Annotated in this window: 772 protein-coding genes, 43 tRNA genes, 7 rRNA genes, 2 other RNA genes, 13 pseudogenes, 1 riboswitch and 5 other annotated features (2 of these 843 running past the window's edge); of the genes and pseudogenes, 288 read left to right on the plus strand and 549 right to left on the minus strand. The window is 39.8% G+C overall.

Annotated elements, in window-relative coordinates; all coding sequences use genetic code 11:
- Positions 1-2,228: the 3' portion of a glycoside hydrolase family 3 C-terminal domain-containing protein gene (locus MTP24_RS09150; RefSeq protein ID WP_243530762.1), read on the plus strand. Its footprint begins 385 nt before the window's first position; 2,228 of the gene's 2,613 nt are visible here — the last part of the coding sequence; its start codon lies beyond the left edge, outside the window; its stop codon occupies positions 2,226-2,228.
- Positions 2,229-2,255: 27 nt separating this feature from the next.
- Complete coding sequence (locus MTP24_RS09155) at positions 2,256-3,698, plus strand: sugar porter family MFS transporter (protein ID WP_243530765.1); 1,443 nt, start codon at positions 2,256-2,258, stop codon at positions 3,696-3,698.
- 165 nt (positions 3,699-3,863) lie between these two features.
- On the opposite strand, the gene MTP24_RS09160 is transcribed toward MTP24_RS09155, so the two are convergent.
- Entirely contained in the window at positions 3,864-4,904 is a 1,041-nt protein-coding gene (locus MTP24_RS09160; RefSeq protein WP_243530769.1) for a LacI family DNA-binding transcriptional regulator, read from the minus strand.
- Between the two features lie 470 nt (positions 4,905-5,374).
- On the opposite strand from MTP24_RS09160, the gene xylB reads away from it, so the two are divergent.
- Both xylB and xylA read left to right on the plus strand, forming a co-directional pair.
- Positions 5,375-6,832 (plus strand): xylulokinase, encoded by a 1,458-nt coding sequence (xylB, locus tag MTP24_RS09165; protein ID WP_243533700.1) that lies wholly within the window; start codon positions 5,375-5,377, stop codon positions 6,830-6,832.
- A gap of 30 nt (positions 6,833-6,862) precedes the next feature.
- Entirely contained in the window at positions 6,863-8,182 is a 1,320-nt protein-coding gene (gene xylA, locus MTP24_RS09170) for a xylose isomerase (RefSeq protein WP_243530772.1), read from the plus strand.
- A gap of 474 nt (positions 8,183-8,656) precedes the next feature.
- Here xylA and MTP24_RS09175 read toward each other — a convergent pair whose 3' ends face one another.
- The 3 genes from MTP24_RS09175 to MTP24_RS09185 form a co-directional block, all read right to left on the minus strand.
- Entirely contained in the window at positions 8,657-9,469 is an 813-nt protein-coding gene (locus MTP24_RS09175; protein ID WP_243530774.1) for a ThuA domain-containing protein, read from the minus strand.
- 10 nt (positions 9,470-9,479) lie between these two features.
- A protein-coding gene (locus tag MTP24_RS09180) for an IS3 family transposase (protein WP_243530777.1) occupies positions 9,480-10,642 on the minus strand; the annotation gives its coding sequence in 2 pieces (ribosomal slippage) (positions 9,480-10,387 and positions 10,387-10,642; 1,164 coding nt in all).
- 218 nt (positions 10,643-10,860) lie between these two features.
- The gene (locus MTP24_RS09185; RefSeq protein WP_243530779.1) at positions 10,861-12,669 is read right to left on the minus strand and encodes a response regulator; all 1,809 of its coding nucleotides are present in this window, start codon (positions 12,667-12,669) and stop codon (positions 10,861-10,863) included.
- Positions 12,670-13,052: 383 nt separating this feature from the next.
- On the opposite strand from MTP24_RS09185, the gene yvcK reads away from it, so the two are divergent.
- Positions 13,053-13,925 (plus strand): uridine diphosphate-N-acetylglucosamine-binding protein YvcK, encoded by an 873-nt coding sequence (gene yvcK, locus MTP24_RS09190; protein ID WP_010556353.1) that lies wholly within the window; start codon positions 13,053-13,055, stop codon positions 13,923-13,925.
- Here yvcK and MTP24_RS09195 read toward each other — a convergent pair.
- Positions 13,922-14,254, minus strand: coding sequence for an Hpt domain-containing protein (locus MTP24_RS09195; protein ID WP_010556352.1), 333 nt, complete (start codon positions 14,252-14,254; stop codon positions 13,922-13,924). The two genes, yvcK and MTP24_RS09195, sit on opposite strands and share 4 nt — an antisense overlap.
- Positions 14,255-14,311: 57 nt before the next feature.
- Between MTP24_RS09195 and MTP24_RS09200 the strand changes: the two genes are divergently transcribed.
- Positions 14,312-15,292: a glycosyltransferase family 4 protein gene (locus tag MTP24_RS09200; protein ID WP_243533702.1), complete on the plus strand. Its 981-nt coding sequence runs from the start codon at positions 14,312-14,314 to the stop codon at positions 15,290-15,292.
- Positions 15,293-15,294: 2 nt separating this feature from the next.
- On the opposite strand, the pseudogene MTP24_RS09205 reads toward MTP24_RS09200, so the two are convergent.
- The 11 genes and pseudogenes from MTP24_RS09205 to MTP24_RS09255 all read right to left on the minus strand — a co-directional run.
- Positions 15,295-16,696: pseudogene (locus MTP24_RS09205) on the minus strand (sigma-54 dependent transcriptional regulator).
- Between the two features lie 89 nt (positions 16,697-16,785).
- The gene (locus MTP24_RS09210; RefSeq protein WP_243530781.1) at positions 16,786-18,246 is read right to left on the minus strand and encodes a SpoIIE family protein phosphatase; all 1,461 of its coding nucleotides are present in this window, start codon (positions 18,244-18,246) and stop codon (positions 16,786-16,788) included.
- Between the two features lie 7 nt (positions 18,247-18,253).
- A complete protein-coding gene (locus tag MTP24_RS09215) occupies positions 18,254-18,958 on the minus strand; it encodes an AAA family ATPase (RefSeq protein ID WP_243530783.1) in 705 nt (234 codons plus the stop codon).
- A complete protein-coding gene (locus tag MTP24_RS09220) occupies positions 18,955-21,036 on the minus strand; it encodes an SLBB domain-containing protein (protein ID WP_243530785.1) in 2,082 nt (693 codons plus the stop codon). Before MTP24_RS09220 ends, MTP24_RS09215 begins: the two co-directional genes overlap by 4 nt.
- 3 nt (positions 21,037-21,039) lie before the next feature.
- Positions 21,040-21,894 (minus strand): OmpA family protein, encoded by an 855-nt coding sequence (locus tag MTP24_RS09225; protein WP_008131311.1) that lies wholly within the window; start codon positions 21,892-21,894, stop codon positions 21,040-21,042.
- 18 nt (positions 21,895-21,912) lie between these two features.
- A complete protein-coding gene (locus tag MTP24_RS09230) occupies positions 21,913-22,221 on the minus strand; it encodes an STAS domain-containing protein (protein WP_243530787.1) in 309 nt (102 codons plus the stop codon).
- 168 nt (positions 22,222-22,389) lie between these two features.
- Positions 22,390-24,195, minus strand: a complete 1,806-nt coding sequence (locus MTP24_RS09235; protein ID WP_243530789.1) for a sugar transferase — start codon at positions 24,193-24,195, stop codon at positions 22,390-22,392.
- 10 nt (positions 24,196-24,205) lie between these two features.
- Positions 24,206-25,282, minus strand: coding sequence for a glycosyltransferase (locus tag MTP24_RS09240; RefSeq protein WP_243530791.1), 1,077 nt, complete (start codon positions 25,280-25,282; stop codon positions 24,206-24,208).
- A gap of 1 nt (position 25,283) precedes the next feature.
- Positions 25,284-26,777, minus strand: a complete 1,494-nt coding sequence (locus tag MTP24_RS09245; RefSeq protein ID WP_008131305.1) for a GNVR domain-containing protein — start codon at positions 26,775-26,777, stop codon at positions 25,284-25,286.
- A gap of 231 nt (positions 26,778-27,008) precedes the next feature.
- Positions 27,009-28,142: a glycosyltransferase gene (locus MTP24_RS09250; protein WP_243530794.1), complete on the minus strand. Its 1,134-nt coding sequence runs from the start codon at positions 28,140-28,142 to the stop codon at positions 27,009-27,011.
- 1 nt (position 28,143) lies between these two features.
- Positions 28,144-28,419 (minus strand): annotated as a pseudogene (locus tag MTP24_RS09255) (acyltransferase); the annotation flags it as partial.
- Positions 28,420-28,526: 107 nt separating this feature from the next.
- Between MTP24_RS09255 and MTP24_RS09260 the strand changes: the two are divergent.
- Positions 28,527-29,681 carry an IS110 family transposase gene (locus tag MTP24_RS09260; protein WP_138740772.1) on the plus strand — a complete coding sequence of 385 codons (1,155 nt, stop codon included), beginning with the start codon at positions 28,527-28,529 and terminating at the stop codon, positions 29,679-29,681.
- Between the two features lie 264 nt (positions 29,682-29,945).
- Here MTP24_RS09260 and MTP24_RS09265 read toward each other — a convergent pair whose 3' ends face one another.
- The 4 genes from MTP24_RS09265 to MTP24_RS09280 are packed head-to-tail and all read right to left on the minus strand — an operon-like array spanning position 29,946 to position 34,344.
- Positions 29,946-30,422 carry a hypothetical protein gene (locus tag MTP24_RS09265; RefSeq protein WP_243530796.1) on the minus strand — a complete coding sequence of 159 codons (477 nt, stop codon included), beginning with the start codon at positions 30,420-30,422 and terminating at the stop codon, positions 29,946-29,948.
- Between the two features lie 4 nt (positions 30,423-30,426).
- Entirely contained in the window at positions 30,427-31,779 is a 1,353-nt protein-coding gene (locus tag MTP24_RS09270) for an O-antigen ligase family protein (RefSeq protein WP_243530798.1), read from the minus strand.
- Positions 31,772-33,184, minus strand: a complete 1,413-nt coding sequence (locus tag MTP24_RS09275) for an oligosaccharide flippase family protein (protein ID WP_243530800.1) — start codon at positions 33,182-33,184, stop codon at positions 31,772-31,774. Before MTP24_RS09275 ends, MTP24_RS09270 begins: the two co-directional genes overlap by 8 nt.
- Before the next feature lie 8 nt (positions 33,185-33,192).
- Positions 33,193-34,344: a glycosyltransferase gene (locus MTP24_RS09280; RefSeq protein ID WP_010556338.1), complete on the minus strand. Its 1,152-nt coding sequence runs from the start codon at positions 34,342-34,344 to the stop codon at positions 33,193-33,195.
- Between the two features lie 206 nt (positions 34,345-34,550).
- On the opposite strand from MTP24_RS09280, the gene MTP24_RS09285 reads away from it, so the two are divergent.
- Positions 34,551-35,465 (plus strand): glycosyltransferase family 2 protein, encoded by a 915-nt coding sequence (locus MTP24_RS09285; protein WP_243530802.1) that lies wholly within the window; start codon positions 34,551-34,553, stop codon positions 35,463-35,465.
- A 58-nt stretch (positions 35,466-35,523) separates the two neighbouring features.
- Here MTP24_RS09285 and MTP24_RS09290 read toward each other — a convergent pair whose 3' ends face one another.
- The 3 genes from MTP24_RS09290 to MTP24_RS09300 are packed head-to-tail and all read right to left on the minus strand — an operon-like array spanning position 35,524 to position 39,153.
- Positions 35,524-36,471 carry an endonuclease/exonuclease/phosphatase family protein gene (locus MTP24_RS09290; protein WP_243530804.1) on the minus strand — a complete coding sequence of 316 codons (948 nt, stop codon included), beginning with the start codon at positions 36,469-36,471 and terminating at the stop codon, positions 35,524-35,526.
- Between the two features lie 31 nt (positions 36,472-36,502).
- Positions 36,503-36,958, minus strand: a complete 456-nt coding sequence (locus tag MTP24_RS09295) for a hypothetical protein (protein WP_010556335.1) — start codon at positions 36,956-36,958, stop codon at positions 36,503-36,505.
- A complete protein-coding gene (locus MTP24_RS09300; RefSeq protein ID WP_243530805.1) occupies positions 36,958-39,153 on the minus strand; it encodes an LruC domain-containing protein in 2,196 nt (731 codons plus the stop codon). Before MTP24_RS09300 ends, MTP24_RS09295 begins: the two co-directional genes overlap by 1 nt.
- A 258-nt stretch (positions 39,154-39,411) precedes the next feature.
- On the opposite strand from MTP24_RS09300, the gene MTP24_RS09305 reads away from it, so the two are divergent.
- From MTP24_RS09305 to MTP24_RS09325, 5 genes are all read left to right on the plus strand, one after another.
- On the plus strand, positions 39,412-39,648 hold the full coding sequence (locus tag MTP24_RS09305) for a hypothetical protein (protein ID WP_243530807.1): 237 nt from the start codon (positions 39,412-39,414) through the stop codon (positions 39,646-39,648).
- A 410-nt stretch (positions 39,649-40,058) separates the two neighbouring features.
- Positions 40,059-42,632: a nitrite reductase large subunit NirB gene (gene nirB / locus MTP24_RS09310; protein WP_243530809.1), complete on the plus strand. Its 2,574-nt coding sequence runs from the start codon at positions 40,059-40,061 to the stop codon at positions 42,630-42,632.
- Positions 42,619-42,972, plus strand: a complete 354-nt coding sequence (gene nirD, locus MTP24_RS09315) for a nitrite reductase small subunit NirD (RefSeq protein ID WP_039037162.1) — start codon at positions 42,619-42,621, stop codon at positions 42,970-42,972. The genes nirB and nirD overlap by 14 nt, the downstream gene beginning before the upstream one ends.
- Before the next feature lie 10 nt (positions 42,973-42,982).
- Positions 42,983-43,852 carry a uroporphyrinogen-III C-methyltransferase gene (cobA, locus tag MTP24_RS09320; RefSeq protein WP_058428763.1) on the plus strand — a complete coding sequence of 290 codons (870 nt, stop codon included), beginning with the start codon at positions 42,983-42,985 and terminating at the stop codon, positions 43,850-43,852.
- A gap of 252 nt (positions 43,853-44,104) precedes the next feature.
- Positions 44,105-45,364 (plus strand): nitrate- and nitrite sensing domain-containing protein, encoded by a 1,260-nt coding sequence (locus tag MTP24_RS09325; RefSeq protein ID WP_243530811.1) that lies wholly within the window; start codon positions 44,105-44,107, stop codon positions 45,362-45,364.
- A gap of 68 nt (positions 45,365-45,432) precedes the next feature.
- Here the strand turns inward: MTP24_RS09325 and MTP24_RS09330 are convergent, their stop codons facing one another.
- From MTP24_RS09330 to MTP24_RS09385, 12 genes are all read right to left on the minus strand, one after another.
- Entirely contained in the window at positions 45,433-46,077 is a 645-nt protein-coding gene (locus MTP24_RS09330; protein ID WP_243530813.1) for an MOSC domain-containing protein, read from the minus strand.
- Positions 46,078-46,557, minus strand: a complete 480-nt coding sequence (gene moaE, locus MTP24_RS09335; RefSeq protein ID WP_243530815.1) for a molybdopterin synthase catalytic subunit MoaE — start codon at positions 46,555-46,557, stop codon at positions 46,078-46,080.
- On the minus strand, positions 46,557-46,856 hold the full coding sequence (locus MTP24_RS09340) for a MoaD/ThiS family protein (protein ID WP_006794370.1): 300 nt from the start codon (positions 46,854-46,856) through the stop codon (positions 46,557-46,559). Before MTP24_RS09340 ends, moaE begins: the two co-directional genes overlap by 1 nt.
- Positions 46,834-47,304 (minus strand): cyclic pyranopterin monophosphate synthase MoaC, encoded by a 471-nt coding sequence (moaC, locus tag MTP24_RS09345; protein ID WP_006794371.1) that lies wholly within the window; start codon positions 47,302-47,304, stop codon positions 46,834-46,836. Before moaC ends, MTP24_RS09340 begins: the two co-directional genes overlap by 23 nt.
- A gap of 1 nt (position 47,305) precedes the next feature.
- Positions 47,306-47,845, minus strand: coding sequence for a molybdenum cofactor biosynthesis protein B (gene moaB / locus MTP24_RS09350; protein WP_004587753.1), 540 nt, complete (start codon positions 47,843-47,845; stop codon positions 47,306-47,308).
- Positions 47,842-48,468: a molybdenum cofactor guanylyltransferase gene (locus tag MTP24_RS09355; RefSeq protein WP_243530818.1), complete on the minus strand. Its 627-nt coding sequence runs from the start codon at positions 48,466-48,468 to the stop codon at positions 47,842-47,844. The genes moaB and MTP24_RS09355 overlap by 4 nt, the downstream gene beginning before the upstream one ends.
- 1 nt (position 48,469) lies before the next feature.
- Entirely contained in the window at positions 48,470-49,441 is a 972-nt protein-coding gene (moaA, locus tag MTP24_RS09360; protein ID WP_010556324.1) for a GTP 3',8-cyclase MoaA, read from the minus strand.
- A gap of 16 nt (positions 49,442-49,457) precedes the next feature.
- On the minus strand, positions 49,458-52,148 hold the full coding sequence (locus MTP24_RS09365) for a nitrate reductase (RefSeq protein ID WP_243530820.1): 2,691 nt from the start codon (positions 52,146-52,148) through the stop codon (positions 49,458-49,460).
- Positions 52,149-52,169: 21 nt separating this feature from the next.
- Positions 52,170-53,696, minus strand: a complete 1,527-nt coding sequence (locus MTP24_RS09370; RefSeq protein WP_243530822.1) for an FAD-dependent oxidoreductase — start codon at positions 53,694-53,696, stop codon at positions 52,170-52,172.
- A gap of 227 nt (positions 53,697-53,923) precedes the next feature.
- A complete protein-coding gene (locus MTP24_RS09375; protein ID WP_243530824.1) occupies positions 53,924-55,117 on the minus strand; it encodes an alginate export family protein in 1,194 nt (397 codons plus the stop codon).
- Between the two features lie 9 nt (positions 55,118-55,126).
- Positions 55,127-56,866 (minus strand): bifunctional protein-serine/threonine kinase/phosphatase, encoded by a 1,740-nt coding sequence (locus MTP24_RS09380; RefSeq protein ID WP_243530826.1) that lies wholly within the window; start codon positions 56,864-56,866, stop codon positions 55,127-55,129.
- A gap of 9 nt (positions 56,867-56,875) precedes the next feature.
- Positions 56,876-58,345 carry a NarK family nitrate/nitrite MFS transporter gene (locus tag MTP24_RS09385; RefSeq protein ID WP_243530828.1) on the minus strand — a complete coding sequence of 490 codons (1,470 nt, stop codon included), beginning with the start codon at positions 58,343-58,345 and terminating at the stop codon, positions 56,876-56,878.
- A gap of 288 nt (positions 58,346-58,633) precedes the next feature.
- Here MTP24_RS09385 and moeB point away from each other — a divergent pair, with 288 nt between their 5' ends.
- A complete protein-coding gene (moeB, locus tag MTP24_RS09390; protein ID WP_243530830.1) occupies positions 58,634-59,389 on the plus strand; it encodes a molybdopterin-synthase adenylyltransferase MoeB in 756 nt (251 codons plus the stop codon).
- Between the two features lie 13 nt (positions 59,390-59,402).
- On the opposite strand, the gene MTP24_RS09395 is transcribed toward moeB, so the two are convergent.
- Genes MTP24_RS09395 through modA form a run of 3 tightly spaced genes read right to left on the minus strand, consistent with a single transcriptional unit; the run spans position 59,403 to position 61,849 of the window.
- On the minus strand, positions 59,403-60,431 hold the full coding sequence (locus MTP24_RS09395) for an ATP-binding cassette domain-containing protein (RefSeq protein WP_243530832.1): 1,029 nt from the start codon (positions 60,429-60,431) through the stop codon (positions 59,403-59,405).
- A gap of 1 nt (position 60,432) precedes the next feature.
- Positions 60,433-61,110, minus strand: coding sequence for a molybdate ABC transporter permease subunit (gene modB, locus MTP24_RS09400; RefSeq protein ID WP_006794381.1), 678 nt, complete (start codon positions 61,108-61,110; stop codon positions 60,433-60,435).
- Entirely contained in the window at positions 61,097-61,849 is a 753-nt protein-coding gene (modA, locus tag MTP24_RS09405) for a molybdate ABC transporter substrate-binding protein (RefSeq protein ID WP_243530834.1), read from the minus strand. Before modA ends, modB begins: the two co-directional genes overlap by 14 nt.
- A gap of 42 nt (positions 61,850-61,891) precedes the next feature.
- Here modA and glp point away from each other — a divergent pair, with 42 nt between their 5' ends.
- On the plus strand, positions 61,892-63,109 hold the full coding sequence (glp, locus tag MTP24_RS09410) for a gephyrin-like molybdotransferase Glp (RefSeq protein ID WP_243530836.1): 1,218 nt from the start codon (positions 61,892-61,894) through the stop codon (positions 63,107-63,109).
- A 101-nt stretch (positions 63,110-63,210) separates the two neighbouring features.
- Here the strand turns inward: glp and prpF are convergent, their stop codons facing one another.
- From prpF to MTP24_RS09435, 5 genes are all read right to left on the minus strand, one after another.
- On the minus strand, positions 63,211-64,380 hold the full coding sequence (prpF, locus tag MTP24_RS09415; protein WP_243530838.1) for a 2-methylaconitate cis-trans isomerase PrpF: 1,170 nt from the start codon (positions 64,378-64,380) through the stop codon (positions 63,211-63,213).
- Positions 64,381-64,395: 15 nt separating this feature from the next.
- Positions 64,396-67,002: a Fe/S-dependent 2-methylisocitrate dehydratase AcnD gene (acnD, locus tag MTP24_RS09420; protein ID WP_243530840.1), complete on the minus strand. Its 2,607-nt coding sequence runs from the start codon at positions 67,000-67,002 to the stop codon at positions 64,396-64,398.
- A gap of 76 nt (positions 67,003-67,078) precedes the next feature.
- Positions 67,079-68,206: a 2-methylcitrate synthase gene (gene prpC, locus MTP24_RS09425; protein ID WP_006794389.1), complete on the minus strand. Its 1,128-nt coding sequence runs from the start codon at positions 68,204-68,206 to the stop codon at positions 67,079-67,081.
- A 46-nt stretch (positions 68,207-68,252) separates the two neighbouring features.
- On the minus strand, positions 68,253-69,131 hold the full coding sequence (prpB, locus tag MTP24_RS09430; RefSeq protein WP_006794390.1) for a methylisocitrate lyase: 879 nt from the start codon (positions 69,129-69,131) through the stop codon (positions 68,253-68,255).
- 129 nt (positions 69,132-69,260) lie between these two features.
- The gene (locus tag MTP24_RS09435; RefSeq protein ID WP_006794391.1) at positions 69,261-69,947 is read right to left on the minus strand and encodes a GntR family transcriptional regulator; all 687 of its coding nucleotides are present in this window, start codon (positions 69,945-69,947) and stop codon (positions 69,261-69,263) included.
- Between the two features lie 265 nt (positions 69,948-70,212).
- Between MTP24_RS09435 and rsmF the strand changes: the two genes are divergently transcribed.
- Positions 70,213-71,652: a 16S rRNA (cytosine(1407)-C(5))-methyltransferase RsmF gene (gene rsmF / locus MTP24_RS09440; protein ID WP_243530843.1), complete on the plus strand. Its 1,440-nt coding sequence runs from the start codon at positions 70,213-70,215 to the stop codon at positions 71,650-71,652.
- A gap of 682 nt (positions 71,653-72,334) precedes the next feature.
- Here rsmF and MTP24_RS09445 read toward each other — a convergent pair.
- Complete coding sequence (locus MTP24_RS09445) at positions 72,335-73,318, minus strand: IS110 family transposase (protein WP_243530847.1); 984 nt, start codon at positions 73,316-73,318, stop codon at positions 72,335-72,337.
- 419 nt (positions 73,319-73,737) lie between these two features.
- On the opposite strand from MTP24_RS09445, the gene MTP24_RS09450 reads away from it, so the two are divergent.
- The 4 genes from MTP24_RS09450 (at position 73,738) to MTP24_RS09465 (ending at position 79,294) form a co-directional block, all read left to right on the plus strand.
- Positions 73,738-75,284, plus strand: a protein-coding gene (locus MTP24_RS09450; protein WP_243530850.1) for an IS3 family transposase whose coding sequence is annotated in 2 segments (ribosomal slippage) — positions 73,738-74,197 and positions 74,197-75,284 — 1,548 coding nt in all. Because the reading frame shifts where the segments join, the coding sequence is not laid out codon by codon here.
- Positions 75,285-75,713: 429 nt separating this feature from the next.
- Entirely contained in the window at positions 75,714-76,085 is a 372-nt protein-coding gene (locus tag MTP24_RS09455; protein ID WP_243530853.1) for a GxxExxY protein, read from the plus strand.
- A gap of 274 nt (positions 76,086-76,359) precedes the next feature.
- Positions 76,360-77,906, plus strand: a protein-coding gene (locus MTP24_RS09460; RefSeq protein ID WP_086007399.1) for an IS3 family transposase whose coding sequence is annotated in 2 segments (ribosomal slippage) — positions 76,360-76,840 and positions 76,840-77,906 — 1,548 coding nt in all. Because the reading frame shifts where the segments join, the coding sequence is not laid out codon by codon here.
- A gap of 168 nt (positions 77,907-78,074) precedes the next feature.
- Positions 78,075-79,294 (plus strand): IS3 family transposase gene (locus MTP24_RS09465; protein WP_223230517.1). Its coding sequence is split into 2 segments (ribosomal slippage): positions 78,075-78,363 and positions 78,363-79,294, totalling 1,221 coding nucleotides; the frame shifts between segments, so codons are not numbered across the junction.
- Positions 78,353-78,469, plus strand: a sequence feature (AL1L pseudoknot). (Overlaps the previous gene by 117 nt.)
- A gap of 217 nt (positions 79,295-79,511) precedes the next feature.
- Here MTP24_RS09465 and MTP24_RS09470 read toward each other — a convergent pair.
- The 14 genes from MTP24_RS09470 to yceD form a co-directional block, all read right to left on the minus strand.
- Entirely contained in the window at positions 79,512-81,371 is a 1,860-nt protein-coding gene (locus MTP24_RS09470) for an alkaline phosphatase D family protein (protein WP_243530856.1), read from the minus strand.
- A gap of 4 nt (positions 81,372-81,375) precedes the next feature.
- Positions 81,376-82,155, minus strand: a complete 780-nt coding sequence (locus tag MTP24_RS09475) for a YchF/TatD family DNA exonuclease (protein ID WP_243530859.1) — start codon at positions 82,153-82,155, stop codon at positions 81,376-81,378.
- Positions 82,156-82,173: 18 nt separating this feature from the next.
- Positions 82,174-82,500 carry a PilZ domain-containing protein gene (locus tag MTP24_RS09480; RefSeq protein ID WP_006792298.1) on the minus strand — a complete coding sequence of 109 codons (327 nt, stop codon included), beginning with the start codon at positions 82,498-82,500 and terminating at the stop codon, positions 82,174-82,176.
- 11 nt (positions 82,501-82,511) lie between these two features.
- On the minus strand, positions 82,512-83,426 hold the full coding sequence (locus MTP24_RS09485; protein WP_138741239.1) for a DNA polymerase III subunit delta': 915 nt from the start codon (positions 83,424-83,426) through the stop codon (positions 82,512-82,514).
- A gap of 1 nt (position 83,427) precedes the next feature.
- A complete protein-coding gene (gene tmk / locus MTP24_RS09490; protein ID WP_010557316.1) occupies positions 83,428-84,054 on the minus strand; it encodes a dTMP kinase in 627 nt (208 codons plus the stop codon).
- Positions 84,055-84,061: 7 nt separating this feature from the next.
- Positions 84,062-85,048 carry an endolytic transglycosylase MltG gene (gene mltG / locus MTP24_RS09495; protein ID WP_243530862.1) on the minus strand — a complete coding sequence of 329 codons (987 nt, stop codon included), beginning with the start codon at positions 85,046-85,048 and terminating at the stop codon, positions 84,062-84,064.
- Positions 85,048-85,866: an aminodeoxychorismate lyase gene (pabC, locus tag MTP24_RS09500; protein WP_243530865.1), complete on the minus strand. Its 819-nt coding sequence runs from the start codon at positions 85,864-85,866 to the stop codon at positions 85,048-85,050. Before pabC ends, mltG begins: the two co-directional genes overlap by 1 nt.
- A gap of 59 nt (positions 85,867-85,925) precedes the next feature.
- Entirely contained in the window at positions 85,926-87,164 is a 1,239-nt protein-coding gene (gene fabF, locus MTP24_RS09505) for a beta-ketoacyl-ACP synthase II (RefSeq protein WP_006792303.1), read from the minus strand.
- 276 nt (positions 87,165-87,440) lie between these two features.
- A complete protein-coding gene (gene acpP, locus MTP24_RS09510; protein ID WP_006792304.1) occupies positions 87,441-87,677 on the minus strand; it encodes an acyl carrier protein in 237 nt (78 codons plus the stop codon).
- A gap of 249 nt (positions 87,678-87,926) precedes the next feature.
- Positions 87,927-88,673 (minus strand): 3-oxoacyl-ACP reductase FabG, encoded by a 747-nt coding sequence (fabG, locus tag MTP24_RS09515; RefSeq protein WP_006792305.1) that lies wholly within the window; start codon positions 88,671-88,673, stop codon positions 87,927-87,929.
- Positions 88,674-88,684: 11 nt separating this feature from the next.
- Complete coding sequence (gene fabD, locus MTP24_RS09520) at positions 88,685-89,611, minus strand: ACP S-malonyltransferase (RefSeq protein WP_243530868.1); 927 nt, start codon at positions 89,609-89,611, stop codon at positions 88,685-88,687.
- Positions 89,612-89,664: 53 nt separating this feature from the next.
- Positions 89,665-90,705, minus strand: a complete 1,041-nt coding sequence (gene plsX, locus MTP24_RS09525) for a phosphate acyltransferase PlsX (RefSeq protein ID WP_243530872.1) — start codon at positions 90,703-90,705, stop codon at positions 89,665-89,667.
- 12 nt (positions 90,706-90,717) lie between these two features.
- Entirely contained in the window at positions 90,718-90,888 is a 171-nt protein-coding gene (gene rpmF, locus MTP24_RS09530) for a 50S ribosomal protein L32 (RefSeq protein ID WP_004587686.1), read from the minus strand.
- Between the two features lie 10 nt (positions 90,889-90,898).
- Complete coding sequence (gene yceD / locus MTP24_RS09535) at positions 90,899-91,423, minus strand: 23S rRNA accumulation protein YceD (RefSeq protein WP_008126337.1); 525 nt, start codon at positions 91,421-91,423, stop codon at positions 90,899-90,901.
- Between the two features lie 131 nt (positions 91,424-91,554).
- On the opposite strand from yceD, the gene MTP24_RS09540 reads away from it, so the two are divergent.
- A complete protein-coding gene (locus tag MTP24_RS09540; protein WP_039037883.1) occupies positions 91,555-92,151 on the plus strand; it encodes a Maf family protein in 597 nt (198 codons plus the stop codon).
- Between the two features lie 15 nt (positions 92,152-92,166).
- Here the strand turns inward: MTP24_RS09540 and MTP24_RS09545 are convergent, their stop codons facing one another.
- Together MTP24_RS09545 and rluC are read right to left on the minus strand one after the other, a co-directional pair.
- Positions 92,167-92,817 (minus strand): HAD-IA family hydrolase, encoded by a 651-nt coding sequence (locus MTP24_RS09545; RefSeq protein WP_243530876.1) that lies wholly within the window; start codon positions 92,815-92,817, stop codon positions 92,167-92,169.
- Between the two features lie 3 nt (positions 92,818-92,820).
- Entirely contained in the window at positions 92,821-93,783 is a 963-nt protein-coding gene (rluC, locus tag MTP24_RS09550; protein WP_006792311.1) for a 23S rRNA pseudouridine(955/2504/2580) synthase RluC, read from the minus strand.
- Positions 93,784-94,560: 777 nt separating this feature from the next.
- Here rluC and rne point away from each other — a divergent pair.
- Entirely contained in the window at positions 94,561-97,683 is a 3,123-nt protein-coding gene (gene rne / locus MTP24_RS09555) for a ribonuclease E (RefSeq protein WP_243530881.1), read from the plus strand.
- Between the two features lie 628 nt (positions 97,684-98,311).
- A protein-coding gene (locus MTP24_RS09560; RefSeq protein ID WP_223230517.1) for an IS3 family transposase occupies positions 98,312-99,531 on the plus strand; the annotation gives its coding sequence in 2 pieces (ribosomal slippage) (positions 98,312-98,600 and positions 98,600-99,531; 1,221 coding nt in all).
- Positions 98,590-98,706: a sequence feature (AL1L pseudoknot), on the plus strand. Its footprint overlaps the gene before it by 117 nt.
- 207 nt (positions 99,532-99,738) lie before the next feature.
- On the opposite strand, the gene yejK is transcribed toward MTP24_RS09560, so the two are convergent.
- Positions 99,739-100,755 carry a nucleoid-associated protein YejK gene (yejK, locus tag MTP24_RS09565; protein WP_006794655.1) on the minus strand — a complete coding sequence of 339 codons (1,017 nt, stop codon included), beginning with the start codon at positions 100,753-100,755 and terminating at the stop codon, positions 99,739-99,741.
- Positions 100,756-100,817: 62 nt separating this feature from the next.
- Here yejK and MTP24_RS09570 point away from each other — a divergent pair, with 62 nt between their 5' ends.
- From MTP24_RS09570 to MTP24_RS09600, 7 genes are all read left to right on the plus strand, one after another.
- Entirely contained in the window at positions 100,818-101,030 is a 213-nt protein-coding gene (locus tag MTP24_RS09570) for a DUF1414 domain-containing protein (protein ID WP_006794656.1), read from the plus strand.
- 4 nt (positions 101,031-101,034) lie between these two features.
- The gene (locus MTP24_RS09575) at positions 101,035-102,528 is read left to right on the plus strand and encodes a DUF3413 domain-containing protein (protein ID WP_243530883.1); all 1,494 of its coding nucleotides are present in this window, start codon (positions 101,035-101,037) and stop codon (positions 102,526-102,528) included.
- Positions 102,529-102,625: 97 nt separating this feature from the next.
- A complete protein-coding gene (locus MTP24_RS09580) occupies positions 102,626-103,111 on the plus strand; it encodes a DUF4124 domain-containing protein (protein WP_243530886.1) in 486 nt (161 codons plus the stop codon).
- Between the two features lie 141 nt (positions 103,112-103,252).
- Positions 103,253-104,971 carry a bifunctional isocitrate dehydrogenase kinase/phosphatase gene (aceK, locus tag MTP24_RS09585; protein WP_243530889.1) on the plus strand — a complete coding sequence of 573 codons (1,719 nt, stop codon included), beginning with the start codon at positions 103,253-103,255 and terminating at the stop codon, positions 104,969-104,971.
- Between the two features lie 16 nt (positions 104,972-104,987).
- Positions 104,988-105,926, plus strand: a complete 939-nt coding sequence (locus MTP24_RS09590) for a LysR family transcriptional regulator (protein WP_006794660.1) — start codon at positions 104,988-104,990, stop codon at positions 105,924-105,926.
- A 175-nt stretch (positions 105,927-106,101) separates the two neighbouring features.
- Complete coding sequence (locus MTP24_RS09595) at positions 106,102-106,545, plus strand: PA2169 family four-helix-bundle protein (protein WP_008126367.1); 444 nt, start codon at positions 106,102-106,104, stop codon at positions 106,543-106,545.
- Positions 106,546-106,797: 252 nt separating this feature from the next.
- A complete protein-coding gene (locus MTP24_RS09600; protein WP_058549697.1) occupies positions 106,798-107,193 on the plus strand; it encodes a biopolymer transporter ExbD in 396 nt (131 codons plus the stop codon).
- Between the two features lie 88 nt (positions 107,194-107,281).
- Here MTP24_RS09600 and MTP24_RS09605 read toward each other — a convergent pair whose 3' ends face one another.
- The 3 genes from MTP24_RS09605 to MTP24_RS09615 are packed head-to-tail and all read right to left on the minus strand — an operon-like array spanning position 107,282 to position 111,972.
- Positions 107,282-110,317: a TonB-dependent receptor gene (locus MTP24_RS09605; protein WP_243530891.1), complete on the minus strand. Its 3,036-nt coding sequence runs from the start codon at positions 110,315-110,317 to the stop codon at positions 107,282-107,284.
- A 9-nt stretch (positions 110,318-110,326) separates the two neighbouring features.
- Positions 110,327-111,403, minus strand: a complete 1,077-nt coding sequence (locus MTP24_RS09610; RefSeq protein WP_243530893.1) for a FecR domain-containing protein — start codon at positions 111,401-111,403, stop codon at positions 110,327-110,329.
- On the minus strand, positions 111,400-111,972 hold the full coding sequence (locus tag MTP24_RS09615; RefSeq protein ID WP_006794666.1) for an RNA polymerase sigma factor: 573 nt from the start codon (positions 111,970-111,972) through the stop codon (positions 111,400-111,402). The genes MTP24_RS09610 and MTP24_RS09615 overlap by 4 nt, the downstream gene beginning before the upstream one ends.
- A gap of 120 nt (positions 111,973-112,092) precedes the next feature.
- On the opposite strand from MTP24_RS09615, the gene MTP24_RS09620 reads away from it, so the two are divergent.
- Complete coding sequence (locus tag MTP24_RS09620) at positions 112,093-112,608, plus strand: DUF2937 family protein (protein ID WP_243530896.1); 516 nt, start codon at positions 112,093-112,095, stop codon at positions 112,606-112,608.
- Here the strand turns inward: MTP24_RS09620 and MTP24_RS09625 are convergent.
- The gene (locus tag MTP24_RS09625) at positions 112,588-113,475 is read right to left on the minus strand and encodes a LysR family transcriptional regulator (RefSeq protein ID WP_006794668.1); all 888 of its coding nucleotides are present in this window, start codon (positions 113,473-113,475) and stop codon (positions 112,588-112,590) included. The genes MTP24_RS09620 and MTP24_RS09625 overlap by 21 nt on opposite strands.
- 124 nt (positions 113,476-113,599) lie before the next feature.
- Here MTP24_RS09625 and MTP24_RS09630 point away from each other — a divergent pair, with 124 nt between their 5' ends.
- From MTP24_RS09630 to MTP24_RS09665, 8 genes are all read left to right on the plus strand, one after another.
- A complete protein-coding gene (locus MTP24_RS09630; RefSeq protein WP_243530899.1) occupies positions 113,600-114,250 on the plus strand; it encodes a peroxiredoxin-like family protein in 651 nt (216 codons plus the stop codon).
- Positions 114,250-115,011, plus strand: coding sequence for a haloacid dehalogenase type II (locus MTP24_RS09635; RefSeq protein WP_243530901.1), 762 nt, complete (start codon positions 114,250-114,252; stop codon positions 115,009-115,011). The genes MTP24_RS09630 and MTP24_RS09635 overlap by 1 nt, the downstream gene beginning before the upstream one ends.
- A 167-nt stretch (positions 115,012-115,178) precedes the next feature.
- Positions 115,179-115,784: a PilZ domain-containing protein gene (locus tag MTP24_RS09640; RefSeq protein ID WP_006794671.1), complete on the plus strand. Its 606-nt coding sequence runs from the start codon at positions 115,179-115,181 to the stop codon at positions 115,782-115,784.
- Between the two features lie 106 nt (positions 115,785-115,890).
- Positions 115,891-116,946 (plus strand): agmatine deiminase family protein, encoded by a 1,056-nt coding sequence (locus tag MTP24_RS09645; protein ID WP_243530904.1) that lies wholly within the window; start codon positions 115,891-115,893, stop codon positions 116,944-116,946.
- Positions 116,943-117,836 (plus strand): carbon-nitrogen hydrolase, encoded by an 894-nt coding sequence (locus MTP24_RS09650; protein ID WP_243530907.1) that lies wholly within the window; start codon positions 116,943-116,945, stop codon positions 117,834-117,836. Before MTP24_RS09645 ends, MTP24_RS09650 begins: the two co-directional genes overlap by 4 nt.
- Before the next feature lie 49 nt (positions 117,837-117,885).
- Positions 117,886-121,359: a transcription-repair coupling factor gene (gene mfd, locus MTP24_RS09655; protein WP_243530910.1), complete on the plus strand. Its 3,474-nt coding sequence runs from the start codon at positions 117,886-117,888 to the stop codon at positions 121,357-121,359.
- Positions 121,359-122,195 (plus strand): peptidoglycan binding protein CsiV, encoded by an 837-nt coding sequence (locus tag MTP24_RS09660; RefSeq protein WP_058429101.1) that lies wholly within the window; start codon positions 121,359-121,361, stop codon positions 122,193-122,195. Before mfd ends, MTP24_RS09660 begins: the two co-directional genes overlap by 1 nt.
- 19 nt (positions 122,196-122,214) lie before the next feature.
- On the plus strand, positions 122,215-122,466 hold the full coding sequence (locus tag MTP24_RS09665) for a hypothetical protein (RefSeq protein ID WP_008126398.1): 252 nt from the start codon (positions 122,215-122,217) through the stop codon (positions 122,464-122,466).
- A 47-nt stretch (positions 122,467-122,513) separates the two neighbouring features.
- Here the strand turns inward: MTP24_RS09665 and MTP24_RS09670 are convergent, their stop codons facing one another.
- The 3 genes from MTP24_RS09670 to MTP24_RS09680 form a co-directional block, all read right to left on the minus strand.
- On the minus strand, positions 122,514-123,866 hold the full coding sequence (locus MTP24_RS09670; RefSeq protein ID WP_008126399.1) for a hypothetical protein: 1,353 nt from the start codon (positions 123,864-123,866) through the stop codon (positions 122,514-122,516).
- A 133-nt stretch (positions 123,867-123,999) separates the two neighbouring features.
- The gene (locus tag MTP24_RS09675; protein WP_203986793.1) at positions 124,000-126,444 is read right to left on the minus strand and encodes a TonB-dependent receptor; all 2,445 of its coding nucleotides are present in this window, start codon (positions 126,442-126,444) and stop codon (positions 124,000-124,002) included.
- Between the two features lie 784 nt (positions 126,445-127,228).
- Entirely contained in the window at positions 127,229-127,654 is a 426-nt protein-coding gene (locus tag MTP24_RS09680) for a hypothetical protein (RefSeq protein WP_203986791.1), read from the minus strand.
- 337 nt (positions 127,655-127,991) lie between these two features.
- Here MTP24_RS09680 and ccoN point away from each other — a divergent pair, with 337 nt between their 5' ends.
- The 11 genes from ccoN (at position 127,992) to ttcA (ending at position 138,017) form a co-directional block, all read left to right on the plus strand.
- On the plus strand, positions 127,992-129,425 hold the full coding sequence (gene ccoN / locus MTP24_RS09685; RefSeq protein WP_006794295.1) for a cytochrome-c oxidase, cbb3-type subunit I: 1,434 nt from the start codon (positions 127,992-127,994) through the stop codon (positions 129,423-129,425).
- A 12-nt stretch (positions 129,426-129,437) separates the two neighbouring features.
- Positions 129,438-130,112, plus strand: a complete 675-nt coding sequence (ccoO, locus tag MTP24_RS09690) for a cytochrome-c oxidase, cbb3-type subunit II (RefSeq protein WP_006794296.1) — start codon at positions 129,438-129,440, stop codon at positions 130,110-130,112.
- Between the two features lie 5 nt (positions 130,113-130,117).
- Positions 130,118-130,303 (plus strand): CcoQ/FixQ family Cbb3-type cytochrome c oxidase assembly chaperone, encoded by a 186-nt coding sequence (locus MTP24_RS09695; RefSeq protein ID WP_006794297.1) that lies wholly within the window; start codon positions 130,118-130,120, stop codon positions 130,301-130,303.
- Positions 130,300-131,334: a c-type cytochrome gene (locus tag MTP24_RS09700; RefSeq protein WP_008126414.1), complete on the plus strand. Its 1,035-nt coding sequence runs from the start codon at positions 130,300-130,302 to the stop codon at positions 131,332-131,334. Before MTP24_RS09695 ends, MTP24_RS09700 begins: the two co-directional genes overlap by 4 nt.
- Before the next feature lie 149 nt (positions 131,335-131,483).
- The gene (locus MTP24_RS09705) at positions 131,484-131,975 is read left to right on the plus strand and encodes a FixH family protein (protein ID WP_243530913.1); all 492 of its coding nucleotides are present in this window, start codon (positions 131,484-131,486) and stop codon (positions 131,973-131,975) included.
- Between the two features lie 8 nt (positions 131,976-131,983).
- Positions 131,984-134,359: a heavy metal translocating P-type ATPase gene (locus MTP24_RS09710; RefSeq protein WP_138740623.1), complete on the plus strand. Its 2,376-nt coding sequence runs from the start codon at positions 131,984-131,986 to the stop codon at positions 134,357-134,359.
- Positions 134,356-134,523, plus strand: coding sequence for a cbb3-type cytochrome oxidase assembly protein CcoS (gene ccoS / locus MTP24_RS09715; protein ID WP_058551123.1), 168 nt, complete (start codon positions 134,356-134,358; stop codon positions 134,521-134,523). The genes MTP24_RS09710 and ccoS overlap by 4 nt, the downstream gene beginning before the upstream one ends.
- A complete protein-coding gene (locus tag MTP24_RS09720) occupies positions 134,516-135,187 on the plus strand; it encodes a sulfite exporter TauE/SafE family protein (RefSeq protein WP_138740622.1) in 672 nt (223 codons plus the stop codon). The genes ccoS and MTP24_RS09720 overlap by 8 nt, the downstream gene beginning before the upstream one ends.
- A 67-nt stretch (positions 135,188-135,254) precedes the next feature.
- Positions 135,255-135,986 (plus strand): FNR family transcription factor, encoded by a 732-nt coding sequence (locus MTP24_RS09725; RefSeq protein WP_006794303.1) that lies wholly within the window; start codon positions 135,255-135,257, stop codon positions 135,984-135,986.
- A gap of 100 nt (positions 135,987-136,086) precedes the next feature.
- Positions 136,087-137,013: a universal stress protein UspE gene (uspE, locus tag MTP24_RS09730; protein WP_243530915.1), complete on the plus strand. Its 927-nt coding sequence runs from the start codon at positions 136,087-136,089 to the stop codon at positions 137,011-137,013.
- A gap of 92 nt (positions 137,014-137,105) precedes the next feature.
- Positions 137,106-138,017 (plus strand): tRNA 2-thiocytidine(32) synthetase TtcA, encoded by a 912-nt coding sequence (ttcA, locus tag MTP24_RS09735; protein ID WP_243530918.1) that lies wholly within the window; start codon positions 137,106-137,108, stop codon positions 138,015-138,017.
- Positions 138,018-138,063: 46 nt separating this feature from the next.
- On the opposite strand, the gene MTP24_RS09740 is transcribed toward ttcA, so the two are convergent.
- The 11 genes from MTP24_RS09740 to MTP24_RS09795 all read right to left on the minus strand — a co-directional run bounded on the left by MTP24_RS09740 (position 138,064) and on the right by MTP24_RS09795 (position 157,200).
- Entirely contained in the window at positions 138,064-139,119 is a 1,056-nt protein-coding gene (locus tag MTP24_RS09740) for a hypothetical protein (protein WP_243530921.1), read from the minus strand.
- 54 nt (positions 139,120-139,173) lie between these two features.
- Positions 139,174-140,241 (minus strand): hypothetical protein, encoded by a 1,068-nt coding sequence (locus MTP24_RS09745; protein WP_243530924.1) that lies wholly within the window; start codon positions 140,239-140,241, stop codon positions 139,174-139,176.
- Positions 140,242-140,606: 365 nt separating this feature from the next.
- Complete coding sequence (locus MTP24_RS18960; protein WP_279388982.1) at positions 140,607-141,929, minus strand: methyl-accepting chemotaxis protein; 1,323 nt, start codon at positions 141,927-141,929, stop codon at positions 140,607-140,609.
- Positions 141,930-142,172: 243 nt separating this feature from the next.
- On the minus strand, positions 142,173-142,394 hold the full coding sequence (locus MTP24_RS09760; protein WP_008126438.1) for a hypothetical protein: 222 nt from the start codon (positions 142,392-142,394) through the stop codon (positions 142,173-142,175).
- A 4-nt stretch (positions 142,395-142,398) separates the two neighbouring features.
- The gene (gene recD, locus MTP24_RS09765; RefSeq protein WP_243530927.1) at positions 142,399-144,414 is read right to left on the minus strand and encodes an exodeoxyribonuclease V subunit alpha; all 2,016 of its coding nucleotides are present in this window, start codon (positions 144,412-144,414) and stop codon (positions 142,399-142,401) included.
- A complete protein-coding gene (gene recB / locus MTP24_RS09770; protein ID WP_243530932.1) occupies positions 144,411-147,977 on the minus strand; it encodes an exodeoxyribonuclease V subunit beta in 3,567 nt (1,188 codons plus the stop codon). The genes recD and recB overlap by 4 nt, the downstream gene beginning before the upstream one ends.
- On the minus strand, positions 147,964-151,260 hold the full coding sequence (recC, locus tag MTP24_RS09775) for an exodeoxyribonuclease V subunit gamma (protein WP_243530934.1): 3,297 nt from the start codon (positions 151,258-151,260) through the stop codon (positions 147,964-147,966). Before recC ends, recB begins: the two co-directional genes overlap by 14 nt.
- 182 nt (positions 151,261-151,442) lie before the next feature.
- Positions 151,443-152,498 carry an alkaline phosphatase D family protein gene (locus MTP24_RS09780; RefSeq protein WP_243530937.1) on the minus strand — a complete coding sequence of 352 codons (1,056 nt, stop codon included), beginning with the start codon at positions 152,496-152,498 and terminating at the stop codon, positions 151,443-151,445.
- Entirely contained in the window at positions 152,495-153,619 is a 1,125-nt protein-coding gene (locus tag MTP24_RS09785) for an alkaline phosphatase family protein (RefSeq protein ID WP_243530939.1), read from the minus strand. Before MTP24_RS09785 ends, MTP24_RS09780 begins: the two co-directional genes overlap by 4 nt.
- Positions 153,620-153,688: 69 nt before the next feature.
- Positions 153,689-155,965, minus strand: a complete 2,277-nt coding sequence (locus MTP24_RS09790; RefSeq protein WP_243530942.1) for a TonB-dependent receptor — start codon at positions 155,963-155,965, stop codon at positions 153,689-153,691.
- A gap of 191 nt (positions 155,966-156,156) precedes the next feature.
- Positions 156,157-157,200 (minus strand): alkene reductase, encoded by a 1,044-nt coding sequence (locus tag MTP24_RS09795; RefSeq protein ID WP_243530945.1) that lies wholly within the window; start codon positions 157,198-157,200, stop codon positions 156,157-156,159.
- A gap of 214 nt (positions 157,201-157,414) precedes the next feature.
- Here MTP24_RS09795 and MTP24_RS09800 point away from each other — a divergent pair, with 214 nt between their 5' ends.
- Positions 157,415-157,804, plus strand: a complete 390-nt coding sequence (locus MTP24_RS09800; protein WP_243530948.1) for a DUF2750 domain-containing protein — start codon at positions 157,415-157,417, stop codon at positions 157,802-157,804.
- 56 nt (positions 157,805-157,860) lie between these two features.
- Here MTP24_RS09800 and MTP24_RS09805 read toward each other — a convergent pair whose 3' ends face one another.
- Positions 157,861-158,730: an alpha/beta hydrolase gene (locus MTP24_RS09805; protein ID WP_243530950.1), complete on the minus strand. Its 870-nt coding sequence runs from the start codon at positions 158,728-158,730 to the stop codon at positions 157,861-157,863.
- 290 nt (positions 158,731-159,020) lie between these two features.
- Between MTP24_RS09805 and MTP24_RS09810 the strand changes: the two genes are divergently transcribed.
- Together MTP24_RS09810 and MTP24_RS09815 are read left to right on the plus strand one after the other, a co-directional pair.
- Positions 159,021-161,690 carry a CHASE domain-containing protein gene (locus tag MTP24_RS09810; protein WP_243530952.1) on the plus strand — a complete coding sequence of 890 codons (2,670 nt, stop codon included), beginning with the start codon at positions 159,021-159,023 and terminating at the stop codon, positions 161,688-161,690.
- 102 nt (positions 161,691-161,792) lie between these two features.
- Complete coding sequence (locus MTP24_RS09815; protein ID WP_243530954.1) at positions 161,793-163,451, plus strand: diguanylate cyclase; 1,659 nt, start codon at positions 161,793-161,795, stop codon at positions 163,449-163,451.
- Between the two features lie 272 nt (positions 163,452-163,723).
- Here MTP24_RS09815 and MTP24_RS09820 read toward each other — a convergent pair whose 3' ends face one another.
- The 5 genes from MTP24_RS09820 to MTP24_RS09840 are packed head-to-tail and all read right to left on the minus strand — an operon-like array spanning position 163,724 to position 173,965.
- Entirely contained in the window at positions 163,724-165,979 is a 2,256-nt protein-coding gene (locus tag MTP24_RS09820; RefSeq protein ID WP_243530956.1) for a dynamin family protein, read from the minus strand.
- A gap of 58 nt (positions 165,980-166,037) precedes the next feature.
- Positions 166,038-167,303, minus strand: coding sequence for a hypothetical protein (locus MTP24_RS09825; protein ID WP_243530958.1), 1,266 nt, complete (start codon positions 167,301-167,303; stop codon positions 166,038-166,040).
- 12 nt (positions 167,304-167,315) lie between these two features.
- The gene (locus MTP24_RS09830) at positions 167,316-168,569 is read right to left on the minus strand and encodes a TerB family tellurite resistance protein (RefSeq protein WP_243530960.1); all 1,254 of its coding nucleotides are present in this window, start codon (positions 168,567-168,569) and stop codon (positions 167,316-167,318) included.
- A gap of 45 nt (positions 168,570-168,614) precedes the next feature.
- Positions 168,615-170,345 (minus strand): dynamin family protein, encoded by a 1,731-nt coding sequence (locus MTP24_RS09835; protein ID WP_243530963.1) that lies wholly within the window; start codon positions 170,343-170,345, stop codon positions 168,615-168,617.
- A complete protein-coding gene (locus MTP24_RS09840; protein ID WP_347814589.1) occupies positions 170,345-173,965 on the minus strand; it encodes a dynamin family protein in 3,621 nt (1,206 codons plus the stop codon). The genes MTP24_RS09835 and MTP24_RS09840 overlap by 1 nt, the downstream gene beginning before the upstream one ends.
- Here MTP24_RS09840 and MTP24_RS09845 point away from each other — a divergent pair.
- A protein-coding gene (locus MTP24_RS09845; RefSeq protein ID WP_223230517.1) for an IS3 family transposase occupies positions 173,964-175,183 on the plus strand; the annotation gives its coding sequence in 2 pieces (ribosomal slippage) (positions 173,964-174,252 and positions 174,252-175,183; 1,221 coding nt in all). The genes MTP24_RS09840 and MTP24_RS09845 overlap by 2 nt on opposite strands.
- Positions 174,242-174,358 (plus strand) — a sequence feature (AL1L pseudoknot). It overlaps the preceding gene by 117 nt.
- Positions 175,184-175,276: 93 nt before the next feature.
- Positions 175,277-175,393: a sequence feature (AL1L pseudoknot), on the minus strand.
- Here MTP24_RS09845 and MTP24_RS09850 read toward each other — a convergent pair.
- The 35 genes from MTP24_RS09850 to MTP24_RS10020 form a co-directional block, all read right to left on the minus strand.
- Positions 175,351-175,671 carry a transposase gene (locus tag MTP24_RS09850; protein ID WP_008130909.1) on the minus strand — a complete coding sequence of 107 codons (321 nt, stop codon included), beginning with the start codon at positions 175,669-175,671 and terminating at the stop codon, positions 175,351-175,353. It overlaps the preceding feature by 43 nt.
- A complete protein-coding gene (locus MTP24_RS09855; protein WP_243530965.1) occupies positions 175,634-175,810 on the minus strand; it encodes a patatin-like phospholipase family protein in 177 nt (58 codons plus the stop codon). Before MTP24_RS09855 ends, MTP24_RS09850 begins: the two co-directional genes overlap by 38 nt.
- Before the next feature lie 238 nt (positions 175,811-176,048).
- Positions 176,049-177,143, minus strand: a complete 1,095-nt coding sequence (locus MTP24_RS09860; RefSeq protein WP_243530967.1) for a hypothetical protein — start codon at positions 177,141-177,143, stop codon at positions 176,049-176,051.
- Positions 177,144-177,204: 61 nt separating this feature from the next.
- Complete coding sequence (locus MTP24_RS09865; RefSeq protein ID WP_243530969.1) at positions 177,205-177,528, minus strand: hypothetical protein; 324 nt, start codon at positions 177,526-177,528, stop codon at positions 177,205-177,207.
- Positions 177,529-177,686: 158 nt separating this feature from the next.
- A complete protein-coding gene (locus MTP24_RS09870; protein ID WP_243530970.1) occupies positions 177,687-178,379 on the minus strand; it encodes an amino acid adenylation in 693 nt (230 codons plus the stop codon).
- Positions 178,380-178,389: 10 nt separating this feature from the next.
- Entirely contained in the window at positions 178,390-181,413 is a 3,024-nt protein-coding gene (locus tag MTP24_RS09875) for a DEAD/DEAH box helicase (RefSeq protein WP_243530973.1), read from the minus strand.
- Between the two features lie 46 nt (positions 181,414-181,459).
- A complete protein-coding gene (locus MTP24_RS09880; RefSeq protein ID WP_243530975.1) occupies positions 181,460-183,154 on the minus strand; it encodes an EH signature domain-containing protein in 1,695 nt (564 codons plus the stop codon).
- A gap of 2 nt (positions 183,155-183,156) precedes the next feature.
- Positions 183,157-183,915, minus strand: coding sequence for an OmpA family protein (locus MTP24_RS09885; protein WP_243530977.1), 759 nt, complete (start codon positions 183,913-183,915; stop codon positions 183,157-183,159).
- Positions 183,915-186,092: an anti-phage ZorAB system protein ZorA gene (gene zorA / locus MTP24_RS09890; protein WP_243530979.1), complete on the minus strand. Its 2,178-nt coding sequence runs from the start codon at positions 186,090-186,092 to the stop codon at positions 183,915-183,917. Before zorA ends, MTP24_RS09885 begins: the two co-directional genes overlap by 1 nt.
- 95 nt (positions 186,093-186,187) lie before the next feature.
- Positions 186,188-188,206 (minus strand): N-6 DNA methylase, encoded by a 2,019-nt coding sequence (locus MTP24_RS09895; protein WP_243530981.1) that lies wholly within the window; start codon positions 188,204-188,206, stop codon positions 186,188-186,190.
- Between the two features lie 57 nt (positions 188,207-188,263).
- Complete coding sequence (locus MTP24_RS09900) at positions 188,264-191,509, minus strand: DEAD/DEAH box helicase family protein (protein WP_243530983.1); 3,246 nt, start codon at positions 191,507-191,509, stop codon at positions 188,264-188,266.
- Positions 191,510-191,579: 70 nt separating this feature from the next.
- A complete protein-coding gene (csm6, locus tag MTP24_RS09905) occupies positions 191,580-192,716 on the minus strand; it encodes a CRISPR-associated ring nuclease Csm6 (RefSeq protein ID WP_243530984.1) in 1,137 nt (378 codons plus the stop codon).
- Between the two features lie 128 nt (positions 192,717-192,844).
- The gene (locus MTP24_RS09910; RefSeq protein ID WP_138739916.1) at positions 192,845-193,510 is read right to left on the minus strand and encodes a hypothetical protein; all 666 of its coding nucleotides are present in this window, start codon (positions 193,508-193,510) and stop codon (positions 192,845-192,847) included.
- A gap of 20 nt (positions 193,511-193,530) precedes the next feature.
- Positions 193,531-194,787, minus strand: a complete 1,257-nt coding sequence (locus MTP24_RS09915; RefSeq protein WP_347814583.1) for an integrase domain-containing protein — start codon at positions 194,785-194,787, stop codon at positions 193,531-193,533.
- A gap of 171 nt (positions 194,788-194,958) precedes the next feature.
- Positions 194,959-195,048: transfer RNA gene (locus MTP24_RS09920), tRNA-Ser, on the minus strand.
- Positions 195,049-195,233: 185 nt separating this feature from the next.
- Positions 195,234-196,274 (minus strand): quinolinate synthase NadA, encoded by a 1,041-nt coding sequence (gene nadA / locus MTP24_RS09925; RefSeq protein ID WP_058429118.1) that lies wholly within the window; start codon positions 196,272-196,274, stop codon positions 195,234-195,236.
- A gap of 129 nt (positions 196,275-196,403) precedes the next feature.
- Positions 196,404-196,479 (minus strand) — tRNA-Lys (locus MTP24_RS09930).
- Positions 196,480-196,558: 79 nt separating this feature from the next.
- Positions 196,559-196,634, minus strand: a tRNA-Lys gene (locus tag MTP24_RS09935).
- 40 nt (positions 196,635-196,674) lie between these two features.
- Positions 196,675-196,750: transfer RNA gene (locus MTP24_RS09940), tRNA-Lys, on the minus strand.
- Between the two features lie 59 nt (positions 196,751-196,809).
- Positions 196,810-196,885, minus strand: a tRNA-Lys gene (locus MTP24_RS09945).
- A 64-nt stretch (positions 196,886-196,949) separates the two neighbouring features.
- Positions 196,950-197,025: transfer RNA gene (locus MTP24_RS09950), tRNA-Lys, on the minus strand.
- 60 nt (positions 197,026-197,085) lie between these two features.
- Positions 197,086-197,161: transfer RNA gene (locus tag MTP24_RS09955), tRNA-Lys, on the minus strand.
- A gap of 48 nt (positions 197,162-197,209) precedes the next feature.
- Positions 197,210-197,285: transfer RNA gene (locus MTP24_RS09960), tRNA-Lys, on the minus strand.
- Between the two features lie 59 nt (positions 197,286-197,344).
- Positions 197,345-197,420: transfer RNA gene (locus tag MTP24_RS09965), tRNA-Lys, on the minus strand.
- A 171-nt stretch (positions 197,421-197,591) separates the two neighbouring features.
- Complete coding sequence (ybgF, locus tag MTP24_RS09970; RefSeq protein WP_008131976.1) at positions 197,592-198,341, minus strand: tol-pal system protein YbgF; 750 nt, start codon at positions 198,339-198,341, stop codon at positions 197,592-197,594.
- A gap of 13 nt (positions 198,342-198,354) precedes the next feature.
- Positions 198,355-198,897 (minus strand): peptidoglycan-associated lipoprotein Pal, encoded by a 543-nt coding sequence (pal, locus tag MTP24_RS09975; RefSeq protein ID WP_243530986.1) that lies wholly within the window; start codon positions 198,895-198,897, stop codon positions 198,355-198,357.
- A 34-nt stretch (positions 198,898-198,931) separates the two neighbouring features.
- Positions 198,932-200,290, minus strand: a complete 1,359-nt coding sequence (gene tolB / locus MTP24_RS09980; RefSeq protein ID WP_243530988.1) for a Tol-Pal system beta propeller repeat protein TolB — start codon at positions 200,288-200,290, stop codon at positions 198,932-198,934.
- A 9-nt stretch (positions 200,291-200,299) separates the two neighbouring features.
- Positions 200,300-201,226 carry a cell envelope integrity protein TolA gene (gene tolA, locus MTP24_RS09985; protein WP_243530990.1) on the minus strand — a complete coding sequence of 309 codons (927 nt, stop codon included), beginning with the start codon at positions 201,224-201,226 and terminating at the stop codon, positions 200,300-200,302.
- Between the two features lie 4 nt (positions 201,227-201,230).
- Entirely contained in the window at positions 201,231-201,659 is a 429-nt protein-coding gene (tolR, locus tag MTP24_RS09990; protein ID WP_006794474.1) for a protein TolR, read from the minus strand.
- Complete coding sequence (gene tolQ, locus MTP24_RS09995; protein WP_006794475.1) at positions 201,646-202,350, minus strand: protein TolQ; 705 nt, start codon at positions 202,348-202,350, stop codon at positions 201,646-201,648. Before tolQ ends, tolR begins: the two co-directional genes overlap by 14 nt.
- A gap of 974 nt (positions 202,351-203,324) precedes the next feature.
- Positions 203,325-204,332 carry a Holliday junction branch migration DNA helicase RuvB gene (ruvB, locus tag MTP24_RS10000; RefSeq protein WP_039037913.1) on the minus strand — a complete coding sequence of 336 codons (1,008 nt, stop codon included), beginning with the start codon at positions 204,330-204,332 and terminating at the stop codon, positions 203,325-203,327.
- A gap of 7 nt (positions 204,333-204,339) precedes the next feature.
- Complete coding sequence (ruvA, locus tag MTP24_RS10005; RefSeq protein WP_006794477.1) at positions 204,340-204,957, minus strand: Holliday junction branch migration protein RuvA; 618 nt, start codon at positions 204,955-204,957, stop codon at positions 204,340-204,342.
- 2 nt (positions 204,958-204,959) lie between these two features.
- A complete protein-coding gene (ruvC, locus tag MTP24_RS10010) occupies positions 204,960-205,484 on the minus strand; it encodes a crossover junction endodeoxyribonuclease RuvC (RefSeq protein WP_008131991.1) in 525 nt (174 codons plus the stop codon).
- A 129-nt stretch (positions 205,485-205,613) separates the two neighbouring features.
- On the minus strand, positions 205,614-208,115 hold the full coding sequence (locus MTP24_RS10015) for an FtsX-like permease family protein (RefSeq protein ID WP_243530992.1): 2,502 nt from the start codon (positions 208,113-208,115) through the stop codon (positions 205,614-205,616).
- Positions 208,105-208,818 (minus strand): ATP-binding cassette domain-containing protein, encoded by a 714-nt coding sequence (locus MTP24_RS10020; RefSeq protein ID WP_010557244.1) that lies wholly within the window; start codon positions 208,816-208,818, stop codon positions 208,105-208,107. Before MTP24_RS10020 ends, MTP24_RS10015 begins: the two co-directional genes overlap by 11 nt.
- Here MTP24_RS10020 and MTP24_RS10025 point away from each other — a divergent pair, their 5' ends adjacent.
- The 3 genes from MTP24_RS10025 to MTP24_RS10040 all read left to right on the plus strand — a co-directional run bounded on the left by MTP24_RS10025 (position 208,819) and on the right by MTP24_RS10040 (position 211,155).
- Entirely contained in the window at positions 208,819-209,442 is a 624-nt protein-coding gene (locus tag MTP24_RS10025; protein WP_138740760.1) for an arylesterase, read from the plus strand.
- Between the two features lie 110 nt (positions 209,443-209,552).
- Positions 209,553-209,629: transfer RNA gene (locus MTP24_RS10030), tRNA-Pro, on the plus strand.
- A 602-nt stretch (positions 209,630-210,231) separates the two neighbouring features.
- Positions 210,232-211,155, plus strand: coding sequence for a YbjQ family protein (locus MTP24_RS10040; protein WP_243530997.1), 924 nt, complete (start codon positions 210,232-210,234; stop codon positions 211,153-211,155).
- A 54-nt stretch (positions 211,156-211,209) separates the two neighbouring features.
- Here MTP24_RS10040 and bamE (MTP24_RS10045) read toward each other — a convergent pair whose 3' ends face one another.
- The 8 genes from bamE (MTP24_RS10045) to MTP24_RS10080 form a co-directional block, all read right to left on the minus strand.
- Entirely contained in the window at positions 211,210-211,569 is a 360-nt protein-coding gene (bamE, locus tag MTP24_RS10045; RefSeq protein ID WP_243530999.1) for an outer membrane protein assembly factor BamE, read from the minus strand.
- A gap of 377 nt (positions 211,570-211,946) precedes the next feature.
- On the minus strand, positions 211,947-213,272 hold the full coding sequence (locus MTP24_RS10050) for a virulence-associated E family protein (protein ID WP_243531001.1): 1,326 nt from the start codon (positions 213,270-213,272) through the stop codon (positions 211,947-211,949).
- Positions 213,269-214,300, minus strand: a complete 1,032-nt coding sequence (locus tag MTP24_RS10055; RefSeq protein ID WP_243531003.1) for a hypothetical protein — start codon at positions 214,298-214,300, stop codon at positions 213,269-213,271. Before MTP24_RS10055 ends, MTP24_RS10050 begins: the two co-directional genes overlap by 4 nt.
- A complete protein-coding gene (locus MTP24_RS10060; RefSeq protein WP_243531005.1) occupies positions 214,293-214,517 on the minus strand; it encodes a hypothetical protein in 225 nt (74 codons plus the stop codon). Before MTP24_RS10060 ends, MTP24_RS10055 begins: the two co-directional genes overlap by 8 nt.
- Positions 214,518-214,614: 97 nt before the next feature.
- Positions 214,615-215,157 carry a hypothetical protein gene (locus MTP24_RS10065; protein ID WP_243531006.1) on the minus strand — a complete coding sequence of 181 codons (543 nt, stop codon included), beginning with the start codon at positions 215,155-215,157 and terminating at the stop codon, positions 214,615-214,617.
- 2 nt (positions 215,158-215,159) lie between these two features.
- Positions 215,160-215,351 (minus strand): helix-turn-helix domain-containing protein, encoded by a 192-nt coding sequence (locus tag MTP24_RS10070; RefSeq protein WP_243531007.1) that lies wholly within the window; start codon positions 215,349-215,351, stop codon positions 215,160-215,162.
- 105 nt (positions 215,352-215,456) lie between these two features.
- Positions 215,457-216,263 carry a hypothetical protein gene (locus MTP24_RS10075; protein WP_243531010.1) on the minus strand — a complete coding sequence of 269 codons (807 nt, stop codon included), beginning with the start codon at positions 216,261-216,263 and terminating at the stop codon, positions 215,457-215,459.
- Positions 216,250-217,644 (minus strand): tyrosine-type recombinase/integrase, encoded by a 1,395-nt coding sequence (locus MTP24_RS10080; protein ID WP_243531012.1) that lies wholly within the window; start codon positions 217,642-217,644, stop codon positions 216,250-216,252. Before MTP24_RS10080 ends, MTP24_RS10075 begins: the two co-directional genes overlap by 14 nt.
- Before the next feature lie 655 nt (positions 217,645-218,299).
- Between MTP24_RS10080 and MTP24_RS10085 the strand changes: the two genes are divergently transcribed.
- Positions 218,300-218,884: a hypothetical protein gene (locus tag MTP24_RS10085; RefSeq protein ID WP_243531014.1), complete on the plus strand. Its 585-nt coding sequence runs from the start codon at positions 218,300-218,302 to the stop codon at positions 218,882-218,884.
- Between the two features lie 147 nt (positions 218,885-219,031).
- Here the strand turns inward: MTP24_RS10085 and MTP24_RS10090 are convergent, their stop codons facing one another.
- Complete coding sequence (locus MTP24_RS10090; RefSeq protein WP_243531017.1) at positions 219,032-219,280, minus strand: hypothetical protein; 249 nt, start codon at positions 219,278-219,280, stop codon at positions 219,032-219,034.
- Between the two features lie 103 nt (positions 219,281-219,383).
- Positions 219,384-221,021: a cyanophycinase gene (locus MTP24_RS10095; RefSeq protein ID WP_243531019.1), complete on the minus strand. Its 1,638-nt coding sequence runs from the start codon at positions 221,019-221,021 to the stop codon at positions 219,384-219,386.
- 240 nt (positions 221,022-221,261) lie between these two features.
- On the opposite strand from MTP24_RS10095, the gene MTP24_RS10100 reads away from it, so the two are divergent.
- Both MTP24_RS10100 and MTP24_RS10105 read left to right on the plus strand, forming a co-directional pair.
- On the plus strand, positions 221,262-222,179 hold the full coding sequence (locus tag MTP24_RS10100; protein WP_243531021.1) for a M14 family metallocarboxypeptidase: 918 nt from the start codon (positions 221,262-221,264) through the stop codon (positions 222,177-222,179).
- Positions 222,180-222,259: 80 nt separating this feature from the next.
- Positions 222,260-222,697 (plus strand): hypothetical protein, encoded by a 438-nt coding sequence (locus MTP24_RS10105; protein ID WP_243531023.1) that lies wholly within the window; start codon positions 222,260-222,262, stop codon positions 222,695-222,697.
- Between the two features lie 28 nt (positions 222,698-222,725).
- On the opposite strand, the gene ccoG is transcribed toward MTP24_RS10105, so the two are convergent.
- The 10 genes from ccoG to MTP24_RS10155 form a co-directional block, all read right to left on the minus strand.
- The gene (ccoG, locus tag MTP24_RS10110) at positions 222,726-224,105 is read right to left on the minus strand and encodes a cytochrome c oxidase accessory protein CcoG (protein ID WP_058429125.1); all 1,380 of its coding nucleotides are present in this window, start codon (positions 224,103-224,105) and stop codon (positions 222,726-222,728) included.
- Between the two features lie 151 nt (positions 224,106-224,256).
- On the minus strand, positions 224,257-225,669 hold the full coding sequence (locus tag MTP24_RS10115) for a sigma 54-interacting transcriptional regulator (protein WP_243531025.1): 1,413 nt from the start codon (positions 225,667-225,669) through the stop codon (positions 224,257-224,259).
- 87 nt (positions 225,670-225,756) lie between these two features.
- Positions 225,757-227,061, minus strand: a complete 1,305-nt coding sequence (locus tag MTP24_RS10120; RefSeq protein WP_243531027.1) for an AarF/ABC1/UbiB kinase family protein — start codon at positions 227,059-227,061, stop codon at positions 225,757-225,759.
- Between the two features lie 81 nt (positions 227,062-227,142).
- Positions 227,143-227,697 carry a DUF1439 domain-containing protein gene (locus tag MTP24_RS10125; RefSeq protein ID WP_243531029.1) on the minus strand — a complete coding sequence of 185 codons (555 nt, stop codon included), beginning with the start codon at positions 227,695-227,697 and terminating at the stop codon, positions 227,143-227,145.
- Between the two features lie 87 nt (positions 227,698-227,784).
- A complete protein-coding gene (locus MTP24_RS10130) occupies positions 227,785-230,466 on the minus strand; it encodes a DUF349 domain-containing protein (RefSeq protein WP_243531031.1) in 2,682 nt (893 codons plus the stop codon).
- Positions 230,456-230,737 (minus strand): DUF1315 family protein, encoded by a 282-nt coding sequence (locus MTP24_RS10135; RefSeq protein WP_006794492.1) that lies wholly within the window; start codon positions 230,735-230,737, stop codon positions 230,456-230,458. Before MTP24_RS10135 ends, MTP24_RS10130 begins: the two co-directional genes overlap by 11 nt.
- Position 230,738: 1 nt before the next feature.
- Complete coding sequence (locus MTP24_RS10140; protein WP_008132029.1) at positions 230,739-231,065, minus strand: hypothetical protein; 327 nt, start codon at positions 231,063-231,065, stop codon at positions 230,739-230,741.
- A gap of 170 nt (positions 231,066-231,235) precedes the next feature.
- Entirely contained in the window at positions 231,236-232,738 is a 1,503-nt protein-coding gene (locus MTP24_RS10145; protein WP_008132031.1) for an alanine/glycine:cation symporter family protein, read from the minus strand.
- 373 nt (positions 232,739-233,111) lie between these two features.
- A complete protein-coding gene (locus tag MTP24_RS10150) occupies positions 233,112-234,239 on the minus strand; it encodes a M14-type cytosolic carboxypeptidase (protein WP_243531033.1) in 1,128 nt (375 codons plus the stop codon).
- Positions 234,240-234,451: 212 nt separating this feature from the next.
- Complete coding sequence (locus MTP24_RS10155; RefSeq protein WP_006794496.1) at positions 234,452-235,894, minus strand: glyceraldehyde-3-phosphate dehydrogenase; 1,443 nt, start codon at positions 235,892-235,894, stop codon at positions 234,452-234,454.
- Positions 235,895-236,068: 174 nt separating this feature from the next.
- Between MTP24_RS10155 and MTP24_RS10160 the strand changes: the two genes are divergently transcribed.
- Positions 236,069-236,869, plus strand: coding sequence for a DUF2989 domain-containing protein (locus MTP24_RS10160; protein ID WP_010557230.1), 801 nt, complete (start codon positions 236,069-236,071; stop codon positions 236,867-236,869).
- Between the two features lie 70 nt (positions 236,870-236,939).
- On the opposite strand, the gene ihfA is transcribed toward MTP24_RS10160, so the two are convergent.
- From ihfA to MTP24_RS10200, 8 genes are all read right to left on the minus strand, one after another.
- Positions 236,940-237,239 (minus strand): integration host factor subunit alpha, encoded by a 300-nt coding sequence (gene ihfA, locus MTP24_RS10165; protein WP_002960690.1) that lies wholly within the window; start codon positions 237,237-237,239, stop codon positions 236,940-236,942.
- Positions 237,240-237,241: 2 nt separating this feature from the next.
- Complete coding sequence (pheT, locus tag MTP24_RS10170; protein ID WP_243531036.1) at positions 237,242-239,629, minus strand: phenylalanine--tRNA ligase subunit beta; 2,388 nt, start codon at positions 239,627-239,629, stop codon at positions 237,242-237,244.
- A 15-nt stretch (positions 239,630-239,644) separates the two neighbouring features.
- Entirely contained in the window at positions 239,645-240,625 is a 981-nt protein-coding gene (gene pheS / locus MTP24_RS10175; RefSeq protein WP_243531038.1) for a phenylalanine--tRNA ligase subunit alpha, read from the minus strand.
- An 82-nt stretch (positions 240,626-240,707) separates the two neighbouring features.
- Positions 240,708-241,418, minus strand: coding sequence for a DnaA inactivator Hda (gene hda / locus MTP24_RS10180; RefSeq protein ID WP_170865585.1), 711 nt, complete (start codon positions 241,416-241,418; stop codon positions 240,708-240,710).
- On the minus strand, positions 241,418-242,473 hold the full coding sequence (locus MTP24_RS10185) for a DUF2066 domain-containing protein (RefSeq protein ID WP_243531040.1): 1,056 nt from the start codon (positions 242,471-242,473) through the stop codon (positions 241,418-241,420). Before MTP24_RS10185 ends, hda begins: the two co-directional genes overlap by 1 nt.
- A gap of 701 nt (positions 242,474-243,174) precedes the next feature.
- Positions 243,175-243,289 (minus strand): 5S ribosomal RNA (gene rrf, locus MTP24_RS10190).
- Positions 243,290-243,426: 137 nt separating this feature from the next.
- Positions 243,427-246,313, minus strand: a 23S ribosomal RNA gene (locus MTP24_RS10195).
- 295 nt (positions 246,314-246,608) lie between these two features.
- Positions 246,609-248,144, minus strand: a 16S ribosomal RNA gene (locus MTP24_RS10200).
- Together the 16S, 23S and 5S rRNA genes form the textbook arrangement of a ribosomal RNA operon.
- Before the next feature lie 602 nt (positions 248,145-248,746).
- Between MTP24_RS10200 and MTP24_RS10205 the strand changes: the two genes are divergently transcribed.
- Entirely contained in the window at positions 248,747-250,162 is a 1,416-nt protein-coding gene (locus MTP24_RS10205) for a sodium:alanine symporter family protein (protein ID WP_010557091.1), read from the plus strand.
- A gap of 149 nt (positions 250,163-250,311) precedes the next feature.
- Positions 250,312-251,889: pseudogene (locus MTP24_RS10210) on the plus strand (BCCT family transporter).
- Between the two features lie 484 nt (positions 251,890-252,373).
- Here the strand turns inward: MTP24_RS10210 and MTP24_RS10215 are convergent.
- The 12 genes from MTP24_RS10215 to MTP24_RS10270 form a co-directional block, all read right to left on the minus strand.
- A tRNA-Leu gene (locus MTP24_RS10215) sits at positions 252,374-252,460 on the minus strand.
- Positions 252,461-252,498: 38 nt separating this feature from the next.
- Positions 252,499-252,572: transfer RNA gene (locus MTP24_RS10220), tRNA-Cys, on the minus strand.
- A gap of 19 nt (positions 252,573-252,591) precedes the next feature.
- A tRNA-Gly gene (locus MTP24_RS10225) sits at positions 252,592-252,667 on the minus strand.
- Positions 252,668-252,794: 127 nt separating this feature from the next.
- A tRNA-Leu gene (locus MTP24_RS10230) sits at positions 252,795-252,881 on the minus strand.
- Between the two features lie 39 nt (positions 252,882-252,920).
- Positions 252,921-252,996 (minus strand) — tRNA-Gly (locus MTP24_RS10235).
- A gap of 65 nt (positions 252,997-253,061) precedes the next feature.
- A tRNA-Leu gene (locus tag MTP24_RS10240) sits at positions 253,062-253,147 on the minus strand.
- 36 nt (positions 253,148-253,183) lie between these two features.
- Positions 253,184-253,257 (minus strand) — tRNA-Cys (locus tag MTP24_RS10245).
- 30 nt (positions 253,258-253,287) lie between these two features.
- Positions 253,288-253,363: transfer RNA gene (locus MTP24_RS10250), tRNA-Gly, on the minus strand.
- A 140-nt stretch (positions 253,364-253,503) separates the two neighbouring features.
- Positions 253,504-254,049 (minus strand): CDP-diacylglycerol--glycerol-3-phosphate 3-phosphatidyltransferase, encoded by a 546-nt coding sequence (pgsA, locus tag MTP24_RS10255; protein WP_058429426.1) that lies wholly within the window; start codon positions 254,047-254,049, stop codon positions 253,504-253,506.
- Positions 254,050-254,091: 42 nt separating this feature from the next.
- The gene (uvrC, locus tag MTP24_RS10260) at positions 254,092-255,915 is read right to left on the minus strand and encodes an excinuclease ABC subunit UvrC (RefSeq protein WP_243531042.1); all 1,824 of its coding nucleotides are present in this window, start codon (positions 255,913-255,915) and stop codon (positions 254,092-254,094) included.
- A 9-nt stretch (positions 255,916-255,924) separates the two neighbouring features.
- Entirely contained in the window at positions 255,925-256,575 is a 651-nt protein-coding gene (gene uvrY / locus MTP24_RS10265) for a UvrY/SirA/GacA family response regulator transcription factor (RefSeq protein ID WP_006794015.1), read from the minus strand.
- Between the two features lie 150 nt (positions 256,576-256,725).
- A complete protein-coding gene (locus MTP24_RS10270; protein ID WP_006794016.1) occupies positions 256,726-257,877 on the minus strand; it encodes a dicarboxylate/amino acid:cation symporter in 1,152 nt (383 codons plus the stop codon).
- Positions 257,878-258,335: 458 nt separating this feature from the next.
- On the opposite strand from MTP24_RS10270, the gene cysK reads away from it, so the two are divergent.
- Both cysK and MTP24_RS10280 read left to right on the plus strand, forming a co-directional pair.
- Entirely contained in the window at positions 258,336-259,304 is a 969-nt protein-coding gene (gene cysK / locus MTP24_RS10275) for a cysteine synthase A (RefSeq protein WP_006794017.1), read from the plus strand.
- Between the two features lie 143 nt (positions 259,305-259,447).
- Positions 259,448-259,882: a hypothetical protein gene (locus tag MTP24_RS10280; RefSeq protein ID WP_006794018.1), complete on the plus strand. Its 435-nt coding sequence runs from the start codon at positions 259,448-259,450 to the stop codon at positions 259,880-259,882.
- A 64-nt stretch (positions 259,883-259,946) separates the two neighbouring features.
- Here MTP24_RS10280 and MTP24_RS10285 read toward each other — a convergent pair whose 3' ends face one another.
- From MTP24_RS10285 to MTP24_RS10320, 8 genes are all read right to left on the minus strand, one after another.
- Positions 259,947-262,223 (minus strand): acyl-CoA dehydrogenase, encoded by a 2,277-nt coding sequence (locus MTP24_RS10285; RefSeq protein WP_243531044.1) that lies wholly within the window; start codon positions 262,221-262,223, stop codon positions 259,947-259,949.
- A gap of 252 nt (positions 262,224-262,475) precedes the next feature.
- On the minus strand, positions 262,476-263,264 hold the full coding sequence (locus MTP24_RS10290) for a putative porin (RefSeq protein ID WP_008132234.1): 789 nt from the start codon (positions 263,262-263,264) through the stop codon (positions 262,476-262,478).
- Between the two features lie 197 nt (positions 263,265-263,461).
- Positions 263,462-263,836 carry a PH domain-containing protein gene (locus tag MTP24_RS10295; protein WP_006794021.1) on the minus strand — a complete coding sequence of 125 codons (375 nt, stop codon included), beginning with the start codon at positions 263,834-263,836 and terminating at the stop codon, positions 263,462-263,464.
- On the minus strand, positions 263,836-264,744 hold the full coding sequence (locus MTP24_RS10300) for an ABC transporter ATP-binding protein (RefSeq protein ID WP_010557097.1): 909 nt from the start codon (positions 264,742-264,744) through the stop codon (positions 263,836-263,838). The genes MTP24_RS10295 and MTP24_RS10300 overlap by 1 nt, the downstream gene beginning before the upstream one ends.
- Complete coding sequence (locus MTP24_RS10305; RefSeq protein WP_243531046.1) at positions 264,741-265,568, minus strand: ABC transporter permease subunit; 828 nt, start codon at positions 265,566-265,568, stop codon at positions 264,741-264,743. Before MTP24_RS10305 ends, MTP24_RS10300 begins: the two co-directional genes overlap by 4 nt.
- A gap of 144 nt (positions 265,569-265,712) precedes the next feature.
- Complete coding sequence (locus tag MTP24_RS10310) at positions 265,713-266,894, minus strand: cystathionine beta-lyase (RefSeq protein ID WP_243531048.1); 1,182 nt, start codon at positions 266,892-266,894, stop codon at positions 265,713-265,715.
- A gap of 9 nt (positions 266,895-266,903) precedes the next feature.
- Positions 266,904-267,824: an NAD(+) diphosphatase gene (gene nudC, locus MTP24_RS10315; protein ID WP_243531050.1), complete on the minus strand. Its 921-nt coding sequence runs from the start codon at positions 267,822-267,824 to the stop codon at positions 266,904-266,906.
- A 163-nt stretch (positions 267,825-267,987) separates the two neighbouring features.
- A complete protein-coding gene (locus tag MTP24_RS10320) occupies positions 267,988-268,491 on the minus strand; it encodes an NYN domain-containing protein (protein ID WP_243531053.1) in 504 nt (167 codons plus the stop codon).
- A gap of 147 nt (positions 268,492-268,638) precedes the next feature.
- On the opposite strand from MTP24_RS10320, the gene MTP24_RS10325 reads away from it, so the two are divergent.
- Together MTP24_RS10325 and MTP24_RS10330 are read left to right on the plus strand one after the other, a co-directional pair.
- Positions 268,639-269,262, plus strand: coding sequence for a hypothetical protein (locus MTP24_RS10325; protein ID WP_243531055.1), 624 nt, complete (start codon positions 268,639-268,641; stop codon positions 269,260-269,262).
- Positions 269,262-270,005 (plus strand): DUF3307 domain-containing protein, encoded by a 744-nt coding sequence (locus MTP24_RS10330; RefSeq protein WP_243531057.1) that lies wholly within the window; start codon positions 269,262-269,264, stop codon positions 270,003-270,005. Before MTP24_RS10325 ends, MTP24_RS10330 begins: the two co-directional genes overlap by 1 nt.
- Before the next feature lie 55 nt (positions 270,006-270,060).
- Here MTP24_RS10330 and MTP24_RS10335 read toward each other — a convergent pair whose 3' ends face one another.
- Together MTP24_RS10335 and MTP24_RS10340 are read right to left on the minus strand one after the other, a co-directional pair.
- On the minus strand, positions 270,061-271,458 hold the full coding sequence (locus MTP24_RS10335) for a DEAD/DEAH box helicase (protein WP_243531059.1): 1,398 nt from the start codon (positions 271,456-271,458) through the stop codon (positions 270,061-270,063).
- A 195-nt stretch (positions 271,459-271,653) separates the two neighbouring features.
- The gene (locus MTP24_RS10340) at positions 271,654-272,493 is read right to left on the minus strand and encodes a 2OG-Fe(II) oxygenase family protein (protein ID WP_006794030.1); all 840 of its coding nucleotides are present in this window, start codon (positions 272,491-272,493) and stop codon (positions 271,654-271,656) included.
- A 260-nt stretch (positions 272,494-272,753) separates the two neighbouring features.
- Between MTP24_RS10340 and MTP24_RS10345 the strand changes: the two are divergent.
- Positions 272,754-273,497, plus strand: a pseudogene (locus MTP24_RS10345) (alpha/beta hydrolase); the annotation flags it as partial.
- Between the two features lie 56 nt (positions 273,498-273,553).
- Here the strand turns inward: MTP24_RS10345 and MTP24_RS10350 are convergent.
- Positions 273,554-274,273 carry an alpha/beta hydrolase gene (locus tag MTP24_RS10350; protein WP_243531064.1) on the minus strand — a complete coding sequence of 240 codons (720 nt, stop codon included), beginning with the start codon at positions 274,271-274,273 and terminating at the stop codon, positions 273,554-273,556.
- Between the two features lie 222 nt (positions 274,274-274,495).
- Here MTP24_RS10350 and MTP24_RS10355 point away from each other — a divergent pair, with 222 nt between their 5' ends.
- The gene (locus tag MTP24_RS10355; protein ID WP_006794033.1) at positions 274,496-274,819 is read left to right on the plus strand and encodes a hypothetical protein; all 324 of its coding nucleotides are present in this window, start codon (positions 274,496-274,498) and stop codon (positions 274,817-274,819) included.
- Positions 274,820-274,915: 96 nt separating this feature from the next.
- On the opposite strand, the gene MTP24_RS10360 is transcribed toward MTP24_RS10355, so the two are convergent.
- A complete protein-coding gene (locus MTP24_RS10360; protein WP_010557107.1) occupies positions 274,916-275,146 on the minus strand; it encodes a hypothetical protein in 231 nt (76 codons plus the stop codon).
- Between the two features lie 114 nt (positions 275,147-275,260).
- A complete protein-coding gene (gene aspS / locus MTP24_RS10365) occupies positions 275,261-277,039 on the minus strand; it encodes an aspartate--tRNA ligase (RefSeq protein WP_039038059.1) in 1,779 nt (592 codons plus the stop codon).
- A gap of 248 nt (positions 277,040-277,287) precedes the next feature.
- Between aspS and MTP24_RS10370 the strand changes: the two genes are divergently transcribed.
- Positions 277,288-278,136 carry a DUF72 domain-containing protein gene (locus tag MTP24_RS10370; protein WP_243531066.1) on the plus strand — a complete coding sequence of 283 codons (849 nt, stop codon included), beginning with the start codon at positions 277,288-277,290 and terminating at the stop codon, positions 278,134-278,136.
- Positions 278,137-278,166: 30 nt separating this feature from the next.
- Positions 278,167-278,664, plus strand: a complete 498-nt coding sequence (locus MTP24_RS10375; protein ID WP_243531069.1) for a YgjP-like metallopeptidase domain-containing protein — start codon at positions 278,167-278,169, stop codon at positions 278,662-278,664.
- Positions 278,665-278,789: 125 nt separating this feature from the next.
- Here MTP24_RS10375 and MTP24_RS10380 read toward each other — a convergent pair whose 3' ends face one another.
- Positions 278,790-279,476 carry a DUF3334 family protein gene (locus tag MTP24_RS10380; protein WP_006794039.1) on the minus strand — a complete coding sequence of 229 codons (687 nt, stop codon included), beginning with the start codon at positions 279,474-279,476 and terminating at the stop codon, positions 278,790-278,792.
- Between the two features lie 116 nt (positions 279,477-279,592).
- Here MTP24_RS10380 and cmoA point away from each other — a divergent pair, with 116 nt between their 5' ends.
- From cmoA to MTP24_RS10405, 5 genes are all read left to right on the plus strand, one after another.
- Entirely contained in the window at positions 279,593-280,318 is a 726-nt protein-coding gene (cmoA, locus tag MTP24_RS10385; RefSeq protein WP_243531071.1) for a carboxy-S-adenosyl-L-methionine synthase CmoA, read from the plus strand.
- Between the two features lie 12 nt (positions 280,319-280,330).
- The gene (gene cmoB / locus MTP24_RS10390) at positions 280,331-281,299 is read left to right on the plus strand and encodes a tRNA 5-methoxyuridine(34)/uridine 5-oxyacetic acid(34) synthase CmoB (RefSeq protein WP_039038061.1); all 969 of its coding nucleotides are present in this window, start codon (positions 280,331-280,333) and stop codon (positions 281,297-281,299) included.
- A gap of 190 nt (positions 281,300-281,489) precedes the next feature.
- Positions 281,490-282,542, plus strand: coding sequence for a phosphoribosylformylglycinamidine cyclo-ligase (gene purM, locus MTP24_RS10395; protein ID WP_006794042.1), 1,053 nt, complete (start codon positions 281,490-281,492; stop codon positions 282,540-282,542).
- Positions 282,542-283,189, plus strand: a complete 648-nt coding sequence (gene purN / locus MTP24_RS10400; RefSeq protein ID WP_006794043.1) for a phosphoribosylglycinamide formyltransferase — start codon at positions 282,542-282,544, stop codon at positions 283,187-283,189. Before purM ends, purN begins: the two co-directional genes overlap by 1 nt.
- A 16-nt stretch (positions 283,190-283,205) precedes the next feature.
- Positions 283,206-283,934, plus strand: a complete 729-nt coding sequence (locus MTP24_RS10405; RefSeq protein WP_243531073.1) for a DUF3108 domain-containing protein — start codon at positions 283,206-283,208, stop codon at positions 283,932-283,934.
- A gap of 28 nt (positions 283,935-283,962) precedes the next feature.
- On the opposite strand, the gene MTP24_RS10410 is transcribed toward MTP24_RS10405, so the two are convergent.
- Complete coding sequence (locus MTP24_RS10410) at positions 283,963-284,727, minus strand: class II glutamine amidotransferase (RefSeq protein WP_243531076.1); 765 nt, start codon at positions 284,725-284,727, stop codon at positions 283,963-283,965.
- Positions 284,728-285,031: 304 nt separating this feature from the next.
- Here MTP24_RS10410 and fadE point away from each other — a divergent pair, with 304 nt between their 5' ends.
- Positions 285,032-287,488 (plus strand): acyl-CoA dehydrogenase FadE, encoded by a 2,457-nt coding sequence (gene fadE, locus MTP24_RS10415; protein WP_006794046.1) that lies wholly within the window; start codon positions 285,032-285,034, stop codon positions 287,486-287,488.
- Here fadE and MTP24_RS10420 read toward each other — a convergent pair whose 3' ends face one another.
- From MTP24_RS10420 to dnaQ, 12 genes are all read right to left on the minus strand, one after another.
- The gene (locus MTP24_RS10420; RefSeq protein WP_243531079.1) at positions 287,489-288,604 is read right to left on the minus strand and encodes a DUF6136 family protein; all 1,116 of its coding nucleotides are present in this window, start codon (positions 288,602-288,604) and stop codon (positions 287,489-287,491) included.
- Entirely contained in the window at positions 288,601-289,191 is a 591-nt protein-coding gene (locus tag MTP24_RS10425) for an ATP-binding cassette domain-containing protein (protein ID WP_243531081.1), read from the minus strand. The genes MTP24_RS10420 and MTP24_RS10425 overlap by 4 nt, the downstream gene beginning before the upstream one ends.
- 350 nt (positions 289,192-289,541) lie before the next feature.
- Positions 289,542-290,264, minus strand: a complete 723-nt coding sequence (locus MTP24_RS10430; RefSeq protein ID WP_243531083.1) for a helix-turn-helix transcriptional regulator — start codon at positions 290,262-290,264, stop codon at positions 289,542-289,544.
- Positions 290,265-290,481: 217 nt separating this feature from the next.
- Positions 290,482-290,558 (minus strand) — tRNA-Asp (locus MTP24_RS10435).
- Positions 290,559-290,611: 53 nt separating this feature from the next.
- Positions 290,612-290,688 (minus strand) — tRNA-Asp (locus MTP24_RS10440).
- A gap of 38 nt (positions 290,689-290,726) precedes the next feature.
- Positions 290,727-290,803, minus strand: a tRNA-Asp gene (locus MTP24_RS10445).
- A 38-nt stretch (positions 290,804-290,841) separates the two neighbouring features.
- Positions 290,842-290,918: transfer RNA gene (locus MTP24_RS10450), tRNA-Asp, on the minus strand.
- 31 nt (positions 290,919-290,949) lie between these two features.
- Positions 290,950-291,026: transfer RNA gene (locus MTP24_RS10455), tRNA-Asp, on the minus strand.
- A gap of 41 nt (positions 291,027-291,067) precedes the next feature.
- Positions 291,068-291,144 (minus strand) — tRNA-Asp (locus MTP24_RS10460).
- 27 nt (positions 291,145-291,171) lie between these two features.
- Positions 291,172-291,248, minus strand: a tRNA-Asp gene (locus MTP24_RS10465).
- Between the two features lie 97 nt (positions 291,249-291,345).
- Positions 291,346-292,716, minus strand: coding sequence for a TIGR03503 family protein (locus MTP24_RS10470; RefSeq protein ID WP_243531086.1), 1,371 nt, complete (start codon positions 292,714-292,716; stop codon positions 291,346-291,348).
- Between the two features lie 9 nt (positions 292,717-292,725).
- Positions 292,726-293,439, minus strand: a complete 714-nt coding sequence (gene dnaQ, locus MTP24_RS10475) for a DNA polymerase III subunit epsilon (RefSeq protein WP_006794050.1) — start codon at positions 293,437-293,439, stop codon at positions 292,726-292,728.
- A 68-nt stretch (positions 293,440-293,507) separates the two neighbouring features.
- On the opposite strand from dnaQ, the gene rnhA reads away from it, so the two are divergent.
- Positions 293,508-293,972, plus strand: coding sequence for a ribonuclease HI (gene rnhA / locus MTP24_RS10480; RefSeq protein ID WP_006794051.1), 465 nt, complete (start codon positions 293,508-293,510; stop codon positions 293,970-293,972).
- Positions 293,973-293,983: 11 nt separating this feature from the next.
- On the opposite strand, the gene MTP24_RS10485 is transcribed toward rnhA, so the two are convergent.
- Complete coding sequence (locus MTP24_RS10485) at positions 293,984-294,760, minus strand: class I SAM-dependent methyltransferase (protein ID WP_243531088.1); 777 nt, start codon at positions 294,758-294,760, stop codon at positions 293,984-293,986.
- Between the two features lie 53 nt (positions 294,761-294,813).
- On the opposite strand from MTP24_RS10485, the gene gloB reads away from it, so the two are divergent.
- Positions 294,814-295,587, plus strand: a complete 774-nt coding sequence (gloB, locus tag MTP24_RS10490) for a hydroxyacylglutathione hydrolase (RefSeq protein ID WP_243531090.1) — start codon at positions 294,814-294,816, stop codon at positions 295,585-295,587.
- A 141-nt stretch (positions 295,588-295,728) separates the two neighbouring features.
- Complete coding sequence (locus MTP24_RS10495; protein WP_243531092.1) at positions 295,729-297,312, plus strand: LysM peptidoglycan-binding domain-containing protein; 1,584 nt, start codon at positions 295,729-295,731, stop codon at positions 297,310-297,312.
- 54 nt (positions 297,313-297,366) lie between these two features.
- On the opposite strand, the gene MTP24_RS10500 is transcribed toward MTP24_RS10495, so the two are convergent.
- The 3 genes from MTP24_RS10500 to MTP24_RS10510 are packed head-to-tail and all read right to left on the minus strand — an operon-like array spanning position 297,367 to position 298,893.
- Entirely contained in the window at positions 297,367-297,816 is a 450-nt protein-coding gene (locus MTP24_RS10500; protein WP_039038071.1) for a flavodoxin, read from the minus strand.
- The gene (gene truC / locus MTP24_RS10505; protein ID WP_243531094.1) at positions 297,816-298,580 is read right to left on the minus strand and encodes a tRNA pseudouridine(65) synthase TruC; all 765 of its coding nucleotides are present in this window, start codon (positions 298,578-298,580) and stop codon (positions 297,816-297,818) included. The genes MTP24_RS10500 and truC overlap by 1 nt, the downstream gene beginning before the upstream one ends.
- Positions 298,573-298,893: a YqcC family protein gene (locus tag MTP24_RS10510; protein WP_203986651.1), complete on the minus strand. Its 321-nt coding sequence runs from the start codon at positions 298,891-298,893 to the stop codon at positions 298,573-298,575. The genes truC and MTP24_RS10510 overlap by 8 nt, the downstream gene beginning before the upstream one ends.
- A 105-nt stretch (positions 298,894-298,998) precedes the next feature.
- On the opposite strand from MTP24_RS10510, the gene MTP24_RS10515 reads away from it, so the two are divergent.
- Positions 298,999-300,027 carry a DUF3549 family protein gene (locus tag MTP24_RS10515; protein ID WP_243531097.1) on the plus strand — a complete coding sequence of 343 codons (1,029 nt, stop codon included), beginning with the start codon at positions 298,999-299,001 and terminating at the stop codon, positions 300,025-300,027.
- On the plus strand, positions 300,028-300,327 hold the full coding sequence (locus tag MTP24_RS10520; protein WP_010557125.1) for a DUF3301 domain-containing protein: 300 nt from the start codon (positions 300,028-300,030) through the stop codon (positions 300,325-300,327).
- A gap of 743 nt (positions 300,328-301,070) precedes the next feature.
- On the opposite strand, the gene MTP24_RS10525 is transcribed toward MTP24_RS10520, so the two are convergent.
- Positions 301,071-301,715: a GNAT family N-acetyltransferase gene (locus MTP24_RS10525; protein WP_008129322.1), complete on the minus strand. Its 645-nt coding sequence runs from the start codon at positions 301,713-301,715 to the stop codon at positions 301,071-301,073.
- Positions 301,716-302,041: 326 nt separating this feature from the next.
- On the opposite strand from MTP24_RS10525, the gene MTP24_RS10530 reads away from it, so the two are divergent.
- The 3 genes from MTP24_RS10530 (at position 302,042) to MTP24_RS10540 (ending at position 303,596) form a co-directional block, all read left to right on the plus strand.
- Positions 302,042-302,278 carry a DUF2789 domain-containing protein gene (locus MTP24_RS10530; protein WP_006794061.1) on the plus strand — a complete coding sequence of 79 codons (237 nt, stop codon included), beginning with the start codon at positions 302,042-302,044 and terminating at the stop codon, positions 302,276-302,278.
- 264 nt (positions 302,279-302,542) lie between these two features.
- Positions 302,543-302,809, plus strand: coding sequence for a hypothetical protein (locus tag MTP24_RS10535; RefSeq protein ID WP_138740132.1), 267 nt, complete (start codon positions 302,543-302,545; stop codon positions 302,807-302,809).
- Positions 302,810-302,822: 13 nt separating this feature from the next.
- Entirely contained in the window at positions 302,823-303,596 is a 774-nt protein-coding gene (locus MTP24_RS10540) for a Zn-ribbon-containing protein (RefSeq protein ID WP_010557127.1), read from the plus strand.
- Positions 303,597-303,659: 63 nt separating this feature from the next.
- Here MTP24_RS10540 and syd read toward each other — a convergent pair whose 3' ends face one another.
- Positions 303,660-304,199: a SecY-interacting protein gene (gene syd, locus MTP24_RS10545; protein ID WP_243531099.1), complete on the minus strand. Its 540-nt coding sequence runs from the start codon at positions 304,197-304,199 to the stop codon at positions 303,660-303,662.
- Positions 304,200-304,258: 59 nt separating this feature from the next.
- Here syd and queF point away from each other — a divergent pair, with 59 nt between their 5' ends.
- Positions 304,259-305,104, plus strand: coding sequence for an NADPH-dependent 7-cyano-7-deazaguanine reductase QueF (queF, locus tag MTP24_RS10550; protein WP_006794065.1), 846 nt, complete (start codon positions 304,259-304,261; stop codon positions 305,102-305,104).
- 58 nt (positions 305,105-305,162) lie between these two features.
- Here queF and MTP24_RS10555 read toward each other — a convergent pair.
- The 3 genes and pseudogenes from MTP24_RS10555 to MTP24_RS10565 all read right to left on the minus strand — a co-directional run bounded on the left by MTP24_RS10555 (position 305,163) and on the right by MTP24_RS10565 (position 311,515).
- Positions 305,163-306,061, minus strand: a pseudogene (locus MTP24_RS10555) (peptidylprolyl isomerase).
- 40 nt (positions 306,062-306,101) lie between these two features.
- Complete coding sequence (locus tag MTP24_RS10560) at positions 306,102-309,791, minus strand: translocation/assembly module TamB domain-containing protein (RefSeq protein ID WP_243531101.1); 3,690 nt, start codon at positions 309,789-309,791, stop codon at positions 306,102-306,104.
- The gene (locus MTP24_RS10565) at positions 309,791-311,515 is read right to left on the minus strand and encodes an autotransporter assembly complex family protein (RefSeq protein WP_243531103.1); all 1,725 of its coding nucleotides are present in this window, start codon (positions 311,513-311,515) and stop codon (positions 309,791-309,793) included. Before MTP24_RS10565 ends, MTP24_RS10560 begins: the two co-directional genes overlap by 1 nt.
- A gap of 202 nt (positions 311,516-311,717) precedes the next feature.
- Here MTP24_RS10565 and MTP24_RS10570 point away from each other — a divergent pair, with 202 nt between their 5' ends.
- Positions 311,718-312,053: a ribonuclease E inhibitor RraB gene (locus tag MTP24_RS10570; RefSeq protein WP_008129315.1), complete on the plus strand. Its 336-nt coding sequence runs from the start codon at positions 311,718-311,720 to the stop codon at positions 312,051-312,053.
- Between the two features lie 21 nt (positions 312,054-312,074).
- Here MTP24_RS10570 and MTP24_RS10575 read toward each other — a convergent pair whose 3' ends face one another.
- From MTP24_RS10575 to MTP24_RS10600, 6 genes are all read right to left on the minus strand, one after another.
- Complete coding sequence (locus MTP24_RS10575) at positions 312,075-313,826, minus strand: DEAD/DEAH box helicase (protein WP_243531105.1); 1,752 nt, start codon at positions 313,824-313,826, stop codon at positions 312,075-312,077.
- Positions 313,827-313,965: 139 nt separating this feature from the next.
- Complete coding sequence (locus MTP24_RS10580; RefSeq protein ID WP_138740126.1) at positions 313,966-316,857, minus strand: TonB-dependent receptor; 2,892 nt, start codon at positions 316,855-316,857, stop codon at positions 313,966-313,968.
- A 413-nt stretch (positions 316,858-317,270) separates the two neighbouring features.
- A complete protein-coding gene (locus MTP24_RS10585) occupies positions 317,271-317,576 on the minus strand; it encodes an H-NS family nucleoid-associated regulatory protein (RefSeq protein WP_138740125.1) in 306 nt (101 codons plus the stop codon).
- 151 nt (positions 317,577-317,727) lie between these two features.
- Positions 317,728-318,597 carry a class I SAM-dependent methyltransferase gene (locus tag MTP24_RS10590; protein WP_243531107.1) on the minus strand — a complete coding sequence of 290 codons (870 nt, stop codon included), beginning with the start codon at positions 318,595-318,597 and terminating at the stop codon, positions 317,728-317,730.
- A gap of 60 nt (positions 318,598-318,657) precedes the next feature.
- Positions 318,658-321,279: a TonB-dependent receptor gene (locus tag MTP24_RS10595; protein WP_243531109.1), complete on the minus strand. Its 2,622-nt coding sequence runs from the start codon at positions 321,277-321,279 to the stop codon at positions 318,658-318,660.
- Positions 321,280-321,610: 331 nt separating this feature from the next.
- Positions 321,611-323,974, minus strand: a complete 2,364-nt coding sequence (locus tag MTP24_RS10600) for a DNA polymerase II (RefSeq protein ID WP_243531111.1) — start codon at positions 323,972-323,974, stop codon at positions 321,611-321,613.
- A gap of 60 nt (positions 323,975-324,034) precedes the next feature.
- On the opposite strand from MTP24_RS10600, the gene dinG reads away from it, so the two are divergent.
- From dinG to MTP24_RS10630, 6 genes are read left to right on the plus strand one after another with little or no spacing between them, the layout of a single operon-like run.
- Positions 324,035-326,110 carry an ATP-dependent DNA helicase DinG gene (gene dinG / locus MTP24_RS10605; RefSeq protein WP_243531114.1) on the plus strand — a complete coding sequence of 692 codons (2,076 nt, stop codon included), beginning with the start codon at positions 324,035-324,037 and terminating at the stop codon, positions 326,108-326,110.
- The gene (locus MTP24_RS10610; protein WP_039038085.1) at positions 326,110-326,886 is read left to right on the plus strand and encodes a TSUP family transporter; all 777 of its coding nucleotides are present in this window, start codon (positions 326,110-326,112) and stop codon (positions 326,884-326,886) included. Before dinG ends, MTP24_RS10610 begins: the two co-directional genes overlap by 1 nt.
- 1 nt (position 326,887) lies before the next feature.
- Entirely contained in the window at positions 326,888-327,496 is a 609-nt protein-coding gene (locus MTP24_RS10615; RefSeq protein ID WP_006793578.1) for a primosomal replication protein, read from the plus strand.
- Between the two features lie 10 nt (positions 327,497-327,506).
- Positions 327,507-328,406, plus strand: a complete 900-nt coding sequence (locus MTP24_RS10620; protein ID WP_243531116.1) for a histone deacetylase — start codon at positions 327,507-327,509, stop codon at positions 328,404-328,406.
- Positions 328,407-328,457: 51 nt separating this feature from the next.
- Entirely contained in the window at positions 328,458-328,739 is a 282-nt protein-coding gene (locus MTP24_RS10625) for a late competence development ComFB family protein (protein WP_006793580.1), read from the plus strand.
- Positions 328,723-328,875: a YbaM family protein gene (locus MTP24_RS10630; protein WP_006793581.1), complete on the plus strand. Its 153-nt coding sequence runs from the start codon at positions 328,723-328,725 to the stop codon at positions 328,873-328,875. Before MTP24_RS10625 ends, MTP24_RS10630 begins: the two co-directional genes overlap by 17 nt.
- 2 nt (positions 328,876-328,877) lie before the next feature.
- Here MTP24_RS10630 and MTP24_RS10635 read toward each other — a convergent pair whose 3' ends face one another.
- Positions 328,878-329,402, minus strand: coding sequence for a sel1 repeat family protein (locus MTP24_RS10635; protein WP_010557140.1), 525 nt, complete (start codon positions 329,400-329,402; stop codon positions 328,878-328,880).
- Between the two features lie 103 nt (positions 329,403-329,505).
- On the opposite strand from MTP24_RS10635, the gene MTP24_RS10640 reads away from it, so the two are divergent.
- The gene (locus MTP24_RS10640) at positions 329,506-330,390 is read left to right on the plus strand and encodes a DMT family transporter (protein ID WP_010557141.1); all 885 of its coding nucleotides are present in this window, start codon (positions 329,506-329,508) and stop codon (positions 330,388-330,390) included.
- A gap of 17 nt (positions 330,391-330,407) precedes the next feature.
- On the opposite strand, the gene MTP24_RS10645 is transcribed toward MTP24_RS10640, so the two are convergent.
- Genes MTP24_RS10645 through MTP24_RS10655 form a run of 3 tightly spaced genes read right to left on the minus strand, consistent with a single transcriptional unit; the run spans position 330,408 to position 332,174 of the window.
- Positions 330,408-330,920 (minus strand): hypothetical protein, encoded by a 513-nt coding sequence (locus tag MTP24_RS10645; protein WP_243531117.1) that lies wholly within the window; start codon positions 330,918-330,920, stop codon positions 330,408-330,410.
- A gap of 25 nt (positions 330,921-330,945) precedes the next feature.
- The gene (locus tag MTP24_RS10650; protein ID WP_243531119.1) at positions 330,946-331,686 is read right to left on the minus strand and encodes a hypothetical protein; all 741 of its coding nucleotides are present in this window, start codon (positions 331,684-331,686) and stop codon (positions 330,946-330,948) included.
- Positions 331,683-332,174, minus strand: coding sequence for an RNA polymerase sigma factor (locus tag MTP24_RS10655; RefSeq protein WP_243531121.1), 492 nt, complete (start codon positions 332,172-332,174; stop codon positions 331,683-331,685). The genes MTP24_RS10650 and MTP24_RS10655 overlap by 4 nt, the downstream gene beginning before the upstream one ends.
- 140 nt (positions 332,175-332,314) lie before the next feature.
- Between MTP24_RS10655 and MTP24_RS10660 the strand changes: the two genes are divergently transcribed.
- Positions 332,315-333,661: a S8 family serine peptidase gene (locus MTP24_RS10660; protein WP_243531123.1), complete on the plus strand. Its 1,347-nt coding sequence runs from the start codon at positions 332,315-332,317 to the stop codon at positions 333,659-333,661.
- Here the strand turns inward: MTP24_RS10660 and MTP24_RS10665 are convergent.
- The 3 genes from MTP24_RS10665 to MTP24_RS10675 form a co-directional block, all read right to left on the minus strand.
- The gene (locus tag MTP24_RS10665) at positions 333,645-334,598 is read right to left on the minus strand and encodes a hypothetical protein (protein WP_243531125.1); all 954 of its coding nucleotides are present in this window, start codon (positions 334,596-334,598) and stop codon (positions 333,645-333,647) included. The genes MTP24_RS10660 and MTP24_RS10665 overlap by 17 nt on opposite strands.
- 62 nt (positions 334,599-334,660) lie before the next feature.
- Positions 334,661-335,563, minus strand: coding sequence for a hypothetical protein (locus tag MTP24_RS10670; RefSeq protein ID WP_243531128.1), 903 nt, complete (start codon positions 335,561-335,563; stop codon positions 334,661-334,663).
- 135 nt (positions 335,564-335,698) lie between these two features.
- The gene (locus MTP24_RS10675; RefSeq protein WP_243531130.1) at positions 335,699-337,936 is read right to left on the minus strand and encodes an exonuclease domain-containing protein; all 2,238 of its coding nucleotides are present in this window, start codon (positions 337,934-337,936) and stop codon (positions 335,699-335,701) included.
- An 89-nt stretch (positions 337,937-338,025) separates the two neighbouring features.
- On the opposite strand from MTP24_RS10675, the gene MTP24_RS10680 reads away from it, so the two are divergent.
- Entirely contained in the window at positions 338,026-338,520 is a 495-nt protein-coding gene (locus MTP24_RS10680; RefSeq protein WP_243531132.1) for a dual specificity protein phosphatase family protein, read from the plus strand.
- Between the two features lie 7 nt (positions 338,521-338,527).
- Here the strand turns inward: MTP24_RS10680 and MTP24_RS10685 are convergent, their stop codons facing one another.
- The 4 genes from MTP24_RS10685 to MTP24_RS10700 form a co-directional block, all read right to left on the minus strand.
- Entirely contained in the window at positions 338,528-339,247 is a 720-nt protein-coding gene (locus tag MTP24_RS10685) for a DUF6445 family protein (protein ID WP_243531134.1), read from the minus strand.
- Positions 339,240-339,980 carry a SapC family protein gene (locus tag MTP24_RS10690; protein ID WP_243531136.1) on the minus strand — a complete coding sequence of 247 codons (741 nt, stop codon included), beginning with the start codon at positions 339,978-339,980 and terminating at the stop codon, positions 339,240-339,242. The genes MTP24_RS10685 and MTP24_RS10690 overlap by 8 nt, the downstream gene beginning before the upstream one ends.
- A 38-nt stretch (positions 339,981-340,018) precedes the next feature.
- On the minus strand, positions 340,019-341,575 hold the full coding sequence (locus tag MTP24_RS10695) for a tryptophan halogenase family protein (RefSeq protein ID WP_243531138.1): 1,557 nt from the start codon (positions 341,573-341,575) through the stop codon (positions 340,019-340,021).
- Between the two features lie 71 nt (positions 341,576-341,646).
- Entirely contained in the window at positions 341,647-344,940 is a 3,294-nt protein-coding gene (locus MTP24_RS10700; protein ID WP_243531140.1) for a TonB-dependent receptor, read from the minus strand.
- A gap of 354 nt (positions 344,941-345,294) precedes the next feature.
- Here MTP24_RS10700 and MTP24_RS10705 point away from each other — a divergent pair, with 354 nt between their 5' ends.
- The 7 genes from MTP24_RS10705 to MTP24_RS10735 all read left to right on the plus strand — a co-directional run bounded on the left by MTP24_RS10705 (position 345,295) and on the right by MTP24_RS10735 (position 351,906).
- Positions 345,295-345,867: an RNA polymerase sigma factor gene (locus MTP24_RS10705; protein WP_203986624.1), complete on the plus strand. Its 573-nt coding sequence runs from the start codon at positions 345,295-345,297 to the stop codon at positions 345,865-345,867.
- Positions 345,860-346,954, plus strand: coding sequence for a FecR domain-containing protein (locus tag MTP24_RS10710; protein WP_203986621.1), 1,095 nt, complete (start codon positions 345,860-345,862; stop codon positions 346,952-346,954). Before MTP24_RS10705 ends, MTP24_RS10710 begins: the two co-directional genes overlap by 8 nt.
- Before the next feature lie 35 nt (positions 346,955-346,989).
- On the plus strand, positions 346,990-348,420 hold the full coding sequence (locus tag MTP24_RS10715; protein WP_243531142.1) for a sugar porter family MFS transporter: 1,431 nt from the start codon (positions 346,990-346,992) through the stop codon (positions 348,418-348,420).
- A 224-nt stretch (positions 348,421-348,644) separates the two neighbouring features.
- Positions 348,645-349,904 (plus strand): outer membrane protein transport protein, encoded by a 1,260-nt coding sequence (locus MTP24_RS10720; protein WP_243531144.1) that lies wholly within the window; start codon positions 348,645-348,647, stop codon positions 349,902-349,904.
- A gap of 1 nt (position 349,905) precedes the next feature.
- Positions 349,906-350,319 (plus strand): YeeE/YedE thiosulfate transporter family protein, encoded by a 414-nt coding sequence (locus tag MTP24_RS10725; RefSeq protein ID WP_243531146.1) that lies wholly within the window; start codon positions 349,906-349,908, stop codon positions 350,317-350,319.
- A gap of 3 nt (positions 350,320-350,322) precedes the next feature.
- Entirely contained in the window at positions 350,323-350,724 is a 402-nt protein-coding gene (locus MTP24_RS10730; protein WP_243531149.1) for a DUF6691 family protein, read from the plus strand.
- Between the two features lie 102 nt (positions 350,725-350,826).
- Positions 350,827-351,906: a mechanosensitive ion channel domain-containing protein gene (locus MTP24_RS10735; RefSeq protein ID WP_243531151.1), complete on the plus strand. Its 1,080-nt coding sequence runs from the start codon at positions 350,827-350,829 to the stop codon at positions 351,904-351,906.
- Between the two features lie 29 nt (positions 351,907-351,935).
- Here MTP24_RS10735 and MTP24_RS10740 read toward each other — a convergent pair whose 3' ends face one another.
- Positions 351,936-354,071, minus strand: coding sequence for a TonB-dependent siderophore receptor (locus tag MTP24_RS10740; protein WP_243531153.1), 2,136 nt, complete (start codon positions 354,069-354,071; stop codon positions 351,936-351,938).
- A 224-nt stretch (positions 354,072-354,295) separates the two neighbouring features.
- Here MTP24_RS10740 and zigA point away from each other — a divergent pair.
- Together zigA and MTP24_RS10750 are read left to right on the plus strand one after the other, a co-directional pair.
- Positions 354,296-355,485, plus strand: a pseudogene (gene zigA, locus MTP24_RS10745) (zinc metallochaperone GTPase ZigA).
- Entirely contained in the window at positions 355,485-356,180 is a 696-nt protein-coding gene (locus MTP24_RS10750; RefSeq protein WP_243531155.1) for a DUF1826 domain-containing protein, read from the plus strand. The pseudogene zigA and the gene MTP24_RS10750 overlap by 1 nt, the downstream one beginning before the upstream one ends.
- 54 nt (positions 356,181-356,234) lie before the next feature.
- Here MTP24_RS10750 and MTP24_RS10755 read toward each other — a convergent pair whose 3' ends face one another.
- The 3 genes from MTP24_RS10755 to MTP24_RS10765 all read right to left on the minus strand — a co-directional run bounded on the left by MTP24_RS10755 (position 356,235) and on the right by MTP24_RS10765 (position 360,300).
- A complete protein-coding gene (locus MTP24_RS10755; protein WP_243531158.1) occupies positions 356,235-358,997 on the minus strand; it encodes a response regulator in 2,763 nt (920 codons plus the stop codon).
- 195 nt (positions 358,998-359,192) lie between these two features.
- Positions 359,193-359,289: signal recognition particle sRNA small type (gene ffs / locus MTP24_RS10760), an RNA gene on the minus strand.
- 138 nt (positions 359,290-359,427) lie between these two features.
- A complete protein-coding gene (locus MTP24_RS10765) occupies positions 359,428-360,300 on the minus strand; it encodes a DUF3014 domain-containing protein (RefSeq protein ID WP_008126701.1) in 873 nt (290 codons plus the stop codon).
- Between the two features lie 232 nt (positions 360,301-360,532).
- On the opposite strand from MTP24_RS10765, the gene MTP24_RS10770 reads away from it, so the two are divergent.
- Positions 360,533-361,678: a patatin-like phospholipase family protein gene (locus MTP24_RS10770; protein ID WP_243533708.1), complete on the plus strand. Its 1,146-nt coding sequence runs from the start codon at positions 360,533-360,535 to the stop codon at positions 361,676-361,678.
- A 4-nt stretch (positions 361,679-361,682) separates the two neighbouring features.
- Here the strand turns inward: MTP24_RS10770 and MTP24_RS10775 are convergent, their stop codons facing one another.
- Positions 361,683-363,656 (minus strand): monovalent cation:proton antiporter-2 (CPA2) family protein, encoded by a 1,974-nt coding sequence (locus tag MTP24_RS10775; protein WP_243531160.1) that lies wholly within the window; start codon positions 363,654-363,656, stop codon positions 361,683-361,685.
- 133 nt (positions 363,657-363,789) lie between these two features.
- On the opposite strand from MTP24_RS10775, the gene MTP24_RS10780 reads away from it, so the two are divergent.
- Positions 363,790-364,686 (plus strand): GGDEF domain-containing protein, encoded by an 897-nt coding sequence (locus tag MTP24_RS10780; RefSeq protein WP_006793611.1) that lies wholly within the window; start codon positions 363,790-363,792, stop codon positions 364,684-364,686.
- Positions 364,687-364,752: 66 nt separating this feature from the next.
- On the opposite strand, the gene MTP24_RS10785 is transcribed toward MTP24_RS10780, so the two are convergent.
- The 6 genes from MTP24_RS10785 to lpxB form a co-directional block, all read right to left on the minus strand.
- A complete protein-coding gene (locus tag MTP24_RS10785) occupies positions 364,753-365,100 on the minus strand; it encodes a hypothetical protein (protein ID WP_243531162.1) in 348 nt (115 codons plus the stop codon).
- Positions 365,101-366,405, minus strand: a complete 1,305-nt coding sequence (gene tilS, locus MTP24_RS10790) for a tRNA lysidine(34) synthetase TilS (RefSeq protein WP_243531165.1) — start codon at positions 366,403-366,405, stop codon at positions 365,101-365,103. It lies immediately after the preceding gene.
- A 92-nt stretch (positions 366,406-366,497) separates the two neighbouring features.
- Positions 366,498-367,454, minus strand: a complete 957-nt coding sequence (gene accA, locus MTP24_RS10795) for an acetyl-CoA carboxylase carboxyl transferase subunit alpha (protein WP_006793614.1) — start codon at positions 367,452-367,454, stop codon at positions 366,498-366,500.
- Between the two features lie 16 nt (positions 367,455-367,470).
- Positions 367,471-370,962, minus strand: coding sequence for a DNA polymerase III subunit alpha (gene dnaE / locus MTP24_RS10800; protein ID WP_008126688.1), 3,492 nt, complete (start codon positions 370,960-370,962; stop codon positions 367,471-367,473).
- On the minus strand, positions 370,962-371,567 hold the full coding sequence (gene rnhB / locus MTP24_RS10805; protein WP_243531168.1) for a ribonuclease HII: 606 nt from the start codon (positions 371,565-371,567) through the stop codon (positions 370,962-370,964). The genes dnaE and rnhB overlap by 1 nt, the downstream gene beginning before the upstream one ends.
- Entirely contained in the window at positions 371,557-372,714 is a 1,158-nt protein-coding gene (gene lpxB / locus MTP24_RS10810; RefSeq protein WP_243531171.1) for a lipid-A-disaccharide synthase, read from the minus strand. Before lpxB ends, rnhB begins: the two co-directional genes overlap by 11 nt.
- 299 nt (positions 372,715-373,013) lie before the next feature.
- On the opposite strand from lpxB, the gene MTP24_RS10815 reads away from it, so the two are divergent.
- The 5 genes from MTP24_RS10815 to cydC are packed head-to-tail and all read left to right on the plus strand — an operon-like array spanning position 373,014 to position 379,419.
- On the plus strand, positions 373,014-374,588 hold the full coding sequence (locus MTP24_RS10815) for a cytochrome ubiquinol oxidase subunit I (protein WP_006793618.1): 1,575 nt from the start codon (positions 373,014-373,016) through the stop codon (positions 374,586-374,588).
- A gap of 2 nt (positions 374,589-374,590) precedes the next feature.
- Positions 374,591-375,730: a cytochrome d ubiquinol oxidase subunit II gene (gene cydB / locus MTP24_RS10820; RefSeq protein ID WP_286888691.1), complete on the plus strand. Its 1,140-nt coding sequence runs from the start codon at positions 374,591-374,593 to the stop codon at positions 375,728-375,730.
- Between the two features lie 12 nt (positions 375,731-375,742).
- Positions 375,743-375,907 (plus strand): cytochrome bd-I oxidase subunit CydX, encoded by a 165-nt coding sequence (gene cydX / locus MTP24_RS10825; protein WP_006793620.1) that lies wholly within the window; start codon positions 375,743-375,745, stop codon positions 375,905-375,907.
- Positions 375,897-377,684, plus strand: a complete 1,788-nt coding sequence (gene cydD / locus MTP24_RS10830) for a thiol reductant ABC exporter subunit CydD (protein ID WP_243531172.1) — start codon at positions 375,897-375,899, stop codon at positions 377,682-377,684. The genes cydX and cydD overlap by 11 nt, the downstream gene beginning before the upstream one ends.
- Positions 377,677-379,419: a thiol reductant ABC exporter subunit CydC gene (gene cydC / locus MTP24_RS10835; RefSeq protein WP_243531174.1), complete on the plus strand. Its 1,743-nt coding sequence runs from the start codon at positions 377,677-377,679 to the stop codon at positions 379,417-379,419. Before cydD ends, cydC begins: the two co-directional genes overlap by 8 nt.
- Here cydC and MTP24_RS10840 read toward each other — a convergent pair.
- The 14 genes from MTP24_RS10840 to rpsB all read right to left on the minus strand — a co-directional run bounded on the left by MTP24_RS10840 (position 379,402) and on the right by rpsB (position 392,781).
- Positions 379,402-379,794 carry a septal ring lytic transglycosylase RlpA family protein gene (locus MTP24_RS10840; RefSeq protein ID WP_243531176.1) on the minus strand — a complete coding sequence of 131 codons (393 nt, stop codon included), beginning with the start codon at positions 379,792-379,794 and terminating at the stop codon, positions 379,402-379,404. The two genes, cydC and MTP24_RS10840, sit on opposite strands and share 18 nt — an antisense overlap.
- A gap of 138 nt (positions 379,795-379,932) precedes the next feature.
- Positions 379,933-380,703: an acyl-ACP--UDP-N-acetylglucosamine O-acyltransferase gene (gene lpxA / locus MTP24_RS10845; RefSeq protein WP_008126674.1), complete on the minus strand. Its 771-nt coding sequence runs from the start codon at positions 380,701-380,703 to the stop codon at positions 379,933-379,935.
- A 2-nt stretch (positions 380,704-380,705) separates the two neighbouring features.
- Positions 380,706-381,158 (minus strand): 3-hydroxyacyl-ACP dehydratase FabZ, encoded by a 453-nt coding sequence (gene fabZ / locus MTP24_RS10850; protein WP_243531178.1) that lies wholly within the window; start codon positions 381,156-381,158, stop codon positions 380,706-380,708.
- A 27-nt stretch (positions 381,159-381,185) separates the two neighbouring features.
- A complete protein-coding gene (gene lpxD, locus MTP24_RS10855; RefSeq protein WP_243531180.1) occupies positions 381,186-382,208 on the minus strand; it encodes a UDP-3-O-(3-hydroxymyristoyl)glucosamine N-acyltransferase in 1,023 nt (340 codons plus the stop codon).
- A gap of 7 nt (positions 382,209-382,215) precedes the next feature.
- Positions 382,216-382,734, minus strand: a complete 519-nt coding sequence (locus tag MTP24_RS10860) for an OmpH family outer membrane protein (RefSeq protein WP_006793627.1) — start codon at positions 382,732-382,734, stop codon at positions 382,216-382,218.
- A gap of 11 nt (positions 382,735-382,745) precedes the next feature.
- A complete protein-coding gene (gene bamA, locus MTP24_RS10865; protein WP_010557176.1) occupies positions 382,746-385,217 on the minus strand; it encodes an outer membrane protein assembly factor BamA in 2,472 nt (823 codons plus the stop codon).
- A 96-nt stretch (positions 385,218-385,313) separates the two neighbouring features.
- Positions 385,314-386,666, minus strand: a complete 1,353-nt coding sequence (gene rseP / locus MTP24_RS10870; protein ID WP_243531182.1) for a sigma E protease regulator RseP — start codon at positions 386,664-386,666, stop codon at positions 385,314-385,316.
- A gap of 1 nt (position 386,667) precedes the next feature.
- The gene (gene ispC, locus MTP24_RS10875) at positions 386,668-387,873 is read right to left on the minus strand and encodes a 1-deoxy-D-xylulose-5-phosphate reductoisomerase (RefSeq protein ID WP_243531184.1); all 1,206 of its coding nucleotides are present in this window, start codon (positions 387,871-387,873) and stop codon (positions 386,668-386,670) included.
- Positions 387,870-388,736, minus strand: a complete 867-nt coding sequence (locus MTP24_RS10880) for a phosphatidate cytidylyltransferase (RefSeq protein ID WP_006793631.1) — start codon at positions 388,734-388,736, stop codon at positions 387,870-387,872. The genes ispC and MTP24_RS10880 overlap by 4 nt, the downstream gene beginning before the upstream one ends.
- Positions 388,737-388,756: 20 nt before the next feature.
- Positions 388,757-389,536, minus strand: a complete 780-nt coding sequence (locus MTP24_RS10885) for an isoprenyl transferase (RefSeq protein WP_243531186.1) — start codon at positions 389,534-389,536, stop codon at positions 388,757-388,759.
- A gap of 81 nt (positions 389,537-389,617) precedes the next feature.
- Positions 389,618-390,175 (minus strand): ribosome recycling factor, encoded by a 558-nt coding sequence (frr, locus tag MTP24_RS10890; RefSeq protein ID WP_008126662.1) that lies wholly within the window; start codon positions 390,173-390,175, stop codon positions 389,618-389,620.
- Positions 390,176-390,188: 13 nt separating this feature from the next.
- Entirely contained in the window at positions 390,189-390,938 is a 750-nt protein-coding gene (gene pyrH / locus MTP24_RS10895) for a UMP kinase (RefSeq protein WP_006793634.1), read from the minus strand.
- A 158-nt stretch (positions 390,939-391,096) separates the two neighbouring features.
- Positions 391,097-391,948, minus strand: a complete 852-nt coding sequence (gene tsf, locus MTP24_RS10900) for a translation elongation factor Ts (protein WP_006793635.1) — start codon at positions 391,946-391,948, stop codon at positions 391,097-391,099.
- 104 nt (positions 391,949-392,052) lie between these two features.
- Positions 392,053-392,781 (minus strand): 30S ribosomal protein S2, encoded by a 729-nt coding sequence (gene rpsB, locus MTP24_RS10905; RefSeq protein WP_006793636.1) that lies wholly within the window; start codon positions 392,779-392,781, stop codon positions 392,053-392,055.
- Between the two features lie 272 nt (positions 392,782-393,053).
- Between rpsB and map the strand changes: the two genes are divergently transcribed.
- The 3 genes from map (at position 393,054) to dapD (ending at position 397,358) form a co-directional block, all read left to right on the plus strand.
- Positions 393,054-393,839, plus strand: a complete 786-nt coding sequence (map, locus tag MTP24_RS10910; RefSeq protein WP_006793637.1) for a type I methionyl aminopeptidase — start codon at positions 393,054-393,056, stop codon at positions 393,837-393,839.
- A 62-nt stretch (positions 393,840-393,901) separates the two neighbouring features.
- Positions 393,902-396,520: a [protein-PII] uridylyltransferase gene (glnD, locus tag MTP24_RS10915; RefSeq protein WP_010557179.1), complete on the plus strand. Its 2,619-nt coding sequence runs from the start codon at positions 393,902-393,904 to the stop codon at positions 396,518-396,520.
- A gap of 10 nt (positions 396,521-396,530) precedes the next feature.
- Positions 396,531-397,358 carry a 2,3,4,5-tetrahydropyridine-2,6-dicarboxylate N-succinyltransferase gene (dapD, locus tag MTP24_RS10920; protein WP_010557180.1) on the plus strand — a complete coding sequence of 276 codons (828 nt, stop codon included), beginning with the start codon at positions 396,531-396,533 and terminating at the stop codon, positions 397,356-397,358.
- Between the two features lie 124 nt (positions 397,359-397,482).
- On the opposite strand, the gene MTP24_RS10925 is transcribed toward dapD, so the two are convergent.
- The 9 genes from MTP24_RS10925 to pspA form a co-directional block, all read right to left on the minus strand.
- Positions 397,483-398,514, minus strand: a complete 1,032-nt coding sequence (locus MTP24_RS10925; protein ID WP_243531187.1) for a DUF2804 domain-containing protein — start codon at positions 398,512-398,514, stop codon at positions 397,483-397,485.
- A gap of 203 nt (positions 398,515-398,717) precedes the next feature.
- On the minus strand, positions 398,718-399,062 hold the full coding sequence (locus tag MTP24_RS10930) for a 4a-hydroxytetrahydrobiopterin dehydratase (protein ID WP_006793641.1): 345 nt from the start codon (positions 399,060-399,062) through the stop codon (positions 398,718-398,720).
- 37 nt (positions 399,063-399,099) lie between these two features.
- Positions 399,100-399,897 carry a phenylalanine 4-monooxygenase gene (gene phhA / locus MTP24_RS10935; protein ID WP_008126648.1) on the minus strand — a complete coding sequence of 266 codons (798 nt, stop codon included), beginning with the start codon at positions 399,895-399,897 and terminating at the stop codon, positions 399,100-399,102.
- A gap of 237 nt (positions 399,898-400,134) precedes the next feature.
- Complete coding sequence (megL, locus tag MTP24_RS10940) at positions 400,135-401,316, minus strand: methionine gamma-lyase (RefSeq protein ID WP_243531189.1); 1,182 nt, start codon at positions 401,314-401,316, stop codon at positions 400,135-400,137.
- A 140-nt stretch (positions 401,317-401,456) separates the two neighbouring features.
- A complete protein-coding gene (locus MTP24_RS10945; RefSeq protein ID WP_243531191.1) occupies positions 401,457-402,485 on the minus strand; it encodes a TIGR01620 family protein in 1,029 nt (342 codons plus the stop codon).
- Positions 402,482-403,906 carry a YcjX family protein gene (locus MTP24_RS10950; RefSeq protein WP_058429498.1) on the minus strand — a complete coding sequence of 475 codons (1,425 nt, stop codon included), beginning with the start codon at positions 403,904-403,906 and terminating at the stop codon, positions 402,482-402,484. The genes MTP24_RS10945 and MTP24_RS10950 overlap by 4 nt, the downstream gene beginning before the upstream one ends.
- A gap of 55 nt (positions 403,907-403,961) precedes the next feature.
- Complete coding sequence (pspC, locus tag MTP24_RS10955) at positions 403,962-404,363, minus strand: envelope stress response membrane protein PspC (RefSeq protein WP_006793646.1); 402 nt, start codon at positions 404,361-404,363, stop codon at positions 403,962-403,964.
- Complete coding sequence (pspB, locus tag MTP24_RS10960; protein ID WP_006793647.1) at positions 404,360-404,593, minus strand: envelope stress response membrane protein PspB; 234 nt, start codon at positions 404,591-404,593, stop codon at positions 404,360-404,362. Before pspB ends, pspC begins: the two co-directional genes overlap by 4 nt.
- A 66-nt stretch (positions 404,594-404,659) precedes the next feature.
- Positions 404,660-405,319 (minus strand): phage shock protein PspA, encoded by a 660-nt coding sequence (gene pspA / locus MTP24_RS10965; RefSeq protein ID WP_006793648.1) that lies wholly within the window; start codon positions 405,317-405,319, stop codon positions 404,660-404,662.
- A 186-nt stretch (positions 405,320-405,505) separates the two neighbouring features.
- On the opposite strand from pspA, the gene pspF reads away from it, so the two are divergent.
- From pspF to MTP24_RS11000, 7 genes are all read left to right on the plus strand, one after another.
- Positions 405,506-406,570 (plus strand): phage shock protein operon transcriptional activator, encoded by a 1,065-nt coding sequence (gene pspF, locus MTP24_RS10970; protein ID WP_008126638.1) that lies wholly within the window; start codon positions 405,506-405,508, stop codon positions 406,568-406,570.
- 15 nt (positions 406,571-406,585) lie between these two features.
- The gene (locus MTP24_RS10975; RefSeq protein WP_008126635.1) at positions 406,586-408,193 is read left to right on the plus strand and encodes an ABC transporter substrate-binding protein; all 1,608 of its coding nucleotides are present in this window, start codon (positions 406,586-406,588) and stop codon (positions 408,191-408,193) included.
- Positions 408,193-409,227: an ABC transporter permease gene (locus tag MTP24_RS10980; protein WP_243531194.1), complete on the plus strand. Its 1,035-nt coding sequence runs from the start codon at positions 408,193-408,195 to the stop codon at positions 409,225-409,227. The genes MTP24_RS10975 and MTP24_RS10980 overlap by 1 nt, the downstream gene beginning before the upstream one ends.
- The gene (locus MTP24_RS10985) at positions 409,214-410,107 is read left to right on the plus strand and encodes an ABC transporter permease subunit (RefSeq protein ID WP_006793652.1); all 894 of its coding nucleotides are present in this window, start codon (positions 409,214-409,216) and stop codon (positions 410,105-410,107) included. Before MTP24_RS10980 ends, MTP24_RS10985 begins: the two co-directional genes overlap by 14 nt.
- Entirely contained in the window at positions 410,108-411,100 is a 993-nt protein-coding gene (locus MTP24_RS10990) for an oligopeptide/dipeptide ABC transporter ATP-binding protein (protein ID WP_058429500.1), read from the plus strand.
- Positions 411,100-411,861 carry an ATP-binding cassette domain-containing protein gene (locus MTP24_RS10995; RefSeq protein WP_138740105.1) on the plus strand — a complete coding sequence of 254 codons (762 nt, stop codon included), beginning with the start codon at positions 411,100-411,102 and terminating at the stop codon, positions 411,859-411,861. The genes MTP24_RS10990 and MTP24_RS10995 overlap by 1 nt, the downstream gene beginning before the upstream one ends.
- 172 nt (positions 411,862-412,033) lie before the next feature.
- The gene (locus MTP24_RS11000; protein WP_243533713.1) at positions 412,034-412,417 is read left to right on the plus strand and encodes a VOC family protein; all 384 of its coding nucleotides are present in this window, start codon (positions 412,034-412,036) and stop codon (positions 412,415-412,417) included.
- A gap of 104 nt (positions 412,418-412,521) precedes the next feature.
- On the opposite strand, the gene MTP24_RS11005 is transcribed toward MTP24_RS11000, so the two are convergent.
- The 11 genes from MTP24_RS11005 to MTP24_RS11055 all read right to left on the minus strand — a co-directional run bounded on the left by MTP24_RS11005 (position 412,522) and on the right by MTP24_RS11055 (position 421,996).
- Positions 412,522-414,423, minus strand: a complete 1,902-nt coding sequence (locus MTP24_RS11005) for a SurA N-terminal domain-containing protein (RefSeq protein ID WP_243531195.1) — start codon at positions 414,421-414,423, stop codon at positions 412,522-412,524.
- Positions 414,424-414,594: 171 nt separating this feature from the next.
- A complete protein-coding gene (locus tag MTP24_RS11010) occupies positions 414,595-414,885 on the minus strand; it encodes an HU family DNA-binding protein (protein ID WP_157849304.1) in 291 nt (96 codons plus the stop codon).
- A 192-nt stretch (positions 414,886-415,077) separates the two neighbouring features.
- On the minus strand, positions 415,078-417,438 hold the full coding sequence (gene lon / locus MTP24_RS11015; protein ID WP_008126626.1) for an endopeptidase La: 2,361 nt from the start codon (positions 417,436-417,438) through the stop codon (positions 415,078-415,080).
- Positions 417,439-417,587: 149 nt separating this feature from the next.
- Positions 417,588-418,871 (minus strand): ATP-dependent protease ATP-binding subunit ClpX, encoded by a 1,284-nt coding sequence (gene clpX, locus MTP24_RS11020; RefSeq protein WP_006794855.1) that lies wholly within the window; start codon positions 418,869-418,871, stop codon positions 417,588-417,590.
- A gap of 133 nt (positions 418,872-419,004) precedes the next feature.
- Entirely contained in the window at positions 419,005-419,622 is a 618-nt protein-coding gene (clpP, locus tag MTP24_RS11025; protein ID WP_008126622.1) for an ATP-dependent Clp endopeptidase proteolytic subunit ClpP, read from the minus strand.
- Between the two features lie 165 nt (positions 419,623-419,787).
- Positions 419,788-421,092, minus strand: coding sequence for a trigger factor (gene tig, locus MTP24_RS11030; protein ID WP_008126620.1), 1,305 nt, complete (start codon positions 421,090-421,092; stop codon positions 419,788-419,790).
- A 356-nt stretch (positions 421,093-421,448) separates the two neighbouring features.
- Positions 421,449-421,525, minus strand: a tRNA-Pro gene (locus MTP24_RS11035).
- A gap of 70 nt (positions 421,526-421,595) precedes the next feature.
- Positions 421,596-421,672, minus strand: a tRNA-Pro gene (locus tag MTP24_RS11040).
- A gap of 13 nt (positions 421,673-421,685) precedes the next feature.
- Positions 421,686-421,761 (minus strand) — tRNA-His (locus tag MTP24_RS11045).
- 23 nt (positions 421,762-421,784) lie between these two features.
- Positions 421,785-421,861: transfer RNA gene (locus MTP24_RS11050), tRNA-Arg, on the minus strand.
- 58 nt (positions 421,862-421,919) lie between these two features.
- Positions 421,920-421,996: transfer RNA gene (locus tag MTP24_RS11055), tRNA-Pro, on the minus strand.
- 346 nt (positions 421,997-422,342) lie between these two features.
- Between MTP24_RS11055 and folD the strand changes: the two genes are divergently transcribed.
- On the plus strand, positions 422,343-423,197 hold the full coding sequence (folD, locus tag MTP24_RS11060) for a bifunctional methylenetetrahydrofolate dehydrogenase/methenyltetrahydrofolate cyclohydrolase FolD (RefSeq protein WP_008127813.1): 855 nt from the start codon (positions 422,343-422,345) through the stop codon (positions 423,195-423,197).
- A gap of 62 nt (positions 423,198-423,259) precedes the next feature.
- Here folD and cysS read toward each other — a convergent pair whose 3' ends face one another.
- Positions 423,260-424,639: a cysteine--tRNA ligase gene (gene cysS / locus MTP24_RS11065; protein ID WP_008128618.1), complete on the minus strand. Its 1,380-nt coding sequence runs from the start codon at positions 424,637-424,639 to the stop codon at positions 423,260-423,262.
- A 132-nt stretch (positions 424,640-424,771) separates the two neighbouring features.
- Between cysS and MTP24_RS11070 the strand changes: the two genes are divergently transcribed.
- Both MTP24_RS11070 and MTP24_RS11075 read left to right on the plus strand, forming a co-directional pair.
- The gene (locus MTP24_RS11070) at positions 424,772-425,263 is read left to right on the plus strand and encodes a peptidylprolyl isomerase (RefSeq protein WP_008128620.1); all 492 of its coding nucleotides are present in this window, start codon (positions 424,772-424,774) and stop codon (positions 425,261-425,263) included.
- Positions 425,264-425,352: 89 nt separating this feature from the next.
- Positions 425,353-426,090: a UDP-2,3-diacylglucosamine diphosphatase gene (locus MTP24_RS11075; protein WP_243531197.1), complete on the plus strand. Its 738-nt coding sequence runs from the start codon at positions 425,353-425,355 to the stop codon at positions 426,088-426,090.
- Between the two features lie 103 nt (positions 426,091-426,193).
- Here MTP24_RS11075 and MTP24_RS11080 read toward each other — a convergent pair whose 3' ends face one another.
- From MTP24_RS11080 to miaE (MTP24_RS11090), 3 genes are all read right to left on the minus strand, one after another.
- A complete protein-coding gene (locus MTP24_RS11080) occupies positions 426,194-428,107 on the minus strand; it encodes a HAMP domain-containing sensor histidine kinase (protein WP_243531198.1) in 1,914 nt (637 codons plus the stop codon).
- A complete protein-coding gene (locus MTP24_RS11085; RefSeq protein WP_243531200.1) occupies positions 428,094-430,319 on the minus strand; it encodes an EAL domain-containing protein in 2,226 nt (741 codons plus the stop codon). The genes MTP24_RS11080 and MTP24_RS11085 overlap by 14 nt, the downstream gene beginning before the upstream one ends.
- 163 nt (positions 430,320-430,482) lie before the next feature.
- Positions 430,483-431,136 (minus strand): tRNA isopentenyl-2-thiomethyl-A-37 hydroxylase MiaE, encoded by a 654-nt coding sequence (gene miaE, locus MTP24_RS11090; protein WP_279388983.1) that lies wholly within the window; start codon positions 431,134-431,136, stop codon positions 430,483-430,485.
- Positions 431,137-431,339: 203 nt separating this feature from the next.
- On the opposite strand from miaE (MTP24_RS11090), the gene MTP24_RS11095 reads away from it, so the two are divergent.
- A complete protein-coding gene (locus MTP24_RS11095; protein WP_243531202.1) occupies positions 431,340-432,728 on the plus strand; it encodes a hypothetical protein in 1,389 nt (462 codons plus the stop codon).
- 83 nt (positions 432,729-432,811) lie between these two features.
- On the opposite strand, the gene MTP24_RS11100 is transcribed toward MTP24_RS11095, so the two are convergent.
- Positions 432,812-435,424 (minus strand): DEAD/DEAH box helicase family protein, encoded by a 2,613-nt coding sequence (locus tag MTP24_RS11100; protein WP_243531204.1) that lies wholly within the window; start codon positions 435,422-435,424, stop codon positions 432,812-432,814.
- A complete protein-coding gene (locus MTP24_RS11105; RefSeq protein ID WP_243531206.1) occupies positions 435,425-437,560 on the minus strand; it encodes a DNA methyltransferase in 2,136 nt (711 codons plus the stop codon).
- Positions 437,561-437,882: 322 nt separating this feature from the next.
- Between MTP24_RS11105 and MTP24_RS11110 the strand changes: the two genes are divergently transcribed.
- Together MTP24_RS11110 and mobV are read left to right on the plus strand one after the other, a co-directional pair.
- A complete protein-coding gene (locus MTP24_RS11110) occupies positions 437,883-438,380 on the plus strand; it encodes a hypothetical protein (RefSeq protein WP_243531208.1) in 498 nt (165 codons plus the stop codon).
- Between the two features lie 8 nt (positions 438,381-438,388).
- On the plus strand, positions 438,389-439,234 hold the full coding sequence (mobV, locus tag MTP24_RS11115) for a MobV family relaxase (protein ID WP_243531209.1): 846 nt from the start codon (positions 438,389-438,391) through the stop codon (positions 439,232-439,234).
- A 96-nt stretch (positions 439,235-439,330) separates the two neighbouring features.
- Here the strand turns inward: mobV and miaE (MTP24_RS11120) are convergent, their stop codons facing one another.
- The 3 genes and pseudogenes from miaE (MTP24_RS11120) to miaE (MTP24_RS11130) all read right to left on the minus strand — a co-directional run.
- Complete coding sequence (gene miaE, locus MTP24_RS11120; protein WP_243531211.1) at positions 439,331-440,098, minus strand: tRNA isopentenyl-2-thiomethyl-A-37 hydroxylase MiaE; 768 nt, start codon at positions 440,096-440,098, stop codon at positions 439,331-439,333.
- A complete protein-coding gene (locus MTP24_RS11125) occupies positions 440,091-441,758 on the minus strand; it encodes a recombinase family protein (protein ID WP_243531213.1) in 1,668 nt (555 codons plus the stop codon). The genes miaE (MTP24_RS11120) and MTP24_RS11125 overlap by 8 nt, the downstream gene beginning before the upstream one ends.
- Before the next feature lie 49 nt (positions 441,759-441,807).
- A pseudogene (gene miaE, locus MTP24_RS11130) lies at positions 441,808-441,939 on the minus strand (tRNA isopentenyl-2-thiomethyl-A-37 hydroxylase MiaE); the annotation flags it as partial.
- A 205-nt stretch (positions 441,940-442,144) separates the two neighbouring features.
- Here miaE (MTP24_RS11130) and MTP24_RS11135 point away from each other — a divergent pair.
- A complete protein-coding gene (locus MTP24_RS11135) occupies positions 442,145-442,744 on the plus strand; it encodes a Yip1 family protein (RefSeq protein WP_006793888.1) in 600 nt (199 codons plus the stop codon).
- 89 nt (positions 442,745-442,833) lie between these two features.
- Here the strand turns inward: MTP24_RS11135 and purF are convergent, their stop codons facing one another.
- The 10 genes from purF to MTP24_RS11185 form a co-directional block, all read right to left on the minus strand.
- Positions 442,834-444,360: an amidophosphoribosyltransferase gene (gene purF, locus MTP24_RS11140; RefSeq protein WP_010557197.1), complete on the minus strand. Its 1,527-nt coding sequence runs from the start codon at positions 444,358-444,360 to the stop codon at positions 442,834-442,836.
- An 18-nt stretch (positions 444,361-444,378) separates the two neighbouring features.
- The gene (locus MTP24_RS11145; protein WP_006793890.1) at positions 444,379-444,873 is read right to left on the minus strand and encodes a CvpA family protein; all 495 of its coding nucleotides are present in this window, start codon (positions 444,871-444,873) and stop codon (positions 444,379-444,381) included.
- Between the two features lie 183 nt (positions 444,874-445,056).
- Positions 445,057-445,746, minus strand: coding sequence for an SPOR domain-containing protein (locus MTP24_RS11150; RefSeq protein ID WP_243531215.1), 690 nt, complete (start codon positions 445,744-445,746; stop codon positions 445,057-445,059).
- A gap of 11 nt (positions 445,747-445,757) precedes the next feature.
- Positions 445,758-447,023, minus strand: coding sequence for a bifunctional tetrahydrofolate synthase/dihydrofolate synthase (folC, locus tag MTP24_RS11155; RefSeq protein ID WP_243531217.1), 1,266 nt, complete (start codon positions 447,021-447,023; stop codon positions 445,758-445,760).
- Between the two features lie 24 nt (positions 447,024-447,047).
- Complete coding sequence (gene accD / locus MTP24_RS11160) at positions 447,048-447,923, minus strand: acetyl-CoA carboxylase, carboxyltransferase subunit beta (protein WP_243531218.1); 876 nt, start codon at positions 447,921-447,923, stop codon at positions 447,048-447,050.
- A 150-nt stretch (positions 447,924-448,073) separates the two neighbouring features.
- Positions 448,074-448,868 carry a tRNA pseudouridine(38-40) synthase TruA gene (gene truA, locus MTP24_RS11165; protein WP_243531220.1) on the minus strand — a complete coding sequence of 265 codons (795 nt, stop codon included), beginning with the start codon at positions 448,866-448,868 and terminating at the stop codon, positions 448,074-448,076.
- Positions 448,869-449,023: 155 nt separating this feature from the next.
- On the minus strand, positions 449,024-454,693 hold the full coding sequence (locus MTP24_RS11170) for a FimV/HubP family polar landmark protein (protein WP_243531223.1): 5,670 nt from the start codon (positions 454,691-454,693) through the stop codon (positions 449,024-449,026).
- Positions 454,694-455,042: 349 nt separating this feature from the next.
- Positions 455,043-456,059, minus strand: coding sequence for an aspartate-semialdehyde dehydrogenase (locus MTP24_RS11175; protein ID WP_006793896.1), 1,017 nt, complete (start codon positions 456,057-456,059; stop codon positions 455,043-455,045).
- A 45-nt stretch (positions 456,060-456,104) separates the two neighbouring features.
- Complete coding sequence (locus MTP24_RS11180; RefSeq protein WP_243531224.1) at positions 456,105-457,226, minus strand: 4-phosphoerythronate dehydrogenase; 1,122 nt, start codon at positions 457,224-457,226, stop codon at positions 456,105-456,107.
- 152 nt (positions 457,227-457,378) lie between these two features.
- Positions 457,379-459,601, minus strand: coding sequence for a TonB-dependent receptor (locus tag MTP24_RS11185; RefSeq protein ID WP_138527414.1), 2,223 nt, complete (start codon positions 459,599-459,601; stop codon positions 457,379-457,381).
- A 463-nt stretch (positions 459,602-460,064) separates the two neighbouring features.
- On the opposite strand from MTP24_RS11185, the gene MTP24_RS11190 reads away from it, so the two are divergent.
- Both MTP24_RS11190 and MTP24_RS11195 read left to right on the plus strand, forming a co-directional pair.
- Entirely contained in the window at positions 460,065-461,210 is a 1,146-nt protein-coding gene (locus MTP24_RS11190; RefSeq protein WP_058404777.1) for a porin, read from the plus strand.
- A 12-nt stretch (positions 461,211-461,222) separates the two neighbouring features.
- Complete coding sequence (locus MTP24_RS11195; protein ID WP_138527415.1) at positions 461,223-461,630, plus strand: phosphate ABC transporter substrate-binding protein; 408 nt, start codon at positions 461,223-461,225, stop codon at positions 461,628-461,630.
- A 280-nt stretch (positions 461,631-461,910) separates the two neighbouring features.
- Here MTP24_RS11195 and MTP24_RS11200 read toward each other — a convergent pair whose 3' ends face one another.
- The 8 genes from MTP24_RS11200 to rlmE form a co-directional block, all read right to left on the minus strand.
- Positions 461,911-463,536 carry a HAMP domain-containing methyl-accepting chemotaxis protein gene (locus MTP24_RS11200; protein WP_138527416.1) on the minus strand — a complete coding sequence of 542 codons (1,626 nt, stop codon included), beginning with the start codon at positions 463,534-463,536 and terminating at the stop codon, positions 461,911-461,913.
- A 291-nt stretch (positions 463,537-463,827) separates the two neighbouring features.
- Positions 463,828-463,912: transfer RNA gene (locus MTP24_RS11205), tRNA-Leu, on the minus strand.
- A 66-nt stretch (positions 463,913-463,978) separates the two neighbouring features.
- Complete coding sequence (gene secG / locus MTP24_RS11210; protein ID WP_138527417.1) at positions 463,979-464,332, minus strand: preprotein translocase subunit SecG; 354 nt, start codon at positions 464,330-464,332, stop codon at positions 463,979-463,981.
- 1 nt (position 464,333) lies between these two features.
- Positions 464,334-465,083: a triose-phosphate isomerase gene (gene tpiA / locus MTP24_RS11215; RefSeq protein ID WP_138527418.1), complete on the minus strand. Its 750-nt coding sequence runs from the start codon at positions 465,081-465,083 to the stop codon at positions 464,334-464,336.
- A gap of 71 nt (positions 465,084-465,154) precedes the next feature.
- Complete coding sequence (glmM, locus tag MTP24_RS11220; RefSeq protein WP_138527419.1) at positions 465,155-466,504, minus strand: phosphoglucosamine mutase; 1,350 nt, start codon at positions 466,502-466,504, stop codon at positions 465,155-465,157.
- On the minus strand, positions 466,501-467,349 hold the full coding sequence (gene folP, locus MTP24_RS11225; protein ID WP_203986490.1) for a dihydropteroate synthase: 849 nt from the start codon (positions 467,347-467,349) through the stop codon (positions 466,501-466,503). The genes glmM and folP overlap by 4 nt, the downstream gene beginning before the upstream one ends.
- 113 nt (positions 467,350-467,462) lie before the next feature.
- The gene (gene ftsH, locus MTP24_RS11230; RefSeq protein WP_033019700.1) at positions 467,463-469,406 is read right to left on the minus strand and encodes an ATP-dependent zinc metalloprotease FtsH; all 1,944 of its coding nucleotides are present in this window, start codon (positions 469,404-469,406) and stop codon (positions 467,463-467,465) included.
- Positions 469,407-469,472: 66 nt separating this feature from the next.
- Complete coding sequence (gene rlmE, locus MTP24_RS11235) at positions 469,473-470,102, minus strand: 23S rRNA (uridine(2552)-2'-O)-methyltransferase RlmE (RefSeq protein WP_006793907.1); 630 nt, start codon at positions 470,100-470,102, stop codon at positions 469,473-469,475.
- Between the two features lie 87 nt (positions 470,103-470,189).
- Here rlmE and yhbY point away from each other — a divergent pair, with 87 nt between their 5' ends.
- Positions 470,190-470,486 (plus strand): ribosome assembly RNA-binding protein YhbY, encoded by a 297-nt coding sequence (yhbY, locus tag MTP24_RS11240; protein ID WP_006793908.1) that lies wholly within the window; start codon positions 470,190-470,192, stop codon positions 470,484-470,486.
- Between the two features lie 81 nt (positions 470,487-470,567).
- Here yhbY and MTP24_RS11245 read toward each other — a convergent pair whose 3' ends face one another.
- A complete protein-coding gene (locus tag MTP24_RS11245) occupies positions 470,568-471,077 on the minus strand; it encodes a histidine phosphatase family protein (protein ID WP_243531226.1) in 510 nt (169 codons plus the stop codon).
- 42 nt (positions 471,078-471,119) lie between these two features.
- Between MTP24_RS11245 and MTP24_RS11250 the strand changes: the two genes are divergently transcribed.
- Positions 471,120-472,312, plus strand: a protein-coding gene (locus MTP24_RS11250) for an IS3 family transposase (RefSeq protein WP_243531229.1) whose coding sequence is annotated in 2 segments (ribosomal slippage) — positions 471,120-471,425 and positions 471,428-472,312 — 1,191 coding nt in all. Because the reading frame shifts where the segments join, the coding sequence is not laid out codon by codon here.
- 45 nt (positions 472,313-472,357) lie between these two features.
- Here the strand turns inward: MTP24_RS11250 and MTP24_RS11255 are convergent.
- Complete coding sequence (locus MTP24_RS11255; protein ID WP_243531231.1) at positions 472,358-473,512, minus strand: serine hydrolase domain-containing protein; 1,155 nt, start codon at positions 473,510-473,512, stop codon at positions 472,358-472,360.
- Positions 473,513-473,624: 112 nt separating this feature from the next.
- Between MTP24_RS11255 and MTP24_RS11260 the strand changes: the two genes are divergently transcribed.
- The 6 genes from MTP24_RS11260 to MTP24_RS11285 all read left to right on the plus strand — a co-directional run bounded on the left by MTP24_RS11260 (position 473,625) and on the right by MTP24_RS11285 (position 479,345).
- Positions 473,625-474,428: a hypothetical protein gene (locus MTP24_RS11260; protein WP_039038535.1), complete on the plus strand. Its 804-nt coding sequence runs from the start codon at positions 473,625-473,627 to the stop codon at positions 474,426-474,428.
- A gap of 91 nt (positions 474,429-474,519) precedes the next feature.
- Positions 474,520-475,377, plus strand: a complete 858-nt coding sequence (locus tag MTP24_RS11265) for a MipA/OmpV family protein (protein ID WP_006793912.1) — start codon at positions 474,520-474,522, stop codon at positions 475,375-475,377.
- A complete protein-coding gene (locus tag MTP24_RS11270) occupies positions 475,367-475,750 on the plus strand; it encodes a DUF3019 domain-containing protein (RefSeq protein ID WP_006793913.1) in 384 nt (127 codons plus the stop codon). Before MTP24_RS11265 ends, MTP24_RS11270 begins: the two co-directional genes overlap by 11 nt.
- A gap of 21 nt (positions 475,751-475,771) precedes the next feature.
- Entirely contained in the window at positions 475,772-476,476 is a 705-nt protein-coding gene (locus MTP24_RS11275) for a response regulator transcription factor (RefSeq protein WP_243531233.1), read from the plus strand.
- Positions 476,477-476,495: 19 nt separating this feature from the next.
- Positions 476,496-477,788, plus strand: a complete 1,293-nt coding sequence (locus MTP24_RS11280; RefSeq protein ID WP_039038532.1) for an ATP-binding protein — start codon at positions 476,496-476,498, stop codon at positions 477,786-477,788.
- 204 nt (positions 477,789-477,992) lie between these two features.
- Positions 477,993-479,345, plus strand: a complete 1,353-nt coding sequence (locus MTP24_RS11285; RefSeq protein WP_010557215.1) for a sodium-dependent transporter — start codon at positions 477,993-477,995, stop codon at positions 479,343-479,345.
- A gap of 57 nt (positions 479,346-479,402) precedes the next feature.
- Here the strand turns inward: MTP24_RS11285 and MTP24_RS11290 are convergent, their stop codons facing one another.
- Both MTP24_RS11290 and MTP24_RS11295 read right to left on the minus strand, forming a co-directional pair.
- Entirely contained in the window at positions 479,403-479,849 is a 447-nt protein-coding gene (locus tag MTP24_RS11290) for a GNAT family N-acetyltransferase (protein ID WP_243531235.1), read from the minus strand.
- A gap of 100 nt (positions 479,850-479,949) precedes the next feature.
- A complete protein-coding gene (locus MTP24_RS11295; RefSeq protein WP_006793918.1) occupies positions 479,950-480,693 on the minus strand; it encodes a sporulation protein in 744 nt (247 codons plus the stop codon).
- Positions 480,694-480,960: 267 nt separating this feature from the next.
- Here MTP24_RS11295 and MTP24_RS11300 point away from each other — a divergent pair, with 267 nt between their 5' ends.
- Entirely contained in the window at positions 480,961-482,538 is a 1,578-nt protein-coding gene (locus tag MTP24_RS11300; protein ID WP_243531238.1) for a cation:proton antiporter family protein, read from the plus strand.
- 329 nt (positions 482,539-482,867) lie between these two features.
- Positions 482,868-483,083, plus strand: a complete 216-nt coding sequence (locus tag MTP24_RS11305) for a DUF3820 family protein (RefSeq protein WP_006793920.1) — start codon at positions 482,868-482,870, stop codon at positions 483,081-483,083.
- Between the two features lie 103 nt (positions 483,084-483,186).
- Here the strand turns inward: MTP24_RS11305 and MTP24_RS11310 are convergent, their stop codons facing one another.
- From MTP24_RS11310 to ilvY, 6 genes are all read right to left on the minus strand, one after another.
- Entirely contained in the window at positions 483,187-484,431 is a 1,245-nt protein-coding gene (locus MTP24_RS11310; protein ID WP_243531240.1) for an ATP-binding protein, read from the minus strand.
- 21 nt (positions 484,432-484,452) lie between these two features.
- Entirely contained in the window at positions 484,453-485,145 is a 693-nt protein-coding gene (locus tag MTP24_RS11315) for a response regulator (RefSeq protein ID WP_006793922.1), read from the minus strand.
- 14 nt (positions 485,146-485,159) lie between these two features.
- Positions 485,160-485,528 (minus strand): DUF3019 domain-containing protein, encoded by a 369-nt coding sequence (locus MTP24_RS11320; protein WP_243531242.1) that lies wholly within the window; start codon positions 485,526-485,528, stop codon positions 485,160-485,162.
- Between the two features lie 13 nt (positions 485,529-485,541).
- Entirely contained in the window at positions 485,542-486,261 is a 720-nt protein-coding gene (locus MTP24_RS11325) for a MipA/OmpV family protein (protein WP_243531244.1), read from the minus strand.
- 287 nt (positions 486,262-486,548) lie between these two features.
- The gene (locus MTP24_RS11330) at positions 486,549-487,595 is read right to left on the minus strand and encodes a GGDEF domain-containing protein (protein WP_138740202.1); all 1,047 of its coding nucleotides are present in this window, start codon (positions 487,593-487,595) and stop codon (positions 486,549-486,551) included.
- Positions 487,596-487,707: 112 nt separating this feature from the next.
- Positions 487,708-488,613 (minus strand): HTH-type transcriptional activator IlvY, encoded by a 906-nt coding sequence (gene ilvY, locus MTP24_RS11335; RefSeq protein ID WP_203986469.1) that lies wholly within the window; start codon positions 488,611-488,613, stop codon positions 487,708-487,710.
- 134 nt (positions 488,614-488,747) lie between these two features.
- Between ilvY and ilvC the strand changes: the two genes are divergently transcribed.
- The 4 genes from ilvC (at position 488,748) to MTP24_RS11355 (ending at position 494,521) form a co-directional block, all read left to right on the plus strand.
- A complete protein-coding gene (gene ilvC / locus MTP24_RS11340) occupies positions 488,748-490,220 on the plus strand; it encodes a ketol-acid reductoisomerase (RefSeq protein WP_010557222.1) in 1,473 nt (490 codons plus the stop codon).
- A gap of 178 nt (positions 490,221-490,398) precedes the next feature.
- Positions 490,399-492,312, plus strand: a complete 1,914-nt coding sequence (locus MTP24_RS11345; RefSeq protein WP_243531246.1) for a methyl-accepting chemotaxis protein — start codon at positions 490,399-490,401, stop codon at positions 492,310-492,312.
- 119 nt (positions 492,313-492,431) lie between these two features.
- Entirely contained in the window at positions 492,432-493,607 is a 1,176-nt protein-coding gene (locus tag MTP24_RS11350) for a tetratricopeptide repeat protein (RefSeq protein ID WP_243531248.1), read from the plus strand.
- Complete coding sequence (locus tag MTP24_RS11355; protein WP_243531250.1) at positions 493,604-494,521, plus strand: M20/M25/M40 family metallo-hydrolase; 918 nt, start codon at positions 493,604-493,606, stop codon at positions 494,519-494,521. The genes MTP24_RS11350 and MTP24_RS11355 overlap by 4 nt, the downstream gene beginning before the upstream one ends.
- Here the strand turns inward: MTP24_RS11355 and MTP24_RS11360 are convergent.
- Positions 494,494-494,808: a GIY-YIG nuclease family protein gene (locus MTP24_RS11360; RefSeq protein WP_006793932.1), complete on the minus strand. Its 315-nt coding sequence runs from the start codon at positions 494,806-494,808 to the stop codon at positions 494,494-494,496. The two genes, MTP24_RS11355 and MTP24_RS11360, sit on opposite strands and share 28 nt — an antisense overlap.
- Before the next feature lie 107 nt (positions 494,809-494,915).
- Here MTP24_RS11360 and bamE (MTP24_RS11365) point away from each other — a divergent pair, with 107 nt between their 5' ends.
- Complete coding sequence (gene bamE / locus MTP24_RS11365; protein WP_006793933.1) at positions 494,916-495,275, plus strand: outer membrane protein assembly factor BamE; 360 nt, start codon at positions 494,916-494,918, stop codon at positions 495,273-495,275.
- A 53-nt stretch (positions 495,276-495,328) separates the two neighbouring features.
- On the opposite strand, the gene MTP24_RS11370 is transcribed toward bamE (MTP24_RS11365), so the two are convergent.
- Together MTP24_RS11370 and MTP24_RS11375 are read right to left on the minus strand one after the other, a co-directional pair.
- The gene (locus tag MTP24_RS11370) at positions 495,329-495,652 is read right to left on the minus strand and encodes an RnfH family protein (RefSeq protein WP_008130063.1); all 324 of its coding nucleotides are present in this window, start codon (positions 495,650-495,652) and stop codon (positions 495,329-495,331) included.
- Positions 495,649-496,089, minus strand: a complete 441-nt coding sequence (locus MTP24_RS11375; protein WP_006793935.1) for a ubiquinone-binding protein — start codon at positions 496,087-496,089, stop codon at positions 495,649-495,651. The genes MTP24_RS11370 and MTP24_RS11375 overlap by 4 nt, the downstream gene beginning before the upstream one ends.
- Positions 496,090-496,234: 145 nt before the next feature.
- Between MTP24_RS11375 and smpB the strand changes: the two genes are divergently transcribed.
- Both smpB and MTP24_RS11385 read left to right on the plus strand, forming a co-directional pair.
- Positions 496,235-496,714 carry an SsrA-binding protein SmpB gene (gene smpB, locus MTP24_RS11380; RefSeq protein WP_006793936.1) on the plus strand — a complete coding sequence of 160 codons (480 nt, stop codon included), beginning with the start codon at positions 496,235-496,237 and terminating at the stop codon, positions 496,712-496,714.
- 421 nt (positions 496,715-497,135) lie between these two features.
- The gene (locus MTP24_RS11385; RefSeq protein ID WP_039038522.1) at positions 497,136-499,727 is read left to right on the plus strand and encodes a TonB-dependent receptor; all 2,592 of its coding nucleotides are present in this window, start codon (positions 497,136-497,138) and stop codon (positions 499,725-499,727) included.
- A gap of 61 nt (positions 499,728-499,788) precedes the next feature.
- Here MTP24_RS11385 and MTP24_RS11390 read toward each other — a convergent pair whose 3' ends face one another.
- From MTP24_RS11390 to MTP24_RS11400, 3 genes are all read right to left on the minus strand, one after another.
- A complete protein-coding gene (locus tag MTP24_RS11390) occupies positions 499,789-500,394 on the minus strand; it encodes a peroxiredoxin C (protein ID WP_006793938.1) in 606 nt (201 codons plus the stop codon).
- 235 nt (positions 500,395-500,629) lie between these two features.
- Positions 500,630-501,343, minus strand: a complete 714-nt coding sequence (gene fadR / locus MTP24_RS11395; protein WP_006793939.1) for a fatty acid metabolism transcriptional regulator FadR — start codon at positions 501,341-501,343, stop codon at positions 500,630-500,632.
- A 530-nt stretch (positions 501,344-501,873) separates the two neighbouring features.
- Positions 501,874-502,470: a DUF998 domain-containing protein gene (locus MTP24_RS11400; protein WP_243531253.1), complete on the minus strand. Its 597-nt coding sequence runs from the start codon at positions 502,468-502,470 to the stop codon at positions 501,874-501,876.
- A gap of 131 nt (positions 502,471-502,601) precedes the next feature.
- Here MTP24_RS11400 and MTP24_RS11405 point away from each other — a divergent pair, with 131 nt between their 5' ends.
- Positions 502,602-503,756: an IS110 family transposase gene (locus tag MTP24_RS11405; protein WP_138740772.1), complete on the plus strand. Its 1,155-nt coding sequence runs from the start codon at positions 502,602-502,604 to the stop codon at positions 503,754-503,756.
- Between the two features lie 418 nt (positions 503,757-504,174).
- Here MTP24_RS11405 and MTP24_RS11410 read toward each other — a convergent pair.
- A protein-coding gene (locus MTP24_RS11410) for an IS3 family transposase (protein ID WP_243531255.1) occupies positions 504,175-505,367 on the minus strand; the annotation gives its coding sequence in 2 pieces (ribosomal slippage) (positions 504,175-505,059 and positions 505,062-505,367; 1,191 coding nt in all).
- A gap of 315 nt (positions 505,368-505,682) precedes the next feature.
- Between MTP24_RS11410 and MTP24_RS11415 the strand changes: the two genes are divergently transcribed.
- A complete protein-coding gene (locus tag MTP24_RS11415) occupies positions 505,683-506,945 on the plus strand; it encodes an IS110 family transposase (RefSeq protein ID WP_243531257.1) in 1,263 nt (420 codons plus the stop codon).
- Positions 506,946-506,977: 32 nt separating this feature from the next.
- Here MTP24_RS11415 and MTP24_RS11420 read toward each other — a convergent pair whose 3' ends face one another.
- The gene (locus MTP24_RS11420) at positions 506,978-507,838 is read right to left on the minus strand and encodes a hypothetical protein (protein WP_243531259.1); all 861 of its coding nucleotides are present in this window, start codon (positions 507,836-507,838) and stop codon (positions 506,978-506,980) included.
- Between the two features lie 242 nt (positions 507,839-508,080).
- On the opposite strand from MTP24_RS11420, the gene MTP24_RS11425 reads away from it, so the two are divergent.
- From MTP24_RS11425 to MTP24_RS11435, 3 genes are all read left to right on the plus strand, one after another.
- Positions 508,081-509,052 (plus strand): integron integrase, encoded by a 972-nt coding sequence (locus MTP24_RS11425; protein ID WP_243531261.1) that lies wholly within the window; start codon positions 508,081-508,083, stop codon positions 509,050-509,052.
- Between the two features lie 240 nt (positions 509,053-509,292).
- Positions 509,293-509,811 (plus strand): disulfide bond formation protein DsbB, encoded by a 519-nt coding sequence (gene dsbB, locus MTP24_RS11430; RefSeq protein ID WP_243531263.1) that lies wholly within the window; start codon positions 509,293-509,295, stop codon positions 509,809-509,811.
- A 5-nt stretch (positions 509,812-509,816) separates the two neighbouring features.
- Positions 509,817-510,119 carry a DUF6170 family protein gene (locus tag MTP24_RS11435; protein WP_243531265.1) on the plus strand — a complete coding sequence of 101 codons (303 nt, stop codon included), beginning with the start codon at positions 509,817-509,819 and terminating at the stop codon, positions 510,117-510,119.
- Positions 510,120-510,129: 10 nt separating this feature from the next.
- Here the strand turns inward: MTP24_RS11435 and MTP24_RS11440 are convergent, their stop codons facing one another.
- On the minus strand, positions 510,130-510,426 hold the full coding sequence (locus tag MTP24_RS11440) for a ComEA family DNA-binding protein (RefSeq protein WP_243531267.1): 297 nt from the start codon (positions 510,424-510,426) through the stop codon (positions 510,130-510,132).
- 317 nt (positions 510,427-510,743) lie between these two features.
- On the opposite strand from MTP24_RS11440, the gene MTP24_RS11445 reads away from it, so the two are divergent.
- Positions 510,744-511,058 carry a YebG family protein gene (locus tag MTP24_RS11445; protein WP_008127619.1) on the plus strand — a complete coding sequence of 105 codons (315 nt, stop codon included), beginning with the start codon at positions 510,744-510,746 and terminating at the stop codon, positions 511,056-511,058.
- 72 nt (positions 511,059-511,130) lie between these two features.
- Here the strand turns inward: MTP24_RS11445 and putP are convergent, their stop codons facing one another.
- Complete coding sequence (gene putP, locus MTP24_RS11450) at positions 511,131-512,609, minus strand: sodium/proline symporter PutP (protein WP_008127617.1); 1,479 nt, start codon at positions 512,607-512,609, stop codon at positions 511,131-511,133.
- Between the two features lie 311 nt (positions 512,610-512,920).
- On the opposite strand from putP, the gene MTP24_RS11455 reads away from it, so the two are divergent.
- Complete coding sequence (locus MTP24_RS11455; protein WP_010557079.1) at positions 512,921-514,144, plus strand: HDOD domain-containing protein; 1,224 nt, start codon at positions 512,921-512,923, stop codon at positions 514,142-514,144.
- A 63-nt stretch (positions 514,145-514,207) separates the two neighbouring features.
- Here the strand turns inward: MTP24_RS11455 and MTP24_RS11460 are convergent, their stop codons facing one another.
- From MTP24_RS11460 to ccmA, 10 genes are read right to left on the minus strand one after another with little or no spacing between them, the layout of a single operon-like run.
- Positions 514,208-514,939 (minus strand): VacJ family lipoprotein, encoded by a 732-nt coding sequence (locus MTP24_RS11460; protein ID WP_008127611.1) that lies wholly within the window; start codon positions 514,937-514,939, stop codon positions 514,208-514,210.
- A gap of 9 nt (positions 514,940-514,948) precedes the next feature.
- Positions 514,949-516,199 (minus strand): c-type cytochrome biogenesis protein CcmI, encoded by a 1,251-nt coding sequence (ccmI, locus tag MTP24_RS11465; RefSeq protein WP_243531269.1) that lies wholly within the window; start codon positions 516,197-516,199, stop codon positions 514,949-514,951.
- Complete coding sequence (locus MTP24_RS11470) at positions 516,200-516,661, minus strand: cytochrome c-type biogenesis protein (RefSeq protein WP_006791389.1); 462 nt, start codon at positions 516,659-516,661, stop codon at positions 516,200-516,202. It lies immediately after the preceding gene.
- Positions 516,661-517,230 carry a DsbE family thiol:disulfide interchange protein gene (locus tag MTP24_RS11475; RefSeq protein ID WP_006791390.1) on the minus strand — a complete coding sequence of 190 codons (570 nt, stop codon included), beginning with the start codon at positions 517,228-517,230 and terminating at the stop codon, positions 516,661-516,663. Before MTP24_RS11475 ends, MTP24_RS11470 begins: the two co-directional genes overlap by 1 nt.
- Positions 517,227-519,197, minus strand: coding sequence for a heme lyase CcmF/NrfE family subunit (locus MTP24_RS11480; protein WP_008127604.1), 1,971 nt, complete (start codon positions 519,195-519,197; stop codon positions 517,227-517,229). The genes MTP24_RS11475 and MTP24_RS11480 overlap by 4 nt, the downstream gene beginning before the upstream one ends.
- Positions 519,198-519,199: 2 nt before the next feature.
- Positions 519,200-519,679, minus strand: a complete 480-nt coding sequence (gene ccmE, locus MTP24_RS11485) for a cytochrome c maturation protein CcmE (protein ID WP_006791393.1) — start codon at positions 519,677-519,679, stop codon at positions 519,200-519,202.
- Positions 519,676-519,879, minus strand: coding sequence for a heme exporter protein CcmD (gene ccmD, locus MTP24_RS11490; RefSeq protein WP_006791394.1), 204 nt, complete (start codon positions 519,877-519,879; stop codon positions 519,676-519,678). The genes ccmE and ccmD overlap by 4 nt, the downstream gene beginning before the upstream one ends.
- A 2-nt stretch (positions 519,880-519,881) precedes the next feature.
- The gene (locus tag MTP24_RS11495; protein ID WP_008127600.1) at positions 519,882-520,619 is read right to left on the minus strand and encodes a heme ABC transporter permease; all 738 of its coding nucleotides are present in this window, start codon (positions 520,617-520,619) and stop codon (positions 519,882-519,884) included.
- Positions 520,619-521,305, minus strand: coding sequence for a heme exporter protein CcmB (gene ccmB, locus MTP24_RS11500; protein ID WP_243531272.1), 687 nt, complete (start codon positions 521,303-521,305; stop codon positions 520,619-520,621). Before ccmB ends, MTP24_RS11495 begins: the two co-directional genes overlap by 1 nt.
- Positions 521,305-521,946, minus strand: a complete 642-nt coding sequence (gene ccmA, locus MTP24_RS11505) for a cytochrome c biogenesis heme-transporting ATPase CcmA (protein WP_336624182.1) — start codon at positions 521,944-521,946, stop codon at positions 521,305-521,307. Before ccmA ends, ccmB begins: the two co-directional genes overlap by 1 nt.
- A 92-nt stretch (positions 521,947-522,038) precedes the next feature.
- Between ccmA and MTP24_RS11510 the strand changes: the two genes are divergently transcribed.
- Positions 522,039-524,663 (plus strand): flagellar hook-length control protein FliK, encoded by a 2,625-nt coding sequence (locus tag MTP24_RS11510; RefSeq protein WP_243531274.1) that lies wholly within the window; start codon positions 522,039-522,041, stop codon positions 524,661-524,663.
- A 2-nt stretch (positions 524,664-524,665) separates the two neighbouring features.
- Entirely contained in the window at positions 524,666-524,974 is a 309-nt protein-coding gene (locus MTP24_RS11515; protein ID WP_008127583.1) for an EscU/YscU/HrcU family type III secretion system export apparatus switch protein, read from the plus strand.
- A gap of 31 nt (positions 524,975-525,005) precedes the next feature.
- Here the strand turns inward: MTP24_RS11515 and MTP24_RS11520 are convergent, their stop codons facing one another.
- Complete coding sequence (locus MTP24_RS11520; protein ID WP_006791400.1) at positions 525,006-525,542, minus strand: thioesterase family protein; 537 nt, start codon at positions 525,540-525,542, stop codon at positions 525,006-525,008.
- A gap of 107 nt (positions 525,543-525,649) precedes the next feature.
- On the opposite strand from MTP24_RS11520, the gene MTP24_RS11525 reads away from it, so the two are divergent.
- The gene (locus MTP24_RS11525) at positions 525,650-526,144 is read left to right on the plus strand and encodes a hypothetical protein (RefSeq protein ID WP_008127581.1); all 495 of its coding nucleotides are present in this window, start codon (positions 525,650-525,652) and stop codon (positions 526,142-526,144) included.
- A 25-nt stretch (positions 526,145-526,169) separates the two neighbouring features.
- On the opposite strand, the gene tyrR is transcribed toward MTP24_RS11525, so the two are convergent.
- The 4 genes from tyrR to bcsE all read right to left on the minus strand — a co-directional run bounded on the left by tyrR (position 526,170) and on the right by bcsE (position 531,271).
- Positions 526,170-527,726, minus strand: coding sequence for a transcriptional regulator TyrR (gene tyrR / locus MTP24_RS11530; RefSeq protein WP_006791402.1), 1,557 nt, complete (start codon positions 527,724-527,726; stop codon positions 526,170-526,172).
- A 171-nt stretch (positions 527,727-527,897) separates the two neighbouring features.
- A complete protein-coding gene (gene bcsG / locus MTP24_RS11535) occupies positions 527,898-529,478 on the minus strand; it encodes a cellulose biosynthesis protein BcsG (protein ID WP_243531276.1) in 1,581 nt (526 codons plus the stop codon).
- On the minus strand, positions 529,475-529,651 hold the full coding sequence (locus tag MTP24_RS11540; protein WP_006791404.1) for a hypothetical protein: 177 nt from the start codon (positions 529,649-529,651) through the stop codon (positions 529,475-529,477). Before MTP24_RS11540 ends, bcsG begins: the two co-directional genes overlap by 4 nt.
- Before the next feature lie 3 nt (positions 529,652-529,654).
- Positions 529,655-531,271 carry a cellulose biosynthesis protein BcsE gene (gene bcsE / locus MTP24_RS11545; RefSeq protein WP_243531278.1) on the minus strand — a complete coding sequence of 539 codons (1,617 nt, stop codon included), beginning with the start codon at positions 531,269-531,271 and terminating at the stop codon, positions 529,655-529,657.
- 115 nt (positions 531,272-531,386) lie between these two features.
- Between bcsE and bcsR the strand changes: the two genes are divergently transcribed.
- The 12 genes from bcsR to MTP24_RS11605 all read left to right on the plus strand — a co-directional run bounded on the left by bcsR (position 531,387) and on the right by MTP24_RS11605 (position 551,395).
- Entirely contained in the window at positions 531,387-531,581 is a 195-nt protein-coding gene (bcsR, locus tag MTP24_RS11550; RefSeq protein WP_243531280.1) for a BcsR/BcsP family cellulose biosynthesis protein, read from the plus strand.
- A 15-nt stretch (positions 531,582-531,596) separates the two neighbouring features.
- Positions 531,597-532,310 carry a cellulose biosynthesis protein BcsQ gene (gene bcsQ, locus MTP24_RS11555; protein ID WP_008127570.1) on the plus strand — a complete coding sequence of 238 codons (714 nt, stop codon included), beginning with the start codon at positions 531,597-531,599 and terminating at the stop codon, positions 532,308-532,310.
- Between the two features lie 2 nt (positions 532,311-532,312).
- Positions 532,313-534,985 carry a UDP-forming cellulose synthase catalytic subunit gene (bcsA, locus tag MTP24_RS11560; protein ID WP_243531282.1) on the plus strand — a complete coding sequence of 891 codons (2,673 nt, stop codon included), beginning with the start codon at positions 532,313-532,315 and terminating at the stop codon, positions 534,983-534,985.
- Complete coding sequence (gene bcsB / locus MTP24_RS11565; protein ID WP_243531284.1) at positions 534,978-537,224, plus strand: cellulose biosynthesis cyclic di-GMP-binding regulatory protein BcsB; 2,247 nt, start codon at positions 534,978-534,980, stop codon at positions 537,222-537,224. Before bcsA ends, bcsB begins: the two co-directional genes overlap by 8 nt.
- Complete coding sequence (gene bcsZ, locus MTP24_RS11570) at positions 537,224-538,354, plus strand: cellulose synthase complex periplasmic endoglucanase BcsZ (protein ID WP_243531286.1); 1,131 nt, start codon at positions 537,224-537,226, stop codon at positions 538,352-538,354. Before bcsB ends, bcsZ begins: the two co-directional genes overlap by 1 nt.
- Positions 538,345-542,163 (plus strand): cellulose synthase subunit BcsC-related outer membrane protein, encoded by a 3,819-nt coding sequence (locus tag MTP24_RS11575; protein ID WP_243531288.1) that lies wholly within the window; start codon positions 538,345-538,347, stop codon positions 542,161-542,163. Before bcsZ ends, MTP24_RS11575 begins: the two co-directional genes overlap by 10 nt.
- Before the next feature lie 248 nt (positions 542,164-542,411).
- Complete coding sequence (locus MTP24_RS11580; protein ID WP_243531290.1) at positions 542,412-543,896, plus strand: peptide MFS transporter; 1,485 nt, start codon at positions 542,412-542,414, stop codon at positions 543,894-543,896.
- Between the two features lie 175 nt (positions 543,897-544,071).
- On the plus strand, positions 544,072-546,825 hold the full coding sequence (locus MTP24_RS11585; RefSeq protein ID WP_243531292.1) for a metallophosphoesterase: 2,754 nt from the start codon (positions 544,072-544,074) through the stop codon (positions 546,823-546,825).
- 305 nt (positions 546,826-547,130) lie between these two features.
- A complete protein-coding gene (gene hppD, locus MTP24_RS11590) occupies positions 547,131-548,177 on the plus strand; it encodes a 4-hydroxyphenylpyruvate dioxygenase (RefSeq protein WP_006791414.1) in 1,047 nt (348 codons plus the stop codon).
- 135 nt (positions 548,178-548,312) lie between these two features.
- The gene (gene fahA, locus MTP24_RS11595; protein WP_243531295.1) at positions 548,313-549,626 is read left to right on the plus strand and encodes a fumarylacetoacetase; all 1,314 of its coding nucleotides are present in this window, start codon (positions 548,313-548,315) and stop codon (positions 549,624-549,626) included.
- A gap of 142 nt (positions 549,627-549,768) precedes the next feature.
- Positions 549,769-550,929, plus strand: coding sequence for a peptidoglycan DD-metalloendopeptidase family protein (locus MTP24_RS11600; RefSeq protein ID WP_243531297.1), 1,161 nt, complete (start codon positions 549,769-549,771; stop codon positions 550,927-550,929).
- Positions 550,919-551,395, plus strand: a complete 477-nt coding sequence (locus MTP24_RS11605; protein WP_010557060.1) for a polymer-forming cytoskeletal protein — start codon at positions 550,919-550,921, stop codon at positions 551,393-551,395. The genes MTP24_RS11600 and MTP24_RS11605 overlap by 11 nt, the downstream gene beginning before the upstream one ends.
- A gap of 1 nt (position 551,396) precedes the next feature.
- Here the strand turns inward: MTP24_RS11605 and MTP24_RS11610 are convergent, their stop codons facing one another.
- A complete protein-coding gene (locus MTP24_RS11610; RefSeq protein WP_243531299.1) occupies positions 551,397-551,870 on the minus strand; it encodes a hotdog fold domain-containing protein in 474 nt (157 codons plus the stop codon).
- 182 nt (positions 551,871-552,052) lie between these two features.
- Here MTP24_RS11610 and MTP24_RS11615 point away from each other — a divergent pair, with 182 nt between their 5' ends.
- The 4 genes from MTP24_RS11615 to MTP24_RS11630 all read left to right on the plus strand — a co-directional run bounded on the left by MTP24_RS11615 (position 552,053) and on the right by MTP24_RS11630 (position 556,523).
- Positions 552,053-553,228, plus strand: a complete 1,176-nt coding sequence (locus tag MTP24_RS11615) for a multidrug effflux MFS transporter (RefSeq protein WP_243531301.1) — start codon at positions 552,053-552,055, stop codon at positions 553,226-553,228.
- Positions 553,229-553,380: 152 nt separating this feature from the next.
- A complete protein-coding gene (locus tag MTP24_RS11620; protein ID WP_243531304.1) occupies positions 553,381-555,255 on the plus strand; it encodes a S8 family serine peptidase in 1,875 nt (624 codons plus the stop codon).
- 92 nt (positions 555,256-555,347) lie between these two features.
- Positions 555,348-555,992, plus strand: coding sequence for a LysE family translocator (locus tag MTP24_RS11625; protein WP_243531306.1), 645 nt, complete (start codon positions 555,348-555,350; stop codon positions 555,990-555,992).
- A 66-nt stretch (positions 555,993-556,058) separates the two neighbouring features.
- Positions 556,059-556,523, plus strand: a complete 465-nt coding sequence (locus MTP24_RS11630) for a methylglyoxal synthase (RefSeq protein WP_006791424.1) — start codon at positions 556,059-556,061, stop codon at positions 556,521-556,523.
- 10 nt (positions 556,524-556,533) lie between these two features.
- On the opposite strand, the gene yegD is transcribed toward MTP24_RS11630, so the two are convergent.
- The 6 genes from yegD to MTP24_RS11660 form a co-directional block, all read right to left on the minus strand.
- The gene (yegD, locus tag MTP24_RS11635) at positions 556,534-557,898 is read right to left on the minus strand and encodes a molecular chaperone (RefSeq protein WP_243531308.1); all 1,365 of its coding nucleotides are present in this window, start codon (positions 557,896-557,898) and stop codon (positions 556,534-556,536) included.
- A gap of 63 nt (positions 557,899-557,961) precedes the next feature.
- Positions 557,962-558,804 (minus strand): DNA ligase, encoded by an 843-nt coding sequence (locus MTP24_RS11640; protein ID WP_243531310.1) that lies wholly within the window; start codon positions 558,802-558,804, stop codon positions 557,962-557,964.
- A gap of 33 nt (positions 558,805-558,837) precedes the next feature.
- The gene (locus MTP24_RS11645; RefSeq protein ID WP_243531313.1) at positions 558,838-559,494 is read right to left on the minus strand and encodes an HAD family phosphatase; all 657 of its coding nucleotides are present in this window, start codon (positions 559,492-559,494) and stop codon (positions 558,838-558,840) included.
- Between the two features lie 64 nt (positions 559,495-559,558).
- Positions 559,559-559,858, minus strand: coding sequence for a hypothetical protein (locus MTP24_RS11650; protein ID WP_006791428.1), 300 nt, complete (start codon positions 559,856-559,858; stop codon positions 559,559-559,561).
- 114 nt (positions 559,859-559,972) lie between these two features.
- Complete coding sequence (locus tag MTP24_RS11655) at positions 559,973-562,255, minus strand: TonB-dependent receptor (RefSeq protein WP_243531316.1); 2,283 nt, start codon at positions 562,253-562,255, stop codon at positions 559,973-559,975.
- A gap of 417 nt (positions 562,256-562,672) precedes the next feature.
- Complete coding sequence (locus tag MTP24_RS11660) at positions 562,673-563,533, minus strand: mechanosensitive ion channel domain-containing protein (RefSeq protein ID WP_006791430.1); 861 nt, start codon at positions 563,531-563,533, stop codon at positions 562,673-562,675.
- 310 nt (positions 563,534-563,843) lie between these two features.
- Between MTP24_RS11660 and MTP24_RS11665 the strand changes: the two genes are divergently transcribed.
- From MTP24_RS11665 to MTP24_RS11680, 4 genes are all read left to right on the plus strand, one after another.
- Positions 563,844-565,985, plus strand: coding sequence for a M3 family metallopeptidase (locus MTP24_RS11665; protein WP_010557051.1), 2,142 nt, complete (start codon positions 563,844-563,846; stop codon positions 565,983-565,985).
- Positions 565,986-566,086: 101 nt separating this feature from the next.
- Positions 566,087-566,935, plus strand: a complete 849-nt coding sequence (locus MTP24_RS11670) for a DMT family transporter (protein ID WP_243531318.1) — start codon at positions 566,087-566,089, stop codon at positions 566,933-566,935.
- A 74-nt stretch (positions 566,936-567,009) separates the two neighbouring features.
- Positions 567,010-568,335 (plus strand): glycerophosphodiester phosphodiesterase family protein, encoded by a 1,326-nt coding sequence (locus tag MTP24_RS11675; protein ID WP_243531320.1) that lies wholly within the window; start codon positions 567,010-567,012, stop codon positions 568,333-568,335.
- Between the two features lie 81 nt (positions 568,336-568,416).
- Complete coding sequence (locus MTP24_RS11680) at positions 568,417-569,151, plus strand: dienelactone hydrolase family protein (protein WP_243531322.1); 735 nt, start codon at positions 568,417-568,419, stop codon at positions 569,149-569,151.
- A 19-nt stretch (positions 569,152-569,170) separates the two neighbouring features.
- On the opposite strand, the gene MTP24_RS11685 is transcribed toward MTP24_RS11680, so the two are convergent.
- Positions 569,171-570,094 (minus strand): LysR family transcriptional regulator, encoded by a 924-nt coding sequence (locus MTP24_RS11685; RefSeq protein ID WP_039037780.1) that lies wholly within the window; start codon positions 570,092-570,094, stop codon positions 569,171-569,173.
- A 165-nt stretch (positions 570,095-570,259) separates the two neighbouring features.
- On the opposite strand from MTP24_RS11685, the gene MTP24_RS11690 reads away from it, so the two are divergent.
- The 5 genes from MTP24_RS11690 (at position 570,260) to MTP24_RS11710 (ending at position 575,600) form a co-directional block, all read left to right on the plus strand.
- Positions 570,260-570,943, plus strand: a complete 684-nt coding sequence (locus MTP24_RS11690; protein WP_006791436.1) for a type 1 glutamine amidotransferase domain-containing protein — start codon at positions 570,260-570,262, stop codon at positions 570,941-570,943.
- Between the two features lie 130 nt (positions 570,944-571,073).
- Positions 571,074-571,655: a rhomboid family intramembrane serine protease gene (locus MTP24_RS11695; protein WP_008132289.1), complete on the plus strand. Its 582-nt coding sequence runs from the start codon at positions 571,074-571,076 to the stop codon at positions 571,653-571,655.
- A 41-nt stretch (positions 571,656-571,696) separates the two neighbouring features.
- Positions 571,697-572,539: a glutathione-dependent disulfide-bond oxidoreductase gene (gene yghU / locus MTP24_RS11700; RefSeq protein WP_058429568.1), complete on the plus strand. Its 843-nt coding sequence runs from the start codon at positions 571,697-571,699 to the stop codon at positions 572,537-572,539.
- Between the two features lie 159 nt (positions 572,540-572,698).
- Entirely contained in the window at positions 572,699-574,000 is a 1,302-nt protein-coding gene (locus MTP24_RS11705) for an MFS transporter (protein WP_243531324.1), read from the plus strand.
- 223 nt (positions 574,001-574,223) lie between these two features.
- Complete coding sequence (locus MTP24_RS11710) at positions 574,224-575,600, plus strand: VCBS repeat-containing protein (RefSeq protein WP_243531326.1); 1,377 nt, start codon at positions 574,224-574,226, stop codon at positions 575,598-575,600.
- Between the two features lie 57 nt (positions 575,601-575,657).
- On the opposite strand, the gene MTP24_RS11715 is transcribed toward MTP24_RS11710, so the two are convergent.
- Together MTP24_RS11715 and MTP24_RS11720 are read right to left on the minus strand one after the other, a co-directional pair.
- Positions 575,658-576,113: a hypothetical protein gene (locus MTP24_RS11715; RefSeq protein WP_243531328.1), complete on the minus strand. Its 456-nt coding sequence runs from the start codon at positions 576,111-576,113 to the stop codon at positions 575,658-575,660.
- A 12-nt stretch (positions 576,114-576,125) separates the two neighbouring features.
- The gene (locus MTP24_RS11720; RefSeq protein ID WP_008132299.1) at positions 576,126-576,401 is read right to left on the minus strand and encodes an EF-hand domain-containing protein; all 276 of its coding nucleotides are present in this window, start codon (positions 576,399-576,401) and stop codon (positions 576,126-576,128) included.
- Between the two features lie 292 nt (positions 576,402-576,693).
- Here MTP24_RS11720 and MTP24_RS11725 point away from each other — a divergent pair, with 292 nt between their 5' ends.
- A complete protein-coding gene (locus MTP24_RS11725; RefSeq protein ID WP_008132303.1) occupies positions 576,694-577,548 on the plus strand; it encodes a PA4780 family RIO1-like protein kinase in 855 nt (284 codons plus the stop codon).
- 33 nt (positions 577,549-577,581) lie between these two features.
- Here MTP24_RS11725 and MTP24_RS11730 read toward each other — a convergent pair whose 3' ends face one another.
- The 4 genes from MTP24_RS11730 to MTP24_RS11745 all read right to left on the minus strand — a co-directional run bounded on the left by MTP24_RS11730 (position 577,582) and on the right by MTP24_RS11745 (position 582,489).
- Entirely contained in the window at positions 577,582-578,253 is a 672-nt protein-coding gene (locus tag MTP24_RS11730) for a response regulator (protein ID WP_006791444.1), read from the minus strand.
- A gap of 74 nt (positions 578,254-578,327) precedes the next feature.
- On the minus strand, positions 578,328-579,770 hold the full coding sequence (locus tag MTP24_RS11735) for an ATP-binding protein (protein WP_243531330.1): 1,443 nt from the start codon (positions 579,768-579,770) through the stop codon (positions 578,328-578,330).
- Between the two features lie 141 nt (positions 579,771-579,911).
- Positions 579,912-581,837, minus strand: a complete 1,926-nt coding sequence (locus tag MTP24_RS11740) for a S9 family peptidase (protein WP_243531333.1) — start codon at positions 581,835-581,837, stop codon at positions 579,912-579,914.
- A 43-nt stretch (positions 581,838-581,880) separates the two neighbouring features.
- Complete coding sequence (locus MTP24_RS11745; RefSeq protein WP_243531335.1) at positions 581,881-582,489, minus strand: flavin reductase family protein; 609 nt, start codon at positions 582,487-582,489, stop codon at positions 581,881-581,883.
- Between the two features lie 185 nt (positions 582,490-582,674).
- Between MTP24_RS11745 and MTP24_RS11750 the strand changes: the two are divergent.
- The 3 genes and pseudogenes from MTP24_RS11750 to MTP24_RS11760 all read left to right on the plus strand — a co-directional run bounded on the left by MTP24_RS11750 (position 582,675) and on the right by MTP24_RS11760 (position 584,908).
- A pseudogene (locus MTP24_RS11750) lies at positions 582,675-584,205 on the plus strand (deoxyribodipyrimidine photo-lyase).
- Between the two features lie 2 nt (positions 584,206-584,207).
- A complete protein-coding gene (locus MTP24_RS11755; protein ID WP_243531337.1) occupies positions 584,208-584,345 on the plus strand; it encodes a DUF2256 domain-containing protein in 138 nt (45 codons plus the stop codon).
- Positions 584,346-584,470: 125 nt separating this feature from the next.
- Positions 584,471-584,908 (plus strand): OsmC family protein, encoded by a 438-nt coding sequence (locus MTP24_RS11760; RefSeq protein WP_243533716.1) that lies wholly within the window; start codon positions 584,471-584,473, stop codon positions 584,906-584,908.
- Between the two features lie 69 nt (positions 584,909-584,977).
- On the opposite strand, the gene MTP24_RS11765 is transcribed toward MTP24_RS11760, so the two are convergent.
- A complete protein-coding gene (locus MTP24_RS11765) occupies positions 584,978-585,157 on the minus strand; it encodes a 2TM domain-containing protein (protein ID WP_243531339.1) in 180 nt (59 codons plus the stop codon).
- Positions 585,158-585,375: 218 nt separating this feature from the next.
- On the opposite strand from MTP24_RS11765, the gene MTP24_RS11770 reads away from it, so the two are divergent.
- Positions 585,376-586,140: an EAL domain-containing protein gene (locus tag MTP24_RS11770; RefSeq protein WP_243531341.1), complete on the plus strand. Its 765-nt coding sequence runs from the start codon at positions 585,376-585,378 to the stop codon at positions 586,138-586,140.
- 87 nt (positions 586,141-586,227) lie between these two features.
- Here the strand turns inward: MTP24_RS11770 and MTP24_RS11775 are convergent, their stop codons facing one another.
- The 4 genes from MTP24_RS11775 to MTP24_RS11790 form a co-directional block, all read right to left on the minus strand.
- Positions 586,228-591,555 (minus strand): DNA repair ATPase, encoded by a 5,328-nt coding sequence (locus tag MTP24_RS11775; RefSeq protein WP_243531343.1) that lies wholly within the window; start codon positions 591,553-591,555, stop codon positions 586,228-586,230.
- 80 nt (positions 591,556-591,635) lie between these two features.
- Positions 591,636-593,738 (minus strand): SPFH domain-containing protein, encoded by a 2,103-nt coding sequence (locus MTP24_RS11780; protein WP_243531345.1) that lies wholly within the window; start codon positions 593,736-593,738, stop codon positions 591,636-591,638.
- A gap of 61 nt (positions 593,739-593,799) precedes the next feature.
- Positions 593,800-594,435 (minus strand): OB-fold-containig protein, encoded by a 636-nt coding sequence (locus MTP24_RS11785; RefSeq protein ID WP_243531347.1) that lies wholly within the window; start codon positions 594,433-594,435, stop codon positions 593,800-593,802.
- 366 nt (positions 594,436-594,801) lie between these two features.
- Positions 594,802-596,289, minus strand: coding sequence for a dipeptidase (locus tag MTP24_RS11790; RefSeq protein WP_243531349.1), 1,488 nt, complete (start codon positions 596,287-596,289; stop codon positions 594,802-594,804).
- A 170-nt stretch (positions 596,290-596,459) separates the two neighbouring features.
- Between MTP24_RS11790 and MTP24_RS11795 the strand changes: the two genes are divergently transcribed.
- A complete protein-coding gene (locus MTP24_RS11795; RefSeq protein ID WP_243531351.1) occupies positions 596,460-596,630 on the plus strand; it encodes a DUF2986 domain-containing protein in 171 nt (56 codons plus the stop codon).
- Positions 596,631-596,661: 31 nt separating this feature from the next.
- On the opposite strand, the gene MTP24_RS11800 is transcribed toward MTP24_RS11795, so the two are convergent.
- Both MTP24_RS11800 and MTP24_RS11805 read right to left on the minus strand, forming a co-directional pair.
- Positions 596,662-598,791 carry a TonB-dependent receptor gene (locus MTP24_RS11800; protein ID WP_243531353.1) on the minus strand — a complete coding sequence of 710 codons (2,130 nt, stop codon included), beginning with the start codon at positions 598,789-598,791 and terminating at the stop codon, positions 596,662-596,664.
- A 108-nt stretch (positions 598,792-598,899) separates the two neighbouring features.
- Positions 598,900-599,091, minus strand: a complete 192-nt coding sequence (locus MTP24_RS11805; RefSeq protein ID WP_243531355.1) for a helix-turn-helix transcriptional regulator — start codon at positions 599,089-599,091, stop codon at positions 598,900-598,902.
- 230 nt (positions 599,092-599,321) lie between these two features.
- On the opposite strand from MTP24_RS11805, the gene MTP24_RS11810 reads away from it, so the two are divergent.
- Positions 599,322-600,524 carry an MFS transporter gene (locus MTP24_RS11810; RefSeq protein ID WP_243531357.1) on the plus strand — a complete coding sequence of 401 codons (1,203 nt, stop codon included), beginning with the start codon at positions 599,322-599,324 and terminating at the stop codon, positions 600,522-600,524.
- 58 nt (positions 600,525-600,582) lie between these two features.
- On the opposite strand, the gene MTP24_RS11815 is transcribed toward MTP24_RS11810, so the two are convergent.
- The 4 genes and pseudogenes from MTP24_RS11815 to MTP24_RS11830 form a co-directional block, all read right to left on the minus strand.
- Entirely contained in the window at positions 600,583-601,629 is a 1,047-nt protein-coding gene (locus MTP24_RS11815; RefSeq protein ID WP_279388994.1) for an NAD(P)-dependent alcohol dehydrogenase, read from the minus strand.
- Between the two features lie 135 nt (positions 601,630-601,764).
- The gene (locus MTP24_RS11820) at positions 601,765-602,478 is read right to left on the minus strand and encodes a DUF1499 domain-containing protein (protein ID WP_243531361.1); all 714 of its coding nucleotides are present in this window, start codon (positions 602,476-602,478) and stop codon (positions 601,765-601,767) included.
- 88 nt (positions 602,479-602,566) lie between these two features.
- Positions 602,567-603,907, minus strand: coding sequence for a DUF1501 domain-containing protein (locus MTP24_RS11825; RefSeq protein ID WP_243531363.1), 1,341 nt, complete (start codon positions 603,905-603,907; stop codon positions 602,567-602,569).
- Positions 603,908-603,917: 10 nt separating this feature from the next.
- A pseudogene (locus MTP24_RS11830) lies at positions 603,918-604,826 on the minus strand (DUF1800 family protein); the annotation flags it as partial.
- A gap of 52 nt (positions 604,827-604,878) precedes the next feature.
- On the opposite strand from MTP24_RS11830, the gene MTP24_RS11835 reads away from it, so the two are divergent.
- A protein-coding gene (locus MTP24_RS11835; RefSeq protein WP_223230517.1) for an IS3 family transposase occupies positions 604,879-606,098 on the plus strand; the annotation gives its coding sequence in 2 pieces (ribosomal slippage) (positions 604,879-605,167 and positions 605,167-606,098; 1,221 coding nt in all).
- Positions 605,157-605,273 (plus strand) — a sequence feature (AL1L pseudoknot). It overlaps the preceding gene by 117 nt.
- Before the next feature lie 40 nt (positions 606,099-606,138).
- Here the strand turns inward: MTP24_RS11835 and MTP24_RS11840 are convergent.
- Positions 606,139-607,137 (minus strand): annotated as a pseudogene (locus MTP24_RS11840) (DUF1800 family protein); the annotation flags it as partial.
- Between the two features lie 167 nt (positions 607,138-607,304).
- Here MTP24_RS11840 and MTP24_RS11845 point away from each other — a divergent pair.
- A complete protein-coding gene (locus MTP24_RS11845) occupies positions 607,305-607,520 on the plus strand; it encodes a hypothetical protein (RefSeq protein WP_006791468.1) in 216 nt (71 codons plus the stop codon).
- A 61-nt stretch (positions 607,521-607,581) separates the two neighbouring features.
- On the opposite strand, the gene MTP24_RS11850 is transcribed toward MTP24_RS11845, so the two are convergent.
- The 8 genes and pseudogenes from MTP24_RS11850 to MTP24_RS11885 all read right to left on the minus strand — a co-directional run bounded on the left by MTP24_RS11850 (position 607,582) and on the right by MTP24_RS11885 (position 617,487).
- Positions 607,582-609,132, minus strand: a complete 1,551-nt coding sequence (locus tag MTP24_RS11850) for a diguanylate cyclase (protein WP_243531366.1) — start codon at positions 609,130-609,132, stop codon at positions 607,582-607,584.
- A gap of 98 nt (positions 609,133-609,230) precedes the next feature.
- Positions 609,231-610,202 carry an ATP-binding protein gene (locus tag MTP24_RS11855; RefSeq protein WP_243531367.1) on the minus strand — a complete coding sequence of 324 codons (972 nt, stop codon included), beginning with the start codon at positions 610,200-610,202 and terminating at the stop codon, positions 609,231-609,233.
- Positions 610,195-610,746 carry a heme NO-binding domain-containing protein gene (locus MTP24_RS11860; protein WP_006791471.1) on the minus strand — a complete coding sequence of 184 codons (552 nt, stop codon included), beginning with the start codon at positions 610,744-610,746 and terminating at the stop codon, positions 610,195-610,197. The genes MTP24_RS11855 and MTP24_RS11860 overlap by 8 nt, the downstream gene beginning before the upstream one ends.
- A 9-nt stretch (positions 610,747-610,755) precedes the next feature.
- Positions 610,756-611,868 carry an HDOD domain-containing protein gene (locus tag MTP24_RS11865; RefSeq protein ID WP_243531369.1) on the minus strand — a complete coding sequence of 371 codons (1,113 nt, stop codon included), beginning with the start codon at positions 611,866-611,868 and terminating at the stop codon, positions 610,756-610,758.
- Between the two features lie 109 nt (positions 611,869-611,977).
- A pseudogene (locus MTP24_RS11870) lies at positions 611,978-612,462 on the minus strand (nuclear transport factor 2 family protein).
- 94 nt (positions 612,463-612,556) lie between these two features.
- Positions 612,557-614,983 carry an ATP-dependent helicase HrpB gene (gene hrpB / locus MTP24_RS11875; protein WP_243531371.1) on the minus strand — a complete coding sequence of 809 codons (2,427 nt, stop codon included), beginning with the start codon at positions 614,981-614,983 and terminating at the stop codon, positions 612,557-612,559.
- A gap of 177 nt (positions 614,984-615,160) precedes the next feature.
- Positions 615,161-615,652, minus strand: a complete 492-nt coding sequence (locus MTP24_RS11880) for a LuxR C-terminal-related transcriptional regulator (protein WP_008132348.1) — start codon at positions 615,650-615,652, stop codon at positions 615,161-615,163.
- Between the two features lie 59 nt (positions 615,653-615,711).
- A complete protein-coding gene (locus tag MTP24_RS11885) occupies positions 615,712-617,487 on the minus strand; it encodes a DUF5666 domain-containing protein (RefSeq protein ID WP_243531372.1) in 1,776 nt (591 codons plus the stop codon).
- Between the two features lie 352 nt (positions 617,488-617,839).
- Here MTP24_RS11885 and MTP24_RS11890 point away from each other — a divergent pair, with 352 nt between their 5' ends.
- Positions 617,840-618,037: a CsbD family protein gene (locus MTP24_RS11890; protein ID WP_002958133.1), complete on the plus strand. Its 198-nt coding sequence runs from the start codon at positions 617,840-617,842 to the stop codon at positions 618,035-618,037.
- A 66-nt stretch (positions 618,038-618,103) separates the two neighbouring features.
- Here the strand turns inward: MTP24_RS11890 and MTP24_RS11895 are convergent, their stop codons facing one another.
- The 9 genes and pseudogenes from MTP24_RS11895 to MTP24_RS11930 form a co-directional block, all read right to left on the minus strand.
- Positions 618,104-620,245 (minus strand): molybdopterin cofactor-binding domain-containing protein, encoded by a 2,142-nt coding sequence (locus MTP24_RS11895; protein ID WP_347814584.1) that lies wholly within the window; start codon positions 620,243-620,245, stop codon positions 618,104-618,106.
- 28 nt (positions 620,246-620,273) lie between these two features.
- A pseudogene (locus tag MTP24_RS18990) lies at positions 620,274-620,327 on the minus strand (hypothetical protein); the annotation flags it as partial.
- A gap of 34 nt (positions 620,328-620,361) precedes the next feature.
- Positions 620,362-620,859 (minus strand): (2Fe-2S)-binding protein, encoded by a 498-nt coding sequence (locus tag MTP24_RS11900; protein ID WP_006791476.1) that lies wholly within the window; start codon positions 620,857-620,859, stop codon positions 620,362-620,364.
- 185 nt (positions 620,860-621,044) lie between these two features.
- Complete coding sequence (locus MTP24_RS11905; protein ID WP_243531377.1) at positions 621,045-621,800, minus strand: hypothetical protein; 756 nt, start codon at positions 621,798-621,800, stop codon at positions 621,045-621,047.
- Positions 621,801-621,810: 10 nt separating this feature from the next.
- A complete protein-coding gene (locus MTP24_RS11910; protein WP_243531379.1) occupies positions 621,811-623,490 on the minus strand; it encodes a hypothetical protein in 1,680 nt (559 codons plus the stop codon).
- Between the two features lie 178 nt (positions 623,491-623,668).
- Entirely contained in the window at positions 623,669-626,302 is a 2,634-nt protein-coding gene (gene metH, locus MTP24_RS11915) for a methionine synthase (protein ID WP_243531381.1), read from the minus strand.
- A 10-nt stretch (positions 626,303-626,312) separates the two neighbouring features.
- The gene (locus tag MTP24_RS11920; RefSeq protein WP_243531383.1) at positions 626,313-627,383 is read right to left on the minus strand and encodes a homocysteine S-methyltransferase family protein; all 1,071 of its coding nucleotides are present in this window, start codon (positions 627,381-627,383) and stop codon (positions 626,313-626,315) included.
- Positions 627,373-628,320: a homoserine O-succinyltransferase gene (gene metA / locus MTP24_RS11925; RefSeq protein WP_006791480.1), complete on the minus strand. Its 948-nt coding sequence runs from the start codon at positions 628,318-628,320 to the stop codon at positions 627,373-627,375. Before metA ends, MTP24_RS11920 begins: the two co-directional genes overlap by 11 nt.
- A 176-nt stretch (positions 628,321-628,496) precedes the next feature.
- Positions 628,497-629,798, minus strand: coding sequence for a M24 family metallopeptidase (locus tag MTP24_RS11930; protein WP_243531385.1), 1,302 nt, complete (start codon positions 629,796-629,798; stop codon positions 628,497-628,499).
- Positions 629,799-629,974: 176 nt separating this feature from the next.
- Here MTP24_RS11930 and ettA point away from each other — a divergent pair, with 176 nt between their 5' ends.
- The 5 genes from ettA (at position 629,975) to MTP24_RS11955 (ending at position 634,599) form a co-directional block, all read left to right on the plus strand.
- Positions 629,975-631,648, plus strand: coding sequence for an energy-dependent translational throttle protein EttA (ettA, locus tag MTP24_RS11935; RefSeq protein WP_243531387.1), 1,674 nt, complete (start codon positions 629,975-629,977; stop codon positions 631,646-631,648).
- A 304-nt stretch (positions 631,649-631,952) separates the two neighbouring features.
- The gene (locus tag MTP24_RS11940; protein ID WP_243531389.1) at positions 631,953-632,321 is read left to right on the plus strand and encodes a PilZ domain-containing protein; all 369 of its coding nucleotides are present in this window, start codon (positions 631,953-631,955) and stop codon (positions 632,319-632,321) included.
- Positions 632,322-632,374: 53 nt separating this feature from the next.
- Positions 632,375-633,283 carry a histone deacetylase gene (locus MTP24_RS11945; protein ID WP_243531392.1) on the plus strand — a complete coding sequence of 303 codons (909 nt, stop codon included), beginning with the start codon at positions 632,375-632,377 and terminating at the stop codon, positions 633,281-633,283.
- Positions 633,284-633,345: 62 nt separating this feature from the next.
- The gene (locus tag MTP24_RS11950; RefSeq protein ID WP_243531394.1) at positions 633,346-633,843 is read left to right on the plus strand and encodes a TlpA disulfide reductase family protein; all 498 of its coding nucleotides are present in this window, start codon (positions 633,346-633,348) and stop codon (positions 633,841-633,843) included.
- 90 nt (positions 633,844-633,933) lie between these two features.
- On the plus strand, positions 633,934-634,599 hold the full coding sequence (locus MTP24_RS11955; protein ID WP_010557004.1) for a hypothetical protein: 666 nt from the start codon (positions 633,934-633,936) through the stop codon (positions 634,597-634,599).
- Positions 634,600-635,473: 874 nt separating this feature from the next.
- Here the strand turns inward: MTP24_RS11955 and nqrM are convergent.
- The 11 genes from nqrM to MTP24_RS12010 all read right to left on the minus strand — a co-directional run bounded on the left by nqrM (position 635,474) and on the right by MTP24_RS12010 (position 645,525).
- Positions 635,474-635,686 (minus strand): (Na+)-NQR maturation NqrM, encoded by a 213-nt coding sequence (nqrM, locus tag MTP24_RS11960; protein ID WP_010557000.1) that lies wholly within the window; start codon positions 635,684-635,686, stop codon positions 635,474-635,476.
- Between the two features lie 101 nt (positions 635,687-635,787).
- Positions 635,788-636,816: an FAD:protein FMN transferase gene (locus tag MTP24_RS11965; protein WP_243531396.1), complete on the minus strand. Its 1,029-nt coding sequence runs from the start codon at positions 636,814-636,816 to the stop codon at positions 635,788-635,790.
- Between the two features lie 113 nt (positions 636,817-636,929).
- A complete protein-coding gene (gene nqrF, locus MTP24_RS11970; protein WP_010556998.1) occupies positions 636,930-638,153 on the minus strand; it encodes an NADH:ubiquinone reductase (Na(+)-transporting) subunit F in 1,224 nt (407 codons plus the stop codon).
- 17 nt (positions 638,154-638,170) lie between these two features.
- Positions 638,171-638,779 carry an NADH:ubiquinone reductase (Na(+)-transporting) subunit E gene (gene nqrE, locus MTP24_RS11975; protein WP_006791490.1) on the minus strand — a complete coding sequence of 203 codons (609 nt, stop codon included), beginning with the start codon at positions 638,777-638,779 and terminating at the stop codon, positions 638,171-638,173.
- A gap of 10 nt (positions 638,780-638,789) precedes the next feature.
- Positions 638,790-639,422 (minus strand): NADH:ubiquinone reductase (Na(+)-transporting) subunit D, encoded by a 633-nt coding sequence (locus MTP24_RS11980; RefSeq protein ID WP_006791491.1) that lies wholly within the window; start codon positions 639,420-639,422, stop codon positions 638,790-638,792.
- Positions 639,422-640,171 (minus strand): Na(+)-translocating NADH-quinone reductase subunit C, encoded by a 750-nt coding sequence (locus MTP24_RS11985; RefSeq protein WP_010556997.1) that lies wholly within the window; start codon positions 640,169-640,171, stop codon positions 639,422-639,424. Before MTP24_RS11985 ends, MTP24_RS11980 begins: the two co-directional genes overlap by 1 nt.
- Positions 640,164-641,378, minus strand: coding sequence for an NADH:ubiquinone reductase (Na(+)-transporting) subunit B (locus MTP24_RS11990; protein WP_006791493.1), 1,215 nt, complete (start codon positions 641,376-641,378; stop codon positions 640,164-640,166). Before MTP24_RS11990 ends, MTP24_RS11985 begins: the two co-directional genes overlap by 8 nt.
- A gap of 1 nt (position 641,379) precedes the next feature.
- A complete protein-coding gene (locus MTP24_RS11995) occupies positions 641,380-642,723 on the minus strand; it encodes a Na(+)-translocating NADH-quinone reductase subunit A (protein ID WP_006791494.1) in 1,344 nt (447 codons plus the stop codon).
- A gap of 510 nt (positions 642,724-643,233) precedes the next feature.
- Complete coding sequence (gene fabV, locus MTP24_RS12000; protein WP_243531398.1) at positions 643,234-644,427, minus strand: enoyl-ACP reductase FabV; 1,194 nt, start codon at positions 644,425-644,427, stop codon at positions 643,234-643,236.
- A gap of 113 nt (positions 644,428-644,540) precedes the next feature.
- The gene (locus tag MTP24_RS12005; RefSeq protein ID WP_006791496.1) at positions 644,541-644,852 is read right to left on the minus strand and encodes a BolA/IbaG family iron-sulfur metabolism protein; all 312 of its coding nucleotides are present in this window, start codon (positions 644,850-644,852) and stop codon (positions 644,541-644,543) included.
- Positions 644,853-644,931: 79 nt separating this feature from the next.
- A complete protein-coding gene (locus MTP24_RS12010; protein WP_243531400.1) occupies positions 644,932-645,525 on the minus strand; it encodes an alpha-ketoglutarate-dependent dioxygenase AlkB in 594 nt (197 codons plus the stop codon).
- A 42-nt stretch (positions 645,526-645,567) separates the two neighbouring features.
- On the opposite strand from MTP24_RS12010, the gene MTP24_RS12015 reads away from it, so the two are divergent.
- From MTP24_RS12015 to MTP24_RS12030, 4 genes are read left to right on the plus strand one after another with little or no spacing between them, the layout of a single operon-like run.
- Positions 645,568-646,710 (plus strand): methyltransferase, encoded by a 1,143-nt coding sequence (locus MTP24_RS12015; protein ID WP_008129536.1) that lies wholly within the window; start codon positions 645,568-645,570, stop codon positions 646,708-646,710.
- A 2-nt stretch (positions 646,711-646,712) separates the two neighbouring features.
- The gene (locus MTP24_RS12020) at positions 646,713-647,273 is read left to right on the plus strand and encodes a YajG family lipoprotein (protein ID WP_138740212.1); all 561 of its coding nucleotides are present in this window, start codon (positions 646,713-646,715) and stop codon (positions 647,271-647,273) included.
- A 2-nt stretch (positions 647,274-647,275) separates the two neighbouring features.
- On the plus strand, positions 647,276-647,896 hold the full coding sequence (locus MTP24_RS12025) for a peptidylprolyl isomerase (RefSeq protein ID WP_006791500.1): 621 nt from the start codon (positions 647,276-647,278) through the stop codon (positions 647,894-647,896).
- Between the two features lie 46 nt (positions 647,897-647,942).
- Complete coding sequence (locus MTP24_RS12030; protein ID WP_243531402.1) at positions 647,943-649,322, plus strand: MFS transporter; 1,380 nt, start codon at positions 647,943-647,945, stop codon at positions 649,320-649,322.
- A gap of 74 nt (positions 649,323-649,396) precedes the next feature.
- Here MTP24_RS12030 and MTP24_RS12035 read toward each other — a convergent pair whose 3' ends face one another.
- Complete coding sequence (locus tag MTP24_RS12035) at positions 649,397-649,636, minus strand: helix-turn-helix transcriptional regulator (RefSeq protein ID WP_006791502.1); 240 nt, start codon at positions 649,634-649,636, stop codon at positions 649,397-649,399.
- Between the two features lie 448 nt (positions 649,637-650,084).
- Here MTP24_RS12035 and MTP24_RS12040 point away from each other — a divergent pair, with 448 nt between their 5' ends.
- Positions 650,085-650,273 (plus strand): hypothetical protein, encoded by a 189-nt coding sequence (locus MTP24_RS12040; protein ID WP_006791503.1) that lies wholly within the window; start codon positions 650,085-650,087, stop codon positions 650,271-650,273.
- Between the two features lie 44 nt (positions 650,274-650,317).
- Here the strand turns inward: MTP24_RS12040 and erpA are convergent, their stop codons facing one another.
- Complete coding sequence (gene erpA, locus MTP24_RS12045; RefSeq protein ID WP_006791504.1) at positions 650,318-650,656, minus strand: iron-sulfur cluster insertion protein ErpA; 339 nt, start codon at positions 650,654-650,656, stop codon at positions 650,318-650,320.
- Positions 650,657-650,977: 321 nt separating this feature from the next.
- On the opposite strand from erpA, the gene MTP24_RS12050 reads away from it, so the two are divergent.
- The 5 genes from MTP24_RS12050 (at position 650,978) to MTP24_RS12070 (ending at position 657,589) form a co-directional block, all read left to right on the plus strand.
- Complete coding sequence (locus tag MTP24_RS12050; RefSeq protein WP_006791505.1) at positions 650,978-652,660, plus strand: chloride channel protein; 1,683 nt, start codon at positions 650,978-650,980, stop codon at positions 652,658-652,660.
- Positions 652,661-652,675: 15 nt separating this feature from the next.
- Entirely contained in the window at positions 652,676-653,110 is a 435-nt protein-coding gene (locus MTP24_RS12055; RefSeq protein WP_006791506.1) for a CopD family protein, read from the plus strand.
- Positions 653,111-653,226: 116 nt separating this feature from the next.
- Positions 653,227-654,243, plus strand: a complete 1,017-nt coding sequence (locus MTP24_RS12060; protein ID WP_006791507.1) for an aspartate carbamoyltransferase — start codon at positions 653,227-653,229, stop codon at positions 654,241-654,243.
- A gap of 33 nt (positions 654,244-654,276) precedes the next feature.
- Positions 654,277-655,557: a glutamate-1-semialdehyde 2,1-aminomutase gene (gene hemL / locus MTP24_RS12065; protein ID WP_243531404.1), complete on the plus strand. Its 1,281-nt coding sequence runs from the start codon at positions 654,277-654,279 to the stop codon at positions 655,555-655,557.
- Positions 655,558-655,735: 178 nt separating this feature from the next.
- The gene (locus tag MTP24_RS12070) at positions 655,736-657,589 is read left to right on the plus strand and encodes a methyl-accepting chemotaxis protein (protein WP_243531406.1); all 1,854 of its coding nucleotides are present in this window, start codon (positions 655,736-655,738) and stop codon (positions 657,587-657,589) included.
- A 71-nt stretch (positions 657,590-657,660) separates the two neighbouring features.
- On the opposite strand, the gene mrcB is transcribed toward MTP24_RS12070, so the two are convergent.
- From mrcB to MTP24_RS12090, 4 genes are all read right to left on the minus strand, one after another.
- Positions 657,661-660,003, minus strand: a complete 2,343-nt coding sequence (gene mrcB / locus MTP24_RS12075; RefSeq protein WP_243531408.1) for a penicillin-binding protein 1B — start codon at positions 660,001-660,003, stop codon at positions 657,661-657,663.
- Between the two features lie 144 nt (positions 660,004-660,147).
- Positions 660,148-661,377, minus strand: a complete 1,230-nt coding sequence (locus MTP24_RS12080; protein WP_006791512.1) for an ammonium transporter — start codon at positions 661,375-661,377, stop codon at positions 660,148-660,150.
- Between the two features lie 9 nt (positions 661,378-661,386).
- The gene (locus tag MTP24_RS12085) at positions 661,387-661,725 is read right to left on the minus strand and encodes a P-II family nitrogen regulator (protein ID WP_004587162.1); all 339 of its coding nucleotides are present in this window, start codon (positions 661,723-661,725) and stop codon (positions 661,387-661,389) included.
- 212 nt (positions 661,726-661,937) lie between these two features.
- Positions 661,938-663,161, minus strand: a complete 1,224-nt coding sequence (locus MTP24_RS12090) for a response regulator (RefSeq protein ID WP_243531410.1) — start codon at positions 663,159-663,161, stop codon at positions 661,938-661,940.
- A 392-nt stretch (positions 663,162-663,553) separates the two neighbouring features.
- Between MTP24_RS12090 and MTP24_RS12095 the strand changes: the two genes are divergently transcribed.
- Positions 663,554-665,065 carry a carboxypeptidase gene (locus MTP24_RS12095; protein ID WP_243531412.1) on the plus strand — a complete coding sequence of 504 codons (1,512 nt, stop codon included), beginning with the start codon at positions 663,554-663,556 and terminating at the stop codon, positions 665,063-665,065.
- A gap of 74 nt (positions 665,066-665,139) precedes the next feature.
- Here MTP24_RS12095 and MTP24_RS12100 read toward each other — a convergent pair whose 3' ends face one another.
- Together MTP24_RS12100 and MTP24_RS12105 are read right to left on the minus strand one after the other, a co-directional pair.
- The gene (locus MTP24_RS12100; protein ID WP_243533718.1) at positions 665,140-665,832 is read right to left on the minus strand and encodes an START domain-containing protein; all 693 of its coding nucleotides are present in this window, start codon (positions 665,830-665,832) and stop codon (positions 665,140-665,142) included.
- Positions 665,832-667,355, minus strand: a complete 1,524-nt coding sequence (locus MTP24_RS12105) for a CYTH and CHAD domain-containing protein (RefSeq protein WP_006791517.1) — start codon at positions 667,353-667,355, stop codon at positions 665,832-665,834. Before MTP24_RS12105 ends, MTP24_RS12100 begins: the two co-directional genes overlap by 1 nt.
- A gap of 214 nt (positions 667,356-667,569) precedes the next feature.
- On the opposite strand from MTP24_RS12105, the gene MTP24_RS12110 reads away from it, so the two are divergent.
- On the plus strand, positions 667,570-668,178 hold the full coding sequence (locus MTP24_RS12110) for a TIGR04211 family SH3 domain-containing protein (RefSeq protein ID WP_243531414.1): 609 nt from the start codon (positions 667,570-667,572) through the stop codon (positions 668,176-668,178).
- 118 nt (positions 668,179-668,296) lie between these two features.
- Here MTP24_RS12110 and MTP24_RS12115 read toward each other — a convergent pair whose 3' ends face one another.
- The 3 genes from MTP24_RS12115 to MTP24_RS12125 all read right to left on the minus strand — a co-directional run bounded on the left by MTP24_RS12115 (position 668,297) and on the right by MTP24_RS12125 (position 671,480).
- Entirely contained in the window at positions 668,297-669,364 is a 1,068-nt protein-coding gene (locus MTP24_RS12115; protein ID WP_243531416.1) for a CNNM domain-containing protein, read from the minus strand.
- 21 nt (positions 669,365-669,385) lie between these two features.
- Positions 669,386-670,738 carry a magnesium transporter gene (locus tag MTP24_RS12120; protein WP_058430165.1) on the minus strand — a complete coding sequence of 451 codons (1,353 nt, stop codon included), beginning with the start codon at positions 670,736-670,738 and terminating at the stop codon, positions 669,386-669,388.
- A 259-nt stretch (positions 670,739-670,997) separates the two neighbouring features.
- On the minus strand, positions 670,998-671,480 hold the full coding sequence (locus MTP24_RS12125) for a winged helix-turn-helix transcriptional regulator (protein ID WP_033035753.1): 483 nt from the start codon (positions 671,478-671,480) through the stop codon (positions 670,998-671,000).
- A 168-nt stretch (positions 671,481-671,648) separates the two neighbouring features.
- On the opposite strand from MTP24_RS12125, the gene putA reads away from it, so the two are divergent.
- Positions 671,649-675,452, plus strand: coding sequence for a bifunctional proline dehydrogenase/L-glutamate gamma-semialdehyde dehydrogenase PutA (gene putA / locus MTP24_RS12130; RefSeq protein WP_243531418.1), 3,804 nt, complete (start codon positions 671,649-671,651; stop codon positions 675,450-675,452).
- 118 nt (positions 675,453-675,570) lie between these two features.
- On the plus strand, positions 675,571-676,764 hold the full coding sequence (locus MTP24_RS12135; RefSeq protein ID WP_010556978.1) for an HD-GYP domain-containing protein: 1,194 nt from the start codon (positions 675,571-675,573) through the stop codon (positions 676,762-676,764).
- A 46-nt stretch (positions 676,765-676,810) separates the two neighbouring features.
- On the opposite strand, the gene MTP24_RS12140 is transcribed toward MTP24_RS12135, so the two are convergent.
- The 6 genes from MTP24_RS12140 to MTP24_RS12165 form a co-directional block, all read right to left on the minus strand.
- Positions 676,811-677,833, minus strand: a complete 1,023-nt coding sequence (locus MTP24_RS12140; protein ID WP_243531421.1) for a general secretion pathway protein GspB — start codon at positions 677,831-677,833, stop codon at positions 676,811-676,813.
- Positions 677,834-677,844: 11 nt separating this feature from the next.
- On the minus strand, positions 677,845-678,762 hold the full coding sequence (locus MTP24_RS12145) for an AAA family ATPase (protein ID WP_010556976.1): 918 nt from the start codon (positions 678,760-678,762) through the stop codon (positions 677,845-677,847).
- 172 nt (positions 678,763-678,934) lie between these two features.
- Entirely contained in the window at positions 678,935-679,450 is a 516-nt protein-coding gene (locus tag MTP24_RS12150) for a DUF1566 domain-containing protein (protein WP_006791527.1), read from the minus strand.
- Between the two features lie 9 nt (positions 679,451-679,459).
- Positions 679,460-681,115 (minus strand): DUF1566 domain-containing protein, encoded by a 1,656-nt coding sequence (locus MTP24_RS12155; RefSeq protein WP_243531422.1) that lies wholly within the window; start codon positions 681,113-681,115, stop codon positions 679,460-679,462.
- Positions 681,116-681,182: 67 nt separating this feature from the next.
- Positions 681,183-681,515, minus strand: a complete 333-nt coding sequence (locus tag MTP24_RS12160) for a hypothetical protein (protein WP_039037724.1) — start codon at positions 681,513-681,515, stop codon at positions 681,183-681,185.
- 22 nt (positions 681,516-681,537) lie between these two features.
- Positions 681,538-682,245: a DUF2982 domain-containing protein gene (locus MTP24_RS12165; protein WP_243531424.1), complete on the minus strand. Its 708-nt coding sequence runs from the start codon at positions 682,243-682,245 to the stop codon at positions 681,538-681,540.
- A gap of 247 nt (positions 682,246-682,492) precedes the next feature.
- On the opposite strand from MTP24_RS12165, the gene MTP24_RS12170 reads away from it, so the two are divergent.
- The 3 genes from MTP24_RS12170 to msrA all read left to right on the plus strand — a co-directional run bounded on the left by MTP24_RS12170 (position 682,493) and on the right by msrA (position 687,266).
- Positions 682,493-683,545 (plus strand): efflux RND transporter periplasmic adaptor subunit, encoded by a 1,053-nt coding sequence (locus tag MTP24_RS12170; RefSeq protein ID WP_006791531.1) that lies wholly within the window; start codon positions 682,493-682,495, stop codon positions 683,543-683,545.
- Positions 683,546-683,548: 3 nt separating this feature from the next.
- Entirely contained in the window at positions 683,549-686,647 is a 3,099-nt protein-coding gene (locus tag MTP24_RS12175; protein ID WP_243531426.1) for an efflux RND transporter permease subunit, read from the plus strand.
- An 82-nt stretch (positions 686,648-686,729) separates the two neighbouring features.
- Positions 686,730-687,266: a peptide-methionine (S)-S-oxide reductase MsrA gene (gene msrA, locus MTP24_RS12180; protein WP_010556971.1), complete on the plus strand. Its 537-nt coding sequence runs from the start codon at positions 686,730-686,732 to the stop codon at positions 687,264-687,266.
- A 45-nt stretch (positions 687,267-687,311) separates the two neighbouring features.
- On the opposite strand, the gene MTP24_RS12185 is transcribed toward msrA, so the two are convergent.
- Positions 687,312-689,138 carry a TonB-dependent receptor gene (locus MTP24_RS12185; protein ID WP_243531428.1) on the minus strand — a complete coding sequence of 609 codons (1,827 nt, stop codon included), beginning with the start codon at positions 689,136-689,138 and terminating at the stop codon, positions 687,312-687,314.
- Between the two features lie 32 nt (positions 689,139-689,170).
- Positions 689,171-689,334, minus strand: a riboswitch (cobalamin riboswitch).
- Between the two features lie 177 nt (positions 689,335-689,511).
- Complete coding sequence (locus MTP24_RS12190) at positions 689,512-689,994, minus strand: YajQ family cyclic di-GMP-binding protein (RefSeq protein WP_006791536.1); 483 nt, start codon at positions 689,992-689,994, stop codon at positions 689,512-689,514.
- A 152-nt stretch (positions 689,995-690,146) separates the two neighbouring features.
- Between MTP24_RS12190 and MTP24_RS12195 the strand changes: the two genes are divergently transcribed.
- Both MTP24_RS12195 and MTP24_RS12200 read left to right on the plus strand, forming a co-directional pair.
- Positions 690,147-690,497, plus strand: coding sequence for a VanZ family protein (locus MTP24_RS12195; protein ID WP_006791537.1), 351 nt, complete (start codon positions 690,147-690,149; stop codon positions 690,495-690,497).
- On the plus strand, positions 690,490-691,392 hold the full coding sequence (locus MTP24_RS12200) for a 2-dehydropantoate 2-reductase (RefSeq protein ID WP_010556968.1): 903 nt from the start codon (positions 690,490-690,492) through the stop codon (positions 691,390-691,392). Before MTP24_RS12195 ends, MTP24_RS12200 begins: the two co-directional genes overlap by 8 nt.
- Before the next feature lie 38 nt (positions 691,393-691,430).
- On the opposite strand, the gene thiI is transcribed toward MTP24_RS12200, so the two are convergent.
- Positions 691,431-692,888: a tRNA uracil 4-sulfurtransferase ThiI gene (gene thiI / locus MTP24_RS12205; protein WP_008129371.1), complete on the minus strand. Its 1,458-nt coding sequence runs from the start codon at positions 692,886-692,888 to the stop codon at positions 691,431-691,433.
- Between the two features lie 98 nt (positions 692,889-692,986).
- The gene (locus MTP24_RS12210) at positions 692,987-693,640 is read right to left on the minus strand and encodes a TetR/AcrR family transcriptional regulator (protein WP_006791540.1); all 654 of its coding nucleotides are present in this window, start codon (positions 693,638-693,640) and stop codon (positions 692,987-692,989) included.
- A 188-nt stretch (positions 693,641-693,828) separates the two neighbouring features.
- On the opposite strand from MTP24_RS12210, the gene coaD reads away from it, so the two are divergent.
- Positions 693,829-694,320 (plus strand): pantetheine-phosphate adenylyltransferase, encoded by a 492-nt coding sequence (gene coaD / locus MTP24_RS12215; RefSeq protein WP_006791542.1) that lies wholly within the window; start codon positions 693,829-693,831, stop codon positions 694,318-694,320.
- Between the two features lie 59 nt (positions 694,321-694,379).
- Here the strand turns inward: coaD and MTP24_RS12220 are convergent, their stop codons facing one another.
- From MTP24_RS12220 to argC, 14 genes are all read right to left on the minus strand, one after another.
- On the minus strand, positions 694,380-694,895 hold the full coding sequence (locus MTP24_RS12220; protein WP_243531432.1) for a hypothetical protein: 516 nt from the start codon (positions 694,893-694,895) through the stop codon (positions 694,380-694,382).
- Positions 694,895-695,401 (minus strand): hypothetical protein, encoded by a 507-nt coding sequence (locus tag MTP24_RS12225; protein ID WP_033025404.1) that lies wholly within the window; start codon positions 695,399-695,401, stop codon positions 694,895-694,897. Before MTP24_RS12225 ends, MTP24_RS12220 begins: the two co-directional genes overlap by 1 nt.
- Before the next feature lie 24 nt (positions 695,402-695,425).
- Positions 695,426-695,956, minus strand: coding sequence for a hypothetical protein (locus MTP24_RS12230; RefSeq protein ID WP_243531434.1), 531 nt, complete (start codon positions 695,954-695,956; stop codon positions 695,426-695,428).
- A complete protein-coding gene (locus MTP24_RS12235; RefSeq protein ID WP_243531436.1) occupies positions 695,956-696,486 on the minus strand; it encodes a hypothetical protein in 531 nt (176 codons plus the stop codon). The genes MTP24_RS12230 and MTP24_RS12235 overlap by 1 nt, the downstream gene beginning before the upstream one ends.
- Complete coding sequence (locus MTP24_RS12240) at positions 696,486-697,016, minus strand: hypothetical protein (RefSeq protein WP_243531439.1); 531 nt, start codon at positions 697,014-697,016, stop codon at positions 696,486-696,488. The genes MTP24_RS12235 and MTP24_RS12240 overlap by 1 nt, the downstream gene beginning before the upstream one ends.
- Positions 697,016-697,549: a hypothetical protein gene (locus MTP24_RS12245; protein ID WP_243531441.1), complete on the minus strand. Its 534-nt coding sequence runs from the start codon at positions 697,547-697,549 to the stop codon at positions 697,016-697,018. The genes MTP24_RS12240 and MTP24_RS12245 overlap by 1 nt, the downstream gene beginning before the upstream one ends.
- A complete protein-coding gene (locus tag MTP24_RS12250; RefSeq protein WP_243531443.1) occupies positions 697,550-698,056 on the minus strand; it encodes a hypothetical protein in 507 nt (168 codons plus the stop codon).
- Between the two features lie 351 nt (positions 698,057-698,407).
- Entirely contained in the window at positions 698,408-698,941 is a 534-nt protein-coding gene (locus MTP24_RS12255; RefSeq protein WP_243531445.1) for a hypothetical protein, read from the minus strand.
- Between the two features lie 16 nt (positions 698,942-698,957).
- Positions 698,958-699,158 (minus strand): hypothetical protein, encoded by a 201-nt coding sequence (locus MTP24_RS12260; RefSeq protein ID WP_243531448.1) that lies wholly within the window; start codon positions 699,156-699,158, stop codon positions 698,958-698,960.
- Between the two features lie 258 nt (positions 699,159-699,416).
- Complete coding sequence (argH, locus tag MTP24_RS12265; RefSeq protein WP_243531450.1) at positions 699,417-701,282, minus strand: argininosuccinate lyase; 1,866 nt, start codon at positions 701,280-701,282, stop codon at positions 699,417-699,419.
- Positions 701,283-701,330: 48 nt separating this feature from the next.
- Complete coding sequence (locus MTP24_RS12270) at positions 701,331-702,533, minus strand: argininosuccinate synthase (RefSeq protein ID WP_008130621.1); 1,203 nt, start codon at positions 702,531-702,533, stop codon at positions 701,331-701,333.
- The gene (locus tag MTP24_RS12275; protein ID WP_203986272.1) at positions 702,530-703,462 is read right to left on the minus strand and encodes an ornithine carbamoyltransferase; all 933 of its coding nucleotides are present in this window, start codon (positions 703,460-703,462) and stop codon (positions 702,530-702,532) included. The genes MTP24_RS12270 and MTP24_RS12275 overlap by 4 nt, the downstream gene beginning before the upstream one ends.
- Before the next feature lie 7 nt (positions 703,463-703,469).
- A complete protein-coding gene (gene argB / locus MTP24_RS12280; protein WP_203986270.1) occupies positions 703,470-704,237 on the minus strand; it encodes an acetylglutamate kinase in 768 nt (255 codons plus the stop codon).
- Positions 704,237-705,247, minus strand: a complete 1,011-nt coding sequence (argC, locus tag MTP24_RS12285; RefSeq protein ID WP_008130610.1) for an N-acetyl-gamma-glutamyl-phosphate reductase — start codon at positions 705,245-705,247, stop codon at positions 704,237-704,239. The genes argB and argC overlap by 1 nt, the downstream gene beginning before the upstream one ends.
- Positions 705,248-705,468: 221 nt before the next feature.
- Here argC and argE point away from each other — a divergent pair, with 221 nt between their 5' ends.
- Complete coding sequence (gene argE / locus MTP24_RS12290) at positions 705,469-706,614, plus strand: acetylornithine deacetylase (RefSeq protein ID WP_008130608.1); 1,146 nt, start codon at positions 705,469-705,471, stop codon at positions 706,612-706,614.
- Between the two features lie 53 nt (positions 706,615-706,667).
- Here the strand turns inward: argE and panP are convergent, their stop codons facing one another.
- Positions 706,668-708,296: a pyridoxal-dependent aspartate 1-decarboxylase PanP gene (gene panP, locus MTP24_RS12295; protein WP_006791558.1), complete on the minus strand. Its 1,629-nt coding sequence runs from the start codon at positions 708,294-708,296 to the stop codon at positions 706,668-706,670.
- A gap of 276 nt (positions 708,297-708,572) precedes the next feature.
- Here panP and MTP24_RS12300 point away from each other — a divergent pair, with 276 nt between their 5' ends.
- The gene (locus MTP24_RS12300; protein WP_243531452.1) at positions 708,573-710,456 is read left to right on the plus strand and encodes a GGDEF domain-containing protein; all 1,884 of its coding nucleotides are present in this window, start codon (positions 708,573-708,575) and stop codon (positions 710,454-710,456) included.
- Positions 710,457-710,515: 59 nt separating this feature from the next.
- Here MTP24_RS12300 and MTP24_RS12305 read toward each other — a convergent pair whose 3' ends face one another.
- The 8 genes from MTP24_RS12305 to folB form a co-directional block, all read right to left on the minus strand.
- On the minus strand, positions 710,516-711,184 hold the full coding sequence (locus tag MTP24_RS12305) for an SAM-dependent methyltransferase (RefSeq protein ID WP_243531454.1): 669 nt from the start codon (positions 711,182-711,184) through the stop codon (positions 710,516-710,518).
- The gene (locus MTP24_RS12310; RefSeq protein ID WP_006791561.1) at positions 711,184-711,951 is read right to left on the minus strand and encodes an ABC transporter permease; all 768 of its coding nucleotides are present in this window, start codon (positions 711,949-711,951) and stop codon (positions 711,184-711,186) included. The genes MTP24_RS12305 and MTP24_RS12310 overlap by 1 nt, the downstream gene beginning before the upstream one ends.
- Positions 711,952-712,881: an ABC transporter ATP-binding protein gene (locus tag MTP24_RS12315; protein WP_006791562.1), complete on the minus strand. Its 930-nt coding sequence runs from the start codon at positions 712,879-712,881 to the stop codon at positions 711,952-711,954.
- A complete protein-coding gene (locus MTP24_RS12320; RefSeq protein ID WP_006791563.1) occupies positions 712,881-713,501 on the minus strand; it encodes a flavin prenyltransferase UbiX in 621 nt (206 codons plus the stop codon). The genes MTP24_RS12315 and MTP24_RS12320 overlap by 1 nt, the downstream gene beginning before the upstream one ends.
- 1 nt (position 713,502) lies before the next feature.
- Positions 713,503-714,858: a UDP-N-acetylmuramate:L-alanyl-gamma-D-glutamyl-meso-diaminopimelate ligase gene (gene mpl, locus MTP24_RS12325; RefSeq protein ID WP_243531456.1), complete on the minus strand. Its 1,356-nt coding sequence runs from the start codon at positions 714,856-714,858 to the stop codon at positions 713,503-713,505.
- 175 nt (positions 714,859-715,033) lie between these two features.
- Positions 715,034-715,834, minus strand: coding sequence for an undecaprenyl-diphosphate phosphatase (locus MTP24_RS12330; protein WP_006791565.1), 801 nt, complete (start codon positions 715,832-715,834; stop codon positions 715,034-715,036).
- Positions 715,831-716,319 (minus strand): 2-amino-4-hydroxy-6-hydroxymethyldihydropteridine diphosphokinase, encoded by a 489-nt coding sequence (gene folK / locus MTP24_RS12335; RefSeq protein ID WP_243531458.1) that lies wholly within the window; start codon positions 716,317-716,319, stop codon positions 715,831-715,833. The genes MTP24_RS12330 and folK overlap by 4 nt, the downstream gene beginning before the upstream one ends.
- A complete protein-coding gene (gene folB, locus MTP24_RS12340) occupies positions 716,320-716,679 on the minus strand; it encodes a dihydroneopterin aldolase (RefSeq protein WP_243531460.1) in 360 nt (119 codons plus the stop codon).
- Positions 716,680-716,923: 244 nt separating this feature from the next.
- Here folB and plsY point away from each other — a divergent pair, with 244 nt between their 5' ends.
- Positions 716,924-717,535 carry a glycerol-3-phosphate 1-O-acyltransferase PlsY gene (plsY, locus tag MTP24_RS12345; protein WP_006791568.1) on the plus strand — a complete coding sequence of 204 codons (612 nt, stop codon included), beginning with the start codon at positions 716,924-716,926 and terminating at the stop codon, positions 717,533-717,535.
- Positions 717,536-717,543: 8 nt separating this feature from the next.
- Here plsY and tsaD read toward each other — a convergent pair whose 3' ends face one another.
- The 3 genes from tsaD to MTP24_RS12360 are packed head-to-tail and all read right to left on the minus strand — an operon-like array spanning position 717,544 to position 719,545.
- Positions 717,544-718,557 (minus strand): tRNA (adenosine(37)-N6)-threonylcarbamoyltransferase complex transferase subunit TsaD, encoded by a 1,014-nt coding sequence (gene tsaD / locus MTP24_RS12350; protein WP_008130598.1) that lies wholly within the window; start codon positions 718,555-718,557, stop codon positions 717,544-717,546.
- 57 nt (positions 718,558-718,614) lie between these two features.
- The gene (locus MTP24_RS12355) at positions 718,615-719,205 is read right to left on the minus strand and encodes a YjaG family protein (protein ID WP_008130596.1); all 591 of its coding nucleotides are present in this window, start codon (positions 719,203-719,205) and stop codon (positions 718,615-718,617) included.
- Positions 719,198-719,545, minus strand: a complete 348-nt coding sequence (locus MTP24_RS12360) for a DUF2007 domain-containing protein (protein ID WP_008130594.1) — start codon at positions 719,543-719,545, stop codon at positions 719,198-719,200. The genes MTP24_RS12355 and MTP24_RS12360 overlap by 8 nt, the downstream gene beginning before the upstream one ends.
- Positions 719,546-719,625: 80 nt before the next feature.
- Between MTP24_RS12360 and MTP24_RS12365 the strand changes: the two genes are divergently transcribed.
- The 3 genes from MTP24_RS12365 to MTP24_RS12375 all read left to right on the plus strand — a co-directional run bounded on the left by MTP24_RS12365 (position 719,626) and on the right by MTP24_RS12375 (position 722,009).
- Entirely contained in the window at positions 719,626-720,057 is a 432-nt protein-coding gene (locus tag MTP24_RS12365; protein ID WP_006791572.1) for a DUF2721 domain-containing protein, read from the plus strand.
- 350 nt (positions 720,058-720,407) lie between these two features.
- Complete coding sequence (locus MTP24_RS12370) at positions 720,408-721,292, plus strand: LysR family transcriptional regulator (protein WP_010556947.1); 885 nt, start codon at positions 720,408-720,410, stop codon at positions 721,290-721,292.
- A gap of 96 nt (positions 721,293-721,388) precedes the next feature.
- Positions 721,389-722,009, plus strand: coding sequence for a 2OG-Fe(II) oxygenase (locus tag MTP24_RS12375; RefSeq protein ID WP_010556946.1), 621 nt, complete (start codon positions 721,389-721,391; stop codon positions 722,007-722,009).
- A gap of 5 nt (positions 722,010-722,014) precedes the next feature.
- On the opposite strand, the gene ubiA is transcribed toward MTP24_RS12375, so the two are convergent.
- Both ubiA and MTP24_RS12385 read right to left on the minus strand, forming a co-directional pair.
- A complete protein-coding gene (ubiA, locus tag MTP24_RS12380) occupies positions 722,015-722,893 on the minus strand; it encodes a 4-hydroxybenzoate octaprenyltransferase (protein WP_243531462.1) in 879 nt (292 codons plus the stop codon).
- Entirely contained in the window at positions 722,890-723,429 is a 540-nt protein-coding gene (locus MTP24_RS12385; protein WP_243531464.1) for a chorismate lyase, read from the minus strand. Before MTP24_RS12385 ends, ubiA begins: the two co-directional genes overlap by 4 nt.
- A gap of 167 nt (positions 723,430-723,596) precedes the next feature.
- Here MTP24_RS12385 and MTP24_RS12390 point away from each other — a divergent pair, with 167 nt between their 5' ends.
- Positions 723,597-723,995 (plus strand): flagellar basal body-associated protein FliL, encoded by a 399-nt coding sequence (locus MTP24_RS12390; protein WP_006791577.1) that lies wholly within the window; start codon positions 723,597-723,599, stop codon positions 723,993-723,995.
- Between the two features lie 2 nt (positions 723,996-723,997).
- On the opposite strand, the gene glpG is transcribed toward MTP24_RS12390, so the two are convergent.
- The 6 genes from glpG to MTP24_RS12420 form a co-directional block, all read right to left on the minus strand.
- On the minus strand, positions 723,998-724,825 hold the full coding sequence (glpG, locus tag MTP24_RS12395; RefSeq protein WP_008130667.1) for a rhomboid family intramembrane serine protease GlpG: 828 nt from the start codon (positions 724,823-724,825) through the stop codon (positions 723,998-724,000).
- Complete coding sequence (gene glpE, locus MTP24_RS12400; protein ID WP_243531466.1) at positions 724,822-725,139, minus strand: thiosulfate sulfurtransferase GlpE; 318 nt, start codon at positions 725,137-725,139, stop codon at positions 724,822-724,824. Before glpE ends, glpG begins: the two co-directional genes overlap by 4 nt.
- Before the next feature lie 67 nt (positions 725,140-725,206).
- Entirely contained in the window at positions 725,207-726,232 is a 1,026-nt protein-coding gene (gene tdh / locus MTP24_RS12405) for an L-threonine 3-dehydrogenase (protein WP_243531468.1), read from the minus strand.
- A gap of 43 nt (positions 726,233-726,275) precedes the next feature.
- Positions 726,276-727,472, minus strand: coding sequence for a glycine C-acetyltransferase (locus MTP24_RS12410; RefSeq protein WP_006791581.1), 1,197 nt, complete (start codon positions 727,470-727,472; stop codon positions 726,276-726,278).
- Positions 727,473-727,640: 168 nt separating this feature from the next.
- Complete coding sequence (gene gmhB / locus MTP24_RS12415) at positions 727,641-728,201, minus strand: D-glycero-beta-D-manno-heptose 1,7-bisphosphate 7-phosphatase (protein WP_243531470.1); 561 nt, start codon at positions 728,199-728,201, stop codon at positions 727,641-727,643.
- Positions 728,198-729,259, minus strand: a complete 1,062-nt coding sequence (locus MTP24_RS12420; protein WP_243531472.1) for a glycosyltransferase family 9 protein — start codon at positions 729,257-729,259, stop codon at positions 728,198-728,200. The genes gmhB and MTP24_RS12420 overlap by 4 nt, the downstream gene beginning before the upstream one ends.
- Before the next feature lie 123 nt (positions 729,260-729,382).
- On the opposite strand from MTP24_RS12420, the gene MTP24_RS12425 reads away from it, so the two are divergent.
- Positions 729,383-730,105 (plus strand): 3-deoxy-D-manno-octulosonic acid kinase, encoded by a 723-nt coding sequence (locus MTP24_RS12425; protein WP_008130656.1) that lies wholly within the window; start codon positions 729,383-729,385, stop codon positions 730,103-730,105.
- On the opposite strand, the gene MTP24_RS12430 is transcribed toward MTP24_RS12425, so the two are convergent.
- Together MTP24_RS12430 and MTP24_RS12435 are read right to left on the minus strand one after the other, a co-directional pair.
- Positions 730,094-731,179, minus strand: coding sequence for a glycosyltransferase (locus tag MTP24_RS12430; RefSeq protein WP_243531474.1), 1,086 nt, complete (start codon positions 731,177-731,179; stop codon positions 730,094-730,096). The genes MTP24_RS12425 and MTP24_RS12430 overlap by 12 nt on opposite strands.
- Positions 731,176-732,249 (minus strand): glycosyltransferase family 1 protein, encoded by a 1,074-nt coding sequence (locus MTP24_RS12435; protein WP_243531478.1) that lies wholly within the window; start codon positions 732,247-732,249, stop codon positions 731,176-731,178. Before MTP24_RS12435 ends, MTP24_RS12430 begins: the two co-directional genes overlap by 4 nt.
- A 169-nt stretch (positions 732,250-732,418) precedes the next feature.
- On the opposite strand from MTP24_RS12435, the gene MTP24_RS12440 reads away from it, so the two are divergent.
- Entirely contained in the window at positions 732,419-733,966 is a 1,548-nt protein-coding gene (locus MTP24_RS12440) for a capsule assembly Wzi family protein (RefSeq protein WP_243531481.1), read from the plus strand.
- Between the two features lie 85 nt (positions 733,967-734,051).
- Here MTP24_RS12440 and hldE read toward each other — a convergent pair whose 3' ends face one another.
- Both hldE and MTP24_RS12450 read right to left on the minus strand, forming a co-directional pair.
- Positions 734,052-735,491 carry a bifunctional D-glycero-beta-D-manno-heptose-7-phosphate kinase/D-glycero-beta-D-manno-heptose 1-phosphate adenylyltransferase HldE gene (hldE, locus tag MTP24_RS12445; protein ID WP_243531483.1) on the minus strand — a complete coding sequence of 480 codons (1,440 nt, stop codon included), beginning with the start codon at positions 735,489-735,491 and terminating at the stop codon, positions 734,052-734,054.
- On the minus strand, positions 735,491-736,081 hold the full coding sequence (locus tag MTP24_RS12450) for an SIS domain-containing protein (RefSeq protein ID WP_243531485.1): 591 nt from the start codon (positions 736,079-736,081) through the stop codon (positions 735,491-735,493). Before MTP24_RS12450 ends, hldE begins: the two co-directional genes overlap by 1 nt.
- Positions 736,082-736,263: 182 nt before the next feature.
- Between MTP24_RS12450 and waaA the strand changes: the two genes are divergently transcribed.
- Together waaA and MTP24_RS12460 are read left to right on the plus strand one after the other, a co-directional pair.
- Positions 736,264-737,547: a lipid IV(A) 3-deoxy-D-manno-octulosonic acid transferase gene (waaA, locus tag MTP24_RS12455; RefSeq protein WP_243531487.1), complete on the plus strand. Its 1,284-nt coding sequence runs from the start codon at positions 736,264-736,266 to the stop codon at positions 737,545-737,547.
- Positions 737,544-738,092: a DUF1415 domain-containing protein gene (locus tag MTP24_RS12460; RefSeq protein WP_243531489.1), complete on the plus strand. Its 549-nt coding sequence runs from the start codon at positions 737,544-737,546 to the stop codon at positions 738,090-738,092. The genes waaA and MTP24_RS12460 overlap by 4 nt, the downstream gene beginning before the upstream one ends.
- 30 nt (positions 738,093-738,122) lie before the next feature.
- On the opposite strand, the gene MTP24_RS12465 is transcribed toward MTP24_RS12460, so the two are convergent.
- The 4 genes from MTP24_RS12465 to purL form a co-directional block, all read right to left on the minus strand.
- Positions 738,123-738,452, minus strand: a complete 330-nt coding sequence (locus MTP24_RS12465) for a YdbL family protein (protein WP_243533720.1) — start codon at positions 738,450-738,452, stop codon at positions 738,123-738,125.
- Positions 738,453-738,462: 10 nt separating this feature from the next.
- On the minus strand, positions 738,463-738,660 hold the full coding sequence (locus MTP24_RS12470; protein WP_010556932.1) for a YnbE family lipoprotein: 198 nt from the start codon (positions 738,658-738,660) through the stop codon (positions 738,463-738,465).
- Between the two features lie 2 nt (positions 738,661-738,662).
- Positions 738,663-741,119, minus strand: coding sequence for a YdbH domain-containing protein (locus MTP24_RS12475; RefSeq protein ID WP_243531491.1), 2,457 nt, complete (start codon positions 741,117-741,119; stop codon positions 738,663-738,665).
- Positions 741,120-741,252: 133 nt separating this feature from the next.
- The gene (gene purL / locus MTP24_RS12480; RefSeq protein ID WP_243531493.1) at positions 741,253-745,143 is read right to left on the minus strand and encodes a phosphoribosylformylglycinamidine synthase; all 3,891 of its coding nucleotides are present in this window, start codon (positions 745,141-745,143) and stop codon (positions 741,253-741,255) included.
- 211 nt (positions 745,144-745,354) lie between these two features.
- Here purL and mltF point away from each other — a divergent pair, with 211 nt between their 5' ends.
- Together mltF and MTP24_RS12490 are read left to right on the plus strand one after the other, a co-directional pair.
- Complete coding sequence (gene mltF / locus MTP24_RS12485) at positions 745,355-746,770, plus strand: membrane-bound lytic murein transglycosylase MltF (RefSeq protein WP_010556929.1); 1,416 nt, start codon at positions 745,355-745,357, stop codon at positions 746,768-746,770.
- 179 nt (positions 746,771-746,949) lie between these two features.
- Positions 746,950-747,117, plus strand: a complete 168-nt coding sequence (locus MTP24_RS12490) for a hypothetical protein (protein ID WP_006791597.1) — start codon at positions 746,950-746,952, stop codon at positions 747,115-747,117.
- An 8-nt stretch (positions 747,118-747,125) separates the two neighbouring features.
- On the opposite strand, the gene tadA is transcribed toward MTP24_RS12490, so the two are convergent.
- Positions 747,126-747,623 carry a tRNA adenosine(34) deaminase TadA gene (gene tadA / locus MTP24_RS12495; RefSeq protein WP_243531495.1) on the minus strand — a complete coding sequence of 166 codons (498 nt, stop codon included), beginning with the start codon at positions 747,621-747,623 and terminating at the stop codon, positions 747,126-747,128.
- Positions 747,624-747,801: 178 nt separating this feature from the next.
- On the opposite strand from tadA, the gene MTP24_RS12500 reads away from it, so the two are divergent.
- Complete coding sequence (locus tag MTP24_RS12500) at positions 747,802-749,106, plus strand: inosine/guanosine kinase (protein WP_243531496.1); 1,305 nt, start codon at positions 747,802-747,804, stop codon at positions 749,104-749,106.
- Between the two features lie 15 nt (positions 749,107-749,121).
- Here MTP24_RS12500 and glsB read toward each other — a convergent pair whose 3' ends face one another.
- From glsB to MTP24_RS12530, 6 genes are all read right to left on the minus strand, one after another.
- Positions 749,122-750,045, minus strand: a complete 924-nt coding sequence (glsB, locus tag MTP24_RS12505) for a glutaminase B (RefSeq protein WP_243531499.1) — start codon at positions 750,043-750,045, stop codon at positions 749,122-749,124.
- A 675-nt stretch (positions 750,046-750,720) separates the two neighbouring features.
- Positions 750,721-750,835 (minus strand): 5S ribosomal RNA (rrf, locus tag MTP24_RS12510).
- 59 nt (positions 750,836-750,894) lie between these two features.
- Positions 750,895-751,009, minus strand: a 5S ribosomal RNA gene (gene rrf, locus MTP24_RS12515).
- Between the two features lie 145 nt (positions 751,010-751,154).
- Positions 751,155-754,041 (minus strand): 23S ribosomal RNA (locus tag MTP24_RS12520).
- Positions 754,042-754,336: 295 nt separating this feature from the next.
- A 16S ribosomal RNA gene (locus tag MTP24_RS12525) occupies positions 754,337-755,870 on the minus strand.
- Positions 755,871-756,482: 612 nt separating this feature from the next.
- The gene (locus MTP24_RS12530; RefSeq protein WP_243531500.1) at positions 756,483-757,340 is read right to left on the minus strand and encodes a tetratricopeptide repeat protein; all 858 of its coding nucleotides are present in this window, start codon (positions 757,338-757,340) and stop codon (positions 756,483-756,485) included.
- Between the two features lie 112 nt (positions 757,341-757,452).
- On the opposite strand from MTP24_RS12530, the gene MTP24_RS12535 reads away from it, so the two are divergent.
- Positions 757,453-758,766 (plus strand): amidohydrolase, encoded by a 1,314-nt coding sequence (locus MTP24_RS12535; protein WP_243531502.1) that lies wholly within the window; start codon positions 757,453-757,455, stop codon positions 758,764-758,766.
- Positions 758,767-758,788: 22 nt separating this feature from the next.
- On the opposite strand, the gene MTP24_RS12540 is transcribed toward MTP24_RS12535, so the two are convergent.
- The 3 genes from MTP24_RS12540 to pomA form a co-directional block, all read right to left on the minus strand.
- A complete protein-coding gene (locus MTP24_RS12540) occupies positions 758,789-760,729 on the minus strand; it encodes a DNA topoisomerase III (RefSeq protein WP_243531503.1) in 1,941 nt (646 codons plus the stop codon).
- A gap of 160 nt (positions 760,730-760,889) precedes the next feature.
- Entirely contained in the window at positions 760,890-761,810 is a 921-nt protein-coding gene (locus MTP24_RS12545; RefSeq protein ID WP_006794258.1) for a flagellar motor protein MotB, read from the minus strand.
- 2 nt (positions 761,811-761,812) lie between these two features.
- Positions 761,813-762,580, minus strand: a complete 768-nt coding sequence (gene pomA, locus MTP24_RS12550) for a flagellar motor protein PomA (RefSeq protein WP_008132143.1) — start codon at positions 762,578-762,580, stop codon at positions 761,813-761,815.
- A gap of 294 nt (positions 762,581-762,874) precedes the next feature.
- Between pomA and MTP24_RS12555 the strand changes: the two genes are divergently transcribed.
- From MTP24_RS12555 to MTP24_RS12570, 4 genes are all read left to right on the plus strand, one after another.
- On the plus strand, positions 762,875-763,117 hold the full coding sequence (locus MTP24_RS12555) for an exodeoxyribonuclease VII small subunit (protein ID WP_006794260.1): 243 nt from the start codon (positions 762,875-762,877) through the stop codon (positions 763,115-763,117).
- Between the two features lie 2 nt (positions 763,118-763,119).
- Positions 763,120-764,007 carry a (2E,6E)-farnesyl diphosphate synthase gene (gene ispA, locus MTP24_RS12560; protein ID WP_006794261.1) on the plus strand — a complete coding sequence of 296 codons (888 nt, stop codon included), beginning with the start codon at positions 763,120-763,122 and terminating at the stop codon, positions 764,005-764,007.
- A 101-nt stretch (positions 764,008-764,108) separates the two neighbouring features.
- The gene (dxs, locus tag MTP24_RS12565) at positions 764,109-765,971 is read left to right on the plus strand and encodes a 1-deoxy-D-xylulose-5-phosphate synthase (protein WP_243531506.1); all 1,863 of its coding nucleotides are present in this window, start codon (positions 764,109-764,111) and stop codon (positions 765,969-765,971) included.
- Positions 765,972-766,170: 199 nt separating this feature from the next.
- A complete protein-coding gene (locus tag MTP24_RS12570; protein WP_243533722.1) occupies positions 766,171-768,282 on the plus strand; it encodes a hypothetical protein in 2,112 nt (703 codons plus the stop codon).
- A 41-nt stretch (positions 768,283-768,323) separates the two neighbouring features.
- Here the strand turns inward: MTP24_RS12570 and MTP24_RS12575 are convergent, their stop codons facing one another.
- The 14 genes from MTP24_RS12575 to MTP24_RS12640 all read right to left on the minus strand — a co-directional run bounded on the left by MTP24_RS12575 (position 768,324) and on the right by MTP24_RS12640 (position 784,258).
- The gene (locus tag MTP24_RS12575; protein ID WP_243531508.1) at positions 768,324-771,410 is read right to left on the minus strand and encodes a ligand-binding sensor domain-containing diguanylate cyclase; all 3,087 of its coding nucleotides are present in this window, start codon (positions 771,408-771,410) and stop codon (positions 768,324-768,326) included.
- A gap of 36 nt (positions 771,411-771,446) precedes the next feature.
- Positions 771,447-771,932: a phosphatidylglycerophosphatase A gene (locus MTP24_RS12580; protein WP_006794265.1), complete on the minus strand. Its 486-nt coding sequence runs from the start codon at positions 771,930-771,932 to the stop codon at positions 771,447-771,449.
- Positions 771,929-772,903, minus strand: a complete 975-nt coding sequence (gene thiL / locus MTP24_RS12585; protein ID WP_006794266.1) for a thiamine-phosphate kinase — start codon at positions 772,901-772,903, stop codon at positions 771,929-771,931. The genes MTP24_RS12580 and thiL overlap by 4 nt, the downstream gene beginning before the upstream one ends.
- Positions 772,904-772,988: 85 nt before the next feature.
- The gene (nusB, locus tag MTP24_RS12590; RefSeq protein ID WP_006794267.1) at positions 772,989-773,399 is read right to left on the minus strand and encodes a transcription antitermination factor NusB; all 411 of its coding nucleotides are present in this window, start codon (positions 773,397-773,399) and stop codon (positions 772,989-772,991) included.
- Between the two features lie 15 nt (positions 773,400-773,414).
- Positions 773,415-773,879 carry a 6,7-dimethyl-8-ribityllumazine synthase gene (gene ribE / locus MTP24_RS12595; RefSeq protein WP_006794268.1) on the minus strand — a complete coding sequence of 155 codons (465 nt, stop codon included), beginning with the start codon at positions 773,877-773,879 and terminating at the stop codon, positions 773,415-773,417.
- Between the two features lie 99 nt (positions 773,880-773,978).
- A complete protein-coding gene (gene ribBA, locus MTP24_RS12600; protein WP_006794269.1) occupies positions 773,979-775,091 on the minus strand; it encodes a bifunctional 3,4-dihydroxy-2-butanone-4-phosphate synthase/GTP cyclohydrolase II in 1,113 nt (370 codons plus the stop codon).
- Positions 775,092-775,120: 29 nt separating this feature from the next.
- Complete coding sequence (locus tag MTP24_RS12605; protein ID WP_010557798.1) at positions 775,121-775,774, minus strand: riboflavin synthase; 654 nt, start codon at positions 775,772-775,774, stop codon at positions 775,121-775,123.
- A gap of 4 nt (positions 775,775-775,778) precedes the next feature.
- Positions 775,779-776,930 (minus strand): bifunctional diaminohydroxyphosphoribosylaminopyrimidine deaminase/5-amino-6-(5-phosphoribosylamino)uracil reductase RibD, encoded by a 1,152-nt coding sequence (gene ribD, locus MTP24_RS12610; protein WP_243531511.1) that lies wholly within the window; start codon positions 776,928-776,930, stop codon positions 775,779-775,781.
- Between the two features lie 2 nt (positions 776,931-776,932).
- Complete coding sequence (gene nrdR / locus MTP24_RS12615; protein WP_006794272.1) at positions 776,933-777,382, minus strand: transcriptional regulator NrdR; 450 nt, start codon at positions 777,380-777,382, stop codon at positions 776,933-776,935.
- Positions 777,383-777,479: 97 nt separating this feature from the next.
- The gene (gene glyA / locus MTP24_RS12620; protein WP_006794273.1) at positions 777,480-778,736 is read right to left on the minus strand and encodes a serine hydroxymethyltransferase; all 1,257 of its coding nucleotides are present in this window, start codon (positions 778,734-778,736) and stop codon (positions 777,480-777,482) included.
- Between the two features lie 270 nt (positions 778,737-779,006).
- Positions 779,007-780,290 carry a threonine synthase gene (thrC, locus tag MTP24_RS12625; protein ID WP_006794274.1) on the minus strand — a complete coding sequence of 428 codons (1,284 nt, stop codon included), beginning with the start codon at positions 780,288-780,290 and terminating at the stop codon, positions 779,007-779,009.
- Between the two features lie 11 nt (positions 780,291-780,301).
- Positions 780,302-781,237 carry a homoserine kinase gene (thrB, locus tag MTP24_RS12630; RefSeq protein ID WP_243531513.1) on the minus strand — a complete coding sequence of 312 codons (936 nt, stop codon included), beginning with the start codon at positions 781,235-781,237 and terminating at the stop codon, positions 780,302-780,304.
- Between the two features lie 9 nt (positions 781,238-781,246).
- The gene (thrA, locus tag MTP24_RS12635; RefSeq protein WP_243531515.1) at positions 781,247-783,664 is read right to left on the minus strand and encodes a bifunctional aspartate kinase/homoserine dehydrogenase I; all 2,418 of its coding nucleotides are present in this window, start codon (positions 783,662-783,664) and stop codon (positions 781,247-781,249) included.
- 228 nt (positions 783,665-783,892) lie between these two features.
- The gene (locus tag MTP24_RS12640; protein ID WP_243531518.1) at positions 783,893-784,258 is read right to left on the minus strand and encodes a response regulator; all 366 of its coding nucleotides are present in this window, start codon (positions 784,256-784,258) and stop codon (positions 783,893-783,895) included.
- Positions 784,259-784,644: 386 nt separating this feature from the next.
- Between MTP24_RS12640 and MTP24_RS12645 the strand changes: the two genes are divergently transcribed.
- Positions 784,645-786,411 carry an ATP-binding protein gene (locus tag MTP24_RS12645; RefSeq protein ID WP_243531520.1) on the plus strand — a complete coding sequence of 589 codons (1,767 nt, stop codon included), beginning with the start codon at positions 784,645-784,647 and terminating at the stop codon, positions 786,409-786,411.
- A gap of 84 nt (positions 786,412-786,495) precedes the next feature.
- Positions 786,496-787,413 (plus strand): recombination-associated protein RdgC, encoded by a 918-nt coding sequence (rdgC, locus tag MTP24_RS12650; protein ID WP_006794279.1) that lies wholly within the window; start codon positions 786,496-786,498, stop codon positions 787,411-787,413.
- Between the two features lie 71 nt (positions 787,414-787,484).
- Here the strand turns inward: rdgC and MTP24_RS12655 are convergent, their stop codons facing one another.
- Positions 787,485-788,324: an HDOD domain-containing protein gene (locus MTP24_RS12655; protein ID WP_008126555.1), complete on the minus strand. Its 840-nt coding sequence runs from the start codon at positions 788,322-788,324 to the stop codon at positions 787,485-787,487.
- A 289-nt stretch (positions 788,325-788,613) separates the two neighbouring features.
- On the opposite strand from MTP24_RS12655, the gene MTP24_RS12660 reads away from it, so the two are divergent.
- Positions 788,614-790,302, plus strand: coding sequence for a Zn-dependent hydrolase (locus tag MTP24_RS12660; protein ID WP_243531522.1), 1,689 nt, complete (start codon positions 788,614-788,616; stop codon positions 790,300-790,302).
- 41 nt (positions 790,303-790,343) lie between these two features.
- Here the strand turns inward: MTP24_RS12660 and MTP24_RS12665 are convergent, their stop codons facing one another.
- Complete coding sequence (locus MTP24_RS12665; protein ID WP_243531524.1) at positions 790,344-790,871, minus strand: protein tyrosine phosphatase family protein; 528 nt, start codon at positions 790,869-790,871, stop codon at positions 790,344-790,346.
- Positions 790,872-790,903: 32 nt separating this feature from the next.
- Positions 790,904-791,302 (minus strand): HIT family protein, encoded by a 399-nt coding sequence (locus MTP24_RS12670; RefSeq protein ID WP_243531526.1) that lies wholly within the window; start codon positions 791,300-791,302, stop codon positions 790,904-790,906.
- 113 nt (positions 791,303-791,415) lie between these two features.
- Between MTP24_RS12670 and MTP24_RS12675 the strand changes: the two genes are divergently transcribed.
- The gene (locus MTP24_RS12675) at positions 791,416-793,641 is read left to right on the plus strand and encodes a DPP IV N-terminal domain-containing protein (RefSeq protein ID WP_243531528.1); all 2,226 of its coding nucleotides are present in this window, start codon (positions 791,416-791,418) and stop codon (positions 793,639-793,641) included.
- Between the two features lie 201 nt (positions 793,642-793,842).
- The gene (locus MTP24_RS12680; protein WP_243531530.1) at positions 793,843-795,480 is read left to right on the plus strand and encodes a methyl-accepting chemotaxis protein; all 1,638 of its coding nucleotides are present in this window, start codon (positions 793,843-793,845) and stop codon (positions 795,478-795,480) included.
- 50 nt (positions 795,481-795,530) lie between these two features.
- On the opposite strand, the gene MTP24_RS12685 is transcribed toward MTP24_RS12680, so the two are convergent.
- From MTP24_RS12685 to MTP24_RS12695, 3 genes are all read right to left on the minus strand, one after another.
- Complete coding sequence (locus tag MTP24_RS12685) at positions 795,531-797,066, minus strand: leucyl aminopeptidase family protein (protein ID WP_008126542.1); 1,536 nt, start codon at positions 797,064-797,066, stop codon at positions 795,531-795,533.
- Positions 797,067-797,182: 116 nt separating this feature from the next.
- The gene (dinB, locus tag MTP24_RS12690) at positions 797,183-798,235 is read right to left on the minus strand and encodes a DNA polymerase IV (RefSeq protein ID WP_243531532.1); all 1,053 of its coding nucleotides are present in this window, start codon (positions 798,233-798,235) and stop codon (positions 797,183-797,185) included.
- Between the two features lie 73 nt (positions 798,236-798,308).
- Entirely contained in the window at positions 798,309-798,485 is a 177-nt protein-coding gene (locus tag MTP24_RS12695) for a hypothetical protein (RefSeq protein WP_006793665.1), read from the minus strand.
- 144 nt (positions 798,486-798,629) lie between these two features.
- On the opposite strand from MTP24_RS12695, the gene MTP24_RS12700 reads away from it, so the two are divergent.
- The 3 genes from MTP24_RS12700 to MTP24_RS12710 all read left to right on the plus strand — a co-directional run bounded on the left by MTP24_RS12700 (position 798,630) and on the right by MTP24_RS12710 (position 801,181).
- Positions 798,630-799,064, plus strand: coding sequence for a thioesterase family protein (locus tag MTP24_RS12700; RefSeq protein ID WP_006793666.1), 435 nt, complete (start codon positions 798,630-798,632; stop codon positions 799,062-799,064).
- A 9-nt stretch (positions 799,065-799,073) separates the two neighbouring features.
- Entirely contained in the window at positions 799,074-800,126 is a 1,053-nt protein-coding gene (locus tag MTP24_RS12705; RefSeq protein ID WP_243531535.1) for an aldo/keto reductase, read from the plus strand.
- Positions 800,127-800,257: 131 nt separating this feature from the next.
- The gene (locus tag MTP24_RS12710; protein WP_008126520.1) at positions 800,258-801,181 is read left to right on the plus strand and encodes a hypothetical protein; all 924 of its coding nucleotides are present in this window, start codon (positions 800,258-800,260) and stop codon (positions 801,179-801,181) included.
- Here the strand turns inward: MTP24_RS12710 and MTP24_RS12715 are convergent.
- The 6 genes from MTP24_RS12715 to MTP24_RS12740 are packed head-to-tail and all read right to left on the minus strand — an operon-like array spanning position 801,138 to position 807,294.
- Positions 801,138-801,752 (minus strand): fumarylacetoacetate hydrolase family protein, encoded by a 615-nt coding sequence (locus MTP24_RS12715; protein WP_243531537.1) that lies wholly within the window; start codon positions 801,750-801,752, stop codon positions 801,138-801,140. The two genes, MTP24_RS12710 and MTP24_RS12715, sit on opposite strands and share 44 nt — an antisense overlap.
- A 19-nt stretch (positions 801,753-801,771) precedes the next feature.
- The gene (locus MTP24_RS12720) at positions 801,772-803,736 is read right to left on the minus strand and encodes a response regulator (RefSeq protein WP_058430250.1); all 1,965 of its coding nucleotides are present in this window, start codon (positions 803,734-803,736) and stop codon (positions 801,772-801,774) included.
- 10 nt (positions 803,737-803,746) lie between these two features.
- On the minus strand, positions 803,747-804,208 hold the full coding sequence (locus MTP24_RS12725) for a response regulator (protein WP_008126515.1): 462 nt from the start codon (positions 804,206-804,208) through the stop codon (positions 803,747-803,749).
- The gene (locus MTP24_RS12730) at positions 804,209-805,693 is read right to left on the minus strand and encodes a sensor histidine kinase (RefSeq protein ID WP_243533724.1); all 1,485 of its coding nucleotides are present in this window, start codon (positions 805,691-805,693) and stop codon (positions 804,209-804,211) included.
- A 34-nt stretch (positions 805,694-805,727) separates the two neighbouring features.
- Positions 805,728-805,937: a hypothetical protein gene (locus MTP24_RS12735; protein ID WP_006793673.1), complete on the minus strand. Its 210-nt coding sequence runs from the start codon at positions 805,935-805,937 to the stop codon at positions 805,728-805,730.
- A 13-nt stretch (positions 805,938-805,950) separates the two neighbouring features.
- Complete coding sequence (locus MTP24_RS12740) at positions 805,951-807,294, minus strand: sigma-54 dependent transcriptional regulator (RefSeq protein WP_243531539.1); 1,344 nt, start codon at positions 807,292-807,294, stop codon at positions 805,951-805,953.
- A 222-nt stretch (positions 807,295-807,516) separates the two neighbouring features.
- On the opposite strand from MTP24_RS12740, the gene MTP24_RS12745 reads away from it, so the two are divergent.
- The 6 genes from MTP24_RS12745 to MTP24_RS12770 all read left to right on the plus strand — a co-directional run bounded on the left by MTP24_RS12745 (position 807,517) and on the right by MTP24_RS12770 (position 811,770).
- Complete coding sequence (locus tag MTP24_RS12745; protein WP_243531542.1) at positions 807,517-808,032, plus strand: NUDIX hydrolase; 516 nt, start codon at positions 807,517-807,519, stop codon at positions 808,030-808,032.
- A 215-nt stretch (positions 808,033-808,247) separates the two neighbouring features.
- Positions 808,248-809,627 (plus strand): NAD-dependent succinate-semialdehyde dehydrogenase, encoded by a 1,380-nt coding sequence (locus MTP24_RS12750; protein ID WP_008126503.1) that lies wholly within the window; start codon positions 808,248-808,250, stop codon positions 809,625-809,627.
- A 277-nt stretch (positions 809,628-809,904) separates the two neighbouring features.
- Positions 809,905-810,093: a hypothetical protein gene (locus MTP24_RS12755; RefSeq protein WP_243531544.1), complete on the plus strand. Its 189-nt coding sequence runs from the start codon at positions 809,905-809,907 to the stop codon at positions 810,091-810,093.
- 293 nt (positions 810,094-810,386) lie between these two features.
- Positions 810,387-810,839 carry a DMP19 family protein gene (locus MTP24_RS12760; RefSeq protein ID WP_243531545.1) on the plus strand — a complete coding sequence of 151 codons (453 nt, stop codon included), beginning with the start codon at positions 810,387-810,389 and terminating at the stop codon, positions 810,837-810,839.
- Positions 810,840-810,978: 139 nt separating this feature from the next.
- Complete coding sequence (locus MTP24_RS12765) at positions 810,979-811,353, plus strand: hypothetical protein (protein WP_243531547.1); 375 nt, start codon at positions 810,979-810,981, stop codon at positions 811,351-811,353.
- Positions 811,354-811,473: 120 nt separating this feature from the next.
- Positions 811,474-811,770: a hypothetical protein gene (locus MTP24_RS12770; RefSeq protein WP_243531549.1), complete on the plus strand. Its 297-nt coding sequence runs from the start codon at positions 811,474-811,476 to the stop codon at positions 811,768-811,770.
- A 43-nt stretch (positions 811,771-811,813) separates the two neighbouring features.
- On the opposite strand, the gene MTP24_RS12775 is transcribed toward MTP24_RS12770, so the two are convergent.
- A complete protein-coding gene (locus MTP24_RS12775; RefSeq protein ID WP_243531257.1) occupies positions 811,814-813,076 on the minus strand; it encodes an IS110 family transposase in 1,263 nt (420 codons plus the stop codon).
- A 358-nt stretch (positions 813,077-813,434) separates the two neighbouring features.
- Here MTP24_RS12775 and MTP24_RS12780 point away from each other — a divergent pair, with 358 nt between their 5' ends.
- Both MTP24_RS12780 and MTP24_RS12785 read left to right on the plus strand, forming a co-directional pair.
- Complete coding sequence (locus tag MTP24_RS12780) at positions 813,435-813,725, plus strand: hypothetical protein (RefSeq protein ID WP_243531551.1); 291 nt, start codon at positions 813,435-813,437, stop codon at positions 813,723-813,725.
- A gap of 81 nt (positions 813,726-813,806) precedes the next feature.
- A pseudogene (locus MTP24_RS12785) lies at positions 813,807-813,956 on the plus strand (IS3 family transposase); the annotation flags it as partial.
- 36 nt (positions 813,957-813,992) lie between these two features.
- Here MTP24_RS12785 and MTP24_RS12790 read toward each other — a convergent pair.
- The 3 genes from MTP24_RS12790 to MTP24_RS12800 all read right to left on the minus strand — a co-directional run bounded on the left by MTP24_RS12790 (position 813,993) and on the right by MTP24_RS12800 (position 815,788).
- Positions 813,993-815,069, minus strand: a complete 1,077-nt coding sequence (locus MTP24_RS12790) for an endonuclease/exonuclease/phosphatase family protein (protein ID WP_243531553.1) — start codon at positions 815,067-815,069, stop codon at positions 813,993-813,995.
- 23 nt (positions 815,070-815,092) lie between these two features.
- The gene (locus tag MTP24_RS12795; RefSeq protein ID WP_008126494.1) at positions 815,093-815,458 is read right to left on the minus strand and encodes a hypothetical protein; all 366 of its coding nucleotides are present in this window, start codon (positions 815,456-815,458) and stop codon (positions 815,093-815,095) included.
- 81 nt (positions 815,459-815,539) lie between these two features.
- A complete protein-coding gene (locus MTP24_RS12800; RefSeq protein ID WP_006793686.1) occupies positions 815,540-815,788 on the minus strand; it encodes a TIGR03643 family protein in 249 nt (82 codons plus the stop codon).
- A 119-nt stretch (positions 815,789-815,907) separates the two neighbouring features.
- On the opposite strand from MTP24_RS12800, the gene MTP24_RS12805 reads away from it, so the two are divergent.
- Positions 815,908-816,591 (plus strand): transporter substrate-binding domain-containing protein, encoded by a 684-nt coding sequence (locus tag MTP24_RS12805; RefSeq protein WP_243531555.1) that lies wholly within the window; start codon positions 815,908-815,910, stop codon positions 816,589-816,591.
- A gap of 98 nt (positions 816,592-816,689) precedes the next feature.
- Positions 816,690-818,750 (plus strand): TonB-dependent receptor, encoded by a 2,061-nt coding sequence (locus MTP24_RS12810; RefSeq protein ID WP_243531557.1) that lies wholly within the window; start codon positions 816,690-816,692, stop codon positions 818,748-818,750.
- Positions 818,751-818,833: 83 nt separating this feature from the next.
- On the opposite strand, the gene MTP24_RS12815 is transcribed toward MTP24_RS12810, so the two are convergent.
- From MTP24_RS12815 to MTP24_RS12825, 3 genes are all read right to left on the minus strand, one after another.
- Positions 818,834-819,247 carry a GFA family protein gene (locus MTP24_RS12815; RefSeq protein ID WP_008126482.1) on the minus strand — a complete coding sequence of 138 codons (414 nt, stop codon included), beginning with the start codon at positions 819,245-819,247 and terminating at the stop codon, positions 818,834-818,836.
- 108 nt (positions 819,248-819,355) lie between these two features.
- Complete coding sequence (locus MTP24_RS12820) at positions 819,356-820,645, minus strand: M20 family metallopeptidase (protein WP_243531559.1); 1,290 nt, start codon at positions 820,643-820,645, stop codon at positions 819,356-819,358.
- Positions 820,646-820,873: 228 nt separating this feature from the next.
- Positions 820,874-821,875 (minus strand): fatty acid desaturase, encoded by a 1,002-nt coding sequence (locus MTP24_RS12825; protein WP_243531561.1) that lies wholly within the window; start codon positions 821,873-821,875, stop codon positions 820,874-820,876.
- A 268-nt stretch (positions 821,876-822,143) separates the two neighbouring features.
- Here MTP24_RS12825 and MTP24_RS12830 point away from each other — a divergent pair, with 268 nt between their 5' ends.
- Together MTP24_RS12830 and MTP24_RS12835 are read left to right on the plus strand one after the other, a co-directional pair.
- Positions 822,144-823,274: an FIST N-terminal domain-containing protein gene (locus MTP24_RS12830; protein ID WP_008126473.1), complete on the plus strand. Its 1,131-nt coding sequence runs from the start codon at positions 822,144-822,146 to the stop codon at positions 823,272-823,274.
- A gap of 12 nt (positions 823,275-823,286) precedes the next feature.
- On the plus strand, positions 823,287-825,179 hold the full coding sequence (locus MTP24_RS12835) for an EAL domain-containing protein (RefSeq protein WP_008126471.1): 1,893 nt from the start codon (positions 823,287-823,289) through the stop codon (positions 825,177-825,179).
- Positions 825,180-825,911: 732 nt separating this feature from the next.
- Here MTP24_RS12835 and MTP24_RS12840 read toward each other — a convergent pair.
- Positions 825,912-825,996 (minus strand) — tRNA-Leu (locus MTP24_RS12840).
- A gap of 326 nt (positions 825,997-826,322) precedes the next feature.
- On the opposite strand from MTP24_RS12840, the gene MTP24_RS12845 reads away from it, so the two are divergent.
- Positions 826,323-826,823 (plus strand): RDD family protein, encoded by a 501-nt coding sequence (locus MTP24_RS12845; protein ID WP_006793701.1) that lies wholly within the window; start codon positions 826,323-826,325, stop codon positions 826,821-826,823.
- A gap of 80 nt (positions 826,824-826,903) precedes the next feature.
- On the opposite strand, the gene lptG is transcribed toward MTP24_RS12845, so the two are convergent.
- Positions 826,904-827,971 carry an LPS export ABC transporter permease LptG gene (gene lptG / locus MTP24_RS12850; RefSeq protein ID WP_008131921.1) on the minus strand — a complete coding sequence of 356 codons (1,068 nt, stop codon included), beginning with the start codon at positions 827,969-827,971 and terminating at the stop codon, positions 826,904-826,906.
- Positions 827,968-829,080: an LPS export ABC transporter permease LptF gene (lptF, locus tag MTP24_RS12855; protein ID WP_006793703.1), complete on the minus strand. Its 1,113-nt coding sequence runs from the start codon at positions 829,078-829,080 to the stop codon at positions 827,968-827,970. Before lptF ends, lptG begins: the two co-directional genes overlap by 4 nt.
- Before the next feature lie 309 nt (positions 829,081-829,389).
- Between lptF and pepA the strand changes: the two genes are divergently transcribed.
- The 3 genes from pepA (at position 829,390) to MTP24_RS12870 (ending at position 834,406) form a co-directional block, all read left to right on the plus strand.
- Positions 829,390-830,901 carry a leucyl aminopeptidase gene (gene pepA, locus MTP24_RS12860; RefSeq protein WP_243531563.1) on the plus strand — a complete coding sequence of 504 codons (1,512 nt, stop codon included), beginning with the start codon at positions 829,390-829,392 and terminating at the stop codon, positions 830,899-830,901.
- Positions 830,902-831,050: 149 nt separating this feature from the next.
- Complete coding sequence (locus tag MTP24_RS12865) at positions 831,051-831,497, plus strand: DNA polymerase III subunit chi (protein WP_006793705.1); 447 nt, start codon at positions 831,051-831,053, stop codon at positions 831,495-831,497.
- Between the two features lie 53 nt (positions 831,498-831,550).
- Positions 831,551-834,406, plus strand: coding sequence for a valine--tRNA ligase (locus MTP24_RS12870; protein ID WP_243531566.1), 2,856 nt, complete (start codon positions 831,551-831,553; stop codon positions 834,404-834,406).
- Between the two features lie 111 nt (positions 834,407-834,517).
- On the opposite strand, the gene MTP24_RS12875 is transcribed toward MTP24_RS12870, so the two are convergent.
- Positions 834,518-835,795: an outer membrane protein transport protein gene (locus MTP24_RS12875; RefSeq protein WP_008131926.1), complete on the minus strand. Its 1,278-nt coding sequence runs from the start codon at positions 835,793-835,795 to the stop codon at positions 834,518-834,520.
- A 285-nt stretch (positions 835,796-836,080) separates the two neighbouring features.
- Between MTP24_RS12875 and MTP24_RS12880 the strand changes: the two genes are divergently transcribed.
- Positions 836,081-836,404 (plus strand): hypothetical protein, encoded by a 324-nt coding sequence (locus tag MTP24_RS12880; RefSeq protein WP_083830931.1) that lies wholly within the window; start codon positions 836,081-836,083, stop codon positions 836,402-836,404.
- Here the strand turns inward: MTP24_RS12880 and MTP24_RS12885 are convergent.
- The 3 genes from MTP24_RS12885 to MTP24_RS12895 form a co-directional block, all read right to left on the minus strand.
- Entirely contained in the window at positions 836,364-837,632 is a 1,269-nt protein-coding gene (locus tag MTP24_RS12885) for an HD-GYP domain-containing protein (RefSeq protein ID WP_138740813.1), read from the minus strand. The two genes, MTP24_RS12880 and MTP24_RS12885, sit on opposite strands and share 41 nt — an antisense overlap.
- A 200-nt stretch (positions 837,633-837,832) precedes the next feature.
- The gene (locus MTP24_RS12890; RefSeq protein WP_008131930.1) at positions 837,833-840,049 is read right to left on the minus strand and encodes an EAL domain-containing protein; all 2,217 of its coding nucleotides are present in this window, start codon (positions 840,047-840,049) and stop codon (positions 837,833-837,835) included.
- A gap of 204 nt (positions 840,050-840,253) precedes the next feature.
- A tRNA-Arg gene (locus MTP24_RS12895) sits at positions 840,254-840,328 on the minus strand.
- 246 nt (positions 840,329-840,574) lie between these two features.
- Here MTP24_RS12895 and MTP24_RS12900 point away from each other — a divergent pair.
- On the plus strand, positions 840,575-840,757 hold the full coding sequence (locus MTP24_RS12900) for a hypothetical protein (RefSeq protein WP_006793710.1): 183 nt from the start codon (positions 840,575-840,577) through the stop codon (positions 840,755-840,757).
- Here the strand turns inward: MTP24_RS12900 and MTP24_RS12905 are convergent.
- The 3 genes from MTP24_RS12905 to MTP24_RS12915 are packed head-to-tail and all read right to left on the minus strand — an operon-like array spanning position 840,754 to position 842,473.
- Entirely contained in the window at positions 840,754-841,560 is an 807-nt protein-coding gene (locus MTP24_RS12905; protein WP_243531569.1) for a phosphotransferase, read from the minus strand. The genes MTP24_RS12900 and MTP24_RS12905 overlap by 4 nt on opposite strands.
- Positions 841,561-841,563: 3 nt before the next feature.
- The gene (pnuC, locus tag MTP24_RS12910; RefSeq protein ID WP_008131932.1) at positions 841,564-842,187 is read right to left on the minus strand and encodes a nicotinamide riboside transporter PnuC; all 624 of its coding nucleotides are present in this window, start codon (positions 842,185-842,187) and stop codon (positions 841,564-841,566) included.
- A 34-nt stretch (positions 842,188-842,221) separates the two neighbouring features.
- Positions 842,222-842,473 (minus strand): YkoF family thiamine/hydroxymethylpyrimidine-binding protein, encoded by a 252-nt coding sequence (locus MTP24_RS12915; protein WP_006793713.1) that lies wholly within the window; start codon positions 842,471-842,473, stop codon positions 842,222-842,224.
- Positions 842,474-842,581: 108 nt separating this feature from the next.
- Between MTP24_RS12915 and MTP24_RS12920 the strand changes: the two genes are divergently transcribed.
- A complete protein-coding gene (locus MTP24_RS12920) occupies positions 842,582-842,821 on the plus strand; it encodes a DUF2960 domain-containing protein (RefSeq protein ID WP_006793714.1) in 240 nt (79 codons plus the stop codon).
- Positions 842,822-842,835: 14 nt separating this feature from the next.
- Here the strand turns inward: MTP24_RS12920 and alr are convergent, their stop codons facing one another.
- The 9 genes from alr to rpsF all read right to left on the minus strand — a co-directional run bounded on the left by alr (position 842,836) and on the right by rpsF (position 849,031).
- Positions 842,836-843,915: an alanine racemase gene (gene alr / locus MTP24_RS12925; protein ID WP_006793715.1), complete on the minus strand. Its 1,080-nt coding sequence runs from the start codon at positions 843,913-843,915 to the stop codon at positions 842,836-842,838.
- Positions 843,915-845,294 carry a replicative DNA helicase gene (gene dnaB, locus MTP24_RS12930; protein ID WP_006793716.1) on the minus strand — a complete coding sequence of 460 codons (1,380 nt, stop codon included), beginning with the start codon at positions 845,292-845,294 and terminating at the stop codon, positions 843,915-843,917. Before dnaB ends, alr begins: the two co-directional genes overlap by 1 nt.
- 110 nt (positions 845,295-845,404) lie before the next feature.
- Positions 845,405-846,340 (minus strand): DUF4097 family beta strand repeat-containing protein, encoded by a 936-nt coding sequence (locus tag MTP24_RS12935; protein WP_243531571.1) that lies wholly within the window; start codon positions 846,338-846,340, stop codon positions 845,405-845,407.
- Between the two features lie 9 nt (positions 846,341-846,349).
- On the minus strand, positions 846,350-846,835 hold the full coding sequence (locus tag MTP24_RS12940; protein WP_006793718.1) for a hypothetical protein: 486 nt from the start codon (positions 846,833-846,835) through the stop codon (positions 846,350-846,352).
- Complete coding sequence (locus tag MTP24_RS12945; RefSeq protein ID WP_008131937.1) at positions 846,822-847,370, minus strand: sigma-70 family RNA polymerase sigma factor; 549 nt, start codon at positions 847,368-847,370, stop codon at positions 846,822-846,824. The genes MTP24_RS12940 and MTP24_RS12945 overlap by 14 nt, the downstream gene beginning before the upstream one ends.
- A gap of 229 nt (positions 847,371-847,599) precedes the next feature.
- Positions 847,600-848,052, minus strand: a complete 453-nt coding sequence (gene rplI / locus MTP24_RS12950) for a 50S ribosomal protein L9 (protein WP_006793720.1) — start codon at positions 848,050-848,052, stop codon at positions 847,600-847,602.
- Between the two features lie 35 nt (positions 848,053-848,087).
- On the minus strand, positions 848,088-848,315 hold the full coding sequence (gene rpsR / locus MTP24_RS12955; RefSeq protein WP_006793721.1) for a 30S ribosomal protein S18: 228 nt from the start codon (positions 848,313-848,315) through the stop codon (positions 848,088-848,090).
- Positions 848,316-848,327: 12 nt separating this feature from the next.
- Entirely contained in the window at positions 848,328-848,645 is a 318-nt protein-coding gene (gene priB / locus MTP24_RS12960) for a primosomal replication protein N (RefSeq protein WP_006793722.1), read from the minus strand.
- Positions 848,646-848,689: 44 nt separating this feature from the next.
- Positions 848,690-849,031: a 30S ribosomal protein S6 gene (rpsF, locus tag MTP24_RS12965; protein WP_006793724.1), complete on the minus strand. Its 342-nt coding sequence runs from the start codon at positions 849,029-849,031 to the stop codon at positions 848,690-848,692.
- A gap of 365 nt (positions 849,032-849,396) precedes the next feature.
- On the opposite strand from rpsF, the gene MTP24_RS12970 reads away from it, so the two are divergent.
- Complete coding sequence (locus MTP24_RS12970) at positions 849,397-850,596, plus strand: alpha/beta hydrolase-fold protein (protein ID WP_243531573.1); 1,200 nt, start codon at positions 849,397-849,399, stop codon at positions 850,594-850,596.
- A 283-nt stretch (positions 850,597-850,879) separates the two neighbouring features.
- On the opposite strand, the gene MTP24_RS12975 is transcribed toward MTP24_RS12970, so the two are convergent.
- Genes MTP24_RS12975 through MTP24_RS12990 form a run of 4 tightly spaced genes read right to left on the minus strand, consistent with a single transcriptional unit; the run spans position 850,880 to position 855,165 of the window.
- Positions 850,880-852,046: an FAD-dependent monooxygenase gene (locus MTP24_RS12975; protein ID WP_243531575.1), complete on the minus strand. Its 1,167-nt coding sequence runs from the start codon at positions 852,044-852,046 to the stop codon at positions 850,880-850,882.
- Positions 852,043-853,230, minus strand: coding sequence for a 2-octaprenyl-6-methoxyphenyl hydroxylase (gene ubiH / locus MTP24_RS12980; RefSeq protein WP_243531577.1), 1,188 nt, complete (start codon positions 853,228-853,230; stop codon positions 852,043-852,045). The genes MTP24_RS12975 and ubiH overlap by 4 nt, the downstream gene beginning before the upstream one ends.
- Positions 853,231-853,245: 15 nt before the next feature.
- Positions 853,246-854,568: a Xaa-Pro aminopeptidase gene (gene pepP / locus MTP24_RS12985; RefSeq protein WP_243531579.1), complete on the minus strand. Its 1,323-nt coding sequence runs from the start codon at positions 854,566-854,568 to the stop codon at positions 853,246-853,248.
- A 33-nt stretch (positions 854,569-854,601) separates the two neighbouring features.
- Positions 854,602-855,165, minus strand: a complete 564-nt coding sequence (locus MTP24_RS12990; RefSeq protein ID WP_008131954.1) for a UPF0149 family protein — start codon at positions 855,163-855,165, stop codon at positions 854,602-854,604.
- A 193-nt stretch (positions 855,166-855,358) separates the two neighbouring features.
- Between MTP24_RS12990 and ssrS the strand changes: the two genes are divergently transcribed.
- Positions 855,359-855,541, plus strand: a non-coding RNA gene (gene ssrS / locus MTP24_RS12995) — 6S RNA.
- Between the two features lie 158 nt (positions 855,542-855,699).
- On the opposite strand, the gene MTP24_RS13000 is transcribed toward ssrS, so the two are convergent.
- The 9 genes from MTP24_RS13000 to MTP24_RS13040 all read right to left on the minus strand — a co-directional run bounded on the left by MTP24_RS13000 (position 855,700) and on the right by MTP24_RS13040 (position 862,624).
- Positions 855,700-858,783 (minus strand): efflux RND transporter permease subunit, encoded by a 3,084-nt coding sequence (locus tag MTP24_RS13000; RefSeq protein WP_243531581.1) that lies wholly within the window; start codon positions 858,781-858,783, stop codon positions 855,700-855,702.
- The gene (locus MTP24_RS13005) at positions 858,780-860,075 is read right to left on the minus strand and encodes an efflux RND transporter periplasmic adaptor subunit (RefSeq protein ID WP_243531583.1); all 1,296 of its coding nucleotides are present in this window, start codon (positions 860,073-860,075) and stop codon (positions 858,780-858,782) included. Before MTP24_RS13005 ends, MTP24_RS13000 begins: the two co-directional genes overlap by 4 nt.
- A complete protein-coding gene (locus tag MTP24_RS13010) occupies positions 860,065-861,480 on the minus strand; it encodes an efflux transporter outer membrane subunit (RefSeq protein WP_006793733.1) in 1,416 nt (471 codons plus the stop codon). Before MTP24_RS13010 ends, MTP24_RS13005 begins: the two co-directional genes overlap by 11 nt.
- A gap of 398 nt (positions 861,481-861,878) precedes the next feature.
- A tRNA-Thr gene (locus MTP24_RS13015) sits at positions 861,879-861,954 on the minus strand.
- 78 nt (positions 861,955-862,032) lie between these two features.
- Positions 862,033-862,108: transfer RNA gene (locus MTP24_RS13020), tRNA-Phe, on the minus strand.
- Between the two features lie 49 nt (positions 862,109-862,157).
- Positions 862,158-862,233 (minus strand) — tRNA-Thr (locus MTP24_RS13025).
- Between the two features lie 57 nt (positions 862,234-862,290).
- A tRNA-Phe gene (locus MTP24_RS13030) sits at positions 862,291-862,366 on the minus strand.
- A gap of 49 nt (positions 862,367-862,415) precedes the next feature.
- A tRNA-Thr gene (locus tag MTP24_RS13035) sits at positions 862,416-862,491 on the minus strand.
- Positions 862,492-862,548: 57 nt separating this feature from the next.
- Positions 862,549-862,624 (minus strand) — tRNA-Phe (locus MTP24_RS13040).
- A 339-nt stretch (positions 862,625-862,963) separates the two neighbouring features.
- Here MTP24_RS13040 and MTP24_RS13045 point away from each other — a divergent pair.
- A complete protein-coding gene (locus MTP24_RS13045) occupies positions 862,964-865,738 on the plus strand; it encodes an ATP-binding protein (RefSeq protein WP_243531585.1) in 2,775 nt (924 codons plus the stop codon).
- 63 nt (positions 865,739-865,801) lie between these two features.
- On the opposite strand, the gene MTP24_RS13050 is transcribed toward MTP24_RS13045, so the two are convergent.
- Complete coding sequence (locus tag MTP24_RS13050; protein WP_006794326.1) at positions 865,802-866,074, minus strand: oxidative damage protection protein; 273 nt, start codon at positions 866,072-866,074, stop codon at positions 865,802-865,804.
- Between the two features lie 34 nt (positions 866,075-866,108).
- A complete protein-coding gene (gene mutY, locus MTP24_RS13055) occupies positions 866,109-867,170 on the minus strand; it encodes an A/G-specific adenine glycosylase (RefSeq protein WP_138740268.1) in 1,062 nt (353 codons plus the stop codon).
- A 162-nt stretch (positions 867,171-867,332) separates the two neighbouring features.
- Here mutY and trmB point away from each other — a divergent pair, with 162 nt between their 5' ends.
- The 4 genes from trmB (at position 867,333) to arcA (ending at position 872,050) form a co-directional block, all read left to right on the plus strand.
- A complete protein-coding gene (gene trmB / locus MTP24_RS13060) occupies positions 867,333-868,058 on the plus strand; it encodes a tRNA (guanosine(46)-N7)-methyltransferase TrmB (RefSeq protein ID WP_006794328.1) in 726 nt (241 codons plus the stop codon).
- A 45-nt stretch (positions 868,059-868,103) separates the two neighbouring features.
- The gene (locus MTP24_RS13065; protein WP_010556530.1) at positions 868,104-869,129 is read left to right on the plus strand and encodes a methyltransferase; all 1,026 of its coding nucleotides are present in this window, start codon (positions 868,104-868,106) and stop codon (positions 869,127-869,129) included.
- A 147-nt stretch (positions 869,130-869,276) separates the two neighbouring features.
- Complete coding sequence (locus MTP24_RS13070) at positions 869,277-870,881, plus strand: HAMP domain-containing sensor histidine kinase (protein ID WP_243531587.1); 1,605 nt, start codon at positions 869,277-869,279, stop codon at positions 870,879-870,881.
- Between the two features lie 452 nt (positions 870,882-871,333).
- A complete protein-coding gene (gene arcA, locus MTP24_RS13075; RefSeq protein ID WP_006794331.1) occupies positions 871,334-872,050 on the plus strand; it encodes a two-component system response regulator ArcA in 717 nt (238 codons plus the stop codon).
- 7 nt (positions 872,051-872,057) lie between these two features.
- Here arcA and arcB read toward each other — a convergent pair whose 3' ends face one another.
- Complete coding sequence (gene arcB, locus MTP24_RS13080; protein WP_243531589.1) at positions 872,058-874,376, minus strand: aerobic respiration two-component sensor histidine kinase ArcB; 2,319 nt, start codon at positions 874,374-874,376, stop codon at positions 872,058-872,060.
- A 214-nt stretch (positions 874,377-874,590) separates the two neighbouring features.
- On the opposite strand from arcB, the gene folE2 reads away from it, so the two are divergent.
- The 4 genes from folE2 (at position 874,591) to ampE (ending at position 877,977) form a co-directional block, all read left to right on the plus strand.
- Complete coding sequence (folE2, locus tag MTP24_RS13085; protein WP_008130926.1) at positions 874,591-875,511, plus strand: GTP cyclohydrolase FolE2; 921 nt, start codon at positions 874,591-874,593, stop codon at positions 875,509-875,511.
- 106 nt (positions 875,512-875,617) lie between these two features.
- Positions 875,618-876,211, plus strand: a complete 594-nt coding sequence (locus tag MTP24_RS13090) for a DUF2726 domain-containing protein (RefSeq protein WP_006794335.1) — start codon at positions 875,618-875,620, stop codon at positions 876,209-876,211.
- A 113-nt stretch (positions 876,212-876,324) separates the two neighbouring features.
- Positions 876,325-877,032: a 5'-methylthioadenosine/S-adenosylhomocysteine nucleosidase gene (gene mtnN, locus MTP24_RS13095; RefSeq protein WP_006794336.1), complete on the plus strand. Its 708-nt coding sequence runs from the start codon at positions 876,325-876,327 to the stop codon at positions 877,030-877,032.
- On the plus strand, positions 877,033-877,977 hold the full coding sequence (gene ampE / locus MTP24_RS13100) for a regulatory signaling modulator protein AmpE (RefSeq protein WP_243531591.1): 945 nt from the start codon (positions 877,033-877,035) through the stop codon (positions 877,975-877,977).
- A gap of 67 nt (positions 877,978-878,044) precedes the next feature.
- On the opposite strand, the gene tyrS is transcribed toward ampE, so the two are convergent.
- Positions 878,045-879,244 (minus strand): tyrosine--tRNA ligase, encoded by a 1,200-nt coding sequence (gene tyrS / locus MTP24_RS13105; RefSeq protein WP_006794338.1) that lies wholly within the window; start codon positions 879,242-879,244, stop codon positions 878,045-878,047.
- A gap of 323 nt (positions 879,245-879,567) precedes the next feature.
- Between tyrS and MTP24_RS13110 the strand changes: the two genes are divergently transcribed.
- The gene (locus MTP24_RS13110) at positions 879,568-880,881 is read left to right on the plus strand and encodes a peptidoglycan DD-metalloendopeptidase family protein (RefSeq protein WP_010556536.1); all 1,314 of its coding nucleotides are present in this window, start codon (positions 879,568-879,570) and stop codon (positions 880,879-880,881) included.
- A gap of 148 nt (positions 880,882-881,029) precedes the next feature.
- Here the strand turns inward: MTP24_RS13110 and MTP24_RS13115 are convergent, their stop codons facing one another.
- From MTP24_RS13115 to MTP24_RS13135, 5 genes are all read right to left on the minus strand, one after another.
- Positions 881,030-881,206 carry a hypothetical protein gene (locus tag MTP24_RS13115; RefSeq protein ID WP_170865578.1) on the minus strand — a complete coding sequence of 59 codons (177 nt, stop codon included), beginning with the start codon at positions 881,204-881,206 and terminating at the stop codon, positions 881,030-881,032.
- A 12-nt stretch (positions 881,207-881,218) separates the two neighbouring features.
- A complete protein-coding gene (locus MTP24_RS13120) occupies positions 881,219-882,190 on the minus strand; it encodes an aldo/keto reductase (RefSeq protein ID WP_006794341.1) in 972 nt (323 codons plus the stop codon).
- Positions 882,191-882,329: 139 nt separating this feature from the next.
- Positions 882,330-883,460: a sodium ion-translocating decarboxylase subunit beta gene (locus MTP24_RS13125; RefSeq protein WP_006794342.1), complete on the minus strand. Its 1,131-nt coding sequence runs from the start codon at positions 883,458-883,460 to the stop codon at positions 882,330-882,332.
- Between the two features lie 13 nt (positions 883,461-883,473).
- Positions 883,474-885,255: a sodium-extruding oxaloacetate decarboxylase subunit alpha gene (gene oadA, locus MTP24_RS13130; RefSeq protein WP_006794343.1), complete on the minus strand. Its 1,782-nt coding sequence runs from the start codon at positions 885,253-885,255 to the stop codon at positions 883,474-883,476.
- 11 nt (positions 885,256-885,266) lie between these two features.
- A complete protein-coding gene (locus MTP24_RS13135) occupies positions 885,267-885,512 on the minus strand; it encodes an OadG family transporter subunit (protein ID WP_058404828.1) in 246 nt (81 codons plus the stop codon).
- Between the two features lie 522 nt (positions 885,513-886,034).
- Here MTP24_RS13135 and MTP24_RS13140 point away from each other — a divergent pair.
- The 3 genes from MTP24_RS13140 (at position 886,035) to MTP24_RS13150 (ending at position 887,049) form a co-directional block, all read left to right on the plus strand.
- Positions 886,035-886,208, plus strand: a complete 174-nt coding sequence (locus tag MTP24_RS13140) for a DUF1328 family protein (protein WP_006794345.1) — start codon at positions 886,035-886,037, stop codon at positions 886,206-886,208.
- 51 nt (positions 886,209-886,259) lie between these two features.
- A complete protein-coding gene (locus MTP24_RS13145; protein ID WP_006794346.1) occupies positions 886,260-886,451 on the plus strand; it encodes a hypothetical protein in 192 nt (63 codons plus the stop codon).
- Positions 886,452-886,581: 130 nt separating this feature from the next.
- A complete protein-coding gene (locus tag MTP24_RS13150; protein ID WP_006794347.1) occupies positions 886,582-887,049 on the plus strand; it encodes a YcxB family protein in 468 nt (155 codons plus the stop codon).
- Positions 887,050-887,100: 51 nt separating this feature from the next.
- Here MTP24_RS13150 and csrA read toward each other — a convergent pair whose 3' ends face one another.
- From csrA to ribA, 6 genes are all read right to left on the minus strand, one after another.
- Positions 887,101-887,292, minus strand: coding sequence for a carbon storage regulator CsrA (gene csrA / locus MTP24_RS13155; protein ID WP_004587515.1), 192 nt, complete (start codon positions 887,290-887,292; stop codon positions 887,101-887,103).
- A gap of 91 nt (positions 887,293-887,383) precedes the next feature.
- Positions 887,384-888,601 (minus strand): aspartate kinase, encoded by a 1,218-nt coding sequence (locus MTP24_RS13160; RefSeq protein ID WP_243531593.1) that lies wholly within the window; start codon positions 888,599-888,601, stop codon positions 887,384-887,386.
- 6 nt (positions 888,602-888,607) lie between these two features.
- Positions 888,608-891,208, minus strand: coding sequence for an alanine--tRNA ligase (alaS, locus tag MTP24_RS13165; protein WP_243531595.1), 2,601 nt, complete (start codon positions 891,206-891,208; stop codon positions 888,608-888,610).
- Positions 891,209-891,227: 19 nt separating this feature from the next.
- The gene (locus tag MTP24_RS13170; RefSeq protein ID WP_006794350.1) at positions 891,228-891,680 is read right to left on the minus strand and encodes a regulatory protein RecX; all 453 of its coding nucleotides are present in this window, start codon (positions 891,678-891,680) and stop codon (positions 891,228-891,230) included.
- On the minus strand, positions 891,680-892,468 hold the full coding sequence (locus MTP24_RS13175) for a BPSS1780 family membrane protein (RefSeq protein WP_008129389.1): 789 nt from the start codon (positions 892,466-892,468) through the stop codon (positions 891,680-891,682). The genes MTP24_RS13170 and MTP24_RS13175 overlap by 1 nt, the downstream gene beginning before the upstream one ends.
- 77 nt (positions 892,469-892,545) lie before the next feature.
- On the minus strand, positions 892,546-893,169 hold the full coding sequence (gene ribA / locus MTP24_RS13180) for a GTP cyclohydrolase II (protein WP_243531597.1): 624 nt from the start codon (positions 893,167-893,169) through the stop codon (positions 892,546-892,548).
- Between the two features lie 643 nt (positions 893,170-893,812).
- Between ribA and MTP24_RS13185 the strand changes: the two genes are divergently transcribed.
- The gene (locus tag MTP24_RS13185; RefSeq protein WP_138740281.1) at positions 893,813-894,925 is read left to right on the plus strand and encodes an energy transducer TonB; all 1,113 of its coding nucleotides are present in this window, start codon (positions 893,813-893,815) and stop codon (positions 894,923-894,925) included.
- A gap of 59 nt (positions 894,926-894,984) precedes the next feature.
- On the opposite strand, the gene MTP24_RS13190 is transcribed toward MTP24_RS13185, so the two are convergent.
- From MTP24_RS13190 to MTP24_RS13200, 3 genes are all read right to left on the minus strand, one after another.
- Complete coding sequence (locus tag MTP24_RS13190) at positions 894,985-895,497, minus strand: hypothetical protein (RefSeq protein ID WP_008129036.1); 513 nt, start codon at positions 895,495-895,497, stop codon at positions 894,985-894,987.
- A gap of 95 nt (positions 895,498-895,592) precedes the next feature.
- The gene (locus MTP24_RS13195) at positions 895,593-896,042 is read right to left on the minus strand and encodes a low molecular weight protein-tyrosine-phosphatase (RefSeq protein ID WP_039038238.1); all 450 of its coding nucleotides are present in this window, start codon (positions 896,040-896,042) and stop codon (positions 895,593-895,595) included.
- A 21-nt stretch (positions 896,043-896,063) separates the two neighbouring features.
- Complete coding sequence (locus MTP24_RS13200; protein WP_243531599.1) at positions 896,064-896,570, minus strand: DUF3087 domain-containing protein; 507 nt, start codon at positions 896,568-896,570, stop codon at positions 896,064-896,066.
- Positions 896,571-896,716: 146 nt separating this feature from the next.
- On the opposite strand from MTP24_RS13200, the gene MTP24_RS13205 reads away from it, so the two are divergent.
- Genes MTP24_RS13205 through MTP24_RS13215 form a run of 3 tightly spaced genes read left to right on the plus strand, consistent with a single transcriptional unit; the run spans position 896,717 to position 898,555 of the window.
- The gene (locus MTP24_RS13205) at positions 896,717-897,352 is read left to right on the plus strand and encodes an energy transducer TonB (protein ID WP_243531602.1); all 636 of its coding nucleotides are present in this window, start codon (positions 896,717-896,719) and stop codon (positions 897,350-897,352) included.
- 14 nt (positions 897,353-897,366) lie between these two features.
- Positions 897,367-897,957, plus strand: a complete 591-nt coding sequence (locus MTP24_RS13210) for a sigma-70 family RNA polymerase sigma factor (protein WP_243531604.1) — start codon at positions 897,367-897,369, stop codon at positions 897,955-897,957.
- Positions 897,944-898,555, plus strand: coding sequence for a hypothetical protein (locus tag MTP24_RS13215; RefSeq protein WP_243531605.1), 612 nt, complete (start codon positions 897,944-897,946; stop codon positions 898,553-898,555). The genes MTP24_RS13210 and MTP24_RS13215 overlap by 14 nt, the downstream gene beginning before the upstream one ends.
- A gap of 79 nt (positions 898,556-898,634) precedes the next feature.
- On the opposite strand, the gene MTP24_RS13220 is transcribed toward MTP24_RS13215, so the two are convergent.
- The 14 genes from MTP24_RS13220 to xerD form a co-directional block, all read right to left on the minus strand.
- Positions 898,635-900,305 carry a P-loop NTPase fold protein gene (locus tag MTP24_RS13220; protein WP_243531607.1) on the minus strand — a complete coding sequence of 557 codons (1,671 nt, stop codon included), beginning with the start codon at positions 900,303-900,305 and terminating at the stop codon, positions 898,635-898,637.
- Between the two features lie 183 nt (positions 900,306-900,488).
- On the minus strand, positions 900,489-901,865 hold the full coding sequence (locus MTP24_RS13225; RefSeq protein ID WP_243531609.1) for a Na+/H+ antiporter NhaC family protein: 1,377 nt from the start codon (positions 901,863-901,865) through the stop codon (positions 900,489-900,491).
- 177 nt (positions 901,866-902,042) lie between these two features.
- Positions 902,043-903,695 (minus strand): penicillin binding protein PBP4B, encoded by a 1,653-nt coding sequence (pbp4b, locus tag MTP24_RS13230; RefSeq protein WP_203984929.1) that lies wholly within the window; start codon positions 903,693-903,695, stop codon positions 902,043-902,045.
- A gap of 9 nt (positions 903,696-903,704) precedes the next feature.
- Positions 903,705-904,880, minus strand: coding sequence for a DUF1343 domain-containing protein (locus MTP24_RS13235; RefSeq protein WP_203984931.1), 1,176 nt, complete (start codon positions 904,878-904,880; stop codon positions 903,705-903,707).
- A gap of 504 nt (positions 904,881-905,384) precedes the next feature.
- Positions 905,385-905,461, minus strand: a tRNA-Arg gene (locus MTP24_RS13240).
- A gap of 49 nt (positions 905,462-905,510) precedes the next feature.
- Positions 905,511-905,587 (minus strand) — tRNA-Arg (locus tag MTP24_RS13245).
- Positions 905,588-905,634: 47 nt separating this feature from the next.
- Positions 905,635-905,711: transfer RNA gene (locus MTP24_RS13250), tRNA-Arg, on the minus strand.
- Between the two features lie 35 nt (positions 905,712-905,746).
- A tRNA-Ser gene (locus tag MTP24_RS13255) sits at positions 905,747-905,839 on the minus strand.
- Between the two features lie 128 nt (positions 905,840-905,967).
- Complete coding sequence (locus MTP24_RS13260) at positions 905,968-906,150, minus strand: hypothetical protein (RefSeq protein WP_010556551.1); 183 nt, start codon at positions 906,148-906,150, stop codon at positions 905,968-905,970.
- 279 nt (positions 906,151-906,429) lie between these two features.
- Positions 906,430-907,965, minus strand: coding sequence for a lysine--tRNA ligase (gene lysS, locus MTP24_RS13265; RefSeq protein ID WP_006793137.1), 1,536 nt, complete (start codon positions 907,963-907,965; stop codon positions 906,430-906,432).
- A gap of 26 nt (positions 907,966-907,991) precedes the next feature.
- Positions 907,992-909,090 (minus strand): peptide chain release factor 2 gene (gene prfB, locus MTP24_RS13270; RefSeq protein WP_096801177.1). Its coding sequence is split into 2 segments (ribosomal slippage): positions 907,992-909,014 and positions 909,016-909,090, totalling 1,098 coding nucleotides; the frame shifts between segments, so codons are not numbered across the junction.
- Positions 909,091-909,234: 144 nt separating this feature from the next.
- Positions 909,235-910,956 carry a single-stranded-DNA-specific exonuclease RecJ gene (gene recJ / locus MTP24_RS13275; protein WP_243531611.1) on the minus strand — a complete coding sequence of 574 codons (1,722 nt, stop codon included), beginning with the start codon at positions 910,954-910,956 and terminating at the stop codon, positions 909,235-909,237.
- 80 nt (positions 910,957-911,036) lie between these two features.
- Positions 911,037-911,765 carry a bifunctional protein-disulfide isomerase/oxidoreductase DsbC gene (gene dsbC / locus MTP24_RS13280; RefSeq protein WP_006793140.1) on the minus strand — a complete coding sequence of 243 codons (729 nt, stop codon included), beginning with the start codon at positions 911,763-911,765 and terminating at the stop codon, positions 911,037-911,039.
- 62 nt (positions 911,766-911,827) lie between these two features.
- Positions 911,828-912,754, minus strand: coding sequence for a site-specific tyrosine recombinase XerD (xerD, locus tag MTP24_RS13285; protein WP_243531613.1), 927 nt, complete (start codon positions 912,752-912,754; stop codon positions 911,828-911,830).
- Between the two features lie 94 nt (positions 912,755-912,848).
- Between xerD and fldB the strand changes: the two genes are divergently transcribed.
- Positions 912,849-913,370 carry a flavodoxin FldB gene (gene fldB, locus MTP24_RS13290; RefSeq protein WP_039038247.1) on the plus strand — a complete coding sequence of 174 codons (522 nt, stop codon included), beginning with the start codon at positions 912,849-912,851 and terminating at the stop codon, positions 913,368-913,370.
- 136 nt (positions 913,371-913,506) lie between these two features.
- Here fldB and MTP24_RS13295 read toward each other — a convergent pair whose 3' ends face one another.
- Both MTP24_RS13295 and MTP24_RS13300 read right to left on the minus strand, forming a co-directional pair.
- Positions 913,507-915,516 (minus strand): alpha-amylase family protein, encoded by a 2,010-nt coding sequence (locus MTP24_RS13295; RefSeq protein ID WP_243531615.1) that lies wholly within the window; start codon positions 915,514-915,516, stop codon positions 913,507-913,509.
- 151 nt (positions 915,517-915,667) lie between these two features.
- Positions 915,668-916,369 (minus strand): methyltransferase, encoded by a 702-nt coding sequence (locus MTP24_RS13300; protein ID WP_243531617.1) that lies wholly within the window; start codon positions 916,367-916,369, stop codon positions 915,668-915,670.
- A gap of 75 nt (positions 916,370-916,444) precedes the next feature.
- On the opposite strand from MTP24_RS13300, the gene srmB reads away from it, so the two are divergent.
- Positions 916,445-917,671 (plus strand): ATP-dependent RNA helicase SrmB, encoded by a 1,227-nt coding sequence (gene srmB, locus MTP24_RS13305; RefSeq protein ID WP_006793145.1) that lies wholly within the window; start codon positions 916,445-916,447, stop codon positions 917,669-917,671.
- Between the two features lie 240 nt (positions 917,672-917,911).
- Positions 917,912-918,232 carry a BON domain-containing protein gene (locus MTP24_RS13310; RefSeq protein ID WP_006793146.1) on the plus strand — a complete coding sequence of 107 codons (321 nt, stop codon included), beginning with the start codon at positions 917,912-917,914 and terminating at the stop codon, positions 918,230-918,232.
- Positions 918,233-919,001: 769 nt separating this feature from the next.
- On the opposite strand, the gene MTP24_RS13315 is transcribed toward MTP24_RS13310, so the two are convergent.
- Positions 919,002-919,958 (minus strand): mechanosensitive ion channel family protein, encoded by a 957-nt coding sequence (locus tag MTP24_RS13315; RefSeq protein WP_243531619.1) that lies wholly within the window; start codon positions 919,956-919,958, stop codon positions 919,002-919,004.
- A 125-nt stretch (positions 919,959-920,083) separates the two neighbouring features.
- Positions 920,084-920,863 (minus strand): peroxide stress protein YaaA, encoded by a 780-nt coding sequence (gene yaaA / locus MTP24_RS13320; RefSeq protein WP_243531621.1) that lies wholly within the window; start codon positions 920,861-920,863, stop codon positions 920,084-920,086.
- Positions 920,864-921,084: 221 nt separating this feature from the next.
- Between yaaA and tal the strand changes: the two genes are divergently transcribed.
- Both tal and MTP24_RS13330 read left to right on the plus strand, forming a co-directional pair.
- Entirely contained in the window at positions 921,085-922,035 is a 951-nt protein-coding gene (tal, locus tag MTP24_RS13325) for a transaldolase (protein WP_006793149.1), read from the plus strand.
- 301 nt (positions 922,036-922,336) lie between these two features.
- Positions 922,337-922,525, plus strand: a complete 189-nt coding sequence (locus MTP24_RS13330; RefSeq protein ID WP_243531623.1) for a DUF3545 family protein — start codon at positions 922,337-922,339, stop codon at positions 922,523-922,525.
- Between the two features lie 70 nt (positions 922,526-922,595).
- On the opposite strand, the gene ung is transcribed toward MTP24_RS13330, so the two are convergent.
- Positions 922,596-922,746, minus strand: the final stretch of a protein-coding gene (gene ung, locus MTP24_RS13335; RefSeq protein WP_243531625.1) for a uracil-DNA glycosylase. It continues 512 nt past the right edge of the window; 151 of the gene's 663 nt are visible here — the last part of the coding sequence; its start codon lies off the right edge, out of view; its stop codon occupies positions 922,596-922,598.

Here is a 922,746-nt window from a genome sequence, read left to right on the forward strand (position 1 = left end):
TAGCCGAAAATAACCGTTCTATGTACACAGGCCTTACCTATTGGTCGCCAAATATTAATATATTTAGAGATCCACGATGGGGACGCGGGCAAGAAACTTACGGTGAAGACCCATACTTAACAACGCGTATTGCAGTTAATTTTATAAATGGTTTGCAAGGCGACAATGCTGAATATTTAAAATCAGTTGCAACACTTAAGCACTATGCAGTACATAGCGGCCCAGAAGTTTCAAGGCATAGCGACGACTATACAGCATCCGAGAAAGACTTAGCTGAAACCTACCTCCCTGCATTCAAAGATGTCATTGCACAAACAAAAGTTGCATCTGTAATGTGTGCTTACAATAGCGTAAATGGCACACCGGCTTGTGGAAACAAGGAGCTTATTCAAAATAAACTAAGGGATGAATTTAATTTTGATGGCTATATTGTATCGGACTGTGGTGCTATTGCAGATTTTTACGATGTAAAGTCACATAACATCGTAAATACTGAGGCTAAAGCAGCTGCAATGGCCCTTAAAACCGGTACTGACTTAAATTGCGGCGATCATCATGGCAATACATACAGTTACTTATCGCAAGCAGTAGAAGAAGGTTTAGTAGAAGAAAAAGATGTTGATAAAGCCTTAAAACGATTGATGTATGCCCGTTTTAAACTTGGCATGTTTGACAATCCCGAAAATGTGCCTTATTCAGACACTTCTATAGATATTGTAGGCTCTAATAAGCATTTAGCTTTAACACAAGAAGCAGCTCAAAAATCATTAGTACTTTTAAAAAATGAGCAAGTATTACCATTAAAGGGAAATGAAAAAGTAGCCCTTATAGGTCCAAATGCTGATAACGAAGCTATCTTATTAGGCAACTACAATGGTATGCCAATAGTTCCAATAACACCAAAACTAGCATTTGAACAACGTTTGGGTAAAAATAACCTTACATATACTGCAGGCTCAAGTATTACCGGTGAAGTTTATACACATTACCAACCTATTAAAGCAAAGCATTTTTTTCATCTAGATCATAATAATCAAATGCAACCGGGATTAATTGCACAATACTATCCTTCAAGTAATTTTGACCGCCAACCTGTAAAGCGTGAAATAGAAAAAAATCTAGATTTTAGCTGGGAGCGCTCCCCTATTGATAACTCTATAGAACAAGAATTTGCTGTAAAATGGACCGGAATCATTAAACCCCAAGAAACTGCTGAGTATCATTTTAAATCAAACAACGTTGATTTCACACTTAATGGGCAGAGCGTTAATGGCGCTATAACACTTGAAAAAAATCAAAGTTACCAGCTAAACGCTGAATCTAAATTTAACCACTTTTGGCATAGTAATGTTATTAATCCAACGGCTAGTCTTACTTGGTTGAAAAACCCTCAAAGCCTTACACAACAGGCACTAAATAATGCCAATGAAGCGGATGTAATTGTATTTGTAGGTGGCATTAGTGCCAATCTTGAAGGTGAAGAAATGCCACTACAAATAGACGGGTTTTCTCATGGAGATCGCACCAATATTAATTTACCTAAAAGCCAACTTAATTTGCTTAAAAAGCTAAAGCAAACAGGAAAACCTATTGTACTTGTAAATATGAGCGGTAGTGCAATGGCATTAAATTGGGAAAACGAAAATATTGACGCAATTATCCAAGGGTTCTACCCAGGTGAAGCAGCCGGAAGTGCACTAGTAAGCCTACTTTACGGCGACTATAGCCCATCAGGTAAATTGCCTATTACATTTTACAAGTCTGTATCTGATCTACCTGATTTCAAGAATTATTCAATGAAAAACCGTACCTATAAGTACTATGAAGGTGAGGTACTTTACCCGTTTGGTTTTGGCTTAAGTTATGCTGACTTGAAATATAAAAACACACGTCATTCAATAAGCGCAGACTCAGGAGATTTAAACCTAACAACAACAATTACTAACCAAAGTAGTTTTTCAGCTGACGATGTTGTTCAAGTTTATGTCTCTATGCCTGATGCGCCGATAAAAACACCAAATAAGCAATTAGTGGGCTTTAAACACATTACCCTAAAAAACGAATCGAAAAACGATATTAAATTTACTATTCCTAAAAATAAACTCTCATATATTAATGAGCAAGGCATTGCCGTTGCCTACAAAGGACGTTTAATTATAACAGTAGGCTCTGGACAGGGTATTAAAATACCAAAAGATAAATTTACAGTGACTAACATTGTTTTATAAAAATAATAAAAATTTAGGAAATATAAAATGGAAAATACAGCAACAGATCCCACACTCAGTGGTGCATCTATTAAATTAGCAAATAATGAAAATGAGAATTTGCTACGTATATTTTTTATTGCGTGCGTAGCTGCGATTGGTGGTTTTTTATTTGGCTTTGATAGCGGTGTAATTAATGGCACAGTTGATGGGCTTATAGGTGCTTTTAACTCAGACAATGTAGTAACAGGATTTAATGTAGCAAGTATGCTTTTAGGCTGTGCTATTGGTGCATTAATAGCAGGTAAGAGTGCTGACCATTTTGGTCGTAAAAAGGTATTACTTGCGACCGCTGTTCTTTTTATTATCAGTGCATGGGGTTCAGGCATTGCAGGGGCGTCGGGAGAGTTTATAATTTATCGCTTAATTGGTGGGTTAGCAGTAGGTGCAGCCTCTATAATAACACCTGCTTATATAAGCGAAATTGCCCCAGCACGTTTACGTGGCACGCTTACTTCTATTCAGCAAATTGCTATTATTTTAGGATTATTTTTCTCTTTTTTAAGTAACTATTCATTAGTACAAATATCTGGTAACTCCACCGACGTACTTTGGTTTGGCTTTGATACGTGGCGATGGATGTTTTGGATAGAGCTAGTTCCTGCAACTATGTTCTTAGTCACTTTACTTTTTATTCCAGAAAGCCCGCGGTTTTTAGCAATGAAAAACAAACAACAAGCAGGCTTAAAAACTTTATCACAGTTATTTGGTGCTAAAAACGCCAAGTCAATGTGGGAAGAAATTAGGCAGTCATTAGGTAACAGCGAAAAAACAAAAATAACTAACTTATTTCAGGCAGGTACTTTTAGCCTAAAACCTGTATTTTATATTTCAATTGGGCTTGCCATACTACAGCAACTAGTCGGTATTAATGTGGTGTTTTATTACGGAGCAGTACTCTGGCAAGCAGTTGGCTTTTCAGAATCAGATGCGCTTTTTATCAATATTATTAGTGGCGTAATCAGCTTGGTAGCCTGTTTCATTACCTTATCGCTTATAGATAAAATAGGCAGAAAGCCATTTTTACTAATTGGATCAATAGGCATGACCTTCTCACTTGTCGGTTTAGTTGTTGCATTTTCTAACGGCACTATAGACCCTCAAGGACAATTACAACTTGGCGACTGGGGCTTTACCGCACTTGTACAGGCCAACTTATATGTATTCTTTTTTAATCTTTCATGGGGTCCAGTAATGTGGGTAATGCTCGGCGAGATATTTCCAAATAACATAAGGGGATTAGGCTTAGGGGTTGCAGGACTTGCTCAATGGCTCGCTAACTTTTTAGTCACCATGACCTTTCCGATACTGCTAGCTGGCGGAGGGCTTGCACTTGCGTATTCGCTATATGCTTTTTTTGCTTTTATATCAGTACTTTTTGTTATTTATTTAGTAACTGAAACCAAAGGAACGAAATTAGAAAACGTATAATTTACCGTCATGAATTATTTAACTTAGGACTACAACCCTTTGCGTCTATTCTGTTAATTGATTAGACGCATTGCCTTCTTTTTGATTGAGCCTCATAAAGAAGTATAGATACGAACTTTAAGCAAATTTTCTAAATCGTCTACATAACACTAAATAATCGCTTGTTTAGTTGTTTTTATTGGCTGAGCTTGATTCTCTTTCTATTAATTCAAAATCTAAAATATGCCTTAAGTCTACGCTTTTTACATTGCTTAAATCGTTATACTGACCCGATGCAAGTAAAGTAATGGCAAGCTCAGCCATTTCATTAATGGGCTGTTTTACCGTAGAAATATTTGGCCACACTATGGTTGCAAGTTGAGTGTCATCAAAACCAACAACCGACAGTTCGCTTGGAATGTTAATGCCTTGTTTTTGAGCTATTGAGATCACGGCCGCTGCCATATCATCGTTTGCAGCAAAAATAGCTGTAGGTTTATCATCAAGCGAAAGTAAATTCATTGCTGCTTCCATACCCGATTGATAAGTAAAGCTGCCCTGCTCTATATACTCAGGAGGCGTTATTATTTTATTAGAGCGCAGTGCATCTAAATAACCTTGGTAACGCAAACGGCTTACACCTTGTTTAGTGTCGCCAATAATATGTGCAATTTTGCTATGCCCTTGATTTATTAAATGCTCTGTAACATCAAACGCTGCTTGGTAATCGTCCATGCAAATATAAGGTGATCGATTTAATTTTGTATCTGGCGTTATTCTTACAAATGGTACTTGTGCTTTAGTAAGCACATCTAAAACCTGTTCGTTGTCGCACATAGGAGGCAGTAAAATCATGCCATCAACCTGTGTAACATCAATAAGTTGCTTTACCGATTCAATTGTTTTGTCAATATCGCTATGCGCTTCGTCAACAACAAGGTGGTAGCCCAATGCGCGGCATTTTTTAAGCGCAGCCAATAAAAACTGGCTTATGTAAGAGTCACTTGGGTTATCGTACAACAGTCCTAAAAAGAATGACTTAGTGCTAGCAAGGCGCCTAGCTGACACATTAGGTCTGTAGTTCAATTGCTCAACAACCGCCATTACTTTTTCGCGGGTTTTGTCGCTTACTTTTTTGTCTTGGTTGAGCACGCGCGAAACCGTCATCATTGATACGCCCGCCTTTTCAGCTACATCTTGTATTCTTGCTCTTTTAAGGTCGGCCATTTCTTATTACCTACTCACAATCAATCGGTTATTATAATTAACTTTAATTTTTTATTATACATAATGGCGAAGTCTAATATTGTTTGCATTGTGTTTTAAATAATTACTATTAATACAGAATCAAAATAAAAACAGATGTTAGCGCCAACAAAGTCAGTAAAAATACAACAAATACCTTTTCATTAACACACTTAAAAATAAACCCGAACAGCATATTACATTTAATTTTGAATAAATTAATGGCCTTTTGCTCTAGCCCATTGAAAATATAATGAATTTAGATCGTCTTTAGCCAATAATTTAAATTTATTCCCTTAATTTATTTTTTGAATTCTGAAATTCATCACTACTAACTATGTAACAAATTTAAATGTTGATTATAAAGCATACTTTAAAAACTAGCTTGACTTAACAATATAAAATCAACTATGTTAGCGCTAACACTAAAACAACATTTAAGTACATCAATTATGTTCCTTGGTATCGATTTAGGCACTTCAGGTGTAAAAGTAATTATTTTAGACGAGCAAGATCAATTGCTTGCTCAAGCAAGTCGATCTTTGAGCGTTTCACGCCCTGCACCACTTTTTTCTGAGCAAAACCCTACAGATTGGTGGCTTGCAACATGTAGTGCAATTGAGGAGCTTAAAAATACTCACCCTGCATTATTAAAATTGGTAAAGGCTGTGGGTCTATCTGGGCAAATGCATGGCGCTACGCTGCTTGATAAAAACAATAATATTATTCGCCCCGCCATTTTATGGAACGACGGGCGCAGTGCCGCGCAATGTGTAGAGCTTGAAAAACGCGAACCTAATTCTCGTAATATTACCGGCAACATAGCTATGCCTGGTTTCACTGCGCCTAAATTGGTGTGGTTAAAAGAGCTTGAACCAGAAAACTTTGCAAAAGTTGCCAAAGTATTATTACCAAAAGACTACCTACGCTTTTTAATGACCGGTGATTTTGCATCAGATATGTCTGACTCAGCAGGCACACTGTGGCTAGACGTTGAAAAAAGAGCCTGGTCTCAAAAAATGCTTAGTGCTTGCGACTTAACAGCGCAACACATGCCTACCCTATATGAAGGCACACAAATTACAGGCAAATTAACAGCCCAAGTTGCTACTAAATGGGGAATGGAGCAAGTACCCGTTGTTGCAGGGGGTGGCGATAATGCCGCAGGCGCTGCCGGTGTTGGCGTAGTAAAACCTAAACAAGCGTTTTTATCGTTAGGAACGTCTGGCGTTTACTTTGTTGCCAACGAAAAATACCTACCCAACCCTGAAGGTGCTGTACATACTTTTTGTCATTGTATTGAAAACACCTGGCACCAAATGTCAGTGGTATTAAGCGCAGCAAGCTGTTTAACCTGGGCTACTCAATTAACTGGTTTTGAAAACGAAGGTGCCTTGCTTGAGCAAGTAAGCAAATGCGATTTTAGCAAACCAAGCTCAGTAATATTTTTGCCTTATATAACTGGCGAACGTACACCGCACAATAATCCAGATGCCAAAGGCGTTTTTTTTGGTTTAGACAGTGATACCGATGCAGCAGCCCTTGGCCGTGCAGTACTGGAGGGCGTTGCTTTTGCCTTTGCCGATGGACAACAAGTACTGCTTGATGCTGGTGCGCAAATTGACGATGTAACCGTCATTGGTGGTGGTGCTAAAAGCCCACTGTGGGGAAAAATCATCGCAAGTGTACTTAATCGCCCCCTAATTTACCGAGAAGGCTCAGAAGTTGGTCCCGCATTTGGCGCTGCAAGACTTGCCCGAATAGCAGTAACACAACTCCCAGCACAACAAGTGTGTGTTAACGGCAAAGTAACGCAAATCATTAAGCCAGATCCAATCATGCAAGACTTTTACGCACAGCAATACACGACATACAAAGCACTTTACCACAGCCTAAAAACATACTTTTAATACACGATTATAAGATTAATGGAGCACATCATGAGTGAGCAATTTTTTAAAAACGTAGAAAAAATTAAATTTGAGGGTGAAAACTCTAAAAACCCATTTGCATTTCGTTACTACGACGAAAATAAAGTCGTTCTTGGTAAAACAATGAAAGAGCACCTTCGTTTTGCAGCGTGTTATTGGCATAATTTTTGTTCTACAGGGTTTGATATTTTTGGTGAAGGTACGTTTGACCGTCCTTGGATCCAACCTGTCGGCAACCAATTAGAACTTGCGGAACAAAAAGTAAAAGTAGCCTTTGAATTTTTCGAAAAGCTAGGCGTTCCCTACTTTTGTTTTCATGATGTTGATATTGCCCCTGAGGGTAAAACACTTCAAGAAAGTCACGATAACGTAACGCACATAGCAAACATTATCGAAAAAGAAATGCAGCGTACAGGTGTAAAATTACTGTGGGGTACTGCTAACTTATTCTCAAACAAACGTTTTTGTGCAGGTGGTGCAACAAACCCTAATCCTAATACGTATGCATATGCAGCAGCGCAAGTTAAACATGCAATGGAAATTACACATCGTTTAGGCGGTGAAAACTACGTACTTTGGGGCGGCCGTGAAGGTTACGATACACTACTAAATACAGACCTTGCACAAGAAAGCGAACAGTACGCACGCTTTTTAAAAATGGTGGTAGAGCATAAGAAAAAAATTGGCTTTAAAGGCACATTATTAATTGAGCCAAAACCACAAGAGCCAACTAAACATCAGTACGATTACGATACAGCAACAGTGGCAGGCTTTTTACATAAGCATGGCTTACAAAACGAAATTAAAGTAAACATTGAAGCGAACCACGCAACACTTGCAGGTCATAGCTTTCATCACGAAATTGCCGTTGCTTGCGCAGAAGGCATTATGGGTAGTATTGATGCTAACCGTGGCGATATGCAAAACGGATGGGATACAGACCAATTCCCTAACGATGTAGCCGAATGCACACTTGTCGTTTATGAAATTTTAAAAAATGGCGGTTTTACAACAGGTGGCTTTAACTTTGATACTAAGCTTCGTCGTCAATCATGTGAGCGTGATGACTTATTCATCGGTCACATTGGCGGTATGGATACAATGGCTAAAGCATTACTCAATGCAGCAGCAATGATTGAAGGTGGCGAGCTGTCTGATTTTGTTGAAAAACGTTACGCTGGCTGGAAAGAAGAGCTAGGTCAAAGCATTCTAAATGGTGAGCAATCACTTGAGAGCCTTTCAGCCTTAGTACATGGACAAAATATAAACCCAGAGCAGGTATCAGGACGCCAAGAACTGCTTGAGAATATTGTTAACCGTTACCTATAATGACATAGCCTCGGTTTTAAAACCGAGGCAAACTTTATTAAGAACCAATCACACAGATCAGAAATGTTCACAATAGTTATTGAGACGGGCGTTTTTCAGCCGCCAAAAACCCTAACCTGTTGATAAAAATTAAATTTTGGTTGTTCATATAATCTAAAAAATTACGTTATTATAAATGCACAATTGCAAAATCACCAAAATACACACAGTAACGTTGAGGTTTTTTGCTATAGATTACTTTAGATTTGAAAAAGGAGCTTTGGTTATAAAATACTGAAAATAGCCCATGAACAGATATGTACGTTATCAGGCGGCAGCAAAGCATTGAGTGAGAGCATAAATCATCGTTTAATGTTTATAAGCTAATAAATAAAAACCGCATACATATTTAACTTCACCAAACTAAAGCAATAATCAAACTGCTGTAAGGATAAACAGCCAAAGAAGCTCATCAAACTTTCAAACGTGAGATAATTACTTCTTATTTAAGCCTTTCCCAGTTGCAGCCCAGTATATGCCACCAAAAATATGTTCGGTCAAAAACTCACTGTTATAAACCGCGCTTGTATGCCCAAGAGCCGTATAAAATGAGCGGCCACCGTCATAGTTTTGGTACCACGAAATTGGATGAAATGCCCCCATACCTTTACCTATTTTATTATTGCCCCAGTCAACATGTGGATTATAACTTTGCTCATCTACCGTTAGTAAATAGTTTAATTTACTCAGTTCTGGACCAAATTCGTACCATTCGTCAGTCCATAACATTTGCTGTGGCATATGATTTAAACCAATAAAGCTAGTATTGGCCACTTTACTTAAAACTGCAGTTTGAATAACTGGGTGAATACTAAAAGAGCGCCCTACTAACCTTTGATACCACGGCCAATCGTACTCAGTATCAGACGCACTATGAACTCCAACAAACCCCTTTCCAGATTTTATAAATTGCTCAAATGCTTTTTGCTCTTGAGTGTTTAAAATATCGCCCGTGGTTAGTAAAAAGATCACGACATCAACATTAGCTAAATATTTGTCATTAAAATAATGACTTTCTTCGTGCCAAACTAAATTAAAATGATGTTTGTTAGCTAAACCTTCAATTGCTTTAACGGCGTTAGTTTTAGACTTATGATGCCACCCTTCGTTTTTTGTGAATAAAAGGACATTAAATTGTTTCTTAGGCAACGTTTCAAATCCTACCCCATAGCTTTTGGTTGCAGTTAAGATGAGTATAACTGGTATAACAAGGGCTGAAATAAAAACTCTGAAAAAGGCAAAAAACATAATGTTGTGGTCAACTAATTCCGGACAGTGAATTAAGTTTTTCTTCTGCTACAGCTGGGGCAACCATTTGATTATAGCTATGTGGTCTGTGCCAGTTATAGTAATTCATCAAATAATAGCTAATATCTTTTTCAGCATCTTGATAATTACTATAACCTAATGATGGAACCCATTCCGTTTTTAAACTTCTAAATAGGCGCTCCATCGGGGCATTATCCCAGCAATTTCCTCGGCGACTCATGCTTTGTTTTATACGGTAACGCCACAGCCTTTGTTGAAACCTTTTGGCGCTGTACTGACAGCCTTGGTCTGAATGAAACATTAGCCCAGATGGCCTGCCCCGTTGCTCGTATGCTCTATCTAATGCTTTAATAACTAAGTTAGTATCAGGCTTATCAGACATTGCCCAGCCAACCACGCGACGAGCAAATAAGTCGATAATAACAGCCAGATAAGACCATTTATTACCCGTCCAAATATAGCTTATATCTCCACACCAAATGTGGTTTGGACCATCAACGTCAAACTCACGATTGAGTATGTTTGGAATGTCTGCTCGCTCCACCGTCGCTAATTTATATGAATGAGGCCCTGGTTGTTTACAGACTAATTCCAGGTCACGCATGATACGGCGTACCTTAAAGACACCAACAGGTAAGTCTGCGTCCTTTAGCATCGCCACCAACGTGCGGCTACCGGCAGCTCCACGACTGAGCGAAAATAACTCATTAATCGTCGACCTAAGTTGCACCTCTTCAAGCTTAATTGATGTCTCACGCTGCTTAAAATCATAAAAGCTCGAACGCGGAACATCAAACACGCTACAGACCATTTCTACAGACTCATGCTCACTTAAATGGCCAATCAACGAATATTGTTCATCTCGTCTGACATTAAGAGAGCGGTAGCCTTTTTTAAAATTGTTTTTTCTCTTTCAAGTCGATTAACTTTAGCTTCAAGCTCCTGAATTTTTTGTTGCTCAGGGGTAAGCGCTTTAGAGTTTGGTGTTGTGCCACCACGCTCATCTTGTAATTGCTTAACCCAGCGACGAAGGGCTGTTTCACCGACTTCTAGTGAGCGAGCAGCTTCTGGGAATGAATATCCTTCATCAAGGACTAATTTTGCTGAATCAAGTTTAAACTCTTGAGAAAAAGAGCGACGTTGTTTTGTCATAGAACACCTCTGTTTGAGTGGTAATAATACCACCTAAATTGGTGTCCGGTTTCATTGAATCACAACATAATATTCCTTATAAATTTATTAGCAAACAGCAAGTTAATAATTAAATAGTGGGTTGGGCTAAAGCTAAAAATACAAATCATCTTAAACTATAAAATTTAACTTATCCTAAGTTCTATTTTTTATAGTGTCTTCACACCAATTACGTTATTTCAACGTGGAAATACCCCTTTTAAAGCAGCTTCGAGTTCTTGAAATTTAATTGGTTTAGTAAGCACCTTATTCATTCCCACCTTAAAACAGGATGCTTTATTATCTTTTTCTGCATTAGCGGTTAATGCGTAAATTGGTACATCGCTGACTAATTCATCTCTTACGTATTCTGCTGCTGTTAAACCATCCATTTCAGGCATCATGATATCCATTAATACTAAATCAAACTTTTTACGCGAAAATAAGTCAATCGCTTCACGCCCATGATTAGCAAGCGTAACTTTATGATTTAGCTTTTCTAAATACGCCTTAATAAGGACTTGATTTGTTTTGTTATCCTCAGCGACTAAAATAGCCAGTGCCGATTGTGTATAAATTACATTATCAACAATATCGCTAACGTGGGCCTCTTCAAATGGAATAGAAATAGTAAACGTACTACCTAAGCCAAGCTGGGTATCTACTGTTATGTCTCCTCCCATTATGCCCAATAAATTTTTTGAAATACTTAACCCTAAACCAACCCCTTCACTTTTGCGGTTTATGCTGTCATTCACTTGGCTAAATGGCTTAAAAATTAAATCTAAATGCTTTTTAGCTATACCAATACCCGAGTCTTTCACTTCAAAAACGAGCTGCTCATTTTGTAAAACTACATTTAAATTTATTTGACCATGTGTTGTGTACTTAAACGCGTTACTCATTATGTTAAATAATACTTGTCCTAATCGGTACTGATCTCCAACAACGTATTGTGGGATGCTCTCATCGATGTGCGTTGTAAAAAGAATATCATCTGACTTTTCAATAATATTAAACTGCCCTACTATATTTTCAGTTAGTAGCTTTATATCAAATGGTTTTTTTAGACATGAAACCGTGCCTGATTCGATTTTTGAAAAATCGAGCACATCAGTTATTAGACCGTATAAGATCTCAGTGCTAGAGTTAGCATAATTAACAAGTTGCTGTTGCTCGGGGCTAAGCTCTGTATCAAGTAGTAACTCAATCATACCCATAACGGCATGAATAGGTGTTCTAATTTCATGAGACATCACACTCAAAAATTTAGATTTTGTTTGGCTTGCTTCTTCTGCCTTTAAGGTTTGTGCCTGAAGTTCAAACTCGCGCTGTTTAGAAATAGTAATATTTTTTGCAAGCCCCATGTAACCTAAAAAGTGTCCTAACTTATTATAAAGAGGTTTACCGCTTAATATGACCCAAAAATTTTTATCGGCTTCAATCTCAAATTCAAAATTATGAAAATCGTTACGGTCATCAATTAGCTGGTTAAATTGCTGCCATTTTTCTGTATTTTGCTTTTCATTATCTGTAATGATGTGTTCAATTTTATGACCAATAAAAAGCTGATCGTAAACATTCCCTATAGTTTCAATATTATTAATACTTTCAAATACCATTAGCGGGTTTAATCGCCAAAACCACTCTGACCCATACTCTTTAAATAGGCTAGAGAGTGTCGTAAATTTATGTATAAGCGATAAAGCTTTGTTCGTTTGTTTAGCTAACTTAATTTGACTTATTAACGTAAAAAACGCCTGCTGCAATAATATTTTGATTGTGTCTGAATTAACAAGTTGTTCGCACTGCTGTGCATCTACATTTGTAAAAATAAATATGCCTTTATCAAATTGTGTGTTCACACTAAACAATAAAGAATTTTTTAGTTTTAATGTTTGAATTGAATATAAAATCGAAAATTCGAGCTCTTCAATTTGTTGAGGGTATTGGCATATAACATAACCATGCTCAGCTGTTTGTGTAAACAAAGAACACTCAGACCACATTTTATTACTAAACTGGTCATTAGTGGTCGCTATTGTCTCGTAATACCTATATTTGTACCTATTGATGATTATACAGTCAGTATACTTAAGCCTTGACTCAAATACCGACCTCAACAGATTCAACAAATCAGCGCCGTACTCACAATTAGCTAAATCTATTAAATGTTTTTGTAATTCAGATACACACAGATGTTCTGTTTTATTCACACTCATTTTCCTCATCAATATGCATCGCGTTTTGCAAAAGGGAAATTTTAAACGGGCCTTGCTCAATTAAATATAGATTAAAAAACAATATAAATCATCATGTTAATTGTTATAAAACTTTTGGAATAATAAATGCAGCTTACATGTGAAATAAATAAAAATATAAAGGCTCAAAAATGAAAATAGTGTGTATTGGTGGCGGACACGGATTAGCTCAGGTTTTAAGCGCAATTAAGCCAATGAGTAGTAATATAACCGCTATTGTCGCAACCACTGACAATGGTGGTAGCACAGGTAAAATTAGAGCTTCACAAGAAACCATTGCGCTTGGAGATATACGCCGTTGCTGTTTGCAGCTTGCAGGTAAAAAATCTACGTTCAACGCAATTTACGAACATAGATTTACACAAGGGCAACTTGCTGATCATTGTTTAGGTAATTTAACACTACTTGGTTTAATGGAGCTGACCGGATCTGCAACCAAAGCCATTGCGCATTTTAATATTATGCTTGGCAATACAGAAACCGTTTTACCCATGACAGAAGTACCCACTGACCTTGTTGCTGAATTGAATAACAATGAAAAAGTAATGGGCGAATGTGAAATTGATTCACTGACTTCTTTACCTAAAAGTGTATCACTATCAAAAAATGTTCCTGCAGGTCCGGGCTGTGTAAACGCCATTTTAGAAGCCGACTTAATTATTATTGGCCCAGGCAGCATTATCACAAGTATTTTACCCGCATTTTTAGTTAATGATATAGCGGCAGCTATTCAAAAAACATCGGCGTGTCGTATTTTTATTGAAAACTCAAAAGAAGAAAAAAGCGTAATGAAAAACACCCAAACCGCTGGTGTGGATTGGCTTGCAGAGCAACTAGGATTTAAGTTGTACGACTTGAGCATTCCGCCTTCTGCAATTGAAGAAATATTACAGGGCAGCAAAAACATCATTAAGAACAGGGCTCATTTGCATGACATAGATGAGCTAAACAATGTGTTTTCTGGATTACTAAAAATGCCCATTCAATTGAGTAATCATTTTTAAATATTTTGGATAATGGATTCTAGCTGTTTAAACGTCTCTGCGCTTTGCTCATCAGCTATTTTTAACAAACTGTTGAGCTCCTCAGCGCTATGCTCAATTTTTACAATGGACTCGATTGAATTACACGTGTCTCCAAGACCCGAAGCGCCAAAACTGTACGCGCTGCTTTTAAGACTATGCGCACTGATTTCAATTTCACTGAGGTTTTGTGTATTGATCAAAATATCAATTGTTTTTTTAGATTCGTTTATAAACGTTTTTAGCAGCTCTACTGCTAACTCGTTGCCTACATCACTTTTGAGCTGTTCAATTGTTGAGTAATTAATCATATATATCTTTTGGGGTCAGTTATGGATTACAACGTTGTTTTATTTGTCGACTCTTCGATGCTCGGTGGTATAGAAACACACCTCGTTGAACTTTCAAAGCTTCTTACTCAAAACCGCATTAGCAATAACATTATGTTTTATGAGGATCATAAAAATCAAGCATTTTATGCTCTGCTTAATAAAGAAAATATAAGGTATGAATTTTTAAAAGGAAACTTAAGCAGCTTACTTAAAAAGTTAAAAACGTTTGACTCAAAAACGGTTGTTCACACCCACGGCTACAAAGCAGGAATATTTGGCCGCTTAGCATGTAAAGTAACAAAGCATCGCTGTATTAGTACCTATCATGCTGGCGAAGCGGGTACCGGTAAGTTAAAAATTTACAATAAGCTAGATAAATTACTTTCTCCATTATCGACCAATTTTGCCGTATCAGAGCAAATAAAAGCATCATTAAAAAACGCCACTTTGCTCGAAAATTTCATCGCAATAAACTCTTCTAACAGTCACTTTAATCGGTGTGATAATAAAACCTTAAATATTGGTTTTGTGGGGCGACTATCTTTTGAAAAAGGACCGGATATATTTTGTAGATTAGCTGAAAAAATGCAGCAAGATTTAGACATTAAGTTTCATATTTTTGGAGATGGCCCATTAAAAGGTGAGGTACCGAACTTACACAATCTTCAGTATCATGGCCTTGTTGAACGTAATGATATATGGAGCAAAATTGATGTGTTGCTCATTTGCTCTAGGGAAGAAGGACTTCCCATGGCATTGCTTGAGGCTATTTCTGAGCAAAAGTTTATAATTAGCAGTGCTGTTGGTGCCATTCCTAGCATTATCAAACACGATGAAACAGGTTTTTTAATGTTGGAGGCAAATGCACAGCACTGCCAATATCAGGTCGAAAAGCTGCTTTTACTTCCTGAAGAACAGACTAAAAAAATTATCAATAACGCGTATAACATCCTTGATGAGCGATTTTCGGGAAAACAACAATTTTTGCTCTTACAAAAAGCTTACACAGGTACATAAAGTTACTCGAGCTCTTCCCAGCTTTTAATTTTTCTGTACAGCGTCGAAGGGCTGACATCGAGCAGTGATGCGGCTTTAGGCACATTCGAAACACATATTTTTATAACGTTCTCAATATATTCTTTTTCTGCAAGCCATAGGGGTTTAACTTCGCTTTGTGATGTTGCCATATCAAAGGCCGGTGTTTCAGTACTTACTGGCTGCTCAGTAATAATTGGCGTGTGTTGCGCCTGCGTTTTTGTACTGACCGGTAATGCGGGGATCATATCGGTATCAATATATTGTTCAGGATGAAGTACCAATACATTACGGATCACATTTTCGAGCTGCCTTACATTGCCTGGCCAACTGTACTGCATAAGCAACTGTTTTACGCCTTCTGAAATACTTTTATAAGGATGATTTTCTTCTAACGCTAATTTTACAAATAAGGCTTCGGCAATTTCAATAATATCTGTTCCGCGCTCTTAGAGGTGGCAGTTCGATAGGAATAACATGGAGTCGGTAATATAAATCTTCTCTAAAACGGCCGTTTTCAACTTCAATAAGCGGGTCTTTATTAGTTGCACAAACAAATCTAACATCAACTTTTACTTCTTTTTCACTACCCACTTGCTGGTAGCTCCCTGTTTGAATAAATCGCAGAAGTTTACTTTGCAAATTTATGTCCATCTCACACAATTCATCTAAAAACAGCGTCCCGCCGTTAGCCTGCCCTGCAGCACCGACTCTATTAGCAATGGCGCCAGTAAACGCCCCTTTTAAATGCCCAAAAATTTCACTTTCAATTAAATCCTTTGGTATTGCTGCACAATTTAAGGCTACAAAAGGCTTATTCGCTCTATTAGACGCTTGATGAACAGCTCGTGCGCACAACTCTTTACCCGTGCCACTTTCACCTGTTATGAAAACAGTGGCCTTACTGGCAGACGCCGAACTTATAATTTGATAAACAGACTGCATTTGCTTTGAGCTGCCAATCAAATCAAAGTACTTTCCGTTTTCGTATTTATTTTTGTATTGTGTAACGGTTTGCTTTAAGTTTTTAATTTTAAGCGCGTTGTTAACAGTTATTCTAAAGCGGTCTGCTTCTATTGGCTTTTCTAAAAAGTCGCTCGCGCCTAGTTTTATTGCCTGAATAGCCATTTCTTTTGTTGCATGACCAGTTAATACAACCACTTGAGGCGAGTTATCGGGTTCTAATGTCGCTAAAATATCAAGTCCATTCATATCTGGCAGCATAACATCAAGTACAATTAAATCGGGGGGAACCTTATTAATTATATCCATGGCCGTTTGGCCATCACTTGCCACAAGTGTATTAACACCCGTTGGTAATAAGTAGGATTGGTACATCATTGCTAAAGACTGCGTATCTTCAACGATTAGAACTGTAGGTGGCATAAAGTCGTCTCAGTTGGCAAGTTGCCATAAATTCAAACAGATAGAATATATGCCTTTAATATAGCTATAAAGTGTCAAGTAATGCAAACTCAGTTAATTATAATTAATGATGCGTCGTCAATTTCTTTAGAAAGGGTAACTTGTGAGTTTTTCCACAAGCAATGTGCAAACTCTTCAGACGTTTTACAATCTTGAGGAATAATTTTAGTTAGTTCACCTATCTCATCTTTATCGGTGAAACGATTTTCAGTCCAGCCATCGGTGTACAACAAAATATGTTCAACATCGTCAAGCCCTGCTTCGTATAGTGTGTAGTTATGCTCTTTTGACAGGCCCAACAGTGGTCCTGTGCCTGTTAATTGGTGTACTTTGCCATTATTGAGTATTACAACTGGCGGCGGGTGCCCAGCATTTAACCAAAATAATTTATTGTCTTCAATAAAACAAATAACAAGCGTGACTAAACTAGACTTACAAAGTTGCTGCTTATACAAAGCGTTATTAAGTGCCGCTAACATATTTTGATAAGGCAAACCGGTAGCCAAAAAACCACTTATGAACCCTTTAATTGCAAAACTTTCTTTAAGCGCTTGCAAACCATGCCCCATCATATCGCCAAGCACAAATGCACTGCATTCATCGTTAATGGGCATAAAAAAGTCACCACCGTTTCCCAAGCTAATAGACCCAAAAAGATGAGCGCTTTTATCATTTTGTAAATGAATTTTAGACGGTGTAGATTCAAATGTTGTTTGATACGATAAGTAGGCAAAACGGTGTGTTACTCGTTCAATGCTCTGCAGCAATTTATTTTTTTTAACTGGCTTAATTAAATAGTCATCTACACCTAACCGATTAATTTTACTTATTACTTCTTCGCTATCGTCACCTGTTAGCATAACAACCGATAACTGTGACTTTAAATTCGACTGGTTGAGCTTTTCTAAAAGTGGCTCACACGTTCCGTTTTTTAGCTTGTGGTCAAGCAGCAATATTCGTGCATCGGCAGTTAAAATTGCTTGCCAGCCGGCTTCAATACTTTCGCAAGGAACAACTTGAAAGTGATCTTTTAAATAGGCGCTCATAAGTGCGAGCTGGGTAACATCATCGTCAACGTATATAACGGTGGGTCGTTTATCTATGTGCTCTAGTGGAAAAGTAAAATAGTTTTTACCTTTATCTGATACGTACTCGGCCTCTTTGAAGTAGTGGCGAATCAGTTCAACTCCCATACCACCTTCAACCAAAGTGCCTGAGCCTAGTTTCCACTGAGAGTTATTTTTTTCAAATAAATTGTAAGGCGTAAGCTCATCAATAAATGTAAGTGTATAACCATCGTGATTTGCTTGGCTTATGCGTAAAAAAATATGCTGTTCTGATCCCTCGTTGTGCCTTATCAAATTAGTTAAATATTCAGTTGCAACTAAACCCGCAGCATCTACTTCATCTTTTTTTACGTTAAGTGCTCTTAAAACATGTTTAAGAACCAATCTGATCTCGCTAAGCGTTGGCCAAAGCAATTCAAAACGTCTTTCAAATAAAATATCCATATTGCCCTTAGTGGTGTTCGAACAACCACCTTTGTTTATTAATTTTCGACTTAAGGTTGTTACATAATTTAGGCCATTTGTTTTTATGCTTATTTAAAACACTAATAATACGCTCCCCCAGTGGAGCAAAGTTATGTTGGCTTATTAGTAATTTAATATTGCTATGACCGGCTTGCTTTAGCTCTTTTATACCTTTGCATAATGACTCCTCGTCATTTACACCAAGTGCCACGGCTACAAAGGTTAATTCACTGCACAAACTTAGTGAATGAAGCGGTACATTGTTTCTGTTTAGTTTTAATGCCGGCGACATATCTATTAAAATATAGTCATACTCTTGTTTTAAGCGAGCAATCGCGTCATTTAACACATGCTTGTTTTTAGCTGGCTCAATGGCTGTTAAATGTTTGATAGTGAGCAAATTTACTTCTTGGTAATTGGTAACACCTAACTGGCATGAAATATCATCAAAGCGCCACGGGCTGCACGTATCGGGTAGCTTATCGTCTGAGTTAAATGTATTAATTGGGTTTAAATCAATGATAAGCACCGACTTATTTTGGCTTTGTAAGCGTTTTGCAACGCTCACACATGCGGTAGATGCCCCCTCAGCCCCACATAAAGATATAAATGTAACGCATCGCGCATCGTTATCAATCATGGTATTACATATCACTTCTAACTCATGATATTGACTTGGTATTAATTTCATAAGCCCACCACTAACGCAAGTATGGTAATTACATCCAGGAAATTTTCTTTAAACTGGCTTAGTAAATCTTGCCCTTTGTCAGGAACATATAAGGTATCCCCTGCTCTAAGTACTGGAATATTTGCTGAGTTTGGCGATTTAATAAAGGCTTCTAAATCAAACACTCTTGATTGCTCTTTACAACAAGAATGATTAACCACAACTATTTTATCAATGAGTGCAGAGTTTGAAGGGCCGCCGGCCTCAGCTAATACATCTAAAATGCTCATTGTGTCGTCAAAGTTATATCTACCAGGCTTTTGCACCGCCCCCATAATGCGTACTACGCGTTCTTTAGGTGTGCGTAGCCAGTCTTTATTTTTTTCTGGAACAAAAATAGTGTCTCCTGGTAATACATTAGGAAATAATGTTTCGTCACCGGTTTCAAAGTACATCGCTAAATCTAACTTACTCACTTTAGCTCTATTACCGTTTCTGTGAGTTACTCTAATATTACGAATATCTGCAGTCCCTGTTGGGCCATCAGCAGCCGCTAAAATATCAATAAAATGCATGTTTTCGTTGAACGAATAGCGCCCAGGTGAACCAACCTGCCCCATAATATAAATAGACTTGCTTGACTCTTGGCGTATCCACTGCGATTTATTATCAGCAGGGTCAACGGGGAGTTCCTCTACAATGACAGTGTCTCCGGCCACTAGGTTTGGCAATGGTGTTTCACCGTCTGTTATGGTGTATTTTTCAAGGTCGAAACGCTGGGTTACATCACCGTTTCTAAGTATTTTTATATCGTTGATATTAGCGCCTTTGGTAGGTCCGCCAGCGTGTGCTAATAAATCGGTAAAGTCCATTTCATCACTCCACTCATACCTGCCCGGAGAAGTAATAGCACCAATTATTTTAATGGCGCGTTTGGTCGGAATTTTAAGCCAGCTTTTTTCATTGACGTCTGTTTTTTCTGGAACAAAAATAACATCGCCTGGGTTTAAGTCGGGCACTTTTGTGGTTACCATCCCTTCACTGTAGCCTTGTAAATCAAATAAAATGCTTTCCCCTTCTGGTGTTAATATTTTTATATGGCGGGTTTCAGCAAATCGAGTTGGGCCACCAGCATTCGCTAAAATATCCAAAAAGTTGGTACTGTCTGCCGCTTCATAAGCACCTGGTTTTTGAACCTCACCCATAATATAAACGGTACGAGAAGTCGTGTTTACATCATCAACCATAATAGGCACATAGACTGTCGAACCCGGCTGCAATAACTGCATAGTGCTACCTGATGGTTTATCTAAATACGCTTTTAAATCAAAAATAACCGGCGATTTATCTACAATCACCCTAATTTTAGTAACATCGGCATAACGCGTAACCCCTTCAGCGCGCATAAGCGCATCTAAAATAGTCATTTCTTCTTTGTATGAAAAACTTCCCGGGTTATGTACTTCGCCTAAAATAGTGACCGCATTACCGTCGTTGGCATCTCCAGTTGCACTGAGTGTTTGGGCATCAAAGTCTATTTGTACATTACCCAGTAACGGTGAAACGGGCACAAATACGGTATCTTGGCTTTTAAGCGCAGGTAATAAGCTAATATTGCCCGAATCTAGGTACGCTTTGTAATCAAACTCAATAATTTCTTCGCCACGTCTTATTTGCAATCTATCTAACTGAGCCCCGGGTCTTAAACCGTCTGCTTTCGAAATCACCATTTGGATATTACCATCTGCAGGAATACTCACTTGCGATGGCGTATTAACGTAGCCCATAACATTAATAAAAATATCTCTGCTACGTATCTCTATATAAAAGTCATCCATTGCTACAAATAAGCCACCTAACACTGGAGTAAGCTCTAGCTCAACTTGTGAAATAGTTTTGTTAGCTACAACAAATTGCCCAACCTCGGGCAAATTAATTTGCCCTTTGTTGTCAACTTCAAAGGTTTTATCAAAATCGACTTCTCCAGGAATATACAAAAATAATTTATTGCCTACCTGCACCGTATCGTCATCAGCGTTAGTCGCTGAGAAAGCATGAAACGAAAAAAGTAATAATGCGATTGTTAATAAATATCTCATAACTTACTCCTGCTTACTTTTAATAATTTTGGTCCAACTCACTAACGATTTAGCTTTATTGTCCTGTAAATTATTGGTGTTGGCGTCAAGTACTATGGCCTCTACACGGCGGTCTGAATGACGCACTGAGTCGGTTTGTGGCTCATCGCTGTAAGGTTTTAAGCTGCCCTGAGTAAGCGTTGTAATACTTTGCACTGGCACACCATAAACCACTAACCAATGCTTAACCGTTTCAGCGCGTTTTAAAGCAAGTTCATAGTTGCTGGCCATTTCTCCCATCGAGTCGGTATGACCGACTAGCAATATAGAAATGCTTTCAAGCTCTTTAACTAAATCAGCTGCTTGAGCAAGCCTGACTGCGTATTTAGGTGTGATCTCAAACGCCTTGAACGCAAATTGATTATCACTATTGAGTAAATCGGTAATTTGCTTTTTAACGCTAAATAAAGCAGGTTTATCTTCTTTAACCACCGCACATTGAGTTAACTGCTGTACAGTATCAAAATGCTGCGTTAACTGGTTAAGCCCATGATAATGAATAAGTAAGTCGTGTTCTGCATCTTCCCACATTTGAGCTGCAATAAGTCTGCGAATACGGTTTTCGTATATTTGTGCTTTTAACAATTGTGCAGGCATACAAGCTTTAATGTCTTGAGACTTTAACAGCTCAAGCTTTAGCACTAAGTGCTCAAATTCACTGCGAACCACCTCTTCGGGCTGTGTGTAATTTAAATCTTTTTGCTCATCATCTAACGGGTAGTTTTGGTACTTTTCTGCCCAACCTCCTTGTCCTTCATCAGGCCAAGAAGCACACCCACTTAAAAATAAAGTAATGATAATAAAAATGTGTGCTTTCATATCCCTCTCCTTAAACTGTTAGATTGAATCAATAAATGGAATTGTTTTATCTACTCTTAATAAGTTCATTAACTTGAAAGGCTGACCCGTCACATTAAGTAAAGAAAGTTGATGGTTTCTCTTTTCAATTCGTTTATATAAAAACACAATTGCGCCAATACCAGACGAATCTATAAACTCTGTTTTTGAAAAGTCTAAAATAATAAAATTAGTGTCTGTTCCCACCAACCCCTCAAATTCATCTTTAAATCCGTCTACGGTAAAGCCTGAAAAATCAGCAGGAAGCGAAATTACGGTTTGTTCTTGTGAATTGGCTAAATTAGTCATGGTAGTTACCTATTAGTGAGTAAAGTTCTCTATTACTAATACAAGAAACGAACCAACTTTAAATCACTGATAATTAATAGGTTTTAATGGAGAGTACATAGTTGAAAGGGAAGTTAGAGCATAATGCAATTAAGACTGAAACATCCTATTGCATTATGCAATGCATGATTACTGGCCTTTACCAGTAAAAATAACAACAAGGGTTTTAAATAGTATGGTCAATTCCATGTAACACCAGCTGCGAGGTGATGACGTACTTAGCATATAGGCATAATCCCAGCCTATTTTGTTTCTTGCATCATCAATGCTTTCATCGTAACCATTCATAACTTGTGCAAGCCCTGAAATACCCGGTTTTATGCCATAAGTGCGTTGTGAAAAATAAGGAATGTCTTTTTCTAGTTTTGAATAAAATACGGGGCGTTCTGGGCGCGGCCCAATCAGTGACATATCCCCTACTAACACATTCCACAGCTGCGGTAATTCATCTAGCCGTGTTTTACGAATAAACCTACCCACTGGCGTTATTCTAGGATCGTCCTTAGATGCCCATACTGCACCGCTTTTTACTTCAGCATCTACAACCATAGAACGAAATTTAAGCACATTAAACAATGCAACAAAGCTGTCACTGCTCTCACCCACTCTAAGCTGATTAAATAACACAGGCCCGCGTGAAGTTAGCTTTATTGTTAGTGCAACCAATAACATAACAGGCGACAACACAATTAAACCTAAAGCGGAGCCAAATATATCAATACCGCGTTTAACACACTTAATGGTACCGGTTTGTTCGCTATTGCCTGTATGCACACGCTGCCAGTGGCTTTTGTAATCGCCTTTTTCATATTTAATAATGCCCCATAACGCTAAAAAATAGGCATTAAGAATATAGTTAACCTTATCTACAACAGGTATTTTAGTCGTGATATTAAAAACCTTTTTAGTCAGTTCAATACCATGAAGTAACGCAATAGCCCCACAGACTAATTTTGCCAGCATAACATTTGAAAACAGCGCCATTAAAAAAACCAAAACATAAATTAAAGCCAGTAACAACGGCATAATACCCCGTAGTACTTTGTGCGAAATAAAGTTAAAACTCACCCAGCCCAACTTAGGGTTAAAAAGCGTTAACAGCACCTTTATTTGCTGCCAATTACCTGCGCCTAACCTTACGCGTCTTGCATAGTCGTGACTTTGTTCATCACACTCTCTTTCAACAATATTAATGTTTTTATCTACAATTGCTTTACCGCCATTTTTTAATGCGTTCATTGATAAAATAAAGTCGTCGTTAATGGCACTTTCATCCAGTAAATCTGTGTACTGTGAACGAATGGCAAACATCGCACCTGGCACACCAATCACCGCCCCTAAAGATGACTCCATACTTTTAACGTTGTTTTGATATTGCCAGTAATGCTTTTGCTCTTGTGTGGCATGTTCATCTAAAACATACACCCCGGTAATAACATTAATTTTTTTATCTTTAAAATCAGCATCAATATTAGTCAGTACATCAATACTTAATAACGCGCTTACATCAGTAAATAATAAAACATCGTAATTCGTTTTGGTTAGCTTAATTAATTCGTTAATACCATGTGCTTTGCCACAATTATGCTTATTAAAGTGCAAATGGCACTCAACGTGTTGTGTTGCTAAATGAGCCTGGGCAAGCATAGCCTCTTCGTATGTTTTGTCTGTACAACCATCAAGGTATACATGAATCGCATACATATCTGTGCTGTAAAGCATGGCGCCCAAATTATGTAACTTTTCTTTAATGTGATCTTGCTCATTGTAGGCACAAATCAAAATACCAAAATGGGTGGTTGCTTTGGTATTCTTTGCACTAATTAATCGCTTACGCTTACCATGACTAAATAACTTTAAAAGTGCTACATAGCCCACGTGGTGGTATATAACTAACGCAATTAACACCGCTAATATTATTAATAAATAAGTCATTATATTTTCCTCACGATGTAATACCGTTGTAAAAGTGGTCGTACTCTGCACTCATTTTTGTAGCACTTGCGATTGAAAATACGTGCTGACGAATACACTCTCCATGTTTTATATAAATGGCTTCAATCAGCGCTTTTTTGAGCCCAACCTCATCGCCAGGCTTTACGAGCACGCCTTGCTCGCTGGTTATTACCTCCTTAATTCCGCCTACATCGGTGGCAACAATGCTTTTTCCGCACGCCATTGATTCCAAAATAGATAGCGGTAACCCTTCACGCTGCGAATACAGACACATCACATTAATTGCTGAATAAAATAGCGGCATATTTTGTACATTACCTAAAAAATGAACGCGATCTTTAATGCCAAGCTTAGTGGCATAATCCAGCAATTCAGTATGTAAACTACCGCTACCAGCAAATACAAGTTCTGTATAAATGGGCAATGAATTAAGAATTCTTAATAATGCAAAGTGCCCTTTACCTGGCTCTAGCCGTGCTGAACAGCCAACTAAGTTAATATCTTGCGGTAAGTGCAGTTCTTTACGGGCGTTTGGTTCATCCCCGCAAACAAATTGTTTAAAATCGATACCATTGAGTATTGTTTTATCGGTTTGAATAGCTGTTTCGTTATAAAAATCGTTAGCGACTACCTGTGCATCAGCAACCCAACTAATTTTTGTCAATTTGTTAAGCACTTTAGTAATTAAACGCTGCTTAAAACTTTTTAAATACCAGGCGTCATGAATAGTCGATACATGCTTAACGCGTCTATTGCGTATACATGCCATACTTGCATAAAGCATTGGCCCTATGTGATGGCTGTGTATTACATCAATATTGAACTTTTTAATAACCTCGGTCAGTTTACTTACCGTATTCATATCAAAGTTTGCAGGCTTATTTAGACAAATTAACCGCCCTTCAAACGACGCTAATTGTGGCCAACCTTCAACAGCCTCGTCCAACGTTCCTTCAAGTGATACAGCCACACTTGAGTCTGCAAATTGACTTTTTTGCATTAGCGTGACGGCCATTTTTTCAAGGCCACCTATTTTAAAGTGCTGAACTAGATGTAAAACGTTCATATTATTTCCCCTGTTCAATAGAGTTAATCGCTGAGCTAAACACCAAATCTACAGGTGTATTTTTAACAATAGGTAAAATGGTAACTACCTCTAAAGAAGATAGTTTTTCTATGGTTTGAATATCTTTTAAATGGCTGTCAAACAAGGTCGCTACAAACACTATCGTGCTACTTGTAAACACACCTAAAATAATACCCACAATAATGGATGCGACTAACGACGTATTAATTGGCTGCGTTGGACTGTATGCGCGTTCAATGGTTTTTACTTTATCTGGCCCTTCGTACTTAACCAATTTGCCTGTCACTTTTGCCATTTCATAACGGCTTAACATATCTTTATAAAGCGATTGTTTAACATCGTAATCTCGCTCTAGTTTTCTTAACTGCTTTTCTACATCACTGGTTACTAATAGCCTTTCACCAACGAGTTTTACTTGTTGCTCTAGCATGTCGTACTCTTGTTGGTGTTGAGCTACTTCATTTTTGGCCTCTTCTAATTTTAGAATTTGCGAAACCAGAACACTGCTTTCATTGTCTTTACCACTAGGCAGTGTATTTGCCATTTGCCATAGCTGTTCAATATTGGTGGGGTCTAAGTCTTCTGCGCTCTCTAATAGTGATTGCTGGCGATTACGTATACTTTGTAGCTCTCGTTTTTTTGAAATAACCTTACTGTGTTTTTCGGTATATCGTGTTTTTAAAAAGCTTAACTCTGACTCCGCAACAATAATTTTTTCTTCAATGCGCCCTAAAATTGGGTTTGCTTGGCCCATTTTAGTAGCCAGTGCTTTTAATTTTGCTTGCGCACCCGACAGTACAATTGTTTTTTGTTGTTGATCGCTCAATAATTTATCAAACGTTTGTCGGTTACTGTGCAGCACCGCCGGCAAGGTATTGCTGTTTGTTGATTTAAAGGCAGCAAGTGCCTCTTCAGATAATTCAAGCTCATCACGAATGCTGTTCAGCTGCTGATAAAAAAACTGCTCAGAGCTATCAAGCGATGCTCGGGTGGGCGCAAGTAAACGTTCTATAAACTTCTCGACTACTTTTTCAAGCACTAATTTCATTTTACTTTGCTCATGCCATATAAAATTAACCCGTACCAGCTCATCCCCTACCAACGACAAAGACAATGCCTGAGATAACTCTTGGTGAATTTTTTCTATTTGCGCAGGCGTCGCATTTTCTGGCACTAATTGCGTTTCTTTTGCTACTGCAATAAGTACCTTCCTGCTTATAACGAGTGTACGAAGTGCTGCCATCCGATTAGATAAATCAAATGAAAAAGATAAATCATCAAGATACGGGTTAAGTAATGCTGACTCCTCTATTAAAATAGTGGCATGATTGATATATTTTTTTTGTGCAGTCACTGTGAGCAATATAATGACAAAAGGCACCACTAAAAGTGGGATCACAAATAACTTTGCACGTGTGTATACAGCGTACAAGGTTAAGTAAAGTAATCGTTTTATTTGCTCTCTAACTAACATAATCCCTACCTATCTATTTGCATATTGCTATGCGAAATGTGGCGTTTGTTTGCAAATTAATAATTTAAACTGCAAATATCGCGCTATACATAAGGTGTTGCACAGGGTGCGCCAACTGTTGTGAATTTAATAAAATTAAGCAGTTTATTAGCGGGGATCACGCTTTTGAGACTCAGCTCTCAAAGGCCTAATTAAATGACATGTTAGAGGTTGTTGGTTTAAAAAATCACGCTACACAGCGTGATTTAAAATAGATAAGTCTTGTTGCACTTTTAGCGCTTTTGACTCCCAACTGTGGTTCTTTGCTAATTGTTGTTGCGATAATTTTAGGGTGCTGCGCTCAATGGTGTTTAAACTAACGGCTTCATCAATTTTATTAATAAATTGATCATGCGTTTTGCCAATAAAAATTTCTGTTTGATATTGTTTTACTGCGGGAAAATCGGTAGCAACAATAGGCTTTCCTGCCGCTAAATATTCTTTAAGCTTTAATGGGTCACACGCTCTAATTTGCTCGTTATTAACAAACGGTAAAACAGACACGTTCCAATGTGTAGAAAAACTCGCTAACCGAGCATGCTCAATTGCAGGAATGTGCGTTACATTTTTAAATTGCAGCAACTGCGCTGTAGGCCCCACAATATCGCCAACAAGCACTAACTGATAACTGGGTCGCTGCGCGACTAACGCAGTGAGTAATGCGATATCTAACCAGGCATTAATACTGCCATAGAAACCAATAATGGGGCCATTTAAGTGGCTTATCTCTGGTGCAATTTCACTTTTAGAGGTGAACAAATCGTAACTAACACCATGGCTTAACATTTTTGTTTTGTGCTTAGGCATTTTGTTCATTAAAAACGCACTGATGACATAAATTAAATCAGCGTTTTGTATCAAGCTATTTTCACAAGGGGCAACAAGTGACGCATCAACGCCGGCCAATGCACTAAAGTCGTCACCGCAGTAATAAATTAACTTATCGCGTTTTTGTTTTGTAATTAAATATTCGGCTGTGGGCACGCTTAACCAGTAAGTAACAGGCTCATCATCAATATTTTTAAAGTATTGAGAATACACCCACTTATTGAAACGTTTTACTAATGCGTTGTCATGCCAAGGCAATACGGGGAGCTTGTAAACATGCAATGCTTCTGGCGTTTCAATCGTTGCGCTAGTTGTGTCGCTAAACAATTGTTTTAATTTATTAAACACACGTTTTAAATCGTTTAATTTAAGGCTTGGCTTTCGCATACCAATTGAATTAACCCAATGTACTTCATGATGTTTAGCCAGTTCAGCAAATAAGTGCTGTGTGCTGCTCGGGTGGCTTGCCCAATCCTCTGCAAAAACAACAAATCTCATATTATGATTCCTTTATGTATTTAACTACTTTTGCTGGATTGCCCGCAGCAATACTAAAGGCGGGTATGTTTTTAGTCACAACACTACCTGCGCCAATAATCGCCCCTTCACCTATGGTAACGCCTCCAAGCACGGTCACTCCGGTGCCAAGCCATGCTCCGCGCTTTATAATAATGTCGCCAATTTGGTTTTCATCATCACTTTGCCCCTGCGCTCTTCGTTCACAATCAACCGGGTGGCCAGGAAAACCCGCTAAAAATACACGCCCTGCTAACCTAGACATAATGACTCCCACACGGTGTTAGCCTCCGCTTTCGTGGGTTAGCTTAATTCAAAGCCAGAGCCATAATTAGTTTGTCAATTAACTAAACAGCAGAGGCTAACATGAATAAACATAGCATACTTTTTATCGGTCTTGATACACATAAAGAATTCAATGAAGTTGCCTATATTGAAGAACATAGAGGTGCGCAACCTGTTCATCTTGGCCGAGTTTCGTCTTCCAAAATGGCCGTTCAAAAGCTTGTTCGCCAGTTCGAATCGAAATACCCTGGCGCAACACTTCATTTTGTTTATGAAGCTGGCCCATGTGGTTATTGGATTTACCGATTAATTACCAGCCTTGGCCATTGCTGTTATGTGGTTGCACCTTCTCTTATTCCTAAAAAACCTGGTGAGAAAATTAAAACCGATAAACGTGATGCCCTTAAGCTTGCTAAATTACTTAAGTCTGAAGATTTAACACCTATCTATGTTCCTGAGCCTGAAGATGAAGCTGTACGTGATTTATCTCGTGCACGCGAAGTAGCCATGAAGGATTTAAAAGATGCCAAATATCAATTAAAGGCGCTGCTGCTTCGCAATAATATTAATTACAAAGGCACTGCGAATTGGTCACAAAAACATTTACGTTGGCTCACTGAGCTTGTGTTGCCACACCCCGCTCAGCACATCGTCTTACAAGAATTTTTACACACAATTACCGAACGAATAAGCCGACTTGAGCGGCTAGATAATGAACTAACACACCACGTTCACCAGTGGCGTTATTATCCTGTAGTAAAAGCAATACAAGCTATGCGTGGTGTCCGTTTGTTGGTCGCCACTGGCGTTGTTGCTGAGCTTGGCGATTTATCGCGTTTCGACCATCCCCGCAAATTAATGAGTTATCTCGGTCTTGTACCCAGTGAACACTCGAGTGGTGGCAAACGCCATATTGGCGCCATCACAAAATGCGGGAACGGCCGAGCAAGGCGCCTTCTTGTGGAAGGTGCACATACTTATCGCTATGCAGCAAATATATCCACAGATATGCAAAAACGACAAGAAGGTTTACCAAAGGACATTATTGATATTGCGTGGAAAGCACAGATTAGGCTCTGCAAACGCTATAAAAAAATGATAGCCAAAGGGAAACACTACAATCTGGTTGTTACCGCCATTGCCCGAGAAATGATTGCGTACATATGGGCTATTGCAAGAGAAGTGGTGCTTACGCCAGTGAATAAAAAACTTAGATTGGCAAGAGTACCCGCATGATAAAAGAATTAGAGTTAATGCATGGGATCAAGCATCGGGTGTGGCACAACCACCGACGGCGTTAGGATGGCAATGCAGCTAACGCTGCATTGAACCACGAACATAGACTGAAGACAGGTGCCACGACGAAATAAGTAAGGTCTGCTCTGTTACTAGAAATAGTAATAACCAACGAATATCAGCAAGATAACCGACGACATTACTTGCTTCATCCTATGTATTAACTCGCTCTAATTCGAGCTAAAATAATTATGGCTTAAAAAGTTAGGCAAGGATCAGTGCGTTTAACTTGACAATGGGAGTCATACCAACGTCGTCTTCAAGGGTTATGGTACGTCCTACCGAAAACGCATTTTGCCAACCAATGTCAACATTGTTACCAATGGTTAGAGTGGGTGTTGTTTGCCCTCCTACCCGCCCGCAAAAGGTAGAAATACCCGACATTCTCACGCTGTCTTTACACACAACATTAAGCTCACCCAGCACTTGTGGCATACCTGAATATAAATAAAGCTGCTTTTTACTGCCTTTAATTTGGCTTTTGAAAAGGGGCGTAAAATAAATTATACGTAAAAATTCGTGTATAAATTGTTTTAAAAATTGATGAACAAAATAAAGCAATGAATGAAAAAACGGGATAACAATCATTTGTGGATTGCGAATCGTTTTTGCAAATTGAAAAAGTGATTTTGCAAAAGGATGAGGGCTACATTTAAGCCAATGTTTAACGTGTATGATCATAGTTTTATTCCTTATTGCTCTCAACAGTGATTTTTTCGAGTGCGATTGTTAGCGCTAAAATAATGTAAAGCGGCCAAGTAAAAGCCTGTGTTAGGAAAGTACCTGCAACCATAAAGCCTATTAAACCTGCTTTTAATGCATTTGCATTCACTGCAACTTGGTCGTTAGGGTTAAGTGCATTGATGCAATAAACGCGTGATAGGCTGCGATATATACTGGCAATTAATAATACAAATATACCTATACCTACAAAGCCTGTTTCGCCTAACACCTGAAACCATGTACTGTGTACTGCATGATTCTTGCCATCCCAATGCGGACTGTAAAAATAATAATTTACGTAAAAGTTATCGACTCCCACACCCGTTAGCGGATTAGAAAGCGCCATATTAATTGCCGCTTGCCATGCGTATATTCGCCCCATTGCAGACGCATCAACCCCGTCTTCTGCTGCGCCTCCACTTTGCCTATCACCAATACCTGCAAACACCATCATTGCTAGCATGGCAACAGCTGCGCACAGCCCGACTACTAAAGGATTTTTTACTTTTTGATATAAAAAGAAACTTAAAATAGCAGCAATTCCCAGTAAGCCGCCTCGGCTTTGTGTAGCTATTACGCCAGAAATAGCTAACAACAACCCTACGGCTGCAAATAAACGACGATATTTATTCGCACCTTTATCAAACAGCTCTGCAGCCAAAAAAGACACCGGAAACATCAACACTAACGATAGATCGTTAGGGTCTCCTAATTGCGAGCGGTACTCACGAGAAATAGTGACACGCGTGCCCTCAACTAAGCCAATACCATTCATTTTGTTACTTAGTGCAACCAACGCCACCGAAATACCCGAAATCATTATGCCCATTCGTACTAAACTAAAATGCGAAAATCGGGTTAACCACCAGCTAATGGCAAATACCATAATGAAAACCTTCACTAGCACACCAGTCCAATACTCTATGGCCATACCTTTGTTGGAGGCACTAAATACGCAAACGGTGAGCCAAACAAACCAAATTACAAACACTAAGTGTGTTGAACTCCAATGAGGTTTTAACGATTTTGAAATGAATAAATGCCATGCAATAGCCAGTAATGAAGCTAAGGCCAACATTTTAGGAATTTTAAGGGGCATTAATACAACAAAGACTTCATGTAGCCTAAAGTAGCTAAACAGTATAAAAAGAATAATAAATACCGTGCTTATTTTAACGGCTAAAAACCCTGCAAAAGGTAACAATAATAAAGCAAAGGCTGCAATGGGACCAAAGCGCATATAAAGCATTAATGTTAATGTCATTACAAATAACCCGTTGATCATCAAACAATATTTTTTATACCAACTAATCATACACTTTACCCCGCATTGTTTGCTGGGTCAGTGCTAGAATTGCGGGTTTGTATTTATAAAACAAAGCAATTAAAAAGCAGATAAAAACAATGCATTGAATAAGCTCAAAATAGGCAGTTTGTGTAATGCTTAAAAAGTATATTAAAGAAAAACACACCCAGCTGGGCAGCAAACGGGTAACACTAAACGTTAAACTTTCTAATTGTTGGCTAATAACAATAAGTAAACTGGTTTTAATTAACTGCGCAATGCAAAGTGCAACCACTACGCCATATACGTTATACCGAGGAACTAAAACGGCTAACAAAGCCAGCACAGCGAATGCGCTAACTGCATTAACCACAGTAACAAACGCACCATTGTAATGGATGTAACACCCTATATTGAGTAAATCACTATGGTGCTTAATAACCACAATAAAAATAAGGCTTGGTAACAACCAAGTATGCAACTGATAATTTTGTGGTAACACTAAACTAAAAATAGACGGGGTGATGATAAGCATTAACGCGCAAAGTAAAATGGCCGAATCTAAACACAGCGTGCACAGCTCGACATAACGTTCTCGGTTTTTAGCCAATTCATCAAAACGACGTGAGAACCACCACATTCTAATAGGTTCAAAAGCGAACGAGGTCATAACGGCAAACTGTAAAGCGACATAATATTGAGCCAGTTTTTCTTTGCCCTCACTGGCAACTATAAACCAATTTTCGGCCCCATTATTTGCATACACAAATAAAGACGAGGTAACAATACTGATTAAAAAAAGTCCGTTTTTATAACTTATTTTCCATGAAACACGTTTAAAACTGATACCCAGCGGCTTCAATACCAAAACTAGAGCAATGCATAACACTAAAGCGCTCGACACCACTCCCGATGCCATTACCCCAGTAACACCATGGCCTAAGTAAAGTAAAACAACGGTTAGAAGTGTTTGCCCCATACCTTGAAGCACAGCTAATATACAAAATTGTTTTGCCATTTCGTAATATCTAAAATAACAAAATAAAATAGAAAGTAGAGACGAGAGCGCTAAGTTAATAGCCAACAGTTTAATATCTAGTGTATTTAGTGTTACCGGTAATAACGCGCTTAAATAATCAATACAGTAAAAAACCAAGCACACAAATACACCACTAACAATGGCACACACCAGTAATGCATCTCTGAATAAGGCACGTTTATGTCGTGGGTTGTTCATTTGTTGCTTGAACAATAAATCGGGTAAACCTAAACACAATAACAACGACATAACCGCCGAAATAGACACCAAAAAATTTAGCTCACCAAATTCTGCCTGGCTTAAAATACGCGTAGTTATAGGTAATAAAGCAAACCCTAATACTTTAAGAAATAAAGTGGATATACCAAAGTATGCAATTTGCTTAATCCCATTCATAACAACACCTATATCCCTTGAACCCAGTGAGATAACTTTTTGGCTTGCGAATTTGCATTAAAGCGTTTTGTCGCTAACCTTTTTGCATTTAGCCCTTTTTCGTAGCGCTGGTAAGGCGTTAGTGCACAAAAGTCATTAAGCATTTGCTCAATACCAGTAATGCTTGAAGGCGCACATTTAGCGCCAACATCGTCATTTACAATTTCTTTTGCACCCATTAGCTCAGTAGTTAAAACAGGTATACCGCTGGCCATGGCTTCTTTAAGTACAACCGGCCCCGTGTCCCGGTCGCCATTTTTAGACACGCAAAACGGCGCAATTAAAGCCGAATAATTGCTGGTGTTTATTGCTAACCACTGTGGACTTTTCGAGCCTAAAAAGTTGACCTCATTCGTAATGCCTAGCTGTTCGCAAAAATATTTTAGGTCATTTAGTAAAGGGCCATCGCCTACTATATCTAGTGTGATTGAATGTTTTTTGCTAATTTTTTTGATTGCCGGAAGTAAAAATTGTAATCCCTTTTTTTCAATTAACCGACCAACAAAAATAAGGTTAACCGATTCTGTTAATCGATTTGGTTTATTATTAAACAAGCTCAAATCAATACCACAATGCAGTAGCTGTATTTTTCCTGCGCTGTATTTACTGAGTTTTACAGCCATGTCTTTACATACCGCAACTGAAAAGTCGCACAACGATAATTTAAGCTTTAAATCATCATCATTCACATAAACATCGTGACCGTGGCCAATGGATGACACACTCACGCCGGCTATTTTGCTAGCGATAATGGAGTAAGCCAGTGGTGCATGCATAAAATGACAATGGATATGAGAGATTTTTTTTGCACGAATGATTTCAGCAATATTTAACCCGTAGCCCATTAAAGACATGACCGAAATAGACTTAAAACGACTTGCAATAACACCGCCTTTTACCGCCATTAGTGGGCTTTTAAGTAGTGTATTAACTGCCGATGGTGTTGATTTTTTAATAACAATCACCTGCACATTTTTATTTAAATGAACACAGTAATTTAAATTTTCAAACGTCAGTACGGTCACTCTATGCCCTGCATTCACCAGCGCGTTAATTTCAGTTACAACAAACGTTTCTGAAGGTATGTGAAAGCTAGGTACAACGATACCAATATGTTTCATAGTTAAAACTCCTAATAAACTTAACGGTTACATCGCAAAATCTGTGCCCGGCATAAAACGCTAAAAACCCCCTATAAAAAGTCAATTTGCGAAGGCTTATCGCAATTTGCAAATCATAAAACAAAAAACAGCCCGTAAATGCCTATTAACGGTTGGCGCTTATCTTGCGTAGTTAACGTTAATGAAAAACACAAAAGGTGAGTACTATGAGTATTCAGGTAAGCGTTATTATTCCTAACTTTAACTGTAAGCAGTATTTGGCAAAGGCTATTTCAAGCGTTGTTAGGCAGCATAATATTGAGTGTGAAATACTTATTATTGATGATGGGTCAACTGATGGAAGCGTTGAATGGTTAAATAAGTTACAACAATCACTTCCTAATATGCGTGTTATAAAGCAGCAAAACTGCGGGGTTGTTAGTGTCAGAAATAAAGCCATTGAACTTGCCAAAGGCGACTATATTGCTTTTTTAGATGCTGACGATTACTGGACTGAAGATAAATTATTTAACCAGGTTACCTACATGCAAAATAATCGTGATTGTGTGCTGAGCTTTACCAATTACATGCATGTTAATGAGCAGTACGAACCCATTATTGATTGTTTTTCCTATTGGCCTGAGTTTACAAAATTTATTAATTGGAACACTGAGGGTTACCAAAACCTTAAATCACCAATGGATTTACTGCTGTTTGCAAACGTTATAGGTACCTCGTCTGTTGTGGTGAAAAAATCAGCCATTTGTTATGTGGGTAAGTTTGATAAATCACTCAATAGCGCAAGCGATTGGGATTGTTGGCTTAAATTAGCACGTATTGGTAATGTGGCTTTTACGAATCAGGTATCAATGGGCTATTTAATGAGAGCAGGCTCTATCACTGCTAACAGACAAAACCGTTTAACTGCGATGCAAATAATAATAGATCGCTGTAAAAACGATATTGGCGTGGTTTCTCGGTTTAAAGCCAGAGCCAGAATGCTCGAATGTTATAGCGAATACTACCGAGAAATAGGTTATAAGTTTAAAGCTTTTTGCTTAGCCACTGCTGCATTTTTATTGTTTCCCCATAGGCGAAATCTTCAACACTTAGTACATGACATAAAACAGTCTATTAAATAAATTTAAAATACATGTAAAACACTAAGGTTAAAAAGGCGCTTATTATATTGAGCGCCTTTTATTTTAGACTTATTTTATAGCTTAACATTTTGTGATCACTGCCTTTAAAGTCCGTGACCACTAGGCTTCGTAATAAAACTTGTTCGCTCATTACACAGTGATCTATAGGTAAGCCAGTCAAAATAGAATGCCCTTTTTTAAAAGGCATAAAGCTTGAGTATCGATGTTGCCCAAAGCAGGTTTGAGCTTGCTGCCACTCAAAATATGAAGACCAAGGTACTACATTTAAATCCCCTGCGACGAGCCATGCGCCCTTTTCATTTTGTGTTGAAAGCTTTAATGCCGCCAATAGCGTATTTCTATTTTGCCAATGACGTTTAGAGCGTGGTGAAGGCGGGTGCGCAATAAACGTAGTCAACAGCGTATTACCCACCATAAACTTAAGTTTTAAATACCCTAACTTGTCGCCACCTAATTTAACTTGTTGCTTATAAACCATAGGTATTCGCGATAAAACAACCATACCATAGGGTATTCCCTCAACCTCCTCATAGCCAAACATGTCGGTAGTGGTTATAAATTGAGTTAACAGGTGGCGATTTTTATCACTAAATTCCTGTAAAATAAGCACATCCCAATTTTCATCACGCAAACTCAGTAAATGTGTTGAAAGGTATTTATTACTATAATTAACATTAATTTGCTTGATTGATAAAGCCTCTGAATTAACAGGCGATGTTACGGGAAAAGACACCAAAATAGGGCCTAGCCCCAGCGCGCAAAGTAGGATCACCACTGCAGATAATTTGTACAGTTTTAACAACATAAGTGCGCCCCCGCACATCAACGCCGCAATTAACATCTGTATTCGTAAAGATGAAAATACATCGGCATAAAAGCTAGTTAAGGGATTAAACGCGAGTAAGATAAATACGACTGCTGCACATATAAAAATAATCCGCAAAACTAAATAGTGCGGATTATTACTTTCTGGGATATTTGACATTACTTTTTAAACCTAACCATTTTAATAACTATTATCTGATAACAAACTGTTGTTGTGCTTGAGCGGGTTCGTACTGCCAAGTGAATAAAAGCGGTTCGGTCGACTCATCGTAAAACCAAATTTCAGCAATCAGTTCAATATCTTGATTGCTTAACACTAATTGCGTATCGAGAGCGGTATTACTAAGAGGCCCTCTGTAAATACAGTTGTTATAATCTGCTCGTTGAGATGCCACCTTTTTTTGGCACACATTTAAGTAGGCTCTTACATCGCCCATCCCTAGGTCAACATCAACATCAAGTGAATACTTAGTAGATAAATTAAATTCGTTATCAACAGTGATTGCGTTAATCCCTGTTGGATTATTTGCTGGAGTAGAGGTAGAAGATACCGTCGCGACTGCTGGTGCTTTTGTCTCTTCTGAACCACCGCCGCCACATGCTGTTAACCCTATTGATAGTGATAAAATTAATAGTGCTTTTTTCATTACTGTTCCCCTCTTACAACAACATTACTAATACTGTAATCGTTAAACCACGTTGGCTTTTGTTTACCCGATGATTGAGCAAAGTCAGCAAAACTACCGTAAGCGTCGGTTATGTCTACCCCTTCAAGGGGATGCAGCCATTGCATACCGACCTCCATTGCCCACGGTAAACCGTTTTCGTTAAGAAAATACAAACCATTACTTTGTACGCTGGCATCATCTGCGTTTGTAACGCTGTAGAGTGATGTATCAAACGCTTCAGTTGGTGCCTGGTTTTTAATGTGTACTTCCCATCCTCGGGCGTTTTTACCGACTAAAAAATCACCGTGGTAAAAGCCATTAGTTGCAAAAATAAACGGGTCAAGTAGCGTACCGGGAGATGCACTTTTAGCTTTGGGTTCTTTTAAAGGAATGCTCATGCTAAAGGTAACTTTTACGTTTTCATCGCAATTATCTTCTGTTCTAAAGTAACTACAGCCCGACTCTTTTGAAACGTGAGCCCAGGTATCTTGCATGAAAATGAGGATAGCTTCGTTTCTACCTGCCTCCAAAGGACTCGCTGTTTGCGGTTGCCCGTCAACAATAAAGCTAATTGCATCTTCATCTACTTCATCTCGCATGATAGTACGTGTGCTGCTACTAACGGTTTCTTTTAATCTCACAGCAAAACCATTATGGTATGTAGCTCCAATACCAATCAGTTGACCATCTATTTTATAGCCAACCACATTACTGCCTTCCATAAGCTGTGTGGTTCTGTAATTGAGTACTAGATCATTAAAGTCGTAATCACCTGCAAACGGCCATCTATCCTCAAAAGCAAGGGTTACCCAATCATTTTCGCCAGGGTATACGGCACTTGCATAAGTGGTAATTTCGTAATCTTCTACTTCGCCGCCCAGTACACCGCCTGTTGCCGTGATAAGCGACGCTTCTGTGCCATCGGTGACTCTGAATCGAGCCCATGTTTGGCCCGCTTTGGTGTTACTTGGCACCGTGATTAAAATGCTGTTATCGCCCTCATTTATGGCGCGTTTAGTTACCATTCTTTCGTCTTCAGTAAAACGGCCATTTTGGTCCCAATCAAACCACGCATATAAAAAGCCAGAAGTAGACGCGTTAACAATAATTTGCGAGTCTTGCCCTGCCGAAATAGCCGTTACAAAGCTTACGCCATCGTCTGAATCATCAATAGGAGACAATAGTAAATCGGCATTGGTATTAATGTTTTCACCATCCACCGAGCTTCCCAAATAAATTAAATCTGAGCCGGTACTATTCGGGTCAAATAAATGCCTTGCGCCACTTTGCTCAAGGCTTGTGTTGTAAGGCGCTGGCGCGTCACCAAAATCAATTGAGCTATCAGTTACTTTTACTTCCGCAATGGCACAGCGCGCACCGTCGTTTTGACTTGATTTAGGCCCCGATGTAAACACATTTGCCACCGGGGTGTAGCCAACGACTGGGCTAACACTTAAATCAACTTTATGGATTTTACCGCTTTTATTGTTACTAAAATAAAACTGGCCCTTCACATCAAAATAAGCCGCGCCAAATGCGCCAGTATCATCGCCTACATCAACTTGAGTAATTAACGTATGGGTATTTGCTGCAATATCTATTTCGTATAAATTGCCATTTGGCTCAACCGCATATAAAAGGTTACTAGCTGGGTGAAAAGCAAAGTCATAAATAGACAATTTCCAAGTGTTTGTATTGGGTAACAAACTTGCCGTAATAGATGCATCTAAATCACCATCTAAATTAATACCATACAGGCCAAAGTTAGGATGATAAACATAATAGGTAGCCCGTTGGTCATTGCCCTCACCTACAACTTGTATATCACCGACGTAAAAATTAGTGGCAGGTAAACCTTGTACGGTTAGCCGTTTCATTTCGTAGTTGCTGCCAAGCTGTACTACGCTGCCAGGCGTTTGCTTACTGTAACCGTACATGTATTGATCTTTATAATTAAAACCAACTGCGTTAACGCTGTTAGTATTTAATTCGTTAGCGAACGTTAGCTGCGATGCCAAAACGGTAGGTTTAGCTGAAACTAAATCTATTCCGTAAAGTTGCGCGTTAGCATCTTGCATTAAAAATGCCTGGCTGGGGCACGACTCGAATGGTTGACTGAGCACAGCGCATGGAAATATAACTAAGCATGCTGTTGCAAGTTTATTTAGTTTCATAATTTAGCCCTTAAAAAGTTAAGTGATTAAACTGTTGCAGGGTCTATTCCAAAACTTAACTTTATGAATTTATTATAAATAAAATAAATTCAGTATAATCCTAATGCAGTTTGCAATTGGCAAGTTTGCATTTTGCAAAATGTGAGAGAATACACTCGCATGTTTACTTACAATTTAAGTATTATTTTTTACCAATAACTATGCTTTACTATTATTGGTTTACGCTAATTGGCTGAGCTTTTTGATTAAGGGGGAAAAATGAGCATTGTTACAGATATATTTTTATGGCTTTTAATTGAAACAGCCTTCGGTTTCTTGTTTTATGCAACAGGTTGTATGCTGTTAAAAGTTACAACGTTTGGAAGCTATAAAATGGAATTTAAAGATTATGCTAGTTTTAAACAAAGGAAATCCAAAAAAATAGTGCCGGTTATTGCGCTAGGCGTTGGCTTCTATATAACTATGATTACTCTGCTCGCTTTCATTAATAGTTAACTACATAGCTAAAAAACACGTTAGCGCTTATCACTGGTTAAATGGATGTTGCACGCAACATACCCATATGAGTATCTCCCACAATTTAACAAAACAATGGGGATAACTCTCACTCATTTTCAAAACATTAAATATATTTTTTACTGCACTAATTAGTACTAACCTTGCACCTAAAGTGTTCGTTTTTAAATCTCTAAATCCTAAAAGCACATTAATATCACTATTAATCAACAACTTAAACTTATGGCTAGGTTATTGCTTTATTGAACACTAAGCACGTTAATTAACGGCATACATATTGGTTGAAAAAGCAACCAGAGGCAAAGAGGCCCGTACACAATTGTATTTAATTACAATTGTGACGGGCTTTTTTGTGTGTAAAATTTAAACCGTCACTGAAGGAATGCCTAATGCAAACCGCGCAAAAAATACTAATAATTGGCAATGGTATGGTCGGACATCATTTTGTAGAAAAAATGCGCCAAAGCGATGCTAACGCAAACATCACCGTTTTGTGTGGTGAAGCAAATCTAGCTTACGACCGTGTTTATTTATCAAGCGTATTTGATGGTAAAACAGCAAACGATTTAGCGCTAACAACTTTAGAAAATTATCAACAACTCAATATTAGTGTATTCACTAACCAATGGGTTGAAGGCATAGATAGAGTAAACAAAGTTGTTAATACTCAAACAGGCGATCAATACCCGTACGATAAGCTTGTACTTGCTACGGGCTCGTTCCCTTTTGTGCCGCCAATTAAGGGAAACGATCAACCACATTGTTTGGTTTATCGCACCCTAGAGGATTTAGAGCAAATAAAAGCCAGTGCCGCAGCCAGTAAAAGTGGTGTAGTAATTGGTGGTGGTTTATTAGGACTTGAAGCCGCGAACGCCATTAAACAATTAGGACTTGATACACATGTTGTTGAATTTGCGCCGCAGCTTATGGCTGTCCAGCTAGACGAGCAAGGCGGCACGCTATTAAAAAATAAAATAGAAAAACTGGGTGTGACTGTTCATACATCAAAAGCGACCAGCGAAATCGTTAAAGGTGAAACTAGCCGGTTTAGATTAAATTTTTCAGACGACACTTTTTTAGAAACCGACTTAATTTTATTCTCTGCCGGTATTCGTCCTTATGATCAGCTAGGTAAAGTGGCTGATCTAGAGCTTGGGGAGCGTGGCGGTATAGTCATCAATAACCAGTGCCAAACATCAGACCCTGATATTTTGGCTATTGGCGAATGTGCCCTATGGGACAAAAAGTTATTTGGCTTAGTGGCGCCGGGTTACAACATGGCTCGCGTTGCAGCAAGCCAGCTAAGTGGCGGCGAGCTTGAGTTTTTAGGTGCAGATATGAGCACTAAATTAAAACTACTAGGTGTAGAAGTAGGATCCATTGGTGATGCGCATGCAAAAACGCCCAACTGCAAAGAGCTCATTTATCAAGATCCAATTAGAGATTGCTACAAAAAAATTATATTAAATGAAACTGGCGATAAGCTTTTAGGCGCTGTCCTTGTTGGCGATACCAGTGATTACGATACGCTAATTCAATACATGTTAAACGACATGGACTTACCAGAGCACCCTGAATGTTTAATTTTACCAGATAGCGCCGGCGCCCCTTCTCTTGCGGGCAGCGCCCTACCCGATACAGCCACTATTTGTTCGTGTCATAACGTGAGTAAAGGCGACATTGTGGGAGCTATTGATGGTGGCTCATGCGATTTAGCCTCAGTTAAATCATGCACCAAAGCTGCCAGCGGTTGCGGTGGTTGTGCAGCGTTACTTAAATCGGTAGTTGACGACGAACTGGCAAGTCGAGGCGTTGAAGTAAATAATCACCTCTGTGAGCACTTCGCGTATTCGCGTCAAGAGTTACTCCATATGGTTAAAGTAGAAAGCATCAAAACTTTTGATGGTTTAATAGCTAAACATGGCAGCGGCCATGGCTGTGAAATATGTAAACCCGCAGTGGCCTCTATTTTAGCCTCAACATGGAACGATTTTATCCTAGAGCCAACCCATGTAGGTCTTCAAGATACAAACGACACCTTCCTTGCCAATATGCAAAAAGACGGCTCTTACTCTGTTGTACCGCGTATTGCTGGTGGTGAAATTACACCCGACAAACTCATTGTCATCGGTCAAGTAGCTAAAGACTTTAATCTTTATTGTAAAGTGACTGGCGGACAACGCATCGATTTATTTGGTGCACGTTTAGAAGAGCTGCCTGTTATTTGGGAAAGACTGATTGATGCTGGCTTTGAGACAGGTCACGCTTATGGTAAATCTCTGAGAACGGTTAAGTCGTGCGTAGGAAGTACATGGTGTCGTTATGGCGTACAAGACAGTGTAGGTCATGCCATCGATATCGAAAACCGTTATAAAGGATTGCGCTCTCCTCATAAAATTAAAATGGCAGTGTCAGGTTGTACCCGCGAATGTGCTGAAGCACAAAGTAAAGACATTGGTATCATAGCAACTGAAAATGGCTGGAACTTATACGTGTGTGGTAACGGTGGCATGCGCCCTCGCCATGCTGACTTATTTGCTACCGACTTAGATACAACCACGCTTATAAAATACATTGACCGTGTATTGATGTTTTACATAAAAACCGCCGACAAGTTACAGCGTACTTCAGTATGGATGGAGAACTTAGAGGGCGGCCTTGATTATCTCAAAAGTGTAGTGATTGACGACAGTTTAGGTATTTGCCAAGAGCTTGAAGAACAAATGGATTTGGTAGCGAATACATACGCATGTGAGTGGAAAAAAACAGTAGACAATCCAGAAGCAACAAAACGCTTTCGCCAATTTGTTAATAGCCCACAAACCGATGACAACATTTTGTTTGTGCAAGAACGTAATCAAATTCGCCCAGCCACAGACGCTGAAAAACGCGAACAACAGATAACTCAAAACCGAATTGCGGTAACAGAAATACAAGAGGAGCAAGCTGATGTCTTGGCATAATATTGGAACAACCGATTGCCTTGTTGCTAACAGCGGCGTATGCGCACTAGTTAAAAACCAACAAGTGGCTATTTTTTACCTACCACAAAATGAATGCCCTTTATTCGCAGTCGGTAACTATGATCCTATCGGTAAAGCTAATGTGTTATCGCGCGGAATTATTGGCTCTTTCAGTAATAAATTTGTTGTGGCTTCACCTTTATATAAACAGCATTTCTGTTTAAAAACAGGCCAATGTCTTGAAGATGAGTCAATTCAAGTCCCCGTGTTTGATATTAAAATTGAAGACGGCAACGTATTTATAAACGCTGAGCCTAAAGCAATAGCAGCTGCAGCTTAGAGGAATAATTATGAGTGTGCTCTCTTATTTTTCGGGTGTTGAAAACATCTGGTTAAACAAGGTAATTAACAAGCTAACCAATGGGGTTAAGTTTACCGACAAAAAGGCTAAAAATGGCCATGTTTATATTATTGGTGCGGGCCCAGGCGATGCCGAGCTAATTACTGTTAAAGCTCAGCGATTAATTCAATCTGCCGATATTATTTTGTATGACTGGCTAGTAAGTGAAGATTTATTAAGCACATTACCTAAAAAAGCACAGCGAGTATTCGTAGGTAAACGCGCTGGTAAACACTCTATGTCGCAAGCGAATATTTGTGATCTTTTAGTTAAGTATGCTCAACAAGGGTTAAATGTAGTGCGCTTAAAAGGCGGCGACCCGAGCATTTTTGCTCGTATAAATGAAGAAGCTGACGCGCTAACACAAAATAATATTAGTTTTGCAATTGTTCCTGGTGTGACAACCGCTTGCGCTGCATCGGCATATACAGGTATTCCCTTAACTGCTCGTGATGTAGCTCGCAGTGTAACTTTTTTAACCGCTCAATTTGCCGATCCTAAAAAGTTACCTAATTGGCAAAATTACACATTTATGCAAGGTAAAAACAACCCAACACTTGTTGTTTACATGGGGCTGAGTAGGCTTAACGAATTATGTAAAGGCTTAAAATCAGTAGGTTGGCCCGACAACACTTCTATTGCCTTAATAGAAAATGCAACAACAACTAACCAAAAAATAATAACAGGGTCTATTAACGATATATCGAATAATGAATCAGTAGCTACGTTAATGGGGCCAACGCTCATTATCATTGGTGAAGTAGTTAATCATACAATGAATATTGACCCAGCGCTTTTAGTGCAACATGTTAACGCTTAACGCACTATCCGCGCTTATTCTTCCCCAGGAATAAGCGCGTTTTTTAATACCGGTACACCGTGTGGCAAAACTCTTTTTTAATGCACCAAAAAGGGGCTTTTCGTGTTGCTAAAATAAATCTGTTTTTACTTTATTAGTTTAAAGTAATACACAAGCAGCTGTTTTAAATTGATTTTAATTTGAATAATAAAATCTTTACATATATGGAATAGAGGTTGCACTTCATAAACAAAAAAGTGCGGAAATAACTCCATGCAAACAGCAAACCCTCTCACAAAACAATTTTTACTTGCGGCTAAATATCAAGAAATAGACGCGCTAAAACAATTACAAAATAGCTGTGCGTCGTTAACAAAATTAGGCGACTTTGTTCATCAATTGCAAAAAGAACGTGCTATGAGCAATATATTTTTAGCATCTAAAAGCCTACAATTTAATTGCGAGCTTAAAGAGCAAATAACGGTAACGCAAACGACCCAACGTTATTTTTATGACTCTTTAAAAACAACTTTTATTACCGACACCTCCTTAAATGGTCATTCGCGGCTGTATAATTTAATTTCTCATAGCTTGCAATCACTCGACGCATTACCCTCGCTTCGTTATCAAATAGCGAATCAAAACATTACACCCGTTCATGCTACCCAGTCATTTACAAACCTAATTGCCGGCTTGTTAAATATAATTTTAGAAGCAGCCGATGGTGCAAACGATCCGCAAGTTATTCGCCTTTTAGTGGCTTATTTTAACTTTATGCAAGGCAAAGAGTATGCAGGACAAGAGCGTGCCTGTGGCGCTCAAGCCTTTGCCGAAAGTAAGTTTTCATGCGAACAAAAACAGCAACTTGCTCATTTTATGCAAGAACAAGAAAACCGTTTTTCCTTCTTTCGTGAATACGCCGACAATCATTTATTAAAATGTTACTCATCACTTATAGAACACCCGGTTAATAAACAAGTTGATCAACTAAGAAGCCTGCTACAAAAACTAGACGACCAAAATGCACAACCTTTATCTCAGTTAAGTGAAGTGTGGTATGAGGTAACGACTACTCGCATCGATATAATGCATAAAATTGAGCAAAATATTAGCGACCATTTAATTGATAGCGCAGCGATGCGGATTGCTGGCGCTCAACGAAAGCTTAACTCAAACAAGCAAATATTAAGCTCACTAGAACAAGAGTATATTCCTGTTTCAGATGGACAACTCGCTCTTAAAATAGGTGAGCCCTCAAATTCGGCGGTAAGTAAGCTGAGTAGTAATAAAACAATGTACGATTTAATACTTGAGCAAGCACAACATATAAAACAAATAAACCAAGCTTTATTAGATGCCAAACAGCTAATAAGCGAACAAAAAGTCATTCATCAAGCTAAATATATTTTAATAGAACAGTTAAAAATAAGTGAAGAGCACGCTCATAAACAGCTTCAAAAACAGGCAATGGAATCGCATAGCTCGCTGTATGCAGTGGCTAAAAAAATAATTGAATTAAGTGAGTGTGAGTAAAAATAACAGGCTAATAAGCCCAAACACGCATAGTCACCTTTTAATTTTAAAATAAATTATTGGTGAAGTTATAATGAAAGCTTCTTTTTAATTTTAGTTTGCCACTCAAGTGCAAGCTCGGGGAGTTCAAGTGCTACTAATAATATGCTTTCATAATCTGGGTATTGTTTATCAAAAAACGCCTGAAACAACGTTTTAACCGAAATGTTGTGTTTGGCTTTATGTTCAATAGTCACGGCATCGCCCGTTTTAGCAACACCTTGCTCAAGCACTCTAAAATAAACACCCGTGTGGTAATACTGGGTAAACAGTTTTAGGCTTTGTTTATTATTAAGTGCAATGGCAAGCTTAAAGCACGGCACTCGCGGCTGGCTTGCTTCAAGTAGTGCTGTACCTACACGAATACGATCGCCTATATGAATATTTTTCTCATCAAGCTCTAAAATTGTAAAGTTTTCGCCAAAGGCACCAACAGCTAAATCATCATTTTTAAGGGTGCGTTTCCAGTAATCATAATGATTGTGCGAAAACGCATAAACCGCCTTATCAATACCGCCGTGATTAACTAAATCGGCTTGCTCATCACCTATTATATTTAGCTTTTCAATAACAACCGGCTCATTGGTTGGCGTTTTAAAAATACCGGTTTTGACCTCTTTGCCGTTATGCACAACCGTTTTTATTTTAGAGATATTGGTAGAGATTATATGCATTTACTTAATTGCATCCTGTTCGATACTTTGCCATTTATCCAGTGCTTGCTTGTCGCTCTGTTTAAACTCAACCCAGTTTGAGGAGTCTTTAAAATGCTCTTTTTTCCAAAACGTGGCGTGGTTTTTTAAGTAATCCATTATGAATTGTGCGCCTTCAAACGCGGCTTGGCGGTGGCGGCTGGTTACCCCAACAAATACAATTTGCTCACCAAGGGCTAAATAACCGACTCGATGAATAATGCTTATGCGGGCAAGTTGCCAGCGTGTTTGGGCTTGCTCGGCTATCGATTGCAGTAGTTGCTCTGTCATCCCTGGGTAGTGTTCAAGCTCAAGGGCGATTACGTTATCGCCGCTGCTAAATTCTCGCACCAGCCCTGTAAACGTCACTACGGCACCATCACTTTTGTTATTACTGCAAAGTGCGTCATGTTGCTCGCCTACTGAAAAATCCTGCGTTTGTACGTTAATGCTTATACTCATTAGCCACCTGTCACTGGTGGGAAAAAAGCAAGTTCATCCCCTGCTTTTACAAGCTCGTCGCTTGATGACATAGTTTGATTAAGCGCACACAATACATCACGCTCTTCAAGCCATGCTTGCCAATGTGGATTTTGCTCAACCAGCATGTGTTTAAACGCTTTAATGCTAAGGGTATGCGCTATATCAACAGTTAACTTGTCGCACTTTAGCCGCTCTTTTAGTTGGCCAAAAAACAGTACGATAACATGCCCTGCAGCTGCATTCGTATTATTTAAATTAGTCTCGCTGCCAGCTGCCATGCTTGCCCCCTGCTTTTTGCGTTACACGCATACCGTGTATTTCCATAAGCGGATCGGCGGCTTTACACATATCAAATAATGTTAGGGTCGCCACAGATACAGCGGTGAGTGCTTCCATTTCAACACCCGTTTTACCTGCTAATTTACAGTAGCTGGTGACTTTAATTTGGCTATGTGCTTCATCAAGCTCAAAATCAACGGCTACTTTACTCAGTGCCAGCGGATGACAAAGCGGAATTAAATCGGCGCACTTTTTAGCGCCCTGAATACCTGCAATACGGGCAACGCCAAGCACGTCACCTTTTTTATTTTGATTAAGCAACACTTGCTCAAAAGCCTGTTTGCTCATTTTAATGTAGGCCTCGGCGGATGCATCGCGCAGGGTGACCTCTTTTAGCGATACATCAACCATGTTTGCTTGGCCATTTTCGTCTACGTGGCTCAGCATATTATTGCTCTCGCGATTCGCATTTTTTACCAATAGTAATATGCGGGGCAAAGTTACATGGCTTATGCATTGAGTCTAACTGATCTTTTATAATACCTGTCCAGGCTGTTTTACATGCGCCCGTAGAGCCAGGCATACAAAAAATAACGGTGTTATTGGCAAGGCCTGCCAACGCACGCGATTGAATAGTTGAGTTACCAATTTCACCGTACGAAATATGTCTAAATAGCTCACCAAATCCATCTACGCTTTTATCAAACAGCGGTGCAAATGCCTCTGGTGTTGAGTCGCGCTCGGTAAAGCCCGTACCACCGGTTACTAAAATGGCGTGAATGGTGTCATCGGCAATCCACTGCGATGCAACTGCTCGCATTTGATAAACATCATCTTTAACTATGTCTTTATCCGCTAAGTGATGGCCTGCTTCAGTAAGGGCTTTAATTAAATAATGGCCTGACGTATCCGTAATTTCATCGCGTGTATCGCTTACTGTCATTACGGCAATGTTTAATGCGATTTGTGACTCAGTTGTGTGGCTCATAGGGTTCTTCTCAATAAATTAGGTTTGTGTTGGTCAAATTGTTCGTTAACAGCTTTAAATTGCGCCGGTGTATTGGTATTAACAAGTGCGTGCGCTTTATTACATTTTAGCGTTTGCACACCAATACTACGGGTAAACTGTTTAATTGACTTATGACTATTTGCGTTTATGAGTAATTGTTTTAAATGACGTTTAACGCTTTGGGTGTTACGAATATACAGGGGTAACGGTTCATTTTCAAAGTGCCACGCATGTATTTGTGGCTGATTTGTTTGAAAGTGGGGATTAACGCTTGCTGCAGATGCAATTTGCGATAACAACGTGCAAGTAAGCAATGGCATATCAACAGCGGTGATAAGTATATCTTGCTCTGTCGCCATTAAAGTTGAATAAATCCCGCCAAGCGGACCAGAACCTGGGTATATATCTGCTATGTATTGCGCAGTAGCACTTTGTACATTACGGCTTATAAGTACATCACTTGCTCCTGCTGCTGCTAATAACTCACATGCATTTTGCAGTAATGTTTTATTTTTTAAAATGAGGTTGGCTTTATCGCTGCCCATTCTGGATGATTGCCCTCCAGCGAGTACAACGCCCGTGAACACAGCCCTAATACTCATTTTAGCCGCCCAACATAGCTAAATGTGTTGTGGCGCCCGTTAAGCGCTTATCAAGCTCATGGCTAATGGTTTTATTGCCCATTGCTGCTTGAATCGCGTTTACAGTGGCTGGCATATCTTGCGCATTTAAATGCGGGCGTAAGTCTATCCCTTGCTCGGCAAACAAGCACAAATGTAGTTTGCCTAGTGACGATACTCTTAATCGGTTACAGCTTTTACAAAAATCTTTACTGTAGGGCATAATTAAGCCAATGCGACCCTCAAAATCAGGATGACAAAACTCTTCTGCAGGGCCGTTTAATTTACCTCTCACTACCTGTAACCAACCTTGTGCTAAAAGCTGCGTTTTAACACTTTGCCCGCTTAAATGGTTTTGTTCAAAAAAGGTGGCACCATTACCTGTTTCCATTAATTCGATAAAGCGTACCGTTACTTTTTTATGTTTTACCCAGTCTAAAAAATCATTTAATTGGTTTTTATTAAATTGCTTAGCCAGCACTGCATTTATTTTTATATCTTTTATACCCAGCTCAATTGCCCGGTCTATCCCTTTTAAAATATGGGTTAGCTTGTCGTGTCCTGTAATTAATTTAAACATGCTCGGGTTTAAGCTATCTATACTAATGTTTAGCGCATCTAAGCCAGCACTGTAAAACTCATCAATTTTATTAAATAAATTAAATCCATTGGTTGTTATGGCGACTTTTTCTATGCCTGGGGTGTTTTTACACTGCTTTATAATATCGGTTACGTCACTGCGTAAACACGGCTCACCGCCCGTAATGCGCACTTTTTTTGTGCCAAGTGAAGCAAATGCATTTACTAAGGTGTTTATTTCATTTTTATTTAAAAAGTTACGCGGGGTATCGCACTGATACCCGTTTGGTAAACAATAGGTGCAACTAAAATTACACACATCGGTAATTGAGAGGCGCAAATAGTTAAACTGCCGACCAAATTGATCATTAAGCATATGCTTCCTTGTTTATTTACATTTCAACTGCAACATCAATACTGTTAGCATTTTGCGTAGTATGCTGCTTTATTAGTTGGCTTAACTGCGTTTTACACGAACCACAGTTAGTGCCGCATTTTAGTTTCGACCCCAATTTTTCTACTGTATTTTCACCACATTTAATGGCATTTATAATGGGCTGCTCACGTACTTTAAAGCAACTACATACTTGCGCGCCTTGGGTAAATTCTTCATCGGGCATGGCATACAACAATGACTGTAATTGGCTAAAGGTTATTAAAGGCTCTGCAAATAAATGATTTATCCACTCAAGTGATATATCTTTTTGAGCTAACGAAACAACCGCAACAAACACTAACTGCTCGTTTTGAATACATTGAATATGCATGGCTTTTGCACTGCCCATTGCCGACCACTGCCCTTGTAACCCAGTCAGTGCTTGGCAATAATAAAGCAAATCATTTTGCGGCTCATTGAGCGCTAACTGGTAGTTAACACAATTACTTGCGTTAACTTTAAGCCAAAAATCACTGGTTATTTTAAGCTCTGTTTTGCTAAAAATTTGCATGTACTGAGCAAACTGCGCTTTAACTAAATCAACAGCACCATGCTTACATTCAGGCTGGCCCGAAATAGGGTCAACAACCGATTGATAAAGCCCACTTACCGTAGCGGATGAGGCAAATTGCTTGTTCCAGTGAATAGGCATAAAACATTCACCTTTACGCACAGCATCCGTCACTTTTGCATGAGCCGTAACCTGCCCAGTTTTAGCATTAGCGGTTATTAAATCGTTTGCTTTTATGTTTAATTTGCTGGCATCTATGGGGTTTATTTCAATGTATGGGCGCGTTATATGAGTAGAAAGGGCTGTACTTTTTCCGGTGCGACTCATTGTATGCCACTGATCGCGTATTCGCCCTGAGTTCATTACAAACGGGTAATCGCTTGACGTTTGTTGCACAGGAAGTTTGGGCGTTATAGGTATAAAGCGGGCTTTTTTATCTGCGGTGCTAAATTGTTTATTAACAAAAACCTGCCCGTTTTTATTTGGCTCATTTTTTAGTACCGGCCACATAACGGGTTTTAAGTTATCGTATTGCTGCTGCGAAAGCCCTACTAAAGCTGATAAATTTAATAGCCTATCACCATTATTTTCGAAATCAGTAAGTTGTGCCCATTCTTCAAAAATTCCACTGGGGTCTGTAAAATCAAATCCTTCAAAGCCCATTTTTTTGGCAACTAAGCACATTATTTGCCAATCGTTTTTAGCTCCTGAGAAAGGCTCAACTAGCGGGCGTTGCCTTGATATTCTGCGCTCTGAGTTAGTTACTGTGCCGTTTTTTTCGCCCCATCCGGTTGAGGGAAACGCCACATTAGCAAATTTTAGCGTATCACTTTTGGCAATACAGTCAGACACAACTACCAGCTCACATTGCTCAAGTGCATGTTGTATTGCTGCGTTATTAGGTAAGCTTACCATTGGATTGGTTGCCATTACCCAAATAGCTTTTATTTTTCCTTTGGCGATTTCATCAAACATATCAATCGCATTACACCCTGCTTTTTTAGCTATTGTTGGTGATTGCCAAAAACGCTGCACTAACTGTTGATGAGCTTCGTTTTCAATGTCTAAATGTGCTGCTAATTGATTTGCCAAGCCTCCTACTTCACGCCCACCCATTGCATTAGGTTGCCCAGTTATTGAAAACGGTCCACAGCCAGGTTTTAACAATTTACCCGACGCTAAATGCGCATTTATAATGGCATTACACTTATCAACCCCTGAGCTTGATTGGTTAATACCCATTGAATAAAAACTAATGGCGGTTGGACTTTTTGCAAATAAGGCGTAAAAGTCACTGACTAGCTGCGCGTCAATATCACAAAAGTCACTTACCGCTTTTACACTCCACTTTTTCGCCTCTACAAGCGCTGATTCAAAGCCATTTGCATGCGCGTTTATAAATTGTGTATCTAAATAGTTATGTTCACTTAAATAATTAAGTAAGCCGTTATAAAGTGCTGCGTCGCTGCCTGGTTTTATATTTAAAAAGGTATCGGCAAGTTCGGCTGTATCAGTTTTTCGCGGGTCGATAACCACTACTTTCATGTTTGGATTAAGCTTTTTTGCGCGCTCCATACGCTGGTAAAGCACCGGATGAGTCCAAGCTGCATTTGAGCCAATTAAAATAAGTAGCTCAGTTTGCTCTAAATCGTCGTAGGTACATGGTACTACGTCCTCACCAAACGCACGTTTATAACCGGCAACCGCCGATGACATACACAGCCTTGAGTTTGTATCTATATTGCCTGAACCTATGTAGCCTTTCATTAATTTATTGGCAACGTAGTAATCCTCAGTGAGTAACTGCCCCGATACATAAAACGCAACAGATTCCGGCCCATGCTCTTTAATAATGGCGTTAAATCTATTAGCAACGTAATCAGTTGCCGTATCCCAGCTAGCGGGTTCGTTATCAATAAGGGGCGAGGTTAAGCGGTTATCACTGCCGGTGGTGTCAAGCAAATGCGTGCCTTTAACACATAAACGGCCAAAATTAGCGGGGTGCTCGCGCGTGCCTTCAAGTTTTGTTGGGGTATTATTTAATAATGAAATATCAACCCCACAGCCTACACCACAATAAGCGCAGGTAGTTTGTTTAAGCAAAGGCGTGTTTGAACAAGTGTTTAAAGTTTCCATACTGCTCTCTTATTGTGAGTGTTAAGCGCTCTGTGATACAGGTTCATCTACTGGGGTTAGCGTGGCTATTTTATTATTAAGTGCACTGCTAATAACGCTTTGCACTAGCTTTTCACAGCCTCCACACCCCGTACTTGCTTTAGTAGCTTGCTGCACTTTATTTAAATCGCTATAGCCTTTTATAACCGCTTGTTCAATGGTGTGTTTTGTCACTTTGTGGCACGCACAAATAATGGCATCACTTGGTAAATCATCAGCACTTAGCTCGCCCGTGTCACCTGCAAGCGGCATTATTAAAGACTCTGCGGGCACACTAAGCTCTATACTATTTAAGTGATACTGCAATAAATTATCGTAATCACTGGTATCGCCAACCAGTACAGCACCTATGAGCTTATTGCCTTGCTCATTAGTGACTACTTTTTTGTAAATACCGTTTGGCTGATCTTCAAAGTAATAGCTAATTGCGCCTTCACTGCGTGCATGGGCATCACCAATTGAGCCCACTTCAACACCCATTAATTTAAGCTTGGTGCTCATATCGGCGCCGCTAAATTCATCAGCACTATTTGAGGAATTGTTTGAGGTAGTGTGTAAAGCTTTGTTTGAAGACAGCTGTTGTAAAACATGCCCCGCCGCTACTTTTGCCATCGCGTAGCCCGGTGCTACAAGACCAAAAATAAAGTTATTCCAAAGGGCGCATTCGCCTATTGCGTATATGTTTTTATCACTCGTTTGGCAATAGTTGTTTATTACAATGCCGCCGCGCTCACCTATTTCTAAATTAAACTCGCGAGCTAAATTATCGTATGGGCGAATACCGGCCGAAAATACTATCATGTCGGTTTCTAGGGTTTGACCACCCTTAAAGCACATTTTATAACGGCTGTTTTCACCTTCAGTAATTTGCTCTGTAGCCACTGAGGTATGCACTTTAACGCCAAGTTCAGTAATTTTATTTTTAAGTAATCGCCCACCAGCACCATCTATTTGTACGCCCATAAGTTGAGGTGCAAATTCTATTACATGGGTTTGCAAGCCAAGCTGCTTTAACGCATTTGCAGCTTCTAATCCTAATAAACCGCCACCAATAACAACGCCGACTTTACTGCCTTGTGCTGATTTTTTTATAGCGTGTAAATCGTTAATGGTTCTGTAAACGAGGCAATGCTCGCGATCTTTACCTGGAATGGGTGGCACAAATGCAAACGAACCCGTTGCCAGTATTAGCTTGTCGTATTCAAATGACTCGCCTTTTGCAGTAGTAACCTTTTTTGCATCGCGGTTAATATCAACCACTTTAGAATGAGTATGGAAACCAACTTGCCAATCTTGATAGGTTTTACTGCAGGTAAGTGCTAAATCGCCTTCAGTTTTGCCGTTAAAAAATGACGAGAGCTGAACGCGGTCATAAGCGAGGCGGTCTTCACCACTGAGCACAGTAATATCAACATTTTTGTTATCACCTTGCTGCGATACTAGCTGCTGTACAAAATGATGCCCAACCATCCCGTTTCCTACGACGACAACACGCTGCTTGCTTGGCATTAAAATCACCTATTTTGTTCAAAGTACTCAATGCATAAATGAGTACTTCAAACGTATAATTTGTTATGTAGTTGTTATAGCAATATGCAAGCCAGATATATAATCAATATATTACAGTGACTTAACCAAATTAGTGCAGTAAAAAAGAAGTGAAAGCACCACAAGCTGGCGCTATTGCACCAACTTGTAACGCTTTAAATTCAATAACCAGAGCTCTGGTTAAATACTTAAAATTTAGCGCTCACCCACACCCATAGTTTTTGGGTATCAACTTTGCCTGCAGCGCTATCGCCTGCTGAATAATCGGCATATTTAGCGCCAACGGCATAGGTTTTATTAATAGGCTTAACGTATTGCACGTTTAGCTCTGAGCCTAAATCATCAACGCCATTTGCATTATCGTTTGCATCAAAGCTGTGATAAGCAACTAACCATTTACCGTCAAAGGCTTTACCATTTAAGCTTACATAAGTGTCATCAAGCCCTTGTGCAGGCGTTGCTAAAAACGTATCAGCCCAGCCATTAAATTTATGCATAGTGGCAAGCGGCGTAGCAAAACCATAATCGCCATTATCAGAGCCCAGTGACTCAATACCGGCTTTTAGTGTCACGTTTTTAATACCTAAACCGGCTAAATCAACGCCGCCTTCAAATGCATAATAATCAGCATCAAAATCACTCATGCTCGTTGATGCAGATTGCGTGGCGTACTCTGCTTTATAGTAAACCTTAGTATTGCTGAGTGTTTTATTCCCACTAAAAGAAACGCCATAAGTATCTAAGCTGTCATCATCTACTGCGTCGTTACTCAATAAATAACTGTATAAAACCACTTTACCCAAGCTTGTTTTAAAACTTGCATTAATAAGGTGATCGGATGAATCAATATCTTTGCTTTCGGCAAATATACGGTTGCGCTTGCTTATGTAGCTATAGTGCAAATTAATATCATTAAACGTGTAATTGACTGTTGCCGCATCAAAAGTTTGCCTGTCTTGTCTAAAGCCAACGTGGCCCACAAACCACTGTCCATCAAGCGCTATTACTTGCCTACCCACTTTAATTGATAACGCATCTTTCGCGTATTTTATAAAACCTTGATCTACTTCTGTGGTTTCTGGGTCGGCTATTACTGAGTAATTAGTATTTTTACCCAGTGTATTGTTGTAATCGTCTACACCTAACAGGCTTCGGCTGTCTTCAACTTCAATAAGTGCAGAAAAACCATTCACTTCATCTGTTTTGTGAGTAAGGCGTGTGCGCAGCGTTAAGCTACTTGCATCTTTTAACGCGTTATCTTGCTCTGCGCTTTCAAAACGCAGTCTAAAGTTAAGATCGGTTTGCGCTGCAACACTAATTGAAGGCGCAGTTAAGCTACCCAGTATAAAAATAATAGGTAAGTTTTTTTTATGATTTAACATGTTTATCTCTTAGTTTTTAATTATGAGTACACACACCAAGGCTATAAACAAACACAACGAAATACTTTTCCAGACTAAAACCGGATCGCGTTTCATTATTGAGTCTTTCGGGGCGGTACTTTTTAAATGTGGATTAGGTTTATTGATATCACTTATAAATTCAGAAAATGCGTGGTATCTGAATTCGGGTTTGGGAGCCAATGCTTTCATTAAAGCCTGATCTAACCAAAACGGGATATCTGCTCTGTGTTTACGAATACTTGTGTATTGCCAGTGACTGTAATCTTTTGGTACATGATTATGCGCGAGTGGCTGATACGGCAATTTTGAACATAATAATTCGTAAGCAACAACGCCTAGCGAAAATAAATCACTCTTAAAATCGGCGTGCATAGTGATAAGCGTCTCTGGTGCGGTATAATCTACCGTACCTTGCGGGCAATCATCAGCAATTTGCTTTACCGACTCATCCATAGCCGCAACACTCACCGTGCCGTAATCGATTAATGTTACTTTGCCGTGAGCGTCTATCATCACGTTATCGAGTTTTAAATCGCGGTGCACCATATCCAAACGCTGAAACGCTCTAAGTGCTTGTACTATTTGTTCAATAATACTGCGCACTTGGGTAATTTCTGGATGCGGCACATCATGCTTCCAATCACTCAGTGTTTGCCCGTCCATGTATTCGCAAATATGATATAAAAACGGGCTTTGCGATTGCGTATTTAAAACCTTCATTACATTGGGATGATTAATACGTTGCCCCACCCAGCCTTCTCTTATAAAGCCTTGAAGGTAGTGCACATCGTCTTCAAAATTTACCGAAGGCGCTTTTAATACAACCGGCGGCATATCGGGTGTTTGTTGCACTAAATAAATGTGCGAGCGGCTACTAGCGTGTAATTCACGGATAACAGTAAAGTCATCAATTTTTTGGCCAACTTTTAACGGTGGCGGAATTTTTCGCCTAGTTAAAGAGTGATATAACTCGTCTAAATTTTGTTTTGCAATACTATTCACTTTTACAAGTAAGCAGCTTACGTTGTCGTCACTGCCTCTTGCTATGGCAAGCTCTGTCACTGCTTTTGCTGCGTGCTCTAAATTAGTATGCTCATCAATTAGCTTTTGTATATCACTGTATGGCAATACATCGTGTACACCATCGCAGGTAAGTATATAAATATCATCAGCTTTAAGTTCAACCTCGTATACATCAATTTCTTGATGAAGCTGCGCGCCTAAAGCTCGCGTTAGGGTATCGTTTACTTTATGGTCGCGTGTTATCGCCTCCATACTTTTTGCACGTAACCGCGTAATTCGGGTATCACCTAAATGAAAAATATAACCCGTGGCCGATTTTAAAATAAGCGCTGTAAACGTGGTCATCCAATCTGCTTGGCGTTGACCAAGGTGATTGTAGTTAACCGATTGCGAATACAGCCACTGATTTAAACTGGCCAATACCTTAGATACAGACTTTTTAACGGCCCAACTTGGCGGTGTATTTAAATACTCATTTATAAAGTGCGTTACCGATAACTGTGAAGCTTGTTTAGCATTTTTTGCTGATGAACACCCATCGGCCAAGCAGGCAATAACCCCTTTTGACTCTTTTTCTTGCGCTTGAGTATTAAGAGCAGCAAACGCATCTTGGTTTTCGGTTTTTATACCTTTGCTACTGTGCCCACCAAACTCAATGTTAAGTTCGTTTGTAAGTGCGCTGGCTTTTTGGGTTTCATCAAACATTAGTATGCCTTAAGTCACAGAAATAAGTTCAACGGTGCCATCTTCGTTTACTTCAGTTATGTGGCCATCAGGTTCTTTCATGAAAAATAATGCACCTAAACCTAACAATGCACTTGCCGCAATAATCATAAAGAATGTTTGGTAATCAACTAATGAGAGCGCCGTTAAATATACAACAGCCCCTACATTACCGTAAGCTCCCGTCATACCTGCAATTTGCCCAGTTAAACGGCGTTTAATAAGTGGCACAGCGGCAAATACAGCCCCTTCCCCTGCTTGCACAAAAAACGAACACGCCATGGCAGCTGCAACTGCAAGCCAAAGCGGCCAGCTAGCGTCAACTAAGCCCATAACAAAATAACCTACAGCTAAGCCTGTGGTAAGTACAATAAGTGTTTTACGACGACCCATTCTATCTGAGATCCAACCACCACCCGGGCGAGAAGCTAAGTTCATAAACGCATACGCTGATGCAAGCAAACCTGCGTATACCATATCAAGGCCAAACACCTCACTAAAAAATAATGGCAACATAGATACAACGGCAAGCTCTGAGCCAAACGTTGTAAAATAAAGAATATTTAAAACTGCAACTTGTTTAAATTCGTAACGATGTGATTCAGGAACAGGTTGCTTAAAAATATGGCCGTTTATGTCGTACGTTTTATAAACTTCGTAAAGATAAAGCAGCACCAAAAATACATATGTACCAATAACAAAATTTTCAGAAAGTAAATTTGCACCAGTAGGAGAAAGCTTCCAAGTAAGTAGTGCTAAAGCACCGTACATAGGTAGCTTCATTATAAGAAGTAGTACAAAGTCGCCTTTGCTGGTTACTTCCATTGCTCCTACTTTTTTTGGTTTAAAGTAAGTGCCACCTTTTGGCGTGTCAGTTACGCTGATGTACCAAATAACACCAAAAATGACACTTAATACACCGGTTAGGCCTATCGCATAACGCCAGCCATCGTCACCGCCAAACATAAGCGCTAATACAGGCAATAGCATAGCAGCAGCTGCCGAGCCAAAATTACCCCAACCACCGTAAATACCTTCTGCTGTACCCAACTCGTTTGCCGGGAACCACTCGCTCACCATACGAATGCCCACAACAAAACCCGCACCAATAAAGCCAAGTGCAAAACGCGCGATAGCGGCTTGCTCAAACGTGGTGGCCATCGCAAACATAAAACATGGGATACTACACGTAATGAGTAAAGCTGCATAAACGATGCGAGGCCCAAATTTATCAGTTAACATGCCCACAACCACGCGAGCAGGAATGGTTAGTGCCACATTTAAAATAAGTAGCGTTTTTACTTGTGCCATAGTAATACCTAGCGAACCCGCTATAGCGCCTAATAATGGCGCATGGTTAAACCAGACAAAAAATGAGATAAAAAACACCATCCAGCTTAAATGCAGTATTTTCATTTTTCCGCTAAACGATATGAGATTAAACCCAGTACTCGGTTGCATGTTATTTTTCCTTAGTTACGTTTGTAGTTATTTATAGCAGTTACTACTTTGTTATTAATTACACTGCTATATTTGTTAATTTCACGTTAACCATGCTGAGCAATTAGTGAGCCAATAATTTATTTTATTAAAAATCAATAACTTATGTTTTTTCTAATTCGTTATAATTTTCATTTGCACTGTTAAGGTAATCAATGTGAGCACTAACAGTGCAATTACTTTTAACCGCGTTCTTGCCCACATATTCTAAAAATTGCTATTGTGTATAAAAATAATGAGAAGCCGCTAATGACTAAACCAGCCCTGACTTACCAACAACAACTACGCTACTCGCGCCACATAATGCTTCCTAAATTAGATATAGAGGGGCAAGAAAAAATATGGCAATCTCATGCGCTTATAGTAGGTTTAGGTGGCTTAGGCTGCCCGGTTGCACAGTACTTAGCTGCCTCAGGTGTGGGAACATTAACGCTTGTAGATAACGACGTGGTTGATGCTACAAACTTGCAAAGGCAGGTGCTTTACAAACAAACAGATGTGGGAAGCTTAAAAACACACGCCGCTAAAGCGCAGCTAGCTAGCTTAAATAATGAAATAGATATACATACAATCGATGCATTTTTAGATGAAAAGTCAAAGCTTGACGAGCTATTAAAAAATATTGATATAGTCATTGATTGCTCTGATAACTTAACTACACGTAATGTATTAAACACAGCCTGTTATAAAACAAAAACCCCACTAGTATCGGGCGCTGCAATTAGAATGGAAGGCCAAGTTGCCTGTTTTACGATGCAAGAAAATAGCCACTGTTATGAGTGTTTATCGCAGTTTATGTCTGATCAAACACAAAGCTGCTCAGAATCAGGCGTGCTATCGCCCATTGTAGGATTAATTGGCAGTATTCAGGCCACTGAAGCGTTAAAAATGCTTGCTGGATTACCAAGCGGGTTGAGCGAACATTTACTGCTGGTTGATGGTTTGAGTATGGAGTTTAGTCGCTTTAAAATCACAAAAAACAGTCATTGTGCTACGTGCAGCTAAAACCCACTTTACACTACTCTAGATTATGAATAGTCGCATAAAGTGTATCGCCTACTTTATAGTTTTTTTGATCCCATACTCTTGGTGAAAGTAAGCAATACAAGCTTTGCCCGTCTACATCTAGCGTAAGTTGCCATGTTTTATCTATAAGTTCTGCACTGTGCAGCGTAGATATTAAAACATTGCTGTTATTTGTGTTTAATGGCATTTCTGCACTTACCGATATTTGCTCACACTCTAATATAAGTTTATTTCCTTGCTCTACAGCGCTGGGTAATGCAAATAGCTGCTGCTCGCTTTTGTGGAGTTTAAGCAAATACACACCGTATTTTTCATCAAATGTAATGATTTTAAAGTTAATTAAGCTCAGCGGTGCTTGTTTATTATTAGCGTAAATAGCTTTAGCCACCTGCGCACTCGGGCCATGGTTAATTACTTTACCCTTATTAAGCTGCACCAGGGTATCGCAACAAAATAATAGCTCTTTTAACGAGTGGCTCACTATAATAAATTTAATAGTAAACGTTGCCGCCAATTCACTTAATGTTGAGAGTGTTTTAAAGCGCAGCGGCCAATCAAGTGCGCTAAATGGCTCATCTAAAATAATTAATTTTTGACCTGCCAACAACGTCCGTGCAAACACCACCCGTTGGCGCTCCCCGCCAGACAAGCTTTGAACGTTGCGTTTAAGTAAGGGGTGTAACTCAAGTGCATCAATAACTTTTTGTTCAGTTAAGTCAGTTTGCCTATTAAAACAATGCTTTTGTGTAAACGCTAAATTACCTGCTACATCCAAATGCGGAAATAATGGGCAGGACTGAACTTGCAACGTAACACCGCGTTGCTCAGTTGGTAAATGATGTACCGATTTATTATTAATATAAACACTCTGCTCACCTTCAAGGCCACTAATACAACGTAGCAAGGTGGACTTACCCGAGCCCGATGGACCAAAAATTCCCGCAATAGTAAAAGATTCAAGGTGAAGGTTTATGTCTAAATCAAAGTTGTTTAGCGATTTATAAAGGGCTAACTTAATCATATTATTGCTTAACCCCCACTATGCTTTTATTAAATTTAAATAACAGCACTAAACACGCAAATGAAATAGCCAGTAAAATAAGCGAAAGCTGATGCGCCGCTGCATAGTTTAACGACTCAACATGGTCGTACAAAGCAATAGAAACAACCTGTGTTTCTCCTTGTATATTGCCACCAATCATCAGCACTAAGCCAAACTCCCCGAGCGTATGCGCAAACCCCAGTGCAAATGCACTACCAATACTAGGTTTTAACAACGGCAATATTAAGTAAAAAAAACGCTTAAAGTGGCTCAAACCCAAGGCAATTGCAGCCTCGTTATAGGTGTGGTTAATCTGCTTAAACCCTGCAACTAAGGGTTGCATTACAAACGGCAAAGAATAAAAAAGCGAACCAATAACAACACCCTGAAAACTAAACGCAAGCTGGGTACCTGTTAGCCAAAACCAAAATTGCCCAAAAGCATGGGTGGGCGAAAATAAAACCAGTAGATAAAAACCAAGCAAGGTCGGTGGCAATACTAACGGCATTGCAATAAGCGCTTCTAAAAACGGTTTAAATTTACCTTTGTACCCCGCTAGTTTGTATGCAACAGGAATACAAAAAACAAGCAGCAACACAGCCGTTATAAAAGCTAACTTTACCGTCAGCCACAGTGCTGTTAAATCACTTTGAAGCATTGCTATCCTTTGTTCTATACCCTAGTTCAACAAGCTTAAGTTGAGTGCTACTGGTCATTAAAAAGTCCATAAGCTTTTGAGCGCTTGCCAGTTTTTTACTCGATTTAATAATAACCCCCTGTTGAATAATTTCGGGATACTCGCTAAGCGGTATTAACTTGTACGACAAATACTGTGGGTCCTGGCTATTATTAAACGCCATTTTTAATGTAGAGACAGCCACGACCCCTACAGATGCATTCCCACTTTGAACAAACTGAAAAGCTTGCGTAATATTATTACCATACACATAATTTATTGGCTTTTTAAAATTGGCATTCGCGTAAAACTCAGACGCCTGCCCATAAGGTGAAAAACGCGGATTAGCTATCGCCACTTTATTATTTACTCTATTAGCATTGGGCTGCCACACAGCAAGTTCACCAAGTGCGTAGGTAATTAAGCTACTTTGACTAGCAAATCCTTCTTTTATTAAAGCTTGCGGGCGTACATCGTCAGCCGATAAAAACACATCAAACGGCGCTCCATGTACAATTTGAGAATATAAAACACCGCTAGAAGCCGCTGATATTTTTACTTGTATACCCGGTATTGGGGAGTCTTGCAGTAAAGTTTGTAACACGGTTTTAAAATTACTTGCCACCGCAACATGTATTGTTTCTTTTGCGTTTAACGAGCTTGAAAACACGCAAATACCAAACAAAAAATAACCCAGCCATGTATTGTAAAGCTTTGACATTGTAAGTATTGTTTTAATAAATGAATTAAGTAAGCAATATATATGAACGATGTTTGCAATGCACCCGGTTTATTACCAATAGAAACCGCAATCAGTAATATGTTAGATGCAATTAGCTTTAATAAGCATGCCGAAACAATACCCGTAATGAGTAGTGTTGGCCGAATTTTGGCTACTGATGTTCAATCAACAATTAATGTGCCCGCACATGACAACTCTGCGATGGACGGCTATGCATTGTGTATTAGCGACGGCCTAACCACCTACACGCAAATAGGCAGTGTATTTGCGGGTCAAACCTTCGACAAAACGCTAACGCCCGGTCAATGCGTAAGAATTATGACCGGTGCAGCACTTCCAGCAGGTGCTAACGCCGTTGTTATGCAAGAAAATGCCACTGTAAATAACGATGAAATTACTTTTACAGGCACTATTGAGCACAATAACAATGTCCGTTTTGCAGGTGAAGATATTGCAAAAAACAGTGTGGTATTAAAAGCAGGCAGAAAGCTTAAAGGCGTAGACGTTGGATTATTAGCCTCTATTGGTATTAACGAAGTAAACGTTTACCAAACACTCAAAGTAGCCGTGTTCTCAACAGGAGACGAACTAATAGAGCCAGGTAATGCACTTCCTGCTGGCGCTATTTATGAAAGTAATCGCGCTGTCATTATTAGCGAGCTTAATAATCCAAATATAGAGGTGATTGATTTTGGCATTATTCCCGATGATAAAGCGCTTATTCAAAAAACCTTTTTAAAAGCGGACGAGCAAGCCGATGCCGTTATTAGCTCTGGTGGTGTATCGGTCGGTGAAGCCGACTTCACAAAAGAAGTACTGAACGACATTGGCGATATACACTTTTGGAAAATAGCCATGAAACCAGGCAAACCATTTGCCTTTGGTAAATTGCCTAATAGCTACTTTTTTGGTCTACCTGGCAATCCAGTTTCTGCAGCCGTTACGCTTGAGCGACTTGTAAAACCAGCATTGACCAAACTATCTGGCAATGAGCCTAAACCCACAATTCGTTTAAAAGCAGTCACAACTCAACAAATTAAAAAGCGCCCAGGCCGAACAGACTTTCAACGTGGTATTGCCAGTAACGACGAAAACAACAACCTTGTTGTCACACCTGTTGAAAAACAAGGCTCAGGCGTACTGTCGTCTCTTAGTAAAGCTAACTGTTTAATTGTAGTCCCTGCACAAAGTGGAAACATTGCACAAGGCGAAACTGTTGAAATAGAACTGCTTAAATAGTAAAAAGCTAGGCTATTAATAGCCTAGCTTTAACAAAAACTAATTTAAGATAGAGCCTTTTATATCCTTTAAAATACCAAGTAGCCCATGGTGATAATTATCTAGCTTTGAGGAACTCTTACAACCCCTTCCATCAATACTCTGGCGCTTCGGCTCATACTCGCTTTAGTAACTTGCCAGTCTCCATTAATCTTTTTAGCTTCAGCGCCTACTTTTAACGTGCCCGAGGGGTGACCAAAATTCACTTCACTCAATGCGCCACCACCTGCAGCTAAATTAACTAACGTACCTTCTATAGCCGCTGCAGTGCCAATAGCAACTGCGGCTGTTCCCATCATGGCATGGTGTAATTTACCCATCGACATAGCACGTACTAATAAATTAATACTGTCCGCATCTATGTGTTTACCGCTTGATGCATTATACGCAACAGGTTTAGCAACAAACGCCACTTTGGGTGTGTGCTGGCGTGCCTGTGCTTCATTTACATTAGTAATTAAGCCCATTTTAACAGCGCCATAAGCACGTATTGTTTCAAGCTTTTTAAGCGCAGCGTCATCATTGTTAATGTCGTCTTGAAGCTCAGTCCCGGTATAACCAATATCTTCAGCATTAATAAAAATAGTTGGAATACCCGCATTAATCATCGTCGCCTCTAGTGTGCCAACATCTGGCACCTCTAAATCGTCAACAACATTACCCGTTGGAAATAAAGCCCCATCCCCATCAGCAGGGTCTACAAACTCAAGCTTTACCTCAGCCGCTGGGAACGTAACACCGTCAAGCTCAAAGTCTCCGGTTTCTTGCACTTCGCCATTAGTCATTGGTACATGCACTAAAATGCTTTTTTTAATATTGGCCTGCCACACACGCACAATAGCAATGCCATTTTCGGGCACGCGGTTTTTATCAACTAAGCCATTACTAATAGCAAACGCACCCACTGCCGAAGTTAAGTTACCGCAGTTACCGCTCCAATCAACAAAGGCTTTATCAATAGCGACTTGCCCAAATAAATAATCTACATCGTGATTGGCTTGCTCACTTTTACTTAAAATGACCGTTTTACTGGTGCTTGATGTAGCACCACCCATGCCATCGGTTTGTTTTCCGTAAGGGTCGGGGCTGCCAATAACACGAAGTAATAAGTTATCGCGCGCCTCACCTGCCACTTGGGCAGGCTTTGGCAAATCGGTTAAATTAAAAAACACACCTTTACTCGTGCCGCCACGCATATAGGTTGCCGGCACTTTTATTTGTGGTTTAAACATTTTAAAAAATCCTTATTACCCATTTGTCGCTTCTAAAAAGTCTTGAGCAAAACGCTGTAATACACCACCAGCAGCATAAATAGAAAGCTCTTCTTGCGTATCTAATCGGCATTTCATTGCTGCAGTTAGCACTTCACCATTTTTGCGGGTGATCACAAGCTCTAATGTTGCGCCCGGTGCTGGTGCGCCTTTTACATCGTAACTTTCACTACCATCAAGGTTTAGTGTTTTACGTGTCGTGCCTGGTGCAAACTCAAGCGGTAAAACCCCCATGCCAATTAAATTTGTGCGGTGAATACGCTCAAAGCCTTCAGCAGCTATCACTTGAACACCGGCAAGCCTAACGCCTTTTGCAGCCCAATCGCGCGACGAGCCTTGCCCGTAATCGGCACCGGCCACAATAATAAGCGGTTGCTTGCGCTCCATGTAGGTTTCAATTGCTTCCCACATGCGCGTGTTTTTACCCTCGGGCTCTATACGTGCGAACGAGCCTTGCTTAACCTCGCCGTTTTCATCAAGTACCATTTCGTTAAGTAATTTAGGGTTTGCAAACGTGGCACGCTGCGCCGTTAAATGATCGCCGCGGTGCGTTGCATACGAGTTAAAGTCTTCTTCTGGTACATTCATTTTAGTGAGGTATTCGCCCGCAGCACTGCTTGCCATAATTGCGTTAGAAGGTGATAAATGATCCGTTGTGATGTTATCGCCCAATACTGCCAAAGCGCGCATACCACTCATGGTGCGCTCACCAGCAAGTGCACCTTCCCAATAAGGCGGGCGGCGAATATACGTACTTTGCGCTCGCCAATCGTAAAGTGGGTCGTTGTCTTCACCGTAATCTACGGTTAAGTCAAACATAGGCTCGTACACTTTTTTAAATTGCTCAGGCTTAACGCTTTGCTGAATTACCGCATCTATTTCTTCATCGGTTGGCCATAAATCTTTAAGGGTTACATCATTACCTTGTTGATCTTGTCCTAAAATATCTTTTTCAATATCAAAACGAATCGTGCCCGCAATAGCATAAGCTACAACCAAAGGCGGTGATGCCAAAAAGGCTTGTTTTGCATAAGGGTGAATACGCCCGTCAAAGTTACGATTACCCGAAAGCACAGCCGTTGTGTATAAATCGCGATCTATCACTTCTTTTTGAATAACAGGGTCAAGCGCCCCACTCATACCGTTACAGGTAGTACACGCAAAGCCAACAATACCAAAACCAAGTTGCTCAAGCTCAGGCAATAGGTTTGCGTCTTCAAGGTACGATTGCACGGCTTTTGAGCCTGGCGCTAACGACGTTTTAACCCAAGGTTTACGCATTAACCCTTTTGCATTCGCATTACGCGCTAACAAACCTGCAGCTATTACATTGCGCGGGTTACTGGTATTAGTACAACTGGTAATTGCCGCAATGATACACGCACCGTCTGGCATTAAGCCTTCTTCGTTTTCAACAATGCCCGAAATACCTTCTTTCGCTAAATCGCTGGTTGAAACACGACGATGTGGATTAGAAGGCCCCGCAATATTGCGGCCAACGCTCGATAAATCAAAAGTCAAAACACGCTCGTATTTTGCGGTTTTTAAGCTATCGCTCCAAAGGCCAGCCGTTTTAGCGTAGTTTTCTACAAGGGCTATTTGCTCTTCATCTCGCCCTGTTAAACGTAAATAGTCTATTGTTTTATCGTCGATATAAAACATGGCCGCAGTCGCACCAAATTCTGGCGTCATGTTTGAAATAGTTGCTCTGTCGCCAAGCGTTAGCGCATCGGCGCCTTCACCGTAAAACTCTAAAAAGGTCGATACAACACGCTGCTCACGTAAAAACTCAGTAATCGCCAACACAATATCGGTAGCGGTAATACCAGGCTGGCGAGTACCCGTAAGCTCTACGCCTACAATATCGGGTAAACGAATGTACGACGCGCGGCCAAGCATAACGCTTTCAGCTTCAAGCCCGCCTACACCCACAGCAATAACACCTAATGCATCAACATGCGGGGTGTGGCTGTCGGTACCTACTAGCGTATCGGGGAATGCAATACCATCGCGGTTTTGAATAACAGGCGACATTTTTTCAAGGTTAATTTGATGCATAATGCCGTTACCAGGCGGGATCACATCAATATTTTTAAACGCGGTTTTAGTCCAGTTTATAAAATGAAAACGGTCATCGTTTCTGCGGTCTTCAATGGCACGGTTTTTTTCAAATGCCTCAGGATCAAACCCTGCATGTTCAACCGCTAACGAGTGGTCAACAATTAACTGCGTTGGTACCACTGGGTTAACTTTAGACGGATCGCCACCTTTAGCCGCAATTGCATCGCGCAAGCCTGCTAAATCAACAAGGGCCGTTTGGCCTAAAATATCGTGGCACACCACACGCGCCGGATACCACGGAAAATCTAAATCTTGTTTACGCTCAATTATTTGGCTAAGTGCATCGGTAAGCATGGCAGGGTCGCAGCGGCGTACTAAGTTTTCTGCAAATACACGCGAGCTGTAAGGGAGAGTAGCATAAGCGCCTGGTTTAATGGCATCAACAGCGGCTTGGGTATCGTAGTAATCTACATTTGAGCCCGCAAGCGGTTTGCGGTACTGAGTGTTGTTAATTATGGTCATAATAAAAATTCGCTAATAAGTGACGGGAAATAAAAAGGCAAAAAGGTGAGCTAGGCTCACCTTAAATGCTAACTAATTAGCCTCTTGATTCAATTGGCGTATAGCTGCGTGCGTCTGGCCCTGTGTAATCTGCACTTGGGCGAATAATACGGTTATTAGCACGTTGTTCTTTAACATGTGCTGTCCAACCAGTAACGCGGCTCATTACAAATATTGGCGTAAACAACTTAGTGGGAATATCCATAAAGTGATAAGCCGATGCATGGAAAAAATCAGCATTACAAAATAACTTTTTCTCGCGCCACATTACTTCTTCACAACGAACAGAAACTGGGTAAAGCACATCATCGCCCACCTCTGCCGCTAATTTTTCAGACCACTTTTTAATAATTACATTACGCGGGTCCGACTCACGGTAAATAGCATGGCCAAAGCCCATAATTTTATCTTTACGCTCAAGCATACCCATTACTTCTTGCTCAGCATGTTCTGCGCTAGTAAAGCCTTCAATCATGTCCATTGCAGCTTCGTTTGCACCACCATGTAATGGCCCGCGTAACGTACCAATCGCACCCGTTACACACGAATGAATATCAGACAAGGTAGAAGCACATACGCGCCCTGTAAATGTAGAGGCATTAAATTCGTGCTCTGCGTATAAAATAAGCGACACATTCATTACTTGCGCAAACAACTCGCTTGGTGCTTTGTCGTGTAATAACGTTAAAAAGTGTGCGCCTACTGAATCGTCGTCTGTTTGTGTTTCAATACGAACACCATCGTGTGAAAAGCGGTACCAGTAACAAATAATACTTGGGAACACTGCAACCATGCGGTCAATCGCATCGTTTGCTTGGCTAAAATCAAGTTCCATTTCAAGGTTACCCAACATAGAGCAACCCGTACGCATTACATCCATTGGGTGTGCGTCTTTAGGAATATTTTCAAGCACGGTTTTAAGTGCATCTGGCAAGCCACGTAAGCTTTTTAGTTTTGCTTTGTACTCAGCCAACTCGCTAGATGTAGGTAACTCACCGCGTGAAAGTAAAAACGACACTTCTTCAAACTGCGCTTTTTCAGCCAGCTCGCTAATATCGTAACCACAATACGTTAAGCCCGATCCACTTTGGCCAACTGTGCATAATGCCGTTTGGCCTGCTACTTGTCCGCGTAAACCTGCGCCACCTAATGCTTTATCTACCATGATCTTCTCCTATCTTAAATTTGTGTGTTGTCTAATTTAATAATTATTATTTGTCAGATTTTGATGAAAAAAGGTTATCGAGTGTGTTTTCGTATGTGTGGTAATCTAAAAAGTCGTAAAGCTCAGCACGGGTTTGCATGTTTTCAATTTCGCTTTGTTGCGAGCCTTCATTTAAAATAGCCGAGTAAACGTTAAGTGCTGCTTTATTCATCGCTCTAAACGCACTGAGTGGGTAAAGCACCATTTCAACGCCCACATCACTTAGCTGCTCTTTGGTATAAATTGGCGTTTGGCCAAACTCAGTAATGTTAGCCAAAATAGGCACATTTAACGCATTGGCAAACGCTTGGTAGTCGGCAAGGTCGTGCACAGCTTCAGCAAAAATAGCATCGGCACCAGCTTCAACACAGGCTGCTGCGCGGTCAATGGCCGCATTTAAGCCTTCTTTTTGAAACGCATCGGTACGCGCCATAATGTAAAAATCGCTATCGGTTTTTGCATCTACCGCGGCTTTAATACGGTCAACCATTTCGCCTTGGCTAACAATTTCTTTATTTGGGCGATGGCCACAACGCTTTTGCGCCACTTGGTCTTCTATATGAAAACCCGCCGCGCCTGCTTTGGTCATTTCTTTAACAGTGCGTGCAATATTAAACGCTCCGCCCCAACCAGTATCAGCATCAACAAGTAAAGGTAAATCGCTTGCACCGGTAATACGGCGAATATCTTCAAGTACGTTGTCTAGGCTAGTCATGCCTAAATCAGGCATACCGAAAGAGGCATTAGCAACACCCGCACCCGAAAGGTAAATAGCTTGGTGGCCCATTTTTTCAGCCATCATCGCTGTGTAGGCATTAATAGTGCCCACTACTTGTAATGGGCGATTATTAGCAATAGCTTGTTTAAATTTATATCCTGCTGACATGTCATTTCCTCTCTTTGAACGGTGGCTACATGGAGTAACTTATATTTTTAATCTTTGTATATGACGCTTTAACTATTTTGCTTAACTTTTAGCTTTTAGCGGCTTTTACCAATCTGTATGAGTAAACAGTTATTCAGATTGGTATAAATCAAATTTGGTTTGAATATTCGCTTGCGACGCACTTATATGGCGCTTCATTAGCATTTCGGCCAGTTCGCCGTCGTGGTTTTCAATCGCGTTAATAATGGCTAAGTGTTCGTCAAACGCTTTTGATACACGCGGCCCCACCATACCCATTTGCACGCGGTACATGCGTATTAATTGATACAGGTCGTTACAAAGCAAATGAATCAAATGCGCGTTTTTACTACCTTTAATAATGCGATAATGAAAATCTAAATCGCCCGCTTCTTGGTAGTACGACTCGCCTTCTTTAACGCGTTGCGTTTGTAAATGTTGATTAAGCAATTGCTTTAAGCCTTTAATTTCATCAGGCTCCATATTGTCGGCAGCTAAGCGGCACGCCAAGCCCTCAAGCGAGCTGCGTACTTGGTAAACCTCAATTAAACGCTCAGCGGTAAGTGCCACAACACGGCAACCTACATTGGCTTTACGCTCAACTAAATAACAGCTTTCAAGGCGGTTTAGCGCCTCACGCAATGTTGCGCGGCTTACACCGTAACGCTTTGCAAGCTCTGGCTCCGAAATTTTACTACCTTGGGCAATAGTGCCTTCAACAATCTCACGGCGCATATTTACAAATACCTGATCGGATGCTGTGGTAATGGGCGCTTCGTTTGAAAATGAGTCTGTCATAAGTTATTTTTTAGATTGTCGACAATTTGTATCGCCATAATGGGCGCATTAAAAAAACATGTCAACCCTAAAACCTAACATAAAGGCTAAAAAACAGCCTTATTGTCGACACTATTAGTCTAAAGTATGATCAAAATAGCTTATAAATACCTAAAAAACACAAAGTGTCGACAGCGAAACTTAATTAGGTGGCGCGTTTTTATCACTGAAATTTAGTTATTTAAGTGCTAAAATCGCGCTTTACTTTTAATGTACGAGCTAGCGCGTGAACGCCAATACTTTTATTCCTGAGCACTTTATAGACGACGTAAAAACCTACCTGCCTAATCATTTAAAGTTAGATGACTTTATAAATGCGTGTCGTCGCCCACTCAGAAAATCTATCCGCGTTAATACATTAAAAATAACCGTTGAAGACTTTATTAAAAAAGCCGAGCAAAAAAATTGGCAACTTACGCCAATTCCTTGGTGTAGCGAAGGCTTTTGGCTAGAGCGCCCAACGAGTGAAGAGCAAAACCTAGCCCTAGGCAATACCGACCTACACCTAAGCGGCGCAATGTACGTGCAAGAGGCAAGCTCAATGCTGCCGCCAATCGCGCTCAAACAAAGTATACAAACAAGTAACACCGTGCTTGATATGGCGTCGGCGCCGGGTTCTAAAACATCGCAGCTAGCAGCACTAATGAACAACCAAGGCGTGTTAGTAGCAAACGAGCTTTCGTCGTCGCGTTTAAAAGTACTCAGTGCCACCTTAAAACGCATGGGCGTGGGTAACTGTGCGCTTTCACACTTTGATGGCGTTATATTTGGCAATTACATGTTTGAATGTTTCGATAGCATATTGCTAGACGCCCCCTGCTCTGGCGAAGGCACGGTGCGTAAAGACGCCGATGCTCTAAAAAATTGGTCAATCGAATCAAACATTCAAATAGCACAAGTACAAAAAGATTTAATAAAAAGCGCATTTTACGCATTAAAACCCGGCGGCACGCTTGTTTATTCAACCTGTACGCTCACCCCGCTCGAAAACCAGCAAGTATGCGAATTTTTACTTGCTGAATTTGGCGAGTTTATAACGCCCGAGTCGCTTAGCGATTTATTTCCCGGGGCCGATAAAGCAACAACGACCGAGGGCTATTTGCACGTTTGGCCGCAAACCTACGACAGCGAAGGCTTTTTTATTGCCAAGTTTAAAAAGCACGCAAGTTGTAACAACCCAAACCAAACAGTTAAAAAAGGCGCATTTCCGTTTGTTGAGTTTGATAAAAAACCAACCACTGCATTTATGAGCGAGCTTAAAAATCACTTTGGTTTAACAAACTTACCCGGCACATTAATGCAGCGCGACAAAGAACTGTGGTTATTCCCCCAGGGGTTTGATGCAATTCAAAACAAAATTAAATACGCACGCTTAGGTATTCAAATAGGCATTATTCATAAAAATGGCGTAAGGCTAACCCACGAGTTTGCTACAGTTTTAGGCAATGCGTGTAAAACCAACACATACGCGCTAAATAGCGAACAAGCAAACGACTACTTTAATGGTAAAGATGTACGACTAGCCGAGCCTACAAAAGAGCTAGGCGAAGTGGTATTAACTTTATGTGGCTGCCCAATTGGGCTAGGTAAATGGCAAAAAAATAAGATCAAAAACTCACTACCGCGCGATCTAGTGCAAAATACCCAGTTAATAAACTGGGAGTAAACACACGCAAATCACGTATAAAATGTGCACAACACGTTTAAGTGTTTGTATTAACTACAGTATAAAAAATACACTAAAAATATGTAATTTTAAGAGCTTTGGCTATACTTAAAACACTTTCAACTTCTCCCTATGAATTAGAAAGTTTTTAGTTAGCGCAAGGCTCAAAAGAGCCCGTTATAGCCCAGAGTTTCCCTAAATCACTCTGGGCATTTTTTTGTCTGCTTAAATACACCAGTGAAATGAAATAGAAATTCACAAAGGGTAGCTCTGTGATTGATTAGTAATCAAGTAATTTAATCACCACCGAGAAGTAAAGGAGAAGTGACTAACCGTTACTTATGTTTTCCCTGTGTAGCGCGCAGCGCCTCGGTGTTCTCTGTGATCATATTCTTATAAATAACAAGAAGCTGCGCTTCAACGTGAGCAAGTAAAACGTCTACAAAGCAAAGTCAATTTTACACCGTAGACGCTCCGCTTTAGAGCAGTGATTTAGTGATTAAATAAAAAACAGCATTAATGTCTTAATGTTTTCTCATTTACTTCTCATTCGCTTCTCTTTGTGCAAATGATCTTTTAAAAAGAAGCTTCGCTTCTAACGTGAGCAAGCTCAACGTCTACAAAACTAACTTAAACTTTACACCGTAGATACCATCTCTCATTTTAAGCTTCAAGGCCGTATTTAACTTTCTTGGAGCTTAAACGCTTCCTGGTTTTTTATTACACCAAAACATATATGAATTAGCTTTCGCATATTTGCACACACAGCTTGCATCGGTGTTTTACCATTGTTTATTAACGTTAACTTGTGTCTCTTTATTGTTTTATTCCATTGCCCTGCAACAATGGCCGCCATATAAAGTTTGCATCGAATTCTGGCTGGCCCAAGTTTACTGATTGATGTTCGCCCTTTTAATTTACCCGATTCATTATGCCGTGGAATTAATCCACAATAAGCGGCAGCTTCTTTGGCTTTATTAAATTTTTTAGCCGCAAACAAATACGTTAGCTCTCTCGATAATACGGGCCCAATACCAGGGATAGACTCAAGTAGTTTCCTGTTTCTTTTTAAATCAGGTTCATTATCTATGTGGTTATCAATGTCAGATTTAAGCTGTTTAATTTCATCGTCTAAAAACGCGATAGTCACTTTTATCGATTGGCAAACACGCGCGGAAACGTTGCTGAATTCACTTGCTTCTAATCGGTTAGCCTCTCGTTGTCGGTTACTCTCAAGCGCATCTAAACGACGAATAAGGGCTTTAAGCTCTCTAATTGCTAATGCTTCAGGTTGCCAATAATTAACGACTGCGTGCTTAGCACAGCCATAATGAGCAAGCATCGTTGCATCAGATTTGTCTGTTTTGTGAATTATGTTTAAAGCGTCTGCATACTTTTTAGCTTTACTGGGATTCGCTAAAATAATATTAAAGCCTTGCTCGTGTAAAAAATACATCAGCGCTTCATGATAAACACCCGTTGGTTCGAGGGTGATAACGAGCTCACTAGCAGCGCTTTTAGTTGTATTTAAAAGCCATTTTTCTATTGTTACAAAGTCTTGGCGCTTGTTTTTAAAGACTTTAGTTTTAATTTTATTTGTAAGTTGGTCTCTCAACCACGATAAATCAATCTTCTCTTTACTAATATCAATGCCGATAAACATCATCTCTACTTACTCCCCTTGTACATACAGCATCTACTTAAATAAAAGTGTGCTTGGATACCATTCAGTTTCTGAGAATAGAAAATCAGGGCCTTATCTACGGAGCAGTATTAAATACTAGACGCACAGGCAAGCTCACTGACTTCGATGTGATAAATGATAGCTAATCATTTATCAATGAGAGATACAAGACGCGCAGCTTGCTGGCGTATAAAAGCAACGCTTTTACATATCTATAAATAAAGCGCCAGCAAGCAAGGCGCCTACAATACATCAGCACCGTACATTACTAAGTGCTTATGTCACCACCGAGAAGTAAAGGAGAAAACGAGGAGAAGTGATTAATCATTACTTATGTCTTCTCTGTGTAGCCCCCTGTGTCAGGATAGTTGTCGCCTCTAACTTTTAATAGAGGCAATAAAATGAGTCGTCGATTTACACAAGAATTTAAAGTTCAAGCTGTTGAAAAAGCATTATCTCAATGTGATGATGTTCGCCTAGAAGATATTGCGTTTGATTTAGGCATCGGTTATTCAACCTTGCAACGATGGATTACGCTTGCTAAAAAACATGAACTTGAAACTAAAAATAATGGTAGTCACATGACAACAGAAAAACGCCCTCATGACTGGAGCTTAGAAGAAAGGCTTAATGCCATTATTGAATGTGCGAGTTTAGGTGAAGCAGCTCTTAATGAATATTGCCGTGCTAAGGGGCTTTACCCGCATCATATTAAACAGTGGAAGCAAGATTTTGCTAAAGGGCCTTCAACGAAGCCCGTAAAATCAGACAGTAAACAGCTCAAACAAGAAATTAAGCAACTTCAAAAAGAGCTTAATCGTAAAGACAAAGCGTTAGCAGAAACAGCTGCCTTACTTGTACTCAAAAAAAAAGCAGATGCGCTTTGGGGTTTCAACGAGGACGATTAACCAGCTCAACTGAACGTCATGAACTGATAAAGCTCATTACCGACGCGCAGAAATCAGGGGCAAGGCAAGCAAAAGCATGTGAGTTACTTGGTCTAACGGCAAGAACAATTCAACGCTGGATTGAAGCTGATGATATGACAGATAAGCGAACGAGTACGATAAAGCGACCACCTAACAGGCTAACTGAATTAGAGCAACAGCGTATTATTAAGACAGTAAATTCAATAGAATATGGACATTTACCACCCAGCAAGATAGTCCCTAAACTATTAGATAAAGGTGTGTGGATAGCATCAGAAAGCTCGTTTTATCGTGTTATGAAATCACATAAATTATTAACACACAGAGAAAAAGTTAAACCAAATAAAAAGATAAAAAAGCCAAAAGCGCTCAAGGCAACACGTGTAAACGAAATTTATACATGGGATATCACATATTTGCCAACAGCGGTTAAAGGTCAGTTTTTATACTTATATTTAGTGATGGATATTTATAGTCGAAAAATAGTTGGTTGGCAGGTTCATGACACACAGCTAAGCACACTGGCGGCTGATTTAATGGTAGATATTTGCAGGCGAGAGCAGGTAAAGCCAGATCAAGTCACGTTGCACTCGGATAATGGCAGTCCAATGAAAGGGGCAACGTTATTGGCAACATTGCAGGAGTTAGGTATTGTGCCTTCATTTAGCCGACCGTCAGTGAGTAATGATAATCCTTATTCTGAATCGCTATTTAAGACGTTAAAGTATCGCCCAGAATACCCTGAAAAAGCCTTTGAAAGCATCGGTAGTGCAAGGAAGTGGGTTAACGGATTTGTTGATTGGTACAACGATGAGCACTTGCACAGCGGTATTAAATTTGTCACGCCAAACCAGCGTCATTTAGGATTAGATAAAGCGATACTAGCGAACCGTCACCGAGTAAATGAAATAGCGAAATTGCAAAATCCAATTCGTTGGTCAGGAAAATCTAGAGATTGGACAATGATCAATGAAGTAAATTTAAATCCAGAGAAAAAAGAAGCAATGCGGGCGGCATAAAATTTAATTTGATGCGACAACTAACTTGAAAAACTCCGGTAGCGCGAAGCGCCTCGGTGTTCTCGGTGGTAGCAATTCATTTATAAATAACAAGAAGCTTGCTCACGCAAGTTATTAAAAATTAATTAAATATTCACAAAGAGGTTAAGAGACGCTCCGCTTTAGAGAAGTGACCTAATGATTTAGTAAGTAGACCCTAATACTGTTTTATGGTCTTCTCATTTACTCCTCTTTTTCTTCTCTTTGTGCAAATGGATTTTGTTAATTTTTAACAAAGAGGTTGAGAGACGCTACGCTTTAGAAAGGTAATTAAAATACTAAATTTATAAAATGCTGTATTGATCTTGTTTTTCATTTTGTGCAATTGAGTACTATTTTGTCTAAGCTTTATTTTTAACTTAATGAATCTGAAGTTTTATAAGGATATATATGAAAACTGATGACTTAACACATGCTGTAATTGGCTGTGCAATAGAAGTACATAGAACTTTAGGCCCTGGTTTGCTTGAATCAACTTATGAAGCTTGCTTGATTTATGAGTTAAATAAATTGGGTTTCACGCCCAAGAGCCAAGTTGATCTGCCACTTTACTATAAAGACACTTATATAAATGCTGGCTATAGATTAGATATTCTACTCCCCGATAATTTAATCATTGAACTCAAATCAGTAGACAAGCTACTACCAATTCATTCAGCACAATTAATAACCTATATGAAGCTTGCAAACATTGGTGCTGGGCTTCTAATAAACTTTAACACTATAAAACTCACTGATGGTATAAAGCGATTTAATTTATAAGCCATTGTTTTTATTTATTTTTAAAAAGGAGGTTAAGAGACCCCGGCTTTAGAGAAGTGAGCTAGTAAGACTGTTTGTATGTATCAGACTCTTCTCATTTATTTCTAATTTTCTTCTCTTTGTGCAAATGGTTTTAGCTAATATTTCACAAAGAGGTTGAGAGGCGCTCCGCTATAGAGAAGTGAGCTAGTGATTAAGTAAATAGATCATAATTACTGTTTTCCCCCTGTGTCAGGATAGTTGTCGCCTCTAACATTTAGCAGAGGCAAATAAAATGAAACGTCAATTTACACAAGAGTTTAAAGTTCAAGCTGTTGAAAAAGCATTATCTCAATGTGATGATGTTCGCTTAGAAGATATTGCAGATGACTTAGGTGTCGGTTATTCAACGTTACAACGTTGGATAGCACTGGCAAAAAAGCATCAACTTGAAATACACCAGACGGGTAGCCAAATGACAGCAGAAAAACGACCACAAGACTGGAGTTTAGAAGAAAGACTCAACGCAGTAATTGAGTGTGGAAGTTTAGATGAAGCCGCCATAAATGAATACTGCCGTAATATAGGGCTTTATCCGCATCATATTCAGCAATGGAAGAAAGACTTAGTAACACCACCTTCAAATAAAACAGTAAAGTCAGACAGTAAACAGCTTAAGCAAGAAATAAAGCAACTGCAAAAAGAACTGAATCGCAAAGATAAGGCCTTAGCTGAAACTGCCGCTCTACTTGTACTCAAAAAAAAAGCGGATGCACTTTGGGGTTTCAACGAGGACGATTAACAACAGCGACTGAGCGACATGAATTAATAACGCTTATCACAAACGCACAGGCTTCAGGGGCAAGGAAAGAAAAGGCATGTGAGTTACTTGGACTGACACTAAGAACCGTTCAGCGGTGGATTGAAGCAGACGATATGACTGACAAACGGACGAGTACGAAAAAACAGCCGCCTAACCGTCTCACAGAGTTAGAGCGGCAGCGCATTATTAATACGGCTAATTCAGCCGAATATGGGCATTTACCGGCCAGTAAAATAGTCCCTAAGCTGCTTGATAAGGGCATATGGATAGCGTCTGAAAGTTCGTTTTATCGTGTCATGAAGGCACATAACTTATTAACGCATAGAGAAAAAGTAAAGCCAGCTAAGCCGATAAAAAAGCCAAGAGTATTGAAAGCAGTGCGTGCAAATGAAGTCTACACTTGGGATATCACCTATTTACCAACGAGCGTAAAAGGGCAATTTTTATACTTATATTTAGTGATGGACATTTTTAGTCGAAAGGTTGTTGGCTGGCAAGTTTACGACTCACAGTTAAGTGAATTAGCCGCAGATTTAATGAAGGATATTTGCAGTCGGGAGCAAATAAAGCGCGAGCAAGTTACGTTACACTCAGATAATGGCAGCCCAATGAAAGGCGCGACATTACTGGCAACATTACAGGAGTTAGGGATTGTGCCATCATTTAGTCGACCGTCAGTAAGTAATGACAATCCATACTCTGAGTCGTTATTTAAAACGTTAAAGTATCGCCCAGAATACCCAGAAAAGCCATTTGAAGATATAAGCGCAGCAAGAGAATGGGTAAGTGGGTTCGTTGATTGGTACAATAATGAGCACCTACACAGTGGTATAAAATTTGTGACGCCAAACCAACGTCATTCAGGTTTAGATAAAGAAATATTAGCTAAGCGTCAGCAGGTAAACGACGCAGCTAAATTGAATAACCCAAGCCGTTGGTCAGGGAAGTCACGAGACTGGTCAATGATAAATGAAGTAAATTTAAACCCTGAGAAAAAAGAAGAAATGCGGGCGGCATAAAATTTAACTTGAGGCGACAACTAACTTGAAAAACTCCGTTTTAATGGGTTCTCATTTACTCCTCTTTTTCTTCTCTTTGTGCAAATAGTTTTAGTTAATATTTCACAAAGAGGTTAAGTGAATCGCCCCGTGTTTGCCAGAGACTCAATAACTTGAGAAACTGGAACTATGAAAAAATCAAATCGCTATACATCAGAATTTCGTGAACGTGCAATTAGGCTTGTTACCACACAACAGCATGAATACCCTTCTCTTTGGGCTGCGCTAGTATCGATTTCAGATAAACTGGGATGTACCCCAGAAACACTTAGAGCATGGGTCAAGAAATCTCAAGCTCAACCGTCTAAACCCTCTTCTAATACGCAATCAACTGAAGAACGCCTTGCCGTCTTAGAGCGCGAGAATAAAGAGCTCAAGCGAACGAATGATATCCTGAGGCAAGCTGCCGCTTTTTTCGCCCAAGCGGAGCTCGACCGCAAACAGAAGTAATAGTGGATTTTATTGATGCTTGCAGAGAGCATTACGGTGTCGAGTCAATTTGCAAGGAATTGCCGATTGCACCATCAACGTATTATTCTCATAAACAGATACAAAGAGAGCCTGAGCGACTGTCTAACCGCAAAAAGCGTGATGCTGAGCTGATAATACTCATTCGCGAAGTGTGGGAGGATAATATGTCAGTTTATGGTGCAAGAAAAATATGGAAGCAGCTACAGCTTGACGACCATCAAGTCGCCCGCTGTACAGTCGAACGATTGATGCGAGTTATGGGAATTCAAGGTGTTCGTCGGGGTAAAGCACATAAGACAACGATACCTGACGAGCAACAAGATAAGCCACTTGATTTAGTTAATCGTCAATTTACTGCTGAGCAGCCAAATCAACTTTGGGTAGCTGACATCACCTATGTTGCCACATGGAGTGGGTTTGTTTATGTCGCTTTCGTGATAGATGTTTTTTCACGATACATTGTAGGTTGGCGTGTATCAACGACAATGCACACAGAGCTTATTCTTGATGCGTTAGAGCAAGCTATTTGGCATCGTGGCAACCCCGAAGGGTTAATTCACCACAGCGACAGAGGCAGCCAATATTTGTCTATACGATACACTGAGCGACTTGCTGAAGCTGGAATTCAAGCGTCTGTAGGCAGTGTGGGTGACTCTTATGACAATGCATTGGCTGAAACAATAAATGGATTATTTAAAACAGAGATTATTCGCAGAAATGGCCCGTGGAAGAATGTTGATGCTGTTGAATACGCAACGTTAGAGTGGGTCAATTGGTTTAATAATCAACGCTTATTATCTTCAATTGGGTATATTTCACCAGCTCAATATGAAACAGACTACTATGATAATTTAAACGAGTCAGGTAAAGTGGCCTGACTTAAACAAACTGGTCTCCGATGAACTCGGGGCGATTCAAAGAGGCGCTCCGCTATAGAGAAGTGAGCTTATGATTAAATAAATAGATCATAATTACTGTTTTAATGTGCCCTCATTTACTCCTCATTTTCTTCTCTTTGTGCAATTGATCTTTTACAAGAAGCTGCGCTTCTAACGTGAGCAAGCTCTACGTCTTCAATAAAGGCAATGCCGGGCTTTATTTGTGTTCTAGGTCGAATTCGGTGGTGTGGCCGTCGCCGTGGATGAGTTGATAGCGGGATAAGTCGCCGTTATCTAACGTTATTAGGCTTATTGCGGAGTCGCTTACTAAATACTTTTGGCCTTCGCCTAGGGTTTGGTGTTTGTCAACTTCCATGTGCCAGCGTTTGGTGAAAAAGTTAAGCGGGCTTTTGGGGCCGTATAAAATAGAGTCTAGTTTGTCTAGTACGTTTATTAACTTACGCGGGAATTCGTTTTTTATCCCGCTTGCGGTGAGCTGCCATATTCTGTTTGGGTGATCGCCAAAACGCTTTTGCACCGAAAAACAAAACGAGTAATGTACATCGCCCGATAAAATAAGGGTTTCGTTTGGGGTGTCGGTGCGTCTAAAGGTGTCGAGTAGTTTTTTAGCCGAGCCTTCGTGGGCCATCCAGTTTTCTACATCCACCATCAATGGCTGACCGCATATATTAAAAGCCGCTTGAATGGCTTCTATTGATTTAACACCAAATACTGGCGCGGGCGATACTATAATTACTTTATCGTGACTGAGTAGGCTTTCTTCAAGCTCTGTAAGGCGCTCCCAATCGAGCAGGCCTGATGGCTCGTTAAAATTACTTTCGTTACGCCAGCGGTGTGTGCGGGTGTCGAGCACCACAACTTTAGGTGTTGTAGTTAACTCGTAATGCCAATGGTTAAATTCGTTTAGGGGTTTATCAAACGCTTTAAATTGCCATTGGTTGTTAACGCTTAAGCTTTGTTTAAATGGCGGTATTAGCGCGCTTGTTTTTACTAGCGCATCGTTACCTATACCTTGGAACAACCAGTAACTAATAAGCCCATTATTTATTATGCGTTTACTGCTTGGGTTTTGGTTTATGGCTTGCTCCCACCCTGCGGTGAGGTTCCAATCGTCGGTTACGTCGTGATCGTCAAACATCATTAACGTCGACACATTAGCAAATAATTTTTCTACTTCATTTAGCCCTTTAGCATAGCCAAGTAACGCCGACTTTTCGGCATTAAAAATACGTTGATGCTCGAAGTTTTGCCCGGTGTATTGCGCGTTTTGTAAATCAACACATTGCCAGGCAGCGGCGCTTAAATTAAGTAAATAAAGCGCTATAAATTCTTCAAAGTGAATAAGATGGTTAAATGCTTTTACGCTTGAAAAATGCGGCTCGTCTTTTTTAAGCCAATAACCCACACCCAGTTTTGAGCGCTTTTGCCACGGGGTTTTGGGTAAAAAATGGTGCCTGTTGTATAACTGTTCATCAATTTTGTTAGGCAGTGGCAACGCCATGGGTTGCTCTTTAAAAATACCTAGTTTTTCAATAAGCTGATGAATAATCAACAACATAGGCCCTGCTACATCGTCGGCGTAAACTTGGTCGCCGCTTAACAGCAATAATTGTGCGCCGGGTGTATTTTGGCTGCGTTGAGTGTTTTGCCATTGGCTTGATGTTACTAGGCTGTCTTTTGCGGGGTGATGCGCGTTTCGGCACGAGCCATGTAATATGCTGTTTAGTTTATTGGGTATAACAAATGCTGGGGTTGCTTGGTTGCTGTAAGCCCAAGCTGATAGGTCAACCTCATTGCCATTTATTATTAATTGATACGCTAGTAATGTGTCGAGTGCAAAAGGTGTACTTGCCGGTTTTACAACTACAAAGTGTAAATAAAGGTGTTCGCCTAGTGTAATGGTTTGTTGCTCGCTAGTACTTTGCGTATTGAGTATCCTAATTTGGCACTGTGCGGGGATTGACGTTGCAAATACTATGCATACGCCTGTTTGCTCAGCGCGGCGCACCATTGGCCCCATAAGTAACATAGGAAGTTGCGCCGCGTGAGTCGTCATATTATTAGCCTTTAGCTGCTAATTTAAATAGCGAGTAAAAGTTATCGGTGGTGGCTTTAGCTAGCTCGTTAAAGCTAATGCCTTTTAACTCACTAATGTAATACGCAACATCTTGCACGTAAGCAGGCTGATTAGTTTGCCCACGGTGCGGTACGGGTGCTAAATACGGCGAATCGGTTTCTATTAGTAGTCGGTCGAGTGGGATTTGCTTTACTACATCTTTAAGCTCTACTGCATTTTTAAACGTTACAATGCCAGAAATAGAAATATAAAAGCCCATATCGATGGCTTTTTTAGCCATGTCCCAGTCTTCTGTAAAACAATGTAGTACGCCGCCACAGTTTTCGGCGTTGTGCTCGCGCATTAGGTTAATGGTGTCGGCACGGGCGTCGCGTGTATGAATAATTAGCGGCTTTTGTAGTTCGTTTGCCACTTCAATATGGCCTACAAAACTTGCTTGCTGTACTGCATGCGTGTCTTTTGCATAGTAGTAATCTAGGCCTGTTTCGCCTATGGCAACTACTTTATTGTGTGACGCTAAATCAATTAATTGCTGTTTGTTAAGCGCGTCTTTTTGATCGAGCGGATGCACGCCACACGAGGCCGATACATCGTCGTAGTGCTTAATTTTATCAAGCATACTTGGGAATTGGTCAAGCGTAACGCTTACACATAAAAAGTGTTCAACCTGTTTGGCGCGTGCTTGGTCTAGCACTTGGTCTAGGTTTAAATCGAGTTTATCAAAATCAAGACGGTCTAAATGGCAATGCGAATCTACAATCAAAATTGGGCCTGTTTTTTACTACATGGTGTAAGTTGGATTACCGGAGTTTAACATAGTCCCCAGTAGTTTTTCGATCTTGGCGTTTAGGTTTGTTTTGTCGTCTAAAAAGCTAATACCAATCCCTGGCGGGTTTGAGCTTTGCGCGCCCTGCGGGGTGATCCACGCAACCTTGCCAGTGACTATGTCGTCTTCTAGTGCGTCGGGAAGGGTTACACGTAACGCCAGCGAGTGCCCTACTTCGTAACGCATGTTAGTACGCACAAATAAGCCGCCTTTTTTTAAGTAAGGCATGTAACAGCGATATAATTCGTCTAGGTCGTCTATATCTACTAATAGCTCTTGCATGGTTAATCCTTTTATTTATTACGTAAAATGTACGCTAATCGCGATACGGCGAGCGGTAAATTAAGGCCGAGAATTTTTGTGTTATTTTGCAAAAATTCGCTGAGTGCTTGTTGCGCTTCTTGATACGCTTCAAAGCTCATACCTTGTAATAATTGCTGTTTTAATTGCTCGCTTAAAAATAAGGTAAATATACGAACCAGCTCCGGTTGTTTATTTATTATATCGACTAACGCTTTGAAATTATGGCTTTGTTTAAACTCAGTTGCAAACTTATAAAGGGTATCTATATTTTGTAACTGGTTTTGCTCTTGCCACTGTTTTACTTGTAATGGCTGGCTATAAAAAAGCGGTAGCCAAGGGTAATTTTGTATTTGTAACGACTCAAGCCATTGCTGCGCTAGTTGTGTACTTGTTACTTTTACGTCGGTTTTAGCGCATCGGCTTAAAATAGTGGCTGGCAATTGCGCAGGTTGGCTTGTGGTTAATATTAAAAACCGGCTATTGCTTGGCTCTTCTAGCGTTTTTAACAAGGCGTTAGCCGCTGCCATGGTCATTTTTTCGCAGTTTTCTATTACCACTACTTTGTTGCCATTTTGCGCCGCTGAGTGGTTCATAAAATCGCTAATGGCGCGTATGTCGTCTACGCCAATGCTTTGGCCGTCTACCTGGGTTATGCGCTTGTCGGGGTGCGTACCCGCAAGGTTAAGCGAGCAACTTTTACATTGCCCACATGGCGCTAAAATACTGTTTGGTGCGGCTGTTTGCTGGGTAATATTTTGGCATAACAAGGCATTGGCTAATTCGTCACTTAAGGCAAACTTACCTACACCCACAGGCCCACAAAACAATTGGGCATGATGAAAACGCTGACCACGAAAGCTTTGTGCTAAGTGTTGCTGTGTTTCATATAGCCAAGGTAGAGACATGTTATTTTAGCTCTTCAAAAAAAGTACGTAATACGTTTGTGATATCGCGATGTACTTTATCAATTTCTTGATTGGCATCTACGGTTTTAATTGAGTTGTCGTCGCTTGCAAGCTCTAGGTAGCGCATGCGTGTACGCTGAAAAAACTCAATAGCTTCTTGCTCTATTCGGTCAAGTTCACCTCGCCCTTTAGCACGTTCAAGGCCAATTACTGGGTCTATGTCGAGGTAAATGGTTAAGTCGGGCTTTAGGCCTTTTAATACCATAGACGATAACGACGCTAGTGTATTTGAGCTAATACCACGCCCGCCGCCTTGATACGCCTGCGACGATAAGTCGTGACGGTCGGCTAATATCCATTTACCTTGCTCAAGCGCAGGGTTTATTACGTTATGCATTAGCTGCGAACGTGCGGCGTACATAATAAGCAGCTCGGTTTCGAAGGCTATTTCTTCTTCGTGTTCGGCTTTTACTAATGTACGTAACGACTCGGCCAATGGCGTGCCGCCAGGTTCGCGCACGTTAATGTAATCTATTTGTTTTTTGTTTAAAAAGTCTTGGCAAAGTGAAATAGCGGTTGATTTACCCGCGCCTTCTAGGCCTTCTACTACTATAAATTTTGGTTTCATAAACAAGTTAATTCTTTTTATTTAAAATATAGGTTTTAACTGCCGCGTTATGTTGTTTTAACGTGGTAGAAAATTGGTGGCTGCCATCGCCTTTTGCTACAAAGTAAACATAGTCGCTTTGTGGCGGGTTTACCGCAGCTAAAATAGCTTCTTTTGATGGCATAGCTATTGGCGTTGGCGGTAATCCATCAATACGGTAGGTATTGTATGGCGTATGATTGCGTAAATCTTTGTATTTAATATCACCATCAAAGTTTTCACCCAGGCCGTATATTACGGTTGGATCGGTTTGTAGGCGCATTTTTGTGTTTAACCGATTGACAAAAACCGAGGCAATTAAAGGGCGCTCGCTGGCTACTGCGGTTTCTTTTTCAATAATTGAGGCCATTATTAGTGCCTCGTACGCAGTGTTATAAGGTAAATTGTTAGCGCGTTTTTGCCATGCATCGCTTAGTATTTGTTGCATGGTTTGTGCGGCGCGTTTTAATACACTGCTTGCGGTATCGTTATGCTGGTAGTGGTAAGTATCTGGAAATAACCAGCCTTCTAACAATGTATCTTCATTTATAATTTGTTTACCTAACTCGTCTAACTTTAGATCGTTATTTAAATTAGGCGCATTTTTAATATTTGCTAATACATCGCGCAGCGCTTGGCCTTCAATAATGGTAAAGCTAAAGCTGATTTGTTGACCTTGGTTTATTTTTTTTATGTTATTAATAACACTGGTATTTGAAAGCTCGTAAAGCCCGGCTTTTAAATCGGTTAGTGTGGGGTCGAGCTTTGCAATAACTTGGTAACGCCAACAGCTTTCAACCCAGTTTTTTGCTTGCCATTGCTGGCATAATTTATTAAAACCGGTGCCCTTTTTTACCTCAAATTGCGTGCTTTCGCCTATATTTAGCGGGCTTTGTAGGGTTGCCTGCAATTGCTGATAGCCAATAGCTGTGCTAATGATCGCTAAAAAAGCGACTGATAAAATAACTTTTAACACTAAGCCTCCTTGGCTAATAAATTAGTTAGCAATGCGTTGCTGTGGGCTACATTAAAGCACTGTTGCTCTATGCGTTTAACAGGTACTGCATGCATTAAGCTGTTGCATACAAATACAGCATCGGCTTTGGTTAAATCGTTTACTGTAATGTGTTTAAACTCAACCGTTAATTTATCACATAACGCTTGCAGATAAACGCCCTTTATACCGCATTCATTGAGCTTTGGTGTAAATACTTTACCGTGTTTAATGGCAAATATATTAGCTGCTGAAGCTTCAATTACCTGGTTGTTGTAGTCGAGCACAAGTACGTCGTCGCAATTTTGCGTTTGCATGGCTTTTTTAATGAGTACTTGCTCTAACCTATTTAGGGTTTTTAGCCCCGCAAGTAAAGGCTGCGCCGCTAATTTAATAGGGCTTATTTCAAGGCTAACCCCCTGCTCTGCAAGTGCATTGTAGTTTGCAGGGTATTCAAGCACGCTTACTATAATTGTTAAATTACATTCGCTTGGTAAGTTATATCCGCGCCCGCCTTCACCGCGTGTTACGAGTATTTTTAACACGCCCGTTTGCTTTTGTTTTACTTGATTGTGTATGTGTTGCTCTAAAGGGCTAAAGTCGAGTTCAGGAAAGGCTAATCGCTCAGCACATTCAGCTAAGCGAGCTTTGTGGTGGTGCCAATATTCAACTTGCCCATTTACAATTTTTGCTGTTGTAAAAAAACCATCGCCATAGTTTAAGCCTCTGTCGGTTATGCTAACGGCGTTTAATTGGCTGGCATTTATGATTGTTTGCGTATTATTTATTATTTTTTGCATATAAAAAAAGCCCAGTTAAACAACTGAGCTCTTATAAAGTGGTTCGTTGTTAAAAAAGATTATACCTTTTTAAATAGCAACGAGCCATTAGTACCACCAAAGCCAAATGAGTTACACAGTGAGTAATCTAGTTTTGCATCGCGCGCTGTATGCGCAATGTAATCTAGGTCACAGCCTTCATCTGGGTTATCAAGGTTGATAGTAGGCGACACTTTTTGATCTTTTAGCGACAATATCGACACGATTGATTCAACTGAGCCCGCTGCACCCAGTAAGTGACCCATCATCGATTTAGACGAGCCAACCATTACGTCTTTTGCTGCATTGCCAAAAATAGATTTAACTGCAGCAGTTTCGGCTTTATCGCCAGCGTTGGTCGACGTACCGTGGGCGTTTATGTAACCTACTTGTTCTGCATTTACCTGCGCATCTTTTAATGCGTTTTCCATTGCAAGGGCTGCGCCTGCGCCGTCTTCTGGAGGGGATGTCATGTGGAATGCATCGCCACTCATACCAAAACCAACTAGCTCGGCATAAATGTTTGCGCCACGTGCTTTTGCGTGTTCGTATTCTTCAACAACTACAACACCAGCACCATCAGAAAGTACAAAACCGTCACGGTCTTTATCCCACGGGCGCGACGCTGCTTGTGGGTCGTCGTTACGTGTTGATAATGCGCGTGCTGCGTTAAAGCCACCCATACCTATAGGTGTACACGCTTTTTCGGCACCGCCAGCAACCATTGCGTCGGCATCGCCGTAGGCAATCATACGTGCTGCATGACCAATGTTATGTAAACCTGTCGTACACGCAGTTACAATTGAAATGTTAGGGCCACGTAGTCCGTACATTATTGATAAATGACCCGAGATCATATTAATAATGGTAGAAGGCACATAAAATGGAGATAGCTTACGTGGGCCACTGTTAAGTAACTTAACGTGGTTTTCTTCAATTAGCGTTAGGCCGCCAATACCAGAACCAACAGCAACACCAATGCGCGTTGCGTTTTCTTCTGTGATTTCTAGGCCTGAATCTTTAAAGGCTTGAACACCCGCTGCTAAACCATATTGGATAAATAAATCCATTTTTTTTGCATCTTTAGGTGGCATATAAGCCGATGCATCAAAGTCGTTGATTAAACCAGCGAACTTTGTTCCAAATTTTGATGTATCAAAGTGTGTTATTGTTTGTATACCACTTTTAGCATCTAATAAGCCTTGCCAGGTTGATTGAACATCATTGCCTAGCGGCGTCAACATTCCTAAGCCAGTTACGACGACACGACGTTTAGCCACGGTTTGCCTCCAATAAGGGATATTTATAATTTTATTAAAATTTTAACCATTTTAATTTTTAAATGGTTTTTTAATCCAATTAGATTCACAAGGGGATCATCATACCCAAGCAACCTCAAAGTGCGAGTCTCAAACTTGTTTGAAAACACATAACGCAAACAAAATTAATGTTAGTTAAATTTGGGGAGTTAAGGTTTGATTTTTGAATCATGAACTTTGAGGTGGTTTGGCTACATAGATTAAAGGCAGCGAATGCTGCCTTTAATATACAATTGATTACTCAGCGTGAGCTGTTACGTAATCGATTGCGCTTTGAACTGTAGTGATCTTTTCAGCTTCTTCGTCTGGGATCTCAGTGTCAAACTCTTCTTCAAGAGCCATTACTAGTTCTACAGTATCAAGAGAATCTGCACCTAGGTCATCTACGAAAGAAGATTCGTTTTTAACTTCTTCTTCTTTAACACCTAGTTGTTCAATGATAATTTTTTTTACGCGTTCTTGGATATCGCTCATTCTTCTTTCCTTTATTAAAACGCCAATGCGTTATTTTCAGATTGCGGGGTAGTTTACGCCGCATAATTCTCTGATTCAATGATCTGACCGTAAATAATTGTCTGGTCAAACCTCTGAGTGTGTGTTTTGCCTGTTATCGCTTATTTTAATAGCAATTTCAAGTATGTTTAAAGCAAGTTCACAAATAATTCAATGTTTTTTAGTGAATTATGCCAACTTAATTTTACTCTTGTAATGGCTATATGGTTATTAAACCATATACATCGCGCCATTTACATGCAAAGTTTCGCCTGATACATACGCAGCAGCGTCAGATGCTAAATAACACACTGCAGCTGCAATTTCGTCAGGTTGACCTAAACGACCCGCAGGTACATTAGCTAAAGTGGCTGCTTTTTGGTCATCGGTTAGCTCGTTGGTCATATCTGTTTGGATAAAACCCGGTGCAATTACGTTCACTGTTATACCGCGTGAGGCAACTTCGCGTGCTAATGATTTAGAAAAACCAATAACACCCGCTTTAGCCGCAGCGTAGTTAGCTTGCCCTGCATTACCCATAGTGCCTACTACCGAACCAATATTAATGATACGGCCGTTCTTTTTCTTCATCATTGGACGTAACACTGCCTTAGATAAACGGAAAATAGAGCTTAGGTTGGTGTCGATAATATCGTCCCACTCGGCTTCTTTCATTCGCATCAGTAAATTGTCGCGCGTGATACCTGCGTTATTTACTAGTACGTCAATATCGCCTAAGTCGGCTTTTATTGCAGCCAAAGTAGCCTCAATTGAAGCAGGATCGGTGACGTTTAATGCATAACCTTTACCGTTATCACCTAAATAGTCACTAATGTTAGCCGCACCCGACTCGCTTGTTGCTGTACCAGCGACTTTTGCGCCTTGTGCAACCAGCATAGTTGCAATTGCTTTACCAATACCACGGCTTGCGCCTGTAATTAGGACAACTTTGCCCTCTAAAGAAAATAAGTTAGACATTTTTTTTACTCTTATTTAGCTGTATCAATTGAAGCGGCGTCGTTTACTGAGCCACATACCATTGCTTTATCAATTCGTTTTGCCAGGCCTGTTAATACTTTACCCGGACCAAATTCGTAGCTTTGCGTTACGCCTTGCGCTACTAATGTTTGCACGGTTTCTGTCCAGCGTACTGGACTGTATAATTGACGCACAAGTGCATCTTTAATCGCGTCAGCTGAACTTTCTGCTTTTACATCTACATTATTAATTACATCACACTTAGGTGTATTAAATGTTAAAGCGGCTAAATCATTCGCCAGTTTTTCTGCTGCCGGCTTCATCAGTTCGCAGTGTGAAGGCACACTAACCGATAACGGTAATGCGCGTTTTGCGCCCGCTTCTTTACAGGCTACTGATGCTCTATCTACTGCCGCTTTATGCCCGGCTATTACAACTTGACCTGGTGAATTGTAGTTAACTGGCGATACAACTTCGCCTTGTGCTGATGCTGCACACGCCGCTTTAATTTCGTCGTCGCCTAAACCAATAATAGCGGCCATTGAGCCCACACCTGCTGGTACGGCTTCTTGCATGTACAAGCCACGGTTTTCTACTAATTTTACAGCTTCGCTTAAACTAATCACGTTACTGCATACCAGTGCTGAATATTCACCTAAGCTGTGCCCTGCCATGACAACATCGGCGTCTGGATTTTTAGCTAACCAGTCGCGATAAATCGCAACACTTGCGGTTAATAATGCAGGTTGAGTTCGGTGGGTTTCGTTTAGTTTTTCTTCTGGACCGTTAAGAACTAACGCTGCTAAGTCGTATCCCAATGCGGTTGATGCTTCTGCAAACGTTGATTTTACAATGTCGGAGGTTTCTAAAAGCGCTTGTAACATACCTACGCTTTGCGAACCTTGACCTGGGAATAGAAGTGCAATTTTTTGTGCCATACTTTGCTCTTTTTAATTAAACAAATAAATAATGAAATACACGGCACATCAATTTACTGATTGGCCACCGTGTCTTTAGAATGTGTTTTTTCGAAAATAGCGGCTATTTTAGTGGGAAGTTGACGTTCAACTTCTTTTACCGCTTCATCGATTGCTGCTTGAAATGCCTTAGCTGAGGCGTTTCCATGGCTTTTAACGACAATACCGCGCAATCCTACCAGAGAAGCACCGTTATACTGGTCGGGGTTCACCCTTTTATAGAGTTTTTTTATGATTGGGCTAAGGATAAACGCCATACATTTATATATAAGGTGTTTTTCGAGGGCTTTTGAGAACTTATTCATGATAAGTTTGGCAATACCTTCACAGGTTTTAAGGGCAACGTTGCCAACAAACCCTTCACATACGATAACATCGGCCTTACCTGTAAAAATATCGCTACCTTCACTGTAACCAATATAATTTATATGTGGGCTTTGCTGCATTAATTGCGCAGCGTGTTTTATGTCGTCGTGGCCTTTAATGTCTTCTGCGCCAATGTTTAACAAACTTACGCGCGGGTTATCACAACCAAGTCCTTGGCCTGCAACCACTGAGCCCATTAGGCCAAATTGATAGAGTATTTCGCTATCGCAGTGTACGTTTGCGCCTAAGTCGAGTAAATACACTGGGTTTTTACGCTCTGTTGGTACAGATGAAATAAGTGCGGGACGTTTTACACCAGGCAACATTTTTAATACGTAATGCGCCATAAAAAATAACGCGCCAGTATTACCTGAACTTACGCATGCTTGAGCCTCGCCTGATTTAACTAAATCAAGGGCAACGCGCATTGAAGAATCTTTTTTTGAACGAACAGCAACAGCAGGTTCGCAGGCATTAGTGACTATTTCACTGCAATGACGAATTATGAGTCTTGGGTGAGATAAAGAATCGAGGGATTCGAGTTCTTTAGATATAACTTGCTCGTTACCACACAGTATAAGTGTAAGGTTGGCGTGAGCGTTTACTGCACTAACAGCAGCAGGAATAGATGAACGGGGGCCGTAATCGCCCCCCATCATATCTAACGCTATGGTTAGATTATTCAGCATCAAAGCAATCTCTTAGTTAGAAATTACTTGAACGCCTTTGTAGTAACCGTCAGCAGTTACATGGTGACGACGATGAGTCTCACCTGAAGTTTGGTCAACTGTTAAAGTTGGACCGTTGATCGCATCGTGTGAACGGCGCATGCCGCGTCTTGCACGAGACTTTTTGCTTTTTTGTACAGCCATTAGTCTTCTCCTAAGAATCTTTCTTAAGTTGTTTCAAAATATCAAATGGATTTGGTTTATCATCTTCCGCTTTTAACACACCAAAGCTGGCAGGCTTTGACGAGTAATTGCACGAAGCTTCGTTGTGTGTAGGCACTAATGGCACCGCTAAAATTAATTCGTCTTCGATTAACTCAAACACGTTAATTTCACCGTTTTCATCAAGCGCTACTTCATCGTAGTCTTCTGGAAGATCATCCGACTCAGCATCCAAACCAATTGGCGAATACATAAAGTCTTGATCCAAATCCAACCCTAAATCATCATTACAACGTTGACAAGTTACAGTAACGTGTGTGGACAAATTGCCGCTAATCACAACTAAACCTTGCTCATCGTTTTTGCACTGAATTTTTACCGCTATTTCACCTACTTCTTCCTGTACAACACCTCGTAAACGAGTCAGTTTTTCAAGCGGTACAATACCATCGTATGATAAACGGTGTTGCGCTGCTTTCCCAGGATGAAGAGTGAAGGGAATTTTTACCTTTTGCATAGGGGCTGCATCATATAGATAGTTAGTTTGTTAGTCAAAGTAAAAAACCATTTTTACTAGGTTTTTCACGTGTTTTACTCACGGATCTGATTTATCCTAACTCAATCTGATTTATCTTAGGAAAACCATTCATGAAGCACTCGCTTATTTTAGCCTCAAGCTCGCCTTTTAGGCAGTCTTTATTACAAAAATTTAATTTACCGTTTAAAGCCTTTTCACCCGATGTTGACGAATCAGCACTTGAAAACGAAACACCCAATGAGTTAGTTAAGCGTTTAAGTGAACTTAAAGCTACTGAAGCTACTAAACATTTTAACGAAGGTTTAGTTATTGGCTCTGATCAAGTGGCTGTGTTTAATGACCAAATTTTAGGTAAGCCGCACACTAAAGAAAACGCCGTAAAGCAATTGAGCCTGTTTAGTGGCCAAACAGTTACTTTTTTAACCGGATTATGTGTTTTTGATATTCAAAGTGGGCAAAGTAGAAGCCTTGTTGAACCATTTAATGTGACTTTTAAAACACTCACTACAGCACAAATTAGCGCTTACTGCGATGCAGAACAGCCTTATAATTGTGCTGGTAGCTTTAAAAGTGAAGGACTCGGCATTTGTTTATTTGAAAAACTAAGCGGTGACGATCCCAATAGTTTAATTGGTTTGCCACTCATTAAACTCAGCCAATTATTAGCTGAGTTTAATGTTGATGTGTTGAGCTTACAAACCAAATAACGCTTGCTTTAAGTGTTAGCCTATTAAAACCTGTTGCAACTGTTGGTAGCTATCGACTGTTGCAATTGGGTCATACTCACTTAATTGCTGTGCATTGTGTACACCCATAGTAACGCCTATTCGGTCCATGTTTGCTGCCCTACCCATTGCCATATCAATTTGTGTATCACCTATCATTACAGCTTCGTTGGCACTTACGCCAAGCTCCGCTAATAATTGATAAAGCATATCGGGTGAGGGTTTAGACTGTGCATCGTCACTTGTGCGGGTGGCACTAAAAAAATGTCTCAGCTGGCTTTGATCTAATAAGCGTTCTAAACCGTCTCTTCCTTTACCTGTTGCGATAGCAAGTACTGCCCCGTTTTGTTTAAGGGCATTGAGTACGTTTGCTACATCACCAAATACAGGTGTAGGTGTTGGGTCAACTTTATAATGTGCCTTGTATGCATTAATTAGTGCGGTTTGCTTTGTTGGGTAACTGGGGAATAGCACCTCCATTGCCTTTTCAAGCGACAGCCCAATAATATTTTTTATTGCGATGTCGCTTGGCGGTGCAATATTTAAAGATTGTGCACTGCATTTAATACAGTTAACTATTTTGCCAATTGAGTCCATGATGGTGCCGTCCCAATCAAAAATAACTAATTTGTATTGATTACTGGCCATACATTAAGACTCTTTAGCTGCGCGTAACTTTAATAAGCAATTGCTAAGGGCTTTATCAAGGGGTGCTTCTACACGCATAGTGGTTTCGTTTTTTGGGTGATAAAAACTTAAATCGTGCGCGTGTAAAAATAAGCGATTTAAACCTACTTTGCGCATTCCTGCGTCAAACGCTTGGTCACCGTACTTATCGTCGCATGCAATTGGGTGCCCTTTACATTGGGTGTGTACACGAATTTGGTGTGTTCGCCCTGTTACTGGCGACGCTTGTACAAGTGAACATTCGTTAAAACGCTCTAGTACTTTAAAACGAGTATGCGACGGCTTGCCCTCAACATTGTCTACGCGAACAACGCGCTCGCCCGATTTAAGCGTATTTTTGCGCAGGCCTTCGGTTACGTTTTTAGTTTTACCATCCCACTGGCCGTCAACTAGCGCCCAATAGTTTTTTTCCATGGTTTTTTCACGAAGTTGCTCGTGTAACGATGTTAAAACTGAGCGGCGTTTTGAAATTAGTAAACACCCTGATGTATCGCGGTCAAGCCTGTGTACTAGCTCAAGGTTGCGCTCTTCTGGGCGAAGTACACGCAGCGCTTCTATTAAGCCATAACTTAAACCACTGCCGCCATGAACAGCCATGCCTGATGGTTTATTTATAACAATGAGGTATTTGTCTTCAAATAAAATATCGTCTTCAAGGCGCGTTACTTTATCTAGTTTTGAAGGCACAAACTCTTCGCGCTCTGCCACTTTTATAGGTGGGATACGAATGATGTCGTCTAACTGTAATTTATATACTGGCTTAATACGTTTTTTATTTACACGCACCTCGCCTTTACGAAGAATTTTGTAGATTGCGCTTTTAGGCACCCCTTTTAAATGGGTAATAAGAAAGTTATCAATTCGCTGACCTAAATGGTCTTCGTTGATTGTGACAAAAGATACTTGTAAGCCGGTTTTTTCTGACATTGCCTAATCACTGATTTAAGTAAAATAATTTAGTTGCTAACACTGTTATAATAGTGGGATAATCAGCAGCGCAAATATTTAGTATTTGCAAATAACAACGGTGCTTTTTAACTTAACACATTAAAACATTCGTGATGCACATTCTGGGTAGCCGATCATACAGATCCGAGTTAAGTTTTCCAAAGCTTTTATACATACCTAGTAAACACGTGCGGTCAACTAACAGCAATGCGCGTAATATATTGCAGGTTAAGTTTGAACATGAAGTGGTTTTTAATGCGATTGAAAAAGCAATGAACAGATAATTTGTCTGATAGTGACGGCGTAAAAAGCGCCGTTCAGCAACTGCTCAATTATTGTAGTACCGTAAAGCAGCTTATTTAGAACTAAAAAAATCTAATAAATAAGTATTCATTAACATCGGCAGCGAATTTTGCTCTTAAACCAGGATTTAGCGATACATCACACTGTATTGCTCACCCACTTAATGAGCCCTACGCGCCTAATATGAATGACATTTAATAAGATTGATATGACAGGCCGACTTCTGGGTAAAACTTGTAGACGTAGCTGAAAAGCCGACAGTTTTACACCATTAAGAATTTAATAGCGTTTAGTACGCTATTGTTTGCCAGCATTTAAAAAATACTGCTTACGAAAATACAGAGCCGTTCCGTTAAAGACCCAGTCGTGAGGCTGCACATTCTAAAAATAGGAACAACTGAACAGGCGAGAAAACATCGTCATGTCAGCGACATAATTTAATAGAGTAACAATATGAAACGTATGCTAATCAATGCAACGCAGCAAGAAGAAATGCGCGTAGCACTGGTTGATGGCCAGCGCCTATATGATTTAGATATAGAAAGCCCAGGTCACGAACAGAAAAAAGCCAATATTTATAAAGGCAAAATCACACGCATTGAACCATCTTTAGAAGCAGCATTTGTTGATTACGGTGCTGATCGTCATGGTTTCCTTCCTTTAAAAGAAATTGCCCGCACTTACTTCCCTGCTGGTTACACCTTTAATGGTCGTCCGAATATTCGTAACGTGATCAAAGAAGGCCAAGAAGTAATAATTCAGGTTGATAAAGAAGAACGTGGCCAAAAAGGCGCAGCGTTAACAACTTTTATTAGTGTTGCTGGTAGTTACTTGGTACTTATGCCTAACAACCCTCGTGCTGGAGGTATTTCTCGCCGTATTGAAGGTGATGAGCGTACCGAACTTAAAGAAGCACTCAGCCGTTTAGAATTACCTAAAGGTATGGGTTTAATTGTGCGTACTGCGGGTGTTGGTAAATCGTTTGAAGAATTAAATTACGATTTAAAAGCGTTATTAGTTCACTGGGAAGCTATTAGACAAGCTGCCGACAGTGCTAAAGCGCCGTTTTTAATCCACCAAGAAAGCAACGTAATTTTCCGTGCGATTCGTGATTATTTACGTCGTGATATTGGCGAAATTTTAATTGATAAGCCACGTGTTTTTGAAGAAGCTAAAGCGCACATTGAGCGTTTTCGTCCTGACTTTATGAGCCGCGTTAAGCTTTACCAAGGCGACACACCGTTATTTACGCATTACCAAATTGAAAGCCAAATTGAGTCTGCGTTCCAACGTGAAGTGCGTTTACCATCAGGCGGTTCAATTGTTATTGACCCTACTGAGGCACTTACGTCTATCGATATCAACTCGTCTAAAGCTACAAAAGGCGGCGATATTGAAGAAACAGCACTTAATACTAACCTTGAAGCAGCTGACGAAATTGCACGCCAATTACGTTTACGCGACTTAGGTGGTTTGATTGTTATAGATTTCATCGATATGACACCGCCACGTCACCAGCGTGAAGTAGAAAACCGCTTAAAAGACGCTGCGCGCCCAGATCGTGCTCGTGTACAAATTGGTAAAATTTCTCGCTTTGGTTTACTTGAAATGTCGCGTCAGCGCCTACGCCCTTCATTAGGTGAAGCAAGCCAAGGTGTGTGTCCTCGTTGTAGTGGCCAAGGTACGGTTCGTTCTAACGAGTCTATTGCCCTGTCTATCCTTCGCTTAATTGAAGAAGAAGCGATTAAAGACAACACTTCTCAAGTAAATGCACAAGTACCTGTTGCTGTTGCCGCCTACTTGTTAAACGAACAACGTCGTAGTGTTCACCGTATTGAAAAGCATCACAAGTGTGACGTAGTGATTATTCCTAATCAACACATGGAAACACCACACTACGAAGTAATGCGCTTACGTAAAGACGAAACACTTGAAACGGTAAGTTACGAGCAAGTTGTTGCGCCTGAACCAGAAGCGTTTGAAATGTCAAAATCGCCTGCAGCACCTGTTCGTGAAGAGCCTATGCTAAAAGGTGTTGTTATGCCTTCAAGCCCTGCTCCACAAGCAGCGCCGGCTCCAGCAGCTAAACCTGCAGCGGTAGCCGCTAAAGAAGAAGCGGGATTATTTACTGCACTTGCTAACTGGTTTAAATCTATTTTTGCTAGCGAAACACCTGAGCAGAAAAAAGAAGCCGTTGAAAAACAGCAAGAAGAAGCACGTAATAATAAACGTCGTGGAAACGATAACCGCCGTCGTAATAACAATCAACGTCGTCGTAATAACCCACGCTCTAAACAACGCACAGAACGCAATACTGATGAAGTAGAAACAAAAACTAATTCACCGGTAGCAAACGAGAACCAAGAGAAGAACGAAAACCGCAACAAGCGTCGTCGTAATTCTAACTCTCGTAAGCGCCCTGAGCACAAAGCAGATAAAGATCAAACTAAAGCAGCAGATGCGCCTGCAAAAGCAAATGCTGATACGAATGCTGAAGAAGCACCTAAAGAGCATAAGCCTAAGGTTCGTCGTCAACGTCGTAACGTTCGTAAGAAAGTACGTATTCAAGACGAAAATGCTGAGCAACTACAAGCAACTGAACAAACTTCTGTTGAAACAGCTGCAGTAGAAGACAAGCCGCAAGTTCAAGCAAAGCCTGAAGCTCAAGAAAAGCCAGTAGCCGCTGAAAAGCCTGCACCTGTAAAAGAAGAAAAAGTAGAGACTGTTGAGTCGAAAGATGAAACTGTAGCAACTGAAGAAGAGCAAACACGTACACGTTCGCGTCGTTCTCCTCGCCATCTTCGTGCATCAGGTCAGCGTCGTCGCCGCCCTGAAGGTGAAAGTGCTGAAGCTAAATCTGATGAAGCCCCTGCTTTTGTACCGGTTGCTGACCAAGCTGCTGCAGAGTACGAAGCAGAACTTAAGGCTAAATCGGAAGAAACGGCTGTTGACGCTTCTGAACAGGTTGAACAAGCAGTTGCTGTTGAAGATTTAGCTAAAGTTGAAGTTGCTCAAGAGCAAGTAAAAGCTGAAGAACCAGTGAAAGCTGAAGAGCCAGTAAAAGCTGAAGAACCAGTGCAAACTGAAGAACCAGTGCAATCTGAAGAACCAGTAAAAGCTGAAGAACCAGTTAAAGCTGAAGAACCAGTTAAAGCTGAAGAGCCAGTGCAAACTGAAGAACCAGTGCAAGCTGAAGAGCCAGTGCAAGCTGAAGAACCAGTGAAAGCTGAAGAACCAGTGCAAGCTGAAGAACCAGTTAAAGCTGACGAACCAGCTTTAGAAGCTGAAGTGGTACCGGTTGAAACTACAGAGACGCCTGTAGAAGCTAAAGAAGCACCAGTAGTTGAAAAAGCGGCTGAGGCAACTTTAAATTCTAAAACAGTGATCACTACAGGACACGCAAGTGCGCCAATGGCACAACCTGCTCCAGCAGCAGATAGTGAAGTAAAACATGTACCAGTTGCTATGGCTCACGATAAACGTGAACTTATCCCTGATAGTGGTTTACGCCCGGGTTCAATTAAACCTGCTGGTCGTGCAAGTTCTGCAATGACAAAAACATTAAGCGCTGATTAGTAAATAACGCTTAATTTAAAAGCCCCGCTATTTTAAATAGCGGGGCTTTTTTGTTTTAAATGGGTAATACTTTTACTAAGCACAAAATACAGTAACAAGAAGCTGCGCTTCTAACGTGAGCAAGCTCTACGTCTACAAGTAAATATTAAACAGTTACATAGCACGTTTAAACGGAGTACTCGCTGGCTTTTGAACACCAGATTATTATTCTGAAAAACACATATTCACAAAGAGATTAAGAGACGCTGCGCTTTTAGAAAAGTGAAAATACGGCTTAAATTTGTTTGTCTACTCATTTGCTCCTCATTCTCTTCTCTTTGTGCAATTAAGATCTTTAAGGTTTAGCAAATTACCTCGGCGGTAATTTTTAAATTATAAGTAATAAGAAGCTACGCTTCTAACGTGAGCAAGCTCAACGTCTACAAGTAACGACTATGCAAAGGCATAGCTCGTTAAAACGGACTGCTTACTGGTTTTAAGCAACGGGTTTTTATCCTGAAAACAAATATTCACAAAGAGGTTAAGAGACGATTCGCTTTTAGAGAAGTGAAAATATGGCTTACATTTGTTTGTCTGCTTGAATCGCCCCGTGTTTGCCAGAGACTCAATAACTTGAGAAACTGGAACTATGAAAAAATCAAATCGCTATACATCAGAATTTCGTGAACGTGCAATTAGGCTTGTTACCACACAACAGCATGAATACCCTTCTCTTTGGGCTGCGCTAGTATCGATTTCAGATAAACTGGGATGTACCCCAGAAACACTTAGAGCATGGGTCAAGAAATCTCAAGCTCAACCGTCTAAACCCTCTTCTAATACGCAATCAACTGAAGAACGCCTTGCCGTCTTAGAGCGCGAGAATAAAGAGCTCAAGCGAACGAATGATATCCTGAGGCAAGCTGCCGCTTTTTTCGCCCAAGCGGAGCTCGACCGCAAACAGAAGTAATAGTGGATTTTATTGATGCTTGCAGAGAGCATTACGGTGTCGAGTCAATTTGCAAGGAATTGCCGATTGCACCATCAACGTATTATTCTCATAAACAGATACAAAGAGAGCCTGAGCGACTGTCTAACCGCAAAAAGCGTGATGCTGAGCTGATAATACTCATTCGCGAAGTGTGGGAGGATAATATGTCAGTTTATGGTGCAAGAAAAATATGGAAGCAGCTACAGCTTGACGACCATCAAGTCGCCCGCTGTACAGTCGAACGATTGATGCGAGTTATGGGAATTCAAGGTGTTCGTCGGGGTAAAGCACATAAGACAACGATACCTGACGAGCAACAAGATAAGCCACTTGATTTAGTTAATCGTCAATTTACTGCTGAGCAGCCAAATCAACTTTGGGTAGCTGACATCACCTATGTTGCCACATGGAGTGGGTTTGTTTATGTCGCTTTCGTGATAGATGTTTTTTCACGATACATTGTAGGTTGGCGTGTATCAACGACAATGCACACAGAGCTTATTCTTGATGCGTTAGAGCAAGCTATTTGGCATCGTGGCAACCCCGAAGGGTTAATTCACCACAGCGACAGAGGCAGCCAATATTTGTCTATACGATACACTGAGCGACTTGCTGAAGCTGGAATTCAAGCGTCTGTAGGCAGTGTGGGTGACTCTTATGACAATGCATTGGCTGAAACAATAAATGGATTATTTAAAACAGAGATTATTCGCAGAAATGGCCCGTGGAAGAATGTTGATGCTGTTGAATACGCAACGTTAGAGTGGGTCAATTGGTTTAATAATCAACGCTTATTATCTTCAATTGGGTATATTTCACCAGCTCAATATGAAACAGACTACTATGATAATTTAAACGAGTCAGGTAAAGTGGCCTGACTTAAACAAACTGGTCTCCGATGAACTCGGGGCGATTCAGCTCATTTGTTCCTCATTCTCTTCTCTTTGTGCAATTTGAATCTTTAATTTAATAAAAGGTGCGAAAAATTAGCAGCTAGCTTTAAATTAACTATTGGCGTAACAGGCAATAAAAAAGCGCGATATAAATATCACGCTTTAAATCTCTTTATTGTGGGAATGCTTGGCTTATTCGCCTTCACTTTCCATAAAGCGTTGCAGTTGATCTTTAAGGTTTGGCGGAATACCTTTAATCACTAACGTATCTGTTGCTTCGTTGTAGGTTACACGCTCACCTAAATGCTTGCGCTCAAAGCTTACACTCACACCGCCCCCTAAGCCTGAAAATTTAACCATACTGGTCACGGTTTTTTTATCGACTGGGAACGTTTCTTCTAAATCGTAACTTTGGTCCTTGCAAAAGCTGTCAAACGGACTGTCATCGCCTTTTGAAATAGCCGCTGAAAGTTCGGTTACGCTTGCTTCTTCACCGGTCGTTACACAATCGTTACAGTAATCAAAAACCTGCTTACGTAAATCGTCTTTTTCTGATTTATCAAACTGCTGCTCAGATAGGTAATCTTCTACTGCATTTAGCATAACTTGGCTTTGTTGTTTAGGATCAACACCTTCTTCACAGCCTAAAAAGTCTAAGAAAAAATCAGCAACTTTTCGCCCTGCTCTGCCTTTAATAAACGAAATATAACGATTATCCTCAGGTTGTGTATCCCAAGCCGTTAAATCTATACGTGCTGCTAATTGCATACGAGAAATATCAAGATGACGCGATGCTGCTAAATCAAGCTCAGAGGTCATTGAGTAATGCTCTTTGATATTAATCATAGCAATTAACATGTAGTCCGTAGCCACGTACTGATAATGACAAAATACCAAGTAGCCTGTTTCGTTAAATGCGTATTTATCTAGCTCTTCTTTTAATACGGTAGATGCTTGCTCAGTTAAATGCCAAAAGCCCAGCTCGTTATTGCGGTAACTTTGCATTGATGACGCAACAATACTGTTTTTCTCGCCACTAAAGGCACAGTAACCTTTACCTGGCTTGCCCGTGAATGCATGGTGTAATTGTTCGATAAAAACAGCGACTTTATCATTAATGATCATTTCGTCGTTGCGAAGGTGAATTTGCGTATCGTCATCTTTTTTGTCTACATAATGAACGACTAATTTTTTAACGTCTGTTGTCATCTTTGTTTTTCACGCCTCAAGTGTTAAAATACGAGAATATAACTATTTTATTGAACCAACTGATGCCAATCTTATCAAAATACTCTAATGAAGAAGTAGAACAAATCGTCGACCAGCTTATTGATGTGTTAACTCAACACAAAGCACCGGTTGATTTAAGTCTTATGTGTTTAGGAAATTCTATCACGCATATCCTAAAAGAGCATGTACCAACAGGGAAAAGACAAGCTGTAACTGAGAACTTTGCAAAAGCACTTTCACAGTCGGTTAAATAAACGCATGAATTTATCGCAGCACAATCAGTTTTCATCAAAAGCAAGTCAGTTGCTAAGTTGGGGGCATTGGTTTACCTTCGCCAACATAGGTTTAGCGCTACTAATTAGCTTAAGCTATTTATTTGCTGACTCGCCACCAACAAGCTTCATGGGCATTACATACATGCTAGTAACATGGCTTAGCCATACTAGCTTTATTGCCTTTTTGGCGTTTGTGCTGACGGTATTTCCTTTAAGTTTAGTGTTTCCTTACCCACGTCATATTCGTGGCATGGCCGCTGTTATTGCAACCTGTGGCGCGTCTTTATTAACGTTAGACGCCTATGTATATGTTAACTTGGGTTATCATTTAAACCCTTCAGCCCTGCCTGAAATTATTTCCTTACTTTGGAACCGCTTAACCACTTCTCCAGCGCTTACTACGTTTCTTGCGGGCGGTATTGTACTATTGATTTTAGGTTTTCAATTAGTGGTAAGCAATTATACTTGGCACCATTTGGCACGCTTAAAACAGTTTAAATTTGCACGCTATGCAATTTCGTTTTTAGTGGTCTGTTTTGCTTTTAGCCACAGCATTCATATTTGGGCAGACGCTAACTTAAAATTTGATATTACCAAGCAAGACAATGTGTTGCCGCTTTCATACCCAACAACTGCTAAAAGCTTATTGGCTAAAAACGATTTACTAGATATAGAAACTTATAACCAAGCTCATAGCGTAAAAATTAATAACCAAAATATTAATTATCAGCCACCGGCTCCACTGGTAAAGTGTGATGACTTTACTCAGGCTAATGTAGACATATTTGTATTTGATACTGATGCACAACTAGTTGAGTTTGCAAATAACTACAAAGAGCTTCATAAAACAGAACTGTTTTTACAGCCTACTAACCATGACGATACGCTGTTTGGTTTAGTGTATGGTTTACCTTCATTTTACAAATCCGCTATTTTACAAGAACAAATACTGCCTGCATGGCAAAGCCAGCGCCGTAGTATTGAAGTTATGGGTATTGATAGCCTTAGCTTTATTAATGATCAAGCTCATACCAATAATGCCATTAGAGTTATTAATGGTGCTGCCGAGCAAGCGCCACGTAACAATTCGCATATTTTTGCCTTTAGTTTAGCAAGCGATAACGCTGAAGTAGTCACTACATCAACCTTATATACTTCTGATAAAAACATTGCTGAAGTAAATGGGCTTATCCAACCTAGCGATTTAATTACAACAAGCGTTGGCAAATACTTAAATTGTAGCGCCATTGCTAAGCAAACAATGCTCGGTGTAAATTTATACAAGAAGAAAGACGACATGGGTGTTAACTACAGCCAAGGTGTTGTAATTGCATATAAAAAAGATCGAATCACTTTAATAGACTCAGATGGTAACTTTAAAAATATTTCTGCCGCTGAGGGGTTTTCTATTGAACAACGCTTAGATATCCCATTTTTAGTACAAAGTATTAAAAAGCTAAAAACCTTCTCTGAATAGTCATGATGTTAACCTAGCTTGCGATAATGCCAAGCTAGGTTATAGTTTTATAACACGTTAATTGCTTAGCAAAAAAATACGTTCATGGATGGCTATTATGACTAAACCTACTTACCTTTTTATTGTGCTTGGTACTCTTTTATTGAGTACACACAGCAACGCAACTACCTACTACAAATGCGTGACCGAAAAAGGCACAACCTTTTCTCAGTTCCCTTGCGATAACCAAGCGACAGCTTATAAAGTGACTACCGCTAATGTCACAGAGTCAGGGCCTGATGTTGATTATTCAAAACAATTAAATGCACTTGAACGAGAACAGCTTTTAAAAGGCTTAGAGGCAGAGCTACGCAGTAACAACCATAAGCTTGCTATTCTCGACAGAAACAAACAACGTAATGAATACAAGCAAAAGGAACGCCTAAATCATATTCTGGCTGACGAGGATAAAAAGCGAATTGCAAAAGACATTACCAAAAAACTGAAGCTAATAAATAAAGAATATAAAAAAGAAGTATCTACAGTCACCAAACGCATTAAAAAGCTTGAGAAAAAAATCGAACGTTACAAAAAAAGTAATTAGAAACATATTACTTAACTTACAATTTGCACTTTTAGTTTATCGATTAATTTAGCCCTAATTAATTTAGCTTGGTTTTAAACTTAAAATAACATACCCTTAACAAAATAGAGTATAAACTCTAGTGTCAATTAAGGAGTGCTAATGCAGCCACGTAGTATTGCTGAATTAATTTTAACTGGCTTTAAAAAGCACTATCAGCTTTTTCAAAAAATAACCGCTCAAGCGCCCCTTGCATTTGCCAAACAAGACTGGCAAGCAATTAATGATATTAGCCGTTTACGTATTAGTTATTACGATGAGCGTGTTAACGAAACAATACATACCTTAAAACAAGACCATCCTTCGCACGAACTTGACGAAACCCTTTGGCTTGAAGTTAAAAAGCTATACCAAGAATTCTTGTGCTTTCACCCTCAGGCTGAACTTGCTGAAACATTTTATAATTCGGTGTTTTGCAGGCTTTACCATAGACGCTATTTTCATAACGATTTTATATTTGTACAAGCCACCCTAAAAGATGCGCCATCGGTTCCTGTTGAATCAGAATACCGAAGTTACTTTCCGGTTGTTGATGGCCTTAAACCCACAATTAAACGCATTATTAACCACTTTGACTTTAAAGCACCTTTTGTTGATTTAGAACGCGATATTCGTCTGCTAGTAAAAGCATTTTATAAGCAAGCCCCCGACACTCATCATCAACCCTGGAAAATGCGCTTTGATATTTTACATACCGCGTTTTATCGCAATAAAGCAGCTTACATAGTGGGACGAGTTGTATCTGAAAGTGGTGTTCAGCCGTTTATAATTGCTGTTCTTCATCACGAAGATAAAGGCTTATATTTAGATGCCCTACTCACTAAGTCATCACAGATGCGTGTTATTTTTGGTTTTGCCCGCGCTTACTTTATGGTTGAAACCCATGCACCTTCTGCGCTGGCACGCTTTTTAAATGAACTTATGCCCAATAAAACTATGGCAGAACTCTATAACGCCATAGGCTTTCATAAGCAGGGAAAAACCGAGTTTTATCGTGAATTTTTAAATCATTTAACGCATTCGAATGACGAATTTACCATTGCACCAGGTACTCCAGGTATGGTGATGATGGTGTTTACCCTGCCTTCTTTTGGTTATGTATTTAAAGTCATTAAAGACAAATTTGGTGAGAGTAAACCATTTGGCCGCGATACAGTTTTGAAAAGGTATCAACTCGTAAAAAGCCATGACCGAGTTGGCAGAATGGCCGATACAATAGAATATTCAAACGTCGTATTTCCTTTGGCGCGCTTTGATAGTAATTTACTTGAGCAGCTGCACAAAACAATTGGCTCGTCGATGGTCATTGAAGGTGATTGGCTGATCATAAAACATTTGTATATTGAGCGCCGTATGACGCCACTGAACTTATTTTTAGAAAATGCTGACGACGAAAGCGCTGCAGATGCAATAGAGGAATACGGCCAAGCCTTAAAAGAAATGATAGCGGTTAATATTTTTCCTGGTGATATGCTATTGAAAAACTTTGGCGTAAGTAAACATAAACGCATTATTTTTTATGATTACGACGAAGTACAATATTTAACAGACATGAACTTTAGAGCTTTACCTAAAGCGAAAAGTTACGATGATTACTTAATGGATGAGCAAACTTACTCTGTTGCCCCGCAAGACGTTTTTCCGGAGCAACTTTGCACATTTGTAACACCCAATCCAACATACAAACAGTTTTTAATAAGCACACACCCTGAACTGATTGATGTTAACTTTTGGAAGCAGGCCCAACAAAATATAAAAAATGGCCTAATAAATCATATTTACCCGTACCCGACAGCACAGCGTTTTATCCATCACTGGTAAACGCAAGGACACACACATGAATATAAGCAAAATAGATTTAAATTTACTTGTATACCTCGATACACTACTTCGAGAGTGCAACGTTACACGCGCAGCAAATCAACTTAGCATTACTCAACCGGCCATGAGTAACGGCCTAAAGCGCCTTCGAAACCTTTTTAATGATCCTATTTTAGTTCGTACCAGCGATGGTATGGTACCAACAGAGCGTGCCATAGAGTTACAGCCAGTCATTCGTGGCATACTTATGACACTTGAAGAAACACTCGCACCAAATAGAGAGTTTGAAGCCAGCCAAAGTAAACGTGTATTTAGGATAATGGCCAGTGACTATGCAGCAAGCACACTTGCACCAAAACTACTGAGCAAACTGCACGAAGAAGCCCCAGATACAACTTTAGATATACTTACGCCAAGTGACGTGACCTTTCATGATGTTGAAAATGGTAAAGTAGATATGGCAATCAACCGCTTTGAAAATCTTCCACAATCGTTTCACCACAAACGCATATGGAAAGACAGCTTTTGCTGCCTTGTAAAAGCAGACAACCCAATTATTGAAAACTTCAGCCTTGATAGCTATCTTAAAGCGCGCCATATATGGGTGAGTAAAACGGGGTTTGGTGTGGGCGTTGGTATGGACCCTAAAGATGTGCAAAAGCTAGGTTGGGTTGATGAAGCTCTTGCCCACTTTGGGAAACACCGAAATATTGCCACATTTACACGTAATTACCATGTAGCCATTCACTTGGCAAAAGAGCAAAATTTAGTGGCCACTTTGCCATCAAAAGCCGCTAATATTTATTTAGACGATGCCGGCCTTAAAATTTTAGAGCCACCATTTCCTATTCCTCCTTTTGAGTTAGATATGATCTGGAGCCCACTGCTACACAGGGATGCAAGCCATATTTGGCTTCGCCAAAAAGTAGCTGAAGTGGCTGATGAGCTAAAATAAACTTATTACACGGTTATTTGTAAGATTTGCTAGGCGTAATATTGTATTTTCGCCTAGCCATTTTTAATAAGCAAAATATACATATAAATATCAGCAACTTAAATTACCTTTTTAAAATGGAATGGCCCTTGCTTTAGTTATGATAAGTTTCATTCATAACATTAAAGAGGTCATTATGAACACCCTTCAAGGAACAGACGCTAATCATATTTCAGACATCATTCAAGTAATGAACAGCGGTATCGATTTTTACCAAAAAGCACAAGAAAATATAAAAGACCCTGCCATTGGAGCATTATTCCAGCGCATGATTGACGCACGCAGAGTCAGCGTTGAACGCCTGCAACCCTATGCTATTAACGAGCAAGGTGAGCGAGAGGAAGGCTCTTCATTTGCTGTAGAAGCGCGCAGAGCATACACCGCACTTCTTACTACATTTGGCTCAAACAACGACAGCACCTATGTAAGCGAGCTTGAAGAAGTTGAAGACAAAACACTTGCAGAAATTAAAGAAGCGATGGATAAGCCACAACCTGCAGATTGTGAAGCCGCGCTTGCTGCAACACTTCTTACAATGCAAAGCTGTCATGCTGAAATGAGCCGTATGCAAAAAAGCTAAATAACCTGAATTGTATTTTAGCTATTCAGTAAATTATTACCCATACAAACCCAGCGATAGGCTGGGTTTTTTATTGCTTTAAAATCATTTAACCTGTTTGAGTAACATGTAAGAACATAATTTATACAAATATTTAATGTTATTAGAATATTTATTTAACTGTATTATTTTTCAGCTGTGCTAGTTTTGTTAATAGGATCCTAAAAACCTCGCTGTGGCGCCGCAGCTTTAATTAAAATAGTAAGGTCCAATATGAAAAATAAAACAGCTAAACTGCAAAATAACGCCGACGTAGACATGACCCCAATGCTTGATATTGTGTTCATACTGCTCATATTTTTTATCGTTACTACTTCATTTGTTAAACCCGTCGCCATTGAATTAAATCGACCATTAGACAAACCAAGTATTGAAAAACAAAGTAAAAATGCAGTTTTCAGTATTGATGCAAATAACGGCGTTTACTTTTCAGGGAGGTTAATTAACTTGGAGCACGTGTCGAACAACTTAGCCATGTTTGCAGCTAAATATAAAATAAGCTCTGTGCTTATAAAAGCAGATGAAAACAGCGAGCACAACACACTGATGACTGTGATGAACAGCATTAAAGAGTACGACAACTACGCTATTAGCTTGGTTTCGGATTAAAGCCTGTTAGCTAATCGGTGTTAAATATAAAACCAAAAAAAGGGCCTTGCGGCCCTTTGAGTTAAATAACGAAAGGGAGAGTTATTTATTAAAAGCGGTACTCTGCACCTACATAGTAGTATGCACCGTTAAAGCCAAAAGGTGCTGAACGACGAGAGTATTCAAACACACCATTACTACTTACAACAGTATTACCGTTAGCATCTACAATTGTGCCTGTTCGGGAGTTGCCAATTTCATTTTTGTCTGGGTATACATCAAACAAGTTATTAGCGCCCACATTCACAGATAGGTTTTCGTTAATGAAGTAATTAACTTTTACGTCTGTTAGTATTTCGGCACCGTATGTTTGACGGCCACCGTCTTCAACTGTGTATTCACCAAAGCGATTAAGCGACAGATTAACGGTCCAATCTTCGTTTTGGTAAAGCGCACTTAGGTTAATACGATCTTCTGGTTGCCACTCTTCAATAATCGAAATTTCTTGATCTGAAAACACACTTTCTACCGGCACAGTTTCAAGACCTGAGCCAGAAGGTGTGAATAACGAAACAACTTCAGTTTCTGTAAAGTTTGCAGCAAGGGTAAAATCAAGTGTGCCGCCAAATCCTTCAGTGTTATATGTTGCAACAAAATCTATACCGCTGGTTTCAGTGTCTGCGCCGTTTAAGAAAAACTGACCGGCACCTGCACCAGAGCTAACAAGCGCTGCGTCTAAACTAGTAGATAGCCCTTTACCTAAACGGTTACTAATAACAATTCGGTCATCAATATCGATTGAGTAGTAATCTACTGTTACGTTAATGCTGTCTGTTACGTTATAAACAATACCTAAACTACGGTTTTGAGACTTTTCTTCTTTAAGTTTTGGAATACCTAAACTTTGCGCCAGTGTTGAATCGTTTCTAAACGTGCCCACTTCTTCGGCTACCAATGTACCATTTGGCCCTACAACAAACTGTGTACTAATGTTGTTAAAGTAAAGCTGTTGCATGGATGGTGCTCTAAAGCCTGAGCTTAATGCGCCACGTAATGAAATATCGTCTGTAATTGACCAATTACCTGCTAACTTAAAGTTAACCGTATCACCAAAGCCTTTGTAGTTATCGTAACGAAGTGCGCCAGATAAAATAACGTCTTCAATAACATATGCTTCAGCGTCTAAGTAAAACGAAATTACATCGCGTGACTCATCTACTGAAGATGCAGGTGACGAACCACCAAAGCCTTGCGTGCCACCAGAAGCATTTTCGCTGCCAACACCGCCGCTTAAACCGCTGTAAATACTTACGCCATTATTTGTATCGTAGTCACGATATGCATACTCATTACCGGCTAAAATACGATACTCATCAGTACGCATCTCTGCACCCATCGCAAGTGAGTAGTCATCAAAGTTTTTAGTGAAATCTAAATTAATTGTTTGTAGCGATAGTTCCATACCGTATGCGTATGCTTCGCGCGGGATAGTAGTACGAATATCAGCAGCGCTTAAACCTTGTTCGTAACGCAAAAAGTTAGCGTATGACGCATTAATTGTATCGCTTGTTGTGTAGTCGATGCTGTTTTCACCGTAGGTGTACGATAAATCAAGGCTTGAATCGTTATCAAACTCTGTTTTGTAACCAAAGTTGTAAGAAATATCATCAATGGTGGTGTTTATTTTCGGTAAAAAACCAAGTGGGATTGTTGCGTCACCATCTTGCAATACTGGGTTACCACCCGCATTAGCATTATGACGGAAAAATGCGGCTGATTCGTTATCACGTGTTGAATACGTAATAAAACCATATAATTCGCCATCGCCTAACTCGTAGCCAGTATTTACCGTTAAGCCAAACTGTTGTGAATCAGCGTCACCGATTCTAAATGTGTTACGATCAGCTGTTAATTCACGCGGATCGCCGGCTAACAAAGTACCATCGCTAAGTTCTTCACAGCCGTAAAACTGACATGAACCATGCAAACCTGCACGATTAGTTGGCGCACGGTCACGGTAGTTAATCGTTGTGTTTAAATAACCATTGTCACCCAGTGCAAACCCTTTGTTGAAGTCAACGTTAACTGTTTCGCCGTCACCTTCAGAGTATTCACCATAGTTAATGGCTGCTTTGCCACCTTCACTACCATCTTTTAATACAATGTTGATAACACCAGCAATTGCATCAGACCCATATTGAGCAGCCGCACCGTCGCGAAGTACTTCAATACGCTTAATAGCAGATGCCGGTATAGCATTCATATCGGTACCGGCAGTACCACGACCAACCGATGTATTAATATGGATAATACTAGCTTGATGACGACGTTTACCGTTGATCAACACCAATGTTTGATCGGGACCTAAACCACGTAATGTTGCAGGTCTTAATGCATCGGTACCGTCGCTAATAGATGAACTTGAAAAGTTAAATGAAGGCGCAATAGCTTGTAGCATACGACCCACTTCAGTTTGTCCTGTATTTTCAAGTGCTTCAGCACTTAAAATATCGACCGGAACGGGTAAATCTTCAACCGAACGCCCTGCTACACGGCTACCGACAATTGCAATTTTTTCGATTTTGTCTTGAGCAACGTCTTCTGCTGCATTTACACCTTGAGAATTTACCGCCAGTAATGCCGGTAATACTGCTGCACTGACTGCTGAAAGCTTCATCATGTTGTTATCATTCCTGTTGATTTGTTTGAGTTTTATACTCAGTAATCCATTTTGATCAACAACCGCATCGAGCTCAGTCCCCACCAATAATGCCTCCAGCGCATCTAGTTGGGTATAGAATCCATAGACAGAATTTGCTTCATACTCTTTAGCTAACTCGTATGAAAACACCACGGTTTGCTTGGTTTGTTTAGCAAATTCAATTAAGGCTTTGTCTGCTCGCTGCGCTTTTATATCAAATTGCACCATTTGCCCGGTAGTTTGACTTGCGGCTTGCACGCTTAGGCTAAACATAGCTGGTGCAAACACACATAAACCACTCAATAAATGCAATTGGTTACTGCGCACTGTATATAAACAGCTGGCAAACAAAAATCCTCTATGGTTTTGTTTCTTTTTTTTAATCTTTTTTTTACGTGCAGGATTTAAAGATGCAACTTTATCTAACATATGTCTGATTTGCATAGCTGCTTCTTATGATTTTGTATTTTGCGAAAGCGTAACTGTGTGTTTACCTTGGCGTTCATGATTAATAGCAAAGTTAGTGTGTAAACTTTCTAGCAAGCCAGCCACATCACCTGCTTTGAAAACACCCGCAACTTTAATAGACGCAAGCTCTTCAGACGATAATTTAAAACGTGTAGAAGTATACCGGCTCACTTCGTTTAAGGCATCGCTAAGCGGCTCACCATTAAAAACAAGCATGCCGTTTTGCCATGCTAAGTCACGTTCAACATCATCAATAGAGAGCTGGGTAATTGGTTTGGTGATGCTTTTTTCTATAACGGCTTTTTCGCCAGATGTAACTATATTGGCATTAATTTGGCGAATTTTATCTGCGTTTTTGTCAGCTGACTGGTAAGCTTTAAAGTCACTGGCATCAACCGCCACACTCGGATCGGTGATCATTACTTTGCCTTCGGTTACCACCAGTTCTAAATCTGAAGATGTATTACGCTGAACATTAAACACTGTACCCAATGCTGTAAAACTCTTATTGCCAGCCATTACACTAAATGGACGAGATGCATCTTTAGCAACGTTAAAACGCCCTTCTCCTCTGTTGAGCAATAGCTGTCTGCGGCCTTTGCTGTAGGCAACTTCTAATAAACTATTTGTATTTAACTGCACAATAGTGCCGTCGGGTAATGCGTAAGTTGCTTGCTCGCCAACTTTAGTTTTATAAATTTTAGTGTAATTAACTTTTGCTAATTGTTGGCTGTAACCATTTTCTAAGTTGATTAATAGATAACTACACACCATAAGTGCTGCAAATAAACTGGCTGCAATAGACGTTGAAACCAGCCACCTTTTTTTGGGTTGCTTACTATTACGATGAGGGAATAAATTACTGAGCTCGTTTAAAACAGATATTTCATCCCATAAGTGGGCTAGCTCGTAAAGCGCATCTTGGTGAGCGTTGCTCTGCATCATCCACAATGTAAACTGCTCTTTTTCATCTTTTGATAAGCCACGGTCAATGGCGCTGATCCAATTACAAGCTGTTTCTAATATTAAATCTTTTGAAGTAAATTGATGAACATTGCTCATTTTGCAACCCTCTTTACTGTTAACGGATGAAGAGAGTTGTCGTGCTTAGTTTTTGCCACTTGGCTTTGATCGTGTTCGCGCATGTAAAGCATGGTTTTTAATAACCCTTTAGCAATGTGTTTTTCAACAGTACTCTGACTAAGCTGCATCTCGCTTGCGATCTCTTTTTGGCTCATGCCATATACTTTTTTAAGTATAAAACATTTACGGGTTGATGGGCTTAACTGCTCTGTTGCTTTACAAAACAGTAAAAAACGTTCTTTTGACGTGTATTCATCTTCGAGCTGCATTGACTTTAGCAACACAGGTAATTCACTGTCGTCGTCTAGCGAATCATTAAATTTGTTGTCCCACTTAGCAACATGGTTTAATGCTAAATGTTTAGCGGTTTTTAACATGTAACTACGGGTATATTGAATATCTTGTTTTAAATCAGCCTCGTAGCTTTTTATAAATGTTTCTTGCACAATGTCGTCTACATCATCGGGCTGTACTATTCGTGAAACAAAGCGTTTAAGTTGGCTTGAAATATCAACAAATGTTGACGCAAATTTATTCTTTTTGGTCATCTTTAGTAAACACCTGTTGTTATTATTGTTAGCGTAAGATTACGAGTTTTGAATATAAAAAACTAGTTAAATGTAAATTTTTAGTTGTATAAATGTCATATTTTTTTATTAGGAGAATTAATGGGTAAAATTTTAGACTATATCCGACTGAGTTTTTTTGCTTGCGGGCTACTTTTAGGCGTACAAATACCCGCGTTTGTGAGTGATTTTGGCCAAGCATTGAACGCACAATTAGTGGAGGCAAATAATGCAATAGCGCCTTTTCAAAAAGACGCTAAAAAATACTTTAATAACGACCTTGCTAAGTTAATAAAGCACTATGAAAATTTAGGCGATGAAATTGTGGGAGAAGGTGCCAATCATATTCAAACTCTCAGCCAGCGTCAGCAAACTTTGGCGAGGGCTGTTGATGAGTTTTCAAACTCGCCTTATCTGTTTACACTACGTAGCGAGCTTCACACTATAAAACAGCAAGTATGGCAACGTTTTGAATGGCAAATAATTTTAAAAACAGACTCAATTACCGCAGCAATTATCACCGCAATAATCATTGCGTTTATTGCAGAGCTTACAGGCTTTTTGTTTATGGTTTTAATTAAACGCGTTTATCTGCGATTAATCAGTGCGTGCAAATAACGATTTCATAAAGTCAAAAAACACATCTGTTTTTCGGGTTGTTAAGCTATTTTGTGGCCGTAAAAACCATACAGGGGCATCGCTTTGTGCAAGTACGTTAGGCATCACCTCTACTAATGTGCCATTTTTTAGCTCATCGTTTATTGCAAGCCTAGACTTTATAGCAATGCCGTGGCCCGCAATGGCAGCTTGCGTCATGTTGTCTGAATTTGAAATGGTAAAGCGCGTTTGTGCATTAAACGTGTGAATTTTTTGTTGGGCATCATAAAGCTTTAATTGGCGTTGCCATGGCAGGCAGACCCAAAAATGTTTTTCTAACTCAGAGATGGTTGTTGGCATTGAATGCTTTTTTATATAACTAGGCGCAGCACATAATACACGACTGTTATTGACTATTTTACGAGAAAGCAAACCTGAATCATTTAATTGCCCTACACGAATAGCGACATCTTGCGCATCATCAACTACGTTTACAAACTGATCGGTTATTAAAAAGTCTAGTTTTAGATCTGGAAAAGCATGCTCAAATTCATTAAGCCTAGGCATTACATATTTAGAGAAAACCCAAGGTGGCATGGTTACTCTTAATAACCCACTTACCGATGAACTACGTGCGCCAATACTGTGCTCTGCATCACGTAATGCTTCAATTATGGCACCTATGCGGGTGTAAAATACTTCTCCCGCGGGTGATAAACGCACTCTTCTGCTATCTCTAAACACAAGCACAGTAGCGAGCTCTCGCTCTAATTTACTTAAGCGATGACTGACTGTTGCAGGTGATAAACGCTGTTCACGAGCGGCTGCCAGCACCCCTTTATTTTCAACCACGGCAATAAACGTTTCTAGGTCACTTAAACTGTACATAAAAACCCACAATGTCTTTTCAATGTTTAATATTTTCGAATGAAGCTTTCAGTTTTGCAATGTTTATTTAAATATTTAAAACCATATACTTTTGACCAAGTTTAATAATTGATGAGACTAAGCCATGAGTTTAAAAGCACAAATAGATGCATTTAATGTTCAAAAAGAAGCTAATTTACCCGCAGACGTTTTAGCATTAATGAATACAACAAACGAAGAATTAATTGCTCAGCACATACGAAATAATGCCTTACAGGTTGGCGATAAAATAGAAAACTTTATTTTGCCAAACCACCTAGGCAAAAATATAGAATTGGCCGATTTATTAGATAAAGGCCCTGTGGTTGTTAGTTTTTACCGTGGCGCATGGTGTCCTTATTGTAATTTAGAGTTAAAAGCACTGAACGATTTTTTACCTCAGTTTAAAACTAAGAGCGCTCAATTGGTGGCAATTTCTCCTCAACTACCAGATCAAACCTTAACAACTGCCCAAAAAAATGAGCTTGAGTTTGATGTGCTCTCAGATATTGGTAATAAGGTTGCACAGCAATTTGGCTTATTATTTACACTCGATAAACGTATTCAAGAATTATACACCGGGTTTGGTATTGATTTTGAACACACTTACGGCGATAAAACATACCAACTTCCCCTACCTGCCACTTACGTGATTAACCAAGAAGGTGTAATCACTTATGCATTTTTAAACGAAGATTACACACTTCGCGCTGAACCAAGTGATGTAATGACCGCACTTGATGGAGAAAATAAATAATGCCTTTATTAAAATCATTAAAGCTAATAAGTCTTACACTTATCCTTGGCGCAAGCTTATTGAGTAGCTCAGTGAACGCTGAAGAAAGTAAAGAAAAACCAAAAGTACTTATTTTTGATGTAAACGAGACACTGCTTGACCTAACAAGTATGCGCGCCTCGATTGGTAAAGCGCTGGGTGGCAGAGAAGATTTACTGCCTCTTTGGTTTTCAACCATGTTACATAACTCGTTAGTAGATACAGTGACCGGTGATTATCACGATTTTGGCCAAATTGGTGTGGCTTCGCTTGCTATGGTGGCAAATAATAACAATATTAAAATTACCAACGAGCAAGCTAAAACGGCCATTGTTACACCGCTTTTATCATTACCTCCACATAGCGATGTGAAAGACGGACTGGCAAAACTAAAAGCGCAGGGCTATAAGTTAGTAAGCTTAACTAATTCGTCAAATAAAGGCGTTAAAACTCAATTTGAAAACGCTGGTTTATTGTCATATTTTGACGCGCGTTACAGCATTGAAGATATAAAAATATATAAACCTGATTTACGTGCCTACGAATGGGTACTTAAAAAGTTAAACGTCGCACCGAACGAGGCTATGATGATTGCTGCACATGGTTGGGATGTAGCGGGCGCTAAACAAGCGGGCTTACAAACAACTTTTATTGCACGCCCAGGGAAAGCGTTATATCCGCTTGCGAAAAAACCTGATCACGTTGTGAAAGATTTACATGAATTAGCCGCTCTACTTAAATAACGAGCGCAAATTATAAAATCAATACCCAAGCGGCCATTCTCAGGAAGAGTTTGACCGCTTTTTTATTGCTAAAAACCGCGTGTAAACAATGTATTTAGCCCTTTTAACTGCTAGCAATTTACCCCTCACAACGCTACTATTTAAAATAACACGTCGTGGAGATAATTATGAATAGTCAAAGATTAAGCGAGTTTGAAGAGTATTTTCAAATAAACGAGAGCATTAGGGTTAATTTGTTTGCTGTATCTAATGAGCAAGTACCTAAATCTCAGCTAGCACTTGACGATGATATCCCGCCTCTTTTTAGATTAGCTAACGAAGTAAGTGAGCTTGAACAAAGCTCGTTACGTCCACTTCGAAACTTAGGCGATGTAGCCCAAGAGCTTGCTGCATTTTTGCAGGCGCAATCGCGAAAAATAGATTTAATTATGAGCCATATTTTGGCCTCAGAACAAGCGCAAGAAAATGCAATACACTGCGATAGCTATGGCGGCGGAGGTATTAAGTTTACGTCGTCTGATGTGTATTCTATTGGCCAATCCTTTAGGACAAAACTTTTTTTGCATCATGAGGCATCGGCTGTTTACTGCTACACTGAGGTGGTTGCCATAGAAAAACAAGATAACGACCACTACCAATACACAGTGCTTTTTACATCTATCAGAAACACTGATCAAGAATTAATAGTAAGAGCAAGTTTACATGCGCAAACGCGCCAACTAAAAAAACGCCAAGAACTAGAGCAACCATTAGACGATTCAAGCTCTGAATAATTGGTTTTACAATACAGTTTATATGGCAAAGCAAACCTATTTTTCAAGTGACTTGGAAGTAGCACAACTGCTAAACTAGCGATATCTCTATTTGTATAAAAATGCCATGAACTTTAGACTTTTACCTGAATGGGCTGAGCAAGACGCTGTAATGCTAACTTGGCCACATAAACATACCGATTGGGCCGATAATCTAGCCCGTGTTGAGCCTGTCTATGTTGAGCTTGCAAAGCATATAACACACTACCAATTTTTAGTTGTTGTTGCTCACGACGAAGCCTTAAAAGCACATATCACTGCACTACTTAACCAAGCCAATATTAATTTAGAGCGTGTTCATTTTGTTGTAACACCCACTAATGACACCTGGGCGCGCGATCATGGCCCACTAACATGTGCAAATATTAATGATGAGACCAAATTAAAGGTCTATGATTTTACATTTAATGGTTGGGGCAACAAATTTGAAAGCGCACTCGACAACCAAATTAATAAAGCGGTTGTTGAAAAGCTAAGCCATGCAAACAATGATTACCAAGCCCTAGATATGGTGCTTGAAGGTGGCGGTATTGAAATAAACGAGCACGGCGTATTGCTAACAACAAGCGAATGTTTGCTTAACAAAAACCGTAACCCTGACTTATCGAGCCAAGACATAGAAGCCTTATTAAAAACGCATTTAGGTGCCACCGATTTTTTATGGGTCGATCACGGTTATTTAGCTGGCGACGATACTGACAGCCACATTGATACCCTAGTGCGATTTGCACCAAACAATACGCTTGTATATGTACAATGTGATGATGAAAATGACGAGCATTTCACCGCACTAAAAGCAATGGAAAACCAACTAAAAAGCTTTAAAACGGCAGGTAACACCCCATATAATTTAATTGAACTACCGTGGCCTAAGGCAGCGTATGACGATGAAAATTCACGCTTACCTGCAACCTATGCCAATTACTTAATTATTAACAATGCAGTGCTTGTGCCTACATATAACGATGTAAACGACGACCGTGCATTAGCACAGGTTCAAATAGCGTATCCGCAGCACACTATTATTGGCGTGAATTGCCAGCCTATAATTGAGCAATTTGGTAGCCTTCACTGTATTACAATGCAATTACCGCGTGGATTTTTAGCTGGAGCAGCACAATGACAAGCCCTGCAAAATTAACCGTTGCTTTAGTGCAACAAAGCAACAACCATAACGCCGATGAAAACATGGCTAAATCAATAAAAGCCATTCGTGAAGCCGCTCAAAAAGGGGCTCAGCTTGTTGTTTTACAAGAGCTTCATCGTAGCCTTTATTTTTGCCAAACCGAAGACGTTGATGTCTTTGACCTGGCAGAAACCATACCTGGGCCAAGCAGTAACACCTTAGGTGAACTCGCTAAAGAGCTCAATATTGTGATTGTGGCGTCACTGTTTGAGAAGCGTGCAACAGGCTTGTACCATAATACTGCAGTGGTGCTTGAAAAAGACGGTAGTATTGCAGGTAAATATCGCAAAATGCACATACCTGATGACCCTGGTTTTTACGAAAAGTTTTACTTTACCCCAGGCGACTTGGGCTTTGAGCCTATTCAAACATCGGTCGGTAAATTAGGTGTGTTGGTATGCTGGGATCAGTGGTTTCCAGAAGCCGCGCGTTTAATGGCTATGGCTGGTGCTGAGCTATTAATTTACCCAACCGCTATTGGCTGGGATCCCAATGACGACCAAAATGAGCAAGCACGTCAAAAAGATGCATGGGTTATTAGTCAACGTGCCCATGCGGTCGCAAATGGAGTACCGGTGATTAGCTGTAATCGTGTTGGCCACGAGAGTGACCCAAGCGGACATAGCAGCGGCATTCAATTTTGGGGTAACTCTTTTATTGCGGGTCCTCAGGGTGAGTTTTTAGCGCAAGCTAACAACATCGATGAACAAATATTAGTGGTAGAAGTTGATCAAAAACGCTCAGAAAACGTAAGACGTATCTGGCCGTTTTTGCGTGATCGCCGAATTGATCACTACAGCGACCTTACCAAAATATACCGCGACTAACTAAAAGAATGGCTCTTGCCTGTTAAGGGCCAATCAAATGGAGTAATAAATGGCGTTTGAGCAATGGGCAGCCTTGCCTTGGGTAAAATCTCAAAAAGATAAAATTCAGTGGGGGCAGCTAAGCGGAAGTGGTTTAAGTATTGCCATTGCCGAAGGTGTTAAACAGCAAGAGAACTTAGTATTAATTGTTACACCCGACACTCCCAGCGCGCTGCGCCTTGAAACAGAGCTAGAATATTTATTACCTAATAATCCGGTAATGGTATTTCCTGATTGGGAAACCTTGCCTTACGATCATTTTTCTCCTCATCAAGATATTATTTCTGCGCGTTTAGCTACATTAAATACCCTAAAAAAAGAACAGCAAAGCGTATTAATTGTGCCTGTGTCTACGCTTATGCTGCGAACCGCTCCGGCCTCGTTTATTTATGGTTCGACAATAAACTTTAAAGTAGGCGATAAACTCGACACACATAATTTTAGGCAAAACTTAGAGCAAGCCGGTTACCTAAACGTGCAACAAGTTATGGAACATGGTGAGTACGCAATTCGTGGCTCAATCGTCGATTTATACCCTATGGGTAGTCCGCATCCATTTAGGCTCGACTTTTTTGATGACGAATTAGACACCATTCGTCTATTTGATGTGGAAACGCAGCGCTCTGATGAAAAAGTAGATAAAATTGAACTGCTGCCAGCGCATGAATTTCCAACAAATGAGTCAGATATTGAGCGTTTCAGGATTGGTTACCGTGAAAAATTTGGTGCAAGTTCGGAGCAAGACTCTGTTTACATGCAAGTTAGTAAAGGAAACTGGCCAGCTGGTATTGAATACTACATGCCGTTATTTTTTGAAAGCCTAGCCACTATTTTTGACTACCTACCTGATAATACAACCGTTATGCAGTTAGGCGATTTAGAACACGCTGCGGATAATTTTTGGCACGATGTTAATGTTCGTTACGAAAACCGTAAAGTGGATCCTCTGCGCCCACTACTTGAACCAAATGCCTTATACCAGCCAATTGAAGAGCTGTTTTCTAACTTAGGGCAATTTGCGCGTATTCGTTTATCGCTTGCCAAGCTGGGCACAAAAGCGGGTAATAAAAATTTATCCGTATGTGAATTACCTGCAATTAGAATAGATCATAAACAGCACGAGCCCTATGCGGCGTTTATAGATTACGTTACAGCACAAAAGAAGAAGAAAAGTCGCATATTACTGAGCGTTGAGTCGGATGGTCGACGTGAGTCTTTACTCAATATTTTGAAACCCAGCGGCTTAAAGTTTAAAGAGTTTGATGCCTTTGAACAATTTACCCAAAGCGATAGTGATGTAGGCTTAATTGTAAGTCCGCTTGAGCAAAGCGTTGTGCTTGGCTCTAAACCTTCATTATCAATTATTACCGAACAAGAGCTGCTAGGTATTAAAGTCTCGCAGCGCAGACGCCGTAAACATAAGTACGAAGCAAGCCAAGACGCCCTAATTCGTAACTTAGCCGAGCTTAAAGAAGGTCAGCCTGTTGTGCATCTTGACCACGGTGTTGGCCGCTATCAAGGTTTACAAACTATTGATGCAGCAGGTGTAATTACAGAATTTGTGACCATAATATACGCCGGTGAATCTAAATTGTATGTGCCTGTGTCGGCACTACATATGCTTAGCCGTTACTCAGGCGGCGAAGAAAGCAGTGCACCACTGCATAAGCTCGGCTCTGATGCGTGGGAAAAGGCAAAAAAACGTGCTGCAGAAAAAGTTCGTGATGTAGCCGCAGAGTTACTTGATATATACGCACAGCGCCAAGCTAAACCAGGCAATAAATTTACCCTAGACGGACAAGCCTATCGCCAGTTTAGTGAAAGCTTTCCGTTTGAAGAAACCGACGACCAGCGTAATGCAATTGAAGCTGTCTTAGGCGACATGCAATCAAAACAAGCGATGGATCGTTTAGTGTGTGGTGATGTAGGCTTTGGTAAAACCGAGGTCGCTATGCGTGCAGCTTTTGTTGCTGTTAACGATGGTAAACAAGTTGCCATTTTAGTGCCCACTACCCTGCTTGCGCAGCAACACTATGAGAATTTTAAAGACCGTTTTGCTGACTTCCCTATCGAGGTGGGTGTGCTTTCTCGTTTTAATTCAACCAAAGAGCAAAAAGACACGCTAGAAAATATGGCGAATGGCAAGCTAGACATTGTTATTGGTACCCATAAACTTATTCAGCAAGACATTAAATTTAACGATTTAGGGCTACTCATCGTAGATGAAGAGCATCGATTTGGGGTACGCCAAAAAGAAAAAATTAAAGCGCTACGTGCAGATGTCGATATTTTAACGCTTACTGCAACACCTATTCCTCGAACGCTCAATATGGCAATGAGTGGCATGCGCGACTTATCTATTATTGCTACCCCACCGGCCAAACGCTTGGCGGTTAAAACATTTGTTCGCCAACGTGATGTGGAGCTTATTCGCGAAGCTATTTTGCGTGAAATTAAACGTGGTGGCCAAGTGTACTTTTTGCACAATAACGTTGAAACAATTGAACGCGTGGCGCAAGAATTAAGTGAATGGGTACCTGAAGCAAATGTAATTACCGCTCATGGGCAAATGCGCGAGCAAGAGCTGGAGCAAATAATGACCCAGTTTTATCACCAAAAATACAATGTAATTGTGTGTACAACCATTATCGAAACCGGTATAGACGTACCCACAGCAAATACCATTATTATGGATAGAGCCGACAAACTAGGCTTAGCACAATTACACCAATTGCGTGGTCGTGTAGGCCGAAGCCACCATCAGGCATATGCCTATTTGCTCACAGGCGATCCTAAAGCATTATCAAAAGATGCCAGCAAACGTCTACAAGCAATTGAATCATTGGAAGATTTAGGGGCTGGTTTTGCACTTGCTACACACGATTTAGAAATTCGTGGTGCAGGTGAGCTATTGGGCGACGATCAATCTGGGCAAATGCAAACTATTGGCTTTAGCTTGTATATGGAAATGCTTGAGCAAGCAGTAAATGCACTGCGTGAAGGTAAAGAACCTACTCTTGAAAACCTCTTACAAAAACAAACTGAAGTTGACTTAAAACTGCCTGCATTACTGCCTGATGATTATATACATGACGTAAATGCACGATTAGGTATGTACAAGCGTGTAGCTAGTTGTGCTAACCTAGGCGACATTGATGAGTTACAGGTAGAACTAATAGACCGATTTGGTTTATTACCTGATGCAGCTAAAAACTTATTTAGTTTGCAACAACTTAAAATGCAAGCCAGTAATTTAGGGATAACAAAAATAGAGGCAAACCCTAAAGGCGGCTACTTTGAATTTAGCCAAAATACCAAGGTTAATCCTAGCTTCATTATTGGGCTGATACAAAGTGCACCGCATATTTATAAAATGGAAGGCGCGAATAAATTGCGCTTTGCGATTAGTGAGGCAAATGCCCGCGAACGCTTAAAAATGGTCACTGCTATGATTGCAGATTTCGAAAAAAAGGTTAGCCATTAATGTTGCTAAAAAAATCGCTGGTAGTTTTATGTTGCTTATTTAGCAGCACTGCAGTTGCAGAGCGTTGGTTTGAAGCTGAGGTGCTGATATTTAAACAGCGCCCAGCCCCCTATTTACAAGAAGACTTTAGTTTAAAACACGAGGCTATTGAAGATAAAAACACGCTGGATTTATTAACGCCACTTTATACCGAGCAAGCCATGCAAGCCTGTATTGATGGCGATACACGTTTTCAAAAGCGTTCATTTACGGATTCGCTCGTTAATGACAATCCACGCTCGGGTGTTTGCGATGCAAGCACCGACTATGTTCAAAGTTACGATACATTACCTGTTACACCTGTGGCACCGGCACTTGATACCATGGAGCAACCCTACTTACTTGCCCCAGAGCAGTTACAATTTAAAACGCAGTTTGAGCAACTAGACCGTAAAGGCTTAACGCCTATTTTACATACTGGATGGCGTTTTGAAGCAAAAAGTAAATCACGTGCGCCAAGCATGCACTTATTTGCCGGTGAGCTTATCAAAACACGCGTTTTTGATGTGCCGCGCTATTCAAATCCAGACTTTGTTAGTTTATTAGAGCCACAGCCTAGCTTATTTAACGACCCCGATGAATCAACTAGTAAATGGGAATTAGAAGGGTTATTTAAAATTCACTTGCGTCACTATTTATTTATCACTGCAGATTTTGATATTAGCCAAAAACTACAAAGTGGTGATGTAGAGTCATCACGGTTTTCACAATTTAAACGTGTAATAAGTGGTGAAATTCATTACTTTGACCACCCTCGCATGGGCATGATTGTCCAAATTAGAAAATTTAAACATTAATACTTAATAGGATACAACAATGAAAAAACTCCTAATTATTGCAGCTACACTAAGCCTGGCTGCATGCTCTAAAGTAACAGTAGAAAACTACGAAAAAATTAAGATTGGTATGGATAAAGCTGAAGTAGAGGCTGTATTAGGTAGTGCTGACAACTGCGTAGAAAAAACACTTCATACTAACTGTGTTTGGGGCGACGAGTCTAAAAATATAGAGATTACACTCGTTTCAGACAAAGTGACTTTATACAGTAAGCACGGCTTAACTCAATAAAGTCGTGTATAAATAAGGGGGATAGACTGTGGTCTATCCCCCCTTTTTTATTTTTTAGAATAAATGAGCTCAATGTTGACTATTTTACTGCGATTTAAGGTAATTTTATAACGCTGATAAAGTGTTTTATCACCTTCTGTGTGCACCAATACCATATTTAATTGATAACGTCGCTCAACGGCTTGTTTTGATATTTTATTGCTATCTAAATGGTAAAGCTTACCTTCACCACGTTTTAAATAACGGGCAAATGGCGCTAGGTTAAATTGCAGTGTTTGCTGCAACGTATCGTATCCAGGTAAAAACTCTTTGGCCGACACGCGCGTTTCACTCGCAAAGTGCAGCCATTGCGCAGCCTGTTTGTTTTGCTGGCGACGTTTTGAAAAAATGGTTTGAACTTCTTTCGGTATTTTTTTAAAACGCGTGTACTCAAGCCAAATAAACTGGCTGGCTATTTTGTCTTTGGTAATACTATTTTTAAAGGTAAATCGCCATTTTGGCCGCCCTTGAACTATTGCGCGCCAAATTACACGGGTGATATCTTCTTTAAAAATTTCACGCAAACCATAAATTACACCCAGTATCAAAATAAGAGTCGCTGTTACCTCTGTAAAACTGGAACGTGCATTAAGAATTACCAGCATCACAAACGCCATAATAACCGCGGTTACCGTCCCCTTTACTAAGCGCTTTAGGTAACTATTTAAAAAGCGAGTATTGCGCTGAAGTATTACTCCATGCTCAATTAAACGTTGCAATAAACGCATTTTATTTGTGATTCGATTGGCATCTTGAAGAGTGGTTTCAGAGTTATAGTTTTTATCTGCTCTGTACACGTTTTCGCTTTTACAAAATTGCAAAAGGTCGTTCCGCTCTTTAGCAAAATCGCTACTGCGCGGGCCTTCATCTAGTAATTTTAAAAATGATTGCTCAACGTGCCAACTCAGATAGTTATCTGCGTTTGTATAAAACGGCAGTAACTTTTCATCATCGGGCGTATAACGGCGTAGCTTTTTTAATAGGCCTTCACTTTGCTCAAATAATTCATTTGCACGATTATAAAACTCTTCTGCCTCGCTTAACTTAAGCGCATCCTTAATATCAGCATCGAGCGCTAAACGCACTTGGTAACAAAATAAGTTTAGATTTTGCCTGTAGTCTTGCTGTTCGCCTTTGTTTTTACTTACAAAACGGCTTCGTACTAATGGCAAGTGAATATTGTTAGCGTTGTAAGCTAAGTGAGATTTGAACTGATTGTTGAAGTAAGATTCTTCGCTCAGTGTTTTAGGGTTTATTCCCATTTCGTTAGGAATAGAAAAGTACAGATCAATACGCTGCTCTGAACGCGCATTTAACTCGGGCTCAATGACAAAAGATAAATTTTCGTCTTGTTTTAACAATCAACTCTCCTTTTTCTATTCGTTTTAGTTTACTTGTCTCCAGTAATTTGTTCAATAAAAAAGGCCCCGTAAACACGGAGCCTTACTCGTTTAAATATTTAACTTAAACACTGGTTAACGTATTTGTTTGCAGTTAAAACTTATAGTTAATACTTGCGAATACTCGTGAACCAATTACGTCGTAAATCTCAGGTACGGTGCCCATGTCATTTCCGCCTAGTACTTCTTCTGGCTCTTTATCAAAAATATTATTCATACCACCTGTCACTTTTAGTGACTCATTTAGGTTGTACGTCATTGAAATATCATGGTAAATAATATTGTCTGTGCTGAACGACTCGCCGTAGTAGTCGCCACTCATGCCACGAATAAAGCGTGCGTTATAAAGCACGCTAAACGCATCAGACAAATCGTAGTTTACAGATAAGTTAGATTTGATTTTAGAGTAGCCACCAATGTTACCGTCAATAGTCCCCGTGTAATCAATATCATCTTGCTCAAATTCAACCAAGTAGGTTGTATCTAAGTTAATACGGTAGTTATCGGCGGTGTAACCAATGTTCCAATCAATACCTGACGTTTTTTGAGAGCCAACATTGGTTAATGCAGAGCTTAAGTTTGATAAATCACCCGCTGGGGTAATATTTACCGAATCACACGACTGCGTGTCGCCCGCAAAACAGTTGTTCATTTCGTTTTGTACATCTAAACGCGTGATGGCGTTTGTGATGTCAAACTTCCAGTAGTCAAGTGTTGTAGATAAACCGTCAACTACTTCCCATACCATACCAAATGTAAACGAACGGCTTTCTTCTGCTTGTAAGTCTGCATCACTGGTGTAATTTACCAAAATTTGTGCGTCTTGCTCGTTGCCCCATGGATCGGCTAGGTAATCGTAAGAGCCCGAGTTGCCACCAAATAGCTCAGCAACGTTTGGCGCTCTAAAGCCGGTGGCTAGTACAGAACGAACCATAAATGAATCTGTTACATCCCATGTAGCACCCAGTTTCCACGTTGTTTCACCACCAAAGGTAGAGTAATTGTCGTAACGTGCAGCCCCTTCAAGTGTCACGACTTCTAATACCGGCATCGATGTTTCAAAGTAGATAGACTGTACCGAATAGTCACCTTCAGTAGGGTCTTGCTGTGCTGCTGTACTTTGGCCCAATTGTGTAATTAAATCGGGTGTGTAAAAACCACTTTCAAAACGGTTCTCTATACCTATTGCGTAACCAATATCGTTATCGGTTAGTGCGCTGTAACCTGCAGATAAGATAAACTGCTCATTTCCACCTTCATTGCTTTCAGTGTAAATAGAATCGTTAGCAGTTAAAAAGTCGCGGCTAAGTGCATCACCACTAAACCAAATTGCTTGGTTTGCGTAAATACTTTGCTCTACTTGGCTTGCATTAATAGAGTTTTGTACTTTATCTTTAGAATCGTTTCTGCCGTATGTAGCACTTACATCCCAGCTTGCATCGTTATCTAAGACACCTTGTAATGCCACTGATGCACGGTATGTGTCTGTTGTTTGCTCGTATATTCGCGGGCCAGCATCAACCATTCTTCTGCGATACTCTAGCGAATCGGCAAGCTCACCGTCGACAATAAACGCATTTGTGTATTCGTTATCAAGGTTTGCTGTCAGTAAATCTACACTGGCTGGTTGAGGTGCCAATTGCTGTGATGAATCACGGCGTGTATACATAAGGTCAACATTGAATGTGGTATCAGCGTCTAGCTCTTTATCAAAGCTTGTAAATAAACTGTACAGATCGTTTGGTGTTTGTGCATAACTCGATGTAGTAAAGTCGTACGACGTTGTTCTATCTGCAAACTCACCATTACCTTTGTATGTTTTACCGCCTAGCGTACCTTGTGGAATAAACGAAGACTGCCCTGCAGGCACAAAGCTACGATCTGATTGAATCACCTCGCCACGGCTTGAAAACTGTGCACCAACAACTAAGTTACCATCGGCAACCTGCATGCCGTGTAATAAGCTAGTACCGTAGTTGTTACCATCACCCTTAGTTGTGCGACTTCCTTCAACATTAAGCTCAGTACCTTCAAAATCTTTTTTAGTGATAATGTTAACAACACCAGCAATTGCATCAGATCCATACACCGCTGATGCACCATCCTTTAAGATTTCAATTGATTTGATCATTGCAACAGGAATGGTATTTAAATCAACTGAAGAGTCTGCACCGGTACCAGAAGAAACCATACGACGACCATTTAATAACACTAGGGTACGTTGTGACCCCATGCCACGTAAGTTAACAGTTGCAGAACCACCTGAACCATTATTACTTGAAGCACCAAGGCTTATACCCGCAGCAGATGGCTGAGTTGAGAGAATATCGGCAACAGAAGTGAAACCACTTTTTGCAATAAAGTCATCGCCAATAACGGTAATTGGACTGGCTGTTTCCATATCAGTACGGTTGATACGTGAACCCGTGACCTGAATTTTTTCGATTGAATTTGCAGCTTCGTCTGCTGCTAGTACATGTACACTTGAAAACATTGGGATGGCTGCTATTACAGCTAGACCAAGAGTCGATTTAGTCATGAAAGAATCCTACTTGTTGGAATTTACCAAGATTGGTAATGCTCATTTGTTATAAGAAGAATGAGTCGGCAGGCAACTTAAGCGCACTTAACTGAACGAAAACTTAACGCTTGAGTGGTTTTTGACAAAGACAAAAAAGACCAACCTAAAAAAGGTACAAAGGTTACTACTTGTTTCATTGTTAATATAAAAATACAATTTAAAATTAATAAGTTAAAATAATTTTTATACAATTAAAGTACAGATGAAATCAAACACCTCTACTTTGTAATCAAATGTAATTACACCTGTTGTTTAGCAATAATTCAGGTATTAACAACTTAATCACACCCCATTATTAAAAAGGTAAAAGCACCTGAACGTTGCTAACTCATAAGAAAAGCTTTTGGTTCATAGTGAATAATAAGTTCGCTTATTTTGCGTGGGTATAACTGCTCAAAATTTGGTCTACACTATATGAATAATGTGAGATGTTGATATTAACTATGGTTATAAATCAAATTAGTTGGCTGGAACAAATCCGGCATTTGCGAAAGCTTAACTTTGTGACTACGCACTTTTGACAGGACTAATTAAAAAATTAGTTTTAGATGTATTTTTTGAAATTTTAGCACTAATGACTAAAGGGTTAGTGAATTAAATTAATTACGTTTTGCTGCGCATTGGTATTACCGGTCCAAGTTTGAGCCTATCAAAAAGAAAAGTTTATAAGCTTAGGTAAACAACAAATTTGGGATAAAACGTGATCGGTTAACTGGTTAATTCGTAATATTATTAAAGCTCGTTAGTAAGTAACATAAAAGTAATAGTTAAGGGTATCTTCGGTTGAAGTGATTGTATTTATAACAGTTAATTCAAGAGTCCAAAGCATATTGTTCTCTGAGCAAATGCCAACCATGGTTTCGCTTTGCCACAAATCTCCTTGCTGTACAAACTGCTGCGGGATAAATCCCATGTACATAGTTATGCCTTTTAATTTTGCTTGGCTGATTTTTGTATTGTTGGGTAATTTGCTGAAAATTGTAAAAGGTGTTTCAGGTGATAGAGATTGATCACTGAGCCACACTTTCACTTTATTTGGGAAGGTACATTCTTGGTTAGGTTCGCAGTTTGAATTTTCAAGTATGCTTGCGTCTTTTTGATTATCAAAATCACAGGCGGTCAACAATAAAATTAGCAAAAACACATAACATAATTGGGTTGCTTTCATAAAAATTCGCTCCGAATAAAAGCAGATACTAATAATCAAGCTCATAATTGACAAGCATGGCCCACTAAATAATCAAATTTAGGCACTCAGCTAATCAAAAAATAGACAACAAAGCCACAAAGTTTGATTGATGTCATAATATTACGTAATTGACCTATCTTTTTTAGGCCAAAAAATTTATTATTTCCCTCGCAAAAATTAGGGTTTCTCGAGTTTGTTTTCTGAAGCATTCATGCTTTGAACGTTTTAGGTAACATGCTTGTGAAGTAATAGTAGGCCCCACTTTTTAAGTGGGTAATTCATTTCTAAACGCATTTATTGCAGCGGAAGCCAGAAAATGAGCCAAACAGTAGCATCACAAACTGAGTATAACTATAAAGTTGTACGCCAATTCGCTATTATGACAGTGATTTGGGGCATCGTTGGCATGAGTATTGGGGTTCTGATTGCTGCCCAATTAGCTTGGCCAGCACTTAACTTTGATACACCATGGTTAACTTACTCTCGACTACGTCCGTTACACACGAACGCAGTAATTTTCGCATTTGGTACAAGTGCACTTTTTGCGACGTCTTATTACGTCGTGCAACGTACTTGTCAAACGCGCCTTTTCTCAGACAAACTTGCCGCAATTTCATTTTGGGGCTGGCAGCTAGTTATCGTATTAGCAGTAATTACTTTACCATTAGGTATTACAAGCTCTAAAGAATACGCTGAACTAGAATGGCCAATCGATATTCTAATCGCTGTTGTTTGGATCATTTATGCAGTTGTATTTTTTGGTACTTTAATTAAACGTAAAGTATCGCATATCTATGTTGCTAACTGGTTCTATGCTGGCTTTATCATCACTGTTGCAGTATTGCACATTGTGAACAGCATGGCAGTGCCTGTATCGTTAACTAAATCATACTCTATCTACGCAGGTGCAGTAGATGCGATGGTTCAATGGTGGTACGGCCATAACGCTGTAGGTTTCTTATTAACCGCTGGTTTCTTAGGTATGATGTACTACTTTGTACCTAAACAAGCAGGTCGCCCTGTATACTCTTACCGTTTATCGGTCGTTCACTTTTGGGCGCTTGTATCTCTATACATTTGGGCTGGTCCTCATCACCTTCACTACACTGCACTTCCAGATTGGACGCAAAGTTTAGGTATGGTTATGTCTATTATCTTATTCGTTCCATCTTGGGGCGGTATGATTAACGGTATAATGACCTTATCGGGTGCATGGCATAAACTGCGTACTGACCCAGTACTTCGTTTCTTAGTTGTATCATTATCTTTCTACGGTATGTCTACGTTTGAAGGCCCAATGATGGCAATTAAATCTGTGAACGCGTTATCCCATTACACAGATTGGACTGTAGGCCACGTTCACTCAGGTGCACTTGGTTGGGTAGCTATGATTTCTATTGGTGCTATTTATCACCTTATCCCTGCACTATTTGCACAAGGTCGTATGTACAGCATTAAGCTTGTTAACACACACTTCTGGTTACACACTGTTGGTGTTGTTTTATACATTGTTGCAATGTGGATTTCAGGTGTAATGCAAGGTCTTATGTGGCGTGCAGTAAATGCTGACGGTACATTAATGTATAGCTTTGTTCAGTCTTTAGAAGCATCACATCCTTTCTACATAATGCGTTTTGTTGGCGGTGTATTCATCGTAACAGGTATGTTAGTTATGGCTTATAACGTTTTCCGTACAATTTCAGCTGAAAAAGAATCACTGAAGTTAGACGCGCAAGCACAATTAGCATAACGGAGTGAGATGATGAGCAATAAAAATTCACAAAACAAACATGAAATAGTAGAAAAAAACGTTGGTCTTATGGCCATACTGACTGTTTTTGCTATCAGCTTTGGTGCATTAGTTGAAATTACTCCACTTATGTTCCAAGACGACACAACAAAACCAGTAGATGGCTTACGTCCTCTAAATGCGTTAGAAATGGAAGGCCGCGATATTTACGTGCGTGAAGGTTGTTATAACTGTCATTCACAAATGATCCGTCCTTTTCGTGACGAAGTTGAACGTTACGGCCACTACTCTGTAGCAGGCGAGTCAGTATGGGATCACCCTTTCCAATGGGGTTCTAAACGTACTGGACCTGACCTTGCACGTGTTGGTAAACGTTACTCGGACGATTGGCATTATGCTCACTTAGTGAACCCACGTGATGTGGTTCCTGAGTCTAATATGCCAGGTTTCCCTTGGTTAGCAGAGAACACTGTTGATACCAGCTTAACTCTGAAAAAACTACAAATTTTCCGTGATACATTCGCTATTAACCCAGAAAACCCAAAACATCCGGGGTTAGGTTACGGTAGCGATGAAGAACTAATAGCTGACGTTGCCAAAGTTGATGCAATGAATGACGGTAAAGGTGCAACAGAAATGCAAGCCCTTATCGCTTATTTGCAACAGCTTGGCACGCACTTGAAGTAATTATTATGGATTACGGAACATACAGAGGCATTTTAACTCTGGTAATTTTAGTATTGTTTATTGTGATTGTTGTATGGGCATACAGCAAGCGTACCAAAAATCGTTTTGACGACGCTGCTAATGCCATTTTTGAAGATGAAAAAAAACATAACAACACACTCTCTAACGAGGAAAAGGAGTCTGAAAAATGACTAGCTTTTGGAGTATTTGGGTTATTGTTTTAACCCTAGCATGCTTACTTATTATCTTTGGCCTATTAGTGTGGAATTTAAAAAACTACGCTGGTGTTGAAGAAGGTGAAGATTGTGGGCATGAGTATGACGGTATTACCGAACTGAACAATCCGCTACCTAAGTGGTGGACTTACATGTTCTTCGCAACGTTTATTTGGTCTGTTTATTACCTAGCAGCATACCCAGGTTTAGGTAACTGGGAAGGGTTAGGTAAATGGACAAGCTCTAATCAGGGTATTACCTCTTTAGCGGAATCGAAAGAAGCCGTTAAGTTAGCAGCTGAAGAAGGCCGTTTTGTAAAACTTGATAAAGAGTATGAAGCAGCAGAAGAGCGTTTTGGTCCTATTTTTAACCGACTTGCAAAAGTACCTGTTTTAGATTTAGTTCAATCTAAAATTGATGGTGATGCAGCGCAGCAGCTAGCTCTTGAAAATGGCACAGAGCATGAGCAAACAGATGGTCAATTAGCACTAGAAATTGGTCAGCGTTTATTCTCTCAAAACTGTGCACAATGTCACGGCTCTGACGCGCGTGGTGGTATTGGCTTCCCTAACCTAACTGATAAAGATTGGTTGTACGGTGGCACACCAGACAAAATTAGAGAAACTCTTCTGATTGGTCGTGTTGCAGCTATGCCTCCTTGGGGAGCAGCATTAGGTGAGCAAGGTATAAAAGAAATGACAGCACACGTGCTAAGCCTTTCTGGTCGTACAGTTAACCAAAAAGATGCAGCCGCTGGTGCAGCTAAGTTTGCTATGTGTGCAGCGTGTCACGGTGCAGACGGTAAAGGGTCGGTTGCTCACAACCTACCGTTTGGCGCGCCTAACCTGACGGATAACATTTGGTTATACGGTGGTTCTCAACGTGCCGTTGAAGAAACTCTGCTTAACGGCCGTGCCGGTGTAATGCCAGCGTGGAAAGACATTTTAGGTGAAGATAAAATCCACCTTTTAACTGCGTACGTTTACAACTTATCGCAAGATAAATAAGTACGCTGTTAATAGAATGTTTATAAATTAATTTATTAAATTCAATAGATTAATCCAGATCAAAAAAGCCTCCACTTGGAGGCTTTTTTTTAGTCTTTTACGTACAATTACTATAAAATAACCTCTTCGAAACTAATATTAGAGTCACTATGCAACTTACTCCGTGGTATAAAAACTTTTGGCCTTGGTTTTTAATTTTTTTCCCGCTAGCAGCTATTGTTGGCTGTATTACTTTACTAATAACGGCAATTGGCAATGGCCCAGATATGGTCGTTGATGATTACTATAAAAAAGGTAAAGCAATTAATTTAGAGCTCAGTAAGTTTGAGAAAGCAAAAGCACTTTACTTACATGGTGAATTAGCCGTAACTAACGACCGAGTGAGTTTTAAATTTACCAAAGGCGATAGCAGTAATGTATCTGCTTTAAAAGTGTCGTTTTACCACCGTACAATCAAAGCACACGACTTTGAAGCGACACTTACAGCGAATGCAAACAAAGAATTCACCGCACTTCTTGAAAATTACACTGAAGGTGCCTATTCCATTTTTGTTGAACCTATCGATAAAACATGGAAACTAAAAGAAAACATTACCCTACCTACGGTTGAAACCGTTTTAGTTACGCCTAACTATAAGTAGTTATTATTATGTCTAATTCTTGCTTTCATTGCCTTGAAAGTGTGCCAAAGGGATTTAGCGCAACAGTAACAATAGACGATACCCCTCAGCCAATGTGTTGCATTGGCTGCCAGGCCGTAGCGCAAAATATTGTTGAGCAAGGAATGACTGATTACTACAAATACCGCACAGTCAGTGCGGGTAAAGTAGAGCAACTTGTTCCTGAGCAATTGGCATTTATTAAAAGTTACGACAACGAAGATATTCAAGATGAATTTATAGCCACAAGCAACAATATTTCAGAGGTATTACTGAGTGTTGAAGGCATTACTTGCGCCGCATGTGCGTGGCTTATAGAAAAGCAATTATTGAGTTTAAACACTGTTAAACGGGTAGATGTAAATACCTCAACTAACCGTGCAATGATCCAATGGGACAAAACAGCAACTCCACTGAGTGATGTTATTACCGCCTTAGCTAAAATAGGCTACAAAGCATATCCATTTCAGGCCGATACCGAAGCACAACAAAAACAACAAACTGCAAAAGCGTATATTCGCCGCTTGGGTGTGGCAGGCCTAATGACCATGCAAGTAATGATGTTTGCATTTGCCATGTATTTTGGCATGTTTTCAGGTATGGATAGTAATTTTGAACAGTACTTTAGATGGATAAGCCTTGTATTAGCTTCTCCTGTTATTTTGTATAGTGCGCTGCCCTTCTTAACCAACGCAATTAACGGCTTAAAAGCTAAACAGCTAAATATGGATTTACCTGTGTCTTTAGCAATTTTTGGCGCCTACGGAGCCAGTTGTTATGCAACCGTTATGCAAGTTGGTGAGGTATATTTTGAATCTATTTGCATGTTTACCTTTTTATTATTATTAGGTAAATATTTAGAATTTAGAGCGCGTTTAAAAGCGAGTGAATACACAGCAAACCTTCAAAAGTTACTACCATTAACGGCTCGCACACTTACAGATAGTGGTGAAGAGCTAATTATTGCGGCTAAAAAGCTTAAACTTAATGATGTTGTGCTTATTAAAGCAGGTGAAACCATTCCCGCCGACGGCGAACTCATTAAAGGTAAAACGACCGTTGATGAATCAATGATGACCGGCGAGCACCAACCGGTTAACAAGTTCATAGGCCATAATGTGTATGCCGGCTGTGTAAACCACGATGGTGTTATTGAAATTAAAATAAATAAAATAGGCCAAAACACCCTTTTAAATCAAATTATTCGTCTGCAACACAATGCGCTTACAAAACGGCCTAAGCTGGTCGAAATAACCGATAAAGTAGCACAAGGGTTTGTAGCTTGCTTATTGGTATTTGCCTCGTTGACCGCCATTGGTTGGTATCAAATTGATCCCGAGCATGCTTTTTGGATTACTATTTCAGTATTAGTCGCAACCTGCCCTTGCGCTTTAAGCCTAGCAATACCGACAGCCCTAACCTGTGCAATTGCCAGCCTAACCAAAAAGGGGATTTTAATTAAACAAGCCCATGTACTTGAAACCCTTTCAAAACTAACTTTATTTGCGTTTGATAAAACAGGCACACTCACACAAGGTAAATTTAGCCTTGATGAAGTAGATATTATCGACAACAGCTACTCAAAAGATGATGTAATGGCTATTGCTGCAATGCTGGAGCGCTTTTCTGAGCACCCGATTGCAAGTGCATTTGACGGCTACACTCCAGCAAAGCATAGTCTTCATAACATTGAAGTGCACGCAGGTTTAGGGATTAGTGCACAAGATGAAACCACCCACTACGCTATAGGTAAAAGTGGTTGGTTTGACAGTAAAAAAACAAACGCGCAGGCCAGTTTGTATATAAACAAACACGTTGTGGCACGTTTTTATTTTGTCGATAAAGTAAAGCACGATGCTCAAAGTTTAATTAAATCGTTACATGCGCAGCAATTAACTTGCCACATGCTTACTGGCGATGCGTCAGATGCGGGAAAAAAAGTAGCTAAACAATTGAACTTAGACAGCGTGCAATCTGGTTGCTCACCACAGGATAAACAAACAGCCGTAGAGGCATTTTCATCTCAAAATGAGGTGGTCGCTATGGTGGGTGATGGCATCAACGATAGCCCTGTATTTGCAAGTGCCCATTTGTCTATTGCAATGGAAACTGGCGCTGATATATCAAAAAACAGCGCCGATGTTGTACTGCTAAATAGCGATTTAGCGTCTATTGATCACTTACTCAATATAGCTAAACAGACTCGGCGTATTATTAAACAAAACCTAACATTGTCTTTATTATATAATGGTTCAATATTACCGCTTGCAGCACTCGGGTTAGTTGCTCCATGGATGGCCGTTATTGGCATGTCTGCCAGCTCAATTATTGTGATTTGTAATTCACTAAGGCTATTAAAGTTATGAGCATAATTTATATTTTGATCCCCATTGCCATATTGTTTGTGCTTATTGCCATTGGTGTATTTTTTTGGGCGGTAAAAAGCGAGCAGTTTTCTGATTTGAACAAACAAGGCCACAGTATTTTGTTTGAAGATGACAAAGAGCAGCATAATAAAAGTAATGATTGACCCTTTATACATTAGCGCATTTTTAATGGGTTTGATTGGCAGCGGCCACTGCATAGCAATGTGTGGAGGGATTGCCAGCTCTTTACAATTAGCCAGCGACAAACGTAAAACACTTACCTATTCATTTGCTTATAATATAGGGCGAGCAATAAGTTACATGCTTGCAGGCTCACTCGTTGCGGGTATAAGCAGCCAATTTGCTAAACAAAACACATCATTCTCTATAACGCTTTCATTTATTGCAGCAATTTTCATGCTGTTAGTAGGCGTTTACATAATGCGCTTAGGACCTACACTTCAATGGCTTGAAAAAGTGGGTAAAACACTTATTTGGCAGCATATTGTTAAGCTTAACAAATATTTAATGCCGGTTGACTCAACAGTAAAAGCCATAGGCTACGGGGCTTTATGGGGCTGGCTTCCGTGCGGTTTGGTTTATTCAGCGCTAACCTGGGCAATGACGAGCCCCACAGCATTTGATGGCGCAATAGTTATGCTATGTTTTGCACTAGGTACATTTCCTGCCATGATCACAGTAGGGATCACTGCGCAAAAACTCAATAGTATAATAAATCATCCTTGGACCCGAATAGTATTAGGCAGTGTTATAGTTTGGTATGGTATCTACTTATTGATTATTGCAACCGACAAGTTAGTACATTAATGTTAATATGTATTAACCTTTTCAGGTTTATTTGCCCCTGTATATAAAAACTAAAACGGATAAAATTATGGATTTCACTCAAAGTCGCGCTAAAGGTAATTGTGCTATTAGCTGTAATAACTGCAGCATAAGCCAGTTGTGTTTGCCGTTTTCGTTAAATGGCCAAGAAATGGATAAGCTTGACGAAATTATTGAGCGAAAAAAACCATTACACAAAGGTGACTATTTATTTGAATCGGGTGCACCATTAAAAGCGATTTATGCTGTACGCTCCGGCTCATTTAAATCATACACCTTGTCTGAGCAAGGTGATGAACAAATTACTGGCTTTCATTTAGCAGGCGATTTAGTTGGTTTTGATGCCATTAGTAAAATGGCGCATCAGAGCTTTTCTCAAGCCCTAGAAACCTCAATGATTTGCGAAATTCCCTTCGACACTCTTGACGAGCTTGCAGGTAAATTGCCTAAACTACGCCAGCAAATAATGCGTTTAATGAGCAGTGAAATTACCTACGATCAAGAAATGCTTTTACTGCTTAACAAAAAATCGGCAGAAGAACGCCTAGCTAGTTTTATTTATAACTTGTCTGAGCGATTTGGTGAGCGTGGTTTTTCGCGTAAAGAGTTTAGGTTTACTATGACCCGTGGTGAAATAGGTAATTACTTAGGCCTTACAGTAGAAACCATTAGCCGTTTATTAAGTCGCTTTCAAAAAGCCGATTTAATTAAAGTAGAAGGCAAGTTTATTACTATTTTAGATAATGATGCACTCGCTAAAGCAGCAGCCATTGTTAAATAGGTATACATTGATATAGAACAACAATTTATGTGCTAAGCCTTTAACTGTTTTGTATTTGAGTTACACTAAAAGTACACCAGTTAGATAAATGGAGTAGCACATGAACACAATTAAACGCATTCTCGCGGTTATTGACCCTACCAAAGACGATCAACATGGTTTAGCGCGCTCAGTCGAACTGGCAAAAAAATCTGGCGCAACAATTACAGCATTCATGACGGTCTATGACTTCTCTTATGAAATGACAACGATGCTTTCAGGCGATGAGCGTGAAGCGATGCGCGAAGCAGTTTTAAAAGACCGCGAACTCTGGCTCAACGATTTAGTTTCACCTTACAATAACTTAAATATTGAAACATTAGTTGTTTGGCATAACCGCCCTTACGAAGCCATTATTGAAACAGTTATCGATCAAAATTACGATTTAGTCATTAAAAGTACTCATCAACATGGCGCACTAAAATCGGTGATATTTACCCCTACAGATTGGCATTTGGTGCGTAAATGCCCTACTCCAGTATTATTTGTAAAAGAAATGGCATGGCCTGAAAATGGCAATATTTTAGCTGCTGTTAACGCAGTGAGCGAAAATGATCAGCATATAGCGTTAAACAAACGAATAATTAAAGACGCGCAATTTTTATGTGAGCTTGCTAATGCAAAACTTAACTTAGTCAATGCATATCCTGCCACCCCTATTAATATAGCTATTGAAATACCAGAGTTTAATCCTAGTCTTTACAACGAATCAGTTAAAAAACAACATAGGGAATCAACTAATGCACTGGCTACTGAATTTACATTAACTTCTGAGCAATGCTTTATTGAAGAAGGCTTACCAGAAGATGTAATTCCTGATATTGCAAATCGTTTGAATAGTGAATTAGTGGTTATTGGAACTGTTGGACGTACAGGGTTAAGTGCTGCGCTAGTTGGCAATACTGCAGAGCATGTAATAGATAGCCTAGACTGCGATGTATTAGCACTAAAACCGGACGGCTATGTAAGCCCACTGGCAAAAGATTAATAATTTTGCTGTAGCTCCCTATGCTAATAACATATAATACGCCCCTTTATTTCTAGCAAGTAATTTGCTGCATTGTTTACTAAGGGGGCGTAGTGTCTAACTCAGCTCAAGCCAAAGCTCAATATAACTTTAATAAGTTACAAAAGCGTTTACGCCGTTTAACTGGCCAAGCAGTTATGGACTTTAACATGATTGAAGAAGGTGACCGTATAATGGTTTGCCTCTCTGGTGGTAAAGATAGCTATACAATGCTTGAAATGCTGCAGCACCTTAAACGTGTAGCCCCGATTAAATTTGATCTTGTAGTTGTTAATTTAGACCAAAAGCAGCCCGGCTTCCCTGAACATGTATTGCCAGAGTACCTAGATAAACTCGATGTAGAGTACAAAATTGTAGAAGAAGATACCTACAGTATTGTAACCGACATAATTCCTGAAGGTAAAACCACCTGCTCGCTGTGTTCTCGCTTACGCCGTGGTATTTTATACCGCACAGCTAAAGAGCTTGGTGCAACTAAAATTGCTCTTGGTCATCACCGTGACGACATGATTGAAACACTGTTTTTGAACATGTTTTATGGTGGAAAACTAAAAAGTATGCCTGCTAAATTAATGAGCGACAACGGCGAGCATATGGTTATCCGCCCGCTTGCCTACTGTAAAGAAGCAGACATTAGTAAATACGCGTTTACTCAAGGCTATCCTATCATTCCGTGTAACTTGTGTGGCTCTCAAGAAAACTTGCAGCGTAAACATACAAAAAACATGTTAGCGCAATGGAATAAAGATCATCCGGGTCGCATTGAGAGTATTTTTACAGCCATGCAAAATATTGTGCCATCTCATTTAGCAGATGCTGAATTATTTGATTTTGAAAACCTAAAAACGGGTGAAGTGATTGATGGCGGCGATATTGCACTCGACAAGCCAGATATTCCTAAAGTACCTGTCATCAGCGATGCAGACGAAGAAAACGCTGGCGTTGTAACAATTAACTTAAGCTAACTAAGTTGTATTTTTGGGTTTGCATTAAAGCAAACCCAAAACTAGTTTAACCGTCGGCTAATCCTTTTAAAAACTCCAAGCTTAATTTTTCTTGCTCATTAGGTTGGTATGGCAGCTGTTGTAAACTGTCAAAAGGAAAGTCATTTATATCAAAGTGGCTAATTTCACTGTTACCAAAACTGTTTCGCTCGCCAGGACTTGGCGACATCCTTTCAATTACAAATCCACTCAAACGCATATCAGCCATACCTTGCGGCAAAATTGACCAGTGCGCTTTTAAATCAATAGTTTGGCTTCCTTCACTTAAACGTTGTTTACTCACCAAGTGCGCAAGTGGTGTGTCGCCAGTAAAAAGGTTCGCCCGAATACGGTACAAGCCCTTTTTTACTACTTTTAAATTGGCGGGTATAAGCATGTTTTCGCTTTGAGGGTATGCCGACTCAAAACCAATAAGTGTCGCACTCGGTGGCATATATTGAATTTGCGCCACTACAGGAATTTGTTTTCCATCAACATTTGCTTCAACAAATATTTGTAAATTTCGCGGATAGTCTTCCTCTGCTTTAAAAATAACATTGGCTTCGCCATCTTGTGCATTACTTTTATAGGTTGTTACAGTCTCTTTTGTATCTGTATTGGCAAGCTCTACATTCACATTTTTAAGGCCTCCTGCGCTGACTTTTAATGTTATTTCTTCTGGATACACAAACCTATATTTACTAAGACTGACTGTAACCGCATTTCCTTTGTCGTCTATTGGACTTTCAACAGGGTAAAATTGATTAGGTTTTAAACGGTCTTCATCAAACTCAGACAATGGTTGTGAATATGGCGGATATTTAAGCGCACGCTCATATTGAGTGGCAACCTGCTCTGCTGCTTTTGCTAAGTTGCTATTATAATCTGTTGTTACTTTTTGTTTTTGTGGTGATTTAGCGGGTAAGTTTACAGTGGTTGCTTGAATGTTTAATTTACTCTCAGCGGTTAAAGGCTGTTTTATCTTAACAACAGCGACTTCAACTTTAGCCTCTTCTTGAGAGGGCCAAACTAATAAAGCCAATACAGCCATTATTGAAACGACTACTAGGATTTTTTTTATCATTAATAGCTCAATCCTTATAAAAAGTGCAGCTTAATTAAGCTGCACATTTAACGTTTATGGGATCACATTATAAATTAATGCAGAAGCACTCGTTGTGTTTGAGTTTTTAATATAACGGTAGTTCTTTTTCCAAAACCACGACCCTGTTGTTTGATCAAATGTATTAAAGCCAACATTTTGTCCGTCGACATTAATGTTATTCATAGCAATGGTTACATTACCTTTACGCTGAGCATTATGAATTTCATTATGGCTGTAGCTGTCACTCATCATCATAGGGTAATGGTTAGGCATAAAACTATTTACCGCATCACTTTGTGATTTTAATCGACCATCAGTATCAATACTGCTGCTACAGCTACCAAATGATCGTGCTGAGCTTGCACCACATGATGAGTGCGACGCAACAACCGAATCATCATTACCTTTTAAAAATGCGCCTGTGACCCCTAAGTATTCATTACCGTCGGCAACAAAACGTAAACGAGGTGTACGCGCATCTGGAAATGGAGATATTTTACGCGCATTATTTACTTTTAAATCGTGTAACACGCCAACCGCTTCGGTAACATCGCTTCCTAGCCACCATCTAAGTGCAGCATCTATAGCAAAATTCCACGATGCACCTGTAAGTGCGCTTACAGCAACATCAGCAAGTTCACTACCGCCACCAGCACCGGCTAAATCAAATGTAGCAACAATATTGAGTGGCGAAAGCCCTGCGTTTTCTAACCAGTTTGCTTGGTTATCAATAATATGGCGAGCAATTAAATCCCCAGTAGAGTGTGTCACTAATACACAGCCATCAGCACATAAGTTTGAGCGAGATAACTGCTTTAATTTAGGCCAAACCCAATCTGTTGCTATTTTACCTTCAACACGCTCGTAGGCAGGCCAATCAATTCGTTCATCTGCTCTGTTATTCCAATACGACTGCCAATATGTTTCGCCATCATTTACAACGTCGCTACCTGGTTTATTGGTTATTTGAGATACCTGCAAACCATGAATTAATATTATTTTGTGATCTTTACTTGCAGCTGAAAAACTCATTAGCATAGCAAGGCATGCGCCCACTATATGCTGAGGTTTTATCCACTTGTGTGTGTGTGTGTTGTTCATAAAATTCCTTAATGTGTGTGTTAAATATTATTAGTTAAGGTATTCACTATTAATGTCTTTTTTTACTGATCTTCAATATTAATTAAGCATTACAGGGAATAACCTGCCTTTAGTAACGTACTTAGTTAAGCAAATTAGTATGACTGATCAGTCCAGACAATGACCAGTATTAGGAACAAAGAACAAAAATGCAACAATTTATTATCATTTATATAAGATCAAAACAAAATTTATTTTTAATCAACAATTTAAAAATTGTCTTTTTTGGAATTATATGGTGGGTTTGTAAAAATATAGCTGATGAGTGCAATCTATTTTGCCAATCCTAAACGTAGTTTAGCCTTGGCAAAAATTTTTAACTGACTTTATTGACCTTTAAGCTCGCTTGTAAATTGCCCTATAGCATTTACAACTTCTTGAGCACCATTTTGTATTTGACTCATAACATTGCCCGACTCTTTAGATAAAGCTAAGCCTTGCTCTGCTTTTTCTTTCCCTTTTTCGATTACATCAACCGTGTTTTGGGTTTGCGATTGGTTACGCTGTACAACTTCAACAATTTCCTCTGTTGCTTTAGATGTGCGTGATGCGAGTAAACGAACTTCGTCTGCTACAACGGCAAACCCCCGACCTTGCTCACCAGCACGGGCGGCCTCAATAGCTGCATTGAGTGCAAGTAAATTAGTTTGCTCAGCAATACTGCTAATGCTTTGCACAATGCTCGCTATTTGTTGAGATTGTTGATCCAATGCAGAGATTTCGCTGGCCGCTTGCTCCATATTTATAGCAAGCTCTGTCATAACAGCCACTGTGTCTTTAATTACTTCAGCGCCTTGTTCTGCTTTTTTATCTGTTTGTGTTGAGGTGCTGTAGGCAATTTCGGCAGCTTGAGAAATCGCAATTTCTCGGTTTACTTGCTCCGTAATGACAGTCGCAAATTTCATTACTTTATAAAGCTTTCCGGCATCATTAGAAATAGGATTGTAAGAGGCCTCTAACCAGACAATGTTGCCTTGCTTATCAACACGTTTAAATCGAGACGCTATAAACTGTCCTTGCCTGAGTTTTGACCAAAAAGCCTGATACTCTTGTGATTCAGCCTCTTCGCGCTCACAAAAAATACGGTGATGTTGGCCTAATATTTCTTTTTCTTTGTAGCCCATTGCATCTAAAAATTGCTGATTAGCCTTTAATGCATGTCCTTCTAAATCAAATTCAATAACCGCCATTGATCGGTAAATCGCCTTGATTGTGTCACTTTGCTCACGCGATGCTGAAATTGTTTTGGTTAATACAGTACAAAAAATAGAAAAATATAAAAGCTGATCTTGTTCTCCTTTTACAGGGTGAACAATTAAACGTAACCACTCTACTTGACCGTCTTGGCGAATAAATTGTAACGCGCCCCCCCAATGGCCCTCTTTTTTAATCGCTTTTTGTAAGCTTTTGTACTCGTCTGAGTGCTGGGAATGTTCAGAAATAATATCTAAAAGCGGAGTATTAATAATATGATTTTCTCGATAGCCCAGCATATTAAGGAGCTGCTCGTTTGCGTGGGAAATTCGTCCGTCATAAAGAATATTAATTACTAGCATTTCACGATTAAGGCCTTCCCATACTTGTTGCAGTGGGTAAAGCTCTGCTTTTAAAGATGCTATTTCGTTTTGTTTACTATTAGAAAAAAACATTAATATCCTTACTAATACTCGAGGTATGAAATTTATAAATCCAGAGGCTAATTTATCTACGTGATAAATGAAATTTGCCCTAGCGTTAAATAATTTGCTTAAAGTTCAACCAAAACCAAGACTTTTACATGGTAAAGTAAACACTTAACACACATTTGGGACCATTTATTACTTTAATATAGCCTCCATATAAGTCAAACTTTACGACGGGCTATTTTACTAAAATCACTGTTTAAGCCCCATTTACGCTTTTAAATGCAGTAATAGTGCAGGTAATGACGTTTCTATGCACTGGGCGTTTTCTTCATATTGGTGACTTATACGTACCCAACCGTCTGTTCCCATTATTTGTAGCGAGGTTATTTCTACGCTATCGATGTTTTCGTATTGGGTGCACCACAGCCCTTTTACTCTAAATATGCCAGAACTTGTAGTAATGCGATTTATTGTAAATGAGGTTTTCATAAGGTTATTTCACTTGTAACCGCTCATATAAACCAGATGAGCGCGATACAGTTTTGTTCATTGCTAACTGCAGTACCTTTTTATCGGCAACTAACTCAAAAGTATGTTTAGCACGGGTAATTCCGGTATAAACAAGCTGGCGATTAACCCCAAAACTTGCCTGCTGTAATGGCGGTAAAACCATTGCGGTATAGCTAAATTCTGACCCTTGAGACTTATGTATTGTCATTGCAAACACTTTGTCGTGGGCGGGTAAACGGGCCGGTGAAAATGCACGTGTGCTGCCCTGCTCGTCAATAAATATAGCCTTAAGCTGCCCAGTTTCATCTTTCATTAAAATACCAATATCACCATTAAATAGGTTTAATTGGTAATCGTTTTGGCTCACCATTATAGGCATACCACTATAGTGGCGCTGGTTTGGGTTTACGTTTATTAATCCTTGTTGCTGCAGGGTGCGTTCGATGCGTTGATTCAAACTATTAACGCCGTAGTCGCCCTCTTTTACTGCGGCCAGTAATTGATAACCTGCAAACGCAGCATGCACTTTAGCTACACTCTCACCTTGAGCAATTAAATTTAAATAGTGTGCATAATGTTTGGCTGCTCGATTTACTAGGTTTTCTATTGGTTTACCTATAAAGTCGTAATCCAAAATAACATCACTGAAACGCCCCTCAACACTTTCCTGCTCTACATAGTTTAATAAGCCACTATTATTTGTATTAACTGCCAATGCCAGTTGCCCTATGCCACTTTTAGCATCAAAGCGGTAACTGCGTTGTAAAAAGGCAATGCAATCGGCTAGTTTAAATAGGCTATTCCCCTGCGATATTAATGTAGGCTGATCATCAAAACAAAGCGCATTTAATTCATCACACCGTTGCTTTGAGTAGTTTGGTGTGCGCCCAAGTGCAAGCCCTTGGCACAAATCGCTCATAACGCTGCCTGTATCAACCGAGGCAAGTTGGTCTTTATCACCAAGCAGTATTAATCGAGCATGAGCAGGCAAAGCTTCAATTAATTTCGCCATTAGCGATAAATCCACCATGCTTGCTTCATCAATAATTAACACATCTAAGTGCAGAGGGTTGCTTTGAGTATGTCTAAATTTATTAGTAAAAGGTTTTACCCCCAATAAGCGATGAATAGTTTGCGCGGTATCAGGGATCAGCGCTTTTATATCGTCGGGTATACTACTTAGCTGATTTTTAGCCCCTAAAATAGACTCACTTAGCCTTGCCGCAGCTTTACCCGTCGGTGCCACCAGCTTTATGCTTAATGGCGCTGCTTTGTAAAGCGATTGCAATATAGCCAGCAACTTAGTTACTGTGGTTGTTTTACCTGTTCCTGGCCCACCGGTTATTACACTAAACCCTTTAGTTGCTGCAATGGCGCACGCCACTTTTTGCCAGTCAACGTCGTCCACGGGGGGCTCTGGGAAATAATGCTGCAATAAAGCAGTAAGAGTTTGACTATCAATATTAAGCGCTCGCTCACTCATGGCTAATAGCCGCTCTGCAAGTATGTGCTCATAAGCTGCCAAACGCGAAAAATAAAGGCGTTGGTCAAATAACTGAAGTGGTTTGGCATCCCCAACGCTTTGATGATTTTGTAAGTAGGTTAACGCGGTTTGTTGGTTAAACCCTTGCAAAAATGGGCTATACGTAGTGGGAATATTTCCTTCAACTTTATTAAAGTCGCTTTGGCGTAAATTAAATGGATTGGACCAATCTATGGTGTTTAATGTTAAGCAACTGTGCTGGCTTTGTTGGGCTATACATAACAACAATACAATATAAAACAGCTCATTATGTGTTCTTTCATCCGTATTTGAGAGTAACTGCGCAAGTTTTACATCAACGACGCGTATTCTATTTTCGCCCAGTAAATAATCCAGTAACGGCACTTCAGTAACCACGCTATTAGATACTGCCTGTTGCTCATACGCTAAAGGCGCCTGTTCAACGTCGTCTTCTAGCGCGTCAAATAAACCCGGCTGTTGATTTAACTCACTCATAGCATGGCTCCTTGGCTAAATAAGCCATCTAAGATAGTTACTTGCTCTAGTGTCAATTGATTAAAGAAAACACCTTGCCCTGCTGGCATGCCACGTAAAAAGGTGTAATACACGCCTCCTAAGTGATGCTCAATTGAGTAGTCACTAATGCGTTGCTTTAATAGCCTATGCAGCGCTACGGTATATATTAAATACTGTAAATGGTATTGATGGCTGCTCATGGCTTGCTCTAGCTGCTCGGGTTCATAATCTTTAGGCGTATTACCTAAGTAATTAGATTTATAATCTAAAATATAATATTTCCCTTGGTAGCAAAATATTAAATCTACAAAGCCTTTTAAAAGCCCTTTAACATGAGAAAAATCCAGCTTACTTTGCACAAAGCCAAAGTGTTTAATTAGCACTTCGTTAAGCTTGGGGGCACTTAAACTAGTCAGCGGTAAATTAAACTCCATTTCGACTAAGCAGTCACTGGGCGCTAGCTTACTTAAACTTAAATCAGTTTGAGCATTCAATGGGCAATTAAGTACATCGAGCACCCACTGCTGGGCAATTGGCTGCCATGTGTCGCTAATGTGATATTTATCAAAGGCCTGTTTAATTACCTGTGACAAATTTTGCTCGCTGTTTGTGGGGTGAGCAACGGGACTTGTAAAATCAATTTGTTCAAAAATTTCGTGTAAACAGCTTCCTGGCTTTGCCCCTTTAGGAAAACTAAAAGGTGAAGGGAGTTCGTCTTGTTGAACGGCAAACTCGTCTTTCTCGTGATCTTCGTCGCTTCGCCCTGGGGCTAATTCATCGCTGTGCTTTTTAAAACTCAATGCACTAAAGCTGGTTGCACGCCAATCTCGTTCTATGTGCGCCTTACTATTTTTTACACTCAGAATTTGCTGAGCAGCCTCGGTATTAGCAAACTGTAAGGTTCCCTGTTGGCGTAATTCTTCAGAGGTAAATTGCTGATAACACATAAATGTGTGCTTGTCGCAAAACTCACTTAAATGTGTTCGCCATATTTGGCTGCTTGAAATTTCGAGCTCTGAGAACAGCACATGCCCAAGCGCACTACTTTGAATTGCTAACCGACTACTTTGCCCTTGCCCTATGTTATAAACACCCAGCGCACAAAAATGCACTGCGCGCGTAAGCGCTACATACAATAAACGTAAATCTTCGGCTAAGCGCTCTTTTTCAGCTTGCTGGAGTGCGTCTTCATCCTTACTTAAATCATAAATAAGTTTGCCATTTTTATGATAAAGCGCTTCTTTAGTTTCACGATAACCACTGGCAAACGGCATAAATACCAATGGATATTCGAGCCCTTTTGAAGCATGCATTGTCACAATCTTAACTAAGTTGGCATCACTTTCTAAACGTACTTGAACAGTTTCGCCATCTTGTTGACTCACCTTTTGCGCAAACCAGCGTAGTAAGCGTAATGTGCCTTCAAGCTCAATTTGCTTTTGCTGTAATATTTCACCAAGGTGCCTAAAGTCGGTAAGCCACCGCTCCACGTTGTAGCCTAAACCTTGCCATTTAGCACTTAACTGATTATGGCTTAGTAATCGCTCAAGCATGGCCATTGCCCCTTGCTTATGCCAAATATGGCTAAGCTGAGCAAAAAAGTTTAAGTGCTCTTGCCAAGCGTTTTCGTTATCGGCAAGTGCGTATACATCGTTATAACTTAAACAAAATAACGGTCCTGCGAGCACACCACGAAGTAAAGACTCGTCATATTGACCATGTAATGCAGTTAAAAAATTAAGTAAATGATGGCTCAACTCTTGGCTAAACACGCTATCGCGGGATAGATATACACTGGCAATTTTAGCCTCGCTCAAAGCCTTTTTCATTATTTGCGCTTCAACGCGGTCACGCACCAAAATACATATGTCTGCCGCACTTATTGGCGTTTTACCTATGCACGCTGTGCCTTGTTTAGCGTGTTCTAATAAAGTGACTATCTTATTCGCAAAGTAAGTGGCTAGGTGTGCTTGCCCTAATCCTTTACTGGTGGGTTTATTTTTTTCATCGGCGGCTTCATCTACAAACACGTTAAATTCAAAGGCGTTGGCCGGTTTACCATCAATTAAAAACGATTCATCTGCTTTTTTACCCTTAGCGCTCACTTTATTAAACGGAATCACATCGTTATAAATAAAACTGTTGTCGTGTTTGCTAAATAAACTATTTACGCTGTTTACTATATCGCTGCTTGAGCGAAAATTAGTGCCCAGTGTAAATTGTTGAGGCTCGTCTACCGCCTTTTTTGCGCCTATATACGTAAATATATCTGCGCCTCTAAAACCGTAAATAGCTTGTTTAGGATCGCCTATCATGGCAAGTGTAGTATTGGCTTGGCCATAAATTTGACTAAAAATACCATACTGAATCGGATCGGTGTCTTGAAACTCATCTATCATAGCAACCGGAAATAACTGCGCAATTTTTTGCGCAAGCACATCACCTTGCTCATTATTAAGTGCAGTGTATAAATTAGTGAGTAAGTCGTCGGGGGTGATCACACTTTGCTCTTGCTTACGCTTAACAATGGCTGATTTTACCCAGCGTGCAGCTTCTTGTACCAACGCTATTTTTAAACCTTGGTTCATGGTGTTGTTAAGCGCTGATAAGGTATCAAACTGACTTAATAATGGATGCGTAAACAAAGGCTGATTTTTTTTATAGTTAGTGGTGTCACTTAAGTTCTCGGTACTCCATATTTCAAACGAATACTTATTGGTACCAAACTCAAAAAACATGTCACCGCTTGCACAAAATGCATCAAGCGCTGCAAGGTTTGCTTTGCGAGCGGGTGTTTTAGCACCACTTAGGCCTGAGCCTTTAATAGCATCAGTAAATGCGTGTTCTTGGCAATCTTTTTTAAACTGTGGGATGAGAGCTAGGTATTCATCACGAGCTTGCCATACATCATCTAAGTTTATTTGCGGTGTTATGTGCGCATTGGCTTTATTTAAAATGCTGGCTACTTGAGAAAATAAAGACTCGGGTGCTGAAAATACATCTAAAATAGCATCGGTTCTGTCTTCACTCAGTGGATAAACAAACGAACGCCAGAAGTCTTTTATTGTTTCGAGCAGTATGTCGCGCTCGTCTAAAATAAACTCTAAATTAAATGCCACACCCGACTCAAACGCATGTTGTTTTAACATTCGCTGACAAAAGCCATGAATCGTAAATATAGCGGCTTCATCCATCGATTTTGCGGCAGCGTCCAGTAAATCAAAGGCGCTGTGTTTGTCATCTACTGCGGCAATTACGCCTTCAATTAACTCATCGTTTGGGTTTTGCCCAAGTAATGCATCTCTGGCTGCAATAATACGGTTACGCACACGATCTTTGATTTCTTGAGTAGCAGCGTCGGTAAACGTTACTACCAAAATCTGTTCTACGCTTAAAGGAGCATTAAGCTCACCCGGTATTTGCATGCCAAGTAAATAGCGTAAATATAACCCGGTAATGGTATACGTTTTACCCGTTCCGGCACTGGCTTCTATTAAACTTTGCCCTTTGAGTGGCATAGTAAGTGGATTAAGCGCTTGCATGGTCGCTCTCCTTAGCATGCTCATATAACGGCGTAAGTAGCTTTTCGCTCCAGCTAATAAACTCGTCTTGGCAGTCGTTAAGTGATTGCACCGTTAATCTAATGTAGGGGTTTTCACCTTCACCTCGGCCTATGTATTGCGGACTAAATTTATTCATCGCTTTTGCCATATCGCCACCCGTTTTTATGTATTCGTACCCACTTACCGGATAAAACGCCACAGGCTCTTTGCGCAGTGCTTTGTATAATTCAAACCAATCTGCCAAAATTAAATCAGCGTCAGCTTTGCCCATAGGCGCAAAACTAATTTGTTTATCAAGCCCAAGTAATAAAGTTTCGAGGTTATGCCCCAAACTTTGTGACACAAGGTGATAAATAAAGCCCCTAATCATGTCTTTGGCTTTAATACTGGCGCTGCGGTAAAACACCTGCTTTTGCATAAAAATATGGTTAAGCCAGCCCTGAATTTGTGTTCCTTGAATATTAAACGACACCTCTATAGGCTCACTTTTACCCGCTTTTATTTGCTCTTTCACCTGCCCTGCAAGCGCGTCAACGCGGTGTTGCATGCTTTGTAAAACTAAACTTCCCACATTCGCTTGCGGTAACTCGCCGCGTTGCAAAATTTGCTCAGTACTCATTGGCGTATCGTTAATTGTGGCTTCTAATATTTCGTCTAAATAAAAGTAACGGCGCAGCGCATCAATACTAAATGGCTCTTCATCTTTTGCTACTTCGTTAAATTGCGGCAAACGTAAACCCAAGGTTTGATTGTAAAAACTCTCTTGTGCGCTGCAAACACTGCGAATAAATACATCAAGCTCTAACTGTTCAGGTGGTTTTACATCAAGTGCGGTAACTGGCTCTGGTAATATGGGCTCATTTGGCAACCAAATTGGGTTATAACTGTGATCATTAAGCACGGTACTATTTTTATTATCTTGGTAGTAGTGGCTATTAAACGGTTGCAAGTGTTGCTGGCTAATCAAACATGCCGGTAATGCTTTAGATGAGTCGTCACCCAGCGTAAAACTACGCCCTATGTATTCTAATAACTCGCTCACCAGGGTTGATGGCATACGAGGTTGGTTATCAAAGCAGGAACGGCCAATATAGCTCATGTAAAGATTTTCACGGGCGCTAAGTAGCGCCTCTAAAAATAGGTAACGGTCATCTAATTTTCGTGATCGGTCACCTTTTTGTTTTTTAGAGTGTGGTACTAAATCAAACCCAATAGGCTGCACATTACGTGGGTAGTCAGCGTCGTTTAAACCTAGCATGCACACTACTTTAAATGGCACGGCGCGCATGGGCATAAGCGTACAAAAATTTACTTGCCCCACTAAAAATCGCTGACCGACGCCTTTTTCTTGTATACCCTGTTTTATTAAATAGCTAACTATGCGCTGCGACACCGCTTGATTGTAGTCACCGTTATCGTGGTGCTTTTGAATATCTTCTAGCACTTTTTGCAGCACTAATAAATCCCAACTGTCGTCGCTTTCACTCTCGTAAACAGCGCCAAGTAGCTCGCTTAAAATTTGTGCCTTATTAGTGAGGGTGTCATCGGGGGTAAGCTTAGCTTTAAAGTTTTGAAGCACATCGATAAAGTCTACCAGCTTATTAAGCGTATCAAGCGCCATTCCTTCTACTTCGTCGGCGCTGTAAATACCATTAAATGGGCATTGCTCGTCGCGCATGGCAATACCCAGTAATAAACGGTTTAAACCATGCTGCCATGTATTTAGTTCAATGGCGGGTAAATCAAAACTGTGCTTATGTTCGGCGTTGATGCCCCATTTAACACCTACGCGTTCAAGCCAGTACTGTATTTGTTCGTACTCGTGCGCTTCAAGGCCAAACTTTTCAGCTATTTGAGTTACTTGGAGTAAATCTAAAATATCTGATACGCCAAACCGCGAGAACGGTAAGTTAGCTAAGCTGGCAAACGAGCTTAGTACTGGTTTTTCTTGCTCTATGGCTAAATCAGCTAACGCGTAGGGAATATAGCGGCTGCCTTGCGCACCACCAAATACAGCTTCTATATAGGGGCTGTATGTGCCTACATCGGGCATCATTACAATAATATCTTTTGGGGTAAGCGCAGGGTTTTGGTTAAACAAATTAAGTAAGTAGTCGTGTAATCGCTCAACTTCTCTAAGCGGTGTATGGCAGTCACTAAGGGTAATACTGGTATCGTTTGCACTTACTGGTAATTTACCTTCATCGTTTATAAACCATTCTTTGTTATCGGTAAGCGACTCCCCTTTAAACGCAAGCTGATAAATTTCGCTTTGTACTTGCCCAAGTAATGTAGCGTCAAAAGCATCTATAAAGCCATCAATCCAACGGGCATCAAGTTGCACTAGCTGTTCAAAATAATCGCGACCTAACTTCCCCCACGATGATAAAAGTGGGTTACCTATAAAGTAATAGTCTTCATCTGGGTTAGATTGTTTTTTTTGCTGCGCTTCCACCAGCGGCATTTTGGCGTATTTAGCATTTATTTTGGCCGCTGTTTTTTCGTCAATTATGTCACCCCAGTAATGCTCACTCGGGTTAAAAAAGAATAAAAACACCTCTGTTTTTTTGCTTAATGCTTCAAACACATCAAGCTGAGAATTAGCAATGGCTGATATACCAAATAAACTAATGCGTTTAGGTAATAAGCTGTTGTCCATATTTTCCAACGCAGCAAGTAATTGCCCCTGCATATTTGCGCGGTGAAATTGGCTTTGGCCCAGCGCTTTGCTTAATTTTACAATTCGGCGCCATAAATCTGGCTGCCATGGTGCAATGGTGACATCTACGTCATCAAGTTCATCATTGCCACTATCCCAAGTTGCTATCCAATGCGGTCTATACATTAGGTATTGATCGTACACATCGGCTATTTTTTCACATAGAGCAAAGGTTTTTTGGCCATCAATATCGCCCTCTAAGTAGGTTTTTAGGGGTAAATAAAGCGGTTCGTCAATACAAGTGGGTAAAATTGAAAATAATTTCCATGCAAGGTTAGGTTTGTTAAAGGCCGACTCTTTAGGCACATTAGGTAATAGCTGCTGATAAAGTTGCCAAATAAAACTCGATGGCAACGGAAAATCAACCTGTGCAGCCACACCTAAATGCTCACTCAAGCCAATTTTTAGCCACTGCGACATACCCGGAGATTGCACCAGCACCACTTCCTTATCGAACGGGCTTTGCAATGGGCTTACCTTTAACAGTTGATGAAACTGTGCTTGCAGGGCTTCCATACGGTTTGATTGAATAATATTGAGCATACGACACTGTCCTTACTTGAAGTAAAACCAGTGTAAGATATTTTCAATTATAGGGGTAGCAATAAGGGGAAAATGACGTTAATAAAACAGCAAGTTAGGAGGTAGTTAAACAAAAAATAAACGCACAGAACTTACTTTAATCACTTTTTAATCACTGTGCGTTTATTATTTATATCGCGCTCTTATTTATAAGGGCTAATACTTGAAAGGCCAAAGTTACTTTGCATAATGACCTTGCCGTCAATGCCTTTGAGTTTTAATGAGATAGCTGGGTCGGGTTGTTTCCAATCAATGCTTAAATCACCATAGTTTACATTGTGCGTGTAATTGCCCACGCGATGCTTATTTGGGCTGACGTCTTTCCATTTTTCAGTCAAACCTGAGCTAGTCATTTCAATAAGCGGGTAATCTAGGTTTTGATTGTATTTAGATATTTCCCCCCAATGTGTATCGCCACTAATAATCACCACGCCATTTACTTTATGTTTTTTAATTAACGTAAATAAACGATTTCGATCTTCTGGAAAGTTTGCCCATGACTCCCAGCCTGTAAAATCAGGCAATAACTGCAAACTTGATGCTATAAGCTTAATAGCAGCAGGTTTTTTAAGCTCGCGCTCGAGCCACTGCCATTGCGCCTCACCTAGCATTGATGCGCCTTTAACTTCTGTTGGACTATAAGGGCCTTGGTTGTTTAATTTACGCTTGGTGTAATATTCAAGCTCGCTTACATGATTAAGTGTGTCACGGTTCCAACGTAAATCGGGCATAATCACTTGCACCGTTTGCTCGCCTTCACCATACATATACGAGGTATAAATACCGTCTGAGCGTGTTCTACGCTCTGTGTTTTTAGGCTCGCCCCAAAAGTCGAGCATAATTTGTCGCGATTCTTCTTTATGAGGGTATTCTTTTCCGGCATCGTTTTGACCAAAGTCGTGATCGTCCCACATTGCAATTATAGGTGTGTTTTCTTTTAGGGTTTTAAAGCCGGGTTTTGCACCTAGTTTTTGATATTTATCAGCAAGCACTGACATGTCATTGGTGTCGCCGTAAATATTGTCGCCTAAAAATATAAATAGATCGCCCTGCTCTTTATTTATGGTGTCGAATATTGGGATGTCTTTGTCTTGATGCCCGCACGAGCCAAACAATATTTTTGATGGTGCAGCCATCGCGCTTGCACTAACAACCAACGCAAGCGTTGAATATAAAATAGGGTTTAATAACATTTTCATTTTAAAATCTCTTTAATAGCGGGTGCCATATTGGGGTTTATTATATGTGGTTGCTGACCAAGTGCCGCAAGCACTGTAGCGGCAATTTGCGCTTGTTTAACATTTTTAATTTTTATTAGGCCATTTCCTTTAATGGCAGGGCCAATTGCGCCAAGCCAAATATGCTCCGAACCAACAATTCCCTCTGGGAATGCCCTTTTACCTTGCGGTGAATTGGCTAAGGCCTGTTTAGAGCTATGGTGTTGCCAATCGCTTGCATGAGTACCTCGGCCGTGGTCAGTAGTAATAATAAGCGTTGTTTTGTTTTTATAACCAGGGGTACTTTGAATGGTTTGCCATAAGTCTTTTAAAAATGCATCGCTTTGTTTCGCTGATTTTAAGTAAGCATCGTAATGACCATCGTGGGCAAAATCATCTGTTTCACCTAAGCTTATTACCAGCAACTTGGGTTGTTTAGCCAACATGTAGGCTTTAGCAAAACGATAGGTAAAACTGTCTAATCGAACATTTGCCCACGGACTGGGGATTTCTTTTTGCAGTGCATTTAAAAGTGGGGCATCTGCAAATAAATCCTCTGCAATAGGCATAAACCCTGCATTTACATATACGTTACTGCGCTTGGTGTTTACAATGTATGGAAACACATCCCAGCTACCAAATAACGCGGTGCTGTTTTTAAATTCAGCTTGCGCGTCTAAACGCTCTAAAATAGTTTTATTTGGGTTATACACTTTATCGTTACTGTTAATATTTTCATCTACTTCGCCACTTAAGATTTCGTTATAACCGGGATACGAAAAATACCACGGATTACTAACCGACATTGTAGATCCCTTTGTTCTGTCGCCAATAATTATGCCTTGTTTAGCCACTACTTGCGTTAAAAAAGGCATTAATAATTGCTGACGCTTGTGTGGATTTTCATCCCAAAACTCATTACTTAAATCGCTCGGCTGTTTAACAAAGTCTTTATTACTAATAAGGTTTTTATCAGCACCACTAAATACTTCTTGCCAGCGCACGCCATCAAGGGTCACAAGCACAACGTTTGCGTCACTCGCACACACAGAGCTGGCAAATAAAATAAAGCTCGCCAATAATACTTTTAATATTTTATGCATGAATTTTTCACCTCACGTTAAATAAAAAGCCCATCAAAGTGACGGGCTTATATTTACGTAATTGATTGCTTAAAACGTAGCTGTAAAGGTAACTGCCGCAGTGCGAGGCGAGCCTATAAAGTAAGTTGAACCATTACCTGTGCCGCCGGCTAAGTAGCTTTCATCTGTTACGTTATAAACAACAAAAGCAATATCGATAGCTTTAAATGGCCCTGCATCAACTTGTGCTGCGTAACCCGCATTTAAATCAAGCACAGTGTAGCTATCTACGTCGCCACGCTCACCGGTATATTTAGCCGACAAACCAAAGCGAAAATCGCCACTGTAATAATCGGTAGAAAGCACAAATAAGTCATCCACTGAGTCTATAACCTTATCGCCCGCTTCAAAACCTGGCGCATCACCTTTGTACTCTGAGTTATTATTTGTATACGAGCTGTAAAAACTCCACTCAGGGCTAAGCATGTAGCTTGCTGAAAGCTCTAGCCCTTGTGATTCAATACCGCCTACATTTAAGTAAGAACCGTTAGTACCAATGGTATAGTCAATGCCGCCAGTATCACTGCCAGGTGCAATAAAGGTAATACGGTTATCAAACTCAATTGAATAAGCTGTAGCGGTGAGTTTAAGAGCATCATTTTGGTAACGAACACCTAAGTCAATATTTTCAGCTGTTTCTGGTTCAATGGCTGACAAATCAGAGCTGTCGCGCTCAAGCACACCATCTTTTATAGCTGCAAAATTTTCGCTATAACTAGTAAATAGCTCTGTTGAGTTATTCAACTGGTACACAATACCACCACTAAACAGTATATCTGAGTCACTGTTTACTTTTGCAGTTGTTGCATTTTGGTAATGGTCGAACTTTTCAATATCAACGAGGTATTTTTTGACACCTACGTTAAGCGTTAAATCGCCAAATGCCATTGAATCTTGTGCGTACCATTTTAGCGTATCGGCTTCAAAGGTATTTTTATATTGAGTCCAGTAAGGCATGCTGTCGTAGTGGTGATAAATACGTGCATCTATCACTTTGTGCCAATCGCGCGATTCGTCGCGGTCACTTTGTTCATACCAAAAGCCCGCTTCTATGTCGTGCATACCAAATGTAGCGGCATAATGGGCTGTTACGCCTAAGCGATCTTTATTGTAATGAGTATGACGATACGACATAACCGGTGTTGCTCCTGCATCGTAACACGCAGGGTTTAACCCCGGGCCAGACTCCCATGGCCAGCTTAAGCTAGCTGTACAATCTGCGTTGGGTGCAAGCGGATTACCTTCACTGTCGGTAAAACCGTAAGACCCTGCATTTGAGCCACCTTCGGTTGTTGGGTTACCATTTTCATCAACTGGGGTTGTTAGGTAAGGTGGGATCCAATCGCCACGTCCTGAATTTTTATGATAATAAGGGCTAACAGTAAGTAATGACGTTGGCGAAATAGCGTATTCAAACTTTAAATATGCTAACGTATTTTCGCGAAGTGTACCCCAACCTTCTGCAAACATTTGGTCAAAATGCGGCACACCCGTCCAATTCCACGTTAGTTGATCCCAATCAGGTGTTTGCTCAAATTGGGCTAGACTCACGCTATTGTAATTTGTTTCGCTTACGTCATCGTATGATATACGCCCGGTAATGGTTAAATCCGTTAACGTAGTAACAAATTTAGCTTCAGCGTGTTGGTTATCTTTACCACCATTGCTACCCGAACCAATCCAACGGCTAGTATCAGTTTGTGAGTAACTAACGTAAGCTTGGGTGTTATCAAATAATGTACCCATTTCGTGTTTTAAGTAGTATCTTGTAGCGTCGTGACTGCCCGACGTGTAAGCAAAAGTAGTGCTTTTTTCAAGGCTTGGTGCTTTACTGACAAAGTTAAATGTACCACCAAGTGCTTCAAGTGAAGCCGATTTAATATCAGACGTGCCTTGACCTACTTCAACGGTTGCAAGGTTTTCAGAGTCTAAGTAGCGATTTGCTTTTGCACCGCCGCCATAATTAGAGCCGCCATTAGGAATGCCATCAACTGTCATACCTAATTGTTGCTGATTCCCGTCAATACTAAAACCACGCATCGTAATTGTGGTAGACCAATCGTCACCGCCAAATGCATCACCTTCGTTTATGCTAATGCCTGGCAAATTATCAATGACTGACAACACACTTGAAACCGTGCTTTGCTGCTCTAACATGGCAGGTTCAATCACATTATTAGCGTAACTGGTTGGCTTTGCCACAACCGTTACTTCTTCAATAGTGGTTTCGTCGTTAGCATAAGCAGATGTTGATACCGCCATGGCAATGGCCATGCTCAAAATCGATTTACTCTTTAAAGCGTACATTGTTGTCCCGTTTGATTTTATTAATGGTTTATTATGAAAACGGGCACAGTATGATTTTTCAATATGACAATAACGCTTTGTTTTATTGACATAAAGATTAAACAAATATGAGAAAATAATGGCGAAAATATGTAAAAAATAAGACACTTAATAAAGCTATTAAGTGTCTTTTTTTATTTAATTGCTAAACGTTATTTAAGCTCAGCAAGCATCTCGTCGCTATAAGGGACTAACTCTTCGCCGTTTGTTACTTTGCTAATGTAATCAGGGTTTGCAATTAGCGGGCGGCCAATCGCAATTAAATCAAACTTACCTTCATTAATTGCCTCTTTAGCTGACTCAAAGCTGTAGCTACCTACGCCTACCAGTGTTCCTTTGTATCCCGCACGTAAAAACGCTGAAGTTGTTTTGCCTTCAAGCGATTCGAATGTTGTGCTGTCATCAAAAATACCACCGTGCAGGTAAGCAAGGTTTCGTTTTTCAAGTTCAGGTAGTAAGTAGTCAAATACCGCTTTGTCGCGGTTATCTTCGCTCATATTAAAGTAGGCACCAGGTGTTACACGCAGTGCTGTACGCTCGTTACCTACTGCAGCAATAACTGCATCGGTAACCTCAAGCGCAAAGCGAGCCATGTTTTGCGGTGTTTGGCCGTACTCGTCTTCACGTACATTGGCTTCATAATGTAAAAATTGATCAATTAAGTAACCGTTTGCGCCATGAATTTCTACACCATCAAAACCGGCTTCAATTGCGTTTTCGGCGGCTTTGGCAAAATCTGCAATTAACGATTTAATATCGTCAGTTGTCGCGGCTTTTGGCGTGATGTAAGTAAGCTCGCGCATGCGGGGTACCGAACCTTCTACGCCAATTGCTGAAGGGGCAAGTACTTCACCATCAAAAAAATGAGGGTGCGCTACACGGCCAACATGCCAAAGTTGAGCAAACATTTTACCACCATTTGCATGCACAGCGTCGGTCACTTTTTTCCAACCTTGAATTTGCTCGCGTGTAAACAAACCAGGCGTAGTTGGGTAACCTTGCCCGTCTGGGCGAATAATTGTCGCTTCGCTAATAATAAGACCTGTGTCTGCGCGGCGAGCATAATACTCAACCATATCTTGCGTTGGCACTAAATTTTCGTCAGCCATACAACGTGTAAGCGGTGCCATTAATACACGATTTTTAAGTTCAATCGTGTCATTTAATCGATATGGTGTAAGTAAATCTGTGTTCATTTTATAAATCCTTGATTAAGTGTATGCATACTAAGTGCGGCCATTTAGGCAACATTCAAGATCAATTTTGAATGTTTGCTCAAAATATACTGACTAACCCATAAAACAGATCTAAATAACAAAAATAATTGTGAAGTTTTCAACACGGTGTCACATAACTCGATATACTTGTACGCTATAAATATAAATTGACCGCAACAAAAGTGAGCCCATCATGACACGCGCAAATGCAACCGAAGAACACGACGTAATTTTAGGCCTTGGAGCCAAAAAGCGTCTCGCTTTTATGTTTGAAACCGTGCAACAGTACAAGCAAGTATGGATTTTAAATGACGACGACGGCTGTGTAATGCTTACTAACGAAGATGACGATTGTGTGCCTGTATGGCCTACACGAGAATTTGCACAAGCATGGGCAACGGGCGACTGGGAAGGATGCACACCTAAAGCAATCCCTGCTAGTGACTGGTTCAGCCGATGGACACCTGGCCTTGAAGAAGACGACTTACTTATTGCCGTATTCCCGACAGAGGAAGACGACGGTACTATTTTATTTCCTGATGAATTTGAAAGACAACTAAAAGCACCAAAGAAAAAATACTAAGTAACTAGCATAACTTTATTTAGTTTATAAACGCGGCTTTACAATAGCCGCTTTTTTTATACCTGCTTTCTAAAATTTAAATATGCCTGAGTGATTGCCTTAGCATCTTCAACTTGCGGATAGTGCCCAAGCTCAGCAAAGCCTTGTGTGCGGGCATTAGGTATTATTTTTTCATACTGTTCGAGCATGTGTTTCCCTGATATTGGGTCTTGCTCACCTGCAATTAATGTAACCGGTATATCGCTATTAATAATTGCAGTAACCCAGCGCTGCTCGTTTTGCTTTCGCTGTGTAATGTAATTAATTAGCTTTGGCATAACACGTAAACCATTATTGTGATTTAAAAGCGCCCAAAGCGTATCTATAACTACAGGTGCGGGTGGCGTGTTTGCACCAAATATGGAGGTTAAATTTTTGGCAAACTTTTGCTTACTCATTAGCTTAGGGACTATCCAGCCCAGCTTTGAAAGTAACAACTTTTGTATAAATAACGGTTTATGTGCTTGAGGAAACAACCCGCCATTCAAAAAGCACACACTGTGTATATGTACTTCACTTTGATTAGCCACTTGCCTCGCTAGTAGCTCTTGGGCAACGGTATCGCCATAGTCGTGGGCAAGTATGTGTACATTACTTATATTTAAACGCTGTAAAAAATGTGTGTATAAATCAGCTTGCTCTGCAATTTTATAATCCGCTTTAAATGGCTTATCCGAAAGCCCAAATCCCAGCATATCAAGTGTCACTAAAAAGTAGTGTTTACTAAGTTCATCCCACATACCTTCCCAATCCCAGCTTGCACTTGGAAAACCGTGAATTAAAACAAGCGCGGGGTTATGTGTATTCCCTGCCGTTTTAGTAAAAATTTGATGCCCGTTTATATGTATAAATTGACCGCTTAATTGCCATTGTGAAAGTGTGTACATGTTATGAACCAAAACTTTTGTATTTAATTGTTGTAACACAATTCCCCATAAACTTCGAAAAATCACCAGCAAGCTTTAACGCATAGATTAAAAGAAAGCCTTTTTCATTACAAAAATACCTATAAATACGGTATTAACTGGGAACCCACGCTAAATAAAAGTATTAAGCAACATACTATTTAACAAAGAGTTTAGTTAATTATTAGCTTGTAACTTAACTATTAAATGCTATATTCAAAGCTCTTAGGTAATAATACAGTCTCAAAAATACCATACAAAAGGATTGCTAAATGGCTTTGCAAAGTAGAGCTAATAAAGGGGTGCTATTAAGTACTTTACTTCAGGTTGTAATCCTCACTACAGGTATTTTTTTAACCTATTTTCAACAAATTCAGCATCAACAAACCTTAAACTCAAAAGTAACAGCTGCTTTAAATAGTAAGTTAACCAGTTTATCCGTAGGCATAAATAACAGAATGGAGTTATATCAATACGGGTTATTTGGCCTTAAAGCGTTTATACAAGGTATTGGAATAGAAAATTTAGACTACACCGCAATTAAGAGTTATTCAAACGCAAGAGATTACGCCCAAGAGTTTCCTGGGGCTAACGGCGTTGGGTACATAAAAAAAGTAACACATAACGAACTTACCGCGTTTATAAATAAAGCAAAAAGCGAACGCCCCGATAGCCTATTTAATTATAAAACATTTTCTGAAAACAAAAATGATCACTTTGTGATCCAATATATTTTTCCTGAAAGTGGTAATAAACAAGCAATAGGGTTAGATATTGGCTCAGAAACTATTCGTAAACGTGCAGCATTAAGCGCAGTTTTTGCAGATAATGCGCAATTATCTGCACCTATTACGTTAGTCCAAGCAGATCAGAAAGCTCATCATGGTTTTTTGATTCTATTACCTATTTATAAGAGTAAGATCACTCCTACATCTAACGATGAACGCCTTGAAGCACTGCATGGCTGGGCATACTCCCCTTTGCTTATAGACAATATTTTAAACTCATTATTTGATATTGATGAAAACTACTTAACCATTAGCGATCTCAACGATGCAACTGATGTGGCCTTTTTTACATACGGCAATCCAGCAAATAACACTGAATTTAAAGTATCCACTGTGACTAAAGTGATTGGTCGTGAGTGGCAAATAACTTTGCATGGCTCTTACGCGTTTGTAGAAAACCTGCATTTGCCCTATCAGTATCAAGCACTCGTGAATGGTATTTTTTTAACACTCATTGCTATGTTAATTGTGCTTGCAATACAGTTACAATTTTTTCGAAAAGCCCAAAAAGAAAATTTAAGACGTGAAGCCGAACAAGCACATAAAAATATTCTTGAACAAGCCAATTTAAAACTAGAAACCGATGTAAAACTGCGAACTCAGCAAATAGCTGATATTAGTATGTTACAGCGTAGTATTTTAGACAGTGCTAGCTACTCTATTATAGCTACCGACATAAACGGTTTAATCACCGAGTTTAACCCTGCCGCTGAGAAGTTACTGGGCTACAAGGCATTTGATGTGGTGGGTAAAAAAACCTGTGGCATATTTCATTTAGAAACAGAGCTGATAAGCAAAGCAAAACAACTGAGTATTGAGCTCAATAAAAAAGTGAGCCCTGGATTTGAAACATTAATTGTAAAGGCAACCCCCACAGAACCCGATGTTAATCAATGGACCTATGTAGACTCTAAAGGTAGGCATATTCAAGTGAGCTTAAGTGTTACGTCGCTGTTGAATAACAGAGCCCAAGTTGCAGGTTTTTTAGGCATTGCGTTTGATTTAACGCAGCAAATAAAACACGAGCACGCGCTTGCTCATGCAAAAGAACTCGCAGAGCAAAGCTCTAAGACTAAATCTGAATTTTTAGCGAACATGAGCCATGAAATACGTACACCCATGAATGGTATTTTAGGTACTCTGCAGTTACTGCAAGAGCAACCGATGAATGATAAATCAACAGACTACTTAAAAAAAGCACTCTACTCTACTCGCTCATTAACCACTATTATTAACGATATACTGGATTTTTCTAAAATCGAAGCCGGTAAACTTTCTCTTGAGCAGAAGGTGTTTGAGCTGGACGAATTAATTCATCATTTAGAGTCTGATTTATTAGTACCTGCCCAAGAAAAGAATATTTATCTAAAATTTAAATCAACGATTCATCATAAATACTGGCGTGGTGATGCTGTAAGAATAAGGCAGGTGTTTTTAAACATAATATACAACGCAATTAAGTTTACACACAAAGGAGGTGTAACGGTTGAGTTTAAACTAACTGACGATGAACAAGTTTGCGCTATTGTTTCAGACACAGGTATTGGTATTCCAAAAAATGTTGTAAACAGGCTCTTTGAGCGATTTGAACAAGCAGAGTCTTCAACCACGCGTGAATATGGTGGAACAGGGCTTGGATTGCCAATTACGAAGTCGCTAATAAACCTTATGGACGGTGACATAAAAGTAACAAGCGAAGAAGGTGTTGGTAGCCAGTTTTATGTATACCTACCGTTAGAACAAGCTGACAAGATACCAAGCACTGATAATACTGAAAATTTAGATTTTCCCGATCTAAGTAATAAAGTTATTTTGATTGCTGAAGATAATAAAATTAACCAAATAATTGTGAGCTCTTTTCTTGAGCCTACAGGTGCTAAATTAGTCATTGCTAATAATGGCTATGAAGCAATAGATTTATACAAAAAGGTATCACCTCATATAATTTTAATGGACATACAAATGCCAAAAATGGATGGCTTTGAAGCGTGTAAAGCCATAAAAAGGATAGATGCATCACAAACAGTTATTGCACTTACAGCCAATGTACTCTCTGAACAAAAACAACTTTATGAACAGTTTTTTGATGGGTACGTATCAAAACCTATTGAAAAACAAAAACTAATAAACGCATTACATATTAAAAATAGCTAAAGCCGAAATACCTTAAAAACTGACATATTGGGTATTAAATGGTTATATAAATACTTATAAAGTATTTTTTACAAAAGCACATAAGCAAATTAAAGGGGGAGTATGCTTAGATTATTTAGTTTATATTTATGTATATTGTTGACCCTATTGTCTTTTAGTACATTAGCTCAATCGCTCAATGATGAACAAATTAAAAAAATTGGGCCAGCTATTTGGCAACAAGTTAATATAAAGTCACCTGTTTTGGGTGAACAAATAATCAGTGCATATCAAAATAAGCAAAGCCCTCTTGTTTCTTTATCTGAAATGCGTGGACCCGCTGTTGCTAAAATACCACTGTCGACTCTGAATGAAGAACGCTGGTTTGTATTACCCCAAGCAAACTACCTAGATGGTGGTTTTGCTTATTGGCAAGATACACAGGGAATTCGTTTAATTGCTGATTTTTCTCAGGGTAGTTTGTCGCAGTCAGCAATTATAATGCATGGACAAGCGTTTCAATTAAACCTAGAAACAAATTCTCAAGGCGTACTGTGGCTTTATTTAAATGCACGTCATTACGCCAAACCAGTGAGTGTAACCTTTTTAGATGAGCCTACATTTATATACCAGCAGTTTTTTATAAATTCACTCAGTATAATGTCCATCACCATTATGCTCACCCTTGCCTGCATGGCATTCATTCTTTATTTAAAAACAGGTCAAAACGTTGCGTTATATTGTTCAGGTTATATTGGCTTACACGGAATTGGTTGGGCGTTTGCGGCTGGGGTTTTTGGCGTGTTTTACAGCTTTAAAAGCATAAACTCGCATTATCTTGGTATGTATATTTTTTCGTTTGCGATATCTTCAGCCAGCGCCTTTGCCTATTACTTATTTAATTTTCATACGGTTGAAAAAACACGAATAAGCCAATTTTTAAAGTATTTTTCTTATGTCGCTTTTATTAGTGGCTTTATAAACCTAGTACTACCCTTTCATTGGGTATTTTATTTAGCGCACACTTTAGCAGCAATATGGGTGGTACTAACGTTAGTGCTCGGCTTTAAAATGTTGAGCTTAAACGATTTTAGAGCAAAGTACTTTTTAACCGGTAATATTGTTTACAGCCTATCACTTGTTGTCTTTATTTTATCTCACCTTAATTTATTCGTAACGGCTTCAGCTGAACTTTGGGTGCTTGTTGCCCTCGCTATTGATTGTATTTGTATATTACTTTCATTATCCGAATGGCTGAAAATAAAGCAAAACGATTATATTAATGCCCTTGAGCAATCCCGTATTGATCCACTTACAAAAGTAGGCAATCGTTTACTACTACAAGAAAAGCTAAATTCCATAGGCCATTATTATTTAATAGGATTTATTGACTGCGATGGTATGAAATCAATAAACGATCAACTAGGGCATGCCAGTGGCGACAAACTACTTATCAATGTCACTGAATTAATTAAAAAAGAACTGGCTAACCTAGGAGATGTGTATAGAACTGGAGGCGATGAGTTTATATGTTTGTGTTGTGCTTCGTCGTTAAACGAGCTAGAAAAATTGGCAGACAACACATCTAAAGCACTTAATAAAGCGCATATTCAACTAAAGCAAACGTGGCCGCAATCTGGTTTAAGCTTTGGCATTGCTAGCAGCAGTGAGTGCACAGATTATAAAGCATGTTTTACTTTAGCTGATGAAAGAATGTATGCGGCAAAATATGCTCGTAAAAATAATACACCTACTAACCACAATACCACTCAGCAGATTTAAAGCACAAAAAAGGACGCCCAAAGGCGTCCTGATATTGAATGATGGGGAAGAGGGATACATGGAGGAGCTACTTGGAACAGTACTGCCAACAGGGAATAACTAAAAGACGCAGGGCAATTTTTATCGCAACTTGTACCATATATTATCGATATTATGATGGACAACCCCAAAGCGCTTTGGGGAGATGCGTACTATCCGCTTATTGATGGGTATAGGTGCTTTAGGCATTATCTATGTTTTTTAAATACGATAATGCCTAAACTGCAGTAAACTTATAAATTAGTGCTTAAAGTAGCTAAATCAGTATTCACTTTTTGTAATACGTCATCGTACCCTTTTAATACCTCTTCTTTGTGAGTTAAATCCTGCTTGAGCTGCTCTACACTTGCTACTAGATCTTTGGTTAAGCTCGGAATAAAACTACTTTGCTCTTTAGCTAACTTCTCTACTATTTGATTTATGCACTGTTTTAGCTCAACACTAATATCTTGCAATAATAAAGCAACGACGCGGGCCTGTTCAGTACGTAACTGAGCTATGTCATCGCCTTCAACTTGCTCAGCACTAAATTGTTGCCTAATAGTATTAATATGCGCATCAAGATCTAAACTCACCGCAGGGATCGTAATACGTTCAACGGCATTGTTTAATGGCATTAAAACCATTTCGGGGTCAAAGTTGTCATCCGTAAAATCAAACATATCCTTAATAGATGCTTTTATATCCTGTTTAAACAACCCTAATTGAATTGCGTTTTCACTTACGTCATAAATCGCTTTGCTGGTATCGACCACAAATGACTCAAGCTTACTCACTGCTTCATGAACACTTGCATAGGTGTAATTAACTGTACGATAGTGGGTTGACGTTACTGTACGAGTTGAGCCCCACGATAATGGGTTGTACCACGATGAGTCACTTACTTCTCTTGATGTTGTATAACTTTCTTCCCGCGAGCCTGATTGCGACTGTACTTGTTTTACCTGTATTGCATCTTGGTTTATGTCTGTTAATAAGCGTGTTAAAGTTTTTGCAGCTTGAATGCTGTATTTTTCAAAAACACTATTAACTTTAACAGTACCAGACTCTATTCGCTTAACTGCTTCTTGTTGTTTTTTCGCTAAACTTTCAACATCACCTTCAAGTAAGTTTTTACGCTTATAAGTTACGTCATCTGCAATTTGCGCTAATTTTTGTTTAACCTCACGTTTTGAACCTATTAAAAGGTTATTAAAACGATCTGCCAATATTTGTTCTTTTTTCGCCTTAACAGTATCTAATTTACTTAGTACTTTTGTGAAGTTAGCCACTGCTGCAAACGTATTGGTATTAAACGTAAAGTCAGTAAACATGCCATTAAGAAGGTTCAACGTATGCAACTCTTCTTCATTTAATGACTGCTCTGGCTTTACGGCTAAATCGTAACAGCGAGATGAAATAAATATAGGCGGCAAAGCATTTTGTAAAGTGCTCATTAAATGGCTTTGATTATTATCATCTTCAGCACTGTGATGTGCTGAAAACTCATTACATACCTTATCTACATTACTTGTGGCCTGATTATTTAATTTTGTAGTAATGGCCGGTAACGCCTGTTGAATAGACGGGTACTTATGGTACTCATCCAATAAGGCCCCATCAAACAATGAGCCTATTAGTACAATATCTTCAATACCTTTATTGGGAATATTTTGCGCCAGCAAGCTCATATCTGATTGGTCTAAAAATTGGCCGCTATTGCTGAGTACAAAAACAACGTCACATTGACCTATAAACTCTTGTGTACGTCTACCACGGGAGATTATTGGGTCGTTCATTCCCGGTGTATCAACCACCTCAATATCGCGTAAAGAGTCAATATTTAAATGCAGCTCAGTGCTTTTTACTATTGGTGTAAATTCGCCGCTGGCTCCTACATAGTTGTTTAGTTTATCAACTAATTCATCATTATTATTTACTTGATCAAGCGATATGGTTGTATCTAAATACTGCGCAACGTTTAGCCCTGAACTTTTAACCATATTTAGAAGCTCAATACTGGCTTTTTCTTCATCAGATAAAACAGGCTTAACTGGCGGTGCAATAAAAACGCCCTGCTTTTGCGATATTGCCTTATTGGCTTGATATTCAAGCAATGCGTTTTCGTAACTTGCTTGTTTAGTGAATGCTTTATCCGCTAAGTTTTTAACTTTACCCCACTCATTTTTGCTATAAAACTCAACTAGGGCTTTTGGCTGCTGTGCATAGCAAATTTTAGTTAGCGCAGCCGTCATAGGTGTTGCAGCCTTTGGGAGCACGTCTTGCCCATTAAATAACAAACTATTTAAAAACGAAGACTTCCCCCGCTTTATTTGGCCGATTATACCAATACGCAGCAATCTATTTTCATTTTGTGTATGTAGTGCGTCATTTTTAAAATGACTAGCTAGCGCCTGTAACTCTGCCAATAAATTTTTATCTAGTGAGCTGCCTAATAACTCATAGCCTTTACTTATTTTTAATAAGCTTGATGAATGTTCTTCAATCATTTTTAATTCCTTTTATCGAAAAGATAAAACTTTACTTTATTGTTCTATGTAAATAATTCTATTTAACAAGCCTATATTGACCAGAAGCCAATACTGACCAAAGTGTTAAGTTATCTAAATATTTTCTGTTTGAAATCAGAATAGCTTTAACGCCACCTTTATTCCTATAAAACTTATTGTTAAAGCCTAGTACTATTTCGTCTTTCAAAACTTTTTTGCCTTTTAAAGGAAAACATACAGAATTAATTTGTTCCGTATTATTAGGCTTGCCCTTAGGGTGTAGCTGCTTGCCAATCGCTATCTTAGCTTTAAATAACTGATATAAAATTACATTTATATCTTGTGGTTCCCCGTTCAATAATGGTGAGAAGATAGTTTTGAAATAATCTAACTTAATCTCGTTTGGCACCATTAATTCAGAGTCAGAAATATAACTTTTTGATACTGAAAAAGTGTTATCTTCTGGGTCAAACTCCAAATGTAAATCAGAAAGTAAACCGTACAATTTTTCAGGTGAATTATAAGTGATAAAAACCTCACCAGAGCTAACTCGAAGCTCGCCCCTATCCATTTTCGATTGAAGAAACGGGACTAACAAGTCATGTGTAAAAATACTAGGGGCAAAATCAATTGTAACCTCTTTTTCTTTCGGTAAAGACTCTGCATTACAATAGTTTAAAGGTTCCCACTTTAACTGGCATGCACGAGTAACTTTATTGACGATAAGCTTAGTCAATCGCTTAGACCTTATTTTAGCGGTTTCTGCCATTAACGTTTCAAACTCAACTTCATGATAGACGAGTAAATGTTTAAAATGATCGGGGTTTAATAAGTGGCTGCTGAAATATAATGCGCTTTCTTGCCAGTTACGGTTTTTAATATGGCAAAATAAATCGAATATATCTTGTTGAGTGCCTTTTAGTATTTCGAGTTGTTGTGCTATTGCGTTCACTAAAGGCATTTCCTTCTCGTGCACTTGGTTATCACGTCGGGTCATCATGAGCGCATCAAATAAAAACAATTGCGCCAATGGTTTACGCCTATAGTATGCAACAAATGCTTGAATTGTTACTTTGTCTGGCGCTTTAGCAAAATCAATCACGTCATCTAAAACAGAGCTATCGAGTGAAAAAGAGTTTATTAAAATTTGTAAATACTCAACCTCGGTTTCATGAATGTCATTATCTGCATTCATCACTAAGGCTAGGCCTTGCAAATACAATAACTGCCCTTCAATCCCTTGTTGCGCTATTGGGTGGTTTTCAAAAGCACTCGGCTCTTTTGTCGCTTCCATGAAAGTGGCAAGCATGTCTAAATCAGTCACCTACTCGCTCCCTTATCTCATTAACCTGAATTGACCAGATGCTAGTACTTCCCATGGAGTTGAGTTAGTAACATAGTCACTACTATCTTTGGAAACTATACTAATTGATTTAATATTAGTGTAATATTTGTTGTCGTAGCCTAATACAATTTCATTTTTTACATATCCACTATTCTGTTTAGGAAAGCAAATAGGATTATCGTAATCACCATCTTTTTTACCTTCGACTATTTTAGCTGAATAGAGGATATCTAAAACCATATTAATAACTTGAGGATCATCAGACTCAATATCTTTTTCTGTAATTAGATGTTCAGATATCATAAAGCCAAAATCGCTCAGCAGCTCAGCGGTTACTTTGAACGCAGAGTCTTCAGTCAAATTTGGAGTGACAAAAAATGCGTCTGTTTCTTTATCATGGCTAAGTGTTAAATCAGTTAGTGAGCCATAGGCTAGCTCAACACCATCTTTAATTAATAAAACCTCATCGGCATTAATGCGTAGCTCTTTTCTATCAAGCTTTGATTGCAAAAATGGCAAAATCAGATCAAGAGTAACGATGTTTGTAATAAATGTCGTTGTTATTTCTGTCGCATCAGGCATACAGTTATTATTGCGATATACGAGTAGCTCCCACTCTAATGCATCAATATCAACCTTTTGTTTAATCACCTCAATTAACCTATTACTTCTGATCTCTGCGGTTTCTGCCATTAACGCATCGAACTCTATTTCATGATAGGCAAGTAGATGTTTAAAGTGATCTGGGTTTAATAAATGGCAGCTGAAATATAATGCGCTTTCTTGCCAGTTGCGGTTTTTAATATGGCAAAATAAATCAAATATATCTTGTTGGGTGCCTTTTAGTATTTCTAGCTGGTCGGCTATTTTGTCTACAACGGCCTTTTCTTTGTCTTCTACTTTGTCATCGCGGCGGGTCATCATTAGGGCATCGAACAAAAACAACTGCGCAACGGGGCGACGGCGAAAAGTACGAAAAAACGCTTGTACTGTGTCTTTATCTGGGGCTTTTGCAAACGTTACCATGTCGTCAAGTATTGACTCATCAAGGCTCATTGATTTTATAAGTATACGAATATATTCCTTTTCGGTGTCGTCAATATGACCGTCAGCATTCATGACTAGAGCTAAGCCATTTAAGTATAATAACTGCTCTTCCATGGTGAAATCAGCAGCTGGATGGCCTTCAAATGCATCAGCTTCTTTTGTTGCCTCGTTTATAACGTCTAAAATATCAAAATCCATCTTACTTCCTTTTTTATTAAGTAATTGTGTGTTGCTAATTCAAAATTATGCCGAAGCTATATCGACTGTAATGCTCGCTTTTTTATCGTTTACTATGTGAACTTTCACACGCTGGCCTTCGTTAAAATAATCACTCATTACGGCATCACCCAACTGGGCTTTTATTTTTTGTTTAGTAATAATGATGTCGAAATCGGTTGGTACTTTCTCTTCTATTTTAATGTGTACGCCTACCGCGCTTAACTTAATTATTCGCCCTTGCAAAGCAGTTATGTCAGCAATAGCCGATAACTGTTTGATACTGCCTTGCACGAGCGCTTCAAATACTAATGATTGTTGGGGTACATTATCGTTACCAAGTGAGCAAGTCGTATTAGTTGAACTCAATGTCACAGAGCTCGGCTGCATGGTTGTGTTTACATTGAGCAACTCGCATAACTGCGTAATTTGCTCTTGTAATTGTTGCTGAATTTTAAGGGCAACTTGCTTTTGTGTTGCTAAAGCATTTACCTGCGCTTTTGTTTTATTGCTTATATCGTCTAAATGTTGTTTGTTTTTGTCTGATATAGTTTCAGCAAAAATGAGCTCTTTAATCGTGCCACTTGTTAAGCTATGAATTTGACGAGTAGACTCATAAAAATTTATATAGCTCTTAAATATCTGTTCTGCTTGCCATAAAACAATCGAGCCATTTTTACCTTTACTCACAGTTTGTAATAAATCAGTTAGTACGGTTTGGGAACTTGAAAACTCTTTATTTAACTGGGCTGAGTACCCTATTACGTCTAAAAAATTAATTTCGGCTCGTTGTAAGTCTTGTTTTGCTGTATTAATAATTTGTTGTATTTGCGATTCTGGCTTTTTATCCGCTTTACTAATCACCACTAATACAGGCTGAGTTAGCTCTAAGCTTTTTAAAAATTCAATATCTTGCTGTGGCACAGTGCCATTTTGCTGATCGACCAACCAAATTAAATAGTCTGCACTGCGTAAATGCTCACGAGCAATGTTTTCGTCGGTATTGTTTTGTGTGTTAATTATATCGTCGGCTTTGCTGTAACCAGGGGTATCTAAAAACACGAGGTTAGGGTATTTAAAGTCTTCTCGCTCAACAGATATTAGCTGTAGTAAATGGCTAAAGGTTACGCCAAAACGCTCATTAAATGCATGGCATATAGCTTTTAATGCTTCTTCATCTATTGCTGTTTTTTTACGATAAAAATTAAGTGCACTTATTGCATTTTGCTCACCTAACGACAAATAAGTAGGTATAGATGTAGTGGGTGTTGTGTCTGTTGGCAGCAACGAGGGGCACCCTAATACGGAGTTTAAAAAGCGCGATTTACCTGCGCTAAATGAGCCACCCACTGCAACGGTATAGTATTTTTCAAGATGCGGAAAAGCAGCAATTTCATTTAGCTGTTTTTCAAGCAATAACAATTGAGCATAAGTATGAGCCCCTGTGGTGTTATCGTCTTGTTTAGCTAGCTGTAAAAAGTCATGTTCAATCGTGTGTTTAATTTCGGCTAATAAACGGGCAACAGATGTATTACTATCACCATTCGCAATTAATTGAGCACATAAACTTAAGCCCTTTTCACTTTCGTATAAGTATTGATTAACACCCTCTGGTTTTATGTTTTGAGATGAAGTTTGTGTTTGAGCTGATTGCTCATTTGCATTGCTATTTACACTATTACTTACACCACTATTTTCATTATTGCTTTTATCATGGTGGCCGTTCATTAAACTGTCAAAATCTAAATCATTACTCACTAGCTAGCTTCCTTTATAGCGTTGGTTTTTATTTGCGCGGTGTGATTAGTTTGCTGAATTTGAATTAAAGCGTTGTCGAACTTTAACTGCTGCTCGTTAAACGCGTCTTCGCTTTGCTGCAATTGTTGTTTAAGGTGCTCAATACTTTGCTTGAGGTCGTTTTGCTCTTGCTCAAATGAGCTTAAAACAGCTTGTTTGATTTTTGATACCGCCGAATTTAGCTGTTGTGTGCAATGCTCTACAGCCATATTAACGGCCTGCGGAATAACTTGCTCACGTACTTGTGATTCTATTTGTTGCTCGCGTTCTTCTGCATTATCTTTTCGGCCCAGTAAGCCACCTATAATACCAGAGACAATACCACCTAGAGGGCCTAAAATAACGGTTGCGACTCCGGCCGCTACCGCTGCATACGCTGTTGAAAAGGCTTCTTTTTGCTCTGCTGGTATATTAAGTGTAATTTTTACATCGCTATGTTGTTGCTCGCTAATAATATCGAGTTTTTTATCTAGCTTTTGTAATTCTTGCTTTACTAAGTTATCAACACCTTGTTGTAAAACGGGCCTTAGTAGGTCATTTATTTTTTGTGATACTTGATTCGATTTAGCCGCACTAACTAAAACTGATACGGATGAGCCCAGTACCTGTTGAGAGCGCTGAATTAACTGCTCTTTTCCTACGCTACATAGATTATATTCAAGATCTTTAAGTGATGCTTGAAGTTTATTTTCTACCGAGCTAAATGCACTGTGAGACTTGTTTATTTGTTCTTGAATTTGGGCTTCGCTTGACTGGCTAGACTTTTTAAGGCCATTTATGGCGCTGGTTATATGCCCGGCTAACTTAGCTAGTTGCTGTGAATAACGCTTACAAAGTAATGTATCAAACTGATTTAATGCAGTGTCGACTGCATTCTCAAAATCAATTATATTTTTGTTAGTACCTAAATTTTCGATATGGCCAATCGTTATACCGCTTTCTAATGCTTCGGTTAAATACGCTTGCAACTGACTCTTAACCGCTAACAATTTACTACTTGGCAGACGGTTAGATTTAGACACAATATGAGCAATGTCTTTTTCATAATTAAGATTGATTTCTTGCAGTTGATTAATGGCTGTTGCATCAAAGGCCTTTTCTGAGGGGATTAAATTTATAAAATAATCACCACGCTCCAAGTAACAAGCAATTGCCTTTGAGTGGCCAGTATTATTTGATGCAAAACCCGGCATATCCACCAGCACTAAATTAGGACGGTTCTTAAGCTTTTGATTATTAATAAAAACCTGAATATAAAAAATATTCTCGTCAATTGTTAGGCTTTGTAACTCACCTAATTCTTTTCGCTCACTCAATTTATTATCAATATAATTAATTATAATGTGCTCGTCTTCGCTATAACTTAGCTCTGTGGCAACCGCTGTTTCAGGGTTTATGTCGCAGTTTAGGTAGTCTTGCCCTAAGTAATTATTAAGTAGTGAACTTTTACCTGCCGAAAATTGGCCAATCACAGGGATGATAACTTTAAATTGTTCAATTTTATTTTGTAAAAAAGCAAGATCATCACGGATATTTTTATTAATTAAAATATCATCGTTAATTTTTTTATACGTAGTAACTTGAGCCAACAATTGAGCTTGCATGGTTGTATGCTCATTAGCTGACAGTAAGCTCAAATTTCCCGTATTTGAGTAAGCCGGCAGTCTTTTATCGTTACATTTTAGGCTATGTAATAGCTCTAACCCTACCTCATAACCACTTAATTCATTATTGAGCGCTAAACCGAGTTGTTGCTCAATCGTTTGATTTATTTCTTCAGCGGTTGCGTCGTTTTGCGCATCACTTGCTATTTGCAGCCCTTTTAATAAAGGATGAAACTGCTGATGTTTAGGCGGAACAGGTAAAATGGCGTTTGCTTGTATATTATTTAAAAATAACTTAGCGGAGTTAGGACTAAATAAGCTACATGGTGTTAATAATGCTTGATGCAAGCCAATATCATGCAATAAATTTGTGAAGGAACTGAGTTCACTATTAGACCATTCGCGCCCTAAATCATTATAAAAACCCAAGGTTACTCTAATTAATAATTCACTTGGTTGCAGTGTATTTAAACTGATGCATTTTGATTTTGTATTGTTATACCAATTATTTACTAATTGACTTCGTTCTAGGTTATCAATTCTATTTTCAAGTTGGTTGAATCTAATATCGCATTGATGAGCTAATGCTTCTATTCCTTGCTTCATTAATGCAACTGATTGAAAAACATTTTGTTCTAGTTTTTTAACGCTGCCATATAACACATTAACATGAGTCATCAGGTAGTTTGTTTTGTTAGCAAGGGAAACCATCGCTTCCATTGTTAGTACTTGTTTATGGTTGAGCTTTTGAATGAGTAATTGGCTAGAATATATAGCTCGATTTAAATCATAGTTAACACCCGCTTGTAACTTAGCATTGCTCCCCGAGACCGAGCCGAGAACCCGACTCACATGGCTTTGCTCTAACTGAGCGTTTATACGCCCCTCAGTAGAGGCAAGTGTTGTAATTGTATTAAAGGCATGCTCAAGTAATTCGTTAGAGTTATCAGCAAATTCGTCTATCAAACTATCAACATTTTGATTTGCTATCTCTCGCTCTTGCTGATTTAACGTATCGGCAAGTTCGCTTAATACATCATCTAATGAATGAGGAGATGTAAGCTGCTTTGAATCTAAAGCTCTTCCATCACGCAACTGTTGGTTTACTAATATCTGATCGTTGAATTGTGTATTTGAAGCTGCAAACTCAAAAGCGGCCTGCATAAAACACGCTTCATCATCCATAAAGGGTTTAAACTGCTTAAGAATTTTAGCCGTGTCGCTGTAGCCTAACTCAATAAGATTAGCTGCATTTTCTTTTGTAAAATTAAGTGGTTCTATTAAGCCTGCGAAAGCTTGTGACGGAACAATGTTCCAAAAATTAACCCCAGGGTATTGTTTACTTGCAGTAACAGTATCAGCTTGGCGGTCCAAGTAAATATTAATAATATGAGTGCAATTATGCTGCTCTATAAGTGGTTTGTAAGGTGTGTTGTCGCTATATGAAGGTAATACGCCGCCATCAACATAATTTGTGCCGTCTATTTCAACTGCTTTAAAAACAGCCGGTATTGCAGAGGTTGCCAATAGCCATTTTTGTTTGTCTTCAGCGCTTAGTGTATTTAATTGCGGATAAACTAGCTCGCCATTTTTAGCAGTTAATGCACATAAATGCAGCGATAAATTATTATCAATAGAATTGCAAACATTGCTTTGGTAAATAAGGTCAGCAAGTCCATCTTGCGAAAAAGCTCCTGCACCCCCTAATAAAGAACTCAAGGTCATCAATGCTTTAGGTGCAACACCCGGTAAATAAGCCCCGACGGCAAACTTAGAAACAGCTATAGCAATATCTTCTGCTTTAAGTGTTAATACCTTGCTTGGTGCAATATCAAGCCATAACTGCTCAGCAGAGCTATAATCACCAGCTGTAAATAATGCAGCATTTAAACCACCAACAGAAGTACCCGCAACTGCTTCAACGTTGAATCGCCCCGTGTTTGCCAGAGACTCAATAACTTGAGAAACTGGAACTATGAAAAAATCAAATCGCTATACATCAGAATTTCGTGAACGTGCAATTAGGCTTGTTACCACACAACAGCATGAATACCCTTCTCTTTGGGCTGCGCTAGTATCGATTTCAGATAAACTGGGATGTACCCCAGAAACACTTAGAGCATGGGTCAAGAAATCTCAAGCTCAACCGTCTAAACCCTCTTCTAATACGCAATCAACTGAAGAACGCCTTGCCGTCTTAGAGCGCGAGAATAAAGAGCTCAAGCGAACGAATGATATCCTGAGGCAAGCTGCCGCTTTTTTCGCCCAAGCGGAGCTCGACCGCAAACAGAAGTAATAGTGGATTTTATTGATGCTTGCAGAGAGCATTACGGTGTCGAGTCAATTTGCAAGGAATTGCCGATTGCACCATCAACGTATTATTCTCATAAACAGATACAAAGAGAGCCTGAGCGACTGTCTAACCGCAAAAAGCGTGATGCTGAGCTGATAATACTCATTCGCGAAGTGTGGGAGGATAATATGTCAGTTTATGGTGCAAGAAAAATATGGAAGCAGCTACAGCTTGACGACCATCAAGTCGCCCGCTGTACAGTCGAACGATTGATGCGAGTTATGGGAATTCAAGGTGTTCGTCGGGGTAAAGCACATAAGACAACGATACCTGACGAGCAACAAGATAAGCCACTTGATTTAGTTAATCGTCAATTTACTGCTGAGCAGCCAAATCAACTTTGGGTAGCTGACATCACCTATGTTGCCACATGGAGTGGGTTTGTTTATGTCGCTTTCGTGATAGATGTTTTTTCACGATACATTGTAGGTTGGCGTGTATCAACGACAATGCACACAGAGCTTATTCTTGATGCGTTAGAGCAAGCTATTTGGCATCGTGGCAACCCCGAAGGGTTAATTCACCACAGCGACAGAGGCAGCCAATATTTGTCTATACGATACACTGAGCGACTTGCTGAAGCTGGAATTCAAGCGTCTGTAGGCAGTGTGGGTGACTCTTATGACAATGCATTGGCTGAAACAATAAATGGATTATTTAAAACAGAGATTATTCGCAGAAATGGCCCGTGGAAGAATGTTGATGCTGTTGAATACGCAACGTTAGAGTGGGTCAATTGGTTTAATAATCAACGCTTATTATCTTCAATTGGGTATATTTCACCAGCTCAATATGAAACAGACTACTATGATAATTTAAACGAGTCAGGTAAAGTGGCCTGACTTAAACAAACTGGTCTCCGATGAACTCGGGGCGATTCAGTTAGACAGTCGCTCAGGCTCTCTTTGTATCTGTTTATGAGAATAATACGTTGATGGTGCAATCGGCAATTCCTTGCAAATTGACTCGACACCGTAATGCTCTCTGCAAGCATCAATAAAATCCACTATTACTTCTGTTTGCGGTCGAGCTCCGCTTGGGCGAAAAAAGCGGCAGCTTGCCTCAGGATATCATTCGTTCGCTTGAGCTCTTTATTCTCGCGCTCTAAGACGGCAAGGCGTTCTTCAGTTGATTGCGTATTAGAAGAGGGTTTAGACGGTTGAGCTTGAGATTTCTTGACCCATGCTCTAAGTGTTTCTGGGGTACATCCCAGTTTATCTGAAATCGATACTAGCGCAGCCCAAAGAGAAGGGTATTCATGCTGTTGTGTGGTAACAAGCCTAATTGCACGTTCACGAAATTCTGATGTATAGCGATTTGATTTTTTCATAGTTCCAGTTTCTCAAGTTATTGAGTCTCTGGCAAACACGGGGCGATTCAATACCAAATTCATTTAGTGCCTTCCAAACGCCTATTTCGTATGCGCCTTTACCACCACCGCCAGAAAAAACCAAACCTAATTTAGCCATAAATATCCTTATCAATTAATAATTAACCTTTAAAAGTTAACAACTTAAACTCCTTTACCTAAGCTAATAAACCATTTAAAGCATTTCATTTCAAGGTGTTTTTAGTTACACCTGTTAATAGCTGAGCACAGTTCGCATGAACACGGGTACTTAAATTACATTCAAGTAATATAACAATACTTACGAGAAATAAGTTTTTACAAGCTTGTGATTTTGCTAATACACTTTTTAGTTTGATCTATGGCTTAAGATTATCCTTAAGCGCGCTAATTAATCGTTTTGCTTTATCGCTTTCGATTGAACAACTCGTTGTGTACGGATGGTGAATATTAAATTGGTTTTTAGTATCTGCTGGAGTAATTGAACCACTAAAATAGTCGTCAGTTGTGCACTGCCAATTAACATTTAACCTGTGCAAGTGATACTCAGATACAGGATCATTCGCAATTGGCTGCTTTAACAACTTATAACTCAACGAGGGGGATTCTTGAATTTCAGCAACACCAATAGCACCATAGCCATTAGCATACGCTATTAATATATCCCCAGGTATAAAGCTATTAAGTAACCTATTTCCTTTGTCGTCCTTATTGCCATCAAACCCAGCGGAAACAATAGACTTCTCTTTCAAGCAAGCCCAGTTTTTGGGCTCAGTAGTGCCAATATTGTACCAAAAATACTTAGGCTCACGCTCCATTGGACTAAACTCTAGTGGAAAAGTAGATTCTGGAGAACGGTCAAATACAACCGAAAAATCAATATATTGTGTTCCATCACTATGCTTAGAAACACTATATTGAACACACTTAAAACCAACTCCTTTATCTGAAAGCCATTCCCCCATCGAAAACAACGTACGATCAAATTTATTCGCAATTAAAATGATACGATTTTTACTGTTTATTTTTTCTCTGTCAATTTCTGCTGAATCTATAAAAGATTCTACAGACTCAACATATGATTCATTAACTAACTTTTTATTTTTTATAAATTTTTCGCCTTTAAAGCGAGCTATATGAGCAAGGTATTGCAATGCTTGAGTATCGACTCCCAAACGGCCTAAATCTTTCTTAAGTTCAATAACAACACCACACCCATTTTTATCGAGTGCTAAAACATCTGCTTTTTTTCGATTGGCAACCTGAATTTGGTTTTTCAGTAGAATAAGCTCTTCTCCAAAAATACCTTCATTCAGTAATTGAGTTGTACCGTTATTATTATCATTTCTTTGATTTTCCATTATAAGTTGCTCAAGTTGAAGCTCCCCCATACTTTGCGAGTTCACAGCTTCTAACACTTGCTTATTATCTTTTGAAATTATTTTGAATAACATATTTCGTCCTAATTCTATTCATGAAACTTTAGGTACATAGACTTTTTTATGAAAATTTTACTTAACTTTTGTAATTAATCATATAAAACTCAAAGCTCTGTTGGTGCTCGTTTAAATCGGTGCAAACACCCGCTGATACATATAAGCACCTGTTACTCACTAAAAGTTTATCGAACTCTGATATGTATTGAGAGTAGCTATCGAAAAGGTTTACTTCTGTGGCTAGCTTTATATGTCCAAATAATGACGTTGGTTTACGTTCACTCGATTTCACAAATTCAGTTAATGCTTGTTGAGTTGTAAAAAATTTAAAGCCGTTTCTACACTCATTTAAAAAAGCTAATAAGTCAGCAAAATCGAGCTCAACAAATGTAGACTCTTCCATTATTTTTATAAAGCTAGTGATCAACTCATCTGAGTAAACATCACCAAAATTATTTTTGATTTAGTCTATGATTTCGTTCTTTATCTCAGCTGAAAATGGTTGGTAATCTTTCAAAGTAAAATCCCTTTTATTGATAAGTTTAAAGTATTAACCAGCTCTTATTTTTTATGGTAATCACTAAAATTAATGATATTACTGGTATCAAGTATTTCGTTTGATGAGCTATCATCCAACTGACGTGCAGCGATAAGCGATTGGCAATAATGTAATAAACGCTCTATGGGTATAAACTTTTCTTTGCGGCCAGTTGTTTTATTAGTAATACGTTTAGGTTGGGTGTTTAAGTAAATAGCTAACTCAATGGCAAGGTCTTTAGGTAAATCATAAAGCCCCTCTTCTTGTAGTGTTTGAGTAACCCAAAGTGCGGCATCGCTAATATGCCCGCTTATACTTAAATCGGTATTTTTAACCCAGTGCGGCATAAACTCTATTTTAGATAGCTCACTTAACAGCACCGCAATATCGCTGCGTGGTATTAACTGATACACCTCAAGCGTTTCAGCCATTATTAATTGCCATTCGTACTGCAAACGTTGGGTTAACTCTTTTTGCGACAGCTTTAAACTAACCGGTATAAAAAACGTAAAGCGGCTATTAGCCTCACAAACTATGATTGTTTTTTCACGAGATTTATATCTATTATCAATAATCTGTAATTGCCAGTTAAAACAATGACTATCGCTAATGAGGGTATTTACCCCCGCTTGTTTATCTGGTTCATTAGGCAAACGAGGTAAATCAGCTTTTAGGTATTTATTAAGTGCGTTTGAGGCGCTTAGCTGGAGTTTCATAGATTTAACCTCATAACCCCATTGACGACATTAGTTCATGCTCACTCACCACTTCAGGGGTTACTACTGCATCTCTTAGCATTGTTTTCTTTGCAAGTAGCTTGTCTAAGTTCACATCAAACGAATCATACTCAGGATGTAAAAGGCAGGGTAAGTGAATAAACACAGGCTTTTTTTGACCTATGCGATAAACTCGGTCTGTAGCTTGTGCCTCTTTTGCTGGATTCCAATGGCGCTCTAAATGGACTACGTGATTCGCACCAATAACTGTTAAGCCAACACCTGCCGCTACAGGCGACATAATGATAATATTAAAGCCTTCTTTTGCTTCAAAGTCGGTGATCATCCCTTTACGAGAGAGCTGATCCTTTTTAGTTGCCATCGCTTTACTATCACCATTAATAACATGGATGTTTAGCTCATAAATTTTATCTAGGCATATTTTAAGAACAGCTTGAAGTTTTTTGGTTGTTGCAAAAATTATTACCTTCTCTTTTTTGTTTTTTATATCTGACAATATATCTAACAACATGCGCAACTTTTCAGACTCTTGTAAATTACGCTGAGCATCTTTTGCATTACTCGGCGGCTGTTTAAAAACCTCATCAAGCCTTGGATGTAAGCTAACAGCCCTTAATTGCTGTAACACAGTTAAAGCATGGCCGCCGCCCTGCTCTTTCGCTTTTTCAGCTCTATAATCTTCAACAATTTGGTTGTAGCCAAGTAATTGTCCGCCGGTCATATTACGAGCGAGTTCAGGTGCAAATGCCATATTGTCGGCTAAATCTTTATGAATGCCTGTTTTTATTGTTTTAGTCGGCATTCCGGTTAGTTCGTCTTCCTTGGTTCGACGTAACATAAACTGGCCTGCAGCATTACGTAAGTCGTTGCCAACGTCTAACCGTACCTCTGCTTTTTCTTCTTCATTAGCACTGCTTATTGGCTTGATCCAGCGTTCTCTAAAATAGCCCCAATCGCCTAATAACCCTGGTTGTGCTGTATCCATTAAGCACCAAAACTCACTTAAGCTATTTTCAACAGGGGTGCCTGTTGCCAATAACTTAAAATCAGCTTTTAAGCCTTTAGCTGCCCGAGTGGCTTGGGTATTCGGGTTTTTAATATTCTGAGCTTCATCAAATACCACCACCCCCCAATCAATTACGCATAGTGAAAACTGATAGTCTCGAAGTGTTTGGTAGGTAGTAATAACAACACGTCTATCCATGTCTAAGCGCTTTGTAGCTGCATCAGCTCCAACATGTAAAGCGTAACGAATAGATTCGTGATCTGCATGAGAGTCATCGATAACTGTGGCCAGCTGCATAGACTCTCTTTCAGCTCCTTTAACTCTAAACTCTTTTAAATCTCTTGCTGACTGTAATACCTTAATGTCCCTAAATGGCGACTCATTAAAAGTAGCATCAACCTCTTGTTCCCAGTTTTCTAATAAGCTAAGCGGTGCAACTATTAATATAGGCTTTTCTGATTTATTATTTTGCCTTTGGATTGCCAAGTACTCAGCCATCATTACCAGCGTCATATAGGTTTTACCTAGCCCCATATCATCCGCTAACAAAGCCCCCTGTACTCGATACATATCTTCATAATTATCCAACTGCGCTGACTTAAGTAACGACAGCATCCAACTAATGCCTGATTCTTGATGAGGAAAAGGTGTTCTTGCTAAATTAGTTCTGTCAAAGGTAATACTTTTATTAAGCTGCGAAACTTTATTAACGATATCTTTATTATGCTCTTCGGTGTCTTTAAGCAATAAAGAAACTTGTTCTTTTTTAACCGGCAAATCATCAGTATCAGATATATCCGTTTCATTGGATGGATTTGCTAAATTCTCTCTTACCTCTGCAAGTGTTTCAGTTACGCGCTGCTCATCGCGTATATCAATTGACTCATCATCAACAAAGACACTATCAGCATTTTGCCCTTTAGCTTGCTGGTAGCTTTGCTCAAACGATACAACGTCTTCCTCGCATTCAAGCAACTTTACCAATCGCTCTGGTGGTTCACTATCTGTGTTAGTCGAAAACCAGCCATTACTTCCGTCACTGTCTTGACCAAAAGGAATGTGTACCATTTTGCCAATACCAGCAACTCTGAGAGAAAATCCAAGATCGAGGTTTAAAATAGATGCATCTAAAAAAGCTGAAGGGGTTTTAATAAATTCTGCCACTTTGTGTGCAGGAATGGTTCTATTTTGCAGTACTTCTTTAACAGCTTGTTTTTTATCGTCAGTAAGTAAAACAATGCGGTCTTTTATTCGCATTACTTGCCCGTCGCCCTGTAACTGAGCTAAGCGATTTTGTAAGTCTTCAGATGATGATCCATCACCAAAGCTTGGGCTAAGCTCTAGGCTACCATCAACCTGTTGATTTGCTGTTACTGTAATTTGTTCTGGTTGTACTAAATCAAATTTATCAAAATGTTTTAAATCTAGTTTTAACCCATCTTTAACTGCCTGCTGTAACTTAGCAACTGCCAACACATTATTTAGCTCAGTGCGGTCATCGGGCGTAAGCGACGAATGTTTTTCTACGGCTAAAACAGCATTAAGCTGCTCTGGCGTCATTAAATATTGTATTTGCTCACTAAAAAAAAGTACGGGGCCTTTTCTTTTTACTGGGTATTTTTGCTGCTCAAATTTTGCAAATAACTGCAGCGTAAAGCTACTTTTAGTTGTTCTACCTTGAATATCAACGTCAAAGTCGTTGTTAAAAAAAGGCGGTAACCCTAAAACGTCTGCATCTTCGGGGTCTAATAAACATGCTTGCTCACTGTCTAATCTAAAGCCATTAGGTATAGGCTGTGCAATATCTCGCTCTTGTAGCATTTTAAGTACAACATGCTGAATAAGCTGGCTACCTCCGCCCTCACCATTATTTAAGCAATGGAATGAGGCTTCATCAGTGGCAAAATTAACGCCATACGAGTCATACACTAAGGAGTATCGTTCAGCTGCTAAATGACTATTTTTATTTTTAGGCAAAAGCCCTTTTATCAAACTAACAAGTGACATGTATTTTTAAATCCCCTTTTAATATTCCTAGTACGCAATTTACTTATTAAGCAAGTTCCCAACAGAGCCTGTCGTCTCTAGTTACTCTATTTTCAGATAACATTGAATAAAGTTTAGAATTCACAGTTGATCGGTCAGCCTTCATATTAAACTCACTGTTTAAAACCTTAACGAGCTCTTTGGCGGTAATTGGTTGGTACACTTCTAGAGCGTTTAATAAATTGATTTCCAAAAGATTCTTTTCTTCTACTACTTTTCTTACCACAGGTAATCCATACCGACTTATATATCTTCTGTATTCGTCTTTATAAAATAGTTTTTCTAAATCGAGTTCAATGCCATTTTGAGTTAAAAAATCAATAGCATTTTTCTGCCAAGAAGTCGGCGAGTGCTGAATTGGCATTAACTCACCTTTTGGATAGTTCTTTTTATATTCTTGTGGAAAGCTATTTGTTAAAGCAAAATGGTTTAACTCACTCAAAGAGTAATCGTTAAGCTTCTCACTAGGTAAACCCATATAAATCCATAGCTTAAAGTTATGCGATCCTTCAATGATATGAAAATCACCGCAATCTAAATAAATAATGGAGGTTTGAGTCATTCCTCTAAGGTTTATATAACTGGTTGTTAAACTCTTTCCTAGCACTCGCTTAACTGTATGCTCTGCTTGGTTTCCAAGCATTAGCCGTGCATTACGAACAAACCCATGCTCATAAAGCCCTTCTAAAAAGCGCTTACGAGCAGGGAACATTCTATTTAATGCTTCATCACCGGTGTAATTTGCGTACTCTTCAATCGCGCCTAAAAATAACCGTAAGTCTTCTTTGGCAAGCCAGCTTGTTACTGCTTTTACTCTATTCTCACCAATAGGCTTCCACCACTGGCGGTAATTTGTAGCTGTATTAGCAATACGCGGGTCGCCAGCTAAGTTCAGTACAAAATTTTGCCATATTTCGCTGGGGGCGCCAGCAGAGCGATCAATAATAATTTCAAGCGCTATGTGCCCTATTCGTTTACCTTCTTCAAAAGGCATAGTGGCAACGTCATGCTTTAATAGCTCATGCAGTACATCATGTTGTTCACCAACGGGGATCTCTCTTAGCGTATCTAAGTAATATTGCGCATGACAAATATCTAAAAAACGCCCTTGCGGCAGCTCGTTTAAGCGTAGTTTTTTTAATTGTTCGGTTAAGTCTAAATGGTTTTGTTTGGCAAGGTTAACCAAAGCCTTAGGAGCCGTTAAATCAAAAAGCCATTTAGCTTGATTAAGCACCGATAATATTGTGTCACTTGAGTTTTTGCGATCTTTTAAACGTTGCTCTATTTGCTGGTTAAGCCACTGCGTTAATCGGTTAAAAATATTGCCATCAACCAGTGCATCAAAATATCGATAAACCAGTGAAATTAAATTCATTAACGACGACATACCCAGTTTGGGATGTTTAGCTTGAATGTAATCTATTGTTTCTTCGTTTAATGAGGCTTTTCTTACGTCTTCTTTATCTATCCATAACTGAGTTAAAACACGCACGCCTTTTCGCTTAATTAAAATTTGTTTAAGCTTTTCTTTTTGATCGTACATAACGTAGCGATTAATCTGTTGCTCAAGGGCTTTAAACTCTTCGCCTTGCCCTGCACCGTCGGCAATTTTTTTTGTTTGTACTGTTAGGCTACTCCACTGTTGTGACATACGCTCCCAGTTAAACTGAGCAAGCTCTGGAATAGGAGGTAAATGCAGCATAATTAAGGCATCTCCAAACGGCTTCTTACTGTTTCGTATTCAGCGCTGGTGGGTCTACGAATTGTAAAGCGAATATCAATTCGTCTATTTGTTCTAAAGTCATCCTCAGTTAACTCTTCAACAACCATACGCCTTGTTGCCGCATAGCCACTTACTGAAAAAAGCGGGTTACCTTCTTTGTTGGTTATACCTGCTAAATCATGTTCGCTTGGCAATAGTTTACTCCAAAGCTCCCATAAAGAGATGGCTCTAAATGTAGACAACCCCCAATTCCCTTTACCCAGCATGCCGTAAAAATTTTTACTATCGGTATGCCCTTCAATAAAAATAGTATCGAGGAATTGCTCACGGTTTTCTTTATTTATAACCTCAGCAAGTACCTCACCAATTTCAAGTGCAGTGCCTTCAAACTGAGCACTTATATTAAATGCAGCGCTATCAAACCCTAAAATATCGTTAGGTATACTTAATACAGTTTTATTTTCACTAACCGTGACTTGTATGCCTCGTTTTCGCAGTAAATCAGCCGCCTCATCTAAAATTGTTTTACGTACTTCTTCGGCTTTGTGCAGCATTTCTAGCTCTTGAGTAAATGCTTGTTGTTTATTTTCTAGCTCTTCTTTGGCTTCCATAAGCTCAACCATTAACACCACAGACGCTAAAACAAATAAAATAAGCAAACCCGACAAAATATCCGAAAACGACATCCAATACGGGTTTTCTTCATCAACATTTACTTGGTTGCTTCTAAATACCCGCATTAGCTACGCTCCAATTCATCCACTAAATCAGAAATAGAGCTCACAGTTCGGCGCATTTGGTCACCAAACTCAAGTGTTGTGGTATTCCAGGTTTCCATACGTTCTTTAACTTGGGTATTTACCTCTGATGAATAACTACGTAGCCACTCATTCGTTTGCTTTTCAATATCCGATACTTGCTTAGCTAAGGTATTACTCAACCCCTCAAACGACGCCTCAACACCACGTATAAAGTCACTCTGGTGTGTTTTCATTTCGCTAAAGCCACTTTGAGCTAATTTAGCTGTGTTACCAAATTGCTCTGTTGTAGCAACAAGCGAGGTTTCCAGCCCTCTTAGCACTTTAGCTTGTTCAATTACGTGATTTGCTAATCCATCATTTTGCGCAGAAATACCTTTAATAGTGTCGGTCATATCAGCTAAGCGCGAATCAAACAGCTCTGTTGCCTTTAATAGATTACCCGATAACACCCCAATTTGGTTGGCGCTATTGCTCAGGTTTTGGCTACTTGTAGCAGATGACTCCGCAACCGTTTTGAGCTCTCCGATAACGTCTTTATGTTGTGCAATAACCGAATCCATATGCGTTTGCGTACGTTTTACTGCATCAGTCATCGAGGTAAGCATTTGGTCTTGTTGTGCTAGCCACTTACCTAACTGCGTTTGTAATTGCTCACGATATTCTGAGTCACGCTTAGAGGCTTCAAGCTGTTGGCTGTTAATTAATGAACCAAACGTTTCTTCAAGCGACTTTTGGCGCTGTTCAGTGCTTTGCATAAAGCTTTGTAAGCTTTTCTCTAACTCTGAGGTAAACGCCTGTTGCTGCGCTGTTGTTTTTTCGTTTTGGCTCGAAAGCTCATTAACAAAACCACGATTCGATTCGCCCATTGCAGTTTGTACTTCGGCCATAGCGTCAGAAAGCTTGTTAAGCGTTTGCGATTGCTCAGTTAACCAGCCACCTAATACCGACTGTAAATTATCTACATGGTTTGCTTCACGCGTCGCTTGCGATTCCTGCTGCGACTCAATCGCTGCAAACAGTTTTTGCTCCATAAGCTGTTGACGTTCTTCGCTTTTGTTCAGCATCGCTTCTAGTTGCTGGTTAAATTGCGATGACACACCCGCTTGTTGCTCAGCCAGTAACTCAGCTTGTTTACTGCTTTGTTCAAGCACTGCGCTCATTTGCCCGCTCAAGCTGCTTACTGCCTCATGCATTTGCTCTGTCGACTTTTGTATAAGCTCGCCTTGGCCTCTGCCTGCCGCTTGCATGCTTTCGGTAAAATTACCAATTAAATGCTCCAACACGCCGCTGGTTTGTTGGCTGGCATTACTGACTAAAGATTGCATAGCCGGTGCCATTACATTGTTAAGTGCATTGGTAAAGGCCTCTTGCATGTCTTTATTCATGCCTGTAATGGTTTCTTGTAGGCGATCGCCAATTCGCTCATGCAATTCTTGCAGTGCTTCACTGCTGTCACTGGTGTTTTTAGAAATATCAACAAGTGACTTTTCAGCAGGCAAACGAGGAAATAAAAAATCGATAGTTTGCTGAACTTTTACTACTTTTTTAACTATTCTTCGCTCTGTGTTCTTCTCAAACACATTAAGCAATAAACTAAGCCCTACCCCCCAAACAGAGGTCACAAATGCCATTGCCGAGCCATTAATCATGCTCGTAATACCATCTTTTAGGGCTTCTATTTCCTTCGTCTCCATGTGCAACCCTTTTAAGCCCATTGTTAAGCCTAAAAAAGTACCTAATACACCAATTGCGGTTAAAAAAGAGGGAGCTGCGGCGAGTAATCTATTTGAAGTGATACCAGAGGCCAGTGTTCTTGGATTAAAAAAGTGCTCAGCATCTAAGGTGTTATAAACCCCTTTTTCACGGTGGTCGAGCACTAAGCTTTCATCAAACTCACGCCAAAGGTTTTTAACTACCTCGTTGTTTGAGGCCTTTGCTTTATCCTTGATAGTAGCAATATTATCGTAAAGCGAACTTGTAGTTTGGCCTGCTACAATTTCCTCAACGCCTTTTATTGTTTTTTTACTATTACTACTTAATTTGAAAACGCGAGAAATCGCGAATCCAAAAAGTAATAGCATGGCAATAATAAACCAACGCCCTAACAATGCATCTGGCCATAATAAATCAGCATTTAATAGTAAATCTTCAAACATTACTTTCTCCTAATCCCTTAGAATGCGGGTATTTCTTACTTTATAATTAGCAAATTTATATTTCTACTAAAGGCTTTATTTGAATAAAAGCTATTTTAGATAGAAGCTTTTATTTCTTCAATCAGCAAATTTTTCTGTGATTTTGCTACATCTAACTTTTTTTCTAAACTTGCTATACTTTCAGAAATATCGAAGAACCTCTCGACCAATACTGATTGTTCAGTTTCATCAATAATCGGTATCTTAATATTTAGTATCCTTTCAACCGTTAAGCTTACATTCGCAGCACCCTTCATATATGGAATTAATATTTCATCTTTATGCGTTAAAAGGTAAACATATGTGTATTTAACGAATAAAGATGTTGTATTTTCTCTGGGTTGAAACACGCCTAGTATTGATGCGGCTTGGAAAACCCCATCATAATAATGAATGTTGTTTATACTTGCGTGCCCATGCCCTGTTGAAGAAACTAATGGTATACAAATAGCTTGCCCATGAAAGCCTGCATTTGCGCACTTTTTAAACTTCGAAGATGTAGTAATGAAATCAACCTCCCCACACATAGTTGACTCAGCAGCAGCTAATTTTCCTTTACAACCAGTAAAATACTCATTTAATTTGTTAAGCCTTATCCCTTCGGGGTATTGATATTTCCTAAGATAAATTTTGGGGCATAAATCAAAGTTATTTTCATGAATTTCTTTAATTGGAACAAAACGATGCTTACCTAGTTCTGGACTATAGTCACTTTCATTTCTATTTTTAAACAGTTGTACTAATTTAGGAAGCTCACTACCAACTATAGGTAATTTATTGGCTCCATCAGAAAACCCATCGTTCTCTAATTGATAAAACCAAGTATTTTCCGTTTTACTTCCTTTTGTTAATATAATAATTGCAGTCGCTACACTTGCATATGGTTTAAATATCCAATGAGGTAAAGCTATTACAGCCTCTAATTGATTGTTTTTTAGTAACCCCTCCCTCAATTTTTTATGAGCATTACTTTCACCCTCTAGCACTCCCAGAGGTACAATTGTAGCAGTTCTCCCCCCCACTTTTAGCATGCGCTCAATTAAAGCAACAAACAGCAACTCGGTTTTTTTTGTTTTTACTTTACGTAATAACTCGGGGCATACGTCTTCTTCGTCTAGGCTACCTTTAAATGGCGGGTTGGCGAATATTAAGTCGTACCCTTCTTTTGCCTTTTGTGGGTAGTGCTCTTTAAAGTTTTGGCTTAGGGTATCTTGATAATGAATGCCCGGTTGTTTAATACCGTGCATTACTAAGTTCATGGCGGCTACGCGTAGCATGGTGGCGTCAAAATCAAAGCCGTTGAACATGTGAGCATCTATGTGGCTGCGCTGCTCTGGGGTAATTAAGTCGCCTGAGTAGAGCAGGTTTTCGAGCGGTTTACCGCTATCATCACATTGTACGTTGCCATCTACATCAAGCACGGGCTCGCGCTCTATACCCTCTGCTGATGTGTATTTTTGTAATAGGTATTCGTAACTTACCGACAAAAAACCACCGGTGCCGGTTGATGGGTCACATATTTGGCTGGTTACATCGGGGTCCATCATTTCGACCATGGCGCGTATAATGTGGCGCGGCGTTCTAAATTGGCCGTTTATGCCTGCGGTGGTGAGCTTGCTAAGCAAGTATTCGTATAAATCGCCTTTGGTGTCTGAGTTTTCAAGCGGCAGGTCGTTTACCATTTCAACCGCTTTTACCAATAGGCTTTGCTTTTGAATCATTAATTGCGCGTCTTTCATAAACTCGTTAAATATCGCGCCTTCTGGCGATACGCCATCTGAGGTTTTTGAAAAGTACGGAAACAGTTCATCTTTAACCAGCTTGTATAACTCTTCTGCTCCTAAATGGCGCAGGTTTTGCCAACGAATATGTTGTTCGGCGTCGGTAAAGCGTCGGTTAAACGGCTGCTTAGTGCGCGCACTTCGTTTTTCGTCGGCTTGCTCGTTCATGTCGAGCATGCGGGCGTACATTAAAAAAGTAATTTGCTCTACTACGGTCAGCGGGTTAGTAATGCCGCCTGTCCAAAATTCTTCCCATAGTTTGTCTATTTTACTTTTTAAAGGTCCGGTTATCATTAATGTGTATCCTAGTTATTGCTGTTTAAGCGCGGTGTAAATTACGCGCTTATAAAATTAAAGGTGTATTTGCTTTTCAACGCTTTGGGCTTTACTGCCTAGTTTTACGTCAAACTGCTTAATAAATTGCTCTATGGCGTTTTTGTTCATGCCGACTATGGTACGCAATATTTTGTCGAGCGTCGCGGTTGATTCGGGAAAAAACTCTTTTAATGTATTTAAATCAACACTTGGGTTTTGCGTATGCACTAACGAGCTTAATTGCGCTAAGTCGGCTTCGGTTACTTGTTCGCCATTACGAATTTTTTTAAGTACGCTGTCGGTTTCAAATAACGGGGTGAGTGTTTTTTCAACCTCTTGTCGGTATATTTGATAATCAATAGAGACTATTTTTGTAAGCCTATCGGTTTCTTTAATTTGATTTTCGTCTTCTTTTATATCAAGCACAAACTCGGGTGGCGGCGGCGTTACGCTTTTATTACGTAAATGTATAATGCTGCGTAAGTCAGTGCGGCTTTGCTCAAGTGCAGCATGTGTTAGATATTGCCAATATTGATCTGTTTGTATTTCTGCTATTGCTGGGGCCTTTGTGCGTACTTCGTTTAAGTGCATTTGTAGCGATTCAACTTTGTCCATTACATTTTGTTTAGCTAAATCAATTTGGCTTTCATCGGTAATTAACAGCGTTTGAATGGTGGTTAGCTCAGAATCAAATTTATAGGCTTCACTTTGCCCCATGATGTTACGCCATTGCATAAGCGGCGCTACTTTTTCAAGCAGATCGCTTACTGTTTGCGGTGCAAATTGATTAAGACGTTTAAAATCTTTGTAAGTTTCGACCACTAGCCAGTTATCGCGCACCGATATTGATTCCATTGGCAGTAGGCAAATATCGTCGTGAATTAATTTAATTGTTTGCTCAAACACATCCATATTTGCTTTTTTGAGGGCCGTTTGTGCAAGGGTTACCCGCGCTTCAAATAGTTTTTGCAGTAACGATTTTGCTTGTTTTACGTCGTCTTCTTCTGGGTTTTCGTCAAAGTATTCAAAGTTTGCCCAGTGATCGAATATTAAAAAGTGAGTTTTGTGCTGACCTGGGCCGTATAGGTTTTCGCATAAGCGTGTGCCACGGCCAATCATTTGCCAAAATTTTACTTTTGATTTTATGGGTTTGGCAAATACAAGGTTTACACATTCTGGTACGTCTATGCCGGTGTCGAGCATATCGACCGACACTGCTATACGCATGCTGTTTTCGTCGCTTGATTTAAAGTCGTCTATTAGCTCTTCGGCTCGTTCGTACTTTGAGTGAATAACGCGGCAAAAATTAGCACCATGCTGCGGGTAAAGCTCGCTAAACAGCTGCGCCATTAATTCGGCGTGGGCTATGTTACGGGCAAATACTATTGTTTTACCTGGCAGTTGGCCGTCTTTATCGCGCAGACCTTTTTCCATTAAGTTACGCAGGATTAGCCTGTTGGTGTCTTTATTTTTAATGGCTTCGTCTATTTGTTTTGCGTAAAAGTCGAGCTCGTTAGGGTCAATGCCTTGCTCTTCTAATTGGGCTATTTGCTCATCGGTTAGGTTGTCTTTTTTAATGCCTTCGCGCAAAAACTGTGTGGTGTAACTTACTATTTTGTAAGGGACTAAGTTACCTTGCTCTATGGCGTCTTCAAGTGGGTAGTTGGCTGTGGGTAGTTTGTAATCGCAACCAAACAAATCACACGTTGAGCGCGATACCATTTCTACCGGAGTGGCGGTTAAGCCTACCTCGAGTGCATCAAAGTACTTAAAAATATCACCATATATATTGTAAATTGAACGGTGGGATTCATCAGCTACTATTAGGTCAAAATAGCCTACATCGTACTTGTTCATTATGCGTAGCATACCTGGGTACGTTGCTATAAACACCCGCGCGCTGGCTGCTGTGTTTTTAGCGCTTTTACCAACAATATGTACTGGCTCTTTGGTGAATTCGGTAAAGGCGTTACCCGCTTGTTTACGTAGTTCTTTTCGGTCACATAAAAATAGTACGCGCTTAGCCCAACCTGCATCGAGCAGCCGTTTTGCAAGGGCAATAGATACGCGTGTTTTACCTGTGCCGGTTGCTTGCACAATAAGCGCTTTGCGGTGTTTATCACTAAAACGCTCACACACACGAGTTATGGTTTCCATTTGATACAAACGCCCTGCCACAGCAGTATCTATCGGCGTTTTATTTAAGTCTTTTTTAAGTGTGCGCTGCTTTATTAAGTACTGTAGGGAATCTTTTGAGTAGTAACCGTATAAACCACGGCTATTATAGCCTTGCGTGTCGTCGAGAATTTTTATATCCCAGCCGTTTGAATAAAAAATAATAGGGCGTTGGCCATATTGCTTTTCGAGCGCGTTGGCATAAAGTGTTGCTTGCTGGCGGCCTTTTTCGATATTTTCGCGAGTGCGTTTTGCCTCTATTACCGCAAGTGGTTTACCGTCGTCATCCCATAATACGTAATCAACAAAACCTACGCCTGTTGTTGTAGGTTGATCTGTTACTTTTACTTCTTTGCCAACGTCTTCTGTTGATTCGTCGTCAAGTGCAACGTGCCAACCAGCATTACGTAAATCTAAATCGATAATGCGTTTACGGGTTTCGTCTTCGTTAAAGTTAAAACTAGAGTTAACAATTTGCTCATTGCGGGTTTTAACCTGAGCCAGCTTTTCTGCATCAATAGTTTGTTTTAGTTTTGCTGCTTGCTGCTGTGCTTGTTTTTGTGCAAGCTCTGCGGCTTCTAGTTCGTCAAGTGCGCGTTTTAAACGGGCCTGATTTTCGGCTAGCTGCTTGGTGAGTTGCTTGTTCTTTTTTGCAAACTCGGCATCACTTTGGTTAGTCGGCTGTGTTTGCTCAGGCGCTTTAAACTCTGGGCATTCTTGTTGCGTGCCATTGGCATACGCCATAAATAAGTACGAAGCTACAAAGTAGCTTTCTTTTAATATCCAAATAGCTTGTTGTTGATCAACTTTGCCTTCGTGGGCTGCTTGATTACCACTTTTACGAATGGCGTGAAGTTTATCGGTAATTAAACGCGGAACTGCGCTGGTAAAGTCGTCGGCGGTAAGTTTATCAAAAATGTTAGAAGTGGGTAAAACAGGTAAACTAAGTTCTTTATATAAGAAGCCTACTACTTTTTCGGCAAAGCAACGCAGCTTAACCAGTGAGCTTTGTGGATCGGTAATCGCATAGTCCTCTGCAAAAGCGGCTAACTGGTGTAGCTCTGGCCACTTAGATTGAATATGTTCAAAGTTCATTGATTGCTTCATTCCTGATTACTTCCTTATCAACTAATTTACCATGCGTTATTATTTTTATGCGTTTGCAAGCTTGCGAATATTAAGCCGTTATATTTATTTTTATATTGTGTGTAATTGCATTTAACCAGTAGCTTGTTTCAAAGCTTTGGTTATTAGAGTCAATCGCTATTTTTTTAGCAAGCTCGTTTGGTAACATCTTATTTATTTTACTATTTATGCGGCTACGCGTTTGTTGCACAAAGGTTTTTTCCATTACTTTTAAATTACTGTGTAAACCTTCTCTAAAATCTTCGGGCTCTATGTCAAACGTATCACGAAATATACGTAAATCACTGCTATTTTGCTGTAAATGTATGAGGTACTCTTTGCTGTATCGCAAAGACTCTTCAAAATCACGACCCACCACTAGCTTTTTATGTTCACTTTGGCTGTATTGGTTTAACCATAAATAGAAGGCAGTTTCTTTTGCGGTAAGTTTAATTTCGATACCTGCAAAGGTGAGCGTTTTTGCTTTTGCGTTTACTTCAAGGGTTAAATCTTTTTTATGCGCTGAGTTTAAGCTTGCTACTGTTTGGCTAAACGATGCACTTTGCATATTTGCAATGAGGGTTTCGTCGATAGATTGGCGCATTCGTACAAAGGGTATTTCGGCAAGGGTTACATTTGCATTAATACAGTTTACTTGCGTGCCATTTTTACCATCAATAATGTGGTCGTAAGGTGTTGGGTAGTAAAAGTCTCTAACAAATTCAAATTCGTTATTCACAAATACATGACTGAGCGAATCTTGCTCACGGCCTAATAATGACATGGCATAGCCTAAATAAAACGCCATTGTTTTACGTCCACCTGCAATGGATGCATGAATACTAATATCGTTTTTATTGGTAAGTTCAAACACTTTACGCGTAATAAAGTCGGCCATGTAGGTTTGTTCTATTTCAGATTTAGCATCATTAATAGGTTGGCCTTTGTCATCTTCTATTAGCCAAATATTTTCATCGGGGAGTTTAATATCAGGAAGTTTATAATCTGCTATTAATTTAGCTAAATTACCTTGCTTAAATAATCCATCGGTGAGCATAGCCTTGGTGCTTTTTGTTGTAATAACAAAAATCTCTTCAGGCATAGGCTTACCCTGCTGATAAAGCGCAAAAAGAGTTTCGGTTAATACCTGCGGGCTTGCACCGGTAACTATTAGTAGTACATTCTTCATCAACGATCCTTTTGTATGAGGAATCTGCATAATACATAAATTACATAGTTAATGAAACTTGTTTGAGCTCAGTGGATTAGAGGCCTTATTTCTTGCCTTTAAGCTACGGTGTATAAACAACAGTAGCTTTAATTTAATAACTCTTTAATCAACACAGAACCCAGCTGGCGTGTATTAAACGGATTCCCGTTGCCATTTAAAATTGAAATCCCTAACTCTTTAGCAATATCACGCAAGTAAGGCTTACTGGGTGTTACAAGCTCGTCATTTAAAAACACTTCAATAGTGCCGTTTTCAAGCTCCACCAATTTGTAGTTATTCCATATAACTTCTTTTACATTTAATAATATACGTGGCTTAACTGGTGCGTTTATTAACTTACTCATTGTAATACAGCTTTTTCCCGTTACTGCATCACTCATTAGTTTTTTAGCTTCTTCAACGGGCGCATCTAATAAAGTTTCAACTTGCATCTCATCTGTATTGATTCTTAAAATAATTATACGATCAACCAAGTTTAGCGTATTAGTATTAAAGCTTATATGGCCACCTGTATGCATTCTACCTGTTGTTTTGACTGATATACGCTCGCCACTACTTGATACAACATCGTACCCCGCCTGGTTAACCTCTGTTGCCATGCGTCCATTTGTTATAAGTGCGGCGTACAGCTCGCCAATTCTACCTGTTAAATGTCTAAGCTCTGTTGCAGGTACATCCCAACTTAACTCCCTTTCTAACCAGCTCATTACTTCACCCAGCGACTGAATGATTTGCATTTGTGTTAAAGCCATTTTATATCCTTATTTTTCTTCTAACCAACTTTTAAAAGGTGCTTATGTCCTGATACCGACAATGAACCTTGAGATGCCTTTGCTATATGCTCACTCCACCAGTTCATCAACTCTCTACGTTTTTCTATATATTCAGCTCTATTATAAGCAGAACGAACCTGGTTTTTATCTACATGTGCCAGTGCGGCTTCTATTATATCTGGATTAAACTCATGCTCATTTAATGTTGTTCTTCCAAGCGAACGTAAGCCATGGCTTACTAAACGGCCCTCAAACCCCATGCGTTTTAGAGCCATATTAGCTGTCTCATTGTTGATATGGGTTCTCGGGTTTCTGTCTGACGGAAAAACAAAGTCTCTATGCCCTGAAATTGGTTTTATTGATTCTAATAACTCTATAGCTTGATTTGATAGAGGAATGGCATGCTCTCTGCGCTTTTTCATTCGTTCAGCTGGGATAATCCATAGTTTATTCTCAAAATCAATTTCATCCCAACGGGTACCGGCCGCTTCACCTGGGCGGGTAAGAGTATGTAACTGCCATTCAATCAAAAAGCGGGTTACTCGTTTAATTGACGCCGTTGCAAGCGTTTGCATCAATTCAGGCAGCTCTTCTGGTTTCAACGAAGGCATATTTTGTTTTTGCGGCTTTTTAAATGTTTCTTTTATTCCAGCAAGCGGATTAGCTTGAATATAACCACTATTAACTGCGTAGGTCATAACTTGGTTTAATCGTTGGCTTAAACGCTTAACTGTTTCTAGAGTACCTTTAGCCTCTATAGGCCTTAATATTTTTATTACTTGTGGTGCGTTAATTTTGCCAATAGGATATTTACCAATAACCGGCAGTATATGGTTATTTAATGATCGCCAAATATCTTCGCCATGAGCTTGCGTAAAATCAGGCTTTTTAACCTCAAACCACTCTAAAGCTACTTTATTTAGTGTTAACTCTTCTTGAGCCCGTTTAAAAGCTAAGGTTTCATCTCTATGCTCTTTTGGATCAGTCCCTAAAGCAACTAGTTCTCTGGCTTGTTGCGCTAACTTTCTGGCATTTACAATAGATACATCTGGGTACTTGCCTAATCCCATGTTGACACGCTTTTTTGTGATTGGATGGTAGTAATTAAAGTTCCAGAGCTTAGAACCACTCTTTCTAACTTTTACTTGTAAGCCGTTACCATCGGATAAAATTATATCTTTATCCTCTGCTTTTACTTTTTTAACGCTGTATCGGTAAGCTGCTTGGCTGATCTTGCCATAGAAAATGAATCCCACTCAAATTTAGTATTCTTTTATTATGGCAGCTTATTCAAGGAATACCATTTTAGATACTAAAGCTTTGAGCTTGGATGAAACAGCCTGGGACAGGGTAACACTCTAAGTCATTGATTTTGATTAGTTACAGACACAAAAAAGGACGTCCTGAGACGTCCTAATATTGAATGATGGTGGAGGAAGAGGGATTCGAACCCTCGTTAGGGATTAACCTAAACACACTTTCCAGGCGTGCGCCTTCAGCCACTCAGCCATTCCTCCACGGTGTTGCCTAGCAACAGCGCGTTATAGTATGAAATAGGTTACGCAGGTGCAAGGCCTTTTTAAATATGTACTGTTGAATGGCTATTAATCGTGCAGTTATTTACTTTTTCAATAAAAAACGGCTAAACCATAAGGCTTAGCCGTTTTTTATATCAGTCTAGTTACTTTACATTTGCTAAAAACTATTTAGCCATACTCGCCGTAAAGTCTAGCATGCGGTTAAGTGACTTAAGTGCACCTTCACGCAAGTCCATATCTACAAATACCTCTTTACCTTGAGGGTCTATTAAAGCCTCCTCAATCGCTTTTAAGCCATTCATTGCCATCCACGGGCAATGTGCACAACTTTTACAAGAAGCGCCTTCACCAGCCGTAGGGGCGGCAAAGAACTCTTTCTCTGGGCATAGCTGCTGCATTTTATAAAAAATACCGCGATCAGTCGCAACAATAAACTTTTTATTCGGCATTGTTTGCGCTGCTTTAATCAGCTGGCTTGTAGATCCAACGGCGTCAGCAAGTGCAACTATTTCTGCAGGTGACTCTGGGTGAACTAAAACGCCAGCATCTGGGTGCAGTGCCTTAAACTCTTTCAATGCTTTAGTTTTAAACTCGTCGTGAACAATACATGCGCCATTCCACATGATCATATCAGCGCCGGTATTTTTTTGAATGTAGCTGCCTAGGTGCTTGTCTGGGCCCCAAATAATTTTTTCGCCTTGCTCGTCTAAGTGCTCAACAATTTCAAGCGCGCACGATGAGGTTACAATCCAATCTGCACGGGCTTTAACCGCTGTAGAGGTGTTTGCATACACCACCACTTTACGATCAGGGTGCTGATCGCAAAATGCTGAGAACTCATCAATCGGACAACCGATGTCTAGCGAGCATGTTGCTTCAAGTGTTGGCATAACAACCGTTTTGTTTGGCGTTAAAATTTTAGCAGTTTCACCCATAAAACGAACGCCTGCAACGATGATCATATCAGCGTCGTGTCTTGCACCAAAGCGCGCCATTTCTAAAGAGTCGGCAACGCAACCGCCAGTTTCTTCGGCAAGGGCTTGGATTTCAGGATCAGTATAATAATGCGCTACGAGTACCGCGTTTTTATCTTTAAGTAATTGCTTAATACGTGCTTTGTATTCGCCTTGCTCGTCGTTTGTTAACGGTGCTGGCTTTGGAGGGAAAATATAGCCTTCAGGCATAATAGTTTGCGCTAAACTCATGTTCTCGACCACTTATTTACAGTGTATAAATTACGGCGAATTATACGAGAATAAAAACATAAATAACAGCAAACTGGTTAAGCTTGTTTATAAAAAACAGAATGGGATTTTAAAAAAGAATATAGCAAATGGTGGGTCATGATGGATTCGAACCATCGACCAATTGATTAAAAGTCAACTGCTCTACCAACTGAGCTAATGACCCGCTCTAAAATTGTACGTACTAAAAAGATAGTGTTTGCGTAGATCCGCCGATGTTCCAGTTTTTACTTACAAAGCAAAAATGGTGGGTCATGATGGATTCGAACCATCGACCAATTGATTAAAAGTCAACTGCTCTACCAACTGAGCTAATGACCCGCTCTTGGTGTTAACTAATAAATATATATTTCCATGAAAATGGTGGGTCATGATGGATTCGAACCATCGACCAATTGATTAAAAGTCAACTGCTCTACCAACTGAGCTAATGACCCGCTCAAATATAAACTTAAAAGCTTACCTGCGTGAATCCGCCGATTAGGGTGTTATAGAATGGTGGGTCATGATGGATTCGAACCATCGACCAATTGATTAAAAGTCAACTGCTCTACCAACTGAGCTAATGACCCATTCTATATTTTTTAAATTATTGATTGCAATTAATACTTTAGTAAATGACCACTTAAAAATAAGTGGTGGGTCATGATGGATTCGAACCATCGACCAATTGATTAAAAGTCAACTGCTCTACCAACTGAGCTAATGACCCGCTCATAAACTTATTCAATAATATAAATGCGTAAATCCGCCGATCCAGACACTTTAAAAGTGGTGGGTCATGATGGATTCGAACCATCGACCAATTGATTAAAAGTCAACTGCTCTACCAACTGAGCTAATGACCCGCTCTGGTATAACTGCTGTATTAAAGTTGTTGTAGACCATTATAAAAATGGTGGGTCATGATGGATTCGAACCATCGACCAATTGATTAAAAGTCAACTGCTCTACCAACTGAGCTAATGACCCGCTCTAATTTTACAACTTTGAATACTACGTAAATCCGCCGATAAAAGACCATTTTAAAATGGTGGGTCATGATGGATTCGAACCATCGACCAATTGATTAAAAGTCAACTGCTCTACCAACTGAGCTAATGACCCGCTCTTTTTGCAACATTTTGAGTGGGGTAACCATTCGTTTGCTGCGGGCGCTTATAATACTTATTTATAAAATGAGTGCAACCGAAATTGTCTCTTTTTTTAAGTTTTTATGCCTAGTTGACCAATTTTAGACCGCTTATGACAAAAAGCAGTCTAATCAAGCTGATTCAATTAATTAGACAGGCGATCTGTGGCTAATTTTGCAGCCGTTGTACTTGGGTACTGCGTAACAAGTTCGTTAAGTATTTTTAACGATTCGTCTGTCAGTCCTTGCTCTTTTAAAAGCGTGCCTAATTTTAACATGGCGTCTGGGCGTTTATTTGAATTTGGATATTCGTTTACAACCACTCTAAAGTGATCAACCGCTTTAACTCCATCGTTTTTAATTGTTAATAATTGACCTAACCAATAGTGTGCGTTTGACGCATACACAGATTCTGGATATGTTTTTAAGAACGTTTGAAACTCTGGAATAGCCTGGTCGTAGCGTTTATCTTTCATTATAAGTGCAACAGCACGCTCGTAAGCCTCATTCTCGGATAAATCACTGCTATATGCTTGTGAGTCATTAGGCTGTGCATAGTCGGTTGCAGGCACTGCTGCAGGCTGTGAATACGCTTGACTAACACGGTTTTCAATCTCTTGATAAAGCTCACGCTGACGCTGAAGTACTTTTTCTAGTTTATAGCTTTGCTCTTCCGTCACACCACGAATTTGACTTACTTCATCTTGAAGTAAATTAAGTTGCTGTTGTAACTCGGCTTGCAAGAAATTACGCGATTGCATCATACTTTCTAACGACGCTAAGCGCTTCTCAATACTTGACTGTGAACTCGCAGCTTCTGAAACAGGAGCGGGAGCAGCCCATAACTGGGTGCTCCCGCTCAATATCATTGCTGCCAAAATAATTTTCGGCTTCATAATATCTCTTATCTTAGTAAACTAATACCGCACGGCGGTTTTTAGCGAAAGCTGATTCAGTGCGAGACTTAACCATTGGTTTTTCTTCACCGTAGCTCACTACTGACATTTGGCTAGCTGATACACCTAAGCTTAGCAGGTATTTTTCAACTGACTGACCACGGTTTTCACCTAGTGCAATATTGTACTCTGGCGTGCCACGCTCATCTGCATGGCCTTCAATTAATACTTTAACCGATGGGTTTTTTACTAAAAAGTCAGCATGTGCGCGAAGTAAATCAGCATATTTGCTTTCAATTGTCGCTTTATCAAAATCAAAGTAGATTACTTGCTTTTGACGAAGTGCTTCGTATTTTTGACGAAGTTGTTCTTCAGCACGTTCTTCAGGCGAAATTGTTGCTACTTCAACTGTATCGTTGCTAGTTGTTTGCTCAACAGCAGGTTGATTAGATTGGTTTGCAGCACCTTCGTCGATATCTGAAGACGAGCTACAAGCTGCTAATGTCATTACTGGCACAGCAATTAGCAGGCCTTTAAGTATTTTATTAAGTTGCATTGAGTAGATTCCTATTTTGAGTAAACCAGTAACATTACTGTAAATATGGCGACCAAGCTGGCGCCTTTACTTGTCCGTCTAGCACAGGTAATCGTGCTTTGAAGCGGCCGTCCATCGATACTAACGCCAGTACCTGTTTGTTATTATGGAGCGTGCTGTATATTATCATCGAGCCATTTGGCGCTATACTCGGTGATTCATCTAAGCGAGTTCGCGTTAATACTTGAAACGCGCCAGAAGCTAGCTCTTTTTTAGCAAGATGGTACTTACCGTTCGTACGATTAACCATCACTAATTCTTTACTGTCAGGCGTAACTGACCCTGCAAGATTCATATCGCCATCAAACGTTAGGCGCTTTGATCTGCCAGTTTTTAAATTTAACTTATAAATCTGAGCATTACCACCCCTTTCCGAGGTAAACACTATATCTTGACCATTTGGGTACCAAGATGGTTCAGTATCTATGCTACGGTGGTTTGTTAGGCGTGTTTCTTCACGCGTTGCCAGGTTTAGTAAATAAATTTCCGTTGCACCTGTTTTATCTTTTGAAAGGACCAATAGAAGCTCTTTACCATCAGGTGAAAACTGCGGAGCACCATTAATCCCACGATAGCTGGCTACCACTTCTCGCTTACCTGTATATAAGTCTTGGATATATATTTGGCTTTGACGATTTTCAAACGTTACATAAGCAAGCTTGGTACCATCTGGTGACCACGCGGGTGACATTAACGGCTCTTTAGAGCGCAAAAGTACTTGTTCGTTGAATCCATCGTAATCGGCAACAACGAGTTGATACGGCTTATCGTCTTCGTCACGCACAATCACATAGGCAATTTTAGTTAAAAATGCACCTTTTTCGCCTGTTAGTTTTTCATAAATCACATCACTAATACGGTGTGAATAGCGGCGAAACCCACTTTCGGAAATAACGCTTTCTCTGGCTTCTAAAATGTGGTCTTGGCTTTTTACTAATTGCCCATTAGACATCATTTGGGTGTTACCACCCGTAATTTGACCACGAATTACATCCACTAATTCATAACGGACTAAGTATCGGCCATCGGTTTGCTGTTCAACTTGACCAACTAAAACGGCCTCAATCCCTTGATTAACCCATGAGGCATAATCAATTGCTTGGTCCTCGCTTGGTTGTTGTGGCATTTGTGCAACATCAACCGGCTTAAACTTACCACTTCGGACTAAATCAGCTGCAATCACATCACTTAGTTTTTGTGGGATCGGACCTATTCCGGTGTATTTAAATGGCACAATAGCAATAGGCCTTGCGCCATCAACACCTTCGGTAATTACAATTTCAAGTGCAGCATTTGCAATGCCTTGAAACCCTAGTAGCAATACTACACAGGCTACTCTTAGTTTATTGAACATATCATTCCTTTAAAATTCTGGCTTGATTGTTAAGTTAATATTTTTTAGCTGGTCAAACACGTCTCTGTCTTTAGACACAGGTAATGTGTCGGCCATACGAACCGCTCTGAGCGCGGCCTCACACACTAGCTTATCACCACCTAAAGACTTAACTTGCGTAACTAAACCATTAAAGCCAAGACGGATATTCACTCGACATTGTTGGTTTTTCATTTTTTCATCAATTAACAAGTTTTGTTGGATGCGCGCCATAATCAAAGCACGGTATTTGTCAACTTCACTCGCAACTTGTTGCTGGCGTATTTTACTACGAGCAGCCTGCTCTTTAGCAAGTTGTTCTTGTAATATTTGTTCTTGTAATGCTTGTTGACGCTTACGTTCAGCTTCGGCTGCACGCTCTTTAGCTTCTTGCTCACGCTTAATACGTTCAGCTTCTGCTTTTTTTAGCGCTTCTTCTTCAAGCTTACGTTTATCTGCCGCGGCTTTTGCTGCCTTTTCGGCCTCTTGCTTTTGCTTTTCTGCTTGCTTAGCTTTAGCACGCTCTTTTTGCTCTATCTCACGCGCCCTTTTTGCTTGAGCTTCAGCTTGTGCCTTTTCTTTCTCTTTAGCTTTGCGTTCACGCTCAAGCTTTTTGATGTTTCGAGCCTCAGATTCACGTTGTTTGCGAGCATCAGCAGCCCTGCGTTCTAAATCACGTATCCGCTTATCTTCAGCACGCTTTTTATCTTTTTCTTTTTTTTGTAGCTCAGCAATTTTTTGCTCAACCATTTTTTGGTCAACCGTTACCGCAGAAACAGCATTGTCGGGTTCAGGTATAGCCGTGTTTAACGTCACTTCCATTACTTTAGGGGTTGGTGCATGAATGTTAGCTGACGCGTACAACAATCCGCCCAAACCTAAATGCAATACCACCGATTTTACTAATGCACTACTCATCCAGTTAATTCCCCTCAAAGGATTCGGTCATCAATCCCACTGACGGCACACCTGCGTTTTTCAAAAAATCCATTAGCAATAACACTTCTTGATAAGAAACTTTACCAGAACCTTTAATCATTACAGGTACATCTGGATTTTTCATTAACTGCAATTTAATCACAGCGGCTACATCGAGTGCTTCCATTGGTTCCTCTGGATCAGTACCTACACTGACGTAATATTTACCCTCAGCATCAATAGACGCAATGATTGGTGGTGTATCTTTTGTATCAACTAAATCAGATTCTTCCATTTTTGGTAAATCTACTTTTACACCGTGAGTAATTAGTGGTGCAGTCGCCATGAAAATAATAAGCAGCACCAACATTACATCGATATAAGGTACTACATTAATTTCTGCTACTGGGCGGCGTTTTTTACGATGATACATTCGCTTGTGCCTCTATTTGTGTAGCTGCTTGACGGTGTAAAATATTAGCAAACTCTTCCATAAAGTTGATGTAGTGAGATTCAAGCTTTTCAACACTGTTTGAAAAACGGTTATAAGCAATTACGGCAGGAATTGCAGCAAATAAGCCCATTGCCGTAGCAATTAGAGCCTCAGCTATGCCCGGAGCAACCATTTGTAATGTGGCTTGTTTTACTTCACCCAATGCAATAAAGGCATTCATAATACCCCACACAGTGCCAAATAAACCGATGTAAGGACTTATAGAACCGACCGTTGCCAAGAACGATAGGCTTTTTTCAATTTTTTCGATTTCACGTGACAACGCTACACGCATTGAACGATGCGTACCTTCCATTACTATACTTGCGCCTTGAAATGTATTTTTTTTATGACGCGCAAATTCTTTAAAGCCTGCTGTAAATAACGCCTCAATACCATGAGATTGAGCACTACGAGATGAAATTTCGTTATAAAGTTTACTTAAATCAATACCTGACCAAAACTTTTGCTCAAACTTTTTAGCATTCGAAAGCGCATCAGAGATTGCTTTTTTACGTTGAAAAATAATAGCCCACGACATAACCGACATGGCAACTAGCCCTAACATTACTAATTGTACAAGCAAACTGGCTTCTAAAATTAGATCCAAAAAATTAAGCCCTGATCCCACATTAAACTCCTAAATAGTATCAAAATACGTCAATTGTAATGATTTGTGCAATTATGACCGCAACTAAGGTCATTTAGTTGCAACTAGTGTATCGAGTCCATTTCAAACTAACAACGATATTGCTATGAATAGCCAACAAAAAACGTTAAAAATCGGCTATGTTGTTTATTTTTTATGCCTAGTTATATAAATATTTATTCAAACAAAGTAAAAACTCAGGTTTAGCTGCGTAATTATATAAATAAACATCATAAAACACGGCATTTATTCAAAATCAATGCATAAACACGCAAAACCACGTTAACGTTACCTGCCAGAATACTAAAACTAATACCGAACAATCATATAAAAATATACTTAAGCAATATTTTTCATTAACTTATAAAATATATGATTATTTAACAAACAAATTACAAACTACAAAAAAACTAAAAACATTAGTTTTTTTAATCCGAAAAAACAAATTTTCTAGTTTGAACAATTTTTAGATATTCCGTATTATTCTTCCATACCGAGCTAGCGCATTAAATGAAACTGTTTCATTATGTCCTGTTCTTAGTAATATGATTTTAAGTCGTATTACATTGTTTTACTCTATTTGGATAAAACCTAACAGTGTAAAACATGGTTCCCCCAGATTACTTCCTTTAACTTGTTGTTAGCCCGCATTATTTGCGGGCTTTTTTTTATCTGAAATTTAGCCTAGACCAAAATATACAGATTCATTTAATATTGTTTATTGAGGCAGAAATTTAGAACTAAACCTAGCCAGCCATAGTCAGCACTGACTAAGTTGAATTTTATGAAAGGCACAATAGCGACATACGCCTTAACGCCCTGTGAATTGTTGGTTAACCAGAATTCAGGCTAGTTAATGGTAAAGCAAATGACTTTTAGTAGATAAAATACGTTATAAACGGACGTGCCCTTGCTAACGGTTATTTTTAGCAAGGGTTTAGGAAAGGTGTTTAAAATTAGTCTTTTTTAGGTAACAAGCCAAAATGATGGTACGCATTGTCAGACACAATACGTCCGCGCGGTGTGCGCTGAATAAACCCTTGTTGAATTAAAAACGGTTCAATAACATCTTCTATTGTTTCACGCTCTTCACCAATGGCAGCGGCTAAATTATCGAGCCCTACGGGACCACCCATAAATTTCTCAATGATGGCTAGTAAGTATTTACGATCCATATAATCAAAACCGCTTTTATCTACATCAATCATGTCGAGTGCTTGCTGGGCAACGTCTGCATTTACAGTGCCGTCAGATTTAACCTGAGTATAATCTCGCACACGGCGCAATAAACGATTAGCAATACGCGGCGTACCCCGTGACCGTTTAGCTATTTCACTAGCCCCATCGTCACACATTTCTAAATCAAGATAATGAGCTGAGCGGCCCACTATATGCGATAAATCCTCTACTGAATAAAACTCCAAACGCTGCACTATGCCAAAACGGTCACGTAGTGGCGATGTGAGTGAACCTGCACGCGTTGTAGCGCCTATTAACGTAAATGGCGGCAAATCCAGTTTGATAGAACGTGCAGCAGGGCCTTCACCTATCATTATGTCAAGCTGATAGTCTTCCATTGCAGGGTAAAGTATTTCTTCAACCTGTGGGCTTAACCTGTGGATCTCGTCGATAAACAGTACATCACCTTCTTCAAGGTTTGTAAGAAGTGCCGCTAAATCGCCTGCTTTTTCAAGTACAGGTCCTGAGGTGGTTTTAATATTTACGTTTAATTCGTTTGCTACAATATTCGCCAGCGTGGTTTTTCCTAAACCTGGCGGACCAAATATTAATAAATGATCAAGCGCTTCATCGCGGCTGCGTGCAGCTTCAATAAATATTTCCATTTGCTGCTTAACATGCGGTTGACCTCGGTAATCAGCCAACAGTTTTGGCCTAATTGCTCGGTCAATCGAGTCTTCATTTGTTTTTTCAGTCGCGTCAATTAAGCGATCCGCTTCAATCATGGGTTACTCACAACATCGATTTTAAAGATTCTTTTATAAGAACCTCAGTAGACATATCCGGTTTACTCACCGATTTTACTGCTTTTTGTGCCTGTGGCAATTTATACCCTAATGCAACAAGTGCAGAAACTGCATCATCCGCTGCATTATTAGCCACTAATGCATCGCTGTGAGGCTCTATCACTGCGCTATCGCTAAATGGTGTAAATAAATCATTACCCCAATCTTTTAGACGGTCTTTCATCTCAAGCACTAAACGTTCAGCTGTTTTTTTACCCACACCCGGTAATTTAACCAGCGATGTAGCATCTTCATTATTTACACAGCTAACAAACTGTTGCGCCGACATTCCCGATAAAATAGCGAGCCCGAGTTTTGGCCCTACCCCATTAGCTTTTAAAAGCTCTCTAAATAATGCGCGCTCTGTTTTATTATTAAAACCAAACAGTAACTGCGCATCTTCACGCACTACAAAATGAGTATAAACAATCGTGTTTTCACCCACTTTTGGTAAGTCGTAAAAACAGGTCATTGGCATTTGTACTTCATAACCCACGCCGCTTACTTCAAGTAAAATTTCGGGGGGTTGTTTTTCAACTAAAATACCATTTAAGCGGCCTATCATTGTTATTTCCTTAAGCGTCCTCTAACGGTTTTGCTTGCGCTGCCCGCTAGTTTAATTAAATTTTGTTCTGAATGAGCATGGCAAATTGCTATTGCTAATGCATCTGCTGCATCGGCTTGAGGCGTACCTGGTAATTTTAGAATATTTTTTACCATATGCTGGACTTGGCTTTTGTCTGCACCACCGTTGCCTACTACAGCTTGTTTAATTTGCCTTGCCGAATACTCAAACACTGGCAAATCAGCCATTGCAGCACCCACAATGGCAGCACCACGCGCTTGGCCAAGTTTTAATGCAGAATCGGGATTATGAGCCATAAATACTTTTTCTATAGCAAACGTTTCTGGCGAAAACTGCTCAACAAGTTGAGTGATGCCCTGGTAAATCATTTTAAGGCGTACCGGAAAAGGATGATCGGCTAATTTTATACAACCACTGCCTAAATAAGTAAATTTAGCACCTTGGTGAGCAACTACACCGTAACCAGTCAAACGCGATCCTGGGTCGATCCCTAAAATAATGGCCAAATCACATTCTCGTTGTTTTTATTGTAAATTAGGCTAATAATGCCAGAGCACTGTATAAAATACCAGTACCAAGCAAAAACAAAAATGCTCGCTTAAATAGCGAGCATTTTTAACGCAATAATAGTTAGTTTACCCTAAAGCGCGAACTAACCCTTGGGTGTTTTGTTTAAGGGTACGGGCAATCATTAAATAACCCAACCCGGCTACAAATAAACCACCAGCAACCGGGCCTATAATCCATATATGTGGATGAAGCTTGCCCGTAAGTTCAAACATTTGTTGCTGCACAATCAAAAGCGCTAAGTCGCTAAAAAATGCAGCAACTAAACCGGCTAACCCACCCAATAATAAAAACTCGTACAAGGTCGCATTTTTAATTAAACGGCTTTTAGCACCTAATGTTCTAAGAATTACAATTTCTTGCATGCGTTCACCTAAGCTCGCTTGCACTTGCGAAATGAGTACTAATGCACCGCACAAAACAACAATGGCAAGTACAAAACCAATCGCGAGTGAAACTTGCGATATTGTGGTTTGTATTTGCTTTACAAAGTTGTCTACATCGATTGCAGTAATGGTTGGATAGGTGCGCAACAGTTGGCTAAAGTCACGCTTTTGCTCAGGTTCTATCCTAACCGACGAAATATAAGTCGCCGGAAAGTCTTTAAGTACATCTGGGCTGAGTATAATAAAGAAGTTGGGTTTGAGCGTTGCCCAGTTAACTGTACGAACGCTGGTAATTTTAGCATCGAACGACTGCGCGCCAATTAAAAAGGTAAGTGTGTCGCCAATTTCAACATCAAGGCGCTCTAACATCGACTCTTCAACTGATGCCTCGGCCACTGCGTTTTCACCAAACCATTCGCCTTGAATTATCTCGTTTTGAGCCGGTACATCTTTAAGCCACGTTAAGTTTAGCTCACGGCCAATACCAGAACGCGCTTCTTCGTCTTTTTTCTCATTGTCTTGAAGAGAAACTTCCCGTGCAACCAACTCACCATTTACCGCGTTAACACGCCCTCGAATCGTTGGGTAGAAGTCAGACACTAAAATGTCTTTCTCAGCAAGGTAGTTATTGATTGGTTCAAGGTCGTTTTGCGTAATATTAACTAAAAATGCATTGGGCGCATCGCTTGGTAATTGCGACTGCCAATCAGCAATCATGTCATTTTTAAGCACAACTAAAAACAGAAGCAGTTTAATGGCAAGCGAAAAACTAATAAGTTGAACTGCATTTACATTGGCACGCTTTTGAATCGACGCAATAGCCAATGACCAACTATTACCTGGTTTTAAACCCAGTTTTCGGCCACCGCCAAATATAAGTTTAGATATTAAAAACAACACGCCAATTAAAGTTAGTGTGGTTATAAATAATATTAGCGTTATTTTTATATTGTTACTAAATAACCACATTAACAAAAACACGGTCAATGCACTCATACCCAAGTGCACGCGGCTCACCGCTAGTTTGTCACCTAAATTACGACGCAGTACCCTAAGCGGCGGAATATCGAACAAATCAAATAACGGTTTAATAGAAAACATAACGGCGCAAATTACACCCGTACTAATTGCTACAAGCCAAGGCTTAAATCCACCCATGGGCAATTCGCTTCCCATACTTTTTGAAAGGTATCCGGTGGCTATTTCTTGCAAGCCGTAACCAATCAATAAACCTATACTCACAGCCATTGCACATACAAGCAATAAGTGAAGCATGTAAATTTTACGGATCATTGAGCGACTGCCGCCCAATGTTTTCATCATCGCAACAGGGTCATATTGGCGCTCGCAGTATCGTTTGGCTGATACAGCAATCGCTACTGCAGCCAAAATAATACCTAGTAAACCCGCTAACAATAAAAAACTCTCTGCTCGGTTTAAACTGTTTGAAATTGGTGATTGACGATCTTTAACACCGTACCATTGTTGGTTTTCTTTCATTTGTGGCTTTAACCAGTCATAAAAGCTGTTTATGTCGTCTTCACTACCGGCATAGAGCTGACGATAAAAAACACGGCTCCCAGGCTGAACAACCTCTGTTTTTGACACATCTGCAATATTTATTAATACACGACGGCTACTTGAAAATACATTAAATGGCGCATCAGGCTCCTCAACAATCACTTTTTCAACATTAAATAACGCAGCACCTAGCTCAACTTGCGAGCCAATATCAATGTTTAGCGAGTAAAAAACAGACTCACTGAGCCATACATTACCTGGGTTTGGGCCGCCGTTTGCAATAACCGTTTCACCCAGTAATGTGTTTTTTACTTTTAGCTGCCCTTTTAACGGGTATGCGTCTGACGCTGCTTTCACCGAGCTAAATTGCATTTCATCATTAGCAAACAACATGGTGTCGAAGTACACCATTTGCGCAGTTTGTAAGTTTTGACTTTTAGCTCGTTCAATAAATGCGGTGTCAATGGCATGGCTGCTTGCCAATACTCGGTCGGCAGCAATAAACGCACTGCTTTTTTGTGCAATGCTTTGTGCTATTCGATCTGTCACCATAGACAAGGTAAGTACAGTTAATACCGCTAAAGCAATAGCTGCACTAGTTACCGTTAGCTCACCTCTTCGAAATTCTCGCGCAAATAATTTAAGCGCTAATTTAGCCCACATTTGCAACGTCCTCTGCTTCACTTTTTACAAGTAAGCCCGCTTCTATCTGAATAATATGCTCACATTTTTGAGCGAGTCCTTCATCGTGCGTCACCAAAATTAGCGTTGTACCATGTTGAGAATTTAAGTCGAACAGCAGCGACTCAATCATTTTGCCGTTCTTACTGTCTAAGTTAGCTGAAGGCTCATCGGCAAATAAAATTTTGGGTGTGCCAATAAAAGCGCGGGCAATAGCAACACGCTGTTGCTCACCACCCGAAAGCTGAGATGGGTAATGATCTGTTCGGTGGCTTAGGCCTACTTTTTCAAGCAAAGCAAGTGCCTGCTCCTTAGCATCACTTTTTCCCGCTAATTCTGCAGGCAACATTACGTTCTCAAGAGCGGTTAAGCTTTGCACCAACATGAAAGACTGAAATACAAAACCAATTTTAGCGGCACGAAGTGCTGCACGTGCTTCTTCGTCTAAATCATGAAGCGGCTCACCGTCTAAAAATATTTCGCCATTAGTCGCTGTATCCAAGCCCGCTAATAAACTCAACAAAGTAGACTTACCTGATCCCGACGTGCCAACAATAGCAACAGACTCACCGTGCTTGACATTAAAGCTGATGTCGCTGAGGATGGGCAACTCACCTTCAAAGGTAGTTACTATTTTAGACAAACCATTAACTTGAATTATATTTAATTGAGAAAGCGCTGACATATGACTCATTCAATCCTTCGTTTAGTATTCATTTTATTTTTAGTTATCAAACCGCTGAGTGCAGCAGCCGACAACACGATTTTAATACTTGGTGACAGTTTAAGCGCAGCCTATGGCCTACAACAAGAGCAAGGCTGGGTAAAATTGTTACAAGATAAGTACAATGACGAGCAAGCCGACATTGCACTTGTAAACGCCAGCATTAGTGGCGAAACGTCTGGCGGCGCACTACGCCGTTTAGATGCATTACTTACCCAATACCAACCAACACACGTGCTTATAGAGCTTGGTGCAAATGACGGTCTTCGCGGATTTCCGGTAAAAAAAATGCAAGCTAATTTGACCGCGCTGATACAAAAAAGCCAAGCAGCTAATGCAATGACCGCGCTAATGGAAATTTACATTCCACCTAACTACGGCCCTCGCTACAGCAAAATGTTTACTGATAGCTTTAGCCAAATTAGCGAAAAAACTAATACGCACTTATTAAACTTTTTTATGCTCAATATCGCTGATAAACCAGAGCTAATGCAAAACGATGGATTACACCCTAACAAAAAAGCACAGCCGTTGATACGTGATGAGATGTACGACTCGATCAAAACTTGGTTAAATAAAGACTAAAAAAATAACCTAGCTTAAGTGGGCTTTTTAGCTCACTTGCCTAATAAACACCCAAACAAACAATCGCTTATTGATTTTTAAAAAAATACACGTACTATTGCACTCAAAGTCGGTATGTAGCGCAGCCTGGTAGCGCACTGTCATGGGGTGGCAGGGGTCGAGAGTTCGAATCTCTCCATACCGACCAATTAAATCAATACCTTACCTCTATTTATAAATCTTTGTTTAAAGCCTAAACCGCTCCGTGTAGCCAATGTGTAGCCACTCTTTTGCTTTTTATAGTCGGGAACTAAAAATTTATCTCTCTAATCGTTCGCGCGTACTGGTTGCGAATCTCTCTCTTAAGGTGTCTGAAAATACCCTAAATAAACTTAGCTAGTTTGGTGTATTGCTCTAAACTATTACGTAGCCCCCACACACCCGAAAAGCCGTTTCTTTGTAGATACCTAAATAAGCTTTTGCGAGTCCAAGTATTACCCCTGCTAGTCTTAACACCCTTATTATTAAGGTAATTAACTAAAACACGGTAACTGGGATTTTTGTATCGACTGGATTGGCTAATCAACTCCACCAGCGTTTTAAAAATTAGCTTATCGTTATTAATTTTATGTGTTGTATTCATATATCCCCCAGTGTGAGTTCTTATTATACCCTTTTTAGTTAAGTCACAGGCAGACAAGCCAATATTCAAAAAGTGATAAACATTACTTTGCATAAGTAGGTCTAAATACCTTGAGTTTGACGCATTCTTTTGTAACTCTAATAAAACTACAACTACTAAGGACGGACATGTTTTTATCAGACAATCAGCAATCAAAATCTTCAAACACAAAACCCGAATGGACTTTAAACGACAACGGTCTGACAAATAATTTTACCAATATAACTTATGAAATTAGTAAACTTAGCTTTTCATTAAAAAAAGATGGTTACAAAGGTGTCGCATCTGTATTTTATAACAATACGTTCCTTTGTGATTTGATCACTCTATATAGCCAGTCAGGTATATATAAAAAGCATGGAATCAAAGAGAGTGAAACAATAAGCAATAATAGTAGTGATAACCTATTAGATATAAACAACAATAAAATCGGGCTATCTACTTCTGTATTTAGCTTCAAGTCAAAAGATTACGGAATAGCTGGATTGAGGACTGTTGAATCTGACTCCTCTTATGATGTCCTGTTCTATGGTAAATATTTAACTAGTGTTTCCAAAGAAACAGCTCATAAAATAGAAATGACAAAAGATATACACCTGAAGAAAAAACTTTCAGCTTTAAATGAAAAAGTGAAAGACGAAAATACCTCAAGCGAAATAAAAAAAAGAAAAAATAACATCTCTGCAAATAACTATAAAATTATTCGCTCTCCTAATGAAATTATTCTTACCACTGAAACAGCATCGAATTTAAAAGTAATAAAAAGACTGGACGTTATAACGGCCGAGTGTGCTTATGGCATGAATATATTCAAAGATATTTTGACTAACCTCACTGACACCTTTGGCGGCAGAAGTAACAGTATACAAAACACGCTCAGAGATGCCCGAAAAACAGCCTTGGCGGAGTTGAGAAAAGAGGCCTTTTCATTAGGTGCTAACGCGGTAATTGGTATTGATTTAGATTACAGTGAAATGTCAGGTGGTGGGAAGTCTGGTATGTTATTTATTGTTGCTTCTGGCACTGCGGTAATAGTTGAGGATTTAATTTAATTACTAGTTAGCTGATAGCGGCGTTAATAAAATATAAAAACGCCGCTTTTAAAATTAGTTAATACTCATCTGAGGCGCTGCTCCATTAGTGTATGTATAGTTTGAAACAATGCCATTATCAAACAATATATCTAATGTTTTTTGAGTGCCTTCGGTTTGAACTTTCATGGTAAAAACATAAGATTGAGCTTTCGATGTTCCCTGAGAATAAAAATAAAGCCACTTCACTTGATTACCATTAATAACAGTTTTTGAATACGGTTCACCAAACCAATCTGCAACTTGCTCTTTAGTTGTAACTCCTTTTTCTATTTGGTCAACTTTATCCGTTTTAAAGTCGCTGCCTGTTGTGTAATTAGCAGTAGCGCAAGCAGTAAGAAATAAAGCACATAATATTAAAAATCCATATTTCATAGTTTTTCCCTTTTATTTGAATGAACCATAAAAATATACAAGCATGTGAATATTTACAACTATTTAATTAGTTAAGCCATACCTTCACTCTTAACTGCTCCTAATATCTTGATTTTAAAATCATAAAAAACAGTTAAGTTAGGTGTTAAGTAAAATCGCTAACTTTTTATATTAGCCTTTTCTATACTCGGTAGCCCTTATCAATATTACTGACTCCCCTTATTTAATCCGCTATTTAAATTATTTATAGAAAGTTACTTAACTACTTAACACAAATAAGTAAAGCCCTTTTCAATAAAGGGCTTTAGCGGGGTTAGGTAAATTTTAAGTGCTTAACTTGGCCTAACTAATCTAATAGTTGATATAAGCAGCGGCTATTAACTACTTAGCTTGTATCGTGTTTGATTCCCCCCTGCTTTTTTAGCTTGTAGATAACCTTCACGGCTTAACTGCCTCAAGGCCTTGCCTACAACACCGCTTGTATAAGAGTTAAGTTTTTTATCTTCATAAATTAACTCGCCAGCTGCAAACCAGCCATTTATACATTGGGGTCTATCTATTTCATTAATAAAGTCTATCTTACTCGCTGGTGCTATATAATTATCGTAAATGTAACTATATGCAAAACCCTTATCTTGATAGCTGTCGTTAACATTGGCTATTTGCTGCAAATCTTCGTCTTTTAGCATCCAGCCATAACCATCTAAATAAAGCTGCTTAACCTCAAGCCAAAACTGTTTAAGTTGTGACTCGTCAACCTGTTTTAATGAGCCTGTACCGTCATAGTGCCACCCTAACAGCTCATTTAGTGTATTCATGTTAGCGGCTTGTTCCATTTCAATAACAGCAAAGCGGCTTGAGCCTGTTTCATCCTTTAAAAACTCGCTACCGTTAACCGTGGCAATAAAATGTGTTTGCCGTGGCTTTTTTATATCGAGCCTTGCATAAGGTGGCCTTACTGTATCGACTTTATTAGTGATAAACGCTTTTAAACTACCTTGTGAGTTTTTACTGGTACGTTCAAGCTCGCCTAGCTCAACAATAAATGAGCGAATACACGACAGTACACTGTCTTTATCATCGGGATTTAAAGCAGCCCCTTCTAAAAAAGCGTGTGGTATTATTTCAGCAAAGCGAGAAACAAACGCCGTTTTTCTAAACGACTGATTGCCCTGCAAAACAGGCACAAGCTTACTATTAAAATTTTTCTCATAAAGAGAAGCCACACAGCCCACCAGCCAGTGTTTTAATATTGTGTCGGCTAACCCTTCATATTTAGCGTTTAAACAGCTAATAACGGCACTAACGCGCTCTTTGCCATCCCATTTTTCGTCATCAAGGTATAGCTTTATTGGGTGATATTTAGTTTCTTCACATAAAGCAACTAAATGGGTGTTTACCGCTTTTTCAGGTAGGCCGTAAATGTTTGCAGCAGAGATTAGTTTACTATTAATACTGTCGTAAGAATCGGCTATTAAGTCGCCAAAAATATCACACACTTCGTTATTGAAGGTCATCATATTGAGTCTAAACCCTAAACCGCAAAAATTGCCTAAGTCAGCTAAATTTTGATTTGTGTTTAATACTCTAACATTACCTTTGCTGTCCTCTTTTAGATCGGTAAAGCATGGCCTGTCTAACTCCGTATTTTGTGGTAAATCTATCTCGTACTTGTTGTGTGGTGCGGGTACATTTATGCTCATAACTTAGCCCCATCTCCAGCAAACAATGTCTGACTACGTTGGTTTTGCTTATTGATTTTGTATTCTTTTAAGTTGTGCTTGTGCAACTCAGGAAAATACGTTTCAGCAATTTGTTTTAACGCTCGCTTATAATCACATTGATAAGAACGCATCACCATAAAATCGAACTTATCTAAACATAAGCCTGTCGCACAGGGGTCATTTTCATGGTGAGAATAGTACCGCTCTTTCCCATCTGTATTACTTGTTAGTATGTAAACACCTGCCTGTTTGCTGGTGGACTCTGGTGGTAAATACGCCTTACCTTGTGCTTTGTAACCGTATTGAATAAGTAACTCATGCCATGAGTAAGCGCTGTTCACAGCATCGATAATAGATACCTGCTTACCTATTAACTGAGTTTGATAACTTGGCTTAACAGGTAGGCTAGTAGCCTTTTCTAATTCCTGGTTTTGCTCTGCTTCAAAAGCTTGTGCGTCTTTGTAAAGCTGAGAGCTTTCAACATCCAGCGCCCTCCCTTCTGCAATTTTAAATTGATAGCTGTCATCTTTTAAACGTACAGGTAAATACATAATTTGCTGCGGGCGTTTGGCGCAATCATCGGCCATGAACACATAGCTTAAATAGCTTTCCATAGCCGCCCACACCTCATAAGTAATAGAAGCGGCTAGTTCTATATAAACTCTATACCGATTTGTTGTGACTTGTTGCTGGTGGCTTGCTGTTGTATGAATTACGTATGACTCTATACACATACTTTCTAGCATGTCGGCAATAGTCTTTAACTCTAGGTTAGTATCGTCTAAATCAAGCCTAAGTAGTGTAAACTTATCATGTAAGAGAATAGACTCTTTTGTTTTATTGGGCGCATCGGTAGCCGCTATAACTGCCGATTTAGCTTTAGCTTCTTTGGGTGTTATTGCGCCTAAGTTTTCAGGCCTTTCAATTTTGAGTGTTAGCTCATGCCAATTTATATAAGTAAAATCAGCGGTAACATTGTGACTTTTAGCATGTAAAAAATTAAGCATGACAATTACCTCGTTTTGAAATAGCAGCATTAGTTAATGAGTTTGTATTTATGTAACGGCTAAGCAATTGCTGTTCATTTCGAGTATAATTAAACATGCAATCTATTGATTTAATCAGCCCTTTAACGAGGGCTTTTTTATTTGTTCTCATAAAGCCCCCGACTTGAGTAAGATAATTAATAAATTTATCGATACTACTAGCTGTAAAATCAGACATGCAATTATCATTAATAAATCGCTAAGCTTTACACTCACTTCTAATTTAAGTAACTTATCAACCGCAAGCTTTATTTGTTTGTAACTTTTAAAAGGCCTCATTCTTTTGACTCCTTTTTTGGCTGGTGGTTAGTCTGTAAACTTTCATCACCAGCATTTGAACTAGAAGCCTTTACAGTTGGCGCTGTATTGGCTTTTTCATTTTGGGTTTGTTGATTGTAGTAATCATCATTTGCAGCATTGCTCACTAAATTAGCTAATTCTGACTTTGCACTAATTGATTCAATAAAGGCTTTTGGCTCTCTAAGCCGACCTTGCTTAGCCAGTTTATGAGAGTCACGTTTGTATTCACTTTTCCTCTCAGCTCTTGCCTTCGCATCATCTAGTTTTGAACCCGATTTATGCCTTGGGTCTAAGCTACGCGCAAAAATCACGCCTTTATCATTTGTATGGTTAATGATATTCCAGCAATAAGTATCCCCTCCCAAGCTTTGCAGCGGGCTACGTTGTCGACCACTAAAAATGTGGGTTAATTCAGCTTCTGATACCTTACCTCTCTCTAAAAGCAATAAGAGTAATTTGTATGCTTGAGTATTTGGTTTAGGGATATAACAAAGGTTGAAATCATATAAATATTTCATTGCTATACCTCCTTGCTCGCTAGCCAAGATTCAAGATCAGATCGCCTATAGATACAGCAACGGCTACTTATGCGGATTTTTTTAGGGAAGTTTGGATCTTGCTCAGCCAAACGCCAAAGTGTCGGCTTGCTCACACCGATATAAGCAGCCGCATCTTTTAAACGTAAATTATCTTTTGGAGTTGTTAAGTTCATAAATGTAACCTCATTTGTTAAAAGAGGTTACATATTATTTGAGATGTGATTATCCGATGGTGTGTAAAAAGTTGCGACTTTGTATTTATCTTATAGATATGTCGATTAATACCTTGAATTAACCAAAATAAATTCAGAAAAATCTACATTAATCCGGTGGTTTTTTTCTTTATTATCACAGCTATATCTGACAGCCACCTCTACGCTTTTCTCAATTGCATCGTAAATCCATAAAGGCTCATCGATCATACTTTTTATATGGGGAAGTGAATCGATACCTTTTAATCGATAGCAGCTAACTATCCCCTCTATCAAATGGAGGGTTTTCCTAACTTCCTTCCAATGCCCTCTGATTGTTCTCAGCCCAGTCGTGTATTCACCATGCCTATTTGTTTTATCTTCTGGATACATGATTATATCTTCTTTTAGTTCTTGAAAATTAATTTCAGTTCGATCAAAGGCATACCCCCCCTCATAGCTTTGATAGAATGCGAGACCTCGAATCAGAAAGTCATTCCATGAATAAATAGAATCTGGTTCATGTTTCTTGTATGTAGTAAATTCCTCGAAGCATTGAAATAAAACAAACGCCCTATAAATTTTTTTCATCGCCGCGGCTATTGATTTATCAATAGATGTCCATGATTTACCATTTGTATAATTCTTTAAGCCAGTTTTGTTAGTCAACCCATATTCTCTTAATATTGCTGTGTAAATTGCATCAACAAAATCCCTTCTTTTTTTAGCTCCTTGCTGATCAAAATTTGGGTAAGCAATTATTGAAAGGTAATCAATTAAAATTTGTCTCTCTCTAAAAATGAAACTGTGATTTTTACTAGCTATCGGTAATAAAACACAATTTTCTAAGAATTTTCTTAACAACTCTTCAATGGTAATATTACTGCGCTCCAATTTTGGACTCCTTATTTATATCATTCCAACTTTGACCTAAAATCACTAAATAGCTTGCCGTATCTTGTTCATCATGTCTTAAATAGTTAGCTGCAATCATTGAACCGTCCTTATGCCCGACTAAACCCGCAATAGTTAATACAGGCACACCACGCGCCACCAGCTCAGATATAAAGTTATGGCGGAACGAATAAAAATCTAATCCCTCTAACACTCCACCAAGCGCTTTAACCTGCTTCCAGTGTCTTAGGTGGGCTTTACGCTCTAAAGTTTTGTTAGTGCGATCTGATTTGAATATTAAGCCATGTTTAGCCTGTTCTTGTTGTGCTGCCCAGCTATCAAATACATGCTTTAGTTCGCCCGTAACAGGGAATTTAATTTTTCGGCTATTCTCGGCCTTTTTGGTTTTGCTGGGAGTAAAGCTAAGTGTGGTTTGGTCGTTGAATTGATTAAACAGTAAGTTTTCCCATTTTAAAGCGTATATATCAGATGGGCGCATACCCGTTAAACGTGCAATATGGCAAAAGGGAATAAACCAGTGTGGGTACGTTAAGTTATCTAAATTAATAAGGTGGCTTTTGCCGTGGGCTATGCTTGAGCGCCTCTGACGTTTTAACTTTTCAGTGTAAAGCGCTAAACCTGTGTTTATTTGCTGTTTAACTTCATTGCTGAATATATCGCGCTGGTGGCTAAGCTTTTCATTATGCGCCTCTAGCTCATCTTGCTCTTTAATAGTTAAAGCTGGCAAAGTAATGCTTTTAATTGGATTAACTTTAAGAATAGGCTCACTTATGCCTTTTAATGGTTGGGCGGCATAATTAAGCATGGCTTTGAATGCGCCAAAATCGCGAACTAAGGTAGAGCGCTTTATGCCTTTAGCCCTGCGTTTGTTATACCACTGTAAAATATCAGCGCTATTTAGCTTATCCATTTCGCGGTTAAATAAGTGTTCAAAATTATGTTTAATTACTTTTAATGTACCTGCGCCATATCGGTAATTATCTAATTTATGCGGGGTATAGATTGCCTCAAAAAACACACCGACTTTTAAATAGGTCTTTGCGGCCTTTAATTGTTCTTCTTCGCGTTGTGTTTGCGCTAGGCCTTCTTTATATGAAAGCGGATCGATACCCTCTCTTAGTTTGGCCTTCCATGAAATAGCCTCTGCTGCCGCTTGGCTGGGTTTTATGTTTGCGTCTGCTATTGTGGCTGTTCTGCGCTTTCCAAGTAAATCGGTATAACGCAATCGCCATGCGCCACCATGAGAAAGCTTGAGATAGAAAAACCCTGAAATTTTATCGCACCCTAACTGTTGTCGCGGTGTTGCACTTTTTTTAAATGCCGATAGTTTAGCTTGTGTTATTGAAGTTAAATCTGCCATATTGAACCCGAGCGTGTAGCCAATGTGTAGCCAGTATAACTTAATTTTTAGAAACTTGCTGAAATCACGAGAAAGCTAAAATTAATTATAAACAATGGTTTAGATTAAATTTAACTTTAAATACAACGGCTAAAACTGTCATGGGGTGGCAGGGGTCGAGAGTTCGAATCTCTCCATACCGACCAATTCATAACTCCCTCCTGTTTCTATAATTAACCTTCAAAAAAGTATTAACCTGAAAAATAAATTTACTTAGAGATTACTTAAATCAGCGGTTAAATGACTACAAATTGCGCCTAAAAAACAGTGCCTATCAATTGGTCCTTACTTAGTATGCAGCAATATCTTAAAACCATCCTTTCGTGTCGACATTTCACCAGGTGCTGATTATTAACTTAATAAAACAACAAAGTAACAAAACCCTTTTTAGTTTTTAAAAGCACATGAAGGCGCTAAATATACTTTAAGTATATTGTTATTCGCTTAAGCATAATCTGGATGAAATATAACAAGCACGGCTAACGATACACGTTTAATTCGCAGAAAATCCCAACAAAACTTTTCATTATAGTAAAGAAAACAAATAAGTCTGCACACTTATTGAGCATTTTATTTAATTAACATATGATAGGGTTTTATTTTTACGGTGTTGAACATGGACTTTTCAGCTGAAGAATTAAACTTTATCTCTGACTTATTTAAGCCAGAAGATCAGGAAGTAAAACCAAATCATAAGCTTACTTTACAAAGTAGTGTACCCGCAGGCATTGCGCACCTATTAAGTAATGCAAGCTTAACGCTATTAGCAAAAGTTGCGCACTATCAATTGTGGTTTCCGCTTGATTTAGAAATAGATCCCTCTGGGGTTATTAACCCAACACTCAGTGCGCCTGAAGTTATTGATACTAAAGGCACACAGCGCAGTTGGCGTTGGAGCCAGCTCAATATAAAAAGCGAAGGTTTTTATATTGAGTCTATATCTAGCACAGGGATATTTTTAAAACCTCTAAAAGATAACAGCCGACTGGGTAATATGAAAAACGTGCAGTTTACATTACCAAACGAAGAGTGTATTTCAATTGATATAGAGCCTATTAGGCAAAATAAATCAGGAATGGCTGCAAAAATTACGCGTATTAATACTGGAAAAGAGCAGTTAAGAACTTACCTATTTGAAGAGCATAAACGCCAATACTCGGCATTATATGAAAATGGTCAATTAGTAAACGAAATACGTTAACATGGGAGTTATGCAGTAAAGCCTTCATTTATTTAGCCTAAATCGGTTTCTTACCTTTTATATTTCTAAGCCTTACTTTACGTTTCAACTCATTTTAAATTTTGCAAAAAAAAAAGCGCTAAACAACGCTTATTGATTTATATGTAACTAGTGTTTGGGCTTTACACCGTTACGAACCATATCTTGCCCATTAGTATATACATCTTCGGTGATACCGCGGGCCAATAATAACTGCTGTTTATCATCAAATACGGCAATAAAACGGGTACAGTCTGAGTTTTTAGTGGCCATACCAACGCCAGATACCCCTTTTAACCCATAGCCGCCACTTTCAACTTCCAGTAAAAAAGCCTCTAAGTCAGCTAAGTTATCGATTACATCACTTTCATTATTCATTTTAAAACTCTTTTAATTTCTCTGCTTTATGCAAAGTGGTTATACGTAATGCTGGTTATTTTATCGAGCTGATACTTAAAATCCAAATATTTACGCCTTAAACTTAATACGACTCGACCACCAGCGATAAATTACTCACAGCACAACCAAATGGTTTGGTGTTTATTCGGTCATAGCGTGTATCAGCATTTGTATTCAGGCTAATTAAAAATTCATCTTGCTGAGCAACCGCACTTTGCTCTTGAGCGAGGCACATAGCTTGTGTCAAAGAGCGTAATTTAGCATCCGTCAATATGCTCCCAAAACGCTGAACTGGTAAAGGCGGTATTTTAATTGCTGGCAACGTTTTCCCCAATGTGCGCTCGCTCAAAGTAAATGAGTTATTGCTCACATCAATTACACTGCCAGAGGGCCAATAAGAATAGCGGTATTTTTGAGGTTTTGAATTTGTCTTTTGCTCAGGGGGATGCACAGCAATGTTTGTTGCCTCGGGAGTTAAATGGACCACACCATTTTCACCTACGACCGTCATTAAATTACCTTCTGGCGATTTTATGACAACCAAGGCGGTATTCTCGTCTACACCAAAACCATACTGTGATGTAGCTTTACCGTTGCTAAAAGTGTCAATCATCATGGCCAATTTAAAAGTTTGGTTTTGCTCACTAAAGTGCGTACTTAACACACCATAATTAAACGTTGCTAAGCCCTTTTTAGTGGTCAGGGTTTCCCCTTTTAGTACATTTGTACTTGTTACGTTTTTATTTGTAATTAAGCTATTACCTTGTATGGCGCTCCCCTCACCTATTCCCACAATAACCGGGCTTGTTATAAGTGAATTTGTCCATGGGTAAGGCTCGTTTTCATCATTAAATAAAACGCTATGCAATAACGCAGTATCGCCACTATGAAACATAACGCCGGTACTGTTTTTTATTAATGTGGTTAATGCAACTACTCCACTTTTACACAAGCCGTATTCGGTTTGAGTTTGCGAAGGATAAATTGACTCTCGGTTATACACTTGCATAGCGCTGTTTCTTAGTGAAGGCAGTTGATCGCAACGACCCGTGGTTATTGCCTTTGCAAGTGCAGGCGTTAATGCAAGCCACTTGGTACTTATTTGTGATTCTGCTAAAAGAGATGTTGCCGCTTCAGCATACGCGTATGGATCACGACGCGCTGCAGTAATAACAAGCATGGTCGGTTTAGCGCTATTTACTTTTAGGCTACCAGTAATAAATTGTAAAATATCATTATTTTCATAGCGTGAAGTATTAATTGCTTTGCTATTCATTTTTTTATCATTCTTACTTTCTGACACTTCGAGCATATCAAGCACATAATTGTATTCGTGCACCGATAAGCTTTCTAATTGCAAATTATCTACGTCACGCCACTGCCACAGTAAATTTTGCTTTGACACATGCTTAGGTTCATTCTTTTGTAATTGCTTTAGCACATCTAGTGTCGCATCTTTATTAGAAAGGCTACTGGTTGGCCAGTTTTTTGCTATGAGCTTTATTTTATTAATAGTAGGTGAGTATAATTTTTGGGTTAAATTTTCAACCTTCTCACTCCTAGTACACGAACTCTCAGCGCACATGCGTGGCTCTGATCCTAATAAGACTAATGTTTGGCTTTGTTGTTGCGCGGCTAAATCAACCGAAAACACAGTACTTATTAGTGTAAAAATCGCTGTTAATAGCATGTATTTATTAAATAAAATTTGATTTCTCATAGTAATAGTCTTAAAAGTGGCAAAATGCGCTACAAGCTTATCAGTTTAGTGGCTTGGGCTAAATACCTCGCTTACATAACTAACGGTGTATTTAATTCACTTTTATTTATTACAGCTTTGGATTAGTTTTTTAAGAAGTAACTCAATTATATCGATACATCGCATTAAGTTGCAGGCTATTTTAGTCAGCGTTAAGCTAGCGCTTTATTTCATTAAATATTGATATACCAAGGCTTTATAATGACTGACAGCACATACCCAATTGGCACACCCGGTACTAAATGGAACGACGACGATAAAGCTCAATGGCTTGCGAGCCAAGTTATAAAGCGTAGCTACCAAAATGAAGTGTTAACGTTAATTAACGAGCTTAAAGGCACATTAACGGTTGAGCAATATGGTGAGCTTAATTACAACGATGGCTGTTATCCATTATATGCCCTGCAAACACCTAATTTTGATGATACCAAACCAACGGTTTTAATTACCGGTGGCGTGCATGGGTACGAAACCAGTGGTGTACATGGCGCGCTTAGATTTGCAAAAACCTCTGCTTTAAAACATTCAAAACACTTTAATATAATTATTACTCCCTGTATTAGCCCTTGGGGGTATGAAACAATTAATCGCTGGAACCCAAGCGCAATAGATCCTAACCGCTCCTTTTACGAAAATAGCCCAGCACACGAGTCTGCTGCTGTTATGGCCTATGTAAAATCATTAAATATTGATCTACTAGCACACATTGATTTACACGAGACAACAGACTCCGATAACAGTGAATTCAGGCCAGCGCTTGCAGCACGTGAAGGCACAACTAATACAAACTGGAATATTCCTGATGGGTTTTACTTAGTTGCTGACAGTAAAAAGCCAGAGCCAGAATTTCAAAAAGTGATTATTGAGGGCGTTGCAGAGGTTACGCATATTGCACCAAGCGATGAAAACAATGCATTAATTGGCGTACCGCAGGAACAATTTGGCGTTATAAATTACGCAGCACGCAAATTAGGTTTATGTATGGGCTTTACTGATGCTCCTTTTGTAACAACAACAGAGGTTTACCCAGATAGCCCTTCAGCCAATAGTGAACAATGTATATTAGCGCAAGTTGCTGTTATTGATAGTGCTTTAAATTATTTACGAAATGAAGGCTAAATTACTAGTTGCTACGTTTATCATAAGTGTGTTTTATTAAACGTAGTAATAAGTTTGTCATATAAAATAGAGAGAAAGCCTTGCAAGTAGATAAAAATGAGCATTATGACTTTTCATTAAAAAATGACTATGCCAACGTTAATTTTTATGTAGATAACAACATAATTGTTGCTGAATTTTCAGGTAGCATCGATACCGATATTCTAAGTGTGTATGGTGAAAAGCTCATTAATACTACTGCACAATTTAACGGCAACCCCTGGGGCTATATTAGCGACTCACGAAAGGTATTAGCAGCGACGCCTGAAGCCGAGTTATTGCTCACTAAAATTGGCAAAAAAATGCAAGCTGCAAATTGCTTCATCAGCGCGTATGTAATGACATCGGCCATCGCAATCAGTCAAATGTCGCGGGTTTTAAATAGCGTTGGCAGAGACGGCACTAAATGTATATTTAGTGAGGTTGAAAGTGCCAAGCAATACGTTATTAAGCACCTTAAAAACAGCCAAGCGGATTAATTATTTAATCAACTTGGCGTTTAACTACTTAGTTTTTATAAAACTGACTGTCCTTGGTGATGGTAATACTCGCATCTTCCTGCGCAGTAACTACAAACCTTAATTTACTTACTTTTTGTTTAATATCGTAACCATCAGCGGTAACCGTAACCGGTATTTTTTTCATTAAACCAGGTTGTACGAGTGTTGCCTTTGGACTTTTAAGCGTTGCCCCAGGTAACCCCTCAATAGCGATTGTGTAGTGCATTGATTGCTGTGTTTTGTTAATGATGGTTAGTGTGTATGGGTTTTCAACTAAGCCCTCGTAATTTACTCTGTAGAGTGCGTTTCTATCACGAAGCACTGAGGCCTCTATGGGTGTACGCTGCATCATCCATGCAAACATCGATAGGATAAGTAAGGCAGTTAACGTGCCATAGCCAACAAGCTTTAATCTAAATGGGTTGGTTTTTTTACCTTCCATTTGTTTTTCACTCGCGTATTTAATTAAGCCTTTGTCGTAGCCAAACTTATTCATTGTGTCATCGCAGGCATCAATACATAAACCACAGTTTATGCACTCATATTGCAAGCCATTTCTTATATCAATACCCGCAGGGCATACCTCCACACATAAATTACAGTCTACACAATCGCCTAGGTTTAATGACTTTGGATCAGCTTTACGCTTTCTTGGTCCACGGTTTTCTCCTCGTTCAGCATCATAAGTAACAACTAAGGTATCTTTATCAAACATCACTGACTGAAAACGAGAATACGGGCATGCAATGGTGCACATTTTTTCTCTTAAAAAACCAGCATTACCGTACGTACACCCAGCAAAAAAAAGCACCCAAAATGTGGTAATGCCAGACCAATCAAACGTAAGCATGCCTAGGTATAAATTTTTAGCCGGAATAAAATACGCCATAAATGAGGTCGCTGTTAAAACCGAAATAACTATCCACGCGCTGTGTTTAGCTATTTTTTTACGCCACGTGCTAAATGTCCATTTTGACTTATCTAATTTAATGCGCTGATTGCGTGTACCTTCTATTCGTTGCTCAACCCATGTAAACATCAACATCCATATTGTTTGCGGGCACGTGTAACCGCACCAAACTCGGCCAAGCCAATTAGTAACAAAAAATAACGCAAAGGCTCCCACCATAAAAAGCATGGCTAAAATCATAAAGTCTTGAGGAAGAAGTGTTAATCCAAAAATAGTAAAGGTTTGTGTTGCGACATCTAACAGTACAGCCTGCTGACCGTTATATTGAATCCATGGAATGGCAATAAACGTTAACATTAGCAACCAGCCTAAATTACGGCGTATACGTTGAAAAAAGCCTTTTTGCTCGCGAATATAAATTGGCCCTGAGTTATAGGGCTTAATGATCATGTCTTGCTCTTTAATATCAAACTTCATGTTACTTACTTAATTAGAACGGATGTTGTTTAAGTATTTGCAACTTTCAGACCAAACTGAAACTTTATTTAATCTATTGATATTAAATAACTTTATAATTTACACGCTTTTACCAATCGCGACATATAACGAAAAACGTTATATATCGCGATTATTTATTAATTCCTAGCTTTCTCATTTTTGAGCGAAGTGTACTTTCAGGTAACCCTAACTTAAGTGCAGCACCTTTACTTCCCGAAATTTGCCCGTTACACAGTGTTAAAACACGGCTTATATGCAGCCTTTGAGCCTCATCGAGGGTAAGAGACTCGTCAACATTTTGAGTAGTGTCACCATTGAGTGGTTGATTGAGCTGTAAAACAGATTGTTTAGACAAAATGGCTTCTCGCTCCAGTACATTTTGCAGCTCTCTTATGTTACCAGGCCAATCGTAGGCTTGAAGCTTAGTAACTGCTTTTTTACTTAGCCCTTTTAACTGCTTCCCTAAGCGTTTATTTAATTGCTGTATGAGGTTGCTGCATAAGTAAGGAATATCTTCTTTTCGCTCTCTGAGGGCTGGCACTTTAATAGGAAATACATTAAGTCGATAATATAAATCTATTCTAAAACTGCCCTTTTGCACCATTTGCCACAAGTCGCGGTTTGTAGCCGCTATAACTCGAATGTTTACACTCAAAGTTTGGCTACCACCAACCCGTTCAAATTCTTGCTCTTGTAGCACTCTTAGTAGCTTACTTTGTGATTCTAGAGGTAATTCGGCTATTTCATCTAAAAAAAGTGTGCCTTTATCGGCCAGTTCAAATCGGCCTTTACGACGTTCGTTAGCCCCCGTAAAAGCGCCTTTCTCATGCCCAAACAGCTCAGACTCCAATAAGCTCGGTGTAAAAGCTGCACAATTTACTTTAATAAAGGCATGCTTGCTGCGTTTGCTTAACCTATATAAATTGCGTGCTACTAGCTCTTTACCTGTGCCATTTTCTCCCAGAATAAGCACGGTAGTGTCGGTTTCACTCACTAATTTGATTTGATCTAACATGGTTTGGAACACATGGCTTTGCCCTACAAGCCCAGAGTCTTGCCAGTCCTGATTTAACTCTGCTATTAAATAGCTATTCTCGTCTTTTAACTGCTCACTCAGCTGCTTTATTTTTTTAAGTGCGTTTTGTAAATCATTTTGGGTTTGTTGCTGCTGCGATATATCACGAAAAATAGCAACGGCACCAATAAGTTGATTTTTTCGATACACTGGGGTGGATGTATATTCAACAGCAAACGAGCTACCGTCTTTGCGCCAAAACACTTCATTGTTAACTTCACGGCGTTTACCATCAAACATGGTACAGTAAATTTGACACTCATCTGCAGGGTAAGGCGTGCCATCGGCACGAGTATGGTGATGATATTGATGTATTTTTTTTCCTAGTAGCTCCTCTGCCTTCCACCCTGTCATGCGCTCTGCTGCTGGGTTTACAAATACAGCGTTTCCAGACAAGTCGAATCCGTAAATTCCCTCACCCACGGCATTAAGTAATAACTTTGGATCGTTTAAAAATTGCTTTATCATAACTACGCCTCGCGAAATATCACGAGTATTATGACAACTTTAACACATTACTGCACCAGTAACTTTGTATCGATATTAGCTCAGCATTTATGCGAAATGACTAAAAAGCGCACGCACATCAATTTTTGCCCCCAAACGAGCAGCTATTAAATACAAACCGGCTAGTTTTCGGTGTATAAACAACGCATCGACGGGTGGAGTGTGCCACTGCTGTGATTGAGCACTAAGTGCAAGCCCAGCATCCTTAATTTTAAGTGCTAACTGGCTATGTTTAAAATCAAATTCACCATCATGCCTGAGCGGTTCGCACGCCATTAAAAACAAGTCGATTACGTTATTTTTATAATTATCCATAATGTCATCTTTAAAATAACCAATTTGCGATGCTGCTTTTAATACGCCCTCTCGGCTGTTATCGCTACCTGCTTTAAATAGTGCCAAATACGCTGAACTCAACTCGGTTGATATTTCTCGCGTTGCACCAAAATCAAATAAAACGATTTTTTGTGTCTCTGTTTGATAATGAAAATTAGCAAAGTTAGGATCCGTTTGAATGAGTTTAAATTCAAACATTTCTTTAAAAAATAAATTAATAAGCTGCTCAGCAACAAAACTTCGCTGGCTTTGTGGCTGCTCTGTGATGCTCTCTATGGGTTCAGCATTAACATATTCCATTGTAAGCACTTGCTGCGTACTGTGCGAAGTGTAAACATCAGGCACTTTAAAGTGAGCATTGCCGTTGAGTGCATTTTTGTAACGTATTAAATAATCTGCTTCTCGCAGGTAATCTGCTTCTGCAAGTAATTGTGCCTTAGCCTCATTCACAAGGGGTTTAATGTCGAGATCTTTAGGTAATAGGCGCGATAGGGTTAACAGCGTAATCACGTTATCTACGTCGCTCTCAACACTCTTTGCAATACCCGGGTACTGAACTTTAACTGCGAGCTTATCGCCATTTTCTTGATACGCTAAATGCACTTGCCCAATAGAAGCCGCTGCAAAAGGTCTGAGTTCAATATGAGAAAAACGAGAAAGCCAGTCGTCCCCCCATTGTTCTTTTAAAACTTCAACCAGCTGCTTATGCGGCATTGGATTTGCGTCAGAGCGCAACAAAGCGAGTAACTGGGCGAGCTCAGGACTGAGCAAGTCACCAGCATCCATAGATAGAAGCTGGCCTAATTTCATTGCTGCTCCGCGTAAGTGAGAGAGCTGCACAGCAAGTTTTTCAATATTTTTAGGCTGCAGAAGTAAGCGTTTGTTATCCCACCCTTTACCTGTTAGTGCACTTTTAGCGCCATCAACCAGCATATTACCCGCAACGCTTGTTGCTAATGAGCCTAATTTTGCAAAACGAGAAAGTCTCGATGTGGGCACGTTACGCGGTGCTGCCATAATATAATGAACCTAATTAGCTTATAGTTAGGTTATTTAATACGATTAATTAAGGCGGGCCGATCTGATTAGCCTGGTTATTTATAATCTAGGAACCAGTTTAATTGCACCTTGCGATACTTTCATGTCGAGTGGTAATTTGCTCAATAGCATCATTTTAGGATCGTTCATGTTTAACGTATATACAGGGTTGTTAGCCAAAAAGGTATTGATTACACCCATTGCTTGATCGTCAAGCGCGCCAATGTTGCCTCTAAAGCCACCAGCATCAACGCTTGAGCCCAGTAGTTTAATATTACGCAAAAACACTGCTTTTTTCTCGCTATCGTAAAATGGGCTGCCCTCTATTTTAAGCTTTAAACGAATTGGGTACTTAAGTGCAAAAGCGTTGATCTCTGCGCTAGAGTCAGCGCCAAGTAAAACAACATCACGATTATCTGGCCCTATATCAACACTTAAATCATTAACGTTAAGCTGAACAGGTAATCCCATTAGCTTTACTTTTTCGCTTAATTTTGGCAACTCTTTAGCTAATACGCTTTCTACTTCAGCATTTGTAAATGAATATACCGATACACCTTGCGTGCTATTACAGGCAGTTAAAAAAAGCGTAGTAATAAGTAATAAAAATCTCATGGTAAATCCTTTGTTTGGTTGATATAAAAAGCCGCTATTTAAGCGGCCTTTTAAAGTTTTAATCAACATTTAAAGTAATGTTAATGATTAAGCTGCAAGTGTCGTCTTTAATCGAGCTAGTGTGTCAGGTTCAACTGAACCGTTACTGAGCGCGAGCAACTGTTTTAAATAATAATTTAAATCAGCATGATCGCCACGGTGTTTATCATCAAGCATAGCAACTTGCTCTGCCATTCTAAGTGATGCATTTGGCGAACTCACATTTGCTAAAATTTCCATACGCGTTACAAGTTGCTCTTCGTTAAGCGTTGTTTTTAGCGGTGCTTGATACTGAGCAGGTACTTCTTCATTATTTTGAAGCGCATTAAGTAAGGCATCTAAGTTAGCCTGCTCTGATTTAGTGATAAGCAATGACACTTTTTCATCTATGGCTTTAAGCAAAGTAGTCACTTTTGGCGCAAGCGTTCTGAATTGTGCATAACCCTTTACCTTCGTTTCTAGGTCATGAAGTTGCGCACGTTGTTCAACCGCCTCTAGTACCGCTTCTAATTCAGCAAGCTCTGCAGCGGCTTGCTTGTCTGACTCATTCTGTTCAAGCTTTTGTTGCTCAAATTCAGTGCTGCGCTTACTAAATGCTTCATCGTTATATTGACGAAACTTTTGCCACAACGCATTTTCAGCTTTCAAGCCCGCAAAGCCAATTGTTTGCCATTGCTGCTGCATTTGCTTTAACGTCTGGCAAGCACTTGCTAAGTCGTCACTTTGTGATAGTTGCTGTGCTTGTTCTACTAAATCATTTTTAAGCGCAGCATTACCTTTATGAAACGCATTTAATAAACCAAGCACCTGTTGTTGCTCATTTTTATAGCGTTCATTTAAAACTCGATATGTTTTAGGGTCAACTTTTCCTACACTGCGCCATGCTTTATTTAGCCTATTGTATTGGCTTTCAAACTGTTTCCAATCAAAGCCTTCTTCGCTAGTAGGCTCTGTGCTAAGCGCGTGCATATCAGTAATGATGCTTTCACGTTGTAACTTCGCTGCATCGCGATTTTTTTCTTGCTCGGCAAAGTAACTACGACAAGGTGCAAACAACAATTCAATATGTTCGTCAAACTGAACACCTTGTTGTTTTTCTTCATCTGTATCTAAACGGCCAAGCTCATTCCAACGTGTGCGAAACATTTTTACTTGTTCTGCACGTTGTTGCGGGTCGGTACATTCTTGCTCAGTTAACGTGGCTACTTCTTCAAGTAACGCAACACGCTTTGGTGCAGCGGCGTATTTTTGCCAATCTTTTGCGTCAGCAAGCTGCTGCTCTAGCTCTGCTTTAATATTTTCAAGCGGGTGCTGGTAGCGTGCTGTTAATGTATTAAATAGCTCTTCAAAACCTTTAAATACACCAAATGCCACATTGAACCGGCCTTCTTCAATTAAGCGCTTAACATCACGAGCTTTTCGCTTTGCTTGGCTTTGATTTTTTTCAAGCGGTTTAACTAACTCATTCATTGGTACTAAAAACTGCTTTTTATACGCGTTTAACTCAGTTTTAAACTTGCCTTGCAGTGCGCTATCTAGCATAGCTATATGCCCACGCGCTTCTTTAAACGCTTGATTAAACGATGACAGAATATCGTCATATTGCTCAATGCTTTGCGCTGGTTCAACTTGTTGTAAGGCGGTCAATGCCTCTTTATATTGCGCAATTACCGTTGTTAGTTCGGGTAATTTAGCCACTTGTGAAAATAAAGTCTCAAGCCTTATGATTACCGCTTTAAACTGTGCGTTATTTTCAAGCTCAGTCTCTGTGATCGCTTGTTTTGCTTGGGCTACTTTAGCGTCAAGCCAATCTTGTTGAATTTGCTCTGGGGTTTCTAAACCTAATTGAAGCGCATTTTCAATTTCATCACTTAATGCTTCAAGCGTTGCTAATGCCAATAATTGACGCTGTTTTAATGCTAAACGTTGCTGTTCTTTATCGTGCTCAGCTTTAAGTTGCGCTATATGAGTATCAAGCTTGCTGGTAATAGCTATGTACTTTTCATCTAGCGATTTTATACGCTCTGCTGATAGCCATTTAAGCTCTAATGCTTGCCATTGAGCCATTAATTCAGCAGCTTGTGGGTTTACCAACGCAAAGTCTGTTTTTTCACGTAACGCATTAAGTTTTGCTAAAATAACGCGCGTTGAATTTTCAACTTCTTGTGGCATCTCTTTGGCCAGACGCTCATTTTCAATATGCGTATCAAGGGTGCTTTTCGCTTCCCCTTCAGCATGTTTAGCAAGTGGTTTGGTAAGCTGGTGGTTAATAACTAACTCCACTAGCTGCTTTTGTAGTTCTTCACCGCCTTCTTTAAAAGCTTTTTCTACTAATTTTGGGTTTGCTAAACGCTTAAGTAATTTAACGCGAACTTTTAGTTCTTTCTCTGCAAACGCTAGTTTTTCTAATGTTTTTACAGGTGCAAAGCGTTCTATATATTCACTTTTAATTTGCGGTGTTAGTGTGCTTTCACTGTTTAAAACCGCGTTAGATATCTGCTGCTCAGCTATATCCTTCAACGCTTGGTCTTGCTTATAGGCTTTCCACCAAAGTGGTAAATCATTTACCTTTTGAAGCGCTTTTCGGCGAATTTCTGCAGAGCTGTCTTCTAATGCAAGTGTATTTAAAATACTTGCATCGCGCTGCGTATCTAGCTTTTCAATTGCATCAAGACGTACCTGTTGCTTAGGGTGTTTCCATTTTGGCGTAAAAAGGTGCTTAAAGATCATGTTCACTAAACCTAGCTATTTCGTTGTCTGATTTGAATTCTTTTTGTAGTTGCGCTTTTGTCTTTTGGATCATTTCACCATTAGCACCAATCGTAAATTGCTCGTTCGATTGAGCCACCTTTGCTTGATACAACATAACCAACTGCACTGTTTGTTGCTTTTGCTCATCTGATAACACAGTGCCATCTGGCCATTTGCCAGTGGATGCACCATATTGCAGGCGTTCAAATAATTCTGGAGTAATATTTTCTACGAGTTTATCGATATTCATGTCATCTTTTCTTTTTAAGAGTCACTAAAATAATACGGTTAATAAGATACCAAATGCACCCCACGCCAATGGCGATGGTGTAAGCATACCACTCAAGGGTTTCTTTTTGCGGTTGTAAAAAATATAAACAGAAAAAACCACCCAAAAATAAAATAAGTGCTAGGAAAGAGTGATTTATAAACATCTGCTTTTTTTTAATTTGCTGTTCGCGCTGAAGTTGTTGAACCTGCTCGTCATTTAGCTCTGAAATGTTACTTTCGCAATGCGGACATTGCTTGTATTTATCTGAAATTGATTTTGCACATTTTGGGCAACGAATAATCGCCATACATCTCTCCATACTACGCATAAAAAAAGCGCCTTGCGGCGCCTTTATTGTACTTGTTTTATTTGTTGTTGTCTTTTTTGAATTTAAAGCAATAACAGATAATGTAACTTTCTTTTTATTGGTTTAAACCCGTTTAGCCAATCAAACTTGCAAGTACACTGTATATTAAATTACTCAGGATCTTTAGATTGTTTTTCAAGGCGTTTTTCCCAGAAAGTAGCGTTTTTTATACCTAACTTAATTGGGTCAAAGGTAATTTTACCGCCTTTTTTCTTTTGCTCTTCGTAATCGCTTAAACATAACAGTGCCGGTTTTGCGACAAAGAAAATAGCTAAAATGCCTAAGATGTTGATCCACGCCATTAAGCCTACACCTATGTCACCAATGCTCCAAATATACCCAGAGCTATTAACCATTCCGTACGCCACCATAAACATGATCACAAACTTCACAATAACCAGAGGAATACTTCCTTTAAAGTAACGATTTAAGTAAGCAATGTTTGTTTCTGCAATGAAGTAATAAGCTAAAATAGTAGTGAACGCAAAGAAGAATAACGCAATACCTACAAATGCCTCACCAAAACCGCCAAATACACTAAACAAAGCCATTTGCGTAAATGCTGCAGAGCCTACTTCAGTTGCTGCATCAACATTTTGTACAATAAATTGACCAGCTGGTAGCTCGCCAACAATGTTGTATTGTTGTGTTAACAAAATCATCAGTGCAGTTGCAGTACATACGAAGATGGTATCTACGTACACTGAAAAAGCCTGAACTAAACCTTGTTGCGCTGGGTGGTCTACTTCTGCCGCAGACGCTGCATGAGGACCTGTACCTTGACCCGCCTCATTTGAATATATTCCGCGTTTTACACCCCAGCCAATTGCAGCTCCAAATCCGGCTTGAGCTGTAAAGGCGTCGCTTATTATCATAGCAAAAATATCAGGCACTCTATCGATGTGTAAAAACACTACGATTAAGGCAAGCACGATGTAGCCCAAAGCCATAAATGGCACAACAATTTGAGTAAAGTTGGCAATACGTTTTATACCACCAAAAATGATAAATGCTAAAACGATAAGAATAATAGCCAGCGCAACTAGCTTAAAGCTACCTACATCGCCAAAGCTGGTCGACACCATAGTACCGTCGCCAAATACTTGAGTAAATGCGTTACCCACCGCATTTGCTTGTACACCGGGTAGGAAAACACCACACGCAACAACGGCAGAAATAGCAAATAAGATAGCTAACCATTTTTGCTTTAAACAACGGTCAAAGTAATACGCTGGACCACCACGATATTGACCGTTTTCTTCTTCTTTATAAATTTGACCAAGAGTTGATTCAGCGAAGGCTGTACTTGCACCTAAAAATGCAACAACCCACATCCAGAAAATAGCCCCTGGGCCACCAAAACCGATAGCAGCAGCAACACCTGCAATGTTACCAACACCGACTCGCCCCGATAGAGACACTGCAAGTGCTTGAAAAGAAGAAATACCTTTTTCAGATGTGTTAGGACTAAAAAGTAATTTACACATTTCTTTAAAATGTCTGACTTGGGCAAATCGAGTTAATACAGAATAAAACAAGCCCGCGCCAAGGCATAAGTAAATAAGGGCATTACTCCAAACAACATCATTAACAGCGCTTACAAAAGCTTCCATGGATATCCTCTATAGTTATATTTTTTATTATGAATTACGAGACTCTGTTTTAGCTACTCAGAATGCGCGACATGAAACGATTAAAAATCGGGCTTAAATATGCCTACCTTTAATTCGATTGTTATTGATATTAACTTAAGTGAGCTAACTTTGTTAACACTTAATTTTCATATTTACAGATAAAACGTGCGCTTCGACGTATTATTTGAGGGTTATTTAACCAGTATTTGGTTTGTTTGAATATAATGGAGGTTTATAGAAAGTAATTTAAATAGACTTCTGATTGAAGGAATTTATAAAACGATTTTACATATTAACTAATTTTAAATTTGTGTATAAAAGGCATCAATAATTGATGCCTTTTATCAGTACTCTATCTTAGCGTATCAACCACATTAACAATGGCTGCTAACGTGTCTTGACCAAACTGATACGAGCGACGATCTGACCAGCCGTAGTCAGGATCTGGTAAATCGTTATTGTCTTTAAATGGCATTTCAATTGTGTATGTAAGCGCTTTAAACTCTTCAGCCGTTGCCGACGATGCAACTGTTAAAAGAGCTTGGCCTGCCTCATCTTTCGGGTAACCGTGTTCGTCTTGAAACTCCGGTGTTATTGTTAATAACGCCGCTTTAAAGCTGTCTTCTAAGTTTTTAAGTCGCTCATCGTAACTTGGAATACCTTCGCTGCCAGCAACAAAGTTATAAGGAATGGCTTCATCACCATGAATATCAAGGTGCATATCTAAGCCTGTTTCGCGCATTTTATTTAGGACTAAATACACTTCTGGGCTATTTTCCATACTAGGTGTTTGCCATTCGCGATTTAAGTTAACACCTTTAGCATTAGTACGTAAATGACCACGTACACTGCCATCTGGGTTCATATTTGGCACGATGTAAAATACAGCCTTTGATAACAATGCGGCAGCATGTGGGTCTTCATCATCAAGTAACTTATGAAGTAATCCCTCTACAAACCACTCTGCCATAGTTTCACCTGGATGCTGGCGTGCTGTTACCCAAATTACTTTTTTATCTTCGTTTGGCTCGCCAATTTTTAATACGCTCATATCGCGCCCATCAAGTGTTTCACCCAACGTTTGAAGTTGGCAAGCACCTTGGGTTTGCGCCCACGACAATAAATCTAAATGGCGGTCATAGCTATATGGTGCGAAATAAGCAAAATAAACACTGCCGCACTCTGGCTCTATTTCAAAACTTAGCGTGCCATTTTCATAGTTTGATGGAACACGAAACCATGTTTGGCGATCGTAAGATGCGACTGCTTGATAGCCTTCCCACCCATCTGGGTATGCTGATTTTTCAAGCTGATTAATATTAAGCTTATGTAATTGGTAAGGCGTTGTTTCTAATCGAAAGTGAAACCACTGATAAAATTCAGAGTTGTGGTCGTTATTAATCTCTAATTGAATATTAAGCGGATCGGTTGCATCAATTACCTTGATATTACCACTGTCGAAATTACTACTGATTTTCATGAAAAAACCTTTAATTTGAATAAGCCCATCTGCATTTTAACTCGCAGAACTAACACCACGAATAATACTACTCGCAGTAAATACAGTGTATTTTATAACTCTAACACGCACTGTATTTTAATAAGCAAAGCGTAGCACAAGGCATACACTTTAAAAATGATTGCACATTAAAAAAGCCAGCTAAACGCTGGCTTTTAAATACTACATATACATTAGCGTGGTAAGCTTGGGAATGACACTTCAGCCATATCTCGCATACAACGTACTACTTGGCAGCTATAGCCAAATTCATTATCGTACCATACGTATAATACAATACGATTATCGTCAACAATTGTCGCTTGTGAGTCAACAACACCTGCATAACGGCTACCCACTAAATCGGTAGACACTATTTCTGTTGATGCAGTGTAATCAATTTGGTCACGTAAATCTGAGTGCAGCGCTGTATCGCGTAAAAATGCATTTAGTTCTTCAACTGATGTATTAGTTGCTAAGTTTAAGTTTAAAATAGCAAGCGATACGTTAGGCGTAGGAACACGAATAGCATTACCTGTTAACTTACCTTCAAGCTCTGGCAATGCTTTAGATACAGCTTTTGCTGCGCCTGTTTCAGTTATTACCATGTTAAGCGCTGCGGCACGACCACGACGTTCGGCTTTGTGATAGTTATCAATTAGGTTTTGATCGTTTGTGTATGAGTGAACCGTTTCAACGTGACCATTATTAATACCAAACTTATCGTTTAACGCTTTTAATGTTGGTGTTATTGCATTTGTTGTACAGCTTGCTGCACAAACAATTTTATCTTCAGATAAAATATCTTGGTTATTTACACCATATACGATGTTTTTAATATTGCCTTTAGCCGGTGCCGTTAATAATACTTTAGCTGCGCCTTTACACTCTAAATGCTGACCAAGGCCTGCTTCATCTTTCCAAATACCTGTGTTATCAACAATTAACGCATTATCGATACCGTATTGGGTGTAATCTATTTCACTAGGCGAGTTTGCATAAATAACCTGAATGTAACTGCCGTTCGCTTTAATCGCGTTGCGCTCTTTATCAATGGTGATTGAACCATTAAATGGACCATGAATTGAATCGCGACGTAATAAACTAGCGCGCTTTTCAAGGTCACCTTCTTTACCACCACGCACAACGATTGCACGTAGACGTAAATCGGCGTAAGGACCCGATTTTTCAATTAATAAGCGAGCAAGCAAACGACCAATACGACCAAAACCATAAAGAACTACATCGCGAGGTTCTTTCACTGTTGAATCGGCTATTTCTGCTAATTCATCTTTAACGAACTCTTCAACTGAACGGCCATTAGCAACGTCGCTGTATAAATAGCTGTATGCAAGCTTACCAATATCAATACGAGCAGAGTTTAATTCCATTTTACTGATTGCTTCTAAAAACGGGAAGCTTTCACGTAAACGTAATTTTGTGCCTTCAAATTGCGCAACAGTTTTGTGAGATTTAATAATTTCAATAGTACTGGCATTTACGAGAGGACGGCCATATACGGCAATTTCAATACCACGATTACGGTAAAGTTTACCAATGATAGGTTGCATGCTTTCAGCGTAATCTTGGCGCTCTTGCCAACTATTTGTGTATTCTAACTCGTGAGATGAGGTCATTTTATTTACCTAAGTTTATCATTTTGAACGGATAGCCTTTAAAAGTGCACTATATTTTGAGAGTAATGCACTTCAGGCACGGCTATTCTAATTTAATCTGAAGTTATTCTCTACTGTTAGGCGTTAAATGATTGCGCTAGAATGGCTGCGTAGATATTTATTTGGGGTTTAGGAATGCTAAAAAGAGCAAGTTTACTACTTGGATTACTAACATTAGCGGGTTGTGAAGAACCTGTGACGCTAGCAAAAGTTTGTAAGGAAACACCCGGCTTTTGTTCTGATTTAAACAAAGACAGCCATTGTAAAGACGAGCGTGCTGAAGTTATCTTAAAGCGTTACAGTGAATACAAAGAGCCAACGGATGAAAATAAATATCAATTATTAAAAGAATTTGAAACATACAACCAATGTATAACACTGGCGGCTAAAATTGAGCACATAAAGCTCAAAGCTAAGAAGACGTCTCGCATAGATGGACAACTCACTAGCATTAAAGAAATGACGCGCCTTTATCAAGACACTATTGATACAAATCACCCCGGTTTACTTTATTACCATTGGTCCAGAAACAATAATCAAGGTGCATTAAATAAGCTATTGGCTATAGAAGACGATCCTAGTGTTACACAAAGTGCTGAAATGCAGTTTTTTTTAGCGTCGTATTACATTAAGTTTGATGACGAAAAAACGATTGATTTGCTCTATAAAACGCTAGAGTTAAATCAAAAAGGGCGCATACCCAATCCTGAGGTGTACACATCACTTATCAGCCTGTTTTATAAACATGATAAATTTAAACATGCTTATATATTTTCAAAAGTAGCGCAAATGTCGGGAATCGAAAATATAGATCTATTTGAAATAGAGCAGGAACTCTTAAGTACTGGTAAAAACTTATCTGGACTTGATTCACTTGCCGAGCAAACCTATCAACAAGTATTAGAGGGTGAATTTGTATCACCTAGAGAATTTTAGATAATAATAAACCCCGCTTAAGCAGAGTTATGCGAGGAATAAATAAAAAGGCAGCTTTCGCTGCCTTTTTTTATTTTGCTTTGCTGGTGCCCACTTCAACACGAGTCTTTAATTTTTGACCCGGTCTAAAGGTGACAACACGACGCGCCGAAATAGGAATGTCTTCGCCTGTTTTCGGATTACGCCCTGGTCTTTCTTTTTTGTCTCGAAGATCAAAGTTACCAAATCCAGAAAGCTTAACCTGCTCTCCTTTTTCTAGCGCTGAGCGGATTTCTTCAAAAAACGCTTCAACTAAATCTTTGGCATCTTTTTTATTGATCCCGAGCTTTTCAAATAGGTGTTCAGCTATGTCGGCTTTAGTAAGCGCCATATCTAGTCCCTCAACGATGCATTAAACTTTTCGGCCAATTCGGCCACCACGTTATCAACTACTAGATTGATATCTTTCTCTTCGAGTGTTCTATCAACCGCTTGCAGTGTTAGAGCAATCGCCAAACTCTTATAATTTGGCTCAATACCTTTGCCCTTATACACATCGAATAAGTTTAGGTCAACCAATTGATTTCCGCCAACTTTTTCTATGGCGTTTAAAATATCACCAGATTTAACGCTGTCGGCCACTAAAATCGCGATGTCGCGACGGTTTGAAGGAAATTTAGACACGCTTTCTGCTTGTGGTAAATTTCTTTTTTCAATTGCTGACATTTCAATTTCAAATACAAAAGTTGCGTTATTGATATCTAACGACTTTTGCGCTTGAGGATGTAATGCACCAAAAAAACCAACCTTTTTACCGTCAACATAAATAATAGCTGACTGGCCCGGATGAAGTCCATCTGACTGCTCTGCTTTAATTTCAAAGCGACTTACATCGTTAGTGATCGCAAGTAATGCCTCAACATCCCCTTTTAAGTCATAAAAGTCGACATTGCGCTTTTCTTCAACCCAATGTTCGCCATGAACCAAACCAGTAATAACGCCACCAATAACAGGCACTTGGTATACACCATTTTCTGCATTTTCATCGCTTATAAATTTAAGACCATGCTCAAATAAACGAATACGTGGTTGTTGACGATTTTGGTTGTATGCAACAGATGCTAATAGACCCGGCATTAAGCTAACACGCATGGCTGACATTTCAATTGAAATAGGATGCGGTAGAACAAGTGCGTCACTTTGAGGATGCAAAATAGCTTGTGCCTTAGGGTCAACAAAGCTGTATGTAATCGCTTCTTGGTAACCACGTGTTACTAACGTATTGCGGAATTTGCTTAGTGCAATGCTCGCTTCGTTATGAGTGGTCATCTTAAGTTTTGCAGTTGGAGCCACATTTGGAATACTGTTGTAACCGTAAACGCGCGCAACTTCTTCTATCAAATCTTCTTCAATGCGAATATCAAAACGGTAACTAGGTACGTCTGCACTCCAGCTGTCATTTTCTACTTTAACATCAAGGCCTAAGCGAGTCAGAATATCAGTTACTTTAGCATCATCAATGTGATGACCTATTACGCGGTCTAAACGTGAACGACGCAAACGAACTTCAGTCACCTTAGGTAACTTATCAGCCGCCACGGCTTCTACTACAGGGCCTGCTTGACCACCTACAATTTCAAGAAGTAGCGCTGTGGCACGCTGCATAGCATCGTGTTGTAGAGCAAAATCTACACCACGTTCATAACGATGTGATGCATCAGTGTGTAGGCCGTAACTACGTGCTTGACCAGCAATTGCTACCGGATTAAAGAACGCACTTTCAAGCAGTATGTCTGTTGTTTTTTCAGTAACACCTGATTGCTCACCACCAAAAATACCAGCAATGGCAAGTGCTTTATCATTATCTGCTATAACGAGTGTAGACTCGTTTAATTTAGCTGTATTACCATCAAGCAGTACTAGTTCTTCATCTGCATTTGCACTACGTACTTTAATGCCACCTTCAATTACACTTAAATCAAATGCATGCATAGGGTGACCAAGTTCGAGTAATACATAGTTAGTTACATCAACAACCGGATCGATTGAACGTACACCACTACGACGTAATTTTTCAACCATCCATAACGGTGTTTCTGCATCAAGATTTATACCTTTTATTACACGACCTAAATAACGCGGGCATGCATCTTCGTTCACGAGCTCAATTGATACTTTGTCGTCAATTGTTGGAGCAACAGCGGGGATTTCTAATACGTTTACATCAATGCTGTTTAAAACGCCTACTTCACGGGCAAGACCTTTAATACCAAGGCAGTCACCACGGTTTGGTGTTAAATCAACATCAATAATGTTGTCGTCAAGGCTTAAATAGTCACGTAAATCCGCGCCAATGGGTGCATCACTCGGTAACTCCATGATGCCGTCACCTTCTTCGCTAATGCCTAGCTCGTCAAATGCACATAACATACCGTGTGAAGGCTGACCGCGAAGTTTTGCTTTTTTAATTTTGAAATCGCCAGGTAATACTGCACCAACGGTTGCAACCGCGACTTTAATTCCTTCACGACAGTTTGGCGCACCACACACAATATCAAGCAGCTCATCGCCACCTACGTTAATTTTAGTAACGCGAAGTTTATCCGCATCAGGGTGTTGACCACATTCAACAACTTCGCCTACTAACACACCATTAAATTTGGCTGCAGCTGGCTCAACGCCGTCAACTTCAAGGCCAGCCATAGAAAGCTGTTCCGACAGAGCTTGCGTATCAATAGCAGGATTAACCCACTCTCTTAACCACTTTTCACTAAATTTCATTTTATTGCTTCACTCTTAACGGAACTGGTTTAGGAATTTTAAGTCATTTTCGAAAAATGCACGTAAATCGTTTACGCCGTAACGCAACATTGTTAGGCGCTCTACACCCATGCCGAATGCAAAACCAGTGTATTTTTCTGGATCAATACCTACAGACTTAAGAACGTTCGGATGTACCATGCCACAGCCTAGTACCTCTAACCATTTGCCGTCTTTGCCCATCACATCTACTTCAGCTGAAGGTTCTGTAAATGGGAAAAATGATGGACGGAAACGAATTTCCATATCTTCTTCAAAAAAGTTACGCAAAAAGTCATGTAATATACCTTTAAGCTCAGTAAAGCTTACATCGGTATCAACCATTAACCCTTCTACCTGATGAAACATAGGTGTATGTGTCTGATCGTAATCGTTACGATACACACGCCCAGGTGAGATAATTCGTAGCGGTGGCTGTTCCGTTTCCATAGTACGAATTTGCACGCCACTTGTTTGTGTACGCAATACTAATTTAGGATTGAAATAAAAGGTATCGTGATCAGCACGCGCAGGGTGATGTTCAGGGATATTTAAAGCATCAAAGTTATGAAAATCATCTTCAATCTCAGGACCTGATTTCACCTCGAAACCTAACTCACCAAAAAAGCTTTCAATACGCTCAATTGTCCGTGTTACTGGGTGTAATCCACCTGTAAGCATCACACGTCCAGGTAAAGTAACGTCAATTGTTTCAGCGGCTAGCTTTTCTTCTAGCGCCTTGCTTGCTAAAAGCTCACGCTTGTCGTTAATTGCAGCTTGTACATCTTGCTTAGCCTGATTAATTACCTGGCCTGCTTCTTTGCGTTCTTCAGGAGCAATTTTACCCAGTGTTTTAAGTAAGCTAGTGATTTCGCCTTTTTTACCAAGGTAATTAACCCTGATCTCTTCTAGTTGCGCGATTTCACTGGCACTGGCTACCGCCTCAAGTGCTTGCGCTAATATATTTTCTAAGTTCATTCGATACCTGATCTTTCACAGAAGGTGATTACAATTTAATTGACTAATGATAACTGAAAGCGGGGTCTAGATTCTAGACCTACTAGAGCTTTAACGTTGATTTTATAAAGGGAATTGTTAATTTTCGCTGTGCGGCCATAGATGCATGATCTAATTTGTCTAATACATCGAGTAAAGCACGCATATCTCGACTTAGACGCGTTAGTAAAAAGCGTGCACATTCATCGCTTAACTCAAGCCCACGCATGTGTGCCCGCTTAACAAGCGCCTGCGCTTTATCATCATCACTCATTGAACGTATTTGAAAGGTGGTTCCCCAAGTCAAACGAGATTCTAAATCAGGAAGCGAGATATTTAACATATTTGGTAACAGGTCTGCGGTTACGACTAACATTTTACCGGGTTCGTTAAAGCGATTAAAAAAATTAAACAGGGCCTTTTCCCAGGCATCGTTCCCTGCAACTAAGTGGACATCGTCTATACACAATACATCAAGCGCTTCGAGTCCATCGAGGACCATAGGGCCAAAATTGATAACCTCGCGCATAGAAAGTAACATGTTAGAGAGGCCACGTTCTTGCGCTTTTATGCACGTCGCGTATAACAAGTGAGACTTACCCGAATCACCCAATCCACACAAATAAGTATATTGAAATGAATTTGCCAACTCAGAAAAGCTCGCTTTAAGATGGTTAACTTCTAATGAGTCCTCACCACCAAAGTACGATGCAAACGTCTCGTCATCAGGCAGAGTAACAGGCAACGCCATTTGCATTGGTTCATGAGTTAGCACTATGGTTTTATCCATTGATATTCAAGGCTATTTTTGTCAACAACATGATAGAAAGCGCGTGGGTCAACATAATCTTTAAAAGCAGAATCAAGACCAAGCGCTTTTTTTAAATCTGTAACATCGCCTGTATGACTCAATTTGTATTCAACAAACCCAGTCGTTTTTCGAGCAATCGTAACTTGTGTAACTACACTTAAACTCTGTAAACGTCTTTTAGCTAGTTCAACATCTACAAAATTTTCGGCCCCTTTTAAAGTTAAAATAGCTGAAGCTTGCTCGTAGTATGCATTGGGATCAATTGCATATTCACTTGCTAGCCCTCTAGCTAGTGTATCTATCATTTGACTAACAATTTGTTGTTTATCACCAACTAAACGATTTTCATCAAACAAATCATCATTTGTGAATCGCCAATCTAAAACCCAGTTATTACTGTTATTGTCTTTGTACATTTTGGCCGTAATACTTCTTTCAGCACTATACCGCTGAGACGCCTCTTCTATAGGCCCTGAAAAATTACCCCACACCTCGGGTATACCTACTAGACGCCTATCTTGTAAGTCCAGTAATGGCACAACAACAGGTAAGCCACGTCTTCGAGCATTATCGTAAATTAATTGTTCAAGCTGCGGATAGCTCTCTTGTGTAACTAGCTCTCTTCGCCAATTATCTTCAATACCTAGCCAAATAGCGACTAAAGGACGCTGTGAACCCCATAGAGGTAGACTTAATTCTTTTATAAGCGCATTAATTTTACGTGCTTCAAATTTAACAATTAATTTTAACTGACCTTCAGCACGCTCATCGTATTCAAATTTAAGCATGTAATCGGAGATATCTTTAGTTCGCTGTTGAGCTAATCGATTTTGATCCGCCGTTTCATCACCACTTACTTTTACCAAAACATTGAGTAAGGCTTTACGGCTTGCCGCTAATCGAGTATCTCTTGATTTATCATCAACTTTTAAAATATCTTGATATAGATCAGTGACCTCAACTGCTGAAACAGAAAAACAAATTAAAATGGATATTATGCTTATTAATAATCTATACACTGTATGTTAGTTCTTGGTTTTAAACTGATTTGATCCTAAATCAAAGCCAGTAACAAAGCAAAATTATATTTGTTACTGTGATATATTGATTCTTATAGATTTAGCCTCTCATACAATGTTGATTTAATTAAAACTCTAGATTTATAAACAAATTCACTCAGCCAAAAAGAGAGCAACTAAAGCCAAACCTTCTAAAAAGACATACTCTCTTCAAAGTAATGCCAACACAACTGTATTAAGTTCTAAAAATATATTAGCTTTTATTCGCTACTGCTAAGGGAAACAGGAAGCTGTTGAATCGTGTCAGCGTTTGAAGGGCTTGCTTTCGCGCAGTTTTGCATGATGTATAGGAATACAAATGCCGGGTGCACAGGCTGTGAAAGAGCGACCGCTACTGAGTTCGCCATAGGGTCTTGGCAATTTACTAAATTACTTTTTTGCAGACGTAAAAAAGCCCGGCTATTTCTAGTCGGGCTTTGTACAATTTGACGCCTGTTAATGTCGTGGTGCCCACAGCGGTGGAGAGTCACATAGCAAATGTTGCCTATCATAGGCCAGTGTATTGAATAACCAAAACACTGTTCACAAAGAGGCGCTTCGCTTAAGAGACGCGACGCTTTAGAGAAGAAAATGTTGAAGATTACTTTTCTGTAGACGTAAAAAAGCCCGACTATTGCTAGTCGGGCTTTCTACAATTTGGAGCCTGGTAATGTCCTACTTTCACATAACAAATGCTACACTATCATCGGCGCTGTTTCGTTTCACTACTGAGTTCGGCATGGGGTCAGGTGGGTCCAAAACGCTATTGTCACCAAGCAAATTTGGTGTCAGTCCGTATCGCTACGTACTAACTAAAATTTGGAATTTCTGATAATAAAGTCTTCAAGTATCTACTTTAGTTATATTAACTTCTTCGCTTGTTTCACTATCACATAAAACGCGTTTGGCGTTGTATGGTTAAGCCTCACGGGTAATTAGTACAAGTTAGCTTAATGGCTCACACCACTTCCACATCTTGCCTATCAACGTTGTAGTCTTCAACGGCCCTTCAGAGACTTTAAAAGTCTAGTGAGAACTCATCTCGAGGCCTGCTTCGCGCTTAGATGCTTTCAGCGCTTATCAGTTCCGAACGTAGCTACCGGGCAATGCCATTGGCATGACAACCCGAACACCAGCGGTTCGTTCACTCCGGTCCTCTCGTACTAGGAGCAACCCCTCTCAATTCTCAAACGCCCACGGCAGATAGGGACCGAACTGTCTCACGACGTTCTAAACCCAGCTCGCGTACCACTTTAAATGGCGAACAGCCATACCCTTGGGACCGACTTCAGCCCCAGGATGTGATGAGCCGACATCGAGGTGCCAAACACCGCCGTCGATATGAACTCTTGGGCGGTATCAGCCTGTTATCCCCGGAGTACCTTTTATCCGTTGAGCGATGGCCCTTCCATTCAGAACCACCGGATCACTATGACCTACTTTCGTACCTGCTCGACGTGTCTGTCTCGCAGTTAAGCTGGCTTCTACCATTACACTAACCGTACGATGTCCGACCGTACTTAGCCAACCTTCGTGCTCCTCCGTTACTCTTTGGGAGGAGACCGCCCCAGTCAAACTACCCACCAGGCACTGTCCGTAACCCCGATTCAGGGGCCAACGTTAGAACATCAAAACTACAAGGGTGGTATTTCAAGGACGACTCCAACAAGACTAGCGTCTCATCTTCAAAGTCTCCCACCTATCCTACACATGTAGGTTCAATGTTCAGTGCCAAGCTGTAGTAAAGGTTCACGGGGTCTTTCCGTCTAGCCGCGGGTACACAGCATCTTCACTGCGATTTCAATTTCACTGAGTCTCGGGTGGAGACAGCGTGGCCATGGTTACACCATTCGTGCAGGTCGGAACTTACCCGACAAGGAATTTCGCTACCTTAGGACCGTTATAGTTACGGCCGCCGTTTACCGGGGCTTCGATCAAGAGCTTCTCCGAAGATAACCCCATCAATTAACCTTCCGGCACCGGGCAGGTGTCACACCGTATACGTCATCTTGCGATTTTGCACAGTGCTGTGTTTTTAATAAACAGTCCCAGCCACCTGGTCACTGCGGCTCCCGTCCGCTTAGAGAGCAAGTCTCATCACAGATAGGAGCGTACCTTCTCCCGAAGTTACGGTACGATTTTGCCTAGTTCCTTCACCCGAGTTCTCTCAAGCGCCTTAGTATTCTCTACCTGACCACCTGTGTCGGTTTGGGGTACGATTCGGTATAATCTGAAGCTTAGAGGCTTTTCCTGGAAGTATGGCATCAGCAACTTCATCACCGTAGTGACTCGTCTCGTGTCTCAGGTTTAATGTTCGTCCGGATTTACCTAAACAAACGCCCTACTCACTTTCACATGGACAACCATCGCCATGCTTGCTTAGCCTTCTCCGTCCCCCCATCGCAATTATACCAAGTACGGAAATATTAATCCGTTTCCCATCGACTACGCCTTTCGGCCTCGCCTTAGGGGTCGACTTACCCTACCCTGATTAACATGGGATAGGAACCCTTGGTCTTCCGGCGTGCGGGTTTTTCACCCGCATTATCGTTACTCATGTCAGCATTCGCACTTCTGATACGTCCAGCATACCTCCCGGTACACCTTCAACCGCTTACAGAACGCTCCCCTACCACTCATACAAAGTATGAATCCGCAGCTTCGGTGCATAGTTTAGCCCCGTTACATCTTCCGCGCAGACCGACTCGACCAGTGAGCTATTACGCTTTCTTTAAAGGATGGCTGCTTCTAAGCCAACCTCCTGGCTGTCTGGGCCTTTCCACATCGTTTCCCACTTAACTATGACTTTGGGACCTTAGCTGGCGGTCTGGGTTGTTTCCCTCTTCACGACGGACGTTAGCACCCGCCGTGTGTCTCCCGGATATTACTTTACGGTATTCGGAGTTTGCAAAGGGTTGGTAAGTCGGGATGACCCCCTAGCCTTAACAGTGCTCTACCCCCGTAAGTATTCGTCCGAGGCTCTACCTAAATAGATTTCGGGGAGAACCAGCTATCTCCCGGTTTGATTAGCCTTTCACTCCTAGCCACAGGTCATCCCCTAACTTTTCAACGTTAGTGGGTTCGGTCCTCCAGTTGATGTTACTCAACCTTCAACCTGCCCATGGCTAGATCACCGGGTTTCGGGTCTATACCTTGCAACTATTCGCCCAGTTAAGACTCGGTTTCCCTACGGCTACCCTAATCGGTTAACCTCGCTACAAAATATAAGTCGCTGACCCATTATACAAAAGGTACGCAGTCACAGAACAAGTCTGCTCCTACTGCTTGTACGTACACGGTTTCAGGTTCTATTTCACTCCCCTCACAGGGGTTCTTTTCGCCTTTCCCTCACGGTACTGGTTCACTATCGGTCAGTTGGGAGTATTTAGCCTTAGATGATGGTCCACCTATATTCAGTCAAAGTTTCACGTGCTCCGACCTACTCGATTTCACTTAAAATGTCTTTTCATGTACGGGACTATCACCCTGTATCGTGGCACTTTCCAGAGCCTTCCATTAACACATAATAAGCTTAAGGGCTGTTCCGATTTCGCTCGCCGCTACTTTCGGAATCTCGGTTGATTTCTTTTCCTACGGGTACTTAGATGTTTCAGTTCTCCGCGTTCGCCTCGTTAACCTATGTATTCAGTTAACGATACCTGCAAGCAGGTGGGTTTCCCCATTCGGAAATCCTAGTCTCAAGTGCTTTTTACTAGCTTGACTAGGCTTATCGCAAGTTAATACGTCCTTCATCGCCTCCAACTGCCAAGGCATCCACCGTGTACGCTTAGTCACTTAACCATACAACCCAAACGGGTCTTTGTTTTGTGACAGTTTAACTTCGCCAGAAGTTAATATTGAATACTAAAGTAGATACCAATCAATCAACTCAAAGAGTGATTAAATGGCACTGAATGATACTGCTATCATTCTTTTTTACTTTTGAAAACTCTGTACAAATAACAATGTTATTCATACGAATTTTATTATCAGCTTTTCCAAATTTTTAAAGAGCATATTAATTAACTAAGCCAGTGGCTTAACTAATTAACAATCATCTGTGTGGACACTACGAACAAATAAGTTCTAAATCGTATAAGGAGGTGATCCAGCCCCAGGTTCCCCTAGGGCTACCTTGTTACGACTTCACCCCAGTCATGAATCACTCCGTGGTAAACGTCCTCCCGAGGGTTAGACTATCTACTTCTGGAGCAACCCACTCCCATGGTGTGACGGGCGGTGTGTACAAGGCCCGGGAACGTATTCACCGCGTCATTCTGATACGCGATTACTAGCGATTCCGACTTCATGGAGTCGAGTTGCAGACTCCAATCCGGACTACGACGCACTTTAAGTGATTCGCTTACCTTCGCAGGTTCGCAGCACTCTGTATGCGCCATTGTAGCACGTGTGTAGCCCTACACGTAAGGGCCATGATGACTTGACGTCGTCCCCACCTTCCTCCGGTTTATCACCGGCAGTCTCCTTAGAGTTCTCAGCATTACCTGCTAGCAACTAAGGATAGGGGTTGCGCTCGTTGCGGGACTTAACCCAACATCTCACAACACGAGCTGACGACAGCCATGCAGCACCTGTATCAGAGTTCCCGAAGGCACCAATCTATCTCTAGAAAGTTCTCTGTATGTCAAGTGTAGGTAAGGTTCTTCGCGTTGCATCGAATTAAACCACATGCTCCACCGCTTGTGCGGGCCCCCGTCAATTCATTTGAGTTTTAACCTTGCGGCCGTACTCCCCAGGCGGTCTACTTAATGCGTTAGCTTTGAAAAACAGAACCGAGGTTCCGAGCTTCTAGTAGACATCGTTTACGGCGTGGACTACCGGGGTATCTAATCCCGTTTGCTCCCCACGCTTTCGTACATGAGCGTCAGTGTTGACCCAGGTGGCTGCCTTCGCCATCGGTATTCCTTCAGATCTCTACGCATTTCACCGCTACACCTGAAATTCTACCACCCTCTATCACACTCTAGTTTGCCAGTTCGAAATGCAGTTCCCAGGTTGAGCCCGGGGCTTTCACATCTCGCTTAACAAACCGCCTGCGTACGCTTTACGCCCAGTAATTCCGATTAACGCTCGCACCCTCCGTATTACCGCGGCTGCTGGCACGGAGTTAGCCGGTGCTTCTTCTGTCAGTAACGTCACAGATATGAGGTATTAACTCACACCCTTTCCTCCTGACTGAAAGTGCTTTACAACCCGAAGGCCTTCTTCACACACGCGGCATGGCTGCATCAGGCTTTCGCCCATTGTGCAATATTCCCCACTGCTGCCTCCCGTAGGAGTCTGGACCGTGTCTCAGTTCCAGTGTGGCTGATCATCCTCTCAAACCAGCTAGGGATCGTTGCCTTGGTGAGCCATTACCTCACCAACTAGCTAATCCCACTTGGGCCAATCTAAAGGCGAGAGCCGAAGCCCCCTTTGGTCCGTAGACATTATGCGGTATTAGCAGTCGTTTCCAACTGTTGTCCCCCACCTCAAGGCATGTTCCCAAGCATTACTCACCCGTCCGCCGCTCGTCAGCAAAGTAGCAAGCTACTTTCTGTTACCGCTCGACTTGCATGTGTTAGGCCTGCCGCCAGCGTTCAATCTGAGCCATGATCAAACTCTTCAATTAAAAAGTTTTGTGTCTTTCGACAGCTCAATGAATTCTGAATTTATTTAATATCTTTCGATATTGAATTGACTGTGCTGCAATTCCTACCGAAGTAGTTATTGCTGTTGGTCACTCAGTTTCAATTGAGACTCTAATTTGTTTGCCTCACTACCTAAGTAGCTTGGCTGTTAGAACTCAATCTGTACGAGTGCCCACACAGATGATTGCTTTATATTGTTAAAGAACGTTTGAGTTGCCTTAGCGACTCAAGGGAAGCGAATCTTACGCTTTCCTGTATTTTTGTCAACACTTAATTTTAAACTTTATAAAAATCTAAACTCAAGTTTTACTCGACTCACTAAGTGGTTTGCTTGCCTCGCTAAGCGTTGCCTGCTCTGCCGTCTAAGTGGGGTCGCATTATAGGGAGCCGCGAATTTAACGCAAGCCTTTTTTAGCTAAAAAAGTGATTTAAATTGCACCCCAAGCAAACGCACACCCTAAACACAAGTTACCCACAAACACCTGTTGATAACTCTGTTTTTATGGTCGTTTATTCTAAACACTTGGCCATTCCTATGGTAAGTTGCGGTCACTTTTTTAACGCATGTCTTTAGGTAGTATTTATGGCAGATATAATAAATAGTATAAGTGGTCTCTTATGGGGGCACGTTCTCGTATACTTATTAATAGCAGCGGGTTTATTTTTTACCTTTAAATTAGGTTTTATTCAATTTGTACAATTTCCACATATGTTCAAGGTTATGTTTGGATCTCGAAAATGTGGGAATAACGAAATCTCTTCTTTTCAAGCTTTTTGTACTTCATTAGCAGCTCGAGTTGGTACTGGAAATATGGCAGGTGTCGCTGTTGCATTGTATCTGGGTGGCCCGGGAGCTATTTTTTGGATGTGGTTAATTGCATTAATTGGTATGGCGACAAGCTTTGCCGAAAGTACACTTGCACAAGCTTATAAAACAAAAGATGCTGAAGGCAATTTTAGAGGTGGTCCAGCTTACTATATGCAAACCGGCCTAGGTAAGCGTTGGATGGGGGTTTTATTCTCACTGTGTTTAATTTTAGCTTTTGGTCTGGTATTTAATGCTGTGCAGTCAAACTCTATTGCTGCCGCTTTTGAAGTAGCATTTGATATCCCAAAATATATTGTAGGTATTTGTTTAGTTATTGGTTCTGGGATCATCATATTTGGGGGCCTTAAAACAATATCTCGATTTGCTGAAATGGTTGTGCCTTTTATGGCTCTGGCCTATTTATGTGTTGCGCTTTATGTTTGTGCTATTAACTTTTCTGCACTTCCTGATGTATTCATGTTAGTAATTAACAGTGCTTTTGGAATAGAGCAAGCCGGTGCTGGCGCTATAGGTTATGGTGTAATACAAGCGATGATCCAAGGAATTAAACGTGGTTTGTTCTCTAACGAAGCGGGTATGGGTAGCGCCGCTAATGCTGCAGCAACAGCAACACCTTACCCTCCTCACCCTGCTTCACAGGGTTATGTGCAAATGCTTGGGGTTTTTATTGACACAATTGTAATTTGTACTGCGACTGCATCACTTATCCTTCTATCTCAGCAATTAATTCCTGAATCAGGAGTATTGGGTATAGAATTGACTCAAGCAGCATTATCAGAACATGTTGGTAGTTGGGGCACTTACTTTATCGCTATTGCAATTTTATTCTTTGCCTTTACCTCTATTGTTGCTAATTACTCGTATGCAGAAACTAATCTTATGTTTTTAGAACATAACTCCCAAAAAGGGATGTTTATATTCCGCTTGATTGTTTTAGGAATGGTTATGTTTGGGGCCGTAGGTGAGCTCGGATTAATTTGGACATTAGCAGATATATCTATGGGTTTAATGGCTATTGTTAATGTAATCGCGTTATTTATGCTTTCAGGTGTCGTTGTATGGCTTTCAAAAGACTATAACGAACAACGTAAAAAAGGCCTAATCCCCTCGTTTGATAAAAGTAAACATCCAAAACTAGATAAAGAGGTAGACCCTCTAGCTTGGAAATAAAAAATAAAATAGCGAGCTCCGGCTCGCTTTTTTAGTTCTAAAATTTATTTACCCAACATTAAAACTTAGATTAATTTTTACGACTACTTTATATTTACTACGTATAGGAACACAAAGAGATATCTAAAAAAGGAAAGCAGATGGGTGACATGACAAAAAAATACAGTATCGACACCACTGATTATCAAGTTGGACAAGATAATATTCAAAAATGGGGGTTTGATATACATAATCCTGTATTTGGAATAAGCGCTTTTTTAGTTGTTTTATTTGTATTGCTTAGCTTGGTTTTTGACCCTACAGTTACCCGCGACGCATTAACCTCCACTAAAGACGCTATCATAAATCAATTCGATAGTTACTTTATGTTACTTGCTAATGCCTTTGTAATCTTTTGTATTATCTTGGCATTCTCTCCCTTAGGTAAAATTCGTTTAGGTGGTGTAAAAGCTCGTCCAGAGCATGGTTAAATATCGTGGCTTGCCATGTTATTTGCTGCAGGAATGGGCATTGGATTACTATTTTGGGGTGTTGCAGAGCCAACAGCTTATTATACAGGTTGGTATCATATGCCTATGGGGGTTGAACCCAATTCACCACAAGCACATTCATCAGCTTTAGGTGCAACTATGTACCACTGGGGTTTGCACGGATGGGCAATTTACGCAGTAGTTGGCTTAAGCTTGGCTTTTTCTGCATTTAATAAAGGCCTGCCTTTGTCTATACGTTCTGTTTTCTATCCCTTATTTGGTGATCGCGCATGGCGGTGGATGGGGCATATCATAGATAAACTCGCGGTACTGTCGACTTTATTTGGTTTAGCAACATCACTGGGGCTTGGCGCGCAACAAGCGACCAGTGGTATAAATTACCTTTTAGGCACCGATTATGGCACTGCTTTTCAAATATCTGTTATTGGCTTAGTAACGTGTATTGCTATTTTCTCTGTTATTAGAGGTATTGAGGGCGGTGTAAAAATACTAAGCAACGTTAATTTAATTTGTGCGTTTTTTTACTGTTAGTTGTTATCGTACTTACATTCTCTGATTCAATCCCTGCTGTTTGGTTTACCCTGGGAGCATACGTAGAACATTTTGTACCATTGAGTAATCCTTTTAATAGGCCCGATGAAGATTGGATGCATTCTTGGACTGTATTTTATTGGGCGTGGTGGATATCTTGTTCACCGTTTGTTGGTATGTTTATAGCGCGTGTTTCTAAAGGGCGCACTGTACGAGAGTTCTTACTTGTTGTTATAGGGCTACCAACTCTGCTTAGCCTTGTGTGGATGGGTGTATTTGGCAATATGGCAATAACACAAGTTATAGACAAAGTCGGACCACTTGGACAAAATGGTTTGACTGATATTTCAGTTACTTTATTTCAGTTACTTTATTTCAGGTATATGAACAGCTACCGTTTTCTAGCTTTATTTCTATTATTTCTATTGCTTTAGTTTTAGTCTTTTTTATCACTTCATCTGATTCAGGATCACTGGTGATAGCGGCATAACTGCTGGCGGTAAAATTGATGCACCAGTGCCACAGCGTATATTTTGGGCTACTGTCGAAGGTATGATAGCAGCAGTGTTACTTTGGGTTGGCGGCTCGCAAGCCTTACAAGCACTTCAATCGGGTGTAGTAACTACTGCACTCCCATTTTCAATCATACTTATTTTAATGTGTGTTGCGCTTATACAAGGCTTGCTAAGCGAATACCCTACATAAGGTTCAAAGCAAACTGCACTAACAATTCATCCGGTATAAGTGGCTCTTAACAGTCGCTTATACAACTCATTTAAAACTTATTATAGCCACGTCACATTTTCCTCAATCTAGCTCTAGTTAATACTTTTTTATTTTAAAAGAGCAAACCTTACTCTCATCGTGTTGAAAATATCTGATTGACTAAAAGATAGATAAAGGAGTAATTAAATTACTAATGTTCTGATTTGTTTATTTTGTTATGGACAAGTGCGTTACTCACACAGATTCACATAATTAAGTACTATTTCGGATTGGTATTAACTGAGCTGAGTGAAATAAAGTAATGACGATAAAAATTGGGCCTTGCAAAGGCTAAGTGACAAAATCTTTAAATAGTAAAGTTAAGGAGATATTAAAAATAGATTAGATGAATGAGATTTGAATATATATTAAAAAATTTGTGGTGTGAGTTTTTGTGATTTCGGATTTGGGATTTATATAGAGATGGTGCCCGAGGCCGGACTTGAACCGGCACGACTTGTTAGTCGAGGGATTTTAAATCCCTTGTGTCTACCAATTCCACCACTCGGGCATCGAGTTTGCTAATTAAAGCGTGTGGAGTAAATTATGTGGAGGCGGAACCCGGAGTCGAACCGGGGTAAACGGATTTGCAATCCGGTGCATGGCCACTCTGCCATTCCGCCTTAACGCTTCCATATAATTTGGAGCGGCACACGAGGCTCGAACTCGTGACCTCGACCTTGGCAAGGTCGCGCTCTACCAACTGAGCTAGTGCCGCATAAAACATTATCAGTAATTTTTCCGTTTGTTCGCGACCGTGTCGCGGTAAAACGTTCTGGTAACTAAACTAATGCCAAAAATACTAATTTATCAACTTCAAATTACCTTGGTATGATAATTTAAAGTGGTGCCCGAGGCCGGACTTGAACCGGCACGACTTGTTAGTCGAGGGATTTTAAATCCCTTGTGTCTACCAATTCCACCACTCGGGCATCGAGTTTGCTATTTAAAGCAAGTGGATAAAACTAATATGGAGCGGCACACGAGGCTCGAACTCGTGACCTCGACCTTGGCAAGGTCGCGCTCTACCAACTGAGCTAGTGCCGCATCATATTAATTCTACTATTACATTTTAAAAGTTATATGTTGGTGCATATAACTAAACCACAAAGTGGTGCCCGAGGCCGGACTTGAACCGGCACACTCTAAGAGCGAGGGATTTTAAATCCCTTGTGTCTACCAATTCCACCACTCGGGCATCGAGTTTGCTATTTAAAGCGTGTGGAGTGTTGATTGGAGGCGGAACCCGGAGTCGAACCGGGGTAAACGGATTTGCAATCCGGTGCATGGCCACTCTGCCATTCCGCCCCAGCACTGGGGTTATAACCTTAGATAACTTGGAGCGGCACACGAGGCTCGAACTCGTGACCTCGACCTTGGCAAGGTCGCGCTCTACCAACTGAGCTAGTGCCGCATTTCGTTATCTTGGGGGCTATGCCCTCTCAACATGGACGCATTCTACAGAGATTATTAAACGCGTCAATACAAAAAATGCTAGTTTTGAACTGTTTGCTTGTTTTTTATCTAAAACGGTGCGTTATTATACATTTACAGTTAATTTTTGGTCAATTCACTCCATGCAGCCTTCAAATATTGCAGCATAGAACTCAGGGTCAAAAAGGTTGCTATATAGAGTAGCCCAAAACTTAAATAATTCATCCAGGTGTCATATTGCCAAATCAAACCAATGATGGCTAACATTTGCGCGGCAGTTTTAATTTTTCCCATATTAGATACAGCTACATTGCCACGCTTGCCCTGCTCAGCCATCCATTCCCTTAATGCTGATATAACTATTTCTCGACTAATAATAATAAGCGCAGGAATGGTCATATACATTGACTGATATTGATCAGAGAGAGCAACAAGTGCAGCACACACCATTACCTTGTCTGCAACAGGATCTAAAAAGGCTCCAAATGGCGTTGATTGTTCTAATTTTCTTGCAAGGTAGCCATCAAGTATATCGGTAATTGATGCAAGCCAAAAAATAAAAGCGGCAGCAAAAAAAGCCCAGCTATAAGGCAAATAAAATATCACCAAAAAAATGGGGATAAGAAAAAGTCTAAATGTTGTGAGTGTGTTTGGAATATTCCACATAACTACTTGGATATGTCTTTTCTTTTATATTCGCATGAAGGGCTAGCCCTTGTCATGTAAATGGTTAAATATCTTCTCAGCCATATCAGGGCTGATCCCGGGAACTTTCTTTAATTGTTCTATATTAGCAGCTTTTACCCCCTGCATGCCCCCTAAATATTTTAATAATGTTTGGCGACGTTTAGAACCTACTCCATTAATTTCTTCCAACAATGATTTTGTTCGCTGTTTTTGGCGCTTATTACGATGCCCAGCTATTGCAAAACGGTGAGATTCATCTCGTATATGTTGTATTAGGTGAAGTGCAGGCGCATCAGAATCCATCGGAATTGTTTTACGCCCCCCATCTATGAGTAATGTTTCTAGGCCAGGTTTACGGCTCGTTCCTTTTGCAACTCCGACTAGCAGAGGCATTTTAGAATGAGACCAATTAGAAAAATATTGCTCTGCACGCCCTAACTGTCCTTTACCGCCATCTATAAATATTACATCTGGGATTTTGTCTTCATCCACTAATTTGTTGTAACGCTTATTTAAAGCAAACTCCATGGCTGCATAATCATCACCACCGGTTATACCGGTTACATTATAGCGCCTGTATTCTTTTGTATTTGGGCCTTGCGAATCGAAAACAACGCAACTTGCTACCGTGTTTTCTCCCATAGTATGGCTTATATCAAAACATTCCATTCGCGCTATATCATCTAGGCGTAATGTTGCTTTTAATTGGGCATAGCGCTTATTAATAGAGTCTTGTGTACTTTGTTTGACAGCAATACTGTTTAACGCATTTTTATTTGCTAGTTGAAGGTATTGCGCACGCTCTCCACGTGTAACCACTTTAAGCGCCACTTTACGATCGCTTATTTGCGTCAGTGCTTCGCTTAACGCACTGCTCTCTTCTATTTCAAACGGGAGTATAATTTCTTTAGCAATGCGTCCTGTTGCACCTGGTGCTAAATAATATTGACCTAAGAATGAAGTTAAAATTTCTTGCTCGCTTGAATCTTTTGGTACTTTTGGAAAGTACGTTTTACTGCCGAGCACTTTATGATCGCGAATCATTAATAAATGTATGCCGTTTAATCCATTTAAATGCGCGAAGCCCACAACATCCATTTCTGCAAAATTACCTGAAATAGACTGCTGCTCCTGCATTTTACGCAGTAGCATTATTTGATCACGTACTTTTGCGGCAAGCTCAAAGTTGAGCTCCGCACTGGCCGCTTCCATTTTTTTTATTAGTTCGGCAATGACTTCATCCGATTTACCCGTCAAAAATTTGCGAACATAGTCAACTTGTTCACTGTAGTCTTGCTCGGTAACTTTGTTAACGCATGGCGCAGAGCAACGCTTGAGCTGATACTGCAAACAAGGGCGACTTCGGGCACGATAATAAGCATCTTCGCATTGACGAACGGGAAATATTTTTTGCATTAAACGCAAACTTTCCGAGACCGCGCCTGCACTCGGAAATGGACCAAAATACTCACCTTTTATTTTGCGGCTACCTCTATGGAACGCTAACCGCGGATGCTTATGGTTTGTTAATAAAATATAGGGATAGGACTTATCATCTCGCAGTAGAATATTATAACGAGGCTGATATTTTTTTATGAGGTTATTTTCGAGCAGTAGCGCTTCGGTTTCTGTGTTGGTCAGTGTGACTTCAATATCATTAATGTTACTGACTAAAACACGGGTTTTGCTGTCGGTAATGTTGGATCTAAAGTAACTGCTTACGCGTTTTTTTAATTGTTTAGCTTTACCAACATAAATAACTTGGTTGTCACTATCAAGCATGCGGTAAACACCGGGCTCGCTTGATAGCGTTTTTAAAAAATGTACGTGATCAAATTCAGACATATAAAAGGGTTAGTACGACACGTCTATGTCAATCATCTTATGACGAATAGCTAAATGTGTAAGTTCAACATCGCCACCTACATTCAATTTTTCAAACATTCGGTAACGATAGCTATTAACTGTTTTAGAACTGAGGTTTAAGCGCTCTGCAATATCTTGTGCTTTTTCACCTTTGGTGATCATAAGCATTATTTGAAGTTCGCGCTCTGATAAGCTCTGAAACGGATTTTCGTCTGTACGACCAGTAACCTGTGCCAGTGCTATTTGTTGTGCAATTTCAGGCGCAATGTAGCGTTGACCTGCATGGACTGAACGAATGGCACGAACCATTTCATCAGAGCCAGCTCCTTTAGTAAGAAAGCCGTGTGCACCAATTTGCATTACTTTAGACGGAAATGGGTCTTCGCAATTAACAGTAAGGACGATAATTTTTACATCTGGGCAATAGCGACAAATCTTTTTAGTTGCCTCTAATCCACCCATGCCAGGCATATTCATATCCATAAGTACAATATTAGGTGTGTGCTGTCGGCAAAACTGAACAGCGGCTTCACCGTCTTTTGCTTCACCTACAACTTTAAACCCACGCACATCATCTAATATGCGTCTGATCCCAGTTCGTACTAGTTCATGATCATCAACTAAAAGTACATTAATCAATGCAATACCCTCATTAACTCAACTACACACGTCTAAATAATTTAATTTGTCACATTAACACAGTTAAAGCGAAACAATAACTAATATTATCGCTCTCACTCAGGCACGTTAACTAAAGTTAAAAGTACTGAAATCAATGTGCCCAGCGATTTAAGAGGCTGACTTTTCACTAAAACGGTCAACCCATAATGCAATAATACCATCACCGGTAACATTACATGCCGTACCAAAGCTGTCTTGTGCTAAGTACAGTGCAATCATTAATGCCACAGCCCCTTCATTAAAGCCAAGCATGCTTGTTAAAAGCCCAAGCGCAGACATTACCGCACCACCCGGTGCACCTGGCGCTGCAATCATCACAACACCGAGCATAAATATAAATGGCAACATGCCCATTAACGATGGCACTTCCATACCTGGCGATAAAAACATAACGGCCATGGCACACGTAACAATCGTAATTGTTGAACCCGACAAATGAATGGTGGCACATAAAGGTACAGTAAAGTTTGCTACGTCTTCTTTAACATTATTTGCTTTACTTGATTGCAACGACACAGGAATAGTTGCTGCACTCGACATAGTACCTAATGCAGTAAAATAAGCCGGTAGCATATTTTTAACTAATTCAAGTGGATTACGCTTCAATAAAATGCCTGTTGCAATATATAGAACACTTAACCATAGCCAATGCATTACAAGGGCTGCAATGAGCACCACGCCAAATGTTTGCAGCGTATCAACCACTGTGCCTGCTACAGTCATTTCAGCAAATACACCGGCAATATAAAACGGTAATGCCGGAATAATCACTTTTGACAATAACGCATCTATTACATCACGACCCTGATCCGATACTTTTTTTAATGTGTCTAATTCAAGCTGGCTCATACCAATACCAAATATGAAAGCCGTAGCAAGCGCAGTCATCACCCCCATTAATGGTGGGATTTCTATATCAATAAAACTGCCTATTTCCGTGGCTACTTCAGCTTCGAATGTAATACCCCCACTTAAAAATGGGATAACAGCACTGACTAATAAAAAAGCAAGCGTGCCGGCAATGACGGTAGAGCTATATGCAAATCCAACCGTTTTACCAAGTAAGTGGCCAGAACCTTTAGGAAGCCCTGCAATACCAGAAGCAATAAAAAACAAAATAATAAGAGGAATAGTGAAGGAAATAATTTGACCAATTAACTCTTTAACCGTAAATAAGAGTTCAACACCTGTCAAAGGCACATAAAAGCCTACCAATATACCAGCCACAATGCCGGCAATTAACTTTAAAATTAACTTCATTTTTATTACTCAATTATTGTTAGATAAACGTTTTTATCATGTTTTGGTTAGCTTGTGTCATAAAACCGCTGAACTAAAGTTTGTTTGCATAAATAATCATCAATAAAAAGTGCATTTGACCTCGGTAAAGTATCATATTCAAAAATCACTCAATTTATTAGCCGTTAGGCCGCATGAGTGTCTGCGCCTATTTAAATATTTAAGCTTCTCTTTATTTTATTTATAGGTAAAAAGCCGACATAACAAACAAAAGCGTCTTATCATTAAATTAAATGTGCGCACCTAATAACAAAAGGCACAGCTAATATAGATTTTTATTTCACTTAGTTATAAGCTCAATAGATATATCTTATAGCCAAACTTTACTTTTATTTTTTTAAACTCTCAGTAAAGTGTCAACATATAGTTAGTAGCAAAGGCTATTAGCACGTTGATCAGATTGTATCCAAAGGAACATTATGTCTACTATTTTTGAAGATAACTCACTTAGTATCGGTAATACACCACTGGTAAAACTTAAACGTGTTACAGGTGGGAATGTATTCGCTAAAGTGGAAGCGCGTAACCCAAGCTTTAGTATAAAATGCCGCATTGGTGCATCGATGATTTGGGAGGCTGAAAAAGCAGGTCAGCTAACTGAGGGTAAAGAACTTATCGAGCCTACATCTGGTAATACAGGTATTGCATTGGCCTTCGTTGCCGCAGCACGTGGTTATAAACTAACGCTTACTATGCCTAACACTATGAGCTTAGAGCGTCGTAAACTTCTAAAAGCGTTGGGTGCCAACCTTGTGCTTACAGACGGTGCTAAAGGTATGAATGGTGCAATCCAAAAAGCAAAAGAGATTCAAGCCACCGATCCTGAAAAGTATATCTTGCTACAGCAGTTTGAGAATCCAGCAAACCCAAAAATACACTTTGAGACTACAGGTCCAGAAATTTTTGATGCTCTTGACGGTAAAGTGGATTACTTTGTAGCAGGCGTAGGTACTGGCGGGACTATAACAGGTGTTAGTCGTTACCTTAAAACAGAAAAAGGTCTAAACGTTAAGTCTATTGCTGTTGAGCCAACTAATTCGCCAGTGATCAGCCAAACACTTGCCGGTGAAGAAGTTAAGCCAGGGCCACATAAAATCCAAGGTATTGGCGCAGGATTTATCCCTGGAAACCTAGACATGAGCCTAATAGATGCTGCAGAGCAAGTATCTAACGAAGATGCGATTGCTATGGCACATGAGCTAATGAAAAAAGAAGGTATACTAGTGGGTATTTCATCTGGCGCTGCTGTAGTGGCAGCAAAACGCATTGCTGAAAAACCAGAAAATGCCGACAAAAATATAGTTGTAATTTTACCAAGTGCCACTGAACGTTACTTATCAAGCCCGCTATTTGATGAGGAATTTAGTGACCAAGAGCTTGTTCAATAATCATAGCTAACCATTTTTTGAAAGGATGCCTAGGCATCCTTTTTTATTATTTACTCTGCAATATCTTTTTATTTACCTTCCATGTCTTTACATATTAGCTAATTCACCACACACTTAAATAAAACTAACTAACAAAAATTAACATGAAAAAAATAACCTATTTAGTCAGCCTTATTCTGTGTTTGTTTTTAGTTGCCTGTGGCGATGATGTAAAAAAACTTGGCGATTCACCGGGTGACACTGCAACAGCCTACTTTGATGCCTTGTACAATCAGCAAGACCTTCAAAAAGCAACAACCATGGCAACACCCAACCTTACGCGAATCATGAAGTCGTACGGTACAGCTAAACAATTTACTCGTAACTTAGTTAACATGCAGTACGATGAGGTTATTATTGAAGTTGATATGACCAATATGAGTGTACGCGAACAGTATGGTGACAATGCTAAAATAAATCTTATTTTCACCGGTTATTTAAATGGTAACAAAATAGATGATATGCGTAGCGTAAAAATGCTACGTAAAAAAGGTAAATGGTATATCGACAAAATAGTTGCAGACCCATACGCACGTTAATCATTATATTAAAAAAAGGCCTTACACATGTAAGGCCTTTTTTATTTACGGTTCAAATAATTAGCTACAACTCGCCTTGCTGAAAGTTATCAACCGCTATTGCTTGCTTACGTAGCTTATTGGCATGGTGCATAGCATCGGCATCGGTTTGCGTTACTAAATCATTGTCTAATGCAAAGTTAATCGCACCTTCAATATCGAGCGTTGCAGGAATATTACCCTTGCGCTGCCATTGTTTTAAATCTTTGAATTGAGCCTGCATATCGTGCATAGCTAAAAATGCATTTTCCATTACCCCTGTACCTGCGTTTTCATCTACATAACACAAATGAGTTAAGCGATTTCTAAACACACCTGGTTGTGTCATATGCTCGCAAATACGTTGTGCAATTTCATCGCTTGGTTTTTCGTAATGATTGCCAATTGGAAATACAATACGCTTAAGCACAAAATTAATAATCGGGTTTGAGAAATTTTTGAAAAAGCCATCAAACGCTTGGCCAATTTCAAATAACGATGTTTCTATCGCATATTTAACAAAAGGTAAGTCTGCTTGTTGACGACCTTCGTCTTCGTAGCGTTTTAAAACAGTAGAAGCTAAATACAACTGGCTCAATACGTCGCCTAATCGGGCAGATATCATCTCTTTGCGTTTGAGCTCACCACCTAACATTAACATGGCTACGTCGGTACAAATAGCTAAGCCTCTGCTCATTCTGCTTAGGTGCTTGTAATAAACTGCTGTTTCGCCGCCAACAGGCGCTTTTGCAAAGTAACTACGTGTTAAACCATGTATAAATGCCATGCTGGCATTACTTACAGCAAATAATATATGGTTCATTAATAAACCATCAAATTGATTCAGAGCAGCATCGTCGTCTTCAAGTGCAGCGGCCTCCATTTCTTTTAGAACAAAGGGGTGACAACGGGTCGCACCTTGGCCAAATATCATTAAATTTCGAGTTAAAATATTTGCGCCTTCTACCGTAATAGACACCGGTATTCCCATATAACCATGTGCCAAATAGTTATTTGGTCCCACCTGAATGCCTTTGCCTGAATGAATATCCATCGCATCATTCATGACTGTACGACCCATTTCCGTCATATGGTATTTGGCAATAGCGGTGACAACCGAAGGGCTAAGTTTTAAATCGATTGCGCCAGCCGTCATTAATCGACATGACTCTAGCGTGTAAGTTAAGCCACCAATGCGAGCAAGCGCTTCTTGCACACCTTCAAATTGCCCAATAGACACACCAAATTGCTGGCGAACTACGGCATATGCTGAAGTCATTTTAGCCGCTAGGTGACCGGTTGCAGCACTTAAAGCCGGCAGCGAAATACCACGCCCTGCACTTAAACACTCCACCAGCATGCGCCAGCCACGCCCCGCACACTCTTGCCCACCGATAATCCAGTCAAGCGGAATAAACACATCTTCACCATAGGTTGTACCGTTCATAAATGCCATATTGAGTGGGTAATGGCGCTCACCTGTTTTAACTCCTGGGTGATCGGTTGGAATAAGTGCGCACGTAATACCAAGCTCTTTTTCGTCTCCTAATAAACCATCGGGGTCATACATTTTAAAAGCAAGGCCTAATACTGTGGCAACGGGTGCAAGGGTAATGTAACGTTTTGACCAGTTTAAACGTAGGCCAATTACTTCTTCACCGTTGTGCTCTCCTTTACATACAACACCAGAGTCTGGAATGCTACCGGCATCAGAGCCTGCTTCTGGGCCTGTAAGTGCAAAGCATGGAACATCTTCACCATTGGCAAGCGTTGGTAACCAGCGGTCTTGTTGCTCTTTAGTACCGTAATGCAGCAATAGCTCACCTGGCCCTAAACTATTTGGCACCATTACGGTAACCGCCGCAGTTAAACTCTTAGTCGAAATTTTTGAAACAATGGTTGAATTAGCAATCGCCGAAAACTCTCGCCCACCAAACTTTTCAGGAATGATTAATGCAAAAAAACCTTCTTTTTTTAAGTAATCCCACACTTCTTTTGGCAAGTCTTTGTCTTTTTGCACTATTTGGTAATCATCTAGCATCGCCATTAGGGTCTCAACCTGATTAGCCATAAATGCGTTTTCTTTTTCACTCAATTCTGGCTTTGGAAAATTGTGTAATTTTTTCCAATCAGGGTTACCACTAAATAGTTCTCCATCCCACCAAACATCGCCTGCTTCCATAGCCTCTCGCTCTGTTTGCGAAAGCGGTGGAAGTACTTTTTTAAACATTTTAAACGTGGGTCTACTGATCAGGTTTAAGCGGATATCTTTAACAGCAAAAATAACCACCATAACAACCAGTAAAATGATAAATACCGACATGCCTACATTCCTTTAACATTAGAAATTAATAACCTAAGTATGACCCATCTTAGTTTAAATACAATCATTGCAAATACGCTGTCTACTAAGCCTGTAAATTAGGGAATAAAGAATAAACTAGTCTGTAATTATTAATTTTGATATGGGTAAAGCAACTAAAAAATAAAACGTATAAGCCTTATCAATACAAAAGCCCGCTGCATGAGCGGGCTTATATTTTAATTAAGCTGAAAACTTAAATTGCGTTATTCATTAAAACTGAAAACGCATGTTTGCAAAGTAAGCATCATTATCAGAGTCATCGGCATTATTCTCGTAACCTACTTTAAGGCCAATATTTTTGTTAATAAAGTGCTGAGCACCAAAGCTGTAGGTATCTTGTTTATCGTAGCTTGCAAATACAGAAGTCGCTTTTGAGAAGTAGTAATTCGTTTCTGCCACCCATTGGTTTTCAGCATCATCAATACTTTCGTATTTACCTTCAAATGTTAAGTAGTTACCTTGCTGTAAATCAATAAAGTATTTAGCAGCAACGGCGCGGTAGTCAAAATCATCATCCGCAGTAACAGTTACACCAACGTAATCGGTACTGTTAAGCATATGGTTATACGCTAAATCGAATAAAGCGAAGTCTTCGCCATCTTTATTTTCAACTAGCGTCACTTTTGCAAGCAAATCTGGGTTAAAAAAGTAACCGCCTGAAATTGTATATGCTTCGTTATGATTGCCAACATCAAGGTTTGTGTATGATGCACCAATAACAAATTCATTAATAAAGTACTCACCACCAACTAACGTTGTATCGCTAAAGTCATCATCAGCGTATGCGCCGTAAATGTTGCTTTGTTTATTAATGTATTCAAATTGGTCGTACGGGCCTAATGTTTTTTTAGGTGATAGGTAATAAATAGAATCTACAGCAACGGTATCGTTATTGTCGCTGTCTTTGTAACTTAAGTTACTGATTGAGTTATAGCTGTCTGCAGCAGCCGCAGTGCTAGATAATAAAATGCTTGAAATAATAACTGCTAATTTTTTCATTGTAAGACTTCCCTATGTACATTGCGTTTTATGCTTTAGCTAAATTACTAAAGTGGGCACATGCTAACGCCGGGAAACTGAATGAAAACTTAATTAAACTATTGTATTTGTTGAGTTAATTGTAAGGAGGTGTAAGAAACTGTAAAATTAAAGTAGTTGCAACATTTAGTCAACAACTACTTAAAGTATATGTATGATTATAGAGCGTGTTGGCTAATTACTCTATAAACTTCATTAATGTTATCGCCTGCTTTAAACTCTTTTGTAAGTGGCGTTGGGTCAGAGCCAATCCAAATTTTAAGTTCAGCATCCAAATCAAAGTGCCCTGCACTCTCTTTGCTAAACTTGGTAATTTTAGAGTAAGCAATACTCACCATTTCCATTTTAGAACCAGTTACACCTTGCTTATCAATTAAAATTAAGCGCTTATTAGTAAAAATGAACATATCGCGAATAACTTTATAGGCTTTTTCGACGTGCTCACCCTCAATTAATGTATTAGCGAGTACTTTTTCTAAATCAGAATCATCAACTTCGCTTGCGTTACCCATTAATCCGCTTAATAAACCCATTATACTTTCTCCTGTTTAAAAATTTGATTTTCTAATGTATGGCCATTAACCAATTGCCTGTATTGCCAATTATGTTGGTGGCAAAACTGTAATAGTGCAATATCAAGTGCCTGCTCAGATTGTGTGTATTCAATAACATACTCTTTGTGTTGGCTCATATAAACAGAGCTTACACCATTGAGTAACTGTAACTGTTGCTCAACGTTTTCATACATCTCGTTTAGCATTAATGTGTAAAAGTGTTTGTCGGTTTGATTTACTTTTGTTTGGTGCTCACTCAATACGCCTTTATCTAAATGCAGCACTTGGGAACATAACCGCTCAAGCTCAGTTAAATCGTGCGAGCTTAAAATAAAGGTTGCTTCAGAGCTCAACGTTGACACCAACTCACGTACTTCTCTGGCATGAATAGGATCAAGTCCTGCGGTTGCCTCATCTAGCATAACAATTTGCGGCGAACCAATAAGAGCCTGCGCTATGGTTACACGTTTGCGCATACCATGAGATAAATCACCTGCACGGTTTTTAGCAATTTCACGCAGCCCAACCAAATCAAGCACGCGCAATGCTTCTGTTTGACTTTGCTTGGTACTCATACCTTGTAATTTGGCGTAAAAAGCAAGTTGTTTATCTATATTAAAACGCGGATCGAGCTGCGCATCTTGTGGTAAAGCACTGACCTTATTAAATAATGCGGCGCTGCCGGGTTTATGGCCGAGTATTTCAAGCTCACCATTGCTGGGCGCTATATAGCCGCATAACAAACTAAATAATGTCGTTTTACCCGCACCATTTGGGCCAACTAGAGCAACAGGAGCACCTTGCTCAATTTCAAAGTTCACATTATTAAGCGCAAGTTTAGACCCATACGACTTACTTAAATTACGCCCTGTAATTAATGGATTCATAGTGAGCTCCTTGCAAAAATACGTTGAGCCACTGCCAGTAACACAGCAGTTTGTACAAGTGGTATTCCCACGGCACTTAATAATGGCAGGTTTTGACCGGCGAGTTGCTCTATTTGTACACCCGGGAATAAATAATCAAGCACGCTTAATGCCGGTATTTGCCACTGTAGTAAACCCACTACAATTCCACCCGCTGTAAAATATAAAATAGCGAGTACAATTGATAACCGCGATGAACGTGCAAAAGTATTAATTAAAGTCATTAACGCCACAAACGGTGCAAATGTAACTATAAGAATTGAAAATATCGACACAGCGCGGCCAACGCCCCCTCCCAACAAACTAGGATCGCGATACCCTAATACCGCTAATGTGGCCACAAGAGTAATTGCGACCAAACACGTTAATACCGCTAATTGCCCAATAAACCGGCCAAACAAAATTTCAAATCGGGTTGAACGCAATGATAAAAACCTAAGTGTACCGCGCTCTCTGTCACCCACTGTTTGGTCACTACAAATAAATAAACTAAACACAGGAAAACTGTACAAAGCAATTAACCAATACATAGCAAACTCGGCTTCAGGCCAATCAAGAAGTTTACTCAAGCCAATTGAGCCTGAAATATCGCGGGCTATTTGCTCAAAGTTTGGGGAGCTAATAATGCTCACAGCTTGCCCTATTGGGTAGCGTAAAATAATTAACCAAACGAGTGCAAATGCCGCAAGGGCTATAAGCCCACGTTTAGTTAAAAACATACGTACAAGCTCAAATCCCGCAATTTGCGTTAATCGCCCTACGTTTATTGGTAATGGTGTTACCATTTACTATCCTTAATGACGTTGCTTATGCTTTAGTTCAAAGCCTAATATAACTACCCTAAGTGTAAACACCTTGAATTACCAGCAAAAAAAAGCCCACGAAGAGTGAGCTTTGTAACAAACCATTTAAATGTAACTAGCGCATAGTTATAAATGCTGCTTGTATACCTCTAACGCTTGGGTTAAGTCAGCTATTAAGTCATCGATATCTTCAAGGCCAATATGCAATCTAATAACCGGTCCTAGATCCCAGCCAGTGGTTGAGCGCAACCCTTTCATGGTTAAATTAGCGGTGACCAAGCTTTCAAAGCCTCCCCACGAAAAACCCATCTTAAAATGCTGAAGGCTATCTAAAAATGCATCTATGGCTTTTTGATTTCCTGTTTTCATAACAATTGAAAACAAGCCATTACTACCATCAAAATCGCGCTTAAAAAACGCATGGCCTGGGCAGGTTTCAAAGGCTGGATGGCGAATATGATCAACTAACTCATGCTGTTCAAGCCATTTTGCCACCTCTATCGCCGCCTTTTCATGCTGATTTAAACGCACGCTCATCGTGCGTAAACCGCGTAATGCTAAGTATGCATCGTCAGCACTTGTACACTGGCCTAATAAGTAAGAATGTTCGCGCAGCGTTGGCCAATATTTTTTATTAGCCACTGCAACCCCCATCATTACATCAGAATGGCCAACAATGTACTTTGTTGCCGCTTGAATACTAATATCTACGCCATGTTCTAGGGGGCGGTAATGAAGACCGTTTCCATAAGTATTATCCAGCATGGTCATTACATTATGTTCTTTGGCTACGTTTACCATGGCTGGTACGTCTTGAATTTCCATAGTTATAGAACCAGGAGATTCTAAAAATAACACCTTGGTGTTTGGCTTAATATAATCTTTTATGCCTGCACCAACTGTTGGCGGGTAATAAGTAGTGGTAATTCCTAGCCCTGCTAAAATTTTATCGCAAAAATCGCGAGTAGGCTCATACGCGTTATCAACCATTAAAATATGGTCACCACTTTTTAAAAACGACAATAGCACTTGGCTAATTGCAGCAGCCCCACACGGATAAAGTGCGCACCCTTCACCGCCTTCTAACTCGGTAATGGCCTCTTGCAATGCAAAATGTGTGGTTGTGCCACGACGCCCATAAAAAAGGGTTTTATCGCCACGCTTCTTCGCCGCTTCTTTAAGTTCTGCAACCGAATCAAATACCACCGTTGATGCGCGCTGCACAACGGGGTTTACTACACCATGGGTGTAAGCTTTTTTGCGCCCAGACGACACAAGCTGAGTATTTTTATTACTGTCACTCGACATGGTTATTCCTTATGGATTAGTACGCCAATGTTCAATTAAATAGCGAGAAATAGAATCAGTACGAGGAAGTTTTAAATGCTCTCCTTCGTCATGCCAATTACCAAAGTTTGCCAAATCTTCACGGCTAAACCACTTAGCATCGTCAAGTTCGTCTTTATCTACGTTAATTTGCTCAGACGTTGCTTTAGCAAAAAAGCCAAGCATGATAGATGAAGGAAATGGCCATGGCTGAGACGCCACATAGGTTACGTCATCAACGTCAATCCCTGCCTCTTCTTTTACCTCACGGGCAACAGCTTGCTCTAAAGTTTCACCTGGATCTACAAAGCCGGCTAATGACGAATACATTCCTGTAGGCCACACTGCTTGGCGGCCAAGCAAACATCGCTCAATGCCATCGGCAAACGTTTTAGTTACAACCATAATTACCGCAGGGTCAGTACGAGGAAAAGTAGGGTGTTTACAGCGCTCGTTTTCACATAAACGAGAATGTCCCGCTTCAACTAAGTGGTTTGTACTGCCGCAACGCCCACAAAAACGATGCGTTGCATGCCAATAGCACAACCCGCGTGCAAGCGCAGCAATAGACCCCTCTTTTATATCAATAAGCGGCCCCTGCTTACGAATGTCCATAAACTCTGCGCCACTTATAATGGGGGTAAGTGTTGTGTCATCAAGAGTAGATACATCGAGGGCAAACACCCCCTGCTGTGTGGTGTTTAAGCCTAAAAATAGCGCATTGGTTAAGTTTAGCTGTGCAATTTTCTCGTACGGTAAAAACTTTATTTGAGGCGTATTTTTAATAAATAATGTCTCGTTGTTTTTTACCAAAAGCCACACGCTTTGCGACGACAATTGACCTTTGAGCCATATTGGGTCTTTACGCACATTGGAGCATCTATCAAGCGGCATATCACTGTAGTTGAGCATGTAAATCCTTAATTACTCGTTATCGCTTAAAATTAACATAACCACCTAGTAAACCCAATTGATTACAACAATAAAAAAAGCCTATATTAGGTTTAAATGAACTATATAGGCTCTGTATTAAAAACTCTCATGTTGCAGGCACTTAGCCTCTGTTTTTTAAGCTTTAAAGTAATAAACTATCATCAATCAAATGAAACTGTTCTGCACTTTGCTTAAGTACTTCGGCGGTTAACTTATCTGCCCCGTATACATCACACGGCACATTATATTGATTTTTTAAATGCCCAAGTAACAGTGCAAAATCGCCATCGCCCGATAGCAAAATTACTTTATCGAGATTTTTTCCATGCTCTAACATATCTATCGTTATGCCTACATCCCAGTCGCCTTTTGCACTGCCATCTCGGCGCTGAATAAACGGCTTTAGTTTTACCTCAAACCCAATCGCTCTCAAAATATTTTGAAACTGATTTTGCTTTTCATCTCCACGATAAATAGCGTAAGCAAACGCACAATCTATTTCGTACTGCTCCTGGATAACTCGCCAAAAAGCATTGTAATCAAAGTTTTTGCTATAGCTTTCTCTACACGTGTAATAAATGTTTTGTACGTCAACAAATATGCCTACACGCGGTTTAATGTTTTGCTGCGAGTTAAATGAAGTCATGTAATGCCCTAGTTAGAATAATAGCTATAGCGAAATAATTTAAACTCAGTGTACCTTGCTATTTGCTTTTAAGTAACCTAAATTAGTTACATAACGCTATGTAACCATTTATGGTTACATTTTAAATAGTAACTAATTTGGATTGTTATGATTGGTGTGATCAGCGGCGATATTATTAAATCGCAAACTATTCCTAAACAGCAATACGATGCCATGCTTTATGAGCTAGAGCAAAGTTTACGTTGTGTATCGGGCGAGAGTACACTTTGGAATATTTATCGAGGCGACTCTTTTCAATTACAAATTAATAACCCTGAGTATATGTTTAAGCATGCCGTTTTAATTTATTTATATTTAAAGGCATCAGGGTATCAAGTCAGACAAAGTATGGCTATTGGGGAAATAGATAACCCGCGCAATGATATAAAAACAGCTACAGGTTCAGCATTTACTCTTTCGGGTCATGGCCTTGATAAAATAGCCAATCAACGGTTTTTATTTAGTACGCCTCCTCAAAGCATCCATGAAAGTTTAAACCTTAATTTAGCCTTTGCTGATGTACTCCTTACTAAAATAACACAAAAACAAGCCAATGCTTTGTACGCCTATTTAACCAGTACAGATAATAGCCATGCAGCTTTAGCAAAAGATCTTAAAACCAGCAGAGAAAACGTAACTAAGCTACTTAATTTGGCCCATTACCAACTTATCGAACGGTTTTTAGAACATGCGAGCAACATCATAAAAAATATAAATCAAGGGAGAAGCTAATGGCTTTTTCGCTTTTACTCGTAGCCCTAATTATTGGCCATTTATTGGCTGATTTTTACTGGCAACCTATGAGCTGGGTTAACGACAGAAACTCCCGCCACTTCAAGGCAACTAAACTGTATTTTCATGTATTGGTCCATGGGGTCACTAGCGCAATAATTATTAGCGCTTGGGAATACACTTATGGCTGGCAACAAATTAGCAGTGTTGTAATAGCAACCGCCGTTATTATGCTTAGCCATTACGCAATTGATATAGCCAAATCTTACTCAAGCAAAGGTGTCGTGCCCTTTTTAATAGATCAATTTGCCCACATAGCCGTAATAATCTATTTAAGCGTATGGCTGAGCGATAATACACACTTTTTAGACACCCTATATTCACTTGTCACTAACCCTAATGTGCTGTGGGTTGTGTGCGGTTATTTAATTATTTTAAGCCCAAGTGCAGTATTTATTAGAATGATGCTAGAGCGTTTAACGGGTAACTTTAGCAGTAAAGGCAGCTTAGTACTTGCAGGGCAAAGTATTGGCATGTTGGAGCGCGTGTTAATGCTGAGCTTTATTTTACTCGATCAATTTGCGGGTGTTGGATTTTTATTAGCGGCTAAGTCGGTCTTTAGATTTGGCGATTTAAGCGCCAGTAAAGATAAAAAGCTCACCGAATACGTAATGTTAGGCACACTACTTAGCGTAAGTGTAACTTTGTTTGTAGGTTTAATGGTAAAGTATTTAATACATTAAAAAACGCGCTACCGTTTAAAGTAAGCGCGTTTTTATTAAAACTAACTAAACCTAGTTAGTCATTATTAGTTGGACGGCGACGGCGCTGACCGTTTCCGCCTACCGACTGACGCTTTGCCCAAGGGTTTTGTGCGTTATCATCTTTTTTAGCAGCAGGCTTTTTAGAGCCACCACGGCGAGGGCCAGTACCGTTGCCGCCATTATTTGGCTTTTTACTATTTGGCTTACTGCTATCAGATTTAGGTTTGTTAAAAGGTTGCTTTTTCTTTGGCTTTTTAGCAGGTAATGGGCGTGCATCTAATGCGCGTTCTGCTACTGGGTTTACTGGTTCAAAGCCCTCTTCTTCAGCACGAGGAATAAGCTCACCAATAAAGCGTTCAATACCGTATAAATCGACTGCATCATCAACTGTAACAAACGAAATTGCATGGCCCGATGCACCCGCACGTCCTGTACGGCCAATACGGTGAACGTAATCTTCATACACATTAGGTAAGTCGTAGTTAACAACATGCGGAAGCTCAACAATATCAAGGCCGCGTGCCACAATATCAGTGGCTACAAGTACACGTACTTCGCCACTTTTAAAACCATCTAACGCTTTTACACGTGCGCCTTGTGATTTATTACCATGAATAGCTGCGCCTACGATATCGTCGCGCTCAAGTTGTTTAACCAAACGGTTTGCACCGTGCTTAGTGCGGCTAAATACTAAAACTTGCTGCCAATCGTTACTACGAATTAAATGGCTTAGTAAAGCTGTTTTACGGCCTTTATCTACCGCGTAAACGCTTTGCGTTACACTTTTAGCTGTGGTGTTTTTTGCAGCGACTGAAATTTCAACCGGATCGTTTATTAATCCTTTAGCTAACGCTCGAATATCATCTGAAAACGTAGCCGAAAACATGAGGTTTTGGCGCTTAGCAGGCATTTTAGCAATAAGGCGTTTAATGTCGTGAATAAACCCCATGTCGAGCATGCGGTCGGCTTCATCTAAAACGAGCACTTCTACGCTATCAAACTTAACGGCATTTTGATTATGTAAATCAATTAAACGCCCAGGCGTTGCCACTAAAATATCGACACCTTTACGCAAGCGCTGCATTTGCGGATTAATTTTAACCCCACCATACACAACAAACGAACTCACGTTTGAATGCTTAGCGTACTCTTCAACGTTTTCGCTTACCTGAAGTGCAAGTTCACGTGTAGGCGCTAAAATAAGCGCACGTACATGGTTACTTTTTGCATTTGGGCCCGTAGATAAACGTTCGATAAGTGGAAGCGTAAAACCCGCTGTTTTACCTGTGCCAGTTTGTGCTGCCGCCATTACATCGCGACGCTCTATAATTGCAGGAATTGCTTGAGCCTGAATTGGCGTTGGCGTTTCATAGCCCTTTTCTAAAACCGCATTAACTAAAGACTGTGATAAACCTAGACCTTCAAAACTCATATAAACTCTCTTTTAAATAAGGCCAAAACGGCCAGTTGCGCGCATTATACCTGTCGTGAGCTAGAATGCATGCCATTATTTAGTTTGCACTCAATTGAAGCCATATATTGCTAAGCCTAAAACGCAAAAAACGGCTAAAAGCCGTTTTTTGTAAATGCTTAAAAACCTAAATTAAGGCTTAATTAAGCTTAGGTATTACTTAACACCTAGCTCGCGTAAACGTTCTTGCAAGTAGCTATCTGCGGTGTAACGCTCTGAAAGTACAACATCTGGGCGCGGGTGTAAAAACAACGGTAATGAAATACGCGACTTAGTAGACGCTTTGCCCGTTGGATTAATAACTCGGTGAATAGTAGACGGGAAATAACCGCCAGATGCTTCTTGCAGCATATCGCCAATGTTAATAATTAAGCTACCAAAATCACATGGTACATCTAACCAACCGCCGTCTGTTTTTTGAACTTGTAAGCCCGGCTCGTTTGACGCTGGTAATACAGTTAGTAAGTTGATATCGCCATGTGCAGCTGCGCGAATTGCGCCTGGCTCTTCATCACCTGTCATTGGCGGGTAATGTAGAATACGTAGCAATGTTTGATCAGAGTCTGCAATCATGTCTTTTAGATCAATCGAAAACTTAGCACGCACATCGGCAGGCGCCTCAGCTTGAACCCAGCTTAAAAGTGTTGCAGCAAACTCGTTTGCTAAGCGGTAGTACTCACGTACATCAGCTTCAAGCTCAGCAGGTACACGCCCTTTTGGATAAACATGAAAGTACTCTTTTATGTCTTTAACGGTAAAGCCTTTAGCTACTTCAGACACTGAAGGCGGAAAGTAACCGTCTTGTGTTTCTTTAGAGTATAAAAAGTCGTGCTTTTGCTCTGAGTTAAAAAAGTCTTGCCAGTTTTTGTAAATAGACTCAACTAAAGACTGTGGAATTGGGTGATTTTTTAAAACACCAAATCCAGTATTTCTTAACGATTCAACAAATTGTGCAGCCGCATCGGGAGCTTTATAATCAACAGTAGGTAATTGCATTGTACGTTCCAGTGAATAGGTTATTTGAAGTTAGGTACTTCAAGTACTTTTATGTATATAAAGTAGCAAGGACTTCATTATAGCGCCATGCGAGGATAGACAAACAGCCCCAAAAACATAAGGACATATGTCCGCAAAGCGCTCCCATCAAAGGGTGCGTTGATCAAGATCAATAAATAAAAGCGATTGAATTTGCACACATTGATGCATATGTATGGTCTAGTATTACAACGTATTTTATTTGTTCAAAAAGGCGACCCATGCGACAAAAAGTATCTTTTAAAAGTGGTAATTTAGAACTTGCCGGACAACTTGAACTCCCCGATGGTGAAGTAAAATTTTATGCCCTCTTTGCCCATTGTTTTACCTGCGGTAAAGACATTGCAGCAGCAACACGTATTAGTCGTGCTTTAACACAGCAAGGAATCGCTGTACTTCGTTTCGATTTTACCGGCCTAGGCAACAGCGATGGCGACTTTGCAAACAGTAACTTTTCATCAAATATTCAAGACTTAGTATCTGCTGCAGATCATTTGCGAGCGCACTTTAAAGCACCGCAATTACTCATTGGTCACAGTTTAGGGGGTGCCGCAGTGCTTGCAGCTGCAAAATATATTCCTGAGGTGACAGCTATTACAACCATTGGCGCACCGTCAGATGCACAACATGTAGCACATAATTTTGAAGCCCATTTAGATGAAATAAACGCAGCTGGCGAAGCAAAAGTGAGTTTAGCTGGGCGTGAATTTACCATTAAAAAGCAATTTATCGACGATATAGCTAAATACGATAAAAGCCACATAAGTAAACTTAAACGCGCTTTATTAGTCATGCACTCACCGGTTGATACAACCATAAATATTACTGAAGCTGAAAAAATTTACGCATCCGCTAAGCATCCAAAAAGCTTTATAAGTCTAGATAACGCCGATCATTTACTGACTAATAAAAACGATGCCAACTACGCGGCAACAATTATTGCACATTGGGCAAACCGCTACGTAAATTACGCATAAGGAAAACTTACCATTACGCGCTGCTAAAGCGGCGCGTTAAACGGCTAATTCATAAAGTTAGCAACTTCATTACTCATTCTATCAACCAACCAGTGAGGACCACCATCATACATATCGTTATGGCGCGATTTTTCTATACGTAATTGAGTAACCGGAAACTCACTCAGCTCTTTTTCGCTTAAGAGCACACCGGCATCTGCCGGGTAATCACTACCTCTAAGGGTAAGTACACGAATATCTTTATTACGAGGCAGTAACATGCGGCGATGATCAAGCGTAATTAAATCACTGACTTCATCAGGATACATTGCAGCATACAAGGCTGAAATATCTCCACCATTAGAATGACCAAATAAAGTGAGCTTTGAAAAATCATACTCTGTGTATTTGGCTGCTAATTCATTAACTAAAAACTTAAGGGTGACCACACCGCGGTGCCAGTTCTCCATGCGAGTTGCCATATAAGGTGGATGCACATTTAACATAGGATCTGTTTTTAATTCATGGCCCACTGCAATGGCTAAATAGCCTTGTTTGTTAAATTCATCACTGGCAAAAGTATAGCTATTGTGACCCATACCATACCCTGCATTAATAAAGGCAACTGGGCATTTATTTTGTTTGCTGCATTTAACGTTATTTGTTGGCAACGAAATGCTAATTGGGATCTCACGATCACGGCTAATGTCTGTAATATATGTTTCGCTGGCATAGGAGCTTACACTTGTGAAAAGAAGTGTGAGGTAAAAAAGTGTTTTATGCATATTACTTAACGTATTGTTTATTATAATTAATGCGGGTTAGTTTAGGCGTTTTATAATATTAATGACAGCCTTAAAAGTAATAGTAGTCTGTGTGGTTATACCAAATTTATTTACATTTAAATTGCAGGTTAATAAATGTTGAAAAAGACTAACAGCCGCAAACGCAAAATTGTGCGATAATAGAGGCAATTGTTCCAATATACTCAGTAAAAGATCCAATACATGAAATCATACAGCACCATTGAACAGCGCATTGAAATTCTAGAAGAAAAGTTAGCCTTAATTAATGATGAAATTAGCACATTAAAAACACCCGCTAAAAACAACAATGAACGCATTATATTTAAGTTTATTGAAACCGGCAGTACCGGTAAAACAAAGGACTTTGTTCGTGAATTAGGAATTAAATCGCCGCGTGATGGACTGTTTTCATCTGGTGATGTTACTGCTTTAATTAAAAATGGCGCTGACGATATTTCGCCGGCGTTACTAGCAATTGCTAGGCAACTAGCCAGTGCACGCAATAAAAATGGCCCTAGCCGATAATTAAACAACGCATGTAACGTTTAGAAGCTTAGGCATCGTCTTTGCTTCTAATGTTTTAGTTAAACTTTTTACTTAACGCTTTCCTCTTCACAATTATCAATGGCTGTAGTCGCCTCTTTCTGGTAAATCTTTTCTTAGCGCAAGCACTGCAATATAAATAAGCCCAAACAATGGAAATAATGCTAAGCACCCGCCTACAAAAGCTAAAACACCTGGGCTGGTGCTTTTTCGCTTGCCAATTTTGTAGCTAATAAGCGCAAAAATAGGAATACAAAATAATATGAAAAATGTTAAAAACTCGCCAAATAAAGTGAGATTAATTGACATGGGAATTCCTTTTCATAGTGGTTAAATTATAATCTGCGCTAAATTTAACCACAAAAAAACCCTTAAGCAAACAACTTAAGGGTTTTAAATTCAATGCTGTAAACTCAGCTCAAATTACTCTTCGCTTGCGGCTGGTTTTTCTACCACACTGATTGCAAGCTCAGTTAACGAATCATTATTCGCTTTGCTTGGTGCGTCGGTTAATAAACAAGATGCTTGTGTAGTTTTAGGGAAAGCAATAACGTCACGAATGTTATCTGTTCCGCATAAAAGCATAACTAAACGGTCTAGACCAAATGCTAAACCTGCATGTGGCGGTGTGCCGTATTTAAGGGCATCAAGTAAAAAGCCAAATTTGTCTTGTTGCTCTTGTGCATCAATTCCTAAAATTCTAAATGCTGCTTCTTGCATATCTGCATTATGTATACGTACCGAGCCACCGCCCACCTCGTAGCCGTTTAATACCATATCGTAGGCATCTGAGATAGCCGCTGCAGGGTTTGCTTCAAGCTCACTTGCGCTAATATCTTTTGGTGCGGTGAACGGATGGTGCACAGCGTGTAATGTGCCTTCGTCGTCTTCTTCAAACATTGGGAAGTCTACAACCCAAAGTGGTGCCCAACTGTTAAGATTAGTGATTTCTAAATCTACACCAATTTTAAGGCGTAGTGCACCCATGGCTTCATTTACGGTGTTGCGCTTATCTGCACCGAATAGAATGATATCGCCAGTTTGTGCATTAGTACGCTCAAGTAACTGTGTGATCACATCTTCGTTTAAGAATTTAGCGATTGGCGATTGTACGCCTTCAGCGCCTGCATCACGGTCGTTTACTTTCATCCATGCTAAGCCTTTAGCACCGTAAATACCAATAAACTTAGTGTAATCATCAAGTTGCTTACGCGAAAGCTTAGCGCCACCCGGTACTGTTAATACAGCAACACGGCCTTTTTCGTCGTTTGCAGGGCCTGAGAATACCTTAAACTCAACATCTTTTACTAAATCAGCAACGTCTACTAATTTCATTGGGTTACGTAAGTCTGGCTTATCAGAACCATATAAGCTCATTGCCTCAGAGTAAGGCATAATCGGGAAGTCGCCTAAGTCAACGTTGAGTAACGATTGCCACATTTCACGGATCATTTTTTCAGTCATACCACGTACTTGATCCGAGCTCATGAACGAGGTTTCTAAATCTATTTGAGTAAATTCAGGTTGGCGATCGGCACGTAAATCTTCATCACGGAAACATTTAACAATTTGGTAGTAACGATCAAAGCCTGACATCATCAACAATTGTTTAAATAATTGTGGCGATTGCGGTAATGCGTAAAAGCTGCCTTTATGCACACGGCTTGGTACTAAGTAATCGCGTGCACCTTCTGGCGTTGCTTTTGTAAGTACCGGTGTTTCGATATCTAAAAAGCCATTTTCATCTAAAAAGCGACGAACAAAGCTGCTTGCTTTAGCGCGTAATTTAATGCGGTCGCTCATTTCTAAGCGACGAAGGTCTAAGTAGCGGTACTTTAAGCGGCGCTCTTCAGAGTTTGTTTGGTTAAAATCAAGCGGCAATGGCTCTGAGCGGTTGATAATTGTAAGCTCGGTACCTAAAATTTCCACTTCGCCTGTTGCCATATCTTTATTTACTTGGCTTTCAGGGCGAGCACGTACAACCCCTTTTAACTGAACACAAAATTCTTGGCGAAGCTTGTTCGCTGTATCCATGAGTCCTTCAACTTCTGGATCGAATACAACTTGTACTAAACCTTCTCTATCGCGTAAATCGACAAAGATAAGTCCACCAAGGTCACGTCGTTTGTTGATCCAGCCACATAGTTCAACTTCTTGATCTACGTGAGTTTTATTTAGCTGTCCGCAGTATATAGAGCGCATAGTTTTCCTGTCAGATAAAAGGCTTCAACGGTAAAAATTATTTGTTTTTATAGGCGCATAATTTAAAAAAGAGCTACCACACTTCAAATAAAGCCGTAAGCAATCTAAGAATATTCAAATTAAGCCCTGCATTATACCCAAGTAGGTTGAAGATGCTAGGCGTGTTTGGTGTGTTGGTGTTAATTTAAAGCAGGCGCTGTTGGTATTTGCTACACTGGCGCCACGATGTAATTTATTAGCTATTTTTTATGTTATATATTGGATGCCCTCAGTGGTCTAGCAGTGCATGGAAAGGCAATTTATTTTCAAGCCAATGTAAAAACGCCGACATGCTAAGCCAATACGCACAGCATTTTAATTCGGTAGAAGGTAACACCAGTTTTTACGCCGACCCATCACCTAGTACTGTTTTGCGCTGGGCACAAAGCGTACCTGACGATTTTAGATTTACCTTTAAATTTCATCGTCGTTTTAGCCACGAGCTAGCGCTTAGCAACGTACAAACAGAGCTTACCGACTGGCTTACATTATTTGCCCCTTTGCTTGAAAAAACAGGGCAAATAATGCTGCAACTACCCAAAGCATTTGGCCCGAACGATTTACCCAAATTGGCACACTTTATTAGCTTACTGCCTAAAGAGATTACCTATGGTGTAGAAGTCCGCCATGCTGATTTTTTTAAAAAAGGTGAATCCGAAATAGCGCTTAATCAGTTATTAATGGCAAATAACATAAATCGTATTTCAATGGATACACGGGCGCTTTTTGCAGTAAAGCCAACCACCGAAGCGCTAATAGACGCCCAACAAAAAAAGCCTCACTTACCTGTACACGCTATTGCTACTGGCTCGCAGCCTATGGCGCGGTTTGTAATCGCTGATTTACAAAGCGACTATCAAGCCTTTTATAAACCGTGGCTGAGTAAAGTAAAACAATGGCTTGATGAGGGTAAATCCCCTTATGTGTTTTTTCATACTGCCGATAATCGTGAGTCGCCACTACTTGCACGTCAATTTTGTAAAGATCTTGGGTATAATCACCCAGTACTCAACCCGTTCAGCGGCGAAAAAGAAGCGCAGCAACATGCCCTGTTTTAAAAATTAAAACAAAAATATAGAGACATAAAAATGAGTGAATACGCCCGTTATTTTACAGGCTACCCTGCAAACATTGTTGAGCAAGTATTAAGTCTTATTAGTAACAATAAGGTATGTGACTACTTACTTAAAAAATACCCGCATACGCATACTATTACCAGCGACAAACTGCTTTACAGCTACGCAACAGAACTTAAAAAGCAGTATTTAAAAAACGCTCCACCTTTTGGTCGCGCTGCGTTTAAAAAACAAGGTGACATGGTAACTAACGCATTAGGTACTCACACCTACCGTATGCAAGGTAAAACCCGTAAACACGATTTAGCCATCAACAGCGATTTATTGCGCGCCCCCGAGCCATTATTAAAAGCGTTGGTTGTGCATGAACTCGCCCATTTTAAAGAAAAAGACCACAACAAAAGCTTTTATAAGCTGTGTTGCCACATGGAGCCACAATACCACCAGCTAGAGTTAGATTTACGGATTTTTTGTGTAGTGGTTGCGATGGGAGAGAATCCGTATAAATAAGCTTTTTGGCACAGCAAATTTCATTAGTAATTAAAACCCTCATAAATGAAAAACGCGATCTAAATCGCGTTTTTATTGTTTACAGTTTTTCAATTCTGACAGCTATAAACTGACAGCTTTGGGTGTTAAAGCCCTAACTCAGCCATAAAGTCGTCATCGGCATCATCTTGCACGGGCTCTTTTTTAGCCTGCGCTTTTTCAGCTTTTTGCTTTGCTTCGTTTTCAATAATGTCATCAGGGTCAATAGCCTCAATAATGTCAAAATCGTGCAGTTTAATAAACTCGGTTTTATCCATTGCCAGTTCTAGGTAAAAAATATTTTGATTACGTGTAGTAAAAGTAACACGTCGTGCTTGTGGGCGATCCATTGTGGTATCTACCGAAATTTGCACTTGTTTATTGATCGCCATCATTTTTGGCTGATTTTGCGTAATAGAGGTATGTAATTGCTCGCGAACCTTAGAAGTAAAGTCACCTACTATTTGGTTCATTAACTCGCCCATTACGTTTGAAACATCGTCTGACAAGTGACTATGTGCAATTTCTTCTTCTGGCATACCCATGTTGCGCATGTAGTCGCCGTAAATTTCCATTGCAGCCTGCGATGTAAAGTTGGTTACAACAAGCCCTGTAAAGCCGCCATCAAACAATACAAAGCAACCAATGTCTGGTCGCATGCAGGTGCGTGTTATTTTTTGAACCATGGCCGAGTAACTTATTTCGTTACCGCTTGCTGATGAAAGTACCCCTGTCACAGAGTGACAAAGCGTTGCTAGTATATCGTCGGTGCTAATAACTTTACTTTTGCTCATTTAACGTTCTCTTTTGTACTTATTATTCATAATTCTAGCCAACCTACTGAATTTATCACTGACTATCCAGCATAAAATGTTAAAATAACCTTATTATTTTTAAAGAGACTGCCTTCGTGACCATAAAAGACAGTATTTACGCCTCTGAGCAACAAGTAAAAGATTTCAGCTTTGACCAAAATGTGGTTGAAGTATTCCCTGATATGATTCAGCGATCAGTGCCTGGTTATGCCACCATTGTAAGCACTATGGGTAAATTAGCGGGCCAATACGCTCAAAGTAATTCTAACTTGTATGACCTAGGCTGCTCATTGGGCGCGGTTACGCTGAGCATGCGCCGTAATATTCGCACCGATAATTGCAACATTATTGCAGTAGATAACTCACAAGCCATGGTTGAGCGTTGTAAGGTGCATTTACAAGGGTTTAAATCGGACGTGCCGGTTACTGTTACCCTTGGCGATATTAACGAGCTTGAAATTCAAAACGCATCGGTTGTAGCAATGAACTTTACACTGCAGTTTATACCCCATGCACAGCGCCAAGCTGTGCTTGAAAAAATTTACGCTAACTTAAAGCCCGGTGGTGTATTACTACTTAGTGAAAAAATTAAAGCCGAAAACGAGCAGTGCGATAATTTACTGATTGACTTGCATCATGATTTTAAGCGTCATAATGGCTACTCTGAGCTTGAAATAAGCCAAAAGCGCACAGCAATAGAAAACGTTATGCGCCCCGATACACTCAGCACACATATTAATAGGTTAAGTGATATTGGCTTTAGCCAAACACAAGTGTGGTATCAATGTTTTAATTTTTGCTCAATGGTAGCAATTAAATAAAAAGAGTAATTTATGTCTCAATGGTTTAACCAATTTTACGCTGCAATTGCACAAAGCCCACTTAGCCACTGGCTAGAAACGCTACCCGCCCAATTAAAACATTGGCAGTTAGAGGCAAGCCATGGTGATTTACCACAATGGCAAAAAGTGCTTAAAAATTTGCCTGAAATAAACACAACTCACGTTGATATAGCCACTAAAGTAGAAATTGGCGCAAAAGGGGAAATGAGTGAAGGCCAACAAAAGCAAACTACACACTTATTAAAGCGCATGATGCCTTGGCGAAAAGGCCCATTCAGTGTGCACGGTATTGAAATAAACACCGAATGGCGCAGTGATTGGAAATGGGATCGCCTGCTTCCACATATTGAACCATTAAAAGGCCGTACAGTGTTAGATATTGGTTGTGGCTCTGGCTATCATTTATGGCGCATGCGCGGAGAAGGCGCCGAGTTTGTAGTGGGTATTGATCCTTCTGACTTATTTTTGTGCCAGTTTCAGGCAATTAAACACTTCAACCCCGACGAAAACGTGCATTTATTACCATTAGGTGTAGAAGCCCTGCCAGAGCTTAAAGCCTTTGATACGGTATTTTCAATGGGGGTACTTTATCACCGTCGCTCGCCAATTGATTTTTTAGCGCAGTTAAAAGCGCAGCTTCGCCCGGGCGGCGAGTTAGTGCTTGAAACCTTAGTTATTGAAGGCGATGAAAACACAGTACTCGTGCCTACCGACCGCTACGCAAAAATGCGCAATGTGTGGTTTATTCCAAGTACTGCTGCATTAAAACTGTGGATGGAGCGCGTTGGCTTTAAAGATGTGCAAATAAAAGATTGCGCAATGACCACGCTTGATGAACAACGCAAAACCGATTGGATGGAAAACGAATCGTTAGTTGATTTTTTAGACCCAACCGACACCAGTAAAACCATTGAAGGCTACCCTGCTCCACTTAGAGCGATACTAACCGCCAAAGCATAGCGGTTAATTTAACGCTTTTAATACTAAAAAAACGCCAACGGGCGTTTTTTTGTTTATTTAAACAACAAACAGCGGACAAGTGTCCTTGTTAATTATTTCAAACCTATATTTACGCTAGCCGCGCAGATGCAATTGTTGTAAAATACGCGCGTTTCTAAGCAACCCAAAACAACTATTTTGAGGAAAACCTGTGAGCGAACAAAAACAGTCTCTTAGCTATAAAGACGCGGGCGTAGATATCGACGCTGGTAATGCACTTGTTGAGCGTATTAAAGGCGTAGTTAAAAAAACCCGTCGTCCTGAAGTGATGGGCGGAATTGGTGGTTTTGGCGCACTTTGCGAAATTCCTGAAGGTTATAAACAACCTGTATTAGTAGCGGGTACTGATGGCGTGGGTACTAAATTGCGTATGGCAATTGACCTTAAAAAGCACGATACCGTAGGTATTGACCTAGTAGCTATGTGTGTAAACGATTTAATTGTTCAAGGTGCTGAACCCCTGTTTTTTCTAGATTACTACGCAACGGGTAAACTAGACATAGACACAGCAGCCGACGTAGTAACAGGTATTGGTAAAGGGTGTGAAATTTCAGGTTGTGCCCTAATTGGTGGCGAAACAGCAGAAATGCCAGGTATGTATGATGGTGAAGACTACGACATGGCAGGCTTTTGTACCGGTGTGGTTGAAAAATCAAAAATCATTGATGGTACTAAAGTAGCTGCAGGCGATCAGCTTATTGCCCTTGCTTCTAGTGGCCCACACTCAAATGGTTTTTCTTTAATTCGTAAAGTACTTGAGGTATCTAACGCCGACACCAATCAAGTAATTGATGGTAAAACATTAGGCGAGCATTTATTAGAGCCTACACGTATTTACGTTAAACCTTTACTTGAGTTATTTAAGCACGTTGACGTGCATGCCCTTTCGCACATTACTGGCGGTGGCTTTTGGGAAAATATTCCACGCGTATTACCTGCATCAGCTAAAGCTGTGGTTAAAGGCGATAGCTGGCAGTGGCCAAGTGTTTTTAACTGGTTACAAGAAAACGGTAACATTACTACGCATGAGATGTACCGCACATTTAACTGTGGTGTAGGCATGGTTTTGGTTGTTCCTGCCGATAAACTTGAGCAAAGCTTAACTATGCTTAAAGATTTAGGTGAAAACGCTTGGCACCTTGGCGAAATCCAAGATGCGGCACCAGGCGAAGAGCAAGTAGACATCGTAGGTGGTGCTAAGTAATGGCACCTACTCGTCTAGTAGTTTTAATTTCAGGCAGTGGCTCTAATTTACAAGCCATCATTGATGCCTGTGAACGTGGCGAGATAAACGGACATATTGCGGCTGTTATTAGCAATAAAGCAGACGCATATGGCCTAGAACGTGCTAAAAATGCAGGCATTGCAACGCAAGTACTCAGTCATAAAGATTTTGACTCGCGCGAGGCCTACGACGCGCAGTTAATGAACGTTATTGACTCTTTTGAACCAAATCTAGTTGTATTAGCTGGGTTTATGCGTATTCTTACACCTAGCTTAGTGCAAAAATATATTGGAAAAATGTTGAACATTCATCCATCTTTGTTGCCTAAGTACCAGGGGCTGAATACCCACCAAAGAGCAATTGATGCAAAAGACGATGTTCATGGCGTAAGTGTTCACTTTGTAACTGAAGAATTAGACGGTGGTCCGGTCATTCTTCAAGCACAAATACCTGTACTCAAGGATGATACAGCAGACACATTAGCAAAACGCGTGCACGAACAAGAGCATATAATTTATCCTTTGGTGGTCAAATGGTTCAGTGAACAAAGACTTACTATGGAAGCAGATTATGCGGTTCTTGACAAAAAACAACTTCCTGCACACGGCGCGCACTACCCACAATAAAAAAATAAGCGCCCTAATGCTATGTGCGGGCGCTTTACTTCCAACAAGCCTTATTGCAGGCGAATTGACTCAATATGAAGCCAAGTATGATATTTTGCGTAAAGGCAGCAATCACGGTAAAGCTATTCGTACTCTTAAAAAAATCGATGAAAACACATACAGAATAAAATATTCCAGTGATATTGACTGGATGATATTTACTGATGTGCGAGAAGAGTCTTCAACTTTTACTTATAAAGAACAAAAGATAATACCATCACATTATTATCAAAAAAGTGAAGGGACTTTGCCTGATGAAGATTATAAGCTAGATTTTGACTTCAAAGCGCAAAAAGTAATGAGTAATAAAAGCGAATACCCTCTAAACTGTGAATGGCATGATAATTATCAAGACGCAATTTCGTACCAAGTTCAGGTTCGTGAGGGGTTAAAAAAAGGTGTAACCAACTTCTCTTTTCCGCTTATTGATAAAAAAGGTAACCGTCGGGATTATAACTTTGAAGTGGTAGGCACAGAAATGATTTCTTTGCCTATAGGTAACATTGAGGCAATTAAAGTTAAACGTTTATACGATACCGACAAACGACAAGCCCTTGCTTGGTTTGCACCTGAAATGGATTACATGCTTGTGCGCATGTGGAAAGGTAAAAAAGGGACTGAGCAGTTTGAAGTTCAAATGAACTCCTTTACCGTGACTGCACCAACCGCAACAGCTGAGCACACTAAAAACCTTCAAGCTAACTAGCTAACGATTTATTTGCAAAATGGGTGAACTATATAAGCTCACCCATTTTAAATAACGAAAACTCGCCTGGCTCCATTTTTTGCCAACGCTCATCATTAGTAAGCGGCCTTGTTGCAATGACAGTCACCACATCGTTTGGGGTTGTCTCTTTTTGAAAATCAACAACCATATCGGCATCAATTAATGTAGCTTTACCAAAAGGCGCACGGCGCGTTATGTAATGTAAGTTATTTGTGCAGTACGCTAAAACAAATACGCCATCGGTCAACAACATATTAAATACGCCCTTTTCACGTAACGTATGAGAAAGCTTGGCAGCGTATCTAAAAACAGACGCCATATTAGAAGGTCGTTTAGGGTATTTTTCACGAATTTTATCAAGCAACCAACAAAAAGCGAGTTCACTGTCAGTATTACCCACTGGACGATAATATTCAGGTTTTAAATCGTGATAGTTTGAAAGCTGCCCATTGTGTGCATAGGTTATTTCTCGCCCCCACAGCTCACGCGTAAACGGGTGGGTATTTTCAAGACATACTCGCCCGCGATTACCTTGACGTATATGACTAATAACCGACACACTTTTTATAGGATAGGATTTAACAAGCTTAGCAATTTCAGATTGATAGCTGGGCTCAGGATCTTTAAATGTTCTACAGCCCTTACCTTCATAAAACGTAATACCCCAGCCATCTTTATGCGGACCTGTATTACCGCCTCGCTCCAAAAGACCAGAAAAACTAAAACAGATATCAGTAGGTACATTGGCTGACATGCCAAGTAATTCACACATTTATAAAAAAGCCCTTAAAAAGTACGGATAAATAGCAGTACATTTTACAAAAAAAATTTTCTAAATTAGTTGCATATTTACTTAAAAAAATCATTATGGCTACCTGAATTATAAATTTTTAACGCTCTGAATTAATAAAAAACATAATGTGTATGGCAAAAAGCACTATCTGTCCCCTTAAAAGGTATTTTGTAAAGCAAAACTTCTGACTTTTTACTATAATTTTACACGCTAATTTACTTGAAACTTGAGCTGACTAGCGCTACTCTAAATGAGGTGGTCTGACCTCTATTAAGGAATTAAAATGACACTCATATTTACACTCGGTTTAATCGTGCTGCTGTGCACTGCGATTTACCACAGAGCGAGTTGGAACACAGCACTTGGTGTTTCTGCTGCAACATTATTAATCGGTACCTTCGCAGGTGCTTTTGGTTTAATTAGCTGGTTGATCTTTTTGATCATCGCAGTGCCTCTTTCAGTTACTGGTATTCGCCAGCAATACATCATCAAACCTATCTTTACGGTATTCAAAAAAGTAACACCGAGCATGTCTGACACTGAAAAGTCAGCTATCGATGCGGGTACAACTTGGTGGGAAGCTGATTTATTTTGCGGTAACCCTGATTGGAAAAAGCTACACCAATACCCTGTGCCTAAACTTACTATTGAAGAGCAAGCCTTTATAGATGGCCCTGTTGAAGTAGTATGTAGCATGCTAGATGATTGGGAAGCAACACACGAGCTAACTGATTTACCGCAAGATGTATGGCAATACCTTAAAGACAATAAATTCTTTGCCATGATCATTAAAAAAGAATACGGCGGTTTAGAGTTTTCTGCGTTTGCTCAGTCTTGTGTACTTCAAAAACTAACGAGTAAATCAACATTACTTTCGTCAATTGTTGGTGTTCCAAACTCGTTAGGTCCAGGTGAATTATTACAACACTATGGTACAAAAGAGCAAAAAGACCATTACTTACCGCGCTTAGCTAGCGGCCAAGAAATTCCATGTTTTGCATTAACATCACCAGAAGCAGGCTCTGACGCAAGTTCAATCCCTGATTACGGTGTTGTGTGTAAAGGACAATGGAACGGTGAAGAAGTTGTAGGTATAAGCCTAACGTGGAACAAGCGCTATATCACGCTTGCGCCTGTGGCAACGGTGCTTGGTCTTGCATTTAAATTACAAGATCCAGATGGCTTATTAAGTGATGTAAAAGAGCCAGGTATTACCTGTGCATTGATCCCAACAGATACTCCTGGAGTAGAAATTGGTCGTCGTCACTTCCCGCTTAACGTACCATTCCAAAATGGTCCTACTCGCGGTAAAGACATTTTTGTACCTCTTGATTACATTATTGGTGGGCCAGATATGGCTGGCCAAGGCTGGCGCATGCTAGTTGAGTGTTTATCGGTAGGCCGTGCAATTACATTACCGTCTAACTCTGCCGGCGGCATTAAAATGATTGCAACCGCTACGGGTGCATACAGCCGTATTCGTCGTCAATTCCGTTTACCGATTGGTAAAATGGAAGGTGTTGAAGAATCAATGGCTAAACTTGCCGGTTACGCATACAGCTCAGATGCTGCAGTAAGTATGTCGACTGGTGCGGTTGACTTAGGTGAAAAACCATCTGTTGTATCAGCGATTATTAAATATCACTTAACCGAACAAATGCGCGATGCAACAATCCATGCAATGGACGTTCTTGGCGGTAAAGGGATCATGCTTGGTCCAAATAACTATTTAGGTCGTGGCTATCAAGGTGCACCTATTGCCATAACCGTTGAAGGTGCAAACATCCTGACCCGTAATATGATCATTTACGGCCAGGGTGCGATTCGCTGTCATCCGTTTGTACTAACCGAGCTAGGTGCGTGCGAAATTGAAGACCGCGAAGAAGCGCTTAACGTATTTGATAAAGCGCTAATGGGTCATATAGGCTTTACTATGTCAAACCTAGTGCGTACTAAATGGCTAGCCCTTACAGGTGCTCGCTTTACAAGTGTGCCTTACCATGACGAAACAGCTGAGTTTTACCGTATAGCGTCGCGCTTTAGTGCTTCTTTAGCACTTATGTCAGATATTAGCATGGCTGTATTTGGCGGCTCTCTTAAACGTAAAGAGCGTATTTCTGCACGTTTAGGTGACTTACTTAGCTACCTTTACTTAGTATCTGCAACGCTTAAGCGTTACAACGACGAAGGCCGTAAAAAAGAAGATTTTGCGCTTGTTCAATGGAGCTGTCAGGATCACCTTTACCACTGTCAACGTGCGCTTGCTGATTTAATTAACAATATGCCTTCTGCACCACTTCGTGGCGTACTAAAAGTGTTATTGTTCCCGTTTGGTCGCCCGGTGCGCAAACCGACTGATAAGTTAGAGCATAAACTAGCTCAAATCTTACAAGTACCTAGCGAAACACGTAACCGTTTAGCAAGTTATGTATACTTAACAAATGAGCCTCTTAATCTTGTAGGTCGTCAGGAGCAAACGCTTAAAGACGTACTAGAAGTAGAGCCGTTATTTGAAAGAGTATGTAAAGAGAAAGGTGTGAAACTACCGTTTTTCCAACTTGATAAAGTGGCGCAAATGGGGCTTGAAGCAGGTATTTTAAGCCAAGCCGAGGCCGATAAGCTAGCTGCTGTAGAGCAAGCTCGTTTAGACGTAATTAACGTAGATGACTTTGACCCTGCTGATTTGCTTGCAGGTAAAGCAGCGCGTGATAGCGTTATTACAAAAGTGGATGCCGCTTAACTAGTTTAGTAAAGCAAGCAACCCAACGTTAGAAATAATCCAAACCAGCGCATAATGCGCTGGTTTTTTTTGTGCAAAATAAACCTGCAATAAACACCACACAAACCCTAGGCTTAGCAAAGTGCTGTTTAATCTCTCAAACGTAATGCTATAGGCTATAAAGGCTCCTAAAAACAAAAGCATACTGGGTATAAACTGGCTAATATAAAACGCTCGCGCCTTTTGATTCATTTTAAAAAACAACCGATGTTGTTCATGAACTTTAGTACAATCAAATTGTAATGAGCTGCTAAAAAGCACAATAAAAGCAACCGCCACACCGGCTATTATATTCACAAGGTCTGGCCGCTTTTCTAATAACTCAGCCGATGCCATAAATACACACAAAAGCAACGATATACGCCATACTAATGTCCAATTATGGTTTATGAAGTAACAAAACCAAAAGCTAAATAAAGACCGAACACTCGTCATTCCATTTATATTAATGACAGGTATAAATGCGCTTAAAAGAAAGATAATTGCAAAACCCAAATGATAAATTAGCGGCGATAACTCAAAAGGAGTAAACAAAAATAAAGTACTTAAAATAAATCCATACACGAGTGTGCTAGGTTTGTATAAACAAACAATGCCTAAACCTAACTGTATAAACATAAAAACAAAAAAGTGCGGTACTTTTATCCACTGAGCCCAGGTTAAATCAAGCGCTATCAACAGACTCGCTATAAGCCAGCCATTACTAATAAGTAATAATTTAATATCTGCTATGTTTAGCCAGCTAGGACAGGCTATTGTGTGTTGAAATAGCCGCTGATTACTATTTTTAATTGCCGGCTTAATCGCGCTTAACATCACACTTTGCAATAACAAATAAAACAAGGCCACTTGGGCACCATATGCAGGTGCATCTGTACTATCTATAATTTTCCCTAGGCCCAAAAAGAGCAACAACACCAAGCCTAAAATGGATGAACCCAACACTACTAAAAATATCAAACCAAAGCTTTTTAACTGCAGTAGCAGCTGCTTAAGCTCAAACGTGTATGCTAGGTACCGATAACTCATAAATGCACGATACTGCTCAAGCTTACCTTTCACGCTCGCGAAACTCATAGCGAAACACACTTAAAGCCATGCTCAATAAATACAGCCGGCTCATGGCAAGTAATAATAATTTGCCCATTAGGCTTATCATTTAAATACACATCGAGTAATTGTAAAAGGTGCTCAATGCTTGTTTGATCAAGCGCAGCACTTGGCTCATCAAGTAGTAAATACGGTGACTTTCGCATTAGCGCTAATATTAGCTGACACTTTTTTTGGTTACCCGAGGACAAAGCATCAAAACGCGTATTTAAAAATGCCGTAAAGCTAAACCCTTTAACCAGCTCATGTGGCCACGGGCAGTTGATAGCACTAACAGACAAGTCAATAATTTGATGGGCTAATAAAAAATCAGGTAACGTAATACGGTCACTGGCTATGCCCACTGTTTTTGTAGGCTCATTCAGCTCCCTCCCCGCAAACAAAAGTGAGCCACTTTGTGGTATATCAAGTCCCGCTAGCATCATAAGTAAAGTGGTTTTACCGTGGCCATTAGGTGCTTCTATGCAGAGTTTTTGATCTGAAAAAACCTGGTTATAATTTTTAAAAACTACATTGTTGGAAAATTGCTTATTTAAACCAATGACTTCAATCATAAAATATCCTTTTAAATTAGCGTTATAGTATAAAATTTTAATGAGAAACAAAGCCCATCACAACAGCTACAGATAATACTAACGACATTAGAAGCCATGAAACCACCTATACCGTTAACAGCGACTACCCTTGTGCTTTTTCAAAATTAAGATAAGTTTAAACAGATAAGGTGCTTTCACTTGGTTACAAAGCACATACACTCTTTTAAAGTAATTTAAATATTATCCTTTAATATTTTAAGTATTAGCGACTTATCGAGTTTGTTGTATAATTGCTTATAAAATTACCTAAGCCACACGAAACTATGGGCTAAACTGAAAGTTAAATGGCGTATTTTTAATTTATATAGTTAGTGTGGGTGGCGTGTTAATTTTGGCTCAAGTACAGCAAGAACCAAACCAAACACAGCAGCAAATATGCCGATAAATTCAAACCAACTATTGCCCGCATGTGACAAGGTCTTTGGGAGTTCATTTACATTATAAACACGTTTACCTCCCTCAACGTCCTCGACAAATGACTCACCGGCATACTCATCAATTAACTTAAAACTTGGTACCCTTCTGGCCTGCATTTCCCGATTTTTCTCATCTCTTTTTTCTCGATTCGACTCAATAATATAAATATTCCAATGAGTAAAAACATTCAGAGGTTCATCTGTTTTGATCACACCTTGTGATTTATATTCGTAAAAGCGCTCATTGAACACATAGTTTTCATGTCCTGCATAAAACAATGCACAACCAATAGATATTAAAAACATTGCGAGATAAATAACCTTACGCTGCGTGGCTGAGCTCTTTACTTCTTTACTTTTATACCACAGCTCTACATCGGGTACTTGCATCAGTCTAACTTTATCGTGACTCGATACTAGTGGCTTCATAAATTCATCAATTGAAAGATTTAATGCTATTAATAAGGCTCTAAATATTTCATTTGAGGGAATTGATTTATCGTTTTCAAGTTTTGATAAATAACTTTGCTCTATCCCTACTTGCTGGGCAAATTCAGGTTGGCTCAATTTTTTATTATTTCGTAGTTGCTTTAATTGCTGACCTAATGTGCTCATCTTAATGCTTCCTTTTTTAAAGTGAGATTAGATTCTTGGTAATTCATGCAGATATATGAAGCTGAAGAATAATAAGGAATATTAGCAGGTTAGTATAAAAGAGTCGATCTGATAGCTGATAGCTGATAGCTGATAGCTGATAGCTGATAGCCAAATAATATTTTATTGAATTATTTAATAAAGGACTTCATAAGCTCGTTATTGAGGAAATAACAAGTGGCGGAGTGGACGGGACTCGAACCCGCGACCCCCGGCGTGACAGGCCGGTATTCTAACCAACTGAACTACCACTCCGCAGTGGTATGTGCATGGGGTAATGCACTTACTAATTTTGTTACGATATCAAATGGCGGAGTGGACGGGACTCGAACCCGCGACCCCCGGCGTGACAGGCCGGTATTCTAACCAACTGAACTACCACTCCGCAGAGATATCTTTTTTACTTGTCATTACTTAATTTGTTGGCGGAGTGGACGGGACTCGAACCCGCGACCCCCGGCGTGACAGGCCGGTATTCTAACCAACTGAACTACCACTCCAGCATACAAATTTTGTAATATAACGTTGTTTAAATAGTTGGCGGAGTGGACGGGACTCGAACCCGCGACCCCCGGCGTGACAGGCCGGTATTCTAACCAACTGAACTACCACTCCAGCGCGTATTTAAACTGTTATTTTTTCTTATTGGCGGAGTGGACGGGACTCGAACCCGCGACCCCCGGCGTGACAGGCCGGTATTCTAACCAACTGAACTACCACTCCATAATAAGAATATGTTTTACAACCATATGTTGTGCAAGTGTTGGCGGAGTGGACGGGACTCGAACCCGCGACCCCCGGCGTGACAGGCCGGTATTCTAACCAACTGAACTACCACTCCAGCGCATACTTACAAATTGTCGAAAATTGGCGGAGTGGACGGGACTCGAACCCGCGACCCCCGGCGTGACAGGCCGGTATTCTAACCAACTGAACTACCACTCCGCATTTTCGTTGCTGTTTAGGTCTCCCTGACAGCGGCGTGAATAATACGAACCAGCCCCTATTTCGTCAAGGGCTTTTTTGTTTTTTTACAGGTTTTTTAGTCATCTGACATCGAAAGGTTTAAAATTTCACCTGATTTGTCATTTTTTGAACCATTTTTGTCTACTTGATTTTTTTCTGTGTCGTCCGCATCTTGATTCGCGTGTTTCTTTTTATTAAAAAAAGGTAACGATAGTTTAATTTTAATCGGTTTTTTTTGCACAAATATTCGAATAGCTAACCAGCCAAGCAGTATAATTAAAATATTACCGCCAATTATTAAGCCCACAATGGTGGATGTGGCCATTTTTTCTTCTTCCGGCTCAATGGGGGTGGCTTGCTCGGCTTCAACAACGGTTGCAGGGTCAACTTCTGGTACCGCTTCTATTGGCCGGGCTATTTCAAATTTATAGGTTGGTAAAGTGGCCATAAATTCACGGCCGTTGTTATTAGTACCAAATACAGACAGTTCGACACTGTAGCGCCCCCAGTCATAGTTTTTAATTATTAACTCTCTTGTCTCACCTGGCGCAGCGTTTATAGTAAACATTTGCTCTTCGTTGTTAGGGTAATAAATCTTACCCTGAAAAATAACGGTCTCTGGTTTAACTATTTTGTTGTCTGTTGTGATCGTTAATTTATGTTCATCAATATTTTCATCTGCAAGCGCGATATTAAAGCCAAAGGGGGGTTCGTGAACAATAATGGTGTCTTGCACGATTCTGCGTTGCAGTAAAGGAGTAGAAATGTAAAGTTCTGGGGTCCACTCACCTTCAGGGAACACAAGTTTAAACTCACCGGTAAATACACCGTCTTTTGGACGTTCATCAAATCCACGCCCGTCGTCTTTAAATTCGGCGACTTCTTGTGTACCTGCGCCAAAGTTTGCAAAGCTATCGTTATTCGTACTTACAAAGTCAACATTAAGACTAACCACATCTCTAAATAGATTAGCGTTAATCGGTTCACCATCATTTAAAATTTGGCCAGTTACTTTTATCGTTTCGCCTCTAAAAAGCATGGGAGGTAATGGCTCTGCCTGTAGTGATATTTCACCCAGTACAACAATTCTGCTATCTGGTAAAATACTCCCTATAACTTGCCAAGGACCTGGCATTGGTTTTTTTATGGTGACAAGGTCATAGCTAAGTTCGTCAAACCATTCAATATTAGTATCCCTAACGGCGTTGGTGGCAAAATACTTACTACCATCAGGCCTAACTAAAATAACGGCAGGTGTCCCTGGTTTTCTGAAAAAGAGTAATGTGATTTCGTCTATTTGGCTGTCAATTCGAAAGCGGTTGTCGAGTAAGGGGATTTCATTTTGTAGGCCATCCCGTTTTAAAACTTCAACTTGCTCTGCGCTATATGCGTTACCTGATAACAAACTGAGTGCACATAACACGGTTACAAAATACATTATTCTCATTATAAGGCCTTATTCAGCGCGCCATAGGCATTGGCCGCCTTCTTTATTTACAAGATCCAATCTGGCTTCGTGTGCGCTTTGCTCTTCATCTGTAGCGCGTAATACTACCAATGGCGCTCTTTCACTGTTTAAACGTCTTATGCCGCCTTGCTGTTGCTCACTACCATCATCTTTATTTTGATTTAAGTTTAACTTTGTTTGTCCGCCTGTCATGGCAAGATAAACATCAGCTAAAATTTCAGAATCCAGTAACGCCCCGTGCAAGGTACGTTTAGCGTTATCTATGTCGTAACGTCGGCATAACGCATCAAGGTTATTCTTTTGTCCTGGATGCAAGTCACGCGCCATTTTAAGCGTGTCGAGAACTTGACAGTAATCATGCGTATTTGGAAAACCTTGATTAAGCAATGCAAATTCATTATCCATGTGGCCCACATCGAACGGGGCATTATGAATTACAAGTTCAGCACCTTTTATATAATCAAAAAACTCTTGTGCAATATCGCGGTAAAGCGGTTTGTCGCGTAAAAACTCATTGGTAATACCGTGAACGTCAATCGCTTCTTCTTCTATGCTACGTTGCGGATTAATATAAACATGAAAGTTATTACCCGTTAAACGACGATTTACTAACTCTACACAACCAATCTCTATAATTCTGTGCCCTTGTTTAGGGTCGATGCCGGTTGTTTCTGTATCTAAAACTATTTGTCTGCGTGCCATATCGAATTAAGCCTGACTCTGGTATCTTTCTATAATCACTTTATTGTACATAAGATCAAGGTAAAACAGTGCAAAAAACCGTAGAGATTTACACCGATGGCTCATGTTTAGGTAATCCAGGCCCCGGTGGTTATGGTATTTTTATGATTTATGACGCCCATGAAAAAAAATTAAGCCAAGGCTATAAGCTCACTACAAACAATCGCATGGAAATGCTTGCGGCTATAGTGGCACTTGAATCACTTAACCGTGCTTGTGTTGTAAACCTTACTACCGATAGTCAATACGTAAAACAAGGTATCGAGTCATGGATTTCAAACTGGAAAAAACGCGGCTGGATAACGTCAGCTAAAAAGCCAGTTAAAAATGTGGACTTATGGAAACGCCTAGATGCAGCTTGCAGCAAACACACAGTAAATTGGAAGTGGGTTAAAGGTCATAGCGGCCATAAGTACAACGAAATTGTCGACGATTTAGCTCGTGATGCAGCTGGCAGCACAGATTTACTCGAAGATGTGGGCTACCAGCCTTAATTTACTTGATGCTAATAGTTATCACTTTTTTGGTCGCACGTTTTGTAATGCTGCTTTGAAGTTTGCCTAAGCCCCGCCCCTTTTACAGGCACAAATTGTGGCCGTGCGTGCCACTTAGGCTTTATGGGTGTAAGGGGCGCAACGCGTTTTCGAGCCACCAGCATATAAACACTGCCCATAGGTTTTAAATACTGCTTGGCAAATGCTCGCCAAAATTCAAACCGTGATAACCTGTTTCCCCTAGCTAGTGATGAATAAATAAACCGCTCGTCACTTACAATTTCAAAACCCAATAAATTCAGCCAATCCTTTACCCTTGCTGGGGTAAAAAATCGTCCTGTCCATGGTAACTTTTGCCCGCTAAACGGCAACATTTGAGCCAACCCACACAGGCTGAGCGGATTAAACCCGGTAATTAGAACGTAACCGCCAGGTATGAGTGTTCGATGAGCTTCGCGTAAAATGTGATGTGGGTCAGAGTGGTACTCTAAACAATGGCTTAAAATACACGCGTCAACACTATGTTCGTAAAAAGGCAATTCATCTATATCGGCCACTACCCCTGTATATGGTCCGGGCTCAGCGACACACACCTGGTGCTTAATAGTACTTAAACTTGTATTTAACTCACCGCTTAAGTTACCTAACTTAAGCATATGGTAACCAAACATGCGTGGTAGCCAATATTGCATTTTACGTTCAATATCAGCTTGCAAGTAATCCCCGTGAGGAAACTGTTGCCACGACAGTGGTTTGGGTCCTTCTTGAAAACTAAGGGCTGGTTTCATTTTATGAGCTCGTTATACTATGCGTTAAATGTCACTTTATAGAGCAATTTAACATGGTGCAAGTCAAAGCAATTAAAGCCTTTTCAGATAATTACATTTGGTGTTTAACCACTGAAGGCAACGCTGAAGCATGGGTCGTTGATCCTGGTCAGGCTGAGCCTGTGCTAGCTCATCTCGCAGCAGAAAACTTAACACTGGGTGGCATTTTAATTACCCATCATCATTACGATCATACCGATGGTGTTGCGCAGCTAGTAAAAGATGACCCAACAATAAAAGTTTATGGACCTAAAAATAGCCCCTTTAAAGGAGTGACGCATCCACTGGTTGATAGCGATAGTATTGATGTTTTAGGCATCAACTTTAAAGTGCTCACAACTCCAGGGCATACACTTGATCACATTTGTTTTGTGAATGACAACATGGCATTTACTGGTGATACATTATTCAGTGGTGGCTGTGGGCGTTTATTTGAAGGTACTAGTGAACAAATGTGGCATTCTCTAAACAAATTAAAAATGCTACCAGCAGGGTGTAAAGTGTTTTGCACCCACGAATATACACAAGCTAATTTAACTTTTGCTAAAGCCGTTGAGCCTCGTAATCCATCGTTACTTGCACACAGTGAGCTGGTAGATGAGTTAAGGAAAGAAGATAAAATTTCACTGCCAACCACTATAAGCCAAGAGCTTAAAATAAACCCGTTTATGCGCAGCGACATTCCAACCATCATAGAGGAAGTACCTAAAGAATTTATCTCGGTTACAAAAAACAATGAACCTTGGCATAACTTTGCTGCTCTGAGAAAGTTCAAAGATAATTTTTAGCGCATATAAGTTTATTATTTTAAATCATTAACTTGAAATACATGAACACTTTCTACTAACTGCTGTAATTGTCATAAAGTGGTAATGTTAGTTTATTAAAGGTAACATTTGCCGAGTTTTTTACCCGATGTATTGGTATTTATGAATAAATCTCCTCTTATACTAACCTTGGCGCTTGCGCTAAGTGGTTGTCAAACATTGACCACCTTAGAATCTGACCCTCAGGTCGCAAATCAAGCTAATAATAAGCTTGAAGGTGCAAGCCCAAATGATATTAACAATGCATTAATGGTAAACGCGCAATATCAACAACTAGATAGCGATGAACAAGATGCGCCGGTATTTGACGATGTATGGGAGCGTATTCGTTACCAATTATCGATTAATGTTCCTCAAAACCGCCCGGTTGTGACCGAGCGGAATTATTATGCGAAGCATCAACGTTATTTAGACCGTATTTCAAAACGTGCAGAGCCTTACCTTCACTTTATTGTTGAAGAAGTGGAAAAACGCGAGATGCCAATCGAAATTGCGCTCCTTCCTATTGTAGAAAGCGCTTTTGATCCCTTTGGCTACTCTCACAGAACCGCCTCGGGGATTTGGCAATTTATGCCACAAACGGGTGAGCGCTTTGATTTAAAACAAAACTGGTGGTACGACGGCCGCCGAGATATTGTGCAATCAACCCGTGCAGCGCTAGATTACTTATCTTATCTTCACAAAACACTTGAAGGTGATTGGCTCAATGCCATAGCCGCCTATAACTCCGGTGAAGGGCGCCTGATGCGCGCAATTAAAAAAAATCGTAAAAAGCATTTGCCTACCGATTTTTGGTCATTAGATTTACCAAGAGAAACCACGGCTTACGTACCAAAGCTACTGGCACTAGCTGACTTATTAAAACGTTCGGATGAATTTAATGTAACGTGGAAACCCATTATCAACGCCCAAGTAGTAGAAGTAGTAGATGTAGGCTCACAAATAGACCTAGCACTTGCCGCCGAAATGGCCGACATGACATTAACAGAGCTTTACAGATTAAACCCTGGGTTTAACCGTTGGGCTACAGATCCAAATGGCCCCCACTCTTTGCTTTTACCTATTGATAAAGCGCAGCAGTTTTCTGAAAAGCTTGCCAATACTGATATTAAAAATAGGCTTCGCTGGCAACGATACAAGGTAAAAAGCGGCGACAGTTTATCTGTAATTGCTAAAAAGTTTACCACTAGCACCAGCGCAATTAGATCTTTGAACAAGCTTAATTCAAATACGATACGCATTGGACAAGAGCTACTAGTCCCGTTAACCGATGGTGCAATAAATAGCGAGCACTTACCAAAGCAAATGCGTATGGCTGCAAATAAAACATCACGCACTAAGCTTTCGCATACCGTAAAAAGTGGCGATACCTTATGGGATATCAGCCGCGAATACGATGTGACCATGGATGAATTGGCAAAGTGGAATAAACTTAAAAAAAGCGCTGTGCTGCGCTTAAATCAAAAGCTCACAGTGTATAAATCACAAAATAAAACCACCAGCGCACCAAAAAGCACTAATCGCACGATTACGTACAAAGTACGAAGAGGCGATTCACTTGCGCGTATTGCGTCTAAGTTTAATTTAACGGTAAGCGAAATTATCAAATGGAATAATTTAGCAGGTCAAAAGTACTTACAACCGGGGCAAAAATTAAAGCTTAAAGTGGATGTACGAAGTAGTTAATTTCAGCTAACAAAAAAGGAGCGCATGCGCTCCTTTTTTGTTGGTATATAAAAATTAATCTGGGAGCTTTTCAAGCCATGCTTTTAACCAAGGCTCTGTCACTGGCCAAGGCTCAAAATCTTCACACGCGTCAATTTCTAAACGGTTACCGACAGGTTTTGCTTGTAAATCACGTAATAGTTCATCAAAGCTTCGACCTGCACCGCAAAAAGTATCACCATAGCTTCTGTCGCCCATAGCCACCACTCCAAATGGCTTATCTGTAAGCATAGGAAAACTACTATTAAGCGCATAATATAAGCCAGCTAGGTTACTTGGCACGTCACCCTGTCCTGTCGTTGAGGTAACAATTAATATGTTTGATGCGTTTTTAATATCGTCAAGCGAAGCCTCTGTGATGACCGCTGCGCTATGACCAGCCTGCTTAATAGTTGCAGCTATATCATCACTTAAACGTTGAGCACCACCATTTACAGTGCCCACAAAAATACTAATATGTGCCATTAATAATCCTTCTCTTCGTTTGGCCAACCAAGTTGCTCACAAATCTGTAGCATATCATGACCTAGTGGCGCTTTTATCGTTATTGCTTTGTTGGTATAAGGGTGCACAAAACTCAGCTCAGTTGCAAATAGCATTAAGCGTCGTAATTCAAAATGATCCCTAAAAAATTGGTTATGTTGATTGTCGCCATGATTAACATCACCAATTATTGGTAATGATAAATGTTTTAAATGCCGGCGAATCTGATGCTTGCGCCCTGTCTTAGGAAAACACTCAACTAATGAGTACCTAACCGTTGGGTATTTGCCTATTGGAATAGGTAATGCAGCTTGATACAAACAATTAAACTGAGTTTGCGCCTCTTGAGGTGCTTTATTCTGATCTGCAAATTTATCGGCAATTTTATCAAGCTCTTCTTTTAAAGGCTTATCTAAAAAAACCGAATCAGGGGCAAATCCGCGCACTAGAGCTAAATATCGCTTAGCAATAGTACCTTCAATGAATAACTGATTCATATCGCGCGCGGCTTCAGAGCTTAAAGCAAATAGCAGCACACCCGACGTAGGTCTATCTAGCCTGTGAACTGGAAAAACGTGCTGCCCTAACTGATCGCGCAACATTTGCATCGCAAATTGAGTTTCATGTTTATCTAAAAAGGAGCGATGTACCAATAGCCCTGACGGTTTATTAATGGCTACAAAGTTTTCGTCTTGATACAAAATGTCGAGTTCGCCGTATTCAGTAGGCGCTAGGCGCTCACTCATGCGGTTCTCCTAATAGTGCATCTAGCTGTGTCAGCACCTCTATAATTTCATTTCCACCTGATTTATTAATCAAGGTCATTTGCGCCATGGGAGCAATTGCAAAGTTTCGCGGTAATTGTTGATTATAAGTGATCAAATGCTGCATTTTTTCAATAAAGACAAACTGTAGCCACTGCTCAAACGCCATCGAATCGTGACAAAAGGGAACACTAGAATTTAGTGCCTCTGTTGAAATTGGCTCACATTGCCAAAGTTGATGCTTTTGTAATAGCGCTTTTAATTGCACTAAATAAGCTTGGGTCTGTTGGAACATAACCACCCTCTTTATAAGTTATGCAGCAATTATACCCTGTTCCCACAAAGCTCGCTATGGCGTATAATTAGCGCAATTTTGCAGTTAAAAACGACCGGGAAAACAATGAGTGATCAAATAGCAACCTTAGGCCAACTTTTAGATGGTGCTGGCACGCAATGGCGGGCTTTTGATATTGGCAGGCACATTACTAAACTCGATAAACAACAGTTTTTAGCTATTGAACAAGCCCAAGTACCTTACCCTTATCCGCTTGCTGGTCATGCGTGGCTAGCAATTCAGTTCTGGGATGCCAAAGCGAGCAAAGAACCCTATGTGTGGTTTTTAAAATTTCCGCTAGATGAGCAAAGTAAATTAGTTAGTGCAAGTCGTGATCACTTTGCCGATATGATTATTCAAGCTCTTGGCACTGAAATTACAGGTGAAAAAGCAGATGGCAAGCTTGATAACAATCCTTATGTGTTTACGCCTAATGCAAATAAACGGGCTGCATTTAACGCGCAAGTTAAAGTGTTACTAAAGCAACCTGCTTCACAATATTACGAATACGCTCAGCTATATTTTAGTGCAAAGTTAGGCTTTGATAATTGGCAAAGTGTTGCACTACAAGGCATTGCTGATTTTGCGCTGCGCCTAGATAACGATCAAAACTTAAGTAACTTACAAAAAGCCTGGGCACATTTACCCATTGAAGTATTACAGCCACTAAGCGCAATGCTTGAACATGTTACAATACCACCAACACTGAGTGAGCTTTTACTTACGCAGGGTCAAACAGCTATTAATAATAGTGATACTATAGCTTTAACCGCTGCACTTCGCTCAATGTCTAAAGGTCAGGCACAAGGTTTATGCGCGCAACTTGTTGATGCAACATTGAATTCAGCTCTTAAAAGCGACTCTGACGTACTTTTAACAATTGCTGGGCGTTGTTTTGTTCAGTTAGAAGACCCTGAACGATTGCATATATTTATGGATAATTGTGCTCAACATCAAAAAATAGAGGCGCTTTTTCCAAGTATTTTTGCTGACTTAGTTGCAATACCGACCATTCGACCTCACCTATTAGGTTTATTACGAAAAGAAGATCGAAGCGAAGCCCTCGCTCGTGCAATTGGAAGGTTATTCTCTTAAATGGCAAGTTTATGGACGTTTATATTAATTGGTAGTGTTATTTATTTGTTTTGGCTAAATAGAAAAGTCGCCGAAGCGGCTAATGTTCATGCTAAACGTCAATGTGAGCAATTAAATGTGCAACTTATGAGTGTTGCGTGCACTAAGCGCCGTTTTGGTTTTCTAAAAAGTGGTAAACCAGGAATAAAAAGTGAGTTTTCATTTGAGTTTTCAAGTGACGGTGAAAATGCGTATCAGGGAATGCTTATTATGGAAAATGAGTTTTTAAAAAGTGTTGTCGTTCCACCACACAAAATCTAAGTGTTCTTTTGCTTTTAATGTATAAAATTATTGCAATTGTGTAGTACAAAAAACTAAGGCGTAACTAAAGTTACGCCCCAATTGGACTGCTTCCTGCTAGATATCCACTATCTATAATCCGTTTTTTCATCCCCTGAACGAGTAAACAACCTTGTTTACCCTCACATTGCCTCATGCAATATCCATCGCCACCTTGGCAAACCCGCGTAAACTAACGCTTGGCTAAATCTATAGCATCATCCATGTTAATCCTTTGAAGTAGCGCCCTGCCACTTTGTGCTTCCTGCGTTGTCCCTTTGCTTTCCAAGCATTCACGTGCAACCTAGTACGTGGCTGCGTCCTGCAGCTTTAATCCTTTATATCCTTGAAGTAGCTCCTGCCACTTAGTGCGTCTTGCACTTCCTATTCATCCTTGCTGTCCTTGTTAACTTGTCCTTTTTGCATCCTGCTAGCATCTGCTATTTTGCCTATTCCTTATCCATGGCAGTAGCTTATTCATTAAGCTATGTCTTCTTGACAAGTTAAAGTTTAGAGTAAACGAGAGGAGGAAGTAGTATGTGAGACAAAATAATTCTTTGTCATAAAAATTAAAAAATCAATAAGTTAATATTAAACATGCACTTAAATAAAAAAAGGCGACCAATTGGCCACCTTTAACTGATTACTCTCACGTTAATGTAAGATATATCGCACGGACACATGTCCGTTTGGGCGCATTAACTTACACACTATAAGTTACGTTTTTAACCCAATGCATTTTTAAATAGTAACTCACCAGCAACTTGGTTAAACGTAAGCTGTTTAAAAGTCAGAAACCCTTCAGATTTAAAAAGTTCTGTATGCTCACTACGCGTTACAAATACTGCCAATCCAGAAGACTCACTATTTGCCTTTACCAGCTCATCAAGCCCTCTGAGTAAATACCGACCAAACCCTTGACCATGAAAATGAGGATCTACTGCAATAAAAGCTAAAAAGTAATAACGGCCTTTTTCTTTTAGTGTATCTCTAATAGTTTGTTCTTTTTCTATTAACTGGTTAGTTTGTAAGTAACCCGCACTCAGCATTAATTTTAAGCGCCAATGCCAATAACGCTGAGCTTGAAGTTGACTTAAAGAATCAAACATACAGGCCACTGCTTTTAATTTGCCACTGCGATAAAGCCCTATTAGTGGTTGCTTTTCTTGCCAAAAACTACTGAGTTCTTCACGTATTAATGCACGTAACTTTTTCTCGTAAACGGCTTTATTTTTTCCATCATAACCAAGCATTGTTTTTAGTACAGGGTCATCATGGTATGCCTGATAAATTAAACTTGCGGCAGTGCTTATATCTTCTGCTTCAATGTATTGTACGCTGAACGTTTCTTCTTGTGCGGTTATACTCATTGTATGTCCTTTATTGTTTTAGCCGTAAATATAATCAGAGCTCAAATACTAAAGCTATACGCGAATAACTGCATTTACGAGTATATTTAATCTAAGAACTGGATATTACGCCGTATTGCCCGCTTAAAGAGAGAAATAATATCAAAGTGTTATTTATTTTTACTATCCTTTATAAAGCGCTAGCAGCGGTTTAGGCAATTTATTATTCAGAACTTAACTTTACTATATACCTAAAGTAATTAACCGACAATTCAGCTTGAGTTTAGCTAGCACAATGTATTGTTGGGCCTTAAGGTAATTTATTGTTTATTTAAAGGAGTCGTAACATGGATACTACAAAACACGATATTCATACATTATTTGCACAACTTGGTTTACCAAATTCAGAATCTCAAATAGATCAATTTATTGCTTCACATGAGTTAAAAGACACAACACTGCTTCAAGATGCAGCATTTTGGGATGAAGCACAGCAACACTTTTTAGCGGAATCGCTTGCTGAAGATGGTGCCTGGAGTGAAGTGATTGATGAGTTAGATGTTCGTCTTCGCCAAGGCAAATAGCATTATTTAGCTAGATAGCTATGTTAAAGCCTTCAAAATTACTAATCCATGACGATTTTTAATGGGATCAAGGCCAATTTACTGATCGATTTTTGACTTGTCTCAGGCATATTTACGCAAGTTAGCGTTGAGGTAAGTTATTAGAAATAAGTTTTTAACCTAAGTATTAGGTTATTTAATGTAGCATACCCATTTTATTGCTACCATAGCACCCGCGCAAGATGTGTATGCTGCGCTTTATTTAATTTAAGAGTTATAAATATAATGAATTCAGTTGTATTTGATGCAATTCAAGTCCTTTTAGATGAAGGCAAAACACCCACAGTCGCATTAACTAAAAGTCGCTTAGCGCAACCGGTTCCAATGCCAATGATTATTGCAGCTGTGAGCCAATACAAAAATAACCCGGATTCTATAAATAACTTTATTAAAACTTCCCAGCAGCCAGAAAACGCTGAGCTAAAAGCAAGCCAACTAGACAGAATTGAGCAAAAACTTGATCAATTACTTTCACTGCTAGAACAAAAATAATTTGAGACTATAAATGTTTGTTGTTGATTTAACATTTGATTGCTACCAAGACACCACCCTAGAACAAGCCGAACAAGCCATAAACCGCTTAGTAAATGCGCTTCGCTTTAATGGCCAAATAATGGGGGAAGAGTTTCCCACCGTTTTAAAAGACGGCTTTTTCATAACCCGTGTTATGTGCCCAACTGAAGACGCTATGCACCCGCTAAATAATAGCCCTTTTGTTAAACACAGCATTGAAAAACTACATAACGCAGGTTTATTGGCCCCAAAAGTAAAAGTGATTGGCCAAGATATTCACTCTAATGGAGCGGATTGCTGCACTGAGCCGTCAAGTTACATTTTATATACTACTTATGTGCATACCTGTAGCCCTCTTTATTGTGGCGACGACTTTTTACCTGTGCCACTATTTCGCATCCCTGCTATCGCCAATGGCGATTACAAAACGCTAATTAAGTGGCAAGAAGATTGGCAAGCATGCGATCAAATACAAATTAATGGCGCAACACGCTGTGAGTTTCCTGCCCTTGAGGAAATATCCAGTACTAAAAGTGACTTATATCGCCGCGGAAAAGACATCACCAAGCGTATTAGTTTTTTAACTAAAAAGCCGGTTTACTATTACTTATATCGAGTTGGTGGTGTGGATAAAGCCTCTGAGCTTGAGCGTAAATGTCCAAGCTGTAATGGCGATTGGAAACTAGATGAACCTTGGTTTGGGCTATTTGATTTTAGGTGTGAACCGTGTGGTTTAGTCTCTAATGTGTCGTGGGACTTTCAATAGCTCCTCTAACGACTTTTTAAAATCAGCTCAGCGATATTGCTAAGCTGATTTATTAATGACGTTTTATACTTTAAGCGCTTTTAAAAACGACTCTATATTTGGTGCAAGTACGTGGTGCGTTTTTTTACCAACGTGCTCAAGGCAAACTTCTCCAGTATGAATTAACACACTGACCAGTAAATCTTCTTTATCTGTTAAACCAATAAACACAGTTTCGGGTTGTTTTAGCTTTCGTTTCATTAAAACATGACCAGTAATATTTTTTTGAAGCATATCGTAGTCGTCGCTATTCCATGCTTGCAACAGTTCAATTTGATGTCCGTCAATAATTGCCAATACGCTACCACCGTACATGTGCCCATAAAGTTCGCTTAACGCTGTTGGAAACTCAAGCTCTAATGCCTTAGCTAAATTGTTTAATGAGCCAGCTGGCTGCTGACGTACGCCTTGCCATTGAATATTTCCTTGCTCGTCAACCTCGCCTAGCTCACACGGACTCGGCCATTGTTCATCGTGTGCTATAAGTGGGTACTTAGCAGTGTTTTTGAGGGTATTTTCGCTAAATTGATGGTGAAGTTGTTCTAAAAGCAATGCTACAGACATACTGTGAAACTCAATTAAATTAGATATAATGCGCACATTGTAACTATTTAAGAGCAAACATGACAGATTACAGCAACTCTCCAGACCTTAAAGGCAGTGTATTAGGACAATCTACTGAATATGTAGACGACTATACGCCAAGCTTGCTTTTCCCAATTGCCCGCAAGCTAAATCGTGATGCTTTAAATATTGATGAAGCCGAACTGCCATTTAAAGGCCAAGATATTTGGACAGGTTACGAACTTTCGTGGTTAAACGCCAAAGGTAAACCGCAAGTGGCTGTCGCCTTATTTACTTTTGCATGCCAAAGCAGCCACATTATTGAGTCTAAATCGTTTAAGCTTTATTTAAACAGCTTTAATCAAACTCGTTTTGAGAGCATAAACACAGTTAAGCAACATTTAATCGATGACTTATCAGGCGCAGTTAATAGTCCGGTACAAGTAACCCTATACAAAGCGGACGATTTTAACTGTTTACCCTGTACTGCACTGCCTGGGGAATGCATTGATGATTTAGATATTGAAATAGATAACTATGATATTGATGCCTATTCACTTAAAGCACATAGCGATGAAATAGTAACCGAAACACTCAATAGCCATTTGCTAAAATCTAATTGCTTAATAACGTCTCAACCAGATTGGGCGAGCATTATTATAAGATACACAGGCGAGAAGATATGCCGTGAATCGCTGCTACGTTATTTAATATCGTTTAGAACACATAACGAGTTTCATGAGCAATGTGTAGAGCGCATTTATAGTGACTTAACCACGCAACTCAACATTAAAGAGCTTGAAGTGTATGCACGTTATACACGCCGAGGCGGATTAGACATAAACCCATACCGTTCTACGCATTATAACGAAACACCGTTTGCCGTTAAGATTAATCGTCAGTAAATACGTTAAACACTCAAACATAAACATTAAAAAGGAGCCTCAGCTCCTTTTTTAATATTTAAATAACGCGCTTTGTTGGGATAGGCATACCACATACATCAACGTAATTATACGATTGGACAAACCAGGGTTCCGTTCGGCTTTTACGTGCATCTATCAGTTGCTTGAACGATCCTGAATTTGTCTTCATTACCTTGAATACTGTTGCATCGCTATTAACATCAGCCAACACTTCAATATTCGTTATTGGATTAAACGCCAGTCCCTCAGTGGGTAAACGCTGCAAACGATTAAAGTGTTCCATACCCTCAAGTACTCTTCCAAACACGGTAATGTTTTTATCAAGGTAACGAGGGCCTTGCCCAATAGTGACAAAAAACTCAGTACTTGCGCTGTTTATATCATTAGCGCGTGCCATTGCAAATACACCATTGCAAATACACCATTGCAATGCACTTGCCATGTTTGAGTCTGTGTTTGGTTTTGCGCAACAGCAAAACCATTTAAAAACCCCGTAACAGGCGCGTATCCATCGCCTTTTAACTCGGTAATTTTTAATGGTTGCGATGTTGGTAAATAAAACTCTGCAGGTACCGTTTTATTCGCTGTTTGTATTTTTTTATTCCCTGAACTGTCGCCGCCTTGTGCTACAAACCCTTCTACAAAACGATAAACACGGGTGTTTTTATAAAAGCCTTCTTGCGCCAACGTTTTAATATGTTGCGTGTGTTTTGGAGCTAGTTGCGGATTTAATGCTATGTAAGCCGAACCAGTAGGTAAGGTTATTTTTAAAATATTTTGAGGATCAACTACTTGCCACTCATCTGCAGTTGCATTTTTTATTACATCATTGGCACTAAGTGGTGTTTGTATATTTATAACGGATTTATTGTTAGCTGTTGTAGCGCAGCCGCTCAACAAAATAGCCATTACATAAATTGAAAAACATGTTTTCATATTCAACCTTTTATTATTATTTAAAAGTAGCTTTTAGTGTTCAATCCCAGTCAAACTTGTAGAGGACATCAACATTTTGGTATAAACCACTGGTTACCTCTATATAGAGTTGCGACAACAACTGGTAACGAATGGCCACTTCACTAAGTGACTCGAATACCCCAACGCTGTATTTAACTTGCAAGCTAGGCGCAACATAGCCTGAAATTTCTACCTTAGTGCTGTCACCACTTCCTGACGAACTTAAGCTAACATCAGAAAGACCAAACGTTTCACCTACCTTTGACACAACCCCTTCACTTCTACTAACCCCTTGAGAAAGTAATAACTGGGCAAGCATAGCGTTGCTTGATGCTCCCTCCCCCTCTCCTAGCGGCTGTCCATTGAGTAAGTATGCTAAGGTTTGCGCCTGATCCATTGCAGGCTCAGAGAACAGCTTTAGAGTGGGTTCTTTAACATTTCCCGTAAGCGTAACACCAGCTATAACACCATTTGCTGTATTAGCTGGGTTTCTGATTGCTTTAATATTCAAATAGGGATGTTCAATGGAGCCACTAAAGCCCACTTGGCCAGTTCTTATAATTAAATCTTGGCCAAATGCTAAATAAGTGCCATTTATTAAATTGAGCTCACCTGTTGCAATGATTGGAACACCTTGACTCATTTTAATCGCTAAATCACCAGCCACTTTAGACTCTAATCCGAACGACTCTACTTTAACGTCATTTTTAACGATCACATTTAAGTCTATGTCGTAGTCAAATGGTACCTTTTCGTTGGTTTCAGTTTTTTGATCAACAATAATTTCATCGTCACTAACCTGCACAGCGCCTTCTGGAAGCTCTTCAATCGTAATACGACCATAAGGTACAACTACTTCACCCGCTAATTTAAGTGCATTATTAGCAAACCCTATTTTTAAATCTGGCGATATTTTAAAAGTAACGCCTTGTTGTGCGCGTACAAAAAACTGCTCGCCTTGCACATTTACATTTACTTCAGGTTGTTCACCTTGCCAATCAACATCACCGTTTAGCTTTACATTGCCACCTTGATTGTCGTTTAAATTGCCCTCTATTGTGGCGGTCGTTTTATCAAATAATATGTTTATATTTGATTTTTGTAGCGCAATAGGAAGCTGTTCACCCTCAAGGTTTATATCGTTTACGTTAAGCTCACCATTTAATAGTGGATCTTTTAACGTACCCGCAAGTGCGACCTTACCGCTAATATCACCTTTTAATTGCTCAAGAGTTTCAAGAAATGGTTGTAAGTCTGAAAGTAATATTTTATCAATATTAATAGTGCCATTAAGCGCCTGCGTATTTTGTATGTCGTCAATATTAATGTATGTATCAATTTTACCTAGTACGCTTGACTCTAAATTAGCTTCGAGCTGCCCCTTTTGAGAGTCTGAAAAAGCACTAATACTGAGTGTTTCTATCGGTAATTTAAAGCGATCTTCTTCTGAGGTTAAAACAGTGGTCAAGTCACTTGCATTTAAACTTGCGCGTAATGTTTTAAGAGCGCCTGCATTCCAATTGAGCGCCACATTACCCTTTACATCACCACGGGTGCGAATGTTATCGGGTAAAAAGTGTTTAAGCTCTTCAAGCGCTAAATTGTTTAACTTAGCGTTTAACTGGCCTAGCGCTTTAGTTTGGGCAAGCGTGTCTATACAAAGCTCGCTTTGCTGAGAAGCCCAGCAGTGCGCACTTACATTAAAATTACCGTTTTGAGAGTTAAACATAACGGCAATATTTTTAGTGTTGCTAAAGCTTAACTTTTTGTCGCTTAGCGTTACATTACTAAACTCACCATTCCAGGTAGCGTTATTAATTTTGCCATTTACTTCAAGCTCTGCACTGCCCTGCTCGGCATCTACAGATGCTGTAAGTTGGTGATCTGTTTTATCGCCGCTAATATCAACTTTTACACTATTAATTTGCTCATCAGCCACAAGCGCCGAGCCAACACTTAACGATACGTCAGTTTGCCAATCAGCGGCTGTATCCAACTGCCCTTTTACCGTCAGTTTATTTATATTGATTTCATTAAAAATGAAGCTATCAAGCATTAACGCTAAATCGACAGAAGGTGTTAGCCTCTGCCCTCTTACTTTTAAATCGGCGTTGCCATCGGCAATAAATGGCATATTTGCCTCTTTATTACTTTTAAGTGTTATTTTACCGTCAACTTTCCAGCTATCATTAACTTGCCCATTGAGTACTAATTTATTAGTGCCGCTACTTAAATAAAGGCTATCAATATTGGCTTTTAATGCATCATCAAGCTGAAAGTTTGACGCAAACTCAAGGGGTACCTCGTTTAATAATCCGCTTAACTTAGTATCATCCATTTGTAGTTGCCACGAGCCTTCTTCCGCATTGAATGAACCTTTAAATTGCCCTGAAATATCGCTGGTTACAGCATCCGTAAAATACTGCGATTTTAGGTTTGAAAGCGAGCCGTTAAAACTCGCTTTAATGCCCTGTTGCCAATCGACATTAGCTTTTATAATCGCACTACTTTCGTGAGCCTTAATACTTAATGTTTTAAGCACAGCTTGAGTTAAACCGCCTGTTAGCTGAGTATTAAGATTAACAGCCGGATAAGCGCCTAATTGGCTGTTTGCCTGCAAATTGAGTTGGTAGTCATCGGCATTACCATTTGCATTAAGGCTTACATTTTTAACTTTTAGTTCGTTACTTTGCGCATCAATAAGCCATTGGTTAATGTTACCGCTTAGCTCAAATGGGTAATTTTTTTGCTTTAAATTAGCATTCGCTGTTAACGTGAGCGGATATTGTCCACTCGTTTGTAAATTTAAATTTAAGTCAGCTAAATCACCGTTTAACTCTAAGTTTGCTTGGTGCTCGTCACTATTTAAAGTCACTAAGCCTTTTACAGGCAAGTTACCTAAAAGCTCTGCATCTAATTGGGTATTAAGCTGCCACTGCTCATAGGTAGCTGAAAGCGACTTCAAATTAATCACGGCATCTTCTACACTTAATTGCAGCGAAATGTTTTCGATATTATGCTGCGCATCGCCCTGCTCAATTGTTACCTTTGCGATATCAAAGGATTCAATGGCCAAATCAATGGGTGATGTAAATTCAATATCAGGAAGTGCTGGTAATTGCGTAAGTGCAGCTTTGTTGCTTTGAGCAGTTTGCGCCTTGGCAGGTTGTTCTTGCTCTTTTAAAGCAACAAGTATACTCGGGATATTTAAGCTTTTTACTGTGAGTTTTGAGCCTTCAGCTTTAGCTGATAGTTTAAAGTTATTAACGCTCACATCTGCACTAGGGTGGTTTAATGTAAACTCATTAACCGCTATATTTTTTATTGAAACATTAAAAGGTAAAGTAATTTTTTCAAGGGGCTCAGAGGGTGTTTCATCTAGCGCTTCAACTGTTTTTGGCAAGGTTAATTTTATAGATTTAGCGCTAAAATTATCAATACAGATACCATCACACTGCCACCAAAATAAATCTATTTTTAATTGCTGAGCATTAAAATCTAAACCATTATTTTTAAAACGAACATTAAACACATCGTTATAAATAAAGCGGCCATCTTTAATTTCTATGTGTAATCCATCAACAACTTTATTTGCCGTATAGGCAATAAATTGATTACCGGGTGCAGTAAATAATAAACAAAATACGCTAATAATTAGCGAAACTAAAATTGCACTTACTGTGGCTGTTATTTTTTTTAATATTGGCATTAAATTTCTGGCCCTATGGTAATACTCAAACGGGTACTTTTGCTATCTTTAGTTAAGCCCCAAGCGTGATCTATTCGTACAGGGCCCACAGGCGTTAAATATCGAAAACCAAAACCAGCACCCACTTCAAATTCATCTGAAAAATCATTCGTAGCAGTACCACCATCAACAAATAATGCTGCACGCCAATTTTGAGCAAACTGATAGTTGTACTCCATAGTGCCAGCAAGCAAATATTTACCCCCTATTAGTTCACCATCATCATTTTCTGGCGAAATTGACTGATAAGCAAAACCACGAACGCTTTGATCACCGCCGGCATAAAACCGCAGTGAATACGGTACATTATTTATGTCATCAACTAGCATTGCGCCAATGTTTGCCTTAAGAAAAACTAAATGCTTATTAAGGTATGTACGAAGCCATGCATGCTGTAATTGAACCCTCAACAAATTCGTGCTGGAAAGCGCATCATCTAGGCCAAACTCTGCTGATATAAGCCATTGCTCGCCCCAATAAGGAGTCGTTCCGCCTTTTAAACTTTTGCGAGCATAACTAATTCCGGGCATTAACATTTCGGTTGATTCTTCTGGATCATCGCCCAGACGATACGTCTCTTGGTCTCTGCGTAAAAACGCTGTTCTTACCCATTTTTCTTCTGTAAGCCACTGCCTTTGTAATTGTGCGGTTAATATCTCGCTGTAGACATCATCTGCAAGTTCGTCTTCCAGTTTATAACCCACTGAAAAACGCCATAAATCATCATTAGGGTCGTCTACAGGAACCGTGTATGCCATTGAGAGATCTTGTTGCTTTTCAGCAATATTCATATTTGTATCAAGGTAATGGCCATCCTCTGTGATCCAAGGTTTACTCCACTTAAAACGGAACCTAGGCTCACTTTCAGAAACACCGCCGCCAATTTCAAAGCTATTTGCAGGCTTAGGAACAACCTCAACTTTGATAGGAACTTGGGCGTTTTTGCGCGCTGCAATCTCAGCATAAACACGCACACTAGCAAAATAAGGTGTGCTCGAAAGCTCAAGGTTATAGTCGGCTATGTAAGTTGATTTATAAGGTTGTCCTTGAGTAAATGGTGACAAAGAACGAATATATTTTTCAGCTGGCGTATCACTGGTAATTTCAATACTGCCATATTGATAACGCACACCGGTATCAATCACAAACGTGACAACGGCACTATTTTTTTTAATTGAAACTTCTAATTTGCGGGCAGGCCATTTAGCATCAAAATAGCCAAGCTCCAAAAGCATAGATTCTATTTTTTTATACGCTGATTCATAGTCACCATGGTTTAGAACATCACCCTGTTTTAAATTGGTGTTTTTAATAATGGTTTGTAATTGTTTATCGTTCTTCCCTTCACCATTTAATGTAATGTTAATGGCGTCTATCCGTGTTGCAGGACCACGCTCAATTTTTACAACGAGTTCACTATCGTCTTTATCAAATTCAACCTCAACTGTTGGGCTGTAGTAACCCAGTGCTTTTATGCTGTTTTGTACCTGACTTTTAGCATAACGTTGAAGGGTTCTTGTTGGTTTTTCACCTGTAAGCTGCTTTAAGTAAAGCGCTACGTTTTTTTCTAAATCACCATTTATGCCTTTAATTTTGTAGTCTTCGATGACTTTTGCTACCGCATAGGAATTTGCAGCCATAAAAACAGTGGCAATACACATGCAACGTAAAAACTTAATAAACAAGCAAATATCCTTACTCTTATATACTACTTAAAATGAGCTAATGTGGCGCATATTAACATAGCCATAATGAGCAACACATTAACTTAATGACAAACTCAGTTTAAATATGAAATGTGAAGAAGATAAAATTAGTACGCGTTAAGACAATATTTTAGTTACAATAGTGCCAACGAACACAAAATTATTTTTAGATGAGTTTTTAATGCAATTTCCAGATGACGAAAACGGCCAGCTGTTAGCCGAAATAGCCGCTGCAGGCGTCGATTTAAGCAAAATGCAGCAAATCGACTTTTTCATTTTATTTGAGCAACAAGCCGATGCTGATAAGTTTGCTAAAGATATTGTTTCTGATGCATTAGTACAAACCGCCGACGTCGAAAAATGCAAAGACACTGGCGTTTGGGAAGTAATTACTCATGTACAAATGGTACCAGAGCACACATTACTAGGCCAAGCTGAACAGTACCTAGAAAGTATAGCGAATGGCTATAACGGTTACGGTGACGGCTGGGGATTAATGGACGAAGACGCCGCTTAATATATTAAAAATCAGTTAAGTTTAACGACTTAACTGATTTGCCTTTCTAAAACTCCCCTTATAATCAAATAGCTTATCTGCTACTTTCCAACCATATTTTTTACTTTTTCGCGCAATCACAAAGTCAGGGGGCACCAAGTCTAACTGCGCTTTAATTACCTGTTCTGCTGCTTTAAAGTCTGTTGGTTTTTGTCCATGCGCAAGCCGTTTGCCAAATTGTTTATTAAAGATAAACTGACCGCCTTTACTGGCAAGGTTATAAACTTCATCACAACTAGTGCCGTCTTCGTCAAAATAAGTAACTTTGATTAGCTCGTCTTTAAGTTGAGTTACTGTTAGCCCACTACAACGAAGCACTAATGCATCTTTTAAGTTTAGCGCATTACGCAACTTGTCGTCAGGATCAGCCATTATAGCGCCGCAGTCGTGGCATTTTCGAGCAGCAATATCGTTTTGCGCACCACATTCCTCACACTCTTTAAATCTAAAACGATAATCGCACTGCTCTTTGCTACCTTCATCGTCTTCTAATAACCCTTGGCAACGTCTACCAAAATGCTCAACAACTTTGCCAGCAGAGTTCGTTTTACCCCAAAATATATTAGCAAACCCACAACCTGGACAAAGCACTTGTACAGGTTCATTATCGCTGTCGCCTTTTTTATCCCCTACTTCAGGGTGAAATAAATTAAAACCATTTCCGGCATAATCAATCACTAAGCAATCGGTTTTAGATTCTGATAATCGTAAGCCCCGACCTACAATTTGTTGGTATAAGCTTACAGACTCTGTAGGACGCAAGATGGCAATAAAATCGACATGTGGCGCATCAAAGCCGGTTGTTAATACAGAAACATTAACCAAATACTTTAACGTTTTACTTTTAAACGCAGAAATGATTTTATCGCGTTCAATATTAGGCGTATCGCCTGTAATTAGCGCGCTTTGGGCTGTTGGTAAGTAGCTTAATATTTCTTGGGCATGCATAACTGTTGCCGCAAAAACCATTACACCTTTGCGCTGTTCGCTATATTCAATCACTTGTTTAAGAATAGCCTGAGTTGCTCGCTCGTTACTTTTTAAAAGCGCGTTCATATCATCGGCAGTGTATTGGCCAAACGCATTCGTTTCTAAAGACGAAAAATCGTAGTGGTTAATGGCAGCATCAACTTCATTTGGTGGGGTTAAATAGTTATTTTTAATCATGTACCTAAGCGGCAATTCAAATATACAACGTTTAAATGGGCTTTCTGTAGTTCCTTTAACAAAACCATGATAATGGTGATGGTATATCCACCCCATGCCTAAACGATAAGGCGTAGCCGTTAAACCCAATACTTTTAAATGTGGGTTATACGACTGTAATGCACTTATAACTTTACCGTATTGGCTTTTTTTATCACCATTTACTCTGTGGCATTCATCAATAATAAGTAAAGAATAATGCTCATTGAGTTTATCCAAATTACGTGAAAGTGACTGCACACTAGCAAAAGTGACTTGATGGGTTAAAGATTTTTCTTTTAAACCTGCGGAAAATATACTCGCCTCTAAACCAAAACTTTTATATTTTTGTGAATTTTGCTCTACAAGTTCTTTAACATGAGCAAGGACCAATATTTTTTGTTTAGCTATACGGGCAAGCTCAGCGATGACTAAACTTTTACCTGCACCTGTTGGCAACACAATAACTGCGGGATCATTGGTTTTTCTAAAGTGAACAACGGTGCGTTCAACCGCCTCTTGCTGATAGGGTCTAAGTTTATAGCTCATAAATGTAAGAGTTCATATTATATATTTACTATTGTACCTTAATATAAAAAGCCCCCTTAATAAAAACTAAGAGGGCTTGTAATTACTTTAAAATGTAATTGCTTTTTATACGTTCAGTTTATGCATCAAAACATTAAACTTAGAACTTATAAGAAGCTTGTAGGTAAGCAAATCGACCAATATTGTCGTAAATTGCCGATCCTGCACCTGTACCGGTAGTGCTACCAGGTAAGCCACGATTAAATAGGTTATCAACACCTAACTTAAAGCCAACTCCACTATCAAACTTATAAGCAACTGATGCATCAGTTATAAAGTAAGAACCGTAACGCATCTGGTTAGATGGGTTTGGATTTGTTTCAATAGACTTATGATCGTACAACTCAACACCGTTAATAAAGCGAGTACTAAAATCTAATACAAGATTTTCGTATGTATAATCAACGGAGATACTGCCTTGCCATGTTTCATCACCTAACACACCTTCATAATCAGTGTAATTTTCAGGCTCAGCTGAGAATGGAAAGTCTTTTGCTTCAATTAAGTATGTACCAATAAAACTAGTACCAAAACTTCCGCCTAGCGCATCAAAATCATAACCAAACTCAAAATCGACACCAGAATTTAAGCTTCGAGCAATGTTCAATGCAAACCCTTTAAGAAGCGTAATTTCACTTGTATTTGGATCACGAGTAATCAGGCCACAAAACTGATTATCAATGCCTGTTGGTGAATCAACACAACGGTCTATAATTGTTTGAAAGCCGATACCGCTAATTGTATCATCAATATCAATTTCCCAGTAATCAGCTGTTACACTGAAACCCTCTAACCACTCAGGTTGATAAACAATACCTGCAGTGATTGATCTAGACTCTTCAGGTTGAAGATCAGGGTTACCACCCACTAAAGTTTCAAGCGTTGCGCTATCGTAGTTTGAATCAAAATCTGCTGGAACGCCTAATGCTGCACAGTTTTGCTCTCGGATAGCACGACCTGAATCGCTTAATTGAGCAAGCTCTGACACCTTACAACTATCGTCAACACCTGCGAAAGACTGGCTTTGACCAGAGAATAACTCATCAATATTTGGCGCTCGCATAGCTTCTGACAATGTAAACCTAGCACGAAGCTCTGGTGTAACAGTCCAATCAAGTCCTAACTTCCAGCTTGTTGTATCACCAATTGTTGAGTAATCAGCATAACGAACTGCTGTATCAAATACTAAGGTATCAATTAAAAATACATCTTCAATAAGCGGAACTGATAATTCAAAAAATGCTTCAGTTACATCATATCCACCATCAGTCTCACCGAGCGCATTAAAGAATGTAGCACCTGTTTTAGCAAAGGCATCTTCAATAGTAACACTTGTTTCATCTCGGTATTCAACACCGCCAGCAAATCCAACCATACCCGCAGGTAGCTCAAAAATAGCAGAGTTGCTAAATGTTGCATTGAACACGGTTTGTTTAATTTCAGACGTACCAATTGAAGTCGTTGTTACATAGTCAATCGCTTCTTGGCTAATAGCGCCGTCACCCATTATATTCGCAGCTACACAGCCATCAGCACGGGCTGCTTCATCACGACAAACAATACTTCCGCTATCATCAAATACAGCATCTATAGCATTAGCATAATTTGCCATAATAACGTTAGCACCGTTAATACGCTCAATTTCTGATTTACCATGTACGAGTGAAATATCCATAGACCAGTCTTCACTGATTTCGCCTTGAATACCAGCTACAAAGCGCGTTGTTTCACGAGTGTTTTCTTCTAGACGACGACCAATATCATTAAACATTTTGTTAACACCAATAAAGGGTAAGTCGTTGTCGTCCATTAACTGAGCAACATCTGGTGTTAAGAATGCATTGTCTCGTTGAATTAAGTTGGCACCACTGTAAAAACGGAAAAACGGCTGTCCAACATTTTCACCCTCAGTTTTAGAGTATTTTGCTTGAAAATAAACGTTCAGTTCATCCGTAACATCATAATTCGTTTTAAAGTTAAAGTTTACACGATCAAATTTTGGTTGAATTTCTGAATATTGTCTTAAATTAATATAATCACAACCAGGGCTTGCACAAAAGGAACCATCCGCAATAGGTCCAGTGTAAACATCACCAAGTGTACTATCACCATTAAACTTACCCATTATGCCACCAGTGAATGGATTCCACACTGTGCCTTGGTTTGATATTAGGTAATAACCTGCGTTTGGTAATAGAAATTTATCAGGATAGTCCTCACTATCAATTTGGTCATCTGGTCGAGTTTGACCTGTAACCACATCATAAGGTAAAGATGCATATGACGTTGCCGTCCATGGATTATCAAGCGCATTCAATGAGTCCTGGGCATTATATTCGACTGAAAATGCAGCATTACCACGGCCTTCGTTAAAATCTGTGCCATATGATAATGTAAATTTCTCATTTTGATATTTACTATTATCTGCATAACCCTTTGTAGCGGTTGCGTTAAAACCTGTAACATCTTTTTTCAATATAAAGTTAACAACGCCAGTTACAGCATCTGCGCCATAAACAGCAGAAGCACCACCTGTAATTATTTCTACTTTTTCAATCCAAGCGCTAGGTATTGTATTGGTATCTACTGATGATGTACCAGGCGCACTAGCAACATGACGCTTACCATCTACCAATACTAGGGTACGAGAGCTGCCCATTCCCCGTAAGTCAAGTAAGCTGATACCAGCCGTGCCTATAAAACGACCTGAGTTAGCAAGCGAGTATGTGGTAGCTAATGCTGGTAATTTATTTAAAACTTCACCAATATTCATTGCACCAGTACTAACTAGATCTTCACCTGTAATAACTGTAACTGGTGAAGGTGCTATTGCCCCCTCACGTAAAATACGAGAGCCTGTCACTTCAATTCGCTCTACTTTTTCGGCTCCTTCTTGCTCTTCAGCAAATGAGTTTACTGAAAAAGCAGCTGTTGATGCCGCACCAAAAGCAATCGCTAAGCGAACTGCTTTTGAAACTTTATTATTTATCATATTGAAATCCCTGTTTGTATTTTAATTATTTTGATTCAAAACAAATAAATTAACATTAGTACCTGTTTTGAATCTATATATTAACCACAAGTTTACAAACTTATCAACACAGATTGCGTTAAGGTGTAGCTTTTATAAGTTATAAATAATGAAGTGCTAAAAAGCTTAGAAATGTTCGATGATTGAATACTTAATGGTACTCGCGTACCGAAACGTTAATCGCCGTTTTAGGAATAAGCGGCTTATTAGATTACTATTAAGTTATAAGCTACGATCAGTATAACTTTGTTAGCAGAAGTGGTATCAAACCAAGGGACTAAGGAATGAGAAAGGGTTATAGTTACTGAAAAGTCATTTGAATACCTAATTAACTTATTAGGTATTCAAAAACTAATTTCTAACCACTAATATAATTATTTAGCTAAATACTTTTCAAGCTCAACGCCTTCAAACGCTTTGGGACGACGACCCCGGCCGGTCCACTCTATTACTTCACCATTTAGTTCCATTCGGTACTTAGGCGCAACTTTAGTACGTTTATCTGAGGTAATATCTTGTAAATCTTCTAACGTAAGTCCTTTTTCTTTTAAAAGATCCAAAACTTCCTGTTTTGCTTTTTGCTGTTGGGTATATTTTGAAATTGCATCAGTAACTAATTGTTTTGCTTTTTCAAGTTCAGTTAAGGATGCGGTCTTTATAAAAGCTCGAACTTCTTTCATTTACTTATCTCATCGAAATTAAATATTCTAAAGTTAATATAGTAGTATAATTGTAGCTGTAAAATATATCATCAGTAAAAAAGAATAATTTTATAATGGTGTATTTTCAGTATCACTCACTAAAATACATAAACAGCTGTTACCTTTGAAGCTAATTCTTATAGCCCTTATAAAGAGTACCTATTTTTTCTCTATTAGAGTCGATTAAATCAGTCTTTTCTATTTCACAAAATTCTGATAAGAGAGAATATACGGCTGAGTTTTTCGCTGCAGCACTTTTTAGGTCTGTTAATCTAAAAATTAATCCTTCTAACTCTGATTGAAATAAAGAAAAAGCTTTGTTTAAATCAATAGAACGATTTTTTAATATAAACTCATAAAAATTGGTCAATAACGTTGCATTTATAGCATGTGGGTTAATTTTTATATCATCATTAATCAATTTCTTTAAATAGGCTGAGTGCACTTTCTCTGTGTCAGATTTATTTTGGATTGCATTGATAATTTCCGAGATAACAGGAACCATAGTAGCTTGTACCCTAATTGCAGATTCTAGGATTTGAACATTAGGAACAACAATGTCAGAGTTTATGTCATGGCATATAATCTGAACCACTCCTTTAGGTTTAAGTACCCTAAGCATTTCTTCTATACTTACCTGAACATCACTATATTCTAGTGCAAACTGAGATATAACAGCATCAAATTTCTCTTCCTCAAAAGGAAGTGCTTCAGCAAATACACCCGATAAAAAAGTACCATGTATATCTTTAGTCGCATCTAAGTTTATAGTCGCAGGATCAATCCCCGTAAAATTTAACCCTTTGCTTATATTTTTTTGGATAAGGTCGATCAGTGCCCCATTGCCTGTCCCTAGGTCTAAAATTTTAGAATTCTCTTTTAATTCGTTACCTAGTTCTAACCAGCAATCTTTGAGTTTCCCCGTATAGTTACCTTTAATATCTTGACCAAATGACGTTATATACCCCTGAGCCCAATACTCACTCCAATAAGATTTCATATCATCTCCAAATAAAAAAAGGGCTGAAAAATCAGCCCTTTTTAAAATTTAAACTAAGGTTTAGAAACTAATTGTGTAGTTAACACGGTAGTCACGACCGAAGTTATTGTAAAGATCTTGGTTATCCCAAGTACCTGCTGAAGAGAACACTGGGTCTTCATCAGTAAGGTTATTTACTGTAAATGTAATCGCACCATAATCACCAGCGTTGTAGCTGTATGTGAAGTTGTGGATTAACCAGCTGTCTAGTTTACCTGTTTGCTCGTAGAAACCGTCACCATCGCTGTCTACTTCTGTTTCTGAAGTGTCAGCTGTGTAAGTTGAGTTCCAAGAGATTAGGTGATCTTCATAAGACCAAGAGATAGTTGCAACTGATTTAAGATCTGGTTGACCAGACCAACCAGCTGTATCCTGAACAACACCACCAACTTCAGAGTCATAAGCAAGTGTGAAGCTGTTCACGTTGCTGAAACGAAGCTCACCAAATTCAGTTTCAAGGTTTGCATTGATAGTAAAGTCGATACCTTCAATTTCAAAACCAGCGCCGTTGAAGTAAGAAGTACCCGCTTCAACTAAAACACCAGACGCTGCACGCTTAAGATAGAATGTTTCGTTTGAAGTATCTGTATCAACACTAACAGCACTGATTAGGCCAGCAGCTTCGTCAGAAATTAGACCTTGAAGAGATTTAGATTGAATTACATCTTCAACTTCTAACATGAAGTAATCAAGTTTAAGACCTAAGTTATCGTTTACATCCCAAGCTACACCTAAGTTGATGTAGTCAGATGTTTCAGCACCTAGCTCTGAGTTAGCTGTGTAGTAAGTATCGTATTGACGTGAAACAGTTGAACCGTTGTTGTAATCAATCGCTGACTCAGCAGAGAAAGTACGAGCTTGGTTTAATAAATCTAAACCAGGAGCACGGAAAGACTCTGAGTAAGAACCACGAAGTACAACACCTTCAGAAACTTCCCAACGAGCAGAAACTGCAGGAGCAACGTTATCGCCAAAGTCTGAGTAATCATCGTAACGAGCTTTAAGGTTTAGCTCAAAAGTGTCTGTAACTGGAAGAACTGTTTCTATAAACACAGCTGTCACATCACGATCACCTGCAGCAGAGTTACCTGCTGAACCACCAATAAGACCAGCTTCAGATTGACCGTCGTAGATGTCTGCGTATGTTTGCTCGAAGTATTCCATACCAACGTAGTGAGCGATAGCGCCGCCATCTAATTCACCAAGGTCAAAACCGATACCACCAAAGTATTGGTCAAACGTAGAAGTAGATTGTTGAAGAGTTGTTGCTTTCATGTTTGCAACGCCCTCATCAGAACCTAGGTCGATATCATTTTGCTCGTTATAAGCTAGACCTGAGTAAGACAGGTAAAATTCACCGATTGATTTGTTATCGGCTTTGTTACGGTGGTAGTAAACTTCCCAAGAAGCGTTGTTCCAATCTAACTCACCACGAAGACCTGTTGTAAGGTCAATGTTGTAATCGTCAACATTACCATCACGAGTACCAATACCTACCCAACGGAATAAACCGTATGCACCATCTACACCGTAAGGGTTATGTTCGTTGTCCGCTGACATGTTTGTCCATGCAGCAGCAGGAGGAGCGTAGCGACCAAATGAAGAGTTTTGAACAAACATTGCTTGAGCAAACCATTCGATATCGTCAGCTACTTCATAGTTAGAGCTTAGGTATAAAGTGTTACGGTCAATTGAAGCTGTGTTGTAAGATACGTTACCGTACGCATACATACAGTACTCAGAACCTGGGCCCCAATCTTCATTTGCGTCTACACGACGGAAAGTATCTTCGCCGTATTCTGCGATTAAGTCATCACACTTTAAAGAAGCAGAAGCAGTTGCGAAATCTGGAGATAAAACTGTAGCACCAAAGTAAGACCAACCAACAGTATCAGCAGTGTATGCTTCGATATCGCCATCACCATCTAAATCGCCAATTTGTGCTTTAGTGTAGTCACGAGCCGCGTCACTAATGCCTTTACGTTTTTGGTGGTCGAATGCAAAAGTAATGTTACCTTTATCGTTTGTAACACCACCAACTACTGAAAACTCTGAAGATGTAGTACCTTCATCTTGGTCACGATGACCAGCACCAACGTTGAAAGTTAAACCTTCGAAGTTATCTTTCAATATAACGTTAACAACACCAGCCATTGCATCAGAACCATAGATTGAAGAAGCACCTTCAGTCATGATATCGATACGTGCTACAGCGGCCATTGGAATAGCATTCAAGTTAGCTGATGCGCCACCAAGAGTTGGTGAACCAGGGAAACGACGGCCGTTTAAAAGAACTAGCGTACGACGTGAACCAGCACCACGTAAGTTAATAGTTGCTTGAGATTGTGCTGAGCTACCTGAACGCTCAGAGAATGAGCCGAAAGAGTTCAGTGAGCTTGAGCGAAGAGCATCAGCAACTGTGAAGTCACCTTCCATACGGATATCTGCAGCAGTAATAGAGATTACTGGTGAAGCACCTTCAAGGTCACTACGCTTGATGCGTGAACCAGTTACTTGGATACGCTCAACTTTTTCTGCAGATTCTTCTTCTGCAGCAAAAGAACTTGCTGAAAACGCAGCTGTAGATGCTGCACCAAAAGCGATCGCTAAGCGAACTGCTTTTGAGATTTTGCTATTTAACATTTGATTCTCCCAGGAATACATTTATTAATTATAATTTTTTCAATCTAGCGGCACATAACTTGTTACGAAACGCTACGATTGTGTGACCAATGATAATACTAGTGAAACAACAAGGTCAACAAGGAATTAACGTTGCATTAATATTTAATTATTAAAGAAGTGATTCAGTTGCAAAAAACTGGAGAGAAAACAATCTAAGCTTCTGTTTATATGGTTAAAAATTGAAACTAAAATATTTTTATTTAACAATCCAAAAGATATCATATTTTAAATATAAAATTATTATCTCTATAAAATTTAACTTTTACGTGATAACTGGCCACTTATTAACCTAAAAGTTGATAAGTGAAAGCTGTCCATTGATAGGTTTTTTTTCTGACCTTGATATTATAGAGTCAATAATTGAATTAGAAATTGGCGTTAATTGGCGCTGCAAATATAGCTGATAATTAAGTGCATTTTTTCCATTAAAAATTTCTGCCCCTGACATTGCATAAACATACTCTATAATTTGCCCGCGTCTTACCTCAAAGTCAGGATGTTCTGCCTTGTGTTTTTTTACCGCTTGTACATGTGGTGGAATATTTTTTTCGTAATCGTTTAAATTTCTACCAAGGCGTTTTTTATAAACAAGCTTTTGATCAAACTCTCCGCTATACAATCGTTTGGTATAGTCTTTTACTATTTCGTCAAGTTGGGCAATTTCAAATTGTGAATCAAATAAGGTCTCAAATAGCTCTTTTTGAAACTCTTGGGCAAATTCAGTCCAATCACTTCTCACGGTTTCCATACCTTTAAAGACGATTTTAGATTCATCACTTTTTACTATTTTACCAACGTAACGTTTTTTAGAGCCCGTTTTTTTATCGCGAATTGTAGGCATAAAAAAGGGACTGTAATGGGTTTCAAATTCAATTTCTAAATAGCTTTTTAAATTAAAATGCCTCGCTATATGCCGCTCCCACTGATGATTAATATGAGTCATCAATTCATTACCAATTTTATTGCAGCATTGGGCAGTTAAGCTCTCATCCACTTTTACAAAAATTGAGTCTGTATCACCATAAATAACACTGTACCCAAGCTCCTCCATCCATTTACGCGTCGTTTGCATAATTTCATGGCCGCGCAGCGTAATAGAACTTGATAAACGAGGATCATAAAATCGACATCCCTTAGATCCAAGTACACCATATAAGCTGTTCATAATAATTTTAATTGCTTGCGATAACATTGGTTGGTTGGTGTCTTTGGCGTTTTGACGGGTTTTAGTTAGGTATTCAATTAACTTTGGTAAATGATGCTCACTACGAGAAAACACTGCATTATTAAAGCCTTGTATTGCATCATTAGGGGCATTTAACCCTTTTATTAACCCTAGGGGATCAATACAAAAAGTGCGCATAATAGAGGGGTATAAACTTTTAAAATCTAAAACCAGAATATTTTTATAAAGCCCAGGCAATGAGTCCATCACGTAACCACCAGGGCTGTCAAAAGACAAACCATGGTCACCTAAATTAGGGGCTACATAACCACTGCGGTGCAGCAAGGGTAAATACAAATTAGTAAAAGCAGCTACAGAGCCGCCCATTCGCTCAAGCTCAAGGCCTGTTAACTGTGTGCGAACAATAGCAAACTCATATAAATTTAATTTAGTAAAAATACGATTAACTAAAATACAGTCTTGACGGTTATAAGCCGCTAGAGTCAGTTTATCCTCATTAAATTGACGGATAATTTCACCTAACCGATTGTCAGATTGTATTAATTTAGCTTCACCTAATACTTTTTCGGCAATGTTCCCTAAAGAGTAATTATCAAAGTGGTAAGTCGCATTTTTTAAAGTGTCAATTCCATCAACAACACATCTTCCTGGCAACGTAAGGCGTGTATAGTGCCCCGTATTGATATTGATTGATTGGTTATCTCTGCCCAATTTAAGGGAAATTCCAAGTGCTTCAGCACGGGCATTAAGTACTGTAAAATCAAACTCTATTACATTCCACCCAATAATAATGTCGGGATCATTACTACTTAAATAAGTATGTAACTTTGTAAGTAACTCAAGCTCATCTAAACACCAGTCAATGTTGATTTGTTCACTATGATTGTGTGGTTCGCCAATCATTAAAACGCAGTCAAGTCCATTACCAACAAGACCAATTGAAAAAAGCACTCCTTCCCCATCACATTCAATGTCTAATGACAGCGACTTAAGCTTGGGCGTGTAATCTGTATTTGCTTTCAACTTTGCGTTTTGTATAAGTAAAAAGCCGTTTTTTTGACTAACATCTCCAGTAACCCAAACACCACCTCTAATAAAGCGCTCCATTAAAAAGCGATCGCTGTGGCGAATATCACCCTCGTAAACAGTTATGGTGTTTTCAAATAATGTTCGTGCCTTATAAATACTGCTGGTATTATTAAAATAGCAGGCAACACAGGCTTTGCCGTTAAAGTGACTCATTTCAATTGTTTTAAAATTAACACTTATACGTGCGCTATCTAATAACTGCTGGGCATGTTGCTGTTGTTCTTGTGAAATAAAAAACACAGCTTGCTGATTTTCAATAACAACTTTAATTGGGCCGTGATCGGATGCAAGCCAATAGCATAGTGTGATCCCCTCACTATGTTTAGACGAATATTGTTGCCTTGATAAAATAAAGCCCTGATAGATTGCTTGTGTCAATGCACGATCCCACTTAATATACACACTGTAATTATATACATACTTTAGGCAAATCATTCCATGCTTTCTGACTCTCTAAAAAAAACTATTAGGCAAGTGCATCAGCATGTGGCTAAAAACCTGAATGATTATAGGCCGCGCAGCAGTCAAAATTACCTTGTTGCAGAAATTGCAAAAACATTGGCTGGTGAGTATCACAAAAAACAACGAATTTGCGTCATAGAAGCTGGCACAGGTACCGGTAAGTCACTTGCTTATTGTTTGGGGGCCTTGCCTTTAGCATTGGCACAAAAAAAGAAGCTAGTAATTTCTACGGCTACCGTGGCATTGCAAGAGCAATTAATTGCAAAGGAACTGCCTTTTTTTAAAACACATTCTGGGCTCGACTTTAAGTTTGATTTAGTTAAAGGACGCCACCGTTATATTTGCGCCCATAAACTACATAATGCTGTTAATGGTGATAGCCAAACTCAAATGGACTTTATGCCAACGCTTACCTCTCCATTAAGTGATATGGAAAGCAAATGCTTGCAAGGGCTATACGATGCTTACGTAAATAAAAAATGGCAAGGCGATAGAGATAGCTGGGCAGATACAATTCCCGACAGAGTTTGGAATTTAATTGCGTGTGACAAGCATGCTTGTCAGCGCCAAATGAAAGCGCATTTGACTTGCCCATTTCAATTAGCTCGCCAACAACTCATGCAAATGGATGTGCTGGTTATTAATCACTCTCTGCTACTGGCTGATTTAGACTTAGGCGGTGGTAAAATTTTACCCGAGCCAGACAACACTATTTATGTAATTGATGAAGCACACCATTTAGCCCATATAACACGCGATTTTTCGTCTGCTGCAGCAACCATTAAAGGCACAATAGAATGGCTCGATAAGCTCACTAAATTCAGTGGAAAAATGGCAAAAGTGCTAGTAGGACAAAGAGCCATAGGTCAAAACTTTAAGCTTTGCGATAGTATAAACGATGCAAATAAAGACCTAAAAGTAGTGAGAGATATTCTTGATAATGCTGACTTTGAATATTCAAAAGACGACACATACCGTTTCGAACATGGTGAAATACCCAAATCGCTACACAGCAAAGCAAAAGATATAAGCGAAGCCACACAAGATGCACTGCGTTGTTTAAATAAAATGCACGACACCCTTACACAAGATGTGAGCGACGGCGACATAAAACCTTATATTGCCGATCCTATTCTTGCTGAAAGCGGTCACTACATTAATCGTTTAGAACAACTAAATAAATTATGGTTTAGTTATGCCAACAAAGGAGAAGGCATACCCCACGCACGTTGGATAAAACGCCTTGAATATAAAAGTCATCATGACCACCTTTTAAGCGACAGCCCCATTGAAGTAGGCTACTACCTAAAAGACAAACTTTGGAACGAGTGCGCCGGCGCTGTTTTATGTTCTGCCACATTAAGTGCACTTGGTTCGTTTGACCATTTTGCTTATGAAAGTGGTTTAGCAAAAGAGGAAGGCGTTAAATTTATAAAGGTTCCCTCGCCCTTTGATTACCCAAAACAGGCAACATTACGCATTCCTGTGTCTAAAGTTGAACCTACCGATAAAGACTTTAGCGATCACTTAGCAACCACTTTGCCAGAGTATTTAAGCACTAAAAAGGCAAACTTAGTCTTGTTTGCCTCGTACTGGCAAATGGACCATGTAGCAAAGTTTCTTAGAACAAAAGGTTTTAACTTATTAGTACAAGGTGAGATGTCGAGAGAAGCACTGCTTAAAAAACACAGCCAAAATATTGATAGCGGTAAAGGTAGTATTTTATTTGGTACGCAAAGTCTTTCAGAAGGTCTTGATTTACCTGGTAAATATTTAGAGAACCTCATTATCACAAAAATCCCTTTTGCTGTGCCTACCTCTCCAATAGAAGAAGCGCAAGCAGAATTTGTGCAAAGCAAAGGCGGTAATCCGTTTTTAACAATTACAGTCCCAGATGCTGCTAAGAAATTGGTACAAAGCTGTGGTAGACTGCTGCGAAAAGAGAGTGACGAAGGCTGTATTACTATTCTTGATAGGCGTTTAGTAACCAAACGCTACGGTAAAGCCATGCTCGACACCCTACCACCATTTAAAAGACAAATAGACTATTAATGTTTGAACTCGCACTCGACCCGACAACTTGGGCAATTTTATGTGCTGTTGCATTGGCAGCAGGCTTTATAGATGCAATAGCCGGTGGCGGTGGCATGTTAACCGTGCCCGCATTACTTACGGCCGGTTTACCACCGCACCTAACATTAGGTACTAATAAACTCGCTGCGAGCTTTGGTTCGTTAACAGCAAGTTTTACCTATTACAAAAAAAACCTTTTTAGCCCCAAGTTTTGGTTGGCATCAATTATTGCAACCGCAATAGGCGCGCTACTAGGCACGGTTATTGTTGATTATTTAAGCATCGATTTTTTAAATAAGTTGCTACCAATTATAATTATTGTTGTTGCCTGCTACAGCTTATTTGGAAATTTGAGCACCACACAAGGTGATGAGTTACCAAAACTCAACAATGCAATGAAAGTAAAGCAGTGGGTCCAAGGCCTAGCACTCGGTTTTTTTGATGGATTAGCAGGCCCAGGCACCGGCACATTTTGGACCGCGTCTAACGGCATGCTTTATAAAATGAACTTGCTTCTTAATTGCGGTTTAGCCCGCTCTATGAACTTTGTGTCTAACTTTATTTCTCTTATAACCTTTGTAGCTTTAGGGCATGTAAACTTTTTGCTTGGTATAACAATGGGCTTTTTTATTATGTTAGGAGCCTGGTTTGGTGCGCACTCTGCAATTAGGTTTGGTAGTAAATTTATACGCCCTGTTTTTAATACCATGGTTATACTTTTAGCATTAAAACTCATTTACGAGGCTTACTTTTAGCATGCAAGTGAATGCATTAGAAAAACTACAACAGCAAGTTACTTCGCTCAAGCAACAAGCTGAGCAATTTGACAGAGCTAAATTGTTTGCTAAAAACCGTTATATGCAAGCACAACCTAGCCTATTTGACCGCGCTGTATTTCAAACTAAAAGCATGAACCTGGCTGATTACGTAAACGAAATAGAAGAAGAAGTAGCAAGCTTACCACCAAGCGATCACCGCCATGCTTATACCTACGCGCTAGAGCGAATTGCATCGCAAGTCCAGGCCGTATTTAATGTCATTAAATCAACACCAATTTGGGAAAAAGAAAATAAAAGTCGGTTTAAACCTCGCCCAAAACAGGCTGTTTATAAGCAAGCTGTAAAAAAAGTGATGCAGTCTTCTCATGAACTTTACGACGAGTTAAAACAAAACCATGAGTTTGAACGCCGCTTAATGCTGATGATAGAAGAGCGTAAAATGCAAATGGAAAATGCATCCCCAGCAAAAGCTCAAAAGCTTAACCTTGAAATATTAAGTACTCACGCACGTTTAGGTCGATGCAGAAAAGCCATTTCAGCCACTGAAGACAAAATACAACAAGTAGAAAAACAGCAACTCCGTTAGGGCTTTGTCCATGCAGCTATACTACCACCCTCTTTATTCAAATTTGCCTTTGCCCGAAAAGCACCGCTTTCCAATTCAAAAATATCAACGGCTTAAAACCGAAATAGAACATTTAGGCTTTTTACCAACCGCATTCAAGCAGCCCGCCAAGGCACGCCCCTCGCAATTAGCCTTATGTCATAGCGAGCAATATATTAATAATTTTTTAACTGGGAACTTATCTGATAAAGCGATAAAAAAGATGGGCTTTCCTTATTCGGCTCAATTAGTTGAACGAACATTGCTGTCTGTCGGTGGGAGTATTCAAGCAGCAGAAGAGGCTTTAAAAAGCGGACTAACCTGCAATTTAAGCGGTGGTTATCACCATGCCCATAGCGATTACGGCAGTGGTTTTTGTATATTTAACGATTTAGCCATAGCGGCCACACACTTATTAAATACTTATAAAGCCAAAACTGTGCTGATTTTTGATTGCGACGTGCACCAAGGCGACGGCACAGCGCAGATTATTAATCAGCAAAGCCATAAAAATATCATTACTTGCTCAATTCATTGCGAGCAAAACTTTCCGCGTTTAAAGCAGCAATCTGATTACGACTTTTCTTTACCTGCTAAATCTGGCAACGATGAGTATATCGACACATTACAACACGCACTTGCGCTGTGTGTAAGTATCCATCAGCCAGATATTATTTTGTACAACGCGGGCGCAGACATTTACATAAAAGATGAGCTAGGTTTATTAAATGTATCTATTACAGGTGTTTATGAACGAGATCTTTTTGTTCTTGATTTTTGTAAGCAACATAACATTCCCCTTATGTGTGGTTTAGGCGGCGGTTACCAACGTAATTTAGACAGCTTAATCAATGTGCATAAACAACTATTTAAAGCGGCTATCGATTTATAACAATCCTTAGTATAGACTTACTTAAATGGAACATAACAAAGCGGTAGGAACATGCGATTACACGACGATATACATAACTATTACGAAAAAATTGTTGTTGAAGAAATCATAAAACGAAAACTAGACGAAAAATATGACGACGACGTTATGGCCGACTTTTGCTGTACCGTGTTAAACCAACTGCCACCTCGTTACATTCGTTACGACGTAGATATGGCGTTTTATTTACCACAAGCTGAACGCATACACATGGAAGAACGTGTTCAAACCGCTATTGATGTGGCTATTAGTCAAATATCTAAAAAGAAAAATTTAAATGACCAACCCTCTTGAGGAAGCGCCAACGCATATTAAGCTCGCTGTTGATTTAATTATGATACTGGAGCAACACGACGTAGAGCCTGAAGAAGTATTAAAAGCGCTCGATATAGTGAAAAGTGACTTTGAAAAGAAGCTAGTTAACAACTAGCTTCATTCAACTGTGTCTACTTCATACACAGTGACCGCTCCGTCACGTTTAGTGCAATCAATTTTAATTTCGCCAAATGTTCTTCTAGCTGATGTTGACCTTCGGCAAGTCATGTTTTGAGCTTTAACACCAAACTGCTTAATGTAGAGCGCAACAATTGCATCTATTTGCTGCTTCTCTTCTAATGTTGCAGCGGCATAGAAAGTATCATATTGATGTGACCAATTTTCAACGCCAGCTTCTGCAGCTACACCTAACCACCCCATGCCAAGTTTGGTTGATTGATCTAAATATTGACCTTTTAAAAACATAAACGCTAGGGTGTATTGTGCGCTTTTATACCCAAGTGCTGCAGGCTCTTTTAAATCATTAAAAGATTGTTCGTACAGCCCGTTTTTATAGGCTTTAATACCGTTGTATTCTTTTTTCTTCATTGTATTATCGCTGTATAAATTAACTGGGGTCGACCCACACCCACTTAATAAACTCACAGCCAAAATTGCTGTAGCCAGTAAATACCTAACCATAACTAGTCCTTTATTATTTTTAATATGCGAGTACCGAATCTGGCTTACACTCTTCGTAAAGCCTGTTATTCTATAACTCTATTCGTATAATTAAAATATTATCATGAGCTTAGCAAGTTTACTTCGATTATTTTTTCTGGCTGCAATTTGGGGCGCGTCATTTTTATTTATGCGCATGGCCGCCACTAGTTTAGGGCCCGCAGTCTTAATAGAATTTAGAGTCGGCTTTGCGGCACTCACACTATTTATAGTTGCGCTGTATTTAAAACGTCGCTTGGCGTTTACTAAACACAAAAAGCACTTTTTTATAATTGGCGCTCTTAACTCCGCCCTGCCTTTTTTACTTTTTGCTTATGCCGCGCAAACTATCAGCGCATCTACGTTATCTATTTTAAATTCTACAACGCCTATTTGGGGCGCAGTTGTGGGTATTATCTGGAGTAAAACCAAGCCAACTAAGAGTATGGTTTTAGGCTTGCTGTTGGGTTTAGTAGGTGTGGCAATTTTAGTTGGGCAAAACCATCTTATATTAAATACTCAGTCACTTATTGCTATTGTAGCAGCGCTAAGCGCTTCATTTTGTTATGCCATTGCATCCCATTACACAAAAAATGCGCCAAAGCTTGCACCGTTTGATAACGCACACGGCTCAATGTGGGCAGCAAGTTTTATGGTACTGCCCCTTATACTTTTTATGCCAATGCGTGAAGTACCAACCACCAACGTTATGCTTGGCGTTTTAGCCCTTGGCGTAGTGTGTACAGCGCTTGCTTATATTTTATTTTTTAAGCTTATTGACGATATAGGCCCAACCTCAGCTTTAACGGTCACGTTTTTAATTCCGCTATTTGGCATTTTTTGGGGACATTTAATTTTAGATGAGCAAATTGGGCCAAATACGTTATTGGGCGCTTTATTTGTTATTGTGGGCACTATGCTGGTTACTGGATTTTTACCGCGAAAAAAGCACCTAGCTAAAACACGCTAAGTGCTTTTACAAAGCGCTTACTTTTGTGCTTTTTTGCTTAAGTTTTCAATTAAGTCTTGTGCGCTATAGCTATTGTCGCTGGGTTTAATGCCTTTACCCATTTTAATATCAATCAGGGTGTGTACTTCTTTGCGTTTATCATTGTTGCTTACCTGTACGCCTACACTGCTTGTTGGGCGTGCGCGTGTTTCGCAAGTTAATAAACCGCAGCTTCGCTCATATTGCTGGCTGTGTGATGCAATAATAGTTGACGCGGGCGCTTGCGATTTAGACTCAACAAAGGTTTCTTTATTCGTTACAACAAACCAGTCGTAGCCTTGCGCTTGGGTAAGCTCAGCCGCGCGTAACAATGCATAGTCACCGGCATCTGCTACGTTGTTTGACACACTTTTAAACTCTACTCGGTATTGATCGTCGCTAATTTTTTGCTCGCTGTAACCTTGCGAGCCATTATTCGCGGCGCGGTAATCAGGTTTAGATGCGCAACCCGCCATAAGTAAAATACTGATAATTAAAATAGATGTTTTCATAATTCACCTCGTTTTATACACATTATTATTTATTTAACTGCCACTTTGCACTAATTGCTTGCTGCTCTTGCGCTCTATCTAGTGGTGCGCCGCTGATCATGCTGTCTATAACAGCATCTAACTGACTGTTATTAGACGCCGTTTGATATTGCGCGCCATTATTACTTTGCTGCGTGGCTGTTTGCGCTTTAATTTGCCAACCGCTTTGCGTTTTACATGCAATACTTGTTTGCGTTGTGTTGTTTGAACTTAGTGCATACTGCCTACAAAGCTCACCTTGCTGATTTTTAAAACTAAGCTGCGCGCTAAATACTGAGCCATCAATTTGCTCATACTCTCCACTACTTAGCTGTGTATTAAGGGCTGAGGCTATGCTACTGGCTACTAAATTTTGCGACTCATTGGGTTGTAAATAACTGGTCATTGCAATACCAAATACCACGGCAACACTTGCAGCTATTGCTAAGCCTTTATTAGCCGAGTGCTTAACCTTTTGCCAAGGCGTTAACGTTACTACATTGCTATTCGACGTGTTTTTTGTCGTTGCTGTATCAAGCTTTGCAACCGTTTTAGCTAATGAGTCACTAAGGGGGGCGTCATCAATACTTGTTGCGTGCTCTTTTACTCGCATGTCTACTTCGCTTAGCTCTGCAAGTCGCATAATTAGTTCATCATCGGTTTCAAGGGCTTTACGCACTTGTTCCATTTCGTGCTCGCTGAGCTCTGAGTCTAAAAAGGCGCTAAGTGTTTCGTCGTTAATGTTCATACTTGCTCCTTTTTAAAGTCGGGTTTTATTAAGTTATAAAGTGTACTGCGTGCACGCGATAATTTACTCATTACACTGCCTATAGGTATATCGAGTGTATGTGCTACGTCTTTATAGGCCATGCCCTGCACTGCCACCAGCGATACAATGGCGCGTTGCTCTTCGGGTAATTGGCCAAGTGCTGTATTTACATTTTTAAGCATTTGTTTGTTTTCGAGTGTTTGGTTCTCATTACTTGTAATTGGCTCTGGTAATATATCGGCCTGGGCCGTATTTTGCCTTACCTTGCGTGAGCGGTATTCGTCTATCCACACATTGCGGCAAATTTTAAACGCCCATTTAGCCGGTTCAACGTCATCCGGAATGCCTTTTACTAATAGTTTTTCAATTGTTATTTGCACTACATCGTCTGCATCTGCTTTACTACCCGTTAGCGAATAGGCAAAACGCCTAAGCATGGGCAATAAGGTTTTTAATGTTTCGTTCATTGATTTTTACCCCTTTTATAAAGAAGACGATTCAAAAAAACATTTATTCCCAAATAATCAAAATAATTTGAATAATGAAATATTTTTATGTGTTAAACGTTAACTAACAAGCATGATAAATTTAATAAAAGTAACCCACTATGAACATGAAAAATTTCCGCGTTAAACACATCATAGCCGCTTCGATTTGCATATTTAGCGCAACGAGTTCTGCCAATATAGTCAAAGTCGATCAAGTGCTTGGGCAGTTAAACCCAATAGAGCAGCGTATTGAACAAACAATAGAGCGCGCACAACGCCTGCCGCTTCCGGTGCCTGTACCACAAGTGTCGATTGATGAACTAAAAGCGCAAATTAGTGAGCCAATTAGTAGTTTACCTAATGTGCTTAACATTAATATAAATAGTCAAAACACCGCATTTGTTGAAGTAGAGCTAGAAAACGGCTTTAGAGCAATAGAGCGCCAATGGTTATTAATGGCAAATAGCCAACAACTTAATACCCTAAAACAGCAAAATGTAACCATTGTGTCGGTAAAAAATTACAACGCACTTAACATGAGCTTAGTGCGCTTTAACGTGCTCCAAGGTGTTAATTCTAAAAGTGAGTTATTAAAAGCGCTTAACTTAGATGAGTCTGCAATACTTGACCGAAACCACATATACCAAGCGCAAACTGGCGAGCCTACCGCAAAAGTAACACCAAATAACTCTATTGCCCCTTACTGCACACAAAGCGTAAAAATTGGCATGATCGACAGCGCCATTAATACCAAACACAGTGCTTTTGAAGGTACAAATATCACTACGCAAAGCTTTTTACCACAAGGGTTAAGCTCGCCAAATTTACACGGCACCGCCATTGCAGGGCTAATTACAGGTAAAGGCGCAAAACTTAGCCCGCTTTTAAGCAATGCCAAGCTTTACAGTGCCGAGGTGTTTTATAGGCAATCTGAATATGCACAAGGGGCTACTTTATTTGCCATAGTAGAAGCACTTAACTGGCTAGTCAGTAATAAAGTACCCGTAATAAATATGAGCCTAACGGGGCCAAATAACGCAGTTTTAGAAGCAAGTATGACTGCAGCAATAAAACAAAACGTGTTAATTGTAGCTGCTGCAGGTAACCAAGGGCCGGCGTCGCAGCCGTTATACCCAGGTGCGTATAAAAGTGTGATAGCGGTAAGTGCTATTGATTCACAAAACCAAATTTATAGATGGTCAAATAAAGGTGATTACATTGACTTTACAGCCTTTGGTGTAAATGTTGTTACAAGCCAAGGTAATGGAAAATTTGGGAGGGAGTCGGGTACGTCAATGGCGGCGCCGCATGTAAGCGCGGCATTAAGTTGTTTATTGTTAAAACATGGTAATAATAAAACCAAAGCACTTAACGAGCTTACATCGCTAGCCATCGACTTAGGCGAGCAAGGCAAAGATACCACCTTTGGTTATGGTGCTATTTACCCACCTAAAAGTGCACTTTAACTGACGCCGATAAAACCGATTGCGTATAGGTATTGCTACTAAGCTTTGATTGGTAATCGCCATATTCAGCCTCGGCTATTAATGTTACGTGCTCAAATAAAGCTACGTTATAAAACGCATTAACGACATTTCGGTGCTCATCTCGCGACGGTATTTGCTCAAAAAAATCATCCGTTGTTTGCTCATCGTAATCTTTGTTTTGATAACGCCAGCCTGCCCCCACTTTGTTAGCCATATTAAAGGCCGTAAATTTGTGCGTAACTTTAGTAGTAAAACCGTAGCCGTTAAAGTCGTATTGGTTGTCGTCGGCGTTTTCTTTATCGGCACTTAGCGATGTCATTAGCATGGTTTGGCCATTATTTATAAAATGATAAAGCGCTACATCGCCGCCTACGCCGTCGGCATTACGTGCTTTTGCAGTAGCAAAACGTTTAGCTTTGGTTTTTATACTCATACGCAAGTACGTATGCGGGTTTAAAAAATGGCCATAGTAGGCGCTGGCTTGATTGAAATGTAAAAATGGTTCGCCATCTACATTTGCTTTTGCCCCATCGTAACGAACCCCTACCTCATGGCTATTAAAGCTGTAGCTGCCATCTAAACCATATTGATGCAGGTCTAAATCGTATTGATCAAACTCATCGTAGTCTTGTTGTTCAAACCTATAGCTTGAAGTTAATTTAGCGCTTTTAGTTACTTGCCATTTTGCATTAACACCGGCTGCGGTTTTTATGCCGCTGTCGCTTTGCGACGAAATATCGTCAAGCTCTTGAACAGAGAGCGCCGAGTTACTTAATACCCCAACTTCTGCATCTGCATTTAGCTCAAAGCTACTTTTAAAGGGCTTATTTTGCTCAGCTGTTTTAATGTGGTTAGTTTGTGCAAGCACCGCTTGAGCACTAAAAACACACAAAGTGGCGGTTATAACTGCTTTCATATTTATTCTCCAACAGGCCGAATAGGTTTCCCTATTCGGCATTTGTGCAAATACTTGGCGTATTAAAGGCCTAGGTCTAAATCGTTAGTAATGTTGGTTACTACTTCACTTGCGGTGCTAAGTGCTACATCGTTACTAATTTGATCAGTGACCGCTGCACTCACCTGCCCACTAACACTTTGCTGTACCGTGCTTTGTAAACTGCTAACCGTACTATCTTGCACACTGGCAATTAAAGATTGCTGAACACTACTTACTACTTCATTACTGGTATTAATTGCATCACCCATTTGCAGTGCAGAGCTCACTGAGTTTGCAGCCGTATTAGTAATTGCTAATTGGTTTGTAAGCTCACCCGCATTAAGCGCATTAGTTGCATTAGTTGCATCAGCTTGTGTTACTGAATCGGTTGCGCTACTTACATTTGAAAGTAAAGAGGCATCGGCAGGTGTATCTGTGGTGTCTGGCTGAGCGCCTTGTTCAGAGGTAACAGAAAGTAATGACGTCTGGCTCACAGCGGTTGTTAAATTACCCGCCGATGAGGTTAACTGCGCTGTTGCATCAAGCGCTGTATTGACTGTGGTATTGCTTGTGGAATTGGCTGTGGCATTTAAAGACGAGGCCGATGCATTTAATGCATTATTTAAAGATGAGCTGGCAGATGCAACTAATGTATTTGCAGGCTCTGCGGCCTCACTGCTTTCTTGCGCTGGAGTTTGCGTGTCACTAGCCATTGAATCTGTGTTTTGCGAGTCATCAGCCGTTACTTGTGTATCGTTAGATACGTTTGACTCGTTGCTGCCACTGGCTGTTAAACCATTTTGTGAAAGCGTAATAGATGTAGATGTTTGTTGCTGCGCCGACGTTGACTGAGATAGTTCAATATCAGCGGCGTGCACTGCACCTGTAAAAGTACACACACCGCTTAACATCATTACGCTTACAATTTTATTTAATTTAGTCATTGTTTTGTCCTCTAGTTTGTCGGATTGACATAAAGAAGACGATTTACTAAAACACTTTATTCCAAAATAAATTAAAAATTTATAATAAAGCTACTTATTATTTAAATTTCAAATGCTTAAAAATAAGATAATAAGCTACTGCGTTAGCGTTTCACTTTTTTGTATCAGCAATAACAGCTCAGCAGTGGCAGTTGCATCAGCCAATGCGCGGTGATGGCTGGTTAAGTTTAAATTAAAATGCGCGCTAAGGTTACCAAGCGAATACGACTTTAACCCTTTAAACGCTCTGCGCGATTCAACCACGGTGCACATTTTTGGCATTTTAAAAAAGTGCCCTGCAATCTCACATTCTTTTTTAATAAAACCGTAATCAAAGTTCACGTTATGGGCTACAAAAATACTGCCTGCAAGTTTATCTAGTAGTGGCTGTGCTATATCGGCAAATACAGGCGCGTTGTACACCATGCCATCGCTTATGCCGGTCAATTTAGTAATAAAGCTTGGGATATGGCGCTGCGGATTAATAAGTGTCGTCCAGGTATCTATTACTTTACCGTGCTGTACTTTAACTATGCCAATTTCGGTAATGCGGTTACCACCTTTTAAGCTGCCCGTAGTTTCTATATCAACCACGCTATAAATACGGTTAGGGTCTACAAACCACTTAACTGCAGCAATATGTACCGTAAAGCCTACATTTTTTAAATTATCAATAGTGGTAAGTTGGTTGCGCCTAAGCTTATCGCCTGGGGCTTTTACCTCTTCAAAATGTACTTGGCCATTATTAATAACCATTAAGTCGGGGTAGCCGTCTTTTAGCTGTAAATAGTGTTTGCTCATAGCCGTTAAGTGCGCAATTAACGCTTCAAGCGGGCTGTTTAAAATAAGTGCCTCTAGTGGCTCTAATAAATTGCTGCGCCATCTAAATAAACCATTGGGCTGCTCAAAATACTGCGCGGCATGCTTACATACCAAATTAAGCAGCGCCTGATTAGTGCTACAGCTTTTTAAACGTGCGTCAATTTGCGTGCTTTGTGCTTCATAAAAATTACCAAGCTGTAAAACTTGCGGGTAAATATCAAATTCATTACACGGCGGGTATGGCGACTCAATAAATAACTCGTGCCAAAATACTAAGCCAAACAAGCTTTGCCATAAGGTGTTTTCGGTATTAAATACCGTTAACCCTTTTTCACTGTAATGCTCATTTACGCCTTGCTCTACATCGCCTCGGTAAATTTCGTCAATTTCAAGCACACACTGGGTATCGGCCAGCATAGTACTTAAGCGCGAACGTGTTTGTTTATTAAACTTACGCATTAAAAAGTCATCAGCAAAGTACAGTAATTCGTCGGTGAGCGGGTTTTCTATAATTTGCTCTAGCTGCGCTTTTACCCACGCTTTATTACCTAAGCGGTATTGCTCTCTTATTTGAATTTCTTGTGCTTCGGCGTAATCGGTGCAGCCTTCAAGTAAGCTAAAAGCAAGTTCGCTATCGGTATTTTTAAGTTGTTTGTACAGCCTAACCAGCAGTTTGTTTTTAATGTCGTGCGCTTGTGCGCCATGCGCCGGTTGCGCTAAAACTAAATGTGCAAGCTCGGTGTAAGGGGTTTTCTCATCAAAGGTTTCATCTTTTGTATTACCGGCTGTTTTGCCGATATTTTTAAACGCTAAACGGTAACGATTTAAAACATAATTAGATTGCGCCTCAGAGAGAGTATTAAAGCGCGACAAGCTCTCGCTGTGCCCTTCGCGGGTAGCGGTTAACCCTAAATCGCGCATAACAAAGCGGTTTTGATGGTTTACATCGCCACTACTTAAGCGCCCTGCAAATAAAAACTCAAAATACTCGTAATAATCTTCACGGTTATTTATCACATATTGGCTATATAAAGGGGCTAAATCATCTTCGCGCTCACTAAAAAATTGGCACGCAATAGTGACCAACTCCCCTTTAGCTGCGCTTTTTTTAAAGCTTACTTGCTCACTGTAATTACTGAGTAACTCCACCAGCATGGGCTTGGTTAAATGCGCTATAAGCTGCTTATAATGCTGTGCGTTTGGCTCATATAAAATACCCGCTGTTTTTAGCGTATAAATAGCCTGATATGGCGAAGTTATTTCTTCATAATTGAGCGATTGCGCCTGCACTAAATAAGGTTTTCGCGAATACACACGCGCCAACATGCATTGGCTTTGCTCATCTAGTTGGTTAATTTTACTAATAAATTGGCTGTGTTTGGGCTCAAGTAAATGCATACATTTACTTGTTACAAACTCAATAAGCTCTCTAAAATGCGCTAAATAATATTTTGCTGGTAATTCTTTTTTCATAACATCGCCACGACTGTATATAAAAACAGTATCTAGCATTTGTACTTATTATTCAATCTTAAACTTGTAACGAAAACACGCTATAGTGAGCGTATAAAAGTAAATTTATTAAAAATAAAGGACTTACCATGAGCGCGCACCCGTACGATGTTTTATCACTCAATAACGGCGCAAATATTATTTTTACGCCTTGCCCTGGTACAAAAACGCAAAACCTAGCGGATTCAATCGCTACATTAAAAGCCGCTGGCACTCACATGCTGCTTTCACTTATGCCGCAAAAGGAGCTTGAAAAAAACAACGTAAAAACAATTAATAGTGAGTGCAAAAAGCACGATATAACCTGGTTTCATTTACCAATAAATGACGACGAAGCACCCAAACAGCCTTTTACATCAAGCTGGAACACCCACAAAACAGACATACTACAAGCCATACAGCAAAAACAAACCATTGCCATACATTGCAAAGGCGGCACTGGCCGCACAGGGTTGGTCGCTGCGCTTATTTTAAATTCGGCAGGTTACACAAAAGATGAGGTATACAGCCTAGTACAAGGTATTCGCCCTAAAGCACTAACTATAGAATTGCAAAAAGAATACTTTGAGAATTTTAACGGGTAATGAAAAACTAACGTAAAACCACAAAGCTACTAATAGTTAAACGCCCATTAATTGGATCGCAGGCATAACCGTTAGCTGCATTTATATTCCCGGAATGCAATAAGTTGCTTGGATATATAACAACCCGGTTTAGCTTTGCCTCTACACTGAAAATTTGCTCAAACAAAGCTGTGCTGCCATTTATATAATGTGGGTTTTTATGAAGCTTTTGTGCCATGGCTTGTTGCTTTATAGCTTGCCTATAAGGGATAAGTCGCTCTTTTGTGATGCGTTCATACCCCAGGGCTTTATGTTTATAAAATGAAGTACCCCCATGTGTTTCATCACATAAAAAATGCACCATAGCAAGTTGCTTCATATTAGGTGTGTCAAAATGGGGAAGCATTTGTATTGGCCTGAGTTTATCAGGTTCAGTGCATGCAATTGAAAAGGCAGAAAGTATTACATCAAACTCGCTTTTATCTGCCATATTAAAGTGTGAATTAATAATTGGCGCCAGTGCTTTTAACTGCTCTATATAACTAAGCGGTGCTGCTTTTCTTACTCCTGGGTAAAAGTCACTTTCTTGTGCGCAAAATGTTTCTCTGGCGTTTTGAGAAAACACAGCAAAATTAATAAGTGCATCTACATTATTAACAAAATCATCAATAACAATTATTGGGGTTTTTTCCTCCCCTACAGTGTGTATGTGTAACACCATATTTTTGTTAAGTGTAAAATCAATCATCGGCTAAATTAAGCACCGCATTTTTACGCTCTATTAATGGGTATATCTGACCAAGTGAGGTTATTACTGTATAAATGGCAGGTAATAAAGCACTTTGATGTAAAAGCGTAATTTGATCACTATTAAGTTGTGAGAGCTTTTCTTGATTAATAGTGTATAGGCCGTTTAACTTTGTTTTTTTGTTATTTTCAAACGTTACTTCAAGCGATAATGGCTGTAGTAGTTCATACTTTAACAACGCATCAATTAACTTTTTATTGTCTATTTCGCCTTGTAGTAAATGCCCTAAACACTGCTTTATTTGTTTAAAATAGCCACTTTCTTCTGCGCTTTGGGTATAAATTGGTTCTAAATTATTTTCGCTTTGCGCAGAGTTATCAACTACTGCAGGGCTGTTTAAATTAATACACACAGGGTATTGCGTTTGCTGCTTATGCGTATCACCAACAAAAAATGGCTGTCGTTGTAACTGAAGCGGTAAATATACGCCCTGCCACTGTGATTGCTGATAAAACAAGTTCTCATGTTGCTCAAAGCCTAATAAAGCATTTAATGTAAACTCGCCTGTTTCTGAGTTTTTTGCAAAAACTATAGGCTGCTGAACGGCAATTTGGCTAAGCTCCGCCATAACTACGGGGATCATATTAAGATTTTTAGCGTGTGATTGTGCTTTTTGTGTATCTATTTTTATATGCTGATGAGCACTTTGCTCTAATGCGACTAAATTTTCCATGCGTGTCTCTTTATTGTTTTTATGTGTAATTTTTTAAACTAGATAGCACTAAAACCATGGTGCTTAATTTTATTAAGCAGCTCTCGGTTACTAGGTAAGTTAGTGACTGCTTGGTTTATCATGCTCTTATTTTTATCAAACTGACTTTTAGCGAAAACAGTGTCTTTAAGCATATAGGCAGTTGTGCTGTAATCACTTTTAAAGCCCATGCCGTATAAAACATATTGATAACTGGCCGCTGGAAACACCTCATTATTACTTGTAAAGTCGTGATCAGCAGGAGCGCGGTATTGCCACAACTTCATTAGATCTTGTAAGCTTTGAGGAATCGTTTTTGGGTCTCTGTTATCACGCCAAAATGCGTTATCGTCACGGTTTGATAAAATATAATGCAGTTTTAAAAAGTCGATTATTTTTTCCCACCTATAGGTAAACGTCTCGTTAAAGCGTTTGGCGGTAATATCCATAATATCGCGGGTCTGGGGGAGTTGTTCGCTTATCATCTGTGCTGACATTTCAACTAATACCAATGCAGAGGCTTCAAGCGGCTCTAAAAAACCAGCTGAAAGCCCAACCGCAACACAGTTGTTCTGCCAAAAGTGTGAGCGGTGGCCGCTTTTAATAGGGATTTTTCTAATTGTTAACGACTCTATTTTATCGCCAACATACGCTTTGAGCTTTTCTCGTGCTTCAGCTTCGCTACTATATTTACTCGAATACACGTAACCTACACCACGGCGGTGTTGTAACCCTATATCCCATATCCAACCTGCTTCTTGCGCTGTTGAGATTGTGTGGGATGCAATGCTCTCATCTTCATTCTCATAAGGGACTTGCACTGCTAAGGCGGTATCGATAAACAGCACATCATCGCAAGGCATAAAAGGAACCCTATAATGCTCGCCTAATAACAATGATGAAAAGCCGGTGCAATCAACAAATAAATCACCGCTAATTTTACCTTGTTGCTTTGTAGTAACGCTTGCAATATCGCCATTTTTAGCATTATTAACCTGTGTTACATCAGCCAAAATATGTTTAACACCAAGTTCCTGCGTGCAATGTTTTTGTAAAAAAACGGCAAATTTTGCCGAGTCTAAGTGGTAGGCATAATTAGCTATAGCAGCATATTCTGGGGTGCGAATTGTTTTAGGGGCAAGCCCTTGCTCACAAATAGCTTCTTGGTAACACACTGCGTTTGAAAAAGACGTTGACTCAGCGGTGTTATTTAACCAGTGGCCAGCCATATCTGTTTTTGAAAAGCCCTGTGGCAAAACTAATGGGTGATAATAAAAATCATCCTCGGAGCCATCTACCCACTTGGCAAATTTTGCTCCTTGCTTAAAGCTTGCTTCACACTCGCGTATAAAATCAGTTTCGCTAATACCAAGTGCTATTAATGTACTGCGCATGGTAGGCCAAGTACCTTCCCCAACACCTATAATTGGTACATTTGGAGACTCAACGAGAACAACATTAAGGCCATCCGGGGTATTACTTTTGTGGTGCGCCGCTAATCGTCCGGCTGTTAGCCAGCCCGCTATACCACCACCAACGACAACCACTGTTTTTATTTTTTTATTTTGCTGGTTCATACTTGTTACCTATAAAGGCATATTGAAAAAGTGGCTATTACTAATTGTAAAAGCCACTTTATTAATTAAAGTTAAAAACTACCGCGAATACCTAACGCAAAACGTCGTCCGCTATCTTCAACCAACAATAATTGATTAGAAAAACGACCACGCTTGTGCACGTATTCTTCGGTTAAGTTAATACCTTCAAAAAATACCGATACATTTTCGGTAATGTCATAGCTGCCGCTAGCATCAAGTTGTGCGTAATCTTCCACAATTGTCACACCATCACCATTTAGCTGTGTAAGTGACTGAACAAAGCTATCGCGCCAGTTATAAGCTAAACGCGCTTGAAATGGCCCATTCTCATAAAAGCCAACCACATTATAAGAGTCGCTTAAGCCTGTTAATGCAAAAACTTGAGTTATATCTGCAGAGTCTAACTCTGCATCGCTATCTACAAATGTTGCATTAACCATAAAGCCAAAGCCACTATCAAAACTATGTTGCAAGGCGACTTCCCAGCCATCAACAATCGCCGATTCGCTATTATTGGGCAATGTATTAGTGAATACAGCCGTCGAGTCGGCAGCATCAGGGTTGTCTACATCGTTACCTGTAGAGGGGTCAGTTAACAATCCGCCGCCAGACAATTCAAAAGTTAAGTCTTCGGTCGTATTAATAATGAAGTTAGCAACATTTTTTCTAAAGTAACCCGCAGATAAATAACTGGCATCAGCGTAATACCACTCCAACGATAAATCTAAGTTATCAGAGGTAAATGGCTCAAGCGCTGGGTTACCAGAGCTTGATGTTAAATTGCCGCCTTGACGAGTTGTTTCAATAACTGTTACAGGCGACATACTATCGAGCGTTGGCCGTGTAATTGTTTGTGATACCGCAGCACGTGCTATTAGCTCATCGTTTATTTCAAGCTTTACACTAAAGTTAGGTAAAATCGCTTCGTAATCTGAACTTGCTGAGATATTTTCTACAGCGCCAAAGTTAGCGAGCATTTCTGTTTTATCTAGAATGGTTAACGCACTAACCGGCTCATCGGTCCCCTTTACGTTTACATCAGTGCTTTCGTATCTAAAGCCCGCTGTTGCGTATAAAGGCATGCCTGCAAGCTCAGCTTCAAAATCAAACTCAGTATAAAACGAGAACGTATCTTCAGTTATCTCAAACGACTTATTACGTTTAACTGCATCAAAACTAATAGGTTGACCATTCGCCGCAGCTATTTGCTCAAGGTACGCAAAGTTTGCCTCGCCATCGTGTGCAAGCCATGACGTTGGCATACGACCGCTGCCGCTTACATCGCCTAAAAAGTCATCACCTGCATCAAATACAAATTGTGCTAAGCCATCCATACTTGGGTTATCCGGGTAACCACAAAAAGTACAGTGAATACCAACACCTTCGTTATCCCAACGATCAAGATTTTTAGTTTCAGTTGAATACATAGCACCAAACTTGACCGAAACTAGGCCTGAGCTACCATCGTTATGCCAAATGCTATCCCAACGAAACTGATCCACGGTATCTTCTACAGCCCAACCACGACGTAGCATTACGTGTGCTCGACTATTGGCGGTATCTAAATGATTTGATACGCCATCAGGTGCAATCGCAGGGTTATAAGCAACCCCATCAAGTTCTTGCTGACCGCTATAAATATTAGGATTAGCAGAAGCAAACTCACTTGCGTAAGGTAAAATACCGCCATCTACTTCAAATCGAACTCGGTTAGCATAGCCAATCAACGATAGCTGATCGCCACCACCGTTATTAGCCTCACGCTCAGCCTTTGAGTGGCTTAAATCAAATTTCATATTTAAATTATCGTTTACATGCCAATCAAAGTTTAAACCTAATGCGCTAGAGCTTGTTAAGCGATCAAACTTTTTAGCGTGCATATCGGTAGCAAGGCCTACCTCTTGATATAAATCAACCACTGTGCCATTTTCGTCTACAGTTGGCCCTGCAGCCCCGCCAAAGCCTTCTAGGTTTGGCGCTGTAAACCAATGCCCATAAGACGTGGTGTCAGCTTCAACATCAAAATCAGAATAAAGCCCATCAGCTGTTATAACTAAATCATCTGAAGGTGCATACTGTATAACTAAATTTGCATTAGTACGTGTACGTGTTTCTGTAGTGACTTTATGATCGTAGTTACGCGGCGAAAAAATATTACCGGTATATGCTTGCCCGCTTTGAGTTTGCGGATTTGGGACGCCCACGTTTTCTAACCAACCGTCTACCTGTGCCTGGTTTAAGCGTGTTTCGCGCTCCTGGCGAGAAACAGCAAACAACACACCTAGTGTGTCATCATTAAACGTATTGCTAATTAAGCCAGAAATCTCAGGTGTAGTTTCTTCACTATTTTCATCGTAAATACCTTTAACACTGCCCGCAACTTTAAAACCGCTAATTGCAAATGGTCGCGCTGTATTTACATTAACTGTTGAACCAATACCGCCTGACTGCTTTGTGGCTGTTGAGGTTTTAAATACGTCTAAGCTTTTAACCAGCTCTGATGCAATAGTATCAAAGCTAAACGCACGGCTTTGATTTTCAGATGCCATTTGGCGTCCATTTACAAGCACTGTATTAAACTGCGGGCCAAAACCACGTACCGTAATGAGCTGCCCTTCACCGCCTGAACGGTCTATTGAAACCCCTGTAATACGCTGTAAAGACTCAGCTAAATTTGTGTCAGGAAATTTACCAATATCTTCAGCTGAAATGGAGTCAACCACGCCACCCGCTTCTCTTTTGGCATCCATAGCTCGGCCAAGCGAGCCTCTAATTCCGCGTACTTCAATTATTTCTGGTTCTTGTGCTGCTGTTTCTGCTATTGCAGGGAGCGTTGCCATTGTGCTTAGTACAGCTAGTACAGCACTCGACACGCCATTTTTTTTATAGTTAGCCATGTTGTCAGTTCTCTCGAAACTTGGGTCTATTAAAATAGATATTTGCCCATCTTCGCTAACTTGCGGTCGCAAACCTGTGCCATCGAGTAAAATCTGTAACGCGTTTATTATTGAATACTCGCCAGCAATAGTATTTGTTTGTAACTGCTGAATTTTATCCAGCGGAAAAAGCAAAGTAATATCGGCTTGCTCGGCAAAATTTATTAGCGATAAATCGGCCCTTTGTCTAGGAATATTAAACACTGCTTTATCGTTTACAGGGCTCGCTTTTACCTCGGTGGTGAATAAGCTAAAAACCAGCACATAAATTGGTAAACAAAGCGGCAAATGCACATATTCCTTGTGTATAGTTTTTGGCCATACACTGAATAAAGACGAGTGACTTTTTATTTTCCTCCATAAATATTTTTTATTTTTTTTAAATAAATTATTTTTTTGACTTGCCATGCTAATTTGTTTTTGCCTTGATTATTTTTATTGTTAGCGTTTTTACTTGTATTTTTAAACGATTAAAAATACAGTCCAAATTGCCATTTTTTACTTATTAATTAAAAAGTTAAAGTTTTTAAAATGAATAATCAGTACCTGGTGAGGTATTTGTAATGAAAAAACTGTAGTACACTTCGCCTTTACATTACAAGCTTTATGCCCCGTGCGGTTAATGAACATTAAATTTATAAAATATAATGCTGATTTATTTTTTAAATTTAATGGCGGATTTTTTCTTACCATTCGTCTTAGTTTGAAGTGGCAAAACAATAACAATAATTGCCGTAAACACACACACGAGACACACACTAAATGACGAAAGACACACTTTTTTATAAGGTCTATTTGGCCTCGCGCAAAAGTCTCTCAAATGTAGTTGCACGCATAGTGCCGCCACATGAAATTGAAGATATAGTGCAAGAAACTTATGTGCGAATTTGTCAGATTAAAAACACTGAAAACATAAGCTCACCAAAATCTTTTATTTATAAAACGGCGCGAAATTTAGCGCTCGATTATCAAAAGCAAGCCAATATACGCCTAGTCGATGGGATCGACAACATGGAAGCGTTAGAGCAACTCTTAGCGGAGCATCAGCAAGACGAAATGTATGAAAAAGCACTAACCGATAGTGAGTTTTCTAATTTTTGTGAAGCCATACGGCTTTTACCCGTGCAATGCCGCAAAGTGTTTGTATTAAAAAAAGTGTATGGTTATTCGCAGCGAGAAATTGCTGCTCAATTAAACATTAGTGAAAGTACCGTGGAAAAACATATAGCAACAGGCATGAAACGTTGTACGCAATTTATGCGTCAATCTAAAAAAAGTGTTTATGAGCAACCAAATACTTCTTCCCAGCTAAATGCAGGAGGTAGGAATGACTAATATTCATCACATAAACGAGCGAAACACTAGCGACGATTTGCGCCTTGATGAAGCCAGTGAGTGGCTGGCTAAACTTGAACGTGGATTGACTAAATCTGAAGAGCAAGCGCTAAAGCAATGGTTAGCACAATCTTATAAAAATGTAGAAGTGTTACTTGAGGTAGCAAAGCTGTGGGATAAAATGGACGATCTCAGTCGTTTGTCAGATCTATTTCCACAAACACCAGTAAAACAAAAACGTCTCCCTATGTGGTTGAGTGCAACAGCTGCTTCTATTTTATTAGCGGTTGCACTTAGCCTTTTTCAAGAAGCATTTAACTTTTCATTTTTTTACCCAGTTAATCAGTCAGCAGTGGTTGCTAAACAACTTAATTTTCAAACCGACGTAGGTGAAAGTAAGGACATACTGCTTTCTGATAAAAGCAAAATCACCTTAAACACAAATAGCTTCGTTCAAGTGAGGTATACCCAACACTCTCGCGTAATAAATTTACTGCGTGGTGAAATTCATATAGACGTAGCTCACGATAAAATGCGTCCTTTAAGTGTTATCGCTGGTGATAAAGTTATTCAGGCTGTTGGTACTGCATTTAATGTAGAAGTAGGTCAAAAGCAAATAGAACTCATTGTGACAGATGGCAAAGTCCTTGTTGCAGAGCAAAAAGCCGAATCGTTACCCAACCTTTCCCTGGGGACTAATAAACAAGGACAGTATTTATCAAATAGTTCAACTTCGGTGTCAAAGGGAGAAAAACTTGATTTAAGCTTTAAAGGTAAAATTGCTAAAGCGGTCGAAAAAGTTGATCCTATGGATGTAGCCGCAAGATTATCGTGGCGCAAAGGTAGCTTAATATTTAGAGGTGAATCACTTGCTGAAGCCATGGCTGAAATCGGCCGCTATACAAATATAGATTTTGAGCTTTCAGAAGATGACCGTCTCAAACAAGTACAAGTAGCTGGCATGTTTAAAACGGGCGATATTAAAGGGTTATTAGAAGTATTAAACAATAATTTTAATATTGATTATGAGAGAGTTAGCCCTGATAAAATTCGTCTAAAATACGCTGCACCACACGTCTCAATTTAGTAAAGTACACAATAATAAAACTAGGACACACAATTATGACATCACCTATCTCGCCGAGCAGTAATAGCTCGGCGCACACATTGGGCACATGCTCTCTTTTTTATGTAATTTTCATCTCTGCAGTGGCTGCTATTGGTGGCTTTTTATTTGGTTTTGACTCGGGCGTTATTAACGGCACGGTGTCGGCGCTCGGCAATGCTTTTAATTCAAGCAGTGTGGCTACGGGCTTCAATGTGGCATCGGTATTATTAGGGTGCGCCTTGGGGGCTCTTGCTGCGGGGCCACTGGCTGATAAATTTGGTCGCCGTGCCATTATGATCATCACCGCGATTATTTTTGCTATTAGTGCGTTTGGCTCAGGCATTAGCGAAAGCTCGGCCGAGTTTATTTTTTACCGCTTATTTGGTGGCTTAGGTATTGGTGCTGCATCGGTATTAGCGCCGGCTTATATTGCAGAGGTTGCACCACCCGCCCTTCGTGGTCGTTTAGCTACACTTCAACAACTCGCTATTGTATTGGGCTTGTTTGCTGCGTTTTTAAGTAACTATTTAATTGCTGATGCAGCTGGTAGTGCGCAAAACATTTTAATGCTTGATATAGCCGCTTGGCGCTGGATGTTTTGGGTTGAGCTTGTGCCTGCAATACTGTTTTTAGTGGGTGTGTTGTTTATTCCTGAGTCGCCTCGTTATTTAGTGGCGCAAGGTAAAGTAGACGATGCAAAAACGGTATTTAGTAAAATTTCGAACGACAGTGCTGATGCGCAAATAAGCGATGTTAAAAACTCTTTGCATAGCGATAAAAAGCCGAGTATTCGTGATTTATTTATTGATGGCAGTAAAAAAGTACACCCAATTGTTTGGGCGGGTGTTGCGCTGAGTGTATTTCAGCAATTTGTAGGTATTAACGTGGTATTTTATTACGGCTCTGAGCTTTGGCAAGCTGCTGGGTTTGACGAGTCGCAATCGCTATTTATAAATGTATTAGCGGGTACTACTAATATTGTATCGACCTTTATTGCTATTGCCCTTGTTGACAAAATTGGTCGGAAACCACTTTTACTTGTGGGCAGTGTGGGTATGTTTATTAGCTTAAGTGCGCTTACTTATATATTTGGCAGCGCAGGCCTTGATGAAGCAGGCAAGCTTGCACTTAGCGATAACATGGGTACGTTTGCGCTTATTATGGCTAACTTATTTGTGGTGTTTTTTGGCTTAAGTTGGGGCCCGGTTGTGTGGGTGTTATTAGGCGAGATGTTTAATAACCGTATTCGCGGCGCAGCGCTTGCAGTTGCTGCAAGCGCACAGTGGATTGCTAACTTTGCCATTACCATGACCTTCCCTATTATGCTGGCTAATATTGGCCTTGCAGGTGCGTACGGCTTTTATGCGTTATCGGCACTTATTAGTATATTTTTTGTTGTTAAATACATTAAAGAGACCCGAGGTAAAACACTTGAGTCTATGTAATTAGCCAAATAAAAAGCGGTGAACCCTCTCACCGCTTTGTGTTTTTTAGTTAAATGATTGATTCAACAGCTGTATGCAAGGATTAAGAAGTTACTGCGCTAAATATTGAATTCACTACCCACCCTTAATATTCCTTTTTACTATAAGTAATCGATTTAAATTCCTTTTTTGAATATATAAAATTAGCTATTGTCCGCCTTTTCCAACTTCGTATGTCTGTCAAAATGAAAAATAAGTTAGTATCTGGTTTGGCCCTAACCTTTACCCTAGGTTCTTTTAACGCACTTGCTACCAATGGGTATTTTACTCATGGTTATGGCATGACCCACAAAGGCATGGCGGGTGCGGGTGTTGCGCTATCGGAAGAGTTGATGTCGGGTGCAAATAATCCTGCTAGCTTTAATGTAAATGACACTGAAATTTCAGTTGGGTTAGAGTTATTTTCACCTGATAGAAAATACACAGCTTCATCTGTAGATACGTTTTATCCTAATGCGCTTTATCTTGAAGCAAAAACCCAAAAAAGTGATAACACGTTATTTGCTATTCCTGAATTTGCCATTGGCCACCAGCTCAATGACAAAATAAATATTGGCTTATTAGTTTACGGCAATGGCGGCATGAACACCGACTACAACGCCGAGTCAGAACCCGAAGGCACATTTTATGCTGGCACGACTGGCGTTGATTTAAAGCAGATGTTTATTAGCCCAACTATTAACTACCAGTTAAATGAGCAAACAAAAGTGGGGGTTTCACCTATTTATGTTGTGCAACAGTTTAAAGCAACAGGCCTTGGAAACTTTGCGCCTTTTTCGCAATCGCCCCAAGCGCTTACAAATAATGGCACCGACACCAGCACAGGTTTAGGTGTACAAGTAGGTATAACTCAAACCGTAGGCACATCGTTTAGCTGGGGTGCCAGTTACCGCTCATCGGTGTCTATGGATGAGTTTGATAGCTATAAAGGTTTATTTGCAGAAAATGGTGGCTTTGATTTACCAAGCTCGATTCAAATTGGTGCCGCTTATAAGTTAACGCCTACAAACCAAGTTGTATTTGATTGGCAAAAAATAAACTACAGTGAAGTTAAAAGCATTGCCAATCCAATGAGTAACTTAATGTCTGCACCTTTAGGTGCAAGCGCAGGTGCAGGGTTTGGCTGGGAAGATATGGATATATATAAACTAGGCTATCAGTGGCAGCGCACTGCAAAGCAAAAAATTCGCTTTGGTGTTTCATACACGCAACAGCCTATTCCATCGTCTGAGGTGTTATTTAATATTTTAGCGCCGGGTGTACAAGAGTGGCATTTTACAACGGGTTTTAGTCATAAAGTTAGCGAAAAAGTACAATTAAACGCTATGGCTTTTTACTCGCCAGCTAAAAAAGTATCGGGTGCAAACTTTTTAGCGCCTAACCAACAATTATCAATTGAAATGCAACAGTCTGGTGTTGGTGTATCTATTGTTTGGGGAATTTAAAATGGTAACCGAATTTACGCCCATTTCAGCCGCTTTAGGCGGTGCTTTAATAGGTATAGCCTGCGCACTATTACTGGTTTTATTTGGCAAAGTAGCCGGTATTTCAGGATTAGTTAAATCGCTGTTCACCCCATTAAAACCCGATAATGTATGGAAAGTATGCTTTATTGCAGGCTTACTAATTGCAGGCGTTGCTACCTTATTTGTTGCACCTGAATTATTAGAGGGCGATTTAAATATACCCTCTTGGTTAATTATTGTAGCGGGCCTTTTAGTGGGTGTAGGTACTTCACTTGCTAATGGTTGTACAAGCGGGCATGGCGTGTGTGGTATGTCGCGTTTTTCTACTCGCTCTTGGGTTTCAACATGTGTGTTTATGCTTGTTGCCGTTATCACTGCTAACTTAATTGGATAAAACATGAAAGCAATTACATCGGTGTTTTTAGGCTTTATTTTCGGCTTAGGCCTTATTATTAGTGGAATGACTAACCCTGATAAAGTACTCAACTTTTTAACCTTTGGCGAGAACTGGGATGGCAGTTTAATTATTGTAATGGCTGTAGCCATGGGAATAATGATGTTGGCGTGGTTTTGGGTTTCTAAAAAAGACAGCCCTTTATTTGGTGAAACATTTAGCCTGAGTAATCTAAAAAATGTAGATCGTAGATTAATTACGGGCTCTGTTTTGTTTGGTTTAGGGTGGGGATTGAGTGGTATTTGCCCAGGCCCAGGCTTGGTTCAATTAGTGTCACTCAAAATGGAGTTTTGGCTGTTTTTTGCCTCGGTACTGGGTGGAATGTGGTTGGCCAAAAAAATATAAGCGACTTTTGCCGAGCTTGTCTCGGCAATACACTTTTTTTATTCTAAACATAGGTACATAACTTGCTGTAATAAATATAAATATATTTATTAGGTTTAAGTTATGCTCAAAAATACGCTTGATGTTATTAATAACACCCCTTGGTTGAGTACAGTAGCTTACCTTTCAATCATAACTATACTCTTGTTTTTTATTCGTTTTTTTATAATGTATTGGTTACAAAAGTGGACATCAAAAACCACTTTTACATTCGATACCCTACTTCTTGACTCAATATCTAAACCACTCACACTTTGCACGTTTATTGTGCTAATCACCATTTTGGAGCACGATACATTCGTTATTGACCCCGAGTTAGCGAAGCGAATTCCGTTCAACAGCATCAATATTGTATTAGCTTTACTTGCACTTATTTTCTTTTTAAATCACTTTATTATTGGCACGGTTAATCACTATGCTAAACAATCAGCCGTTATATTCAATTCTCAAAGTATTATTAAGGGGGTTATTCGCGTTACATTGTTTTCAGTGGGGTTGTTGGTTTTATTAGGCACATTGGGTATTTCAATTACACCTATTATTGCATCTCTTGGTATTACGTCATTGGCGGTGGCACTTGCCTTACAACCCACCCTTGAAAACTTTTTTTCGGGCGTACAGCTCGTTATTGATAAACCCATACGCGTAGGTGATTTTATTGAGCTTGAGTCAAAGGAGCAAGGCTTTGTAGAAAAAATTGGTTGGCGCTCTACGTGGGTTAAAATGCTGCCAAATAATATGATTATTATTCCTAATAGTCAGCTTTCTAAATCGCGTATTATTAATTACTTTTACCCCGAAAAAGAGCTGAGTGTGCCTGTTGATGTAAGCGTTCATTACAGCTCAGACCTAGAATTTGTAGAGCAAGTAACGCTTGAAGTTGCGCGACAAATACTGATTGACCATGAGTGGGGCGTTGATGATTACAATACCTTTGTGGTGTATCACACCTTTGATAACTCAAGCATTAATTTTACCGTAATGCTGCGCGCAAAAGAGTACTTTAATCGGTTTTGGGTTAAATCTGCTTTTATTAAAGCGCTACATAAACGCTATAACCAAGAAGGTATTGTGATCCCCTTCCCTATTACAGCTATTAACACAGCTCAAGAAGCCGCTAATTTTAATAGCGATAAAAAATAAGCGCGAGATAAGCTCGCGCTTAAATTGCTTTAAAATTTATAGGTTACTTGGCCTACTAATTCTCGTGGGCTGCCTGGGAAGTGACCGTTACGCTCACTAAAGCCACTTACTGCGTATTTTTTATCGAATAGATTATTGATATTTACACTTAATAACACATCGTCAAAGCGGGTACTCCAGCTCATGTCAAATACGGTAAAGGGTTTAACTTTTTGGCCGTCTTGGCTTATTTGCTCGCTTACGTAATTTGCGCCAAATGCTATAGACGAGTCGATGCTATCAAGCGCAAAACGCGACCATAAACCAGCTTGATGGCGCGGGGCATTAGCAAAACGAGAGCCATCACCGTAGGTGCTTGAAATAGTATCGCCCGTTACCCCCTCAACAACTAGCGTATCGTTATAGGCGTAGTTAGCAGTTAGCGTCCAGTATTCGGTTAAATCGCCCACCAGCGTTGTTTCAAACCCACGGCTTTCTACCTCACCAATATTTAAAAGTGCTGCAATGCCATCCCCCGCGCCAGTGTCGTCAGGGTTGCTCATTACTACGTTTTCTTTATTAATTTGGTAAATAGCAAAGGTGCTCATAATTTTGCCATCTAGCCATTTGTTTTTCATACCAATTTCGGTTTGTTTACCGGTTTCTGGGGTTAAATTACCCTCGCCCTCTACATCTTCTTGATCGCCTGATGATGCGGGGTTAAAGCTTTCTGAGTAGTTTATGTATACCGATGTGTTTTCAACAGGTTGGTATGTAACAGCCACGCGCGGGGTTACATCGTTATCTGAGTAACTGTAACCGGTTTCTTTGTTTAGCTCTTTAAAATAATCGTAACGCAGGCCGGCAATCACGGTCCATTGCTCATTAATGCTTACAACATCTTGTACGTATAGGCCAAAACGGTCGGTTTCAACACCATCGCGGTTCATGTCTGTCAGGTTATAAGTACGTGGGTCGGTTTCGCCGTAATTTAAGTTAAATATGTTTAAATTAGTCACACCGTCTGCTTCATAGCGGGCACGTAAGTAATCGTACTCGGTATCAACTATGTGGTAGTCGCCGCCAAATAATACTTGGTGTGCTAATTGGCCTTGCTCAAAGCTATAAACAAAGTCGGTGGTTAAGCTTGTTTCTTCATTTGCGCGGTATTGATTACGGTATTCGCGTTTAATGGTTTCGTCATCAATGTTTGCTTCACCATCGCCGTTTACATCTACCCAGCTTTGCGACTCATGGTAGGCTTGGTCGCGTTCGTTATCCATGTAACGAAGTGTGCTACTTACAGAAAAATCATCATTAAAGTAATGCTTTAGCTCGGCTTGCAGCACTAACGCTTCCATGTCTTGGTAGTCAAATGCTTCGTTTGCGTTGTAACTAGGGTCAACTAAAAAGTTGCCATTGTCATCTACCGGTACACCACGTAAACGGTTACCGCCTAAGTCTTGTTTGATGTAGTCAACACTTGTGGTTAGTGTGGTTGAATCTGTTAAATCAAATAATAAACCACCGGTAAACTCACTGTTTTTTGAATCTGCATTATTACGAAAGCTGTCTTGCTCTTCGTAATAACCACCTACACGATACGCCATGGTGTCGGTTAAACTGCCGGTCATATCAAGAGATGCACCACGTGTGTCGTAATTGCCAAGCGTTAGCTTTAGCTCTTTGCTTTGCGTGTACGAAGGCTTTTTAGTCACATAGTTGATCATACCGCCTGGCTCACCACCACCATATAACGCAGAGGCTGGGCCTTTTAATACTTCTACACGCGCTACATTAAATAATTGCGGTACACCAAAGCCCGAGTACGGATCGCCACGTACGCCATCGTAAAATACATTGGCATCGTCTCTAAATCCGCGAAAAGTAACTCCTGAATAACTGTACTCACTTACCCCGGCTATTGAGCGGTATAAATCGGTAATATCGCGCGCGGCTTGGTCAATAATAAGTTGCTCGGTTAATACCTGCGCAGATTGCGGTAATTTAATAAGATCTAAATCCGTTTTAGTGCCAATTTTACTTTCGGTTTCTAGGTAAAATTGCTGAGCACGGCCTGTTACTTCTATTGTTTCAATTTCGTTATTTTGCTCGGCAAATACCACATTAGAAAAAGCAGAAAAAGATGCAGCAATACTGAGCGCCAAATATTTTTGGTTAAACATGTTGATCCTGAAAAAAAGGTGTATAAAACGCCTTAAATGATAACGACTATCATTATCATGTGCAATGTAAATAATTTCATATTCATCCTTATTTTTCGAATGAAGAGTATTTAAGCAACACACTAAATTGGCAGCTCAGCTATGAATAAATTAATTAGCATTACTGGAATACATAATTGATATAATATAACATATCTAAAAATACACTTTAGTAAGATTATTAAATGATAAATAAACTGCCCGTCACAGTGTTATCAGGTTTTTTGGGGGCTGGTAAAACAACCATTCTTAGCCACATTCTTAATAACAGGCAAAGTAAAAAAGTCGCCGTCATAGTTAACGATATGAGCGATATAAATATCGATGCCGCAACAATTAAAAGTGATGTATCGCTCAATCACAGTAATGAAAAACTAGTCGAAATGAGTAACGGTTGTATTTGCTGCACCCTACGAGAAGACTTACTTATTGAAGTGGGCAAACTTGCCAATGATGGGCCCTCGTCATTGAATCTACAGGCATATCTGAGCCCCTCCCCGTTGCAGAAACATTTACCTTTGCCGACGAAAACGGGGGTTCACTTAGTGATCTTGCCAACCTTGATACAATGGTAACGGTGGTTGACGCCGTTAACTTTTTAAACGACTACGAACAAGCAAACGACTTACAAGATACTGGCGAATCGTTAGGTAAAGACGACGAGCGAAGCGTAGCCGACTTACTTGTTGACCAAGTTGAATTTGCCGATGTTATTTTAATTAGTAAAACTGATTTAATTACAAACGATGAATTAAATAGACTCACTGCCATTTTAAATACGCTCAATACCCAAGCTAACATTATTCCTATATCAAACGGGCATATTAATATTAACCAAGTGCTAAACACCGGCTTATTTAATTTTGAACGTGCCCAACAAGCACCGGGTTGGCTTAAAGAAATGCGTGGTGAACATATTCCCGAAACCGAAGAGTATGGTATTGGCAGTTTTAATTACACTGTGCGCCGCCCATTTGACCCTGAAAAGTTTTATAACTTTTTGCACAACACCGAGCAATTTGGCAAGCTCATTCGTTCTAAAGGGTATTTTTGGCTCGCAACGCGCCCTTTATTTTGCGCGCAGTGGAGCCAAGCTGGCGGTATAGCGCATTACGGGTTTGCAGGCATGTTTTATAAAGCAATACCTAAAAAAGACTGGCCCACAGAGCCCGAACTACTTGCTGATATAAACAGTAAATGGGTAGAGCCCTTTGGTGACATGCGCCAAGAGCTTGTTTTTATTGGTCAGTCGTTAGATAAAAAAGCCATGATTAAAGCGCTTGATGACTGCCTTCTCCCAGAAGATGCCGTAATTAAAGGTAAAGATTTTTGGAAAACCTTTAACGACCCGTTTCCTATTTGGGAGGAAGAGTAATGAATGCCCTAGCCCCAATAACAGCCCAAGTAAAACCGGCTGAACCGCTATACCGAAGAGCAGCTAAAGAGTGTGACGCCAATGTATTGCCACAAATTTATAACCAAGATACTAACATTGTTATTTGGCAAAGAAACCTTGAGCAAACATTAACAAGTGCAGTTAATACACTCATTAGCGCTAATGCTTTAAAGCCACTTGAACTTGCGGTATCACCCGATGATGCGTTTGATCAATTAATAAAAGCGCTTAAGCCAGAAGATAATAACAGCGATGAAATTAAAGCTCTGTGTGAAGACATTGCACTGTTGGTTGAAATGTTTTGCTGCCTGTTTGATTTAAAACGCGCCGGTTTGAGGTTAAAAATATTAGATAGACCCATGTGCCCGCGCTTTCACGTAGACAAAATTCCGTGTCGATTAGTGACTACTTATCACGGCGTTGCAACGCAATGGTTAAATCACGGCGATGTAAGCCGCTCAAAGCTCGGTACTGGTAATTTAGGTAAGCCTGATGAGGAGTCTGGCTTAATTAAAAGCCTAAATAATATTAACCAGCTAACTGAAGGCGATGTTGCACTGCTTAAAGGCGAATACTGGGATGAAAACGAAGGCGCAGGTTTAGTGCATCGCTCACCACCGTTGGCTGGAACTAATAGCGCCCCTAGGTTACTGCTTACTCTCGATTTTATATAAAATTAAAGCGCCATTCATAAAGGCCATATTTTGTCTGGCCTTTATCAATTATACTTAACCTATCTTTGTAAGGTTATTAGCAATAACACTATATAACCCCTGAGAGTTAACCGGTTTTGAAATAAAGTCATCCATACCTACATCTAAACAACGCTGCTTATCTTCTTCATATGCATTGGCTGTAATAGCGATAATTGGAACCCTTTTATCTTCCCCTATTTCATTTTCGCGAATGCGTATAGTACATTCATAACCGTCCATATTAGGCATTTGACAGTCCATTAAAATTAAATCAAACACATTATTTTTTAATGCTTTAAGCGCTTCTAAGCCGTCGTTTGCCATTGTAATAGTAACAGCTGTTGGCTCTAACATTTTTGCAATTACTTGGCGGTTTATAGGATTATCTTCTACTAGCAAAATATGCTTATTGATCAAATCTGGTAAAGATTGCTCTTGTACACGCTTTGCTAAATCGACAATTTGCGCTTTAGGTGCATGTATCGAAAACTTAATCGTACTGCCCAAACCTGGCACGCTATTGAGGGTTATTTCACCCTCCATTTTTTTAATCAAACCTTGGCAAATAGCCAGCCCAAGCCCTGTACCGCCATACTTACGAGCTACGCTAGCATCTGCTTGGGTAAACTCACTAAAAAGTAATAGTTGCTGCTCTTTTTCAATCCCAATTCCGCTATCAGACACACTTACCGTCAGTTGCTCATCTTTGTAATCAAACGATAAACGCACAAACCCAGCCTGAGTAAACTTTTGTGCATTTGACAATAAATTAATAATTATTTGATTTAAACGTAAGTCATCTACATTTAAACAATCGGGTAAGTCTGGGCTACGCTGAATAATAAACTCAACATTGTTAGAATGAATAATGGGTGAGAATAACGAGTGTATATTTTCTATAAACGGAGCAAGCAAAGTAGCACGGGGGCTTATTTGCATAGCGTTAGCTTCAATTTTAGAAAAATCTAAAATATCATTTAATATTTGTAGTAAATTTTTTGAGCTTTTTTGTTGTGTTTCAAGAAGGTCACGCTGCTCATCGGTAAGGGTGGAATCACGAAGTAATACCTCACCCATACCTAAGATCCCGTTCATAGGCGTGCGCAGTTCATGACTCATATTGGCCAAAAACTGTGACTTAGCTTTATTAGCTTCATTAGCAGATTTAACTGCTTTTGTTAGCTCATCTGTTTGCTCTGCCACTTTAACTTCCAATTGCTGGTTAAATTGGCTTAGCTGTTTATTTAGATCCTGATTTTTAATATTAGACGCTTGTAAGCTCTCTATTGAGTCCCTTAACGCACTTCCCAGCATCTTAAACTGCTCTTGTAGCTGCAGTACTTCGTACCAACTAGACTCTGTATTAAAATGTTGTTTTTCTGATTTATCAAAATCATGCATTAAATTAGTTAAACCAATAATTGGCTGAACTAATAAGTTAGACAAATGATGTATAAACAACACCACTAAAAATATCAACACTGCACTAAATAATATTGTTGGTAACCAGGCACTTGCTACTACCTTTGTTAAGTGCTTACGATTGTAAAACGTGATGACCTGCCATTTACTAACAGTATCAACATACTGATTGGTATGAAATACTTCATTATTAACAGAACGGAACAGTTGATTATCGCCCAAGTTACTTATCGTAAAATCTAAAGTTTTAAAGTCAGCCAATATGTCAAATTGTGCTAATGAGCTAAAAACAATCCTTTGCTCAGCATCGAGTATAATTAGCTCACCAGTTTGGTTAAACAAATTCGGTATATATTGCTCTAAACGTTCAAGCTTTAACGACCCTTCCACTACACCATAAAACTCATCATTTCTGTAAATAGGCGCAGAAAGTGCAACTATAGGTTCATTACCAAGGCCACGCCCCTGAAACACACCACTGCTATAACCTTGAGGATACTGTTTAGCTTGAGAGAAATAAGGGCGGTCGTTTACAAAGCGTTTTTCTTCACTAAGTCCTTCTAATAATGTGCTGGGAATACTTTTAGCTACATAGCCATTTGGCATTGCATATAAGCTTGTAGTAAAACCTGGGTATAAATTCATTAACTGCGTTAACTGTTGTTGTATAGTAATTCCACCACCTATGGCATTACTGCTCATTACCACCGCGTTTTTATGAAACTGTAAATAGTCATTCAACTGTGTGCTAATTGATTTCGCTTTTTCTTCAAGCTGAGCATTTACCTCATACTCTATGCGTGAGTGATGATCGTTCACTAAAAAAACACTTGTAATAAGGACAACCAAAACAATAATGACGCTGACAACATAGCTAAGAATACGGGCGAGTGGGCGTCCTTGATAAGCACGACTAGCAAAGGGAACAAATATGCTCATCAAATCAACGAGTGCTAAGCTTATTAATGCATTTACCAGGTATTTAAACACTGCAACAATAAGCGTTAGCGATGCTAAATCCATTACAAACTGGCCTATGCCCCAAATGATAGGCAGTCCAACTAAAAACCAAAATACGGCACCTAAGGGTAAAATAGGTTTAGAGCGCCTTAAACAAAAAACATAAAGCCATAAAAGCTCCAACAAATAAACTATGCTGGGCCAACAGTGCCCCCACCTATAGAGTAAAAAGCTTGAGACAATTGCGAGCGTAAGGCAGGAATAACGCAGTCCAGTGAATACTAAGCTGCATAAAACAAAAAATTGTCCAAATAAAAATTCAGAACTATCGAAAAAATACAGGGGTAAAAGGTTAACCAACCCGCCTATTAACCCTAATAAAATAGCTAGTGCCCACTTACTTCTTTGAGACATTACAACAACCCTTGGGCATCTGATTTAACATGTGTAGCGTTAACGTTAACGTATTATTTCATTATTGCGCAATATCTAAGTGTTGTCTATATGGCAGAAATATAGGGAATATCAGAAAATAAACTTGTGTGTATTTGGTTAAAGTTTTTTGAATTGATTAGCTGTAGTCACCCAAATGAGGAATTTGGGTGGCAGTCTTACCAGCCACATCTCGGCACACACGTCACAAACTGTGGCTGCTCCCTTCCGGGCCTGACCAGGTTCGCCTGCTAGTGTTGCGAGAGGACCAATAAGACTACCATTGAGGGCCTTGGTTGGCGCGGAGGAGATTATCTCTACTTTTACTGTGTTATTCAAGGGATAATCAAAAAAGAAGGTGCGATTGCATACTTCATATACAATCGCGGCTTTGAAATTTAATTTGTGACTGTTATTTGCTCTCTAATTGCGCTTTTATATTACGAAGTGCTGCTTTTACTTTTTTCATGTTGTCTGGACCCATGCGTAAAAGCTGTTTTTGAGCAGCAGGAAGTTGCTCCCACTCTGAAAACGCATACTGATAAGTTACTGAGTCACGTAAAAGTGGTAAGGCGCCTTCAGGCTCCGGAGTATCAAGTAGTAAATCGATAGCGTCGTTCAATGTTTGCTTAAACTCGTCATCGCCATAACCAATTTCAGTGTATGCATCGTTAATAAGTGGCTGGTACTCTTCAAACATACGGACTACTTGCGCTGCACTCATGCTAGTAAAAATTTTTACATACGGTGTGTAACGCTCATAACTATTTGGATCAATTGTTAAAATATCCCCTTCGGTAACACTAAAGCTTTCTTGGGGTTTAATAACAGGATTATGTTTTTTAGCTACTTTGCCTTGAGCTAAGTTGTCAATAAAAACAACACCTCGACGAATAACATCATCAGTGACTAATAGGCTCATCACAGAGTCACTTAGGTACTCGTCAATTTTGGCAACAACCATAGTATCACTATCGTTTAAGGCAGGTAGCGTAGCTACTTCTGGTTCGGGTTCAACTATGCGCTGCGCTGGCACTTCGAGCTCTGCCGGCTGTTCAACTGCTGTTGGCTCTTCTGGCTCAATTATATCTGGTTCATTTAATGGCTTAAGTTCCATTATTGGCCGCTCTTTAACGGGCTCTGTTGCTTCTATGCGCGCAACCGGTTCGTCACTTGGTTTAAGTAATACAAATGCAACCACACAGGCAACAACAATTAGCGTAATAATGGCAAGAAGTAAGTTACTGTTTGTTGAGCGTTTTTGAACATCTGGTGAGTCTGACATACGAACTCCATAAAAAAATAAAAATGCGATATCACTTAGAGTGGGCTAAGTGGATTAAATTCATTCTGTTCGAGTTTTTTATTAAATCAATAGTTATCTTAAGTTAGACATGCTGAATTCAGCATTAAATTATACAGTTATAACTCTATGAACAGTTAACCTTTGATTCTTCTAGCTTAAAGACTTACAGTTGATAAATAAAGTAAAGACGTTGAACAGTTTAACCACCAATATGAAAATTAAGCAAATAGATCCCAAAAAACCTAAAACAGCCTTATTACTCACTGGTGGTGGTGCTCGAGCGGCGTATCAAGTAGGTGTTTTAAAAGCGCTAGCTCACAGTATGCCACGTACGGCACCTCTTCCTTTTAGAATAATAAATGGTACGTCTGCAGGCGCAATAAACTCTGCAGCCTTGGCTTGTTATGCCTCTTGTGCGCACTTAGCAGTGCGAAAATTAGAATCTGTTTGGAAAAACTTTTCGACCTCAATGGTGTATAAAAGTGATTTTTTAAGTGTATTTGGCCATATTGCGCGTAATATTTTAACTAGCTTTCAATCAGAGCATATTAACCACCCACCAGCAAGCTTGCTTAACAACCGCCCTTTACGTGGTTTACTTAACGAAATTTTAGACCTGCATCGCATAGAGCGTAATTTACACCGAAACTATTTAGAGGCGCTTTCGATTACAGCCTCAAGCTATACCACAGGTGATTCAGTCGCTTTTTTTCAGTCAAATACACAAACAGCTTGGCAAAGAGCTAAACGAGAAGGCCGCCCAACACGCATTAATGTTGAGCATTTAATGGCATCTAGTGCTATTCCAATGGTGTTCCCAAGCGTGAATATCCACAATCATTACTTTGGTGATGGTTCTATACATCAACTATCGCCACTTAGCCCTTCAATACATTTGGGTGCCGAAAAAATATTTATCATTGGTGTAGATGAACCTAAAGAGCCGCATCCACCGGGATATTCTGCGCATTACCCTGGGCTTTCTGCTGTAGCCGGACACTTGCTTGATAGTGTATTTACCGACACCATGCAGTCAGACTTAGAACGCTTGGGTAGAATAAACCGCACTTTGGGGCTTTTACCTGCGCGAGATAAACACCAAGAGCTAAAGCAAATAGATAGCTTTGTTATTAACCCCTCACAAAACTTTAATGTTATTGCAGCACAGTATTACAACGATATGCCATGGGCGATAAAAGTATTATTGCGTACTATTGGTGTTAAAAAGCACTCTCAATCAAGTTTAACGAGTTACTTATTATTTGAAAAACGCTATACCCAGCACTTAATGGAAATAGGGTATCAAGACGGCATGGCTAAGCTACCTGAAATAAGAGCTTTTTTAGGGCTCGATTAATTTATTATTCAATGCCGTCTAATAAAAAATGTTCTACGCGTTCCACACGCCTTGGTTTACCTTGCAAAACGAGTATATCGTTGGCAAGCAAGATAATTTGATCTGAAGGGGCATCTATTTCTCGGTCTTGGCGTCGCAATGCCTTAATAGATACCTTGCGCTTTACTAAATTAAGCTCATTTATACTTTTATTAACCGCATGTGCTTTATCGGGCAGAGCAACCACATGCAAATACTCTAATTTATCTGAATTACTTTCATCGTTGTTTATATGCTCACCTGTAAAAAAACTTTGCAAAAATTGATAACGATTTCTTCGCTCATCACTCACTCGCCTAATAATTCGGCTCATGGGTACACCCGACATAGACAAAACATGCGAGACTATCATTAAACTTGCTTCAAGCGTTTCTGGTACAACTTCAGTGACACCAAGCTCTCGTAGTTTTTCAAGCTGGCTATCGTCACGGGTACGTATAAGTATTTTTACCTCTGGAGCTATTTGCTTTATTGCATCTATCACTATTTGTGTTTGTTCAAACTCGGTAAATGTAATAATCACCAACCGCGCTCGCTCTACGCCCGCACACTTTAAAATATCTTTTTGTTTAACGTGGCCAAATATTACAGGCTCACCTGCGGCCTTACCTTCTTGAACAAGTATGGGGTTACTTTCAACAGCAACATATTCAATAGCTTCTGGCTTTAAAAAGCGCGCTATAGTTTGCCCTACCCTCGAAAAACCACAAATGACGACATGGTTTGTGTAAAGCGCACTTACTTGTGGCTCACCTTCCCATGCAATGCTTGGGCTATTTAATAACCCTAAACGCCTTAAAATATAGGGTGTTTTTTCAATTAAAAATGGGGTTAACGCCATCGATAACACACCAAGGGCAATTAAAAATGAAATGTGTTCGCTGGTTAATAATTGATGCTGCCTACCCAAAGCAATTAATACAAAACCAAATTCACCCATTTGCCACAGCATAATGCCACACGCTAAAGAGTCCTGCTTTCGTTCACCCATAAGTTGTGCACTGATGGCAACCACGGCTATTTTTAAAACCAATAATCCAAATAATGCGCCAACAATAATAAGACCATTGCTAAACACATAGAGTAAATCGAGCTGCATGCCTACGGTAACAAAAAACAGCCCCATTAAGATATCGCGAAATGGCCGTATATCGGCTTCAAGCTGGTGCCTGTAATGACTTTCACCAAGCATCATCCCGGCCAAAAATGCACCTAGCGCCATTGATAAGCCAAACATATAGGTTAGTAAACCTGCAAACAAAGCAACTAGTAGCGTAGTAAGTACAAATAACTCATCAGTGCGCACTAAGGCTATTTCGCTGAATACTTTAGGCAGTAACCATTTACCAATAGCCCACAGTAATACGCAAACAAAAGCCCCTTTAGTTAGAGAAAATGCTAACGCCCACCCAATTGTTTGTGAATCGCTTGTGGCAAATAAAGGAAGAATAATAAGTAAAGGGACTACGGCAATGTCTTGAAACAACAATACACCGATTGCTAATTGCCCTCTACGCTGATTAAGTTCACCACTTTCTTTGAGCAACTTAACAACTACCGCCGTTGAAGACAGCGCCATAATAGAACCAATAGTAAAGCTGGTAAGCAAACTGAAGTTTAAACAGTACAAAATTATAATAAGCACTAAGCTTGTTACAATCACCTGCAGTGAACCTAAGCCAAATACAATATTACGCATGGCCATTAATCGAGATATTGAAAACTCAAGCCCTAAGCTAAAAAGCAAAAATACAATACCAAGCTCTGCAACAAAGTCTATTTCGTGCGTATGTTCAAGCCATCCAACGCCATGACTGCCAGCTAAAACACCTGTTGCTAGGTACGCCAAAATTGGCGGCAAACCGATGCGCTTAAAAAACCACACAAAAATAACGGCAACGACAAGTAAGCCAAAAAATTGAGCATTAGTACTTTGCAAATTTGGCCTCCGGCTTCAATTAAACTAGGGGATGTAATTTAACTATAGCAAGCAATTGTTTTTAAGCTAATTTTAAAATATGGCACAAAAATCGCTTAATATTTGCAAAGCAACACTCTCGGGGGAGAATTTAATGGAAAATGTCCATATTTTGACGCAACGTGTCTCTGGTCGCGGCGACTTTTTGCCGTTTTCGGCTGAACACACACCAAATAATGAAACAACGGCAACACACGAGTTAGTCGCTGAGCTACAGACTAGTTTAGTTATTGAAGATGTATTAGCCATATACGCAAAATTTACAAAAAAGCTTTTAAACTTTACGGGATTGCAGTTTCAGTCAACGCTTGGCACTGCACAAACGTCTGAAAGCGATACTAATAGCACGCCCTATATTTTTGACTTAACGATTGGAAGAGAGCACTTAGGGCAACTTATATACTTTAGTAAATACCCTTTAGGCAAAGCAATTGAAAGTAAGTTACGCTCGCTTCACTCTGCGCTAGTGTACCCACTACGCAATGCAATGATGTATAGCCGCGTACTTAAATTGGCGACAAAAGACTCATTAACGGGTTTGAACAACCGTAGTCAATTTAATGACATTTTATCTCAAAAGCTCGAAAATTGTCGCCGCTATCAGCGCCCTTTCAGCTTAATGTTACTTGACCTAGATAATTTTAAGCAGGTAAATGACAAGTTTGGCCACAAAATTGGCGACGATACACTTAAAGAATTTGCAACGGTATTAAATTCAAGTATACGCGCTACAGATACCGTATTTAGGTTCGGCGGCGATGAATTCGCAATACTAATAGAAGACCCTGAATTCAAAACTAATCAGGTTGTATCTGAACGTATAATGCAATTTGTAAAGCAATCTAGCTTAATGTCAAAGCATGAAGTTACGGTTAGTATTGGCTATACCTTAGCAATGAGTAATGACTGCGATATAGAAATCTTTTCTCGCGCAGATAAAGGCTTGTACAAAGCAAAAGCGTCTGGCAGAAACTGCGCTAAAGCATATTGATTATAAGGCTTTTTTAAAAGGCTTAGCTTCCCCCGCTAAGCCTTTTTCATGTAAACCGTTGCCCTATTACTTAATAGACTTTGCAGGTAAAAATTTATAAATTGTCAGTGCTACACAAAAACCTAAAAAGTAACCACTCACTAAATTTATTAAGGCTGTGGCGGTATCAAGAGGCGTAAATAACACTAAAACGAGCGGTAAACTCACCCCTAATATAAAAAATATACCGCCTTTACCTAACCAATACGCCATTAATATAACCGCTGATATAGCACCGCCTAAAACAGCATACGCTAAAGTGACAATGTTCAAATCAAGCAATACATTAGCAACTATCGCTATCAGGGCTGTTAATAGTATGCCTAGTGGCGCTTTATTGACTAGCGATAATCCAACATGTGGCTGTTTACTCATTTATTTACACTCCCAATAAATACCATTTTCATCATAATGTTTTTCACTTATAAAATAGCCAACCACTTGTACTAGTTCGTCATTATAAAAAATAAGCGGCACTTGACTTCGAAGCCAAGGCGCTACTTTTGCGTCCTTAAACCAGTGCTTAACGCTATTACTTCCGGGCTTTTTAAGAGGCTTTATACGAGCGCTGTTGTAATTAAATCTTACTGAAACCTGCTCATTGGCATGCGGTGCTCTTATTCCTACACCACTTTGCTTTGTTAATACGCGGCCATCGTTGAGAGTGAGTTCATGAGTGATTAACTCATCATCATTCACAATGTTTTTTTGAGTTACAAAGTATAAATACCCTTGGTGGCGCCTAACCTGCCCATCAACTAAGTCAATTTGAATTTTAGCATCGGCCTGAGCGTTTATTGCCTGATTAATAATTTGTGACAATTGCTTTTGAGATGGCATTACTTGGGTAAATAAGCTAAGCCACGCACGAACCACATTTGTTATGCGCACGTCGCTATAGTGAATTATTTGGCTAATACACAATGCTTGCTGGTCATTTAAACTTTGGCTTAAATCAATTTGAGTGTACTCATCAAGTAGCGCTTGTTGTTGCTGCAATAACTCAATGCTGCGCCCAGCACACTGTTCAAAACCTTTAAACCGCATAGCCAGTTCAGGCACTACACGTGCACGCAAAAAGTTACGATCAAAACGCTCATCGGTATTTGAGTCATCAGTAATGTGCGCAATATTAAACGCTGTGGCAAAGTGCTCTATATCACTGCGCGTAATGTTTAAAAGCGGCCTGTAGCATATTCGCCCGCTTTGTAGTTCACGCATTGCTTGCATTGCGCCTAACCCTTTTAAGCCCGAGCCACGCTTTAAACGCAGTAAAAACGTTTCTATTTGGTCGTTTAAATGCTGGCCTAATAAAATAACACTTTGCGGTGCGCTTAGTTCATCAAGTGCTTTATAACGTGCCTCACGTGCCTGCGCTTCAAGGCTTGTTCGTGTTTGCCGGCTTATTGTTACCTGCGCGGTATTAAACGGTATATCTAGCTCAACGCATAGGTTTTGGCAAAAAGCCTGCCAGTCATTAGCGTATTCGCTTAAGCCATGATTAACGTATATTGCACTTACCTTTAGCTTTGGCATTTCTTGCTTTAGCACGTGCATTACCTGTAACAATACAACTGAGTCGACCCCACCCGAAAGCGCAACAGTAAAATTAAACTGTTGTTGCTTAAAAAAGTGCTCTAGAGCGTGTTTAACGTGTTGATAAATGGCTGATGATTGCATGCAATACGCTATAAAATTTATGTTGGGAGTATTTTAAAACAAAAAAGCCGCATAAGCGGCTTTTTTTAACATTCAATGTAATAGCTACTTTATTAGCAGTAACCAAACGACATTAAACGTTTGTAACGTTGATCAAGCATGTCTTCAAGCGAAAGCGCTTGTAAGTCTGCTAAATCACGTTTTAAACGGGTTTTTAAGTTACGCGCCATCGCATCGTAATTACGATGTGCACCACCTAAAGGCTCATCAACTAAGTTGTTGATTAAATCTAACTCTTTAACACGCTCAGCGGTCACGCCCATAGCTTCTGCAGCAAGTGGTGCTTTATCGGCGCTTTTCCATAAAATTGAAGCACAGCCTTCTGGCGAAATTACCGAGTACGTGCTGTATTGCAACATATTAACTCTGTCACCAACACCAATCGCTAATGCACCACCTGAGCCGCCCTCACCAATAACTGTACAAATAGTTGGCACTTTAAGCGCCGCCATTACTTTAAGGTTACGTGCAATTGCTTCAGACTGACCACGCTCTTCAGCGCCAACACCAGGGTATGCACCTGGCGTGTCGATAAAGGTCATAATTGGCATTTTAAAACGCTCGGCCATTTCCATTAAGCGAAGTGCTTTACGGTAGCCTTCTGGTTTTGGCATACCAAAGTTGCGTTTAATTTTTTCAGCTGTGTCGCGGCCTTTTTGTTGGCCAATAACCATAACGGGTTCGCCATCTAAACGTGCAACACCGCCTAAAATAGCCGGATCGTTAGCAAAAGTACGATCGCCTGCAAACTCGTCAAATTCCGTGAAAATACGCTCGATATAATCTCGAGTATAAGGACGCAACGGATGACGCGCTAACTGCGATACTTGCCAAGCGCCTAAGTTTGAGAAAATTTCCTCTTTTTGCTTAGCACTTTTTTCTTTTAATTTGCTGACTTCCTCTTCTAGCTCAAGGTCTAATTCGCCAGCGCGGCTTATGCTTTGTAATTCTTCAATTTTTGCTTCTAATTCTGCAATCGGAAGCTCAAAATCAAGATAATTGAGGCTCATGCTCTAAACTACCTAATCAGTTAAATTCTAGTTCTACATCTTGTGCCGCCATGAGTGATAACTTGTGAATCAAGTCGTCGCTCGGCGTGACACACCATTCGATCCCTAGGGTTAATTGCGCCAACGCATCTGGGCGTTGGTAATAAACCTTGATCGGACACGTTCCCATTTTATAAGGTTCGAGTACTTTTTGTAATTTATCGAAGAAACCTGCCTCGATTTGCACCATGTTCAGCGTCATTTTAATCGCTTTAATACGTTTTTCACGCGCTTGAGCAATGGTGTTTATTTCTCTGGCGGTCATTGTAATGCCACCGGAGAAGTTATCAAAGCTGACCTGTCCAGATATTACCAAGATATTGTTAACTTGAAGCATTTCTTGGTACATTTCAAACTGTTCTGGGAACAAGCGTACATCAATACGGGCGCTCTTGTCATCTAAAGTTATTAAGCCCCAACGGTTGCCTTTTTTATTAATTAAGGTCCGCGCTGAAATAACTAGACCAGCGGCAGTAGAGAGTACATCACGATTAGTTGGTTGTAAATCCACCAGCTTTCCGCTGGTGTAATACCTAAGCTCCTTGCGATACTGATTTATCGGATGCCCAGTTAAATAAAGGCCTAGGGTATCTTTTTCACCTTCAAGCCATTCATTGTCGGTCAGGCCCGTGGCCTTAATAAACGCTTGCTCTACTTCGTCTGGCTCAGTAGCCAATAAACCAAATAAATCGCTTTGTCCAAGTTGCTCTGCCTTGTTGTGCTGATCGGCCGCGCGCATAGCGTCTTTTAAACTTGCCAGTAATGTTGCACGCCCAGCTTGGGTTTTTTCTGGCCCAAGCTTATCAAGTGCACCGGCATAAATTAATTTTTCGGTGACACGTTTATTCAGACGTTTTAAGTCAACGCGAGCACAAAAATCAAATAAATCCTTAAACGGGCCGCCCTTTGCGCGCGCTTCTAAAATAGCGTCTACTGGCGCTTCACCTACACCTTTAATTGCGCCAATACCATAAACAATTTCGCCTTGCAGGTTAACCGTAAACTTAAACTCACCAGCATTTACATCAGGCGGTAATAAGGTAAGTTTCATGTTTTCACATTCATCTACCAAAATCACTATTTTGTCGGTGTTATCCATATCGGCCGACATTACCGCAGCCATAAACTCAGCTGGGTGGTGCGTTTTCATCCATAACGTTTGGTACGAAACCAGTGCATACGCTGCTGAGTGAGATTTATTAAAACCATAACCTGCGAATTTTTCTACCAAGTCGAAGATTTTTATCGCCAGTTCGCCATCAATACCATTATTACGCGCGCCATCTTCAAATGTTGAACGCTGCTTTGCCATTTCTTCAGGTTTTTTCTTACCCATTGCACGGCGTAACATATCTGCACCACCCAGCGTATAGCCTGCGAGTACCTGCGCTATTTGCATTACTTGTTCTTGATACAAAATAATGCCGTAAGTAGGATCGAGTATTGGTTTTAAGCTTTCGTGTTGGTACTGCGCATCTGGGTATGAAATTTCCTCTCTACCCAGTTTTCGGTCGATAAAGTTATCTACCATGCCTGATTGCAATGGACCTGGGCGGAACAAGGCTACTAATGCAATCATATCTTCAAAGCAATCGGGCTTAAGGCGGCGTACTAAATCTTTCATGCCGCGCGATTCTAGCTGAAACACCGCGGTTGTTTCGGCGCGCAGTAATAGCTCTATGCTTTTTTTATCATCCAGTGGAATAGTGTTGATATCAACAGGGTCTTTGCCTTCGCGCTGCATACGCACGTTGGTCATATCCACTGCCCACTGTAAAATGGTCAAGGTACGTAAGCCCAAAAAGTCGAACTTAACAAGGCCCGCAGTTTCTACGTCGTTTTTATCAAACTGTGTTACCGGAAATTTACCTTCATCGTCACAATAAAGTGCAGCAAAGTCGGTAATGGTGGTCGGCGATATTACAACACCACCGGCGTGTTTACCGGCATTACGCGTACACCCTTCTAGGATGCGACACATATCGATTAAATCTTTTACCTCTGAGTCACCATCGTAGGCTTCTTGCAAACGCGGCTCTACTTCAAAGGCTTTGGCAAGGGTCATCCCCGGATCGCCTGGAATCAGTTTCGAAATACGATCAACAAAACCATAAGGATGACCAAGTACACGACCTACATCGCGTATTACCGCTTTTGCGGCCATAGTACCAAAAGTAATAATTTGTGATACCGCGTCACGCCCATACAATGCCGATACGTGATCAATTACTTCGTCACGTCTGTCCATACAAAAATCGACGTCGAAATCGGGCATTGATACACGTTCAGGGTTCAAAAATCGCTCAAAAAGCAAGTCGAACTCAAGGGGATCCAAATCGGTAATTTTAAGTGCGTATGCTACTAATGAACCTGCACCTGAACCACGGCCAGGTCCAACCGGTATATTGTTATCTTTACTCCACTGAATAAACTCCATTACGATTAAGAAGTAACCCGGAAAACCCATTTGGTTGATTACGCCAAGCTCTACGGCTAGGCGTTCATCGTACTCAACACGTTTTACTTTTCTATCTTCTTCGTCAGGAAACAAAAACTGGAGTCGTTCTTCAAGGCCATCTTCTGACACTTTAACCAAAAACTCATCAATATTAAGAGAGCCTGTTGGATAATCTGGTAAAAAGTATTCGCCTAACTTTACAGTCACATTACAGCGCTTAGCTATTTCTACCGTATTTTGTAGTGCTTCAGGTATATCACTAAATAGCTCAGCCATTTGCTCAGGCGTTTTTAGGTATTGTTCTTCTGAGAAACGTTTTGGACGGCGTTTGTCATCAAGTGTGTAGCCATCAAATATAGCTACACGAATTTCGTGCGCTTCAAAATTTTCAGGTTTTAGAAATACCACTTCGTTGGTTGCAACAACGGGCAGCTGCTCTTTAGCTGCAAGCTCTACCGCCATGTGCAGGTAATCTTCTTCAAGCGGGCGGTTAGTTCGTACAAGCTCTAAATAGTAATGATCGCTAAAGTGCTGCTTGTAAAAGCTAATTACGCTTTCTATAACGCCCGGATTATTTTTTAATAATGCCTTACCTAAATCACCGTCTTTTGCGCCCGAAAGAATAATTAAGCCTTCTTTATGATTAGCTAACCATTCTCTGTCAATTACTGGACGATGAAATACATGACCACGCTGATACGCCTCAGAAATTAATAGCGTTATATTTTTATAACCCACATTGTCTTTAGCTAAAATTGTAATGCGACATGGCTCATCCGGAAATTCAGGGCTGCGCAGCCAAAAATCAGCACCCACAATCGGCTTTATACCGGCATTATGGGTAGCGCCATAAAAGCGAACTAATCCACAAAAGTTCATTTGATCGGTAATAGCAATCGCGGGCATTTCTAGCTCTTGCGCCTTTGCGACTATTGGCTTGGTTTTAGCTAAGCCATCAACCATCGAAAAGTCTGAGTGGACCCTTAAATGTACAAAATCAGGTGCTGCCATTATTTTTCCTCGCCTTTCGCTTGCATAAGTACACGCTGCACGGGTTTAAAACTTTTACGATGTTCATCTATTGCACCGTACTGCTCAAGTGCTGCAAAGTGCGCTTTAGTTGGGTAACCTTTATGCCCTGCAAACCCGTATTGCGGGTGGCGTTTATCAAGTTCAAGCATTTCATCATCACGCGCTACTTTGGCTAAAATAGAGGCTGCTGATATTTCGGCAACCAGGCTATCGCCTTTAACAACCGCTTGAGCAGGCATTGTGAGTTTTGGTAAACGGTTCCCATCTATAAATACAAACTCAGGCTGTGTGCTTAGTCCTTCCACTGCGCGGCTCATAGCAAGCATGGTCGCTTGTAAAATGTTTAAGTCATCAATTTCTGATGGACTACAACGGCCATAGGCATAGCATAATGCGTTTTCTTTTATCTCGGTGGCTAATGCTTGGCGCTTTTTGTCTGTTAATTTTTTAGAGTCGGCTAGACCAGCTATTGGTTTAGTTGGGTCAAGTATTACCGCAGCGGTAACAACGTCGCCAACCAGCGGGCCTCGCCCTACTTCATCAACACCGGCAATTAAGGTTACATTGGGTCGTTCAATTTGCATGTATTAACTCCGCCACAGCATTGGCTGCTTGCTCGCTGGCATTTAATCTAATGTTTTCATGAATTGCTAAAAAACGCGCTTTTAATTGTCTATTGTCTGTTTCTAGCATTGGGGTAAGTGCTTGAGTTAAGTTTTTAACATTACAGTCGCTTTGTAAAAATTCAGGCACTAACTCTTCATCTGCCAATAAATTTGGCAACGAAAAATATTTGATGTTAAAGGTAAACAAGGTTTTAAAAATCCAGTAGCTTAATGGTTTTATTTTATACCCAACAACCATTGGCTTTTTATACAGCATGCCTTCGAGTGTGGCTGTGCCAGACGCAAGTAAAATGGCATCTGCCGCTTGCATTGCTAATTTAGATTGCCCATCTAGCAAGCTAATATTAAGGCTAGGCGCTGTGGCATTTAAAATATCAGTAAACTGCGCTTTGCGCTTTTCGTTTACCAGTGGAACCACAATTTTAAGGTCTGGGTTTTGAGCTTGAAGTTGCTGCGCTGTTTTTATATAGGTTTCACTCAGCAAGCCTACTTCAGAGCCTCGGCTACCTGGCAATAATGCCAGTACTTTGTCATCAAGACTTAAGCCTAGTTTTGCACGTGCTTGGCTATCGTCGTGCTCAAGCGCTATATCGTCTGCTAATGTGTGCCCTACAAACGTACACGGTACTTGGTGCTTGTCGTAAAATTCTTTTTCAAACGGCAATAGTGCAAGCACTAAGTTAGTAGCTGCGCTAATAGTATGAATACGTTTTTCTCGCCATGCCCAAACTGAAGGGCTTACGTATTGAACTGTTTTAATGCCTGCATCTTTTAATGGTTTTTCAACGCGAAGATTAAAATCAGGGGCGTCTATTCCAATAAATACATCGGGTGGGTTATCTATAAAATGTTGAACCAATTGTTTACGAATTTTCAGTAAACGCGGTAAACGCCCGAGTACTTCAACCAAGCCCATTACAGACAGCTCATCCATATCGTATAGAGTTTTACAACCTTGAGCTTGCATTTTTGGTCCTGCAATCCCCTCAAAGGTGGCATCTGGAAAATGTACTTTTAATGCTTTTATTAGGCCTTCGCCTAAAATATCGCCCGACAGTTCGCCTGCCACTATACCTATTCGTAGTTGTTTTTTTTCTTTCGTCATTTGCTTTTTAGTTCATATTTTAATCGGGCGTCATGAGTTTAGTTTACCGCGTTTTGGTATGTGTTTAAACGCTTTAAATAACTCGTTTTTTAACTGTAAATATAATCTCTATTGTTGTTTATTTTTAATACTGATGTAGCATATAAATTATATATTAAGTTTTACTAATATATATTGACAAGTATTGTGCAATTGTGAATAATATTGCAAACTTTCAGTAATTACTGAAAGTTCATTCAATCATTAACTCTGCCAATAACTCATTGCCCAGTTAATCCGTCACATTCAAGGAGCATAAAATGATAGATGAAACCTTTGTGGATCTATCGCGACTACAGTTTGCTGTTACCGCACTCTTTCACTTCATATTTGTACCGTTAACAATAGGTATGACTTGGATCTTAGTTATTATGGAATCAGTTTATGTTATGACTGGTCGCGAAATTTATCGTGATATGACTAAGTTTTGGGGTAAGTTATTTGGTATTAACTTTGCCATTGGTGTTGCCACAGGCCTCACTATGGAGTTTGAATTTGGCACTAACTGGTCTTATTACTCACATTATGTGGGTGATGTATTTGGTGCCCCACTGGCTATTGAAGGGTTAATGGCATTCTTTTTAGAATCAACTTTTGTGGGTATGTTCTTCTTAGGATGGGATAGACTTTCTAAACGTCAACATTTAGGCGCTACCTTTTTAATGGCACTGGGTACAAACTTATCAGCATTATGGATATTAATTGCTAATGGTTGGATGCAAAACCCAGTAGGTGCTGAATTTAACTACCAAACTATGCGAATGGAAATGACCAGCTTTGCAGAGCTGGTATTTAACCCTGTTGCACAGGTTAAGTTTATTCACACGGTATCTGCAGGCTATGTCGCCGCGTCTATGTTTGTTTTAGGTATAAGTAGTTGGTACATACTAAAAGGTCGCGATTTAGCATTTGCTAAACGTTCATTTTCAGTGGCTTCAGGGTTTGGTTTAGCCTCAATTTTATGTGTTATTTTACTTGGTGATGAATCAGGCTATGAAGTAGGCGAAATTCAAAAAGTAAAATTGGCAACTATTGAAGCCGAGTGGCACACAGAAGAAGCGCCCGCTGCGTTTACTGCATTTGGTTTTCCTGACTCTGAAGAGCAAGTAACCCATGCCGCTGTAAAAATACCCTATGCACTGGGTATTATTGCTACACGCTCACTTGACGAAAAAGTTACGGGTATTTCTGATTTAGAGAAAAAACATGAAATACGTATTCGTAACGGCATGATTGCCTATGGCTATCTCACTAAACTAAGAAACGGCGAAGATACGCCTGAAAACATTGCTAAATTTGACGCAGTAAAAGATGACTTAGGCTACGGTTTGTTGCTTAAACGATATACATCTGATGTTGTTGATGCCACAGAAGAGCAAATTCAAAAAGCAGTGAAAGATTCGTTCCCAAAAGTAGGCCCTATGTTTTGGTCGTTTAGGATTATGGTTGCCTGTGGTGTCGCTATGCTTGCTGTGTTTGTATTAGCATTTTACTACAATGCACACCGTATTATTGAGCAAAAACGCTGGTTACTTTGGGCTACAGTATTAAGTATTCCATTGCCATGGATTGCGATTGAATTTGGCTGGATCGTTGCAGAATATGGACGCCAACCTTGGGCTATTTCTGAAATACTACCGACTTTTTTAGCAACATCGTCATTAACGGTCAATGACATTTTAATTAGCTTAACGGGCTTCATCATTTTTTACACTGGCCTTGCTATTGTTGAAGGCTGGTTAATGATTCACTTTATTAAAAAAGGCCCTAGCTCATTACATACTGGTAAATACCATTTTGAGCTGCCAAACAACACACAAGCAAAAGGAGAATAATCATGATTTTTGATTATGAAACATTAAAAATGTTGTGGTGGTTGATCATTGGTATCCTTTTAATCGGCTTTGCAATTACCGATGGTATGGACATGGGGGTTGCTATGCTCCTTCGCCTAGTTGGTAAAACAGATTTAGAACGACGCACTGTAATTAATACAATTGGCGCACACTGGGATGGTAACCAAGTTTGGTTTATCACCGCAGGCGGAGCATTATTTGCGGCTTGGCCAATGGTGTATGCGGCCGCTTTTTCGGGGTTTTACTTTGCCATGATGCTGGTGCTATTTGCACTCTTTTTTAGACCTCTTGGTTTTGATTACCGCTCAAAAATTGATTCTAAGCGCTGGCGTAATAACTGGGATTGGGGATTATTTGCAGGTAGCGCAATTCCGGCTTTAGTATTTGGTGTAGCATTTGGTAACTTGTTTCTAGGTGTACCATTCAATATTGATAATTTATTACGTGTAAGTTACCAAGGTTCGTTTTTTGGCTTGTTAAACCCATTTGCACTCCTCGCTGGTTTAATTAGTATAGCTATGCTTATTGCACATGCAGGTATGTGGTTACAACTTCGCACAGCAGATGCGGTTGCAGAACGATCTGGCCAATACGGACGTTATGCATTGATTGCATTTATTGTTTTATTTGCCGCGGCCGGATTTTGGGTGGCTAATTTAAGCGGCTACCAAATTGTGTCTATGGGCGATACTCAAGGCCATGCTGATCCGCTCGCTAAAGTAGTTACCACAGCAAAAGGCGCTTGGCTAAATAATTACACTGAGCGTGCATGGACAGTAACCTTTCCTGTTCTAGCGTTTGCTATGGCATTGAGTGCATTAGTATTTTCAAAGCTCAATAAACCAGCGTTAGGGCTTATTTCGACTGCACTTATGTTAGTAGGTGTCATTATGACGGCGGGCGTTTCATTATTTCCATTTATTATGCCATCAATTAACAACCCAAATATTAGCTTAACAATTTGGGATGCCGTTTCGAGCCATAAAACGCTTAACATTATGCTTGTAGCCGTGGCCATTTTTGTACCATTAATTTTAGCCTACACCACGTGGTGTTATGTAAAAATGTGGCGCAGAGTAACCGTAGAAGAAATTGAAACTAACACTCACGGCAGCTACTAAGGAGACTGAACTATGTGGTATTTTGCTTGGATTTTAGGTGTACTTTTAGCCTGTACCTTAGGGGTAATAAATGTAATGTGGTACGAATTTCATCAAAATAAAAACAGCATTGCTGATGATGAACAACCGATGCATGATTTATTAAACGAGGCTAACTCGACCAACAATGACGACTAACCCCCGACCAAATCGCGCGCAGCAACAAACACTGCGCGCTTTTTTAAAAACACAAAGTAAACCCGCCTCATTATGGTTAAAGCTCAGTATTGCACTGGGTACTTTTAACGCTATTTTAATGATTGCCGGAGCATATTTACTCGCTCAGGCTATTCATAACGTAATGTTTGAAGGTAGTAGCTTAAGTGAAGTCACTCACTTGCTGTGGCCATTAGCAGGTATTGTTTTGCTTCGCGCTATTTTTTTAGCACTAAGTGAAAGGCTAAGTGCTCTGGCTGCCCTTAAAATAAAATCGGCTATGCGCCAAACACTGTTAACTAAATTAAGCTTGCTGGGCCCTAGTTATATTGAGCAACACGGTCAAGGTGCAACTTTAAATACGTTGCATAATGGTGTAGAAGAACTTCACGACTATTACGCAAAGTACCTGCCTGGTGTTGCTTACAGTGCTCTTATTCCACTAGCAATCTTGGTTGTTATTTTTCCGACCGATTACAAAGCGGGATTAATATTTTTATTAACGGCTCCGCTTATTCCTTTTTTTATGATTTTAGTTGGATCAAAAGCAGAAGCGTTAAATCAAAAGCGTTGGCAACAACTTGCTGTTCTAGGTAATTACTTTTTTGACAGAGTACAGGGGTTAACCCAGTTAAAACTATTTAATGCCACGCAAACCGAATTAAAACAAATAGCTAAAATTTCTGATGACTTTAGGCATACTACACTAGGCGTGTTAAAAATTGCGTTTTTATCGTCTTTTGCCTTAGAGTTTTTAGCCACAATCAGTGTGGCTTTAGTGGCTGTAATTATTGGTTTTAGGCTTTTTTTTGGCACACTTGATTTTTCTACTGGCTTTGTTGTGCTGCTTTTAGCTCCCGAGTTTTATTTACCGCTTCGTCAATTAGGAAGCCATTATCATGCTCGCTTGCAAGGTATTAGCGCCGCTGCTGACATGGTGACTATTTTAAATGCCCCCTTACCCTATCAAGATACTGAACTAGTTAACAATACAACCGAATACACCACGTCTGATACTATTGATTCAATAAACATTAAAAATTTAACCTACATTTACTCTGACAGTAACGAAGGCATACACAATGTCACCTTAAGCCTACCAAAAAAAGGCTTGGTGGCAGTTGTGGGTAACAGTGGCTCAGGGAAAAGTACTTTATTTGATTGCCTGCTGGGTTTTCACCCCCAAGTAATACCTTGTATTTATATTAACGGATTGCCATTAGCAGCAAACGATATTACCCAACTACAGAATCAAGTTGCGTGGATACCACAAAATCCAACACTATTTTTCGATAGCATTGGCGCTAATATAAAATTAGCCAAACCAGACGCATCACAGCAAGAGCTAGAGCAAGCAGCGCAACAAGCAGGCGCCCTTGAGTTTATAAATACCCTACCCTCTGGGTTTGATACGTTAATAGGAGAGCAAGGTGAAGGACTCTCTGGAGGGCAAAAGCAACGTATTGCACTTGCTCGGGCATTTTTAAAAAACGCCCCTATATTAATGCTTGATGAGCCAACAGCGCACCTTGATAGCCAAACAGAGCAACACATTCAACACGCCATTAATATGTACGCTAAAAACAATTTAGTACTGGTAATCGCACACAGATTAAACACTGTAAAACACGCCGACAATATTATTGTAATGGACCAGGGTAAGGTCACTGAGCAAGGTAGCTTTGAAAAAATAAGCACTCAACATGGCGTGTTTTATAATTTGCTAAATGCCGCTAAGCAAGGAGGTTTCGATGAGTAACTTTATTAGATTGATAAAGCTATGCCGCCCTCATTATAAAGCCATGCTACTGGGTACGCTGTTAGCAACAATTACGGTGCTTGCGAACGTTGGCTTACTGGCTATTTCAGGCTGGTTTTTAGCATCTATGGCAGCTGCAGGCATTGCTGGCGTGCAAATGAACTATTTTACACCCGCTGGCACAATACGTTTTTTAGCCATTGTAAGAACGGCTTCTCGTTATGCTGAGCGCTTAGTTACTCATAATGCGACTTTTTTATTGTTGAGTGAAATTCGCGTAAATATGTTTGCAACACTCAGTAAGCTCAACAATGTTGATTTAGCCATGAGCCGCAGCGCTGATTTACTGAATCGACTACAGAACGATGTTGACGCACTCGATAAATTTTACTTGAACGTCTTATTGCCCATGATGGTTGCTTTGTTAAGCGTGCCAATCATTTTGCTTTTCATGTCTGCTTATAATGCAAATGTAGCACTCATTTGCTTTATGGGAATTTTATTAATTGGCGTTGTCATACCTGCGTTTTTAAGTGCTTCACTTACAAAGAATAGTCACAAAGAAACACACCTTAGTGCACAGTTACGGGCCGAATTATCAGATACCTTAACAGGCCTCAGAGAGCTTAGTATTTATCAAGCCGGTACTCAGCAGTTAAATAAATGCGATAGATTAAACGAGCAGTACAACCAACAATTATTTGTTCGTCATAAGGCGTTAGCAAATGCAGATGGGCTGACTCTATTAATAGTACAAATGGCCATGTTAGCTAGCATAGTGACGATAGCCCCATTGGTTTATACTAATTTCATGGTTAACGTAGAACTTGCCATGTTAACCCTTTTTGTATTAGCAAGCTTTGAAAGCGTATTACTTCTGCCCAATGCATTTATAGAGCTGCCTAATGTACTAAAAGCCGCAGAGCGGTTATTTACCCTCCAAGATAAAGCATCTGATCAGAGCAATAATTGTAGCGCTTTAATTGATGCTCAGTTTGATAAAAATAATATTGCGCTAACGCTTAATAACATAAGCTATAAATACGATGAGCATAACGCATTAACTAATGTCAGTTTTATGCTTAAATCGCGGCAAAAAGTAGCCATTGTAGGTCGAAGCGGGAGCGGTAAAACCACCTTAGTTAATTTGCTAACCGGTTTATGGCCACTTCAGCAAGGTAGTATTACATTGGCTGACCATAATAACGCGCAAGACCTTCACTCACTTAGCAGTGACAGCCGAGCAAACGTTATAAATATATTAGCGCAGCAACATCATATTTTTGATGGTACATTAAGTGAAAACTTGCGTTATGCAAAGCCAAGCGCTACAAAAGAAGAAATGCTTGAAGCCATTAACCTTGCACAGCTAGAGCCTTGGTTTAATGAGCTACAAGCGGGTTTAAAAACACGTTTAGGGACAGGCGGCAGAAGCGTATCCCAAGGGCAATCAAGGCGTATAGCGATTGCGCAGGCTTTATTACAAAACCCCGCTATTTTAGTACTTGATGAACCCACTGAAGGGCTAGATAACCAATCTAAGCAAACTGTAATGAACGCCATTATGCACGTAATGAGTGACGCAAGCGTACTTACAATTACCCACGACCCTGCTCTTCTAGCGAAAATGGATAACATTATTTGGCTAGAAAATGGCAAACTTGTAGCGCAAGGTAGCCACAAAGAGCTTAGCGAAAAACATCAGGAGTATGTGTCGCTAACCACCCGTTTTTAATACGCTGATTGAGACATCAATAACGCCGACTTTAGGGTCGGCTATTTTTTTAAACATACCTAACGATAAATCAATAACCCGCCCTCTAACGTACGGGCCCCTATCGTTTATTCTTACGATTACCGATTTATTGTTAGCTAAGTTAGTTACCTTTACCTTAGTACCAAAATCTAACTCTAAATGTGCAGCAGTGGCAGCGTTTTGATTAAAGCTTTCGCCATTTGCCGTTGTGCGGCCATGGTATTTATTAGCGTAATAAGAGGCTTTCCCTAACTGAGTACGCTCTCCATTAGCTGTGGTAACGACAGGTTGGCTACTACACGCAACCAAGATAGACAAAAAACTGAGGGGTAAAATTAACTTCGTAAGAAACATAGCGGTGCTTTAAATATAGTAAATTTTCGCAAAGGTTAACCTTGCCTCGCTGAGTGCATACTGAATTAAAATATTTTAAAAGCAATAAAAAACCACCGTCGATTTCTCTAAGGTGGTTTATTTAAAAACAAAAAGTGCTTATCTTACGATCCCGCGCTCAGAGCTTTTAACAAAATCTATCATAGTTTGTACTGCAGGGTATTTAGCCGCATCTTCACTTAGTGATTCAATTGCTTCATCAACACCTAAACTCTTACGATAAAACGCTTTATACGCTCGGCGAACAGCCATTATTTCATCGCTTTCAAAGCCTCGGCGTTTCATGCCTTCTTTATTGATTGCAGCAGGACCTGCAGGCATACCAATCGTGGTCACAAATGGCGGAACATCTTTGTTAACGCCAGAGTACATGCCAATAAACGCATGTGCCCCTATTTTACAAAACTGATGAACCCCTGAATTACCACCTAAAATAACCCAATCAGCAACATGAACATGGCCTGCAACACTGGCATTATTGGCAAAAATTACGTTATCGCCTATCACTGCGTCATGTGCCACGTGGGTATAAGCCATAAATAAGTTATTGCTACCAATTTTTGTTACGCCTTGGTCTTGAATGGTACCACGGTGAATGGTTGCACACTCACGGATAACATTGTTGTCACCAATGATTAATGTAGTGGGTTCGTTGTTGTATTTTTTGTCTTGGCAAGCCTCACCGACAGACGCAAATTGAAAAATATGATTTCCAGAACCAATGGTAGACGGTCCTTTAACAACAACGTGAGATTCAATAATACAGTTATCACCGATAACAACATCATTGCCTATATAACTATATGGACCAACTGAGACATTGTTGCCTAGTTTAGCGCCAGGTTCGATTATTGCTGTAGAATGGATCACTATTAAAACTCTCTTCTCGCACACATAATTTCGGCACTACATACTACTTTGCCGTCAACTTTAGCTTCAGCAGCAAACTTCCATATATTGCGGCGCTCTTTTAAAAGCTCTACATGCAAATGCAATGTATCACCAGGCACAACCGGTTGCTTAAAACGAGCGTTGTCTACTGCTGCAAATAAGTAAAGCTCGTCTTCGCTGCGATTTTCAACTGTTTTAAAACCAAGAAGACCTGTAGCTTGTGCCATAGCTTCTAATATTAGCACACCAGGGAAAATAGGCTGGTTTGGAAAATGGCCAGTAAAAATAGGCTCGTTTATAGATACATTTTTAATGGCATGCAATGTCTTACCCGGAGTAAAATCAATAACACGATCAATTAAAAGCATCGGGTAACGGTGTGGTAATAAAGCTAAGATTTCTTGAATATCAAGGCTATTTAATTCGTTTGCCAAAATAGCATCCTTTTATGTGTTCAACGTTTATGACTTAGCCAGTGCTTCAAGCGCTTTCAAACGAGACTTCATGTCTGATAGATTACGCAAGTGAGCAATTGATTTACGCCATTCTTTGTTAGTTGTATGGGGCATACCTGATGAATAAATACCGGGCTCGGTGATTGATTTTGTCACCATGCTCATACCCGTAATTATAACACCATCACATACTGACATGTGACCATTAATTGCAGTCATACCACCAATTTGGCAGTTTTTACCTATGGTAACACTACCTGCAAGAACAGAGCAGCCAGCAATTGCTGTGCCCGAGTTAACTTCAACGTTGTGTGCTATTTGACATTGATTATCAATAATCACATTGCTATGAATAATCGTATTATCAAGTGCGCCCCGGTCAATTGTAGTACTGGCGCCTATTTCTACTTTATCGCCTATGATCACAGAGCCTAGCTGAGGAATTTTAAGCCACTGCCCACGCTCATTTGCATAACCGAACCCATCGCTACCAACAACACTATTTGCCTGGAACAAACAATCCGATCCAATTTCAACGTCATGGTAAATAGTCACACTAGGCCAAAGCTTTGTCCCAGCACCTATTTTAACACGTTCTCCGATAAAACTGTTCGGACCAATTTGCGCGTTATCACCAACAACTGCACCAGCCTCTATAACAGCATTAGCGCCTATAGCAGCACTTTTGCTTATATTTGCACTGGGGTGAACTGTTGCACTTGGGTGAATGCCCGAAGAGGCTGAACGCGGTGTTGTATCCATAAATTGCGCAAGCTTTGCGTAACTGACATACGGATTTGAAACAATCACTTTATTGCCATTAAAATGCGCGGCATCTGCTTGGTTAACGATAACAGCACTGGCTTGAGTAGCTTCAAGTTGAACACGATATTTTGAGTTCGCTAAAAATGCAATATGCCCAGTACGGGCATTTGCAAGTGTCGCTATTTTTGTTATTTCTAAAGCGCCATCACCCTGAAGTTCGGCGCCTAGAAGTTCCGCAATTTGCGAAAGCGTATAATTTTGCATAGAGTGATTATTTCTTGCTAACAGCTGTTACTACTTTAGATGAAAGGTCTGTAACTTCTTTAGGGTTAAAGTAAATTGTTGTGTCTTTTACTTTAACTTCATCAAAGTCACCGTCTTTAGCAATCTCTTCAATTGTTTTAATAATTAAGCCCTGAACTTTTGCAAGCTCTTGGTTTTGGCGAGCTTTGATTTCTTGCTCTAAAGGACGACCTACTTCAGCAAGGTTTTTTTGCATACCTTGAATTTTATCACGTAGTGCATCTTTTTGAGCTTGGCTCATCGTTGTGCTCTCACGCTTAAACTTCTCAGCTTCAAAGCGAATATCACCTTGTAACTTTTCAAGTTCTTGGCGACGCTCAGCAAACTCGCTTTGTAGTGACTGCTCAATTTTAGCCATTTGAGGAATTTGCTTGTAGATTTCTTGCATATCTACAACACCTACTTTATGCGCAAGAGCGCTAGCAGAAGTACCCATCATTAACGTTGCTAAAACAGCCACTGCCGTTGATTTAAATAATTTAGTCATAAAAAACTCCTTTAGAAAGTGTTACTAATATTAAAACTGATGGTCTTCGTATCGTCATCTTCTTCTTTTTGCAATGGATACGCAAAACTAATCAGCATTGGACCCATTGGAGAGATCCACTGTAATGATAAACCGGTCGATACTCTAAAACGCATAGGATCTGAATAATCATCCAGCTTATTGCGTTGGTCTACGAGTAAGTTTTGATAACGGTCTACGCTAAACTCGGTGTCCCATACGTTCGCAGCATCAACAAAGAAACTGGTACGCACTGAACTTGTGTTTTCTTCATCCAAAAACGGTGTAGGAACGATTAACTCCATACCTGCCACCGCTTTGGCGTTACCACCAATTCGACCTTGTGGTATTAACTGGTCAAACTCTGACGCACTATTGATAGGACCTGAGGTGGAACCATCTGGGTTTAGTGTCCCAGGAATCGTCGTTGCAATACGTGACACAGCTTGTGGCAATATTGTATTACGGTCAAAGCCACGTAGTTCCATTTCCGTAATACGGAAGAACTCTTGGAATGGAAGCGTTTGATCGTATCCATTTGTTGACCCATAACCATTACCATAACCGAGCGCCGCACGAGCCGAGAATACCCAGCGATGATCGTTAGATATTGGCCAGTAAAAGCGTGAATCGTAATTAAGCTTGAAGTAAGTTAAATCTGAGTTCGGTGTAGTCCCCGTTAAATTTAACGTTTGGCGTGAACCCGCTGTAGGGAATAAACCACGGTTAACCGTTATACGTGACCAACCAACACTTAATTCATATTTGGTAAAGTCAAAGCCTGCATCAGGGTTTTCAGGGTCAAAAAATGTCTCACGTAATACACGCGTTTGCTCGTACTCGGCAATATCTGAAAGCTCTTCTTTTATCCAACGAACACCAAAATTAACCCGGTTGATTGCATCAATCGGAAAACCAATATTTGTACCTAAACCATAACTTTTTGATTTGTAATCTACAAGACTAAACTTACTTGCGTCGTAGTTTCGGTAAAAAATACTGCTGCCTTGTGAAACACCATCTGGTGTAAAATAAGGGTCGGTATACGATAAACTGACACTTTCAGAGCCAGTAGAAGTATTTAAATTTAAACCAATTTGGTTGCCTGTTCCTAAGAAGTTAGATTCAGTCACACCAATATTAAACTGTAGACCTAGGTATGAACCATAAGCAAGGCCCGCATTAAAGCTACCGGCAGATTGTTCTTTTACTGTGAAATCTACGTCAACTTGGTCGTCTACACCTGGCACGGGGACTACGTTAAAATCAACAGTTTCCATATAAGGTAAACGTTGAATTTGTAGCTTTGAACGCTCGAGGTTTTGGTTTGATAACCATGCACCTTCTAGCTGCGTCATTTCGCGGCGCAATACTTCGTCAGCGGTGTTTTGGTTACCACCAACAATTATACGACGAACATAAACACGCTTACCTGGGTTAACGGATAAAGTTAACTGAACTTCTTGCTTTTCGTCATCAATTTCAGGAATTGTGCGCACTTCAGCATTTGCATAACCAAAACGTGCTAAATAACTTTTAATGAACTCTTCTGAAGATGTTACAACAGAACCATTGTAAAGCTCACCAGCTCTGAGTGGGATAACGCTTTTAATTAAATCTTCACGACCGAGTAAGTCACCAATAAAATCAAAGCCTTTAACCTTGTATTTAACGCCTTCGGTAAGGTTGGCCGTAACATATACAGATTCACGCTCTGGGCTTACCGATACCTGCGTCGAATCAATATTAAAACGTAAGTAACCACGGTCTAAATAAAAGCTGCGGATTTTTTCTAAATCACCTTCAATGGTTTGTTTTTGGTAGCGATCGCTACCCATAAATTGCCACCAAGGTAAATCTTGCTGAGACTCAGCAAGTTTTAATAATTCTTCGTTAGAAAAAAGCTCGTTACCCACTAAGTTAATTTGGCGGATAGACGCGGCATCACCTTCATCAAACTCCAGTTTAAGTTTTACGCGGTTACGTGGCAATTTAGTAACGCTGATATCAACCGTTGCATTGTATTTACCAATACTATGGAAAAACTCTACTAAGCCTTTTTCAATATTATCAATTACGGTTTTATCTAATGGTTCGCCTTGGCGAATATCTTGTTGATCAAGCGACTCGTTAAGTTGCTCATCTTTGATATCTTTATTGCCTTCAAACTCAATAAAGCTAATTGTTGGGCGCTCTGTTACTTTAAAAATAACGTTGTTGCCATCACGTAATGCTTTGATGTTGTCGAAGTGACCAGAACGATAAAGTGACTTTATTGTTTTTGAAATTGTGTAGTCATCTACATTATCGCCTACGTTAATAGGAATATGAGTCAATGCAGCACCAAGTGCTACGCGTTGTAAGCCTTCAACTTTCAAGTCTTCAACAATAAAGGAAGTTTGGCCTAGGGCGGCAAAGCTTGCACCCAATAAACTTGAAACTGCCAAATGTTTTTTTATAGCCATTTTATTATCTTTATCCTTTACAACTGTATTACCGCTTAACACCTAAAATACGGGTGCGTTACAATCGTGTTCTAATTAGTAAATGTTGCGCTGCAATTACAAACGCGATACATCATTGAACAAAGCGAAACATGTTAGAAAAATGAGTAGCAACGCTCCCACTTTAAAACCAAATTCTTGTGTCTTTTCAGAGACCGGCTTTTTACGAAAAAGTTCAATTATGTAATACATTAAGTGTCCACCATCAAGCACTGGCAGAGGTAATAAATTAAATACGCCCAAGTTAACGCTTATCAGGGCTAAAAAGCTTAAAAAAGCAACTAAACCATAGCTTACGCTAGTCCCAGCTCCCACTGCAATACCAACAGGACCACTTAAGTTTTTAACCGAAACCTGACCCGTAATTAAATTACCAATCATGTCAAAACTCAGCGTAATCAACCGCCAGGTTTCTTTTGTACCGCGAACAATACTATCAAGTGGTCCAAAACTTCGGGATTGTACATACCCCTCTGGCCATTGCTGAACAACAGGTGCTACACCTAAAAAACCTTGTTCTATACCATTGTTGCCAACACGCCCTTGTGGGGTCACTGTTATGCTTTTTATACTATCTTGTCTTTTTACACTAAATTGTAAAGATTTGTTAGCCGATTGCGTAATTACATTAACTAATTGCGGCCAATTGCTTATAGTTTCACCGTTTACAGCCAAAATAGTATCGTTAACTTGCAAATTTGCTTGTTCCGCTGCTGAATTTTTAGTCACCGCAGCAACCGTTAATGTTGCTTGTGGCCTAAAGGGGACAATACCCAAAGAGGTAAGTGGAGGAACATCTTGTTGGTCGAGCTTCCAACCATCAATATTGAGCGTTTTGACTCGTGTTTGTAAGTTTTCATCGCGAACTGTAATCTCTACACGCTCTTCACCTAATCGCGACATAAAAGCAAACGTCGCGTCTTGCCACGTGGTTATATTATCATCACCAATTTTAATAATGTGTTGGCTTGGCATAAGCCCGGCTTGCTCTGCTCGGCTTCCTTCAGTAATGCTGCCTACGACTGGTTTTACCGATTGCACACCCACCATGTACATCACCGCTAACGCAAAAATAGCAAACAAAAAATTTGCCATAGGCCCAGCTGCTACAATGGCAATACGTGCTTGTACTGACTTTGAGTTAAACGATAAATGTCGCTGATTTGCTGGAACATCGTCCACACGCTCATCAAGCATTTTGACATATCCACCTAGTGGAATAGCTGCTATGACATATTCTGTATTGTATTTATCGTGACATTTAATTAAGGGCTTACCAAAACCAATAGAAAAGCGTAGCACCTTAACACCCGCCTTTCGTGCTACCCAAAAATGGCCATACTCATGCACAGTAACTAAAATGCCTAATGCCAAAATAAATGAGCCAAGATTCCAAATAAAATCAAACATACTAATGAGCCACTTTATTTATAAACTGAGTTGCGTTGACACGTGCAAGCTCATCGCATTGTAATATTTCATCTAAACTCTGTACGTTGGTGTATTGAGCCGACTCTAAGGTTTGTGCATTAATTTTATAAATATCTGTAAAACCAATTTTACCTTTTAAAAATGCAGCAACAGCTATCTCATTTGCAGCATTAACGGTCGTTGTTGCTCCCTGCCCCGCCGAACATGCATCAATAGCAAGTTGCAAATTAGGGTAACGGGTAAAGTCAGGTTTGGTGAACGAAAAATCACAAATATCAGAAAAATTAAGCGATTTAACACCTGCGTCAATTCGTTTTGGGAACGCTAATGCATGGGCAATAGGCGTACGCATATCAGGGTTACCCATTTGCGCTAAAATTGAGCCATCATGATACTGAACCATCGAGTGAATAATGCTTTGAGGGTGAATAACAACGTCAATATCATCGCTATTACAGTTAAATAGCCACTTGGCTTCAATAAACTCAAGGCCTTTGTTCATCATAGTTGCGGAGTCTACTGAGATTTTTTGACCCATAGACCAATTAGGATGAGCTACCGCTTCACTGACGGTCACATCTTTTAAGGTACTTATATCACGCGTTAAAAATGGACCGCCTGAACCGGTAAGTAAGATTTTACTGACACCATTATCTTGCAGGTTTTTATCGCTTTGAGCATTTTGTAGTGAGTGAGGTAGACACTGAAAAATAGCGTTATGTTCGCTGTCGATTGGCAGTAAAGTTGCTTTGTGCTTTTTAACTTTATCAATGAACAATTGGCCCGACATAACCAGCGATTCTTTATTCGCAAGCAACACTTTTTTACCTGCTTCAACCGCACTGAGTGTAGGTAACAAGCCTGCGGCTCCAACAATGGCAGACATAACTATATCTACATCAGGGTGCGCACATAAATCACTCATTGCCTGTTGTGAATGCATAATCAGAGTTTGGCACGCTGCACCCTTTAAATGCAATGACAGTTCTTCTGCTGCACTTTGTGTTGCCATGACAGCATAAAGGGGTGAATGCTTAATGCAAAGCTCAGCCATTTTTTTTGCATTTTGACCCGCTGTTAAAGCAAATACATCAAACAAATCACTGTTTTTTGCTACAACATCAAGTGTACTTAAACCAATTGACCCCGTAGCACCTAAAATAACTAGCTGCTGCTTATGACTCATAAACTTAAAGTCCACGCATAACACATTACAAACATAGGCGCGGCTGCTGTTAAGCTGTCAATGCGATCTAAAATACCGCCATGCCCAGGTAAGCATTTACCACTGTCTTTAAGGCCTGCTTCACGTTTAAACATACTTTCAAGTAAATCGCCAATTGCTGAAAATAGCGCTATAAATGCCGTCATAATGGCGTAAATCGGCCATACGGCTAAATCCACGTCGGTAAAATGACAAAACGCCATAACAAATAATACTGATGCAACAATACCACCGGCAAGGCCTTCAATTGTTTTATTTGGACTTACTTTAGGCATAAGCTTGTGTTTACCAAAACTTTTACCTGTAAAATACGCACCAATATCAGCGCTCCACACAATACCTAACACAACCAAAATCAGCATAGAGCCAAAGTGAGTAGATTCAAGGTATTGCGCACTACGAAGCGTATTGAGCGCAAGCCATAACGGCACTAAAGTCAGAAGCCCTGCAATGCCACGCATTACTAGCCCTTCATTCCACGCTTTTGCCATGGCTGGATAACGCCATACTAAGTAACTAGCAACAATCCACCATGCAAACGCCAAAGTAAATAAATAATTAGCATCGCCCACTAGCTGACCATTTTGCCAAAGCGACTCTATCGGCCAGTGTAAATTGAGCACAGCGAGTAAAGCTGCAACAAGCACAACAAAGGCGCCTCTTTTTATTTTGTCACATAGCCCCATAAAAGCTGACCACTCCCAAGCGCCCATTAAAACGATGGCGGCGGCAAAGTAACTAAATAACGTCAATGGTGTATAAAAAACCAAGGCGAGCGCTGCGGGTGCTAACACTAGCGAGGTTAAAATGCGTTGTTTTAACAAAATTGTGACCCTTAATCTATTTAGGTTTGAGCGAGTAATTGTTTTATTTGTTCGCCCGTACAACCAAATCGTCGCTCTCTGGCAACGTAACATGCAATGGCCTCAGCAAATGCTGCTTCATTAAAATCAGGCCAAAGTGTTTCGGTAAAGTAAAGTTCTGCGTAAGCTGCTTGCCATAGTAAAAAGTTACTAATGCGAACATCGCCCCCCGTTCTAATAAGTAAATCGGGTTCAGGTTGATCGGCCATGCTCATATGCTGCGCAATACGCTCTTCAGTAATATCTTGTGCGTCTATGCCACCGCTTGCAACTTGCATTGCGAGTTGTTTAGCCGCGTTTGCCATATCCCAACGGCCACCATAATTAGCAGCCACGTTTAAACACAACCCTGTGTTATTTTCTGTCAGTTGCTGCGCACTATATACTTTGTTTTGCAACCCTTCAGAAAACCGAGATAGGTCTCCAATGATGGTTAGTTTTACATTGTTTTTGTGAAGCTTTTTAACCTCTTTTGTTAATACAAACAAAAAAAGCTCCATTAACGTATTTACTTCGTCTTCAGGGCGGCGCCAGTTTTCACTGCTAAATGCAAATAAGGTTAACGATTGTACGCCTAATTTAGTACAAAACTGAACAGATTGACGAACAGCGTCCACGCCTTTTTTGTGCCCATACACACGAGGCCTATTTCTAGCTTGCGCCCAACGTCCGTTCCCGTCCATGATGATAGCAACATGCTTAGGTAAACATTGTTGTGAAATTGTATCAGCGTTTAAAGCCATAAATATCGAGTATTCCATAAAAAAACGCCGCCTAGTATAACCCAGACGGCGTTTCAAAACTAATATATTTGTATACACTAGCTCAGCTTATTTAGCTGTTTAGATTTCCATCAATTCAGCTTCTTTCGCTGTTAATTGAGTGTCCATTTCTTTGATAAATTTATCTGTTAACTTTTGGATTGCATCTTCGCCTTGGCGCGCTTCGTCCTCAGAGATATCTTTATCTTTTAATAGTGCTTTAATATCACCATTAGCATCACGGCGAATATTACGAACAGCAACACGGCCGCCTTCAACTTCGCCACGTACAATTTTAATTAAATCTTTACGGCGCTCTTCTGTAAGTGGAGGAAGTGGCACACGAATAACTGTACCTGCCGACATAGGGTTTAAACCTAAGTCAGACGCCATAATCGCTTTTTCAACTGCTTGTGCTAATGACTTGTCAAAAACACCAATGGCAAGCGTACGTGAATCTTCAATTGTTACATTTGCAACTTGATTTAACGGTGTAGGAGCACCGTAGTAAGACACCATAATGCCATCTAAAATTGCAGGGTGAGCACGGCCAGTACGAATTTTAGAAAGTTGGCTACCTAGTGCTGTTACACTCTTTTGCATGCGCGCTTGCGCATCTTTTTGAATATCGTTAATCACGGTTTAATCCTAATTATTTGATTACTTCATCTGAGGCTTGTGAAGAGATAAGTGTTCCTTCTTCTTCACCCATAATTACGCGTTTTAACGCGCCTGATTTATTCATGTTAAATACGCTTAATGGCATATTGTGATCGCGGGCTAAAGTAAATGCCGCTAAATCCATAACTTTTAATTCTTTATCAATAATTTCATTGTAGCTTAAGTGACGGTAAAGTGTCGCTTCTGGGTTTTTCACAGGATCGTCACTGAATACGCCATCAACCTTTGTTGCTTTAATGACTGTATCAGCTTCAATCTCAATACCACGTAGACACGCAGCAGAATCTGTAGTGAAAAACGGGTTACCCGTACCCGCTGCAAAAATAACAACGCGGCCAGTTTTTAATAAGCTTATTGCTTCAGCCCAGTTGTATGCATCACATACACCATTAAGTGGAATAGCAGACATTAATCGACAGTTTACAAAAGCACGATGCAGCGCATCACGCATTGCAAGGCCATTCATTACCGTTGCAAGCATACCCATGTGATCGCCTACTACACGGTTCATACCCGCTTCAGCTAATGACCCACCGCGTAAAAAATTACCGCCGCCAATAACTAAACCCACTTCTACGTCGAGCTCTACTAACTCTTTAATTTCTTGTGCCATACGGTCTAAAACTTTAGGGTCGATGCCGAAGCCTTCGTCTCCCATTAAAGCTTCACCACTTAATTTGAGAAGAACACGTCTAAAAATAGGTTTGCGATTGATAGTCATAGTTTTGGGGCCAACTTTTATTGAATTATGGATAAAAAATAACCGCGCTTATGTTAAACATAAAAGCGCGGTTATTTTAAAGAATTTCTAAGCGTGAAGCAAAAGCAAATAGTACTTTAATTGCATCTAATTTCCTTGTCCTTCACAGTTAGTCAATCTTACTCACCTTTAGCAGCAGCAATTTGAGCAGCAACTTCAGCAGCAAAATCTTCTTCTTTTTTCTCGATACCTTCACCAACTTCAACACGTACGAAGCCAGTCACTGTTGCGTTTTTCTCTTTAAGAACATCGCCAACAGATTTTTTAGGTTCCATGATGAATGCTTGACCAGTAAGAGAAACCTCACCAGTAAACTTCTTCATGCGACCAACAACCATTTTTTCAGCGATTTCAGCAGGCTTGCCTTCGTTCATCGCGATATCGATTTGAACTTGCTTCTCTTTTTCTACAACATCTGCAGGAACATCAGCAGGTGTTAAGTACTCAGGGCTTGAAGCAGCAACGTGCATTGCAACGTGCTTAAGTGTTTCTTCATCAGCAACACCAGCAACAACAACACCAATACGCTCACCGTGACGGTACTCAACTAGGTTTTCACCAGCGATGTACTGTAGACGACGTACGTTGATGTTTTCACCAATTTTAGTTACTAGCTCAACACGGTCTTCTTCAAACTTAGCTTGTAAGTCTTCGATAGAAATTGTTTCAGCGATTGCAGCGTCAGCAACTTTGTTAGCAAATGCTAAGAAGCTTACATCTTTTGCAACGAAGTCTGTTTGACAGTTAACTTCAACAAGTACCGCAACACCCGCATTTTGCTTGATGATGATAGTACCTTCAGCAGCAATGTTACCTGCTTTTTTAGCAGCCTTTGCAGCACCGCTCTTACGCATGTTTTCAATCGCTAACTCGATGTCACCATCAGTCTCAGTTAACGCTTTTTTACAATCCATCATGCCAGCGCCTGTACGCTCGCGTAATTCTTTAACTAGGGCAGTAGTTACAGCCATTAGTAAATCCTCAAATCTGAAATCTGGTTTAGATAAGCGGGTTACCCGCTCTACAAGAATAGCAAGTCTTCATCCTATTAAGATGAAGACTTGATGACAGCTAATTACTCAGCTTCAACGAAATCGTCATTCTCAGCTTGAGCAACGATGTTATTCTCGCGACCTTCAGTGATAGCAGCTGCAACAGCGCTAGTGTAAAGGGTTACAGCACGGATAGCATCATCGTTACCAGGAACGATGAAATCAACGCCGTCTGGATTAGAGTTAGTATCTACGATTGCAACAACTGGAATACCTAGGTTGTTAGCTTCACGGATAGCAATGTGCTCGTGGTCAGCATCGATAACAAAGATCGCGTCTGGAAGACCGCCCATGTTTTTGATACCACCAAGGCTCTTTTCAAGCTTTTCCATTTCGCGGTTAAGCATTAACGTTTCTTTCTTAGTTAATTTCTCGAAAGTACCGTCTTGGCTTTGGATTTCAAGGTCTTTAAGACGCTTGATTGATTGACGTACTGTTTTCCAGTTAGTCAACATGCCACCTAACCAGCGGTGGTTAACGTAAAACTGATCGCTTGCGATAGCAGCTTCTTTAACTGCGTCGCTTGCTGCGCGCTTAGTACCAACGAAAAGAACTTTACCTTTGTTTGCAGCAGCGCCACTTAAAAACTTAAGTGCGTTGTTGAACATTGGTACAGTTTGCTCAAGGTTGATGATATGTACACGGTTACGAGTGCCGAAGATGAAAGGCTTCATCTTAGGGTTCCAGTAACGTGCTTGGTGACCAAAGTGAACACCAGCTTGAAGCATGTCGCGCATTGAAACGTTTGCCATTTTATAGATCCTCTATAGTTGTTTAGGGTTAGGCCTCCACATATCCCATAGCACCAACACCGAAGTATTTAAACTTCTAATGCACCCAAGTGTATGTGACGATACGTGTGTGTGTTAAAATCAAATTGTGTTTGCCTTAAATACAAAAAATCATTTAAGAATTTATTTGTAAAAAGACGGCGCGCTTTATACCATATTAAAATTAAATACTCAACATCGCGTGCAAAAATTATGCAGCGATAAAATGTTAGAAACGCAACTTTGGAGCCTCAATGAGCGCTATTATCAAGACCCCTGAAGAAATAGAGAAAATGCGTGTAGCTGGGCGTTTAGCAGCAGACGTACTTGAAATGATCGGCCCACATGTCGTGCCGGGGATCACCACTGATGAGCTAAATACTATTTGTCATGATTATATTGTTAACGAGCAAAAAGCAGTCCCTGCTCCTTTAAACTATCATGGTTTTCCAAAATCAATTTGCACCTCTGTTAACCATGTAATTTGTCATGGTATTCCTAACGACAAACCGTTAAAAGAAGGTGACAGCGTAAATATCGACATCACTGTTATCAAAGATGGCTACCACGGCGATACATCTAAAATGTTTCACGTAGGTAAACCAAACATTCAAGGTAAGCGTTTGGCTGAAGTAACACAAGAAAGCTTATATCTTGCCATTAAAATGGTAAAGCCGGGTGTACGTTTAGGTGATATTGGCGAAGCAATTCAAAAATACGCCGAGAGCTTCAACTACTCAATAGTACGTGAATATTGCGGCCATGGTATTGGTAGCGAATTTCACGAAGAACCACAGGTTATGCATTACGGTAAAGCCGGTACCGGTGAAACATTAAAAGCGGGTATGTGTTTAACTATTGAGCCAATGGTTAATGCGGGCAAGCGCCAATGTAAACTGCTTAAAGATGAGTGGACGGTTGTAACACGCGACCGCAGTTTGTCTGCACAGTGGGAACACACGTTATTAGTGACTGAAAATGGTGTTGAAATTTTAACGCTACGATCAGATGATACTATCGACAGGATTATCGAACACTAATAAACCTACGCAGTTGATAGTACGTTTATCAATGTGGAAGGTTCAATGAGGAGCCAGCCCACGTGGCATTACCCAACAAAGTAAAAAAGTTGCTTAGCGATGCTGAGCAACTAAGTGACTATCGCGATTGTTCCAGCTATTTTTACAAATGGTTGCATAACGAATTTTCAAAACAACCAGTTGGTAATTTAATTAATGCCCGGGCTGAGTTTATCGACCGCCTGTTGATCAAATTATTTCATGTTTATGATCTATCTCATGAGCCTGATTTAGCGCTGATTGCCGTAGGCGGTTACGGACGTGGTGAGCTTCACCCTTATTCAGATATCGACTTCTTACTGCTTGTAACAGAGCAACCAAGTGAAGCGGTATGTGAAAAAATAGGTCAATTTGTCACTATGCTGTGGGATCTTAACTTAGAGATTGGCCACAGCGTTCGTACAATTGATCAAGCAATAGAGCAAAAACGCGAAGACGTCACCTTTGCCACCAGCTTGCTCGAAAGCCGACTAATTTTTGGTAACCATATTGAGTTTGAAAAGCTTAAAAACTTTATACTCGAAACGCCAGTATGGGGCTCTAACGACTTTTTTGAAGCCAAAGTACAAGAGCAAAATCTGCGTCACCGTAAATGTCACGGAACAGCGTACAACTTAGAGCCAAACATAAAAGAAAACCCAGGTGGTCTTCGCGATTTACAAACTATTATTTGGGTAGCCAAAAAGCATTTTAGAGCCGAAACCCTCCAAGAGCTCATAAACCATGGCTACTTAACCCATGAAGAGTTTCAAGAGCTTTCAGAGTGTTTAGAAAACCTATGGAACATTCGCTTTGCCCTGCACTTAGCCGCTGGACGATCAGAAAACCGTTTACTATTTGATCACCAACCCCTTGCTGCAGAAATACTTGGCTTTGGTAGCGATGGTAAAGCGTCGGTTGAACGTATGATGAAGCGCTTATTTCGTATAATGAGCCGTGTACGCGAACTCAATCAGATGCTGCTTTCGTATTTTGAGCAAAGCATTTCGCCACTAAGCAGCGAAGCCGTTGTTGAGGTACTCGACAGAAATTTTGAGCGTGTTGGCCATCAAATTCGTGTTAAAGACCCATCTGTATTTTTTAGGCGCGATCAACTTTTTGTTCTGTTTGAGCACATTGCTGAAAATCCAGAAATTACCCATATTTACCCAAGCACTATACGCACTATTCGCCAAGTACGCCGTCGTTTGTTGGGTGACCTGCAAGATTACGCGGCCTGCCGTGAAGCTTTCTTACGCTTGGTAAAACACCCTAACGGTATGGGCCGCGCATTCACATTAATGCATAAGCACGGCATGCTGGCAGCATATTTACCGCAATGGCGTAATATTTTTGGGCAAATGCAGTTTGATTTATTTCATGCCTACACGGTAGACGAGCACACCCACAAATTAATCAATAATATTTACCAATACTTTGATAAAACGGGCGTGAGTGAGTTTCCAATTTGTAGTGAAATAGTCACTCGAATGGATAAACCCGAGCTTTTATATTTAGCCGGTATTTTTCATGATATTGCGAAAGGCCGCGGTGGCGATCACTCAGAGCTAGGGTCGGTCGATGCTATTGCATTTGCTAAGTTACATGGGTTCTCATCATCCGATGGCAAGCTTATCGCATGGCTTGTTGGTAATCACTTACTTATGTCGGTAACTGCACAAAGAAAAGACATAAACGACCCTACAGTAATCAAAGACTTTGCAACACGTGTAAAAACAGAGCGCCAACTCGATTACCTTTATTGTTTAACTGTGGCAGATATTCGTGCCACTAACGACAACCTATGGAACGATTGGAAAAACACTTTATTGCGCGAACTTTATTTGCACACACAACGTGCATTGCGTTTGGGCCTTGAAAACCCAATGGACCAACGCGACCAAATTCGTGATAAAAAGCACCAAGCAAAACAACGCTTGCTTAATTTAGGGTACCTTGAAGAAAAAATTGACTTAATTTGGAGCCGCTTTAAAGCAAACTACTTTACTGCATTTAGCGAGCAGCAAATATCGTGGCAAACCGAGCATTTAGTAAATAGCACCGATTTAAGTCAACCGAGTGTAATAGTGTCGAATGCGCCTATGCACGGCGGCACGCAAGTGTTTGTTTACAGTCCTTACTCGGGTGCCCTATTCGCCCGTTTAGTAAACATAATTGGTACTAAAAAGGCACAGATCCAACACGCACAAGTACTGACCACCAAAGACGGTTATGTACTGTTTAGCTTTGTTATTCTTGAAGTCAGCGGCGACCCTATCGCAAGTAGCCGCGCGCAATCGATTAAACGCGGCCTTGAGCAAGCACTTAATGACCCGCGTAAAAAAATTCGCTTTAAAAAGAGTCGCTCACAACGTTTTAAAGACTTTAATATCAAACCCAAAATTGTGCTGCGCCCACATGCTAGAAAAGATCGCAGCTTAATTGAAATACAAGCGGTTGATATACCCGGTCTACTAACCAAAATAGCCGAAGTTTTCCAAGCACATTTACTCCATATTCATGCAGCCCGCATAACAACGGTAGGTGAACGTGCAGAGGATTTCTTTGTCGTATCAAATAACGAATACCAAGCCCTGACTGATGAAGAACAAGCAAAAATTCATCAGGCATTACGTAAAAAATTCAACGCCGAAACAGAATAAGAGGACACACATGTCAGATTTAAAAACAATGATCGAAAACGCATGGGATAACCGTGACAGCATTAGCCCAAGCACTGTATCTAGCGATGTAAAACAAGCTATTATTGACGCGCTAGAACTACTTGATAGCGGTGCCGCGCGTGTTGCTGAAAAAATATCAGGCGAATGGGTTGTACACCAATGGCTTAAAAAAGCAGTTTTACTATCTTTTCGTATTCGCGACAACCAACCAATGAACGACGGCGTTAATCAGTTTTACGACAAAGTACCGCTTAAATTTAGCGACTACACGCCAGAGCAATTTCAACAAGGCGGCATGCGCGTAGTGCCTAACGCAGTAGCACGTAAAGGCAGCTTTGTAGGTAAAAACGTCGTACTTATGCCCTCGTACGTAAACATTGGCGCATACGTTGACGAGGGCACCATGGTTGATACATGGGCCACTGTTGGCTCATGTGCACAAATTGGTAAGAACGTGCATTTATCTGGCGGCGTTGGCATAGGCGGCGTTTTAGAGCCACTACAAGCTAACCCAACCATCATTGAGGACAATTGTTTTATTGGCGCACGTTCTGAAATTGTTGAAGGTGTAGTAGTAGAAGAAGGCGCTGTTATTTCAATGGGCGTTTATATCAGCCAAAGCACTCGTATTTACGACCGTGAAACCGGCGAAATTCACTACGGCCGCGTACCTGCAGGCGCAGTAGTTGTACCAGGTGCACTACCATCAAAAGATGGCACACACAGCCTTTACGCTGCAATCATTGTCAAAAAAGTAGATCAACAAACACGCGAAAAAGTAGGCATCAACGCCCTACTTCGCTCGATTGATGATTAAATAGAAAACAATGGCATTAGTATAAATTATTGATGAAAAAATAAGGCTCTGAACCTTTTTAGATTTAGAGCCTTACATTTTTTTAAAGCGTTCGTTTATATACGTTAATTCCCAAAAGCTACATCTACCATTTTGAATAGTGATCTTCTGCTAAGCCCCACTGCCCGTTGAGTGTTATCACTTCATTAGGAAGCGTTATTTGACCGAAATAACGACCGATTTTTTGTGTGAAATTCGTGGCCACAATGAGTAAATTAGTTTTATCAAAACGTTGGCTTACAGGTTCAAAAGTAAGATTAATCAGGCCGTCGTTTGAGTGGAGTTCCCACTTGTCACAATCAATTTCGATACCATAACGATTAAACTTAAAATCAACCATATCAATTTTGTATAGCTTTCCGTCAAGCCAAATAGCATTTTCAGTAAATCCTGTTTCAATTACACCTGCTGAAAGGTTTAATCCCAAGTAGCGTCCATCAGGTAATTTGCAGGCAAGGCTTGCCCAATTCCAAAATGTTTCACGACGCATATAGCCTGCACTCCAATCTACACAGGCCAATGAGTTCATATGGCTAAAATCGTAGCGGGTATTTTTTAATAGAAGCGTGCCAGAGCAATTTAGCGCGGCCGATTTTTGGGTGAAATGGAAACCAGCATAACCAGCTCGAGCACATACACTCAAAGGAAGGTAATTATCTGACTCGTTAATTATTGCATCAAGGATCAGCGTGGTACTTATTTTAACTGTTACCTTTCGTTCACCGGGTCTATCTGTGGTATTAACGTAAACGCTGTTATCACCCTTTTTAAAATAACTATTGCCAGAATTTGGCAGCGGCTCAATTAATGTGTTTTTAGAAAATAAATTTACAAAGCTGTGCTCGTCTAACTGCTCTGTTTTTAAATTGTAAACATAAACAAAACAGTTGCTGGCAATTTTTAAATCAACGATTGCAAGCCCAATAACTAATTCATCGCAAGTAATGCTTATAAACTGAAACTGGTTAAACTTAAATCTTTTTGCAAGTTTACCGCATGGCTTATCCATTGCGTTTCTTAAATCAAAATCTAAGTAATTAATATGCTCAATCCCCTGTGGGAATAAACCAAAGTTAGCCTGTCCATCAGGGTTAATCAGCTGCAGTTTTTTTGGCATGTAACTATCCTTTCATTTACAGCCTATATTATTCTCGGACACAAAATAATCAACCTAAGAAGATAATTACATGGTAAATATTCGTTTTGTTATCCATATGCTTTTGTCGTAACAATTTTAATAAAGGGTGATAGTTTACCAACACCAATAAAAAAGCACTTATAAAAATAAGTGCTTTTAGGTTTGCTCAATTAATTTTTTAATTACAGCGCGTTAAATACGTCGTCTGTTTTAGCTGCGCAAATAAAGTCGTTTTTGTGCAAGCCTTTAATTGAATGGCTCCACCACGTTACAGTTACTTTGCCCCACTCGGTTAATAAACCAGGATGGTGGCCTTCGTCTTCTGCCATGTCGCCTACTTTGTTAGTAAACGCGATAGCTTGTTTAAAGTTTTTAAATTTATAAACACGCTCTAGCTGCATGATGCCGTCGCGTACTTCTGGTACCCAGTCTGGTATTTTTGTAATAAGTTGTGCAAGCTCTTCGTCAGACACTTTTGGTGCATCTACGTGACAAGCTTCGCATTTTTGTTCACTTAATGAAGACATTTTAAATCCTTACTTTAGCGTTTCTTTTAAATTAAAGTTAACTGGCTAATTTTTCTTTTGGTGGAAATTTGGGGTCATGCAAACCAAGCTCTTTAGCTTGCTCAACCAAAGTCATAATATCCATTTGCGATATATCAAACAGATCATGAATCGAATTAATGGTGTAGTACTGCGGTTGCATAATATCAATGCGATAAGGCGTACGCAGTACATCGATTACGCTCATAGGCGTTATTTCTGGTGTATCTGAATACACATACTGCGTTTCACCCGGGCTTGATAAAATTCCGCCACCGTAAATACGCAGGCCGTTTTCGGTTTGCATTAAACCAAACTCAACGGTAAACCAGTACATGCGTGCAAGGTAAACACGATCTTTTTTCTGCGCTGCGTACCCTAATTGCCCGTATTTGTGTGTGAACTCGGCGAAATCAGGGTTTGTTAGCATAGCGCAGTGGCCAAATATTTCATGAAAAATATCTGGCTCTTGAAGATAATCAAACTCTTCACGGCTACGAATAAACGTGGCAACCGGAAACTGTTTATTTGCTAACAACCTAAAAAACTCATCAAAATCGATAAGTGCAGGTACAGGCGCTACTTGCCAACCGGTGGTGGCAAGGAGTACCTCGTTAAGCTCGCTTAGTTGCGGTATACGGTCGTGTGGAAGATTTATTTTTTTAAGTCCTTCCATATACTCATCGCAGGCCTTGCCCTCTATGCACGCAAGTTGGCGTGCTACAAGCTCAGACCAAATTTTATTTTCTTCATCACTCCAATGTATAACACCATTTTCGTCTGGTGTTTTGGATGTGTATTTACTTGCTTTAGCCATAAGTACCTTCTGGGTTGTGAGCCCTAAATCGGTGTCAGTGTGATACTCAAACCTATTGAATATCGAGTGACCCCATACTATGTAAAAGTGAAGAAAAGTTTAATAGACAAGCTAACATCTGTACTTGGCGCGATCACCTCATTCGTAAAGTTAAAATTACACATGTGACACATTAAAATTACAGCCACGAATATAAAGGCCCTATACGAAGCTTTATGTGTAAACAAATAAATACAGCTAAAAGATTTGAGTAAACGCCTGGTCTAAATCACTAATAATGTCGTTAACATCTTCAAGCCCAACAGAGAGCCTGATCAACCCGTCACTGATACCAGCGGCGGCTCTCTCTTCTGGTGAATAAGGAGAATGGGTCATAGACGCAGGATGCTGAATCAGTGTTTCAGCATCGCCTAGGCTTACAGCAAGTGTACAAAGCTTCATGCTATCAATAAATTGCGCACCTTGTTGTAAAGTGCCTTTTATTTCAAACGCAATCACGCCACCTGCAGCTTTCATTTGATTACCAATAAATTTATTTCCTGGGTGTGATTTAAGGCCGGGGTAATAAACAATATTAACTTTATGATGCGCCTCTAGGTATTCAGCCACTGTTTGTGCACTCTGACAGTGACGCTCCATGCGTATGGCTAAAGTTTTTAATCCACGGTTTATTAGCCATGCGTCGTGTGGGCTTATAGTTGCACCAATGTCTTTTAGTACGGTCATTTTAATCAAGGTAATATGCTCAAGCGATCCACACACAAGTCCTGCCACCACATCGCCATGGCCATTTATGTATTTGGTTGCACTGTGCATAATGATATCAATGCCATATTGTTTTGGTGATTGCAGCAATGGCGTTAAAAAGGTGTTGTCTACCACGCTAATTAAGTTGTGCTGTTTAGCAATAGCGCCAATAAGTGCTAAATCAATCACAGCCATTGTTGGGTTTATTGGTGTTTCTACAAATATCATTTTGGAATTAGGTTTAATGGCAGCCCGTAGTTCGTCCTCGTTGGTCATATCAACAAACGTAACTTCAATTCCCCAACGCGGTAACATGTGTGCAAAAAACGCGAACGTACAACCATATAATGCACTTGATGCTACAAGATGGTCGCCCTGTGATAAAAAACTCAATACCGATGCCGATACAGCACCCATGCCTGTGGCCGTTGCCGCAGCGGCTTCGCAGCCCTCTAGCTGTGCTATCTTTTGTTCAAGTTCGGTGGTCGTTGGGTTACCTAAACGGGTGTAAATATAACCGGGTTCTTCACCTGCAAATCGTGCGGCACCTTGTGCTGCATTTTCAAAATGAAAGGTTGAGGTTTGATACAAAGGCGACGTAAGTGCGCCATGTGGGTCGTTTGCTTTTTGCGGGCCATGGATACATTGTGTATGAAGATGATGCTTGGTCATTATCTTTGTGCTCATTTTTATTATGTGTTGTTAGTGACATAGATAAAAACGTACCACAGTTTAAATCACAAGCATGCCGGATGCTCAGATGGCTATTTGTGCAAAGTTTACCCGTTTACCTGTACACAAATATTTCCATGTTATTGTGTGGGCTCTGTTTTTCCTCGTTTTAAAATTTTACCTGCAATGCTCTGAACGGTCCCTTTCAACAGGCTGCGCTTGTGTTCTAGTTTAGGTAATGGGCGACTTAACTCCATTGCTTTATAGCCAATTCGCGCTGTAAAAATCCCTGCACTCACACCTTGTGCGGCTCGCCCAGAAAGCTTACCAAGCAATTCTGCGCTGAGCGCAGTGGCTGCTAAATCAGAGATAAGCTCTGCACTGCCTACAAACATCACTTGTTTTATAAGCATACGGTAAAGCTTAATGCGGCTTGCGTAACCAAAACCAATGCCATAAATTTTACCTATTTGCTCAATTAACTTAGTACCACGCCAAAGCACAGCCATCATATCCACCAGCGCAATGGGGCTCAGTGCAACTAATAAAGCTGACTCTGTTGCAAAACGGTTTATAAGCTTTTTAGCTTGCGTGTCTTGCGTTATAAGCAAGCTATTTGCGTAAAGCGTCATTATTTCTTTATCACTGTGATGCTGTGCAACTTGCTTTTTAAAGCTGTCAAAATTATTAAGCTTTTGGTGCTTGTTTAGTTTTTCAAGCCACGGTAATGCGCCGCCTACTTGCTCACTATTTAAGAGTCTGTCGGCTTCTTGGCGGTGTAACTGATTACGCTTTAAACTGCGCAGCATTCTATATTCGCGCCATAACATGCGCCCAATAAGAAGCACACCACTTACCACTGCGGTTAAATACACACCGCCTAAAACAACCGACTGTTGAAATGCAAACACTAATGAATAAGCAAATTCAAGTAACACCAGTACTAAAAAGCTTATGGCAAACACACCTTTAAGCGTTTGCCATTTTGACTTTTTATATACTGGCTCTAGGTCTATTTCATCTTCTATAAACTCTTCATCAGGCTCTTCAATGTATTCACTTTGACCCTGAGTAATTATTTTTGCAGGAGCAAGCGTAGGCTCAACTTGCTCATCTGCTTGGGTATCAATTCGCCTACCTGCTTGAAAAGTTTGCTGTGTGTCGCTCATGATAATTTGTCTCCTAATAGATACTGCATCACATGATCAAGGCGAATATGTTTAAGTTGCTTGTCGGGGGTTGGCATAGGCGCAAACGACAAAAACTCAAAACCCTGCGCTGGCCACTCATTTTTATTAAGCATGCGGTTAGGTGGTTGTGGGGGTAAGTAGGTTAGCCAATCTTGCTCGTTAAGTGGCTTGCCGTAAATACACTCTAGCGTTTGGCCTTTATCGGTAACTTGACGCGGCTGCGTTGCAGTAATTGACGACATAGCCATTGTTTCTATTTGTACGCCATCAAATTTTAAATAGTTAGTTTGCTCATGCACTAGCGAATCAAGTAGAAGTGCTAAGTCTTTGTGGTGCTTGGCACTTATGTGATCTGACTTATTGGCAGCAAAGAGTATTTTATCTATGTTGGGTTTAAATAAGCGCTTAAAAAATCCCGACTCGCCGTAATTAAAGTGAGCGAGTAATTGGTTGATTACGCTACTTTGCTCTTGTAGTGTTTCGTGGCCTTCGTTTAAAGCACTTAATACATCAACTAACACAATTTGGCGGTCAAAATGTTTAAAGTGCTCGTTATAAAAAGGCTTAACCACTTCTTTTACATAGGCATTAAAGCGCTTAATGAGATGCTCTAAATTTGACCCCGCAATAATATCATCGCTATTAACCTGCTTAAAATTAACAGGGAAAAACAATAATAGCGGCGCGCCTTTTAAATCACCAGGCATAAGCATTCGCCCAGGTTGTAACATAGCTAGTTTGGTGTCTTTTTTAAGGCCCACAAGCATATGTTGATAAAGTTCAGCAATTTGCGCAAGTACGCTCTCATCTACAGGTGCGTTTAAATCAAGCTGATCAAGCGCATTTAAAAATTCACTAGAGGTGTTCACACGCGGGTGCTGTAATAACAGCGGGTACTGCTGCTCGCACCACTGGCTATAACTTTGCTCAAGCATAGGTAAATCAAGTAACCATTCACCTGGGTAGTCAATAATGTCTAAATACAGAGTAGATTGTGGCGAAAAATGCCCACGTAACCCTGAGGCACTTTGGTATTTAATAGCCAAACGCAAGGTGTTAATACGCTCAGTTGATGCAGGCCATGTAGGCATCCCATCACTTGGGAGTAAAGCATTGAGTGCTCGCGGATAGTCAAAAGTTGGGACCTTTAACGCCTCTTGCGGTACAACTTTAGTGGCTATGTGGCGCTGCTCTCGCATTACATCAAAAAAAGGGAGGTTTTTATCGTTAGCCTGTGTAGTTAACTGCTTGACTAGAGCTGTAATAAAGGCGGTTTTACCGCTACCGCTTAACCCAGTTACAGCCAATTTTACATGCTGATCTAAACTACGGTGGAGGGCTTTTTGGGCATTGCCTTTAATACTTTTAAAGGTCTTTTTAGCAAATGAAGTACGACTCATAATGGGCTAGCACTTCATTGATGCTTAATCACCGAACAAAGTGCTATTAAATCCTTTAAAGTTTGTTGATTTCACGGCTTACCGTAAACTCGCTTGAGGTAACATGGCGTTCCATATCCTGAAGGCGTGTATCTACTCGCGCTAAACGCTCTTTTAAATCTTGTAAAGCGCGGCGCGGTGGCTCACCCTTTTGCCATACTTTAAATTTTACCTCTAACGGATCGTCAGCTTTTGTTGAGCTGCTCGCATGTGCAGTCGTTGGCTCTTTTTTGTCTAATATAAACCACGCTGCAATGTACGCTACCACAAACAATGGGCCACCTGCTAGCAGTACCGCACTAACAAATATAATGCGAACTAACCATAACTCCATATTAAAGTAGTCACTTAATCCCGCACATACTCCGGCTATTTTACCGCGTTGTGGGTCTCTTAATAATTCGCGTTTGGCATTCATACTTTGCGTCTCCATTGTGGTGACTCTTGGTCTAGCAATGCTTCAAGTGTTTCGACTCTATCAGCCATACGTTCAGCTTTGTGTGCTAGTTCTAATAACTGGCGATGTTCGTGTTCACTTAACCCTTGGCTTACTTGTTTTTTGCTACGGTAGTGTAAAATTAACCACAGTGGCGCAACAAAAATCATAAACAAGATAAATGGTGCAACTAGTATCTCTGGATCAAACATAACCCTCTCCTGACAATCCGTTCAAATTTGTTAAGCAGTGGGGCACATTACATGCCCCTGCGTAAATTACTTATCAGCAAGCTTCTTTTTAAGTTCAGCTAGCTCATCATCAATTTTTTCATTTTTTTGTAAATCAGCAATTTCGTCTGCTAACGTTTGCTTACCTAAATCGTAAGACTCTATTTGAGATTCTAGTCCATCAATTTTAGTTTCGTAACGTTCAAAGCGATTAAGTGCATCTTCTACCTTCGAGCTATCAAGTGCTTTTTTCACTTCTAGGCGCGACTCAGCTGAACGCTGACGAAGAATTATTGCCTTTTGACGTGATTTAGCATCAGCTAACTTTTCTTGTAACGTGGTCACTTCTTGCTGAAGCTTCTCAATATGAGACTCTACATGCTCAAGTTCACCTTCAACAGCCGTCACTGCATCTGCCGACTTTTGCTTTTCGAGCAATGCTGAACGAGCTAAATCTTCGCGGTCTTTACTAAGTGCTAACTCAGCTTTTTCTTGCCAGTCACTTACTTGAACTTTAAGTGTATCTAGGCGGCGAACAATTTCTTTTTTCTCTGCCAGAGTTTTAGCTGACGTAGAGCGAACCTCTACTAGTGTATCTTCCATTTCTTGGATAATCAGACGCACCATTTTTTCTGGGTCTTCTGCTTTATCTAAAATGGCATTGATATTAGAATTAACAATATCTGCAAAACGTGAAAAAATTCCCATAACATTTACCTCTGTAATTAAAACTTAGTTAGTCTGCTTTAACTAGTATCAATATGCTTGCCAACTTTTTAAAAACTAAAATACACTGTATTTTCATTAAGTTAAACTAAATATACAAATTACTTTAGTTATTCATAATTATGAAATACACTAACAGTTAGTAAAAATGACTAAGACTTAGGGAATATGAGCCAATATCGCCAACAAGACAATTTACTGGGCCAATCAGACAGCTTTTTATCTGTGTTGGATCAAGTATCGCAACTAGCTAATCTAGATAAGCCGGTGCTTATTATTGGCGAACGAGGCACAGGTAAAGAGCTTATAGCTGCCCGCCTGCATTTTTTATCTAAACGTTGGGATCAAAACTACGTAAAACTAAATTGTGCTGCATTGAACGAGAACCTGCTCGAAAGTGAATTGTTTGGTCATGAAAGCGGCGCATTTACGGGGGCCAGTAAACGTCACGAAGGCCGTTTTGAACGAGCTAACAGCGGTACACTATTTTTGGATGAATTAGCAAATACATCAGCCATGGTACAAGAAAAACTCCTACGCGTTATAGAGTATGGTGAGTTTGAACGTGTTGGCGGCAAGCAAACTGTAAAAGTAGATACTCGCCTAGTATGCGCCACCAATGAAGACTTACCACACCTTGCTGAACAAGGTGAGTTTAGAAGTGATTTACTTGATAGATTAGCATTTGATGTAATAACGCTTCCCCCACTGCGTGAACGTCAAGACGATATTATGCTGCTTGCAGAGCAATTTGCGATGAACATGGCACGCGATTTAGAGTGGGAGCTATTCAGCGGGTTTACTCGAAGCGCTACAGAAACGCTTTTATCGTATAACTGGCCTGGTAATATTCGTGAGCTTAAAAATGTGGTTGAACGTAGCTTATATCGCCACGGAAGTGAACATATTCCCGTTCACCAGATTATTTTAGACCCATTCGAAAGTCCATTTAGACCTAAAGCGCGTATTAAAGCACCAATAACCACTCAACATGTTAGTGCTGAGCCTGTTTCTGTTGCAGCGCCTGTAAACGTTTCTGAGCAAAAAGTTGAAGCCAATATTCAATTTCCTTGTAGCTTAAAAGAACGCTCAAATGAATTTGAAATAAATATGATTAACAAAGCGCTTGAGCACAGCCAATTTAATCAAAAGAAAACTGCAGAAGTCCTTGGTTTAACGTATCATCAATTACGTGGGTATCTAAAAAAATACAATTTGTTGGATCAACAATAGTTAGAGGTTATGCGTGTGCATAAATTTTTACTTGCTTTACTAGCAGGCACTTTAGTTGGCTGCTTAGATAGTGAAGAACGCGTTATTGAAGAAAAAAACCAAGGCTTGGTCTATTGCGCCGAGGCAAACCCTGTGTCGTTTAACCCACAAGTGACAACCACAGGCTCAACTATTGATATTATTGCCAATCAGCTTTATGACCGCTTAATAAGTATTGATCCGGTTACTGCTGAGTTTCAGAGCGAACTCGCAACAGATTGGAAAGTAAGTAAAGATGGTAAATCGGTCACCTTTACTCTTCGAAAAGACGTACCATTTCATACCACCGCGTACTTTACACCTAGCCGGACTTTTAACGCCGATGACGTAATTTTTACCTTTAGCCGCTTATTTGATGTGTACAACCCTTATCATTTTGTGGGTGATGCCAGTTACCCTTATTTTCAAAGTGTAGGCGTTGATCAGCTTATTCGTAAAATTGTTCGCGTGTCTGACCACCAAGTTAGATTTGAATTATTTAATGCTGAAAGTAGTTTTTTAGCTAACATGGCCACTGACTTTGCGGTTGTTTTATCGGCCGAGTATGCAATGAAACGCAAAGCGGCAGAGCAAGAAGAATTTTTTGATCAATACCCTGTGGGCACTGGTCCTTATATTTATCGTGAATATCGACGTGATAATTTAGTCCGCTTTTACCGTAACCCCGATTATTGGAAACACGACGTTGCCCTTGAACAACTCGTTTACGACATTACCCCTAATGGCACAGCGCGCATTGCAAAGCTGTTAACTAAAGAGTGCGATTTAGCTGCGCACCCAAGTAGCGCACAATTAAGTATTTTAGCTCAGCGTGAAGATATTAATATTGAAAAAGAAACCAACCTCAATGTTGGATACTGGGCTTTTAACACAGAACGCCCACCTTTTGACGACATTCGAGTTCGCAAGGCGCTTGCACATGCCATTGATACAGATAAAATAATGCAAGCGGTATATTACGGTAATGGAACACGTGCCGAATCGATGTTACCACCAACCTCATGGGCTTTTAACGCTCAAACAAGTATGCCATCATTTGACCCTGATCTTGCTAAAAAGCTACTCGCTGAAGCCGGCTTTTCTGATGGGTTTGATATGAATATTTGGGCCATGCCAGTGAGTCGTATTTATAACCCCAATGCACGTAAAATGGCTGAACTAATGCAAAGTGACTTACGCAAAGTAGGTGTTAACGTCAGTATTGTAGAATACGAGTGGAATACGTTTATTCAGCGAATTGGAGAGCACAGACACGATAGCGTGCTCCTCGGCTGGGCAGCAGATACGCCAGACCCCGATAACTTCTTTAGCCCGTTATTAAGCTGCTCAGCAACATTTAGTGGCAAAAACCCAGCCAATTGGTGCAACCCTAAATTTGATCTATTACTGGCGCAAGCACTCGATACGACAGACTTAAATATGCGAAAAAAATACTATGCCGATGTGCAGTCGCTTATTATGGATGAATTACCCTTGTTGCCCATTGCTCATGGGTTGCGGTTTCAAGCAAGCAGTGCCGATGTAGACGGCATAGAGCTTGGCCCATTTGGGGCTATTTCGTTAGCCAATGCGAGGAAAAAGTAATGATCCTCGATTATATTTTACGCCGCCTTGGTTTATTACTTTTTATGTTGCTCATGCTCAGCATTTTTACATTTTCGTTGGCGTACTTATTCCCTGGTGATCCATTAAGTAATTTAAGTGGCGTTCCGAGTAATAATTTTTCTCAAAATACGCAATTAGAAGATAAATACTTTTATAACAGTAATTATTTTATGCAATACCTCGCCTTTTTAGGGCGAGTTTTTCAGGGTGATTGGGGATTATCGTTTGCCTCTGGCGACAATGTTTTTTCACATATTCTTGATTTATTACCAGCGACGTTAGAGCTTAGTGTGTATGCACTTATTGTGTCTATATTTGTTGGCGTGCCTGCTGGTATTTTAGGCTCAGCATATTACAATCGCTGGCCAGATAAGCTTATTAATTCAACCACCATTGTGGGCTATTCTATGCCTGTATTCTGGTTAGCTTTATTACTAATTATGATTTTTTCGCTCAAATTGGGGTGGTTTCCTATGTCGGGTAGAATGGGGCTTCTTTATGAAATTCCAGCGGCCAGCGGGTTTATGCTCATTGATATCATGCTTGCCGGCTTTCCGTATAAAGGAATGGCATTTTTAGATGCATTACACCACTTAACTTTGCCCACAATTGTGCTTGCCACATATCCAACCACCGTGCTTGTAAGATTTACCCGTGAATCAATGTTGAAAATAATGGATCAAAACTTTATTAAAACAGCACGCGCGAAGGGGTTAAACCGACGCCAATTAATCATGCATCATGCACTACGCAATGCGCTTTTACCGGTAATTAAAAAAATTGGTTTGCAATTCAGTACACTAATAACGCTTGCTATGATCACCGAAGTTATTTTTTCGTGGCCTGGTATTGGCCGCTGGTTGATAGACAGCATTTACCAGCGCGACTTTCCTGCAATTCAGGGAGGCCTAATGGCTGTATCCTTATTTGTTATTTTAGCCACTATAACAACCGAACTTCTTTATAGTATATTCGACCCACTCTCACGGAACCAAGCCCATGGCAAAGTTTAAGGTATTTTCTGAAGAGTCGAATAAATCGCCACTGGCGCGATTTTGGCGAAAATTTAAAAATAACCACCCTGCCCTTGTTGGTTTATGGGTGTTTTTGGCATTTGCCTTGCTCGCTGCCAGCGCACCATTTTTAGCGCCTTATGGGGTAAACCAACAGCACAGTGATGCGCTACTTATTCCACCCTCATGGCGAGAAATGGGCGATGTGCGTTTTATTTTAGGCACTGATGATTTAGGACGTGATGTGTTGTCGCGTTTAATGAACGGCGCAACCTATACATTTGGTTTATCGGTCGTCGCTGCATTATTGACCACCATAATTGGTGTATTAGTCGGCACATTTGCTGGCATTAGTCGAGGTATGCGTTCTAGCTTTTTGAACCACTTACTTGATATCACTCTTTCAATACCGTCTTTATTATTGGCTATTATCATTATTGCAGTATTAGGCCCGGGCTTGATGAATACAGTATGGGCTATTATTTTAGCCTTACTACCTCAGTTTATTCACTCGATTAGAAACCTAATAGTAGAAGAGCTAAGCAAAGATTACATTACGGCGTTTAAGCTCGACGGCGCTTCAAATTGGCATATTATATCGCGCGGTATTTTTCCTAATATTTACGAACACATAGTGGTTATTTTTACTATGGCACTGTCTACGGCCATACTAGATATTTCTGCGTTGGGTTTTTTAAAGTTAGGCGCACAACCCCCAACCACTGAATGGGGTGCCATATTGGCAGAAAACCTTGGCCTAATTTATTTAGCACCTTGGACGGTTGCCTTACCAGGCGTATTATTATTTTTAGCGGTATTATCGACCAATTTAGTAGGCGATGGACTTAGACAAGTGCTAAAAGAGCGCAAGGCCGATTAAATGCAATTATTAGATGTTAGAAATTTAACCATTGAACTGCGCACTTCAGAAACAGTTATAAGAGCAGTTGATAGGGTCAGCTTTAGCTTAAAAGAAGGTGAAGTGCATGCGCTTGTAGGTGAGTCAGGCTCAGGTAAAAGCCTAATCGCAAAAGCAATAGTAGGTGTATTAAACGAACGCTGGAATATAACCGCTGATAGAATTCACTGGCGTGGTGTTGACCTAATGCGCCTCACTCCGGAGCAACGCAGACAAACGGTTAGCAAAGATATTGCAATGATCTATCAAGATCCTAGCCGTTGCCTTGACCCTACAGCGAAAATTTTTAATCAAATTGCTGAAACCTTACCTGAAGTCGCTCGCAAAGGATTCTTTTTAAAACGAAATCGCGAACGAAAAGACCGCGTTAAAGCACTTATCCATAAAGTTGGTATTAAAAACCATGAAGCGGTACTAGACAGCTACCCTCATGAGCTCTCAGAAGGTGTGTGTCAAAAGGTAATGATTGCAATGGCAATTGCCCGAACACCTAAGCTATTAATTGCTGATGAGCCGACTACGGCACTTGAGAGTACTACCCGTGCGCAAGTGTTTAGGTTATTAAAAAGCCTCAATCAACTCAAGAATATGTCTATTTTAATGATTTCACATGAGCTTGAAGAGATTGCTGATTGGTCTCATGGGATTCATGTTTTGTATTGCGGGCAAATGGTTGAAGCAGGTCCAACTCATAAAATATTTAAGCAACCTCGCCATCCATACACCCAAGCACTTTTGAAAAGCTTGCCAGATTACGAGCAAGGCTTAGCTCATAAAGAACCGTTTTATGCGCTTAAAGGTACTATTCCTACTTTACAACATTTACCAATTGGTTGCCGACTTGGGCCACGTTGCCCACAAGCACAAAAAGAATGTGTAGTTACACCTGCTCTCACTAAACACAGTGGGCACAGCTACGCTTGTCACTTTCCGCTTATAAAGGAGGTGAAGTAATGCAGCCTACTCTCAAAGTACAAGCGCTATCTAAAACATTTGATGTGCGAGCGGGTTTATTTAAACGCAAAAAATTTGAAGTGCTAAAAAACATTTCTTTTTGTATTGGTAAAGGTGAAACCATTGCCGTAATTGGTGAAACAGGCTCGGGGAAAAGTACGTTAGCTAAGTTACTTGCCGGTGCCGATAACGCAAACGCTGGGCAAATATTACTTGAAGGCAATGTAATAGAAGATAACGGTATTCGTGATAACCAATGTCGTCACATTAGAATGATTTTTCAAGACTCAGGGGCGTCGTTAAACCCAGGTTTAACTATTGGCGACATGCTTGATGATTGCTTGCAATACAATACGGACTTTGATGAAGAAGAGCGCTCAGAAAAAATAAATACAACACTCTCTAAAGTTGGATTGCTAGTCGATCACCAACATTACTATCCACATATGTTCAGTGTTGGCCAATTACAACGTGTGGCTTTTGCCAGAGCGCTTATTTTAGATCCTAAAGTGATGGTGCTCGATGAAGCCGTATCGTCTTTAGACCCTTCTATACGTGCCCAAATAGTAAATTTATTACTCAAGTTACAACGTGAAACGGGTTTAACTTATGTCATGATCACCCATCACCTTAGTTTAGTACGCCATATTAGTGATCAAGTCATTGTGCTAGATAAAGGCGAGGTGGTTGAGTATGGTTTAACAGAAAATGTATTTAATAATCCTCAGTCAAAAATAACGCAGCGTCTATTAAGCTGTTAATGCAGTTTTTTGTTATGTAAGTGCATTTTAGAAGGTCTTGTTATTAACTTTTACTTTTTAACAAGGCCACTCCATGCTCAAACACACACTACTTAGTATTACTCCCCTACTGATTTTATCAGCCTCTGCTATTGCCGAGCCCTCTAACAAAGTTAAAAACTAGGTTGGCGGAATCGATCATTTAGGTTTAACTGTTTCAGATTTAAATTCATCTAAAGCGTTTTTTACTGATGTGCTTGGTTTTAAAGTGCTGGGAAATGATCCAACTTATCCTGCGTACTTTTTATCTAATAAAAAAACAACCATTACATTGTGGCGAATTAAGAATAATGAAAAACGTGTAGAGTTTAATCGAGCAAAAAATGTGGGCCTACACCATTTAGCACTCAGTGTTAAGAGTATTGAAAAGTTAAGCAGGCTGCATAAGCACTTAAAAATGCAAAATAATAATACTATAGAATTTGCACCAGAGAATTTAGGTAAAGGCCCTGCGCAGCACATGATGATAAGAGAGCCTAGCGGTAACCGTATTGAATTTATTGCAAGGCCTATCTAGCGCCCTAAAATGATTGGTATTATTACGCAGTAGTATAAACACACTCGAATTTAAAACAATAAAAAAGGCGCTCATAAGCGCCTTTTTTAATAACCAAAATTAACTTATTCAGCAGCTTGTTCAACTACTGGTAAATTAAGTTCAGCTTTAGCTTTAAGCGACTCTATGAAAACCATATAGTTTTTGTTTGCTTGAGCCATTGTAATGCTTTGTTTAGCTTGTGGGTCAATATCAGCCGTTACTGTAGCATCTGTCACCGAGTTAAGTGCAACAATCGCTGCATCACCGTTATTTAAGTCAACAACATCTACCACTGCAGTGTCTGCTGGGTGAGCCATTTTAAATGCCTGAGTAACAATCGCTGGCGAGACAGCAAAACTTTGACGATTTAGTTGTGACTCTTGACGAAGCGTTAAACCTTGCTCAGTTGCAATATCATTCAAACTTTTACCTGCTTGAATTTCAGCAAACAAACTACGCGCTTTATCTTTGGCAAGCTCAGAGGTCTTGTCATTTACCAAGCGTGTTTTAATCTGTTCACTTACATCACTTAAAGGTTTGGTTGACGCTGGCTGATGCTCGTTAATACGCACGATAACAATGTGCTCATCGCCCAACTCAATAACTTCAGAGTTAACTTTGTCTTCAAGTAAGTCAACAGATGTTAGTGCAGTAATAACAGCCGGTGTATTTAACGGCTCAGGTAAAGCGTTCAATGCTAAAAGAGGGGTTGACTGAACTTCTAGTTCAGCAACTTCTGCTGCATCATCTAAACGATCTGAAATTTCAAACGCAATTGCACCCATTTCGGTTTGCTTATCGTAAAATGCATCAATTTTTTCAGCACGCTCTAATTCAGCACGTAAGTCCGCTTTTACATCATCAAATGGTTTAACTTGTTGTGCCTGAATATCAGTCAGTTTAATGATGTGATAACCGAACTCTGACGCAACCACTTCTGAAAAATCACCTTTCGCTTCAAGTGAAAATGCTGCATCTTCAAATGCAGGATCCATTACATCACGTTCAATCCAATCAAGGTCACCGCCCATCTCTGCGCTAACGATATCATCAGATGAAGACTCTGCGAGTTCAGCAAAGTCTGCACCTTGTTGAAGCTCAGCATAAAGCGCATCAACTTTAGCTTTAGCTGCATCATCGTCTTCACTATTATCTATTAATATGTGAGACACACGACGTTTTTCAGGCTCAACATATTGCGCCTTATTTTGCTCATAAGACGCTTTCACATCTTCTTCAGTCACTGAACCAACAACTATATTTTCAGCTTTCAATTCGACATAGTTCACCGAGATAAGTTCTGGTGATAAAAACTGCGATGCATTTAGGTCATAGTAATCTGAAACTTCTTGCTCTGATACTTCAACATTATCTGCAAGTGACTCTTTATTAATTACTAAGTAATCAATGCTACGAGTTTGTTGTTGAAGAGCAATAGCACTTTTAAGCTCGCTTTCAAGCGCAAAGTCTGTGCCTGCAACTGCTGATACTAACTGACTGCGTGTCATGTCTTCGCGAAGGTATTCACGAAAAGTATCTGGTTGGAAGTTCATTTGACGAATTACTTGTAAATAACGATCGTTATTAAATTTATCGCCAAGTTGGAAGTAAGGCAATTCTAAAATTGTTTTACGAACTGTATCATCGCTTACGCGAAGGCCTAATTCTGCCGCTAACTGTGATTGCAATTCTTGTTGTACTAAACGGTCAATTACACCTTGACGAATTTGTGCCATATAATTTGGATCTGCAGCAATTTGTGTAAAGTACTCACCAAATTGTTGCTCTAAACGATTACGTTCGTTTTGGTACGCGCGGTTAAATTCCGTTTGGCTAATTTTAACTCCGTTTACTTCAGCAACAGGTTGTTCCGTGGTTTGACCTAGGTAACTACCGATCCCTGCTAAAGCAAAAGATAAAATCACCGCGCCTAAAATTATTTTGGCTACAGGTCCTTGCGAACCTTCTCTGATTTTCTCAAGCATTTGTTTATCTCTTTTTGATCAAGGCTCAATACCTTGTCACATGTAAAAAAAGCGTATCTTACCAGATACGCTTTTTCACTTGAAGTAACTAGCGGTAAAGTTACTCAATTCAACTGTTAGGCTGATTAAGTAACTTTACTTTCGCCATAACTAATCTGTTTAAACTATTGATTAGTTTACTGCGTCTTTAAGCGCTTTACCGGCTTTGAAAGCTGGAATGTTTGCAGCAGCGATTTGAATAGTTTCACCAGTTTGTGGGTTACGGCCAGCTCGTGCAGCACGTTCACGTACTGAGAAAGTACCAAAACCAACAAGTGCAACTGAGTCGCCATCTTTAAGCGCGCCAGATACAGATTCGATGAATGAATCAAGTGCACGACCTGCAGCCGCTTTAGAAATGTCAGCATCAGCTGCGATTTGATCGATTAATTGAGATTTATTCACAATATCATCCTCTTTCATTGTTATTATCAAGAGCGATGGTTTTTTAAACTAACATCACTTTTTTGAAAATTTTAGAGCAAACTTGTAATGCTCACATGATTATATTTTTCTTGAGCCTAGGCCACATAAGGCCTAGGCTTGAAAACCAGTGCTTAACTTATCATACCGTTTAGATTTGAAAAGCCCTAAAAAGCACTTTTTTTACGTTTTTTACTGCTTTTTCTCTGTTTCGACTGAAAAACTCTCAACAGGATGTACCAAAGCAAGTTTTAACACCTCATCAATCCATGTAACTGGGTGAATATCAAGACCTGCCAGTACGTTATCTGGGATCTCTTTTAAGTCACGTTCGTTAATTTTTGGAATAATAACGGTTTTTATTCCACCACGGTGCGCAGCTAGTAACTTCTCTTTTAAGCCACCAATAGGCAGAACTTCACCACGAAGCGTTATTTCGCCAGTCATAGCAACATCAGCTTTAACTGGATTACCTGTTAAACTCGACACCAGACCAGTCACCATGGCTGCACCAGCACTTGGGCCATCTTTTGGTGTTGCACCTTCAGGAACGTGAACATGAATGTCACGCTTTTCATAAAAATCACTGTTAATGCGAAAAGTATCAGCACGATTACGCACAACGGTCATTGCTGCTTGAATCGACTCTTGCATTACATCGCCAAGTGAACCGGTGTAAGTCAATTTACCTTTTCCTGGCACGGCTGCACATTCGATTGTCAGTAAATCACCACCAACCTCAGTCCATGCAAGACCTGTAACTTGACCAATTCGATCACCATCTTCTGCTTTACCATAGTCAAAACGTTGAACGCCTAAGTACTCTTCTAAATTATCTTGATTAATAGTCACCGTTTTAGTATCTTTTTCAATCAGAATATTTTTAACAGCTTTGCGGCACAACTTAGAAATTTCTCGCTCTAGATTACGGACACCCGCTTCACGTGTGTAATAGCGAATAATGCCGATAATTGCACTATCGTCTATTTCAATCTCGTTGTCTTTTAAGCCATTACGCTTTACTTGCTTAGTGATCAGGTGCTCTTTTGCAATATTAAGCTTTTCGTCTTCTGTATATCCTGACAAACGAATAACTTCCATACGGTCTAAAAGAGGACCAGGGATGTTAAAACTATTCGAAGTAGCGACAAACATAACATCCGATAAATCAAAATCTACTTCAAGATAATGATCAGCAAAATGGCTGTTTTGCTCAGGATCCAGTACTTCTAACAATGCTGAAGCTGGGTCGCCGCGCATATCTGAAGACATTTTGTCGATTTCATCTAACAAAAATAGTGGGTTTTTAACCCCTACTTTTGTCATGTTTTGAATTAGCTTACCAGGCATAGAACCAATATACGTTCGACGATGGCCTCGGATTTCGGCTTCATCACGAACACCGCCTAACGCCATACGAATATACTTACGGCCAGTAGAACGAGCAATAGACTGACCAAGTGATGTTTTACCGACACCTGGAGGTCCTACAAGGCACAAAATTGGCCCTTTAAGCTTGTTAGTACGCTGTTGTACCGCTAGGTACTCTAAAATACGTTCTTTTACTTTATCAAGACCATGGTGTTCGCTGTCTAATATTTTTTGTGCACCAGCCAAATCTTTTTTAACTTTTGAACGTTTTTTCCATGGCACGTTAATTAATGTGTCGATGTAAGAACGTACAACCGTTGCCTCAGCGGACATTGGCGACATCATCTTAAGTTTATTAAGTTCTGTCGTGGCTTTTTCTTGTGCTTCTGATGACATACCCGATTCTTCAATACGCTTTTTGAGCGCTTCAAACTCATCAGGAACATCATCAAGTTCACCAAGCTCTTTTTGAATGGCTTTCATCTGCTCGTTGAGGTAATACTCGCGCTGAGATTTTTCCATCTGCTTTTTAACGCGGGTACGAATTTTCTTCTCAACCTGCAATAAGTCGATTTCACCTTCCATCAGGGCCATTAGGTATTCTAAGCGCTCTGTCACGCTTGAAATTTCTAGCACTTTTTGTTTTTCAGGCACTTTTAACGGCATATGCGCAGCCATTGTGTCTGCAAGTCGCGCTGGTTCATCAATACCTGATACCGAAGTGAGCACTTCTGGTGGAATTTTTTTATTGAGCTTTACATAGCCTTCAAATTGGCTAATTGCGCTTCGAATAAATACATCTTGCTCTTGTTCATCAATTAAATCTGATTCAATAAATTGAGCATCGGCAACAAAAAACTCGTCGTTATCAACGAAGTCTTTGATTTCAGCGCGCTGTGTGCCTTCTACCAATACTTTTACTGTTCCGTCAGGGAGTTTTAATAATTGAAGTACAGTTGCAATAGTACCAATGCGATAAATATCATCTTGCTCTGGTTCGTCTACAGTTGCATCTTTTTGTGCAACCAAGAAAATTTGTTTGTCTTTATCCATTGCCGCTTCAAGGCATTTTATTGATTTTTCACGGCCTACAAAAAGCGGGATCACCATGTGTGGGTACACCACAACATCGCGCAGTGCTAGCACTGGGATTTCGACTTGGTCGGTTCTCTCAAGCGTCATTATATTTCTCTTCGCACTTCATTTATTTAAAAGATTACTCAAGTATATGGGGATAACCACATTAAAGTTCAACAATTTTCCCCGACTCGTTTAAATTAATTATAAAAAAAGGAGCCCTAGGCTCCTTTTTAATGCAAATAGCTTAAAAACTATTCAGATGCTGCTTTATCTTGATTATTATTTTCATATATCAAGATTGGATCAGACTCACCTTTAATTACCGTTTCGTCAATAACTACTTTGCTGACATCATCCATAGATGGAAGTTCGTACATGGTATCTAGTAAAATACCTTCTACGATAGAGCGAAGACCACGTGCACCGGTTTTACGAACCATCGCTTTGTGAGCGATAGCAGATAAAGCATCATCACGGAACTCAAGCTCTACATCTTCCATACCAAACAACACTGAGAACTGTTTAGTAATCGCGTTTTTAGGCTCACTTAGAATCTGTACGAGTGCAGCTTCATCTAGCTCTGTGAGTGTAGCAACTACAGGTAAACGGCCAATAAATTCAGGTATTAAACCGTATTTCACTAAGTCTTCAGGCTCTACGTCTTTAAACGTCTCGCTTAAAGAACGCGTTTCTGCAGACTCTTTAACACTAACGCCAAAACCAATGCCAGTATTTTTATGGCTACGTTGCTCAATTACTTTATCAAGCCCTGAAAACGCACCACCACAAATAAACAAGATCTTAGACGTATCTACTTGTAAAAATTCTTGCTGTGGGTGTTTGCGTCCACCTTGAGGAGGCACAGAAGCAATCGTACCCTCAATCAGCTTAAGTAATGCTTGTTGCACACCTTCACCCGACACATCGCGCGTGATTGATGGGTTATCTGATTTGCGAGAAATTTTGTCTATTTCATCAATGTATACAATGCCACGCTGTGCTTTTTCCACATCGTAGTCGCATTTTTGCAATAGTTTTTGGATGATATTTTCTACATCCTCGCCCACGTAACCGGCTTCGGTAAGTGTCGTTGCATCAGCCATTGTAAACGGTACGTCAAGTAAACGAGCCAGCGTCTCTGCTAGTAATGTTTTACCACTACCAGTCGGACCTATTAGCAAAATATTACTTTTGCTAAGCTCAATATCTTGCTTGGTTGATTGATTACGAAGACGTTTGTAATGGTTGTAAACAGCAACAGACAATACTTTTTTCGCATGGTCTTGGCCGATAACGTAGTCGTCTAGGTGTTTTCGAATTTCTTTTGGAACAGGTAGTTTATCAGACGAGTCATGCTTAGGAGCAATATCTTTGATCTCTTCCCTGATAATATCGTTACACAACTCTACACATTCATCACAAACGTATACTGAAGGGCCTGCAATTAATTTGCGTACTTCGTGCTGGCTCTTGCCACAAAAAGAGCAGTATAACAATTTATTACTTTTGTCGCCGTCTGTAGGAGTGTCAGACATTCAGCTACCTCATCTTATTACGTTGGCCACCAAAATTTATGGTGGCTATTTCAATACGCTTAACTATAACAAAATTTATTGTTTTTCGCATAGTAACTAAAAGTGATTAACAGGTCCCCTGCTCACCAAGCGCTTACTTTTTATCGCGATTTGCAAATACTGAGTCAACTAAGCCGTACTCTACAGCTTCTGAAGCGCTCATGAAGTTGTCACGATCAGTATCTTTTGAAATCACATCTAACGGCTGACCCGTGTGTTCTGCCATTAAGCGATTTAGCTTATCTTTAATAGATAGTATTTCTTTGGCGTGTATTTCAAAGTCAGACGCCTGACCTTGGAAACCACCTAAAGGTTGGTGGATCATTACACGTGAGTTAGGTAAGCAAAAACGTTTACCTTTAGCACCAGCGGTAAGCAAAAATGCCCCCATGCTCGCTGCTTGTCCTACACAAATAGTACTCACATCAGGTTTGATAAAGTTCATTGTGTCGTAAATTGCCATACCAGCAGTTACTGAGCCACCCGGTGAATTTATGTATAAGAAAATATCTTTATCAGGGTTCTCTGATTCTAAAAATAGCATTTGCGCTAAAATTAGGTTTGCCATGTTGTCTTCAACTTGGCCTGTTAAAAAAATAATACGCTCTTTTAAAAGTCGCGAATAAATATCATACGAGCGCTCACCTTTTGGTGTTTGCTCAACAACCATAGGGACCAATGCATTTAGGGGATCTGTAATACCAGTATTCATACTTATTTAATTCCTTATGCGCTTATACTTATCCTTATTATAAGGAAGCATAGTTATCGTTTTTCGCAAATTAAGAGCCAAAAACTAAAAATGGCCCGGGCACGCTGTTTAAACAGTGTAACACGAGCCATTTAATCGTTAGCGAGAGCTTAAGTCAATGACTTATTAAGCACCTTGCTGCGGATTCATGATGTCATCAAATGCTTTTTCAACGTCTGAAACATTTGCTTTAGCTAAAATAGCTTCAACAGCTTGCTCTTCCATTGCAACATTACGCATTTGTTGCATAAGTTGATCATTTGCTTTGTAGTATTCTACTACTTCAGTTGGATCTTCGTATGCAGAAGCCACTGTTGCAATTAATGCTTCAACTTTAGCATCATCAACTTTAATGTCGTTAGCTTTGATTACTTCGCCTAATAAAAGACCAGTTTTAACGCGTGTTACAGCTTGCTCATGGAACAATTCAGCTGGAAGCTCAGGCATGTTTTTAGCGTCGCCGCCAAAACGTTGAGCTGCTTGCTGACGTAATGCGTCAACTTCTTGATCAACAAGTGCTTTTGGCACTTCAATTTCGTTGTTTTCTAAAAGACCTTTTATTGCTTGGTCTTTAACGTTAGCTTTAACCGCTTGGTCAAGTTCACGCGTCATGTTCTTTTTAACTTCTTCTTTAAGCGCGTCTACGCCGCCTTCGGTAACACCGAATTTAGTTGCAAACTCTTCGCTTAATTCAGGAAGCTCTTGCGCTTCTACTTTTTTCACTGTGATAGTGAATTGAGCTGCTTTACCTTTAAGGTTTTCAGCATGGTAATCTTCAGGGAATGTTACATCTGCAACAACTTCTTCGCCTGCTTTTTTACCAACGATGTTATCTTCAAAACCTGGGATCATACGACCTTGACCAAGCTCTAATGGGAAGTCATCAGCTTTACCGCCTTCAAATACTTCACCGTCGATAGTACCTACGAAATCAACTGTTACACGGTCACTTTCGCCGGCAGCTGTATCAACTTCAGCCCATTCTGCGTGTTGCTTACGAAGAGTTTCTAGCATGTTTGCTAAGTCTTCGTCAGTTACTGTTACCGCTGGTTTTTCAACAGCAATTTTGTCTAAACCTTGAACTTCAACTTCAGGGTAAACTTCAAATGTAGCTGAGAATTCTAAGTCTTTACCTGCTTCAAGTGATTTAGGAGCGAATGAAGGCGCGCCAGCAGGGTTAATTTTTTCAGCAACGATTGCTTCAATGTAGTTACGTTGCATTACTTCGCCAGCAACTTCTTGACGAACTGCAGCGCCAAAACGCTTGTTAATTACAGATACAGGTACCTTACCAGCACGGAAACCATCTATACGCTGTGTTTTTGACAGTTGTTGTAGGCGTTTTTTTACTTCGGTCTCAACGTTCTCTGCAGGAACGGTGATAGTTATACGGCGCTCAAGGCCTTGGGTCGTCTCAACAGAAACTTGCATGATTTACCTCAATATTCAATTTTGGCGACTGTTCGCCTTCCTTACAAACAAAGTGATCTGCATGAGTCTTGATAAAGTTTAAGCGATTTTTCACACTTAAAAGCATCCGTCGCTACCATGAGATACCATTGCTGCTTTGCCCTTAGGGCACTATGTTAAACAATAGACGCGGCATTATAACCTAATATTTATGATAGTCGAGTATGGGGGGCAATTATTTGGGATAGATTGGGTACTACAGCACCTAACCGAGTAAAAAACAGGCTAACCGTTGTTTTCAGAGGTTTAAGTGAGTTTTATTTATAGCAATAGAAAAATAGATTTAAAAAAATACAGAGGAGTTGTAAATAAGAAAATGGTCGGCGATGCAGGATTTGAACCTGCGACCCCTTGGACCCAAACCAAGTGCGCTACCAAACTGCGCTAATCGCCGACATTGAAGGCTAAGCTTCTTTTTTCATACTGAACAATTAAACAGAGCGTTTAAAACCACTTTGAGAAAGTGGTCGGCGATGCAGGATTTGAACCTGCGACCCCTTGGACCCAAACCAAGTGCGCTACCAAACTGCGCTAATCGCCGATATTCTTGTAAATGGGGTGACTGATGGGGCTCGAACCCACGACAACCGGAATCACAATCCGGGGCTCTACCAACTGAGCTACAATCACCGCTATATTTACATGTTTTCAAATGGCGCACCCAGAAGGATTCGAACCTTCGACCGACGCCTTAGAAGGGCGTTGCTCTATCCAGCTGAGCTATGGGCGCATCGAAAACTTCATAGTTTACCAATAAGCTATTCGATTATAATTAAATTATAAAAAAATGGTCGGCGATGCAGGATTTGAACCTGCGACCCCTTGGACCCAAACCAAGTGCGCTACCAAACTGCGCTAATCGCCGTTACTTACTATTCTCTACGAGTGACCTCGTTGACAACGGGGTGCATAATAGTGATTTGACGGGGTTAGGTCAAACGTTTTTTTAAGAAAACAAATCAAGTGGTCATTTTTAGCCCACAATGGCTAAATATTATAATAGAAGACTGAAATTTAAACTATTTAATTACTCTAGTACTATATAGATGAAAAGCAACTTGGCGCTGCAATGCTTTTCTGCGAAAATGGCTTGGTAATATTAAATGAAAAATAAAGTTGTTATTTTCTTTATAAGCATATGCCCCTTTTTATTATGCGTTCATTTGTAAAGTATCGGTATCTAGTTAATTAACCCCAATTAAAGGTCAACCATGACGGCAAACATCATTGATGGTAAAGCAATCGCAAAACAAGTACGAAGTACAGTTGCACAACGCGTAAGCGAACGCGTTTCTAAAGGATTACGCGCCCCCGGACTTGCAGTAGTCCTTGTAGGACTTGATCCAGCAAGCCAAGTTTATGTTGGTTCAAAGCGTAAAGCCTGTGAAGAAGTTGGTTTTATTTCAAAATCATTTGATTTACCTGCAGACACAAAAGAAGATGCTCTTTTAAGTTTAATTGATGAGCTAAATAATGATGCAGAAGTAGATGGCATTTTGGTGCAGTTACCTTTACCTGATGGACTCGATGCAGAGAAAATTTTAGAACGCATTACACCACACAAAGACGTTGATGGCTTTCACCCTTACAATATAGGTCGTTTAGCACAGCGTATGCCTGCGCTTCGTCCTTGTACGCCAAAAGGGATTATAACTTTACTCGATTCTACCGGTGTCCGTTATAAAGGCATGCATGCGGTTGTGGTTGGCGCATCAAATATTGTGGGCCGCCCCATGTCGTTAGAGCTATTACTGGCTGGTTGTACGACTACTGTGTGCCATAAGTTTACACAAGATTTAGAAACTCATGTGCGACGCGCAGACCTGTTGGTTGTAGCCGTGGGCAAACCTGAATTTATCCCTGGAGATTGGGTAAAAGAAGGCGCCATTGTTATAGATGTAGGTATAAACCGTTTAGATACAGGTAAACTAGTGGGCGACGTTGAATACAGCATTGCAGAGCAGAAAGCTCACTTTATTACTCCTGTTCCTGGCGGGGTTGGCCCAATGACCGTGGCCAGCTTAATTGAAAATACATTAGAAGCATGCGAAAAATATCATAGCTGAATATAATTCAAATAAAAAAGGGTTGCCATTCGGCAACCCTTTTTTATTACAAGCGAGTAATTTTAAGCCTTACGCCACGTTGTTTTACCGGCTGAATCTTCAAGTATTACACCTAATGCATTAAGCGCATCACGTGCTTCATCAGCAGCAGCCCAGTCTTTACTCGCACGTGCTTCATTACGTTTTACTATTAAGGCTTCAATCGTTGCAACTTCATTATCATCTTGCCCGCCTTGTAAAAAAGCCTCAGGCGCTTGTTGTGCAACGCCTAATACTTCGCCAATAGTACGTAATATAAACGCAAGTTGACCCGCCTGTATTGCATCGCTTTCTTTTACGCGGTTTAGCTCTTTTGCCAGCTCAAATAAAACAGGTAAAGCCTCTGGAGTATTAAAATCATCATCCATTGCTTTTCTAAATTTAATCACGAACTCGTTACTCTCAAGCTCACACTCGATGGGTTTAACGTCACGTAAAGCAGTATAAATACGCTCTAGCGATGAACGTGCTTGGTCTAAGTTTTCTTGCGAGTAATTAAGTTGGCTGCGGTAATGGCCTGATATTAAAAAGTAACGAACCGACTCAGGGTCGTACTCTTTTAGCACATCGCGAACAGTAAAAAAATTATCTAACGATTTAGACATTTTTTCTTTATTTACTTGTACCATGCCAGTGTGGATCCACGTATTTACATACTCACCATTATTGGCACAGCATGACTGCGCAATTTCATTTTCATGGTGCGGAAACTGTAAATCAGACCCCCCACCATGAATATCAAAATGTTCACCTAAGTGCTTTGAGCTCATAGCTGAACATTCAATATGCCAACCTGGGCGCCCTTCTCCCCATGGAGATGACCATGAAGGCTCACCAGCTTTGGCTTTTTTCCATAAAACGAAGTCCAGTGGGTCGTCTTTATCTTGTGCCACTTCAACACGTGCCCCTGACTGAAGCATGGTTAAATCTTGCTGAGAGAGCGCACCGTATTGCTCAAACGTTGAAACATCAAATAACACGTCACCATCAGCTGCTACATACGCATGCCCTTTAGCTATTAAACGCTCAACCATTTCAATAATTTCACCCATGTGCCCTGTCACTGTTGGTTCTACATCCGGGCGTAACATGTTTAGGCTATCAAAATCTTCATGCATGGCTTTGGTCATGCGCAGTGTTAAATCGTTTATTGACTCTTTATTTTCATTTGCACGTTTAATAATTTTGTCGTCAACGTCGGTAATATTACGTACATATTTTAAATTGTAACCAATATGGCGAAGGTAGCGAACAATGACGTCAAAGCCAACAAATGTACGCGCATGACCGATATGACAGTAATCGTAAATGGTGATACCACACACATACATGTCGATTTTACCATCGACCATAGGTTTAAATTGTTCTTTTTGTCGCGTGAGTGTGTTGTATATTTGTACCATTTAGTTGGTGTCCTTCACTATTATCAAGAAAATGTATGTTACCACTTGAAAAGCATGGGCTCTAGCGCTTTGTTAATCTTAGCTAACTAAGATAAAATAGTGCGACTATTTAAACCAGATATAGGAAAGCACATGGTTGTTCTACACACAAACTTTGGTGACATCACCATTAAAATGTTTGAGCAAGAAGCTCCAAACACAGTAAAAAACTTTTTAGAGTATGCAAACGCAGGTTTTTACAACGGTACAATTTTTCACCGTGTAATTGATGGCTTTATGGTTCAAGGTGGTGGCTTTGTTTCAGGTATGGAGCAAAAAGACGTTAACGACCCTATTCAAAACGAAGCTAACAACGGCCTGTCTAATAAAGTAGGTACTTTAGCTATGGCACGCACACCAGATCCACACTCTGCTACAGCACAGTTTTTTATTAATGTTAACAACAACGATTTTTTAAACCACAGCAGCGAAACATCTCAAGGCTGGGGTTACTGTGTGTTTGCTGAAGTAGTTGAAGGCATGGACATTGTAGAAAAAATTAAAGGTGTAGCTACTGGTAGCAATGGTTTTCACCAAGATGTTCCTCTTGAAGACGTGATCATCGAAAGCGTTACTGTTAACTAATAGTTCGCTTACCCACATAACGTGGAGTATCAGCGGGTGTCATTGCAACATGCATGCGCCCGCTTTATTTTTATCGAAAAGATATCCCTATGACTAAAAAAACGTATTTTATCGCTGATTTACATTTAACTGAAAACAGACCTGATATTAGCGCTGCTTTTTTTAAGTTTTTAGAATCTAACATTTTGAATCAAGACGTTGATGCGCTTTACATCTTAGGTGACTTTTTTGAAGTATGGGTAGGTGATGACTACGTCACTGAACTTGCGCGCAGTGTAGCTACAAAGCTTAAAGCAATAAGTGATTCAGGTATTCCCGTCTATTTTATTCATGGTAATCGCGACTTTATCCTGCGAAAACACTATGCAAATTTAGCAGGTATGACACTGTTAGATGAGCAAACTGTTATAGACCTTTACGGCACACCCACTGTTATTTTACATGGGGATGAAATGTGTACCCAGGATATTGAGTATCAAAAATTTCGTAAAAAAAGCCGCGGTTGGTGGTGGCCAAAATTAATGCTTGCCATGCCATTATGGTACCGAAAAAAAATAGCTCGCAATGCCCGTGAAAAAAGTAAGCTTAGCCAAGCAGATAAACCGATAGAAATTTTAGACGTTGTTGATGATGCTGTCCTTTCGACATTTAAGAGGCACAAAGTTGTTAACATGATCCATGGTCATACGCACCGACCAAATATTCATACATACTCACTAAATGGACAAACGCTTACACGCATTGTTTTAGGTGACTGGTACGAACAAGGCTCCTACTTAATTGTAACACCTCAAGAACAAAGGCTAATAAACACACCATTTAAATGAGCTATATAAAGCCATTTTTAGAGCCTCAATCCATAAGTGTAGTCCCTTTAAGGCCCTATATAGCATTTAAGTAATACGTTAAAAGTTAAATGTGGGTACTCACTTAATTTTTAGGCAACGTAATTGTAAATCGAGTTTTAAATTTATCCTCCCATTGAGGATCAGACTCTAAAACCAATTGCCCTTTTAAAATTTTGGTAACCCATTGAGAAACCATATAAAGCCCAAGCCCTATGTTCCCTTTACCGCGCGCTGATGTATGAAAGGGCTCAAAAATAACAGATTGCTGCTGCTGATTGATCCCGCATCCGCTATCTGATACGCTAATATTTATATCTCCCTTATCACTTTCCTCAACCTTAATTTCAATCTCACCAGATTGATTTTCTTCAAAAGCGTGGTTAAGCGCATTCATTATTAGGTTTTCAATAACCTGTGAAATAATCCCAGGGCGACTTTTAAGCGTGCAGCTATCATTAAACAGGGTTTTAATTTTAACCTTTGAGGTTTTTAATCGAGAGTTCAGCGTAATCAACAACTCTTTTATTATTGTTTCAATATTACATTCAATAAACTCTTCATTATTTCTATCTATAGCCATTTTTTTAAAGCTTTTTACAAGCACAGCAGCTTTATCTAGATTTACTCTGGCTAAGCCTAAATTATCATCTAAGCTTGATACGCTGTTCTCTAGCAAAGACTTTGTTAAGCCAGTTTTTATACCTTCATTGAGGCGGCTCATCACCGACTCTGCATTAGTAACAGAAATAATAGCACCGCCTATAGGCGTATTCATCTCATGAGCTACACCCGCAACAAGCATACCTAATGAAGATAGTTTTTGCGCTTCAACAAAGCTGTCCTGCAAAAGTTGCTGCTGCCTAATGGTGTTTGAAAGTTGATTATTAACAGAGTCCAGCTCCACCTTTTCAGTGCGTAACTGGTCAAATAAATCTTTTAGCGTTTTTGTATAACAATACTCTCTATATAAAATAAAGCCACCAATAAACAAAAGAATAATACCGCTAGTACCAGCATAACCTAGTGCCGTAAAGTGTATTTTATTCATCAACTTATCTTTACTTTTGATGTAAATATAAATGACTTCATTAAGGGTTTCATTATGCCTTTTTGAAAAAAGTGCGGGCAGCTTGTCTAACGAATAAATGTTTGAATCAAAATATCTTACTGTATTTTCTTGTTGGTTTTGCATAGACTCCCAGAGTGATGGGTTATAATTAGCAATTGTTAGCTCTGGCAATCCAAGCATAAACCCCCACTCTTTAGACTTATCATTGTTAAAAATCCAATACCCATCTTTGTTTACAATATTAATTTGAGCGTTTTCAGAAGAGTAATTTCTAATTTTCTGAAAAAAGTCAGATAAGTTAAAATTAATTATAATGAGGCCATCAACTATAAATTCGCTTGAGCTAGTTCGATAAGTAACTCTAATGGTGGGTTCGTATGGCTCAACTATTGAACCATACTCCATGTTTAAATCAATTCTTGATAAAAACGAATCAGGTGCCTCTATCGATATACCTTGCCTAAAGTAATAGCGCGACATTTTGTTTTGGAGCTCTTTTTGCTTAACAACTTTTGCCTCACCGTTTTTAAAGTCAACTCTAAAACGTTCGTTCCCGGTAATATCAATCCACCGAATTTGCGAAATGATAGGCGATAATAACCCAAAATTAACGAAGTAATCATTTATGCTTCGTATGGATTCTCGGTCTCTAAACATATACCTGAGCTTATTGCCCCTTTTTAGGTTTTTGTTGTCTGCTAAAACTTGTGTTAGTTTTTTTATACTACTTAGCTCTTTTACAAACTCTGTCTGCACTAGAGATAGTTTGTCGTCTTGATAATCTTGAACAAGCGCAAGCCTTGATTGGTAAATTTGCCAATATACTAAAAAACTAATAACGCCAGCAGCAACCAAAATAAACAATGCTTTAATATATAGCTGTTTATTATTTAAACTAACAGAAAGTCTATGATCAAACTTTTCCATATTGCTTTAACCATGTTGTTAAATCGTCAAAAAACAGTGGTTTTGAAAAGTAATAACCTTGGGCCACATCACAGCCTATTTTTTTAACCCATTCACACTGCTCTAGTGTTTCTACACCCTCAACAATAATAGAAAAATTAAATCGTCTGGCTAAGTTTACAATCATTTCTAGGATGTATTGGTTATTAGCATTGCGCTCAATATCAGTTAAAAAACATCTGTCTATTTTTAAAATATTTGCAGGTATCTCAGTTATGTGTGAAATAGATGAATAACCTGTTCCAAAGTCATCAATGCTTACTTTAATACCCAGCGCCATAAATTCATCTAACGACTCTCTAATTAAGTCGTAATTACTGATCGCTTGGGTCTCAGTAATCTCTAGCTCAAGCATTTCTGGAGGTATATTGGCATCTTTTAACTTATGAAGGATTTTTTTGCAGTAGTCAGAGTCAACCAAATCAAAAGCCGACGCATTAAAAGCAATAGGCAAATTTACGCCCATATCACTTAACTTATGAATAGTCGAAATTATCTTATCGAAAATAACGCTGTCTAATTCACTAATTAAACCTGCTGTTTCAGCAAGTTCAATAAATATCTCTGGGCTTACAAAACTACCGTCTTCTAACTGCCAGCGAGCCAAAGCTTCAAAACCGACAGGTGTTAAAGTTGCTAACTCCATTTTCGGTTGTAAGGCTATTTGTAAAGTACCAGCACCAATTACTCTTCTTAATCGGGCCATTAAACTATATCGGTTAGTTAATGCTTCTGTTTTTTCTTGGGTATGCTTTATATATTTTAAAGATGCGGTTTGGCTATCACTTAAGCTAGATTCAGCAATGCTTATTATTTTTTCGGGTACAATATTTAAGACAGAACTTAGCTCTAAATCAAGAATTCTCAAATCAGCATATTGTTTTACCGAGGTAATTATACATTTTTGCCTTTTTAGGCTAGCTATCATTTCGTCAGTTATATCAAAGTTTGCGTTTATAAGTAATCCAAAGCTGCTGTTATTAATAATGGCAATACGCGCTGAATAACCATCAAAAATAGTCATTAAATTTTTATAAACTTCTTTTAATAGCTTTTGACAAAAATCGTGGCCAAACGAAAAAGCTTTTTCTTCAAATTGCTCAACTTCAAAAACTAATAAACGTGTTTGGTACTGCTCGTGCAGGTTCATATTTTTTATTTCACGAGTGAGCCAGTTACGATTGTGCATGTTTAACGACACATCGGTATATGCAAGTTCAGTAAGCTTGTTAAGCAGTGCTATATTACTGAAGCCTGCGCTTACATTTTCACTAAATACTTTTAATAAGTATTCATTTTGTTCAGATATTTTATTGTCCGATTGAACAATCGTTATATAGCTTTCCCCAGCTATTTCTTTATTACAAAAATAAAATACCGTGTGGTGCTCAGAAAAAATGTGCCTTTTTTCGTCCAAGGCTCGCTCAAAATCACTGTAAATTTGTGGAAGCAAAACCCTATCGTCAATAAGCTTTCCCTCATACCCATCAAAACAACCATTAGCTGTCGAAATATGCGCTCTAATAATTTCGCCATCACTTTGAGTAGAGCACATAATCCCTCCTCCCTCAGTGACATTTAAAATATTACTGATTTCTTCTAAAACAGCTTTAGAGAAAGATCCCATATCGTGTTTACTGTTTATGCTTCTTGAAGCATCTAAAACAAGTTGAAGACCTTTTCTGGCTGAAGATATTTGTGAAATGTATTTCCAGGTGCGTAAGTTGCTTGTAACAATAGATTGTAATTTTTCAGCAGAGACGTCTGATTTATTCCAATATTCGTCTATATCAAGCGTTTTCATTATTTGCTGTTCGGGAGCAAAGCCTGGTTGACCTGTAAGTAAAACAATACGCATGTCTGCGTTACCAATCACCTCTCTTATAGTACTTACAAGCCTGAGACCTGAGTCATCATCTTCCATTACAACATCTATAAAAGTGAGCGCTATATCTGGATGTAAACTGAGCACTAAAGCTGCTTGTGAAACCGAGTTAGCTGTGAGAACTTCTATTTCACAATTATCCTCTGGTCTCATTTCTTTTAAGCTATTGGTTAGAGCAAGCTGATAATTTATATCGTCCTCAACAGTGAGCACTTTTATTTTTTTTATTGTTGAGCTGTCTTCTTCACGCTCCTCATCAAATACAAACAAACTGTTGCTATCGGACATCCTACGCCGCCTATATAAAAAATATACAACTAAATTTAATAGATATAGTTCATAAATTTGTATGTAACTATTTACTTTATATATAGTATAAGGCCATTTAAGTTTGGTCTAATTTTTAGTGCTTTATCTCATCAGTTACGCAAAAAATAAAGCACGTGGGGGATTATGTTGGAGTGCCACTATGAAATTTGAAGTCTTCATCTGCTGATACAATAAGTTCAGCTTCAATTTCACCAAATTCCTTAACCCTTTGCGTAATATCGAAATCGGCAATTTCTTGCGCCAAGGCTAGATAATCTTGATAATGACGTGCCTCTGAGCGCAGTAGCGAAATATAAAAATCACCTAGACGTTTATCTACATGGGGCGCCAACTTTGCAAAACGCTCACACGAGCGTGCCTCAATGTAAGCACCTACAATTAATTTGTCGACAAGTGCATTTGGCTCGAATGTTTTTACATTTCGTAACATCCCTTTAGCGTAACGACATGGTGTAATACTTTGGTACTCTACACCATACTCATCCATTATTTCTAAAACTTGGTAAAAGTGATGTAACTCTTCTTTTATGAGCAACACCATTTTATCAATTAAGTCTTGCCCGTAAGGAGAGTTAGACTTGGGAATGATTGATTTAGTAAGCTTGTTTTTTGCTGCTAAATCACGCCAGTTACCTTCACGTTTATAAATAAGTGTTTCGAATGGTTTAAGCCAAGCTAAAAGTGCATCACCGCTTTCTTTATCTACTGCATACTTACGAATTAAAAACATTGCTGACTGAGCGGCTTTTAACTCACAAAATGTATATATGAGCACATATTATTAACTATCTGTTTTTAATGAAAAATAAATAATATTAAAAATAATTCAGAGCAGTTGGAAGCTAAAGGCAATGACTCGAATACATATCCATGTTTGAAAATAAATTTATTTTTTCAGGTCCCATTTTCTTCGAATCCGCTAAGATTCTTTCTATCGAAATGGACTTTCGATTTAAATCTTTCAAATATGGAGTATTTATGAGTTTAATTAAAAAACTGAAAAACCTGTTTGCAAAAACAGATATTGCAACCGAAGCAACTGAGACTTCTAATCCAGATAAGTCAAAGAAAGTTGATTACAGCAATGGACAGAAGAATTCAGTCATAGCAAAAAAAGCTACCCCCCTCTCTGCGAGTCAGGCACTTAATGACACTAATGATATAGAAGAAAGGATTTTTGAAATTCTGCCTGAATATCGAAATGTGTCATTATCTAACCCGCCAGGGCTAGCTGGAGCAATTTGTAAAGACTTAGACAATTGGGAGCACCGCCCAATACGAGAGCTACGTCCTATGGTCGCATTAAATGTACTATCACTATTATGTGGTTCTAGGCTTAATGGCGACGGCAAGCAAATGAGTTTATTCCTAATTGGAATTGCTTCTTCATCAGCTGGTAAAGGTGAACAGATTGACTACACAAAACTGTTGCTGTCTAAACTTGGCCTTGGTGAATTTATTTACTCTGCACCACGCTCAGATAAGTCTATTTACCTTGATTTATTTGAAAGTGGAAAAGTGCTTTACATGGTTGACGAAGTTCAAAGCCTATTCTCTGGGATGTTAAGTAAAAAATCATCTGAGTTTACGCAATCAATGCTGACATTATTAATGGAGTTAAACACAACAAGCTCAGCTACGTTACCAGGTAACTTGAAGAGGGAATTAGGAGCAGAAAACAGCACAATGCTGAAGCCATTTCTAGGATTCTCTGGTTACTCCACTCCATCTGAATTAGCTTTCATTTTAAATGAAAGAAATATTCATTCAGGATTACTTGGAAGGTTTACATTTTTCCCACCTGGCGAGGTTGAGCGACATGCGAAAAATCACTCAATTAGCAAAGAAATAGGTGAAGATGTTATCACTAGATGCCAAAAAATGCTAAGTGAAACAAATCAAGTTGTCATGTCAGAGGCCGCATCAAATGCTTTAAGACTTCTTGATGATCTTTTTGATGAGAATGAATACTTAAATCATCCTCGACTTGGAGCAATATATGCGCGAGGTGGGGAACATATTAAACGTACATCATTCGTTTTAGGAGCCGAGACAGGCATTGTAGAAGTTCATGATATCTTATTTGCACTTAGACTTTTTTTGAACAGTATTAATGCTTGTAAAGTTCCCAAAAACAAAATGCATAGAAGCGAAAGTATAACAGACGAAGCATTATCTGTTGCTTCAAAGGAGTGTGCTGATGACTGGATAATGAAAAGTGTGTTAGCAAATAAGATGACTAAGAATCGCGCTATATTTCGAAAAATGCACCAAGAAGAGCCTGGCTCTCACTATAAGGTGATCCAATCCTTAATTGAACAAAATTTACTTCTACAAAATGGCAAAAAGGTAAAACTTGCTAATTAGATGGGTGCTCACTAAGTGCGGTAAATCACTAACAGATAGTCATTTTTAGTGTATTACCGCACTTAGTGCGATATGTATTTCAGCTAACTCGTTTGATAGTTCTCTGCGACGTCACTGTTAAAAAGTAGCTTAGCATCTGTCGCTACAAATATAGCTTCTCTAACTTTAGAGTTAGTTAAATCTAATAGTCTGAATTGACCTTTATTATTTGGATCAGCAATAGACTCAATTCGTCTAAACATACTTTTATGATTTTCAGCATATTCAGCTAATCCACGTAATTTTGGCAATGCATCACTTAAATGAATACCATGTGGATCTACGATATCTACAGCAACGCTTCCGTCAGCTTTTCGCACAAAGAATATAAAGTCGGGTCGAAGTAGTTTGTACTCCTCAGCCTCAATATATGCAATGGCTAAACTGTCTTGGCTTGCTCTTTCAGGGTTTCGATACCAAGAATCAAAACCAGAACGACTGATCTCGGTTTCAAGTACTTTCAATTCCCATTGATTTAATTCAACAGGAAATAAACCTTCACTATCGCTCATTAAATGGTTTGAATAAGTCGGTAAAATGGATTCACTACCGTCTGCCTCTAAAGCCTTAGTATGATGCATCCACGTTCTAGGTTTTAGAATATCAATGTCTTGAGGTTCTTTACTCATTTCTCTTATTTGTCTATAAGAGTCTTGACGTTCATCACTCAAATTTTTAATTTCAACTCTATATTCATTTAGCCATTTAGTAGTTAAATCATCTGCTTCTTTATTTAGATATTCAGCAACGTCACGAACAAGACTTAAAGCAGCAATCTCAATATGAGATTCTAATAGGGCTTCTTCTCGACTAAAAGCATCGTCATTATTATCGGCAAGATGCTCAGCATACGTACGCGATAAATCTGGGCTCAGAACCCTAGCAGCCTTTTTATATGTATCCTCGATAACTACAAAATCAGCTTCTTCTACAAATTGATCAAACGACATTTTTTTATCGCCTAGACCTGCTCGCAGACTAACGCCTTCTACTGTCATAACATCTTTACGAGCGGTATTTATTTCATCCTTAAAACGTACCAAAGCAGCATTAAGCACTTTATGCATTTCAGTATGCGCTTTTTTACCGGCGTCAGATAACAGGTTATCTTGAGCAAGTTCATGCGCTAACGCCGTTAGCCTTTTAACTGGTTTAGACATATGTTGAGGTAATAATTGAGATGGAAGCGCAGTAAAAGAAGCCCATACATCTTCTTTAATTAAAGGGTTAGGCTCAAGAGTAGCAGGGTTTATCAATACTCTTCGACCACCTAGAGTTGGTTCTGTTTCTGTCCCTCCACCATGCATTAGCGCTTCAGCAACAGCCTTCACGTTTTCTTTATCATAAAAAGGAAGTAAACAGTGAACAGCATTAAGCCGCTCATTCCCTGGTATTCTTCTAGCTAATGGGGTGCGAACCATTCGACCAAGCAACTGAGTAATATGAGTTTTATCTTTAGCTGGTCTAAAAGAAACCATAACCTCAGCCCTCGGACAATCCCAGCCCGTAGAAATCGCATCTTTAGCAAGAAGTACTTTTATTTCTTGCTCATCATGCACGCGTTGAGGCTCCGTGTGAAAAACAGTGTGATTACCAAGTTTTAAATTCGTTCGTTCACCAAATACATGTGCAATATTGCTGCTTTTTAAATCAGGCCAAGCTTCAAAAAGGGTATCTAGTGCTTTACCAAGATCATCAAAATTTGGCTTATTAGGTACCTGAAGAACCATAAGCGGAACTATTGGTTTTAATCCTTCAGCCTCACAATATGTTTGCCAAGCCTCAGTCGATTCACGTAATTTTTCAACCCCTCTCCGAAGTAGCACGGTATCAAATTGCCCCGTGTCATGAGGTATCTCAAGTACAATATCATCTTTCAATAAACCCGACTCTTGTACTCGTTTAGAATCAACTACAACATTTGCAATAGTATCGCGGCCTTTTGCAATTTTCATTGCCTGATCGAACCGCTCGACTGTTGCTGAAATTCCCCAAACAATTGGTATAGGAGGTACCGAACCAGCACCATTTATCAAACGTTTAACGATTGTTGACTTTTTACTGGCATCAGACGCAGTTGACCCCATTCCTCTGTGTGCTTCATCGAGTACCAGATAAAGAGTTGAATCAGGATTATCAATGGTGTTTTTTAGTACTTCCCAAACAGTATGTGAGCGCAAATCAGGCCTTGCTTGAGAAAGCAAATCTGCCTGTCCGCTTTTTGCTTCCTCTGCATCAGGATCATAACCACGAACAAGTAAACTTTTTTTACTTAACTTCTGTGTGTTTAAAAAATAGATTTTACCTGGTTCAAAGCATTCAGAACTAAATGTATTTTCTACTACCACTAAATCACTATAGTTCAGTTTGTCTGAGGCTTCTAATAATCTAAAACGAGTTTGCTCATTTAGTGAGGGGTCATCACTAAACCAAATAACGGTTGCTGTAGGATCTGGTTCAATATCAAAGTCATCTTCACCATAAAAAAGCGCCTCGAAAACAGCAGCTGCCATAACTGTTTTACCTGCTCCAGTTGTAGCAGTAAGTGAGAAAGCGTTGGTATCATTATCTTCATGCCAACGTTTTTTAGCTTTATGCAAATTTTTAATTACGGAAGCAACAGCCTCAGTTTGGTAATCCTTTAATGTAAACTTCACTTATTGTTCTCCATTTGCAAACTGAAAATTATTTAGATAAGACTCGTAAAGGCGAACTGCTTCAACTCCATCAGGTAAAACACGCGCTACAGACTGAAAACGTCTATCATCATTAGTTACTATATAGGCAAATTTACAAGTAACAGTATTTTTAACCTTTATAATGAACTCACTAGTTTTATCAAGATCTATAAGTACACCATAAGCCTCAACGACTGCCCATCCCTCATTTGGAATAATTTCTATTCTTTTCCCTATGCTACCGGCTCTTAACCAAAGAATTGGAGCAATACGTTCAAAAGCAAGATTATGAGAAACTATTAAAGGGGATTCATAGGTTAAGGTGAAAAACTCAACGTTTTGCTCAAAACCTTCTGAGATTGGAAATTCATCTATAAATTTATAAGAACCCGAGTTATATCCATCAGTTATTTTCCGCCCATCAGAGTTTACACCTGTAATAGCAGCTTTCACTCTCGGCTTTGTTATGTATTCACAAATACCTAAAGCTTCCCATTCACTATCTCCAGGTCTAAACCCCTTGCTGAGCATCTCTAATTGTTCTTGTGCAGCCACTTCATTGTTTGTTACTGATATAGATATTCGTTTCCCTGAATCTTGTTTATTAAGACGCATTACAGCATGAGCAGTAGTGCCCGATCCTGCAAAAAAATCTAAAACATTTGCACTAGGATTATTTTTTACAACAATCCGCAGCGCATCTTCAACGGCATATAAGGACTTTGGAAATGGAAATGCTCTATCAGGGAGGAGGGTCTTTACTAAATTGCTGCCATGAGATTGTGCATTATGAGAGTCTCTATTCCATTGAGTAGTCGGCATTGAAGCCTTCCCCTCTGAATAGGCCAATTCTACAGAGCCGTCTTCTCCTTGACCTGTCACTAGCAAGGCACCACTTTCTATTTCTTCAATTGGTCCGCTTGTTAAATAATAAATAGTTGTTTTTATATTTTTCTTACCAGAACGAACTGCTTTCACGTAACCCTTAGACAACCTTTCTTTAAGAGTTGGGATCGTTAAACCCCAGTTCATTTCGATACCCCCTTTTTCTCTAATAGGGAATATAGTGTCACATCCATCTATTGAAGCAACTGTATTTCTATCCTCGTGAGGTTTAAGTGGTGAGCCGATCTTCACTATTTTGCATGTTTTCCTGTCAACATATATAGGATAGAACTGCTCTGGGCCTCCTTTCTTTGTTCCTCTTGCCGACTCCAAATCAGTTCTCCTTAAACTCGCCCATCTAACTTTTCTAGAATTATCTGAGATAATTTCGGGACAAATCTGCTGTTCGCCAAGTAATACAAAGAAAATAAACTCATTTGTCCTAGAAAACTCATTTGCTCTAATAATACCCTTAGCATTTATTAATGATGAAATCATTTGTATATTTGCCTCAGGAAATATCTGTTCAAGTAAAAGGCCTATCCTTAAGTACTCTTTTTCATCGATAGTTAAAATTAACGCTGAAGCTTTAGGATTTAATAATTCTCTCGCTATTTTTAATCTGCGCTCCATGAAAGCAAGCCATTTGGAATGGCGATATAAGTCGTCTGATTCGACGTAATCATTGTTATATTTCCAATCCTTAGCTCCAGAGTTATAAGGAGGATCTATGTATATCGCATCAAACTTACCACGGTGAGTATAAGTAAGTGCTTTTAGAACATGATAATTTTCGCCATTAATTACACTGTGGAAAGGCTTTGCTTCACTGCGTTCAACTTGACCAGTGCTTATAAGCCCAGGATATATTTTATCCCTAAATTCGGTAACAACAACAAGATTCTCAATCGTTACCTTTTTATTCTCTGGCTCAGTAGAATTGAGTTCAACTAAATTAGCAATCCATTGTTCAGATTTTTTGACAATATTTTTTACCAGCCAAAGTTTTTGATCACTTTTCTTTGTCTCACCTCTTAAGGGGAGAATTCGAACTTTATCACCTTTCCGCACTGGCCGGTTGGGTAGCTCTATAGTTTCAGGGCGATGGCGCTCAAAATTCAATCCAAATGAACGGCGAGAAGATAATGCCTTAAACTCCCTTTCTAGATCAGCTCCCATCTGAGGGTCTTTTGCTTTAGTTTGTGCTATTAAATCAGTAAGACGTGACACATCTTCTCCTTTTTATCATCACGTTACCTCTAGGGTAAATTGAATAGTTATAAATGACACAAATGAAAAAATGAAGTGCCAAAAAAATCACCATAGCATACCTTTTTTGCTAAAAACTAGCTAGATAACAAGCTTCTTTAAAGTAAAAACTAGCTTTATTTATCAGTGTTTTTATTAAACAGTTTTTTTAATAAATTCTTCATATAAATATAAGCTTTTCTCAAATCTATAATTTTATTCTTTAATTTCATAATGATACAAAATCCATTTCGGTTCTGTGTGATATAATCAATGTTATAACGAAAGGATAAAGGGAAATGATATGGAAAATCAAAACATGACTACATTAGCTTTTAACTTTGAAGTACTAAGTGTTAAAAGCTTGAACAATGAGGAGTTACCTTGCTATCAAATTCAATCGACCGATAAATTAAAAGTTATCCTCAAGCAACCTCAATTTATCCAAAAATTTACTGTTACTGATTGCAGTGAGATAGAGCTAACCCCCTCAGAAACAAAAAAAGTATTTACTGGCAGCTTTAAGGAGGAGCCAGTAAATACTCAGGGGTTGAAAAGTGCTGCTGAAATACTCCAAAGGCATCACGAGTTTATTAAGTACCCTTCGGATATAGCACTACTAGCTATGGAGTTTTTCAAAAGTAAACGCATTCGAGCCACTATAAACCCAATTGGCACATACATTGTTGCGGAAGTAGCCATTACTCCACTCAATTGTATAACAACGGCAAAATCACGTATTCAAATAGACAAGGAGAATCGCGTTATACAAAGTCTTATGTCATTTCGTCCAAAGCAGTAGGTGATAATATGGTCAAGAACAATTATGCAATTTTAAGGATTGAGAAACTCAAATCTGAAGCTGCGATTTGTGCGATGTCAGCTCACTGGAGAAGAGAAAACTACACCCCTAATGCAGACCCAAGGAGAACGAAATACAATCGTGTTCTGGTGGGTTCTGCTGACCCATACAAACGATTTAAACAAGAGGTTGAAAAACGAGGCATAACAAAATTTCGTAAGAATGGCGTACTGGCATTAGAAATGTTACTGGCTTTTTCCCCTGAATATCTACGTGATGAGCAGACAGGGAAGTACCTGCCTGACGCAAAAGTTCGGCTTAATAATTGGATAAAATCGATCAAAGCATGGCTTGAGAAGGAGTATGGCGAACGAGTTCTTTCAGCGATTCTTCACACCGAGGAGCAGAATTTTCACGTTCATGTTTGTCTGCATGTGTTTGAGCGTAAAACACGAAAATCTGGTATACAAGAGTGGGGACTTAATGCAAGGGCCATTACAGGAGGTGCTGATAAGCTTAGAAAGATCCAGGACTCGTATGCTGAAGCAATGAAACCGCTGGGCTTGAATAGAGGACTAAGAGGCTCCAAAGCTCATCATTCTAAGGTTTCCTCATTTTATGCAGCACTAAATGAGGCTGATAATCTTGCCGAAAACTTGAACCTTAACCCTACAAAAAAAAATCCTAGGGATTTTAGGGCGTGGCAAAACAAACTTAATTCAATTGTCGAAGGCTTGAAGAAACAGCAAGAGACAGAAATTAGTAAATTAAACCAAATGGTTGAAGAGCTCAGCACAACCAACGCTAAGCTCAAGCAACAATTATGTTCTCAAACCACTAGGCCTAAAATTTAATAGCTTCAGACTAATTGTGTACTCAAAGTAGCGAGCGCCACAATTTAGCGCAGCGTTAAAAATTGTGTAGTGAGTACGCAATTTATCTGAAAATGCTTAAGATGGTACCCCTGAATGAAATTTAAAGTCTTTATCCGGTGATAAAATTAGCTCAGCTTCTATGCCACCAAAAAATTTGATTCGCTCTGTAATATCAAGCTCACTGATTTCTTGAGCAAGGAGCAAGTAATCTTGATAATGACGCGCTTCTGAACGCAATAACGATATGTAAAAGTCACCTAAGCGTTCATCTACATGCGGTGCCAGTTTTGCAAAACGCTCACATGAGCGCGCCTCAATATAAGCACCAATAATGAGTTTATCGACTAAAGCATCTGGCTCATACGATTTGACATGGCGTAACATGCCCTTGGCATAACGGCAAGGCGTAATGCTTTGGTACTCAACACCATATTCATCCATTATCTCAAGCACTTGATAAAAGTGATGAAGCTCTTCTTTAATTAGCATAACCATTTTATCAATTAAATCTTGCCCATATGCGGTATTTGACTTTGGGATCATTGCTTTTGTTAGCTTGTTTTTATCTGCAAGCTCACGCCAGTTACCATCTCGCTTATAAATGAGTGCTTCGAAGGGTTTTAACCACTCCAGGAGCGCAGCGGCACTTTCTTTATCGACTGCATATTTACGGATCAGAAACATGGCAGACTGAGCTGCTTTTAATTCACATACGAGGTGATCCACTAATAAGACCTGTAAGTTTTCACTTTTTTTAGCCTCATCAATCCATAACTCAGGTGTTTCACATTGTAAAAACGAATTTATAGGCGCTAAAAGTTCTTCAATTATAGAATTATTCATTTTCATTTGATTTTTTGTACCGCATTAAATTTTTACTTAATAGTTGCATCATAAAATTAGCGCTACTATCTTCAGGTATATCATTATATTCGTCTAAGGCATCATAAAGAAAGGACTGTAGGTCTTTACCATCAGTTTTTATAGGCTTTGGCATTAAGAAATATTCTGGTGTAATCCCTTCGCTAAGGATAAAAAATGCTCTCGGACTGTTTAACTTACAAACATATGCTTTTTTACTGCGATCATATCTTACATATTCTAGTTTGAGTTTACCGTAAGAAATTGTGTTTTCGTATATGACCATCCTAAATCCCAAAAGGTGAAGATTTAAATTATATTGATCAATATCTTCATCACGGCTTTGTAATATTTCTCTCGAAATAAAAAAGTCGTCACTGCTATTAAGCCGAGAATTCAATGCTTTTTGTCTTGACTCCAAGTTAGCTAGAGCAGAATCAACTTCCGAAATCATATTTAGGATTGTTCTAGATTCGGTTCCTTTTCCACGAGCCGTTTGATAAAAATCTTGTAGCTCTTCAAGCTCACTTTTTTTCTGGCGAATGAGGTGTGCATTTTTAGACAATTCTTTTTCATCGTTTTCGTTTCGTTTACTCTCACTCAAGTCAGCGAGCAGCTCCATCTCTACATGGTTTTTAAAAAAATAGTCTGCAATTATATAAGGGAACGTAGCTCTCGAATCACAACCAGAAAGTTCAGCACCTTTGCGACGTTTGTTACTGCACCTAAGTAATGGCAGCGAATCACCTGTTTGCTGGATGCTATTACCTTTGCCACAGTGACCACACTTTATCAAACCATGCAAAGGCCATTTTCGATCAGGCCTAACGTTTTTATATAAGCGGCCTGCATGAACTTCCTGTACTTTATAAAATATGTCATCATCAACTACATGAGAGTAAAGCTTGGCGCCAAAAATCATACCGATACACCTCTCACTTGTAATTATCCTAATAACAGTTGTTGGTGTCATTCGTTGGATAGGCTTAAAGTTTGGGTATTTGGCTCGTAGTAAATTCAAAATAGAAACTTGACCCATCCCTTTGAGGTATAAATCGAACATATCTTTGACAGCACTAGCAAATTGATTAGGATTACCATTTTTATCTAACCAAAAAGGTTTTCTTATTTTTGGTGCTTTACTTTCGGCTAATGCTATAGCTTTTCTATTTTTATGACTTGCCTTTGCTTTATCCGAGCGCCAAGCAGAATCTTTATGAGCACTCTCAATTTCAACCAATAACCTCATCCATTTACCAAGATCATCAGCTGACTCTGGCGGGTACTCTTGATTATCAGCAATTGTCACAATAGTTACTCCACCCTCCCAGATATCTTGGAGTAACATTTTTGTTTTACTAATTGGTAACCTAGTTAGCCTAGAAAACTGTTCTAGTAATAAAATTGAACCTTTTTCAATTTTCCCTGCTTTAATATCTTCAACAAAGGCGCCCAACTCCCCCTCAGTTAAATTCTTACCTTTGAATCCTGAAAAACCGTCATCAACAAGAACCCTCTCCACCTGCACATCAGTATTTACAGCTAACCACGCGTCTTGAGCAGCCGTTTGCCTAAATAGAGAACTGTTTCCTGCTTGTCTCTTGGAGCTAACACGCTGGTATAAATAGGCTTTACGTTTCAACTTTCTAACCTTTAGAGATAAATAATTTATATGTGCTCACTATATCATTAAGCTCACAAATTAAGTGATCTATTAAAATAACTGACAGATTTTCTTTTTTGATTGCTTTATCTACCCACTGAGTCGGTGTTTTGCACAATAAAAAGTCATGAATAGGCTCTAACAGCTGGCTATGTGACACGTTTGATACTCGTTGCTAATTAAAATTAAAGAACCTGTATTTTAACACGAATTCACGGTTTGATTAAATCAAAGCCAGCTTCATTTATTTGTTAAAAATTAGTTAACTTGACTTTGTACACTATGTGGCCCATAACTGTAAATGAACTGTATAAAAAACACACCGTAACAAAAACAATAATACCTTCCTAAACGGAGTACACACTATGATATTAAACCACCTATGGGGCTTATACGCTCACCCACTTGAAGAGTGGCAAACAATTGATAACCGACACGAAAGCTTGACCTACAGCTTGTCACATATTTTACTCATTGCTTTGTTTCCATCAATAATGGGGTATTACTCGTCTGTTTACTTGGGCTGGAGCATTGGCACTGGTGGTCTAGTATTTTTAACACATGAGAGCGCGCTATTAATAGCTATAGCCATGTATGTAGCTTTAATTATAGGTGTATTTGCACTTGCCTATTTAGCCCATTGGATGGCCGTTACTTTTGGCTCTAAACCCACCTTTACTCAAACGCTTGAACTAGCGGCTTACACAGCAACACCGGTATTTATGTCTGCGCTTGCCGCTTTTTGGCCTGTACTTTGGTTTGTTGTATGTGCTGGTATTGTTGCATTAGCTTACTCGGTTTATTTACTTTATACCGGAGTACCTATACTCATGCACATACCTGAAGAACGTGGTTTTATTTATGCAAGCTCGGTCGTTACTTGTGGGCTTATCCTACTAGTCATCATATTAGCTGCCACTGCGATTCTTTGGACAAATGGCATTGTAAGCCCCATGTTCACATAATAAATTTTAAGTAACTCGATTAAGTAATATTCAACCAACAAAAAAGGAGCTAATTAGCTCCTTTTCTAAAATTAAAATACTCGAAAGTATTAATCAGTCTCGTTTTCTTCTTGGTTATGTATTTCTAACCCTGATGACATCGCTGTTTCGCGTGTGCTTTTAGCTGTATCGTTTCTCAGTTTATCTATTCGGTTTAAATAGTTTTGATCTATGTCGCCTGTTATATATTGCCCGTCAAACACAGAAGTTTCAAATTGAGTTATTTCTGGATTTTCTTGGCTTACAGCGGCCATTAGATCTGTTAATGACTGAAAAATCAATCCGTCAGAACCAATACTTGCGTTTATATCTTCAACCTCACGGCCATGAGCAATAAGTTCAGCTGCAGATGGCATATCTATACCATAAACATTTGGAAAGCGTATTTCAGGAGCTGCTGAGGCAAAGTATACGTTTTTAGCACCAGACTCTCGCGCCATTTCCACAATTTGCGCTGATGTGGTACCGCGCACTATTGAATCGTCAACAAGTAATACATTTTTACCTTTAAATTCACGGTCAATTGCGTTTAGCTTTTGACGCACTGACTTTTTACGCATTTCTTGACCAGGCATGATAAACGTACGGCCAATGTAACGGTTTTTAACAAAGCCTTGGCGGTACGGTAAATCAAGTACACGAGCAATTTCAAGCGCTACATCACACGAAGTTTCTGGAATAGGAATGACCACATCAATGTCTTTATCTGCCCACTCACGTGCTATTTTTTCACCCAGTTTGGTACCCATGTTTACGCGTGTTGCATAAACCGACATTCTGTCTATTGTTGAGTCTGGACGAGCAAAATAAACAAATTCAAAAATACAAGGCGAGTAAGACACTTTATCTGCACAATTTAATGAGTGAAACTGTCCATCTTCCGTCACAAAAATAGCTTCACCTGGGGCTACATCGCGAATAAACTCAAAGCCATCAGGTTTTAGTGCCACACTTTCTGAGGCAAACATGTATTCCGTGCCTTTTTCAGTCTCGCGTTTACCGAAAACAAGAGGGCGAATACCGTTAGGATCACGAAACGCTACAACGCCGTGACCAATAATCATGGCAATGGCTGCATAGCCACCCGTTACTTTTTTGTTTACCTCAGCAACTGCTGTAAACACATCTTCAGGGTCTAGGTGTAACTTGTCTGAGCGACTAAGCTCATGTGCCATAATATTCAGCAATATCTCAGAATCAGACGTTGTATTAACATGTCGACGTGCTTCTGAAAATAACTGTTCTTTTAGTTCTTCAGCATTTGTAAGGTTTCCATTATGCGCAAGGGCGATACCAAATGGTGAGTTTACATAAAAAGGCTGTGCCTCAGATGAACTAGAAGAGCCTGCTGTTGGATAACGTACATGGCCAATACCAATGGTACCTTGTAGTCGCTTCATGTGACGTGTGTGAAATACATCTTTCACTAGGCCGTTTGCTTTACGTAAGCTAAACGTATTATTTTCAATGGTAATTATTCCCGCGGCGTCTTGCCCACGATGCTGCAAAACAGTTAAGCCATCATATATCGCCTGATTCACAGGAGACGTTCCGACTATTCCAACGATACCACACATGTAATTTATCCTCGCCGATTAACGGTTTACTGAATTTAAAAAGCTGGAGTTGTTTTCGAGGTACGAAAAAAACCATTCAACAACAAAGCCAAATTCTGGAATCAAAATAGAATTACCCCACCAGTGCGTATTAGGTGCACCAGTAAAAGCATCAAGAAAGAAGAGTAACGCGCTCACGACCAACACGCCTCGTAGAGCACCAAACACTATGCCAAAGACACGGTCAGTACCCGATAAGCCAGTACGAAGTACAAGCTGACCTAAAATATAGTTTAGTAAACCGCCTAACAGGAGCGTCGCAAAGAAGAGTATGGCAATGGCCGCCGCATTTCTTAAAAGGGGTTCAGAAATGCTTGTTAGGAAGGAAGCTAAATATTGGTAAAATAAACTTGAGATGATAAACGCGCCTGCCCATACCGCTAATGACATAGCTTCTTTTACAAAGCCGCGTATTAAACCGATGATGGTAGACAGTGCAATGATGCCAAGAATGGCGTAATCAACCCAGATCATAATAACCAATTAGTCGCTATTTTGGGGCGCATTCTATACCCAAACATCCTAAGTATGCAAGTTTAAACGGGAGATAACCGCAGCCAACCTGAAACATTTAATTAACATTTTGACAGTTAATAAATTGGCCTAAGTAATTGTGTAACATCAAAGAAAAGGCCTTATTGTTTAAGGCCTTTTTAATTAGTTAGTTACTTCGTATTGGGTTATTTTACCGTTAAGCTTAGTAAGCTTTTTAAGTTCTGGTAATTGCTTTTCCAACTCAGTTTTATCAAGTGACGGACCAACAAATACTTTTGTTAGCGTTCCGTTAGGTGTTTTTATAGGTTTAGTAAACGTATTAAACCCTTTTGAAGTTAATTTAGCCTGTAATGCTTTAACATTTGCAGCATGAGAAAAACTACCTAACTGCACCACATAGGCCATATCAGTTAGGTTTTCGTCACTTTTACGCGGCGTAATAGGCTTAGGTGCCTCTTTAACTACTTTTTCGGGAACCTTAGTCTCTTCTTTCGCTTTAGCAACTTGCGGTTCAGCAATATCAGTTTTTGTAGCTTTAGGTATAACTGACGCTTCAACTATTTTCTCTTCGCTAGCAAAGTTACTTTGTGCAATAGTATCGTCTTGCTCTAAAACGTCATCATCAGGAGAAATATCTTCAATGTTATCTTGCTTTAACGGTTCAGCTATAGCTACTTGATCATTAATTGAGTCTTGCAAGTCAATCGTTTTGAACTCAGGTCGCTCTGGGATCGCTTTAAAGCCTTCCTTGTAATGCACTTTTTCGCCATCAAGTATGTTTGGGATAAACACAATCGCTGCGATCACCACAATACTTGTTCCAACTAAGCGATTTATAAAACTTGAGTTCACCGATATCCTCTCTATTTTTTAAAATAATTAATAGCATCTGCTACTGTAAAAAATGAACCAAATACAATTAAAATAACATTGTCTTGCTGCTTAGGTAAAATAACACTCAGTGCTCGCTCAACGCTTTCAAAGCTTTGTACCTTGTCGTGAGTAGATACGCTTTGTAGGGCTTCTTTTAGGTTATTAGCACTATCACCACGAGGGCCACCTAAGCTAGCAAGAAACCAATCATCAACAAGATGGGTTAGCTCTTTGAGCACCGCTGCTTTATCTTTATCAGCAAGCATAGCGGCTAATGCGTGAACTTTAAAGCATTTATCTTTGTAGCTTAATAACTTATTGGCTAAATAGCGAGCTGATTCTGGATTGTGAGCGACGTCTGTAAATACCAATGGCTCTGTGCTTAATTGTTCAAAACGCCCTTCCACCACCAAGTTAGCTAAGCAATTTTTTATTACATCAACATTGGGTAATAAATTTAAAACGCTTAGCACTGTTAGAGCAGTCGCTGCATTTTGCGCGGGTATTGCAGGCTTATTGAGTGTCAGGTTATGTTTTTCAAACTGCCAATTAAACGTTTTGTCGTGCTCTTTAAAAATAAAGTCAGTGCCTGATAATGTCATATTGGCACTAATCTCGTTACCGTAATCAATCATTGTATGCGGGATACTTAAGTCCCCAATGATAGCGGGGGTATCTTTGCGGAATATACCTGCTTTATCGTACGCCACCAGCTCTCGGGTATCGCCAAGGTATTCTTTGTGGTCTAAATCGATGGTTGTAATCACACTTGCGTATGGCGTTACTATATTTGTTGCATCAAAACGCCCGCCTAAGCCAACTTCTAATAATACATAATCTACTTCAAAGCGCTTAAAAATAGCCAGTGCCCCCAACGTACCGTACTCAAAATACGTAAGCGGTGTGCGACCCCGGCCTTGCTCTAGCATGTTGAAGGCATCAACATGGTATTGATCATCAAGCTCTTGACCATTTATGCGAACACGTTCGTTATATCGAATTAAATGAGGAGAGGCGTAAGTACCTACGCTGTAACCTTGCGCAAGTAGTAGCGACTCTAAGCAACGAGCGGTAGTCCCTTTGCCATTTGTGCCACCAATTAGAATTATTTTACTGGGAGTATTTAGTAAACCAATATTATTGGCAACATCTGCAACGCGCTCTAAGCCCATTGCAATGTTGGCTGGGTGAACACTTTCTAAATAAAAAAGCCAATCATCAAGGCTTGATGATTGGCTAGGGATTGTTTTTGTCATAGCATAAATCAGAAAAGCTTAAATTTACGCTACTCTATGCTCTTGTTCAGTAGAAGGCAAGTTCATAAATTTAGCAAGCACACGTGCTAACGTATCACGCATTTCACGGCGGTCAACAATCATGTCTATTGCACCGTGCTCTAGTAAAAACTCACTACGCTGAAAACCTTCTGGTAAGGTTTCGCGAACTGTTTGCTCAATTACTCGCGGGCCAGCAAAGCCAATTAAGGCTTTTGGTTCAGCAACGTTAATATCACCTAGCATTGCTAATGAAGCCGATACACCACCCATTGTTGGGTCGGTCATTACCGAAATAAATGGCAACCCTTTTTCGCTCATTTTAGCAAGTGCTGCACTGGTTTTGGCCATTTGCATAAGCGACATAAGTGCTTCTTGCATACGTGCACCACCTGAGGCAGAAAAGCACACTAATGGCATGTTGTGCTCTAAACATTGGTCTACGGCATCAACAAACCGTGCGCCAACAACCGAAGCCATTGAACCACCCATAAATGAGAATTCAAAAGCAACCGCAGCAACAGGAATGCCTTTTAAGCGGCCCTTCATTGCAACTAGCGCGTCTTTTTCGCCACTTGATTTTTGGGCTGCGCTAATACGGTCTGAGTATTTTTTAGAGTCTTTAAACCTTAATACATCTTTAGGCTCGTGCTCAGTACCAAGCTCCGTGCGGTCACCTTCATCTAAAAAGTGCTCTAAACGTTTACGGCCGCTCACACGCATGTGATGGTCGCATTTAGGACAGACGTTTAATGATTTTTCTAGTTCAGCTTTATATAAAATTGAATCGCAAGCTGTACATTTAGCCCAAACGCCTTCTGGAATTTCTTTACGACCTGACGACTTAGTCGTTTTAGGTAAGATTTTTTCTAACCAACTCATTTGCAACTCTCTTAATGCTGTTCTGTGTCGCGAGTCTGCTAATAAGTAGCAAACAGATTTTTTCAATTAAAACATGAATTACACAAACACGGTATAAAAAACTGGTCTTAGTAGTTAGAGGAAATTAAATTTAGCGATTAATAATTCTAACTAAATATCAACATCAGGTAAAAATAATGGCCCTAGTGGGGTTTTAGGAATATTAAACTGCTCTGGGTAATCAACATCGACTAAATACAAACCAGCGGCTTTAGCGGTTGCACTCGCTTTAGCACGCTCTTTTAAATCTAATAGCTCTTTTAACCATATAGGTTGGTGCTTGTGTAAGCCAATATCCATTAAACAACCGGTTATATTGCGCACCATATGATGCAAAAATGCATTCGCCTTAATATCAATTACAACGTAATCACCTTGGCGCTGAACAGATAAATGATGAATTGTACGTTTAGCGGTATTAGCTTGGCAGTGTAATGCTCTGAATGATGTAAAGTCATGCTCACCAATTAAATGCTGACACGCCTCTTGCATTACCTTTTCATCTAGCTTGTGATGGAAATGAGTAACACCCTCGTTCATAACAGCTCCACGGTATGGATAGTTATAAATAACGTAGCGATACCTTCTTGCGGTTGCACTAAAACGTGCATGAAAGTCTTCTGCAACAGGTTGAGCAAATCGAATAGCAATATCTTTAGGTAGCAAAGTGTTCATACCCATAGTAAACGCGACCATTTCACGAGATGCATTGGTTTCAAAATGAACAACTTGGCCTGTTCCATGCACTCCTGCGTCAGTTCGCCCTGCACACACAATTTCAACTGGGTGGTTACAGATACTCGACAGCGCCTTTTCTACTTCTTGTTGTACACTATTTACGTGCGATTGACGCTGCCAACCACTATAACGTGCGCCATTATATTCAACCCCAAGTGCTACTCGCATATTTATCGTTTTACCTACTGTACTAATTAACGGCGCATTTTATGCTATCTCGCGGCGCAATAAAAGCGACCGTGATGTAATCATATAAAAACAATAAAAAACCCATAATCAGCATCACCAATTATGGGTTTATCGTATTTAAATTAACACAAAAGCTATTGTTGTAATTTTGCTTGCAAACTAAGCGCTTCTTCTTGAACTTCTTCAGGTCCTTTTGCTATTACGTCTTCAATCACCTTAAGCGCGGAATCAAAGTCGTCGATTTCAATATAGGCACGTGCTAAGTCTAACTTAGCGGAGTAACCTCCACTCTCGGCATCAACGTCTGTTGGATTATCACCAGCAAGTAATGCATCAAACTCACTTAAACCTAAGTCTATATTTACGTCATTGTAAGGCTCATGCTCAAGTTCAGCATCGTCACTTTGCTCAAGTAATGAGTCAATATCTACAAAATCGTCTTCACCTAAAGGTTTTGCGTCTTCAGGGACTGGCTCTTTATGATTGAAGACTTCTTCATCAACTAAGTCTTCTTTCAATAAAGAATCAAAGTCAACATCAAACTCGCTGCTATCTTCTATAGCAAGTTCATCGGGAGCGGCTAACTCATTGAGCAATGAATCGAAATCGGTTTCACTTAAATCAGCCATAAATTCATCATCAAGTGCTTCATCTGATACAAGGTTAGTATCACCCTGAGAATCAACTTGAGTTAGTTCAGCTTCACGATCAACATTAGTTTGTTCATTTATTTCATCGTCCGATTCACTTATAAATGCTGGATTGTCTAGCCCAACGCTACTATCAGGCGCTAAATAGTCCGCATCAGCGTTATTCGACTCTGTGAGTAAATCATCAAGTGTGTCATCGTTTAAGTCGTTAAGATTGTCGAGCACACCATCTAGTTCATTAAATTCATCAATTAACAGGTCGTCATTAAAGTTAGTTCCCGCGCTGTCTATATCATCTTCAGCTGAATTTTGATTATCAGCTTCGTTGTCATTAAGCTCTGGATTTAACGCATCGTCACTGGTTATTTCACTATTATCTTCACCTGAACCTGAGAAATCAGCACCATTATCCGGTCTATTAGGAAGTAGCTCTTCAACTTCTTCTACCGAAACCGAATCATCGTTAACTTGAGCAATTGATCCCTCAACCTCGTCATTGATTTCAAGCTCAGCATCTAGTTCATCTAGTTCATCTAGTTCATCTAGTTCATCTAGTTCATCTAGTTCATCTAGTTCATCATCAACAGTTTGCTCGATGCCTAAATCAGATGATTCAAACTCTACGCTATTAGGTAAATCAGTGCTATCAGCGTCAACATCAGAAACTGGCACCTCATCTATTTCAACAGGTAAAGGATCAAGTTCTAAATCAACACCGGTTTCTGCTAAATCGTTTTGTGAATATTCAAGGTTTTCGTCTAAAATTTGGCTTTCATCAGAAGCTTCAGGCGCTGATACTTCAGTCTTGTCATTAGTTTCTAGCACTAACTCTGATTCATCAAACTCATTATCAATTAATGGTTCATTATCAAAGTCATCCTCTAGGCTATCTAAATCAAAATTTGATGAAAGTGCTTGCGATAGTTCTTGCTCTGTTTGGCTTGGTGATAATTCTCGTTCATGCTCACTGTCGACTTCCTGAGCAATCGCACTGCCGCCATCATCATCTAAATCTTGTTCAAATTCTTTAGTATCCGTTCTCTCAATGTCGTTTTGGGGCGTTTCTAAAACTTGCTCTTCAACGCCTTCGACACCCACAGAATCAAATTCTAAATCAGCGCCTAGTAATGAATCTTCGTCCGTATCCTCTGGGACTAAAACGTTGGCTTCTTCATTAATTTCAGGCTCTAAATTTGATTCATCGAACTCGCTATCAATTAATGGCTCATCATCAAAATCATCTTCTAAGCTATCTAAATCAATATTTGATGAGAGCGCTTGCGATAGTTCTTGCTCTGTTTGACTTGGTGATAGTTCTGGCTCTAGGCTTGCATCTAAAGTTTCATCAATTGTGGTATCACTAACAACTTCATCTAAATTTAATCCATCTAGCTCTTCGTCGTTATCAGTATCACCATCTGGCGTCTCTGAAACAAGCTCCTCAAAGTCTTCTGCATTGACAGAATCAAATTCTAAGTCGGCGTCTAACCCTGCTAAATCAACCTGTGAATCATCAAAGTCCTCTTGCGATAACAATGCTTCATCTGTAATTTCTGGTAGTGGTTCTTCACTTTCTGAATTAGTATCAAGTCCAGAATCTGACTGTTCAAACTCACTATCGATTAACGGCTCATCGTCAAAGTCATCTTCTAGGCTATTTAAATCAATACTTGATGAGAGCGCTTGTGATAATTCTTGCTCTGTTTGACTTGGTGATAGTTCTGAATCAAGTTCTTCATCAGCCAGCACCTCGATATCATTATCCGAAAAATCTGAAACCTCTTCTGCAAACTCTTCGTCATCATCTAATTCATTATGCCCTTCTTTTGTCGCGAATTCTTCAGCATCGCCTACCGCCAATAGCTCATTGTCATCAATTATTGGGACTTCATCAAAATCAGCAGTGGCATGGGGCTCATCATCAAGTTCCTCGTCAAAGTTACTCAAGTCTGCGCCCTTAGAAATAGAGTCAGCTAAATCTTTTTCTGTTTGACTAACAACATTTTCACCTTCATTGCTAGTAGATTCTTGCGTTTCAGCCCCTTGATCTTCAGCTATTTCTAACTCAGGGTAATCGTCTAACTCTTCACTAGGCGTTATTGATTCTGTTTCTAGTAATTCATCCTCAAGGGATAAATCAGAATCTGTGTCTTCTGCTAAGGGATCATCACCTAGATCAACTTCAACCTCTTCAATTTCATCGTCCAGATCATCAAGTGTCCAATCAGGGCTTTCTACGTATTCTGAGTCTTCTGGTTGTTGTAATTCATTTAAGAGTTCGTCTACACTTTGCAACGCATCATCGTTATATTCATCCAGTAAATCTTCTGGATCTAAAAGCGTGTCTGATGTGTCTGTAAAATCATCGGCCCCAAAGTCTTCAAGCACTTCATTAGGCTCTAGCTCTTCTTCAAGCTCTGGCTCTTCTTCAAGCTCGGGCTCCTCTAAAAGCTCAGGCTCTTCTGCAAGCTCTGGCTCCTCTTCAAGCTCTGGCTTTTCTTCAAGTTCTGGCTCTTCTGCAAGCTCTGGCTCTTCTTCAAGCTCTGGCTCTTCTGCAAGCTCTGGCTCTTCTTCAAGCTCTGGCTCTTCTTCAAGCTCAGGCTCTTCTGCAAGCTCTGGCTCCTCTACAAGCTCTGGCTCCTCTACAAGCTCTGGCTCTTCTTCAAGCTCAGGCTCTTCTTCAGACTCATTCTCCGATTCAGATTCAGATTCATCAATCAAAGCTGAAGCTAAAGATTCGACATCATCAACATTTAACTCTTCTTGTGCATCAGCTAAATCATCGACAGAACCGGCCAAAGCAGTATCAATGTCATCGTTTTCTTCGACTAACGACTCTGTTAGCGTTTCATTAGCTGAATCGTCATCTGCTTCATCAATTAAGCTGTCGATGTCATCCAAATCAAAGTCATCGCTTTCTTCTACTGAATTGTCTGTTAATGTTTCATTTGCTGAGCCGTCGTCCGCTTCATCAATTAAGCTGTCGATATCGTCCAAATCAAAGTCATCGCTTTCTTCAACTAACGACTCTGTTTGCGCTTCACTTACGGAATCTTCATCTGCTTCATCAATTAAGCTGTCGATATCGTCCAAATCAAAGTCATCGCTTTCTTCAACTAACGACTCTGTTTGCGCTTCATTTACGGAATCTTCATTTGCTTCATCAATTAAGCTGTCGATATCGTCCAAATCAAAGTCATCACTTTCTTCAACTATCGACTCTGTTGGCGTTTCATTATCTGAATCATCATTTGCTTCATCAATTAAGCTATCGATATCGTCCAAATCAAAGTCATCACTTTCTTCAACTATCGACTCTGTTGGCGTTTCATTATCTGAATCATCATTTGCTTCATCAATTAAGCTATCGATATCGTCCAAATCAAAGTCATCACCTTCTTCAACTAACGTATCCGTTGACGTTTCATTAGCTGAATCATCATTTGCTTCATCAATTAAGCTGTCGATATCGTCCAAATCAAAGTCATCACTTTCTTCAACTAACGACTCTGTTTGCGTTTCATTAGCTGAATCATCATTTGCTTCATCAATTAAGCTGTCGATATCATCTAAACCAAAGTCATCACCTTCTTCAACTAACGTATCCGTTGGCGTTTCATTAGCTGAATCATCATTTGCTTCATCAATTAAGCTGTCGATATCGTCTAAGTCAAAATCGTCACTTTCTTCAGAAGTTTTATCTGATGTGTCTACTGGTTCGGCACTCGTTTGATCAAGTAAATCATCTATATCAAAATCATCGGTCGCAAGCTCTTCGCTCAATGCTGCCATTTCATCGTTAGATTCTAAACTATCACTTTGTGGCTCTTTTTCTGCTGGTGAATCAAACTCAGGTAAGCTGTCATCTTCGTCGAATAGGCTATCTAAGTCATCATTACTTAAAATATCATCAGTGCCAGACGGTTCTTGGTCTAAATCTAAATCAATATCGTCCAAGCTATCATCAGCGCTGTCGTCAAACCCTTGTTGCGTGAAAATATCGACTTCATCGTCTTCGTCACTTTCATCATCAAAAACAATATCGTCGCTAAGAAGGCCTTCTAACTCGTCTTGATCAAGTAAGTTATCTGAATCATCAAGTTCGTCTGAGTCATCTTCTAATAAATCATCATCTGGAAGCATGTCACCTTCGAGGTGATCATCTAATTGAACGCTCAAGTCATCCAATGGATCTGGAATGATTGGGTCATCAAGTGGATCAGTTGCTAAGTCATTCTCATTAGAATAAGTTGGAGTTTGCGGTAAAAACTCATCATCTGCTTGAGGCTCTTCTTGATTGCCTTTTCTTTTGCGAAGAAACATAACAATTGCAAAGATAATCAATAATCCGGGAATGAACATTAACAGCCCCAGCACAATAGGGTTTGACAACAAGGCTAATAAGTCAAAACTGCTTTGAGGTTCAACCTCTTTAGCTTTTTGCTGGGCAATTATTTCATTTTGTTTAAGTATTAATTCCTTTAGCTGCAGCTGTATTTCACTATCTTGCCCTAATTGTTGGCGAACATTTTCGAGCTCTTTAGAAATTCCAGTCAGCTGTTTTTTAAGGTTATTATTCTCAACTAAAATCTCTTCAACATTTGTTACTGAACTTTTAAACTGTTGCTGTAACTCAACTAATTTATTAGTTTGGTCTGTTTTTATTTCTTTTATTTCTTTTTGTAACTCTTTTTTGGCGTCGTCTACATCAACTTTACGCGCTTGTGTAACCTGTGTTTGAGCTGATGTTATTTCAGTTTGTGTAAGTGTTCCGTTTTTTTTCTTTTCCCATAACTCGTCATCTTGCTCGGAACGCTGCCTAGCTAGTTGAGTATTCACTCGTCTAATTTCAGATAAAGTCGGTATTTTTAGATAAGCCCCACTTCGCATATGATTGAGGTTTTGATCTAAAAATGAGTTGGGGTTTTTGTTATACAAGGCCTGCATAACTTGATAAATACTTACAGAGTTATCTGGACGTACTTTTACAGCTATACGCCAAAGTGTATCGGTGGGTTTAATCGGACCAATAGACCGCCCTTGAGCACCATAGTCAACGCCTTTAGGCCCCTTTAATTGGGTACTATCTTGTGTATATACAGGCGTTACTACCAGTGCAGACGCTAATATTATAAGTATAGCCAAACCGCGCATGCTGATCCTTTAATGTCTAAATGTTACAAAGCACTCTTAAATAGGTGCGTAAACATTGATTACTCTTGCCTTATCAGTCTAATGACTGACTCACATTTGTTATTACAATCTATTTTTGTTGCAAGCTCTATTCCAATTACAAACTATAAACCACTTAGGGCACAATATCCATTGCAACACATTGAAAAGAAATGCCTTAACAACACATTTTTAATATTGATTTATTGAGTATTATCAGTAACTTTATTAAATATTATAAAAAACGGCAAAAAAGTGGCGCTCTATTTAAACAAAAAGCGGCAAACACATAGTGCTTACCGCTTTTAAAGAGTGCTTAACATTTAAAATGTTACATATAATTTTCTATTAACTCTTCAGCTATTTGAACACTATTAGTTGCAGCACCCTTGCGGGTATTATCACTAACAACCCACATATTTAAGCCATGAGGGTGTGAAATATCAGCGCGCAAACGGCCAACATATACAGTATCGTTGCCACTGGCATCGGAAACCGCTGTTGGATAATCACCTTCATCGTCAATTAGCTCAACGCCTGGAGCATCATTTAACAGCTGTTTAACGTGTTCGAAGTCGTATTGCATACGTGTTTCAATATTAATAGATTCAGAATGACCAAAAAACACAGGAACACGCACACACGTTGGGTTTATTGCGATTGTTGTATCACCTAATATTTTGTGCGTTTCGTTCACCATTTTCATTTCTTCGCGGGTATAGCCGTTATCTTCAAAGCTATCTATCTGCGGAATAACATTAAAGGCAATTTGCTTAGGAAATATTTCATTATCCATTGGGCGTGCATTCATCAAGTTAGCTGTTTGCTTTGCTAACTCATCAACGGCTTCTTTCCCTGCGCCTGATACCGCTTGGTAAGTTGATACATTTATTCGATCAATACCATACGCATCATAAATTGGTTTTAATGCCAACATCATTTGGATAGTCGAACAATTTGGGTTTGCAATAATATTACGATTTCTAAAGTCTGCAAGACTTGAGGCATTCACTTCTGGGACAACAAGGGGTATTTCAAAATCATTTCTAAAGTGCGAGGTGTTATCAATAACTATACAACCTGCATCGGCTGCAATTGGGGCATATTTTTCTGAGACGCTCCCACCGGCAGAAAACAATCCAATATGTGCTTGGCTAAAATCAAAGCCTTCAACGTCTTGTACTTCGATTGTCTCACCACGAAACTTAATGTCTTCACCTGCACTGCGGCTGCTCGCAAGCAAAAATAGCTGATCAACCGGAAATTTACGATCAGCTAAAGTTTCGATAATTTGACGCCCTACTAAACCAGTAGCACCAAGTACGGCAACGTTATATTTTTGCGACATATTTTTTCCTCTTTAAACGATATTAAAACACCGTTATATTAATAATTAGTTGGTTAGTGTAAAACCAAGTTGATCTAAGACAGCCAACTGCGAGCCATCACCTTTAACGGTTAAGGTGCTAAATTCTCTTCTTACAGGATAGTGTTTACGTAAACTATCAAAACCATCCGACTCTAGATGACGAAGTAAAATCCCATCATCCCTTCTTACATCGTAAATTGTGTGCACTAAACGTGCGATGTCTTGCTCTGTAAAACTCTCAGCAATAGCCACTTGCGTTATAGCTGGTACTGGCAAAAAATCGGTTAGAGATTTTGAAGCCTCAACGCCTTTAAGCTCACACAGTTTTTGGTAAAGCATTTGTGTGCCTCTGGCCTTGCCTTCAAGCGTGTGGCCTGCAATATGCACACTGGCATAGCGTACATGTGCAAGTAAGTCTGTTAAAATATTAGGTTCATTTTCCCACACATCAAGCACTAAATCTAAATCGGCCCCTGCTTCCATTAAATCCAGTAAAGCACTATTGTCAATAACATCCCCTCGGCTGGCATTAATTATCGTAGTACCCGGTTTTAAGGCGTTAAGCCTTACTTTGTCCATCATGTGAAGTGTTTTATGAGGCCCTTTTTTAATAAGTGGCACATGAAAAGTAACAATATCTGATTGTGCAAGTAACTCATCTAACTCTACATGTTCATCAAGTAAGCCTTGCTCATGCTTAAGAGGGTCGCATAGTAGTAATTTTACATTTAATGCTTTTAACTTTTTAGCCAAACAACTGCCAATACTCCCGACCCCTACTATGCCAATAGTTTGGCCTGTTAATGGGCGGGCATTTTCTTGGCTCAATGCAAATAAACTACTAATAACATATTCAGCAACAGCAACAGCATTACACCCTGGAGCACTTGTAAATGCGATGTTTTTGTCTTTCAAAAGATCTGTATCAATATGATCGATACCAATAGTCGCAGTACCAACAAAGCTTAATTTATTCGCTTTTGCTAATAGCTCACTAGTAACATTGGTAACAGATCGCGTGAGTAATACTTCTACGTCTATCAGTTGGTCAGGTTTTAAGTTACGCCCATCAAACCGCTCAACCTCACCAAAATCTGAAAAGTACTGCTCAACTAAAGGCATGTTTTGATCGGCAAGAATTTTCATCACAGAGTCCATTTGGCAATTAAGGGCGCTATTGTATCGAACAACCAGACCTTTGCACAAACTAAAAAGGCCGAATCAAAAACTGATCCGGCCTTTTGAGCTAAATAAAATATAATGCTTAAATTACATTCTATTTTTATGCAAACTTAAGTTTATAACTCAAAATCTTTTTTGAATTTTAAACCAAATTCACTTCGGTCATTACTTCTCATAACACCGACAAAGCCTGATTGTTGTAAACGACCTACATCGTATACTTCGTTCAGTACGTTTTCGCCATAAAGTGTTACTTCCATATCGCCATATGCGTTAGTGTAAGAAATATTAAAGCCAACTAGCTCACGCGAATCAATCGTTTCACTTTGGCTATATACTGACTGACCTTGCATTTCACTACGGTATGAATAATTAGCATTAAGTGCAACAGTCGCACCACTGTCTAAATCCATAAAGTATGATGGGGCAACCATTACAGTCCAGCGAGGTGTTAAAGCCGGTGAATCACCTTTACCAATGCCTTGAACGCCGGCATCAACCTCTGTAATTTCTGAATCTAGGTAACCTACCGCACTTCTTATTGTGAAGTCGTCAGTAATTGCAACGGTGGTTTCAAGTTCTATACCTTGCGCTTTTGATTGGCCCGCATTTTCAACAATAGTTACAAAACCACCACCCGCTGTTGGGTCTGAAAACGGAAGTGCTAAATCAGTGTAATCAGTAACAAATACCGCTAGCATCATAGATACGTTTTCGTGTACTTGGCCTTTTAAACCCATTTCGTAGTTTACGGCTTTAGTTTCGTCGAACGACACAAACTGATCAGGTCCACCAAATGGACGTGGTGGGAAGCCACCAGTTTGATAACCTTTTTGAATTTGACCATAAACGTTCATGTTGTTACTGATTTGGTAAGATGCATTAATATCCCACGTCACCGCGTCAAACTCTGCACTTACGTATTTACGTTCAGCAAATGTAGGGAAAATCGCATCGGCATCTTTCTCATCTTTTGAGTATCGAAGACCACCACCAATACTTAAATCATCTGTTAAATCGTAACTTGTATTAAAGTATACAGCGTATGAATTTGTTTCTTGGTTTATTTCAAAGTCACCATAGCCACCAAATGAAGGTGTAACACCATCGTTTAATAAACCATTAGGTGTGTTGAATGGGCTAAATACAAATGGACCAGAACGAGTGAAACCATCTTCATTAAAGAAGTAAAGGCCTGATACAAAGTCCATATTGTCGTAAGTCGCATTTAGTTGGATTTCAAACGAGTACTGGTCTGCACCACCCTCTTCTGGGAACTCAGATAAGTTAAGAGGTGACGCATCATCATCAAGTCCACCTTCGTATTCAGAAGTGCGGTAACTCGAAATAAATTTAGCCGTGTACGTATCATCAATTGCCCAATCAGCAGTAAATGACGTACCCCACCCTGAGTAAGACGTAGATTCAATACCAGCAACAGTAGTGCCTAGATCGTCAGGGTCTGATGGGATCATGTCCTGTGTTAATAGAGGAAAGTCACCATTAAATACATCATTTGCATCAAGCGGCTCAGTTAATTCAATAGTATAAGGCGATTGACCCGACTCGTTATCAACACCGTCAAGTGAAAAAGTAAACGCTAAATCGCTATTGGCCTGCCATTTAAGGGCTACGCGGCCACTAAACTCTTCTTCTTCACCAATTTCTTTTTCTGGATTCGCCAGGTTTACTGCTTCGCCAACGCCGTCACGTGTTTTGTATGACGCACTTGCTGACATACTTAACTCATCATTTAATGAGTTATTAAAGTACACATCGCCTGCAATACGGCCACGGCTACCTAACTTTGCAGACGTTGTTAAAATACCTTCATCGCCCGGCTGTTTTGTAATAACGTTTACTGCGCCACCTAACGTGTTACGGCCATAAAGAGTACCCTGTGGGCCGCGCAGTACTTCTACACGCTCAACATTAGGTAATGATAGGTTAGACCCCATTTGACGGCCTAAGTAAACACCATCAAGGTATACACCCACACCAGGGTCGGTTGTAATAATGTGATCTTGCAAACCAATACCACGGATAAATACCGAAGCATGTGCTGCGTTACCTACACCGTAACGTGTGATGTTTAGATTAGGGACGTATTTACCAATATCTTCAAGGTTACTCATATTGGCTTTATCAATTAAGTTAGCACCAATTGATGTGATAGCGGTTGGAGATTCAAACAAGCTCTCTGTACGTTTACGAGCTGTAACTTCGATTTTTTCAAACGCATCTTGTTTTGCAGTTGTTTTGGTTTCTTCAGCACTTACTGAGGTAGTCAGGGCAGCAACTATTGCTAGGCTTAACTGTGAGAGTTTGCGTAGTTTCAAAATATTCTCCAAAGGATACCGTAAATTGTTTATTATGCATTTACTGGTGCAACCAGTAAATTTTGGGCATAAAAAAAGATGCGTGGTAGCATCTTTCCTCTGGAAGGGCATTATATTACACAATTGTGAATTTATGTATTTATTTTTTGGTAAAAATGCAAATGTTCCTATAAAGGAAAGGTTAACACGTTGCAGCAATACTTACTTTTTACGCTATTACTGCATAAAACCTCACTCTACAAATATATGTTATCAAATTAAATTGGTTGCAACTTTTCTTAATATTTTTACTTAAAATCATAAACCTGCATTAAAAATATCAGGTATCCCTCTTCAAAAACCAATAGTAAAGTATTAATTTAATTAATTTTTACTACTAACTTGCTAAATTGATTAGATATAGCTCTATTTCACTTCTATAATATGCTCGAATCAACATCTAATTAACTAATAGGAAATACATATGAAAAAGCTATCTGTAGCAGTAGCATTATGTGCGGCTTTAGCAACAAACTATGCTAGCGCCGAAGTTCGAATTAATGGCTTTGCATCAATTGTCGGTGGAAAGAGCCTTGATAGCGACAGTACCTTATATGGATATGATGATGACATTTCATTTAAAAACGAAAGCGTCTTTGCATTACAGCTATCAGCTGACCTTATGGAAAAGCTAACGGCAACAGCTCAAATTGTTGCTCGTGGTGAGAATGATTTCGACGCAGAATTTGAATGGGCCTACGTAACTTATGAATTAAGCGACGAGTTACAAATTAGCGCGGGTAAAATGCGTGTACCTTTTTACCGTTACTCAGATTTTATTGATGTAGGTTACGCTTACCGCTGGGTACGCCCGCCTCAATCTGTTTATAGCATTCCTTTTTCTACCTATGAAGGTTTAAGCTTATTGCACAATACACAACTTGGTGATTGGGATTCAACAGTACAAGTCATGTACGGTAGTTTTGATGGTGAAATAGACGCAATCACTGAAAAAACTCAAGCTGAGCTTAATGATTTTGCTGGCATTAACTGGACGCTTGCATACGACTGGTTCAGTGTTCGTGCTGCATATTTGATTGCTGAATCATCATTTGCACTTGACGGAACAGACCCCAGCGGCGCTGCATTAAATGGATTAGAAGCTGCACTTCGCGCAAACAGCTTAAACACGTTAGCTGACGATATTGCAATAAACGAAGATGACAGCAGCTTTTTCGGCTTTGGCTTCTCAATTGATTATGATAATTTCTTATTTGATGCTGAATATACACAATTTGAAGTAGAAAACAGTATTTTGACTGAGCAAACACAATATTATGCATCTGTAGGTTACCGCTTGGATGACGTTATAGTCCATTTTACGTATGAAGATAATGACGATAAGCATGATGCATCTCGCTTTGACCCTATCGCAGCAGTACCGAGCCTTAATGCAGCTATAAACGGTGCCTTGACAGGTGTTCAAGCGCAAAGCAATGTATACACTATCGGCGCGCGTTACGACTTTCACCCTTCTGCAGCGTTTAAAATCGATTTTAGCCGCTTTGAAGACGATGTAACTGATACAGAAACTGATGTTGTTGCTGTTGGCGTTGACCTTGTATTTTAATTGGAGCAAATAATGAAAAAATTAATTTTAGCTAGTGCACTTTCATTGTGCTCAATTAATACTTTTGCAGAAGTTGCGGTAATAGTTAACGCTGGTAACGCAAATGCTTTAGATGCAGATACAATTAAAAAGATATACCTTGGTAAAGCCAAGTCATTTGGTGATGGTACTAAAGTAAATCCAGTAAACCAAGATGGAACCGCTGCAGCAGATGAGTTTAACGATAAAGTTGTAGGTAAATCTGGCAGTCAGCTTAATGCTTACTGGTCTAAACTTGTATTTACAGGTAAAGGTACACCACCAGAGAAGTTAGGCTCAGATCAAGCTGTCATAGATTTTGTAGCAGCTAATGCTGATGCTATCGGCTATGTAGATAGCGCAAAAGTGAGTGGCAACGTAAAAGTAGTTGCGACCTTTTAACCGTTTAAATCGGTAAATTAAAAAACCACCAAATGGTGGTTTTTTTGTGCCTGTAAAAAGTTATATCAATTAGCTTAATTAACTAAGCTGTTAAAAATATGGGAAACGCGTTAATAAGCAAGGTAAAAGTTTGTTATCCAATTCATCAATGTAAATAGTACAGTTAGCGTCCAGTCTTGCACTTTAAAATGCTCTGTTATTGCAGGTCGGTAATACCTACTAGCCTACAAAACAAAAAAGCCTCCACTTGGAGGCTCTATTGGTGTAAATTTTACGTATATTACTCAATTCTAAATTTGGCTGTTGCATCTAGCAGGTTATCTGATAAGTAATGTAGATTTTTAGCTACATCTCTTACAGCTAGTAATGAATCCATGGTATCTTCAAAAGAAACATGCATATTAGAAACATTTTCTACAACCATGGCTGCAACCGATGTTTGCTCTTCTGTCGCTGCTGCAATCTGAGAGTTCATACCGTTTATTTCTAACATTTGCTCTGCTATTTTTTCTATTGATATACCTGTTTTTTCAGCCGCTGTTGCATTATCTGTAGCCATATCACGAGCAGAAGTCATGGCAGTAACCGAGTCATTAGCAGCCGTTGTCAGTGCTCCTAACAACTCTCTAATCTCATTTGTAGAATGAGCGGTACGTGATGCAAGCTCTCGTACTTCATCAGCTACTACCGCAAACCCACGACCATGTTCGCCAGCGCGTGCTGCCTCAATAGCTGCGTTTAGAGCAAGTAAGTTGGTTTGATCAGCAATTGAAGTAATTACATTCAATATTTGCGATACGTTTTTTGTGTCGTCCGCAAGTTTATTAATTGTTGTTGCCGCTTGGTTAATTTCATCACTCAATGTACGAGACGCATTTACTGACATTTGTACTTGTGTACGGCTTTGTTCTACTTCTTTTTCTGCTGTTTCAGCGGCGTGTGATGCATTTGCTGCAGATTGAGAAATATCACCCACACTTTGCTTCATCTCTTCCATTGATTGCTTAACAATTTCAGCATCTGTTGTTTGTTTAGTTGTTGCACGCTCTGCCTGCTCCATACCTTGTACTAATCGGGTAGAGTTTTCCATTAGAGGTTCACATACAGCAATTACTTCAAGTACGGTTTCTTTTAACAGCGCAATAAAAGAATTAAAGTTGATAGAAACTTGGCCAATTTCATCTTTAGAATTCACGGTTAACTGGGTACTCAAAGACCCTTTACCATTCGCTAATAAACTTAAATTATTTGCTGCATCACTTGCTGAAGAGCCAATATTCTTTGCTATCCATATAGCCATAAATAAAAGCAGCAATAAAGACACGATGGACACAGCAAGCATTAAAGTAAGTGCATTATCAGAACGCGTGTTAGTGCTTTCAACTAATTCAAAAAAACGATTATCAGCTTTTTGTTGCGCTGCTTTAAAGCTCTCTAAAACAGAACCATAAAGACTTGTTTTTAACTGGGCTTGCTGCTGGATTTTACTAAAGTCGGCAGTGCCATTTACCATTCCATTAGCAATGGTTGCTGAGATTTTTTCGTAGTCGGCTAATTCTTTCACTACATCATTACTAATGTAGCCATTACTTATCTGCTTAATTAGATTTATATTTGATTCAATTGTTTTGTAAGTGTCATCAGCTTTGGTTATTAAGTCTTGTTCACCAAATGTCACTGCTTGCGTGTAAAGCTCATCGAGTTTTTCTAACAGCCCTACATTCGCTGATGTTAACTTTACAACTTTATATGAAGAATTCCCCATTTCATCTAAAGAAGCCCTATTATCATCTATGGCAAGAAAATTAATTAATACCATAATTATAAAAGCAACAACTGCAATACATGTTATTGCATGTATTTTTTTAGTTATGCTTAGGTTTTGAAAAGAGAAGCCTGAAGCCATACTATTTACCTTTTTGAGTTATCTAAATATATTATCGGCTCAATACTGATAAGTGTGAGTTAAATTTGTAAAATTTCTAGTTTTTTTTTCATTTTAATCATTAATTAAGCCAAAAACTAAAATTAACACAAAAAAATAAACATTATTGGGTACGCGATGTGTTTTCTGTTAAAAAGATCATCAAAAAATCTAAATTATTGTTATAACACAAACGTTTTAAGTGCAAAAAACAATCAAAACAAATTTTAGAAATAAAAAAACCAGTAACATTACTGCTACTGGTTTTAAATTTGGTGCGGATGGGGGGACTTGAACCCCCACGCCCTAAAGCACTACCCCCTCAAGGTAGCGTGTCTACCAATTCCACCACATCCGCATTTTAAATTTTTGTTCGCTTTTTTTATTTGTTTGAGGTTAACAAATAGCTGAACGTTAAACTGTATTAGTTTGGTACGTCTGAGTTACTTTCTTCGTTAGAAGTAACAGGAACATCTTCTTCAACAGGTACTACTGTTTCTAGTGCAGGCGCTGCTTCTAGGTTTTCCCATTCATCAGTCTGTTTTATTTGACCGGCTGTTAAGTTACCTAAAACTATACTTAGCACAAAAAAGACTGTAGCTAGGCTTGTTGTTGTCTTTGTCATAAAGTTACCAGCACCTGAAGAACCAAATACAGTTCCAGAAGCGCCTGCACCAAATGAAGACCCCATATCAGCACCTTTACCTTGTTGGATTAAAACCATACCAACTAAAGCTAAAGCTACAACTAAATAAACTACTAATAAAATTTCGTACATCTTATACGGTCCCTTTTGCACTATTACAGATAGCAACAAAAGATGCTGCTTTTAGACTAGCACCTCCAATAAGGCCACCGTCAATATCTGGTTGTGCAAATAATAATTCGCTATTTTTTTCGTTAACGCTTCCACCATATAAGATGGTAAGCCCTTGTGCTAAATTACTGTCTAAAGACGCAATTTTGTCACGGATAAATTTGTGAACAGCTTGTGCCTGTTCTGGCGATGCAGTCTTACCTGTGCCTATGGCCCAAACGGGCTCGTATGCTATCACAGAATCTTTCAGCGCTGCTACACCTAATTTTTTAATTACCGCATCTATTTGAGCAGCAACTACATGTTCTGTTTGTCCACTTTCTTGCTCTGCTTCACTTTCGCCAACACAAAGAACGGGTATTAAACCAGCCGATTGAGCTCTAGCAAATTTATCAGCAATAACATCGCTGCCTTCGTTATAAATACTACGACGTTCTGAATGGCCAACTAGCGCATAATTTACGCCAAGATCTTTCAGTAGTTGTGCATCAACTTCACCAGTAAAAGCGCCTGGCGTGTTTTCAGATACAGTTTGAGCACCTGTTATGACACCGCTTGCAATCATTGCTGAAACAAGTGGGAATGGAGGAAATAAAATAACATCTATTTCTGGTGATTTAATACTATTTATAGCATCCGACATATCTTTGACTAGCTCTATTGAGCCATTCATTTTCCAATTGCCAGCGACCATTGCCTTACGTATTGCCATTTTCCACTCCACATTAGAAAGCGGGCGAGATATTAACTTTTATCGCCCGAAGTTACAAGAGGTTATTGTTATCAATCAGGTTGTTTGCTCATAGATTCGACAATCTCTGCAATCTTACGTGCACTGTCTAATACTATTTTTTCTTGCTCTGCTTCAACCATAACACGAACGACAGGTTCAGTACCTGATTTACGAAGTAAAACGCGACCTTTATTACCTAAGCTTTTTTCTACCTCTTCTACAGCCGCAAGCACTTTTGGCGCCGTTGTAGGATCGGTACCCGGTGTATAACGCACGTTAATCATTTTCATTGGGTATTTTGTAAACCCGGCGCCTAAATCTTGAAGCGTTCTATTTTGTGCAACCATAGCAGCCAGCACTTGCAAGCTTGATATAATACCATCACCCGTTGAAATTAAGTCTAGGTTGAGTACATGGCCTGAACTCTCTCCACCAATTTTCCAGCCTTTTTGCTGAAGTAATTCCATTACATAGCGATCGCCAACTTTGCTTCTAGCAAACTCAATGCCTTTTGCTTTTAGTGCATTTTCAAGACCCATATTTGACATAACAGTACCAACAACACCGCCACCTAAAATATGATCGTTCGCTGCCTGACAAGCAATTATATAAACTAAATCGTCACCATCAAATACACGGCCATTATGGTCAACCATCATTACACGGTCGCCGTCACCATCATAAGCTATGCCTACATCGGCTTTATGTTCAAGTACTTTGCGTTTTAACGTGTCTACATGAGTTGCACCGCATTCATGGTTTATATTTACACCATTTGGCTCACATGCATGCGTAATTACGTCAGCGCCGAGCTCACGCATGACTGATGGGGCAATATGATATGTTGCGCCGTTAGCGCAATCTACAACCACTTTTAATCCCTCTAAAGACAGCCCTTGTGGAAACTGACTCTTACAAAACTCAATATAACGTCCATCTGCACTTGCCAAGCGTGTTGCTTTACCTAACTTATCTGAGGCCACACAGGTCATTTGCTCATCAAGCATTGCCTCTATTTCGAGCTCTACAGCATCATCAAGTTTTAAACCTTGACCATTAAAAAATTTGATACCGTTGTCGTAATATGGATTATGTGATGCGCTTATTACAATACCGGCTTCAGCCCTAAATGTTTGTGCTAAATAAGCAACAGCCGGCGTAGGCATTGGGCCAAGCAGAACAACATCAATACCGGCGGCTATTAAGCCTGCTTCAAGGGCTGTTTCAAGCATGTAACCAGAAATACGCGTGTCTTTACCAATAATAACTTTTTTTGTTCCACCTTTTGATAGCACACGTCCTGCAGCCCAACCCAGCTTCATTGCAAATTCAGGGTTGATTGGCGCTGTTCCCACTAAACCACGTACGCCATCTGTGCCAAAATACTTTCTTTGTTTCATTCTATTATTCCTTTTATACACGCTTGGTAAACACCAAGTACATCTGCAGTTTCTTTTACGTCGTGAACACGAATTATTTTTGCACCATTTTGTGCGGCAATAAGTGCGCCAGCTAAACTACCGGCCATTCGTTCGCTTGTGTCTCTGTTTAACAGGTTACCTATCATCGACTTGCGAGAAAGCCCCGCTAATAACGGCAAGCCTAATTTATTAAAGTCATTAAACTTGGTTAAAATTTCGTAATTATGGCTTAATGTTTTTCCAAATCCAAAGCCTGGGTCAAGAATAAGCTGCTGAGCTTTTATTCCCATTACCTCACAGGCACTAACGCGACGTTTAAAAAATTCATTAATATCGCCCATTAAATCATTATATTGTGGAGATGTTTGCATACTTCGGGGCTGCCCCTGCATGTGCATTAGGCAAATTGCGATGTTTTCAAATTGTGCAACAACATTCAGTGCGTCAGGCTCTTGTAATGCGCGAACATCATTTACCATATCTGCACCAGCTAAAATAGCTTGCCTCATCACCTCAGCTTTACTCGTATCGACAGAAATAACACAATCACTCTGAGCACGTATAGCTCTTATTATTGGAACCACTCGTTCAAGCTCATCATCAAGGCTAACTGCCTGAGCACCAGGTCGAGTAGACTCACCACCAATATCTATTATTTTTGCGCCATCAGTTAATAGCTGTAATGCACGCTGCACAGCGATGCTGGGCTCTATAAATTTACCACCATCTGAAAATGAATCTGGGGTTACATTTAATATACCCATAATCACAGGCTCAATTAAATTTAGTTCTCGACCATTTGGTAAATTAATAATGTTGTTCATAATGAGCCTTGTTTGCTTTTCAGAATTCAAACAAATCTAACTAAAAATTTGAGCGAAATTGAAACCGATACAAAAAAGCCCCGAAGTACGGGGCTTTTTGAGTATTTTAACGATTATTCAGCTTTGTCATCAACATTTGTTTCATCTTTTTTAGATGATTCTGTTGTTGATTGGCTTTCATCACTAACAGATTCCTTTACAGAATCTGTTTGTGGTGCTTTTGGCTCATGACGGTCATGAGCATCGCGTGGCTCTCGCACTGGCTGGCGCGCCATTAAGTCGTCAATTTGCTTAGCGTCAATCGTTTCATATTTCATTAACGCGTCTTTCATTGAATGAAGAATATCAATATTCTCTTTCAATATTTTTTCGGCACGCTCGTAGTTTCTATCTGAAAATAAACGAACCTCCGCATCAATTACTTTAGCTGTATCATCCGACATGTTAGATGCACGACTACCGCCACCACCCATGTACATTTCGTTTTGATCTTCGGCGTAAAGTAGTGGTCCAAGTTTTTCACTTAACCCCCAATGTGTAACCATTTTACGTGCTATGTCTGTTGCACGTTCAATATCGTTACTCGCACCGGTAGTCACTTTGTCGGCACCGTAAATAAGTGCTTCAGCGATTCGGCCACCATAAAGGCTAGAAATCATTGATTCTAAAAGCTCTTTAGAATGGCTAACACGATCTTGCTCTGGTAAATACATAGTCACACCTAGCGCACGGCCACGTGGAATGATAGATACTTTATAAACAGGGTCATGCTCTGGCACCATGCGTCCAACAATTGCATGGCCGGCTTCGTGGTATGCCGTCATTTCTTTCTCTTGCTCGCTCATCACCATGGTCTTGCGCTCTGCGCCCATCATGATTTTGTCTTTAGCAGCATCAAACTCAGCCATGTTTACAACACGTTTGTTACCACGTGCGGCGTAAAGTGCGGCTTCGTTGACTAAGTTAGCTAAATCAGCACCCGAAAAACCTGGGGTGCCGCGTGCGATTACAGCTGCATCAACGTTGTCACCTAATGGTACTTTACGCATGTGCACTTTAATAATCTGTTCGCGGCCGCGTATATCAGGTAAACCAACTTCTACTTGACGGTCAAAACGACCAGGACGAAGTAATGCCGGGTCTAATACGTCTGGGCGGTTAGTCGCAGCAATAACAATAATGCCTTCGTTACCACCAAAACCATCCATTTCTACCAGCATTTGGTTTAATGTTTGTTCGCGCTCATCGTTACCGCCGCCCATACCTGCGCCACGTTTACGACCTACTGCATCAATTTCATCGATGAAGATAATACAAGGCGCTGCTTTTTTGGCTTGTTCAAACATGTCACGTACGCGCGATGCGCCTACACCAACGAACATTTCAACAAAGTCAGAACCCGAAATTGTAAAAAAGGGTACTTTTGCTTCGCCGGCAACAGCCTTAGCAAGCAACGTTTTACCTGTACCTGGCGGTCCAACCATAAGTACACCCTTAGGTATACTACCACCTAATTTTTGGAATTTAGACGGGTCGCGAAGGAAGTCAACCAATTCGGTAACGTCTTCTTTTGCTTCATCACAACCAGCAACATCGGCGAACGTAGTTTTGATTTGGTCTTCGCTCATTAAACGTGCTTTGCTCTTGCCGAATGACATAGCGCCTTTGCCGCCACCGCCTTGCATTTGACGCATGAAGAAAATCCATACACCAATAAGCAGTATCATCGGGAACCAAGAAATAAATATGCTTGCTAAAAATGATTGTTCTTCAGGCTTTACACCTTTCACGTTTACATCACTTTTAAGTAAGTCATTTAAAATGTCTTTGTCGTAGATTGGCATAATGGTTTGAAAGCGCTCACCATTATTTTTAGTACCTGTGATTGTTCCACTGGTACTCTCGATTGCCACTTCTTGTATTGAGCCATTTCGGGCATCTTTTACAAACTGACTGTAACTTGTTTGACGGTCGATTTGCTCGCCACCATTAAAGCTCTGAAAGACTGACATAAGCACAACTGCAATGACCAGCCATAGTATTAAATTTTTCGCCATATCGCTCAAGGGGTTAACCTCTTGTATCCAATTAATTTAAATTCAACTAAACGCCAAGCAACTGTACTACAGTTTGTATCCAGTCGCTACTATATATACTTCCCGAGAACGGGCACGTGAGGCATCAGGTTTGCGTATTTTCACTGCTTTAAAACTATTACGTACTTCCTGCAAGTATTGATCAAAGCCTTCGCCTTGGAAAACCTTAACAATAAATGCACCATTTTTCTTTAGAACTTGATTACACATATCTAGCGCAAGCTCAACTAAATACATACTTCCAGCTTGGTCCACTGAGTTATTACCACTCATGTTCGGTGCCATGTCAGAGAGTACCACATCAACATTTTTTCCATCAATGCGTTTTAATAAAGCATCTAACACGGCTTCTTCACGAAAGTCACCTTGTAAAAAATCAACACCCGCTAAAGAGTCCATAGGTAAAATATCACAAGCAACAACTTGCCCCTTGTCACCTACCTTCTCGGCTAAATACTGTGACCAACTACCCGGAGCAGCCCCTAAATCCACCACAGTCATACCAGGGCGAAGTAACTTATCTCTATTTTGTACTTCATCTAATTTAAAAACCGCTCTTGAACGCCAGCCTTTTTTTTGCGCTTCCTGAACATATTTATCATCAAAATGTTCTTTCAACCATCGCTGTGAACTGGCTGACTGTTTTTTATTTGTCATAAATTACACGCAACTAATTAGTAATATTCTCTAGATGGCGTTAGAATACCCTTAATTCAAGCCATATTCAGCAAAATTTGTATAAACATGACATTATCAAATAAACAAAAGCAGTTTTTAAAAGGCGAGGCACATAGCCTTAAGCCTGTAGTTTTACTAGGTTCTAACGGTTTAACCGAAGGCGTAGTGATGGAAATTCAAAGTGCACTAGAAATTCACGAATTAATCAAAGTTAAAGTACCAACTGACGATCGTGAAACCAAAGCGCTTATTTTTGAAGCTATCGTTCGTGAAACAGGTGCGACAAAGCTTCAAACAATTGGCCACACTATTGTGCTTTACCGCCAAAGCCCTGAGAAAAAAATTCAACTGCCGCGTAACTAATTTAATTTCTGAGTAAATTATTGCGCTTAATAAAAAAACCAGCTATAGGCTGGTTTTTTATTATTTATTTAGCCCTGAATTCTAAAAAGTAAAATTCATTTCTAAGTCTTTGAGTAAATATTTTATATCTGCATGATGCTTTTTTTTGCTTAACAAAAAATAGCGTGAAAACTGCATTTCACTCATTGGTTCTATTTCTTCATTTGAAAGCAACGTTGCAAGTTCTGGAGTTGTATTGCTATGACCAATCACAGCAACTACGCCATTCAAAGACACTATCTGGTTTTTTAAATCTGCCAAATCTCTAGCATTGTAAATCTTTATTTCAGAGCCAAAATGCGCAGCAAGTGGGCCTGCTGTTTGTAAAGTACGTTTATAGTTACTACTAAATAAATGTACCTTATCAAATTGCTTAAATAATGTGACTAGCTGCTCTGCCCGTTTATAGCCTTGCTGAGTTAACGCTGGGTTTTTACCTGCTAGTTTTTCACTATGGCGAAAAAGGTATATTTTTTCTGGAGCCGAAAATACATATTGGCTATTAAATAAAACTGCACATAACAAGATAAAAACACCGTATTTGCTCCTCACCCGTTTTAGTGGACACCTCCTCATCACTTTGAGGAGGCTAACATGCCTAGATATACCCAACCTAGAAAGACATGGTTTTACCCCGTTAATTTCAAAATCAAAGCAGTCGAACTAAGCTTACGAGACGATGTCATGTCAAAGGACGTTGCCGAGGCGCTGGATATTCATCCGTTAATGCTTAGTCGTTGGCGAAAAGAGTATCGAGAAGGTAAGTTTAAAAACACGCCGCGCTATCAAAGCAACAACAAAGCAATGAGTAAACTCCCAACAAAAAAAGAGCTAGATAACATTCAAAAGCTTAAGAAAGAAAATGAGCGTCTTAAGCAGGAGAATGACCTGCTAAAAAAGTGGCAACGGTATCTGGCGGAAGTACATCAGAACGATTTGGATTCATCCAAAAGTTCGGACAAGCCTTAGGCGTCAAATACTTGTGTTCTTGGCTTAATGTGTCGCGTAGTGGGTTCTATGCTTGGCGTAAGCGTACAGTGTCAGCTAGAGCGCTGTCAGATGCTAATTTGTTGCTTAAGATAAAACACGTCTTCAATGTCAATCATCAAACCTATGGTAGCCCACGCGTATTTCATGCGCTAAAAAAAGAAGGTGTAAACACAAGCCAAAAACGTGTTGCCCGCTTAATGCGAGAAAACGGTTTAAGAGCTAGGGCGCTTAAGACTTACAGTAAACCGGCGAAGGTTAAGTTCTTTTATAAAGAGATAGAAAATAAACGCAAAGATAGTGAAAAGGCCACAGCAATCAACCAACAGTGGTCTGGCGATATTACGTATTTAAAAGTCGGGGCTCGTTGGCATTACCTTGCAGTGGTTATCGACTTATATTCACGTCGAGTAATCGGCTGGGCATTTGGTAAAAACAAAACAACAGAGCTTACGTTAAAGGCGCTAAGGCTTGCGATAAAAAAACGACAGCCAACAGAAAGTGTATTATTTCACACAGACCGAGGCGCAGAATACCGTGCACACGTTGTACAAAAATATTTGGCTAGCAAAAACATCAAAGCCAGTATGAATAGGCCTGGGTGTTGTACTGACAACGCAGAAGTCGAGTCGTTCTTTCATTCGCTTAAAGCAGATTTAATTCGAGGAAATAAATTTGAGAGTAGCGGTAAACTATTATCAAAATTAAAGGTTTACCTAAATTATTTTTACAATAGACAGCGATTGCATTCGAGTTTAGGATATAAATCACCTGCCGAGTTTGAATCGGCAGTTAATTGAAACGTGGACGGTGTCCACTTTATCGGGTGAAGATCAATTTTACTTTCATATTGTCTGCTCACGTTTGTACTTCAACAAACGATTAATAAACTCGGTTGTTAACTCATTAATTAACCCTGTCTCGGCGTTTAACACTAAGCTAAAGCCAATATTTAAATGGGGAAATACCACCAAATCACTTCGGTATCCTTGCACCCAACCACTATGATAATACAAGGTTTCATTATCGTAATTGTATACTCGCCAGCCTAAGCCGTAATAAGCTTCGTGTAACTGTTTTTTCCACACCCTGCGGTACATTTCTTTTTTAGTGCGTGTATAGGGCCGAGTTTGTTTAGACAAAGCATCGAGTGACAACACTTCAGGGTAGTGACCTAATTGCGCCTTTAACCAGATAGCCATATCGCTTGCACTAGCATTAACACCAGCTGCGGGTCCAACTTTGTAGTAATTTTTTTTCAGCTTTGCAGTGTACCAACGTTTTTTTCCACGTACGTGCGGTAAAGCGTAATTACTATCAACCACCATGGCTTCATAACCCAAGCTAGCATCAACCATATCAAGTGGCTGAAAAATGCCTTCATTTAGCCATTGTGAATAATCTTTATTTGTACTTTTTAAAATAACATCATCAATTAAACTAAACATGACGTTTTGATAACCGTAGCATATACCAGGCTCGCAAATAGGTTTAACCGTCACTAACTTTTGTACTATATCGGGATAATCCATTCGCGACTCAATTAAATTGTCATATGCGTTTGGCACCAAGCCGCTAGAATGGCTAAGTAAGTGATAAACTTTTAAGTTTTTTTCGTATTCTGTGCCTATAAAATCAGGTAAGTAATTACTGACGGAGTTATCTAATTTTATGAGCCCATCACTAGATAATTTTGCAGCCAGAGAGCCTGCAAATGTTTTAGACACCGACGCCAGTCTAAAACGAGTGTGAACATTAACCTTTTCACCATTTCGGGCTTTTGTTCGTCCGACCGCATGGATGTAATCACTATTGCCTAAATTAACTATCGAAAGTGCAGCTCCTGGAATGCCTTTACTCGTGAGTTTTTTTTCTGCGTAACGGCCATACTTTTTTACAAAACTATCCCAATTTGGGTCTTGCTGCGCTGCAAAACTAACGGTTGCATACACAAAACACACTGCAGTTAAGCAATACTTTAAAAGTGGTAAGCGCTTCATTTTTTAATACTTTATCTTTTTAACTGCCTCTGTATGCATAATATCATGAACTTTTCTTTGGACTAACGTACAATACAAAAATTATTGTACTTTTTGTGGGTGTTAAGTATTTATGCGTTTTTTAGTTGTATTACTTTTTGTTTTATTTTCATCAGGTTGTGCCATTACCAAACAACCAGCAGAACCTTTGGCTATGCCGTTAAAGCCAGCATTAACAACGCAAACATATCAGCTTAAATACCAAACAGAGCATGCTTCACCAAAAGTGAAGTCGGTGCAATTGCCTGCACACAAAGTTTTACAAAATCAAACTGTAAAAATAATTACCGATAAAGCAAGTGTAACCGACACTCTACTATCGCAAATAAGCCAAGCACTTAACGATAAACAGCTTAAAGTTACGAGTAAAAATAACAGTGATTACACGCTGACTATTCAAAAGCTCGACTTAACATTTAAAGAAAACACACAGTATTCAATTGCCACACCTGAAAAGCCATTTGTCTTGTTTGAAAATATTGCAAAGCAATACCCAACGCAGCAATGTGCATCTATTTTTGCAGAAGTTAATATGCGTTTAACACACAAAGCGTCTGGTGATGTGGTGTGGTTTGCAACGTCTTCAATAGACAGCGCCAGCTTTCACCGAGAGCCGCTAATTTACAGCTTAAGTGAAGAACAAAGAATTACAAACGAACTAGAGGTTGTTGCATTTATCCACCAGCAAAACACAGAAGAAGCACGTTTAGCTAGAGTGGGTAAAGAGGTGAAAATCCCTGAGTATCAAATGCTGTCTAAATTATCTAGCCTAAGTAAGTTAAGTGGTCCGTGTAGCCGCACAGAAGTCAGTGCTCTAACACCTATGATGCAATTTTACTTAAGCAGTATCTTAATAGATAAAATTAAAGTTCAGTAAAAGTAACATTTGCTACATTTTTTTACAGATTAAGGGTACACCTTAACAATATACTACGCACTATAACAACAAATAATCAGGCTCAACGTGGATGAAATATACCTTACTTAACCGTACTCTTTTTAGTATTGTCTTGTTCAGTTTGGGCCTGATAGCGACCTCAGCCCAAGCAAGTAATCGTTATTATGCAGACAACACCCTTGAGCCAACTCAAGGCTTTGCATGGGACTGGAGCGCAGGGGCAAGTTATTTTGTAGAAGATACCTACCTAATCGGCACCAATGCCTACGACACCGATTTAGAGCTCGATTTAAGCCTTGCTGTATCCTACGACCGATTTTATCTCGACTTTGATCATAACCAACTCAGTGGCGGTCTTATTATCGGCTACAGTATCATTGATAAGTATGATTGGGGCTTGGACATACTAGGCACGAACACCCAAGCAGGCTTTGACGAAAAAGGGCTTGGCTTTTATAACAATGGTGTAATTGCAGAGCTTGATGGCATAAAGTCTCGTCGCTATGATTTTGGTGTTGGTCTTAGGCTTACACGTCGATTCGAAAACTCTCAAATTTCATTTGAATACCTTTATGATGTTTCTGGCGCCCATAACAGCTGGGTTGTTAACACCTTCTTTAGCCAAATTTTACCGTGGCGAAACTGGGAATTTAGATCCGGTGTTGGCGTAAGTGCTTATTCAGCTGATTTTACAAATTATTATTTTGGCATTGACCAAGAAGAAGTAGCCGAAAACCGACCTTTTTATGATGCACATGCAAGTACCAGCCTAATATTTGAATTTCATGCTGAATACCCAATAAGCCAAGATTGGGTTTTTCTAGCTGGCTTTCTTTCCACATGGTTTTCAGCAGAAATCGACGACAGCCCAATTATTTCTCAAGGGTATCAGCATAAAGCCAAGGTAGGCCTACGTTATGTTTTTTAGATGGTTTTGTTTGCTAATAATTTTCCCTGTATCAGCGCTTGCGCAATCTAGCGATACACAAAATACTTTAACCGCGGTTCCTGATACGTGCGTAGCTCTTCGTGAAGGCCGCGATTGTTATGCCGACGTTGTTATTACGTGGCACCAACCCATTATTGGTAATTATTGCCTACGCGATGCAACATCAAAATACATTATGCAATGTTGGCTCAAACAGCAACAAGGCACATTAAATTACGCGTTTGATTCTAAGCAAAGTATCGCATTTGAACTATTTGATAGTAATACATCAAAAATAATTGGCACTGCAGAAGTAAAACTTCAGTGGGTATATCAAAACAGACAAAAAAAGCGTCGCTGGCGATTATTTTAGCCACTGCATTAAGGATAATTTATGGATAATTACGGCACTATTTTATTAGTAGAAGATGATGCATCATTGGCTCAGTGGGTAGCCGAATACCTAACTGAACAAGGCTACACTACCCATGTTTGTCACCGAGGTGATGAAGTTGTCAGTCAGGTAAAAACCTTGAACCCAAACATTGTCCTACTTGATATTATGTTACCTGGTCAAGATGGCATTAGTGTTTGTAGAGAACTTCGTAGCTTTTATAATGCGCCTATTATTATGCTTACCGCACGTGATGAAGAAATGGATGAAGTTATAGGTTTAGAGGTAGGTGCGAGCGATTATATAATGAAACCGGTACGCCCGCGTGCTTTGCTGGCTCGTATAAAAGCAGCACTTCGTCAAAGCAATGAGCCCAATAAATTGGAAAAAGTAGAAAGCACAATTTCGGTCGGATCGCTTAATATCAATACCGAATCGAGAAACGTGAAATTTAACGGCCAAGACATTAATATTTCCAGTGCTGAATATTTACTCCTGCATTATTTGGCAAGTAATGCAGGCCAAGTTGTATCACGTGACGCGGTTTTTAAAGCCACTAAAGGACGTGAATACGACGGACTTGATAGAAGTGTCGATGTGCTTATTTCTGCACTAAGAAAAAAGTTTAGCGACGACCCACAAAACCCTGAAAAAATTAAGACAATTTGGGGGCGTGGTTACTTGCTCGTCTCTACTGCATGGTAACTTACAGCTGTATGCTTAAATGAAAAAGTTTTACATATCACTACTTGGCAGCGCACTGGTATCTATTGTGGTTTTAGGTTGGCTTATAGACGCCTTTAGCCAGCAAGCACACACCCCACAAGACGAATTTAGTGTGCAAAGCAAAATGATGATGGGGTTTAGTAAACAACTGGCAAATATTCCCACCTCTGAACGTGGCGCATATGTTAAGCAGCTAGGTGAAGAGTTTGATCTATCAATCGATTATAAACCTAATGAATCACTTGCTTTACCTCCTTCATTATTACTTCAAATGCATGCTGTTGGCGGATTGATTTTAGAAGATCAGCAAGGTTTTTATATGCTGTATAGCAACCAAGCGCTAAACCCCTTTCATATTTCTATGCGACTTAAAAAAAGCGCAGACACCGATAAACGAAATGATATATTTTTAACTTTGCTTTTTTATGCTGGCTTATGCATTTTAATGGGATTCATTATTGCGCCACTCGCTAAGCGACTAAGTGTACTCAATGAGGCTGCTAAACAGTTTGCATCAGGCAATACACAAGCCAGAATTAACGCCTCGCATTTCACGTATATAAGAGATGTAGAGTTAACGTTTAACCGTATGGCGAGCCAAATTGAAAAACTTGTCGCTGAAAATAAATTAATGGCATCAAGTTTATCGCACGATATACGCACCCCTATTGCCTGTCTTCGCTTTGGCTTAGATGCCGCCTTAGATACCCATGATGAGAAAAAAATAAAAACCTATTTAGAGCGTATGGAAAACGATTTAGATCACATGGAATCCATGCTTAAGAGCTACTTAGCGTTTGCAACACTTGAACAAAACGCAAACAAATTGACGTACTCTTCTACAAATATAAAGCATTACCTTGAAGACATTTTAGTTCAGCTTGCCCCAAAGTTAGAATCACAAATGCTAAGTGTTGACCTTAATAGCTCAACTGACATTATTGTGGCCGACCTTCATTGGTTAGCACGTGCAATTACAAACCTGCTGACCAATGCCTGCGATTTTGCCGAACAATATATCTACTTGAGCGCCAAGGTTCACGAACGCCAACTTATCATAACTGTTGAAGATGATGGCCCAGGGATTGCCCAAGAAAACTTTAAAAATGTATTAAGCCCATTTTTTAGAGAAGAAGATCATAGAAACCGCGCAGATAAAAGCTATGGCCTTGGCTTGGCTATTGTTGAAAAGGTCGCTGACTGGCATAACGGTACTATTTCTGTCAGCAAAAGTAAGCACTTAGGCGGAGCCTGCTTTACCCTTAGTATTACCCAGCATTATAAATCGTAAAGTATAAATTACGCGGTGTAATTAACATTTTTAAAACAAAATCAACCCATTAATTTTAATCTACTCCTAACATTTACTAAAAACAGCGCATTAATCACACCACTGGAAAACTAAATTATGTGGGATCAGCAAATAAGCACTTTTTATTTTTTTACATTTCCAGTAGATTGTCAGCGCCGTTAAAAAACAGAGAAGTATAATAATATGAGCGCAGTTAGAGGCGAGTTTAGTTCTCGCTTTGGATTTATTATGGCCGCCGCCGGCTCTGCCGTAGGTTTGGGCAACATATGGGGCTTTCCCACACAAACAGCCAGTAATGGTGGTGCCGCATTTTTAGTTGCCTATTTAGTGTTGGCTTTCTTTTTAGCTTATCCTGCGCTAATGGCCGAACTCATGATTGGTCGGCACGGGCAAGCTAACGCCGTCGTTTCTTTAACTAAAGTATCTAACAAACCTTGGCAAAAGCACTTTGCATTTATTGTCGGCTTTGGGGGTATTTTATGCGCCGGCTTTATACTTAGTTTTTATGCTATTGTTGCAGGCTGGATGCTCAGTGCAACAGCCCAACCTATCGCCGCCTTGGCCGGAGCTGACGCAGCATCAACCTGGCTAAGCGAGCAATCACTTACTCGCAACGTTATTTTTACCCTTGTTTTTATTGTTTTAACAATAGCAATCATTAGCCGTGGTGTTGAAAACGGTATCGAAAAATGGTCAAAGCGCTTGATGCCCGCTTTATTGGGTATTTTATTTTTATTAATTGCTTATGTACTGACTCAAGAAGGTGCAATGGAAGGGTTAAAAGCCTACTTGTTACCTGACTTTTCGTCTATTTTTGACACCCAGTTAATTGTGAGCGCCTTAGGTCAAGCGTTTTTCTCATTATCGCTTGGCACAAGCGTTATGATTATATACGGCTCGTATATTAGTAAAAAAGAAAACCTAGTCTCTCTCGGTGCATACGTAACGTTAATTGATGTGTTTATTGCCTTTGTTGCTGGTTTACTTATTATTCCTGCTATGTATGTAGCTCAAGCACAAGGTGTTGAGATATTTTCTGCCAGCGGAAAATTGCTCTCAGAAGATACTTTAGTATTTCAGGTATTACCCGCTTTATTTGATGGTATGGGCAGTGTAGGTTTATTTGTTGGCTTTGCATTTTTTGCCCTAATGAGTATAGCTGCGCTCACTTCGTCAATATCAATGCTTGAAGCACCTGTTTCCTATGCCGTAGAACGCTTTGCCTTGAAGCGCATTCAAGCAACGTGGGTCATTGGCGCCTTGATAGCAGTTGTTAGCATTACGATTGTGTGTAACCTAGGCGCATTATTTGGTTTAGTGATCACACTTACCACTAAGGTTGCGCAACCATTACTTGGCTTAATGTGCTGTATTTTTGTAGGCTGGATTTGGTATAGAAATTCATTACTACAAGCCATTCAACAGGGCAATCCCGAGGTACAAACTACGCTATTTTGGAAAATATGGCCTTGGTATACTAAGTTTGTGTGCCCTATCGCAATAGGTGCTGTGTTTGTCCACTCGTTATTAAGCTAACAACTCATATAAAAGCCCACACTTGTGGGCTTTTATATGAGTATAAATTTAACTAGCCTAGTTAATTTTTAGTATCATATCTTGATGCGGTATACCGTCCTCTAAATATGCATCCCCTGTGCACTTAAAACCAAATGACTCATAAAAGTCCAACAAATAGGTTTGCGCACCAATAACTATGTCCCGTTCAGGCCAATGCGTTTTACAACATGCTATTGCCTGCTCAACCAATTTACTAGCGATCCCCTTTCCTCTGTGATGCTCACTCACTAAAACACGCCCAATTGCGCTGTACTGTCCGTTTTTTTCATAACAGCGGGCGTAGCTCATTAACTGCATATTATCTAACGTATAAATATGTTGAGTAGTTTCAGAAGTATCAACATCATCCAACTCAGGGTAAGGGCATTTTTGCTCTACAACAAATACGTCTACGCGCCCTTTCATAATTGAAAACAAGGTATGAGGGGTCAGTTTATCAAATGGTTCACAGTTAAAATGCATGGTAATCCTTAAGCAAAAACCCAGCTGAAGCTGGGTTTAGTATCGCTATAGTACGAAATGAAAATAAAATTACATTCATCGCTGTACAGTATAAAAAGTATTAAGCGAATAAACGCTCTAACTGATCACATAACTGAGACAAGTTTACATGGTCATGTTCAATGGTTACATCAATATACCCATCGCCTCTAAATGCACGGTCAAGCTCAATTAAAACGTGAGTTTTGTGGGCTTCTGGTACAAATGACAACTCGATTTCTTGAATTCCAAATAAACTTCTGCTGTTAGGTTTATATTCAAGCTCTTGGTAACACCCTGAAACAGAAGCAAACGTAGAGGCACGTAAAAAACCTTTTTCAACATCGGCTTTAGATAAACTAAAACCTAATTTATCCATTGCCTGCATACACGTTTTAACTGCTTCATTTGGGTAAATATGAAGATGGTCTTTGTCTGTTGGATCTAGTGCTAAATCAATATCTAGTCCAGTTTCTAACCAAACATGGGACTGGTTGTAACCCGCGTTAATTTCAGTGATCGGTGTTTCTGAATGCAAACGCGCTTCAAAAGGTATGCTTTTTACGTCACCGGGTTCCAACTTACCTATATCGGTAATTCGCCATTGATCAATTACATGATTAGTAAAATAATCACCTTCATCACCAGCCACTTTAACACGGGTCATTAGTAATAAATCTAAGCCTGCAATTTCTTGGCTAACGTCACCTGCTGTAATGACAATATTAGCGTTAAAAAGTTGTCCTGGTTGCAGATGTTCAGTCTCTAAAATAGTGTCAACTTTTGCTGCACCAATACCAACTGATGCTAAAATTTTTTTAAACATATAATTCTCCTTAAGCTGAGCCGCTCTTAAATATGCCCTAACTTAAACGTCTTCGTTACCTCATCTTAACCATAATTAAAAGCCGTTGTCAGTTTAAAAGTAGGATTTAAATGCTTTTAACGGTTAAATATGCATGATTTGTGCGTATATTATCCAAACAACGTGTTAAAAGCGACTAAATAAACAAAGCTCAAGTGGTATATTTAATTTTCATTAATCGCTGTTTTTAGCTACACTGCAGTACCAAATGATGTAATTTTAAGTATTATGGAACTAATCTACTTTGCTACCGCATTTGTGTGTGGTTTTGCCATTTATCAATTAAAACTTCCCCCTCTTATTGGCTTTTTGCTGGCGGGCTTTGCGCTGAATCTAGCAGGTTATAAAAGTACAGAATTACTTGATACAATTGCCGCATTGGGCGTTACTTTATTACTGTTCAGTATTGGCTTAAAACTTAAAGTAAAAAGCTTAATAAAACCTCAAGTGTGGGCACCTGCTTCCCTTCATATTATATTTAGTAGCGCTATTTTTAGCGGTTTCATGTTGCTATTAGGTGTGTTTGCCCTGCCCCTTTTTGTTGACTTAAGCTGGCAAAGTGCCTTGTTGGTCGGCTTTGCTCTTAGCTTTTCAAGCACTGTATTTGCGGTAAAAGTATTAGAAGAGCGCGGTGAAATGGCCAGCCTACACGGTAAAATCGCTATTGGTATACTTGTAATGCAAGATATTTTTGCGGTTATATTTTTAGCTATTAGTACAGGAAAAGTACCCAACATTTGGGCGCTGGCTATTGTTATTGCCTTGCCTTTAATACGCCCTATTATGTATTTTATGCTCAACCGTTCTAAACATGGTGAACTGCTTCCTTTATTTGGTTTCTTTTTTGCGCTTGTTGCTGGTTATAACGCATTTGAATTTGCAGGCCTTAAAGGTGATTTGGGTGCGCTGATCATAGGCATGATGTTTGCCCCACATAAAAAAGCGGGCGAGCTATCAAAATCCTTACTCAACTTAAAAGATATTTTACTTGTCGGTTTTTTCTTAAGCATTGGTTTAAATGCTGAACTAACAGTTGATTCGCTCATCATTGCCATTGTGCTTATTTTTGTACTCCCTGCTAAAGTTATTCTTTATTATGTGTTTACTAACGCGTTTAAATTACGTGCACGTACCTCGCTACTTACCGCATTTACCTTATCTAACTACAGTGAATTTGGCTTGATTGTATGTGCTGTTGCAGCTTCAACAGGTATTATTACCCCTGAATGGTTAGCCGTTATGGCTATTGCGGTATCTATTACCTTTGTTATTGCCTCACCCCTTAACAAACGCTCTAATGAATTATATGTAAAAGTAGAAAGTTGGTTAGTAAAGTTTGAAAGCAAAACACGTCTAGCCGAAGAATTACCAGTAAACCTTAATGATACAAAAATTGTTATTTTTGGTATGGGTCGTATTGGCACCGGTGCTTATGAAACTATCAATATGACTCACCCCAATTTAGTAGCGGGTATAGATATAAAACCCGAAGTTGTCGATAAACATATAAGTAGAGGCCGTAAAGTACTGATTGCCGACGCTACCGACCCTGATTTTTGGCAACGTGTAAACCACTCTCACGTTGAAATGGTCATGTTAGCAATGCCAAAACACATGCAGAACATTTTTGCATTAGAGCAGCTTCAAGCGTCAGGTTACACAGGGCAAGTTACTGCAATTGCAAACTACCCAGATCAACAAAAAGAGCTTGAAAGTATGGGGGTACACTCAACGTATAACTTTTACTTAGAAGCCGGTAGTGGTTTTGCTGAACATGTAAAACAAGAATTGTTTGGTGAAAAATAGTATTTACTATGTGTAAAGGCACAAAAATAATTCTTTTTCATTAGTAAATAAATAAAAAGCAATTGTATTTACATTCCTTTACAAGTGCATGCACCACGTCTGCAAAAAACAGGTAAACTGTCTTCGTTGGTTAAATATAACCCATGTTAAATACAACCTAGTTAGACTCCAGCTAACAAAAGTTGTGTCGGGCTTTTTACACCAACAAAAATTCTTAAATCAGAGGGCCTACTCCCTCACTCAATAGGCTGTTTCTTGCCCGTCACAGCCTATTTTATTACTCTAAAATACCTTACACTAACCCCATTGATACACCAAAAAGCAAACCTATGGATCCGGAACAATTAAAAATTGCCATAAACACTAAAATGCCATTTGGAAAATATTCAGGTCGTCCATTACTATTACTTCCCGAACCTTACTTAGTTTGGTTTAAGCAGCAAGGTTTTCCAGATTCAAAACTAGGCAGTCAGTTAGCTATGATGTACGAGGTTAAACTAAATGGCTTAGAGCAAATGCTTATGCCATTGCTAGAAAAAAAATAAAATTTTACGAAACTATTTTATAAATTGGCGGTCTATTTAATTGCTACTTGTTGATTTTGGTTTTAACCACAAAAAAAGCGCCTTTTGGCGCTTTTTTTATTTTTTAGTTTTGCTCTATGGGTAAGCTAATAATGAACTTTGCTCCACCTAAAGACGAATGTTCAACACGATAACTTCCCTGATGCCAAGCAATAATTTTAGCAACAATCGCTAACCCAAGGCCAAATCCACCTGTTTTTTTGCCTCTACTTTTATCAAGCCGCGTAAAGGGCTTAAATACGTTTTCTCGCTCTATTTCAGCAACGCCCCTGCCATCATCTTCAATTACAAACTGTACTTCGTTATGCTGAGTAACAAGCGATATTTTAACTTGGCTATTAGCGTATTTAATTGCATTGCCAATTAAATTTTGAAAAGCGCGCGCCATAAAATGCGGATCACATTGGTAAATCAAACTACTTGGTAATGCTTCATCCAAATTAATTTTCTTATCAAAATTAAGCTTTTCAACGCTAACTTTTATTAACTCAACCAAATCAGTTGGGTATGGTTGTAGGCTAGGTTGTTGAGAGTCTAGTTTTGCGTAGTCAAGCATCTCAGAAACTAAACTTTCAAGCTCATTAATATCGCTGTTCATATTAGCAATATAAACTTCACTTTTTTCATCTGATAAACGTTCATCTAGCATTACTGTTGCAAACTTTAAGCGAGCTAAGGGGGTTCTAAATTCATGAGAAACCGACGAAGTAAGCTCTTGTTGAGCGTTTAATAAAAAACTGATGCGTTGTTGCATTAAACTGAGTGTTTCAGTAATTGGTAAAAAAAACGACTTGGAAGTATCAGAGAGTTGAAAGTCTTGAGCACCTTCAACGGCTTTACATGCATTACGCAATTTAGAGAAGTCACGCCAAAGTAGAAAGCTCCATAAGCCTACAGGAATCCCCACAATAGTGAGCAATAATACGTATGGCCATACAGAGGTCGTTACGGGGGTATCTAATCCTATAGGCCCTACCTGCAAAAGCTCATTGTCATTGAGGGTAATATACCAAACAACTCGCTGTTGTTTGTCATATAAATATAGATAGTGCTGACTATTTAACTGAGCCAGTTGTTCTTGAGGTAGTGCTAAATCAGTACGATTAATAACAAGGCTTTTGTAGTGCTCCTTTAATTTTGCTAATCCATTGGGTGTTTGTGAAAGCAGCCAAAGCGACTGCCCAAATTCGTCATCAAGAAAAACGTGCTGTTGCGATTCATCATATGGCCATAATTGTTCTATAACACCGCTAACAACAAACAATGAAACCACAATATAAATATATAAACTTGCAAACAGCTTTCCCATTAATGCCTATTAACCTTGTATTTATAGATCCCACGCATCGGAAACAAATAAGTAGCCTTGACCCCATACTGTTTTTATACGAAATGGCTTGTCGCTATTATCACCCAGCTTTTTACGGATACGAGACACTCGAACATCAACGGTGCGATCGAGCCCGTCATATTGGCGACCAATCATATGTTGATGTACATGCTCTCTACTAAGCACTTGGCCAGCGTTTGAGGCTAACAACCAAAGTAACTCAAACTCATGCGACGTTAACACTATCTCTTTGTCAGATAGTTGCACTATACGGCTGGTCTTATCAATGATTAAATCACCAAACTGTAATTCTTCACTCGTTTTTGTCACTGTTTGACCACGGCGTAATAGCGCATTGACTCTTGCGAGTAACACACGAGGCTCAGCTGGTTTAATAACATAATCATCTGCGCCAAGTTCTAAACCCAACACTTGGTCAAAATCTTCGCTTTTAGCGGTTAACATTAAAATTGGTAAAGAAAACTTATCACGCACTTGACGACACACGCTAAATCCATCTTTGCCCGGCAACATAACATCTAAGATCATTAAATCGGCGTGATTATTTTCTAAATAACCAAACACCTCATCACCACGTTCTAAAACTGCGACTTCTAATCCATTATGTTCAAGGTAATCTTTTGTGAGTTGCTGTAAACCAAGATCATCTTCAACAAGTAGAATTTTTGGCATTGATTGCTCCTAAATTAAAAAAAGCTCCATGGTGAACGAAGCCGACGCCTACTTTTTTGTACATGAGTACTTTGTACTTCAACCTGTGCTTTAGCTATTAACACGCCAGATTCCGAATTGATTAAGGAGTATATGGTTTCGACCTGAACACGCGCTTTATAATTAAACTCTCCTGCGCGCTGCTGTTGCCAGCAATGTATCTTTTTACTCTGTTCATATATGCAAACATCCCCCACCACATCGCCCTGCCATTCAAACTTTAAATCAAGATCGCAAAAGTCATGTACCTGAGAAATGACACATACTTTGGGTGACACAGTAAACGACGCAGCTTGCGCATTACTGAGGGGGATAAGTAGTGGCGCTAAAAATAAAATGACCATAAATTGTTTCATATTAAAAAGTGCGTTCGAATCCTATAAATGCAGTCATTGAATAGTCACGCTCTAACAGCGGACTATCATTAATAGCCGAGTAGTCATAATAAGCTAAATGGAAACGAACAGAATATTCATCTCTTAAGGGTAATCGCCCATCAATTTTTGCATAAGGTTGCCAACTGCTGGCAACCTCAACATGGCCCAATAAAGTTTCGCCGTCTTTAAGGCCATAATAATAGGTATTTAGTTCCGCAGATTTATAATTTAATCCAAACGATGGTTTAATATTTACGGGCCCAAGTTGAGTATGGTATTGCCACTGTAATGCACCGCGAACACCGTTATAAACATTTGTCACATCATGTAGTAGTTGAACAGAAAACACATGGTGATCACTCACATAATGATAAGCAAGCCCTGTGTCTAAGGCTAGGTGGCGTTTATGAAGGTCATTTAAATTAACATTTTTTACTGATGAGGCCTCTGCAGCTTGCAAATAAAATGGGCTATCTGCATTGCTGCTTTGCAGCGTAAGCACATTACTTGGATGCCAATCTATAAAAAAACGAGACTCAGTATTAAGCTCGCTAACAACGTTAAATTGGTGTTTAGAAGTTTGAAGTAAAGAATAGCCTAAACGGCCATTATCAAAAAACCAATCTTCAGCATAAAACGCTATTTGAGGAATAACGACTAAAGGAACATTATCACCACCACGCAAAGGGTTAGTGATCACACCGACCCCTGCGTTAATACTAAAAATTAGCTTATGAGATTGAACATGCTGCTCTGAGAACTCTTGATCCGAATACGTATTTGGCTTGGCACTTAATGTAAAACAAGTGAGCAAAAAATTTAAACAAAGAATGGTAAATAGAAAGAAATTAAACCGCATCAGCGTAAATCAGAACATAAAATTATTCATTTACGGATAGTAACAAGGTTACCTAAAACTATCTGTAGCTGATTACAATCATTCACACTTTTTATACACAAAGTAAAAGTTTAAACCCCTTATAAAAATTAGATATCAGGGGCTATTTCTACTCGGTTGCGTCCATGTGTCTTAGCAATATAAAGTGCTCTATCGGCACGCTCAACCAGCACTGAGCTTTTTGTAAACGGCCGTAGCATAGCTAAACCAAAGCTTGCTGATATTGCACGTTTGTTGTTTACATCTTGTTTTTTACGAATAGCTAATTTCGCAATTTCTTGCCTTATACACTCAGCAAAAGCAACTAAATCATTTATGGTGTCAAAATAAGCAGTAATACAAAACTCTTCTCCTCCGTAGCGATACACTTTTGCTTTGTCAGTTAAGTTTTCTTTTACTTTTTTTGCCACTAGCTTAATAACTTCATCGCCTTTTTGGTGGCCAAAGTCATCGTTAAATCGTTTAAAGTGATCAATATCAAACATAATCAGTGCAGCAAGGGAGCTTTCTGTCGTTTGCTCTGAGTACTCACGGCAAAAGTCATTAATATCAGAGTCAAATTTACCTCTGTTATAAAAACCTGTTAATGGGTCTGTGTCGGCAGCTTCTTTAGAAAGATTAAGCGCTTCTTTTAAGTCTTTAATTTCATTATATGCAACCGATAACTTTGTTTGAAATTCGCGAGCAGAGTCTTGCATTGCAATAGACTCATCAGTCAATCGCTCAACACAACCAAGAATATCGTTAAAAGAGTTAGTATCTATCAGGTTGTTTATTTCGTTCTGCGAGTCAATCAGTGAAGTACTGAAACTTTTAGAATGACCAAGTGTGATACTTATATCTTGCTGGATATTTTCAACCGTATTATGAAATTTATCCGACATTTCCTGAAAAAGAGCTAAATCTTCATCACTAAGGTGCTTATCAAATATTTCTTTTGCTTTACTTTGAGTGCATGTTTGGTGCTCTGAAATAACTTGATCTAATTCAATGTTTAAAGACGGTTTATTACCCTGAAAATAGCAATACCAAATAGCATAATTAATAGGCGTTACCGGCATACGGTACTTCACCATCATGGGTACTGCTTTTTTTAAATACTGAGCGGAATGAGAAAGTGATACAGCATTATTCATAAAGAACTCTCAAGCGTCATTTTTATTATTAGCATTCAATGTTAAGTAATAGTAAACCTTTACGCAAGCCATAATAATACTATTTTATGAACTTATTTAACGGTAAAAAAATCTAAATCGCTTTTGCGTCTAAAGTTTGTGCAATATTCCACAAAGCACTAATAGCGGGGTCGTTGAGCTCTTTTCTTAAAACTGCTAAGCCAATGTCAAAGCCTTCAGGGGCTTGCATTTTTGGTGTGAGTATCTGTACTTTATCTTTTAGTGGACTGTTATCTAATACTATTTTAGGAACCATTGCTACACCAAATCCTAGGCTAACCATAGACACCATTGCCTCATGCCCCGCCACTTGTGCATAAATTTTTCCGTGAATATTGTTTTTTCGCCACCACATTTCTAGGCACTGCCTAGAAAAACCCTGTTCAGGCACAATAAACTCTAATTCAGACCAATCAAGCTCTGTATTGTTTGATGTTAATTTTTCAGTAATCGTACATTGAACTTTTGGCCCAATAAGCACTAATGGTGAATGGCCTATATCTACAAAAGCAATTTGCGCGGGTAATTTACCGGGTTTAGCTGCTATTGCCATTGATTCATGACCATCCAGCACACGGTTTATAGCTAACGCAGGGTCGCCCGTATTTAAGGTTATTTCTATATACTGATGCTGCGCTCTGAGTTGCTCTAAAATTTGATGCAAAAAACTATAAGACGCGGTAACAGAGCAATAAATACTGACTTTTCCATAAATATGTTGCTGTGGCTCTTTCACATTAGCTTTAAATCGTTGCCAGTTAGCAAGGGTAGCAGTGGCGTAATCAATAAAAGACTCTCCCTCTTTTGTTAATTTTACACTGCGGTTATCGCGCATAAATAGCGCAACGCCCACCTCTTCTTCTAGGTGTTTAATATTACGACTTAATGTAGGCGCACTCACATGGCAAAGCTCACTTGCTCTAGCAAAGTGCAGTGTTTTAGCCAACGCTAAAAAATATTTTAAATGCTTATGATCCATAGTAACACCAGTATTTCATATTTTGAAATACTTTAATTCAAATATATCATTTTACGCAAGTAACATTTTTAAATATGGTGTTTACAAGCGCAAAATACAGCGCATCTAACAAACATATTTATAGGACACTAACAATGGCGAATTACTTTAATACCTTACCTTTACGCGAACAATTAGCGCAATTAGCGCAATGTGAATTTATGGACGCAAGCGAATTTACAGACGGTGTTAACGCACTTAAAGGTAAAAAACTAGTTATTGTAGGCTGTGGCGCACAAGGTTTAAACCAAGGCCTTAACCTACGCGATTCAGGTTTAGACGTGTCTTATACGTTACGCGATTCAGCTATTGCTGAGCGCCGCCAATCATTTTTAAACGCATCTGAAAACGGCTTTACTGTAGGTACTTACCAAGAGCTAATTCCAACAGCTGACGTAGTACTTAATTTAACGCCAGATAAACAGCACACAGCAGTCGTTAACGCCATCATGCCGTTAATGAAGCAAGGTTCTACACTTGCTTACTCACATGGCTTTAATATTGTTGAAGAAGGCATGCAGGTTCGCGAAGATATCACTGTAATCATGGTTGCACCTAAATGCCCAGGTTCTGAAGTACGTGAAGAGTACAAACGTGGCTTTGGTGTACCAACACTTATTGCCGTTCACCCAGAAAACGACCCACAAGGTCATGGCCTAGCACAAGCTAAAGCCTACGCTGCTGGCACAGGTGGTGACCGCGCAGGTGTGCTTAAATCGTCATTCATTGCTGAAGTTAAATCAGACCTTATGGGTGAGCAAACTATTTTATGCGGCATGTTACAAACGGGTTCTATTTTATGTTTTGACAAAATGATTGAAAAAGGAATTGATGCAGGTTACGCATCTAAACTAATTCAATTTGGTTGGGAAGTGATCACAGAAGCTCTTAAATACGGCGGCGTAACAAACATGCTTGACCGTTTATCTAACCCAGCAAAAGTGAAAGCATTTGAACTTAGTGAAGAGCTAAAAGTTATTATGCGTCCACTTTATAATAAGCACCAAGACGACATCATCGACGGTACATTTTCACGTGTAATGATGGAAGATTGGGCAAACGATGATGCTAACCTTCTTAAATGGCGCGCAGAAACAGCTGAAACTAATTTTGAAAAAACACCCGCTGGTGATGTAGAAATTTCAGAACAAGAATTCTTCGACAACGGTATTTTAATGGTCGCTATGGTTAAAGCAGGTGTTGAACTTGCATTCGAAACTATGACAGCGGCAGGCATTATTGAAGAGTCAGCATACTACGAGTCGCTTCACGAAACACCGCTGATTGCTAATACCATTGCACGTAAAAAGTTATTTGAGATGAATCGTACTATTTCAGACACCGCTGAATATGGGTGTTACTTATATAACCATGCTTGCTTACCATTACTTGCTGACTTTATGAAAAATATTGACACAGATGTAATTGGTAAAGGCTTAGGTGAGCAAAGTAACCAGGTAGACAACAAAGCGTTAATTGAAATTAATACAGCGCTGCGTGAGCACCCGGTTGAAATAGTAGGCGCTAAATTACGTGGCTACATGTCAGCAATGAAAAAAATTGTTTAACGTTATCCTTTAAGTTTCGCTTGTTAGAAACCAAGCTCACATGCTTTGCGTGTGGGCTTTTTTATGCCTTATAGTTTAGTTAAAAAGAGGCTATTTTTTTGTTCATTCGCATTATTTAACTCTAAATAAATTGTGTGCTAACATCATATTCTACTTCGTTGTAAAAAATTATTATAAAATGATACAAAACCTTTCTATTACTCAAAAAATCACAGCACTTGGCAGTGGCATCGCTATTTTTGTTGCAGCACTCATTGGCATTACATCGTTATACAGTTCTGAAGATATAATAGAACAACGCATGATTGAGTCAGAGCTACCAGGTAAGCTGCAAACAATTAGTAACCACATTGGTGGTGAAATAAATATGCTAATTGGTGCTGCAGAGCAACTCTCATCAAACGAATTTATTTTACAATGGTCACAAACTAATAATAACGATGCATTGCTTTTAAAAGAGCTAAACCGCTTGGTAGAACAATACGACCTAGCCACTGCATCGTGGGCTAACCGAAACACCGCACAATACTGGAATCAGGATGGTTTTTTACGCGTATTAAAAAACGATGAAGCCGATGGGTGGTTTTTTGCCTTCAAAGAATCAAGAAAACCCTACTCTATCAGTATTTATCAAGAGTCAGTGAACGACGTAAAAATGTTCATTAACCACCAACAAGTTAATGGTAAAGGTTTAGCAGGACTTGCAAAAAGTATCACTGACATGCAAAAGCTACTGCAACAATTTAAAATTGAGCAAACAGGGTTTGTATTTATTGCTGATAAAAGCGGCCTTATTCAATTGCACAAAGATTCAAATAAAGTAGCAAAAGCAAATATTGATTCGGTGTATGAAGCTAATATCAGTAATGAAATATTAAGCTCAAACGGATTTAGGTTAAAAGAAATCGACCTCGATGGCCAAGCCACCCTTGTAGCAGCAACCCCGATAGAAAACACCGACTTATTTATTGTGGCTCAAGTACCAAAGAGTGAAGTATTTGCAAGTGTAAGCACGCTTCAGTGGCAAATATTTACATTTACTTTAATCATTGCCTTAATTGCTAGCCTAATTAGTTACTTATTAGCGCGTTCGTTGTCTTCGCCGTTATTTAAAATGGGCGAATTATTCTCTCGTTTAGGTTCTGGCGACGCAAACTTAGCATACAGGTTACCCGAATCAAGCCAAGCCGAGCTTAATAACTTAAGCGCGGGCTTTAATCAGTTTATTAGTAAAATTGAAGTGGCCATTGGCCAAGTTGCCACAGAAAGCCACGATATAAAGCGCAGTTCCGACCATGTGTTTGAGCAAGCTAAACGTAATTCTCAGGCTATAGACAGCCAAAAAGAACAAACTATTTCTGTAGCCGCAGCCATTAACCAAATGGGTGCAACTGTGCAAGAGATTGCTCAAAGCGCAGCTAACGCCGCCAAACTTACCGATAGCAGTCGCGAAAACACAATGCAAAGCCACAATCAGGTAATGCAAAGCCAAGCAACTATCTCTGCGCTTGCAAGCGACATTGACGGCATAACAGAGCAAGTGTCACTGCTCTCTAAAAAGACGGTTGATATTGCCAGTATTATTGATGCGATTCGCAGTATTTCAGAACAAACAAATCTATTGGCGTTAAATGCGGCAATCGAATCTGCTCGTGCTGGTGAGCATGGCAGAGGGTTTGCGGTTGTTGCCGATGAGGTAAGAGCGCTGGCAAACCGCACTTCACAATCAACCAACGAAATTCAATCAATGATTGAAGAGCTGACCCAAATATCAGATGACGTAGTAAAAGATATTAGCCAGTCAAAAGATAAAGCGCAGCAAAGTGTGGGGGCCATGCAAAACTCCGTTGAGTTACTTGATGTGATTAGCGAAACATCTAATCAAATAAATGACATGGCAACCCTAATTGCAACGGCTACCGAACAACAAAGTAATGTAGTAGCCGATGTAGGGCGTAACATTGAGCAAATTAGCGAAATTAGCGACAACGCCATGAGTGAGCAGATGAATACTGAGCAAGCTATTCGTGACCTAGCAAGCAGCGCTCAAACATTAGATGCCTTAGTAGCAACCTTTGAAAAACACCGTTAAAATCTCTGAACTATACCAATTCGCTTAATCAATGATCCCAATGGGTTGATATCAACGCGAATTGGTATTAAACACCTCCTCTAAACAAAATTGCGACTACAATTAGTTTGGAGGTGGATATGCAAACTAATCAATTTAAGTTTTTGATCATATTTGTAGGGCTATTTGCGCTGGGCGCATGCAGCTCAACACCGCTTGTCGCACCACCAGTTAAACTGCTCCAAATAAATTCGTTTGAGTTACATACTCTAGAATCACCAGAAGAAATTTTTACTCTCAGCGACAGCCTCAAGCAGCAGCTCAAAAGCCATTTAAAAAGTAAGCAATCTGCCCAAACGCTAGCACACAATATATTGAGCTTTTTACTTAAAAATGGTGATGATTCGCTTTCATATCAATCGGGGGCAACCCTCACCGCATCACAAACCTTTAAAAACTTAAATGCAAATTACTTATCGCTCTCTATTTTAGCGTATAGCCTTGCTGACTATTTAGATATAAAAGCACGGTTTAATAACGTTCATATCCCAGAATATTGGGCTCTTAACAATGGATTTAACCTACTGACAGGCCACATTAACTTAAGTATTGATACCGCCACTGAACCTTCTAACCAGTCGGTATTTATTTACCAAGGCAAAAAACGCTTAATAATAGACTTTGACCCTAATAGCCGTCAGGCTCGCTTTAAAACAACACCTATTAGCAAAAACACTATCACAGCCATGTTTTATAACAATAAAGGGGCTATTGCACTTGTTAATAAGCAGTACGACTTAGCTTATAACTACTTTCGTAATGCAGTTAAAGTCGACTCTAGTTTTAGTGCTGGATGGGGGAATTTAGGCGTGTTGTTTAGACAATTAAACTACTTAACTGAAGCTGAAAAAGCCTACACCCACGCAATATTGCTTAATCAAAACAACAATACTGCAAAAGGTAACTTGGCTGTTTTGTATCAGCTAACAGGCCGTTCGGAGTTAGGCACTGACATCTTAAAAAAATTACACATCAAGCGTCAAAACAACCCTTATTACCATGTATCCCTTGGTAATACAGAGTTTGAGCAATCTAATTTTGCACTTGCATTAGCACATTATAAAAAAGCCTATAGCCTTGCGCCTTCATTACACGAAAGCCACTTTGGTCAAGCTAGCGTGTACTTTAAATGGGGAAACACCCAAAAAGCGATATACCATCTTGAACAAGCAGGTAAAAAAGCTGACTTTTTACATGACAAAAAACGTTATGAGAGTAAATTAAACGCATTACTTTCATTAACAGCAAAGTTATGACCATTAAATACTTTTTATGCTTAATTTTAATATGTGTGTGCGCTAATAGTTATGGGAATGCCCTTCACACTCAGCTTATTGATGATTTAAACCATTTAGCAAGCAATCCGCTCATGGGCCGAAAAACAGCAACAGAAGGTGCAGCAAACACGCGAGCATACCTACATAGTAGGCTTTCTAAGTTTAACCTAAATGTAAGTGAGCAAACGTTTACTTATAAGTCAGGCATTTTTGAGCATGCACAAGGCATTAATATTATTGCAGTGCCCACCAAATCAACACAATGTCAAAAAATAATTATTACAGCCCATTACGATCACCTTGGTAAGCGAGGTGGAAAATATTATTTTGGGGCAAACGACAATGCAACAGGCGTTGCTGCCCTGCTTTACTTGGCGTCTTCGTTACAAAATAAAGAATTCCCTTACGAATTGGTATTTGTATTAACTGACGCAGAAGAAAATGGCTTACATGGCAGTAAACACTTTGCACAAACGCTTAACTCAAATAACGTTTTAATGAATATAAATTTAGATATGCTTGGGGTGAAAAAACATAAATCCCGCGTGTATGCATTAACATCCTATTCATTAAAACAAAAACTTAAGCCCGTATTCACCGCCTTAAATAACACTAAAATAACAATCAAACCTGTCTATTCGTCAAAACAAATGAATCGGCTAATTAAATCACAAAATATTGATTGGCATAAGGCAAGCGATCATTATTCATTTGCGCAAAACAACATACCGTATGTTTACTTTGGAATGGGTCACGACCCTCACCACCACACAACTAAAGACACCGTACAGCACATTGATATACCTAAGTATGTAAGTACCGTACTCGCAATAGAGGGCTTTATTAAAAAGTTAGCGCACCATCATTATGATGATTTAAACGCTGAAACATAAGCCTCTTTTTTTGCCCTTGGTAACTTTTTTATTTTACACTCAAGCTTACTCGCTTCGCTTTTACTCCCAACTTCCTGCTGATGAATAAGTATAAGAGGCCCTTTACCTTTTAAATTTTTCGCCCCTTTACCCGCTTGATGCGTTGCAAAGCGCTTATCTACATTAGTAGTAATGCCGGTATACCAGTGCCCAAACCGTGTTTGCACTATGTACAAGTGCCATAAAGTGCCTGAAGTATGTGTTTTTGGCTCTAGGGTTTGTAAACTTTTTTCATTATTGGTGGTCAAAATATTACCTTAATACCCTTAACTCAAAACAATTGCTTAAAAGGGTTTTACCTTCAGTGACTAATCGGTATCATGCAGATTATAAAAAATAAGGATCACAACAAACAATGCAGTCGTTAAAAACTTTTTCTCTTTGGCTTATCGTCGCTTTAACACTTAGCTCTGCAGCAGGTTGCTCTAGCTGGGTATACAGAATAAACATCCCTCAAGGTAACTTTTTAGAGCAATCGGATGTTGAAAAGCTTCGTGTAAACATGACTCGAGACCAAGTTATTTATGTATTAGGCCGTCCTATTGCCACAGATGCTTTTGATAACAACACATGGCGTTATGTTTACAGCTTTAATAAAGGCCGTGAAAACGAGCAACATAAAGAGCTAGTGATTAACTTTGAAAATGAAAAACTTGTTTCGCTTTCAGGTGACTACGATCAGCCAGAAAATTTCAACACCCCTTTAGAACAATAATATTGTCGCTAAAGTAAAAAGGTAAGCTTTGCTTACCTTTTTTTATACCTAAATTATCGCTCGAGTGGGCGACCACCCGTTATTTTATTTGCTCGGCCTTCTTCTTTTGCCTTTTCAGCGCGTTTTCTTCGTGCATCTTTAGGGTCTGCAATTAATGGACGGTATATTTCAATACGATCACCATCTTTTAATTCGTAGTTTGCCTTAACCGTTCTATTCCATACACCTAATGTAAGTGCATTTGCGTCTATTTCAGGGCACTTTTCAATAATACCCGACTGAATAACCGCTTGTTCGGCCGTGCAGCCTGGCTGCACCTCAATCGATAAACAGGTTGCAGTAGTAGGTAAAGCAAAAACAACTTCAATGTTAATCATATTCGCGCTCCGTATACTTCTTTAGCCCGCGAAGTAAAAGCACTTACCATATTTTTTGCAACATCATTAAAAATTTTACCAAACGCAAGCTCAATAATTTTGCTCGAAAATTCAAATTCAAGCTCTAAATAAACTTTGCATGCATGGGCATCTAATGCTTGAAAATGCCAACGCCCTTTAAGCGTTTTAAATGGACCATCAACCAGTTTTAATAACACGGTTTGTTCGTCTATAAAGGTGTTTTCGGTGGTAAACCACTTTTTTATACCCGCCTTAGATATTTCTATACTCGCGGTCATGTTATTATGCTGCTGCGAAACAATTTTTGAATCAGAACAATTTGGTAAAAACTGAGAATAAGCTTCTACATCATTAACTAGATCAAACATTTCTTTAGTGCTGTACATAACCAGCGCACTTTTTTCAATTTGTGGCATACTCACTCCCAAATGTGTGGGCGAATTTTAGCAAGCTTTGTTCGTTTCCCCAAACTTTCATGACGCATAAATTAGATCTAATTTTTTAAAATCATTACTAAAAATCGATGTAAAACATCTCACATTACGTATATTATAGGGCACTATGGCTAAGAAAAATTCATCAAAATCGACAAGCAATACCATCGCGCTAAACAAAAAAGCGCGACATGAGTATTTTTTACACGATAAGTTTGAAGCAGGTGTCGAACTACAAGGCTGGGAAGTAAAAAGTATCCGAGCTGGTAAAGTAAATATCTCTGAAACTTATATACATCTTAAAAACGGCGAAGCATTTTTACTTGGTAGTCAAATTCAACCATTAAATAGTGCCTCTACTCACGTTATTTGCGACCCTATGCGTTACCGAAAGCTTTTACTAAGCAGACGAGAACTTGACCGCTTAGTGGGAGCAACTGAACGTGACGGCTATTCATTAGTGGCTACAGCCATGTATTGGAAAAAATGTTGGGTGAAACTTGAGTTTCATTTAGCAAAAGGTAAAAAAATGCATGACAAACGCGAAGACGGTAAAAATAAAGACTGGTCGCGCGAAAAAGAGCGCTTAATGAAGCACAAAGTTTAAATAAAACGCCTAACTCAGTTAGGCTTTTTTTTATAAAAAAACCAAGCGCCATTTGTTTTATTAATACACAACAAGACCATTATTCAGCCTAAATATACCTATAAATAATTTATTACAATTTTATTGTGAATCAATTAATTTAATTATTACTCTCAATGAGGTTGTATTTTTTATTTCTAAAATAAAGCATATGCGCCTATTTAAACCTGCTTCAGCGCATAACATCTGCTTTAAAATCATCCCAAATCACACTAAAACCCATACTAAAATCACATTTCAGTCTCATTGCTAACACTTAAGTTACATGATATTAATGTCGTCGCTTGTTATATCAATCCGCTTAAGTATGGGATTTATTTAACAATTTAAAAGGATTGGTATTGAGCAACTAAACTTATTACATATCAACAAGGATTTAAGGATGAAGCAATCAATTGCATTTACGCCAAGTATTATTATTGGCGCAACACTTTCATTATCAGCGGGCTTTACAACAACAACTTACGCCGCTGAAGAAGCAAAAAAAGTAGAACGCATTGAAGTTACAGGCTCGCGTATTAAACGCTCTGACATTGAAGGCCCATCACCAGTGCAATCAATCAGTAAAGCCGATATTGAAAACATGGGTTACGATAACCTTCAACAACTACTCGAAAGAATGCCTGTTGCAGGCAGTGGTACTTTTTCTACACGTGGTAACAACCAAGATTCGACGGCAAATGGAGCTGCCGCTGTAAGCTTGCGAGGCTTAGGTGCCGACGCAACACTTGTACTGATTAACGGGCGCAGAGTCTCAATTAGTGCGTTTGCAGAAGGGATAACTAATTCGTTTGTCGATATAAACAGCATTCCAGTATCGGCTATTGAACGAATAGATATTTTAAAAGACGGTGCATCTGCAATCTATGGCTCTGATGCTGTAGCCGGTGTTGTTAACGTTATTTTGAAAAAAGATATCGATGGCGTAGAGGTAAACTTAGGGTACGGCGGCACTGATGGCCCTAACTATGAAGAAACGACAGCAAGTGTTGTTTGGGGTACCACTAGCGAAAAAAGCAGTGCGTCAGTAATCATTGATTACTTTAAAAACACATCGCTTTCATCAGATGAAATGGGCCGCTTGGGTACCGCAAACCAATCTCCTTATGGCGGTGAAGATTTCCGTTCATCTCGTGGCTTCCCTGGCTACTTTTACGTTGATGGTGTAAAAACAATTGACCCAGATTGCCCAGCAGAAAACGCAACTGCAAGCGGAAGCTGTTTATTTGATTATGGCCCGTTTGGCTACATAGCCCCAGCTGCTGAACGTATTGGCGCAATATCGCAATTTGAATATCGCTTTGACAATGGCATTACGGGCTTTTTAGAAATGGCCGTTCAGCACAATACGTCGGTTGCAGCGGGTGCACCAACCCCACTTGACGAAGATGCAGGCCTAACGGTACCAGCAAATCATCCTAATAACCCATTTGGGCAAGACATCGAAATTGGCCGCTACCGTACTGTAGACGCGGGTGCCCGCCAATGGGATATTGAATCAGACACAATGCGAATTGTGGCTGGCTTAAAAGGCGAAATTAACGACTGGAGCTGGGAAACAGCAGTACAAAAAGGTCGCAGTAAATCAATGCAAACCGGCGACCGCTCGCAAGGTTGGGTTCGTACTGATTTCTTACAACAAGAAATTGACGCAGGTAATTACAACCCATTCGGCGGTACATACAACGACCCGGCAGTTGTAGACAGAATTACCACCAGCCTTGTTCGTCGTGGCGAATCGCATATGACTTCATTTGACGCAAACATTACTGGTGAAGCATTTAGCTTTGGCGACGATGTTGTAATGATGGCCGCTGGTATCGAATACCGTGAAGAAGACGTCAGCGATATCCCAGATGATCAATTCCAACGTGGTTTAATATTTGGTACTGAATCTGTATCTGCATCAGCAAACAGAGACCAGTACGCCGCGTATGTTGAGTTTTCAATTCCACTTGCAGAAACCCTAGAGCTACAACTGGCTGGTCGTTACGATGACTACAGCGACTTTGGCACCACTACCAACCCAAAGGTTGCACTTCGCTGGGCACCAACCGATGAAATTACGGTTCGTGGTTCATGGGCGCAAGGCTTTAGAGCCCCTTCTCTTGCACAAGTTGGTTTAGGTCCATCTCAAGAAAGTCAGTTTTTTGTAGACACGTACCGCTGTCAAGCAACAGGGAAAGACTGTAGCGCACTTGATTACAACATTGAGTTTGCAGGTAACCCCGATCTACAACCAGAAGAATCTGAATCTTGGAACGTTGGCTTTATTTGGGCACCAACAGCCGAATTTGGTCTGAGCGTAGACGTGTGGAGCATCACACAAGATAACAAAATTGACGAGCAAGAATTTGGCCCTATTTACGCCTCTGAATGTAATAACCAAAACAGCACAGTATGTGTTCGTTTATCACCAAATGGTGGCGATGCGTTAGGTACTATTCAAAAAATATTTAGCACCTTTGAAAACGTATCATCGCAAGAAGTGTCGGGCGTTGATATTTCAACAAACTACAATCACTCGCTTGACGATTTAGGCTTATTAAAATTCAATTTAGAATGGGCATACCAAGATAAATTTGAAAAAGATGGCCGCGATTATACCGGTGAATATGGGTACCCAGAGCACCGCTTTATCTTCTCAACTAACTGGGAAATGGGCGCGTTTAACACTAACTTAAACATTAGTTATGTTGGTGAGTTTGAAGATACACCAGATATCGACTTCGATGGTAACTTAGATTTCGATACTAATACATCACGTATGGTTGACTCGCAAACACTGGTTGACTTACAAACGTCTTACCGTGTTTCTGACTCTGCTAAAGTATCGTTAGGTATTAATAACTTATTTGATGAAGAGCCACCATTTGCAATTGGTGACGGTGATTCTGATTTATACGGCTACGCCTCGGGTGTTCATAACCCACGCGGTCGTTATATCTATACTAAAGTAAGCTTTTCTTTCTAAACGCTACATAAATAAAAAAACCGCCAACTGGCGGTTTTTTTATTTAAACAAAAGGGCTAAATTATAGCTCGCCTTCGTTTTCAGAAAGGAACTTAGCAACACCTTCAGGGCTTGCATCCATACCTTTTTTACCTTCAGTCCAACCAGCAGGACAAACTTCACCGTTCTCACTGTGGAACGCTAGTGCATCAACCATACGGATCATTTCGTCAATGTTACGACCTAGAGGTAAATCGTTAACTACTTGATGACGTACGTTACCTTCTTCGTCGATTAAGAACGAACCACGAAATGCAACACCCGCTTCAGGGTGTTCAACGTCGTATGCTTTACAAATTTCGTGTTTAACGTCTGCAACTAGTGCGTATTGTACTTTACCAATACCGCCGTCAGCTACAGGCGTGTTACGCCATGCATTATGAGAAAACTGAGAATCGATAGAAACACCAATTACTTCAACGCCACGCTTTTTAAACTCTTCAAAACGCTTATCAAATGCAATAAGTTCAGAAGGACATACAAACGTGAAATCTAATGGGTAAAAGAAGATTACAGCTTTTTTACCTTTAATTGTTTCGTGTAGATTGTAGCTATCTACAATTTCACCATTACCTAAAACTGCTGCAGCGGTAAAGTCTGGTGCCTGGCGGCCTACTAATACACCCATTTTATTCTCCAAATATTTTGAGTTTGTTTTCAATTGCTTTCGCAATGCTGGTACATATATGGGCGCTAAAAGTTAAAAACCAATAGCACCTACACATAATTTTTTTGTATATTAGATATAAAGTTTTAAAAAAGATAATCGTATTTACCGATGCGGGCAATCGAAAATACCGAACAGAAAATTAAAACACCGCAAATACAAAAAACCTGCAAATGCAGGTTTTTTTTTTAAATGTTTAGTCCATTATATCCGACGGCATATCGCCACGAATTTTTTGCCAAATTTCACCCGTTTGATGACCATATTTACGCATCATCGAAATTGCACCATCGTGCTCATTATTTTGCGCTAATACAGTTAAATCTTTATAAAACTGACGGGCAAGCTCGCGGGTACCCGGATCTGAAAAGTAATGACAACCAATTTTAGAATAGAACCCTCTAAAACCGTTTAAAATTAAAACATAAATTCGGTTATTACCTGCAACGGCCAATTCGTGATGCACTTTATAGTCATAATCAGCAAATGCTTGTGCTGTATCTTCAAGTTCGTGACTTAATGATAAAATTTCAATTACACGTTCAGGATTAAGCTTAATCGCAGCACGGGTATAAATAGCACTTATATTTGTTCGTGCAGACAATAGCTGATCTGTCAGCTCAGGCATTTTATCTTCATCTAAACGTGCTAACGTTTCTAATATGTTTAAGCCCGACGTTTCCCAAAAGTTATTAACCTTTGTTGGTTTGCCGTGCTGAATAGTTAGCCAGCCGTCTCGCGCTAAACGCTGTAACACTTCGCGTAATGTGGTTCTTGTTACGCCAATTAACTCAGAGAGCTCTCTCTCAGCTGGTAGAATTGAACCTGGAGGGAAATCGCCATTCCAAATAGACTCAACTATGTATTCTTCAGCAAATCCTGCTGGGCTTTTCGCTTTAAAAATTCTCATCCAATTCCCACTCGAATTAATCTACAACGTTTCGCTTACGCGAATAACTGACTGATTGTACCAGACGAAACTCAACTAACAAGTAAAGTAAGATATATTGTTAAATTGAACATACACATCAAGGTAAAGTTACTGAACGGCAAGAGCGACTGGCCATTTAAAAGGAACAAAAATCGCTTTTAATAAAACAAATTCATTGAAAATATCAAATTACAATCAGGCTAAACATAGGGGAAATGTTGCAAGTAACGAGACTCAACTTAGTGGCTGAACTAACAGCCAATTGTACACATTGAAGATTTTAAATGTCTGAAGTCAAGATCTGACCCCCTCCCTTCTAATTCGAGCTAAAATAATTGTGGCTTAAAAAGTTAGGCAAGGATCAGTGCGTTTAACTTGACAATGGGAGTCATACCAACACCCGCATAACGGGCAAAAATACGTGGGCTACAATACCAAGCGAAGCGAAGGAGGCCTACGTGTTTTTGTCCCTAGCGAGCATGGCGAGTGGTTAATGCGTTTTTTAGTTTTTATGCTACCACGAAGATTGAATAAATAAACAACCACAGTATTTGAAAACCATAACTTAGCCGCTGATGAAGGCCTGGAACGCTTTTTAGTTCGAGAGCTTTTGCTAATCTAAATGAAAAATAAAAGCAGCCAACAATACAACAGGCTGAAATAAATCGAAGTGGTGCAGGATAAAAACCAGAAAAAGTAACTATCATCGGCGCGATGATGAATGAAAGGAGCATAATTAAGCCTGACCATGTGTGTATCTTGCAACTTTGGGAGGGCGACTTTGTATAAGCGTCGGCATCCATCGGAAAGAAGCCGCAAACCCAAGTGCATATGCCATGAATGATGACCATAGCGCCTATTACTACAGTTGGTACATGAGACTGATATGAATTAATTAAGTAGTACCCAAAAAGAACGAACAGCGCACCTAAAGGGTAATTGTTTATTGCAGGCGACAATTTTTGAGTAGGGCTACCAAAAGCGCCGAGTTCACTACAGAACTGTTTTGAATGGCTGTAGTTTGGATAGAAGCGAGAAGCAATAAAAATACCTAATACAATCCAAATCGAAGCAACGATCCCCGTGTAGGCAAAAATGTTATTCAAACTTAATTCCTCCTTGAAAAACTAGACATAATGACTCCCACACGGTGTTAGCCTCCGCTTTTCGTGGGTTAGCTTAATTCAAAGCCAGAGCCATAATTAGTTTGTCAATTAACTAAACAGCAGAGGCTAACATGAATAAACATAGCATACTTTTTATCGGTCTTGATACACATAAAGAATTCAATGAAGTTGCCTATATTGAAGAACATAGAGGTGCGCAACCTGTTCATCTTGGCCGAGTTTCGTCTTCCAAAATGGCCGTTCAAAAGCTTGTTCGCCAGTTCGAATCGAAATACCCTGGCGCAACACTTCATTTTGTTTATGAAGCTGGCCCATGTGGTTATTGGATTTACCGATTAATTACCAGCCTTGGCCATTGCTGTTATGTGGTTGCACCTTCTCTTATTCCTAAAAAACCTGGTGAGAAAATTAAAACCGATAAACGTGATGCCCTTAAGCTTGCTAAATTACTTAAGTCTGAAGATTTAACACCTATCTATGTTCCTGAGCCTGAAGATGAAGCTGTACGTGATTTATCTCGTGCACGCGAAGTAGCCATGAAGGATTTAAAAGATGCCAAATATCAATTAAAGGCGCTGCTGCTTCGCAATAATATTAATTACAAAGGCACTGCGAATTGGTCACAAAAACATTTACGTTGGCTCACTGAGCTTGTGTTGCCACACCCCGCTCAGCACATCGTCTTACAAGAATTTTTACACACAATTACCGAACGAATAAGCCGACTTGAGCGGCTAGATAATGAACTAACACACCACGTTCACCAGTGGCGTTATTATCCTGTAGTAAAAGCAATACAAGCTATGCGTGGTGTCCGTTTGTTGGTCGCCACTGGCGTTGTTGCTGAGCTTGGCGATTTATCGCGTTTCGACCATCCCCGCAAATTAATGAGTTATCTCGGTCTTGTACCCAGTGAACACTCGAGTGGTGGCAAACGCCATATTGGCGCCATCACAAAATGCGGGAACGGCCGAGCAAGGCGCCTTCTTGTGGAAGGTGCACATACTTATCGCTATGCAGCAAATATATCCACAGATATGCAAAAACGACAAGAAGGTTTACCAAAGGACATTATTGATATTGCGTGGAAAGCACAGATTAGGCTCTGCAAACGCTATAAAAAAATGATAGCCAAAGGGAAACACTACAATCTGGTTGTTACCGCCATTGCCCGAGAAATGATTGCGTACATATGGGCTATTGCAAGAGAAGTGGTGCTTACGCCAGTGAATAAAAAACTTAGATTGGCAAGAGTACCCGCATGATAAAAGAATTAGAGTTAATGCATGGGATCAAGCATCGGGTGTGGCACAACCACCGACGGCGTTAGGATGGCAATGCAGCTAACGCTGCATTGAACCACGAACATAGACTGAAGACAGGTGCCACGACGAAATAAGTAAGGTCTGCTCTGTTACTAGAAATAGTAATAACCAACGAATATCAGCAAGATAACCGACGACATTACTTGCTTCATCCTATGTATTAACTCGCTCTAATTCGAGCTAAAATAATTATGGCTTAAAAAGTTAGGCAAGGATCAGTGCGTTTAACTTGACAATGGGAGTCATACCAACGCCCTGTTAAGGGGCTGATAATGTTTGGCTAAAATGTGTAGCGAAGCGAAACTGAGCCAAATTTTAGCAGTGATCTTCACCCGATAAAGTGGACACCGTCCACGTTTCAATTAACTGCCGATTCAAACTCGGCAGGTGATTTATATCCTAAACTCGAATGCAATCGCTGTCTATTGTAAAAATAATTTAGGTAAACCTTTAATTTTGATAATAGTTTACCGCTACTCTCAAATTTATTTCCTCGAATTAAATCTGCTTTAAGCGAATGAAAGAACGACTCGACTTCTGCGTTGTCAGTACAACACCCAGGCCTATTCATACTGGCTTTGATGTTTTTGCTAGCCAAATATTTTTGTACAACGTGTGCACGGTATTCTGCGCCTCGGTCTGTGTGAAATAATACACTTTCTGTTGGCTGTCGTTTTTTTATCGCAAGCCTTAGCGCCTTTAACGTAAGCTCTGTTGTTTTGTTTTTACCAAATGCCCAGCCGATTACTCGACGTGAATATAAGTCGATAACCACTGCAAGGTAATGCCAACGAGCCCCGACTTTTAAATACGTAATATCGCCAGACCACTGTTGGTTGATTGCTGTGGCCTTTTCACTATCTTTGCGTTTATTTTCTATCTCTTTATAAAAGAACTTAACCTTCGCCGGTTTACTGTAAGTCTTAAGCGCCCTAGCTCTTAAACCGTTTTCTCGCATTAAGCGGGCAACACGTTTTTGGCTTGTGTTTACACCTTCTTTTTTTAGCGCATGAAATACGCGTGGGCTACCATAGGTTTGATGATTGACATTGAAGACGTGTTTTATCTTAAGCAACAAATTAGCATCTGACAGCGCTCTAGCTGACACTGTACGCTCACGCCAAGCATAGAACCCACTACGCGACACATTAAGCCAAGAACACAAGTATTTGACGCCTAAGGCTTGTCCGAACTTTTGGATGAATCCAAATCGTTCTGATGTACTTCCGCCAGATACCGTTGCCACTTTTTTAGCAGGTCATTCTCCTGCTTAAGACGCTCATTTTCTTTCTTAAGCTTTTGAATGTTATCTAGCTCTTTTTTTGTTGGGAGTTTACTCATTGCTTTGTTGTTGCTTTGATAGCGCGGCGTGTTTTTAAACTTACCTTCTCGATACTCTTTTCGCCAACGACTAAGCATTAACGGATGAATATCCAGCGCCTCGGCAACGTCCTTTGACATGACATCGTCTCGTAAGCTTAGTTCGACTGCTTTGATTTTGAAATTAACGGGGTAAAACCATGTCTTTCTAGGTTGGGTATATCTAGGCATGTTAGCCTCCTCAAAGTGATGAGGAGGTGTCCACTAAAACGGGTGAGGAGCATTGTCCTGCTGAAATGACTTATAGTTCGACCAAGCCACTTAATTTAAAAGTAACTGACTATTATATTAAGTGGAATATGCTTCTGTTGGTTACGAATATTGAATGACGAACATCCAATGTTTTTAACAAGACGTTCGAGCCAACAGAGCACCTCGATTTCAAAACGCATACTCAGGGATTGCCGACCAAGACTATCTATAAGACCTGCGAGAAACGAGATTTAAGCACATTCCGTCCTTAACTTTAACCGTAGGCGCTATAAAATGAAAGCATATAACGTTGATAATTTTGCTGCACTCATTGGCATTGATTGGGCCGATAAAAAACATGATATTTGTGAGCATCCAACAAGCACTAATAAATATCATTACACCGTTGTTAAACACAGACCTGAAGCGTTGCATGAATGGGCTATGGATATTAAACAGCGTTATCCAGACCAGAAAATAGCGATTGTTTGCGAACTTAAAAAAGGCCCGCTTATTTATGCATTAGCTAAATACGACCACCTTACTTTATTCACCGTTAATCCTTGTGCTGTTGCTAAATATCGCCAGGCTTTTACGCCCAGTGGCGCAAAAGATGACCCATCAGATGCCTTTCTGCAAGTTGAAATTCTTAAGTTACACATGGATAAGCTCTCTGTCATTGAGCCCGAGTCAGCAGCTATGCGAACGCTGTCTCAGCTTGTTGAATATCGCCGAAGTTTAGTGCAAGACAGTGTCGATTTATCCAATAAAATAACGGCGACATTAAAGAATTATTACCCGCAGGCACTTGAATGGTTTAAAGAAAAGGACACGTATATATTCTGCGACTTCATTCAGAAATGGCCATCACTCACTGCGGTTAAAAAAGCAAGAAAACAGACCTTACTCGACTTTTTTGAGAGTCATAATTCACACTATTGCACGGTTAATAATGCACGACTAGACAGTATTAAAAATGCGATGCCATTAACTCTGGACGAAGGAGTAATTGTACCTAATCAAATGCTCGTTGAAGTGCTTATCACGCAATTTAAAGTGTTATTAAAGGGCATTGAAAAGCTCGATAAAGCAATAAAATCGGCTTATAAAGCCCAGCAGGATAAAAAGATATTTGATAGCTTACCCGGCGCAGGTCCACAACTCGCCCCACGTTTACTTGTTGCTTTTGGGAGTAATCGTGCGCGTTACAATGATGCTGCAGAACTTCAAAAGTACGCTGGTATAGCGCCTGTTATTGAGCGCAGTGGTCAAAAAATGTGGACGCATTGGCGTTATAGTTGCCCCACTTTTTTAAGGCAAACATTTGTAGAATGGGCAGGCTTTTCTATTCGTTATTCATTTTGGGCTAAAGCGTATTATGAGCAACAAAAAGCCAAGGGTAAGCCGCATAACAGCATTATTAGATCACTGGCATTTAAATGGATAAGGATTGTATTTAGGTGTTGGAAAACGAATACACCCTACGATGAATCGACGTATTTAGCAGCATTGAAACGCAGAGGCTCACCACTTTTAAAATTTGCAATTAATAGCTAAATTTTACTAGTCGTCCACCTCAGGGCGTGTTGTTATGTTTTAGCTCGTTGGTAAGCCCCACAATTTTCTCTAATTGGGCACTGAGTATCATAGTGTGTTGATTTACATATGCCACTGTGAATAGTTAATTCATTATCTGGTTGAATACTGCGCATATACCCTAAACCAGTAAAGAAACCGCATAAAACCTGTGTTGGCTCTAAGGGTAGTTCACGGTACAAAAACTCAAATATTTCTTCTTGAAGCAACAAGCAACTTTTATATGTAGTATTAATGTAATCAATAAAATCTTCTATTACCAATGCCTTAGTAGCTTCGCCAAGACCAGTATGCATATATGAAATTTTATTAGTATCACGATCTTTGCTACAAGAGCCTAAGCTACCATGTGTGAATTCAGTTCTGTACTTCCTCAATCTTAAAAACCAGTCGTCATGAGCAGCGGCTAAAAGTTCTTTGATTTCATCTGGAAAACCTTCCCCATAATCATTACTTTTGGCTTTTGTAAAAAGTTTGCTCGTAGATTTTTTCTGAACTCCTTGAACATCTTTATACACAGAAAATATTACATCTTTCATACCATCAAGTGCTGCATACAGCTCATTGATACTACATTCAGCAACCGCGGCAAATTTTCTGGAGAATTTCGCAGGGCTGTAACCATTAGAGTTTAACTCTTTTGCATCATGGTCAAAGCCAGGAATCAAATCATTACCCAACTCTGCCAACACCCTAAACTTTTCAAGGTGATGACTTGTCGTACTTATTCCCCTAGTAAAGTAGAAGTTATCTTGCAGAGGTTTGTATTTGAACGTTCCGAACTTTTTAACTGCGTCCCACTGCTCAGGAGCGAACGCAAGTAAAAAGCCATCATGTCCTGCAGATTTACGCATAACTCTCCCTAAAACATAACATGTTTATAGCGAGCTAATCGCGCGAATTTCTACTACAGCGTAGCTCGTTTTCTTATTGGTTTATTTTTAACAAACTTGCCAACTAATTGCCAGTGTTATTAAAATTCATACATGCGCGTTTTCTTCTCAGTATAAAACGAGCGACTGGGTCGTTTTCTTGACTATGCGAGCGACTGAGCTAAAACTGTATATACATACAGCATCAATTCGATGGATTGAAAATGAAAACTCGTTCTGCGTATTTAAATTACATTGCGGACTATATGCTCACTCGACAGTATTCACTAAGAACTATTAATGCTTATTTGAGTTGGATCACAAACTTTATTCACTTTCACAACAAACGCCACCCAAGCTCAATGGGAAATTCAGAAGTCGAAGCGTTTTTGGACCATTTTGTATTAAAACGTAACATGTCAGCTAAAACACAAAGTGCAGCTTTAAATGCGCTAGCTTTTTTATATAAACATATTGTCAAAAATGAACTTTCGTTAAACTTGAACTTTGCTCGAAGTAAACGACAACCCAAATTACCTGTTGTAATGACACCCGATGAGGTCAAACAATTGATGATTCATCTATCTAAGCGATATTACTTAATCGTGGGGTTGATGTATGGTAGCGGCCTGCGAGTGATGGAAGCTGTGCAACTGCGAGTAAAAGACATTGATTTTGATTATAAATGTATTCAAATCTGGAACGGGAAAGGCAATAAGCATCGTATTGTTACACTTGCAACTGAGTTACTCCCGTTACTTAGAAATCAAATAATGCAAGTTGAAGAATATTTGCAATTAGATTTACAAAACGAACAATATGCAGGCGTATGGATGCCAAACGCTTTAGCTCGTAAGTATCCGTCAGCTAACAAATCACTCGCGTGGCAATACTTATTTCCTTCCTATAAATTAAGTAGTGATCCAGAAACTGGCGAGATACGGCGTCATCACTTCCATCCTACATGTGTTAGGAAAGCGGTTAAAAAGGCATTAAAGCAAACCAATATTACAAAGATTGTGACGCCTCATACCTTTCGTCATTCTTTTGCAACACACTTATTACAAAGTGGAGCAGATATAAGAACGGTGCAAGCTCAGTTAGGTCATACAGATGTTAAAACCACGCGGATTTACACTCATGTTTTACAGCAAGGGGCAAACGGGGTTGTTAGCCCATTAAGCAAAATTTTCTAGCGTAAAACCCGCCATGAGGGAACAAATGGACAAAGCACATATTTTCCAGTAGTAAGAATGTAAATCCATCAAAACCACAATATGCATAAAAACATATCACAAAGTATTTCAGTATAGCCATTTAGAATACTGAAACAATATTTGGAGGATATCTATAAAACTTTTTTATATACCTCTTTTTGTTGCCGCGTACTTTTTCGTGCGTCATAATCTAACGCCTTATTTATTAGCGGACTTTTTATGAACTGGCTTGCGCATTTACCGACTCAACGAACACCTTGGCTTTTATTCACTGCGATTGTTTTTATGCTAGAAGTAACTGCATTGTTTTTTCAGTATAAAATGGGGTTAGCGCCCTGCATTATGTGTATTTATCAACGTACCGCGGTATTAGGATTACTTGGCGCGGGTATTGTTGGGTCAATTAATCCACAAAGTAAAATAATGCGTATAGTTGCTTACATTACTTGGGGAGTATCGAGCATTTGGGGGTATTTAATTGCCCGTGAGCACATAGATATGCAAACAACAACAGATCCGTTTGCGTTTAGCTGCGAGTTTGAGCCTAACTTTCCATCGTTTATGCCGCTGCATGAATGGATACCGAGCTTTTTTGAAGCCACTGGCGATTGCGGTAACATAGATTGGGAGTTTTTATCGCTCAGTATGCCGGCTTGGATGGAAATTATTTTTGGGCTATTCGCTCTAACATTTTTTATTGTATTAGGTAGTCGCTTAATACTAAAAAGAACGGTTTAATAATTATGTTTACCTTTTTTTCTAGCCAACTTAAACAGTTGCAACATTTAAAAATACGCGAGAGACAGCTTGTTATAGCACGGTCTTTATCAATGCTGTCACCTACCGACCGTGTATTACTGCGTATTATAAAGATATTGCTATTAAGCCCGTTGTTTTTAATATTTACACTTTTTGAAGGTTGGATAATCATTCCCTTTTTAATACTCGGAGGGCTTTTTTATCCGTTATTAACCGCTCCGGTCGATATAAATTTTGCCAGAAAAAACTTAGAAGAAGCACTACAACAACATGAAAAGGGCGCTTAGCGCCCTTTTGCTAAAGTTTAACTTTTCCTTCTAACTTACCCATTACTTTTTTGCCAATCCCCTTCACTTTGGCCAAGTCCTCAAGGCTTGTAAATGAACCATTTTCATCTCGGTAATTTACTATTGCTTGTGCTTTCTTTTTACCAATTCCAGGAAGTTTAGCCAACATTTTTGCATCTGCATCATTAATACTTACCGCTTCGATGGGAGACATAGATTTGCTCACTTCAGGTAATTGCGCGTAAGAGGTAGTAATGGGTAGGATACTTAGCAAACTTGCTATAAGTAAAAGTTTAAATATTTTCATTTATTCGTCCTTATTGTCCATTTTAGAACATATTTATTTTAATTATTAGGGAAGACCATAAATGACAAACGCGAGGCTAGCCACTTTGGAAGTACCTAAATGCATTATCACTTTTATCCGAAATCCTTAAAATGCAGCTGGTACAACCAAGTGATATATTAAATAAAGTTAAGTTACCGTTTTTTGTCAAATTTAAGACACTTAAAAATTACAACTCTGCGCTTGCATATTTACTTGCAAACCTTTACTGTATATAAAAACAGTAATCTTATGGTTTTTTATAAACCACAGTGCCAAGCAAGTTTGCAGGAGAAATCATGGCTGTTGTTGTTAAATATGTTGTAGAACGAAACGGAGTCGAGCGTATGACGTTTACTACTAAAAAAGAAGCTGATGCCTATGACAAAATGCTAGACATAGCAGAATCACTTGAGCTGATGCTAGAAAAAGTAGACGTGCCATTGAGTGAGCAACAAATAGAATCGCTTGCGTTAGAAATAGCAAAAAGTAAAGACGACTTTATGTCGGTACTTAAAGGTGCCAAAGAGCCTACGACTAAAGCGGCAAGTAAAAATAAAAAATCAGATAACGTTGCATCTATTGACGATAACAACGCCAAACAAGCAAGCTAAACATTTTGCAAATAAAAAGGGAGCAACTTAGTTGCTCCCTTTTTTTATAGCTTTTATAAAAACGAATATTAATTAAAGCTCTTTTTCAACTTCATCAAATAACGTTGTTATATCTGAGTTAGGCTCATTGGTTGCTAAACTTACAACTACAATAGCAATACTTGCAAGTATAAAGCCTGGGACAATTTCGTACATTACGCTACTTAAACTTTCACCGTTGATTGTGAATGGGCCGTAAATCCATAGTAAAACAGTAACTGCACCCACAACCATACCTGAAAGCGCACCCGCAAAGTTCATACGTTTCCAGTAAAGGCTAAACAATACAAGCGGGCCAAATGCAGCACCAAAGCCAGCCCATGCATTACTCACTAAGTCTAAAATAGAACTGTCTCTATCGTATGCGAGGTAAATAGCAAGTATTGCAACAATAGACACACTAATGCGCCCTACTAGTACAAGCTCTGCGTCACTGGCTTCTTTACGTAAAAATGTTTTGTAAAAATCTTCAGTTAGTGAGCTTGAGCTTACTAATAGCTGAGATGAAATTGTACTCATTATTGCAGCTAATATTGCTGCAAGTAAAAAGCCAGCAATAAGTGGGTGAAACAACAGCTCTGACAGGATCAAGAATATAGTTTCAGGATCATCCACAACTATATTGTTTTCATAAGTGTATGCTGCACCAAAAATACCCGTACCTACCGCACCAATTGCAGCGACAATCATCCAAGACATACCAATACGACGTGCTGTTGGCATATCTTTAACACTGCGCACCGACATAAAGCGAACAATAATATGTGGTTGACCAAAGTAACCCAAGCCCCACGCCATTGCTGAAATAATACCTAGCGCAGACCCTGCGCCTATCCAACTTAGCATGTCTGGATTAACACTGTTTAGGGTTGACTGCAGTGGTTGCTCTAATAAAGAGTAAGCTACAGCGGGTACTAAAATAAGTGCAATAAACATAATACAGCCTTGCACGAAGTCAGTTAAGCTAACCGCTAAAAAGCCACCAAAGAGTGTATACAAAACAACAACACCCGTTGTGATGTATAGCCCCATTTCGTAGCTTAAGCCAAATGAGCTTTCAAATAGTTTACCACCGGCAACAACACCTGAAGAGGTATACAGTGTGAAGAACACAATAATTACAACAGCCGACACAACACGGAGTAAATTTGATTCATCGTTAAATCGGTTAGAAAAGTAATCAGGGATGGTAATAGAGTCATTCGCTTTTTCAGTGTAAACCCTTAAACGCGGCGCGACTAAAAAGTAGTTTAACCATGCACCGGCAATTAAACCAAATGCAATCCATGTGCTACTTAAGCCAGTAACAAACATGGCGCCAGGTAACCCCATTAAAATCCAGCCACTCATATCTGAAGCACCCGCTGAGAGTGCTGCAACACTTGGCGACAAGTTTCTACCACCCAGCATATAACCAGAAACATCACTTGTTGACTGCTTATAGGCATATAAACCAATACCTAACATAACAACAAAATATAGTGACAATGAAATGATCATTCCTGTTTCCAAATTCGCCTCCATAAAACAATTAAAAGTAGCAGGCTTTTGATCCGAATATTGACTCTTAAAATTTTATAATAAAGTCACTATTAGGATAAAAGCATTCCTTCGGACTATATCATGCTTGTAACAAAAATCTCTATTTGTTGTATTTTCTTAGTTTAAAAATAATCATGTTGAAAACAATTGCTAAAAAATAGCCAAACGCTTTTATTTAATAATGATATTTTATTATTTAGTAAAATATACAGCATGCTATTTTGTATGTTTTCTAATATATTATTACAATAGCGACTGACTCGACTGACACGGATTTTTTTATGTATTTTTATGCTGCGCGCCAACCTATTTTAAATCGTGATAAAGAGCTTATTGGTTATGAGCTTTTATTTCGTGATGGCGTAGATAATGTATTTCCCAATATAGATGGTGACGAAGCAACTACACGCTTAATTGAAGGCAGTCAGTTTAACTTTGGTTTAGAAGACTTAACCGATAACAAACCCGCTTATATTAACTTTACACTAGAAACCTTACTTAAGGGTTACCCTACCCTGTTAGGTAAAGACACCATTGTTGTAGAAATACTTGAGACAATTCAACCGGGTAAACGTTTACTTGCGATTGTTAAAAATCTCAAAGACAAAGGCTACACCATCGCGCTCGATGATTACATTCACCAGCCGGTATGGCGCCACTTTTATCCGTTTATCGATATTATTAAAATCGACTTTTTAACGTGTGATTTAGCAACAATAAAAACCATTATAAAAGAGCTAAAGGCGCACCCTCATATAAAGCTTTTAGCTGAAAAAGTAGAAACGTACGAAGCATATAGCTTAGCGTTAGAACTTGGCTTTGATTATTTTCAAGGGTTTTTCTTTTCAAAACCAGAAATGGTACAAAGTAAAGCGTTACCACCATCAGAAATGGCACTTGCAGAATTACTTTACCAAACGTCAAGCGTAGAGATGGACCTAAAAAAAATCACCGATGTATTTGAGCGCGACGTAAACCTATCTTACAAACTACTCCGATACTCAAATTCAGCAGCCTTTGCACGGCGAGCTGAAATAAGCACTATAAAACAAGCACTTATTGTTTTAGGTGCCCAAGAGATCAAAAAACTTCTCTCTTTGTTATTTGCTGCACAAGTATCGGCTGATAAACCGGTAGAGTTAATTAGGCTATCACTTACACGCGCTCGCTTTTGTGAGCTGTTAGCTATTTCACATGGCCAAATGAAAGACACCGGCATGGCATTTTTAACCGGTATGATGTCGTTAATGGATGCCATTTTAGATGAAAGTATGCAAAGCGTGATGCAAAAGCTTCCTTTGTCTAACGATATTAAGGCAGCTCTGTTAGATAACGAGGGGTTATTAGCGCAATACTTGAACCTTGTTAAACATTACGAAAAGGCTGATTGGTCACAAGCAAACGACATTTCAACAGCACTTAATATTGCCGATAAAGTACCTGATGCGTATCACGAGGCACTTAGTTGGGTGAACGAGCAAATGAGCTTGATGGTTAATACCTAATACTTGCTAAGCAATATTATAAAAAACGCCAGCATTAAGCTGGCGTTTTTATTTTGATTTGGCTTATAAACTTTCTAAAAAGTCTTCATCAAAGTCGGCAGGCTCTTCTTTAATTGGCGGGTTGCCATCGTAAAGTTCGAATAACTGACGCTGAAAATAAATATCTTTTACAAATAAATACGGGTCAAGTGAGTCATTTAAAAGTCCTTCTTGCGCCATTAATGAAGCACGCGCTTCTACCGCTTTTAACGCAAATACTAGCACCGTTTGTGGCGTAGTTAAGGCAATTTCAGGCAAAACAAAGTTGTCTACTACGTCACCGGTTAAGTTTCTTGCTGTAGTAGGCCCCATTGCAGGTAGCATTAAGTATGCACCATCACCAATGCCCCACACCCCCATTGTTTGGCCAAAATCTTCATCTACTCGATTTAAACCAAGCGAGCTAGCTACATCAAAAATACCAAAAATGCCCACGGTAGAATTCACTAAAAAGCGCGCAAGGCTTACACTTGCGTTACCCGGTTTACCCTGTAGCCCCGCATTTACCATATCAACCGGTGCAGTTAGGTTATCCGTAAAGTGAACAATGCTTTGACGCACAGGCACAGGAGTCACGGCAACATAACCAACCGCTGCTGGGCGAAGTATGTAAGCGTCTAAAACATCCATATTAAAGTCATACAGCGGACGGTTAATACTTTGCAGTGGATCTCTTTCATCAACTTTGCTTTCTGGTACTTGCGCACAACCGGCCAGTATCAAAAAGCTTAAAAAAGCTAAACTTTGTCTTAACATTTTTCGTCCTTAAGGTATTAATGTATCTATTTTAAGTTGGTATTCACTTACACTTTCACGCTTTAATGAGCCAGAATGCCCTTCTAATTCACCTGAACTTGGCATAACAGAGTCATCAAGCGAAATACGCGCCGATATAATAATATCTTCTGCGCTAGACAAGTTCATACCTTCAACCATGGCAGTGCTATCGTTTAACTCAACTGTAACAGGGAATGAATATGAAGTGAGTTTTACAGCAGCAATCGGCATTGGTGAACCATTTGCCGCTTTTGCAAATACAAATAAAGTCCCCTTTTCAGGCAGTTTATTTATAAGCTCACTGGCAACATTAACGGTAACAGCAATGCTGTTGGCTTTAGTTACTAGCATTACCGAGCCTTCGCTTTGCATTTGCAGTTCAATATCTGCAATACGCTGAGATATTAAACCATAGCGAGAATCATTTTTTTCCATACTGGCTAGCAATACTTCAAAGGCGGCTTTAGCTTGAGGCCAGTCTTTTCGCTCGTAAGCAATGAGCGCTAATAACGAAATAGCATCTAAGTTAGTCGGTTCTGCGTTTAATACTTTAGACAACATACCCGCTGCACGCGTCATATTCGCTTCGCTGCCTTCAAGTAGCAAAATTTGGCTGTAACTTATTAACACCTGTTTATTATCAGGGTTCATGCGCAGTGCTTTATCAAATGATTGCTGAGCCATATCAAATTCATTCAGTGACATGGCAACACGACCAAGTAACATCCATGCCATTTCATCATCGCCTGAACGGCTTAACTTGGTGCGTAACGCCAGAGCAAATGCTTGTAGCTCGTTTTGAGTAAGCTGCTCGCCTTTTTGCATTACAGCGCGCTCACCGTATTCGGTCAGGTTATCCATGGCATCGTGCCATGCTGAAATTTGCTGTTGACTACCCGTTAAACTGTAAAAAATACCGCTTAGTGCAATAACAAATGCGCCGCCTGTCAGGGCAAAAATACGGTTGTTACCTTTGCTAATTAATGATTTTTCTGGTGAAAGCTCATTAAGCAAACGGCGTTTTAGTTCAACTATCGATTCAGAATAGTTAGCATCATCTATACGTTGATTATCTAAATCGGTCTTTAAATCAACCAAACGTTGTTCGTAAATACTTATAAGCTCGGCATTTGCGTTGTGAGTAATTGTTTTAACACGCTCTTTTTGTAAAAAAGGCAGCATAACAAACGCCAGTGCAATCAGTGTGAGTAAAGCAAAACACGCCCACATTAAAATCATTTAATTTTGCTCCTGACGTTTATTTTGTTCAATTAGCTTATTTAAAAGTACTTCATCTTGGTTGCTCCAGGTCTGCTTTACAGACGCTTTACGCTGACGAATTACAATAAAACCAAACCCAACAATAACAATTAATACCGGCAATACCCAAAGCACCAGTGTTGCAGGGGTCACAGGTGGGTCGTAATGAACAAAGTAACCATAGCGGTCAATCATGTAGTCAATTACTTCATCTTTGGTGTTGCCTTCTTTAACTAGCTCTACCACTCTTTCACGAAGGTCTTTAGCAACGATAGCGTCAGAATCAGCAATGTTTTGATTTTGACACTTAGGGCAACGAAGTTCTTTTGTAAGCTCTTCAAAACGAACCGCTTGCTCATCGGTATCAAATACGTAGCGATCAGTCTGCGCTAATGCACTCGTAGTCAGTAAAAGGCTGAGTGAAAACAATAGCCACTTCATTATTTTAGCTCCTGCATCATAGGTGCAAATTTAGAACGCCATACTCGCGGATTAATATCACCGGTATGATGTAGCAAAATAGTGCCGTTTTTATCGATTAAAAATGTTTCTGGCGCACCCGACACACCCAAATCTAACGACAGCGTTCGATGTAAATCCAAAATATTAAACTGATAAGGGTTACCCGCACGCTCAAGCATATCTTGTACTTCAGTACGTAGTGCTTGCATGTCAAACGGACCATCAAAGTCGGCGTCGTAACCTTGCACATAATACAAGCCAATAATTTTAACGCCTTGCTCTCGCAGCTTTGTTAAGTAGCCCAGCTCAGCTAAACAGGTTGGGCACCAAGTGCCCCATACATTTAGTAAATATACCTCGCCTTTTAACGCTTCGTTGGTCCATTGCTTGTTGTCTTGCATTAAATCAGGAAGCGTAAAAGCAGGCATTTCATGGCCTATTCGCCCAGTTTGTATTTCGCGTGGGTTTGCAAATAAACCTTGGTATAAAAACACACACACAAAAGCAAATACTAAAAGAGGCGCTATGGCTAACAATTTACGGTTCATAACACACTCTCCGCTGCTGCTTTTCGAGCTGTTTTTGCAGATGTACGGTAACGTTTATCAAACAAAATCATAAACCCTGCAAGTGAAATTAATACACCACCAATCCATAACCAACGCACAAACGGCTTGTGGTATATGCGGAGCGACCAAGCCCCTTGGCTTAATTGCTCGCCTAGAGCAAGGTATAAATCACGTGTAAAGCCAGCATCAATGGCGGCTTCTGTCATAAATTGCATGCCAATATCGTATTTACGTTTTTCGGCGTATAAACGAGTGACTACATCATCGTTTTTTAGCACCGTAACAACACCAGCATGGCCACTGTAATTAGGTCCACGGATTGTTTTAACACCTTCAAAGCGGTAGTTGTATTGATTAAGCTGCACTATATCGCCCTGCTTCATCGATACATCACGCTCAACAGAATACGCAGAGGTTAACGCAACACCCGCAATAACAAATGCCATACCTATGTGGCCTAGCACCATTGCCCAATAACTAACACCTAAGCGTTTTAACCCTTCTTTTAATGTGCCATGCACTGCGGCTTTAGTGTAAATGTCAATCAAGGTTGAAACAGCAACCCACACACCCAGCGTTGTTGCTAATAGCGTAAGTGGTGTCACTTCGTCGTAAGCTGAGAACAACCATACACAAGTAATCGCCACACTGGCCAAAATACCTACAACAATTTTATTTTGCAAAAACGCCCATTTGTTTTGCTTCCAGCGTAAAAAAGGACCAATGCCCATTAAAATAGCAAATGGCACAAGTAGTATTGCAAACATTTTATTAAAGAACGGTTCACCTATAGAAATACTGCCTAAGCCCATTTCTTTGTGCACCATAGGCAATAAAGTACCCAATAATACAATTAAGGTCGCCACAACTAAAAAGATATTGTTTAGCCACAATGCCACTTCGCGCGATACAAATTTGTAGCGTCCTTCGCTGTGAACTTGCGATACGCGTAATGCATAAAGCGCTAAACCACCGCCAACAACTATTCCTAAAAAGGCGAGTATAAACAGGCCCCTGTCGGGATCAGTTGCAAACGCATGAACTGATACAATAATACCTGAACGCACAATAAACGTTCCCAGCAAGCTTAACGAAAATGCTGCAATTGCCAGTAATACGGTCCACGATTTAAAAATGCCGCGCTTTTCTGTCACGCTTAGCGAGTGAAGTAAAGCGGTTGCAACAAGCCAAGGCATAAGGGACGCGTTTTCTACTGGATCCCAAAACCACCAGCCACCCCAGCCAAGCTCTGCATAAGCCCACCAACTGCCAATAGTAATACCTAAACTTAAAAAACCCCACGCGGTCATTGTCCACGGACGTGACCATTTAGCCCACGTGTTATCAAGCTTACCTGTTAAAAGTGCTGCAATAGCAAACGAAAAAGCAACCGATAGCCCAACATAACCCATGTAAAGTAATGGCGGGTGAATGATCATACCGGGGTCTTGTAAAAGCGGATTCAAATCTCGCCCTTCTACCGGAAAATAAGGAAGTAAACGTTCAAATGGGCTTGATAATAGTAAGGTATACATCATGAAACCAACACCTAAAAAACCAAGCACGCCTAAAACACGGGCACGTAGAACCCAAGGTAATGACTTTGAGCGAGCAGCAACAACAGCAGTCCATCCTGCTTGCATCACTAACCAAAGCAATATTGCTCCTTCATGGCCGCCCCAAGTCGATGTTATTTTGTAATACCATGGCAGTGTGCTACTCGAATGATACGCCACATAAGATACGGTAAAGTCGTCAGTTAAACTTGCGTAAATAAGCGCAGCAAACGAAATTAATACAAACGCAAACTGACCAATAGCTAAAGAGGGGGCAGCACGCATTAAGCGAAGATTACCTGTATGCGCGCCCCAAAGTGGAAAAATACATAATAAAACGCTCAGCACCATGGCAAGCGTTAAAGAAAAATAACCAATTTCTGGGATCATAGCTAATTACCACTATCTAAGTTGTATTTTGGTTTTTCATGCTTAATACCTTTAACCGCTTCAGCAACTTCTGCAGGCATGTATTCTTCATCATGCTTGGCCAGTACTTCAAACGCTTCAATGACATTAGGCTCAATTAAAACACCTTGCGCAACAATACCCTGCCCCTCACGAAACAGATCAGGCAATATTCCCTGATATTTCACAGTCACTAATGGACCTGTATCAATTAATTTAAAACTCACTTCTAAGCTTTGCTCGTTTCTTTCAACAGATCCTGGGACTACCATGCCACCAATACGAAGCTTTTGACCAATAAAAGGTTTTTCTTTGTTTGGGCCTTTGCCATCAATCAATTCGCTTGGGGTATAAAATAGGTTTATGTTTTCTTGTAAAGCATAAAGCACTAAGCCTATGGCAGAACCCAAACCAAATAAAATAGCAACAATCACTAATAAGCGTTTTTTACGTCTAGGGTTCATGATGCTTGCTCCTGCTTGGCTTGTTTTATACGCTCTTCACGCACAATTTGTTGCTCTACTGAAGCCATAATATGCTTAGTATCTCTTAAAGAGCTCACTAAAATACCCAGTAAAATAAGTGCGCATGTGCCAAATGAAAGCCATACATAAAACCCATAGCCTCCCATTGCAATAAAATCAGAAAAAGAGTCAAACTGCATAATTACCCCCTATTAAGCAACTGGCGCACCCATGGGCGATGCTTTTCACGTTGCAAAATTTCATTTTTAAGACGAATTAAAGTGACTGTGCCAACAAACGCTGCAAAGGCTAAAATATTTACCATTAATGGCCAAAACATGCTTGGGTCGACCGCATTGGTATTAAATTTAGTGATGCTTGCTCCCTGATGGAGGGTGTTCCACCACTCAACCGAAAAGTGAATGATTGGTAAATTGATCACCCCTACAATCGCTAAGATAGATGCAGCGCGGCCCGCTGACTTTTTATCTTCAAAAGCGTGGTATAACGAAATTACGCCCAAATATAAAAATAATAAAATAAGCTCCGATGTGAGTCGTGCATCCCACACCCACCAAGCGCCCCACATAGGTTTACCCCATGCAGCCCCGGTTATAAGTGCTATTGCAGTCATACATGCGCCAACTGGTGCAATTGCTATAACGGCAAGTTCTGCGTTTCTGAGTTGCCATACAAGCGCAACAATGGCAGCAATGGCCATAGAGGAATATGCCCCCATTGATAAAATGGCAGAAGGAACGTGAATAAAAATGATACGGTAGCTGTCTTTTTGTTGGTAATCGGCAGGTGCAAAACCAAGCCCCCACACCCAACCAACGAGCATACTAACAACCGTAACTACGGCAAAATAAGGCAGTAACGTATTGCATAACTGGTATGCACGCTCTGCTTTAGCATAGGGATGTAACCACTTCCACATTAACTTATACTCACTTTTAAAGCTGACGATATGGCGATTGGTGCACTAATAATAGCAATGACTAACATAGCACCAAGGATGGCAAGTTGCCCGCTATAATCCAGCGACATAACACTGGTATCGATAGCCGACGTTGCAAAAATTAGAACAGGAATATACAAAGGCAGTACGAGTAAACTCATCAAAATACCCCCTTTTTGTAGCCCAACAGTAAGCCCAGCACCTATTGCACCAATAAAACTTAATAACGGTGTACCCAATAATAACGTTAAAACAGTGGCCAGGAGCGCATTACTATCTAAATTAAGTAATAACGCGAATAACGGGGTCATTAATACAAGGGGCAACCCCGTCACAACCCAATGTGCAGCCACTTTTGAAAGCACTGTAAGTGACAATGGGTACGATGAGGCAATTAACTGCTCAAGAGACCCATCATTAAAGTCATCTCTAAACAGTTTATCTAAGCCCAACATGGTAGAGAGTAAAGCTGCAACCCAAATGATACCGGGCGCCATTCTAGCAAGCAGACCGGGCTCAGGACCTATTGCTAACGGAAACAAAGAAATAACAATTAAAAAAAACAATATTGGGTTTACAATTTCAGCTCGCTGGCGAAAAGCAAGCTTTATATCTTTAGTAAAAACCGCACTGAATAGTAACCAATAAGAGTGTTGACGAGTCATCAGTGGCGGTACTCCAATGTGATTGTTTGTAAATCACTAAAGTGAGTAGTTAGGTCTTGGTGGGTAGTTAATAATATGGCGCCATTATTATTTAGATGTTGAGTAAATCGCTGCTGCAAAAACGCAACACCGCTTTTATCGAGCGCAGTAAATGGCTCGTCTAACACCCATAAATTTGCGTCGCTTAGCCAAAGTCTAACTAATGCAACTCGTCGTTGCTGGCCTGCCGACAGCATTCTAACAGGCACATCTTCAAGACCGACCAAGCCTAGTTTTGCTAAAATTGGGTAAAGGTCAGGCTCATTTGAATAACCGTTGATCCGTAACCAAAAGCGTACATTTTCAACAGCGCTCAACTGAATGTTAACACCCGTTTTGTGGCCTATAAAAAGTAAGTCGTGGGCGAACTCTTCATAGTATTTATTTATTGAGCGTTCTTGATACAAAACCTCGCCTTCATCAGGCGCAGAAAAGCCAGCGATGATACGCAATAACGATGTTTTACCAGCCCCATTTGGACCCGCTAATTGCATGATTTGACCGCTTTTAAGGCTAAAATTAAGGTCCGCAAACAAACAACGTTCTTGCTTGATGCAGGAGACGGACTTAATGTGTAACAAGATGACGATTCTCTCTGCCAAAAATTAGGCGTTAGTCTACCATAATGATAGGGTAATACGAATATTACTTTAAAATCGATTCACTTAAAATAGAGAAAACTTGATTTAAAATAATGAATACGCCAACGCAAATAACATTACCCAATTCATTGGTTATCAATTCATCAACTAATAACCAAACCAATGAGTTACCACAATTACCAAGTGAAGTACTTGCGGCTAAAAACATTCAATTTTCAAAAGACTCTATCACGCTAGAAGTGCTGGTTAATAAGCAATGGCAAACGCTCAGACTAGGCACAAGCAATGCCCCTCAATCTTTAGATAAAATTGCTAGCGCGCGCATACAACTTAGCGCAGACGGAAAGCAGCTATCTATTTTGCCAAATGTAGCAACAATTAAACTTAACCAGCCTGCCCAATTACAACGCTTATTAAATTTTATTAGTACCGGTGCAGAGGTTGAAAGCAAGCCACTTTCAGTTCAGCTTGCTTTAGCGCCTGCACCAAAGCTAATTATTGATAAGCTCAATGCTAGTATTGCCATAAATAAAGAGGTTGCTCAGCTACTCAGCACAGAGCAACCTTTAAAACTAGCCATAAGTACCAACAGTAAAGGCGCACAAATTGATGTTATTAACCGCTTTGCTGATACCGTTCACACCCAGCCGTTAAGCCAAACAAAGCTGGTTAAAATGCTAGCAAGCTTGTTACCCAATGCACAACTACAGGCAACGCCTAAATTAGCCATTTTAACGCATCCGCAAAAATCAGGCTCTTTCACCACGCAAGTATCAAACACGCAGCTTGCTGAACTGCCTAACTCGCCTGTGAAAGTGACTGTTGCAAATCAAGCCGATAAGCTTGTAATAACAACACAAGCTCAAAGCGTAAAAGTGATGCTGAGTAACTCTTTTACTAAACCTTTTAATGAATTACTTACTGCGCAACACGCTAATTTACAAACCGCGCCAGCGCAGTTCAATAACACCGTTAAAGCAAGCCCGCTGGTGAGTACTCATAGTCCTATAAAGTCTTGGCTGCAAACTAGTTTTAGTGATTTTAAAACACGAATCAATGATGCAGTAAATTATTTTGAAAACAAATCGTTTGCAAACGAAAATAAAAATCAAATAGCACCATCACTCACTTTACAAAAACAGTTTATCGCCCCGTCCTCACTAACAAGTAGAATTAACTTAATTGAAAATGCAGGTATACAAGTTGCTAATAGCGCGCAAAAGCCAAGTACTGAACTTGTTAATATTTTACCTAAGCACTTCTCTCAATTGCCCCCTATTGTGCAGTTAACACAGCTAATAAAAGCAAATGTTGCTATTTGGCAGCCTCCTAGTGCCAAAGTTATCAGTAGTCATTTGCCTATACCCAATGCTAATACGACAAATACACCAGAAAATAAGCAGCCACCAATCGAAAAAGCCTCAGCCCACAGTAAAACAGAGGTAGGTACACAATCAGGCGCACTATTAAGCACTCAAATAAAGGCAGAACCCGCAATCAAAAATACAGAGCGAGTATTAAAAAACCAAACAGTGCAAGTTCAATCCACCTTGAGTAACGACCTACAAAAACAAACGACAATTAAAGAGTTAAATTCTCTTCCTGTTACAAAGGTGGGGCTTAGCCACGCTCAACAAGCTAATGCAGATAACAAACTGGCTACACTCCCTATCCTAAAAGCCAATAGCCCAGCAACCCAACAAACACATGCTGTAGCCTCTATACCAGCAAGTAACACCTTATTTAATGCAGAATTTAGTAACACAACGACTATTGCCTCACCAAGCCAAATGCTGCAACCTATTGAAGCTAAAATATTAACGCCGCTTTTAAAGCTGCCACCATCGCATGATTCAACTCACAAACTCACTGAAGAAAAAATTTCATTGAGCAGTCAAATAGCCGATATTCAAGTTAAAGCGACTAAGCAAACACCTGACCTCAATGCGCTGGTTAATCAAGCTTTTAATCGTATGGTATCAAGCAGCAACGTTAGCCCGGCTGCCGTGCAAAGAGAGATATTAGCGACGCTGCAGCCTCACAGCCTCACGCATGACACCCTGCAAAGTAGCTTTACCAAAGGGCTTGAGCAGCTAGCGGTTAGTATTTTGGCGGCACCTATTATTAACCAATCTGTAGCCCCAATTACCTTTGACTCAAAAACAGGCATTGATGCATTACTACAGGTGCTTATGCCTACGTTTAAAGCTGGCAAAGCAAGTTCAAAAATACTAGAGCAACTTCAGCAATCACAAGTGCAAGCGCTTGCTGGAGAGCTTACTCAGGTTAAAAACACGCTCACACAGGTAAGTGTTTCAACACCTAGTCAGCAACCCGAAAGTAACCCGCTGGCACAGTTTTTACTTCCGATGAAATTACCCCCAGAAGCGGCACAAACAGAAATAACACTAGGGCAATATAAAAAACCATCGGCCGATAAGCTAGAGCCTAAAAATGTCTGGTTTGTTAGATTAAATTTTGATTATGCTGATCTCGGTCAACTACAAATTACCGCCGAGCTAATGGACAAATCGCTCGATTGCCAATTATTAGCATCAAGCCAAGAAGTGAGTGCTATTGCCCACCCTCACCTTGATAACCTGCGCTCAAAACTGGCTAAACACGGCTTACAAGTTGCTGAACTAAACCTAAAACGAGGGGAGGCAACCCATGCTGCTTTTTATAAATCCCATGCAATTATTAATATTAAGGTGTAGCTATGAGTGATTCCCCTAAGAGCAAGTCGGCAATTGGCCTTTTATACGAAGCAGGAAGCACGCCTTCAGTGAGTGTTAAGGGGTTTGGGGAGTTGGCGGAAGAAATAATCGCTGCAGCAAAACAAAAAGGGATCATGATCCACGAAGATCCCGATTTAGCTAAAACCTTATCGCACCTCGAATTAGGTGAAGAAATTCCAAAAGAGCTTTATTTTGTGATTGCAGAACTGATTGCGTTTTCGTATGTATTACGTGGGCAGTTCCCACCAGGGTGGCAGGACTTTCAAGGTAAGCTAAATATAAAAGCTTAAAATTGAAAAAGGCGCAAAGCGCCTTTTTCATTTACTTTGGTAAATTAGTCATTTTTTTCTGTTCAAGCATTTCTTTCCAGTGCATTACTTCGCTGGGTAAAATAGGAGTTTTACCTTCAAAGCCAGCCACTTCAAGCATCTCTTCAATACTTATAACACCTTTTTTGCTTTTAAATACGCCACGTACGTACGCAATCGCATGCAAACCACGATCAGAATGAAATTTCTGCTCAATGTAAAAATACTTATGATCCCAGCCCACTAACTTAGTGCTAATAGTGTATTTTTGCATGGGTTTGATATCACGAATGTAAGTAATAGCTGTTGCATTAACAATAGGAAACCAACGTCGTTTCATTATTTGTTTTAGCAAACCTACTCGCTCAGTCATCCACGTACGCGACAAGTCCATCATGGCCAAATAGCGCGAATTAGTTAAATGTAAATTAATATCACAATCTGTAGGAAGTGCTTTGTAATCAATATCTACCGTATCGAGTAAATCTTGATAGTGTTTATTACGCTTAATTTTAAAAAATAATAATAGGAGTCGAATATATAAGTTCACAACAAAGGTCTTACCAGCAAAATTTTACTGAGTGTATCACAAGCACTTGCTAAGACGTATGTTCTCCCTTACTCTTTATTACTCATATATATAAAAATAAAATGCTTATGAAACCTCTACTACATATAATTACGTTTATTGGATTACTCGTACCAAGCTATTCAGCACTCGCTGACTTTTCATTACCCGGCAAAGGCACTATTACCTACTCAACGGGTATACAAAAAGAATTTGACTTTGGTTTTGCTTGGCAACAAAAAGCTGAACAATTTAAAATTGGCGCTAAAAGCTACAATATGCAAAGTATTCCAAGTTCATACTCAGTTGCAATTACACTATCAAAAGATGAAAGCCAGGTATGGGTTCAAGAGTTTAACAATGGTTTTATTGAAGGGTTTAATTGGCAAATTGGTGAGCATACTGTGTCACTAAAAAAACAAAAGTTTAGCGACCGAGTAAAAGGCGACTATGTAATCGAGCTTAACAACCGTAGTTACTTTTTTACGCGCAACAATGCCAGTATTGTTATTAACTTTAATGAAGACGGTATAGAAACGATTGCTATTGATGGTGTTACAAAAAACATGGGGACTAAAAGCTAGTCCCCTGTTTTAATTTTAGAGTCATCTAAACTTTAACGGTTTTTCTGTTTATACCGTAGTCACGCAACTTATTTGCCACTGCGGTATGACTAAGCCCTAAGCGTTTGGCTAGTTGCCTTGAGCTTGGGTAAGCAGGGTAAAGTTTACGCAGCAACGTTGCCTCAAAACGCTTCACAGCTTGATCAAGCGAGCCTTCAAAGTCTGACTCCAAATACCCTAACTCATGTGTAAACGTAGGTAGTTGTAAATGCTCTAAACGTAACTCGCTATCATCTAACAATGAGACTGCGCGGTAAATAGCATTTTCAAGTTGGCGAACATTACCAGGCCACGGATATTCTTGTAAAAAACTCAAACACTCTTGTGATAATAACGGGATAGCATGGCCATTTTGCTGGGCATATTTTTGGATAAAATGCTCTGCCAGAGGACCCACATCGGCTTTGCGATCTCGTAATGGAGCAATTTCGAGAGTTAATACATTAATTCGGTAGTATAGGTCCTCTCTAAACACACCTTCTTGTACCATTGCGGGCAAGTCTTTTTGAGTAGCGGCTACAATACGAACATTAACCTTTACTTCGTTCTCATCGCCTACTTTTCTAAACGTTCCGTCTTGTAAAAAGCGCAAAAGTTTAGTTTGTAGCTGGGTCGACATTTCACCCACTTCATCTAAAAATACGGTACCGCCATCGGCTTGCTCGAGTACACCACGTTTAGGCGCTGCATTTTCTTCGTAGCCTGCATAACCAAAAAGTTCAGACTCCGCTACATCATCAGGTAACGACGCGCACGAAAGCGCAATAAACGGCTTAACAGAACGGTTTGACGCATAATGACACGCTCGCGCAAGTAACTCTTTACCTGTGCCTGTTTCACCCGTGATGAGTATGGGTGCTTCTAACTGTGCCATTTTTCGTGCTTCACGCACAACACGGCGCATAGCAGTACTAAAGTTATGAATGGTGGCAAAGCTTTCTTGTCCGTAGCGTCTAAATGCACTAACTTGCTGACCTAAACGACTTTGCGACTTAATGTTAATAACCGCACCAGCTAAAACATCGCCTTCACTGCCTTGTGGCACGGCAATTGGTAAAATATCTGCAATAAAGTCTTCGCCAGCTACTTCAACCCGAGTGGTTTGGCCTAACACTTCCTTGCCCTCTAACCAACGCGTAAAGTTAAAGCCCTTTAGTAGGTTATTTATGTTAGCGCCAATAACCTCTTTTTCACTTAACTGCAGGTCTTTACAGGCAGCATCGTTGCATAAACGAACCCAGCCCTTAGCATCAATAGAAATAACACCATCAGGTAATGCACGTAACAAGGTATTTAATTCGTTATGCTCTCGCTCAGAAGGGAGAAATGCGGTAGTGCGCACATCATGCACACCATCAATCAGACGGATAGAAGGCATGATTTTTTGAAACTGCTCAAACTCTATTTCTGGAAAGCTCACATACATACGGCAATTGACAGAATCGACCTCAATGCCTTTTAAATCAACACTGTAGTTAACTAAAATATTAAGGATTTCTTGGGCTATACCGATCCGATCAGCACAGTGAATATCTAGACGCATACATCCTCAAAGCAGGAAAAACTAAATTAGCCGAATAATACGCTAAGTCGCTTTGATAAGGTAGCTTATTGTAAACATTTTTGGACAAGTCTGCGTTTTAATTAACACATAAGAATAACAACATAAACACGCTATACAGCAGAGCTAGCCTGCTGCATAGCTAAATTACTTTTAACCTTGAGGGTAAGCAGACCATTCTTCGCCATCAAGTTGTATGTAAGGTCGTTTATTAACATACATCATGATTGTGCCCGCATTTTCAGCAACTTTTGGTGCTTTTGGCAAGTTTTCAACTAAATTGGCAATGCTGTTATTACCCCCAAAAACATTTGTCTCAAGTGTTTTTGCAACAATTTCAGATAAGGCAAAGTAACTAGTCGATTCGTTAATCATAATTTGCGAGTAGCTTTTAACGTCTGGGCCAATAAATTTAATAGCAGCTGGTACAGATACAATAGTAGGGCTTGGTATTTCACGAAGGCCAGCAAACTGTACCTTGTCACCTTTTAATGCTGCACCATGTTCGGGTACTACCATTAACATGACATTACGGCCGCGCTTTTCAAGGTTTTGAATAAAACGATTAATATCAGATAATAAATTAGCGTGCCTGATTGGGTAACTTTCAAGGCTATTCATGCGTTTTTTATTAGCCAACTGGTTACCATCGTGAAGGCTTGTTGTGTTGTAATACATTGCACACGGCTCACAATCTTGCGCTTCATTTTTAAGCCAACTATCTAGCACTGCACCGTCAGAATAAATAGGACTGTCGTCAAAGCCGTATTGCGCTACTGGAAGTGAATCAATATTAAGTGGTTTATCGTTTAGGCCACCAAAGCGATTAACCAAGCCTTTAAAGTCATCGAAGTGGCCATCGTGGTTCATCACAACGCTGCTTTGATACCCTAATTTTTCTAAGTTTTTAAATAAATAACATTGCTCTGGTGCATCACTGAATAAAGCCGTTTGGCTTGTTTGCCCACAGCTTGCGCGTAAAAGTCTGATAGCTGCAGGCCCACTGTATGATGTTGCTGAGTTAAAATCTGAAAACACCACATCAAAATCATTAAACATATCTTCAACACTAACGCCAATAGCGTTCAAGTCATCAATCGCCATTGAACAAATATTTAAAACGATGACATCGAACAGTTCGCCATTAACTTGCGAAGGAAAATGGCTAATTAAATGGCTTTGTTGTTGATAAAAGTCTGACAATTTTTGATCAGGTGTTTGGCTTTCGCGCGTAATGACTTGTGCTTGATTTGTAGGCTTATTTCTAATTGTTGTATTTGTAGAGTAGGCATTTACTACTGTGCCTGATTGTTCACCCTCTCCTTGCCATCCTATCAAAAGCAGCCCAACAATTGTTATTGTTGTAAAACGTAACCACTGAGATGTATACCAAAAACACACGGTAATAACGAATAATGCCAATAGCATATCTACACTGATTACACGTGCTAAAAGTTCAAAAAAATAACCAAAGCTGAAATCTTGAACATTACCAGCTTGCTTTGTCAGCCTATTTATTGGGGGCAACCAAGAGTCTTGGTAAAGTATGACAATCGCAAAAATACCACCAAGTACATGTTTTAACTTTTCAATAATCGCTTTTTTAAATTTGATTGCTAAAAGTGCTGCAAGGGCTGCATTGGTTAATACATTAAAATCAATTGCGCCGTAATAAAACAAGGCAAATTTAGCTAAGAAATAAAGATTCCACGCTCCTAAACCTGATAATTTCACTGCTCATCCTTCTTTTTTTTATTCGGTGTATAAGGTTCAAGTACTTCGTGTTTAAAAGTAAGCTTGTAATAATATGTTTTTACTCTGGCCAATATTTGAGTTGCCGACATACAAAGCACAATACCGACTATAATTGCCAAAATAACAGTAATAAAAAGCTGATTAATACTCATTGGTTAAGCCTTTAATCTCATTACAAATGACACAGCATCGGGGCGCGCATCATTTGTAAACTCAGGTGTGTCTAACGACTCAGTAATCCCTTTTGACACACCGGGTTCAAACTTATAGCTATCATTCTCTGTTAACTGTTTAGAATAATCAGTAACCTGTTTACCGCTATAAAGCCGCCTTAATTGCTTACATTCTTGCTGTATATGAAAATGATCTGAAATAACATTTTGCTGCACAAAAAAGTCACTCGTTTGTAGCTTGAATAAATGCTTAATTGCATTATTTACGTCGTTCTCTCTACACGCATGCAAGTACAAATACACGGTGTTATCTGCAAGGCTAAATACATCCCCTTCACGCTTAATATGAAACAAGTGTAAAGGGTGAATGGGCTCTATGCGGGGTAGTAACTCAAGCTTAACCAACACGCCGCTAACCCCAAGATTAACAGCCGAGTCACTATGAACCTCCACTTGGCGCGTAAATTCATCAAAAGGTAAATAGCCTTTAGAAAACGTATTTTCAGTATATTTCAGAACGTGCTCGACAGATGGCGGTAACGGTCTAGAAAATTGAAACCCTTGAATAGATTGAATTTGAGATAATAATCGCGAAGGTTCAGAAAAGCTATACAAAATAAGGTTAACGCCTAAAGTTAAAAATAAACATTCATCTTGATGGCGAATAACGCCATCAACATTTTGTACTACCAATTTTAACCAACGACCGCAGCTTTTCCTCAGTTCAAAGCACTGTTTACCAAGCAGTGCTAAATCTGTGTAACGCGTAACAGCAAACACCAATGTTGCCGCTTTTAATTTGGGGCCTTTGTCAAACAGCTCATTATTGTCTTTTGCGGTATAATAATGCGTAGGCAATTTTGTACCGATTGGCACAGCGCTTTGTACTAACCAAACATCGTCCTCATCTGGAAAATGCGAGCCATTGAATACTTTTAGATCGTTTACAGTTCCCTCTTGTACCAAAAACTGATTATCTTCAAGCGACAGTTGAAACTGCATATCAGCAAATACACCCGTAGTGTGGTGCCAATAATCGTACTCTAAAACGCGGGTAGCGGAATCATTATCTACAAAAATTAAACCATCAAAAGATTTATTAAGCTGCCTTATTAAAAATCGATAGTGTGTTACTTCTGGACCAGATAGCAAAAATAATAAGGTAACCCCTGTTTTTTTTGCAAACTCACTGTAATCGTTCATTATTGTTTTTGTGCTAGCTTCGGTTGCTGCACTAAGTAGCTCTGTGTTGAAGTGGATAAACACTAGCGCATTTTTTAATTTTTTATACGCGCCTATCTCTTTAATTATACCTTTGTTTATTCGCTCTATTGAGTAATGCTGTGTCTCAGATGAGAGAGAAAATGGATGAACTTTACTACGTTTGTACGCAGTATTAATTGCTGCAGAAAATGACGACTCAAAGAAAGATTCAACGTCTTGAGAAACAATGTAAATATCGTTTGCGCAATTTTGGTTAATTGCATGTAAAGCAAATTCAATTACAAAATTATCTAAAGGGGCTAAAACAGCATAACTTGAAGCCGATTTTAACTCTTTTGCAGCCGGCTCTAAACCCGTTATGTTAAAGTTATGCACTTAAAAAGCCCTCAAAAAAAATACTTTTTTACTAGTTTTGCCTGCTATTCTATATATAATAGCCAAATATTGTCCACTTTTAATAAAAATAAATATTACGCTTACAAAGGTTGTAATGAATAATTTAGCTACAAAAAGCTCACAAATACTCACATCAAGTGACATAGAAAACCTAGCTCGCCGTTTTGGTGGGAAAAGTGACGACTATATAGAAATTATGAATACACAAAAAAATCAAAAAACAATTAACAAGTATGCGCTATTGAAAGAAATTGATGACGCATTAAAAACATCTAGAGAAAAAAAATAAAAAAGGTAAACTCCATTGCAAAGGATTTTTATTAAAGGTATCAAAGGCGGCATAGGTAGCACATCAGTTGTTGCAAACTTAGCGTGCGTTTTGAAAAAATCTGATGTTGATGTGGTTGCCATAGACCTAGATGTTAAAAGTGACCTTGGTTTGCACTTTGGACTTAAATGGACAGCCACAAAAGGTTGGAGCAACGAGAGTACTTTTGACGATGCATTATTACATTTTCGTAAAGACAGCGATGGCGTTCTTTTTTTACCCCATGGCGATAATGAATCAACGTTAGATGAAATTATAACCACAATTAACAATTGCAAAAATCTGGATTATAAAGAATCTGCTTGGATAATATTCGACTGCCCTTCACACATTAATATTTCTCACTACCCGTTAGAAGAAAACGATATTGTTATTGAGCTAGTCACTTGCGATGCAATTTGTCATAGCCTCATATACAAGCGCCTTCAAACTCTTAAGTCAGTAGAGTCAACTTGGAAACACTTTTTTGTTGTTAATCGTTACAACGCAGCCTCAGTGTTAGAATTTGATCTATTTTCTCTTTGGCAATCTACATTGCCATTTATGGCGCCGTTTTTTATTAACAGTGATGAAGTTATTAAAGAGGCCACAGCTAATCGTAATGTAGCCCTTAATTGCGCACCATACAGTGTAGCGAACGATGACTTTGAAACACTGGCTGGTTGGCTTGTAAGTAAGGCGGCTAACTGACGATGAGCTTTACTCTTTTTTACAAAAGGCCCATACACAGCACATTGTATATTCTATTGAGTATATTATTCACTGATAAGCTTGTGCGTTACATTTTATTTAAATTTCATAGTTACTTTAACCAGCACAAGGTTAATGTAATTGAAGCATTTTTAATGCCCTTTATAACTTTGTTCGGTTCATTATTTGTAAATATAAAAAAGAACAAAGAAAACTTTGAGTTAGCGTTATATAACTATTATCCACATTTAAGGTTACCATACAGAACTTATATCTATTCCAATATTATACGCTTTGTTATTCAGAGCATATTTTTGCTTTTTGCTGTTCATAAACCCAGAAAAAAATCAGTGTCCATAAAAAAGCATGCTGTAAATTATTTTTATGACGGGGTCAGTTACAGCCTAAGGCAACTTCGTTGGTACGACCTTAAATTAGGCCGATTAATAAGGCGCCTTTTTTCCAAAAACAACAAGCCTAAAAAAAGTGCTTTTAAAACAATGGCAGACGCTCGTATTTGGCAGAACAAACTTATTAAATACATCGTTGTTGCACTGATGTTATTCTTGCTTGCCATATTTGTTACCATTCCCTTTAGCCTTGAAGCGCAAGCAGTGTTTATTAGCTTTATTTTACTGGTTGCTTACGCGCTCAAACGCGTAAAAGGCCATATGGCCACGATTGTAATGATCACCTTATCTGTCACTACATCTTCTCGATACTTGTGGTGGCGATACACTGAAACACTTAATTGGGATGACCCTTTAGCACTTACATTAGGTGCTGGCTTGTTACTAGCAGAAACATACGCATGGATGGTACTTATTTTAGGTTTTTTTCAAACTATTAACCCACTTGAAAGAAAACCGGTCATGTTGCCAAAAAATACTGACTTATGGCCAACGGTAGATATTTACATTCCTACTTACAATGAACCTTTAAGTGTTGTAAGGCCGACTACCCTTGCCGCATTAAGCATAGATTGGCCAGCAGATAAGCTGAAAGTCTATATTTTAGATGATGGTAAACGTCCTGAGTTTGGTGAATTTGCTAAACAAGTGGGTGCGGGTTATTTAACAAGACCAGATAATAACCATGCAAAAGCCGGAAATATGAATAGTGCTATGCGCTACACAGATGGTGACTATATTGCCATTTTTGATTGCGACCACGTACCTGCTCGTTCGTTTTTGCAAATGACCATGGGACAGTTTTTAAAAGACAGTAAAGTGTGTTTAGTACAAACACCACATCATTTTTTCTCAGCAGACCCATTTGAGAGAAACTTAAATAACCACAGTCAAATTCCAAATGAAAACATGTTGTTTTACGGGCTTATTCAAGACGGGAACGATATGTGGGATGCTACGTTTTTTTGTGGTTCGTGTGCGGTACTCAAAAGAGAAGCGCTTGATGAAATAGGTGGCTTTGCTTTTGAAACCGTCACCGAAGATGCCCATACTGCACTACGAATGCAACGCGCAGGTTATAAAACTGCCTATATAAATATTCCTCAAGCTGCTGGCCTTGCCACTGATAGTTTATCGGCTCATATTGGCCAGCGAATTCGTTGGGCACGGGGCATGGCGCAAATATTTAGGCTCGATAACCCGCTGTTAGGCAAAGGCTTGAACATCCCTCAGCGACTTTGCTACTTAAACGCTATGCTGCATTTTCTATCAGGTATTCCGCGCATTGTATTTTTAACCGCGCCACTGGCACTCATATACTTTAATGCATACATTATTTACGCGCCATTTTTAGCTATTTTTATCTACGTTGTACCTACACTTATTCAAATAAAAGCAACTAACTCACGAATACAAGGTAAGTATCGCTATTCGTTCTGGGGCGAAGTTTACGAATCTGTGCTTGCTTGGTACATATTAAAGCCAACAACAGTTGCTTTGTTTAATCCAAACAAAGGTAAATTTAACGTTACCGAAAAAGGTGGATTAAACGATAAAGAGCATTATGACTGGGGTATTTCTAAGCCATATTTGGTTTTACTCGCTATTAATTTAGTCGGTATGTTAGTTGGTATTTTGCGCCTGTTTTTTGGCGACCCTACGCAAGTTGGTGTACTGCTGATTAGTATGGGGTGGGCGCTTTATAATATTATCATTTTGGGTGCTGCGGTTGCCGTGGCAGCAGAAGCACGCCAAGTGAGGCATTCACACCGCATTAAAGCAAACTTCCCAGCGGGAGTTCGTTTAGCAAATGGCCACACATTAAAAGTAAAAATTACAGATTACTCCGATAACGGCGTAGGAATAGAAACCGACCATGCACATGCTTGTCGTGTAAACGATAAAATAGAATTATTAATGAGCCGCGGTAATAAGCAATTTTCGTTTACTACCCATGTTTGTAATACTCGGGGTAATCAAATTGGCTTAACCATTAAAGATTTATCTCTTGAAAAACAGCGCGCGTTTATACAATGTACATTTTCACGAGCTGATGCGTGGCTTGACTGGCAAAATAACTTTAGACATGACCGCCCATCTTACAGTTTTAAAGAAGTGCAAAAAACAAGCCTCAGAGGGTTTAGTAACTTGCTCTTCCACGCACCAAGAGTGCTTCAACCTATCATTCAGTTTATGACTAATTTAGTTGTATACGTAAACTCATTTACTCCAAAAAGACCAATAGTGCATAATAATTATGATTAAAAAGTTGCTTAATATATCCCTAACATTGTCGCTTATTTGTTGCGCTTACTTTGCGCATGCAATTGAGCCATTACAAAATAAATCAATGTTCATTAATGGATACCCTGAGAGCGCTCAGGTGTCGAGTTTACGCTTAGAGTTTGAAGCGTTAGGCTTTACAGGTTTTAGGCTCAACGGGGTAAATAATAACTCCCGCGTTGACTTTACAAACCGAATAGATAAATTGAGCACCAATTTAAAGCTTAACTTTTCGTATACTAACTCGCCTTCATTAATCGCGAATGTTTCGCACTTAAAAGTATACTTTAATGATAATTTAGTCACTGTTTTACCTATTAACGAACAACTTAGTATTGTAAAGAACACAGTGCAGCATAGCCTAGATCTTAACGCTAAATACATTCAAGATTACAACCAAGTCCGCTTTGAATTGGTTGGTTATTACGACCTTAGATGTCAAGATTATTTCAGCCGCACCATTTGGACAGAAATAAATAAATCAAGCAACATAACGCTCGATCAAAAGCAACTCGCTATCGATAGCCGTTTAGAATACCTCCCAGAGCCGTTTTTTGATGAAAAGGATTACAACAAGCTTAACCTTCCATTTGTATTTGCTAAAACACCCAATACCCAAGCTATTGAGGCAGCAGCAACGCTATCGAGTTGGTTTGGAGCCCAAGCTGATTGGCGTGGATTTAATTTTCCCGTAACGTTAAATAAATCGCCTGATCAACACAGTGTGGTTTTTATTACTAATGATTCAAAACCTGATTTTTTGAAAGATTACCCAGATGTTGAAAAACCAACGATTGAAATTATTTCAAACCCATTTAATCGTTACTATAAAATGTTACTCATACTGGGCCGTGATGAAGCTGATTTAAAAACAGCGGTGACTGGCCTTGCGTTTGGCCACAAAGTAATGACTGGAAGAAGCGCAAGTATTGAAGCCATAAATCAGTTGCCACTTCGAAAAGCGTATGATGCACCACGCTGGCTTAGAAGCGATCGTCCAGTGCATTTTGACGAGCTTATTGACTACCCTACGCAACTACAGGCGCAAGGCCTTAATAATGGTCCAGTAAAACTAAACATTCGCTTTGCACCTGATCTATTCACGTGGCGTGAAAGAGGAATACCTATTACTCTTCAGTACCGTAGCACGCCAGAATCAGAAGCCATCGACTCTCGTTTAAATATGCTAATAAACCAAGAGTTTATAAGTGGCTTTTTACTCGATAAAAACAACGATCTATTACAAACAACGCAAGCGTTGTTGCCACTAGTTGCCAATACCGACACCACACAAAGCACAGAAGGCTTTTCTGTCAATGGCATTAATTTAGCTAACAGAAATGAGCTTAACTTTGACTTTAGGTTTGGTGTACTCAAAAAAGGCGAATGTGCTGTTGCACCTCCTGGCGGTGAGTTTGGTGTTATTGATGGCGATTCAAGCATTGACGTAAGTGAATTTGATCACTATATCGCATTACCAGATCTGAACGTATTTGCTAATAGTGGCTTTCCTTTTACCAAATATGCTGATTTACAACAAACACTTGTGCTTATTGATGAAAACCCAACACCTAATGCTTTAACCGTTTTATTTAATTTAACGGGCCACTTTGGCGCGATCACCGGTTACCCAACCCACAGAATGAGTGTTGCTCATTTAAATGAGGACGCTGATTTAGATGATAAAGACATACTCGTTATTGCTAAACCTAACAGTATTGCTAATGACTTAGATGAAGATGCACAAACAAATGTTTTACTGAACAATAATCAGCGTGCAATTAAACAGGCAATTTATAATGGTGCATACGACGAACAAACGACCGATAAAGTAGAGGTTAGTATTAAAAGTAGTGGCGATATGGCTGTTATAACAGGGTTTCAATCACCGTTTGACTCTGATCGCTCTATCGTCTCTTTTAGTGCTACTACGCAAAATGCATTCACTATACTTGACGATGTTCTAATGAACTCAGAAAAATTAGCCCAAATAAAAGGTAGTGCAGCCATTATCAACTCACAGGGTATTAAAACCATCCAAGTAGATGAGCAATACTTTGTAGGCCATATCCCAGTCCATACATTAGTGTGGTTTCACTTATCTGATCATCCATTTATTTTGGCATTACTGTCTATTTTAACGCTATTGCTGATCTCATTTATCTTATGGCGATTATTACAAGCACTAACTTACAAGCGTTTAGCTGAAGGAGACGAATAATGAAATCACTCGTTAATATGTTTTTTACTGTGATGGCACTATTTGCTTTCAATGCCAACGCACAAGTTGAACAGTGCGAACCTTGGCAGTCGTGGCAAGTGTTTAAAAATCATTTTATAAGCCAAGACGGCCGCGTTATTGACTTGGGCAGTGATCAAAGTATCACAACCTCTGAAGGCCAATCATATGCACTATTTTTTGCGCTTATTGCCAACGATAAAGCCGCTTTTGATTCTGTTTTAAATTGGACCCAAGAGCATTTATCAGAGGGCGATTTAAGTACGCGTTTACCAGCATGGAAATGGGGACTAGATAAAAACCGCGTAGGGGGGATTTTAGATTCAAACCCTGCGTCAGATTCAGACCTATGGATTGCCTACAGTTTATCGCAAGCGGCAATTTTATGGGATGAACGCCGCTATAGTATTTTAGCCGCAGTGCTTGCTCAACGTATAATCAGAGAAGAAACCGCCTACATAACGGGCCTTGGCCTTTCTTTACTACCCGCACCTGCCGGTTTTGAGTTTGACAATGAGCGCTATAAGCTAAATCCTAGCTACTCGCCGTTATTTATTTACCAGCAATTTAAAAAGCTTTATCCACATTCACCGTGGCACCAACTGCACGAAGGATCAGCTAAGTTAATTTTAGATACCGCACAGCAAGGCGTTAGCCCTGATTGGGTTATGTTTGATTCAAACCGCGGTTTTTACTACGACAGAAAAAATACAGATTTAGGTAGTTATAATGCAATTCGTGTTTACCTTTGGGCAAGTATGATGGCAAAAGATGCACCCTACAAACAAGAGCTTCTTGCTCAGTTTGCACCATTTGTGGACACCATTGAAGAGCGCGGCCATGTCCCTTTAAATACGTATGCTCAATCAGGTAAATCTGAAAAAAGAGGGCCTTTGGGCTTTAACGCTGCCCTGCTGCCTTTGTTAGCAGAGCAAGTTAATAATGAGCTGGTAATGGCCATTCAGCAAAAGCTAATGATTGATAAGTCTTTTACACAAACACGTTATTACGACAGTGTATTGCATTTATTTGGTGAAAGTGCTGTTAACAAGCGCTTTAAAATAACGGCTGATGGAACGCTACAACCTACTTGGAGCACTGAATGTCGTTAAGGTTGGCCTTAGCTTGTACATTGGCACTAAGCACTAATTTAAATGCCGCAACAATAAATGATATTGATACACAATCGGTTGATTGGTTATTAAACCAAATTAGTATTGGTGAAGCACAACAAAACAAAAGACTTGTTGAAGATAGCCTGCAAAAATTGGTTGCAATTGCCCCTACGCGAATAGAAACGCAATGTGCGCTTGCACATTACGACTTTACCAATGGCAATACAGACCAGGCAAACTTGTTATTAAGTAAGCTTGATAACCAACTAACACAACAAACACCTTGCGTAAAAAAACTCAAGGTTATGTCTCGTATTCAAGGTAAAGACAAGGCAGTAATTCAAGAAGCAAAGCTGCTTGCTCGTGCCGGTAGATATGAACAAGCACGTCAAATTTACAATAAAATATTTAATGATGTTTATCCTACTTTAAACTTTGAGCTTGAGCATTTAAGCTGGTATGCACAAGACAGCGCTCAATGGCAAGGGGTTAAAAATGGTTACAAGCAATTATTAAAACGCTATGACAACCTAGGCACTATAGAAGTTGCTTATGCCAGACATTTGCTAAGACGTAACCCACGCGATAAAGCAGCTATGCGTATTTTAAGTAAGTATGGATCGACATCGGGTTTTAGTGATGAAGTTGAAGGTATTTGGCTCTCTGCACTAAAAAACATGCCCATAAACAGTAATACTGACAAGCAATTTCAGCAATACTTTATACTTTACCCGTTTAGTAATAAGGGAGAGTTACAGTATCAAGACTTTAAAAAGCAATTAAAAGCACGCCAAAAATTATTAGCCGACCCGGCTTATCAGCTTTGGTTAAAAGGCAATAAGCTACTCGAACAAGAAAGGTTAAATGCAGCAGAACCTCTTCTATTAAAAGCATTAAAAGGCCGCCCTACTGACGGCGAAATAATGAACAGCTTAGGCATACTTTACCTACAATTAGGGGAGCATGGTAAAGCCTATAACTATTTTACACGTGCACAAAAATACACTGCCGACTTTGCAGAGCGAAATACCCTTAAAAGCATGGCTAAAACAGCTAAGTTTTGGCTGTATATTCGCCAAGCAAGAGACGCTATAGACAGCAGTGAATTTAGAGTTGCCAAATTTAAACTCGATTTAGCCGCCGCATTAGAAGAAGAACCTAATACCGTACTGGCAAATCGTGGCACCTTACAATTTGCCCAAGGGCTATATTCACAAGCTGCGCTTACCTACCAAGTGGTGCTTAAAAGCGAGCCGTTAAACGAAGGCGCCCTATTTGGCTTACTTGAAATTGCAAAGCTTGAACAAAGTGAAAAAACGCTCACCTCTTTTTTTAATCGACTTTCATTTTCACAAAAAGAAATATTAAGAGCGTCATATTTAAGCTCATTAAGTAGCGTGTATAGAACTAAGGCAACAAAGCTAACTGAAGCTGGTGAATTAGAAGAGGCTGAAAAAATATTAAAAGAGGCTATTCAAGCAACACCAGAAGAGCCTTGGTTATATTACGACTTAGCGTTTATATATCAACAAAAAGGACTCACCGACAAAGCCCGCTCATTGTTTAATAATGTATTGTGGCAATTTCCGCTAAATTCACAGCTTAGGTATAGCCATGCACTGTTTTTGCGTGCTTTAGACGATTACCAAGGTGCGCTTGCTACGCTTCAGTATATTCCATTTAAATCTCGCGATGCTGACATTGTATCTCTTGAACAACAGTTACAACTTAATGAGTCTTTAGCACAAAGCGAACGTTTTATTAATTCTCAAAATAAAGCGGCTGCTATTTATCACTTAAGTGCGTTAGAAGCACAAAATTTAACGCCACCAATGAAAGCGGAGCTAGCACGAAGCTGGTTTAGCATAGAAGAACAAAACCACGCTTTAAAACTCATGCGTGACGCATTAGCTGAAGACCCCTCATTATCAGCCTATTGGCATATGCTGTATGGAGAATGGCTTTTAGCACAGGGTAATAAAGCTCAGACTACGGATTGGTTCAATCGTTATCGGCTTCCTGAAAATGCCTCTGAGGGTGAAATAGACCAGTTTGTGCAATTACAAAATGCCTATTATTCTGAGTATTTTAGTGGCAGTGATCTTATTGCGAAGCTAAATCAGCTTGATCAAAAATACCCAAGTTCATCAGCAACAACAACTGCGCTAATAAATGCAAACTTAGCACTTGATCAAAACCAATCAGCGATTATTTTATACGAACAAAAACTAAAAAATAATCAGTTAATTGAACCTCAAGCTTTAATGGCAATATCCAAAGCCTATAGAGCACTTGGGGATGATTTCCAAGCAAAAGAGGTCACACAGCTCGCCATTGAACAAAGTACAACGCAAGAAAGTTATTTTCAGCGTCAAATTATGGAATCGTTAAACGATTTTAATTACGCTGGTGATGCCCTTTACTTAGCCGAGCAACTTATTCAAAAAGCACCTAATGATTTAGAGCTTCGTTATTTAGGCGCGCAAGTTGCTGCTAATTTTAATGAAACAGAGCAAGCACAAACGTGGTACGCACAAACGCTTTCACCTAATCGTCAACTAAATGAAAAAGAACTCTACGCATCACTTTCGCGCATTAATGAAAACGACGAGTGGTATATAAACGGTGCCAAACGAGAACTACTCAGCCAACAAAACAAAAACCAAGCCTACATTGCTGTTGGTGTAAATTTTAGCGGACAAGTAAGTACTGAAAGTGAGGCTACATTGGGCGCTGGTTTAGTCCCTATTGAAGCGTACTTTCCGCTTTGGCAGGGGCAAGGCTTTGTAAAAATAGATCCTACAAGTATTAGCGCGCAAACAACACGATTTGACGAGCAATTTGCTGGCAGTCGATACGGTCAAGGCGCTTTGTGTATATTTACCTGTGGTATTGACGAAGTAAGTCCTGAGCAAGATGGCGTTGATATTGGCATTGGTTGGCAGAACGAAAACTGGCGCGTAGATATTGGTACAACACCACTGGGCTTTTTAATCGAAGACATTGTATGGGGTGTTAACTATTCGGACGACTTTGGTGACTTTGGCTATAGCCTTGAGTTAGAAAAACGACCAGTAACCAGCTCAGTACTCGCCTATGCTGGTCTTGAAGACGTTAATACTGGTAAAATTTGGGGGGGTGTTCGCTCAACTGGTTTAACCGCTAATGTTTCTCATGATTTAGGCGGCAATTGGGGGTTTTGGTCTAGTGCTGACTTTACATTATATAAAGGTCAAAACGTAAAAGATAACCAGCGCTACCGCTTGATGGGCGGCACCTATTATCGTGTGATAAGTAATCAAGACCGCGAATTTACAGTGGGTGCAAGTTTATTGCATTGGGCCTATAAATTTAATTTAAGTGAAGAAACCTGGGGCCACGGCGGCTACTACAGCCCACAGAACTATATTGGGTTATCGGTTCCTTTGACCTACGATGCACGATGGGGTGATGACTTTGTATACCGCGTAAAAACAGGCGTGTCGTATTCACAAACTAAAACGCAAGCCATCGACTTTTTCCCTAATGATCCTGACCTTCAAGCTGAAGCCTTTGTTCGCCAACTTGAAACCGGTGTAGATCCTGCCTTTGATTCAGATACCAGTGCGGGCGTATCGTACAATTTAGAAGGCAGTTTTGAATACAGAATAACCCCACATTGGTTCTTTGGTGGTTATTTAGCTATTGACCGTTCTGACTTTTACGAACCTAATTTTGGCCAACTGTATATCCGTTACTACTTCAATCCTGTCTACGGGACCCTTGAGTTTCCGGGTACACCTATTATCCCTTATGCTGAGTTCTAACTTAGCATAAGGTGATACACCGCTCAGTACTTCCCCTCGCCTTGAGGTATATGTATACTTGTGCGCAATTGTAGCTAGGATAAGGGTGTGTCTCTTACCTTGTGGTGTTATAGCCATACAGCAAATCATTATCTTAGATACAAATAATATACTGGTGGTCGAGCACTTTAACCTTATAAACAGGCTAACTTAGCTAAAGCAAAAAATTATAAGGCCATCACAACAATTCTTTAAGTTAGGAAGTAAATATGAGTTCAGCTCCAGATAGTGGCTGGTTTGGCCACCCTAAAGGACTTTCGACATTGTTCTTCACTGAAATGTGGGAACGAATGAGTTATTACGGTATGCGAGCTATGCTCGTATTATTCATGACAGCAAGCTTACAACAAGAAGGCCTTGGCTTTACGGTTGCATCAGCGGCTGCAATTTATGGTTTGTACACAGGTGCGGTATACTTTTTAGGCTTACCTGGCGGTTGGTTAGCAGATAGGTTATTTGGCGGCCAAAAAGCGGTTTGGTACGGTGGTATTATCATTATGTGTGGCCACATTATTTTGGCCGTTCCACATGAATATTCATTTTTTATTGGTTTAATTTTTGTTGCAACAGGTACGGGCTTACTCAAGCCAAATATCAGTGCAATGGTAGGCCAGTTATACAGCGATGCTGATGAGCGTCGTGATGGCGGTTACGCTATTTATTACATGGGTATTAACATGGGTTCTTTAATAGGTTACTACGTATGTGGTTACTTTATGGAGAACGTAGGTTGGCACTGGGCATTTGGTGCAGCAGCTGTTGGTATGGCCATTGGTTTAGTACAATACAAACTTACCCTTAATAACTTACCAGAGCACAGCGCTTTACCTGCTAATCCATTAAGCGCTAAAGGCACTTCACGTACATGGGGTGCTATCGCATTATTTGTGGCTGTTGTTGCGGGCGTTACCATAGCCGCTATGACTGGTGCTATCATTATAAACCCTTCGGTTGTAGCCGGTTATACAGCTGTTGCATTTACTATTATATTCTTTGTGTACTTTGGCCTTATTTATTTTAAAGGTAAATTAACAGGCGAAGAAAAACAAAGAATGTGGGCACTATTTTTAGTGTGTGTTGCCTCTGCATGTTTTTGGTCTGGTTTTGAGCAAGCAGGTTCTTCATTAAACCTATTTGCCCGCGATTACACCGACCGACTTATAGGTACTTTTGAAATTCCAACTACATGGTTTCAATCTTTAAATTCACTATTTATTATTGTTTTATCGCCATTTTTTGCTGCGCTTTGGATAAACCTATCTAAAAAAATGATATCGCCTACTTACAGCGTAAAATGTGCATTTGGCCTGATCATCATGGCCTCAGGCTTTTTAGTCATGTTTATGGCAGCACATTATGCAGCAGAAGGCTTAAAAGTAGCGCCTTACTGGTTGGTTACTACGTACTTTTTACACACAGTGGGTGAGCTTTGTTTAAGCCCTGTTGCATTAAGTGCAGTAAGCAAGTTATCGCCGCGTCGCTATACGGGTCAAATGATGGGTGTGTTTGTTTTAACTTACTCTATTGGTAATATTATCGCAGGTTTACTTGCTGGTAACTTTGATCCTAATAACGTTCAAGAAATCCCTACCCTATACTTACAAATTGCATTATTTAGCATTGGTGTAGGTATTGTTTTAGTGCTTATGAGCTTTAAAGCGAAAATATGGGAAAAACAAGGATTAGAGACCTAATTCGGTTAATCCTTTTGTATTAATAATTATTTACTGCATATTCTAAATGTAGTAACAAATAAAAAATGCCCCCATAATTGTTATGGGGGCATTTTTATACAGCTATGCTCCCATACTTTTAACTGATATTATGCATTAATAAATTGTTAAATTAGACACCCGAGGACTGCTGTATATGTTATTGGACAAGTTATTAAAAATAGCTGCAATACCATTTTTGCTCTTTATGTTAAGTGCATGCGGTGGTGCGAGTGATGCAGTAACGGTTAATCCAAACGATCCTGTTGAACCCGAGCCAACCCTACTTCCTTTAACTGCTGCTAACGGGTTAAACTCAACGCTAGATAACGGCGGGTTTGAATTAATTATCCCTGCAAATATAGCTTCATCAAATAGCGAAATCACTTACGAAAAAACAACACTAGATGATGCCAACGCACAGTTAAACATTATCTCTGATTTACACACCCTTATACCCGACCCTGACATTTCATTTTCAGACTCCTTTACTATTAGAATAAAAATACCTGAAGACTATGTACTCGGTGGGCAATTATTCATAGCCAGACAGTTAGGCCTAAATAGGTGGGAAACGATTACTAACTCAACCGTAAGCGATGATTATGTCAGTGCACAAGTGAATCAAGTCGGCACTTATGCAATTCAAATGCAGCGTAAAGAAGCATTCGCCGATATTGGTCCAACATGTGAAGCGAGCGCAACAACACAATCGGTACGCTTTGTTCATGTAGCAGACTTACATGCTCGTTTTGGGTATGAGGAACAATACTTTAGCCGTATTAAAGCCTATTACAATCAAGTCGCCAACCAAACACCACACACCCTATTTACCAATGGTGGTGACGATTATGAAAAAGGCACGGTAGCAGAGCAACTTTCACAAGGTACAGCAACCGAAGAAGCCATTAAAGCGATGCAGTTTGACATTCGTGTTGTGGGAAACCACGACTATGCATGGGGACCAGAAAAACTACTGAGCTATTCGCAAGATGATAAAGCGATTGTGCTTGCAAGTAACACTCGCTATGAAGGGGAGCAACTTCAAGATTTTGCCGCTGTGAGCTTTGCAAAAGTGCAAGTGGGCTGTGTCACCTTAGGTGTATTTGGCATGACGTCGGTGCCATGGAATGAATTAGATGAGCCACAGCAAGACGATCCAATTCCTGATTTTATAAAACAATTTAAAATGAGCTGGGAGTGGCAACAAGTTGCACAAAGCATTGTAGACCAATACCGTGATGATGTTGATTACATGGTAATGCTAAGCCATTTAGGAGTAGGCCTAGATACAGATATGGCAACTGAGGTTGCAGGTATTGATTTAGTATTAGGGGGCCATACCCATGGCGGCGAAAGCTTTGATACACTAGAAAATGGCGCCATTGTTATTCAACCTGACTTTTATGCAAAAGGGATAACCGACTTAACACTTGAGTTTAATTTAGCTGATAAAACAGCACCTGTTGAGAACTATCAAACGATTGCCACTGAAACCATCACTGAACGTGATGAACCGACAAAGCAAGCCATAGATGAAATTATGGGCCGTTACGCGCCTGATGCACAAACCGAAATAGCTATTTCAGAAAACTACCCTAGTGCAATTGAGTTAGCTGAAATAACAGCATTAGCCGCGCAACACGAAAGCTCAATCACAGCTGCACTTTTAAACCCCGAACTGGTTCAAAAGCGTTGGACACCCGGCACGCTCACACAAGAAGATTTTCACGAAGCATTTTACGTAGAAAGACAGCCTTCAAATACACCCGGTTTTAACGCAATATATAAAGTGACAGTAACAGGTACAGACTTAACATCTATGTATGCAAGCCAACCTGACTGGTTTTTACTCACACCCGAAAACATTCAAGCAACCAGCAATTATGATGTCGCTTTATTTAAAGGCGCAGCGCTTAACCCTGAATTATTTTTTAATGGTGTTACATTTTCAAACGTAGAACCCATTGCCGAAGCATGGTGGTTACTAGATCAGTACGCCCGATTTAGAACAAGCCAGTGCTTATACCTAGATACCAACAATCAACTGTTTTCATGTACAAACGAAGAAAACATAACGGTATGGAATTTTGATAATACAGCAAGCCCACTTAGAGCAGATTTTGGACCTTCAGTACTCAGTTACTTCGATCCTGAAGAAAAAGACTGGGGCCCAGAAGAAACTCAATATAAAACCACTACCGAACTCGGCATTAGTGATTTGAGTGATGGGCCGTCAGGTGTAATGGCATTTTCAAGGCATGCACCAACCGAAGGCCTACATATTAACTTAAACACACCCGCTAACGGCGATTATGCCGCTGATGGCATGGTTTCAGACTACACACTTGTAATGGATTTATACTGGCCAGCAGAAGGCCAAGATATTTACCGTGCGGTTGTTCAAGCGGATACCGTTAACTACTTAACCGACGATGCCGACATATTTATTGACCCAAGTGGTGGTTATGGTAAATCAACCAGCGACAGCGGCTATTTTGGCAATACACAACCAGACTCTTGGCATCGTGTCGCTTTAGTATTTTATACTGCACCTACCAATGGCGTATTTGAAGTGTACATAGATGGCGAACTAGTGGGTGTAAAGGAAGATGGAGAAATAAACAACCGCTGGGCACTCAAAGACGCAGTGCTGCTGTTTAATGATGACAACTTTGAAACCGAGCCTGGCTACTTAAATGCCATGCTTTATGCCGGCCGTGCAATGAGCCGCGACGAAATAAAAAGCTTAGGTAATGCGCAGCAAAAACTCACTTATGAGCAAGCAACACGCGTACTTAATCAAACCATTGAACGCCATTACCAAGCTGCGCCTGAAATAAAACCAAACTTATGGTTACAACAGCGTAGCAAGTTTTTTGGTGAACACGCCAAAAATGTAAACAATTAATTACACTTAACCCTATTTCATACCACTTCAAAAAAGAGAGTTTAGCTACTTAAACTCTCTTTTTTATTACTATAATTCATAAGCTTAATCAAAAAACAGCCACTAAAACTGCTTACTTTTACAACGTAAAAATTTTCTACTGTATTGACTCAAAACAACTTGGCCACAAGCGTCCTATAAAATTTACACACCACTCAATTACTAAATACCTGGCTGCTCTTCCCCTAAATCTAATTCTGGTTAATTATCTTGGCATTAACACAACAACAAATAATCACAGTGCTTAAATTGTGGGAGTAATTAAAATGAGTGAAGTAACTAACTATTTAGGTTTAGTCGGTATTGAGTTTACTGAATACGCCACACCTGATGCAGATTACATGGATAAAGTATTTACTGACTTTGGCTTTTCAAAGCTTAAAAAGTTTAAAGGTAAAGACATTGTTTATTACAACCAAAACGACATTCACTTTTTACTGAACAACGAGCGTGAAGGTTTTTCTGCTGAATTTGCTAAAAGCCATGGTCCAGCAATTTGTTCAATGGGGTGGCGTGTAGAAGACGCACAAAAAGCATTTGAAACAGCTGTAGAGCGCGGTGCAAAACCAGCAACAGACTCTACACACAAAAACCTTCCTTACCCTGCAATTTACGGTATTGGCGACAGCCTAATTTACTTTATTGACCAATTTGGCGATAAAGGCACCATTTATGAAAGTGACTTTGAAGATTTAGCAACGCAAACGGTTGTTGAAGACAAAGGCTTTAAGCGTATCGATCACCTAACTAATAATGTTTATAAAGGCACAATGGAAACATGGGCAAACTTTTATAAAGATGTGTTTGGTTTTACAGAAGTACGTTACTTTGACATTAAAGGTCAAAAAACGGCGCTAATTTCATATGCGCTTAAATCTCCATGTGGCACCTTCTCAATTCCAATCAATGAAGGTAAAGGCAACGACAACAACCAAATTGACGAATACTTAGGTGAATACAATGGCCCAGGCGTTCAACATTTAGCATTTTTAACTGACGATTTAGTTAGCTCGCTAGACAAACTAGATAAATCAACTATTGCAACGCTTGATATTATTCCTGAATACTACGACACCATTTTCGACCGTGTGCCGTGGGTAAAAGAAGACAAAGACAAAATTCGCGAACACCAAATACTGGTTGATAGCCAAAGCGAAAATTGTTACCTACTACAAATTTTCTCTAAAAACTTATTTGGCCCAATTTTTATAGAGATGATTCAACGCGTTGATGATGGCGGTTTTGGTGAGGGTAATTTCCAAGCGTTATTTGAATCAATTGAACGCGATCAAGAGCGCCGCGGCGTTTTATAATCTTTTTGAGTAAATTAAAAGCAGCGACCTTCGCTGCTTTTTGTCGTTTTAATATTTAAAATGTATGGCTTAAAGTGCAAGTATGCTTAAATAAATACTCCATTGTTGCCATACAGTTAAACCAAAGGAAATGTAATGAGCCTAATTAACGAAACCCATGATATTAATTTAACAAGCTGGGTAGAGTCAGCGAATGTCGCCAATTGCGACTTCCCTATTCAAAACTTGCCATTTGCCGAGTTTCGTCGCAAAGGCACTAACGAAGTATTTCGTGGTGGTGTTGCAATAGGTGATCAGGTTATCGACCTTGCAAAACTAAATGAGCTAAATATATTTACAGGCGACTCTAAAATAGCACTCGATGCAGCGAGCGAGTCAACGCTAAATACATTTATGGGTTTAGGGCAGCAATACTGGTCAGCACTTCGTTTAGCCCTTTCAAAAGCATTACGCGAAGGCGCTGAATGTCAAAAAGATATTGCGAGCGTATTAATATCGCAAGCTGATATTGAATTTTCATTACCATGTCGTATTGGTGACTACACCGACTTTTACACCTCTATTTATCATGCAACGGCAGTAGGTAGTTTATTTCGCCCTGATAACCCACTATTGCCAAACTATAAATGGGTACCGATTGGTTACCATGGCCGTTCTTCATCTATTGATGTGTCTGGGCAAACATTTCACCGTCCTAAAGGACAAACTAAAGCACCCGATGCAGATGTGCCCTCATTCGGCCCATGTAAACGCCTTGATTACGAGCTAGAGCTTGGCATTTACTTAGGTAAAGGAAATGCGCTAGGCGATGCAATTGCAATCGAAAATGCAGAAAACCATGTATTTGGTTTTTGTGTATTTAACGACTGGTCTGCCCGCGACTTACAAGCTTGGGAATACCAACCATTAGGTCCGTTTTTAGCGAAAAACTTTGCATCAACAGTGTCTCCTTGGATTGTTACAACAGAAGCACTCGCACCGTACAGAACAAGTTGGACTCGTGATGAAAACGATCCTCAACCTATGGAATATCTAGAGTCTGCCGCTAATCGCGAGCAAGGTGCATTTGATATTCAAATGGATGTAAAAATTCAAACCGAAAAAATGCGTAGCGAAGGGCACTCTCCTACCCGCGTATCTACCTCTAGCTTTAAGCACTCTTACTGGACTGTAGCTCAAATGGTCACTCACCATACGGTTAACGGGTGTAACTTTATGCCGGGTGACATGCTGGGTTCGGGTACGCAATCTGGCCCAACACATGAAGAAGCGGGTTCTTTACTTGAACTTTCTCGTGGCGGTAAAGAAAAAATAACGCTAAGCAATGGCGAGCAACGCAGCTTTTTAGAAGATGGCGATAACGTTATCATGCGCGGCTGGTGTGAAAAAGAAGGCTTTGCGCGTATTGGTTTTGGTTCAGTTGAAAGCACGGTTTTAGCCGCAAAATAATCTCAATCAAACATACTTAAATGAAAGGGCTGCTTTTAAAAGCAGCCCTTTTTTATTAATTTTTGAACAGTTACAATTTTTTTCTGGCTTTTTAAGCTCAGATTGATACATTATTCCGGTTAGTAGCCAGTGTTTATATGCCATGTCAGTATTTATAAAGTCTTACAAAAAACTTTTTCCAGCTCGCCAACTCCTTATTCGTCAAAATGGCGAGGTTAAGCATGTTGTTTTAGCGCCTTGGTTACAGCTTTTTGCAATAGTGCTTATTTTAGCAACACTTGTATGGGTGAGCATTTCTAGCTTTCGTGTATATACACAAACTAACCATATCTCTGACATAGAAAAAAATCAGCTTAACAAACAAGCACTATGGGAACAAAAAGTTAGCGAGCAACAACGTCTTCACGAACAGCAACTCAAACAGCTAGTAACTCTTGAACAAAAACAAGCGCTACTTCAAAGTATGATCGAATCTTTACCTGCTTCAATTAGCCAAGACGTTATTCAGTTAGGTGAAGAGCTTGAGTCACCTATTAACGAAAATAAAAACGAATTTCATGAACCTTTAGTAGATGAAGACCCAAATGCTAAGCAAGTTAATTTAGGTAAGCCTATTAGTTTTGAGGCGCGTTTGGCACATTTAAACGGTCAATACGAACAAAGCTTTAATTACCTAGACAAAAAAATAAACGAACGACATAACGCTATTTTAGCGATGCTTAAAGGCGCAGGCCTTGATGCCGCTTTGGAAGAACACCTAGCAATTAACTCTTTGCATATTGCTCAAGGTGGCCCGTTTGATGTATTCGATGAAACAAATATACCCGGTCATTTTTTGGCTATAGTTGATAAGTTAGTCGCGTTAAATAATCTAGAAAATTTATTAACTGAATTACCTAACACCCTGCCCTTACCCGCTGCAAAATATTATATTTCAAGTAGCTTTGGCTTACGCAAAGACCCAATGAATAATCGCCGAGCATTTCACAAGGGCGTAGACTTAGCGGGTTGGCACAAAACCGAAATTTTTGCTCCGGCCGACGCTGTGGTTCTTCGTGCAGGGCGTAATGGCGGATATGGTAACTTTATTGAACTTGAACACAAAAATGGCTTAGTAACTCGCTTTGGCCATTTAAATAAAATAAAAGTAAAAAAAGGCCAGCACATTGCCAAGCACGATGTAATTGGTTTAATGGGGAGCACTGGTAGAAGTACTAGCACTCATTTACACTACGAAGTATTGGTTAATGGCGAACAAGTCAATCCTCTAAAAATAACAAAGGCGCTTTCTCGTGTTCGGTAGAAAAAAATCAACAAGTACTAATCTAAGAAAGGTTAATCATACCCCCTCTATTATTTCTGAAGATGTGCGCCTTACTGGCACTTTAATAAGCCAAGGTGAGGTTCAACTTGATGGTCGCATAGATGGCGACATAAAAGCCGAGCAATTGGTTATAGGCTCCTCCGGTGTAGTTGAAGGAATTGTTGAAGCAGTAGGCATTGTTGTTAAAGGCACTGTTATTGGTTCTATCAATGCAAGCGAAGTAAAAATACAAAGTGGTGCTCACGTTCATGGCGACGTATTTCATGATTCATTGAGTATAGATGCTGGCGCTATAATTGAAGGCAACTTAAAGCAACGCACTGAAAAAGAGACAGTAGAGTTAACTGCTGAACCAACTGAAAAAGAAGTTAAAACACTGATTGAAGAAGATGACAGCGGCTTGTCGTTTGTAAATAAACAAGCCACGGATAAAAGCGAGCGGTAGGCTATTTTTTCTCAGTAATATACATTGTAATATCTGCAGTGAACACGAGTTCGTTGCGGGTATTATAAAGCTTTACTGGTACTACTAAATCTTCTTTATCAATCCACTGGCGTGGTAAATCAATTTCAGCAATAGCCGTAACGTCTGTATCAACCTTTGCCAAATATTGCACGGTCATTCCCTTGGGTATCCAACGATGGGTTTTTACCGGTACAGTCGCGTCAACCATCACCCCTGCACATAACTCAGCCAAATTACACTGCGCAATTGCATGAATGGTTCCAATGTGGTTATGAACACTACGACGATTTTTAACAACAGCACTACAGTGCCCTTCTCGCAGGTCTAATACATAGGGCTTCATTGAGCCAAAGTAAGGTGCTTTAAAACAAACAGCTTTAGTAAAAAGCCAATTGCCAAAGGGTAAGTTTTTAAATCTATGCCACGTTTTAACTAGTGGTGATTGATTTGCCATTTTTATTATCCAGTTACAGTTACTTTATTAACGCTAACACATCAGACCAGTTTAAAAAAGCCGTTTTAATTACTGCTTTTATTATGTGTTTAACAAAAAATACGAATGACGACGTATGCATAGGCCAAAAGCCCTTTCTTTTTTACGAGTGCCCCCCTAAAATACGCGAAAAAGGAGACTCAATGCATACACAGCCCGCAAAACCTAATCTAACTTTATTACTTATCTTAGCGTTGCTCGTTATTTTTTGCCCTATGGCTATTGATATTTATCTGCCCGCTTTTCCTACCATAGCAGAGCAATTTTTGGTGACTGAGCAACAAGTGCAGCAAACTGTTGCCATTTTTATGTTAACCGTTGGACTAGGTCAATTAATTGCAGGGCCATTAGCAGATAGATTTGGCCGAAAGCCTGTCGCATTAGTGGGTATTAGCTTATATGCAGGCTCTGCGTTACTTGCTTACTGTGCCCCTTCGTTTGAAGTATTACTTTCTGCTCGAGCATTACAAGGGTTAGGTGCATGCGCCACATTTGTTGTCGCTTTCGCTATTGTAAGAGACAAATTTGGTAGCGAACGTAGCGGCCAAATTATTACTTACTTAAATGGCATTGTGTGCTTTATTCCTGCGTTAGCGCCCATTTTAGGTGCTTGGTTAACTGTTAAGTTTGGCTGGGAAATGAACTTCTTATTTTTAACTGGGTTTGCATTGGTAGGCTTTATTGTTACGTTTTTCTTTTTTAGAGAAACACGACCAGCTGATAGCGTTTATCAGGGGCATATTCTCGATTTAAGACGCTTTATACCTATTATTTCAACGCCACTATTTTTATTTAATAGCTTGCTTTGCATGGTTACTATGTCTGTTATTTTAGTGTTTGTCACCCTCGCACCTGGCTGGATAATTACTGAGCTTGGCGGAAGCGTAGCTAATTTTACATTTTGGTTTTCACTTAATGCCGTTTTAAGCATTATTGCCAGTTTTATTATGCCACTGTACATCAAACGCCACCCCAAACGCGCTTTAAAAATAGGGTTACTGCTATTGGTTGGCTCGGGATTACTTATGCTCCTGTTTAGCCAATATAAATCAGCTTTGGCGTTAATGATCCCCATGTTTGTGGCTGCATTTGGTTTTGCGCTAACTCTTGGTTCTGCAGCAGGTAGAGCATTAAGCTTGTTTCCTAAACAAGCGGGCACAGCTTCAGCGTTGCTTGGTGCAATGCAAATGAGTGGTGCAAGTTTGCTGGTATTTATTACTCAATTTTTACAGTTGCAGACCCCTATATTAATTGGCGTCCACTTTTTATTATTGGTCCCTTTTAGCTATTTATTGTTTCGCAAAGCGCAGTTTTCATAACCCCCAACAAAAATTCATCATTAATGGGTAAGTAATTTTTATTTACCCCTTTCACTGCACATTAATTACCCAATCAGAATTATTTCATTTTTATTAACAATTCACTGTTGCAATCTAGGTACAACTGCTCTATCGTTAAATTAAGTTAACAGGTGGTTAACAAAATAATTCTAGGATGTAAAAATGAAAAAAACAAACTTGCCTTCGCATTAATTTTATCTGGTCTATGTACTGCAGGTAATGCAAGTGCACAAAACGAACGTTTCATAATTCAAGTCGATAACAACAAAAAAGGTGTAGTAAAAGCACTTACTAAAAAACTCGGTGGTGATATAAAAGTTGACGGTAATGGGTTTATTGCCGCTAAATTTACTGGTCACGATTTAGCAAGCTTAAAAGGTTTGCTAAATAACCCTCACATAAAACTTATTGAAGAAGACCAAAAACGTGTTCCTTTATCATTATTCAATGATGACGCCGGAAATGCAATGCAACAACAAATTACACCGTATGCTGTTTATCAATCTCAAGCTGATCAGGTAACATTTGACGCGAATGCGGGTATGAAAGTATGTGTTATTGACTCCGGTTTAGACAGCACAAACCCTGATTTCATTTGGGGAAATATCACTGGCGATAATGACAGCGGCACAGGTAACTGGTTCGATAATGGCGGACCACACGGGACTCATGTGGCGGGTACTATAGGTGCTGCAGATAACAACTTAGGTGTTGTAGGCATGGCACCAGGCGTTGCTATGCACATAATAAAAGTGTTTAACGAATCTGGCTGGGGTTATTCATCAGACTTAGCACAAGCTGCTAACTTATGTTCTCAGGCAGGTGCAAATATTATCAGCATGAGTTTAGGTGGTGGTGGCTCAAATAGTACTGAGTCAAACGCTTTTGCTAATTTCACTAACGCTGGAGGCCTTGTAGTTGCAGCGGCAGGTAACGATGGCAATAACGTTCGTTCATATCCAGCTGGCTATCCATCAGTTATGATGGTAGGCGCAAATGATGCAGATAATCAAATTGCTGACTTTTCACAATTTCCAAGCTGCTCATCAGGTAAAGGTAGACGTGTTACAACTGACGAAACAGTATGTGTTGAAGTGACTGCGGGTGGTGTAGATACGCTTTCAACATACCCTGCTGGCATGGCATCCGCAGCAAATATGTCTGCTGACGGCACACCCTACGCTTCATCCGCAATGGAAAATACTGGTCAAGCATCAGCATCTGCGTACTTTATGGGAACTGCACAAAATATTGATAATGGTGCTGCTGGGAAAGTATGTTTAATCGACCGTGGTGTCGTTTCTTTTTATGACAAAGTAGCAAACTGTGAAAACTCAGGTGGAATAGGCGCTGTTATCATTAACAACGAAGCTGGTATGCTTTACGCAGCACTAGGCGATACAAACAATACAACAATTCCGGCTGTGGGTGCCGCATTTGAAGATCGCACTACACTGCTTGGCAGCACAACGATTACAATAGATATTGGCGCATCAGATTATGGATTCATGAGTGGTACATCAATGGCAACGCCTGCAGTGTCGGGTATTGCTGCTCTTGTATGGTCAAATCATACTGACTGTACGGGTACAGAGATTCGTGATGCTCTAAAAGCAACTGCACAAGATCAAGGCGCAACAGGGCGTGATGATTACTTTGGACACGGTATTGTTAAAGCAGCCGATGCTGATGCCTATTTAACTGCGAATGGTTGTGCAGGTAATGGTAATGGGGGCGGCGGTACCGACCCAGAGCCTGTAGGTGACATAACGCTTTCTGCTTCAGGTTATAAATCAAAAGGCACCAAGTATGTTGACCTTAATTGGGCTGGCGCAGCAACAAGCCAAGTTGATGTTTACCGCAACGGAAGCAAGGTGACAAGTACAGCTAATACTAATAGCTTCACTGATAGAATATCTACCAAAGGTGGCGGCACATATACCTATCAAGTATGTGAAGCTCAAAGCACAAGCGCTTGCTCTAACAACTCAACCGTTACTTTTTAATAAAACGTAACTTACTAAAGCGGGCAACAGCCCGCTTTTTATTTATCTAGTTGCTTGATAAACTCACTCATATTTAACAATCAATTCTGATAATGATTAATCCCGATTTTCTCTTCTCCTTTTTAGTTGCTAGTTTTTTAATGGCGGTTGCCCCAGGCCCCTCGAATGCGTTTTTAATGGCACAAACATTTGCAAATGGCCGTACTGCGGGTATGCAAAGTGCGTTTGGTTTTGCATTAGGTGGTGTTGTGCATACCTTTTTTGCCGTAATAGGCTTAAGTGCTATTTTAAAAGCATCACCCGCTGCCTATAGTGCTGTTCAATATGCCGGTGCAGCTTATTTGTGTTATTTGGGCTTTATGATGATAAAAAGCACGCTAAAAAACAAAGCTACTGCCACCCCAACTCAAAGTGAAGATAAGCCACACGTAAGCACTGCTAAAAAGTCTAATGTTATGTTTCAAGCCATGATGACCGAAGTACTTAACCCTAAGGTCGCTTTATTTTTTATTGCATTTATTCCACAGTTTGTAGACCCGAGCTTATCATCAGCCACTTTTCAGCTCGCATTTTTTGGCCTGCTATACCCTATTTTTGCTTTTCCAATAGACTGCACGTATATTTATTTTGGCGACAAAATCGCACAGTTTTTTAGGCAGCATCCAAATAGTCAACTTTGGATTGATAGAGTAACGGGAATAATATTTATTGCTCTCGCTATTAATCTACTATTATAACTTTCCTAAATTTTGCTAACAGTTGGTGTAACTATGAGCATTTAGGCACAAATAAAAAGAATTAATATGGAACAAAAAACGCAATCTCTCCCTGCAAAGAAAAATATTGCCCTTGTTGCTCACGATGGCAAAAAAGCCGCACTAAAGCTGTGGTGCGACAAACATAAAAACACACTGAGCAAACACACCTTATACGGCACAGGTACAACGGGGCATTTAATTCAAAAAAGTACAGGGCTTGATGTTGTTCAGCTTTTAAGTGGCCCAATGGGTGGCGACCAACAACTGGGCGCCAAAATAGCAGAGCATGAAATTCATGTTTTAATATTTTTTTGGGACCCTTTAGCTTCTCAGCCTCATGACCCTGATGTAAAAGCATTACTACGCTTAGCGGCAGTGTGGAATATTCCTGTAGCGTGTAACGAGGTAAGTGCTGATATGCTGTTAAGCTCTCCTTTAATGGAAAACGAGCTTGAGCGTACCTTGCCAGATTACGAAAAATACCTCGCAACCCGACAAATAAGTCTATAAGCCTTTTAAGTTACTTATAAAGCATGCTGGCCCATTTAGTCAGGCCAGCAGTTACGCTACCAAAATGGTCACCATTAACCATATTAATATTACCTAAGTGCTCGCTAAGTGCTGCTTTGATTAGTGGAGACTGCGCACTGCCCCCCGTTAAATAAATAACGTCTGGTGTTGTTTGTGCATCGCTTATTGCTTGTTTTGCCAAAGTGACTATTTGGCTAATACTACTTTCTACAGCTAGCGATAAATCATGAACAGATAAGTTTTTACTAAGTTCGGTATCTAAAAAGCGCAAGTCACAGTTAAAGTCATGTGTTGACGAAAGGGCTATTTTTGCGGCTTCACCTTGTTGAACAAGTTGATGCCCTTGCTTATTTTGTTGTAAGTGAATTAAGCGTTTATAAAGGTCTGGTGCACTTACATCTCGCAACTGTGCATTAAGTTCACGCCCCTGACTTTCACTGTAAAATTGGCTTTGCAAATTAACATCGTTAATTTTACATGCCTGCCAAAACGGCTGATTTGGCAAAGGTAATCCAGACTTAAATGTACTGCCAAGCCCTAATAAGGGCATTAACCCATGAAAGCTCAATGCAATATCTAAATCGTTTCCGCCAACACGTTTACCGCTGTGAGCTAAAAAGTCGTTATCGCGCTGACTATTTCCTCTAAAACTTGGACCCATTTGCACAAACGAACAATCACTGGTCCCCCCACCAATATCTATAACCAACACTTTCTGATCGTGTGTTAAATCACTTTCGTAATCGATACCTGCTGCTAGCGGTTCGTATAAAAAATTAACGTCTTTAAAGCCAGCACGTTTTGCAGCTCGCTCTAAAATACCCACAGCTTGCTGGTTCGACTGTTCACCGCCTACCGCCTGAAAGTTTACAGGGCGGCCAATAACAGTTTGAGTAAGTACTTTTTCTAAAGACTGCTCTGCGCGTTGTTTTATTTTTAAAATCATTGCCGTTGCAATGTCTTCAAAAAAGTTAATTTGGCCTTGCTTTAAACCGGTTGCACCAAAAAACGATTTGGGTGACTTAACAAAGTATCCTTCTTCAGGAAATTGAACGTATTCACTAATTGCTTCACGACCAATAAATAAGGTCTCATCTGAAGGTTGTAAATCAAGGTCTGATTTAATTCGAGGCAGTGAGTTTAAAAGGGCTTGGCGCTGAGATTTAAAATCTTGTTCATGCGCGGTTCCTTTCAAATGCTTAGCAACAAAATCAACCACCAAAGCACTGTGATGCGTATAAAGTGTAGAAGGTAAGTAATGTTTGCCTTGCTCTAAAGGCACTAACTGAACATTATTATTGTCCATTACACCCATAGCACAATTTGAACTACCGTAATCAAAACCTACAAACATATACCACCACACATTACCAAAAAGGCCGCGCAATTTAGCATATTTAAGATCACTTTTAAATTGCTATATGCTTTCCCTTACTCTTAAAAAGCTAGCAAAGCGAGGAAGGCCATTTTTAGTCAATCCATGAAAACGATAGGTAACGGTGCTACCAATGGCCGGTGGGTTTTGACGTTGTGCATCGGTAAATCCTGTACCAATTGAAAATAGCTGCCCAGAGGCTGACTTAACGCGCAGCGCACCAAGCATCCCCGTGTATTTCCCTTTACCCGGCAAATGAGCAATGACAACCGCCTCAGCATCAAGGTAAGGCTTTAACTTTAACAAAGCACCACTTCGTCCACCTTTGTGTTTTGCATCAGCTAAGTGCAACATAACGCCTTCTGCACCCTGCGCAGTTATGTTATTAAAATAGTCAGAAAGCTGTTTGTTATTTTTAAATCGACGCTGTTTAACGGCTTGGATATGGGGCTGATTAATGTGTGTAACAAGTTGGGAATAATTTTTATAACGCTCGCTAAAAGCTAAGGTTTTATCTGGCATATCAAATATCTTGTAAGTGACGGCTTGCCAGTCTTTGTTATTTGGGATTTTAGTTCTTACTATACCGCTTAATGCAGCAAAGTGTTCTCGTTTGCTCCAAAGCTCGCCATCTAACCACGTATTGGGCAGGGATGCAGTAAACCAATGTGGTGCATTAATTATATTCCCTTTGCGAGTAACAAACTGTGTGCCCGTCCATATAGCTCTTACACCGTCAAATTTTTCGCTGACTAAATACGCACTAATATCATTGTGCTTTTCTTCATCATACACTTTGGCTAATAATACAGAAGGCTGAGAAGTATAAGCCGAGCAGCTAAACAAAATAACCGTAATAAATAACATCCATTTTATAGCAATCATTAGCGCATCCAAGCTAGGTAATAGTGACTTACACTATAGTTGAGATTGCACCCATTGCCAAAACTCATCAAGGTTACCCATGCAATAGGTCGCTTTGCTAAAGTCATGATCTTTGGTGTGGCTATTAGCAATAGCAACCACCCTTAAACTCGCATTATTTGCGGCGCTTACGCCTGTAAATGTATCTTCTACGGCTATCGCATTTTCTGGCTTTACGTTTATTTGCTTTAAAGCGAGTAAATACGGGTCGCCTGCAGGCTTGGGATTAATTACATCGTCTTTAGTAACAAGTGTGTCAAACAGCTCATAAAACCCTAACCCTTTTAGAATTGGCATAGCTTCGCTTGTTGCACTACCGGTGACAAGTGCCATTTTTAAGCCGCTATTTTTAACCGCTTTTAATGTTTGCACCACAAAAGGCATAAGGGGCGGTAAATTCGTTTTTACATATTCACCAAATAATCGGTATTTTTCAGCAGCTAAAAATTCAGCACTGACTGATAAATTATTCTCATTTTTAATTTCAATTGCCGCTTCTAATGTAGGGCGCCCTGAAAACCGCTGACAAAATTCATCTTCTAAATAACTTACCTCAAATGGCGCTAACAATGTGCTCCAACATACAAAATGCATCGCTTCTGAATCGACTAGCGTGCCATCCATATCAAATAAAACGGCCTGTAAGCTCATGATCTCTCCTTAAATTAAAGTGCTAAAAAAAGGTGCTAGAGCACCTTTTTTTGTTTTTTCATTATTACTGCGTTAAACCCGCCGGCGGCTCACCAAAAGCTTCTTCACCGGTTTCAATATCAACTAACTCATAGCCACGGGCTTTACGAACCACCTTAAGCACAGGTTTTTCAAAAGCAGTTTTTAAGCGCTCCGAGTCATCTTTTAACTCATCAAGGGTTGTACCAAACGGTGCTGCGCCTGTTTCTGACCAGTTAGTTACTTTACCATTTAGGTTATATTCTACTTCGTGTATTTGATATTGCGCCGCTTCATCTTTTGTTGCTTCACAAAAAATCACACGGTAATTCCAAAATCCAGCCATTATATTTCTCTATCAATAAACCAATTATGCGCTACTTTAACAGCTCTAAAAGGGATCACAAAATAAAAAGCCTGCACAAGGCAGGCTTTTAAATGTAAATTTCTAATCTATTAATTAGAAAAATTTAACTTTAAATTCAGCACCAACATAACGCTCTTCATTAACAATACCCGTGTTATTGTTAAAGTCGATAGCGCCTATTGCTTGTTGCTCATCAAATAAGTTACGAACAAAACCAGCAACTTCATATTCGTAGTCACCTTCTGCCCATCTGTAACCTGCACGAAGACCAACTTCAGTTAAAGGCTTGCCTTCAAACTCTACAGATTCATATAAGAACATGTTAATTTTGCTGCGGTAAGAAATATCACCGTTTGCAAAGAAATCACCATCTTCAAGCTCTTTAGTGTAACGAAGCGTAAAGTTAGAGATCCACTCTGGTGCATGCGGTAAGCTGTTACCGTCTAAAATTGCACGAGCTTCTGGACCAAAAGGACCTGCAACTTGGAAAGTTGGATCTGTCACAGTACACTGGCCACACACAGCTACAGCTAGGTCATTATCTTTAAGCTCAGTTTTGTTATAGCTTAAGTTAAATGTTGCATTAAGCTCATCACTTAATACCCACTCAGTGTCTAACTCAAAACCGTAGCCCGTGGTTTTATCTGCATTGATTAAGCGGTTAAAGTTTGCACCACCACCTACAGCGGTCAATTGCTGATCGCTCATTGTGTAGTAGAACACAGTTGCGTTTACGCGACCTTGTCCGTCTAGCACATCTGATTTAATACCTGTTTCGAATGAAGTCACTGTTTCAGAATCAGCGGTTGTTACTTCATCACCAAACAAAATACGACCTTGTAAGCTTGGTGCACGGAATGTGTTAGCTACACGGCTGTACCAGTTTACATCTTCGTTTACTTTGTAGTTTGCAGATAAATCCCAGCTCACGTGGCTATCGCTAACATCTTGCTCGATAAATAAAGCACCACCGCCAACAGGGCTAAGTGTACGATCTGCAGAGAAGTCTTTTTCATCATCAGAGTAACGAAGGCCCGCTGTTATTTTTAAATCATCAGATACTACATAATCAACAGAGCCGAATACTGCCCAAGCAGTTGTATCTTGTTGCTGTTTAACATACCCATTTAAAGCGCCGGCCGGTGATGAAAACGTGTCATAGCTAAAGTTTTCAATTGTTAGCTCTTCGTCAAAGTAAAAAACACCTACTTGATAGTTTAAGTCGCCATCAAAGTTACTTGATAAACGAAGCTCTTGAGTAATTTGATCTTGCTCAGGAATACCGTCGGCACTTTCTGAAGGGAAAGGAATAAAGCCAGGCCCCATGTAATCAGGAAGGAATACAGCACCGTAACCACCGTCAATATCACCACGAGAGTATATTTCAGCGCTTTCCCATGCAGAGATAGACGTTACAGTGTGGTTTTCAAGATCCCATTCAAGTCTTAGGCTCATACCCTCAGATTCTACTTGTTGAGTAGAACGAGCACCGGCATCTTGGTATACAACATCGTGCTCGTAGTTATCGACTAATTCGTTAGAACCAGACTCAATAACATTTGCACGGAACGCGATAGGTGAACCATCTAAATCACGTGTGTGATAGTTTAATAATGCAGAAAAATCATCGCCTTCGTATAAAAACTGAATACGTGCTGCTTTTTCAGTATAACCGCCCTGTTGATCTTTAGCTTCAAAACCAGGTGCTTGGTTATCAATGTAATCATCTTTATCTTGCCATAATAATGAAACGCGAGCAGATAAACGATCTGTTAACGCACCACCTACAGCACCTTCAGTATCTACAGCGCCACGGCTACCGTATGAAACCGCACCGTAACCGTCAAACTCTTGGCTAGGTTTAACTGAGTCAAATTTAACAAGGCCTGCAGGCGTATTACGGCCAAATAAAGTACCTTGCGGACCACGTAATACTTCTACGCGTTCAACATCAAATACAGGAAAGCCTTTTAAAATCGCATTTTCTTGAACAACTTCATCAACTACTAACGATACAGGTTGAGACGCATTTAAATCGAAATCTGTGTTACCTAAACCACGTACGTAAAAACGTGGGAAAGAACGGCCAAATGAAGATTCGATAGACAAGCTTGGAATTTTTGCGTTCATAAAACGAATATCCATGCCTGCCGAGCTGTATGCATCAAGGTTATCACCTTGCAGTGCAGATACAGCTACAGGAACCTCTTGAGCATTTTCTACACGTTTACGCGCAGTAACTTGAATAACTTCTAATTGGTTATTTTTTTTAGCCGTTTCTTCTTCAGCAGCAAATGAAGAAACAGAAGTGCCAGCAGCAGATAATAGTGCGGCATTAATGATTGTCGCTATTGCAGATTTTTTAATTGCTTTCATGTCGGGTTTTAACCTTTTGTATGCACTCTTGTTCAACGGTTTTTTGTGTTGCGCAATGTATTCATTGCGGGCTCGTACAATTTTTCGCGACTTGGCTATATGCGCGCGGACCTCATTATCGAGAGTACAAAAACGAAATAATAAGGCTGAACGAACGTAAGAGATTATACCACTGTGTAATAAATTTACTGCATAAAACTTTTCAATTTCTGAAACTTTTTTGCAACATTTAACCACAAGATAGCGACTTTTTATTACTTTTTAGATGTAAAAACCCAAATATAAGGACATATGTCCTTATCAATAAAACTACAAATAAAGTAGCAGTTTTAACGTTTTAACTAAAAAAACCTAACTTAGGAACAGTTTTTGCTAAGGTGAAAAAAAGCACTAGCCGGTTTTTTCCTCAATGCTTTATCACGTTCGTTTTAAGGCTATTTCACCATCTATGTGAATGTCTCGTTGAGGGAACGCAATCACTACATTATTTTGCTCAAATACATCGTACAGACTAAAGCGAATATCACTGCGCACGGTTCTAAGCATGGTTTCAGATTCAGCACATACCCAAAAAACAGCGTTAAAAACTAATGAGCTATCGGCAAAGTCGTCAAATAGCACTGCCGATTTTGGTGTTTTTAAAATCGCTTTATGCTCATCAAGCACCTGTTGGATGAGTTTTTTAACTAAAACTACATCCGATCCATAAGCAACACCTACGCTTACCGACGAGCGTGCATTCCCATCAATTAACGTCCAGTTTGTTACGGTGTTTTCTAATAATTGGCTGTTGGGGATCAACATATGTACGCCATCATTTCGACGAATCCGCGTTGAACGTGTATTAATAGTTTCGACGACGCCTTTTGCACTGCCTACTTCTAAAAAGTCACCTATTCGAATAGGACGCTCCCACATTAATATCCAACCGCTTATAAAGTTATTAATTATATTTTGCGCACCAAACCCCACACCTATTGCAATAGCACCCGATACAAATGCAAAAGCCGTCAATGGAATATTTAATACTTCTAGCGAGGTAAAAACTAATATGGCGATACTTAAAATAAAATAAATACGCGTAAATAAATGAACAGCATCTTGGCTTATTTTTTTGGCGAGTAAAGTTCTTTTTATTAACTTACCAATGTGTGTCACCACAAACCACATTGCAAATAAAATAAGCGGCACCTGAATTATTTTTGCCACTGTGAGTTGTATATCGTTGTAACTAAATACAACAAAAGAAAGGATTTCGTTTATTTGTTCTAAATTCATTTATTTTCCAATCAGGGGGTCTTTAATATTATTATAGAGTGAATGTGTTTTAATTAACTAACATTAGCACGCCACAATGCAATTTAACTGACTTTAAAAATTACACTTTGTTATTTTGCAGTACTTGTGCCACCAAAAAACAAACAACACAAGCTACTTTTACCTACCTAAACATCTATTTTTAGCTAATTTGCGTTTAAATCCTGCATAATCTCGATAAACTTTATTGTATATAAATCAAAATTTGGTAAGTTAAGTGGGTTTTTCGACTCGAAAAGCCTATCCCGGCTAATCTTTCTATGGAGTTATTATGCGTAAAACCCTAATCGCCACTACAATTGCTAGTGCATTATTACTATCTGCCTGTTCAGAAAATAAATCAGAAACACAAACAATGGCAAAAGAAAGCGCAGCACAAGTGCAAGACGTAAACGCAAGCAATGTGTTATTCAAACCAAGTCCTTTACAATACATGGCACCTGAGTTTGATAAATTTGGTACTAAAGATTACGAAGCTGTATTCGACGCGGGTATTGCAGAGCATACAGCTCAAATTCAAGCAATTGCTAATAACCCAGAGCCAGCAACATTTAAAAACACATTAGTTGAAATGGAACTATCTGGTGAGTTATTGAACCGTGTATCAACGGCATTTTATAACTTATCGGGCTTAATTTCAGATGACGAATACCAGCGCATTAGTAAAAAAATGGCGCCAGTATTATCGGCTCACTCTGATGACATTTATTTAAACGGTGCTTTATTTGAGCGCGTTCAAACAATCTACGATAACCAAGCAGCACTAAGCGCTGAAGATCAACGCCTTGTTGACTTTTACTACAAGCAGTTTGTAAAAGCCGGTGCTAAATTAAGTGACGAAGAAAAAGCAAAAATGCGCGAAATTAACGCACAACTTGCTAACTTATCTACTGCGTTTTCGCAAAACGTTTTAAAATCGTTTAAAGAAGATGTAATTGTTGTTACTGACAAGTCTAAACTTGCAGGCCTTTCTGAGGGTGAAATTGCAGGTCTAGCAGCTGCAGCTAAAAAAGCAGGCAAAGAAGGCTACATGATCACGCTTGTGAACACCACGCAACAGCCTATTTTATCAAGCCTTGAAAACCGCGAGTTACGTGAGCAAATTTTTACTGCCTCAGCAAACCGTGCAGCACAAACAAATGGCCCTATCATCATTGAAGAAACAAACTTACGTGCACAAAAAGCAGAGCTTTTAGGCTACAAAGATTGGGCTTCGTATGTAATGACCTCGCGTATGGCGCAAACAACTGAAAATGTATACGGCATTTTAGATGACCTTGCCCCTAAAGCAGTTGAAAAAGCAAAAATTGAAGCCGCTGCTATTCAAAAAGTAATTAATGATTCGGGCGAAAGCTTCGAACTTAAACCTTGGGATTGGGCATTTTACGCTGAAAAAGTACGTGCTGAAAAATACGACCTAGACCCTGCGTTAGTTAAACCTTACTTTGAAATGAGCTCAGTAATTAACGATGGTTTATTCTTTGCGATGAATAAACTATACGGTATTACGTTCAAAGAACGTCAAGACTTACCGGTTTACCACGAAGATGTAACCGTTTATGAAGTATTTAACGCTGACGGCAGTGCAATTGGTTTGTTTTACATGGACCCATACGCACGTGAAGGCAAGCGTGGCGGCGCATGGATGAGTGCATACGTAAGCCAAAGCGGCTTAAAAGGCACTAAACCTGTTATTTATAACGCGCAAAATATTCCAAAGCCTGCTGAAGGCGAGCCAACGCTTATGACCTTTGACGAAGTGTCGACTATGTTCCATGAATTTGGTCATGCGGCTCACGGTTTATTCTCAGATGTTAAATACCCAAGCCTTGCTGGCACTGCAACAGCGCGTGACTTTGTTGAATTTCCATCTCAAGCACATGAAGATTGGATGATTGAGCCTAGCGTACTTGCTAATTACGCTAAGCACTACAAAACAGGTGAGCCAATTCCACAAGCATTGCTTGATAAAGTATTAGCATCGCAAAAATTCAACCAAGGTTTTGGTACGACTGAATATTTAGCGGCTGCTTTACTGGATATGGAATGGCACTCATTTGGTTCAGATAAGAAAATCAATGATGTTCAAGAGTTTGAAAACGCAGCGCTAAAAGCTCATGGTATTGATTACTACCCTGTACCACCGCGTTATAAATCAAACTACTTTAGCCATACATTTGCCGGCGGTTACTCTGCAGGTTACTACGCCTACCTTTGGACTGAAGTATTTGCAGCCGATGCATTTGCACACATGGAAAACAACGGTGGTTTGACACGTGAAAACGGCGACAACTTCCGTAAAGAAATCTTATCAAAAGGTAATAGCCGTGACTTAATGCAAAGCTACATTGAGTTTAGAGGTCAAAAACCAACAACCGACGCACTACTTAAGCGCCGTGGTTTAGTAGAATAATAACTTAACTTATTATTTTTAATATAAAAGCCCGCTTGCGGGCTTTTATTGTTTATACCTTAATTTATAACAGATAAACTTAGCCAATTAGTTATTACACAATGATGGTTATGGGCTATTTATTTGCAGTGACCCTGCTTTGGGCATTTTCGTTTAGTTTAATTGGCGTATATTTAGCTGGGCACGTTGATGCATGGTTTAGCGTATTAATCCGTGTTGCGCTAGCTACATTGGTATTTTTACCGTTTATCAAACGCCTTCCTCCCGCCACCGCAATCAAGCTTATGTTAATAGGCGCTGTGCAACTGGGGGTTATGTACAGTTTTTACTACCACTCATTTTTGTTTTTAAGCGTCCCTGAAGTATTGCTTTTTACTGTTATGACGCCGCTCTATATTACTTTATTAAACGATACCCTTAACAAACAGTTTAATCCGCAATTTTTTATTGTCGCCTTAATTGCCGTGCTGGGTGCAGTAGCAATTCGTTATGAAAATCTCGACAATGACTTTTGGCTAGGGCTGTTGCTTGTGCAAGGAGCCAATTTAAGTTTTGCAACCGGGCAAGTTACTTACAAACGGTTAATGCAAGGCAAGCAGCTTGACGACAAGGCGGCATTTAGCTGGTTTTTTATTGGCGCCCTTATTGTTGCAGGCTTATGTTACGCATTATTTGGTAACTCGAGTAAGCTGCCAAGCACAAATACACAATGGGGGATTTTAATTTATTTAGGGATAGTGGCCTCAGGCTTGGGTTATTTTTTATGGAATAAAGGCGCAACGCTTGTCAATGTGGGGGCGTTGGCGGTCATGAATAACTTACTCATCCCTGCCGGTATTATTGTTAATATTGTTATTTGGAATAGAGATGCCGATATTTTTAGGCTAAGTATTGGTGCAGCAATAATGCTTTTAGCGTTAGTGGTTAATCAAATAATGGCGAAAAAATAAGTTCACTTTTCTGTCGTTTAATTGTCATTAAGAGTTACTAAGGTAGTGCAACTTTTATTTTTTAAGGATAAACAATGAAGCGTATTACCTTATCTGCCAGTTGCCTTCTAATTGTTGCACTTACCGGTTGTGACGATGAAGTTAAAGTAGTCGAAAAAGACGTTTTAGTAACTAACACTGAAGTTGAAATTGTAGAAGTACCCACGCCAGTCGTTGTAGAAGTTGCCCAAGGTAGTAATGTTCAACTAGGCACACGCCCTGATTATTTAATTAACGACATGGCACCAAGCGAGTTAAAAACACAATTAGCATCATGCCAAGATGGCCCATTTTATAAGACAGACTTTTCAATTGGGCATCGCGGTGCGCCAATGCAATACCCTGAACATACTAAAGAATCTTATATTGCAGCAGCGCGAATGGGCGCAGGTATTGTAGAGTGCGATGTAACGTTTACAAACGATAAAGAACTAGTGTGTCGCCACTCACAATGTGACTTACATACTACCACTAACATTTTAGCTATCCCAGAACTTGCCGCCAAATGCAGTGTGCCATTTACCCCAGCTGATCCAAATACCGGGACTCCCGCTTCAGCAAAGTGCTGTACAAGCGATATTAGCCTGAGCGAATTTTTAACCCTTGAAGGAAAAATGGATGGTGCGAATCCTAAAGCCACAACAGTGGCAGAATACCTTGACGGCACCCCAAATTGGCGTACCGATTTATACTCAAAAACAGGAACGCTATTAACCCACAAGCAAAGTATTGAGTTATTTAAAGAGTTGGGTGTAAAAATGACCCCAGAGCTTAAGTCGCCTCAAGTTAGCATGCCTTTTGATGGTATGAGCCAAGAACAATACGCACAAAAAATGCTTGATGAGTACACGCAATTAGATGTTCCCGCAAATCAGGTATACCCACAATCGTTTAATTTAGACGATGTTAAATATTGGATTAACACCAACCCTGAATTTGCAGATCAAAGTGTTTATTTAGATGGTCGCGATAATGAAGCTGGTTTTGACCCGAGCAATCCAGCAACATGGCAACCAAGCATGGCTGAACTGGTTGCTGACGACGTTAAAATACTTGCGCCTCCCATTTGGATGATGCTTACCATCGATAACGATAACAATATTGTTCCTTCACAATACGCAATTGAAGCAAAAGCGGCAGGTTTGAAGCTCATAGCATGGAGCCTTGAGCGCTCAGGGCCGCTAAATGAAGGGGGTGGTTATTATTATCAGTCAATTGCTGATGTAATCAATAACGATGGCGATATGATGACTGTAGTTGATGTGTTAGCAAAACAAGTGGGTGTAATGGGTATATTTTCTGATTGGCCGGCCACGGTAAGCTACTACGCAAGCTGTAATAAAATGCCAGCTAGCATTTAAAAACGCATTTCAGCGGTCGTTTATTCTGCTGCGCTCAGTTACCATAAAGAAATTACCAAACCTTTTTAACTGAGCGCTTTTATGATCATCCAACAACATAATACCGACTTACCAACGCCAACAGGCCTAATGCGAACCACAGTGTATCGTCCACAAGCCGATGGGCAGTTTCCTGCCATTATTTTTTATTCTGAGATTTTTCAGCAAACGGCTCCTATTGCTCGAAGTGCTGCACTTTTGGCAAGCCATGGTTTTGTTGTACTCGTGCCTGAGGTATTTCATGAGTTAAACCCTATCGGGACTGTACTTGCTTACGATGATGCAGGTAAAGACAAAGGCAATGCGGATAAGTGGAAAAAACCACTTGAGCATCACGATAGCGACACACAAACATTAATCGATTTTGTAAAATCGCAGCAGTATTGCTCAGGTTCAGTGGGGGCGATGGGTGTATGTATTGGCGGACATTTAGCTTATAGAGCTGCACTTAATCCCCAAATTAAAGCAGCGTTTTGCTTATACGCAACGGATATTCACAGCAATACATTACCAGCTCAAGAAGGAAACAATTCATTTGAGCGCATGGCCGATATACAAGGTGAAATACATTTTATTTGGGGTAAACAAGACCCTCATGTACCACAAGAAGGCCGCAGTAAAATTTATCAGCAATGTGTAACGACAGGCATTAACTACCAGTGGCAAGAAGTTAACGCGCAACATGCCTTTATGCGTGATGAAGGTGAGCGATACGACGGCGCACTGGCAATCGCAATGTACCAACAAGCCGTGGCGCTATTTAATCGCACTTTATAAACACTTTAAAAACGTCTTACTAAGTACTTTTCAGCATACCCAGCGCGGTATGCTGCTTTACAAAGTACGCTTTTAGATAATCAATAAATAACCTAAGTTTTTTAGAGCCTGTAGCACCTGGCGGAAACACCCCGTAAAGCTCAATATCTTTAGTTTTGTAATCGTCTAATATGATCTCTAGTAGCCCAGCTTGCACCTTTGGCCAGGCATCATATAAGGGAATACGGCCAAGACCATGCCCTGCCTCTACAAATGCCGTGCGTGCTGCCGCATTATTTGTGCTTAAACCACCTTGCATTGTAATGTCGTGCTTTTTGCCATCTTTTTGAAGCGTTAAAGTTTTACTCCCCAGCTGATACACAACCCATTTATGCGCTTTTAACTCAGCTGGCGTTTTAGGTTTACCAAAATAGTTAAAGTAATCTGAAGAACCACAAATACAGGTACTCATTGTGGTCAGTTTTGTCGCTTGTAAGTTTGAGTCACTTAACGCAACACCACGAATGGCAATATCAAAACCATTTTTTATTATATCTACTACGTCGTCGGTTAGCTGTAGGTCGATTTCAATTTTTGGATATTGGCGCTTAAACGTATTAATAGCGGGTACAATTAATTGCATGCCTACATTAACGGGGCAACTCACTTTAAGTAAACCTTGCGGCTCGCTTTTTATATTCTCTATCTGTTGATTAGCGGCATTGGCTTGCTCAGTAATAACGCGACAACGCTCGTAGTACGCTATACCGGCCTCTGTAAGTGTCATTGTGCGAGTAGAGCGGTTTAAAAGTGTAACTTCAAGCTGGGTTTCTAATTTTTTTAAGTGATAGCTTGCCACAGCGCGTGTTAAACCTAATTGCTTAGCGGCGGCTGTTAAACTTCCCTGCTCTACAATTTGTGCAAACACCACCATACTTTTTAATTGCTCGAATGACACTTTCATGGCTTTTCCGCCTAGTTAAAATTCAACCCATTCATTGTATCAATTATTAAACCAATAAAGTCAAATTTATCATCGTTGTTTAAAGTAATTTAAATGCATATAGTAATGATACGAGTTTGGTGAATACCAAATACTAATTAACTCAATTATCGAAGGAATATAGTTATGGCTAAAAAAATACTTATGGTACTTACTTCACATGCGGATCTTGGTAACACAGGTGAAAAAACCGGTTTTTGGGTTGAAGAATTTGCAGCACCTTACTATGCATTTGTCGATGCTGGCGCTGAAGTGACACTTGCGTCTCCTGCTGGTGGCCAACCGCCAATTGACCCTACAAGCACACTTGCTGATTTTCAAACCGATGCAACTAAACGTTACGATGCAGACAGCGCAGCACAAGCGCTAATGGCCAACACACATGCACTAAGCGAAGTAAACTCAAGCGATTACGACGCAGTATTTTACCCAGGCGGCCACGGCCCATTATGGGATTTAGTAGATAACACCGATTCTGTATCACTAATTGAAAGTTTTGTTAAAGAAGAAAAACCAGTTGCTGGCGTTTGTCATGCAAGTGCTGTGTTTTTAAATGTTAAAGATGCAGACGGCAACGCATTGGTAGCAGGTAAAAAAGTAACTGGTTTCACCAACAGTGAAGAAGAAGCTGTACAACTGACCGACGTAGTTCCTTTTTTAGTGGAAGACGAGCTAATCAAAAAAGGTGGCGACTACCAAAAAACTGAAGATTGGGGTGTACTTGCCCTAGAAGACGGTTTGCTGATAACGGGTCAAAACCCTGCAAGTTCAGAGCTTGCTGCTAAAAAACTATTAACTAAATTGGGTTAATAGCATTTAAATACTAAAGGCCAACGCGGCCTTAATTAAGCACAGCATTTGAGCTGTGCTTTTTATTTGCTTTTCATTACCAAATACAATTCCTATACTGGCAACTGTTTAAGGTCAATTAGGGAAATTTATGACAACCAAGCCTACGTCTCTGTCATTACTAACAACGACTCGCTTTGCTATATTTAGCATTGTCGCTGCTTGCTTTGTACTTCAAGTTATTAATAGCCTTCCTGGTATAAACCTTAATGGTTTAGGTATTTACCCGCGCAGCATACAAGGTTTAATAGGCATACTTTGCGCTCCCTTTTTACACGGTAGCTGGTGGCACTTTGCCAGTAACATGCTGCCTTTTGCCGTGCTCAGCTGGCTCATTTGTCAATACAGTGTTAAACGGTTCTACTCTGTATTTATTTTCACCGCACTTTTGGGCGGGTTATTAGTTTGGGCATTTGGCCGTAGTAGCCTTCATGTTGGTTTGAGCGGCGTAATATACGGGTTGTGGGGTTTTATTCTCTGCTATGGCGTGGTCAGGCGTTCGCTAAAATCAATCGTAATCGCTATCGTTGTTGCCATACTTTATAGCGGATTTATTTGGGGCGTATTGCCGCAACGCTTTCATATTTCGTTTGAAAGCCACTTATTCGGAGCCCTAAGCGGGTTGTTTTTGGGTTATAAATTAGCAAAAGCAGATAGACAAAAAGGTTTGTAAAAAACTATTTTAAGTGAATCAATCTAACAGTGAGGTTATTTATGAGCGATACAAACGATTACACACCAGCCAAAGTGTGGACGTGGGAAAGTGAAAGTGGCGGTAAGTTTGCCAGTATTAATAGACCCATAGCAGGGGCAACTCATGACAAAACCTTGCCTATTGGCGAGCATTCATTTCAACTGTACTCGCTGGCAACGCCTAATGGCCAAAAAGCCGCTATTATGTTTGAAGAACTTTTAGAGCTTGGCCTTAATGATGCGCAATACGATGCTTATCTAATTAATATTGGCGAGGGAGATCAGTTTGGTTCTGACTTTGTTGATATTAATCCAAACTCAAAAATTCCTGCGTTACTCGATCACTCAACAACACCGCCAACTCGTGTATTTGAGTCTGGCTCTATTTTACAATATTTAGGTGAAAAGTTTGACGCACTTATACCCAAAAGCCTTGTAGCAAAAACCGAGTGCCGTAACTGGTTATTTTGGCAAATGGGCTCTGCACCCTACTTAGGTGGCGGTTTTGGCCACTTTTATAGCTATGCGCCAAGTAAAATGCAATACCCCATTGACCGCTTTACTATGGAAACCAAACGCCAACTCGATGTACTTAATCAGCATTTGAGCAGTAACGATTATATGGCAGGTGATGAATATTCTATTGCCGACATTGCTATTTGGCCTTGGTATGGCTCACTTGTTTTAGGCGACTTGTACGATGCTGCTGAGTTTTTAGACGTTGCCTCTTATACGCATGTTGTTAGGTGGGCCAAACAAATCGCTGAGCGTCCAGCGGTTAAAAGAGGTCGTCGTGTTAATCGCACATGGGGGCCCGAGGAAGAGCAGTTAGCCGAGCGACATAGCGCAGACGACTTTAAATAAAGTGCTAGAATGCATCAAAAAAGCCAGCTTAAATGCTGGTTTTTTATGTCCGCTATAAATATGGCGCTACTAAAATGATCACATTACCCTGCCTGAAAGTAGAATATTTAAACATATAAACCTAGTATAAATTTACTTACCTAAAAGCAGTGAAAAGCCGTGGTCAAACTAACAAAAGAGCAAATTTATAAGCGCCTTAACAATGAAGAAGATGCTAAAGCCTGCAAAGAAATTGATGAGTCTGCATGTAAAGAGGTGCCCGGTAACTTCATTATTTTATTACTAAGCCAGCTGTTTAGTAAGTTTGCAGACGCACTACTCAATCCCAAAGTTACGCTTCCATGGTTAATGCATAGCTTAAACGTACCTGGCAGCTTTATAGCCTGGCTTGTGCCAATAAGGGAGTCTGGCTCTTTACTTCCGCAGTTGGCCATTGCCGATGTGATCCGCAAATTATCTGTTCGTAAATGGGTGTGGGTAATTGGCGCTATTGCGCAATCGATATGTATATTAGCCATGGTAGGCGTTGCTTTTGTATTAGAGGGAAAACAAGCAGGCTTCGCTATTTTAGGTTTGTTAATATTATTTAGTTTAGCACGAGGCTTTAATTCAGTCGCAGCAAAAGATGTACTGGGTAAAGTGATCCCCAAAAAACAGCGAGGCAATATTAGCGGCTTAGCGGCAAGTATTGCAGGTTTGGCAACCCTAACCTTTGGGCTGTTGATGTGGTTTTTTTCACAGCAGAAGGAACAAAACACGGTATTAATTGCCTTGGTATTGGGCGCAATAATGTGGATTGTGGCGGCCTTTTTTTATAGCCGCATAAATGAATACAAAGGGGCCACCGACGGTGGGGAAAACGGGCTACTGCATGCATTTACAAAACTTAAACTCCTTTACCAAGATAAGCAATTTGCCCACTTTGTTGTCACACGTGCTTTTTTATTGTGCTCAGCTTTAAGCGCGCCATTTTATATTATTTTAGCGAGTCGCCAATCGTTTGAGTTTTCGTTACTTGCAACATTTATTGCTGTATCGGGGTTAGCCAGTTTAGTGTCCGCGCCAATTTGGGGGCGATTAAGCGACCTATCAAGCCAACGAGTTATAGTGCTTAGTGCCATGCTTGTAACTCTTAATGGCTTAACGGTATTTGTTATTGCAACGTGGTTTAACCATTTATTGAGTGCTTGGTGGCTGCTGCCTACGCTTTACTTTTTACTCTCTGTTGCTCACCAAGGTGTTCGCCTTGGCCGCAAAACGTATTTAGTCGATATGGCACAAGGAAACAAGCGCACCGACTATGTTGCAGTAAGTAACACGGTTATTGGCGTGCTTTTACTCATGTTAGGCAGCATTGGATTACTTGAGAGCTTTTTATCTACCGCTGAACTTATTTTGCTCTACAGCCTGCTTGGTTTTTGTGGCGCCATTAGTGCATTATTTTTACCTAAAATAGAGTAATTCTAACCATACCAACTTGCACAAATACCTAAAGCAGCTTACTTGATTAAACTGCACTCTGGACAATAAACCTATCTTTAGCAAATATGTTCAGCGCTTAGGTTAATTAAGCTAACTAGCATAAACATTTTATTACAATTACTTACACCCTAACGTTAGTTTTTGCCGTAGGCTGAAAAGAGTTAAATATTCGCCTACTTAAAACTATACAAAGGGATTTACCATGTTAAAACCGTTTAGTGCATTACTTATATTGCTTGCACCTAGTACTTTATTAGCGCAAACCATGTCGATTAAAACCACTGAAGGGTTAGTAACAACCGACTCGACAACGTTATTTGCTTTTAACAAAGAGCTTAAGCAGCTAGAACGCATTGATTTACTATCAGCACAAAACTCTCAGCTCGTTCTGCCTGACAATGCAATTGGTTTTGACGTGGCAACACTTGCTAATACAAGCGATAAGCAAGCGCTTGTGGTAGCTAGCGATGGCATTTACAAAGCGGATAAAGAAAAACCTTCACTTTTATTTGCATATACATCAGTAATAAACCAGTTAGAAGTAACAGAGTTTGAAAAAATAAACTTTATCATTGATGCCAACAAAGATGGCCTGAGTGATATTTTGCTCCCAGACTTAAACCAAACAACCCTTTATATTCAAACTAACAACGGCCAATTTACCCCTCATACTTTTGAAAAAAAGACGCAGTTTACTGGTGATTTTTCAAAAGATGGTCTCACCCTTGAGGTTGATATTAATAACCAACCTACAATTACAGATTTTAATCACGACGGCCTAAATGACTTAGTGTTTTTAAATAAACAAGGCGCCGATGTGCTTTACGCAAATACTAATGGTTACAACAAAGCCATGGCTGACGTTAATTTTAATATTGAGTTGGGCGAGCTTAGTAACGGTGAAAAACGTAAAATAAAGCAGCTTCTTGATATAAACAACGATGGCTATTTAGACTTTATTACCAAGCAATATAAGCCAGTGGAAGGCATGGATTCGCTCGATATTGACATAGCGCATAACCTTTATTTAGGTAATAAAACAGGGTTCAGTCAAACACCTATTAAATTGTTAAATACCAGCGGCCCTAGTCAGCTTGTATTTGAAACAGACTTTAATAACGATGGCTTAATAGACCTGCAAACAATGGACTTAGACATTGGCCTTGGCACTATTGCCTCTATGGCTATGGGCGGTGGTAAAACTGACGTAGATGTAGAAATGAATATTTATAAGCAACAAACCGATGGCTCATTTGCTAGTAAATCAAGTATAGAAATTGACCTTGAGATGGAAATAAATATGAGCAATGGCGATGCAACCCCACCTTTATACATAGGCGATATAAACGGGGATGACAAAACTGATGCGGTATATAAATACAGCAAAAAAACGCTCTATGTTTACTACGGCGAAGAGGACAATTTGCTGAACAAAAAGCGTAAAAAAATAAAGTTAACCCTACCTAAAAAAAGTAAAGATATTTTGTTAGTTGACATTAACCAAGACGGTAAAAAAGACTTTGTATTTAAATTTACCGAAGAAGATGGCACCAGTACAATTAAAACCCGCTTAAACTAACCACCTACACAAAAAGCCCAGTATTACTGGGCTTTTAATGTCAGCTTTTACAAATACTTACGCTTTAATACTGAGTAACGAATCAGATTCAGACAAGCCAAACTTTTCTTGAACAGCCGATAGTATAGCGTCTTTATCTTCATCGTTTATTTGGCTTGAATACTGCTCTAGTAATTCATCAAGGTAACTTACTACATCGTCTGTATTAACTTGCTCTAGTGAATTTTGTGGCGGTGGAGGCGGTCTTTGCCCTTCAGGGCGGCCAGCATCACCAATACTTTTAGCATCAAATTCAAGCTCGCTCATTAATTCTGCCAGCTCTTTAGTGGGTGAAATACCCTGCTCTTCAAACGCAGCTTGAATGCTCTTTGCATCTTCAGAGGTTAAGTTTTCGGGATCAAATTGCGCTAGCGTTTCTTTTACAAAATCACTTTGTTCTGATGTTAGCGATACAGCTTGGCTTTTTTGCTGCGGCATAAAACTAGTAGCGCTATTGTTTATTGAATTGATCATGTAAGTTTCCTTTCAACGTTCACGACGAGGTGGTTTATGTTCACTTAATTCTTGCTCGCTGATTTCCCCATTACCGTCAGCATCAATTTCATCAAAAATAGTCTGTGCGTCACCGTGAGGTGGCTTTTTAGTATTAAATTCATCAAAACTAATTGCACCATTGCCATCGGTGTCGAGAGTTGAAAAGTCTGGCTTAGGCGGTTTGTTATTACTTCCTTTTGCAGCAATATTGGCCGAAAAAACAATGCTAAGTAATACAATCATTGCCGTTGATGTTAAATGCTTCATAGTAATAACCTTATATTTAGGGCGTGTTGATACCGTAAACTTACACCTTAAAAACGCAAAAAATGTGCAAACAATAAGGAAGTATTAAATAATTTAAAAAATTGATGTGTTCTAGGGCGTTCTGGTTGCTCAATTTACAATCAGCAGATAAGCTAACGCAAGCATGTGTAAATGCGCGTAATACTGCCCTTAATTCTCAAAGCTGATATACTGCTTGAGCATATAAAACAACTAATTACAGAGCACTTTCTTAAATAATGATTAATTACCAACTCCACTTAGCAGGCAAGCTGTGAAAACACCAAAACGCTTACAACCCCTTATCGATGACGGTTTAATTGATGAAGTACTTAGCCGACTAATGAGCGGTAAAGAAGCCGATGTATTTGTAGTTCGCTGTGGTGAACACATTCGGTGTGCAAAGGTTTATAAAGATGCTGTTAAACGCAGTTTTAAAAAAGCCGCACAATACCAAGAAGGCCGAAAAGTTCGCGGTGGTCGCCAAGCTCGCGCAATGGGAAAACGCTCAAGTTACGGGCGCCAGTTAGAAGAAGAAATTTGGCAAAATGCTGAGGTTGATGCTCTTTCTCGTTTAGCTAGAGCCGGTGTGCGTGTACCCGATACATATTTTTGTGTTGATGGTGTTTTACTTATGGAGCTTGTGTCTGACAGCGAAGGCGATGTTGCGCCGCAGCTAGGCCATGTAAGTATGAGTAAAGAGGAAGCTATCAAACAACATACACTGATGATGCATTACATTATGCTTATGCTGTGCGCGGGTATTATTCATGGAGACTTATCAGAGTTTAATGTGCTTGTTGACGATAAAGGCCCTGTGATTATTGATTTACCGCAAGCTGTAAATGCGTCTGCTAACAATAGCGCTGAAGCCATGTTTGCTCGTGACGTAAACAACATGCGTCGTTACTATAGTGAGTTTGCACCTGAGTTGTTAAATACCCAATACGCTAAAGAAATGTGGGCGCTATTTGAAGAGGCAAAACTTACACCTAATTCTATACTCACCGGTGAATTTGAAGATGACAGCGAAGAAGCTGACGTTGATTCAGTACTAGACGAGATACAAGCTGCAGCCGATGAAGAACAAGAGCGACTAGCGCGCATTAACTTTTCAGACGAAGAATAAAACGCCAACGTTTTTGTTAATCGCTTTGTTCCCTTATTGCGGGTGTACAAAGCGATAACCTACCCCATAAACAGATTGAATCACACTCTCTGTTTTAGTTAATTCATCCAGCTTTTTACGCAATTTTTTTATGTGGCTGTCAATCGTTCTATGACTCACAATACGCTGATCGGTGTACATGGTATCCATTAAGCTATCTCGTGAATAAATTCTACTTGGGTTATTAAACAAAGGTTTAAACAACTGAAACTCAAAGTTAGTTAGCTCAATGTCGTTATCTTGGTATTTTACTTTATAGGTGGTTTCATCTAATTGCATTACCGATGTTTGTACTGCTGAAACGTTGAGACGCCTTAAAATAGCTTTTACCCGCGCAACCAACTCTGCGTAACTAAACGGCTTACAAATATAATCATCTGCGCCTAACTCAAGCCCTAGCAAGCGATCTATCTCTTCTACTTTGGCCGATACCATAATAATAGGCACATTAGAAAAACGCCTAATCGCTTTACATAATTCGATTCCGCTTTGACCTGGTAACATTACGTCTAGCAAAATAAGACTTGGCCTATTAATTTCAAGCCATGGAAGTACGTCATTCCCATGGTGTATTTGATGAGTATTAAAATGATGATTCATTAAAAAATCACTCATTAAATTAGATAATTTTTCTTCATCTTCAACTATCAAAATGTGTTCACTCATTGGCACCTCTATTCGTAACGTAAATTCAAACCACTTAATAAAGTAGGCAATTTAAAGATTAGGTTTAAACATTGTTAAATGGTTGGCAGGCGTATAATAATAGCTAAACCACCTAGGTCCGCTTTTTCTGCGACTATCTCACCATTATGCCCTTCAACTATATGTTTACAGATTGATAAACCAAGGCCTGAACCACCTTCTTGGCGGTTACGCGCACCGTCAACTCGATACAGGTATTCAAACAAATGCGCTAAATGTGAAGACTCTACCCCAACTCCATTATCCTCAATACTCAGCTGAATAAATAACTGCCCTTTTTTACTTATGTTTTTAGCAGTTATTGAAATAGTCGTGCACTGAGCATAATGAACTGCATTCATTAAAATATTATCAAACAACTGCAGTAGCCGTGCTTTATCAGCCTCAACATTGGCGTATTGAGCGCTATTTAATAGGTAAAGTTTGATTGTATGCTGCTCAAATATAACCTGATATTTTTGCTCGATTGTATTTAACAGTATTGTTAAATCGGTTGGCTGCATGGTGTAATGCATCCCCCCTAATTCGGCACTATTTAGCATATGTAAATCATCTATTAGGCGCTTTAAATGCATCGCCTCATCATTAGCTGAACTAATATTTTTGGTATTAGGCTCACGTACCCCAAGTAACATTGCTTCAAGTTCACCCAGCAAAATACTCATTGGTGTTCTTAATTCGTGAGAAATATTAGCTAACCAGCGTTTACGTACTTGCTCATCTTTAGCTAGTGTAAAGGCCAGTGTATTAAAATCTTCACTTAATTGGCCTAATTCGTCTTTTCTATCAAGAGTCAGCTTAGTAGTGAAGTGACCTTGCGTAAGCTGATGCATCCTGGTTGCTATTTTTTTTACCGGGCTTACTAAATGCCGTGATAGTAAAAAAGTTAACAGCAACGTAAATAACGCAGCAGCGATAGCAATAAACCATAAGTAGTCTGTTTGCTGTTCTAAAAAATCAAGCTCGTAGCCATCAACCAAATTATCTCTTTTTGAAACAGCTAAATAACCAATGACTATATTGTTAACAGTAATTGGCGTATTGATATAGGTGAGTTCATCGAGATAACGCCCTCTTATCGGTTGCTTATTTTTATCAAGTAACGCGTAATGAGCAATATCGTTTGGTCTGGGAGGGCCTTTCATATCAAAGCGACCGCGTTCAGGTGGTGGTGGCCTCATTGACCGGCCTCTAGGACTTGGGCGCTCTGCAAATTCAGAAAATTGGCTGCTTTGTAACTCGGCTTCAACAAGGCGTCTAAAACTTTTATTGTCACGGATGACTTCGTCCCACGAGGCACTGCTTTCATATTGCTTTGCGAGCTTTGTAACAAGCGGCTCAAGTGCTTTTATTTCTTTTGCATTCACATAATCAATAACACCTTGGCCTATGCTCCATTGTATAAGCACCACCAGCCCCGCAATAATGCTAAAGGTAAAGCTAAACAAAATTAAAAAAAGTTTATTGTGAATTTTCATGGGGAAGCGTTCACCTTAAAATTAAACCGCCACTTATAACTTGGCCACATTTAAATAAGTTTAACAACTAAACGTGCAAACAATGTGCACCTACTTAAAAAAATTGTACAAAAAAGGCGACCTAAGTCGCCTTTGTATTATTTAGTTTTTTAAATGTTTATCAAAAAAATCTAAAAAAGCCTGCAGCGTTTTAACGCGATGTGCTTGATGCGATAAATAATGATCGCCATCTTCTAACTCAATATAAGTAACGTCTTTATTTTCATCGTCTAATTCATCTTCCATTTCCCGGCTATGGTAAACAGGCACTACACTGTCATCACTGCCATGAACCAATAATATAGGTCGGTTAATCTGCTTTGCATACGTTACAGGAGAGTTAGCTTCTAGCATATCGTCGTCTGTACCAAACTGCTTTCTGACTATTTCTTTATTGGTAAAGTAACGCGCTTTAAAAACAAGGTGTTCTAAATCACTTACGCCTGCAAAACTGGCAGCACATTTAAATGTTTCAGGGTGCTTAACAACCGCCATTAACGCTGCATAACCACCATAACTTGCGCCACCAATACAAATTTTTTCAGGTTGTGCAATACCTTGTTCAATAAGCCAATTTGCGCCATCTTGTAAATCGTCTTGCATGGCTAAACCAAAACCCTGAATAGATTGCATTAAAAACTCATAACCATATCCGCTTGAACCTCTAAAGTTTGGCTGTAATACAGCGTAACCATGATAAGACAATAATGCAGTCCAATAATCAAAGTTAGCGTAATCTCGCGCCATTGGACCACCATGCGGAAATATTATAGTGGGTAATTTGTCGCCCTTTTTATACCCTACAGGCAACGTTAAATAACCTTCAATGGTTAATCCATCTCGCGCTTTATAACTAATGCGTTCTTTACCGCCGTATACTGTTTCATCAATTTGCGGATAGGCATCGGCAATGGCGCTGACCTGATTTTTTGTTCTGTCTCCTAATAAATAACTACCTGACGACTTTGCTGAACTAACGTAAAGTATGTATTTTTGTTGATCTTTAGTGGTGCTTAAAATATCAATATCGTAGTCGTCTTTAGGAAGCGATACTCTTAAAGAGCGGTGAAGTTTATCTAAATCTGCATCCCAGTAGTTTACCCCGTCCTCTATGTGAGAATCAGTAAACCCTGCAACCTCACCTGTTTTGCTAGAATAAAAAATAGAACCATCAAAGTCGTATTTATCATTGCTGTAAATTAACTCGCGCTCTTTGGTAGTTAGGTTAAGTCTAAACAATGCATCTCGCCCGTTGTGCAAAGCCGAGATATATAAAAGGTTAGGGTTTTTATCAAACCCTAATATAGAAATACTTTGCTCACTAAATACTTCGTAATCAAATAACGTGTCCCAGTCTCCGGTCTCAGCATTAAGTAATTCATAAGTAAATTGTGTTTCGTCCATTTTTTTAGCTATACGAACATTACCTTGCCTGTCGGCAAACCAATCTGTTACGTTATTGCGCTGTCTTTGTACTTTACTTTTGCGCAATGTATTAAGATCTAGCTCGTATACAGCAGGGTTATTTGGCACTGTAAAATCACCCTGTACCAAAATTTTATCTTCTTGTTCTGGTAGAAAGCTCACTATACGGTCTGCATATTGTGGCTGACGCTCATCTCGAGAAGGGACAGCTCTAAACGCTAATTTAATCCCATCTTTATTTGTGAGATTGTACGAGTACAAAAGTGTAGATGTATATTTAGCCCCGCCAAATTGGTACTTAATAAACCTAGCACCCAGCAAAATAACGTTATCATTAGCCCAGCTATACCAATCAAAAAATACAGTGCGGTTGTCTGCATTTAAAATTGCTTTTGTATCTCCTGTTTTGAGATTTTTAACCATTAAAACTAAGGTGCCTTTGTGGTTTCGAACAAAGGAAAGGTTCTCACCATTGGGAGATAGTTTAATTTGGCTAAAGTCTTTTAAGCCCGCAAAGGCTTCTATTGGCAATTTTTTATCTTGTGCGGCGAGAGTATTAAAGCTAATAAGCGTGATCAATGCAGCAGCAATAAGTTTACGCATCAAAAGTCCTTTTATTTTTATGTTTTTAAATCAGGTCCGTATTCTATAACTGAGGGCGCTTAAGAACAAATTTATCTTTTGTCGTACTAAAGTAATCGCCACCCATTTTCCCTACAGCCTCTAATCGAGCAGGATCAATATAACCGTTTACTAATATTTCATCATCAACACATATACCAACAATATCCAATAACATCATTTTTCCGCCACCGGCTTTTTCTGAAACCGTAATTACCTCACGCAAGGTACATTCATAGCGTACTTTAGAAGCCTCTACACTTGGCGGACTCACTAATAAACTTGGCGTCTGTTGTATATTTGCTTCATCAAACTCGCTCACGTTATTGGGGTAATTGGCACAGCTTTGGTTCATTTGTTTAACTAAGCTATGGCTAACAATATTGACCACGCACTCTTTAGTCGCCAGTAAATTAGTTAACGTGTCTTTGTTAGCGTGATCACGCGGATTTACCTGAGTAACACTTAATACAGGGGGATTACAGCTTGCTACGGTAAAAAATGAGTAAGGGGCAATATTCGCAATCCCTGTTTCGCTTAACGTGCTGATCCATGCAATGGGGCGCGGGCTTATACCGCCCACTAAATATGAATATACATTGTGATCAGCATTGCTAGTTAAATCTAAAAACATGTTTTTCCTTTTTATTATTAAAACTAAATCGCAATTTAAAACCTTTACGTACTAACAACTTTAACTTTTTTATTTTAGTGCGTTTTTTGTAGCAAACAGTACCTGTTAATGAAAATACAAACGCAATAAAAAACCAAATAACGTGAACATTAATATACTAATTTAAGTTAAGAGTCGTAAATTAAATGCGTGAAAAAATAAATATAGTGTGGTTTAAACGCGATTTACGCTTAAGCGATCATCAGCCATTAAAAAGTGCGTTTGATACTGGCCTACCTACCTTACTAATGTACAACTTTGAACCACTTCTGCTGGAGGATGCTCATTATAATGAACGACACTGGCGCTTTGTGTACCAGTCTATTGTTGATTTAAACTCTCAATTAGCGCGCTTTAATGCAAAGGTGTATATATTTAATGAAAACATGCAGACTCTGCTTCAAAAGCTTAATGAGCAGTTTGAAATATCATATATTTTTAGCCACCAAGAAATAGGGCTAAATAATACCTTTGAACGCGATTTAGCAATTAAAGCTTGGTGCCACAATAACCATATTAACTGGCAAGAGTCGCCAACAGGCGCTGTTATTCGTGGTAAAAAAAACCGTGACAATTGGAATGAACGCTGGCAAAAAACAATGCAGGCTCCGCTTGCTATACCCAATTGGAAGAAAGTTAATTCCGTCAAACTTAAAAATTATAAAAATCCAAAATTACCTGAAACTTACACTCAAGATGATGACAATTTTCAGCAGGGCGGCCCGCTTCATGCGAGAGAAGTTTTGCAAAGTTTTTTTACCCAACGCGGTAAAGGCTATCAAAAAGGAATATCTAGCCCTAGCTTAAGCCGTACCCATTGCTCTAGACTATCGCCATATTTAGCATGGGGAAATATAAGCCTTAGGCAAGTTTATCAAACTGCGATTGAAGCTTATCATTCAAACCACCCCGATAAAAAAGGTTGGAAGCGCCCGCTTGCTGCTTTTGTATCTCGTTTGCATTGGCATTGCCACTTTATGCAAAAATTTGAAAGCGAATGCACTATGGAGTTTAAAGCATTAAACCCAGGCTATCATTCATTTCCGTATCGTACCGATAAACATGTAAAGCGTGACATTGAGCGCTGGGCGCAGGGGCAAACAGGCGTGCCTATAATAGATGCATGCATGCGCTGTCTAAAGGCCACCGGTTATATTAACTTTAGAATGCGCGCTATGTTGGTGAGCTTTGTAACACACCATTTAAACATAAGCTGGCAGCAAGCAAGCTTTCCGTTAGCTAACTATTTTTTAGACTTTGAACCAGGTATTCATTATCCGCAAATTCAAATGCAGGCATCGGTTACGGGTATTAATACCATTCGCCATTACAACCCGATAAAACAATCAGAAGATCAGGACCCAACAGGCGCCTTTATAAAAAAGTGGTGCCCTGAACTTGAAAAGCTCCCTATTGAATATTTACACGAGCCGTGGGAGCAAACACCAATGGAAGCGCTTTTTAACGATTTTAAACTGGGTGAAGATTACCCCGAGCCTATGCTTGATTTAACACTCGCCTCAAAAGACGCCCGCGAGCGATTATGGCAATACCGAGATCGTCCTGAAGTTAAACGTGCCATAGGGAAAATACTTAGAAAGCATGTTGCAATCACACCAAACAAAAGCAAAGTAAAAAAATAAAAACACAGCTAAAAATAACACTCAGGTTAAGTAACTATGGCGCATAAAAAAATAAACTTACCGCAAAAAATTTGCCCTATCTGTAATAAACCGTTTGCGTGGCGTAAAAAATGGCAACGAGATTGGGACAATGTCATTTATTGCTCAGAGCGGTGTAAACGAAATAAAAAGTGATTGCAATTTACTGGCGTCTATTTTGCAACATCATCTGAAATTAATATTTTTTCGGTTTTATTTAAGCTTTTTGTAAATAACGCTTACCTAATCTGAAAAACTTACATTTAAACAAGGAGAAGATGATGACGATTAAAAAAACGGCAAACTCAACCTGGTCTGGCGATATTAAAACAGGCAAAGGCAGTATTTCAACGCAAAGTGGTGCACTTGATAAACAGCCGTACGGCTTTAATACCCGTTTTGAAGATGAGCCAGGCTCAAACCCTGAGGAGCTAGTAGGTGCCGCACACAGTGCCTGTTTTAGTATGGCGCTGTCGCTTGCATTAGGTGATGCTGGTTTTACAGCCGATAAAATTGATACCAAAGCAACGGTAAGCCTTGATGAAGTAGACGATGGCTTTGCAGTGACGCATATAGCACTTGAGGTAAAAGCACGTATTAGTGACATAGCTAATGAGCAGTTTCAGGCCTTATGTGAGCAAACTAAAAAAGGCTGCCCTATCTCAAAGCTGCTTAATACCGAAATTTCACTTAAAGCAACACTAGATAGCGCCTCATAACCGACTCATAGTTATTTTCAATAATATGCAACTTAAGCCAAGTAAGTTTTTTACTTGGCTTTGCATTCACTACCCAACCCTTTTTGAGTTGTTTAAATCTAATAAATCGTTAAGTAGTGCAATCCCCATACCCAACGCTGGCCATATTACCCATAAATAATTTGGCGAGGTAATTAAATTAATGACTGTTAATAATGCTAATACAGCGAAATAACGCTTTAGATTTTCAAAAAATGTTGATGTATTCATATTTACTCTCCTCTTTGTGTATAGGGTTATTTTTAAGCATAAACAAAACAAATACAGCTGTTAAAAGTCACTCAATATTATGACAAGTGTCATTAATTAGGGCTTACTTATTAGTTACTTCTTACTAGTTAAAGTATAAAAACTCATACTTTAACTTGTTTGTGTTAAGATCGAACTTAAACTAACCTTAAATGCTTATATTAAAAAGGCCGAACTAAATGAATGAAAAATCAACAGATTGCACAAAAGTCACCTGCAGTAACTGTGAAGATGCAAACACACTTGAGTTTGATTTTTCAATGGCGTTTCAACCTATCATAAATTGCCAAAGCAACAATATTTTTGGCTACGAGGCATTAGTGAGGGGACTAAACGGCGAATCTGCTTATTCTATTATTTCTAAGGTAAACGAAAGTAACCGCTATGCGTTTGACCAGCTTTGCCGTATTAAAGCAATTGAACTTGCAGCCAAACTAGGCATTACCTCAATGCTAAGCATTAACTTTTTACCCAACGCTATTTATAAGCCTGAGCGCTGCATTCGTACTACATTAGAGGCGGCTAAAAAGTATAATTTTCCTATTCAAAACATCATGTTTGAATTTACCGAGGTAGAAAAAGTAGAAGATACTGCACATATAAAGCGTGTAGTTGATTATTACCAATCCTTAGGCTTTAAAACCGCCACAGACGACTTTGGTGCAGGTTACTCTGGCTTAAATCTACTTGCTGACTTTCAAACAGATATCATTAAGCTAGATATGGCACTTATACGAGATATAAACAGCGATAAAAAACGCCAATTAATAGTAACCCACTGCCTAAATATGTTTAAAGATTTAAATATTACAGCACTGGCTGAAGGTATAGAAACAGTAGAAGAATACGTGTGGCTTAAATACGCGGGCGTTGAGCTCATGCAGGGGTATTTATTTGCAAAGCCTGGCTTTGAGTGCTTACCCAATGTGAACCTTGATTTGTAAAGTAGAGAATAATCGCACACCTTAAATTTATACAAAGCTTGATTAATGCCGCTCATTGTAAAGCGGCATTAATCTATTAAGTCTAACCTACTGCTTACCTGACCATGCCTGCACTAATTGGGTTAATTGCTGTTTTATATCATTATTAGCAATTGCCTGACTTAGGGTTTCAGTTAACACTTTAATTTCGTCCTGATTAGTATTTTGTGCAATAACCTCACCTAACTGCTGCCCAAACATCGTAATTGTTTGATTAACATTATTAGCATTGAGTGTTTTATTGAGTTCGCTTAAATGAGAATGTGCGCTACTTTTCTCAATGACACTAACTAGCTCTGCAACACTGCTTTTATCTGGCGCTTGGTGCAATAAGCTTTGAAGTGTTTCATTAAGTAAATTAAAGCTCTGACGGTTATCTAAATTGGCCAAACCTTCGCCAACCGTGCCAATTGATGCATTGTAATCATAACTTAAGTTACTTTTACTGAGCTTACTTGCAATGCCCTCTAACGCCTCATGCAAATATCCCATTTGCTCAACCGCCATCATTACCGGGCTACCTGCACCATCAAGTTTATTTAACCTAACAAAGTCACCTTTAATTTGCTCATAGCGCGCTTGTTCTTGCGCTGTGGCGGTACCACGCAGTTCACCTAATTTAAGTAGATTCTCTTCAGAACCTTTACTGAGTGTTTGAGCCTCACCTCGGTAATGATCGCAAATTAAATTCTCGAGCTCTTCGTCATTCATAGCTGCAACAACTTTTTCAGCCATTTTATTCATATTACGGTAGCTACCTTGTAGCTTGAACGGCGGCTCTGTACGGTAGTTGTTGTCTTGCGCAGCTGAAGCAATATATTGCGCATTTACTTTTAATACGGTGTCTCTAATAGTGATCAGTTTATTAATTACCGCTTTAATTTCGTTGGCCTCAGCTTGTGAGTAACCATACTCAAGCTCGTTAAGTGGTATATCTTCACCTTGGCAAATACGCACAAATTTGTATAAATCGTCCATATTTCTGTTTGCCAGCGGTGCAAGCACGGAGTTAGATGTAAGGGCGTTTTCTATAAAGCTCATTGCAAACTCTTGCTCGCACCCTGCTAACGTATCACCTAAATTATAAATATCGGCACGGTTAGCAAGCATATCCGGTATTTTAAAACTCTCACCCGATTCGGTATAGGGGTTACCCGCCATAACCACAGCAAACTTTTTACCACGTAAATCATACGTTTTACTTTTGCCATTCCACACGCCATCAATTCGGCGCGAGCCATCACATAGCGAAATAAACTTTTGTAAAAATTCAGGGTTTGTATGCTGAATATCATCTAAATAAAGCATTACGTTATTGCCCATTTCAAAGCTTTGATTGATTTTAGCAATCTCTTTTTCGGCAGTTGCGTTAATGGCTTGAGATGGATCTAGCGATACTTGGTCGTGCCCTATTGACGGGCAATTTACTTTTACAAATGTTAAGCCTAGGCGGTTAGCCACGTATTCAACTAATGTAGTTTTACCATAGCCAGGCGGCGATATAAGTAATAGCATCCCCATTAAATCGGTGCGTTTGTTTTTACCCGCTGAGCCAATTTGTTTTGCTAAGTTATCGCCAATAATTGGAAAGTACACTTTATTAATAAGCTGGTTTCGCACAAATGAACTCAAAGGCCGCGCTTTAAATTCATCTAATTGTAAGCGCTCTTTTTGCTCAGCTAAAATTTCACTACGTAGAGAATGGTATTGCTCAAAAGCAGGGACTTGTTCAGTAATATACTCTCGCGTGCGTGCATAAAACGACGCATAATCAACTTGAAGTGTTTGCTCACTTATTTGCTTATGCTGCCCCATTAATCCACTAACAGTGTAATCGGCATTTACATCTAAAACGCTGTATTTGAAAGAAGTAGAGGCTGTTAAATGAAGGTAATTCGCAGCTTCAGCTTGAACTTCAGCGCTAATATTACTGTGTTGTAAACAATAGGCATTTAGCCAACTTAAATAAAGTAGACCGCGCTCATCTGTGCTATTAAGTGTGGTATTAGCTTGGGTTAGCTCTTTGCTAAACCCCTTACTATTTGCATCACTATTAAACTGCTCGGCGAGGTTTTTAGCTTGCTGAGATACTATAAACAGAGGCTCATCTGCACTTTTTTGCTGCGCCAATTGCTTAATTAAATATGCTGCGCTGAGCTCAATTGATAAATTACTAAAGTGCACAAGCATACGAGGTATCGTATTTAAAAACTCGCTGATATATTCACTCAGTTGAGATGTTAAAGCGCTAATAAAGTTAATTGCGCCAAAGTGCGTTTCCATCAACAATGCATTTTTTGCTTGGTGATAAAAAGTAGCCAACTGTTCTGCTGACAATTGTGCGCTGTAAAGCTGCGCAACTACCCTACAACTCACTGGGTAAATGAGTAAATCAAGGGTGCTTTTTTGATTAAGTAAAGACTCTATTATTGCGCTTGCGTCATGATCGTGAATGCCCTTTTCGTAACCTTCTTGGTAACGGGGCTCTGCAAATTTTTGCACTACATTTAAAAGCGTACCGTTGTCTTTAGCTTGCTGTAATTGTGTAAATGTAAGTGTATGCTCACTATTTTCGCAGGCTAATAAAATTTGCGCAGCTAAATATTCACCACGATAAATAGCGCTGTTTTCAGACACGAGCGCTTGCTGCCACAAGTGACGGCTTTGCGCTAATGTTTCAACACTTTTTGCGTCGGTAATCGGCTCAAAGTAATCGGTCCCTGTTAAATGCAGCATTAGCTGCTCATCGCGAGGCAGTAACGTTAAATCAAGTAATTGTTTATTAACACTAAATGCGTGTTTACCTATACTTACCGTATTACCGCCATCGGTAAATATATCTTGTTTATCACGTAATGAGCGAATGCCCTGATCTTTGCTTGCTTTTAGTTTTGACTGAATATCATCGGCACGTATTTCGTCGCCAATATCTTTTAACTCTTGCGTAAGTGCTCGTAACTTACTGATCATCGGATCAGCTGCAAAGTAGGTGTTTAACGCATCTAACTCAGTGAAGCTTTGCGAACGTCGATTAACGCCCTGTAAAATACGCTCTGCGGCATTTGCTAAATTAAGCGCACGTCGCTGACGCGCATCAATTAGGCTTTGCTTATGTGCTTCAAAGCTTTCGTAAACGTCGTCTCGCTTGGCTATTATTTCGCTGAGGTATTCATCAAAATCGCTAAATTGCGACTCGAGCTCTTCTAGCTGTATTAGCAAACGCGATAATTGATCGTCACACGCCTCAGGGGTTTTTGCATTATTTAATGCATTAGTAATACTTTGCGAAAACAACTTAAAACGGGCGGCAAACTCAGCTTTAGCCTCAACGCTGCCTAAGCTTTTTTGGCGTATTTCTATGCCTGCTTTTGCCCTATTAACTAACGCATACACACCGCTAATATCTTCTAAAATTTGGGTGCGAATACGGCTATCGTCTATGTCTAAATCAAGCATAGTGTGGTTAAGTAAATCAAGCTCTACACTTTGTTTATCAAGCTCGGCAATATAGGTTTTAAGTTCGGTTACGCTTTCACTCTTAGCGCTTAGCTCTTCGAGCTCTTTTAATTTTTTATGATACGGCTCTAGTGCTGTTGATTGCTGTAAAAAAGCAGCAGTAGCTTGGCTTACACCGCTCAAATGCTCATCTACATCAGCTTGTAACTGGTTGAGCGCATCTGTGTCTATGTACTTAATATCTTCAAGGCTGATTATTTGCCCTTTTAGTACTTTTAACGCGTCTATTGCCGTAACAAATTCAGACACAGCTTTAAAGCTATCGGGGCGAACCTCTCGTGTTACTTCTGTGTACTGTTTAGTTATATCTGCAAGTGCTTGCTTAGCTTTGTTCTGTATTTCAGTTACTTTTTCAAATTCATCAAGTACTTGTTCAGCTGTCTCAAAAATACTGTGCAAGCTTTGCGCTATGTCAGCAAACTCACTTTCGTTGAGCCAATGGTAGCGATCAAATATATTTCGGCTCAGCGAAATCATATCTTCGTAGTGAAACAAACTTGGGCTTTGTTCGTTAATAGCTTTGCATACACTATATAAATCTGAAATACCGCGTACTAAATCGGGGTTACCAATTTTTCCAAAAAAACTCGTTAAAGCAGGTGCATTGGCGGCAAACTCAGCTGATACAAATGGGCTTTGCCATATTTGGATTGGGTGTACGCGTTCAGCTTGTTCATTATCGGCTTTGAAGGTTAACGCTATGCCATCGTTGTAAATACCATAACCGTGACAGTAAATTGGGTTTTGTAAGTTTTTATCAATAATGTTGTAGGCAAATAAAGCATAGCGTCCTTCGCTTGGCTCATAAAATACATACAATACATCTTCGCCATTGGGCGATTTAACTTGGCGATGAAATTCTAAATCATCAATTTGTTCTTCAAATGAGCGAGCCTGTCCCGACTGCAAATAGTAACCACCGGGGAAAATAATACCATGGTCCTCAGGCAGCGTAACACATGCGCTACCAATGGCATCTTGGCGCATTACCTGCAAAGTGCGGCTGTTAAAAATAAAATAGCGCCACTGCTTTTCTCGGTATGGCAAAATTTTAAGTAAGATCAAGTCACCCACTTGCGCGTATTCAACCTCGCTATCAGCAAGCGATTGGTTTTTATCTTCAACAGGTTCTTGATGAATGCCTTCGCCGGTTTCGGTGCTGTTTTCTATTTTTATGGTGAGTGTGCCACCAATGGTTTCAACAAATACGGTATCAGCAATATTTATATGACCGTGACGCCCTTCAACATGGTCACTGCGGTCTGTTTGTTGCCATTCAAAATCATAATCGTGTGCGTGCTTTATATCGCGTTCACCGCGATTATCTATATAATGAATAGTGTTATCTGGGTGTATCTCCCATCTAAACACTCGCACGTCAGAGAGCTTTTCACCAATCTGAAACAACGCAAATAACTTACCGTTTTGCTGATATAGGTGCTGCAGCTTAGTTTGCTTGTAGTAAGTATAAAGCTCTTCAAAATCGCGAATAAAGCGAGTATCGTTTAAAAATAAGGTTTTTTCTGGGTAGGGTTCAATCTCAAAGTGGTCCTCTTGCTGAACCAATTTGTGCACACTAAATACATCTTCAATTGAGGTTTCTTTTTTCAGACCTAAAAACACGTTGTAAGCAAAAATAACCTTGTCGCCTACAATCACAATATCACGAGGCGTACAGTTTTGCTCGGTTCGCGCACGCACGCGCCCTTTAACTTGAAGCTCTGTACTACCAAACTCGCTAATACGCTGCGAATTAACGTTATCTGTTTGCGTTTTGAGTGTTGCGCCAAAATTATTTAAGCGACGCTTGATTAAATCGTACGATCCCTGCTCTAAAGCATGTTGTGTTGAGTCCGTCATTAAACCTTTCCTGCAGTATTACTTTTGTATGTGTGATCAAAAAAGCCGTAAATAAATTACGGCTATAGATTGAGAGGGAGTTAGTCTTGCGGGTCGAGTTTTATTTTCTCGTCAAGGCCGCTGCCCATATTGCCCCCTAGCATACTTAGTAATTGGCTTTTTTCAGCCGCAGTGGTGTTACTCAATTGCTTTAATAATTTACTCATATTGAGGTTTTTCATGGTTTCAGCTGAGCCGTTAGCGCCCGCTAATACTCCTTTCAAATCCTCAATTAAATTGCGATCGCCATTTAAGTGATCTTTAAATACAGTTTGTACTGTTTTGCTTTCATCTACTAAACCATCTATTGATTTACCTAAGCTAATAGCACTCATAAACTGGTTAAAGAACTGGCCATCGCCGCCCATAATATTAATATCGGCATCGCCTAGTGCTTTGCTCATCACTTGAGCTTGATGCTCTGCTATATCTTTGCCTGCCTCAATTTTAGCCAACACTAGCTCTTTTTGCTGGTTTAGTTGTAGTGTAAAGCTTTCGTAATCACGGGCATCTTGGTCCATCGCATTTAGCGCCTGTAGTTTTTCTTCAAGACCTTTCGCCTCAGCAAGCATCTTACGCTCAAGGTTAATGGCTTCAACTTCACCTTGTTTCTCATTCGCATCAGCCATGGCTGTTTGTACTTGTGCTTGAGATAGCCCTATTTCACGGTTACCTTGCGCTTCGGCTTCTAATTTTTGACGCAACACTTTAGCATCCACTTCACCTTGCATTGCGTTTGCTTGTGCTTTAGCTGTAATTACGTCTGCTTCAGCTAAGCCCTGTGCAGCTGTTTCAACTTGGTGTGCCTGGGCAAGTATCTTTTTAGACTCAGCTTGCTGATTAGCAATGCGCAGCTCTGCATTAGCCATTGTTTCAAGTTCACGAGCTTTAAATTCAGCGGCTTGTTCTTGCGCTTTAGCAGCTTCAATATCTTTAACTAGTGCTTCTTCTGCTTCCGCTTTTGCACGGATAATAATGGCGTCTTTTTCACGTTCTGCACCTGCTAAAACCTGCACATCTTTAATACGCTCTTGCTCTTCAGCTACCGATTTTTCTACTATTACGCGATCGCGCACTACATCAGCAATTTCTTTGCGTTCTACTTCAAGTGCTTTTTCTTTGTTAATACGTAAAATTTCAGTTTCTCTTTCTCGTTCAATCACTTCTATTTCACGAGAGCGTAAAACTTTTTCTTCCTCAATACCCAGTACTCGCAGTCGGTTTTGCTCTGCAATATCAAGTTCACGCTGCTTATTTTGCTCGCTAATTCCAATTGACTCTTCAGATTGAATTCGAGCCTGCTCTGATTTTAAACGCTCTTCGTGGCGTACTTTTTCAGCTTCGGCGTGTTCACGCGCTTTAACGGTTTCAATTTCACGAACTTGACGCGACATTGCATCTTGCTTTTGGCGTTCTATTTCAAGTGATTTCTCAGTGGCTTCTTGGTTTTGTATTTCTACTTTTGCGCGCTCATCACATTTTAACTGATTGGTTAATACATTTTGCGCTGCCGTCATTTCGGTAATACGGCGAATACCTTCCGCATCAAGAATATTTTGTGAATCAAGCTTTTCAATCGACGTTTGTTCTAGATAATCAATGGCAACATCTTCAAGTGTATAGCCAGATAAATCCTGCCCTATCACTTCTTTAATGTTGTCTCTAAATTCGTTTCGGTGAGTAAATAACTCAACAAAATCCATTCGCTTACCAACCGTTTTAAGTGCCTCTGAAAACTTAGCTTCAAATAATTCTTGCAGCGTTTCATGCTCTGATGCACGTGCACAACCTACTTGCTTTGCTACACGTAAAATATCGTCTTTGTTTTCATTAACACGAATATAAAACGTAATGGCGATATCGGCACGTATATTGTCTCTACAAATCAAGCCGCCTTTGTCTTTACGTTCAAGTACCATGCGCTTTGTTGAAATATCCATCACTTCCATTTTATGGATAACAGGGTAAACAATGCCACCGGTAGTGGTAACGTCTGGCTCACTTTTCATTTTATTTATAATGAGAGCTTGGCCTTGTTCCACTTTGCGATAAAACTTGCCAACAATTAACAAAATAGCAAAAATGACCGCTATCGCTATACCTACAAACGTTAATATAGGTAGTAAGTTATCTAAAAATTCCATGTTATGTCCTAACGTAATTATCGATTTATTATGTGTTATTTACAGCAAAAACGGAGTTGTGTTACCAAGGTTTGGCAGTAACAATATAACAATGCTGCTTTTTTATATGCTCAAGTAATATTACCGTATCACCTGCGCTGAAGGGGTATTCGTCATGCGATCTAATTTCAATGAGTTGCTCAGTGCCTTGAAAATTAACTCTGCCTTGACCAAACGTTGGCGTCACCTTTCCAGTAACAACCGTGCATTCAAGACCCAATAAGTCGCTACTGCGAGAAGTTTCTACACTTGAGAAAAAGCGTTGTAATGGTTTTGAAATAATAACTGCAATTGGTAAAGCAATAATCGCGCTTACTACCAGCATCGCTAAGCCAAACACATAAAATAAAACACCATCACCAAGTAGGTAAGCAAAAAACTTATGTGCATAAATACTAATTAGCCAGCTAATCATAACCACTAAACTAATTGATACCGTAATAGGAATACTGCCAAAACCAAAGTTTAACGCTGAATGGGCGCTATTTGAATTAGATGAACTGGGCTCTATGTCTAAATCAGATTCAAACATATCAATGTCAGCAAAGCCTAATAAAGTGATCACCCAAAAAAGGATTACAACCAAAAGCAGGGCCGTGAAAATAATGGTAGGAAACGTAAGTGCTAAATTCAAAAAGTCCATATTACTGCTATCCATCTGTATTAATACATTTACACAGTATGATTTTTACCATTTTGAAGAGAGTTTGTTAAGTTTTTTATAATAATTAGCCACTGGTTTATAAAGAATTGTAAATAGCTCACCTCTATTTTAATTACCTCATTATAAACCCACTATTTGTAGGCATTTTTCAACGGTCAATTTAGCTCACTTACTTTTAGATTGAAGTATTCTATCTGCACGTATGACTTTTTAACGATAGCTACTATATCACTGCAAGTTACACCGATAATAATGACGACGATCAATACAATATTCGCTTCGTGGCCCAACTTTAACAGATACAAAAAAGCCGCCTTACTAGTTAAGCAAGGCGGCTTTCATATTAAAACACTTATGAGCTTACATATTACCAAGCTCAATCATCATTGCGGTATACATGCGTAAATTAAGCTCTAATTGCTCAAGTGTAATAAATTCATGCTCAGAGTGGCCTGTATAACGTTTTCCTGGCATTGAAGGTCCAAACGATACTGCATTATCAAATAGTTTTGCGTTAGTGCCTCCACCAATTGATACAAAATCGGCTTTTTCGTCGCCGGTAAAGTGCTTAAATATATCAAGTAGCTTTTGCGCATGCGGCGCATTGTCTAACAGCATAGGATTACCTATCACTGTATCTATACTCTCGAGTGTAACTTTATTGTTAGCTTGCCATTGATTAACGGCTGTCTCTATTTGTTGCTTTAATACATCTTCACTTTTACCAACAGGGCGACGAGCATTAACAGCTAACGTTAGCTTATTCCCGCTGCGCTCAATGACGGTTGGGGCTACGGTCATTGGGCCCATAAAGTCATGCTTATAGGCAATATCGCCAAACTGCTTACCGTGAAGATCTAACCCTATCAGTTGATTTACAAATTTAATAAGCTGTCCATCGCTATTGTTTTCAAGTGCGATTCCATCAAATAGCTCGGCTAAATGTGCAATGGCGTTCACGCCAGATTCGGGCTCAGAAGAATGGGCAGACATGCCCTTTACATTAATGGCAATGGCGTTATTTTTTTTACTAAAGTTAAATTCAACTTGATTTAGTTGCTTGGCTCTTGTTTTTAGTTGGTTAACTAGCGCATTGTTTGCATTATGCAGTACTAAACTTGCATCTTCTGGTATTTGGCTTTTGAAAGCACCACCAGCAAGGTCGCTTACATACACTGCTTTTTGATCTGATATGGCATTAAATGTAGGAGAAATTAAGCTCCAACCTTTTTCAGCAACCACTACCGGGTATGATGCATCAATGGTTACTGCATACTTTGGTTGCTCGTATGTTTTCATGAACTCAGTAAGTGGGCCCCAATCAGACTCCTCAGCCAGATAAATCATCAGCTCAATGCGGTTATCAAGCTCAATACCTTTATCTTTAATCGCTTTCATGGCGTAAAGCGCAGTAGCGATAGCGCCTTTGTCATCTTCGGTACCACGGCCTACTAATTTACCCGGCTCTGAGGTATCAATAATAAAGGGGTTTTGCTTCCACTTACTCGCATTAGCTGGCTGCACATCACCGTGTGTTACCACTGTTACCTTGTCTGTTTGTTTACCCATGCCAATAAGCACAGTGTAACCAAGGTCTTGATAGTCGAACCCAAGCTCTGCAGCTTTCATTTTTAATACCGATTTAAAGTTAATAAAATCTGGGTTTTGTGGTGCGGGTATTGAATCTTTATTTACTGTAGGAAAAGCAACTAAGTTAGTTAGCGTGTGTACTTGTGCATTTTGGTAGGTATCTACAGCGTAATCGGCAACATTATCAATATTTTTATGTAACTGTGCGTGCGCGCTAAACGCGAACAAAAGAGCACTTGCTAAAGCTAACTTTTTCAAAACTTATTCCATTTAATTAATAACTAAGGGCTTTAATTATAGCGCCCACATAGCATTACAAATAGCGCTTTGCGGTAATTTAACAAACTATTAAGTGTAAATATTTATATGGCGGCTTTAATATGGATAGCGGTATAATAGGTGGCTTAAAATAATTGGGGTAAATCAGTGTGAATCGTCGTAAAAAAATAGTCACAAAGTTTCAAAAGAAAGACAAACGCGCTAACGCTAAATTACACAAAAGTAATAAGCCCGCGTATATATCAAAAGCTGATCGTGAGAAGCTAGAACAACAAGCAGAACAACCAACCCAAATTGAACAAAACCAAGAGCAGCCGTAATCTGCTCTTAGTTGTAAATTATATAATCACCTTAAAATGCGACACTCATCCCTATATTAAACGAACGCCCCTGCCCTGCGAGCTGCTCAAAACCCGTGCTTTCGCCTTTTTTAAGCTGCGCAATGCTCACCCCACCAAGCGGTAATTGATAGTACTCGTCAAATAAATTACTCACTTGTGCACTTAACGTTAAGTCGCCCCATGACGCTTTTGAACCTAAATTTACAATGTTGTAGCTATCGGTTTGGTTTTCTAATCGGTTGTTATCGACGCGTGTTTTAGCATCATTCCATTGCCACGACAGCGTATTTTCAAAGCGGCCGAGTTGATGGTTAATTGCAAGCTTGGTATGCAGTGGTTTTATTTGATAAAGCGGCTGGTTGGTATCATCTCGCTTTGCACGTGTATTAGTAATATTGGCATTTAATTGCCAATTACCGAGTGCTTTAGATTGATGAATATTAGCGGCTAAATCTAACTTAACCCCATACAATACGGCATCCGTATTAGTAAATTTAAGTATGTTACGTGTTGTGTTTTCTAAGCCAAATCGATTAAAAGACCTGACGAGGTCTGCATCAATGTAGTCAGATGCATTGGTATACCAAATGTTAGCACTTACTTGCCAGTCGTCGTTTTGAGCCGATTTAATATAAGTAGAGCTTATTGTATGCGCGGTTTCTACTTCTAAATTTTGGTTGCCTATATAGCCATTGCCATCACCGTACCAACCAATCATGGTGGTTGCCATATTGCTCACACCCCAGCTGTATCGCTCATACAAATTAGGTGCTCTGTTTTTGCGAGCAAGACCAACCTGTATCTCGTCAGTATGAGTAAGCTGATAATTAAGTAATACACTGATATCAACCACCGTGTCTGATTTATCGTTCTCTTTGCTATTAAAAGCAGCAGCGGCACTTGCGTTACTAGGCTGCATTGGCATGGCGCTCATAGTCATCATTGCCATACCTTCGCTATATGGCTGAACATCGTCAGCACGAGTATTTACATGCTCAACACGTATACCTGAATTTAACCACAACTGAGTATTTATTTGGCTCTCAAATTCTGCAAATGCTGCAATACGCTTACGCTGACCATTATTTATATTAATGTAATCGTTAGGGCCCATCATGGCGGAACCTTCAACAGCAGACCACCAATCATCAATTCGGTAATCATAAAATGCTTGCCCAAGTAATAGGCTGCTATTGCTATCTAGGTTTAAACGCCATTTAATTTGAGAGCTTATATCGCGCGCATCGGTATTCATTGGCATCATGCCTGTTTTTTCAGCGCTAAAAAAACCCATTTCGTGTTTAACCTCATGCCAATTAAGTTGGGCTTCCAATTCACTGTTTTCCAATACACGCTTGTACTGGGCCGTTGCGCCATAACTTGTGTTATCAGTCATATCCATATACTGATTAGCAAAGCCCTGATAAGGTATTTTTTGATGTGTAAGCTTAATTACAAACTGTTGTTTTTCGTCTCGTATTGCTGCAGAAAGCGCATGGTTTTGAACGCGATATAAGGTATCTAATACCAAGTCTCCATTTCCGTCGTCGTAACTTTTGGCATCACTAAACGCACCTTGGTAATTAAAACTCAGGGTATTGCTCGCAATACGTGCTCCTACCCCCACTTTTCGCGCATTGTTTACGCTATTATATTGAGCAGATACATAGCCTGAGTGCCAGTTAAGCTCATTACTTTGGCTATACTGTGGTGAAATAGTATTTACGCTTATCACCCCTGCAATATTATCGCCACCGGCACTTACCGCTGATATACCCGCAATAACATGATAAGCCGTAATTTGATTAGCAGAAACATACGAAAGCGGAGGGTTCATATGATTAGCACATGCCGCTGTAACATCAGCCCCATCGACCAATACTTTTACTCTATCGCCCATCAAGCCATTTAAAATAGGCAAGTTAGACACCCCACCTGCAGCAGAAAAATCCACACCTAAATCATTTAGTAATGATTCTGCAGAACCAAGTGCAAGATGTTTATTTTGCGAATGTCCATGAACCTCAATAACTTCTAAAGAGGTGTCGTCTGCAAAGGCTGCTGAAGAAAACATGCTGCCTATAAAAAAAGCCAAAGGCGTTAATAAATATGTGTTTGGAGTGTTGCTTAAATCTGCCATTTTATAATTATGCCACTGTAATAGTTGGACTAATTATAATTCGTGAGGCTAGAATAAAAGCGCGACAAATTGTCGCACTTTGCTCATTTTATTTTAAATATGCCTGCGTTATTCATCATCAAAAATATCTTCTATTTTTAATTCAAATAACCGCGCTACTTTAAACGCCAGCGGTAAACTGGGATCAAACTTACCTTTTTCAATTGCATTAATGGTTTGGCGCGATACATCTAATAATTCAGCTAGTTTAGCCTGTGTTAGATTTCGCTCAGCCCTGAGTACTTTTAAGCGGTTTTTCATTCTTCGCCCTCATCACAGCTGTAGCGTTTGTTAAGTATCTAGGTGCTAATTAAATAATATAAATCGTATTTATTTAACTCTATCTAATGACTTAGCCTGTCGCTTCACTTAAACTAATTGCTTCAAGTTTTTCTATATTCATTTCATAAATTTTTGCATTTATAACCCATAGTGCTTTTTTGCTCTGGCGTTACTTTTTTATATTTAAACATCTAATTCAAAGGGGGTTTATGAAACCTGATGTTACATCTATACCCAATCAGCTAAATAAAACGGCTATTTTAATTGTGCTGGCGTTAGGCACCTTTATTTTAGGTTTATCTGAATTTTCGATGATGCCAATGTTGCCCCTTATAAGCGAAACATTTGATACTACACCTTCTCAAAGTGGTTATGCTATAAGCGCGTATGCTATAGGCGTAGTGGTTGGTGCACCTGTGTTAATGCTTACAACGGCTAATATGCGAAAACGAAAAGCACTGCTGATTTTTTTAAGTTTAATGTGTGTATCTAATGGGCTTAGTGCATTGGCTACGTCGTTAGAGCAGTTAATCATATTTAGGTTTTTGAGTGGATTGCCTCATGGCGCTTATTTTGGTGCTGCCATTTTGCTTGCATCTGATATTGCGCCGCAAGGTAAACGAGCCAGCTTTATGTCAAAAGTATTTATGGGATTAACCATTGCAACTATTGTTGGTGTGCCCGTTGTAACATTGGTAGGCCAAAATTTAAGTTGGCGTTACTGTTTAGCTGGTGCTGCAGCGATTGCTTTTGTTGCATTTATTTTAGTTTATAAAGTCGTGCCCAACATAGATAACGCTAAACCCTCTAACTTATTAAACGAGTTTGGTGTGCTCAAAAACAAGCTCGTATGGTCAATTCTAGGCATTGTTATTATTGGCTTTGGTGGTGTGTTTTGTATTTATACCTACATTGCTGACACCATTTTAGATGTAACAAATACAGCGCCTTATACTATCTCAGTGGCAATGGTAATGTTTGGCATTGGCTGTACACTGGGTAATTACGTTTTAGGAAAAGCTGCAGATAAGTCGGCAATAAAAACTACAGGCTTTGCGCTTGTATGCACCATTATTTTTGCATTTGCTTATGTTACGGCAAGTTATAATATTTGGGTGCTTTATGCGGTTATTTTTTTCATCGGTTGTAGTGTCGGTTTAGCGACATTAATTCAAAGCCTACTCATGGATGTAGCACCTGAAGGTCACGCGATGATAGGCGCATTAGTTCAATGTGCATTTAATACAGCAAACGCAATTGGCCCGTGGGTAGGTGGAATCGCTATTGCCAAAGGGGCTGCGCCAAATCAAACTGGCTATGTCGCTGCGGCATTATTTTTAGGTGGCTTAGGAATGTGGTTGCTGAGCTATTTACAACTTAATAAGTCACCCAATTTAAACACAGTTAATTAATCACAACACAAAAAGAGCGACTGATAAGCCGCTCTTTTACTTTCATATCAATAAATTTTTACGAATCTAACGACGCCATATCAATGACAAAACGATATCGTACATCTGAATTTTCCATACGTTCGTATGCAGTGTTAATTTCGTCAATGTTAATCATTTCACACTCAGGTAATACATTGTTTTCACCACAAAAATCGAGCATTTGCTGCGTTTCTGCTATACCACCTATAAGTGAACCTGCAACCTGACGTCGTCCCATTAATAATGGCACTGTATTTAACTCTTCAACAGGCCCCACTTGACCAACAATAATTAATGCTCCATCTATGTCTAATAGCGGTGTATAAATTGATAGGTCGTGCTTAACAGGCACTGTATCAATGATCACATCAAATGCTGACTGTGACTCTTTCATTTCGTCATCATTTGTTGAAACTAAGTAATGCTGGGCACCAAGTTTAACAGCATCTTCTTTTTTAGATTCGCTTCGGCCAACAACAGTTACCTCAGCCCCCATTGCTACGGCATTTTTTACCGCCATATGACCTAAGCCACCCAGGCCTACAACTGCAACACGGCTGCCTTTTTTAACGCCCCATTTATGTAGTGGAGAATACGTAGTAATACCTGCACATAACAACGGTGCTACGCGTGAGAGATCTAAACTCTGTGGTATTGAAAGTACAAACTCTTCACGAACTACAACATGCTTAGAATACCCGCCTTGGGTCATTTCTCCGGTTTCTCTGTCTTTACCGGCATAAGTGCCAACCATGCCCTCACGGCAAAATTGCTCTTCATTATTGTCGCACTGATCGCAGCTTTTACATGAATCAACCATACAGCCTACGCCAACGGTATCACCTTCTTTGTATTTTTTAACATCGCTACCAACCGACTTAACTCTGCCAACAATTTCATGGCCTGGCACGAGTGGGTATTTTACACCGCCCCAATCGTTTCTAACGGTGTGTAAATCTGAATGGCACACTCCGCAGTATAAAATTTCAATTTCTACATCGTTATTTCGTAAATCGCGGCGTTCAAACTCAAACTCTGTAAGCTCAGACCCTTGGCTTTTTGCTGCATATCCTACTGTTTTCATCATAACTCCATAGTTGTTTAAAAATTTAAAACGCATTGAGTATGTACTTTGAGGAGTGAATACAAACTGAAAAGCAGCCACAAAAAAGCCCAAATATTATTTGGGCTCAATCACATACTACTATTTAAGGCAGTGTTACTTAGTAAGCTCTGCGTTAATTTCGTCAATTAAAGTATTAATACGCTCGGCATTTTTACCTAAATCGCTGCGACCAACACGAGATTTACTTCTTATATCAACAAAGCGCTCAGTACCTTCATCAACAATACGAACAACAACATCGTCTTTAAAGCCAAACCACGTTGTGGTGTCTGTTGCTTCTATTAAACCAAGTGATTTATTAGCGCTTACCAATTCCCAGCCTAAATTTTTAATTGCTTGCTCGGTTGCTGCAATTAAATCACTTTGCGACTGTGCAAAGTTAAGTGTTGTTAGTTCTGGGTAAGCTTTACGTTGTTGTACCGCGGTTTCTTCCCCTGCGTATTCAACTGGGTTTGGTGCGTCAGCGCGAAGTGGTGCTATAGCAACAAATTTAGGCGGGTTAACCAAGTCGGTTGAAATATCATGAATTGGCGGCACATTTTTGGCTTTATTCATCATGTTAAGCGGCATAGCAATAGCAACCACAGAAAATACTACAGCAACGATAGCACTACCAAATGAAGAGGTTTTACGCATAAATATTAACTGCACTAGCAGTAAAACAAGTGCTGCACCACCCACATACACGCCGTATCTAAAGCCTGTAAAAGCAAGGCCTAAATCAACGATGCCAAACTTGTATAAAGGGCCTGGTAATACAACCAGTAAAAAGGCGATTAAACTCACCAAGCTGACTAAAATCTTCATTCTTGTGCTCCATTTTGTGTGTAATTGTTATTTTGTAAACAGCACTTATACTGCACGTGCTTGATTTTGGTTTACCATTAGCAACTAATTACATAAAAAAGTCCAATGTTGTGCGATCAAAGTTAGTCAGATTAGGAAAAATATCGCTCAATTCAGATGATGGAACGCCAAACCATTGCGCCAATGAGGCAAAGTATTGCTCATTTGCCACGCTCGGGATGAGCCTGCCACTGCCAACGTCTTGCGGGCCGTCCAAATGCTGCGTTAAAAATTCACCATAGATATCGCCTCCTTTAACTGCTCCTCCCATTACTAGTTGATTGCCCGCCCAACCATGATCGGTGCCATCACCATTTGAGGTCAGCGTTCTACCAAAGTCCGACATCGTAAAGGTCGTTACTTTGTCTGCCATATTTAGCTCTTGCATTGCGCTATTAAACTCGCTCAAGCTTTGCGCTAATGAGTTTAACAAAAGCGGGTGGGTTTCTAATTGGTTGTCGTGGGTGTCAAACCCGCCCATTGAAACAAAAAACACTTGGCGCTGTGTTGCTAAAGTAGACTGCACACTAATTGCTTTTGCCACTGCGGCCAATTGCTGAGAAATACTAGATTCGCTGAATGGTGTTATTAGCTCTGGGGCAGTCTCTAACGCATTGTTCATAGTTTGAGTATTGTTAATAGCCGAATTAAAGCTTTTTGCATAAGCATCACTAAGCGGATGATGAGTATTGCCCATTATACGATTCATAATGTTAGTTACATGGTCTGTGCGTGGTTGATAACCGCCAAATGCATTTATACGACTAATCCCACTTTTATTTAGTGCAAACGCTTTTGTTTGGCTGCCTGTTTGCCACAGATTAGTTCCATCTAACGACACATTGGCAGCAAACTGATCCTGCTGATTTAAACGCTCTAACAAACGTGCTCCCCAACCACTGTTCAGCGACTGTTTTTCACGGCCATACATCCAAGATGCTTGCTGATCATTATGAGAAAATAAGTGCTTAGGTAACACCACTGCATTATTTTTGTAATCGTTATAACTTGTTGGCGCAAGCAAGGTACCCACCCCACCAACAAACGCTAAATTAGATTCATTAAAAACACGTTGAATAGGCGACAATGATGGATGCAACCCTACACCACCTGCAAACTGGGTTGCAGTATTTAAAGTAATTGGCGATGCAACCGCTAAATTTTGTCGGCTTTGTTCGTACAAGCTACGCTGCTCACCTTCAAGGGGTACCAACATGTTGAGTGAATCGTTACCGCCGTATAAAAAAATGCATACTAGTGCTTTGTAGTCGCCTAGTTCAACTGCATTAACAGAGCCTGTAAGCGCTTGTAGTTGCAAACTAGTCAGTGCGGCTGCCGATACACCGCCTTTTAAACATAACGACAAAAATTGTCTTCTATTAATGCTCATTATGTCTCTCCTAGTACTGCAAATTAAATTCAGGTGAAATAGCAATCATATAAAGTAAATACGATACCCGTTCGCGATATTGATCGTCATCAAAATAAGCATCTAAATCTAATAATGCTTGGCGTGTGTCGCTACTCATAGAGCCTGCAAAATACAGTACGTTGTATTGATCGAGTAAGTAGTTAACCCCATTGTTTTGCAAGGTATTCATATCGTTAATGATGTAAACATAAATACCGCTTGGATTTAAATCGGTGTGCGCCTCTGCAGTACTCCACACTAAATCGGCAAAGTGTTCGTTCATGGTGCCTATAAGCGTTGCATCGCCGGCTATTTGTAGCTCAGGAGCCACTAATGAATTTGTTCGCAACTGAGCAGGCTGGTAGTCAGGTCTAAAAAAGTTAAACACCGAACTCGACTGCATAGGCCCTTGCCCATATCGGTCAACTAAATTCCATGTTTTATAATAACCTTCAGGTGACCTTGCGTTTAGGTTTCGCCAAAATTGGACTGTTTTAAGAAGCGGTTCTTTTATTTTACCTTGGTAGCTTAATACACTGCCATAATGACGAGCTTCATCATCTAAATATATAGCTTTTACTACTGCTGCTAGATCACCTCGAACGCCTTCGCCATTATCATTAAATACACTGGCAATTCGCTCTACATATTGCGGTGTAGGGTTTGATGTAATTAGTCGTTGTATTAACTGCTTACTGATAAAAGGCGCTACATTTTGATGGTTAAATAAATTATCAAACGCTAGTTGTAACGACTCTTGCGCACTATACCCTTGGGGAATAATGTCGCCGTTTAATAACGTTTTTTGCTTTTGTGAATGGTACTCTTCAAATGCTTGCATAGGCGCAACATAATCACGACTTTTGCGCTTAAATGTTTCACTGCCTGCAAATGTCCACCTGAATCGCCCCGTGTTTGCCAGAGACTCAATAACTTGAGAAACTGGAACTATGAAAAAATCAAATCGCTATACATCAGAATTTCGTGAACGTGCAATTAGGCTTGTTACCACACAACAGCATGAATACCCTTCTCTTTGGGCTGCGCTAGTATCGATTTCAGATAAACTGGGATGTACCCCAGAAACACTTAGAGCATGGGTCAAGAAATCTCAAGCTCAACCGTCTAAACCCTCTTCTAATACGCAATCAACTGAAGAACGCCTTGCCGTCTTAGAGCGCGAGAATAAAGAGCTCAAGCGAACGAATGATATCCTGAGGCAAGCTGCCGCTTTTTTCGCCCAAGCGGAGCTCGACCGCAAACAGAAGTAATAGTGGATTTTATTGATGCTTGCAGAGAGCATTACGGTGTCGAGTCAATTTGCAAGGAATTGCCGATTGCACCATCAACGTATTATTCTCATAAACAGATACAAAGAGAGCCTGAGCGACTGTCTAACCGCAAAAAGCGTGATGCTGAGCTGATAATACTCATTCGCGAAGTGTGGGAGGATAATATGTCAGTTTATGGTGCAAGAAAAATATGGAAGCAGCTACAGCTTGACGACCATCAAGTCGCCCGCTGTACAGTCGAACGATTGATGCGAGTTATGGGAATTCAAGGTGTTCGTCGGGGTAAAGCACATAAGACAACGATACCTGACGAGCAACAAGATAAGCCACTTGATTTAGTTAATCGTCAATTTACTGCTGAGCAGCCAAATCAACTTTGGGTAGCTGACATCACCTATGTTGCCACATGGAGTGGGTTTGTTTATGTCGCTTTCGTGATAGATGTTTTTTCACGATACATTGTAGGTTGGCGTGTATCAACGACAATGCACACAGAGCTTATTCTTGATGCGTTAGAGCAAGCTATTTGGCATCGTGGCAACCCCGAAGGGTTAATTCACCACAGCGACAGAGGCAGCCAATATTTGTCTATACGATACACTGAGCGACTTGCTGAAGCTGGAATTCAAGCGTCTGTAGGCAGTGTGGGTGACTCTTATGACAATGCATTGGCTGAAACAATAAATGGATTATTTAAAACAGAGATTATTCGCAGAAATGGCCCGTGGAAGAATGTTGATGCTGTTGAATACGCAACGTTAGAGTGGGTCAATTGGTTTAATAATCAACGCTTATTATCTTCAATTGGGTATATTTCACCAGCTCAATATGAAACAGACTACTATGATAATTTAAACGAGTCAGGTAAAGTGGCCTGACTTAAACAAACTGGTCTCCGATGAACTCGGGGCGATTCAACCCTGTAAATACACGAGCAAACCCTTCTATTTCTGCTTGGCCATACGTTGCAATAGTATTACCGTTAGCGTCTAATTTAACGGTACCGTCTTGGTTTAGCTCATCAAGCCCGATAGTAAATAATTGCATAACCTCACGGGCATAGTTTTCATCGGGGCGAATATTAAGTGCATCATCGGCCTTTTCGTTACCCAAATGGCTAAGATAAGTGCCCATGATTGGCGATAAAGTTACCGCCTCAAGTAAATCACGAAAATTACCAAATGCATGAGTAAGCAATAAATCATAATATGTCACCATGCCCTCAGGCTGAGAGCGTAAATCGTTATTGAGATCAGACACTACAAGTATTTCACTCAGCGCAAAGGCCACGCGCTGGCGTAGTTGATCGTCGCTTTGCATTACGGCTTTCCACCACGCGTCTATTCGGCTTATATACCTAAAATCTTCATCATCATTAGTAAACACCATATAGTCACGATGATAGTTAATGGGCAATGCCAGTTGGGCATCAAGCCATTGCAGCTCACTTTGGCCTTGCGCGTTTTGTATTTCTACAAGCGTTGGCCCCATGCTTCCTTGATGCAACAACCGAGCTGCAGAAAATGCATCCATGCTATTGCGGGCAAAAAAATTGACCGTTTTAACGGTAGTGGCCCCTTCGTTATCGGTCGCGGTAACATTAAACGCATACTCTGAAGGCGTGTTAGTTAGTGCATCAGCCAATTTAACGCTAACTGAGCTTGCGTTTACTGGCTCACTTAACACCGTAGGCCCCGAAGTTTGTTGCCAAATTACACTTGCGATGCTGCCGTCAGCATCGCTTGCTGTTGCTTTTAGCTCAATAGTTTGGCTTTTTGTGATATCACTGGGTAAGCCCGACAGGGTTAAAGAAGGAAGCTTGTTACCATTAACGGTTGGGGTATCATCTGAGCCAGAACCACCGCAGGCACTAAGAAAAAAGACTGAGCTTACTATCAAAACTAATTTATAATGCATGTTAAATCGCCATGATATTTTGGTTTAAGTAAGCAATTGCCTACTTAGTTTAATGCATTAATTGAAACACAAAATTTACATTTTTTCCTTTTATTTTTTGTAATCGAAACTTGACTAACGTTCAAAATTGCACAAACTACGGGGGTTAAACAGCCAGAGACTCATACATGAAAACAGAAATTAGTTATCGTTTTGAATCATCGCAAGTGGCCAACCGTTTTTTACATGAGTTAAAAAACTGGCCAGTGAACGATGTTAAAACACGTCTTTTTAATGGAGGTGATAGCGTAAAAGTAAGCTACGATTACGACGAAACAGGCTTCGATTATACCATTGCCGAGCTTGATGATTTAGCCGAGCAACATGGAGGAAAAGAAGTTTAGCGCAACGTAATATGTATTAAACTTTTAGCATTAATAGTAACAATTCGCGATGGTGGTTTAATTATATTGATTTAATTAAGGCTCTATCTCTTCCGGTGTTTTTTGCCTCGTACAGCATAACGTCTGCATCTTTGATTAATGATTTGGATGTGATGCTTTCATTATCCATAGCCTTTGCCGTTGCAAAAGCACAGCCTACACTTATAGTTAAAACATCACTTACTTTAGAGCCTTTGTGAGGTAATTTAAGCGCATTTACATTTTTTCGTAATTGTTGAGATATTAGTTCAAATTGCTCAAACGAAAGCTGGTTAAACAGCAGTATAAATTCCTCACCTCCATAGCGTGCTGCTATACCATTATTTGATTGAGAGGTTTCTTTTAAAACACCACATAGTGCTTGTAAGGCACTATCTCCTTCTTGATGACCATAACAGTCGTTGTACAACTTAAAGTAATCAACATCAATTAGCATTAATCCCAACGTTGTTTTTTGATTGTGGGCATCATGCCATTGTAATGTGTAAATTTCTTCAAAGGCACGTCGGTTATAAATTTGCGTTAGCTCGTCTACTTTACTTATTTTTTCAAGTTGTTCGTTTTGTTTTTTGACCTCTTTTATTAAGGAATTAAAACCATTTATAAGTACACGCATTTCTAAAAACTGATTTTTAAAATGAAGCGGTTGAAGGTCATTTTTAAGTAACATCAAATTGATTGCCGATGCACCATTAATTAATGGTGTAATAAAAAAACGATTAACAACAAAAAAACCTATAATAGAGGCTACAAAAAACATTATTAAAATAATAACTAAATACAAGTCAAATAATACAGGCAACCTTTGATGGTGATGCTCAATATTCATTGTCAGTAATGGGTTACCATTTATGTCTAGCAATATTCTTTGTCGCTCAGTGGCTATTCCCTCATTTTGGATTCCACCATTTAAAACAAGTAAATTTTGTGTTGCGCTATCGTCATTTATTATTGAGTAGCTAAGTTTTACTTGTGCTACTTCTGCCATCATAGCAACTTGTGATTTCCTTACTTTTTTAATAAAAACAATACTACCAACAGGCTCTCCTGTTTTATTTGTTCGTTGAATTACGTGCGATGCAAACATAACAGGGCCATGCTCTGTTCTTAAAAAACCGAAGCGTTCTGACGTATTTTTTTTATAAGGTAGGATAGTACGGTTAGGTAAATGAGTATTTAGATCAAATTCTGGCAGCTCAAAGGATTGTTCCTGAATGTAATCAAAAGTATGCCCATAAACTTGTTTAAAGTTCATGTCGTAAATAAATACACCATCTATTTTGAGTGATTTAAAGGTATCGTCCACATAATTTGACTCAATATAGTCTTTATCAAAGCTCGTCATGTAATCGTAAGAGTCATCCCACACCGCATAATCGTAATTTAGGGTTTTTAAGAAAACAAACTCTCTGTTTAAAGCAATTTCTAGGCTCAATAGCTCTCTATTTTGGTAGTCTTTAATGTTTTCATTTATAGTTGGTAACGTAAAAAAGTATCGATAGCTAACCAATAAACTAGTCACAAAGCACATTAAAATTAAAGTACCTATTATTACAAAAAATCTTAATGTCATTATTAGGCCCTAGGGTGTGAAGTAGCTTAATTCATTTTATAAATAGCGCTTATCTATAGTTTTTTAAGTGTGCTTGGGTTTATTCTGCGCCAATATAATTAGTTTAACGATGATTCCGGCATTAATGTTATTGGCATAGTACAGCGCATTAGCGTACCTTCGCCAAGCTCACTTTCTACCTCAATTGAACCATTATGCTCTTTTAGCACGTTATAAACGATGGCCATTCCCATCCCCGTTCCCTTCCCTACTGGTTTTGTTGTATAGAAAGGTTCAAAAATATGGCTTTTAGTTTGCTCGTCCATTCCACAGCCATTATCTGCAATTTCAATATAAATATTTTTTTCGTCTGAAAATAACTTGATGACTATTTTACCTTGCTTGCCATCAACTAAATCACACGCATACTTTGCATTTAGCAATATATTTACAAACACTTGGTTAATTGCCGATAAATTACAATAACTCAATGGCAGCTCTTCATAATCACATTCCACCTGACAACTTTTTAGCTGATTGGCGAGTAACTTAATGGCACCATTTAATGACTCAGTAATATCAGCCATAGCCAATAAGTTATTTTTCGGTCTGGCAAAGTTAAGCAAATTATTTACTATGGCAGCGATACGTTGAAGTCCCTCATGAGTGTCGCCGAGCAGTTCATCTAAATCTTCTAAAATAAAATCTATATTCGTTTCTTGGTCGAGCTTAACCAATTGTGCTTCAAGCTCTGAAGCCGAGATAGACTTATCTATGAACTGCTTAGATATCTGCATTAATGAATGAAGTGTTGGTTTAAAGTACTTAATGCTTTCTACATTACTCATTACATAAGCAAGCGGGTTATTTATTTCATGTGCTACGCCTGCCGATAACGTACCGAGTGTTGCCATTTTATCGGTTTGCATTATGGTTACCTGCTGGCTTTTTAGCATGCTCAGCTTTTCTTTTAACTCTTGATTAGTGCAAAATAACTTACGTGTTTTATCTTCAAGTAAAACTTCTAACTGATCTCTTGCCGCTTTTTCACGCAAATACGCTTTTTTGTAGTTATAGTCGTCTTCAGCCATTTAAAGCCTCATACTTCACTTCAATAACGCACTTGTCGCAGCCGTCATGCATACATTCAACATGGTTTAAAGAAACATCAATACCGTAGTGCGAAGCCGCACCATAAATAAGCCCTTCTGCGCACATACATAACTGCCTTTTAGAACGGTAATGCATTAAAATAAATCCATCTTCAATCAGTTTAGACTCTATTTCTGGTAGGTTTGGTTCATGGTATAGCTTAGCGACTTCAACATGAATGACCTTATCAATCCCCATTATTAACTCTGCAAAACTATTAAAGCCTTTCGCAACCGTTGGGTGGCTTCTGTTTAAGTGGCCAAACAAATACTCACCAAATGCTTTTAATACTTCGGGCATAGTCATCGATAGGGCTGTCGCTACATCCTGGGCTAAACCAATTATCTCTTCATCTGGGTAACTTTGCGCAGAAATATACACACGGCCATCAGGGGCGTTTTTTTCAAGTAACTCATCCCATGCCGCCATACCGCACTTTTCAATAACCAGTGCCTCTAAGCCTCTAAAAATTATGCCTTTCATGTTTTATCCTTATTTACTTAACCACCATTGCTCTATGTCGGGAAATAGCGCTAAGTCATCTATAAAATCAAACTCTTCAAGATTAAAGTTAAACGCATTATTGCAAAACACATGTTCAACAATCATGTGAATCACGGTTAATGATATGCTTTTTTTTGAGGGTAATTCATCAATCAATTGCGCATCGACTATTTTTTGTTCAAACCCCCAAAGTGCCAGTAAATAAGCACTTAACAAAAACTTAGGTACAACTTCGTTATCTAAGTCGCCATGAGGATCACTCGTTATAATTAACTCACCTATTACACTTAATAACCCTACAGCACATGCGAGTAATTGAGTTTGGCGATCTTGCTTTATATATTTTGCTAACGATTGCGATAACTCTGCTTTTTTATAGCCTTTGTCTATTAAGTGATTAATTGCTTTTTGTTTATTTTTACTAAGTAACTGATGAGATAACTCTGAAAAAACCACGATTGCTCTAAGGTTTATTAAGCCAATCCTTACAATCGCTTCTTTAACACTCGAGGTAGTACTATCAAACCCCATAAAAGCCGAATTAGCAATTTGTAAAACCTTACCAGCCAGTAAAGGGTCGTGCCTAACATCTTTTTCTAAAATAGAAATATTAGGCTCGCTTTTATTGAGTTCATTGAGTAGGTTTTGCGTTACCTCACCTAAAAACGGAAGCTCAGAGAGTTGCCCTAAAATAATGCGATGCTCACCGCTAATAGGAAGTGTTTTTAAAACAATAGCACTATTTATTACGCTCTCTAAATGTGACTGAGCAAAAGGCTTAACTAGGTGAAAATGGATTACATTATTTAATTGTAGCTGGTAATTCCCACTCATATCACCTGTTAATAAACACCTTAGCGCAGATGGACAGAGCTCTTTAGCTTGTTCTAAAACGTTTTTCCCCGTGGGAAGTTGCATCATCGAATCACAAAAAATAATATCAGGTAAGGCGTTGTTATTTATTTGCTGTTCAAATTGAGTAGCAACTTGAACTGTGCACACATGAGCACTGGGGCATAAACGGTTAAGCGTGCGTATTAACGCACGTAACAGCAGTTCGTCGTCATCAATAATAAGAATATTGATTTTTAAATCATGCATCTACTACACCTAAAGCTATAACGTACTAGTTTATAATTAAAGCGTAGTATATTTTTATCAATACCCCTACTTTCAAAGACGCTAATTAATAAAAAGTAAATGCATGGTTTTATTCATGATATTTACGGATCATCGCCACTTTACCGTTTTCAACTTCTATTACTTCCATCATTACTGATGTGTACTCGATTGGCTGCTTACTTTGCGGATGAATGCCCTTAGCGTGGTTTTTATAACGAATCGCAAAACCGCTATCGTTAAATATAAAAGTATTGAGTAGCTCACTTTCATAGTGGGTGTGCGCGCCTAAGTAAAAACTCATGCCCTTACGCATTAGTTTTTTACCCTCTGCTGTGCGAGAGTCATCTACTTGATACGGTATGTGCTGACTGCCAACATCGTCCGTTAATAAGCTAAGGTAGGCTTCAAGCTCTTTTTCACTTGCGTTAGGCGCTTGCGTTGCGGTCATGGCGCTTGCGTTGCGGTCATGGCGCTGTAGTAATGCTGTGCAAATTTGTTTAAGTCCAGTGCCTCTTCAGCATCAACCAAAAAGGTACTTACTAATAGCAAACCAAATGTAAATAGTCGTTTCATCACTTCTTCCTTGTAGTTAAAAGTATTGATTTATTTATAGGTACACTATATTCACATGCTCAAAAATAAAACAAATATTTTTAAGTTAATAAACCTACATTTTGCTTTTTACTCTATTGGTTGCCGCGCTGTTGGCTGGGTCGTCGGGCCAAAAATGTTTAGGGTAACGACCCTTCATTTCTTTTTGTACATCGCGATAACTACTAGCCCAAAAGTGCGCTAGATCTTGCGTAAGTTGTAAAGAACGCTTACCTGGCGAGAGTAATTCCATAAGCAGTGGCAGCTTGCCATTTGCAAGCATTGGCGTACTTGTTAAGCCATACACTTCTTGCATGCGCACGCTAAGTTTTGCGGGACCATCTAACTGGTAATTAATTTTTATATTTGAGCCACTCGGTACCGTTAACCTAAGCGGTAACAATGTTTTTAGGGCTGTTTGCTGTGTCCAGTCAAAACAATTTTGCAGTGCTTCAAAGTAGTTAAACTTTTTAAGCTGCTCCAGCGTTTTTATATCCTGTAAATATACGCCTAACCAATCATCAGCTGTTTTGATAAGTTGCTGCTCGCTTATTGCCGGGAACGTATCAGGCATAAACTGACTGGCTAAACTCATGCGTATTAATAATTGCTGCGCGTCGGGTTGTTCATTAAATAATGCAAAACCATGCTTGGTAAATAAATTAAGCCACGCTTTAGCGCGCTCGGTTTTATCAAGCTTTTGCTTACTTGGTTGGCTTGTAAGCGTAATAGCGCCGAGCTTTACTTCGTCTTGATGAATAAAGCGCGCGGTTTTTTCATCAAACTCACAGCGGGTAAGCGAAGTAAACAAATGCGGTAAGTAACCTTGTAGCTCAAATGGGCTAAGTGCGGTGGCTGCAAAAATACGCGTGCCTTTATGGCCGCCCATGCTTGCAATAGCAAGGTAGTCATCGTTATGCCAGTAATCGGTGTTTAAATCAGCGCCCGCACCATTGGCAAGTAAGTAGCCATTACCGCGTTTTTTTGCAATGCGATCGGGGTAAGCTAATGCCACCAGCAAACCTAAATACTCGGTGTTTAGCTCACTGTTACTGTCGGTTACTTTTAAACGGCTTTGCCAGTATTTTAACTGCTGTTTAAATACTGGGTGTGGCCTTTGCTGTTGGCTATGTAGCGCCAAGCTTAGCTCGTTGGCACTGTTTATTCGGCTCTCAAGCAGCGCCACTAAATAAAGTGCTAAACGGTAAATACCAGGGAGTTCTGTCTCAAGCGCCTGCGCTTTTAAAAGCATATGCGCTAAGCGAATATCCGCCCCAAAACCCAGCATGTTACTGCCCAATTTGGTTAGCTTGCCTTTGCCGTCGATGGCTTCAAGCATAGTTAGTAAGCTCATTGCTTGTGTGCATTGCTGCGTTGTTGGCGTATCAAGCAAGGTGAGTTCGCTAATATTTGCGCCCCACTGCTTTGCTTCAAGCATGAGTTGGCTTATGTCTGATGTGAGTATTTCGGGGTTGTCGTGACTGTTACGTCGCTCAAAGGTTTGCTTTGAGCCAAGCCTGTACACCACACCTGGTTCTATTCGCCCCGCACGCCCTGCTCGCTGCACGGCAGAGGAGCGCGATATACTTTGTGTTGTAAGCTCCGTTACGCCTGTTTTTAAGTTATAACTGGCCGCGCGGCGTTTACCGCTATCAATAACAATGCGAATGCCCTCAATGGTTAAGCTGGTTTCGGCTACATTGGTGGTAAGCACAACTTTGCGCATGCCCTCAGGCGCAGGGGCAATCGCCGCTTGCTGATTGGCTTTATCTTGCTCGCCAAATAACGTGGCAACTAGGCAGTTACTTGGCAAGTCATTAAGGGCCTGTTGTACGCGTGATATTTCAAATTGCCCAGGTAAAAATACTAATGCACTGCCGCTTTGCTCGTTTAGTGCTTGTTTTATTAAAGGTGCAATAGCATCAAGCCAGCGGCTTTCATCTTTTATTGGTATATATACTTCGTCTATGGGGTAGCTTCGCCCGCTTGATTGTATAACTGGGCAATCAAAAAATTGCGTATAGCGCTCTGTATCAAGGGTGGCCGACATAAGTAGTATGGTTAAATCGTCGCGCAGCGCACTTTGGGTTTCTAAAGCAAAGGCCAGTGAGGTATCGGCTGCAATTGAGCGTTCATGAAACTCATCAAAAATCAGTAAATCAATATCGCTAAGTTCTGGATCGTTTTGTAGCATGCGAGTAAGCATGCCCTCGGTGACTATTTCAAGGCGCGTGTTGCTACTTACTTTACTCTCGCCACGTACACGAAGGCCAACGCTTTGCCCAACATTTTCGTTTTGGCACTGCGCTAAGTAATTGGCAATATTGCGTGCAGCTAAGCGGCGCGGCTCCAGCATTACAATACGTTTATAATGGCCGTCGCGCATAAGCTGTAGCGGCAACCAGGTTGATTTACCCGCACCAGGCGGTGCTTGTAATAACATTATAGGGTTACTTTGTAATGTAGTTACGAGTTGTTGATATATGTTTTGAACCGGCAGCACTGCTATTTACCCAAAATTGCTTTGCACGCATTGTAACAAAAAATAATCGTGCGACGGCGATTCATATTATTAGTATTTGATGACTATAGGCGTAAAGCACTATCAAATTAAATAGTAACTAACTTTCATCGACTCTCTCAATGAATGAAAATTTTAGCTTACTAATTTTAAAATCTCTTAAAGTAACATCTCAAAAAAGAGGGCTGCCAGCTCATGTCTCCCAGATACGTCTGCTTTTTTATAAATAGCAGATGATTGATTACTTATAGTTTTTTCTGACTTTTTTCTAATGCTAGCAATTTCTGATGTTGATAATCCTTTTATCAACAATAGTGCAATTTCTTTTTCAGTCGCCGTTAATCCCCACTTTTGGAACTGCATTTTAATTTCATTAAAAAATACGACTTTTGAATTTTCTAATTGCTGATTAAGCAGCCTAATATTTTCTTTCGAAACCGTTAACTGTGCCAAATTTAACTTTTCATTGGTACTACGCCTGTGAATATCAATCATCAAATAAACGAACAAGGCTAGCGATAACACAATTAACATGATCTCTTGCCAAATATGCACAGGTTCCACATTGCTTAAAATATCTATTGATAAATCAATCAATTTAAAAATAACGATCAAAATTAATGTAAAAGAAATCAGTTTGTCTTTATGCATTTTCACCCAGCCATTAAAAAAGCCACAATAATGTGGCTTAGTTATTATAGTACATCTAATTACTCTAGCTCAGCCTCAGAGGCAAGTATGTATTGATTACCGACCCATTGACCTTCAATTTCGATAATACTGCCAACAGTTAATGCCGCCATAAAGGTTGTTAAATTTACATCTCGGTCATTAAGCTCTAATTCTGCATTTGCAGAGAGTCGTACTTCATAGCCATTAATCATAAAGCTGTTTGCAGTCAAAAGCTCAGTGACTGTTCCTTCAAATTCAACATAGCCACCGATATGGTCGCCATTGTCGCCGTCATCACCGTCATCACCGTCATCACCGTCATCACCGTCATCACCGTCATCACCGTCATCACCGTCATCACCGTCATCACCGTCATCACCGTCATCATTCTCAAGTTCAACTTTACCAAGTACAAACACATTATTTGCATCGTATTGACCTTCAATTTCAACACGATCACCCACAACAAGCTGTGCTAAAAATGTTTCTAACGAAACCAATACATCATTAATAATGTATTTTGCATTGGCATCTAGCTGTATTTCAGCGCCGTTAACTGTGATTGAATTGCTTAAAATAGCAGTTACCTGCCCTTTCATTTCCCATTCTTGGTTATATTCGTCTTGATCTTCTTTTTCTATTTTTAAAACACTTAAAAGCGGCGACGTGTTCAAATAAGCTATCTCAACGTAATCGTTAATATTTAAAGAATCAAAATTAAAGTATTGCTCGTCATCGTCTTCATATCGGCTAAATTCGTTAATTGCATATACCACACCATTAACAGTAATCGTTTTATTAACAGAATCTATATCTTCAATAATGCCTTTTACTTTTCCGTCTGACGAGTAGTCTGGGCGTTTTAGTTCAACCGAAGTGACTTGATTGTTATTAATGTAAACCTCAACAAACATACCCACGGTTAAATCATTAAGTAATGTGCCTTCAACGTCAATATTATCAGCAAAGTCAAACACTTGACCATTAACTCCCATAGACGTTGCGCTGATTTGCGTAATTAACCCCTCGATTTCGTATCGTAGTACGCTATCGTCATCAACATCTAATGACTCTTCAACTGTTCTGGCATCAACCTCTGTTGCCACCATAACATCGCCAAGTAAATTACCCTCTACTTTTACGTAGGTATCGTTTGTCAATAAGCCATCAAGTACGGCTGAGCTGTAGTCAATCACTACATTGTTAATAGTAAACTGTAATGCGGCTTCATCTAAATTCGACACAATGCCTGCCGTGTATTCATGATCGTCATTATTTACATCCGTATCGGCCTCAATGTACGATGCTAAAAAAGTACCATCTGCTTGCGGGTAACCACTTATTTCAACCCTTTGACCCACACTAATGAGCGCCTCTGACGTATCAATAAAGTGAGTTAGGTCGTTATAATAGACAACCGTATTAGCTATCAGTAGTTGGCCTGTGCTGCGGTCAATACTTTGTATAGTGCCTTCAATTTCGGTATCGTATTCAACATCTTGGGCAATCCATTCGCCTGAATCATTTTCTTGTGCTGAAAAACTAATTTTCATACCAACACTAAGCGCGCTTAATTGAGTGCTTAAACCATTTTTCATTATGTTACTTGTGTCTGTATTGTACTTAACACCATCAACATAAATACTGCCAAAGCCCGTGATCACACCTTGGGTTACAACAAGCTTAGGTGAAACAGACTCAACCGATGAATTAACAGCATCGAGTATTGGCTGCTCTTTTTGCTCAGAACCACCACACGCGGTTAATATGGTAAGCGCACTAAAAGTGAATATATGTTTATTCATTTTGTTCATACTAATAATCCTAGAGGTTAATTGTATATACTTCATACATACTGCATAGATACTTCAAGTAGAACTATTGACCTATATAAGCCATTAGTAAATAGGTAATTATACCTACCCCTCCTAACATTATGTTTTTAAAAATAAAATCAGATAAAATATTTAATAGTAAAATTAAGAAATAATTACAGACTGCTATGTATAATTTTTAATAAAAACTCAACACCAAAAACAATACTACCTAACATAAAAATATAACCAACTAATAATAAGAACAATAAATTCATTATTATCTCTTGGTACAAGGCTTGCTACTTTATAACTGACAGTCAATTCACTAACCTAAAGTAAGGATAAACTTATGAACAGCGATCGTATGAAAGGTAATTGGAACGAACTTAAAGGTAAGGCGCAACAAAAATGGGGCGATCTTACTGACGACGATTTAGACAAAATTGAAGGTAGCCGTACAGAGCTAGTGGGTAAAATTCAGCAGCAGTATGGTAAATCTAAAGAAGAAGCAGAGCGCGAAGTAGATGAGTTTGAAAAAACTCACTAATCGCTAACTTCTAAAAAAACCGCCATTTGGCGGTTTTTTTGTTTAACGGCTAAAAAAGGACGTTATTTACGCTTTTAATTGGTTACCTATAGGCAGTTGCCTAATGCGTTTACCACAGGCAGCAAAAATAGCATTACACAATGCAGGGGCGTAAACCGGCGTTGCGGGCTCGCCTACACCAGCTGGTGGCGCATCGCTTTGTATTATTTCTACTTCTACCTCTAAAGGTGAATCGCTCATACGCGGTACGCGGTAATCATGAAAATTACTTTGCTGTACGCGACCTTTATCAAAGGTAATACCGTCGCTAATAGCAGTGGTAATACCGTAAATAGAACCACCTTGCGTTTGGTTTTTAACGGTATCGGTGTTTACTACCGTACCCGCATCAATAGCCACCCACGATTTAATCACGTTTAAATCACCAGCGTCCGATACCTCTACCTCAACCACTGTTGCCACATACGTTAAAAAGCTACGGTGTGCTGCAATACCTAACCCGCGACCTTTTGGCAGCTTTCGGCCCCATTTACTTATCTCAGCCACTTTTTCAATAACATGGCGTAATTTACCAATATCTAATGGGTAAACGTCTTTATCGGCGCCATAGTTATCGTACGAGGCATTTTGCTCGGTTACATCTAAAATGCGATCAGGGCCTATGGTTTCAAGTAAATAGTCTTTTTGGTCGCGCCCTGCTTTGTGCGCCGCTTCAGCAATAAATGACTGAATAGCAAAAGCATGAAAAATATTTGATACCGAACGCATCCAGCCAACTCTTGTTTTAGCGGGTGCTTCGCCATTTTCTAACTTTAAGTTAGGTGAGTTTATAGGGTTATCGGTAAAGCCTAAACGCAGTTCAAAACCTGCAGGCGATGTTGCCCCTTCTTGAAAGGTCGACATAATTGGCGAAAACGCCGTGCGATGTAAGTAAGCTTCAATATTACCTTTTTCATCTAATGACGCTTCAATATGTTGAGCCGATACCGCATGATAAAAACTGTGCTGAATATCATCCTCTCGCGTCCATTGAACGCGAATAGGTTGTCCTACTTTCATTGAAATGTAAGCAGCTTCTGCCGAAAAATCAGGTTTTGATTTACGCCCAAATCCGCCACCTAACATGGTGACATGTACGTTAATTTTACTCTCGTCCATACCAAGTAGTGCGGCCACAGTTTTCATATCGGCTTGCGGGTTTTGCGTTGCAGCCCAAATATCTACACGGTCTTTATTGTACATTGCAGTGGCACAAGGTGGCTCCATAGGTGCTTGAGCTAGGTGCGGCGCATAGTAGTCTGCTACTAACTTATTGCTCGATTTAGCCAATACGTTGGTGGTATCGCCTTTTTCGCGCACATGCGCTTGCGGCTCACTTACTGTTTGTAATAACGACTTTTTAAAGTTTTCTGAATTATAATCGCCGTTTTTACCATCATCCCACACTACTTTTAGTGCTTTACGCGCCTGCCATGCAGCCCAGGTATTTTTAGCAACAATAGCAATGCCGCCTTTTGGCTGAAATTGCGGTGCGCCTTTTGGTGCAGGCATTTCAATAACATCAACTACGCCATTTATTGCTTTAGCGGCGCTGGCATCAAACGATTTAACCACACCACCAACTACCGGCGGGCGCTCAATAATAGCCACCAGCGCTTTTGGTTCGCGTACATCGGCAGCAAATGTGGCTTTACCGGTTACTAAATCGGTTAAATCTATGTGCGCCATACCGGTATTTATATAACGCCATTCTTTACGTGTTTTAAGTGTTAACTTGTCAGGCTCTGGCGGGGTAATACCAAGCGCGAGGTCGATTAGGTCTTTATAAGCCAAGGTTTTACCCGAGCTGTGGGTAACCACGTGCTGATTAGCTGTACAGGTTTGTGGGTCAACCTTCCAATATTTAGCAGCTGCGTGCTGCATCATATAACGTACGCTTGCGCCCATTTCGCGCAGGCGCTGCATGTTGTAGCGAATACTGCGCGAACCATCAGTATTTTGATCCCCGTATTTAGGGTCGCCCTTACCTTGAATAACAACCACTTTATCCCACGCGGCTTCCATTTCGTCTGCCACAATTTGGGCAATGGCGGTACGAATTTGCTGGCCCATTTCAGAGCGGTGGCAGGTTATTTCAACCATGCCATCGGGGCGCAGAGCTATAAATAAGTTAGCGCGCTTTGCTTGCTCAGAGGGTTGCTCTAACACGCCAGCAAACGCTCTTGGTGCACTGCCTACAAAATAAGTGCCTAATACTAATGCGCCTATTGCGCTGGTTTTTAAAAATTGACGGCGGTTTAGGTCAAAGTACGTATTGTTGTTTTTCATACCTCTTCCCCTTGTTCATTTGGGTCAAAATATTCAACGCCCGCAATAGTTTTAGCTGCCGACTTAATCGCTTTATGAATACGCGGATACGTGCCACAACGGCAAATATTACCCGACATATTACTCACTATTTCATCATCAGTGGGATTGGGGTTAGCTGCTAATAAGCTTGCCGCTTGCATTATTTGCCCGCACTGACAAAACCCACACTGCGGTACTTTATGCTCAACCCACGCTTTTTGCACGGGGTGGTCACCCTGCTCGCTTAGCCCTTCAATAGAGGTAATATTGCGCCCTACTACAGCCGATACCGGTAATACACATGAGCGCTGCGCTACGCCATCAATGTGTATGGTGCACGCACCACACTGCGCCATACCACAGCCAAACTTAGGCCCTGTTAAATTTAATTCATCTCGAAGATACCAAAGCACCGGCGTTGACGGATCGCCTGTAAACTCATGTTTATTACCATTAACGGTAAGCGTGATCATATTTAACTCCTTGGCAAAGCGCTTTAAAGGAATTCCTTGTTGCGCGAGAACGGTTTGAATAATTGCTACTTTTTTAGCCTACCACTTAGGATTGGTTTATTGAAATTTTTATCGGCGAACCGCCAATTTATAGCTGTTATTAAGTAGCAGCTTTATTAGGTATAAATAAGAAGGGTTTGTTGACTCTACTCAGCACTTATAACTCGCTCTTTTAATAACTGCTCATCATTTTTATATACTTCAAGCCAACCAGGTGGCGATGTATCGCAGCCAATTACAGTAACGTGCAATATGTAACTATAACGTCCGTTTTTAAACGTATAGTGGTGATTCCCGCCACTACCCTCAAAGGTAATATCACCGTTAAATAAAACCATATCAGGCTTGTCCTTTGGCCTTTTATCACTACTCCACACTGCATAACGGTAATTTCTATCACCTAAATCATCAACGCGAATATGGTAGCTAGCCGTTTTCCAATCGAGCACTGGCTCTTCAAATGTATTAATACTTGAATGAAGTGATTGCTTGTCTTGTTCAATTAAGCGTTTAGCAAATGCCTGCTCTTTAGCTGTGTGGCTATTTATACCAATAATTTTACCGTCAGTATTAACCCATACCACGCCGTTATTTAGCATAATGCCGCGCCAACCAACTTTATCCCAATCGGTATTAATATTAGAGCTGCCAATAACGGCAACTAGCTCATCGTCGAACACTTCATCAAAGCGGTTAATAAACTCAGCTTCATTTTTAATGTCGGGCAATGGATATTGCCTTTTTAGAGGGTAGCGAATATGCGCAGCAATCGCAGTTTTATCCTGCATTTTAAAAGCAGCAATAACAGGTAAAACACTCTCGTGATACTTCTGCTCAAGCGCAAATGTGTTCGATGTGAAAAGTAGAAATAGGCAAAGCAATATGTAATTTAGATACTTCATGAATAGACCTTTAATCAGTATTCTTCAAAATAGATTCTATTTTAATCAAATTATTCCAATTTTCTTTATTGAAAAGCGTCTCTGGGTACTCAACTTTGCCTACATCTAAAACTCTATTTAAAATTTGATCTATTGAATCTAACTGCCTCTGTAATTTATCAACTTTTAAGTTCCATTCACGCTCAGCTGCAGAGACCTTTATTTCTCTTTGATATAAAACTTTATCTTTATCTATTTGTTTAACTTCTATTGTTCTAATTCGTTCCAAATAACGGTTAAAACTTTCGACATTTAAAAGTTCATGGTCATATTTAGTATTTACGTGTATTTCTGGTATTTCCCGTATAGTTGCTATCAACTCAAGCGCTTTACTTTCAACCTTAATGCTTTTTAGCAACTTTTTAATTACATCTTCAATATACGTCCATTCTTTATCTAAAACCCAACTGGGCTTATCCTCTAATAAAGCTCTAAGTTTATCTTCATTAAAAGACCAAACAATATCAAATACCTTTTCATGTACTAAATTAAATGTATAAAAAAGCCTTTCAACTCTAGGTTTATCGTAATCTGACAAATAACCTAACTCTCTTTCGTATTCATTTAGCCCAATAGTTCTTATCAAAATTGGCGAAACCATCAATTTGGATACAAGGATAATGGGTAAAGATTGGATTAAAATCTTTTCATGCTCACTATACTCATCTCTGCTCATCCCCTCTAGAGTGCCTTTATCTAAGGTTACTAATATTTGCTTATTAAGCTCATGAAATGAATCATTATTAGGAACAATTTTTTTTATTTGCGTTCTGAGTTCTTTTTTGAATTTAGCCCAAATATCATCAGTGATGATATTTGGCTTATTTAGTTTATAAAAACTTTCAAGTTCATTTAGATTAGTGCATTCACTTAACGCATATTTCATCTCTTCAATAAACTGTTTATTCAACGCACTCTCTAATTTTTTAGTTATTTCATCGTTAAAATGTACTTTTTTACCATCCAAACTATTCATATTCTCAAATGATTTAAAATCAAAAATTGACTTCCTGTAACTTTGGAAACTTGGGACACAGACTATTTTAATCACATATTCTGCTAAGTTATTAAATTCTTTATTTGTTAGAATTAAAGGTTTGCTCTTAAAAAGAAAATTTGCATCTACATTAAAATATAAGCTACAAAAATAAAGCCATCTAAAAAAACTAATTAGGAATAAAATATAAAGGATAGGAAAAGAGAACGCGATAACAGTATCCAGACTATTACTTTTTGCTCCATATGTTGCAACGCCCTCGTCAAAAGAGACTTTTGGAAGAGTAGTAACCTCCTTGTTAAAAAGTATAAAAACTGTAAATTCAGAGCCTGGGTTTAAACTTAAGTAACTTAAACTAAAGTCTCCATTTTGGAACTTTTCAGTAACACCATCAACGGCTAAATGTTTCTCAACTTTAGTTTTAACTACATTACCCTCAACAGAAAATTGAATGTTTTTTGCTGATTTATTCCCTTCATTCCTGATAGTAAAAGATTGCTGATAGTTTCTCGTTTCTGAGCTTACAAACTCCGTAGAGATAATAGGTGATACATAGACCCTTAGGTCTGCCTTATCATTTAAAAACTTTATAGTTACAAATACAACTAAAATGGGAGCAATAATCCCACCTATAAACATTTTTAGAATACTCAACTTAATTTCCTTATTAGTTCACATACCTTTAAAGTAACATACTTAAAATTAAGTTACATTTATCCCTAAGTGCTAAACATATAATTTTCTGAACAAAAAACGAGCCTAATCAGGCTCGTTTTTGTTTTACTGATAGCTGACAGCTAAAAACTGACCGCTTCGCTATTTAACCTTTTCGCTATGATTCCGGCTCATACCCCAAGTTCGGCGATAGCCACCTTTCGGCCTCTGCGAGCGTCATATTAGTTCGCTTGGCGTAGTCTTCTACCTGATCCTTTTGCACAGCGGCTACGGCGTAGTATTTTGCCTCTGGGTGTGAGAAATACCAGCCCGAAACAGCAGCTCCTGGCCACATGGCGTATGAGCTGGTGAGCTGCATGCCAATGCGTTTTTCGGTATCGAGTAACTGCCAAATTTTCTTTTTCTCGGTGTGCTCTGGGCACGCTGGGTAACCCGGCGCTGGGCGAATGCCTTGGTAGTTTTCGCGAATTAACTCATCGTTACCCAGGTTTTCATCGGGTGCGTAACCCCAATACTCTTTACGCACTTGTTCGTGCAGGTATTCAGCAAACGCCTCTGCGAGCCTGTCGGCAACCGCTTTTACCATTATTTTATTGTAGTCGTCTTGCTGTGCGTCGAACGCATTAGCTAGGTCGTCTTCTTCAAGACCGCCCGTTACTGCAAACGCGCCAAAGTAATCAGGTGTGCCTTTTGGCGCGATGTAGTCGGCTAAGCAATAGTTAGCAAAGTCAGTTTTTTCGGTTTGCTGACGTAAATGGCATGAGGTGTTTAACAGCTCTTTGCGGGTTTCGTCGGTGTAAATTTCTATATCATCGCCCACGCGATTTGCAGGGAATAAACCAATTACACCTAAAGGTTGCAAAGTACCTGACTTTTCGAGGTCGTCAAGCATGTCGTTAGCGTCTTTAAATAAGCTTTGTGCTTGTTCGCCAACGACTTCGTCATCCATTATGCGCGGGTATTTACCGGCAATTGACCACGTCATAAAGTATGGCGTCCAATCTATATACTTACGCAACGTGGCTATTGATACATTTTTAAACTCAGTCACGCCCAGCTTTTTAGGTACTGGTGGCGTGTAGTTATCCCAATCAAGCTGTGCTGCGTTATCGCGAGCACGCTGAATGGTAACTGGCTTTGAACGCGGCTTTTTGCGCGCTTGTTGCTCGCGTACTTTTACGTACTCAGCTTTTGTTTTTTCTAAAAAGGCTGGTTTTAGCTCTTTAGATAACAAGCTCGATACCACGCCTACCGCACGGCTGGCGTTATTTACGTACACGACGCCTTTCTCGTACTGTGGCTCAATTTTAACGGCAGTATGCGCTTTAGAGGTCGTTGCGCCGCCAATCATTAGTGGGAGCTCAAAACCTCTACGGGTCATTTCTTTGGCTACGTGTACCATTTCATCAAGCGATGGGGTAATTAAACCCGAAAGGCCGATTATGTCGGCTTTTTCGTCAATCGCGGTTTGCAGTATTTTTTCGGCAGGTACCATTACACCTAAGTCGATTACTTCGTAGTTATTACATTGCAGTACTACGCCTACAATGTTTTTACCTATGTCGTGCACGTCGCCTTTTACGGTGGCCATAACCACTTTACCGTTAGTGGCACCTTCTTCTTTTTCGGCTTCAATAAATGGGTCTAGGTAAGCCACTGCTCGTTTCATTACACGGGCTGATTTAACAACTTGCGGTAAAAACATTTTACCTGCGCCAAATAAATCCCCTACCACGTTCATGCCATCCATGAGTGGCCCTTCAATCACATGAATAGGTTTATCGGCAGCTGCGCGGCATTCTTCTGTATCCTCATCTATAAAAGTAGTAATGCCTTTTACAAGGGCGTGCTCTAGGCGTTTTTCAACAGGCCATGTGCGCCATTCTAAGTCTTCTACCCGCTCAGCTTGTGCCATACCTGAATATTTAGGTGCAAGCTCTACTAAACGCTCACCTGCACCGGGATCGGTGTTAAGTATTACGTCTTCTACGGCTTTTCGAAGTTCCTCTGGAATGTCGTCGTAAACCGCAAGCTGGCCTGCGTTTACAATCCCCATATCCATACCCGCTTTTATCGCGTGGTATAAAAACACCGAGTGAATGGCCTCGCGTACAGGGTTATTACCCCTAAACGAAAACGATACATTAGACACCCCGCCCGACACTTTACAGTGCGGTAAGTTTTGCTTAATGCGGCGTGTGCCTTCTATAAATTCTACTGCGTAGTTGTCGTGCTCTTCTATACCGGTGGCCACGGCAAATATATTAGGGTCGAATATGATATCTTCCGGCGGGAAGCCAATTTCGTCGACTAATATTTTGTAGCTGCGCTCACATATTTCGTATTTTCTATCTGCGGTGTCGGCTTGGCCGTCGGTATCAAACGCCATAACAACAGCGGCGGCGCCAAAACGTTTAATAATTTTAGCTTGGTGTTTAAACGGTTCCTCCCCTTCTTTAAGCGATATTGAGTTAACAATAGCCTTGCCTTGAATACACTTTAAGCCTGCTTCTATTACTTCCCATTTAGAGGAGTCGACCATAATAGGTACTTTAGAAATATCGGGTTCTGAGGCAATTAAATTTAAAAACTTCACCATGGCCGCTTTTGAGTCCAGCATGGCTTCGTCCATGTTTATATCAATAACTTGGGCGCCGTTTTCTACTTGTTCGCGAGCAACATTCAGGGCAGTCTCGTAATCTTCTTCCATGATTAAGCGTTTAAACATGGCTGAACCGGTTACGTTGGTACGCTCGCCGACATTGGTAAATACTGCAATTTGTTGGGTCATTGGCGGCTCCTTAATTTAAGTTACAGGCTTCAAGGCCTGATAAACGCATGCGAACATCAAGCTCTGGCAATGCGCGAGGTTTTACCCCTTCAAGCCCTTTAGCAAACGCACGAATATGCGCAGGCGTTGTACCACAGCAACCACCCACAATATTAATAAAGCCCGATTTGCCCCAATCGATAATCTCGGCAGCCATTTCAGGAGCCTCTAGGTCGTACTCACCAAATTCGTTAGGCAAACCGGCATTTGGGTGTACTGAGGTAAATGTTTCGCATACCCGCGAAAGCTCTTCTACGTATTGGCGCAGTAAATCTGGCCCAAGGGCACAGTTAAGGCCAATTGAAATAGGCTTAATATGGCGAATAGAATTATAAAATGCTTCGGTTGTTTGCCCCGAAAGCGTACGCCCTGAGGCATCGGTGATAGTGCCCGAGATCATTACAGGTAATGTGCGCCCGGCTTGCTCAAAGGCTTCTTCTACTGCGAATGAGGCGGCTTTTGCATTTAGGGTGTCGAATATGGTTTCAATAAGTATTAAATCAGCGCCGCCTTCCATTAATGCAAGGGTAGACTCTACATACGCAGTAACCAGCTTATCAAACGTTACGTTTCGGTAACCTGGGTCGTTTACATCTGGCGAGATAGAACAGGTTTTAGATGTTGGCCCTAAAACACCGGCTACATAACGTGGTTTTTCTGGATTTTTAGCGGTGAACTCGTCACATATAGCACGCGCGAGTTTTGCCGACTCTAAGTTTACTTCACGGCTTATACTTGCCATGTCGTAATCTTCCATCGAAATGGTGGTTGAGTTAAAGGTATTGGTTTCAATAATATCTGCACCGGCAGTTAAAAAGCCGCGGTGTATATCGGTTATTAGCTCGGGTTTGGTGAGGCTTAATAAATCGTTATTGCCTTTTATTAGCACGTGCCAATCTTTAAAACGCTCGCCTCGGTAGTCTTCTTCTTCAAGTTTATGAGTTTGGATCATAGTGCCCATAGCGCCGTCTAAAATTAAAATGCGCTCTTTAAGCGCTTCACTTAGTTCGGCTTGTTTGTTGGCGGCTGTATTATTCGGCATAGTTGTTAGTCCTCACATCTTGGCTAACTAAATTAATATCATACGGTGTGGTCTGATACACGTAGTAATTTAACCAGTTCGAAAAAAGTAAAAAAGCATGGCTTTGCCACGTTTTTGACGGTTGCTTGCTTGCATCATCATCGGGAAAATAGTTTTCAGGTTTTGGCGCATCTGGGCTTTTTTGTAAATCACGCTCATACTCCCCTTTTAGGGTGTCGGCATCGTATTCTGGGTGGCCTGTTATAAATACTTGGCTACCCGATTTGTTTTTTAATAAGTAAGCACCCACTCGCTCAGAGCCTGCTAATACAACGAGATCGTCACACGCATTTATTTTTTTTATATCAATGTGCCCATAACGTGAGTGTGGTACTAAAAAGGTATCATCAAAACCGCGGGTTAATGCCCCGTGTTTAAAATGGCATTGGTGAGTAAATACGCCACACAGCTTATTGGGTTTTAAGTCGCGCTTTAAATTGTAGCTATGGAATAGCGCTGCATGAGCCGCCCAACACGAAAACAACGTAGAGGTAACGTGTTGCTCTGCCCAATCAATAATGACTTTAAGCTCTTCCCAGTAGGCAACATCTTCATACTCTAAATGCGCAAGCGGTGCGCCTGTAACTATAAGCGCATCGTAATTGTTATTTTTTACCTCTGAAAAATAGCGGTAAAAGGTATCTAGGTGTTCTTCTGAGTTATTACTGCTGCGGTGAGTGTCTAGGCGCAGCAGCTCTACGTTTACTTGCAAAGGAGAATTTGCAAGTAAACGAATAAACTGCACTTCGGTTTCTACTTTATTAGGCATTAAGTTTAATATAGCCAAACGCATTGGGCGGATTTCTTGCGTTTTTGCACGGCTTTTTGGCATGACGAATACGTTTTCTTGGCGCAAACGTGCAATGGCTGGAAGCTCATCCTTTACGGTAATTGGCATATTTTTTAACTCCTACTCATAAAAACTTGTGCTAATTATGAACTGAAAGCAAAAAATATCAACCTCTAGATGTATAGATGTCTAAATGAAATTTATTCATTATTACTTAAGTATGTGGCAAGCAATGAGTCACCCCCTTAAAAAGAGGCTTAACTCACTGCATTTAAAATAATGAACTAATTATTGCCCACTAATATTAAATTTTGCTGAGGGGGAATTAAATACTCAGCGCCGTTTTTGGTAATTACAGCCATTTCTTCAACAGAAATGGTTTTAAACTCGGTGTTGTTTAAAGGCCAACTAAAAAAACCATCAAAAGCAAACACCATTCCTTCTTTAAGTTTACGATGAGCAGCAGGCCTTACTTGGGCACTGCGAGAGCCACCTAAATTGGGCCCGGTATCGTGTGCAACATACCCTACTGGGTGGCCGGTACTCCATGGCACAGGCTCTGAGTTGTATTTATTCATTAATACGGTTTGAGCTTGATCCACGTCTATACCCTTTACGCCGGGTTTCATTGCATTAAATGCGGCAAAACCGCTATCTCGGGCATTAACCCAATATTGCTGAATGTTGGCTGGTGCAGAGGTTTCCCCTTCTTTAAGTACATAAGCAAAACGCTGGATGTCACTTACCCAGCGATTGTAGAGCTTTACGCCAAAATCAATTTGAATTACGTCGCCCGGCATAATGACTTTATTTGTAGAATGCGAATGCCCACGATCGGGACCTGAATTTACGTTAGGATTTTGATCGGCAGCCCATGCATCGGTTACACCTCGTGCTTTCATTTTAGCTTTTAAAAATTTAGCTACATCGGCATCGGTGGTTTTACCCGGAATAATAGTTTTATAAGCCTCTATTTGCCACGTTGCTGAAAGCATTGCGGCCTCTTTCATTATTTCAACTTCAGCAGGTAACTTAATTGAAAGCCATTGATAAACAACTTCTTCGGAAGATACGAGCTTTGCTGTTTGCTTTGCGCCTAATAAGTTAGCTAATTGCTTGTATTGCGAGTGCGATAATCCATCTGCCTGTGCATTAAGATCAGAGACATTTATTGCTATACGCTCAAAGGATTGTTTTTTTATAAACTCAGCCGCGTATTTTAACGCAGACACACTGCGTGGCACCGAGATCACTTTTTCATGTATGTTTAGCTCGTCGAGTGCTTTTGCTTCGCTTGAAGGTGAGTAGGCTACCGAATGAAACGCCCCTTTATTAAAATAAAATAAATATGCCGCTGGCGAACCTGCGTTTTCACAGCCAATATGGTCAGCCAATGGGTCGTTGTTATTTTCTCTACAAACAATAAGCCAAGCATCTACCTTAGCTGCTTTTAAAGCGTTTGGCAGGAGTTTATTTATTCTTTGTTTTCTTATTTCGGGCCAAGGAGAATCGACTGCGCTAGCTTTGGGATTTGTGGTAAATAACGTAAGCAAAGCCAACATTGTTATTACTTTTTGTATAGTCATGGGTTTTTCTTATTTTTACTATGGTTTAAATACGTTAGCACACCCAAATAAAACTATACATTTAACGAGATAAAACGATAAAGATATATTCCCACCCGCCATTCGTTGACTGTTTCACCTCTCAACAACTACAATACAACATTAAAATTTTTATTATTATCTGAAGGCTTTCCTCCATGGTTTTACCTGATAAGTTTATTTTCTCGATGAGTCGAGTATCTAAAGTTGTGCCGCCTAAGCGTACAATTTTAAAAGATATTTCGTTGCTCTTTTTTCCTGGCGCCAAAATTGGTGTGCTTGGTTTAAATGGTTCTGGTAAATCATCATTGCTACGTATTATGGCCGGTGTTGACCAAGACTTTGAAGGTGAGGCACGTCCTCAGCCTGGTACTAAAATTGGTTACTTACCACAAGAACCAGTACTAGACGAAAGCAAAACAGTACGAGAAATAGTTGAAGAAGCTGTTGGCGAAGTAAAACACGCCCTTAATCGCCTTGATGAGGTGTACAATGAGTACGCAATGGAAGGTGCTGACTTTGACGCACTGGCTAAAGAACAAGGTGAATTAGAAGCAGTTATTCAAGCGCACGATGGCCATAATATCGATAACGTACTAGAGCGCGCTGCTGATGCACTTCGCTTACCTGAGTGGGATGCTAAAATTGAGCACCTTTCAGGTGGTGAACGCCGCCGTGTTGCTATTTGTCGTTTGTTACTAGAAAAACCAGATATGCTTATTCTTGATGAACCAACTAACCACTTGGATGCTGAGTCGGTTGCATGGTTAGAGCGCTTCTTACATGACTACGAAGGCACTGTTGTGGCGGTAACGCATGACCGTTACTTCCTTGATAACGTTGCTGGCTGGATATTAGAGCTTGACCGTGGTGAAGGAATTCCATGGGAAGGTAACTACTCTTCTTGGCTTGAACAAAAAGACGCGCGCTTACAGCAAGAACAAAAATCTGAAAAAGCACGTCAAAAATCAATTGCGCAAGAACTTGAATGGGTGCGTTCAAACCCTAAAGGTCGTCAAGCTAAGTCTAAAGCACGTATGGCGCAGTTTAGCGAGCTACAACAATCAGATTACCAAAAACGTAACGAAACAAACGAGCTATTTATTCCACCTGGCCCACGTTTAGGCGACCAAGTATTAGAAGTTACTAACTTACGTAAAAGCTTTGGCGACCGCGTATTAATAGACGACTTAAGCTTTACAATGCCTAAAGGCGCTATTGTGGGCATTATTGGTGCCAACGGCGCGGGTAAATCTACACTATTTAAAATGTTAAGTGGCGAAGAGCAGCCAGATAGCGGTAGTGTTAACGTTGGTGAAACCGTACAACTAGCAACGGTTGATCAGTTCCGCGACGATATGGACGAAAGCAAAACAGTTTTTCAAGAAATATCTGACGGACAAGACGTTTTAAAAATAGGTAACTTTGAATTCCCAAGCCGTGCTTACGTTAGCCGTTTTAACTTTAAAGGTAACGATCAGCAAAAGTTTGTAAAAGACTTATCGGGCGGTGAGCGTAACCGTTTACACCTTGCTAAATTATTAAAAGCCGGTGGTAACGTAGTGCTACTGGATGAGCCAACCAATGATCTAGACGTTGAAACACTTCGTGCACTTGAGAATGCTATTTTAGAATTCCCAGGTTGTGTAATGTGTATATCGCATGACCGTTGGTTCCTTGACCGTATTGCTACGCACATTTTAGATTACCGCGACGAAGGACAAATTAACTTTTTCGATGGTAACTATACTGAATACGAAGAGTGGCTCAAAAAGACCTACGGTGCAGAAGCTGCACAACCTAAGCGTATAAAATACAAAAAAATTGGTTAATAGCTAAATTAACTGAAATACCCTTAAAACCCTGCTTTTCGCAGGGTTTTTTATGCCTTAAATAAACTATGTGTGTTTGTAGCTAGCAACTGTGTAATTTAAAGCTATGCTTATACCAATTTTATTTAAAAATATTATGCATTTGATTGATGTTGAATCACTCGCTAACTAAATAAAAAATTATTTACATAGAACAACCATATGCCGTAATTTTAGTGATTATTAATGAGTTGTTTTATTCGCACTATTACTGAACACTAATTTAATGCTATTGATATTACTAAAAAAACAATAAGGCAGAGTCATGCAAGAACGTCGTCAATTTTCACGTGTTTTATTTTCAACCGATGCGCACATAATTTTTCAAGAAAATGAGTATCCATGTACCTTGCTTGATATTTCATTGCACGGCGCGCTAGTCAGTAAATGTGATGTATTAAATGATCAAATAGAAAATGATGCCATACTGCGTTTTATTTTACCCGACAGCGAAATTGAAATAAAAATGGAGACAACGATTTGCCATATAGAAGCCAATCACATTGGTTTAAAGTGTAAGCATATTGATATTGATAGTATTACCTATCTAAAAAGACTCATTGAACTCAACTTAGCGGACGATGAATTACTTCACCGCGAATTAGCCATGCTTATTCACGACTCACAAAAATAGACACTTTGAGGGGAGTTGATTACCATAGGGAAAACTTTATAGCCTGTGTGAATATGACTCTAAACCCTCATTTACCATTAGTTTACCATCCAAACTACTCGTTTAGTTTTGATCATAAGCACCGCTTTGCAATGAGTAAGTTTGCTAACCTATACACACACGTTAAAAAACTAGGCTTAATTGGTAATAACCTCACACAACCTGTTTTAGGCTCTCCCGAGCCTTTAGAGTTAGTGCATTGCGACAACTACATTCACGATTTATGGAACAACCGCTTAGACGATAAAGCCATGCGTCGTATAGGATTACCTTGGTCAGCTCAATTGATGGCGCGCACATTTACTGCCCCGCAGGGCACATTACAAACCGCTCGCTTAGCGCTAAAACACGGCATAGCCTGTCACCTAGCAGGAGGCACGCACCATGCGCACTTTGATTTTGGCTCAGGATATTGCATGGTGAACGACTTAGCCTTTACCACCCAGACCTTGATTAATAGCGGCGAAGTAACCAACGTGCTTATTTTTGATTTAGACGTACATCAAGGTGATGGCACCGCTGCTATGCTTGCGCATCAGCCCTATGCTTATACCTGTTCAATACACTGCGAAAAAAACTTCCCGTTTAGGAAATCGGCTAGCGATTTAGATATTGGCTTAGCAAATCATATGCAAGATGCCGAATACTTAGCCATTGTTGACGATACCTTAAGCTACTTACTTAAAGAACTGAACCCAAGCTTAGTACTGTACGATGCCGGTGTAGATATTTGGCAAAACGATGGCTTAGGTAAATTAGATATAAGTTGGGATGGGATAGCTAAACGCGATCATTTGGTTTTAAGACGCTGCCTTGAGCACAACATACCAGTGGCAACAGTTATTGGTGGTGGTTACGATAAAGATCATCTTCGCCTTGCACAGCGCCATGGCATTGTAGTTGAACAAGCGGCACGCTTTTAATATGAAATAAAAACTTAATATTGTCGTTCTTATTTGCTAACTGGAATAAAAACGACACCACAATGAAACATATTTTTATAGTTATAACACTTACCATTTTTAGTTTTGCGGTATTTGCAGAGCAACCTATTCAAGACTCAAACCATCCTGAACTCCCCCCCTTAACATTAAACATGGCCGATGGTACAAGTATAAAAACACAAAACCTATTAGGCGAACCTTATATTCTGCACTTTTGGGCTACATGGTGTCCTTATTGCAAAAAGTTACAACCCGCCCTTCAAAAAATACACGACATGGGCTTAAACGTAATAGCGGTAAGTTTTAAAGAAGATGACAACGCCTCCCCCGCCAAAGCATTAACCAATAGGGGTTATACATTTAAAACCGCAATACAAGCAGATAAAATTGCGACACAACTAGGAGTACACGGCACACCCACTACGTTATTTATAAATGAAAAAGGGCATGTTGTTTGGGTGACCAATTCATCAAACCCAGATAATGCAAATATACATTTGAAAGCCCGCACTCTACTAAACTCAATTAAAGCTAAATAGCTTAATAATTAAGGGAGTTAATGCGTATTAAAATATGAGTTATATAAACTTTATACTACAATCTAAGCTCATAAATTAATTGAGGTTATTATGCGTTTACTATTTACTTTATTATTGCTTTTGCTAAGTACTACAGCGTTTGCTGAAGAAGAAAAAGTAGAACTTCCACCATTAGACCCTAGCTACAATGCAGTTCACCCAATGGCACTAGTTAATAGAGGGTCTTCTATTTTTGCTATTAATCTTCCTTCTTATAGATCGCCACATGACTTGCAAGTTGTCTACGAAGTTAAAAATTCAAACGTTGCTTTTTTAAACTTTGCGAAAAATGCCGACATGATCACTATTAAGCCGCAAAAGTTTAATATTCAACATTTAATGCGCGGGGATGAAATAACAATTACAGCCGACATTTACGAAGGTGATTACCGCCAAGGGGGCACTTTAATTTATGAAGCTAAACAGCTTGAGCTTGATAAGCAACTGTACGCCAGAGAACTCAATGAGCTAAGCGAATCTTCGCAATGGCATGAGTACGATATGATTGAGCTAAATGGTACAGAGCGTATTTATGTACATAAAATTCAAAAAGCACCAAGCTTCAACCACCTAATTTTTGTGGACTTGGTTAATGCCTGTATGCAGAAAGTTCGCACATCAAAACGAGTTCCTCCTGAAAACGAACTTACTTATAAATTTATAAACTGCGGAACCTTAAAGCCTCTTTTTTACGATGGCGAAAGTTTACTTAAATAAAATAACTATGCCTAGGTATGATTGATAGGTACGAAGTTAATAAGAAAAAATGAAAGAAAAGGTATTTAAAACTGTTACATATACTGTTGATTAGTAGCTATAGGGAACAAAACTTAGCTTTGGGGCAGCAAAATAAAAACGGCTTAAACTCAACATAATTGAATTTAAGCCGTTTACACACTAATAATATCTTCACACACAATATAAAGATTCTGGTTTTAGACTGCGTGGCAATTGTAGGGAAATAAAAACAACCCAAGCTAAGTCACCACCGAACTTGAGTTGCCTTTCACACTGACAACATCTTCACACACAATATAAAGATTCTGGTTTTAGATTGCGTGGCAATTGTAGGGAAATAAAAACAACCCAAGCTAAGTCACCACCGAACTTGAGTTGCCTTTCACACTGACAACATCTTCACACACAATATAAAGATTCTTTGTGTTAGTTAAACACTAACGAATTCTGGCCATTGCCTATAAACACATTTTACTTTGCTAAAGCTACTGATTAAGCTCTTAGCCGTGTCTATGGGTTAACTTTAGAGTTATTACTCAAATTTCACAAGCGATAAAAATAAACCTGATAGATGAAAAAAACTAAACTATAGACCTTAGTCTAATAGCCATGCTTTAAGTAACGAAATATTTGCCTGTAAGGCACTCGGTAAATCTTTACTCTATTAGGCATAGAACAACTCAATGCCCCTGTATGAAACTAAGTAAACCATTATTCTTTAATGTTATTTATGACAAAACCAGTCTGTTTCTTATTAAGTAAAATGAATTTTTTAAGTTGAATGTGTATTCGTTCCCTGAACAGCAGGCACAAAAAAAGCGCTATAAAAGCGCTTTTTGTTCTAAAAAAATATTTAAATTATTTGGTTTTCTTTCCAAGCTTGCTCTTTAGCTAAGCGCTTTTTGCGCTTGTCACAAGGATCATCGCAATCACAGGCTTTATCGATGCCTACCGAGCCTAATCCACCGCAGCTGCTGGCCATCGATTTTCTTTGCACGATCATACCTACAGCCATTGCTGTAACAATTAAAATTAGTAAGCCAAAAGTAAGAAAAAAAAGTGACATTGCTTAGCCCCTATTGATCAGCAATAAATTAAGCCCAAACTATTTTTGGGCAGTTAATATTATATACCCAACCTCTATGGAAATAAACCAGCTTTGAATACTTACAAGTAGGGTTCAAATGCAGGGCTTGAATACGTAACTAAGCCATCAGGCGATTTAGCAATTAAATACACTGCTAAGTTATTAGCTTGTGCATAAGCTTGTGCTTTTTCCATACCCATAACTGTTAAAGCAGTTGCTAAGCCATCTGCGGTCATTGCACTTGGGTGTAATACTGTTACAGAAACTAAGTCGTGCTTAATTGGCATTCCTGTTACAGGGTCAATCAAATGGGTGTATGTTTCGCCATCCATTATATAAAAGATACGGTAATCCCCAGATGTAGCAATTCCCATAGTGCCTGGTAGTAAAATGCGGTGCACTTCACGCTTAGCTGGCTCTGCATCTGGTTGTTCTATTGCAATTACCCAGCCTTGTCCATTTGGCTTTTCGCCAGACATACGTAGCTCACCGCCAATCTCAACCATGTAATTAGTAATGCTATGGCTTTCTAGTAATTGCGCCACTTTGTCTATGCCGTACCCTTTAGCAGTTGCAGAAAATGATAGTTCTAGTCCATCAACTGTTTTTGCTAAGCCTTGTTCATTTAATACAAGCTTATCTACACCAATATTTGCAACCATTGCCTGAAGCTCATCATCAGTGGGTCGTTTGGTCGGCTTTTTATCAGGGCCAAATCCCCATAAATCAATCAATGGTCCCATTGTTACATCAAGTGTATTGGTAGACTCTCCTATACGAATGGATTCGCTTATAACGGCTCTGAAGTCTTCACTTATTGGCATAAATTGATTTGCTGGCAAGCGATTAAATGTATTTATCTCCGAGTCTTTAATGTATGTAGACATAGACTGGTTTACATCGACTAATACAGCATCTATTTGTTCTTGTATTTGAAGAGCAGACATTGCCTCTTGCTCGTCATAATATTTAATATGATAGGTAGTCCCCATGGTTTTACCTTCTAAATAGGTTTCCTTTGGGACCGATTCTGCGCATCCAGATAACAGTAAAGTCAGCGTAATGATAAATAAGGCGATTATGCCCTGGGGAGTATTTACTTTGTTCATAACAACCCTACTTAATAGGTTAAAAATTAATAAATAAGAATAAAAAAGCCTCGTAACACAGAGTGCTACGAGGCTGATATTTTAACCAAAACTAATCTGTTTTGATATGCGTGTTAGCCACCGAAATCATCTAATAAGATATTTTCGTCTTCAACACCTAAGTCTTTAAGCATATTGATAACTGCCGCGTTCATCATTGGAGGACCACACATGTAGAACTCACAATCTTCCGGCGCTTCGTGGTCTTTAAGATAGTTCTCAAATAACACGTTATGGATAAAGCCAGTATAGCCTTCCCAGTTATCTTCAGGTTGTGGATCTGAAAGCGCTGTGTGCCAAACGAAGTTATCGTTTTCAGCAGCTAGGCCGTCAAAGTCTTCAACGTAGAACATTTCACGCTTAGAACGCGCACCATACCAAAAACTCATTTTACGCTTAGAATTTAAACGTTTAAGTTGGTCAAAGATATGTGAACGCATTGGTGCCATACCTGCACCACCACCTACAAATACCATTTCAGCGTCAGTTTCTTTAGCGAAGAACTCACCAAATGGACCTGAAATAGTCACCTTGTCACCTTCTTTAAGTGACCAAATGTACGATGACATTTTACCACAAGGTAGGCTTAGGTTTCTTGGCGGCGGCGTAGCGATACGCACGTTAAGCATGATGATGCCTTCTTCTTCTGGGTAGTTAGCCATTGAGTAAGCACGAATTGTTTCTTCGTCTACTTTTGACTCCAGGTCAAAGAAACCAAAATGATTCCAGTCGCCACGATACTCTTCAGGAACATCGAAATCGGCGTATTTAACATGGTGAGCTGGTGCTTCTATTTGGATGTAACCACCCGCACGGAAAGGCACTGATTCGCCATCTGGAATTTGTAGCTTAAGTTCTTTAATGAAAGTAGCTTTGTTATCGTTAGAGATAACTTCACAGTCCCATTTTTTAACACCGAAAATTGACTCTTCAAGTTCAATTTCCATGTCATTTTTAACATTTACCTGACACGCTAAACGACAACCTTCGCGGGCTTCACCTTTAGAGATGTGATCAAGTTCAGTTGGTAGAATATCGCCGCCACCTTCTTTAATGTGAACGCGACACTGACCACAAGAGCCACCGCCACCACATGCAGAAGATACGAAAATACCCGACTCAGATAGTGCACCTAATAGCTTACTACCTGCTGATGTTTTAATGGCTTTGTCTGCATCGCCATTAATACCGATGATGATATCACCGCTTGCAACTAGTTTAGACTTAGCACCAATGATGATTAAAACTAGTATTACAACGATAGCGATAAAAACACCAACGCCTAAGAAAATATCCATGATTGACCTCGCTATTATTACAGTGAAATACCAGAAAATGACATAAAGCCAAGACCCATCAAGCCAACAGTGATAAAGGTAATACCTAAACCACGTAAACCATCTGGTACGTCTGAATACTTCATTTTCTCACGGATACCTGCAAGTAATGTAATTGCAAGCGCCCAGCCCACACCAGCGCCAATACCATATACAACAGACTCGCCGAAGTTATAGTTACGCTCAACCATGAAGGCTACCGCACCAAAGATTGCACAGTTAACTGTGATCAATGGTAAGAAAATACCTAATGCGTTGTATAGTGGTGGAAAGAACTTATCTAATGCCATTTCAAGAATTTGCACTAGTGCTGCAATAACACCAATGAAAGTTAAGAAACGTAAAAAGCTAAGATCAGCTTCTGGGTAACCAAGCCACTCAAGTGAACCTGGTGCTAATACCGCGTGGTAAACCAAGTTGTTAACTGGTACAGAAATACCAAGTACAACAATAACCGCTACGCCTAGGCCAATTGATGTAGTTACTTTTTTAGACACGGCTAAAAATGTACACATACCTAGGAAGAACGCTAAAGCTAAGTTTTCAATAAAAACGGCTTTTACAAATAAACTAATATAATGTTCCACTTATCGCCCCTTACGCTTTAGCTTCTACTTGGTCTTTCTTATAAGTACGAAGTACCCAAATGAATAAACCAATGATGAAGAATGCACTCGGTGGTAAGATCAATAGACCCATAGGTTGGTACCAACCACCATTTTGTACTAATGGAATAATATCAACACCGAATAGTGAACCCTTACCGAATAGCTCACGAATGAAACCAACAGTAAGAAGAACTACAGAGTAACCTAAGCCGTTACCAATACCATCAAGGAAAGACATTAATGGTGGTGACTTCATCGCGTATGCTTCAGCACGACCCATTACGATACAGTTAGTAATAATCAGACCAACGAATACAGAAAGCTCTTTTGCCGTAGCATAAGAGAAAGCCTGCAGTACTTGGTCAACAACGATTACTAATGACGCAATAATCGTCATTTGTACGATAATACGCACTGACGATGGGATGTGATTACGAATAGTCGAGATAAAAAGGCTTGAAAATGCGGTTACCAAGGTCAATGCGATTGACATGATTAATGCGTTTTTTAAGCTAGACGTTACAGCCAACGCAGAACAAATACCGAGTACTTGAAGTGCAATTGGGTTGTTAGCGAAAACTGGCCCAAACAGGACCGCCTTCATTTCTTTAGTATCAGCCATTATTTCAATGCTCCATTACGTACTTTAGCAAGGAAAGGGCCAAAGCCGTTTTCGCCAGTCCAAAAATCAACCGCGTGATCAACACCGTTAGATGTTAATGTAGCACCTGAAAGACCATCGATTTTATGCTCATCACCGCCCGCAGTTCCTTTAACGATCTGGATTGGTAATTCTTTACCTTCCCACGTTGCAGTCCACTGTGGGTTTTGAATTTCACCACCTAGACCAGGTGTTTCGTTGTGCTTATAAAAGATGATGTCTTTAATTGTTTCACCATCGCTTTCAAGCGAAATAAAACCGTACATCAAACCCCATAAACCATAACCCTGGATTGGAAGAATAATTGCATCTGTAGAGCCATCGTCTTTTTTAGAGATGTAAACAGGTGCACGCTTAGTGATACGTTGTATACCAGCGATGTCCTTAATTCCATTCTCTTTTAAAGATTTGCTCAGCTCTGCATCATATTTGCTTTTTTCAAAGTCAAAGTCTTCTACAGGGTCTGCAAAATCACCGCTTTGCATATCAATAAAGCGTGTTTCGATTTTAGCTTCAAACGTTTCAGCAACGTTATCAACTTTGCTAATACCCGCGGCTGCTAAAATATTGCTTTGAATATCTTTTGCTTTGTTTGCTTTTTGCAAAGGGCGAAGTTGCACTGACGTTAGCGATACAATTACTGCACACACCAAACATAATGAGACAACAACAGCTAGCGTTTTGCCAATTGATTCGTTATTACTAGACATTACGTGCCAACCTCCGCTTGATATTAGCTTGCACTACAAAGTGATCGAATAATGGTGCAAACAAGTTAGCAAACAAGATTGCCAGCATGATGCCTTCAGGGTATGCAGGGTTAACAACACGGATCATGATAACCATAAAGCCAATAAGCGCACCGTATGCTAATTTACCTTTATCAGTAAATGCAGCAGATACAGGGTCAGTAGCCATAAAGAACATACCAAATGCAAAGCCACCTAGCACCATGTGCCAGTACCAAGGCATAGCAAACATTGCATTAGTTTCTGAGCCAATTGTGTTTAGTATTGATGAAGTAATCACCATACCTAGGAATACACCTAGCACAATACGCCAAGAAGCAATGCGCACGTAAATTAAGAACAAACCACCAATAAGTACAGCAAGCGTTGACGTTTCACCCATAGAACCTTGGATAAAGCCGTAGAACGCATTCCACCACATTTGCATGTTAGCGTAACCTAAGTCACCACCTAACGTACCTGCAAATGCTTGACCTAGCATAGTTGCACCAGAGAACGAGTCTACGGCAGTCCATACTGTGTCACCTGAAATTTGCGCTGGGTATGCGAAGAATAAGAACGCACGACCTGCAAGAGCAGGGTTTAAGAAGTTACGACCAGTACCACCAAATATTTCTTTTGCGATTACAACACCAAAAGTAATACCTAGTGCAACTTGCCATAAAGGAATTGTGGCAGGCAAAATTAGTGCAAATAGCACTGATGTTACGAAGAAACCTTCATTTACTTCATGCTTACGCACAGAAGCAAACAACACTTCCCAAAAACCACCAACAACAAACGTTGTTGCATAAATAGGTAGGAAGAAACACGCTCCGTAGAACATTTTTGCGCCCCAACCTGCATCGGCAGTCAAATCACCACCTAGTAGCTGGAACAAACCTACTTGCCAAATGTTAGCTAGCTCAAAACCATTACCAAGCGCCATAGCTGCTTGATGACCGATGTTGAACATACCAAAAAACATGGCAGGGAACGTCGCCATCCACACTAAAATCATCATACGTTTTAGGTCGATGTTATCGCGAACGTGAGTTGAACCTTTGTTTACATAACCTGGTGTGTAAAAAATAGTCGCGGCTGCTTCATACAGTGCGTACCATTTTTCGTGTTTTCCACCTGGTTCAAAATGCGGCTCGATATCTTCTAAGAAAGTTTTTAAACCCATTTTAGCCTTCCTTCTCGATCGTAGTTAAGCAATCGCGTAGGGCTGCGCCGTACTCGTATTTGCCAGGACAAACGAAGGTGCATAACGCTAAATCTTCTTCATCTAATTCAAGCGCACCTAATGAAATTGCACTGTCTAAATCACGAGACAATAAGTCACGTAGTAATAGCGTTGGCAAAATATCAAGTGGCATAACACGCTCGTAGCTTCCAAGTGGAACCATGGCACGTTTTGAACCACCCGTAGACGTTGTCATTTTGAATAAACGACTCGGAGTAAGGTGAGACAAGAATGTACGCGTTACAGAGAATTTATCACTACCTGGTGCAATCCAGCCAAACAATTCCTTTTCGCGACCTTCAAGTAAAACAGATACTTGAACATGGTAACGACCTAAGAATGCATGAACACCAGACGACGTAGCACCTGCAAGTACAGAACCAGAAATAACACGGTTATCACCGTCTTCTAATTCCCCTGCCACTAAGTCATCTAATGAAGCACCTAATTGTGTTTTCACTAAACGTGGATTTTTAACGCGAGGACCTGCAAGAGAAACAACACGATCTGTGTATATTTCACCAGTAAGGAACAGGTGACCATACGCAATAACGTCTTGGTAACCGATATGCCAAACTTGCTTGCTAGCAGATACAGGGTCAAGGTTGTGAATATGAGTGCCTACAAGGCCAGCCGGATGCACACCACCAAACTCATGTACTTCTACTTGAGCAATAGATGAGCTAGGGATTTGGCTGCCAGCTTGCTTACAAACAAATACTTTTCCATCGGTCAAACGCGATACAACAGCTAAGCCTGCTTCAAACGCTTGCGCATTTTCAGCAATAATCACTGCAGGATCTGCAGCAAGAGGATTAGTGTCTATAGCGGTAACAAATATAGAGCTAGGATTTGCATCCACAGCCGCTACTTTGCTGAATGGGCGAGCACGTAGTGCTGTCCATTGACCTGACTGAATAAGTACTTCTTTAGCTTTTTCACGATCCAAGCTTGTAAGCTCAGATTCAGAGAAAGAGTCAAAGGTGATTTGCTCACTGCCGTTTACTTCAATAACAACAGATTGCAGCACACGTTTAGCACCACGATTTATTTCTTTTACAACACCAGAAGCTGGTGCGGTAAACAGGACGCCTGGGTTCTTTTTGTCTTCAAAAAGTACCTGGCCTTTTTTAACTTGGTCATCCATACGAATATGCATGGTTGGACGCATACCTATAAACTCTTCACCTAGCACGGCTACTCTTTTGACGGGTGAACCGTCGTGAATAACTTGCTGAGGTGCGCCATCTAATGGTAAATCCAGACCTTTTTTTATGTTGATCATACGCACTTGCACTACATTAACGGAAAGAAACTGAAAAATCGTACCAACCACGTCGCCATTTAAGCTACCCCAAGTAATTTCAATGTATAAAAGAAAAACTCGCTTTGGTCATTAAACAGGCAGCGCGGTAAAAACTCTTCACATATTGCCTTAATTTTAACACCATTGTGGGTGACTATGCGAGTGTATTTATGAAAATTATACGACTGAAACGCTTATTTGGTTTTGTTAGCTAGATTTAATAAAATTTAAGTTAGACCAAAGTGGTAGCTTAAGCAAAGAATGAGGTTTTTTAATTGATAAAAGTCGCATGAAGCGACTTTTAAATTAGGGCATGTTGAATTTATAGGATTAAAGCTTACTGAATCTTAAGGCGGTACCTGTTTAGCAATAATACTTATTTATGGGCAATAACCACACAACATCAGTTCTGTATTACCGAAATGCCAAACAGGTTACTTAACATTTTACCAAAAAAGACAAACAAGCCCTGACTATTCACTTAATTGATTAATCAATCATATTTGCAATTGCTTGAACTGGCTCTACATCTTGGTCGTAATCAACTGACTCAATGCCAAAACCAAATAAGCGTAAAAACTCATTGTGATAACCAACGTAATCTGTCAACTCGTCAATCGTGCTGGTATCTACTTTGTCCCATACTGCTTGGATACGTGCTTGAACATCGTCTTCAAGTTCTTTGTAGTTTTGAAATAAGTGTCCGCCATCATCAAAACGCGGCGTTTCACCGTACAGGTTTTCGGTAAATAAGCCATGAATTTGCTCAATGGTGCCTTCGTATGTTCCGTCAGCCTTCATTACCTTGAATAAAGCTGAAATATACAATGGCATAATTGGTATAGCAGAGCTCGCTTGTGTTACAACAGCATTGAGTGATGAAACATACGCTTGACCATTTAACGCTTTAGTTGACTCTTTTATCGCAACCGTTGCACGGTCTAAGTCTTCTTTTGCTTTACCAATAGTCGCGTGCCCGTATATTGGCCACGTTAACTCTTTACCTATGTAGGTGTAAGCTGTGGTTTTAAAGTCATCTGCTAGCACGTCAGCGTCTTGAAGTGCATTAATCCACATTTCCCAATCTTCACCACCCATTACTTTAATGGTGTTGTCGATGTCGTCTTGTGTTGCAGCTTCTACAGTAATTTCGTCAATTTCACGCTTTGACGTATTTAAATTTTTTGTTGTAACTGCGTTGCCGATTGGCTTTAACGTTGATGAGTAAACTTCACCCGTGTTTGGGTCAGTACGACGAGGCGACGCTAAACTGTAAATGACCAGATCAACCTTGCCTAAATCTGCTTTAATCGTATCAATTGCTTTTTGTTTTATTTCGTTTGAGAAGGCATCACCGTTGATATTTTTAGACCATAAACCGGCTTCGTCTGCCGCATTTTGAAAAGCAGCCGTATTATACCAACCTGCTGACCCTGTTTTACGCTCGGTGCCTTCTTTTTCAAAGAAAATACCCAATGTTTTAGCACCGCCACCAAATGCTGCCGTAATACGCGATGCCAAGCCGTAGCCTGTAGATGCACCAATAACTAACACATTTTTTGGCGCATTTTTTAATGCACCTTTTTGTTTTACATAGTTAATTTGTTCTTGCACATGTTCACTACAGCCTACTGGGTGAGCGTTTGTACAAATGAATCCACGAATTTTTGGCTTAATGACCATTGATGATCCTATATCTTTTACTATAAAAATTAGCGCTAGTTTAAAGGCTAATACTTAAAACACTGATCTGATCAGTTAAATACGGTTGTAAATAACTGTCAAACCTCAATTAATCAATCTAATTTAGATCCACCTAAACAGTTTGGCGATGCTGGCGCTTCGCTGTCATGTTCAGTGTATTCGTCAGGAGTGTAAGTATGAATAGCCAATGCATGTATATGGTTTGCAAGCTCTTCTTTTAAAATCTCATTAATTTGACGATGGCGCTGCAAAAGGCGTTTACCTAAAAACTCTTCGCTTACCACAATAACCTTAAAGTGCGAGTCAGTGCCTTTGCTGTGCATATGACTTTCGTTAATAACATTTAAATGCTTACACGCAATAGCATTGCTGATTTTTTCTTGGATTTGTTGCTGCATTGACATATAAAAACCATTATTTATAGCTAATTTATGAACTTATCATAGCAAGCAGCCCCGCCCGTTGGCTAACTAAATTACGCAACTAGTCTTGTTTTATATACCTAAAGGTTAAACTTATTCGCGGGTGCACTAAGCTGGTTTGCTTTAAAATAGCATGTTGAAAGTCTCGCTGGCTATTGCCACTCATGACCAAACAACTACCACTGTGTAATTTTAAATCCGTTATTTTATTACTGGTTTTGTCTTTTAGCTTTAATACCCGCTCTGCTCCAAGCGATATACACACTATAGTGGGCTGCTGGCCTAACTCAATTTCATCATCACTGTGCCACCCCATGGTGTCGTTGCCATCGCGATAATAGTTGACTAATAAAGAATTAAATGGCTGGTTTAAATGTGCCTCTAACCTTTTTCGCATTGCCATTAATGTACTAGGCCAGGGTTCAGTTATTAACTTACTGTTTGAATAGCCGTATTCAATTTTATGGTCGCCAATAAAGCATTGCAGGCGTGGGATTGGTCCAGTTTTAGAGTAAACCGTGACTTCTGGCTGCTGCCACTTAAGGTTTTTTTGCAGATAATAAAATAAATCGAGGCTTTTTTGTGCGCTAAGCGCCTTTGTTTGATAAGAAAAGCCATTAGGCAACTGTTGGGGGTTGGCGTTTTGCCGTTGCATGTTAGAATTTACCTACATTAGTTTACTGATACAAAAACCACTATGACGACGCAAGCCCAGCTAGGCGATAAAACTTTTACTCTTGAACGCTTCCCTTTGGATCAAAAAAACCGCAGTTTACAAGCGTGGGATTCGGGCGATGAGTACCTTATCAATTATGTTAACGAACATCATCCTGATTGTCGCTCATTGCTTATTTTAAATGACAGCTTTGGTGCTCTTGCCTGTAGTTTTAATCAATTAACGGTTTGTTCAGTTAATGACTCGTATATTAGCCACCAAGCTGCAGCATATAATTTACAAGAGAATAAGCTGTCTACTGTGCAATTTACGCAATTGGACAGCCTCTCGGCACTTCCAGAAGACGTAGATTTAGTGTTAATCAAAATACCACGTAATGTTGGCTTTTTGCAGTTTCAATTAAGTGAGTTAAGCGAAGTTCTTGCACCAGGCACACCTGTTATTGCAGCTGGTAAAACGAAAGATATTCACAACTCAACAATTAAGGCGTTTGAACAGTTTATTGGTGAAACTAAAACAAGCTTAGCGGTGAAAAAGTCACGCCTTATTTTAAGTAGCGCAAAAGGCGGCTATAAAGCTGCTGATTACCCTGTTTCATGGCAACTTGAAGGCACCGAGTTTAATATTACAAACCATGCAAATGTGTTTTCGCGTGATTCGTTAGATATTGGTGCGCGCTTCTTTTTTAACTACTTGCCGCAAACACCAAAAGCTAAACAAATTATTGATTTAGGCTGTGGTAATGGCGTAGTTGGTGTTATGACCTTAGCGCGCTGCCCTAAAGCCTCTGTAACGTTTGTTGATGAATCGTACATGGCGGTCGAGTCTGCACGACTTAACGTAGAGCAAAACATGGCAGAACGATTTGATGATTGCGAATTTATAGAAAACGATTGCTTAACCGGCTTTGAAAAAAACAGTGTAGATATGGTGCTATGTAATCCACCATTTCACCAAGCACAAGCGGTTACTGATCACATTGCTTGGCAAATGTTTAAACAAGCTAAAGACACGTTAAAAGAAGGTGGTGAGCTGCGTATTATTGGTAATCGTCATTTAGATTATCATGACAAGTTAAACCGTATGTTTGGTAACTGTAAGCTATTAGGTTCAAACAAAAAATTTGTGGTTTTAAGTTCAACTAAAAATAGTGGGGTGTTATAACAATGACAATAATAAACCGTATATTTGGCTGTGCTGCATTTTGTATTTTAGCAGGCTGTGCAAACCAACCAAGCCAAGTCATACTTAACCCGGTTTACCAAAGTGGCCAAGTGAGCACTATAAATAGTAGCCTGAGCACGAGTGTTATTGATGTACGTGGCGATACTTCTACCCTAACTCTAGTTGAGTCAGACAAAACCAAAACATTTGCAAGCCAAGGTATTACTGAGTCGATTAAAAGTGCACTAGACAGTGCACTTAGTCGTAATGGCGCGAGCATTTCAAATTTAGCCACCACTCGATTTGAGCTAGATATAAATGCCTTACAAGCAGTGGTTACTGAAACCTTAGTAAGCCATAAAAGTGAAGCAAAAATTGAACTGAGTGTTCGCGTAATCCGTGCTACAAGTAATTTTACAAAAAAGTATAGCGGTAATGCAGCGCTAGAAGGCCCGCTTGGCCATGACAGAGCTAAAATAGAAGGTCAACTCAATAAGTTGACTGAACAAATGATAACCCGCATTGTGTCAGATCCTGAATTAATACAGTTTTTAGAAGGTTAACCATGAAACGACTTTTTATACTTTGTTTAGCTCTTTGTTTTAGCGCAGCAAGTTTAGCAGCCCAAGAGGGCAGATTTGTACAAAAAGACAATATGTTTCCACGTGTTGAAATAGTGACATCACTAGGCAGTATTATTGTTGAGCTAGACCGTTCTCGGGCCCCTATTACAGTTAATAACTTTTTGACTTATGTATCAGATAAAAGTTATCAGGGTAGTATTTTTCATCGTGTTGAGCGCGACGAAGAAAACGAACGCGATTTTGTTATACAAGGTGGTGGGTATGATAAAGACATGGAAGGCTTACATCAAAACGATCCTATTTTTAATGAAAGCGGAAATGGTCTAAAAAATGATATGTACAGTATTGCCATGGCATACCAAGACAGACAGCCGCATTCAGGTACTCGCCAGTTTTTCTTTAATATGGATAACAATGACCATTTAAATCCTGGAAGAGACTGGGGATTTGCGGTGTTTGGTACTGTAATGGATGGATACGAAACCCTTGATAAAATTATGGCTGTTAAAACAATTTACAACGAAAAAATTGGTTATGACTTTGTGCCAGAAACACCAGTGGTCATTTTAAATATTAAAATGATTGAGCCAACACCATTATAATTAATGAGGTGCGGTATAGCTGCACCCACTCGCCAATGAAGGCCCTATGAGCAACACTCTCTCTTTCAGCGAATACTTTTCGTATTTTAAAGATAAACGTTTAATTAATGTGTTTATTTTTGGTATTAGCAGTGGTTTTCCCTGGGTATTAATTGGCTCTGTAATGTCGGCATGGCTAAAGGATGAAGGCCTGAGCCGAAGCATGATAGGCTTATTTGGTATTGTATTTGGTGCCTACAGCATCAACTTTTTGTGGTCGCCCTTAATCGATCGTACAAAACTGCCTATTTTATATAAGTGGCTAGGCCAACGCCGTAGCTGGATATTGTTTTGCCAAAGCTTTATGTTTTTAGGCACATTACTTCTTGCTGGCCTTGACCTCAAAGCTAACTTGGCGATTGCTGCAGCACTGTGTTTATTAATTGCAATTGCATCTGCCACACAAGACATTGCGATAGACGCATTTAGAATAGATACCCTAAGTGAAAGTGAATCACACAAAGCAACTGCTGCCGCAGCCATGGCCACCTCAGGATGGTGGACAGGCTACGCGTTATTGGGTGCGATTCCATTTTATATGGCAGATATTCCTTCACTCGGTTGGCCACAAGTTTACTACTTTTTAGCCGCTGTAATATTGGTATTAATGGGAGGAGTGCTATTTGCTAAAGAGCCCGCCTCTAATAGAGAAGCCGTTCACGAAGAACTAGAACGTGTTTACATTAAAAAGCTTGCTACTATTAATCAAACACCTCTCAATAAAGTCGTTGCCTGGTTGGTTGTTACAGTAATTGACCCTTTTAGAACATTTTTTGCAAAGAACGGGGTTAAAACTGCACTCGCATTACTTGCTTTTATTTTCTTATTTAAAATTGGCGAAGCGTTTTTAGGACGAATGTCGATTGTTTTTTATAAAGAAATAGGTTTTAGCAATAGCGATATAGCTACTTTTTCAAAAGTTGGCACCGCAGTGCTCACCATTGCCTTTACCTTCGTAGGCAGCTTATTTAATCAAAAATATGGCATTGTGAAAGGGTTATTTGTTAGTGGTGTAGCCATGGCTGCATCTAATTTAGCTTTTTCTGCTATTGCATTAGTGGGCCCTAACTTAGGTTTATATGCTTTTGCTATAGTAATTGATGGCTTTACACAAGCGTGGTCTCTCGTTGCTATGGTCGCATTTATATCTATGCTATGTGACAGAGCGTTTAGTGCAACACATTATGCGTTGTTGGCGTCGCTGGGGAATTTAGGAAGAACATTACTTTCGAGTTACAGTGGGGTTGTAATTGATGATTGGCTAATGGGAAATTGGTCGTTATTTTTTGTATTAACCGCTTTAATGGTGCTCCCCTCTTTACTATTTTTGTATGCAATAAGACACAAATTGTATGAGCTTGAGAAAAACTACCATAGTAGCTATTAAGCTTAATGCATCCATGCATTAATATTTTGCTTAGCACATTTAATATGCCCCTGAATGAACTAAGCAACACACTATTAATCTACTTTAAGCAGGCTTAGTGCTTCATGTGGGTCAACTTCTAGCGCTGTACAATAACGAACAAACTCAACTACATCTAAACGGCGTTCTTGATTTTCAATTTTGCCGATAAACGAGTGAGGCGTTCCAAGCACCTGTGCAAGGCTTCTCATTGTATGGCCTTTTTCATGGCGTTTGCTTTTAAGCCATGTTGTTAACTTAGCGTTCTCTTCTGAAGAAACAGTTTTCCCCATCATTTTACATCTCCTACTAGACGATTAGACAACACCACAAAATCAGCAGTCGTTACCATAGCTGTAGGCAAGTAAGCAGTAACTTATGTTTTAAATAGCAATCTATCGCTTCTCAAAGCACTGGTTGCTACTCACTCCCACCCACATAGCTAAAAACGACGCTTAAAATGTGGTAAAAGGTTTTTGTTATTAGAATGAAATTTTGCCCGTCTCATTCTTGGATGCATTATATACTATTAACACTTTGGTTAAATAGTTAATTGCTCGCCTTGGCCAAAATCAACCCCAGTGAACATTTACAAACACTGAATATTTCAGCTAAGTTATCAAAAACATTAAAAATAATATTTTTATTATAAAAATATAAATAGCCATTTTTATAACAAATTTATTTCATGTTAATGTTATTCGTTTAATATTGGGCAATAATCAACACAAAAAGGGTTACATTATGTTCAGGCTTCTTTTTTTATTACCGATTATTTTATGTGCAGGGTGGTACTTATTCTTGCGCCATAATGGTGTGCCAATTAAGCAAGGTAAAAAAGGGTTTATGTATATTTTAGTACTATCTGCATTTGTACTGGGCTTTTTTGTTTTGATGATGCAGATCACAGAGTATGCCCCCTCTAATTTATAGGCATAAAAAAAGCCGCTAATGCGGCTTGTTTTATTAATGTTTGTTTACACACTAAAACTTGCACCACAACCACATGTGGTTGTTGCGTTCGGGTTAGATACAAAAAAGCGCGCTCCCTCTAAGCCTTCAGTGTAGTCAACTACACCATCCACTAAATATTGAATACTCATAGGGTCAACCACTAGCGTTACGCCATTTTTTACAATTTCTAAATCGCCAGGATTTGCTTTTTCATCAAAAGTAAAACCGTACTGAAAGCCAGAACATCCACCACCCGTTACGTAAACACGCAGTTTTAGTTCCGGGTTTTCTTCTTCATCGATTAATTGTTTAACACGAACAGCTGCTGCATCGCTAAACTGAATTGGTAATTCTTCTGACATTTTTAAACCCTCAATATCGTAATGGCGTGATTATCTAATACCCGAGTGTTTTAATCAAGTATAGTCAATTAACGCTTTGCTCTAAGTTATACCCATAAATACATTAAAAATGACTGTATATCGCTTATATTGACTGAAAAAAACAGCACTTTAATATGCAACTAGTGACATGTTAAACAAATAATTATTTTAACTAAAAAAACTTCGTTTTATTATTTGCCATAAATAGCTAATTTAAGTTAATAATTTTATAAAATCACAAGGACTTAGTGGTTGGCTTTTGCTAAAATACAGCTGAAAAATGCACTGAGGAAAAAATGCATGTGGCTGGAGCAGCTCAGGCGTCGACTCGCACAACCTAAAACATCTGTACAATTATGCCTTTTAGGCGTAGTTGCTGGGTTAATTGCTGCATTTTTTATTATTTTATTCCGCTTAACAATTCTCTTTTTTCAAAGTTTATTTTTAGAAACCCCAGACGACTTTACAACCTTGCCAACTCTTGAACGTGTTTTAATGCCTTTAATTGCAGCATTTTTAATTGCGTCATTTGCCGCTTTTACTGGTTTCAAACATTATCGGTTAGGTATCCCATTCGTTATTCATCGTATTAAGCGTCATTACGGGCAAATGCCTTTATACAATACACTCAACCAATTTGTTGGGGGGGCTTTGGCATTAATCAGTGGTTTTTCGGTTGGGCGAGAAGGCCCATCGGTACATATGGGAGCAACGGGCGCCAGTATTTTAGCCGATAAACTCCACTTACCACACAATGCCATGCGTACATTAAGCGGCTGTGGTGTTGCTGCGGGTATTGCTGCATCCTTTAACACGCCTCTTGCCGCCGTTATTTTTGTTATGGAAGTCGTGTTAAGAGAATACAAAGTTCATATTTTTGTCCCTATTATGCTTGCTGCAGTAACAGGTGCACTTGCTACTCAGTTCGTATTTGGGGGAGGATCAGAACTTGCACTCATAACAATTGCTCCTTTGAGTGGTTGGCACTATCCATATTTAATTTTATGCGGTATGGCACTGGGCGCTATTGCATACAGCTTTAATCAAAACTTAATGTTAATTATTAAAACATTTAAACCTTTAAGTATGTTTCCTCGTTTACTCATTGCAGGTTGTATCGCAAGTTTAATTGCTTATGCCGTTCCCCAAGCAATGGGATCTGGCATGAGCGCGATAGCTATTGCGGTGGAGTCGCCAGATAATGTGCAATTACTCACCACTATTTTAATTGCTAAATTACTAGCAACTTTATTTGCTATAGGTTTGGGTATACCGGGAGGGTTAATTGGTCCTGTTATTGGGTTAGGTGTTTTAGTTGGGACTATGATGGCGTTTTTTGCTCAGTTTATTAGCCCTGGTACTGATATTGCCGGAACTTATGGTGTATTGGGCATGGCGGGGTTAATGGCCGCCACATTACATGCACCACTTGCAGCGTTAACAACAGTAATGGAGCTTACATCGTCGCCAGAGATAATTGTTCCAGCCATGCTTGTGATAACAACAGCTTATGTAACCGCATTACAAGTGTTTGGTAATCGCTCTATATTTTTGCAGCAACTTGATTTTCAGGGGCTTCCCTATCATGTTTCCCCTGCCACAGAGGCGCTACAAAAGGTGGGAATTATGGATGATATGGATGAAAACTTTAAATTGCTGTTTTCAAATGACAAAGAGCAAATAAAAAATACACTCGATGCCATGGACAGCCAAACGCCATTGATTGTATTTGACGAAGAAAACGGGTATCGACTTGCAGAATACGATTTAAGCTTAATGTCTGATCAAGCAATCAACCTGAACTATGTAAACTTACAAGGTATTAGCAGTCAAGCAACGTTAGCTGATGCCTTTGATATACTAAAAGATAAGCGCAGTGGCGCTTTATATGTATACAACCTGTTAGATAATCAACAAATAATGGGACTGTTACGTTGGGATCAAATTCATCATATTTTAACCATTCGTAACAGCTTACTATAAATAATAAGGGTTATTATGAGCGCATTACTGATTTATAAAACGCTGCATATATTTTTTATGATTGCATGGTTTGCAGGCATTTTTTACTTACCACGGTTATTTGTTTACCACGCAATGAGCCAAGAGCGTGCATGTAACTCTATGCTAAAAGTAATGGAACGCAGGCTCCTTTATTTTGTAACGCCATTTGCTATTTTAACGGCTGTTTTTGGTGTACTAACGATTGTGGAATATGGCCGTGAATGGTTTAAATACAGTATGTGGCTGCACTATAAACTAGTGCTAGTTATAATTTTATATTTATACCACGCGTACTGCTTTAAATTACTAGCCGACTTTAAACACGACAGAAATACTAAAACAGATCGTTTTTACCGAATTTTTAATGAATTACCTGTTATTGCATTACTTATTATAGTTGCACTGGCAGTGATTAAGCCGAGCCTTTGAGCTATTTGGTATAAAAAATACCGTATTAATTACACACGACTTAAAATCTAATATGCGCGATTGCGTGCCCCATATTATGGATTATCGCGCCCTTTTGAAAAACTAGGAATAACCCCATGTTAAGTTTCCAAGGTGAACATATTCTGTCTGTTAATCAGTTAGACAGAGACTGCATTGAACGTATTTTTGCAGTAGCAAAAAAGATGGAGCCTTATGCTAAAAAGCAAAAGCAAACAACGGTGCTTGAGGGCGCCATTTTAGCTAATTTGTTTTTTGAACCCAGCACACGTACGCGCGTTAGTTTTGGAACCGCGTTTAACCTGCTTGGTGGAGGCGTGCGTGAAACAACAGGCATGCAAAGTTCAGCTCTTGCTAAAGGTGAATCTTTATACGATACAGCGCGTGTTATTTCAGCTTATGCAGATGCGGTTGCTATGCGCCACCCAGACGCAGGCTCGGTGAGTGAATTTGCCGAAGGCTGTACCGTACCTGTAATTAATGGCGGTGACGGCCCAAATGAACACCCCACTCAAGCACTGCTAGATTTACTTACTATAGAACGTGAGTTACACCGCTTTGATCAAAACATTGATGGTATGCACATCGCTTTGGTTGGCGATTTAAAATACGGTCGTACTGTTCATTCGTTATCAAAACTATTGTGCCATTACAAAAACGTTAAATTTTCAATGGTGGCACCCGATGGCTTGCAAATGCCAACCAGTATTTTAGATGCAGTAGAAAATGCTGGCCATAAAATAGAACTAGTGAACAAAATGGAAGGTAACTTAGCGGCCGATATCGTGTATCAAACACGTATTCAAGAAGAACGCTTTCCATCTCAAGAAGAAGCAAATAAATACCGTGGCGGATTTAGAATTAGCCAGTCAATTTATAATGCACACTGTAAGCCTAATTCAGTGCTAATGCATCCGCTTCCTCGTGATAGTCGTACTGAAGCTAATGAGCTTGATAACGACTTAAACAGCAACGACAATTTAGCTATATTTCGCCAAGTACAAAACGGCGTATTAATTCGTATGGCACTGTTTGCTTTAACACTCGGCGTAGAAAACAAAGTTGAGCAATATGAAGTAGACGTGCCTTGGTTTAGCCGCAAACGCGACAGCTAACCCTTTTTTAAGTGACAATTTATAGGATTTTTCATGACAATTAGCCAAGACTTATTTGAACGCGCTCAAACCTCTATTCCTGGTGGCGTAAACTCACCAGTGCGCGCTTTTAATGGCGTAGGTGGCACACCATTATTTATCACAAAAGCAGAAGGTGCATTCACCTTTGATGCTGACGGTAATCGTTATATCGATTACGTAGGTTCGTGGGGCCCAATGATCATGGGCCACAATCACCCTGCTATAAAACAAGCGGTTCATGAAGCAGTTGAAAACGGCCTTAGCTATGGCGCGCCAACTGAAGCTGAAATTTTAATGGCTGAGAAGGTAAAAGCGCTTGTACCGTCAATAGAAAAAGTACGCATGGTTAGCTCAGGTACCGAAGCAACCATGAGCGCAATTCGCCTAGCACGTGGTTTTACTAATCGTGACAAAATTCTTAAATTTGAAGGCTGTTACCACGGCCATGCCGACTCACTTTTAGTTAAAGCGGGCTCAGGTGCTTTAACTATGGGCGTGCCTAATTCACCAGGTATTCCTGAAGACTTTGCTAAACACACATTAACAGTATCGTTTAATAACATTGAAGAAGTGAAAGCTATTTTTGAAAAATACGCTGACGAAATTGCCTGTATTATCGTTGAGCCGGTAGCGGGTAACATGAACTGTATTCCACCTGTTAAAGGCTTTTTAGAAGGCCTGCGCGCAGTATGTGATGAATACAAATCGGTGCTTATTTTTGACGAAGTAATGACCGGTTTTCGTGTAGCTCTTGGTGGTGCACAAGCGTATTACAACATAAAACCTGACCTAACATGTTTAGGTAAAGTAATAGGCGGCGGCATGCCGGTAGGCGCATTTGGCGGCAAAACTGAAATTATGGATTACATTGCTCCTGTTGGCCCAGTATATCAAGCCGGAACACTGTCTGGTAATCCAATAGCTATGGCTGCAGGTTTAAAATCATTAGAGCTATTAAGTGAGCCTGGATTACACGACAAACTAGAAGCTATTTCAAAAGCAATATGTGAAGGCTTTGAAGAAGGCGCTAAAAAAGCAGGTATCGCACTTACAACAAACTACGCGGGCGGCATGTATGGCTTTTTCTTTACCGATGCTGAAAAGGTAACCACTTACAAACAAGCGACTGAGTGTGACCTAGAGCGTTTTAAACGCTTTTTCCATCTTATGCTTGAAGAAGGCGTATACCTTGCGCCATCAGCATTTGAAGCTGGCTTTGTATGTGCTGCGCACACGGAACAGGAAGTACAAGAAACTATAGCTGCAGCAGAGCGTTGTTTCGCAAAGCTTTAATCGCAAGTATTGCCTAAACGGGGTTTATATACCTACTTTTAAAACAGGCAATCAATACTAAAGATTGAAAAAGCCCTTTAAGGGCTTTTTTATTTGTAAATTGATATAATTGAATGATAATTAAGCGTAACAAGGTCTACTTATCTTCACCCTACTTTATTAAATACAAGAGAGTCTTATGTCTGGATTACGGCAGTTAGCTGCGCCTGCAATGCGCTTAATGGCGAATCTAAAATACAAAACTAAAATAAGCATCACGTTTGGCATTCTCTTGATCCCACTTGCACTAAGCATGTTTTTTTTGGTGTCGTTATTGAGTAAAAGTATTGATGTGTCGAAAATGGAACAGCAAGGTTTAAAAGGCTATCGGGCAATACTTACCAATCAAATACAAGGGACAACCGATAAAAATATAAATGTGGCACGCTCGCTGGGCTTTAAAATTAAAGACAGCGAAGTAGACGATGTACTTGAGCTTGTTTCTATTCAATCTAATTTAGCGCTAGATAGCGAACTTGCCAGCGCCTATTTAAATCGTGCATTGGTAACCCGTGTCCCTGCTTTTATCACTCAAATAAACCTAACTGCCGCGAGCGCAAATACAGTACTGAACAATAACCAATTTACTCCAGATACCTTTATTGCACTTTCAAACCTAACTAAATCGTTACCCCAATTTGAGCAGCAACTTTTAAAAACACTAGCTATTGCAACGTCAGCGGATAAATCGGTAAATAAAGCGCTCTCTCCCACTTTAAATGAACTACAAAAATCAGTCTCAGCATTCAAGAACGCGATAGATAAAAAACTACTGGAACCCGACGACATAGAGTTAACTCAGCGTGAATTTTCAGCACTCACTGACAATGTTCAAAAAAATATTAGCGCTTTAATCAACATCAGTATTCCAACTCTAGAATCGTTAATTAGTAATAAAATACAAACCCAGCAGTGGACCAGAAACACTGTTCTGATCGCCTCTATAATAAGTTTACTGTTTGCTCTTTATTTAATGGTTGGGTTTTATTTTGCAGTCGTTGACACCATAAGTCGCTTCACTAAAGCAGCCACTAAAGCAGCTAACGGTGACTTAAAGGCAACCCTTAACTCAATCGGGAGTGACGAAATGAGCGTTATTGCTGAGCAATACAACGCCCTACTCAATGCCTTTTCACATCTACTTTCAGATGTTAAAGCCAGTACCAAAGAGTTATGCGATGCCACTCAGTCTCTTTCGCATGCCAGTAGTCAAACCAGTGACGACGTAATAAAACAGCAAACGCGGGTAAATGCAATTAGCCATGCATTAAGTGACATGGCGCAAACTGCACATACAATTGAAGAATCAGCCCATCAGGCAACACTTACTGCACAAAATGCCGCTGAGCATGTAAAACAGGGGTCGAGCAATACCATGGAGCTTGCTCAATACATGCAAGATTTAAAAATGGAGTTTACCGAAAGTCAGCAAGCACTTGACCGACTAGCTCAAGATAGCCAAGAAATTAGTAAAGTAAGTAAAGGGATCAGTGAAATTGCCGACCAAACAAACCTATTAGCACTCAATGCTGCAATAGAAGCAGCTAGAGCGGGTGAACACGGACGTGGTTTTGCGGTGGTCGCAGACGAAGTAAGAACACTTGCATTACGCACACAAACACAAACACAAACACAAACACAAGAAATTCACCAAATTATTAGCTCACTGCAAAAGGCATCTGACGATACACAAATTAAAATGCGTTCAAGCGTTGAAAAAATGGAGTTATCTGTCGAAGCCGCAAACCAAACAAATACAGTACTGCAAAGCGCAGAAAGTAGTATGGGGGATATAAAGCATCAAGGCGAGGTCATTGCTGAACGAGTTAAACAGCAAGCCAACGCGACGACTCAGGCACTTAATGACTCGCAAGAAGTTAATAACTTAGCTGATCATACATTAGTGTCAGCGCAATCAACGCTGCAAGACGCCGAGCAGCTTTCACGCTTATCGAATGATTTAACAACGTCAATGCGCTTTTTTAAGTCTTAACTTTTAATATCTATAGCTTTAATATCTATAAATAACAAAGCCGCTAAATAGCGGCTTTGTTATTTGAGTTATCATTTTATACAGCGAGGCCTTGGCTCAAATTCACTCACTCTTAATGGAAGCTGTATCACTTTCCCACATCCTGGAGGAGCTTGTTTACCTGTGTGCTCGTTTACAAAGGCCCAACGGATTGAAGGGGGGCGAGTATCGGCAATAGCTTGTGGGTTGAGTGGTTTTAGATAACGGATATAGGCTTCTAGCGCCCCGACACTGCCAGTTAAACCGGTGCTTTTATTATCATCGCGGCCAAGCCATGCAACGGTTACCGTGTTTTGATCAAACCCTGCAAACCAGCTGTCACGTAAATCATTGCTAGTCCCTGTTTTACCAGCTAGTTGAATAGACGGAAAGTGCAAGTTTAACCGCTTTGCTGTGCCGTCTTTTGTTACACGCTTCATTGCATATTTGGTCATGTACACAGAGGCTTCATCAAAACGAGGCTCTGCACTTACTTGATGTTTATATAGCACGTTACCTACAGAGTCAGTAAGTGCTGATATAGACGTCAACTTCTTATACTCACCGTCATTTGCTATGGTGGTGTAAAGCTGGGCAACATCAAAACTAGATAACTCTAAAGCACCTAAGAGTAAAGACGGGTATTCATCTATTTGACCTTCCACACCGAGTGATTTAAGCGTTTTTGCAACTTTATCCACTCCTATATCTAAGCCTAAATTAACAGCAGGTATATTAATACTATTACTAAATGCTTGATAAAGCGGGATTGCACCACGGTATTGGCGATCAAAATTTTCAGGCTGCCATACATTACCTTCTTCGTTTGTTACCTGTAACGGCGAATCATCAAGTAATGTGGCTAAATTATAATTTGGTGATTGTAGTGCTGTTAAATAAACTGCGGGCTTAACTAAAGACCCTATATTTCTCTTTGTATCCAGCACTCTATTAAAGCCCGAATATCGAACGTCACGCCCTGCTACAAGGGCCGATACGCCACCTTTATCTGAATTTACAGAGATCATAGCAACCTCAAGCTTATCTGTTTTAGGGCGTTTCTCTAAATAAGGTAAGCTTTTCTCAACCGAGTTTTCCATTGCTGTTTGTTTTTGTAAATCAAAGTAAGTAAACACCCTAACCCCAGCATCTAGTATTTGCTGGTCGGGTAGTAATTTATTTAATTCACGGTTCACCAGTTCTAAATACCCTGGGTATGATTTTTGTAAACTTTCTTTCATTGGCGCAATGTCAATTGAGCGCTTAAGGGATGCTCGGTATTCTTTTGTGCTTATTAATTTATTTTCCACCATGAGGCGAAGTACTAAATCGCGACGCTCCATAGTGCGCTCTTTGTAGCGGCGAGGATTGTAATAAGACGGCCCTTTCACCATCGCTACTAGCAACGCTATTTGATCGTATTCAAGCTCATCTACTGGTTTTGAAAAATAAAACTCAGACGCCAAGCCCATGCCATGCACGCCTTGGTTATAAGATTGACCTAAATAAACCTCGTTTAAGTAGGCCTCTAATATTTGGTCTTTTGAGTAACGATAATCAAGAATAAGCGCAATAAACGCCTCATTGATTTTTCGCAGCAGCGAACGTTCACGGGTTAAATATATATTTTTAGCGAGTTGCTGCGTTAACGTGCTACCGCCTTGGACTGTGCGCCCTGCTCTAATATTGGTATATAGAGCGCGTAAAATAGAAAAAACAGATACACCGTGGTGTTCATAAAAATTACGGTCTTCCACCACTAGCAAAGTGTCTTTTAACATAGCAGGAAACTTATCAAGGGGAACAAATTCTCTATCTTGCTTCGAATCGTTACCAATGCGGGCTATTTGAACAGGTTCTAATCGAGCGTTGTTCAAGCGCCTACCAAATTTATCTTTTACAGAGGCTACCTTTTGTCCCGCAAAGCGCAGTTCAACAACCTTAGACTCCTCCAGCCCATCATAAAATTCAAACTCTCGTCGGTAAATTTTAATACTATCGGCCGTTTTTACGTATTGGCCGGTCCGGCTAAGCCTATTAACCGATGAATAATTTAGACGTTCGAGTTCAAATTCTACTTCTTGACGTGATAAGAATTGCCCAGGGTAAAACTGCATTGCACGCGCATACACTTGAGCGGGGAGTTGCCATTTATTTCCTTCAAATACACGTGTGGTTTTTGAATCTAAATAAATAAAGTACATAGCCATAGCAATAAAAACAGCCAAACTTAGCTTCCAAAAAACTGACCATGTTTTTCTCATAAATGAGCGTTTAAAAACAGTAGTTGCCGTTTTTTTTGTAGATTTGGGTTTAGCTTTACGTGACGAACTACTTGCTTTCGTTGCACGCTTTGAAGGGGGTTTACTACTAGGTGTTTTTTTATTATCAGCCATGTAAGTGTAATGTGTTCCAACGGTTTATTTACAAAGTGGAGCTTAGCATATTGGTAATAACCCTAACACCTGAAAAATTAACCTTCCCTGAAACGAAAAAAAGCTCTACCTAAAGTAGAGCTTTGATAAGCACACTATATAAATTTAGTTATTACGAACAGATACAAACTCAGGGTAAGCTTCTACACCACAGTCGTGTTGATCCATACCGTTAAGCTCTTCTTCTTCTGTAACACGTATACCCATTGTGTATTTTAATATAGCCCACACAATAAGCGATGCTACAAAAACAAATGCCAAGATAGTTACTAAGCCGATTAACTGATTAATAACGCTTGCATCACCGTTTGAAAGTGGAACCAGCATAATACCTAGTGCACCACATACACCGTGTACAGAAATAGCACCTACTGGGTCATCAATCTTAATTTTATCTAAAGCTATAATGCTAAATACAACTAATGAACCGCCTAGTAAGCCTAGTAGACAAGCCATTAATGGAGAAGGTGAAAGAGGGTCTGCAGTAATAACAACTAAGCCCGCTAGCGCACCGTTAAGTACCATTGTTAAATCAGCTTTGCCCCATAATACTTTACATACAAATAGTGCTGCAATTGCACCCATTGCCGCAGCCGCGTTAGTGTTAAGTAAGATTTGACCTACAGCCGTTGCGTTTTCTTTATCAGATAGTAATAACTGTGAACCACCGTTAAAACCAAACCAACCCATCCACAAAATAAATGTACCTAAAGTAGCAAGCGGTAAGTTAGAACCTGGAATTGGATAAACTTCACCATTTTTTCCGTATTTACCTTTACGAGCACCTAGTAAAATTACACCAGCGAGTGCTGCTGCTGCACCTGCACCATGAACAATGGCAGAACCTGCAAAATCAACAAAGCCCATTTCAGACAAGAAACCACCGCCCCATGTCCAGTAACCTTCCATTGGGTAGATAAAACCAGTTAAAACAACAGTAAATGCTAAGAAAGCCCATAGTTTCATTCGTTCAGCAACCGCACCAGATACAATTGACATGGCTGTTGCAACGAAAACTACTTGGAAGAAAAAGTCAGACTCTAAAGAGTGGTCGGCATCAGCAGCTTGCGTACCAATTAACGCGCCCAGTGATGGCATAATTCCGCCCTCAGCGTTGTCTACATACATAATGTTGTAACCAACTAACAAAAACATGGTACACGCGATTGAATAAAGCGCGATGTTTTTAGTTAAAATTTCAGTGGTGTTTTTAGAACGAACTAAGCCCGCTTCTAACATGGCAAAACCAGCAGCCATCCACATAACTAATATACCCGATATCAAAAAGTAAAATGTATCGAGTGAAAATTTAAGTTCTACAATTGTATTTTCCATAAGCCCCTCTTAAATTGCCTCTTCGTCAAGTTCGCCAGTACGGATACGAACTATTTGATCTAAGTCGTACACAAAAATTTTGCCGTCACCAATTTTGCCTGTTGACGCAATTTTTGTAATTGCTTCAACAACGCGCTGACAATTTTCTGTACGAGTTGCAATTTCAAGTTTGATCTTTGGAATAAAATCGACTTGGTACTCTGCACCACGATATAGCTCTGTATGACCTCGTTGACGTCCAAAACCTTTAACATCAACTACAGTCATCCCCTCAATTCCTAAATCAGCGAGCGCTTCACGCACATCGTCTAATTTAAATGGTTTTATGATTGCACTAATCATTTTCATAGCGGCCCCCTCGGACTCTTTATTGTTATCCTGTTGGGTAACATAATCCAACCTTTGTGCCACTATTTAATTTAATTTAAAAACAACAATTTAACCTTTAAAACTAAACTCACCATAAAAAAAACGCACCATTTAGGTGCGTTTTTTTAACAACTCCGCTACATTGGTGCACATATAAAAACGCCCCCAAAATTGCGCTATAATATAAACAGTTACCCGATACAGTTTCTGCCTTTGCTTTTTGCTTCGTATAACGCCTTGTCGGCAACACGCATCGCATCTTTTAAATTGGTATTTTGAAACTCTGCAAGCCCAATACTCGCTGTTATCGTGCAAGACTTGTCACTAATAGAAAAATCGTAACTCGCCATTTTTTTTCTAAACGCTTCTAAATATTCGCGTGCTCTGGCTAAATCGATATCAGGTAGAACAATGGCAAATTCTTCACCACCCACCCTTGCTACAGTAAAGTTTGCAAAAGTTGAGCGAATAAGAGACCCAACCTGCTTAAGCGCCTGATCGCCGCCTTCGTGACCAAATGTATCGTTTATATTTTTAAAAAAGTCCACGTCGAGTAGCGCTAGCGTATTATTTTGATTTTGATTTTTTAATAACTTTTCAGCATATTGATAAAAATAACGTCGATTGTATAAACCGGTTAAGTGATCTCTAAAAGCACTTTCTTTGATATCTGCAATCAGTGATAACTGCTCCATTGTTTGCAACACCCTGCAATGAAACTCTTCATTCATAAAGGGTTTAGTTAAAAAGTCGTTTGCGCCATATTTTATAAAGCGTGCTGATAAACCGTGCTTGCCTGCTCCAGATAAACCAATTACAGCTAAATCGTCTCGGCCTCTAAAATTACGAACTGCTTTAACTAGCTCAAAACCATCCATTGTTGGCATAGCGTAATCGGTCATAAGCAGCTTTATATCAGGATCAGCTTTTAATATTTCAAGCGCTTGCTGGCCGTCATTCGCGGTGCTTACATCAAACAATTGCTTTTCGAGCATTTGCTTCATTAACGAACGACTCAACATAGAATCGTCCGCAATTAATGCCTTACAACCTTGGTTTCTTAAAAGTTGAGAAACCAATTTAACGGCATAATGATAAGAATCACGGTTATCTTTTATAACGTAATCCACCACACCATCTTCTAGCATTTGCTGACGTTTGTACTCGTCTATCTTTGATGTGAGCACAACCGTAGGAATTGCTTTAGAAAGTGTATATTTGGCAACTTCGCCATTTGGAGCATCGGGGAGAGTTAAGTCAACAAGTGCTAATGAATAGTCGTACTTTTCTACATGCTCCTGGCATTCAGCCAATGACCAGGCAAAATCAACGGCAACATCTAAATACTGGGCAGTTAAGTGGCGTAAAACCTGCTGGACTACTTTACTGTCTTCAACCACTAATACTCTTTGCATAGACCTTCTCTTTGTTCTCATTACTTTTTGCAACATCTGCTGCAAACACAAAATAATAAAACTTACTGGTACCACACTTTAAGCAGCAAAAATAAGTAAATAAAAAACATCCCAGAGCCATTGTTATTTAACGCTTTAAATATTAAAGCACATTCCATTAACCAGCTTGTAAATCAATAATTGTAATAAAAACAAGCATGATGGCAAATATACCCGATTTTAATTCTTAGCTAAATAATTAAACAAAAATTTACACCATAAATAACTGATTATTTTACTTATCGGCTTATGTTAATTAACTCAACCAATAATATCGGCAGCTAGTCTCATTACTTTTGTTATTTTACTTATTTTTATCTTTAATACATTATAAAATATAATAAGGACTCCCCATGAAGCTTAGTCGTATTTTACCAATCACGGTTTTTGCATTAATGCTCAGCCCGCTTGCTGATGCTGATAATCAACGCCGTATTGATGTAGACAGTAAAGTAGTCACCCAACACAAAGCTAAAATTAATGGTCAACGCTTTAATTATACGGTTGCCACAGGCACTCAACCCGTATGGGACAACAAAGGTGATGCCGTTGCTACACTACAATACACGTATTACACGCGCGATAAAGTTGATGATAGAGCCAAACGCCCGTTGCTCATTTCTTTTAATGGTGGCCCTGGCTCAGCCTCAGTTTGGATGCACTTAGCCTACACAGGCCCTCGCGTATTAAAAATTGATGATGAAGGCTATCCTATTCAGCCCTATGGTGTAAAAGACAACCCTTACTCTGTGCTTGATGTTGCCGATATTGTTTACGTAAACCCAGTAAATACTGGCTATTCGCGAGTTATTGAAAACGAAAAAGGCGAAATGCTTTCTAAAGCTCAACAAAAAGACATGTTTTTTGGTGTTAACGCCGACATTAAATACCTTGGCGAGTGGTTAAATACTTTTGTAAATAGAACAGAGCGTTGGCGCTCTCCAAAGTTTTTAATTGGCGAAAGTTATGGCACAACACGCGTATCAGGCCTTGCACATGAGCTACAAAATAGCCAATGGATGTATATCAACGGTGTTGTATTAGTGTCACCAACAGACATTGGTATTAAACGCGAAGGCCCAGTTAAAGCGGCAAATCGTTTGCCATACTTTGCAGCCACCGCGTGGTATCACAAAGCACTAAATGCCGATTTACAAGCAAAAGATTTAGACGAACTCCTTCCTGAAGTTGAGCAGTTTACTTTAAATGAACTAATACCAGCATTAGCAAAAGGTGGCTTTTTAGCGCAAGACGAAAAGCGTCGTATTATTAAAAAAATGGCTGAGTATGCAGGCCTTTCAGAAACCTTTGTCGATCAAAACAACCTCGATATCCCTACACAATTCTTCTGGAAAGAATTATTGCGTGACCGAGGACAAACAGTCGGCCGTTTAGACTCTCGCTACCTAGGTATAGACAAACGTGATGCTGGTGACTCACCTGATTACTGGGCAGAGCTGACTTCATGGTTGCACTCCTTTACGCCAGCGATTAATTACTACCTACGCGAGGAGTTAAACTATAAAACCGACATCAAATATAACTTATTTGGTAACGTTCATCCTTGGGATAGAAGTGGCAATAATACCGGTGAAAACCTTCGTCTTGCGATGGCTCAAAACCCTTACTTGAATGTAATGGTACAGGCGGGTTATTACGATGGTGCAACTAATTACTTTGATGCCAAATACACAATGTGGCAATTAGATCCAAGTGGAAAAATGAAAGACCGTCTAAGCTTTAAAGGCTACAGAAGTGGGCACATGATGTATCTTCGCCACGCTGATTTAGAAAGCTCAAATAACGACTTAAGGGAGTTTATACAAAACTCACTACCTAAAGAATCTAAAGCTGCCAAATATTAAAATATTGATCAACCACCTATAAATGGCTTACCTGAGTCATTTATAGGTGAACACCCTTCCAGTTTTACAATAACTTATTTAACGGTTAGTTCGCGTAAATTACAGCTTCCAACTTTAATAACCGGTTCGATTGCGGTGTAGCTTTTAGTTTCTAACATTGTCCGTAAATTAACGAGCGTTTTGAAGGTACTTTTAAGACCCTCTTTATTGTATAGCCACGTTGGTATATTTCCCCCTGGTAAAGCGTAAACCTGATATTCAATATTTAAATCTTCGCCCTTTTGTGTAAGTAACCAATGTGCGTTTAGCGTTTTTATTCTAACTACCCGCTTAGTTAATGGTAACTCTTCAGGACGCGATTCGATAGTAAGCTTGGTTTGCTGAGTAGAGAGTCTTGAGTAACACGAATAGGTAACGGCATCACGGTTTGCCACTGGCCAAGGAGAGTCGATATAGCTATAAACGAGGTTTTCTGAAGGGCTTAAAGCTTTAATTACACGTACCTTAGACGTGTTTTCAAGCCAGCTTGAAGCAATACGCGTATCACTTAATAAATCTAAAAAGTCATTGGCTGTTACATCTTCAATATTAAGCTGACCTTTTACAACAAACGTATCATCAGAAAATTCCTGATATTCAATGCTTACTCCTTGCTCGTTTTTGTATAATTGCCAACGGGGCTCAGAGTAAGTATTAAAGCTTAACAAAATAATTAATAAACTAATGCACTTTTGCATAGGGGTTAACTTACAAAAGTGCTTTATCATCATTTTTGCCAATAAGGCTCTATGTCATACGAAGCAAGTCTACTTTGCTCCATTGCACTGACTAAATATTCAGACTTTTGCTCCAGCCAAGATTGAATTTTTGCAAGTTGCTCATCGTCTTGGCCTGCGCATAATTGCTTTAAGTACTCTAGGGTACTGAGTTCATAAACACCATGCGAAATATCTAACCACGGCAACCTAAACTCAAGACGTTCTTCTTTATCGAACATCGATCCTAAGCAATTACCACTTAGCAAGCTGTTTTCAAGCTGCATTCGTAAATTAAGGTAGTCAACTACACCAAGCGTTTGCTCTTTAGGCAATAATTGATGCAGGTTTTTCCAGTCTTTATTAAACAATCTTTCAGCAATAGAAGACACTGGATTTTCTGCAGCTTGGAGCTCTACCTGCCCCCAATCTTTTCGCCATTGCTTGTCAATCAACCACGTTGTTAACGAAAGCAATAAACGATTATAACGAGCACTATGAAAAAGCGCATTAATGTCATCAATACTAGGCTGCAGCTCTTTTAAATCGTTAATAACTTGCGCCAAAGCTGGCGCCGCATTTATTTTTTTATAAAATGCATGGCGTTTTGACGTATAAGTTTTTAACTGAATTGCATTTTCTACCCATGCTAACTCGCTCAAAAGCCATTTGAGCTCAGTACGAAGCTGTTCAGTACTGTCTTTAGAGACTATATCGTCAAACAACCAAAAAGTATGGCGAATTAAACTAATACCATCAGTCACCCTTTTTAAGGTTTTTAAGCTCGGTTTATCGAAGTAACACTGCTCATGCTTTTGCACAAACCGAATACCAAAGTTCATTGCTTCTTTTAAAGCGCTTTCTTGGGTCGCAGAGCGAGGAAGCTTAACAAAGCCAATCGACTTACTAGGCTTAAGCGGATTGTCGTCGGCTAAACGGTAGCCGCGTGCTGCTTTTGAATACAAACCGAGTCGGATACAGTTTTGGCTAACTAAAATATCAGCCAAAGCAAACAGCTCATTGCGGCTGCCTTCAATTAATTCTATTTCCAGCTCGCTGATCATCTCAACTTGCCCAGAGGCTGCGATTTCGCCTTTATCAAGCACCACTTCAATTTTTGCACCAGCTTGCGTTTCAATTAACCACGTACGGCGAATAAAGTTAGTGCTGAAAATAGGATACAAATTTTGTGAAATTGCATCTACTTGCATGCCATGTGGCCAAATATCAGCACTAAACGCCATTAAGTTAGGGCGGCTGGAATCAATAGGTAAGTTATATTCTGGGCGCTGATGAAGGCCCCCTACAACTTCGCCGGCAAGCTTGATAGTTTGTTCGCACTGATTGTCAGAACAACGGGTTCTAAAGCCAATATCAAGAGCTCGTAGTTCACGGCTTGGCGTATCATAATAGGCATTTTGCAAACTACGCGATGGTTTATTTATAACCGTTTTAGCAAATTGAGTAATTAGTGAGGGGATCAGTGGAACAACGGCATCTGATACCAAAAATTTCAGTTCTATCTCAGTATCCATTCGGTCTGCGGATTACCTTTAAAATAAATAAGTGGTCAAAATAAACAAAGCGCTCTAACAATGCAAATTTTTTAGGCTTATTAAGTGCTTTAATCATGTCAGGGTTACAATATCAGCCTTGCTTTTAAAAGGCTAAATCCCTACTATCTTGCATTATATGTGAATTAAAAAACCATGTTCATAACGGACTCAGTAAGAACAACAAGGTAGATAAATGCTAAAACATTGTTTATTCGGGCTACTTTTAACAGCCACTACGTTTATAAGCTACGCACAAGATGAAGCACAAACAGCGAGCCCATCAGATGCAAATACCGCTTACGTTATTGATAATTTGTATACATTTATGCGTTCAGGCGCGAGCAAAAATTATCGACTACTTGGCTCTGTAGACGCGGGAACAAAAATAACCGTACTGTCTGGCGAAGAAAACGGCTTTATTAAAATAAAGGACGATAAAGACCGCGAAGGTTGGATTGAAACTAAATTTATTTCTACTACACCTGGGTTACATCAACAATACCAAACCTTAAGCAGCGAAATGAGCACCATGCAGGAAAATTTACGCCTTGCTCAAATAGAGCTGCCACAGCTACAAAAACAAAATCAAACCTTAACCGATCAAAACCTGCAATTATCAGCGCAAATTACAAGCCTGCAAACAACACTCGCGCAAGAGCGCACGCAAAAAGAAGCCGCTAGTTCAAAAGAAAAACGACAACTACTTACCTACGGCGGTGCGATTGCATTTTTAGGGTTGTTTTTGGGAATCATTTTAACCATTGTTTTGTCGCGCCGTAAGCGTTACGAAGGCTGGGCATAAATTAATTGAATGAATGTTGTTCAATAAAAAAGCCGCTATTAGCGGCTTTTTTATTCGCATATCAAATATTGAGCTATGCATATATAGCACTGGCTTAACTATAAAAAAATAGATTAACTTACGATTTTGACAGCGGCTGTACTTCTTTATTTTCGTTCATCTCTAACTTTGGCGCATTCATTCCCTTTAATAAACGACCGAATATATCAGCACCAGTAATAATACGCTTCTCATCACCCCATACCAGCACAACGTCGTGATCAATAGCACCATCAAACGATTTATCGAGCGAATGATTTGCGCGTATTTTTAAAATAACCTCACTTAAACGCAGTGTTTCATCCGTTACAATAATAGGTCTGTGGCAAAAATGGTAAGGGTCAAAAATATCTGGCTCAAATAATGCTGATCGTAAAAAACCATCTGCATCAACCACTAATAACGGCCACCCATCGTTGTTAGTCAAAATTACCCAGTTATAGCCCGATTTGTGTAATTTACGTAAAAACTCATTATCGGCTGATAATGTCAGTTCAGGAAAAATAGGTAAATCAAGTTTAGTAGGTAAAGAGATTATAGAATCTGGATCAATTATTTCCCCTTCTTTAGTTACACTGATTTCGTCTAAGCTAAAAAAGTTAAGTGCACCAATACCTTCAACATGTTGCACATCAGCTTCTTCTGCCTCAATGTGTTTACGTATTATTCCTCTAAGCTCGCTTTCAGCAAAATAGGTAATACCTTCTTTGCCCAGCCATGCATCAAGTACCAAGGCCGTTGGTTTAGCAACAACATAAAACAAAACTTGATAAAACTTTATTAATGGCGAAAGCATACTCGCCATTTTTAATGCATTACGAGAAAAATAAGCTTGAGGTGTTATCTCACCGATTATCGTAATCGCAATCGTTGAGAATAAAAACGAGCTAGCGCCCATTAATACAGAATCAGAGAGCAACGTGAGTAAAACGTTAATACCCACGTTACCCCACAAAATGGTTGCTAGTAAAAAGTTAGAGTCGTTACGAAGTGCCATAACCTTAATTGCCGCTTCGTTTCTTTTTGAACTTTCCATTTCAAGCTGTAATCGGCTTAAAGAAAAGAACGCCAAATTCAAGCCCGAAAATATTGCCGATTGCGAAATACACAGAGCAATAGCACACCAAATCATGACATCAAACGTCATTTTATTTTCCTGTTAAAAAGTTTATAGCAGCAACAAACTGCCTAAACCTAAAAAGGTCACAAACCCAACAATGTCGGTAACCGTTGTTAAAATAACAGAGCCAGATAACGCTGGATCTATTTTCATTTTGTCTAAAATCGATGGTATTACAACGCCCGCGAGCGAGGCCGCTACTAAGTTTAATAAAATAGCGACTGTAATCGTTACACTTAACATCAAATCGTTAAACCATAAGTAGGTGAGTAAACCAATTACAAATGCCCACACTAAACCGTTAACAGCCCCGACTCTTAGTTCTTTTTTAAGTAACGCATTGCGGTTTGAATCAGTCACCTGCCCCAAAGCCAAACCACGCACGATAACGGTTAATGTTTGACTACCCGCAATTCCTCCCATTGAGGCTACAACCGGCATAAGCACCGCTAAAGCAACCACTTGTTCTATAGTGGCGCCAAATAGACCAATGAACCACGATGCTAAAAATGCAGTGGCCAAGTTTATACCTAGCCAAATACCACGGTTTTTGGCACTTTTTCGTACACTGGCAAATAAATCTTCGTCCTCTCGTAAACCACCCGCCTTTGCGGTGGCTTCATCGGTTATTTCTTGGCGAAGTTCGTAAGCAGAGGCAATTGTTAATCGCCCTAATAATTTATTATCTGAATTTACAACCGGCATAGCCATTTGCTCAGAGTGAATCACCACTTCAGCAGCTTCATATAAATCATCGTCTGCATGCAATGATGAAAAATCATGATTTGCCAGTGTCATTAAATTATCGTTATCGTGTGCTTTAATAACATCGTTAATGGCCACTTCACCAATCAAACTGCCTTTGCGGGTCACTAAATAAATGACTTCACTGTATTGCGGTACACCTTTAAATAAAAGCTTTTTTGCGCCACCAGCGGTTAACTTGTCAGACACCTTTAATATATCAAAACCTAGCCAGTGACCGAGTTGTTCTGGTGGGTATTGCTGTGCTAAATCGTACTGCTTGGTTTGCGCTTCATCTAATTGCTTTTTTGCATAGTCGACAAACCGCTCAGGTATAACTTCTTCTAATTCGAGTAGCTCTTCTACATTTACTTCATCAAGTAATTTAAATGCATCACTGTCATCAAGTGTTTGCAGTAACCATAAACAACTGTCAGGGCTTAAATTTACAAAAATTTCATGCTGTGTATCTTCGTCAAGCAATTGCCAAATTTCGAGTCGCTGCTCTTTGGGTATTGCTTCAAACAATAAAGATAGATGCTCTGTAGAAAGTGTGCTTTGTGCGTCGATCAACAGTTTATTCTTACGTTCTGTGGTGTCGCATTGCAGTAAGTCGTTTATGAGTTGTGGAAGCTGATCTACCGGATACTCAATCATTAAAAAAACCTTAAAATTAAAAAGCACATTATTTACAGTTTACCTTCTCAATTAAAAATTGCAGAAAAAACGGTACTTTAATTAAAGATGTGCATGCTATTTTGCGCATTGTATGGGCAAAACAAAGGCAGTACTATTTATTTTTATATAAATTAAAAGTATGAAATTAAAGTATTAGAAAATAAAAAGGGAAAGAAGTTGGGCAACTATGAATACTAAAGCATACAGGCATTATTTTGTATGCTTTAAATATGTGGGATTAAATTTCGATTAATAACCCTTTGTCTTTTTTTACTTTTTCAATAACCATATAAGTATGGTGTGTGCCTACACCGGGGATATCAACTAAGTCACCCAACACTTGCCTGTACTCTTCCATGTTAGATACACGTATTTTTAATAAGTAGTCGTAACCGCCTGCAACCATGTCACATTCTACAACTTGTTCCATTTTTAATATGTGTTCTTTAAATACTTTAAATACAGCAGTATTTGAGGTAACCAACGACACTTGAACATGAGCCACTAAGCTTTGGTTTAACTTAGCTTCGCTTAATTTAGCATAATAACCCTCAATATAGCCTTCTTGCTCTAATCGCTTTACGCGATCAAGGCATGGGCTTGGGCTTAAATTAACTTGTTTTGCTAAGTTAACGTTAGAAATTCTGCCGTTTTTTTGCAAAACGTCTAAAATTGCTAAATCAATGCGATCTAGCATGCGTAATCTATTTGGATTTGTCATACAGAATTTTATGCGGATAAGTTAAATTTATGCCCTGTAAATTATCGTAAATCGACAAATTTAACCAGCATATTCTGCTGAATTTTATTTAGAATGCACTCTCAATATCACTGGTATTTTATTGGTAATTAAATTTACTTTAAATCTTAACACTGCTAAGGGTTGCTTATGTTATTCAACGGCGATTTAACAACTGACTGTCCTATAAGACAAAAAATCCGTGACTTTTACCGCATAGACGAAAATGCGGTTATCGATCATATTTTACCGCTTGCAGAAGTAGGCGTTAAAGCACGAAGCCGTGCTTGGGAAAGAGCCCGCCAAATTGTTTTAAACATTCGTAAAGAACAAGATGGTCAAGGCGGTGTAGATGCGCTACTGAATGAATTCTCGCTTTCAAGTGAAGAAGGCGTAGTGTTAATGTGTTTAGCCGAAGCGCTGCTTCGTGTACCAGACAAAGAAACCCAAGAAGCCCTTATTCGCGACAAGTTAGCAAAAGGTGATTGGAGCTCTCATTTAGGCAGTAGCGACTCTTTATTTGTAAATGCATCATCTTGGGGCTTATTAGTAACCGGTAAAATGGTTAACTACACAGATAAAACCAAAGACCAACAGTTTGGTATGCTTAAAAAGACCATTGGTCGTTTAGGTGAGCCTGTTATTCGTAAGTCTGTAAACTTTGCAATGAAAATTATGGGCAAGCAATTCGTTATGGGTCGTACCATAAACGAAGCAATTGAACGTGCTGCCGACACAGAGCAAAAAGGCTATGTATATTCTTACGATATGCTAGGCGAAGGTGCGCGCACAAGTAAAGATGCTAAACGCTACTTTGACAGCTACATGAATGCCATTCACTCAATTGGTAAAGCGGCAAATGGCCGTGGTCCCATTAAAAGCCCTGGTATTTCTGTAAAGCTTTCGGCTATTCATCCTCGCTATGAATTTACGCATAAAGACCGAGTAATGGCTGAAATTGTACCAAAGCTAAAAGAGCTTGCTCTGGCTGCAAAACAGTACGACATTGGTTTTACCGTTGATGCAGAAGAAGCTGACCGTTTAGATATTTCACTGGATATTATCGAAGCCGTATTTAGCGATAAAGATTTAGATGGCTGGCAAGGGTTTGGCTTAGCTGTTCAAGCGTATCAAAAACGTGCGATTTTTGTTATTGAGTGGCTAACAGAGCTTGCTACGCGTGTAGGTCGTAAACTAATGGTGCGCTTAGTTAAAGGCGCATATTGGGATACTGAAATTAAAACTACACAGCAAGATGGTTTAGATCACTACCCTGTATTTACCCGAAAAGCGACAACCGACGTATCATATAAAGCATGTGCAATTAAAATGCTAGAAGCACGTGATGTGCTATACCCACAATTTGCAACCCACAATGCATACACTGCAGCAACTATTCTAGAAGTGGCTAAAGGCGATAACACAGGGTTTGAATTCCAACGCTTACACGGGATGGGTGAATCGTTATTTGACCAAATTGTAAATGCAGAAAAAATTCAGTGTCGTGTATACGCTCCCGTTGGCCAACACGAAGACCTATTAGCCTATCTTGTTAGACGTTTACTAGAAAATGGTGCAAATTCATCGTTTGTAAATGCCATAGTTGATACCTCTAAACCGGTAGAAACACTGCTGCCAGATCCGGTAGAAACGCTGCAAGGGCTTCGCAACAAATACAATACGCAAATTAAAATGCCAATTGATTTATACGGCGAAGAACGCGCTAACTCTAAAGGCATGGACTTAACCGATATAAACGTGATTACCCCGTTTAAAGAAAACCTAGACAACTGGTTTAACGAGCACCTAATAGATCAAAGCCAAGTCCCTGATGGATCACTTGCTGTTAAAAACCCAGCAAACCATAAAGAAATTATCGGCCATGTAAAACTACAAAGCGGCGATGAGATGAAAACACTACTTGCTAATGCAGAAGCAGCGTTTGAGTCATGGTCGCAAACCCCTGTAAAAGACCGCGCTAATTTATTACGCCGAATTGCTGACATTTTAGAACGTCATCACGACGAGCTCGTTGCTATTTGTATCAAAGAAGCGGGTAAAGTAGCACAAGATGGCATAGACGAAGTACGTGAAGCAGTCGACTTTTGTCGTTACTACGCAGCACGAGCCGAAGAACTCTCAGAAGATGAGCGCTTTGAAGCACGGGGTGTAATTCTGTGTATTAGTCCATGGAACTTCCCACTCGCTATATTCTTAGGGCAAGTGGCTGCTGCCATTGTGACGGGTAATACTGTTATTGCCAAACCGGCTGAACAAACAAGCTTAATTGCATTGCGTACAATTGAACTTATGCTATCTGTGGGTTTACCAGAGCACGTCGTGCAACCTGTTATTGCACGCGGTAGTGAAGTGGGTAAAACAATTGTTCCTGATGAACGTATTCAAGCAGTTATGTTTACAGGTTCAACTGAAACCGGCACATTAATTTCTCAAACGCTTGCAGCAAGAAACGACATACAAGTGCCATTAATCGCCGAAACAGGTGGTCAAAACTGTATGATTGTTGACTCTACAGCACTGCCTGAGCAAGTAGTTGATGATGTTATAAGTTCGGGTTTCCAAAGCGCTGGTCAACGTTGTTCAGCACTGCGAGTATTGTTTATCCAAGAAGACGTAGCCGACGGCATCATTGAAATGCTTAAAGGTGCTTTGGCCGAATTACATATTGGCGATCCATCATTGTTATCTACCGATGTAGGACCTGTAATCGACGAAAAAGCACTTAAAAACTTAACCGAACATGTTGAGTACTTAAAAGGCAACGCAACACTTCATTACGAATGTAAAATTCCGGATAACAGCGAAAATGGTGCGTACTTCTTTGCACCACGTCTTTACGAAATAAAAGACCTTTCTGTACTTAAGCGCGAAGTATTTGGTCCATGTGTTCATATTATTCGCTTCAAAGCGAATCAACTTGATGACGTAATCGATCAAATAAACAATACAGGTTACGGCTTAACAATGGGTGTACATTCACGTATTGAAGAGCGTTGCGAGTACCTTGCTAAAATGTCTCGTGCTGGCAATGTATACGTAAACCGTAATATGATTGGCGCAATTGTTGGTGTGCAGCCATTTGGTGGCCGAGGCCTATCGGGTACAGGCCCTAAAGCCGGTGGCCCTAACTACCTACAGCGTTTGGTGAAAGAAAAAGCATCGCCAGAAAACGTACAAATGACAAACCTAACGCCAGATGAGCTTGATTTACACCACTACAGCGGTGCAAATGCCCAAGTAGAAAAGCTAATGGCTAATTCAATGCGCGATGAAAAAATTTGGCGAGCAACCCCGCTAAATGACCGTGTATCTGCTGTTCGTCAGCTACTAGCCAAAATTGCTACGGTAGAAATTATTGATGACCTTGCTGACGATTTAGCTTTAACGCTAGCCGATGCGCGTGCACAGCTAAACCGCCTTGAAAAGCATATGCGTAAATTTACAACGTTGCCTGGGCCAACGGGTGAGTCTAACACGCTTCATTTAGAAGCTCGCGGCTGTGTTGTTTGTTATGCAGATAAGAGTACCTCTTTTAACTTTTGGGCGTTGTCTATTATCACTGCATTAGCTGCGGGTAATACGGTAATTACAGTTGCCTCTGAAATGTTTTACGAAGAAGCCGAAGCATTCAGAGAGAAGTTTATTGCTACAGGTGTTGCTGAAGGGGTATTCCAAGTAGCTAAACCTAATCAGTTACAAGCTATTTTGGCCCACCCTCATTTAGCAGGCGCAGTTGTTGCAGCGCGTTCGTCTCGTTTAGGTTACTTCAGCCAGCAACTTGCACAACGTAAGGGCGCTATATTACCGGTGATCAGTTCTGAATATTACGACACATTAATCAAGCGTCTTATTACTGAAAAAACAATTAGTGTAGATACAACGGCGTCAGGTGGTAATACATCCTTGATGACCTTAGTTGAAGATGATGATTAATTAAGCTAATACTAATTACTTATAATGTTTATTAAAGGCACCTTTTGGTGCCTTTTTTCTATTTAAAGTACGTAAAGTTTGCTATTTTCAATATAGATTTATTAGTTAAGTAGTTAAATTGAAAAAGCTCCCTGTTTCTAAATTACTCCCTGGTATGTTTGTGCAAAGCGTCACAAAACAAACGGGCAGAGTAAAAATAAAAAGCCAAGGCTGGGTAAAAACCCAAACGAGTATTGATAAGCTTATTAAGGCGGGTATTTTAGAGGTCGAAATTGACCCAGATAAAACACTCACCGAAACAGTGCCTGAAAAAGAACAAACCAAAACACCTGCCACAAAAATAAAACGCGATCCTTGGCAAAAAACGCATAGTGCAGCTCAAGAAATGAATAAAGCTAAAAAGCTTTATGACGAAGCTAAAACGCTGCAAATAAAAGCATTTAAAGATATAAAGTCCGGCCTGAACATTGATATTGCTCCATTTAAAGAGCTTGCTAGCGGTTTTATGGATTCAGTTTTTAGAAACCAAGACGCCCTAGCCTGCCTCACGCAAATGCGCCAAAAAGATGCATACTTACTAGAGCACTCTATAAACGTATCTATCTTAATGGGTATTTTTGCAAAACACCTTAATATTGAAAAAGACATTATTGTAGAGCTCACCACAGGTGCGCTGCTGCATGATATCGGTAAAATAAAAACGCCAGATGAAGTCCTCAATAAGCCTGGGCGCTTAACCGAAGCCGAATTTGAAATAATGAAGCAGCATGCGGTTTACTCTAAACAAATTTTGGAAGAGTCAGGTTTAACTGGTATTGCTGTAGATATTGCAGGCATGCACCATGAACGCATAGACGGAACTGGTTACCCTTTTGGTAAAAAAGGAAATGAAATAAGCCAGTATGTTCGCATGGCTTCTATTGTAGATGTATACGACGCCCTAACAGCAGAGCGAGTTTATAAATCGGGCATGGAACCCATTAAGGCATTTAAAATATTAAAAGAAGGCTGCCCAAATAGCTTTGACGGCGAATTACTAACTAAGTTTATTCAGTGTATTGGAATTCACCCTGTGGGCACATTAGTAAAGCTTTCAAGCCAAAAAGTCGGGCTTGTGACAGAAAGTAATCCCGCGATGCCATTAAAGCCGATTGTTAAAACCTTTTATAGTGCAAAGCACAGCCGTTATACAGAAGTGCTCGATATTGATTTGTCGAACAAGCGAATTGAAGACTCACTCGAAACAACCGTAAAAGCCGGCGACTTCAACATTGATTTAGAGCGTTTTTACAAAAACTCCGTATTACCTTAAATAGTCAAAATAAGCTCAATGTTACTCATTGAGCTTATACTTTTTGTTACTCTGGCCAATCCTGCAAGGCTTTTAAACTAAACTCGTAACCGTCAAAATCTATTACGCTTTGCTCAGGTGTAATTTCTTTTACCATTAATGCACCAATACTATCACCTTCGTGAAGCTCTCGCCCATTTAGCTTTATCCAGCGTTTATCTGCACTTGATGAATAAATATGTGCTTGATACTTTATCCTAGGTAGCATTGCTTGTAGGCCATCTGGTAACAATTCGATAGGCTCTACCCGAGATGACGATTTAGAGGCCTGAGTTACCTCATAATCTTGGTTTTTATCGACATCTTGCACTGCCTGCGCAAACGCATTTTTAAGTGTAGTTGGCACAGCATCAAGCTCAGGGTCACTTTTAGGTTCAGCTTGCGTTACACCACTAATTGGCTTACCCAACACTTTATATTTACTCATATCAATAGTTGCTGACGACGTACTTTGAGTTTGTTCAAAACCGCCTTGGTTATAAGTTAACTGTGTATTTGAATTAAGTTGACCTTGGTTTGGCTGATTATAATTTTGCGTATTTACAAGCGAAGGTTGATTAAAAGTTTGTTGGATGCCACTAGCTGCACCTGTTGATGGCATTGGAATATACTGCCCAGTTGGTGTTAACAACATTTGCTGAATACCCGTGGGTGTTTGCACGTGCACTAACTGCCCTTCAATAGTTGCGGTGTTGCTTGGCGCTTTTTCAGGTTTAGGCTTTACATTCACCTCAGCTTGTTCAGTGGCAGGTAATGCTGCTGTCTGTAACTCAGTCGTTACTTGTTCATTACTTTGAGTGCTAACTACATTTGAGGGTTCAACAGAACCAGGTGATTGGACCCATTTACCAAAAGTAAATCCGGCCGCCACCGTTACAAAGGCAGCCAAGCTGCCCCCCAAAACAAAGGCGATACGGCGGTAGCGAGCGAGTGCTTGTTGCTGTTTTAACTGCTCCGACTGTAAATCGTATTGCTCGGCGCTCATATCAGCTTGTTGAGATTGCTTTAATGCATCTAATAAATAAGACATAAATCACCTAACTATAAAATAAAGGAAAGCCCAATACCTGCGGCAAACAAAGCGCCGAAAGCAAAGCAATAAATTAAAATCGATGGCGACTGCTCAGGCTTATTCGTTGTTGCAACAAAGTCAGAAGGTAGTGATTCTTGCGCAGATTGTTTAACAATTTCAGCATCTACAACAAGTTGCTGCTTCGAAAAAGTACCCACTAAAGCTCGTTCACACACTAGGTTCATCAAGCGAGGTATACCGCCTGTCATTTTATGAACCATCTGCATTGCATCCATCGAAAACAATCCTTTATCGCACCCAGCAATGTGTAACCGGTGCTTGATATACGCCACTGTTTGGCCTTGTGTTAAAGGTAATAAGTGATAACGCGCGGTGATCCGTTGAGCAAGCTGCCTTAACTCATTACGTTTTAATAAATCTTGAAGTTCTGGCTGACCTACAAGCACGATTTGCAATAGCTTTTTGTGGTCGGTTTCTATATTAGTTAATAAACGAAGTTGCTCTAGCACATTGGGGGCAAGTAGCTGCGCCTCGTCAATAATTAAAATAGTATGGCCACCCGCCTTGTTATTACTCTCTAAGTGTTTTTTTATTATATCGGTTAAACTTTTAAGCGTCGCATTTTGTGCGTCATAACTAATTTTCAATTCATCGCAAATACTGGCTAACAACTCAAGTTCTGACAGCGCAGGATTATGAATCATCGCTACTTGTGTATTTTCAGGTAATTGCTCTAGCATGCTGCGGGTGATTGTTGTTTTTCCGGTGCCTACTTCGCCCGTTAGTAATACAAAACCACCGTCTTCACCCAATCCATAGGTTAAGTGTGCTAAGGCTTCTTTATGGCGCTCGCTTAAAAATAAATAATGAGGGTTAGGCGAAATCGAAAAAGGTTTTTCGTTCAGGCCAAAATAGCTTAAATACACCGTGATGTTCCTTCGTAATTAAATCACCGCCTATAATGGCAAAAAAACGCGCACAGTAACATCGTTGTAAGCGCTTTATTGTTGAAATAAAGTAAATTTATGTAAAACCAAAAAAGCGCAACTACCGGAGTCACCTCCAATAACTGCGCTTTTAATCAAACTTATTTGGTCTTTATTTTTCGTAGCGAACTAGGCGTAAATAAACATCACTGGTTTTAGGACGTAAACTATTTAGCCCGCTGTCAAACTGATACACCCAGGCCGAACTCATACTGCTAACACCCGATGTGCTAGACCAATAGTTTTGAGATTTAGTGCCTAAAAAAACAACTTCATTTATGCTTGGCTCTGTACAACTGTGCTCTAAAATACTGGCTAGCTCTTTAATATTAGGCACCTGCCAATCATCATAATTTGCAGTTGTATCGTTAGTCGCGCCTCGTAAAGCTTCTTGCCACGTCACTGCAGGCGTAGACCCTTCGCACAGTAATGTTTCTGTATTATAGGTTTGAGAATAACTACAACGCTGCCACATTAGGCCAGTTTCAGTGTCAGATACTGTACCATCGGCATTAACGGTAAACCTATCGGTTGGGGTTGTTGTGTCAGCACCGCCATAACATGTTTGCGCAGCTACATTAAAACTAAAGCCAAAAACTATAAACGTATTTAATAATTTTAATTTCATAACACTCTCCTATCGGCTTCTGACTAAACGAACATACGCGTTGTTTTCTTTTGGATAGGCAAGGTCATTACCATTGCTCATATCAATAATATAAGCTTGCGATAAACTGGTGCCATCTGCTGCAGTTTGAGATGTCCAATAAGGTAAATTAACATTATCAATAGCACCCGCTTCTGGCATATTTGGAAAGAAAGCTAAGTCAATTAAAACGCTTTTCCCTTGTTTACCATAATCTATTAACCCCAAAAGCTCTGTGTAAGTTGGTACCCGCCAATTTGTTCCTCCACAAAAATCGATAGCATTAACTTCATTTATATAGGTTTGTAGGCCACAGCTTGTGTCGTTAGGGCATGTTGTATTTGCTGTGCTGTCTGCATCGGTAGTTGTGTCGCCAATGTCCCAATAATAGCTGTTTTGTGCATCCCGTAACGTTGTGTTTGGTAAAGAACCAGACGAAGGTGATTTAACTTCCCAAACAAGCCCTGTTACGTTGTCACGAATACAGCTAAAGTCTTCACTTGAGTCATCAACTTCATCGGCAAACTGATTAAGTTTTGTATAATCAAACGCGAGATTACCTATGCCTGCTTTATCTATGCGGTTAGCAAAGCTATCTCGACCGAGCTCTGCGTCTTGCTCAGGAAAGTCGTCACTGCCACAATTTATGCGCTGCGTATTGTTGTAACATTCTCCCATACCACTATCGTTTATCAGGCCAAGCGCCTTTGGCGTTATATCAATAAACACCGTATCTGTATCGGTTCGTCCTTTCGAATCGGTAACGGTTACTTCAAAGCTAACTGTGGTGTTGGTGTCCACATCGGAGGCAAAAAAGCTAGATACACACTGTTGGCTATTGCTGAGTGTTTCGGCATTTCCGGTTAATTGTTGCCACTCACACTGGTATGTATCAGTAACTGTTTCACTATTGCTTGCATCTAATGTTACCTCGTCAAATTCTTCAACATTTTGATCATCCCCTGCATTTGCCGCAACTAATTCATTGGTTTTATTAAGGCTCATCGTGAATTGAGTACTGGCTTCGCCACCCTCATCGTCTGTAACCGTTAAACGCCAAAGCAATGTCGTGTTTGCTTCTAATAAAGGGTGAGTAAAACTTAATGTTGAACCATCAAAGCTGGAAATATCTAAGTCAGGGCCTGATATTAGTTCCCAAAAATAGCTATTCACCATCCCATTTTCATCCGGATCACTAGAATCAACACCGCTCAGTATAACGGTATCTTGGTATACAGAAGGGAGTGTATCTGGTGCTGTTTGTGTTATTACAGCAATAGGGAGCTGGTTATTAGAACTAACCGAAATTAAAAGGTCGTCACTTACTGTGCTATTGCCAGTGCTTTGATAACTGACCCTTAGTACAATTTCACTGTCTGCTTTAACATCAGGTGCCGTAAGTGTTTGCTCTGCGCCTTCAAGTGGAAAGCCGTCTATACTTGGCCCGCTTACTTGCTGCCACGTAAATGTACCGTCAGCAGGTGAGCCTTGGGCGGTAATGGTAAAATCAATTTTTTCGATTACTTGTATGTCCGGACCAGCATTCACAGAGGATTCAATATTTGTGGTACTGTCACCACCGCCGCCACCGCCGCATGCTGTAATAAAAATGCAGGAAAAAAGAGGGATTAACGCTAACGCTTTCATTCGTAGCACCTTGTGTGTCAAATAATTACCATGAGGTAATCACAAGCAAAAAAGGTGCCACTAAAGCTTACATGTAGGCGTCTTGATGGATACGAACGAACAATTTAGTGCCAACTTTGCTGTAATCAACTTTATATTCACGACCATCTAACGACTGAATAAATACTAACTGTTTTTCTTCACCAAATACTTCAGCGCTGCTTATATATACCATTTCTAGGTAACGGTCTTTTGCGTCGCGTCTATTTTTTGGTAGCTCCTCTTTAAACGGCTCTAATCCGTTTTGAGTCACTTTAATTCGTGGCTGATTTTCAGCGTTAACAATCACTAAATCAAGTTTTTTGTCTTTATGTATTATGGTATTACGACCACTTTTTAAAAAGGCTCTTTCTTGGCTCATTGTCTTTTCCTACAGTCGCAGTTTAATCTTTAAGCTGCGACGCTATAAACTGATGTGGCTCGCGCTTCCACTTATTTAAATTAGCGCTAAAAGCCCAAATATCTGTATCTAGTACACTGGCAGGTAGTAATAAATCATACCCTGTTAGCAGCTTGAGGTGCTTAGTTCTGTTTGCAAACATTGCTATTAAACCATTATAGCTAATTCCGCGCGCAGATCGATGTTGTGTATCTTCTACTAACCATTCTGATGGGCAATTGCCATTTTTGCAATGATTTTGAACAACCTGCATAAAAAAATGTCGTTGTTCTATAAGTAATTTACCCGCAATTCTAGGAGTTATACTCATTAAAAACTCATCAATATCATTTAGCTTTAGCCCAACCGCGTTTAGCTCTAAATGCTCTGAGCCTTTTTCTACTTTTGGAACACCGCAAGAATGAAAGTTTTTATAAGATAAACACCAGCCCCCATATTTATGCCTATATTCAATAGCAGACTCGCTCAAAATTAAGCTGTAATAAGGTTCTTGGGTTTTTAAAAAACCCACAAAAATAGCTCCAAGGCAGGCACTGACCAAAAAAATTTCAACAATGCTAATAGTGCCTGATCTTAGTAAATTAAATGCCATAATAAATACTAAGCCAATAGCGCCTACTATTAATATTTCAATACCATTGCGTGCACCTTTCGCACGGTAATTAATAAGCTTTTTAGTATGTTTATCCATATTGATAAAAAACCATATAAAATATAAACATAATAATAGCCCATAAAATCACTTTCCTGGCTGTCATACAGGCCTTGCAAGATGTTTTAAAATTCATATATTTATCGCTTTAATTAAACAAAAACCGGTACATATATTTAATATTACTTATTTTTACGCTTAACGCACAAAATTATGAGACACATAACAGACTTTATCCGGTCTTATTTCGTACAATACTTATAATTAATTTTCAGGTATGAAAACGATGTACTCTAGACAATCAGGCAAAGCTCTTTTTCCATTCATTATTACACTACTTTTAATATTTAGTGTTTATTTATACTTACCCTCTAGCCATGGCGAACAAGCTAATTTTTCTAACATGTCTACACAGGTTTCTGCACATACAGTCACTTCGCAAGAAAACGCTGTAATGATAGAAGCAATTGGTAGCGCACGCGCAAATCAAGCTATTTATATCAAAAGCGCACAAAACGACTACGTTACCGACATATTTTTCAAAGATGGTGACTTAGTGAGTAAAGGTCAAAAACTTGTGCAACTGCAAAGCAGACAAGAAGAATTGGCCGTTGAAGAACTCAGTATCAATTTACAAGAAGAAAAGCGTCAGCTTAACCGCCTTACAGAACTTTCACGTACACAGTCTACAGCTAAATCGCTTTTAGAAGAGCAGTTATCTGTTGTAGACGCAACCAAGTCACAATTAGAAAGTGCTAAAACAACGTTAAGCGAAATGACCATTCGCGCACCTTTTTCAGGTTTATTAGGAAAACGCGAAATATCTGTAGGCGCTTATGTTAATAATGCAACCATACTCACTACCCTTGATGATATTAGTATTATAAAAGTAGACTTTAAAGTTCCTGAAAAATATTTAGCGCAACTAGCCATTGGCATGAAAGTATTAACGCAAAACGACGCTTACCCTGGCCAAACATTTACAGGCAAGGTCACGCATATTAGTTCGCGAATCGACGCCGTTACACGCAGCATTGAAGTAACCGCTAGTTTTGCCAATAAGTCTGGCTTATTACGCCCTGGCATGCTCCTAAATACCGCACTTGAGTTAAGTACAAGCCAAGCACTTATGGTGCCAGAAAAAGCCGTTATACCACTGCAAGATAAACACTACGTGTTTAAAATTACAGATGGCGTAGCCAACAAAATAGAAGTACATGTTGCAAGCAGAAATAACGGTTGGGTAGCTATTGATGAAGGCTTAACCGATGGCCAGCAAATTATTACTGAAGGGCTGATTAAAATTCGCTCGGGCAGTAAAGTTAGCGTTAAGGGGTAATACGTGAAAATTACCGACACTAGCGTTAAACGCCCCGTTTTTGCGATTGTAATTAACTTATTGCTACTAACCTTTGGTTTAGTAGCATTTAGTATGTTACCGCTACGCGAATACCCTGACATTGAAACTCCGATTGTAAATATTAGCACCTCATATACCGGGGCATCAGCGGAGATAATCGAAACTAAAATAACCCAAGTTATCGAAAACCGTATATCGGGTATTGAGGGTATTAAAAGTATTAATTCGTCGAGCCGTAATGGTCGCTCAAACATTACTATTGAATTTAATATTAGCCGCGATATAGATGCAGCATCTAACGATGTACGTGAACGTGTTGCACGTGCACTCGACAGCCTACCTGAGCAAGTTCGTCCGCCTGAGGTATCTAAATCAAACAGTGATGAAAGCCCTATTGCATGGTTTGTGCTTAATAGTGAAACCATGGACTCATTACAGCTTTCTGATTATGCACAGCGCTTTATTGTTGACCGCTTAGCCGTTGTGGATGGCGTATCTAATGTGCGAATTGGCGGCGAGCGTCAATACGCTATGAAAATTTGGTTAAACCGCCAAGCAATGGCTGCGCGCGGCATAACTTCAAGCGACATAGAAAACACTCTGCGCACAGAAAATGTTGAGTTACCTGCTGGTGAAATTGAATCAATTGATCGCGACTTTACGGTACGTACGGCCCGAAGCTACAAAGATCAGCGCGACTTTAAAAATTTAGTTATTAAACGCGGTGAAGATGGCTATTTAGTTCGCCTTGGCGAAGTAGCCGATGTTCAACTAGAGGCCGCCGACGACGAAAGTTTGTTCCGTGGTAACGGCCGCAACATGATTGGCCTGGGTATTGTAAAACAAGCTAAAGCAAACACATTAACCGTGGTAGACAACGCACGAAGTGAGCTTGAAAAAATCAAACGAAACCTACCTGAAGGCACAACAATTCAAGACAGTTACGACTCGTCTGTATTCATTAAAGAATCGATTAGCGAAGTATATAGCACGCTTGCCATTTCAATGGGCTTAGTTGTTTTAGTGATATTTTTGTTTTTAGGCAACATTCGTGCAACGCTTATTCCCGCTGTTACCGTACCGGTAGCTTTGGTAGGTAGCTTTATGTTTTTGCTCGCTATGGGGTATTCAATCAACTTGCTAACACTACTTGCGTTAGTACTTGCCATTGGTTTAGTTGTTGATGACGCTATTGTAATGCTTGAAAACATTCACCGCCGCATAGAGCTTGGCGAGCCACCATTACTTGCAGCGTATAGAGGCGCACGAGAAGTTGGCTTTGCAATTGTAGCAACTACACTTGTGCTTATTTCGGTGTTTGTTCCTTTAGTATTTATGGATGGCCGGATAGGCGCGTTATTCACCGAATTTGCAATGGCTGTAAGCGCAGCTGTTTTTTTCTCAAGTGTAACCGCGCTTACGCTTGCACCAGCATTGTGTTCAAAAGTTCTAAAAAGCGCCGACAAGCCTAATAAATTCAGCCAATGGATGGACCACCAGTTTACTAAATTAGAGCGCAGTTACCGTAATTCACTTTCAACAAATATGACCAAAAAATGGGGCTTGTTAGTCAGCTTAGTTTTAGCGGGTTTTGTGAGTTATTCACTGTTACTGCAAGTGCCATCAGAGCTAACACCTAAAGAAGACCGCGGCACCTTTTTCATTATGATGAGCGGGCCTGAGGGTGCTAGCTACGAAAATAATGCCGCCAATATGGCAAAAATTGAAGAACGCCTTATGCCTTACTCTGAGTCTGGCGAGCTAAGCCGTGTGCTTGTTCGTGTTCCTGGCTGGGGCGGTAGCGGCGGTGTTGCTATTGTTGGTATGGCTGATTGGGACAAACGCAAGCGCTCTACGTGGGAAGTAATGGATGAAATTAGTGGCAAAATGCGCGAAGTCACCGATGTACGTGCGTTTGCTATTATGCGCCGAGGTATTGGCGGTGGCGGTTCATCTCGCCCTATTGAATTTGTTCTACAAGGTAATGATTATGCTCAGCTTGCCGATTGGCGTGACCGCATTATTAAACGTGCAGAACAAAACCCAGGCCTTGTTAGAATCGATCACGATTACAAAGAAACATTCCCACAGTTTTTAGTAAGCATTGATAAAAATAAAGCGGCCGATCTAGGGGTGTCTGTGTCTGATGTTGGTCGTACACTCGAAACCATGCTGGGTCAGCGTCGTGTGACAACCTTTATAGATAGAGGTGAAGAATACGATGTCATTTTGAAAGGTACAAAAGAAGACTTTAATAACCCGACCGATATTTCAAATATATACCTTAAATCACGCAGTGGTGAGCTGGTTCCGCTAGACAGCCTAATAAGCTTAAAAGAAGAGGCTACAGCCTCACGCTTAAACCGTTACAACCGTATGCGCTCAATAACCTTAAGCGCAAACTTAGCCGATGGTTACACACTCGAACAAGCACTTAACTTTTTAAACAATGTTGCCGCAGAAGAAAACGACATTGACGGCGCAATAGACTACAAAGGTGAATCTCAGCTTTATTACGAAGGCGCATCAGCAATGACCTACGTATTTGTATTAGCGCTAACAGTTACCTTTTTGGTATTGGCAGCACAATTTGAAAGCTTTATGCACCCATTTGTAATCATGCTAACAGTACCGCTTGGTTTAATGGGCGCGATGTTTGGTCTTTGGTCTACCGGACTTACGCTTAATATTTACAGCCAAATTGGTATTGTTATGCTCATAGGTTTAAGCGCTAAAAACGGGATACTCATTGTTGAATTTACCAACCAATTACGCGACAAAGGTGTAGAATTTAGCGAAGCAATATTACAAGCGGCTACACAACGTTTACGCCCAATAATAATGACATCGCTAACAACGGTTATGAGCTCAGTGCCATTGGTATTAGCATCAGGCCCTGGCGCTGAAAGCCGTATGGTAATTGGTGTTGTGGTATTTACCGGGGTTATTGTTTCAACGCTACTTACTTTATTTGTTGTGCCAGCAGCGTATTATGCGCTTGCTCGTAACACACAATCGCCTGAATATTTACAACAAAAACTTAATAAACAAGCAGCCGAAAAACCGCTTGAAGAGATCTAAGCAAGCTAACGCGTCGTAACCTTGTTGTTATGGCGCTAAGCTTTATGCTTTGCGTGACCTTTGTCAAATATTAGGAATAATTATGAGTTCAACAACGCAAGTAGCAACCTTTGGTGGTGGCTGTTTTTGGTGTATTGACGCAGCATTTAGGCGTGTAAATGGCGTGTCTGATGTAAGCTCGGGTTATACCGGTGGCAATACTGACAATCCAACATACAAATCAGTATGCAGTGGTACAACGGGCCATGCCGAAGTAGTAAAAGTTGAATTTGATAGCACCATTGTAAGCTTTGAAACATTGCTCGCTATGTTTTTTACTTTGCACGATGCTACGCAATTAAATCGCCAAGGTAACGATATTGGCACACAATACCGAAGTGTTGTTTATTACCATAATGACGAACAACTTGCGCTTACTAACACTATGATTGAACAGCTACAAACCCATGTTAGTGAGCCTATTGTTACCGAAGTCAGCCCGGTGACAACTTACTACCCTGCTGAGCACTATCATCAAGATTACTACAACGAAAACCCACAACAGGGTTATTGCAGTATGTTAATCGCACCAAAATTACATAAGTTTGAAACCGTATTTAAAGAGTTTTTAGCTGAGTAAAAACACAAAAAAGCCCGGTAAAACCGGGCTTTTTATTTAGATTATTTAAAACTGGTAATCTATGCCAGCAAAAAAGCGGCGCTCTGGCGTGTTGTAGTAATACACCTGCCCTGTTGTAAAATCAGCGTTAGAATCAACTGCGTTGTATTCCTTATCGAATACGTTTTCTATACGAAGCGACACCGTAATTTCATCATTTACTTGGTAATTGCCTGCTAAATTCCAAAGCGTATACGAACCCAATTGCGAAACCGCCCCTGCTCGCTCACCGCGATATTGCATTGCTATGCTTGTATCAAATGCACCAAACTGTTTTGCAAGCTCCCAATTAAAGGTTCGTTTGGCAACGTTTCTAAGCGCTTCGCCTGTTTCTTTATCTTCGGCACTTAGGTAAGCAAAATTCACATTACTATCAAAACCCAAAATTTGATTGGCTAAACTAAATTCAACACCTTCATATTGGGCCTCATTAATATTGGTGAGTGTAAAATTAGCGTCATAATCAATTTTATCCTCAATTTCATTTCTAAAAATAGCGACATCGACACGCACAGTATCAAAGTCGACGTTTAAGCCAAGCTCACGATTCACTGACGTTTCAGGTTGAAGATTGGCATTGCCGTAAAGAGGAAAGTACAAATCATTAAATGTTGGCGCTTTAAAGCCCGTGCTTTGGCTTATTCTGAAAGTTGCGTCTTCAGATAAGTGATAGCCAGCTGCCGCTGTGTACGTTGTTTCATTACCAAATTGCTCATCGTCATCTTGACGAACAGTTAAATTGGCAAGCAACTCATCCGCATCGTAATATGCGCCAACAAATACAGCTAATACATCGCGCTCTTGCACTTCAAACGTGGTTGAGCTTTGTGATACGTCATCATTGTACCAATTAATACCACCACTAATGTTTAACGTGTCGTTTAAGCGGTATTGGCCGTTGTAGTCAATTTGTGAGCGCTTAGTAACAAACGTACTTGTTGTTGGCCCTTGAGAAAAATCAACATAACGGTTGTCTGAGTCATCCGTTACAAATGCTATATCAAGGCTGTGTGTTTGATTGTTATAGTCTTTATTCCAACCAGCCGAAAGCTGGTAATTTTTAAAATCACCTCGCTCAATCGTACTATCGGCAGGACTAAAACGGCTGTCGTAATCAGCAAAGCCTTCACTGTATTGCCCTAGTAACTTAAAGTCGCCGTAGTGCGCATCGGTATAGTTTACTTTAAAGCCAAGGTTTTTGTTTTCAAAACCGTCTTCATCGGGTGCTGCCCCTTGAAGTACATCAAAGTTGTCCGTCTTTTCAAATCCTGCATTAAAGGCCGTTGTTACATCGCCTGCTTTTACAGAACCAGCAATCTGGTAGTCTTGGTACGCGTCAGATCCAAACGTAGCACTGACCGAAAGGTTATCTGACTCGCGCGTTATAATATTAATAACACCCGCTAGCGCATCAGAGCCATACACTGCAGCACGTGAACCTTTTATTATTTCAATGCGCTCAATACTATTTAATGGCACATTGCTTAATGCTTTTTGACCAAGCGTTGCCGAACCGGTGCGCACACCGTCTATTAAAATTAGCGTATCACCCGATCCCGTACCGCGCAGTGAAACACCGGCATTTTGACCAAAGCCGCCATTAGGGTTTACCTGAAAGCCAACTTGAGACGTTAATAGCGTTGGTAAGTCGCGAACATTACTGGTTTCAATGTCATTACGAGTTATAACATTTACACTCGCTAATACATTAGTAATTGATTGTTCAAACTTATTAGCGGTTACCGTAATGGTTTCGATTGATTGCTCTGCAGCAGATACAGATAGTGACAGCGCAGCAGTAATTGCAACGCCAAGAGTTGTTTTTTTTAACATGAAGTTCCCCTTCTTTGCCCACCGCAAAGAACTAAGTAAGATTACATCAAGGCCGGTCTCCGGACTCAGTAAATACATAGCTTTATGTACTACTTTACCGTTGCGGGGGCAGTGTTGGGATTGTAGTCATCATGAAAACGCACCAACTTCCCGATTATCTTATTAAAAAAATCAAACCATTGAAAAGATTAATAAGCACCTTGAAAATAGGCCGCTATTGTGAGGAGTTTAATAAAAAATGTCAACGGACGTCTATACAGCTAAAAAGAAAATCAATTAAAAACAAAAACTATGCCGCGTTCATAAAAAAAGCCAAATAACCTGCGCGGCTATTTGGCTTTTTATTTATAAAGCGCCCAAAAGGCTTTTATAATTAATCGCGGAAGTTTTTAAACTGAAAAGGCTGACCTAAATCGGCAGTACGCACCACTTGCATAGCAGCTTGTAAGTCATCACGCTTTTTACCCGTTACGCGTACTTCCTCGCCTTGAATAGCCGCTTGCACTTTTACTTTAGAATCTTTAATGGCTTTTACTACTTTTTTAGCCACATCTTTTTCAATACCTTGCTTTAGCGCAACATTACGAAAAACATTTTTACCTGCACGGCTAATATCTTGTAACTCTAAGCTCGCTACATCCATACCACGCTTAGAAACTTTACCCGCTAAAATATCAAACAATTGCATAACCTGTGAATCAGCTTCAGCTTTTAGCTTAATTGTTTTGTCGTTTAGCTCAATAGATGCATCAACACCTCTAAAGTCAAAGCGAGTCTCAAGTTCACGGTTTGCATTATCTACCGCATTTTGTGCTTCGTTCATTTCTACTTCAGATACAATATCAAATGAAGGCATTGGTTTTCTCCTAACTATTCAATCTTAATTTTATGGCGCAATTATAACGCTAAAATTATAAATCTTTACATTTTTCTGCATCTTGTTCAGGTGCGATACTAATTTAGTTTGATATACTTAAGCTTCTTTTTTAAGCGACTCTAGGATTTTACGTGACAAGGCGTGTTTACCAAGCTGTTTTTTTGCTCAGCATCGTAGCGTTTACTTTTTTATTTGCCAAAGAAATAAAAGGCGCAGCTAACCTATTTCCACACATTGATAAAGTAGCTCATTTTGGGATTTTTTTTGTGCTTGCTATTATTATGGATAAAGCGTTTAAGCTTCCTTTGTACGCACAAATTTTGTTATTGGCCGGTTACGGCGCATCAATTGAAATAATGCAAGACGCACTCCCCTACAGGCAGGCCTCTATTGGCGATTTTATAGCTGATTTTGCTGGTGCTGCTAGTTACTTTTTACTAAGAGTTATTTTTACACCTCGAAAAAAGAATCCCTATGACTAATATTTTAATTGTAGGCGATGGCGCTATTGGCTTGTTACTAAGCCACTTTTTAAGTCACAAAAATAATGTTCATGTTTTAACACGCAAACCAACCTGCAATACGCGTTTTTATAGCCGTAAAAACGCTCCGTCACATAACATTAATGCACGCTTTATTAATTTAAGCGATCTGGCGCAACAACCTAGTTATGATGTTGTTATTTTTACAGTTAAAGCTTTTCAGGTCCAAGATGCGTTTTCACAAGTAAAACCTTATCTTGCTGCAAATTCAATATTAGTCGTTTCTCATAATGGAATGGGAAATATTGAAGAGCTTATTCCTCAGCTAAACACTCAGCAAGCACTATACTTTTTAACCACCAGCATGGCCGGATTTAAGTCTACCCAGTACATTGTGCAACATACCGGTGAAGGGCAAAGCGTGATTGGTGGCTGTAATAAACTTGCAGCTAAAAACTCACAATTTATATCACCACTACTTCAAGCAGTTCCCAATTTAAAAGTGGTCAATAACATTGAGCAACTTCGCTTTGAAAAGCTGTTGGTTAATGTGGCTATTAACCCGCTAACTGCACTTCACAATATAAAAAACGGCCAATTGCGTGCCCCTGTATTTAGCGCAACGATAATGAGTTTACTCTATGAGGGCTGCAGGGTTGCTAACGCAAAAGGGTTGAATATTGCTTTAGCTGATGCGTTAGATAACGCTTACACAGTAATGGCGCTTACCGCTGAAAATTATTCTTCAATGCAGCAAGATATTGCTAATAACAGGCCAACAGAAATAATGGCTATTTGTGGGTATATTAGCGATCAAGGCAAACGTTACAACATCAAAACCCCAATTAATAATGAGTTACTTGCTAAAATTCAGGCAAAAAAAAGCGTGGTTTAAACCACGCTTTATAAACTATTAACGTATTTACTTACCCTTTAAGGACGATACACTTTTACAGTTGTAAAGCCTTGCTCGTGTAAAATAAGCGCTTGCAACTGGCTCATTACACCTCTATCACAATATAGGTAGTAGTCTTTATCTTTTGGTAGGTCGCCAAACTTTGTAGCTAAGCGGAAAAACGGTAGGTGGATTACTTCAATACCTTCAATCTCAAGCGGCGCCGCGTCTTCTTCTTCTGGAGAGCGAATATCAACAACAACTGAACCTGGCGGTAAATCGGCAACCGATTCTGCCTCTTTAAGCTCTTGCTTAGCTTCTACGTCGATATCACGAACATCCATAACGCGCGCGTTATCAATAACGGTATCAAGTACATCAAAGTCGAACTTTTCTTCTTCGCCTTTAATCACGTCTATTTTTGCTTTTACCGTTGGCTTTTTAGATATAACACCACAGTATTCTGGCATAGTTTCGGCCATTTCAGCGGTACCGATTTGGCGCGCAATGTTTATAATCTCTTGCTTATCATGCTGAATTAGCGGGCGTAAAATAAGGGTTTCGGTTACGCGGTCAATTACACTTAAATTAGCCAACGTTTGGCTGGACACCTGCCCAATACTTTCACCCGTTACAAGCGCTTGAATATTTAGCTTTTCGGCCACTGCGCTACCGGCACGCATCATCATACGCTTGAGTACAACGCCCATTTGGCTGTTCTCAACGTTTTCTAAAATTTCGGCAACAACAGGTTCAAAGTCGACCGTAATAAATTTTACTTTATGAGTAGAGCTGTATTTTTTCCATAAAAAGTAACTCGCTTGTTTAACGCCAATTTCGTGGGCAGCGCCACCTAAATTAAAGAACAAAAAGTGCGTACGCGCGCCTTTTCGTATCATTTGGTAGCTAGCTACGCCTGAGTCAAACCCACCCGACATTAACGACAGCACATCTTCTTGAGTTGGCAAAGGGAAGCCCGCCATACCCAAATGTGTTTGCGTTACAATGTAGGCTTTGTCATCTTTTACTTCTAGACGAATAGTCACCTCTGGGCGGCTAAGTTTTACGCGGGCACCTTCAACGTGTTGGTTTAAACCACCACCAACGTAACGCTCTAAATCAGTTGAAGTAAAGTCGTGTTGGCCTATACGTTTTGCACGTACACAAAATGTTTTACCCGCAATTGTGTGGCCAATTAACTCAAAGGTTTTTTGATAAATTTCGTCCAACGTACTAAATTCGACTTCGGTCACTTCAATAAATTGCACTATACCTGGAATGCGTTGCAAACCATCAATAAAGTCTAACCGAGTTTGTGCGTCAGTTAATTTGGTGACAACTGAAATGTTATCCCAGTTGTTTCTTACTTGTACTTTTTCGTCAATACGACGCAATACAATTTTAATGTTATTTTCTAACACTTTAGTAAAGCGTTTACGTACCGAGCGGCTTTTGATAGCTATTTCGGGGTGTAGTTTGACGATAAATTTAAGCATAGTTCACTCTTAGACTGCGGGAATTCGCGCTCCCAGGCATTTGGCGCGCGATTATAGCAAAAATTTTAACGTCTAGGAAACAGCCAATAAATGAAGCGTTATGCTACTGCCGGTGCTTGCTGTGCAAGTGCCGTGTACTTTTCGCGAAGTTGGTTCATCTGTACACTGCTTTTTTCTGTGCTGTAGGCCCTAAATAAAGCCAATACTTTTAAAATACCATAATAAATGTCTTGCTCAGCAAGCGAACCACTGGGTCTTCGTGCTTTTATGTAAGGTGTCCAAAAGCTAACAGTGAGTTTAAGTGTGTGGGCTAATTCGGTCACGTCTTGTTCGTCAATGGCGATCATGCCTTTATCGCGCAATCCCAAAATAACGTTACGAACTTGCTCTAATAACTCAAGCTGAAAATCAATATACGCTTGTTTTAAGTCGGTATCTCTAGAGAGGATATCGCCAAGGTTGTCGTAAAAAAAGTGAAAACGCCACATAAGTTCAAATAGCGAGTCGAGATAAGCAGTTAAATGACTAAATGCATCGTCGTCTTTATCAATAGGTTTAAAATGTGTACTTAAGTGATCACGGTAAAGCGCAAAAATATGGCGAATAATGTCTTCTTTATTTTTAAAGTGATAATAAAGATTACCCGGACTCATCCCTAAACTCGATGCAATATGGTTCGTTGTGATTGCACGCTCACCATTTTCATTAAACAACGAAATACTGGTGTGTATTATTTTTTCCTTGGTATTCATATGCTAATACTCAAATAGTCTATTGGCTACATTACACTCAAATTTGGATAGGCAGTATAAACAAAATTAACAATTAAAACACGCCCTAAACAAGGCTTATAATTACCGCTAATGGCAGCACTAGCAACTGGGCTGATTTGTTCTGTAAACACTGTTAAACTGCTACAAAATTATAATTTGTGAACCTTATGAACGTTACTGCAATTTACCCCGGCACTTTTGATCCACTTACTAATGGGCATACAGACCTAATACAGCGTGCTGCCAAAATGTTTGACACTGTTTTGGTTGCTGTTGCTAATAACCCAAGTAAGCAGCCATGTTTTAACCTTGAAGAACGTGTGGCGCTAGCAAACACAATATTAAGCCACTTAGATAACGTAAAGGTCATTGGTTTTTCTGGATTACTGGCCGATTTAGCACGCGATCACAATGCACACGTACTTATTCGCGGTATAAGAGCGGTGTCTGACTTTGATTATGAATTTCAATTAGCAAACATGAATCGCCGCCTAAACCCAGATCTTGAAAGTGTATTTTTAACACCTGCTGAAAAAAATTCTTTTATTTCATCTACTTTAGTTAAAGAAGTGGCGCGTCATCATGGCGATGTAAGCGAATTTGTAGACCCTATTATTGTAAAAGCACTCAAAGAAAAAGTAGGCTGCAATACTAATTAAGCCTAGTGAGTGCTTTACCAAAGCAAAAAACATAGAGGTATTAAGCCTCTAATAATACATTAAGCACGTGTGGTTAGTTTTTTAGTTAACCACACCAGTTTTAACAAATCTTTATTAGTAACAAGTACGACAGCCATTGTTATATCAACAAGCGGCATCACTAACCCGTAAACTCCCCATAACCACCAATAACCGCAATATGGGTTTACTATAAAATCAACATGCATTGCCAGAAAAAGCGTGGCGTTAATAGACAACCCCCCTACCAAGTAGTAAAAGCTGACAGGGATCACTTTTCCTAGGCTGTAACGCCAAATAATAATAGTCGCAATCGTAACCGCATCAAAAATAAATAACTGTAAATGCCTAAGTGGTGTATACATATCTATGTATAAACACAAAGTGTACGAAACCATCATAATGAATGAGAGTTGAGTTCGGCTATTATCGGTTTTATTAATAGCCGCAGACAAGTTATATAAAAAGGTGAAAACAAATAGCCACGTTATAAAAATACCAAAAGGTTCAGCTATTGAAACCATCATCCAAAAGTAATCTTCCAAAAAACTACCCATTAAACAGAAACCTGTTTTTTACGATTGAGTACACTGTTTTTTAATTTAACCAACCCTAAAATATCTTTATTAGCAATAAGTACTACTGCCATTATGAAGTCAACAATAAGTGTTGAGATACCGTAAACCATCCACAACCACCAATACCCGCAATTTGGGTTTATAATACTATCAATATGCATGGCCATAAAAAGCGATGCATTAATACACAGCCCTACTATTAAATAATAAAAGCTAACAGGGATGAATTTACCTAAGCACAGCCGCCAAATAAAAATAACGGCAATGGTTGCGACATCAAAGGCAAATAATTGAAGATAAGGCGCTGGAGTATAAGCGTCTATGTATAAACTCAACGTATAAGAGACCATCATAATTAATGACAGTTGAGTTCGGCTATTATCAGGTTTATTAATCGCTGCAGAAAGGTTATATAAAAAAGTAAAAACAAATAACCACGTAATAATTATACCTATGAGCTCGCTTATTGCAGCGAGACTCCACATAAAGTCTACCAAACTACACTTTCCTTATTTCACCGGCTTTGTTTTATGATTTAGTACAGTATTTTTTAACTTAACCAACCCTAAAATATCTTTATTTGTAATAAGTACTAGAGCCATTATGAAATCAACAAATGGCACTACCAATCCGTATACCCCCCATAACCACCAATATCCACCATAGAGCTGTATTATTGTATCAATATGCATAGACATAAAAAGCGATGCGTTAATACACAACCCTAAAATTAAATAATAGAAGCTAATAGGAATAACTTTACCCATGCACTTCCGCCAAATAAAAATAACGATAATGGTAGCGACATCAAAGGCAAATAATTGTAAAAACACCGATGGCGTATACGCATATATGTACAAACTCAACGAATAAGAAACCATCATAATGAATGACAGTTGAGTTCGGCTATTATCAGGTTTATTAATAGCCGCGGATAAATTATATAAAAAAGTAAAAACAAATAGCCACGTAATAAAAATACCAAGAGGCGCACCAATCTCAGCAATGCTTAGGAATATACTTTCCAAATTACTCCCCATTAAATAGCTGCCGATGTTTTACGATTCAACATAATGTTTTTTAATTTAACCAATCCTAAAATATCTTTATTTGTAATAAGTACTAGAGCCATTATGAAATCAACAATAGGTGCTGAGAAGCTATAAAGCATCCACAACCACCAAAATTCATGTGTTGGATTTACTATAGTATCGATATGCATGGCCATAAAAAGCGATGCGTTAATACAGAGCCCTACTATTAAATAATAAAAACCAATAGGGATCACTTTACCTAAGCACAGCCGCCAAATAAAAATAACGGCAATAGTGACCACATCAAAGGCAAATAATTTTAGGAACAGGAATGATGTATACATGTCAATGAACAAACTCAACGTATAAGAAACCATCATAATTAATGACAGTTGAGTACGGCTATTGTCTGATTTATTAATGGCCGTAGACAGATTATATAAAAATGCAAAAACAAATAAACATGTGATAGGTATACCTAAGAGATTACTAATTGCAGCGAGACTCCAAAATAAGTCCTCCAAAAAACTACCCATTACCTAGCCACCGGTGTTTTACGATTCAACACAGCATTTTTCAATTTAACCAAACCTAAAATATCTTTATTAGCAATAAGTACTACTGCCATTGTGAAATCAACAATAAGTGTTGAAAAGCCATAAAGCATCCACAACCACCAAAATTCGTAATTTGAGCTTACTGTTCGATCAATATGCATGGCCATAAAAAGCGCTGCATTAATACACAGCCCTGCTATTAAATAATAAAAACCTACAGGGATGACTTTACCTAAGCACAGCCGCCAAATAAAAATAACGGCAATAGTGACTACATCAAAGGCAAATAATTGTAGGTACCGTAATGGTGTGTATATGTTTATGTACAAACTCAACGTATAAGAAACCATCATAATGAATGACAGCTGAGTGCGGCTATTGTCAGGTTTATTAATAGCCGCAGACAAGTTATATAAAAATGTAAAAACAAATAACCATGTAATAAGTATGCCTAAGAGCTCGCTAATTTCAGCGAGACTCCAAAATAAGTCTTCCAAAAAACTACCCATTACCTAGCCACCGGTGTTTTACGATTCAACACAGCATTTTTCAATTTAACCAAACCTAAAATATCTTTGTTAATAATGAGTACTAAAGCCATTATTATATCACTAGAAACCTGTCCAATAGCATACAATCCCCAACCCCACCAATAATCATAATTAGCCAAAACAGCATAATCGTAATGCATAACCAAAAACAGCATAGCGTTAAGACTCAAACCAAGAATAAGATAATAATATGCAATTGAGTAAGGCGCTTTGTAAAAGTGTGAAAAGGTCACGATTGCAAAAATAGCAACCACGTCAGATAGAGCAAAATCTAAATAAAACGAAGTCGTAATCATTAACTGCGCTTTTCCTATTATTAAGGTTAGCGTATACGACACCATCATTATTAAAGACAGAAACATAACGCTTCTGTTTTTAACATTTATGCTTATTGTTAAATTATAAAGAAATGCAACAGCAAAAAACCATGTGATAAAAATACTCAAATGGTCATTGATTGAACCAAGCATTAATGTGGCATGTTCAAGCATTTATAAACTTCGACTCAATTGTTTGTATATGTATGATTTTGCTTTAACCAAACCCAAGAAGTCTTTTTTAATGAAGAAAACAGCAACCATGGCAAAGTCGTTAAAGTTAACTAGCCAAGAGTAAAGTACTGTAAAAAGCCACGGTTCGTAGTTTTTATAAACCACGGTATCTAAATGCATTCCTAAAAATAGGATCGCATTCACTGAGAGCCCCGTTAATAAATAGGCGAATATAAGCCTTTCTTTAATAAATAAATTAAGTATCACAAGGGCAAAAATAGTAGCTATATCAAAATAAAAAAAATCGAGGTACTGAATTGTTTGAATATCTATAAAAAGGCTTGATAGATATGAAACCGTCATCACTAGAGATAACCAAACACGCTTTTTGTCAGGTGTATTAATGCTAGAAACGAATGAATACAAAAAGGCCATTAAAAAACCCCACTGTACCAATGCTCCAATATAAAAACTTACATCTGGGGTTAACATCAGATCATCTAACATAACAATCTATAATGTAATAAGAGCAGGTCATTCTGGCAGGTAAGTACATATTTAATTGGATAGGTTTGTATATGCTTGAAACCAAGTAGAACAAAAAGTCATTTAAAATACCCATTATTAAAATGCGCTAATTTACATAGATAATTGGGGCTAGTTTTAAAGCGTTTCATGATTTAGTTGTTTACCAAGTTTTAGGAGTATACTTTTATTTTACAGTCTAAAGCTAAGTGACATGTGGCTTAATACTTTATAATAGCTGGTAGTCGTACCGTAGTCACTTTGAGTAAAGTTACCGCACTTTAATTTATGCTTTGATGTTTGTTCGGCGTAAAAATAAAAATGAATTTTAATCTAGGGCATTCTTGAATTAGCGCTTGGATTTAGTAAAGTGCGGATTGCATTTTTAAGTTTATGCAGCCCTAAAATATCTCTATCAACTATTAAAGCTACAATCATTGTAATATCTATTAAGTTTACAGAGTACATATATGCATCCCATAGCCACCAATGTTCTTTGTTCTGATATATGATAAGGTCTAAATGCATTAATAAAAAGAAAGTGGTGTTGATGCTAAGCCCTAATACTAAATATAAAAAAGACGGCGTGGTTTTTTTTACTATTTTGTATAAGCACAGAAGAGCGGTAATTGTAGCGATATCATATAAGGCGAAATTTAAGTAGAATGAATTTTTAAAAGAAAGCCAAGTAAAAAAGTAATCTGACAGGGTGTATGAACACATCATTACAAAAGAGCTAAATAAAAGAGTCGTCCCTTTTTTTAAACCAATTGAATAAACAAATATATTAAAAAAAAAAGCCATTAAAAATCCCCACATAAAAAATGCAGAGAGTGAAAACAGCCCAAATAACTCTTGTAAAAACATTTAACGCCTTAAAATATCACTTTGGTTTAGCTGGTGGTACCCAAACAACACCAGCACGGCTTAAATCAGCACTGGCCGCACTTAAACCTTCTTGCGAAAAACTAACTGTATCAGATTGTAGGGTTTTAGTGCTAGCAGTTTGTTCAGCCGCAGGCTGTAATTGTTGTGTTTTGTTGTATGCTTGCATTTGCACTTGGCTATTAGCTGAAATTTGCATGTAATTGATCCTTATAAAAGTTTAAATTTAATTGGCGTAAAACTAAATCACACCATTGTGTAGGTATATGCACTACTCATGGCGGTAGTTGCTATTTATAACTACATAGCTATTTGCAAGCTATGTACCAACTTTTATTTAAATTTTATTTTTAAGTAAATTACTAGGAATTGACACAATCAAAACACCTCCGACCAGATATGCTAAGGCATAAAAAAACGCACAGGGGTAACCGTACGTTTTTTGTATCCAGGGAGTTTAAGCCACGAATTTACACGGGATCGCCGCTTTATTACTTGGCTTTAAAATGTATTCCATTGCTACTTCGTCGCAGTTTTCTTTACGAAGGCACAATTCACAATCTTTCATTACTTTTTCAGGCAGGCTGTCTTTACTGCAAAAAACAAAATCTTGTTTTTCAAAAAAGTCTGGCACGCGAGTAAGTACAATTACGCGATTAAGTGCCAATTTTTTGGCTTTTATTAGTAAATGGTCAACTAATTGCCGCCCTTGCCCAGTTACCGCACTTTGCGGGTCAATACCCAAAGAGCGTATTTCTGCAAGGCCAGTATCGTATATATACAACGATGCACAGCCCGACACCTTGCCGTCTATTTCGGTTACAGCAAATTCATTAATCGAATGCACCATGTCGCTTTTAGCACGCGGCAAGTTTTCGCCGACCGTTGCCCAGTGTTGAATAAGTTTTGCAATTGATTCAACGTCGTCTAGGTTGGCATCACGAACCGTTATCTGCTGTTTTTTTTTGGCTGCTTTAATTGCGCTAGTGACTTGCTCAATGGAGGTGCCGCCAACTGCTTGACGCGCTTTAATACAGGCGTCTATTTCAAGTACCGGATAAACATCGTCTTCAAACACTTCATTTACTGATTTATATTGTTCAAGTGAGAGCTCCTCAAGGGTTTTATCTTCACTTATTGCAAGCTGTACCAACACACCTACAATATGATGCCCCTCTCTGAAAGGTACCCCCTTAGCAACTAAGTAATCAGCCAGCTCGGTTGCATTTGCATGGCCGCCTTTTGCCGCAGCCAATGTACGCTCACCTTTTACTTTTACGCCTTTAATACACGCTTGTGCCATATGAATACACGCAAGCCATGTGGGCATCGCATCAAAAATGCCTTCTTTGTCTTCTTGCATATCTTTATTGTAAGCAAGTGGTAATGCTTTAAGGGTCATCATCATGGCGCTAAAGGCACCAAATACACGGCCTGTTTTACCACGAATAAGCTCAAGTGCATCTGGGTTCTTTTTTTGCGGCATTAAAGACGAGCCAGATGTAACATTGTCGGCAAGTTCAATAAAGCCCGCTTCACCTGAGTTATAAAAAATTAAATCTTCAGACATACGCGATAAGTGAATCATTGAAATTGAAGCGCAACTTAATAGCTCAACAACAAAGTCACGGTCTGAAACGCCATCAAGGCTATTTTTTGTCGCCCCTGTAAAGCCTAAGCCTTGTGCAAGTGTTTGGCGGTCAATTGGGTAAGCAGTGCCAGCCAATGCGCCACTGCCTAACGGGCAATAGTTCATACGGGCTTTAGCGTCCTGCAAACGGCTTTCGTCGCGTTCTAGCATTTCAACATACGCCATACACCAGTGGCTAAATAGTACGGGTTGTGCACGTTGCAAATGGGTATAACCAGGTAAAATAGTACCTAGTTCGCGTTCAGCCAACGCAACAAATTCAGCCTTTAATTGCGCAATGGCTTTTAAAATATGATCGGCAGTATCACGGCACCATAATCTAAAGTCGGTGGCTACTTGGTCATTTCGACTGCGACCTGTGTGTAACTTTTTAGCTAAGTCACCCACTTTCTCAATTAGAGCCGCTTCAACGTGCGAATGAATATCTTCAGCACCTGAGGTAGCTACAGCCATTGGGTCTGCTTTTACCTCTTCGAGTAGCTCGTATAATACCGATACTAATTCTTTGTGCTCATCGTTTGATAGCACGTTAACTTGTTCAAGTGCGCCAGCCCATGCAACAGAGCCAATAATATCTTGCTCTGCTAGTTGGTAGTCAAATGGAAGTGAGTCGTTAAATTGTTTAAACGCCTCGTCTGGACCCGTAGAAAAACGTCCGCCCCATAATGCCATGAAATATCTCCAAACCCTGAAATGCCCCTTTTACAAGGGGCGTAAAATTTACTTTTTAGACAACGCCGAAATTCTGCTTGAAAGCGAGAATAAACGAATAAAGCCTTCAGCATGTGATTGGTCATACACATCATCTTCGCCAAAGGTCGCAAAGTCTTCGCTGTATAGGCTGTTAGGTGATTTTTTCTGAACCGCAGTCACTTGGCCTTTATAAAGCTTAAGTACCACTTCACCCGTTGCTAATGTAGATAACGCCTCGGCGCCCGCTAAAATAGAGTCTTTAAGCGGCGTAAACCAACGTCCGTCGTACACTAGGTGCGAAAATTCGCCGCCTAATACTTCTTTCCACTTACGGCTTGATTTATCAAGTACTAGCTCGTCTATTGCTTGAAGGGCCGCCATGATCACCGTACCACCTGGGGTTTCGTAACAACCACGAGATTTCATGCCGACTAAACGGTTTTCCACTATATCAACACGGCCAACACCATGCGGTGATGCAATGTCGTTTAATTTAACTAAACAATCATAAGGTTTAAGCTCTTCGCCATTGACGGCAACCACTTCACCTTCAACTACTTTTAATGTTACTAGCTCGGCTTTATCGGGTGCTTGCTCAGGAGAGTTAGTCCAAGTCCATACTTGATCGCTAGGCTCACACCATGGATCTTCAAGCTCGCCGCCTTCGTGCGAAATGTGCCATGCGTTAGCATCACGGCTGTAAATTTTTGTTGCTGAAGCAGAACACGGAATATCACGCTCGGCTAAGTAATCTAGTAGTGATTCACGGCTTGATAAGTCCCACTCTCGCCATGGTGCAATGACTTTTAAATCGGGTGCAAGCGCTGCAAAGCACGATTCAAAACGTACTTGGTCGTTACCTTTACCCGTACAACCATGCGACAGCGCATCGGCACCTACTTTACGTGCAATTTCAACTTGCGCTTTAGCAATGATTGGACGCGCCATTGAGGTACCTAGTAAGTAAGTACCTTCGTAAATAGAGCCCGTTTTAAGCGTTGGGTAAATGTATTCACTTACCATTTCATCTTTTAAGTCAACTACGTAACACTCTGATGCACCTGATGCGATGGCTTTTTCTTCAACGCCTTCAAGCTCTTCTGCGCCTTGGCCTACATCGGCAACAAACGCGATTACTTCACAGCCGTAATTTTCTTTTAACCATGGCACGATAGCAGATGTATCTAGACCACCTGAATAGGCTAAAACGACTTTTTTAATTGAACTCATAGGTGTTCCTTAACAAAATTTGGATTTAGTAATGTAACTAGCAGAGCATTTTGCGCATGCATGCGATTTTCTGCTTGTTGAATAATTTTTGATGCTGGGCCATCCATTACCTCAGAGGTAATTTCAAACTCACGGTGTGCCGGTTGGCAATGTAATACCGTAGTAGCCCCTGTTTGATCTAGCAATGCTTGGTTTAACTGATAAGGCATATATTTTTCTTTAACTTGCTCAAGAGGCGTATCATCGCCCATAGAGACCCATGTATCGGCGTAAACAACGTTTGCGCCAACCGCCGCTTCTACACGGTCACTCACCATTACTGATGCGCCATTCATAGCTGCTATTTGCTCTGCTTTTTTAAGAATTTGCGAATCCGGAGAGCTGCCTTTAGGCGTTACTGCCACAAAATCGGTACCCAGTGTTGCAGCAAGTAACATAAGTGAATGAGTTACATTATTGCCCTCGCCTAGGTAAGCTACTTTAAGCTCGCTCACATCGCCATGTACTTCTTGAAGCGTTAAAAAGTCTGCCAATGCTTGGCATGGGTGATACAAGTCACACAAGCTATTAACCACAGGAACAGAAGAGTACTCACCTAATATGGTTAACGTGCTGTGCTGGTTTACACGCGCTACAATACCGTCAGCCCACGTTGAAATATTTAGTGCAAAATCTTTTACTGATTCACGTGCGCCCATAGCGCCATTTTGCTGGTCTAAATATACAGCGTGACCACCTAAACGGTTAATACCAATATCAAACGATAAACGTGTACGTAAGCTTTGCTTTTCAAATAGTGTAACAACTGACTTGCCCGCTAGTACTTGACTGTATTTTTCTGGCTTTGCCTTTAAATCACGCGCCAGCTTTAATAAATTAAGTGCGCCTTGTTGGTCTAATTCTAGACCCGTTAAAAAATTCTCTAACATGGTAACCCTATGGTGTAATCTTTGTTCCGACATGCTCGCCTTGCAGCAAAGCAGTTAAATTTTCTGGCTTTTGCCAGCTGGAAATATACACACCGCGTCGTAAGTGTAGGGCAGCGTGAAGACTGGTCTTAACTTTGACCTCCATCCCGCCCACAATTACTCCCTCTGCAATTAAAGTCTCAATGTGTTTTGTATCTAATTGATGTAATGGCTGCTTATTAGCGTCAAGCACGGCCTCTACATCAGTCATAAAAATAAGTTCTGCATTTAAATTATTGGCGATAGCTGCCGCTGCCTCGTCTGCATTAACGTTGTACCAAAGCCCTTGCTCGTCAAAACCTATAGAGCTAACAATTGGTAAGCGCCCGACGTTTAGTAAATCGTTAATAATAGAGTCGTTGTTACTTTCGCACTTTCCTACTAGGCACAATGCTTTGAGCTTTTGCGATGCCGTTACGCCTGCTTCGTAAAGGCTTAACCCAACAGGTTTATGGCCAGAAGCAATAGCTTGAGCCATTAACTGCTTGTTTGCACAACCTGCAAGTGCACCAACTATGTGGGGCATTTGTTCTGCAGGGCTAATACGTAAACCTTGATGCTTAGCGCTAACAAAACCGGCTTCTTTTAACCATGTATCGACTAATGCCCCGCCACCATGCACAATTACAAAGTTATGACTTGGCTGATTAGACAACACATCAAATAACGCACGAGCTGCGTTTTCAGTGTTAAGTACAGCGCCGCCAAGCTTAATAACCCACGTTTTTTTAGCCATTAAAACGCTCCTTTTAAGCCTGTGGTGTGGTCTAAATTCATTGATAAATTAATACACTGCAGAGCTTGCCCTGCAGCACCTTTTAGTAAATTATCAATGGCTGCCATAACAATGAGCTGAGAGCCTTGCTGCTGCCAACCAATATCAACATAAGGCTGCTTTGCAACTCCCTTAATTGACGGGATCTTACTACCTAACAAGCGGATTAAAGGCTCGTTTTCAAGCACGCTGTAGGCCTTAGCCACTTGCTCACTTGTAACATTAGGTTTTAGTTGCACGTAAATGGTTTCTAAAATACCGCGAGCAAAGTTCCCTAAATGAGGTGTAAATAAAACCTGGTGACCAAGGTGTTGCTCTATTTCTGGTCCGTGGCGATGATTAAATAAACCATATGGCGCTAGCGACACTTCACAAAAGTGAGTACCTACACTGGCTTTACGCCCTGCACCAGTTACCCCCGACACTGCATTAATAATAATTTTGTCGTCGCTTAACAAACCTGCTTGCTGTAGTGGCTTTAACGCATTCAGCGCTGCAGTAGGATAACAGCCGGCAACAGCCACTAAATTTGCATTTGCAATGTCGTTGCTATTCCATTCAGCTAAACCATAGGCCGATTCATTTAATAACTCAGGGTGCTTATGTTCAAAGCCGTAATAAGTAACGTAATCATCATTGCTTGCAAGGCGATAACCACCCGATAGGTCAAACACCTTTTTGCCCATCGCTAAAAATTGCGGGGCTAAATCTACACTTACTTTATGGTCGGTACACAGGCATACGTAATCTGCATTCGCATTAATGTCGTCGAACGCTGACTTTGTAAGAGGAAGTAAAGGAGTATCAAGCAAACCTAGGTGCTCTGGATATAAATCACTCAGTAATTTGTGTTTATCTAGGCTTCCTTCAGATACATAGCTACCTGACAGTTTTAAATTTGGGTGTTTAGCCACAAGGCTTGCTAGTTCTGCGCCGCTGTATCCGCTTGCGCCAATAATCGCTACATTCATTATTTACTCATTATCTTAAAATCTATTACTACTTATTTGTGTGTTCGCTTACACTAGCTTAGGTGCTAAGTAAGTCTTTTTTGTTAATGAATTTTGATTATCGTCGCATTATCATCATTGTGTTACTTAATATATTTATGCTTAAAAAGTGAATTGATATTCATCATAAATACTTTTATATTGTTATGCAATTAAATTGAATAGTTATTTTGGAATTTTTTATGTCTTTGCCTTCGTTTATTTCTATGTACCAGCAATTAATTGCAGCCCCGTCTATCAGTGCAATTGAAGACAGCGAATGCATGAGTAATAAAAGCGTTATCGAGTTACTTGCCATCTGGTGTGAAACGCTCGGTTTTACTTGTGAAATAATAGAACTGGAAGGTAAAAAAGGGCGTTATAACTTATTAGCTAAACGTGGCGTCGGGGATGGTGGTTTAATGCTTGCTGGGCATACCGACACAGTGCCGTTTGATGACAGCCGCTGGAATCATGATCCGTTTAAATTAACAGAACTCGACAACAAACTGTATGGGCTAGGTAGTATTGATATGAAAGGATTTTTTGCTTTCGTATTACAAGCTATAAGCGAACTAGATGAAAAACAACAAACACAGCCAATTTTAATACTTGCCACTGCAGATGAAGAAACCACCATGGCAGGCGCACAGCAAATTTGCAAACATCCTAACTTAAAGCCGGCACGCTGTATTATTGGCGAACCCACTGATATGACACCAGTATTTACACACAAAGGGCATATGAGTACTGCAATAAGAGTTGTCGGTCGTTCTGGCCATAGCTCCGATCCCGAACGTGGTCTTAACGCCATTGAAGTTATGCATAAAGTGACTTCAAAATTACTGATCTTAAAAGAGCAATTAAAGAATAAGTATTCACTAAGCCACTTTGAAATACCTTATCCTACTTTAAATTTTGGTAATATTCATGGTGGTGACAACGCAAATAGAATATGTGGGTGTTGTGAAATGCATATTGATATGCGCCCATTGCCAGGGTTGAGCGTACAAGAGCTACAAGCACTGCTGCTAGATGCAACAAAAGACATAAACGAGCAATACCCAAACTCAGTAAGTGTTATTGACCTACATGACCCAATACCAGCATTTACTGGCAGAACCGACAGCGCGCTAGTTCAACTTGCGGAAAAGATAGCGGGCCAAAAAGCCATTGCTGTTAATTACTGCACAGAAGCACCTTTTATTCAGCAACTGGGTTGTGAAACCATAGTTATGGGACCAGGTTCTATTAATCAGGCGCATCAACCTGACGAATTTTTAGCAATGGAAAAAATAAAGCCTTCACAGCACATCATTAGCAATATTATAAAAGCCTGTTGCTTTTAGCTAAGCAATAAAAAAGACGCTTAACAGCGTCTTTTTTATAAATGCTAAATTTACTATTTCATGTATTTGCTTAAATACTTTTTAAATACTGGGTCTGTTTTAGCAAGCTCTTTTTGCTCAGCTAATATCTCTTTTAAAATCACACCCGAGGTAAGCGGGTTAGCCAGTACAACCCTAAACACAACCGTAGGTTGATTATCGTATTGAGCTGGGGTCAAACGAGTACGCGATACAAACGAGCGTCCAGACTCACGCTGGCGTTTTTGCATACTGGCTGTAAAACGATTTAGTGAAGCAAAAATATCAATCCGTGTTTTTTCATCAGCCTCAGCAATCGCTTGTTTTATTTGCTTAGGCACATAGCGATAAGTAAGCAAACATAGCTCAGGCTCTGAAATAAGTTCAAAATCTTCGTCTGCCTTGATTAAATCAGCAAAATACTTTGCCTTTTTTATACTTCGATCGATTAGCATTTCATAGCCTTTACGGCCAATAACACGTAAGCAAGCATGCACTAACATAGCCATACCAGGGCGGCTACCCTCTAGTGTGTGGCTACCTAAATCTTTAGAGCCCTTACGCAATATATACTCAGCATGATGCTCTATTGCATCGGTTGCAGCGGGATCTTTAAACAGCACTAAACCTGCACCCATCGGGACATACATTTGTTTGTGGGCATCAATTGTTATTGAGTCTGCTCGCTCAATACCATTGAGCAGAGGACGATAAGTATTAGATAATAACGTTGCCCCACCCCAAGCAGCATCAACATGAAAATGACAGTTAATCTCTTGCGCTAAATCAGCCATTTCGTTGAGGGGATCAATATTGCCGGTTTCGGTTGTGCCTGCAACACCAATAATTGCCATTACTTTAATGCCTTTAGACTCAAGCTCGCGGGCTTTGTCTCGCATGGCATTTACATCGACCTTGTTGTCATCAGTTGTTTTAATACCAACTAAGTTGTCGCGCCCTATCCCTAATAAATCAACCGATTTACCTAATGAATAATGACCACGTTCTGAAATTAATACCGCAAGACCTCTGTATCCATAGTGCAGCATACCTGCCACAATTCCTTGCGATGCAATACCGGTAAATTCACCATCGGCTTTTAACAAACGATTTCGAGCAATCCAAAGCGCAGTAATGTTTGCAACCGTACCACCAGAGCAAAATGCACCTAATGACGTTTTAGCGCTGTGCATCCATTTAGAGTAAAACGCATCGTTTTGGCCATAGGCTAAATGATGCATCATACCTAACACCTGTCGCTCAAGGGGGGTAAACGCCTTAGATGTCTCAATTTTTACTAGATTTTGATTTAGTCCCACCATCAACTTTGAAAGTGGCAGTAAAAAATGCGGTAAAGCTGATGTCATATGACCAATAAAACTTGGTGCAGCCGTATGCACAGAATGAGCAACAAGTTGCTCCATTATGTCTTGAGCATAAGCAGATACAAACGTTGGGTTTTCTGGGATCACCGCAGCTTGAAAGTCTTTTTCAATTTCATGTAATGGTTTTTCGATTGCCGCTATATTTTCGTTTAAAAAACCTGCTAAATTACTCGATATTTCAAGCTCAATTTTGCTTAAAGTTGAGTCAGGCGCTTCAGGTACAGTAAATATACGCTTGAGGCTTTCTTTAGAGGCGACGGCACAACGCTTTTGATCCATCTTAATACCTAGTGTGTGTGTTGCTAAAACACCTGTTTAACTAGTAAAAACGCCCAAATATGGCGGTAAGTTAAGCAATAGTGTTTCTAAATAATTGCTCTAACTGTACTGCAATATAAGTAAAATGTCTCGTTAAAAGCCTTAAAAGCAACACCACGCATGACAAAAAAGTGTTAATTTAATTAAAATTTTATTTAATCTAATAAATACTAATTATTTATTGGGCAATTTTGTATTTTAAGTATAATCATTAAAACAACAAAAAAGGGACAGGCAATGCTTAAGGGAAGAGTGAAAGTGAGCTGGTTAGTGGCTGGTTTTGCTTTATTTTTAGTCAGCTTAGTGGTCTATATTTACTACACCTACCACACAACCCGCGCTGAAATTATGGAATCTGTTGATGCGCGCCTTCTTAATGCCGCAGCCAGTGTTAAGCATATACTCGGTGATGACTACCTAAATACCATGAATCAAAACGGTCAAATTAATTTTTTTGACTATGAAGTCAAAAGCAGGCAACTTTCTGAGTTTGCACAAGCGCTTGATGTGGCATATGTATATGCAATGATATTAAAAAACAACCGCGTATACTTTACTGCATCAAGCTATACGCAAGACGATATGAACAATGGCAAAATAACGCAATATTTAGATATATACCCAGAAGCAACTGATCTCAACATAAGCGCTTTTTACTCCACTGAGCCGGTATTTGAAGTGTCGGCCGATCAATGGGGACACTTTAAAACTATATTTATCCCTTTTGTTGACGATAAAACTGGTAAAACTTACCTTACTGGCGCTGATATAACGATTCTTGATCTTAACCAAAAGCTAAGCGAAAGCGTCTCCAAAGCAGCAGCTATGGCAAGCTTCTTCTTTTTTATAGCTATCCTTGTTGCCGCTATTTATGTTTACTTACTTAAGCGCTCATTAGCAACCGACTCCAGTACTGGGTTTGAAAACCACATTGCGTTGGAGTACTTACTTAAAAAAAGTAACAGTCATCATATGCAGTTAGCTGTTGTCTGGGTTAATGGAATTGAAGATATAAATAGCTTTTACGGCACCGAAATTGGCGATAAAGTAATGAAAAACTTGCTTATGCATTTTAAGAGCCGCTGCTCTGCCAACTGTCATTTATACCGCTTAGCCACCAATAAATTGGTGCTGCTATCACCTAAAGAAACACCTTATGAAGAGCTGAGCGATTTAATCGAAACCTATAATGCCAATACGCCTTTATTAACTGATCCATTTATATACATTACATTGTGTGCTGGTATTGCGACGGGTAATAAATCGCTATTACTTGAAAATGCTCATATTGCTGCACTACAAGCAAAGCAAGGTAGGCACACAGTTATTAATTATTCTAAAGCACTTCACGATGTTAAAACTCAATATCAATATAATGTAGAAATGGCCAAAGAAGTGCATGATGCATTTGATAACAACCGTATTGTGCCTTACTTTCAGCCAATAATAGATACCAAAACAAATCAGATAGTTCAGTACGAATGTTTGGCGCGAATGGTTACTGCAAGCGGAGAAATTTTAAAACCCGATGCGTTTTTAAATGTAGTTACTCGCTCCAGAATGGACGGGTTATTAACCCGCACTATATTTTCACAGTGCATTAGCCGCTTTAGAAAAACAAACATTTGTTGGAGCTTAAATATAACAGCGCAAGACATGTTAGACCCAAGCTTGAATGAATTCATCACAAACGAGCTTAAGCGCTATCCGCACCCAAGCAATATCACTTTAGAGTTAATAGAAACCCAAGCGATTGCAAATTATTCTGAAGTTAAAGCATTTATTTCTATGGTTAAAAGTAAAGGCGTTAAGGTAATAATTGATGACTTTGGTAGCGGTTATTCAAATATTTCAAATGTCCTAAAACTTGAAGTTGACGGTATTAAGTTAGATGGCGGATTGATAAAACAGATAATACACGATAACGACATTTACTTGTTTATTGAGCATATAGCGGCATTTGCTAACCAATTAGATTTACTGCTTATAGCTGAATCTGTCGAAAATGCAGCCATTGTAAATGCGTTAGAAAAAGCAAATGTGACGCTCATGCAGGGTAACCATTTTGCCCAACCTGCGCCACAATTTGCTACACCAGAAAATGCTGACTTAATCAGTTAATTAACCAAACGTTAGTGATAAAGCTATTTTTAGCCGATAGAAAAACGCTTAAACATAACTTAGGTTAAATCAATAACAAGCCGGTGACTTTGTTGGCCACTGGCCCAATACTTTCGCTCAAATGGGGTGATTGCATCGTCGCTGTGATAAGGCTGCACTTCGCAAATATGGCTGGTTAGTTCAAGCGCCCTTGCAAATTCTTTAACATATATATCCCAGTTACTGCGTATTTCTAATAAGCCACCTAACTTAACAATATAAGGAAATATAGCTGCTCCGTGCCATCTGCGTTGAATATGTTTAGATTTAGGCCATGGATTTGGATACAACAAATAGTGGTGGCTAGGCTGCCAATTTGCTGCAACTGCTAAGCGCCAAAAATCATTTAAATCAGCCTGTACCAAAATATACTGACCACTGTCGCTTTGCTTATATTGAACGTCGTGTTTATCAAGCCTATGCGACGACTTATCAATCCCGACCACAAGAGCTTCAGGGTGAAGCTTAGCTAAGTTAGCTGTACTTTCACCTACACCACAGCAAGAGTCTAAAATAAGAGGGCCATTGAATGCCTTAACTTTTTCATTAACCTCATCAAATGCCGCTTGCGTGTGTGCTGCAATGGGCTTTTTAAACTCGGCGCTTAAATGCTTATTTACTATTTCATCAAGCTTTTCGTGAATACCGGCCTGATTAGATACAATACTTCGAGAATTTGCATCACTCATTAGTGTCTTAGCCCCACACCTTTTTTGATTAATGTAAGCGCAACAGTAAATAGCACGGTAATAAACACTAAAATAACACCTAATGCGACGGTTAAATCAACATCCGATACACCTAAAAACCCGTATCTAAATGCGTTAACCATATATATGATGGGGTTTATTTGCGATACATTTTGCCAAAACTCAGGTAGCAAAGTAATTGAATAAAATACGCCACCCAAGTACGTTAGCGGAGTAAGTATAAATGTAGGAATAATACTAATGTCATCAAAGCTATTAGCATAAATAGCGTTAATTAAACCACCTAGCGCAAACACCGCCGAGGTTAAAATTACCGTTGCCATAATTACAAATATATTGTGTATTTGAATATCAACAAACAACAGCGATACACAGGTAACAATAAAGCCCACCATCATGCCACGCGTCATACCACCGCCCATATAACCAAGTACAATTATGTAATTAGGCACTGGCGCAACAAGCAGCTCTTCTATACTTTTTTGAAATTTAGTTGAGTAAAAACTAGAAGCTACATTAGAATAAGAGTTTGTAATAACCGACATCATTATTAAGCCCGGTACAATAAACTCCATATAACTAAATCCACCCATTTCACCAATGCGCGAACCTATGAGGTTACCAAAAATAACAAAATACAAACTCATTGTTATGGCAGGTGGTACTAGAGTTTGCACCCAAATACGTAGAAAACGAATACACTCTTTAATCCATATACTTTTTAGCGCTACGCCATATTTAAACATTTATTCGCCCCGCCCTTGCTCTAGTAATCCTACAAATAGCTCTTCTAATCGATTGGCCTTGTTACGCATACTTAATACAGTATTGCCTTGCTCTGTAAGCGCACTAAACACTGCATTTAAGCCCTGTGATTTAGCCACTTCAACCTCAATAGTGTGATCGTCCGTCATGGTAAATTTATAACCTTGCAACGTGACTGGCTTAGCAGGCATTTTTAAATCAAGTACAAACGTTTCTTTATCAAGCTTTGCAAGCAGTGCTTTTATCGTCGTGTTTTCAACAATGCGACCGGTATCGATAATGGCAATGTTTTTACACAACAGTTCTGCTTCTTCTAAGTAATGGGTAGTTAAAATAATCGTTACGCCTTGTTCATTAATTTTGCGTAAAAACTCCCACATAGAGCGTCGTAACTCTATGTCTACACCCGCTGTTGGTTCATCAAGTATAAGTAGCTTTGGCTCGTGCATCAGTGCGCGTGCAATCATTAAACGACGCTTCATACCGCCTGATAAAGTACGCGCTTGTTTATCTTTTTTCTCAAGCAAACCAAGCTGGGCTAAATATTTATCAGCACGCTTATGTGCTTCGCTACGCGGTACACCATAATAACCGGCTTGGTTAACTAATATTTGGGTCAACGTTTCAAATTGGCTGAAGTTGAATTCTTGTGGTACTAAGCCTAAATGCGCCTTGGCAGCTTCAAGATGGGTATCTATATCGTAACCAAATACCTCTACTTTACCTTCAGTTTTATTGACCAAAGACGAAATAACACCAATCGTTGTTGATTTACCTGCGCCATTTGGTCCAAGTAATGCAAAAAAATCGCCCTCGTCTACTTGTAAATCAACACCTTTAACAGCCTCTACGCCGTTTTTGTATACCTTGGTAAGGCCTTCAATATTTAATGCAATACTTTGCTTACTCATTACTTACCCTCACCATAACCCCAACGTTTTGTTAGTGTATGCTCAATGTTTAAATGATCTAAAATGCGAGCCACCATAAAATCGACTAAATCTTCTATGCTTTGCGGCTTATGATAAAAGCCCGGCGCTGCAGGCATAATAGTAACGCCCAAACGCGATAGCTTTAACATGTTCTCTAGATGAATCTCGCTAAAAGGCGTTTCACGCGGTACTAAAATAAGCTGGCCACGTTCTTTAATCACTACATCGGCCGCACGCTCTAGTAAATTATCAGATGCGCCTACAGCAATCGCCGATACTGACCCCGCACTACATGGACACACAACCATTTTTTTAGGCGCTGCAGAGCCAGAGGCTACAGGACTAAACCAGTTATCTTTACCAAATACTTGTAATTGTTGTGGCTGTGCATCAAATAGCGTATTTAACTGCTCAGTAGCTTTATCTTCATTTGCCGAGAGCTTTATGTTTGACTCAGTATCAAGCACAACGCGGGCTGCGCTCGAAATAAGTACATACACTTGGTATTGCTGCTCGAGTAACACTTCAAGCAGCTTTAAACCATATGGTGCGCCAGAGGCACCACTGAACGCTAAGGTGATTTTATCTTTAAATTGCAAATTATTCTCCGCTGAATTTATCAGCCAAACCATCTACTAGTTGCTGATGAAGGCCGTTAAAACCGCCATTACTCATAATTAAAATATGTTGATCAGGCTGCACATTTTCAAGCACCGTATTTATAATAGCTTGCGTACTATTAAAACATTGCATGCCCGCTTTTTGAGCTTGCTCGTTAAGCGACCAGCCTAAGTTATCTGGTTCAAACAAAAGTACGTCATCAGCATCAGCTAATGAAGCAAGAAGCGTATGTTGATGTACACCCATTTTCATGGTGTTTGAGCGGGGCTCTAAAATAGCAATAATTTTTTCATCGCCAACTTTAGCGCGTAAACCCGCTAAGGTTGTTTTAATCGCTGTTGGGTGATGAGCAAAATCGTCATAAACCTTAATACTGTTTATGTCGGCCTTGAGTTCCATTCGCCTTTTCGGACTTATAAACTCGGCAAGTGCCTCAATACTGTGGCTAACAGCAATTCCTACATGGCGCGCTGCAGCAATTGCCATAATCGCATTTTTAACATTATGTTCGCCAATTGCGCCCCAATTAACCCTACCTTGCCGTTCATTATTCAAAAGTACATTAAACTCGCTACCATCGGATTTAATTAGTTCGTAACCCCAATCAATGCCTAGCGTTTCGCTTTCACTCCATAACCCTTGCAATATAACGTCTTCAAGTGCTTTGTCTTGTTTTGGCCAAATTACTTTACCGCTGTGAGGTAGTGTACGCATTAAGTGGTGAAATTGTTTTTTAATTGCGTTTAAATCATCAAAAATATCGGCGTGATCAAACTCTAAATTATTCAAAATTAATGTACGCGGTAAGTAATGGACAAACTTGCTGCGCTTATCAAAAAAAGCGGTATCGTATTCATCTGCCTCAATAACAAAAAAAGGGGTTTCACCTACCTTTGCCGACACACCAAAATTTTGCACTATGCCGCCAATTAAAAACCCCGGTTTTAAACCAGCATATTCTAATATCCAGGCAAGCATACTCGCTGTGGTTGTTTTACCATGCGTACCAGCTACCGCAAGCACCCACGAGTTTTGCAATAAGTTATGCTTTAACCACTCTGGACCTGAGGTATAAGGTAAGCTGTTGTCTAACACATATTCAACACACGGATTACCTCGGCTCATCGCATTACCAATTACTACCATATCGGGTTTTGGCTCTAATTGAGATACGTCGTAACCTTGAGTGAGCTCAATACCAAGATCTTCAAGCTGGGTGCTCATAGGTGGGTAAACGTTTTGGTCTGAACCTGTTACTTTATGGCCAAGCGACTTAGCAATAGCTGCAATACCACCCATAAACGTACCGCAAATGCCCAAAATATGAATATGCATATACTTTCCTTAAACCGTATGCTCACTTTGCAGCTGTGCAAAGTTTAATGGCGCTATAATGCCAAATTTCGCGCTTACTTACCATTATATGTAGGCATTTTACTAATGCTTAAAGTCATTATCACAAACAAAAAAGCCTTCTAAATTAGAAGGCTTTTTTGCAAAGTAAATTAATCTACATACTTAAAAAAACAATTAAACCTAAGCCTAAAACTAACCGGTAAATTACAAAAGGTAACATTCCCATTCGTTCAATCACTTTTAAAAATAAATAAATACACGCATAAGCAGATAGAAAAGACAGTACCACACCTAGCAACAATGTACCCCATTCAACAACATGATCACCCAATGCAAGTTCTATTGTGTAATAAAGCCCCATCATTGAAATTACAGGAATAGCGAGTAAAAACGAAAAGCGCGCTGCACTTTGCTTATTCATGCCTAGCATTAAACCCGCTGTCATTGTAATACCTGAACGAGAGGTACCCGGGATCATAGCAACGGCTTGCGCTAAGCCAATCATTAAAGCCGACTTCCAATTAAGTTGATAAATTGTTTTAACTTGTTTCCCTTTAGCATCAGCGTACCAAAGCAATAGGCCAAAAATAATCGTCGTAGCTGCAATGACCCATGCACTTCGAAGGTATAACTCAACAAAATCCTTAAGTAACAAACCAAATACAGCAGCAGGTATTGTCCCTAAAATAATCCACCAGCCGAGTTTACTGTCGTCTGTTTTGCCTTGTGTGCCAAACGATTTAAACCACGCACTCAGAATGTCAGCCACCTCTTTACGAAAATAAATAACAACCGCTATTAATGTCCCTACATGCACTGCAACATCAAAAGCAAGTCCTTGGTCTTCCCACCCTAATATTTGTGAGGGTAAAATTAAATGTGCCGAGCTAGATATGGGTAAAAACTCAGTAAAACCTTGAATTAGCGCTAAAATTATTATTTCTAAAATACTCATGGGTTAGAAAACTCCACCTTCCATAGTTTTTGTTGAGGGTTATTATATGCATTCCATAATTGAGCAATTGTTTGCTTAGCTACAGGGTGATAAAAACCGGGGGCAACCTCACTGAGAGGTTGTAATACAAATGCATTCTTAGTTATTTCGTCACGTGGTAATTGCGCGGGGCTATCGCAAATAACATCGTCGTAAAACAATAAATCTAAATCAAGGGTTCTTGGGCTGAACTTTTTATCGTTTGGTGTGCGACCATTATCACGCTCTATTTTTTTTAGTAATGCACACACTTCAGCTAACGGCTTGTCTGTTTTTGCCCCAACGACCGAATTATAAAAGTTATTACCTACGAAACCGACAGCTTCACTTTCAAAAACAGACGAATGCTCTATATTTTTAAAATGCGTTTTAAGTGCTTTTAAGGCACTTTGCATATAGTGCTCTTTGTTGATATTTGACCCAAGGCTAATAAATATTTGCGCCATTTAAACGCTTGCCTTATTACGTGTTATTTCTACTCCAACAGTTTGCGCTTGCGCAACTGCTGCAGGTTTACTCACTCTAATTTTAACTTGAGTTGTATTAAACTCAGTTAAAATAATTTCTGCCAATTGTTCAACAAGTGTTTCAAGCAACTCAACAGGTTTAGCTGTGCTATGCGCAATAACACGCTCGCTTACTTTTGCGTAATCAAGTGCTAGATTAATGTCATCATTTGCGGCGGCTGGTTTAATATCACTTAGCATTTCAATATCAAAATAAAGGCTCTGTTTACTTTCTTTTTCAAAGTCGTACACTCCAATAATAGTGTCGACGTGCAATTGAGATATAAATACCTTATCCATTGATACTCCAAAAGACCAACAACTGTTCTAACCACATAAACTAATTATAAATTAATATTGTATATGCTTTAATCAGTGTTTAAATATGTAAAAATTCCTTCTACAATAGCAAAATAACGCGTTTAGCTAAATTTGGTAGAAGTATATTAATTTTCACGATAAATTTTGCCGCCAATAATAGCCCAAAAACGATGTTAATTGCATTAAATGTAATGGGTATAACGATAAAAATATAAGGAACTATGTGTTAGCTATTTTGATGTTTGTTCTAGCGTACCTACTTGGGTCGATTTCATCGGCTATCTTAGTGTCGCGTCTATTTAAACTTCAAGATCCCCGTACACATGGCTCAAATAATCCAGGCGCAACTAATGTTTACCGCTTAGGTGGCGCTTTTCCTGCTGTTTTAGTTCTTGTTTTTGATATTTTAAAAGGCACGATACCCGTGTGGGGGGCTTATTTTTTACAACTTGAGCCTTTGGTACTTGGCTTAGTTGCCGTTGGCGCCTGTTTAGGCCACATGTACCCTGTATTTTTTAATTTTAAAGGAGGTAAAGCCGTTGCAACAGCATTTGGGGCTTTACTCCCAATAGGTTTATCCCTAGCTGGGTTATTAATTACTACTTGGCTAATTATAGTCGCAGTGAGTCGCTATTCTTCTCTTGCCGCCCTAGTCACCGTTCTACTCGCACCGCTTTATACGTGGTTAATTAAGCCACTCTACACGCTGCCAGTGGTTTTTATTACGGTGCTTATTATTTTTCGCCATCGAACAAACATAGTGAGACTATTTGCTGGTGAAGAACCAAAAGTGGGGGCTAAAAAAGCCCCCACTGATGAAAACAAACCAACATAACAAAGTACTTAAATAGGCTCGAGGCTATCTATTGGCCACCGAGGCTTAGTTTTCATATCAAGGGTTGCAAACTGCCCTGCTTTTAAACGTTGCATACCGGCATAAGCAATCATTGCACCGTTATCAGTACAAAACTCCGTACGCGGATAATACACTTCGCCCTTCATACCCTGCATGACTCTTTCAAGCTGAAGCCTAAGCTGGGTATTTGCACTTACACCGCCCGCAATCACTAAACGCTTGATACCTGTTTGCTTTAGCGCTCGCTTACATTTAATAACCAAGGTATCAATAACAGCGGTTTGAAATGCATGCGCAATGTCAGCTTTAGTTTGCTCGTCATCGTCATTTTCACGAATGGTAATCGACGCCGCAGTTTTTAATCCACTAAAACTAAAATCAAGCCCGGGTTTATCTGTCATTGGGCGAGGAAAGATAAATCGCTTTGGAATACCTTGCTCTGCTAATTTTGCTAAGCGGGGACCACCCGGGTAATCAAGACCTAATAACTTAGCTGTTTTGTCAAAGGCTTCACCTGCAGCGTCATCAACAGACTCGCCCAATACTTCGTATTGGCCAATTCCTTCAACTTTTACCATCATGGTGTGGCCACCAGAAACAAGTAAAGCAATAAACGGAAACTCTGGCACCTTGTCTTCAAGCATGGGAGCAAGTAGATGCCCCTCCATATGATGAACCGCAACAGCAGGGATATCCCATCCGTAAGCCAATGAGCGACCAATTGAAGTACCCACTAATAGCGCCCCAACTAAACCAGGGCCGGCTGTGTAAGCAATACCGTCTAAGTCTTCAGGACCACAACCCGCTTGAGCAAAAGCTGCATCAATAAGCGGAAGCGTTTTACGAACATGATCGCGTGACGCCAGCTCGGGAACCACGCCACCGTAGTCAGCATGTACTTTTACTTGGCTATATAACTGATGAGCTAATAAGCCTTTCTCGTCATCATATATTGCTATACCTGTTTCATCACATGACGATTCAATGCCTAAAATTCGCACTGTACTTCTCCTGCTTTTTTATCACTACTTAACCAAAGTTCAAGTTACTTAATTTGTTTATAACGCCAAACCAATATTTGTTTGACCATCAACAACAGCAAATTTTTTCAGCGCCTTTACACTTTCTGAAGTAATACGCCCCATACTTTCAACAAAGTCAATAAGCTCGGCTAGCACTTCAATTTCGTACTGCATTAAAGGGTGCTCCCTAACAGCCGTGTTGTCTGCAATTTCACCTTCAACTGTCATCTGGTATTCAATAAAGCGCGCAACGGTTGCTTGCGAAATTTTACTTACACTTACAAACTCTTTATCGTCTTGTGCCATTAAACCATGCATCAAGCTCAGTAATGACGTTGCCGCATCAATAGCTGGGTATGTACCAAACATATCAAAATCAGCGAGTTCTGGAACATTAGGTTCCACTTTTTCAACTTGCTTTTCTAAGTCAATCTTACTTTTTGGCAGTAAGATTTTTTCCCAACAAACATTAAGCGCATTACGAAGTAACGTTTCATCACCAAACCCCGTAGCCTCACTAAATAAGCCATAATTTGGCAACATACGTTCAATTAGCGCACTTGCCAAAACCGCTTTTTGTAAATAGTTTAGCTCTCTAATACGCTGAAAATTATTTGCTTTAGTCATTCTTTAACGTCTCACATGACCAACAAAAATCAAATGTTGATCCATTATGCTCATTACAGTTAGGACAAACCCAATCTGGAGCGGATTGTTTTACTTGCTGATAGTTTACCAATATTTGTCGCGCATGGCGCTCTTTTATCGCATAAACCTGCACACTCACTTGCGCCTGATCGAAAGGAATTTCCCCAAGTGCACCTTGAAGCATTTCTCCTGCAACTTTACACTCTATTCCACCCGCTTGAATTAACCCTTTAACAATATTAGCCTCTAACGTGTTGGCTGCCTTGTAAATTGTTATCCAATTAAATGCACTATCTGTTGTGTTTTTATAAGTTTGCAATATCGACCTCGATTATTTTGTGTGTACAATACCTTAAGGTATTGAGAAATTTATTAAACAATATTTAAAAAGGCGCAAGCATGACACTTACAACTCCGGGTCTACTTTTTCCAGCTATATCTTTGTTACTTCTTGCTTATACAAACCGATTTTTAGTACTTGCGCAATTAATAAGAGAGTTAAATGCCAGAGAAGGCGAGTCAATTCGCCCTGTGGTGGTTGCGCAAATTACCAATTTAAGAAAGCGCATAAAGCTCATAAGAACCATGCAAGTTTACGGTGTAGGCTCTTTTTTATTATGTACCTTGTCTATGTTTGCTCTTTTTATTGAGTTTAATACCACAGGAATTATTTTATTTGGCGTAAGCCTAACCTGTTTAAGTTTATCTTTACTAACGTCTTTATTTGAAATTCATATTTCATGTGATGCAATAGAAATTGAACTTCAAAATATTGAAAACAAACCATTAAGTAACAGAGCAAACAAAAACTTTGATAATAAAACAAGCTAAAAGACTAAAATTCGTGCAAATATTTTAATTATTGCTTAATCAATGCCCTACTTTGTGGCATACTTTTTCATTAATTAGCATAATAAATTTACCTAATATTTTTATTTATAGATTTATACCTGCTTTTTAGTATTAACTTTGCCAGATAAGGATGTTAGGTAAATAAAAAATTATTAGTCTTTAGTCTAAAGGTTAATACTTTTTAACATCTTTACACTTTTATTATTGTGCAAACAAATATATTGTGTAGTTTATCTTTTTTAAATTTACATATATTTATTAATAGCTTAGACAGACAGAAAATTGATGTATTAGTACATCACAACTTACTTATAAAAAGGGACTATAAAGTGAGATTTGACCAATTAGAACAATTTGTAGCACTGGGTGTGTTACGCCACTTCAGACAAGCCGCAGAAAAAACAAAAATTAGTACTTCTGCACTTACCCGCAGTATTCAGACCCTAGAAGATGAAATGGGCTATGAGTTAGTTACGCGCTCAACCCGCTCAGTAAAACTGACTCCTGAAGGCGAACTATTTTTAGATTACGCCAAAAATACACTTAGCGAATTAGAAAACACCAAAAAACGCTTGTTTCAATCTGTTCATGGCAATGCCGATGAAAAACTCATTATTGGTTACACTAATAAAGCAAGTAACATTGTGCCTATTTCATGCGGTCAATTTTTAGCGCAATACCCACATGTAAAAATCGAAATGCAATTGCAAGAACAGCATGAGTTAACACGCAAGCTTCAGGAAGGTGAAATAGACATTAGCGTTTATTCTCAAGCTGTAAATAGTATTGGTAGTGATATTCATTTGCCTGATCAGCTTATTTTATTTGTATCTAAGCATCACCCGCTTGCCCAAAAAAATGACATAAGCAAACACCAACTAGACTCCTATTCAGCCTTTGGTTGTTTCTCTCAATCAAAACAAGTTCAAAGCATGCTGAACGAGGCCATTGATTCTTTAAATAAATCATCAACTATCAAAATGGGCAGTATTGAACAGGTTATCTCTGGCATTATTAAATCCGATAGTTTTGCAATCGCCAGCATTGAGCATGCAAACACTGTGGCAGAACACACCGACCTTGTTCAGTTAAAAACAAATAAAGATTTAAGCCATGAGCAACTAATTGTTCAAACAAACCAACAAACCACGGTTACGGAGCACTTAGCACATTTGCTTTCACTTATTAAAAAAGCAGCCACAACCCTTAATTAATTCAGCGTTCTTTTTTGAGACAGGTGCGACACAAAACAATAGCTTTTTACTCTTTTTCGGCTAAACTGGCGCACCTTCAAAAAAAGAACCTCCTAAATGATCAACTTTTCAGCCGATGGCCCGTTTTATAACGACATTGAAAGCCGCGGTTATACAGTTATTCCTAATGCATTAAACAAAGAATTAATAGCTGATTTAATGGCTGATTGTTATCGCATAAATCCGCATTTTAGCCATGCTGGTATTGGTCGCTTAAATCATTTACAAATTGACGATAATATTCGAAAAGATCAAACTTATTGGTTTGATGGTTCATCCCAAGCACAATTAACCTACCTAGCTGTTATGGAGAGTATTCGCACAACGCTCAATCGCACTTTTTTTATGGGGCTGTTTGATTACGAATGTCACTACGCAAAATACACTCACGGTGATTTTTATAAAAAACATGTCGATGCATTTAAAGGGCGCTCTAATAGGGTATTTACTAGCGTTTTATACTTAAACACGCCCAATGAGGGCGGTGAGCTTGTTATTTATAAACCCAAAAGCAAAGTGGTTGAGGTGAGCATTTCGCCAAAAGCGGGGACATTAGTTTTATTTGAAAGCGAACGCTTTGTTCACGAAGTATTACCAGCAGTAGATAATCGGTATTCAATTGCTGGCTGGTTTAGAAAAAACGCATCCATTAGCGGAATAGTTGATCCACCTCGTTAATATAACTAAATGCTAATGGGGTACGAGAGCAATAAACCAATAAAAATAGCCATACCCACATAATGATTATTTAAAAAAGCTTTAAAGCATGCGTCTCTATCACGTTTTAAAATTAATACTTGTTGGTAAGCGAGTAATGCTGTGGCTATAAGTAATCCAGCCCAAAAAGCCATGTTTAACTGATTAATAAACCCAATATAAGCAACAAGTGCGATAAATAGAGCATTTAATATAAAAATGATATGGCGGTCAAAACAACCAAATAAAATAGCAGTCGATTTAACACCAATTTTAATATCATCATCTCTATCGACCATGGCATACATGGTATCGTACGCAACCGTCCAGCATACATTAGCAACAAACAGCAACCAAGCCTGAAGAGGTAATGCATCAATAGATGCCATATAAGCCATAGGAATTGCCCAACCAAATGCTGCACCCAACACTACTTGCGGCAACTGGGTATATCGCTTCATAAACGGATAGCAAAACGCGAGCGCAAGTGCTCCAACAGACAATAAAATAGTGTTAACGCTCAGCATTAAAACCAAAATAAACGCTAAAGTGATCAGTAATAAAAATAGACTTAGCGCTTCGCCGCTTGCGACCGTACCAGATGCAAGAGGACGTTGGGCTGTGCGTTTTACAGAACCATCTATTTTTCTATCTGCAAAATCATTTATCACGCAGCCTGCACTACGCATTACTACAACCCCCAAAGTAAACACTATAAAATTAATTAAGCTCGGCATCCCACTATTTGCGAGCCATAAAGCCCAATAGGTTGGCCATAAAAGCAATAAAGTACCTATGGGCTTATCAACACGCATAAGCTGTAAATAATAAGAAAAATGTTTTGCTTTTAAACCTGCTAATTTCATGAGTAAAGGTACGCCCCAGGTAAAAATACTTCCGCCACCAAAAATTGGTAATCATTTAACGAAAACACGCTACGCCTGCCTAATAGAGTTTGAGTTGGTAAATTTAGCTTGGTAACCAAATTCTGTAATGAATGTTTGCTATCAAAACGCGCAATTTCAATATTTTGACGAACAAGCTCAGGTTGTTGAAAAATAACATCGCCTAAAGGGCGCTCCCCCATATTATGAAGCGAGTTGTGCGTTTGGTTATTTGGCAGCCAACTTTGAGCGTAAACCATGGGGTTATTATCGCACAACAAAAGCACCTCTCGGTTTAACGCCGATGACGTTTTACAGCCTAGTAATTGCTGTTGTTCATGACTTAAATTAAACGCCTGTTCGCTGAGTACTTTTACACTAAAAGAGGTTGCTTTACTTTTTAGCTTAGCGGTTAAAGAATGCGGCTCAAAAAGCCATTCTTGCTCTGTAGGTGTTAAGTCATCGGTTTGTATATCCGATAGCCAGTTAGCTGATAAAGATAAAGGAAAAGTTGTCACAATAACTCAATAAAATATAATCCAAGCAAATGATAACATTGCCTAAGCATTTGAAAAAGTGCCTATTCACCAACCTAAGTAACTAATATAAATAATTGCTTGGCGCTGTTTATTACCTATTATTAAGTATAAACTATTTACAACAGGTTTTCGGAAACGCTTTAAATATGAAAAAAATAGTATACGTAGGTCTTCTTACATTAATTATGAGTTTAGTGAGCCTAAGTGCCCGTGCAGAGTCAACGGTTGGTTATTTTGGTTTTGAACCTGACATAATTACTAATTATATTGGCGCATCAAGTAAAAAAATGGGTTACGTGCGCGTTACCGTTGACCTAATGCTTAGTAACAATTCAGACATAGCCATTGTTGAACATCATACTCCTTTATTAAGAGATGCTATTGTAGAGATTTTTTCGAAAGAGCCAGAAGAAAAAATAAAGTCATTGACTGGTCGAGAAGAAATTCGCGCAAAATGTATAGAAAAATTAAAAAGCCTGTTAAAAGAAGAAACAGGCCAAGAAATTATACGTGAAGTACTATTTACAAAGTATTTGTACCACTAAATTCAACTATTTGTATGCTTTTTAGTAAACAGTTGAGCGGTGTAGGCAAACGCCATTCCGCTCACTAGCCCCCCTAAATGTGCCCAATTAGCCATTCCAATAAACAACACATCAGCAAAACCAAGTACTAACCAAACAAGCATAAAACCTATAATTGAGGTACTCACCAATGCGGGTTTTTCTGGATTTAAAAAGCTATGGATCCAGCAATACCCCAGTAAGCCGTATACCACGCCACTTAGCCCACCAAAATTAGGCCCAACAATTAAATATTGCGCCCAACTACTAATTAAAGCAGTAATAAAAAACAGGCCAATTAAGCTCAATTTTCCGCATTGTTTTTCAATATTGTCACCAAGCGATATCCACCAAATTAAGTTAAACACAATATGTATAGCACTAAAGTGAACCAAGGCTGGCGTAAACCACGTCAATGGGTATGAGGGGTTAAACTGTAATGCAGAATAAATGCTCTCGAAACCACCCAGTAAAAATGCAACATAAATAACAATACTGAGTACACTTACCGATTGATTAAGCCAACTCAGCGCTTTGAACCGCGCTTTAAGGTTAAGCGATTGCCCTTGGTATTTTAAAGGTGATTGCGTACTACCTACACTCCAAGAAGCTTGCTGGTAACGAGAATGGCCTGGGTTTTGAGTAAACTCAGCCCAAAGCGGCTGTACCTGATGAAAATGCTCTTCAGATACGCTAATAATAACGTGGCTACCATCAGTTGAATGTAAGTGCCCGTCTAAACCTTGGCTTTTTAAATAATCTATAAAGCCTTGTGCGGCACGCGGGTTATTTAAACTGCCAAGCTCTATCATCGTTCAACTTTCTCGCTGTAGGCCGCTTCCCAGGCTGTAAAGCCACCATCCATGCTATATACATCCTCAAAACCTTGCTCAACTAAGTAACTAGCAGCACCTTGCGAACTCATGCCGTGGTAACAAACAATAATAATGGGCTGATCAAACTCTTTTTCCATCATAAACTGGGCAATGTTTGCGTTCGATAGTGCCTCTGCCCCCGGAATATGGCCTGCTTGATATGAGTTAGGATCGCGTATATCTGCAATTACTACGTCTTCTTTGTCTAATAACTCATGCGTTTGCGCAATAGATATATGTTTAAATGCCATTGAACTCTCTTTAATAAATAAAATAAAAAAGGCGGCCATAGCCGCCCTTCTTGCAATTTTTTTGGAATTAATCCCAGTTTAAAATTACTTTTCCTGACTGACCTGAAATCATCATATCAAAGCCAGCTTGGAAGTCATCTACAGAATATTGATGTGTAATGATTGGGCTTAAATTAAGACCTGACTGTATTAAACTTGCCATTTTGTACCAGGTTTCAAACATTTCGCGACCATAAATACCTTTAATCACTAAACCTTTAAAAATAACTTGGTTCCAATCTACTGCCATGTCTGATGGTGGAATACCGAGCATGGCAATTTTGCCACCATGGTTCATATTGTTCAGCATTGAATTAAATGCACTTGGCACACCCGACATTTCAAGACCAATATCAAAGCCTTCTGTCATGCCTAGGTCGGTCATAACATCTTCAAGCTTTTCATTTGCAACATTCACCGCGCGAGTTGCGCCCATTTTGCGAGCAAGCTCTAATCGGTACTCGTTAACATCAGTAATTACTACATGACGCGCGCCTACATGTTTTGCAACAGCTGCAGCCATAATACCTATAGGACCGGCACCAGTAATTAGTACATCTTCTCCTACTAGCTCAAACGAAAGTGCTGTGTGTACAGCATTGCCAAATGGGTCAAAAATAGAGGCTAATTCGTCAGATATATTGTCTGGAATTTTAAATGCATTAAATGCTGGAATGACTAAGTACTCAGCAAACGCGCCTTCGCGGTTAACACCAACGCCTGTGGTATTACGGCATAAATGCACACGCCCAGCACGACAATTTCGACAATGCCCACAGGTAATATGACCTTCGCCAGATACCCGGTCACCCACTGAAAAGCCGCGAACTTCTTGACCCATATCAACCACTTCACCAACGTACTCATGACCAACAACCATTGGTGTAGGAATTGTTTTACTCGCCCACTCGTCCCATTTATAAATATGAACGTCGGTGCCACAAATCGCTGTTTTACGTATTTTAATTAACAGATCGTTATGGCCCACTTCAGGCTTAGGTGCATCTGTCATCCAGATACCCGGTTCTGCTTTTAATTTAGATAATGCTTTCATAATTTACGCTCACAAAAACCAAGTCATTTCTTAGTTTTAAAAATTAAATAACGCCCATTTCTTTACCAATGCGGGTAAAGGCTGCAATCGCTGTATCTAGCTGCTCTATACTGTGCGCTGCTGATATTTGCGTACGAATACGTGCTTGGCCTTTTGGTACAACAGGGAATGAAAAACCAGTCACATAAATACCTTCTGCAAGTAATTTATCAGCCATAAGTGAGGCCACTTTAGCGTCACCTAGCATCACAGGAATGATGGCATGATCTTTACCTGCGCAGGTAAAGCCTGCCGCTTCCATTTGCTCACGGAAATATTTAGCATTAGACCAAAGCTTAGCGCGAAGCTCGCCACCATTTTCAAGCATCTCTAGTACTTTAATTGATGCAGTTACAATTGAAGGTGCTAATGAATTTGAGAATAAGTAAGGGCGCGAACGCTGACGTAACCACTCAACAATTTCTTTTTTACCTGAAGTGTAACCACCTGATGCGCCGCCCAGCGCTTTACCCAATGTACCAGTAATTATATCTACACGGTCAAGTACGTTACAGTATTCAGGTGTACCCTTACCATTTTCGCCAACAAAGCCTACAGCGTGAGAGTCATCAACCATAACAAGCGCATCGTACTTATCTGCTAAATCGCACACAGCTTCTAAGTTACAAATTACGCCGTCCATAGAGAACACGCCATCGGTGGCAATTAACTTTGTTTTAGCGCCCGCTTCGTCTGCGGCAATTAATTGCTTTTCTAGATCAGCCATGTCGTTATTTGCATAGCGAAAACGCTTAGCTTTACATAAACGAACGCCATCGATAATCGAAGCATGGTTAAGTGAATCAGAAATAATTGCATCTTCAGCACCTAAAATAGTTTCAAACAAGCCTGTATTAGCATCAAAACAAGAAGAGTATAAAATGGTGTCTTCGGTTTCTAAAAATGCACTAATTTTTTGCTCAAGTGTTTTGTGAATGTCTTGCGTACCACAGATGAAACGCACAGAGGCCACACCAAAACCGTGGTCGTCTAAACCGCCTTGCGCTGCTTTAATTAACTCAGGACTATTTGCTAGACCTAAGTAGTTGTTAGCACAAAAGTTAATAACTTTATCGCCAGATGCTACTTCAATTTGAGCTTGTTGCTGCGAGGTAATTATACGCTCGCTTTTATAAAGGCCTTGGGCTTTAACGTCTTCAATTTGCTCTTGTAATTGGCTAAAAAAAGCAGATGCTCTCATCTGTAGTCTCCATTTAATTGAACGGGTAAACAACAACGTTGATGCCACTGTTTATGATGGTGTGTATTGTAAAAGTTTAACGAGAAAAATGCACGGTTTGCAGTTCGTCGCAAACGCGCTCAATGTAAGGAATATGTGCCAGTTTACACGCTTAAATAAAGCGTGTTTTTATAACGGTAAACGTTTAGTTAAATCATCTATTGAATCAATCACTAAATCGGCATGTTGCTTTGCGCTTTCGTCAAAGCTTTGCCCCGAGTGCACTAATACTTGGGTTGCAATACCGGCTTTTTGAGCAGCTTGCATGTCACTGAGCTTATCACCAACCATAATACTCTGCTCAGGATCGATATTATGCTCCTTAATGCCTTGCAGCAACATGCCTGGGGCTGGCTTTCTGCAATCACATTGCTTTAAATATTCTGGTAAAGCCTTTTTAGGGTGATGAGGACAAAAATAAACATCGGCAATTTCAATGTTGTGGTTACTAAATTGCGTTTTCATCCACTGAGTAAGCGCTTTAAATTCAGCCTCAGTATAATAACCACGCCCAATACCTGATTGGTTAGTCACTACTATAATTTTGTAGCCTGCATCATAAAACTTTTTACAGGTGCTAAAAATGCCTTTAATAAATTCAAACTTTTCACTTTGATATACATAGCCGTGGTCTACATTTACCACGCCGTCACGGTCTAAAAAAAGCGCTTTATGTAGTTTAATACTCATTCAAGCCCCTCTTTGTTCACAACATGGTCAAACATTGTTTTTACGCTATCTATGGTTATTTGGCTCATTAAATCATCCCCTTTAACTCGGGTACCCCAGGGGACTTGCTGCGCAGTTTTACCCGTTTGCTCAAGTAAATTTTGATGATAAACCTCTACCACATAATCTTGATATAAATAAGGGCCAGTGCGTGCAGGGTTCGAGTGGGCATATAAACCAACAACTGGTGTGCCAACCGTTACTGCCATATGAGCAGGGCCAGTATCGGGGGCAAGGACTAAATCAGCTCTTTTTAAAACACATAGCAGCTCTTTAAGCTTTGTTTTACCAACTAAATTTAAAATTGGGCTATTGCTATGTTTTATAATGTTATTCGCTAAATTTACTTCAAGCTCAGTAGGCCCGCCGGTTAAAGCAACATTAAAACCTTGCTCGTGCGCGTAGTCAGCAAGTACAGCATAACGTTCAGGCAACCAGTTTCGCTGAGCTTTACTAGCCGCTGGCGAAATTACAAATAGCTTGTTGGCTAAATACTCTTGCCCTAGTAACTCATCTGCTTTGTTTTCATCTTGTGCGCTGTAAGGCATTTGCCATGTAGGCGTGTAATCATCTACACCAATTGCACCCGCAAACCCTTTAAATCCCTCTAGCACATGTGCTTCTTTTTGTGGGGCTATGCGTTTATTTATAAACAAACTGTGTAGTTCTTTTGAGCGTGCCCAATCAAAGCCTATTTTTACTTTTGCAGGTATACAGCGCGCTACAAAGCCTGCTCTTAATGCCACCTGCATATTAAGAAGCACGTCAAACTGCTTACCATTAAAGGTATTTTTTAATTTTTTAAGCGCTGCTCTACCTTCTTTTTTATCAAATATTACCAGCTCTACGCCCGGTAAATCAGCAAGTAACATAGCCTCTATTTTACCCATTACCCAGGTTATTTTTGCATTAGGGTGCGCTTTTTGAATTGCTTGAACAGCACTAACAGCATGACATACATCACCAATAGCAGAGAGTCTTAAAATACAAATAGAGGAGTAGTTAGGCACTTGAGTCACGCATTCCGTTAGGCTTTAAATAGTATGCTGGGATCTTAAATTATACTCGCGTTAATGCAAGCACTTATCCTGCGCCATAAAACACGTTAATATATACCTATTATTGAATTATTTTAACGAGCTATGTTTAAAACACTAACGCAAGGCAAACACACTATTTTAAGCCATCCAGATTATTTTAACCTTGTTGATATAAGCTGGTTTGATGCAACTTATTGGCAAAAGCAAAATAAAATAGTAGGCGCTAAAAAAGGCCGCGCTACAGCATGGTTTTTTAAACATGATGATTTAACTGCTGTACTCAGGCATTACTGGCGTGGCGGTTTGGTTGGTAAGGTATTGAGCGATCAATACCTCTATCTTGGCCTTAAAAACACCCGCGTATGTAAAGAGTTCAGCTTAATGATAAAGCTTATTGAACTCGGTCTAAATGTACCCAAGCCAATTGCAGCCAGAGTAAGCACTAGTGGTTTGATTTACCGCGGCGATATAATTACACAAGCGGTTAGCGGTGCTAAAAGCCTGCTCGACGTTCTAATTGAGCGCCCTTTAAATAGTAGTGAGCTTGAAAGCATAGCCAACACTATTGCGCTATTTCATAACAAAGGGGTGTATCACGCCGATTTAAATATCAATAATATTTTATTTAATGAAGACGGCGACGTATATATTATCGACTTTGATCGCGGGGAGTTAAAAGTTCCTAACCCGCAATGGCAACAAAGTAATATAGCGCGCTTAAAGCGTTCATTTTCAAAAGAGCAAGGCCGTAATAGCGTCTTTAATTGGCAAAGCAATGATTGGGAAACGTTCAATGCCCTTTATAGCCAAAAACTATCTGCGTAGAGCCAAATACTGCTGAGCTACTAGCTTAGCATCCACTTTTTGCAAAATATCGGCGTTTTCAACACTCGGCTTATTTGCTAAAACGTGTTTTATTTTAGCCGCTAGCTCTTCGCTATTTCCTATAGGTACTAAGTAATTAGCCAGTTCGCCTGTTAATATTTCGCTAGGCCCAAACGTACAATTAGTACTTACTACCGGCGTGCCAACAGCTAATGCTTCAATTAATACTGTTGGCAACCCTTCAAAGTCAGAGCTCAACACCAATGCTTCAGCCTGCTTAATCCAATTATACGGATTTTGTTCAAACCCAGGGACAATTAGTTGCTCTGCGATGCCATACTCTTTTGCAAGCTTAAATGCTTTACTAGGCTTGTTACATAAAAGAACCAATTTGTATTTTTTATCAAGCTTGGCAAATGCCGCAAATAAAATATCGTGGCGTTTTTGCTTAGCTAAGCGCCCTACATGAATCAAATAAGGCGACTGCGGAATAGCTATATTAACGTCATCAGATTGGCGTTTTATTTCGGCTAAATTAAAGGGGTTATAAATAGTGGTTATTGCACTTGGCGTAATTAAATTGCCTTGAGTGATTTCTTGCTCTACACCTTTAGATACACAAACAAGTGACTTACCATTTAAGTTTTGCTTTGATTTTTTAAGATAGCGATAAGAGAACGGACCTAACTTTTTTTGCCTAGCAAGCTCTGAATTTACTGAGTTATGCACAACAAAATGCACATTTTTAACCGTGCTTTTAGCGAGTAAATTATTACTTCTATCAAGGTTTGAAAGTACTAAATCTATAGTACCTATATCGCTTTGTTTATTGTTAAACCAGGCTTCTAACTTCGCAATGCTTTTATTTATGTTCCAAAAGCGATCGACTTTTGAAGCCCTATCAGGAAATAAACTATCGACATTAATGCATTCAGGGATGTCATATTCAATGGAGCTTGCAATTGACAATAAAGTAACGTGATGCTCAAGTTCAACAAGTTGCTCAGCTAAAGTAAGCATAACTTTTTCTGCACCACCGCCAACAAGGGAGTCAATAACAATTACAATGTTCATGCACGGCTTCCTGCAAGCATATTTTTTACCGCACTCGTAATTACACTATAACTTTGAGGACTCTCTAATTTACGATATTTAGCCAAGAGAGGCTTATAGTGCCTATCATCTATTACGTATTCAATTTTAGACACTATATCATCAGGATTAAGACTTGCTTTGATGGCTACGCCGGCATTAACACAATTTTCTAGGCGGGTATGTTGGTCTTTTGAAATAGCACAAGCTATCACAGGAGTTTGCAATGCAATAGCCTGCAACAAAGTATCACCAGCACTCAATAAAGCTAACTTTGCTTGACTCAATAAAGCTAAAAAATCAGTTCCCTCTAAACTTGTTAAACAAATAATCTCGCTTGTTTTTGGTAATATTTTTGTATAATTAGAGCCAAACACGACCACTGTTTTTAAACCCGTTTTTTTACCCGCTTTGAGCGCGGTATCGAAATAGGTATCTGCACAATTTAAATTATTAAATGTATGCCCACCAGAACCTGCATTTACTAGTAAGTAATTATTCTCTTCAAGCCCGTACTTGTTCAACACTTGCTTTTTTTGCTCCTCTGATGCGTGTGCAACAAAAGGCCCAACATTACGTGGATAAGCAAGGGGAAACATGTCTAGCTTTGTAGTTTCCACCCAACTTAAAGGCGCAATACAATAGTCTGGCTGTACAACCCAATGTACATCAATTAGATTTGCACGATTGAGCTTTAATCCTTTTGCGCGCTTTTTTTCATGTTGAGAAATAAAAACAACTTTAGCACCCACCTCTTTTGCCGCTTTCATATGTGCTGCGCGCCCAGCACAATCAAAAACAACAACGTCGGGTTTGTATGCAGTGATAAAGTCACACACTAATGCAACTTCTTTGGTTGCTGAGCTCTCAAGTAAAGTGGTATCAAAGGGGCAAACATCGGCGTAAGTTGTGTGCTTGTTTAAAATAAAATGAATATCAAGCATCCCAGCAAACTCAGCGAGCAACCCATTAGCCAACAACAACGAGCGCATATATTCACCAATTCCTTCTGGTGACGATACTGGAATAAATAAAAGTCGTTTGTTGCTCATTGCATTCTCAATTTCCTATTTGATCTTTAGTATATCAATCAGGCCTTTGTTACGATAGATAGGTTACATTTTTATACATTTAATTGACCCTATAAATTTGAATATTTACTGCAATAACATACTTAGATTGGTAAACTTGCCAGCAATCTTAATCACAAGGACCTGAACTTTGCGACACAGAATTTTTATTCTTTCAACATTATTTAGTGCTATCAATTTATCTGTTAATGCTGAACCATGGGTTAAACCAGATGACTACGGACTAAAAGCTGACATACAACAGCTAGCCGACGCCGGTATTATTTTAGCGCCGGTAACAACATACCCATTAATGTGGAAGAGCTTTATTAATGATGTTAACAGTATGCCCATCGAGCAATTATCTCCAAGCTTGCAAGACGCATTACTGCGTGTAAAGCATCGTTATAAATCTGAAAACGCAAGTTCACATAGTGTGCAATTATCAGCTTATGCAGCCACAGATCCAATACATACAACAAGCTTTGGCGCGACCAACACTCAAAAATCAGCGCTTTCGGCAGCGTATGCCTACCTAGGTGATAATTTTGCCGCTAAAGTTGCACTAAGCTCTAGAAAAGACGGTAAAAAATGCTTCATTAACGGAAAAACTAGCGATGACATTGTAAAAGATGAGCAAGCATTAACTGATTGTGACGATACCTCATTTGATGGTAGTTACGTAGCCTATAGGCTAGGTAATTGGATATTTAGAGGCGGTGCTGTTGAGCAGTTTTGGGGACCTGGTATCGACAATAGCTTGATAATGTCTGGCAATGCAAAGCCGCTTCCCGCTTTAAGTATTACGCGTGAACAAAGCACCGCCTTTGAAACACCTTGGTTAAGCTGGATAGGCCAATGGAGTTTTACAGCACAAATGGCCAAGCTCGAATCAACCAGAGTGATTCCTGATGCATTACTGTGGAGTAGTCGCTTAAATATACGCCCACTACAACAATTAGAAATTGCAGTAAGTTGGTCGGCGCAGTGGGCAGGTGAAGGTCAGCCAAGTTCTGCTGGTGATTTTATTGATGTCATTACAGGGCAAACAACTTGCATTAATGGTAATGAAAATTGCGACAGTCAGCTAGAGTCTAAAATTGGAAATCAACTTGCAGGCCTCGATATTCGCTGGTCTGACACATTGTTTAGCCACCCATACGCCATTTATGCCAGCACCATAGGTGAGGATGCCAGCTCACAATTTAAACCTGCTGACCGAGCTTACTTATTTGGTGTGCAAACGACCCAACGTATTTACAATCAAAATTTATTAGTGAATGTAGAGTACATAGATACGGGTGTTTCGTGCGCAGCGGAATCAACCAATGAAAACTGTTATTACGAACACTCAGATTATAAATCAGGTTACCGTTACCATGGCCGCACCATAGGCTCAACGTTTGATAACGATGCGCAATCAGTGGTGTTAACAATACTTGGACAACTTTCAAACGGCGATGATTGGCAAGTAAAGCTACGCAGCGTGGATTACAATAGCGACAACAGTGATTTATACCCGAACAATCCTGACATTGGTAACTCAATAACCAAGACGGGCTACAGTTCTAAACAGCTTGAGCTTCGCTATAGAAAAATCACTATGGGTGGGCGTTTAACATTAGGTGCTTTTGCATCTCAAAATGACGATGCAGAAAATGACACATCTGCCTTTGCTAAATACGAATATAACTTTTAGCCAGTATTTTAAATACACTATATTTAGGCTTTAAAAAAAGGGATGAAAGCAACACTTTCATCCCTTTTTTATTCGCAAAATATACTTATTGCTTTATTTTGCTAATCACTTTTGACGTTGAACAGCCATCTAAAAATGTCAGCACTTCTACTTTGCCGCCATGGCGCAGTACATGATCGGCACCGGCTATTTGCTCTACGGTATAATCGCCACCTTTCACTAAAATATCAGGGCTTATTTGCTCGATTAATTTAGCGGGTGTATCGTTTTCCTCAGCGCTGCCAAAGGGAATCACCCAATCAACAGAGGCAAGTGCACTTAATACCATTGCACGCTCATCAAGCGGGTTTATCGGGCGTTCAGGGCCTTTTAAGCGAGTGATTGAATCATCATTATTTAGCCCAACAACGAGTCGATCGCCACGCGCTTTGGCTTGTGCCAAATAGCGCACGTGACCTGCGTGTAAAATATCAAAACAACCATTGGTAAATACAATGGTTTCGCCGTTTTGCTTTGCAAACTCAATATGCTGCAGTACATCATCAAACGGAGTTTGGTAGTGTTCTCCATTGGTGTGTAAGTATTGGCCTAACTTTTGGCTTAACTCTTCTGGTGACACTGTAGCTGCCCCCAATTTACTTACTACAATGCCCGCTGCTAAATTAGCAATTTCTACCGCATCTTTAGGCTCCATACCTGCCCCAAGCATTACAGCTAAAGTTGCAATTACGGTATCGCCTGCGCCAGTTACATCGCTCACTTCTAATTGCTGAGCTGCAAAGTCGTGTTTTTCATCGGCATTAATTAACGACATACCTTGCTCTGAGCGTGTAAGTAGCATGGCTTTAATACCATTTTTACTAATAAGCTCACGGGCACTTTGCGCTAAAATGTCCTCAGAGCCGGTTTTACCACCTGCTAAATTAAACTCATGCAAGTTAGGCGTAATGTAGTCTGCGCCCTCATACAAATGTAAGTCTGGCGATTTAGGGTCTATAAGCACGGTTTTACCCGCCGCTTTGGCAACGTTAACCATTTCTTTAATCAAGCTCAGCGAGCCTTTGCTGTAATCAGAAAACACCACAAAGTCGTATTCATCAAGCACCAGCTCTAAGCGATTTAATAACAGTTGGCTATGCTGCTCGCTAAAGGTTTCTTCTAAATCAAGGCGTACAAGTTGTTGATGGCGGCTAATAACACGCATTTTAGAAATAGTCGGTAAATCACACACACTAACAAGTTGTGAGCTTATTTTTTCACCTTTTAAAATTGTTTCTAAAATTTGCCCGCTTTCATCTTCCCCAATTAAGCCAAGTAGCCCTACTTTGGCATCAAGCCTAGCAATATTTTTAGCAACATTGGCGGCACCACCCGCTTTGTCTTCAAACTTGCTTACCTTAACAACAGGTACTGGCGCTTCAGGCGAAATACGCCCAGTGTCACCATACCAGTAGCGATCAAGCATTACATCGCCCACCACTAAAATACGCGCTTTAGATAAGTTTTTTAATAGCGATAAATCCATTACTGCTGCTCCGCAACAACCATATCTATGGCTTCACATAACCAGTGGCCAATAAACATATGCGCTTCTTGAATGCGTGCTGTTTCATCGTTTTTGATAATAATTGGCAGCTTGGCAATGTCTTTTACTTTTCCGCCATCACGGCCTGTTAATGCAACTGTAAATGCGCCAATTTTATTAGCGGCTTCAAGTGCTAAATTAACATTTGCACTGGTACCTGAGGTTGTTAAACCAATGACTAAATCTTCTGGTTTACACAGTGCCTGAACTTGGCGTTCAAACACGGTATCAAAGTGGTAGTCGTTACTGTGCGCAGTAAGAATTGACGTATCGGTTGTGAGTGCCATAGACGCAAGCGGTCCACGCTCTAATTTATAACGTACTACAAATTCGGCCGCCAAATGCTGAGCATCCGCTGCACTTCCGCCGTTACCAAACCAAATAACCTTACCACCAGCTTGTAATGCACTATGGCATACTTCTAATAACTGCATAGACTCTTGATGATAAGCCTCCATCGTTTCAAATAAGGCTTGATGACGGTTTAAACTTTCAACGTAGCTTGTTGCCACAGAATCGATAATTGACATGAAAAATTCCTCTAGGAACTGAAATGGCAGGAAAAAATTAAATCCATTATTCCACAGTTTTATTTAGTTGTGTGTATTTTATAGGAATATAGCTGAACTGGAACATAATTTAGTGCTTCACATGTTCAGAAATTATCACTTTCGCGTTAAACTAAGGGCACTTACCTCAATAAAAGTTCAGTATGGCACGCATTTTTTACTCATTCGCTTTAATTTTAATTAGCCCGCTGATTGTATTTTACTTATATGTATTAAGAGGTAAAAAAAACAAAGGCTACCGCGCACACTTTAAAGAGCGTTTTGGCTTTGTGAGCAAAAGCTTATTTACAAGCAAAGGCAAACCGTTAGTTGTGCACTGCGCCTCTGTAGGTGAAGTACTTGCAGCTGCACCACTTATTAAAGCGCTGCAAAAACAACACCCACAGCTTAATATACTTATTACCTGCAATACCCCTACAGGTCGCGAGCAAATAATTAATCAGTTTAAAAATACCGTGGCGTGTAGTTATTTACCTATGGACTTCCCGTTTTCGACCGCCCGATTTTTAAAACGTATAAACCCACAAGCGCTATGCATATTAGAAACCGAGCTTTGGCCAAACTTAATGGCAATAAGCCATAAAAAGAATACTCCGGTACTGGTACTTAATGCTCGCTTGAGCGAAAAATCGCAACAAGGGTATCAAAAGGTTGCCAAGTTAACGCAAATAATTATGCGTTCAATCACGGTACTTGCAAGTCACAATAAAAAAGATGCCGAGCGGTTTATTGAGCTAGGTTTAACCTCCTCAAAAAGCCATGTTACAGGCTCAATTAAGTTTGATATAAGCCCAAGCAATGAGCAGCTAGCCTCAGTTGAAGTTCTTAAAGCACAATATAAAACCCAAGAGCGTTTTGTATGGGTAGCAGGCTCTACTCACCCAATTGAGCACGAAATGATATTAAATGCCCACCAGCAACTATTAAAAAAACACCCTAATTCGCTTTTAGTTATTGCCCCTCGACACCCTGAGCAATTTGATAAAGTAGCCGATACGTTAGCTCAAAGCACGCTTAGCTTTAGTCGTCGCAGCAACAACAACTATCAAAACGAGCACGTACTATTAGCTGATACACTTGGCGAGCTGCAATGTTTATATGGGGCTGGTAATGTAAGTTATGTAGGCGGCAGTTTAATTCGCCGCGGCGGGCATAACCCACTTGAAGCGGCTGCTTTTTCGGTCGGTGTTATAACTGGCCCACATACGTATAATTTCGATCATATCTACCCTGAGCTTATAAAATTAAAAGGCGCTGTGGCTGTTGAAAACACCGATGAACTTGCTACACAATTAATTAACTTAAGCCAAAACACTAAAGCTTGCCAAACTTTAGGGAATAAAGCGCAGCAGTGCGTATTAAAAAACCAAGGCGCCATTAAAAAAACATTAACCATAATTAATCAGTATTTAGAGCCACAAGCATGACCAATTTAGCTATTACTCAAACCCGTGAGTGGGTATCGTCTGTTATTGTAAAATATAACTTTTGCCCATTTGCCCGCAAAGAAGTTGAGAACAACTGCATTCATTATGTACTTAGTTCAGCAGTAAAAGTTGATGATGCGGTAATGGATATGCTTGAGCAATGCACACAGCTTAATCAAAATCCAGAGCGCGAAACCACATTAATACTGTTTGATAACGGCTTTAGCGATTTTGAAGACTTTTTAGATTTAGTTGATTTAGCCAATGCACTACTGGTTGCACAAGGCTTTGAAGGTAAATATCAAATTGCTAATTTCCACCCTGACTACGTATTTGCCGACAGCGAGGAAGATGATGCCGCAAATTATACAAACCGAGCTCCCTACCCTACATTGCATTTAATCCGCGAATTAAGTATGAGCGAAGCGCTTGATAACTATAACGAGCCTGAATCTATACCAGAGCACAATATAAAACTTGCAAGGCGCAAAGGATTCGACTTTTGGCAGCAACTTTTAGAAGGCATAAAAAAACCGAGCGCATAACGGCTCGGCTTTTAAGTATCAAATTCAATGTTACTTTTTAACCCAGCTGCCATTTACTTCAACATAATGACCACTTTGGGTTTTTTCGATTGTTTTAGCCGCTGCGAGTGCTTCTACTTGGGCGAGCGATAAATTGTTCTTTTTAGCTAGTTTTAAATACTGAGCTTTACGCTTTGCGTTAATTTCTTCAACAACGGCTTTAGCTTCGCCATTTTGTACTACTAAGCCTAAATAACCCGAACTGTTCTCACCCACTAATCCTTGGCTTTTAGCATCATCTAAACTAATCGCCCACGCCGAAAACGACATACACACTGCACCAATTAAAGTGGCAATACTTAATTTATTTTTTATAGTCATCATTTAGCTCCTAAAATAATTCGCTGTCGTCACTGAACAGGGTATCGAGTTCTTTATCTACCTTTACACGAATTTCGTGATCAACCTTTACATTGAGGTTGATAGTTATTGGCTCTTTAGCTGCTACTTCTACTCTGTGTGTACATGCGCTCAATGCGCTGATAGCAGCAAGGGCTATGATTGCCTTAATGCTTAACGAATTTTTCATCATTAGTTTCCTTTTTGAGAATATTGCTGCTCAACTTTTTGTGTTATTTCGTCACTTAATCTTAGCGCTCTTAGTAGCGTAAACACGTTTTCTTCGTGATTATAATTAAAATTAACTTGCTGCTGTTGTGGCTCATTAAAGCCTTGTAAATTAACACCTAAATTTAACCAACCATCACTGTTAAGTGCTACTGTACTATTAAGTTTTTGTATATCAAGGTTTTTAAGTAAGCTCAGTACAGGCTGTAATTCTTGCTGCTGTTGCATAACAGAGTCAAACGCTGTGTTATTGCTAATAATAAGCTTACCTTCACCTTGGTTTAATAAGTTGCCGTTTGTAACCTCTACGCCACTGTCACTAAAATGAAGTGGCAGCCACCCTTTTAATCGGCCTGCTAAGGTAATTCCCGACTTATCATCAAGGGTAATGAGTTGACTCGCATCAATATCTTTAAAAGTAACATTGGCTGTTTGCTGCGATTTTAAAAGCGTGTATTTATCTAATTCAAATACCCCACCAAACACATTACCGCTTATATCAAATGCTTGCGCGCTGTTATTAACCACTTTTATTTTACCGTTGATATTATTAACTACTGCGCCAGCTCTTAATTCACTGAGGTTAAAGGTAGTTGGCTCAACATTAAGCTGCCCTGAATCATATTGCCCACTAAGTTGCGCCCTAAACTGATTAGCTAAGTAATCGTTATAAAGCGCGCTGGTATCATCAATAGTTAAATTAAAATTGGCTTTTTGTAAGTTAACATCGCCACTAATACGCCCACCAAACTCGCCTTGAGTGAGTTGAGCTAACGGTTCAAATTGGCTAACGAGTGAATTTAACGAAAGCACACTTTGCTGCGGTATAATCACTTCAAACGGATGAGCTACCTTTGAAACATGGTGATTGGCCACCAGCTCAACACCATTTACAAACACATGATGAGACGCTTTAAGCGCGCGACTTTGCAGCCCGGTTGACGTTACGTTTATTGTATTTAAATCGACATTTGGGCTTGTCAGTGTATTTATTTGGGTGTTTGCATTTAAGTGAGCAAATAACTCTCCCACACCTAAGTTTGCCCTTGCACTGAGGGTGTTATTAATACCGGTGAGTTTATACTCTTCGTATTGAGCGCCTTTAAACTCACTTTTTAAAACCACGCTTGCATCTAGCTTTTCACTCATACTTGCCACTAGTTTACCTGTGTAAGTGTTAATAGTAGTGCCATAAGCAACGGCTTTATCAAAGCTAAATGTAGTACTTACTTTACCTACGGGTTTAGAGTCAACAAGTTGAGTAAGTGTAAAGTCGCCATGGGCTTTAATATTATTAGCCTCAGCCGGTAAAAATTCAGGCAAAGCGGTAAGCGTAATATCGTAATTACCGCTTAATTGAGCGTTTTTAAGCTGCGCACTTAGCGTTATAGCGTCTATTTCATCCGTATTTAGCTGTGCCTTTAGCTGTATGCGTGCGCTTTGTAACGGTGCAGCAGTATTTATAAACGTATCTGTAACCGTTATATCTATATTTTGCTTGGCTTGCACTGCACTTTTGAGCGTTATTAACGGTAAGGTTAGGTTGTTATGTGCAAAATTAATTGGTTTAGCTAAAGCCCATTGCCAATTAAGTGGAAGCTGCTTTATGGCAAATGACTTGTAGCCACTTTCAGGAATAAGAGATTGGCAGTTATTACTAAGTTTCACATTGTTTTTAAGCTTGCTTAGGTCAAGCTCAAGGTTTTGGCTATTTAAATTATAGGTAGCACTTAGCACACCTTTGGAGCTGTTTGTTATATCACAGCTTTGTATTTTGTAGTCATACTGGGCTTGTAGATCACCAGTAAGGCTTGCCTCTACCCCGTTAAAGCTAAATGCCTGCGCTGTATTAAAACTAAGTCCATTTAATAACTCATTATCTGTTTTAAGTAATTGCTTTAATGATCCATCATTAACTTTAAGCTGCCCTTGTACCTTATTACTGTAAAGCGTTGCGCTTATGTTTAAATCACCATTGACTACAAACTGGTTAAGCGTTGGCTCAATAATATTTAGCATAAGCGGGCGCTTTAAAAATGCACCATGTATAGTTAAATGCTCAACTGTAATTGTTGGCCTTTTTTCGGGCAGGGCTAAATCTAAAATTTTTGCAGGGCTGCTTACTTTATCACTTTGAGGAAGTGGATTTATATTAAGCGCCGCATGTTTAATTTCAACATGGCGAGTATTTGCGGTAATGCCTGTAACAACAAGCTCTTGATTTTGGTAACTCAAGCACGCTTTTTGTACATGTACATTTAGCTTGCTGGTAAGCGAAAAGTCTAAACAACTTAAAGTAACGCCCGCTTTTTCAAGCTGAGGCGCTACAGCCCATTGTAATAATGGCAAACGAAATACATAACCAAGCAATACTATGCTTAGTAATACAAAACCAACAATTAAACCAATGCGCTTTAACATACTATCCTTATAAGCTTTTATTCATACCTTACAAACTATCGTAATTTTAAATCTACGCAATCAAAAAAGGCTGCACAGTGCAGCCTTTTTTATTTTACAGCTAGATTATGAATCTAACTTGTATATGTCGTTTTTAACCTACATTTTTACGTGCGTTGCGGAACATACGCATCCATGGGCTATCCTCTTTCCACTCATCTGGGTGCCACGAGTTAGCAACAGCGCGGAACACACGCTCAGGGTGCGGCATCATTACAGTGGCACGGCCATCAGTAGAGGTAATACCGGTAATACCTTCTGGTGAACCATTTGGGTTAGCCGGGTATTGCGTTGTCGGATTACCGTAGTTATCTACAAATTTAACCGCAACAGTGCCGCTTTCAAGCGCAGCTTTAGTGGCGGCATCGTTTGCAAATTCTGCATGGCCTTCACCATGAGATACAGCAATTGGCATACGCGAACCAGCCATTCCATTAAAGAACACAGACGGGTTTTCTTGTATTTCAACTAAGCTAAAGCGTGCTTCAAAACGCTCTGACTTATTTGTTACAAAACGTGGCCAATGCTCAGTACCCGGAATTAACTCTTTCAATGTTGATAACATTTGACAACCATTACACACACCTAAGCTAAAGGTGCCTTCACGGTGGAAGAAATTTTGGAACTGATCGCGTGCCATATCGTTAAACAATATAGACTTAGCCCAACCTTCACCGGCGCCTAATACGTCACCATAAGAGAAACCACCACATGCCACTAAGCCTTTAAACTGCTCAAGGGTTAAACGCCCTTCGAGGATATCGCTCATGTGCACATCAACAGCGGCAAAACCAGCGCGGTTAAACGCAGCAGCCATTTCTAGGTGCGAGTTAACGCCTTGCTCACGCAAAATAGCCATTTGTGGTTTAGCACCCGTTGCAATGAATGGCGCAGCTATATCTTCGTTTAAGTCAAAGTTAAGTTTCACGTTTAAGCCTGGGTCTTTTGCATCAAACTTGGCATCAAACTCTTGCTTAGCACAATCAGGGTTATCACGACGTGCTTGCATTTGGTACGTTGTTTCGGCCCAAATAGTACGTAACTCAGTACGAGTATGATTAAGTACTGTTTGCTCACCACGGTTAAATACAATGCTATCGTCGCTATTAAGCGAGCCAATCACGTGGCTAATTGCAGCAACACCGTGTTGCTCAAATACAGCATTTACAGCACCTAAATCGCTGTTAGCCACTTGAATTACCGCGCCAAGCTCTTCGTTATAAAGTGCTTCTAGGTCTGTTCCGGTTAAACCAGCTAAATCAACAGTCACACCGGTGTGCCCAGCAAACGCCATTTCAGTTACAGTAGTAAATAAACCACCGTCTGAGCGGTCATGATAAGCAAGTAACTTGCTATCAGCGACAAGTGCTTGCATGGCATTGTAAAAGCCTTTAAGTAGCTCAGGGCTGTCTACATCTGGTGTAACATCACCAAGCTGTTTATAAACCTGTGCAAGGCTTGATGCACCCATGCGGTTTTTGCCAGCACCTAAATCAACTAAAACAAGCGAAGTGTCGCCTTTATCAGTGCGTAACTGTGGCGTTACTGTTTTACGTACATCGTCAACACGGCCAAAGGCTGTAATAATAAGCGATAACGGCGACGTTACTGATTGCTCAGCACTATCGTCTTCGTTTTTCCATGTCGTTTTCATCGACATAGAATCTTTACCTACAGGTATAGTTAAACCAAGTGCTGGGCAAAGCTCTTCGCCTACCGCTTTTACGGCTTCGTAAAGGCCGGCGTCTTCACCTGGGTGACCCGCTGCAGCCATCCAGTTAGCAGATAGCTTAATGTTCTCAAGGCTGCCTATGTTTGCACAAGCAATATTAGTAAGTGACTCAGCCACAGCCAAACGCGCCGAAGCTCCATAATTTAATAGTGCCGCCGGCGTGCGCTCACCCAGAGACATAGCTTCACCGTGGTAAGTGTCGTACGTTGCCGCAGTAACCGCACAGTTAGCCACAGGTACTTGCCAAGGGCCAACCATTTGATCGCGTGATACTAAACCGGTAACCGAGCGGTCACCAATAGTAATTAAGAATGTTTTTTCTGCAATTGTAGGTAAGCGTAACAAACGCTGCGCGGCATCAGCTACGTTAATATCGTTTGCATCAATGGCAGTGCCCGTTACTTGCTGAGATGTTACATTGCGGTGCATTTTAGGCGCTTTACCTAATAAAACATCAAGCGGTAAATCAACAGGACTGTTATCAAAGTGGTTGTCTGCTACGGTTAAATGGCGCTCTTCTGTGGCTTCACCAATTACTGCGTACTGTGCGCGTTCGCGCTTACAAATGGATTCAAAACGATCAAAGTCTTCAACCGCTACAGCCAGCACATAACGCTCTTGCGATTCGTTACACCAAATTTCATGTGGTGCCATGCCAGGTTCATCGTTAGGGATATCACGTAGTTGGAATTTACCACCACGGCCACCATCGTTTACCAGTTCAGGAAACGCATTTGATAAACCACCGGCGCCAACATCATGTATAAATGCAATTGGGTTTTCATCGCCTAACTGCCAACACTTATCGATTACTTCTTGGCAACGACGTTCCATTTCTGGGTTTTCACGTTGAACAGAAGCAAAGTCTAGGTCTTCGTTTGATTGGCCCGACGCCATACTTGATGCAGCACCACCGCCTAAACCAATGTTCATAGCAGGGCCGCCTAGCGCAATTAGTTTTGCGCCTACTGGAATCTCGCCTTTTTGAACATGATCAGCACGAATATTACCTAAACCACCGGCAAGCATAATTGGTTTGTGGTAACCACGTACCTCTTCACCATTGTGGCTTGTTACTTTTTCTTCATACGTACGGAAGTAACCCAATAAGTTAGGACGACCAAACTCGTTATTAAATGCAGCACCGCCCAGTGGGCCATCCATCATAATATCAAGCGCGTTGACTATACGACCAGGTTTACCAAAGTCGCTTTCCCACGGTTGCTCGTAACCCGGAATACGCAAGTTAGAAACCGTAAAGCCAACTAAACCGGCTTTTGGCTTAGAACCACGCCCTGTTGCACCTTCGTCACGAATTTCACCACCTGAACCGGTAGCCGCCCCCGAAAACGGTGCAATAGCCGTTGGATGGTTATGCGTTTCTACTTTCATTAATATTTCTATGTCTTCTTGATGATACGCATATTCACCTTGCGCGTTCGGGAAGAAGCGACCCGCTTTTGAGCCCTTCATTACTGCCGCGTTATCTTTATACGCCGACAATACATTTTCAGGGTTGTGCTCAAATGTATTTTTGATCATTTTAAACAGCGATTTTGGCTGTTCAATGCCATCAATTGTCCAATCAGCATTAAATATTTTATGACGACAATGCTCTGAGTTTGCTTGGGCAAACATAAATAATTCGATGTCGTTAGGATTACGACCTAGCTTTTTAAAGTTTTCTACTAGGTAGTCAATTTCGTCATCGGCAAGAGCAAAACCTTGCTCAATATTTGCGGCAGCTAATGCTTCGCGTCCACCACCTAAAATATCAACTGATGACATTTCACGCGGAGAATCATTACGGAACAACTGCGCTGCTGCTTCAAGCTCAGTATGAGTTGCTTCAGTCATACGGTCGTGTAATAAAGCTGTTACTTGTGCAAGTTGCTCTGCTCCTAGTTCACCTTCTATATAATAAGCAATACCACGCTCTACACGGTGAACCTGTTTAAGGCCACAGTTATGCGCTATATCGGTTGCTTTAGATGCCCAAGGAGAAATGGTACCAGGGCGAGGTGTAACTAAAATAAGTGTGCCAGCTGGGGTATGCTCGGCAATAGTAGGACCGTAAGTTAATAGCTTTTCAAGCTTGGTTTGCTCATCAACACTCAAAGGCGATGTTAAATCGGCAAAATGAGCATACTCGGCATATACGTTGGTGACTGGAAGTTGCGATTGTTTGCAACGCGCTAAAATTTTATTAACTCTGAACTCTGACAGTGCTGGTGCACCACGAAGGATCAACATAGATAATTTCATCCGGGGTTAGGGATTGAACGATATTTTAGGCACGCATTATAGTCCAATTAGCCATCATATTTAACTCCAAATTGCGCTTTTCATAAAATTAACTTTTTAGCTTTATTTATAATCCGTTTTAGCTAATAAAATAAAAGGGAAAGTGACGAAATGGCTAAGTTTTGTTATAACGGGTGTTAGCGTGTTAAAGGGGCACTCAATGTTCAAAGAAAAGCTAATAATAATCATCACTTTAGTTATGCTGTTATGTGCATGTAATATGCAAGAACAGCCAACTCAACTTGCCCACATCAAAGAGCAAAACAAAATACGTGTTGGCACGTTAGCAAGTGCGAGCAATTACTATCAAGCAGTTCAGGGCGAGCAAGGCTTTGAATATGAGCTTTCTCAGGCTTTTGCTGATTACTTAGGTGTTGAACTTGAAATAGTCCCCTTTTTTAATTTATCTGATATGTTTGATCGCCTTGAAAGTGGTGACTTAGACTTAATTGCCTCAGGACTTACTTACAACAAAACGCGTGCGGAGCAATATAGGTATGGCCCAACTTACAGAACAATCAGTCAAAAATTAGTATATAAACAAGGCCGCGTTCGTCCTCGTAAGTTTGACGATCTAGATGGAAACTTTACGGTTATAGCAAAAAGTAGCCACTCACTTACCCTGCAAAAAGCTCAAAAAAACAACCCATCACTCAGCTGGATAGAAAGTGAAGAATTTGACGAAGAAGAACTTTTACAAGCGGTTATAGATGGTGAAATAGACTACACCCTTGCTGATTCCCACACTCTTTCGTTATTTCGCCGGTATCACCCTAATTTAAGTATTGGCTTCTCAGTAAGTCATAATGATCCAATTGCGTGGATACTTCGCAAGTCAAAAGATGATTCTTTATATGCGCTGCTCGTGCCATTTTTTGGTGAAGTAAAACAAAACAACCAACTTTATGTACTCGAAGAAAAATATTTTGGTCATGTACGCCAGTTTAACTATGTAAATACATTGGCTTACATAGAAGCAATAAAAGAAACGTTACCTACATATCAGCCATGGTTTGAACAATATGCAGGAGATCTTGATTGGCGTTTATTAGCTGCTTTAAGTTACCAAGAGTCGATGTGGAACCCTCGCGCTAAATCACCAACGGGAGTTCGCGGTATTATGATGCTTACACGCATTACAGCTAAACAAGTTGGTGTAACAAATCGTCTCGAGCCTGAACAAAATATTCGTGGCGGTGCTCAGTATCTAAGCAAATTAATAACTCGTATTCCTGATAGAATTCCTCAACCAGACAGGACATGGCTTGCTTTGGCTGCTTATAATGTTGGTTGGGGTCATGTGAACGACGCGCGGATTATCACCCAACAACAAGGGGCAAGCCCAGATAAATGGGCCGATGTAAAAAAACGCTTACCGCTATTAATCAAAAAGCGATATTACCGTAATACACGTTATGGCTATGCCCGTGGCGATGTGGCTGTAAAATATGTTGATAATATTCGCAGATACTACGACGCGCTGGTATGGCTTGATGAAAACAATGCGATGACCGAAGAAAATATCACTACAGAGCGTGATGACACCAGCAATATAAAACAAGATGAATCGCCATAGCGGATTATGGATTAATGCGATATTTATTAATTATGAAAGTTTACGGCTTCAAAGTAGTGGGTAACTAAAATATCTGTTTACTTGTCATTAAATGATCACTAATGTGTGGTAATTGTATATTTCAATTTTTTCAAAGATATATCTTGTGCCTTTCTCACTCTCACGCATTAGGAGAACACATGCTAAAACGTAGACGCACACAAAAATTAAAAAGAAACGTTATTTATTCAACGGCGACACGTCGTCGTATCATGTTACGTGGTTTACACAAAAAAATAATTTGGCGTCGCCGTATGTTTGCTATGCAACAAATGGAAGCACAAGACACTATACCAGCGGGCAATTAATAATATTTCTAAGCCCCACGAGCAGCCTTTTTGGCTGCTTTAATTTGCGCCCTTCTTCGCTTAAAAAATTCAGATATAGTGTTACCACATTTGTCGGCTAATACCCCTCCAACAACTTCTACTTGATGGTTAAGCCTTGGCTCCTGCAGTAAATTCATAATAGAGCCAGCTGAACCAGTTTTTGCATCTGGAGCTCCAAATACTAAACGCTTTATTCTGCTATGCACTAATAATCCTGCACACATAGAGCATGGCTCAAGTGTTACATATAACGTGCAGTCAATTAAGCGATAATTATTGAGTGCTTTGCCAGCTTCTCGTACTGCAATCATTTCGGCATGAGCTGAAGGGTCATTATCAGTTATAGAACGATTGTATCCAGATGCTATAAGTTGATTATCTTTTACTAAAACAGCACCTACTGGGATCTCATTAAGCTGCTCGGCTTGTTTTGCATACAAAAGCGCTTGTCCCATCCAATAAACGTCGTCAAATGGCTTGTTCATTATTTCTTCTTAAATTACGTTTTATACTTTAATTATACCTAGTTAACATCCTAAAGCGCGGCAATGATTACTTTATTGCAAAAATAAAACACTATTTAGCTGTTAATAATGGCTCACTGACGCTGATTTACGTTATAATCTCTCGCTTTTTTTATTTAGCTCACAACACGGGTAGCGAATGAAATTTCCTGGACGCCGCAGGCATAAACATTATTTTCCAGTGGAAGCCAAAGATCCACTAACTAATCAACTTAACGCAACAGATAGATTACAACGTAGCTATATTACGGGTATCGATCAAATCGTTGTTGATATAGAAGCAAAAGTTGATCAAGCTTTCCTTGATGAGTTTCAACTACGCAGAGGTATGTCACAGGTTATAGACAGTGACATAACAAATGCTCTATACGACCGCTTAAAATTAAACGAAATGGTTGATTATGAATTTGCAGGTGGAACCATTGGTAACACAATGCACAACTATTCTGTACTTGCAGATGATCGCTCTGTTTTATTAGGCGTAATGAGTGAAAACATTAAAATTGGCAGTTACGCATACCGCTTTTTATGTAATACCTCAAGCCGTGTAGACTTAGATTATTTACAACCTGTTGATGGTCCAATAGGCCGTTGTTTCACTCTTATTGATGAAACAGGCGAACGCACCTTTGCAATCAGTGCGGGTTTAATGAATTACCTACGCCCAGAATCAATAGATAAATCGTTGATAGAAAACTCATCGGCTTTAGTCATTAGTGCATACCTTATGCGAACACAAGATGACGAAACCATGACAGATGCAACTATGCAAGCAGTTAAATATGCTAACGATGCTGGCGTACCTGTTGTTCTTACACTCGGCACTAAATTTTTAATTGAGCAAGACCCTGCTTGGTGGGCAAACTTTGTTGAAAAGCATGTAGATATTCTTGCTATGAACGAAGAAGAAGGCTTTGCTATTACAGGGTTTGAAGACCCGCTTTTAGCAGCAGACAAAGCACTAGACTGGGTAGATCTTGTTATATGCACTGCAGGTGAAAAAGGGCTATTCATGGCAGGCCATGTTGACGACAGCTTTAAACGTGAAACCGAATACCCACTACTGCCTGGTGCTATTGCAGACTTTAATCGCTATGAATTTTCACGCGCTATGCGTAAAGCTGATTGCGAAAACCCTATAAGAGCATACAGCCATACAGCTCCTTTTATGGGCGGACCCGACTCAATCAAAAATACCAATGGCGCTGGCGACTGTGCACTCGCTGCTGTACTACATGACTTATCAGCAAATGTTTATCATAAGCTTAATGTCGCTAACTCAGCAAAGCACGATCAACAAGCTATTACATACTCATCTCTTGCACAAATTAGTAAATATGCAAACAGAGCAAGTTATGAAGTACTTGTTCAGCACTCTCCCCGCTTATCGCGTGGATTACCTGAGCGTGAAGATTGTTTAGAACAGGTTTATTGGGAGCAATAAGCTCCCTTCATCTCTCTAAAAGATAGAAATATCAAGCTTTTTAGATAGTAGCTCTAATGCTGCTATTCCTGCTACTGAGTTACCAAACGAATTAAGCCCTGGGGAATAAACGGCTACTGTAAACTTATTAGGTAATACCGCAAGAATAGTTCCTGATACCCCTGATTTACCTGGCATACCGACCCTATACCCAAAATCACCCGCAGCATCATATAAACCACTGGTAAATAATAGTGAATTAAGCTGTTTATTTTGACGACTACTTAAAACCTGCTCACCAGATGGCTGATCAACTCCTTTATTTGCTAAAAAGCTATATGCCTTAGCGAGTTCAACACAATTAAGCTCAATAGAGCAAAAGTTGAAATACGACCAAAGCACATCATCAACGTCATTCTCAAAATTACCAAACGATTTCATCAAATGCGCCATAGCAGCATTGCGGTGTCTAAATTCATACTCAGAATTAGCCACTTTTTTATCAATCACAATGCCGCGATTACCTGATAGTAATCTGAATGTTTCGAGCATCGAATGCATAGGTGCAGACAAGCGGCTATAAAGCGCATCACAAGTAACAATAGCACCCGCATTTATGAATGGGTTACGCGGCACACCTTTTTCAAATTCAAGTTGCGTAAGCGAGTTAAACGCTGTACCAGAGGGCTCCTTACCTACCCTGCTCCAAAGTTCGTCACCATAACGCTGTAACGCCATGGTTAATGTCATCACTTTAGATACTGATTGAATGGTAAATCGCTGAGAACAATCACCTGCGCAAATGATTTCACCCTCAGTAGTGTATATGGCAATAGAAAACTGCTCAGGGTCAACCTCAGCAAGTGCAGGGATATAATCGGCTACTTTCCCTTTAGACAGTAAAAGGGCGACTTCTTGAGTAATTTCATTTAATACACGTTGGTAATCTGTAGTAGGCAATTAACACCTCAAATAGATTTAGCTAAATGAAAATTTTACCATGCCTCAGATTAAACGAGCTAGTTTAGTTAGATGAAATTAATTGTATTGTGAATTATGTTCACAATAAACAATCTAACGTGAGGATAAACGACAAGAAAAACAATTAATGATAAACACCACTAATTAGCAAATTAAATAACCTATTAATATTATCTAAACATAAGGCTATTATTAACCAACCCTTAAACTCTTTAACAGTAATATTTAATCAATCCCAGGTAGAAAAGCTGACGCTAATAGGGTTAAAGGTATCAGTTATTAGACAGAGATAAATAATATAACCTTGTTGTTTATATTATTACCTTACTTATAACTAGATCTTTTAATTATACGAATTAGTAAAGCTCGCCTTGTAATTGTAACTTAATTGATTTACTTCATTTCAAAATACAAAAAGCGTCACTTTACTGCAACAGGCTTCGCTTAATTAAAGTCGTTACACCACTCACTTGAATATCCGAGGGATAAAAAGTCATATTGCTGATAGCATACTTTAATTGTGTTGGTCGGCATTATATAAGCTCACTTTAGGATTGGTATTATTACTGAGCTGGGTATGCTTAACGCCAATTCACTAAACCCCAGACAGCAAAAAACCCGTTACATTGCTGTAACGGGTTTCTCTTAATTAAATCCTGGTAATGTCCTACTTTCACATAGCAAATGCTACACTATCATCGGCGCTGTTTCGTTTCACTACTGAGTTCGGCATGGGATCAGGTGGGTCCAAAACGCTATTGTCACCAAGAAAATTCTTTTCAATTTTCTTATTTTTATTAAGATTAAAGTCCTTCGACTGAATTTGAAGCCTGGTAATGTCCTACTTTCACATAGCAAATGCTACACTATCATCGGCGCTGTTTCGTTTCACTACTGAGTTCGGCATGGAGTCAGGTGGGTCCAAAACGCTATTGTCACCAAGCAAATTTGGTCGTTAATCCGTATTTCTACGCACTAACTGAATTTGGAAAATATCTGATAATATTTTTTAAGTTTTTCTGTCAGTAATATCTACTTTAGTTATTAACTTCTGTCTTAACTGTCACACAAAACGCGTTTGGCGTTGTATGGTTAAGCCTCACGGGTAATTAGTACAAGTTAGCTTAATGGCTCACACCACTTCCACATCTTGCCTATCAACGTTGTAGTCTTCAACGGCCCTTCAGAGACTTTAAAAGTCTAGTGAGAACTCATCTCGAGGCCTGCTTCGCGCTTAGATGCTTTCAGCGCTTATCAGTTCCGAACGTAGCTACCGGGCAATGCCATTGGCATGACAACCCGAACACCAGCGGTTCGTTCACTCCGGTCCTCTCGTACTAGGAGCAACCCCTCTCAATTCTCAAACGCCCACGGCAGATAGGGACCGAACTGTCTCACGACGTTCTAAACCCAGCTCGCGTACCACTTTAAATGGCGAACAGCCATACCCTTGGGACCGACTTCAGCCCCAGGATGTGATGAGCCGACATCGAGGTGCCAAACACCGCCGTCGATATGAACTCTTGGGCGGTATCAGCCTGTTATCCCCGGAGTACCTTTTATCCGTTGAGCGATGGCCCTTCCATTCAGAACCACCGGATCACTATGACCTACTTTCGTACCTGCTCGACGTGTCTGTCTCGCAGTTAAGCTGGCTTCTACCATTACACTAACCGTACGATGTCCGACCGTACTTAGCCAACCTTCGTGCTCCTCCGTTACTCTTTGGGAGGAGACCGCCCCAGTCAAACTACCCACCAGGCACTGTCCGTAACCCCGATTCAGGGGCCAACGTTAGAACATCAAAACTACAAGGGTGGTATTTCAAGGACGACTCCAACAAGACTAGCGTCTCATCTTCAAAGTCTCCCACCTATCCTACACATGTAGGTTCAATGTTCAGTGCCAAGCTGTAGTAAAGGTTCACGGGGTCTTTCCGTCTAGCCGCGGGTACACAGCATCTTCACTGCGATTTCAATTTCACTGAGTCTCGGGTGGAGACAGCGTGGCCATGGTTACACCATTCGTGCAGGTCGGAACTTACCCGACAAGGAATTTCGCTACCTTAGGACCGTTATAGTTACGGCCGCCGTTTACCGGGGCTTCGATCAAGAGCTTCTCCGAAGATAACCCCATCAATTAACCTTCCGGCACCGGGCAGGTGTCACACCGTATACGTCATCTTGCGATTTTGCACAGTGCTGTGTTTTTAATAAACAGTCCCAGCCACCTGGTCACTGCGGCTCCCGTCCGCTTAGAGAGCAAGTCTCATCACAGATAGGAGCGTACCTTCTCCCGAAGTTACGGTACGATTTTGCCTAGTTCCTTCACCCGAGTTCTCTCAAGCGCCTTAGTATTCTCTACCTGACCACCTGTGTCGGTTTGGGGTACGATTCGGTATAATCTGAAGCTTAGAGGCTTTTCCTGGAAGTATGGCATCAGCAACTTCATCACCGTAGTGACTCGTCTCGTGTCTCAGGTTTAATGTTCGTCCGGATTTACCTAAACAAACGCCCTACTCACTTTCACATGGACAACCATCGCCATGCTTGCTTAGCCTTCTCCGTCCCCCCATCGCAATTATACCAAGTACGGAAATATTAATCCGTTTCCCATCGACTACGCCTTTCGGCCTCGCCTTAGGGGTCGACTTACCCTACCCTGATTAACATGGGATAGGAACCCTTGGTCTTCCGGCGTGCGGGTTTTTCACCCGCATTATCGTTACTCATGTCAGCATTCGCACTTCTGATACGTCCAGCATACCTCCCGGTACACCTTCAACCGCTTACAGAACGCTCCCCTACCACTCATACAAAGTATGAATCCGCAGCTTCGGTGCATAGTTTAGCCCCGTTACATCTTCCGCGCAGACCGACTCGACCAGTGAGCTATTACGCTTTCTTTAAAGGATGGCTGCTTCTAAGCCAACCTCCTGGCTGTCTGGGCCTTTCCACATCGTTTCCCACTTAACTATGACTTTGGGACCTTAGCTGGCGGTCTGGGTTGTTTCCCTCTTCACGACGGACGTTAGCACCCGCCGTGTGTCTCCCGGATATTACTTTACGGTATTCGGAGTTTGCAAAGGGTTGGTAAGTCGGGATGACCCCCTAGCCTTAACAGTGCTCTACCCCCGTAAGTATTCGTCCGAGGCTCTACCTAAATAGATTTCGGGGAGAACCAGCTATCTCCCGGTTTGATTAGCCTTTCACTCCTAGCCACAGGTCATCCCCTAACTTTTCAACGTTAGTGGGTTCGGTCCTCCAGTTGATGTTACTCAACCTTCAACCTGCCCATGGCTAGATCACCGGGTTTCGGGTCTATACCTTGCAACTATTCGCCCAGTTAAGACTCGGTTTCCCTACGGCTACCCTAATCGGTTAACCTCGCTACAAAATATAAGTCGCTGACCCATTATACAAAAGGTACGCAGTCACAGAACAAGTCTGCTCCTACTGCTTGTACGTACACGGTTTCAGGTTCTATTTCACTCCCCTCACAGGGGTTCTTTTCGCCTTTCCCTCACGGTACTGGTTCACTATCGGTCAGTTGGGAGTATTTAGCCTTAGATGATGGTCCACCTATATTCAGTCAAAGTTTCACGTGCTCCGACCTACTCGATTTCACTTAAAATGTCTTTTCATGTACGGGACTATCACCCTGTATCGTGGCACTTTCCAGAGCCTTCCATTAACACATAATAAGCTTAAGGGCTGTTCCGATTTCGCTCGCCGCTACTTTCGGAATCTCGGTTGATTTCTTTTCCTACGGGTACTTAGATGTTTCAGTTCTCCGCGTTCGCCTCGTTAACCTATGTATTCAGTTAACGATACCTGCAAGCAGGTGGGTTTCCCCATTCGGAAATCCTAGTCTCAAGTGCTTTTTACTAGCTTGACTAGGCTTATCGCAAGTTAATACGTCCTTCATCGCCTCCAACTGCCAAGGCATCCACCGTGTACGCTTAGTCACTTAACCATACAACCCAAACGGGTCTTTGTTTTGTGACAGTTTAACTTCGCCAGAAGTTAATATTGAATACTAAAGTAGATACCAATCAATCAACTCAAAGAGTGATTAAATGGCACTGAATGATACTGCTATCATTCTTTTTTACTTTTGAAAACTCTGTACAAATAACAATGTTATTCATACGAATTTTATTATCAGCTTTTCCAAATTTTTAAAGAGCATATTAATTAACTAAGCCAGTGGCTTAACTAATTAACAATCATCTGTGTGGACACTACGAACAAATAAGTTCTAAATCGTATAAGGAGGTGATCCAGCCCCAGGTTCCCCTAGGGCTACCTTGTTACGACTTCACCCCAGTCATGAATCACTCCGTGGTAAACGTCCTCCCGAGGGTTAGACTATCTACTTCTGGAGCAACCCACTCCCATGGTGTGACGGGCGGTGTGTACAAGGCCCGGGAACGTATTCACCGCGTCATTCTGATACGCGATTACTAGCGATTCCGACTTCATGGAGTCGAGTTGCAGACTCCAATCCGGACTACGACGCACTTTAAGTGATTCGCTTACCTTCGCAGGTTCGCAGCACTCTGTATGCGCCATTGTAGCACGTGTGTAGCCCTACACGTAAGGGCCATGATGACTTGACGTCGTCCCCACCTTCCTCCGGTTTATCACCGGCAGTCTCCTTAGAGTTCTCAGCATTACCTGCTAGCAACTAAGGATAGGGGTTGCGCTCGTTGCGGGACTTAACCCAACATCTCACAACACGAGCTGACGACAGCCATGCAGCACCTGTATCAGAGTTCCCGAAGGCACCAATCTATCTCTAGAAAGTTCTCTGTATGTCAAGTGTAGGTAAGGTTCTTCGCGTTGCATCGAATTAAACCACATGCTCCACCGCTTGTGCGGGCCCCCGTCAATTCATTTGAGTTTTAACCTTGCGGCCGTACTCCCCAGGCGGTCTACTTAATGCGTTAGCTTTGAAAAACAGAACCGAGGTTCCGAGCTTCTAGTAGACATCGTTTACGGCGTGGACTACCGGGGTATCTAATCCCGTTTGCTCCCCACGCTTTCGTACATGAGCGTCAGTGTTGACCCAGGTGGCTGCCTTCGCCATCGGTATTCCTTCAGATCTCTACGCATTTCACCGCTACACCTGAAATTCTACCACCCTCTATCACACTCTAGTTTGCCAGTTCGAAATGCAGTTCCCAGGTTGAGCCCGGGGCTTTCACATCTCGCTTAACAAACCGCCTGCGTACGCTTTACGCCCAGTAATTCCGATTAACGCTCGCACCCTCCGTATTACCGCGGCTGCTGGCACGGAGTTAGCCGGTGCTTCTTCTGTCAGTAACGTCACAGATGTGAGGTATTAACTCACACCCTTTCCTCCTGACTGAAAGTGCTTTACAACCCGAAGGCCTTCTTCACACACGCGGCATGGCTGCATCAGGCTTTCGCCCATTGTGCAATATTCCCCACTGCTGCCTCCCGTAGGAGTCTGGACCGTGTCTCAGTTCCAGTGTGGCTGATCATCCTCTCAAACCAGCTAGGGATCGTTGCCTTGGTGAGCCATTACCTCACCAACTAGCTAATCCCACTTGGGCCAATCTAAAGGCGAGAGCCGAAGCCCCCTTTGGTCCGTAGACATTATGCGGTATTAGCAGTCGTTTCCAACTGTTGTCCCCCACCTCAAGGCATGTTCCCAAGCATTACTCACCCGTCCGCCGCTCGTCATCTTCTAGCAAGCTAGAAATGTTACCGCTCGACTTGCATGTGTTAGGCCTGCCGCCAGCGTTCAATCTGAGCCATGATCAAACTCTTCAATTAAAAAGTTTTGTGTCTTTCGACAGCTCAATGAATTCTGAATTTATTTAATATCTTTCGATATTGAATTGACTGTGCTGAATAACTACTAAGTAATTATTCTGTTGGTCACTCAGTTTCAATTGAGACTCTAATTTGTTTGCCTCACTACCTAAGTAGCTTGGCTGTTAGAACTCAATCTGTACGAGTGCCCACACAGATGATTGCTTTATATTATTAAAGAACGTTTGAGTTGCCTTAGCGACTCAAGGGAAGCGAATCTTACGCTTTCCTGTGTTTTTGTCAACACTTAATTTTAAATTTTATAAAAATCTAAACTCAAGTTTTACTCGACTCACTAAGAGACTTGCTTGCAGCTTAAGCGTTGCCTGCTCTGCCGTCTCAGTGGGGTCGCATTATAGGGAGCCGCGAATTTAACGCAAGCCTTTTTTAGCTAAAAAAGTAATTTAAATTGCACCCCAAGCAAGCGCACACCCTAAACACAAGTTACTCACAAAACCCTGTGTATAACTTTACTTTTTAAGCTGATTTTCTCTGCTTTAACATCTAAGAGTCATCAATAAAAAAGCACCTTTAATAAAGGTGCTTTTATTTAGCCGAACTTATAATCAGCTTTTAATATAAAATACTGTATAGCTTTCTACGGTATTTAGCTGCGAGCGCATCGCCATCTGGTAGAGAAGCTATTATAGCTAAAAAGCTCGGTTTAGCTTCGTTATAGTTAAGGTCCTTTTGTAGTACTTTGAATAGCACTTCTAATGCCTCTTCTTTTCTTCCTGCTTCGTTTAATAAAGCACTGAGCTCTTCTTTAAGTTCTAAATCGTTCGGATACTTATCTACTTGCTGTTGCTTTTGTTGTATCTCTGGAGAATCTTTTGCATCTAAAGCAGCTTCGCATTTTGCTTTGATGTTATTGAAGTACGCATCTTGATCTTGCGAATCAATCGTTTCTATTAATGCTTGAGCTTCATCTAATTTGTGAATTTGAATACAAATATCAGCAAGCACTAATTTAATACGTACATTAGTATTATCTATTTCGTATGCTTGCTTTGCATAATTAAACGCTGCATTGAGGTCTGACTTAATTAAAGCCTGCTTAGCTTGTTCTAATAGCAAATCCTGTTGAGCAGGTAAGTGCTTAGATAGAGCTTCCCGTATTTGTGACTCAGTTTGGGTACCTGCAAGCAAATCGACAGGGGCAGAGTCTTTTAATAGCACAAGCGTAGGCAGCGTTTGTAAGCCAACCTGTTGTGCTAATTGTGAAGCTAGTGCTTGCTCTGCATCACAATCTAAATTCGCTATTACTATATGGCTTGTATATTCAGCTGCTATTTTATCTAAAATTGCAGCCTGCCCAATACAATCAGGACTTTGAGGTGAGAAAAAGTTAAGTAATACTAATTTTTGTTGTGATGTTTCCCCAAGGACCTGCTGAAGGTTTTGTGCATTAATACTTACTATATTACTCATTGAATTGATTGCCATACTTATCTATTTAGGGTTTTATATGGTGATTAACATAATAAATACAAGTCGTATAACTAAATCACTCGGCATACATAACCAATTAATGAGGCAAATCATGAAACTATCTTACCTTAGCGCTGCATTTTTATTTGCAGCTCCGCTTTTGCAAGCTAAAGGACTTGACCTAGACCTAAACAAAACAATGCCTAGTATTGAAAAGTTTTACCTCGATTTACATCAATCGCCAGAACTTTCATACAGCGAAAAAAAGACAGGTAAAAAAATAGCTAACCAACTTAATATGCTTGGATTCGAGGTTACAGATAATGTAGGTGGGTATGGTGTTGTTGGTATTTTTAAGAATGGCAATGGCCCAACAGTTATGATACGCACAGATACGGACGGCTTACCTATTACAGAGCAAACAGGTAAACCCTACGCTTCAACTGTAAAAGTTGTTGACGAGCATGGTGCAAAAGTTGGTGTTATGCATGGCTGTGGCCATGATATTCATATGAGCTCATTTATAGGCACTGCCGAGCAACTCACTACTCATAAAAATAAATGGAAAGGTACATTAATGATGGTTGCACAACCTGCAGAAGAGGTTGGAGGTGGAGCTAAAGCGATGTTAAATGAAGGTTTATTTAGTAAATACGCAAAGCCCGACCACGTTATTGCATTGCATGTTAGTGCCAGTGTCCCTGCTGGTAAAGTAACTATGAAAAATGAATACACCATGGCAAGTGTGGATTCTGTTGATATTAATATAAAAGGTAAAGGTGGCCATGGCGCGTACCCTCATACCACTATTGACCCGGTAGTTATTGCTGCACGCACAGTACTTGCTTTACAAACGATTACAAGTCGCGAACTTTCACCTTTAGAACCATCTGTTATAACAGTCGGCTCTATACATGGCGGCTCTAAACATAATGTTATTTCGGATGAAGTGAAACTGCAACTTACACTGCGTAGTTACAACCCAGATGTACGCAATGCACAAATTGCTGCAATAAAACGCATAACCGCAGGTATTGCGCAAAGCGCAGGGCTAGATGAAAGCGATTACCCTGCTGTTATAGTCCATGAGGATGAATCAATTCCATCTACTTATAATAATCCTTCGCAAACTAATATAGTACGAAGTGCTATTAAAAATGCGATAGGCGACACAAACGTACTTGAAACCCAAGCCGTAATGGCAGGTGAAGACTTTGGTCTTTATGGCCGTACCGACGAAAATATCCCAATTACATTATTTTGGTTAGGCGGAGTTAACCAACAACAATATGTAAAAGCGATGAAAAATAACGAAACACTTCCTTCATTGCACTCAAGTAAATTTGCACCAGATTATAAAGTAGCTTTACCTACTGGTATAAAAGCCATGAGTAATGCGGCAGTTGCATTATTTAATACAAAATAAATCCCACTTAAGGGCTCAGCCATTAAACTGTTGTTGAGCTCTTTTTATAATTAGATTTTTTAAATGGTGCTTTTTTACTGCGCTTGGCAAAACGCTTTTTAGGCGGTGTTTGGGGCAGTTTTGAAAATACATGGCTATCGCAATTAGCTGCTTGCATTACAAAGCCTTCAAGCTCCACCAGCAGCGGTTGTAAAAATTGTTGGTAGCTCATTGCTTGTTGAGCAATGCTGCCTAAACTCGCCTCCCACTTTGCTGTTAAGTCAGGACTTGCTAAACCTTCAGGCAAAACACTAATTAATGCAAGGCCTGTTTCGGTAGCTTTGATTGTTTTGCCTTCACGCTTTAAAAAACGCCGTTTAAATAACAACTCTATAATGCCTGCACGAGTAGCCTCTGTGCCTAAACCATCAGTATCTTTTAGTATTTTTTTGATATGTGGATCTTTTACATAACGGCTAATCCCCGTCATAGCACCTAGTAAAGTTGCATCAGTAAAATGAGCGGGAGGTGAAGTAAGCTTTTCTACTACATCACCTTGTGTACATACCAGGTCCATCCCTTTTTCAAGGTAAGGTAAAGTAGCCTCTTCTTTTAATTCTGATTTACCCATTAATACCTTAAACCCCAAACTGACTTCTTGTTTAGCGTTGGCTTTAAATAAACCACCAGCAATTGTCACCTCTGCTTTAGTTTCGTTATAAATATAGTCTGGGTAAAACTGGATCAAATAGTGCCTACAAATAAGCTGATACACTTTTGCTTCATCCTTGGCTAAGCTAGCTGACTTTAATTGCTTTGCCGTAGGTACTATAGCGTGATGCGCAGCTACTTTTGAGTCATTAAAGCACTTACTGCGCTGCTTAGTATTTGCACCATTTACTAACTCCACTTTTTGACCGTCATTAGTTGCGATTGCTTTTAAAATTGAAGGTGCATCTAAATGGTGTTCTTTAGGCAAATATCGATTATCTGAGCGAGGATAAGTAATTAATTTATGGCGCTCATAAAGTGTTTGGCAAATATCAAGCACCTGTTGGGCAGCCATACCAAATGCCTTTGCTGCATCTATTTGCAGTGCTGATAGATTATAAGGTAGAGGTGCACTTTGCTTTTTTTGTTTTTGTTCAAGCGATGTCACCTCTCCTGTTTGATTAGTGATACGCGAAGCCACGTTTTCGGCCAATGCTTTATTTAGCACTCGCCCCTCTTCATCTTGATAAGGTTCGCAAGCTTTACTCGGTACCCATTTTGCTTTAAATACCTGCTTCTCAGGAGTAACTAAACTAGCTAGCACCTCATAAAATGGTTTTGATATAAAATTAGCTATCTCAGTATCACGATTTACCACTAAGCCCAAAATTGGCGTTTGTACGCGCCCAACTGAGAGTACATTACCAAACCCTGCTTTTTGTCCCGCTAAAGTATAAGCCCGAGTGAGGTTCATACCAAAAAGCCAATCAGCTCGTGAACGTGCAAGTGCTGATACACTTAATGGAATAAATTCCCGATTAGAGTGCATACTACTAAGCGCTTTTTTAACTGCAACTAAGTTTAAATCGCTTATAAGTAGACGCTGAACACCTTGCTTTTTAGCTTTGCTTATTTTGGCTTGTTCTATCACCTCATCTACAAGTAACTGCCCTTCACGGTCGGGATCGCCAGCATGAACTAACGTTGATGCCTGTTTGATTAGCTTTTTTAGAATAGTTAATTGCTTACGAGTTTTAGGTTTAGCTTTTAACTGCCATTGCTCAGGTACTATAGGGAGATGTTCTAATTGCCATTTTTTATAGCGTTCATCGTAATCATCTGGTTCAGCTTGTTCTAACAAATGGCCAATACACCACGAAACACAATCACCATTGGCGACTTCAATGTAACCGTCGTGTTTTTTATGTGGTTTTGGGAGCGCATCTGCAATTGCACGTCCAAGTGATGGTTTTTCTGCGATGTAGAGTTTCATGCGCTGGCCTACAACTGGTTATATAAACAGTAGTTTAGCATAACTATTTTAAAGAGGGGGAGTTTTTGATTTATTGTCAGGTTCAATAAATAGATGCTGGTAATAATTTGCAAAACTCAAAGCTGGGCTACTAATTAAGCCCAGCTTTATAATTTGAGCATTACCTCACATCAATAGGGTCAGACTCTTTCGCCTTACCTTGTAATATAGATATTTCAACTCGGCGATTCCGGCGTCGGTCTTCATTTGTCTCGTTAGGCACAAGCGGCCGAGTTTCTGCTCGCCCTACAACCATCATTCGTGTTTTATCAAACCCTTGAACTGTTTGCAATTCGCTAGCAACAGCCACTGCACGCTTAGACGACAAATCCCAGTTATTTACATATAACTCATTTGATACCTGAAAATCATCTGTATGCCCTGATACTGTAATTTCACCTGGTACGTCTTTTAAAAGTTCGCCAATGTCTTGAATAATCGGTTTAAACTTAGGTTGTAAAAAAGCACTGCCCGAAGGAAACGAGCCATTTTCTCTAATACGAATAATAATTTGCTGACCTAATGATTCAAGTTCTATTGCACCATCTATTATTTGCCTTTCTAACTGCTGCGCTATTTTTTTAACTAGCTCATTTGTTTGCTCTTGATCTGCAGCGGATATTGCTTGTTCTGATGACTGCTCTTGTGAGGTACTTCTAGATTCACCGCCACGTTTATCGCCTCGCTGTTCTTGCCTGCCGCCCGCTGAACTTTCATCACCAGCCTGAAACTCTAGCATTTGCTGGGTCATTTCAACGGTTTGCTGTTGAATAGTTTCAATGGGTGTAGGCTCTGGCTTACCTGGGGTAAATTCCATAGCGATAACCGATGTCCCTTTTGGGATATCTTTAACTTCAATTTTATTTTGCACACCAAAAGCAAACTTCATTGAACCTGCAATTTGTTTAAATTTAAGTACATCCATTTCTGAGAATGCCAATAAGAGTACAAAAAAGCACATCAATAGCGACATTAAATCAGCAAATGTACCCATCCAAGCAGGCAAACCGGGGGGTGGGCATTTGCACTCTTCATCAGACATGGTTACTCCTCGGTATCAACTTTACGCTTAGACTCAGCCAAGTAGTTTTTCAAAATACCTTCAATAACTTTGGGGTTTTGACCATCTTGAATTCCTAAAATAGCATCGAGAATCAAACGCTGATTCATCGCTTCTTCGTCTTTACGCAGCTCAAGTTTTACCTGAATCGGAATTGCTACTACATTCGCCAAAAATGCACCATACAGAGTGGTCAATAGTGCCACGGCCATTGCAGGTCCGATAGCTTTGGGGTCGTCCATGTTTGATAACATGGCAACGAGGCCTATCAATGTACCAATCATTCCCATTGCGGGAGCTATGTCGGCAAGTGCTTTAAATAAGCCAGCACCTAGTTCATGACGGGTCGTGGTTAGGGAAATATCCTTTTGAAGTGTAGCGCGCACAACATCTGCGTCATGACCGTCAACAAGCATGTCAACGCCTTTACGCATAAATGGGTTTGGGATTTCAGCTTCTTCGAGTGCTAAAAAGCCACCTTTACGGGCAGAATCCGCAAGCTCTACTGCTTTTTCTATTAACTCTTCAGGCGACTCAATTTTAAACATGAATGCCTTACCAACAACCTTACCTATCCCTAAAAACTGAGACATAGTGAAGTTTGATAAAACAATAAACAGCGAGCCACCAAATACAATTACACTTGAAGGCGCATCGGCAAACATGCCCATTTCACCGCTACTACTCATAAACATAGACATGACAATTAAGCCTATTGCGCCTAGGATCCCTATTATGGTTGCTAAATCCACATTTCCTCCAGAGATTTCATGTTTAAATGCCTTATCATAAACTTTTTATTATTAACTGCTTATCGGCAACATACTGAATTGCTTAAGTCATTTTTGTAAATAAACATAAAAGTTATATTTATTATTTTATATCAAGTTAGGCGCACTGCCTAATTATCGAGTTTTCCTGACTAATAACACTGATTAACACGCGATTAATCGCGCTAAATGTAAAAAACTCATATCATCCTTTGACCTAGTTTAGCATTCCCCCTAAAATTGGCTCCTAAATTTATCATGTAAGCTGAAATAAAGATGGCGACTAAAAAACCTGAAAACTTAAGTTTCGAAAAAGCACTAGAAGAATTATCAACAATTGTTAGTGAAATGGAACAAGGTGATTTATCGCTTGAACAATCATTAAAGCAGTTCGAGCGTGGTATTGCACTCGCTGGTGCGTCATCTGAAAAACTACAGCAAGCAGAACAAAAAGTATCTATTTTAATGGGTAATAGCGAAAAGTCAGCACTTACAAACTTTAATAATGATATGGAATAGTTGTGAGCATAAAAGACTATATTGAACGTGCTCAAATAGATGTAGCCACTACACTCAATAGCTACTTTGAACAACCGCTCGATAGCGATAAAACAATAAAAGAAGCCACTCATTACAGCTTATTTAATGGTGGAAAAAGGCTGCGCCCTTTTTTGGTGTACGCTGTTGGTGAAATGCTAGGCGCTAAAAAAAGTGACTTAGACGTTTTGGCTGCAGCCATAGAATGCATTCATAGTTATTCATTAGTACATGACGACCTACCAGCTATGGATGATGACGATTTACGCCGCGGCTACCCCACTTGCCATATTGTGTATGGCGAAGCGCAAGCCATTTTAGCGGGTGATGCATTACAAACTCTTGCCTTTGAACTTATAGCCACACATAACTTTAATTGCTCAGCGCAATCACAAGTAAAAATGATTGCTGCACTTGCACATGCATCAGGTATTGAAGGGATGGTGGCAGGACAAGGTTTAGACATTGCCGCAACTGACAAAGTTGTTTCTGTACAAGAGCTTGAGCGCATCCATAAGTTAAAAACCGGTGCACTAATTAACTGTGCTATAACACTAGGTGCACTGTGCAGTGAAAAAGCAGATGAACAAACTTTAGAAAACTTGAGCGTTTTTGGGTATGCTATAGGGCTGGCATTTCAAGTACACGACGATATTTTAGACGTGGAAGGTGACACCTTTATACTAGGTAAACCACAAGGCTCAGATATAGAAGCGAATAAAGCGACATACCCGGCGTTATTAGGTATGCTAGGCGCTAAAGAAAAGGCGCAAAATTTAATAACACAAGCCCACGAAGCGTTAGCACTTATTGATGCAGATACTACGCTTCTTGCGTCGCTGGCAAATTACCTTATTGAACGTGACCACTAGTCACAGTTTAAGCGTATTGCAAATAGCACTGACATTATTACTTAACATTCGTTGTTCACTCCCATTTGAAAGCGAATGTGATCGAAGGATATAAAAAAGCCATGACACTTGATAGTAGCAAGTATCCATTACTTAACTTGGTTGACAAACCAGCTCAATTACGAGACTTAGCGCAAGATAAACTTCCCGAGTTTAGCAATGAGCTACGTGAGTATTTACTTAACTCTGTATCGCAAAGTAGCGGTCATTTAGCGTCTGGTTTAGGCACAGTTGAGCTTACAGTTGCACTTCATTATGTATATAACACACCAGAAGATCGTGTAGTGTGGGATGTTGGGCATCAAGCCTACCCGCATAAGATCTTAACGGGTCGCCGCGACCAAATGCATACTATTCGCCAAAAGGATGGTCTGCACCCATTCCCATTTAGAGATGAAAGTGACTACGACACATTCAGTGTTGGCCATTCTAGCACCTCAATTTCTGCAGCTTTGGGCATGTCAATTGCTGCACAAAAAGAAGGCGCAGGGCGTAAAACGGTTGCTGTTATTGGTGATGGCGCTATTACTGCGGGTATGGCATTTGAGGCGATGAACCATTTAGGCGATGTAAAATCAGACATGCTTATTATTCTAAATGATAACGAAATGTCGATTTCAGAAAACGTTGGCGCATTAACCAACCACTTTGCGCGTATTCTATCTGGTAGCTTTTACACCAACATTCGCGAAGGAAGTAAAAAGTTACTGTCTGGCGTACCGCCTGTTAAAGAGCTTGCCAGCAGAATGGAAGAGCACCTTAAAGGCATGGTTATCCCTGGTACGTTTTTTGAAGAGCTTGGCTTAAATTATATTGGCCCAATTGATGGGCACGATGTAAACATGCTGGTTGATACATTGCGTAATATGCGTAATTTAAAAGGCCCACAACTTCTTCATATAAAAACGCAAAAAGGTAAGGGTTACAAGCCAGCTGAAGCCGACCCTATTGGTTACCACGGCGTTCCTAAGTTTGATCCAAACACATCTAGCTTGCCTAAATCAAAACCGGGCGCCCCTACTTTTTCAAAAGTATTTGGCGACTGGCTATGCGACATGGCGCAGCAAGATGATAAGTTAATGGCTATCACTCCTGCCATGCGTGAAGGTTCGGGCATGGTGCGCTTTTCAAAAGAACATGCTGATAAGTATTTTGACGTCGCAATTGCTGAACAACATGCCGTAACTCTAGCCGCAGGTTTTGCATGTGAAGGCTTAAAGCCTGTTGTTGCTATCTATTCAAGCTTTTTACAGCGCGCATACGATCAGCTCATTCACGATGTTGCATTACAAAACCTCCCTGTATTATTTGCCATTGACCGAGCAGGTATTGTTGGTGCCGATGGCGAAACACATCAAGGCGCATACGATCTCAGCTTTATGCGTTGTATACCTAATATGGTTATTATGGCACCTAGCGATACTAATGAATGCCGCCAAATGTTGTACACCGGTTACAAAGCTAATTGCCCGGTTTCTGTTCGTTACCCTCGCGGAAGCGCTGGTACGGCAGATATTCAGAGCGATATGCAACTTTTCGAAATTGGTAAAGCAAATACAATAAAAGAAGGTTCAAAGATTGCCATTTTGTCATTTGGTACATTGCTTGAAAACGCACAACTTGCTGCAAATGAACTTAATGCAACGCTTGTTAACATGCGCTTTATAAAGCCGCTTGATACTTCACTGTTAAACGACATTATTAAAAATCATGATGTAATTGTTACACTTGAAGATAATGCCATTGCCGGTGGTGCAGGCTCTGCGGTTAACGAATACTTAGCTAGCCAGCAGGCCAATGTTAAAATACTTAACTTAGGTATTCCTGATGAGTTTATTAAGCACGGCACGCAAGACGAAATGCACAATGAAATGGGCTTAGGCGAGCAAGGTATTTTAAGTTCAATAAGGTCATTTACTGCTTAGTTAATTATTTTAACTGTTTATAAAAAGGAGCCTGTTGGCTCCTTTTTCGTTTTTAGCATTATTTTTTGCATCCAATTTAACTTTTAAGCCGTTATTGCTGTGAGGTTAACATGTAAATAATCAGTGCTGCTTAGTCTGTGCTTTATAAGCAAGCCCTTTATTTACCTAAATTTAATGGAATATTTAGAAGGTAAAAATGATGAATAAAGCTAATTTAACAACTCATACAGCACAAAAAAACACATTGAAACATACGCTTAGTTTTTCAGCGTTAACACTTGCAGTATTAATCGGCATTACAGGCTGTAGCTCAGACGATGGTAAAAACGGCGTAGATGGTATTGCAGGCATCGACGGACAAAATGGTACTGATGGAACAAATGGCAACCCAGGCTTTGCATCAGCCACATTTATTTTGGCAAACAATGGAAAAACCAACACGGGTACCATTGATTTAATTGACCAAAGTGCTTCTAAATTAAAAACTTTTAACACAACAGCTAACGAAGGCGTCGCTTTTGATAGCTTAGGTAATTTATTACAAGCAAGCGACAGCGAAAGTGGCAGTATTAAAACTATCTGTCAGCTTGCTAACCGTGCTGATGGCAGCAGCTATGATGCAAATACTGATCGCGAAATAACAGGTGCTAACACTACGCTCGTAAACCCTAAAGGAATTGCCGTAGCACAAAAAAGTGGCCTTATTTTTATTGCTGACTTTGGCGCGATGCAGGTAACGACTTTTGGCGCTACAGCAGCGGGTAACGCAGCCCCTTTAGGCACAACCATCACAGAAGCTGCACCGTGGGATGTTGATTATGATGAAACAAATGACCGTCTTTATGTAGCACTTACAAATGGTGATGTAGCCGTTTACGATAATTTTGTTGGTGGTGAATTTGCCGCTATGCCAAGTCGTACAATTACCCCTAGCAATAATGATGGTTTGCAAATATCTGTAAATATTCATGGTATTGTTTATGACTCAAATACGAATAAACTTGTTTTATCTGATGTAGGCAGTGCATCAGATGCAACCGATGGTTCGTTATTTGTAATCAATAATGCATCAACCGCAGATGGCTTAGTGAGCGTTGCACGCAGTATTGCCGGACCAGCAACAATGCTTGGTAACCCGGTTGATATTAGCCTTGAAGGGAGTGATTTGCGTGTAGCCGAAAAATCAAATGATGCTGTTCTTGTATTTAGCAATATTTTTTCAGGTGAAAGCGGCGATATTACTCCTGACTTAATCACTTCAACTATTAAACCTGAGTCAATTACTAAAGTGGGTATGCAAAATGTAATGGCTGACATTTCAGATAGCGATACCGCTAATGTGGCGCTTTTAGGAGTTGCCGTTAGCAGTAACCCGGGTACTACAGGTGAAACAACTGGGCAAATTAGTCGATTAAGCTCTCAACTTAACACTGAAATTGGCAACTATAATGCGGGTCAAACTATCGAGAGTGTAACTTTTGATAAAGCGGGTAATAGCTATACAACGTTCGATAACAGTACAACTTCTATTGGCGGTATTGTCATTTCAAATAAAGTGGCAATGAACAGAGATGGGCAAACGTATAATACAAACCAAGACAGTGTTATTACAGGGGCAAATACAGGCCTTATATCTCCTAAAGGTCTTGATGTAGCTTCTGATAGCGGTATGATTTTAGTTGCAGAAAATAATGCAGATACACCAAGTATCTCAATATTTTCAACGTGTACCACAGGAGATGCAAGCCCATTAATGACCCTTACTTTTGCTAACGGTGCGCGTCCTTGGGATGTTGATTACGATGCAAACACTGACCGTGCTTTTGTCGCACTCACAAATGGCACCGTTGCTGTATTCGACGAAGTCAAAAGCAAGCTTATGGCCGGAAATGCAAATATTGCTGTTGAAGACAGACTTATAACACCTGCAAATGCTGGAACCGCAGTAGAAGCGCCAACTAATATACATGGCATAGACTACGATTCGCTAAGTGGCTCGTTAATTCTCTCTGATGTCGGTAGCGCCGCTGTTGCTGATGATGGAAAAATATATGTATTAAATAACGTGGCAATGGCATCGGGGTTGGTAAATATCAGCACCACAATTAGCGGTCCAAATACCCTACTGGGTAATCCTGTCGATATTATGTATACCGGGACAGATTTATACGTAGCTGAAAAATCAAATAATGTAGTTATGCGTTTTAACAATATTTTAAGTATTGCCGGCGGTGATATTAGCGCCGATGCAAGCACTGCATTTACGGCACCTGAGTCAGTCGCAATATTACCAGCTTGGCTTAATCAATAGCGTTAACCTCACCATACCTGACCAATCACTTTGGTCAGGTATTATCGCATCCACACTTTTATATCGGCCAAACCATTTCTCTGTAGCATACCCAGTTGCTGCTCTACATTAGAGTTTTGTTCAAACTCAAATGCATCTAGCTGCTCGTCGAAAGTAATATGCGCTACACCGTCTCCACCGCGTTTTTTAACTTGATGAAGCGAAATATCAGCTAAATTAATAGAGGTTTCCCAACTAATTACTTGCCCACCAAGTAACGGTAATGGGTAGAAAGACCAACCAATTGAGGCTGTTATATTTGTCATATTTCCGTTAGGTAATTGGAAAGAGTACTCTGCAATCGCTTTACAAAGCTCTGAAGAGTAACTGTCTATTTTATTGCACTTAAAATCACGTAAAAGTAATAAAAACTCATCGCCACTCCAGCGCGCTACATAGTCAGAGCCCTGCGTACGCGAGTTTAATAGCGCAGCCATTTGCTGCAAACAGCTGTCACCAGCAATTGGACCAAAGGCATCATTTATACGGCTAAAGTTATCTAAATTAATAATAACCAGTACAAGTGATTTCCCTTGGGCCTGTAATGACTGTGAATTACGTTGAAAATGCTCAATATCTTTTGGTAATTGATCAAACAAGAAACGACGGCTACGCAAGCCTGTAAGCTCATCGGAGTGGCTTACAAGTTTAAGTTGTGAGTTAACTTGCCCAAGCTTATCATTCGCTTGTCGAAGCTCTAACGTACGCTCTGTAATTAAACCTTCAAGCACTTCTTGTTTTCTGCGTTCTTGCGCTTTAAGCACCCAAAATACTAAGTAAAGAAGTAAAATAAAGCCACTGGTGATCAGTAACCTAAAGTAAATTGTTTCATCAAACCGCTCTGGCACAATAAACCCATATTCTACGTATTGCGCCTTTGACCAATCTTCACCTTGGCGTTTTGCCTCTAACTGAAATAAAAATGCCCCAGCTGGTAAGTTGGTATAAATAGCCTCGCGGCGCGTGTTTGCATAACGCCAATCATTGTCCAAACCACTTAACTGATACCTAAACTCAATACTGTTTGGCGCATAATAGTCTATCGCCGTATAGGTTAGTGTTATGTCTCGCTCGTCAGTTTCTAAAGTCGGCTTTTTACCTAGCGCAGCCGTTGTTAAATTTCGCTCAGGAGTTGTAATTGTTTCAATAGTTGGTTTTAACGACAGCACCCCAAATAGCTCTACATTTTTAGGTATCTCAACAACACCTTGTAGGCTCGGATACCACATCGAGTTGCCCATATTGACAACTGCATCATGACCTAAACCGCTACAACATTGGTTTGCTTTGCCGTCAAGCTGGCGATCGAATGATGAGATCACCTCTTCTACTTTTAAACTTTCTATGTTTGTTTTGAACTGCTCCGCTGGCATTCTGTAAACACCTTTCATGGTGCTCACCCACACGTTATTTAATTTTTCGTCGTACTCCAAGCTAAATATAGAGCCATACGGTAACCCATTTGCGGCATCAAGCTGTCGCCATTGGCCCTGCGTGCTTCGGTAAAATAATCCATCATTAAGCGAGCCTATTAAAATACCCACGCCATCAATATGCAAAACACTTGTAATATAAGCACTTTCAAGTGAAGTTTGATCCCCGACCTTTTCGATACCGCGATCAGTAAAGTAATACGCACCTTTACTGGTACCTATGACACCAAAGTTTCCTTTGTCTAGTACATAAGTTATAAATTTACTGCCTAAAAAGGCGTTATAAGCAAAGGGAGTTAAACCTGCAAAGTTGAGCCTGTAGAGCCCACGGCCGGTGCCAATCCAAAACCCGCCTTTACTAGAGCGACTTATAGCAAAAACGGGATTATCACGCAGTGCACGCCCAGGCACACTAAAGAGTTTATCGTCTTCGTATACGAACAAACCTCGCCCTGTGGCGATGTATACGCGCTCTCCATCAAACTGTAAATCGTGTACTGAGGCACGCCCATACTGACTACTTGGAATTAAGTTAATATAACTTTTATTCAAGTCAAAATAACCAACACCACTTTTATTAGCGACCCATAATTTACCATCTGGAGCTTGGCTCAGCGCCATAACCGCTTCAGTCATTTGTGAAACAGCAGCGTGCCTTTCTACTCGCCCTTCGTGAGCAAGCCACAACCCTTCACTGAAGCTTGCTAACCAAATATTATTTTTATCATCTCTAAAAATATCAGCAAACCAAATACTTTGATCTAGCTGGCTCGGTTCAACCCATTGCCATTGGCTAGATTTATCTCTGAATAACAAGCGCCCATAAGTAGAAATCCATAAACCACCATCGCTATCACTCATAAATTTATACACAGCAGAGTTATTCGCGTTGGGTAATGGAAAGGGCCTTAACTCGTCGTCTAAATCTAAAAAGTAAGCGCCTAGCTCTGAAGCTAAATATAAATTCCCATTTAAAAATGCAAGATCATGAACGATCGTTTGAGCTAAACGCTCGGGTAACGATATTTTAGCAGTAAGCTCTAAACGCAGTTTGGCAAAATCGGAGGAGTTTTTAGTTAAGCGTAACAAGTGACGATCGTTTACAAGCCAAATACCTTCTGGCGAAAGCGCCATTTGGCTCACTGAACCCACTATTTGAGTTATAACGGTTGCATTAGCCGTTGGTAAAATGGCTTTAGATTGACCGCGTAAGTTAACTTGACCACGACCAACGTAATATAACCCGTTTGCGGCTATCCAAGTGCCCCCTTTGGAGTCTTCTAGAATATCTCTTACAGGGCCTTTAATGTTAAATGCCTGCGCTGCAAAGGTCGCTGGATTAATAACCACTAAACCACTTCTAGTACCAACCCAAAGTAATCCATTCGAATCGATTAAAAGCTTATTAATGCCATTGCTTGGTAAAAAAGCGCTATTTTGGGTATTGTAGTTTGTGAACGTAGTGCCATCAAAACGGCTCAAACCAAACTGTGTGCCTAGCCAAGTGTAGCCTTGCTGATCTTGCACTACGCTTTTTAATGATTGTGACGGTAAGCCGTCTTTAATATTCCATTGTTTAACAACATAGTCAGTAATTGAAGCCCCACTTGGCATTGCGCACAACATCAGTACACACACCAGTAAAAATCGCATCATACGCTGCCACCTAGTTAAACTAATCAAATATAAACACTAAAAGGGTAGTAAACCTGCTTTTATTAACGCTTGCAAACAAATCAATGAAAAAATACCCGCTAACACGTCATCCGCCATAATCCCAAAGCCACCATGTACGCGTTTGTCTAACATACGAATCGGGCCTGGTTTTGCAATATCAAAAAAGCGAAAAAGTAAAAAGCCAACTAATAAAGTTTGCCAATTTAATGCTGCACCTATCATGGTAATGTAGTAACCAGCGACTTCATCCCACACAATAGCAGGATGGTCATGCACACCCAGATCATCAGCTGTTTTACCGCATGCCCAAATACCAAATACACTGATCACAACTGCAAATACTATTTGTAACCAGATTGGATAATGCATTGTTATAAATATAAATGGCAATGCTGCAAATGTGCCAAATGTACCCGGCGCTTTTGGTGCAAGGCCAGTACCAAACCCTAAACCAAAAAACTGGTGTGGGCGTTTTAAGTTAAATAATCGGTTCTTATTCAAACCTGCTCCTTTGTAAAATGCTCAAAGCCCTGTTGCTCGAAGTTAAACATTTCACCATTTTGTAAAAGCTCAATCTTACCGTTACCACTTTTTATCTGCCCAATACAGGTAATATCCACACCATATTGGCTTAGCTTTAAATCAAGCATACCTTTATTGTTATCGGGAACAGTAAAAATTAATTCATAGTCATCGCCGTAGCTAAGAATAAACGGTAATTGCTTATTAAAATCTAAGCTTGCTTTCATTGCCTCTGATGTAGGAATACTCTCAACATTAATCTCTGCATTTACTTGGGACATTTCAAGAATATGTGTTAAATCGGCAAGTAATCCATCTGATACGTCAATAGCTGACGTTGCAAGCCCACGGATGACCTGACCCGCAGCAACGCGCGGTGTTGGGTAGTCAAATCGATTGTTTAAGTATTCTAAATGCGTAGGATCTATATTAATACCTTGCTTCCGTGCTTCAATAGCAAGACCCGCGTCCCCTAAAGGACCCGTAACATAAATCCAATCACCTACTTTTGCACCACTTCTACGAAGTGCCTTACCTTCCGGCACGGTACCTTTTGCACAAATAGTAATGGTAAGTGGCCCTTGAGTGGTATCGCCACCAATAATTTGTACATTGAAGTATTCTGCAATTTCATGCATGCCTTCAGTAAATTCTGCAATCCACTGAGAATCTATTGTCGGTAACGTTAGTGCAACAGATACCCACGTAGGTTCAGCACCCATTGCAGCTAAATCACTTAAATTAACAGCAAGCGCTCTATGCCCCAATGCGCGAGGAGAAATATCTTCAAAAAAGTGCACGCCTTCAACCAGAGTATCGGTTGTGACTGCAAGTTGGCAGTTTTGTGGAACAGTGACAAGCGCGCAATCATCCCCTATACCTAGGTTAACATCACGACGAGAAATACCGCGACCTTTAAAGTAGCGGTTAATTAATTCAAATTCCTTCATACACAAAAAAGCCGACCTATGCCGGCTCTCCTTTTAACGGTTATATAAAGTAAATCTCTGAAAGCAAAGTCAGAGAAAAATACTATTACTTGCGTAAATGCTTTACAGCTTTATCAAGTACACCGTTTACAAATTTATGACTATCTTCTGCGCCAAATATTTTGGCAAGCTCAATACCTTCGTTGATAGCAACTTTGTAAGGTACATCTTCACGAAACTTAAGTTCGTAGCTGCTTAAACGTAAAATTGCTCGCTCAACCATATCTAAGTCATCAAATGGACGCGTTAAATGAGGTGATACTGATTCATCAAGTAGCTTGTAATTTACAGCTACACCTGAGGCTAAATCTTTAAAGTATTCAACATCAATTTTAGTAACGTCGTTTTCGATCAACATTTGTTGCTCGATGTCGGCAATTGCATTACCGCTTAATTGCCAAGAATAAACGGCTTGAAGTGCTAAGATACGTGCTTTACGTCTTGCTGCTGGTTTCACAAAAATTCCTTAAACTTAAATTTTATCTAACACATTAACCATTTCAAGCGCACCCAAAGCAGCTTCGCCGCCTTTGTTACCCATTTTGGTACCTGCGCGCTCAATAGCTTGTTCAATGCTTTCAGTGGTTAATACGCCAAATGCAACCGGTATATCATACTCAAGTGATACTTGCGCAAGACCTTTGTTTGACTCGCCAGCAACTAGGTCAAAGTGTGGTGTTCCACCTCTGATCACTACGCCTAAAGCGATGATTGCATCATACTCTTTTTTTGCCGCAACGCGTTTTGCCGCTAAAGGTAATTCAACTGCACCCGGTACATAAATCACAGTAATGTCGTCATCAGATACACCACCGGTACGTTTTAGCTCATCAACAGCACCTTCAAGTAGGCTGCTACCAATAAAGTCATTAAAACGAGAAATGACAATGGCAAATTTTTTGCCCGGTGCGTACTTATTACCTTCAATAATTTTCATTTGATAACCCTAAAAATAAGTTCAAGCGGTTGCGATTGCGCAAAAATTGCTGCGCATCATACCATAATAATAATAAAATAGCCTAGTTTAAGCGTTTGCCTATTGTGGCTCAATGTAATCAATAACTTCTAAATGAAAGCCCGAAAGTGCATGGTATTTTTTAGGGCGACTCATTAATCGCATTTGCTCAATTCCTAAATCTGCAAGAATTTGTGAGCCTACACCAACAGTACGAGAAGTACCTTGAAATTTACGCGGTGTAACATTTTCACCAGCGTCTGCAGCAGCAAATGCCTTAACTGTTGCTTCAAGCTCTTCAGTACTTTCTTGTTTACCTAAAATGACTAGCACACCGTCATTTTTAGCTATATATGCCATTGCATCCGATAAGCCCCAGCTTCTATCTGCGCTTCTATCAGAAAGTAAAATATCGTTAAACGTACTTTGTAAATGCACACGCACCAAGGTTGGTTCTTGCGCTTTAATTTCACCCTTGAGTAGTACGTAGTGTAACTGACCGTCAATCGTGTCTTTGTAAGTGACTAAGTCAAATTCCCCATGCTCTGTTGGCAGTTTACACTTAGCCACTTTTTCGATTGTGGTTTCGTTTAAATTGCGGTATTCAATTAAATCAGCAATTGTGCCAATTTTAATGTCGTGCTCTTTAGCAAAAACTTCTAAATCAGGGCGGCGTGCCATGGTGCCATCAGCATTTAAAATTTCAACAATAACAGAAGACGCTTCAAGCCCTGCTAAGCGAGCTAAATCACAACCGGCTTCTGTATGACCTGCGCGTGTTAATACACCACCTGGCTGTGCCATAATCGGAAAAATATGACCCGGCTGTACAATATCGCTAGGAACAGCACCTTTAGCGATAGCTGCTTGTACCGTGCGTGCTCTATCTGCTGCTGATATACCTGTGGTTACGCCTTTTGATGCTTCTATCGACATAGTAAAGTTAGTTGAAAACGCAGCGCCATTATTTTTAACCATTAAAGGCAAGTCTAGTTGCTCACAACGCTCTTGTGTCATCGTTAAACAAATTAAACCACGGCCATGAGTAGCCATAAAGTTAATTGCTTCTGCGCTAATATGTTCCGCAGCAATGATTAGATCACCTTCATTTTCTCTGTCTTCATCGTCCATTAAAATAACCATTTTACCGGCTTTAATGTCATCTATAATTTCTTGTGCGCTGTGTAAATTCATAAATTCGCTCGTGTAAGTTGTCAGTTTCGTTATTTAATAAAGCCCGCTTTTGCGAGTAAGCTCATTGATATATCTGCGCCGGTTGGCTGCTCTGCGCCTTTGATAAGACGCTCTAAATAACGTGCAATTTGATCGACTTCTAAATTAACTTGAGTGCCTACTTTAAAGTCGGCAATCGTTGTTTGACCGCTGGTGTGCGGCACAATTGTTAATTTAAATTTATTACCTTCAACAGCGTTAACTGTCAGGCTTATACCATCAATACATACCGACCCTTTGTACGGTATGTATTTCATTAAATTTTCATCGGTTGTCAGCCAATATTCAGTAGCTCTTGCATTAGCTGTAATCGCCGTTATTGTTGCAATACCGTCAACATGGCCAGACACTAAATGTCCACCTAAACGCGAAACCGGTTGCATTGCTTTTTCAAGGTTAACTGTTTGCCCTATTGAATAATGTGCAAAACCAGTTAAATGAATTGTTTCGTTAGATAAATCAGCGCTAAAACCATCAACATGTTTATCAACTACCGTTAAACACACGCCATTTGTTGCAATACTGTCACCCAGCTTTACGTCACTCATATCAAGGTCGGCGCTTTGAATACGAATGGCTAAATCGCCTTGTTTTTTTTGTAATAAAGCAATTTTGCCTGTGGCTTCTATTATCCCAGTAAACATAGCGCTACTCTTCTTTGTTAAATGATTTTAATGCGTGCGTTTTTAACGCGTTGATACGTAAATCGTCACCAATACGAACACACTCATTAAAAGATAAATCGATAGTATCTTGCATACTCGTCAATTCAGGGAAGTTTACTAAACTTTTAGCATCATAACCCATCAGTTTTGGTGCGATATAAAAAACATACTCGTCAATTAAATCAAGCTCGGTCATTTTCCCCACAAGGGTTGCCCCAGCTTCCAGCCATATATTATTAAACTGATGCTTTGCTAGTGTTTGTAATACATCGGTTAAATCAACCTTACCCTGTTGCTCGCGCACCGCTATGTGCTCAACAAAATGCGGCCACTGCATTGAATTATCAACCTTGGTAGTAAATATAATTACCGGGTGCGCTATTTTAAATAGCGCAAGGTCAGGTGTTAATCTGTTTTGCGAGTCTATTATAACACGCACCGGCTGACGTAGCGGTAAGTTGGTTGGTAATGAATACGGTAACTCACTTGCTCGAACATTAAGTTTTGCATTATCAACAAGAACCGTATCGGCCCCCGTTAAAATGGCACAGCTTTGAGCGCGGTATAGCTGCACATCTTTTCGTGCAGCAGGGCCTGTGATCCACTTACTTTTTCCGTTTTTTAGCGCTGTTTTGCCATCTATACTGGCTGCTAATTTACAGGTTACGTAAGGAAGCCCTTGCTCCATACGCTTAAAAAAGCCAAAGTTTAATGCGCGCGCCTCTTGTTCAAGCAACCCATGAGCAACTTCTATTCCGGCGTCACTCAATATTTTAAGGCCTTTACCTGCCACTTGCGGGTTGGTATCAACCATGGCTGCAATCACCTTTTTAATACCAGCAGCCTTGAGTCCTTCAGCACAGGGGGGCGTGCGCCCGTAATGGCTACAAGGTTCAAGTGTTACATAGGCAGTTGCACCCTTTGCTTTTTCGCCTGCTACAGCAAGTGCATTGACCTCTGCATGTCCTTGCCCTGCTAACTGATGAAACCCTTCACCAATTATTTGATTATCTTTTACAAGTACACAGCCAACATTCGGATTAGGTGTTGTGGTAAACCGACCTTTTTTAGCAAGCTCAATAGCACGCGCCATATATAGTTTATCGTGCTCGGTAAATGCTGATTGGCTGCTCATGCTTATTCCCCTAAACGGGCAATTTCTTCGCCAAACTCTCGTATATCCTCAAACGAGCGATATACTGACGCAAACCTTACATAAGCGACTTTATCTAACTTTTTAAGCGCTTCCATAATGCATTCACCCACTAAATGGCTTGAAATTTCTCGCTCACCCGTTGCACGTAATTGCGACTTTATTATATTGACTACTTCATCAACTTGTTCTGTACTGACGGGACGCTTCTCAAGTGCACGATTTAAACCATTTAGTAACTTATCTTCGTTAAATGGTTCGCGACTGCCGTCTTGTTTTACAACACGCGGCATAACCAGCTCTGCCCCTTCAAACGTGGTGAAACGTTCATGGCAATCGTTACATTCACGACGGCGGCGAACTTGATGGCCACCGCCAACAAGGCGGGAATCTATAACTTTGGTGTCTTTTGCTGTACAAAATGGGCAATGCATAACTAAAGGTATCCGTTTTAAAAACAAAAAAGCCGCTAAAAAGCGGCTTTTATAATAGCATGATTGCTTATGTGATCTAAATTACCGTTTTACTTTATTAAGCGTAAACAGGTAGTTTTGCACAAATTGCTTTCACTTTTTCTTTTACTTGCGCTTGAACAGACTCATCAGCAATGTTGTCTAGTACATCACAGATCCAGCCAGCAAGCTCTTTAGATTCAGCCTCTTTGAAACCACGGCGCGTGATTGCAGGAGAACCAATACGTAAGCCAGACGTTACAAATGGAGAACGCGGATCATTAGGAACTGAGTTTTTGTTAACCGTAATGTTCGCATTACCTAATGCTGCATCAGCATCTTTACCCGTAATATCTTTATCGATTAAATCAAGTAAGAACAAGTGATTATCTGTTTTACCAGAAACAACTTTGTAGCCACGCTCTTGTAATACGCTAACCATTGCTTGCGCATTTTTAACAACTTGTGTTTGGTATTCTTTAAATTCTGGTTGTAAAGCTTCTTTGAATGCCACTGCTTTTGCAGCAATAACGTGACATAAAGGACCACCTTGGCCACCAGGGAATACAGCACTGTTAAGCTTTTTGTAAATTGCTTCGTCACCACATGCAGAAATAATTAAACCGCCACGAGGGCCCGCTAATGTTTTATGCGTTGTTGTAGTAACAACATGTGCAAATGGTACTGGGCTTGGGTAAACACCCGCAGCAATTAAACCTGCAACATGCGCCATATCAACAAACAAGTAAGCATCTACTTTGTCTGCAATTTCGCGAAACTTAGCCCAATCAACAATACCTGAATAAGCAGAAAAACCTGCGATAATCATTTTTGGCTTGTGCTCTAGTGCTAACGCTTCAACTTGTGCGTAATCAATTTCGCCAGTCTCTTCGTTTAGGCCATACTGAATTGCGTTATATGTTTTACCTGAAAAGTTTACGTGTGAACCATGAGTTAAATGGCCACCGTGTGCTAGGCTCATGCCAAGTACTGTATCAAGCGGGCTTAATAAGGCTTGGAAAACAGCTGCATTGGCTTGCGAACCTGCATGCGGCTGAACGTTTGCGTAGTCAGTACCAAACAATTCGTTTGCGCGGTCAATAGCTAATTGCTCAACCACGTCTACGTGCTCACAGCCACCGTAGTAACGCTTGCCAGGATAACCTTCCGCATATTTGTTAGTAAGTTGAGAACCCTGTGCTTCAAGTACGCGTGGGCTACAGTAGTTTTCAGATGCAATTAACTCAATATGCTCTTCTTGACGTGATGTTTCTTTACTCATCGCGTCAAATAACTCTGGATCAAAGTCCGAAATATTCATGCTACGTTCTAACATTGGGGGCTCCTGGGCAACGTGTATGGTATTTTTTTAGAGGCTATATTGTACGCTTAAAACCGCACTTTGCCTACGTTCTTAAGTTGAGGATATTTAATCAGGGATTGAAACTATTTCACACCCTTTTTAAGATGATATTTTTAAATAACTTACATAATTATTTTAAATGTTTTTTATTTATTACATTTAATTAGTTAATTAAAAAAGCTATTTCACGGTTTAAAATGTGCAAAAAAAGCGGCCATAGCCGCTTTCGTGTTTACTTAATATTTAAGCTAACTTAGCCAGTATTTCTGTACGCAAAGCGTCGTAATCGGCGTTTATGTCGCTTGCAAGACATGGTTTAGCCAATGCGTCGCTCAATGGCTTTGGCATATCTAGTTCAATATTTAGTATACCTTCTACACTTTCTTTAAACTTAGCTGGATGTGCAGTTGCTAAAAAGATGCCCGCAGCACCCGGTGCTCGGTTATTAACTAAACCTTGATAGGCAATTGCTGTATGTGGCTCTGCAACATACCCTGTTTGATGAATATTTTTCATCACCGTTTGAGTGTTTTCTTCGTCAACACTAATTGAGTAAAAGTTGTCGTAACTAAACCAGTTGTTGTCCAACATAGTTTGCACACGTGGCCAGTTATTCGGCTTACTCACGTCCATCGCATTTGAAAGCGATTCAAGCGTTGCATTAGGCAACCAATTTTTATCAAGTATAAAACGAGGAACGGTGTCGTTTTGGTTTGTTGTTGCACTTAACTTTCCAACCGGCAACCCTATTACAGCGCCAATCATTGCGGCGCATACATTACCAAAGTTACCACTTGGTACAGAAATATGCGCTGTTGCACGCTTTTCTTTTGGCAGTTGTGCAATCGCTTCAAAGTAATAACACACCTGAGCGACTAAGCGGCTTATGTTTATCGAATTTGCTGAATTTAAGCCAAGTGTAGATTTAACTTCATCATCTAAAAACGACTTCTTAACAAGTTCTTGGCAATCGTCAAAACTGCCATCAACCGCGTAACAATGAATATTGCCACCTAAGGTAGTAAATAGCTTTTGCTGAGCAAGTGAAATTTTTCCTTTAGGATAAAGAATAACCACATCAATGTTTGGTTTATTGTAAAATGCATGCGCAACCGCTGCACCAGTATCACCTGATGTTGCTGTTAAAATAGTCACTTTTTCACCTTGGTTAAACTGCGCTAAGCATTCAGCCATAAAGCGCCCACCAAAATCTTTAAAGGCAAGCGTAGGACCATGAAATAGCTCCAAACAATAGGTATTTTCTTCTACCTCGACTAACTTAACTGGAAAATTAAACGCATTTTTAACCATGTCGGCAACAGTGCTACTTGGCAACTCATCACCAATTAAATGGGATAAAATTTTGCTACTGCGCGTAACAAAATCCATATCAAGTAATGCGTCAACATCAGCCATGGGCGCTAACGATTCAGGAAAAAACACTCCTTGATTACGTCCAAGTCCTGTTTTTACTGCTTCAACGAACGACACTTTTTGTGAGTTATCTTTTAAATTATGTAATTGCATGACTTCTAATCCTATAAAACATTTAATTGACGCGTGCCGTCGTTGTCTAACTTACAAATATGGCAAAAACCTTGCTCATTTATATAATTATTTTTTAACCATTTAGCGCATTGCTCGGCCGCTTCAAGTGTTTTACATACAGTAAATAAGGTAGGCCCTGCGCCTGAAATACTAACTACCTCAGCTCCAAGTGCGGGTAAACTTGCTTTCGCCTCGCTAAAACCAGTAATAAGCGGTGCACGGTAAGGTTCTGCTATTTCGTCTTTCATTATGCTTAATGCATCGTCAAAACGTGCTGTTAATAACAAGCTACTAAAAGAGGATAAACGCTGCGCAAACTCAACGCTTGCATGCATGCTAAGATCTTTTGGCAAAACAGAACGCGCTTTTGCTGTATTAAGCGAAAAGCCTGGAAACGCCGCAACGTAATACCAGTTTTCATCAACCGGTAGTTCTATAGATTTATTAGGAATTAAATCGCCAGTTAGCTGCAAACCGCCCAAATAACAGGGCGTAATGTTATCGTAATGGCGTCCGCCACTTACAACTGCTTCAAAATCTGCCATCAACTCAATTAGCTGTACTTGACTTAACTGTGTTTTTGCAAATTTATCAAGCGCTGCAAATGTAGCAACCACCGAACAAGCACTCGATCCTAATCCAGAACCAATTGGCAGGTTTTTTTTAAGCTCTAGCTTTACCGTTGGCATATCTGGTGCGACATGAGCTCTAAAGTGCACTAAACACTGATATGCTAAGTTTTCTTTCGCATCGCTTGGTAATTTATGAGCATATTCGCCTGAACAAACAAACTCATCACAAGGGGCTGCGCTAACAAGTGCTACATCTCCCAATAAACTACCATCAATTGGCGCAAGAGCAGCACCTAGCGCATCAAATCCAACTGCAAAATTACCAATAGATGCAGGCGCATATACTTCAATCATTTTCGACTCCTAGCGCGATAATGTTTTTAAAACGTCTGCAAATACACCTGCAGCAGTTACTTCAGAGCCAGCGCCGTAACCACGAATAACAAAAGGACGTGGTTGGTAGTATTGACTTAAAATTGCAAGCGCATTTTCACCATCGCGAATAACATTAAGCGCATGTGATGAATCAACAGCCTCAATACCTACTTTACAGTGGCCTTCTTTAATTGTGCCAACGTAACGAAGAACTTTCCCTTCACTTGCCGCTTGCTCAATACGTGCGTTAAAGTCAGCGTCTAAGCTAGGTAATTTTGCCATAAACTCATCAATACTGTCTCCTTCGGCAAACCCTTGTGGTAATACCGACTCTACTTCAATGTCGGTTAGCTCTAATTTCATACCTGCTTCACGCGCAATAATTAACAACTTACGCGCAACATCAGTTCCCGATAAATCATCACGAGGATCTGGCTCTGTAAAACCACTTTCTTTTGCTTTAATGGTTGCCTCTGACAGTGATAAACCATCTTGCAAAGCGCCAAACATGTATGACAATGAGCCCGATAAAATACCGCTAAATTCAAGTAATTCATCTCCTGCACCAAATAAAGATTGCAAATTATCGATAACAGGAAGGCCTGCACCTACGTTTGTTTCGTATAAAAACTTGCGGTTATTTTTTTGTGTAGCAGCAATTAAATCTTGGTAATACGTATATGAGCTGGTTGTTGCCTTTTTATTGGCTGCAACAACATGAAAACCCGCATTTAAAAAGTCAACATATTGCGCTGCAAGTGCATCAGACGATGTACAATCCACCAGCACAGGATTAACTAAGTGATTTTGCTTAACAAATTGCTCAACGAGTTTTAGGTCAAATGACTGCTCTGATACTGCTAATTTTTGCTGCCAATCACTAAAGGCAATACCCTCGCTATCAAGATGTAACTGACGAGAGTTAGCAACGCCGTACAAATTAAGTTTAATGTTACGCTTTTCAAGCCATGCTTGTTGGCGCTCTAATTGAGATATCAGTTCTTGCCCTACTAAGCCACACCCTAGTAAAAACACATCAATTGAAGGTACATGCGTGAAAAAGTTCTCATGGCATATTTTCACTGCGTCGTTGCATAACTCACCGTCAATTACAGCTGAAATAGCACTTTCAGTAGAATCTTGTGCAATTGCCACAATGTTTACTTGTGCTTGAGAAAGGGATGCAAAAAACTTAGCGGCTAAACCACGATGTGCCCGCATATTATCACCCACAAGCGTTACTATGGCTAAATTACGCTGTACTTGAACAGGCTCAATTAAACCTGCTTGAGATTCAAGCTCAAACGCTGTTTGTAAAGCCGTTAAAGCAAGGGCTAAGTCGCTCTCATGTACACAAAAGCTAATGCTAAATTCACAAGACGATTGCGTGATCAACACAATAGATACGTTATCGTGAGCAAGCGCATTAAAAACTTTAGAGGCCATGCCTACTTTGCCTTTCATTCCTGGACCCGAGACAGTCAGCATAGCTAAATCTTGCAGGCTTGAAATTGCTTTTACAGGCTCGTCTGATGAAAAGTCATTTCCGATTAGCGACCCTTGGGCATCAGGGTTATGCGTATTTTTTATTTCACACGGCACGCCCGCTTTGGCGCAAGGCAAAATAGTTTTTGGGTGAAGTACTTTTGCGCCAAAGTAAGAAAGCTCCATTGCCTCTTTGTATGACAAAAAGTCAACTTTAGTGGCTTTTTTGATATAACGAGGATCTGCGCTGTAAACACCATCAACATCAGTCCAAATTTGGCAAACATCTGCCTCTAAACACGCCGCTGCAATAGCCGCTGAGTAATCAGATCCATTACGCCCCAGTGTTGTAAGCTCGCCTTTATTATTGCTTGCTGTAAAACCGGGCATAATATAAATCGTGGCTGGCTTTTCTTTTAATGCCGCTTGAAAATGCGCTTTACTTGCAACTAAATCAACCTCAGCATCAATAAAACCACCTGTTGATGCAACGCAACTTGTCGCCTCTAAATAAACCGCCTTATGTGAGTTTAATAAGCGCTGCATAAGCGACACACTCACTCGTTCGCCAAAGCTTATAACAAACGCACGCACTTGATCGGGGCAGCACTTAATTAAAGATACACCATCAAGCTTATTTTTTAGTTCTTCAAAATTTGGCCAGTGGTCAATTGGGCCATACCCTTTTTCTACGGCTGCTTTTAGCTCGTTACAACGACCCGTTAAAGCCTCCCACAAAGAGCTAAAGTCTTGGCCTTGTTCTGCCGAACTCGCAAGAGCAACTAATGAGTCGGTCATTCCACCGGGCGCCGATAATACCAAAAGCATTTCATCTTTTAATTGTGCTTTAACTAATTGAGCTACCTGCTCTAGGCAGGCAAAGTCGGCAAGTGATGACCCACCAAATTTTAAAACGCGCATTGTTTATGTTCCTCATCCCATAAAACGAAAAAAGGCCTGTGCTCTAAGTGAACACAGGCCTTTAAATTTGTTGCACCGACCTATGCCACTATCCAGAAAGAATGGTGGTTGTAATAATAATGGTCAGTACGCGATTAATTGTTTTCATGGGGTAAGACTGCCTTAACAAAGGCTATGCTGTCAAGTGCAAATTAAAAGATAAAACAGCCTTTTTTGATATAAAAAAACCTAGTGAATGCCAAATTTATGCAAAATATTGTCCATTCTTGTTTTATCTATTGGTTTATTAATAAAATCGATAGCACCTAACTGAGCTACACGTAATTTCATTTTCTCTTGTATATCAGCAGAAATAACAAGTACAAAACACTCAATCTTGTTTGTTTTTATGTATTCAAGAACGCCAACGCCGTCAATCTCAGGCATAGTTAAATCCAAGCATAGCAAATCAAAGCGGTTAGTATTTAGTAATTCAATAGCTTGTGCGCCATTTGTAGCTTGCTGAATATCTGCATCTATACACTGTTGCAAACATCTGATTACTTGTTTTCGTGCAACTGTTGAGTCATCACACACTAAAATAGAAAAATTCATATTATAAAACTACTAAATAAGCATAATTAATGTCGTTAAGGGCGGCTGTCGTTGGTAAGCTCATATCCCAATGTAATAGTACCTATATTTACAACATAGTACCTGGGCTTTTTGTCCACATTTTGTAACAATCTATTATTGAATAAGCTTAACAAGCCAAAAGGGATAGTTTATTATCACTAGAAAGTATAAAAAACAAACAAAAACTAGTTAATCAATAATATACAAACACTCTAAAGCAGTTAGTATGTGGCAAATAAAAGCAAAAATCAGCCCTTATTTATCATAAAATAAATCATTTATTATTTGTTTTTAAGCATTTATTGACTAAATTTTAAATAGTAGTGTAAATACTTAATTATATCTCAAGGAATTGTTGACCTCTCATGCTACAGAAAAGCCTTTCTAAAAGATTACTGACCAGTGTGTTATCGGTCTATTTTTTGCTTACCTTTGTAGTGACATGCGGGCAGGTGCTTGCTGAGTATTTAAACACTAAAGATTACATAAAAGATGAATTAGCAACCTTACAAAAAACCTTCAGCCGTAGCTTAACACGAGCTATTTGGGAGCTTAATACAAAACAAACAATCACCACCGCAGAAGGGCTACTCGCTATCCCCATGATAGAAGGGATCATAGTGCGTGATGACAGTGGTGAAGTTATTTCGCAGCTTGGTCGCTCTTTAGATATCCATAAACTTTATAGCCAGCAACTTGTCCAAGAAGAAGCCATGCTAGAAGACTCTAAATCAGGCTTGTTTGGGTATACATTCCCACTTATATTCGAATTTTCAGGACGAGCCACACAAGTCGGTGATGTTACGTTATTTTCAAGTCGAGAAGTTGTATTAAGCAGAATAATGGTATCAATCTACTTTTTGATTGGTAATGCCATGATCAAGACTACATTTTTAATAATCTTATTTTTAATGGCCTTTAGAAAGCTACTTACCGACCCGCTTTATCAGCTCACCGAACAAATTGAAAACCTGCAACTCGATGAGCTAGAAGGGCAGCACATCGAAATTGAAACTGAAGAACACAATGAGCTTAAGGTAATGGAACACTCTTTTAATAACTTAATCGATAAGGTGGTTCAGTACAGAAAAGAGCTTGAACGAACTCAGAATAAATTAATTGTTAGCAACGAGAAGTTAGACCAACATAACATACAATTAGAGCAGGATGTTGCTCGTAAAACGTCTAACTTAAGTCAAGCAATGATGGAATTACAACAGCAAAAATATGAATTAGAAAAACAAAAAATAGTATTAACAGATGAGGTAGACCTTCGCCGCAGTACCGAAAAAGAACTGATCACCAAACAAGCGGAATCTCAACGCTATATTGATGAATTAAAACTGGCTCAAGAGCGACTCGTTGGTACAGAAAAAATGGCGGCATTAGGTGGCCTAGTTGCGGGGATCACTCACGACATAAACACGCCTATTGGCATCGGTGTAACTGCAGTATCATTTTTAGAGGAGCGTTTAAATAAGTTAGAAAGTGCCTATGCTGAAAAAACACTTTCGCCCAAGGCGTTGGAAGAGTTTATTAACGAAGCCAAACAAAGCACAAGCTTGCTTACAACAAATTTAGATAGAGCCTCTGACCTTATTGCAAGTTTTAAGCAAATTGCTGTAGACCAAGCCAGTGAAGCTGTGCGTACCATAAACTTTAAAGATTATGTAAATGAAATAATTCGATCGCTTCACCCTAAATTGAAAAAAACATCACACACTATTAATCTACAATGCCCTGATGACCTAGTATTAAATTTGCCAGCCGGCGCCATAAGCCAAATATTTACTAATCTCATCGTTAATTCGCTTATTCATGGTTTTGAAGGTAAAGACAATGGTGTTATGGACATTAACATCACAAGTGACGAAACCAACCTAACCATTAACTACAAAGACAACGGCAACGGAGTCACCGCTGAGCAGCTTGAAAAATTATTCAATCCGTTTTTCACCACAAAACGAGATGAAGGTGGCAGTGGTTTGGGCACTCACATAATGTTTAATTTAGTTAAACAGACATTAAGCGGCTCAATTGAAGCGACAAGCGAACCTGGCCAAGGATTGCACTACTTTATACAATTTCCTAAAAATATGGCTAAGCCTCTGTCTATATTCAATCAAAGCTAATTCAAATAGTCGTTAATCAGTCATTTCGAGGAACGACTTTTATTGCTATGATTGAGCAAATTTTTCAGATGGATTATCTCCCCTATGTGGTTTAGTAACCTTATTTGTTACCGCTTTAAACAAGATGTTTCGTACACACAAGAAGACTTTGATAAAGCATTAGAACAAGATCTATTTCGTCCTTGCACAGGTCAAGAGCTCTCTACGTTTGGCTGGACGAAAGCATTTGGAAAGCATAGCGAAGCACTTTCTCACTTCTCTCAAAAAAGTATTTTAGTGTGTGCTAAACGCGAAGAAAAAGTATTACCGGCATCAGTCATCAACGAATTAGTTGCCGAAAAAGTTGACCAAATCGAAGCTGAAGAAAACCGACCCGTTAAAAAGAAAGAAAAAGACGAACTTAAAGAAAATATTCTTCACACCCTACTTCCGCAAGCATTTAAAAAGTCGAGCTTACAATTTGCATTTATTGACCAAGAAAACGGTTGGGTTGTGGTTAATAGTGCAAGCTTTAATAAAGCTGAAGAGCTGTTAGCACTGTTACGTAAATCGTTAGGTACGCTTCCAGTTGTTCCTGCATTTGCAAATTATGACCTTGATGTATTTTTAACTGATTGGCTAACTAACTTCAGCACACCTGAAGGCTTTGCAATTGGTTCTGACGCTGAGCTTGAAGAAGCTGATGATAGTGGCGCGCAAGTTAAATTAAAAGGCCATGACTTGTCATGTGATGAAGTTAAATCACATCTTGAAAGTGGTAAACGCGTTACTAAGCTTGCACTTGATTGGCAAGAACGTGTTAAATTCATGCTTCAAAATGATGGGTCAATTAAACGTCTAAGTTATTCAGATACACTGAAAGAAGAAAACGCTGACATACCTAAAGAAGATATGGCAGTAAAACTTGATGCTGACTTCATTTTAGCATCAGAAGAAATTAAACAATTGCTAGAAGAGCTAACTCAAGGTTTAGGTGATGCAGATGATTTAGCCAATCCATAACCGAAAGTTTAATAGCAATAAAAAAGCACGATTAAATCGTGCTTTTTTATTGCGCTAAATTTAAGGCTTAATTAGCTAAACATGTCTTTTACATCTACAAGCATCTCGTTGTATTCATCGCTTGAGAACAACTGCATAGATGAAATAACACCTTTATCTATATACGTTTGTAAAGCAGCTGATTTATCAGATACCTGTAAAGTCCCCTCTAAAATAGCCCCAATTCGAATAAAATCTACATAACTTATTTGTTCTGGTTTATAGCTTGGATCTGCCCAACTTAGTGCTACATCGGAGAACTCTGCAGGAAATTCCCACGCATCCATGATTGATGAGCCAATTTTACCACTTAGTTTTTGAATGGCATGTGCCAAGAAGCTAGGATTTGCAAACACTTCAGGGTGACGCTCAGCCTCAGTTAAGATAGGCAGCACACCAATATTATAAACTAAGGCAGCTAAGGTAATTGAGTCGCGATTTAACGAGGTACGTTTATTATTTTGTAAGTAAAACTCCATTAGCGTAATGGAATGACTCGCCACAGTTAATGTTTTTTGCCACGCCTTACCCATATAGCCTTTAATAAGGTCGTTGTTAGAAACAAATAGTTGTTCCATTGCCATCGCTGTCGCTATATTTTTAATTTGGCGCAATCCAATACGAGTGACTGCTTGATGTAAGGTAGATACCTTAACCGCACGTCCCATGATTGCACTATTAGCCACTTTAATCATACGAGCAGATAACGAAGGGTCTTGTGAAATAACTTCCGACATTTGCATCAAATTAACTTCAGGATCGTCTGCAGCTTGGCGGACTTTAATCGCAACCTCAGGGAGTGTAGGTAATACAAGTGTATCGTTATTTATTCTATCAACTAATATTGTTAATAATGCATTCTCTGTAGACATAAAGCAGTCATCCTTTTTAGTTGTAATATTACTACACGCTACAACAGTTAATTTTTATAATAATAAACTTACAATCAGTATTGCCTAACTTACCGTTAAAGTTAAGAAAATTTTATAACTTTATTTCTGCCCCTCATTTTCAACGACACTATTGCCCATACACCGCCTAATACTTGCTATTTACTGTTTAGGTTTGCTTTAATGCTGGCACAATATAGTAGCGTGCCGTCAACGAGCCTCCCAACAAGCATCTACTTATCATTAAATTAACTTTTAAATAGGCAAAATAATGATCTTAAATAAAATTAGCCAAGCCATTTTACTCTCTGGTGTTGTTTTTCTGAGTGCGTGTTCAGATAAACCTTCGTCACCAGCCGAGACCACATCGCAAACACCCGTAAAAGTAATGGGGCCTGAGCTTATTAATGTTGATGAACAACGCTTAAATATATACACCGACTTTAGCTTACAAAGCGATTTATCACACTTGAGTGACAATCAAAAAGCAATGATTGCCATCCTTATAGATGCGTCAGAAATAATGGATGCCTTATTTTGGAAACAAGCATTTGGTGAAGATAAAGAGACATTTTTAGCAAAGCTAACCGATCAACAAATTCGCAAATTTGCTGACATAAACTACGGCCCGTGGGATCGTTTAAATGGCGATGAAACGTTCCTTTCAGGTTATAAAGAAAAGTCATTAGGTGCGCAGTTTTACCCAGCGGATATAACTAAAGAAGAGCTTAACAACGCAGACGTTGAAGACAAAACAGGCTTATACTCAATTATCAAACGCGACGAACAAGGCAAGCTTTACAGCGTGCCTTACTCAAAAGAGTACGCAACAGAACTTGCAAAGGCAGCCGACCTTCTTCGCCAAGCCAGCAAACTTGCCGACAATAAAGAATTTGCAAATTACTTAAATCTTCGTGCGGACGCGCTGCAAAAAGATGACTTTCAGGTTTCTGATTTTGCGTGGATGGACATGAAAAATAACCCCATTGATGTTGTTATTGGACCAATTGAAACTTACGAAGATCAACTATTTGGCTACCGTACTGCCTATGAATCTTATGTATTAATCAAAGATTTAAAGTGGAGCGAACGTCTTGCCAAGTTTGCAGCCTTTTTGCCTGAACTTCAAAAAGGTTTACCTGTTGATGACAAATACAAACACGAAGTACCTGGTTCAGATGCTGACTTAAATGCCTACGACGTTGTTTATTATGCAGGTCATTCAAATGCAGGCAGCAAAACCATTGCAATCAACTTACCTAACGATGAACAGGTACAGTTAGAAAAAGGCACGCGCCGCCTACAACTTAAAAATGCTATGCGCGCTAAATTTGATAAAATTTTAGTGCCTATTTCAGAGCAGTTAATCGTGCCTGAACAACGAAAGCACATTACCTTTGATGCTTTTTTTGCAAACACCATGTTCCATGAAGTAGCGCATGGTTTAGGTATTAAAAATACCATTACGGGTAAAGGAACGGTTCGCCAATCATTACAAGAGCACGCAAGCGCACTTGAAGAAGGTAAAGCCGACATTTTAGGTTTATACATGGTTGAGCAATTATTAAATAAAGGCGAAATCAGCGAAGGAACCATTGAAGATTACTACATTACTTTTATGGCCGGTATTTTCCGCTCAGTGCGCTTTGGCGCGTCAAGTGCACACGGTAAAGCAAATATGATTCGCTTTAACTTTTTTGCACAAGAAGGCGCATTTTCTAAAAATGAAGAAGGCTTCTACCGCGTTAATATGGAAAAAATGAGTATTGCTATGGCAAAGCTTTCTCGTCTAATTTTAACTTTGCAAGGTGACGGCGATTACCAAAAAGTCGACCAGCTGATTGCAACCCATGGTGATATTAAAGAGTCTCTAACCAAAGATTTAGAAAAACTAAGCCAAGCAAACATCCCTGTAGATGTGACCTTTAAACAAGGTAAAGACGTACTTGGTCTTAACTAAAACTAAAAGGCGTTACAGTTAACCTTGTAACGCCTTTATTTTTATTTGCTCATAACATCACGCACTTTAGATTCAAGGCTTTTCATCCCCCAACGTCTTCCTTTTTCGAGTGCTTCGTCAACGCTTAATCCGTCTTCATGGGCTGATATAGCGATTAAAGCACCGACCCGATTACTACTTGCACAATGAACCAAAACTGGCTCACCGTTTAGCTTTTTAAGTAAACTGGCTAAGTTGCGGGCATTTTCTACTGTAATATCTTGCGCGCCAGAAATAGGTAATGCGTGATAATTCATACCAAGCGCCTGAACAAACTCGCCTTCATCCCAATCTTGTTCATTTGCTCCACGTAAATTTATAACGTGCTTCACATCTGCTTTAGACAATTGCTTTAATTGCTCTTTACTAGGCTGCGCAGCCGAATACACAAGGTTGCTATGAGCAGCAAAGTTCTTTATGTCTGCCTTTTTTACAACCTCAGTATTATTTAGCGGCTCAGTAGCTGCAACATAATCGCCCGATAGCGCAATAATAAATAAGCTAGTACTTAGAGTTTTAAGTAATTTCATATTAATCCTCACTTGTGTAAATGTTTTCGCTTTTAAAAACGTGCTTTTATTTTTTCTATTTGTTCTTCAGTGTAAGGGACCGCCGCAAACTTACCCCATATTGGCGCAGGCCACGCTATATCAGTTTTAAATCGTGCAATATGATGAATGTGTAATTGCGGCACCATATTCCCTAAAGCTGCGACGTTTAATTTATCTGGGTTAAAAACCTCAATAAGTAACTTACTTAGTTTTGCAGACTCTTTTAAATACACCACTTGATCGTCTTCAGATAAGTCGATGATTTCTTTTAAACCAGCTTGCCTTGGCACTAATACAAACCACGGGTACAGGCTATCGTTTAATAAAAGCACCTTGCACAGTGGCCAATCGGCTAACTCTATACAATCTCGTTTAAGTTCAACGGCCAGTTCAAAGTCGCCATCTGTCATTGTGTTTTTCCTTGTTAATCTTTAATAATTGCTACTTTATAGCATTTAGTTGCAGTTGCACACGCTTGGCTTTACCATTCAAAATAATATTTATACTGAGCTAAGGTAACCTTGTGCTAAAAAAAATAAAACACCTCTCACTCGCTGTACCACTTATTGTGGGCGCTATCAGTGTTCAAGCAAAACCTTTATCGCTAGAACGCATTTTTGATGATCCAAGCCTTTCAGGTAAATCTCCCGTTCAACTTAAATTCTCACCTGATGGAAGCCGTGTAACTTACCTACAGGGTAAAACTGACGACTACAACCGCTACGATTTGTGGGAATACAACTTAGAAGATAACACTAATCGTGTATTGGTCGATTCAGCCGAATTATTTTCTGGCCCTGAAAACCTATCAGACGAAGAAAAAGCACGCCGCGAACGCCAACGTATTTTTGGCAAAGGTATTCTAGAGTACACATGGTCAACCGATGGCAAAGCACTTTTATTTCCGCTTAATGGCGATCTGTACTACTACGACTTAGCCTCAGCTAAAAGTAAAAAGCTAACCAACACAGATGCATTTGAAACCGATGCACGCTTTTCGCCAAAAGGAAACTATGTATCGTTTATACGCGAACAAAACCTATACGCATTAGCTCTTAATTCAGGTAAAGAAATTCAATTAAGCCAAGACGGTGGCGGCGTTATTAAAAATGGTATGGCCGAATTTGTAGCGCAAGAAGAAATGAGCCGCATGACTGGCTACTGGTGGTCGGGCGATGAAACTAAAATTGCTTATACACGTGTTGATGAGTCACCTGTTAAAGAAGCTATTCGCAACGAAATATACGCTGACGAAGTAAAGCTCTTTAATCAACGTTATCCATTTACCGGTACCGACAACGTTAAAATTCAACTCGGTGTGGTTAAGTTAAACAATCAACATGTTGATTGGATTGATTTAGGTAAAGACGAAGATATTTACATTGCTCGCGCTAAATGGTTAAAAGACAGCAAAACACTTTCTTACCAATGGCAAAATCGTTCGCAACAAACACTCGAACTTCGCTTTTATGACTCTGAGTCTAAAAAGCAAAAAGTAGCCCTAACAGAAAACAGCGATACATGGATCAACCTACATTTTGACCTCGTTTTTTTAAAAGACAAAAAACACTTTGTGTGGGCTTCTGAGCGTGATGGGTTTAAGCACCTTTATCTTTACCGCACAAATGGACAATTAGTTCGTCAAATTACATCGGGGGACTGGGCTGTTGATAGCCTAAAAGGCATTGATGAGAAAAAAGGCATTGTGTACTTTGCTGGCAGAAAAGACACACCACTTGAAAGCCACTTATACAGCGCACCTTTATTTAAAAAAGGTGACTCTAAACGAATTACTGAACAAGGCCAGTACCACAACGTAGTGCTAGCAAAAGATAATAAAACCTTTATTGACACAAGTTCTTCTGTTAATAAGCCTAAATCGGCAGCACTGCGTAAAGTTAACGGCGAATTTATTACTTGGCTTGAAGAAAACAAGCTAGATAACAGCCACCCACTTACACCTTATTTGAGCAATTTAGCAACACCTGAGTATGGCACGTTAAAAGCTGACGATGGACAAATAATGCATTACCGCTTATTCAAACCAACTAATATGAGTGCAGGTAAAAAGCACCCAGCCATTGTTAACGTATACGGCGGCCCGCATGCTCAACGCGTTACAAACAGCTGGCGCAGTAAAAATTTATACTTTCAATATATGGCGCAGCAAGGTTATGTAATTTTTCAACTTGATAACCGTGGTTCGTACAACCGTGGTAAAAAGTTTGAAGACGCTATATACAAAAACCTAGGTGACGTTGAAGTAAGCGACCAAATTAAAGGCGTTGAATTTTTACGTACACTTGACTACGTAGATGCTAAACGCATTGGTATTTACGGCCATAGCTACGGTGGCTATATGGCGCTTATGACCATGTTTAAAGCTGGTGACTACTTTACTGCCGGTGTATCAGGTGCTCCGGTAACTGATTGGGCATTATACGACACTCATTACACAGAGCGTTATTTAGGTCACCCTGATACAAATGCAAAAGGTTATGAAGCTAGCGCAGTATTTCCATATACCGATGGTCTTAAGGGACCACTAATGATTTATCACGGTATGGCAGACGACAATGTATTGTTTACTCATGCAACTAAACTATTTAAACAACTACAAGACAGTGAAAAACAGTTTGAAATGATGACCTACCCAGGTTCAAAACATAGCTTGCGCGGTAAGCAAGTTCAAACTCATTTACACCAAACTATTACAAATTTCTTTAACCGTCATTTTGATGTTAAATAACAAACAGTAACTAACTTATTAAGGCTGATTTTTTAATCAGCCTTTTTTATTTAAAAAGAGTCTTAAACTCAGCCTTAGTTAAATGCCTCAAATACAGCTTTAAATTTAACCTCGAAATATAAACTAGCCCTAGATTAAACGCATATTTTTACTAAACTTATTTGGTGCACTTTTTTGTGCAAATAATTAAAGGATACGCACATGCTTAATCTTCGACGTTTTAGTATTTTTCAGCGTTTTGCTATGTTGGTTGGCATTGTTATTTTTGGCTTGATTGTATTGAGTGTTTCTAGCTTAAACAACCAATATAAAGCCCTTAAATACGAACAATACCTAAAAACACAAAATGTAGTGGAAACTGCTTATAGTATTATTGAACACTTTCACACACTTGAACAAAACAACACACTCACACAGCAGCAGGCACAAACGCAAGCAATGAATGCAATTCGTGCTTTACGCTATGACAAAACTAATTATTTTTGGATAAACAACTACCAACCAGAAATGGTAATGCACCCAATAAAACCCGCCCTTGAAGGTAAAGATTTAACTAACAATAAAGATCCAGACGGTAAAGCGTTGTTTGTTGAAATGGTTAATATTACTAAAAAAGATGGCGAAGGCTTTATTCCTTACAAATGGCCAAAACCCGGTGAAGAACAACCCGTTGATAAAGTTGCCTTTGTAAAAGGGTTTAACCAATGGCAGTGGATAATTGGCTCAGGTGTATATTTAGATACCATAGATGCTGCATTTTCGTTTCAACGTAACCTTATTATTTTAAACGCCGTAGTGATGATCATAGCTGTTATTGTGTTTAGTTACTTTATAGGGCGCAGTGTATTACTACCAACACGACTTGCCGCCAACATGATGAAAGATATTTCGCAGGGTGAAGGCGACTTAACCCGCACTTTAAATGAAGAAGGTAACGATGAAATTTCGAAGCTATCACATTCATTTAATTTATTTGTTTCAAAAATGCGTGAATCGTTGGTACATGTATCGCAAAGCGCAAACGATGTTAACGAACACGCACACACAGTTGATGACTCAACAAAAACTAGCCAATCATTCATAGAGCTACAAAACGACAGCTCGACACAAGTTGCAGCGGCAATGGAGCAAATGACCCATCAAATACATGATGTGAGCAGCAACGCAGAAGCCGCAGAGCAAGCCGCTAATGATGCGGCACATAACGCATCAACGGGTAAACACGTAGTCGCAGAAACAATAACCGCCATAGAAACACTCTCGGCAAACATCGAGACAGTAAGTCGTGTAACAGAAGACTTAGCAAATGAAAGTCAGAACATAGGCTCTGTACTGGATGTAATTAGAAGTATTTCTGAACAAACAAACCTACTCGCGCTTAATGCTGCGATTGAAGCCGCACGTGCTGGTGAGCATGGTCGGGGCTTTGCAGTCGTTGCCGATGAAGTACGTACGCTTGCCAGTAGAACAGGACAAAGCACTGACGAAATTCAATCAATGATCAGTAAACTACAAGAAGGCACCCGAGCGGCTGTAGACGCAGTTAAAGCCAGCCAAACGCTTTCTGTATCAACCGTTGAACAGGCATCCTCTGCAAATAACTCACTCAATGAAATTGAACGACTCGTATCTGTTATCACTGAAATGAACAGCCAAATTGCACGTGCAACAGAGCAGCAAACTCAAGCTGCAGATGAGGTGAACCTGCGCATTAACGATTTATCTCAATCAACTGAGCAATCGTTAGATAATACCAAGCAACTCAATAGCGCCAGTGATAAGCTCAAACAAAGTAGTACGGAGCTTTCATCTATTGTTAATCGATTCAAATTAAATTGAGTATAAAAAAAGCCCTGTTAAACAGGGCTTTTTCATTTAAGTAGTTAACTTTATAAGCAGTAACAGGCAAATAAACTAGCAACAGAAGCTGCTGTTGGTTTGCCATGTTGCCAATCACCACCTTCAACACCACTACCGGCAATATCCATATGCACGTATGGCAACGGCTGTGTAGAGTCTGTTCCGTGCTTGTCTAACCCGCCAACAACAGCTAAAAACGCCATCGGGAATTGGTGACCACGTGCCGTTACCGCAGAAGCTGCGTTATTACTTGAAAGCACATCATCCGCCAGCGTACGTGGCTTTATAAAGTCGTAATCTTCACGGCGCGATCGTGATACTTCTGCACCATCAGCCCATAAATCGCCACAATCAGCAATTTGGCGCGAAACTTTAGCAAGCCTTGCTGGGCCATTTTCTACATAGGCACCATAAGGACCCATTGCTCGTGCGGCATGACCTGTAAGCGTTGCAACGGTAAATAATGTAGGGTTAACCTCTGTTTTAGCTAAATCTTTCATTTCGCTTAGTAGATCACCCATTGCCAAGCGCCCTTCAGCATCCGTGTTACCAATACGTACGCGTACACCTTCGCGGCTTGTAATTATCTCATCAGGTACAAAACAGTCAGACCCAATTGAATTACGCACAACCGCTAGGTAAGCAATAACCTTCACACCTTCTGGTTGGTAGTCAGCCACGGCTTTCATAAACCCTGCAACCGAGGCAGCACCGCCTTTGTCACGGCTCATACCCGCCATATAACCACCCACTTTTAGATCTGCACCGCCGGTATCGTAAACTAGGCCTTTACCAACAAACATAAGAGTGCGGGTAACTTCGCCCTCAGGCACATACTCAAGCTTAACAACTCGTGGATGATGACGCTCAACCGCATAAGATGCACGCGCAACCGTACTTAACATGGGGTAATGTTTATCAATAGCCGTAATATCATCTATTACATCAACGGCTATATTTGTGCCTTTAAATAAATCAACACAATAATCAGCAAAGCGAGGTGGCGCCATGCGCTCAGGCTCGGTACCACATAAATCACGAGCAGCATACTGGCCAGCCGCAATAGCATTAACAGCTTTAACTGTTTGTGAACTCGCATTAATTAACCCAATAGTGGCTATCGGCTCAATCTCTTCGCCGTGGTACTCACGCGCTTCTAAAGGCTGCCAAAGTGCTTGGCACATACCTAAAAATGAAACTTCTAATGCATGCTGATAACGGCTATCGCCTGACAAACTTGGTAAAAACAAGGCTGGATTAACACTACCTGATAACTTGGCTTCATTGATTGCCAGTTTAGCGGCATCAAAGTAACGACGAACATCGTCGTAATCTCTATTTAGCGGCCCCGTTGGCGCTAAAATTACACGCTTATTTTCAATAACAAGTAAGGTTACCTGCTTGCCAATGCGCGCATCAATTTTTGACTGAGCTAAAACGGCATCGCGAAGAGAATTATTAGGTAATTTAGAAAAGTCATCACTTATGATGATCAGTGCGTCATGTGATGCACATTCAAGACTAGCGCTTGTTAATTGAGCTAACACAGCTTTAGGGTATGCCATAAATACAGATCCTGTTAAAAACATAGACCTTTATTATCGTCGATTTGTATATTGAAGACCAGTAAGATGCGATAAGCGTTTAATTTATCTAAAACGCTTTGTAAAAGCGTCACGCATCAATCCAAAATACTCAATTGTAAATTATGCTCAGGCTGGCTTTTAATACCAACGCCAATACCTAATAACCTAACAGGTTGCTGCAAACCACGTTGATACGCTTTAGTGAGTAACTGAACAAAAATTTCGGTATTTAATTGATGATAAGCCTGATCGGCTGAGGTCACCACAAAATTAGCAAACTTCACTTTCACACTTAATTTATTTATACGACTTTGTAATTGTTGCTTATCAAGCCTACGAGTTAATTCATCTATTAAGCTAGGGATCTGATCCAAACATTCTTGCAGACTGGTTTTATTGTATTCGTAGGTATGCTCAACACTTAAAGACTTACGTATTCTCTCGGTTGAAACGCTACCAATGTATTCTCCCGCACATTTTTGATAAAGCGACACACCAAAATTACCAACGTGTTGCTGCATCCAGTTCACCCCTTTTTCACGCACATCTTTCCCTGTATAAAGCCCTTTAAGATTTAATCTCTCTAATGTGACTTTACCCACACCGGGAATTTTTCCTAGCGGCAGCTGTTCTAAAAATGGGTCAACCTCATCAGGCAGTACAACAAATTGGCCATTTGGCTTATTTTCGTCACTGGCTATTTTGGCTATAAATTTAACTGGGGCCACACCTGCAGAAGCGGTTAGCCCTGTTGCGTTGTATATATCAGCTCTTATTTGCTGAGCAATGAGTGTCGCACTGCCTTTACACGCTTTGCTGTCAGTAACATCAAGGTAGGCTTCGTCAAGAGAAAGTGGTTCTACAAGGTGGGTGTAACGACTAAATACTTCGCGTATTTGGCTCGATATTTCTTTATAAACAGCCATACGTCCGGGCACAATAACCAAATCGGGACATAATTGCTTAGCATGGTAATTAGACATCGCAGAGCGCACGCCGAACTCTCTGGCTATATAGTTAGCGGTAGATAACACGCCACGCCGACTGTTGCCGCCAATAGCAAGCGGTACATTTGCGAGCTTTGGGTTGTCTCGCATTTCTACCGCCGCATAAAAGCAGTCCATATCTATGTGTATAAACTTTTTCATCACCACAATAAAGACTGTTTATTTATACAGTCATTATTATGTAATCCCTATTTATAATCAAGCTCAGTGGCAATTAAAAAAGACGTTTAGTGCTTTCTTGCTCTTTCATACTTCGTAGCCAAAGCAAAACTTCAAAAAAGAACCCTGCCAAAATAAGAATAATAGCACCAGAGGCGTTACCCATTGCATAACAGGTAAACGACGCTATAAAAACTAAACTAGCTAATAACCAATTAATTATATTTTGCATGTGTGTGCTCCTGTGTGTGTTTTTTAACTGTATACCAAAATCAATTGGTTACAAAGTTTTTAAAACCACCTAATTATAAATTCCCTTGAGCTCACTAGTTCATATTGATAATCTAAGTGCTTTAAAGTTAAGAGCTATAAGTACATGCAAAGGTTCAAAGATAATCACCCTATTCATACCGACATCACTGTAGCATGGGCCGACATGGATGCCCTTCAGCACGTTAACAACGTGGTATACCTGCGTTATTTTGAAATAGCCCGAATAGACTTTTTAAATAAACTAAACTTATTCGACACCATTAAACCCGGTGGAGTTGGCCCTGTTATAAGTGAAAATACTATTCGCTATAAGCGCCCCGTTACCTTTCCCGACACTCTAACTGTTGGGGTCACTATTTCAGATATTAAAACCGACCGGTTTGTAATGAATTACAGTGTATTTAGTCACGCACAAAGTGCGATAACCACCACGGGCACATCAAAAGTAGTGATGTTTGATTTTAAAACGGGTGCAAAAGCCCCCATTACAGAACCACTTTTATCAGCATTACTAAAATACGCACAAGACGAGTCATAAGGAATTCCTATGCAATACAGCCCACTTGGTAGCAGCGGGGTTAACGTTTCAAGAGTCTGTCTAGGCAGTATGACTTGGGGCGTTCAAAACACTCAACGCGACGCAGACGATCAAATAGCCTATGCATTAGAGCGTGGCGTAAATTTTATTGATACAGCTGAAATGTATGCCGTACCTCCCTCGCCTGAAACCTACGGTAAAACAGAGCAAATTATTGGCGACTGGCTTTCTCGTAATCAACAAAAACGAAGCGACATAGTACTGGCAACAAAAGTAGCGGGTAATGGCCTATCGTGGGTACGAGAGGGTGGCGATATAACCCGCCAAGCAGTTATAGAGGCGGTTGATAATTCCCTTAAGCGCTTGCAAACCGATTATATTGATTTGTACCAATTACATTGGCCTAATCGTTCAACACCGCATTTTGCAAGACAGTGGCCAGGAATACTTAAATTTAGTGATGTAGATACACAAGCTCACCAAACTGGCATGCTTGATATTTTAGAAGGCCTTAACGACTGTGTTAAAGCGGGCAAAATTAAACACTGCGGACTGTCTGATGATACACCTTGGGGTATTAGCCAGTTTGTGAGTTTGGCAAAAGAGCACAACTTGCCACGCATGGTGTCTATTCAAAATGAATTTAGCTTAGCTCATGCTAAAGATTGGCCTTATTTGATTGAGCAATGTGTACATGAAGATATTGCTTACCTGCCTTGGTCACCTTTAGCAGCCGGTTTGCTAACAGGTAAATATTTAGAGGGTGCTCGTCCAAAAGGCTCGCGGTGGAGCTTCGCACAACGTAATGGTATTTTTAGAGATACCCCTAATGCCCAACAAGCAACCAAGCTATATGCAGAGCTTGCACATGCAAATAATATGACGCCAGCACAACTTGCTCTTGCGTGGTGTAATCAGGTAGATGGAGTAACGTCTTCTATAATTGGCGCCACAACTATGGCGCAGTTAAAAGAAGACATAGACGCGTTTAATATCACTTTAAACGACGAAACCTTAACGAGCATAGGGACTATTTTCAAAAACTACCCTATGCCTTACTAACTTTAGTTTTTTAAAAGTATAAAAGCAGGTAAATCACTACCTGCTTTTTTTAACTAATAAAAAAATGATTGTTTATTATTGTTAATTACTATCTATACTAAAAGTATTACTTTTTAAAGAAAGTTTATGCAATGGTAAAACGCGTATTAATAATTAGTTTGTTATTTTCATCGTTCACGGCACTCGGTAATACTAAGCAAGCTGAGCCCATTAAAGAAATAATTTGGCTACAAAGTTACACACCTCCTTTTCACATAACTAAAAGCGATAAAGCGCCACAAGGTGGGCTTTGTGACAACTTAACAGAGCAACTAATTAACACAATTACTGATGTAAAGCATACACGGCTTGTTGTGCCACAGCAGCGTATAAATAAATATTTAAATGAAGGTAAAAATGTATGCTTTCCATGTGTTATTTATAAAAAACAAAATAATCACATACTCAAACTATCAAACCCAACCACTGTCTACCCGCCATTCTCCGTATTAACAACCACAGAATTAGCCCCAAAATTAACAAAAAAACACGGCTTACCAATTAATTTAATTAATTTATTAGCCGATCAAAACTACATTTACGGCCAAGCCGCGGCACGCAAATTTTCAAATAGAATAAACACAATTATTAGCAATACAAAACTTAATAATAGCTCGTCATTTAGCTGGAGTAGCGAAAACGAAAGCCAAGCCGTGATTGCGCGCTTAAGCCGTGGCTTTTTAGACTACTCTATTGATTACCCATTTATGGCTGACTACTTTAATAAACAAGGAAGGTTTAATAACATAACCAGTATCCCTTTGGCTGAAGAGGAAGATGGCTTTATACGAGGTGCAGTGGGTTGTGCTGTAAAAGCAAAAAATAACTTTGCAACTCAAGCAATAAAAAGGATTAACAATGCATTAAAAACAACCATTTTACAGTCACCTGAGTACATAAAAAGTCAGCATGCTTTTTTAAACCCTAGTTTTGCTGACTTCAACAAACACTATCAACAGCAGGTTATTAACTTTAAGCTACCTGCCACTGATGCTCAATCAAACACTGTTCATTAGCGTACAGAGCAACAGAAAAAGTACTGTTTTCAGCCACTTCACCAACACCTGAAGGCGTACCAGTCATGACTACGTCACCATCGTCTAAGCTCATAAACTCGCTGATTTCTTGTAAAATAGCCTCTGGTTTATTTAGCATGAAGTGAGTATCGCCTTGCTGAATAACGGCGCCGTTAATTTTTAATTCAAATTTAAAGTCATGTACGCTGCCACTTAATGCAACAAACTCACTAAAAACAACTGAGCCATCAAACGCCTTTGCGCGCTCCCATGGTAATCCTTTATTTTTTAGTTTACTTTGTACGGTGCGTTTTGTTAAATCAAGCCCAAGACCAACACCTACAAATTTTCTGTTTTTTACTACAAAGCATAACTCTGTCTCGTAGTGCAAAACATCGCCATTATGCTGGGCTCTTAGAGTGTGTGTAATTGCGCTGTTAGGTTTATTAAATAACACCATTTCATCGGGAGTTTCGTTATTTAACTCTGCAATGTGGGCTGTATAATTCCTGCCAACGCAGACGACTTTTGAAGGCGTTAATCTTTCAGAGTCTAGTGTTATAAACTGCATATAATTTAAACCTCACGCTTTAACTTATAAGTGTTTCTAATAAGCCTAAATTAATAGGTTTTAATAAAACACGATCAATATTTAAATCTTTTATCTCTTTTGGATCAGGTTCCGCACCACTCACAATAACTAATCGCAACTCAGGGTATCGCTCGTTAACCTGCTCACCTAAGTCAATTCCGCTGCCATCTGGTAAATGCATATCTAACAATACTTTATCAAATTGCTGATCGTGGTTAAGTATTTGCAAACACTGCGCACAGCTTGACGCTATTACCGTCTCTACTCCTAAGCTTTCTAAAAGCAACTGGGTTATTTGTGCAGCATCGTCATCATCTTCTACCAATAAAAAGCGCTGCCTTTTTTCACTTAGCGCTTTAACTTGAATATCTTTTGCCTGAGGCGCATTTTCAGGCGAAACTAAGTAATCCTGAAGGCATTGATATAACGCACTGCTGTCAACTGGTTTTGGTATTACGTCATTAAAACCTAGTGCTGCAAGCTCTTCATGTATTCCTTTCATTGTGGCAGCTGTAAGCGCAATTATTGGCCCTTTGTAGCCCATTTTTCTAAGCTCAATGGTTGCTTCTTTACCACCCATTATTGGCATATGAATATCAATAAAAATAATATCGTATGGCGCTTTATAGGCGTCGGCTATACGCACTTTTTCAAGCGCTTGCTGGCCATGCTCTGCATAGTCTACTCGCGCGCCGCAGCTACTGATCATATGCCCTACCAGCATTCGTAAATCGCGCAAGTCATCAACGACCAGTACTCGCCCGTGGACTTTACTGGGTGTTAATTTACTTTGTAACTGTGGGGCACTGCTAAAGTTGAGCACTTGTCGCTCAACATCACTTATGTCACCTGGGTATACCGAAATAGTAAAGGTCGACCCTTTGCCTATTTCTGAATGCAAACTTATATTACCTTGCATACGAGACAATAGCTCGGCACATATTGCCAAGCCCAAACCTGCACCGCCAACTGAACGCGACTCTACATCGGCTATTTGTTCAAATGGTTTAAAAATAAGTTGCTGCTTTTCAGGTGCAATCCCCATTCCTGAATCTTTAATACTAAAAAAGAGCATCTCTGTGCCGTCAACATGCTGCGTCCAAGCCTTAACAACTATCTCGCCTTTATCTGTAAACTTAACGGCGTTATTAATTAAATTTATTAGTATTTGACGAACACGCGTCGCATCAAGGCGGGCAACTAGCGGGAGCGCTTGGTCTGATTCAAACTTAAGTGCTAACCCTTTATCAAGCACCGATACACGCATTAGCGTGTATACATCTGCAAGCATGCTATCGAGGTTTACTTCACTGGGTGTGAGCTCTAGTTTATCTGCGGCTATTTTTGATAAGTCTAATACGTCATTAAGCAGGCTAAGTAAGTGTTTACCATTTCGGTAAATAACCCCTAACTCGTTTTCGGCTTGTTGACTAAAGTCGCTTTGCATTAACAATTCTGTGTAACCTAAAATTGATGAAAGCGGTGTACGTAACTCGTGGCTTAAATGTGCTAAAAAACGGTCTTTTGAGCGGTTTTCAGCTTCCGCTTTTAAGCGCTCTACGCGCTCCCCCTCTACATCTTTTCGGGCAAGGGCGTAACGAATTGCACGGGCAAAACGGCTTGAGCTCATTTCTCCTTTAATCAAGTAATCAACAGCTCCAGCGTCAAGTGCCGCAGAATCTAGTTCATCATCCGATTGCCCAGTAAGCATAATAATAGGCCCGCTAAAGCCATTAGCTATCGCTTCTTTTAAAACATCGAGCCCATTAGATGCCCCAAGGCGGTAATCAAGCAAACAAATGTCGTGTTCGTTTTTACTTAGCGTTTCTATTGCTTGCTCTGGAGAGCTTACCCATTGAACGTTAAACGTATGTGAGTCTAATTGCTCCAAATAGTCGCAGGTGAGTATGTAATCATCTTCATCGTCTTCTACAAGTAGCAACTGAGTCACTTTATCTAACATACAATCTCCATTAATCGTTAAACGTACTTGGCAACTCTACAAACTCAACCCAATATTTCCCAAGGGTTTTCATCAAATCAACTAAGCCATCAAAAGTAACAGGCTTAGTAATGTATGAAGCTGCACCTAAGTTATACCCTTTAACCATATCTTCTTCTTGTTTCGATGTGGTTAAAATAACAACTGGAATCCCTTTTAAATTTGGGTTTGCTTTAATCGCCTCTAACGCCTCGCGGCCATCCATTCTTGGCATGTTCAAATCAAGTAAAATTAGCCCAGGACGCGGCGATACTTCTTTATCAGCAAACTTTCCTTTGCGCTCCAAATACTCAAGTAACTCAACACCATCTTCTACAAAGTGCAGCTCGTTAAGTACTCGGCTTTCAGCAAGTGCATCTTGCGTTAATAAACGATCATCTTCGTCGTCGTCAGCCATTAAAATAGTAATTGGTTTAACTTTTGTGTAGGGCATTTAAGCCTCTCCTTGCAAGGTGAAAAGCGCAGCTTCCACTGGTAGTTTTATAATGAAGGTTGCACCTTCACCGTCTTTACTTTGAGCTGTAATAGTACCGCCATGGCGCTCTACAATCCGTCTGCACACAGAAAGACCAATACCTGTCCCTTTATATTGTGAGCGACCATGCAAACGCTGAAACGGTACAAATATTTTATCAGCATAGTCTTGAGAGAACCCTATGCCATTATCCTTTATGGTAATTACTTGAAAGCTTAATTCTGCATTGTGATCTTCATTAAAAATAGCCTCATGTTCGTAACTAATTTTTATATGCGGACTCACATCTTGGCGTCTAAACTTAACCGCATTCGAGAGTAAGTTTAAAAAAAGTTGCTGCATTTGGCTTTTATCTGCTTGAATAACAGGCAACTCTGCCACTTCAATTTGTGCATCTGACTCTTTTATTGCAATCTCTAAGTCGCTAAGAATATCGTCAACTACTTCATTTAAGTTAGTATCATCAAAGTCTTTACCACGCGTAGTAACACGCGAAAACTCTAACAAGTCGTTAATTAAGTTCGACATTCGCTGTGCGGCGTTTTTCATACGGCCAATATAATCTAAGCCTTTTTCGCCTAAATCATCTTTGAACATGGTTTCTAACCGGTCACTAAATGCTTGAATTTTACGAAGAGGTTCCTGCAAATCATGGCTTGCCACAAAAGCAAACTCTTCCAACTCCCGGTTACTTCTGCTTAATTCGTCTGAATACAAGGTTAGCTCTTGCGTGCGTTCAGATACTTTACTAGCCAATGTTTCGTTTTGTTTCTCAAGATCAAATCGATATTGAGCGGCATTTCTGAGGTTTAAGCGTGTCATTACAAACATGCCTATAATCAGTATTGCACTAGTAATCGCGGTAATCGCAAACGTAATTTTGGCCTCGTTTTTGATTTGAGCAAGCTTTGAAAAATGGCTCACTTTAAACAGTAATTCACGGTCTTGAATATCATTTACGCGTTCACGAATTTGCTTGTAAAGCTCTCGGCCGTCGTGGGTATTTAAAATAGCTAAAGCACGGCGCTCTTTATCATCAAGCGCTAAGTTAACTGTTTTTTTAAGCTCTTTAATTTTACTTTGTACTAAAACAAGCAGCTGGGCTATTCGTTCAGACTGACCATCAATTTCCGAATGCAGTGATTTAACATGGTCTGTTTGTGCTTCTAACTGGCCAATTGCATCGAAGTAAGGTGTAAGGTAATCATCTTCTTCCGTTAATAAATAGCCACGCTGCCCAGACTCAGCCTGTACAATAGATAAATGCAATTGCTCTATTGCCGAACTTAGCATGCTAGTGTTGTCTAAGCTTTTTTGTGTTTGGGTTAACCCTTGAATTGTATTTAATGCCAAAAAAGCATTACCCACAATAATAGATAACACCACAACTATAAAAGCCGCCCACGTAACATTCGCTTTACCTTGTTGTTTTTGCATGCTTATTTAGTTTCCTGTTTGCGCATAAAACACGCTTTCATCATTGTGAATCAACAATTTTTTGTAAGCTTTCACTGCATTGTTGGCAATTGCTAATAATTTTATTTAGTGCCTCGAGTGCCTTTTCTTTTGGCATATCGTTTTCAAGTACTAACTTAATTAGTTCAGCATTCATTGAAATACGATTTAAAGGGGCTCTTGCGTCATGAACTAATTTATTAAGCGGCTCCGGTTGATTGTTCTGTGTCATGTTACCTCTCAACTTATTTATACTCGCCAATACCACCGTAAGCATTAAGGCGGTTATAAAGTGTTTTAGTGCTAATTCCTAGCATTTGTGCAGCAAGTGTTTTATTCCCTTGCACCTTGTCGAGCGTTGCATGAATGAGCTCTTTTTCAACTTCTTCTATGGTTTGTCCAGCCGACACTGCGTTATCAGCACTTTGATTATTTACACGTGAAAATGGCGACTCTAGATTATCTGGCAGTGTCACTTCGCCTGATTTAGGGTCACTCATGATAAAGGCACGGTGAATAGCATGGCGAATTTCACGCACATTGCCCGGCCACTCATAACTTTGCAGCTCTTTAAGCTGTGCAGCAGTCCAACTAAATGCGGTGCCATTCTCATCGTTTAGCTGATCTAAAAATGCTTTTGCTAACAATGGAATATCGTCTTTTCGATCTCTTAAAGGCGGTATATCAATAGGAAACACTGCGAGCCTAAAGTAAATATCTTCACGAATAACGTTGTTCTGAGCCAATTCTTCTAACGTTCGGTTAGTTGCAGAGATTACTCGACAATTGGTTGGAATTTCTTTATTGCCCCCTACACGCGTTACTTTTTTAGTCTCAAGAACTCGTAATAAATTAGGCTGCATATCAATTGGCATTTCGGTTACTTCATCTAAAAACAAAGTACCGTCGTTTGATTGCTCAAATACCCCTTCTTTACGCGCAATTGCACCTGTAAATGCGCCTTTTTCATGGCCAAATAATTCACTGCCAATCAGCTCTTTCGAAAGTGCACCACAGTTACTAGCCACTAATGGGCCTTCGCACTGGCTTGCATTGTGTATTGCCTGAGCCACAACTTCTTTACCTGCGCCACTTTCGCCCATTAACATGACATTGGCATTTGTTTTGGCTACTCGCTCAATCATATTGTACAGTTTGTGCATTGGCTCTGACTCGCCAATTAAGCTGCCAAAATGACGCGTAATACCACTGGTTTTTGCCTTTTTAACGGCTACTTTTTTAGGGCCATTTAAAACAAGCTCTAAATCTTCGCGTTGAAGGGGTTTTAGAAGGTGCCCAATATTAGGCTCACACATATCAGCCAATATTCCCTTCACTGAAGGGTGGCCCGATATGAGTGTAATTTTTGGAGACTGGCCAATTATTTTTAAATGGTCAAGCAAATGAAGTCCGCTTCCATCAGGTAACATGAAATCAAGTAACACATGATCAAAGGTATTATTTTCAAACCATTGGTGTGCTTCTTTTAAACTGGTTGCGGTGCTTATATTGTGGCCGAGGAATTCGACTATGTGGCAAACAACGTCACTAAATTCAACGTCATCATCTACTAAAAGTATGTTTAACATGATAAATCCCTGTTCTTTTTTTTTATTCTACGCATCCTAAGAACTAATTTAAAGGTACGTATTGAGCTAATCTTTTAAAATAACTTAAATGATTTATTGTCCTATTATATCAACCCTCTATTTACGTAAGCTGAAAGCATAACGATCACAATAAAAACAATTTTTATTTGCAAGTAATACTTATACAGCTGATATACTCGTATGTTAATAAAAGGAGATGAAATGCAGCAATTAAAAACCTTAATCCACTCTGGCATTAATATAAACCAAGGCACTCATTTCACACGTATTACCGCTCGTGCCATTGTAATAAAAAACAATAAAATATTACTTATGTACACAAATCGTTATGAAGATTATAGCCTACCTGGCGGTGGTGTAGATGAGGGTGAAAGCGTTGAACAAGGCTTAATTCGCGAGTTGAGCGAAGAAACCGGCGCTAAAAATATTACTGTGGTTAAAGATTTTGGTCTCTACGAAGAGTATCGCCCTTGGTATAAAAACGACTTTGATATTATTCATATTAAATCGTATTGCTACGTGTGTAATATTGCCGATGAATTTGGCAAAGCAAAATTAGAGCACTACGAACAGCAAAATGGCATGACCGCAAAGTGGGTTGATATAAACGATGCAATTGCACATAACGAACGCACATTAGCCAATAGTGAAAAACAAGGCCTTTCTATTTTACGAGAAACCTACCTGCTCAAACAAATTGTACAAACGCTATTTTAAAGCCAAGTATAATTTATTAATCAGTTTGTAAATTTTGCACTGACCAGTACTTTTTACTTTATCTAATTTACAAAATTATAAATTAAAAAAGTAAAACAAGACTTTAAAAATAAAATAGCCAATAACAATCAACAAGTTAAAACAAAACCATTCCTGCGATTATATTGGCCTTTGATTTGCACCTATCTGCTTACATAAATTGTAAGGAGATAGGAATGAGCAATACAGTTAAAACGATTAATCCGGCAACTGAGCAAACCATCGATACCTACACGCTACTTTCTCAACATGAGGCAGAGCAAGTAATCGAAAAATCTCACGAAACATATTTAAAGTGGCGTTTAACGTCATTTAGCGAACGCGCAAAACATTTAAATGCCCTCGCAACACTTTTTGAAGAACAAAAAGAAGCCATTGCTAAATTAATGACCGAAGAAATGGGTAAAGTGTATGAGCAAGGCTTTCAAGAAGTTGAACTATGTGCCGGAATTTGTCGTTATACAGCTGAAAACGGCCCACAAGTTTTAGCGGACGAAGAACGAGACATGGACGGTGGCCGCGCCATTATTAGTTACCAACCTACGGGCGTTTTATTAGGCATTCAACCTTGGAACTTCCCGCTTTATCAAGTTATTCGCTACAGCGTAGCTAACATTATGGCCGGTAACACGACCGTGCTTAAGCACGCAGGTAACGTTTTTGGCATGGCTGAAAAAATCGAAGCCCTATTTAAACAAGCCGGTTTCCCGGAGCATTGCTTTAGCAATTTACTTATTGATGGTAAAACAGCAAGCAGCCTAATTGCCCACAAAGCAATTAGCGGTGTAACCTTTACAGGCAGTGATGGTACGGGTAAAAAAGTAGCCGAAGAAGCCGGTAAACACGTTAAAAAAACAGTACTGGAGCTTGGCAGTAACGATGCCTACTTAGTACTGGATGATGCCGATTTAGAACTTGCCGTTAAAACCTGTGTAACAGGACGTATGATCAATAACGGTGAAACCTGTGTATCAGCAAAACGTTTTGTTGTGGTTGAGTCACTTTACGATGACTTTAAAGCACAAATTAAAGAACAATTTGAAGCCCTTAAAATGGGTGACCCCATGGCCGATGACACAGACCTTGGCCCAATGGCACGTGAAGATTTACGCGACGGTATTCATGACCAAGTCATGCAATCGGTTAAAGCAGGTGCAAATATTGTAACGGGTGGTGAAATTCCATCGCAAACGGGTTACTACTACCCGCCTACAATTCTCGATAACTTATCGCCGGGCATGCCTGCATACGACGACGAATTATTTGGCCCTGTCGCTTCACTTATTAAAGCAAAAGACAACGACGATGCTATGCGCATTGCCAACGACTCTCGCTATGGTTTAGGCGGTGGTATTTTTTCAAAGGATGAGAAAAAAGCCATTGAACTGGCTAAAAAGCACTTTGACACCGGTATGATCAACATTAACGGTTACGGCCTTGCACAGCCTAACCTGCCGTTTGGTGGTGTTAAAGAAAGTGGCTACGGCCGAGAGCATGGTGGCTTTGGTATGCGCGAATTTGTGAATATTAAGAGCATTATGATTGCCAACGCATAATAAATGCAACATACCTGTTATTGAATAAAATAGCAGCAATAAATATTAAGCCTAAAAGCGAACTGCCGCTTTTAGGCTTTTTTATGCTTAACAAATAAAAACTCGCTAAGCGCTAATAATCAAAAATAGTTTAGCACACATACACTGTTACAAATTTAGGGTTTTAAGCCAGCTTAATGGCTGTTAACTTATTTACTACTCATTCAATATTTCATAAAAAGCTGAATGCCTTAACTGCAAAAGTCTCAATAAAGTGCAGCAGCATAAAGGATTAAATATGAATAAAACGATAAAAAAATTAGTCGTTATTGCAGCGGTTGCATTATCAGCAGGTGCTTTAGCACAAACCTATAATGTATATAATCACAAAAAAATGGCTGCCATTGAATGCGGTGGTGAACAAAACATAAAAAGCATTACAAGTAAAAAATTTGAATGTATTGAGCAAGCTAGAAAAACACTATAAATGCGACAAAATCTAAGCTTAAAAATCAGATAAAAACCCGAGGGTTGGCCTAAAAGGCAACGATGAATTCACAATGCAAAGCAACCTTTACCAAGGTGAGCGCTAGTTTGGGAATAATAAGAGGAAACTTTCCTTTTTTCTACATGCTTAAATAACCTACATTAAGAATAATATTTATATCTGGCAATAAGTTACACTATTTGCTAATAATAGAAACTCATAAAATAAGGACCTTTTTACGCAAATATGGGGAAAGTGTCCTTTGATTAAATTGTTATGTTTTACGAGTAATTATGAGTAAAATTTTTATTGTTTTCCTTTTTATATCAGGTGTTGCATTGGCTGAAAAATATCCAGAGTCTTACGATTCCGTTGAGTTGAAATATCAACTTGTTGGCATCGATGGTTTGAGTGAAAAAGAAAAGGCCATATTTGCTATTTGGTGGTTGGAAGCTGAAGTAAGCAACGGAGGGTTTCATCAATATTTTTGGAATTCCGCAGGTGATAATGCAGGGTTGGCTTTGGATTCATTGAATAAAATAGGCGCTACCGAGACAGCAAAATTGCTTAAACAGGCTATCGATATTGCTTTTTCTGGTTCACTACCTCTAACTCGCACTGATAGACAAATGGAATTGGAAATTGAAGAAGACAAGAAAATTGATGAACTGGGTAAGTTAGATTCTAGCTTTTATGAATATCAAGAGGACTTTTATAAAATGCTAAATAACTTTAGAGTAAAGTAAAACATAACAATCCATTCAACCGGCCCCATACTCGCGGCCATTGTTCGTGCCTCACAAAGTGTAGGCCACAAGTCTGTGCCGTTTAATAGGGGCGTTAGGAGTGCTGATGAGGCTGCATATTTTTTTACTATCGTTGCTAATGTCAGGTACCGTATTTGCAGAAGATAAAAGCAAATATACGCCAGAGCAATTGTTCGTGATCGGTACAGAGCTATTTAAAGAAGACAGAAAGGAATTTGATCCTAATTTGGGACTTGAGTTCCTACTAGAGTCAGCGAAATTTAAATACGAATTCGCTCCGTTTGGTTTGTGTGTTTCATTATCAACTGAAAAACCAATACTAGACTTACAAGAAGCTTATGCATGGTGTTATGTCGCGCAAAAAATTGGGAATAAATATTCAAACATGGCTTCTCAAAGAAGCGATGAAATATTAGGTAAAATCCTTTTAGATAGTGGTGTTGTAGCAGTTGAGAAAGCTAAAAAACTCGCTATCTCTAGATATCAGGAGTAGGCACTCCTAACAAACGCATTAAAATGGACGCCTAACAGTTGGCTGGCGCTCATTCTTCGCTAAGTTTAGCCAACTGTTATCCGCCATTTATGCGGAGCGTTATATTTACAAGGAGGTTTAATGTTTTATTTTAATTTATATGATGACAAAAGATTAAAAGGTCTCAAGCAAAGTGAAAAAATAGAGATCGTAAATAGCGCAGTTAAACAATTCAGAGAAGACAAACCTATAAATATTTCTCGCCGGTTGCTAATTATGTTTCTTTGGTGCGGAATACCAGCTTTAGTCTTCTTAATACTTTTTAATTTTGGTTTCGCTATTGGCTGGTTTGCTCTTTCCATACTCATTCTTGGGATAAAGACCGCTAATGATGAAAGTGCTGAAATCGAACCTTACTTAGATAAAGTATTAAAGTGACATAAATATAACAACACGCCCTGAGGTGGACGACTAGTAAAATTTAGCTATTAATTGCAAATTTTAAAAGTGGTGAGCCTCTGCGTTTCAATGCTGCTAAATACGTCGATTCATCGTAGGGTGTATTCGTTTTCCAACACCTAAATACAATCCTTATCCATTTAAATGCCAGTGATCTAATAATGCTGTTATGCGGCTTACCCTTGGCTTTTTGTTGCTCATAATACGCTTTAGCCCAAAATGAATAACGAATAGAAAAGCCTGCCCATTCTACAAATGTTTGCCTTAAAAAAGTGGGGCAACTATAACGCCAATGCGTCCACATTTTTTGACCACTGCGCTCAATAACAGGCGCTATACCAGCGTACTTTTGAAGTTCTGCAGCATCATTGTAACGCGCACGATTACTCCCAAAAGCAACAAGTAAACGTGGGGCGAGTTGTGGACCTGCGCCGGGTAAGCTATCAAATATCTTTTTATCCTGCTGGGCTTTATAAGCCGATTTTATTGCTTTATCGAGCTTTTCAATGCCCTTTAATAACACTTTAAATTGCGTGATAAGCACTTCAACGAGCATTTGATTAGGTACAATTACTCCTTCGTCCAGAGTTAATGGCATCGCATTTTTAATACTGTCTAGTCGTGCATTATTAACCGTGCAATAGTGTGAATTATGACTCTCAAAAAAGTCGAGTAAGGTCTGTTTTCTTGCTTTTTTAACCGCAGTGAGTGATGGCCATTTCTGAATGAAGTCGCAGAATATATACGTGTCCTTTTCTTTAAACCATTCAAGTGCCTGCGGGTAATAATTCTTTAATGTCGCCGTTATTTTATTGGATAAATCGACACTGTCTTGCACTAAACTTCGGCGATATTCAACAAGCTGAGACAGCGTTCGCATAGCTGCTGACTCGGGCTCAATGACAGAGAGCTTATCCATGTGTAACTTAAGAATTTCAACTTGCAGAAAGGCATCTGATGGGTCATCTTTTGCGCCACTGGGCGTAAAAGCCTGGCGATATTTAGCAACAGCACAAGGATTAACGGTGAATAAAGTAAGGTGGTCGTATTTAGCTAATGCATAAATAAGCGGGCCTTTTTTAAGTTCGCAAACAATCGCTATTTTCTGGTCTGGATAACGCTGTTTAATATCCATAGCCCATTCATGCAACGCTTCAGGTCTGTGTTTAACAACGGTGTAATGATATTTATTAGTGCTTGTTGGATGCTCACAAATATCATGTTTTTTATCGGCCCAATCAATGCCAATGAGTGCAGCAAAATTATCAACGTTATATGCTTTCATTTTATAGCGCCTACGGTTAAAGTTAAGGACGGAATGTGCTTAAATCTCGTTTCTCGCAGGTCTTATAGATAGTCTTGGTCGGCAATCCCTGAGTATGCGTTTTGAAATCGAGGTGCTCTGTTGGCTCGAACGTCTTGTTAAAAACATTGGATGTTCGTCATTCAATATTCGTAACCAACAGAAGCATATTCCACTTAATATAATAGTCAGTTACTTTTAAATTAAGTGGCTTGGTCGAACTATAAGTCACTGAAGAAAGACTCGTCACGGCTTGAGCGAGTTCCTTCGTCACATAAGTTTAGCAAGCCTAGACCGCTTCTTGATGAAGCGTTATATTTCAAACGAATTGGAGCATTAAATGAATTCAGAAGTTAAAATCGATATCTTATTTGCTGGGCTATTATTGATTCCAGTATTGATCCTTGCAATTCCTTATATTAAAAATAAGCTAGTGATCCTTTCTCGCGGTAAAGCTTTTTCAATTATCTCATTACCAATATCAGCATATTTAATTTATGACATATCAATTGAAAGCAATGTTTTCGGCTTAGTCGGTTTGTGTGTAGCGTATATCGCTTTCTTTTCTACTTATGCCGCTTCAATATCACTATTGGCTGTTTCAACCAAAAAAGAAGACTTGGCGCAATAAAAATATAACAATGCACTCAAAAGGGTAATTACTCCTCACCCGTTTTAGTAGACACCTCCTCATTACTTTGAGGAGGCTAAAATGCCCAGATATACCCAATCTAGGAAGACATCGTTTTACCCCGTTAACTTCAAAATTAAAGCATTCGAACTAAGCTTACGAGACGATGTCATGTCAAAAGACGCTGCCGAGGCGCTAGATATTCATACGTTAATGCTTAGTCGTTGGCGCTTCGCTTATTCGACCTACACAACCTAATAACAATTACTATTTTTCAAACCTGGGGACTTTTCGCTTATCGGCTTTGCTCATGGTAAGTTCTGCTACTTCTTCTTGCTTTAACTTGTCGGGTTTGTCCTCTAATGACTGCTGACTGGCATTTTCATAAGAAAGCTCGGTAAGCAGCGCAAAGTGGTCTGAGCCATATTTAGCTAAGCGCTCAATACGCTTAACCTTAAAACCCTGGCTATGAAATAGGTGGTCGAGCGGCCAGCGCATAAAAAAGTAACCCGCGTGGAATGTATTATAAAAGCCGCGACCTTTACGGGGATCTAAAAAGCCACTTATTTGCATAAATAAACGCGTACTGCGCGACCATGCTACATCGTTTAAATCACCCGCTACGATTGTTGGACGAGTTGGGTTTTTAACTGCTTTGGCAACCATTATTAGTTCTGAGTCGCGTGGGCGCGATGAATCTTCTTCAGTTGGGCTTGGTGGTGCTGGGTGAATAAAGTGCCCTTGCATTTCAAGGCCTTCGTCGTTTTCAAATAAAATATGAATTGAAGGAATATCATCTTCAATGAGCTCACATATTTGCGCATCGAGTAATTTAAATTTGCTGTATAAGTGCATGCCATAGCGATTGTCTTTAGGGCATTCGATATAATGAGGGTAGTTTTTTTTAAGCACAGATAGCTTTTCTTCCCACCAGCTATCGCTTTCAAGTGTAATAAGTAAGTCAGGTTTATGCTGATTCACCAACGCTATTAGTTGCTCACTATTGTGGTTTGACATAAGCACATTAGCCGACATAATTCTTATACTGTGCTCGCTGTTTTTGCTCGCGCTTTGTACTTCTTTTTTTGCAAGCCAAGTATAAGGAAAGATCCACTTACCTTGTAAAACCATAATAATTACAGATGCGAGCGTAATATAAATATAGTGCGTATCACTATTTAGCCATAACAAAAATAGTGAACTAGCAAATATAAAACCAGCAATATATAACACTTGCAAACGAACAAAATCGCAACTTCTAACCAAGTAATGCTGGCTGTATGACATGGGTAGTAAAGTTACCAGTAAAAAAAAGCCAGTAGTTACAGCCAACAATGTAAGCATTACTTAAATCCCTTTAAATTAATTTAGCGACTCAAAATTGATAATATTTCTCGTGTATCGTGTACTAAGTGGATAATTTTACGGTCGATTTCGATACTTACAGTACCATTATTTCTAGAACGTTCAACAACCCTACCACGTTTGTATATATCAACTTCTAAAATATCACCAGTATGGTAACGCTTATTTTTACCTGGCGGAGTCCACCCTGCACGAAGTAGCTGCTTTTTCTCTTTTTTAGAAAGAGAGTTGTGATCATGATGCTTGTGCTTTTTATGGCCAACCTTTTTACCTTGGTGCTGGCCATGATTGTCTTTGTTTGGGTTAGCTTGTGCCCCAACAGATGACAGCGCAAGTGTGATGAGTGTGATATAAATAGCTGCTTTCATAAGTATCTCCAGTGCTAAAAGTCATCTAAGACTACCAAGCTAGGATGAACATCAAATGAAATAGCGCTTAAATTTACGGTATTAACGGTGTTTGTACTGAGTTTTACAATGACTGCGCATAATAGCGGGATCGCGTAACTTTAAGTGCTTAGTTTTACGCCCTGCGTGGCGCTTACGCCACACTTTAAAGCTCCCTTTAGAGATGTGCTCTCGCATAAAAACGACGAGCTGAGGGTATTTTAATCCGTATAGTTGTTCAATGGCTTCGAATGGCGTTCTATCTTCCCACGCCATTTCAATAATGCGTGATTGCTGCTCTGCGTTAAACATGGTGTGTTCCAAAAATTAATCTTATACGCGACTTAAAAGCGCGTAGATCATCAATTTCATCACTCACTTTAAAATTAAAAAATAGCTTATATACTTAAAAGAAAATGGATTTGATAGTCATGCGTTTTATTTTATTAATCTTAGCTTTAATGGCGCCATCGTTAGCAGTTGCCGAGTCAAGTAAAACATTACGCTGCGTTACAACTCACTACCCGCCTTATACTATTTTTGATGAGCAAAAAAACATTTTTACCGGTTCAGACATTGAACTGATAAATTACTTAAATCAAAGCTTAGGCTTAAACATTAAAGTAATACACTTACCATGGGCACGCGTAAAAAAAGAAATGACCCTTAACTATTACGACTGTTATTTCTCTTTAGCAACAAATACCCTACGTAAAAAGCATTTAGAGTTTACTCAGCACCCTACACATGTCACCAAATTTGGATTATTTGCTTTAGATAAAAGTACCCTAAATAACAAAGACTTTTCTAGCACTAGAATAGCTATGCTCCGAGGCGTTGCCTTACCTAATGAAATAGCTGATAAATACAAAATATTGCCTAAAAATATAATGCATGCACTTTCAACGTCAGATTCTTTCAAGTTATTAGAAAAAAAGCGTGTTGATTTTATAATCACTAATTATCAAGCTGGGCTTTGGTTTGCAAAAAACAGTGTCGGCATTCACGCTCGTCAGTTCCATGAATCCAGCTTACCTGTTTATATTGCATTTAAGCCGGGTGTAGTCGATATAAATTTAATTGATAAGCAAATAAAGCAATATTACGAACAATAATTTACGGTTATACATGCACTTTAACGCAACAAGTTTAAAAGCCTATAAAAACCACATATCATTTAACCAAGCTATTTCCCCAAACGTTTTAGGTATGTATGAAATATTATTGTTTGCCGCTCATTTTGCCGTTTAGCCAAGCTGTTGTTGCTGATCAGAAAAGTACAGACTCAATTGAAGTTATTACCACCACAGCATCGAGGGTCGAAGCGCTTTCTACACCCCTTCCATTGTCTATTTCTACCCTAACCGAGGCGCAACTTAAGAGCATTGCACCCACTCACATTGAAGAAGCCCTGCAACGCGTTGCTGGTGCTAATGTACAGCGCGGCAATGGCCAAGAATATTTACCTGCGCTTCGCTCGCCAGTTTTGTCTGGGGCTGGCGCATGTGGTGGTGTGCTAACTTTAGAAGATGGAATAGCGCTTCGCGCTGCGGGTTTTTGTAATATTAACGAGCTATTTGAATCGCATAGTGAGATGGCCCAACGCATTGAGGTGTTAAAAGGGCCGGGCTCTGCTTTATACGGCTCAAATGCTGTGCATGGTGTTATTAATGTAATAACACCCGACACAACTCAAGGCGGCGGTTTATTGGGCGTAGATTATGGCTCATATGGCTATGCACGCGTTAAATTACGTGCAGGGCAAGACTATGGGAACAGCGGAATTGGCATAAACGCCAGTATTACTGACGATACAGGGTACCGTGATGATGAAAGTGTTAAACAACAAAAAGTAAATATACGCCATCGTCTAGAGCGCGATAATCTATTGCTCACATCAGGTATAACTTATACACATTTAGATCAGCAAACAGCTGGTTTTATTACTGGGTTTGAAAGCTATAAAAATAAAGATATAGCACAGCAAAACTTCGATCCTGATGCATTTAGAAAGGCAACATCTTTGCGAGCGTGGAGCAATGCAACATGGCAATTAGCCAATAACGATTTACTTTCTACCACTGTGTATATGCGCGATCAAAGTATGGACTTTTTTAAGCACTTTTTACCAGGTACACCCCTTGAAAAAAACAGTCAAACAGGTATTGGTGTTCAATCGCTTTATAAGCACAGTATAAATAACAATGTAACTCTGAACTTAGGCTTAGATGGCGAGTACACCCAAGCCGACTTTTTACAAAGTCAAAACGAGGCAACGCAAGGTTCGGCATTTTTAGTGGCTACCGTGCCAAAGGGTAAACATTACGATTACAACGTCAATGCCACACTTTATGCACCATTTGCATCCGTGAATTGGCAATTAAATAAATGGCTATTAACAGCCGGGGTTCGTTACGAGCACATGCAGTACGACTACACAAATAATATGCTTGCGGGTAGAACAAAAGAAGATGGTAGCGAGTGCGGGTTTGGTGGGTGCCGATACAGTCGTCCTGCTAGCACTAAAAATAGCTTTAGTAATGCCTCACCTAAACTTGGAATAAGTTACCAATACAACAGTAATAACACGTTTTACGCTAACTTTTCTCGCGGTTACCGAGCGCCACAAGCTGCTGAGTTATATCAATTACAACGCGAGCAAACCACCGCTAACTTAAACCCAGAAATAGCTAACAACGCTGAGTTTGGTATAAAAGGATTATACAGTGCATTTAATTACGGCTTATCTGTATATGCTATGAGTAAACACAATACTATTTATCGTGATAGCGACTTTTTCACTGTAAATGATGGCAGCTCTCGCCATCGAGGGGTTGAACTTGAGCTTAATTATCAATTACCCAATAACGTGTCGGTTAACTTTGCAGGTACACATGCTAAACATAGTTACACTAACAACCAAGTTATTAACGGCCTAAACATAAATGGCAACGACATAGATACCGCACCACGCAACATTGCTAATATTGATATTACGTGGCAAGCACGTAACAACACCCAATTTGCACTTCAATGGCATCATGTTGGCCATTACTACACAGACCCTGAGAACTTAAATGAATACGAAGGCCATTCGGTTCTTAGCCTACGCGCCCAGTGGCAAGCAACAAAAAATCTTGAAGTTATGGCTCGTATTATAAATGTGACCAATAAAGCGTATGCAGAGCGAGCTGATTACACTAGTTTTACAGGCGATAGATATTTTCCGGGTAAACCACGCAATGCCATGTTATCGGCATCGTATACTTGGTAAATAAAGCTATTAAAATAAAGCGGCTTATATACGTATAAGTCGCTTTATTTACTGCAGGAATGAGGTTTAAAGCATTTATAAGACTAATTCTTTGGGGTGCTATCAAATGCATCAACATGATGTAAATCATCAAGCCAAGGCAATGCTGACTTTGTCCAAATTTGTATTGAAGGTTTAAACAAATCGCGCTGATCAATCGAACCTAAACGCAACCCATATATACGATCGATAGAAGACTCATTTGTTGCATAAAGTGACGTACCGCAATTTGCACAAAAACCTTGCGCTCGCTTATTGCCACTTTGCGCTGTTTTTACATACTCTTTCGGTTGTCCTTTTGTAAAATCAACCGAATTAGGATCTGCAATTACAACGGCTCTAAATGGTCCACTCGACATCCGTTGGCAATCACTGCAATGACATACTACTACGTTATTATTTTGTGTGGTGGCCTCATAAGTTATATCGCCACAAAAACAGCTTCCTGTGATTTTCATATAGTAATCCTCTAACATAGGCCTATAGAGCCTTCACACACCTTTACGTACTACGCTTAAAATACATTGAGTTAGCTTATGACTTTTACTAACTCAATTGTTAGCAGCCTACTTTTTACTATCTAAGTAATCTACAGCGAGCTGGCTTAATGCCTTAGTCCCTACTTTAAACGATGATTCGTCAGCATAAAAATAAGGTGAATGATTACTTGGTACCGTTTTTAAATCTTGGCTACTTGGCGTACCACCTAAAAATACAAAGACACTTGGGACTTCTAATGCATAAAACGAAAAGTCTTCTGCACCTGTAATCTTATTCATTTCCACTACGTTATTTTTACCCGCCGCTTTTGCGAGGGTTGGCAGCATTTGCGCAGTAAGCTCAGGGTTATTCACCGTTACTGGGTAACCTTCATGAATATGCACATCGGCAGTTGCTCCCGACGACTTAGCAATATGTGTAGCCGTTGTTTTTATTTTTTCAAAAATCTGTGCTCTATTATTCATATCAAAATTGCGAATTGTACCTACCATTTCAACTTTTTCAGGAATTATATTATTGCGCACTCCACCTGCTATTTTGCCAAACGACACAATTGCGGGCTCTTTGGTTATATTTACTTGGCGGCTCACAATATGGTTAACACCCGTTACAATTTGTGCAGCCGCTGCAATAGGGTCAACCCCAGTCCACGGTGCTGAACCATGTGCTTGACGACCATTAACAGTAATTTCAAACCTATCAGAACTGGCCATAGCAGGGCCGCTTCTGTAACCAATTTTGCCGCTGTGTAAGCTCGATGTTATGTGAAGACCAAATGCCACGTCGGGTTTATATTTGGTAAATATCCCCTCTTTGAGCATCAATTCTGCACCGCCTTCCTCGCCAATAGGTGCGCCCTCTTCTGCTGGCTGAAACACAAACATAATATTACCGTGCAGCTCGCTTTTCATATCGGCCAATACTTGTGCTGCGCCCATCAACATGGCTACATGCGTGTCGTGCCCACAGGCATGCATTACACCCACATCTACACCGCGGAAATTTGTGGTTTTGGTTGATTTAAATGGCACATCTGTTTTTTCTGTTACCGGTAGTGCATCCATATCGGCGCGTAGCATTACCGTAGGACCAGGCTTTGCGCCTTTTAAAATACCCACAACACCAGTGTAAGCAATATCGGTTTGTACTTGCATACCTAACGACTTTAAGTGTTTAGCCACAATGCCTGCGGTACGTGTTTCACGATTACCAAGCTCAGGGTTTTGGTGAAAGTCACGTCGCCATTCAATTACCTGCTGCTCTACATTTTTAACGTGTTGATCAAGGTTTGCCTGCGCGTTAAATGTACCAAGTGCAGCAAAACCTAATACCACTGAAAGTAGTGATTTTTTCATCCTGTTTTCCTTTATTATTTTAATGAAGCCCAACAACCGATTTAGTGTTATCGAAAAGTGCTGTTGAGTTATAGCCTACACCATTTTAAATGCACTATCCTTAAATCGCACAGACGACATAGATTTACTCTGCGATACTAAAACTTAATTTAAATGGTAAATGTAATTAAAAAAAAACCAATCGCAAATACGATTGGTTTTAAAAATAAAGCTCAAATTGCTTTTGCATTAATTAGCTTGGGCTTTATAAGCGTTTGCATTTTTAATGCTGTTAAAATCATTAAACCGTACATTATGCTGGCGCATTACGTCGAGTATTTTTTTGCTTAACATTTGGCGTAAATAAAATGGCTGATTTGGTACAAAGTGATGGATGGTATGCGTTTTACCAAAATTAAAACAAAACAAGTGAAACGGCATAAATAAACGGCTTGTTAGTACATGAGTTTGCTCTAGCATGTTATTAACGCCGCCATAGTAATGCATGCTTGAGGTAACAAAGTTAAGCGAGCTTGAGCGCACTATATTTGGCACAATTAACACAATCATCATAAATTCAAACACATTTAAAACCTCTAACGCTAGAGCCGGGGTGCTTGCTTCAATGGGTACAAATAAGTTAACTGTATGGAATATAATTACACTATACAAAATAATAAAATATGTAGTTGTTACTGGAAAGCCCGCATTAAACACGCTTAAAAAACTAAATCCTTTAATTTCTTTACTAAAACGTTTGGTATTAATAACTAAACCGAGTAAACCGTCCACAATAACAAGCGCACGCATAAATGGATTTTTAATGCCATTGCCCACTAAGCGCTCTTCGAGATCTTGCTCCGTACCTGATGTTTTATGATGATGTAAATGCATTTTGCGGCGATACCATGGGCTAATGGTGTTTGGCCTCATTAACCAAACAGTTAACATCATAAAATTATGGATTAAAGGCTGGTTACTAAAATACTGTTTATGAATGAGATCATGCTCAAGTTCGTGAGAAATCGAAGCCGCCATCGCTGCCAAAATAATACAAGCCCATGCAGGTATAATGGCAAGGTAATACAAAACCCCAACACCAATTAAAGCACTCAACGAGAGCAATAATATAACAAGCCCAATGGTATTTTGATGAGCAAGCAAAGGGTATTTTTGGCGAAGTACTGCCTCTTCGGCTTTTATAGCTTTAACAATTGCTTGAATATTTTGTTTGGCACTTAGCTGAGTCATATGAACGTTCTTAAAACCGTGTTGTAAACATGATACTTAATTACATTATACGCTAAAACATTTAAGTTGGATTTCATTGTATTTAAGCAAAAAATCAATTTTTAAATGTGAAGCCACATTACTTATCTAAAAGAGTTAAATACTTAATTTATAAAATAGTAAACACTATAAAAGAGCGTTAATTAAACGTAACAAATGTGGATTTACCTGCATTTACCCTATAATCTATATTATTAATAACATAGCTGTGCGGGAAAGCCTTTAAATTATGAACACTTTTCAATCTATTTATAAAGAAGGCAAATGGCAAACGTCGCTACCTAAAAAATCTGATGCTGCATTAGTATTTGCTTTTGGTGACAGACATGCCATGGCAACATCACACATGTTGCCTCAATTAAAATCATCTTTCCCTGAGGCTGAAATTGTAGGGTGCTCTACCAGCGGAGAAATTCAAGGTAGTGAAATACACGACGAAAGCATAGCGCTGACCGCCGTCCACTTTGAGAAAAGTCATGTTGTTGCCAAGTCAGATAACATTAGTAACTATGCCGACTCAAGCTCTTTGGGCACCGCACTTGTAAATCAATTAGATCATAATGGCTTACGTTATGTGTTTGTTGTTTCTGATGGACAGCTTATAAATGGCAGCGAGCTCATTGAGAGTATTACTGGCGCATTACCTAAAAACGTACTTGTAACTGGTGGCTTAGCGGGTGATCAGGCTCGCTTTAAAGAAACCATAGTATGGCACAATGATAACGTAACTAAAGGCTTAGTCGTTGTTGTTGGGTTTTATGGCGAAAAGTTAAATATTAGCCATGGTACCATGGGCGGGTGGAAACCATTTGGCCCTATACGCGAAATTACCAAATCAACTAAAAATACCCTTTATGAAATAGACCACAGTCCTTCACTGGAATTGTACAAAACGATGCTAGGTGAATACGCTGACGGGCTGCCAAGCTCTGCTTTATTATTCCCGCTATCTATGCAAGAAGTTGGTGAAGAACAATCCGTAGTCAGAACCATTTTAAGTATTGATGAAGATAAAAAAAGCATGACCTTTGCAGGTAATCTTCCTGAAGGGGCTAAATGCCAACTAATGCGCGCAAACTACGAAAATCTAATTGATGGAGCACAACAAGCGGGTGAAGCCGCCATACAAATGATGGGCAGTAACCAGCCTAGCCTTGCGCTTTTAGTGAGCTGTGTTGGTCGACGAATGATACTTGACCAATTAATTGAAGAAGAACTTGAAACAATCGCAGACTTACTTCCCGAGAACTGCACTAGAACCGGGTTTTACTCTTACGGCGAGTTATCGCCTCATGTTCCTTTTGGCCCGTGTCATTTACATAATCAAACCATGACACTTACCTTGCTAACTGAAGACTAAGAGGTTTACAAGTTGCACAAACTGCTAGCACGCCAGTTAAAACGTAGTAAGGTTGATGAAAGCTTTGTTCAAGAGTATGCCGATATTATATCGCGGGTATCTGATGCTTATGAACTGAATGAGCGCGAAATTAATATTTTAGAGCGGTCATTATTTATTACGTCTAACGAATTAAACGAACGCAATGATTTACTTAAAAACCAACTCAATGAGCTTTCAGATACACAGCAACAATTAGAACATTCAATTAGTGTGCTTAACGCAACATTTGACGCTATAGGCGAACAAGTTACTGTGCTAGACCTAAAAGGTAACGTTGTGAGCGCCAATATAATGGCCAGAGAGTTCTTCGAGCGCTTTAATTTAGACGCATATAATTACTTTAGCCAAATAGATAAAGTAATAAAAAAAGGCAACAAAAGCGCCGATATTATCGCGCAATTAAAAGCAGACTCAAAACAGGCATTGAGTGGCGAGTTTGAATCTATCGACGACAAACATTATAGTTACCGCTCACTCCCTCAGCTTAAAAATGGCCAACTTATTGGTCGTGTATTTTGTATTCGTGATATCAGCGTTGAAAAAGAACATGAAGAAATCATTCATTTTCAAGCCTACCATGACGCGCTAACAGGATTAGCAAACCGTCAATTATTTATGGACCGTCTTGAGCATTCACTTACACTCGCAAGACGCGATGATTCGATGACCGCAGTGCTCTTTTTAGACCTAGACAACTTTAAGCGAGTTAACGACACTGAAGGCCACAAAGGCGGCGACGAACTACTAATCAAAATGGTAGAGCGTATTAACCACCGTTTAAGAGAGCAAGACACACTTGCCCGAATAGGTGGTGATGAGTTTGTAATACTTGTTGAGCTTGTAAAGTCAAAAAATAATATTGAAAACTTGTGCGAGGCGTTGTTAGAGACAATAAGTAAAGAATTTTTTATAAATGGTCGACCTCAATATGTATCATCAAGCATTGGAATTGCGTTATATCCACAAGATGGTATTACACCCGACTCCTTGCTTAGTAATGCCGATATGGCGATGTATGATGCCAAAAATAATGGCAAAAATGCCTACCGTTTTTATCATAGGAAATTAGAAGCTCATGCCCGTGAACAAATGGATATTGAGCGCGAACTTCGCAAAGCAATAAACAACCAAGAATTAGAAATATACCTACAACCTAAAATAGGTTTAGACTGCAATCAGATTTTGGGAGCTGAAGTGTTAATGCGCTGGTTTACGGCTAGCGGAGAGTCTATACCGCCCGATTTATTTATTCCTATTGCTGAATCAACTGGGCTAATAAAAAAAATAGGTGAGTTTGCTATTAGCTCGGCTATATCGCTATTAGAGCAATGGCAACTAGAGGGCATCGCGCCTTTAAAGCTTGCGGTCAACCTATCAATTATTGAATTTCAGGACGAACATTTTATTGATTACATTATTGAAAGTATTTCAAACTCATCAATTAGTGGCGATCAATTAATTATTGAGTTAACTGAATCTATTTTTATGGAAAATAAAGAGAAGATGAGTAAAACCATGCATAAGCTCAAGCACTATGGTGTTGCGTTTGCATTGGATGACTTTGGTAAAGGTTACTCGTCGTTTAGTTATTTACAGTTATTGCCTATCGATTACTTAAAAATAGACAAATCGTTCTTACAAAATGTCATTACTGATGAACAAAGCGCTGCCATTGCCAAGTGTATTATCGATATTGGTCATAACTTAGATTTAGCTATTATTGCAGAGGGAATAGAGGATCAAGAAACGCTTGATTACGTATCAAAGACTCACTGCGAAATAGCGCAAGGATTTTTTATGTACCGCCCTATGCCCTCTGATTCATTTACAAAGCTAATACGAAAAAACAGCCACGCAAAGTGATATGACTATTTAGAATATCACCTTGAGTGACGCTCGAGCCTATTAGTAAAAGCCCCATTATAGAGTAATTAATTCGTCCATGAAGCTACATCCATCGTTCATCCATGAACTCACTTCGAATAACTGCGAAACTTCGTTTCGGTTTAATCTCACCCAGCTGCCGGACTTTAACTTATAGCAGCGCATTTGAGTGCCGCTCGAGTCCGTCATCACAAATTTTAGACATAAAAAAACCTCTGCTAAATCTAGCAGAGGTTATAAAAGTTGGTACCAGCGGCCGGACCTTAACTTATAGCAGCGCACTTGAGTTCCGCTCGAGTCCGTCATCACAAATTTTAGACATAAAAAACCTCTGCTAAATCTAGCAGAGGTTATAAAAAGTGGTACCAGCGGCCGGACCTTAACTTATAGCAGCGCACTTGAGTGCCGCTCGAGTCCGTCATCACAAATTTTAGACATAAAAAAACCTCTGCTAAATCTAGCAGAGGTTATAAAAAGTGGTACCAGCGGCCGGACCTTAACTTATAGCAGCGCACTTGAGTGCCGCTCGAGTCCGTCATCACAAATTTTAGACATAAAAAAACCTCTGCTAAATCTAGCAGAGGTTATAAAAAGTGGTACCAGCGGCCGGACTTTAACTTATACCTGCGCACTTGAGTGCCGCTCGTGTCCGTCATCACAAATTTTAGACATAAAAAAACCTCTGCTAAATCTAGCAGAGGTTATAAAAAGTGGTACCAGCGGCCGGACTCGAACCGGCACTCCTTTCGGAAGGGGATTTTGAATCCCCCATGTCTACCAATTTCATCACGCTGGCATCATTTTTCTTTAACCTTCTAAACACGAGAAGATAAAGAAAAACCACTTTAGAGCTTAGGATTATTTATGTGCCTTCGTCTCTATGCCAAGCATTATACAAACAATAGGGTTAGCAGCAAGCCTTTTATTACATAAGCATGATCAACCGCTTAACATTTAGGCAACTCTTAACATTTAAAAAAATTAAAGCGTCATGTAAATAAAGCACTTTAAAATACAGATATTATTTAAACCAATAGTTAAATGATACCAACATACTATAGCGCTTAGTATTTTTGCGCTTTTTTGCTAAACTAGCCACACATTAACAGTGAGAGTAATTTTATGTCGGGTGAGTTTCCACGTGCTGGTTTTTGGCGCCGTTTTGCGTCGCTAATATACGACTCTTTAGTCGTCATTTCATTATCTATGCTAACCGCTATTTTGTACTTTGCTGCAATTCAAGTTTTAATTTCTACGGGCCTTATTGAGCAAACCGAAGGTCAAGACCCTGCTGCATTTATAGAGAATTCACCTTTACTAGATGGCATTCGCAGTGCTTTGTTTGTGGGCGTTAATGTTATATTTTTTAGTTACTTTTGGACCAAAAGCGGTCAAACAATTGGTATGCGAGCATGGCGATTAAGAGTACAAACTAACGATGGCAATTTAATTAGTTGGTCGCAATCAGTTATTCGCTGCATGGGCGCGTTACTTGGTTTAGGTAACTTAGTTGTGTTAGTTGATTTTAAAAACAAAAAAGCGTTACAAGATTACTTATCTAAAACAGAGGTTGTTGCTCTTTCAAAAGAAGAGAACAAACGTATATACCGCGAGCTCGATTAATGTATACACACTAATAAAACCTCTAAAAACAAAAAAGGGTGACTTACTAGTCACCCTTTTTTGTTTTTAGATATAATCGCTTATACCCGTTTATTCATTAAGTAGGTCGCAAAGCCTATAAAAATAACACTAGGCAGCACGGCGCCAATTATGGCAGGTATTTGGTAAACCATTACCACGGGACCAAATATCTCGTTTGTTAAATGAAATACAATGCCTGTTACAACACCCATAATTATTCGTGCGCCCATAGTTACAGTGCGTAATGGACCAAATATAAAAGAAAGCGCAACCAATAACATAACCGCAACCGACACGGGTTGCATGAACTTTCGCCAAAGAGCAAGATCATAAGTACTGGTATCTTGTTCATTTTGCTCTAAGTAGCTTAAGTACGACCATAACCCTGTAAACGAAAGCGACTCAGGCTTTACAGATACAACGCCTAACTTTTCAGCGGTTAGTTGCGATGGGTAAAACTCTTCTGGGTGTAGTTCAGTCGTAATTAACTCATCCGTAATAATTACTTTGTTTACATCACGTAAAAGCCATCCATCTTTTCGGCTAATTGCCTCTTTAGCTTTAGTAATTTGAGTAAGCTCAAGTGAGCTATCAAAATAGTACATGTGCAAACCGTTAAGCTTACCGCTTTCATCCACATCTTCTATATTTATGAAGTTATTTCCATCTTTCGCCCAAACCCCTTTTTGTGCGCTAAACACATCTCCGCCATGTATAGCTTGGTTTCGCATTTCTTTTGCACGTAACTGTGCCTCTGGTGCTCCCCATTCGCCAAGCGCCATCATACAAATGGCCATAAACATGGCGGTTTTCATCACCGAACCAATAATTTGCAACCGCGACATACCCGCAGCTTGCATAACCACTAATTCACTATTTGAAGCAAGCGCACCAAGCCCTGTTAAGCCCCCAATGAGCGCAGCCATAGGGAAAAACACCACTAAATCACCAGGAATACTGTACAGCGTATACAGCATGGCGGTAATCAAATCGTAACTACCACGCCCTACCGATTTTAACTGTTCAATAAATTTAATTAAGGTACTGATGCCAACTAAAACCAACAAAGCAAAGCCTGTTGTTTGTAAAATGCTGCGGCCTAAATACCAGTCGAGTGTTTTCATCATGAGCTTAACTCCCGCTTAGTGACAACAGCTTTAAGCAAAGCGCCTATTGGGCGGCCTTTAATAATTAATAAGCCACCAATAAATAAGGCACTCAAGTGAATCCACCAAAGCCCGATTGACGGCGGTATTTTGCCATCTTCTATCGCGAATTTTGCGGCATTTAATAAAATAAAATACCCAAGATACAAACTTATAGCGGGTACCAATTTAGCAAATTTGCCTTGGCGAGGATTAACCACACTTAACGGCACTGCTAGTAAAGTAAGCAGCGGAATAGAAAGAGGAATAGCAATACGCCACTGCCATTGAGCAATAGACTCAGGCGTATTAATAGCAAGCAACTGATTAGTCGGCACAGCTTCTAACTTACGGCGTTGATGCTCTATTTCTTGTTCACGAATTTGTACACTGTAACCATCAAACTCGGTCAGGTTTAATGCTGGTGTTGTTGCGTCGGTTTCGTACCGTTTCCCATCGGTTAACACTAACTGTTGCTCACCGTTTTGCGCTTCAATTACCACGCCTTGCTCTGCGTATACTAGTCGAGCTAATTCATCGTTATCACTATTTGGTAGCTGTGCAACAAACACTTTGTTTAGCTCTTTGCCACCATTTTCAATATTATGAATAAACACCACGGCTTTTTCGTTCCCTGTTTCTTGAAAACGACCGGCTCTTAATGCTGACAGCCCTGCGTCAGCTTTAGCTTGTTCTTTTAATTGATATTCTTGCTCACTGGCCCACGGTGCTAGGTACATAGTTAATGCGCCAGCCAAAAGCGCCAAGCCTGCGCTTGATATTAAAGTTACACGCACTACATACCATTCGCTCACACCACACGCTTTTAATACCGTCATTTCGCTGTCGGCGTAAATACGGCTGTACGCTAAAATAATGCCTAAAAATATACTCAATGGAAGAATTAACGAGGCAAGTTGTGGTAACTTTAACGCAATCATCGACAGCACTAATTGAGCAGGAATGCTTCCCTCTGATGCGTCACCTAAAATAACCACCAGCTTTTGTGATAAAAAAATGGTCATTAAAGTTAAAAATACGGCGACCTGCGATTTTAAAACCTCAGCGGTCAAATAACGAAAAATAAGCAATGCTCGCCCCTGTTAAACTTAGTATTTCACTACAATAGTGAGTGTCGAATAGTTAAATAGCTATTTTGCACAGTTTATACCGACAAATAGGCTATTATTATAAGCCATCAAAATTAATTATCCTACCTAAGTGCAAGATATAATGTTGCATTAGTAGCCCTTAAGCATATAAAGTTCAATTACACAGTAAGAGTCGGTAAAAATCAGCTAAAATGAGTATTATCTCTACATAAGCTTAGCTACTAAGACTAGAAAATATTATTTTTGGCCTTATTTATTAGCTTAAATGACTCACAACCAGGAGCAACAATGGAATTTAGCGTAAAAAGTGGTAGCCCAGAAAAACAACGCAGCGCATGTATTGTCGTTGGCGTGTACGAACCACGCAGGTTATCCCCCATTGGTGAACAACTCGATAAAATCAGTGATGGTTATATTTCAAATTTACTTCGCCGTGGCGACCTAGAGGGTAAACCTGGCCAAGTTTTATTATTGCACCATGTCCCTAACGTATTAAGCGAGCGTATTTTGCTTGTAGGTTGCGGTAAAGAGCGCGAGCTTGATGACAAGCAATACAAACAAATTATCTCTAAAACAATAAATACCTTAAACGATACAGGCTCTATGGAAGCGGTATGCTTTTTAACAGAGCAACACGTAAAAGGCCGAGATACTTATTGGAAAGTACGCCAAGCCGTTGAAACAACGCAAGATTGCTTATACACGTTTAATCAACTTAAAAGTAAAAAAGTAGACCCGCGTCGCCCACTTCGTAAAATTGTATTTAACGTACCCACGCGCCGCGAACTCACTATTGGTGAAAGTGCGATTGAGCACGGTTTAGCTATCGCTGCTGGCAGCAAGTTGTGTAAAGACGTTGCCAACATGCCACCCAACATTTGTAACCCAGCGTATTTAGGCGAACAAGCGCAAGAGCTTGCTACTAATTTTAATAACATCACCGTTGATATTATTGGCGAAGAAAAAATGGCTGAGCTGGGTATGAACTCATACTTAGCGGTTGGCCGTGGTAGTGATAACGAATCTGTTATGTCGGTTATTAACTACAAAGGTGCAAGCGACGAGCAAGCGCCAATTGTGTTAGTTGGTAAAGGTTTAACCTTTGACTCAGGCGGTATTTCAATTAAACCTGGCGAAGCCATGGATGAAATGAAATACGATATGGGCGGTGCTGCAGGTGTTATAGGTGCAATGCGCGCTTTGGCACAAATGCAATTACCTATAAACGTAATAGGTATTTTAGCTGGTTGTGAAAACATGCCAAGTTCAAATGCTTACCGACCAGGTGATATTTTAACAACGATGTCGGGGCAAACGGTTGAAGTACTTAATACCGATGCTGAAGGTCGTTTAGTATTATGCGATGCGTTAACCTACGTGGAGCGTTTTGACCCAGATACCGTCATAGATGTAGCCACCCTTACAGGTGCATGTATTGTTGCATTAGGTGCTCATGCAACAGGCTTGCTTGCAAACCATAACCCCCTTGCCCACGACTTATTGAAAGCGTCTGAGCAAAGTGGCGACCGTGCATGGCAGCTACCACTGTGGGACGATTACCAAGACCAACTAGAAAGCCCATTTGCTGATTTTACTAACTTAGGTGGGCGCGCGGCAGGCACAATTACCGCAGCGTGTTTTTTATCTAAGTTCACCAAAAAATATAATTGGGCGCATTTAGATGTAGCGGGTACTGCATGGCGAAGTGGTGCAAATAAAGGCGCAACAGGACGCCCTGTTCCTATGCTAACTCAGTATTTATTGAACAGAGCGGGTGTAAGCGAAGCAGCACACGATTAATTATCTGTTTAGTTCAAAATAAGGCGCCGTTAGGCGCCTTATTTATTTGTGTATTAATTGAAGCAAACCCCGTTATATGGCAAAATCTGCCTCTTAATTTATGTGTATTAACCTAGTGCACATTCAATGTCATGGGAAAGCCCGATACAATGAACATGAACGCTAAATTTTTCGTTCTAAAGCAACAAGATGAGTCTAAAGCCCAGGCTGATGATCATTTTGCTTTGGCTGCACAAATAGCGGCCGATCAGTATCGTAATGGGCAACGTGTATTTATTTGTGTAAACGATAACGATACAGCCTGTGCCATTGATGAAATTATTTGGGCATTCGACCCAGACAGTTTTGTACCACACAATTTACAAGGTGAAGGCCCTAAAGGCGGAGCCCCTGTTGAAATTGGTATTACGCCACCTGTTGGCAACCGAAAAGTTTTAATAAACTTGGCCACTCAGCTACCTGATTACATTCGCCGATTTAACCAAGTTTTTGATTTTGTCCCCGTAGAACCTGTTGCTAAACAAGCAGCCCGCGAGCGTTTTAAAAAGCTACGCCAACTCGGTGCCAATCTCACCACGCAAGATATTAATAGCTAGCCACTCAGGCAAACTAACCAACTAATTTAAGTACTTATTTAAGGTTCTGTGTAATGGATAAAACCTACAATCCGCAAGATATTGAACAGTCTCTATATCAAGACTGGGAACAAAAAGGCTACTTTAAGCCATCTGGCCAAGGCGTACCGTATTCTATTATGATCCCGCCGCCAAATGTCACGGGTAGCTTACACATGGGCCACGCTTTCCAAGATACAATAATGGATACCCTTACGCGTTTTAAACGTATGCAAGGTAACAACACATTATGGCAAGTAGGTACTGACCACGCAGGTATTGCAACGCAAATGTTGGTTGAGCGTAAACTGCATGCTGAAGAAGGTAAAACACGCCACGATTTAGGCCGCGAAGATTTTATTAATAAAATCTGGGAATGGAAAAACGAATCGGGCGGCACAATTACTAAACAGCTTCGTCGTCTTGGCGCATCAGTTGATTGGGACCGTGAACGCTTTACGATGGACGATGGTTTATCTGAAGCGGTTAAAGAGGTATTTGTTCGCCTTCATAAAGAAAACCTAATTTACCGTGGTAAACGCCTAGTAAACTGGGATCCAAAATTACACACTGCTATTTCTGATCTTGAAGTTGAAAACAAAGACAAACAAGGCCACATGTGGAACTTACGTTACCCACTAGCCGATGGCGTTAAAACACAAGACGGTAAAGACTACATTGTCGTAGCCACAACTCGTCCAGAAACTATGCTAGGCGACTCAGGTGTTGCAGTAAACCCAGATGACGAGCGCTACACAGATTTAATTGGTAAAGACATTTTATTACCTATCGTTAACCGTCGTATCACCATTGTTGCTGACGAACACGCCGATAAAGATAAAGGCACAGGTTGTGTAAAAATAACCCCAGCCCACGACTTTAACGATAACGAAGTTGGCAAGCGTCACAAAATGCCAATGATCAATATTTTCGATAAAGACGCCGCTATTTTAACGCAAGGTGAAACTTACACCTTTGATGGCAAAGAGCTTGAGCTCGATGCGCCAATTCCAGCGCGTTTTCATGGGCTTGATCGTTTTGCAGCGCGTAAAGCGATTATCGCTGAATTTGAAGAACTAGGCCTACTTGAAAAAATTGAAGACCACGGCCTAACCGTTCCTTACGGCGACCGCTCTGGTGTGGTCATTGAGCCACTACTTACCGACCAATGGTATGTACGTGTTGCGCCACTTGCAGAACCTGCTAAAGATGCAGTTAAAAACGGCGACATTCAATTTGTGCCTAAGCAATACGAAAATATGTACTTTTCGTGGATGAACGACGTACAAGATTGGTGTATATCACGTCAGCTTTGGTGGGGTCACCGTATTCCTGCTTGGTACGACAGCGAAGGCAACGTATACGTTGGCCGCGATGAGGCGGAAGTTCGCCGCGATAACAACATTGCAGATAGCGTAGCACTTAGCCAAGACGAAGATGTACTTGATACATGGTTCTCGTCAGCGCTTTGGACATTCTCAACGCAAGGCTGGCCAGAAAACACCGATGATTTAAAAACCTTCCACCCGTCTGACGTGTTAGTAACAGGTTTTGATATTATTTTCTTCTGGGTTGCGCGCATGATCATGATGACGCTGCACTTTATTAAAGATGAAAATGGTAAACCACAAGTGCCGTTTAAAACAGTGTATGTTACTGGCCTAATACGTGACGACAACGGCGATAAAATGTCTAAGTCAAAAGGTAACGTACTTGACCCGCTAGACATGATTGACGGCATTGAACTTGAAGACTTAGTACAAAAACGTACTGGCAACATGATGCAGCCAAAACTTGCCGCTAAAATTGAAAAAGACACGCGCAAAGTATTCGCAAATGGTATTGAAGCACACGGTACCGATGCGCTTCGCTTTACCCTTGCAGCAATGGCATCTACCGGTCGTGATATCAACTGGGATATGAACCGCCTTGAAGGTTACCGTAACTTCTGTAATAAACTATGGAACGCGAGCCGTTACGTATTAATGAACACAGAGGAGCAAGACTGTGGTTTTGCAAACGATGCACAAAAAGAGTACTCGCTAGCAGATCGCTGGATTTTAGGCCAATATGAAGCCACAGTTAAAACGTACACTGAACACCTTGATAACTACCGCTTCGATTTAGCTGCTAACACACTTTACGAATTCACTTGGAACCAGTTCTGTGATTGGTACTTAGAGCTAACTAAGCCCGTATTATTTAAAGGTAATGAAGCACAGCAACGTGGTACACGTAATACACTCATTACGGTACTAGAAAGCCTACTGCGCTTAATGCACCCAATGATGCCATACATCACAGAAACTATTTGGCAACGTGTTGCACCACTTGCAGGCCTTGAAACAGCGGGCACTAGCATTATGGTACAAGGCTTCCCTGTTTATAATGAAGCAAGCGTTGATGCACAAGCAATGGAAGACTTAGAGTGGGTTAAACAATTCATTTTAGCTATTCGTAACATTCGTGGTGAAATGGATATTAGCCCAAGCAAGCCACTGAGCGTATTACTTGCCAATGCATCGAGCGAAGATGTGCGCCGTATTGAAGAAAATAAATCGTTCTTGGCATCATTGGCTAAGCTTGAAGAGTTTACAATGCTTGAAAACAAAGACGACGCACCAGCGTGTGCAACCTCTTATGTTGGCAACCTTGAAATTATGATCCCAATGGCGGGCTTAATTGATGTTGAAGCAGAGCTTGCACGTATCAACAAGCAACTCGAAAAAGCAGAAAAAGGCCTAGCGCAAGTGCAAAACAAACTTGCTAACGAAAAGTTTGTAAACAATGCACCAGAAGCTGTTCTTGCAAAAGAAAACGCTAAGTTAGCTGAATTCACCGATGCTAAAACTAAGCTGCTTGAGCAAAAAACGAAGATTGAAAGCTTATAATTTTAGTCACATACCTGCTAAAGCAATTTAGCAGGCATTAAAAAGCCGCTCACTTTAATTAAAGTGAGCGGCTTTTTTGTGCCTAATGACTAAGCTAAAGGCACTTCTACATTAAAACGTGTAGTTGTACTGCGCGCCAATAAGCGTAGCATGACCTTTAGATTCAAAAGACCACTGCGAGCCTAAGTTATCTTTTTCAGTGTAGTTTTGTGTTTTACCACGAATAATACTCACGCCTAAATCAACGTTTGAGTTTTTATCGATGATGTAGTTACCACCAAAAGAGAACCAAAAGCGGTCAGTGTCTGGAATCGAGATTGATAAATGCTGTTGTGATACAGGCGACTCGTCAAACGCAATACCTGCACGTAACAATAGGTTTTCGTTGTACTGGTAGTCAGTACCTACTGAGTAACGAAGTGCATCAGAGAAATCTTCTGTTTTTTCAAATGCGCTAAACTTATCACCCGTTGGTGCTGTTACTTGTGCTTCCAATGAATCAAAGCTGCTCCAGCCAGTCCACAATACGCTGTAATGTAAGCCTAATTTTTCGTCTAACTGATGTGAACCAGAAAACTCAGCAATAGCAGGTAGCGTTATTTCAACCGAACCTGGAAGTTCAAGCTGTCCGTCTAATCCACCAGGAATAAATGCAGAAGGAAGCTCGTTTGAGTATTCACCTTCAAACGTGATGTCAGTTTCTGTACGGTAGTTAAAACCAAAACGGCTGTTTTCGTCTAATTGGTACATTAAACCAACATTTAAGCCGTAACCAATATCATCACCTTCAAGGTTTACTGCATCTGTTGAAGCAGGGATTGGTAAAGCTGAAGCACCAAACTTACGAATAATTTTAGCTTCTGCATAAATTGCATTTAAGCCAATACCAAAGCTGAACTGCTCGCTTACTTTATAGGCAACGCTTGCGTTCATATTTACAGTTACAATTTCTGTTTCGCCCGCAATTTGACCTGCCGCGTAGTCGTCATCAAATTTTGTTGCTAAACCAAAGTTAGCAAATGCGCCAAAACCAACTGATACTCTGTCGTTTACTGGCATTGTGAAATAAGTTGCTGGAATAATGGCGCTAGGCGCAATGCTGTCGTCATCTAATGCATTCGGGTCGATGCCATTGTTTGTACCAGTGCCTTCAAGGCTAACATCTGGAACAACGGCTATAGCAGCAACACTTAGTTGCTTATCTTTAAATAAAGTCATTAAAGCAGGGTTACGTGCAACAACAGACGCGTCGTCTGCGATAGATGCTTCACCAGCATAAGCACGGCCTAAACCTGATGCGTTTTGCTCAGCTAATTGAAACGCAGCTGCAAAAGAGTCAGCTGAAACAAATGCAAGCGAGGCTGCGATAAGCGTTTTAGAAAATTTCATTGTTGTGTCCTTAACCAAACTCACTGTTTGGGTAGCTATGTGTGTTGTTACTTATATTCAAAACCCGGCTACACTACATTAATTTTTAGAAAAAAACTTCATGATCACACCAAAAACACCTAAAAAACACGTTTTTTAACTACATTTTAACAACTATTTAAAACTCATCGGACAAGAAATATGTTATTAGAGTAATTGCTCTAAATGTAATTAGTTATCATTTAGATTGACATGAATTACGCCGCATTTTAAACTCTTTTTTAAAATAACCAAAGGGTTAAAACTGTGCTGATTGTTCTAATTATGGTGGTTCTTATTTTTTGTGGAGCCAGTGTGTTTTTCTTTTGTAAGGCAAATTACTGCGCATGCACACAGGCCGGACAATGCGACAACCCTGTTAATCGTTACTGGCTAGGCGCTATGTTAAATGCTGTTGTATCGCTCATTTTTTGCTGCACAGCTTTACATGTAGAGCTTGGCACTTTGTTGTGGTTGGTACTAATGGGAAGTTGTTTTTTAGGCGCGTTTATATCAGCTCAGGCAAACCAAAAGCGACAATGTATTAAGGCTAAACGAGAAGATGATCTTTTAACAAACGAGATAAGTTAATTTGATAATCCATTGGCTTTACACTCGCTAAAATTTTAAGCTCTTGGTTGTCGGTACTCAAATCTATATCTTTAGGCGTTACGTGATGATTATGCTTTGCATTATAAAATAATTTAACTTTTGGCTTAATAGGGTTTTGGGTATTTCCCTCTAACACGATTGCTAAACGCTCGTTAGTTAATTTAACAATACTTCCCACAGGGTGGACACCTAAACACTTTATAAAGCGCTGCACTAACTCAGCATCAAATAACTTGTTGCTAGCCAATAAGTAACGTAATGCATTAATAGGCTCATCGCCTTCTTTGTATAGCTTATCAGCGGTCATCGCATCATATACATCAACAATAGCCATAATACGGGCAGCACGACTGAGCTTTTGATCACTTACACCTCTGGGGTAACCTGAGCCATCTAATCGCTCATGATGATTTACTATCATGTCCAACATGAGTGGCGTTACACCCTCTTCCTCTTTTGCTAATATCAACCCTTGAGATACATGCTTTTTTACCGCACTCATTTCAAATTCGGTCAGCTTAGAGGGTTTTGATAGTATACCTTGTGGTATTTTAGCTTGGCCTAAATCATGGAGTAATGCGCCCATTGCCAATTGTTGAACAACCCCTTGCTTGTAACCTAAATACTTAGCAAACACGGCGGTAAAAATGGCACAATTGATCATATGTCGCCAGTTATAATTATGCTTGTCTTTTACGCGCGTAAGTATGGTCATAGCGTTGGTATTTCGAAAAACGGAGCTAACTATCTCACCGGCTATTTCATCAAGTACTTTTACATTAACCGCCATGCCTGCGGTTATATCTCCATATAGCGACTTTAATTTTTTACTATGGCGCTCGTAACCTTCACTGGCTGCAGCAAACTCTTGCTCAAGCGTTATACTTGCAGGTGTATTTACGAGTTTTGATTTATCCTTGGCAGGCTTTGCCTTTGTTTGATCACTTAGTTTTGTAGACGCTAGATTTTTATTTTTTTCAGGGGACTTGGAAGTTGGCTTGTACTTAGCGGGGATGGCTACATCGCCTTTAGTAAAATCAATTAATAGCTCAAGCACGCCTTCTGTCGCTAAACGTTTTATAATCGATTTTTCACGAACCAAACCACTGGTTTTAATTTTTATTCCATTAACACCTTCATGTTGCTTAGTTACGCTATCGACATACATGCCGGGAACAAGTTCAGTGATAGGTAGAGTAATAAGCATAAAGGTATTTAAAATAGGGAATTAAACACCATTGATAGCATTTTACACCTGTACAAGTCTAACATTTGTTTCATTTACGTTAATAAATGACTATAAAGGATTGCTTATCACTCACTTAAAAATGTACATTTAAATAAATTTACCACGCTATTAATTAGGTGGCTTTAATCTAGTTGCTCGAAGCTAAATGTGTTTATAACTTAGAAAAGCTCTTCAATTGGCTGCGGTTTATGCACTGCATAACCTTGCGCGTAATCTACGCCCATTTCTAATAGAGTTTGCTTAATTCGTGAAGTTTCGACAAACTCAGCAATAGTTTTCATACCCATAACGTGGCCAATCTCATTTATTGATTTCACCATTGCATGATCAATCGGATCGACCGCGATATCTTTAACAAAAATCCCATCTATTTTAAGGTAGTCCACCTTGAGGTTTTTCAGGTACCCAAATGATGATAACCCACTTCCAAAGTCATCTAGTGCAAAACAGCACCCTAGCACCTTTAGTTGGGAAATAAACTTACTGGCAAGTTCTAGGTTTGAAATGGCGGCTGTTTCGGTTATTTCAAAACAGATCTTTTCACTATGCTCACCCAAAAGGGTAAGTTGCTCTGTAACAAATATTAAAAAGTCCTCATTAGTAAGTGACTGTCCTGAAAGGTTAATAGACAAGAAGTTAACCCCTTTGAGAAAGTTAGGGTTATTTAGAATCATCTTAAATGCGTTTTCAATCATCCAACTATCTACTTTAACAATCAGTTGATAGCGCTCTGCAGGAGGTAAGAAAGCACCCGGAGGAATTATACCTCCCTGATCATCGACCATGCGCAATAGCAATTCATAATGTTTATTTTTATCGCAAGCGAGTGGCTCAATTAATTGTGCGTATATTTTAAAGCGGTTTTCATCTATTGCATCTTGAACTCTATTTACCCACTGCATCTCGCCTTGGCGCACTGCGAGCTCTTCGTCATCATCATAATGAACATGGATTCTATTTCGTCCCTTCTCCTTTGCTATATAACAAGCAACATCAGCTAACTTTAGCACCTCTGTAAAATCCACATATTTATCGGTAATTTGGATCAACCCCATGCTTACACCTATACGAAAGCTGCGACCTTCCCAAACAAATCTATAATCCTCAATTTCTTTTTGAATTAAGCTAGTTACACGATGGGCGTTATCAAATGAGCAGTTTTCCATCAATACAGCAAACTCATCCCCCCCGAGGCGTGCTACCACATCTGTTTTTCTTACTACTTTTTGCAATAAAGAACCGAGCTGACGAAGTAATTCATCGCCAGCTAAATGACCACAGGTGTCATTCACTACTTTAAATTGATCAAGGTCCATATAACATAAAGCATGATCAACTCGTTTTTCAGCAGCAACTGACAATAAAAGCTCAACGCGACGCTTAAACTCTCTTCTATTTGCTAAACCAGTGAGTGAATCATGAGATGATTGGTAGCTGAGTTTTTCTTCTGATTTTTTTCTTGCTGTAATATCTACATGAGTGCCCACTAAACGAGTAATTTCACCTTCCTCACTTTCAACAACAAAAGCACGAGAAAAAATATTTACATAGCTACCATTTTTATGGCGCATTCTAAACTCAGCCTCATAGTGCTTAGTTTTAGATTCCATAAACGAATGGATTTTAGCAACTGCTGGAGCTAGATCGTCAGGGTGAACAAGCCTTTCCCATGTAGCAAAACTATTTGTAAGCTCGTCTTCTTTATACCCCAACATCGATTTCCATCGCGGTGAGTAATACATTTTTTCGTTAGCAATATCCCAATCCCAAAGTCCATCATTAGCGCCCTTCATGGCTAAACTTAACCGCTCTGTGTTTACTGAGGCTTTTTGTTTTTCGAGTATGAGGTCGTTTTTTTGCTGTTCTAAAGAAAGGGTTAATTCAGTAATGATATTAGATAGCTCACGTATTTGGCCATTTTCATACTCAAGTTCAGTAATATCATAAAAAATATTTAATATAATACTGGCATCCCCATTTTTTAAAGGAACGGCACTGCCAAGTACAGTACGTTTACGCCCGTCTTTGCACTGTATAGTTAGCTGCATTGGCACAAAGCGAGTATTCATTTTTTTTGCATCGTTTAATTTTTTGTGCCACAAGTTCATCACACAGTCGCGATAATGGCTATTAGGAAGTACTTTGCCCCACCATTCATCTACTGTGGGTATATCGCTTGCTCTATAACCAAACATATTAACAAACGTATCGTTAGCATGGACAATAGTGTTATGAGCGTCATTCAATACAAATGGGACAGGGGAAGAGTTAAATATATGTATAAATAAATCATTACAACAGGCGTTTTTTTCTAGCTCAGATATTTTGGCATCTGCCTTTGCCAGATCAAATTTAAGCTGCTCAATACTATCCATTCACTGTGTTTCCCAAAAGTACGAATGTATTAATACACCTTTGTTCTATTGATGTATTTGAGTAACACAAACACAACGCACCAATGGCATAATTAGATATCTATCATAATCAAAACAATAGGCAGTAAAGTCTATTTAAGCAAGGTGGTTAATAATTAGAAAGGGAGTAAAACACAGGTAAGTTTTTGGCCTAGTTAAATCAAATGGCGCTCTCGGTAGGGATCGAACCTACAACTCAGCCTCCGGAGGGCCACGTGATATCCATTTCACCACGAGAGCACATTTGCTGCCGCCACATCAACTCGCGATATCAATGTGTTAGCATACGCTAATGATAAAGCCATCTTTACACAAATGCTAGCGACATTAGTTTATATGATTACTAATTAGGCACTTTTGAATAAAACATGTGACTATTTTATAAAAACGCGTTATTTATTAATATTCGATAAAAATAGTTACGCTTTAGCAACATTTTAACTATCATTGTCACAGTAATGAAAATATTTAAAAGAGGAATTAATAATGAGTTTGATGTCTACGGAGCAAGTTGCAGAATTTTTAGGTGTAAAAGAAGAGCGCGTAAAACGTCTTGCACGTGAAAGTTTATTAATCGCTAAGTCAGAAGATGAAAACGGCGAACCGCAGTTTGATGCAGATGAAGTAGCAAAATATAAAGAGTTAGCAGCGCGTTTTGGTGGCCTTTAAAAGCCACATGCTGCAATAAGTTTTAGCAGCTGCGCGCGTAATTTTTTTGCTGGAGCTCTTATGTCGCGCTGCTCATACCAACCAATACTTAAAACCAAAAATAACAGCTTATAACAATTAAGCTTATCGGTTGATGTTACAAACCCTACCTTTTTATCTTTATATTTAGCGTAACTATTTAATAACGCATCATCATTATTTTTATTTAGCTCAAAGCTAACACTTAGCGCCGCTAAATCAAAATACACGTCGTTAGTTTTAGCGTACTCAAAATCAATTAAGTAGCTGCCTGACTCATTCACTATTAAATTATCTTTAATTAAATCGTTGTGGCAAAAACCAAGCTCGATAGGCATGGCCGTAATAAAGTTAACCGCTGCACTAATTAGCTGCTGATGCTCCAAATACACTGGTGAACATTTATAACAGCTTAGCTCTTGGGCTATGTTCATTGGCTCAGTGCTAACTGAGTAAGCATGGACAGTGACAAGCTTTTTAATCACGTCGTCAATTGATAGACTATTTGCGGTACTACCGTCAAAGTAATTAAACACAGCCAGTTGATTTTGTTTATCAAGCCATACAGGCGAAGGACATATATTTGACGCACTCAGGCGACGCTGTGCCTCTAAGGCGTATTCTGGCCAATGGTCTTTGTAACGCTTTAATAAATACTTCTCTTGAGTCGTATTTATTAACACATTTTCGTTACTTAAACCTTGTGATAAAGGCACGCATGAAATAACGCTACTTGGTGCTATAAACGCACGGCATTTGTTTATAAGTGCATTGTAATCACTCATAAATTAAAGCTGTGCGAGTGGCTTAGCTTGGCTTTGCTCGTATTCTTCATACCAGGTTTTAAATCCCCACCCTGCCATAATGGTGTAAAACACAAAAAGCGCTAATGTTGGGTAGTAGCCTTTTTCGTAATATAAATACATAGACGCTGCGTCTATGACTATCCAATACAACCAGTTTTCAAGGATTTTTTTGGCAACTAAGTAAGTCGTCACAACGGCAAAACAGGTTGTAAAGCTATCGAGGTAGGCAAAATCAGCATGCGTATAGTTAGTCATAAAATACCCAATGCCTGTTGCCGCAATAGAGGTAAGTATGATTAAAAGCGCATGACGTTCCATAGACCAAGAACTAATACTCAGGTTGTTATTATTAGCTTTGCCTTTTCGCCACACAACCCAGCCAAATACAGCCATATACATGTAATAAAAGTTGAGTAATGACTCCATTAGCAATGCGCCATTCCAATACATAATAGTATAAATTAGCGTACTAAAAAACGCAGCAGGCCAGCACCACAGGCTTTCTTTTATCGCCAACAATAAATAAGCAATTGATAACACAACCGCAATATATTCCCAGTGCGACATGGCAGTAAAACCGCTTAACGTTTTTGTTATAAATTCCATAGTGTGCTGTTACCGTTAAATTGTGGCGAAAAAACTACTGAGGCGATAAATCGCCAGACAAAAACTTACACACAAAAATAGCTTTGCCAAACTCTTCGTATGAACGTTTAATTTCGGTATTGAGTACTTGCATCACTAAATCATAATCGCCAAAAATTTGTGTCGATAGTGTATTAGTAATCACTTTTAAACCATCGTATTCGTTTAATCGATCAATAAACCCTTTGATAAAAGGAATGTAATCTTGGTGAAGTGGGTACTTACTAATCTCTACTGATAATTTCATTATTAACCCTATGGTTTGAGTGCCTAGTTATATCGTGTCATTCAATGCTAGAGCCGCTACTAAATACAGTGTAAAATCGCTTTAATACTCAATTACAATGAGCGTAATATGGCACGCAGAATAACCTATAAATTTAAAAACCAACCGCGCGAAATAAATTTTGCTAAAGATAAATACCACGACATGTATCAAGCAATTGCTGCTGCCGAAGGCATTGATTTAACGAATTACTTAAGCATGGTACAGCAAATAGAAATGACCTCTAAAGGGTCAGCTTCTGTTCGTAACTTTCGTGATCAAGAGTTTGCCCGCATGGGCTTTAGTGATATTTACTTTATTAAAGAGTAACTACCACTATTTAATTATGGCTGATACTCATAACTTACGCGCGGTGTAATATTACACAAAAGCTCGTAAGGAATGGTATCGGCGCACTGTGCTATTTCTTCTACTGGTAGCTCTGGGCCCCACATTGTGACTCTGTCGCCTACTTTTATGTTGTGCTCGTTTTGGCCTATGTCTACGCTAATCATATCCATTGCCACACTACCTACAATACCATAGCGCTGCTTGCCAATAACCACTGGTGTACCCTCTTTTGCATGTCGCGGGTAACCGTCACCATATCCCATAGCAACCACAGCTAACTGAGTCGCTTTATCGCTTTTCCAACGCCCACCATATCCTACGGCCTCGTTAGCTGGAACATGGCGCACTGCTATAACACGTGTCGTTAAACGCATAACGGGTTTAAGCTGGTGCTGCTCACCCAATGCGTTTGCCATAGGTGATACCCCATATAACATTAAACCAGGGCGTACCCAATCGCCATGAGCATTCGGCCAAGCAATAATGCCTGCCGAGTTAGATAAGCAATGTGCTTGGTTAATATTATTTACTAGGCAGTCAAACTGTGAAATTTGCTGTGCTGTCTTGGTGTTATTTACATCGTCCGCGCATGCAAAGTGGGTCATTAAATTAACGGTGTTATTGGCATTGGGTGTTTTTTGCAGGCGCTTATAAAATTCATCAAACTGCTCTGGGGCAATACCCAGGCGATGCATGCCGGTATTTACTTTAAGCCAGCACAATAAAGGCGCTTCAAGCTCAGCCTCTTCCAAAGCGGCAAGCTGATACTCATCATGAATAATAGTTTGAAAGTTATTGGCCAATAAAATAGGTAAATCGTCTTTATTAAAAAAGCCTTCAAGTAACACAATCGGTTTTGTTAACCCGCCAGCTCGAAGCGCTAAAGCTTCATCTATACGTGCTACTGCAAATGCGTCTGCATCATTTAAATGTTGTGCAATTTTAACCAAACCATGGCCATAAGCATTGGCTTTTAATACCGCCATAACTTTACTGTTTGGTGCAAAACGCTTTACCTGCGCTAAATTATGCGCAAGTGCCGTTAAATTAATTTCAGCAGTAGCTAAGCGCATTAATACTCGTCATCCATCGCAGGACCTGCGTAGTTATCAAAGCGAGAAAACTGCCCTTGGAACGTCAAGCGCACCTTACCAATTGGACCGTTACGCTGTTTACCTATGATGATTTCGGCTATGCCTTTTTCAGTACTGTCTTCGTTGTAGACTTCATCACGGTATATAAACATGATTAAATCGGCATCCTGCTCTATCGAGCCAGATTCACGTAAATCTGAGTTAATTGGGCGTTTATCAGCACGTTGCTCAAGCGTACGGTTTAGCTGCGAAAGCGCAACAACCGGGCATTTTAATTCTTTTGCTAGTGATTTAAGAGAGCGTGAAATCTCTGCTATTTCAAGTGTTCTGTTATCCGACAAGCTCGGCACACGCATAAGCTGAAGGTAATCAACCATGATCATACTGATACCACCATGATCGCGCGCAATACGACGTGCACGTGAGCGAACATCGGTAGGTGTTAACCCTGATGCATCATCAACGTACATTTTACCTTTTTCCATCAACAAGCCCATGGTTGATGAAAGACGCGCCCAATCATCATCGTCTAGCTGACCAGTACGTACCTTAGTTTGGTTAATACGACCAAGTGATGCCAGCATCCTCATCATGATTTGCTCAGAGGGCATCTCTAATGAGTAAATAAGCACAGGCTTGTCTTGTGTCATTGCCGCATGCTCTGCAAGGTTCATCGCAAAGGTGGTTTTACCCATTGAAGGACGCGCGGCTACAATAATTAAATCTGAAGGCTGTAAGCCTGTGGTCATTTTATCTAAGTCAGCATAGCCGGTACTTACGCCTGTTACACCATCTTGCGGAGATTGGTATAGCTCTTCTATTTTATCAACAGTTTTTTCGAGTATGTTGTGTATGCTTTGCGGACCTTCGGTGCTTTTTGAACGCTGCTCAGCAATTTTAAATACTTTACTCTCGGCAAAATCTAATAAGTCATGGCTTGTACGCCCTTCGGTATTAAAACCGGCCTCGGCTATTTCATTTGCTACACCAATCATTTCACGCACAACCGCACGCTCTCGCACAATATTAGCGTATGCATCGATATTAGCGGCACTCGGTGTATTTTTGGCTATTTCGGCTAAGTAAGCAAAACCACCAATTCCTGCCAGTTTATTATTTTTTTCAAGGCTTTCAGAAATCGTAATTAAATCGATTGGATCACCCAACTCTGCAAGCTCTGTCATTGCTTCAAAAATAAGCTTGTGCGTACGAGTATAAAAATCTTGAGATACAACAAGTTCGGCTACGCGGTCATATGCTTGGTTATCAAGCATTAAGCCACCTAAAACAGATTGTTCAGCTTCTATTGAATGGGGAGGAACTTTAAGGGTATCGACTTGCTTATCTGGTTTGGCCATAACTTCACAGTACTAAAATTGAATGGCTCTATTCTATCGACTTGCCGGGGTTGTGCAAATAGCAAAGCAGGAAATCTTTTCCTGCTTTTTGTAACTCAAAAGTTTACGATTTACTTTTTAAGCTCAATACGGCCACTTATAGTATCCATTTCAACGTCTGCATTGCCGCCATTAATAACAAACTCAAGCTCACTGGCTGGGCCATATTTGGCTTTTTTTACTTTGTCATCGCTAAGCTCATTAATAATTTTACCATTGGCATGGGCTTCAATCGCAAATTTAGCCGATACATTAGTAGGGAAGAAAAACTCTGCATCGCCACTTACTGATTCGAAACGTACATCTGCACTGTCCAGTAGCTCACCAATACGAACTTCAGCTTCACCATTTACAGTGTTTATACGTAGGTTTTTGATGCTAGCCAGCTTAAAGTTTATGTCACCGTTCACATTTTCAAGACGAACATCGCTCGCGCTTGATGACGACTTAATATCACCATTCACAGCGCTAAAGCGTAACTCACCACTAGACTGTTCATCATTTATTTCGCCATTTACCGTTTCAAATTGAATATTACCGCTCAGGCTTTGTGCATTCACATCACCGTTAACGCTGGTTAGCTTAATATTACCTGCTAAATTTTGTGCGGTAATTTCACCATTAACCACATTTACTTCTGCACCATTTTTAAGTGCTTTAGCTATTACCGATACATTAACACCACGAAAGTCTAATGCGCTGCTATGCGGCATAAAAATAGTTAGTTTAGAGCCATCGCCATTACTGCCCCAGCCCATTTTACGTGGCATTTTCACAACAAAATATGTATTGTCGCCTCTTGTTTCGAGCTCAAAACCTTCTGCCTTATCGTCAAGCTCGCCCACTACTTTAAACTCGCTTTTATCCCAACCAGCAATACTTACATCACCACGCTGATTCTCAATAAAAACAGTACCCTCTTTTGGCACTTCTATTTGTTTATCAATTTTTTCTCCTGCAAATACAGCAAGTGGAAATAAGCTTAATCCTAGTAAAATTGCTTTCATGTTTTTCTCCTAAATACTTTGCCAACGAGGTGCATGCACCTTATTAATCAAATCAAGTTGTTGTTGATAAATCTGCGCTAACATTGTTAGCAATGCTTGGTTTTGGGGTTCGTTTTTAAGTGCTTGCTTAATGGCATATTCTGCCTCTTCAAGTTCTTGTAATTGTGTTTGCCAATTATCGGTTAAGGCGTCTTGATTTTTATACTGCACCAGTAAGCTTTGCTTTTGCTGCGCAAAATAGTCACTTATGGCCACAACCGGTTGTGGTTTAGGGTTTATTACAAACATATTGAGCGCCACTAGTGCAGCAACGGTACATGCCGCAATTGCGCTTAACTTTGGCCATAAAGTAACGGCTGATTGCTCAGGCTCATTGGTATTTACAATGGCTCTTTCTATGCCTGCCCACAGATCTTTTTGTGGCGTTATCTCTTTATCAAGCGTGTTTAATGATTTATCTAAAAAGTCGTCAAAGTTTGGTTTATTCATTTTCATACCACTCTTGTAATAACTGCCTTGCTCGATGATATTGTGACTTGCTTGATCCAACGGCAATACCCAACTGCTCTGCTATTTCTTCATGTCGATAACCTTCTACTGCAAACAATACAAACACCATGCGTGCGCGCTCAGGTAACCTAACAATTAGCTTATCTAAGCCGTTTAAGCCTTTACAGTCTTTAGCCGATTGCTCATCCATACCGTCTTGTTCAATGCTAACGACTTTTTGTACCCAGCTTTTTTGTTTACGTAAGTAGTTAATCGCAATATTACTCGCCACACTGTATAACCAAGTAGAAAACTGCGAACGACCATCAAACATTGCTATTTTGTGCCACACCTGAACAAACACTTCTTGCGCAGCATCCTCAGCGTGCGACTGATCAGCTAATAAGCGCAAGCACAAACCGTAAACGCGCTTTATATGCAATTGGTAAAGCATTGTGTATGCACTTTGATCACCCGACTTTACGCGCTCAATCAATGCATTTTCGCACTCAGCGGGTTGATCGGGTTTAACGTGTAACATCCGTGATATCACCTTTTAATTATTATGGTATTGGTACCATTTCCAGTGTATTGATAAGTTAGACGCAATAACAGCGGTAAAAGGTTTGAATGAAATGAAAATAAATTTAAAGAATTTAAATTCTAAGTAAGAAGAGTATTAGGAGGCAGTACCACATTAATAAAAAAAACTGAATTTTAGGCACAAAAAAGCCGTGCTAAAAGCACGGCTTTTGTCGCTTAATTTAAAATTAAGCTTCAGCGATTACGATTACTTTGATAGTAGCCGTTACGTCTGTGTGAACAGAAATTGATACGTCAAATTCACCAGTCTCACGGATAGTACCTAGAGGCAAACGAACTTCTGACTTAGCAACTTCAACACCAACAGCTGAGATAGCGTCAGCGATGTCACGAGTACCGATTGAACCGAATAACTTACCTTCGTCACCAGCTTTAGATACTAAAGTAACTTCTGCTAATGCTTCTAGTTTTTCAGCGCGTGCTTGTGCAGCAACTAACTGTTCAGCGATTTTCGCTTCAAGTTCTGCGCGACGAGCGTCAAACGTTTCAATGTTAGCTTTAGTCGCAGGAACTGCCTTACCTTGAGGGAAAAGGAAGTTACGTGCGAAACCAGATTTAACTACAACCTGTTCACCTAGGCTACCTAGGTTAGCGATCTTATCTAGTAGAATAACTTGCATGTTTCTACACCTTTTAAAAACTGTTAATCCGCTGCTTACTTATGTAAGTCAGTGTATGGAAGAAGGGCTAAGTAGCGAGCACGCTTAATAGCAGTTGCTAGCTGGCGCTGGAATTTAGCGCTAGTACCTGTAATACGGCTAGGTACGATTTTGCCACTTTCTGTAACATAGTTTCTAAGAGTAGCTAGATCTTTGTAATCGATTTGTTGTACGCCTTCCGCTTTAAAGCGGCAGAACTTACGACGTCTGAAATAACGTGCCATGAGATTAATTCCTCAAATAATTCTTTCTATATGCTGAGCATGCAAAACCAATTGGCTAAGGCCGTTACGACCTTCGTGGCGATTTAAAAAACCACTCACTTGCAATGCCTGCCCAACGTGCAAATGTTGAGTCTGTTGTTGCATTTGCTTTCCACTGGCAACAACCTGAAGCTTTACATAACTATTACGGTTAAGGTCTGCTTCGGTTTGCATCGATTTATGTTCTAAAACAAAAATGCAATGCGGGATGCCAGCAGGGCTTTGGCTTAACTTGGGTGTTTTACAAACTACCCCAGATAAAACCAGCTGATTCATAAAAGGGCTAACCATTTATATTTACCGCCAGTTAAACGCCATGCTTGGACTCAAAACAATTAAGCAGCTGGTGCTTCTTTCTTCTCTTCTCTTGCAAGAGGAGACGCTTCAGTTACTGCAGATTTAGTGCGGATAACTAAGTTACGAAGCACTGCATCGTTGTAGCGGAAAGTAGTTTCTAGCTCGCTGATTACTTCAGTAGGTGCTTCAACGTTCATAAGAACATAATGAGCTTTATGAAGCTTGTTAATTGGGTAAGCCAATTGACGACGGCCCCAATCTTCAAGACGGTGGATTGAACCACCAGCTTCAGTGATAGAACCAGTATAACGTTCGATCATACCAGCAACTTGCTCACTCTGATCTGGGTGAACCATGAATACGATTTCGTAATGACGCATGGATATTCCTTACGGTTAATAGAGCCTTCTACCGTTTCGGCCGGTCGGTTTAAGGCAAGGAATTAATAGTTTAAAAGCCGAAATGAGCGCGCATTTTACGCTTAGTAGGATAATTAAGCAAGCAGGTTTTTTAAGCTTTAATAGATAAGTGTTAAAGCTATTGGGTGATGGTACTCGATGCCCCGCTATCAATAAGTAAATTGAAAGTAAGTGCCTTCGTTTTTTGGAAGTCGCTGAGCTTGCTCGCACAAAAAAATCAAAGCTTTTAATTAATAAAGCCCTGTATGTGCTCCTAAAATATAAACGTTTACTCAAGCCTAAAGCCGTGCAATTATTAAGCAACACATTATTAAATAAGGATATTTATGAAGCTTTTATTATCGCTTGCCTTGATACTTACTTTTAGCACCTCTTTTTTTAGCTATTCAAACACCGCTACAACCGACATAACCGTTGGTAAAAAAGTTATTCTACAATCAAAAATACTTAACGAAGATAGGCCAATCAGCATCTTCATACCTGACACTGTAAAAGACGACCAGCCGCTTTATGTTATTTATTTACTTGATGGTATTGAGCACTTTCATACGGCGTCTGGCGTTATAAAATCCCTTGTTGATTACGAGCAAATACCTAATGCCATGCTTGTTGCTATTGATACAACTAACCGAGTTCGTGATTACTTACCTCAAGTAGAGGGTGAGCCTAAAACGGAGTTTCAAACCTTTGTTAAAAATAAATGGCCTGACGCTGGGCAAACCGACAAATTTTTAAAGTTTGTGTCTGATGAACTCATGCCATACATAAACAATAATTACTCAACTAACGGCTACAACACTTTAATTGGTCACTCTAACGCTGGTACATTAGCGCTTTATACTTTAGTTAATCAGCCTGAATTGTTTAACAACTACATAGCTATTAGCCCAAATAGTTGGTGGAGTGACGAAGAGTTAAAAAATAATATTATTAAATACACTAGAAACCCTAAAGGTGCTCAAGAGTTATTTATTAGTGTAGCGAGTGAAGGCGCACGTTTTTATACAGGCGCATTAAATACGTTAGTAAATTTAGAACAACAAATGCCCACACAGCTAAAGTGGGAATATAAGCATTACCCTACTTTAAGTCATATGGGCACCATACTTCCAGCAATTAGCGATAGCCTGATTCACTTGTTTAGCGACCTAATATTTAAAGTAACAGACGAGCATGGAAAATTTGCTGATGTATCGCTTATTACCGGTTACTACCAAGCACTGAGCGATAAGTACGGATTTGAGCTTAAAATTCCACAAGATGTGTACGTAGAATTTGCCCACCGCCAGCAAAAGTTTGGTAATACTAAAAAAGCGATAACGACGCTTAAACACTTTACTCGCGGTTACCCAAATGCAGCCTACTCCCACATGCGATTATCACAAGGGTACACAGTTGACAAACAATTTAAAGAAGCCGTTACCAGTATGAAACACGCACTAAAACTTGCTAAACAAAATTCTCGCGACCAACTGTTAATTGATGCGCTCAAAGATATGGTCAATGAAGCCCAAGCCAATTTGTAGCTGATTTTACATAAAGCGCTTTTTAACTAACGATAGTAATTACGATCTATGTTTGTCGCGCCGCCAAGCTGCACGCCTACAGGTAAAATTAAGCTTAGTGTTAAACTTTGCATGAAGACGCAGAGCTTGCTCGCGTAAAAAAGCGCAACTTTTAATCTGTATAAAGCCACTTAAAATAAAAAACCGATGTTTAAACTAAACATCGGTTTTTCTTTTCTAAAAGCTGACAGCTAAAAACTAACCACTTTACCTGTTGGATTTCGCTTCGCTCTATCCAACCTACTTATTTGCCTATCGCTTCTTTGGCGAATAGGTGTTTTATTGGGCCTAGGTTATCAACGAGTGACAGCCCGACTCCGCGTATTAGCTTTTTAACCGGGTTAGCACCTTCAAATAACTCTTTTAGCCCTTGCATCATGGCTATGTGCTTTTGCGCGTCGAGCTTGCGTGTACGCTCGTAATCACGAAGCGTGCGCGTGCTGGCAAATTCTTTACTATCACTTGTCAGTAGCTCAATTAAATACGCGGCGTCTTTTAGGCCTAGGTTCATACCCAGCCCTGCCAATGGATGAATAGTGTGCGCTGCATCGCCCATTAATACTACTTTGCCGCTTACCCATTGCTGGGCGTAACGCATTTTAAGTGGAAATGCCGCGCGTTTACTTTGCACTTCACACAGGCCGCATTGGCCATCTATGGCAGCCATTACGGCTTTATTAAAAGTAGTGTCGTCCATTGCTAGCAATTCATCGCAATGGCGGGGGCTGGTAGACCACACTATTGAATGAGTGTTAGCGTCACTCAATGGTAAAAATGCCAATGGCCCCGTAGGTAAAAACACTTGTCGCGCAGTATTTGAGTGTGGCTCTTTTGTTTTTACTGTAGCAACGAGTGCATGGTGATCGTAATCTTTAAAGGTCAGCGCCATATTAAATTGTTTACGAATCGCTGAATTTGCGCCATCAGCCGCCACCAGCAGCTTAGCAATAATAGGCTCGCCGCTTTTAAGGGTTATAAATACGTCTGATTCACTTTGGTGTATTTGTTGATATTCGGTATCAAACATTAACGTAGCACTGCTTTGCTGCTCTAGCTGTTTGATAAGTGCAAAGCGAATAATATCGTTTTCAACTATATGCCCCAAATGGTCGAGCTCAAGTTGTTTGTTATTAAAGGTTATTTTACCAAAGCTGTCGGCATCGCGAACATCCATATGGGTATATGCACATGCACGCTGAGCAATAATTTCAGGCCAAACGTTTAATTGCTCTAATAACGTTTGGCTTGCAATACTAAGTGCGCTTACACGTAAACCGTATTCATCAGTTGGAGGGGCTTGTGTTGATGCTGCATCAAGTATCACAACACTAATATTAGCCTTAGCTAGACCAAGGGCTAACGTTAGCCCCACGCAACCACCACCAACAATACACACCTGTGTTTGCTTCATAAACGTGAACCTTGTTTAACTTGCCCCATTAATTGTTTTGCTAACGGGGCTTTTAATGCGGGGAATAAATCCATTGAAGACAAGCCAATGCTTCGCCCAAGCGCTAATACTCGAGATGAATTTGAAAATAACCTTACTAAGGTATCTGTTAAAGTCATCACTGTTTTTATATCTTGGCTGCGCAACTGGCCATACTCGCGTGTAAACGCATAGCTCCCTAACTCATTAGGGCTATTGGCAATTAAATCACTCAGTACTTGTACATCACGCAGGCCTAAATTAAAGCCTTGCCCTGCAATGGGATGAATAGCATGAGCAGCATTACCAATAACCACCGTTCGATGAGCTATTAACGATTCGGCTTGCCCATATACCAGCGGGTAGCTTGCGCGCATACCCACTTTAACAAATTGCCCTGCGCGGTAACCAAAGACTGATTGTAATGCACTTAAAAACTCGATTTCATTTAAGTCCATGTATGAATTAATTTGCTCTTTTTCCATACACCACACCAATGAATATCGGTTATTGCTCATAGGTAATAGTGCCATAGGGCCATGCTGAGTAAAGCGTTCAAAGGCATGGTTATTATGCCCTTCGGCTACTTCTATATTGGCAATAATAGCGCCTTGCTCATAAGGCTGAGTATTAAAATTAAGGCCCAGCAATTGGCGTGTAGGAGATTGCGCGCCATCGGCTACAATAAGTAGCTTGGCATTAAGTTGTTCGCCACTTTGCAAAGTCAGTGCGTTGCTATGCAACGTTTGTTTTATTTCGATTACGCTATCAGGGCAAAATAAGCTAATGCTTGATTGCACTAGCCGCTGATGAAGCGCGCGCCCAAATGGATTAACCTCAACTACATACCCTAAAGAAGGTTTTGCAAATTCAGCGCTTTGGATGTGGGTTTTACCAAAATGACCTCTATCAGACACGCTCACTTTTTTAATAGCAGAGGTGTAAGGGGCATTTTGATCAAATAAATTAAGTGTTTGTAAATACTCTACTGATTGCTGAGCAAGCGCAATACTTCTGTCGTCAAAGCTTGGGTGGTATTCATCGGTTACTTGGCTTGCTTCTACCACGGCAATGTTTATTGAGGGGTTTATTTTAGCAATACTAAGTGCGCAACTTGCGCCAACTAAACCGCCACCAATTACTACAACATCAAATTGCTTAGCCATTGTGCTCTCCACCCGTTATGCGCTTTTAGTTTGTTGCATAAGTGCTTGAATATCGCCAATGGTTTTAGGCACGCTTAAAGTAAGGTTTTCATGGCCTGACTCGGTAACGAGTAAATTATCTTCTATACGAATACCAATACCTTTGTACTTTTGTGGCGCGTTTGAGTCTTCGCTTATATAGAGTCCTGGCTCTATGGTTAAAACCATACCAGGCTCAAATGCTCGCTCAACGTTATTTATTTTATAATCACCTACATCATGCACGTCTAACCCCAGCCAATGCCCGAGGCCATGCATGTAATATTCTTTACAGGCTTGTTGCGCCATTAGTTCAGTAAAGTCGCCAGTTAAAATACCTAAGTCAAGTAAGCCTTGCGTTAATACTTCCATTGCTAATTTATTAGCGTGGGACAGGTAACCACCGGGTTTAATTTCTTCAAAGGCAGCCAGTTGTGCGTTAAGAACAATATTATAAAGCGCGGATTGTTCTTCACTAAACAAGCCATTTACCGGAAATGTACGTGTTATATCGGCTGCGTAGCCTTGTAGCTCACAACCTGAATCAATAAGTACTAGATCGCCATTTTTAAGTGCATCGCTATTTTGCGTGTAATGCAGAATATTAGCGTTATCGCCGCTACCTACAATTGTGCCGTAAGCCGGATGAGGTGCGCCGTTCATTGCATAATGATGATGAAGCTCTGCTTCTAATTGAAACTCAGTTGCTCCTGCATGTGAAAAGCGCATAGCTCGCATGTGGCCACGGGCGCTAATTTCACAGCCTTCGCGCATTACCTCTATTTCGCTTGGCGATTTAAACAAACGCATTTCATGGATAAGGCCGCGAATTTCTTTTAACGTACTCGGTGCTTTAAGGCCTTTGCGAGCCCCGCCACGAAGTGTACCTAAAAGAGAAAAAACTTTACTATCAAATGAATCATAAGCGCCTTGTGCAAAATAAATCGCATTTTTACCATTTAGTAGCTCAAGCAGTTGCTCTTCTAAATCACTTAATGGGTAAGCCTCGTCAAATAAGTAGTCGCTTTTGGCTTTATCAAAACCAACGCGTCGGCCATGCCAAATTTCGGCTAATTTGTCTTTATCAAGGCAAAATAGGGTGCTGGGTGTATCGCTGTTGTTACAAAGCACCAATACAGCATCGGGTTCGTTAAAACCGGTTAAATAAAAAAAGTCGCTGTCTTGTCTAAAAGCATAGTCAGTATCGCGGCTTCGCGTTACTTCGCTAGCAGCCGGAATAAGCGCAATGCTGTTATCGTCCATTTGTGCAAGTAAGCGTTCTCTGCGTGCTTTAAACTCTGACTTTTTTATTTCAACCATTATTAGCTAACCCGTTGTACTTTTTAATTAAGTTTAATGAAGCGTTTTTTTATCACTTTGGCTGCTTTGCTCTTTACCTAGCTCAGCAAAACAAAGTAGTGCCGATACACGTACATATTCAATAACTTCGTGAAGTGCGTTAGCATCTTCTTCGGTTTCTTCGAAAGTGGTATCTAGGCGTGTTATTTCGCTAAAGTCGCTAATTACTTCTTTCACGTCAGCCGACAGCTTACCGTAATCTTTTTGCTTTAAACCAAAACCAAGCATAAATCCCGATACCCATGATACGAGCCCATTAGCCTGATCGATGAGTGTCTCGTCATCACTTGGTAAAAATAAATCAAACTGAAACTCTTCATCATTAAAGCTTGCAACAACTTGCTTATATATAGTGCCAAAAAATGCTTTTAAACCATTACCGAACGATTCACCATCGTTGAATACATCGCTTAAAAGGCCTAGGTACTCCTTGTCGTCAATACTTAGTCCACATGCTAATAAACCACTAATAACACCATGCGCTTCAGCAGGGGAAACAAATATTTCGTTTTTTTCTAAAAGTAGTTGAGCTTTTTCGTAATCTGGTAAATCGTTCATAATCAAGCCTTCGCTTTGCTAGTTAAAGCAATGCTACCACTCGATAAAAAGCAACTCCAATTAATTGTATGATCACGCTCAAAAACTACGCAATAAAGTAAACAGCGAGTTAAAGGTGTGGGAAAACTAAGCGAACGACTTAATTTTTTACGTTTTGGGTTTAAGGATTGGCATATGTCTTATATACTTAATTTGTTCCCTGGGATACTGGAGCTGGGTTAAGTCCCTGAGCCGATAAATTTTATACCAGGGTTTCTGTTCGTTTACTATTGTGCAAGCTTGGCATGTACCGAGAAGCCTACGGTAAACCGCAGATTCCCGCCCTGAAACCTTCTGGTTTCAGGACTGAAACCGAGTACCGTATCTTGGGGAACACTATTATCTACTCGCGTTTTAACACGCACAATCAAACCTCTTTATATATCCACGTTTATCTATTTAACACCTTAAATAATTTTCAATTTTGCATAGCTAAAAACAAAAAAGCTGCAGGCAATTGAATACCTACAGCTTTTGTATCAACACGTTTTTGTATTATTTAAACCAGCCTTGAAATCGTTCCATCAACATATAATTGACTGGTACTAGCAATAAAGTAATAAAGGTCGCAAAAATAATCCCAAACCCTAAACTAACGGCCATAGGTATTAAAAACTGCGCTTGTGTGGCTTTTTCAAACAGCAGCGGCATTAAACCTATAAAAGTGGTTAAACTGGTGAGCATAACTGGGCGAAAGCGCGATGCGCCAGCAAGTTTAACTGCCTCTATTAAATCGCCACCTTCGCTGCGTTTTTTATTAATAAAATCAACCAATACAAGCGAATCGTTCACTACGACACCTATTAACGCAAGCATACCTAGTAGGCTCATAATTGTTAAATCCATACCCATTATCCAGTGCCCTACTACTGCGCCAATCATGCCAAATGGAATAACACTCATAACAATAATTGGTTGCATGTATGACTTAAACGGAATGGCCAATAACGCATAAATTATAAAAAACACAAACACTAACGCCCAAGCCAATGAGCCAAACGACTCTCTTTGCTCTTTGGCTTCACCTTCGAGTTTGTAATCAACACCTGGGTATTGCTGCATTAACTCGTCTAAATATTGTGCTAGGTCGGCTTGAAGCACCGTCATGTTGGTGTTGTTTTTTTCAATATCAGCCGTCACGTTTAGTGTGCGATAACGATCAATACGGTTTATGGTTGATGGGCTTTGTCCTGCCGTAAGTGTTGCCACGTGCGACAATGGCACAGAGCCGCCATCGGGGGTGTTTATTAGTATATTTTGTAAATCAGCTATCGAGCGGCGCTCGTCAATAGGTAAACGAACCATTACACGCACGTCGTCTCGTCCGCGTTGAATACGCTGAACCTGCGAGCCAAAAAACGAATTACGCACTTGTCCTGCCACATTTACACGGTTTAAACCAAGCGCCAAACCTTGTTGCGTAAGCTCTATACGCAACTCTTCTTTACCGTCAGACATACTGTCGGCAATATCAAACACCGTTGGGTACGTTGTTAAACGATTTTTAATATTATCAGCTACATCTTGCAGTATTGTTAGCGAGGTGCCACTTAGTTGAACGTCTATTGGGTCTGAACTTCGGCCAATTTCAGCTCTAAATGTTAGACTTTCAGCGCCAGGAATAACACCAATTAAATCGCGCCATTCACTTGCAAGCTCGCGTGAGCCTATGTCTGATTCACGCTTTTCTGCAGGTGTAATCTCAAAGCGTACCGCTCCGGAGTTGGATACACCACCGCGCCCGCCTGTAGTGGCTAATATATTTAAAATAACGCTTTCGCCTGTATTAGGATCGCGATATTTGTCTTGTAATTGCTGCGCTTTTTCGGACATATCAATCACGTATTTATTGGTTACTTCAAACGGTGTACCTGTTGGCAGTGTTAGGTTAACCCGTACGGTTTCGCTAGGAATTCGTGGGAAAAAGATAAACTTAGTCCAACCGCTTGTGATCATGGTTAAAATTATAAAAAATACCCCAACAAATAAACTTACCGTTGCTAATTTATGGCGTAAAGCAGTATTTAAGATAGGTTGATAATATTTTAAAATTGCACTTTCAAAGCCATCTGCAAAGCGTTGTTGAATTGCTTCAAGCTTCGATGGTTCACCTTTTTGGTGGCGTAATTTTATGTATTTTAAATGTGCTGGCAACACAAATTTAGACTCAATTAGCGAGAACAATAACACCGGAATGACGACTACCGGAATTTGCGCAAATAAGGCGCCGCGTGCCCCTTCAATAAATGCTAAAGGTAAAAAGGCAGCAACCGTAGTCAGCACACCAAAGGTAACGGGAGTAGCCACTTCTTGAGTACCCAATATAGCAGCCTGCTCACCCGATTTTGCCGTTTTTAAATGGGTATACACGTTTTCGCCGGTTACTATGGCGTCATCTACTACAATACCGAGCACTAAAATAAAGCCAAATAAGCTCATTATATTTAGCGTTACACCAAAAATTGGCATCGCGATAAATGCGCCCATAAACGATACTGGAATACCAATAAATACCCAAAATGCAATTGCTGGGCGCAAAAATAGCGTGAGCAGTGCCAGAACTAAAATACCACCTTGTAGAGCATTACTGGTTAAGGTTGCTATACGGCTTTTAACTAACTCTGAATCGTCATCCCAATAGCTTAGTTTAAAACCTTGTGGTAGCGTGGCCTGCTGTTCTTCAATATAGTTTTTAACATCGTCTGCCACGGTTATCGCGCTTTGCGGGCCAATTCGGTAAACGTCTATAAACGCTGCTTGCTTACCATTAAAACGGGTACGCACTGGCGTTTCTTCAAAGTCGTCTTTTATTGTAGCAATATCACCTAGGCGAATAATTGTTCCGTCGGCTTGGTTCTTTACTACTATGCTAGCAAATTCGTCTTTGCGGTAAGCCTGCCCTTTTGAGCTGATCAGTACATCGCCACCTTCTGTTTTTAAGTTACCGGCAGAAATATCAGAACTTGAATTAGCAATCGCACTCGATATTTGCGCAAGGGTTAGGTTATATTGGCGAAGTGTGTCTTGGCTAACTTCAATGGCTAACTCATAATCTCGTACACCACTTAGCTCTACCTGCGTTACATTAGGCAAACGCAGTATTTGATCTCGCACTGTTTCTGCGTATTCACGCGTTTCTTTTTCGCCGTAATCACTTGATACAGTAACAGCTATTACTTCTCTTTTGCGCTCAGCCAGCGCAACAATTGGTTTTTCGGCATCGCCAGGAAACGTATTAATCGCATCCACTCGGCTTTTAATATCAGCCAACAGTTCACGAGGATCGTAACCACTTTCAACCTCAATGGTTACAGAGCCTGAGCCCTCTGACGAGCGGCTAAATATTTGTTTAATACCCTCTAGGTCTTGTACCGCTTCTTCTATACGAATTGTTACGCCCTGCTCTACATCTTCAGGGGTTGCACCACGCAGGCTAACACCTACGCTTATCATGTCTGTTTCGAAAGACGGAAACACCTCAAGTGGTATTTTACTCGATAAACTAAATAGCCCCGACAACAACAAAGTTACTAACAATAGATTGGCAGCAACATGGTTTTTGGTAAACCAAGCAATCATGCTTTATCTCCTTGATTGGCTGCGCGACGTTTTTTTATTAACTCTTCAACACTGATACCAAGCTCTTTTGCTTTTTGCTCAAGTTGCTCTCGCGACGGGCGCATACCTTTAGGTTTTTTTTCCTTTGGCTCTTCACCTAAAATACTCACTTTAGTGCCCGAACTCACTTGACCAAGTGGCGTGATAACCAACTTGTCGTTTGCTTTTAATCCTGTTTTGATCATTGCTTGGTTTGCGTTTTGCCATGCAAAAGTAACGTCTTTACGTTTTAGTGCATCACCCTCAACTACGTAAACATAGGTGCCTTGATAAATTGTACTGTTGGGAATGATCAACGCATTTTGTACCGTTTTGCCTGCAATTTGTGCCTTAATGTATTGCCCTATTTTAATTGGGTATTGGTTACTCTCGGTTGATTTATATGGGTCGTCTATTTTTGCTACTACGTAAAGTTGTTGCGCGTTTTCGTCAATTGCGCCTTCAGTGCGTGCAAGTTGGCCTTGCCATGTTTGTTCGCCCACTAAATCAGAGCTAAATTTGACTAACGAACCGGCTTGGTTTTTAGCACCATCACGGTATTGCTCTGGCAGGTTTACAAACGAAAGGTCTTTATTTTTTATTGGTAAACGAATTTCTACGCTATCAATAGCGTAAATAGTGGCAAGTTGGGTATTGTTACTCACTACTTGGCCTAAATCGACACTGCGACTTAGTATGCGCCCAGCATAGGGTGCAGTCACTTTTGTACGCTCTAAATCAAGCTCTGCTTTTTCAAGAGTAGCTTGTGCTGATAACACTTGTGCCTGTGCCGCTGCCAATTGTGGCTCACGTAGTACCAAGCTGCTGGCTTGGCTTGAACCACCAAGACGCTTCCAATCAGTCAGTGCTTGTTGCCCGCGGGCTTTTTCTTCCAGTAAGCTTTGTTCTGCTGTGAGTAAGTTAGCTTGTGCAGATTTAACCTCTGCCTGATGATCTCTATCATCAAGCTTTAGTAACACGTCGCCTTTTTCAAAAAAACCACCTTCTCTAAACTCATCACTCACGTCGATGATTTGCCCTGATGCTTGAGCAACAAGTAAGCTTTGTGTGCGAGGCTTTACTGTACCGTAGCTGTCTATCATTACTTGGTAACTTTGAGGCACAACCTCTAATACCGACACGCTAATAGCTGCTTTTGGTGCTGAGCCAAAACGCCTCGCTTCTGGCGGGTTACTTTTGATAAAAAACACAATTAAAAGAGCGGTAACAACAACCGCGGCTGGAATAATAATTTTAGCTGTTTTAGTTTTCATCGTTGTTACTCTTTAGGTCGCTTGATGGTTTTTCAAAATCACCACCAAGGGCAACATGTAGGTTGATTCTATTTGCAATTAATTGATTCTTAATTTGTATTAATGAACTTTGCGCATCGAATGAGCGATCTTGTGCATCCAATACTGTGGTGTAAGTGACTAAGCCACTTTGATATTGCTCAAATGATAACTGCTCGGCAGCAAGTGCATTTTTTTGCGCTTCAAGTGTGCTTGTATATTGAGCCTTTAAAGATTGCTGCTGCGAAATCGCGTTTTCTACATCGCCAAATGCATCGTACAGAGTTTGCAGATATTGCTGTTCTTGCTTTTGTGTATTTAGGCGTGCAATTTCTTCATTGGCTTGTAAACGTCCCCCCTCAAAAATAGGTGCCGAAATACTTCCTAGCAAAGACCATGCAAGGCTTGAAGGAGAAAATAAATCACTCACTCTGTCTGTGCTATCACTTAAGCTTGCAGTTAAATTTAAACTAGGAAAGCGCTGTTTATGTGCGTAAGCCAATGACGCATCGGTCGCCAATAGTTCGTACCAACTAGCAAGTAATGCAGGCTTTCGGGTAATAAGTTCAGATGGAATTCCCAGTGGAATTTCTGTGTTAATAACCGGTAAGTCATTACTTGCAGAAATTGCTCCTTTTGGGTACTCACCTAATAAACGCTCCAGTAGTCTTGCAGCACTGGATAGGCTGGCTGTTTGAGTAGCTATGCGTGAACGTTCGTTATTTAGCTCATTGCGGGCTAAATAAACATCGAGCGCTTCGTTTATACCTTGGCGGTAACCCGATTCAATTATATCGAGATTTTGCTTAGCATTTTCTTCACGGCGTTTATATAAATCGAGTAGCTGCTGTGCAGACACAACATCAAACCATCCTTGAACAACATCCGAAACAAGCTGCTGTTTAGCCTGTTCAAAACGCGCTTTTTGAGCTAAATATGAAAGGTTAGCTTCACGTTTTGAATCTGACAGTTTGCCCCATAAGTCAACTTCATAATTTAAGTTTAAGCTTACGGAGCTAGCATTATTATAACTAACAGGCCGATTATCTTTACTTCGACTAGTACGCGTAGATAAATCTAAGCTAGGCCAAAGGTCTGCCCCGGACGCAATAAGTTGCTGCTTAGTAATGGCAACATCGTAGCTGGTTTGTAATAGTTGCTGATTGTTTTTAAGCGCTTGGTTAACATATTTTTTCAGCAATGGCGTGTTTAGTTGCGTTAACCATTCATCATCCACTTGCAAAACTGAACTTGCTGCTTGTTGTTGCCACTGCTTAGGAACATTACTGGGTGCTTGTTGGCGCTCCTGTGGATTTATATTACTCGCACAACCACTGAGCAGAATCACACTAAGTGCCAATAACGTTGGCTTGTATTGCCAAATCATAATTTAACCTGAATTACTGCTATTTATGAATGTAATTCAAGCACCTTGGCTAATTTTGCTCAACTTACTTTACATAACATTACATAGCTAGCGATGAGTGAACTAATAAGTGAGTTATACGGCAGGTATAGTTAAATGATCAGCAACTTTGTAAATATAAACACTATCAGATCACAACATTATTTATGTAGATTAAAATTAATTTATCAGGAAAAAATAAAGTGTTGTACACGAGGTAGTGCAGCCTAACCAAATCGAATGGGTAACTTATACAGACTACTGATTCAGTGTTTTGATAATAGAAATAAGTTGATAAATGGTGCCGACTAACCGAGTCGAACGGGTAACTTGTACAGACTACTGATTCAGTGTTTTGATAATAGAAATAAGTTGATGAATGGTGCCGACTAACCGAGTCGAACGGTTGACCTACTGATTACAAGTCAGTTGCTCTACCAGCTGAGCTAAGTCGGCACACTAAATTATTTGAAAGCTAGTTTTGAACACTGGTCAAAAACAAAAAAGCCCTGCATAAGCAAGGCTTTGTATAAATGGTGCCTCGACCCGGAATCGAACCAGGGACACGAGGATTTTCAATCCTCTGCTCTACCAACTGAGCTATCGAGGCACTTAAACAGTGCTAATTAAATGTTGTTAAAACACTTAATTAAAATAAATGGTGCCGACTAACCGAGTCGAACGGTTGACCTACTGATTACAAGTCAGTTGCTCTACCAGCTGAGCTAAGTCGGCACACTAAACTGTGTGCTAAGGCACTTTATCAATTTTAAAGATTGATAAACTTATAAATGGTGCCTCGACCCGGAATCGAACCAGGGACACGAGGATTTTCAATCCTCTGCTCTACCAACTGAGCTATCGAGGCACTTAAACAGTGCTAATTAAATGCTATTAAAACACTTAACTAAAATAAATGGTGCCGACTAACCGAGTCGAACGGTTGACCTACTGATTACAAGTCAGTTGCTCTACCAGCTGAGCTAAGTCGGCACACTAAACTGTGTGCTAAGGCACTTAATCAATTTTAAAGATTGATAAACTTATAAATGGTGCCTCGACCCGGAATCGAACCAGGGACACGAGGATTTTCAATCCTCTGCTCTACCAACTGAGCTATCGAGGCACTTAAACAGTGCTAATTAAAAATCTTAACCGATTTTTAATGTAACTCCCAACAACATCTACTAAGTCAGCTGTCTGGGCGTGCGGCGTATTAAACGAGTTTTGCCCTTACAAGTCAACTTTTTTTTTATCCTTTACGACTGTTTGAACGGTTTTCAAGCAACTCAGTACATTTTTTATTGATAACGTACATTTTTACCACAAACCAGTCTATATATATGAAATATTATAACTAAATCAGACTAAAACCGTAGTGAATTATTTTTGGTAAATGGTACGATTAGTTCAGATACCTATGCTAATAGCTAAAGTAGCAAAAACACATCAATGGGAACATTCAATGCAGAGTAAATTCTCTTCGCCGGTAAAAGGGTTATTACCACTTTTTTTTATATTTAATATTGCAATTACCGCACTTGCTGTATTTGGTTACTCGTTCTACATCAAAAACGATACACAAACAGTTAAACCTGAGCCATCGGTAAATATTAAAACACTCGCATCTACATTAAATCAGCCTATGATCGACGCGCTAACAATGTATGGCCAAGACAAGGTTAAGCAATTACTCGACTTAACATCCTCTTTAGATGATGAATTTGAATATACTCTTTATCGTTTCAGCGCGACTTCTGATACACAACTCGTTTATAGCAATAGCGAGACCGCACCTGAGTCCATCAAAATTGCACAATATAATGAGAGCACAGGTGTATTGCATCATATTCTCTTGCTTAACGATCAGCCAATTGGTGAGCTAATTATAAAACAAGAGTTAGCTTCACCACCATTAAGCATGCAAGACTCTCAGGTAATTGCATATGGTGTTGCAATCGCAACTGTTATTTCTTTATTTATCTTCGCGTTACTTTTTAACGTATACATTAATGGCCGTTTACGTAAAAGCACTGACTCACTCTCGCAAGAACTTCAGGCTATTACAGAGCAAGGTAACTACAATAGTAATGTTAATGAACAGCTAGATATTGGTTTAGGCTCTGTAGCACAAAGTATAAATGTACTACTTAAGCAAGTGCAAACAGCCCTTAGCGATAACGAGTCGGTACAAAAAGAACTGAAAAAACTACAAAATGGTTTAGAGTCAGAGGTGCAAAACCGCACTATTGCACTCGAGCGAGAAACCTTAAAAGCTCAAAGAGCTAGCGAAACTAAAACTACCTTTTTGGCTACTATGAGCCACGAAATCAGAACGCCTATGAATGGTGTTATTGGTACTATCGATTTGCTTCGTCAAACAGACCTTGATGGTGCTCAGCATCGCTTAAGTACTATTATTCGCGAATCAGCATTCTCACTACTGAGTATTTTGGATGATATTTTAGATTTTTCTAAAATTGAAGCTGGTAAGCTTAACATAGACCCAATCCCTTTTTCAGTGAGCGATACCCTAGAAGAAGTAACTCGCGTTTTATCGTCGGTCGCTAAAAAACGAGAACTTGATTTAGAACTATCAATTGCGCCAGATATTCCAGTAAATCTAGTCGGTGACAGCGTACGTGTGCGCCAAGTACTTTATAATTTATGCAGCAATGCAATTAAATTCACAAGCACCGATGAAAAAACCCAAGGCCATGTGAGAATTTCGGTTGAGGTTGCGCATAACACCGCCGACCACTTTACCTTGCGCTTTTGCGTAACCGATAACGGCAAAGGGATGACACAAGCTCAGCTAAGAGACATATTTAGCCCATTTGTTCAGGCTGAGAGTTCAATAACCAGAGAGTTTGGTGGCACAGGGTTAGGGCTTTCTATTTGTAAGAGTCTAACAGAGTTAATGTTAGGTACTATTCATGTAAATAGCCATGCAGGTATTGGCAGTGAATTTACCGTTGAGCTGCCTTTTAGCACCTCTGGTAAAATAAAATATGCTCATAAAAATGCCTTAGACGGCAAACCAATTATTGTTGTAAGTAACAACCTTCAACGCGAAAAAATAATGTACCGTTATTTATCGTTTATGGGTGCAAAAGTTATTTACGCGCACACAGAAAAAGAAATTGAACAACACCAAAACACAGAGGGTGCTATTTGGGTTGCTGACGGCATAGATAATATTGATGATATTAACTCTTTATTGAGGCGGTTATTGTACTCACTTGAGGATTACAATCAGCAAGTAGTCGTATTAAGCAAACTAGATGAAGCGGCCATTAATCATAAAAACATATTTTACATAAATGCGTCTCCACTTTGTAAGTCAAACTTTATGCTTTCTATTTTGGTTGCCGCAGGCTTACATCAACCAAAGCAAATTAAAAAAGCAAAATCGCTAAATAACTATTTAAATATTGAGCAAGCTCGAGAATCAAATAAATTAATTTTGCTTGTTGAAGACAACCTTCTAAACCAGCAAGTTTTAACCGACCAATTGCATATATTAGGGTATGGCGTAGAGGTTGCCAACAATGGCGAAGAAGGCCTAGATATGTGGAGAAAGAACAATTTCTCACTTATTTTAACCGATCTACACATGCCAAAAATGTCGGGATACGACATGGTTGAAAAAATTCGTAACGAAGCTGAATTACTAGAAGCTATAGACGCACAACCTTATATAGTTGCAGTTACCGCTAACGCTCTCAAAGGTGAAAAAGAACGCTGTTTAGCAGTAGGTATTAATGACTTTATTACAAAGCCTATAGAACTCAATGCGCTTGAAGATACTTTAAAACGCTGGAGCGACAAGCAAGCTCCTAAGCAAGCGCTAGCTCCTCAACAAAACACTGCATTGCCAATAGATATGGATGCAGTCGCCAAATACGTAAATGGCGATAAAGCAAAACAACTTCGCTTTTTCAAAATGTATTTAGAGCAAAGTCAAAGTTTAATTAAATCAATAAATTCAGGCGTTATGGTTAACGACCTAGCAGAAATAATTGAGGGTTGCCATCAACTCAGATCTATTTCTAAAACCATTGGGGCAGAAACAGTTGGTAAGCTTGCCGGTGCATTTGAAGATAAATGCAAAGCGGACGAACTAACAACTGATGAATTAATTGATTTACGCGACCAGTTAGAAATTGAATATTCTAAAGCGGCTCAGTTTTTAAAAGAGCAAGTTAGAAAGGCTGAGGAACAAAACGAAGAGTTTTAGCAGTTAATAGCTAAATAATTAGCAATAAAAAAGGGGCTTTTAGCCCCTTTTTTAATAAGTTATTTATTTTTCTGGCGGTCTATAGCCTTCAATTTCTACGTCTTTACCTTCAAACAGAAAGCCAACCATTTGCTCTTCTAAAAATGTACGATGCTCTGGGTCCATCATATTTAAATGCTTTTCGTTAATTAGCATAGTTTGTTTATGTTGCCATTGAGCAAAAGCTTCTTTAGAGATGTTATTAAAGATCTTTTCACCAAGCTCACCCGGGTAAAGTTGAAAACCAAGGCCTTCGGCTTCTTTTTGTAACTTTTGACAAAATACAGTACGTGCCATAATTAATTTCTCTTAAGCGTTAAATGCAAACAGTTTAACCTATTGGTGCAATTTGTTTAACCAACTTTTTAGTTGGTGCAGCCAAACCCACTTCTACTGATTGATCTAGCGGGTACCAAACTAGCTGGCGTTCGTTAATCACATCCGGGATTTGTTTAAGATTTAATATATGTGGGTTAATAGTCAGCTCAAAGTGAGAAAATACATGGGTGAATGGTACCAATGGCTCAAGTTCTGATTTAAAGCCATGTTGAACTAAAAAGTCATTTAGCTGTTTACGCTCAGCAAACTCAAAAAAACCAAACAATCCCCCCCAAATACCAGAGCTAGGGCGTTTTTCCATAAGGACCTTATCGTCACATTTTATAATTAGCTGATGACAGCTTTTTTTAGGCACTGCTTTTTTTGGCTTCGAATGAGGAAATTCTTTAACCTTACTAGCATTAAACGCACCGCAGCGACTGTTTAACGGGCACGGCTCACAATCAAAGCGGCTCCGTGAACATAAGCTTGCACCTAAATCCATCATAGCTTGGTTGAATTCAGTCACATTATTTTTAGGTGTTAATTGCGACGATAAATGCCAAAGCTGGTTTTCTACTTTTTTTACCCCATACCAGCCCTCCACCATAAAATAGCGTGCCAATACTCGCTTTACATTACCATCTAAAATAGGGTGATGCTGACCAAGCGATAATGACAATACAGCCCCTGCTGTAGAGCGCCCAATACCGGGCAAATCCATAACTTCCTCAAGCGTTTGAGGAAACAGCCCGTTGTATTTATCGCGAACTATCTTTGCTGTTTTATGAAGGTTTCGCGCGCGGGCGTAATAACCTAAACCAGTCCAGTGGTGAAGAACCTGATCTTCTTCGGCATTCGCCAAAGCGATAATATCAGGAAAGCTTTTCATAAATTTTTCAAAGTATGGGATCACAGTAACAACTTGAGTTTGCTGGAGCATAACCTCAGAAACCCACACTTTATAAGGTGTTTTACCCAATTGCCACGGCAGTGTTTTTCTGCCATGAAGGTGATACCAATCAACTACTTGTTTTGAAAACCAGTGAGACTGCTCTTTATTTAAGTCCAACATATTATACTTTTACTCATGCTCAATGGCGGGTCAGTCTATTGCAGTGAGTAAAAAGATCAAGCTATAGAGGCTGTAAAACCAGCTAATACTTGTGATTGAGGCCATCGTCAGGGATAATATGCAACCATTTTTAAACACATTGTTTTGTCAGGCCAATTAGATATGAGTGAATCAAGCAATACCAACCTAGAGCAAGCTAAGCAAGAAGGTAAATACATCCGCACCATTCGCAGTTTTGTAAAACGCGAAGGTCGATTAACCAAAGGCCAAGCCGCTGCAATCGAAAAATGCTGGCCAACAATGGGCTTAGAGCATAAAAACGGCATGCTTGATTTAAGCCAAGTATTCGGCAACAACAATGATGTAGTCCTAGAAATAGGCTTTGGTATGGGCAAGTCGCTTGTCGAAATGGCTAAAAATGCTCCACACCTAAACTTTATTGGTATTGAAGTACACCGCCCAGGCGTTGGTGCATGTTTAATGGATGCCGACGAAGCGGGCGTAACTAATTTACGTGTGTTTGAACACGATGCTGTAGAAGTGCTTGCTGATTGCTTAAGCGATGAGAGCCTAACTACATTGCAATTATTCTTCCCAGATCCATGGCACAAAAAGCGCCACCATAAACGCCGTATTGTACAAACTGAATTTGCTGAAAAGCTTCGCTCAAAATTAAAAATAGGCGGTGTTTTTCATATGGCTACTGATTGGGAGAACTACGCAGAACATATGCTAGAAGTAATGCAAGCGGCTCCGGGTTATAAAAACCAATCAGAGACTAACGATTACGTGCCTCGCCCTGATTTACGCCCTCTTACTAAGTTTGAGCAACGCGGCCACCGATTAGGTCACGGCGTTTGGGACTTAATGTTTGAGCGCACCAAGTAATTACACTTTTATATTAATTTAACACATAGTAAGGCAAAGCCATTTATGAGCGTATTAACCAACCCAAGTTTACTGTTACTTCGAAATAGCGAGGCATTAACGGGTAAATCTATATTGGTGGTCAACTTTGTTCAAGATGGCTTTTTAGCTGAGCTTAAAACGCTGAATCCAAATAGCAAAATTACAGCGTTTAGCTATAACCATGCTAATGGTGAATTTGCTAAAAACACTCATGGCGTTGATGTGAGCGTTAACCACACCATTACCGGTAGCGATTATGACTTAGTTATTCTTTATTACCCTAAGTCAAAACCAGAATTGCTAATGGCGCTTGATAACATACGCGCGGTAATAACAAGCGATGCCGAGTTATTAGTGGTTGGCGAAAATAAGAGTGGTGTTAAATCGATTGAAAAACAATTAGCAGGCAAAGCTCAATATAGTAATAAGATTGATTCGGCTAAACACTGCGTACTTTACTCATTTTCTCAAATTGAGCTTAATGCGCAATTTGATATTAGCCATTACCATAAAACATTTACCGTTAGTATTGCCGATACATCATTTTCAGCTATCAGCGTACCTGGCGTGTTTAACCATGGCTGTTTAGACGCTGGTACCAAAATGCTACTCGAAAATGCCCCTTCAACCAAACAAGGTAAAGTACTCGACTTTGGTTGCGGTGCTGGCTTAATTGCGACCTTTCTGGGTTTAAAAAATACAGCTCTTGAATTTGTATGTAGTGACGTAAGCGCACTTGCAACCTACGCAACAACTCAAACTTTAAAGTTAAACGGGGTAACTGGTGAAGCAATTCTCAGTGATGGCCTTAAAAATATTAGTGGTAAGTTTGATTTAATAGTGAGCAACCCGCCGTTTCACACAGGAATTGCAACAGACTACAGCGTTGCTGAAACGTTTTTAGCTAACGCAAAACAACATTTAACTAAAAACGGAAAACTGACCATTGTGGCAAACAGCTTTTTAAAATATCCGCCAATTTTAGAAACACAATTTGAAACTTATCAAACTGTTTTCAAAAACAATAAATTTGCCGTTTATAGTAGTTAAATTTTTTATATTTTAAGTTGAGCATTCTGCGTGCTCAACTTAGCAATAAAATATTACCTATTATTTTTATTTTTTTGCACCACAGTGTTTCTTCTTTGCTAGACTAATAAAATAATAAAACTCAATGACTCAGGCGACACTCAAATAATGCCTAGAAAAGTTCATCAAAGCAGTATTCGTAAAGCACTCATAAATCTAATAATGCTTATAACTGCTATTTGCTTGTCATTATCGATTTCTATATCAACTTATTTAAGTGTTAAAGAACAAAAACAATTAATAGTGAGTAAGCTCGTTATTTTGGCGGAAATAGTTGCTTTTGACGCTGGAAAATCAGTTTTTGAAGATGACAGAGAAACAGAAGAGAAACGCCTTAAATACTTTGAAAAAACTCCTTTAGTTAAAAACATACATGTATATTCTATTGAGCAAGCATCTCAAAAACCTGTTTTTTTTATAAGTTTTAATGCAAAAAAAACGCCACCAGTCCCCCTCAGAATCGATAGCATTGAAGAACTAAAAACACCACGTATAACCCACGAAGATATCGAACTAATAAAGCCAATTTTTCATAATGAAAAGCTTGTTGGTCATGTATACATGCGCGGGAGTCTTGAGAGCTTAGACGATTATATAAAACAAAAAATAGTTGTAGATATCTTACTGACTTTACTGATACTTGTTGTTGTGTATTTTATCGCAATAAATGTTCAAAAAAGAATAGCTCGACCGATAGAGCGGCTTAGCATGCTATTACAAGACGTATCAAAGAATCATAACTACGATGTACGCGCACCAGTAACCGACGTAAAAGAAATATCAGCGCTTTCTAACAGTTTAAACATCATGCTTACACGCACCCAAAAACAATTGACTCGCCATGAAAAAGACAAAGAAGAAATTAAACAGCTTAACCAAGGGCTAGAAGAAAAAGTAAACCAACGAACCATAGCCCTTCGAGAGGCAAATCAAGAGTTATTATCAACCCTTGAGCGTATGCATCAGTATCAAACGCAGATTGTTGAAAATGAAAAAATGGCATCACTTGGTCAAATGGTTGCCGGTGTTGCACATGAAGTTAACACCCCAATAGGCCTTGGTATTACAAGCTCTACTTTGCTGCGCGATAAGTTAGCCGATTTACAAATTAGCTTTGATGATAAAAAACTGACTTCAAATCAATTAAAACGCTTTATTGACGACGGTATTGAAAACCTAGATTTGATTTACCGTAACTTAAACCGTGCAGCCGACTTAATTTCAACCTTTAAAAAGGTAGCGGTTATTCAAGATGATGACGTAACTACCTACATTAATATTCATAAGTTAATAACAGATGTTTTGACATCAATAAGCTCAGAGCTTGAAGAGAAAAAACCGGTTATAAACATAAATTGTGCAACCGATTTAACCGTAGAAAGCAAGTCAGAACCATTACAACAAGTACTTATACAACTAATAACAAACTCACTACTACACGGGTTCGTTGGTAATGAAAATAATGAAATACAATTTGATGTAGAGTTAACAGGAAAAAAACTCACTATTATTTACAGCGATAACGGCCAAGGCGTAGATAAAAAAATTAAACACAGAATATTCGACCCATTTGTAACCTCAAAAAGAGGACAGGGGGCAAGTGGCTTAGGCATGCACTTAGTTTACAATTTAGTAACCCAAGCTTTAGGCGGCCATATATTAATTGATTTAGAAAAAAAACGCGGTGCGCGATTCATCATAACCATCCCTTAAAAGTGAAGTAACCAAACACATATATTTACTTGTATTCCTTGAATTACTACTTATTGACCCTATTTATGCTTCATGTGGTAAACAAGTGTAATAGTTATCGTTTATATAGCGCAATTTTTTGAACTTTATTACTTTTGCGATATCACATACATTGATGAAAGATTAGATAGTGATATAATTTAACTTTGAATTAGTCTGATTATTTAACAGCTTTGCGTAGTCAGCCGGTCCATAAATTATCAAAGTAAATGAACTTCATACGTGTATTGATCGATTTAACAGTAGTTTTTGCACGGGCTTTTTGAGCAAACTTTGAACTCTTACTGTTTTATTTTTATCCAACTTGTTTTTTCTTGTTAACAATTGGATATAATCCTATAATCTCTAGTAGTCGGATTTATACTAAATACCGATTTTTTGTAAATAAAATATTCCAAAAAGGTTAATTAATAATGCAAACGCCAGTCATTCTAATCGTAGAGGATGAAGACGTAACTCGACTAAACCTCGTTAGTTTATTTGAAGCTGAAGGTTACAAAGTTATTGAAGCCATTGATGGCGATGACATGCATGACAAGCTTACAAATAACGACGACGTTAATCTCGTAGTTATGGATATCAATCTTCCAGGCAAAAACGGCCTTATATTAGCCCGTGAATTACGCCAAAAACGCAAAGTAGGCCTTATCTTCTTAACAGGTCGTGATAACGATGTTGATCGTATTTTAGGGCTTGAAATTGGCGCTGATGATTACATTACTAAACCATTTAACCCTCGTGAATTGACTATTAGAGCGCGTAACCTTATTACACGTACTGGCCTAAGCGATGATGAATCAGCGCTTGAAACTAATGGTGTTATTACATTTAACGGTTGGGAATTAGACGAAAATAGCCGCTGTTTAACATCTCCTAATGGCGATGCTAAGCGCTTGCCTAAAGGTGAGTACAGAGCACTGCGATTAATGCTTGATTCTCCAGGTCGTATTTTTAGCCGTGAACAACTAATTAAACATATGACAGGCCGTGAGCTACGTGCAAACGACCGTACTGTTGATGTAACTATTCGCCGTATTCGTAAGCATTTTGAAAGCGATAATTCTACATCAGAGCTTATCAGCACCATTCATGGTGAAGGCTACCGCTTTATTGGTAAAATCGACAGCTAGTTAGCGTTTATTCTAATTGCTGTAGAAATAAATGAAGGGCACGTTGTCCTTCATTTATTTTATCTGCCAACACCAGCAGCCACTCCTCAAGCACTTCATCACTCTCATCTATCGCGCCATATTCCATTACTTTTGCATGCAGTTGAACATCGTTCAAACCAACAGAACCTGCGGCACCTTTAAGCTTATGCGCAACCGATTTGTACTCTTCCCTGTCGCCTGTATTTAATGACGTAAGCAGTTCTTGTTGATATTGCGGATTTAGCTTTTCAAACAACTGACTGCTGCGCCTAAACACAACTAACCCCATAGAATTAACAAAGTCTTCTATTGTTTCAATATCTAGCAAATGCGCATCAATACTTTTAAGTGCTTCGTCGGTTACTTTTAGCTGTGGCTCGTTGCATTGAGCTTGCTTAATATCAAATAAGTCAGCGAGCATTTTATCAAGCTTTACTGTATTAATAGGTTTAGCTAAAGCGCCTTGAATAGAAATACCTTCAAGCTCTTCTTCTGCACTTCTCACATTAGCGGTTAGTGCAACAATAGGCAGGTTATCAAAGTGGCTATCAGCACGGATTTGCCTTGCAACTTCATCGCCATTTATATCGGGTAGCTGCATATCAAGTAATACTAAATCTAGGTCGTCTTCGGTATCAACAAACGAAAGTGCATCTTCGCCCGTTTCAGCCCATAGCACTTCATGTCCGCGTTGCTCCAATAAATTAGTGGCTATTTCGGCGTTAAGTGGTACGTCTTCAACGAGTAAAATATAAAGCTCTCGGCCAACATAGCTTTGCTCTGTAGGCGCAATACATAAGCTCAGCGGTATTTGCACTGTAAAGCAACTGCCCTCACCCTCTGTACTGTTTACTGTAATACTGCCTTTCATTGCCGTGACTAGCGCTTTAGTTACCGCAAGCCCAATACCTGAACCTATTGCATTAGTGCCTTGTAAATCAGGTGCTTTATAGTACATGTCAAAAATACGAGAAAGCTGCTCTTGTGGAATACCTTGCCCTGTATCTGAGATTTTAATAACTAACCATGGGCCTTCAGGGCGATTTTCACGGCTACATTCGAGTGTGACTTTGCCATGCTGGGTAAATTTCACTGCATTGTTTATCAGGTTCCAAACCACTTGGCGTAAACGAGTAGGATCAAGCAGTGCATATATATCAAGCATGCCATTTCGCTCAATATCAAACTCAAGCCCTTTTTGCTCAGTTATTAACCCTGCAAAATTCACAACATCGTTTATAAAATCAGATACATTAATAGAGTTGGCGGCAATATCGAGCTGCTCTCTGTCTATTTTATCTAAATCTATAATGTCGTTAAAAATATTACCGAGCGTTTCAGCACTTGAAAAAACCGTGTTACACCAACTGCGTTGCTGCTTATTTAGATCGGTATCGAGCAACATACGTGTTAAGCCCACAATACCGTTAAGCGGGGTACGCAACTCATGGCTTAACGTGGCTATAAATTTCCCTTTATCTTTATATGCGGTTTCAAGCGCCTCAGCCGCTTCTTTACGGCTCGTAATATCACGCCCAAAACCAAGTAAACCTATGTAGTCGCCTTCATCGTTTATAAAGGGAAGTTTTCGTAGCTCAAACCAGCGCGTTGCACCATCAACTTCATAACCTACATCGATGGTGAGTGCTTTGTGAGTTTGCTCTACCTCTTTATCTGTGCGCAATACTTCAGATAAAAAGTCGTTTGGGAATATTTGTTCAACCGTTTTACCTATAAGCTCACTGCTTGATTTACCCATTACTTCTTCAAACATTTTATTGCAGCCAGCAAATACCCCATTGTTATCGCGGTAATAAAATAGATCGGGGGATGAATCAACAATTGAGCGTTGCAACATGCTTTGCTGAGCAAGCTCTTGCTGTGTTTTTTTACGCTCAGCAATTTCTCTACGCAGTTCTTCAATGGCGCGATGCTTAGCATGAAAAGCCATTTTACGTTCATCTATTTCAATATTAAGCCGACTAATATTATCTTTAAGTGTTTGGTTTAATAGTTTTTCTTGTTTAGTTGCGCTATCTAAGTAGGCGTAGGAAGCATCTAACTGACGAATTGAATTAATAAGTACGCTTATAATTAAAGGTGACACAACAGCTGAAAAAAATACCACGGCCAAAATATCTACAAGAAACAATTCGCCTATAGCTACGTAGTAAAACATGCTCGATAAAATAAGAGACGCCGCTAAAAATAAAGCGTAACAAATGGCAGCTGTTTTTAACTCACCAAATCGCGCTATTGAACTTGAAAGCACCCGAACCCAAGGGCTCAAAGAATAATCGGTCATACGTAGTTTTATCTCTTTGCTGTTTGCTTAAATATAAGAAAGGCAATGCTATTTACAGATTTTAGCATTTTTCTATTCGCTATTTTCATGTTGTGCGACAAAAACAGAAAATATTCATACGCAATTTTAGCGGGCAGTAAAGTCCTCGTTTCAGCCATTGATTATTTCGTGTAAAATAATGCGCCTTATCATTGCCAATAACGAGTAACATAGCATGCAAACCAATATGCCCGATATAGCTGACACCGCTCCTGCATTACAAACAGGTAAATTAGACTGGGTTGGCATGGGTGAAATTGAACTGCCATTTATTTTTGAATCGCGTGATTTAAGCCCTGTTACTGTTAATGCCAAAGCCCGCGCATTTGTTAACTTGCACAAAGAAGACGCCAAAGGCATTCATATGTCACGCTTATTTTTAGCGCTTGATTTACTCTCAACAGAGCAACAAGTAAATCCTCAAACAATTAGCCAAGCACTAAATACGTTTATATCTAGCCATGAAGGGTTGAGTAATAAGGCACAGATTGAGTTTAAGTTTGAGCTACCACTTCGCCGTAAGTCTCTATTGAGTGGCAAAGCTGGCTGGAAAAGCTATCCAATCACACTTACAAGTACAATTGAAAATAATATCATTAGTTACGAGCTAACCGTTGATGTTACCTATTCATCAACTTGCCCTTGCTCGGCGGCTCTTGCACGCCAGCTAATACAAAATGCATTTAGCGAAAAATTTAACCAAGACACGCTCAACCAAAAAGAGGTACTTGAGTGGCTTGGCACAACACAAGGCATTGTGGCAACTCCTCACTCGCAGCGCTCAATTGCTAACGTAAAAGTTAAACTTAATAGCAACATTAATGAGTTTGATGTAGTTAACTTAATAAATACCCTTGAAGGCGAGCTTAAAACGCCAGTGCAAGCGGCAGTAAAGCGTGAAGATGAACAAGAGTTTGCCCGTTTAAATGGGCAAAATTTAATGTTCTGCGAAGATGCCGCGCGTAAAATTAAAGCAATATTAGAAACAGACGGTTACGCAGATTACTGGCTACAAATAAACCATTACGAATCGCTTCACGCCCACGACGCTGTGGCGGTTGCTGTTAAAGGTATTAATGGCGGGTATAAGGCATAAAACACCTGCGTTAACTTAAATCACCATTCGGTAAATCATATACAATATTTGGGCACGGTACTTGCTTTAACAAAACAGTGTCAATTTGTTGTTATGGAGTTACCGTATGGAATTCGCTTTATTGTCGATTTTAGTATTAGTGGTAGGTGCATCAATTGCCGCGTCAAAATTTAGTGACGACGGCGGTAATCCTTATCCTTTTAAACGTAAACAAAGTGTATTTACGCAAGTAGAAAGCGCCTTTTTAAACCTGTTAGAACGCGCTATTGGCGATCAATATAAAATAGTGAGCCGAGTTAAGCTTATTGATGTGATCGACTGTAAAGAAGGTTTATCACCTAAATCAAAACGTGCAGCCATTGCTAAAGCCAAAAATAAGCAGCTTGATTTTGTGTTAATCGACAAAGAAAAAATGACCATCGTAGCAGCTGTTGATTTAGTAAATAACGCAAATAAAGATGGCCACAAAGCCCAGCGCGACTGGTTTGTAAATGGCGCCTTAGAAGCTGCAGGCATTCCACACATTCGCATGAAGGTAAAAGCGGGCTATCGCCCATCAGAAGTACGCGATGCCATTATGTTCAAACTGGGTAAACCAGCACCAACAGCACAGCGCCCATTACGTAACCGAGTTCACAAACCTGCTGTTTTATCTCCCTCACAAGCTAAAGCCCATTCAACAGCATTAGCAGAAATATAATTATCAGGTGACTAAATTTGCATTAAAGCGAGCATTTTAAATGTCTCGCTTTTTTGTTTTTTATTGCTAACTTCACGTATAATCAAGCTATTCAAACTCAGGAATCAAACACTATGAATGTTGGTATTATTGGCGCAATGGAGCCAGAAGTTAAAATTTTGCGTGAAGCAATGCAAAACCCAGCTATTTTAACTAAAGCAGGTTTTACATTTTACACTGGTGAATTAGCGGGCTGCACAGTAACTCTTGTTCAATCAGGTATTGGTAAAGTAGCATCAAGCATTGCAACTACATTACTTATTGATAATTTTAAGCCTGATTGCGTAATTAACACCGGCTCTGCTGGCGGTTTTGATCCATCATTAAGTGTTGGCGATGTCGTTATATCGTCAGAAGTTCGTCACCACGATGTTGACGTAACTGCATTTGGTTACGAAATTGGCCAAGTACCACAAATGCCTGCAGGTTTTGCTGCACACCCTAAATTAGTTGAAGCAGCCGAGCAAACTATTGCACAAATTAGCGAAGTTAAAACGTTAGTGGGCCTTATTTGTACTGGCGATACCTTTATGTGTGATCCTGTTCGTATTGATAAAGCCCGCAGCGACTTTCCTTCAATGCTTGCTGTAGAAATGGAAGGTGCGTCTATCGCGCAAACCTGTCATACGCTTGAAACTCCTTTCGTTGTTATTCGTTCAATGTCTGATATTGCTGGCAAAGAATCGCCACAGTCGTTTGAAGAATACTTAGAAACAGCATCAATCAACTCATCTAAAATGGTTGTTGCTCTGCTTGAAAAGCTAACAGCTGTAACACTGTAAATGCTTAGCAATATTGTTCAAAACCATTTGGACTTTATTGTGTTTATAATAGCGCTCCTTGCTGAGCGCTTTTTACCACTCGTTAGTTGGTACCATCCGAATACCGTTTTAGTGGCCGTATTTAGCGCCATAGGCAAACGTATTTATAATAAACAAAATACAAACAGCTACCACTATTTAGCAGCCATACTTGCAAGCGTACTGGTGCTCAGTGTTGTTTTACTAATTGTTATATTGCTACTTGAATTTGCATTTTACCCAGAGCTACTTGCAGGCCTTATTTTATACCTTTGCCTTGAAAGCCAAAGCCTCAATAAAAAAGCCCTTCGTATTGCAAAGCTCACTAAACAAAACCAAAAGTCAGCCGCACGCGAGCTATTAAAACCACTGCTTGCTCGTGAAGTCAGCAAGCTTTCGACCACAGGAATTATTAAAGCCCTCATTGAAAGCTTAATACTTCGTACTGCTCGTTATTACTTTGTGGTTATATTTGTTTTTTTACTTTTAGGGCCAGTTGCAGCACTTGGTTACCGACTACTTACCTTGATGCAGCAAGCATGGCGTGGTGATATTTCACCAAACAGCGAATTTTTAAGACCATTAAAGCTTGTTTTATTTGTTATTGAGTATATCCCGGTGCGTTTACTTACACTCACAATTGCTGCGAGTAAGGCCACAAAGCAAAGTGTTCACTACATAAAACACTATGGCCAACACTTCTATCAAACAAATACAGGCTGGTTACTCAGTGCATGCTCTGCATCACTTGGCGTGCAACTAGGTGGACCCGCTATGTACTTTAACAAGCGGCATAACAAAATGCGAGTTGGTACTGATAGGTTACCTAATGCTGACGATGTACCAGCCGTATTAAATCGGCTTAATCAGGCGCGCGCCTTTTGGGTACTAGTTATTGTGTGTATTGAAATTCTAAAAAGCATTTGAGCTTTACTTAGTAAAAATTGAGTATAAAAAAACCAGCCTAAGCTGGTTTTTTTTATTACCCACACACTTAAGCTACGGTAATGTTTGCAAACTTACGTTTACCTACTTGATAAATAGCGGTTGTGCCTTTTGCTATTTCTAGTTTGGTATCAGTGATTTTTTCTTCACCGTTCAGTTTAACTGCACCTTGTTTTATCATGCGCATCGCTTCTGATGTGCTTGCAACTAAATTAGCTTCTTTTAATAAGTTAGCGATTAAAATAGTGTCTTCTGCAATGGTTACTGTCAGCTCAGGAATTTCATCTGGCAGCGCTTTTTTCTGAAAGCGTTGAATAAAATCGTTGTGCGCAGCTTGTGCATCTTCTTCACTATGAAAACGTGCAATTAGCTCTTTAGCAAGTTCAATTTTGATATCGCGCGGGTTAGTCCCCTGCTCTACACGTTCTTTTTGTGCTGCTATTTGCTCAATCGAAAGGCCACTTAGTAAATCGTAGTAGCGCCACATTAATACATCACTAATCGACATAACTTTACCAAACATGTCATTTGGTGCATCAGTAATACCGATATAGTTACCTAAAGATTTAGACATTTTTTGAACGCCGTCAGTACCTTCAAGTAATGGCATCATTAAAACAGTTTGTGGCTTTTGGCCCTCAACTTTTTGAAGCTCACGACCCATTAGTAAATTAAAGCGCTGATCGGTACCACCCAGTTCTACGTCAGATTCTAATGCAACCGAATCCCAACCTTGCACTAACGGGTATAAAAATTCATGTATTGCAATTGGCTGCCCGCCATTGTAACGCTTCTTAAAGTCATCACGTTCAAGCATACGCGCAACTGTTTGGTTTGCAGCTAATTTAATCATGCCTGCAGCACCCAGCTTTTCCATCCACGTTGAATTAAAAGCAACGGTTGTTTTTGCCGGATCTAGAATTTTGAAAACTTGTTCTTTATACGTTTCAGCATTGGCAAGAACATCTTCGCGGGTAAGCGGTTTACGCGTCACATTTTTACCGGTTGGATCACCAATCATTCCTGTAAAATCACCAATTAAGAAAATAACTTCATGACCTAAGTCTTGAAAAGTTTTCATTTTATTAATTAGTACTGTGTGCCCTAAGTGTAAATCTGGCGCTGTTGGATCGAAACCCGCTTTGATTTTTAACTTTTTGCCCGACTTTAGTTTTTCAACTAACTCGTCTTCAATTAATATTTCTTCTGCACCGCGTTTTATCTCTGCAAGAGCGGTTTGTAAATCCACAGTCTATTACTCCAAAATTCTGCCAACAAAGAGGGCTACTAGTTGTTTTGTATAACCTTAGTTTAACAAGGGCTAAATCAAACTTATATGTGCAACTAACATAACAAATTTCTACCTAATTAAAACAACTTTTTAAGTGATTAATGCAACTAAATAAAATGCGCACAGTCTGAGATAAATTAAGCGCTAAAAAGGCATATAAAGCCCGATTTTAGCGTAATTCAGCGCGATTTAAAATCTACAAAGCACTGGTATTCACACAATATTAGGTATATCCTGCAATATTATGTATTTATTATCTTGACAGCAGAAAAAGGCACGTTATGGTTCACGTGGTTAATACCCTCCCCAAAAAACACAAATTGCTTATCTTATGTTTGGTTTCTGCTATTGCCGCTTTAACGTTTCTTCCATCTGAGAAAGCAACAGCGTCCAAAGACAACAATGCAAATGCATTAGAGATTGGCAAACGCTACGAGCTTCAAGTTAAAGTCGATGACAACGAAAAACTTACCGAGTTAAACTCAGAGCAAGCAGCAGAAAAGCTTCCAGAGTATGATTTAGTCGACCACAAAGTAAAAACGGGTGACAACTTAGCAATTATATTTAAACGCGCGGGCTTTTCAGCGCAAACGCTTCATAAACTAATCAACACAAACGCAGAAACCCGTAAGCTGACTAAAATTCACCCAGGCGAAGTACTGAGCTTTGCAACAGGTAAAGATGGCGCACTTGAACAATTGCGTTACGTTATTTCTAAAACAGATACGCTGTATGTAACCTTAGACGACGAAGGTAATTACAATACAGCGATAGATAGTAAAGAAATAGAAACCCTGACCAAAACAGCTGGCGGCGAAATTTCTAGCAACTTTTGGACTTCTGCAATTGCAGCGGGTTTAAGCGAACGCCAAATTATGAACTTTGCTGACATTTTTGGCTGGGATGTGGATTTTGCTAACGACATTCGTAAAAACGATCAATTTGGCTTAATTTACGAGTCTCACTATGTTGAAGGCGAATTTATAGGTACTGGTAAAATTATAGCGGCTGAGTTTATTAACCAAGGGCAGCGTTTTACAGCAATTAGACATACTGATGGAAACTTCTACACCCCAGAAGGCCGCAGTATGAAAAAAGCATTTTTACGTGCCCCCGTTAATTTTAAATATATTAGCTCGAGTTTTAATCCACGTCGCTTACACCCAGTTACTGGGCAAGTAAAAGCACACCGTGGTATTGATTACGCGGCACGAACTGGCACACCTGTTGTTGCATCGGGTAACGGTAAAGTCGTTAAGGCAGGTTACAGCAAGTACAACGGCAACTACGTATTTATTAGCCATGGCACACAATATGTCACTAAGTATTTACACCTTAATAAAAAGCTTGTTAGAACAGGTCAAAAGGTTAAACAAGGTGATAAAATTGGTACTGTAGGTGCTACAGGTCGTGTAACTGGCGCGCATCTACATTATGAGTTTTTAGTTAACGGTGTTCACCGTAACCCTAAAACGGTTAAATTACCAAAATCAGAGCCTTTACCACGCTCTGAGCTTGCTAAGTTTAAACCTATTGCTGATAACTTTATTGCTCAGTTAGAGCGTAACCGCGAGTTACAACTGGCACTTAAGTAATCAGGCTATCACTGTATTAAAAAGCCCTTACAGGTTTAACCTACAAGGGCTTTTTTGTGCTTTTTATTTATTAACAATAGTTAGCTCACACAGGGTGCTCTATATTAAAGGCTACTAATCTTAATTTTCCTACAATAGCGATACACGCCTAATTCATTAACACATAAATAAGCTGGATAACTAAAGACCCCATCACTAATGGCCAAATATATTTGCTGTATTTTGTTGCCCCTTCCAGCCCCATTTTGCTTTGATACTTTTCAAGTAATGGGATCAGTATTGCCAATGCTACAAATAAACAAACTAAAATAATAATTACATTCATTGAAAAGCCTTTTTATGGTACTTCGCAGCCTTTAGCGCTTTCGTATAAGGCATACCAATGCTCTCGGCTTAAATGAACATTTATAGCCTCACACGATGCCTTAATACGCTTAGCATTAGTAGTGCCAATAATGGGTTGAATCGACGCTGGGTGGCGCAGTAGCCATGCAAGTACAATAGCCTCTGCAGAGGTACCATAAATTGCAGCAAGTTTATTTACTAAAATACTTGTGTTGATATCGGCTTGCGACGCATTTGATAAATCACCGCCGGTATACAAACCTTGGCACAAGCTCCCCCAACTTTGTATTTGAATGTCAAAGCTGCGGCAATATTCAATGTTACCAGGCGTAAAGTTAATGTCTTTCCCGTCGCTATTACCAGCATACAAGCCTTCATCTATAAATTGATGTTTTTGTAAGCTGGCCTCTATTTGGTTAGCTACAATAGGCATATCAAGAGCATGCTGCAAAAAGTTCATTTGGTGTTGCTGCATGTTTGATACGGCAAAATGTTTTACTTTGCCACTTTCTTTTAAACAGCTAAATACACGTGCAACTTCATCAACTTCCATCAAAGGATCTGGGCGATGTAACATGAGTACATCAAGGTATTGCGTATTTAATCGCTTAAGTGAGTTTTCTACAGACTGTTCAATCCAATCGGCTGAAAAGTCATATCGCTTAGGCCCTTTTTCATCAGCAAACTTTATACCGCATTTAGACTGAATGTATATGTGCTCTCTCAGCTCTGGGCGCTCACTGAGTGCTTGACCAAATACCTGCTCTGCTTTGCCAAAAGTGTATATATCTGCGTGATCAAAAAAATTAATACCGCCTTCAATCGCGTTATCAATGCACTCGTGGGTTTGTTTAAGGTGCGTGCTGGTAATCGGGTCTTTATTCCAACCGCCTCCCAACCCCATACATCCAAATACAAGTTTACTAACATTAGGTAAGTAGTGAGCTAATGGAGTGTGAAGCATAATGACTATCCTTAAAATTGCGAAGAGCCACCACTTTAAACAAAAACTTCAAAACAAGAAACCATTAACGAACAGAAGTTTCGGACAAAAAAAAGCGCAGTAAACTGCGCTCAATGGTTGGTTGAAATTAAATCTCAATTTAGCCAACAAGTGCCAACAAAATACCTGCAGCAACAGCACTGCCTAATACGCCCGCCACATTAGGGCCCATTGCATGCATAAGTAAAAAGTTATGTGGGTTATTTTCAAGCCCTACTTTATTAACTACACGCGCAGCCATAGGAACGGCTGACACACCAGCGGCACCAATTAACGGGTTGATAGGGGTTTTTGATATTTTATTTAAGCCTTTAGCCATAAACACACCTGATGCTGTACCAATACCAAAAGCAAGCGCACCCAGCACTAAAATACCAATAGTCTCTACTGTCAAAAAGTCATCTGCAGCGAGCTTAGAGCCAACCGCTAATCCTAAAAATATAGTTGTTATATTGATAATTTCGTTTTGCGCACTGTTGCTTAAGCGGTCAACAACACCCGATTCACGCATTAAGTTACCCAAACAGAACATACCTACTAGCGGTATTGCCGCTGGTAAAAACATGGCTGTTGCAGTAAGTACCATAAGTGGAAAAATAATTTTTTCCTTTTTAGATACTTTACGTAGCTCAGGCATTTTAATTTGGCGCTCTTCTGGTGTTGTGAGTGCACGCATAATAGGAGGCTGAATAATTGGAACTAGCGCCATGTATGAATAAGCAGCTACCGCAATGGCACCTAATAAATCAGGCGCTAATTTTGAGGCTAAAAATATTGCCGTTGGGCCGTCAGCGCCACCAATAATAGCAATAGCCGATGCATCTTGAAGGGTAAACTCAAAACCCGGAATAAAGTTAAGTAGAATTGCGCCAAATAAGGTCGCAAAAATACCAAACTGAGCCGCAGCTCCCAGTAATAACATACGAGGGTTTGCTATTAACGCACTAAAGTCAGTTAGTGCACCAACCCCCATAAATATTAATAGTGGAAAAATACCGGTATCTATACCCACATAGTAAACTGAGTACAAAAGCCCACCAGGATCTGATAGTCCAGCAACCGGAATATTAGTTAATATCGCGCCAAAGCCAATTGGTAATAAAAGCAGTGGCTCAAAGTTTTTAGATATCGCTAAAAACAATAACAAACAGCCTACTGCAATCATCACCAAACCAGGAAACGTAAAGTTAGCAAGACCAGTAGCCTGCCAAAGGTTTAAAAGACCTTCCATTTACATTTACTCCTTAAGCCAGCGCAATAATTGCGTCGCCCGTGGTCACTGAGTCACCCTCAGACACAAGCACTTCAGCAATGGTACCAGTATGCATTGCGCGAACTTCAGTCTCCATTTTCATGGCTTCCATAATCACAACAACATCACCTTCGTTTACAACTTGGCCGGCTTTTACTTTTATTTTAAAAATATTACCTGCTAAAGGTGCATTTAACGTTTCACCCGAAGCCACTGAAGCAGACTGAGGTAAGTGCTCAGAATCTTTTAACGTTACCTCTTTAAGTTCACCGCCTTGCGCTACGACAACGTCGTAAACCTTACCGTCTACCTTAACGCTATATTGCTCAGCCTTAACACTGTTACCTTTGGCTGACACCTTAGCTGGTGACTTACTTGAATTATCTTCTACGCTAGGGACTGGTTCAAACGCATCTGGGTTGTTACGGTTTTTGATAAACTTCAAACCAACTTGCGGGAACAGTGCATAAGTAAGTACGTCGTCAATTTTATCATCAGCGAGTGTTAAACCTTGTTCTTGCGCTTCTTTTAATAGCTCTGCTTCAAGCGTTTCAAGTTCAGGCGCAATATTGTCAGCTGGGCGACACGTAATAACGTCGCTACCATCAAGTACTCGCTCTTGTAGCTCTTTATTCATTGGAGCTGGAGTTAAACCGTACTCACCTTTTAATACACCTGCGGTTTCTTTTGTGATTGTTTTGTAACGCTCACCGGTTAATACGTTAAGTACTGCCTGCGTACCTACAATTTGCGACGTTGGCGTAACAAGTGGAATAAAGCCTAAATCTTCGCGTACACGCGGTATTTCAAGTAACACTTCGTTAAGCTTATCGGCTGCACCTTGCTCTTTAAGCTGGTTTTCCATGTTAGTTAACATGCCACCTGGTACTTGAGCCAATAAGATTCGTCCATCAACCCCTTTAAGGCTACCTTCGAATGCAGCGTATTTTTTACGTACATCTCTAAAGTAAGCAGCAATTTCTTCAAGTTGGTTTAAATCGAGTTCGGTATCGCGTGCGGTACCTTCAACAATCGCTACAATTGTTTCTGTTGCTGAGTGACCGTAAGTCATACTCATAGAAGAAATAGCGGTATCAAGCATATCAATACCGGCATCAATAGCTTTTTGATATGTAGCGGTGCTTAAACCTGTTGTAGCATGGCACTGCATAGCGATTGGAATAGACACCGTTTCTTTAAGCGCTTTTATAAGCTCTTCTGCATCGTACGGTTTTAATAAACCCGCCATATCTTTAATACAAATTGAATGACAGCCAAGCTCTTCTAGTTGCTTAGCTAAAGTTAGCCACATATCAAGTGTATGAACAGGGCTTACCGTGTACGAAATAGTACCTTGAGCATGAGCACCTACTTTTACAGCCGCTTTAATCGCAGTTTCTAAGTTACGCACATCATTCATTGCATCAAAAATACGAAAAACATCAACACCGTTTTTGTGTGCGCGCTCAACAAACTTTTCAACAACATCGTCAGCATAATGGCGGTAACCTAATAAGTTTTGACCGCGTAATAGCATTTGCTGCTTAGTATTTGGCATCGCTTTTTTAAGCGCACGAATACGCTCCCACGGATCTTCACCTAAATAACGAATACAAGAATCAAAGGTCGCACCGCCCCACGATTCAATTGACCAGTAACCTGCATCATCTAATTTACTTGCAATCGGTAGCATGTCATCTAAGCGCATACGCGTGGCAAGTAATGACTGATGCGCATCACGAAGAACCAATTCTGTTAATTTTAATTTAGCCATGTGTGTGCCCCTTATTTGTTATTTGATTTGTACTGAGCAATGGCAGCACTAATAGCAGCGATGTGCTCATTTGGCACACCTTGAGATTTAAACGATGGTGACTTAACTGGAGTCGCAACTTCAGCAGGGCTAAAACGCGCCACTAAGTTAGACATTATTGTAACTGCGCCAATTAATATCGAAAGAAAGACAAACACTCCAACCATACCTGTTAGCATTAAGCTACCAGCGGTTGTAAGTACAGCACCTATATCCATTTTTCTCCCCTTGAAACCCATATCGAAAATAAAAAGTCGATTTAGTTAAATATTTATTCACTAGATAATAACAAAACAAATATCTTTGTCTAGCCATTGTAAATTGGTAAAACCAATTAAAATAAAAATAACATATAACCAAATTTATTAACCACAGTAAAAACCCTTACTCATCAACACCCCATAATACACAAAAAAAATACTCACTATATTTTTAAGCTATGGCTGAATTTCTAACAAAGCCGAATTCCCCGTACTTTACTGAACCTAAAATCACTCATAATATGTAGAAAAAAACAAACTTGTTAATTGGTCTTACCAAGAAGGGCTTTTTTAAGCACCCTTTAATTGCAACCTGCACTTGTGTGTGAATAAGTTACACAACCCAACGTAAAAGTTACCAATCAAGCAAACTCAAAAACACAGAAAAAAACATAAACAACTGATATTAAACAAAAATATATCATGGCACGCAACTAGCATTAACTATTGTGTACAAATTTGATAACCAAGGAGAAAACAATGTTACGCTGGACAATCACATTTTTAGTTATTGCTTTAATCGCTGCAGTGTTAGGTTTTGGTGGCATCGCGGGTGCCGCAGCTGGTATAGCAAAAATTATATTCTTTATTTTTATAGTACTTTTAGTTATTTCGTTAGTTTCAGGTGCGCTGCGTGGTAAATCGCCCAGGTAGGCATATACTCAACTAACACTACAATTTTATTTATTTACAAGGAATTACACTATGAACTCTACAACTTTAAAAGCAGCACTAATTGGTCTTTTCGCAAGTTTTTTCATCATGGGTTGCCAAGATAACAACGCAGAAGAAGCCGGTGAACGTATTGATGAAGTAGTAACAGATGTACAAAACTCTGTTGAAGATACGTGTGAAGAAGTAAAAGAAGGCGTAAACGCTGAAGAAACTAACTGTTAATAGTTAGTATATTAAAAAAACGGCCACCTGGCCGTTTTTTTGTGCCCGAAATAAATGCACGCATTATAAAGCTGCTCATTTATAAGCGAACTTGCTAAAATATATAAAACGATTTTTAAAGCAAGGCACTATGTCATTTTCAACAACCTACACACTTGATAAACCCTACTTTTATGAATGCTTTGACGAGTCACTTCCTTACAGTAAACGCGCTCAGCCTAAGTATTTTTTACTGGTACTATTAGTTTCGCTTGGTTTATTTAGCATTTACGGTTTAGCTGATCATTATTTAGGAACATTTTTGATCATGGTTGCTGTACTCGAATGCGTTGCTTTTTATTATCGCAGGCCATGGTGGGTAACCAGACAAATGTTTAGCAGAGCATCAGGCTCAGAGGTTACGCTCACTTTTGATGATGAAGGCATTAAATCGGCAAACCATTACAAAAGCTATCAGCTCGCTTGGCAAGACATCACTGACGTAATCGAAACACCACAGGGCTTATTGATAAAAAATAAAAACAACATGCAATATATCTCTAAGCAAATACTCACAGATGAAATGCTCGACTTTATAAACAAAAAAGCCACTCAATGAGTGGCTTTTTGGCTTAGCTAAATAAATTATTTAGTTAAGTATACGTGTTGATTAAGCATTGCCCGGATTAGGGTTAGACTTTTCAGCTTGTATACGCATGTAAATCTCTTCACGATGCACTGAAACGTCTTTTGGTGCATTTACACCAATTCGAACTTGATTTCCTTTAACTCCTAAAACGGTAACTGTTACTTCGTCACCGATCATAAGGGTTTCACCTACTCTACGAGTTAGTATTAGCATTCTCTTGCTCCCATGTTCCAATAAAAATTATAAGATTCCGCTTATCCATATTAATGAAAAATAGACTAAAAAGTAAGTAAAAACTCACTATCTATCTACTTTCCGTTAAAAATACTTTGTGTAATGCACGAACAGCCAGTTCGAGGTACTTTTCATCTATTAAAACTGAAATTTTAATCTCTGATGTAGACACTAAAACTACATTAATATTTTCATTTGCTAAGGCATCAAAAAATAAACTAGCAACACCCCAGTGCGATTTCATTCCCATACCAACAGCAGATACTTTTGCAATGGTTGTTAGCCCGATTATATTTTCAGCACCTAAAGACACCTTTTGCTCGGTTAGTAACTCAAGCGCTTGCGGGTAGTCGTTCGAATGCACAGTAAAAGCATAGTCTATTTTTTCAAAGATATGATTAACTTGATTAATCATATCTATTTCGATGCCGTTATCAGCAAAAAGTTTCAATATTTTTACAAGATTTTGAGTGCCGCTTTGCACACTCTGTACCTTAATTAAGCACTCATCTGCATTAAATGCAATACCCGAAACAACTTTACTTGGCATATCGTCTTCCTCAAACGTAATCAATGTTCCTTCATCGGGATTAAAGCTCGAAAGCACCCTTAATGGAACATTGTGTTTACTTGCCGCCTCAACAGAACGAATATGCAATACTTTAGCACCTAAGCTTGCTAACTCTAGCATTTCAGCAAAGGTCACTTGGCTCATTCTTCGTGCGTTAGGTTCAACCCGAGGATCTGTAGTATATACGCCGTCAACATCAGTATAGATCTGACATTCATCAGCTTTTATAGCCGCAGCTATTTCTACAGCCGACGTATCAGTACCGCCTCTGCCAAGGGTTGTTATATTGCCTTCAACATCACGCCCCTGAAACCCGGCAATAATAGCAATACGGTTATGCTCAAGTTCATGCTTTAAACGTGTTGCTGCAATGTCTGTAATGCGGGCTTTACCGAACATATTATCGGTTTGAATATTAACTTGATCAGCTAATAGGCTAACGGCTGAATGGCCGCGTTTGATAATAGCCATAGCCAATAACGAAACCGATACTTGCTCGCCGGTACTAATTAGTACGTCGAGCTCGCGGTTACTAGGACGGGAATCTATTTGTTTGGCAAGGTTAATTAAGCGGTTGGTTTCTCCCGACATAGCCGAGAGCACTACAACCACTTGATGACCTTGTTGCCTAGTTTTAACAACAAGGTCGGCGACCGCTTCTATTCGCTCTATTGAGCCAACCGACGTGCCGCCATACTTCTGTACAATTAACGCCACTTAGGCTTAAGTACGCTCAATTAACCAAGCAGTAACGCTATCAAGTGCAGCAGCAAGGTTTTGTGGCTCAGAACCACCTGCTTGTGCCATGTCTGGGCGACCACCACCTTTACCGCCTACTTGAGAAGCCATGTGGTTTACAAGCTCACCGGCTTTTACTTTGCCAGTTAAGTCTTTAGTCACGCCCGCAATTAGACTTACTTTGTCACCGCTGGCAACACCGAGGGCAATAACACCTGAGCCAATCTTGTTTTTAAGGTCGTCAACCATACCGCGAAGCGCTTTAGACTCAGTGCCTTCAACATTTGCAACCAATAGCTTAACGCCATTAATTTCCACAATCGAATCAAGTAACGATGCACCTGCAGCGCTCGCTAGCTTATCGTTAAGCTGAGCAATTTGCTTTTCAAGGCCTTTAGACTTCTCAAGAAGCGCAGTTACTTTTTCAAGTACCGATGCGCTATCGCCTTTAACTAGCGCTGCTACATCGCTAAGCTGTTGCTCTTGCTCACTTACATAAGCAACCGCATCTGCGCCAGTTACTGCTTCTATACGGCGAACACCTGCAGCAATACCACTTTCAGATACTATTTTGAATAAGCCAATATCGCCCGCGCGTTCAACGTGTGTACCACCACAAAGCTCAATTGAGTAATCACCAATGGTTACTACGCGCACTTCGTCGTCGTACTTTTCGCCAAACAGCGCCATTGCACCTTTCGCTTTAGCATCATCAATAGCCATAAGCTCAGTGTTAAGTGCAAAGTTACGGCGAATTTCGTCGTTAACTACACGTTCAATGTCACGAAGTTCGTCTTTAGTTACCGCTTCAAAGTGCGAGAAATCAAATCGTAAACGATCCGCTTGAACTAACGAGCCTTTTTGGCTTACATGTTCACCTAATAACTGACGTAATGCTTCGTGTAAAATATGCGTAGCTGTATGGTTTTTCTTGATGTTCTCACGACGAGCATCATCAATAGTGGCATCCACTTTATCGTTAACACCAATACGGCCTTGTACTGTACCGTGGTGCGCAAATGCATTACCTAGTTTAGTAGTGTTAGTCACATTAAACTCGCCACCAGCCACTGTAATTGTACCGGTATCACCCGTTTGGCCACCCGATTCTGCGTAAAACGGTGTGCGATCTAGTATTACAATGCCTTCTTGGCCATCTTCTAATAACTGTACGGCCTCACCACCGGCAAACACTTCAACCACTGTCGCACTGTAGTGCGTGCTGTCGTAGCCTTTAAAGTCAGTGTGTTTATCTGATTTTAACTGCTCGTTGTAATCGGCACCAAATTTACCAGCTTGCTGCGCAGTTTTACGCTGTACAGCCATGCATTCTTCAAAGCCTTTATGATCAATGGTCATTTGGCGCTCACGCGCAACATCGGCGGTTAAATCGGCAGGGAAACCATACGTATCGTAAAGTTTAAATACTAAATCGCCAGGGATCACATCGCCCTTAAGGTCGCTTAAGCTTTCTTCTAAAATAGCTAAACCACGCTCAAGTGTTTTACCAAATTGCTCTTCTTCAATACGCAGTACTTTTTCGATAATTTCTTGTTGCTTAGCAAGCTCTGGGTACGCTTGACCCATTTGCTCAATAAGTGCAGCAACTAATTTAAAGAAAAACGCGCCTTGTGCGCCAAGCTTATTACCATGGCGTACCGCACGGCGAATAATACGACGAAGTACGTAACCACGTCCTTCGTTAGATGGCATAACACCGTCGGAGATTAAAAACGCACAAGAGCGAATATGATCCGCTACTACGCGAAGTGACTTATCGTCCATATCTTGCGCGTTAGTGACACTCGCCGCCGCTGCAATTAAGCCTTGGAATAAATCGATTTCGTAGTTTGAATGCACGCCCTGCAAAATAGCAGAAATACGCTCAAGGCCCATGCCCGTATCAACAGATTGCTTAGGTAATGGCAGCATAGTACCGTCGCTTTGACGGTTGTACTGCATAAATACGAGGTTCCAAATTTCGATAAAACGGTCGCCGTCTTCCTCTGGAGAGCCCGGAGGACCACCCCAAATATGCTCACCGTGATCGTAAAATATTTCAGAACACGGACCACACGGGCCTGTATCACCCATAGACCAAAAGTTATCTGAGGTAGCTATACGAATAATGCGATCTTCACTTAAGCCAATATCTTTTGACCAGTACTCAAATGCTTCTTCATCATCGTGGTAAATAGTAACAAGCAGTTTTTCCTGAGGTAATTTAACAACCTCAGTTAAAAACTCCCACGCAAACTTAATTGCTTCTTGCTTAAAGTAGTCACCAAAACTGAAGTTACCTAACATTTCAAAAAATGTGTGATGGCGCGCCGTGTAACCCACGTTTTCTAAATCGTTATGTTTACCACCGGCACGCACACAACGCTGCGAGCTTGTTGCACGTGTATATGGGCGAGATTCTGCGCCTAAAAATACATCTTTGAATTGCACCATACCGGCATTGTTAAACAATAACGTGGCATCGTTACCCGGAATAAGCGAGCTTGAAGGAACAACTTGGTGTTGCTTGCTGGCAAAAAAGTCTAAAAACTGTTGCCTAATTTGTGCGGTAGTCATGTGCTGCATGTGAAAATCTCACCTGTATTTACTGTGATTGCATTGCAAAATCGATTTGTTCGTAGCTAAAACCTCGATACATTAAGTAGCGCACGCGCTTAGCCTTGTCTTTGTAATCGAGGTTTGCCGGTGTATTTGAATATTTTTTGTTATACGCATCCTGCGCAAGCTCAAACCAGTCTATTTCAAGCTCTTCAACTACTCTTTCGAGTAGCGAACGGTCAATCCCTTTACCCATGGCCTCGCTTTGAATTCGCTTAAGCCCATGGCATTTAAAAATGTGTTTTCTTACAAAGCCTTCACAGTAACGTTGCTCGTTTATAAAATTGTGCTTTTCGCACCAATCAAGCAAGTTTTCGATAAACTCATCTGTGGCTTCTTTTTGCTGTAATTTAAAGGTTAACTCACGACGCGAGTATTCTTGGCGCCCGAGTAACCAAAGTACATAATTTTTTAATTTTTGTTTTAACTTATCATCCATTAAGCGTCAAAGCGTCCGCTTGTTTCACTGCTTAGTGGCTTAACATTTTTGTCGTCACTTGGTGGGACAATCGGCATAAAAATCGCCTGATAAGAAACAAAAAAACTAATGTAGCAAATCGGCATTAAAATCAACAGTGGTAAGAACGATAAGAACATAGAAACCGCCATAAATAGTACGCAAATAACGCCAAAAACACTCAACGGAAACAAATTATGATAAAAAACCATAAGCGATTGCTTAAGCGCCGTTAAAATACGTTGCTCTTTATTAAAATAAACAAGCGGTACCGCATAGGCAAAGGCCGTTAAATAAATAAGCATGGCCATAAAAAATAAAATAACACTCGCACCCGAAATACTCGCAATAGTTTGCTCAAGTGCAGCTTGAGGTTCAAGCCCTGGCTGGCTCATAATTGCCACGGCATCGGCAAATAAACCGTTTGCTAATAACGCCATTAAAATACCCGCACCCATTTGGTATAACGCCAAACGTACCAAGCCTAAACGGTTTCCTTTAGCTGAAAATGGCTTAAGAATGTCAGCCAACATTATTTTACCGCCTTGCTGTTTGGTCAGCACTGCTTGGTAAAAGCCAGCAGTTAAAAAAGGCGTAGCCAGTGCAGCAACCACTTGCAGTAAAGGTAAAAACAACGACAGTAAGCCCACAATGCCAATAAATAAATGCATAAAAATAAACGTCATTGGCTGGGTTTTAAAAATAAGCCATCCCGCTTTTAACCACTTTAGCCCGGCATCTGCTTTAAATACTCGTAATTGTGTAGACATACTTGCTCTTAATTTATAACGAAACACGCCAAGTATAACTTGGCGTTGGGTGGGATCACAGAGGCAGACCAGTAATATTAAGGTTTTTTAATTTTTTTAATATCTAGCATATGTGCGCCATGCTTTATTTTGGTTTCTAAGTAGGCTTTGTTACCTGCTACACCCGCCTTTATGTGTGCGTGTGTACCAATAACTGTATCAACTTCAATACCCGCATCTTTCAAAGCATTGAGTTTTTTAGGATTGTTGGTCATTAATTTAACGTGCTTTAAGTTAAGCGCATTAAGCATTAATACCGCATCCGAAAAGTCGCGTAAGTCGTCTGCAAAGCCTAAATAGTTATTGGCCTCGTAGGTATTCATACCTTGCGATTGCAATACGTAAGCATCAATCTTATTGTATAAACCAATACCACGGCCTTCTTGGCGTAAGTAAAGCAAAATACCGCCTTGCTCGTGCATCATTTCAATACATTCGTTTAACTGTTCGCCGCAATCACAGCGTGACGAATGAAAAACATCCCCCGTTAAACACTCCGAATGCATACGAATAAGCGGTACATCTTGCTCGGTATCGGCGTTGTTAAACACCATAGCAATATGTTCTTGGCCATCTTTTAGGTCAGTAAATGACACTATTTCTGCAGGGATATCACTATTTTTGCCAACATTAAGTTGGACTCTTGCTCTTACTTGCGCCACGACAAATCCAAATATTTAAATAACTACGACACGACAATAAAGTGATAATATCACAAAAGAGTAAAATTAGATCGTAGTACAACATTGTTTATCGCAATTATATGGCGACGACAGCGCCTGTTTTCAATGACTAACCTTAATTAACCCGAACTCGGGATAATAAACCTATCTCTAGCAGCTATTTTCAGCGCTAACTGCGTTGAATGTAATTGCAATAGGCCTGCTATTAACGCGTAAATTCGCCTTGTTTTCATTGAAAATCTCTGACTAGATAAAAATCTAAGATATCACTCTTATTCAATATGTTAGCAAGTCTCTTAACCAGCGTTCTTGTTAAGTAAAAAACACATTAAATCAACATATAACATTGGCTTTTCGTACCTATTTAATGACAATAGCTATCATCTGTAGTAAGTTATTTTTAGTTAAATTTATCTGAATTTTAAATAAAACGTTTAATAACACGAGAGTAATGACATTTAAGTCTACTGCTTTTTAACCAACGCTTTTAGTGAATAAAATTTAAATCTACTTGTAAAATTACATATCTTTTGCAAATAAATTTAATGTAGTTAGCGCTGTAATTACCACTTAGCATAGAGTTATTATTCAAAGTTCAGGTTCACAATTAATAAGGATCATTATGAAGCCACAACACCTTGCACTATTTGTTGGATTAAGCTTATCTGCCTTTACAAATAATACACTTGCTAGCCAAACTGACAACGCTAAAGCGGCTTTTTCAACTGCCTATCAAAGTTACCTAAACGCAGTAGAAACAAAACACGATATTGAGCAAGCCGCAAAACGAGCTTACACTACAGGCCTTACTTTTTACGGCGATAAAAGCGACAACACAGCAAACCTTGCTATTAATTATGCTAAAGCCATTACACCGCCAAGCACAACAAGCAACAAAAAAAACATAAGGCAGCAGCGTTATAGCCTATACTCGCAAGCGTATACAATTTTAGCTGATAACCACGGCAAAAATGCATTACAAACGCTCGACGCACTTTTAGGTAAAGCCGAAAATGCTAAATCAGCGTCTTTGGCAGAAGATCATCTCGAACGTATAATCGATATTGCTAAAGCACAAAATAAACCAAAATTTGTTGCCGATATGCAATTTGAAGCCGCGTCGTTGTTAGCAAGTAAGTTTGCACATAAAAAGTTTCGTGCAGCGCAAAAGTTATTGAACGAAGCCGATGAATACTACCGTGAAAATTTAGACGAAAACACGGTTGAGCGAATCAAAACAGACTTTTTAGTCGCCTCGTTTGCGCAAAGTAAGAGAAAATATAAAAAAGCGATTGAGCGTTTAAATCATGTTGTTTCGGTATTTGATAGCAACCTAAGCTTTGATCATAACGCCGAACTTACCGCGCACTCAAAACTTGTAAACCTTTACGAAAAAACAGGTCAAAGCGAACAAGCAACTAAACATTGTTTAGCTATTGCCGAAATGGTGCCATGGAAAGACTCACAAGAACAAACACCGGTATACCGCCAACCACCTAAGTACCCAGTAAATAAAGCACGCCAAAATACAGATGGTATTGTTGTTCTTCAGTTTGATGTAGACACTGCCGGGTTTGTAAAAAACTCATCAGTAATAAGCTCAGAAGGTGGCCACGCATTTGAAAAGTCAGCATTAGAGGCACTTAAAAAATGGCGTTATGCCCCCAAATTTGAAAACGGAAGCCCCGTAGTAGCAAGCACCCAGGTGCAAATAGATTTTAAAATAAACCGCTAGCGGTTTTACAAATAAAAAAGGCGCTATTTAGCGCCTTTTTTATTTTTATTCACGACGCCCTAAAATTCGTAACTAATACGAATAGCACCATCGGCTCTTTTTTCGTTGCTGTCACTTGTTTTACCATAGCCCGCATCAAGTATTAGTCTAAAACCACTATTATTTAAGCCGTTAAAGTTATAACTGTATGTAAGCCCAATACCATTTGTGGTTTCATCATCAAATATTTGCCCTAGCGCACATCCAAAAATATTACCTAGCTCGCTAGCAATATCGTCAGTGTTTGTGCTTTCACATGGTTGGTCGGTATCACGTGCGCCAATAGCCCCAACTAACACACCCAATGCGTGTTTATTGTTATCACTAACTGCGTGTTCAAAACCCACTGAAAAGCCATCATCTAGGCCAATTTTATAGTTTGCGTACCAGCGTTGAGAATTGTTATCTGCCGATAAAGACACTTCAGGTACAACCAAGTAAGGGTAGCCACCCCCAATCGAAAAGCTCACATCATTAGCAAAAGCAGAACCCGAACCAAGTGATAGAACCAGTAGTAATATTTTTGTATTCATAATATTCCTTTTGAGTAAGGATAAATCGTACTCAATTGAGGAACAAAGGGCAATAAAACAAATGTTCGTTAATGTAACAAACTGATAAGAGGCGCTTACATTTTAGCAAGTATGTTATCGCTGGCCGCTTCTATTAAATCAAGTACGTTTTCAAAGCCGTCGTCACCACCGTAATAGGGATCAGGTATGGCACTTGTGCTTTGCTCCCCGTACTCTAAAAACAACGCTAACTTATAGTGTAAATGCGTTGGGCACTGCTCTTTTAAATCAGTTAAATTTTGTTTGTCGGCTGCTAAAATTAAATCAAACTCGTTAAAGTCGCTAGTGCGAACTTTACGCGAGTGTATTCCTTTAAAGCTATAGCCGCGCTTTTCACCCGCCGCCATTGAACGGCTATCGGGGGATTTTCCTTCGTGATAGCCAATTGTACCTGCAGAATCGACCACCACCTTTACACCCAAGGCTTTTGCACGCGCTTTTAAAACCGCCTCAGCAGTAGGTGAACGGCAAATATTACCTAAACATACAATCAGTACCTTTTTCATAGCGGCTCCTTAAATTAGGCTTTAAAACTGTTTTAATATGCTCTCTTCGTAATCGTCAGCATTTAGCGTTAAATTAAACTGCGCAGCAACCGAATCTAACTCAGCTTGTTTAATGGCTAGGTCTTCCATTGTTATGAGGTTGTCGTCTAGCTGCCACAATAAACGCGAGCCCGCATAACTGTAATGAATGGCTAATAGTGCAGCGGGGTTACCTTCGCGCCCAGCAGCTTTTAACTTTGGCATTTTACGGGTTATTTTATTAAGTGCCTGTTTTAGCTTCCATACATAAACCACTTCGGTCATGTAAGGATGAGTGCGGTATTTATTTAACAACCACCCTATGGCTAAACTTGTAATAACCACACCAGTTAAGTTCCAATGAAAATGGCTTCCGCTTTCATCCGGAAACAACGCAATCAGCGTTTGCGATATAGCTAAGCTCCCCGCCGCAAGCGAGGCCGCACAGCCCACAATGACACGATTTAAATGCTTACGATAACGCGATTTATTTATTTCAATGAGTTGCATAACAGCCTAAAAAGTTAATAAGTAAAAGAATGCGAAACGCTATTGTAACTAAACCCCGCATTTTTTATAAAAATATTTCACCCCTTTTTGATTTGCCACCCGTTATAGCTCTGAAAACCACATAATGAGTTAACTAGGAGCGGCTTATGCACACACTTGAAACCCCAAATAACCCAACATTTATAAAAACATCAACCGCCGTTATTGGTGGTGCAGCAATGACCTTTGCCGCCTTTGCATTTATGCAATACCTAATCAGTGGCGACCAACGCGCACCACTAGACCCTGGCAAAGAAATAACGGTTGAAATATTTAAAGTGCCTGAAGATTCAAAAGTAAGACACATAGATAAAATGCCAGAACCACCTACACCAAAAATGCCGCCTAAAGCGCCACCGCGTGTAACACCTAGCGCCGACCCCGTTATGGCAATCAACACGGCGCCGCCATTAATAATGGATGACTTTGGTGACGGCATTAACAATACCCTTAATCGCCCAACGGGAGATGCCTCACCCATTGTGCGTATAAATCCAAAGTACCCAACCACCGCTGCGCGTGATGGAATAGAAGGCTGGGTACAACTTAGCTTTAATATTTCGCCCACTGGCGAAGTAATAGACGCGGTAGTTTTAAACGCCGAACCAAAACGTATATTTAACCGCGAAGCACTACGCGCTATTAAACGTTGGAAATACCGCCCAAAAGTAATTGAAGGTGTGGCACAATTACAAACAGATCAAACGGTTCAACTTGATTTTAAATTAGATAGCTCTATTTAACGGACTAAACGCCTATGCTAATGAGTATTAAAACCTGGTTATTTGAAACGCCCAGCAAAGACTGCATGGCGCGTTATGCAAAAAGTGGAGAAAACCGTCACTTAGAGCAGCTTATTGCACTCTACAGTAACGATTTATACCACTACCTAGTTACGCAATCTAATACTCACTTAGCATACGACGTAAGCCAGCAAACATGGCTAAAAGTAATTGAAAAGCGCCACCTTTACCAAGCGCAAACCACGCCTAAAGCGTGGTTGTTTAAACTCGCACGTAACACGCTAATAGACGAATACCGAAAACAGCAACACTTTGTGGAGCTTGACGAAAACAGCCTACAACCTTTGCAAAGTGCCAATCAAAGCGAATTAACACGTAGTGACTCGCACATAGGTGACACACACATTAGTTACGAAGCATTCAACACGGCGCTCAAGCAACTGAGCTTTGTGCAACGCGAAGCCATCACCTTACAACAAGAAGGTTTTAGCCTTGCCGACATAGAGCTTATAACGCAAAGCAACGCCCAAACCATAAAAACAAGACTGCGCTATGCCAAACAAAACCTAAAACAATTATTAGGAGACAATAATGAACAAGCCTGATGAGCAGTTTGATGAAAAGCTTACAAACCACTTTAAAGCGCGTAAAGCTCGTACAACCCTTTCGCATGCTCAACAACAGGCGTTAAAACACAGCGTAGCTCAAAAACAACCTAAAAAGTTAGGCTTTGCCCTGCAACTCACAAGCCTTACCTGCGCTCTGGGCTTACTGGCCTTTATAGTGCTCAACAGCAACAACGTAATAAATACCGCCCCTAAAACCGTATTAAACACCATAGATATACACGACTACTCGTTTATAACAACGCATGAAATAGATCAAACAGGTAGCTATACAAGCGTCATAACGCAACAAAAACACGCGCTCGACACCCAATTAGCAAACGATTTACGCCGCCACCAGCAACGCCACATAGAATACGGCACGCTCGTAAAGGTCGACAACGACTGGTACATAGCCAGTTGTCATTACGAGGTGCTAGTGCAAATTAAGCAGTCGCTATTGAGTGATTTAAAGGGAAGGCACGCAGTAGAAAGTAATATCAATACCGGTGATATGCTCGCTATGGCGCATAACGGCAAAGGGGAAATTATTGCCCTGAAGCATGCAGGAGTTGGGGTGAGGCAGTGCAAGGCTTAGGTTATTTTTAGCATGGTGGTAATTTAAATAAGTAATTACCACCGAGAACACAGAGGCGCTTCGCGCTGCACAGAGATAGTTAACTATCACCCATGTAATCTAATGGTGAAGAAAGCTCTATAAAATCACGGTAGTGTTCTTTTATGATTTTGTTGTATTCATCTTCGATATAAATATAGTCAAGCCATAATAAAGTAACTTCTGGAGAAATTTCTATTTTATGCTGTGCTAACGCCTTTTCTGCGTTTTGCAACTGAGTTAAACTGTAATCGCTATCAGGAATCCAAACATCATAAGGGTTTAATTCTGAGACAAAAGCACGAAAAAAAATATTCTTAATAAATTTTGATAGTGAAATAGGATAATTCCCCGTGGAATAGCTATTTTCTTTTGAACCAAAATTGTCATTATAAAATGTACTTATATATCTCTGTGGCTCAATAAAATAAATTATCTCGGCTGATAAATACTCTTTTGATATATCCTTTTGTAAGAAGTCAGCTAGGCTAATATCTATGATCTTATTTTCATCACCTCGTTCTGTTCTTTTGAACCTACCATTTATTATCTCCTCATAAAGTGGGTGGTCTTTTTCATGGATACAAAACAAAATAGCGAGCACAAGAACATCTACTTTTTTGCCACTTGGTAAATTAATAATAATGGCTGTAATACGTTCAGTAATTTGAATAGCTGCTCTTGCTGATACCTGAAAGGCATCTAATACAACTGAGATATTAGCTAAAGTGGTTTCGGACGTTTTGGTACGAGGGAGCAGCTCAATATTTTTACTTTCTAAATACGCAGTTTCAAATTTAGTTGTATCGCTATGTACTGATAAAAAGTCTTTTAAAACAGGACGCTTTAAACTGTAACGACTATTAAAAAAACGGCCTAAATAAACCTTAGCGTCAAACCCTTCACCGTATATTGATTTTATTGTATGTTGTAGCTGCTCGGTATCCGTAGCCACAACAAATACGATACCTTTTACATCAAAAATATGTTTAATTGTCTCAAGCATTTCTACTGCATAACTTGGGCGACAACGGTCTAATTCATCAATAAAAATAAATATGGGTAACGATTTACCTTCCTGCTCTTCAAACTTACAGACCCAATCAGCTAACTTAGATTTTATTACTTCAATGCTTTTGTTTTTAGCTTCATGATCTTTAATTAAGTTTTGTGCAAGCACCTTTACTGCGGGCGAAAAGTCGCTGCCAGTTAACTTGTTAGAATTTTGCTTTTGATCATCTTCAATTTCTTCATCAGAGAATAGTAATGTGTGTAACTCATCTAAATCTATGCCTGATATTTTTTTAGTTAGGCCTTGTGCAATAGCAGGTGCAACAGCCTTAAACATAGAAACTGCACTCTTAGGAATAGTTATATTAAACTTAGCCTGACGTTGAAGCTGCTTGATGATACCTGCAATTACAGTTAAAAATGGATCGTCCGAATAGTCTTGCTGCCATGCATCAATATAAACTACAGGGTAACCTACTATTAATTCCTGTGACCAACGCTTAAGAAAATAGGTTTTACCTGCCCCCCACTCAGCGTTTAAGTTTAATACATAGTTTTTCTTTTGCTCTTCATCAGGCCTGCTTTCGTCAAATCCCTCTTGAGCCAATAGCCTTGATAAAAATGTAGCGTAGCGAGCACGATCTAATTTATCTGCAGGAAAATACTCTTCTAATGGAGGATTAGTTGCTTTACTCCAATTGAATTCTTTAATGTCGTGCATTTAATTTCCCTTTAAATCATTCTTTTTCACATAATGCCATACAACATTCAATGAACGTAACCTATTAATAAAAAGCTATTATTATTTATCTCTGTGTAGCGCCTAGATGTGCTCGATGGTGATCAATCTTAAATAAAAAAGCCTGCGATTAAGCAGGCTTTTAAATATTTAAATTCCGAGTTTTTACAGCACAATAATGCTAATAACCAAATAAGCAATAAAGGTCAGTGCGCCACCAAATAACGCGTACGGTAGCTGGGTTTTAACGTGAGTGAGTAAGTCACACCCCGATGCAAGCGCCGACACCGCGCTGGTATCGGATATAGGCGAACAGTGATCGCCAAATATACCGCCGCCCAAAATAGCACCGACCACCAATGAAGGTGGTAAACCCAGTGCTTGTATGAGCGGTACGCCAATGGGGATAAGTATGGCAAACGTGCCCCACGATGTACCCGTAGTAAACGACATAACCGCCCCTGTTAAAAACAGCACGGGCACTATTAAGTAAATAGGTAAGTAGTCGCCTACCAATGACGCAACAAACACACCCGTACCTAGCTCTTTTAAGCTTGCACCTAACGTAAGCGAGAGCAAAACAATACTTACCAATGGAAGTAATTCACCCATGCCTTTAAAGCCAGTATCAACCAATTGGTGGTGGGTAAATTGGCGCGAACTAATCATTAGTAAGTAAGCAACCACAATCGCGAGTACAGTTGCATATAATACCGATTTAGAGCCGCTACCTTCTGCCAACACACCGTTACCAGTGTAAAACATAAAGCCTACCATGCTGGCAATTAGCGTAAATAATGGCACTAACATAAAGCGCGCTTTAGAGCCTTTTACTTCTTCTTTTAGCTCGTTTGTTTGTAGCTCTAATTTTTGTTCGGCCTCTTTCATTGGGCCATGTACTTTATCAAACGCAATGGTGTAAAAAACAATAACCAAGGTAATTATGGCGTAAAAGTTATACCCAACGCTGCCCCACAGTACCGATACCGCCGATTCGCCCAATTCGTAATTACCTAATAAGCCCAGCACAAATGCACCCCAGCCGTTAAGTAGTATTAAAATACACACAGGGGCACTGGTACTATCTATAATGTAGGCAAGGCGTGCACGGCTCATTTTAAATTTGTCGAACAGGCCACGCGACAAAATACCCGACGTAAGCACGCTTAGGTTTGACTCTATAAACACCGCAACGCCAGTAAACATAGTTAAAAAGCCAACTTGGCGCTTACCTTTTGCAACCCCTTTGTTCATTAATAAGTTAACCGTTGCCGCCACACCGCCAGATTCACGAATGTAGGCAAGTAAGGCTCCTATTAAAATACTAAATATGAGTATGCGGCTGTTACCCGGCGAACTTGTCACCGAGATAATACGCTCTATGGTATTTAAAAATGTTGAAAATACGCTATTTCCTTCCCCTTGTAAGGCAAGTAAAAACTCAGAAGACGCCACGGCAACTAGCAGCGCCATAATGACTTCTTTGCGCCAAAACACGATAGCAATCGCAATTAGCGGCGGTAAAATAGAATACCAATGCATAAAAAGTTAACCTTAATTATTAACAACCCGCGCTTAAACGCTTATATGTTAAGCCCAAAACTTAAAAAGTGGCTTAATGGAGTAAACCGCTTAGCTTAATGGATTGATGTTGCCAAGTCACCTGCAAATAAGCCATTGGGCGTAACTGTATTAGCCCATTTTAACCTATACGATAATTTATTGATTTAACAGCGCTTCGTAAACAAGCGATACCACAGATCCGTATTGCGCGGTTTCGAATTGTTTGCCTGTAAATTCATAACGTTTTTGTGTGCCTTTAATTGCAGTGTGGCGCGCGTTAGTAAGCAAAACAATGGCCAAGTCGTAAGCGGGATCGATTACTGTTACGGTGCCTGTCCAACCGGTATGGCCATACGCTTGTGCGCTGGCATAAGGGCCAAAGTGCCAACGCCGTGCTTGGTTATTACCTGCAAGCCTAAAACCTAGGCCGTACGTTTCGTTAGTGCTTTGCGGCGTTAAAAACTGCGCTAAGGCACTTGCACTAAATAATTGTTGGTCGCCGTAGCCACCATTATTTAATAATAGCTGGCAAAGCACAGCTAAATCGTGAGCGTTACTAAATAACCCGGCATGCCCAGCAACGCCGCCAAACGAGTAAAATGCGCGTTCGTCATGAACTTGGCCTTGCAACACATGTGTTCGAATATTATCAAAAGTAATACGCCCATCGCGGGTGTTGCCGCTAAGTTCGGTGGCTGCAAATTGACTACGCTCAAAGCCTTTTTTAAGGGGGTTAAATAGCGTGTTACTCAGTGCAAGGGGTTTATAAACGTGCTGCTCTAAGTACTCGTCTAGTGGCAGCCCTGTTATGCGCTCAACCAATACACCTAAAATCATGTAATCAATATCAGAATATACATGTTGCATTGGTTTTTTGTTATTAAGCGGCACTTTGGTGAGCAAAAGCTGTTTAGTGGTTTGGCTATTTTGAGAATAAAATGCATCGCCTTGCTGTGTATCTTTTCGGTGAAAATCAAACACAGGTGGGTAGCCTGCGCTATGAGTAAGTAACTCTTTTACTGTGCGTTGCTCTCGCCCACCCCCTGTGTATTCTGTTAAATAACTTTGCACGGGGTTGTTTATATTGAGTTGCCCTTCGCTTATTAGTTTCATGAGTGCAAAGTTAGTGGCAAATATTTTAGTGTTTGAGGCTAAGTCAAATAGAGTATTGGTTTGCATAGGCTCTGGGCGCAGTAGCATTAGATCGTTTTGCTGGTACTGCTTTGCATCACCATAAGCTGTGAGTTTTATTAGCTCGCCATTTTTAACAACCGCCAGCACTGCACCAGGAAACCCCGCTTTAATATCACGCTCAATAAGTTCATCAACGTCAGTAAAATCAACTGGCTTGTTAGGCGTTAAATTTAATGTAGGAAATGCAAAACGCAGCGTTAAGCTTGCGCCTTTAGGTAAAATATTTTCTACCTTAAATGTGTTTATCCCATTATGAGTATGCGCCGCTAAGCTGTAATTATAAAGCGTATTAGTGGTTAACGTATTGGTAGCAAGTTTTTGATTGTTTATGTAAATATCGGCACTTTCGGCACTGTGGTTTTGTATTAATAATTGGCCGCGACCTTTATACGCTTTAAATGTGCCACGGTTGTTTACATAAAACCGGCTACTTGGATTTGGCTCAGGAAAGCTGGCTACAACTTGTGCGTTTGGCAGCTCTATTAGCTGACTTTTAGTCAGCAATGGCTGCGATTTTAATGAATTATATGTACTACTGCAGCCTATAATAATTAAACTCAAAGCGGCTAACCATGCGTTTTTTATGGAGCGAGTATTTTTTAAAATAAATAACATGGTTAAGCCTTACTCATATAACAAATAAGGCGCTCGTTGCGCTTTAAATTGTGTGAGGCCGCGTTGCCAGCTTTTCTTTATTTGCGCAGCCGACTGCCCTGCCTCTATAGCTAAACGCAATTTATTAGTACCTGCCAATTTATCCATAAAACCAGCGCGTTCAAAAAAATCGACGTTATCTTTATTAAGGGTGGCGTAGGCGTTTATTAAGTACGTTAAATTTAGCCCTGCGGCGTTTACTTGCCTTAAATCAAGGCCATGTATCGTTGTATTTTTAAATTTAGGGTTTAAAGCAGCGCCTTTAATAGCCCGCGGTGTAAAATTAAAATCCCCTAATTTTACCGGCGAATAACCAATAACCTGAAACGCAAAATCGGTGCCGCGGCCAATACTCACAGGGGTTGCTTCAAAAAAGCACAGCGATGGGTAAAGCGCGATTGATTGATCGTTTGGTAAATTAGGGCTGGGTTTTACAGGTAAGCTATAACGAGTTGTGCGTGTGTAACGATCAACCGGGATCACGGTGAGCTTTAGATCGGTGGCTTTATTGATCCAGCCCTCGCCTTTGATCATGTTAGCCAGCTCACCTACCGTCATTCCATGTAGCACGGGTATTGGGTGCATGCCTACAAACGATTTAAATTCGCGCTCAAGAATTGGCCCGTCAATATAGGCAATATTGGGGTTTGGCCTATCAAGCACTATAAATTCAACACCTTGCTCAGCCGCAGCCTCCATCATGTAATGCATAGAGCTTATATAGGTATAAAAACGTACACCCACATCTTGAATATCAAAAACAATAACATCTACATTGCTAAGAGCTTCAGCGCTTGGCTTTTTGTTTTTGCCATAAATAGAAATTAGTGGAATGCCGGTTTTGCTATCTATGGCGTTTTTAACATGAGCACCGGCGTCGTGATCGCCTCTAAAACCATGCTCGGGTGCAAAAATTTTGGTTATGTTTATATTTTTACTAAGCAGGCTGTCAACCAAGTGTGCTTGCCCTACTAAAGAGGTTTGATTTACCACTAACCCAACACGTTTATTTTGTAATTGCGGTAAGTACACTGCCGGCTGTTCAGCCCCTACGGTTACTGAATGCTTTGCTTCATTCGCGTGTGTGGTAATAGTAAAAAGCGCACTTAAACTCAATAAAAATATAAAAAATACGGTTTTAAACATACAGCAAGATCCTTTTAAACAAGGTGTTTAAAATACCACAGCTTAAGTTAAAGAGCAGCGAATGCTTTTGAGTCGATACATAAGTAATTAGAAGCTACGCTTCTCACGTGAGCACGTTCTACGTCTACGACGATTTAAGCTTCAGCGTTTAATTACTCATAGTGGTTTTGAACTACTCATTTACTCCTCTTTTATTTCTCTTTGTGCAGTTATTTTTAAGAGCGTTATTCACAAAGAGGTTTAGAGACGCTGCGCTTTTAGAGAAGTGACTAAATGGAAGATTTGGCAGTATGTATCATTAGGTTTAACTGATATCTGAAAGCTTTCTCAAATTTCAGGCACAAAAAACCGACTTAGCATCGGCTTATGTATGAAAGTGGTGGGCGCAGGACGTACCTTCTAAGAGTGAACCTCTGACCGTCGGGTTCGTGGCTTGCTATTTTCCCATATTCACTTTATTTCAGGCACAAAAAAACCGACTTAATGTCGGCTTATTTATGAAAGTGGTGGGCGCAGGAGGATTCGAACCTCCGACCGCCTGGTTCGTAGCCAGGTACTCTATCCAGCTGAGCTATGCGCCCACTTTCATTCTTTTTTACTTGTTTATACTCTAAGTAGAGTGTGTAAAAGTGGTGGGCGCAGGAGGATTCGAACCTCCGACCGCCTGGTTCGTAGCCAGGTACTCTATCCAGCTGAGCTATGCGCCCACTTTTACTATTTGCTTTTTTATACTCTAAGCAGAGTGTGTAAAGAGTGGTGGGCGCAGGAGGATTCGAACCTCCGACCGCCTGGTTCGTAGCCAGGTACTCTATCCAGCTGAGCTATGCGCCCATCTTTACGTTTACAAGATTTCGCCATTTAAAAAATGGTGGAGAGGGAGGGATTCGAACCCTCGATAGAGCTACAAACTCTATACTCCCTTAGCAGGGGAGCTCCTTCGGCCACTCGGACACCTCTCCGTCTTGTGGGGCGTATAATAAAGATTTCAGAAAATATGTCAAACACTTTTCTATCAAAAGTGTCTATATGGTTACAGAACACACATATGTTATGTTTTTATATTAAAGAAGCCTAATTTTTAAGCTAATTAACTCTCTTCGTTAGGCGTATGTGTGTCGTCGGTTGGTACGCATTTATCTTTTAAACTAGCTAGGTACTGCTCTTGATAACCTAGCTGTTGAAACTCTGCAATGCATGCTCGGTAAAAAGCTTCTCGCTCTCGCTCTGTTTGACTAAGTTCTTCCGACTCTTCGATAGTTTTATCTGTCATTTTATTATTTTGTAAATCCGTTTTTATTATTTACAGCACCTAAAAGTTAGGTCGTTTAAAATTTGGCCGTATTGTAGCTAACAAAGTTACAAAAATACAACATAATGTTTAAATGTTACTCATTAATTTGTTATATGCACATAAAAATTTTCATAAAAAATTACAACTAAATATCAACAGCTTAATATATGAATAATGATCTTATTAGCTATGAATAAACAAAGTAAAAACAAAAACGCCGCAATTAAGCGGCGTTTCAAGGTGTTATTTTCGTTAAGCTTAGTCAGCTTGCGGACGCATATGCGGGAATAAAATAACATCTTTAATTGTAGATGAGTCAGTAAATAACATTACTAATCGGTCAATACCAATACCCTCACCAGCAGTAGGCGGTAAACCGTACTCTAGTGCGCGTATGTAATCTTCATCGTAATGCATTGCCTCATCATCGCCTGCGTCTTTTTCTTCAACTTGGCGAGTAAAGCGTTCTGCTTGGTCTTGTGCATCGTTAAGCTCCGAGAAACCATTTGCAAGCTCACGTCCGCCAACAAAAAATTCAAAGCGGTCGGTAACAAATGCATTGTCGTCGTTACGACGTGCAAGCGGCGACACTTCCCATGGGTAACCTGTAATAAATGTAGGTTGGATAAGCATGTGCTCAGCCGTTTCTTCAAATATTTCACATAAAAACTTGCCTGGGCCCCAAACACAGTTTTCAGGAATTTTAACGTGCACTTGTTTCGCGTACGCTTTTAATTCTTCAAAGTGATTTTCTGGGTCATTAAATACCGCAGCATCAAACTCAGGGTTATATTTTAAGATAGCATCAGCCATGCTTAGGCGCTCAAACGGCTTACCAAAGTCGTACTCTACTGAGTCGATTACTTCGCCGTTTTCATCTTTCGTTGTATTAACAACAATTGGGCTGCCTAAAACATTTGTTGCAACTGTACGTAGCATGTCTTCGGTGATGTTCATCAGATCGATGTAATCGGCGTATGCTTGGTAGAACTCAATCATAGTGAATTCTGGGTTGTGACGCGTTGATAACCCTTCGTTACGGAAGTTACGGTTAATTTCAAATACGCGGTCAAAACCACCTACCACTAAACGCTTTAAGTAAAGCTCAGGCGCAATACGTAAGTACATATCGATATCAAGCGCGTTATGATGAGTCACAAATGGACGCGCAGACGCACCGCCAGGAATAACCTGCAGCATTGGCGTTTCTACTTCCATAAAGTCACGATCTGCTAAAAAGCGGCGAATACCTTCAACTACTTGTGAACGGATACGGAACGTTTCGCGCGTTGCTTCGTTAGTAATTAAATCAACATAACGTTGGCGGTATTTTGTTTCTTGGTCTGAAAGGCCATGAAATTTTTCTGGTAATGGGCGTAATGACTTAGTAAGTAATTCGTACTCGGCCATATCTACGTATAAATCGCCTTTGCCTGATTTATTAAGTGGACCTTTAACACCAATAATATCGCCAATATCAAGCTGACCATATTTTGCTTTTAAGTCTTTTTGTACGTCTTTTGATGCGTAAACTTGTACACGGCCTTTCATGTCTTGAATAGACATAAATGGACCACGCTTAGCAAGAATACGACCAGCAATTGATACTACGTGCTGTAGCTCAATTAATTCTTCTTTTGTTTTATCACCAAACTCAGCTTGCAAATCAGCCGTGTAATGTTCACGACGGAATTGGTTTGGATGACCGTTGGCTGGGCAATTTTCGCGAATAGCATCTAACTTGCCGCGACGCTCAGCGATTAACTTGTTTTCGTCTTGGATTTTATCAGTCATTTTTTAGCTCTTTATTAGCTTGGTGGTTATAGGCCAGATTTAAGGCTGGCTTCAATAAATTTGTCTAGGTTACCGTCAAGTACCGATTGGGTATTGCGGTTTTCAACGCCGGTGCGTAAATCTTTAATGCGCGAGTCATCAAGAACGTATGAACGAATTTGACTGCCCCAACCAATATCTGATTTTGCATCTTCTTGCGTTTGTTTTTCAGCATTTTGCTGCTGTAGCTCAAGCTCAAATAATTTAGCTTTTAATTGCTTCATTGCTTGGGCTTTATTTTTATGCTGCGAACGCTCGTTTTGACATTGCACTACCGTGTTTGTAGGCACGTGAGTAATACGCACTGCCGATTCGGTGGTGTTAACGTGCTGACCACCTGCGCCCGATGCACGGTACACGTCTATACGTAAGTCAGACGGATTAATATCAATTTCAATGTTGTCGTCTATCTCTGGGTATACAAACGCAGAGGCAAACGATGTATGACGACGGCCACTTGAGTCAAATGGGCTTTTACGAACTAAACGGTGTACGCCTGTTTCTGTACGTAACCAACCGTAAGCGTATTCACCAACAAAGCGAACTGTTGCGCCTTTTATTCCGGCCACATCGCCATCGGTTGCTTCTACTAGCTCAACTTTAAAGCCTTTTGCTTCGCCCCAGCGTAGGTACATGCGAAGTAACATGTTACACCAGTCTTGAGCTTCAGTGCCGCCTGAACCTGATTGTAAATCAAGGTATGCATCATTTGCGTCGTGCGTGCCCGAAAACATACGACGAAACTCTAAACCCTCTAATTGCTCGTTTAGGCCTTCAAGCTCTGCATTTGCTTCGTCAAAGGTGTCTTCGTCTTCCGCTTCTATTGCAAGCTCAAGCAAGCCTTCAACGTCATCAGCGCCAGCAACTAAGTTGTCGATTGTTTCAACAACCGCCTCTAATGCTGACTTTTCACGGCCAAGTGCCTGTGCGCGTTCAGGTTCATTCCATACAGCTGAATCTTCAAGTTCGGCGTTAACTTCTTCTAGGCGCTCTTGTTTAAGAGCGTAGTCAAAGGTACCCCCGAAGCAGTTCAGTACGATCGCGAATTTCCTTGATTTGATTAATCACAGGATTCACTTCAAACATGTACATTACTCCAAAATGGCTAGATTATTACGGCCCGACTTGAGGAATATCCGCAATAAATTATCGTCAAATGATAAAAACGCCCGATTTTAACAAAAAATCGCGCGCTTTATTAGCCTTTTATGCATGTATTGTGCATATTTTTTAGTGCACTTTTTCAAGCTCTCGTACAATTAGCTGCAAGCTAAATTTACCTCTAAACTCGTTTATATCAAGTTGATAAGCCACTTTAACAAAGCGTGCTTCGGTATCTGGCCACTCTTTTATGTCTATACCAAAAGCAATAGCGTCAACTAATCGCCCTGATTGATGTTTAAGCACCAGTTTTAAATGCTTCTCACCAACAATACGTTGCTGAATTAATTCAAAGGTATGTTCAAACACAGGCTCTGGAAATTGCTGCCCCCATGGGCCTGATTGCTTTAATAGTTGGGCAAACTCCATGGTAAAGCAGTCGTTTGGCAGCTCGCCGTCGGTAAATACAATACAACGCTTACTTTCTTCGCTTAATTGCGCACTGACTGCGGCATCAAACGCGTTTTTAAAGTCGTTAAAATTTTGCTCGTCTATGCTTAACCCCGCCGCCATTGCGTGGCCACCAAACTTATTTATTAAATGGGGCATAGCGGTATTTAACCCTTCGAGTAGGTCACGCATATGCAGCCCTTCAATAGAGCGGCACGAGCCTTTAATTTCGCCATTTTCACCACCCGCAAAAATAACGGTTGGGCGGTGGTACTTTTCTTTTAAACGGCCAGCCAAAATACCAATTACGCCTTGGTGCCAGTCATCTTGAAACAAACAAATAGCATCGGGAATGTTATCGTCGGTAAAGGCGAGCCTATCAAGCACGGCTTGTGCTTCAGCTTGCATACCTTGCTCTATTTCACGCCTTGCATGGTTTAAGCTGTCGAGTTCGCTTGCGATACGCCTTGCTTGGTTTATATCGTTACTCAGTAAACACGCTATGCCCAAACTCATGTCGTCTAGTCGCCCTGCTGCGTTTAAACGTGGCGCAAGTGAAAAACCAAAATCGCTGGCGCTTAAACGCGCTGCATTTCTGTTGGCCACTTCAATAAGTGCTGTAATACCTGGGCGTGTTTTACCACTGCGAATACGCGCTAAGCCTTGGTGTACTAATGTTCGGTTATTTGCATCAAGTGCAACTACATCAGCGACTGTGCCCAGTGCAACTATGTCTAATAAGTTTGCTAAGTTAGGCGGTGTTTGTTGCGTAAAGTAACCTTGTTCGCGCATTAGGCTTCTTAGTGCAATTAATAAGTAAAACGCAACGCCTACACCAGCAATAGACTTTGACGGAAAGTTACATTCGTGTCTGTTTGGATTTACAATGGCATCGGCATTGGGAAGCTGTTCACCTTGTAAATGGTGATCTGTAACCAACACTTTTATACCTACCGATTTTAAAATATCAATACCGGCAATACAGGATATACCGTTATCTACGGTGATCACTAAATCGGGCTTTATTTGTACTATTTGTTCGGCCAGTGCGGGGCTTAAGCCATAACCTAAGCTAAAGCGGTCTGGAATGAGGTAATCTAAATTTTGAAAACCAAACATTTGCAACCCCTGCATTAAGGTTGCAGTACTGGTTGCGCCATCGGCATCAAAGTCGCCCACAATTAAAATGTGGCTTTGCGCCTTAAGCGCATCGACTAGTAACGCACTAGCTTTGTCGATGTCTTTAAACAATTTATAATCGTGAAGCGTAGCAACACCGTTATCGAGCTCTTGGGCATCAACCACACGACGAGTCGCGTAAATTTGTTTTATTACCGGATGCAAATGACTCGGTAAGTGCGAGTCGTTAACGTTTTCGCGCGCAATGATCAGTTTTTTCATGCAGTTTTTTTAACTTATTAAGTCGTATTAAAAAGACAAAAAAAGGCCATTAAGGCCTTTTTGTAAACGTAAACACGTTATTAAGATGCTTTATTAGCATCTAACGCTGCTTTTAATGCAGCAGCAGGTTGGTAACCTGGGATCATTGTGCCATCGTCTAAAATAATGGCTGGCGTGCCACTAATACCAAAGCTTTGGCCTAGCTGGTAGTGTTCAGCAATGGGTGCACTACAACCTGCAACTGCCGTGGTACTCTCACCAGCTTTAGCTTCTGTTAACGCCTCTTGCTGATCTTTTGCACACCATACATTCATTAAATCTGCATAGCCTGAACCTTGAAGGCCACCACGCGGAAAAGCTAAGTACTTAACGGTAATACCCGCATCAAGTAAATCGTTTAGCTCACGGTGTAATTTACGACAATAACCACAGCTAATATCGGTAAATACAGTGATGCTGTGTTTTTCGTTTGGTGCTTTGTACACAATCATCGACTCTTCGTATTCTGTAATACCTTCAGCTCGTACGCTATTTAAAGCTTGTTCTGTTAGGTTATTACGGTTGTCTAAATCGATTAACGTGCCTTGCATTAAAAACTGGCCGTCTGGGCTTGCGTATAACACGCCTTTATTTGTAATTAGCTCTTTTAAACCAGCTACTGGGCTTGGATTTATTTGCTTAACCGTAACGCCAAGTGCCGCAAACTTAGTAACAATAGGATCATTAGCATTTGGCGTTACTGCAACGTCATTTGCCAATGCACTCATACTTGTGCACAACATGGCACCTGCTAACATTAATTTTTTCATAACTTCTCTCTATCCTAAAAATACTTAATATATTGACCGGCTTAATACTATTTAATTTCAAATTAAGCGCGCGGATGATGCTGCGCGTGTACCGATTTTAACCGTTCATTAGCAACATGAGTATAAATTTGCGTTGTTGATAGGTCGCTGTGTCCCAGCATCATTTGCACAACACGTAAATCGGCCCCATGATTTAATAAATGCGTAGCAAATGCATGGCGCAATGTGTGGGGTGATAATGGCGATTCAACCGATGCCAAAATAGCATAGTGTTTGATTCTATGCCAAAAGGTTTGTCGAGTCATGCCTACACCACGTTTTGACGGGAATACAAAGTCGGTGGCGTGTTTGATCATTTGTGCGCGGCCCACTTTTAAAAAAAGCTCAAGCCAATGCATGGCTTCTTCGCCCAATGGCACTAAACGCTCTTTGTTGCCTTTACCTTTTACAAACACAACCGCTTGGCGTAAGTTAATTTGCTCCATACGTAGCCCAACCAACTCACTGACACGCAGGCCTGTGGCGTAAAGTAACTCTAGCATGGCTTTATCTCGTAACCCCATGGGTTCTTCAGTATTGGGGGCGTTAAGAAGCGCTTCTACTTCGGTTTCAGAAAGTGTTTTAGGTAACGATTGCCCCGCTTTGGGTTGAGCAATATTTAGCATTGGTGTGTCGATAATCAGTTTTTCACGCACAAAGTACTGATAAAATCGTTTTAGCGCACTGATACTTCGCGCTGTACTGCGCGGCTTTAGGCCTAAATCAACCCGATGCGCTAAGTAGCTTTCAATGTCGTGCCCTGTTACCGCCATTAAGTTTTCGCCTTTTAAAAACTGGCAAAACTTATCTAAATCGCTTCGGTAAGCACTTAATGTGTTTTCGCTTACACCTTGCTCTAAATAAAGGCTATCTAAAAAGGTTTCTAGGTAGTCGCTATTGGTGCTCATACTGCTTTTATTTTCTGAAAAATCGTCAGATAGCGTTGTCACATTATGCTCTCATGTTTTGCTAAGGTATCAATTAAAAATACCTTACGGTAAACTTGAGCCTATCATATCAGGCAATTACACAGTGATAAATACGATGCAAATTGGTTTATTTTTTGGCTCTACTACGTGCTATACCGAAATGGCAGCAGAAAAAATTCGTGACCTTATTGGTGACGATATAGTCAGCCTTCACAATATTAAAGACGAACCACTAAAAAATGCAGAGCAGTACGACTTTATCATCTTTGGTATTTCAACATGGGACTTTGGCGAAATACAAGAAGACTGGGAGTCAAAATGGGACGACATAAAAGATGTAAACCTAAATGGTAAAACCATTGCTTTATTTGGCATGGGCGACCAACAAGGTTACGGACAGTGGTTTCAAGACGCTCTAGGTATGCTGCACGACGAAATAAACACACAAACATTTACACAACTTGGCTTTTGGCCGAACGACAGCAGCTACGAGTTTGAAGCCTCAAAGGCACTCACCCCAGATGGCAAACAGTTTGTAGGGCTCGCCCTTGACGAAGACAGCCAGTACGAGCTGAGCGATGAGCGCATAGCCAGCTGGGTTGAGCAAGTAATGACCGAGTACAGTGAAACGCTTTAACTGCTTAAGCGTAATACTTGCCACGCTATATAACAGCGATTTAACACATTACCAATATTGTTTATGGTAAAAAGCCAAACACGCTTAGGTGTTTGGCTTTAGTAATAATGCAAATCGCTAAATTTAACGAATAGGTTTAAAAGTTACGAATATCTACATTTGAGCTATTAAATTCAAACATATTTATTTTTCCACATTGTGCCACATGGTTAGTGCTGGCAAAGGGTGTATTGGCTTGGTTTATATCGCTTTCCCAGCCTTGGCCATTTTTAACAAATGCTTTTACCTCAAACCACCCATTTACTGCTTTGCTGCAATCCATGTCTACATCTAGCATCCAATAGTGTTCGCCCCAAATATTAAGCGGCGTAACGCCAAAGCCGTCGTTAGTTACTGTTTTTTGGGCACCATATGTACTTGGCCACACGTTTGTAGTCCAATCGGCTGCGGTACCTTCTGCCTGGGCGCTTTGCCCGCTTTCAATACCGTACCAATCTAGATAGTTATCGTTTACTTTCCATGGGCTTGTAGTGGCATTTTTTAAATTGTTATGACGAATAGGCAACGCACATTCCACATTAGTTGTTTGACAGTTTCTACCTAAATTTGTATTTGCATAGGTATGATCTATTCCGCCGCGTACAAACATGTCTTGCCCACTTTGAGTTTGTGCGTTAATAAAAATGACGGTACGCTGCCAATCACCACTCGGATTTGAAGTCGAACCTTGTGATAACTTAACGTTTTTATGAATTGCCATCGCATCCCAAGGTGCCACATTTAGATCAATAGTACCGTTACTATTAACTGTAATAACCTCACCGCTACAACTTTTAGCATCGCCCGATAGTTCACCTTTTAATACATTACAATATTGGCCAGGCGCCATGTCTGTTTGCACAGTTGCATTGAGCGCTGCGTCTTCTTTGTTAATGGCCATATGACCTGAGCTACCGCGGCCAAATGAAATCTGATTATTAGTGTTATCCCACCAATTTGTCACAGCCCAGTTGTCGGCGGTGTTATTTCTAAAATCGACGCCACCCGCTATGTATGACCAACGATGCTCACATTTCCAATTGCTTGCAAAACATTCTAAATTACCACTGTTATGAACGGGCACACTCGGCCCGCCCGCATCGGTATCACCATGGAAATCGTAACTCGACATTACTTTTGGATAGCCATACGGATACGCCAACATAAATACGTTAGCTAGGTCGTATAAGCGGCCATCTTCAAAGGTAATTACGTTACCCGCACCACCATGCCCCCGCTGATTATCATGATTATCTACAAATACGACCGCTGACGAGCTTGGCATAAAGCCCCACCCTTCACCAAAATTACTTAACCATGCAAGCGAGCCGTTTCTAAATGTATTACCGAGTTGTGTACTGTATTTAAACTCGGTAACTAGCCCTGTACTTAAATACTCAGAGGCATCAACGGCTTCTGTTCCCTGATCAATCACTTCATGAAACACTAACGGCGAGCCATTTATTTTAGCCATAAGGCTTTGAATATCGCTAGCTGCTACGTGTTTAGCCGCATCAAATCTAAAACCTTTTACTCCAATAGCCTGAAGGTCGTTAATATAAGCAGCGAGAGTATTTTGCACGTAATTTGAAGACGTATTCAAATCAGCAAGTCCTACTAACTCGCAGTTTTGAACGCGGTAACGATTATTACCGTAATCTTCTGGATTTATACTACAGCTTTCATGAAAGTCTTGTGGGCTATAAATTGGGTATTGTTTATTACCAAACGTGCTACCCGCAACGCCATTACCACTGCCAGCCGCCATGTGATTAATTAAGGTATCTACATAAATATCGACCCCTGCACTTTTACAACGGTTAACCATATCTACAAACTGCGTTCGGTTACCGCCTCGGCTTTGCAGTTGGTAGCTCACAGGTTGATAGCGAGTCCACCATTGGTTGCCTGTAATATGCTCGTTAGGCGGAGACACTTGTACAGCAGCATACCCTTTTGGCCCTAAAAACTGCTCGCATTCTTGTGCAACATCGGGCCAACTCCATTCAAATAAATGAACAAACGTAGTGGGTGCAGCAGCTGCAAGATTAGGCAAAAGCAAACCTAGGCTTAAACCGGCGGTGGTGACCATTTTATTCAGCTTCATAGTGTGTGTTTCCAAATGTTGGCGGGCTAAACAACATGCCCAACGTTATTTACAAGTGGTTAACACTAGTCTTGAGATTGATTAAATAACAACTGAATACGTATGCATTATGGGTAAACTATCCTTTATTATTAGATAATATCCCTCACAATTACGCCATCTTTAAATAAAATGCCTTACACAAAGTAATGTAATCAGTAGTGTAATTATTGTTTAACTCTCTAATGCATAGCGTTGAATTGTCGCTTTGTGATTCTAGATAACTAAACGTCATTAAACTGCGGCTTATGGGTTTGCTAGGTGTCGCTTTTACTTGGCAATGTGCATTTAAATAAAGCCCTTTTTGAGTAGCAAGCTCAATAAATACTATAGCCTCAGTGTTTGGCAGTATTAAACTAAACCGTGACTGTGAATGGCTAAGCCGCTTAAACGCATTAATTAGCTCCTCAAAGCTCAAACCATCGGTGTGACGAGCAGTGTTTCGGGCGGCATTATTGCCTTTTAAACTATGATTAAAGTAAGGCGGATTAGAAATGATGACATCAAAGGGAGCGTCACTATTAAAGCTTTGAATAGTTTGATGCTTAATAGCTATATTGGGCCACGGACTATTTGCTACGTTTTGTAATGCTTGATTGTATGCGTTTTCATCTATTTCAACCGCAGTAATACTCAATGCTGGCCTGCGCTGTTTACACATTAACGCCAATAACCCCGTGCCTGTACCAATGTCTAGTAACGAGTTTGCACCAGCTAAGTTTGCCCACGCACCAAGCAAAATACCGTCGGTTGAAACCTTCATTGCGCAGTGGTCGTGTTCAACCTTAAATTGTTTAAATGCAAAACCAGACATTTTTTCACCTTTTCATTCACCAAGCGCAGCATAGCGCGTATAATCAAGGTAATTGTCCACTATTTTAGACACTCTATGCAATTTTCTGAATTTGATCTTGATACCAAATTACTCGATGCCATTGATAAAATGGGCTACGAGAAGCCAACCAGTATTCAACAACAAGCTATTCCTGAAGCTCTTCAGGGACGTGATATTTTAGCGTCTGCGCCAACTGGCACAGGTAAAACAGCGGCATTTTTAATTCCTGCGATTCAATACTTATTGGATTTTCCGCGCCGTGAACCTGGTTTTGCCCGCGTATTAATTATGACGCCAACACGTGAGCTGGCTTATCAAATTCATGAGCAATGTGAGTTACTCGCCAAACGTACACACCTAAAAATAGGTGTCGTGACCGGCGGTATAAACTACGGAACGCATAAAGAAATTTTTGAAAAAAATAACGACGTGTTAATTGCCACTCCAGGGCGATTAATGGAATACCTTGAAACTGAAAACTTTCATGCTGAACATGTCGAAATGCTTATTATTGATGAAGCCGACCGTATGCTAGACATGGGTTTCAAAAAAGAAATGAGCCGTATTTGTGACGAAGCTAAAAATCGCCGTCAGTGCTTTTTATTCTCAGCAACCCTTGAGGGTGACAGCGTAGAGCGATTTGCAGAAACCACATTAAACGATCCAGCTTTGTTAGAAGCTGAGTCGTCTCGTAAAGAAAAAGCTAAAATTCACCAGTGGGTTCATCTTGCTGATGATTACCACCATAAACTCGAGCTTTTAGTCAACACCCTTAACGGCCCTGACGTGAGTAAAGCCATTGTATTTGTTAAAACCCGTGAACGTTTAGAAACTCTCATTGGTGAATTAACTAATAACGGTGTAAAAGCCGCTTGGCTGCGAGGTGAAATGCCACAAGACAAGCGCATGAAAGCAATGGAAAACTTTCATAGTGGCCGCACTAAAATATTAATTGCAACAGATGTAGCTGCTCGCGGTATTGACGTATCTGACATTAGCCACGTTATTAACTTTGATATGCCACGTACCGCCGACGTATATGTTCACCGTATTGGCCGTACTGGTCGCGCAGGTAAAAAAGGCATCGCTATTTCATTAGTTGAAGCGCATGATATTGGTATTTTGTACAAAGTAGAACGCTACATTGAACAAAAGCTAAAACGCCGTGTAATTAAAGGAATAGAGCCTCAGCATAAAGAGGCTAAGCCACCGGTTAAAAAGCGCAAAGATCCGGTAAAAATGAAAGCAAAGAAAAAAGCGAAAGTTAAAAAGAAAAAGTAACTTAGCATATTTACCAAAGCCGGCGTATGCCGGCTTTTTAATGCGTGTAACATATGTAACCGGTGCATGTAACACCTACCCATTTAAATGTAATTATTGCCCACCTGAATTCCCACTTAATAAAATAACCTTATATTTCAATAAATTAAAACTGGCACTGAACTTGTAATATTAAACACAGAATAGCCAGAATATTTAATGGTTTGGCTAAATTTTTAATTGATATAAAAGGATTGAGTTATGAACCGCTTAAAGTTAACTATCGCGTTAGTTTCGTTTTGTTGTTTATTTTTGTTAGCCTGCGCTACCAAAGTGAGTGCAGCAACACACCTAGCCGTAGTCAGCAGCGTAGCAACTCAACCTAACCTTCAGCAAACCATTACAAGCACGCTTCGTACTAACCCCAACTTTGCATTAAGCAATATTCGCGTACAGGTTAAAGATGGCGAGGTAGTATTACATGGTCAAGCGCAAACCGGTTTTGAACGTGCGCTTGCTCAAAAGTTTTTAGAAAATATGGATGGTGTTAAAATCATCCGTAACAAAATTAGTGTTATTTGAATCGCATTTTTATTAACCCAATTGATCCTAGGCGCAGCATGTTACTCCAACACATGCTGCGCCTTTTTTGTGCCAGTATTTACTTGCAACTCACATTAACTACAATAAAAAACTCGCTTTAATTACCTCTTACTTACCGCCTAATACCAATTGTAAATTGCATACATTACAACCTAATATTTGCCAAAATAATCCGCTCTTTAAATAATAAATTTATATTAAGCCTAGGCCTGTTTAACTGCCATTACTAAAGCGTGTTTTATCAAGGAGCAACATAATTACGGTGCGCGATTTGTGACCCAGTAAGCTAAGTACCTACTCCTGAATTATTTTAATGACTACGCCTATGTACGTATAACTTAAAGTCGTATACAGCTTATACGCCCTACTTGCTCCTTATTACCTATTATTTAGGCAACAAGGAAGAGCAACCTATGAGGGGACCACAAAAGTTATTGCATGTTTTATATTTATGTTGCGTTATCGTCGGTTTCGGGAAGTAACCACAAAATAGGCTTAGCCTTATCGATATATCACATAGCCCGGTTCTAATTTCACCCCAAAAGGTAAATAGACCTTAGTCAATAATCAATTAACGTTGCTCTCACCTTCTCAAACACTTAAATAGCCATAAAAAAATGCAGCTTTATAAAGCTGCATTTAGTCGTTGTGAACCATAAGTCATTTTTATTTAAGCCCACAACGCGCATTTAAATGTAAAATTGCGTTGCGAGTGAGTAAATAATTCCCACTGGTATTAATGGCTCATTTATTCGTTTTGGCTTGAATCTGCTCCACCAGCGTTGCCTTTATTTGATGATTGCTGGTTAATTTTATCGCTGATCATGGCATCGAGTTTTTCACCGCCTTTAATACCAAAATCGAGCGTGCGAATAGGGAATGGAATACTAATATCAGCTTCATCCAACGCTTGTTTAACAGCAACTACGCCTTTATGACGCACTGTCATAAAGTCTGGTTCACCTGGGTATTTAATCCAAAACCACACCAGTAAATTAATGCTACTGTCGCCAAAGCCTTCGGCATAAACATCGGTTTCGTTTTTACGAATGACAAAGTCCAAATCGTTAATTTTATTTACAATAACTTCTTTCGCTTTTTCTATGTCGTCACCATACGAAATGCCTACTGGTACCTCTATGCGTCTAACTCCAAGTGTGGTGTAATTTTTTAACACATTTCTAAATAATACTTTGTTTGGTACGAGTATTAGTTGCCCGTAAAAGCTCTCTATTAGCGTGTTACGTAGGTTTATAGAATGTACTGAACCAAACACATCGTCGGTTTCGATTACGTCTCCTGTTTTAAAGGGTTTGCGTATACCCATTGCTATGCCCGCAATCAAGTTTTCGGTCATATCTTGAAACGCAAAACCTATGGCTAAACCAACAATACCCGCACCGGCTAATAAAGAGGTAACCGTGCCTTTTAAACCCACAAAATCCAGCGCTATAAATACCCCAACGCACAGTACAATAACCTTAAATATTGACGCCATTAAATCGGCTATTTGTTGAGAGTCGAGTGAACGGCGCAATATATTTTTCATAAGGTTGCCAGCAAAGCGCGCTAGCATTGAAAATATAATGGCAATAATAACCGCCACTATAAAATTAGGAATGTGACTTATAACAACATCAAACCAACCGCCGAGTTTTTCTTCGATAAGTTTTTCGGCTTCTGTTATCGAGGGTATGCTGATCATTTTTTGCACCTATGAGTAAATAATAATGTGAATACTTAACTCATGTTTGCAAGTTTAGCGCCAGCATATAAAAAGCCATGCAATGCATGGCTTTTTGGGTATATGTTTAGCTTTAATTAAACGCGTTAGTTTTGCTCTTCGCGCATAAATACCGGCTCTAACTCTTTCGTTGTTGCCTCAGCGCTAAAGTAATACCCCGCAACGGTAAATTCTTTTAACTGACTTAACTGCGTTACTTGGTTTTCTATAATGTAACGCGCCATCATGCCGCGCGCTTTTTTAGCATAAAAGCTAATTACCTTGTATTGACCATTTTTGCAGTCTTTAAAGTGCGGCGTAATAATTTGCGCGTTGAGCGCTTTTTTATCTACCGCTTTGAAGTATTCGTTTGAGGCTAGGTTAACGAGATATTGTGCATCTTGTGCTTTTGTTACTTCATTTAGCTTATCAGCAATAATACTGCCCCAAAACTCATACAGGTTTTTACCACGAGAGTTTTCAAGCTTAGTGCCCATTTCTAGTCGGTACGCTTGCATTAAATCAAGCGGTTTTAACAGGCCATATAATCCAGATAATATACGCAAATGACTTTGCGCGTAATCAAGGTCGCTTGCAGTTAAAGTGCTCGCCTCTAACCCACCGTATACATCACCATTAAAAGCAAGCGCGGCTTGTTTGGCATTATTAATGGTAAAGGGTTGCGACCATTCGCTAAAGCGAGCAGCGTTAAGGCCAGAAAGCTTATCGCTAATTTTCATTAAACTGCCAATTTGCGCAGGTGTTAGTTCACGGCATACTTTCATGAGTTCCTCGCTGTGCTCGAGTAATTCAGGCTGAGTGAACTTATCGGTTGCCGGTGGCGTGTCGTAATCAAGATTTTTTGCAGGTGAAATAACAGTGATCATAGTTAGCTATTGACTTGTAAATTATTTAATGTCAATTTCAACATTAAATGAAACGAAAAGCACGTTTTGTTTATATAAATCCTCCCTTAAAAATTCATACATTGCCGTTTTTTAATTGATAAGGACATAAGACCTATCAAGCATTGTCACACTGTTGCAGTATGGATGGTATATATTAAGGGTCGATTTTTCTTTTAACTTGCTTGGAATGAGGAAAGCAAATGACTTCAGCTCTACAAAGGCTAAAACAACATTCATCTATCGTAGCCGACACTGGTGATATTGAAGCGATCAAAAAGCATCAACCAGAAGATGCAACCACAAACCCGTCGCTTTTATTAAAAGCGAGCGAGATTGAAGCTTATAAGCCTTACCTAGATAAAGCTTGGAGCTATGCAAAAGAAACCGAGCAAGATCCAGCTAAACAACTAGAACTTGCATGTGACTACTTTGCTGTTTTACTTGGTAAAGAAATTAGTGAGATTGTACCGGGTTATATTTCTACAGAAGTAGATGCACGTTTATCATTTGATACTCAAGCAACTATTGATAAAGCACACACATTACTTAGCCTTTACGAAAAAGAAGGTGTAAGCAAAGACAAAATTTTAATTAAAGTTGCGTCTACGTGGGAAGGTATTAAAGCCGCTGAGCAGTTAGAAAAAGAAGGGACTAAATGTAACCTTACTTTATTATTTAGCGACGCCCAAGCCCGTGCATGTGCTGATGCAAATGTATTTCTAATCTCGCCATTTGTGGGCCGTATTTTAGATTGGCACGTTGCTAACGGCATGGAAAAACCAACGGATCCACTACAAGATCCAGGTGTTCAATCAGTACGCAGCATTTTTGAATTTTACAAACGTCATGACTACAAAACAGTAGTGATGGGCGCAAGTTTCCGTAATACGGGCGAAATTATTGCCCTAACAGGTTGTGACAAGCTAACTATTAGCCCTAACCTTTTAGAAGACTTAGGTAACCTTGAAGGCGCACAAGAATATTTACTAGAAAGTGATATTCCTAAAGAGCCGAAACCTGAGCCGCTTACAGAAGCTCAGTTCCGTTGGTTACATAACCAAGATGCAATGGCAACTGAAAAGCTTGCTGAAGGTATTCGCTCTTTTGCTGATGCACAAGAACAGCTAGAAGCACGTTTTAAAGCAATGTAATTGGTTTGAACGTACTTTAAAAAACGTCGCAATTGCGGCGTTTTTTTATGCCTGTAAAGTGCGGACTAATAACCCGACCTCCCTCATACATTTTAGCTGTAAACAAAATAACTCTCATCGACTTAAATTTGTTTGTAAATTTTATACAAAGTGTTTTTGTATTTAAAAGCAATACTTTACTTGTATAAACCTTCATTTAAACATCACAACTTTGTAACATCTCTGTCACTTTTTTATTCTATTTTAGCTGGGCCTGTGGTATAGGTACTCTTGAGGTCAATAAAATCAATAGGAGAAGTTCATGGATAGCCTAAACGATATATTAGAGATACTAGAAGGTCCTGATGAAAAAAGAAAAACCTCTCAGAAGAACAAAAAAAGAAAATGGCGCGAAATAGAAGCAATAAAAGATAAACAACGTCTACGTAAAGAATTAGAGGAATTTGATTACTTTGCAGACACAATTGCAATTGATGAGCTAGATTATTAATTTCTATACCCACCAATTACAAAAAAGCCCTCATTTATGAGGGCTTTTTTAATGCTTAAAACTTATTAAGCTAAACCTGCCAATTTATAGGTTTTTTACCTTGCGCTAACAGCAGTTCGTTAGTTTTCGAAAAGTGCTTACAACCAAAAAAGCCTCGGTGAGCCGACAGCGGCGAAGGATGCGGCCCAATCAAAATAGAGTGGCGAGTGCTATCTATGTCT

The sequence above is a fragment of the Pseudoalteromonas sp. APM04 genome (assembly GCF_022809815.1).
Classification (GTDB): domain Bacteria; phylum Pseudomonadota; class Gammaproteobacteria; order Enterobacterales; family Alteromonadaceae; genus Pseudoalteromonas; species Pseudoalteromonas marina.

Coding starts and splice junctions, on each gene's coding strand:
- MTP24_RS12900 (WP_006793710.1), top strand. CDS start 840,575: ATGAGTTTGATGTCTACGGAGCAAGTTGCAGAATTTTTAGGTGTAAAA.
- accA (WP_006793614.1), bottom strand. CDS start 367,454: ATGAGCCTCAATTATCTTGATTTTGAGCTTCCGATTGCAGAATTAGAA.
- MTP24_RS11855 (WP_243531367.1), bottom strand. CDS start 610,202: ATGGCTGAAGACGACTATAACTACAAAAAAGCGTATTTGCGTGAAAAA.
- MTP24_RS10355 (WP_006794033.1), top strand. CDS start 274,496: ATGAAATCATACAGCACCATTGAACAGCGCATTGAAATTCTAGAAGAA.
- MTP24_RS09275 (WP_243530800.1), bottom strand. CDS start 33,184: ATGAATGGGATTAAGCAAATTGCATACTTTGGTATATCCACTTTATTT.
- MTP24_RS09820 (WP_243530956.1), bottom strand. CDS start 165,979: ATGATTGAAGAACATTCATCAAGCTTATTAAAAATAAGTAAAGGCTAT.
- argB (WP_203986270.1), bottom strand. CDS start 704,237: ATGGCTAAAAAAACGTGGGTTATTAAGCTTGGCGGCGCTGTACTTAAC.
- ccmB (WP_243531272.1), bottom strand. CDS start 521,305: ATGACTCGTCAACACTCTTATTGGTTACTATTCAGTGCGGTTTTTACT.
- MTP24_RS10160 (WP_010557230.1), top strand. CDS start 236,069: ATGCTAAAAAGAGCAAGTTTACTACTTGGATTACTAACATTAGCGGGT.
- lpxB (WP_243531171.1), bottom strand. CDS start 372,714: ATGACGAAAGAAAAAAAACAACTACGAATAGGTATAGTGGCAGGCGAA.
- MTP24_RS09640 (WP_006794671.1), top strand. CDS start 115,179: ATGAATAGTCAAAGATTAAGCGAGTTTGAAGAGTATTTTCAAATAAAC.
- MTP24_RS10780 (WP_006793611.1), top strand. CDS start 363,790: ATGGAAAATGTCCATATTTTGACGCAACGTGTCTCTGGTCGCGGCGAC.
- MTP24_RS12750 (WP_008126503.1), top strand. CDS start 808,248: ATGAGCAATACAGTTAAAACGATTAATCCGGCAACTGAGCAAACCATC.
- MTP24_RS11660 (WP_006791430.1), bottom strand. CDS start 563,533: ATGAATTTAGAACAAATAAACGAAATCCTTTCTTTTGTTGTATTTAGT.
- folC (WP_243531217.1), bottom strand. CDS start 447,023: ATGACAAAAACAATCCCTAGCCAATCATCAAGCCTTGATGATTGGCTT.
- csm6 (WP_243530984.1), bottom strand. CDS start 192,716: ATGAAGAATGTACTACTAATAGTTACCGGTGCAAGCCCGCAGGTATTA.
- MTP24_RS10520 (WP_010557125.1), top strand. CDS start 300,028: ATGGCAAGTTTATGGACGTTTATATTAATTGGTAGTGTTATTTATTTG.
- MTP24_RS10425 (WP_243531081.1), bottom strand. CDS start 289,191: ATGATTGAAGTCATTGGTTTAAATAAGCAATTTTCCAACAATGTAGTT.
- megL (WP_243531189.1), bottom strand. CDS start 401,316: ATGACCAAGCATCATCTTCATACACAATGTATCCATGGCCCGCAAAAA.
- MTP24_RS09160 (WP_243530769.1), bottom strand. CDS start 4,904: ATGGCCGACCTTAAAAGAGCAAGAATACAAGATGTAGCTGAAAAGGCG.
- MTP24_RS12330 (WP_006791565.1), bottom strand. CDS start 715,834: ATGAGTATTTTAGAAATAATAATTTTAGCGCTAATTCAAGGTTTTACT.
- MTP24_RS11685 (WP_039037780.1), bottom strand. CDS start 570,094: ATGAAAGTGTCATTCGAGCAATTAAAAAGTATGGTGGTGTTTGCACAA.
- MTP24_RS10340 (WP_006794030.1), bottom strand. CDS start 272,493: ATGCAATTACCTACTGTTGATTATAAAGCTCCCGATGCGGCTGCACAA.
- MTP24_RS10980 (WP_243531194.1), top strand. CDS start 408,193: ATGATCCTCGATTATATTTTACGCCGCCTTGGTTTATTACTTTTTATG.
- ilvC (WP_010557222.1), top strand. CDS start 488,748: ATGGCGAATTACTTTAATACCTTACCTTTACGCGAACAATTAGCGCAA.
- MTP24_RS09815 (WP_243530954.1), top strand. CDS start 161,793: ATGCTTAGATTATTTAGTTTATATTTATGTATATTGTTGACCCTATTG.
- dnaE (WP_008126688.1), bottom strand. CDS start 370,962: ATGGCAGCACCTGATTTTGTACATTTAAGGGTCCACTCAGACTTTTCG.
- prpC (WP_006794389.1), bottom strand. CDS start 68,206: ATGGTAGATAAAGCATTAGGTGGCGCAGGTTTACGCGGACAAGTAGCA.
- fahA (WP_243531295.1), top strand. CDS start 548,313: ATGAGCCTAATTAACGAAACCCATGATATTAATTTAACAAGCTGGGTA.
- MTP24_RS12115 (WP_243531416.1), bottom strand. CDS start 669,364: ATGACGTTTGATGTCATGATTTGGTGTGCTATTGCTCTGTGTATTTCG.
- hemL (WP_243531404.1), top strand. CDS start 654,277: ATGACAATTAGCCAAGACTTATTTGAACGCGCTCAAACCTCTATTCCT.
- MTP24_RS12470 (WP_010556932.1), bottom strand. CDS start 738,660: ATGAAAAATTCGTTAAGCATTAAGGCAATCATAGCCCTTGCTGCTATC.
- panP (WP_006791558.1), bottom strand. CDS start 708,296: ATGGATCAAAAGCGTTGTGCCGTCGCCTCTAAAGAAAGCCTCAAGCGT.
- MTP24_RS09435 (WP_006794391.1), bottom strand. CDS start 69,947: ATGACAGACTCATTTTCAAACGAAGCGCCCATTACCACAGCATCCGAT.
- fabD (WP_243530868.1), bottom strand. CDS start 89,611: ATGGCACAAAAAATTGCACTTCTATTCCCAGGTCAAGGTTCGCAAAGC.
- MTP24_RS11980 (WP_006791491.1), bottom strand. CDS start 639,422: ATGGCTGATACTAAAGAAATGAAGGCGGTCCTGTTTGGGCCAGTTTTC.
- MTP24_RS12200 (WP_010556968.1), top strand. CDS start 690,490: ATGACTAATATTTTAATTGTAGGCGATGGCGCTATTGGCTTGTTACTA.
- MTP24_RS11525 (WP_008127581.1), top strand. CDS start 525,650: ATGAAACCTCTACTACATATAATTACGTTTATTGGATTACTCGTACCA.
- MTP24_RS12015 (WP_008129536.1), top strand. CDS start 645,568: ATGACGACGCAAGCCCAGCTAGGCGATAAAACTTTTACTCTTGAACGC.
- ribD (WP_243531511.1), bottom strand. CDS start 776,930: ATGAGCAGCCAATCAGCATTTACCGAGCACGATAAACTATATATGGCG.
- MTP24_RS09725 (WP_006794303.1), top strand. CDS start 135,255: ATGGATTTCACTCAAAGTCGCGCTAAAGGTAATTGTGCTATTAGCTGT.
- MTP24_RS09805 (WP_243530950.1), bottom strand. CDS start 158,730: ATGTACACACTTTCACAATGGCAATTAAGCGGTCAATTTATACATATA.
- thrA (WP_243531515.1), bottom strand. CDS start 783,664: ATGCGCGTTTTAAAATTTGGTGGGTCATCACTTGCCGACTTTGCCTGC.
- MTP24_RS10640 (WP_010557141.1), top strand. CDS start 329,506: ATGAGCTTAGCAAGTTTACTTCGATTATTTTTTCTGGCTGCAATTTGG.
- MTP24_RS12545 (WP_006794258.1), bottom strand. CDS start 761,810: ATGTCTGATGAAGAGTGCAAATGCCCACCCCCCGGTTTGCCTGCTTGG.
- bamE (WP_243530999.1), bottom strand. CDS start 211,569: ATGAAATATGGATTTTTAATATTATGTGCTTTATTTCTTACTGCTTGC.
- MTP24_RS10770 (WP_243533708.1), top strand. CDS start 360,533: ATGAAAATTAAGCAAATAGATCCCAAAAAACCTAAAACAGCCTTATTA.
- MTP24_RS13175 (WP_008129389.1), bottom strand. CDS start 892,468: ATGTCTACACAATTACGAGTATTTAAAGCAGATGCCGGGCTAAAGTGG.
- gloB (WP_243531090.1), top strand. CDS start 294,814: ATGGTGCAAGTCAAAGCAATTAAAGCCTTTTCAGATAATTACATTTGG.
- glp (WP_243530836.1), top strand. CDS start 61,892: ATGAACGATGTTTGCAATGCACCCGGTTTATTACCAATAGAAACCGCA.
- MTP24_RS13150 (WP_006794347.1), top strand. CDS start 886,582: ATGTCATTTTCAACAACCTACACACTTGATAAACCCTACTTTTATGAA.
- MTP24_RS10040 (WP_243530997.1), top strand. CDS start 210,232: ATGTTTTTATCAGACAATCAGCAATCAAAATCTTCAAACACAAAACCC.
- MTP24_RS11920 (WP_243531383.1), bottom strand. CDS start 627,383: ATGCCGAATAATACAGCCGCCAACAAACAAGCCGAACTAAGTGAAGCG.
- MTP24_RS12695 (WP_006793665.1), bottom strand. CDS start 798,485: ATGCAAAATATAATTAATTGGTTATTAGCTAGTTTAGTTTTTATAGCG.
- msrA (WP_010556971.1), top strand. CDS start 686,730: ATGAGTTCAACAACGCAAGTAGCAACCTTTGGTGGTGGCTGTTTTTGG.
- MTP24_RS12770 (WP_243531549.1), top strand. CDS start 811,474: ATGTTTTATTTTAATTTATATGATGACAAAAGATTAAAAGGTCTCAAG.
- MTP24_RS13200 (WP_243531599.1), bottom strand. CDS start 896,570: ATGCAACTCATTGAAATAAATAAATCGCGTTATCGTAAGCATTTAAAT.
- alr (WP_006793715.1), bottom strand. CDS start 843,915: ATGCGCTTAGCTACTGCTGAAATTAATTTAACGGCACTTGCGCATAAT.
- MTP24_RS12555 (WP_006794260.1), top strand. CDS start 762,875: ATGGCGACTAAAAAACCTGAAAACTTAAGTTTCGAAAAAGCACTAGAA.
- tpiA (WP_138527418.1), bottom strand. CDS start 465,083: ATGGCAATACGTAAGGCAATGGTCGCTGGCAATTGGAAAATGAATGGC.
- MTP24_RS10585 (WP_138740125.1), bottom strand. CDS start 317,576: ATGAAAGAAGTTCGAGCTTTTATAAAGACCGCATCCTTAACTGAACTT.
- folE2 (WP_008130926.1), top strand. CDS start 874,591: ATGCAAACCAATATGCCCGATATAGCTGACACCGCTCCTGCATTACAA.
- glyA (WP_006794273.1), bottom strand. CDS start 778,736: ATGTTAGAACGTAGCATGAATATTTCGGACTTTGATCCAGAGTTATTT.
- MTP24_RS09270 (WP_243530798.1), bottom strand. CDS start 31,779: ATGATTAGTTGGTATAAAAAATATTGTTTGATGATCAACGGGTTATTT.
- MTP24_RS10510 (WP_203986651.1), bottom strand. CDS start 298,893: ATGTTCCAACAGACCCAAGCTTATTTAGTGCAATTAAAAGCGCTATTA.
- MTP24_RS09855 (WP_243530965.1), bottom strand. CDS start 175,810: ATGGCTAAATTAGGTTTGGTTTTTTCTGGCGGTGGTGGTAAAGGCGCA.
- cydC (WP_243531174.1), top strand. CDS start 377,677: ATGAGTAACTTTATTAGATTGATAAAGCTATGCCGCCCTCATTATAAA.
- dnaB (WP_006793716.1), bottom strand. CDS start 845,294: ATGGCCAAACCAGATAAGCAAGTCGATACCCTTAAAGTTCCTCCCCAT.
- MTP24_RS09865 (WP_243530969.1), bottom strand. CDS start 177,528: ATGGAAGAGTCTACATTTGTTGAGCTCGATTTTGCTGACTTATTAGCT.
- MTP24_RS11885 (WP_243531372.1), bottom strand. CDS start 617,487: ATGAACAAAATGAATAAACATATATTCACTTTTAGTGCGCTTACCATA.
- MTP24_RS09645 (WP_243530904.1), top strand. CDS start 115,891: ATGAACTTTAGACTTTTACCTGAATGGGCTGAGCAAGACGCTGTAATG.
- yghU (WP_058429568.1), top strand. CDS start 571,697: ATGAGCGATACAAACGATTACACACCAGCCAAAGTGTGGACGTGGGAA.
- MTP24_RS09370 (WP_243530822.1), bottom strand. CDS start 53,696: ATGCCAAGCAAGCAGCGTGTTGTCGTCGTAGGAAACGGGATGGTTGGG.
- MTP24_RS12055 (WP_006791506.1), top strand. CDS start 652,676: ATGAGCGCATTACTGATTTATAAAACGCTGCATATATTTTTTATGATT.
- yhbY (WP_006793908.1), top strand. CDS start 470,190: ATGACATTATCAAATAAACAAAAGCAGTTTTTAAAAGGCGAGGCACAT.
- coaD (WP_006791542.1), top strand. CDS start 693,829: ATGAACGTTACTGCAATTTACCCCGGCACTTTTGATCCACTTACTAAT.
- tolB (WP_243530988.1), bottom strand. CDS start 200,290: ATGTTCAATAAACTAAGAGTAGCCTGTGTAGTATTGCTACTAGGGTTT.
- alaS (WP_243531595.1), bottom strand. CDS start 891,208: ATGCAGCACATGACTACCGCACAAATTAGGCAACAGTTTTTAGACTTT.
- MTP24_RS11765 (WP_243531339.1), bottom strand. CDS start 585,157: ATGAATACATCAACATTTTTTGAAAATCTAAAGCGTTATTTCGCTGTA.
- MTP24_RS10700 (WP_243531140.1), bottom strand. CDS start 344,940: ATGGCAAGTCAAAAAAATAATTTATTTAAAAAAAATAAAAAATATTTA.
- MTP24_RS13065 (WP_010556530.1), top strand. CDS start 868,104: ATGAGCGTATTAACCAACCCAAGTTTACTGTTACTTCGAAATAGCGAG.
- MTP24_RS09295 (WP_010556335.1), bottom strand. CDS start 36,958: ATGAAAAAAGCACTATTAATTTTATCACTATCAATAGGGTTAACAGCA.
- MTP24_RS09375 (WP_243530824.1), bottom strand. CDS start 55,117: ATGTTAAATCATAAAAAAAACTTACCTATTATTTTTATACTGGGTAGC.
- MTP24_RS13225 (WP_243531609.1), bottom strand. CDS start 901,865: ATGCATTGGTATTCTATTTTACCGCCGCTAATTGCGATTGCTATCGTG.
- MTP24_RS10750 (WP_243531155.1), top strand. CDS start 355,485: ATGAATGCCCTAGCCCCAATAACAGCCCAAGTAAAACCGGCTGAACCG.
- MTP24_RS11075 (WP_243531197.1), top strand. CDS start 425,353: ATGACTAAAAAAACGTATTTTATCGCTGATTTACATTTAACTGAAAAC.
- MTP24_RS10280 (WP_006794018.1), top strand. CDS start 259,448: ATGAAAAAAATAACCTATTTAGTCAGCCTTATTCTGTGTTTGTTTTTA.
- MTP24_RS09700 (WP_008126414.1), top strand. CDS start 130,300: ATGACTAGCTTTTGGAGTATTTGGGTTATTGTTTTAACCCTAGCATGC.
- rplI (WP_006793720.1), bottom strand. CDS start 848,052: ATGCAAGTTATTCTACTAGATAAGATCGCTAACCTAGGTAGCCTAGGT.
- ettA (WP_243531387.1), top strand. CDS start 629,975: ATGGTTTTACCTGATAAGTTTATTTTCTCGATGAGTCGAGTATCTAAA.
- MTP24_RS09195 (WP_010556352.1), bottom strand. CDS start 14,254: ATGATTAATTACTCAACAATTGAACAGCTCAAAAGTGATGTAGGCAAC.
- MTP24_RS10320 (WP_243531053.1), bottom strand. CDS start 268,491: ATGACTTCATTTAACTCGCAGCAAAACATTAAACCGCGTGTAGGCATA.
- MTP24_RS10140 (WP_008132029.1), bottom strand. CDS start 231,065: ATGGCGATTATTCGTTGCCCAAAATGTGCAAAATCAATTTCAGATAAA.
- MTP24_RS09790 (WP_243530942.1), bottom strand. CDS start 155,965: ATGTACGCTTTAAAGAGTAAATCGATTTTGAGCATGGCCATTGCCATG.
- MTP24_RS09850 (WP_008130909.1), bottom strand. CDS start 175,671: ATGAAAAAATCAAATCGCTATACATCAGAATTTCGTGAACGTGCAATT.
- MTP24_RS09780 (WP_243530937.1), bottom strand. CDS start 152,498: ATGAAAATGTTATTAAACCCTATTTTATATTCAACGCTTGCGTTGGTT.
- MTP24_RS09355 (WP_243530818.1), bottom strand. CDS start 48,468: ATGAGTATTAGGGCTGTGTTCACGGGCGTTGTACTCGCTGGAGGGCAA.
- MTP24_RS10930 (WP_006793641.1), bottom strand. CDS start 399,062: ATGTCTTCATTAAGTGAACAAAAATGCGAAGCTTGTCACGTAGATGCA.
- MTP24_RS09610 (WP_243530893.1), bottom strand. CDS start 111,403: ATGAGCAATGTTCATCAATTTACTTCAAAAGATTTAATATTAGAAACA.
- MTP24_RS10070 (WP_243531007.1), bottom strand. CDS start 215,351: ATGAACTTAACAACTCCAAAAGATAATTTACGTTTAAAAGATGCGGCT.
- MTP24_RS09235 (WP_243530789.1), bottom strand. CDS start 24,195: ATGACTTATTTATTAATAATATTAGCGGTGTTAATTGCGTTAGTTATA.
- MTP24_RS12820 (WP_243531559.1), bottom strand. CDS start 820,645: ATGAAAAAATCACTACTTTCAGTGGTATTAGGTTTTGCTGCACTTGGT.
- MTP24_RS13050 (WP_006794326.1), bottom strand. CDS start 866,074: ATGGCACGTACTGTATTTTGTCAAAAGTTACAAAAAGAAGCCGAAGGC.
- ccoN (WP_006794295.1), top strand. CDS start 127,992: ATGAGCCAAACAGTAGCATCACAAACTGAGTATAACTATAAAGTTGTA.
- MTP24_RS11330 (WP_138740202.1), bottom strand. CDS start 487,595: ATGAATAATGCTGTATCACTTTCTCATTCCGCTCAGTATTTAAAAAAA.
- MTP24_RS12720 (WP_058430250.1), bottom strand. CDS start 803,736: ATGTTAGATAAAGTGACTCAGTTGCTACTTGTAGAAGACGATGAAGAT.
- moaB (WP_004587753.1), bottom strand. CDS start 47,845: ATGAGCCACACAACTGAGTCACAAATCGCATTAAACATTGCCGTAATG.
- ruvB (WP_039037913.1), bottom strand. CDS start 204,332: ATGATTGAAGCGGATCGCTTAATTGACGCGACTGAAAAAACAAATGAA.
- MTP24_RS11540 (WP_006791404.1), bottom strand. CDS start 529,651: ATGAGTATTAATCAGCTTTTTATTACTGTTATTTTGGCAATTATAGTC.
- moaC (WP_006794371.1), bottom strand. CDS start 47,304: ATGCTGAGCCACGTAGACGAAAATGGCCAAGCAAACATGGTTGATGTA.
- MTP24_RS13135 (WP_058404828.1), bottom strand. CDS start 885,512: ATGGATATAGGTGCTGTACTTACAACCGCTGGTAGCTTAATGCTAACA.
- MTP24_RS12475 (WP_243531491.1), bottom strand. CDS start 741,119: ATGTTAAAGCGCATTGGTTTAATTGTTGGTTTTGTATTACTAAGCATA.
- miaE (WP_243531211.1), bottom strand. CDS start 440,098: ATGAATAATTCTATAATTGAAGAACTTTTAGCGCCTATAAATTCGTTT.
- MTP24_RS11905 (WP_243531377.1), bottom strand. CDS start 621,800: ATGAAGTATCTAAATTACATATTGCTTTGCCTATTTCTACTTTTCACA.
- MTP24_RS12500 (WP_243531496.1), top strand. CDS start 747,802: ATGAAATTTCCTGGACGCCGCAGGCATAAACATTATTTTCCAGTGGAA.
- MTP24_RS11190 (WP_058404777.1), top strand. CDS start 460,065: ATGAAAAAGCTATCTGTAGCAGTAGCATTATGTGCGGCTTTAGCAACA.
- MTP24_RS12655 (WP_008126555.1), bottom strand. CDS start 788,324: ATGTCTACAGAGAATGCATTATTAACAATATTAGTTGATAGAATAAAT.
- MTP24_RS11745 (WP_243531335.1), bottom strand. CDS start 582,489: ATGTTTTTAGATTTAACTAGCAATGCTGATCACAATGTATATTCATAT.
- MTP24_RS11080 (WP_243531198.1), bottom strand. CDS start 428,107: ATGGAAAAGTTTGATCATAGACTTTCTGTTAGTTTAAATAATAAACAG.
- MTP24_RS11315 (WP_006793922.1), bottom strand. CDS start 485,145: ATGCCAAAAATTCTACTTGTTGAAGATGATCTTGGTTTACAGCAACTC.
- MTP24_RS11260 (WP_039038535.1), top strand. CDS start 473,625: ATGCGTTTTTTAGTTGTATTACTTTTTGTTTTATTTTCATCAGGTTGT.
- modB (WP_006794381.1), bottom strand. CDS start 61,110: ATGCTTCAAAGTGATTTAACAGCACTGTGGCTGACGGTAAAGTTAGCT.
- MTP24_RS11405 (WP_138740772.1), top strand. CDS start 502,602: ATGAATAAACATAGCATACTTTTTATCGGTCTTGATACACATAAAGAA.
- MTP24_RS12165 (WP_243531424.1), bottom strand. CDS start 682,245: ATGGATAAACATACTAAAAAGCTTATTAATTACCGTGCGAAAGGTGCA.
- rseP (WP_243531182.1), bottom strand. CDS start 386,666: ATGTTTGATTTTATTTGGAATCTTGGCTCATTTATTTTGGCATTAGGC.
- MTP24_RS13260 (WP_010556551.1), bottom strand. CDS start 906,150: ATGACAGATAAAACTATCGAAGAGTCGGAAGAACTTAGTCAAACAGAG.
- MTP24_RS10685 (WP_243531134.1), bottom strand. CDS start 339,247: ATGATTGATTTTACACTTAACAAAAATATGGTGTTACACATACACACT.
- MTP24_RS12775 (WP_243531257.1), bottom strand. CDS start 813,076: ATGAAAGCATATAACGTTGATAATTTTGCTGCACTCATTGGCATTGAT.
- MTP24_RS11770 (WP_243531341.1), top strand. CDS start 585,376: ATGAATGAAAAATCAACAGATTGCACAAAAGTCACCTGCAGTAACTGT.
- MTP24_RS09800 (WP_243530948.1), top strand. CDS start 157,415: ATGACACGCGCAAATGCAACCGAAGAACACGACGTAATTTTAGGCCTT.
- MTP24_RS11850 (WP_243531366.1), bottom strand. CDS start 609,132: ATGACATTAAGATTTTTTGTAATAATAGGTACTTTAATTTTAATGTGC.
- MTP24_RS12160 (WP_039037724.1), bottom strand. CDS start 681,515: ATGAGCCAAGAAAGAGCCTTTTTAAAAAGTGGTCGTAATACCATAATA.
- MTP24_RS11145 (WP_006793890.1), bottom strand. CDS start 444,873: ATGATCTGGGTTGATTACGCCATTCTTGGCATCATTGCACTGTCTACC.
- folB (WP_243531460.1), bottom strand. CDS start 716,679: ATGGATAAGGTATTTATATCTCAATTGCACGTCGACACTATTATTGGA.
- MTP24_RS11825 (WP_243531363.1), bottom strand. CDS start 603,907: ATGAGCATTAATAGAAGACAATTTTTGTCGTTATGTTTAAAAGGCGGT.
- MTP24_RS11735 (WP_243531330.1), bottom strand. CDS start 579,770: ATGAAAATTCACAATAAACTTTTTTTAATTTTGTTTAGCTTTACCTTT.
- pspB (WP_006793647.1), bottom strand. CDS start 404,593: ATGTTTGATCCAGAGATACTAGTTGCACCATTTATCTTGTTTATGATT.
- MTP24_RS09470 (WP_243530856.1), bottom strand. CDS start 81,371: ATGACGACTCACGCGGCGCAACTTCCTATGTTACTTATGGGGCCAATG.
- MTP24_RS10335 (WP_243531059.1), bottom strand. CDS start 271,458: ATGAGTTTTGAAGGTCTAGGTTTATCACAGTCTTTAGTTAATGCGGTT.
- MTP24_RS12800 (WP_006793686.1), bottom strand. CDS start 815,788: ATGTTTAACGCAGAGCAGCAATCACGCATTATTGAAATGGCGTGGGAA.
- recD (WP_243530927.1), bottom strand. CDS start 144,414: ATGAGTGAGTTAAATCAACAGCCGGGTTTATTTGACGCGCTAGAAGAC.
- MTP24_RS10270 (WP_006794016.1), bottom strand. CDS start 257,877: ATGAAGTTAATTTTAAAGTTAATTGCCGGCATTGTGGCTGGTATATTG.
- MTP24_RS10120 (WP_243531027.1), bottom strand. CDS start 227,061: ATGGCAGCACCGCGTAACGTGCCCACATCGAGACTTTCTCGTTTTGCA.
- MTP24_RS10025 (WP_138740760.1), top strand. CDS start 208,819: ATGACTCATTCAATCCTTCGTTTAGTATTCATTTTATTTTTAGTTATC.
- MTP24_RS11760 (WP_243533716.1), top strand. CDS start 584,471: ATGACGATTAAAAAAACGGCAAACTCAACCTGGTCTGGCGATATTAAA.
- MTP24_RS10675 (WP_243531130.1), bottom strand. CDS start 337,936: ATGCTAGATACTGTTTTTATATACAGTCGTGGCGATGTTATGAAAAAA.
- ribE (WP_006794268.1), bottom strand. CDS start 773,879: ATGAAAATTATTGAAGGTAATAAGTACGCACCGGGCAAAAAATTTGCC.
- cydB (WP_286888691.1), top strand. CDS start 374,591: ATGATTTTTGATTATGAAACATTAAAAATGTTGTGGTGGTTGATCATT.
- acpP (WP_006792304.1), bottom strand. CDS start 87,677: ATGAGCGATATCCAAGAACGCGTAAAAAAAATTATCATTGAACAACTA.
- MTP24_RS10290 (WP_008132234.1), bottom strand. CDS start 263,264: ATGAAAAAATTAGCAGTTATTATTTCAAGCATTTTATTATCTAGCACT.
- ccmE (WP_006791393.1), bottom strand. CDS start 519,679: ATGAACCCTAGACGTAAAAAACGCTTATTAGTGATTGTTGCTATTTTA.
- MTP24_RS11730 (WP_006791444.1), bottom strand. CDS start 578,253: ATGAGTGAACACATTTTGATAGTTGAAGATGAAGAAAAATTATCTAAT.
- MTP24_RS09605 (WP_243530891.1), bottom strand. CDS start 110,317: ATGCAAATCAGACATATGTTAGATAAAGTTGCATCTTTAAATCCTGCA.
- MTP24_RS10785 (WP_243531162.1), bottom strand. CDS start 365,100: ATGAGTAAACAGCCACATGTTGGATTATCGCTAGTCAATAAAGCGCCA.
- pheS (WP_243531038.1), bottom strand. CDS start 240,625: ATGAACTTAGAAAATATATTAGCGCAAGCACTTGAGGCGGTAGCCAGT.
- MTP24_RS12250 (WP_243531443.1), bottom strand. CDS start 698,056: ATGTTAGATGATCTGATGTTAACCCCAGATGTAAGTTTTTATATTGGA.
- mtnN (WP_006794336.1), top strand. CDS start 876,325: ATGAATGTTGGTATTATTGGCGCAATGGAGCCAGAAGTTAAAATTTTG.
- MTP24_RS12270 (WP_008130621.1), bottom strand. CDS start 702,533: ATGAGTTCAATTAAAAAAGTCGTTTTAGCCTATTCAGGTGGTCTAGAT.
- MTP24_RS12490 (WP_006791597.1), top strand. CDS start 746,950: ATGCTAAAACGTAGACGCACACAAAAATTAAAAAGAAACGTTATTTAT.
- MTP24_RS12240 (WP_243531439.1), bottom strand. CDS start 697,016: ATGGGTAGTTTTTTGGAAGACTTATTTTGGAGTCTCGCTGAAATTAGC.
- MTP24_RS11445 (WP_008127619.1), top strand. CDS start 510,744: ATGGCTGTTGTTGTTAAATATGTTGTAGAACGAAACGGAGTCGAGCGT.
- MTP24_RS09870 (WP_243530970.1), bottom strand. CDS start 178,379: ATGAAACTCCAGCTAAGCGCCTCAAACGCACTTAATAAATACCTAAAA.
- tadA (WP_243531495.1), bottom strand. CDS start 747,623: ATGAACAAGCCATTTGACGACGTTTATTGGATGGGACAAGCGCTTTTG.
- waaA (WP_243531487.1), top strand. CDS start 736,264: ATGGCACGCATTTTTTACTCATTCGCTTTAATTTTAATTAGCCCGCTG.
- putA (WP_243531418.1), top strand. CDS start 671,649: ATGTTATTCAACGGCGATTTAACAACTGACTGTCCTATAAGACAAAAA.
- MTP24_RS13170 (WP_006794350.1), bottom strand. CDS start 891,680: ATGGATGATAAGTTAAAACAAAAATTAAAAAATTATGTACTTTGGTTA.
- MTP24_RS12095 (WP_243531412.1), top strand. CDS start 663,554: ATGAAGCTTAGTCGTATTTTACCAATCACGGTTTTTGCATTAATGCTC.
- tal (WP_006793149.1), top strand. CDS start 921,085: ATGACTTCAGCTCTACAAAGGCTAAAACAACATTCATCTATCGTAGCC.
- MTP24_RS09380 (WP_243530826.1), bottom strand. CDS start 56,866: ATGTTTGATGAAACCCAAAAAGCCAGCGCACTTACAAACGAACTTAAC.
- MTP24_RS11640 (WP_243531310.1), bottom strand. CDS start 558,804: ATGATTGCTATAAAATGGATGTTATTTATTACGGTTATTTTGTTTAGC.
- MTP24_RS10625 (WP_006793580.1), top strand. CDS start 328,458: ATGCGATTACACGACGATATACATAACTATTACGAAAAAATTGTTGTT.
- nqrF (WP_010556998.1), bottom strand. CDS start 638,153: ATGGATATTTTCTTAGGCGTTGGTGTTTTTATCGCTATCGTTGTAATA.
- MTP24_RS10325 (WP_243531055.1), top strand. CDS start 268,639: ATGATTGGTGTGATCAGCGGCGATATTATTAAATCGCAAACTATTCCT.
- MTP24_RS09280 (WP_010556338.1), bottom strand. CDS start 34,344: ATGAAACATATTGGTATCGTTGTACCTAGCTTTCACATACCTTCAGAA.
- MTP24_RS09285 (WP_243530802.1), top strand. CDS start 34,551: ATGAGTATTCAGGTAAGCGTTATTATTCCTAACTTTAACTGTAAGCAG.
- pspC (WP_006793646.1), bottom strand. CDS start 404,363: ATGAATGCCAAACGCGAATTATTAAGAGACCCACAACGCGGTAAAATA.
- MTP24_RS11815 (WP_279388994.1), bottom strand. CDS start 601,629: ATGAAAACAGTAGGATATGCAGCAAAAAGCCAAGGGTCTGAGCTTACA.
- MTP24_RS11800 (WP_243531353.1), bottom strand. CDS start 598,791: ATGGCAGATTTAAGCAACACTCCAAACACATATTTATTAACGCCTTTG.
- MTP24_RS11865 (WP_243531369.1), bottom strand. CDS start 611,868: ATGCATGATTTAAAAATCAATATTCTTATTATTGATGACGACGAACTG.
- MTP24_RS12010 (WP_243531400.1), bottom strand. CDS start 645,525: ATGCAACGGCAAAACGCCAACCCCCAACAGTTGCCTAATGGCTTTTCT.
- MTP24_RS09830 (WP_243530960.1), bottom strand. CDS start 168,569: ATGGATTTTGATATTTTAGACGTTATAAACGAGGCAACAAAAGAAGCT.
- MTP24_RS12715 (WP_243531537.1), bottom strand. CDS start 801,752: ATGCAGTTTATAACACTAGACTCTGAAAGATTAACGCCTTCAAAAGTC.
- ccoO (WP_006794296.1), top strand. CDS start 129,438: ATGAGCAATAAAAATTCACAAAACAAACATGAAATAGTAGAAAAAAAC.
- MTP24_RS09575 (WP_243530883.1), top strand. CDS start 101,035: ATGAATTTATCGCAGCACAATCAGTTTTCATCAAAAGCAAGTCAGTTG.
- cydD (WP_243531172.1), top strand. CDS start 375,897: ATGACGACTAACCCCCGACCAAATCGCGCGCAGCAACAAACACTGCGC.
- MTP24_RS10720 (WP_243531144.1), top strand. CDS start 348,645: ATGAAAAATAAGTTAGTATCTGGTTTGGCCCTAACCTTTACCCTAGGT.
- gmhB (WP_243531470.1), bottom strand. CDS start 728,201: ATGAGTATTAAACTACATAAAGCGCTTTTTTTAGACCGTGACGGCGTG.
- MTP24_RS09240 (WP_243530791.1), bottom strand. CDS start 25,282: ATGAACGTTTTACATCTAGTTCAGCACTTTAAAATAGGTGGCCTTGAA.
- MTP24_RS11310 (WP_243531240.1), bottom strand. CDS start 484,431: ATGGGAAAGCTGTTTGCAAGTTTATATATTTATATTGTGGTTTCATTG.
- MTP24_RS12640 (WP_243531518.1), bottom strand. CDS start 784,258: ATGAATTTTTCTATTTTAGTGTGTGATGACTCAACAGTTGCACGAAAA.
- MTP24_RS12830 (WP_008126473.1), top strand. CDS start 822,144: ATGAACACTTTTCAATCTATTTATAAAGAAGGCAAATGGCAAACGTCG.
- MTP24_RS11785 (WP_243531347.1), bottom strand. CDS start 594,435: ATGGATAGCAGTAATATGGACTTTTTGAATTTAGCACTTACGTTTCCT.
- truC (WP_243531094.1), bottom strand. CDS start 298,580: ATGAGTGAGCGCCTAGCGCCTACTGAATACGGCGAACTCGACATTTTG.
- MTP24_RS12305 (WP_243531454.1), bottom strand. CDS start 711,184: ATGAGTGATGCAAATTCTCGAAGTATTGTATCTAATCAGGCCGGTATT.
- cobA (WP_058428763.1), top strand. CDS start 42,983: ATGAGTGTGCTCTCTTATTTTTCGGGTGTTGAAAACATCTGGTTAAAC.
- MTP24_RS09175 (WP_243530774.1), bottom strand. CDS start 9,469: ATGTTTTTTGCCTTTTTCAGAGTTTTTATTTCAGCCCTTGTTATACCA.
- MTP24_RS10690 (WP_243531136.1), bottom strand. CDS start 339,980: ATGGAAAATTTAGTCGCATTAGAGCAAAGTGCTCATCAGCATATAAAA.
- pspA (WP_006793648.1), bottom strand. CDS start 405,319: ATGGGAATTTTTTCACGTTTTGCAGATATTGTTAATTCTAATATCAAT.
- MTP24_RS13220 (WP_243531607.1), bottom strand. CDS start 900,305: ATGCACGACATTAAAGAATTCAATTGGAGTAAAGCAACTAATCCTCCA.
- MTP24_RS12080 (WP_006791512.1), bottom strand. CDS start 661,377: ATGGAAAATACAATTGTAGAACTTAAATTTTCACTCGATACATTTTAC.
- dapD (WP_010557180.1), top strand. CDS start 396,531: ATGTCAGATTTAAAAACAATGATCGAAAACGCATGGGATAACCGTGAC.
- MTP24_RS11965 (WP_243531396.1), bottom strand. CDS start 636,816: ATGAACAAAGTAAATACTCCCCAGGGCATAATCGCCTTATTTATCATT.
- MTP24_RS10885 (WP_243531186.1), bottom strand. CDS start 389,536: ATGGAATACTCGATATTTATGGCTTTAAACGCTGATACAATTTCACAA.
- MTP24_RS10130 (WP_243531031.1), bottom strand. CDS start 230,466: ATGATCTTTAAGCACCTTTTTACGCCAAAATGGAAACACCCTAAGCAA.
- MTP24_RS10840 (WP_243531176.1), bottom strand. CDS start 379,794: ATGTTTCTTACGAAGTTAATTTTACCCCTCAGTTTTTTGTCTATCTTG.
- ampE (WP_243531591.1), top strand. CDS start 877,033: ATGCTTAGCAATATTGTTCAAAACCATTTGGACTTTATTGTGTTTATA.
- pepP (WP_243531579.1), bottom strand. CDS start 854,568: ATGGTTGAAATAAAAAAGTCAGAGTTTAAAGCACGCAGAGAACGCTTA.
- MTP24_RS11625 (WP_243531306.1), top strand. CDS start 555,348: ATGATTAATCCCGATTTTCTCTTCTCCTTTTTAGTTGCTAGTTTTTTA.
- tilS (WP_243531165.1), bottom strand. CDS start 366,405: ATGCAATCATCAGCCATTTATCAACACGTTAAACACGCTCTAGAGCAC.
- MTP24_RS09480 (WP_006792298.1), bottom strand. CDS start 82,500: ATGCAAGAGCTATTAGTAGATATAGACGACCTAGACGAATTATATCGC.
- MTP24_RS13070 (WP_243531587.1), top strand. CDS start 869,277: ATGCCTAGAAAAGTTCATCAAAGCAGTATTCGTAAAGCACTCATAAAT.
- bcsR (WP_243531280.1), top strand. CDS start 531,387: ATGAATAATTTAGCTACAAAAAGCTCACAAATACTCACATCAAGTGAC.
- MTP24_RS12375 (WP_010556946.1), top strand. CDS start 721,389: ATGATCAACTTTTCAGCCGATGGCCCGTTTTATAACGACATTGAAAGC.
- MTP24_RS11775 (WP_243531343.1), bottom strand. CDS start 591,555: ATGACGGACTCAACACAACATGCTTTAGAGCAGGGATCGTACGATTTA.
- pal (WP_243530986.1), bottom strand. CDS start 198,897: ATGCAACTTAATAAAATACTTAAAGGCCTGCTAATTGCTGTGCCAGTA.
- yegD (WP_243531308.1), bottom strand. CDS start 557,898: ATGTTTGTAGGTTTTGATTACGGTAGTTCAAATTGTGCTATGGGTGTA.
- srmB (WP_006793145.1), top strand. CDS start 916,445: ATGCAATTTTCTGAATTTGATCTTGATACCAAATTACTCGATGCCATT.
- MTP24_RS11720 (WP_008132299.1), bottom strand. CDS start 576,401: ATGAAGCATTTAACATCAACGGCAATGATTGTATTACTTAGCATTGTT.
- MTP24_RS09785 (WP_243530939.1), bottom strand. CDS start 153,619: ATGCATAAAATATTAAAAGTATTATTGGCGAGCTTTATTTTATTTGCC.
- MTP24_RS13005 (WP_243531583.1), bottom strand. CDS start 860,075: ATGAAAACTAAAACAGCTAAAATTATTATTCCAGCCGCGGTTGTTGTT.
- moaA (WP_010556324.1), bottom strand. CDS start 49,441: ATGCTTAATGATCAATTTGGTCGGCAGTTTAACTATTTGCGCCTCTCA.
- MTP24_RS10755 (WP_243531158.1), bottom strand. CDS start 358,997: ATGTCTCAAAGAAGTAAGTGGGCACTAGCTATTTTATTAGGGTTAATA.
- MTP24_RS09385 (WP_243530828.1), bottom strand. CDS start 58,345: ATGCAACCGAGTACTGGGTTTAATCTCATATCGTTTAGCGGAAAAATG.
- cysK (WP_006794017.1), top strand. CDS start 258,336: ATGTCTACTATTTTTGAAGATAACTCACTTAGTATCGGTAATACACCA.
- MTP24_RS12210 (WP_006791540.1), bottom strand. CDS start 693,640: ATGAATACCAAGGAAAAAATAATACACACCAGTATTTCGTTGTTTAAT.
- MTP24_RS10530 (WP_006794061.1), top strand. CDS start 302,042: ATGGATACTACAAAACACGATATTCATACATTATTTGCACAACTTGGT.
- xylA (WP_243530772.1), top strand. CDS start 6,863: ATGAGTGAGCAATTTTTTAAAAACGTAGAAAAAATTAAATTTGAGGGT.
- recC (WP_243530934.1), bottom strand. CDS start 151,260: ATGCTCAATATTATTCAATCAAACCGTATGGAAGCCCTGCAAGCACAG.
- MTP24_RS10350 (WP_243531064.1), bottom strand. CDS start 274,273: ATGCATAAAACACTTTTTTACCTCACACTTCTTTTCACAAGTGTAAGC.
- argC (WP_008130610.1), bottom strand. CDS start 705,247: ATGAATGTAGCGATTATTGGCGCAAGCGGATACAGCGGCGCAGAACTA.
- MTP24_RS10925 (WP_243531187.1), bottom strand. CDS start 398,514: ATGCCAAAAAAACTGCAGCTGATTAACCCTGATGGACAGGCTAACTTT.
- tolA (WP_243530990.1), bottom strand. CDS start 201,226: ATGAGTAGTGCATTAGTAAAATCGGTGGTATTGCATTTAGGTTTGGGC.
- erpA (WP_006791504.1), bottom strand. CDS start 650,656: ATGTCAGAAGAATTACCAATTCAGTTTAGCGATGCAGCAGCTGTTCGT.
- MTP24_RS11460 (WP_008127611.1), bottom strand. CDS start 514,939: ATGTTAAGACAAAGTTTAGCTTTTTTAAGCTTTTTGATACTGGCCGGT.
- MTP24_RS10995 (WP_138740105.1), top strand. CDS start 411,100: ATGCAGCCTACTCTCAAAGTACAAGCGCTATCTAAAACATTTGATGTG.
- MTP24_RS11630 (WP_006791424.1), top strand. CDS start 556,059: ATGGAACAAAAAACGCAATCTCTCCCTGCAAAGAAAAATATTGCCCTT.
- MTP24_RS12735 (WP_006793673.1), bottom strand. CDS start 805,937: ATGACACAGAACAATCAACCGGAGCCGCTTAATAAATTAGTTCATGAC.
- rpsB (WP_006793636.1), bottom strand. CDS start 392,781: ATGGCAAACGTTTCAATGCGCGACATGCTTCAAGCTGGTGTTCACTTT.
- MTP24_RS09215 (WP_243530783.1), bottom strand. CDS start 18,958: ATGAAATTAATACCAAGTCAATATCATGAGTTAGAAGTGATATGTAAT.
- aceK (WP_243530889.1), top strand. CDS start 103,253: ATGCAGCCACGTAGTATTGCTGAATTAATTTTAACTGGCTTTAAAAAG.
- MTP24_RS09695 (WP_006794297.1), top strand. CDS start 130,118: ATGGATTACGGAACATACAGAGGCATTTTAACTCTGGTAATTTTAGTA.
- MTP24_RS13090 (WP_006794335.1), top strand. CDS start 875,618: ATGGAATTCGCTTTATTGTCGATTTTAGTATTAGTGGTAGGTGCATCA.
- MTP24_RS10050 (WP_243531001.1), bottom strand. CDS start 213,272: ATGAGCATAAATGTACCCGCACCACACAACAAGTACGAGATAGATTTA.
- MTP24_RS10630 (WP_006793581.1), top strand. CDS start 328,723: ATGACCAACCCTCTTGAGGAAGCGCCAACGCATATTAAGCTCGCTGTT.
- MTP24_RS13185 (WP_138740281.1), top strand. CDS start 893,813: ATGAAGCCACAACACCTTGCACTATTTGTTGGATTAAGCTTATCTGCC.
- phhA (WP_008126648.1), bottom strand. CDS start 399,897: ATGGCTAAAGCAAGTAAATACACATCCAAAACACCAGACGAAAATGGT.
- MTP24_RS11305 (WP_006793920.1), top strand. CDS start 482,868: ATGGATCCGGAACAATTAAAAATTGCCATAAACACTAAAATGCCATTT.
- prpB (WP_006794390.1), bottom strand. CDS start 69,131: ATGTCAGCAGGATATAAATTTAAACAAGCTATTGCTAATAATCGCCCA.
- MTP24_RS09745 (WP_243530924.1), bottom strand. CDS start 140,241: ATGAACAACACACACACACACAAGTGGATAAAACCTCAGCATATAGTG.
- MTP24_RS11195 (WP_138527415.1), top strand. CDS start 461,223: ATGAAAAAATTAATTTTAGCTAGTGCACTTTCATTGTGCTCAATTAAT.
- bamE (WP_006793933.1), top strand. CDS start 494,916: ATGCAGTCGTTAAAAACTTTTTCTCTTTGGCTTATCGTCGCTTTAACA.
- MTP24_RS09155 (WP_243530765.1), top strand. CDS start 2,256: ATGGAAAATACAGCAACAGATCCCACACTCAGTGGTGCATCTATTAAA.
- MTP24_RS12605 (WP_010557798.1), bottom strand. CDS start 775,774: ATGTTTACTGGGATAATAGAAGCCACAGGCAAAATTGCTTTATTACAA.
- MTP24_RS13300 (WP_243531617.1), bottom strand. CDS start 916,369: ATGTCTGGTTTTGCATTTAAACAATTTAAGGTTGAACACGACCACTGC.
- MTP24_RS11805 (WP_243531355.1), bottom strand. CDS start 599,091: ATGAAAAACCGCTTAAAAGTACTCAGGGCTGAGCGAAATCTAACACAG.
- MTP24_RS10495 (WP_243531092.1), top strand. CDS start 295,729: ATGAATAAATCTCCTCTTATACTAACCTTGGCGCTTGCGCTAAGTGGT.
- MTP24_RS10645 (WP_243531117.1), bottom strand. CDS start 330,920: ATGAAAACATCTATTTTAATTATCAGTATTTTACTTATGGCGGGTTGC.
- MTP24_RS11930 (WP_243531385.1), bottom strand. CDS start 629,798: ATGACTATACAAAAAGTAATAACAATGTTGGCTTTGCTTACGTTATTT.
- MTP24_RS10985 (WP_006793652.1), top strand. CDS start 409,214: ATGGCAAAGTTTAAGGTATTTTCTGAAGAGTCGAATAAATCGCCACTG.
- oadA (WP_006794343.1), bottom strand. CDS start 885,255: ATGGCTAAATTAAAATTAACAGAATTGGTTCTTCGTGATGCGCATCAG.
- MTP24_RS12050 (WP_006791505.1), top strand. CDS start 650,978: ATGTGGCTGGAGCAGCTCAGGCGTCGACTCGCACAACCTAAAACATCT.
- arcA (WP_006794331.1), top strand. CDS start 871,334: ATGCAAACGCCAGTCATTCTAATCGTAGAGGATGAAGACGTAACTCGA.
- MTP24_RS11010 (WP_157849304.1), bottom strand. CDS start 414,885: ATGAAAGAGGATGATATTGTGAATAAATCTCAATTAATCGATCAAATC.
- MTP24_RS09250 (WP_243530794.1), bottom strand. CDS start 28,142: ATGAGATTTGTTGTTTTTGCAGAGGATTGGGCAAGCCACCCGAGCAGC.
- MTP24_RS11950 (WP_243531394.1), top strand. CDS start 633,346: ATGAAACATATTTTTATAGTTATAACACTTACCATTTTTAGTTTTGCG.
- MTP24_RS09290 (WP_243530804.1), bottom strand. CDS start 36,471: ATGTCAAATATCCCAGAAAGTAATAATCCGCACTATTTAGTTTTGCGG.
- MTP24_RS12365 (WP_006791572.1), top strand. CDS start 719,626: ATGACACTTACAACTCCGGGTCTACTTTTTCCAGCTATATCTTTGTTA.
- folK (WP_243531458.1), bottom strand. CDS start 716,319: ATGGCGCAAATATTTATTAGCCTTGGGTCAAATATCAACAAAGAGCAC.
- MTP24_RS12575 (WP_243531508.1), bottom strand. CDS start 771,410: ATGATGCGATTTTTACTGGTGTGTGTACTGATGTTGTGCGCAATGCCA.
- yejK (WP_006794655.1), bottom strand. CDS start 100,755: ATGACAACAGACGTTAAAAAATTAGTCGTTCATTATGTAGACAAAAAA.
- MTP24_RS10085 (WP_243531014.1), top strand. CDS start 218,300: ATGGACTTTTCAGCTGAAGAATTAAACTTTATCTCTGACTTATTTAAG.
- thrC (WP_006794274.1), bottom strand. CDS start 780,290: ATGCAATTACATAATTTAAAAGATAACTCACAAAAAGTGTCGTTCGTT.
- MTP24_RS09680 (WP_203986791.1), bottom strand. CDS start 127,654: ATGAAAGCAACCCAATTATGTTATGTGTTTTTGCTAATTTTATTGTTG.
- uvrC (WP_243531042.1), bottom strand. CDS start 255,915: ATGTCTGAATTTGATCACGTACATTTTTTAAAAACGCTATCAAGCGAG.
- thiL (WP_006794266.1), bottom strand. CDS start 772,903: ATGAAGGAATTTGAATTAATTAACCGCTACTTTAAAGGTCGCGGTATT.
- MTP24_RS09365 (WP_243530820.1), bottom strand. CDS start 52,148: ATGGAAACTTTAAACACTTGTTCAAACACGCCTTTGCTTAAACAAACT.
- MTP24_RS09590 (WP_006794660.1), top strand. CDS start 104,988: ATGAATATAAGCAAAATAGATTTAAATTTACTTGTATACCTCGATACA.
- accD (WP_243531218.1), bottom strand. CDS start 447,923: ATGAGTTGGTTAGAAAAAATCTTACCTAAAACGACTAAGTCGTCAGGT.
- MTP24_RS12190 (WP_006791536.1), bottom strand. CDS start 689,994: ATGCCTTCATTTGATATTGTATCTGAAGTAGAAATGAACGAAGCACAA.
- MTP24_RS12140 (WP_243531421.1), bottom strand. CDS start 677,833: ATGTCTTATTTATTAGATGCATTAAAGCAATCTCAACAAGCTGATATG.
- purL (WP_243531493.1), bottom strand. CDS start 745,143: ATGTTGATCCTTCGTGGTGCACCAGCACTGTCAGAGTTCAGAGTTAAT.
- MTP24_RS12310 (WP_006791561.1), bottom strand. CDS start 711,951: ATGTTTAAATATGGCGTAGCGCTAAAAAGTATATGGATTAAAGAGTGT.
- MTP24_RS09635 (WP_243530901.1), top strand. CDS start 114,250: ATGCCTTTATTAAAATCATTAAAGCTAATAAGTCTTACACTTATCCTT.
- MTP24_RS09330 (WP_243530813.1), bottom strand. CDS start 46,077: ATGCATATAATCTCTACCAATATCTCTAAAATAAAAACGGTTGTGCAT.
- MTP24_RS11375 (WP_006793935.1), bottom strand. CDS start 496,089: ATGCCACAAATTGAAAAAAGTGCGCTGGTTATGTACAGCACTAAAGAA.
- MTP24_RS10310 (WP_243531048.1), bottom strand. CDS start 266,894: ATGTCGAGTGACAGTAATAAAAATACTCAGCTTGTGTCGTCTGGGCGC.
- MTP24_RS10715 (WP_243531142.1), top strand. CDS start 346,990: ATGACATCACCTATCTCGCCGAGCAGTAATAGCTCGGCGCACACATTG.
- rdgC (WP_006794279.1), top strand. CDS start 786,496: ATGTGGTTTAGTAACCTTATTTGTTACCGCTTTAAACAAGATGTTTCG.
- MTP24_RS12890 (WP_008131930.1), bottom strand. CDS start 840,049: ATGGATAGTATTGAGCAGCTTAAATTTGATCTGGCAAAGGCAGATGCC.
- MTP24_RS11890 (WP_002958133.1), top strand. CDS start 617,840: ATGAACAGCGATCGTATGAAAGGTAATTGGAACGAACTTAAAGGTAAG.
- pbp4b (WP_203984929.1), bottom strand. CDS start 903,695: ATGTTATTTATTTTAAAAAATACTCGCTCCATAAAAAACGCATGGTTA.
- MTP24_RS09595 (WP_008126367.1), top strand. CDS start 106,102: ATGAACACCCTTCAAGGAACAGACGCTAATCATATTTCAGACATCATT.
- MTP24_RS11350 (WP_243531248.1), top strand. CDS start 492,432: ATGCAAACTAATCAATTTAAGTTTTTGATCATATTTGTAGGGCTATTT.
- MTP24_RS11715 (WP_243531328.1), bottom strand. CDS start 576,113: ATGATCAATTCAATAAACAATAGCGCTACTAGTTTTATGCCGCAGCAA.
- ubiH (WP_243531577.1), bottom strand. CDS start 853,230: ATGGCTAAGCAATTTGATGTTGTAGTAATTGGTGGCGGTTTAGTTGGC.
- recB (WP_243530932.1), bottom strand. CDS start 147,977: ATGCAAGCGCTTAATCCACTTACTATGCCACTCAAAGGGCAAAGTTTA.
- MTP24_RS13235 (WP_203984931.1), bottom strand. CDS start 904,880: ATGTTTAAAACCGTATTTTTTATATTTTTATTGAGTTTAAGTGCGCTT.
- MTP24_RS12530 (WP_243531500.1), bottom strand. CDS start 757,340: ATGAGTAATATAGTAAGTATTAATGCACAAAACCTTCAGCAGGTCCTT.
- MTP24_RS10635 (WP_010557140.1), bottom strand. CDS start 329,402: ATGGTTAGGTATTTACTGGCTACAGCAATTTTGGCTGTGAGTTTATTA.
- MTP24_RS10610 (WP_039038085.1), top strand. CDS start 326,110: ATGTTTGAACTCGCACTCGACCCGACAACTTGGGCAATTTTATGTGCT.
- csrA (WP_004587515.1), bottom strand. CDS start 887,292: ATGCTAATACTAACTCGTAGAGTAGGTGAAACCCTTATGATCGGTGAC.
- MTP24_RS10650 (WP_243531119.1), bottom strand. CDS start 331,686: ATGAACATTAACGACGAAACACTTAGCGCCTTTTTAGACTCAGAGCTC.
- MTP24_RS13140 (WP_006794345.1), top strand. CDS start 886,035: ATGTTACGCTGGACAATCACATTTTTAGTTATTGCTTTAATCGCTGCA.
- fadR (WP_006793939.1), bottom strand. CDS start 501,343: ATGAGAATTTTTAAAGCGAAAAGCCCAGCAGGATTTGCTGAAGAATAC.
- MTP24_RS10145 (WP_008132031.1), bottom strand. CDS start 232,738: ATGGAAGCTTTTGTAAGCGCTGTTAATGATGTTGTTTGGAGTAATGCC.
- MTP24_RS12390 (WP_006791577.1), top strand. CDS start 723,597: ATGAAAAAAATAGTATACGTAGGTCTTCTTACATTAATTATGAGTTTA.
- MTP24_RS09630 (WP_243530899.1), top strand. CDS start 113,600: ATGAGTTTAAAAGCACAAATAGATGCATTTAATGTTCAAAAAGAAGCT.
- MTP24_RS12035 (WP_006791502.1), bottom strand. CDS start 649,636: ATGATGGGGAAAACTGTTTCTTCAGAAGAGAACGCTAAGTTAACAACA.
- rpsR (WP_006793721.1), bottom strand. CDS start 848,315: ATGGCACGTTATTTCAGACGTCGTAAGTTCTGCCGCTTTAAAGCGGAA.
- dsbB (WP_243531263.1), top strand. CDS start 509,293: ATGAACTGGCTTGCGCATTTACCGACTCAACGAACACCTTGGCTTTTA.
- queF (WP_006794065.1), top strand. CDS start 304,259: ATGACAGATTACAGCAACTCTCCAGACCTTAAAGGCAGTGTATTAGGA.
- MTP24_RS13330 (WP_243531623.1), top strand. CDS start 922,337: ATGGATAGCCTAAACGATATATTAGAGATACTAGAAGGTCCTGATGAA.
- map (WP_006793637.1), top strand. CDS start 393,054: ATGAGCGCTATTATCAAGACCCCTGAAGAAATAGAGAAAATGCGTGTA.
- MTP24_RS11990 (WP_006791493.1), bottom strand. CDS start 641,378: ATGGGTTTAAAAACTTTCTTAGAAGATATCGAGCCGCATTTTGAACCA.
- MTP24_RS11955 (WP_010557004.1), top strand. CDS start 633,934: ATGCGTTTACTATTTACTTTATTATTGCTTTTGCTAAGTACTACAGCG.
- MTP24_RS10525 (WP_008129322.1), bottom strand. CDS start 301,715: ATGAGTATAACCGCACAAGAAGAAACGTTCAGCGTACAATACATTGAA.
- MTP24_RS10125 (WP_243531029.1), bottom strand. CDS start 227,697: ATGAGATTTTTATTACTTATTACTACGCTTTTTTTAACTGCCTGTAAT.
- MTP24_RS12020 (WP_138740212.1), top strand. CDS start 646,713: ATGACAATAATAAACCGTATATTTGGCTGTGCTGCATTTTGTATTTTA.
- MTP24_RS09485 (WP_138741239.1), bottom strand. CDS start 83,426: ATGTCTCTACCTTGGCTATATGAAACACAGCAACACTTAGCACAAAGC.
- MTP24_RS12780 (WP_243531551.1), top strand. CDS start 813,435: ATGAATTCAGAAGTTAAAATCGATATCTTATTTGCTGGGCTATTATTG.
- MTP24_RS10580 (WP_138740126.1), bottom strand. CDS start 316,857: ATGATAAATAATAAAGTTTCAAAAGCAGTTCGCTTAGCGATTGCTTTT.
- clpX (WP_006794855.1), bottom strand. CDS start 418,871: ATGTCTGACACTCCTACAGACGGCGACAAAAGTAATAAATTGTTATAC.
- MTP24_RS12705 (WP_243531535.1), top strand. CDS start 799,074: ATGCAATACAGCCCACTTGGTAGCAGCGGGGTTAACGTTTCAAGAGTC.
- metA (WP_006791480.1), bottom strand. CDS start 628,320: ATGCCAATTACCGTAAAGGATGAGCTTCCAGCCATTGCACGTTTGCGC.
- MTP24_RS11665 (WP_010557051.1), top strand. CDS start 563,844: ATGCGTAAAACCCTAATCGCCACTACAATTGCTAGTGCATTATTACTA.
- MTP24_RS10695 (WP_243531138.1), bottom strand. CDS start 341,575: ATGAACCAGCAAAATAAAAAAATAAAAACAGTGGTTGTCGTTGGTGGT.
- MTP24_RS12680 (WP_243531530.1), top strand. CDS start 793,843: ATGCTTAATCTTCGACGTTTTAGTATTTTTCAGCGTTTTGCTATGTTG.
- MTP24_RS09895 (WP_243530981.1), bottom strand. CDS start 188,206: ATGATAACCGGACCTTTAAAAAGTAAAATAGACAAACTATGGGAAGAA.
- MTP24_RS12825 (WP_243531561.1), bottom strand. CDS start 821,875: ATGACTCAGCTAAGTGCCAAACAAAATATTCAAGCAATTGTTAAAGCT.
- MTP24_RS12725 (WP_008126515.1), bottom strand. CDS start 804,208: ATGCCCTACACAAAAGTTAAACCAATTACTATTTTAATGGCTGACGAC.
- MTP24_RS10090 (WP_243531017.1), bottom strand. CDS start 219,280: ATGAATAATGAAAGTGATGTAATCGATAACTTAGCTGACTTAGAGGCT.
- thrB (WP_243531513.1), bottom strand. CDS start 781,237: ATGATTGAAGTATATGCGCCTGCATCTATTGGTAATTTTGCAGTTGGA.
- ispC (WP_243531184.1), bottom strand. CDS start 387,873: ATGAGTCATAAGCAGCAGCTAGTTATTTTAGGTGCTACGGGGTCAATT.
- MTP24_RS12905 (WP_243531569.1), bottom strand. CDS start 841,560: ATGAGTGATTACAATGCACTTATAAACAAATGCCGTGCGTTTATAGCA.
- MTP24_RS12865 (WP_006793705.1), top strand. CDS start 831,051: ATGAACATGAACGCTAAATTTTTCGTTCTAAAGCAACAAGATGAGTCT.
- ftsH (WP_033019700.1), bottom strand. CDS start 469,406: ATGGCGAAAAATTTAATACTATGGCTGGTCATTGCAGTTGTGCTTATG.
- MTP24_RS11370 (WP_008130063.1), bottom strand. CDS start 495,652: ATGATTAACATTGAAGTTGTTTTTGCTTTACCTACTACTGCAACCTGT.
- MTP24_RS12645 (WP_243531520.1), top strand. CDS start 784,645: ATGCTACAGAAAAGCCTTTCTAAAAGATTACTGACCAGTGTGTTATCG.
- priB (WP_006793722.1), bottom strand. CDS start 848,645: ATGGTTAGCCCTTTTATGAATCAGCTGGTTTTATCTGGGGTAGTTTGT.
- clpP (WP_008126622.1), bottom strand. CDS start 419,622: ATGAATACTGGTATTACAGATCCCCTAAATGCATTGGTCCCTATGGTT.
- MTP24_RS10015 (WP_243530992.1), bottom strand. CDS start 208,115: ATGTGGGCTAAATTAGCGCTTAAATTATTTGCGCGAGAATTTCGAAGA.
- MTP24_RS11780 (WP_243531345.1), bottom strand. CDS start 593,738: ATGGAATTTTTAGATAACTTACTACCTATATTAACGTTTGTAGGTATA.
- pnuC (WP_008131932.1), bottom strand. CDS start 842,187: ATGGAATTTATAACAAAAACGTTAAGCGGTTTTACTGCCATGTCGCAC.
- MTP24_RS11610 (WP_243531299.1), bottom strand. CDS start 551,870: ATGGCAAATCAATCACCACTAGTTAAAACGTGGCATAGATTTAAAAAC.
- MTP24_RS09810 (WP_243530952.1), top strand. CDS start 159,021: ATGGCTTTGCAAAGTAGAGCTAATAAAGGGGTGCTATTAAGTACTTTA.
- MTP24_RS11585 (WP_243531292.1), top strand. CDS start 544,072: ATGTTATTGGACAAGTTATTAAAAATAGCTGCAATACCATTTTTGCTC.
- arcB (WP_243531589.1), bottom strand. CDS start 874,376: ATGACCGATTATTCTTTGAGCCCTTGGGTTCGGGTGCTTTCAAGTTCA.
- MTP24_RS11645 (WP_243531313.1), bottom strand. CDS start 559,494: ATGAGCTTACAGGCCGTTTTATTTGATATGGATGGCACGCTAGTCGAT.
- yceD (WP_008126337.1), bottom strand. CDS start 91,423: ATGCAAAAGGTAAAAATTCCCTTCACTCTTCATCCTGGGAAAGCAGCG.
- MTP24_RS09720 (WP_138740622.1), top strand. CDS start 134,516: ATGATTGACCCTTTATACATTAGCGCATTTTTAATGGGTTTGATTGGC.
- MTP24_RS10430 (WP_243531083.1), bottom strand. CDS start 290,264: ATGAGCACATTAGGTCAGCAATTAAAGCAACTACGAAATAATAAAAAA.
- MTP24_RS09675 (WP_203986793.1), bottom strand. CDS start 126,444: ATGACTAAATCGACTCTTGGTCTAGCTGTAATAGCAGCCATCCCAATG.
- bcsA (WP_243531282.1), top strand. CDS start 532,313: ATGAGCTTTACTCTTTTTTACAAAAGGCCCATACACAGCACATTGTAT.
- MTP24_RS11180 (WP_243531224.1), bottom strand. CDS start 457,226: ATGAAAATTCTTGCCGATCAAAACATGCCTTTAGTTGAGCAGTACTTT.
- MTP24_RS12125 (WP_033035753.1), bottom strand. CDS start 671,480: ATGACAAATCCAAATAGATTACGCATGCTAGATCGCATTGATTTAGCA.
- MTP24_RS11810 (WP_243531357.1), top strand. CDS start 599,322: ATGAAACCTGATGTTACATCTATACCCAATCAGCTAAATAAAACGGCT.
- MTP24_RS12120 (WP_058430165.1), bottom strand. CDS start 670,738: ATGATTGAGTATCCGGTAGATCAGCTTCCACAACTCATAAACGACTTA.
- MTP24_RS11480 (WP_008127604.1), bottom strand. CDS start 519,197: ATGATCCCAGAAATTGGTTATTTTTCTTTAACGCTTGCCATGGTGCTG.
- MTP24_RS12255 (WP_243531445.1), bottom strand. CDS start 698,941: ATGTTTTTACAAGAGTTATTTGGGCTGTTTTCACTCTCTGCATTTTTT.
- pheT (WP_243531036.1), bottom strand. CDS start 239,629: ATGAAATTTAGTGAAAAGTGGTTAAGAGAGTGGGTTAATCCTGCTATT.
- MTP24_RS12430 (WP_243531474.1), bottom strand. CDS start 731,179: ATGAACATTGTAATTGTTATTGACTCCCTTGTTGGCGGTGGTGCAGAA.
- MTP24_RS12465 (WP_243533720.1), bottom strand. CDS start 738,452: ATGACTATAAAAAATAAATTAAGTATTGCCACTTTAATTGGTGCAGTG.
- tig (WP_008126620.1), bottom strand. CDS start 421,092: ATGCAAGTTTCTGTTGAGACGACCCAAGGCCTTGAGCGCCGTATAACT.
- glpE (WP_243531466.1), bottom strand. CDS start 725,139: ATGGCATTTAAACATATATCTATTGCGCAAACGCATGAGTTATTAGAC.
- MTP24_RS10420 (WP_243531079.1), bottom strand. CDS start 288,604: ATGAGTTTCGCGAGCGTGAAAGGTAAGCTTGAGCAGTATCGTGCATTT.
- rnhB (WP_243531168.1), bottom strand. CDS start 371,567: ATGCAAATTGAACGACCCAATGTAACCTTAATTGCCGGTGTTGATGAA.
- MTP24_RS11390 (WP_006793938.1), bottom strand. CDS start 500,394: ATGGGTGTATTAGTAGGCCGCCAGGCACCAGACTTTACCGCTGCAGCA.
- MTP24_RS13190 (WP_008129036.1), bottom strand. CDS start 895,497: ATGAATACAAAAATATTACTACTGGTTCTATCACTTGGTTCGGGTTCT.
- MTP24_RS11690 (WP_006791436.1), top strand. CDS start 570,260: ATGGCTAAAAAAATACTTATGGTACTTACTTCACATGCGGATCTTGGT.
- MTP24_RS09570 (WP_006794656.1), top strand. CDS start 100,818: ATGCCAATCTTATCAAAATACTCTAATGAAGAAGTAGAACAAATCGTC.
- MTP24_RS11320 (WP_243531242.1), bottom strand. CDS start 485,528: ATGGTCATTTTATTTTTAGCGCCACTACTTATCCCCCTCAGTAATGCG.
- yaaA (WP_243531621.1), bottom strand. CDS start 920,863: ATGATCACTGTTATTTCACCTGCAAAAAATCTTGATTACGACACGCCA.
- MTP24_RS12315 (WP_006791562.1), bottom strand. CDS start 712,881: ATGAGTAAGCAAAGTATTGCATTAAATATTGAAGGCCTTACCAAGGTA.
- MTP24_RS11615 (WP_243531301.1), top strand. CDS start 552,053: ATGCATACACAGCCCGCAAAACCTAATCTAACTTTATTACTTATCTTA.
- rluC (WP_006792311.1), bottom strand. CDS start 93,783: ATGTCAGAAAAAACCGGCTTACAAGTATCTTTTGTCACAATCAACGAA.
- MTP24_RS12235 (WP_243531436.1), bottom strand. CDS start 696,486: ATGGGTAGTTTTTTGGAGGACTTATTTTGGAGTCTCGCTGCAATTAGT.
- dxs (WP_243531506.1), top strand. CDS start 764,109: ATGACACTTGATAGTAGCAAGTATCCATTACTTAACTTGGTTGACAAA.
- MTP24_RS12030 (WP_243531402.1), top strand. CDS start 647,943: ATGAGCAACACTCTCTCTTTCAGCGAATACTTTTCGTATTTTAAAGAT.
- MTP24_RS11680 (WP_243531322.1), top strand. CDS start 568,417: ATGATCATCCAACAACATAATACCGACTTACCAACGCCAACAGGCCTA.
- MTP24_RS13310 (WP_006793146.1), top strand. CDS start 917,912: ATGAACCGCTTAAAGTTAACTATCGCGTTAGTTTCGTTTTGTTGTTTA.
- syd (WP_243531099.1), bottom strand. CDS start 304,199: ATGTCTGTAGCATTGCTTTTAGAACAACTTCACCATCAATTTAGCGAA.
- MTP24_RS12660 (WP_243531522.1), top strand. CDS start 788,614: ATGATCTTAAATAAAATTAGCCAAGCCATTTTACTCTCTGGTGTTGTT.
- MTP24_RS09260 (WP_138740772.1), top strand. CDS start 28,527: ATGAATAAACATAGCATACTTTTTATCGGTCTTGATACACATAAAGAA.
- MTP24_RS12535 (WP_243531502.1), top strand. CDS start 757,453: ATGAAACTATCTTACCTTAGCGCTGCATTTTTATTTGCAGCTCCGCTT.
- MTP24_RS10540 (WP_010557127.1), top strand. CDS start 302,823: ATGTTTGTTGTTGATTTAACATTTGATTGCTACCAAGACACCACCCTA.
- argH (WP_243531450.1), bottom strand. CDS start 701,282: ATGGCATTATGGGGCGGACGTTTTTCTACGGGTCCAGACGAGGCGTTT.
- yvcK (WP_010556353.1), top strand. CDS start 13,053: ATGAAAATAGTGTGTATTGGTGGCGGACACGGATTAGCTCAGGTTTTA.
- ccoS (WP_058551123.1), top strand. CDS start 134,356: ATGAGCATAATTTATATTTTGATCCCCATTGCCATATTGTTTGTGCTT.
- MTP24_RS10655 (WP_243531121.1), bottom strand. CDS start 332,174: ATGAACGAAACATTAAAAACCTTATTGCCCATGCTTAGGCGTTTTGCC.
- uspE (WP_243530915.1), top strand. CDS start 136,087: ATGAACACAATTAAACGCATTCTCGCGGTTATTGACCCTACCAAAGAC.
- MTP24_RS12185 (WP_243531428.1), bottom strand. CDS start 689,138: ATGTTAAAAAAAACAACTCTTGGCGTTGCAATTACTGCTGCGCTGTCA.
- MTP24_RS11440 (WP_243531267.1), bottom strand. CDS start 510,426: ATGAAAATATTTAAACTTTTACTTATAGCAAGTTTGCTAAGTATCCTA.
- MTP24_RS11415 (WP_243531257.1), top strand. CDS start 505,683: ATGAAAGCATATAACGTTGATAATTTTGCTGCACTCATTGGCATTGAT.
- MTP24_RS13315 (WP_243531619.1), bottom strand. CDS start 919,958: ATGATCAGCATACCCTCGATAACAGAAGCCGAAAAACTTATCGAAGAA.
- MTP24_RS10665 (WP_243531125.1), bottom strand. CDS start 334,598: ATGAAAGCAGTTATAACCGCCACTTTGTGTGTTTTTAGTGCTCAAGCG.
- MTP24_RS11070 (WP_008128620.1), top strand. CDS start 424,772: ATGGTTGTTCTACACACAAACTTTGGTGACATCACCATTAAAATGTTT.
- MTP24_RS11280 (WP_039038532.1), top strand. CDS start 476,496: ATGAAAAAGTTTTACATATCACTACTTGGCAGCGCACTGGTATCTATT.
- MTP24_RS11265 (WP_006793912.1), top strand. CDS start 474,520: ATGAAATATACCTTACTTAACCGTACTCTTTTTAGTATTGTCTTGTTC.
- nqrM (WP_010557000.1), bottom strand. CDS start 635,686: ATGTCACTTTTTTTTCTTACTTTTGGCTTACTAATTTTAATTGTTACA.
- MTP24_RS09545 (WP_243530876.1), bottom strand. CDS start 92,817: ATGGCCAGTAATCAATACAAATTAGTTATTTTTGATTGGGACGGCACC.
- MTP24_RS11670 (WP_243531318.1), top strand. CDS start 566,087: ATGATGGTTATGGGCTATTTATTTGCAGTGACCCTGCTTTGGGCATTT.
- rlmE (WP_006793907.1), bottom strand. CDS start 470,102: ATGACAAATAAAAAACAGTCAGCCAGTTCACAGCGATGGTTGAAAGAA.
- MTP24_RS12410 (WP_006791581.1), bottom strand. CDS start 727,472: ATGAGAGCATCTGCTTTTTTTAGCCAATTACAAGAGCAAATTGAAGAC.
- MTP24_RS11435 (WP_243531265.1), top strand. CDS start 509,817: ATGTTTACCTTTTTTTCTAGCCAACTTAAACAGTTGCAACATTTAAAA.
- tolR (WP_006794474.1), bottom strand. CDS start 201,659: ATGTATCATCGTAAAAAACGCCGCCCAGTAGCAGAAATTAATGTAGTA.
- MTP24_RS13115 (WP_170865578.1), bottom strand. CDS start 881,206: ATGAATGTAATTATTATTTTAGTTTGTTTATTTGTAGCATTGGCAATA.
- dinG (WP_243531114.1), top strand. CDS start 324,035: ATGCTTTCTGACTCTCTAAAAAAAACTATTAGGCAAGTGCATCAGCAT.
- MTP24_RS09305 (WP_243530807.1), top strand. CDS start 39,412: ATGAGCATTGTTACAGATATATTTTTATGGCTTTTAATTGAAACAGCC.
- MTP24_RS12170 (WP_006791531.1), top strand. CDS start 682,493: ATGTACTCTAGACAATCAGGCAAAGCTCTTTTTCCATTCATTATTACA.
- MTP24_RS12875 (WP_008131926.1), bottom strand. CDS start 835,795: ATGAAATTTTCTAAAACGCTTATCGCAGCCTCGCTTGCATTTGTTTCA.
- pgsA (WP_058429426.1), bottom strand. CDS start 254,049: ATGTGGAATATTCCAAACACACTCACAACATTTAGACTTTTTCTTATC.
- MTP24_RS11175 (WP_006793896.1), bottom strand. CDS start 456,059: ATGTCGCAAAAATATAACGTTGCCGTACTTGGTGCTACTGGTTTAGTA.
- MTP24_RS13195 (WP_039038238.1), bottom strand. CDS start 896,042: ATGAAAAAGGTACTGATTGTATGTTTAGGTAATATTTGCCGTTCACCT.
- MTP24_RS09910 (WP_138739916.1), bottom strand. CDS start 193,510: ATGGCTTTAACACAAATGCAAATCATTCAGTCGCTGGGTGAAGTAATG.
- MTP24_RS10095 (WP_243531019.1), bottom strand. CDS start 221,021: ATGAGAAATCAAATTTTATTTAATAAATACATGCTATTAACAGCGATT.
- MTP24_RS12795 (WP_008126494.1), bottom strand. CDS start 815,458: ATGAAAGCAGCTATTTATATCACACTCATCACACTTGCGCTGTCATCT.
- MTP24_RS10670 (WP_243531128.1), bottom strand. CDS start 335,563: ATGACTAAATTAAATAAAATTGTAAGCGTAATGATGTTAAGCGGTGTG.
- dnaQ (WP_006794050.1), bottom strand. CDS start 293,439: ATGGCACGCAGACAAATAGTTTTAGATACAGAAACAACCGGCATCGAC.
- MTP24_RS09230 (WP_243530787.1), bottom strand. CDS start 22,221: ATGACTAATTTAGCCAATTCACAAGAACAAACCGTAATTTCGCTTCCT.
- MTP24_RS11255 (WP_243531231.1), bottom strand. CDS start 473,512: ATGAAGCGCTTACCACTTTTAAAGTATTGCTTAACTGCAGTGTGTTTT.
- MTP24_RS09880 (WP_243530975.1), bottom strand. CDS start 183,154: ATGCTGCATTTACCTCCTATTCCAGAGCTTGCTCAGTTTAACTGGGAG.
- MTP24_RS09625 (WP_006794668.1), bottom strand. CDS start 113,475: ATGTACAGTTTAAGTGACCTAGAAACGTTTATTGCCGTGGTTGAAAAT.
- ybgF (WP_008131976.1), bottom strand. CDS start 198,341: ATGAAGCCGAAAATTATTTTGGCAGCAATGATATTGAGCGGGAGCACC.
- fabV (WP_243531398.1), bottom strand. CDS start 644,427: ATGGTCATTAAGCCAAAAATTCGTGGATTCATTTGTACAAACGCTCAC.
- MTP24_RS10370 (WP_243531066.1), top strand. CDS start 277,288: ATGTTATATATTGGATGCCCTCAGTGGTCTAGCAGTGCATGGAAAGGC.
- MTP24_RS11275 (WP_243531233.1), top strand. CDS start 475,772: ATGGATAATTACGGCACTATTTTATTAGTAGAAGATGATGCATCATTG.
- secG (WP_138527417.1), bottom strand. CDS start 464,332: ATGTACGAAATTTTATTAGTAGTTTATTTAGTTGTAGCTTTAGCTTTA.
- hppD (WP_006791414.1), top strand. CDS start 547,131: ATGAGTGAAGTAACTAACTATTTAGGTTTAGTCGGTATTGAGTTTACT.
- MTP24_RS12105 (WP_006791517.1), bottom strand. CDS start 667,355: ATGGATACTGAGATAGAACTGAAATTTTTGGTATCAGATGCCGTTGTT.
- aspS (WP_039038059.1), bottom strand. CDS start 277,039: ATGCGCTCTATATACTGCGGACAGCTAAATAAAACTCACGTAGATCAA.
- MTP24_RS12740 (WP_243531539.1), bottom strand. CDS start 807,294: ATGTTAAACATACTTTTAGTAGATGATGACGTTGAATTTAGTGACGTT.
- MTP24_RS09220 (WP_243530785.1), bottom strand. CDS start 21,036: ATGAGATATTTATTAACAATCGCATTATTACTTTTTTCGTTTCATGCT.
- ccmI (WP_243531269.1), bottom strand. CDS start 516,199: ATGATTTTAATGTGGGCGTGTTTTGCTTTACTCACACTGATTGCACTG.
- MTP24_RS09455 (WP_243530853.1), top strand. CDS start 75,714: ATGAAAACTGATGACTTAACACATGCTGTAATTGGCTGTGCAATAGAA.
- mutY (WP_138740268.1), bottom strand. CDS start 867,170: ATGTTGGACTTAAATAAAGAGCAGTCTCACTGGTTTTCAAAACAAGTA.
- MTP24_RS10740 (WP_243531153.1), bottom strand. CDS start 354,071: ATGTTTAACCAAAAATATTTGGCGCTCAGTATTGCTGCATCTTTTTCT.
- metH (WP_243531381.1), bottom strand. CDS start 626,302: ATGACCCAACAAATTGCAGTATTTACCAATGTCGGCGAGCGTACCAAC.
- MTP24_RS11710 (WP_243531326.1), top strand. CDS start 574,224: ATGTTAAAACCGTTTAGTGCATTACTTATATTGCTTGCACCTAGTACT.
- MTP24_RS12745 (WP_243531542.1), top strand. CDS start 807,517: ATGCAGCAATTAAAAACCTTAATCCACTCTGGCATTAATATAAACCAA.
- MTP24_RS12570 (WP_243533722.1), top strand. CDS start 766,171: ATGAATAAAGCTAATTTAACAACTCATACAGCACAAAAAAACACATTG.
- MTP24_RS09740 (WP_243530921.1), bottom strand. CDS start 139,119: ATGATAAAAAAAATCCTAGTAGTCGTTTCAATAATGGCTGTATTGGCT.
- MTP24_RS12460 (WP_243531489.1), top strand. CDS start 737,544: ATGACCAATTTAGCTATTACTCAAACCCGTGAGTGGGTATCGTCTGTT.
- MTP24_RS13210 (WP_243531604.1), top strand. CDS start 897,367: ATGCTAATGAGTATTAAAACCTGGTTATTTGAAACGCCCAGCAAAGAC.
- bamA (WP_010557176.1), bottom strand. CDS start 385,217: ATGGCTATAAAAAAACATTTGGCAGTTTCAAGTTTATTGGGTGCAAGC.
- MTP24_RS11755 (WP_243531337.1), top strand. CDS start 584,208: ATGGCGCATAAAAAAATAAACTTACCGCAAAAAATTTGCCCTATCTGT.
- MTP24_RS11355 (WP_243531250.1), top strand. CDS start 493,604: ATGACCATTAAATACTTTTTATGCTTAATTTTAATATGTGTGTGCGCT.
- MTP24_RS09900 (WP_243530983.1), bottom strand. CDS start 191,509: ATGAAGCAATCAATGAACTTTGAACATATTCAATCTAAGTGGCCAGAG.
- MTP24_RS12810 (WP_243531557.1), top strand. CDS start 816,690: ATGAAATATTATTGTTTGCCGCTCATTTTGCCGTTTAGCCAAGCTGTT.
- MTP24_RS12090 (WP_243531410.1), bottom strand. CDS start 663,161: ATGCAAAGAGTATTAGTGGTTGAAGACAGTAAAGTAGTCCAGCAGGTT.
- MTP24_RS13125 (WP_006794342.1), bottom strand. CDS start 883,460: ATGGAAGGTCTTTTAAACCTTTGGCAGGCTACTGGTCTTGCTAACTTT.
- dinB (WP_243531532.1), bottom strand. CDS start 798,235: ATGAAAAAGTTTATACACATAGATATGGACTGCTTTTATGCGGCGGTA.
- MTP24_RS13045 (WP_243531585.1), top strand. CDS start 862,964: ATGCAGAGTAAATTCTCTTCGCCGGTAAAAGGGTTATTACCACTTTTT.
- MTP24_RS11135 (WP_006793888.1), top strand. CDS start 442,145: ATGATATTAAACCACCTATGGGGCTTATACGCTCACCCACTTGAAGAG.
- thiI (WP_008129371.1), bottom strand. CDS start 692,888: ATGCTTAAATTTATCGTCAAACTACACCCCGAAATAGCTATCAAAAGC.
- MTP24_RS10735 (WP_243531151.1), top strand. CDS start 350,827: ATGCTCAAAAATACGCTTGATGTTATTAATAACACCCCTTGGTTGAGT.
- MTP24_RS13000 (WP_243531581.1), bottom strand. CDS start 858,783: ATGATTGCTTGGTTTACCAAAAACCATGTTGCTGCCAATCTATTGTTA.
- MTP24_RS10590 (WP_243531107.1), bottom strand. CDS start 318,597: ATGAAATCTTATTGGAGTGAGTATTGGGCTCAGGGGTATATAACGTCA.
- MTP24_RS12845 (WP_006793701.1), top strand. CDS start 826,323: ATGTCGGGTGAGTTTCCACGTGCTGGTTTTTGGCGCCGTTTTGCGTCG.
- MTP24_RS12450 (WP_243531485.1), bottom strand. CDS start 736,081: ATGTCAATTATCGATTCTGTGGCAACAAGCTACGTTGAAAGTTTAAAC.
- MTP24_RS10080 (WP_243531012.1), bottom strand. CDS start 217,644: ATGGCAGATTTAACTTCAATAACACAAGCTAAACTATCGGCATTTAAA.
- MTP24_RS10725 (WP_243531146.1), top strand. CDS start 349,906: ATGGTAACCGAATTTACGCCCATTTCAGCCGCTTTAGGCGGTGCTTTA.
- MTP24_RS12275 (WP_203986272.1), bottom strand. CDS start 703,462: ATGTTAGAGAATTTTTTAACGGGTCTAGAATTAGACCAACAAGGCGCA.
- MTP24_RS12005 (WP_006791496.1), bottom strand. CDS start 644,852: ATGTCAATGCAGCAACAAATCCAAGAAAAAATCAGCAATGCTATTGCG.
- MTP24_RS11095 (WP_243531202.1), top strand. CDS start 431,340: ATGAGTTTAATTAAAAAACTGAAAAACCTGTTTGCAAAAACAGATATT.
- MTP24_RS10330 (WP_243531057.1), top strand. CDS start 269,262: ATGGCTTTTTCGCTTTTACTCGTAGCCCTAATTATTGGCCATTTATTG.
- purF (WP_010557197.1), bottom strand. CDS start 444,360: ATGTGTGGTATCGTTGGAATAGTCGGAACGTCTCCTGTGAATCAGGCG.
- MTP24_RS10660 (WP_243531123.1), top strand. CDS start 332,315: ATGAACATGAAAAATTTCCGCGTTAAACACATCATAGCCGCTTCGATT.
- MTP24_RS12700 (WP_006793666.1), top strand. CDS start 798,630: ATGCAAAGGTTCAAAGATAATCACCCTATTCATACCGACATCACTGTA.
- MTP24_RS12085 (WP_004587162.1), bottom strand. CDS start 661,725: ATGAAAATGATTAGTGCAATCATAAAACCATTTAAATTAGACGATGTG.
- MTP24_RS11945 (WP_243531392.1), top strand. CDS start 632,375: ATGACTCTAAACCCTCATTTACCATTAGTTTACCATCCAAACTACTCG.
- MTP24_RS09325 (WP_243530811.1), top strand. CDS start 44,105: ATGCAAACAGCAAACCCTCTCACAAAACAATTTTTACTTGCGGCTAAA.
- MTP24_RS12765 (WP_243531547.1), top strand. CDS start 810,979: ATGTCAGGTACCGTATTTGCAGAAGATAAAAGCAAATATACGCCAGAG.
- MTP24_RS10945 (WP_243531191.1), bottom strand. CDS start 402,485: ATGAGCGACACACAGCAAACTTTTCAAGCAGGTAGGCGAATTGATACC.
- folP (WP_203986490.1), bottom strand. CDS start 467,349: ATGAACAACATTATTAATTTACCAAATGGTCGAGAACTAAATTTAATT.
- MTP24_RS12975 (WP_243531575.1), bottom strand. CDS start 852,046: ATGAAGCAAACACAGGTGTGTATTGTTGGTGGTGGTTGCGTGGGGCTA.
- MTP24_RS12755 (WP_243531544.1), top strand. CDS start 809,905: ATGAATAAAACGATAAAAAAATTAGTCGTTATTGCAGCGGTTGCATTA.
- MTP24_RS09795 (WP_243530945.1), bottom strand. CDS start 157,200: ATGAACACAGATTTACTTACACCATATCGATTAAATGACACGATTGAA.
- MTP24_RS10815 (WP_006793618.1), top strand. CDS start 373,014: ATGATAGATGAAACCTTTGTGGATCTATCGCGACTACAGTTTGCTGTT.
- MTP24_RS13205 (WP_243531602.1), top strand. CDS start 896,717: ATGCACACACTTGAAACCCCAAATAACCCAACATTTATAAAAACATCA.
- tsf (WP_006793635.1), bottom strand. CDS start 391,948: ATGGCTGTAACTACTGCCCTAGTTAAAGAATTACGCGAGCGTACAGGC.
- MTP24_RS09340 (WP_006794370.1), bottom strand. CDS start 46,856: ATGGCAGCTGGCAGCGAGACTAATTTAAATAATACGAATGCAGCTGCA.
- MTP24_RS12815 (WP_008126482.1), bottom strand. CDS start 819,247: ATGAAAATCACAGGAAGCTGTTTTTGTGGCGATATAACTTATGAGGCC.
- MTP24_RS09245 (WP_008131305.1), bottom strand. CDS start 26,777: ATGTTAGTTAGAGAGCAAATAAAACGATTACTTTACTTAACCTTGTAC.
- MTP24_RS11300 (WP_243531238.1), top strand. CDS start 480,961: ATGGAACTAATCTACTTTGCTACCGCATTTGTGTGTGGTTTTGCCATT.
- MTP24_RS10485 (WP_243531088.1), bottom strand. CDS start 294,760: ATGAAACCAGCCCTTAGTTTTCAAGAAGGACCCAAACCACTGTCGTGG.
- MTP24_RS13295 (WP_243531615.1), bottom strand. CDS start 915,516: ATGAAGCTGAATAAAATGGTCACCACCGCCGGTTTAAGCCTAGGTTTG.
- MTP24_RS11455 (WP_010557079.1), top strand. CDS start 512,921: ATGTATTTTTATGCTGCGCGCCAACCTATTTTAAATCGTGATAAAGAG.
- MTP24_RS12540 (WP_243531503.1), bottom strand. CDS start 760,729: ATGAAACTCTACATCGCAGAAAAACCATCACTTGGACGTGCAATTGCA.
- MTP24_RS10380 (WP_006794039.1), bottom strand. CDS start 279,476: ATGAGCAAAAGTAAAGTTATTAGCACCGACGATATACTAGCAACGCTT.
- MTP24_RS12060 (WP_006791507.1), top strand. CDS start 653,227: ATGTTAAGTTTCCAAGGTGAACATATTCTGTCTGTTAATCAGTTAGAC.
- ruvA (WP_006794477.1), bottom strand. CDS start 204,957: ATGATAGGCCGCTTAAATGGTATTTTAGTTGAAAAACAACCCCCCGAA.
- MTP24_RS12220 (WP_243531432.1), bottom strand. CDS start 694,895: ATGGGTAGTTTTTTGGAAGATTACTTTTGGATGATGGTTTCAATAGCT.
- MTP24_RS10155 (WP_006794496.1), bottom strand. CDS start 235,894: ATGACCTCATCTCACGAGTTAGAATACACAAATAGTTGGCAAGAGCGC.
- cysS (WP_008128618.1), bottom strand. CDS start 424,639: ATGGTACAAATATACAACACACTCACGCGACAAAAAGAACAATTTAAA.
- MTP24_RS11600 (WP_243531297.1), top strand. CDS start 549,769: ATGTCAGTATTTATAAAGTCTTACAAAAAACTTTTTCCAGCTCGCCAA.
- cydX (WP_006793620.1), top strand. CDS start 375,743: ATGTGGTATTTTGCTTGGATTTTAGGTGTACTTTTAGCCTGTACCTTA.
- MTP24_RS10515 (WP_243531097.1), top strand. CDS start 298,999: ATGAGTGATCAAATAGCAACCTTAGGCCAACTTTTAGATGGTGCTGGC.
- MTP24_RS09185 (WP_243530779.1), bottom strand. CDS start 12,669: ATGTGGTCTGAGTGTTCTTTGTTTACACAAACAGCTGAGCATGGTTAT.
- MTP24_RS18960 (WP_279388982.1), bottom strand. CDS start 141,929: ATGTTTTTTTCTAATAGTAAACAAAACGAAATAGCATCTTTAAAAGCA.
- MTP24_RS10295 (WP_006794021.1), bottom strand. CDS start 263,836: ATGGGTTTATTAAGCGGATTAATGGGTAACGCAAGCGAAGTTGATGAT.
- MTP24_RS11985 (WP_010556997.1), bottom strand. CDS start 640,171: ATGTCTAGTAATAACGAATCAATTGGCAAAACGCTAGCTGTTGTTGTC.
- MTP24_RS11420 (WP_243531259.1), bottom strand. CDS start 507,838: ATGCGTAAATCTGCAGGACATGATGGCTTTTTACTTGCGTTCGCTCCT.
- MTP24_RS09660 (WP_058429101.1), top strand. CDS start 121,359: ATGTTGCTAAAAAAATCGCTGGTAGTTTTATGTTGCTTATTTAGCAGC.
- MTP24_RS12425 (WP_008130656.1), top strand. CDS start 729,383: ATGTTTAAAACACTAACGCAAGGCAAACACACTATTTTAAGCCATCCA.
- MTP24_RS13110 (WP_010556536.1), top strand. CDS start 879,568: ATGGTTCACGTGGTTAATACCCTCCCCAAAAAACACAAATTGCTTATC.
- plsX (WP_243530872.1), bottom strand. CDS start 90,705: ATGCTGAATAATCTAACCATAGCGTTAGATATGATGGGGGGCGATTAC.
- MTP24_RS09760 (WP_008126438.1), bottom strand. CDS start 142,394: ATGAAAACCTCATTTACAATAAATCGCATTACTACAAGTTCTGGCATA.
- argE (WP_008130608.1), top strand. CDS start 705,469: ATGTCTTTGCCTTCGTTTATTTCTATGTACCAGCAATTAATTGCAGCC.
- MTP24_RS11940 (WP_243531389.1), top strand. CDS start 631,953: ATGCAAGAACGTCGTCAATTTTCACGTGTTTTATTTTCAACCGATGCG.
- MTP24_RS10100 (WP_243531021.1), top strand. CDS start 221,262: ATGACTGACAGCACATACCCAATTGGCACACCCGGTACTAAATGGAAC.
- MTP24_RS11345 (WP_243531246.1), top strand. CDS start 490,399: ATGATACAAAACCTTTCTATTACTCAAAAAATCACAGCACTTGGCAGT.
- MTP24_RS12915 (WP_006793713.1), bottom strand. CDS start 842,473: ATGAAATTATCAGTAGAGATTAGTAAGTACCCACTTCACCAAGATTAC.
- MTP24_RS13010 (WP_006793733.1), bottom strand. CDS start 861,480: ATGATTTGGCAATACAAGCCAACGTTATTGGCACTTAGTGTGATTCTG.
- MTP24_RS09395 (WP_243530832.1), bottom strand. CDS start 60,431: ATGATTAAGTTAGCCCTTTATAAATCGCTAAACAACTTTGATTTAGAC.
- MTP24_RS11655 (WP_243531316.1), bottom strand. CDS start 562,255: ATGAAAGCAATTAAAAAATCTGCAATAGCGACAATCATTAATGCCGCA.
- MTP24_RS12760 (WP_243531545.1), top strand. CDS start 810,387: ATGAGTAAAATTTTTATTGTTTTCCTTTTTATATCAGGTGTTGCATTG.
- MTP24_RS09445 (WP_243530847.1), bottom strand. CDS start 73,318: ATGATGTTTATCGGCATTGATATTAGTAAAGAGAAGATTGATTTATCG.
- MTP24_RS12885 (WP_138740813.1), bottom strand. CDS start 837,632: ATGCTTATTACTCTACCTATCACTGAACTTGTTCCCGGCATGTATGTC.
- mpl (WP_243531456.1), bottom strand. CDS start 714,858: ATGCATATTCATATTTTGGGCATTTGCGGTACGTTTATGGGTGGTATT.
- MTP24_RS09580 (WP_243530886.1), top strand. CDS start 102,626: ATGACTAAACCTACTTACCTTTTTATTGTGCTTGGTACTCTTTTATTG.
- MTP24_RS11650 (WP_006791428.1), bottom strand. CDS start 559,858: ATGGCTGGATTTTGGAATTACCGTGTGATTTTTTGTGAAGCAACAAAA.
- MTP24_RS13215 (WP_243531605.1), top strand. CDS start 897,944: ATGAACAAGCCTGATGAGCAGTTTGATGAAAAGCTTACAAACCACTTT.
- purN (WP_006794043.1), top strand. CDS start 282,542: ATGGCACCTACTCGTCTAGTAGTTTTAATTTCAGGCAGTGGCTCTAAT.
- MTP24_RS11385 (WP_039038522.1), top strand. CDS start 497,136: ATGAAGCAATCAATTGCATTTACGCCAAGTATTATTATTGGCGCAACA.
- MTP24_RS11820 (WP_243531361.1), bottom strand. CDS start 602,478: ATGAAGATTTTAGTCAGCTTGGTGAGTTTAATCGCCTTTTTACTGGTT.
- MTP24_RS11510 (WP_243531274.1), top strand. CDS start 522,039: ATGAATACGCCAACGCAAATAACATTACCCAATTCATTGGTTATCAAT.
- MTP24_RS12025 (WP_006791500.1), top strand. CDS start 647,276: ATGAAACGACTTTTTATACTTTGTTTAGCTCTTTGTTTTAGCGCAGCA.
- MTP24_RS09300 (WP_243530805.1), bottom strand. CDS start 39,153: ATGAAACTAAATAAACTTGCAACAGCATGCTTAGTTATATTTCCATGC.
- MTP24_RS13145 (WP_006794346.1), top strand. CDS start 886,260: ATGAACTCTACAACTTTAAAAGCAGCACTAATTGGTCTTTTCGCAAGT.
- MTP24_RS11575 (WP_243531288.1), top strand. CDS start 538,345: ATGTCGTTAAGGTTGGCCTTAGCTTGTACATTGGCACTAAGCACTAAT.
- MTP24_RS11995 (WP_006791494.1), bottom strand. CDS start 642,723: ATGATCAACATAAAAAAAGGTCTGGATTTACCATTAGATGGCGCACCT.
- MTP24_RS09875 (WP_243530973.1), bottom strand. CDS start 181,413: ATGTCACTTGTTAGTTTGATAAAAGGGCTTTTGCCTAAAAATAAAAAT.
- MTP24_RS10305 (WP_243531046.1), bottom strand. CDS start 265,568: ATGGTAACACCATTACCAATAAACGTAGGGCGATTAACGCAAATTGCG.
- MTP24_RS10860 (WP_006793627.1), bottom strand. CDS start 382,734: ATGACTAAATTATTTAAATCAACGGCAGTGGCTGTTTTAGCAACGTTA.
- MTP24_RS11110 (WP_243531208.1), top strand. CDS start 437,883: ATGGAAAATCAAAACATGACTACATTAGCTTTTAACTTTGAAGTACTA.
- MTP24_RS12870 (WP_243531566.1), top strand. CDS start 831,551: ATGGATAAAACCTACAATCCGCAAGATATTGAACAGTCTCTATATCAA.
- MTP24_RS12805 (WP_243531555.1), top strand. CDS start 815,908: ATGCGTTTTATTTTATTAATCTTAGCTTTAATGGCGCCATCGTTAGCA.
- MTP24_RS10570 (WP_008129315.1), top strand. CDS start 311,718: ATGCAATTTCCAGATGACGAAAACGGCCAGCTGTTAGCCGAAATAGCC.
- MTP24_RS12685 (WP_008126542.1), bottom strand. CDS start 797,066: ATGGCATACCCTAAAGCTGTGTTAGCTCAATTAACAAGCGCTAGTCTT.
- MTP24_RS10535 (WP_138740132.1), top strand. CDS start 302,543: ATGAATTCAGTTGTATTTGATGCAATTCAAGTCCTTTTAGATGAAGGC.
- rpmF (WP_004587686.1), bottom strand. CDS start 90,888: ATGGCTGTACAAAAAAGCAAAAAGTCTCGTGCAAGACGCGGCATGCGC.
- nrdR (WP_006794272.1), bottom strand. CDS start 777,382: ATGCATTGCCCATTTTGTACAGCAAAAGACACCAAAGTTATAGATTCC.
- ccmD (WP_006791394.1), bottom strand. CDS start 519,879: ATGCAGTTTGACTCTTTTTCTGATTTTATTGCAATGGGAGGCTATGGG.
- MTP24_RS10680 (WP_243531132.1), top strand. CDS start 338,026: ATGAGCGCGCACCCGTACGATGTTTTATCACTCAATAACGGCGCAAAT.
- MTP24_RS09615 (WP_006794666.1), bottom strand. CDS start 111,972: ATGACCAAAAAGAATAAATTTGCGTCAACATTTGTTGATATTTCAAGC.
- mfd (WP_243530910.1), top strand. CDS start 117,886: ATGGCGTTTGAGCAATGGGCAGCCTTGCCTTGGGTAAAATCTCAAAAA.
- MTP24_RS11005 (WP_243531195.1), bottom strand. CDS start 414,423: ATGCTTGAGAAAATCAGAGAAGGTTCGCAAGGACCTGTAGCCAAAATA.
- pepA (WP_243531563.1), top strand. CDS start 829,390: ATGGAATTTAGCGTAAAAAGTGGTAGCCCAGAAAAACAACGCAGCGCA.
- MTP24_RS11285 (WP_010557215.1), top strand. CDS start 477,993: ATGAGCGCAGTTAGAGGCGAGTTTAGTTCTCGCTTTGGATTTATTATG.
- MTP24_RS11270 (WP_006793913.1), top strand. CDS start 475,367: ATGTTTTTTAGATGGTTTTGTTTGCTAATAATTTTCCCTGTATCAGCG.
- MTP24_RS11085 (WP_243531200.1), bottom strand. CDS start 430,319: ATGTCCGATAGCAACAGTTTGTTTGTATTTGATGAGGAGCGTGAAGAA.
- MTP24_RS11740 (WP_243531333.1), bottom strand. CDS start 581,837: ATGCGTAAACTTATTGCTGCTGCATTGATCACGCTTATTAGCTTTAAT.
- lptG (WP_008131921.1), bottom strand. CDS start 827,971: ATGATGAAAACACTCGACTGGTATTTAGGCCGCAGCATTTTACAAACA.
- MTP24_RS10205 (WP_010557091.1), top strand. CDS start 248,747: ATGGCAGATATAATAAATAGTATAAGTGGTCTCTTATGGGGGCACGTT.
- MTP24_RS10990 (WP_058429500.1), top strand. CDS start 410,108: ATGCAATTATTAGATGTTAGAAATTTAACCATTGAACTGCGCACTTCA.
- hldE (WP_243531483.1), bottom strand. CDS start 735,491: ATGGATTTATCGCTATTAAAAAACTTATCTAAAGCGCGTATTTTAGTG.
- MTP24_RS10950 (WP_058429498.1), bottom strand. CDS start 403,906: ATGAGTCGTACTTCATTTGCTAAAAAGACCTTTAAAAGTATTAAAGGC.
- MTP24_RS10405 (WP_243531073.1), top strand. CDS start 283,206: ATGCTATGTGCGGGCGCTTTACTTCCAACAAGCCTTATTGCAGGCGAA.
- MTP24_RS12260 (WP_243531448.1), bottom strand. CDS start 699,158: ATGCAAATTTCAGCTAATAGCCAAGTGCAAATGCAAGCATACAACAAA.
- pspF (WP_008126638.1), top strand. CDS start 405,506: ATGAGCCAATATCGCCAACAAGACAATTTACTGGGCCAATCAGACAGC.
- tdh (WP_243531468.1), bottom strand. CDS start 726,232: ATGAAAGCATTATCTAAATTAAAAGCAGAACCGGGTATCTGGATGACA.
- MTP24_RS12990 (WP_008131954.1), bottom strand. CDS start 855,165: ATGAACGATTTACCAGATTACGAAAAAGCTCAACTACTTTTAGAAAAA.
- lpxD (WP_243531180.1), bottom strand. CDS start 382,208: ATGCAAAATTATACGCTTTCGCAAATTGCGGAACTTCTAGGCGCCGAA.
- MTP24_RS10500 (WP_039038071.1), bottom strand. CDS start 297,816: ATGGCACATATTAGTATTTTTGTGGGCACTGTAAATGGTGGTGCTCAA.
- folD (WP_008127813.1), top strand. CDS start 422,343: ATGACGGCAAACATCATTGATGGTAAAGCAATCGCAAAACAAGTACGA.
- MTP24_RS10470 (WP_243531086.1), bottom strand. CDS start 292,716: ATGAGAATAATGTATTTTGTAACCGTGTTATGTGCACTCAGTTTGTTA.
- MTP24_RS11845 (WP_006791468.1), top strand. CDS start 607,305: ATGAAAACAGAAATTAGTTATCGTTTTGAATCATCGCAAGTGGCCAAC.
- nadA (WP_058429118.1), bottom strand. CDS start 196,274: ATGAGTTTAGCGCAAACTATTATGCCTGAAGGCTATATTTTCCCTCCA.
- ubiA (WP_243531462.1), bottom strand. CDS start 722,893: ATGAAATTAGCAGGTTTAAAAGCAAAACATTTTTCTTATTATTTACAG.
- MTP24_RS10065 (WP_243531006.1), bottom strand. CDS start 215,157: ATGAAATATTTATATGATTTCAACCTTTGTTATATCCCTAAACCAAAT.
- rne (WP_243530881.1), top strand. CDS start 94,561: ATGAAACGTATGCTAATCAATGCAACGCAGCAAGAAGAAATGCGCGTA.
- glpG (WP_008130667.1), bottom strand. CDS start 724,825: ATGATAGAGCTTGGCAGTTTAAATAACCCGCGTGCCGCACAAGGCTTT.
- MTP24_RS12710 (WP_008126520.1), top strand. CDS start 800,258: ATGGTAAAACGCGTATTAATAATTAGTTTGTTATTTTCATCGTTCACG.
- MTP24_RS10620 (WP_243531116.1), top strand. CDS start 327,507: ATGCAGCTATACTACCACCCTCTTTATTCAAATTTGCCTTTGCCCGAA.
- MTP24_RS09665 (WP_008126398.1), top strand. CDS start 122,215: ATGAAAAAACTCCTAATTATTGCAGCTACACTAAGCCTGGCTGCATGC.
- mobV (WP_243531209.1), top strand. CDS start 438,389: ATGGTCAAGAACAATTATGCAATTTTAAGGATTGAGAAACTCAAATCT.
- MTP24_RS09540 (WP_039037883.1), top strand. CDS start 91,555: ATGAAGCACTCGCTTATTTTAGCCTCAAGCTCGCCTTTTAGGCAGTCT.
- MTP24_RS12940 (WP_006793718.1), bottom strand. CDS start 846,835: ATGAAAATGAATAAACCAAACTTTGACGACTTTTTAGATAAATCATTA.
- modA (WP_243530834.1), bottom strand. CDS start 61,849: ATGTCAAAGCTTTACAATACATGGCTGGGTTATTTTTTGTTTGGTATT.
- trmB (WP_006794328.1), top strand. CDS start 867,333: ATGAGTGAATCAAGCAATACCAACCTAGAGCAAGCTAAGCAAGAAGGT.
- MTP24_RS10055 (WP_243531003.1), bottom strand. CDS start 214,300: ATGCTTAATTTTTTACATGCTAAAAGTCACAATGTTACCGCTGATTTT.
- MTP24_RS12100 (WP_243533718.1), bottom strand. CDS start 665,832: ATGATAAAGCACTTTTGTAAGTTAACCCCTATGCAAAAGTGCATTAGT.
- MTP24_RS10710 (WP_203986621.1), top strand. CDS start 345,860: ATGACTAATATTCATCACATAAACGAGCGAAACACTAGCGACGATTTG.
- tyrR (WP_006791402.1), bottom strand. CDS start 527,726: ATGCGTCTAGATATTCACTGTGCTGATCGGATCGGTATAGCCCAAGAA.
- MTP24_RS10135 (WP_006794492.1), bottom strand. CDS start 230,737: ATGAATATCGATAAACTCGTAGAAAATATTACTCCAGAATTATTTGAA.
- MTP24_RS09200 (WP_243533702.1), top strand. CDS start 14,312: ATGCTCGGTGGTATAGAAACACACCTCGTTGAACTTTCAAAGCTTCTT.
- MTP24_RS10285 (WP_243531044.1), bottom strand. CDS start 262,223: ATGTCGGTATTTATCATTTTACTGGTTGTTATGGTGGTTATTTTTGCT.
- MTP24_RS10410 (WP_243531076.1), bottom strand. CDS start 284,727: ATGTGTGAATTACTTGGCATGTCAGCCAATGTACCTACTGATATCTGT.
- MTP24_RS11425 (WP_243531261.1), top strand. CDS start 508,081: ATGAAAACTCGTTCTGCGTATTTAAATTACATTGCGGACTATATGCTC.
- fadE (WP_006794046.1), top strand. CDS start 285,032: ATGACACTCATATTTACACTCGGTTTAATCGTGCTGCTGTGCACTGCG.
- MTP24_RS12970 (WP_243531573.1), top strand. CDS start 849,397: ATGAAGCTTTTATTATCGCTTGCCTTGATACTTACTTTTAGCACCTCT.
- glmM (WP_138527419.1), bottom strand. CDS start 466,504: ATGAAACAAAGAAAGTATTTTGGCACAGATGGCGTACGTGGTTTAGTG.
- MTP24_RS10360 (WP_010557107.1), bottom strand. CDS start 275,146: ATGTCAATTAATCTCACTTTATTTGGCGAGTTTTTAACATTTTTCATA.
- bcsB (WP_243531284.1), top strand. CDS start 534,978: ATGATTAAAAAGTTGCTTAATATATCCCTAACATTGTCGCTTATTTGT.
- cmoB (WP_039038061.1), top strand. CDS start 280,331: ATGTCTCAATGGTTTAACCAATTTTACGCTGCAATTGCACAAAGCCCA.
- MTP24_RS10375 (WP_243531069.1), top strand. CDS start 278,167: ATGAGTGAATACGCCCGTTATTTTACAGGCTACCCTGCAAACATTGTT.
- MTP24_RS12245 (WP_243531441.1), bottom strand. CDS start 697,549: ATGCTTGAACATGCCACATTAATGCTTGGTTCAATCAATGACCATTTG.
- MTP24_RS10300 (WP_010557097.1), bottom strand. CDS start 264,744: ATGAATCCATTAATTACAGGGCGTAATTTAAGTAAGTCGTATGGGTCT.
- MTP24_RS10615 (WP_006793578.1), top strand. CDS start 326,888: ATGCAAGTGAATGCATTAGAAAAACTACAACAGCAAGTTACTTCGCTC.
- MTP24_RS11200 (WP_138527416.1), bottom strand. CDS start 463,536: ATGGCTTCAGGCTTCTCTTTTCAAAACCTAAGCATAACTAAAAAAATA.
- MTP24_RS09620 (WP_243530896.1), top strand. CDS start 112,093: ATGGGTAAAATTTTAGACTATATCCGACTGAGTTTTTTTGCTTGCGGG.
- pabC (WP_243530865.1), bottom strand. CDS start 85,866: ATGCAAAAAATAATAAATAATACGCAAACAATCATAAATGCCAGCCAA.
- MTP24_RS09705 (WP_243530913.1), top strand. CDS start 131,484: ATGCAACTTACTCCGTGGTATAAAAACTTTTGGCCTTGGTTTTTAATT.
- MTP24_RS09650 (WP_243530907.1), top strand. CDS start 116,943: ATGACAAGCCCTGCAAAATTAACCGTTGCTTTAGTGCAACAAAGCAAC.
- MTP24_RS10115 (WP_243531025.1), bottom strand. CDS start 225,669: ATGATAAAGCAATTTTTAAACGATCCAAAGTTATTACTTAATGCCGTG.
- MTP24_RS12920 (WP_006793714.1), top strand. CDS start 842,582: ATGGCACGCAGAATAACCTATAAATTTAAAAACCAACCGCGCGAAATA.
- moeB (WP_243530830.1), top strand. CDS start 58,634: ATGACTAAACCAGCCCTGACTTACCAACAACAACTACGCTACTCGCGC.
- nirD (WP_039037162.1), top strand. CDS start 42,619: ATGTCTTGGCATAATATTGGAACAACCGATTGCCTTGTTGCTAACAGC.
- MTP24_RS11495 (WP_008127600.1), bottom strand. CDS start 520,619: ATGTGGAAGTGGTTACATCCCTATGCTAAAGCAGAGCGTGCATACCAG.
- rpsF (WP_006793724.1), bottom strand. CDS start 849,031: ATGCGTCATTACGAAATCGTATTCATGGTTCACCCAGATCAGAGTGAG.
- MTP24_RS12355 (WP_008130596.1), bottom strand. CDS start 719,205: ATGACTAAAGCAAATAATTTTCAGCGTATTAGAGAGCTAAACTATTTA.
- MTP24_RS12790 (WP_243531553.1), bottom strand. CDS start 815,069: ATGCTTACATTGTTGGCTGTAACTACTGGCTTTTTTTTACTGGTAACT.
- tmk (WP_010557316.1), bottom strand. CDS start 84,054: ATGAAACCAAAATTTATAGTAGTAGAAGGCCTAGAAGGCGCGGGTAAA.
- recJ (WP_243531611.1), bottom strand. CDS start 910,956: ATGAAAAAACTGATCATTGCGCGCGAAAACGTTAACGACTCGCACTTA.
- MTP24_RS11860 (WP_006791471.1), bottom strand. CDS start 610,746: ATGAAAGGCATAATTTTTAGAGGCTTAGAGGCACTGGTTATTGAAAAG.
- truA (WP_243531220.1), bottom strand. CDS start 448,868: ATGCGAGTAGCACTTGGGGTTGAATATAATGGCGCACGTTATAGTGGT.
- MTP24_RS10060 (WP_243531005.1), bottom strand. CDS start 214,517: ATGTCTGATTTTACAGCTAGTAGTATCGATAAATTTATTAATTATCTT.
- bcsZ (WP_243531286.1), top strand. CDS start 537,224: ATGAAATCACTCGTTAATATGTTTTTTACTGTGATGGCACTATTTGCT.
- prpF (WP_243530838.1), bottom strand. CDS start 64,380: ATGTTTAAACCACAAATAAAAGTGCCGGCAACCTATATGCGTGGCGGC.
- MTP24_RS09210 (WP_243530781.1), bottom strand. CDS start 18,246: ATGGATATTTTATTTGAAAGACGTTTTGAATTGCTTTGGCCAACGCTT.
- MTP24_RS12150 (WP_006791527.1), bottom strand. CDS start 679,450: ATGAAATTAAAATTATTAAATACGTTTATAGTTTTTGGCTTTAGTTTT.
- MTP24_RS11475 (WP_006791390.1), bottom strand. CDS start 517,230: ATGAACCGTAAATTGTTAGCCATAGCGCCTCTTTTAGTATTTGCTTTT.
- fabG (WP_006792305.1), bottom strand. CDS start 88,673: ATGTCTAACTTATTTTCTTTAGAGGGCAAAGTTGTCCTAATTACAGGC.
- MTP24_RS11675 (WP_243531320.1), top strand. CDS start 567,010: ATGAAGCGTATTACCTTATCTGCCAGTTGCCTTCTAATTGTTGCACTT.
- MTP24_RS09265 (WP_243530796.1), bottom strand. CDS start 30,422: ATGATCATACACGTTAAACATTGGCTTAAATGTAGCCCTCATCCTTTT.
- MTP24_RS11295 (WP_006793918.1), bottom strand. CDS start 480,693: ATGTTTAAAAAAATTTTAGCATCAGTTGGTATTGGTGCAGCAAAAGTT.
- MTP24_RS12225 (WP_033025404.1), bottom strand. CDS start 695,401: ATGTGGAGTCTCGCTGCAATAAGCGAGCTCATAGGTATAATTATTACG.
- MTP24_RS12155 (WP_243531422.1), bottom strand. CDS start 681,115: ATGAAAGCGTTAGCGTTAATCCCTCTTTTTTCCTGCATTTTTATTACA.
- MTP24_RS10705 (WP_203986624.1), top strand. CDS start 345,295: ATGACGAAAGACACACTTTTTTATAAGGTCTATTTGGCCTCGCGCAAA.
- MTP24_RS09860 (WP_243530967.1), bottom strand. CDS start 177,143: ATGTTATTCAAAATAATTTCAAAAGATAATAAGCAAGTGTTAGAAGCT.
- MTP24_RS12070 (WP_243531406.1), top strand. CDS start 655,736: ATGTCTGGATTACGGCAGTTAGCTGCGCCTGCAATGCGCTTAATGGCG.
- ilvY (WP_203986469.1), bottom strand. CDS start 488,613: ATGGATCATAAGCATTTAAAATATTTTTTAGCGTTGGCTAAAACACTG.
- MTP24_RS09885 (WP_243530977.1), bottom strand. CDS start 183,915: ATGCGGGTATTTAGAAGCAACCAAGTAAATGTTGATGAAGAAAACCCG.
- nudC (WP_243531050.1), bottom strand. CDS start 267,824: ATGCTCAACTACAGTGATATGCCGCTTGATAGATGCTCCAATGTGCGT.
- fldB (WP_039038247.1), top strand. CDS start 912,849: ATGCAAATTGGTTTATTTTTTGGCTCTACTACGTGCTATACCGAAATG.
- mrcB (WP_243531408.1), bottom strand. CDS start 660,003: ATGGCTGATAATAAAAAAACACCTAGTAGTAAACCCCCTTCAAAGCGT.
- lysS (WP_006793137.1), bottom strand. CDS start 907,965: ATGACTGATAAAATCCAAGACGAAAACAAGTTAATCGCTGAGCGTCGC.
- nirB (WP_243530809.1), top strand. CDS start 40,059: ATGCAAACCGCGCAAAAAATACTAATAATTGGCAATGGTATGGTCGGA.
- MTP24_RS11880 (WP_008132348.1), bottom strand. CDS start 615,652: ATGCATAAAGACAAACTGATTTCTTTTACATTAATTTTGATCGTTATT.
- MTP24_RS10730 (WP_243531149.1), top strand. CDS start 350,323: ATGAAAGCAATTACATCGGTGTTTTTAGGCTTTATTTTCGGCTTAGGC.
- ribBA (WP_006794269.1), bottom strand. CDS start 775,091: ATGAATTTACACAGCGCACAAGAAATTATAGATGACATTAAAGCCGGT.
- MTP24_RS12935 (WP_243531571.1), bottom strand. CDS start 846,340: ATGAAAGCAATTTTACTAGGATTAAGCTTATTTCCACTTGCTGTATTT.
- MTP24_RS11290 (WP_243531235.1), bottom strand. CDS start 479,849: ATGCATTTTAACTGTGAACCATTTGATAAACTGACCCCTCATACCTTG.
- MTP24_RS11470 (WP_006791389.1), bottom strand. CDS start 516,661: ATGAAGTGGCTATTGTTTTCACTCAGCCTTTTACTGACTACGAGTGCA.
- MTP24_RS09710 (WP_138740623.1), top strand. CDS start 131,984: ATGTCTAATTCTTGCTTTCATTGCCTTGAAAGTGTGCCAAAGGGATTT.
- MTP24_RS11695 (WP_008132289.1), top strand. CDS start 571,074: ATGACAACCAAGCCTACGTCTCTGTCATTACTAACAACGACTCGCTTT.
- MTP24_RS13120 (WP_006794341.1), bottom strand. CDS start 882,190: ATGCTTCACACTCCATTAGCTCACTACTTACCTAATGTTAGTAAACTT.
- moaE (WP_243530815.1), bottom strand. CDS start 46,557: ATGAGTATAAGCATTAACGTACAAACGCAGGATTTTTCAGTAGGCGAG.
- MTP24_RS12670 (WP_243531526.1), bottom strand. CDS start 791,302: ATGACAGATGGCGACTTTGAACTGGCCGTTGAACTTAAACGAGATTGT.
- ihfA (WP_002960690.1), bottom strand. CDS start 237,239: ATGGCGCTTACTAAAGCCGACATAGCTGAACACCTATTTGAAAAGCTC.
- MTP24_RS12110 (WP_243531414.1), top strand. CDS start 667,570: ATGCTAAAACATTGTTTATTCGGGCTACTTTTAACAGCCACTACGTTT.
- MTP24_RS12300 (WP_243531452.1), top strand. CDS start 708,573: ATGCTTAAGGGAAGAGTGAAAGTGAGCTGGTTAGTGGCTGGTTTTGCT.
- MTP24_RS10765 (WP_008126701.1), bottom strand. CDS start 360,300: ATGTCAGACTCACCAGATGTTCAAAAACGCTCAACAAACAGTAACTTA.
- acnD (WP_243530840.1), bottom strand. CDS start 67,002: ATGACCATAATTAACAACACTCAGTACCGCAAACCGCTTGCGGGCTCA.
- mltF (WP_010556929.1), top strand. CDS start 745,355: ATGTTCAAAGAAAAGCTAATAATAATCATCACTTTAGTTATGCTGTTA.
- lon (WP_008126626.1), bottom strand. CDS start 417,438: ATGACGCTTGAGAGAACCGACCAAGTCGAAATCCCAGTGCTAGCACTG.
- ccoG (WP_058429125.1), bottom strand. CDS start 224,105: ATGAAGTTTGATATTAAAGAGCAAGACATGATCATTAAGCCCTATAAC.
- xylB (WP_243533700.1), top strand. CDS start 5,375: ATGTTCCTTGGTATCGATTTAGGCACTTCAGGTGTAAAAGTAATTATT.
- MTP24_RS12230 (WP_243531434.1), bottom strand. CDS start 695,956: ATGGGGAGTAATTTGGAAAGTATATTCCTAAGCATTGCTGAGATTGGT.
- MTP24_RS11580 (WP_243531290.1), top strand. CDS start 542,412: ATGAGTTCAGCTCCAGATAGTGGCTGGTTTGGCCACCCTAAAGGACTT.
- MTP24_RS12945 (WP_008131937.1), bottom strand. CDS start 847,370: ATGTTACACGTTAAACCCGATCAACCCGCTGAGTGCGAAAATGCATTG.
- MTP24_RS10150 (WP_243531033.1), bottom strand. CDS start 234,239: ATGAAAATCAGTAGTAATTTCGACAGTGGTAATATCAAGGTAATTGAT.
- pyrH (WP_006793634.1), bottom strand. CDS start 390,938: ATGACTATCAATCGCAAACCTATTTTTAGACGTGTTCTTCTCAAATTA.
- smpB (WP_006793936.1), top strand. CDS start 496,235: ATGGCTAAGAAAAATTCATCAAAATCGACAAGCAATACCATCGCGCTA.
- MTP24_RS10595 (WP_243531109.1), bottom strand. CDS start 321,279: ATGTTAAATAGCAAAATCTCAAAAGCAGTTCGCTTAGCGATCGCTTTT.
- MTP24_RS12435 (WP_243531478.1), bottom strand. CDS start 732,249: ATGAGCAACAAACGACTTTTATTTATTCCAGTATCGTCACCAGAAGGA.
- dsbC (WP_006793140.1), bottom strand. CDS start 911,765: ATGAAAAAATTAATGTTAGCAGGTGCCATGTTGTGCACAAGTATGAGT.
- MTP24_RS11170 (WP_243531223.1), bottom strand. CDS start 454,693: ATGCGCGGTTTGGCTATACTTATAATATTAGCGTCTGCACTGGTAGTA.
- MTP24_RS09600 (WP_058549697.1), top strand. CDS start 106,798: ATGAAAAATAAAACAGCTAAACTGCAAAATAACGCCGACGTAGACATG.
- MTP24_RS11515 (WP_008127583.1), top strand. CDS start 524,666: ATGAGTGATTCCCCTAAGAGCAAGTCGGCAATTGGCCTTTTATACGAA.
- MTP24_RS12040 (WP_006791503.1), top strand. CDS start 650,085: ATGTTCAGGCTTCTTTTTTTATTACCGATTATTTTATGTGCAGGGTGG.
- MTP24_RS10560 (WP_243531101.1), bottom strand. CDS start 309,791: ATGCCAATATTAAAAAAAATAACAGCCACAGTAAGTGCAATTTTAGTT.
- MTP24_RS09225 (WP_008131311.1), bottom strand. CDS start 21,894: ATGAAAGCACACATTTTTATTATCATTACTTTATTTTTAAGTGGGTGT.
- MTP24_RS12665 (WP_243531524.1), bottom strand. CDS start 790,871: ATGAAATTACTTAAAACTCTAAGTACTAGCTTATTTATTATTGCGCTA.
- zorA (WP_243530979.1), bottom strand. CDS start 186,092: ATGTTTGAAGATTTACTATTAAATGCTGATTTATTATGGCCAGATGCA.
- MTP24_RS10575 (WP_243531105.1), bottom strand. CDS start 313,826: ATGAGCTATAAACTTAGACCCTATCAGCAAGAGGCGGTTGAACGCACC.
- MTP24_RS11900 (WP_006791476.1), bottom strand. CDS start 620,859: ATGATCACGCTTACCGTTAATGGTAATAAACATGAGTTTACAGGCGAT.
- MTP24_RS10020 (WP_010557244.1), bottom strand. CDS start 208,818: ATGTCAGCGCTTTCTCAATTAAATATAATTCAAGTTAATGGTTTGTCT.